We start from the raw sequence: 922,746 nt of genomic DNA on the forward strand, positions 1-922,746 counted from the left end.
GCAGTAGGTACAAACGAACCAAGGCAGAGCCGAAGCTCTGCCTTGGTCAGCAAGATGCTCGCCGCAACTACGGAACGGCGACCGGACCAATCATCGGCGTCTTCACCGGTACTGCAGGACCGATGAACTCCACCAGCTGGTTGTTGCCGAAGCTTGTGATCCAGACGTTGCCGGCTTGATCGATCGCCGTCGCAAAGGCCTCGAGCAGCGACGAATCGCTCGCGAGGCCGTTCGTGCCGGAGAGCGCTGTGCCCGGCGTGGCCGACGACGCGCCCGAGAAGAGCGAGATGGACGGCGAGCGATAGTTCGCGACCCATGCCGTGCCGCCGCCATCGATGGCGATGCCCTGCGGCTGCGTGAGGCCGCCACCGGTGTAGCCCGTTCCCGAAAGCACCGTGCCGGTGCTCGAAACCAGGCCGAGCGACTGGCTGTAGTAGTTCGCCGTCCAGATGTTGCTGTTGGCATCCACCGCAACGCCCGAGGGACCATAGCCCACCACGTAGCTCTGGAAGGTGCCATCCGACGTCACGCGCGTCACGGTATTCGACGACTGGTTCGCCACCCATCCGCGACGGCTGCTGTCCACCGCAACGGCTACGGGGAAGGCGAAGTCGGCCGTGGACGAGTAGCCCGAGCTGCCCGAAAGCGGGTTGCCGGAGTTGTCGAGGATCGTCAGGTGCGAGTTGCCATAGTCCACGACCCACACCTGGGCCTTGGAGTCATGGGCGATCGAGATCGGGAAGTTGAGGCCGCCGCTGGAGTACGGCGAGCCCGACACCACCGCGCCGGTCTTCGTGAAGACGCCGACCGTGCCGAGTCCCGTGGGGCCGCCTTCTTCATTGGCCACCCACATGTTGTCGCTCGCGTCGACTGCGCCGCCGTAGGAGTTATACAAGCCGTTGCCGGTGAGGCCGCTCGCGAAGACCGGCGTGCCGGTGTTGGTGAAGAGGCTCGTTACGGCGAAGTAGTTCACCACCCAGACGCGACCGGTAGAGTCGATCGAAAGCGTCGAAGGGCCGTTCATGCCGCCGCCGGTATAGGTGGCGTAGAGCATCCAGTCGGGCGGCTGCGTCGTCACCGTCGGCAGATAGGGCGGCGCGCTCAACGCGCTGGAGAGCGTGAACATCGCGGTCGTATCCAGCGTGGGGTTCTTCGCCAGGTTCAGAATCGCGTCCAGCGTGTTCGTGGGGGCGACGGTGTTCACCGCCGCCGCGGAGAAGAAGGACGAGCAAGCGGTGCTCGAGGCACTGGACGAAAGCAGGCAAGCGTTCATCACGTTCGCCAGCATGTTCACCTTCGCCGTGGGCGCCGTGCCCGTGGACGGGAAAGCCGCGCCGGGAGTGGTGCCCGCCGTCGTATTGGCGAAGTTCAGGAAGCCGTTCGCGGCCAGCGTGATGCCGCTGAGGTTCGTCGAGGTCGCGCCGAGCTGTGCGCCAGCCTTGAGGAACGCCTGGAAGGCGTACGCCGATACCACCGTCGTGACTTCGTCGATCACGAACGAAGAGGTCGTCTTGAGCGCCGCGCAGCTTCCGGGCGAAGACAGCAGCACGGAGCCGGAGTTTGCGTTGCTCGAAGCGCCAGCCTTGCCGCCTGTCGCCACCAGGTAGACGATCTCCGTGCCTGCGGTGGAGCAGCTATAGTTCGCCGTGGAGAGCGCGAAAGCACCCGTCGAGTCCGTCACCAGCGGCGTAGAAAGCAGCGCTGTCGGCGCCGAGCCGTTACCGCTCGTGCCCGCCTTGTAAAGCTGTACGCTGGCGCCGACGATCGGCGTCGAGCCTGCCTCCACACGCGTGTTCGGCGTGGAGTTGATCTTGAGCGTCACCGTTCCTGTACCGCTCTGCGCCGGTGAGCCGGAGTCCGTTACCTTGATGCCGAGCGAGACGTTCGCCACGGCCGTGGGCAGCCCCGAGATAACGCAGCCCGCGCCCATCGTGAGCCCTGCAGGCAGCGTGCCCGAAGTGACGGTGCACGTGAACGGCGAGGTGCCGTTGGCCACGCCAAGAGAAGCGCTGTATTGCACGCCGACCGCGCCGTCAGGAAGCGCTGTCGTCGTGAGCGAAGGCGGTGCGGGGTTGATCGTCACGGCGATCGTTGCAGAACCGGTGCGCGTTGTGGCGGAGGAGTCGCTCGCAGCCACGGTGACGCTGTAGCTGCCTGCAGCCGAAGGCGTGCCGGAGATGACGCAGCCGCTCGAAACCGCCGTGCCCGTGGGTGCGGAGCCGGAGGTGACCTTACAGGTGTAGGGCGAAGTGCCACCGCTCACCGCGATGCTCTGCGAGTACGCCGTGCCCACAACGCCGGTGGCGTAGGTGCCTCCCGTTACCGTCAACGATGGCGTCGGTGCAGTGGGTGTGGTGGATCCGCCGCAACCGGCGAGAAGAACCGAGGTCGCTAGGAGCGCAAAAAAAGATGGCAAGGACGGGCGACGCAGTGACATGGGACACCTGGAAAATACGCAGAAAATTGTGATCGCGGCCTGAGGCCGCTTTGTACTTATTGGCGATGAGGCTATCACGTCCGCCATAAGATCAGCGATACGGTGCCGTGAAATCGCTGAGGTTGGCAGCCGAGAGGAACTGGGCCAAATTGCTGGTCAACTCTGCGCGAGCGCGGTCGGCGGCCATCGCCGTATCGAGCGTCTCGGTGCGCAGCAGCACCGGCATCGTCCGGCCGTGTCCGTCCTGCATCATGGAATGCAGGTCCGGGCGACTATAGACGAGTCCAAACCGCTTGCCTTGGGTCGCGTGCTGGCCGCAGGTGGAGCCCTCGCAGACGGTTGTCGCTTCCAGATACTGTGTCGCTCCGTCGTTGAAGAACGATCCGGAGAAGGCGATCGAACCGCCAGCGGTCGGCAGATTCAGATCGCCGTGCCAGAGCCAGTCCTCGCCGCGTGCCGCGTGGCAGAGCAAGGTGTCGTGCGCGCCGAGCACCGGCGAGATGCCCACCGAGACGATCGGGCCGCCGTCCGCAGGCGCATAATCTGCCCAGTAGAAAATCAGCGGCCCAGCCGTAAGATACTCATTCCACTCACGGCGCAGCTTCCACTGGCCGAGCTGCTGCGGAAAGCGTCCGAGGGCTTTCTGATCGATCTGCGGCTGAGGATGGCGCGCCTCCGCGACCATCGTGTGCACGTAGCTGAAGCTGCCGACGAGGAACACGACGGCCATCGCCGCCAGACGAGCCGTAAACGACATGCCCGCGCGCTCAAAGCGCAGCCCCGGCTGGATCGGCATTCGCGGCGGACGCAGGTCATGCGTGGGGTTGAAGCGACGGATCAGCGAGAACAGCAGGAGCGTGGCCGTGAAGAACAGGCACGCACCGATGATGTAGTCGCCCATCTCCGCGCGCGACTGCAGCCAGGTAATGTGCAGCGCCACGATGTAGTACAGCACCAGCACACAGAGACGGACCAGATTGAAAATGTATCCGAGCAGGATCGCACCCAGCGTCATCATCGCGATCACGCGAGGACGGAAGCGATACACGTAGCCCGCCACCAGCGCGATGAAGCCCATGGTGATGGCACCGCGGATTCCATTGCAGCCCGGCGCGATGAACATGCCGAACTCCGGCGTGAACATCAGGCGCAACTGGTCGGAGGTCAACTTCTGCCCCATCGCGTGGGCGAAACCGCGCGCGATCATCGCCGACGCATGCTGCAGCGGCATGTCCACCACAAGGTTGAAGGTGTGCGGGACCGGGTTTACGAACCACATCAGGATGATCGGGAAGATGGCCTTGCGATAAAGCCGCGTGCCGCCGAAAAGCAGCACCAGTCCTGACGTGTACGCCAGTGCCACCAGCGAGTGCGGCGGCAGGAAGATCGCCTTGGACGGCGAAAGCACCAGTTCGAGGATCGCGTGGTCGCGCAGATGGACGAGAGCGATCGTCACCACGAGGATGACCAGGCCCCACCAGGTGCCGCGCATCTCCCAGCCCAGCGAACGCCAGACGCGGAGGATGAGCACGAAGCTGACCAGCGGCACGAACGCACCGATGGATTTCAGAGGATCGGTCGCCCACAGACCCAGCAGGTAGCCTGCGGTCGAGTAGACAGACATAACGCCGACGACCGCGAGGGCGGCCACCAGAGCAGCCGCAACAGGCAGGCGAAGCCCCGATCCGGACGCGGTGCTGTGATCGGAGGCGGGGCTCATGGTTCCTGCAGACATAAATGCGGTCTCTTCCTCTCTAAGGTGAGGAAGATAGGATATCGCGAAAGCTTAGCGACGGAGACGGCCGCGCAGGCCTGCCACAACAGCACCAGCCGAGCCGACCAGCGCCAGAATGGCCGTCGGGTTCTCAGGCGAGTTGACGCAGCCGGTCTGAGCGAACGCGGGCGCTGCCGCCGTGAGAAGGAATGCGGCCGAAAGGGTGAAAAACAGGGACTTCTTCATGTACAAGCGCCTCACTGCTGGCATCGCTACTTGGCGGCCAACGGAAAATTGGTTTCATCCGCGAGAGATCGTAAGTCGGTAGAACACTGCATGCGCTTCTGTAGTTATGAGCCGATCAGGCCTCATAGCCAGAAGACGCGCTTCTCCTGACCTGCTCTTTGTACCCCATTGAACCGCCGTTTGCAATCACCCAAACTCAGATGCGTTCCAATTCTGTACACACTGCACCAGCCGCTGTGCAACCGGTTTACAGATGCAGACTTGCAGCGCGCTCCGAACGCCCGCTGAGTTCCGATGCGCGCGCTTCGGCGTACGCTGCGGCGCCGAGCAGAGCGCAGGTGTCGTCCAGAATGATGCGCACCGGCATCGACTCGAGCAGGGGCGACATGCGGCCCTTGTCGAGGAACGCCTGCATGAACTCACCGTTCTGCATCGTCTTCAGGATCTTCGGCGCAATGCCGCCGCCGAGATAGATGCCGCCCGTGGCAAGCACCTTCAACGCCACGTTCCCCGCCTCCGCGCCGAAGCTGCGCACGAAGATCTTCAACGTTTCCGCGCAGATTTCACTCGAGCCGTCTTCGCCGCAGGTGCCGATCACCGCGTTGGGGTCTTCCTTCTCCATGCGCTCGCGGAGCCAGTCAGGCTCTTCCATGCCCTGGTCGTCGCGCAGGAAGGCATAGATGTTCTTCATGCCCAGGCCGCTGACGACGCGCTCGAAGCTCACGCGGCCCTTCAGCGTCGTGATCAGGTAGTTCAGCAGCGCAATCTCCTGCGCGTTGCGCGGCGCAAAGTCGCAGTGGCCACCTTCGGACGGGATCGGACGATGCGCATTGCGCGCCGAGTCCCAGATGAGCAGCGCTTCACCCAGGCCGGTGCCTGCGGACACGAGACCGCGATGGCCCACCACACTCGGGTCGCCCGCGTGCAGCGTGGCGATCTTCTCCGGCACGATCTCCGGGATGCCATAGCCGTTCGCTTCAAGGTCGTTGATGAGGAAGATGTGCTCGATGCCAAGCGCCTTCGCGAGCTCGCGCGAGTCCAGCGTCCACGGCAGGTTCGTCAGCTTCAGGCGACCATCGCGGACGGGACCGGGGCAGCCGAAACAGGCCGCGACGATCTCGGTCTTGTCTTCTTTCCCGCTCTCGAGAAACTTCTTCACCACGTCATCAAGCGAGGGGAACTCGCCGGCGGGAAACTTCTCATCGCGAATGGGCTGCAACTTGCCTCCCGCGAAGTTGTAAAGAGCCAGATGGACCTTCGTACCGCCTACGTCGCCTGCAAGAATCATGGTGTGTGTGCGGCTCCTTGGCCGCATAAACAAGGTAAATCAAAAGATCAACGACAAGAGGCATGGACGGCAGGCCACCTGCGCCGTCATCCATGCCTCGACCTGCCGCAAAGACTAAATCTCGATCGTGCCGACCTTGCGGCTGCCGTTCGGCGTGGTGAAGACTTCGGTGGTCGCTGGCAGCTTTGCTGCCGCAGCTTCGTCGAGCAGGAACAGCAGCTTCCCGTTCGTCGGGCGAATCAGCTGCGAGGGATACTCCTCGACGTTACGCTCGCCGGTGAGCACTTCGGCCAGCACGTCGGTCTTGTCCTTGCCCGCGATCGCGAAAGCCACTTCCGCCGCCTGGTTGATGACGATCCACGTCAGCGTGATGCGCCAGGTGTCCTTCTGCGGCACGTGGTTCGCGATGGCGATACGGCCCATCTCGTCGAGGCCCGCGGTGTGCGGGAAGAGCGAGGCGGTGTGACCGTCCGGGCCCATGCCGAGCAGCACGAGATCAAAGTGCGGCGACTCCGCGCCTTCGAGCTTCATCGAGTTCCGCAGTACAGCCTCATAGCGAGAGGCCGCTTCTTCAGGGTCGAGCTCGCCTTCCATGCGATGAACGTTCTCGGCAGGCAGCGGCACCTTATCGAGCAGCAGTTCCTTGCAGACGCCGTAGTTCGACTCAGGCTCGGTCGGCGCCACGCAGCGCTCGTCGACCCAGTAGAGCTGCAGCTTGTCCCACGGAATGGTGTTCAGGAACGGGCCATCCGGATCAGCGAGCAGCTTGAACATCGCCTGCGGGGTCGAGCCGCCCGAGATAGCGATGCGCGCCACGCCGCGAGCGGCAACAGCCTGCTCAATCTTCGAAGCAAACAAGCGCGCCGAGGCAGCAGCCATGTCAGCGGGCGTGGGGAAAACCTGATAGGTAGCGGTGACGGTGCGAGACATAGGCAAAGGGTCCAGGGTTCAGGGCCCAGGGTCCAGAAAGACCCCGGGCAGTTGTCGTCTGAGCCCTGGACCCTAAGCCCTGGGCCCTTGTCTTCTTACAGCTCGTGCCACTTGCGGCCATCGCGCGCCAGCAGATCGTCCGCGCACTTCGGGCCCCAGGTGCCGGCCTCGTAGTTCGGGAAGTCCGCAGGCTTGGTTGCCGCCCAGGCTTCGAGAATCGGGGTCATCAGAGCCCAGGTCGTTTCGACGCCTTCGCGCTCGGCAAAGAGCGTACCGTCGCCCAGCATTGCGTCCAGCAACAGACGCTCATAGCCATTGGCCGAGCTCTTGCCGAACGCATCCGCGTAGCTGAAGTGCATCTCTACCGGCTTGACGTTGGTCGTCGGGCCGGGGATCTTCGCACCGAACGTGAGCGTGATGCCCTCGTCCGGCTGAATGCGAAGCTGAAGCACGTTCGGCTGGATGCTGCCGTCCTTCGCGTTGTTCTTGAAGAGGTGCAGAGGCGGCTGCTTGAAGACGACCGTGACTTCCGTCACGCGCTTCGCAAGACGCTTGCCCGCACGGATGTAGAACGGCACGCCGGCCCAGCGCCAGTTCTCGATCTCGAGCTTCATGGCGGCATAGGTTTCGGTGGCCGACTCCGGGTTCACGCGGTCTTCCTGGCGGTAGCCGATCACCTTCTGGCCATCCACGGTGCCCTCGCCATACTGGCCGCGAGCCGTGTTCTCCACGGGGATCGGATCGATCGCCTTCCACACCTTCAGCTTCTCGGTACGGACCGCAGCTGCCTCGAACGAGTCGGGTGGCTCCATCGCAACGAACGAGAGCACTTCCATCACATGGTTCTGCAGCACGTCGCGCAGCGCGCCGGCGGTCTCGTAGAACGGGCCGCGGCCTTCAATGCCGATGGACTCAGCCGCCGTGATCTCCACGTGGTCGATGTAGTTGCGGTTCCAGATCGGCTCAAACAGCGCATTGCCGAAGCGGAAGACGAGGATGTTCTGCACCGTCTCCTTGCCGAGGTAATGGTCGATGCGGAAGATCTGGTTTTCCTTCAGCACGGAGTTGATCTCGGAGTTCAGCTTCTTCGCGCTCTCGAGGTCGGTGCCGAAGGGCTTTTCGATGATGACGTTGACGAAGCCGCCCTCAGGCGCGTCCGTCATGCCGTGCTTCTGCAGGCGCTGTGCGATGTCTGCGAAGTATTCCGGAGCCACAGCGAGATAGAACAGGCGGTTGCCCTTGGTGCCGAGTTGGCCGTCGAGGTCAGCGAGGAATGCCTTCAGCTTTTCGAAGCCTTCGTCGTTGTCGAACTCGGTGGCGAAGTACTTCACCTTGTCCATGAAGGGCTTCAGGGTCGAGTCGCCGGCGTCCACGCCGCCACCCTTGATAATGCCGTCCTGCATATCGGCGGCGAAGGTCGCGGACAGATCGCGGCGCGCTACGCCCACTACCGAGAAATCCTCGGGGAGCAGGTTCTGCTGCTTGAGATGAAAGAGTGCCGGCAGAAGCTTGCGCTTCGTGAGATCACCGGAGGCGCCGAAGATGACCACGATGCATGGGTCAGGAACGCGCTCGGAGTTTGCCGCGGGGGACTGGGTCGTTTCTGGCATTACGGAAATATCTCCTGGATAGGAAAGATGCGGGTGAGTGCGGTCAAGATGCGGAAAGGATCGAGATAAGAGAAGAGAGATCAGAGATTGGACCGTTGCCGCTCCCAAATCTCTGATCTCTTATCTCTGTTCTCTGCTGCTTAGTCCTTCTTGACTGCGTGTCCGCCGAAGGCCCCGCGCATGACGCTCAACATGCGGTCGGTCATGTTGTTCTCTTCGCGCGAACGAATGCGGCGAATGAGCGACTCGGTGATTACCGGTGCGGATACGTTGAGGTCGATCGCCTCGAACACGGTCCAACGGCCTTCGCCGGAGTCCGGAACGTAGGGAGCGATGCCGTCGAGTTCAGGATTCTTCTTGAGCGCGTCAGCGGTGAGGTCGAGCAGCCAGGAGCGGACTACCGAGCCGTACTGCCAGATCTCAGCAATCTGAGCGTTGTCGAGCTCGAACTCCTTCTTCGCCTCGAAGATCGCGAAACCCTCGGCGTACGCCTGCATCATGCCGTACTCGATGCCGTTGTGCACCATCTTGACGAAGTGGCCAGCGCCAGCCGGGCCCGTGCGGCCCCAGCCCTTGTCAGCTGCCGGTGCGAGAGTCTCGAAGATCGGCTTCAAGTACTCGACCGTCGGCTCATCGCCGCCGACCATCATCGAGTAGCCCTCGGTGATGCCCCAGATGCCGCCCGAGGTGCCGACGTCGACAAACTCGTAGCCCTGCTTCTGCAGCTCTGCATAGCGGCGCTGCGAATCCTTGTAGTTCGAGTTGCCGCCATCGATGAAGATGTCACCCTTGTTCGCGAACGGCTTCAGACCTTCGATGGTCTTGTCGACGGCTTCACCCGCCGGCACCATGATCCAGATCGCCTTGCGACCCGTGAAAGCCTTGCACAGCTCTTCGAGCGAGGAGACGCCCTTCGAGCCAGCGTCGGAAAGCTTCTTCACCGCATCTGCGTTGAAGTCAAAACCAATAACCGTGTGCCCGGCGCGGCGGAGGCGTTCTGCCATGTTGCCGCCCATTTTGCCGAGACCGATGATTCCAAGTTCCATGGGTTCTCTGTCCTTTGCGTGTGTGACGCCACTTATGAGACTACTCTTCTGTCGTGTCAATGCAAACCTGTCACGAAGTTTTGATAAACGAAACGTGACAGGTAGCCGCTTCTATTTGTATGGATTTGCCGACTCGACGCCGGGGAAGTCTGCGCCGAACGTGACTTCCTTCCACTGCGACATCTCGTCCTGAAAGGATGTGAGCTTCTGCTGGAAGCGGTTGTAGGCCAGCGCTCCGAGCACCAGGTGACGCGGTGACTTGGGCGCAGAGACCGCTGCGACCATCGCCTCTACAGCCTTCTGCGGATCGCCCGCCTGCTTGCCGTTCTGTGCTTCCATGTAGGCGCGCGTTTTGCCGGCGGTCTGCTCGTAGTCGGCAATCGTCTTCTGCGACTTCTTGCCCGAGGTGCCGAGGAACTCCGTGCGGAACGGTCCCGGCTCCACGATCGTCACGTCAATGCCCAACGGCTCGAGCTCCGCACCAAGCGCCTCGCCGAGACCCTCAATCGCAAACTTCGTCGAGTTGTAGAACGCCCATCCCGGCAGGCCGACGAGTCCGCCAATGCTCGAGAGGAAGAGAATGTTGCCCGTGCGGCGCTCGCGGAAGTGCGGCAGCAACGCCTGCGTCATCTGGATGAGGCCGAAGACGTTCGTCTCAAACATCGGGCGGTACTCGTCTTCGTGCGCCTCTTCAAAAGCAGCGGTCAAGCCGTAGCCCGCGTTGTTCACGAGCACGTCGATCTTGCCCCAGCGCGCGAGCGCGTCCTTCACAGCAGCGTCGATCTGCGCGGGCTTGGTCACATCCAGAGCCAGACGCTGCACCTGTGCGGGCGCGCTGGCTTCGAGTTCTTCCAGCACATCGGCGCGACGCGCCGTCGCTACCACGTTCGCACCCAGCGAGATGAGGTATTTGGCCAGCAGGAAGCCGAAGCCCGAGCTGGTGCCCGTAATGAACCACGTCTTGCCACGCTGCGAGGAGTTATTGCGAGTGAGTGTTTCAAAAGTGCTCATGCAAGCTAGGACGCGCGCCATGCGTGTCACGATGCAAAAGCAGCCGATAAACTGATTTCGTCTCGTGAACGAACTCTTCCCCATCATCGACGCAGCGCTGGAGTCCGCTGCAGAACGCTCGGGCACATGGCTGGCCTGCAAGCCCGGCTGCCACCAGTGCTGCGTCGGCGTCTTCCCTGTCTCGCCGCTCGATGTGGAGAGCCTGCGCGAAGGGCTCGCCAGCCTCGGCGAAGAGCTGCGTGGGACCGTGCTCGCCCGCGCCGCCACCAGCCGCGAACGCCTGCGCGCGCTCGGCTTTCCCGGCAACGACGAGACCGGCGAACTCTTCACCGAGGAGCAACACGAAGAAGCCTTTGAAGAGTTCGCGAACGACGAGGTCTGCCCCGCGCTCGACCCCGCCACCGGCACCTGCGACGTCTACGCGTGGCGCCCGGTGCAGTGCCGCACCTTCGGTCCGCCCATGCGCGACGAGGACGATCACCTCACCGTCTGCGAGCTCTGCTTCGTAAACGCGCCTGCCGAGGACGTCGCTCGCTGCGAAATGGACCAGAGCTGGCGCGACGAAGAGTATGCGCTCATTGAAAAGGCCGAAGAACGCGCTGCGTTCCCCGGCCCCACCGTTGTCGCCTTCGCGCTCCGCTAGCGCTATCTCTCACCACGAACGGGTGCCCCAGGTCTCGCTTCTGAGACCTGGGTTTCCAGAGAACTCCTCGGAGAGCAAGGAAGCAGCACCGCAAGCATCCTCGCTCTCCCACGTCTCCAAGAATCGAGACGTGGGGCACCCGACATCATGGTTGGAGCTAGAACGTTGCGACGCCGTGCTCGACCACCAGGTCATCCACGCTGAGGTTCAGCGCGTGACCCAGCTTGCGGAAGCCCTCACGCCACTCCACCGACCACTCGCTCGCGCTCTCGCGCCGCAGCATGTCGTTCCAGATGTTCTGCGCCTGCCAGAGGTTGATGTCCATGGGCAGCGAGCGCAGGCTCTCTGCCGTGGCGACCGTCTCGTTCAACACCGACAACGTGCCCGCAGGCTCGGCTTGTTCGAGCGCCATCATCGCACGCTTCATGCGACGGTCCGCCGCATACGCCAACCCCGGAGCATCGAGCGCGAGCTTGTCGATCATGGCACGACGCACGAGGCGCGAGACCTCCGCGGTGTCATAGCGATCTGCATCCAGCGCGCGGCGTAGCGACGCGTTCACCGCAAAGCCCGCCGTGAGCGCCAGCGCCGGAGGCACCGGCATGTTGCTCTCCGTCAGGAAGTGCAGCAGCGTGGCGTGCTCCTCGTAGATGCGCGTCAGCGAACCCTCGACCTCATCCATCGTCGTGTCGAGGATGCTCTTCATGATGTTGTGCTGCTCGTCCGCAAAGAGCGACGTGAGCGAGTACATCGAGCCGCCAAAGAAGCGGTCCGTCAGGCGGATCAGCTCCGGCAGGTTCGCGCGTGCGATAGCCTCGGAGGCCGCTTCGGCAAACGCGTCCCACAACCCATCGTCCTTGGCGGAGTCATAACGACGCACCGCAGCGGAGAGGTTCTGATCGCCGAGATGCAGCACGGCAAAGCAGACATCTTCGCTCTCTTCCGTGATGCGCGACTTGATGGTGGCGCGGCCAAACGCGAAGCGTCCGCGGCCCGACGCCAACACATCGAACGAGCGACGATACACGTCGAAGCAGAAGAGATCGCCCGCATCGGGATAGGCACGGAACATCGAGCTGATCGCATAGTGCGCGCCCACATGCTCGAGGTCGAGACGACCACCGACCACGTAGCGCTTGTACACTTCCTCGCCGTTGCCGATCTCCGCAACGTTCGACTCCGCCTTGCTGAGCACCGCGCAGAACTCCGCCTCGAGGCTCTTGCCCGCTGCGCCGAAGAGCTGCTCCGCAAGCTGGATGACGCGGCCTGCATAGGCGATGATCTGCACCGTCTCGATGCCCGAGATGTCGTCAAAGAACCAGCCGCAGCTTGTGTACATCAGCTGCGTGTGGCGTTCGAGCTCCATCAGTTCATACGCGGTCACGCGCTCTTCCGCACTCAACTCATGCGTGGCATGCTCGGAGAAGAAACGCTCGGTGGAAGCCTGCGAACGGTCGAGCACGACCTCGATGTAGGCATCGCGCGCAGCCCACACGTCCTTGAAGAGCGTCTTCGCCAGCTTCTCAGCGAGCGGCGCGGTCTGGTCGCGCAGCAGGTCGAGCGCCTCGCGCAACGGCGCGCGCCAACGCTGATGCCACGGCTTGCCGCCATTACAGCCGCAGTCCGAACGCCAACGCTCCACGCCATGCGCGCAGCTCCACGAGCTTTCGTCGACAACCTCGGCTTCCATGTGCGGCGGAAATTTCGCGAGGAACTCGCCGTAGTTCGTCGGGATCGCCAGCTTGTTTTCTTCGATCCAATGCAGCGCATAGCTCAACGCCATCTCGCCGTGGCGATGATGATGGCCGTAGCTTTCGCCGTCGGTGGCCACATGCGAAAGCTGCGGACGATCGGCAGGCTGGTTCGGATCAATCGCCGTGAGCAGACGCTTGGCGAAGATTTCGCCGGAGTTCAGCAAGCCTTCAAACGCGATCGCGCGCGAGTTGGGGCCGTGGTAGAAAAACACGTCAATCGAGCGGCCTTCATCAAGCTTCACGCGATACGGACGTGTCGTGTCGACCGACTGATCGTTCGTCTCCAGCCACTCAATTTCATTTTTCTTTGCAGCGGTCTTCGGCGCAGCTTCTGCGGTCGCATCCACAGCACCGGAGGCGCGGCGCTTGAACTGCTTCTCCGCCGCAGCCTGCGCGTTCGTGCGCGGCGCGGCGATCTCGCTGGGGTCCAACGCACGCACGCGTGCGCACTGGTGCGGCGCGAGTACGGTGAACTTGATGCCTTCCTGCGCCATCAGGTCAAGCACCCAACGGCTCACGGCCGTCTCGGCCAGCCACATGCCCTCAGGCTTGCGGCCGAAGCGATGCTCGAAGTCGGCGATGCCCCAGCGGATCTGTGTGCGCGCGTCGCGCTCGCTGGCGAGCGGCAGGATGATGTGGTTGTAGACCTGCGCCATCGCCGAGCCGTGGCCGCTGTAGCGCTCCGCGCTGGCGGCGTCGGCCTCGAGAATCATGCGATAGGTGCGCGGCGCGTACTCCTCGAGCCAGCTCAGCAGCGTCGCGCCGAAGTTGAAGCTCATGCGCGAGTAGTTGTTGACGATGCGCGTGATCTGGCCCTGCAGGTTCTGAATGCGCGAGGCACCGTTCGGCGCATAGCACTCGGCCGTGATGCGCTCGTTCCAATCGTGATACGGCGCGGCGGACTCCTGAATCTCAACGGTTTCGAGCCAGGGGTTCTCGCGGGGCGGCTGGTAGAAGTGGCCGTGGACGCAGACGTAGTGCTGCGGTGCAGCAGTCTGAAGCGAATTGTTTTCGTTACGCGGCATGAGGTTCAGGATAACGAAAGGCAGCTTCTAGCTGCCAGCTTCCGGCTTCTAGCTTTTCATTCGCTGGAAGTCGCCGTGCTCCCACCGATCCAGGTGCCCCCTCCGTACGCAGCTCTATGCTGACGGGTGAGCGGCCACAGCTTCCTCGCGCATCCTGCAAACCCATGTCTCAAAAATCGAGACATGGGGCACCCGTTCTCGCAGAGGGACGCTCTTCTGACACGTTGGGATCACTGACACTCTGGTTGGAAGATGCCTTTCGACAGTGGCACCAAGCCCGCATCAGGAGTTCTGATGAGCCTGCGCTCTGCGCTGACGATCCACCAGCGTCGCAATCGCAATCGCCAACCAATACGCGACAACGTTGCGCGGTGAGAAGATCGCTCCCAGCAACAACTTGCCCGCTAATGTATGGCGAAATGCATCGAGCGGCGACCACGCGATCAACCGACTCAGCTCCACGGCAAGCGCGAGCACTGCAGCGATCAGCGCAACGACGCGCACGGAAGCCCGCGGCAGCAAGACAACGCACAGGCAGTACACCGCCACCGCCCACAGCATGGAGCCGCCATACTTCCACGCAAACCGCGGCAGATGCAGGGGCGCGTAACGCCACGCGATGCCTGCTGCGATCACCACCAACATCGCCAATGCCGCATGCAAACGACGCGCGAGCATCGCGGCTACTCCGGCTGCACGATCTTGCCGGCGGCAACATCGCAGGCGCGCCACATGTACCAGCTTGCGACCGAGCGCCACTCGCCCCACTTCTTTGCGCGCTTCTCAATCTGCTCCGCGGTTGCGAGCAGGTCCGGCGTCACCTTCACGTCGGGCTTCAGGCCGAGGTACGTCAGCGCGAAGCCCTTGCGCACGCCGTAGTCGCCAACGGGCAGCACGTTCGGGCGACCCAGTCGGAACATCAGAAACATCTCCACGGTCCACTTGCCGATGCCGCGCACCTGCACCAGGTGCTCGATGATCTGCTCGTCGCTCATCTTTTTGATCTTCGCCATCGTCGGCACGGTGCCGTCGAGCGTCTTCGCGGCGAGGTCGCGCAGCGAAAGCGTTTTGTTGTGCGAAAGCCCCGCGTGGCGAAGTTGATCGGTCGGGCACTCCAGCAGATGCTCGGGCGAGGGGTGCACGCCGAAGCCGCAGATCGGCTCAAAGCTTTCGAGCATGCGTCCGTGGATCGCCGCAGCGGCTTTGCCATGCACCTGCTGGTAAATGATCGCCTCCACCAGCGCCTCAAATGGCGACTGGCGCGGCGAAATCCGCATGGTGAACGGCCCTGCCTTGTCCATCAGCTTGGCGAGCTTGGGATCCGCCGCGCGCAACGCGGCCACAGCCGCTTCCGTGTCATAAGGAGGCTTCTTCGTGCGGAGCGTATGGGGGCTAGGCATAAAGGCGAGGGTATAGGGTTCAGGGCCCAGGGTCCAGAAAGCAGAACCGCCGTGCCGCTTGTCTTCTGAGCCCTGGGCCCTAAGCCCTGGACCCTGAAGTTTGAGAAGACCGACCCGCTGGGCCGTGAAACGAGTTGCAGGTGAACCCGCCGGTAAGCGGTGGGGTCTAGCCGAGGTTCTTTAGGCTTTCGGGACTGGCCGACATAGCACACCGAACCTTCGCACGAGCCAAACCCCTGTTCAAAGAGTATTGGTTCAACCTGCAGTGGTCGCCCGCACCTGCTTTGCAGGCCGGTCTCCGTTGTTGGATGCTAGCCGAGGTTGAGTCGATTAGCAACTACCGCTCATTTTGAGCGACTTGGGGCTGCAGCTTTTGCGCTTCCTTCGCCTTCGCAATCAGCTTCTTGATCTTCGACTCGACGTTCGAATCCGAACCGACCATCTCCGCCGTCAGCACGCCGTCGGAGTCGATGGTGAAGTAGTGCGGGATCGACTGCACCTCGAAGCGATCGGAAAGCTTGTGGTCGGCGTCGCGGTACTGTGTCCAGGTCATCTCGTTGCGGCCGATGAACTCCTTCCACGCCTTTTCGTCCTTGTCCCAGCTCACGCTGATGATCGTCAGCGGCTCGTCCTTGAACTTCTTTGCGATCTGCTTCAGCTCCGGCAGCGCGGCGTTGCAGGGGCCGCACCACGTGGCCCAGAAATCGATCAGCACCACGCGGCCGCGCATCGTGTCCGGGTTGAAGCGTGTGCCGTCGAGCGCGGTGACCTCGAAGGCCGGCGCCATCTTGTGCAGCGAAAGCTCGGGGTTTTCGGCAAAATGCTGGGCGCGGACGCGCGACGGGTCCTTCGGACTGCAGTTTTTGGCGCAATCGGCGAAGGCCAGTTTGGCGTGCTCATTGTCGCCCATCATGGTCAGCACCTTGCCGTCCTGAAACTGCGCGGAGATGTTGTGCGGATAAGCCTCGATGGCCTGCTGGTAAAGCGCATGCGCCTGCTTCAGCGGCTCGGGCTTCGGCTTGTCGCCGGCCTGCCCGATGAGGATGTTCGCGTGCTCGGCGTAGGCCAGCGACCGCTCGATCGGGGTCGAGGCCAGCGCTTCCTCCTGCAGAATCGCCGCCAGCGCCGGCTTCCAATCGTGGAGTCCTTCGTCGATCATCACGATCTTCTGCAGGCAGGCCATGCACTTGCCACCGGCCACCTTGCTGGCCTTTTTGTACTGGTCCAGCGCGAAGGAGTACTGGTGCTGCTTTTCCTGCAGCCGCGCCTCCTGCAGCGCTTTCTGAAAGGCCGGGTCGCTGGCATAGGCGGTGTCGGTCTGCGCAGGCAGGGCGCACGGCGCAAGCAACAGAAGAACAGCGACAACGGGGCGCAGAAAGAGTTTCACAGCGAGGCCTCGGACAGAAAAGATGGAGTGAGTGCGATCATCTTCTCCCATGCCGCGGCCGAAGACAAGTCGAAACCACTGCGCAGAGCGCGCCGAAACGGTAAAATAAACAGGTCCGGGCCATTGCGTCCGTTGAGCAAGATTTTTCTTCCTGAAGGAATCCAATGAGCACTGTAGCGAACGCGCTGGGAGCGCATGTAGAAGCCGCCGCCAAGGCTGCCGGCCTCGTCCTTACGCCTGCTGAAGCAGGCACCGATTTCGCCGGCAATCCGACCGTGCGCGCCGTCGTCTCGCTCGCCTCTGATCCTGCAAAGAGCACCAGGCTCGAGCTGAGCGAAGGTTTTGACTCGTCGAACGCGAAGTTCACCGAGCAGCTGAACGTCTTCTTCACCGAAGCCGCAGAGCGCCTGAAAAACCCGCGCCCGGATGTGTACCTCACCATGCTCGGTATCCCGGTCAGCTTCAGCGACTACGCGTGGCCCTTCCACGGCTCGACCTCGGGCGCAGACACCTTCGTCGTCCACGGCCAGATGCACCTCGAGAACGGCGAAGCTCCGACGCTGCATGCGAAGGTTTCGGCGTCAATGACGCGCACCTTCGCCGAGGTTCTGCCCGCGCTGGAACAGCCGTTTGCCGAGAGCTTCGTTTACAACGCCGTGCGCAAGACGCTCGATCAGGGTCAGCTGGAAATGACCAAGACCGGCAACCGCCAGATCGTACCCGTGACCACGCGCTACTACTCGCCCAAGCAGAACCGCTTCATCTTCAACGACACCGATGCTGATCAGCGCAAGGAGTTCGTTGCAGGAAAGGTCTTCTGGCTCAGCCACGTGCTCGGTGACAACCAGCCTGTCTGGGTGGCTGATCCGCGCGACGCACAGTACATGAACACCACCACGGCAGAGCTGAACTCGGCGCTGGCTGCGCTCGCGAGCGAAGGCCTGGTAACGATCAACGCCGCGGGCTGGGCTTCGGCGACCGAAAAGCTTGCCGCCAAGCGCGACGAGTTCTTCACGCTGCTCGAGGAAGGCGTCGACTTCACCAAGCCGACCTTCAACGAAGACATGCGCGCCGGCAACACGAACATGTAATTCTGCTTCGCAGAAAGATGCGAGGGGCGAGATACGAGATGCGAAAGCGCATCGAGTGTCTCGCCCCTTTTGCATGCTCTCCGTCCGAGCTGTAATGAAGGCGCCTGCGAGCCAAGGATCGTTCACAAGCACCCCAAAAAGAAAACCGCGAGCACGAGGCTCGCGGCTGTAAGTAAAGTCCTACAGAGAAAAGTTAGCTGCGGCGACGGCGGTTGCCACCGGGGCGTCCGCCACCGTTGCCGCTGCGGCTGCTGCCGTTAGCCGAACCTGCGCCCGGACGGCCGCCACGCGAGTGGCCCGCGTGAGGACGGCCACCGCCGGAGTGCGGGCCCTTGGACGACTTCGGTCCGCGGTGCTGGGCATGCGGCGCTGGTGCCGATTCGCCGGACTCGCTCTTCCACGAGCGCGTCTCGAGCGAGAGCAGGTCAGCAGAAGCGAGGTCCAGAGGAGCGTTACGCTCTTCCTTCGCGAGGTTCTTGTCGGCTTCGCGCCACTGGAACTGGATCTTCAGTTCGCGCTCGAGCTTACGACCGTCGCCCTTTTCGAGCGGCGTGACGAACGTGGTCGCAACACCCTTCGCGCCCGCGCGGCCGGTACGGCCAATGCGGTGAACGAAGTCGTCCGAACCGTTCGGCAGGTCGTAGTTCACGACGTGCGCGATGTGCGAGATGTCGATGCCACGTGCAGCCACGTCGGTAGCGACGAGGATGCGGGCGCGGCCATCGGCGAAGCGCTTCAGGGCCTGCGAACGCTGCGCCTGCGAGCGGTCGCCGTGGATCACTTCAGCCGAGTGGCCGAGCTTTTCCAGCTTGCGAGCGACGCGGTCCGAGCCATGCTTGGTGCGCGCGAAGACGATGAACGTGCCCTCTTCTTCAGCGAGCATCTTGTCGAGCTGCGAAAGCTTCTGGTCCTGCATGACGATGTACGCACGCAGCTCCACGCGGTCGCTCGGCTTCGAGGTGTTGCCGATCTCCACGCGGACGGGCTTGGTGACGTACTCCTTCACGATCTCGCGAATGTTCGCATCGAGCGTAGCGGAGTAGCACATGGTCTGGCGGTCCTTGGGCAGCGCGCCGACGATGCGGCGGATGGCCGGCAGGAAGCCCATGTCCAACATGCGGTCCACTTCGTCGAGGACGAGCATGTCGACCTCATCGAGGCGGATGGCCTTGCGGCGGAGGAAGTCTTCGAGGCGTCCCGGGGTAGCGACGACCACACGCGGGCCGCGCTTCAGCTCGTCGAGCTGACCGTTTTCGCTGAGACCGCCTACGACGAGCACGGAGTCGTTCTTCGTCGTCGGGCAAAGCTTGTGGAAGTTCTCGAGCACCTGCATTGCGAGCTCACGCGTCGGCAGCAGGATGAGCGCGAGAATCGGCTCCTTGTGCGACTTCGTGGAGGGCTTCGAGATGTCTTCGAGGCGCTCGATCATCGGCACCAGGAAGCTGAGGGTCTTACCCGTTCCGGTCGATGCGGTGGCGAGAATGTCTTCGCCTTCGAGCGCGGGAGGAATCGCGCCAGCCTGCACCGGCGTGGGGGTCACGTAGTTTGCGTCTGCGAGGCGCTTCTTCAGCGAATCGGAGAGCTTGAAGTCGTTGAAAACGACTGCCGAAGCCTGGTCCTGCGTAATGGTGCGTGCCACTTCGAGCGGCTTGGGGTTGAGGATGGAATCAAGCGTAAGTGTAGACAAGTTGTAAAAATCCTATGCGTCGGTAAAAGGGTGAAACGCATGCAGAGACGCGAGGCGGCGCAAGGCGCGACGATCCTTCGGCGACATGGATTCCGGGTATCAGCTTTGCGTAGGGGAGATCAGAATGCAATCTGTATCGCTTGGCAAGCTGCTGCACGGCGAGGTCTGCTCACAAGCGAGCGACCATCTAGCCAGAGCATCCAGCAATCGTACGGCTGGTTGAAACACAGCGCTCGCGGTCTCTGGCTCGACCCGAATCCATCGGTGGTCGTCTCCCGCGGTGCTTGCAGCCGAAACTCGGCTACAGTCCGATTATAGCACCATTACCTGGCGTTGTATGCACCTGTTTTGCCGCGCAGCCCGTGGCCCACGCCACGGAAGAAGAATCGGATCTTCTTGCCGCGGTCCGGCTCGAAGAGCGCCATCTTCAAAAGGTCCTTCGCGCTGATGGCAAACTGCCCCAGCATGAACGGCAGAAACCGCTTCCAATAGCGCCGCGTGACCCAGATCTTGTTGCGTTCCTGGTAGTAGCGGCGGATTGGCGAGTAGTTGGCCGCCTGCACCTTACGACCGAGGAACGAGTGATACGTCGGCGTGCCGGGCGAGTGCATCAGCACGGCGTTCATGCACTCGGCGATGACCCAGCCGCGCTCCCGCACGCGCAGGCTGTACTCATAGTCCACGCCGTCGATGAAGAGCTCGTCTGCAAATAGCCCTGCCTGCTCGAAGACCCACATCGGCGTCAAGCTGCCGGAGGTCGTTGCTGCGTCGAGCGTACCGTCGCTCTCGCCCGGGGGCGTCAGCACATGGCCGTAACGGCTGTCGAAGTAGCGCGGCACGGTGATCGCGAGCTTCTGCGCAAAGGGTGTCTCCTGCGCGAAGCAGAGCATCTGCTCGACAAAGCCTTCGGTGACCGAGCTGTCCTGATCGAAGAGGAAGACCCACTGGGCCTTCTGCGCCTGCGCGTAGCGAACGCCCTGGTTCAACGCCGTGGCGATGCCGAGGTTCTGCGTGTTCTCGATGAGATGGAAGTTGCCTGGGGCGCGCTCGCGCAGCATCGCCACTTCCTCTGCTGTCGAGCCGTTATCGACAACGACGATGGTCTCTACCTGTTGCCGCAGCAACGCGAGGTTTTGCAGCACAGCATCATCGGGATGGTACGAAACAACGACTGCGCAGACGTCTTGAAGCGAAGATTGCATGTCACCTTGGTTAGATGCCACGAACGGCATCTGATTGCCTGCGGCTAGAATGAATCTCAGTCTATATGCGGCTTCTGGAACGCGTCACCCACTCCCTTACCGACGATCCGCGACTCAAGCGGATGCTGCACGGTGGTGCGTCCGGACTACTGGCGAAGCTTTTCGCCGTAGTGATGAGCGCGATTTCACTGCCGCTGACCGTGCGCTATCTCGGCAAGGTGGAGTATGGCCTTTGGGTCACGATCTCCACCACCGTCGGCATGTTGGTCGTGCTCGATCTCGGCATCGCCAACACGCTCACCACGCAGATTGCGATGACGACGGCGGAAGACGACAAGCAGCGCGCCAAGCAGTATTACTCCTCGGCGTTCTGGGCCACGACCGGCCTCTGCTTCGTGCTCGCCATCGTCTTCTACAGCGTGTGGCACATGGTGAACTGGGCGCATCTGCTCGGCATCACCGACCCTGCGCTGGCACAGCGTGCGCGACTCGCCGTGCTGGCTGCGGGCATGACGTTCTTCGTCACCATGCCGCTCGCTCTGGCCAACCGCGTGCTGAGTGGCTACCAGGAAACGCACCTCTCGAACTACTTCGCGATCCTCTCGAACTTCCTCGCGCTCGTCGCCGTCATCGGCGGCATTCTGTTGCACGCCAACCTGCTCTGGCTGCTGATCGCCTTCAGCGGAGCCGGGCTGATCGGCAACATCGTGCTGAACTTCTGGCTGCTACTGCGCCACCGGCCTTACATCCGGCCGCATCCGAAGCTCGTCAGCCGTAAGGTGACGCGCGACCTCTTCAAGCAGGGCACGCTCTTCTTCCTCATCCAGCTGACAGGGCTGATCGTCTTCAACTCCGATAACCTCGTCATCACGCACTACCTCGGACCCGCGCAGGTGACGCCGTACAGCATTGCGTGGCGACTGATCTCCTACGCGTCGATGCTGCAGGCGATCCTGATTCCCTCGTTCTGGCCCGCGTTCACCGAGGCGTACCACAAGGGTGACATGGCCTGGGTGCGCAAGACGCACTCGGAGCTCGTACGCAAGACGCTCTTCTTCGTTACGCTGGCAGCGCTGGCCATCGCACTCTTTGGCCGCACGCTGATCTACTACTGGGCGGGCCCCGCGGCTGTTCCCTCGCACGCTCTGCTGTGGACGATGGCGCTCTGGGCGGTGCTCGTTTCGACCACCAGCAATCAGGCGCTGCTGCTCACCGCCGTGAACCGTCTTGGCGTGGAGACCGCGTGCGCGATCGTCTCGGCCATCGCAAACCTCATCTTCTCCATCTACCTCGTGCAGCGCGTAGGCACCATCGGCGTGCTCATCGGTACGACGGTCTCGTTCCTGCTCTTCATGCTCGTGCCGCAGGAGATCGAAGTGCGCCGCGTGCTGCGTGGACGCTATCTTCCCGCCAAGGACGCAACTCCGACCAAGGAAGAGCTCGAGCGCCCGGCGGAAGTCGAGGTGCAGTGATCGCGCACGACACGACACCGCTGATCCAGGTGCTGCTTGCGACGTACAACGGCGAGCGCTTCCTGCGTGAGCAGATCGACTCTGTGCTGGCGCAGACCTACGCGCCGGTGGAGGTTCTCGTCCGCGACGACGGCTCCTCCGACGCCACGCAGACGATCGTCGGGGAGTATGTCCAGCGGTTCCCGGGCAAGGTGCGCCTTGTGCCGAACGACGGCACCGGCGGCAACGCGCAGACGAACTTCCTGCGCCTGCTCGAAGCCTCGGATGCGCCGTACGTTGCGTTCTGCGATCAGGACGACGTGTGGCTGCCCGAAAAACTCGCGCTCGAAATGGACGCCATGCGCAGCCTCGAAGCTCGCTTCGGCGAGGCCTCACCGCTGCTCGTGTACACCGACCTGCGCGTTGTCGATCAATCGCTGAAGACTGTCGCCGAAAGCTTCTGGCAGCACCAGCTACTTCCGCTCGACAGCATGACGAAGCTCGAAAAGATCCTCGTGCAGAATGTCGTAACCGGCTGCACCGAGCTGATGAACAGCGCGCTGCGCAGCATGGTGCTGCAGATGCCTGCGGCGGCTTCGATGCATGACTGGTGGTCGGCGCTGTGCGTCGGCGCGATGGGTCATGCGACCGCGCTGGCGACGCCGACGGTGCTCTATCGTCAGCACGACAGCAACGTGCTCGGCGCGATGCGCAACCGCCCCGTGACCGGCGTACCCGCGTGGAGAAACCACACGGCGCGCCTGCAGACGTGGCAGATGATTGTGCAACAGGCAGAGGCGTTCCTGCGTGTCTATAGCGAGCAAAAGAGCAGCGACCCAAAGAGCGGGGACCAGCTGCCCGCCGACGCGCAGCGCAAGCTACGCGGCCTGCTGCGCTGCAACGACAGCCGCAACCGCATCGTTCGCGTGGCATCGCTGTTTATGGGTGGATATCTGCAACAGGGGCTGCGACGCAATCTTGCCACCGCCTGGCTTCTGTGGGACCTCGACGAAGCCCGGCGGCAGCAACAGCGCTAACGTCCGAAGCCCTGACGCGCGGAGCGAGTCGGCTTCTTCGCCGCACCCTTCTTCGCTGCAGACTTGTACGGCTTCTTCTTTGGCGGCACGGGCTTCTTCAACTGCGCGGCTTCGGGCAGAACCTTCTTGCGCTCCACCTTCTTGCCAGCAGCCGCGCGTTCGAGCGCCTGCACTTCGCCCGGCGTCAGCTCGCGGAACCCGCCCGGAGGCACGTCCAGCGTCAACGCACCGTAGGCGATGCGGCGGATCTTTTCGACGTGGTGGCCGACCTCTTCAAACATCTTGCGAAGCTGGCGATTACGGCCTTCGGTCAGCGTCACCTCAAACCAGGGGTTCTCGCCGCCGCGTACCTGCTCGATCTTCGCAGGTTGCGTGAGGATGCGGTCGCGACGACCGCTGCGCACTTCGTTCAAGCGGCCGCGATCGATCATGATGCCGCGACGAAGCTGGTCGATCACCTGCTCGCTTGGCACGCCCGAGACCTTCACCAGGTACGTCTTCTGCACACCAGCCGCGGCCTTCGAGAGGTTGTTCGCCAGGTCGCCGTCGTTGGTCATCAGCAGCAGGCCTTCGCTCAGGTAATCGAGGCGGCCAACGGGGTAGAGGCGCGGCATGTCCTTGTGCTCACCGAAACGCTTTTTCTGCGCATCGTGGCCGAGCAGTTCGAGCACGGTCGGGCGGCCTTCAGGGTCGGAAAGCGTGGTTACGTAACCGCGCGGCTTGTTCAGCATGAAGTAGCGCTCGGCCTCACGGCCGTGCAACAGCTTGCCGTCCACGCGCACGTGGTCGCGATCGAGGTCTGCGCGGGTGCCGAGTTCGGTGACGGTCTGGCCGTTCACCTGCACGCGGCCTTCGAGGATGATCTGCTCGGCGGCGCGGCGCGAGGCAATGCCTGCTTGCGCGAGGATCTTCTGCAGGCGTTCGCCGCGTGGAGTTTCTTCGGTCTTGGGCTTGGTCGTCATGGTCAACCTTCATTATCGCGCGGGCGCTGCGCTCCAGCGACATTTCCTTGCAAATCGCCGCGCGTGGAGCGCGTATTTCTCGTGTCAGATGTGGGCAAGGGGTCGGAAGTCACCATCCCCATTGAGAAAGCTCGCCAGAAAGAAGGAACCGACTATGCGCCTCACCCGTACCCTCAGCGCCGCTCTTGCCTTCACGCTCGCCACCGCTGCCTTCGCACAGAGGAGCGGCACCACCCGCCGCGGCGGCACTGCGACGACCTCCACCACGACCAGCGGCAAGACCGCCACGAACACCACCACGGCGACCGGTTCGCGCGGCAACACAGCCAGCGAAACCAGCAGCGTCACCAAGACGAAGAGCGGCTACACCGAGAGCGGCACCGCCACCGGCGCCAAGGGCAACTCCGCCACGGTGAACGGCACGACCGTCAACAACGGCAATGGCACAACGACGCAGTCCACGACGGTCACCGGCTCCGGCGGCAAGACGCACACCGGCGTGCACACTGGCCCGACGAAGTGAGAGCGACACCCAGACGTATACGACGTTCCTCGGAGAGCACGGGCGGTAGGCACGGCTTCAGCCGTGCCGTCAGTGTCGATGGAGGAAAGGGATTTTAGCCCCTGAGATGGGCCAGGCACATATACCTCAGCGGCTAAAGCCGCTTGCCTGAGGTGGCGCTGGTGGCACGGCTGAAGCCGTGCCCTACCGTTCGTGCCTCACCGTGTTCTGTGGCTGCGGCGATAGACGGATCGCCTCGCCGTTCCCCTTGCAACCGCCACCGACAAGCAGGTCCTTCACTGCGTTCAGGACGGTCGTGGGATAAGGCTGTAGACACGGAGAGTCGTGAGAAGCGCAAAAGCAAAGAGGCCGGCGTTTTCGCCGGGCCTCTTATTTGCTAAACCTTACTCTTCTCTGCTGAACCTTACTCTTCGTTCTCCGGTTCGCCATCCGCCTGTGCTTCGTGCACCTCGGCGTTCGGCTCCACCTCTTCGGCGACCGCACGGGTCTCGTCGTCGGCGCCGTCTCCTTTGCCCTTGTCGGCCAGCGTGTCCTCGACGGACTCATGCTGCGCCGGCGCGGGAGCCGCGTTGATTTCGTCCACCGCCGGCGGTTGTGTCGCGGCGGTCTCTTCGTTCACGTTGCCGGATTCGGTCGCAGCGTCCATTTGCATCTCCTCCTGGACGGCCTCGGCAAGTTCGCCAGCCATCTTCTCAAACTCTTCGATGCTGGGAAGCTCGTTGATGTCCTTCAGGCCGAAGCGGACGAGGAACTCCTTCGACGTTTTGTAGAGCATGGGGCGGCCGATGACCTGCTTGCGGCCCGCGGTCTGCACCAGCTTGCGCGTGATCAGCGAGCCGATGACGCCGCCCGAATCCACACCACGAATCTCCGATACTTCGGGCGCCGTGATGGGCTGCTTGTAGGCGATCACCGCCAGCGTCTCCAGCGCCTGTAGCGAGAGCTTCAGCGGTGGTTTCAGCGACTTCACAAAGCCGCGCACCGCGTCGTGGTACTCCGGCTTGGTGGCGAAACGGAAGCCACCGGCGACCTCACGTACCTCGAAACCGCGGTCGTTGTTCGCGTACTCGGCGATGAGCTGGTCGAGCACTTCGCGGAAGTAGACGCGCAGCTTGCGCTCGCGCACCTTGGCTTCGGCGGCTACGGCCTTTTCGTTCTGCGCCTTGGTGGAGGCGTCCTCGGCCTGCGCGGCCGCGACGTTCTCAGGCGTTGCCTCGACAGGGGTGACGTCCGCTGCGGGAGCCTCTTCGGCGGCAGTTTCAGCCGTTTCCTCCGTCCCGGAGAGAGTTTCGGCGTTCATCGCCTCGGGGTCGATCTCGTTCGGCTCGTTGGCGTCTTCGCCGCCGAGGTCCAGCGACGGCTGCTGCGCCTCCAGCGCGTCGAGCTCCAGCTGCGCTTCTTCACCGAGCAGCCCGACAAGCTGCACCAGGGTTACGGGTTCTTCGGACGCGTAGATGACCGCTTCGATCTTGGCTTTGAGACTCACTGTTGGCTTCTGGCTCGCAGGTTTCTGACGTTAGCGAAAAGTGTACCGGAACCGGGGTCGGCTATGCTGAAAACGGCTCTACTTCATCACTCCGCACCACGAGGTCTTCTGTCCCGATGCGAGTTTTCCGCTCTGTTGCCGCCCTCTTCCTGCTGCTGCTCGTCCCCGCGCTGCGCGCCCAGACCTCCGGGCCGGTCCCGGAAAAACCGTGGGAGATCCGCGCCGTCGTCATCGCCACCTTCGAGTTCGGTGCTGACACCGGCGACAAACCCGGCGAATTCCAGCTCTGGGTAGAGCGCGAACACCTCGACGAGGTCGTGCCTTTCCCCGGCGGCGTTCACCCGCTGCGCACCAACAAGGCGCACACCGTGCTGGGCATGATCTGCGGCACGACGATCGGCCCGGCCGCCGTCAGCATGACCGCGCTGGGCCTCGACCCGCGTTTTGACCTTTCACACGCCTACTTCCTCATCAACGGCATCGCAGGCGTTGATCCAAAGGCCGGGTCGCTGGGCTCGGCGGCGTGGGCGCGCTTTGTGATCGGCGACGTCACCCGCATGATCGACCCGCGCGAAACCCCGAAGGACTGGCCGTACGGCCTCTTCCCCATCAGCGCGACCGAGCCGAACAAACCGCTCGGCAACCCGCCCGCCTGGTTCCGCTCCAATCTCTATCCGCTGAACCCCGGCCTCGAGGGCTGGGCCTTCGCCATGACCCGCGACCTCAAGCTGCCCGATGACGAGGACTCCGCCAAGCTCCGCGCGCTCTACACCGGCGACGCCTACAAGGAAGCCCGCCGTCCGCCGTTCGTCTTCGAGGGCGAAAGCTTCGCCAGCGACTACTTCTGGCACGGCAACATCATGAACCAGTTCGCCGAAGACTGGGTGCGCCAGTGGACGAACGGCAAGGGCAACTTTGCCATGACGGACATGGAAGACTCCGGCCTGCTGGAGGCGCTGCGCCGTCTGGACGGCATGAAGCGCGTCGACGCCAACCGTGTGCTGGTGCTGCGCACAGCCTCCAACTACTCTGCCCCGCCGCCGGGAGGCACCGCTCTCGACAGCCTGCTGAAGCCGCACTTCGGCAAGATCGCCTTCGAAACGGCCTACGATACCGGCGCGCCGGTGCTGCACTCGCTGGTCGACCACTGGGCGAACACGCGGGACCAAATTCCATCGGTGAAGTAGCTATTTCAGTAGTTTGCGATAGATTTCAGCGGTCGCCCGATCGAAACAAACGAACTCCACCCGCTCCATCGAACCACCTCCGGCCAGCACTTCGCGCACTGCGATGCTGGCCGCTTCTTCCTTCGGATAGCCATAGATGCCCGTAGAGATCGCCGGGAAGGCCAGCGACCTGGCGCCGAACTCTTGCGCCAGTTGCAGGCAGACGCGATAGCACCCGGCGAGCAGTTCCGGCTCGCCGCTCGCTCCGCCATGCCAGACCGGGCCGACTGCGTGAAAGATCCACTTCGCCGGCAGCCGGAAACCGGGAGTCGCTTTCGCCGAACCCGTGGGGCAGCCATGCAGCTTGCGACAGGCCTCCAGCAGCTCCGGCCCGGCCGCGCGGTGGATGGCTCCATCGACGCCTCCGCCGCCCAGCAGCGAGGAGTTTGCAGCGTTTACGATCGCATCCACCGGACGCTGCGTGATATCGCCTTCCACCACAAAGATTTCCGCCATAGCGCGCCTCTTTCCGCCAGCCCCATCCATGCACATTGGATGAGGCAAACAATCGTTGAAACGGCCATAATTTCAGGATTTTTACATTCTGTTCATCTTCCAAAATCAGGCTCCCCCTAGGCTAATGAAGTTGCGTTTCGAGGCGTCCGCTGGACGCCTCTTGCGCGTCAGACCTACAAGGTGACTCATGGCTAGCACAATTACGCCGCCGCTACCCGCCGCAGGGCGTGCGAAGCACTCCTCCCTCCTCGACAAGAAGCTGCAGGACTCCGCCGTAGGACGGTGGGGCGGTTTCCTCTTCGGAGCCATCGTCGTGGCCGGGCTCGGCTACGTCGGCGTGAAGCTTTCGACCGATCTGCAGGGCATTCACCAGTCGTCGATCTTCCCGTATCTGCTGCTCGGCCTGGCGCTGCTCATCGCGCTTGGCTTTGAGTTCGTGAACGGCTTCCACGACACCGCGAACGCTGTCGCCACCGTGATCTACACCCACTCGCTGGAGCCGCACATTGCGGTGGTCTGGTCGGGCGTGTGGAACTTCCTCGGCGTGCTCACCAGCTCGGGCATTGTGGCGTACACCATCGTTGCGCTGCTGCCGGTGGAGCTGATTCTGAAGGTCAGCAAGGGCTCAGGCTTCTCGATGGTCTTTGCGCTGCTGGTCGCGGCTATCCTCTGGAACCTCGGCACCTGGTGGATGGGTCTGCCTGCTTCCAGCTCGCACACGATGATCGGCTCGGTGATCGGCGTCGGCGTCGCGAACCAGCTCATGCACGGCCGCTCGGGCGTTTCGGGCCTCGACTGGGGCGAAGCGATCAAGGTCGGCAAGGCGCTCTTCTTCTCGCCGATCATCGGCTTCCTGGGCGCGGCGCTGCTGCTCTGGATCAGCAAGCGCGTTCTCTCTGATCCGAAGCTGTTTGAAGCTCCCGAAGGCGATCAGCCGCCCAGCTTCTGGACGCGCTGCCTTTTGATCCTCACCTGCACGGGCGTCAGCTTCGCGCACGGCTCCAACGACGGCCAGAAGGGCATGGGACTCATCATGCTCATCCTCGTCGGCACGGTGCCCACGGCGTACGCGCTGAACCATACGGTCGACCACGGCTCGGAGGTCACCTTCGCCGCCGTATCGCAGCAGGTGTCTGACGTGCTGCAGCGTTACGAAGGCCCCGGCGCTGTCGTGGTCGGCGGCGATGCCGGCACGACGCTCGAGCAGTTCATCGCCACCAAGCACTACACGCCCTCGGTCCTCGTGGCCTCGCAAGGCATGGTGCAGGCGATCCGCACCGAAGAGTCTGACTACGGCTCGCTGGGCAAGGTGCCCGCGAACATGCAGGCGAACGTCCGCAACCAGATGTACCTGCTGAGCGAGACCTTTCGCCTGCTGCCGAAGGAAGGCCCGAAGATGGCCGAAGCCGACCAGAAGGTGTTGAACAACTACAAGACCTTCCTCGACCACTCGACGAAGTACATCCCCGCCTGGGTGAAGGTCGCCGTGGCGCTGGCGCTGGGCCTGGGCACGATGATCGGCTGGAAGCGCATCGTGGTCACGGTGGGCGAGCGCATCGGCAAGGAGCACCTGACCTACGCGCAAGGTGCGTCGGCGGAGCTCGTCGCTATGGGGACGATCATGGGCGCGTCGTTCATCGGCGTTCCGGTGAGCACCACGCATGTGCTGAGTTCGGGCGTCGCGGGAACGATGGCCGCCAACGGCTCCGGCCTGCAGTGGTCGACCATCCGCAACATTGCGATGGCCTGGCTGCTGACGTTGCCCGCAGCAGCACTGCTCTCGGGCATGCTGTACTGGCTCTTCGCGCACATCGCCAAGTAGAGCTCAAGCCAACAAGCACGGCCCGCATGATTGCGGGCCGTTTCTCTTTGCAGGACAACGCGGCGGAACTACGCGTCCTTCGCGTCCTCGTACTCTTCGTGCCAGGCGGTCTGAATCGCCTCGAGGATGCCTTCGTTCGACTTGTTCGGGTCGCCGATGAAGCCGGGCAACTGCGTGACCCACTTGTGCAGGTCGGTGAAGCGGATGGTGTACGGGTCGGTGTCGGGGAACTGTTCTTGTAGCAGGATGCCGATCTCTTCAGTGTCGGTCCATTCGACTTCGCGGGGCATAGTTCTTGCTCCTTTCCTCTTCAGTGTAAAGGGCAAGCGGCGTACACTGGCTGCACTCACCCCAACGTTCTTTTCAGGAGCCGTAATGTCCGACTACGCCATGCCTACGCCCGTGCCCGCCGCTGCTCCGCTCAACGAAATCGAGCGCGTGGTCGACACTTTCGTCGCACCGACGAAGACCTTCACCGATATCCTGCGCTCGTCGAGCTGGTGGTTGCCGTTCATCATCGTGTGCGTGCTCGCGTTTACGTCGACCTTCACGGTCGGCAAGAAGGTCGGCTGGGAAGCGGTGACGCAGCAGCAGATGGCGAGCAGCAAATCCGCGCAGGCGCAGATGAACCAGCTCACGCCCGAGCAGCGCGCACAACGCATCCACATGGGCGCCAAAGTGAGCAGCTACATCGGTTACGCAGTGCCGGTGATGGTGCTGCTCTTCTCTGCGGTAATCGTGCTGGTGCTGTGGCTCAGCGTGAACTTCGGCCTGGGCGCGGAGACGACCTACGGGCAGATGTTCGCCGTCTTCATGTATGCGGGATTACCGAAGCTCGGCATCACGCTGCTAAACATCATCCTGCTGTGGGCTGGTGTCGGCCTCGATAACTACGACATCAAGAACCCGGTCGGCACGAACCTCGGCTACTACCTGAACGAAGCGCCGAAGTGGCTGCAGACGCTGGGCTCGTACTTCGACATCTTCAACCTGTGGGCTCTCTTTCTGCTGGTGCTCGGCGTGAGCATCGTCGCGAAGAAGACCAAGGGACAGGCCGCAGCGGTGGTCGTGGGCTGGTGGGCGCTGATCCTGCTCATTAACGTCGCATGGGTCGCCGTAATGGGTTAGCTCCGAAGACTACGGACACACAAAGGCCGCTCCTCGGAGCGGCCTTTTGTGTGTCGCCATATCGCCTACTTCAAGAACTCAAGCAGCGCTGTGTTCACTTCCGTCGCGTGCGTCCAGTTCAGGCCGTGCGGGCCGCCTTCAATCACCACGAGCTTGGCCTGAGGCACGAACTCGCTGACGCGCTTGCCGGTACTGTCGATCGGCAGAATCAGATCGTCGTCGCCGTGGATCACCAGCGTCGGCACCTTGATCTGCCGGAGGTCTTCGCGGAAGTCCTCGAGCCACGCATCCACGCATGCCAACATGCCGGGGTAGTACGAACCCGCAGCGACGCCGAAACTCGCGTGGATCGCCTCGTCGGAGATGTCCGTACCGCCGACCAGCTTCTTCGAGTAGAAGTTCTTGAGGAAGCCCGCCAGGAACTTGTAGCGGTCCTTCTCGATGTTCTGCTTGATCTCTTCAAAGACCGAGGGATCGACGCCGTCGGGGTTGCTGCCGTCCTTGCGCAGCGCGGGCGCGATGGACGACATGAAGACCGCCTTCGAAACGCGACCGGTGTCGTACTTGCCGAGGTAGCGCGCCACCTCGCCGCCGCCCATGGAGAAGCCGACGATCGTCAGGTCCTTCAGGTCGAGCGCTTCGATCAGCTTGGCGGTGTCCTGCGCCATCGTGTTGTAGTCGTAGCCTTCGCTGGGCTGCGAGGACTTGCCGAAGCCGCGGCGATCGTACGTGATGACGCGGTAACCGGCTGCGAGCAGCGCAGCGATCTGCTTCTCCCACGAGGCGCCGCTCAGCGGCCAGCCGTGGATGAGCAGCACAGGCTTACCGGTGCCGCGGTCTTCGTAATAAATCTGGATGTCTGCGTTGTTCTCTTTGCCGACGGTCAGGAATGCCATAGTGGTTCGTCTCCTCGAATCTGCTCGGGTTCGGTCCCGTCTCCATTCTGATGCAAAACGAAGAGGCCCGACATTGCTGTCAGGCCCCTGTTGCTTGCTGCGACATGAAAAGTTGTTGAACGCTTATTCCGCGCCCCAGCGCTTGAAGACCAGCGAGCCGTTCGTGCCGCCGAAACCGAAGCTGTTCGACAGCGCGTAGTCGATCTTCGCAGCCTGTGGCTTGTTCGGCACGTAGTTCAGGCGGCAGACCGGGTCCACGTTCTCGAGGTTCATCGTCGGGGGAGCGATCTGGTGCTGCATCGCCATGATCGTGATGCCTGCTTCGAGTCCGCCAGCGCCGCCGAGCAGATGGCCCGTCATCGACTTGGTCGACGACACCAGCAGCGTGTGGCTCTTGGCGCGCTCGCCGAAGACATTCTCGATCGCCTGCGACTCCATCGCGTCGCCGAGCGGCGTCGAGGTCGCGTGCGCGTTCACATAGTCAATCTTGTCCGGCGAGATGCCCGCCGACTTGATCGCATTGCTCATCGCACGGAAGCAGCCTTCGCCCTCGGGCGCCATGCCCGTCATGTGGAACGCGTCCGCGCTCATGCCGTAGCCGATGACTTCCGCCAGGATGTTCGCGCCACGTGCCTTGGCAAACTCAAGCTCTTCGAGGATCAGGATGCCTGCGCCTTCGCCCACGACAAAACCGTCGCGGTCCTTGTCCCAGGGGCGGCAGGCGTGCGTCGGGTCGTCGTTGCGCGTGGAGAGCGCCTTCATGGCCGCGAAGCCGCCGACACCCATCGGGGTGATCGCGCCTTCGGTGCCGCCTGCGATCATCGCGTCGGCGTCGCCGCGCTGGATGATGCGGAACGCATCGCCGATGGAGTGCGCCGACGAGGTGCAAGCCGTCGCCGTCGCTTCGTTCGGGCCCTTCGCGCCGTACTTGATCGAAACGTGGCCAGCGGCCAGGTTCACGATCGACGCGGGGATGAAGAACGGGGAAATCTTACGGGGGCCGCCGTTCATCAGCGCAGTGTGCTCGCGCTCAATGACGTCGAAGCCGCCGATGCCGGAGCCGATGTGCACGCCCACGCGCTCATCGTTCGACGAGTCGACTACGAGGCCCGACTGGCGCATCGCTTCTGCGGACGCAGCCATCGCGAAGTGGATGAAGCGGCCCATCTTGCGGGCTTCCTTCTTGTCCACAAACACGTGCGGATCGAAATCCTTCACTTCAGCAGCAAACGTGACCGGGTGACCGGTCAGGTCGAAGGCCTTGATCTCGGCCATGCCGCTCTTGCCGGCCATCAGGCCGTCCCAAACTTCGGGCGCAGTATTGCCGACCCCGCAAATCAATCCGAGGCCGGTGACGACGACGCGTCGTTGCATCTGGAATCCTTTTCCTTCGGCAGGCGCTGCGGACCAGGCCCGCAGCGCGCTACTGAGTTACTTCTTGTTCTTCTCGATGTAGTCGACTGCGTCCTTGACGGTCTTGATCTTCTCGGCGTCTTCGTCCGGGATCTGGATGTCAAAGGCTTCTTCGAACTGCATCACGAGCTCGACCACGTCGAGCGAATCGGCGCCGAGGTCTTCCTGGAAGCTCGCGCCAGGCGTGACTTCTGCTTCATCCACCTGAAGCTGTTCCACAATAATCTGTTTGACCTTCTCGTCAACGGCTGCCATGTAATCGAATCTCCTAGAGTCGTGCTGCGTCGGTAAGAGTACCCGAACCGCGTGAGGGGATGCCTCAGCGTTCAAGCATACCGACGCTCCCCCCTAGTGTAAAGAACCCGCCGGTCACCTGCGCAGTGACAAAAGTCTCAATACCGATGTTTTTCTTGCCACGGCAATCGATGAGAAACTAAGTTTGGGTCTTTGCGGAGGGCCCCTGGGTGGCAAAAATCACGAACCTGCGGTGTCGGCGTTGCGAGGTGAAAGGCGAGCTTCGCCGCGTGAATCGCAAAGGCTGGTTGGAGCGCGAGTTCCTGACGCGCCTTGGACTCTACCCGTGGGAGTGCGTGCTCTGCCGCGCCAAGTCTTACCGCTTCGCGCGGGGCGACAACTCCTAGCGCCGTCCTTATTCTTCCGGGGTTTCTTCGTCCTCGCTGGCAGAGAGCAGTTGCAACACATTCTGCCCCACGGTGTCGCCCACCAGCGGCGTACCCATGTCCAGCTTGTTGACGTTCTTGAACGCGCGGTTGACGGTCTTCGTCTTGCGGCTGATCTCGCCGAGCGTATTCTGCACCGTGCCCACCTGCTTTTCGACCTTCTCCATCAGCCCGCCAAACTTTTCGAACTCCGTCTGCGCCTTCTGGAAAACCGAGTGCACGTCGTGCAGGTTTTTCTGGAATTTCACGGTGCGGAAGACGAGTTGGAAACTCGTCAGGATCATCGTGAACGCCGACGGGCCGGCGATGACCACGTTGCACTGCTGCTGCACCTCGGCATGGAGTCCCGGGCGCCGCATGACCTCGGCGTAGAGCGCCTCCGTGGGCAGATACATGATCGCGAACGGCAGCGTGGCTGGCGGATCGATGTACTTTTCGCAGATACGCTTGCCTTCGTTGCGGATCGCGCGCTCGAAGGCCGTCGAAGCCTTCTTGCGGTCTTCGTCGTTGCCGTTCTCGTAAGCGTCTTCCAGGCGCTCCCAGTCTTCGACCGGGAACTTGGAGTCGAGAGCGAGCAGCACCGTGGAATCCGGGCCGTTCGGCACCTTGAGCGCAAATTCCACGGATTCCTGCGTGTTCGGCTTGATGCGCGCGTTCACCTCGTACTGGTCGGGCGAAAACATCTGCTCGAGCTGCTGACCGAGGAAGAACTCACCAACGATGCCGCGCGACTTCACGTTCGACAGCACGCGCTTCAGGTCGCCGACGCCGGTCGCCAGCGTGGTCATCTCACCCAACCCCTTGTGCACCGAGGCCAGTTGTTCGGTGACCGCGCCGAAGCTCTCCGTAAGCCGCGTATGCAACGTCGCCTGCAGCTTTTCATCCACCGTCGCGCGCATCTGCTCGAGCTTCGCGGCGTTGTCTTCGTTCAGCTTATCGAGGCGCTGCTGCATGGCGTCGCGCAGTTTGCTCTGCTCGGCCACCTGCGCGGCGGAAAGTTCGTTGAGGCGTGTATGCAGCGCTTCGCGGCTGTCGCTCAAGGTACGCGTCGTTTCCGACGTGAAGCCGACCAGCCGCTGCTGCAGCGAGGCCAGCTGGCCTTCGACGTTTTTGCGCAGCGTCTCGGCGTCGGTCTTGTTGTCCGCGCGGAAGCTCGTGAGGCCGTCGTTCAGCGTCGTGCCCAGCGTTTGGATGCTGCCCTGCACCTCGGTGCGTAGCTCGCGGTGAGCGGTCTCCGTCTGCGAACGCAGGCGGGCGGCGTCCTCGCTGGCCTCGCGGCGCAGGCCGCCGACTTCTGCACGCAGATGCTGCTCGGTGCTGGCAAACTTCGCGTCGAGTCGTGCCAGCTGACCCGGCAGGTCTGCGGTGATCAACGCCTCGAGGCGCGGGTCGGCCGTGGCGGCATTTGCGGGCCTGCGCAGCAGCAGTACGACTACTGCGATGAACGTGACGATTTCCAAAGCGGCAAGGGCAAAGAGCATTTCGCGTTTCCTTCGCCACTGAGCATACCGCATCCCTCCGCGAAAACCTGTGTTTGAATTGAAGTGAGAGCACACTTGCTCGCCGAAGGGTTTAGTCCGCGTCCAAATGCGTATGCTTCGTCACTCCGCCGCCGCCGTCGTCCTGTCGCTTGCTCTAGCCGGTACTGCCTATGCGCAGACGTCGGTGCCGCCGAACCAGGTATCCGCGTTCCATGACACCTCGATGCTGAAGCCGCCCGCAGGTGCGAAGGTCGCGATCCTCGAGTGGGAGGACCTGGAGTGCCCGGCCTGCGGACACGCGTTCCCGATCGTCCACTCCGCGGCCGCGCACTATCACATCCCCATCGTGGAGCGTGACTTCCCGCTGCAGATGCACATCTGGTCGAAGAAAGCTGCGCTCTACGCGCGCTACATGCACGACAAGATTTCGCCCGACTTTGCGCTGGAGTATCGCCGCGAGGTGTTCGCCTCACAGTTCCGCATCTCGTCGATGGACGACCTCGAATCCTTCACCCGCACCTACATGCAAAAGGGCGGCAAGCAGCTTCCCTTCGTCGTAGACCCGGATGGCAAGCTGCAGAAGGAGATCGACGCGGACTTCAATCTCGGCGTTCAGCTGAACATCACCGAGACGCCGACGATCATCGTCGCCACGGCCCACCACTGGATCCAGGTGAAGGACGTTTCGCAGCTCTACACGGCGATCGACCAGGCGAACGCGCTGGCCGCCAAGGAAGGCCCCGCAACGCCCGCCAAGGCACCGGTGGCCAGGAAGAAGTAAACTCGCCTCTATGGCTGCCTTCTGGGACAAACTTTTTTCGAATGACCAACCAGCCCCTCAGCTTCCGCCGGATGTTTCGGCAGACGCTCAGGGGTTGACTGTTGCTGAGATGGAAGGCGAAGAGGCCGTCTACGTGCGCGTGCCGTGGTCGTCGATCATGACGATTCTTGCGCACCGCGAAGATGTCTTCACCGTCGCGCAGCTGCGTCTGGAAGTCTTGACCAGCCTCTCCGAAGAGGCGCTGCTCATCACCGAAGACGACACCGGCTTCGACGCCTTCGCGCCGCAGCTGGCAGAGCACCTGCCGGGCGTCAGCCCGTCGTGGCGAACCGAGCTCGCGGAGATCCCGGTCGACGGCACCCCCTACGTGCTCTTCAAACGGGCTTAGGCTTTCGGGAGTTTCACCCTCGGTGCTAGGCTGTAGACGCACACCGAGGGTGCACCCCGTCCGCGGAAAGGGATGATCCCGCCTCATCGCAGTACCCAACGGCAGCACCACTCTCTTCTCGCCCGGTAAGCGGACCCAGGGCAGCGACACTGAAGGAGTGTGAACCATGCCTACCCGCGAACTTCCCGCACGTCCCCACCTCGAACATCTGAAGAAACAAGCGCGCGAGCTGCTCGACGCCGCGCAGTTGCATGACCCTGAAGCGACGGCTCGTCTCAGCGCTGTCGGCGTCGACGCGTCCGCACCCAGGCTCGCTGACGCGCAGCACGCCTTGGCGCTGGAGTACGGTTTTGCCACATGGGCCGCGCTCAAGCTGCACGTGGCCCTCATGTCCGGGGATGCGATCGAGGCTTTCGTCGCCGCGGTACGCGCGGGCGATGCCGATGCTGTCCTTTCACTGCTGGCAAAACATCCCGTGCTGCGAGCGCGTCTGGATGATGCATTGCCTGGCTTCGACTTCGACCAGACGGCACTGCTGACGGCGGTACATCAGCAACATCGCAAGCACATCGATGCCCTGCTCGACGCCGGTGCTGACCCGAATGCGCGTTCCCGCTGGTGGGCGGGCGGCTTCGGCGTGCTCGACTTCGCGACGCCCGAGCTTGCCGAACATCTGATCCTGCGCGGCGCGACGCTTGATGCGCACTCCGCGGCGCGACTTGGCAAACTGGATAGGCTGCGCACGATGCTGGCGGACGATCCTTCGCTGGTCCATGCTCGCGGCGGCGATGGGCAGACGCCACTGCACTTCGCCGCGAATGTAGACGTGGCCGCATTGCTCCTGCAACACGGCGCAGAAGTGGATGCGCGCGATATCGATCACGAGTCCACGGCAGCGCAGTACATGGCTGCCGATCGCGAACGGAAAGAGGTCGTGCGGCTGCTGCTCGACCAGGGCGCGACGCCCGACATCATGATGGCCGCGGCGCTGGGCGACCTCACGCTCGTCGAGCGGCTCCTTCGAGAAAACTCCGACGTCGTTCGCATGACGGTGAGCGACACCTGGTTCCCTCGCAAGAACCTGCGCGCGGGCGGCGTGATCTACATGTACACCTTCGGCAACACAAAGACGCCGCATCTGATCGCGCACGAGTACGGCCACGCCGCGGTCTTCGCGCTGCTGATGCGGCACAGCGCACCGTGGCTGCAACTCGTCGTTTCAGCTGAGGTCGGCGACGCTGCGACGATGGATAAGCTGCTTGACCAAATGCCGGATCGGAAGCCGCAGATGCATCCGGCCAATGCACGCAGGCTCGTCGGCGTGGCCGTGCGGAACCAGGCCGAGGCGCTGCGGCTACTCGTGGAACACAACTGGCCGATCGATGTTCCGCTGGATAACGGCCAGACTGCGCTGCATTACGCGGCGTGGCATGGAAATCTTGCCATGGTCGAAACGCTGCTCGCCCATGGCGCGCCGGTGAACGTTTTCGAAAACGAGCACGGTGGCAGTCCACTTGCATGGGCGCTGCACGGCTCGCTCAACGGCTGGCACCGCGATACGGGCGACTACGTCGGGGTCGTCAAGGCGCTGCTCAACGCGGGCGCGAATGTCCCGAAGCCCGAGCGTCCGCTGGAAGCGACCAAGCCTGTGCTGGCGGCATTGCTCTCTCACGCAAAGAAGCCATAGAAGCGAGGAAACAGACGCAAAGGAAAACGCCCTGAAGCAGGAGCCTCAGGGCATTTCGTTTCTCTCAGCGCTACTGGATCTGAACCAGTTCTGACTCGCCGTGGCCATGGCCGCCGGGCGTGATCGTCGTGTGCTGCGGCGCGCGCCAGTGGTCGATGTAGCTGACCTGATGCACGCAGGAGATGGTGCAGTTCGGCGCGCAGGATTTCTCCGTGAGGAACTCGCGCTTCACATCTTCGGTCGTGTACTCCGCAATCGGCACGCCGGGGAAGCCGCGCTGTTGCGAGCAATAATGCACCAGGCCGTTTTCGCAGACGTAGATGTAGCGCGAACCCGCGCGGCAACGCCAGTCGTTCGGCAGGCCGTTCGCGATCGCTTCCTGGAAGTGGTTGAAGCGCGAGTAGCTGCGACGCGTGAGCTGACGGACTTCGTCCCAAACCTTGCGCTCGCGCTCGCCCAGCGGCTTCAACTGGCCAGAGCCGTCGTGAATGATGCCGATGGTGGAGCTGAAGCCGAGCGCCAACGCGCGCTTGGAAATCTGCAGCGCGTCTTCGGGGTTCGCGATGCCGCCGCCGACCACCGAGTTGATGTTTACGTGGAAGTCGGCGTGCTCGGCGAGCATCTGCAGCTTCTTGTCCAGAACCTTCAGCGATTTCTTCGACACCTCATCGGGCATCACGTTGTCGATGGAGATCTGCATGTGGTCGAGCCCGGCCTTGTTCAACTGCTGAATGCGCTCGGGCATCAGCAGATAGCCGTTGGTGATCATGCCAGCGATGGCGTCGGTCTTGCGGATGCGCGCGATCACCTGATCGAGCTCAGGGTGCAGCAGCGGTTCGCCGCCGGAGATCGTGATCACCGAGGTGCCGAGGCGACCGAGGTGGTCGATGCGGCGCAGCATCTCGTCAATCGGCGTCGGCTTGGAGACGTCGTCGTACTCGTTGCAGTAGGTGCAGGCGAGGTTGCAACGACGCATCGGCACGATGTGCGCCATGTACGGGTGCGAGGTCGAGGCCAGCGCGCTGGCGATCGAGCCGAGTTCGCGGAAACGACGCGAGGCCGCGATGAGACGGCGACGTGCGGTCATCTTGCGCTGAAAAGGCGTTTCGCCAGGAGCCGCTTTCACGGCAGGCTGGGAGGCTTCGACGGGCTGCGTTTCGGTCGACATAAAGCAACTTCTATTCTACCGCTTCTGCGCGCTTGTGGCCTTTCCGAAGGCGGCGAGCATCCGCACGCCTAGCCCCATGCCGCGTCGCGCGTCCCTGGAGGTGGCGCGGCGGAAGATCTGCCAGAGGCTTGGCGGCTCCGGCTCCGCAGCAGCTTCGTCGCTCGCCTGCTGCATGTTTTCGGTGATCCGCTGCAGCAAGTCGGGGTCCAACATGCCGGCGATCTTGGCCAGCGCGATCGCATTGCGGATGGCCGCAATGGACTCGGGCTTCTTCACGCCCTTAGCCACTTCGGTTGCAATGGCGTCGCGACCACCGATGACGCCGTGCACCAGCCCGAGCGTGCCGTTGTCGTGCGCGACCTGCAGCACCTGCAGCAGCTCCAGGAGCGCCTCGGCGTGTTCGCGCGGCGCGGCCTCGAGCTGCTTCATCAACTCTTCGCGAGGATCGATCGGAGCGGGTTTGAACGCGATAGGGACAGCCATGGTTTCTCCTGCTACGCGGACTTCGTGGTTTCAATCTGAACGAGTTGGGCCTGCTGCGGACGCGAGCCAGGCATGTGATAATCCGCACGCTCCCGCTTGAGCTCCACTTCGACGCCGCTCGTAGGCGTGCGCTGGCCGAAGCGGAAGTTGCGGCGAGGCAGCGGCGACTCACCCTGCTGAGGAAGCGGCGTCATCTTCACCGAAAGCTCCTTATAGGCAGGCGTATGCGTCGTGCGGTCCACATGCGAACTCGTCAGGCGATTCACCGGATTCTCGATGGAGATCATCGGCAAGTACATCTGTCGGCCCTCGACGCGGTGCGTGACCAGCACCTTGGCGCGGATCTGTCCGTAGGGGCTTTCGAGCTTGACGAAGCGGCCCGTGGTGATGCCGCGCTCCTCGGCCAGCTCGGGCGAAATCTCCAGCCACATCTCGGGCGTGATCGCGTTGATGCCCGGCACCCTGTAGGTCATGTTGCCCTGCTCGAAGTGCTCGAGCGCGCGACCGTTGTTCAGATGCAGATCGTAGGTGTCGGTCAACTGCTCCGAAGGCGGAACGTACTCCAACGGCCAGAAGGTGGCCTTGCCGTCTTCGAGCGCGAAGGGCTTCTCGTCCGCGTAGAGGATCGGCGAGTCCGTGCCATCCTCGGCCACCGGCCACTGCAGCGTCTTGTAGCCCTCAAGCCGCTCGTAGCTGACGCCCGCGAAGTGCGGCGTGAGCTTGGCGGCTTCGTCCATCACCTCGGAGGGATGCGCGTAGCTCCATCCGCCTGCGCCGCCCATGCGCTCCGCGATGAGCTGAATAATCTCCCAGTCGGGCTTGGAGTCGGCGAGCGGCTCGAAGACTTGATACAAGCGCTGAATGCGGCGCTCGGTGTTGACGAAGGTGCCCTCCTTTTCGAGCGATGGCGAAGCAGGCAACACCAGGTCGGCGTACTTGCAGGTCTCCGAGAAGAAGATGTCCTGTACGACCAGGAAGTCGAGCTTGGACAACGCCTCTTCCACCTCGTTCGCGTTCGCGTCCGAGGTGATCGTGTCCTCACCCTTGATGTACATCGAGCGCAGCTTGCCTTCGAGGATCGCGTGGATCATCTGGCGATTGTCGAGGCCTGTCGTGACCGGCAGCGTGACGTTCCATGCAGCCTCGAACTTGCCGCGGATCTCTGCGCTCGAGACCTTCTGGTAGCCAGAAAAGACATCGGGCATCGAGCCGAAATCGCTTGCGCCCTGCACGTTGTTGTGGCCACGCAGCGGATAGGCGCCCGCACCGGGCTTCTTCACATTGCCGGTGGCGAGCAGCATGTTGCAGATCGAGGTCGAGGTGTCCGAGCCGCCGCAATGCTGCGTGACGCCCATCGCCCAGAGCACGCAAACGCCATTCTTCGCCGCGGCGATTTCATCGGCAATCTGCTTAAGCTGCGCGACGGGGATACCCGTCACCTGCTCGGCATACTCCAGCGTATAGGGCTCGAGCGACGCCTTGTATTCCGGCCACTTCTGCACCCACTTGTCGATGAACTCCTGGTTGTGGCGGCCGGTGTCGATGAGGTGTTTGGTCACCGCCTGAAGCCACACCTCATCGGTCGAGGGGTTGGGACGCACGAAGAGGTCTGCGCGTTCGGCCATCTCATGCTTGCGCAGATCAGCGACGATCAACCGCTGGCCGCGGTGCTTGTGCGAACGCTTCACGCGCGTCGCGAGCACGGGATGGCTTTCGGAGGTATTCGAGCCGATGATCAGGACGAGGTCTGCGCGTTCGATGTCGGCGATTGAGCCGGTGTCGCCGCCGATGCCCATCGTGCGCGAAAGCCCTTTGCTGGCGGGCGTCTGGCAGTAGCGCGAGCAGTTATCGATGTTGTTCGTGCCGACCACCGCACGAGCCAGCTTCATCATCAGGTAGCTCTCTTCGTTCGTGCACTTCGAGCTTGCGATGAAGCCCAGCGCATCGGGCCCATGCTCCTGTTTGATCTTCGTAAACTGCTCCGCGACGATGCCGATGGCCTCGTCCCACTCGATCTCCACGAAGGTATTGCCGACACGCTTCAGCGGCTTGCGCAGACGATCGGGCGAGTTGACGAAGTCCCAGCCAAACTTGCCCTTCACGCACGTCGAGATGCCGTTCGCCGCACCGTGCATCGGTTCGATTTTGAGGATCTCTCGATCGCGCGTCCAGATGTCGAAGGAGCATCCCACGCCGCAGTAGGTGCACACCGTCTTGGTGCGCTTCACACGCTGCGGACGAAGCTGCGATTCGACCTCGCTCAGCGCAAGAATCGCAGGATAGCCCGTCGAAGGCTCCACGCCCTTCACGGCGGCGATCATGTCATCGAGTGCGTCTTGCGGCAGGTTCGTCAGATAGCCTGCTTTGCCGAGCATTCCCTTTTCCATGAGCGCATTGCAGGGGCAGACCGTGACGCAGTGGCCGCAACTGACGCAGCTTGAGCCATCGATCGTTTCGCCGCCATCCCACATCACGCGCGGGCGCGAGCGGCTCCAATCGATAGTCAGCGTTTCGTTCACCTGCACGTTCTGGCAGGCCTCCACGCAACGACCGCAGGCAATGCACTGGTCCGGATCGTAGCGGTAGAAGGGGTTCGACATGTCCTTCTCGTAGGGCTTCGGTGTGAAGGGCACGGTCTGATGCACGACATGCAGATCGGCGGTCGTGTTGTGCATGGTGCAGTTCTGGTTGTTGTTGTCGCAGACCGTGCAGTAGAGGTCGTGGTTCACCAGCAGGCGATCGAAGGCTTCGCGTTGCGCAGCGTCGGCGCGCTGGCTTGCGGTGAGAATCGTGGCGTCCGCCGTCACGCGCCTTTCGCAGGAGCGCACGAGCTCGCCGTTCTGCTCGACCATGCAGGTATCGCAAGAACCGATGGCGCCCATCGGCTTGAGATAACAGACCTGCGGAATCGGCGTCGCGTGGCGCATCTCTGATGCGCGATTGATGGCATCGATAAGCGGCTCGCCTATCTCCGCTACAACGCTAATGCCGTCAATGGTGAGCGTGGTATTCGGCGCGAAGGGCCGAGGCGTGTTCATCAGCGGCTTGCTCATCAGCGACTTAGAGGATGCGTGCGACATATGACTCCTGAGATGCCTGAAACCACCTTGGCGGTGCGGTCCTATGCCTCGCCCAGAACCTGTTGTGCCGCGCGCAGACCGCTGCGCAGCGCGGCGTGGACCGTGCCCCAATGGCCAGTAACGTCAGTATGCTCTCCTGCGAAGTAGAGCGTCGAGGCCTCAGGTTGCGTCATGCGCTGCGGTGCGTCGATGGCGCCTGCAGGCACGTAGCTGTAAGCCCCGCGCGCGAAAGGATCGGCCGACCAGTCATGCAGGTGCACCGAAAGCAACTCTTCGCGCACTACCGCTTCGGGGATGCCGAACGTCTTCGCCAGCTGCGCAGAGGCGTCGTCGGTGATCGACGCTGCGCTGCGCCCCTGTAGCGCCTGTGCACGCGGGCCACCGACCCAGCCGGTGAGCGTGGGATGCGCTTCGACCTCCGGGTGCGCGGTCCACCACACGCTCGGCGTGGCACCTTCGGTGAAGAAGAAACTCATCTCCTCAAGCGCCGCCCGCTTGGCCAACTGAGAGTGCAGCCACCATGCTGAACGGAAGACCATTGTGAAGCGGAACGCATCGCCCATCGCCAGGCGCCGCGCCTGCGCGATCGCTGTCGGCTCCGGCGTAATCGTAATGCCATCTGCGCCATTCACCTGCTGCAGAACGCCGAGCGGCAGCGTCACGATGCAGCGAGGTGCGCGGAACGCGCCTGCTGAGGTCGCGACTTCGACGGCGCCTGCTTCCCAACGCAGACCCTGCACCACGGCCTCAAAGCGCACCTCCACCTTGAGTTCGCGGCACCGAGCGAGCAGATACTCCGCGAGCTGCGCATAACCACCGCGCACGTGCCAGGCGCGATAGCCTTCGCTCTCGTCCTCGGCCTTCTGCTGCGCACCGAGCGAGAGTACGCCGATGCGTTCGGAAATCGCAGCGTTGAATCCCTCGACGTAGCTCACGAGCGCCTCCGCCTGCTCTGCGGGGAGCTGTTGCGTGCGAAGCCATGCGGCAAAGGGCACGTCCTCGCCTTGCCAGTTCTCAAAGGCCTCGATGGGCGAGAAAATTGTGTCGGCGCGATCATCGTCATCGACGAGCTTGCCATCTTCTTCGCGCAACATGCGACCTTCGCGCTCCGTGGTCTGGACGCCGGCTTCAGCGATCAGCGCCCACAACTCCGGCGTGCGACCGTGCACAAACTCCGCGCCTAGCTCGACAACATCACCCTCTGCGGTTGGGTGCGAGAGTATGCGGCCGCCGACGCGTTGACGAGCTTCGAGCACCAGCACGCGCACGTTGCGCTCCGCCAGTGCGCGCGCGGCAGCGAGCCCCGCCATGCCTGCGCCGATGATGATGACCTCTGCGTCGAAACTCATGTACCGCTCCCCTGCTCCTTCGATGCTGCCCCCTGTGCGAGGAACCGCGCAAGCCACGCCTGCGCTTCTTCCTGCGAGGCAAACTGGCCCTCAAGCTGCGCGTCCTCGGCTGCTGTAAGGATCTGCTTGAACTCGGGCCCCGGCTTCAGGCCACTTGCGATCAACTCCGCGCCCGTGATGAACAACGCCGGTCGCAGCGCTTCTTCTTCGCTGTTTTCGTAGTGATGCTTCGCGTATGCGTACGCGCCGAGGATGCGATGCGCGCTCATCACGTCGGCATAGTGGAGCGCCAGATGCTCGTCAAACTGCGGCATGCGGAGAAAGCGCTTTAGCGTCGAGGGCTTCATCTTCTCCACCTCGCCAAACTGCATGTGGTGTTTCACCAGCGCGAGAATCTGCTCCTTCGCTTCGTTCGAGAAGCGCAAGCGGTTCAGGATCTCTCGCGCGATCTCAACGCCACGTTCTGCATGACCATTGAAGCGGATGCGATCGCCCAGCTTCGCTGGGTCCGGCGGCGTAAACGTCGCGGGCTTGCCGACGTCATGCAGCAACATGCCCCATGCCAACGTCGCACTCGCGCCCACAGGCAAGTGCTCGAGCAACATCAGCGTGTGCACCCACACATCGCCTTCGGGGTGGTACTGCGGCGGCTGTTCGACGCCATGCATTGCAGAGACCTCGGGCAGCACATGCTGCAGCAAACCGCTTGCGTCCAACAACTCCAGGCCGCGGCGCGCGTGGCCCTGCGTGAGGATCAACGTCAACTCATTCGCGATGCGCTCCTTCGAGACTTGCTCGATGTTCGCGGCTTCACGCTGCATCGCCGCGAAGGTCTGCGGCTCAATCACGAAGTTCAACCGCGCGGCGAATCGCACCGCACGCAGCAGACGCAACTTGTCTTCGTCGAAGCGCCGCGCGGGATCACCGATTGCGCGCACGACACCTGCACACAGATCCGCGATGCCACCGCAGTAATCCAGCACGCTCGCTTCGAGCGTCGCACCGGCTTCGAACCTCGCCACATCGAGCAGCAAGCCGTTGATGGTGAAGTCGCGCCGCGCGACATCCTCTGCGGCGCTGGTCGCATACTGTACCGCTTCCGGACGGCGACCGTCGCTGTACGCGCCGTCATGGCGGAAGGTCGCTACTTCGGTCGCGATGCGTTCGTCCTCGATCTTGCCAACGACTTGCACCACGCCGAAGTGCGCGCCGATGGCGTTGCTGTTCGGGAAAAGCGCTTGCACCTGCTCTGGACGCGCGCTTGTGGCCACGTCGTAATCCTTCGCCGCCACGCCCAGCAGCAGATCGCGCACGCAACCACCTGCGAAGACAGCCTCAAAGCCATGCGCGCGCAGGCGCTCCACGACGGCGAGCGCGGCACGGTAGCGGGGATCCGAAAGACGAGGATGTTCGAGGCGCGACATAGGAACTCAGATGCTCTCAAGAGCTACGATAGATGATGGTGCACAGCAAGCTCATTCTCGGTATCGAAAGCTCCTGCGATGAAACCTCCGCGTCGGTCGTGCGCGAGGGGCGCGAGGTGCTGTCGAACGTTGTCGCCTCGCAGCTGGTGCATGTGAACTACGGCGGCGTGGTGCCGGAGCTTGCCAGTCGCGAGCATCTGCGCGCCATCGTGCCGGTGGTGCGCGAAGCCTTGCAGCAAGCGGGCGTGAGCTATGCCGACCTCGACGCGATCGCCGTGACCGAGGGCCCAGGCCTTGCGGGTGCGTTGCTGGTCGGCATCACGTACGCAAAGGCCGCGGCCTTTGCGGCAGACCGTCCGTTGATTGCGGTGAACCACCTCGAAGGCCACATTCATGCAGTGCTGATGGAAGCGAACGAGCAGTTTGCCGCGGTCTCGCCACTGCTGGCGCTCGTGGTTTCGGGCGGACATACGCACCTCTATCTTGCAGAACGGCTCGAAGGCACATGGCGCTATCGCAACGTCGGTCGCACCGTAGATGACGCTGCGGGCGAGGCCTTCGATAAGGTCGCCAAGCTGCTCGGCCTGCCCTACCCCGGTGGCCCGTGGATGGACGCGCTTGCGAAGCTCGGCACGGCCGACCGCAGCCTCTTCCCGTTCACGCAGATCAAGCAGAAGGTCACCGGCAAGAGCGCGCCGAAGCTTGCGGGTGAAGACGATGACGCGCAGCGTTTTGACTTCAGCTTCTCCGGCCTGAAGACCGCCGTGCGCCGCTACACCGAGGTCCACCACATGGGTTCGCGCATCGCCGAGCGCGAGCAGAGCCTGCGCGAACGCGGCCTGCTGACGCAGAAGCCCTCGAACGCCGAGGCCTTCGCCGCTGTGCGCGCGGAGTTCGACCAGCCGACGCTCGACCTCATCGCCAGCTTCCAGAACGCGGTGGTGAAGAACCTCGTGCGCCACACCTTCGCCGCGGCCGAGGAGTTCGGCGCAAAGGCGATCGTGGTCTCCGGCGGTGTTTCCGCGAATAGCGAACTTCGCACAACGATGACGAACACCGCACAGGTCTCGAAGCTGCCAATCGCCTTTCCGCAGATCGCGCTTTCGACCGATAATGCAGCGATGATCGCCGCCGCGGCGTGGCCGAAACTCGTCGCCGGACACTTCGCTGAAGATACGCTCGAGCCGACGCCGCAGTTACGGCTTGGCTAAGCCCTGCGAACCGCTAAAATAAAAGATGTTGCGCATTTCTCCGCGCCCCAGCCCACGCGAAAGACCCTGACCTTGCCCGTTCAACTTTTCAATACTCTCTCCGGCAAAATCGAACCACTCTTCGCCGTCGACGGCCAGACCTTTCGCTTCTACTGCTGCGGCCCCACGGTCTACGATTACGGCCACATCGGCAACTTCCGCACCTTTCTGCATGTGGATGTACTGCGCCGCGTCGCGCGTCTGAATGGCCTTGCGCTGAAGCACGTGATGAACATCACGGACGTGGACGACAAGATCATTCGCAACGCGGGCATCGCAGGCAAGCCGATCAACGAGTACTCCGCGAAGTTTGAGAAAGCGTTCTTTGAAGACATGGATGCGCTTGGCGTCGAGCGCCCCGAGCAGGTGGCGCGCGCGACCGAGAGCATCGACGACATGGTCGCGCTCATCGAGAAGCTGGCCAGCGAAGACATTGCCTACAAAGGGCCGGACGGCTCGTGGTACTTCCGCATCGCGAAGTTCCCTGACTACGGCAAGCTGTCGAAGAAGGACTTTGAAGGTATCGAAGACGGCGCGCGCGTGGACGTGGACGAATACGACAAGGATGCCGCGCGTGACTTCGCGCTGTGGAAGGCTGTAAAGCCTGGCGAAACCTCATGGCAGACGCCGCTGGGCGAGGGCCGTCCCGGCTGGCACATCGAGTGCTCGGCGATGGCGATGAAGTACCTTGGGCCATCGTTCGATCTGCACGCTGGCGGCGAAGACCTGATGTTCCCGCACCACGAGAACGAGATCGCACAAAGCGAGTGCGCGTCGCACGAGCCGTTCGCACGCCACTGGTTCCACGTGCGTTTCCTGCTCGTTGAAGGCAAGAAGATGTCGAAGAGCGAAGGCAATTTCTACACGCTCCGCGACTTGCTGCTGAAGGGCTACCGAGCTTCGGCGATCCGCTTCCTGCTGCTCTCCGTGCCGTACCGCCATCAGATGAACTTCACCTTCGATGGCCTGACGGAATCGACGAATGCGATCGAGCGTCTGCGCACATTCCACCAGCGCATCGCGAAGGGCACGTGGCCCGATGCGCCTGCGGAGAACGCCTCCGTGGCAGAGACGATCGCCAAGGGCGGCGTGGACTATCTCGCCGCGCTGAACAGCGACCTGAACACCGCGGAAGCGCGTGCCGCGATCTTTGACGTGCTGCGCACCGTGAACGCTGCGGCCGATGCGAACAAGTTGACCAAGGCCGATGCCGATGCGACGCTCGCACTGCTGGAGCAGTTCGACGCTGTCTTCGCCGTGCTGGTCGACAACGATGCGGAACTCACGAAGGCCGCGCTGGCGTGGGCCGAGGCTGAAGGCCGCATCGACGAAGCTGCCGCTGAAGTGGTGGCGCAGTTCGGTGCGGGTTCGCTGACCGATGCCGACATCGACGCGCTGGTCGCCGAGCGAACGCAAGCCAAGCGTTCGCGGAACTTCGCGCGTGCGGATGCGATTCGCAACGAGTTGCTCGAGAAGGGCATCCTCCTCGAGGACTCGAAGGACGGCGTGCGCTGGAAGCGTAAGTAAACGCGACGAGAGCCGTCAGAATGATCTGCGGCCAGAGCACGAACGGTAGGTCAGGGCTTTAGCCCTGACGCCGCTTCGGCTTTTCGCGGCCGGCTTTAGCCGCTGCGGTAGGACACGAACGCAAGCATCACCGCAGGGTTCGAAGGCCCTTCTCCATTTTGCGGTGTTGAGTGTCAGGGCTGAAATACCGCCCGTGCCTCATCCGTTTCATTGCGAGTCGTTTTACGAAGTCTCACGGCACGGTGCGCGTTGCATCGCAGTCTCAAACCGTCTCCAATCACCTGAACATGCTGCAAACCCACATCGCCAAGAATCGAGAGTGGGGCCCCGTTGTTGCTTGACCTACGGCTGCCAGTTCGGGCCGATCAGCTCGCGCAGCAGCTCGGGCGTTGCCCACGTGCCTTTGCGCTCGTGGTGGCGAATCCACTCGGGGCCTGCGCCGATGTGAAGATGATCGCTGCGCCATTCGGGCGCCTGCGTGCTGACCATCAGCGCGAACTCTGCGCCGGGCAACAGCTTCGCCGCCTGCCAGCAACCGGCAGGCACAGGCACCACAGCATCTTCGACGGGCCCGTAGTCACGGCCCATGACATCGCGCTCCGTGCGTCCGCTGGGACAGATCACAAAGACCTCCACCGGGCCGCCTTCAACGAGGATGTGTGTCTCTTCCGACTCAAGCCGATGCAGATAGCGGATCGGCAGAGCGCTCGTCAGCATGTCGTAGTTGCGGCTCTGCACGGCCATCGCCTTGCCGTCGATCAATGTCTCCGGCATGGTGCGGCCGATCACTCCACGGAGACCGCCTTCGCGCGTCTGCGGGCGGAGATCGAGCGCCTGAATGATCTGCTCGGCGCGTGAGGCCGGCGAGACCGGACGCGTTGCCACAAACTGCTGCGCGCCGGCGACAATGCCGCCAAGCAGCAAAACTCCCGCCGCTCCGCGACGCATCATCTTCGGGTTGAGCCCTTTACGCACAGCCATGAGGGTAGCAGAGCGCGATGCGAGTATGCTCAGAACATTCCCATGATGCTTGCCCTCAGCGTGCTTCTTTTTGCGTTCGCTCAACAACCTGCAGCGGCGCCTGCTCCTCCGCCACAAACCGCCGTTTCGCACGCCAGCGCGAACGCTGCAGGCACTCCGTCGGCACCGGTCTTCGGGCCCAGCCACGTCGTGCTCGAAGACGGCGATCTGAGCTTCGATCTGCCGGACGGCGTGCGCTCACGCACCGACCTTGTAGAGCGCTGGAACAAAGAGAGCAAGGACAAGTCCAAGAGCGGTAACCCCTGCACGGAGGTGCGGCTGATCGCATACGACACGCTCTCCGTGCGGCGTGTGCAGGTGTATCGCTACAACGCCGAGTGCCTCAACCAGCATCCGGTTTCGCTGAGCAAGACGCGTTCCACGGCGCAGTCGCTGCTGCGAGCGATGCTACGCAATCTCGGCACCGAAGCGATGGCTTCGCCGATGGACTACACGCTCGACGACCGCACTGCGGCAACGACCGTCGGCAATGTGTACGCGTTGGCAAGCCACGGCATACTCTTCGGCGAGTCAACCTGCTTTCCGACGAAGGACGACCTGACCTGCATGGTTTTCATTTCCTACAACGCAGCGCGTGCACGTACGCTCGCGGCCATGCCCATTCGCTTCGGCAACCACAAACCTGTGGCTGCGATCCCCGATGACGTGAGCCGCTTTACCGCGTTACCCACGAACACGTTTCACGACGATCGGCGCGGAGTGGAGTTCACTTACCCGGGTAGTTGATCGAGGCGTTGGAGTGCCGCTCATCCCGCCAGATCTGTTGAAGAAGAAGTAGCGTGATACGCTCATCTGCATCATGATCGTTCCCTTCACGCTGTTTCTGCTGGCGCTCGCGCCCTGGCAGCAAGCCACGCCTAAGCCGGCTCCGATGACGCCTGCACCTTCGCCGAAGACCTTCCACGATGCGAAGCTCGGCCTCGACTATAGCTACCCTGCGTCGTTCCAGACACAAGATATGTCCAGCGCGATTGATGCCGAGAAGGCAAAGTCCGAGGGAGCGATGAAGGAGGCTCTCGGTTGCACGACGATGCCGATCATGGGCCTGAGTCTTGAGTCAGGGCTTCAGCTTCTCATCCTCGTGCAGCTTGACCCGAAGTGCATGGGCTTCGCGGCGACCGCCGACCAGCTCTCGACCTTCGCCAAAGGATCCTTGAATGAAGGACTCGTCAAGCTCGGCAAGCCCTCCTTCAGCGATGCGCGCACCTACAAAATGGGCGACGCCGACGCAGGCATGGTGTACGCCACGGTAGAAACACCGCAGATGCCCGAGCCGATGCACGCTGCTGCGACGTGCGCACTCGTGCAGGGTCAGGTGATCTGCTGGGAGTTTATCGTGAGCAACTGCAGTGATCTTGCGAAGCTCACGGCTTTGCCGGTCACCTTCAAGGACAAGCCTCCTACACCCGTCATCAGCAAAGACAACCTCCCTCCCTGCAGCGCGAAGTAAGCGAACGCACGAAGGCCCGCTCGATGAGCGGGCTTTCGTGTGTTTGTGGACGGGCGTTAGAAGCGAAGCGCGATCTCACCTGTAATCGTGCGCGGCGACACATAGTGCGTGCCCGAGAACGTCGACAGGAAGTTATAGAGCGCGTACTTGTTCGTCACGTTGATCGCCGTGACGCGGCCCGCAATCTTGTAGCGACCGGTAGCGCCAAAGTGAACGATGTTGTCGTCACCCAGGGCCATGTCGAACAAGTTGCGCGAGCGCACACGCGAAGGATTATGGTCAGCGTCTTCCGAGTTGATGCCCGGCAGGTTGAGCAGCGAGGACTTGAGACCCGCCACCGTGCACTGCTGGAAGCCGTTCGTCGGAGTTGCCGCAACGCCGTTGCACGAAAGGCCCGCCTGGAACTGCTGGTCCGCCGTGAGGCCGCTGAGGTCGATGCCCGGCTGTCCGTTGATCGTGATCGCCGTTGCAGGATCGCAGTCGGTGTTCACGCCGTTCGGGTTGTAGCAGGGCGCTGCGCCCGCGACGAGACCGGAGTCGAACTTCCAGTTCATCGAGTACCAGAGGCTCTTGCGGAACGGCATGTTGTACTGCACGTTCGTTGTCTCGTTGAACTTCTCATCGTGGTCGATGCGGAAGGGCGCGAAGCCGTTGGAGATGCCGACGCTGGTGCTTACCGGCGTGGCGCCCACGCCGCCGATCTGCGGATTAAAGAAGCGCGCAGCCACGCTTGATGCGTTGAAGCGAACGCTTACACCTTTGATGTCGGTCAGCGTTGCCGAAAGCGCGTAGCCCGGGATCTTCGAATTGTGCCACTCGATCGGGAAGGTAATCGGCGTCGTGCCGAGCACGCTGAAGTCATACGCGTTGTGCGTGTACTTCCAGATGTACTCTGCGTTCACGACGAAGTGCTTGCCGAGCGCCTGCTGCAGACCCGCGTGGAACTCATTGCGGTAACCGGGATTGAACGGCGTCACACCCTGCGAAGCGCAACCGGAGATCGACTGGAAGATGCCGTAGATCACCGGATCAGCGCAGCCTGTCGAAGAGAGCACGAGGTTCTCGTTGAACGGCGTTTCCTGCGTACGCGCATAGCTCGCACGCAGCACGGTGCCGGTCTTGTGCACGGTGTACGAAACGCCTGCACGCGGTTCCGGCATGCGCTGAATCGTGAGGCCGTTGTACACATCGCCGCGGATGCCAAGGTTCAACTGCCAGGCGCCGAGCGTCATCGAGTCCTGTGCGTACGCCGCGAACTGCTTCACGACGGTGTGGCCGTTCCAGCTATAGAAACCGCCGCCGCGCGTGAGGTCATACGGTGCGAGCGTGGGATCGTAGCTTGCGCTCGTCGGATCATTCAGCGTGGGGTCAACGATGCCGAGGTTGTCGTGCTCGTCGAGGAAGGTCTGGCCGTACGACACACCGAGCTTCGCGTTGTGGATGCCGTGCAAATACGAAACATCAGCATGAGTGCCCCAGTTCAGCAGCGAGCGTGACTGGTTTACGGCTTCCTGCTGCTGCGCTTCCACGTAGTCCGCCAGCGGATTGCTGCTGCCGTAGTAGTTATAGGCGTCGCGACGAACGTACATGCCCATGTTGAAGACGCTGTCGTTGTTGATCACGTGCGTCCACGAGGGCGAGAAGTTGATGGTGCCGATCTTCGACTTCTGATCGGTGTTGCCCACGTTGTTGCCGTTCATGTCGAGCACGTTGAGGTTCGCGAAAGTGTTCGGCGTCTGGAACCATGAGCGCGTGTACTGGAAGTTCAGGTGGACGGAGTCGTTGTTGTTGAACTGGTAGTCGTAACGGTTGAAGATGTTCGCTTCGTTGCCTTTGTCGTGCATCACGGCAAACTCGGGCGCATCGAGGAAGCGGCCGGTCTGCTGACCGTCCACTGCGAAGAACTCGCCCCACTTCTTGCCGCCATAGGCGACGTCGAACGCTGCGCTGCTGGAACCGAAGGAGCCGTAATGCAACGAGGCGCTGCCGGTCGGCGTGGTGACGCCCTGGCCCGAGCGCGTCGTGGCCTTCACCACAAGCGAGGTCTTGTCGCCGTACTCCGCCGGCGGTGCGCCATCGATCACTTCGAGCGACTGGATCGCCGATGCGGGAACCTGGTTGGAGAACACCTTGCTCTGTTGATCGGTGATGGGCTGGCCGTCGACGGAGAACGAGTTCTCCGCGTGGTCGCCGAGGCCGTGCATCAGTCCGTTGGAGTCCGCCGCCACGCCGGGCGACGACTGCGTAATGATCGCGCTGAGGCCGCTGGTCGAGCTCTCGATCGGCATACGGTCAATGACCGAGCGATCGATGTCGGTGTGGAAGTGCGGATCGTTCTCGACGAGATCGACCGGCGCATCCACGGTGACGGTCGTGGTGTCCGAGGCCACGTTCAGCGTCAGCTTCAAGGCGCGCGGCACGCCAGAGTTGATCGCCACCTCAGCACGCGCGGGCGAAAAGCCGCTCATCTTGCCGAAGACGATGTAGGAGTTGAAGGGCAGGTTGGGCAGCGAGAAGCTGCCATCTGACCCCGAAGTGGTCGAGCGCGAGTAGCCGCTGACGGGGCTCTGAATGGTGATGGTGGCGCCGGGAACGACGGCACCGCTGGGGTCGACGACGGAACCGTTGACGCTGCCCGAGCCGGACTGCGCAACGGAGATGACGGCACCACAAAGGAAGACAACGGTGGCGACAAGAGTGCGCCAGGCCAGGCGCGGGAATCGCGCTGAGAGCAACTGCATGGGGAAATCCTCAATTTTTCGTAACAGGAAGAAACGCATCTGCACGCATGTGAACACCACAAACGGCAGGGATGGCGAAGCGCCCTCAACGACTGACTTTGCAGACGAGGGGCCCTTCGCAGGGCGTTAGCTTACGAACGAGGATGCAGGTGGAGGTCTACTGAACCAGACTGAATGCCAGAGCGTCGCGCGGGCGATCTCGGCTTCTTCGATAGGTGTGACGTGCTCCACCATTTCGATCACTTCATACTGCACCGGCATGACGGGCAGCGTGGTGTGCATGGCGACGCACAGCGGGCAGCGCTCTTCGCCGCCAACATTCAGTGCGTCCGCCGGTGCCGCGTGGAGCTGCACCTTGTTGCTTGGCAACAGGTCACCGTGGATGTGCACGGCCTGCGCCGTTCCCATGATCGCCACCAGCGCCAGCGCGAACGCAGCCGCCCACCGCTGCCACAGGGGGCGGGTGGTGTCGAGCTCGCGAGCGTAGAGGTGGAAACGAAACATAGTCGAGATCAGGAATGACTTGTAGCAAAAGCCCGCCGGCTGGCGAGCTTTGCTCGAAACCAGGGGTGTTGAACAGCCGCTTAGTAGCTGAAGAACTCCGGCAGGCCGCGGCGCAGCGAAAGTCCGCGCAGGAAGCAGAAGACCGAAACCGCGGCTACCAGGAGGTCCCAGTAGAGCATCGGGTGCACCCAACCGGGGCCGTACTGCGCATCCTGTCCGCTCCAAAGCGTGACGAAGATCGCAACGAGCGCGGTCTGGAAGCCGATCACGATGAAGAGATGTCCACGACGAAGGCGGCGATCGAGAGCAGCAACTTCAGCCGGGGTCAGCGAACGCTCTGCAACGGGGATATTCGTGTTAGCCATGGTTGGGGCAAACTCCTGTAGATCGTTTGAGGTTTTTGGGGGCCTCGACGTTTCTATTACACCACACCAGTCGGGTGCCGAGGCAAGGGGGTTACCACCTGCTAACACCTCAAGTAGCGCTTTACCGGGGTGTTTACTCCTGTGGTTCATGGGTGGGTGGGCGGTTATCGATAAAGAGGAAGCCATAATCGGCTCCCTCTTTGTTTGCGAGACACACCGAGCTAGTTCTTCGGCACATCCATCAGGTTGTCCTCCGGGTTGCGGTCGATCAGGATGCTGAACGGATCGATACCGGCCCGCGTCGGCTTCTTGTCCACCACGAAGTCAATCGGCGTGTGCTCCTGCGTGAGCCACACCTTCTCCACGTGGATCGGCTCCTCGAGGTCCTTGGCTCCGGTGACCGCGCCCACTTCGATGAGGTCATGCAGCGGCTGGCGCGTCTCCTTGCCATCACCATCGGCATAGAACTTCCTGGACTGCACGACCATGTGGACCTGCCACTTGCCGTCAGCCGTCGGAGTCACCTTCACGCTCTCCACCTTGTTGTCGTAGAGCGTGATCTTCTCGAACATGTCCGTCACCAGATACTGCAGCTCCGGCGGCGTGGTCTTGCGCAGCGCCGCCACGAGGTCGCGCGTATCTGGATACGGCGGCCCCTTGAAGCGCCACTCCTTCAGCAGGCCGCTAAGCGCAGCGTTCAGCTTGTCCTCGCCGATGTAATCCGACAATGCGTAGAAGACCATCGAGCCCTTCTGATACCAGACATAGGGCTCGTTCTCTACCAGCGTGATCGGCGGCTCGTGCCGCACTTCTCCCGCTCGCCCACGCAGGTAGCCGTCGAGCTCATGACGAAGGAAGCGGCGCATGTTCTTCGTGCCGTACTTCTTCTCCATAACGCGCAGCGCGGAGTACTCGGCCAGGCTCTCGCTCATCATGTTCGAGCCCTTCACCTGTCCGCCGATGATCTGATGCGCCCACCACTGATGCGCCAGTTCATGCGCTACGACGAAGTAGGTGAAGTCGATATCACCCGGCTTCTCCACGCGACCGATGAAGCCGATGCCTTCCGAGAAAGGGATCGTATTCGGGAACGACTGCGCGAAGCTGCGATAGCTCGGGAACTCGATGATGCGGTATTGCTTGAACTGGAACGGTGCGAAGTTCGCCTGCAGATAATCCAGGCCCGCCTTCGATGCCGCGACCATGTCCTCTACGTCATACGGATGCGCCTTGTCGTAGTAGACCTCGATGTTGATGCCCTTGTACGGCTCGCGTCGCACCAGGTAACGGCCCGAGTTGTAGTCGTAGAAGTTGAGCGTCTCCGTGTCGCCCATCGAGTACTCGTAGAAGTTGCGATTGCCTTCCTTCCACTGGCGCTTCAGATAGCCCGGCGAGATCGCAATCTGATCGTCGCTCGTGCTGACGATCGTGTGGTACTTGATCCAATCCGAGTCCGGCGTGAAGAGGTTCACGTTCGAGTAATAAGGATCGCCACGCGGAGGAAGCTCCTGATACTTGCCGAGCTTCTCCTCGCGACGATAGACCGGGTTATCCAGTTCCCCGCCGCGGTTGTAGCCAATGCCCGGCATGTAGGAGCTGTCAAAGAACGTGCCGTTGTACGCAAGCTGCGCCGCCTCGCCGTTGTTGCGGAAGCCGTGCGACGCGTAGCCGACGTGGAAGTGCATCTGCATCGTCTCACCGGGTTGCAACGGCGTGGCGAGGTGGAAGATGCGATAGCCGATCAGCTTATCTTCCATCGTCATCGTGCTGGGACGATCGAAGCTCGCCGCGTAGAAGCTGCGGTTGCCATCGGTCAGATGAATGTCGCTGATCGCAACGTTCGTCTTGTTCTTCAGGTAGTAGGTGCCGAACGCATCGAAGCCGCGCTGATACGGGAAGATGTCCACCTTCGTATCGACGGCGACAATTTTCGGCTGCGGTAGCTGCTGATACTTCTTGTACTTCTTCTCGTACTCCGCCTGCAGGTGACGGTCATACTTCGCGGTGTGATACCAGTTCAGCACGTGCGTGTTGTAGAAGAACCACACTCCCGAAGCCAACGTCAGCGCACCGAATCCAACAGCCCAAGGCAGCAACGTGCGTTTGCGTTGTCCCGCATAACGCAGACGATTGCGCCACGTCACATCCGTGCCGCGCGGCGAAAGCATCATGCCCACGGCTACCAGCATCAACGTCCAGAAAAGCCAGTACGCCAGCGACCAGAACAACCCCGCCTTGAAGTGGCCATAGCCGTTCATGTCCGAGTACTGGTACGGCGTGTTGTTGTTGAAGAGGTAGAGGCGGTCGATGAACCCACTACCCGAAATGAAGTTTGGCACGATCGCGAACGCAACGCAGATTGCGTGGCCGAGATACTTGTTGCTCACCAGGCTCTGCACCAGCAGCGCAAAGAAGCAGAAGGTGACCACGCTTGTGAACGTGACGATGAAGAGCTCCTGAAAGTACTCCAGCAACTCGAAGTGGTAGTAGCCCGCAATGATCTGGCTGAGGATGCCGCAGAGCATCACGACGACCAGCAGCACCACCTGCACGACTGCCATCGAAGCGAAGCGGCTAAACCAGTCCTCCCACTCGCCCATGGGCAGCGCGTCGTGAATCTGCGCAAAGCGTACATCGCGTTCGCGCCACACCAGTTCGCCCGCATACATCGCAGCCACGATGTAGAGGAACAGCAGCGAGCTTCCCTCCACCGTCTGCACCATCAGCGAGGTCACCGGCCAAACATCCACCTCGCCGACCTTACCCGCGAAGTGGCTGTTCGACATCGTGTTGATGATCATCACCAACGTGATGCCCCAGAACGGAATCTCCTTCACGATGTTGCGAACGCGCAGGGATGTCAGGCTGGTGAACTGCGCAAAGCGCGTGCCTGCGCCGAAGTATTGATGCACCTTCGGCAGCTCAATATGAAAGCGCGGACGTGGCGGACCTTCCTTCTCCTCGTCCTCCTTCATTTTCTTCTTGCTCGCCTTCGCGCCAAGGCCTTCAGCACGCATGGGGAAGAAGAGATACGTCGCGAGCACGCAGAGCGCACCGATGCCGAGATAGAGCAAGCGGTTCCAAAGGAAGACGCCGCTCCACACCGGGATCAAGGTGTTCTGCTCCGCGACCGTCCAGTAGCGCGCAAACGAACGCACGGTGATGAAGCCGATGGGGTCGAAAGTGCCCGGAACCGTGAGATCAAGGCTGCGCGTGCTGATCACTGCCGTGAGCAGAATGAGATACACCGCAAACAACGCCACACCCTGCAGATAGACCACGACGATGTTGCGCGTGAGCGCGGCGATCAGGAAGAACAAGCTGCCGATGAAAAAGATCTGCACGACCGGATAGTCGAGGAAGAGCTTGAGCGTAAGCAGCAGCAGGTGCCCTGTGATCGGGAGGATGCGATCGTGGTCAGCCCATGGCGCAAAGCAGCCCAGTATCTGGCCGAAGATCATGCCCGCGAAGACCACGATCGTCGTCAGAATGGAACCCAGCCAACGCCCGCCGAGATACGCGAACTTCGAGATCGGCTTCGTGAAGAGCAGTTGATACGTGTTCTGCTGGAAGTCTCGCAGGATCGACGGACCGAAGATGCCCGCCAGCAGCAGGATGCCGAAGAACGACATGTTCATCATCATCTGCAGCGTGGCGTATGGCCCGTTGAGCATCACCTTGCCCGCGCCCACAAACGAGAACGAGTCAGAAGCCGCGACCGAGAGGAATCCGATCAGGCCGTAGACGAAGAAGTACACATACGTCGAAATGCTCTTCAAGCGAAGCTTCAGCTCGAAGGCAAGAAAGCTGAGAAAGAGGCTCATCGTTTCTCCTTGCGCTTAGGCTTTGGCTGTTTGGTGACGCTTGAGGTTGAGGAAGTACACGTCTTCGAGATCGCCCGGCTCCTGCACGAAACCCTCGCCCGGAGCGGTCTCCGCGTACACGCGCACCTGGTGCGCGCCGCCGGCCATGTGCGTGGAGATCATGTCGAAGTTCTGCTCCACCTCGGCCATCTCCTCCTGGCTGTTCACCTGCTTGCAGTAGATGCGGCCTTCGATCGCGCTCAACGCTTCGTTCGGCGCGCCTTCGAGCAGCACGCGTCCGCCGGCGATGATCGCCATGCGCGGGCAAAGTTCCTTCACATCGCCCACGATGTGCGTGGATAGAATGACAACGGTGTCGCGGCCGATGGAGCTCAACAGATTGAGGAAGCGATTGCGCTCTGCCGGATCGAGGCCTGCGGTCGGCTCGTCCACTATGATCAAGCGCGGCTTGCCGAGCAGTGCCTGCGCGATGCCGAAGCGCTGCTTCATGCCGCCGGAGTACCCGCTGAGCGCTTTCTTACGAACGTCCCAGAGGTTCGTCTGCCGCAGCAGTGCTTCCACCTGGTCTTTGCGCTCGCCCGCGTTGGTGATGCCCTTCATCACCGCGAGGTGATTCAGCATGTCCACGGCGGACATCTTCGGGTACACACCGAACTCCTGCGGCAGATAGCCGAGCGTGCGTCGCACGGCGTCCTTGTTCTGCAGCACGTTGATGTCGTCCAGCCAGATGGCGCCCTGGTCGGGCTCCTGCAGTGTCGCAATCGTACGCATCAGCGTCGACTTACCTGCGCCGTTCGGCCCCAGCAGGCCGAACATGTTGTTGCCGATATTCAGGCTGAGGTTTTGCAGAGCCTTTACGCCGTTAGCGTAGGTCTTCGAAATCCCTTCAATGCGAAGCGACACAGATACCTCCAGATTTTGCAGACAGAGTCGTTGACGACCACCTTACCCGCTTCCACGTTGTGCGCCAATACAAATCGATACGCACATCCGTGGGGATAAGTTCCCTCTGCTTTCTGGAGGCCCGAATTACGGCTTCGCCACCGCGCTTTCTATCGGCCCGAGGTATTCGCCCGGTCGATGCTCGCCGTAGATCACAAAGCGCTCCAACACTACGCCAGCATCCACGCGGCAAACATGCATCGTATGCGCGCCTGCGGCCAATTCGCCCAGCGGCACGGAAACGCGCCGTACGCCATCACTTACTGCCTTGCGCCACTCCTCGTCGGTAAGCTTTGGCCACATATCCGCAGTGATTGCGGCGGCATGATCAAGACCCACCGTGAAGCGCAGGCCATGGTCCGGCTGGAACGGCAGCGTCGGCGCGAGGATCGTCTCCAGCGTGCGCGTACCTGCGCTCGTCAGTGTGAACTCATAGCTCACGCACGCCTGCTCGTTCAGCTTCTCCGTGCTCGGCGCGAGCACAGGAAAGCTCTCGATACCTGAACGCGTTTCGCCGAAGTCAGGCAGCACCTCCCAACGCACGCCGCTCGCTGCATCGTTTTCCATGAATTGCGCTGCGTCGATCGTCACGGCACCGGCGTCTTCCACGAAGCCACGTGTATGAGCAAGGTTGTTCGCGTTGAGCATCACCTTGGTCGCGTTATGCGTGCTGTCAGTGATCGTTACGCTTCCCTCGCTGCGGCCCTTCGGGGCCTTCGACCAATCGATACTCACCGCGATCGCCTCATCGCTGACCACGTCGCCGCTCATCTTGCTCAGCACGATCCACGGCGCAGAGGTGGTGGCCGTGAAGCTCACAGGCTTCGTGCCCATCAGGCCAAGATCGATTGTGCGTGTCTGCCGGTTCACAGAGTCAAACTCGGGGAGCGGCTTGTGCATGTACTTGCCCGCACCACCTTCGGGATACACACCCAACTGCGTCGTCTGTGGCACATCCACCTGCGAGACCGCAGGCATGATGTTGCGCGGTGGATCGAACCACGCATAATAACCAAGGTGCGTCTGGTCCATCATGTGGTTCCAACGACCATCGAGCAGACCGTTGTACTCTGCGCTGAGCTTCGCATCCTCTGCGAACAACGAACGCGTCACATCAGCCCAGTGGTTCGCGCTCGCGCGTCCCTGCTTCGCATACAGATGATTGCGTCCTGCGGCGAACATCATGTCGTTCACCACGGCCGAAGCCTTCACCGGGTAGTACGCCAGCTCGAAGTATGCCGCTTGATACTCCTGCGGCAACTGTGTGCGCACCGCATCGGCCTTCTTCACCAGCGCTGCCCACTCTGCCTGTACGCGATCCGCTTCATGGCCTTCGGTGAACGAGTACGTCTCGGGCTCCAGCAACTCCGGCGTGCGGCGGCGATTCAGCTTCGAGTAGCCGGAGATCAACTCGCCGATCTCTGCACCGTGCTCCGCACCGAACTCACGCGCTGACCAGGCATCGGTGTACTGCTGCAGATGGTCCTTGTCCCACAGCTTCGGATCGCGCGCCATCGTGAGGAAGAACTCGATGGGAAACTCCATCGGCTTCAAGTCGCCGACGTTCACAATCCATACGCGGTCCGCGCCATACTGCAGCGCGAGATGCATCTGCTCCCACACCTTCGTGATCGGCGTAACGTTGAGCCACTTATACGAGCGCGGATCGCCCACATAATCGAAGTGATAGTAGATGCCCGCGCCACCGGGACGCTTGCGCTCGGCCGCCGTAGGCAAACGGCGATTGTTGCCCCAGTTGTCATCACACCACAGCAGCGTCACATCATCGGGCACGCGCATGCCCTTCTCGTAGTACTCCTGCACCTCTTTGTAGAGCGCCCAGATCTGTGGGTTCTTCACCTTCGGGTCAGCCTTCTCGGCGATGATCTTGCGCTGGTCGGCAACGATGCCTTCGAGCAGCTTCGTGTTCGCGCTCGCACTCATCGCCATATCACCATCGCCGCGCATACCGATCGTGATCGTGCTCTCGTACTCCTTGTTGCGCGCGATGCCTTCGGTCCAGAACTTCGTCAGCACATCCTTGTTCGTCGTGTAATCCCACTCGCCGGTGCCATGCTTGTGCCACTCTTTCTGCGCGCGAATCATCGGCTCATGATGGCTCGTACCCATCACGATGCCATACTCATCAGCGAGCTTCGGGTTCAGCGGATCGTCTTCGTTGAACGCGTTGTCCCACATCGCGGGCCACAGATAATTCGCGCGTAAACGCAGCAACAACTCAAACACATGCGTATAAAACTTGCTGTTCTTGCCGCCGAACTTCTCCTGCGCCCAGTTCGTCAGCGCAGGCGCTTCGTCGTTGAGAAAAATGCCGCGATACTTCACCGCAGGCGTCGCCATCACGTGGCGGCCCGCTTTCACATACAGCGCATCGTGCGTCTTCACCGGCACATCCGCCCACCAGTACCAGGGCGAAACACCTATCTGCTCCGACAACGTGTAGAGGCCGAAGATCGTGCCTCGCTTGTCCGCGCCAGCGATCACCAACGCACGCTTCACGCCGGGCATCGGATTTTCGACGACCTCGGTCACACCCGCTTCCCACTGCCCTGCAACACCGGCCGTTGACAGCTTCCCGCTGCGAACGAGGTCGTCGATCAACGATGAGTGGCCCATGGTGCCCACGAGCACTGCATCCACATCGCTCGCCTGCGCGCTACGCGTTGGCAGCGCGCCCGTAACGCGCTGCACATCCTGCGCGAACTCGTCCGCTGCATGTTGCACGCCTGGCCAGTCATCGCTGCTCACGATGATCGGCGCGGCCTTGCCCTTCGCTTCCAGCGTGAAGCTTTTCGCTGTTTGGGCTGTGCGAATCAAACGCTCTTCGCCCAATGCATGCGCTCGAGGAGCAACGGAAAACACTGCCGCCACCATGAGCGGAAACGCGAATCGTCTGGAGAGAGAAAACACGGAGGCGACCTTTCGCTCAACGAGCAGAAGAAGTGTGAACCGGCGCCGCATTCGGCTGCCAGATGCGGAAGCGACCGCTCACGTGCAGCATACTCATCATGTACAGCATGCCGTCGTAGTAGCGGTCCGTTCCCGAAGGAACGGGTGTGTCCCAAAGCAGTTGCACGAAGGCTTTGCGCTGCACGGCATTCGTTGCCGCAAGCCCCGCAACGGCCGTGGTCGCAACGAGCCCCGGTGCATGGCCGTGCGACAGAGGCTTGCCATCGACTTCGTAGTGATCGGGAAATGTCTTCATGCCCTGCGAAGCAAAGAAGCCCTGAATGCGATCGCTCAACACGGGCGCATCTGGATTCGCCGCAAACCAGGCTTGGTCGACGGACCAGTTACTCGCCGTGCGCCATGCGTCGAAGCTGAATGTCGCCGAGTTCGGATTCCATTTCGTCGACTGCGGCGTGCCATCAAAGCTCGCATAGTCTGAGGCCAAGCCGGTCTTTGCGTTAGTTGCTTGCGTGAAGAACTTACGGCTCGTCTCCGCCGCGCGCGCCCAGAAAGCACGATCTCCCTTCGGCCCCCACTTCGACCACAGCTCATAAAAATGCGACAAGTGATAACTCGGATCCGTGAACGATCGCTGTGCCTCCGGCACGAACAGGATCATCGCGCGCTGCTCATCCACCATCGGACCTGCGGTGATGACATCATGCCGCACGTTGCCGTTCTTGTCGCGGTGCTCGAACAGCGGATCGTTCGGATGAATGCGAAACGGCCGCGTACGCGTGACGACCGGATGATGACGCATCGTATGCAGCAGTTCATCAGCCTGCTGCTGATAGTTGTAGATGCCCTTTCCGTTGCCCCAGCGATGCGCCGCGAAGTAGAGGCTCATCACGAAGTACTCTTCGCCGTCCGGGGCCGCACCGGTCGAGTTCGCTGTGCCATCGGTGTTCATCGACCACGCAAAGTAGCCCATCGAAGGGTTCTGCGGATCGGTGATGCGCATATAGGTGTTCGCCCAATTCCACAGCGCGTCGAACTCTTCCTTGCGGTTCATTTGCACGGCAATCATCATGCCGTAGCTCATGCCCTCGGTGCGCGCGTCGTGATGCGCCACGTCGGTGATGTACGCGAGCTTGCCGTTCGCATTGCTGCCGGTCTCGTAGTAGACAGCCTGTGTCTGCTTGTCGCCGTGGAAGAGCTGCTGGAAGGTGCTCTCAACGCGCGCGTCGATCTGCTTCTCGCTGTAGCCGGCTTCTGCGAGAAGGTTGCGATACTGCCCGGTCGCGTATGCGCCTTGCGTGGGTGCCTGCGCAGAAACTCGCTGCGCCGCCGCCGTCAACATCAACGGAAGCAACGCAGCGAGGGTGAGTCGAGTGAAGTGCTGCTTCATCACAGCAACGCTCCTTAGAGCTTGTCGGTGTAGATCGAACGAGCGAGCAGGTTCTCGATGCGCTCCTGCTTGCCCGAACGCGGCTGCGGGTTGATGGCGTCGGCTTCGGCCTTCGCAGCGATCTGCTCGAGCGACAGCTTGCCCGTGAACATCGCCTGCGCCTCCGGCGTCTTCCATCCAGCGTAACGCTCGTCGAGGATCGCGTCGTACGTCTTGCTCTCGATCAGCTTGGCTGCCGTGAGGAACGCGCGCGTGCAGAGGTCCACACCACCTACGTGTGCGTGGATGAGATCTTCCTCCGTGAAGCTCTGACGACGCACCTTCGCATCGAAGTTGCAACCGCCCAGACCGAGACCACCCGCCTTGATGACGTGATACATGCTCATCGTCATCGTCCACAGGTCGTTCGGGAACTGGTCGGTGTCCCAACCGAGCAGCGCGTCGCCGCGGTTGATGTCCAGCGAGCCGAGAATGCCGAGCGAGCCAGCCGTTGCGATCTCATGCTCAAAGCTGTGGCCCGCGAGCGTCGCGTGGTTGGCTTCGAGGTTGAGCTTCACTTCGTTCTCCAGGCCGAAACGCTTGAGGAAGCCGTAGCAGGTCGCTGCGTCGAAGTCGTACTGGTGCGAGGTCGGCTCCTTCGGCTTCGGCTCGAGCAGGATCTGGCCCTTGAAACCGATCTTGTGCTTGTAGTCCACGACGAGCGTGAGGAAGCGGCCCATCTGCTCGAGCTCCTGCTTCATGTCGGTGTTCAGCAGCGTCTCGTAGCCTTCACGACCGCCCCAGAGCACGTAGTTCGCGCCGCCAAGCTGCACGGTTGCGTCCATGCAATGCTTCACGGTGGCAGCGCACCATGCGAAGACTTCAGGGTCGGGGTTCGTCGAAGCACCGGCCATGAAGCGCGGATGCGAGAAGAGGTTCGCCGTACCCCAGAGTAGCTTCGTGCTGTAGCTCTGCTGCTTTTCGCCGAGGTAGTCGACGATGGTGTGGAAGTTCTTGAGTGTCTCTGCAAGCGTTGCGCCGCCCGGCGCGATGTCCGCATCGTGGAAGCAGTAGAACGGCAGATCGAGCACGCGGAAGAGTTCAAACGCTGCATCGGCCTTCACCTTTGCGAGCGCGATGGGGTCGCCAGCGCCGCTCCACGGACGGTTGATCGTCGGGCCACCGAACGGGTCGCTGCCGTTCATCGCGAGCGAGTGCCAGTAGGCCACGGCGAAACGCAAGTGCTCCTTGAGCGGCTTGCCCAGCACGACGCGGTCGGCGTCGTAGTACTGATACGCAAGCGGGTTGGTGCTGTCGGGGCCTTCAAACTTTACGGTTTCAAATTTGCTGAATACGGTGTCTGCCATGGGTTGTCTCCAAAGGGTTGATGTCGCGGGGAGGCGACGAAAACTCGTGTGCGGCAGCGCGTCGGCGCGTCGCAGGAAGAAATCTGTTTAGTGTTCGAGCGCCATCGAGCCCTCGATTTCAAACGTTGCGCTCTGCGCCTTCGTCTTCGCGTTCGCATCGTCCGGCTGCGAGCCGCCGATGCTCAGCTTGTACTCGCCAGGCTGCACGGAGATGCGTCCCGCGGCATCTACCTGCGAAAGCTGACGCGGATCAAGCGTGAAGGTCAGCGTCTTCTTCGCACCCGGCGCCAGCGAAACGCGCTGGAAGCCTTCGAGCGCGAGCTTCGGAGAGAGTCCGCCGTTGCTGCCCGCAGGCGGCATCAGGTAAAGCTCAGCCACTTCATCACCCGCGCGCTTGCCGGTGTTTGTCACTGTCACTTCCGCGGTCAGGGTGTTGCCTGCGGCAAGCTTCTTCGTCGAAAGCTTTACGGGCGAATAGGCGAACGTCGTGTAGCTGAGCCCGTAGCCGAAGCGATAGAGCGTCTCGCCTGTGAAGTAACGATAGGTGCGGTTCTTCATCGCATAGTCGCTGAAGCTCGGAAGCTCATCGACGCCGCGATAGAAGGTGATCGGCAAGCGGCCTGCCGGGTTGTTGATGCCCTTCAGCGTGTCGACGATCGCCGCGCCGCCGAACTCGCCGGGGTACCACGCATCGAGGATCGCGTTCGCGTGATCGTTCGCCCAGTTCACCGCAAGCGCTGAACCATTGAGCAGCACAACGATCATCGGCTTGCCCGTTGCGGCGAGCGCCTGTAGCAGCTTCTCCTGGCTTGCAGGCAGCTTGATGTCCGTGCGATCGCCACCGTCGAAGCCTTCAAGCTTCACCTTCAGCTCTTCACCCTCAAGATCAGGCGACAGGCCCATCATCGCGACGATCAAGTCCGACTGCTTGGCCTTCGTCACCGCGTCATCCTGCATCAGCGCGGGCTTAGGAACCCACTCGAAGCGGAGACCCGCGCCGTAGAGCGGCGCATCGTGCGTGTACTCGATCACCACCGCATGCGGCATCGTATCGGCAAAGTGCACATCGAAGCGCGGCGTCGTGGTCTCGCGATATTCAGGGTCGCGCACGTCGTAGCTATCGACCTGCTTGCCGTCGATCTTCACGGTGAAGTGCTCGTTGTCGTGGCACGGATAGCAATGCGCGAGGCGCATGTTGAACTCGTAGTCGCCTGCGCTTGGCGGCGTGATCACGCCGCTCCAACGCACCGCAAACTTCTGCGGCTTGAGCCCAGCCACCGGAGCAGCATAATTCCAGTCGAAGTCCACGATAGGATCGACGCGTGTGGTCACCGGTGACTTCGCGAAGCTCTTCGCAACATCGGTCTCGTCACCCGCGAAGTACTCGGCCTTCAGGCCTTCCACCTGCGAATCGGCTGAAGGATGCAGCACCGTGCTCGGCACGGTGAGCGGAGCGCCGTCCGCATACGACGACCCCTGAGAGTAGAGAATCTTCGACGCGGGAAACGCCTTGCGGAAGCTATCGACCGGAAGCTGCGGATCCTTCGGCACAGCGTTGTAGTTGCCTTCGAGCCCAGCAAGCGACGCGGCGTTCGGACCGATCACCGCGATCGTCTTATAGCGGCCCGGAGCCAACGGCAGAATGCCATCGTTCTTCAGCAGCACCATCGCTTCTTCGCTGGCCTTGCGTGCCATCGCGAGATGTGCGGGCGAGCGGTCTTCGCTGTAAGGGATGCGACCGTACGCGTAGCTCGAAGGTGCGTCGAACAAGCCTAGGCGAATGCGCGCGACGAACAAGCGCTCGATAGAGCGATCAATGTCAGCCTCGCTCACCAGGCCCTGCTTCACGGCCTGCGGCAGCGTCTTGTACGTGGTACCGCAGTTGGTGTCTGTGCCGACGAGGATGCCAGCCGCCGACGCATGCGCCGCGTCCTTGGAGTAGCGGTGCGCGGTCTTCTCGAAGAAGTCATCGACAGCGCCGCAGTCCGAGGTCACAAAACCCGTGAACTTCCAGTCATCGCGCAGGATCTTGCCGAGCAGTAGATCGCTCGCGCACGCAGGCTTGCCGTAGAGTGCGTTGTACGCGCACATGATCGAGTCAGCCTTGCCCTCCACAATCGCGGTGCGGAACTGCGGCAGATACGTGTCCCACAGATCATGCTGCGAAGGCTCTACGTTGAAGCGGTGGCGATCGTTCTCCGGGCCGCTATGCACGGCGAAGTGCTTCGGCGTTGCCACCGAGCGCGGATGCAGCGGGTCCGGCCCCTGCAGGCCGCGGATGAAGTTCAACCCAAGCTGGCCGGTGAGGAACGGGTCTTCGCCGTAGGTCTCTTGACCACGGCCCCAGCGCGGGTCACGGAAGATGTTGATGTTCGGCGACCAGATCGTAAGACCGAGGTAGATGCTGTGCACATTGTGCGCGACCGCATCGTTAAACTTCGCGCGCGCCTCTGTCGAGACGACCTCGCCGATCTTGCTCACCAGCGGCGCGTTCCACGTCGCGGCCATACCGATCGCCTGCGGGAACAGAGTCGCATAGCCCGAGCGCGCCATGCCGTGCAGGCCTTCGCTCCAATAGTCGTATGCCGGCACGCCGAGGCGCGGAATCGCTGGCGCAGTGTTCAGGCTCTGCTCCGCCTTTTCTTCAAGCGTCATGCGCGAGACAAGATCATGCGCACGCGCTTCGGGCGTGAGCTTCGTGTTGAGGTAGGGAGCCGCCGCCGGGGCCTGCGCCGCTGCCGTTGCGACCGACAGCGCGAACAATGCGGAACATACGAGGAGACGCATGGTCAGAAATCCTTGGAACTACCGCGATCCCTCGTCATTGCGAGCCAATCGCTTTACATGCAACAGTCGAAATATATCACTGGAGCGAAGCCCCTGCAGGCTTCGTCCGAGGATGTAGCGTGAAAAGTTAAGCGCGATTCTTGTCGCCCGACTTCGGACGGAAACGCGCCGTGTAGAAACCGCCGAACGCCGTCAGCAGCAGCCCCCACCAGAAGGTGGGATGGAGGTTGTTCAGCACAGTGGGGGCCTCGTGATGTCCAAACCACGCCCACGCGCCGTAGGGCAGCAATACAACTCCGTAAGCCAACGTCATGATGCCTACGAAAAACCAGATGCTCAGCGATTCACCGCGTCCAGTACCTTCACCCATGGTGTCGCTCCTTTCCTAATCCGTTACGAAATAATTTCGTGCAATCTCTAGAAGAACAGCAGGTTCAAGCCGACGAATACGACCGCCACAACACTCGCCCAGAAGATCGGCTTCTGCCAAAGCGTCGTTGCGCCATCGTCGGGGATCGCTGTTGCACCATAGACCAGACCTTCGAGCTCCGCGTCCGTCTTCGGCGTCGTCATGTAGCTGACGACAACGGTAACGAAGACGCAGATCAGCCAGCTCCACAGAGCACGGAAGAGGTTCTCCGCCATGGGCTGTGCGTCGGGCGAGAGCGCAATCTTCGCGAGCGCTGCTTTGCCGCCCTGGTGCACATAGATGAACATGCCGATGGAGCTGACCGTGCCTGCGAGCAGACCGTAGAAGCCGCCAGCCTTCGTCGCGCGCTTCCACAACATGCCGAGGATGACTGTGCCGAAGAGCGGCGCGATGAAGAAGCTGAACAACGCCTGCACGTAGTCCATGATCGACGACGCATGCGCGAGGATGTAGGCGCTGGCGATCGAGATCAACATGCCGACGACCGTCGACCAACGGCCCATGGCGACGTAGTGCTTATCGCTGGCCTTCTTGTTGATGTACGCGCCGTAGAGGTCATAGGTCCACACAGTGGAGAACGCCGAAACGTTGCCCGCCATGCCGCTCATAAAGCCTGCGACCAGCGCGGTGATGCCGAGACCCAACAGGCCAGGACCGCAGTAGCGAATGAGCATCAGCGGAAGCACTTCGTCATACGCATGCTGATGCGTGGCCGCAGCGATGTCGCCCGGGACCAGGTGCATCATGCTGCCGTCGGGGTTCTTCAGCACGGAGAGCGCGAGGATGCCCGGGACGATCACGATGAACGGCACAGCCATCTTGAACGCAGCACCGATGACCGGAGCCATCTTTGCGGCGCGCAGATTGTTCGCGCTGAGCACGCGCTGAACCACAAGGAAGTCGGTCGTCCAGTAGCCGAACGAAACCACCGCGCCGAGACCGAAGACGAGGCCGAACCAGTTCACACCCATGGGGTTTGACGCGAAGGTGCCGGTGTTCGCCCAGAGATGCGTGTAGCTTGTGTTGCCGACGTTCTGCGCGATCTGTGCCTTCAGGTTGTGCCAGCCACCAGCCTCGATCAAGCCGAGGATCGGGATCAACGCCGCGCCGGCCCAGATGAGGATGAACTGCAGCACCTCGTTGATGATGGCCGAGCGCAGACCGCCGAGCATCACGTAGATCGCGACAGTGACCGCGCCTACCCAGATGCTGAAGGTGATGTTCCAGCCAAGGATCGTCTTCATCACGACGGCCATGGCGTACATGTTCACGCCGGACATCAGAATCGTCATCAGGCCGAAGCTCGTCGCCGACAGCGCGCGGGCGCCCTCGCCAAAGCGAAGCTGCAGGTAGCCCGGCACCGAGTGCGTCTTCGAGATGTAATAGAACGGCATCATCACAATGCCAAGGAAGAGCATCGCGGGGATCGCGCCGATCCAGTACCAGTGCGTCGCCAGAATGCCGTACTGATACGCCGAGCCCGCCCAGCCCATGAGTTCCAGCGAGCCGAGGTTCGCCGAGACGAAGCTCAAACCCGCAATCCACGCGGACATTTCGCGTCCCGCGAGGAAGAACTCTTCACTGGTGTTGGTGGAACCCTTCACATAAAAACCAATGAAGATGACCACTGCGAAGTAGAGCAGCAGAATAGTGATGTCGAGCGCGGAGAGCGACGTCAGTTGAGTCGTAAGCGCGAACATGCTGAGAGCGGCTGGGTTCATGAGGTTTCAGTTTCCTGCGAAAGATGTCGATGTAATCGTTGCCATTCTTGTTGTGTCAGTACACGAAGGTCAAGTGGCTGAGTAGATTTGGGCGAACTGTTTGCGGAACGCGGCCCGGGCGGCGTCATAGCCGGCGCGCTTTTCCGCGCGCGGGGTGCACGTGGAAGCCGGGTTCACCCGCACCATCGTGACGGCGATATCTGCAAAGCTCTGCGGCTGGCCTTGCGTCGCGCTGTACGCCACTATCGCCTGAATCGCCGCGCCGAGGCAGCCGGACTCTTCTTCCTCGGGCACCTGAATCGTGGCGCCGCTGGCGTCGGCGAGCAGCTGACGCCATGCCCTGGAGCGAGCACCGCCGCCGATCACCTGAATCGTCTCCGCCTGGCGGCCCTCGAGCACGAGATCCAGCCCGCTGAGGATGCCGAAGCTCACACCTTCCACCGCGGCGCGAATCATATGGTCCGGTGTGAAGTTGGTAGACGAGATGCCATGCAGCGAGCCGCGTGCATCAGGAAGATCAGGCGTGCGCTCGCCGTTGAGGTACGGCAGGAAGACGAGGCCATCCGCGCCCGGCTCGGTTTTGTCGAGCGATGCATCAATGTCCGTGACATGCTTGCCGAGCAACTGCACCGTACCGGTCACAACGTTCGTCGCGTTCATCGTGCAGACCAGCGGCAGCCAACCGCCCGAACTCGAGCAGAACGGAGCGACGTTGCCGGTCGGGTCGTTCGCCGGATGCGTGCTGAAGCTGTAGACCGTGGACGACGTTCCGAGGCTCAGCGTCACTACGCCTTCGCGCACATTGCCCGTGCCGATGGCGCCCATCATGTTGTCGCCGCCGCCCGAAGACACCACGCACTCCGGCGAGAGACCAAGCTCCGCCGCAACCTCAGGGCGCAGCTTGCCGACGATGCCGTCGGAGTTTACCAGCTCCGGTAGAGCCGCAAAGAGCTGGCCCGTGCCGCCGTCGATGGCGTCAAGCACCTCGCGCGTCCACTCACGCTTGCGCACGTCGAAGAACGCCGTGCCCGACGCATCGCCAAACTCCGCACGAAGCTCACCAGTCAGCCAGAAATTCAAGTACTCATGCGGCAGCAGAATATGGCGCACGCGCGCAAAGTTCTCCGGTTCCTTCTCGGCAAGCCACAGCAGCTTAGAGACGGTGTAACCCGTGAGCGGCACGATGCCGAAGCGCGCAAAGAACGCGTCCTTGCCGCCAAGGCGCTCGATGATCGCGGAGTTCTGCGGCGCGGTCTCAGTGTCGTTCCACAGCTTCGCCGGGCGAATCACCTGCTTGTTCTCATCCAGCACGACCAGGCCGTGCTGCTGCCCGCTCACGCCCAGTGCCAGCACCGGCTCGGTCGTCGAAGCCGACTGCAGCGCATCGCGCACCGCGATCTTCAGCGCCGCCACCCACCACTCGGGCTGCTGTTCGCGTGCACCGTTCGAGCGCTCCACCAGCTCGTGCTTCGCATAGCCGCGACCAAGGCTTTCGCCCTTCTCATTTACCAGCAGCGCCTTCGTGCCCTGCGTTCCGCAATCAATTCCGAGATACATTTCCGCTGTCCTACTTCTTCCTGTCTTCAAACAGGCGCAGGTCGATTGACTCGCCCATAGCCTTGTAACCTGCTGGTCCGGGATGCAGATGGTCACCGCCGTCATACGCCGGCAGCATGTGGTCAGGGTGCGCCGGATCGCGCACCACCGCATCGAAATCGATCACGCCATCGAACACGCCCGACGTGCGAATCCACGCATTCAACTTCGTGCGATCACCTTCCGTCGTGACGCTCGGGTGGTAGTAGTCCGAGCCCAGAAACGGCGTGATCGTTGCGCCAAAAACCTTGAGACCATGGGAGTGAGCGCGCCACACCATCTGCGTCATCGCAAGCTTCAACTGCGCTACGAGCGCATCGTGGTCCGCCTGCGGATGAACTTCCAAGCGGTCCAGCGAGCCGATGTCGTTGATGCCCTCAAAGAAGATCAGATACTTCGCGCCGTCGATCGAGAGGACATCGCGGTCAAAGCGCGCTAACGCGCTCGGCCCAATGAACTGGCGCAGAATGCCGTTGCCGCCGATGCCTTCATTCACCACGCCCAGGCCGCTCGTTGACTTCGACGACTGCAGCTTGCGCGCGAGGACATCCGTCCAGCGATCATTGCCGTCCGTCGTCGCACCGTGGCCATCGGTGATCGAGTCCCCCAGGGCCACAACCGTCGCGGCAGCCGGCTGGCCGCTCACCTCTACTGCCGACAGGAAATACCAGCGCGGCAGCGTCTTCGGCGCCTTCGGCTCTGGCGAATCAATCGTCGTCGTGGCGCGTGCGCCGCTGTGATACGTCGCCACCCCGGGCGCCTTGTCGATCTGCAGCGTCACGTCGAGGTCTGACAATGCAGCCACCTTCACATCCATGGCATCGGAGATCAGCTTCGCGCCCGCAGGCACCTCAATCGCGGCACTCCCCGCAAACATCGCGGTCTTCTCTACCCCGGTCTGCTTCAGCGAAAGCTTCACCGAGCGCAGCACCAGCGGCGTTGCGCCGAAGGTGTTGTCCACGGTGATGCGGAGATGATCGCCACCCACCGAGAGCCGCACGCGCTCATGCACCATGGCGCCATCAAAAGCCTTCGCCGTCAGGGGCTCCGTACCCCAGGGCGCCATCTGCGACGAACCCCACGACGCTACCCACGGCTGCGCATGTTGCGCCGCGATTGAGGTCGCCGCCAGCGCAAACATCACGCCTACGCAAGCGAATCGGGGCCAGAGAGCGGCTTTACGGGTTATGGAGCGCAGTTTCATTCTTTATTTCTTGCCAACAAAATAACCAAGGAATCGGGGCAACCCTGACGATGTGCGGAACAATACTCAACGGCGCGTTCCGTCGTCAATACATAATTTGCTTTGCCGATGAAACGCCCAAATCTGACATATTCCGACACCCCTGCCCACACCGCATCGACAATAACTTCTCCGCATCGAAAAAATTACGTCGCATGACGCTTCAAGAACACTTGAAAACGAAGTCCACCTTCAGCTACAAAGCAGGGGAAGCCTATGCCGTGAGGAACGGATTGCGGCTGGTACATCTGTCCCACGGCAGCTCTGTTCCGGATGTGTAAATTTGTGGGTCCGAAGCTGTACACTCGTGGAATCATTCGCAGGCGCCGATTCGTTCATCAATGAGTAAGTCCTCTACGAAAACCCGCAATCAGAGCCAGAGCCGCCCGGCGCTGCGTGTGGGGCGGCAACTCGCCTACGTCGAGGTCGCGTCCAGCGAACTTACGCGCGACATCAATCGCGACCTGATCCTCGAACACATTCGCGCGCACCAGCCGGTCTCTCGGGTAGAACTTGCGCGCATCTCCGGCCTGCAGCCCAGCACCGTTTCTTCCATCGTCGAGCAGCTCAAGGAAGAGCGCTGGGTGAAGGAAGGTGCGACGATCAAGACCGCGCGCGGGCGTCGTCCCACGCAACTCACGCTCAACGATGAACTGCTGATGCTCGTCGCCGATGTGCGTCCGCACCATGCGGTGCTTGCTGTCGTGGACCTCAACGGCCACTTCCTCTCGCGCCGTCTCGTGCCGCTGCCTTCTGATGTGAAGAAGGGCTGCGAGGTGATTGCTGACGGCATGGCGAAGCTGCGCGATGAGCATCCCGGCAAGATTTTCGAAGGCGTCGGCCTGAGTGTTCCCGGCCGCGTGGACCCCGGCACGAACCGCCTGGTGCTCGTGCCGAACCTGCAGTGGAAGGGCTATGACGTTTCCGGTGACATCGGCAAGCGACTCGGCCTGAAGGTCGAGCTCGAGAATGACGCAAACGCCTGCCTGCTCAGCGAACTCTGGTTTGGACACATCGACGGCCTGCGCAACGTGGTGCTCATCGCGATCTCCGAAGGCATCGGCGCGGCGATTCTCGCTGAGGGCAAACTCATCGGCGGCGGCAATGGCCTCGCCGGCGAGTTCGGGCACATCTGCATCGATGCACACGGGCCCAAGTGCGGCTGCGGCAAGAACGGTTGCTGGGAGATGTTCGCATCGTCGCAAGCGGCGGTGCGCTACTACACCGAGCTGCGCCCGAAAGAGCCGAAGCCGACGATGACCGAGCTGATCAGCAAAGCCATGAACAAGGACGAGGCCGCCGTCGCCGCGCTTACACGACAGAGCGAAGAGATCGGCAAAGGTCTGCGCATGGTCACCGCCTCGCTCGCGCCGGAAGCGGTGCTCTTCGCAGGCGACATCACGACCTTCTGGGACCTCTCCGGCCCCATCATCGAGCGCGAGTGCAAGCGCGGCTTGCTGACTGACGGCAGCGGACCACGTCTGCTCTCCATCGGTGACGGCGAACTGGCGTTGCTCCGCGGCGCCGCGGCTGTCGTGCTGCAGCGGCACTCGGGCTACTATCGCTCTGCGCACGCACGTCCCCGAACCGCATAAACACTGGCGAAATCACGCGTTGCGACATTCGTTGCGCGACGTAAGAAATTGTCGCTGACGACAAATTTCTACGGACGAACCACGGCAGTTCATGTCACGCTGTAGCTCGACATGACGCGCTTCCATACCGGCATCCTCGCGATGCTCCTCGCACTCACCACGGGCCACGCACTCGCACAAGCCAAGCCGACCTCTGGCTCGACGGATGGCGACCTCGATCTGCAAGCCGCATCCGACGCGAACAATCTCGGCCCTGAAGGCATCGTGCCCGAACAGAAGGGCATGAATTTCTCGCTGATCGGCACGGCGCAGCATGACTCCGCAACCGGCTGGGCCGGGCTGATGACGCCCGTGCTGGCGTACCGTTTCGGCGCGCACTTCAGCGCGGACGTCTCTGCGCCGATCGACGTCTACATCCTCGGTACAACGACCGGCGGCACGGTGCTGAAGCCCACGACCAACACCGCACCCGCGCACTGGGTGCCCGGCGACACTGCGCTTGCGCTGCACGCCAACCTCGACTGGAAGAAGCTCGGCTACGTCTTCACGCCCACGCTCACCGCGCCCACCGGCGACTACGACCTCGGGCTCGGCACCGGTCACTACCAGTACGACTTCGCGAATCATCTCGAGCTCGACGTGCCGCTCCAGCCCTTCGTCGACCTCGGCATCGGCAACAGCACCGCCATCGTCAACCGTCGTGTGCAGCGCAAGCAGAACGCGACCGGCATCAACTCACACTTTGAGGCGGGCGTAGGCATCGATCTGCCCTTCGGCATGAACCTTTCGCTGAGCGCGTATGAGTTCCTGCCCATCGGCAACCAGACCGTCTACTCGAAGAAGGTGCTGAAGAAGAAGAACACCACGCGCACGACGACCAGCAACGGCCTTGCCGAAGACAACGGCTTCAACACCTCGCTCGACATCCCCATCGAGCGGCATCTGACGATCTCCGGCTTCTACAGCCGCTCGCTGCGCCAGCACAACGACACCTGCGGCGGCAGCATCACGTTCCAGCTGCGTCCGCCCAGGAAGAAGACCGAAGCGAAGTAGCCTCGGTCTCTCTTGCTCACATCGATTTGTGGCGCGAAGGATCTTCGTTGAACGCGCTGCAGACTCAACGCGCGTTACTGCGCTTTGTAGACGCGCACCCAGTCCACCAGCATCTGCTGCGGAAACTGCGTCGTCTCATCCGGATTCCCCGGCCATCCGCCACCCACTGCAAAGTTCAGGAGGATGAAGAAAGGGTGATCGAACGCCCAGTGCTTCGCCTCTGGAATGCTATCGGTCGTTTCCGTTTCGTAGAGATGCCCATCGCAGTAAAAGCGAATCTCCTTCGGGTCCCACTCCACGGCGAAGACGTGAAAGTCGTCCGCGAAGATCTTGCCGTCAGGCAGCGTGTAAGCACCCGTCAGCGGACTGCCGCCAGAGTATCCCGGCCCATGCAGCGAGCCGTGAATCTTGCTCGGCTCGCGCCCGATATTCTCAACGATGTCGAGTTCACCGCTCTTCGGCCAGCCGACTTTTTCGATATCGTCGCCAAGCATCCAGAACGCAGGCCATACGCCCTTGCCGCGCGGAAACTTGATACGCGCTTCAAAGCGTCCATACTGCTGCGCGAACTTGCCCTTCGTCTCGATGCGGCCCGACGTGTAGTGGCGCAAGACGCCGTCCTTGCCGGTAAAGTCTTCCTTCAACGCGGTGATCACAAGGTTGCCGTGCTCGACGTGCGTATTCACCGCGCGGTCGGTGTAGTACTCCAACTCCTGATTGCCGAAGCCCTTACCGTCGACGACGAAGCTCCACTTCGCAGGGTCTGGCGCAGAACCATCCGGCCCGTTGAACTCATCGCTCCATGTCAGCTTCCAATGCGGTTTCGCTGCTTGCGTCCAGCCAGGTGCGCTGAGCGCGAACAACAAGGCAACTGCGAACCACTTATGCTTCATCACTCCTCTTCCCTTCTCCGTGACACATACGAGAAGGAAGCGCCGCCAGCACGGCGACGCTTCCCCTGAAGGCGATCAGGTTAGAACGAGATGCGCGCTCCCACCTGACCGGTACGCGGTCCGGGTCCACCTTCGCCGATCACCTTGCCGAAGGTAACGCTTGTCATGCTGGCATCAACGGCGCCCAGACCACGGCGGTTGAAGATGTTGAAGAAGTCGCCGCGGAGTTGCAGCTTCACTCGTCCATCTGCCGTGATGTTAATGCCCTTGATGATGCCGAGGTCTTCTGTGGCCAGGCCGATGTTGCGAGCGTTGTCATAGAAGTTGCTGCCGTTGCCAAGCTGGCCAACTGCTGCGTTCGGGTTCTGGAAGCAGGAGGTGTTGAGGTACTGCCCGCCAATTCCCTTGTTGCCACGCACCATGTTGCAGCCCGGCACGATGTTCGCATACACGTTGTTGAAGCCCGGATAGTAGTTGCTGGAGAACACCTGCATCGGTGTGCCGCTGGCGTAGTGGAAGTCGCCGTTGAACATCCAGTTGTTCACCAGGCTGTCCACAAAGCGGTTCGATCCGCCGAGGAACTGACGGCCGCGACCGAAGGGCAGAATGTAGCTGATGTAGCCCTTCACGATGTGCGTCTGATCGAACGAAGCCACCGTGTTGCGCTCGCGGTTGCGGTCGTAGATGTTCTGCACCGAACCCGTCCACCAGAGTTCCTGGAAGTTCGAGTCCGTATCGCCATGCGCCTTGGAAAGCACATAGCTGGCCATCATCGACAAGCCATTACCCGCGGTGCGCTTCACAAGAATCTGCATTGACTGGTAGTTCGCATTACCGACCGGCGAGCCCACGACGAACAGTGGACCATAGCTGGTGGCCACCAGCGGGTTCGGCGTGATCGCCATGTAGGCCGAGCCTGCAAAGCCCTGGTACGGATACGGCACGCCAGCCGCTGCCGCCGAAGCTGCATCGCTGACCCAGTTCCACTGTGTGCCGCGCGTGGCCAGCGCAGCATACGCCGAAGGCGAAGGCTGATTGCCCGAAAGCACGCTCGTCTGCAGGTGATAGCTGTGGTTGCCGATGTAGTCGATCGAGCCGACCCACTTGCCGCCAAGGTCACGTTGCACGCCCGCCATAAACTGCTGCGTGTTGCCCGGAGTCAACATGCGAGGATCAATCTGCACCATGCCCCACTGTGTGTACGCAGGGTTCTTCACAGCGTTCGTGAAGGTGGCGTAGTTGGAGTACGGCGTGTCCCAGTTCTGCCACTTCGAGAGACGCTGGCCCGACGGCTGAATCTGGCTCGACGGCACGTAACCCGGATCGAAGCTGTAGGGCACAGCACCCCACGAGTTCAGGTTGAGCGGTGTATAGAAGATCGAGAACGATCCACGCAACACCGTCTTCGGCGTGATCTGATACGCCGCGCCAACGTGCGGTGCGAAGTTCGTCCACACCTGGCGGTTTGTCCATGACTGATCGCCGTTCGAGAGGAACTGCAGCGCACCCGGAACACCGGTCACAGAGTTAGCAGCGGTCGGGTTGAAGCTCGACCAGTGACCGTTCTTCTCTTTGTAAGGAGCGTTCCAGTCCCAACGCAGATCGAAGTTCAACGTCAGCTTGGAGGTCAGCTTCAAGTCATCCGACACATACGCCGAGAAGCTCTTGCGACGGCCATACAGTTGGTTCGGCTGGCTGACACCGGCACTGTTGGTTGCACCCAGCAGGAAGCTCGCGAACGAGTGGCCCACCGAGGTGGCATACGATGCGTTCGGTGCGCCTGTTTGCGCTGCGTCGAAATCAACACTCAGCACGCCGGAATCAGCGTGGCTGTTGAACTGCTGCGCGCGGAACTCCACGCCCATCGTCAGCGTGTTGCGTCCGATCACCCAGCTCAGGTCGTCGTTGTAGATGAAGGTGTTCGCTGCATAGAAGTCGTTGAACTGGCTGCCCAGTGAGCTCATGTTGTACGTCGAGAGATAGCTCGAACCGCCGAAGGTGATCTTCGGGAAATTACCCGAACCGTAGGTGCCAAGACCGAGTTTGCTGTCCCAGTTCCCCGCACCGGAGATTGCCTTGCTCGGGTTGTAGAAGCGGTTAAAGGTAAAGCGAGCCGTGTTCAACAGATGATCGTTCACCGTGTGGAACCATGCGATACGCGCCGACGGAGCGTGCACGAAGTGATCGTACGAGTTCGCCATCGGTCCGCCGTTGGGCGTGCTGTAGCTCCAGATGCCGCCCTGATCCGCGAGAATGCGCGGGCTGCTGTTGTAGATGTAGCTGCCGCCGAAATGGTCCTTCTTGCTCAGGTAGTAGTCAATCTTGCCGCTGACCATGCTGATGTGTTCCCACGGCAGCGTCTGCGACGGCATCGCGTTGTTACCCGCGGCGCCCGGAGTCGGGTTTGCGATCGGCTGGTAGTACTGCTGATAGAGCTGAATGATGTTCTTCGACACGTTGCTGAAACGCGTCGTCGGAATCTGATTGTTGACGAAGACATTGCCCGTCGTCGGATCAAAGATTGCGCCCTGATAAATCGTGTTGCCAGCGCTATCCGTACCTAGCGTCACCGTCTTGTTCAACAGGGCACTGAGGTCGCCGTTCAGGAATGCTGCATTCGGAACGACGGAACCCAGGCCGCCACGCGAGAAGTTCGAGAACATGTAACGCTCGAAAGCGCCGTACCAGAAGAGCTTGTCCTTGATGAGGGGACCACCAACGCCGAGACCCCACTGCGACATGTTGTCGCTTGGACGCGGATAGCTTGAGCCGTAGGTGTACTTGTTGAACCAGTCATTCGCATCGAAGACCGAGTTCCGCAGAAAGCCAAACACAGCGCCGTGGATGTCGTTCGTGCCCGACTTCATCTCGTACTTGAAGACACCGCCGCCCGTGCGGCCATCGGTTGCGCGAATGCCCGCCGTGTCTACCTGGAACTGGTTGATCGCTTCCATCGGCGGCTGCGATTCACTGAGGTAGCCACCAAGCTGCGACACGGCAGAAGTGCCGTCGATCATGACTTCCTTCGTCATCGCCGGCGAGCCGTTCACGTGCGAGGCATAGTCGGAGCCTTCGACGCCCGGCATGTACGCGAACATAAACGTCGAGAGTGTGCGCCCACCCTGGATCGAGAGCGGCATGTCCGTCACGGTTTCGTTTTCGAGCGTGACTTCCATCTTCGCGTCTTCGGTCTGCAGCAGCGGGGCCTGCGTCGTTACCTGCACGACCTCAGTCTGCGCGCCGACCAGCATCTTCGCGTCAATCTCCGCCACCTGAGAGACCGAAAGCATGATGCCAGTGCGGTCATACGGGCGGAAGCCCTCGTGCGTGAAGTGGACGATGTAATGGCCGATGGGCAGGTTGAAGATGCGATAGAAACCACTCGAGTCCGTGTTGGTCGTCGTCTTCACGCCAGTGTCCGTGTTCTCGACGATGACCTGCACATTGGGCACCGTCGCGCCCGACGCGTCCTTTACGATGCCGGTGACCGATGCCTGGTCGCGCTGTGCGCGTGCCGCCAGGCTGGCGCTGAGAAGAACCGCGCAGCATAGCCAGCGACCCAGCGATTGATTGCGAAACGTCATGATGTTGCCTCCGAAATGAAACAGCCGGCGGAAGGTTCTCGACCTCGAGCGGCATTCGCAGAATCGGTTCTGTAAATGAACCGATTCTGTGAGCGGGGAACACAGTATTTCCGCGGCTTCAGAATTGTCAAGAAGCATCTTTTGCACGGTGTCGCACTCGTGATAGAAAAAGGAACACATGAAGAGCCGCAGTACTTCCGGCCGCATCACCCTTCGCGATCTGGCGACGCATCTCGGGCTTTCAAAAACCACCGTCTCCGTCGTGATGAGCGGCTCAAAGGCCGCGGAGGCGATCCCCGAAAAGACGCGCCGACGCATCGAACGCGCCGCTGAGAAACTCGGCTATCGCGCTCACTACATGGCGCGTTCGCTGCGGAAGAGCGAGTCGATGTCGGTCGGCATCATCGTGCCGGAGTTCTCGGACGGCTACTTCACGCTGCTCATGGCGGGCATTGAAGAGTTCCTCATCAGCGCTGGCTACTTCTACTTCACCGTGTCGCATTACTGGAAGCCGGACCTGCAACAGCAATACCCCGCGATGCTCGAAGAGCGTGGCGTGGACGGCCTGTTGATGGTGAATACCGATCCGCCGCAGAGCCATCTGCCGATGGTGTCGATCTCAGGCCACCACAAGCGCGGCGCGCCTACCACCGTGATGCTCGATCATGAGCACGCAGCGCATCTGCTCATCGAACACCTGCACGGGCTCGGCCATCGGCGCATCGCGTTCGTGCACGGTCAATCGTGGTCACAGGACACGCAACTGCGCCGCAAAGCCTTCGTCACAGCAATGCAGCAATTTGGTCTGAAGATCATTCCGGAGTTGCAGGTCACGCTCGATGCGACGACCTGGACGCCTGATCTGGGCTATGCACCCGCCACCGAGTTGCTGAAGAAGACGCGCGACTTCACGGCCCTCGTCTGCTTCAACGACACCGCGGCAATGGGTGCGATTCGCGCCGCACGCGACGCGGGTCTCCGCGTGCCCGAGGACATCTCGGTCACCGGCTTCGATAACATCGCACACGCCAGCTTCTTTTCACCGAGCCTCACCACCGTGCAGCAGCCGCTGCGCGAGATGGGAAAGTCTGCGGCGCAGGCGCTCATCGAGCACATCCGCCACCCACAGCAGACGCAGCCCGCGAAACTCGTGCATCAACCCTTGCTGGTTGCGCGGGAGTCCACAGGCCATGCGCCGCTCACCGCGACGACGGCAAAGAGATCTGCGAAGTAACTACGGTTTCGGAGCGAGCTCTCGCGAAGAGCACTCTCCGCCAAACACCGCAGCCAGGCCACACGGCGAGTTGAACATCTTGTCGCCGTCATGCTCCACGCCCGGCACGAACCAGAGCTGCTGCGAAGCGCCCTCCTGCTTCAACTCCGGATGACGGCCTTCGAGATACGTGAAGTATGCTTTGCCGCGGAAGAAACGATACGGCCCTTCCATCTCGCCCGAGCACGACTTGTCCAGCGCGGGATGGTCCGGGTCGGTGTCCTTCGTGCCGAGAAGATAGACCACGTCTCGCCGCACATAATGCGTCTCGATCGCGTCCCAGTCAGCCGCCGCATCGACGTAGGGAGGCGCCTTCTCTGTGCCGTACTTCCAGAGGTTGTAGTGGCCCATGCAGCTCTTCGAGGGCGCGCCGAAGGTGAACTCTTCCTTCGCGTTCAGCGCGGGGCGCTGTGGCGAAAAGTAGAGATACGACGACGGGTTGGCGATGACGTAGCGCACGTGGATCCCCGCGCGCATCAACAAGTCTCCCGCGGTGCTCACCACGGCATAGCGCTGCACCACCTGCGCTCCGCCGGAGTGTCCGCCGATGATGACCGTCTTCAGGTTCGGGAAGATCGTCTTGTTGCGCAGATAAGCAAGGATCGCGTCGACGCAATCGAACGAGCTGATCGCGCCGTTCATCGCATCTTCGCCGCCCATCCACGCCTCCGGCGCCCAGTGCAGCGTGTCCTGCGACAGGTGCCAGTGGTCCACGTCCTGCTGACCGAGAAACTGCGGCGTGATGAGCAACGTGGTCTTGCCCGCATCGCCCGCAGCCTTGATCGCCGCCAGGCCGCTCGCGTTGTAGACATCCGCGTTCCGCAGCTTGCCGTGGAAGAAGATCAGCACACGCGTCACTTCCGGCAGCGGTTTCGACCAGTCGCGCGAAACATACAACGGCAGCTTGCCTTTGCCTCCGCGAGGAGAGCTCACCTGCATCTGGTGATCGGCCACGGCCTTCACCGGCGCAGCAGAACTCGTCGTGTCGTCGGCCTTCGCCACAACGCCTGCACTCACCAGCAACAACACTAACGCTACGCGCACAAACTTCATCAAAGCCAGGCTCCTCAATGCGATCTTACGGAATCGTCAACGTAAAGTTGATCGTCTGCAGTGTCGTCGTACCCGAGTACACGTTCACGCTGAAGTTATAGGTACCAGAGCCCTGCTGCAGGGTCGTGGGGTCTTGCCCTGAGCAGCCTGTGAGCGCGCCCGCGCCCACGATGCCAAGCAACAGCATCGCCAGCATCGGCAGCGCTGCACGACGACGACGCAGACCGAAGATCAGCAGCGCCAACGCAGGCAGTGAAGCCAGCTCCAGCGCACGTCTCGACGAGGTCAGCGGCCTGCGATCGACGCTCGCATACTTCGCACCTGAGTTCGCCACAAGCATCTGCACCTGCACCGTGGAGCTGTCGCCAGCAAGCTTCACGCTTGCCGGGGAGAACGAGCATTGCAGCTTCGACGGCAGCCCGTTGCACGCGAAGGTGAGCGTGTCCATGCGACCACCCGTGACGATATTCAACTGCGTCTGCGCCTGCTGATAGTTGGCCGAGGGGAACGCCAACGCGGTGCTCGCAGGCGTGACGCTGAAGCCTGCAGCGACGGTCACGTTGCTGCACGTGCTCGTCACGCTGGCATAGTTGGTCGTCGCCGAAGTGAAGACCGCGGTGATGCAGTTGGTGCCGGAGGCCAGGCCCGTGAAGGTCGACGTGGCGATACCGGAAGAGTTCACCGCCACCGCCGGGCCGAGGCTCGTGGTGCCGGAGTAGAAGACGACCGATCCCGTCGGAGTGCCCACCGACGCGGTCAACGTGGCGACAGCCGTGTAGCTCGTCGTGGGGTAGCCCGTCGTCGGTGACACGGTGAGCGCGATCGTCGGCGTCACCTGCGTCACGACGGTGACGTTCGCACATGCACTCGTTACGCTTGCGAAGTTCGTGCTGCCCGCATACTTCGCGGTGATGCAGTTCGTGCCTGCGGGCAGGTTCGTGAATGTGCCCGTGGCCTTGCCGGTGCTGTCGAGCGTGCCGGTCGCAAGCTGCGTTGATCCCAACAGGAAGGTGACAGTGCCCGAGGGCGTTCCCGCCGTCGAGGACACGGTCACGGTCGCGGTGTAGGTGCTCGTAGCAAAGCCCGTCGTGGGCGTCACGCTCAGCGAGGTGGTCGGCGTGGCCTGCGTCACCGTGAAGGTCGCGGCAGTGGTCGTGACTACCGTCGCGGTCGTCGATCCACTCGGTGTGTAGTCCGCCGTGATGGAGTAGCTGCCCACCGCGGGCGTGTAGGTGTACGACGCCGAAGCGTTCGCGTCGGACGTAGCCGTCGTCAGCTTCACGCCTCCTGCGTAGAACGTCACCGTGCCGCCTGTGTTGTTCGGGCCGTACACAAGCGCCTTCAGCGTTACGCTGTTGCCGTACACGACCGAGGTCGGCGCGGCCGTCACAACGATGGCCGGGGTGGCCGTCGCGGCGGTCAGCGTGAAGTACGGCGAGCCGTTCGTCACCGTCGCCGTGAAGGAAACAGTGTCGGTCGGCACGCCCGTCGATACCTGCGAGAAGGCCGCACTCAACGCGCAGGAGTTGCCGCTCGCCAGCGCGCCGCTGCAACCGTTCGTAGTCGCAGGCGAAACCGTGAAGTCGCTCGTGTTTGTCACGGTGTAGCTTGTCGTGCTCACCGGCGCCGAGCCGATGCTCGTGAGCTCGAGCGTCGTCGTAGCGGGGCTGGTGTTGAATTTGTAGTAGCCCGACGTGCGCGCGGACTTCACGACACCCGTTGCGCCGCTGTCTGCAAGGTATACATTGCCCGTGCTGTCGAGCGCGATGCCGCGAACGGTGGTGCCTGTGTAGAGCGTGAAGCTCTGCGAAGCTGCAGTCGTCTCTGTCGCGGTGGTGTTCGCCGTCGAGTAGAGATTGTTCGCCGCGTCCACTGCAATCGCCGTAGCTGTCAAAGTGGCGCGCGTACTTTGCACGCCCGCCGTGGTGAGCTGCTGCACCGCACTGCCGCTCGTGGCGTAGATCGTACCGTCAGCACCCACCGCTACACCGGTCGGCGTGCTCAAGCCTGTGAAGCCGACGGTGCGCGCAACGTTTGAACCGGGAGCGAAGGAAGCGATGCGATTGTTGCCGGAGTCCGCAACGAGCAAAGTGCCATCAGCCGCAATCGCAAGCTGACGCGGGCTGCTCACCGTTGCGGACAGGGTGAACTTTGTGCCAACGGCCGGAATCTCGGTGATCGTGTTTGCGCCTGCGTCTGCAATGAAGACATTGCCCGCACCATCCGCCGCGATGCCCTGCGGATTATTGAAGCCCGTCGCAAGCGTCGTCACCGTAGAGCCCACAGCGCGCAGCGCAGACTTCGTCGTCGCATCGGTGAAGTACACCGCGCCGGCGGCATCCGTCGCCACCGCGTTCACGCTGTAGCCTGAGCCGATCGTCGTCTGCGTGCCGGGATCCACCGCGAGCGCCGCGCCGGTGCCCACTCCGCTGATGACCAGCGAACCGAGCGTACCGGCCGAAGCATTCACGCGTACCGCGCCCTGGCGTAGCGCTGCAGCTGTCGGCTTGAAGCTCACATTCTCCACGCACGTCGAGCCTGCAACTACCGCAAGCGTCGAAGAGCAGGTGCTACCCGTTGCCTCTGCAAAGTCGCTCACCGGAAACGACGAGGCCAGCAACGTGTTCACGCCGAGGAAGGTGAACGCATACGGCTGCGCAGCGCTTGTGCTGCCCACTCCGGTCGCCGGGAACGTAGTGTTGTAGGCGAACTTGCGCACGACGTAGCTGATCGCATCGCCGAAGTACAGGTTGCCGGAAGCGTCTGCTACTACGGGACCGCGAGGGCTGGACAGCTTCGCCTGCGTGGCAGGGCAACCGTCGTAGTAGGCGTCCGTCATCACAGGGCCGGTCGTGCCGCCGCTGCAAGTTGCGTTCGCAGCCGCGGTCGCAATCGCACCGTTGCCGCCGAGGATCGCGGCGATACCGGTCTCCGCGTACACCTCGTAGAGATAGCTGGTGCCGTAGTCGAAGAAGAAGACGTTGCCCGCAGTATCGCCGCCGATGCTCTGCGCAGAGCTCAACACCAGCGCGCTCGGAGCTACGCCATTCTGCGCACCGGCGAGACCCGTTCCCTGGCCTGCGAAGCTGTAGGTATAGCCCGCCTGCAGCGTGCCGCTCACGGCCGTGGGATTGGCTACGCCGCCATAGATCACCTTGATGCGCTGGTTCGTCGCGTCGGTGTAAAAGACGTTGCTGTTCGCGTCGAGATACACGCTCCACACCGGACCCGTACCGACTGCATTGCCGAGCGCTGCGGTATCGCTGCCTGCCGTCGTCAGGCAGGCATTCGCGCTCGACACCGAACCCGTCTTGTTTGTTGCCGCAGAAACGCATCCTGCACCAGCGATCGTGTACACATAGCCGACCACGGGTGAGGCCGTACCTTGCGCAACGAGAATCGCCTTTGCAGCGCTTCCACCGTTGTAGAGCACGCGCACGGCGTTGTTCAGGTTGTCGGCAATGAACACATCATCGCTCGAGGAGATCGCAACACCCGTTGGCGAACGCAGCAGCGCGATCGCCTGCGCAGCCGTTGTGCTCGAATTCGCTGCAGTGGTGTACCCCGGTTGCGCATCACGATAGCCATTCGCAAAACCTGCGATGGTGTACATCGCACCGTTCGCGGGCGCGGTCACAGTCGGGTTCTCCGTGGTGATGAGCTTCGCCGCTGACGTCGTCACCGCGCAGTTCACGCAGAAGACGCGGATGCGGCCGTTCGAGTAATCCGCGAGGAAGAGGTTGCCATCGGCATCGACCTTCACATCGCGCGCGGCCACAGGCGCTGACGCACCCGGGCAACCATCGCCGAGCGTATCCAACGCCGTGGGCTGGCCACTCGCAGCGTAGTTCGCACACGGCAAGCCGCTTACGTTCAGCACGGTAAACGTGGGATACGCAGTGGACGTCCCTACGCCCACACCTGCAAGCGTGTACACATTGCCCGCCACAGGCGTCGGCGAAGGCGCACTCGCGAGCGGCGTCACGTAGCCGCTGTTCGCGGCCTTGATCGCCGCCGCAAGCTGCGTGCCGCCGTTGTACACAACGCGCACCTGCTTGTTGCCGTAGTCCGCAAAGTAGATGTTGCCGTACTTATCGACCGCAGCACCTTGCGCAGCGTTCAGCTTCGCCTGCGTCGCAGGGCAGCCATCACCGAGCGCGGAGCCGTCGGTGCTGGCTATCGCGCCGGTACACACCGCCGTGGTGGTAGACGTGCCAAAACCCGCAGCCGCGCTCGTGAAAGGAACGGGCACGGCGCTGGGCTGCGTTTGCGCATGAGTCGCGAAGCCGCATGCAAGGAGTGCGATCGAGAGAAGCGATTTGGCCTGGCTGAAGTTCGCCATGAGAGTCATCCTTAAAAACAAAAACCGTGAAACGCTGTGGTCGAAATTGCCGACTTAGAACTGGACCTTCGCGACAAGCTGCAGCAGGCGCGGGTTGCCGACGGTGCTCAGGATCGCTCCGAAGTTCGATCCGCTCACGTTGCCTGCGGGGTTCGCGAAGTTCGGGTGATTGAAGACGTTGAACGCCTGCAGGCGGAGATCCAGCGCCGTGCCCGCGAAGAGCCGCGTCCGCTTGCCCAGCGAGAGATCGACGTTCGCGTTACTCGGTCCGCGCAGTACGTTGCGACTCACCGTGCCGTAGCTCGTGCCTGCGGTCGTGAAGGCCGCGGGAACGTTGGTCAGTGTGCCGTTGTTGAAGTACGCGGTCAGGCGATCTTGTGTGCGGCCATAGCGGCGAGCGGTGTTGGCGTTCGCACCAGCCACCCAGCTAGCGCGGCTCGTGTCCGTGCCGTACTGCGAAGCACCCGAGCTGTCGGTGATATCGATCGGCTTGCCGGTCTGATACACACCTGTTCCCGAAAGGTCATAGCCGCGGAAGATGCCGCGCGCCCAGCCATGAATCGGCAGCGTGGGAATGCTGTACGACCAGCGTGCCGAGATGCGGTCCGTGCGATCGAAGTCCGAAGGCCCGTATGCCTGGCGCGGGTTCGTCTGGTCGCCATCGAAGTTGTTGAAGACCGAACCATCGGCCGTACCCGAGCTCGTGTCCATCGACTTGCCGAAGGTGTTCGTCACCATGAAGTTGGTGCGGCCCTTCTTGTAGTTCAGTGTCGTCTGCAACGAGTTGTAGTTCGACGTCATGCGCGTCTGCAGATACAGGAAGCCCGGAATGCTGAAGCCCTGATACGGCGCGCGCTGCTGCGGATCGCCGGTATTCACCGTCGTGCCGTTGATGGGATTCGAAGCGCTCGCAAGCTGTGCCTGGTTTAGCTCCGTCTCCACCGGCAGATGACGGCCGAGCGTGCCGACATAGCCCACCTCGAGCATCATCGCCGGCGTGATCTGCGTCTGGATGTTCACACCGAACTGCTGGTAGTACGGCGTCTTGATCTGCGGATCAATGTTGTTGATCGACAGCGGCGCGGTCGCCGTGCCCGACGACGAGTACGCGGCTACCTGGGGCAGAATCGGGAACTGCGAACGCTGCGGCAGCGTGGGGAACGGATTGTCGAAGCTCGAGTTGATGTTGATGGGCGTCTGCGGCGTCTTGCCGCTCTGGCCCGACGAGTTCTTCCCGTCGGCGCGCACGTAGTTCGGCACCGACAACGACTCCAGCAAGCCAAGCTGGTTCGACAGACGGTCATAGAACAAGCCATAGCCCGCACGCAGCACCATCTGATCGTTCAAGCGATAGATGGCACCGATGCGCGGCCCGAGGTTCAACTTGCCCACCGTGTCGGTCAGCGTATTGGAGACCTTCGCAATGCCCGGCACCGCATTCACCGCATTGCCTTCCTGCACGAAGCCCATCGAGGTCACACCACCCGCGGGCGGAGCCACGTAGCGGCGTGGATCGAACGCACCGTTGCGACCGAAGATGTCCACCGGCAAACCGATGTACTCCCAGCGCAGGCCGATGTTGATGCTCAGACGCGAGGTCGGCTTGTACGCATCCTGCGCGAAGAGCGCGATGTCGCGGATGCGGTCATAACGCTGCACCACGCCCGACGCCACCGAGTAGGTGTAGTTGTCCGAGTAGCCCGTGCCGTTACCGCCCGCGGCCACCGACTGGCCATTGCGGCCGAGCATCAGGTTCTGCATCGAGATCACGTCGATGGAACCGTTCATACGATTATTCGAGAAGTAGTTGTCCTGATAGCGACGCATCTCGAAGCCGAAGTTCATCGCGTGCTTGCCCTTCAACCAGTTCACGTTGTCGAAGTACTGCCATGTGTTCTCGGTGTCCGCCTGGTCGGCGTTCACGCTGTAGCCGAACTCATACGAGTTCGAAAGCTCGATGAGCGGAATGTTCGGAAAGTCACCGGCATTGAAACGCGTCATGCCAATGGCGCTCAGCGGAATCTGATTTTCAAAGCCCGTGTGCCCCAGCAGGCGCGACATACCCATGCGGAACTCGTTCACGACGTTCGGCGAGAAGACATGCGTCTCGCTCACCGAGTAGAGGCGGCTCTTGAAGAGCTGATTCAAGCCGAAGCCCGGCACCGAACGCGTCGAAGGCAGCGACTGAAACTGCGGCTGCTCGGCGATCACCGTGTGAAACGCCGCCGTGTCCTTATCGCGCCAGCGATACGTCATGCTGCCGGAGTACTCGTCTTCATTGAAGATCGACGGCACCGACACGGCATAGTTCACATTCGTGTTCGTTGCCGATCCGTTCGGCGAAGGCACAACATAGTTGCCGTTCGCAAACTTCAACTGCAGCAGCTTCAACGCTGCAGGGTTGATGTTCGAGCCATCGGCAAGGATCGACGGCCCGCTATGCGAGGTCGCGCCCAGCGAGTTGCCGAAGAGGCCAAGCGAGGTGACCGAGCGGTTCGTCGGCAGGTTCGGAATCGCAATCGTCGTCGTGCCCGCATAGCCATTCACCTGTCGCGTGCCCTGATACGCGAAGAAGCCGAAAAGCTTGTCCTTGATAAACGGTCCGCCGATCGCGCCGCCGAACTGGTTCTGGTTCAGCTTCGGCTTGCGCTGGCCGAGGTTGTTGAAGAACCAGTTGTTCGCGTTGAACATCGTGTTGCGGAAGTACTCATACACCTGGCCGTGAATCGCGTTGCCGCCCGTGCGCGTGATGAGGAAGATGTTCGATCCGCCCGAGCGCCCCGTCGCCGCTTCAAACAGCGCAGTCTGCACCTTGAACTCCTGAATCGCGGCCGGAGGAGGAATGATCGTGCCATTCGACGCAAACGCGTTATTGCCCGCCGAGTTCACGTGTACGTTCACCGCGTCGATGCCGTCGATATAGATGGAGTTCGAGCTGGTGCGCGCGCCGTTGGCGTTGATGTTCTGCGTACCGCGGCCCAGCGCGGTCGCATCGTTCAACTCACCCACCACGCCCGGCGACAGACCCAGCAACTGCGTGAAGTTGTTGGTCGCCAGCGGCAGCTCTTCCACGGCCTGACCGTCGATCACGCGGCCCTGCGTTACCGACTCCGTCTGCAGCATCGGCTCGGCCGAGCTGACATCCACCGTCGTCGCCACGCTCGAAAGCTGCAGCTTCGCATCTACGGCGATGTGTTCGGTCACGTTCAGCGTCGTCACCTCGGTCGAGGTGGCGAAGCCTTCGAGCGCAAACTTCAGCTCATAGTCCGCAGGACGCAGCGCCGGAAAGCTGTACTCACCCGCAGCGTTCGTCGTGGCCGTGCGCGACTCACCCGTGGAGGTGTCGCGCGCCGTGACGAGCACCTTCGTCAGGCGTCCGCCGCCTGCATCCGTCACTACGCCCGAGATCGTGCCGGTGGTCTGCGCGGTCGCAATCGCCGCGCCGCCCAGCAGAAGGAGAAACACAATCCAAATTCCGTGAAACAGCTTCATCCGCATGATGCTTTCCTCTTACTTACCCAGCTCAACCGAGCGCCGTTCGCGCCCCACAAACACCATCAGAATGGCCAGCGCAAAGACCGCCGCCGCCGTCATCGCCATCGAGGTCGCGTAGCTGCGGCCCTTCGTGGCAAACGCCGCCTCAAACACCGTGACCGCGCCCGAAAGCGCCACACCGATCTGGTTGCCCAGCCCGGGCAACGTGCCGCGCACGCTGTCCGGGCTCAGCTCCGCCACATGCGCCGGCACCACTCCCCACGCGCCCTGCACACAGAACTGCATCAGCACCGCGCCCAGCACCAGCAGCGGCAGCGTGTGCGCATGCGACCACAGCGGCACCATCACGATGCCGCCGACCAGCGCGCCAATCATCGCGCGCTTGCGGCCCACGCGGTCCGAAATCCAACCGATCGACAGCCCGCCGAGAATCGCGCCCACCATCGAAATCGCCGAGAGCGCCGCCTTTTGCTTGCCCACGATGCCCCAGTCCTTCTCGAGGAAGGTCGGGTACATGTCCTGCGTGCCGTGCGAGCTCATGTGCATCGCCATCATGAAGAGCGTGAAGTAGACCAGCAGCTTCCAGTGCGAAGCCACCGCACGGCCCAGATCGCCGAAGCTCCCCGAGCGGTTCTGCTGCCACGTCTTCGACTCCTTCACCCGCAGCGCCACAAAGAGCGCCGAGGCCAGCGCCGGGAGGCTGCCCACAAAAAACAGTGGACGCCAGCCATGCGTCTGCGGCAGGAAGAAGTACGCCGCCGCCGCGAGCAGGAAGCCGATGGCATAGCCCTGCTGCAGCAGGCCGCTCAGCACGCCGCGATAGCGCGTCGGCACCTTCTCCATCGCCAGCGAGACGCCGATGCCCCACTGCCCGCCCATCACCACACCGAAGAGCGCGCGGATGACGATGAACTGCGTAAACGTATGCGCGAAGCCGGTCATCATCTCCACCACCGAGAAGAGGCAGAGGTTGATGACCAGCGGCAGCTTGCGGCCATAGCGGTCCGAGATGCCGCCGAAGAGGAACGCGCCAATCGGACGGAGCAGCAGCGTGGCCGACGAGGCCATGATCATGTGCTTCACGTCCTGGTGGAACTCGCGGCCGATCGCCGTGAGCGAAAGCACCACTAAAAAGAAGTCGAAGGCGTCGAGCGTCCAGCCAGAGAGGCCGGCTAGAAAGGCTCCGAACCACGGCTCCGGCTTCACAGCGGTCGTGGCATGAACGTCAGTCGGCAGCGTCGAGGGCGACACAAGAGTAGGTTCGGAAGAAGCGGTCACAGGCACAGGCGTCGATCCTTTTCGTTCTTGCCTGCGGCCGATAAACGGAGCAGCAAGGAAACTGGCGAATCCTAGGAGCGACGCGAAACAACTGTCTCAAAAGAGTTCCGAAGAAAAAATAAATGCTGATTCTAGGTGACTTATGACCATTCGGCCAGTCCTCTCACCCACTTCGCGGCTGTTTCGAGTCGCCGCGAACAGACGCCCAGCATCTCGCCTCACCACGAACAGGCGCCCAAATCTCGCCTCACCACGAACGGGTGCCAAAATCTCGCCACACCACGGACGGGTGCCCCACATCTCGATTTTTGAGATGTGGGTTTGCAGGATGCGTCGGACAGACAGGCATTCCCGCTCTCCCATATCTGCATGAAGCGCAGATGTGGGGCACCCGGCTATCTCGCCGCGCTCAGAATGACCAATGGAGAGAGGAAGAACTCGGAACTCACAACTCGTAGCTCACAACTCAAATCCCAAAACCGGGAGCTGAATCACTGAGAGCTGGCTGCTACCCGGAAACGAACCGCCTACTTCAGCCGACCCGCCAGCGCCGCGAACCCCGGCTCGCCGCGCAGAGCGTCGAGCGTCGGGTCTACCCGCAGGTACACCATCGAGGTCGAGTGGTCGTCGGCAGCTCGCGAAAGCTCCGCCATCGCCTCCGCCTTGCGACCGAGGCCGATCAGCACCAGCGCGCGGCTGATGGGTGGCACATACGAGCCCTCCCCGCGCGTGCGAAGGTCAGCTAACACCTTCTCCGCAGAGGACTTATCGCCCGAAGCCGCCAACGCGTCTCCCAGCAGGCCCTCGACGTAGGGGTCAGGATGAGCGTCCACCGCGAGTGCCTTGCGGAACTCCGCCACAGCCAGCGTTGGGCTGCCGCCGGTCAACTCCACCATGCCCAGCCGTGTGTGCGCGCGGACGAAGTTGGGGTCCATCTCCAGCACCTTGCCGAGCTCCTGCCGGGCAGCGGCGTTGTCGCGCGAAAGGTACTCGATCCAACCCACGTTCGTGCCGATGATCAACGAAAGCGGGTCGAGCTTCTGCGCCAGTCGCACCTCATAGAGCGCCTGCGGAAACCGCCCCATCGCCGCCAGGTCCAGCGCGTACCAGTGGTGCGCCGTCGCGTAGTTCGGGTTCAGCTCCATTGATTTGGCGAACTCGCGCTCTGCCCCGGTCAGGTTCCAGTCTGTGAAGAAGAGGATCATGCCGAGCGACGCGTGCGGCTCGGCAAGTTTGGGGTCAAGCTGGATCGCCGACAGCGCCGCCGACCGGGCGTCCGCGTTGGCCTGCGACCCCGGTTCCACCGAAAAACTCGCTAAAAGCGCGTAAGAGTCCGCCAAACCGCTGTAAGCCGGGGCAAAGTTCGGATCGGCGTCGATCGCCTGGCGAAAGAGTCCGGTCGCGCGGTGCAGGCCGTCGGGGGTGCGGAGGTTCCAGAAGTAGCGCCCCCGCTGATAGAGCTGCCACGCCGGGTTGTTCGCCTGCGCGCGCGCCGTGTCCGGCGTGGGCTCGGCCTTCGGAGGAGCCGTGGTCCCGAGATGATGCAGCTCATGCGCCACCGCCGCGCCAGCCAGCGACTCGGTCTCCGCCAGCGAAGCGCCGCGGAAGCTGTCCTGCCACAACGTCAACCCGTCGCGTGTGCGGATCAACCGCAGCCGCAACCTATATTGAGGGCCATCCGCCGAAACCGTTCCGGCAAGCACAGCATCCACCGACTGCTCGCGCCCGGCGGCGACCGCATCGGGCGCTCCCGGCACGGAGTACCGGAGCACCGCCGAGGTCGGTCGCACGATCAGCTGCCCTTCCAACCGCTGCACCAACGCGTCCGTCACGCCCAGGCGAGCGATCTCATCCGGCCCACGGCCGTCGCTCGACACCGGCAGCACCGCCAGCGATCGCAGCGGCGTACGCGGCGCCAGGAGCCACCAGGCCCCGCCCGCAAGCCCTGCTAAAAGAAACACATAGGTGATCAGCAGAGGCCAGCGCAGCTCTGAGCGCGCGGGAACGACCGCAGCGGGCGGAACCGTTGGCGCTGCCGTCTGTTCAGCCGCAAAGGGGTCATGGGCCACCACTTGCGCGACAACCGGCTCTTCTACGGGAGTCGGAGGGGTCTGCGGTCGGCGCGGCGCGCGCTCTTCCTCGCTCACCTCGGCGACGAAGCGATATCCCTGCCGCGCGACCGTCTGAATCAGCTTCCGCTCCTGCGGGGCCTCGCCGAGGGCGCGACGAAGCGTCGACACCGCCACCGTCAGGTTCGACTCTTCGACGAACGAGCCCTCCCACACCTGCGCCAGCAGCTCTTCCTTCGTCCAAAGCTCGCCGGGCCGGCTGACCAGGCAAACCAGCAGATCAAACGCGCGCCCCGGCAGCGTGACCTGCTGCCCTTCGCGGAGCAGCAGCCGATTCGCCGGGTCCAGCACGAAGCCTGCAAAGACGAAGACACGCCGAGCGCCTGCGTCCGGGGCCGGTTGTGGCCCCCGCGCGTCGCTTCGGTTCGTGTCAGAAATCTCGATCATCGGTGCACCAATCTACCATGCGCCACACAGCGCTGGCAGCAGGCTTGCGGGCGCGAACCACGCGGGTTTCGCGCACATCCGCCGCTGCGCTGCGAGAAACTTTCCGCGACCACAGGCCCTCCTCTCGCATCTATCGGCAAGAGCCTGCGATACTGTTCTCTGCACACGAAATGCCGCCCGTCACCGACACCTTCGAACGTACCCTTGCCAGCGCACGCACCACCGTCGCCTTCCGCGAGACGCTGCGACTTGCGTATGACAGCTTTCTCGCCAGCAAGGTCCGCTTCCTGCTGACGATGCTCGGCATGGTCATCGGCTCGGCCTCGGTCATTCTCGTGGCGACGCTCGGCCTTACCGGTCGGCAGTACGCGCTGAACATGATCGCCTCCATCGGCCCGAACATGGTGGAGATGCAGTACAACGGCGGCACCGTCGCCGGCCCGAACAACGTGGCCACGCCCGACCTGATGACCCGCGAAGATATGACTGCGGTGCTCGATCAGGTGCCGGGCATCACGGCCAGCTCGCCGATGCTTGAGATCCACGATCGCGTCTCGCTCGGCAACGGCCTCGCGCAAGACGCGATGCTGCTCGGCGTCAGCTCTCAGTACAAAGAGGTACGGAACCTCAAGACCATCTCCGGCCGCTTCTTCGACGATCAGGACGAGGCCACGCACGCCAAGGTCGCCGTCATCGTGAAGTCGCTCGCCGAGAAGATGTACGGTTCGTCGAGCGCGGCCATCGGCCACACCATCACCTTCTCGGGCATCCCCTTCACCATCATCGGGGTCTTCAAGGAAAGCATCGAAACCTTCGGCATGAGCGAAGTTTCGGACTCCACCATCCTGATTCCCTACGCCGTCGCGCGCTACTTCACCGGCACCGACACGCTGAAGCAGATCTTCTTCTCCGTGCCGAACGCGTCGGACGTCGAGCCGGCCGCGAACAAGATTCTGAGCGTCATCAAGAAGCGCCATCGCCCCACCTCGGTCTACGTCGCGTTTACGCTGACGCAGGTGCTCACCGTCATGGGCAGCATCGCCACCATGCTGACGATCGTGCTGACGCTCGCCTCGGCGATCACGCTGGTCGTCTCGGGCGTGGGCATCATGAACTCCATGCTGGCGAACGTGCAGTCGCGCATCCGCGAAATCGGCATCCGCAAGGCGCTCGGCGCGACCTCGAACGAAATCCGCCTGCAGTTCCTCACGGAAAGCATCTTCATGTCGCTGGCGGGCGGCGTGGTGGGCACGGTGATCGGCCTCGCGCTTCCGCTGAGCGTCGGCTTGCTCACGGACTACACGATTCCGCAGTCGCCCTGGCCTGCGGTCATCGCTCTCTGCACGAGCATTCTGGTCGGCGTTATCTTCGGCACCCTGCCCGCCGAGCGCGCTGCCCGTCTGGACCCGGTAACCACGCTCAAGTACGAGTAAGCGGCGACAGGGCACAGGAACGATAAGACACCTGTTGGAAGTAAGCGAACTTGATTCCCGGTCGAAAAGCTCCACTCCTGTAGACTGTTTGCAGGCAACGGCGCTCCCAAATCCGCCCAAGCCGCTGGACACTTTTTTCTCCCATGCGCAAATTTCTTCGCACCACCTCGGTCGTCCTCGTTACTTCGCTCGCTCTCTTTGCCGGATGCAAGAAGGGCCCCAGCGACGGTGTTGTCGCTACGGTGAATGGCAAGCCCATCCTGCAGACCGACATGGATAAGATCTACGACGCGCAGCTTGCGTCGAACCCGCAGCAGCAGAACCCCTCCGCCGATCAGGCTGAGTCGCTGAAGCTGAACATTCTGCACGAGCTCATCGTTGAAGAGATCGTCGAGCAGCGCGCGGCGAAGCTGAACCTCACCGCGACGGATGCTGAAGTCGACGCGAAGCTTGCGGAGATGAAGGCCCCTTACACCGAGGAGCAGTTCCAGGCGCGCCTCAAGGCCTCCAACCGTACGCTCGACGACGTGAAGCATGACCTGCGTCGCTCGCTCACCATCGACAAGCTGCTGAACAAGGAGATCAACTCCAAGATCACAGTGACCGACGGCGAGGTTTCGACCTACTATGCCGCGCACAAGGCCGAGTACAACCTGCTCGAGAACCAGTACCACCTCGCACAGATCCAGGTGACCGCACAGGGCGCAGCGCAGAGCGGCAACCTGCAGAACTCGAAGGCCTCGAGCGAAGACGAAGCACGTCGTAAGATTCAGGCGATCAAGACGCGCATCGATGCCGGTGAAGACTTCGGCTCGCTGGCGGTCAACTTCTCCGAGCGCCCCGACACCGCGCCCAACGGCGGCGACATGGGCTTCGTTCCCGAGTCGCAGATGAAGGGCGACCCCGCGACCTACAACGCGATCATGAAGCTGAAGGCCGGCGAGACCACCGAGATCCTCACGATGCTCGATGCGAAGTCGATGAAGCCCGCAGGCTACGCGATCTACAAGCTGATTGCGAAGGAGTCCGCAGGTCAGCGCGAACTCGGAGACCCGCGTGTGCAGCAGGCCATCCGCCAGCAGCTTCACGACTCGCGCTCGCAGCTGCTGAAGAGCGCTTACTTTGAAATGCTCCGCGACCAGTCGAAGGTGCAGAACTTCTACGCCGAGCAGGTCTTCAAGGACACAGCCAAGTAAGCAAGCACCACCCACATCAAGAAGCCCGGCGATCTCCGCCGGGCTTCTTCTATTGGCTGTGCCTGTTGTCTAGCATCCTTGCTACGTGTGGCTCTTCATCGAGAGTGTGCACCAAGCGTTATGCAGGCGCGCCAGCCACAGAGTCCGCCTCGACAGCAGCTTCGCTGCTGCCGTGACGAACGCCGATGTGCAGCAGGTTCAGAAGAGGCGTCGTGCACATCGTGGTGATCAGCGCCATCAGCACCAGCATGGTGAACAGCGTCGGCGAAAACGCGCCTGCGTTGTAGGCGATGTTGAGCACAACCAACTCCACCAGGCCGCGCGTGTTCAGCAGCGCGCCCAGACCCAGCGAGCTGCGCCAGTCCTCGCCGGACCAGCGTGCGGCCAGCACCGCGCCGCCGATCTTGCCGCCGATCGCCGCTGCAAGAATCAGCAACGCCCACGACCAGGTGTTCCACGAGTTCAGCAGATCGAGTCGCGTCTTCAGGCCCGTGATGGCGAAGAACAGCGGCAGCAGCAGCGCGGAAGTGAGCATCTCGATCTTCTCGCGCGTCGCCGTCTGCCACTCCTTCAGGCGCGGGAAGCAGACACCTGCGACGAAAGCACCGAAGAGCGGATGCACGCCGGCCCAGTCCGTCAGCGCAGAAGAGAGCAGCAGGCAGGCAATCGCCAGCACGAAGATTTCATACGTCAGCTCGCGCTTCTTCATGCGCTTCACGATCCAGCCACAGAGCGGCCGCACGATCGCAAACATGAAGACGAGATACGCGATGAGGCTCGCAAACCGCACCCACAGCGGGGTTCCCGTCTGCTTGGTGTTCATCAGTGTCAGCGTGACGGCGAGCAGCATCCACGCCACCACATCGTCGAACGCGGCGCAGAGAATCGCCGTCGTGCCCAGCGGCGTCGTCGTCAGCTTGCGTTCGTCGAGAATGCGCGCCAGCACCGGGAACGCGGTGATGCTCATGGCGATGCCGAGGAAAAGGATGAACGGCCAGCGATGCACCGTCGGCGGCGCAAAGCGCGTCTTCAGCGGATGCGCCAACAATACCGCCGCCAGGAACGGCATCAGGATGCTCGTGAGGCTCGTCGCAAAGGCTACGCCCTTCTGCTGACGAAGATGCTTCGTGTCCAGCTCAAGCCCGACCAGGAAGAGATAGAGCACCAGCCCGATGTTCGAGAGGATCTCCAACGCATGAAGCGAGACTGCGGGGAACAACGCCGCTGCCAGCCCGGGAAATAGATGTCCCAGCACCGACGGTCCCAGCACAATGCCGCCGATGATCTCTCCGATTACGCGTGACTGGCCAAAGCGGTTCGCTAGCTTGCCGAACAACATCGTAACGACCAGGATCACAGCCATTTGCAGAAGGGTGAGAAACAATCAAACCTCGCAATTTATGGTCCATGCCCTTAGGGGCCCAAAACTCCTTTCAAGGATATAGACGTTAGGGCCGCAGAAGTTTTGCGTCGTGTCACGCCATATCGCGCACGCCGCGCCTCACATTCCGCACACGTAATCCCCGATTCCTCCATCGGCGTCTATCGAAGTACTCAATGTCTAAGGGCCGGTTTTCGGACCGGCCCATTTTTCTGTCTGAGTTTCAGCCTTTTCGCGCTGCTACGCTGAATGCAGCATGATTTCTGCACGCATTTTCTCTGCCGCGCTTGGCGCGACGCTGCTCTTCGCTACCACCGGCTGCAAGAGCACCCCGCCGCCCAAGCCCATCGAGCAGCTTACGACCGAAGAAGCCCACGGCTACGCGGTCTTCCAGGCGCACTGCGCGCAATGCCACCGCGATCGCACCGACGGCAAGCTCGTCGGCCCGCCGCTGCTCGGCGTGACGAAGAAGCAGTACCTGCCTTCGGGCGCGCCCGCCAACGACGAACGCATGTCCGCGACGATCCTCCACGGCCGCGGCATGATGCCCGCACAGCCGCTCGACGATCAAGAGCTCGCCGACGTGCTCAAGTACCTGCACACGCTCTAAGCCGCGCTTCTACAATAGAAATCGATGAGTACAGAACAACCGAAACACCAGTTCCATGTCCGCAAAGCCATCCTGCCCGGCATGGCCGCCATCGCGATCTTCCTGCTCTTCTACGCGATGATGATGGGCTTTGCGATCATGCACCGCCACTTCGACTCCTCCGCTTCGAAGGTCGGCCTGCTGATCCTCTGCACGCTCCTGCTCGTCGGCGTACTAGGCCTGTTGCGCATGAAGCGCTGGGGCTGGGCGCTCGTCACCGGCGGCTGCCTCTGCATGTCGCTCAAGGACATCTACCTGACCACGCACACGCACGACCCGCGCTTCATGATCCCCGCGCTGCTGGAGCTCTGCTTCTTCCTCTACCTCATCCGCACCGACGTGCGCGAGCGCACCACGTAGCGAAAGCCGTACAATAAACAACGATGTCGCTGGTTACCTCCGAACTCGTGCAGATCGACCTCTCGCCGCGTAAGCCTACGCCAAAGCCTGAGTGGTTGAAGGCCCGCGCCCCCATGGGCGAGACCTTTCACTCGCTGAAGAAGCTGGCCCGCGAGCTGAATCTGCACACCGTTTGCGAGAGCGCCCACTGCCCCAACATCGGCGAGTGCTGGAACCACAAGACCGCGACCTTCATGATGCTCGGCAACCTCTGCACGCGCCGCTGCGGCTTCTGCGCGGTGCCCAAGGGCCGCCCCGAACCGATCGACCACAGCGAGCCGGAGCGCGTTGCCTACGCCGTCGCTGCTCTCGGCCTGAAGCACGCCGTCATCACCAGTGTGAACCGCGACGATGACAACATCGGCGCTGCGACGGCGTTCGTCAATGTCATCAACGAGATTCGCCGCCAGGCACCCGGTTGCCAGGTGGAAGTGCTCACGCCCGACTTCCAGGGCGTGGACGAAGCGCGCCGCCTCGTCGTCAACGCGCGCCCCGAGATCCTGAACCACAACATCGAGACCGTGCCGCGCCTCTATCGCGTCGCCAAATCCGGCGGCCGCTACGAGAAGTCGCTGAACTTCCTCGATATGGCGAAGAAGGAATCGAGCGAACACCCCGAAGGCCCGATCGTCACCAAGACCGGCATCATCGTCGGCATGGGCGAAGAGATGCACGAGCTGCTTGCGGTCTTCCGCGACCTCGCTGACCGCAAGGTCGACATCCTCACCGTCGGCCAGTATCTGCGCCCCTCGCGCGACCACCTGCCGATGGCGCGCTTCTACACGCCAGACGAGTTCGCATTCCTCAAGCATGAGGCGCTCGGTATGGGCTTCCGCCACGTCGAGTCCGGCCCGCTCGTGCGCTCCAGCTACCATGCACACGAGCAGGCACAGTCCACCGGACTGGCGTAGACTTCACTCCACCTGAGAAATCGTCACTCGGGCACACGCGCGAGGACGCGCTGTCGTTCGCTGCCGCGTGACCGTCGGCGGAAGGCCACCCATGCTTGACCTGATCTTCGTCTACGGCACACTGCACCCCGACCGCGCTCCCGCAGAGATGCGAGACATTGTCGAGCAACTCGTTCCAGCAGGCAGGGCCACGCTACGAGCAAGGATTTACCGCTTCCAACACTACCCCGCGCTCATTCTCGACGCGAAAGCTGAAGCGGTGGAAGGCGCGCTCTTCCGAGTTCCCAACGATGCGCTCTTCGCTGCGCTCGACGAGTACGAAGGCTTCATGCCTGACGCGCATGACAACAGCCTCTTCATTCGTAAGCAGGTCACCGTGCTGCTCACCAGCGGCCAACCCGAACAAGCCTGGGTCTACGAGTACGCGCAGGCGGTCTAGCCACGCCCCCGCAGGCGGCTCAACATGCGACGATCGCGCCCCGTCGGCTTCTCCACCGGAAGCTCCTCGAACTGCGCGAAGGCCTTCTTCTCTGCAGCGAGTTTCAGGCGCGCCTCCTTGCTTTCGTCAAACTCACGATAGAGTGTCTGGGCTACCGACGCCGGACCGCGCACTTCACTCAGCACGAGCACCTCGACCTCGAACAGTCCGCCTTCGGTCGTCACGTTCAACCGATCGCCGACACGCACCTCGCGCGCGGCCTTTGCCAGCGCGCCATTCGAGCGCACGCGGCTCAACTCACAAGCTTTGGCTGCGAGCGCACGCGTTTTGAAAAACCGCGCCGCCCACAGCCATTTGTCGATCCTTGCCATAAATCCAGCTTAGTCCTTCTAGCACTCTGGATATCCGAACTCTGGCTCTCTGTTTTGCCAGTCCAGCCATCGTCACTGACACACTGACATACCGTGACACTGACATCTGGAAGGATCCTCAACTCTCAACCGACTTCCAGCCCACCTGTCGCGCCGTAGACCTCACCGGTCACATAGCTCGACTCCTGCGAAGCGAGCAGCACGTACAGAGGAGACATCTCTACCGGCTGGCCTGCGCGGCCCATCGGCGTCTCCGCACCAAACTCCGGAATCTTCTTCTGTGGCTGCCCGCCGGTCACCTGCAGCGGCGTCCACACCGGGCCGGGAGCCACGCAGTTCACGCGAATCCCATCCGGCGCCACCTGCCGCGCCAGCGCACGCGTGAACGCGAGAATCGCAGCCTTCGTCGGCGCGTAATCCAGCAGTGACGGCGACGGATGCGTCGCCTGAATCGAAGCCGTGGTGATGATCGAACCACCCTTCGGCATCAGCTTCAGCGCTTCCTGCGTCGTCCAGATCAGCGCATAGACATTCGTTTCAAAGGTCTCTTCGATCTGCTTCGTCTTCAGGTCCGCGATCTTCTCCACGGCATGTTGATGGCCCGCGACCGCAGCGTAGATATCGAGTCCACCGAGCTTCTTCGCCGCCTTCTTCACGAGATCGCGCGCAAACTTCTCTTTGCGCAGATCGCCGGGCATCGCATACGCCTTGCGGCCCGCTGCCTTGATGAGCGCGATCACTTCCTTCGCATCCGCCTCTTCGCTGGGCAGATAGTTGATGACCACATCTGCGCCCTCGCGCGCGAACGCAATCGCCACTGCGCGACCGATGCCGCTGTCGCCGCCGGTCACGAGCGCCTTGCGGCCCTTCAGTCGACCGGAGCCGTGATAGCTTTCCTCGCCGTGGTCGGCAAGCGGCTTCAACTTCTTGTCGAGCCCTGGCACGCGCTGCGGCTGCTTCTGAAACTTCGGTGTGGGGTACTGCTTGGTGGGGTCCTGAAGTGTGTACAAATTGCTCGGCACTGCATCCTCCTGCGCGCGATCGCGTCGCGTCTCTCGCAGTGGGATGCGGTGAGGCCGCTGTCGCGCAGCCTCAGGCAGCTAGTCTCTTATGCGCGCGGTCAAAAGTTAGCGTTGCTCGAGCAAGCCGTTCCAGAGCGCGAACTCCGGCGCCAGCGGAGCATTCTCCACGCGACTCTCCGCGTTCAGCAACATCGTCGGACGCGTCTGCAGGTTATAACGCGGCCACGCAGGCAGGCCCGGTGCCGCAGGCTCGTGCCCCAGAATGAAGCTGGCCCACGCCGCATGCATCTGCACGGCCATCGCGCGCGCCGCCTCGTTGCCTTCCTTCGCGCCGCCCAGATGGTTCCACACATAGCCGAGGTCGCTGGCGTGGGGCGTCTCTCCGGCGAAGTGTCCGCTCGCCGGAAAGTCGAAGCGATACACAAACGCTGTTCCGCCAGCCTGCACATGCGCATCGGCAACACGCAGTGATGGAATCCAATACTCCTCCGCCGTCACGCTGCGAATGCGCCGCAGGTCCGCCGGCATGTCCGGGTAGAGCTCGGCATAGCGCTGCTCGATCGGCTTGAAGACGTCCAGCGGCACATTGCCGAGGTTCGCGGACGTGATGGGCTTTTCCGGGTGCGGCCCGAGGAACAGCGCGCTTTCGTCGCGGTTCGTGCCGAGCAACAAGCGCCGTTGCTTCTTAGGTCCCGCTGACGTTCCTGCACGCATCGCCTGCAACGGCCAGCGCTTGAAGAGCGGCGCGGCCAGCTCGGAGCGGAACGGAAAATGCCGCGGATAACTCTTCTCGATGCTGTCCTGCACGTCGATGAGTTGGCGCGCGTCGGCGGTCTTCATCGCGGTGACGGGTGTGCCTGTCTTGTCCGTCCACAGCTTGCCGTAGGCCTGCGCGAACGTCGCGGCATCGGCCGAGGTCCAGGTGCGGTCCGCGCCACCGCTCTCGCTGATCGCCTGAGAGAACAACGACGCAGGCGCATCGCTGCCGAGCAGAAGATCCGTGAGCTTCGCGCCCGCACTCTCTCCGCCCAGCGTAACCCGCGTGGGGTCGCCGCCAAACGCTGCGATGTTCTGCTGTACCCACTCAAGCGCCGCGACTACGTCGCCGAGGCCGTGGTTCGCGCTGCCTTCGTACTCCTTGCCCAGCAGCGAGGACACATCAAGAAAGCCCAGCGCGCCGAGGCGATACGCCACCGTGATGCACACGATGCCCGCCTGCGCGAACTGCTCGCCCTCCCAGATCGGCGCGAACGAGTTGCCGCCCGTAAAGCCGCCACCATGCACCCACACGAACACCGGCGCGGGCTGCTTCGTCTCCGGCGCCCACACGTTCAGGTAGAGGCAGTCTTCGCTCTGCGCGATGCCGCGGTCATACGGTTGCAGAGACGCAGCTCCGAAGCGCGTGGCATCGCGCACACCGCTCCAGGGCTTCATCGGCAACGCTGCACGAAAGCGCGCATCCCCTACCGGCGGCTGCGCAAAAGGCACTCCGCGAAACGCGCGAACGCCGCTCGCCATGCGCTCTCCGCGCAAGCGTCCCAGCGGCGTGGAGACCTCGACGGCGTCCGTCGCCGCAGCCCATCCGGTGCGCGTGAACAGGAGCGAAGCGGCTGCACCTTGCAGCAGAAACTGGCGGCGTGTCGACATCGTTCGAGTCATCCTCATGGTTTCTTGAAGGCATCTTGCGAAGGATCGCTGGCCTCATTTGTTTGTCATCCCCAAAGGGGATCTGCGTTTCCTGACGCCACCACTATACCCGCTGCACTTCCACCAGCGTGGAGTAGAAGGTCGCGCCGCCAGCGATGTCCGTCAACCGCTGACTCGTCAACGCATTCACATTAGCACCCTCGCGCGACAGCTTGTTCCAATCCAGCCGAGCCGCGCAAACACCGCTCTTCACCTGCTCGTCGATCTTCGCGATCAAGCGAATCACACCACGTTCGTTGAAGACGCGCACCTCGTCTCCCTCGCGAATGTTGCGTGCGGTCGCGTCAGTCATGTGCATCTCCAGCACGCCCGCGGTGCGGCGCTCCATCTGCTGATGCCCGCTGAGATTTGCGAAGGTCGTGTTCATGTAGTTGTCCGCTTTGCGCGGCAAAAACTGTAGCGGATACGCCTGCGCCGTCACATGAGACTCCGTGGGCGCAACCCACACCGGCACCGGCAACAACTCCGCTTTGCCGCTCGGCGTCTGCGTAAACCAGGCACGCGTGGACCACGGCAGCGTCTCAGGAAAATGCAGCGGCACCTGCTTCTCTGCTTCAAGCTGCGCGCGTGTGATGCCCTGCATCCACGGATGACGCGTTTCGAGCGCCTCATCGATCAGCGCATCTTCCGCCACCGCAAACCACTCCGGCTCAAAGCCCATGCGTAAGCCAAGCTGGCCGAAGAGCCAGACGTTCGTGCGCGCTTCACCGAGCGGGGCAATCGCCGCATCACTCAACTGCACCAAGCGATGTCCGTACGACCCCATCAGCTCCTTGTGCTCGAGGAACGTCGTCGCCGGCAGCACGATGTCCGCGAAGTCGGTGGAGTCCGTGAAGAACTGCTCATGCACCACGGTGAAAAGATCCTCACGGCCCATGCCGGCCAACACCTTCGTCGAGTCCGGAGCAACCGCTGCGGGGTTGCAGTTGTAAACGACCATCGCCTTCACCGGCGGATCGTTCAGCGTGGTCAACGCATCTCCGAGCTCATTCATGTTGATCATGCGCGCTTCGCGGCCAAGCACGCTGCATTGCATGAGGTCAGGCCGTTGCAGCGCAGCACCATTGAAGCCGAACGCTCCGCTCATCGAAAGCAGCAAGCCACCGCCACGCAGTTTCCACGAGCCTGTAATCACCGGCAGCATCGCTACTGCGCGAGCGGCATGACCACCATTCTCCGCGCGCTGAATGCCGTAGTTCATGCGGATCACTGCAGGCTTGCGGCCTTCGCGACCGGCCTTGCCGTAGGCCTGTGCGAGCGCTTCGATCTCGCTTGCATCGACGCCCACGATTGTCGCCGCGTTCTCTGGAGCGTGCTCGGCCCGCAGCGCGTGGTCGCGCAGTTCGCGCCAACCATGCGCGCACTCGTCGAGATACGCCTCGTCCTGCAGACCCTCGCGAAAGAGCACATGCATCACGCTCAACGCGAGCAGCAGATCGCTTCCTGGCTTCACTGCAAGATGCGTGTCCGCCAGCGCAGCCGTGCGTGTGCGATACGGATCGATGACCACGAGCTTCGCGCCTTCGCGCCGTGCCTGCTCGATGAACGGCCACAGATGAATGTTGTTGCCGTGAATGTTCGCGCCCCACGCAATGATGAGACCAGCGTTCGCAAACTCCTGTGGAGACGTGCCGACGCGCGTGCCGTACACGCGATTCAACGCCTCCGCACCGGCGCTCGCGCAGATCGTGCGATCGAGCTGCGACGCACCGAAGCGATGGAAGAACCGGCGATCCATCGACGCGTATCCGAGCTGGCCGATCGTGCCCGCGTAGCTATACGGCAGCACACTTTCAGGGCCATGCTCTGCTGCGATCGACGTCAGCTTCGCGGTGATCTCGTCGAGAGCTTCGTCCCACGAAATGCGCTCGAAGGCGTTCGCCTCTTCCCCCTTCGGCAGCGGCCCTTTCTTCACACCGCGCTTGCGGCGCATCGGATAGAGCAACCGCTCGGGCGAATACACGCGCTCCAGATAACGCGCCACCTTGCCACACAGAAAGCCTCGCGTCACAGGATGCGCGGGATCGCCCTGCACCTTCGTCGCCCGTCCGGTCAGCTCATCCACCGTCACCAGCACGCCGCACGAATCCGGGCAATCGTGTGTGCAGACAGCGTGAATCTGGCGCGTAGACATACTTCGATTGTAGTCTCGTGAAGTACGAGGAGAGTTCCCATGCATCGCATCCGCACTGCCTGCCTGACCGCATGTCTACTGCTTGCCGGACCCATGCTCGGCGGCTCTTTGCTGCACGCGCAGACCAGCGCCGACGAGCAGGCAATTCGCACGGCGATGCAGCGCTCCGCCGATGACTGGAACCGCGGCGACCTCGACAGCTTCGCCACGGTGTACAAGAACTCTCCCGACACAATCTTCATGGGGTCGACCGTGAGCCGCGGTTATGCCGGCATGTTGAAGACCTACAAAGCGCACTACGCCACCGCCGAAGCGCGCGGCGTGCTCACCTTCTCCAACGTCGAGGTGCATCTGCTCGATGCGAACGTCGCTACGATGATCGGCAACTGCCACATCGAACGCACAAGCGGCAAGAACGACGACTGCCTCTATTCGCTCATCTGGCAGAAGACCGCCGAGGGCTGGAAGATCGTTCTCGACCACTCCACCGCAGCGCCGGGGAAGAAGTCGTGAGCGAAGTGCTGCTGGAGGCGAAAGACCTCACCAAAGAGTACGGCGCGCATCGCGTGGTCGACAGCGTGTCGCTGACGCTGCATCGCGGTGAAACGCTTGGTCTCGTCGGCGAGTCCGGCTCGGGCAAAAGCACCGTTGCGCGCATGATGCTGCGACTGGTGGAGCCGACGAGCGGCAGCGTCACTCTGCATCGCGACGGCCATGCGCTTGATCTGCTGAAGCTCTCCGCGCGTGAGATGCGTGCGCAACGTCGCGACCTCGGCATGGTCTTCCAGGACCCGTACGCCGCGTTGAATCCGCGCATGACGGTGCGGCAGATCCTCTCCGAACCGTTTGCTATTCATGGCGTGAAGCCTGCGGAAAGTCTTGATGCCGCGCTGCAAACGTTGCTGCGCGAAGTGGGGCTCGATGGTTCCGCGCTTGCACGCTATCCGCATGAGTTTTCGGGGGGGCAGCGGCAACGCGTGAACATCGCTCGCGCACTGGCTCTGCGACCCGAAGTGTTGGTGCTCGACGAGCCTGTGAGTGCGCTGGATGTTTCGGTAGGCGCGCAGGTGATTAACCTGCTGTGCGAGTTGCAGCGCACACGCCAACTCACGTGCCTGTTCATCTCTCACTCGATGCCGCTGGTGCGTTACTTCTGCCATCGCGTAGCGGTGATGCAGCGCGGCAAGCTGGTCGAAGAAGGTTCGTGGCAGCAGGTGTGCGAAGCGCCGCAGGAGGCATATACGCAGCAGCTGCTCGCAGCAACGCCAGAGCTCTAGTCCAAGCATCCCCAACCTTTGGGCGCCGCACATCTGCGCCGCATTCGTGCCGATGTGGAGAGTGAGAATCCCGGCGCGCCTTCATCCTGCGAACATACGTCTCAAGATCGAAAACGTGGGGCACCCGGTTCTGTGCGGGCTTATGAAACGGGCTACTGCGGCTTGCGCTGTTCGTCGCAGACGTTGCGCAGATAATCCCACGAGTACAAGCCTGCTTCGTGGCCATCGTTCCAGGTAAAGCGTAGCGCATACTTGCCCACCGGCGTCACCTCGCGCGGACGCGCAGGCGCTTCAAACATCGGCAATACGGCCTTGGGCTTCGGCTTGGCCTCGCCCGGCTCGCGGCCTTCGGCTTCACGCTCTTCATTGCAGGTCGCGCAGGGACAGGCCAGGCGTAACCACGCAAAGCTCCATGAGCTCTTGTGGCCGTCGCGCCACTCAATCTCCATGCCCGTGCCGCCGGTCTTGTCGACGCGCACCTTCGCGGGCTGAATTGCAGCTCCGGTCAGCTTGACGATCGCGGCTTCGCGCGCGGCCTCAGCGGCGCTGACAAACTTAATCTCGTGGCTCATGCAGCGTATTGTCTCCAGAAGAAGTATGCGGCAATCAGGCTGCCGGTCGCCACTACGATGCCGCGCAGCACCTCGCCGTTCACACGTTTGGCGAACTTCGCTCCGCCCCAGCCACCAAACCCCGCAAACACCATCGAGATCAGGCAGTAGTGCCACAGCACAGCGCCGGTGAGGACGAAGGTGACGATCGCGACGAAGTTTGAAGTCGTCGCAGCGACAACCTTCATCGCATTCAGTTCATGCATGTCTTCCATGCCAAAGAGCGCGAGCACGGTCATCACCAGAAAGCCGCCGCCCGCGCCAAAATAGCCGATGTAAAAGCAGATCGGAAGCAGCGCCAACGACAACGGCAGCCAGGGAATCGGCTTGTCGGCATGGTGTTTCGACGCGCGCTTGCGCATCCAGCGCGAGAGCGGTCCGCTCACGCCGAAGACGACTGTGCCGATCAGGATGAGCCACGGAATCAGTCGCAGGAACGTATTCTGCGCCGTGTGCAGCAGCGTCTCCGCGCCGAGGACCGCGCCGACAAGGCAGGTGCCCAGCACCGTGGGCAGCAGGTCTCTGCGAACGTCATTGCGCAGCGTTGCCAGCGAGGTCAACTGCCCCGGCCACAGTGCGACGGTGTTCGTCGCATTCGCCTGCACCGGCAGAACGCCGACGCCGAGCATCGCCGGAAACGAAATGAACGATCCACCGCCGGCCATCGCGTTCATGACGCCCGCAATGGTCGATGCGGCAACCATCCAGATGTAGCGCAGATGCGGAATGTGATGGAAAAACGGCACTTCCACCATTCTATGGCGGCGAAGTACGTCGCTAATCGACGCCGCAGAGCGTCAGCGCTTCGTCAACCGTTGTCGCGACCAGCAAACGCTCGCGGTTCTTTGGCTTCAACACGCCCTCGCGCACGCAAACATCCAGGAACTCGAGCAGCTTGTCGTAGAAGCCTCCAAGATTGAGCAGCACCACCGGCTTCTCATGCAGTTTCAACTGCTGCCAGGTGATCACCTCGAAGAGTTCTTCCATGGTGCCGAAGCCGCCGGGCAGCACGAGAAACGCGTCGGCCCGCTCCATCATCAGCGCCTTGCGTGTGTGCATCGTGTCCACAACGTGCAGTTCGCTGACGCCGTTGTGTGCCACTTCGAGGTCCACCAGCACCTGAGGGATGACACCGATCGCTCGTCCGCCACCTCGCAGCACCGCATCGGCAACCGCTCCCATCAGTCCTACGGTGGCACCGCCGTACACCACACCCAGCTGACGCGCAGCCAACGCCGCACCCAGCTCCTCAGCGGCTTCGCGATACACAGGACGCGCGCCGGCAGCCGACGCACAATACACCGCAATATTTTTCACGCTCATGCAGCCAGCATACAAGCCCTATTGCCCGAGCAACATACGCACGAAGGTCTGCACCGGCTCGCTCCGCGGACTGAAGCGCTCACGCACCAGACGCTGTGCGCCGCGCTCCAACTGCTGGCGCTTCGTGGTCGACTCCATCGCTTCCACGACGGCAGCCGCAAACGACTCTGCGTCATCCGCAACGCTGATCGCGTCTGTGGTCCACGCCTCCAGCCCTTGCACACCGACGCTGGTCGACACGATGGCCTTGCCGTAGCTCAACGCCTCGAGCAGCTTGATCTTGATGCCGCTGCCTACGAGCAGCGGCACCACGCAAAGCGCCGCGCGATCGTAGAGTTCGTTCAGCGTATCCACACGGCCCAGCAACATGACGCCTGGCTGATGGAACTCCGCCAACTCCGCGCCGCAGACGCTGCCTGCGATCTCGATCGTTGCATCGGGCACACTCGCTCGCACGCGCGGCCACACCTCTGCGAGAAAGAACTGCAGTCCCGTGACATTGGGCAGGATGTTGCCGCCGACGAAGAAGCAGTGATGCGGCCGCACATCGCGCGCGGTGAACATCGGCTTCAACACGATCGGCTGCACCATCACTGTTGACTGCAGCTTCGTGCGCAGGAGTTCCGCCTCGGCTGCCTGCGCGGCAAGCACCACCTTCGGGGCGTTCAACCAGTCAATCTCTGTGGCTTCGTCAATCGCAGGGCAATCGAGCTCCGCGCCCGCAGACAACATGCGTTGCACGCGCGCCGAAAGCAGATCGTGCGCGATCACCATCGTCGGCAACTGCGACGGAAGCTGCGCGAACAGTGGCGCCCAGAACGCATAGTTCGCGATGACGCATGTAGCGCCGAAGCGTTGTGCCTCGCGCCCAGCCGCAGCCACCTCTGCATCCGTTGCGACGGTCAGGTCCCACGCGTTGGTGTAGAGCGCTTCGCCATATAACTTCTTCACCGCCCACGCGAGCGGCTTGAAGATCGACAACCGCTTGGCTGCGCGACACACATCGCGCGACCAAGCCTTCGCCCACATCGTCCGGACGTACAACGAACCCATGCGCAGATAGCCCGGCACACGAAAACGAACGCCCGCAGGAAACTCCGCCTGCCTGCGAAACACCATCTTCGGCGAGCGGCTACAGGCCAGCGTGCAGAAGACCTCTACCTCGCAACCCTCTGCGCGCAGCAGCTCCAACAGCCCCAGCACCAGGGTGGTGCTGCCGCTTCGCTGATGCAGCACGGGTTCACGCGTGACCAGCAGAACCCGCGGAGGATGTGAAGGCGCCATGCCACTTGTATATCAAGCCTTTGGCTCAACGGCGTTGGCATACGCAGCAGCACCGCAGAAAAATAGGGAGGGTCGTCGTGGCACGAACCCTCCCAAAGCTGATTGTCGATGTGGCTTACTGCGGCTTACTTCAGCGTGATGGTCGCGCCTTCGAATTCGCTGGTGACGCCGCCAAGCACGATGCTGCCATCGGCGCGCGTGATCTTGTCGCCCTGTGCGACCAGCACCTTCGTGCTGCCGCCTGCGGCTACCGTCACTGAAGCGCTGCCGGTCTGCACCGTGATGTCTGCATTGCTGGCGTTCTTGAGCGTGAGGCTCACAGCCTTGGTCTTGTGGAAGAAAGCGCTCACCGGAGCGTGCATCGAAACGGGCTGTGCGCTGGCGGCGATGGGGGCGAAGGCAACGACGGCGGCAGCCATCGCGAAGGTAGCGGAAACGAGACGACGGTTCATGATGATTCTCCTCAAACTCGGTTAGGTATGTGTGAGGAGGTTCACCTTGTCGTGACCTTCTCAACGCACTCTGCACTACGCGAGATAACGCTGAGTGGTTCCGTAGAAGATGAACTTTTTTGAAAGTTTTTTCTTCATCGTTTCGACACAAACTTTTGCATCCGCACACGCTCAGCCGCGCGTTTTCTATGCGCCGCATCGGTCGCAGAACATCCTCAGCTTGCGACAGTAAGATGAATACGTGGCCGATCTTCTCTCCAACATGAACCCGCAGCAACGCGATGGCATCGTCTCTGTCGATGGCCCGGTGCTGCTGCTCGCGGGCGCAGGCTCGGGCAAGACGCGTGTGATCACGCACCGCATCGCGTACCTCATTCAAGAGCGCGGCATCAGCCCGGACAACATCCTCGCCGTGACCTTCACCAACAAGGCCGCGAAAGAGATGCAGGAGCGCGTCGAGAAGATCATGGGGCATGACTCGCTCGCGAAGCCGACGATTGCGACCTTCCATAGCTTCTGCGTGCGCGCACTGCGTCGCGACATCGAAGCGCTGCGCGTCGGCGGCAAAGGCCTCACCAAGAGCTTTGCGATCTACGACGAGAACGATCAGCAGGCCGTCATCAAGTCCGCACTCAAGCGCATCGGCATCGATGACAAGTCGCTGAAGCCGCGCGTAGTGCTCGGCCGCATTTCGTGGGCCAAGAACCACATGATCGACCCGCAGGAGTACTTCCTGAACTCAGGAAACCCTGCTGAAGAAAAAATCGCGCACCTCTTCAAGATCTACAAAGACGAGCTCTTCAAAGCCAACGCGCTCGACTTCGACGATCTGCTGCTCGAAACCGTGCGTCTGCTCAAGAGCGACGCCAGCGTGCGCGAGCGCTACAACCGCAAGTACAAGTACCTGCTCATCGACGAGTATCAGGACACCAACCGTCCGCAGTACGAGCTGATGAAGCTGCTCGGCACGCACTCGAACGTCTGCGTCGTCGGCGATGAAGACCAGTCGATCTACTCCTGGCGTGGCGCGGACATTCGCAACATCCTCGAGTTTGAAAAAGACTTCCCCGAGGCGCGCACCATTCGCCTCGAACAGAACTACCGCTCGACAGCCGTGATCCTCGAAGGCGCGAGCGCGGTTGTTGCGAAGAACACGCAGCGCAAGGGCAAGAACCTCTTCACCACGCGTGAAGGCGGCTCGCTCATCGGCTACTACGAAGCGCCCGACGGCGAGAACGAAGCGCTCTTCATCGCCGACCGCGTCGCAAAGTATCTGCGCGAGGCCGCTGCCGGCACGGACAACCCCGCGCACAACCCGCGCTGCGCCGTGCTCTATCGCACGAACTCGCAGTCGCGGCTCGTGGAAGAAGCGCTGCGTCGCTACCAGGTGAAGTACCACATGGTCGGCGGCTTCAGCTTCTATGACCGCTCGGAAATCAAGGACATGCTCAGCTACCTGAAGCTGGTGCAGAATCCGCATGACTCCGTCGCGCTCGGTCGCGTCGTCAACTCGCCGCCGCGTGGCATCGGCAAGACCACGATGGAGACGCTCGAGAACATGGCGTTGAGCACGGGCACCAGCACGTGGGACGCTATCGCCGCCGCCATCAAGGACAAGCTGCTGCCCGCGCGCGCACTCACCGCGCTCGGCAACTTCCGCCGCTTGATCGACGACGCCCGCGCCATGATGGGCCCGGAGTTCCTGCAAGCGCTCGAAGCCTCCGCGCAACCTGTGACGCTGCCGCCAGCCGATGACGAGCGCCACGAAAACCTTGCCGCTGACGATTACTTCAACTCGGAACCCGAAACTCAAAACTCATCACTCGAAGCAAACGGTGACGACACCGCCTTTGACTTCGGTTTCGCCGAAGAAGAGCCCGCGCCGCCGACCGTTGCAGCCAACGACGCGAACTCTGACTTCGACACCAGCTTCAACTTTGGCTTCGACTTCGGCCCCAGCGAAGAGATCTCCACCATCGCGCCGGAGAACTCTGCGCCCGCACTGAACCTCTTCGCCTCGGAAGCTTCGACGGACACCAAGGCAGCGTTCGCGAATCCCTTTGCGCCCGTTACGCTGAAGTCCGCCAGCGACATCGTGCGCGAAAAGCAGACGCAGATCGTCGAAGCGCAGGGCGGCGCACACGAAGACGCCAATGTCCTCGACGAGCGCGCCTTCCGCAAGCCCGGCGATCCGGCCACGCTGCCCGAACTGATCAAGTTCCTCAACGAGCGCTCCGGCTACATCCGTGCGCTCGAAGACGAGGCGACGCCCGAGAGCTTCTCGCGCATTGAGAACTTGAAGGAACTCGCCAACGCGGCGCAGGACGCGACCTCGCGCGGCGAAACACTCTTCGAGTTCCTCGACCACGCCGCCCTCGTCTCCGACGCCGACCAGTACTCCGCCGACGCGCGCGTGACGCTGATGACGCTGCATGCCGCCAAAGGCCTCGAGTTCCCGCTCGTCTTCCTCTGCGGCATGGAGGAAGGCCTCTTCCCGCACTCGCGCTCCATCACAGACCCCACGCAGATGGAAGAAGAGCGCCGCCTCTGCTACGTCGGCATGACCCGCGCCGAGGACACGCTCATCATGAGCCGCGCGCGTTATCGCCGCCGCTACGGCAACGACATGCCGGAAAGCTCGTTACCCTCTCGATTCCTCGAGGAAGTCCCGCCGTCGCTGGTCGAAGACCTCGGCTCACCTGGCGGCGCGCTCAGCTACGGCCACAACGCCGCCTACGGCAACCGTCGCCGTGGCGGAGACGACGATTACTCCAACGACTCTGGCTACGACTACGCCGACGAATCTCAGGACCCCTCCGCCCGTCCGGCTAAGGGCTATGCCTCTCAACGCTTTGGCGGTGCCGGCAGCAGCTCCGGCGGAACGCGCTTCGGCTCCGGCCCGCTCGACAATACCGCCAAGTTCTTCGGCAAAACCGGCACAACTCCCGGCTTTGGTGGAGGCGCCAGCAAGTTCGGCGGCAAGCCGAAGATGGCCATCGCCAACCCCACCGGGAAGACCGGCAACGCCAAAGGACAGCGTGTTCGCCACCCGAAATACGGCGAAGGCGTCATCTTCGCGCGCGAAGGCGATGGGGACGACGCGAAAATCACGGTACAATTTACTAGCGTTGGCATGAAGAAGTTGGTCGAGAAGTTTGCCCAGCTTGAGAAGCTCTAGCAACTCCCAGCTCTCGCCTCGCAAAACTTTCTGAAAGAGACAAGACAATGGCAAACACCAAGAACCTCGAAAAGACCGAGCGCAAGGCAGCCAAGCGCAAGTCGCGCGCAGCCGCTCCTGCACTGGGCGAGCGCGATTACCCGCGTGGCAGCAAGAAGCAGAAGACCCGCAAGCTGAGCCGCGGCCAGTCCAAGCGCTAGTTTCTAGCAAGCATCAACGCAAACGGCAGAGCTTCGGCTCTGCCGTTTTGCGTTATGGTTCTTCTCATGCGAATCCTTGCATCCCTATTGCTGCTCTGCACCATGTCACCTTTTGCATCAGCAGAGTCGGCTCCATTTGCATGCTTCTGGGTTCGCGGGCGTCTGCACGCTTATAACGGTGCATACCCATTTCGCATCTGGATTGTAGGTACGCATCGCCTACTCGGAATCTCAGAAGACGAAGGACCGAATCTTCCCCCGAGTCTGCAGTCCATCGTGAACGGCTCAGGCGAAACGATCTTCGCTGACTTTGAGGTCTGTCCGACTCAGCCAGACAGCCCCGGATATATGCGTGAAGTCACAGTTCGGCACGTGAAGCATATTGTGCGCGTTGGTCCCGACTTATAGAGCCGTGTGATCTCGCAACCAAGCTGCCAGCGAGGCAAATACGAACTGATCGCCTTGATAGAGTCTGAGGACAAACTCTTCGGCCTCATTGGTTTTTGCCGTTAGCTCGATACCGTTGATGGTGAGGAACGGAAACATCGAGGCGAATGCTGTCGGCTTGTTGCCGTCCACAAACGGAGGGTTCTGCGACAAACTCTCCCACAGCGCAGCCACCTCTTCGATCAAGTCAGCGTAGTAGCCCGTCTGTGGTCGAAAGAGTGCCGCTTCCAGCAGACCGTAATCACGCACGCCGTTCGCGCCGCCGTATCGTGCAATCTGGTCCTCATGCATCGCAAGCACTTCTACCAGCGTGAGGTAGTCCGTCACTCAGCGAGCTTCCTGTAGAGCGGCGCAAATTCCTCGTGGCTGCGCTGGTAAGCCGCCATGACATGCGGCCTCGGGCGCCCTTGCTTGCGCTTTTCGAGGAGGTCGGTCAGAGCTTCATCCACAAGCGCCTGAAGCTGACGCCCTTCGCGCTGCGCAAGCTGTCGCACTTCGCTCAGCACAGCGGAATTCACCTGGGTAGAGAATTTTTCTCGAACTGGTGTTGCCATGCGCGGCCTCCGTGAGTTCACCTCATGATGCATCATGAACATCAAGACGCAATGAGACACTTCAAAGCTCGTTCGCCTCTACAATCACTACAAACCGGTAAATCCACGCGACGGAGCCCACGACACATCTTGCCCCGCCAAATCTTCCGCACCAAGTCCATCGACAAGCTGATCGCCGAGAGCGAGAACCCCGAACATTCGCTCAAAAAGACGCTCGGCCCCGTCTCGCTCACCGCGCTGGGCGTGGGAGCAGTCATCGGCTCGGGCATCTTCACCGTCGTCGGCACGGCCATCGGCGGCAATCCGGCCACGCTCGCCAACTGGAAAGAGTCGCCGGTCATCGACCTGATCCTGCACCACGGCCACGTGGCTGGCCGCCCCGGCGCAGGCCCCGCGCTCGCGCTGTCGATGGTCCTCGTCGCGATCGTTTGCTGCTTCACCGGCCTCTGTTATGCGGAACTCGCGAGCATGATCCCCATCGCCGGCTCGGCCTATACCTACACCTACGCCACGCTCGGCGAGCTCATCGCGTGGATCATCGGCTGGGACCTCATCCTCGAGTACGCCTTCTCCAACATGAGCGTCTCGGTCGGCTTCGCCGCGCACTTCGTCGATCTTCTCGACTGGTGCGGCCTGCACCTGAACCCGAAGTGGCTTTCACCGGCCTATCTGCCACAGGGCCTCACCGGCCTTCAGGGCAACACAATCTACTCGCCCGGCTGGCACGCGGGCTTCAATATCCCGGCGTTCCTCATCGTCATCCTGCTCACGATGATCCTCGTGCGCGGCATCCGCGAGTCCGCCCGCACCAACAACATCATGGTGCTGGTCAAGCTGGTCGCGATCATCGCGTTCATCTTCGTCGGGCTGCACTTCATCCACCCGACCAACTACCACCCCTTTGCGCCGAACGGCTGGACCGGCGTGCTCGCCGGTGGCTCAATCATCTTCTTCACCTACATCGGCTTTGACTCCGTCTCCACCGCCAGCGAGGAGTGCAAAGACCCGCAGCGCGACGTGCCGATCGGCATCATCGCGACGCTCATCATCTGCACGATCCTCTACATCGGCGTAGCGCTGGTGCTCACCGGCATCGTGCCGTGGCAGACGGTCATCGGCGACGCGGCCCCGGTGGTGAACGGCCTGAAGCGCCTGACGCTGCAGACCGGCTCCCCGGTGCTGCACTGGACGCGCCTCGTGGTGCTGCTCGGCGCGATCATCGGCATGATCTCGTCGATCCTCGTCTTCCAACTCGGCCAGGCCCGCGTGTGGTTTGCGATGAGCCGCGACCGCCTGCTGCCGGACGTCTTCTCTGCACTGCATCCGAAGTTCCGCACCCCGGCCTTTGCGACCTGGTTCGCGGGCGTGCTCGTGGCGATCCCCGCTGGCCTCTTCGACGTCGGCACGCTCGCCGACCTGTCGAACATCGGCACGCTCTTTGCGTTCGTGCTGGTGAGCATCGGTGTGCTGGTCCTGCGCAAGAAGCAGCCCGAACGCCGCCGCGGTTTCCGCGTCCCCGGCGGCCCGGTCTTCCCGGTGCTGAGCGTGATCTTCTGCGTCCTGCTGATGGCAGGCCTCCCCGTCCGCACCTGGGAGCGCTTCTTCATCTGGCTGGTGATCGGCCTCTGCGTGTACTACTTCTACTCGCGCAAGCGGAGTGAGTTTTACGGGGGATGATGAGAACGTTTCTCAAGACGATTGCAGTAATGGCGGCTCTGACCGCCTTTACTATTGGCGGTTTCTGGTGGCACCTGCAACACTCCTTTAGTGCTGCTATCTCCTGGCGTTCAAAGGAGACTTGCAGTAACCGAGTGCCATGCACCTTTACCCTTGGCCAGATTTTCCCAGGCGAATGGGACCATCTCATAGTCTTCGATATGACTGCCTCAGAAGACGAAATTCACGCAGTTGTAGGTACTTCCGTCGAGCGTCCAGAGCTTCAGCGCCTGATTGTTTTCATGCAAGGGGATAAGGTCGTGAACCTCGTCACTGAAGCTCAGGGAGTAGAACATCCCAATCGCGATGAAGTTCTCTTCGAGCAGGTTGCAGAAAACGGTAAACACCAAACTATCCGACGCGAATGGGGTTTTGTTGCAGGTAGAGAGTCCGACACATCGCCGCTCGTCCTTACGCGTATCTTGCCCGGGCAAGTTGTGATTTGATGAGCGTCCCTTTAATACCTCGAGCTTGCCGCGAACATCCTCGGATCAAACCGAAAGGGTCTGCTCTGCACAATCTTGAGCTGCTGCATCTTCTCATGTTGCGGGTTGATCAGAATATTCCATTCCACGTCGACCAGTACCGAAGGCACGCGTATCGCCAGCGATTGCTGAGACTTCGACCAGGCATCCCCCGAACGCTGTGTTAGTTCGGAACGGAATCCCCAGTCTTTCGGCGTTTTCTTCGCGGCTAAAAGATCGGTGTTCAAATCGACCGGTACCTCTGCCTGAATCGCAATCAAATCATCCGGTGCTTCATCAGTAGGGCCAATGTGTACAAACAGTTCAAGCGCTGCTAGCGCAAGGCTGTCCGAGGTGTACACCATCGACGTTCCCGCAGAGTTCCAACGACCTCCGAGCAGACGTGCGCCTTCACCAGAGAATGCCGATGCAGCATGTCGCTGCCGGCAAATCCGCCAAACCAGCATCAGCTATAAACTCCGTAGTCGATGCGAAGCAGTATGGTTTCTACGGTCTTGGCTCCCGCATCGGTGTCCAGCAGATCCAGCGGAACCTCCTCGCCTAAGGCGAGGTTCGGGCTCTGCAGCCAACGTGATGCCTTCGCCGAACTGCCCAGCGTATCCTCCGCCTTCGCGAAGACACGAGCCAAGCGCATCATGCGGTCGCTCTCCTCGGAAGAAAGCCGCGAATTGTTCGCGATACGTCGGCTCAGCGTTCGATCGCTGATGCCGACCACCTTCGCCAGCGTCTTCCGCTCCACGGAGAGCCCAGCCGCCAGAAACGGCAAGGTGCCTACCGGTAGACCCTCACGCGTGATCACGCGAAGATCCGTATCGGTCTCCACCTTGCGCTTGAGGATCTTGCGTCCGCCGAGTACCGTCGCGATTGCCGAAGCCGTCATACGCCAATTGTCCGCTTCCGTTCGCCAAATGGCAACATTCGGTTACGCCTGCCGACGCTTGCGTCCGCTCATCAGGTAGATCGCGGCGCGTAGCTCCAGCAGCGGGTCATCGCTCGGCTCGATGCCGTCCGTGCGCGGGATGGGGTCGAAGATGATCTGCTTCTGTTGGGCTTCCGTGTCGGCGACCGGCGCCGTAAGCGTCAGCGTGCCGAGCTCCACCACAGGGCGGTCGGCGGGCCAGTGGATCGTGGCGTCGTCCACCACATCACCCGGCGCCGCGAGTTGCAACTGCACGCTGAAGACCACCGGCGCGGCGCCTACGCGCTCAACGATCTCGTCCACGAGGAAGTCTGCAGGCTTCTCCTTCAGCGTCGCTTCGTCCGCGAACTGGTTGCCCGCGGCCGGAACGATGCGGTAACGGCCGAACTGCTCCTTGCCCTCGGCGTTGAGGAACTTCATCGCCGTCACGCCGAAGTAGGTGTCCGTGGCGAAGCTCGCGGGCGTGGGCTTGGGCGTCTGCACGAAGGCCAGCGCAGCAGGGTGCGCGCCGAGGAATGCCTCCAGCGGCGACCCGCTGAGATTCGCCGGATCGCTCGCAGCGAGAGCGCGCAGGAACTCGAGGAACTCCGCGCCGGTGCGCGTCGGGAAGCCGTCCGTGGAGTGCGAGACGATGTCCGTGTGTACATGCTGCGCGAGCATGAAGCGAATCGCAAAGCCGCGCGGGTTCGCGTTGGGGTCGGCGTCCGGGATCAGCGGCAGGCCGGTCGAGTTCGAGAAGCGCACGACAACCGGCGTCGACGGCTGGTTGAGATGCTGCGCGCGCGAAATGCTCGCCGCAGTGCCCGACGGCTTAAACTCGCCGGTGAGCATGATGCCCTTGGCGTGCGCAGGGCGAAAGCCCGGAAATTCTCCAAAGATCTTGTGGAACTGGGCCAGCAGATCCTGACTCAGGGCCAGCAGCTTCTCATCGTTCGGTAGCGGCATCGATCGTCTCCAGCAAAGCGGAAGTGGTTGTGCTCTACTTTCGCATACCTTGAGGACACCACTCTCCACAGCGGAGTAAAGGCTGTAATTTCAGTTGCATATAGCTGCAGGTCGGGTAAAGTGGACGTAGCTCCCCACAAGATCCTCAGGCCACGATTCATGTCCTCACCCGCGATGAACCCCATCGACGCCATCCCGTCTTTGCTTTCCACGCTTTATGAAGCGGCCGCTACGCCAGAGCGGTGGCAGCCGTTCCTGCTGGAGTTGAGCCAGCGGATGCAGGCGACGCACGCCTACCTGCTGGCCGATGCGCCCGCCGCGCCCGACAAGCGCAGCTACCTGTTGCATGGCTTTACGCCGAACGACATGCAGCGCTACGCCGACCACTACTTCGCACAGGACATCGCGCTCGAACGCGCTCTGCATCATGTCTCGCGCAACGGCCGCTTCACCGGCACGCTTGATTTCCTGGTGCCTACCAGCGAGTTGAAGAAGCTTGAAATCTACGCCGACTTCATGGTGCCCGTCGGCCTGATGCACCAGATCTCTACCGCGACCGGCCCGGTGGGCCCGTTCGCTTCGCACGGCGTCGCGGTCTGGCGGCCCGAGAATGCCAAGCCGTTCGATGCCGTCGATCTGCAGGTGCTGGATGTGCTGGCACCGCACCTGCAGCAGGCGCTGCTGCTCAATGCGCGACTCTGCGAGATGGCCGAACTGCAGCAGGTGTTGGAGTACGGACTTGACGCGAGCCGCACGGCGCTGGTGGCGCTCACCGCGCAAGGCCGCGTCACTGCGGTTTCGCCTCATGCGCGCCGCTTGCTGGAAGCGGGCAAGGGCCTGCGGCTCTTCGCCGACACATTGCTGGCGGACGCGCCCGAGCACGACCGCGAGTTGCAGCAGCTGGTACGTGGAGCCTGCGAGGCAACGTCGCCAGAGGGGTCGCTGTTGCCGCCGGGAGGCTCGCTGCGCGTTCATACGCCGGACGCAGGCGTCGGCATCATCGCGCATGTGCGCCCGTTCCTCTCGCGGCAATCGGGCGCCATGGCTTCCACCGCCGCGCTGGTGCTGCTGGCGGATCCGAGCGACAAGCCGCCGGCCCGAGCCGACATTCTGCGCGACCTTTTCGGCCTCACACCGGTCGAGATTCGCCTGTGCCAGTTGCTGCTGTGCACGGAGAGCGTGCGCGAGGCCGCCGAGCAGGCCCGGCTTTCGTATACCACCGGGCGTTTCCACCTGAAGCAGATCTTTCGCAAGTGCGGCATTAGCCGGCAAATCGAGCTGGTGCAGTTGCTGCTTTCGCTTCCCGGCAGCGACGACACCGCCGCCCCGCGACCTTGAGCCTCCGCAAGCGTCTAATCTTGTAGGAGAGGTCTTCTAGAACTGCCATGCGCACCATTGATATGACCAACGGAGCTCGCGTCGTTTCGACCCGCTCCACCGCAAGCCTGCTCAGCCAGGTACTTTGGATCACCGCTGCCGGTTTCGTCACCACCGCGGCCGGCGCATATGTCGCGCCGATGCTGCTGGGTGGTATTGGCTTCGGCGTGCTGTTTCTCGCAACCTTTGCACTCATCCTTGCCGTGAACATGACCGCCCGTAAATCGCCCGGGCTGGCGCTGGTGCTCTTCTACGCATTCACGTTTCTGATGGGCGTCGAAGTCGGCCCCGTCATCAAGGCGTATCTGCACATCCCCGGGGGACAGCTTGTCGTCTTTCAAGCTGCGGGAACGACCGCGCTCGGCATGGCCATCATGGCCGTCGTCGCGCAGATCGCGAACTTCGACTACCAGCGCGTCGGCCGCACGGCGTTCTGGTGCCTGATCGGATTGTGCCTCGTCGGCCTGCTCGGCTCGTTCGTGCACATCGTCTCGCCGGGCCTGTACGCGTGGGCTTCGCTGGCGATCTTCAGCGTGCTTCTGCTGGTGGACTTCATGCGTCTCCGCGACGGAGCCATGGGGCTCGCGCCGGTGCAGATGGCGCTGAGCATCTACCTCGACGCGTTGAACATCTTCATGGCGCTGCTGCAGATCTTCGGCGGCAGCAATAACTCGCGCTCACGTAACTAACGCATCGCCATTGCAGCAAGAGCGGGGACACACACTGTGTCCCCGCTTCTGCTTTAAGCCGCGTGGATCATCGCGGGGTAGTTGGCTTCCATCGCCGGCAGGATGTTGACGACCTCGAAGTAGTGGTCCCAGAAGAGCGTCTCGCGCAGGTGGTCGGCGATCCACGCCCACGCGTTGAGGTCGATGGTCTCCCACAGCAGCAGGTCCGAGGCCACCGCGCTGAAGGCTTCCGTCTCGAAGTACCGGAGCTTCACCTGCGGGCGTTTCCGCAGGATCGGGAAGACGGTCGTCTTAAAGAACGCCTCGCGCTCGTGGTTCGGCAGGTCAAGCCAATGGCGCGTGGTCTTCACCAGCATGAAGATGTGGAAGGTTCCGGCAAGTCCTTCGTGCTCGGAAAGTACAGCGTCAGGTGCAAAAGATTCAGTAGGCATCGTGTGTTTCACTCCTTGCTCTCTATAATGTGAGCAAATGCTCACAAAGAAAACTCGCGTTTCCGCGCCTCGCAAACGGGTCTCCCGGAAGGTCGCAAACCCGCGTAAACAGCCGTCGCAGGAGCGCTCCAAGGAAACGGTTTCGGTGATTCTCGAAGCCGCTGCTCGCGTTCTCGAACGCAAAGGGCTCGAGGGTTTCAACACCAACGCGGTCGCAGAGGCCGCTGGTGTGAGCATCGGCTCGCTCTACCAGTACTTTCCGAACAAGGATTCGCTCACCCTCGCGCTCATCCAGCTCTTCGAGCAAGAGCTTCACGCGGCGTATCTGCAGGCCGTTGAAGAGACGGAAGGAGCGTCGCTCGAAGAGACCTTCCGCGCTCTGGTGAAGCATCAGTACCGCGTGCATCATCGCCGCCCAGCGCTGCACCGTTTGCTCGAAGCGGAAGAAGACCGCCTGCGCCCGGAAGAGCCTGCCGACGAAGATGCCGTGGAAGAGACGCTGCTGCGTCGCCTCCACCTGCATCGCAAATCTCCGCGCGCACAGCGCGTTGAAGAAATCGCCGACATCTTCACCATCTCGCGGGCCATGATCGACGAAACCCTGCGCGAAGGGGCGACAGAAGCCGCCGTCGTGCGCCGCACGATGCGCGCGCTGCAGGGATATCTGTAGAGCTTCGCCAACAATCGTCGATTTCCATTGAAACGAGTCGGTCGCTTCTGCATCTTAGAAACTAACGATGTCCACGTTCCTCACAGCCGATTGGCGCAAGCTCATCATGGCGCAGTATGAAGTCGCGCCCGAGCGCCTTGCGCCGTACATGCCTGCGGGCGTGGAGCTCGACCTGTTCGAGGGCAAGTGCTACGTCTCGCTCGTCGGTTTTCTCTTCGACCACGTGCGCCTGAAGGGCCTGCCGATCCCCGGCCATACGTCATTTGAAGAGATCAACCTGCGCTTTTACGTGCGTCGCCCGAACGCGCCGGACGGTCAGTCGCGGCGCGGCGTGGTCTTCATCCGCGAGTTCGTGCCGCGCTCGGCGATCACGTGGATCGCGCGCGCCTTCTATGGCGAACCCTACTCGACCATGCCCACGCAGCATCACATCCGCGGCAATGAGCACACGCTCTTCGTCGAGTATGGCTGGAAGCACCACGGCATGTGGCAGAGCGTCGGCGTAGAGGCCGAACTGCGCGCGCGTGAGATCCCGCCCGGCACGATCGAGGAGTTCATCACCGAGCACTACTGGGGCTACACGCGGCGCAAGGACGGCACCACCTGGGAGTACGCCGTGCATCATCCGCGCTGGCAGGTGTACCCGATCAAGCGCTTCGATATCTCGGCAGATTTCGGTGAGCTTTACGGCTCCGTGATGGCGGGAATCGATCCCAAGCAGCCCGCGCATGTGTTGCTGGCCGAGGGCTCGCACATTACCGTCGACTCGCACGCGCCCGACCGCATCGTCACGCCTACGGCGTAACGCTCGCCGTTGCCGCCGCGCTTTCGTTGCCGTGGCGGTCCACTGCGGTCACGCGCCAGGTATAGGCCACGCCTTCCTTCGCCGTAGCGTCGTGGAAAGCGGGCGTCGCTATCGGCTTGTCGTTGAGGCGAAGGCGCGCGCCAGCGGAGTCCACCCGGTAGACGTTGTAGCCCGCAAGGTCCGCGTCCTCGACAGGGTCCCAGATGAGGTCAACCGCCCAGGTGCCGTTCTCCGCGCGGAAGCCAGCGGTGGTGAGTCCCTGCGGCGCGGGCGGAGGGTAGACGTCATGCAGCGTGTAACTGACGGCCGCGTCTTCCCCCAGCAACTTCAGCGAGCGGTTGCCGAGCGAAACGCTCTTCTCGCGGTGCGCGCTGTAGCGATACGGCACGTCCTCCTTCGCGGAGGTGTCGACCATGCGGCCGGGGTCGCCACCGCCTTCGGGCTTCAGCAACACAGGCTTGGTCGCGCCCGCCGCGGTGCGCTCGACCGTCACGTCGCCAGCGTCCGGCACAGGCTGCCACTGCAACACCACGCCCAGTCGCGAACCCTGCGCGCGCAGCGTCGCCATCACCGGCGGCGCATTGCCCCCGGCCACGAAAACCGGATCGCTCGCTCCCGCAGAGCGCCCGCGAGCGTTCAGCAATTCAATGCGATAGCCCAGCAGCTTGGGTGCGCCGGCGGAGAACTGCAAGGGGAGCGCGTCGGTGATCTCGTGCACGCTGCCCGGGGCGACCGGTAGCGTCAGCGCGATCAACGCCAGACAGGGGCCATGCTCCACTTCGCGGCAAAGCTGCGCCCGCAGAGCATCGCGGTCGCGCAGCAGCACGCCATCGGTCGTGCGCGTGCTCACGGTGAAACGTACGGTGACGCGGTCTCCCACGCGCTCGGCGGAGAGTTTGCGCGCAAAAGCCGGCAGGTGCAGGGAAGGCGGCTTGGGCACTCCCGGGCTGGCGCAACCGGCCAATGCCAGTAAAATCCCACCCAGCGCCGCTGCGCTTCCCCGCTGCCATAAACCGTTCCGCATCGACTCTGAGCCTAGCATTCTTTCCCGGCGTCCTGGGCTTCCGGTCGCCGGAGTCCGCCTCTCTGAAACCGGCGAAGCATCTTTTTGCCGACAATCGACGTCCTTCTGTGTTGAGAACACGGTTTTGCTCCTGCACAAAGCGGAACTCTGCTTTGTCTTCGCCCCTAGAGAATCCCCGCTGGAGACCGAGAGTCTGATGCCCCATAGAAAACGCATCCACGAAGTGACGTTATTGGCCCACCACAGCGCAACCGATGCGGCCAAGCCACATTTGCTGGCACGTCCTACCGACGCTCAGGCGGGTCCCGCAGAAGATCCCGAGGTTTTCAGCGCAGACGGATCCGTTCGCGCTGAAGCCGCTGAATCCTTCATCGAGAACAAGCGCATCGGCGATCGCATCAAGTTCCTGCGGCAGCGCAAGAGCATGGGGTTGGTCGAACTCGGACGCCACACCGGCCTCTCCGCCAGCTTCCTGTCACAGCTTGAGACTGGCCGCGTCGTGCCGACGCTGCGCAACCTCGCGCGCATCGCCATGGTCTTCTCAAAGGACCTCAGCTTCTTCTTCGAACCCGAACGCCCGGAGATGTTCCGCATCGTGCGCGCCGCCGACCGTCAGCGCCAGCCGCAGACCGGCGCCGACGAGCCAGCCTACTTCTTCGAGAGCCTCGGCCAGATTCCCGGCGAATACCCCATCGCACCCTACGTAGCTGAATTCCTTCCGCTCGAAGGCGATCGCGTGGGTCGCGAGCATCAGCATCCGGGAGCGGAGTTTCTCTTCATCCTCGATGGCTCTATGGAAGTGCGTCACGGCAACCAGACCGAGGTGGTCGAAGCAGGCGATGCCGTTTACTTCCACTCGACGGCCATCCACAGCTACCGCGCGCTGAACGAGAAACCCTGCGCCACGCTGATCGTCACCCTGCCGGAAGCCGCTCGCGCAGGCAGTCAGATCGGCACGCGCGTACCGGTCTTCGCTAACCCGCGCGTGGCTCGCGGATCTGCTGCCTAAGCTTGCCTGCAACCTAAAACAGCAAGGCCGGGGAGCGATCCCCGGCCTTTGCTTTGCTGATCTGTACGCTTTCTCTAATCCAGGAACATCTTCTCGACGTCCAGCCAGTTGTTCACGCGGCGGAAGCCCTCTACATTGAGGTTCGCCGGCGAGGTGAACAGGATGCCCTCACCCTGGAAGCGGCGAAGCTGGCGTGGGTTATCGTCGATCAGGTAATCGCCTTGCAGAATGCCCTTGTCGCCGCAGAAAACGATGTTCGACGGGGGAATAAACGGGAAGTGCTGCTTCAGCCACTCGAACTTCGCGTTGAAGCTCTTGGGCACCTCCATCGCTGCGGTGGCGATGAAGACGTCGTACTGGCTCTGCAGGCGCTCCAGCACACGCTGCGCGTCGGGCATCACCCCGAGCACCGCGAAGAAGTCGTCGCTCTGCATGTAGCGTTCAAGTGCCGCCGCGCGCTCCTCGGGGACGTACTGCCAGATCCACTGCCCCGCGAGGTCCTTCACCGTGACGTTCTCGTTGAACTCCTGGTTGTAGCGCAGCAGATGCTCGGCCAGAGCGTCTGCCATCACCTCATCCATATCGACACAAATGATCTTGCGGTCCCCGCGAATACTCATATCGTTCCCAGTGTAACCGCGCGGCGCAGGCGGTCGCCTTCAGGCCAGGCGGCGGGACGGTCGCGCCGCAGGTCGTAGAACAGGATGCGGCCGCAGCTCTCGCAGGTGAAAAGCTCGCTCTCGTGCTCGCGTCCGGTGATCTCCGCCCAGCGCTGCGGACGCACCTTCATCCGACACGCCGAGCACTGCCCGTCCACCGCTTCGGCCAGCCCTGTGCCGCGCGACTTCGACAGCCGATCGTAGCTCGACAGCGTATCCTCGCCGATGCCCGCCCGCACCTCGGTGCGCTCCTTGCCCAGAGCCGCCAACTCGCGTTCGCCGCGCGCAACGCCTTCAGCCGCCAACGCTTCGCGCTCCGCCAGAATCGACTTCGCCGCCTCCAACGCCTGCTGCAACCTCGGCTGCGCCGCCTCCAGCGCCTCGGTCCGCTCCATCGACGCCAGCTCCTCGTCCTCGAGCTTCGCGATCGCCTCGCGGGCAAAGCTTAGCTCATGCTCCAGCGCGTTCACCTGCGCGGTGCTGGTGGCTGCATCGAGCTGCTTGCTGAGCTTGGCGACCTTCGTCCGATGGTCCCCGGCGTCGGACTCCTGCCGTCGGCGCAAAGCCTCTTCCTTGGCGACATCCGCCGCGTTGGCGTCTACGGCAGACTGCGCTACGGACAATCTTTGCTTCGCTTCGGAGACCGACTTCGCAAAAATCGCCGGTTGAGCGCGAAAATGCACCACTTCCAGGTCAATCGCTTGCAATACAACGAGTTTTTCTACGTCTACGTTCATGGCTACGTCCCGAGGGAAGGCTAGCATGGACTTGACTCGGGCATCGGGCGACCGCTCACGTCGTATCCCGCCGCAAAAAGGCTGAATCGCGGCCCAACTCCACAGAATCGAACGAACAGACCCTAATTATGGCTTCTGCTGCTATCGCTCAACCCGTTGCTGTGCCCTGGCGTCCCAAGATCAACCCTTGGGTCGTCGCCATGACCGTTACGCTTGCGACCTTCATGGAAGTGCTCGACAGCTCTATCGCCAACGTCGCCCTGCCGCACATCGCGGGCGGCCTCGGCGCTACGCAGGATGAAGCCACCTGGGTGCTCACCGCGTACCTCGTCGCCAACGCCGTCATCCTTCCGGCCGGCGCGTATATGACCACCTTCATCGGGCGCAAGAAGTTCTACATGATCTGCGTCGCGCTCTTCGGCATCTCGTCCGCCATGTGCGGCTTCGCGCCGACGCTGCCGCTGCTGGTCTTCTTCCGCATCATTCAGGGCATCGGCGGCGGCGGCCTCGCGCCGTCCGAACAGGCGATCCTCGCCGACACCTTCCCGCCGGAGAAACGCGGGCAGGCCTTCGCGATGTACGGCCTCGCCGTGGTCGTAGCTCCGGCCATCGGCCCCACGCTCGGCGGCTGGATCACCGACAACTACGACTGGCGCTGGATCTTCTTCATCAACGTGCCCATCTGCCTGCTCTCGCTCTTCCTCACCTCGCGCATCGTGGAAGATCCACCGCACGTGGCCGAGCAGGTGGCCGAAGCGCAGAAGGGCGGCGTGCGTCTCGATCTCCTCGGCTTCGCGCTCGTCGGCATCACCTTCGGCTCGCTCGAGTTCATCCTCGACAAGGGCCAGGAGGACGACTGGTTCGCCTCGCACCTCATCACCTTCTTCGCCGTGGCGATGGTCGTGGCCTTTGTGGTGCTGATCTGGTGGGAACTCAAGCAGCTCAAGGACGGCAATCGTCCGTTGCTGAACCTCACGCTCTTCAAGCGACCGCAGTTTGCCATCTCGTTCATGCTGATGTTCGTGCTCGGCTTCTCGCTCTACGGCACGACCATCCTCATCCCGCAGTTTGTGCAGACGCTGCTCGGCTACACGGCAGAGCTCGCCGGTAAGGTCCTCTCTCCGGCAGGCTTCATGATGATGGCGATGATGCCCGTCGTCGGCATCCTCTCCGGCAAGGTCGACCCGCGTAAACTCATCGGCTATGGCTTCGGCATGTTGACGCTTTCGCTCGTCTACATGGCGAAGCTCAACCTGAACATCAGCTACGGCGAACTCGTGCTGATGCGCTGCTTCCAGGCATCGGGCCTCGCGTTCCTCTTCATTCCCATCAACACGATTGCGTACGTGGGCGTGAAGCAGACGGAGAACAACGATGTCTCCGGTCTCACGAACCTGGCGCGTAACATCGGCGGCTCCTGCGGTACGGCGTTCATGGCCACGATGCTCGTGCGCCGCGCCAACGCCCACCAGAGCTCGATGATCCGCAACATGACGACGCTGAGCCCTGGCTTCAAGATGCAGTACAGCTCGCTGATGGGCGCGTTCAGCAAGTCGGCTGGCTCGCCGGGTGCTGGCCACACGGCACAGGCGTTCATCTACAACCAACTGATCCGCCAGGCCACGACGCTCGCGTATGTGGACATCATCCGCTACCTGACGATCTTCTGCGCCTGCATGTTGCCGCTGCTGTTCTTCATCCCACGTCCGCCGAAGAACGCAGCCGCAAGCGCCGGCCACTAGAAGCGAATCAGCAAGACAAATCGGGCCTCGGAGAAATCCGAGGCCCGCTTTTCTGACATCCTCACAAACTCAAACACTGACACACTGGAAGGCCCATCTGAACTCTGGACCTCGCAACTCTGGCACTCTGTTGTGACTCACGAACGCTTGCCCAGCAAGCACCGCTGCAACTCCACCGCATTCGCCGCACCATGCCCCAGCGCTGTGTTGTCGAAGATCACCCACGTCTCACTCGCGCGCGTCGACTCCTTCAGCTCCTTTGCGAAGCCCTTCAGGAACGCGCTGCTGTACTCCGAGTAATACGTCTTCGGCGCGCCATGTAAGCGCCAGTAGCGCAGCCCGTTCCATCCACCCGGCTTGCCTGCAAGCGGTGAGCCCTTTGGCGGATCAGCGGCTACACGCGCAACCTCGAAGCCGCGCAACATGCGATCGATCTCCGGGGCAAACCAGCTCACATGCCGAGGCTCCAACACAACCGCCCCCGTGTGCAACTCACGCAGCGTCGTGAGGAACTCATGCGCCACGCCCTCGTCATACGCGAGCTTCGGCGGCAACTGCACGAGTAGCGGTCCAAGCTTTGCACCAAGCCCACTCACTTGCTCGAGAAACGCCACGAGCAACGCTCCCGTGTCGATGAGCTTCGCCGTGTGCGTGATCGTTTTCGGCACCTTCACGGCAAAGCGAAAATCCTCCGGCGTCTCACGCGCCCAACGCTCCCACGTCTTCAACATGTGCGGCCGATGAAAGCTCGAGTTGATCTCCACGCAACGCAGGCGGCTCGCGCTCTTCTGCAGGTGTGAGCCCTCGTCAGCGAACAACGCCGCATGCTGCTTGGGCACCGTCCATCCCGCCGTGCCAATGCGAACTTCGTTCATCGCTTCGCCTCCACCGGCGCGTGCGGATTCTCCGGCCACGCATGTCGCGGATAGCGCCGCATCAACTCCTTGCGCGTCGTCGGATAGAGCCGCTCCCAGAAGCCCGCCAGGTCGGTCGTTGTCTGCACCGCGCGCTGGTTCGGCGCGAGCAGATGCACCACCACCGGCGTGCGCGCGGGGCCAATGCGCGGCGTCTCCTTCATCCCGAAGAAGTCCTGCAGCCGCGAGCCGATCCACGGCGCGCGATCGTGCTCGTAGTGCACCTTCGTCTGTCGCCCGCTGCTCAATCGAATCGAAGTCGGCGCAAGCTCGCTCAACTTGCGCGCATCCACTTGCGCTTCGAGCACATGCAACAAGCTCGCCTTCGCCGCATCGCGCAGCTGCGCGAACGACTTCAACCCGTACGCAAGCTCACGCAACGCAGCCGCTTCATCCAACGCCTCAAAGCCCGCGAACGCGACGCGCTCTCGCAGATTCGCCAACGCCTCCGCATCCACGAACCGCTCGATGCCTTCCTGCAACGCCTTCTCCGCCAGCAAACGCGCCGCGTCCTCAGCGCTCGCAGGGCCGCGCGTCTCTTCGATGACAAGCTTGTCAAAGAGCAGCGTACTCACCTTCTCCGCGCGTTCTCCATTGCGGTTCCACTCCACCACCGACTGCTCGATGACACGCTCGGGAAAGACTTCCAGCAACATCTCCGGCTCGATGCGCGCATACGTTCGCACCAACGGCAACGCCTGCTCCGCGCGGTCTTCTGCATCGAGTGCAAGGAAGAACTCTCCCTGCGGATGCTCACCCGCAAGCTCCGCCGCAACACCGTTCGCAAGCCCGATCTGCTTGCCGATGCGACGCTTCCCCACACGATCCGGAAAACCCGTAAGCAGGCTCAACAATAGCGCTTCATCGTGATGCACATACGTGGCTGGAGCACGCTTCATCGCGCGGCACAGATGCTCGTACTGCTGACGCACACGCGCATCCATCTGCTTGCCCGCATGCGCGTCCATCGCTTGCAACAGATCATTCTGCTGCAGCGGAATCCCCGCACCTAACAACGCCGCCGCGCGACAACCAAGGTCCGCGATGCCGCGATCTTCCGCCGCCAGCACAACGCGCGCAAGCCGCGGCGAGAGCGGCAGACGAGCCATGCGCTCGGCCAACTTGCCATGCGCGCCCAACGCATCGAGCAGAGCTTCTGCAGCATTCACGGCATCCGCTGGCGGCTCATCGAGCCACTGCAACTCGCTCGGACGCTCCACGCCCATCGCACGCAGCGAGAGCAACAACTGCGATAAATCCGCGCGCAAAATCTCCGGCGTCTCGTGCTCGGCGCGCAACGCGAAATCTTCCTGCACGTACAAACGCAGCGCACGTCCTGCCTGCTGGCGGCCAGCGCGACCGGCACGCTGTATTGCAGAAGCCTTGCTCACACGCGCGATGCGTAGCTGCGGCAACCCCGTCCACGGCGAATACGACGCCACACGCGCAAGCCCGCTATCGATCACGGCATTCACGCCATCGACCGTCACCGAACTCTCTGCCACATTCGTCGCAAAGATCACCTTGCGTTCGCGCGACGGCGCCACCACGCGGTCCTGCTCTGCTGGCGTCAAGCTGCCATGCAACGCAAGCGACGTGAGCGCGTAACGCCGCGCCACATCCTCACACTCGCGCATGGCGCGGCGAATCTCCGCCTGCCCCGGCAGGAAGACAAGGATGTTGCCCTCGCGATCTTCCTTCGCCAGCCGTTCCACCGCATCGCGAAGCTGCGTCTCCAGCGGCTTCGAGGTGTACCCACCAAACTCAATCTCCAGCGGATACGCGCGGCCTTCAGAACGCAGCACAACGCAGTCATCGAGGAACGTAGCGACCGGAGCAGCATCGAGCGTTGCCGACATCACCACGATCCGCAGCGAAGGACGACGCTGCTGCAAGCGCTTCAACAGCGCCAGCGCAAGGTCCGTCTCCAGATGCCTCTCGTGAAACTCATCGAGAACCACGACGTCCACGCCGCGCAGTTCGGGATCGCTCAGCAGGCGGCGATTCAGGATGCCTTCGGTGACGAAGCGCAGCCGCGTCTTCGCACTCACTCGCTCTTCAAAGCGCACTTGATACCCGACGGTCTCCCCGACCTGCTCGCCCATCTCCTCGGCAACACGACGCGCTGCGAACCGCGCTGCAATGCGTCGCGGCTCCAGCACCAACACATCGCCACTCACCGCGTGGAGCAAAGCTGCGGGCACGCGTGTCGTTTTACCCGCGCCGGGCGCTGCTTCCAGCACGACGTTCGGTTGCTGCTCGAGCGCATGCAGCAGCTCAGGCAGGATGGCATCGACCGGAAGAGGAAAGCGTTTACTCACAACTCTTTTTATTCTCCCATCGTCGCGTGCTGTAAACGGAAGAGGCTGTTTCCTCATCCAATCAAAGTAAGCAAGCTCCTCCGCGACTCCTGACATAATGCAAAGAACGCTGCATCCCTGAAAACTATGCGCATACGAAACGCCCAAGACGAAGACTTTTACCGCTGCGTGGAGATCTCACGCGCGGCCTGGCCCGACTTCAAAGAGCGTGAGTCGATCTATCACCTCTTCTGCAAGTTCTTCTCGAACACAAGCTTCATCTGCGAGAACAACGACGGCGTCATCGTCGGTTTTCTACTCGGCTTCATCAGCCAGGTCGATCCAGCCGAGGCTTATATTCATCTCGTCGCTGTCGATGCGTCCGCACAGCGCAAGGGCATCGCTTCGATGCTCTACCAACAGTTCTTTCAGCGCGTGGACTGGCTCGGAGCAGAGCGCATCCGCCTCATCGTGAACCCGGAGAACGCAGCGTCGCGCACCTTTCACGAGCAGATGGGCTTCGTTGCGGACATTCATGGCCCGTCGATCATGATCGGCGATGTGCTCGCTGCCGAGAACTACAACGGCCCGGGCCTGCACATGGTCACGTACCTTCGCGAACTCTAAACGAGCCGCACACAATAAAGCGGAGGAGCCGTGGGCTCCTCCGCTTTATTGTTGCTCGATTACTGCTTCTGGCTTGCGAGTCGAGCCGCCTCGAACTCATTGCCATGCTTCCACTCAATCGAGTGCGGCGCGTGAATCACCTGCCAGCCGAGATCCATGCCGAAGCGCGTGAGGTTCGCATCACCCGCGAAGTTCCACGACGGATCGAAGTTGTCGGAGAAGTTGTGATAGCGGTTGTCGTTGAAGTCCTTCTCCTGCGCCTTGCCCCACTCATGGTCGTGGCCCTTGTAGAGTGTGCCCGCGTCCACGGAGAACGCCGGGATGCCGACGCGCGAGAGCGAGAAGTGGTCCGAACGATAGTAGCTGCCAGCGCTCGGACGCGGGTCCGGCACGATCGCCAGACCGAAGCGCTTCGCCGTCGCCTGCACCTGCGGGAAGAACGTGGTGCGCTGCGCGCCGTTCACGTTCACCTCCTGCTGCACGCCGATGGGCAGCAGCATGTCATAGTTGATGTCGAGCGCGATCTGCGCGGCAGGAATCGGCGGATGCTGGCCGAGGTACTCGCTGCCGAGCAGGCCCTGCTCTTCTGCAGTCACCGAGCCGAAGATCACCGAATGTGGCAGCGTGACGCCGGGTTTCTGCGCAAGCTCCGCCCACGCGTGCGCCATCTCGAGCAGCACGGCAACACCCGTACCGTTGTCCGCCGCACCGTTGTAGATGTTGTCGCCGGGTTGACCTGCACGCACGCCGAGGTGATCGTAGTGCGCGGTGTACATCACCGCCTGGTCCGGCTTATGCGCCGCTACGTTTGCACCGGGCAACATGCCAACTACATTCGGGCTCTGGAACGGACGCACCTCACTGGTGATCTTTGCCTGCAGCTTCACAGGCAGCTGGAACGCCTTGAAGCCCGGCTTGCTGGCCTCGGCCATCTCCTTGTCGAGGTCGAGGCCGCTCATCGCAAACAGGCTGCGCGCCACTTCAAGATGAATCCAGCTCGCGGCCTTCAGGCGCGGGTTCTCGTCATCGCGCAGGAAGGTCTTCTCCGTCGTGTTGGAGTTGCGCACCACGTCCCAGCCATAGCTCGCGTAGTCCGTGCGATGAATGATCAGTGCGCCAATCGCGCCTTTGCGCGCGGCCTGCTCGAACTTGTACGTCCAGCGACCGTAGTAGGTCAGCGCGTCGCCGCCGAAGAACTTCGGATCGGTCGACGGCGGATCGCCGACGATGCAGACGATCACCTTGCCCTTCACATCGACGCCCGCGTAGTCGTCCCAATGAAACTCTGGCGCTGTAACGCCGAAGCCCACAAAGACCAGCGGCACGTCGAAGCTGGCTTCCTTCGTCAGCGTCTGGTTGGCGACGGTGTAGTCCTTGGCGAAGGTCAGCGGGATCGCCGGGCCCGTCTTCGGCACCAGTTTGAAACTGGTCTCGCTCGGCACAGCCTTCATGCCGACGAAGTTCACCTGCTGCAGGAACGTGCCGTTATCGCCCGCAGGCTTCAGCCCGTAGAGTGCGAACTGCGACGCGATGTACTCAGCAGCCATCTGCCCGCCGCGCAGACCGGGGTAGCGGCCCTCGAAGTCGTCGCTCGAGATGAAGCGATCGTACACACGGATGTGTTCCGGCTTGATGGACTGCTCCGCCCGCGAAATGGGCGTCTGTGCAGAGGCGACCGAGCCTCCGGCGAGGGTGAGAATGGCGAGAGCGCAGAGAGCTTTCATCTTCTGGGCAGTATAGCGACAATGCCAGCGCCCACGCGATGCTACTCAATGCCTGTCTCGGGCGTGATGCCCTCTGAAGCCTCGTACGCCAGTTCTTCCTCGTCCGTGTGAATTGCATGGCCGACACGCGATCGCTGCAGATCGATCACAATCGTTTCGGCGATGCGATCATGCACGCACATGCGGTTCTGGTGGATGTAGTACTGCAGAAAGCCGAAGCCGCCTTCCAGCAACGACGCGCCATAACCCAGTGCTCGCTCGATCGATTGCCACCACGTGAGAGACTCGTGCATCAGCGAGACGACCTTGATCTTCATCAGCCACTTGCCAATCGTCTGCCCCTTGCCCAGCTTCAGCGCAACCGCGAAGTACAGCGTCGATTCGATGAGATGGCGGACAGTTTCCTCGCCTTCGATCAGAAACCATCCCATCGAGCCCTTCACCGCTTCATTCTCATGGTGACCGTTGAGATGAAAGACGGCACGGAAGATCGCGACCAGCAACAGGTCGATCACAATGGCCCAGGCGCGGCGCCAAAAGCTTGCGAGCGGCAGTCCGTTGAGTGCATCCATGCGAGCGGATTCGTGCGCGTGGAAAGCGCGTTCGCCGCGCCATCGCTTCATGAACATCACAGATCTCCCGGGAAGAGGTTCCCTCCACTCTAGCCGCGAGCGCGCATGCAGACAAGCCTTTGCGCTACGCTCAATGCTATGGACGATCTGCGATACGAATGCGCCACGATCGAATGGGAAGCGCTCGAGCGGTCAAAATACGTTGGGCGCATTGCGCCTTCGCCTACGGGCCTGCTGCATCTCGGCCACGCACGCACGTTCTGGGCCGCAAACTATCGCTGCGGCGCTACCAAAGGAACGATGTGGCTACGCAACGAAGACCTCGACCCGCAGCGCTCCAAGCAAGAGTACGTAGATGCCATGCGCGGAGATCTGCAGTGGCTCGGCATCACATGGGATCGTGAACTCACACAGAGCGAGCGCATGGAAGCGTATCGCGAGGCTATGCAGCAGCTACTCGCGAGCGGGCATGTGTTCGCCTGCAACTGTTCGCGCAAAGACTTGCTGCAAGCGATTCAAGCGCCGCATGAAGACACCGATGATGAGCCGATCTACAACGGCCGTTGCCGCTGCAACACTACGCGGACGCTCGAGGCCAACACGAACTATCGCTTCCGCGTGCCCGATGATGAACGCATTGCATTCGTCGATGGGCATTGCGGACCGCAGTCGTTTCTTGCTGGCACGACGAGCGAGGCTGACTTCGGTGACTTCCTCGTCTGGCGCAAGGATGGTTTGCCGAGTTATCAACTTGCGTGTGTTGTCGATGATGCGTTTCAAGGTGTCACCGAAGTCGTGCGTGGACGCGATCTGCTCAAGTCCACCGCACGACAGATCCTGCTGCAACGCGCGCTTGGGCTACACACACCCAGGTACTTCCACACCGACCTCATGCGCGATGCGAATGGCGTGCGACTCGCCAAGCGTCATGATGCGCTGAGTCTGCGCGCTCTGCGCGAGCAAGGTCATACACCCGAACAAGTCCTCGCGATGTTCTAACGAGCCACGAACGGGTGCCCCAGGTCTCACTTTTGAGACCTGGGTTTCCAGAGCTCTCGATGGAGACACGAACATTCGTCGCGCCAACATCCTCGCTCTCCCATGTCTCAAAAACCGAGACATGGGGCACCCACATTCTTGTTTAGCGGTCGGCGTAGTACGCGCGAATCACATCCTGATACGACTTCACCTTGTACTCCTTCGGCGGAGTCGCACCCATGAGGTTCTTCACGAAGTAGTCCCAACGACGACGCATGATGTACTGCGTCTGCTCGCCATAACCATGACGCGCATTCGGCACCATGATCATGTCGAAGTCCTTGTTGGCCTTCATCAACGCGTCCGCGACAAGCAGCGAGTTCGACGGCGGCACATTGTCATCCATCGTGCCGTGCACGAGCATCAACTTGCCGCGTAGCTGGTCGGCGTAGTTTTGGTTCGCGTGCTTGTCGTAGTTGCTATGGCCTTCAGCGTCCTTCACTTCGAGCCCAGCCCAACGCTCGTCCCAGTCATCTTCGTAGTCACGATTGTCGTGGTTGCCGCTCTCGGCCCACCCCACCTTGAAGAACTCCGGCGAGTGGAACATCGCCGACACCGTCGCGTTGCCGCCACCCGAGTGGCCCCAGATGCCGACGTTGTTTGCATCCACCCACGCAAACTGCTTCGCCAGGTCCTTGATGCCCGACACCTGGTCAGGAATCGTGTCGTCGCCCATCTCTTCCGGCGTCGAAGCATGCGCATCGTGGAAGCTCTTCGAGCGATGTGGATTGCCTTGGCCATCGATGCACACGACAACAAAGCCAAGCTCAGCGAGCGACTGGTGGTCGCCATGCGCAGCGTTGAAGTTATGTACACCGCCGCACCCGCCATCCTGCGGGCCGGGGTACACATAGTCCACGACCGGGTACTTCTTCGCCGCGTCGAAGTTCGTCGGGCGATAGAGGAAGCCGTAGAGCGATGTCTTCCCATCGCGTGCCTTCACGTCGATCAGCATCGGTGCCTTCCATCCGGAAGCCACCAGCGCCGAGACATCCACCTTGCCCAGCGCGACGATCTCTTTGCCTGCGTTGTCGCGCAGCGTGTACGTCTGTGGCATGGACACCGTCGATGCCGTGTCCACAAACGTCTTGCCATCGGGCGCCATGTCGATTGCGTGATCAACACCCACGCTCGTCAGCAGCGTCTGGCCCTTGCCATCGAAGTTCACGCGATAGAGGTTGCGCAGATACGGGTCTTGCGCTTTCTCCTTGCCGGTCGCAACGAAGTAGACAACGCGCGCTTTCTCATCAACGTAAGGAATGTCCTGCACCGGGCCGTCGCCATGCGTGACTACATTCTTCAGCTTGCCCGTCGTCAGGTCGTAGAGATAGATCTGCGCGTAGTCGCTGCGTTCACTCACCCACAGCAGTTCGTTCGACGAAGGCAGATACTTCCAGTCGATCTTCGACTGCCAGCCGTAGTACGTCGGCACATGCTCGTGGTACACCTCGCGCACGGCGCCGGTTGCGAGGTCAGCCACGCGAACCCACTCATCCTTGTGATCGCGCGAGGTCGCTACGAAGGCAAGATGCGCATCGTCCGCAGAGAATTCGACATCGTTCCAACGACCATCGCCATCGCAGCTAACGTCATCGCACTCCATCGAGCGATGCTCCAGCGGTTCGGTCTTGATGCGCGTCACCTTTGCGCTCGCCACGTCGATCACCACCGGCTCAATCTTCGTCACGTCCTCATCACCGACCAGCGGATAGCGCCACTGCTCCAGCGTCGGATGGCGGTTCGTCGTGCTGACGAGATACATCATGCCGGTCTTGCGCTGGTCCTGCTGGAAGGTCGCAATCATCTTGGAGTCCGCAGACCATGTGAGGATCGCCGCGTCAGTATGCTGCCAGCCGGCGTTGTCCGTCGCGTAGCCGTAGTCGGCGATGCCATCGAACGTAAGCTGCTTCTCCAAGCCCGTCGCGATGGTGCGCACCCATAGATTATGGTCGCGAATGAACGCGGCGAGCTTCTTGTCCGGCGAGATGTTCACCGGCGCATGTCCACGACGACCGCGCGGAGCCGTGCCGAGGTTAACCTTCGCAATCGCAGGCTTCGCTTTGCCCTGCGGCGTTGTGGTCGTCTGGCTCGCGGGGTTCTCTACCGGTTCCGGTGCGGGCGGATCAACATGGCACATCGTCAGCGCCGTATCGCAGTGCCACGTTTCGCCACGCATCTCAAACGCGAAGCCAGCCACTTCAGGTTTGTACGCGCTGAGGCTCAGGTGGTCGGCCGCGACCTTGTTTTTCATGTGCGTATTCAGCGCGGCGGCGAGCTTCACATGATCGAACGCGAGCTCCTTCGAGCTCTTCGCAGGATCGGCAATGTAGTACCGCGCGCCGGAGTCTTCCGCCACGCGGAAGAACACGCGGCCATCGGGCAGATAGGTGATGTCGCTGACGGTGCCGTGCACGAGCGAACGGACGTTATAGCCCATCCAGCGCTCAGCCTGCGCATAATCATGATCGGTGAGGGACTTCTGCGCGAACGCGGCAGAAGCAACGGAGGCCACGAGCAGTGCTGCCAAATGCAAACGCTTCATGCACAACAGAGTATCGTGCGACGCGCTACGGCGTCCTCGATAATTCGCGCTCCAACCGCAGAAGCTCCTGCATGTTGTGCTGCTTCTCCTGCATCAGCTGCATGGTCATCGCGTTGTCGCCGCGGCGTCCCGCTTCGCCGATCTGCATGCGAAGCTCGCGCTCCCGGCGCTCCAGCTGCTTGATGTGCAACGCCTGCAGCGCGCGCTCCACCAGCGCATGAAGGCTTAGGTTGCCATCCTCGGCTTCCATAATGCCCTGCTGCATCGCGGTCGCCAGCAGCACACGACTCGCCTGGTCCGGCGCCACTTCGAGCGCGTTATCAGGGGCCGGCCCGCTGACCAGCACCTCGATCAAGCCAGCCGTCGCCAGCTGAGCGTACCACTCCGGATGCGCCGCCAGCGAGGTGCTCGCAAGCTGCCGCGCCGAGTCGGCGTCGGGAAGAATGAGTGCAGACAACAGAACGCGTTCCAGTGAAGTCAGCTTCGCCTGCGGTGCGCGCACGCTTTCCAACCGCTGCTGCGCGGCCTGACGAATCTCCTGCTGCATCAGCGAATTTTCAATGCCCAGCTTCTGCGCCGCGTTGTTCGCGAAGTCCACACGCGTGATCGCGTTCGGAATCCGCTTGATATGCGGCAGCAGGAAATTCATGGCCTTGATCTTGCCTTCCGGCGTCTTCACCGGATAGAGCTGCTGCGCACGGGCCACAAGAAAGTCCGCATAACGAGCGGCTTCGCGCACCGCCTGGGCATATGCCTGCACGCCGCGCTCTCGCACGAAGCGGTCAGGGTCGAGCCCGCCATCGAGCGTTACAACCTTCGTCTCGAAGCCTTCTTCGACCATCATCGCCAGCGTTTTTTCGGCCGCGTTCATGCCGGCATTGTCAGGGTCGAAGTTCAGCCACACGCGTTTGGTGAAGCGACCCAACATGCGCACCTGTGCTTCGGTGAACGCCGTGCCACTGGTGGCGATCACGTTCTGCACACCTGCCATGAAGAGCGATATCGCATCCATCTGGCCTTCGACGAGCACCGCCGCGTCCTGCTCCTTGATCGCCGCCTTCGCCTTATCCAGGTTGAAGAGCACGTTGCCCTTCGTATAGAGCGGCGTCTCGGGCGAGTTCATGTACTTCGGTCCGCTCTTGTCGTCCGTGTCCAGTGCGCGCGCCGTGAATGCGATCACCTTGCCCTGCTCATTCGCGATGGGGAAGGTGATGCGCTTGCGGAAGCGTGCATACATCTGTCCCGCGGAGCCATCCTCCTGCTCCTTCCAACTGAACAAGCCGCTCGCGCGCAATACTTCATCCGTGAAGAACTTGCTGAGCCGCTCGCGCATGTCGTTGAAGTTGTCGGGCGCATAGCCGATGCGGAAGCGCTGCACGGTCTCCGGCGTGATGCCGCGCGAGGTCATGTACTCACGCGCACGCGCGGCCTCGGGCGACTGCAGGTTTTGCTGGAAGTACTGCGTCGCCGCCTCATGCGCGTCGATCAGCTGCTTGCGCAACCCAGCCTCGCGCTGCTCTTCGGGCGAGTTGAACTGCCGCTGCGGCAGCGGGATGCCCATCTTCTGCGCGACCGCGCGCACCGCTTCCGGGAAGCTGATGTTGTCCATCTTCATCACGAAGGTGAAGACGTCTCCATGCTCATGACAACCGAAACAGTAGTAGCTCGAGGTCTGCGGATAGAGGTAGAACGAGCCCGACTTCTCTTTATGAAACGGACAAAGCGCCGACCAGTTCGCACCGCTCTTGCGCAGCTTCAGATACTCACCCACGATGCGAGTGATGTCGACCTGCGCTTTCACGGTTTGGGCAAAGTTGTCGGCCATAGGCGCTTCTTCCAGTGTAGCTGCGCTTCACTACAATGGAAGACGATGCTTTCGAACGCTGCACGCGCGCGCTTTACGGTCGTCCTCGTCGGGGCGCGGAACCCCAGCAACATCGGCGCCGCCGCACGCGCCATGCAGGACTTCGGCTTCTCCGACCTGCGCGTCGTGAACGAGTTCGCCCCGCCGTTTGAGGGCGCCAGGCTCGAGGCGAAGTCAGCCGTCGGCGCTTCGCATGTCATGGACGCCGCACGGCTTTTCAGCGACCTGCGCGAGGCCATCGCCGACTGCACTTACATCGCCGGAACCACCGCGCTCGGCAATCGCGAGCTTCGACAGGAGGTCGTGTCGCTGCAAACCGCCGCACCGCACATGCGCGACGCCGCCGAGCATCCCGAAGCCAGAGTCGCGTTGCTTTTCGGCTCTGAGAAGACCGGCCTGACCAATGAGCAGCTCGCGCACTGCCAATCCCTCGTGAATATCCCGCTCTTCGAGCCGGAAGGCGCGCGGCATCTCTCGATGAACCTCGGTCAGTCGGTCGCGGTGTGCCTCTACGAGCTTTCGCGCGAGGGCTTTGAGCAGGCTCGCCCCCTGCCGACTCATGCTCCGGCGCCCGCCACCGAGCAGCTTCGCGAAGTCCTGGTGGAGCGCCTCACCTCGCTGATGCAAACCACCGAGTACGACAAGCGCTTCCCCGGCAATGCCCGCGAGATCGTCGTCCGTCAGCTCGTGCAGCAGCTCGGCGAGACTCGGGACGAAGCCGCAACCTGGCTCGGCCTACTGCGCCACATCGAGCGGCACGTCGCGCACACAGAAGAGTAGCTCTACTCCCTGGCGCTTCCCGAAGTCTGAGGAGCATCCACAGTCTTCACCAGCGGAATGCCGTTCTGCCCGGACGGGATGTAAATCGTGGTGTGGTTCGGCGAGTTCGCCATCTTCTCCTGCGCGCCGATTGCTTCGTGCTGCAGATAACGGTCCGTCAGCGTGGCGTTGATGATGCGCTGCGCCTCGGAAATGCCCTGCGCCTCCACAATACGGATCTCGGCCTTCTGCTTCTCCACCTGCACCAGCTGCGCTGTCTGCTGGATACGTAGCTCGTTGAGCGTGATGATGTTCGCCTCATCCTGCCGCGCCTGGTAACGGTGGTAGGCAGGCAGTCCCGCCATGGCGATCCCCAACAACGCGGCCAACACCACAACCACCGCTGCTAATCCCGACCACGATCGATTCTCTGCCACTGCCATCTTGTCCCTCACTTGCTCAGCGTGTAGTCAAACTCATACGTGTGGCCGCCTTTGGCGTCGATAACGATCTTGACCGTGCCGCTCAGGCCGACCAGCTGGTCAGTGCCACTGTTCGGTACAACCGAAATCTCCAGAACGCTCGATTTCGGGTCGCTCTTCAGCATCGACGCGCGGTGCATCAGCAGAAAAGTGCCGTGGTAGCCATTCAAAAACCCTTGTACCTTCTCCAGTGCCACATAGGCCATCGCGCCGGTCGAGGCCTCGGCGCCATGCAGCATTTCACCCTTGCTCGTGGCTTCGAGATCACCACGCCACACCTTGTCGATACTCATCGCACCGAAACCGGCGTCTTTAGCCAGGGCCGACGGCTCGGCGGGCCCCATCTTCACCTCGAACGATCCCTTGGCAACATGCATCGCAGCTCCTTGCGCTATGGGCGCGGTCTGCGCAGCGCACACGGCGGCACAACAGGACAGCACTAGGGCCAATACTCTTCGCAACATGCGACCACTTTACAGCGGTTGCGCCGCGGTGGCCAGCAAGCTCTTTCCCATGAAGGCAAGAAAACGCCCCGCTCGAAAGCGGGGCGTCGATTGAGTTGGCAGGCGGCTTACCAGCGGCCCCACGCACGGCTCATGTAGTCCGTCAGCGTCATCGTCACCAGGACGAGGAAGATGAAGAAGCCGGAGCCGATCGTCATCTTGATCAGGCGCGACTGGTACTTGGCATGCATGAAGAACAGCAGCACGATGACCATCTTGATGCTGGCAATCGCCAAAGCAATCACCGGGTTCAACGCGCCCATATCGATGAACGCGGCGCCCACCGTGATGCCCGTGAAGACAAGCAGCGTCAGGTAGACCATCACGTACTGCATCGGCGAAACGATGTGATGTTCCGCGTGCTCCGGGTTCGTCACATTTACCGGGTCGTGCTTGTCAGTATGGATGTTGCTTTGAATCGAATGCGCCATGATGTCCTCGAAACTGCGGTCAGTCGCTTACTTGAGCGGGTGCCGGTTGATCAGATAGAGCAGCGGGAATAAGAACAGCCACACGATATCGACGAAATGCCAGTACAAGCCAAAATTTTCGATCGGTGCGACGTATCCTTCCGTGAATTCGCCGCGGTTCGCGCGGTAGATCAGCCAGAGCAGCAGCACCAGACCGATGATCATATGCAGCGCGTGCATACCGGTCATAGCAAAGTACAGGAAGAAGAAGAGCTGCGTCTTCTGTGCCATGTCCGGAGCGAGCGGCTCTTCGGTAGGCTTACCCGTCTTAGCGTCAATGGGCGGGTTCACGAACTCGGAGATATCAAACGTGGCTCCGGGAATGTGGTGCTTCTCCCACTTTTCCTTGTACTCGAAGTACTTCACGTTCAAGAAGGCGTAGCCGAAGACGGTGGTCAGGACCAGCATCAACACGAGTACGTTCTTCTTGCGAACCTCTGCCGCCCACACACCCAGCGCCATGAAAAAGCCCGAGCTGATGAGGATTGCAGTGTTGATCGTACCCAGCGGCACGTTCAACTGGTTCGAAGCGGTCGCGAACGCCGGGTAGTACCAGTTGCGGTACAGCAGGTACGCCATGAAGAGGCCGCCGAAGAACATGATTTCGGTCAGCAGAAAGAGCCACATGCCGAAGCTGCCGGCCTCACGCTGCTGCTCTTCAGTCTCGAAGTGGTGGCGCAGCTGCGGGAGGTCGTGGTGCTCGTGCACATCATGTGCATCGTGCACCAGCGTCTCGTGGGTTGCGGTGGGGTTCGCGTTAGCCAACGTGCGTCACCTCGTGCTTCATTTTCTCTTCCAGCCACTCGTAGTCGTACGCTTCCTGCGTAACGATCGGCGTCTCGAGGAAGTTTTCCGTCAAGGGCGGCGACTGAATCTGCCATTCGAGGCCGGTCGCCTGCCAGGGGTTGTTGCCAGCGATCGCACCGTACTTCAGCGACCAACCGAGATAAATCAGCGGCAGCATGTAGCCCACGCCCAGCACCGTAGCACCCGCCGTCGACATCACGTTCAGCACCTGGAACTCAGCCGGATACGCTGCATAGCGGCGCGGCATACCGAGGTAGCCAAGAACGAACTGCGGCAGGAAGGTCAGGTTGAAGCCAACGAACGTGACCACGGCAGCAAGCTTCGAAAGCGACTCCGGATACATACGACCCGTAATCTTCGGCCACCAGAAGTGCACACCCGCGAGGAAGGCCATGAGCATACCGCCCACCATGACGAAGTGGAAGTGTGCCACAACGAAGTAGGTTTCGGTAAGGTGCACGTCCATGCCCAGCGAGCCAAGGAACACGCCCGTCAGTCCGCCGATGGTGAAGAGGCCGATAAAACCGAACGCGTAGAGCATCGGGGTCTCGAAGGTAATTGAACCCTTCTGCATCGTGAATGCCCAGTTGAAGATCTTGATCGCCGAAGGAACTGCGACCAGCATCGTCAGCAGGGAGAACACCAGTGCCGAGTAGTTCGACACGCCCATGATGAACATGTGGTGGGCCCAGACGAAGAAGCCGAAGAGCGCGATGGCGACCGAGGAGAACGCGACGGCCGTGTAGCCGAAGACGCGCTTGCGGCTGAAGGTCGACATCACCTCAGAGATCACTCCCATACCCGGCAGAATCATGATGTACACAGCCGGATGCGAGTAGAACCAGAACAAATGCTGGAAGAGCAGCGGATCGCCACCCTTGGCCGGGTCGAAGACGCCGATGTTCAGCGTGCGCTCCAGGGCCACCAGAACGATCGCGATCGCGAGTACCGGGGTGCCGAGCACCATCAGCAGCGAAGCCGCGTAGTTCGACCAGATGAAGAGCGGCATGCGGAACCAGGTCATACCCGGTGCACGCATACGGTGGATCGTCACGATGAAGTTCAGGCCGGTAAAGATCGACGAGAAGCCCGCGATGAAGATACCGATCGCCGTCGTCATGACGTGCGTGTTCAGGTAGTGCGTGGAGAGCGGAGTCGTAAACGTCCAGCCCGTATCCACACCACCGAGCACCAGCGTGGCCAGCGTGAAGAGGCCTGCGGTCATGTACAGATACCAGCTCAGCAGGTTGATCTTCGGGAACGCGAGATCCTTGGCGCCGATCATGATCGGCACGAGGAAGTTACCCAGCGCTGCCGGAACCGAAGGCACAAGGAACAAGAAGATCATCACGATGCCGTGCATCGTAAAGAACTTGTTGTACGTGTCCGAGGCAACGAGATCAGGCTGCGGGGTCAGCAGTTCCAGTCGGATGAGGCCCGCGAAGGCTCCGCCGATGAAGAAGAAGAACGTGATCGAGAGCAGGTAAAGAATGCCGATCCGCTTGTGGTCAGCGGTCAACAGCCAGCTCAACAAGCCGTGCTTGTTGTTCAGGTAGTTGGTCTTCGGCAAACGCGCCGTTGCTTGATCTGGCAAAGAGACGATGGTCGTCGCGCTCATGGTTTACCGCTCCTGCGTTGTGCCCGCTACGGGGGTTTTCGGGGCAGCCTGATCACCTTCGCTGGTCATCAGGGTCTGGTGCACTCGATCATTCGACTGCATATTCTTGATGTACTCCACCAGGTCGATCAGGCCGTCTTCGGAGATCTGGCCCTGGTAGGTCGGCATAATGGGCGCGTAACCCGCCGTAATGTGTTCGCTTGGGTTCAGAATCGCATCACGCAGATACGCTTCATTCACCAGAACCTGCGAGCCGTTCGCGAGCGTCAGCTTCGTGCCGTAAACGCCTGCGAGGTTCGGTCCGCGAGCCGCTGCGTTGCCGGTGTGGCAGGCGTTGCAACCCATGGAGGCAAAGAGTCGCTCGCCGTTCTGCGCCAGGCTCATGCCCGAAGTCGACTCCTGCAGCCACTTCTCGTAATCCTTCGGCTCGAGAACCGTGACTTCACCGATCATGCCGGCGTGGAGCGTGCCGCAATACTGCGTGCAGAAGATATGATACGTGCCCGGCGTCGTCGCCTGGAACCACACGGTCGAATAACGGCCCGGGATCACTTCACGCTTGACGCGGAAGTCGGGAATCGAGAACGAGTGGAACACGTCCTGCGAGATCATGGTGAGCTGCACCGGCTTGCCCGCCGGAATGTGCAGCGCGTTGATTTCGTGCTGACCGCCCGGGTGCTCGGCCTTCCACATCCACTGCTTGCCCACGACGTAGATGTTCATCGCGTTGGCCGGCGGGTTGAAGATGCGGAAGTACAACAGCGCGCCCCAGACGAAGGTCACGAGGAAGATCGCCAGAGGAATGATCGTCCACGTGGCCTCGAGCAGCGTCGAGCCTTCGACCTGCGTCGCCACGGGGTTCTTTTCCTTGCGGTACCGAATCGAGAAGAAGACCACCAACACACCCACCAGGAGTGTGCCCACGATCGTCATCCCAATGAGGAAGAAGTAGAGCGCGTCCGTGTATGGTGCGATCGTGGACGCCTCAGCCGGAAACAGGGCCGAGCTGTGCAACCACTTCACCAAAAAATGCCAAAGTACTGGACTAATTCCCATCGTTCGCCTTATCCATTCCGCCGTGTAAAGTCTTCGTCATTCGGCCGATCCTGATTCTGCTCACGACCCAGCTTCAGGTCTTTGCGGAACATCAGAAACATAAACCCGCCCAGCCCGGCGACGGTCATCATGCCGCCCAACTGAACCACTCGCGCCACGATCAGCGAGTGCTTATTAATCTGCGGATCATAGTGGTAGCAGTACGTCAGAATATTCGCTACCGGTGATCCGATCTTGTTGCCGCTCGCGTCTACCAGACCGAGCAGGATGTCCTTCGAGGAGTACTCGACCCCCAGGTAGTACTGCGCCAGCTTGCCCTGCGGCGTTGCAATCTCAATCGCACTTGCGTGCGCGAACTGCGTCAGGCGGCCATCCGGTCCGGGGACACGCGTGTAGCCGAAGCCCACTGCGTTCGTCACCGCATCAATGTCCGGCTGTTTGCCCGTCAGGAAGTGCCAGCCATCAGCCGTTTCCGGGTGACCGTACCGCTTGAGGTAAAACGCCTTCTTCGCCGCCGCCGTACCGACCGTTTCGCTCGGATCGATCGTCATCACAACGATCTGGAAGTCCTTGCCCGGGACGAGATGAACCATCTCGAGCGCCGAGGTCAGGCCGTCCATCTCCTCCGAGCAGAGCATCGGGCAGTTGTAGTACACCACTGCCAGAACCGCCGGGTGCTTGCCGTCGAAGTAATCACCGAGCTTCACGTTCGCGCCGTGATCATCGACGAACTGTGCGTTCAGCGGGAGTTGCGCGTTCAAGTGCTGCGCAACCTGTACCTTGCCGAGGACCGTCGGGAGCTGATCGCCATGATTGTCGCCCATGGACTTCTCGCCGTAGCCGGTGGTCTGCGCGGCAGCCATCATGCCGCCGAGCGCAAGCGCACCGAGACCTGCGGTGATCCACCGCTTGACTCCTGTCCGGATTGTGCTCAGCATCATCATGACTTTGTCCTTTTACAACTCGTGCTACTTCTCTGCGTGCTCAAACTCGAGCTTCTGCTCGCGTGCCTGGATCGTCGAAAGCTCATAACCGGTACGCGCGAAACCCGTGGTCAGCGGCGCGTGCACATCGTGCGACGTTTCGCCGACCATCAGCTTGTGCGGAGCAACCGCAGCCTTCGGCAAACCACGCTCGACGATGAGATCCATCGCTCGCTCCACCGGAATGCGAACGGTGCCCGCAGGCAAATCGCTCGAGGTGGAGTAGTTGTCGAGCAGCAGATCTTCCTTCGCGTGCAGGTCAGCCGTGTCCTGGTTGCCGTCATCTGTCTCCAGACGCGGTCCAGGGAAAGTCTGCGCCATCGTCGCGAGCTGCTTCTGCTCCATCTCGGCGTTCGAAGCAAGGTTCTGGCGCTTGTCCCCGTGCTGCGTCTCACCCATGTCGCGAATCTGCTGGTGCCACTGATCGCGCGGGCCATCCTGCTTCTGGAGCGCGTAGTTGATCGCCTTGCCCATGAAGAAGCAGAAGATGAAGAAGACAAAGATGAATCCAGCGAGGCCGGCGATGAAGGTGATAACGCCGCCAACGTTGATGTCCTGGATTTCGTACCCCGGGTGCTCGGAGTCCTTGACCTTCGGATCGTGCGGGTGGGCGACTACGCCCTCCGGCTGTCCAGCGTCGTGTCCTTCGTGTCCTTTAGTGGGCATGTTCCGGCTCCAACAGTTCTTCCGTATGCGGATCGTTCAAGTTCAATAGCGGGCGCTGCATCAGGTTCGTAAGGTAAACCACCGTCCAGATGGACAGCATGGCCACGGGAACCGTGATGAAGGCCAGGATGCCGAGGTTACCGCTCAGGCGGAGGTGCTCCTGCTGGTCCTTGAAGGACGGAGCCACGAGCCAGAAGATGTCCACCAGGCGCGCGGTCAGCATGATGCAGCAGACCCAAATCAGCTTCTTCTTCGAGCGCTTGATGTCGCGGCTCAACAGCAGGCAGAACGGGATCACCCAGTGCAGGATCACGTCAGCCGTGCAGATCGTCCACCAGCCACCGTGAATGCGCTTCAGGTAGTAGAAGAGCTCATCCGGAATGTTGCCCGACCAGATGATCAGGAACTCCGAGAAGGTGAGGTAGATGTTCAGCATCGTGAACGCAAACATCAGCTTCGCGATGTCGTGCTGCTCGGTGGTCCGGAAGAGCGTCTTGATCGGCTCCGCCTTCGACAGCAGGATCATCGTCAGCACCGAAACGGCCAGGACTGCGTAGCCCTGTGCGACGAGGAACTGAAGGCCGAAAACCGAAGACGCCCAGATGATATCCAGCGACTTCACCCAGACAATGACGAAGTCCGTCAGCAGGATCACGTAGAAGAGGATCGAGGGACCCGAGAGGTTCTCGAAACGCTTGCGCCACTTGGTGTAGCTGGCTGCCGTGCCGGCCTGCGGATCGTTGTCACGCTCGATCGACCACTTGTTCAGCAGAAAAACGACCAGACCGATGAAACCGAGAACGACAACACTCTGCACTATTGCCGGAACCGGCGCGAGCATAATGTGGCGGTAGTCGAGGTCGAGGTGCTCTTCCTGTGTGATGAAGCCCTTGTGCCAGGCATCCATCGTGGCCTGCGGCGTCGTGTACATCGCCCAGAGATAAAGCTTCTTCATGAAGAAGACGATGGGCAGGAACATCACGACCACGAGCAACCAGGTTCGGGTCATCGCTTCCAGCGGACGGCGCAGGATGTGTCCCCACTTACCTCCGGAGACGTACTGCACCATCAGGAAGGCCAACGCGCCGCCGAGGAGGTTGAAGCAGAGCATGAAGCCTGCCAGATACGCGCGCAACACCTGGTCGCGTCCACCGGGGACGAACAGGAGCGCCGCTGATGCAAGCAGGAAGACCGCCGCAACGATGACAGCGCGGGTGCGCCAGGCCGCGACCACCGGCGGCGCCGTCAGCGTCGCGGGCAACGCGCGCGGGCCGTGGTGATGCGCTTCGTGATGTCCGTGTTCATGAGCCATGCGTCTTAATCGCTTTCCGTTTCAACTTCTGCGTTCAATTCTTGAAAACTTACTTGGCCGCGGGTGCCGTCGCCGGAGCTGCAGGCTTTGCTGCGGCCGTCGGCTGACCGGGGATACCGTTGTCCTGTCCGTTCGGCGTGCCGTAAACCGCCGTCTTCGGCAGCTCCCAGCTCTTGGCGAAGTCATCCGGCATGCCCTTTTCCTTGGCAATCTCGTGGAGGTTCTTCACCTGTTCGCCCGACGGTACATCCGAAGGCTTGGCATTCTGGCTCAACTGCAGCGCGCGAATGTATGCGGCCACCGCCCAACGATCCTGCGGCGTGAGTTGCGCCTTGTAGTCAGGCATCGCGCCGTAACCGTTGGTCATGACTGCGAAGAAATGACCCAGCGGCAGGTTACGCATACGCTCGGTGTGGAAGTCGCCAGCAGGGCGGTAGCCGCGCTGCACGATCATGCCTTCACCGTTGCCCACACGCGAGTGGCACGGCGTGCAGTACACGTTGTAACGCTCCTGGCCGCGAGCGATGGTGTCCTTCGTTAGCGGGATCGGCAGACCGTCGCCTTCCTTGCCGTCCATCATGCCGGTCGAGAAGTAGGCGTCCTGCATCTGGTCACGCGACACGGTGTTGTCCACCTGCGGGCGCACCGAGCGGCCGTCGCCATAAAAGCTCGTACCGCGCTGCGGGAAGAACTTCGGCTGGTCGTGCATGTCCTGTCGGCAGCCGGCGAGCGCGAGCATCGCACCCATCGCCACCAGAGCCGTCATCGGGCGGGTGAACTGCATTGCTTTTCCCTGCTCCCTGTTTCCACGTGCCTGCATTAGAGCTCTACCTCCACCACTGAAATCGGCGAGAAGCTCTCGAGGAACGAACGCGTCTCGTTAGCCGAGAACTTCGGATCGTAGGCCTCAAGGCACAGGAAAAACTTGTCGTTCAGAGCGCCCGAACGGAAGTTCGGGGCATTGAACAACGGGTGATACAGCTGCGGCAGGCCGCACTGGGCGAGCATGCCAAACGCCGTCGACAAACCGGCGAAGAGAATCGTCCATTCGTAGCCCGGGATCACAAACGCCGGCCACGAGAAGAGCGGGCGGCCCGCAATGTTCAGCGGATAACCCCAGACGTTGATCCACACTTCCAGACCGTAGCCCGTGAGCAGACCCATGATGCCGCCCATCAGGCACATCAGCGGCACGCGGTTCTTGTGGAAGCGCAGAGCTTCTGCTGCTTCTTCTACCGGGTATGGGGTGTAGCACTCCATACGGCGATAGCCCTGCTGATAGGCCGCTTCCGTCGCCTGTACGAGCTCCGTCGGCGTGTTGAACTCGGCGATCAGTCCGTAGATACCTTCTTTGATCGGCATGTTAGATCGCCTCCTCAACTACGGTTTCTGCATCTGCGCCGCCATGGTGGACCTTGGTCTGCGGCAGAATCATCTTGATTTCCGACATCGGGATCATCGGAGCGATACGGGCAAAGAGCAGGAACAGCACCGTAAACATGCCCCACGTGCCGATGAAGAGGATGTAATCCCACTTCGTCGCGCGGTACGTGCCCCAGCTCGAAGGCAGGTAGTCACGATACAGCGTCGTCACGACGATCACGAAGCGCTCGAACCACATACCGATGTTCACGATGAAGCTGAGGATGAACAGGTACAGCACGTTGGTGCGGAGCTTACGCGACCAGAGCGAGGTCAGCGGAATTGCGATGTTCGTCAGGATGAGCATCCAGTATGCCCAGCCAATCGGCCCGAACATACGGTTCCACATCATGAAGAACTCCCAGTGCGAACCCGAGTACCAGCTCATGAAGACTTCCATGCCGTAGCCGTAAGCCACGATCGAACCGGTCGCCAGCATGACCTTCGCCATGTTGTCGAGGTGACGCTCGGTCACCATGTCTTCAAGGTGGTAGAACTTGCGGATCGGGATGGCCAGCGTGAGCACCATCGCGAAACCTGAGTACACAGCGCCCGCGACGAAGTACGGCGGGAAGATCGTCGTGTGCCAGCCAGCCATCGCCGCGACGGCGAAGTCGAAGGAAATGGTGGTGTGCACCGAGAGCACCAGCGGCGTGGAGAGGCCGGCGAGCAGCAGCGAAGCCGTCTCGTAACGGATCCAATGGCGGGTGGAACCGCGCCAGCCGAGCGACAGGATGCCGTAGAAATACTTGGCAATCGGATGCTGCGCGCGATCGCGGAGCGTACCGAAGTCCGGCACCATGCCGATGAACCAGAAGACCACCGAGATCGTCGCGTACGTCGACACGGCGAACACGTCCCACGCCAGCGGCGAGCGGAACTGCGGCCAGAGGTTCATGGTGTTCGGGTACGGCATCAGCCAGTAACCGAGCCACGGACGACCGATGTGCACCAGCGGATAGATACCCGCGCAGCATACAGCGAAGATCGTCATTGCTTCGGCGAAGCGGTTGATCGAGTTACGCCATGTCTGCTTGAACAGCAGCAAAATCGCAGAGATCAGCGTACCGGCGTGGCCGATACCGATCCACCAAACGAAGTTGATGATGGCGAAGCCCCAGGCCACGGGCATCGTGATGCCCCAGATGCCGACGCCCTTGAGGAACAGCCACGTCAGGCCGGCAACCACGCCGAGCGCAACGGTGGCGGCGAACATCAAGCCGCCGATCCAGGCGATCGGAGTGTTGGCCGTCAGAACAATGCCCGCGATCTTCTGCGTGATGCTCTTGAAGTTGTGGCCAGGTGCGACAACGGCGTATTCGCCGGTGCGCGGGTCGATCATGGGATCGACTGCTGGGTCGTGAAGCGGTCCGTGGGTCGCCATACTAAGCAAGCTCCGGGTTCGGGTTGATGACGCCGGCCGTGTAGGTCGTGCGAGGACGGAAGTTCAAGTCCGCCAGCACAGCGTAGTTGCGTTCGCTCTTCTTGAGCTTGGCAATTTTGCTGTTCGGGTCGTTCAGGTTGCCGAAGGTGATCGCTTCGGTCGGGCAGGCCTGCTGGCAGGCGGTGAGGATCTCACCATCGGCCACCATGCGGTTTTCCTTATCGGCTTCGATCTTCGCCGCTTCAACGCGCTGGATGCAGTAGGAGCACTTCTCCATCACGCCGCGCGAGCGAACCGAAACGTCCGGGTTGCGCATGAACTTGAGGCTTTCCGTATCGAAGTCCGAGTACAACATCCAGTTGTAACGACGAACCTTGTACGGGCAGTTGTTCGAGCAGTAACGGGTACCCACGCAACGGTTGTAAACCATCGTGTTGATGCCTTCCGGCGTGTGTACCGTGGCGCCGACCGGGCAAACCTGTTCGCAACCGGCGTTTTCGCAGTGCTGGCAGGTCATCGGCTGCATGAACGCCTTGGGCGCGTGTAGATCGCCTTCGAAGTACGTGTCGATGCGGAGCCACTGCATGTTACGGCCGACCTTCACCTGCGCGCGACCGACGACCGGGATGTTGTTCTCGGCGTAGCAGCTCACGATGCAGGCGTTACAGCCTACGCAGGAGTTCAGGTCAATCTGCATGCCCCACTTGTACTGGAGCTGGTAGCCGTCACCCGTCGGCTGCGGGCGATCATAGCGCCACGCATCCGGGAAGAAGCTGTCCGAGTGTTCCGGATCTTCGCCCATAGGGTTGTAGCCAACCTTGTCGACCGTCGTCAGGCCCGAAGCCAGCGAATGATGCGCGAACTGCGCGTCCTTCTCCGCTTCTTCATACGTCGCGTAGCGGATGATGCCGCGCTCGTTCGCTTCATGTCCAGCCAGCGAGAAGGTGCCCTCGGTGTCGTACTGCTTGTGCTCGAGGTCCTGCTGCGCGAACTTGCCGCGGTGCTCGATGTTGTGCACCTTGGTGACGCAGAGGTCATAGGTGTCCGGGGTCTTGGTCAGCTTCAGCGGAGCCGAAGCCGAACCAGCGACCGTGCGGAGGTAGTACGAAGCGAAGCCGACGCCTGCGCCGACGCGACCTGCGTCAGCATGGCGGCCGAAGCCGAGATGCACCGTCACAGCTTCCGGCGCGTGGCCGGGAACCATCAGGACGCCCGCGATCACCTTGCGGCCCGCTACTTCGAGCTCCACCGCATTGTTCTCTTCGAGCTTGTACTTCTCCATCGTCTCGAGCGACATCAGCGCGGCGTTGTCCCAGCTCAGGTTCGTCACCTGCTTGGGAAGCTCCTGCAGCCAGCCGTTGTTCGCATAACGTCCGTCGAAGAGCGACGGATCGGTAAGGAAGCGGATTTCGAGGTCGCTCGGCGCGGTCTTCGCAGCGGTCGCGATCTTCGCCGTTCCGGTCTGCGTGCCTGCCGTACCCTCTACCCAGCCATCGTGCAACGCCTTCTTCCACGAGGTGGCAAAGTCGCCCTTGATGTAGGTCTTCGCCGTCGCCACGACTGCGTCGTATGCGGAGATCGAAGGATCAAGAAGCGCCTGGAAGACGTCGTGCGACGAAACGCCACCGTAGAGCGGAGCGATCATCGGCTGGATGATCGTGATCGTGCCGTCGTAGGCGCGAGCGTCGGTCCAGCTCTCGAGGTAATGCGTGTTGTTCAGGTGCCAGGTCGCGAGATAGCCCGTTTCGTCGAGGTGCGAACCGAGGTGAACCACGGTCGGAACCTTCGAGAACGCTGCAGCAAACTCGAGGTCGGCCGGAGCGTTGTACATCGGGTTCACGTTCATCAGCACCAGCCACTGCACCTTGCCCGCGTTGATGTCGGCGACGACATCGGAGAGCGAGAGGGCGGTAGCGGGAACTTCCGAGGTCGATGCCCCGTAGGAAACGGTCTTGCCGACCGCACCGATCTGCTGATTGATCGCCTTGGCAGCAGCCTGAACCGCGGGGCTCGACTGCGGACCAGCGATCACGACACCCTTGGAGCCGGCCTTCTTCAGGTCGGCCAGAGCGGCGGTGACAAACTTCTGCGCTTCCGGCGAGGAGACCGAACCGGTGCCGGCCAGAGCCGCTGCCAGCGCGTCAATCTGCGACGGCTTCAGCGCGATGCGGTGGTCGGCCTTGAAGCCGGTGACCGAAGGCATCGTCTCGACCGCATACGTGCGGCTCATCTTCTTGCCTTCTTCGTAGCGGTGGCCCTCAGCCCACGCCGCCGAAAGAGGCAGGAAGCCGGGGAACGCGATGCCGCCGAGGAAGTCAGCGTCGAGCGAGAGGATTACCTCTGCGTCTTCGAGCTTGTACTGCGTATCGAGTGCGTAGGTCGCATCGCCGAGCGCAGCGTCATAAACAGCCAGCTTCGCGTTCGGATACTTCGCCGAAACCTGCTTCCACTGCGACGCGAGCGTCGGCGAGGTGAAGGTTTCCGTCACAAAGTAGATGCCCTTGCCGCCATCCGTCTGCTTCGCAGCGGTGGCGAATGCCTGCTGGAATGCGCCGAACGACGAACCTTCGCCGCGGAACTTCACTTCGCGCGAACGGTCGGGATCGTACATGTCGAGCAGCGAAGCCTGCGTGTACGCATCAGACTTGCCCTTCGACATCGGATGCTCAGGGTTGCCCTCGAGCTTGATGGGGCGGAAGGCATCCGACTTCACCAGCACGGGGACTGCGCCCGTCGGGAACGGATGCGCCGAAGCAAAGTACATCGGCTTGCCGAGGACGAGGTCCTCAGGCTGCTTCACGTACGGGAAAATCTGCTCATCCGGCTGCTTGGTGCAGCCAGCGAGACCAGCGAGCGCGAAGCTTGCGCCCATCACCTTCATGAAGCCGCGGCGGGAGACCGAATCCACCCACTCGCCAGCACCAGCCTGGCGCGGGAACTCTTCCTGCATCAGCTCCTGGAACTCCGGCGTGTCCGCCAGTTCGTCCAGGTTCTTCCAGAAGCGCTTGCCGCGCTGACCCTCAAGCTTCGTTCGCACTTCGGCGAGCGTCATCTTGTTGGCCGGCACAATACGCGTTACCACAGTTGCGTTCTTCATTCCGTCGCTCATCGGTGGCACACCTCGCAGCTCGAAAGCTCGTTCGCATTGCGGATGTGGTACTTGTCCATCAGGTAAAGGCCGAGGTCCTTCTGGTTGGTGAACGTCTGGTAGCCAGCGAGCTGGACGCCTTCCTTCACCGGCTTGCAATCCACCATGCTTGCGGTCGTGCCGGTCTTACCCGTCACAGCGCAGGCCACCGGGGTTACCTTCGACGGTCCGGTCCAGGCCATGTTGTAGATCTGGCTGGTCGGGCGGAGGTTGTTCACCGGGTTGCGATGGCAGTTCAAGCACCACTCCATCTGGAGCGTGTTCTCTTCGTATACCAGCGGCATCTGGTCGATGCGGCCGTGGCAGCTGGCGCAGCCGATACCCTTGTTCACGTGGATCTCGTGGTTGAAGTACACGTAATCCGGCAAATCGTGTACGCGGATCCACTTGATCGATTCACCCGTGGCCCAGCTCTCGCGGACCGGCTTCAACAGATCGGCGTTGGTCCAGATCTGCGAGTGACAGTTCATGCACGTCTTCGTCGGAGGGATTCCCGCATACGAGCTCTTTTCCACCGACGTGTGGCAGTACTGGCACTGAAGGCCAAGGCCTTCCACGTGGTGCTTGTGGCTGAACGGGACGGGCTGGTCCGGCCGCTGACCCTGCCGCGTCACCCAGGGCGAACGCTGCAACTGGTTCAGTGCCACACCGAGCGCGATGACGATCAAGCCCGTCAACACCAGGCTCGCGCGAGCCAGTGCATTCGAACTGCGGTCAAATACTTGCGCCATGAGTGCGTTCCTGCTTCCTCTGCAATACCAAAATCTTGTTGAGATGGGTCGCTGAAACACTACGAGCCCAGAAATACCTATCTCGAATGGTTCGAGTATAGCAAGCGAAAATCAGCCATCTGCGTGACAGCCATCACTTACGTGCGATACTCGCGCCACGATTTACTTGCTGTCGCGCGTCGCGACAGAACCCAGCTTCGCCGATGCTCCTACTTCCTTGATTTTTCGAGGGAACACGGCCTTCCTCCCCATTGTGCCGTGTCGTATCGCATGAGTAAATTGCGTCCACATTAGTCCGAGTTCGCGGTGGATATCCCGGGCCGAAAACCGCGCATCCCGCTGGCGAATTTTGCAGGGATTGGTGGCAGGTGAGCTTGAGCGGCTATCCTCATAAGCTGACGATGCTTGCGCCCCACCTCCAAACCGAACTTCCCGGAACGCTCCACCTCGGTGCTCTCCGTCTGCCGGTCTTCGCTCTTTTTGCGACCGCCGGGCTGGTGGTGGCGCTCCTGTTCTCGGAGCGCACGGCAGAACGCGTCGGCCTGAGCGCCCAGAAGTTGTGGGACGCCGGCGTCGCTGCGGTCGTCGCCGCGTTCGTGATTTCTCGCGTGCAGCTTGTCGCGGAGAACTTTACGACCTTCAAGATCTTCCCGGCCCTGGTGCTGGGGCTGCCCTCGATCACGCAACTCGGCGTGTTCCTCACCGCCATCTTCGCGTTGATCTGGCTGCGTTTCCGTCGCGTTCCGCTTCTTTCTGCGCTGGACGCCTGGGCGCCGTGCGTCGCGTTGCTGACCGCGTTCCTCGACCTCGGCCACTTCTTCGAGCGCACGGAGGCCGGTATGCCGACGAAGCTGCCGTGGGGTGTGACGTCTGCAGGCGACACCGTCCTCGGCCACACGCATCCGGTGCAGCTTTATGGATTTGCGCTGGCGACGCTGCTTGCAGCCGCGGCGTGGACGCAACTTGGCCGCTCCAAGGCCGGTGGCGTCGCCGCGTTCTCGCTTTTCACCGGAGGAGTCGGCAGTTTTCTGCTGAGTTTCCTCCGTCAACCGACTTTGCAGGTGAGCGGCCTGCCGCTGGACGCCGCACAGGCGCTGTCCGCGCTGATGGCGCTCGCCGGGGTGGCGCTCTTCGCCACCATTTCCCCCATCCAACCCGGTAGCCGCGTCGCACGCGACGTACCCGCCGAGAGGTTCGACCATGCCTAGTAAGAACATGCTGCCCAAGGGCAAGCGCCGCCAGTCCGTGAAGGCCGAGTACCGCAAGATCCGCACCGAGGTCGAGGACGAGCGCGCCCGCCGCCTGGCCGAGAACCCCTTCGCCGAAGAGGAGAACCAGCCCGAAGAAGACGTCCGCGCTGGCGACGACTTCTACGACGTGGACGAGATGATGGCCGACGCGAAGGCGCCGGTCGATCCGTCGAATCCGTACCTGATCATCACCAATCCGATCGGCACGCGGAACGAAATCCAGAGCGAAGACTACCGCCGCTACGAGGGCTTGAAGCGCGTGGAAGCCGAGCGCAGCGCGGCGATCCCGGTGCTCGACGACCTCGAGGCCGAGGACGGCGTTCGCACGCTGACCGCACCCGACATCGCCAGGGACATGCGCCTCGACGCGTATCTCGCCAAGGCGCTGCCAGATGTCTCGCGCGCCCGCGTGCAGATGCTGATCGAAAACGACCAGGTGCGCGTGGACGGCGTCGTCATCAAGGCGAAAACGAAGCTCAAGGGCGGCGAGCAGATCGAGATCGAAGGCGAACCGCAGCTGGAACCGCTGCGAGCCGAGCCGGAAAACATTCCGCTCACCGTCATTTATGAGGACAAGGACCTCGCTGTGATCGACAAGCCTGCGGGCATGACGGTCCACGCCGGTGCGGGCTCGGCGGAACACAACCGCGGCACGCTGGTGAACGCGCTGCTCTATCACTTCGGCGAAGGCTCGCTGGCGCAGACCGGCGACGCGGTTCGCCCTGGCATCGTGCATCGTCTGGACAAGGAAACCAGCGGTCTCATCGTCGTGGCCAAGAACGACGTGACGCATCGCAAGCTGAGCGAAATGTTCGCCACGCGCGACCTGCGCAAGGTGTACATCGCGCTGGCGCACGGCCATCTTGTAGAAGACGAAGGCACGATCGACCTGCCGATCTCGCGCGACCTGCACCGCCGCATCCGCATGACGACCAAGCGCCCCGGCGGCCGCCATGCGAAGACGAACTACCGCGTGCTGGAGCGCATCACCAGCGCCTACGGCAAGTTCACGCTCGTGGAGCTGCACATCGAGACCGGTCGTACCCATCAGATTCGCGTGCACTTGCAGGCGCTTGGGCACGCCGTCGTCGGCGACCCGATCTACGGCGCGCCACACGTGCTGAAGCCAAACAACCCCGCTCTGCCGATCCTCGAGCCGGAGCGCCACTTCCTGCACGCGGCCGAGTTGGACTTTGCCCATCCGCGCACGGACGAGGCCCTGGAACTCCGCGCACCGCTCCCTGCGGAACTCATTGAGCTGCAGGAGCAAATCGAACAGAAGTAAGACGCCGGGTGGCGAGGAGACAGTTCCTCCCACGCCACCTTCGCAACACGAGCATCTGCCACAGCGGCGCGTTGGTTGATACCATTGCAGCTATGAGCTCCACGAAGTACGCGCGCCTGGTTCTTGGCGCGGTTGTCCCCTTTTTCTCGCTGCTGTCTGTCGCCCACGCGCAGACGCCTGCGCTGCCTCCCGCCTCCACCAACGAGCAACAGAAGCAGCCCACGCCTCCGAGCGAAGGCCAGCAGCCCGTCGCGCAAAATAACGGCGACGATACCTACGTCATCAAGGGTGCAGGTGCTCGCGAGGTCGATCTCTTCTTCACGGTCACCAACCACAAGGGCCAGTTCGCCACCGGTCTGCAGCAGCAGAGCTTTGGCCTGCTCGACGACGGTCGTCCGCCCGAAGGCGTCATCAAGTTCCAGCAGCAGACCAACCTGCCGCTCCGTATCGGTCTCATGATCGATACGTCGAGCTCCATTCGCCAGCGCTTCGAGTTCGAGCAGCAGGCAGCCAACGACTTCCTGCTGCAGATTCTGCATCCGGAAGACCGCGCCTTCGTCATGGGCTTCGATGTGCAGACGAACATGACGCAGGACTACACGAACCGCGTTGACCTGCTCGGCACCGGCATCCGTAAGCTGCGCCCCGGCGGCGGTACCAGCCTCTTCGACGCGCTCTATAAGACCTGCCGCGACCAGATGGCGACGCTCGTGCAGAACAACACCTTCCGCAAGGCCATCGTCATGGTCTCCGACGGTGACGACGATTACTCGCGCGTCTATGAGAACGAAGCGATCCGCATGTGCCAGCGCGCACAGACGACGATCTACGCGATCTCCACCAACACCGGCCCCTCGCGCGACAAGGGCGACGAAGTGCTGCAGCGCATCGCCGACGCGACCGGCGGACAGGCCTTTTACCCCACAAAGGTGACCGACATCGCCACCGGCTTTCAGAACATCGAAGTCGAGCTGCGCAGCCAGTACTCGCTGATCTACCGCCCCGCAAACTTCAAGCAGGACGGCAGCTTCCGCACCATCTACCTGCAGATCGCCGACCCGCGCTACGCGGGCTACCAGGTGCGCGCGCCCAAGGGCTACTTCGCGCCGAAGGCTGAGCAGTAAAGGCAGTCGTAAGGGTGAGGTCGTAAGTAAAAAGTGGTGAGTCGTGAGTGGATGCGTCCTTTGGGGCGCATTTGCTTTTGCTGCCGTCACGAGCTTTTGCTGCCGTCACGAATGGATATCCCGTATCTCGTGGCTCCACGAACGGGTGCCCCAGGTCTCGTTTTTTGAGACCTGGGTTTGCAGGATGTTCGAGGACATTGAGCATCTTTAGTAGCCCACCCGCCCGCATAGAACCGCGTACGGATGGGGCAATCGGAGGTTGGAGGCCGGAAGCCAACGTCAAGTGCCTGCACGGAGTTCTTTGGCACAGTGAGATTCTGGACCACTGGCACTCTGGCGGAGACATCGCTCTCACCACCGCACATCCACCACTTTTCACTTACGACTTCACACTTACGACTGCCGCGCCGCAACTTCTCGCAAGCACCACCGGTCTAACTCCACATGAAGAAACTCGTGCTCGCCGCCGCGATCCTTGCCGCCACCACGCTCTCCGCCTTCGCGCAGAAGCAGCCGCCCGGCGTCAGCGAGGCCGTGGCTGGGCTCGTTTCGCAGCCCGGCAAACACACCGCCTTCACGCTTGATCACGATCTGCTCGACGCGTTCCTAGGCGATGGCGGCCTGCCGCCCGCGGCGCTTACTGGCATCACGTTTGAGCGCTACAGCTACAGTCAGCCTGCGTTCTACGTGCCGGAGAACATGCATGCCATCGCGGCGATGTATCAGGCCGCAGGATGGAAGCATCTGGTGGATGCGAACACCACGCCCGGGCAAAGCGCACAGCCCACCAAGCCCATCACCGACCTCTGGATGCACATGGACGGCGCCCGCTTCGACCACATCACCGTGCTCATTCGCGGGCCGTACCAGATGAATCTCATCGAAGTGAGCGGCATGTTGCGCCCACTCGATCTCGTGCACCTCGGCGGACACTTTGGCATTCCGAAGGTCGATCCGAACACCGTGATGGTGCCCGCGCCACAGGAAGTTCCACCGCCACCGCCGCAGTAAGAGAGGGTTTAGCAAGGGCTTAGGGCCCAGGGCCCAGAAGACGAAAGGCGAGGAGATGATCTCCTCGCCTTTGTTCTTGCCTTCTGGACCCTAAACCCTAGGCCCTGGACCCTCGCTCAAAACCCGTACTGCTCCACCTCGCCCAGCAACTGCAGCTTGCGCTCCGGCTTCAGGAAGCTTGCTTCGATCGAATTCGCGGCGAACTCTCGCATTTGCTCCGGGGTGAAATCGAACTCGCGTTGGACGAGGATGTACTCCTCCAACAGGTTCGCGCCGAAGAACGGTGGGTCATCTGAGTTCAGTGTGACCATCAAGCCTTCTTCAAAGTAACGACGCACCGGGTGCTCCAGCAGCGACGCGCAGGACTTCGTCTTCAGGTTCGAAGTGACGTTCAGCTCCAGCGGGATCTGCTTGCGCGCGAGCACGTCCATGAGATCTTCATCGCTCGCCGCCGTCAGCGCGTGGCCGATGCGCTCGGCGCCGATGTTGATCGCCGACCATACGCTCTCCGCACCGGTCGTTTCGCCCGCGTGGCAGGTCAGGTGAAGACCGTTCTCCTTCGCCTCGGCGTAGACCTCGCGGAACTCATGTGCCGGGCCGCGCGCTTCGTCACCACCAATGCCGATGCCGACCACCGACGGCATATGCTTGCGCAGCTCGGCCGCCTTCAGGAAGGTCTTGCGACATTCTTCGACGCCGAAGTGGCGCACCGCATCGATGATCCAGAGCAGCGACGTGCCGAATTCACTTTCCGCGCGCCGACGACCGCGCTCGGCGGCCTCCATCACCTCGTCCACATCCAGCCGCGCGAAGCGGTACAGAATGCCGATGGAGAGATACGCTTCTGCATGGCGAACGCCCTGCAGCGCGAGGTCGCGCACCATGTTGTAGGTGATGAGTTCGTAATCGACAGGCTTCACCAGCCGCTCGGTCACGGCCTTGAAGCTCATCAGGAAGCTCGGAAAATCGTGGTAATCGTAGACGTTCGCGGCCTGATCGTAGGTCAGAGGCACCGCGTCGTTACGCTGCGAGAGCTCCACCAGCGTCGCAGGCGTAATCGAGCCTTCGAGGTGCAGATGCAGTTCGGCCTTGGGCAGCCAATGCAGCCAGTCTGCGATTTCCTTGGGGTCTTTCTCTTTGGATCGTGCCATCGCTATCCAGTGTATGCGTAGGCCGCTCGCGCGCTCGAGGCAGCCACGAACGGGTGCCCCAGGCTGCTCGACCACTACACCATCGCGTTGTACTCGGCCACCAGCTTCACCTGCTCGCGGATCACTTCCTCGAGCTTGCGATGCAGCTCCACCTTCGGCAGACCCAGCGGATCAAAGTAGTGCTGCAGCGCGAGGCCATCGAGCGTGGCCGCGAAGATCGCGAACGCGCGCCGCTGCTGCTTCATGTCGCGCAGCAGAAACTCAGGGAAGACACGCAGTTTATGCGTCGCACCACGCACGCACATGCCTGCGTGAAGATCGGCAAGCCGCTTCGTCGCATGAGGGTGGCGCACGGCGTACATCTTGAACTCGATGAAGAGCAACATGCGGTTGCGATCGCGCAGGATGCGCTCAAACTGCACGATGATCTGTGCAATGCGATCTTCGAAGGAGGCTCCGATGTCGATGGTGCGGAAGTAGATGTCGCTGTCCTGCGCGATGTACTCCTCGAAGAGTGCGAAGAAAAGGTCTTCTTTGTCGGCGAAGTGCGTGTAGAGCGCACCGCGCGTCTTTCCGGCTTCTGCAGCAATGTCCTGCAAACGTGCGACTTCGAAGCCGTCGCGCGCAAAAATGCGACGCGCAGCGTCCATCAGGTCTTTGCGCGTCTGCACGGCGCGATCCTGCTGCGGGGCCTCGGGGGTTTTCTTCGCTGGAACCTTTTTTCGCACGGTCAAAATCTCGTCAGTCGCAAAACTTCTGAATCCCACCTATGGGATGCCACATCGCATGAAAAGATACATGCGTGTATGTTTTCTTTTCAACGTAAAAGATTCAGCGCGCAGCTTCGAACGATTCCAAGGAGTTTCCATGAGTAAGCAAGCCCTCTTCAGCGCGAAGCGCTCTTACAGCCGCGCGGTCCTCGGCACCACTTCCGCAGTGGCCCTGCTGGCTGGAGCGACCGTTCTGCTCGCCACCGGCTGCGAAAAGAAAGAAGCAGCGCCGCAGTTTGGCCCGCTGCCCGTCTCGGTCGTTACCGTAGCTTCCGGCGACACGCCCCTGAACAACCAGTGGGTCGGCACGCTGGACGGCATGGTGAACGCCACCATTCAGCCGCAGGTCACCGGCTACCTCGTCAAGCAGGACTACCGCGAAGGTTCGGCGGTCACTAAAGGCCAGGTGCTCTTCGAGATCGACCCGCGCACCTTCCAGGCCGCGGTAGACCAGGCCAAGGGCCAGGTGGCTCAGGCGCAGGCGGCGCTGGTGCAGCAGCAGGCTGCGTTGAAGCTCGCACAGATCAACGTGACGCGCGACACGCCGCTCGCGGAGCAGAAGGCGATTGCGCAGGCCACGCTGGACAACGAAGTGCAGACGCAGGCACAGGCCGAAGCCAATGTGAAGGCTGCGGAAGCGCAGATCGCCTCGGCAAAGGCGACGCTCGAGTCCGCGCAGATCAACCTCGGCTTCACCAAGGTCCGTTCGCTGATCTCCGGCGTTGCCGGTCAGGCTGTCACGCAGATGGGCAACCTGGTTTCGCCGCAGACGCAGCTCACCTCGGTCTCGCAGCTGGACCCGATCAAGGTCTACTTCTCGCTCAGCGATGGGGAGTACCTTGCGCTCGTCGGCCGCGCCGCGAAGGGTGACGCCGACCTGTTGAAGTCCGCCAGCAATGTGCCGCTCACGCTGACGCTCGCCAACGGCGACGCTTACCCCTACAAGGGCAAGATCGCTTTCGTCGACCGCCAGATGAACCAGCAGACGGGCGCCATCCGCATCGCGGCTGTCTTCCCGAACCCGAAGAGCGTGCTGCGTCCCGGCCAGTTTGGTCGCGTCTCCGCAACGACTGACCTGAAGCGTGGCGTGATCACCGTGCCGCAGGTTGCGGTTACGGATCTTCAGGGCATCAAGCAGGTCTACACCGTCGGCGCCGACAACAAGGTGCACATTCTCAACGTGCAGATCGGCGACGAATCTGGCAGCGACTTCATCGTGAACGGCGGATTGCAGCCGGGCACACGCGTCATCGTCGACAACCTTCAGAAGCTGAAGGAAGGCGCGCCGGTTTCGCCGCATGCAGCGGCACCGGCAGCCGCATCCACGGAAGCGAGGTAATTTCTCCGTGTCAAAATTCTTTATCCGTCGTCCCATCGTCGCAATCGTCATCGCGATCATCACGGTCATTGTGGGCCTGGTGTCGATGTTTACGTTGCCGACCTCGCAGTATCCGAACATCGTCCCGCCGGAAATTCTGGTGCAGGCCACCTACCCCGGCGCCGATGCACGCACCCTTACCCAGGCCGTCGCTACGCCGATCGAGCAGCAGATGAACGGCGTGGACAACATGCTGTACATGTACTCGGTGAACGCGAACAACGGTCAGACCGCGGTCTACGTCGACTTCGACGTGAAGACCAACGCGGACACCGACCAGATTCTGTCGCAGCTTCGTGTATCGCAGGCGCAGGCGCAGTTGCCCGCGCAGGTGACCACCGCGGGCCTCACCGTGCAGAAGGCGCTCACCTCGCCGCTCATGCTCGTCGGCATCAACTCCAGCAACAAGCAGTACACCGACAACTTCCTATCGAACTACGCGATCATCAACGTTGAGGACGAAATCGCGCGTCTGCCCGGCGTCAGCCGTGTGCAGGTGTTCGGTGGACAGTACGCTCTGCGCGTCTGGGTGAACCCCGACAAGATGGCGCAGCTCGGCGTCACCGCGACCGACGTCATCGCTGCCCTGCAGACACAGAACAACGTGAACCCTGCCGGTCAGATCGGCGCCGAGCCCGTACCGAACGGTCAGCAGTACACCTACACGGTGCGCACGCAGGGCCGTCTGGTACAGCCTGAGGAGTTCGGCAACATTGTTGTGCGTGCCAACGCTGACGGTTCTGTGCTGCACCTCAGCGACGTAGCGCGCATCGAGCTCGGCGAGCAGATGTACGGCATGAACGCCCGCTACAACGGCGCTCCCGCCGGCATGATGGCGATCTACCAGCTGCCCGGCTCCAACGCCGTGCAGGTGGCCGCCGCCGTCAACAAGCGCATGGCCGAGCTGCAGAAGAACTTCCCCCCGGGCATCCGCTACGACATCCCGCTCGACACGACCAAGGCCGTGAGCGCGGGTATTCATGAAATCGTGCTGACGCTCGGCATCGCTCTCGCGCTCGTGATCCTGGTGGTGTTCCTCTTCCTCCAGGGCTGGCGCGCGACGTTGATCCCGCTGCTGGCTGTACCGGTGTCGTTGATCGGCACCTTCCTGCTCTTCCCTTTGCTCGGCTTCAGCATCAACACGCTGTCGCTCTTCGGTCTCGTACTCGCGATCGGTCTCGTCGTCGACGACGCCATCATCGTGGTGGAAGCGGTCGAACATCACATCGAGCAGGGCATGAGCCCCACCGATGCCACCTACAAGGCCATGGAAGAAGTGGGCGGACCGGTCGTCGCCATCGCTCTCATCCTGGCTGCGGTGTTCATCCCGACAGCAGCGATCCCCGGCATCACGGGTCGCCTGTATCAGCAGTTCGCTGTGACCATCGCCATCTCGGTGTTGATCTCGGCCTTCAACGCGCTGACGCTTTCGCCCGCACTTTCGGCGCTGCTGCTCAAGCCTAAGGACCACAACAAGAAGCCGGGCCTGCTCGGTCGCTTCTTCGACTGGTTCAACCGCATCTTCGGTCGCACGACAGATGCATACGTCGGCACCTCGCGCGTGCTCATCCACAAGTCCGGCATCACCATGCTGGTGCTTGCGGGCATCGCGGTGGTGGCTGTGTTGATGGGCGCTCGCCTTCCTTCGGGCTTCATTCCGCAGGAAGATCAGGGCTACCTCTTCGCTGCCATGCAGTTGCCGGACGCAGCGAGCATGCAGCGCACGCAGCAGGCTTCTGCTGAGGTGACGAAGGCACTGCTCGCCACGCCGGGCATCAACGGCGTCGTCGCCGTCAACGGCTTCAGCCTGCTGACGCAGGTGCAGAGCACCAACGCGGCCTTCTTCTTCATCGCGTTGAAGCCGTGGGATGACCGCACCTCGAAGGAAGAGCAGATCGACGCGATCCAGAAGTCTGTGGCGATGAAGCTTGGCGGCAACCCCGCCGGCCTCGCCTTCAGCTTCCCGCCGCCGGCCATTCCGGGTATCGGTACGTCGGGCGGTGTGACGATGATCGTCGAAGACCGCTCGGGCAAGGACAACCCTGACTTCCTCACGCAGAACCTCTACGCCTTCCTCGGCGCGCTGAAGAACCGCAAGGAGATCGCAGCAGCCATCCCGTCGTATCTGCCCGCAGTACCGCAGCTCTACGCCGAAGTGGACCGCGAAAAGGCGATGCAGCAGCAGGTGGATCTCGGCAGCGTGTACAACACGATGTCGACCTTCATGGGCGGCTATCTCGTCAACTACTTCAACCGCTTCGGTCGCCAGTGGCAGACGTACGTGGAAGCCGAAGGCGAGTCGCGTACGAAGATCGACAACATCAACCAGTTCTACGTGCGCAGTGCGAACGGCAGTCAGGTTCCTCTGGCCTCGCTCGTACACGTGAAGAAGATCAACGGACCTGAGTTCGTGATGCGCTTCAACGAGTACAACGCGGCACAGTTGAACATCAGCGCTGCACCGGGTGTCAGCTCGGGCCAGGTACGTCAGGCGCTTGAAGAAACCTTCAAGCAGACGATGCCGGAAGGCATGGGCTTTGACTACAACGGCATGAGCTATCAGGAGCAGAAGGCCGCGGAAGGCGTGCCGACGTGGGCCGTGTTCGCACTCTCACTGACCTTCGTCTTCCTCATCCTCGCTGCGCTGTATGAAAGCTGGACGCTGCCCTTCAGCGTGTTGCTCTCCACGCCGGTCGCTATCCTCGGTGCGTACCTTGCGCTGACGATGCGTTCGATGGAGAACGACATCTTCGCCACCATCGGTCTGGTCATGCTCATCGGCCTCTCCGCCAAGAACGCCATCCTGATCGTCGAGTTCGCCGTGCAGAACTACAAGAGCGGCATGACGATCGCGGAGTCCGCACTCGAAGCTGCGAAGCTGCGCTTCCGCCCGATCATCATGACGGCGCTCGCGTTCATCTTCGGCTGCTTGCCGCTGTGGACGGCCTCGGGTTCCGGTGCGGTTTCGCGTCGCATCCTCGGCACGGTGGTGATCGGTGGCATGTTGCTCGCCTCGGTCGTCGGCATCCTCATGGTGCCGGTTACGTTCTCGGTGGTGGAGTTCCTCGCGCACCGCTTCCGTAAGGGCGGCAAGGGCACGAACATGGACTCCAACCCCGACTTCGATCCGAAGGAAGCGGGCAAGGCCGCTGGCCTGCATAACGATAATGCCTCGGAAGGAGGTCACGCTTAATGACTCCGTTCACACAGTCCTTCTCTTTACGTAAGGCCTCGGCAGCAACGCTGATGTTTGCAGCGTTGCTGACCACGGGCTGCCTCGGCCCGAAGTACAAGCGCCCGGATGTGCAGGCACCGCCTGCCTTCCGCGGCGCGGACAACGCCGAGATCTCGAGCGATCCCAAGGCCTCGCTCGGTGATCAGCAATGGAGCGCGGTCTTCCGCGAGCCGGAGCTGCAGCAACTCATCACACAGGCGCTCACCGCGAACTACGACATTCGCATCGCCGCTCAGCGTGTGCTCGAAGCGCAGTCGCAGGTGAAGATTACCCGCGCCGCGCAGTTCCCCACGCTCAACGCGGGCGGATCGGGCGCCGGTGCGTACCTGCCTAACTCGCTTTCGAACACGCTCGGCGAAAACCCGCTGGCGTTCGGCAGCTTCAATCTGTCGGCGGCATGGACTCCGGATTTCTGGGGCCAGTACCGCAAGCAGACCGAAGCCGCACGCGACCAGATGCTCGCTCAGCAATGGGCGCAGAAGGCCGTGCGCATGACGCTCGTGGGCCAGGTGGCGACGAGCTACTTCACGCTGCGTTCGCTCGACGAGCAACTCCTCATCGCGCGCAACACGCTGAAGGCTCGACAGGACTCCGTCGACCTGACGCGCAAGCTCAGCGACGGTGGCCGCGCGCCGATCTCCGACCTGCGCCAGGCAGAGCAGTTGCTCTACACCGCGCAGGCAACGATCCCGCAGCTCGAGCAGCAGCGTGATCAGCAGGAGAACGCGATGCGTCTGCTGCTGGGCCAGACGCCCGGCACGGTCGTGCACACGGACAAGGAAGCACTCGCACCCATTCCGGAGTCGCTGCCCGTCGGCATTCCGTCGCAGTTGCTGGAGCGTCGTCCTGACATCCAGCAGGCGGAAGCGCAGTTGATGGCGGCGAACGCGCAGGTCGGCGTGGCACGCGCACAGTTCTTCCCGTCGCTTTCGCTGAGCGCCTCCGCGGGTCTCGGCGGCAACGACTGGAACAACCTCTTCGATCCCTCGGGCCACACGGTCTATGGCATCGGCTCGCTGGCGCAACCGATCTTTGCCGGTGGCAAGATCAAGGGCAACTACGAGCTGTCGAAACAGCAGAAGGAAGAGATGGTCCTGACGTATCAGAAGACCATCCTCGGCGCCTTCCGCGATGTTTCGAACGCACTGATCGCGACCAACAAGCAGAAGCAGATGCGTGAAGCGCAGCAGAAGCTTGTGGATGCGGCGCAGGATGCTTCGCGGCTTGCACGTATGCGCTATCAGGCTGGCGCAACGACGTACCTCGAAGTGCTGACCAACGACACCAACCTCTTCTCTGCGCAGTTGAACCTCATCAACGCAGAACAGAGCGAGGCACTCTCGCTGGTGCAGCTCTATCAGGCACTCGGCGGCGGCTGGCAGTAAGTCTCAACGCAACGCAACAAACAACGGCCTGCGCACCACGCGCAGGCCGTTGTTCTTTCTTCTCCTCACCTTACCCGATAGTCTTGATATCCTTCGCGCTGCGACGAACCGGGTGCCCCAGGTCTCGGTTTGCTGAGACCTGGGTTGCAGGGTGCATGAGGAAACCACAAGCCTTGCAACAACAGGAGTCACTCACCTCTCTCTCCCACCTCTCAACGTCGAGAGGTGGGAACGCGACATTACTTCTCCGGCGCGCGATCCTTCTTCTCCTCCGCCTGATCCTTCGCAAGCTTTTCTTTCTCCTTCTCCGCCTGCGCCTTCATCTTGGCGTAGTTCTTCGCGTCTTTTTCTTTCTGCTTGCGCTCTTCCTCGGGTGTGGGCTTCTTCTTGTCGTACTTCATCTCGCCCATCGACTGCTTGATCTTCATACCCTTGCCGATCTCGGCAGCCGTGTCGTCACCATGCTTGAAGGCAAGACCGAAGTGCAGATCGTCCTTGATGCCAGAGATCTCGATCGGCAACTGCACGCCCGCACCGTTCTTCTTGAAGAGCGGATCGACCGGCTTCAGCAACCAACTCTTCCAGCCACTGATCATCTGCGAAGCCGTGGCGTCGGTGCGCACGATGCCCTTGAAGTCGAACGCCTCATCCGTCAGGCCGTACACGCCCTGCATCTTGATGTGCGCGCCCGGCATTTCGTACACGATGTTGTTGAACATCGCCTGCCCGTTCTTCAGCACGAACGCTGTTTTCACCTGGCCGGTCACATCGGGCGAGCCATTCGTTGCGGCAATCGCCATCGTGTCCGCTTTGCCCTGCGCGCGCTGGCTCAGGCCATCCATGCGGTCCTGAAGCTTCTGGTTCGTCAGCACCATGCCGTTGATCGTGATGTTGCCCGCCAACTCGATCTTCTGTGCAACGCGCTCCTTGCCCGGAGGAATGTGAATGTGCGTCTTCAGCGAAAGCACGCCGTGCATCACCGGCTTCGGGCCCTTCATCGCAAGAGCCAGCACGTCACGCATCTGTCCCTTGTCGATCGTCGCATCGAGGTTCACATCATGTCCCTTCCCCTTGATGTTCACAATCGAGCCGCTGCAGAGGATCGGCGTGCCGCCAAGCATCGCGTGTACAGGATCAAGCGTCGTGTCGCCGGTCGTGGCATCCACATAGGCGTGATACTGCGTGTGCAGCGGCACCGGACGATCGCTGATGTCGAGCGAGAAGTTGTCTACATCCGCTTCGCCATCCGTGGTCATCTTCTCCAGCACACCCACGAACTTGCCCTTCGCATTCATGATGCCGCCCAGACCTTTGATCGAATCCATGTCTGCGTTGTTGAAGGTGTAATCACCATCAACGTACGTCTGGCGAGGGTTCTCCGCATTCCACGGACCAACGTGTCCCTGCGCGTGAATCTCGCCCTTGGGAATCGGGTTCTGGATGACGGTCGTATACGTGGCCGGGTGGCTTGCGCCCAGATCATGCACATACAGATCGTCGAGGTCCCACTCCTTGGACTCCTTGTTCGGGTCCTTGTTCTCGATGATCAGGCGCACCCTGCGACCGCGGAGTTCGTCCACGATGAAGGCGATCTTCGGCTTGGTCCTGGGGTTCGTCGGGTCGGCGGCCGTGCCATTGTCCTTGGGTCCGAAGAGCTTCTTGCGCTCCTCGCCCGCAGGCAGGTCCACGGTAACGCCTTCCACGTTCACCACGCTGATGTGTGTCTTCGGACGCATCAACTCACCCCAGGTGGAACGGAAGGTGAAGCGGTCCACGCCAATCAGCACACGATGCGGGTCGGTCTTGCCCTGGATCCCACCCGGAGGCGGAGCGTTGTACGGCACGCGCAGTCCGCCGCCCGTGACCTCGATACCCTTCAGCAGCGAAATGTCCAGCGTGTCCAGCTCGACGTTCGTATTCAGCCGCTCCGAGAGTGTAGCGATGATGCGTTTGCGGAGAATGGGCGCTGCGTTATGCAACACATATTCGGCCACGGCAAAAAACGCCACGACCACCACCAGAACACTACCTGCGGTCCACTTGAACCAACCGCTCTGCCACCAGCTTCGACGCGTCCGCTCTGCTGTCGCCATCATTCGCTCACCGTTCGAGCTACATCCTTACGGGGATGTGTCGCCTTCGTTCCTGTTTGGATGCGCTCAACAAGATTCCCGCTGCCGGAAGCTACACGATAAGGTGCGAAAATAGAGGGGATGCTTCAACTCTCAGGCGCCGGCAAACGTTTCGGCCACAAGCTCCTCTTTCAAGACGCCAACTGGCTGATCACGCCCAACGAGCGCACCGGTCTCGTGGGCGGCAACGGCACAGGTAAGTCCACGCTGCTCAAGATCATCGCCGGTGTCGAGGGCCTCGACTACGGCCAGCGCACGCTGGTCAAAGGCATGACCATCGGCTACCTGCCGCAGGACGGCCTGGCGCTCGTGGGCAAGACCGTCTTCGAGGAGTGCCTCTCGGTCTTCGACGAACTCCGCAACATGGAGAAGGAGGCCGAAGAGATCACGCACGTGCTCTCCACCGCCGACCCGAAGAGCAAAGAGTACGAGGCCGCAGCCGATCGCTACTCAGAGATCGCCGACCACCTGCACGCGCACGACATCTACACGCTCGACGCGCAGGTGGGTGCAGTGCTGCAGGGCCTCGGCTTCAGCAAAGAAGACTGGGAGCGCAAGACCGAGGAGTTCTCCGGCGGCTGGCAGATGCGCATCGCGCTCGCCAAGCTGCTGCTGCAGAAGCCTTCGCTGCTGCTGCTCGACGAGCCGACGAACCATCTCGACCTCGAAAGCCGCAACTGGCTCGAAGAGTACCTGAACACCTACGAGAACGCGTTCATCCTCATCTCGCACGACCGCTACTTCCTCAACGCCGTCATCAAGAAGACGGTGGAGGTGTGGAACAAGCGGATGCACGTCTACCACGGCAACTATGACAAGTACCTCGTGCTGAAGGAAGAGCGCAAGACGCAGCTCATCGCCGCGTACAAAAACCAGAAGGACCGCATCGACGCGCTCGAGGCCTTCATCAATCGCTTCCGAGCGCAGGCTACCAAGGCCAAGCAGGTGCAGTCGCGCATCAAGGAACTCGAGAAGATCGAGCGCATCGAGATCCCCGAAGAGGAAGCGACGATCCACTTCAGCTTCCCGCAGCCTCCGGCGTCGGGTCGCACCGTGCTTGAGGTCAACGGCCTCGTCAAGGACTACCCCGCGCCCGATGGCGGCACCAAGCACGTGCTCGCGGGCCTCGACTTCACCGTCGAGCGCGGCGACCGCATCGCGCTTGTCGGCATGAACGGTGCCGGTAAGTCCACGCTCATGCGTTTGCTCGCAGGCTTCGACAAGCCGACCGCCGGCACGATCAAGCACGGCCACAACGTGCTCGCCGACTACTTCGCGCAGGACCAGTACAAGGTGCTCGACGGCAACGCCGAGATGCTTACCGACATCACCGGCTCGAACCCGCGCGTGGACACCGTGACGCTGCGTTCGCTGCTCGGATGCTTCATGTTCTCCGGCGACGATGTGTACAAGAAGCTGGGCGTGCTGAGCGGTGGCGAACGCAACCGCTACGCCATGGCGAAGATGCTCGTCAGCCCCGCAAACCTGCTGCTGCTCGACGAGCCGACGAACCATCTCGATCTGCGCGCGAAAGACGTTCTGCTCGAAGCGATTCGCGACTTCACCGGCACGGTGATCTTCGTCTCGCACGATCGCTACTTCATCGACGCACTCGCCACGCGCGTCTTCGAGGTCGAGGACAAGCGCCTGCACATCTACCCTGGCAACTACGAGGACTATCTCTTCCGCAAGGGCGGCGGCCTGGCCGCGAAGCCTGCAGAAGACCTGCCCGGTGGCAAGGTGGACTCTGCTACCGGCATGTTGAAGCCGGTGAAGCAGGTCGGCGTTGCCGAAGAGCCGAAGAAGAGCGAGCCGATTGTGATCGCCAGCGAGAACTTCGAGGAGGCCTTCCCTTCGACGCATGAGATCGCAGGTTCACTCCAGCCCGTAGCACCGGCCGCGCCGAAGCCGCAGGTAAAGCGTCTGAACCCGTTCAAGCTGAAGGAACTCGAGAACAAGGTGAACGCGCTCGAAGACGAGCTTGGCGACATCGATGCGCGCATCAAGGCCGCCGAGCAGCAGCAGGCGATGTTTACCAGCGCAGAGTCCGCACAGAAGCTCGCCGCAGAGATCGCATCACTCTACTCGCAGCAAGTCGCAAAGACCACCGAGTGGGAAGAGCTGGCACAACAGCTTGAGGAGCAACAAAGCTAATGAAGACGCGCACGCTGATCGCCGCCCTTTGCCTTGCCACCGCTCCGCTTGCGCTCCATGCGCAGGACGATTGGCAGAAGAAGCTCGCTGCACACCACGCTGAACTCGTGAAGGCGAATGGCAACGGCACGCAGCCCGATCTGCGCGATGAGTTGCTCGCCATGCGCAAGCGCGACCAGGATGCGCGCTTCAAAAACATCGCCGACACGCAGGCGAAGAAGCCCACCGACGCACACGAACTCGTGGTGCTCGATGGCGAACTCACCGACGAGCTGAAGCAGATCGTCAGCGAACACGGCTGGCCGACGATTCACATGGTCGGCTATGACGCGTCGAAGGCTGCAGGGCTGATCCTCATCCACTCTGCGGACCACGCGTGGCAGCGCAGCCTTTTGCCGCAGCTTGAATCGCTGGTGAAAGAGAACAAGATCGAGGGCGACGACATTGCGCTCGTCGTAGACAAGGAACTGATCGCTGCAGGCAAGCCACAGCGCTACGGCACGCAGTTCAAGTTCGTCGATGGACAGGCGATGATGTACGCGGTCGAAGACTCCGCGCATCTCGACGCACGCCGCGAGCAAGCGATGCTGCCGCCCATGGGCGCGTACAAGAAGATGCTCGGCGAGATGTATCACGTGCCGGTGTCGGACGTGATCATCAAGCCGGACGCGAAGTAATCGCACCTCTCGAACGGGTGCCCCACGTCGCGATTCCTGGAGACGTGGGTTTGCAGGATGCCCAGGGAAGTCGTGGCCGCCCGTCCCGCTTTCATCTTTCAACGTGATTCTGCTGAGGCTCTTTTATCGCTCCGCCGGAAGCTGCTCGCCGAAGCTCTCAAAGCGCGTCTCCGTGAGGTCAAGCTCGCGCTCGAGCTTGCGCCACACATCGTCGCCGATGGCGCCTTCTTCGCGAATCGCCAACAGCGTCTCGCGCTCCACACGCACCGACTCACGCATCAGATCGGCACGCCGCGAGTGGCGTTGATGCTCGCTCTCATGCACCGGCTTCTGCGAAAGCCCCATTGCACTCTGCTTCGCGCGCAGGGCCGACAAGCGGTGCTCGTAGAGATGCATCATGTCTTCGAGATCGTGCTCGTGGTCTTCGTCATTCGTTTCATTGCGCTGCTTCTTCAGCTGACCAATCGCCGCGCTGAGCACGCGGCAACGTGCGTTCAACTCTTCTTCCATCAGCTCGCTCGAGCCGTCGAGGCCCAGCTTGCGAATGAACACCGGTAGCGACAGCCCCTGCACCACCAGCGTGAAGAGGATCGCCGCAAAGGTGAGGAAGATCACGAGATTGCGTTGCTGAAACACTTCGCCATCGCCCAGCGTGTACGGCAGGCTATACGCTGCGGCGAGCGACACCACTCCGCGCATACCTGCCCAGCCCACCACAAAAGAACTCTTCGCGTCGGGCGGCGCAGCGTCTTCGCGATGCGTGATCGCCTTGCGAATCATGAAGGAAAGCTTCGCGCCCGGGAAGACCCACAACATGCGCAGCGCCAGCAGCAGCACGCTGAAGCCGATGCCGTACTTGAGCAGCGTCCACGGATCGTTGTGGCGAATGCCCGTAAGAATCTCGGGCAGCTGCAGGCCGATCAGGATGAAGACGATGCCGTTGAGCAGAAAGTCCAGCGCCTTCCATGCGGCCAGAATCTCCAGACGCGCAGGCGCTGAAAGATAGCGCGAGCTGCGGCGGCTGAGGAACAGCCCGCAAACCACCACGGCGATCACACCCGACGCACGCGCTTCTTCGCCGACAAGGTAGGCCACATACGGCACCACGAGGCTCGCGACCATCTCAAGTTCGCTGCTGTCGATCCAGCGCTCCACGAACGACATCACAACGCCCAGCCCCAGGCCCACGCCGATACCGCCGAAGACCAGCCACGCCAGGCGTCCGAGGCCTTCCATCACGGTCGGCGTCTGATGGCCCATCATCAGGCCGATGCCGAACTCCAGCGCCAGCAGCGCGGTCGCGTCGTTCAGCAGGCTCTCGCCAGAAAGCACCGCCGTGACACGTGGCGAAAGGCCGAGTTTCGTCGCAATGGAGTTCGCGGCCACCGCGTCCGTCGCGGCGACGACCGCGCCCAGCAGGAAGCCTGCGCGGAAGTCCAACTGCGGAATGAAGTGGTCTGCAAAATGGGCGACGCCGAAGACCGTGAAGCCCACCAACCCGATGGCGAGCATCGAGATCGGCCAGAGGTTGCGCTGGAAGTCGCGCCAGTTCGTTTGCCACGCAGCGGCGTAAAGCAGCGGCGGCAAAAAGATGGTGAAGACGATGTCCGGTCGCAGCGGAATGCGCGGCATATGCGGCACAAAAGAGATGCCAAGCCCTGCGACTACCAGCAGGATCGGATACGGCACGCGAATGCGCTCTGCCAGCCCCGCGAAGAGCGCAATGGCGAGCAGCAAAAACAGCAGCAGCGCCTGGAACGAATCGGTCGTGAAAGAAGTCGGCATCGGAGAGAGTCGCGTTGCTACGAGCTTATCCGGTAAGACGTCGCGACGGCGCATCCGTTGCTCCGCGTGTCACATTGCGAGCATTATCTTTTGGCGACATAACGGGCGGCTGACGCCAATGGAGGGACGCAAATCACCTTTGGGGGATGACCTCATACAACCTCGTTTTAGATACTGAAATCATGCAATCGCTGCCCATTACCTACTCGCCATGGCTTATCGTGGCGTCGATCGTCATCTCTATCGTCGCGGCTTACGCGGCCTTTGGCCTGGCGGACAGGATGCGCCACGCCGAAACTCCGCGCCTGCGCATGCTCTGGTGGCTGGGCGGCGCGACCGCAATGGGTACGGGCATCTGGTCCATGCACTACCTCGGCATGCTGGCCGTACGGCTGCCGATCCCGGTGCTGTATCACGTACCGACCGTGCTGCTCTCCTGGGCCCTGGCAGTGGCCGCTGCGGCGGTGGCGCTGCAGGTTGTCGGTGCGGCGAAGGTAAGCTGGGCTCGTTTGATCCTCGGCGGCGGCGCGATGGGCGCAGGCATTGGCAGTATGCACTACGTAGGTATGCGCGCCATGCGCATGAACTCCATGCACCACTATGACGACCGCATGGTCGCGTTGTCGGTAGTGCTCGCCGTGTCGTTCTCGGTGCTGGCACTTTGGCTCGCAACCGCGGTGCGCGACCGGCGGCAGCATGGCTCGTTCAACCGCGCGCTCGCAGGCGTCGTGATGGGCGCGGCAATCGCCTCCATGCACTACACCGCGATGGCGGGCGTTACGTACGACCGCTGCGGCATGAGCTTCAGCACAGCCAACACTGTGCGCATCTCTTCGCTGGGCGAAGTCGTCATCATTCTCATCGCCACTGCGATTCTCGCGCTGGCGGTGGCGAGCGCCGCGCTGCATCAGCGCAAGTTCGTTGAGATGCAGGACGTGCAGAAGAACCTGCTGAACACGCAGCAGCAACTGCTGCAGCAACAGCGCGAACTCATCGACAGCCAGAACAAGCTCGCCGAAGTGAACTCCCGGCTCGCGGAACTCAGCGTGCGCGACGCGCTCACCGGCCTTCACAACCGCCGTCACTTCGATAACATGTTCGACGCAGCGTGGCGTCGCGCGGTGAATAAGCAGGAACCCCTCGCGCTGATGGTCATCGACGTGGACTACTTCAAGGCGCTGAACGACACGCGAGGCCATCAGTCCGGCGACGAAAGCTTGCGCCGCATCGCTAACGTGCTCGCCAAGCGCCCGCACCGCACACACGACGTACTCGTACGCTACGGCGGCGAAGAGTTCGCGGTGCTGCTGCCGGGCCTGGACGAAGTCCCCGCAGCGCGCTTTGCCGAAGATCTTCGCAAGTCGATCGAACGCGAGGCCATCGAACATGGCGCATCGCCGGTCTCCGATGTCATCACCGTCAGCATCGGCGTATGCAGTCGCGCGCCCGACCCCAACGACAGCGCGGAGAAGATGCTGCAGGACGCAGACGCAGCGCTCTACGCGGCCAAGGAGAGCGGACGCAATCGTGTCGTGCTCGCTGCGGCCAAGCGCGAAGAGTACGTGATGGAAGGCACGGCAGGCGGAACCCTCATCGCGAAGACCTACGAGGCCAAGCCCACAGAGACCAAGGAACCGACGAAGATCTAATTGTGGGTTTGCAGGACCGCGAAGCATCCTGCAAACCATGTCTCAAAATCGAGACCTGGGTCACCCCGGCACAGATGCTCTTCTGACACACCGGCATTCTGGACGACTGACATTCTGTAAGGAACGAGTCTTCCTCGGAAGTCTCCAACGTATTCACGGAGTTCGCAAACCTCCAGACACGCAAAAAGGCCACGACAATCGTCGTGGCCTTTCTCGTTCCGTTGTGTCGCGAACTATGCCGAGAAGCTTGATCCGCAACCGCAGCTCTTGGTGGAGTTGGGATTGATGAAGTTGAAGCCCTGACGCATCAGCGTCTCTTCAAAGTCGAGCACCATGCCTGCGAGGTAGAGGAAGCTCTTAGGATCCACAAAGATCTTCACAGCTTTTCCGCCGCTCGGATCGCCGGGGGTCTCCAGGCCTTCGCCGAAAACGAAGGTGCGATCGCGCTCACGCGGCTGCGTGTCAAAGCGAATGTTGTAGCTCAGGCCCGAGCATCCGCCGCCGGTGATGCCGAGGCGCAGGCCGCCTGCATCGGGCGAGATGCCTTCCTTCGCCATCGCCACGCGAATGCGCTTCAGCGCGTTCTTCGTGATCTCCACCGCGGCCTTCGCGCGCGGCTGCTGGCCTTCTGCCGTCAGCAGCGTCATGCCCGCAAGCGGATCGCTAGGCGCAGAAGCTCCCGGCGCGGGAGCAGAAGTTCCGGGTTGGAGAAGGGTCGAAGCCATACTCTTTCGATGATACGCCGGTCACCGACGATTCACTACGCCAGTCGATAGAGCGACACGCGCTCCGGCTCGCTGCCGATCAAACTCACCGAGGCCTCGGCCTCGTCGTGCGCGATGCTTTCCTGCCAGAGCAGTTCTACGCCGGGCACAGCCGCCAGCAGCGCCTCGTGCCGAGGATTCATGTACATCACGTGCAGCGGCGCGGTGCGCGACGCCAAAGCGGGCTGCAGGGACTGTACCCAACGCGCGAAGAGCTCGGCCTCGAACGGGTTGTAAAGATACAGCAGCGTCGGGCCCTCAGGCAGCGGAAACTCGAGCACATCCGCTACTCGCGCTTCGATCTGCTCACACGCATGTGGCCGCAACCTCCACTGGCGCAGGTTTTCGTTGGCGTCCTTCACGAGCGCGGGGCTCAGCTCCACGCCCACGATACGTTGCAGCGGGAACTCTGAAGCCAGCATGAGCACGCGGCCTTTGCCGCAGCCGATATCCACGAAGGTAAACGTCTGAACCGGCTGCCCCGCGCCTGCAAGGCTCGCCATCCATCGGCGCATCGCTGTCCGAAACGCCGAGGGCTGACTGCCGTAATAGGCCATCGCCTGCGCTTCATTCGCATGTCCGGTGCGCAGCCGTGCCACGCCCACCAGGCCGCCGGTGTTCATGCCGAACTCCGCGTCAAAAGGGTGCACCGGCTCATGTACCGGGCGCAACTTGCGGTACGCCCGCACCGCCACGCTCACAGGAGCGGCGATCGCTCGATGGTGCCGCAGAAAGGATCGCGCCTGAGCCGCGAAAATCATCTTCACCTCACGCCCGCTCATCGTTGAGCGGAGTTCCGTCGTCGCTTACGTTCCGTATTCCATCGGATCAGCATCCACCCCACAAGGCCGCCCCAGAAACACGTGGTGACATCACTCTAAAGAGGCGAAAGCCTGTGCTGCAGCACGAGCAGCCTGACGAACACGCAGCCCACAAATCCAGGCAACAGGAGCAGCCAGATCCAACGCCGTGATCTCAACGAAACGCCTCGCAGATGCACAAAAGCTGGCGGAGCATCGCGCCGCCAGCCTTTGTCGAAGTTGCTTCAGCTCTTAGTGAGCTGCAACAGCACCGGCTTCTTCAGCCACGCCGTTCTTCTTCTTCCAGTCGCCGATCGCCGCACGGATCGCGTCTTCTGCGAGCACCGAGCAGTGGATCTTCACCGGAGGAAGCGCGAGCTCCTTCACGATGTCGGTGTTCGAGATCGCGAGCGCTTCCGCAACCGTCTTGCCCTTCACCCACTCCGTCGCGAGCGACGAGCTGGCAATGGCCGAACCGCAGCCGAAGGTCTTGAACTTCGCATCTTCAATCACCTGCGTCTCGGGGTTCACCTTGATCTGCAGGCGCATCACGTCGCCGCACTCCGGGGCGCCTACAAGACCGGTGCCAACTTCGTCCGAGTTCTTATCGAGTGTGCCCACGTTGCGGGGGTTCTCGTAGTGGTCAACGACCTTATCGCTATATGCCATGGGGATCCTCCGACCGGGCCAAACTCACCGGTGTCATGTTTAGATGATACCGCGAGCGGCAAGGGTGCAGAAAGCCCCAAACGGCGGTTCTGCAAAGAAAAGCGGCAACCCCGAAGGGTTGCCGCCTCATCTTGCGATCCGCCGAAGCTACTTCTTCGGTGCAGCGGTCGCGGGCTTGGCAGCAGCCGGAGCCGTACGACGCGGCGACGGAGCCGACGGTGCCGGAGCAGCGATGCCCGAGGTCGTGTTGTAGGCGTTCACCACAGCCTGCGTGATGTCGGTCGGCTCAGCAAACCACAGAACCGGATTCGGGGTCTGCTGGTTGCCGCCCACGTTCAGCAGCAGCGTGAAGCCGTTCTTCTTCGCGTAGTCGACAGCAGCGCCGCCAACCTTCTGCGAGATCTTGCCGAGCGCTTCCTGGATGTCGCCCTGGTAAGCATTCTGCGCATCTTCCGCATCGCGCTGCAGCGACTTTTCCTTGGTGTCGATGGCCTTGATGCGGCTGGCGCGCTCTTCGTCAGAGGTCGTCGCCGGCAGAGCCTGGAGCTGCTTCTTCAGCGAGTCCACTTCAGCACCCTGTGCTTCGATCGCGTTCTTCTTCGGCTCGTACTTCTTCTGGATGTCGGCGAAAGCCTTCTGGCCTTCGTTGGTTGCAACAACAGCCTGTTCGAAAGCAATGATGGCTACCTTCGCGGGCAGAGCTTCAGGAGCAACGGCAGGAGCTGCAGCCGGGGCCTGGGCAAAGGCAAAGGAGGAGGTAGCAAGGCCAGCGGCCAGGGCGAAAACAAGCTTGCGGTTCATGCGGATGTGAAGCTCCTTACGGTTCCACTTCTTGGGAGGGAGATATCTGCCGTGTGCGGCAAAATTTTGCTGCGCCGCTCTTGCGCCCGGTAGCTTCATCCTTATTACGGACAACTCCGCTTAGGATGGGCGCGAGACCACGATACGGCTATGCGGAATTATAGGATTGGCGCGGAAAGCGGTCAATTTTGTACCACCCCCATCGAAAGATAGTCAGCCATGCGATCGCCCGCGATATCCCAAAAATAGAAGAAGAGAAGCTTCCAATTTATAGAAATTCATGTACGCCAGAGGCCCCACTTGCCGAAAAGCTCGATTTTGCGGGGAGATAAAGGTGTTCATACTTTGGTACGCCGATTGCAATACAAGAAAGTGTTCGTAGTCAGGCGCTCGCGCTTTGGCAACAGCGAACGGGTTTCAACCGGGATCACGAGACGCCTCCATCGAGTGTGCGCCGCCCAGCCGAAGCTCTTGTTTTCCGCCCACACACGCGGAAGACTCCTTATGGAGGCCAGTGACTGGCCATACGCTGAGAGCCATCTTCCGGGGAGGGGAGATGGCTCTTACGCTTTCTCCCGCAGAACTTGCGATTACCTCTACTTCCCGACCACTTGTTCTTGTTGCGCCAAATGCCGGGCTGACGTATAGTCAGAGACGTTCGCGGTTTAACCCGCGCAGCGCCCCTCAATCTCTCTCGAATGGTGCCGGTGCCTTGCCAGGCCGACCCAGTATCGACAGAGGCAAACGAAAGGGACGCAACCGTGGCGGAGAGCTGAGGCCCGCACACGACGAATTGAAGGGTTTCCCGCAGGGTTCCTATCCGAAGAATACTTTTTCCGCTTGTTGAGCAATATGGTGACGACCGCAGTGTCTCTTGCGCCCGGTCCGCCGCACAGGGAAAAGGACGAAACAGGTGGGGGTAGGTGAAAGCGCGCAGAACGGCATAAGCCTGGTCTGTGATCGCTGGAAGCAAAGACCGTTCGGCGGCAATTGCGGCTGAACGGGCCGTGGAAGAAGGTTGAGGAAGCGCGCTCCGCTGGAGAGAAGCCTTCCGAAGCCTCGCCAAACGGCGAAACGATGGGCAAGCTGTTGTACCGAGAAAACGCTTGAAGCAAGAGCTGTACAAAGGTCGAGCACTACGGTTCACGGAGCGTTGGTCGCAAATCGCGATCAACACGCGCCGGTTCGCGAGCGCTTCACCCGCAGGCTTTGAGCGCGGTCAACGGCAAAAGGACAACACAGCATCATGTCAGAGCAGAACCTGGTAGACGCCGCACAGATGGTCTTTGCGGACGACTTTAGCGGAAACTTCGATTCCGCAGGCGATAACGACTTCGAGCCACAGACAGACGGCGATGGACAGGCCGCGCCCGGCCAGGGCCAGAGCAAGAGCTCACGCCGCCGGCGCCGCAAGCGTAAGAGCAAGGTGGGAACCGAAGGCTCCCCTGCGAACGCGGGTGGAGAGTCTGCGTCTGGCGAAGGCGAGACCAGCGCTCCGCAGACGATCGTGATGGAAGGCGAAAGCCTCGCTTTGGCCGCAGGTGCCGAAGGCGCAACCCAGCAGCAGCCCCGCCAGCAACAGCAGCGCCGCCAGCAAAACGGCGGACAGCAGCAGGGTGGCCAGCAGAACGGCCAGCAGGGACAGGGCGAAGGCAAGCGCTGGAAGAAGAAGTTCCGCGACCGCGAGCGCCGCACCCGCACCGACAACCCGGGCAACGAGTTCCGCAGCGCTGACAGCAATAACAACGGCGGTGGCGGTCAGCGCCAGCGGTCGGGCGGGCGCCCGGACAACTTCGGCAACCTCGCCGGTGGCTTCAAGGGCCGTCAGCAGAAGCAGGGCGGCAAGGAGCGCGGATTCGTCGGCCCGATGGACCACAGCTATCGCGCTGCTTCCTCGGAGTTCGGCGGCGGTCCCCCGTCGACGATCAACCTGAACGGCCAGGGCGGCCGTCGTCAGGGCGGACGCCACCATGGCGATTCGCAACCCATCGACCACAACATGCCGCGGGCGATCCCGATTCCCGAGAACGCGCAGACGCACATCTACTTCTTCATCGAAGAGCTGTTCTTCAACGCGAAGATCCAGGAAACGGCGAAGAAGCAGGGCGTGAAGATCGCTTTCCTCAAGAACGACAAGGAATCGATCGACCTGTTGACCTCTGGCTCCGACGAAAACAAGCCCGCGCTGATCGTCTTCGACCTGAACAACGCGAACGCCAAGCCGCTGACGACGATTCCGAAGCTGAAGGCCAAGCTGAAGCGCTCGGTTTCGATCATCGGCTTCCTCTCGCACCTCCAGGGCGAGTTGAAGGCGAAGGCGATGGAAGCGGGTTGCGACGTGGTGATGCCGCGCGCTGCGTTCTCGCAGAACCTGCCGAACCTCCTGCGCCGCTACGGCGCGGAAGAGGAAGACGAGATCAATTACAACTACTAGTCATGAGTGGTGAGTGAGCGCCGGGCTTTGCCCCGGCGCTTTCTTTTTGGTGCGAAACGGGTGAACCAGGGCAGTAAACACCCAGCTCAAGCGCTACTTGAGCGGTTAGAGATGAGTAACGGGCGCGGTGTGAACCAGGGTAGTAAACACCTGCCTCAAGGGCTACTTGAAGTGTCGCTCGTTGTCTCCGCTCGATTTTGATGGAAACGTTATTCTCTCGCGATAAGATAGTTTGCACATGAACAGCCGAGTCCTTTCCGTTCTGTGCGGCAGCGCATTGCTGTCCCTTCTTCTTGGTTGCCAGACCAACAATTGCGCTGCCTGCAAGAATGAGTCGCCGACGCCTCCGACTCAGCCCACGCAGCCTGCGCCGACGTATCCGGGAGCCGTGTCGCCTGCTCCTACGACGGTGACCCCCACCGCGGGAATCTATCTGGACCTGGATAGCAACAGCGGCTCGACGTATTGGCTATCGATGCCATTGACGTCAAACGGCGTCACAGATATGAAGGGCATTTTTTCTACGGCGAATCCGCTCCTCTTCAATATGTCTTCGCCGGGGAACGGCCGATTCTACGCGCAAGAGAGCGGAACTGACGGCACCACAGACTATGCCGATTACGTTGAGTTCGGCGTCACGGCCGCCGGGCAGTACGCCCCGATACGTCGTATCAGTGTCCCTAGTCTGCCTTTTACTAGCGAAGGCGTTTACTGCGCAGACTCGAATGGCGTGATCGCCGTAACGGGGATGACCGCAACCAACGCAGCCGTGGTCGACATCTACGCGGCGACCTTTAATGGCAATGGCGACCCAACTCGATCCATCACGGGCGCGGCGACCGGACTCATCGGCTACGCACAGGCCGTGACCTTCGATGCCAGCGGAAATCTTTACGTATTGCAGCACACCGTGGCTGGCGGCTCCATGATCGAGGTACTCGTCTTTGGCCCCAATGCGACGGGCAACACCGCGCCGCTACGGACACTCACCTTGAGCCTGACAAATGTGCCGAACTTCATCCGCGTAGACACTGCCGGGAATATCTATGTAGGCCAGAACACGACAGACGGAACAAGCTATGCCAGCAATCAGCCCACGGTGTCTGAGTTTGCTGCCGGGTCGAGCGGAAGCGCACCGGCGATAGCTACGCTCACGCTCCCGGCCGGAAACTATCTCTATAACTTCAACTTCGACACGACGGGAGCACTCTACGCGCTCATCGCCGATCCGAGCCAGAATGCGGATGTATTGAAGTACGCCCCCGGAGCCACCGGAAGTGCCGTCCCGGTTGCGGACATCGTCACTGGAAACGCTCCCGTGTCGGGCGACTTGGAGACTGGCCTGATCCTTGTCGGGCCTTGATCCTCTCCAGGATCGAGGAACCAGGGTAGTCAACACCTGGTTCATGGGCTACTTGAAGTGTTGCGGCTTGGCTGAGCATCCTGCGAACCCACATCTCAAGAATCGAGATGTGGGGCACCCGTTTTTTATGGGCTAGGCGATGCGGCGGGAGCCGTCTTTGCCCCAGATTTCGAGGAAACACTGGATGAGCGAGACCGCGGCGGGAGTGACTCCGGCCATGCGGCTGGCCTGGCCTAGCGTCGTAGGGCGGACGCGGGTGAGCTTTTCGACCATTTCCTTGGAGAGGCCGGAGACCTTCGCATAGTCGAACCACGCGGGGATGGCGCGGTCTTCGTCGCGGCGCAGGCGGTCCATGGAGCGCTGCTGCTGGGCGAGGTAGCCGGCGAACTTGATGCTCGTTTCCACGGTCTTCATCTCGTTGCGCACCCAGGCGGGGAGAGGCGAGACGAGCGAGGGTTCAGGGCCCAGGGCCCAGGGTCCAGAAAGCGCGGTGATGGCTGTGATCCACGGTTGAAGCGCGAGGACTGTTTCCATGCGGGCGAGGAGCAGCGGGACCAGCGTCTCGATCGTGACGGCGGGGCGCTTGAGGACTTGCGCGAAGCTGTCGCCCTGGGTGAAGGTTCCGGCGGTTGGTTTTGATTTCGAGTTTTGAGCGGCGAGTTCCGAGCTGCGAGTTTCTTCTGCGTTGAAGTGGGCGTCGAGCGTGATGGCGTCGGCTTCGCTCAGGCGCGCATTTTCGAGCAGCGTGGTGAAGGCTTGCGCGCGGGCTTGCTTGGCCTCGAAATCGGCCCAGGCTGCGTCGTCGATGAGGCCGAGCGCGCGACCGTGCGGCGTCAAGCGGACGTCGGCGTTGTCGATGCGCAGGTGCAGGCGGAACTCCGCGCGCGAGGTGAACATGCGGTACGGCTCGTCGGTGCCCTTGCTGATGAGGTCGTCGATGAGGATGCCGGTGTAGGCCTCGGTGCGGTCGAGGGTGAAGGACGAGGGGCCAGGTTCCAGGGCCCAGGGCCCAGAAGGCAAGTCGCTCGCTGGGCCCTGGGCCCTGAGCCCTGAGCCCGCGCTTTTTGCCCAGCGGGCAAAAAGCGCGGCGTTGATGCCGGCCATCAGGCCCTGGCAGGCTGCTTCTTCGTAGCCGCTGGTGCCGTTGATCTGGCCGCCGAGGTAGAGGCCTTCGTAGCTCTTCACCTTCAGCGTGCGGTCGAGCTCGGTGGGGTCGATCGCGTCGTACTCGATGGCGTAGCCGGGGCGCAGCATCTCGGCGTTTTCCAGGCCCTCGATGGAGCGCACCATCGCCATCTGCACGTCCATGGGCAGGCTGGTGCTCATGCCGTTGACGTAGACCTCGTGCGTGGTCAGGCCCTCGGGCTCGAGGAAGAACTGGTGCTGCGTCTTGTCCGGGAAGCGGACGATCTTGTCTTCGATCGACGGGCAGTAGCGCGGGCCGATGCCTTCGATCTGGCCGGTGTACATCGGCGAGCGGTGCACGTTTTCGCGGATGAGGCGCAGCGTCTCGGGCGTCGTCTTCGCGATGTGGCAGGCGATCTGCGCGAGCGGCGGCTGCCACGTCGCTTCGCCTTCAGCCGGGCGCGAGCGGAAGCTGAAGGGAGTGGGGTCGGCGTCGCCGGGCTGGGCTTCGAACTTCTCCCAGTCGATGGTGCGGCCGTCGAGGCGCGGGGGCGTGCCGGTCTTCAGGCGCGTTTCGCGTAGGCCAAGCTTCTTCAGGCTTTCGCCGAGCAGCACGCTGGCGGGTTCGCCGGAGCGGCCTGCAGTGTACTGCTGTTCGCCGCAGTGGATGAGGCCGTTGAGGAAGGTTCCGGTCGTGACGACGACGGCCTTTGCCTGCACGGTGCGGCCGTCGCGGAGGAGCACGCCGGTGATGCGAGGGAGCGAGGAGCCGGAGGGTCCAGGGGCCAGGGCCCAGGGCCCAGAGTGCGCAGCGTCGTCATGACGAGGCGATGCTGTAACGGAGAGAGAGGGATCGGTGGCTGCGGGAAGAGCGTGTTCGCCTTCTGGGCCCTGGGCCCTGAGCCCTGGACCCTCGCCTGCCTCCACGACAAGATCCACCACCTCGGCCTGCTTGATGAAGAGGTTCGGAATGCTCTCGAGCTTCTCACGCATTTTTACGCGGTAGAGAGCCTTATCGCACTGGGCGCGGGGGCTCCAGACGGCGGGGCCGCGCGAGGTGTTGAGCAGGCGAAACTGGATGCCGCAAGCGTCGGCGACCTCGCCCATGATGCCGCCGAGGGCGTCGACCTCGCGGACGAGATGGCCTTTGGCGACGCCGCCAATGGCGGGGTTGCAGGACATCTGCGCGATGAGGTCGAGGTTCAGCGTAAACATGGCCGTGCGCAAACCCATACGCGCGGCCGCGGCGGCGGCTTCACAACCGGCATGGCCTGCGCCGACGACCAGCACATCGAACTGTTCCTGATAGCTCATAGAGGAGAAAGGCGTGGCTGAAATTTCATTTCGCCAGCGGTTGCACGTAGCAACCTGAACGCGCTTCCACTATTCTAGTGGGCAAATGCCAACGTTGTGCACGCTGCGCCTGCAAACAGCCGTTCGCTCCTCCAGGAGCGAACGCTAACCGTCGTCAGGCCGCTCCGTCCACCCAACATAGAGCACAAATACTGATCTGAGTTTTCCGGAGACACCCATCCCTATGTCCTCAAAGAAATCCACGCTCGCCGCACTGGCCGCCGCCGCTGTGCTTGTATCGCCGACGCTCTTCGCGCAGGCGAAGAAGCCTGTTGCCAAGGCTGCGCACGCTTCGGCGACCGCGCTGCCCAGCATCAAGTACGAGACGTTCACGCTGCCCAACGGACTGAAGGTCATCACGCACGTTGACCATCGCCTGCCGCTGGTCGCGGTGGACCTCTGGTATCACGTTGGCCCGCTCAACGAGCGCCCCGGCCGCACCGGCTTCGCGCACCTCTTCGAGCACATGATGTTTGAAGGCTCCGAGCACGTGGGCGAGAAGCAGCACATCAAGATCGTGGACGAAGCCGGCGCCACCGACGTGAACGGCACCACTGCGTGGGACCGCACGAACTACTTTGAGACCATGCCGTCGAACCAGCTCGAGCTGGCACTGTGGCTGGAGTCGGACCGCATGGGCTTCCTGATGGAAGGCCTGAACCGCACGCTGCTGGCTAACCAGCGCGACGTGGTGCGCAACGAGCGTCGCCAGGGCGAAGGCCAGCCCTACGACCTCGGCGAAGAGCAGTTGATGCACATGCTCTTCCCCAAGGACCACCCTTACTACGGCAACGTCATCGGCTCGCACGCGGACGTGGAAGCAGCCCGCATTGCGGATGTGCGTGAGTTCCACCAGCAGTTCTACACGCCGAACAACGCAACGCTTGCCATCGCCGGCGACTTCGACATGGTGAAGCTGAAGGCGCTGCTGACCAAGTACTTCGGCCCGATCCCCAAGGGCCCGGCCGTGCCTCCGGTGAACGTGCAGACGCCGCCGATTACGGCGCAGAAGCGCGCGACCGTGACCGACACCGTGCAGCTTCCGATGATCAGCATCGGCTGGCTGACGCCTGCGGCCTTCACCAAGGACTCCTACTCGCTGGCCGTTGCCATCGACGCTCTCGGTGGAGCGAAGGTCAGCCGCCTGGACAAGGCGCTCGTCTATGACAAGCAGCTTGCGCAGCGCGTCACATGCGGCGACGATGCGGAGAAACTCGTGGGCTTCACGAACTGCTCTGTCGTGGCGCGTCCGGGCGTGAAGCTCGAAGACATCGAGCCGATCATTTGGGATGTCATCAAGAAGTTCGACGCCGAAGGCCCGACGGAAGCGGAAGTGACGGCGGCCAAGGCCAAGGCGCTTTCCAGCAAGATCTTTGGTCTGCAGCGCCTCGGTGGTTTCGGCGGCGTGGCGGACACGCTGAACCGTTACAACCAGTACACCGGCGACCCGAACTATCTGCCGAAGGACGTGGCTGCGATGAACGCGGTGACCGTGGCTTCGGCCAAGGCTGCGGCGGACCAGTACCTGACGCCGGACCACGCGGTTGTCGTTCTCACCGTGCCGGGCAAGAAGGTTGTGGATGATGTGCCGCGTTCGCCGGAGAACACCGATGCGGACGTGAAGCTCACCAATCCGTACACGCCGGAGTTTGAGACCGCACAGGAGTGGCGCAAGTCCAAGCCTGTCGCAACCGCGCCGGTGAAGTTCAACCTTCCCGTGCCCAAGGTGTTCACCCTGGCGAACGGCCTGACGGTGATGGTGGCGGAAGAGCACACCCTGCCTATCGTGTCGGTATCGTTGGCGGCTCGCGCCGGCACCGGCGCCACCACGGTGGACAAGGCCGGCCTCCCCCAGCTTGCGATGCAGACGCTGACCGAAGCCACCGCTTCTTTGAACGTTGAGCAGCTTTCGGCGGCAGAGGAACGCACCGGCTCGACCATCAACGCGGGCATCACGATGGATGGCTCGAATGTTTCGACGACCTTCCTGAAGAACCACACCAACGAGATGATGCCGCTCTTTGCGGATGTCGTGCTGCACCCGGCGTTCTCGCAGGCGGACTTCGATCGTCTGAAGAAGCGCGCGCTCGTCGGCATTCAGCAGTCGTCGGACAACGTGATGGTGATGGCGCAGCGCGTCGGCCCGCACCTTCTCTACGGCGACACGGCGTACGGTATGCCGTCGAACGGCACACCGACCAGCGTGACGAAGCTGACCGCTGACGAACTGCCGAAGTGGTACACCACGCACATCGGCCCTTCGAACGCAGCGCTGGTCATCACCGGCGATGTGACGCTGGAAGAAGCGAAGAAGCTGGCAGAGCAGTACCTCGGCGGCTGGAACAACAAGCCTTCGGCCGGTACCGTGCTGGCGACGCAGCCTAACGTGAAGCCGACGTATGTCGCGCTGATCGACAAGCCTGGCGCACCGCAGACCGGTCTGATGGCCTTTGGTCCTGGCCTGCCGGTGAGCTCGCCTGACATGCCGAAGGTCGAGGTGATGAACTTCATCCTCGGTGGTTCGTTCGGTTCGCGCATCAACATGAACCTTCGCGAGCAGCACGGCTACACCTATGGTGCGAGCTCGGGCTTCCGCGCCTATGCCGATGGCGGCACGTTCCTCGCGGGCGGCCTCATTCGTACGGACGCGACGGCTCCTGCCACGACGGAGATGATGGGCGAGATCAAGCGCTTTGCTGACTCGAATGTCACCGACGCCGAGTTGAAGGGCGCCAAGGATGCTCGCATCCAGTCACTGCCCGGTCAGTTTGAGACCACCGGTGCGACGGCAGCAGCGCTGCGCGGCATCTTCCTCTTCAAGCTCCCCGTGACCTACTACGCGGAGCTGCCGGAGAAGTATCGCGCTGTGACGGCCGATGATGTGAAGGCGGTGGCCGCCAAGGACCTGCACCCCGACCAGTTGGTGATCGTCACCGCAGGCGACCGCTCGAAGATTGAGCAGTCGCTGAAGGACGCGAAGCTGGGCGATGTCGTGGTCGTAGATATGATGGGCCAGCCGGTCGTCGAGAAGAAGAAGTAACCGCAACGAGGAAACGACAAAGGCCTCGCCGAGAGATCGGCGAGGCCTTTGTCGTTGCTGGATCCACTGTTCAACGAACCCCGAGCGTTCTGGCGGAGGAGCTACGCGAGGAGCGTGGCCAGCGTCTTCTCCAGGCTCGCCTTGTCTTCGACGTTCGTCGTGGCGAGCGCGCGGTCGATCTGACGGTTGAGGCCGCTCAGCACCTTGCCCGGGCCAACTTCGATGTAATGCGTCGCGCCGGACTCACGCAGCAAGCCGATGCACTCCACCCAACGCACCGCGCCGGTCACCTGACGGATCAGCGCATCGCGCGCCTCCGCGCCGCGACGCACCACGCGCGCGTCCACATTCGCGACGACAGGCAGCGCGGGATCGTTGAAGGCAAAGGACTCGAGTTGACCGGCGAGGCGGTCCTGCGCGGGCTGCATCAGCGCGCAGTGGAACGGTGCGCTGACGGGGAGCATCACGGTGCGCGAGGCGCCGGCTTCCTTCAGGCGCTCGACGGCAATCTCCACCGCGTGCTTCTCGCCGGAGATGACGGTCTGGTTCGGCGAGTTGAGGTTCGCCGGAGCGACCACCGTACTGACGCGCGCAGCTGCCTGCGCGGGCGATACATCGTCGCCATCTTTCACCTGGCCGAGCACGGCTTCTGCCTGCTCGCCGGGGTCAGCAGGATGCTCCGGCGGAGCCTGCGTCAGCTCATCGGAAACGCTCGCGCAGATGTCGTTGATGCGCTCGGCATCGAGCCCAAGCACGGCGGCCATCGCACCAAGCCCCGCAGGTACGGCGGACTGCATGAACTGTCCGCGAGCACGCACGGTGCGCACGGCATCGGCGAAGGAGAAGGTTCCCGCAGCGACGTGCGCGGAGTATTCGCCGAGCGAGTGACCGGCAGCGAAGCTCGGCGCGAAGCCACGCGACTTGAGCTCTGGCTCCAGCACACGCCAGGCGGCGATCGACATCGTAAGGATCGCGGGCTGCGTGTTCTCGGTGAGTTTGAGGTCGTCCTCGGGGCCTTCGAAGATCAGCTTTGAAAGCGGAAAGCCGAGCGCGTCATCGGCCTCTTCAAAGACCTCGCGCGCAGCCGGGTAGCTCTCGAAAAACTCGCGGCCCATGCCGACGGCTTGCGAGCCCTGTCCGGGAAAGAGGAGGGCGATTTGCTTGGGTGCGGTGGTGTTCGTTACGTCACTCATCGTTCTTAAGAGTACCCTGCGGCGAAGGCTTACTCCAGCGGCGCGGTGGTGAAACTCGGTTGTGCTTTTGCCGTCACCAAACGGTAGAGCACAAAATCGCGCGAAGTATTCGCGCGGCGCTCAAAGAGCAGGCTGGCGCGATGCGAGCCGTCGGCGTCGACGACGTCGATAAACCGCATCCACGGCGTGCGCGCTTTGTGCGCGGAGTCCGTCACAGAACTGAGCGCCACCTGCATGTTGCCTTCGGGCAGCCGCTGCGTCACCAGCGCCACGTGCGCCAGCAGCGCGGTGCCATCCTTTGCCATCGCAACGGGGACGTCGGCGGTGTAGACGAACGTTGGCAGGCCACCGTAGCTAAGCTGGAAACCTTCGACCTGCTCGTTGATGAAGCTCACCGCGACCGGCGCGGCTGACTTCGCCTTCGCGGTGCGCGCGGTGGATCTGTGTGCCGCAGCAGCGCTCGGTGCGGCCTTCGCTGCAAGCGGGGGGGCCGTCGCAGGATGCGTTGCGGTGTTCACGCCCTGCGGCGTGCGCTTCAACGTCGGCGGCGCGCCGTCATCCTCGCCGGCAGCGGCCGTGGTCTTATTCACCAGCGTGGGGTGCGAACCGTCGTTCGCTGGAGCGGATGTAGCAGGAGCCACAGCCTTCGCCGCAACGAGCTGATTCGCCGCAAGGTAGGGCTTCAACTGCGCGAGCGCAATGTCATGCAGCGCCGCGATCGTCTGCGCTTCGTCGCTGGACGAATCCCATGAGCGGCGGAAGAGATGCTGCAGACGTGCACCTGCGTCAGACACCGCGATGGACTGGTGCATGTCTGCGGGCAGGCCGGTGAGCGGCATCGTTGTCTCGTCCTGCTTCTTGCCGTGCGAGAGCGTCGGGCGGTCGGGGTCGTCGTTCAGATTGCCCACGCCAGCCACGTAACCTTGCGGCTTGCCGGGCTTCTTTTTCTTCTTGTCGTCGGCGAGGGCATCGTCGCGGCGCGCGAGAGTGGGCTTCTCTTCGTCCTGCGCGTCGTTGGAGGTCGGATGCGGTCGCCGCGGGTTCGCGTCAGACTTTGCCGTGTCCGTCTCTGGGCGCTTCGCGACAAAGTGCGGCTCACCATCGTCGCTGTCCCCACCGTCAATCGCCACTGGAGTACGGCTGGGCTTGCCCGGCTTCACCTTCGGCGGCTTCGGAATGACGAAGTCCCCATAGCCATACCAGCTCCCTGCCCCGGTCGCTTCATCTTCCGGGGCGGCGGTCGTCACCTTGCGCGCGTACTTCAGCTCAACGATGCCCTTCGCGTTACCGGCGTCCTCGACCGAGTACAGATTTCCCGAGAGCAACGCAAACGGCACGGGCCGCGAGAGGTACGTGCCACCATCTTCGAACTCGCCGTCGATGAACACGGTGACCGGCACAAGCCGCGAGGCGGTCGGTTTGTCGAGCGAGCCGGTCCACTCGTAAACACTGACCGCGCGTGTGACCTTGTCGGGGTCGTCCACATGATGCATCTGCGCGTGCGCCATCGTCGCGCACAACGGCGAGGCGAGCAGCAGCGCGAAGATGGAGGAGCGACGGAGCATCTGGTTCAAAGAATGAGGCAGCAATGACTTAGACGCATACTACGGCCGGACGGGTTCTAATCGCCAGCCGCAGGATGCCCGTGCGCAGGTATCTCGTGGTGAGGCTTCGGCGGGAAGCCCAGCAAAGTAAGCATTCTGCGGCGCCAAAGCGGCAGATGAAGCCGGATCCACTCGAAGACCAGGTAGATCACCGGCGTGGTGAAGAGCGTAAGGCACTGCGAAACAATCAGGCCACCAATGATGGTGACGCCCAGCGGCACACGCAGCTCCGAGCCCGTTCCCGTGCCGAACGCCAGCGGAATTGCACCGAGCAGTGCTGCCATCGTCGTCATCATGATGGGACGGAAGCGCAGCAGGCACGCTTCGTAGATCGCCTCTTCCGGCGTTTTGCCGTGCTCGCGCTCGGCCACCAGGGCGAAGTCGATCATCATGATCGCGTTCTTCTTCACGATGCCGATGAGCAGGATGATGCCGATCATCGCGATGACCGAAAGGTCGATCTTGAAGAGCAGCAACGCAAGCAGCGCGCCTACACCCGCTGAGGGCAGCGTGGAGAGAATCGTCAGCGGATGGATGAAGCTCTCATAGAGCACACCCAACACGATGTACACCGTGAAGAGCGCGAAGAGAATGAGCAACGGCTCTGACTTGAACGACGCTGCAGCGGCCTGCGCCGTGCCAGCGAAGCCGCCCTTCACCGTAGAAGGCACGCCGATACGCACACGCGCAGCGTTGATCGCATCCGTCGCCTGCCCCAGCGAATAGCCTGCCGAGAGATTGAACGAAAGCGTGGCTGCCGGCGACAAACCCTGGTGGTTCACGGCAAGCGGAATGCGCGAAGTGGTCAGCTTCGTAATCGCCGAAAGCGGAATCTCCGCGCCGGTCTTCGACTTCACATAGAGCGTGCGCAGCGCCTCCGGCGACTGCTGGAACGGCTGCGCGACCTCGAGCACCACATGGTACTGGTTCAGCGCGCCGTACACGGTCGATACCTGACGCTGGCCATACGCTGACGAAAGAATCGAGTCGATCGCGAGCGCCGAAACACCGAGGCGCGAAGCTGTGTCTCGGTCGATGGTGACATGCGCTTCAAGGCCCTGGTCCTGCTGGTCGGTCGCGATGTCCTTCAGCTCGGGCATCTTCTGCATCTCGGCCATCAGCAACGGCGACCACTTGTCGAGGTCCGTGGTGGTGTCTGCGGTGAGCGTGTACTGGTACATCGTCGCGGAGCTTCGACCGCCGATGCGCAACTCCTGCGCGCTCTGCAGATACATCTGCGTACCCGGCATGTGCGAGACCTGGGGACGAAGGCGCGTGATGATCTTGTCCGCCGTCTCGCCAGCCTTCGCACGAGCCTCCGCATCCTTCAGCACGATGAACATCGAGGCCGTGTTCGACGAGCCTCCACCAGGTCCACCAGAACCCACGAAGGCAAGGGTATTTTCAACCTGCGGGTCCTTCTCGATGACCGAAGCCATCTTCTTCACATCGGCCTGCAGTGTGTTGAAGCTGGTGTCCTGCTGCGTCTTCAACTGGCCCTGCAAGCGGCCGGTGTCCTGCTCCGGGAAGAAGCCCTTCGGCACGATGATGAAGAGGTAGATGTTGAGCGCGAAGGTGATGAGGAAGACGACCAGCGTGGCGATCTTATGACGCAGCACCCACTGCAGGCCACGCTCATACTCTCCGGTGAGCCACGCAAGATGCTTCTCGCCCGTGCGATAGAACCAGCCCTTGTTCTCTTCCTTATGTTCCTTCAGGAACTTGCCTGAGAGCATCGGCGTGGTCGTCAGCGAGACGACGAGCGACACGGCGATCGCCACCGAAAGCGTCACCGCAAACTCGCGGAAGAGACGACCGATGATGCCTGGCATCAACAGAATCGGAATGAACACCGCGATCAGCGAGATGGACATCGACAACACGGTGAAGCCGATTTCCTTGGAGCCGATCATCGCGGCTTCAAACGGCTTCTTGCCCATCTCGAGATGGCGCATGATGTTCTCGATCACGACGATGGCATCGTCAACGACGAAGCCCGTAGAGATGGTGAGCGCCATCAGCGAGAGATTGTCCAGCGTGTAGCCCAGCAGCCACATCACGCCGAAGGTGCCCAGCAGCGACAGCGGCACCGACACCGACGGGATCACCGTGGAGCGGCCTTCGCGCAGGAAGACGAAGACGACCAGCACCACCAGCAGGATGGAGATGATCATCGTGCGCTCAACGTCCTTCAACGAAGCGCGGATGGAAAGCGTGCGGTCCAGCACGACCTGCAGCTTGATGTCAGGACGAATCGAAGCCTGAAGCGCCGGCAACTGCTTCAACACGTTGTCGACCGTCTCGATGACGTTCGCACCCGGCGACTTGAAGACCACGACCAGAATCGCAGGCTTGCCGTTGAAGAGACCCATCGTGTGGATGTCTTCCATCTCGTCGACAACTGATGCCACATCCGAGAGTCGCACGATGCCGTGCTCATTGGCCGAACCAACGTCGGTGACCTTGGAGGTCGCAAAGTTCGCCACGGTCGTGCTGTTGCTCGTCGTCGTGGACGCCTTGCTGCTTGAAGACGACGCCGAGGTCGAAGTAGACGACACCGCGCTGCTGCTGCTCGCCGCAGAGCTCGGAGTTTTGGAGGAACTCGTACTGCTGTTCGTCGTGGTCGAGGTCGATGCAGACTCCGACGACGGCAGCCCGGTGGACGCGGTGGCGTTTGAAATGGGGCCACGGTTGGTCGCGATGATGAGCGGCCGATACGCTGCCGCGCCGGTGATCTGGTCGGTCGTCGCGATGCGTGTGCGCGTCGAGGCCGGGTCCGTACCGTTGATGTAGCCGGTCGGCTTCAGCACGTTCACGCTGGTCATCGCCGCGCGCACGTCATCCAGCGAAAGCCCGAAGCTGGTAAGCATGTACGGGTTGGCTTCGATGCGGACCGCAGGCTTGGCTGAGCCGCCCGTAAACACCTGGCCGACGCCGTCGACCTGCGCAATCTTCTGCGCCAGTACGGAGTCGGACGCGTCGTACATCTGCGCGCGGGTGGCGTTGTCCGACGTGAGCGCGAGAATCAGAATCGGCGAGTCCGCCGGGTTGATCTTGCGGTACGTCGGGTTCGACGGCAGGTTCGCGGGAAGCTGTGCGCGGGCAGCGTTGATGGCCGCCTGCACATCGCGGGCTGCGCCGTTGATGTCACGCGAAAGATCGAACTGCAGAATGACCGAGGTCGATCCCGTAGAAGAGGTCGAGGTCATTTCGTTCACGCCAGCGATGCGCGAGAACTGACGCTCCAACGGAGTCGCCACCGAGGAGGCCATCGTCGTAGGATCAGCGCCGGGCAACTGCGCGCCGACGGCGATCACCGGGAACTCGACCTGCGGAAGCGACGAAACAGGCAACAGCTTGTACGCCACGCAGCCCGCGATGATGATCGCGATGGAAAGCAGGAACGTAGCGACGGGCCGCTTGATGAACGGTGCAGAGAAATGCACGCCGCCGACCGGTTCGTCGCTTTCGTTCAGCTCCTGCGCGGTGACGTGCGGCGCCTCAGGCGCGTGTGCGCCTGCGCGATCGCTCGGTCCACCGTTGTCGTGCGCCTTGGCGTAGTCGCCAGGCTTCGGTGCGTCGTGCGGTGTGCTGTCGCCGGGTTGAGGATTCTCAAAGCTCATGCGTAACTATTCCGCCTAGTGCTGCTCCGCAGGATGCGGATGGTCCGGGCGATGCTGGCCGCCGTGCGTGTGTTCGTAAAGCTCCTCATCTGCCTTCGCCGTGCCCAGATACCTGCGGCCGATGCGATCGAAGAAGAGGTAGACCACAGGCGTGGTGAACAGCGTAAGAATCTGCGAGATGATGAGGCCGCCGATGATCGAGATGCCCAGCGGACGACGCAGCTCTGATCCCGTGCCGGAACCGAACGCCAGCGGCACCGCACCGAGCAATGCCGCCATCGTCGTCATCATGATCGGGCGGAAGCGCAACAGGCAAGCCTGATAGATCGCTTCCTCCGGCTCCATGCCCTGCTCGCGCTCTGCTTCCAGCGCGAAGTCAATCATCATGATGGCGTTCTTCTTCACGATGCCAATGAGCAGGATGATGCCGATCAGCGCGATGACCGAAAGGTCCTCATGGAAGAGCAGCAGCGCCAGGCACGCACCTACACCTGCTGAAGGCAAGGTGGAGAGAATCGTGACCGGATGAATGTAGCTCTCATAAAGCACGCCGAGCACGATGTACACCGTGATGAGTGCGGCGAGGATGAGCAGCGGCTCGTTCTGCAACGAAGCCTCGAACGCCGACGCCGTACCTTCAAACTGGGACTGCACGCTGAGCGGCAGCTTGAGCTGCTTCACCGCTTTGTTCACCGCATCCACGGCATCGCCGATGCTCTTGCCTTCAGCAAGGTTGAAGGAGATGGTGTTTGCGGGGAACTGTCCCTGACGGCCAATGGAAAGTGCTGCCGCCGTGGGCTGCACGGTGATCAGCGTAGAGAGCGGAACCTGCGTGCCGTTCGAGCTCGCGACGTAGAGGTTCTTCAGCGCATCCACCGTCTGCTGGAAGTTCGGCGCAACCTCGAGCACTACGTGGTATTGGTTGAGCTGCGTGAAGATCGTGGAGACCTGACGCTGACCAAACGCGTCGTCGAGTACGTCATCGATGTTCTGCGGCGTGATGCCGAGGCGCGATGCCGTGTCACGATCGATCACCAGTTGCGTGCCGAGGCCGTTGATCTGCATGTCGCTGGCCACGTCTCGCAACTCCGGCAGCTTCTCCAGCGCAGCGACGATCTTATCTGTCGCCATCGCAAGTTCAGCGGAGTTCGGGTCCGTAACCGAGTACTGATACTGCGTACGCGAGACGCGATCTTCTACCGTGAGGTCCTGCGAGGCCTGCAGATATGTCTGAATTCCTGTAACGGCGTCGGCCTTCTTTTGCAGGCGAGCGATCACGGTTGAGATGTCCGCAGAGCGCTCGTCGCGGTCCTTCAGGTCAATCTGAATACGGCCTGAGTTGAGCGTGGTGTTGGTGCCGTCGATACCGATGAAGCTCGAGAGGTTGACGACGTCCGGGTCCTCCAGCAGCGCCTTGGCGAGCTTCTGCTGACGCTCACCCATCGCGGCAAAGCTCGTGCCCTGGCTCGCTTCGGTGATCGCCATCACGACGCCCGTGTCCTGCACCGGGAAGAAGCCCTTGGGCACGATGATGTAGAGCCACACCGTGAAGACGAACGTGGCTACCGTAACGATGAGCGTGAGCGTCTGGTGCGAAAGCACCCACTTCACGCCGCGACCGTAGAGCGCGATCGTGTCCTGGAAGAACTTCTCGCTGATGTTGTAGAACTTGCCGCGTTCGCTTTCCGGCTTGTGCTTCAGCAGGCGCGCGGACATCATCGGCGTAAGCGTCAGCGACACCACAGCCGAAACGAGAATCGTCACCGAAAGCGTGACCGCGAACTCGCGGAAGAGACGGCCGACGATGTCGCCCATGAAGAGCAGCGGGATCAGCACGGCGATGAGCGAAACGGTCAGCGAGAGAATCGTGAAGCCAATCTGCTCGGAGCCCTTGAGCGCGGCCTCGAGAGGCGTGTCGCCCATCTCGAGGTAGCGGTCAATGTTCTCGATCATCACGATGGCGTCGTCGACAACGAAGCCGGTCGAGATGGTCAACGCCATCAGCGAGAGGTTGTCGAGCGAGTAGCCCAACAGGTACATCGCGCAGAACGTACCCACGATCGACAGCGGTACCGCGACGGCCGGGATCACCGTCGCCGCCAGCGAACGCAGGAAGAGGAAGATCACCATGATGACGAGCGCGATGGTGAGCCCGAGCTCGAACTTCACGTCCGAGACGGAAGCGCGGATGGTGTTCGTTCGGTCGGTGAGGACCTCGAGCTTGACGCCTGCCGGCAGCGAAGCCTGCAGCTTGGGCAACAGCCCCTGCACGAGATCGACGACACCGATGATGTTCGCACCCGGCTGGCGCTGAATGTTGATCAGCACCGCAGGATCGAGCGAGGCCTGCGTCGCAGGAACGGTGATCTTGTTGCCCGCTGCGTCCTTGCTCTCATGCTCTTCGACCGCAGCCTTGCCGGTCCACGCAGCCTGATAGAGGTTCTCGGCAGAGTCGACGGTGTTGGCGATATCGCTCAAGCGCACGGGCGAGCCGTTGCGGTACGCGATGATGACGTTGCGATAGTCATCTGCCGTGAGCAACTGGTCGTTGGCACCGATGGTGTACGCCTGGCGCGGGCCGTTCATCGAGCCCTTGGCCTGATCGACGTTCGCGTAGGAAATCGCCGTACGGATGTCCTCAAGGGACATGCCGTAGCTGGCCAATGCGGTCGGGTTCGCCTGGATACGCACGGCGGGCTTCTGGCCACCGGCGATCGACACAAGACCGACGCCGGAGAGCTGCGAGATCTTCTGCGCGAGCACGGTGTCGGCGAGGTCTTCCACCTTCGACAACGGCAAGGAAGCCGAGGTCAGCGACAGCGTCATGATCGGCGCGTCGGCCGGGTTCACCTTGGCGTAGACCGGCGGATTCGGCAGATCGGTGGGCAGGTAGCTGTTGGCCGCATTGATGGCGGCCTGCACGTCCTGCTGCGCGACGTCGATCGACTCCGAAAGCGTGAACTCAAGCGTAATGACCGAACCGCCTCCCGAGGAGACGGAGGTCATCTGCTGCAAGCCGGGAATCTGGCCGAACTGACGCTCCAGCGGAGACGTAACAGCGTTGACCATCACCTCGGGGCTGGCTCCGGGGTAGAAGGTCGTGACCTGGATGATGGGGTAATCGACTTCAGGAAGCGCAGAGATCGGCAGTTGCGAGTAGGCGACAAAGCCCGCTAGCAAAATGGCCACCATCAACAGCGTGGTGGCCACCGGCCTCAGGATGAATGGCCGTGAAGGACTCACTAGTTCTGGCCTCCGCTCACGGTGGAGCCCGGTCCGGACGCATTATGCGCATGGTGTCCGGAGGCCGGGGATACGGGCGTGCTCTGCTCGGAGCCGCTCATCGAGCTGCTGCCGGTCGCGGGCGCGGGCGGCGTCTTCGCCGCGGTCGGCGTCACGTTGTTGCCGTCCACCAGCTTCTCCTGGCCGTCGACGACGACCTGCTGGCCGCCATTTAGCTCGCCGTCCTTCAGCACAGACATCGTGCCGATGACGAAGTCCACATGCACCGGCACCTGATCGGCGTGGTACTTGGGCTTGTTGTCGTTGCTGTCAGCGGTGCTCGTGTCGTCCGACTTACCGGCCTTCTCTCCCTTGGAGGTGGCGGGCATGTTCTTCTTCTTGTTCTCGGGCGTCGGGCCGTCATTGACGACGAAGACATAGTCGCCCTGCGTGCCGCTCTGGATCGCCGCGGTCGGAATCAGCGTGGCGTTCTGACGCTCGCGCAGGATCAGGCGAACGTTCACGAACTGGTTGGCGAAGAGGTTGCCGTCGGTGTTCTCGAAGATGGCCTTCAGCTTGGCCGTGCCGGTCGTCGTGTCGATCTGGTTGTCGATCGTCAGCAGCGTACCCGCCGCAATCTTGTGCGAGTCCGAACGGTCATACGCTTCGGCGACCAACTTGGCGCCACCCTTGAGGGCGTTCTGCACCAGCGGAATCTGATCTTCCGGCAGCGTGAAGACCACCGCGATCGGATGGATCTGCGTGATCACCACAAGACCGGTGTTGCTGGCGGCGGTGACGAGATTGCCGGGATCGACCTGACGCAGACCGACGACACCGTCGATCGGCGAGTAAATGCGGGTGTAGCCGAGGTTAACGCGAGCCGACTCCACCGCAGCGCGGTCAGCCTTCACCGTTCCTTCCGCCTGCCCGGCGGTCGAAACCTGCGTCTGCTGCGATTCCTTACTGACGACGCCGGCCTGGTAGAGAGCCGAGTAACGCTGCGCTTCCGCCTGCGCATACTTCAGGTTCGCTTCGTCCTTCGCCAGGGTTCCGAGCGCCTGGTCGAGCGTCGCCTGGTAGGGGCGCGGGTCGATCTGCAGCAGCAGTTGGCCCTTCTTCACAGCCTGACCTTCGCGGAAGTTCACCTGCAACAACTGGCCGTCGACGCGCGAGCTCAGCGTCACAGTGTTGTATGCGGTCACCGTACCCAGCGCGCTCAGGAAGACCGGAACGGTCTTCTGCTGCACGTTATAGGTCTGCACCGGCACCGGACGATTTGCCGCAGCGGCATCCTTCTTCGCCTGCGCCGCGGTCGCCACGTTGTTCGAGTGGATGCGCCAGAAGATGATGGCCACCACGAGCAGCACAATGAAAACGACAATCCACAACCGCCGCTTGCTCGTGCCGGCAGTAGTCTCCGTTGCATGCTCCGGGAGCAGGTGCGACGGGTCGGTCACAGTGGGCTGTTGGCGAGGTTCATTGTGTGGGTCAGACATCTGCGGGGTGAGACTCCTGGTGGAAATAGGTGGTTCTGGGTGCGGGGCCGATGAGTTCGTGTTCATTGGATGCAAACACGAGCAACCATCAGCCACTATACTGGCTGGAAATAATTCCTTCGTCAGATGCGAATCGGCAAAGTTACGTCGCAGAAAGACTTTCTCACTGACGGTATAGTGACGGAGGAGTCATCCACAGAGTTTCGCGGTCGCCGGAATCCACCCCGACAACCTTATTGCGAAGGAGCGGTCTTGCCCGTGCCGGAGTTCGTCATGCCCCCAGAAGGCGTTTTGCCCCCCGATGTGCCTCTCTGTGTGGACCTTGACGGCACACTGACGAAATCCGACACCCTGCACGATTCCCTGCTCGCCCTGCTGCGGCGACACCCCGAGAAAATCCTGCAGGTTCCCGGCTGGATCGCCAAGGGTAAGGCGCGCTTCAAGCTCGAAGTCACCCGTGCGGTCGAACTCGACGTGGAGCACCTGCCCTACAACCGCCCCCTGCTTACATGGCTGCGTCAGGAGCATGGGCGCGGACGCGCCATTTATCTCGCCACCGCCGCCGACAAGACGCTCGCCGAACGCGTGGCCGCGCATATTGGCATTTTCGCGGGCGTTCTGGCCTCCGACGGCGAAACCAACCTCGCCGGCGGCAATAAACTCGCCGCCTTCGAGCAACGTTTCGGCAAGCGCGGTTTCTGCTACATCGGCAACGCCAAGCCGGACATCAAGCTGCTGACCGCCTGCGAAGCCCCGATGGTTGCGAACCCGCACAGCTCCCTGACCGCCGGCCTGAAGAAAGCCGGCTTCGTTCCGGCGGCAACCTTCGAGGACCGGAACTCCACCCTGAAGAGCTGGCTGAAAGCGGTTCGCCTGCACCAGTGGGCGAAGAACGTGCTGATCTTCGTGCCGCTGCTGCTGGCACACCGCGTCGATCTGGCCACCGCTGCCGGGGCCACCACGGCCTTCTTCAGCTTTGGCCTGTGCGCTTCAGCGACCTACATTATCAATGACTTGCTGGATATCGAGGCAGACCGGCGCCATCCCAGTAAGCGCCGTCGGCCTTTCGCGGCGGGTGATTTGTCGATGTTCGCCGGCTTCGTGAGCGTAGGGCTTCTGCTGGCCCTCTCGGTCGCACTGGCGATTGCGCTGCCCCACATCGTGGATGCCACTCCTGGCACCTATACGCTTGATCGGCCGTATGGGTTCCTGCTCTGGCTCGCCGTCTACACCGTCACGACGCTCACCTACTCCTTCTACCTGAAGAAGAAGCTTCTGCTGGACGTCTTCGTGCTCAGTGGCCTCTACACCGTGCGCATCATCGCCGGATCCAAAGCGACGGGCGTGCCGATTTCGCCCTGGCTGGCCGGCTTCAGCGTCTTCTTCTTCCTCTCGCTGGCGTTTGTGAAGCGCTTCTCCGAGCTGGAGGGGCTGCGCGAGCGCGGCGGCGCGATCACCAACGGCCGCGGCTACTTCATCGCTGACCTGGAGCAGCTGCGCTCGCTGGGAACCGGCGCGGCCTACGCCTCCGTCGTCGTCATGGCGATGTATGTGTCGAACCCGGAAACCGCCCTCCTTTACCGCCATCTGGGTCGCTTATGGCTGGTGATTCCGGTGCTGCTTTTGTGGCTGAGCCAGGTATGGATGCTAACCAGTCGCGGCGAAATGCACGACGATCCAGTCGTCTGGGCCTGCACCGACAAACGCAGCCTCTGGATCGGAGCATTGATGTTGCTGGTCGTGGGCTGGGCTATGTGGCCGTAAGATAGAAGCATCGTTTTCGCGCAGCCTTTGGCGCGCTTTGTAAGGACCGACTGTTGGACATTCAGCAACTCACCGACTTTTCGCCCGAGGCCATCGACAAGGCCTTTGCCGCCGTGCTCGCCGATGCGCAGAGCACCATTGCCTCGCCGGGTTTTGATGCCGAGGCATTCCGCCTCGAATGGCTGGGCCGCAAGCAGGGCCGGCTGAAGCAGCTCTCCGACGCCTGGCTGAAGACCGCGCCCGTCGAAGGCAAGAAGCTCATCGGCCAGCGCTTCAACGCGCTCAAGGAAGCCATCGAAGGCGCGCTCGAAAACGCTGGAACCGGCACCGCGAAGGTCACCGTCTCCTCGCTCGACATCACGCTGCCCGGCACGACGCAGCCTGTGGGTGCAGAGCACCCGCTCGTGAAGACCATGGCGGAGATCGTCGACGTCTTCCGCAAGATGGGCTACTCGACACGCCTCGGCCCCGAGGTTGAAAGCGACTTCTACAACTTCGAAAGCTTGAACTTCCCGCCGAACCACCCCGCGCGCGACACGCAGGACACGCTCGTGATCGCCGACCAGGAAGGCAAGCCACTGCGCGAACGCCTGCTGATGCGCACGCACACTTCGCCGGTACAGATCCGCTCGATGCTGATGGAAGAGCCTCCGCTGCGCCTCGTCATCCCCGGCAAGGTGCACCGCAACGACGAGTCCGACGCAACGCACTCGCCGGTCTTCCACCAGGTCGAAGGCCTCTGCGTGGACACGAACATCACCTTTAGCGACCTGAAGGGCACGCTCGACCACGCGATGAAGGCATTCTTCGGATCGAGCGTAAAGACGCGCTTCTTCCCGTCGTTCTTCCCGTTCACCGAGCCGAGCGCGGACGTGCAGATTTCCTGCATCTTCTGCGGCGGCAAGGGCTGCCGCAAGTGCAAGCACTCCGGCTGGATCGAGCTGCTGGGCTGCGGCATGGTCGACCCGAACGTCTTCGAAGCCGTGAACCAGCGCCGCATCGAACTCGGCAAGGACCCGGTCTACGACACCTCGAAGATCTCCGGCTTCGCCTTCGGCATGGGCGTGGACCGCATCACGATGATGAAGTACGGCATCAGCGATATCGGCCTGCTCTACTCCGGCGACAACCGCTTCCTCGAGCAGTTCGCGTAGAGATCCCGCGCACCCCTTTCGTGGTAACCCACTGCCCCGCTTGCGCGCTATCTTGCTGACTCGCTACCTATATACTGGCGACACAAACGCGGAGTTTCAGGCATCGTGCTCGGTTATTACGATTGGTGGACCATCTCTTTGTCGTACGCCATCGCCGCCCTTTCGGGGTTTGCGGCGTTTGAGTCTGTGCGCCATGCGCGTAGTAGCCAGCGCACCACGCTTTGGATCCTCGCCAGCGGACTCGTGCTCGGACTCGGCATCTGGTCGATGCACTTCGTCGGCATGTTGGCCTGGGTGCCGCCCTTCCCGCTCTACTACTCCGTCAGCCGCACATTGGTCTCGATGGTCGCGTCGATCATCGCTTCCATTGTTGCGATGAGTCTGGCGATCGGGCCGAAGCGCCCCTCGAAGATCCGCCTGGCGCTCGGTTCGATCTTCGTCGCCACGGGCATCTGCTGCATGCATTACATCGGCATGTCTGCGGTGCGCTTCAGCCTGCCGGAGATGTGGATGACCTCGTGGCTCATCGCCTCCTGCGTGATCGCACTCGCCGCCTCGCTCACCGCGCTGCTGCTGCTGCACTGGAGCAGCCGCGCAGACTTCGACATGCGCCACCAGGTAGCCGGCGCGCTCGTCATCGGACTCGCCATTTGCGGCATGCACTACAGCGGTATGCAGGCCATGATGCTCGAGCCCGGAACGGTATCGCTGTACTTCCCCGGCGATGCTTCCGGCGCGACGTTGGCGCGCATCGGCGTGGGCAACGCGCTCATCTTTACCTTCCTGCTGCTTGTGGTTTCTTATCAGGACCGCCTTCGCCTGCTGAACCTTGCGCACGATGCGCAGATCAACGCGCAGGAGGCCACGCGTGTGGCCGGACAGCTCAGCGCCGCAGGCCGCATCGCCGCCTCAGTCGCGCATGAGGTCAACAACCCGCTCGAGGCTGTGACGAATCTCATCTACCTCGCAGAGTTGAGCGAGATCAGCCCTGATGCGGCTTCTTATCTGCAGCAGGCGCAGGCGGAACTTCGCCGCGTCGCCGAGATCACGACGCACACGCTGAAGTTCTATCGCCAGCCCCAGGCCGCCGCGCCCGCGTCGCTGCCGGAGCTGGTCGAATCAGTGCTGGTGCTCTTTGGCAAGGAGTTGCAGCGCCGCCGCATCACCGTCGGCAAGCGCTGGTCGCCCGAGTTGCCAGATGTGGAGTGCCGCGCAGGCGAAATTCGCCAGGTCATCGCAAACCTCGTGGAGAACGCGATGGACGTGATGCCGCGTGGTGGCATGTTGGCCGTATCCATGGAAACCAAGGGTGAGTTCGTCGAGGTCATCGTCACGGACACCGGTGATGGCATTCCCGGTGAAGTGCGCGAGAAGCTCTTCGAGCCATTCTTCACCACGAAGGGTGTGGGCGGCACAGGGCTTGGCCTGTCGATCAGCGCAGAAATTCTCGAACGCCACGGCGGCATCCTGAAGTTCGACACGCGCACCGAAGCGCCCAACCAGGGCACGACCTTCCGCATCTTGTTGCCGATCCGCGCCGCCGAACGACTGAACCCCAACGCGATCGCTTAACGCTCGATCGCAGCCGTCAAGCGTTCCCAGTTGCCGTGCGCGAAGAGCTCTTTCTCCTCGGGTGAGAGCCCGCAGTTCTCGGCGAAGGTACGCCCCGAGCGACCCGGCCTGTACTGGTACGGAAAGTCCATCGAGAACAAGATGCGTTCGGGGCCGACGACCTTCAACGCGCGCTGCAGATACTCTTCGCTCCACATGCCGCTCGGCGTGACATAGAGGTTCTGCGCCATGTACTCGGCGACGGAGCGTTGCAGCTTCGCGACGCGCGAGAGGTTCGCCAGACGCTCGAGGTAGAAGAGCACCACCTCGCCCCAGTGGCCGAGGATGATCTGCAGGTTTGGCTGCTCGTCGAAGACGCCGCTGAGGATGAGCCGCAGGAACTGTATGCCCGCCTCATAATGCCAGCCGAGGCCGAAGGCCGCGAAGGCTGTGTCGATGGGCTCGCCGAAGCCGCCGTAGAGAGCCTCGCGTACGGCACGCTGCGGAATCTGCGGATGAATGAAGACCGGCGCGTTAAGCTTTGCGGCCATGGCCAGTACCGGGCGAAACTCTGCATGGTCGAGGTTCTTGTCGCGCGTGCGACCGCAGAGCATCGTGCCCTTGAAGCCGAGTTGCGTGATGCAGCGTTCCAACTCGCGCGCAGCTTCTTCCGGGGCAGCCATCGGCAACACCGCGAAGCCCTCAAAGCGTGCCGGATGTTTTGCAATCGCTGCAGCGACAAGGTCGTTCGTCTGGCGCGCAAGCTCAATGCTTTCCGCTGGCTCCAGATTGTGCAGCGCAGGTGTCGTCACGGAGAGCACCTGCACCTCCACGCCCGCTTCATCCATCAGCGCGAGGCGACCTTCGGCGAGGTTGTTCAACCGCTCTTCCAAATCGCCCGCGTCAAAGCCCGACGTGCCTTCGGTGCCGATGGCCGAGGCTTCCCATGCAGCGCGAATCTCTGGCGTGAGGAAGTGTTCTTCAATCGCAATCAGCTTCATGCGTCTTCAGATGCGCGAAAGCCGCCGAGGCTTCGGCGGCTTCATCTGCGCAGGCTTTACTGCGTGGCTGCTTCAAACAAGCGCAGGTAGTTGTCGCCGCCGATCTTCGCGATCTCCTCCGGCGTGAAGCCGACCTTCAGCATTGCGTCCGCGACCACGTAGTAGAAGCCCTGCGTCTCGCCTTCCCAGCCGAGGTTCGTGCGTTCGCCGGGGTGTGCATGCGTCTGCGTGCCGTTCTGCCCCGGAGGCGTGCCGTTCTGCTGCGGCGGCTTGGGGAAGTTCGCCGGTCGCGCGAATTTGCGCGGCGTCGCAGGCGTCAGCTTAGTGTCCGTGCCCACGCACACATGCTCGACGCCGATCACGTCCACCATCGCACGCAGGTTCTGCGCGTACTCGAGCGGCGTGTCGGTGAGGTGCAGCCATACGCCCACCGCGCCACCCGCATCGGCGACAAGCTTCGCGTGCTCCTTGCTGATCAGGCGCGGACGCATCATCTGTGCCATGCGCTCGTTGCTGCCCAGTCGCCAATCCGGCCCGGTATGCGAGATCAGGATCGGCGTCTTCGAAAATTTCACCGCATCGGCGGTCGTCTTCTTGCTGCCGTGTGCGAGGTCCACCAACATGCCCAGGCGATTGGCCTCGCGGATGACATCCGCACCGAACGGCGTGAGGCCATTGAGCTTCGGCGCGTTCGTATACACGTCGCCCAGCGGCACGCTGGCGTCGCTGTCGTGAAGAACGCCAAGATGCCGCAGGCCACGATCATAAGCACCCTTCAAGCGATCGAGCTGGCCTTCGAGAAAGTGTGCGCCTTCGACGGACTGGATGACGGTCTTGCGTCCGCCGCCGTGCGCCGAGCGAATGTCGACCAGGTTCAGCGCGCGCTTCATGTGGTTCAACTCGAGTTGCTTGTCCATCGCGGTCAACGCCGTTTCAAAGCGCTCATACGGCGCGCCCTGCTCATAGTCCGTCGCAAAGGTCGCACAGATGGCCGATAGGCCCGAGCGCGACATCTCGCCGACGAGGTCGATCTGCGGACCGGGCAAGTCTGCAGGCGTCATCGGCAGGTCGATGTGGTTGTGCGTGTCGATACCGATCGTCTTCGCGACGATGCTGTCCACGCGCGGATCGAGCTCTTCGGCCCACATCGCCTTCGGTGCGAACGTTGCTCCTGCGGCCAATGTTGCTGCACCAAGAAACCGTCGCCGTGACCACGCTGCTGCCAACATCCACACACTCCTTCGCACGCTGCTGCGCTTTCTCGTTTAGACGAGCAAAAGCGGAAGCAGACTCACAGGCTGCAAAAGCGAAGGGCCACCGTTGCCGGTGGCCCTTCGCGAAGTTCCTCGCAAGCGAGTTACTGCTTGTCGATTTCCATGTCGATGGTGATCTTCACTTCGTCGCCGAGCATCGGGGGAGCGTACTTGCCGCCGAAGCCGAAGTCAGCGCGCTTGATCACGGTCGATGCGGAGAAGCCGCTCACGAGTCCGCCCTTCATGCCCTTCTGCGGGGGAACGGGGCCGTCGACGTCGAGCTTCACAGGCTTGGTCACGCCAGCCAGGGTCAGGTCGCCCCACACCACCAGCTTGCCGCCTTCGCGCGTCACCTTCTTGGACTGGAAGTGGATCGTCGGGAACTTCTCGACGTTGAAGAAGTCCGGCGACTTGAGGTGCTTGTCGCGTGCGTCCATGTTGGTGTTCACGGTGGTCGCGTCGAGGTCGGCCACGACCGAATCCTTGGTCAGATCCTTCTCATCCCAAACGACCGAGCCCTTGATGTTCGAGATCGCGCCACGCACGTTCGACACGCCCATGTGGCGGATTTCAAAGCTGGCCGACGAGTGCGCCGAGTCGATGGTCCACGTGCTCGCCTGCGCGAAAGCACCCATAGCCGGGCTCAGAATGAGAGCGGCCGCTGCTGCAAGAATCGTCTTCTTCATAATCGAGAAATCTCCTGTGGGTGAAGCCTGCCAGCGGAGCCGGGGCTCGTCGCCGTCTGCTACGGTTTCACCACTCTACTCGAAGCAGATGAAGAGCGAAAGTGTATTGATGCAAATATTTTCTATATCTACTGAAGTGCCCGCTGAAAAAGCTGCCGGCCTCGCATCTCGAATTGAGACAGGGCTGTAGCGAAATATCGACTCGCCAGACATCCTGCTACCCCAGGTCTCAAAATCGAGACCCCGGTTACCCGGTCGGTGGCTGGTCGTCTGCGACAATAGATTTCGACTGCAATGAACCTGATTACGCCTTGGATTCGCTCGTTTCTGCCTGAACTTCCGGTCTCCGACCGCCAGCTTGCCGAGGACCTCACCCTCCGCGGCATCGCCGTCGAAGGCGAGTTCCCCTTTGCCGATGGCAAGGGCACGCGCTTTGAGATGGACATCACCACCAACCGCGTCGACGCGATGAACCACTACGGCGTCGCGCGCGAAGTGGCCGCTATCTACAACGTGCCGCTGAAGCCGCTGACCGACGCGCTCGCCGCTCCGGTGCAGCAGTCGCGCGAAGGCGCAGGCTACCCCGTTCGCATTGAGGCAGAAGACCTCTGCGGTCGCTTCACCACGCGCGTCATTCGCGGCGTCACCGTGAAGCCTGCGTCGGGTCTCATCGCCGAGTATTTTGCGGCGCTCGGCCAGAAGCCGATCTCTGGCCCGGTGGACGTGACGAATTTTGGCTGGCTCGCGATGGGCCAGCCCACGCATGTGTTTGACCTCGACAAGATCGAAGGCGCGATCGTTGTACGCCGCGCCAAAGCTGGTGAAAAGCTGCGGCTGCTTGACGGCACCGAGAAGGTGCTCGTCGCCGATGACCTCGTGGTGGCCGATGAGAAGAAGGCGCTTGGCCTTGCCGGCGTAATGGGCGGATGGGATTCGCGCGTCACCGAGGAGACGAAGAACATTCTCGTCGAGGCCGCGTGGTTCGAGCCTGCGACGATTCGCGCCAGTTCGCGTCGTCACGGTCTGCATACCGATGCTTCGCATCGCTTTGAGCGCGGCGCTGACTTCAACGCCGCGCCGGTGGCGAACGCGCTCATCACGCGCCTGGTGCTCGAGCAGGCTGGCGGCGAAGTCGAAGGCCCGCTCGTCGATGTGACCGTTCCCGCACTCGCCGCGAAGACCGCTGACCGCGCGCCGATTGCGCTGCGCGTGAAAGAAGTGCAGCGTCATCTTGGCACCACGCTCGATGGGAGCGAACTTTCGGCGGAACTCATCACGCGGTACATGGCGGCGCTGGGCTGCGTGCTCACGCCGACCGGCGCGGCAGGTGAATTCACCGCAAAGCTGCCTTCGTGGCGCCTCGATCTTGAGCGCGAAATCGACTTGATCGAAGAGGTCGCGCGCGTCTACGGCTACAACCGTTTCGCGGACACACTGCCGACGTTTGCGGGCGAGGTCGTGGACCTGCCGCACGCCGAGCAGGAAGCCGCGATCCGCACCACGCTGCGCGCGCTGGGCTTCAGCGAAGCGATCACGAGCACCTTCGTTTCAGCAGAGGCAGCTGCGTTGTTTGCGAGCGCGCCTGCGGTGCCGATGGGCAACCCGCTGAGCGAAGAAGCGGGCATGTTGCGCCCTGCGCTCACGGCGAACATGACCGCTGCGCTGGCGCTGAACTTGAACCGCGATGTGGAGGCGGTGCGCTTGTTCGAGCTCGGCACAATCTTCCTCGGCTCGACCGCAGAGGTGCGCGAGCAGCAATCGCTTTCGCTCGGCCTCACCGGCAACGCGCGCGCGACCGCGCTCTACACGGCTGCGGATGCACTCTTTTACGAGGCCAAGGGAGCGATCGAAGCGGTGCTTGCGAAGTTCGCTGGCACGGTGAGTTTCTCAGCGGAGAATCTGCCTTCGTGGATCGAAGCAGGACGCGGCGCAAACGCGCTGCTCGATGGCAAGATCGTCGCAAGCTTTGGCGAACTCAACGCTGCGGAAGCGCAGCGTCGCAAGCTGAAGCAGACCTGCGTGCTCGCTGAAGTAGCCGCGCAAACATTGCTTGAAACGCCGCTGCGCAAGCCGGTAATTCGCGACCTTTCGCGCTTCCAGTCGGTGGCACGCGACTTCTCGTTCGTCTTCCCGGACAGCGTGCAGTGGAGCGCAGTCTCAGGCGCGATCGAAGGCTTGCAGATCAACGAACTCACTTCGGTGACGCCGGGCGAAATCTTCCGCGATGCTAAGGGCAAGGCCGTGGCGGCGGGCAGCTATTCGCTGCTGGTGCGCGTGAGCCTGCAGTCCCCCGAGCGCACGCTGACGGAAGAGGAGATCAGCGGCGCGAGCGAGAAGATCGTCGCGACCTTGAAGAACCTCGGCGGCACGCAGCGCGCGTAAACGTACGGGTGCCCCACATCTCGATTCTTGAGATGTGGGTTTCCAGAGAAGTTCGCGGAGTCCAATCATTCACCACGAGCAGCATCGCTCTCCCACATCTGCATGGAGCGCAGATGTGGGGCACCCGACCTTCCTCCCGAAGAGGAACCGAATCGGGTACTACCTGCGAATCGCCTTTAGAAATCCTCATTCGCCATCGCTATACTCCAAGCTGATAAAGCCACGCGGAGGGCACTGCATAGCCGATGGGTTCCACCACGATCAGCGTCGATGAGTTCCAGGCACTCGAAGCCCGAGTGCTGCAGGCCGTTGAGCTGATTCGCAAGGAACGCGAGGCGCGTGCCACGGCGGAAGGCGAGCGCGACTGGGCGCGTGGCGAGGTCGAAGGCCTTCGCAAAGAGCTTGCCGACGCACATGAGGCTAAGGGACATCTGCAGCACGAGTCCGAAGCGCTCAAGGTTCAGGTAAGCGGGCTGGAGTCGCAGCTTGCCGACACGAAGTCGCAGTTAGCGACCGCGCAGGGCGAAGTGGCGGGGCTGCAGGAAAAGGTAAGCGCCGCGTCACAGGCTGAGGTGGAGCACCTGAATCGCGAGCGCGAAGCCGTGAAGTCGCGCGTCGAGAAGATGCTCGCGCAGATGGATGAATTGCTGTAACTGAGTAGTTGTCATTGGGACCGCAGGGAGAGAAGACGTTGAACGACATGCCACCGAAAACCGCCGCCGAGATCAGTCGCGCAGAGCTTGAGGCTCGCGAGAACGGCGCTGTTGTCGTCGACATCTACGACCAGGTCTACCAGCTTCGCGGCATGGACCCCGACCACATCGAAAAGCTTGCGTCCTACGTGGACACGAAGATGCGACAGGTCTCGGCGCACGGCGCGACGGTGGATTCGCTGCGTGTGGCGGTGTTGGCGTCGTTGAATCTTGCGGATGAGCTGATGCAGTTGCGCGCTCGTTACGAGGCGCTGGTATCGCAGATGGAGCAGTCGCAGACCACGGTCAAAAGCCGCACCGGCACGCTGAACAGCATGTTGGACACACTGTTTGAAGACCGCAAGGTCGGCTAAGACTTTCTTCTTATCGACAGCGCTCATTCCTCACCACCACTGTCATCCTGAGCGCAGCGACGGATCAGCCCGCCGCCTATAGTCAGGCGATGAATTTCGCGTTGCTGATGGATTTCGCGTTGCTGATGGATTTCGCGTTGCTGATGGATTTCGCGTTGCTATGGATGCTCGCGAGTCGTTGGCGCATGGACGGATGCTGGCAAGGCACGAACGGTAGGGCACGGCTTCAGCCGTGCCATTTCTGTTTGCGGAGTGACGGGGCTTTAGCCCCTGAGGTATCCGTGGTGCCGATGAAGGGCATGTTCCTTACAGAGTGTCCGTCGTCCAGAATGCCAGTGCGTCAGAAATATCGGTCAGCAAGAACGGGTGCCCCACGTCTCGATTTTGAGACGTGGGTTTGCAGGATGTTTGTGGCGCGAGCGGGCGTGCCGCTACTACCGACAACTTCGCAGCGCTCAGAATGACTGGGCCGCTAGCTCTCGCTCGACTCTGACGCGACTTCTGCGATCGAATCTTTCCCACCCAGCACCGCTTCCAGAGCAGCGATGCGGTCGGTGAGTGCGTGCACCAGCGCTTCAAGCGCTGCAACGCGGTCGTGGTCCGGAGCTGCGGCAACCGAAGCTACGGGCGTCGCCGCCCCCAGCTCCACTTCCCCGCCAAGCAGGTGCGTCCATCGTGCTTCGCGCGATCCCGGCTGGCGGTTCATCTGCGCCACGAGCGGCGTTTCGCGCGAGGCCAGCCGCGTGAGTGCGTCCACCACGGCGGTGTTGTCGTCAAAGCTGTACATGCGCTCGGCGCGCGTGCGCAGCTCAGCGGGCGTCTGCGGTCCGCGCAGCAGCAGCAGGCCGACCAGCGCGATCTCTGGACGGCGCAACTCGAGCTTGGAGTACAGCAGGTGCTCAAACTTGGTCGCGCGCGAGTCGTTCAGCACGCGCACGAAGCCCATGCCTTCGAGCTCGAAGAGCGCGGTGCGCACGTCGGCCTCGGTCAGCTCCATCACGGGGTCGCGGCTGGACTTCTGGTTGCAGGCGTTCACCAGCGCGTTCAGGCTCAGCGGATAGTACTCCGGCGTGGTGATTTCCTTTTCGCTCAGCGAGCCGAGCACGCGCACTTCGACAGGATTCAGGTTCAGCATCGCCCTCTATGCTACCGCTCGCGCAGTTTCCTGAAAAACGCGCCGAGTATCTCGCGAGTGCGATACAGTCATCCGCACGAAAGCTGCATCCGAGCAGAAGAACCCTATGCGACTGCGCTGGCTTATCCAATCCGCTGCCACCCTGCTGCTTTGTGCGGCCGCGGCGCCGCGCGCGTCCGAGGCCTATTCGCTACAGACGCACGAGCAGCTCATCGACCTGACATGGCAAAGCTCCATCGTGCCACTGTTGTTGAGCCGCTATCCCACGCTTACGCCGGACCAGATCGAGCATGCGCGCGCCTATGCCTACGGCGGCTGCGTCATTCAGGACATCGGCTACTACCCCTTTGGCGATGCGAACTTCTCGAACCTGACGCACTATGTACGCTCGGGCGACTTCATCGTGAACCTCTTCCGCAATGCGGGCAATGCCGATGAACTGGCGTTTGCTGTCGGCGCACTCTCGCACTACATCGGCGACAACATCGGGCATCCCACGGCCACGAATCTTGCCGTGCCGGTGGAGTTTCCAAAGCTCGAGAAGCGTTATGGCAAGAGCGTGAACTACTCGCAGGGCGCGCATGAGCATGTGCAGACGGAGTTCGGCTTCGACATCCACGAGATCGCGATGCATCGCTTTGCGCCGGTGCATTATCTGCGGCACGTAGGGCTGGCCGTGCCGACGCGACAGCTCGCGCTGGCGTTCTACCAGACCTATGGCTTGCAGGAGGACTTCACCGACCGCAAGCACTCGCGCATCAACGTGAGCACGTATCGCTTTGCCACGCGCAAGTTCATTCCGCGCATTGCGTACGCGGTAACGGTGCTGAAGCGTAGCCACGAGGTGCCGGACGCGGCCAACGACCCGTCGGTGACCGAGCTTGCCGCGCGCATGGCGCAGGTTTCGCAGCAGAACCACTGGGATGATTACCGCAAGTCCGCTGGCATCGGCACGTATTCGCTGGCGGGGCTCATCTGGATTCTGCCGAAGGTCGGGCCGATCAAGATGGCCGCGGTGAAAGGCCCTACCGAAGCGACGCAGCATGACTACGCGCACTCGGTGATGGCTTCGGCGACAGCGCTCGATCATGTGCTGGTGCGCTTCACGCCGCCACCGGCCACGCGACCCAGCGCGGAGATTGCCGCCGCGGAAGACAGCAAGAAGGACCCTCAGAGTTCGAACGCAGTGCCGGAGCTTCCCGGTGCGAGCCAGACGGTGATTCGCGGCTCGCACGACCCGCAGCACCCGCTTGCCAACCGCGACCTGGACACCGGTCGCGAGGTGAAACCCGCCGCATATCCGCTCACGGATATGACCTACGCGAAGCTGCTGCATCGGCTCGTCCTGCATCCCACGACGCCGATCCCGCCGGGCATCAAGCGCGACATTCTCGCGTACTACGCGAACCTCGAACTGCCGTACGAGACGAAGCGTCATCCGGGGCATTGGGATGTGGTGTTGATGGACCTCGTCGTGCTGCGCGGTATGCCGACCAGCGCCGATGCGGTGCCTTACCCCACCTATGGCAAGGGCGACAACGACGACTTCGCAGGCAACTGACAGCTACTTCGCGATGCTGCCATGGTCGTGAAGCGCGGCCATCGCGGCGTTGTAACCGGCCATGCCGTGCACGCCGCCGCCCGGAGGCGTAGAGGCGCTGCACAGATACAGCCGCGGATGACTCGTGCGGTACAGCTTCTTCGTCGGCCGGAAGAGCATCTGCTTCAAGTCCATCGCTCCGCCAGCGATGTCACCACACGCAAGGTTGGGGTTCCACGCGGAAAGCTCTGCCGCGCTGCTCGGTGTGCGCGCAAGGATCGTGTCGCGGAAGCCCGGGGCGAAGCGCTCCACCTGGCGCTCGATGATCTCTGTGCGGTCCGCGCGCGCGCCAGCAGGCACATGGCAGTATGCCCAGGCGGTGTGCTTGCCTTCGGGCGCACGCGAGGCATCGAACAAGCTCGGCTGCGCCAGCAGCACGAACGGCTTGTCGGTCTCGCCGCCGTTCCAGGCGAGATATTCGGAGTGCGTGATCTCTTCAAGCGAGCCACCGACGTGCACTGTCGCCGAGCGCTTGCAGCAGGACGAGCGCCACGGAATCGGCTCGGAGAGCGCCCAGTCGATCTTGAAGATGCCCATGCCGCGGCGGAAGCGATCGAGCGCGTCGCGATAGTTCAGCGTCAGCTCATCGCCTGCGATCTTGCCGAGCATCTCGGGCGTGGTGTCGAAGAACGTGGCGTCCGCAGGCGGCAGCTCCGCGAGCGAAGTGACCTTCGACTCCAGCACGATTTCGCCGCCGAGCGAACGTAGATAGCTCGCCAACGCCTTGGTCAACTCACCCGCGCCGCCGCGCACCAGCGGCCAGCCCACAGTGTGCGCCGCCGCGGCCAGCACAAGGCCCGCAGCAGAGCTTGCGAGGTTCGTCATGGGCAAGGTGGAGTGCGCCGCGCAGCCTGCGAAGAGCGCCTGCGTGTGCGCGTTGCGGAAGTGAGATTTCGCGAGGCTCTTCGCCGGGCGCAGTGCCGAAAGACCAAAGCGCAGCATCTCGAACGGATGCTCCGGAAAGCGCAGCAGCGGCTGCATGATGCCGTCGACGATCTCCGTCCAGTCGCGCATGATCGGCTCGATGAGATGACGCCACTGATGTACATCGCGGCCGGGCATGCGTGCCACCGTTGCGTCGATAGAGTACTCCAGCATCAGCGCGGAGCCATCGTCGAACGGATGCGCGAGCGGCGCGTCCGGCTCGATCCAGTCCAGCCCATGCTCATGCAGCGGCAACGAGGCGAGGAACGGCGAACACACGCCGAGCGGAAAGATCGATGCTCCGCGATCGTGCTTGAAACCGGGCAGCGTAAGCTCTGCGGTGGAGCAAGCGCCGCCCACCCAGGAGTTCTGCTCGTGGACCGTGACGGCCACGCCAGCCTGCGCGAGTGTGATCGCCGCAGCGAGACCGTTGGGGCCGGAACCGATGATGTTCGCCGTGCGTAGTGCCATTGCTACCTGTGAGTTCTGCTTCCAGTATGAACCTGTCGCATAAATTAGCAACCCTCTCTCGTGCCCCGTATCAGCGCGACTCTATGCGCAGATGTGGGAGCGCGAGAATCTGCCGCCGTCCCAACACATCCCGCGAACCCATGTCTCCAGGTCGAGACATGGGGCGCACGGCCTGTGGTGATGCTTAAGAACTAGAGGAGCTTGACGCGAACAGCCTTCTTGCCGAGCCGCAGTACAGGTGCCTCGCCCAGCGCTTCGCGCGTGATCGCACGCTCGGTGAACTTCTCGCCGTTCACCGACACTGCGTTCTCCGCAAGCTTGCGCGTGGCTTCGCCGGCAGATGCGGCGAGCTTCGCCAGCACGAGCAGCTTCGGCAAACGCACGCTGCTGTCTTCGGCGAGCAGGCCTTCGCTGGCGAGCGGCACCTCGAGTTCCGCAACGTCTTCGCTCACCTTCCGCTGCTGGAACATCTCTGCCCAGTGGCGAGCGGCGTCTGCTGCCGCTTCTTTGGTGTGGAAGTCCGCGGTGATCGTCTCGGCAAGGTTCTTCTTCGCCTGCATCGGATGCAGCGCGCCGCTGGCGACATCGGCCTTCATCTGCTCAATCTCGCTCGCAGGCAGATCGGTGAGGAAGGTCCAGTAACGCCACATGAGCTCGTCGTTGACGCTCATCAGCTTGCCGTACATGTCGTTCGCCGGTTCAGTGACGCCGATGAAATTACCGAGCGACTTCGACATCTTCTGCACGCCGTCGAGGCCCTCGAGAATCGGCGTCATCAGTACGATCTGCGGCTTCTGGCCGGCGTCGCGCTGCAGATCGCGACCACGCATCAGGTTGAACTTCTGATCGGTGCCACCAAGCTCAACGTCCGCTTCCAGCGCGACGGAGTCATAGCCTTGCACCATCGGGTAGAGCAGCTCATGCACGCTGATCGGCTGCTCGTCATCGAAGCGCTTGTGGAAGTCTTCGCGCTCGAGCATCTGCGACAGCGTGAACTTCGCTGCGAGCTTGATCATGCCCTCGAAGCCCAGCTGGCCGAGCCACTCGGAGTTGTAGCGCACCTCGGTCTTTTCGCGGTCGAGGATCTTGAAGACCTGCTCCTGGTACGTCGTCGCGTTGGCTTCAATCTCTTCGCGCGTGAGCGGCTTGCGCGTGACGTTCTTGCCCGTCGGGTCGCCGATGAGCGCGGTCGCGTCGCCGATGAGGAAGATGACGGTGTGGCCGAGCTGCTGGAAGTGGCGCAGCTTGCGCATCAGCACCGTGTGGCCGAGGTGGAGGTCCGGCGCGGTGGGGTCGAAGCCCGCCTTGATGCGCAGCGGCTTGCCGCTGAGGCGTGAGGCTTCGAGGCGCGCGGCGAGCGCGTCCTTCGCGTCCGACGAGGCTGCGGGAATCATCTCCGCCACGCCCTTCGTGATGAGGTCGAGCTGCTGGGCTACAGGAGCGAACTCGCTGGTGAGGTTGTGAATTGCATCTGACATAACTGGCTCTTCAAGTATAGAAGCCATGAGGTGAGTCTTGCCGGACCGCAAGCCAAAGCGCGAGGTAGACGAAGGCGCGCACGCGCCAAAGAGCTGCGCTGCGTGCGGTCGCACGATGGAGTGGCGCAAGAGCTGGGCGAAGAACTGGGACACCGTGAAGTTCTGCTCCGACAAATGCCGCTCAGGCAAACACGACGCGCACGCGAAGGATCTGGAGCAGACGATCCTGCGTCTGCTCGACGAACGCGGCTCGGGCAAGACGATCTGCCCCAGCGAAGCGGCGCGCGCCATAGCCGCCAGCGACGAACGCGAAGCCTGGGAGCCTCTGATGGAACCCGCACGAGCCGCCGCGCGAAGGCTTGTCGCGCAAGGCGTCATCGACGTCACGCAGCATGGCCACGTAATCGATGGCAGCACCGCAAAAGGCCCTATCCGTTTGAAGCGCCGTGGAAACTAGCTCGCTGCGCCAAGCCACGCGAGCACGAAAGCGCGCCTCCAACCTCACTATGGCAACGACAAAGCGCAGCACCCACAGCCGCCGCACCACGACGAAGCAGCACTCCGACAACCCCAGCTCCACGGGCCACGGCAAGGCGAAGAAGTCGCCAGCCAAGCAGACCTCGTACTGCTGGCCGGGCTACGAGCCGGTCGCAGGCAAGAAGGCAGGCACCAAGGGAAGCTGCAAGCCGAAGGCGCACCAGACGACGGCGGAGCGGAAGTCCGATGGCATGGCCGCAGCCGCAAGCCGACTGCGCAAAGCCGGCGGCAGCAAAAAGCGCGCCAACGCCGCAGCCTAGTCACCTGACAGGGGCAGGAGCTCACGCCGCCGGGCTCACTCCGGAAGCTCGGTGCTACCCTCGAAGCAATGCTTAGCGCGCTTCTCTTCGGTATCGTCTCCGGCTCACGCACCTTCACCGGCATCATGGTGCTGAGTTGGTTCGTGCTGACGCAGCGCATTCCGATGCAGCACTCGCGCCTGCAGGTGATCGGCGGAGTCGTGCTCGTCGCGTTCTTCACGCTCGCTGCGCTCAGCGAGTGGATCTACGACGTGATGCCCTTCGCGCGCAGCCGCAAGGAGCTTCAGCCACGCATCGCGCGGCTCTGCACCGGCGGTTTGTGTGGAGCGGTGTCGGCCGCAGCCATCATGGAGCCGATCGCGGGCGGGGTGATCCTCGGCTTGATCGGCGCGACCATCGGAACGCAGCTTTGCTTCGGCCTGCGTCAGTTGTTCTGCAAGTGGTTTGGCCGCGATTTGCCTGCGGGCCTGCTCGAATCCGCAATTTTTCTAGGTTTCGCGGTGCTCTCTGCAGTGCTGCTACGCCATGATGCGATTCACTCGCAAGCGATCGAAATGCGCATGATGCACTAGGGTTTCGTCGCCAGTACGTGACGCGGAATGCCCGCGAGATCGTTGATGAACCGCACGTCATGCCAGCCTTGCAGCAACTCCGCTAACGCCTCACTCTGTCCGTAGCCGAACTCCATTGCGAGCAGCCCACCGCGCCGCAGCACCTGATGCGCCTGCGGGATAAGACGCCGGTAAATCTCCAGGCCGTCATCGCCTGCGAAGAGCGCGGAGTGCGGCTCATGCTCGACGACCTCGCGCTGCATCGTCGGCGCGTCGATCGCCGGAACGTACGGCGGATTCGAGACCACGCAGTGGAAACTCTCCGCCGCAAAGCCAGCCAGCAGATCATTCTGCACAAAGCGCACACGATCGCCGCAGGTGTGCGCGAGCGCATTCGAGGTGGCTACCTCCAACGCAGCGACGGAGATATCAACGGCGGTGATCTTCACCGCCGCCACATGCGTCGCCAGCGCAATCGCGATCGCGCCTGAACCGGTGCCGACGTCGACGATCTGCAACTCGCGCGCATCGGCCGTCTCTGCAGCCCACAGCTCCACGGCTTCCACGAGCAACTCGGTCTCCGGGCGCGGGATCAGCACCGCAGGCGTGACCGCGAAGCGCAGACCGTAGAACTCCTGCTCGCCGACGATGTACTGCAGCGGCTCGCGGAGTGCGCGGCGCTGCGTCAACGTCTGCATCTGCTCGGCAAAGCCCTCGTCCAACGCATCGTCCCCATGCGCCAGCATCCAAGCACGATCGCGGCCCAGCACATGCTGCGCCAGCACCTGGGCGTCGCGCTGCGCCTCCGCAATGCCCGCCGCAGCGAGCACGGTGGCCGATTCTCGAACAGCTTCGCGGACAATCATGGCGGCTCCTCCCTAGAATGGTACTTGGATGCGCCCCCGCAGCCTCGGCCCGAAGGAGAACTACCGCTTGTCTATCGCTTCCTCCCCGCTCACGATTGAAGCCATCGAAGAACGCATTGCGCCGCTGCGCGAGCAGCTCGCCAGCCATCCGGTCTACGCAGCCATGCAGTCCATCGAGGACGTGCGGCTCTTCATGCAGTCGCACGTGTACGCCGTATGGGATTTCATGAGCTTGCTCAAGGCGCTTCAGCGCGGGCTGACCTCGGTCGATGTGCCCTGGGTGCCGTCGAAGTTTCCCGCGAGCCGCCGCTTCGTGAACGAGATCGTGCTCGGCGAAGAGAGCGATGAGTTTCGCGGCGAGCCGTTGAGCCACTTCGAGATCTACCTGCGCGCCATGGACGATGTCAGCGCGGACGCGAGCGTGATGCGTGGCGTGCTCAAGGCGCTGGCCAGCGGCAGCACGTGGAACCAGGCGATGCAGCCTGCACCGCAGACCGCGCGCATCTTCGTCGGCGAGACCTTCCGCGTCATCGAAGAAGGCTCACTCGCCGCGCAGGCCGCAGCGTTTACCTTCGGTCGCGAGGATGTCATTCCCGATCTCTTCCGCGGCTTCATCCGTGAGCTGAACCAGGAGCTCACCGGCACGCTGAACACCTTCATCTGGTATCTCGAGCGCCACATCGAAGTGGACGGCGAAGACCACGGTCCGCTCTCGCTGCGCATGGTCGCGGACCTCTGCGGCGACGATCCTGCGCTGTGGGAGGAAGCGGCCCGCGCAGCGGAAGCGGCGATGCGCGCACGTATCGCGCTGTGGGACGGCATCCTCGCCGAAGTGAAAGCGCGGCGGTAAGCCTCGCCCGCAAACGTGGGTGCCCCATCCGTACGCGGCATCATGCGGACGGGTGGGCTGGCGATGATGTGCGGTTCTGGAAGCTGAAGCACGAAGTTCTGTGGCCGCCCACCCGTCCGCCAAAGAACGGCGTACGGATGCGGCACCCAATATCTGTGGTTGGCTCGGGAAGCAACCTGCAAACCCACGTCTCAAAATCGAGACGTGGGGCACCCGTTCGTGGTGCGCGATGCATTCTGGGAACACCGCAGATGACGGAGATCTGGATGACTGGCATGCTGGACGACTGACATTCTGGAAGGAACACGCCTTCTCTCACCTCGCGAAGAGTCTCAGCACAAGCAAAAACGCCCGCTCTATGAGCGGGCTTTTCGCATTCAGCAGAAGACCTACTTCTTCTTCGCGGTCTTCTTCACGACCTTCTTGACAGCCTTGCGTACAGGCTTGGTCGCCACAGCCTTGCGCGTCTTCGCCGGAGCCGCTGCCTTCTTCGCAGGTGCAGCAGGCTTCTTCGCGACAACCTTCTTCGTCGCCAGCTTCTTGGAAGCGAGGCGCTTGGCTGCGGACTTCTTCGCCGCAGTCTTCACCGGAGCGGCAGCCGCCGAGGAGATCTTCGCCAGCTTTGCCGAGTGCTTCTCGAAGAGCTGCTCGATCTGACGCAGCAGGATCGCGGTCTGCATCGGCTTCACGAGCATCTTGTCCGCGCCCATGTCCTGCCAGTCTTCATCGGCGATCGGATACGCCGTGAGCAGCGCCACTGCGGGGTGATACGGCGCAACGCGTGCGGCCTGAATCACTTCCTTACCCGCGGCGTCGGACTCCATGCGCATGTCCGTGATGACCATCTGGTACTCGTTGTTGCGGATCTTCACCTTGCCATCGCGCGCCGTTGCGGCGGTGTCCACATCAAAGCCCGAAATCTCGAGCACAGCCTTCATGGTGAGCAGAACAGGAACCTCGTCATCGACGAGCAGGACTTTACGCTTAGCCACTTGATTCTCCTAACACTTCATTCTCCCGGTTTTACGGGCGAAAAGACAAGTGCGGGGAGATGTTCTCCCCGCACCTGGCCCTGCTGTTGCCCTGCTTACCAGACCTTGCAGGCCGGCTTGTGCACCATCGGTTGACCGGTCTTGCAGCCGAACGCCTTCGCAAACGCCGGCATGTTGCCGACCGTATTGTTCACGCGCAGCTCGGCCAGCGAGTGCGGGTTTGTCATCACGATCATGCGCGAAATCTCCGGACGGGCCGAGCCGCACCAGTCATTGGCGAACGCCACGAAGAAGCGCTGCAGGTTCGTCAGGCCGTTGGCGTCCTTGTCGTCCAGCGTGCGGCCCTGCGTGAGCAAGTCCGCCGTCAACGCGCTGAGCGAAAGGTTCAGGCCACCATTGTCGGCGGTGTTTTCGCCCTGCGTCAGCTTGCCGTTCTGCTGCACGCCTTCGACGCCCGGCGCGGGTCCGCTGTACTCGTTGGCGATGCACTCGCCGCGCTCTTCGTAGGCCTTGGCATCGGCAGGGGTCCACCAATCCTTCAGGTCGCCGTTCAGGTCGAACTTGCGGCCCTGGTCGTCGAAGTTGTGCGTCAGTTCGTGGCCGATCACCGCGCCCTCCGCGCCATAGTTCAGCACGTCATCCGCTGCCGGATCAAACATCGGCGGCTGCAAAATGCCGGCCGGGAAGTTGATCGTATTCGTCTGCGGATCTTCGTAGGCGTTCACCGTCGGCGGCGTCATGCCCCACTGCATACGGTCCAGCGGCTTGTTGATGAAGCCGAGCTGGCGCGCAAATTCGAACTTTGTGCCGCGCGAAACGTTCATCGCGTAGCTCTCACGCGTGACCTTGTAGGAGGTGTAGTCGATCCACTTGTCCGGGTAGCCGATCTTGTTGACCACGGCCGCCAGCTTCAAGTGCGCCTGCTGTTTCGTCTCCGGCTGCATCCAGCTCACAGAGTCGATGTCGCGGCCCATCGCCGCCTCAATCTCCTTCACCATCTTCAGCACGCGCTCCTTGCTGGAGGCCGAGAACGCCTTCGACACATACACCTCGCCCAGCGCTTCGCCGAGGTACTTGTCCGTGGCCACGCTGCATCGACGCCACGTAGGCGGCTGTTGCTTGGCGCCGCTGATCGTCTTCATCAGCTCGAAGTTCGCATCACGCCACTGGTTGCCCAGCACGGGATTTGCCGCGTGCAGCAACTGCGTGGTCAGGTAGATCTTCCACGTAGCGAGGCTCTCGCTCTCGATCATGCCGTTCACAGCGTGGAAGAACTCCGGGGAGCCGACCTCATACAGCGGCGCGCTCGGCGCACCCAGCGCGGCGAAATAGGCGTTCCAGTCGAAGTTCGGCATCAGCGTCTTGAGCTGCGCGGGCGTGAAGCGGTTGTTGGTCTTGTTCGGGTCGCGGCGTGTGACGTTGTCCATCTGCGCCTTCGCCAGCGCGGTCTCGAACGCCAGCGCGGAGGCCGCCCCAGACTTGGCGGCCTCGGGACTCATGCCGTCCATCGCCAGCATCTTCTCGAGGTAGTCCGTATACGCCTTGCGAATGCCAACGGTCTTGGCATCGTCCTTCAGATAAAAGTCGCGGCTGGGAAGACTGAGGCCGCCCTGGTCGAGCCCGGCGACGACCAGGCGCGCGTTGTTCGCATCCGGCGTGGGGCCAAAGCCGAAGAGAGCGATCGGGGTCTCGTTGTCGTTTGCGGCCCAGATCTGGCCATAGGCCATCTGCACGGCGGCGAGCACGGCGGGCAGGTCCTTCTTGCTCTTCATGCCGTGGATGCGCTCCATGAGCGGCGCCAGCACGGCGCGGTCGTCCTTGCCCGAGTCCGCCTGCTCAACACAGCTGGCGTAGAAGTCGCCGATCTTCTGCTGGTTGGCCGTACGCGAGGCGCCGGGTGCCTTGTTCGCCTCCAGAATGTCGTGCATCTGCTGCTGGTTCCACATCGCCAGCTTGTTGAACGTGCCCCACATCACCTGATCGGCAGGGATCGGGTTCGCTTTGATGATGTTGTTGCAGGCGTACTGGAAGAAGTTGTCGCAGGGGCTGACGCTCTTATCCACGTTGGTGACGTCAATGTGCTGCAACTGGATGGGAGCGGGCGCATTCTGCGCGAAAGTGGGGGCCGTACCGGCAAGCATGGGCGCAAACAGCGCCAGCGCGAGGCGTTTCATGTCAGAGGACTCCTTCCCGGCAATACGTCGGGTGCAGACAGTCTATACGCCAGCGTTTCCGCCAGACTGGTATACTCGCGAGTGCGACGTTGCGCCGTTTTGGGGCGCGCGCGCATCCAAAGATCTGGAACACAATCGCGCCCATGGGCGCGCTGGAGAAAGCTACTATTCCGCCTCTCGATAAACGCTCGCAGAAGTCCTTTATCCGCACGAACGAACGTATTCGCGCACGCGAAGTCCGCGTGATTGACGAAAACGGCGAACAGCTCGGCGTGATGCCGCCCTTTGAAGCCCTGAAGATCGCTCGCGAGCGCTCGCTCGATCTCGTGGAGATTTCGCCGAACGCCGTTCCGCCCGTCTGCAAAATCCAGGACTACGGCAAGTTCCTCTACGAGAAGGACAAGAGCGAACGCGCGGCCCGCAAGACCCAGAAGGTCATCGTCATCAAGGAAGTCAAGTTCTCGGTCACCGTGGACGAGCACGACTACCAGACGAAGAAAAACCAGGCCGTCCGCTTCCTCGGCGATGGCGACAAGGTTAAGGCGTCGCTCCGCTTCAAGGGCCGCCAGATGGCGCACCGCGACCTTGGCTACAAGATCATCAACCGCCTGATCCAGGACATCGGCGAAGCAGGCGTGGTTGAGTTCATGCCGCGCATGGAAGGCACCACGCTGCACGCCATCCTTGCACCGAGCAAGAAGATCGCTCCCCCGGCTCCCAAGCCCGTGGCACCGAAGCCGGAAGCCGCTGCTCCTGCAGCCGCCGAGCCGACCCCGGCGACCGAAGCCTAGGCTCGCTACAAACCCTTCAGCCGGATATGCAGCCCATGCATATCCGGCTTTTGCTTTTGCCCCCACAGATCCGGGTGCCCCACATCTCGACATCACCCCAAACCGGGTGCCCCAGGTCTCGACATCACCACGAACGGGTGCCCCAGGTCTCGCTTCTGAGACCTGGGTTTGCAGGATGTTAGCCTACCCGCATGACTCGCGGACTCGAACGTCGCTACGGAGGCGGTCATCACTTCATCACTTTCTCCTGCCACAGCCGCAAGCCGTACCTTGCCACACCGCAAACGCGTGACATCTTTCTCCACTGCCTCGAAAAGATACGTTCACGCTACGAGTTCCGCATCGACTCCTTCGTAGTCATGCCAGAGCACGTGCACATGCTCGTGACCGAACCGAAGGTCACCGACCTATCCGTCGTCATGAGAGCGCTAAAACTCTCCGTTACCCAACAAGTCGAACAGAGCCCGTTCTGGCTTCCGCGATTCCATGACTTCAATGTGCTTACAGACACCAAGGTGATGGAGAAGCGAAGATACATTCATCGCAATCCTGTTTCGCGCGGATTAGTCACACGACCTGAAGACTGGGCTTGGTCGAGCTATCGCCATTGGCTGTCTGGCGAAGTCGGCGTCGTCGAAGTTGAGTCGACCTGGACGTTTGCGAAGCGGATGGCCGATCAAACATTTGCGGGACGATAGATATCCTGCGAACCCAGGTCTCAAAAGCGAGACCTGGGGCACCCGGTTCGTGGTGAGCAGTGGTGAGCGAAACTCTCTGCCTCCCAATCGGCTCCGCCGTGCGTCATACAATGACAGGATGCAGGAGAACCGCCGCGGCTTGATGGGGAAGACAAAGTTTTTGACAGCACTGGCCGTAGCGCCTTTGTGCGCCGTGCTGACGGGATGCCCCGCCGACAATGCCGCGCAAGCCGGCGCGCCAAGCAGTATCCCGGCCTACGGCAAAGCTCCCACCACCGTCGCAGCGCCAGCGCAGCCGAGCCCCGCGCAGTCGCAATCTGAAGCGAACCAGCGTGCCGCCAAAGTTGGCAGCATCATCGCACGCGCGCAGGCCAGCTACACCTCCGGCGTGCAGAACTACAACAACAACCGCCTCGATGCCGCGCGCCAGGACTTCGACTACGCCGTCGACACCATGCTCTCCTCCGGCATCGACATCAAGAGCGATCCGACGCTGAACGAAGCCTTCGAACGCCTGCTCTCGGACATCAACTCGCTCGAGATGGTCGCGCTCGCGCAGGGCAACGGCTTCAGTCAGCCGATCGAAGACGCACCGCTCGCCGGCGCCACGGAGATGACCTTCGCTCCAAACCCGGAACTCGTCGCCAAATTGAAAGGCGAATTGAACACGACCTCGGATCTTCCGCTCGTCATCAACGACCAGGTCGCCGGTTACATCAACGTCTTCTCGCAGTCCAACAGCTTCCGCGCGCATATGTCGGCGTCGATGCAGCGACTCGGCAAGTACCGCACGCTCATCCAGAACGTGCTGCGTGAAGAAGGCGTGCCACAGGATTTGATCTACCTCGCCGTGGCCGAGAGCGGCTTCCAGCCGCAGGCCATGAACGCGAAGTCCGGCGCAGGCGGCATGTGGCAGTTCATGAGCTACACCGGCCCCGAGTACGGCCTCATCCGCAACGGCTACTTCGATTACCGCTTCGATCCCGAGAAGAGCACGCGCGCCTACGCCAAGCACATCAAGAAGTACTACTCGCTCTTCAACGACTGGTACCTGGCGATGATCTCGTACGACTGGGGCCCGGGCAACGTGCAGCGCATCGTCAGCCGCACCGGATACTCCGACTTCTGGGACCTCTATCGCCACGCGTCGATGCCCGCAGAAACGCGCGCTTACGTGCCGCAGATTCTCGCTGCGATCATCATGGCGAAGAACCCCGAGAAGTATGGCCTGAACAAGCTGCCACCGAGCCCGCCGGTCATCTACGACACCGTGCACACGGACTACGCGATCGACCTGCGCCTCGTGGCAGACCTCACCGGCTCAACAGTGGCGGACCTGGTCGCGCTGAACCCCGCCATGCTGCGCCTGACGACCGCGCCGGACATGGGCTTCGACCTGCACATTCCGCCGGGCACGACCGAGGTCTTCAACGATCGCCTCAAGGACATCCCCGAGGACAAGCGCACGAGCTGGCGCTTCCATGTGGTGCGTCCGGGTGAGACGCTCGATGGCATCGCAGAGACGATGCATGCGAAGGCCGATGAGATCGCCGAGCTCAATGACGTGACCGCAGCGAAGCCGCTGCAGACCGACGACGAGCTCATCATTCCCATGACGGTGGCGGCTTCCGCACCGCGCGGCGTGCAGCGTTACACCGCACGCCGTGGTGACACGCTCGTCTCTATCGCCGATCGCTTCGGTGTCACGGTCGATGATCTGCGCACGTGGAACCATCTCTCTTCGAGTAGCGTGAGCAGCGGCAAGACGTTGTATGTTGCCGAGCCTGTGCGCCTCGGTCCAAGCGGACGCAGCGCACGTGGTCGTCGTGCGTCACGATCGCATGGTCGCGCAAGCGCATCGTCCTCGCGTGGCTCTTCGCATTCATCGAAGAGCGCGAAGGCGCATGGCTCTTCGTCGAAAGCTTCCTCGGCGAAGGCGAGCACGAAGAGTGCTTCACACAGCGCAAAGAAGAAGCATCGCTAAAGCAACAACACAACACCGCGATCCATCTCACTGAATGGCGTGCGATAACTCGTGCAAGAAAATGCGCGCGTACATAAAAAGGTGCTTGCTATTTCAAAGCGCGCAGCGTAATCCTGTTGCTACAGTTCCGTGCAGTGTGCCATCGACACTCTGATGTTCACTATGCGAACGAACGACAAGCTTCATCGGCAGGACGCGCATCGCGCGATAGCAGCAGGGAGACGGATAAAGATGTTCGAAGACGAAACCATCAAGCTGTACGCCGCCGCTTACGACGAAGAGCCGGAAGATGACGACGACGATCTCGATGCAAAGATCGATGACGATGAAGAAGACGAAGAAGAAGAGTACAGCTCGGTAAGCGTCGACGAAGATGCACCGGCTGCTTCGAGCAACCATGCTGAAGAAGCTGAACTGCTCGCCGAACCTTCGAACCCGATTGATGGCTACACGCCCGCCGAAGCTCCTTCGCTCGAGCCGACGATCAGCGAGACGGAAACCGCACCTGCTGTGACCACGATCGAGTCGCCGGTAGCGGATGTTCCCGCAGTAAAGAAGGCTGCGAAGAAAGTCGCACCGAAGAAAGCAGCCAAGAAGACTGCACCCAAGAAGGCCGCTCCCAAGAAAGCTGCGAAGAAGACTGCCCCGAAGAAGGCCGCAAAGAAAACGGCTCCCAAGAAGGCCGCAAAGAAGACCGCGCCCAAGAAGGCTGCGAAGAAGACCGCTCCGAAGAAGGCTGCCAAGAAGGTCGCTTCGAAGGCCGTAACGAAGAAGGCGGTCGTCAAGAAGCTCGCGCCGAAGAAGGCTGTGAAGAAGATTACAAGTTCTGCCGCGAAGAACTCCGGTGCTCTGCGCGGCGGTAAGGCTGTCTTGAAAAAGACGGCAGGCAACAAGAGCACCAGCACTAAAAAATCATCTATGAGAGGTATCACCTTGGCAACGAAGAAGGCTGTGAAGAAGGCTGCTCCGAAGAAGGCTGTCGCGAAGAAGGCAGTTGCGAAGAAGGTTGTCGCAAAGAAGGCCGTCGCGAAGAAGGTAGCTCCGAAGAAGGCTGTCGCGAAGAAGGCAGTTGCGAAGAAGGTTGTCGCAAAGAAGGCCGTCGCGAAGAAGGCTGCTCCGAAGAAGGCCGTCAAGAAGGCTGCGGTCAAGAAGTAGTCTCTAACCCCAGGCAAGCAAAAGCGCCCGGCTTCGGCCGGGCGCTTTTGCGTCTGCGAGTGATGAGTAGTTAGTCAAAGCCTGGCGCTCGCACCGTAAGCGAAGCACTCACGACTGTCCGCTCCGCCCTACTTCTTCGCCGCTGCGATCGCCGCGAGTACATCGCTCGAGTGGTTCGCAATGTCATGCACTTCCCATACCTTCACGACCTTGCCTTCCGGCGAGATCAGGAACGTGTCGCGCATCGCAAAGCTGGCCGTGCCCATCGTCTTCACCGGCACGCCGTACGCATCGGTGACCTTGTGGTCGGGGTCGGCGAGCATCTTGAACGAGAAACCGTCCTTCGTGCACCAGGTCTTGTGGCTCTCCACCGTGTCCAACGACACGCCGAGCACGACCGCGTTCGCTGCTTCATACTTCGGCAGGTCGGACTGGAAGTTGTGCGCTTCCTTCGAGCAGCCCGAGGTCTGGTCCTTCGGGTAGAAGTACAGCACGACCCACTTGCCCTTGTAGTCGGTCAGCGAGACGGGCTTGTTCTCCTGGTTCGGCAGCGTGAAGTTCGGTGCCTTCGTGCCTTCGCTCAGCGTGGCGGCCGAGGCAACGAGCGACGCAACCGAAAGGACAGAGGCAACAGCAATCTTGCGGAGGTGCTTCATGATGGGAGGTTCTCCTTGGCTGAGATTTTACGCCCAGCCGCACATCGCCCGTCACGGCATCCTCGAACGGGCGCCCGTTGAAGAGATGAGTCTCGAACGGGTGCCCCAGGTCTCGCTTCTGAGACCTGTGTTTCCAGAGAGCTTCGCGGAGACCGAAGCGTCGGGCGCGGACAACGTTCTTGCTCTCCCACGTCTCAAAGCGTGACGTGGGGCATCCAGCATTCGTGCTTTTCGAAGACGTGGTCTATCGGAGCAACGCTAGGCTTCCGCGACGATGCTGATGCCATGCTCATCCGCCAGCGCGACCATCGCCTCGCGGTCGAAGAGCAACGTGCGCCCTGCCTCGACGCACAGGCACGTCGCGCCTGCAGCGATCATCGTACGGATCGTCGGCACGCCACACACCGGCACATCGAAGCGCAGGTCCTGCTTCGGCTTCGCGACTTTCACCACGGTCAGCTTGCGCTCGAGCGTCGACGCATCCTCATCCAGCGTGCGGAACAATTCGCCCGCGCGCAGGATCGTTGCATCGGTACCCTCCATCGCCTCCACGGCAACACACGCGCCCGCAGCGATCACCACCGTCTGCCCCAGATCAAAGCCCGCGATGCCACGCGCGACGTTCAAGCCATAAGAGATATCACCACGCTCAACTTCACTCGGCGCGCGCTTCGTCAGCACGCCCTGCGGCGCGAGCATCGGCTCCAGATACGCCGTCGACGACACCAGCATGATGCCTTCATCTTCGAGCACCTTCGCCACCGCGCCGAGCAGCATGTCCGTCGAACGCGTGCGCAGATTCAGCAGCAACTTCGCGAGCCGCCAATCCGGTCGGATCGACGAGAAGATCTGCTTGTGCTTCACCTGCCCGGCCATCACTGCACGCGCCACGCCCTCGCGCTGAAAGGTCTCAATCAGCTTCGACAACTCGCCCAGCGAAAGCCAGTGCACGCGCACAAACTCCGGCTCCGCCGCAGCGCGCTCGTTGATCTCGAGCTCCGTCTCTTCCTTGATCGCCGCAACGACGACGCGCAAACCATGCGCACGCGCCGCGTCGAGCAGCAGAAACGGAAAGCGTCCATTGCCCGCGATTAGGCCCAGCGTATTCGCGTCCGATGCAAACGACTTGCTCATGCGACCCAATCAAGCCCGTTCTTCGCAACGAGCGTCAGCAACTTCAACGAGGGCCCGCTTGGCTTCTTCTCGCCGCGCTCCCACTGCGAAACCAGACTCACCGTCACGCCCAGCATCGACGCGAACACAGCCTGGCTGGCCTTCTCGCGACGCCGAATCGAAACGATCTTCGCCGGAGACAACGGCTTCACCGGTGTGAGCGCGCGAACGTCCAACTCGCGCATCGTCCACTTATCGATCATGCCAACGCTGTCGAGGTCCTTCGCTAAACGATGCGCGACGCCCAGTCGCTTGCTCTTGTACTTTTCCGTCTTCGTCTTCACCGCTTCACCTCCATCAATAGCTTTCGCTCTATCGCCGCCTGCAGCTTCGCGTCGTCGTAAAGAAGACCTTTCGCGATCGCACGGAACGCTTCGAGTTCGGTGCGAGAAATATTCGCCCGCTCATTCTTCGCGAATCCATCGACGAACAGGATCAGTTCGCCCACACGCATCAAAAGGATCGTACGGAATCCGCCAGACTTGCCCTGCTTTGGTCTCGCCACGCGCTGTTTGTACACGCCACCGCCAAGGTCTGCATCGACCAGACCGCGTTCGATCTGCTCCACCGCATTGAGCAACATCGCGTCGTCGACGCCGGTGCGCTTGGCGAAGCGCGAGAAGTCGCGGCTCTTGAAGACTCTCAGCACAGGCCAGAAGTATAGCACTCAGTGCTATAGCATCAATTTTACTTAATGACGCCGCGCTCGCTCTTCTTCACGAATTCGAGCAGGTATTTCACGTGCTCGCCCGCGCCGCCGGTCTCCACCATGTCGTTGATCTGTTCGCAGGCCTGCGTCGTGTTGAACTTGCCGCTGGTGAGCGCGCGCATGGCTGTTTGTAGTTCGCGCAGTTGCTCCGGCGTGAAGCCGCGGCGCTGCAGGCCGACCTTGTTGAGGCCATACGCGTGGTTGTTGCGTTCGACCGACGTCAGCGAGTACGGCAGCACGTCCTGCGTGATCGTTGTGCCGCCGCCGATGTACGCGTAGCGGCCGATCGTGCAGAACTGATGCACCGGCGCGTTCGCGCTCAGCACCGCATAGTCCTCCACCGTGACGTGGCCCGCGAGCGTTGCACCGTTCGGCAGGATGCAGCCGTTGCCGATCACCGAGTCATGCCCGATGTGCACGTACGCCATGATCAGGCAGCCTGAGCCGAGGCGCGTGATGCCGCCGCCGCCCACCGTGCCACGCGAGATCGTGACGTATTCGCGGATGTCGTTGCCGTCGCCGATGATCAACTGCGTCGGCTCGTTCTTGTACTTCAAATCCTGCGGCGAGATGCCCACGCACGCGAAGGAGTAGATGCGATTCTTATTGCCGAGGGTCGTGTGGCCGTCGAGGACGACATGCGAGACGAGTTCGCACTCTTCGCCCAGCACGACGTTCGCGCCCACCGTGCAGAACGGGCCGATCTTCGTGCCCGCGCCAATGACCGCGCCTTCGGCAACGATCGCCGTGGGGTGAATGCTCGCGGTGGCGTGGATGCTCATCGTCCGTTCTTACCTCAGCGGCTAAAGCCGCGTTCGTGTTTCGTGGGCAATGTCACGGCTGAAGCCGTGACCTACCGTTCTTGCCTCACCGTTGCTCGTGGCTTGGTGAGATTCAAACATCGTTGCTGCAGGCTATATCAACAGCAGCAGCGTTGCATCGTTGCGATCGTACCGCCGCGGTGTCATGGTGATGGCGTGTGACCCGACCATGACAGAGCAGCGCAGGCTCATTCAGCCTGCACTATGCCTGCGGCTCTGCAGCCGCTTCCGTCTTGCGCGGGCGCGGCACGAGCTGGCAGGTGATCGTCGCTTCCGAAACCGGCTTGCCGTCGACCGTAATCACGCCGGCCATCTTCACCGCGCGCGAACGCCAGTTCAGCACCGTCACCTCAATGCGAAGCTGATCGCCCGGCGTCACAGGACGGCGGAACTTCGCCTCTTCGATACCGGTGAAAACCATCAGCTTGTCGGCGCGGTCGGGGATCTCGGTGAGCAGCAGCGCGCCGCCGGCCTGCGCCATCGCCTCCACCTGCAGCACGCCCGGCATGATCGGGTAATCCGGAAAGTGGCCGGTGAAGTGCGGCTCGTTCATCGTCACGTTCTTGATGGCCACAATACGCTGCTTGCGCTCCATCTCGACCACGCGGTCGATCAGCAGGAACGGATAGCGATGCGGAAGGATGGACATGATTTCGAGGATGTCCATGGTCTGCTTCTCAGCAGTAATTTCGGGAGTCGTAGATTCGCTCATCACCCGTGAGGATATCAAAGAGTGGTGAGTGGTTAGTAGTTCGCGGGCGCTTCAATCCAAGAACACTAACGGCTCGCCACTGCCCTACTTGACCTTCTTCATCAGCGGGCGATCAGGATCAAACGTGTCGTCCGGCAGCGGCTTTGTGTAGTCAATCTTCGTGAGAAAGCGCTGCGAGACCATGTCGCCGTTCTTCAGGCGCGTGATCGTCATCGGCGTCTGGATGCCGTTGAAGATGTGCCAGTCGTTGAGCTGCTCGGTCCACGTGTCGAAGTCGTGGTACGTTGCGTTGCGGCTCTGGAAGCTGATGCTCATGGGTAAATGCGTGCCTTCGTCGAGATAGATCGACGCGGCATCGTTGTTTGCAGTCAGCAGCGAAATCTTGTCGGCAAGCTTGCGGTCGACGATGTCCGTGCCGTCGTACGTGATGACCAGCCCGGGCTGCGGCAGCCAGTCGAGCACCAGCACATCGAGCGCGTGCGAGCGACGCAGACGATACTCATCGACGACCTCCTTCGGAAGCGCCTTCTTGCCCTTGTACGTGATCTCGAAGCCTTCAGTCGGCGTAAAGACCTCCGCCACATCGCGCTTGCTCGTGGGGATGAAGACGCCCTGCTTGGAGACGATGACTACACGCTGCCCGTAAGGGCGCAGGCGGAAGTATTGCTCGAACTCTGAGACGTAGGGGTTCGGCTGGCCTTTGTAAAAGCTGGCGGCCTTGCCGTACTCCGCCCACGTGTTGCGATGCAGCCATGCATCACCGCCGAGCGCAGCGATCATCTGGTCGAGCAGCTTGCGACCGCGGGCACCGGTCTGGTCGGGCGGGTTCGGCGTCGCCGACGGAATCGCCGAAGCCTGCGCACAGAGATGCGGCGTCATCAGCCACGAAGACGACGCGAAAGCCACAGCCAATACCAGACGACGAAGACGCATGAACACTCCGAAGAACAACTACCCGACAAGAACCGCGCCACCGTTCACGTTGAAGATCTCGCCCGAGATGAACCCCGCCCACTTCGTGCAAAGGAACAGGATCGGTCCGGCGATCTCCTCCGGCGTGGCCGCGCGGCCCAGCGGGATAAAGCTCAATGCTTTCTTGGACGCGATCGGGTCGGCAAGAGTTCCAGCTGACATCTCCGTCACCACCCAGCCCGGCGCGACGCAGTTGGCGAGGATGCCCTTCGGGGCCAACTCGCTGGAGAGGCTCTTGGTCAGCGAGATCAGCGCGCCCTTGCTGGTCGCGTAGTCGGCGTGGAAGGCCTCGCCGCGCTGCGCGGCCGTGGACGCGACCAGCACGATGTGGCCGAGCGGGCCGGTGCTGTGCGGCGTCTCGTAAGCGGGCCAGCGAATGTCATCCGAGTACACGCGCTCTTCAAGCAGCTCCGACGCATCGGCGTCGTCCTGCGCGAGCGTGGAGGGCTTTGCAAGGCCGGTGCCGAAGCGCTCTTCGCCGAGCTCGGTCGTGGGGTCGTGCTGCTCCTTGCCCGCGCGCGAGAGCATGTGCGCCGTAGCAGCCTGGACCAGGCCAAAGACGCTGTCGAGGTTGATCCCCATGGTGTCGCGCCACTGCTTCAGGCTCATCGACTCGATCGGCTGGTCATGCGGCGGCCAGATGCCGTGGTTCACGATGAGGTTATCGACGCGCCCGAAAGCCGTGATCGCCGCGTGCACGAGCGCGTGGCCGTCGGCGACGCTGCAAAGCTCCTGCTGCACGGCGAGGCAGTAGTCGCTACCGCCGCACTCCTTCACCAACTCTTCGGCCTCGGCCACGCGCAGGCGGTACGAGAACACCACACGCGCTCCTGCCTGACGAAACAACCGCACCGTCGCCGCGCCAATGCCGCGCGAGCCGCCGGAGATCAACGCGACCTTACCTTCAAGAGAAAACGAAACGCCCGAGAGCTTCGATCCATCCATGTCTATTGCAGTTTCCCTCTGCGAAATTCTGCTTGATGCAGACGATGCGCGTCCTTCACACTGGCTCGAAGTTCTCACGGCCAGACATCAAAGCGTTCCGGTTCTTTTATCTCACGCTCCACGATCCCACGCGCAATGCAGCGCGGAAAGCGAGCCCCACCATGAAGATCGTTACCCTGATTTGCCGCATCCTGCTCGGAGCGGCGTTTGTCTTCTTCGGAGCGAACATCCTGCATCCGTTCATGCCCATGCACGCGCCGCCGCCGGACTCGCTTCCCGGTCACTATCAGATCGCGATGAGCACCGGCTGGATGAAGGTCGTCGGCGCAGGTCAACTGATCGGCGGCGTGCTCGTGCTGATCGGCGGAACACTGCCGCTGGGGCTTTGCATTCTGTGCCCCATCACGGTGAACATCCTCTGCTTCCACCTCTTTCTCACCGGCGGCAAGATGATCGGCCCGGGCATCCTGTGCGCGGTGCTGGAGCTCGTGCTGATCTACGCGTATCGCGAAAGCTTCGCCGGCATTTTCAGCACCAGTGAACGCCCCACGGGATAGGGTTCTTCGCTTTCCCACATCTGCTGCGCAGATATGGGGCACCCGACATTTGCGCAGGTAAGAACCGGGTGCCCCAGGTCTCGGCCCACCACGAACCGGTGCCAGTAGCTCACCACGAACCGGGTGCTCGTAGTCCACCACGAACCGGGTGCCCCAGGTCTCGACTTTGAGACCTGGGTTTGCAGGATGCATCAGGAAGCCAATATCTACCCCTTCGCCGAGACCTTCGCTTCGCGTTCACGGATCAGCTTCTGCTGCTCCTTCGCCGGGAGCTCCAGCCAGCCCTTCACGCGCTTCGGCAGCTTCTCGTAGATGATCGCGTGCGCGGCCGTGAACTCTTCGCGCCACTCACTGTCGCGCAACGCGTTCCACTGTCTGCTTGCGACCCAGTGCGCCCGCGCGAGATAGCGGGCCGGGAAGACATCCTCGCGCTCCACCAGTTCATGAAAGCGCTCCGGCCCTGCGGCAAAGCACGCCACGCCGTGCGACATCTCACCGGCGAGATCGACCAGCGCGAACATCTTGCCACCCAGCCGCTTGTCTCCGACCCAGTAGACGAGGTTGTCGCCCCATTGCATCGTCTCCACCACATGCGGCAACGTCAGCAGAAACTCGCGTGCGCGCTCAGCGTTCATCGCATCCCCTCGTTACAGTGGCCGCGCCAGAATGTAATCGCTGCACTGCTGGGCACCGACCTGAAACGTGCGCGTACCCACAATCTCAAACCCGTTGCGACGATAGAAACGCACCGCGCGCTCATTGCCCGCGTGCGTGCCCAACAGCAGGCGCTTAGCGCCCATCGCCCGCGCATCCGCGACCGCCGCATCCATCAGCGCCTGCGACGCTTTCACGCCCTCGACGAGGTGCGAACGAAAGCGCGAGAAGAGATAGATCCGCTTCAGCTCGATGTCGTCCGCGGTCGTTTCGATGGAAGGTGTGTCAGGTGCCGTGAGCATCGCGTAACCCACCGGCGCGTCGATGCCCGAGACAGCGAGCGTGATCTGCGTGGTCGGCTTCGCGAGGTAGGCCGCATACTTTTCGCGTGTGTGTTGCTCAGCGCAGAAGGCGACGATGTCCGCGCCGGGCAGCATCCACGTGAAGGCTTCGAGGAAGGTCGCACCGCCCAGCAGTGCGAGCGCGGCGGCATCGTCGTGCGTGGCGCGGCGCAGCGTCACTACCTCAGCGTCGGTTGAAGCAAAGCCTGTCGGAGTCGCGGTAGAAACAGCTTCCATATCGAGCTTGAGTTTACTCGTTCCGCTTCAAAGGCGAACGGACCGCATGGGCTGACATGCGGTCCATCCGTGTTGCCACGCTGCTGACGAGTTACTTCGTCGGCAACGAGGTAAACGCTCCCGACTGCGTCACCGCGCTGTAAGGCGTGACGACCGGGCTGGCTACACCGATGACCTCGGTGAGCGTGTAGGAGCTCGCCGTGCAGCCGGTGGTCGTGCATCCAGCGTTGCTCATCCACACGTTGCCGCTGCCGTCGATCGCCAGCGCATAGGGTGCGCTCGCGGTACCGCCGTAGAGCGTGCCGTGCTTGTACGCGCTGGAGGTAATGGCCGTGTAGTTCGGCGTGTTGTTGCTGCTGAGCGAAAGCTGCAGGGTGCTCAGCGAACCGTCACCGCTGTTCGCAATCCAGAGCTGGCTGCTGCTGTCGATCGCGATCGACGTCGGTGCGTTCATGCCGATCGAGTAGGCCGTGCAGTTACCCGCGCGATAGGTGCAGAGCGTCGCCGAGTTGCTCATCGTCAGCAGGTAGTCCCACTGATTGTTGTTGATGTAATAGAGTGCCAGACCGCTGGCCATGCAGTTTGTGCCGGACTGCGTGTAGAGGTTCGCGCTGCCGCTGTAGCTGCTCGTCGAGGGGCTGCCGCCGAGGTTGTACTCGCCGTAGCAGGTGTTGCTGGCATATCCGCCTGCGCCGATAAAGCCGTAGTCCGCACCCGAACCCGCGAAGCCCATGTAAGCCATAGGGGTCGATGTCCACGCCTGGTTGGTCACGCGCTTTGTGCTGGTGCCGCCCTGCAGCAGCACGTAGTTGTACGACGAGCCGCTGCTAACGCCGGAGAAGGCCACATCGCCGCTGTAGTCCACGAACATCGCACCGGTCGCCGAGACCGTCGTGCCATCGCCCACGGCATACTTGGTTCCTGTGCTGGTAGGCGAAAGTACCGGTGTGCCGGCGATGATGCCCGCCGAGGTGTCGTTGCCGAACACATAGGAGTTGCTGTCATTGTCGATGACAACGGTCTCCGGGTGCGTCAGCGACGTGGCGTAGGGACCGTGGAAGGTCTGGTCATCGGGATCGAAGTACGCCAGGCCATGCGCGGTTGACTTGTTCGTCGGGAACCACACACTGCCCGAAGCATCGACAGCGATCGTCGTTGCCGTACCTGGGTTTACGCCAAGGCCGAACGAGGACGAGGTGTACGAGATCGCCACTGTCCAGTCGTTGGGTGCCACCGTGAGGCCCGTGAACGGCGCAGTCGTGGTCGCGAGATTGTAGAGGCTCGACACGTTCTTATACGGGTAGAGCGCCATCATCAGCGCAGCCTGCAGCGTGTTGTACGGGCGCGTCGTAGCGCCGGTCGCGTTCGTGTAGTTGAAGAGCTTGCCGCAGTTGGTGGTCGTCTCGGTGTTCGAGGTCTGCCCCGAGGTGTTGATGCAAGCAGCGAGCGTGTTGGCGATTGAGTTGATCTTCGCTGCTTCCGTCGTCACGGTCACGCCGTTGGTCGTATGCGTAGCCACGGTCTGGCCGGTCGCCTTGTAGATCATTGCGGGAATCGTGTTGTTCATCGCCGAAACGAGGCCGGCGTTGAACGTGCCGCTCGCGCAGCTCGTGCAGGTCGCGCCGATCTGTGGCGTGGCCGAGGAACCCAGCGACGGCGTGATGTACGGTGCCAGCGCGATCGCTGCAGCGGCCGTCGAAACTTCGTTCAGCACCAGATAGCTCGAACGTCCTGCCGTGCAAGGACCGATGACGGCCAGCAGCATGATATTCGCGTTCGTACCCGCGCCGGCGTTGCCGCTCTGGCCCGTCAGGTACATCGGCGCATTCGCGCTCGTGCAGGTGTAAGCGTTCGACGCAAAGCTGAAGTTGCCGCTGCTGTCCGTGGTCGTGCTCGCCATCTTGGTAGCGCCAGCGCCGTAGCCGCTGGTACCGACCTGCCACACCGTGATAGTGGAGTTTGCGATGGGTTGTTGGCCGCCCATGAAGACACCTTCAATGGCGGAATTACCGGTTGGCACAGCATCGTTCGAGAAGCCGCAGCCGGTAAGCAGGAGAGAGAAACCCAGGAGAAAAATCGAGAGAGCGGTACGGAACATGATCAGCCTTCAGTTCCCAAAACGTGCAGGGAGAAATCGTTCGCTCTGAGGCGAACTTCCTCTACGGTCGCGGAGTTTTGAGGGCTGATCTATGCAACGGACGCGCGGGCCGATCCACGTCAGTAATCAAGTGGCTAATAGCGTTCTGACACTGGGCCAAAGCACTTCGGAGTCGCTCTGCATTGTTTTCAAGCACTTAGCAAAAGTATCTTGCCACGAAAGTAATCACATCCAATCAGCGCGCTCTGGCAAGGTAACCACGCTTTCACGCCGCTGGACACCTTCCGATAATCGTCCAGCAGCATCAAAAAAGTGACGCCACATCGTATTTCTTGAAGGAATTTATCGATTCCACCGTAGCTCCCTCGGCTCTAGCGAGATCGGCAAAGGGTACGCGAGGGGCAGTTACGCCCTTTTGCGGACCCTTCCCCGACTGGTTACCGGGTGGGGGAGGTGCTGAAGGCCGCGGTCGCCGCCATCGTGCTGTATGGCGTGACCACCGGCGTCGCGACTCCCACCACCTCCGTGAGCGTGTACGCGCCCGCCGAGCAGCCGGTCGTCGTGCAGCCCGCGTTGCTCATCCAGACGTTGCCGCTGGCGTCGATCGCCACGGAATACGGGGTGGTTGCCGTCCCGCCGTAACTTTTTCCATGCTGGTAGGAGCTCGAGGTCACGGCGGAGTACGTCGTCTGGTTGCTGCTGCTCAGCGACATCTGCAACACGCTCAGCGAGGCGTCGCCGCTGTTCGCAATCCAGAGACGATTGCTGCCGTCCACGGCCACTCCCATCGGAGCATTCAGCCCGATGTTGTACGACGCGCAACCCCCGGTGCGATAGCTGCAGATCATGTTGGCGGAGCTCGACGACGAGAGATAGTCGTACGAACTGGCACTGTTGTAGAGCAGCGCAACACCACCTGAAGAGCAGCTGCCGAAGAGCACCGAATACGTCATCGCCAGGCTTGAGACGACACTCCCCAGGTTCAAGGGGCTGCCGCCGATGATGTATTGCAGGTAGCAGTTCCCGATCAGCCCCAGCAGACTCGTACCCGAGCCGGTGCCGACGACCCAGCCGTAATCTGCGATGCTGCCCGCGAAGCCGATCGTGGACGTGGGCGTGACGCTGAAGGCCGAAGTACTCGCGCGCTGCATCGACGATCCTCCCGCGAGCATGACGTAGTTGTACGCCGCGCTGCTATTCACGCCGGAGACCGACACGTTCCCGCCGTTGTCGACAAAGAGCGGGCCCGTCGCGGAGATCGAAGTGCTGTCGCCGACGCCATAGCTCGTGCCCGCACCCGGCGAGTCCACCGGTGTGCTGGCGATGCGTGCAGCGCTGCCGTCGTTCGCAAAGACGCTCGCCGTGCTCTTGTTGTCCACCGCCACATACTGCGGATGCGTGGCGGCCGTGGCGTACGGCCCGTGAAAGCTCTGGCTCGACGGATCGAAGTAGCCGACGCCATGGGCGGAGCTCTTGTTCGTCGGGAACCACACGCTGCCATAAGCATCGACGCTGATCGACGAGCTCGTGCCCGCATCAACGCCCAGCCCGAAGGCCGTCGAGGCGTAGCCGATCGCGACCGTCCAATCATTCGGTGTGGAGCTCAGACCCACGAACGGGGCCGTGGTGGTCGCGAGGTTATACAGGTTCGTCACGTTGTTGTACGGATAGCGCGCCATCATCAGCGCAGCCTGCCAGGTGTTGTAGGGCCGGGTCGAGGCGCTCGTCGCGTTCGTGTAGCTGAAGAGCTTGCCGCAGTTAGTCCTCGTCTCGGTCGTCGAAGTCTGCCCGCTCGAGTTCACACACGCGGCCAGCGTGTTGGCGATCGAGTTGATCTTCGCTGCCTCGGTCGTCACCGTGAGGCTGCCGACAGTGTGAGTAGCCACAGTCTGGCCCGTCGCCGGATAGATCAGCGCAGGGATCGTCTCGTTCATCGCAGCGACCAGGCCGGCGTTGAAGACACCGCTGGCGCAGCCCGAGCAGGTCGCGCCGATGAGAGGCGTGGCGCCGGAGCCCAGCGCGGTGCTCGCAAACGGAGCAAGCGCAACCGCCGCAGCCGCCGTAGAGACCTCATTCACCACGAAGTAGCTCGACCGCGCCGCTGTGCACGGACCGATCACCGCAAGGATCATCTCGTTCACGTTCGTGCCAGCGCCTGCGTCTCCGCCCTGGCTGGTGATGTACATCGGCGCGTTGTCACTGGTGCAGGTATACGCGTTGGCCGCGAAGCTGAAGCTGCCGGTGCTGTCGGTCGTTGTGGTCGCCATCTTAGTGGCGCCCGCTCCGTAGCCGCTGGTACCCACCTGCCAGACCGCAATGGTCGCGCCAGTGATCGGCTGCTGGCCGCCCATGACGCGCCCCTCAAAGGGCATATTGGCTGACGCTACCGGGTCGCTCGAAAACCCGCATCCGGACAAGACAGACACGGCGATCCCGAGCAGAAAAAGTGGAAGAGAACGCAACATGGTTCCCACCTTCCTGCGAGATATGAGATTGTTCGGGGGGCCCTGTGAGAACCACTCTCTCGCACACCGACACATCCGCGATATAGCTACTCCGCACCATGGCGGGAACTATCGGTAACCACCGCGCAGGCTTGGAAGCTATTGATTTGTCAGGTTTTGTAAGGAAGTGTCGTGCCCATAACGGGAACGCAAAGGGTCAATGCAACGAGGAATGACGCGCGCGGCAGGGTTATCTGCGGACGGGGCGCGAGTTAGTGGATTTTGCCACCAAAATGAAAAATCCGCCCGGAAGTGTGGGCGGATCAAACAGGAATCATGTCGTGATACAGCCAAGTAACTAGCTGACGCGCAAAATGAGTGACTTAAGATAAACCGACTCCGGATGAGAAAGTACTTCCGGATGATCTGGGGCCGCTCCACGCACCTCGAGTATCTGTACACGCCGACGAGCGTCCGCCGCAGCGGCCGTCACGGTCGCTACAAAGTCCTGCAGAGAGACGTGGTGCGAGCAGGAGTTCGTGATCAGCGTGCCGCCCGCGTTGAGCAGGCGCATGGCGCGCAGGTTCAGCTCCTTGTAGCCACGCATCGCACCTTCGGCAGCTCGCTTGCTCTTCGCAAACGCCGGAGGATCCAGCACGATCGCGTCAAAACCCGTATCGACATCCAGCGGAAGCTGCGGGTTCTTGGGATCCGGGCGGTTATGCGCGATGTCAAAGGCGCGCAGCAGCTCGAACGCATCGGCCTCGATCCAGTCCACGCGGCCGGTCAGCTCCGGGTTGATGGAGAGGTTCCAGTCCGCCGTTTCCAGCGCCGCAAGCGACTGATCGACACCGGTCACGCGCTCGCAGACCGTGGCCAGATGCAGCGCAAAGCCGCCGTGATACGTGCAGACATCAAGAGCGCGTGTCGTCTTGCCGCTGGCTTTTACGCGAGCAGCAGCAGCCGCGTAATTCAAGCGCTGGTCGAGAAAAGCGCCGGTCTTCTGTGAAGCTGCGATCGAGTAGTGGAAGTTCAGGCCGTTCAGCACGAACTTCGTCGCGTTCGGCTTGTCCTCGGCGTTGGTATAGAGCAGGCCTTCGTTCGGCGGGTCGCTCAACTGCTCGAGCTCGCGGATCTTCGGGTCAGGCCGCTCCCAGATGGTGAGCGTGGAGCCGTCGACCTCGAGATGGCGGCGCAGCGCGGCGACGACGACCGCGCGGACATCATCCTGCGCGGTGCCCTGCGTCAACAACTGCAGCAGAACGAGATCGTTATAGCGGTCGGCGATGATGCCGGGCGTGTCGTCGGCCTCAGAAAACAGCAGGCGCTGCGCGTTGGTCGCATCGCTCATCGGAGCGTCCTGCGCGCGGCGCGCAAAGGCCGCATCGATACGCTCGCTCAGCTCGTCGAGATATTGCTCCCGCGAGATCGGCTCTGCCGCGTGCGAGACGAGACGACCAATAATCTGCGAGGTGGAGGAGAAAAGGGCGGTGCCGAGCGGCGCCTGGCGCGCATCGACGACCTGTACCAGGGAGCCCGGACGGGGTGCCTCTTCAGGCAGCGTAGCGTCCGAGCGGTACATCCAAAGGTGCCCCGCGCGCAGTCGGTCTGCGGCGCGGCGCGTGATTTTCAGTTGCGGAAGGGAAACGGTTTCAATACTCACTGGCCATTCCAGTGTACCGGCCAGCGAGCACGCACTAGCGGTTCTTTTGCTGTGCGGCCACCTTGTTGCAACGCTCGGTCATGGCGCGCGCGACGGTGGTTGAAACGGTGACCGGGGGCATCTTCAGAAGGCCTGAAGCGATAAGTCGGGGGGATTGCGTAAAGAAAGCCATACAAAAACCTCAGCGAAAGGTGGAATGGGGGCCCGAACGCCTATGTTGGCGTTTTTGTTACGCAATGATAGAAAGCCCCACTCGTGCTCGTCCGGCTGACTTGCTTGCAGGCTAGAAACCGTACTTATCCAGCTGTATAGAAGACGCAGTGGATGCGCTGCTGGATGTCCTTTTTTGAGAAACTTTCGGTAACCGAAATAAGTGGGTACTCGCGTAATCCATGCCATCCACGAGCAAAACGAAAGGGACACCCGCTTCGGATGTCCCTTTTGCTGTTTCGTTTTCTGCGACCTTTATGCGGCGCTTTCGGCCTTCAAACGCTCGGCCGTATCGTGCGCAATGAGCGCGTCGACCGTCGGCTGCAGCAGGCCTTCCATCACCATGGCGAGCTGATGATTGGTCAGACCGATGCGGTGATCGGTGAGGCGGTTCTGCGGGAAGTTATAGGTGCGAATCTTCTCCGAGCGGTCGCCCGAGCCGACCTGCGACTTACGCGCCGCGGCCTGAATCTGGTGCAGACGCTCCTGCTCGACCTCATAGAGGCGGGCACGGAGTACGCGCATTGCCTTTTCGCGGTTCTTGATCTGCGACTTTTCATCCTGGCAGCTTACGACCGTGTTCGTCGGCAGATGCGTGATGCGGATCGCCGAGTAGGTCGTGTTTACCGACTGTCCGCCGGGGCCCGACGAGCAGAAGGTATCGACGCGCAGGTCCTTGTTTTCAATCTTGATGTCGACTTCTTCGGCTTCCGGCAGCACGGCAACGGTGATCGCCGAGGTGTGCACGCGGCCCTGCGTTTCTGTGGCCGGAACGCGCTGCACGCGGTGTACGCCCGACTCATACTTCATCTGCGAGTAGACCTTGTCGCCTTCGAAGATGGCCGTGACTTCCTTCAGGCCACCCACGTCGCTCGGCGATTCGGAGAGCACTTCCACCTTCCAGCGGTGCTGTTCGGCGAAGCGAAGGTACATGCGGAAGACCTCTGCGGCAAAGAGCGAAGCCTCATCGCCGCCGGTGCCGGCGCGGACTTCGATGACGATGTTCTTGTCGTCATTCGGGTCCTTGGGCAGCAGCAGCACCTTCAGCTCTTCTTCCACGATGGGCAGCTTCGGCTCGAGCTCGGCGAGTTCCATCTCGGCCATCTCGCGCATGTCGGCGTCTTCAAGCATCGCCTTCGCGTCTTCAATGGCCTGCTTCACGCGGCGGAACTCGCGGAACTTCTCGACGGTGGGTTCTAGATCGCGGTGCTGCTTGGCGGTCTGCTGAAACTTCTTCTGGTCAGAAAGCAGAGCGGGGTCGCCGAGCTGGCGGCCGAGGTCTTCGTAGCGTTCTTCGAGTTGATCAAGCTTGTCAAACATTTTGGAGGGTCCAGGTTCCAGGGCCCAAGGCCCAGGGATTTTTGTACTGCAGATTGGAAAGAAAGAGGGGTGCGCGCAGGGTTGAGCGCAGCTAGGCAAAATCGCGGCGCAGAGCCACGAGGGAGAGGATCACCGGATTTGCCGTGCGCAAACGCATCACTCCTTTGATGGTAACGCGTCTGCCGAGGATTCAGACGACGATCGGGTGCCCGCCGGTCTCGATTTTCGAGACGCGATGGTGCAGCATGCATCGTGTAACCGGAATGGCTCGCGCCTACCGCGTTTCCGCAGGACACCCCTGCACGGAGTTGCCGACGGAGCGTACAGAGAAGCTCGGGCTATCACCATTGGGCAAGCGGAGCACGTAGTTATCTGCCGCGTCGTAGTCCTTTTCGCGCTTGTCACGCTCCACTTGGAATGCCTTGTAGTCTCCGGGCTTCAGCAGGAGGAAGCCCGTGGAATACCCGGACCATTCCTCACACTGTCCGCCCACGAGCACCACCAGGCGCATTTCGATGCGCGTGTGATCGCTAACGAGAGTGGACCCCAACACGTGCACCGGGAGGTTATAGCTTGCGGGGTTCTTCTTGTCCGGGCCGGAGCCATACGCAAGCAGTGGAGCGGCGAACATCAGCGTAGGGAGAATGGAGCTCAGCATCTTCATGCAGACACAGACGCACGCGCGCTCGAAGAGTCGCGCGTGCGCGTGAAGATTTCAAACCAGACCATGACCCGGGTGCCCCAGGTCTCGCTCCTGAGACCTGGTTCGCGGGATGCTCAAGACGATTTGAGTCTACCGATGGATCTAGCGTTCGACCGGCGCCGGTACCGACTCACCGATGGCCGTGACGAAGAACATCTCGTTCGAGCCATCCGGCAGCAGGATGCGGTAACGCTGGCCTGCGTCGTAGGGCTTGCCCGACTTCGCGCGCTCCAGCGGAAACGCCTTGTACTCACCGAGCTTCAGCAGCTTGGAGCCGTTGCCGACCCACACCTGACGGTCGCCGTTGACGACCACGATCAGACGCTCGATGAAGTTGTTGCGGTAATCGACGGCCGAGCCGACGACGTTGATGGAAGTGGTGTAGCTGGCGGGGTCACGCTTGTCTGGGTCAGCAGCCCGGGCAATGCTCGAAACCGGCAGCAGGAGGAAGAAGCAAAGAACTGGAAAAACGCGAAAGGACTTCAAAGAAACACTCCTTCTAGGGAGCTTTTATTTTTTGTATGGAGCTCAACGAGGGTTGACTACAAAGGTACCCGCAGTTTCGCGCAGATTCAACAGTACTTTTGGCCTTATCGCGGCTTCAGCGGAGCCGGTGAATTTTCCTCGGGAACTTCTTCACCGGGCAGAAGCCGAATGCTCGTGGTGAAGAGCTTGCACTCGGTAAACTTCACGTCTTCGCGCAGCGTGTCCTTGCCTTCAACACGCTCGCTTTCGAGCCGCTGCGCGAGACGATAGCTCTTTTCGCCCAGCTGCACTGTACCCATATCGACCGCTGCAAACGGCACGGGCCAGTCCTCGGACTCCACCGGAGGAATCGCGCGCTCGACATGCATGACCTGACCGGCGTCATCGAAAACAATGAGGCCTTCCGTGCCGGGAAAGTTGCCGCAAGCCAGGTTGAACGGTCGCCGCGAATGAAACACGATGCGGTGTGCGTCCCTGGGGTCGAGTTCGTAGTGATAGCAGGGCTGATACTGCGCGGAGCCGTAGGTGAGTACGCGCGTGAACGCATCATGCACGTTGTACGGCAGCGACGAATGCTTGTTCGCGGGCTTGCCGTTCACCGTGACGAGGTTCTGCGTCTCTTCGATGCGGCCATCGGGCAAGCGGACGGCACGAATGGTCGCGGTGAAGGCGACCTCCTTGCGGACCTCGTCGTTTCGCAGCACCTGCGAGACGCCTTCTTCCTTGCAGGTGAAGCTGGGCAAGTCAGCACGGAGCGCATGAGCCTGGTCGGCAACCTGCTGTAAGCGCGTGGCAAGGGGCTGGTCGTACAGCTCCGGTTGAGGCAGGTGCGCGAGTTGCTCGGCGGTCGGGGTCGTCTCCTGCGCAGAGGCAGCGAGCGTGCAAGCGAAGAGAGCCAGAGGAAGAAGTGCGCGCATGTCTGAATCCTAGTCCCTGCCCTTTGGACGCATCCTCATGACGAAGAGTCTGGGCGCGAAACTCCCGACCCTGAACCCTGGCATTGAATCCCGCCCCGGCCTCTACGGCTGCAGTTGCTTGCTGGCTTCCTTCGAAGGCTTGCCGTGGCCGTACTTCGGGATGCCCGATGAGATGCGCGGCAGGATGAACTCGCGCACGAGGTTCACCGCGGCCGTGCCGCCGATGCCGATCACGGTGTTGCGCGCGGCCAGGCCCCAGGCGTTGGTGCTATCGGGGTGGTACGTGCGCGAGATGACGCCGGCCGAGAAGTTGCCGAGCAGATGCGAGTAGTTCACCTGCGTGTGACCGCTGTTGCCGCGGCAGAAGAGGCCGGAGGCGATCGCGTGCACGGCGCGGTCCTTGTTCGACGAGCCAGGCCCCATATAGAAGTAGCGCGGGTCCTGGCGGAAGATCGCCGGGAAGACCGCATAGCCGAGCATGCGGCCGATGAAGGCATCGCCGTAGGCCGCGCCGTAGCGCTTGCCGAAGCCTGCCGCATCGCCGCCGTACTCGGGGAAGGTGTTGTTGCCCTGCTCGATGCCCGCGACGATGCCCGCGGTCAGGAACGCCGCCGGGTCGGTCACGGCCTTCAGGCTGAGGTGGAACTTCTGGCGCGCATTCAGCGGCGCCGCGTTCCAGACATAGCTCGTGTTGAAGTTCGGGAAGATCGCCAGCACGCGCTGCTTCTCTTCGTCGTGCATCTCCTGCTCGGCGATCTGCTCGACGGTCATGCTCACGGTGACGTCTGCATGGGCCGAAGCGACGGCCAGCACGATCCCCTGCTCGATGACGCGATCGCCGGGCTTCATCACGACCTTGCCGTCCTCGAACGGTCGCAGGTCGGGCGCGAAAACGCGCAGCGTCCAGGTGCCGGGCGTGACGCCCTTGATCTCAAAGTGTCCTGCGGAGTCGGCCTTGGCCTCGATCTTCTCTGCCACCTTGCTGTTGTCGGTCAGCACGGCGATCGCGTTCGGGACAAGGTTGTTGTCCACGTCAATGACGTCGCCTTCGACGATGCCATGCGGCTGCGGTGCAGAGGGCAGCGCGGGCGTTTGCCCCGAGACGGCGGCAACGCTGGCAAGCAAGAGCACGAAGCAGGAGCCTGAAAGTCTTGAAAGGAACACAGTGAAATGTAGGATGCAGCTTTTCGTGCAGTTTGGCAAAACGTCTTTCGATCGCCTCTTTGACGCCGCTGGAACGGACCGTCCACCGAATGCGCCCGATGGGAAGCGTCCGCAGACGACGCACCACGCATCCCATAACTGCAGCCATGGGAAGCGCACGGTTTCACGAAGTCTCACAACTCGCGGAAGCGTTGTCGAAAGAGGCCAGCCGCCTGAAGAAGCGCGCAGCGATCGCCGAGGCGATGCTGCGCGTGCACAACGGAGGCGGCGATGAGAGCCTTGCGCTCTTCACGCGCTACCTTGCCGGAGAGCCCTTCGCTGAAGCCGACGCACGCAAGCTGAACGCCGGCGGCGCGATCCTTTCGCGCGTGGTGAAGAAGGTTTCCGGCGCGAACGATGCGATGCTCACCGCTGCCTATCGCAAGCACGGCGACCTTGGCGCAGCGGCGTTTGATCTGTTGCAGGGCGAAGCGCCGAGCGAGGCCGGGTTGACGCTGGCAGCGGTGGACGCGGCATTCGATGCGATGGCAACAGCGCGCTCGACAGCGATGCGGGAAGCGGCGCTGGAAGCTCTGCTCTCGCAGGCCACCGCGCTCGAGGCGAAGTATCTGCTGAAGCTGATGCTCGGCGACATGCGCATCGGCGTGAAGGCGAGCCTTGTCGAAGAAGCCGTGGCTGAGGCCGCTACGCAGGCAGATCGCGCGACCACGCCAGCCGAGGTACGCCATGCCGTGATGCTCGAAGCCGACCTCGGCTGCGCGGCGGTGATGGCCTTCCGTGGAACGCTGCATGAAGCGCGCATGAGGCTGTTTCATCCGCTCGGCTTCATGCTGGCCTCACCGGTCGAGACGCCGGAGGAAGCGGTCGAGCGCTTCACCGCGAAGCCCAAAGCCGCGCCGGAACCGAAGAAGCGCAAGGGTAGGAAGGCGGACGACCTGATCGCCGACGACAGCGCCGAGGAGGCGCTTGCCGAAGCCGTCGAGGCCGAGGCCGCAGAGACCGCACCGGACGCCGAGACCGATACGCCGGGCATTCACGCGCTGCTCGAAGACAAGTTCGACGGCATGCGTGCGCAGCTTCATTTCGGCGACCCCGCGCAACCCGGTCGTGTCGCGCTCTACTCGCGCAATCGCGAAGACATCACCGAGAGCTTCCCCGAACTGGTCGAGGCGTTCGCGCAGGCAGATTCGACCGGTGCCACGATTCTCGATGGAGAAATTCTTGGCTGGGATTTCGCCACGGGCAAAGCGCTCCCCTTTGCTACGCTCGGCCAGCGCATCGGCCGCAAGCGCATCACCAACGAAACGCGGACGCGCATTCCGGTGGTCTTCATGGCCTTCGACGTGATGTTCGCGCACGACGAACTCGTGCTGCCGAAGCCGCTGCGCGAGCGCCGCGAGCTGCTCGAGTCACTCGCCGCACAGCTGATCCCGCAAGCGACCTCTCCGCTGGAGCTCGACGCGGCCGTGGTGCCTGGCGGGCTCTTCGCGGCAACCGTGGGCGACGACGCGAGGGAGCGTCTGCTGCTTTCCCATGCGGTCGAGGTCGAATCCGCCGACGCGATCGACCGCGCCTACACCGATGCCCGCAACCGCGCTAATGAAGGCGTGATGATCAAGGCCGCGAACTCGGCGTACCTGCCCGGGCGTCGAGGACTGGCGTGGGTGAAACTGAAGCGCACGCTGCCGACGCTGGACGTAGTGATCACCGGAGCGGAGTTCGGACACGGTCGCCGCGCAGGCGTGCTGAGCGACTACACCTTCGCCGTGCGCAACGCCGAGGGGGAGCTGGAGAACGTCGGCAAGGCGTACTCCGGCGTCACCGACGCCGAGATCGCCGAGCTGACCGAGTGGCTGCAGGCGCACACGCTCACCGATCACGGGCACTTCCGCACGGTGGAACCGCTGCGCGTGTTGGAGGTCGCCTTCAATAACGTGATGCGCTCGGAGCGGCATTCCTCCGGGTTCGCGCTGCGCTTCCCTCGCATCATTCGCCTGCGCGACGACAAGCCGGTCTCCGAAATCGATACGGTCGAGCGCGTCGAGGAGATCTTCCAGATGCAGCCGGACAAAGTCGCCGACGAAGAATAGCCATCCGAGGATGCCGGGTTCTACAGACCGGGTGCCCCAGGTCTCGCTTCTGAGACATGGGTTTGCAGGATAGGTCAGCGCACCTCAGCATCTCGCTCTCCCACACCTACTGCGCAGATAAGGGGCAGCCGGCCTCGGTCGCCCGCCATCCGGCTTCGGCACGCCAAGCGCCTGCGTGCGGATGTTTGACAATGACAAAACGATGACGCTCAGCCCCAGGCAACCCGAAATCCGACAGGTAAAATAGAGAAAGCCAAATGAGAAATCGCAATCGCGATTCCGAGCGTGGCGAATGCAGCAGATTCTCGACCGACTGGAGCTCCACGGATTTTGAATTTTCCCTCCCGGCCCGCTTTCTCTCTGTTTGCCACGAAGTTTCTCGCAGCTTTCACGCTTTTCGGCTCGCTCACCCTTGCCAGCGGTTGTGGCATCGAGCGCCACACCGAAGCGATGACCGCCACCGCCGCCGTTGAGCCTTCGCCCGAAGGCCAGAAGTACGAACTCCGTCTGCACCATCTCCACACCGGCGAGAGCATCGACGTCGTTTACCGCATTGGCGATGCGTACGTGCCAGCGGCGATTGATGAGCTGAACCACTTCCTTCGCGATCACCGCACGGAAGCCGCCAGCCACTACGATCCCAAGGAGTTCGACACGCTGCACGCCGTGCTGGCGAAGCTGAACCGTCCGGACGCGACGATCGATATCGTCTGCGGCTACCGCACGCCCTGGTCGAATAACTTCCTGCGCACCCGCGGCGGGCATGTGAAGCCGAAGGTGACCGGCGTGGCTGAGCACTCGCAGCACATGCTGGCGAAGGCCATCGATATCCGCGTTCCCGGCGTGAACACGCGCACCCTGCGCGATGCCGCGCTGAGCCTGCACGCCGGCGGCGTAGGCTACTACCCGACCAGCCAGTTCGTGCACGTGGACGTCGGCCCGGTGCGCCAGTGGAGCTTTGGCGGACGCCACTCGCGCGAAGGTTAAACGGCCTCGTATTGAAACAAGAACGCCCTGCTGCGATGCAGGGCATTCTTGTCTTGCGCAGTAAGAACGGGTGCCCCAGGTCTCGCGTTTGAGACCTGGGGTTGCAGGATGCTCGCGGAGATTGGTGGTCTCCCACCCGTCCGCATGAAGCCGCGTACGGATGGGGCACCCGGCAGTATGGGTTGTGATGACCGACCCCTGAAGAAGCCGTGGACTCCCAGGTCTCAGAAGCGAGACCTGGGGCACCCGTTCGTGCAGAGCACGAAACTACTTGCCAGGCGTGATCTTCACGGCCTTGCCGTTCTTGAAGTCGATGTCGATGGGATGGCCCATGTTGTCGTAGGTCACGGTGCGGTCGCCGATCGTGTCGCCATGCGGATCGATCACCTGGCCGATGGACAACATGCACTCGTTCTCCGTCATGCCGACGGCGACCTCATGCTTTTCGATGTGCGCCCAGACCTCCGGGCCCCAGTGTTTGTAAAGCGTGTGCGGATCGTCGTAGAAGAAGATCTCGTCGCTCAGGAACTCATACGCTCCATCCACGTAGTGCCCGATGGACATGGCGTAAAGCTGCTTCGGGTCTGCGCTCTTCGGCATGGTGAACGCCATGAGCACGTGCTTGGAGCCGGCGGAGATGCGCGAGACGGCACGACCGCTCGCAGGCGCCACCTGCTCGAAGATGTCCTTCACTTCGAGCGGCTCCGCGCCGCGCAGCGTGCCGACGCGCTTGGTCCAGTCGACGTGCTTGCCGGTGTCCTTGTAGTAGTCCATCTGATCAGCGGCGGAGATCCACACGGTCTTGCCGATCAGTTCGCGTTCGTCCTTCAGCGAGTCGGGGTGCTGCTTCTTGAGGAAGACGTCATCGTCCGCGGTGAGCTTGCGGCTGGGGCCGGGCTGGTTGTAGGCCGCAGCGGTGGGGGCGTTTTCGTCCACGGCGCGCTTGTGCTTGATGTACGCAACCTCGATGCCGGTGGCCAACACGAGCGCGGCTACCGAAGCCAGCGCAAACTTCACTCCATTCGTCATGCTGTGTCGTTCTCCTCAAAGCGTGGGATGCAGAGTGCGCGGCGCACGGTCGCATCGGTGGTGACACAAGGCTATCGCATGAAGGAAGGACGATGCGGGGGAGGACTCTCGGATGGGCCCGACGGTGGCTCAGAGATCAGAAATAAGAGATAAGAGATAAGAGATAAGAGATTGTTCGTGCTGATCTCTTATTTCTTATCTCTCATCTCTCGCTAATTAATCGGCTCTGTCGTGGCGAACTGCTCTTCGGCGCGCTTCAGGTCGTCGGCCGTCAGGCGGTCGACGCTGCGCAGCGCCGGGAAGAACACGGCCCACAGGCCCACGATCGACAGGCTGGCAATGCCGCCGAAGATCACCGCGCGCACCGCGCCCCACCAGTGTGCTGTGAGACCGCTCTCATACTCGCCGAGTTCGTTCGACGCGCCCAGGAAGAGCATGTTCACCGCCGACACGCGGCCACGCATCTCCGCAGGTGTGGCGAGTTGCAGGATGCTGCCGCGCACCACCATGCTCACCATGTCAAACGCACCGAGCAGAAAGAGTGCACAGCAGCTCAGCGGGATCGAACGGCTGATGCCGAAGATGATCGTGGCCAGCGCGAAGATCGTGACGCTCCACAGCATCTTCTTGCCCGCCTGCCGTTGCAGCGGACGCATCGACAGATAAAGCGACATACCCAGCGCGCCGAGGCTCGGCATCGCACGCAGCAGGCCCAGCGTTGTGGCCTGGCCGTGCAGTACCTGCTCGGCGTAGATGGGCAGCAACGACGTTGCGCCGCCGAAGAGTACCGCGAAAAGATCGAGCGAGATGGAGCCGAGCAGCAGACGCGTGCTCAATACGTAGCGCAGGCCGTCGAGCGCGGAGTCCAGCGAGAAGCCGCGCTTCTCTGCGGCCTCGCGCGGATGCACGAACGAGATGCAGACCATGAAGAGCACGAACGCCGCTAAGGCCACGCAGTACACGATCGGCGCGCCCTGCAGGCGACCGATTGCGGGGATCCACCTCGCCAGCGGCAAGGTGAAGAGAATGCCGCCAACCATCGGGCCAAGCATGTTTGCGGTCTTGAAGATGCTCGCGTTCCAGGTGACCGCGTTGAGGAAGTGCTCCTTCGGCACCAGGAGCGGCAGCAACGACTGCTGCGCAGGGCCGGCAAACGAACGGCCCGTACCGATGAGAAAGAGGAAGCCGTACACCGGCCAGACACTGCTGACGCCGCGCAGCGTGAGCCAGAGCAGACCGGCGCTCGCGAGGATCTGCGCGAGGTAGCAGATCAGCAACACGCGGCGGCGGTCAAAGAGATCGGAAACATGGCCCGCGGGCAGCACAAACAACATACCCGGCAGGAAGAGCGCGAGGCCCGTGTAGCCGAGCGCCAGCGCGGAGTGCGTGAGCTGGTACACATGCCACGCGACGGCAACGGCCTGCGCCTCTGCGCCGGTGGTGCCGATAAAGCGTGCCAGCGCCAGCGAGCGGAACTCGCCATACTGCCAGGCGACCATCGAGTTGCGCGTAACCGTTTTGGATTCAGCCGTGGGGGGAGGACTACCAGCTTCTGCCATAGCCTCTATCGTCCCACACTTATCGCTTTGCGACGGTGCAGGACAACCGTACGTTGCCCGCTCCCGCAGCTTGCGCGAAGATGAATGCTGATGAGTAAGCCTCTGGAAGACCTCGCCTCACTGACCACCGAACAGCGCAACCCGCGCTCGCTGCATCTCGACGACATGCCGACGAGCGAGATGCTCAACGTCATCAACGATGAGGACGCGACCGTTGCCGGCATCGTGCGTGGACAGATCCCGCAGATCGCCCGCGCCATCGACGGGATGGCCGAGCGCATGAATCGCGGCGGCAGAATCTTCTACATCGGCGCAGGCACCAGCGGACGCCTCGGTGTGCTCGACGCCAGCGAGTGCCCGCCGACCTTCTCCGTTCCTGCCGATCTCGTGCAGGGCATCATCGCAGGCGGCGACAGCGCGCTGCGGCTTTCCAGCGAGCATTCAGAAGATTCGCGCGAGCAAGGCGCGCAGGAGTTGCAGAACGCAGGCTTCGCCATCGACGGCAAGCCGGACACCTTGCTCGGCATCGCCGCCAGCGGACGCACGCCCTACGTGCTCGGCGCAATGGAATATGCGCGCAGCAAAGGCGGTCTCGTACTCGGACTGAGCTGTGTGGCAAACTCGCCGGTCGCACAGGCTGCAGATATCGCGATCACGCCCGTCACCGGCCCCGAGGTCGTCACCGGGTCCACGCGCATGAAGGCGGGCACAGCGACGAAGCTCGTGTTGAACATGCTCTCCACCGGCGTGATGGTGCGCACCGGCGCAACCTACGGCAACCTGATGGTGAACGTGCGCGCGACGAACGCGAAACTTGTCGATCGCGCCGAACGCATCGTGGCCGAAGCGACGGGTGCCAGCAGCGAAGAGGCTGCAGAAGCCCTGCGCGCGGCGGGGATGATCGTAAAGACCGCGATCGTCATGCTGCAGCGCAAGCTCACGCGCGAAGACGCCGAAGCGGCCCTGGCAAAGGCGCACGGTGTATTGCGTGACGTGCTGGGCTAGGGGCTGATCAGAGCGAAAGGCCGCCGCGGAAGATGCGGTTCCAGGCCGAGGTCTCTCCCGCTGCGGGCAGCGGAGCGGTGGTGTCCGACGAAACGACCACGCAGTTGCGCCCCCGCGACTTCGCTCCGTAGAGCGCGGCGTCGGCGCGCTGCAACAGGTCGTGCCACACGACCTCGCCGGGCAGCAACAGGCTTACGCCGATCGAAGCCGTGATCGTGATGCGATTGGCGCCGCTGTAGAGCTCGAGGCTTTCAATCAACTCGCGTAGGCCGTCGGCCTTATCTTTCGCGCGCTCGAGGTCGCAGTTCTCCAGCAGGACCGCGAACTCCTCGCCACCGATGCGCGCGGCGAGCTTCTCGTTCGATAACGCGCCTCGCAGCGCTCCTCCGACGAGCTTCAACGACTGATCGCCACAGCTATGACCCCAGCGATCGTTCAGAGCCTTGAAGTCATCGAGGTCGATCATCAACAGCGCGAGCGACTGGTCTCGCGTTACCGCGTGGTCGACTGAAATCTGCGCCTGTTCTTCGAAAGCGCGGCGGTTATGCAGCCCGGTGAGCACATCGCGACGCGTCTCCTCGAGCAGGCGCGTGTTGTTGTCCATCACATAGAGCGAAACGAAGCTGAGCTGGAGTGCAAGCGAGCAAACCGTTGCCGCGGAGCGCAGGAAGTCCAGCAGCCACATCGTGTACGGCGTCAGCGCTCCCAGCTTGATCACCGGGAAAAGCATGAGCAGAATCGCCAGCATCACTACGATCACGGCGGAAATGCGGGTGGTCTTGCGCAGCGCACGTACGCGCGGACGCCAGAACATCCAACCGCACCACAGCAGAATGGCGCAGGTCACTCCACGCAGCAGCGCAAAGATAGGGAATGCCGCCTTCCCCGGCACCAGCAGCGCGAGGCCACACACACCCAACAACAGCAACACCTTCATGCGAGCGTGACGCACAGGGCGACGCTCACAGAACCAGTACACCCCGATCGACATCAGCGCATACGAGAGCAACACCCAGGCCGAGATGCGGACATCCCAGATCGGCGACTCATTGCGCGCATGCCACAGCCGAAACGTCGTCGACGTGAGCAGCATGAACGAGGATGCCGAGAACCACTTCATCCCGCGCGCACGCCGGTCTACGCAGGCAATGATGCCTACGGCGAGCGCAAAAACGAGATTGATGGTGGAAGCTGCGAGAAACAGATGCAGCGGGTCCAGTTGCCACGAGCGCATTCGACACCTGTGTATCCCGGAGTCGCGTGCAAGTGACCGGAGGGAAGAGTTCTCCAAGACGGAGACATAAGTGATGCAGTGCTACTCATCCTACGACAGCTAGGCCGGGATGCGACATGAAATGACACAGGAATTCAAAGATATCGAAAGTGGGTATCTCTTCCGGGAAAAGAGAAGAAGCCGGATATCTCTGTAGCTCGAAAGAACTAGTAGGCGCGGCGATACATGCGCGAGATGCGATCGTGCCAGCCGAGGCGGTCACCATCCATCAACACCCATGCAAAACCCAGCCCCAGCGGACAGGCCGCCAGCAGATTGGCGCCAATACGGCGACGAATCGCCTTGCGCGACGGATAGTCGTCGCCAAAGGTGCAGAGAGCGATACGTGCGTAGCGCATACCGGGCGTTGCGTCCGTAAAGGTCGAAAAAAGGAACTGATAGCCGAGGTAGAAAACCGCGAGAACAACCGCAGAAAATCCCGCCAGCAGAGTAGGCTTCAACTCCGTCAGACTAGGTCCAACAAAGTAGCTGACCATACCGGCGAAGAGTACAAAACTCGTCGCAATGTAGAGTGCGTCTACCGCAACGGCCATCGCGCGGCGCTCCAGCGAAGCCGGCTGCGGCTGAAAGGTCAACTGCGCCTGAGCTTCTTCGGGCGTGTGCTGCGGCATGGGCGCGGCGCTGTCCAGCACGACGCTCTGCCATTCGGCAGCACCATGCCAGTCGCGCACCGGCTCCGGCTCGTACGAAACCTGCTCGGCTTCTACCTCGAAGATGCGAAGCTGCGGCTCGGCCGGCGACTCGTCGACCAGCGGCCCTTCTGCCAGACGCGGGCGTGCCTTGCGCGGCGCAATCAACTGGCGCGGAAACTCGATGATGTTGGCCGGGATCGGCGTGGCGTCCAGTGTCATCGGAGCGAACTCCGGTGCCTGACGGAAGGCGATCTCGTCTTCGAGGTCAGCGAGTTCGTCGGTGTCTTGCTCGACGACATGCTGAATGCGCGCGCCTTCAAACTTCTGCTGCGCCAGGCCCTCGTGCATCTTCACCGATACGCCCGGAACCGGCTTGTGCGGCTGCGGCTCAGGAGCCAGCTCGACGATCGACAGCCCCGTCGGCTCGGCGATCAGTTCCCTCGCACCCAGCACGATGTCAGCCAGCTCATGCGCGAGTTCGCTGCGCACCTCCGCGCGCGTCGGCTCAGGAGCAGCTTCCATCACCCGTCGCGGCGACTCCACGAGCATCGGCTCAGGGCGATCGTCATAGGTGGCCAGCTCGTCCAGCAGCTTCTGCTGGGCTTCGGCGACGGCGCGCATGGTGCGGGCAGCCACTTCCGCTTCGGCCTGCGCCTGCTGCAGCGCACGCTCGGCTTCGGCGGCGAGAAATTCACGGTAGCTCTGGCTCTGCTGATAGCGGGCAGCGACGGCGTCGCGCACCTTGGAGGCGCCACGACGGCTTTCCTTGCGGGTCTGCTCGGCCTGCGCCATCGCGCGGGCTTCGCGAGCCTCAATGGAGGCCTGCTCGGCGGCGCGGCGATTGCGGTGAGCGGCCAGACGTTCGGCCACGGCGGATTTCAGCGGACTTGCCGCTCCACCTTCCGTGCCGGTACGCAAATATTGGCTTTCGTCGGCCATCTCTTCGCGCTGCGCTGCTCCGCCCATGCTCACCTGTGTGCTCCCTAGCCCGCTTGTCCCACCGCGTTGGTGCGCGATGGGCTAATCTCAATCAGTGGTCCGTTTGCTTCCAACTTTGCCTTCGAGTGCACGTCGCGTCAGCGGTCGTCGCCTCGTCTCAAACGGAGTGCTGTTCCTCATAAGTACCATCGCGGCGTCCGGGTTTCATCAACATCTCGATGCACAAGAGGTGACGAAATCGGCACCTCCTCCCGTAACCGATGCGATAACGCCGCAGCAGCCCTCCGCAGAACTGCCTGATCTCAACGAGATACCCCGCGCTGTGCCCTTCGTGCGGACGCTCACACCCGAGGACAAGGCCGTCTTCGAGAGCGATACGCAGTCGCGCCACGGCGACCTAGTCCTGCTTGCCGGCAATGTCGAGATCAAGTACCACGGCCGCACCCTGCGCGCCGACTCCGTGACCTACAACGTCGCCACCGGCCAGATGACCGCCGACGGACACGTGCACGTCACCAGCGATGAAAACGACGAGAGCCTGACCGCGACCCACGGCAGCTACAACCTGAAGACCGGCCTCGGCCGCTTCTACGAAGTCAGCGGCTCGGTCGGAATGCGCGGCGGAGCTTCGACCGCCGGCTCCACGCCCACGGCGTTCCTCTTCAAGGGCAAGATGGTGGTCAAGAGCGCTCCCACGCGCTACGACGTCTACGACGGCTGGGTGACGAGCTGCGAGCTGCCCAAGCCTGACTGGGAGCTCAGCTCGCACCACATCTGGATGGACGGCGAACGCGCCGCGGCCTCCAACACGACCTTCCGGCTGATCAACGTGCCGGTGCTCTTTCTGCCCTACGTAACGCACCCGACGGACATGACCGCGCGCCAGAGCGGGCTGCTCGTACCGGTGATCAGCCAGTCGTCCACGAAGGGCATCGTCATCGGCGAGGGGGCCTACATCGTGCTCGGCCGCTCGGCAGACCTCACCGCGGGCTTTGAGTACTTCTCCTCGCGCGGCTTCTCCGAGTTCGGCACCTTCCGCTACAAGGGTCGCGGCATGGACTTCGCCAGCGCGCACTTCTCTGCCCTGCAGGACCGCGGCTACTACGACAACTACAACCACTACATCAACCAGGGTGGCGAAGACGTCACCGCCGCCTTCCGCCGCGACTTCAACGCGAAGTGGCGCGGCGTGGGTGAAGCCGAGTACCTCAGCTCGTACATCTATCGCGAGGCGTTCAACAACAACTTCAACCAGGCCGTCAGCTCCGATATCACTTCGCTGATGTATCTCTCGCGCACCTCGAACGGCTACGTTGCCGACGCGCGCTTCGAACGCTATCAGGGCCTGAAGCGCGTGTCATACATCAACACCGCGGGCGTGACGATTCCCGGCGAAGAAGTACGCATCTTCCACGCGCCACAGTTCGAGTTCAACTCGATCGATCACCACATCGCCAACACGCCGCTGCTCTGGAAGGTGAACTCCTCCTTCGGCGGCCTGAAGCGCATTCAGCCCAACTTCACCGATCACGGCGTCGTGCAGCGCTTCGACCTCTCCGGTGAACTTGCAGCGCCGTTCCACGCTGAGGGCTGGAACGGTACGGCTTCGGTCATCGCCCGCGAAACGGTCTATAGCCACAGCCGCAAGTCTCCCTACGGCGCGGCGGCCACGCCGGTGGAGTTGAACGATCCCGTCAACCGCGCTTCGCTGGAGATGAAGGTCGACCTGCGTCCGCCAGCGATCGAACGAACCTTTGAAGTTCCCGAGAAGCTGCAGAAGTTCTTCGGCACCGAGATGCGCCACACCGTCGAGCCGGAGATCCAATATCGCAACGTGCGCGGCATCGACAACTTCCTCTCGATCCTCCGCTTCGATGATGTGGACCTCGCCGCGAACACCGACGAACTCGAGTACGGCCTGACGCAGCATCTCTACTTCCGCCCGCGTCCGAAGAAGGACGCCAAGCCCGTCTCGCCCGAGTGCGAAGCCGAGCAGGAGAAGCTGGACGCAGAGGGCACGCCCTCTGCCTTCGCCGATGCTGCAGGCGACTCCTTCCTGCCGACCAACGATGGCAACGGCATCGCCTCTGCGGATGACACCGCAGCCGCACCGCCACTGCGCTCGCACCACGGACACAACAACTGCGCCGTGCAGAAGCCGCAACAGCAGGAATGGTTCTCGTGGAAGCTTGCGCAGAAGCACTTCTTCGACCCCACCTTCGGTGGCGCGGTCATCAACAGCCGCCGCAACGTCTTCGACTCCACGCTCTCGCTCTCCGGCATCGCGTTCCTCACCGAAGCTCGCGACATTTCGCCGCTCATCTCGCGCATGAGGCTGCGCACCTCGTCACACACCGACATCGCGTGGGACTTCGATCTCGACCCCGGTGCGAAGCGCTTCACCAGCTCGAACGTGTACATCGATGCGCATGAAGGCCAGTGGTTCGGCGGCCTCTCCTTTGCAGACCTCAACGCACCCGGTCGCTTTTACTCCATCCAGATCAACTCGACGAACAACACCGGCACGCTCACCTCATCGGCGAACTCCACCTTTGCGCAGATGCGCGTGCTGGGCGGCTATGGCACGCCGACGAAGCCCGGCTTCTCCGCCGCGGCCAACGCAGGACTCGACCTGCGACTCGACAGCCTGCAGTACGGCTCGCTGCAGACGAACTACAACTGGAACTGCTGCGGCGTCTCCGTGGAATATCGCAAATACGAACTCGGCTCGACGCGTAACGAAGGCGTCTTCCGCTTCTCCTTCACGCTGATCAACATCGGCACGGCGGGCAATCTGCGGCGGCAGGAACGCATCTTCTAGCACCCGCACGAACGCATCTCGTACGCGCACGAACGGGTGCCCCAGGTCTCGCCTTTGAGACCTGGGTTTGCAGAGAACTCCCGGGAAGCCACCCCCACTTCCGCAAGCCGCAATGCTGTAATGAAGACAGTGAAGAGTTGGATTGAAATCTCCCGAGCGGCACTCGCGACGAACTTCGCAGCGATCCGCGAGGTCGTCGGCGCAGACGTTGAAGTGCTGCCCGTCGTGAAGGCCGACGCCTATGGCCACGGCGCCGCCGGCGTGGCTGCGGCGCTCGTCGAGGCAGGCTCGCAGTGGCTCGGTGTGACCGACACCGAAGAAGGCCTGCAGGTACGCGAGACCGTGGGAGCTGCTACGCAATTGCTCGCGATGGTGGGCATGGAAGCCGAGGACGCCGACACGATCGTCATGGCCAACCTCACACCGTGCATCTGGACCGCCGCGCATGTGCAATGGCTCGAAGAGGCCGCGACCGCACAACAAGGCGACGTGCGCGTTCATCTCGAAGTCGAAACCGGAATGGCACGGCAAGGCGCTGCCCCGGGCGAAGAGCTCCGCGAGGTACTGCAGGCGTTGCAGCAAGCGAAGCATGTGGTGCTCGACGGCGTGATGACGCATCTCTCCGAGAGTGAGGTGCGTGACTCTGCGATCACGCGTGCACAGCTTGAGCGCTTCGACGCCGCACTCACGCAGGTACACGAACACGCGCTGCAGCCGCGCTGGATCCATCTTGGCAACAGCTCGTCGATTGACGAAGCCTCAACGCTTGCATGGATTCAACAACGCGCCGCAAGCTTACGCGCCGCAAGCTTCCACGCGCGCGCCATGGTGCGCCCCGGCTACGCAACGTACGGCCACTGCCTGCCCCTCAGCGGCAACGGCGAGGCCCATCTCGCAGCGAAGCTCACACCCGCGCTCACGTGGAAGACACGCATCATTGGCCTGCGAACCATCGAGGCCGGTCGCACCGTCGGCTACGGCTCCACCTTCGTCGCGCAGGCGCCGATGCAACTTGCGCTGCTGCCCGTGGGCTACTCCGACGGCTTCCGCCGCGCCGCGTCCTCAGGCCTCGGCAACGGCTGGGTGATGATTCACGGCCAACGCGCGAACGTTGTGGGGCGCGTGTCGATGAACCTGCTCGTCGTCGATGTCACCGCCATCGCGAACGCAAGCATCGGCGATGAAGTCACGCTGCTCGGCGAAGGCGTCACCGCCGAAGACCACGCAATCTGGGCCAACACGATCGGCTACGAGATCCTCTGCGGCATCAAGGCCCGCGCGATCCTCAAGTAAGAACCGGGTGCCCCACGTCTCGCTTTTGAGACCTGGGTTCCCAGAGACACATCCGTTCCTCGGATAACGGAACCCCTGAAACATCCTCGCTCTCCCACGTCTCGGAAAATCGAGACGTGGGGCACCCGTTCGAGGTGGCTCGATTCTTGCGAACGCACGAAGTTGTTAGCGGCTTCGTTACACTAGAAGGATGCTGTCTGGGCTGTATGCAAAGTGGATGTACGCGTGGGAAACTGCGCTGACGACGCGTGATGAAAACCGCATCGAGCGACCGCTCGAGTGGGGCTTCGATCGCCTGCCCTCCGTAGGCGGAGACGAAATGGCCGCGCGCGTCGAGCGGGGCGAGATCTCCGGCCTCGACGCGATGATCGAGCTGAACGAGCGCATCGTCGCCAACCCCGAGGCGTACTTCAGCTACACCACGCCGACAGACTTCCGCATCGAGCAGCATCACCCGCAGCTCTTCCCCACCAACGTCCGCCCCGAGACGCTCGAGCAGGAGCGCGAGTGGCATCGCCGCGCCGAAGTGGGCGAGCTGCGCAAAGAACCGTTCCTGCGCTTCACCTCTGCGGTGCACACGAAGTATCCCGAGAACGACACCGTGAACGCGCGCTGGTACGAAGCCACGCCGCGCCCCGGCAAGCCGAAGCAGGCGATGATCGTGATGCCGCAGTGGAACGCTGACGCGTTCTCACACAACGCCTTCTGCGAGATGTTCAAGTGGTGGGGCATCAGCTCGCTGCGGCTCTCCAAGCCGTACCACGATGCGCGCCGCCCGGCTGAGCTGGAACGCTCCGACTACGCGGTGAGCGCGAACGTCGGTCGCACACTCGAAGCCAACCGCCAGGCTGTTGCCGACATTCGTTCCTGCATCGACTGGCTGCAGTCGCAGGGCTATGAGCAGATCGGCGTGCTCGGCACGAGCCTCGGAAGCTGCTATGCATTCCTCGCAGCAGCGATGGACGCGCGCATTCAGGTCTGCGCGTTCAACCATGCCTCCACGTGGTTTGGCGATGTGGTGTGGGAAGGCCAAAGCACGCGACACATTCGCTCGGCGTTTGAGCACAGCGGCCTCACCCAGGACCTCACACGCAAGATCCTCGCTGGCGCAAGCCCCATGAGCTACATGGACCGCTTCGCCGCCCACCCCAAGCGTGCGCTGGTCGTGCACGCGACCTACGATCTGACCTTCCCGCTGGAGTTTTCGCTGGATGTGCTGAAGAACTTCAAGGAGCACAACATCGACTTCGTTTCGCGCGTGCTGCCCTGCGGGCACTACACCACGGGCGAGTTCCCGTACAAGTACATGGACGGCTACTTCGTCGGGCACTTCATCTGGAGCAGCTTCAAGCGGCTGCACGAACGCAGCGCATAGAGCTACTTCGCTGCAGCTTCCTGTGCAATGTCATCCTTGCGCAACTGACGCTGCGAGACGATGCATGGCGCGAGCACCATCCCCACAAACGCCGCTGCCAATAGAAGATCGCCCATCGCTTCCAGCTCCTCAAGCGCAGAGTTTCATGCGAGCCGTGCTCGCGAACCCTGACGCTGCTTCTTTGTTCTCACGCGCAGCACCTGCCGGTCGAGCGATTTCAGACGCGGGTACTTCAGCTCGCCAGTAACGAAGCAGTCAATGAACAGGATGATGCGGGGTTACGAGAAGAGTCGGCGGAGACGCGTGGACCAGTTCGCGGGTTCAGGCCGTGTCAACGTGAGCGGCTTCATGCAAAAGACATTCGCACGTGCTGCACGACGCTGTGCCATGCGCTGCTCGGCTTCCTGCACGATGCGCTCGGCAGCGGCCTGCGTGTCGGCCACGAATTGCTGACCACCTACCACCGACAAACCACGATGACGACGCTGCATCGCGGGCGGCAGCATCGCTTCTTCAGCGACGGCCTGCACGATGTGGCCGACAGGCAGCACCATCAAGTTGCTGGAAGCGGCAGCGGCCATCGGCATCGACTCGAGCTTGCGTGCGTTGATCACATCTCTATGCTCGCGGCTCGCAGTACGACAAACCATTCCCTGCCCGGCGCAGTGCGGCTGCAACCTCTGTGACAGCCCCTCACCAATCCGGGTAAGCAGGGGGTTACCGGGCGATACACTAGAGTCATGCCGATCGACCTGAATGCCACGCTTGCCGCTGTAGACCCCGAAATTGCTGCGCAAATCGCGCACGAAGCCGAACGCCAGCACGAAGGCCTGGAGATGATTGCCAGCGAAAACTTCGTCTCGCGCGCCGTGCTGGAAGCCGCCGGCACCGTCTTCACCAACAAGTACGCCGAGGGCTATCCCGGCAAGCGTTACTACGGCGGTTGTGAGTTCGCCGACGTCGTCGAAAACATCGCACGCGACCGCGCCAAGCAGCTCTTCGGCGCCGAGCACGCCAACGTGCAGCCGCACTCCGGCTCGCAGGCCAACGCCGCAGCCTACATGACGATCATCGAACCGGGCGACACCGTGCTCGGGCTCGACCTCGCCAACGGCGGACACCTCACCCACGGCCACAAGCTGAACTTCTCCGGCAAGCTCTATCGCATCGTCGGCTACAAGGTCCGCCAGGACACCGAAGTCATCGACTACGACCAGCTTGAAGAGCTCGCCGTGGCGGAGAAGCCGAAGGTCATCGTCGGCGGTGGTTCGGCGTATCCGCGCCAGTTCGACTTCGCCCGCATGCGCGCGATCGCGGACAAGGTCGGTGCGAAGCTGATGATCGACATGGCGCACTTCGCGGGCCTCGTTGCCGGCGGCGCGCATCCTTCGCCGGTGCCGTATGCCGACATCGTAACGACCACGACGCACAAGACGCTGCGCGGACCGCGCGCGGGCCTCATCCTCTCCAGGCAGGAACTCGCCGCCGGCATCGACCGCTCAGTCTTCCCCGGCCAGCAGGGCGGCCCGCTGATGCATATCGTCGCGGCGAAGGCCGTGGCCTTCGGCGAAGCGCTGCAGCCTGAGTTCAAGACTTACGCCGCGCAGACCGTCGCCAACGCCAAGGTGCTCGCCGAGGCGATGCAGGGCGAAGGCTTCCGCGTCATCTCCGGCGGCACGGACACGCACCTCATGCTGATCGACGTCTTCGCCAAGGGCATGCTCGGCTCCGAGGCCGAGGTCGCGCTGGGCAAGGCGGGCATCACGGTGAACAAGAACGCGATCCCCTACGACACGAACCCGCCGATGAAGCCCTCGGGCATCCGCATCGGCACGCCTGCGCTGACCACGCGCGGCATGAAGGAAGCCGAGATGAAGACCATCGCCGGTTGGATCGCCGAAGCGCTCGAGAACCGCAACGACGACGCCAAGCTGAAGGACATCGCCGGCCGCGTCACCGAACTCGCCGAGCAGTTTCCGCTCTACGAGTTCCTCCGCGCGTAACCGCATCCTCAGGAACCGCAAGCAACAAAGAGGCCGCAATACGCGGCCTCTTCGCTTTGTCGAACTACAACCCTACGGCAGCGTGCCCGGCGTGAGCGCCTGCAGGTACGCAGGCGTCTTCACCGGACCGGCAGCGCCGATGACCTCACCCGTGGTCGCACCAGCGATCCACACGTTGCCCGAGGCGTCGATCGCCAGCCCCTGCGGGTTCGTGATGCCCGGCGTGAGACTGATCGCCTCATTGCCGGTCGTGCCCGGCTGCTGCACCAACTGCGCGGTGGCCCTGTTCAGCGTCCACGCCTGGTTGCGCCCATCGATCGCGATGCGAGTACCGCTCACCGGCTGCGTCGTGCAGGTGTAGGGTGTGTTGGTCACCACGCACACGCGGTCCGGCTCCCACAAGTTGCCGTTCGCGTCGAAGGCCACGTCACCATAGCCGGAGTTCGACGACCCCACCGTGTAGCTGGTGACGTTCGTGTAATAGTTCGCGGAGCTGTTGGAGAACATCGACGCGGGCAGCTTGGCGACCGTGCCGTCTTCGTTGCTCGTCCAGAGATTGTTGCTCGGGTCAAAGGCGATGCCCGTAGGCGTCCGCGGCCCGCGATAGGCGAACCACAACGAGCCGGTAGCGGTGCCCGACGTGCTCGAGAGCCTGCTCCAGCCGACGCCGGAGTTGGAGGCGCTCGAGGGATAGATGTACGTCTGAGCCACGTCACCCAGCGAGCTCGTAGCGAGACCCAGCATCGACGCGCCTACCTTCGAGGAGTTGTACGCCAGGCTTCCGCTCGCGCTGTACGCCTGACCGAGCGCATCGCTATTCACCCAAAGGTTGCCGTTGCGATCAAACGCCATGCCCTGCGTACTCACCGCCAGGCTGCCAAATCCTGTTCCGGATTGTAACGCCCCAGCCGGGCTGCGCTTGTCCAGCAGACCATAGAAGGCCTGAGAGCTGTTGATCGCCTGCATGCCGACCCACGCGTTGCCCGTCGCGTCGATCGCCACGTTCGCCCCCGTGCCGTAGCTGTTGCCGAGCGCGTAGGAGACCGTCAACGTGAAGTCAGCAGGTGCCACACTCAACGCCGGAGCAAACGCTGCCGTCGCCGGAGGAAGGTTGAACAGGGCCGTTACGTTCGCCGTTGGCGCGTGCGCCATGTTGATGGCCGCACTGGCCGTGTCCGTGGGCTGCGTGCCGTCGGCGGCCACCGCGTCGCTCTGCAGCGTGGTGCAGACAGAGGACGAGGCCGTGCCGTTCACACACGCGGCCAGAATGTTGGCGATCGTATTGATCGTGGCGGCAGGAACGACACCCGCGCCGATCGTCGCGGTCGGATTGTTCGAGTTCGGGTCCCGTACGCCGGGCATCGTGGACTTTGCTGTGCCGGTGCCGAGGTCCACCAGCGTCGACGCCGTGGCAAATGCGTTCGCCAGCCCGGTCGCCGCGTAGCTGGTGCCCGACGCCGCCACATGCGTGCTGTCCGTGGCAAAGCCCGCCAGCGCGTAGGCCGCCGCTACGGTCGTCACTTCGTTCATCCAGATGTTCGGCACCGTGTCCGCGAGCGTGCCGCTGCTGGGGCATTGGCCCAGCACGGCCATCATGCCGGCCATCTCGTTGTCCTGACCGGTGCCGGGGTCGCCGCCCTGCCCGAAGAGGTACACCTGCTGGCCTGCCGTGCAGGTGTAGGCGCCGCTCAGCGAAAAGAAGCCGGCCTGGTCGGTGGTGGTGTAGTACCAGCCGTTGGAGCTGTCCTGCTGCGTGCTGGAGCCAGCGTTGAGCAGAGAGACGGAGGAGCTTCCATACCCTGCCGTGGACGCCGCCAGCAGATAAAGCCGCATGCCGACAACCGGTTGTTGACCGCCATAGGCATGGCCCTGAAGATGTCCCAGCGGTTGAGAGGTGGGGGTTCCGTCGGGGGCAAAACTCGTCGAGCAGCCAGTGCCGAGCCAGGCAAGAGCCGAAAGCGCGGCGAGCGCAAAGGGGGCAGTACGCATCGGGAAATCTCCTGAGGGTGTTCTTTCGGGTCACGATACACCCAGCAAATCCCCCGGAAAAGCGCGATTTTATAACCGCTTTCGTTTCCCTCACTTGCCCACGCTAGGCTAGAGGCGTGAGACTTACCGCAAAACCACGCGCTGGCATGGGCGTTCGCGAAGGCGCACGCGCCGTCACCACCGAGCCGGGCTATAAGAACCCGAACCGGCAGATCGTCGTGAACAAAAACGGCGCGCCTTCGACCACACGCGACAACCAGATCGTCTACCGCCTGCGCTGTGAACTCTGCCAGCACGAGTACGGCTGCAATGGCATGGACATCAAGGCCCGCCTCTGCCCGAAGTGCCAGGGTGGAACCGCAGGCGAGCCGCTGCGCGACGATGCTTCGCAGGCTTCACTCTTCTAGCAGGAGAGTACTCTCGCGGAGTCAGCCGGATAGAGTTAGTCCGCGAGAATACAAAATATTCCGAAATATTTTCTCTATTTCTCTTGCTCTTTCTATAGAGCCATGAGACAGTTGTCCTTGCGTAGGAGACTTACCCCGATGATGACTTTCATCCAAAATTCGAAGCCAAAGGCGCCTGAAGCGATCAGCTTTCCGGGCGGCCGCCGGGGTTGGCTCCATTTCATTTCCCCGCGCTAATCGCGGCTCCTACGCATCCCAGAGAGCACATCGTTAGCAGGCCCTCGTCTATCCGTGGCGCATTCCATGGTTACTTCATCGGTGGAAGCTTCCCTTCGCGGGGAAGTGGGTTCGACTCCCAACTACCCATGGAAGCCTATTCCCGGATAGACAGCGCAAGCACGCAGACTACCTTGCAAAGTAGTCTGCGGTAGAGAAACCGTGTCCGTGGCGAAGAAGTGAGTTACTTCTCACCCACTAGCAGGATTGAAGCCCTGCACACAGAGGAAACTCTGTCTTTACTCACTTCACTACAATCCCGGACACGGATTGCGCTCCGTGTTGACGCGCCGGTGGCGCAGAAGACGGTTCCTTCGCTTGAAACGCGGGAGTCGCAGGTTCAAATCCTGCCGCAGGGAAACCTGCGTGGATTAGCGGCCCAGATCGCCTAAACCGTCTTCGACTTATCCCCCGGCGCTAACTTACTCGAGAAGCCTCGAGTTAGAAAGAGATTGTGTGTCCAGATGGGCAACATTTTCGTGAAAGATGGAACACCCAGCGGCTCAGGCAGTCTGTGTCGCACGTGCTCCAACGCTATTCTGATCCGCGGTTATCGCGAGAGTGAGCAGATCACGCTCTGCGAAAAGCCGTACCAGACCATGACCTTGCCGTTCCCCGTATACGAGTGCTCGGGCTACTACGACAAGAACCGTCCCGGCTGGGACCAGATGGAAAAGCTCGCAATCAACGTGGTTCCGGGGCCTTTGAAGCCGGTTGGCTTCAAGGTCGGCATCAACACCGAACCGCGTTTGAAGGTCGGCGTCACAGAAGAAGACGACGAATAACCTCAACCCCAGTCGCCGGTGGCGAAGGCAACGGATACTTCGGTAGAGCGCTGCGCTTGCGCAGAGGTCGCAGGTTCAAATCCTGCTGCGGAGAGTACCCCGCATAGCTCAGTCTCTTCTCCGTGCCAACTTATTCCCCGGCGAGGAAGTTACCAATTTCTACTTCGGCCCGAGTTGCGGAGTATCCGCAACTCCAGCCGAAGTGCGCCTAAAAACGTGCTGAATCCTTCAGCCTCAACCCACAAACCTGTCGTTACCAGCACTACGGAAAGGAGGTCACGACAACGAAATGAAACTGAATATCCTTAACCTGAAGTTCTCCAAGCCGCTCTTCACCTCACCGCGCACGCACGAAGGCGCGCCCGCGCCGGTGCTGACGCCGGAGCAGAGCCTGCGCCGCTCGGTGCTCGCCTGCATGTTGTGGGAGGACGAGTTCTACGAGGGCGGCGTGACCATCGCGAACCGCATCCGTGAGCTGGTGCCGCAGGTGGCGCCCGAGAGCGTCGCCGCGCTGGCCGTGGAGGCCCGCACCCGGATGAAGCTGCGTCACGCGCCGCTCTTGCTGCTGCGCGAAATGGCGCGTCACGCCTCGCACCGCGCGCTGGTGGCCGAAACGCTGGCTGCCGTCATTCAGCGCGCGGACGAGCTGGCGGAGTTCGTCGCGATCTACTGGGCCGAGGGCAAGGCACCGCTCTCGGCCCAGGTGAAGAAGGGCCTCGCGGCCGCCTTCACCAAGTTCGACGAGTACACGCTGGCGAAGTACGATCGCGCCGGTGCGGTGCGTCTGCGCGACGTGCTCTTCCTCTCGCACGCAAAGCCGGTTTCGGCCGAGCAGGCGGAGCTGTGGAAGCGCCTGATCGACGGCGCGCTGGCAACGCCGGATACCTGGGAGGTCGCGCTCTCGGCCTCGGGCACGTCGCCCGAGACGAACAAGCGCGAGGTGTGGGAGCGTCTGCTCGCCGAGCGCAAGCTGGGTGCGCTGGCGCTGCTGCGAAACCTGCGCAACATGCTGCAGGCGGGCGTCGGTGAGCAAGCGCTGAAGACCGCGCTCGCCGAGCTGAACACCGCTCGGGTGCTGCCGTTCCGCTATCTGGCGGCGGCCCGTCACGCTCCGCGTCTCGAAGAGGCGCTGGAGGCCGTGATGCTGCGCTCGGTGAACACCGCCGAGAAGCTGTCCGGGCGCACCGTACTGATGGTCGATGTGTCGGGCTCCATGATCGCGCCGCTCTCGCGTCGTTCCGAGGTGCTGCGTACCGACGCGGCGTATGGTCTGGCCGTGCTGCTGCGTGAGCTTTGCGAGCAGGTGAGCATTTACACCTTCTCCGAGCGCACGTTGCTGGCGCCCCCGCGTCGTGGCTTCGCGTTGCGTGATGCGCTGGCGAACAGCCAGCCGAACCACGGAACGTACCTCGGCCGTTCGCTGGATGACGTGGCGGCGATGGAGCCCGGCACGCCCGCGCGAACCATCGTGCTGACGGATGAGCAGTCGCACGACCGCGTCGGCGCGCCGCTGGCTGCGCGAGGCTACATGATCAATGTCGCCTCCGCGCGCAACGGCGTCGGGTACGGCAACGGCTGGTCGCACATCGACGGCTTCTCCGAGGCCGTGGTGGAGTACATTCGCGCGGCGGAAGCCTAGCTGGCTGCTGCCATCGCCCCTTGCGGGTGGTGGCAGCAGTGCATCGTATATGGGTTGCATCCGGGCTGCATCTTTTTCCACAATTTTCCGTCTAATTTGGTAGACTGGTTTTCGCTGGAGACGTGCGCCTTGAGTGCCGGAAAGCCTTCCCTGCGCGGATATTTGATCCGCCAAATGTGCTTCGGTCTGCGCCCGCGGCTTTGACCGCAACCCAATGTCCCGCGAACCCCGTCTGAACCCAGGGAGAGCTGTCTGCGCACGGATGACCTGCGCGATTGAATCCCAAAGAATTTTCCGCCCGCGCCGCTGACAGCTCACGCGCAAGGGGCGTTTGAGGAGTGCACAAGTGGCTGAAGAAATCGATAAGTACGAAGAAGACGTAGACCGGATCATCGAGACGGGCAAAGAGAAGGGCTTTCTCACGTTCGGCGACGTGAATGACATGATCTCGGGCGACGTGACGAACTCCGATCAGCTCGACGATCTGTTGATGACGATCAACACGCAGGGCATCGACGTGTTGAACTCCGAGTCGCGTCGTTCGCGCCAGGAGATCGAGCGCGACAACGAAGAGCCCGAGGAAGACGAAGACGTCGAACTCGACCTGACGCCCGGACAGCTGGAAAAGACCAACGACCCCGTCCGCATGTACCTGCGCGAGATGGGCACGGTGCCGCTGCTCACGCGCGAAGGCGAAGTCGAAATCGCCAAGCGTATCGAGCGCGGCCAGCTGCGCGTGATGAAGGCGCTGGCTCGCTCGGCCATCGTGATCCGCGAGATCGTCGGCCTGGGTGAAGACCTGAAGCGCGGCGTGCGCAACATCAAGGAAGTCGTCACCTTCGACGAAGAAGAGCTGACCGAAGACATTCTTGCAGCGCGCGTCAAGGCCACCGTGAAGGTGATCGACGAGCTCGTCAAGCACCAGAAGAAGGCTGCTGATTACGAAGCCAAGGCTGCCGACCCGCAGGGGAAGGACGCGAAGGCCAAGGACAAGGACAAGCGCAAGAACCGCTGGCTGATGGGCCGCGAGCTGGTGAAGGTTTCGCGCGTCGTGCGCGAGCTGAAGTACACCAATGCCGAGAAGAAGCGCCTGCTCGACCGCGTGAACAAGTCGGTCGACTCGATGCGTACGCTCGAGCGCCAGATCAAGGCGCTGGACGTGAAGTTTGAAGCGTCGAAGAGCGAAGAGCTGAAGAAGGAGTATCGCCGCCAGCAGAAGAACTGCCGCGCCGATCTCGATCGCCTCGAGCTCGACTCGGGCATCTCGACTGAAGCACTCAAGCGCACGCAGCGCGAGATGATTCAGGGCGACATGGACGCCGAGCGCGCCAAGCGTGAGCTCATCGAGGCGAACCTTCGTCTCGTGGTTTCGATCGCGAAGAAGTACACGAACCGTGGCCTGCAGTTCCTCGACCTCATCCAGGAAGGCAACATCGGCTTGATGAAGGCCGTGGACAAGTTCGAGTACCGCCGCGGCTACAAGTTTTCGACGTACGCGACGTGGTGGATTCGTCAGGCCATCACACGCGCGATCGCCGATCAGGCCCGCACCATTCGTATCCCGGTGCACATGATCGAAACGATCAACAAGCTCATCCGCACCTCGCGTCAGCTGGTGCAGGAGCTTGGCCGCGAGGCTTCGTCGGAAGAGATCGCCAAGCGCATGGATATCCCTGTCGCGAAGGTCCGCAAGGTCCTGAAGATCGCGCAGGAGCCCATCTCGCTCGAGACGCCGATCGGTGAAGAGGAAGATTCGCACCTTGGAGACTTCATCGAAGATCGCATGGCCGTCAGCCCGTCTGACGCCGTGATTTCGGTGAACCTGAAGGAGTACACCTCGCAGGTGTTGCGTACGCTGACCCCGCGCGAAGAGCGCGTGATCAAGATGCGCTTCGGCCTCGAAGACGGCTCCGAGCACACGTTGGAAGAGGTCGGCCAGAGCTTCCAGGTCACCCGCGAGCGCATCCGCCAGATTGAAGCCAAGGCCCTGCGCAAGCTGCGTCACCCGTCGCGTTCGCGCAAGCTGAAGGCGTTCGTCGACGGCGTGAAGGAAATGTAATTCCCTGTTCCTTGCGAGCAACAAGAAGAGCCCCTCGCGAGATGGGCTCTTCTTGTCGCTGCGTGGATCTTACGGACGCGTGGCGTGCCTCGTCGGCGAAACAGGCGTCGCCTGGGGAGTCGCGATACCCACCCACTGGATGAGGTGGTTCGTATCATCCACGGTCCACGCATTGCCAGAGGCGTCGAGCTGCACCGCACCTTCGGCGTTCGCATCGGAGTTCGGGTCCCGATAGCCGGTCGATGGCGAGACCGGCACGATCACCGGGCTGGAAAAGCGAAGCTGGCTCAGCGAAGGTGTGCCATTGTTCGACACCCACACCGAACCGTTGGCATCCACCTGAAGGCCAGAGGGGTAGCTCAAGCCACCGGTACTCGGGTCATACGCGGTGGTATTGCCTGCGGCCTGGTTGATGCGCGCAATCGCGCTCGAGTTGAAGTCGACGACCCAGGCAAACCCACTCGCATCGAAGTCCACCCAGGCGGTAGAAGTCATGTTCGCCACCGAAAGAGGTCCGCCAAAATTGGGCTGGCCTGACGGTAGGAATGCGGAGACCGTCGTATTGCTATTGGCCGTCCAGATGGTGGCGTTCGAAATGGAAACCCAGTTTCCACCATACAGGCCAGAGGCTGAAGCCGAGTCTGCGCTCGCGTCGTCCGTAAACGGCCCGAGAGTTCTCACCCCATTGGTCAACGCCATCAGATATCCCGAAGCATTGGATGAAGACGCAGACGTAATCCAAAGCCGCCCGCTCGTATCGAAAGCCAACCCGGCGCTGAGAGTACCTGCCACATAGCCTGACGGCGCATATCCGTTGGCCGACACCACACTGCCCATGCTCGTGAACTCGGAGATCACGTTGGCGCCGGCATTCTTCACCCAGATGTTTCCGAGGGAGTCGATGGCCATACCCGTCGGCTCATTCAGACCACCGCCCGTGAACCCACCAGGGGAGGCCACCACACCCTGCGGCGAAAACTTGCTCAGCGAATTGCCGAAGTAGTTGCTCACCCACACGTTTCCAGTCGCATCCACAACCGTCATAAAGCCGCCGTTCAGGCCGCCGCCGGTATACGAGACCGGCAGTGCGAAGTCATTCGGCGCAGCCGTCAGGTGCGGCAGAAAAGCCGTTCCCACACCTGTCTGCAGGCCATAGAGCGCGGAAGTGTTGCTGCCAGGGTTATGCGCGATGTTGATTGCGGCCGTAGCCGTATCCGTAGGGATGGTGCCGCTCGAACCCGCGCTCTGCGCATTGCTGAAGAGCGTCGAGCAAGCGGAGGAGTTCGAACTGGCAGTGTTCACGCAAGCCACCAGAATGTTCGCCAGCGTGTTGATCTTCTGGTACGGCACCGTGCCGATATTGCCGATCCCCGTCACGCTACCGGGCGTCGTCTGGTTCACCACACCGGTGCCGACATTGACGAGATTCTTGAAGTTCGCCGCTGCATTCTGGAGGCCGACCAGTCCCGCCGCCGAACCGCTGTATCCGATATGCGTCGCGTCCGTGGCAAAGCCCGAGAGAGCGTAAGCCGCAGCCACCGTCGTCACCTCGTTGACCCACACATACGGCGTCACCGCAGCGAGCGTTCCGCCGCTCGCAGGGCAGACGCCCAGCACCGACATCATGCCGATCGCCGGATTCACCGCCGCGCCCGAGTTGCCGCCAAGCGTGTAGAGATAGACCACCTGGTTCGCATCGCAGGTGTAATCGCCGGTGAGCGAGAAGCCACCGCCGGCATCCGTGGTGACGTAATAGCGGCCATTACTGTCCGCCGTTGTGTTGCTGGCCGCGGTCAGCAGCGACTTCGAGGCGTTCGCGGTCGAGGCCGTAATGCCCGGGCCGGCGTAGGCCGTCGCATTCGCTTCCAGCAAATACACAGCCGCACCGCTAACGGGGTTTTGACCGCCGTACATCGTGCCCTTCACCGCGCCAATGCTGCTGGTCGAGGTATCGGTGCCGAGATGGGCGGTGGACATTGCGCAGCCTGAGAGCGCAACACACGAGGCGAGCAGAGCGAGTTTCAGCGTTTGGGTGGCAGGGTTTGGCATGGCCGATCCGATTCTCATGGGGGTTGAATGAGAGAGGTGCACGCGCTCACATTTCCGGTGAGAGCGCATAGAAAGGATGGCACGATTTTATCGCCCGGCGACGGTACGAAGGACGAAGAGTAAGCCAGAAACCGCCCGAGGAACCCACGCTGGTCTGAATCGGGAGGCCTCGCACCCGACCAGCGCTGCCTGCCTCCGCGCAGCAGAAAGGGCCGCGATGAACTTCATCGCGACCCTCGCCTGTTTGCGTTGGTGCAGGACTAGCGGTGTCCGCCACCGCCGCCACCGTGGAAACCACCACCGCCGCCGCCTCCGTGGAAGCCGCCGCCTACGGCCGCTCCGCTGTGGAGACCGCCGCCGCCACTGAAGCCGCGGGTGCCGCCGAAGCCGCGTCCACCGTAGCCACGGCCACCATAGCCGCCACGATAATAACCGCCGCCGCGATAGTATCCGCCGCCCCAGCCGTAGCCTACGCCGTACCAGCCGTAACCGGGATATCCCCAGCCCCAACCCCAGCCGGGATAGCCCCAGCCGTAGCCGTAGTAATCGTAGGGATAGCCGGCATAAGCGCCGTAGCCATACGGGTAACCGTAGCCGCCGTAGTATGCGCCGTATCCGCCGCCCGGGCTGTAGCAACCATCGCAGCCGTTATCGACCATGGCTTCGCTTCCGCCGTAGTTGGCCTGCGCATCCATCGTGTCGGGGCCGCCGGTCCACGGCAGAATGTCCGCACGCATCTGCGAGTCATACAGGTCGTCCGGATGCGGGTGCTCACCGAGCACCACACCCTGGCCTTCTTTCACCGACTTGCCGTCGGCGTTCGGCGGAGCGCCCGGGGCGAAGGCCTTCGCCTCGCCATGCAGCACCGCCAACGTGTTGGTGTCTGCGTTCAGCGTGTAGAAGCCGTCCTTGATCAGGTCGGCCTGCCCGCCGGGCAGATCAACGAGAATCAGCGATCCCTGAGCCGGATTGTGGATCATCACGTTCGCCTTACCGTGATCGAGGCGCAGTTCAACGTGGTTTGTGTCCTTGGAGACGACCGCCAGCTTCGCATTCGTCAGCACGCGAACGCCCTGCATCGGATTCAGCACGGTCGACGCGCCTGCTCCTCCCCGATGCACGGGGCGGCGCGGCGGCGGCGCGGGAGCGCCCTGCTGGTCGTCGGAGTAGTAATTTTGATCGGGCGCAGCTTGCGGCGCGGGGGCAGACTGAGCGGCGTATCCACGCTCAATCGGCGCAGCGTCCTGCTGCGGAACTTGGGCAAATGCAGCAGTGCTCGCGAGCGCCCAACCCGCGAGAAGCAGCTTGTAGTTCGAGTTCATTGCTTCAATCCTCTATAGGTTTAGACGCTATTTTTCCGCAGGAGTCGCGGTCCTCATCCCTTCGGATTGTCGTTTTGTCGCAACCCGCCCGAAACAAGCCGGTTGTGAGTGGCTTCTGCCGAGGGGACAGGATATGCTTGCCCTACCACCACAACAGGAAGCAATTCCCCCGCGAGCCTTTTTCGGTTGCGGTACGGAAGACTCGAAACGCACCTCGACCGCCGGGTATTCATGAAACGTCTCTGCATCATCACCCCTGTTTTCAACGACTGGACATCGTTTCGCATCCTGCTCGGCAAGCTCAACGCCGTGGCCGCGGAGCAAGGCCTTTCGCTGGAAGTGAAAGCGGTAGACGACGGCAGCAGCGATCCGATCACGCCGCTGCTCGAGCAAATGCCGGAGTTGAGGGCCCTCGCAGGCGTGGAGGTCATCCACCTCGGCGTCAACATCGGTCATCAGCGAGCGATCGCCGTCGGCCTTTGCGCCGCAGCGGAGGAAGAGGGTATCGACGCCGTCGTAGTGATGGACGCCGATGGCGAAGATCCTCCCGAAGCCATTCCAACGCTGCTCGCAGCCGTGCAGGACCCCGAGCACTTCTGCGTCGTGGCACAGCGTCGCCGCAGAACCGAAACGTTCACCTTCCGCGCCTCCTATGTGATGTACCGCCTGCTCTTCTTCATCGTCACTGGCAAGAAGATCAGTTTCGGCAACTTCTCTGCGATGTCCATCGCGCAGGCGAGACGACTGACCCTCGTCTCGGAACTCTGGAACCATTTGCCCTCCGCCGTACTCCGCTCCCGCATTCCGATTACTCAGGTGCCGGTGGACCGTGGCTATCGGTATGACGGCCGCTCGAAGATGAACTTCGTATCGCTCATCGTGCACGGGCTCAGCGGCATTTCTGTATACGCGGACGCGATCTTTGTGCGCCTGCTGCTGTTTTCGGTGCTCTTCGCTGCGGCCACAGCCGTGGCGATTCTGATCGTGACCGCGCTTCGGTTCTTCGTGCCTCAGCACGCCACCCCCGGCTGGGCCACCGAAGTGAGCTTCAGTATGGTGATCATCCTTTCGCAGGTAGGACTCACCGCACTGTCCTCCATCCTGATGCTGCTCAACAGTCGGGTCCAGCGACAGGTTCTACCCAAATTCGAGTACAAGCCTTACATCTTGAGCCGCCGCCAGCTTTGGCCGCGCTGAGCTGAGGGCGAATTGATCTTCAGGAGAATCAAGCGTTGAAGCAGCGCATCCCCTCTCTCGTTCCGACGCTGCTTTGCGTCTTGTTTCTTCCTCTCTGCGCATTCTTCATCCACCCGTGGGTGGAGATCGGTGTGGTCGATGACGAATCGTACATCCGCTCTGCACAGCTTCTCGCGCAGACAGGACACATCGTCTACAACGGCTGGGCAACGGCCTGTCTCGGCTGGCAACTTTACGTCGGCGCCCTCTTCATCAAGCTCTTCGGTGCGTCCCTTACCGCGCCGCGCATCGGCACCCTGATCGTCTCGCTGGCAACAGCCGGCCTGATGCAGCGCCTGCTTGTGCGCATGGGTCTGCGCCGCTGGAGCGCGGCCGCAGTCACGCTCACGTTCCTGTCCTCCGCCACGTGGTTCGCTGTCACCTTCACCTTCATGTCGGACGTGTACGGCATGTTTGCGCTGCTCGGCTGTCTTTACTGCTGCGTTCGCGCGCTGCAAACAGCCAACGATCGACATGCGACCTGGTGGATCTGCATCGCGGCGCTCTCCAACGGCATCGGTGGTTCGGCAAGGCAGACCGCATGGCTCGGCGTACTTGTACTCGTGCCGTGCACACTGTGGTTGCTGCGCAAGAACCGCTCTGCGCTGCTGGCGGGTATTCCGTGCATGTTGCTCGGCATCGCAACGATGCTGTGGTTCCTGCATTGGTATAGCCACCAGCCTTACGTAATTGTCGAGCACCTTTTGCCTGCCGTGACTCCGGGCATGAAGCTGCTGGCGATACGACTCGTGGAGTTCGTCATCGCCACGAGCTTCGAAACGCTGTTGCTTGCGATGCCGTTGCTGATCGCGCTGGCACCAGCGGTCTTCCGCCAGCGCCGTGCGCAGATCGCAGCCGGTATCTGGCTGCTCTTTGCCGCTGCGCGACTTACCCAGCTTGCACATCATCACAAGCTCTTCGTCTGGGAGATCCCATACGCGTACAACAACTTCTTCGAGCACGGCTTCATCTACTTCAGCTCGTATCTTGGCACCGCGCCGCTGCTCATCACGCCTGTGATGAAGCATCTCTTCCTGCTCTTCATGCTGATCACGCAGGTCGCGTTGATCGCTACGTGCTTCAGCAAGCCTGCGAGCCGCGACAAGATCGAGAGCGCATCGAACGAACCGCCTGTAGGCCGTCGGCTGAGCGGATATGAGTTGGTCGTCTTGCTCGGCCCGTGCGTGCTGGCTTATTGCTTGCTGCTGATTCCACGCTATGTCGCCATCGCGATGAACCTCGATCGCTACATTCTCGTGCCCAACTTTGTGTTGCTCTTCGCCGTGGTTTGGATCTACGAGCAGCGCCTGGCGTACAGGTTGCCGCGCACCGCATGGGTAACGATTCTGCTCTTCGCGGTCTTCTACGTCGCCGGCGTACGCGACGCGTTCACGCTCTTCCGCGCACAGGCTCAGATCCTCCAACAGACGCAGAACGCGGGCGTTCCGCGAACGGCGATCGACGGCGGCATCCAGTACAACACCTGGACGCAGATCACCACCGTTGGCTATCTGAACGAGCAGCGAATGCAGAATCCGTCCAACTTGTACAAGCCCATGCCGGACGTTGGTGACAACGATCCCTGCCAGACGGAACACATGGAGCTGACCCCTGTAGTTCGAGCGCAGTACGTCGTCTCCTTCGACCCAAACGCCTGTAGAGGCCTCGCGCCCCAGTTTGCGCCGGTACATTTCGAGACGATCTTCGCCCCGCATCAGCGTACGCTCTACATAGTGAAGGGACCCGCAGCGCGGTAGCGGCTCTTCGGCTGGCGACCTCTGAGCTCGGCACCTCCGGGAAGCTTGAACGCAAGAAGGGCTCGGCGCTAGCCGAGCCTTTCTACGTTTGCGAGCCTACTTCTTGAGCGCGTGGCGGATCTTTTCGACGTGCGTGCCGTGGACGCGAACCAGCTCATGCAGCTTGTCTCCCGAAACGCCGAACTCGTGGGACCAATAGGCGATGTCGGAAGCCAGCTTCGGGTTGATCTCCTTAGGGTCGTGCGGGCCCTTGTGCTGCTCTTCGTGGACGGCCTGCGGCTGGTGCTCTTTCGACTTCTGCTCGTGCTCATGGGTCTCGTGCTTCGACATGCTCACCTCTTTCCTTCCTCTGTGTGGATGAGTGAAACGCGGGTCGGGATGTCTCGGCGGTCGGCGTGGCGCGAATCGGCATCCTACCGAGAACCGCGACTGCGGTGGAGGCGATGACGATGCGGAAGTTTGCTTTGGCAACGGCAGGGGTGGCGATGGGATTGGCAAGCGTGGCCTGGGCAGCGACTCCGGCGTCAGATGCGGACCGCGCTTTTGTGGCGAAGGTGTCGCAGGGCGGCGCGTACGAGGTCGAAGCGGGCAAAGTTGCCGCGATGCGCGGACAATCGCCCGTGGTGCAGAACTTCGGCATGCTGGAAACGCATGACCACGAGGGCGTCGGCGCGGGTCTGAAGCGCATTGCGGGCGAGACCGGCGTGCCGATCGCAGGAACGCTCAACGCGGAGTTCTCCGCACGGCTGGCGAAGCTGAAAGCCGTCCCCGCTGCGCAGTTCGACGCGTACTACATCGGGGACATGAAGCAGATTCACAACAAGGATGAAGGCTTGTTCCTGCAGGAGTCCACAGAAGGTTCCGCGCCCTACAAAGCCTGGGCCCACGAGACGGCCGTGTTGGTGAAGGCCCATCTCGGCTGGCTTAACACGCTGTAGGCTCGCATAATCGCGATTGCTGGCAAATGAGAACGGCTCGGCATTCTCCGAACCGTTCGTGCGTTTGCCCGCAAATCACGTAATCAGAGATAGCGGTGTGGTGACATTTGGCTTTTGTGATGTTTGATTTGGTTTGGCTTGCTAAACTTGCCGGTATCCAGGCGAATGAGAGGTTTCCCCGTCTTGCCCGATAAGGGACCATGTGCCCCAAAAGTTATCGCGTTTCACAAGAAAATAACCAGAGCATTAATACAGAAGCGGCCTTGAAATAGTCCGCTTCTGTATTGCTGATAAGTCTCAAATGCGTTCTTAGCTTCAGCTACTTTTCGTTCCTACCCCGATTTGATCGCCAGCCAACCACGCTTCTTCATAGCCAACAACTCCATCTTCATCGATATATTCGACATGGATTCGCTCTTCATCGATAGTAAGCAGTGCGAACGAACTAATCGCAACAACACCTTTGTCTTCGAAGGAGCGACGGTTCACCCACTTCCAAGGAGCGCAGGCTGCGCCACTCTCGTCCTTCGCAGGTTCGGCTTCCTCTTGCGGATGATGACCGATTGCACCGTTGCCTATAAGGCGAGCGCGGAAAAGAGCAGAAGTGACATCATCTCTATACACTGTGCAGCGGTGCTCGTGACCAAAGAACCAGCCATAAATAGCGCCCAAGCGTGTCTCTTGCAGGAGTTGGCGAGCTTCGTTCATCAATGCCTGGGCGGCAACTAGTTCCGAAAGGTGCGCCGAGACAGGTTGATTGTGACTGAGCAAAATATTTCGCTTCGCCGGGTTTTCGGTGATACTTTGCTTCAACCAGTCCCATTGCACTTTGAGGCGATCATCAACGCAGCCTCCGCTTATGCTAAAAGGAACATAAGCCGTATCCAGCCCTTGGAATTGCCAATGTTCGTTATAAAGCGTGAAATAACTCGCTTCTTGACCGAAAGCGGGAAGAACCATAGTGAAGTAAGGCTTTCCCAAGGAATACATCTCATGGTTCCCGTTCAGTGCAAAACTCTTCGCTTTGGCTGGCTTCCCATCCTCACCCTTGAGGGGCCAGTTTTTCAGAAACGTCTCGCATTCGCTTGAGGAGCCGGAGTAATAGATATCACCTAGATGAATTACATAATCGGGGTTGTACGTCATTGCCTGAGCAGCAACATTTTTAGCGTGGTCGTTATCAGCCCCCCAGTCACCTAGTAGTGCAATCTTGCACTTATTCGGTATCTCAATTCGACTTGCTTTTGTAGCCTTCTGAAATGGGAATTTCCCATTGAGATGTTCAAGGATTCCCTTTATTCCAGCGGGTATCCATACAATCGGATTTCCTTCTGAAAAGCCTTGTAGCTCGGGCATAACATTAGCTTCAAAACTGGACTGGATGATCCCTGCCGCGTCTTCGCGAGAATGGAAGGCATGCCCTTGGGGCTGCGATTCTTCCTCGACGTTTTTGATCGAGTCCATCAGTTTCTTGATTGCGGCTTGACGGCGTTCTTCTGTTGATAATTCACTGGGTACATCTGCCTGATTGAGCGCGGCAGTGGTCTTCGAATCCTTATCTTGAAGGGCCTTCAACATCTGGTGCATTCCCTTCAAGACATCATCTTTGCTGGCAGGGTTAAGTGTTTCATTATTTCCTTGAGCCACGTCAAAACCTCCTTGAAGGTCAGATACATCATTCTGGAAATTAATCTTGCTTATGCAGAGTCCAATCGTTGTTCCGCTATTGTGACCTTACTCCGATGGGCCTGTGGAATAGCGTCGCGGAAGGAATCATCACACAAAGGCCCGGCTAACGCCGGGCCTTTGTGTTGGTAATGAATGCAACTACTGAATTGGCAGTTCGCCTTCGGTGGTGCCGTTGGGGCCTTGGTCGGGGGGGATGACCATGGCGGCGGCTACCTTGTCGGCGTCGTCGAGGTCGAGGAGCTTGACGCCCATCGTCGCTCGGCCCGCCGCGCGCACCGTCTTCGTGTCGATGCGGATGATCTTGCCGAATTGGCTGATCACCATCATCTCCGTCGTGTCGTCCACCAGCTGGATCGTCGTGACCTTGCCGATCTTCGGGGTCGTCTTCATGTTGATGACGCCCTTGCCGCCGCGGGTCTGCAGACGGTATGCGTCCACGTCCGTGCGCTTGCCAAAGCCGTTCTCGCTGACCGTGAGGATGAGGCACGGGGTGAGGCCGAGCTTTTCGTCGAGCTGCGCGAGCTTCTCGCTGGCTTCTTCCGAAACCTGCGGGGCTGCCGGGGTGTCGTCGCCTTCGGCGAGGGTGAGCGGCTGCGATGCGGCCGAGGTGGTCGCTTCGTCGATCGCGGCTTCCGCCTGCTCCTTGAGACCCGCGGCCGCGGCCAGGGCGAGACGCTGCTTGTTGCGCGCCTCATTGCTGGGCGTGGCGACGGCGCCGATGACGTAATCGCCCTTCTTGAGCGTGATGCCCTTGTTGCCGTAGGCCGGGCGGCCCATGGCGCGGAGGTCCTGCTCGTTGAAGCGGATGGCCATGCCCTCGCGCGTGGCGAGGAAGATGACCTGCTCGCCGTCGGTCATGCGCGCGGTGACGAGTTCGTCGTCCTTATCGATGCCGATGGCGATGATGCCGCGCGCCATGACGTTCGAGAAGTCCTTGAGCGCGGTCTTCTTTACCGTGCCGTTCTGCGTGGCGAAGAGGACGTACTTGTTCTCCTCCTCGAGGTTGCGGACCGGCAGGATGGTGACGACCTTTTCGCCGGGCTGGAGGTCGATGAGCGAAGCCATCGCCTTGCCCTTGCCGGCTGCGCCGACGTCGGGGATCTCATACACCTTGAGCCAGTAAACGCGGCCCGAGTTGGTGAAGCAGAGCAGATACGCGTGCGTGGAGTCGATGATGAGCTGCGCGACGACGTCTTCCTCGCGCGTCTTCATGCCCAGGCGCCCGGTGCCGCCGCGCTTCTGCTGGCGGTAGGTGGAGATGGGCGTGCGCTTGAGGTAGCCGGTGTTGGAGACGGTGACGGCGACCTGCTCGTCGGCGATGAGATCTTCGAGCGTGAGCTCGGTGGACTCGTCGACGATGGTGGTGCGGCGCTCGTCGCCGTACTTGTCGCGGATGTCCTCGAGCTCCTTGATGATGACGCGGCGGAGCTTCTTTTCGCTGGCGAGGATGGACTCATACTCGGCGATGTTGTCGCGGACGATCTTCAGCTCATTGAGCAACTCGTCGATGGAGAGCTGGGTGAGGCGATAGAGCTGCAGTTCGAGGATGGCGTCGATCTGGCGGTAGCTCAGGATCAGCGTGCCACCGTTGGTGAGCGCCTGCTGCGCGTTGATCGAACCCGCGTTCATGTCGATGTTGTACTTGGCGGGGTCGAGCGAGACGCCGGCGATCTCCGTGCCGCGCAGGTTGATGCGGCGGTTCGAGAAGTAGGCGAAGAGGTTCTCACGAGCGTCCGCACGCGAGGACGACTGGCGAATGATCTTGATGACCGTGTCGAGATGGTCGAGCGCGATCTGGTAGCCGAGCAGGATGTGCTCGCGCTCGCGGGCCTTGCCGAGCAGGAAGGCGGTGCGGCGGCGGACAACGTCGATGCGGTGATCGAGGAAGGCCCAGAGAGCGGCGTCGAGCGAGAGCTCCTTAGGCTGGTTGTTGTGCACAGCCAGCAGAATCATCGAGAACGATTCCTGCATGGAGGTGTGCTTGTAGAGCTGGTTGAGCACGATTTCGTGCTGTGCACCGCGTTTGAGCTCGATGACGATACGCATACCGTCGCGATCGGACTCGTCACGTACGTCGCTGATGTCGTCGATGATCTTTTCGGTGACGAGTTCGGCGATGCGCTTGATGAGGTTCGACTTGTTGACCTGGTATGGGATCTCGGTGACGATGATCGCTTCACGGCCGCCGGTGATGTTTTCCTTGGCGCAGCGGGCGCGCATCATGAAGCGCCCACGGCCGGTGCGGTAGGTCTGGACGAGGTTGCCCTTGCCGTAGATGAAGCCGCCGGTCGGGAAGTCCGGACCCTTGACATGCTCGAGCGCGATCTCGAGGTCGGAGCGAACCTCACCCTTCTCCTTGTTGAGAAGAGCGATGGCGGCGTTCAGCGTTTCGGTGAGGTTGTGCGGCGGGATGTTCGTCGCCATACCGACGGCGATACCCGCGCCACCGTTCACGAGCAGGTTCGGGATCTTCGCTGGAAGCACCGAGGGCTCGGAGGTGGATTCGTCGTAATTCGGGGTGAAGTCGACGGTGTCAGAGTCGATGTCCGCAAGCATTTCGCCGGCGAGGCGGGTCATGCGGGACTCGGTATAACGCATCGCAGCCGGCGGATCGCCGTCAACCGAGCCGAAGTTGCCCTGGCCGTCCACGAGCGGGTAGCGCAGCGAGAAGGGCTGCGCGAGGCGCACCATGGTGTCGTAGATGGCCGAGTCGCCGTGCGGGTGGTAGTTACCCATCACGTGACCGACGACCTTCGCGGACTTCGTGTACTTCTTGTTGAACTGGAGACCCATCTCCTGCATGCCGTAGAGCACGCGGCGATGCACGGGCTTGAGGCCGTCACGCGCGTCGGGGAGGGCTCGGCCAATGATGACCGACATGGAGTAGTCGAGGTACGACCGCCGCATCTCCTCTTCGAGGTTGATCGAATTCATGAAGAGCGCGCCGGGGCCCGTGGGCGCGCCGGGGCCGTCTCCGCCAGCACCGCCGGGGGGCGGATTGTTGGAGTTTGCATCCTGCGCCGAAGGAGGATCGTTCGGGTTCGCGCCGAGAGGGAGAGAGTTCTGATCGTCAGCCATGGGTCAGCTTTGATTATACGAGTTTTGTTCGCCGGATTTCCGCTTTTACGCCGATAGCTCGAGTATGGAAAGCAGAAGGGCCAGCCTCTCGGCTGGCCTCCTCTGGTAGTGCATTTGATTGATTAGAACTGCAGACGAACTGCGAGCTGAACGTTACGACGTTCGTCGGTGGACGAAGGTGAAGCGTTCGGCGACCCCTTCGCCACGCCCACATTGGTGACCTGCGAGAAGTCAGCAACGCCGCCGTAGACGATCGGGTAGTAGTTCGAGTGGTTGAGGATGTTGTAGAACTCGCTACGAAGCTGAACCTTGTAGCGGTCGTCCGCTCCGAAGGCAAAGTTCTTGTACACGCCCATGTCAAAGCTTACGTTCTTGGGACCGTAGAACTGATTACGGTCCATGCCGATGTTCTGCACGCCGCCAAGGTTGTCGGCGAATTCAGAAAGCCCCTCAGCGTTCACGAAGGTGTTGGCCGCCGTTGCGGGCAGGTTGACATAGGTAAAGTGCGACGGAGTCGAGTCAAAGTTCTGACCGCTTGGCGCGCTCCCCTTATAGGCAAGTCCCGGACCAGCCTGGATGCGCGGGCAAGTCGTGAAACCGTTTGTGCAATCGTAGATGGTGAAAGCCGAGCCCGTACGAACCACGGCGATCGGAGCGAACTCCAAGCCGCCTGCAATTGTGTGCAGAAGGTGATTGTTACGGAATTCCAGGAACGCAGGCTGATAGATTCCGCCGATCGAGAACTGGTGGCGAATGTCGAAGTCAGCATTGCCGTAGTCCAAGTTCGGAGCATACGCGTTGGTGTAGCCAAGGTTATCGTTACCCGTGCCCTCCGAGAAGGTTGAGCTCAGGTTATCCATCGCGTGAGCAAGTGTGTAATTGGCAACGAATTGAACGCCGTACTTCTTGAGCGCGCTCATCTTCCAGTACACGTTCATCGCGTTGTAGTTGGAGTAGGCATTAGCTTCACGCATATTGATGCCTGCGTACTGGTTGTTCACACGGTTGTTGCAGTACGAACCGGAGAAGTAGCAACCAGAAACGCTGGTATCGAAGCCAGTGCTACGGCCAACGAAAGTACCCATGCCGTAATCATTCAGGTTCGCGATAGCGTACAGGTCCTTGCCGAGCGCACCACTGTAGGTGATACCGACAGTGTTACCAGCCGCCACTTCATGTTCGATGGTGAGCGAGTACTGATGCGTGTAGGCGGTCGGCATGTTCTGCTGCAGGGTACGCAGCGAAGCCGGATACAGCGGAGTGGTTCCCGTCGAACCTGCGAACGGACCAAAGTTGGAGTTCGTCAGAGCGACATTGTTGACAACCACACCGGCGTAGTTGGGTGGATTCTGGATGGTGTTGTAAGTGACATTGCCAAAGTTACGCTCGTAGCTGATGCCGTAGCCACCGCGGATCGCCGTCTTGCCGTTGCCGAAGACGTCGTACGCGAAGCCCACGCGGGGAGCGAAGTTGTTGAAGTCCTGCTTGATCAGACCGCCGTCCGGCGAGTTGGGCGTGGTCTTCACCTGACCGGACTGAACCTGCTGTGCGAGGTTCGAACCCGAACCGAGGTAGAAGTTTGACTCGAGGTTGCGGTTGTTGTTGTGCTGTACGCCGTAGTACTCCCAGCGCAGGCCTGCATTAACTGTGAGGCGCGGGGTCAGCTTCCATTGGTCTTCGAGGTAAACGCTACCGTCGTTGAATGTATTCTGGCGCTCGAAGCTGGGCGAACTCGCGGGGTTGCTGAGCGAGCAGGCGGCCGTCACTGTAAGAGTGCTGTTGGCGGCATACGAGCAAGGAAGCTTGCCCTGTGGATTGAGAGCTACTTCAAAAGAGCCGACGGTACCGTTCGTCAGGTTCGTGATTCCCGTAGCCGTCGAGGTTGATGCGGAGAATTCTTCGACAGCGGACTCGTAGGCACCAAAGACGCGGTTGTCACGGATCTGGATGAACTGACCACCGAACTTCACGGTGTGACGGCCCTTGGTCCATGTCGCATCTTCCACAAACTGATAGGTGTTCTGCGGTCCGCCGAACGGAATGGCGTTGCCCGGGCTGGTGGGGAGGTAACCCGGCAGGGCTACCGAGTTGCCGCCGATGACACCACCGGTCGAGGTGAGGTAGGCGCTGGGCGTGAGACCGGCGCTGCCGAGAGGCTCGCTGACGTTGACGCGGTTGAAGCTGATCTTGGTCGAGCTTACCAACGACGGCGTGATGATGTAGTTGATGCTGAACAGATATGCCTGGTTGAAGTCGCTCTCAGTGGTGTTGTAGCCCGTGTACGGGCTGAGCGAAACATAGCCAGGAAAGTACTGGTCCTTATACGTTGCCGCGCGGAAGTACATGTTGATCTTGTTGTTCAACGTGTAGTCAAAGCGCGTGACACCGAAGTAGGCGTTCACAGGGTCGCCGGCACCGGCGTTGATCGGTGCGCTGACCGTGGCCGTCTGGAAGTTCGTGTTCGCCGCAAGCGGGCTGCCCAGCTTGGTTGACGGATCGATCTTTCCATAGGTGTTGAAGAAGGACTGCGTTGCGGCCGAGGTCGTTGCCAGGAATGCAGCGGTCGGAACCGAAAATGTCTGCTGACCCGACGAGCGCACACGATTCCACTCGTAGTTGTTGAAGAAGAAGAGCTTGTCCTTGATGATCGGACCACCTACCGAGTAACCGAACTGGTTACGCGTGAAGTGATCGCGCGGGGTCTGCGCGGTGCCATCGATACGAGCCTGCGCGTTCGCCGCGTTCTCAGCGAATGTGTTCGACGCCAGCGCAGAGATACGGTTGAACTCATACAGGCTACCGTGGAAAGCGTTGCTGCCCGAACGCGTCGCAAGGTTCACAATGCCGCCAGAAGCGCGACCATACTGGGCGTCAAAGCCGTTCACAATGATGCTGTACTGGTCTACTGCGTCAAGCGGAACCGTAATACCAACAGTCGCGTCGTAGTTGTCAGCATTTTCTACGCCGTCCAGGAGTACCTCTGTACCAGCTGAACGCTGACCATTGAGAGCTACTCCAACACCGCGAGCCGTGGTGCCATTTGGATCAGAAGCGGTAACGCCTGAGAGGATGACGAAATCGTAAGGATTACGCGTCAGCGAAGGAAGATCAATCATTTCCTTCGGCGTGATCGTCGTGGAGACTTCTTGCGTCGTGGTGTTTACCGCGAAAGCTGCATCGTCTGCCGTCGCCACAACGATTTCCGTCGAGCTGGCGCCGAGCTTTGCGTCCACCGTGGATTGCGCGCCGACCGTTAGCGTGACGGTGCGCTTGTATTCGCCAAATCCAGCGGCCTGAACCGCCACAGTGTAGGTTCCGACAGGGAGAGCATTCAGGACATACGTCCCCTGACCGGTCGCCACAGCCGAACGGGTAAAGCCCGTTGCAGAGTTCTTCACAGTGATAGTGGCATTGGGCAAAACGGCACCGGTGGAATCGGTAACCGTACCAGACAGGCGAGCGGAGTCGACCTGCGCGTGCAGAGAAGAAACCATACCAGGGATGATGCCCGAAACAACCGGGGCCACGAGGGTTGCTGCAAGAGTCCAGCGAAGAGTACGAGAGGTCAGTCTCAAATGTTTCTCCAAAAATGATGTTGCGACGTGTTGCGATGACTGCAGAGAAGGTTGCTATGAATTCAACTGACCAGGGTTGTGCAATTCGCGTGCCAAAAGTCACATGGAAGTTGTACAGACGATGAAAGGCGTGTGAAATCAGCGTGACGCGACAGAATTCCCTGCAAAGGCGGTACAAGGCTTTCCCACAATTCATACCGCAAAACATAATTTCGTAGGCATTTCGCCCGAGGATATGCAATTCGGTAGAAAAAGGTTGGCACCCGGCCCACTCACGGCGTTGACACGGTTGAATTTGTTTCCCGCTCCATCAAAAGTGCGACAGCACAGCTATCTTCCGATAGCCGGGCGGCAAATGAGTTCTAGCTTCCCTTAGGGGGTGACTGTGAGGTTAAGGTGGGCGGACTTCGTCGCCTGGAGACCGTTTGGCTGGGTGCCGGTGGCTGTCAGGACGATGTCGTAGGTGCCGACAGGGGTGTGGTCTGGCCATTTGCCGGTGCAGCCGGTCAGCGTCGCCGAGGCCGTCAGCGCGAGCAGGAGCGTTGCGAGGACGGCGAGTTTCCGGCGCCGGCGGGCGAGCAGGCCGAGCCCGACGAGAGATGCCAGGGCCGTGATCGGGTGGCGCAGAGGCGAAAGCGGCGCGGGGCGGGCATCGGCGTAGAAGTTGCCGACGGCGTCGGTCTCCAGCGTGAGAGTAGAGGATGCCTTACCGCCAGCGGTCAGCGTGACGCCTGCAGATGAGAAGCGGCAGGTGAGGACGCGCGGCAGATTAGGACCACAGGAGAACGTCACCGGACCCGCGAAGACGCCAATGGACTGAGCAGTGACGGTGAGCGATTTGTGGTGCTCGGTCTGGATGCTGATGCTGGTGGGGTCCGTCGTGAGGTCGATGCTGGAGGGGTTGACCACGAGCGTGACCGGCGCGGAGCCGCTGCCCAGGAAGTTTCCGTCGCTCGGCACGTAGAAGGCGCTGATCGAGTGAGTGCCGACGGAGAGGTTCATCAGGACCGCGCTGAGTGCGGATGTCCCCGCGGGCTGTGCCGTCAGCGTGAGGAGAGCGGTGTTGCCGTCATAGATCGTGACGGAGCCATAGGCGGCTGCGGGGCCGGTAAGGTCGTTGAGAATAACGGTCGCGTTGGCGTCCTGGCCTTCGCTGATCGAGGCGCTCGCGAGGCTGAGGACGAGCGAGGTGTTGTTGGGCAGAACCACCTGAGCGACCGATGCCGTGTCCGCAGTGACGTCGTTGTCCCCGGAGCTGCGGGCGGTGAGCGTGTGGTTGCCGACCGAGAGCGACTGCTGGATCTGGTTCTGACCGGTGGCGTTGACCTGTCCGCTGGTCAACGGCGTACCGTCGAGCGCGAAGACGATGACATCGGGCACGAGCGTGCCGTTGAGACTGAGGCGTGCCGCGTAGGTGATGGGTGCGAGAGCGTATGCAGGGTTCGCCGACGACGTGAGCGTAAAGGTCGGGGTGGCTTGCGCGACGGCGAAGCTCGTCGGCGCGCAGGTGGAGGGGTTAAAGAGGCCGTCACCCGCGTAGCTGCAGGTAAGCGTATGCGAGCCGCCGTGGAGGATGCCGGACGGGATCGCCGCCGCTCCCGCGGTATTGATGTTGACCGAACCGAGCGAGACGCCGTCGAGCGCGAAGGTGACCGCGCCGGTGGGCGCGCTCGGTGCTCCGGTGGCGGCGGGAAGGACGCTCGCGGTGAAGGTCGTGCTGCTGCCGGCGAGGAGTCCCGACTGGATGGGGCCGGCGGTGACGCTGCTGGCGTAGCCGTTCACCACCTGCGGAATGCTCGTGGTGGAACCGGCAAAACTTCCTGTCGGGTTATAGATGGCGGTGATGGTGTGGGTTCCGCGCGTCAGTGTCGAGGTGCTGTAATGGGCGCTGCCGTAAACGTCGAGCGTCAGGGTGCCGAGCGGCGTCGAGTTATCGGAGAGCGAGATCGTACCGGTGGGAGCGATCGAGCCTGCAAGTACGGCGATGCTGAAGGTGACGTTCTGCCCGAGCTGCGAGGGGTTGGCCGAAGAGGTGATGGTGGCGTTGGTCGCGTAGCCCGATTGCACGACCTGGTTGAGGCTTGCGCTGCTGGACGCGTAGGGCGAGATGGCGTTGTACGTCGCGGTGATGCTGTGCGTGCCGGCAGCGAGCGTCGACGATGAGTACGTGGCGACGCCGTTCGCCAGAGTCGCCGTGCCGAGCGCGGTACTGCCGTCAGAGAACGTGACGGTGCCGGTGGGGCTTCCGTTGCTGCCGGAGACAGTGGCCGTGAAGGTGACGTTCTGGTTGATGACCGATGGGTTCAAAGAAGAAGTCAGCGTGGTGGTCGTGGCGTTACCGTCGACAACTTGCTGCACGACGCTGGCCGTCGCGGATTTGTGGGTATCGTCGCCATCGAAGCTGACCAGATACGTGACGCTTCCGGGCGTGTTGAAGGTGGTGGAGAAGGACGCACTGCCCGTCACATCGGAGGGCACGTTGGTTCCTCCGTTGTCATTCGCCTGGTGAAAGCGGAGTGGTGAAAGGATGGCTCCCTCTGGCGAGGTGATCTTTGCCTGAAAGAGCACGCTCTGTCCGACTGAGGACGGATTAGGCGTGGCCGTAAGCGTGATGCTCGGAATGTACTTCGCCACAGCCACAATCACCTGAGCTGACACCGAAGGGCTAAAGCCTGCGGAGCCTTCGAAAGTGGCGATGAAGACGCGCTTGCCGGGCACGAGCCGAGGTACGGAAACCACGAATTTTCCGCTGCTGTCGAGCGTGCCGTCAGTGAGAGGCTGCCCATCGAGGGTAATGTGGGCTACGCCGGTGGGCGTACCAAAGGCGCTGGACACCTGTACAGTGAGCTTGGCGGAGGCTCCGCCCGCGTAGTTCCACATGTCCGGCGAGAGCGTGGTTTGCGTGGAGTCTGTGTTGGCCGCGCCTGGCCGCTCGTAGGCACCGAGGTCGATGACCGCTGCGGCGCTGGTGGATGAAGCGATGCGTGGGTTCCCGTCGAGATCGGTAGACGCGGTGTAGAGAGCTGCGGTGTTGTTGCCCTGATCGACGAAGGGAGACGACGACAAGAGATGAAAGTCCGTCGCCGAAAGGAAGCCTGGTGCAGCAAAGCTGCTCGCTGCGAGAAATGGCTGCGAGTTGAGGCAGGCGTCTTCGATGGACGAGCTGGTCTGGCTGCCGTTGTAGAAGACATTATGGTCAGCGACGTCGAGCCCGGACACGCCAAAGAGCGGCAACATGATTCCCGAACCAACGCAGTGAAGCACGGTGGCACCGCTGGTGTCAGCAAAGATATTGTTCAACAGGTAGATCTGATTGGAATCCCAGTAGAGCGAGACCTCGGTGCCCGAGTTCACGTTGAGGCAGGAGCTATTGCTGACGGTATTGTTGACGACGGTGTTGTTGACGATGAAGAGCTTGATGGGATCAAGGAAGTCGGGCGAGAAGAAGCCGACGTAGATACCTCCAGCACCGCAGGCTGCTGAGTTCCCGGTGATGAGATTGCCTGAGACGATGGTTACCGGCGTGGTGGTGTCATAGCTCCCGTAGATGGGTTCGACGACGAGACCGCCGCCCGTTCCTACGGAAACGTTGTCGCGGATGATGTTGTTCCGAATCACGGCGGCCTGACCAAGGTCGCCGATGCCAGCAGCATAGGACTCCGAGGTGGTGGCAAGCGCGCGCATCGAGTTGTCGTGAACGAAGTTACGGACAACCATGGTTTGAAGGCCCGCTCCGGCAAGACCAGAATCTGTGACGCCAGTGAGAAGAATGGGAGCGTTGTTCTTGAACTCGCAGCTGGAGTTCGCATTCGTCGTGCCGGAGACGGTATTGCCCTCGATGTCTGCCGCGCCGTACGAGGAGACGATGCCGCTGCAGGAGTTCCCGAGTACGGTGTTATTGAGAATCGTGGGAGCGGAGTTTTCCGCAACGATTCCGCTAGCGGCACCTCGCACCGTGAAGCCGGAGAGGACACTCCCTCTGGTTTCGGCGCTGTGAAACCTGACCCCGATGTTTGCGCCGCTGGCGTCAATGACGGTGTCAGCAGGGTTCGACGTCGCAGCGCGCAGGGTGATTGCCTTGCCCAGAAAGTCGATCGACTCATGATAGATGCCAGCATCCACCAGCACGGTGTCGCCGTCGTTCGTTGCGTTGATGCCGGCCTGGATGGTGGGCTGATCGGCCGGAACGCGGATGGTCTTCTGCGCGAAAAGCGCAGGCGTGGCAAGAGCAAAAATAAGCGCAAGCGTACGGCGCAGATGCATTGGCGCAGGCCCCTGAGGAGTGGTCTGCTTATGCTATCTCACGTGGGAAGGTTTCCAGCGTGAAATCACAAGAAGTGATTCGAGCGGTTTGTGGTTCGCCGCAATCTAGAGACACGAACGACGAACCACCTGCCTCTACGGCGTCACCGTCAGCGCGAGGTGCGTGGTCTGCGTGATCTTCGCGCCGCTGGCCTGTGTCCCTGTGGCGGTGATCACGATGTCGTAGGTGCCTGGCGGCGTGTGGTCCGGGTAGTGGCCGGAGCATCCGCTGATGGTCGTGAACAAGGCGCAGGCCGCAAGCGCGAACATCAGGTTCCTGATATGGCGACGACGGCGCGCGAGGGCGACGGTCGCAAAAAGGCCAGTGATCGCGAAGACCGGCACGCGGTTCTGTGGCCACGGTGTGCGCTGTGTGCTGCTGGCGTAGAAGTTGGGAACCGCGTCGGTTTCGAGCTTCAGCGACGTGGACGCGGTGGAACTCTGCGCGACGTTCACGGTGGACTGGCCGAAGGTGCAGGTAAGCACCGGTGGCAGCGGTGTGGCGCAGGCAAGCTGCACATTGCCCGAGAAGCTGCCGACAGAGCTCACGATCACGTTCAGCGATTTGTGGTGCTCGGTCTGGATGCTGATGCTGGTGGGGTCCGTGGCGACGGTGAAGCTCGACGGCAACACCGTGATCGTTACCGGGCCGATGGTGGTCGCCGGGGCGTTCGAGTTGGTGTCCGGCAGATAGGTCACGGTAAGCGTGTGTGTGCCAACGCTGAGCGTGTTCAGCGGGATGTCGACGGTGGTGGTGTTGGAGGTGAGCACCGCTGCGGGCAGGTTTGCGCCAGCGATATTTGTCGAGCCCTCCATGAGCACGATGGAGCCGCTGGGCGAAGGCGTGCCGGTGAGGTCAGCGAGCGTGGCGACAACGTCCACCGTCTGCGTCTCGTAGGCCGTGGTGGGTGTAGCGATCAGTGTGCCGCTGGTATCGTTCTTCAGCACAGTGACGGAGGCACCGGCTTGCGCAGCGGTATAGCTGGTCGTCGCAGCAACGGAGGCGGTGATGGTGTACGGTCCGGCTGCGAGCGAGAAGGTGAGCGTGGCATCGCCGTTCGCGTTCGTGACCGCGGAGCCGCCGGTGCTCGTGGTGATGGTGGCGCCGGAGACGGGTTGGCCGTTCGCGGTGAGGTGCGCGGTACCCGTGAAAGCGGTCAGGGCACGCGGCGCTGCGTTGTTCAGCACGAAGGTGAGCGCGGAGGTAGCGGCCGTGGCGGTAATGGTCCATGTCGGGCACGTGCTGCCGCTGTAGACGCTGTCACCGGAGTAAACGCAGCTGAAATCGTTCGCTCCACCAACAAGAACCGGGCTCGTGATGTCGGCCTTGGCCATGGTTGTGCCAACGGCCGTAACCGCTGCGCTACCGATGGTTCTGCCGCTTCCGTCCAGGAAGGTCACGGTACCTGTAGGAGCGATGGTTGAGGTGCTCGACGTGCTGGTCACCAGCACTTCGAGCGGTGTCGTCTTCCCTGCAAAGATCGGCGTGATGAGCAGGTTGTTAGCTGACGTTGTCGGTATCAGCGCAGCGGGGTTGACCACCTGCGTGAGCGAGCCGGTTGACCCGCCAAAACTGCCCGACGCGACAAACGCTGCGGTGATGCTGTGCGTGCCTGCGGTGAAGTTGCTGACGGTAACCGAGGCCGAGCCAGTAGAGTCCACCGTGGCATTGCCGAGCGAGTTCGCGCCGTCGATGAAGTAGACCTTGCCCGTGGGCGTCGAGCTCCCGGTAAGCGCCGCGATTTTCGCGGTGAGCGTGACGCTGTCGCCAACGTTTGAGGGGTTGAGCGAAGAGGTCAGCGTGGTGCTGGTCGCGGTGGCGTTTGCTGCGGAGGCGAGGAGGTTGATATAGACAGCTTGCAGTGGTAATTTGAAGTTAGAGTCACCGGGCCAGGTGGCCGTGAAGTTGTGAGTACCTGCAGCCAGACTTGAAACGGTGAAGGTTGCAATAGCGGGTGCCGTCGAAGTCGCAGGGACAATCGTCCCCGTGCCGATGCTGGTGCCGTCCTCATAGAACGTAATGACGCCAGTGCCCGAGGTACTGATTTGGCCGAAGTATGCGTTCAGCGTGACGGAGGCGCCAACGGTGGGTGTCCACGTTGAAGGTTCAAGCACCAACTGCGGCCCCGTGAAGACATTCGTTGTAAGGAATGCGCCATATTCGTAGCCGCCCATGTCAATGACAGCGTATCCCTTTGAGGTGGCGTCGAAATAGCGCTCAGCTCCCCAGAAGTCTGAGCCTGAAATCGGAAGGCCGGAGTTGTTGCCCGTGTCGATCGCGGGTGAGCCTTGTTGAAGTTGGAAGCTCGCTTGTCCATTGGAAAGTGCGGTGCTCGAAACATCTGCGAAAAGCGGGTCCGCTGAGATGTTGCCGAAGGTACCCGTAGGGCTGGTGCAAGCTCCACCAATGGGCTTGTTACCGCTCGAAGGCACGGAGTAGAAGTCGTTGTGATCGAGAACAAGCGGGGTGATGGTCTGGCCCGCGTATGTTGAGCCGCAGTTCACAGCGTACTGCCCATTACCGTTGCCAACGATGATGTTGTTGACCATCTGGTATTGCGCGAGGTTGCCACCGATATAGACGTCGGAGCCAGCATTGGAACTCGTGGCAGTGTTGTACGCAATCGTGTTGTTGATGAGCACACCCTGCACATCGCCCACCGATGAGCCCGGGATGACGAGATCAAGACCACCCGAAAGTCCTGTGTTGCTGTAGATGATGTTGTTGGAGATATAGAGCGATGGAGTAGAGGCCGTGTAAATCGCGCCGCCATATCCCGCAGACTTGTTGTTGTCGATCACATTGCGGTCAATATCAACCCGCGTCTGGTTGGTGATATTGATGGCGGCGCCACCGCCTTTGTCTCCGCTGTACTGCAGCGAGTTCACATTCGCCGTGAGGATGTTTCCTAATATCGCCGCCGTCTTCGCTGCGTTTGGATCTGCGCCGGAAATCACGATCGCACTGCCAGTGCCTTCTTCGCTGGGGCAGCCTGACGAGAGTGTTCCGCTGATGAGCGTCCAGGCTACGGCGACGTTGGAGTTCGTCGCCAGCACGCCAGCACAATAGCCGCCGATGCGGTCGTATTGAATGCTCGGCGAAGCGTTGGTGATGGATATCACGCCATGCACACCACCGCTATTGGCAGGAAGTCCACCGCCTTGAATGTTCAGGTGCGAAATGACCGTGGCAGAAGCTGCTGCTCCGGAGATGCTGATGGCTGGGCCGGTGTTGGATGGCTTGAGAATGGCTCCAGGCAATGAGCCCGTAGACGCACTGCCACCATCGAGAGTGATGCTCTTGCCGATGATGGTGAGGTGCTCGGTAAAGGTACCGCTAGGATCCAACTGAACGGTATCGCCCGTCGAAGCGGAGTCAATGGCTGCTTGTGCGCTTTGCCCTGCTGCCACCGTGATGGTCTTCTGCGCGAACGCAGGCAGAGTCAAGACCGAAAGTGCTGCAGCAGACAGGGTGCGGAAAAAAATATTTTTCATGTGCCTTCGCGGACAAACAGAGGGATGCGTCAAGAATACGCGACCCGCGTTACATCTCGGACCGATTCGGTCGAAGCGCGTCTTTGTTGAGGATCGAAAATGGCGACAACTTCGGCCTTACTTTTGTGGGAATTTCCGACCGTTTCGGTCGCGGGATGTACGACTCATTTAGTCGCGCAACCCCAGTGTTTACGCGGGAATCTGATGTGGTTAGAGTGATCGCAGTGGGGACGGAATCCTCCTCGACGAGTTGTAAACGACATCAGATTTTCGATCCGAAAAGGAGAACTACCATGCAGGCAATTCACGACGGACAGTGCGGACTTTGTACTCACTTTGGCGAGCACGCGGCAAAGACCGATGCGCTCGTAAGCATTGTCACCAGCAAGAGCGCACCCGAAACGCTGCTGGATGAATGCGGCCACCCCAAGCACGCTTCCCTGCACCTCAAGGTCACGCCGATTTCCGGCTGCGATGGCTTCGTACCGGCCGCTGCTGCCTAAATCTTCTCGCGGCTTTCCGGCAGCCCTTCACAAGAGCCTACCGACAAACGAGGACTGTGCCTTTGGCGTGGTCCTCGTTGTTTTGCTTTGGTGAAAGTGAGAGTGCCGTAGCGAAACAGTTTTGCGCGCGGCTCGTCTTATCTTCCTGATCGGCATCCAACGAGGAACAGGAGATACAAGCGGCTGTGGGCTTAGTGCGCGTACTGATCGGCGTGATCACGGCAGTGCTGCGAGCACTTGCCGGCGCGTTTATTGCCCTGTTCTCCTCGGTCGCGCTCGGGATAGCGGCGGTGATCGGCGTCGTGGTGCTGGCTCTGGCGCTCTTTGGCTTGCTGGGCGCGGGCTTCGCGAAGCGCCGCGAGCGTTGATCGCATAGCGCGAATGCGGGGTTCAGCATACTCTGGTGGGAGCCCTGATGCCTCCAGCTCACATAACACCGGCGCCGCGCATTGGTTTCTTCGGCGGCACATTTGACCCTCCGCACCTCGGACATCTCGCGGTAGCGCGCGCCGCTGCTGATCGCTTCTCGTTGGACGAGGTTCTGCTGGCACCCGTGGCGCATCAGCCGCTGAAGACGGCCGCGTCGTCCGCGAGCTTCGCCGATCGGTTAGCGATGGCCTCGCTGATGGCCGAGGCAGACGCGCGATTCAGCGTGAGCGACGTGGATGCGGAACAGCAGGATGGTCGCCCGAACTACACCGTGGACACGCTGGCACGGCTCCGCGGGCGCGTGACGGAGCAGACGAGGTTGTTTGTGATCGTCGGCGCAGATTCCCTGCGCGATCTGCCGCGGTGGCATGATCCGCCTCGTCTATTGGCGCTCGCCGAGTTGATTGCAGTGAGCCGGCCCGGAGAAGATTTGTCGGCTGCACTGAGCAAACTGCGCGCCGCGTTTGGCGAAGAGCTGTTTGCCGAAATGGAGCCACGGATCCATTGCATCGAAGGGGTTGAGCAGCCCGTAAGTGCGACGACATTGCGACATGATTTAGCCAACAACGATGCTGCCGCCAGCGAGTGGCTCTTGCCGGGGGTTTTGCAGTACATCCAGGCGCATCATCTCTACGGAAACGAAGCCTAAAGCAGCAAACGAATGTTAGTGAGCGGCGCAACAGAGTAGTCTAGGATGGAGAAGATTTAGAGGAGAAGTATGGCCAGTTCAGAGACCAACGAGATGCTTGCCGTAGCAGCGGCCGCGTGCGAAGACAAGAAGGCGGAGGACATTCGCATCCTCGCATTGGACCCGTCGGAGAGCGGCCTGACGGATTACTTTCTGATCTGCAATGGCACGAATGAGCGCCAGAATGTGGCGATCGCCGATGAGATTGAGCTGCAGCTCAAGAAGAAGTTTGGCGCGTATGCCAACTCCGTAGAGGGCCGCCGACAGGCTGAGTGGATCCTGCTCGATTATGTCGACTTCATCGTCCACATCTTCTCGCCGGAGAAGCGTGCGTTCTATGGCCTCGAGCGCTTGCGCAAAACGGCAACGACGTTGAGCTTGGACGATCTGAACGCAGAGCTCAAGAAGCAGATCACCGCAACACGTAAGGCTGCGCCGGTGAAGTCTGCGGCGACCCCGATGAAGTCGGCAGCTGCTCCCGCGAAGAAGGCGGCGACGAAGACCGTCGCGAAGACGACAGTCGCCAAGAAGTCGACGAAGTCACCCGCAGAGAAGGCGGTCGTCAAGAAGCCTGTTGCCAAGAAAGCTGCAGTGAAGAGCGCCAGGAAGTCTTAGGACTCCACCGCGATGAAGCTCCTGCTTGCAGTGATTACACCGAAGGGTCTCCGTCAACCGGAGGCCCGTTCGCTTGTGCAGATGTATATGAAACGGGCGACGCCGTATCTGCGAACGGAGTTGCTGGAGCTACCCACCGAGGCCGCGTTTGTCGAACTGCTGAGCAAACGAAACGGGCGGACTGCGCCCTATGCGGTGTTAGGTGATAGCCGCGGCAAGGCTGTGACCTCCGAAGATCTCGCAGCCTCGATTGAGACCGCGGCGCTTGCGGGTGCCAGCGAGTGGCTCTTCGGCATCGGCCCCGCCAACGGCTGGAGCTCCGATACTCTGGCACAGGCAAAACTGACAGTAAGCTTCGGCCGCATCACGCTGGCACACGAACTGGCGACAGTGGTAGCCGCAGAACAAATGTACCGCGCCCTGACCATCCGCGCCGGACACCCTTACCACGTCGGGCATTGAACCCGCAAAGATGCGGCTTCAATCAAACCAGAAAAAGATCGGGGACACCATGCGAGCATGGTGTCCCCGAAGTTTCGTGCTTCAGTTAGAAGGTGAAACGACCACCCACGCGGAAGTAGCGCGAGCTACCCGAGTTGTAGCGAGTATCCCAGAAGCTGACGTCGTCGATTTCCGGATCAGGCGTTCCCATGTACTGACGATTTAGGATGTTGCGGCCCTCGATCGAAAGCTGGAAGTGGTACTGCTGCGTGATACGGAAGTTCTTATAGAGCGTTGCATCGAGGTTATTCCAGTTCGTTGCACGCAGGGTGTTGCGGCCCATATTCGAGAATGCTGTGCCACGAGCGTTCGCTTCAACACGGTTGTTATAGATGAAGTGATAGTTGTTGGGATTTACAGGCGTACCACCATAAACAGCAGACCCATTGTTGAAATAGTCCTGCATTTCATAGTAGTTGCCGTCCTGATCGTGGATAGCCACCGTGCCAATGGGAGCCTTCGGATTGCTGAGGAAGGGGCGGCAGGTGCTGTAACCACTGTTACGGCCATAGTTAAAGGTCATATCGCAGTAGTTTGCGAAGTTTTGACCGGTAGCGTTGGCATACAAGTAGCCGTACTCATAGTTATACGGAGTAACAGTGTTGCCGCTGTCGTAAGTGTAGAGGCCAGCGAGTTCGAATCCACCAAGGAGGCGGCCGACGATACCATCCTCACGCTTGAACATCGGAAAGTCATACACGAAGGAAGCCGAGAGAACCTGCGGTACATCAAGGCCGCTGCGTGCGTACTCACCGTAGTTGGTATTGAGGGGATTCTGCGAGTAAGCGATTGTGTTGCCGCCTTCGAAGGTGGAGAAGACATCGGACGCATTGTCCATGGTTTTGGAGAATGAGTAGGACAGCGTCGTGGTCAAACCATGCCAATCGCGGCTGGTGAATTTGGCCTGAACCGCATGATAGTTCGAACCAGCTGTATTTCCGCGGTTCACAACAGTCGTGCGGGTGCAGTCAGTGCGACCGAGTCCGACAGATCCGGCAGTCGTGCAGAATTGCGACGGTGCGACCTGGGACGGGAAAGCTGCTGCTGCCGCGGTGAGATTCGGGTTTGCATTCTGACCCTGGAATAGCTTGACTCCGTGGTTGCCCACATAACGGAGTTCGACAACGGTGCGGGCTGTGGGGCTGTATTCAGCAATAAGGTTCCAGCTCTCTGTATAGGGGTTCTGGAAGTTGCTGCTGACGGTGGTTTGAGCATACGCACCAGGATTAGGTTTGGTGGATCCGGTGATTGTGGGAAGGTTCTGCGCACGGAAACCAGCCGACGTTGTGCCTTGATTCAAGCAGACGCCGTTGCAAGGGTTTGCTGTGCTGAGAAGAACGACCGGCGATCCAGTAGCCGAGTTCAAGAACATATTGTAGAACTCAGGATCATAGTTGATCGCAAAGCCACCCTTGATGACTGCGCGACCGCCGAAGGCATCTGGGTGATAAGCGAAGCCCAGACGTGGTTGGAAATTCTTATAGTTCTGCGGAATGGCCGGGAAGGTGCGGGCGGCCAGCGAGTAAGCTGCGTTCCAGATTGCCGTTGACGCGTTGGATTCACGCGCAACAGTCTGGTCATGAAGCAGGTTGACGGCCTGGCCGAAGAACTCCCAGCGAAGCCCGAGGTTCAAGGTGAGGTTCGGGCTAACGCGCCAGTCATCCTGGAAGTAAGCTGCGGCGTCCGGCTCGGTGAAGTGAATGTTTACGTTACCGTTGGCCAGGCTATAGGTACCGTTCTGGGCGAGCAAATGGCTCAGTCCGATGGACGGGTTCGCAGTATTAGATGTGCCCGTGAAGCTTGCCGAGCCAATGTAGGTAGGCAGGAAGACGTTGGGTGAGTTCTGGTAATCGAACTCTCCACCGAAGGTGATGTTATGACGGCCCTTGTTCCAGGTTGCATTGTCCTGGATCTGGGTTACCTTCACAACACGCCCCTGCGGGAAGCTGCTGCTGTAGGTGCCAATTCCGCCCATGGATGCGGATGCACCGGTGCCATAGCTGCTGCCCGAGCCGAGCGAGAGGTATCCGCCGATGCTGACAGGAGTGGCGCAACCGAGCGGATTGCTGATCGTGCAGCCGGGCTGAGGGCCGCCCTGGAAGGCTACCTTAAGCTGCTGGAAGCTGTAACGAAGCTGATTCACCCAGTTCTGATTGAAAGTGTGAGTGATATCCGCGCCGATGGAGTGTGCCGTGTCCGGGACATCATACCAGCGGCCGAGTGCGGTCGTGGATCCAGTTCCGAGACCATTGAGGTACGGGTCGTCCTGATAGAAGTAGCGGAGGAAAATACGATCCTTCGGCGTCATCTGATAGTCGAGACGACCGAGGATTTCCTCGTCATTGGATTGCGACGGAACATTTCGCTGAATGCCCGAAACCTGCACTGTGTGCGTTACACCATCCGGACCAGTGAAGACCGCGTTCTGGGTATTCACCGCTAGAGGGGTTGGGTTTCCGGCCTTGATCGAATAGGGTCCGTTATTCACCAGCGCCTGAACGCCGGGGTTGCCGGGATAGAGCGCCTGCAACTGCTGAAGACCGGTTGGGGTCGGGAAGAGCACTGCGCCACTCGACGCGAGTGTTGTGTAGCTAGGCGCTGCTCCCTGGTGATAGCGATCAAACAGAACACCAGTCGAGAAGAACAGCTTGTCCTTCCAGAGCGGACCACTCAGTGCGCCGCCGAAGCGATTCTCTACGTAGCGGGGCAAGGTGGGAGCCGTGCAGCCGGCTGACTGCCCAGGTGCGCAGTAGCCAAGGAAGGGGCTCTTTGCGCCTTGATTGAAGGACTGGAGGAGGTTCGCTTCCCAATACTCGAAGAGAGCACCGTGAAACTTGTTTGTGCCTTGACGGGTGAGGTAGTTCACCACCGAACCGGTGTTACGGCCATACTGCGCAGAGAAGGTGTTCGTGATGATCTGGATACCTTCAAGCGCGTCCTGGTTACCGAAGAAAACCTGGGGTCCGGCAACCGAGTTGTCGTTGTTCGACTGACCGTCAAGCTCAAAGTTGTTCGAGCGGCCACGCTGCCCTTGGGAGGAAAAGCCAGCGCCGTTTGTGTTAGAGAAGTTGCCATCATGTGTCTGAACAACGCCAGGCTCAAGCAGAGCGAGCTTATCGAAGCCGCCAGCGAGCGGAAGGTTGGCAACTTGATTGATGGAGAAGGTCTCAGAAACTTGAGATTCGGTCGTGTTGAGCAGCGGTGTCGTTGCGCCGACCTCAACCTGCGTCGAGCTCGAACCGATCGAAAGGCTCACCTTGCCGAGATCCTGGCGGGCAATATTCACCGGAACAGGCGAAATGATCTTCGTGGCAAAGCCCGACTGCTCGATCGTGATCGAGTAACGGCCGGTAGGGATCGCGAGGAAATCAAACTCGCCGTCAGCCTTGCTCTGGTGCGTGGTCACAATCCCAGTGTCCAGGTTGGTCAGGGTCACTCGGGCGTTGGGTACGAGCAAGCCTGCAGAGTCCACCAGAATTCCTGAGAGGCTGCCGGACGTAATACCTTGTGCTGAAACAGAACGCCCAGCGGTAAGGCTACCCGCAAACAGAAGGGCCACGGCCAATTTCGTAGTCAATCGATTCAAGATTGCTCTCCAATAAAGAAAGTCGGATAACAAATAAATAACTGGTTCGGATCCATGAGGGTGCATGGACTCCTCTTCCATATGTTTGTGTGGTTCGCGTTCTATGCATGCAACTGGAGTGCCAAACTCAAAAGAACCCGCTGTCGCGTGGATTTCAGCTGAAGAGGACTTTAATTGACAATCCAACAAGGTCGCAGTGCGAAGAATTCTATGATTTTTTATAGGAGTTTCTGGATTACAGTTCAATAACTGGTACAGCGGAGGGATTTTTGCTCGCACATTCAGAGAACTCAAGGCGCGGACTTGTTCTGATCCACACTGGTCCGGGCAAGGGCAAGACGACGGCGGCGCTGGGGACGGCGTTTCGGGCGGCGGGCAATGGGATGCGGGTGCTCGTGCTGCAGTTCTTGAAGGGTTCGTGGCATTACGGTGAGCTTGATGCTGCCAGTGCTCTTAGCCAACAGCCCGGATTTCGCTATGAAATGAGGCAGTTAGGCCGGGGATTTGTGAAAGTCGGCGGAGCGGAGGCTGATCCCGACGACCTTCAGATGGTTGCTGATGCCTGGGCCGAGTGCGAACGCGAGATTCGCTCCGATGCCTGGGACATGATCGTTCTGGATGAGATCAATTACGCGATCGGCTATGGGATGCTCGACGCAGAGGCTGTGGCAAAGGTGCTGCGCGAGCGGCCGGAGATGCTGCATGTCATTCTTACGGGGCGGAATGCGCATCCAGCGTTGGTGGAGTTGGCCGATACCGTCACCGAGATGCGCGAGGTGAAGCACGCCTATCAGAAGGGTGTGCTGGCGCAGCGTGGGGTGGAGTTCTAGCCGCCGTGCGCGTGCCGGGATCCTCGATTTCGCGCAACAATATATAGAGTGAGTGGAAATGAAACGATCGTAGCGATTTCAACGCCTCCTGGAAGGGGTGGCATTGGGATCGTGCGCCTGTCCGGCCCGGACGCGCGGCCGCTGGCAGCGCGGGTTTTGGCGCTGAATGGGAGGGATTTGCCTCACGGGCGACCTCGACTGGCGAAGGTGGTTGCGGGCGAAGATGCCCGAGCGATCGACGAGGCGATGGTGACGGCGTTTCATGCGCCACGGTCCTATACCGGTGAGGATGTCGTCGAGATTGCTACGCACGGGTCGCCGGTGGTGTTGGACACGGTGGTGCGTGCGGTGCTCGAGGCAGGACGGCGCGGGGAGTTTGCGGTGCGGTTGGCTGATCCGGGGGAGTTTACGCAGAGGGCGTTCGCCTCAGGACGGCTTGACCTGACGCAGGCGGAAGCGGTGCATGACCTGATCGCCGCGCGGACGGTGGATCAGGTACGGCAGGCGGCGGGGCAGTTGGGCGGCGCGCTTTCCCGGCGACTGGCCGGGCCGAAGGACCGGTTGCTGCACCTGATCGCGCTGTTGGAAGCAGGGATGGACTTCGCATCGGGTGAGTTGGACGATGTCGATGTGGTGCCACCAGCATATATCGCTGAAGAGATTGCGCTTAGCCTCGGCGAGCTGGGTAAGTTGGCCGCAAGCTTTGCGCACGGAAGTCTGCTCCGGCAAGGGGCCTCACTGGCATTCGTGGGACGACCAAATGCGGGTAAGAGCTCTCTTTTCAATTGTTTACTGGAGCGGGAGCGCGCGATCGTGACGCCGATCGCGGGAACCACGCGCGATACCGTGGAGGAGAGCTGGGCGATCCACGGAGTTCCGCTGCGGCTGGTGGATACTGCGGGATTGCGGGATCTGAGCGAGGACGGAGCCCCTGCCGACGCGGTGGAGGCGTTGGGCATAGCGCGGTCGCGTGAGGCATTGGCGGACGCAGACCTGGTACTGCTGGTGCATGATGCCTCGCTGCCTTGGACGGCGAGCGAGTTGGCTCTGGCGAAGGAGTTGGAGCATCGTCCGCACCTGATCGTATCGAACAAGTCGGATGTAGCGATGCAGGATGCTGCCGGACCACGCGATGCGGTGGCGACTTCCGCCGTGACGGGCGCGGGCATCGTGGAGTTGCGTGAGCGGATTCTGCGAGAGTTGGGGGCGGGAACGGCTCCGGGGGATGCGGCGGTGCTGACGACGCAGCGACAGTTCGACGCGGTGCAACGCGCGCTGGATGCGCTTCGCCAGGCGGCTGAGGCGAACCACGCTGCGCTGCCGCATGAGGTGTTGCTGGTGGACCTGCATCATGCGCGAGCGGCGGTCGATTCGCTTACCGGGCAGACGACGCCAGACGATATTCTGGCGCGGATCTTCTCTGCGTTTTGTATCGGCAAGTAGCTGATTCTAATTAGCTTGTTCTTCCTGAAGTGTGCACGGCTGGTGTCCTTCGTTGCAGATGCGGGCGAGGAATTGACGGCGTTGTGAGTTGTCTGCAGTTTCGCGTACGGCGGCGCGCATCGCGTCGAGGGCTCCGGGGATATCTCCCCGTTGAAGAGCGGCGCGGGCGCGATCTGTAGCTTGTGCGGCACGGAATTCGCGAGCCGCGGGAGTCTGCTGGTTGGCGTAGGGGCTGACATGTTCAGCCTTGAGCAGGGCGTCCATCGCGGAATCCGGCTGCTGCGTAGCGAGGAAGACTTCGGCGAGAGTCTGGTAGCGAAGCCAGGGCTGCTGCGAGAGCGGAATGCTACGCTGCAGAGCCGTGACGGCTTCGGGGAAACGCTGTTGCGTGACGAGTAGTTGCGCGAGATTGAACCATCCCGTGTCGGTAGGTTGGACCGCGAGCGCCTGGCGCAGGAAGCCCTCGGCTACGGGGGCAGAATCGGCGGCGAGGGCGGACTGCGCCTGCAGCAGGAGCCGGGCTGGGTCGTCGACATTGGAGAGACGGACCGACGTGTCCAACAAGAACTGCGCCTCCGCGCGACGCTGCAGAGCGAGGTCGATTCCGGCGGCGTTCAAGGTGTGCTGGTAGGCATCGATGCGATCGTACTCAGGTTCGGCGAGCGTGGAAAAGGTGCCGCAGTTGAGCGCGGGCGCGGTGAGGTGAGCACGCCGCTCGAAGAGGATCGCCGAGTCGTCGAAATAGACAGGCACCCACTGGGAGCTGACGCAGTCCGCTGCGAGCGGCGCATCTCCCAGCGCGTCGATATGCGCGAGCGGGAGCAATACGGCGGTAATGTCGTAGCGTTGCGCGGCCTTTTGCCAGAGGGGCGCATCGAGCGGCGTAGCGGCGAGCTGCTGTTGCTCCTCGAGGAGCTCCTGACCGAAGGGCACGGCACGTCCGTCCGCAAAGACCGGTACGCCGCGCTGAATGAGGTAGCTGCCGAGGCTGAACGGCGCGAAAACGTGGCCGGTTGCGGGATGCTGCAGCAGGAAATCGACGGCCTTTACCGGTAGAAACCAGGAGGCTCCCACCCCGAAGCGGGTGAGTTGGCCCTCCCGCACGGAGTTACGGTTCATCACAACGTCGAAGATGCGGACAGCGGCGAGCAATGTCACCGATGCGGTCATTCCAACAAGCACTTGCTTGCGATATCGCCACGGCGAAGTCTCGAGGGCATCGAGAGCGGCACCAGCGATGAGGCAGATCACCACGATAGCGGGGCCTGCCATACGGCGATGTTGCGCCAGCGCTCCGCAACAGGCCAGGACAAGCATCGCCCCGCCGAACTGGCGCTTCCAGAGCAGGCCGAGAATGAGGATCCCCGCGCAAGCGAGCAGCCACGGGAGCGCGGATTGCGGTTCGCGCCAGCCTAGCTGCGTAGTGAGTTGGCTGAAGCGGAGCGGTTGCCACTCCTCAAGCAGGACCGACTGCCATGAAACAGCAGCTTGCTGGCGCGCAATAACGCGGAGCATGCCGAGGCCGAAGGGGTTCGCCATCCACGCCAGAAGGCTACAGAGCAGCCACGGAGCAGCGGCGCGGAGGCGGATGTGCGCCGCTTCGCGGCTGGAAGCGAAAGGGAATTCGCAGAGTTCGACGATCCCGTAGGCCACGATCAGGGCCAGCCCTGCCACGAAGCCCGGGTGCAGATTCGCCCAGAGCAGCATCAGCAGCGGCAGCCAGCATAGCTGTACTCGGCGTCCTTGAAAGTGCGCGATGAGAAGGCGGCCCATGACGGCGACGAGCAAGACAGTAAACAGGCTGGCACGCGGCATGATCTCGCTGGCGAGAACAGGGACGGCGAGAATGGCGAGCACCTTCGCGAGGATGCCTCGTCGCCATGAGAGGCAGAGTGCCGTTGCGACGGTCGCAGCGCAGCAAAGGAGAGAGATGGCGGTGTATCCGCCAAGGCGGAAGAGGCCGTAGAAGATGAGGCCGGAGAGCTGCGGGTAGACCCACGGAGCGCCGGGGATCGTGTAGGCGAAGATGTCGACGCGGGGGATGGCGTGGTGTTGCCACAGGTATCGCCCGGTGGCGATCTGCCAGCCGAGGTCGAAGTCGGTGACGGTCTTGAGCCCCGCGAGGGCCGCGTAGAGCAGCATGAGTAAGCTCAGCGTCCGAAGGCTCTTCCTCTGCCAGTCTCCGCGGGATTTCACCATCGTCTCAGTATAGATTTGAGGCCACGAGGATTGAATCAAGCGAATCAACCATATGCCGCGGGTCGTGCAAAAGGCGTAGGCTTAAGGGGTGATGAACGCCCCCCGGATCGCCCTTCCCGTCCCTACTGCCGCGAATTTTGAGTATAACCAGCGCTGTTTGCCGCTCTACGCTGAGGCCGTGCGTGCCGCTGGCGGTGAACCTGTCGAGATTTCCCTGCTCGCCGATGAGTCGGTTTGGCGCGAGATCGCTGCTCATTGCGATGGGGTCTTGCTACCTGGAAGCCCCGCGGATGTTGATCCGGCGCGCTTCGGTGAAGAGGCGATTGACGCCTGCTCCCCCGCCGATCCGGCACGTGAGGCACTGGATTATCTGCTGCTGAACGATGCGGAAAAGCTGGGCAAGCCGGTGCTGGGCATCTGTTTTGGCGTGCAGTCGATGAACACCTGGCGCGGCGGCAAACTGGTGCAGGACCTGGTGCCTTCTCCGGTGAACCATGGTGCCGGGCCGAGTGTGGCGATCGCACATACCGCGCTGGTGGCGGTCGATTCCCTGCTGGGCTCGCTGGTCGACCGTAGCGAAGCCGAAGAGGTGGATGGTTACTTTCGCCTTCCAGTGAATACGAGCCACCACCAGGCCGTCGCGGTTCCGGGGGATGACCTGCGCATCGTGGCACGCTGCCCGGAAGATGCAGTGATTGAGGCGGTTGAAGCCGATACCAGCGAAGGACGCTTCCTCCTGGGTGTGCAATGGCATCCTGAACGCTCCACCGCGATCTCCGGGACATCGCGGGCGATGTTTGCCCGCCTGGTCGAGGAAGCTCGCGGCTTTCAGCAGAAGAAGGCAGGCGTTTAGCCGTGGCGAACCTGACCGAAACTCGTATGCGCGAGCTGCTGGCTCCGTTCGTGGGCGACTTCTCCGTACCGGATGATCTCTATTCTCAGCTCGGAAAGTATCTCGACCTGCTGGTGCTTTGGAATGGCCGAACGAACCTGACTGCGGTGCGTGAACCCGAGGAAATGGTGACGCGGCACTTCGGCGAGAGCATCTTCGCGGCTCGTCAGGCGGCAAAGCTGCTGCAGGCCGGAGATCCCGTGCTGGATTTCGGCTCAGGCGGAGGCTTCCCGGGTGTTCCGCTGCAACTGGCCCTGCCCTCTGTGCGCGTGACGCTGGGTGAAAGCCAGAACAAGAAGGCGACGTTCCTGCGGGAAGTTGTGCGAACACTAGGTCTGAAGCAGACTGCAGTACACGCTGGCCGGGTCGAGGCTATGCCGGCAGCGCAGATGTTCCGAATGGTGACCATGCGCGCAGTGGATGATCCGCAGCTGGCCGCGGAAGCAGCGCGCACGCGGGTGGCAGCGGGGGGATGGCTGCTGTCGCTGCATGGGGGAGAGCCGAGCGAAGGATCGGCGGCTATTCCAGGGAGTGAACGGCGATACGTGAGCGTGGAGCAGGTTTAGCGTTCCACGTGGAACACGAGGGTTTGGCTTGCAGCGGATGTTCCACGTGGAACATCCGCTTTGTCGTTAAACCCGGCTCCACGTGGAATGAGTAGTCCTAGACACGACGGTCCTACTGCAGCCCTCCGCGGCTTGCCCCGCTTCAAGCGCTCATGTTCCACGTGGAACACTTCCACACTTATCCTCGACACTTCTTCTGGACTTTGTTCCACGTGGAACATGAGTTCACAACAGTCCACAGCACCCCTTGCTGCTAGTCTGACTGGGCACGCCATGTCAGAAACTACTGCTACCCCCGCAAAACCGAGTCTTCCGCGCGTTATTGCCGTCGTGAACCAGAAAGGCGGCGTGGGCAAAACGACCACGGCGATCAACCTTTCCACGGCGCTGGCGCAAGAAGGCTACAAGACGTTGCTCATCGACGTCGACCCTCAGGCGAACACAACCGGCGGCCTTGGCTTTGGGCGTGACGACGAGCGTCTGAGCGTCTACGACATCTTGCTTGGCAACTCTACCATCGCGGAAACAGCGCTCCCGTCGGAGATCGAGAACCTGTGGCTGGTGCCGGGCACAAAGAACATGATCGGCGCAAACATTGAACTGGTCGGCGCAGAAAAGCGCGAGTTCAAGCTGCGCGAGGCGTTGGAGCCCGTGCGAGCCGAGTATTCCTTCATTCTGCTCGACTGCCCGCCCGCCCTCGACCTGCTGACGCTGAACGCACTGGTCTCCGCCGATGGCCTGCTGGTGCCCATGCAAGCCGAGTATTTCGCACTTGAAGGCATTTCCGAGCTGGTCTCGACGCTGGATAAGGTGGCAGCGGCATTCAACCCCGGGCTTGGGCTCGAGGGCGTGCTGCTGACGATGTTTGACGACCGCACAATCCTCTCGCAGCAGGTACGCGACAATCTGCGTGGCTTCTTCGGGGACAAGCTTTTCGCGACGACGATTCCACGCAACATCCGTCTGGCGGAAGCGCCGTCCCACGGAAAGCCGGTGTCGCTTTATGACGCGAAGTCGCGCGGGGCGGAGACGTATCGGGAGTTGGCGATCGAGCTGCTGAAGCGCTACGGCCTGAAGCCGAAGGCGGCAACTACTCCCCCTCGGAAGCGGTTGATTTTGGATGACATTCCTCCCCCTAAGTTCCTCAGCGACGCCGAGAAGAAGCCAAAGAAGAAGGGCTTCTGGGGTTTTGGCGGAGCGAAGGAAGAAGAATAAGCTCCGATAGCTTTTGCAGCAATCGAAGGAGGAAGATTCCTTCGGAGATCACAAACAGGCAAGACCTTGCCGCATTGAAGTGCGGCATCCAGATGGTTACGGGAATCAACTATGTCAACAGCAGACAAGAAGCGCGGCCTGGGTCGCGGACTGGAATCACTTCTGCCAGGGCGTCCGACGCCTTCGGTCCCCTCTTCGGTAGTCACGACGGCGAAGGCCGAGCCAGAAGCCGCACCGAAAGCCGAGATCACCGGCAAACCGCTGGAGATCGCTGTCGAGCTGATCGACCGCAATCCGTTCCAGACGCGTACGCAGTTTGACGAAGAGAAGCTGGACGAGTTGGCGAAGTCGATCACGGCCTCGGGCGTGGTGCAGCCGATCGTCGTGCGCCTGAGCGACAAGCACAAGGAAGATGGCCGCTATGTACTGATCACCGGCGAACGTCGCTGGTTGGCCTCTAAGAAGGCCGGCAAGGCCACCGTGCCCGCGATGGTGCGCGAGGTTTCGAACGTGCAGGCGATGGAAATGACCATCGTCGAAAACCTGCAGCGCGCGGACCTGAACCCGATGGAGCAGGCCCATGCCTATGCGCGCCTTAGCCGCGAGTTCCACATGACGCAGGAGCAGATGGCCGAGCGCACGGGACAGAGCCGCGCGTCGGTCGCAAACTTCCTTCGCCTGCTGAAGCTGCCGCAGGCCGTACAGATGCTGGTGGAGGCAGGCTCGCTCACCTTCGGCCACGCACGTGCGTTGCTCGCGCTGGAGAATGCAGAGGCGATCGAGAAGGCCGCGAGCAAGGTCATGGCGCTGAACCTCAGCGTGCGCTCGACCGAGTCGATGGTTCAGGGGATCATCCATCCCGAACTGAAGCCGGAGAAGGAAGAAAAGCCTAAGCAGCCGGTGGACCCCAATGTTCGCGACGCGCAGGACCAGTTGCGCCGCTCGCTCGGCCTGCGCGTGCAGATAGAGGACAAGAACGGCAAGGGCCGCGTCATCATCGAGTACACAGGCGTGGACGACTTCGACGCCATCCTCTCTGCGCTGGGCAACAAGTAAGGAGACCTATGCGAGCCACGACGATTGAGTACCGCCTGCGTTTCGCGATTCACGCACTGATCTATGTGCTCTGCTTCTGGGCGCCGTGGGCGCAGCGCGATTCGCTGACAACGAAAACGGCGTGGGTGACGCTGTCGTCGCTGCTCTTCGAGCACCACTGGCTCAGCTTCATGCAGGCCACGGATGTTCTGCTGATCGTCGCGATCTTCTTCGCAGCAACGGGCGCATGGTTCCGGCTGTGGGGCTCGGCGTATGTCGGCTCGGATGTGGTGGCGTCACGTGCGATGCACGGGCAGGCACTACTGGCCGACGGGCCGTATCGCCGCACGCGCAATCCGCTCTATCTGGGTACGCTGCTGTTTACCGTGGGCATCAGCCTGCTGATGCACTGGACCGGTGCGGCGATCTGCATTGCCTTGATCTGGATCTTTCAGTTCCGCCTGGCGCTTGCGGAGGAGGTCTTCCTCGCTGCCAAGTTTGGCGCCCCCTATGTGGAGTACAAGCAGCTCGTGCCGCGCTTCCTGCCTGCGCCTTCGCCGCTCATCCCGTCCGCGGGACAGCAGCCGCGCTGGCTGCAGTCGCTGGCGGGAGAGTTCTACTTCGTCGCAGTAGCTGTGCTGCTGGCGACAGTAGGCTGGAGCTTCAACGCGACGATGCTGGTGCGCGGACTACTGTACTCGCTGGGCGCGTGGTTGATCGTGCGTGCCTTCCTGCCGAAGCCGAAGGACTAGGGCGCAAGGCTCTTGACGACCGTCGGGCGACTTCGCGCGGCGTGACCGCGGCTGATTTATAAGCTGAGCCTTCAGCAACAAGAAAACGCCGAAGAGCGCAGGGCTCTTCGGCGTTTTGATGTTCGCTTGCGCTCGTGAGGAGCGCGGTCCACTACTTCTTGACCGGAGCGATGGTGTCCTTCGCGACCTTGGCCACGCGGAACTTGACCACGGTCTTTGCCTTGATCTTGATCGCTTCGCCGGTCTGCGGGTTGCGGCCGATGCGCGCCTTGCGCTCTGCCTTGACGAGCTTGCCAACGCCAGGAATGGTGAACTCGCCGTTCTTCTTCGTTTCCTTCACAGCGGTCTCTGCGAGGAACTCGAGAGCTGCAGCAGCCTGCTTGTTGGTGAGTTCCAGCTTTTCTGCCATTGCGCGAACGAGCTGCGTCTTGGTCATACCCTTTGCCATTGTGTTGATCTCCTTACTTCGAATGTGTTGAGCATGGGCGCTAGCGGCCCATCTCCGCATTTGCGTGGCTGCTGCTTCCTGAGAAAGCATGATCGCCAATGTTTATGCGGGTGCGGAGTACCGCGCCGAGATTCACTCTCAAGCCACGGCGAAGCTTTGTCAACGGCAATCTTCGGGTTTTCGCGGTTTTCCTGTGGGTTTTTCCTGTTTTTCATCAAAACAGGTGGTTTTCAGGCCAAAATCCACCATTTTCGTTAGAAGAAGCGGTTCAACATGGCGCCTGACGACACTTTTCTCTCGCGATCCTGGGGCCTGAAAATGCTCTCATTCAGGGCTTCAACGACCGGCAAAAGCCGCTCGAACGAGTTTGCGATAAGGCTTGCAAATTTGGGTTCGAGCGCGGTCTCCGCGGGCAGCATCGCGATCACTCCCCAGTCTTTCGCGCGGAGCAACTCATCGGCAGGATCGTCCGCTGCAAAGCCTTTGGGCATGCGCGTGAGAATGGGACGATCGACTCGCGTCAGTTGCAGCTTGTCGTTCTTGCGCGGCTTGATGGCCTGCGCCTCCAGCTTGCGATAGCGCTCATGGTACTCACTCATCCAGGTACGAATTGCGAGCAATTGCTCACGTTGCGGCATGAACACGCCAGCAGCGATCTCCACCTGCTTCGCGGAAACGTGCATGTAGAAGCCGCCACCGGAGGTCTTATCCATCACCTGCGGCGACCACCATGCGGCGATGTGATCTTTGTAGGGGCGCTTGTCGTTGGAGAAACGCGTGTCGCGATAGAAGCGGAACATCGCCTTGGCTGCGGGCTTCACATACGCCGGTGCAAATGCGCTCATGGCGTGGTTGATCTGTTCGATGGTGGCGAGCATGGGTGCCTTCACTTCACTCTCAAAGGTGCTCTTGTTCGCGGCGAACCATTCGCGATCATTGTGGCGCGCGATGCCGCGAAGGAACTTGAGTGAAGCGGGGGTGAAGTGGTCAGCCATGATGCTTCGATGCTATGCGAAGGCGATGTGATCCGTAGATTCAACGAAGAAAGGCCGCCATCGCTGGCGGCCTTTCTCTTACGACGTAGAACTGACAACTTACAACTGCCTTACTTCGACTCTTCCACTGCGTTGGGGTAGATCCCCTTCAGCGGTGCGCCGAGCTTGGTGTCATCTTCAGGATGCGGAAACGGTTTGCGAGGCATCATCGCTTCGCGCTGGCTGGTGTTCCAGAGGAAGATCGCTTCGACGATCGCCATCTGCTCGAGGTCCGCCGCGTGCAAGCGATCGACCGTGTCCATGTCCGAATGATGCGTGCGCGTTTCGTAGTCCATCGGGTCCTGGATGAACTGGAAGCCGGGCAAGCCCACTGCGTCGAAGGAGAGGTGATCGGTGCCGCCGGTGTTGCGCGTCGTCACCGTGGTGACACCCATGTCCTTCAGCGGAGCGATCCACTGCGCAAAGATCGGCGCGATGGCGAAGTTGCCCTGCGTGTAGATGCCGCGCAACATGCCGGTGCCGTTGTCGACGTTGTAGTAGGCGTCGAGCTTCTCCCACTCCTTCGTTGTCTGCAGCGGGCCGAAGTTGCGACGCATGAAGCTCGGCGTGCCTGCAGCGTCGGGTGTAGCGGCCTTGGCGAACTCACCGAAGTGCTGCTTCACGTAGCCAGCCGAGCCGAAGATGCCTTGCTCCTCGCCGGTCCAAAGACCGATGCGGATCGTACGCTTCGGCGCAACGCCGAGAGACTTCAGGATGCGCATCGCTTCCATTGCGACGACGGAGCCTGCACCGTTGTCGGTCGCGCCCGTGCCGGATATCCAGCTATCGAGATGGCCACCGACCATTACGACCTGGTCCTTCAGCCTGGGGTCCGTGCCGGGGATCTCGGCGACGGTGTTGAAGCCATGCTCGTGATCGCCGGTGAAGCGCGTCTCGATGTTCACCGCTACGTGCACGGCAACGTGGTGCTCATACATGCGTGCGAGGCGATTGTAGTGCTCGATCATCATCACAGCGCAGGGGATGGTGACCTTGCCTTCCACCTTGTAGCCATCGCGCGAAAGCATGTTGCCGTTGTCGTCGAAGATGACGCCGGTGCCGCCGCCCTTGCCGCCATCGCGGCTGGGCGTGATGATCGCGAGCACACCTTCTTCGGCCATCATCTTCAGCGCATTCTTGCGAAGCTCTGCGGCCTTCATGCGCTCGGCCATGTACTGCTCAAAGGTCTGACCATTGATCAGGCGCGGACCGCTATCGCTAGCCTTGAACTCGGTCATCGCCTTCAACTCATCATCGGTGTAGCGGTGAAAGAGCGGCTCGGTAAGGTCGGGCGTCGTGCGCATCGCGCCGAGCAGAACGATCTTGCCCTTCAGCTTGCCTTTGAACTTGTCGAGGTTCGTGTCCGCGGTGAGCGGCAGGTAAAAGATGTCGCCATCGACGGTGCCGTTGGTGGAAGGCGACCACGGCAGTGCCTGCATCCACAGCGGCTCAGGATCAGGCGAGGTCATCTGCGCCCAGGTGTTGAGCTGCTGCCAGCCCATGCCGAACTCGCCCCAGTCCTCGAGATGCGCGTTGCTCAGGCCGATTCCGGTCATCGTGTCCCGCGTCCAGGCGTTAGCTTTCGCGAGGTTCGGCGAACCGGTGAGACGCGGGCCGATGCCGTCCATCAGCGCGTAGGCAAACTGCATCACCTTGCCGTGCTGCATGCCTTCTGCGCGGATGCGCGCATACATGTTGAGGTCGATGTTCTCGACCGCAGGCTGCGCGGCGTAGTAGCCACCGGGCTCGGTACCCTTCTCTGCCTTTTGCGCGACCGCGAGTACGGGAGCGCACATCGCGGCCAGCGCCAGTGCGGCCACCGCACGACGTCCACGGAACTTCGAATCCAAACAAACCATCAGCGTTGTCCTCATCCTTGAGCTTGGGGGAGTGTGTATCTGTTGCGCTCAAGGATAACGCTGGATGGGCTTACGCGGTGAGGACAATCTTGCCCACGCCGCCCTTCTCTGCCATGGCATGGGCTTCGGCCGCGTCCGTCATCGGCATCACGCGTTCGATCGGCAACGAGAGCTTGCCATCGCGGATGGCTTCGGCGAAGTGCACGTACGTCTCCGGCGCGGGATGCGCCATGATCGCGCAGGTGTTCACCGTGGGATGCAGCGACGCGTTCTTGGGCACGCCAACGATGCTGCCGTAGTTTCCGCCGGCCTTCACCTTGCCGATGAGCTTGGTGCCAGCGGCGCCACCCACGGTGTCCGCCACGGCGTCGACAAAGCCTAGCAGCGCTATGCTCTTGTCGTCCTCGAGGTCGATCGCATCCACCGCTCCGAGAGCGCGCGCTTCATCGAGGGACTTCTTGCGTACGCCGCCAATCACCTTCACCTCGAGTTCCTTCGCGGTGAATGCAGCGCAACGACCAACGCTGCCGGTCATGCCCGTAAGCACGATCGCATCGCCCTTCTGTGCCTTTGCGGCGTCGCGAATCAACTGATCACCTGTTGCAGCAACAAGAGGGATCGCAGCAGCGGTGGTAATGTCCACGCCTTCGGGGATCTTCGCGATCACATCGGCCTTCACCACACACAGCTCGGCGTAGGTCTCCCAGGCCATGCCGAAGACGCGATCACCGACAGCGAAGTTCTCGACGCCTTCGCCGAGCTCGCGAATCACGCCGGCGAAGTCGCGACCGAGGATGCCCGGAAACTGTACCGGAAACTTCTCCGCCGCAGCGCCGGAGCGACGCTTGAAGTCGACTGGGTTCACGCTCGCCGCTTGTACACGAACGAGAATCTCACCCTTACCTGGCTTGGGGTCTTCGGCGTCTTCCCACTTCAGCAAGCTCGGCTTGCCGTACTCATGCAACAGAACAGCTTTCATGCTGGATGAGATGCTTGCGGCTTAGCCAGCGATGTACTCGCGCCAGCCTTCACCTTCCGCAAGCTGCTTGAGCAACGCGAAACGCGTCCAGAGTAAGCGTCGAATGTAGGGCGCAAGCAGAAAGCGTTCAGCGAGCTTGCTGCCCATCCACCATGCGAGCGAGAAGTGCACGCGGTCTTCGAGCACCGTGCTGGCTTCGCGTTTGTGCTGCGTAAAGAAGTGATCGTGATGGAAGTGTGCGAAGCGGCCCTGCGCCTGTGAGTCTTGAAAGAACGCCTTCATCCAGTCGCCGCTGGGGTGCGGCGCTTTGTACCCGGTGATCAGCGTGTGATGCTCAGTGGGCATACCGAACTTCCATCCACGCCAATGCACGCGGCTGTTGGCGACGATGGACTCAGGCGCATCGACGGGCTTCATGCCCAGCGTGAGTTGCACGATGGCCACATTGGTCGAGAGCGCGAAGACGCGCTCGATCGGGGCTTGAATCATGATGGTGTCGCGAATCTCAAACATGACACTTCATTGGATGCACACGATGACACTGATGCACGATGCGACAAGCCTCTGCGGTGCATATCGCATCACAAAGCCCAAGGAGTTTTTATGCTGCGTGCCAGCCTGCTTTGCTGCTCTCTGCTTGCTCTGCCTTTAATGCCTCTTGCGCAAACTACAGCGTCGTCGCTGGAAGTTGTTGCTCGCATTGAGCATCCTGATTTTTCAGGCATCGCCATCACGCCGGACGGCCGGATGTTTCTTGGATTCCCGCGGCATGATGTGGACCACAACGAGGCCACGCTCGCCGAATATAAAGACGGCAAGCTAACGCCGTACCCCAACCGCGAGATTTCGTTGCCCGGCATCGCCGATCCAGCCAAGCGGCTCGTGAGCGTTCATGGCATGACGACGGATACGCGTGGCCGCCTATGGCTGATCGACGATGGCAAAGAAGCGGGCAAGCCGATCGTGAACGGGGCGGTGAAGGTCGTCGGCATTGATCCGGGGACAAACAAGGTGATCGCATGGTTGACGCTCCCTTCGGGAGTCTGGCTGCCGAAGAGTCACATGAATGACCTGCGCGTCGACCTGACGCATGGAGCGCAAGGCACGGTCTTCATCACGGACTCGAGCTTCGGAGATGAGCCTGCGTTGGTCGTGGTCGATGTCGCCACAGGCAAAGCGCGACGCCTCTTCGAGCACTCACGCTTTACGGCTGCTGATCCGCAACTGCTCGCGTACCTCGAAGGCAGGCCGCATCGCTACAACAAGGAGCACGCGGAGATGCCGCAAGGCGGAGCCGATGGTATTGAGTTAAGCGCAGACAGTGCGACGCTCTATTGGACGGCGATCAGCGGGCGCAAACTATGGGCCGCCCCCACAGCTCTGCTCGCGGATGCAAACGCGAGTGCGGCGCAACTCGATGCTGCGGTGAAGGACCTCGGCGAGCGTCCGCTGGCCGATGGCCTCGCTCGCGATCCGCAGGGGCGACTGCTCTTCGGCGCATACGATCAGCGCAGTCTTCTCCGTCGTGAAGCGGACGGTCGCTTCACGTTGATCGTGCATGATGATCGGCTGAGCTGGCCGGACGGATTGTTTGCGCAGGGCGGTTATCTCTACGTTACGCTCGGGCAGTACAACCGCTTGCCGAGCATGAACGGCGGGCACGATCTGCGACAGCCACCGTATGAGATTGTCCGCGTGAAGCTGCCGCAATAGCGGCTAGAGTGCAGGAGGAAGATACTGCTGCCACTCGTCGCCGGATTCGGCCACGCGCCGAATCACATCATTGCGCTCGATCAGGAAGGAACGCATGTGTTCGCGTAATTCTATCTTCTCGACAAGGGTTCCGAGCAGACCAAGCGGTGCGGCGAAGCTCAACTCATCCCGCATGAGCGTCGACCCATCTCTCTGCGGTTCGATGTAGTGATCATGTACGAAGCTCTTGAAGAGACCGTGCATCATGGAGTCTTGAAACCAGCGCGGACTCTCGTAGCCACTGATGATCGTCGTATGCGTGAGCCAGAGACCGAAGTGCTTGCCGCGCCACTTCACGGTTTCATTCGCACCGATGATGCCGTGCGTCACACCAGCGATGGCACGCTCGCCGGTTGCGCTCGCGCTCTGTTGATGCAGATCAATCGACAAGGACAAAAGAAAGCAGCGCTCGATGGGCGCTGCGATCTTCGTTGTGAGCGTAACGGTCTGCACTAAGCTCTGCTCCGCATATTCCAAGCTAGGCCATCCGCTAATACTGCATTTGCGAAATCGAAGTGCAGTATGCGACGATGCGCTGGTTGTGTCGATGCAGAGGAAGCATGAAGAAGTAGTGGACGCATTACGAGAGCTTCGCCAATAACAGCCTCACATGTAACCGTCTCTGGCTCCCTCACATAATCGGGGGCGAGGTCTTGATCAATACGTCCAAGCTTGTGCGTGCCAGGCATCACACGCAACGCTCCATTGCTTGATGGACATGGATCCAGATGAATGCGCACCGTAAGCATCTGCTCGAGCACCGTCGTTGGAGGCTGCACATGCACAACGCCTTGCTTGAGTGACCACGGGCCGTAACCTGCGGCGTCATGGCGTTCCTGCACTGCTATCGTCACATCCTGATGCCACGGCACCTTCCAGTTCGCAGCGTCCGTTTTATCGAAGAGGATCGAGCGCACAAGAAATGCATCTTCACCGAGCACTTGATTGACGACGGAACGGACGCTTGCGTGATCGGCTATTGCGCGTAACGCGGGCACGTTGTCGAGCACATCACGAACACCACCACGGCCGCGTTCAGACTGAGCTTGGACCTCGATGATCTTGATGAGGTCCGCAACTTCGTGCGCAGACAAAAGCGCGGGCACCATACAGTAGCCCGCGCTTTCGAGTTGTTGAAGATCAAGGTGCACTACAGCTCCATCGAGTGATCCGTGACGAGTTGCTTGGCGCGAGCAATGAACTCTTCGACCGTTGCCGAGCCTTGATCACCCTTGCCGCGCGTGCGGACGCTGACCGAATCGGTCTGCGCTTCTTTGTCGCCGACGACGAGGATGAACGGCACCTTCGCCACGCCGAAGTCGCGGATCTTGCCCTGCATCTTGCCGTTGCTGGCGTCGAGTTCGACGCGCAGGCCTGCGGCCTCGAGGCGCGTCTTCAGCTCCTCGGCGTAGGCGAGATGCTTCTCGTTGGAGATCGGCACCAGGCCCACCTGCACCGGCGCGAGCCACAGAGGGAAGGAGCCCGCGTAGTGCTCGATGAGCACACCGAAGAAGCGTTCGACCGAGCCAAACAGCGCGCGGTGCACCATCACCGGCTGGTGACGTTCGCCATCCTCGCCCACGTACTCGATCTCGAAGCGCTTGGGCAGGTTGAAGTCGAACTGCACCGTCGAAAGCTGCCAGAGTCGGCCAAGAACGTCGACGAGCTTCACGTCGATCTTCGGGCCGTAGAAGGCGGCTTCGCCGGGGAAGCTCTGGAAGTTGAGGCCGCGGCCCTTGAGCACATCGTTCAATGCGCCTTCAGCGCGTGCCCAGTCCTCGACCGTGCCAACGAACTCGCCGGGCTTCTTCGGATCGCGCGTCGAAAGCTCGACGCGATACTCCTTGAAGCCGAAGGTCTTCAGCACAGCTTCGGCAAAGTCGAGGCAAGCCTCAATTTCGCCGACGACCTGCTCGGGCGTGCAGAAGACGTGTGCGTCATCCTGCGTAAAGCCGCGCACGCGCAGCAGGCCATGCATCGTGCCCGAACGCTCGTAGCGGTACACGTTGCCAAGCTCAGCGTAGCGCTGCGGCAGGTCGCGGTAGCTCTTCGGCGTTGACTTGTAGATGAGGATGTGGCCCGGGCAGTTCATGGGCTTCAGGCGATACTCGGCATCGTCCAGCTCCATCGGCGGGTACATGTTCTCCGAGTAGAAGCCTTCGTGGCCGGAGATCTTCCAGAGCTCGCGACGCATGATGTGCGGCGTGTACACAAGCTGATAGCCACGGCGCACGCACTCGTCGCGCATCCAGTCTTCCATCGTCTTGCGGATGAGGCCGCCCTTCGGGTGCCAGAAGATGAGGCCCGCGCCGGCGACTTCCTGAATGCTGAAGAGGTCGAGCTGCTTGCCGAGCACGCGATGGTCGCGCGCCTTGATCTCTTCAAGGTGCTTGAAGTGCGCGTCCAGGTCCTTCTGCGAGAAGAACGCCGTGCCGTAGATGCGCTGCAACTGCTGGTTGTTCTCGTTGCCGAGCCAGTAGGCGCCAGCGATCGACATCACCTTGAACGCCTTCACGCGTGCGGTGCTGGGTACGTGCGGTCCGCGGCAGAAGTCGGTGAACTCGCCGTTCTTGTAGAGCGAGATGGTGTCGCCAGGCCTGGTGAAGCGCTCGATGAAGTGGAGCTTCATGAACTCGCCCTTGGCGGCGTACTCTTCGAGTCCCTGCTCGCGGGTTTCGTCCACGCGCACGAACGGTTCATCACGCGCGACGACCTCGGCCATGCGTGCTTCGATGGCAGCGAGGTCGGCTTCGGTGAACGGCACCTCGCGGTACACGTCGTAGAAGAAGCCGTTGTCGGTGGCGGGGCCGTGGCCGAGCTTCGTCTCGGGGAAGAGTTCGAGGATCGCCGTCGCCATGACGTGAGCGGCCGAGTGGCGCACGACGCGAAGCGCTGCAGGGTCAGTCTCCTTCAGCAGCTCGAGCGCGACGTCTTCGGTCAGCGGAGCCTTGAGGTCGACGATGCGCTCGCCGGTGGTTTCGCCACCGTACATGGCTTCTTCGCTCTGCTCGGCCTTGGCTTCGGTGTCAGCGTCTTCGGTCGTGGCGACGGTCGTGAGCGGGCGCACGCGCGCGACCACGACGGCGGAGGCAAGGCGAGGCGAAATGCTCGAGGCGATATCGAACGGCGTCGTTCCGCGCGCAACTTCGCGCACCGAGCCGTCAGGAAGCTGGACTTGGATCATGTCACTCATCAATTTCTAAGGATATCGGATTCGCTGGCATCAAGGCGGGGCGGAATCTGCCTGAGTGCAGCGAAATCGGCCTCTGGGCGGATTACAGGAGGCCTGAAGGAGAGCCTTGACGCAAAGGACGCGACGACCGCAAAGGACCGCGACGGCTTCTGTGGCGGCTTCCGCTACCGTGGCGCACCTTCGCGAACTCTGCGCTCTCTGCGTCAAGGCTCTTGCTTTTGACTGCCTACGATACCTCGGCAAGCCACGCTTCGATACAATGGACAACGGCCTCACCGGGCCGAAGAGGAGTGCTTCCAGCCGATGAGTTGGTTTAAACGCCAGGACCATGAGATCGTTCCCACGCCGGACCACGAAGTCCGCACGCAGGGGCTTTGGATCAAGTGCGACCAGTGCAACAAGACGCTCTGGAAGGCTGATCTCGAGGCCAACATGAACGTCTGCCCCAACTGCGGCAAGCACTTCCGCATCGACGCACGCCAGCGCATCGCGCTGCTGCTCGACGAAGGCTACCAGATGGTGGACGGCGACCTCGTCACGACGGATCCGCTGGAGTTCTGCGACCTCAAGCCCTATAAGGACCGCTTGAAGCAGGCGCAGAAGAAGACCGGCATGAACGACGCGATCCTCAACGCGGTGGGCACCATCAACGGTCAGCCTGTGGTGCTGAGCGTAATGGCGTTTGAGTTTATTGGCGGCTCGATGGGCGCGGTAGTGGGTGAGACGATCGCTCGCGCGGTGGACCGTGCGCTGGCGGAGAAGAAGCCGCTGATCATCGTCTCTGCTTCGGGCGGCGCGCGCATGATGGAAGGCATCGCCAGCCTCATGCAGCTTGCGAAGGTATCTGCCGGGCTCGCGAAGATGGACGACGAGAAAGTGCCGTACATCTCGCTGATGACCGACCCGACCACCGGTGGCGTGACCGCCAGCTTTGCGATGCTTGGCGACCTGAACATCGCTGAACCGGGCGCGCTGATTGGCTTTGCGGGACCGCGCGTAATCGAGCAGACGATTCGCCAGAAGCTGCCTGAGGGCTTCCAGCGCTCGGAGTTTCTGCTGGAGCACGGCTTCCTCGACGCGGTGGTTTCGCGCAAGGATTTGAAGGCTTATCTGGCGAACGCCTTCCAGTGGATGCTCGGCGCGAAGTCTGCGGCATAAACCGCGGAACAAATGCGAGGGACGGCGCGGCTTCGGTCGCGCCGTTCTTCTTTTGCCAGTCCTGCAGCGAGTCCCTGCTCCTCTCGAATAACCACCGATGCAGGATGTCCCCTCTCGAATAACCACCAACGCCGGGTGCCCCACGTCTCGACTTTTAGAGACGTGGGAGAACGAGAATGCTCGCTCCGCCCGTTCGTCGATCTCCGCAAACCTCTCTGGTAACCCACATCTCAAGCATCGAGCTGTCGCACCATCTGTCGTGACAGAGATACCCTGCGAACCCAGGTCTCAAGAGCGAGACCTGGGGCACCCGTTCGCGCCTTGGGACACCCGTTACTCTGGAAGAGATGATTCACGCACAGCCTTCAAAGACCGCGCTGCGTGTGGCGTTGCGCCGCGCCGCGCATCAGCTACACGACGACAAGCCGCTGGTGTTTGAGGATCCGCTCGCCGTGTGCATCTTGCCGCCTGCGCAGCGGCAGGAGCTGACGAAGATTCCCGACAAGAGCCGCAAGCCGCACTCCGGTGGCCTGCGCGCGTGGATGGTTGCGCGCTCCAAGCTTTCAGAAGACCTGCTCGCTGCAAGCGTGGCGAAGGGCGTGGCGCAGCAGTACCTCGTGCTCGGCGCCGGGCTCGACACCTTCGCGTATCGCAACCCGCACGAGAGCGTGCAGGTCTTTGAAGTCGATCATCCGGCAACGCAGCTTTGGAAGTTTGAGTGTCTTGCCAACGCGCACATTCAAACGCCCGCGAACGCGCATCATGTCGCCGTGGACTTCGAGCACGACTCGCTGGAAGAACGGTTGCGCGCGTCCGGCTTTCGCTTCGATCAGCCGACGGTGATTGCGTGGCTCGGTGTGGTGCCCTACCTCACCGACGCAGGTTTCCGCGCGACGATCAACACACTCGGCAAGCTGCCCGCAGGTAGTCAACTCGTCTTCGACTACGCGCTGCATCGCGAGCTGCTTTCGCCCGAGGAGCAGCTTCAACGCGACAGCATGAGTGCCCGTGTCGCGCAAGTCGGCGAGCCATTTCGGCTGTCCTTCTCGCAAGACGAACTCGCAGCAGAATTGAAGCGGGCGGGGTGGATTTTGCGGGGGAGCCTAAGCAGCGACGGTCTGAATCTGCGGTACTTCGACGGTCGCGGCGATGGTCTGCGACTGCTTGGCAGCAGCGGCCAGCTTGCCGTTGCCGAACACGCGCAGACGGAACTCTGACGCTGACTCGAGCGGCTCGGCTTCGATGTGGAAGGCAGCCCACGAAGCATATGGGCGAATGCAGAGGTTGCCGGGCACAGTCTTCGCGTTCGGCTCCAGCATGCGCGCCACCTGCGCCTCAAAGCGCATGTAGGCGGCCTCAGCCTTGTCCCAACGCATGCTCACCCAGGTCGCAGACGCGACGGGGCTGAAGAGGATTCCGAAGAAGCCAAAGAGCACTGCGAGTTGGTGGAGGTTGGCGGCCGACATGAAGACGTCTACTTTCAGAAGCGAGTTGCTGGATTCGCTCTGCCTGCTCAGAATAGCGAGCGCACGTTCCTTCCGCCGAGAAAACAGATAGAGTTTCCTTGACGGAGTACAAGGAAAGTAACGTTACGCAAACGGTATCACGATGACCTACGCTGAAGCACTCGAAAAATTGGCCAGTCTTGGCCCCGAAGTCCGCACGGGACGCGCCGCCGATGGCGGTGCTGGAATGCCGCCGCGAAAGTTTTCACTGGATCACATCCGCGTGCTGCTGGCCGAGCTCGGCTCGCCAGAAACGAGCTTTCCGAGCGTGCTGGTGGCTGGCACCAACGGCAAGGGCTCGACGACCGCCACGCTTGCGTCGATCGCCGCCCATGCAGGGCTGAAGACCGGCTGGTACACCTCGCCGCATCTGCTGCGCGTCAACGAGCGTATCCATGTCAGCGACGGCGCGAAGCTCGTCGAGATCCCGGATGAAGCGTTCGGCGACGCGTTTGGCCGCGCCTGGAGCGCCGCCGAGAATCTGGTGAGTGAAGGCAAGCTGCCGCACATGCCGAGCTTCTTTGAGTTCTTCACCGCCACGGCATTTGTCTACTTTGCCGAGCAGAAGATCGAGCTCGCGGTGCTGGAAGTCGGCCTTGGCGGCCGTCTCGATGCGACGAATGCTGTCGAGCCGATCATCTCGGTCATCACCGACATCGGCATCGACCACACGGAGTTCCTCGGCAACACGATCACCGAAATTGCGCGCGAGAAGGCCGGCATCTTGCGCAAGGATGGCGTGCTCGTCACGCTCTCGCAGCATCAGGAAGCGAATGCTGCGATCGGCGAGGTGGCGATGAGCCTCGGCGTGCGCGGCGTGGATGCGGCGCGTTGCCTGCCGCCGCGTTCGTTGATGGCGACGGGCGGCATCGCAGACGAGTATTCGCCGCTGCCGCGCAACAAATATGCCGTCGCGATTGATGGTGAGCCGATCCTCGTGAACTCGCCGCTGCGTGGCGTGCATCAGCAGCGCAATCTTGCGTTGGCCATCGCAACCGCGCTGGAGCTGCGCGCCAACCATGGCTTTACGCAGATCACAAACGCCGCGATCGAAGCGGGGATTCGTGAGACCGTGTGGCCCGGACGCCTGGAGTGGATTCCTGCGCGCGGCGGTCGTGCAGCCATGCTGCTTGATGTGGCGCACAACCCTGCAGGAGCGTGGACGCTGCGCGATGCGTTGTCGCATCTGCCGGAGTCGATGCCGCGCACGCTGCTCTTCTCTGCGCTGCATGACAAGCCGATTGCGGACCTTGCGCGCGTACTCTTTCCGCTCTTCGACTCCTCGTCGAGCGACCCCGAACGCAAGGGCGACCACGTCGTGCTCGCGCCGATTCAGAACGTACGTGCCGCAACCGTGGATGAACTGCTCGCCGCGGCGCATGAGCTCGACGTACCCGCGCACGGAGCGCCTCACGTGCCCGCTGCGTTGAAGCAGGCGGAAGACGTCACGCCGCGCGACGGTGTGATCGTGGTGACGGGCAGCATCTTCCTCGTGGCTGAGATCCGCGCGCTGCTGATGGAAGAGAAAGTACGATAGAGACAGTGCCCCAAGCGACCCAACCCATCGACGTGAAACCCACGCACCAGCCGAAGATGCCGCCTCCGTTCTGGAAGTGGACGACGTATCTGCTGCTGATGCCGTTGATCGCGCTGGCAACAACGTTCTTCGGCACGATCTCGCTGATCGCAGGTCTATGGGACAAGTCGGGGCGCCAGCAGCATTGGATCGCACGGCAGTGGGCGCGGCTGCTGCTGAAGATTGCACTCTCACCCGTGGAAGTCGTGAACGGCGAGCGATTGAAGGGACTCGGCTGCGCGGTCTACGCGTCCAACCACCTGAGCTACTACGACACGCCGGTACTTTTTGCGAAGCTGCCGTTCCAGTACCGCATCATGGCAAAGGCGCCGCTCTGGAAGATTCCTTTCATCGGCTGGTACTTGAACCGTTCCGGACAGGTGCCGATCGATCAAAGCTCGGCGCGTGCAGGCGTGGCCTCGCTGGCGCGTGGCGTCAAGACGCTCGATGCGGGCTTGCCGCTGGTGATCTTCCCTGAGGGCGGTCGCGCGGCCACGGGCGAATTGCAAAGCATGCTTGCAGGCGCTGCGTGGATGGCAATCAAGGCGCAGGTGCCGCTGGTCCCGCTCACGCTGGTGGGAACGTATGAGCTGCTGCCGATCCATGTCTACGCGCTGCATCCGCGTCCGTTGAAGCTGATTGTTGGCGAGCCGATTTCGACGGCCGGGCTCACGACGAAGGACGCCGAAACGCTCACCGCGCAGATGCGTCAGGTGATCTTCGATACATTTGTCGCCGAACACCGATAGACTTAGCTAACTTAGCTAGGCTAACCTGTGCGCATGGCAATGACGACCGTCAACATTCACGAAGCCAAGACAAACCTCTCAAAGCTGATCCAGATGGTGGAAGCTGGCGAAGAGGTGATCATCGCGCGCGCAGGCAAGCCTGCCGTGCGCTTGAGTGCGTTTGTCGCTCCTGAAAAACCGAAGCGCAAAGCGGGGTTCTTGAAGGACTACGGCTTCAAGATGCCGAAGGATATCAAGAAGCCTTTTGAGAAGGACATTGAAGAGATGTTCTACGGCAACCCGAAGAAGTTCTCCAAATGAAGCTTCTTCCGGATACTCACATCCTTCTCTGGTTTGCGACGGACGCGAAGGAACTGCCACGAGAGGCACGACGTCTGCTCGAAAGCGATGACCACGAACTCTTCTTCAGCGTCGCAAGCATCTGGGAAGTCGCGACCAAGTTTGCTTTGCAGCGCAAAGACTTCACGATCGATCCCGAACCTCTTCGGCTCGGCCTCTTGCAGCACGGCTTTCAGGAGCTTGATGTGCAGAGCAAGCATGCGATGGCGCTACGCACGATGCCGCATGTTCACCGCGATCCGTTTGATCGCATGCTGGTCGCGCAGTGCCTTGTCGAAGGGCTGACGCTGCTTACAGCCGACCGCACGTTGAGCAAGTACGCTGCACCTGTGCGCCTGGTGTAGCGCGTCTCTTACAATCAACGCATGATTGCTCATCTTCGCGGAACGCTTCTCTTCAAGTCCCCTAACGCTGTTGTGCTGGAGTGCGCGGGTGTGGGGTATGAGCTTGCTGTGTCCGTGGCGACATTCACCGATCTCGGCGCAGAAGGCAGCGAAGCGAAGCTGCATGTGCACACGCATGTGCGCGAGGACGCCTTCTCGCTCTTCGGCTTCTCGGAGCTGCAGGAGAAGCGGCTCTTCGAGAAGCTGCTGACGATCTCCGGCATTGGGCCGAAGCTTGCGATCACGGTGCTGAGCGGCATCTCTGCGGAGCGGCTCGTAGGCGCGATTCGCGGCGGCGATCATGCGACGCTCACGAAGATTCCCGGCATCGGCAAGAAGACCGCTGAACGTGTCGTGCTCGAGTTGAAGGACAAGCTCGACGACATGCAGGGCTATACCCCTGCGGGCGAAGTCGTGCCTTCTCTGGGCGCTGTGGCGGACGACGTGTTGTCGGCGCTGGTGAACCTCGGCTATCTGCGTCCCACGGCGCAGAAGGCCGTCGAGACAGCCGCAAAGGACGCGAGCATTGCGGGTGAGTTCGAGAAGCTCTTCCGCGCGGCGATGAGCGCCGTTCGCTAGCTACGCGCGACGACGATAGCGCACGGAGAATTCATAGCCTGCGTTCGGCGGGAAGAGTTCCGCGCAGAGGCGCAGACGCTCGGCGAGAGCGCCGGGAGCGAGCAGCGGATACTCTCGTTCGCGAAGTTCCGAGTAGTCGAAGTCCAGCGCGAGCGAAAGCAGGAACACCGCGACCGCGTCGGAGAAAGCCGTCTCGAGGAAGATCTTCTTCTCCTTCTCATCGATGCTGGCGGGCTCTGCGTTCGCATTCAGATCAACGACTGCGGGCTTCGCCGTGGAGAAGGCGCGCACACGCTTCGAGGCAAGCGCGCGTGACGCACGCAGCGGCTCCGGCTCAAAGACTACTGAACGACCAAAGGTGAGTTGGCGCGCTTCCCAGGCATCGAAACTCGTCTCGCCTTTGACGTTCGCGAGCGCCTGTTGCCAGGCGAGTTCGCTGAAGCGTTCGGGGATACCGGCAACGTCGACGTATGCATGCGCGACGTTGATGAAGAACTCGAAGCTCAGCGCGAAACGGTCCTGCATGAGACGTGTGGAGATGAAGACGCCACGGCGACCGCTGCCGAGTTCGACGTTGCGATGGCAGATGGCACCGGTGCTCAGATCATCGGTGTACGCGGGCGCGACGAGTGCAGATTCGTCGGTCTTCTGTGTGCGCGGCGAGTCAATGATCGTGTCCGCTTCGCGCATCGCGAGCGGCACGAAGAAGTAGGTGTTGGCCTCGAGCGACGCACTGATGCTGGTGGGTACGGCCTGCAGCATCGAGTCGAGATCCACTGCGGGCACGCCGGTTTCGCCAAAAGTGGCAAAGCTCACGCCATTGGGCGACTGCCGTACTTCGGCATCGCGGGCCACTTCCTGCGCACGTACAAGGTTCGTCATTGGGCCCACTTCCGCCATTCGCGTTATTCTAGCTGAGTATGGCTAGCGCAAACCATGTCGAGCGTGCACGCGCCGAAGGCACTATCTTCGGCATTCCGATGGGCGACCTCGGTTGGTTCCAGTCCCTGTTGATGGGTTTGGCGACTGGCTTTGCCGCCTTCTTCCTCACGACCTTTGTGGCCATCGTCGCGATGCTGCTGGAGCAGATGTTCACGCATCGCGTTCCGCCGTATGACCATGCGTACAAGCTCATCGGCTTCCCTGTAGGCGTTGTCGTAGGCGTGGCGGCGCTGGGCTATCTCGCGGTGCTCTATACGCGTCAGATCGCGACGAAGCGTCGTACAGCGCGCTCGTAAGCCGCTGATTTTTCGTTTTCCCCATTTCTCATCGTGGTTCCCTGCGTGGACGCTGCGCGGATTTTGCGCGTCCAATCATGCAGTATCAAGAAGAACGATGGGAGGGCTGCGCGCCATGAAGATGAAACTTTGGATGTTTGTGATGGCGATGCTGGTGTTGGGTTCGGCTTCGCAGGCACGCGCGCAGTGGGCTCCGTATGCGATGTTCTCGCTGGGCCACTACTCCGGTGTAGGCGTTGGCGCGAACACAGCCGGCAACCAGGTTGGCGGCATGAACGCGCTGGGCGGCACCTTTGGCTTGAGCGATGAGCCGTATCACTCAGGGCCGATCGGCTTTGGCTTCGATGCACGCGGCATCATTGAGAACTCGGCAAACTCGACGCCCTACGGCAACAAGATGGCTGGCGCACTGATCGGTCCGCGGTTGGAGATCAACACGCTGGCGTTGCCGTTCCGTCCGTATGCGCAGGTGGAGCTGGGCATTGTAGGTACGAACAATGGCAAGCAGACCAACAAGGACACGCATGGCGCGTATCAGTTCCAGTTCGGCGGCGACATCACGATCTTCCCGCATGTAGCGACGCGTCTGGAGTACGGCGTTGGTCAGCTCTGGACCGGCAACGGCACCAAGCACACGTTGCAGACGTTTGGTGCGGGTGTCGTGATCCGGCTGTGAGCTAATGGCGGGTGGCTGGCGTCATCGTCATTCCTCCACACCATGAAAGCCGAAAGCCTCGCTATAGCGAGGCTTTCGTCGTTAGCTCGTTGTTGTAGAACGGCCCTTCGATCTCTGGTCGTGGACTGACCATCTGTCTCCACGCCATTTGTATCCCGAGGAAGGTGATGAAGAGGTTGATGAGACCGCTGCCTACTGACGCCGTAAACGTCAGGAACGGTGAGATAAGTCCGATACCTAACAACAGTGCGCAAGCCTTGAGGAAGCCTCCTATACCTGTCGGTACATCCGCCTGCGCGTGCTGTGGAGTGCCGTTACGCGCGTCCGCTTCAGCGGTCTTACCTGCCCTCGCCTCCGCTCGCTGGGTCGCATCTTGTGCCCTGTGCTCGTTTACCTGATGGAGAGCGATCGGCACGAAGGCCACGGCGATCGCCGCATACGTGAGCAAAGCCGCAGCGATCTGGTAGCGCTTGCCACCAAGTCCGCGTGAGCCTTTTTTCATCGAGAACCCTACGACGAAACCAACACCGATCGCCGCCCAGCCCAACGATATGCCGGTAACGATCCCGAAGAGCGCATAGGCGATACAGCCGAGCACGGCAGCGATGGCGCCGAAGAGCAACGCACGTGTAAAGGCCTTATGAGAGTCGGGCGGAACGAGCGACTCGGCCCGTTGCGCGCAGGGCGAACAGGCCAGATGACCGGAAATGCGGAAGTATTCGTTCGGCGTGGCACGGCCACAGTAAGCGCAGGCGTCCGGCGGCGCGGGATCGCCTTCATAGACAGCTTTGTCAAAGCTCAGCGAAGGTGTCGTAGCCATGATGGGTTGGGAGAACTCTATCAGAGAGAAGCGAATCTCCCAACCGCATGCTTAAAGAGCCTTGCGAACCGCGCGACGTACAAGCTCCGTCGTCGCTCCGTAGACGAGGTGCGCCGCATAGGGCGTGGCGAGTGTGTGCATGGGGTACTCGTCGGGCCACGCACCGAGACCCAGCGCAGGCACGCCGAGGACGTCAGCACCCACGAAGAGTGCGGAGCCGAAGCCTGTCCCGTAACCTGCGCTTGCAGTGCTGCAGAGTTCGGCGAGACCACCGTACAGGCCGCCCATGATGGCTCCGAAGGCGTAGTGCACGATGGGGCCGCCGCGCTCCTGCTGCTCCCAGGTGAGGTGGCGTCCGCCGGTGGCGAGCTCGGTGAGGGTGTCGGCCGTCTTCATGGTGGCGTCCTGATAGGGCTCGCCCTCATGCAGCGCGGCATCTGCGTTCTCTTGCGGCGTGTTCACGGCGCGGGTAAGTGCCTTGCCCGGGCCTGCCTGGAACTCATTCATCATCCACGCCGCAACGAGGCCGCCAGCGATGCCTGCAAGGACTCCACGCACTACATGCTTCTCTGTCTTCACTGCCATAAAGCAAAACTCCCTCGCGCGCTGGTTGCGCCTCGAGGGAGTTGGATGCCGTGCGCATAGACCGCGGCTAATGAAGGCTGCTTTTCTGTGCCCGCTGCGACGACGGAGTGGGGATTTTCATGCCGCAGCGTCACAGTGCGGGTATGATGGGCGCATCTGTCCAACATAGTTTTCCAAACATAGCCGGTGGAGTGTTCCTATGAGTTTCCTCAGCCGTTCCTTGCTGATTCTTGTGGCGTTGTATGGCTTCGTTTTCGTCCTGGGCGACGTGTTTCTGTTGCACCAACATGCGCCTGTGTGGTCGGGCCTGGTATTCGTGCTGGTGCTGGCTGGAGTGCAGTACGCGATCTCGCCGTGGCTCATCGAGCGCTTCTACAACATCGGCTGGTATGAAGGCGATATCCCGCAGGAGTACGTGGAGTTCGTGCGCGAGGTGTGCGCCGCGCAAAACATGCCGATGCCCAATCTGGGCATCATTGAAAGCGAGACGCCGAACGCATTCGCCTTTGGCCGTCTACAGAAGGATGCACGTGTTGTCGTCACGCGCGGGCTGCTGAACATCCTCTCACCGGAAGAGGTGAAGGCCGTGCTCGCGCATGAGTTGGGCCACATTGCACACTATGATTTCGCCGCGATGACGCTGGCGGCGGTTGCACCGATGTTGCTCTATCAGATCTACCTATGGACGGATCGCATGAACAACCAGGGGCGCATCGTGAGCTACTGCGCGTACGTCGCTTATTGGATCGGACAGTTTATGGTGCTGCTGCTGAACCGGACGCGTGAGTATGGAGCCGACGCTTTCTCGGCGGAGATTACCGGAGACGCGCCAGCTCTTTCATCGGCCCTGGTGAAGATTGCTTACGGCATGGTGAAGTATCGCGGAGAACTTCGTCGTCTGGAGAAGGAAGGCGACTCGTCGGAGAAGAAGCAGAGCAAGCGTTTGCTGCAAGCAGGTCAGGCGCTAGGGATTATGGGCATCGCCTCGGTCTCGGACCAGTCAGCGCTGGCGCTTGGGTACGAAGACCCCGCCGCGACGGCGCGCGTGATGAAGTGGGATCTTGTGAACCCTTGGGCTCGCTTCTATGAGCTCGGTTCGACACATCCGCTGACGGCGCTGCGACTGCGCGCTCTGAATCGTATCGCGGAGAAGAACAACCAGCCGGTTCAGTATCCGCTGCCTGCCACAAACGGGATGCGTTGGATCGGCTTCCCCATAGAGTTTGCGATCTGGTCGGCACCGTTGGTGCTGGGCTTCCTGCTCGTCTCCTACTTCTGGGTGGCGCGATCGCTTGAAAAGATGGGGCTCAATCTTCCGGTCCATCTGGTGGGCTGGATGTTGATCTCGATGGGCATCACCTGGGCGATCAAGATCATGTATCGCTATCGCGGCAACTTTACGCCGGCGAAGGTGGAAACGCTGCTGGAAGACCTTGATGTCTCGCAGATGCGCTCACGTGCGGTCGTGCTGGAGGGTGAAGTGATCGGCCACGGAAACCCCGGAGCGTTCTGGAGCCCGGACCTGGTGCTGCGCGATGACACAGGCATGATGTTCCTGCTCTATCGCTCTTCCATTCCCTTCGGACGTTTCGTCTTCGCACTCTCCAAGGCCGATAGCTTCATCGGCGAACGCGTGCGTGTAGAAGGCTGGTATCGTCGCGGCCTGATGCCCTACTTTGAGATGTCTAAGATTCAAGGCGATGTCATCGAGTCGCTGCACGGACGCGGCCCTGTAACGCTCTTCGGTACCGACGGCGTACAGGCGCCGGTGAAGCGTACGCCGCTCATGGCGAGGTCGTATGCACGTTGGATCCAGTTAGGCGCTGCGGCCGTTGCGACGGTTGTCGGTATCACCTTCCTGCAGTTCTAATTTCCAGCAGTTCTAATCGCGACTCAAGCGTAGAAAAGCCCGCTCACTTCGAGCGGGCTTTCTTGTTGCGTGTGAGCTGCGATCAGATGCGCATCGGCATGAGGATGTAGCGGTACTTCACTTCCTCGTTGCCGTCTTCGGGGCGCATCTGGCCGGCGGACTGGGCGTCCTTGAACTCGAGGCGAACTTCGCCGGTGTTGCCGGTGGCCTTCAAGAAGTCCACGAGATAGCTGGAGTTGAAGCCCACCACGAGCGGATCGTAGTTATACGGCGTTTCGATGATGTCTTCGGACTCGCCCGCGTCCGTGGACTGCGCGGAGAGCTTCAGCTCGTTCTGCTCCAGACGAATCTTGATCGCGCCCGAACGCTCGTCTGCAAACTGCGCCACGCGCTGGATCGAACCCATCAGGTCTTCCGAGCGAACGATGACGAACTTCGTATTGTCGCGCGGCAGCACAGCTTCGTAGTTCGGGAACTGGCCGGTGAGCTTGCGGCTGGTGAGCACGCGGCCACCGATGCGGAAGAAGAGCGTCTGGTCGTCGTCGGCAAACTCAAGCGTTTCAGCGTCGGAGTTGTTCAGCAGCGACATCAACTCCGCCAGCGCCTTGCGCGGGATCAGCGTCTTCTTTTCGCCGGAGACTTCCATGTTCTCGCCGGTCTTTTCGATGTGCGCGAGGCGATGACCATCGGTCGCCACCATCGCCATCGACTCGGCCTTGAGCACCAGCAGCGCGCCGTTCAGCGTGTAGCGCGACTCTTCGTTCGAGATCGCGAAGATGGTCTTCGAGATCATGTTGCGCAGGTTCGCAGCGTTGATCTTGAAGACGCCAACGCCGGGGAACTCAGGCACCGCCGGGAAGTTTGCGCGCGCCATGCCGACCATCTTGGTGTTCGAGCGGCCAGCGCGGATCTGCACCCAGTGGTTGTCCTGCAGCTTGATGGAGATGTCACCCTCGGGCAGCAGCTTGATGTAGTCGTAGAGCTTGCGTGCGGGCACGGTGCAGGCGCCGGACTTCTTGACGCGAGCCGGGCACGAGGTCTTCAGCGACTGGTCGAGATCGGTGGCGGTGATGGTGAGCACGCCTTCGTCCGAAACCTCGAAGAGAAAGTTCGAGAGGATCGGGATGGTGGTCTTGCGCTCGACGACGGACTGCGCTGCGGTGAGTTCCCGCAGAAGCTCGGCTCGGCTGACCGTGATGTCGAGGTTGCCGGTGGGGGCTTGAAGGTCGGGCGTAAGTGCGGCTGTAGACACGATGCGATTCTCCCTGCTTTACAGAGCGTTGATGGCTTGATTCTAGGCTGTGCGAGCGATTTCCGCGAGTCTTTCAGGCTTGTGGATTATGACGGCGTTCTGTGGGTTGGATGAGCAAGGCGCGAACCCTGCTGCCTGGCGAGAGAGGCTTCTAAAAACAAGCTCAAAAGGAAGTACTAAGAAGGTCGTAGCAGTCGTTCGGTGTGGAAAAGCGGAGAACATGCCCCCATGCCCTATCCATGCGGGGTTCGCGAGCGCCAAAGTTTCCAAAACCCGGTCGAGAAAAATCGGAAGGTTTGGAAGGTAAGGACCACCGCTCCGGTTGGGTGCTCGGTTTTACACACTTCGCACAAGCGGCTTCCGCAGAGACGCGAGAAGACCTGTCGGCTTAAGGGAGAACTCGCGCAAAACCGCGTCATTGCTGGCGATCATGCGTCCCCGGATTTCCGCTGGTTCGGGCGAGTGCCAAGGAAATGTGGAGATAGTGGGTGCGGTGTGGAGATCGCGTCCTGGTCAAGGAAGGAGAAAAAATGTTGTAAGAAATGGTAAATGCGTACCGGTAGGTATATATCTATGAGTACGTCATTGGAGGCGTCTCCCCATGCTCTTCAAAATTGCGTACCGCGTTGTCGGTGTGTCCCTGTTGTTTCCTCTCCCGCCTTTCTCTGTGAAGGCGGGCGCACAAGATTTGAAGTCTCCGGCCAGCGCTCCCGCGTCGTTGTCGGCTGTTGCTGCCGAGTGGAAGAGTGAAACGGCCCAACATGCTTTCGGATTGCCGGAAGTAAAGCCGAAGGCGAAGGGAACGCTCGCGTTGATGAGCGATTCCCTCACCTTTACGACGAAGGCGTCGCGGTACTCGATTCCGCGTTCAGCGATTACAGCAGTAAGCGCGGGCAACGACCGCGTGGAGCTTTGGGGTACAGGTGGACGCCTGATGCGCATGGTGATCCCCGATGGTGGCGGCATGGCTGCGGCGGCGATGATGCATCACCGGGTGGATATGTTGACGGTCGACTTCCGCGACCCGCGCGGCGGCTACCACGCGGCGGTGTTCTATCTGCCAGCGTCTTCGGCGGAGCTCGCGCTGAAGCGCTTTGCCCAGGGCGCTCCCTACGTCGCCGCTCCTGCGACGGACAGTTGCGGCAAGAAGCCGATCAACCCGGACAGTGTCTTCGTGGCGTTCCCGGACTGGAACCGCGTGGACGTGCCGGCAGCGTATCGCGGCCTGGTCTACGAACACATCATCGATCGCCTGGAGGCCAGGAACAGCCGCAGCGTGTACCGCTACGGTGTCCTCGCAGGCGGCACTTACTGCCCGCGCTACACGGTGGAGGTTGCCATCGAGGGCTACAAGAAGGGCAACCAGGTGATGCGCGCGGCCATGGGGCCGATCGGCATGTTCACCAGCGCGACGCAGATGAAGTTTTCGGTTTCGTTCATCGACGATGCGACGGGCGTGAAGACAACGGACGCGATCAAAGCGACGGTGCGCACGGAGTCCGAGAGCACCGAGGTCGCGGACGCGGTGGCCAAGCAGTTGGCTAAGCACTACGCCAGGATGCTGAAGCGCGATGGCGGCAAGGACGCGTTAGGTGGTTCGGACCAGCCGTCGAACCAGATGGTCGCCGCGCAGATGACGGAGCCCCGTTCATGAATGTGATGGAGCCGTCGCAGGCCGCGTTGCTGCCTGTGAGTGTGAGCGAAGGCGTGCTTTCTACTAGGATGGAAAGCACGCCTATGGCTCCCGCAAAACAAAACAAGCACGAGATGAAGACGAAAGAGACGCGCGAGTTGTTGCTGCGTGCGGCTCGAGAGATCTTCGTGCGCGATGGTTACGAGAAGGCCGATCTAGCCGAGATTGCGAAGCTCGCTGGACGCACCAAGGGCGCGATCTATGCGCAGTTCAAAAACAAGGAAGAGATCTTCATTGCGCTGGTAGAGGCCGCTGCGCTGGAGCGTCGTGCGCGCATGCGCGCGCAGTTGGCCAAGTCCGACTCTGTTGCAGGCAATGTCGCGGCCATGCGCGAGCACTACATCCACATGGTGGATGACGATACGTTTGGGCTGCTTCTGCTGGAGTTCCGGCTCTATACGATTCGGCATCCAGATGTGCGCGCGCGGCTGGCACAACTCTACAAGTCCATCATCCCGGACAACGAAGAGACGGTGTACACCGCGATGCTCGGCTCTCCGGGTAAAGGCAAGCACGCACTGCCGCGCACCGTGTCGATCCATACCGTGTTTGCGCTCATGTACGCGCTGCAGGTGGAGATGAAGTTCGATCCGCATCTATTCGATCCGAAGATATCGAAGATCATCGCGGCGCGCATCTTCGATGCGGTCTTCGATCCGCCGATCGGCCAGTAAACACAACGCGAAAAAATCGCGGCTGCCTCACGGCAGCCCGATCTATTGCTCGCTTTGAAGCCGCCGCTGTAGCTAGAGCTGCATGAGCCACTCGGAGAAGAGCCTTTGCGCGGCGTTGCGGAGCGGCGCGACGCATGCTGCGGCATCGTTACGAATTGTGCGCGGATCAATCTTCGCTTCGCCGAGCTCCGCGGCATGACCGATGAGCCACTGCTCCATCCCTGCGACGTTGTCGATCTCCGGATGGAACTGCAGAGCCAGCACATACTCGTCGATCGCGAAAGCCTGGTTGGCGCAAAGCGATGTGCTCGCGAGGCGCGAGGCGCCTGCAGGGATGGCGAAGCCATCACCATGCCAATGCAACACCTTCACGCCATCCAGATGACGCAGCGGCGAGTGGCGACCCTCATCGGTGAGGTCAATGGTGGCGAACCCGATCTCTTTGTGGCTGGTGGGCGCGACGTCAGCGCCGAGCGTGTAGGCGATCTGCTGCGCGCCCAGGCAAATGCCGAGCGTGGGCAGCTTCGCGTCGAGGCGCTTTGCGAGCAGATTGCGTTCCACGGCGAGGAATGGATAGTGCTCGTCCTCATAAACGCCGACGGGCGCGCCGAGCACGATGAGCAAGTCGGGCCGCAACGGATCGATCCGCGTGAGGTCGCTGACGCCGATGTCGAAGTAGCTGATGTGGAAGCCTTGCGCGCTGAGGACGGACTCGAGCGACCCGAGGCCCTCGAAGTGGACGTGACGGATGGCAACTGCGGATTTCATGGTGGCTTCCTTCTTGTTCTGCGCGATGGCTAAGCGGTGCGTGCGATGTACTCGCCGATGATTTCGGCACACTCTTCGAGGAAGACGCTGTCGGCAGCGGAGAAGGCCGCTGGATCGTGACTGTCGATGTCAATTTCCCCGATGGCTTTGCCGTTCACGCGAATGGGAACGACGATCTCCGACTTCGTTTCGAGAGAGCAGGCGAGGTAGCGCGGGTCGGAGTTCACGTCGTCGACGATGACGGTAGCATCCTGCGCGACGGCCGCGCCGCAGATGCCCTGCGTGACCGGGATGCGTGTGTGCTCCGTGGCTGCACCGTGGAAGGCGCCGAGTACGAGCATCGTTTCGTCGTCCGGATCGAGCATGTAGAAGCCGGTCCAGTTGTAGTAGCTGAGGCGCGTGGGGATGAGTTCGACGACGAACTCCTGCAGCGCGGTGAGGCTGGGAGCGGTCTGAGCGAAGGCGCGCACTTCGGAGATGATCTGCGAGAAGAGTTCCTGCGACATGCTTCCATTCTCGCTCCGGTTCGGGCATCGTGCGCTTTCACCGATGCACGAACACGGAACTTCCTGCGTTCATAGCGCAGAGTCTCCGCGTCCAATCAAGCAAGAGCGTAGGCAGCAAAGGAGAACCGAGGTGACGATGAAAATCGCGAAGGTTGCAGCAGCAGTGAGCTTGAGCGCGATGAGCGCCGGTGCGGTGAGCGCGCAGACGAATGCGCCGAACCAGGGAGCGACGGGCAAGCGCGACATCCTGCTGCAGTCGCAGCAGTCATGGAACGGTAAACCCTACACGACATACCCGAAGGGCCAGCCGGAGTTGACGATGATCAAGCTGACGATTGCGCCGCACTCGGTGCTGCCATGGCACTCACACCCTGTACCGAATGCAGGCTACGTGCTTTCGGGTACGCTGACCTTGCATGATCGTGCAAGCGGCAAGACGCATGTGGTGCATCAGGGAGAGACGTTTGCGGAGTCGGTCGACGACGTGCATCGCGGGGAGTCGGGTGACGTTCCCACGGTCTTGCTGATCACTTATGCTGGCGTGCATGGCGTGCCTACCTCAGTGCCCGCAAAGGGCGAGAAGCCGGAGTACTAAATATGGAAAACAACAAGGCAGCATTTGTCGTCATTGCAGAGTTTGAGGTGTCGGCGGAAAATCGACGTGAGTTTCTGGAGCTGTGCCGCTACGATGCGGAGCACTCGGTCTCCGACGAGCCAGGATGCCGCCAGTTCGATTGCTCGACGGCTGAAGAGTCGCTGGAGAGCGTCGTGCTGTATGAGGTGTATGACGATCGCGTAGCTTTCGATGCACACCTGCAAACGCCGCACTACGCTCTGTTTGCGGAAGGTGTGGAGCGTCTTGGCGTGCAGAAGGTGCGGGTGCGCTTCTTTGCTCGCCAACATTCGTAGAGTCGTTTCCCGGAAGGAGGATCGATGAGTTCAGCCTTACGCAAAATGCTGCGAGCTACCGTGTTTGTCGTGGCGTTGCCGGCAAGTGTGATCCATGCGCAGACAGCAGCACCGGCGCGGGTCTACAAGTTCGTCACGTATACGACCTCGCCGGAGAAATTTCAGGCGTTCCTCGCGCAGTGTGAGATCAACGCGAACGCTACACGCAAGGAGACTGGCACGGTGGAGTTCGAGGTGCTGGAGCCGCAGAACACCCCGAACACGGTGATGTTCCTTGAGGAGTATCGTAATCAGGCGGCGAGCGATGCGCATATGCGTACGGCACACTTCCTTGCGTTCAAGCAGGCGGTGGCCCATGCTGAAGCGAAGCGCTCTGCGGTGCAGGCTGCGCGATTCCGATAGCACCCCTACGATATGGAACTTCGTCATCTTCGTTACTTTGTTGCGGTCGCCGATCGTGGCTCGTTTGTAGAAGCCAGTAAGCGGTTGTATGTTTCGCAGTCGGCGATCAGCGAACAGATCGCCGACCTCGAGAACGAGCTGGGTGGTCCTCTGTTTGTGCGTCGCAGCAGACCGCTTGCCTTGACTGAGCAGGGCAAGATCTTTCTCACAGAGGCGCGCAAGGTGCTGAACGCGGGAGCGCAGGCAACGAAGGCGTTCAAGCGTTCGCTTGCGGGCGAAGTGGGAACGTTGTCGATCGGCTTCTTCGCGTGGGGCATCGGCTCGTACTTCACCGAAAGCATTCGCGAGTTCAAGCTGGCGAATCCGGGCGTGAACCTTGAGCTGCACGAGATGTTGTCGCACGAGCAGATGGAAGCGCTGGGCAACGGCACGCTGGATGTGGCGTTTAGCCGCCCGCTGCGTGCGCCGTTCGACCATATCTATCACTCGGAACCGCTGTATACAGAACGCATGATGGTGATGATGCCGAAGGGCCATCGCCTGGCGGGTGCTCCTGTCGCGGTGGAGGAGTTGGCGAGCGAGCCGATCGTGCTGCGCGATGGCAACGGCGCGAGCTATCGCTCGGAAGACATCCTGAAGATCCTCGCGGAGGCGGGTATCGATCCTGATGTGGTGAGCCGCGCGAAAACGTGGCCGGGCGTGGTCTCGCTGGTGGAAGCGGGCATTGGTGTGGCGTTGGCGCCGAGCGGCATTCGACGCATCGTGACAGCAGGCCTTGCCCTGGAGCCGTTGCTACCGGAACACACGGATGTCGGCATTGCGATGACCTGGAGTGCGCAGAACAAGAGCCCTCTGCTGGCTTCGTTCCTGTCGATGGTGCGCAAGAGTTGCGCGAAGGACACGGAGTCGCTGTAGTGAGAAAGGCCTCCCTTTGCAAGGAGGCCTTTGGTTGAATGGTTCAACTACTTTCCGTTCTAGTAGCCGTCGGCCTTGCCGTAGTTGCGGCGCATGTCGTGACCGCCCATCAGCTTGCCGGTCTTCGGGTCGCGGGCGATGAGTTCGCTGTCTCCCCACTGCCCTGCGGACTTCTCGTCGAACTCCGCTGCGCGCTTGGTGGTGTAGCCGCGCAGCTTCATCGCTTCGACCACGGGCACGGGAAACTTCTTCTCAAACTGCAGCACGTCGGGAAGGTACTGGTGGTGGAAGCGCGGAGCGTCTGCGGCGGACTGGATATCGAGGCTGTTGTCGACGACCGAGATGAGGTCGTTCGCGACGGTGGTGATGATCGTTGAGCCGCCGGGCGAGCCTAGCACGAGGCGCAGCTTGCCGGGGTGGCAGACCTGCTGCTTGCTCCGCAGCTTCACGGTCATGCAACTTTCCGACTCGCTCACGATCGTCGGCGTCATGGAGCTGAGCGGGCGCTTGCCCGGAGCGATTGCGTTCGCCGGGCCCTGGATGAGGCCGAAGCCGTTAGGCACGCCCATCTTGCTGGCGAAGTCGTCCATCTCGTCGTTGAGCAGGAAGCCGAGCCCTGCGACGGTAATGCCGGAGCCGTACGGGAAGTTCAGCGTGTAGGTGGAGCTGACCGCGTTGCCGTCGGCATCGACCACGGAGAAGTGCGTGGTTTGTGGCGACTCATGCACGGGCTTGTCGTCCTGCTTGGGCGGCTCGGGCATGAAGCCTGTGGGGCGCACGAGGTCCTTCGACGGCGTTGCCATCTTCGGGTCGATCGTCTTGCGCCATGCTGCGGCGTAGGCAGGATCGTTCATCTGCTTCAGCGGCATGGTGGTGAAGTCGGGATCGCCGAGGTAGTCGCCGCGGTCCATGTACGCGCGGCGGAAGGCCTCGGTGATGAGGTGGATCTGCTCGGGCGAGCGGTCCGCGCCGATCTTCTTCAGGTCGTAGCCTTCAAGGATATTGAGCGACTCCAGCAGCACGATACCGCCGGACGACGGTGGCGGCGAGGTGAGCACCTCCAGGCCGCGATAATGCCCGATGAGCGGCGTGCGCTCCTTGCACTCATAGGCGGCGAGGTCGGCGGCGGTGATGATGCCGCCGTTAGCGCGCTCGAAGCGGTCAATCTGCTCTGCGAGCTGGCCCTTGTAGAAGTCGCTGGGGTTGTCGGCCACGCGCTGCAGCGTGGCGGCGAGTTCGGGCTGCTTGAAGAGCTCGCCCGACTTGTAGAAATTGCCGTTGCGCTGGAAGATGCGATAGCTCTCGGGCTGGTTCTTCAGGATGGAGCCGTGGAAGTTGTTAGCTTCCTGCTCGCTGAGCACGAAGCCTTCGCGCGCGAGGTGGATCGCGGGCTGCATCACGCGCTTCAGGCCGAGCTTACCGTAGTGCTCCTCGGCGAAGGTGAGGCCCGCGACCGTGCCGGGAACGCCGGAAGCCTTGGAGCCGACGGTGGACATCTTCGGGATGATGTTGCCGTCCTTGTCGAGGTACATATCGCGCGAAGCGGCTGCTGGTGCCTTCTCGCGGTAGTCGAGGAAGTGCGGCTTGCCGCCAGCGAACTTGTCGGTGCCGGGACGGATGAGCATGAAGCCGCCGCCGCCGATGTTGCCTGCCTGCGGATACGTCACGGCGAGCGCGAAGCCCACGGCCACGGCCGCGTCCACGGCATTGCCGCCGGCCTTCAGGATTTCGACGCCCGCATCGGTGGCGTCATGCTGAATGCTGACGACCATGGCGTGGTCTTTGATGACGGGCTTGTTGACGTCGGGCGGAACGACAGCGCTCTGCGCGCTGGCCACGGCAGCGACGGAGAGTGCAAGAGCGGCGGAGAAAGCCTTTTTCACGCAGGTCCTCGAAGGGGTTTTGGATTTCCTCAGCAGGATAAACCCGCGGTGGAAAGCGTGCGCCGATGATCGGACGCGCGCCCGGTAAGATGCTCGGATGTGGCCATTGCTGAAGTTGCTGTTCTCTCGCAACTATTGGAAGGTTGTGCTCAACGGGCAGACCTGGAGAGATACGCGTCGCGCTGCGGCGCGACTGCATAAAGACAAGCGTGCGTGGAAGCCGTTCTGGCGCGCGCTGTATCTGTTGCTGCTGCCCTTCAGCATCGTGGTCACGATCGTCGGCATCTGCCTTGCGCTGGCAGGTGGAGCGGGCTTCGTTCTCATCTGGGTCTACATCGGTGTGATGTTTGTGTTGGGCAAGCTGGCCTGGGGTGGGCAACCGGTCAAGCGGGCCCCAAGTTCGCCAGGCATCCTTCCCTTCACGACGGCGATTTACGGAACGGCTGAACCCTCCGCCGAGGTGTTACGCGAACTGCGTGAAATGTGTCTCGTGCACGCTGTCTTCGCCGAGCGCGCCTCGAGCGAGCGCTTCGTGCAGACCAAAGAACTGCCCGAAGGTATGGAGGTCATCACGCGCCGGATGCACATCGACATTCTGCGCGAGCATGGCATCTATGACCGCCTGCGCGACAACGAGCGCACGCTGCTGCTGATGCCGCAAGGCCACTGGCCTGCGCACGTCATCAACGGCTGCTCGATGGCGCTGGAACCCTTGCGGCTCTTTCGCTGGGTGCTGCGCATGGATACGTATCTCGAGACCATCGGCGAGCACCTTGAGGCGGATTACAAGCTGAGCCGCAGCATCATTGATGATCCAGCGTCAGTGTTTGTAGAGCGCGGTTTTGTCTCGGCCGATGGCTTGCAGACGGCCATCAAGGCCGCGTCGCACTACGGCTACCGCTGCTGGTCGGAGTGCGTCTATCGCGGGCTGGAGACGGCGGACAACGAAGAGCAGACCACGCAGGCGCGCGATTATGCGCTGGCTTTGCACGGCAAAGAGGGCGAAGACTTCCTGCTGAACAACGTGATCGCGAGCCGAGCACCTGACGCTGATGTGCAGCTTGCAACCACGCTGGCGTATCGCCGTAAGTGGGTGCTGGAGTGGATTGAGAAACGCTGGAAGGGCGTGGAAGGCCCGATGGAGTTTGCGCAGCTGATGTATGCGCCGTATGCGGGCCGCGAAGACGCGAATGAGTAGCACGGCCCGCATCATCAGCTAGGCCGTCGGCATGTTACGCAGCAGGCGCGTGGCGTTGCCGTGCGCGATGGCCTGACGCTCGGCCTCCGTAACCTTCGCGGTGCGCAGGAAGTTCATCGCAACGTCGGTCTTCTCAAACGGATAGTCCACAGAGAACATCACGTTGTCCAGACCCATGCTGTCGATGGCGCAACGCAGCGCGATGCTGTCGCAGACGCCCGAGGTGGTGAGCGCGATGTTGCGCTTGATGTAGTACGACGGCGGATGCGGCAGCGTCTTGTTGCCGCGATGCGAGATGGGCCAGCGGCTGTCGAAGCGCCACAGCTCGATCGGCAGCGTCTCGCCCATGTGGCCGAGGATGAGCCGTGCCTTCGGGTAGCGCTCGAAGACGCCGGCGAAGACCATGCGCAGCGCGTGCGCGGCGGTCTCGAAGTTCCACGAGCAGACCGGGCCCCACAGTTCGTCGTGGCCTGCATAGACCGCAGGATGGTCGATGGGGTTGCCGGGGTGCAGGTAAATCGGCGCTTCGAGCGCGGCGGCGCGCTCCCAGAAGACGCTGAACTTGTCGAGGTCGAGATACGCGCCGTTGGTCTGGCCGTTGATCATCGCACCCTGCATCTTCAGCTGCGTGATGGAGCGCTCCAGTTCGTCGGCTGCAGCTTTCGGGTCCTGCATCGCGAGGTGCGCGAGCCCGCCGTAACGCGTGGGGCGCTTCTGCATCTCGTGTGCGAGCAGGTCGTTGACCTCGCGCGCTTTGCGCACGGCAGTGGCTGTGTCTTTTTCAATCTGCACGCCGGGGCCAGAGAGTGAAAGCACGGCATAATCGAGACCGTTGGCGTCCATCACCTCGAGGCGTCCGTCACCGAAGTCGGAGAGAGCCTTGAGGCCGCGCTGCGCGAGCGCAGGGCTGATGTTCTGGTACGTATCGGCGAAGTAGTCCACGAATCCCGGCGCCATGAAGTGCTCTTCGAGCGCGACGGTGCGGAGCTTGCTCGATGTTGGCGCGGGGGCTTCCGCTGCCGCGAAGCGTGTCGTGGCGGCGAGTGCAGTTCCGGCAGCAGCGGTGAGAAATCTGCGACGATGCATGGTGTTTAGCTCCTGTGGATGTAGGTGTGGTGACGCGGGTTCGCGATGCGCTCGCGTAGCAGAAGCCACACGATGCCGCAGGCGAGAGACAACAAACCGGTGAGGCGTAACGTTGTGAAGCTGTCTGCGCTGGCGAGTCCTGCGAAGGAGGAAAGGAATTGCCCGAGGAAAATGGCCACGGAGAGCAGACCGAGGTTCCGGCCTCGCTGTGCGGGCGAGCTGCGCTCGATCATCTCGTGGTTGACCACAGGGATAGCGAAGGCAAAGCCGATGCCGAGAAGAGCGAGTCCCACGATGACCGTCGATGTTCTGTGACTGCTCGCGAGCGTAAGGTGTCCCACGCCAAACAGCAGCAGCGCGAACGGAATGAGTCTGCCCAACGCGACGCTCTGGTTGATCCTTGGCAGCATCGCAGCCACGAGCACGGCGACGATGGAGATCAACGCCATCAGGTAGCCGATGCGCGATTCGCTATCACCAAATCGTGATGCCAGCGCGAGCGGAAGCGCGGTATAGGCCACGAAGAAGATTGCCATGCAGAGCGTGGCTTCGACGAGCGTGTGCATGGTGCGCAGGTTTGGCGACGCGCTGTTGTCGACTGACGCGTCGGGATGGCGTGCGCTCGCGGGCAGGCAGAGAAGCACGAGTGCGGCGCAAGGCCACGCGAGCACGTACAGCGTGAAGGGTGCGCTCCAGTGAAGGCGGCCTAACGCTCCTCCAGCGGCGAGGAAGAGGACGCCTCCAAACTCAATCGCCATGCCCTGTCGCGCGATCATGCGCAGGCGCTCTGCGCCTTGGAAATGTTCGGCGATGAGCGTTGTGCCTGCGGCCATGGCGAGTGCGGTGGATCCGCCGAGCAGGAGGCGGTCGGCGAGCAGCAGCCACGGCGATGCGGTGAACATAGCGCCCATCATGCCGAGCGTTCCGTAGAGCGCGAGACCGATGAAGAGGACGGAGCGTCCGCCGTGACGGTCGATGAGCTTGCCCGCGAGCGGTCCAAAGATCACCACGCCGAGCGACGGAATCGTCACCAGCCATCCGGGCGACCACGGCCACTGCAAATGCATGGCGATCGACGGCAGTGCGGGCGCGATGACGCTGCCTACCATCACGGTGAAGCAGGCAACGAAGAGTAGCGTCAGGGTGCCTGCGAGGGCGATGCCGCGACGGCCTTCGGGGGGAGCGGGAGCAAGGGTGTGCGGCTCTGGGGCATACATCACTCTCTAGGTTCGCGCGGCAGTAGTGCGCCAGTGATCATAAATCTCGTGTGGATTGAGACAGAATCGTTATCATGCTTCGCATGGAGCTTCGTCAGTTTCGATACTTTGTGGCCGTCGCCGAGGAACTGCACTTTCGCCGTGCGGGCGAGCGTCTGCATGTGGCGCAGCCGGCCTTGAGTCTTCAGATAAAACAGCTGGAAGAGGAACTCGGTGTGCGGCTGCTCGAGCGCAACCAGCGCAAGGTGGAGCTCACCGTTGCAGGTGCGGCGTTTCTCGAGCGCGCGCGGACGTTGCTGCGTGACGCAGAGTTCGCCGCCGCCGAGGCCCGGCGCACCGCAGCAGGAGAAGGCGGATCGTTTGCGCTGGGCTTTGTTTCGACCGCGAGCTTTGCGCTGCTGCCTACGCTGCTGCGACGACTACGGCAGGCGATGCCGAAGCTGGAGGTGCATCTGCACGAGTGGCAACCGACGGTGCAGCTTGAGGCGCTGGCGGCGGGCACGCTGGACCTGGGACTGCTCCAGGCGGCCGAGGTTCCTCCTGCGCTGGCCTCGCACCTACTGGGGCGCGAGCGGTTGGTGGTGGCTCTGCCGCGTCGCCATCGCCTGGCCGCCCGGGCGGCGCTGAGGCCGAAGGACCTGGCGGACGAAACGCTCTTTCTGCCCACACGCGAGTTGGCCCCGACGCTGCATGATGCGATCCTGCGGACCTTTGCCACCGAGCACACGACGCCTCGGCGGCTCCAGCCTGTGGAGCAGGTGCAGACGGCGCTTTCGCTCGCGGCGGAGGGGTTGGGTGTCTCGCTGGTGCCCGCTGCGGCCGAGCACGGGATCAGGCCCGGGTTGGCGCTGCGACCGTTGCAGGCCGCCGAACTTGAGGTGGCCGTGAGAGCGGTTTGGCGGCTTGAGAAGCCGGTTTCGGCGACTTTGCGGCGGGTTCTGGCGGTGGTAAAGACGCTGAAGGCATAGCTAAGCCATTCATTTTGAGCGGATAGCCCACCTGTAAGGACATTGAACCCCGTATATGAGTGTGATCGACTCACATAATGTAACTTTTTCATTGCACCATGCATCCAACAGGCATAGAGTTTCGTGTGTGAGGTGTCGTTTATGGCGATCAAGTGGGACAAATTGACGGTGAAGTCGCAGGAAGCGCTGCAGGGCGCGCAGGGTTTGGCCGGGGAGTATGGCAATCCTGAGGTGCTGCCCGTGCATCTGCTCGCGGCGTTGCTGGAGGACAAGGAAGGCGTCGTGCTGCCGGTGCTGGAGAAGATCGGCGTGGGCGCGCAGAAGCTGCTGGCCGAGGTCAATGCGGCGATCAACAAGCTGCCCAAGGTGCAGGGCGCGAGCGCGCAGCCCGGGATGGGGCAGGCGTTGACGAAGGTGCTCGACCAGGCGTTCAAGGAAGCGGACAACTTCAAGGATGAGTATGTCTCGACCGAGCATCTGCTGCTGGCGCTGAGCAGCGCCAAGGGCGAGCCTGTGCAGACGGCGCTGGCCGCGCAGGGCGCGACGCATGATGCGATTTTGAAGGCGCTGCAGGCGGTGCGCGGCTCGCAGCGCGTGACCGACCAGAACCCTGAGGGTAAGTTTCAGGCGTTGGCGAAGTATGCCAAGGACCTGACGGAACTCGCACGTCGCGGCAAGCTCGATCCGGTGATCGGGCGCGATGAGGAGATTCGTCGCGCGATCCAGGTGCTCTCGCGCCGCAGCAAAAACAATCCTGTGCTGATTGGTGAGCCCGGCGTGGGTAAGACGGCGATCGTTGAAGGCCTCGCGCGCCGCATCGTGCAGGGCGATGTGCCGGAGATTCTGCGCGACAAGCGCGTGATCTCACTGGACCTCGGCTCGATGCTCGCGGGTGCGAAGTTTCGCGGTGAGTTCGAAGACCGCCTGAAGGCCGTGCTGAAGGAGATTGAGGAGTCGAACGGCGAGATCATTCTCTTCATCGACGAGCTGCATACGCTGGTGGGCGCTGGCGCGGCGGAAGGTGCGATCGACGCGAGCAACATGCTGAAGCCCGCGTTGGCTCGTGGCGAGTTGCGAGCGATCGGCGCAACGACGCTGAATGAGTACCGCAAGTACATCGAGAAGGATGCTGCGCTGGAGCGCCGCTTCCAGATCGTCTACGTCGGCGAGCCGAACGTGGAGGACACGATTGCGATTCTGCGCGGTCTGCGCGAGCGCTACGAGACGCACCACAAGGTGCGGATCAAGGACTCGGCGATTGTCGCGGCGGCGGAGCTTTCGCATCGCTACATCAGCGACCGCTTCCTGCCGGATAAGGCGATCGATCTTGTGGACGAAGCTGCGGCTGCGTTGGCGATTCAAATCGGCTCGGTACCGGTAGAGATCGATGATCTTGACCGTCGAGCGGTGTCGCTGGAGATCGAGAAGAATGCGCTGAAGCGCGAGGACGATCCCAACTCGCGTGAGCGTTTGGTCGAGGTCGAACGCGAGCTTGCCGAGGTGAAAGAAGAGGCTGCGGGTCTCCGTGCTCGTTGGCAGAAAGAGCGCGGTGCGATCGGTGAGATCGCTGCTCTGAAGGAGAAGCTCGAGCAGTTGCGCTTCGAGGCCGAGCAGGCCACGCGTAAGGGCGATCTGCAGCGTGCAGCGGAGTTGCAGTACGGCGAGATTCCGCAGGCGGAGCGTGAGCTCGCAGAGTTGACGGCGGAGCAGGATGGCTTTGTCGCCGCAACCACCCAGGTCTCAGAAGCGAGAGCCGGGGCACCCGGTTCGTCGCCGAGTCGTTTGTTGAAGGAAGAGGTTGATGAGGAGGACATCGCGAAGATCGTCTCCAAGTGGACCGGCATTCCGGTGAACAAGATGCTCGAAGGCGAAGTGGAGAAGCTCACGAAGATGGAGCAGCGCCTGCGCGAGCGCGTCGTCGGGCAGGATGAAGCGTTGACCGTTGTGGCGAATGCGATTCGCCGCTCGCGTGCAGGCTTGAGCGACCCGAAGAAGCCGATGGGCTCGTTCATCTTCCTCGGCCCGACGGGCGTGGGTAAGACGGAGACCGCGCGTGCGCTGGCCGAGTTCATGTTCGATGACGAGAACGCGATGGTGCGCATCGACATGAGCGAGTACATGGAGAAGCATGCGGTGGCACGCTTGATTGGCGCGCCTCCGGGATATGTGGGCTTCGATGAAGGCGGGCAGTTAACCGAAGCGGTGCGCCGTCGGCCGTATGCGGTGGTGCTGTTCGACGAGATCGAGAAGGCGCATCCGGATGTGTTCAACGTGCTGCTGCAGGTGCTCGATGACGGTCGTCTGACGGACTCGAAGGGACGCACGGTGGACTTCAAGAACACGGTGCTCATCATGACGTCGAACATCGGCGCGCAGAATCTGACGAGCGCGTGGAGCGATGGTGAGGAGGGCTTTGAAGATGCGAAGGCGCGCGTGATCGATTCGTTGAAGCAGCACTTCCGGCCGGAGTTTCTGAACCGCGTGGACGATATTGTGGTCTTCCATCCGCTGGGTGAGTCGCAGTTGACGCACATCGTGGACCTTCGTCTGAACGATCTGCGCAAGCTGCTCGAAGCGCGCCGCATCACGCTCGACCTGACGGACGCAGCGCGTGAAGCGATCTTCAAGGCGGGCTACGACCGCGCGTATGGAGCTCGACCGCTGAAGCGGGCGATCCAGCGCCTGGTGCAGGACCCGCTGGCGATGAAGATCCTCGACGGCAGTGTGCTGCATGGTGATCGCGTGCAACTCGACGCGGACGCGACCGGCAAGTTGAGCTTCGAGGCGACTCGCGCCTAAGCGCAAGCATCTCGAGCCGTTGGAGGCAGGGCGAAGAGCTCTGCCTCTTTCTTTTTGCCGGGGGTTGGGTATCAAGGCCGCTATCGAGCGCGCTTCGAGGAAACGATACAATCTCGGCATCCTTGGATAGATCCAATAGAGCGCGCGAACATGCTCGCTGGGGGCCTTTTACGCCAATGCACTCCGCTCCAACTGAAACGCTCTGGCTGCGCCGTTTGCCGACACTTTATCTGTTGGTCGCACTCTTCGTGGGCGCAATGCTCTGCTGGATTACGCCCCCTCTGTACACGCCCGACGAGACCGCGCATGTAGAACGCGCTCTAGGGCTGTTGCAGGGCCATTGGATGTTGCAGCCCGCTGGCGCGGACACTGGCTCCAACGTGAACGACGGTGTGAATGAGGTGGGACGCGTTACGTCACAGGTGAATGGCGCGCTCGGTCTTCGATATGCCAAGGCGAGCCAGTTCCCTGACGGTCGCTTTCCTTTGTCGCGTCTCGCGGAGCAGAAGCGAGCCGCATGGAGCGCTACCGCGACCTATCAGCCGTATCAGAACACTGCGATCTATCCGCCCACGCTGTATCTGCCGCAGTTGGCGGGCTGGTTCCTTGGGCAACATCTCCATCTCTCCGTCGTCACTACTTTGCGGTTAGCGCGGCTGTGCAATGTGCTGCTCGCGGTCGGTCTGGGTTGGCTTGCGTTGACGTTGGCGAAGTGTTGGCGCCCGGTGCTTTTCTGTGTGCTTCTGCTGCCGACGGTGCTGAGTCTGAACGCGTCGTGCTCGCAGGACGCCTTGCTGCTTGTGTTGGCAACGTTGGCGATGAGTATCCTTTCGCGCGCTCTCGTCGCGCGGCGTCAACAGACCTTTGCAGAGCTGGCTGTGACGGTGATGCTGCTGTGCGCCTGCGCGGCAGCGCGCGTTCCTTACGTCATGCTGCTGCTGGCGCTGTGGCTGCCGGTGATGGAAGCCGAGACCGCATCACTTCGTGACTATCTGCGTCCTGTGTGGACGGCCGCGCCGTTCCTGCTGGCGATCGCTGTCTGGCAACATGCCACCCATCCCATCGGCCTCTTCCTCTGCACGCAAGGATGTGACGTCGCTGCACAGACAGCGCATCTGAAGTCGAACCCGGTGATGGGGCTTTTCTGGCTGGTGGTGGCGACGTTGAAGGACGCGCCGGGTCTCTTCGTGAAGGGCTTCGGTTTGATGGGCATCAACGACGTCTTCCTGCCCTCAGCGTTCTATCTGGTACTGATGGCGGGATGCGTGGTGATGCTGCTGGCTACGCCGTCGCCGGGGCTGCGCCGCAGAGCTTCGCGTCTGCTGGTTCTGTTCGCGGTGCTGGTGGCGGTCTTCGGCATCAGCCTGGCGCAGTATCTTGCGACTACGCCCGTGGGTTCGCACCTTTTGATCGGGGTTCAGTCGCGATACTATCTCCCGTTCCTGCCGTTCCTTTTCCTGTTGTGGAGAGGCCGAGGTCGCATTCTGGAATCTCCTATCGGTCGCGGTGTGGTGTGGGTATTCGGAGTAGGATTTTTAGTAGTCGTCCTGTCGACACCGTGGATCGCCGCGCACCGCTTCTACGCCACCGGTATTCTGGCAGCATTGAGATAGAGATCTCGCGAGCAGGTTCCGCGCACACGCGCTGCTTCTCGCATGGGAGTCGTTGTGAAGGTCGTAATCATTGGAGCGGGCCCTGCGGGTCTGACAGCGGCGTTGGAGTTTCAGCGCAAGCTCGGTGCGGAGGTCGTGATCCTCGAAGCATCGCAGGAAATCGGCGGCATCTCGCGCACCATCCGCTACAAAGGCAACCGCATGGACATCGGTGGTCACCGCTTCTTCTCGAAGTCGGACCGCGTGATGCAGTGGTGGATGGACCTGATGCCACCCGACGTGGACGCGACCGATGCTCCGACCGGCCTTTCGCAGGCAGTGGAGATTAGTTACCAGGGCAAGCAACGCAAGATCGAGGTGCCGGCGGCTTCGCCAGAGCATCCTCCGCTGCGCGGCATGGGTCCGCTGGTTGTGCCTGTCGACACCGACGAGAGCGACGTGCCGCTGGAGGCCACTGAGAGCCTCGTCATCGAGACACATGAGCCGGAATCGAGCGATCTGGTGATGCTCGTGCGTCCGCGCAAGAGCCGCATCTACTATCTGCGCAAGTTCTTCGATTACCCGATCAAGCTGACGGGCAACACGATCAAGAACCTTGGCCCGGCGCGCATGTCGAAGATCGGCATGAGCTACATCGCGTCGCGCGTGTCGCCGATCAAGAACGAGAAGAGCCTCGAAGACTTCCTCATCAATCGCTTCGGTCGCGAGCTGTACCTGACCTTCTTCAAGAGCTACACGGAGAAGGTATGGGGTGTACCGTGCGATCAGATCTCTGCGGAGTGGGGCGCGCAACGCATCAAGGGCCTCTCGCTGACGACCGCGCTGAAGCACTTCGTGAAGAAGGCGTTCACCGTCGAGAAGAGCGATAAGAACGATGTCGCGCAGAAGAAGACAGACACCTCGTTGATCGAGCGCTTCCTCTACCCGAAGTTCGGCCCGGGCCAGCTTTGGGAGCACGTCGCCGAGAAGATCGTCGCGAACGGTGGCACGATCGAAATGGGTTGGAAGGTGGTTCGTGTCATCGCCGAAGGTGGCCGCGTCACCGGCGTCGAAGCCACAAACGAAGCCGGTGAAACCCGCATCATTACAGGCGATCACTTCCTCTCCACGATGCCGATGCGCGAGTTGACGCACGCGCTTGAAGCTGGTGGCGCGAGCGTTCCTGCGAACGTGCGCGAGGTGAGCGATGGCCTGGAGTATCGCGACTTCGTCACGGTGGGCCTGCTGGTGAACAAGCTATCGGTGAAGGAGCCTGACGGCGGCCTTGGCGGGTCTTCCTTAATCAAAGACACGTGGATCTACATTCAAGAGCCGGACGTGACGATCGGTCGCCTGCAGGTCTTCAACAACTGGAGCCCGTACATGGTGAGCGATCCGTCGAAGGTCTGGTTGGGGCTGGAGTACTTCTGCTATGAGACCGATCCGCTATGGGCGATGCCGGATGAAGAGCTGAAGAAGTTCGCCGCGTCGGAGCTCGAGAAGATCGGCATCCTGAAGACGGCGGATGTGCTCGACGGGCATGTAGTGCGTGTGCCGAAGACGTATCCTGCGTACTTCGGTACGTACTCGCGTTTCGACGAGCTGCGCTCGTGGGTGGATGGTTTCGAGAACCTCTATCTTGTGGGCCGTAACGGCATGCACAAGTACAACAACCAGGACCACTCGATGCTGACGGCGATGGCCGTCGTCGATGGCATCGCCGCAAACGGTGTGGTGGACAAGCGCGCGGTGTGGGGCATCAACACCGAGCAGGAGTACCACGAAGAAAAAGACAAGCAGTAAGAGGAGCGCAGGATGAAGTGGATTTTCGGTTTGGTGGTTCTGTTGCTGGTGGTCTTCATCGTGGTGAAGCGTGATCAGATCTACGTGCGCGATCCGCTGTCGAAGGTAACGCATAACGGCATCGAGGAGAACGGCGCGCAGGTCTTCATCAACTTCAACAATGAAGTGCTGGTGGAGAATGACAATCCGCCGATGCACCTGATGCTGATTCAGCAGAACAACCACGTGGGCGTGCCGAAGCAGATCAACTGCATCCACTGGGTGGCGTGCATGGTCGATGCGCCGGTGGCGACGTTCTCGATGCCGCTGGATGTGAAGGTGCAGACGATGACGGAGAAGCAGGTGCTGTACACCGATGCCGATCGCACGGAGAGTGTGATCACGCTTCGATAACTCAGCGCTTCTGCGAAGTCTTTCCTTTGCGCCCTCTGCGTTCTGTTCTCTGTCGGCATCCTTACCGTGCTGGAGAAGACCAGAACGCAGAGGGCGCAGAGTTTTACGCAGAGAGCGCGGAGAGAAGCTCGGCAATCGTTATTTGCAACGTTGGATGCAGCAGAGTCGGCGCGATCTCGGCGAGCGGCTCCAGCACGAAGCGACGCTCGTGCATCGCAGGATGCGGGAGCGTGAGTTCTTCAGTGTTCATCACTTCCTCGCCGTAGAGCAGCAGGTCGAGATCGAGCGTGCGGGGGCCTTTGCTGATCGCGTTGGCGGAACGATCACGACCAAACTCACGTTCTATCGCGAGCAGACCACGCAGTAGCTCGAGGGGCGCGAGTTGCGTTTCCAGCAGTGCCGCAGCGTTCACGAAGTTCGGCTGATCGAGATAGCCGACAGGTGTCGTGACGTAGAGCGATGACGTCGCCTTCACCTCGCCCAGTGCGCTCAAACGCAGGAAGGCCGCGCGGATATTTTCTTCCGGCGAGCCGAAGGTGCCTTCGAGGTTGGAGCCAAGCGCGATCGCGGCGAGCATGGCTCTAGTGTATGTCGCGCTTCAATGCCTTGGCGTACCTTCGCGCTCTACGCGCCCTTTGCATCGAAGTCTTTTGCGTCGAAGTCTTTTGCATCTGTGCCTCGACTGAGGAAAGCCCTTGACGCAAAGAGCGCGAAGGTCGCCAGGGGACGCCACGGTATCGAGGCTACTTCTTCGGCGCGGGTGGAACCTTCTTGCCTTCCTTGCGCGCTTCATTCAACGCGATCGCAATGGCCTGCTTCGGGTTCGTGACCTTCTGGCCAGAACCGCTCTTCAGCTTGCCCTGCTTCATCTCGCGCATTTCGGTCTCGACCTTCTTGCCGGCCGCAGGACTGTATTTCCGCGTGGCCTTCTTCGGCGTAGCTTTTTTTGCTGTCGTCTTCTTCACCGCAGACTTCTTGCTGGTGGTCCTCTTCGATGCGGCCTTCTTGACGCTCTTCTTTGCAGCCTTTTTCGTTGCCATGGGTGAAGCCTCCAGCATTGTTGGAGTGCATGAGGCTGTAGCGACGTTGCATGGCCAGACGCACCTCAGCGGCTGAAGCCGCTCGCGATCACGTGTACTGACGGCACGACCGAAGTCGTGCCCTACCCGTTCGTGCTCGAGCGCTGACGATGGTGTCACCCCATCGCAACGGACGGGTGCCCCAGGTCTCGATTTTTGAGACCTGGGTTTTCAGAGAAATTGATCAAGGCCAGGCAGTATCGCTCTCCCACATCTCAAAAATCGAGATGTGGGGCACCCGGCTTATTGGCTGCGCCTGCGATACGCGAGCGCTAACGCCGCGCCGGCGAGCACAGCCGCGCCGGCGTAGATGGCCGCATAGTAGAGCCATCCATGTGTGCGGCGGAGTGTGCCTGCTTGCCACGCGTCATGCGTTGCGCGCAGGTCATCGGCGAGACCAGGGATCGTGATCTTCGCGAAGTCGTCCGTGGGCAGCGATCCGAAGATGCGCTCAGGCTCGGGCAGCGCGCCCGCGCGGTCCTTGGGGATCGCGGCCATCATCGCGTTTACCTCGGCATCGCGCGGATCGTCGAAGAGCGACGCGTCAGCGGTGTTCGGAAAGAGTGTGACCTTGCCGGTCATCTTGCGCTCGATGGCGGAGACGCCGTCCTGGCAGACACCGAGCGCGTAGTAGCCGCCGAAGGGCAGCGTGGGGCGCTTGGCGTGCTGGCGCATGAAGGCCACGGTGATGAGTCCAGCGAGGCGCGTGACCTCGACGGCTTGCTCGCCGGTGTAGGTGTGTGCGGCGCGCTTCAACACCCACGGTTGATCGAGCGTGTCCATGGTGCGCCATTCGCTTTTGCCGTCGATGCCGAAGTAGTAGCTGATGTCGGCGTTGATCTTCGGCCCGCGAATCTGCCATTCGTACTCCGCGTGCGAAACGGGGATGAGCAGCGGGCGATCGCGATGCAGGAGGCTGCCTGTATGCGGCACGGCGATCTGCGTGTTGATCCAGAATGGCATCATCACGTCCTGCCCGCGGAAATGAAAGTGGCCGAAGTTCGCGAAGTAGCGCGCGTCGATGACCGTAACGGTGTGCCCGCTCTGCTGCAGCGCGGTGATGAGTTGCTGCGGCGTCGTAGCGGAGTGTTCCTCAACGCTTGCGGAGAACGATCGCGCGTTGTCGTAGTCGTTCAACGCGAGGCGGTTCATTACATCGGCGAGTCGTTGCGACTCCGCATGTTCGGGCGCGAGGTCGTTCGCGCCATCGCCACGTGTGACGCCTGCGCCGAGTTCGCTCACGAGACCTTGCGTGCTGAAGGGCGGCAAGGTCGAAGGCTCATCGAGCGAGACATGATGGCCGCGCTCGAGCATGTAAGGCCCGAGGTCGATGAAGTTGCGTGTCTGCTCATCGCTCAGCGCTGGAGTGGGTGAACCGGGATGCGCGGCGCTCAGGCCTTCGAGCTTGTCGCTCTTGCCGGCGAAGTGCGAGACCACGCGCACGGTCGGGTTCACCTCGCTCATCGTCCAACCGGGAAAGCGATCGAGTCCGCCCCAGTCGCGGCCCAGGATGCGTTTGCGGAGTTCGTCGGCGAGCTTCGGCGTGAGGTACGCCGGGCCCTTCTTGCCGGTGTCGTTGATCTGCGCAACGAGTTGCTCCACGAGTTGCGGATGCTCGGCCGTGAGCTCGCGCATCATCTGCGAGAGCAGGATCGTGTTCGGCGGCATGGGCTTTTCGGGCGGTGTGTAAGGCATGGTGTGGCAACCGACGAGCAACAGCGTCGTGGCGAGCAGAACTTTGCGCATAGAGTAGTGCGATGCTATCAGGCTGCCTGCCGTTGTAGCCGCGCGCTACTGCGCGGGCATGTCAAAGAGATGAGCGACGTAGTCGGTGCTCTTCTGCGACCACTGCGTGCGCGCCACGATGCCGGCGAGGAAGACGAGCACGCCGCCTGTGAGCATCGCCCACCAGATGGAATGCGTGCTGCTGGCGAAGTCCTTGTGCTGCTGGTGTGCGATGGCGATGGTGGTGCCTGCGATGGCGACACCGAGCGCTGCGCCAACCTGTCTACCGGTAGAAGCGATGGCCGCGGCCACCCCCGCCTGAGAGAGTGGCATCCCCGCGACGGCGGTGTTGGAGATGGCGGGGTTCACCATGCCGAGCCCGGTGCCGAAGAGCGCGTAGGCAAGCAGCAGCAGCGGTAGCGGAAGCGCGTCCGAAAGCTGTGTGAGGATTGCCGTCGACGCGACGAATGCGGTGCCGGAGATCAGCATGGAGTACAGCGGGCCGCGTGCGGCAACAAGCTTGCCGGAGAGCGGCGCGGTGATCATCATCGCCACGGCGAGTGGCAGCGTGCAGAGGCCTGTATGCAGAGCGGAGTAGCCGCGTGCTTCCTGCAAATAGATCACATTGAGGAAGAGGAAGCCCGCGAAGGACGCGAAGGCGATGAGCGCGAGGAAGGTGGCGGTAGAGAACGGTACGCTGCGGAAGAAGCGCAGGTCGAGCAGCGGCTCTCGACGACGCGACTCATGCACCAGGAAGAAGACGAAGAGCGCGGCGGCGGCGGCGAGCATCGCGAGTGTGGAGGGCGCGCTCCAACCGGCGCGGGGGCTGTCGATGACGCCGTAGGTGAGCAGCGTGAGGAATGCGAGCACGAGCACCTGGCCGAGCGGATCGGGGCGACGGGCACGCGGTGCGCGCGACTCCGGCACGTACTTGATGGTGAGCAGAATCGCCGCAAGCGCGATGGGCAGGTTGACCCAGAAGATGGCGCGCCAACCGAAGCTCTGCGTCAGGAAGCCTCCGAGCAGCGGGCCTGCGGCGAGCGAGACACCGGCGACCGCGCCCCAGACGCCAACGGCGCGAGCGCGGTCTTTCGGCTGCGTGAAGACGTTCGCGATGATCGACAACGCGACCGGATTCATCATGCTGGCGCCGATGCCCTGCACCGCGCGGAAGGCGATGAGCGTGTGGATGTTCGGCGCGAGGCTGCAGAGCAGCGAACCGACGGCAAAGGTGGTCATGCCGATCTGGAAGACGCGTCGACGACCGAATCGGTCAGACATCGAACCGCAGAGCATCAGCAGGCTGGCGACGACGAGTGTGTAGGCGTCGATGATCCACTGCAGCTGCGCGACGGTGGCGTGTAGCTCGCGCTGCATGACGGGCAGCGCCACGTTGACGATCGTGACGTCCATGCCGGTGAGCAGCAGGCTCATGCAACAGATGGAGAGAATGATGCTCGGATGGATTTCGCGCGAAGCAGAGGCAGAAGGCAAGAGGAAGAGGTCTCCGGAATAGTGGTTCTCCTCTGTAGACGCATGCTCGCAGGTGGAAGATTCTTCGTGAGTTCCGATAGGTGCCGCATCGGGAACGATGATGTCAGTGCAAGCTCCAGAAAAAATTTTTCACGAAGCGAAAGACGGCGATGCTGAAGCCTGCATCTTACTGAGGACGTGTGTGGGGTCGCTTCCAACTTATGGCCGATGCCCACGCGAAAGTAATTGGGATCCCAGAACGACAGGAGATCAACGACATGAAGTTCAATAAGGTTTTGACTGCGAGTGCGCTGCTGTTCACGATGGCGCTGAGCGCCGCGCCGATGGCAACCGCGCAACGTTATGACGACCACCACGATGATCATCGTGGCCCCGGTGGCCCCCCTCCGGGACGCCCGGGCGGTCCGCCTCCGGGTTACGTGCGCCACGATAACTGGCGCCGCGGCTATCGTCTTCCGCCGAACGACTGGCGCCGTGGTCAACGCGTGGATTATCGCGCCTACCACCTCGCCCCTCCGCCCCGCGGTTATGAGTGGCGCCAGGTGGACGGCAACTACGTGATGGCAGCTGTCGCAACGGGCATCATCGCGAGCACGATCATCGCAGCTTCGCGCTAAACACGTAAGCAGCAACAGAAAGCGGCAGAGCTAAGGCTCTGCCGCTTTTCGTTTGTGTCCTGTTGTGCGCTACGCGTCGAGCTTCTTGATGACGAGTTCGTTCAGCAGAGCCGGGTTTGCCTGGCCCTTCGAGGCCCGCATCACCTGGCCGACGAAGAAGGCGCTCACTGTGCGTTTGCCGCCCTTGAACTGCGCGACCTGCGCGGGGTTTGCGGCGATCACTTCGTCGATCATCGCTTCGATCGCCGAGGTGTCGGAGATCTGCTGCGGCTTGTCGCGCTCGTAGATCGCGCTGAAGTCCTTGCCCTCGGTGAAGCAGGTGTCGAGCAACTGCTTGAGCTGCTTGGAGCTAATCTCGCCGGCTTCGGTCAGGTCGGCGGCGAGCACGAGGCCGTTGAGCGAAACCGGCGATTGGCCGAGTTCAATCTCCGCCGCGCGCAGACGCATCGTGATCTCGCTGAGCAGGATCGACGCGACGCGCTTCGGGCTCTTTGCGAGCTTGGCAGCCTGTTGGAAGAAGTCGCCGAGTTCGCGATCGGTGGTGAGCGTCGCCGCGTCCTGCGCGTTCAGGCCGTACTCGCTGGTGAGGCGAGCGCGACGCGCTTCCGGCAGCTCGGGCAGGTTCGAGAGGATGTTCTTCAGCCACTCTTCGCCGACGATGAGCGCAGGCAGATCGGGCTCAGGGAAGTAGCGGTAGTCGTGCGCTTCTTCCTTCGAACGCATCGAGTACGTGCGGCCTTCGGCGGAGTTCCAGAGGCGCGACTCCTGCACCACGCGGCCACCTTCTTCGATCACTGAAATCTGGCGCTCGATTTCGTACTCGACAGCCGAGCGGATGTAACGGAAGGAGTTCACGTTCTTCACTTCGGCCTTGGTGCCGTAGGCGGCGGTGCCGCGCGCTTCCCAGTCGGACTTCAGCATCACGGAGACGTTCGCGTCGCAACGCAGCGAACCCTCTTCCATGTTGCAGTCGGAAACGCCGGTGTAGAGCAGGATTTCCTTCAGCTTGGTCAGGTACTCGAAGACCTCATCGGCCGAGCGCAGGTCCGGCTCGGAGACGATCTCGATGAGCGGGGTGCCCGCGCGGTTGAGGTCGATGTAGGTGCGGCGCACGGAGTCGGCAAAGCCGTCGTGGATGCTCTTGCCCGCATCATCTTCCATGTGGATACGCGTGATGCCGATCTTCTTCGGCTGGCCGTCGGGCCCGGTCACCATCAGGTGGCCGTGCTCGGAGAGCGGCTTGTCGAACTGCGAGATCTGGTAGCCCTTGGGCGAGTCCGGGTAGAAGTAGTTCTTGCGCGCGAAGACGCTGCGCTCGTTGATCGTGCAGTTCACCGCCTTGGAGGCGAGCACGGCGAACTCCACGGCCTGGCGGTTCAGCACCGGCAGCGCGCCCGGCAGGCCGAGGCAGGTGGGGCAGGTGTGCGTGTTCGGTTCGCCGCCGTACTCGTTCTTGCAGCCGCAGAAGGCCTTGGTCTTCGTGAGGAGCTGGCAGTGGACTTCGAGGCCGATGACGGCCTGGTACTTGGCGAGAACTTCGGGCGAAAGACCGGTAGCGGTGGACATCACGCTCATTTTAGCAATGGCCTCCGCTGCTTGCCTCAAGACATATGCTGCTTCAGGTCGCGGCTGTCATGCAGCACGCGCAGCACGATGACCGCCTCGTCCGTCACTTGGAAGAGCAGAAGGTCCCGGGGACGCTTCACCCGTTCTCCAGAGACGTGGTCGCGGCTGAAACGAAGGTGATAGCTGTGAACGCCATCGAGGATTTCAGGGCGCGCTGTCGAGCCCGGGCGAAAGGCGTCCATGCTCAGATCGAAAAGTGCCTGTGCGAGGAGGTGCTCGTATATTTCCGCCGCGGATTCACCAAACTCGGCCTCACTCCAGGCCATGACTTCGAGAAGATCGACGTCGGCCCTCGCGGTCAACTCAAGCTTGCGAGCGGAGTTCTTAGCCACGTGCCTTCAGCTGTCGCAGATGGTCTCTGATCTCATCCTCACCGGCGAGCGTGACGAACTCACCGCGCGCATGCGAGTCCAGACCCTCCTGCACCGCGCCGCGCAGCCATGCGATCTTCGCCTGGTCCTCGCGGTCTCGCTGCTCCAGTAAGCGCAGGCCCTCACGAATGACCTCACTCGCGTTGCTGTAGCGCCCGGTCTGGATGCCGTCGGCAACGAACTCGTCGAAATGCTCGGTCAGAAACACATTACGGGTCGGCATGAGCACTCCTTCGTCAGTAGAGTAATCCGCTATGGCAGCTAATGCCATAAAAACCGTTAACGAGAACGAGGACTAATTTGGTGCGAATTTCGCCCGCAAGCCTTGCGAGGGAAGTTCGGGGTTGCTACTCTCGATATAGGACTCATTTAGTCCATGATTGCCTCGGTCGTTGCGCGCCGCTGGCGGGCTGGTAAGGGAGCGCTCTTCCTGCTGGACCCTAACTCCACCTGTGTCGCGAGTTATCGCTCGCCCAACCCCGCGCTGGAGCGCGAGAGACCTTCGCCCTCAGGAGGCAGAAGGCCCCGCTTCGAGCGTTGTTGAAGAGACCTACTTCCATGTTCAATCGCTTTCAAGCCTCCCAGGTCGGCGCGCTCGCTGCGGCCCTCCTGCTTGCTTCGCCGGTCTTCGCTGCCACACCTGCCGCGCCTGCGGCCGAGCTTCCCTGCCAGGTGCAGGAGGCCGGTTCCGCCACGACCTCGACCGTTCTCATCACCGACAACACCGGCGCTGCGATCCCGCGCGCCTCGGTGACGGTGCGCTGCGGCGCGTACACCGTCTCGGTGGTCGCGGATGCCTCCGGCGCGGCCACGCTGCGCACCAAGCCCGGGCAATATAACGTCAGCATCTCGGCGGCGGGCTTCACGACACTGAACCAGCCGTTGAATCTCCCCGCGACGAACGCGAAGCTCGCGTTGAACGTCGGCTCCTCGACGGACATGGTGAATGTGACGGCGGACGCGACCTTTGTGCCCTACTCCACCAACACCGGCTCGAAGACGGACACGCCGATCGCCGAGATGCCGGTGACGATCAACATGGTTTCGCAGCATGAGCTTGAGGTGCGCAACCCCTCCACGCTGAACGAGGCGCTGCACTACACGCCCGGCATGCAGACCGACGAGTACGGCACGGAGCCGCGCTTTGACTGGATGAAGATTCGCGGCTTCACGGCGGACGCCGTCGGCGTCTTCCGCGACAACATGCGCTGGAACTCGCTGGCCGGCAAGATGGACCCGTATGAGATCGAGACGATCGAAGTGGTGAAGGGACCATCGAGCGTGCTCTACGGTCAGGCGCCTCCGGGCGGTCTGGTGAACTTCACGACCAAGCGTCCGGCGACGGAAACGCGTCGTGAGATTCAGGCGCAGTTCGGCGCGTATGACCGCCGCCAGATTGCGATCGACCTCACCGGCCCGTTTGCGAAGGCAAACCCGCATCTCTTCTATCGCCTCGAAGGCTTGATCCGCAACAGCGGCACGCAGACGAACTACACGCCGGACAATCGCCGCTTGATTGCGCCGTCGCTGACGTGGCGCCCGAGCGATCGCACGAACGTGACGCTCTTCGGCGACTACCAGCATGACCGCACGGCGTGGTCGCAGTTTCTGCCTGCGGTGGGCACGCTGTATCCGAACGCGAACGGCGGCTTTCTGCCGGTGAGCACCTTCCTCGGCGAGCCCGGTTGGGAGTACGTGAAGCGCGATCAGGCTTCGGCCGGATACTTCGCCGATCATCTCTTCGAGAATGGCATCGACCTGCACCAGAACTATCGCTTCCAGCACATGAACGTGGCGGCGCGCACGGTATATGGCATTGGCTTCGACGGCACGAGCACCACGAACGTCGCCCGTTATGCCTACACCTATCCGCAGTCGAACGACATCCACACGATGGACACGCGCGCCATCAAGCGCATCACCACGAAGAACTGGCAGCACACCTTCCTCGCGGGCTATGACTATGGTTGGCTGGGTACGAAGGTCAACTCCAGCTACGGACAGGCGAGCGACATTAACGCGTATAACCCGGTGTACGGCGCTCCGGGAGCGATCCCGTCAAACCTTGCGGTGCTCTCGAACTACTGGCTGCTCGGCCAGCAGCATGGCGGGTATCTGCAGGACCAGGTGAAGTTCCGCGAGCGTTTGATCATCACGCTCGGCGGTCGCGAAGACTGGGCGCTGACGGACTACACCTCGTACCCGACGGCGTACACGACGACCAAGAGCTACGAGCATCAGAACGACTCGAAGTTCACTGGCCGCGCAGGCGTGATGTACCTCACCAGCTTTGGCCTGAGCCCGTACTACAGCTACTCCACCTCCTTCCAGCCGACCACGCAGAGCGGCACCGACGTCAACGGCAAGCTCTTCAAGCCGCAGACCGGCAACCAGCATGAGGCTGGTGTGAAATTCCAGCCGAAGAGCTGGTCGAGCTATGCGACCTTCAGCTTCTTCAACATTCTGCAGAACAATGTGCTCGCTACAGACCCGACCAATCCGCTCTACAACACGCAGATTGGACAGGCGCGTTCACGTGGCATTGAGCTCGAAGCGGTTGGCGCGGTGGGTCATGGCCTGAACGTTCACGCGGGCTACTCTGTGGTGGCAACGAACGTGACGCAGACCTCTTCGCTCACGCCGACGTACCTGAACAAGTGGCTGCCTCAGGTGCCGAAGAACAGCGTCTCAGCGCTGGCGGATTACGCGCGCCCGAACGGTCGCTTCAAGGGCCTCGGCGGCAACTTCGGCGTGCGCTTTACTGGCGCATCGTACGGTGATGCGGCGAACACGATTCGCATCCCGAACTTCACACTGATGGATGCTTCGCTGCGGTATCGTTGGCGTTGGATGGACCTGCAGGTGAACGCGACGAACATTGCGAATACGCGCTATGTCGCGACCTGCTCGGGCCTCGCGTACTGCGCCTACGGCTCGGCACGTAATGTCATCGGTCAGGCGAAGTACCACTTCTAACGATGCTCGCAACGGCCATTCATCATCCACGAAAGCTGTGGCTGCGCAGGGCGCTCTTCCAGGTTCATCTCTGGCTGGGCGTCCTGCTGTCGTTGTACGTCGCGGCGATCGGCTTGAGCGGATCGCTGCTGGTGTTTCAGGATGAGATTCGCCGCGCTTCGCTGCCTGCGGTCGTCGAGCAGGCGGGGGTGCCGTTCGCCACCGCCGATCAGGTGATGGCCGCGACGCATGCAAAGTTTCCCGGCCAGACGGTCAGTTTCCTCACGCTGCCCTCGCCCGCGGATCCGCACTGGTTCGTGTACGTCACCGATGCCGTGGGCAAGACGCAGATGCTGCCTGCCGATCCGTACACCGGCGCGCCGCAACCGCTGCCGCACAGGCTCTTCATCGACTGGGTGCAGGATTTTCACGTCTATCTGCTGATGGGTCAGACGGGCTTCACGATCAACTGCTGCGCGGGCATTGGCCTGCTGCTGCTCGCGATCACCGGGCTGTTTCTCTGGTGGCCCGGCGTGCGCGTGTGGATGCGTGGCCTGCGCATCTCGCTGCGCCACGGCTGGAAGCGCATCAACTACGACGCGCACAACGCCATCGGCATTTGGACGCTACTGATCGTGTCGTGGTGGGGCATCACGGCGGTGTACTTCCTCGCTCCGCAGGGCGTGATGAAGGTGGTGAACGCGGTGTCGCCGCTGCACGGCATGCAGCCGCCGGTAGCCGCGAAGGCACCGCCGACGAGCGCCACAGCGCTGGCTCCATTGAACGGCATCGTCGCGCAGGCGCAGCGGCTTTCCCCGGGCCACGTTGCCGGCATCTCGCCTGCGGCCAAGCCTGGCGCGGCGGTGACGATTTATGTGGACACCCGCCAGCACGGCGACTTCTCCCATCGCGACATCGACACCTTCGACGGCGTAAGCGGCACGCTGCTCTCGCAGTGGCACTACGGCCAGAACAAGACGCTCGGCGACTGGTTCCTGTGGCTGATGTATCCGCTGCACTTCGGCACGCTGTGGGGACTGGGCGTGAGGGTACTGTGGGCGGCGCTTGGGTTGAGCCTGCCGGTGCTGAGCATCACCGGCGTCCTGATGTACTGGAACCGCTGGCTGGGCAAGCGCTGGCGTGCGCTGCGCGCGTAGGCATCGTTCTTTCTCTCGGAGAGTCACAAACGCCGGGTGCCCCACTTCTCGATTTTTGAGATGTGGGAGAGCGAGAATCTCGACTCGGCATTTTCCGATCTCCGCCTACTTCACTGGAAACCCATGTCTCCAAAAGTGGAGACATAGGGCACCCGTTCGTACAGGCTGATATCCTAGAAATTCGCGGGCTCCAGCGCCGCGGCCTTCCTCATGGACCCAAAGTTTATTCGCAATTTCGCCATCATCGCGCACATCGATCATGGCAAGTCGACCCTCTCTGACCGCCTGCTGGAAATTACCGGCTCGCTGACGCAGCGCGAGATGCAGGCGCAGGTGCTCGACGCCATGGACCTCGAGCGCGAGCGTGGCATCACCATCAAGGCGCACACCGTGCGCATGATGTACAAGGCCTCCGACGGCCATAACTATCAGCTGAACCTCATCGATACCCCCGGCCATGTGGACTTCAGCTACGAAGTCTCGCGCTCGCTCGCTTCGTGCGAAGGCGCGCTGCTGGTGGTGGACGCCTCGCAGGGTGTGGAAGCGCAGACGCTTGCAAACGCGTACCTCGCCATCTCGAACGGGCTTGAGATCATTCCGGTCATCAACAAGATCGACCTGCCCAGCGCGGACATTCCGCGCACCAAGGAGATGATCGAGAAGTCCGTGGGCCTGCCTGCGGATGATGCCGTCGCCGTCTCCGCGAAGACGGGCCTCAACGTTGCAGACATTCTCGAAGCGGTCGTGCATCTTGTGCCGCAGCCGAAGGGCGACCCCTCTGCCCCGCTGCAGGCGCTCATCTTCGACTCTTGGTTTGACCCGTATAAGGGCGTCATCATTCTCGCGCGCATCATCAACGGCACGCTGAAGAAGGGCGACAAGATCAAGCTGCTCTCGAACGGTCGCGAGTTCCTGATCGACAGCATGGGCGTGATGACGCCGAAGCCGCTCGAGCTCAAGGAGCTCTCGGCGGGCGAAGTCGGCTTCCTCGTCGCGACGATCAAGAATGTTGCCGACACCAAGGTCGGCGATACGATCACGCATGTAGATCGCCCCTGCAACGATGCTCTGCCGGGCTTTGAAGACATCAAGTCGATGGTCTTCGCGGGTCTCTACACGGTGGACTCGCACGAGCATGGCATGTTGCGCGATGCACTCGAGAAGCTGCGCCTCAATGACTCGTCGTTCAACTTCGAACCGGAGTCCTCGGTGGCTCTGGGCTTTGGCTTCCGCTGCGGCTTTCTTGGCCTGCTGCATCTTGAAATCATTCAGGAGCGCCTGGAGCGCGAGTACAACCTCGACCTCATCACGACCGCACCGGGTGTGCAGTACCAGGTGAAGCTCACCGACGGCCGCGAGATCATCGTGGAGAACCCGTCGCGCTGGCCGGACCCGAGCGAGATTGAAGAGATTCAAGAGCCGATCATCGAGGCGAAGATCCTCACGAACGAAGAGTATGTCGGCAACATTCTGAAGCTCGTCGAAAACAAGCGCGGCGTGCAGAAGAACATCGAGTACGTCAGCGAGACGCGCGTGATGCTCACCTATGAGCTGCCGTTGAACGAGATCGTGCTCGACTTCTACGATCGCCTGAAGTCGGTGTCACGCGGCTACGCGTCGCTCGACTATCACCTCGCTGGCACGTGGATTTCGCCGATGGTGAAGATGGATATCCTCATCGGCGGCGACCCGGTCGATGCGTTGTCGCTGATCGTTCACCGCGATGCAGCGTACGACCGCGGCAAGGTGCTCGTCGAGAAGATGCGCGAGCTGATCCCACGCCAGATGTTTGAAGTGGCAATCCAGGCGGCGATCGGCTCAAAGATCATCGCGCGTTCGACGGTGTCGGCGATCCGCAAGAACGTGATCGCCAAGTGTTACGGTGGCGACATCTCGCGTAAGCGCAAGCTGCTCGACAAGCAGAAGGAAGGCAAGAAGCGCATGAAGCGCATCGGCAAGGTCGACATCCCGCAGGAAGCCTTCCTTGCGGTACTGAAGGTCGGCGAAGAGTAAGTTTCAGGTGGCCCGTTCGTGACGAATCTCTTGTCAGGAGCGGGCCTCGCCGCAGGTGGCTACTCGAGCGCTTCGTTCACATCGCGTACGAGGTTGCGCGCGTAGGAGCGGCGATTCAGCAGCGCCACCATGGCATCGCGCGCGGTGGTCTTGCCGGCGTCATCGTGTGCGTCGGCGCAATTGTCCCACTCGGTCCAGAGCGCGCGTAGCTTCTCTTCAAGATCCTTCAACATCTTCGTGAAGCGCTCGCGGGCGCCTTCGAGATCGGCACGCACCTGCGGATCGTCCTCGCCCATCTTCTTGTTCATGCGCATCTCTTCGAGCTGCATGTTCAGCTCGAACGCCTCTTCCAGCAAGTCTGGTGGAGCTACCTGCTTCTTCGCGGTGCCTGAGGCCTTTGCGGCGTCGGTCGCCGCGCGCGACTGCTCTTCCATCTGCACACCTTCGAGCGAAAGCAGATACTCCGTGCGAGCGACGGGGTCCTTCAGCGTGCGGTACGCATCGTTCAGGCGCGAGCTCGCGACGAGCGCGGCCTCTTGCTCTTCCGCAGGCTTTGCGGCGAAGCGGTCCGGATGCAGGCGGCGCGACTGCGCGTAGAAGGTCTTCTCCAACGCCTGCAGATCGATGTTCAAGTGGCGCGGCAGATCAAAGAGCGAAAAATAGTCAGGCGAATTCGTCACTTCAAAAGACTCCTAGAACTCCTAGACTACTCGGGACCGCCGGAAGATGCGTATCGTAAAGAGTGAAGGAGTACGTGCATTTCGATGAGGATTCTGGTTGTAGGCGCCGGAGCGACCGGTGGATACTATGGCGGCCGGCTCGCGCTGGCTGGGCGCGATGTCACCTTTCTCGTACGCGGCAAGCGCGCCGATCTGCTGCGCGACAAGGGCCTCGTGATTCGCACACCGGGCGGCGATGAAACGCTCGCAGCACCGCAACTGATCGCGGCCGATACGCTTGCCAGCGCCAAGCCCTTTGACCTGATTCTGCTCTCCGTGAAGGCTTATGGCTTTGAGAGCGCGGTGAACGACCTCGCGCCCGCCGTCGGCGACAACACGCTCATCCTCCCACTGCTGAACGGCATGCAGCACCTCGACAAACTCTCTGCGCGCTTCGGTGCTGAGAAGGTGCTCGGCGGCTTCTGTCGCATCGTCGGCGACATCGCGCCGGATGGCGCTGTGTGGCAGATGACGCCGCTGAACGAGCTCGCTTACGGCACGCTCAGCGAAGCGCAGCAGGCGCGCATCGCCGCGGTAGACGCCACGCTGAAGAATGCGGGCTTCGTCGCCACACTCTCGCCGGAGATTCTGCGCGATATGTGGGGCAAGTGGATTCTGCTCGCTTCGCTGAATGCCATCAACATCCTCACGCGCGGGGCCATTGGCACCGTGCAAGCGCTCGACGAGTTCGACGGCGTGGGTACGCGGCTGGAAAACCGTGTCATGGATGAGGTCTTCGCGACTTGTGCCGCGTACGACATGATGCCCGAGGAGAAGACAATCGCGATGATTCGCGAGCGCCTTACCGAGAAGGATTCGACGCTTGAAAGCTCGATGTATCGCGACTTTACGCGCGGTTACTCGGTGGAATGCGATCAGATTCTCGGCGATCTTGTGCGTCGTGCGCGTTTGCGTGCGATCGATGTTCCACTTGTCGAGGCCGCATTCGTGCAGTTGCGACTTTATGAACGGGCGCGCGCGTAAACGAGCGCACCGCTCCTCTAACCGTGGGAAAATCTAGCCATGCCTTCGTTGTGGACACCGGCCAGCTGGGCCGATCGGCTTCGTGAATTCGAAGCCCGCGATTTTGACGCCAAGCAAGCGCCCCTGCGGCGCGATGTACGTTCGCTCGCCACGCTGCTCGGCCAGGTACTGCGCGAGCAGGGTGGCGACAAGCTCTTTGACGCGGTCGAGAGCCTGCGTCGCACCACCATCGCTCGCCGCGATGCTGAGGCCAGTGGCGACCATGCTGCCGCTGCGCGCTTTCTCGACGAAGCGCGCGAGCTGACGCGCGGGATCGCTGCGGACCCGCGCCATGCGTACGACGTAGCGCGTGCCTTTGCGTTCTACTTCGAGCTGATCAACCTTGCAGAGACGAACCACCGCAAGCGCCGCCGTCGCGCGGCGCTGTTGAACAGTACCGCCAGTGCACAGCGCGGCAGCTTCCGCGGCACGCTGCGCCGCCTGCGCGAAGCTGGCCACGTGCGTGCGTCTGTGTGGGAAGTGCTCTCCGAAATTCGCATCACGCCTGTCTTCACCGCTCATCCCACCGAGGTTGCGCGCCGCAGCGTCATGTTCAAGCGCCGCTCGATCTCCGATCTGCTCGAGCGCTTCGACGATATCGCGCTGCCTGCCATCGAGCTCGACGCCATTCAAGAAAGCGTGCTCGCTGAGATCACGGCGTTGTGGCAGACCGACGACGTGCGCGATGCGCGTCCTACGGTGCGCGATGAAATCCGCATGGGCCTTGATTATTACGAGGCTTCGATCTTTGCGACGATTCCTGCGCTTTATCGCGAACTTGCTGCGGCCTTCGACGCCGAGTTCCCACCGGAAGATCCGACCGCGCACACGAGCCTGCTCGATCTGCCAGTGGTCGTGCGCTTCGGTTCGTGGATCGGTGGCGACCGCGACGGCAATCCGTTCGTCACGGCAGAGACCACCGAAGAAGCGCTCGCGATGTCGCGCTCGCTGCTCTTCGCCTACTACGTGCGCGAGCTGAACCACATCTTCGAAGAGCTCGCTTCATCGCAACATCAGGCGCCGATCTCGAGCGAGCTTTGCGCGAGGCTCGAAGAGACGCTCACCGAACTGCGCAACGCGGGCCACAGCATCGCGGCGAATACGATTCCGAACGAGGCTGTGCGCTTTCACCTTGCGGCGATGACGCTACGTCTCGGCGGTACGCCTGCGTCCACGATGTTCCGCAACCTTGCGCTCTCGTCGAATGCTGCGCTGCCGCTCTACGCCAGCTGGACGGAGTATCTCGCCGACCTCACGCTGCTGTGGAACTCGCTCTCGTCGAACAACGGTTCGCGCCTCGCCGAAAAGTACATCGCGCCGCTGATTCTTTCGGTGCGCACCTTCGGGTTTCACCTGCAGACGCTCGACATTCGCCAGCACGCGCTGGTGCATGAGGCCGCAGTGAAGGAGCTGACCGCGTGGCACGAAGATGGTTCGCTGCCCGAGACCATCAGCGATCAGACCGCCGAGGTCATCAACACGATTCGCGCGGTTGCCGCGCTGAAGCAGGCGACGCCGCAGAGCATCACGCAGTACGTTGTCTCCGGTGCATCGACCGCCGAGGATGCGCTGCGCGTGGTGTGGCTTTCGCGCCTTGGTGGCGTGAAGGTGGAAAACACCAAGGCGGGCCCGGGCCTGCAGCCGGTGCTGCTGTTTGAGAGCATTCCCGATCTCGAAGCCGCGCCTGAAATCTGCCGCAAGCTTTGGACCAGCACTGCGTACAAGCCGCTGCTCGATGCGTGGGACAACACGCAGGAGATGATGCTCGGCTATTCGGACTCCAACAAGGATGGCGGCATGATCGCCTCCACGTGGCAGATCTGGAAGGCACATCGCGCGCTGCATGAGGTGGCCCGCGAGTGTGGCGTGAAGCTGCGCCTCTTCCACGGTCGCGGAGGCACGGTGGGCCGCGGTGGTGGACCGACGCATCGCAGCATCTATGCGCAGCCGCTTGAAAGCTTTACCGGCGAGCTGCGCCTCACCGAGCAGGGTGAAGTGCTGCACTGGAAGTACTCCGATGTCGTTCTCGCCGAGCGCAACCTGGAGTTGATGATCGCTGCATCGCTGGACGCGCTTGCGCGTCCCGACCGCACGGTGGAGAACACGACGCATCTCACCGGAGCGATCGAGCCCTCGTGGGAAGCCGCGCTCGATGAGCTTTCCGACGACAGCTTCGCGTACTACCGCGAGCACATCGCCGACAACCCCGACGTCTTTCCGTACTTCGAGCAGGCATCGCCGGTGGCAGAGCTCGAGCACGCGCGCATCGGCTCGCGTCCTGCGAAGCGCATCGACGCAAGCGCCACGAAGAAGCGCTCGATGGCGGACCTTCGCGCGATTCCGTGGGTCTTCGGCTGGATGCAGTCGCGCCACGTGGTGCCGGCCTACTTCGGCGTTGGTCATGCGCTCGAAAGCTTTGTCAATCGTCACGGCGGCGGTCTGAAGCTTCTGCAGCAGATGGCTGCAAGCTTCCCGCTCTTCCTCGACATGATCCGCAACGTGGAGATGGCGCTGGCGAAGGCCGACTTTGCGATCGCGAAGCTCTACGCGTCGATGGTGGAGAACGAAGAGCTGCGCACGCGTGTCTACACGATGCTGCAGGAGGAGTTCGAACGCACGCGCCGCATGGTGCTCGCGATCACCGAGCAGAAGGAGTTGCTCGAGCGCAACGATGTGCTCGCGAACTCGATCCGCCTGCGCAATCCGTACGTGGATCCGATGAGCCTGCTGCAGCTTGAGCTGCTGCGTGTGAAGCGTGAAGGCCAGACGAGCGAAGATCTCGATCGTGCCATCACAGCGACGATCAACGGCATCAGCGCGGGTCTCCGCAACACCGGTTGATCCACGAATCAACACCAGAAGAAAGCGTCCCACTGCGGGACGCTTTCCTTTTTACGCTTCACGAACTCTTTCACCGTCCACAAACTCTTCTTACCCTCTACGAACGGGTGCCCCACGTCTCGATTCTTGAGACGTGGGAGAGCGATGATTCCTCAGGGTTCCTTCATCACAGCCCGCACTATCGGGTGCTCCATCCGTACGCGGTTTTGTGCAGACTGTGGGAACCACAGATCTCCGCCAGCATCCTGCAAACCCAGGTCTCAAAAATCGAGACCTGGGGCACCCGGATTTGTGGTGAGTCGAGACCTGGCGAACTCGTTCGTCTTGGATCGAGACTGGTGAACCCCCCTTCGTGCTAAGGAGAGAGTTTTCCAAACCCTAAACCCTAAACCCTGGGCCCTAAACCCTCCCCACCCACAGGCGTACACTCGCGATATGAATCGCACGCTGCTCGCCGCTGCACTCGCCCTCGTTTCGCCGCTCGCCTTCGCGCAGAGCGCTGCCCCCACCAAGGCCGTGTTGCCGCCTCCGCCGTCGCTGCTGGGGCGCTCGGCTGAGGTTCATGCGGATCGCACAGTCACCTTCCGCGTCGCCGCGCCCACCGCGCAGGACGTGAAGCTCTCGATGGACACGCTCTCGCAGCCGCTCGCGATGACCCGCGACGAGAACGGTGTCTGGAGCGTTACCACCGCGGCGCTCGCACCGGAGATCTACGATTACGTCTTCATCGTCGACGGCGTACGCCAGCCCGACCCCGCGCAGTGGCGCGTGCACAACAGCTTCGTCGGCCTTGAGAGCCTGGTGCAGGTGCCGGGCACGCCCGCCATGCCGTGGGAGCTCACCGACGTGCCGCACGGCGAGGTGACGGTGCACCACTTCACGACGCACGCCACGGTGAACCAGTTTGCCAACCAAAGCGAGTACCTCGTCTACACGCCCGCAGGCTATGACGCGAAGAAGAAGGGTGGCTATCCTGTGCTTTATCTGCTGCACGGATACCTCGACGATGCCACCGCGTGGACGCAGGTGGCGCGTGCGCACTTCGTGCTCGACAGTATGATCGCCAGCGGCAAGGCCGTACCCATGATCGTCGTGATGCCGCAGGGCTATGGCGACTACAAGTTCCTCACCGGCGGCTTTGGCCAGTGGTCGCAGCCCGCGCTGGTGAACAACAACGTCGACCACTTCATCGCTTCGATGGAGACCGAGGTGATCCCCGCCGTGGAGCGTGAGTACAACGTCGCGAAGGACCGCAATCACCGCGCAGTTAGCGGACTCTCGATGGGTGGACTCGAGACGATCGAACTCGGTCTTTCGCACCCGGAACAGTTTGCCTACGTCGCTGCGATGAGTGCCGCTGTGCACAACGAAGGCTTCGATGCACGCTTCCCGAAGGCCGACGGCAAGGCTGCGAACTTCAAGCTGCTGTGGACCTCGGTAGGTACCGACGACCATCTGCTGCAGCCGAATCGCGATTTCGTAAAGTGGGCACAGGGCAAGGGCTACACGGTGGAGGCGCACGAAACCAAAGGCGCGCATCAGTGGCCGGTGTGGCGTGAGAACCTTGTGACGATTCTGCCTCTGCTTTTCAAGTAGAGGCAGACGTGGGCGCGCAGGCATCCTGCGAACCCAGGTCGCAGCATTGAGACCTGGGCATCGAGACCTGGGGCACCCAGTTCATCGAACGCAAAGAGTGAAGGCCGCCTCTGTACGAGGTGGCCTTTTGCATTCCCTGCGTGCTACTTCCTTGCCTCGACGGGAGTGGGCTCACTGTGACGCGATACCTTCGGCGCCACGAACACCTGCGGGTTGAGGGGGTCGGCGATCGCGATGCAGTTGCGGCCGTCGGCTTTGGCCTTGTACATCATCGTGTCGGAGGCGCGGATGATGCTGTAGAGATCGGCGCCGTCTTCGGGGAAGGTCGCGAGGCCAAAGCTCGCCTTGATGCGCAGCGTGACCTCGCCGCCGGTATTCAGGTCGGTGTTGATCAGCGTCTCGCGCAGGTGCTGGATGATCGCCGTGGCCTCGGCCTTGCCTGCACCGCGGAGCAGCACCACGAACTCATCGCCGCCATAGCGGAAGGCCGAGTGGTCGGGTCCTAACGTACGCTTCACGAGGTTGCCGACCTCGGCCAGCAGGCGTGAGCCCACGATGTGGCCGTGCGTATCGTTCACGCTCTTGAAGTGATCGAGATCGAAGAAGACCAGCGAGAACTCGCGCTTGATCGACACGATCTGCGGGTCCTGCAGGACGGCGATCTCCTGCTCCAGCGTCTCGTACATATAGCGGGAGTTGAAGAGGCCGGTGCAGTCGTCGGTGATGGAAAGCTTATGGACGAGCTTTACCTGACGCGCGTTTTCGAGCGCGATCGCGGTGTAGTCGCAGAGCACGCGCAGGAAGTTCAGCGCGTCGTCGGGCAGCAGCTCCAGCTCAGAGTTGTGCAGCATGAGCACACCCAGCGAGCGGCCGCCGTGCTGAATCGGCAGCGCAGCGATCGACTTCAAGTTCAGCTCAGGGTTCTGGCTGGCAAACGCTGCCCACTCGGGGTCCTTCTTCACGTTGGGCACGATCAGCGGGTTGCCGGTACGCGCTACCCAGCCTGCGATACCTTCGCCGGGCGCGATGCGCAGGTCGCGGAGCTCATCGAGGTCCGGGCGCGAGGTGAGCGCGTAGTACATCTCGCCGCCCTTTTCCTCGTCGCAGATCAGTAGCGACCACTGCTCGGGGCCAAAGTAGCGCTCCATCAGGCCGAGGATTTCGCGCAGCAGCGGCTCGAGCGCGAGGTTCGAGGTCAGCGCTCGGGCTACTTCGTGAAAGAGCTGAACGTCGTCGAACTTGGGGAAGACCACGATGGGGCGCGATGGGCCAAAGCCCACCCCAAGGCGCTGCATTCCGCGTTTCAACCGTGACGTCATCTGCCTCAAATCACCTGGCGGCTCAACAGTGTTTCAGGCCCGGTCGCATTTCAAGCATAGACAAAAAATCTCTACAGAATTGCGATGATCCAAAAAACAGTAGATGTTGTGACGAACATTGGCGCCGTAACGTTTACGGCATTTCTTTAGAGCTAACCGCCGATATGCACCATCGCCCGACCGGGTTTCAGGAAGCCAGCTTCCCCGATGTGATGACGTGCTTCTTTCTTCTCAACGACTTCGCGAATCCACACACGCGCCGCCTCATCTTCCATACCTCGCATGAGTTTTCCCGCCAGATCGTGATCGATCTGCGAGAACAGGCAGGTACGGAGCTTGCCATCCGAGGTCAAGCGGATCCTCGAACAGTGCCCACAGAAGGGACGGCTCACCGGCGCGATGATTCCAATCTCACTTCTGTTATCGGCAAAAATATACCGCCGTGCGGTTTCAGACAAATGATTTGGCGCAAGCGGTTGCACAGAATATAACTTTTCGAGCCGCGCGAGGATCTCGTCATGGGTCACGACGGTGTCGGGGCTCCACTTCCGGGAGGATTCCGGGTTGTCGTCGGCCTCCTCCAGCGGCATGAACTCGATGAAGCGGACGATCACGTCTTCGGTGCGGGCGAACTCGGCAAAGCCTTCGATCTGGTCGTCGTTGAAGCCGCGCATCAGCACGCAGTTCACCTTGATGCGTTCGAAGCCTGCGTCCTGGGCTGCGCGAATGCCATCGCGCACCTTCTGGAAGCCGTCCTGCACACGCGTGATGCGTGCGAAGACATCCGGCTCGACCGCGTCCATCGAAACGGTCAGGCGGTTGAGTCCGGCGGCGCGAAGGTCCTTTGCCATAGGCGCAAGCATGTGGCCGTTGGTCGTCAGTGCCAGGTCGAGGCGCTCTTCGGGGTCGCGCGCCATGCGCAGCTTGGAGACCTCCGCGATCAGGTCGGTGAGTCCGCGACGCATCAGGGGTTCGCCGCCGGTGAAGCGGATCTTCTCCACGCCCATGGAGACGAAGAGCCGCACCATGCGCAGGTACAGCTCCATCGAGAGCTCGCTGTACAGGGCGCCGCTTTCGCCGGTGCGGCAGTAGACGCAGCGGTAGTTGCAGCGGTCGGTCACCGAAAGGCGCAGGTCCGTGATGGCGCGACCGAGGCCGTCGCGCAGTGGCGTGAGCGGGGTGTCGGGGGTGACCACGGCGGGTTCCTGCGGGCGATCTGTCTGAGAAAAAAGCATTTCGTTAAGGACTCAGATGTAAAAATGGCTGGACGACGGCATCATCCTGCCTAATACTGTCGATACATCACTTTCAGAGTACTCTTCATCCGTCTACGGACCTGTTGGGCCTGAAATCGATTCGGGGATCTTGCCATCCCTGTCACAGGGCTAAGCTTCAACGCACGCGGGCCTACCTGCATCAAAACTTTCTGATCGACTTGAGGAATTGACTCCCATGTTCACCCCAGTGAACCTCAGCCTTTGGCTTGAGCAACAAGCCCTGCCGCTGGCCATCATCGCCGCGGTCATCCTCGGCACCTATGGGCTGCTGAAGTTTTCCGCGTATCGCCGCACGCGTCGCCTCACCGAACAGCGTGAAGGCGTCACCGACCAGACGTTTGCCGACTACCTCGAGCAGTTTGGCATCGACCCGGTCATTTCCAGCGCGAGCTACCGCTATCTGCAGGACGTGCAGCGCGTGGCGTTCCCCATCCTGCCTACCGATGCGCTCGATGAAGACCTCGGCCTGGGCTATGACGACGTGGAGCAGACGGTGCGTGAGTTGACGCTGGCGCTTGGTCGCGACTGGAACCCCGGTCTTATGCAGGACCAGATCGTCTCGGTGGACGACCTCGTCCGCCTGCTGCAATCGTCGCCGGTGGTGGCGCGTCAATCGCGCGCCGCATAGCTGTCGCAAAGCGCACCAGAACGAGCGGGCGGACGCAGTTGCTAGCCGCCCTTTGCCGTCTGTGGGCAACTTGAGAGCTGTTGACGACATCGGCATTATTGAGAGAGCTTCCCCATCCACAGATGCCTGTGGACAGCGGTTGATACAGGCATGATTCTCTTGAGCTATGATGCAGGGCAGAAGGTGAGCACGATGAAGGTACGTAAGAAGTTCCGCAAGATCAGCAATCAGGTGGAGGAGGCACTCATGCCTCAGCGCGAAAGCCATGTGCTGCGCAATATCGGTTACGCCACGGCCGGCGTTTCGGTTGTTGCTCTCGGCCTCATCGTGGGCCGCGAGCTGCGCGAGCGCTACAAGTTCAACCGCCGCACGCCTTATGACTTCTACGCGCACTCCGGCGACCAGATGCAGGACGTCGAATTCGGCGTGGGCATTTAGGACAAGCATTCAGGGCCCGAACTGCGGGCCCGGAAAACGAAAGGACCAGAGCCTCGCTCTGGTCTTTTTTGCGTAGTGTTGAAGATGGCTTTAGGGCTTCGTCGGCGCTGACGCCGGGGCCGACGGCGCGCTCGGGCTGCTCGTCGATGACGTGTCGCTGGTAGAGCTCGGCGTGCTGCTCGTCGAGCCACCGCTTGCCGAGCCCGCGGACGGCTTCACCGAGGAGTAGAGGTCCTTGTACCAGCCGCCGCCTGCAAACTGCACGGCAGCCGCGGTGATGGTGCGCTCCAGATGGCCGCCGCAGTGGGGGCAGTCGGTCAGCGGTGCATCGGAAAACTTCTGAATCTTCTCCACCCGTTGGTGGCAGCTCTCGCATTCGTATTCGTACAGCGGCATAGGGCTCATCCTCGCCTGAAATGGCGTCTTGTCTAGGATAATCGACCGGCGCTAAGACAAAGGCGGCCAGGCGCAACGATCGCGTGAAATCCGACGAGACGAGGAGATAACGAATCGGAGGGGCGGCATTTTGGCTCGACGGCGCGCTATCGCTTCTTCGTGCGCGGCGTATGCCCGGAAGCTTCGCTTTCCACCACGCCGGGCGTGAAACGCGTTTCCCGCTTCCAGAGCAGGCGAAAGAGCGCGTCGGCTTCCCTGGACTCGGGCGTGCCGTCTTCGTAGACACGATGCCCTTGGCCGAGCGTCTCGGCGACGTGTCGCAACAGCTCCAGCCGCGGTGGGATCACCATCGCTCCCGCGCCAAAGTAGCGGAAGTCATGGCTGATCAGTGTGCGGGCGTTGCGGTAATAGGGGTAAGAGCCGATGTCGCGCGCCAGGTAGGCCTCGTCGCTGTGGAGTGGTGTGCGGCCTGAGTGCACGAGCCTGCCGAGCTCCTGATGGAAGGCGTAGATGCAGTCCGGGCGCGAGCCGAAGGGCGAGTCCAGTGCATAGTATTCGCGGGGCTCCGCGGCGCGGTCCACCACAGCTGCATAGATCACGGCGGCGAGCGGATAGCCTTCACTGGCGTGCAGCGACTGGCTGGTGAGGCCGATCAGTCGGTCGCCGGGCTGAGCCGTGCGGCGAATCGCCGGCTTGCAGATGGAAAGCGTGAGCAGCGGGTCCTCGCCCGCAGACGGCGCCGGAGCGCAGGGAGCGCCCCCGCGATCCGAGGTCAATTTGTAAAGAAATGTCCGCATCCCGCCTCCACAGTGTAGCGACTACCGTAACTACACCGCCTGCAGAACTCGTCAGATGAGTAGGCTATGATGCATATAACCGCTCGACGATGCATCTCACGCTCTGCCAGCGACTTGCTCCCATATGGGAGTAACGTTCGCAAGGAACGTGGGCAGCGGTGCCGATTCGAGAGACCGGCCGTGCATCAGACGTTCCAAAGCACGACGAAGAGGACACAGGGTACATGGCACAGAAGCGCATTCTCGTAGGTGGAGCTGGCGGCTTCATCGGTGGTCACCTCGCAAAGCACCTGAAGGCCCAGGGCCATTGGGTTCGCGGCGCAGACATCAAGCAGCACGAGTTTACTGATCTCGGTCTTGACGACTTTGTGCTCGGCGACCTGAGCCGCGAAGAGATCGTCAAGCAGGCGCTCGACGGCATCGACGAGGTCTACCAGCTCGCGGCCGACATGGGTGGCGCGGGTTACATCTTCACCGGCGAGCATGATGCCGCCGTGATGCACAACTCGGCCTCGGTGAACCTTGCCGTGCTGGAAAATGGCGTGAAGATGGGCGTGAAGCGCTTCTTCTACTCATCGTCGGCGTGCATCTACCCGGAGCGCAACCAGCTCGACCCGGACAACCCCATGTGCTCGGAAGACTCGGCCTACCCTGCCGCGCCGGACAGCGAATACGGCTGGGAGAAGCTCTTCTCCGAACGCCTCTACGCAGCCTACAGCCGTAACTTCGGCGTTCCCGTACGCGTGGCGCGCTTCCACAACATCTTCGGACCGCAGGGCACCTGGACCGGTGGCCGCGAGAAGGCTCCGGCCGCAGTCTGCCGTAAGGTAGCCGAGGCGCAGGATGGCGGCGAGATCGAAATCTGGGGCGACGGCAAGCAGACGCGCTCCTTCCTCTACGTTGACGAGTGCGTCGAAGGCATCTGCAAGGTAATGGAGTCGCCCGACTTCGCTGGCCCGGTCAATGTGGGCTCCGAAGAAATGGTGACGATCAATCAGCTCGCGGAGAAGGTCATCGCCATCTCCGGCAAGAAGCTGACGATCAAGCACATTCCCGGCCCGCTGGGCGTGCGCGGACGCAACTCCGACAACCGCCTGATTCTCGAAAAGCTCGGCTGGCAGCCGACACAGCCGCTGCAGACGGGCCTGGAGAAGACCTTCGCCTGGGTCTCCGAGCAGGTAGAAAAAGCTAAGACCGCATCCAAGTAAGCAACAGTCGGTAAACGACGGAACCGCCTCGGGCATATCGCCTCGAGGCGGTTTAATTTTGGGTTACAAGGAAAGATTCCACGAAAGTAACATTCCATTGCGTTACTCAGAGTGCGATTCTGGAGGTGACCACACTTCCAAACGTCGAGGAATTTTCCGTCTTGTCGAACAAACTTGCCTTTCTAGCCCTTGTTCCTTCTCTTGTTTTGACCGGTTGCGCTCTCAGCCCCACCGACACCACCCAGACGGCCATTCAAGGCACCGCTCTGCAAGGCAAGATTTATGGTGGACAGCAGCCCGTTGTCGGCGCGCATGTCTATCTCTACGCGGCAAACACGACCGGTTACGGTGGAAACGGTATTCCAGCCTCTACGGCGAACGCCTCGCTCTCGCTGCTGAACGCCTCCGTGCTGACGAACGAGCCGAACAACTCCGGTGTGGATACGAACGGCGCCTACTATGTGACGACCGATGCGGCGGGTTCGTTCTCGATCGGCGGTGACTACACCTGCACTGCGGGCCAGCAGGTGTATCTGTACACCATCGGTGGCAACCCCGGCGCGGGTACGAACTCTTCGGCGAGCTTTATGGCCGTGCTGGGCAGCTGCCCGGCGGCAGGCAACTTCGCCGCGACCACGCCGACGATCTGGGTAAACGAAGTAAGCACCGTGGCGGCGGCGTATGCGATGTCCGGCTTCGCGAGTGACGCGAAGCACGTCTCCAGCTCGGCCACGACTCTCGCCAAGACCGGCATTGCCAATGCTTTCGCTGGCGCGGCGAACCTTGCCACGCTGAGCACCGGTGTCGCCTTGGCCAAGCCTGCCTCGAACTCCGCGGGCACGGCTCCGCAGACGCTTGTGAACTCCGTGGCAAACATCCTCACCGCGTGCGTGAACTCGACGGATCAGGACCAGACGATCTGCAACACGCTCTTCTCCAACGCCACGGCGAACTCGGTCACGCCCACGGATACGGCTTCGGCAGCGATCAATATCGTGCATAACCCGGTGAGCAATATCGCGACGCTGTTTGCCTTGCAGTCATCGACACCTGCATTTGCCCCTGCGCTTAGCGCGGCGCCTACCACCTTCACGGCTGTCCTGAAGTTTCCGACGAATGTGTCGTATGGCTTTGGAACGGCGATCGACGCTACCGGAAATATCTGGATCGCTGGGGCTGGTTCCGTTCCCGAGTTTTCTCCCTTGGGCGCCTCTCTTGGAAATTTTGCACCCACAGCAGCGGCCTTCAACGACGTCGATGGCATTGCAGTGTCGACAACCGGAGCAATCTGGCTCGCGGACTTTGGAACGTTCTCCATTACGGCTTTGAATGCCGATGGAAGCCTCCAGAACGTCTTTACCAACACGACAAACACCGAATTTTATCGCCCCACGTCGATCATCGCTGCGTCAAACGGTGATGTAACGGAAGGCAACTACGGTGGTTCGTATGCGTTCTCACGTATCAACTCTTCCGGCGTCATGCAGAAGGATTATCCGTTCACCAGTCTTACCCGCGGCTATGGTTCCGCCTATGACACCGCAGGAAACCTCTGGGCCGGTGGCCAATCCAGCACCATCTGCAAGGTGACCTACGCTGCCGTGGCCACCTGCTATGCCCCCACTGGAGCGAACTACAACAACATCTATGGCATCGCACTCGATACGAGTGGCCGTGTGTGGGCTGCAAACCTAAGTGGCGGAACGGTTACGGGCATTACGTCGGCTGGCGCTCTGATCGCGAATACGACTGTGGGTGCGTCGCCGCGCAGCATCATTACGGATGCAGGCAACAACGTTTGGGCCTCGAGCCAAACAGCGAAGGCGGTCTATCAGATCAACTCCAGCACCGGCGCCATCGTGCAGACGATTCCCTCGTCCGCATCTGGGTACCTTGCTGTGGATGGTGCCGGCAATCTTTGGGGCGGCGGTTTGTCCGACAGCTATCTCTACGAGTTCATGGGTGCAAGCGTGCCGACAGTAACTCCGGTAGCGGCCAACCTCACGACACCTTACGGAGCCTACACGGCGAACCGCCCCTAACGCTTCACCCCTCCATGTTTTAGCTTTGCCGCTGCCACTCCGCGAGGGCAGCGGCTTTTTTCTGTGTGCGACACAGCATTTGTATTCGGCGCATCTTCGCCGTATCCTCGCCTAAGACATGGCCTCCGGATTCAACCCGAACTCGCCCTTCGCGGGCAAGAAGAAGTCGCTCGATTTGAACGGCAACGGCTCGAGCGGAATTTCCTCGCAGGGCGCGGAACGGCTCGTCTCCGCGGGTCGGCTCGATGGCGATGAAGATGCCGTTGAGCTGAAGCTGCGCCCCAAGCGCCTCGCTGAGTTCATCGGGCAGTCGAAGGCCAAGGAGCAGCTTGCGATCGCGCTGGCAGCGGCCAAGGCGCGCGGCGAAGCGCTCGACCACGTGCTGCTCTTTGGCCCCCCGGGCCTGGGCAAGACGACGCTCGCGACCATTATTGCGAATGAGTTGGATGTCGCCTATCAGCAGACCTCCGGCCCGGCGCTGCAGATTCAAGGCGACCTCACGGCGATCCTGACCAACCTGCGCGAGAAGCAGGTGCTCTTCCTCGACGAAATCCATCGTCTGCAGCCGGTGCTTGAAGAGAAGCTCTACACCGCGCTCGAGGACTACCAGATGGATATCATCATCGGGCAGGGGCCGAGCGCGCGCACGCATACGCTGGAGATTCGACCGTTCACCTTCGTGGCCGCGACGACGCGCCCGGGGCTGCTCAGCTCGCCGCTGCGCTCGCGCTTCGGCATCCTGCTGCGTCTGGAGTTCTACACCGACGACGAACTGCGCTTCATCGTGGAGCGCTCGGCGGAGGTGCTGGGCGTGCCGATCGACTCCGACGGTGCGGCCGAGATCGCGGTGCGTTCGCGCGGCACACCGCGTATCGCCAACCGCCTGCTGCGCCGCGTGCGCGACTACGCGGAGATCCGTTCCGACGGCAAGATCGACCGCGCGACCGCGATGGCTGCGCTCGACATGCTCGAGGTGGACTCGCACGGCTTCGACGAGCTTGACCGCCGCCTGCTGCGCACGATTATCGAGAAGTACGATGGCGGTCCTGTGGGCCTGAACACGCTTGCCGCCGCGCTTGCCGAGGAGCAGGACGCGCTCGAAGAGGTCTACGAGCCGTTCCTCATTCAGATCGGGTTCCTCGACCGCACGCCGCGCGGCCGCGTGGCTACGCGCCTTGCGTATGAGCACCTCGGGCTTGAGATGCCGCGCAAGAACACGTTATTCGGCTAGACCACGATCGTCGGCTATTCGGCGTGCGTCGCGCTCTCGCGGGCTGCGCGTTTGCCGAGGGTCTTCAGGGTCTCGGCCAGTCGCTTGCGTTCCTTCGCGGGCACTTCGGCGAGTAGCGTGTCCATCTGCTCGCGATGCGCGCGGAAGACGCGCACAATCAGCTTCTTGCCTTCAGGTGTGAGTGCAACGAGCTTCATGCGGCGGTCTTCGACAGACTCGGTGCGTGAAACGAAGCCTTGATGCAGCAGGCGGTCCACCGCGACGCTCACGGACCCTGGCGAAAGAAAGACGCGCTCGCTCAGGCCGTGGATCGACTGCGCACCCTTATGCAGCAAGGCTTCGAGCAGCCGAAACTCGGAGTCGCTCAGACCGCTTTCGCGCAACGTGCGCGCGGTGTACGCCAGCAACGAGTGGTAGGCCTTCGTCATCACAAGCCATACATCGCTGCCGCGTACGTCTTCGCCGGGTTGTCGAGGCTTTTGCATCGAAATCCAATCTATCATCATCAATATAATTGGAAACGACGAGAGCGCGTCGCAAAATGCACGCGCGGAGAGCAGGAATGCCATGCAGATTGGAATCGACAGCTTCGTAGAAGTCAGCCGCTTTGGCGAAACCGATGCGCAGCGCGCGCAGAACCTGATTGAAGAGGTAGTGCTGGCCGACCAGGTTGGCCTCGATGCCTTTGGCATCGGCGAGCACCATCGCAAAGAGTACCTTGCGTCGTCGCCTGCGATCTTCCTCGCTGCCGCGGCTTCACGCACCAGGAACATTCGCCTCTCGAGCGCGGTCACGGTGCTCAGCTCCGACGATCCTGTCCGCATCTATCAGGACTTCGCGACGGTCGACCTCCTCTCGAACGGTCGCGCGGAAATCGTCGTCGGTCGCGGCTCGTTCATCGAGTCGTATCCGCTCTTCGGCTACGACCTGCAGAACTACGATGAGCTCTTCACCGAGAAGCTCGACCTGCTGCTGACGTTGCGCGAGTCCGTGAGCGTGCATTGGCAGGGCAAGCATCGCGCCTCGCTGAACGGGCAGGCGGTGTATCCTCAACCGGTGCAGCAGCCGTTGCCGGTGCGCCTTGGCGTGGGCGGAACTCCCAACAGCTTCGCTCGTGCGGGCTTGCTCGGCCTGCCGCTCACCGTTGCCATCATTGGCGGCGAGCCGCACCGCTTCCGTCCGCTCGTGGACCATTACCGCGACGCGTGGAAGCGCGGCGGCCACGCTGGTGAGCCGGACGTTGCTGTGCACGCGCTGGGCTTCGTCGCCGACACGACCGAGCAGGCCATCGATCAATACTGGCCGATGTATCAGGAGGTCTTTACGCGCATCGGTCGCGAACGCGGCTGGGGGCCGATCTCGAAAGAGAGCTTCGTCGCGCAGTGCTCGCCGAATGCGGCGTTTCTCGTGGGCGATCCTGAGACCGTCGCGACGAAGATGAAGCACTACAACGACTCGCTCGGCGGCGTCTCGCGTGTAGGCGTCCACATGAGCGGCGGCGGCGTCACGCATGCACAGCAAATGCGCGCCATCGAACTGCTCGGCACCAAGGTAAAGCCGCTCATCGGCTAAAGCCGGAGCGATAAAAAGCGGAGTGCGCGATGGAGCGCACTCCGCTTCCTTTTGAGGAGAACTACTTTGTGGCTGCTGGCGCCTTCGTAGCTGCTGGCGCCGCTGCTGCGGGCGCCGCTGACTGGAAGAGCTTCACGGCGTTGAGCGCAGACTTGTAGATGCCCCAACTGAGCGGGAGCCCTACGAGCAGCCAGGCCAGCGCGATCAACAGCGGGGAGGATGTCTTCGTTTCACGCATAGCGTTCTCCTTAGTGGCCTGCCGGCGCGGGTGTGTTGGGCGCGTCCTTCATCCAGTACTTCTCCGCTACAGGACGCACGAGCAGGTTCGCCACGAAGCCAATGAGCAGCAGCGCGACCATGATGTGCAGCTCCAGACGATAGCCATCGAGGCGGTTCTGCCCCGTGGCCTTGTAGTGGTCCAGAATGCCGTTCACGATAAGGGGGCCGATGATGCCCGCCGTCGACCATGCCGTCAGCAGACGACCGTGAATCGCCGAGACGTTATAGCCGCCGAAGAGGTCCTTCAGGTAAGCGGGGATCGTCGCAAAGCCGCCACCATACATCGACAGCGCCACGCAGGCCAGCGTTGCAAAGACCACGACTGAGTTCATGTGGTTAGAGCCGGTGAACGGCAGGAAGAAGAACATGAGTGGTCCAAGGATGAAGAAGCAGAAGTACGTTGCCTTGCGACCGATGAAGTCCGAAACGCTGGCCCACAGAAAGCGGCCAGCCATGTTGAAGAGGCTCAGCAGGCCCACGAATCCTGTCGCGGCGACAGGAGAGATCTGGCCTTTGAAGAAGTCCTGGATCATCGGCGCAGCCTGCTCCAGAATGCCGATGCCTGCGGTGACGTTCATGCAGAGCACGATCCAGAGCAGCCAGAATTGCGGCGTCTTCCATGCCTGCTCCACCGCTACGTTGTGCGTGGAGATGAGCGCGTTGGTGGACTGCTTCGGCACATAGCCCTCGGGCTTCCACCCCGGTGCGGGCACGCGAATGGTGAACGCGGCGTACATCATCAGCACGAAGTAGATTGCGCCCATCGCGATCCACGTGTGCGGAATCGGGTTGGCATCGCCGTGTGCCTTGAAGTACGCCATCAGGTTGTTGCCTAGCGGCGCGCCGATGAGTGCGCCACCGCCGAAGCCCATGATCGCAAGCCCGGTTGAAAGACCCGGCCTATCTGGAAACCACTTGATCAGCGTGGAGACCGGCGAGATGTAGCCCAACCCTAGTCCAACACCGCCCACGACGCCGTAGCCGAAGTAGATCAGCGCGAGCGAATGTTGTGCTGCGCCGAAGCTGGCGATCTGAAAGCCGAGACCGAAGCAGATCGCCGCATAGAACATCGCTTTGCGCGGACCGGCTTTTTCCAGCCACGCGCCAAAGAGAGCGGCCGAAACGCCAAGCACCGCAATGGCGAGTGAGAAGATGTAGCCGATCTGCTTCAGGTTCCAGGCCGCGCCATCGGCTGCGTGCAACGCAAGCAAAGGGTTCTTGAATACGGAAAAGGCGTACACCTGCCCGATTGAAAGATGGATCGCCAAAGCAGCGGGCGGCACAAACCACCGACTGAATCCGGGGTGGGCAACGGAACGTTCGCGGTCGAGAAAGTTGGCCATAGTTTGCAGCACTCTACGCTCCACTAGATGCAATCGGAAAGGCGCGAGTGCGGCGAGGGCCGAAAAATTAACATTGGCGTGCTGCGGCGAGGAGCGCGGTCGTGCAATGGCCTACAGTAGACAGAGAAAGAACATTTACCCGCTCGGAGAGCCCGTATGACCTTCCTCTTGCGTCGTCCATCAGCCTTGGCGTTGCCGCTCGCTGCGGCTTTCACTATGGCGCCCGCCCTGCTCGCGCAGCAGCACCATGCTCCCGCGCCTGCTGGCGAAAAACAGACCACCACCGTCACCACGGAGCCGGCAAAGCCCGCTGCACCTTCGGCCGTGGTGCCTGATGCTGTGAGCGAAGGCTCCGTGACCGTTGGCGGCAAGAAGATCGACTACCGCGCTGTTGCGGGCCTCATTACTGTGGGTGCGAACGACACGCAGGACGCGACGATCGGCCTCGATGGCCGCGTGCTGCCTGAAGCCGGCGTGGACCTGCCCGCGAAGGTCGAAGACCAGCCCGCGACCGCGCGCATCTTCTACACCGCGTACTTCGCCAAGGGTGCGGACCCTGCGACGCGCCCGGTCGTCTTTATCTATAACGGCGGTCCTGGCTCCGCCACGATGTATCTGCGCATGTCGAGCATTGGCCCCGTGCGCGTGGAGCTGCCCGACCTGCAGCATCCCTTCGGCGGTCCCTACAAGCTCGTGAACAACGACGACTCGCTGCTCGATGTCGCCGACCTCGTCTTCATCGACGCACCAGGCACAGGCTACAGCCGCGTGCAGGGCCGCGATGCGATGAAGGCGTTCTACGGCATCGACGAAGACGCATCGGCGTTCGATCGCTTCATCCGCCGCTGGCTTTCGAAGAACGATCGCTGGATGTCGCCGAAGTTCCTCTTCGGCGAGAGCTACGGAACGACGCGCGACGCTGCGCTCTCGCGCAAGCTGCAGCAGTCGGGCGTGGACCTCAACGGCGTCGTCTTCCTCAGCCAGATCCTATCGTTTCAGAACTCGGCCGATGGTTCGGACCGCAACCCTGGCAACGAGAACGGCTTCTTCCTCGCACTGCCGAGCTTTGCGGCAACCGCCTGGTTCCATCACAAGGTGCCCGGCCAGCCCGCAACGCTTGAGCCGTGGATCCACGAGGTCGAGCAGTATGCCGTGGGCGAGTACGCTGCAGCGTTGCTGCAGGGTGCGGACCTCGACCCTGCGAAGAAGGCTGCCGTCGCGGCGAAGCTGGAGAGCTACACCGGCATTCCGGCATCACTGTGGGTTAAGGCGAACCTTCGCTTGAGCGGCGGCGAGTTCTCGAAGTATCTGCAGGAGTCCGCAGGCATCACGACCGGTCGTCTCGACTCACGCTTTGAAGGCCCGGCGATGGACCCGCTCAGCAAGGAATCGGATTACGATCCCTTCACCGAGTCGATCGAGTCGGCGATCTACGCGGCGCAGAACCACTACGCGCACGCGACGCTGCACTTCGGCGACAACATGACCTACAAGCCGAGCGCTCGTGAACCGGGTTTCAACTGGAACATGCGCAACGGCCGCGGCCAGGCCAACGTGATGGGCGACCTCGCTTACACGTTGAAGGTGAACCCGAAGATGCACATCCTGCTCATGGGCGGCTACTTCGATCTCGGCACGCTGTACTTCGCGTCGGAGTTCGAGATGAAGCATCTGCAGATTCCGGCGGAGTTGCAGAAGAACATCGACTACAAGTTCTTCCCCACCGGCCACATGGTCTATATCAACCCCGACGCACGCAAGGCGCTGCACGACAAGACCGCTGCGTTCATCAAGGGCAACGAAGACGCTACGAAGTAAGCTGTCGTCTCGCAAAGCAAAGGGCCCACTCCATCGAGTGGGCCCTTTCTCTTGCCACTCATCTCGATGCAAGAGATGGGGTTTCCAGAGAGCTTCGCGGAGACCGAAGAGTCTGGCTCTGCCAACATCATCACTCTCCCACGTCTCTGAAAATCGAGACGTGGGGCACCCGACGTTCGTGGCCATTCAAGCACTTCCTAGCACCACGAACGGGTGCCCCAGGTCTCGCTTCTGAGACCTGGGTTTGCAGGATGCCTCAGGAAGTCAACTACTCCAACGGCTCCGCACCGGGCACTGTCGAGCGCTTGCTCTGGCGCAGCGCATAATACGTCGGCGACATCACCTCTACACCCGCTTCATCAAACGTCACATGGATGTTGCGATGCAGCTCCGAGAGCAACACGGCCATGCGCTGCGGCTGGTTCGTGTACGCGTTCAACTCATACGCCACATACGAATCATCAAGGGCCGTCTGCAGAATGAACGGCTTGGGCTCGGCGATAATACCGTCGGTCTTCATCGCAGCTTCGATCAGCAACTTGTGCGCAGTGTCCCACGGCACGTCGTAGCCGAGCGTCGTCGTCGTGTGCAGAATGAGACCTTCGCTGTTGCGCGCCGCGGCCGAGTAGTTCACGATATGCGCGGCCAACACCTGTGAGTTCGCAATCGTGATCTCCACATTCTTGATCGTGCGCACGCGCGTCACCAGCAGCGAACACTCGATGACGTCGCCGGTAGTGTCGGCGATCTGCACGCGATCACCGATGCGGAACGCGCGCATGTAGGTGAGGATCACACCCGCAACAATGTTCGCTACCGCAGAGGACGACCCGAACGAAATCAACACACCTAGGAAGATCGTGATGCCCTGAAACGCCGGCGTCTTCGCGCCCGGCAGATACGGGAAGATGACGATGAGCGTGAGTACGAGCAGCAGCACACGCACGATCTTGTACGTTGGCTGAGCCCATTCCTCATGAAAGCCCGAGATGGTGAGGTTGCCCTTGCCGATCTCGCTGAAGATGAGCCGCGTGAACTTGATGATGTACGTTGCGACGAAGACGATGATCGCAATCGTGAAGAGCTTCGGCAGGTAGTCGAGCACACGATGCCCACCCGCGGCGAGCGGCGTTGTGATGTACGCCACGAGCGTCTCCGAGTACGCGTGCGTCCAAGGGAAAAAGCGCAGGCAAAGCGACGCCCATGCGTAGAGCAGCGCGATTGTCAGCGCAACGCGTACGAAGCGCGCAAGCGCGACGGCAATTTCCGCGGCGCGGTCGCTGGAGATGACCTGGAAGTCCTGAATGCGCAGTGCAGGGATGAGCAGATGGCACCAGTGTTCCAGCGCGCGATAGAGCCGCGGAAAGATCCGCGCCATGCTCCACAGCAGGAAGAAGAGTAGTGCGGTTGTAATGAATGCGAGCGCGCTGCCGTGAATGAGCGCTTTGCGCGAATACGTGCCGCGCGCCTCCGAGATAGCGCTGCGAATCTTGGCGGCTTCGCTCTCCGCAAGCGCCTGCCGATTTGTGCCCACGAAGGACGCATCGAGGTTGGTGATGCTGGTCAGCACCAATCGTCCGGCGGCAATGTCCGTAGTGCTCGCGTAGTTGTTCACCTTGATGTTTGCGGGGTCAAACGTGAGGTCTCGCGCCACTTGCTCGAGGTGTTGCCCGATCGCTTCCGCACGAGCGTCTGCAGGGAACGACAGGATGCCGTGCACGCGAGAGAGCTCTTTGCCGCGCAACATCACAGGCGCGTCCTCGTTGAGCGAATGCGTCATCATGCTGGGATGCACGATGTCCGCACTTGCTTGTGCGCGCAAAGGCCGCACGCAGAGCGCGAGGAGAAACAGCAGCGGAACGAAGCGACGAAAATCAGGTCTGGGCATACACGCTCTCAGTTTGTACCGATGCGCGTTTATACCAGACGCTTTGTATGGCGCTTGAAGAAAGCTGTAACCGGGTGCTCCAGGTCTCGATTCTTGAAGCCTGGATTTCCAGAGAGCCTCGCGTAGACCGGAGAGTCTGGCTCCACCAACATCATCGCTCTCCCACGTCTCAGAAAGCCGAGACGTGGGGCACCCGACGTTCGTGGCCGCTCAAGCATTTCGTAGCCGAACGAATGGGTGCCCCAGGTCTCGCATCTGAGACCTGGGTTTCCAGAGAGACTTCAGGAAAAAAGCAGGTGTCCGAAACTACGAGCGCGAGACGACTTCGCCTTCGCGGATGTCGATGTACTCGCTTGTGACAGGCCGCTTGAGGAACGTGGTGGAGAGATAGTTCACCGTGTACTTCGCAGCCATCGTCGCCACACCTTCTTTGCGCAGGCGGCGACCCGAGCTGAACATTCTGTGCGTTAGCGTGAAGCGCACCGGGCCCACTTCGCTCAGGCGGCGCGCGATGTCGGTGTCTTCACCATAGAAGGCGATGCTCGTGTCGAAGCCACCAATCTCAAGCAGCGCGCGACGTGCCACAGCGAAGTTGCCGCCCTGCACCATGGAGCCCACGCGCAGCACCCAGCGGTTCATCGCATACGTGCACCAAGCGAAGCGGTAGAAGAGCGAGACCATGCCGCGCTGCGTTGCGCTGAGGTCGTAGTACACGAGCGGGCCCGAGAGACAGACGAGCTTCTCGTCCTGCGCGAAGGCCTCAAGTACGCGTGCCACCCAACCGGGCGTAAGGCGCGAATCTGCATCGACGTTCGCGACGATGTCGCCATCCACCGCGGCGAGTCCTGCTTGTCGTGCGTAGGTGAGTCCCTTGCGCGGTTCGTCCACGAGTGTCACCTGCGGATAGCGCAGCGCGACTTCGCGCGTGCCATCGCTCGAGGCGTTATTCACGACGACGATTTGTGCTGGTTCGGTGAGTTGCGCAGTCTGCGCGAGGATCGACTCAATGCACTCGGCGAGCGTGGCTTCTTCGTTGTACGCGGGTACGACAAAGCTAAGGCGCATGGCTTGCACGTTAGCCGCGCATTGTTGCAGGCACGCGAAGCGCAGGTTGCAGTCATGTGATTTCCCTGCATATACACTGCGTGGAACCTAACTGGCTTCCAGCTTTGTAATTTACGAAGCGTTTGCAAACTACTTACACCGCTGTCGCAAATCTCGTGCAACTTGAACGTGTACGTCAGGCCTACTCCACGTGGAGGACCACCGATGCAGACGCGCACTCAAGTAACGACGAACTGGAAAGACTCCAACGCGATCGCCAAGTACGCCACCGGCGTTTCATTGCATAGCCACACGTCGGTTTCGGAAGAGACGCTCGACTTCGTGCACTCCGCGTGTGCGTGGATTCCGGGGTTGAAGCCGGTACTCGACAAGTACAGCAAGCTGAGCCGCGAGCGTTATGGCATTGAGCTGAACTTCGAGCGCGCCAACTGGCGTCCGCCGCTGCAGCCGCGCATGGCCTATGAGCTGGAAGCGCAGCAGATCGCTGCGCTCTGGCTACAGCCGCTGGTTTCGCTCACCGATCATGACTCGATGGAGGCGCCGCAGCTGCTGCGCACGCTGCCTTCTTCGCGCCACATTCCGATGTCCACGGAGTGGTCTGCGCCGTTTGGCGAGTCGGTCTTTCATCTCGGCGTGCACAACCTGCCGACGCGTCATGCGGCCGCATGGATGCAGCGTTTCGCCGCTTACACGGCGGCCGCGCATGAAGCACGCAGGCAGCAGCAAAACGTCACCGCGCTCGATGCGCAGTTGGTCACGATGCTGCGCGAGCTGCATGAGATCGACCAGGTGCTGCTCGTGTTGAACCATCCTTCGTGGGACCTGCATAAGGTTGGCGCGGCGCTGCACTTGCGCGAGGTGCGCCGCTTCCTTTCACTCGCCGGCGGCTGCGTCCACGCGCTGGAGTTGAACGGCCTGCGTCATGCGCAAGAGAACCACGAGGTCGCGCGCCTCGCACGTGAGCTGGGCTACCTGCTCATCTCGGGTGGAGATCGTCATGGGCTTGAGGCCAACGCAAACATCAACCTGACGAGTGCGGCGACGTTCTCGGAGTTCGTCGAAGAGATACGCGTCGATCGCGTGAGCCACGTGCACTTCATGAACCAGTATCGCGATCCGTGGGAGCAGCGCATCGTCGCTTCGACGCTCGATGCGGTGACGGACTTCCCGCAGTTCATGGCGGGCTGGCAGCGATGGGATGAGCGCGTGTTCCATCCTGATGCGAACGGCATCATGCGCCCCGCAAGCGAGCTGTGGCCCGATGGCCGTGTACCGCTCGGCCTGCGCGCGGCGATCGCGTTCGTGAAGCTCGGCCGCACCCGTGCGATGAGCCGCCCGATCTCGCTGGCCTTCCCTGGCGTGAATGCGATTGAGGTGGAAGGCTTCTAAGCAATCGTTGAGCAGCTCCACCACTCGGAGAGCCTCACCGTCTTGGTGAGGCTTATCTTTTGCGCAAACGACGAACGCCCCACTCGTTGCAGTGAGGCGTTCTTTTGCTTTGCTGTCGAAGTCTTACGGATAGATGCGGTTCAACGTACGCGCAAACGGAATCGTCTCGCGCACATGCTCAAGCCCACAGATCCACGCCACGCAACGCTCAATACCCATGCCGAAGCCCGAGTGCGGCACCGAGCCGTACTTGCGCAGGTCGAGATACCACTGGAACGCGTCCATCGGCAGCTCGTGCGCTTCGATGCGCGACTTCAGCAGATCGTAGTCGTCCACGCGCTGCGAGCCGCCGATGATCTCGCCGTAGCCTTCGGGCGCGAGCACGTCCACGCACAGGGCCTTCGTCGGGTCCTTCGGATCGGGCTGCATGTAGAACGCCTTCACCGCCGCAGGATAGCGATGCACCATCACTGGCTTGTCGAACTGGTTGCTGATGTACGTCTCGTCCGGCGAACCGAAATCGTCGCCATACTCATGCGGGTTTTCGATCAGGCCCTTCGCATGCGCGTCCACGAGCATCTGGTGCGCTTCGTCGTAGCTCAGCTTCGGGAACTCGCCCGGAGCCGCGACAGCTTCCAGCTTCGCGATGTCCTTGCCGATCACCGCGAGGTCGTTGCGATGCGTCTCCAGCACGCGCTTCACGATGTGCGTGAGGAAGCCTTCAGCAAGCCCCATCAAGCCATCGAGGTCGAGGTACGCAACCTCCGGCTCAATCATCCAGAACTCGGTGAGGTGGCGGCGCGTCTTCGACTTCTCCGCGCGGAAGGTGGGGCCGAAGCTGTACACCTTGCCGAGCGCGAGCGCGGTGGCCTCGATGTAGAGCTGTCCGCTCTGCGTCAGGTACGCCTTCTCGTCGTCGAAGTAGTCCATCTCAAACAGCTCGCTGGTGCCTTCGCAGGCGTTCGGCGTGAGGATAGGCGGATCGGTACGCGTGAAGCCGTTGGTGTCGAAGTACTCGGCGGCCGCGCGCATGATCGTCGCGCGCACACGCAGGATCGCGCTCTGGCGCGGCGTGCGGATCCAGAGATGGCGATGCTCCATGAGGAAGTCGACGCCGTGCTCCTTGCGCGTGATGGGGTAGGGGGTCTCCTCGGGGATCGCCTGCGTCACCTTCACGTCGGTGACGTCGAGCTCAAAGCCGCCGGGCGCACGTTCATCTGCGCGCGGCGTGCCGGTGATGACCACCGAGCTTTCGAGCGTCAGGCCCTTGAGCGTGGCGAAGACCTCTTCGCTCACCTGCGCCTTCGGCACGATGCCCTGGATGGTGCCGGTGCCGTCGCGGAAGATGGGGAAGAGCAGCTTGCCGGAGGCGCGCAGGTTGTAGAGCCAGCCGCGAAGCGTGATGGCTTCGCCAACGTGCTTGCCGACCTCGGCGATGGTAGTGAGCGGTGCGGTAACGGGTTCCATATCACCTTTCATTCTAGGCTCTCCGCCGGCAGCTTTTTGATTTGTCATCAAGGATCTGCTTGGCGGCGGCTGTTGCGAAAAAGCATGCGCGGCAAGAACGGTAGGGCACGACTTTAGTCGTGCCGATACAGCCTCTCTGGTGCAAGCGGCTTTAGCCGCTGAGGTATGCCTGGCCAAGCCCACCTCAGGGGCTGAAGCCCCTGGCATGGGACCACATCATTGGCACGACTAAAGTCGTGCCCTACCCTTCGTAGCCCCACCAGATTCCTTCCGCCGCTCTCGACAAGCAGATCCTTCACTGCGTTCAGGATGACAAAGTATGCGGGCGAGGTAAGGTCAGGACGTCCTGATAGATCCTGCAAACCCATGTCTCAAAAATCGAGACATGGGGCACCCGTTCGTAGACTCCCTCTCATTCTCCGCACGCGTACCATGGAGAGTATGGCAACCGTACAACCCGCTACCGTAGACGTCACGCTCGAGATGGTGCGCGCCGCGCGCGAACGCATCGCAGGATCGATTTACCTTTCCCCCTGCAACCACTCGCAGATGATTTCGAAGATGACCGGGCTGGACGTCTACCTGAAGCTCGACAACCTGCAGATGACCGGCTCCTTCAAGGAGCGTGGCGCGCTGAGCCGTATCTCCATGCTGACGGAAGATGAGGCCAGGCGCGGTGTCGTGGCCGCCTCTGCAGGCAATCACGCGCAGGGTGTGGCCTACCACGCGACGCAGCGCGGCATTCGCTCGGTGATCTTCATGCCCGAGACCACGCCGCTCGTGAAGGTGCAGAACACCCGCGGCTTCGGCGCCGAGGTCGTGCTGCATGGAGCGAACTACGACGCTGCGTACGCCGAAGGCCGCAAGATGTGCGAGGCCGAAGGCATGACCTTCATCCACCCTTTTGACGACCCGCTCGTAATGGCAGGCCAGGGCACGATCGGGCTTGAGCTGCTCGAGCAGATCGAAGGCCTTGAAGCGGTCGTGGTGCCGATCGGCGGCGGCGGTTTGATCGGCGGCATCGCCTGCGCGGTGAAGGAGTCGAACCCCAACGTGCGCGTCATCGGCGTGCAGACCTCGCGCCTGCCTTCGATGGCGGAAGCGCTGAAGGCCGGGCATCCTGTGACGCTTGAAGCAAGCACGACGATCGCCGACGGCATCGCAGTGCGTCGCGCGGGCGAGGTCACCTTCTCGACGGTGGCGAAGTATGTCGACGAGATCGTCACCGTGAGCGAGGACGAAATTGCGAGCGCGATTCTGACGCTGCTCGAGCGCGAGAAGACGCTGGCGGAAGGCGCGGGCGCAGTAGGCCTCGCGGCGGTGCTGCAAGGCTATGCGAAGCTGCCTGCCGGCACGAAGACCGCCGTGATCGTTGGCGGCGGCAACATCGACGTCACACTGCTCTCGCGCATCATCGAGCGCGGTCTGGTGCAGGATGGCCGATCGCTGCGGCTGCAGATTCATCTGCTCGATCGCCCCGGCGCGCTGGTGGAGCTCACAAAGCTCATCGCCGCGCACAAGGCGAACATCGTGGACACGCTCTACAACCGCGCGTACTACGGCGTGAACCTCGGCGACACCGCCATCGATCTCACCATGGAGATGCGCGGTCGTGAGCATATCCGCGAGCTGATGGACGCGCTCACCGAGGCGGGCTACAAGCACACGCGCATTCAGTAAGGGCCGTCGTGAGTGAAAAGCGGTTAGTCGTTAGTGGTTAGTCGTTCTTTACGTCGAACAGCCAACAACGTCGTGCCCCACATCGAACAACCACCAACGTCGGGTGCCCCACGTCTCGATTTTTGGAGACGTGGGAGAGCGAGAATGCTCGCTGCGCCAAATCTTCGATCTCCACCAACTTTTCTGGAAACCCAGGTCTCAGAAGCGAGACCTGGGGCACCCGTTCGTGTGGTGACGAAACACTACGGCAGCGCAGGGTACTGCGGCTGCGGACGCGTCGCGTATCCGAGCGAGGTAAACGTGCCGAGCGGCAAGCCCGCGTCGTTGTAGACGAAGCTCGTAGCCCAGGCGCGCCAGGCGTAGCGCACCGCGCGCGGCAGCTTCACGTCCTTCGACTCCACTACGACGGTGTCCTCTTTGCCGCTGCGCTCGATGCGTGCTGTGGCCGCGTGAAACCTGCCGTCCTCGCCTTGCAACTCCCAGTTCCCGAGCCCATTCGTGCTCGACTTCAGGTGCTCGGCATGGTCGAAGTACACGCGCATTGCGGAGCCTTCGACCGCCGTGCGACGCAGCGCGGGCGAGTGTCCATCGAGCTTCTCGCCATACGCTTGCTCGCGCGCCAGCAGCGCGAGACGATGCGCGACAGTCTGCTTGTCGGCCGGGTGAATGTTGTGCTCCATGCCGACGTCGAGCGCGACGGCCATGCCCGTGGCGCGGCGCTCGGCCTCGGTGCGGCGCTGCGCGTCGCGGACCACCGGCCACCCTTCGCCGCCGGTGAAGCCGGCAAGCTGCACGAAGAGGAACGGCAGCGTCGGTTCGCCGAAATGGCTGCGCCAGTCCTCGATCAGCGCCGGGAAGCTATAGCGGTACTCGGGCGCCATCAGGGCATTCGTGTCCGTCTCGCCCTGGTACCAGAGCACGCCGCGCACCGCGAGCCGCGCGTAGGGCGCGATCATGCCGTTGTACAGCGAGCCGATCGCCCAGTCATCGCGGTTCACGCCCTGCAAATCATGCGGGAGGTCTGTCGTCGCGGGCGCGTGCCCGGCCTTGTCGGCGGCGCTGAGCCGCGCCTTGCGCTCTGCGGTCGCCGCAGCCTGCGCGTGCAGCCGCGCGCCGTCGAGGCGGTCAAACATCTCGTAGCGATAGCCCAGCTCCGCGGCCATGTCGAGCGAGGTCCACGCCTCGACCGGCGTGCCGCCGCCGGTAGCGTCAATCACGCCGATCGGCACATGCTGGTCCGCCTCGATCTCGCGCGCGAAGAAGTAGCCGATCGCTGAAAACGTGCGCACCGTGTCGGGCGTGCACTCCGTCCAGGTGTTGTCGGTTTCCTCCAGCGGATAGGTCGAGCCGCGGCGCGTCTGCACCAGCAGGCGAATGCGCGGATGCGTCGCGCTGGCGATCTCCTTCTCCGCGTCCTTCACCACGGCGTTGCCGCTTGGGAAGCCACGCAGCGGCATCTCCATGTTCGATTGCCCGCTGGCGAGCCACACATCGCCGATGAGGATGTCCTGGCGCGTCACGGGCGTGTCACCCGCCTCATCGCCGCTTGCGGTAAGCGTGTACGGCCCACCCGCAGCCTCCGGCGCAAGCGTCGTCTCCCAGTAGCCGTACACGTCGGCGGTTGCCTTCACGTTCTGCTGATGAAACGCGATGCTCACCTGCTCGCCCGGCAACGCCCAGCCGTAGACGCGAATCGGCCGCTCGCGCTGCACGACCGCGTGGTCGGAGAAGGTGTTCGGCAAACGCAGTTGCGCGCAGGCGAGCGCAGACGAGGCAAGCAACAACGCGGCGAGCGCCGACTTCAGCTTCATCGAGGAAATCTCCCGTGAAAAACGTTTCCAGCAGCGGAACCATCTTAGCGTGAAGCCGCCGCGCCTCACTTTCTTCGGCCAAATCCGATCAGCAATCCTGCCGAAAGATTCAGCGACTGCTGATGCCCGGAGTTGAAGCTCCGCTCGTAGGACGGCTCGAGATACCAGCCGAACTTGTGCCGCTTCACCGGCCAGAACATGAAGTCCCCCGCGACCTCGCCGCTGATCGTGTTGTTGCCAACGCCCGCCTGTCGTGTGTACGACCAACTTGGCCCCAGGCCGAGCATGAACTCCGCGCCGTGCGAAATTGTCCACGGCTTCTTCACGATGAAGTCTGAGTCGTACTCGCTGGAGTTGCGCGTATAGAAGGTCGAAAGCCCGGCCTCGACCTCGAGCCAATTCTCGACGAGCGTAGTTTCGGCGGCGATGCTTGGCGCGAAAGTAGCAGCACCACCGGTGGTATTCCAACTCGTCGCCGCGCCGAGTTCCAGCGTGACGAGCGGATCGTCGTCCTCTGCGAAGGGTTGAGTAGAAGGCTTCTGCGCTAGCAGTGGAAGCGAAGACAACAGAAAGGCGCACGCCAGCACAGGCGCGCGAAATGCAAGACGCATAGGTTCTCCAAACGAGTTGTGGGCACCGCGCAAGGGCGGCTCGAAATACTCGGGCTAGGCGGAGAACGAGAGGCGTGGAGGGCGGAAGAGTGTGATCGCCCGCGTGCGTGGAGCATCCACTCGCAGCGAGGCGCGCAACGTAGCGGTTTGCGTGCGAGGCGTGGGAAGGGCGAAGCAAACCCCACGGATGACGGCGACCAGAGCACAGCAGGCGCATACGCCGCTGCAGTTGTCCTGCGCCAGCGGCGCGTGATGATGCAGGGTCGCGTGTGTGCCATCGGCCACAAAAGGCAGCGCATCGCAAAGATCGCAGTGCGGCGGGTTCGCGGCGAGGCACGCCATCACGGCGCACATCACCCACACAACCAGCAGCATCGACTTGGAGCGCGTACGCGTCATCGCGTTCAGCATACACGGCGCGGGTTGCAAACAAGTCCGCGTGCCCCATACGGCACAGGCACGGTCAAAGCGTAGGTGAAGAGATGGATTCGATTCCTGAGGCATTCTGCAAACCCAGGTCTCAGAAGCGAGACCTGGGGCACCCGTCTGTTGTGAGGTTCGAGAGGTGCTTCGGCTCAAGAAGTAAGGCCGCCATCGCTGGCGGCCTTACTTGTTTTCTGGGCCGTGGGCCTAAACCCTTTGCCCCACCTATCCGAGCGTTTCCATCAGCTTGTTGACGGTGCGGTTCAGGTCCTTGTCAGTACGGCGCTGCTCGTCGATCTTCGCGATCGAGTGCATCACCGTCGTGTGGTGTTTGCCGCCGAACTGACGACCGATTTCAGGCAGCGACGCTTCCGTCATCTGCTTGGCAAGGTACATCGCAATCTGGCGCGGCACCACGATCTGGCGCGAGTTGTTCTTCTGCTTGAGTTCGGCGACGCGCATGCCGAACTGCTCGGCCACCGCACGCTGAATCGCTTCAATCGTGATCTTGCGCACCTGTGTGTCGATGAACTGCTTCAGGCACTGCTGTGCCGTGGGCAGCGTGATCTCTACGCCATGCAGCGAGCACCACGCCACCAGGCGCACCAGCGCGCCTTCGAGTTCACGCACGTTCGTACGCACGTTGCCAGCGATGAAGAGAGCTACGTCCGACGGCAGCACCGTCTGTTCGAGCTCGGCCTTGCGCTGCAGAATCGCCACCTTCGTTTCGAGATCGGGTGGTTGAATGTCTGCCACCAGACCCCACTCGAAGCGCGAGCGCAGACGATCTTCGAAGTCGCCGAGTTCCTTGGGAGGGCGGTCCGAGGCGATCACAATCTGCTTGTTCGTCTCATGCAGCGCGTTGAAGGTATGGAAGAACTCCTCCTGCGTGCGCTCCTTGCCGGCGAGGAACTGGATGTCGTCGATCAGCAGCACGTCGACGTTGCGATAGCGATCGCGGAAGCCCGTCATCTTGTCGTAGCGCACCGAGTTGATCATCTCGTTGGTGAACTTCTCGCCCGAGACGTACATGATCGCCGAGTGCGGCGTGCGCAGCTTCACGTGGTGGCCGATGGCCTGCATCAGATGGGTCTTGCCCATGCCCACGCCGCCGTAGAGGAAGAGCGGGTTGTAGGCCTTGGAGGGGCGCTCGGCCACGGCCTGCGAGGCCGCATGTGCGAACTGATTGCCCGGTCCGATGACGAAGGTGTCGAACTGATAGCGCGGGTTGAGCTGCGCGGCTGAGTTCCAGTCAAAACGCGACTGCTCGGGGCCGACGCCCATACCGCCGGTGCGGCCGGAGCGCGGTGCGTTGGCGGAGTGCGAGGACTGCGGGGCAAAGCCGCCATCTTCGCGAACGATGCGCGCGGGCTCCTGCGGCGGCACCTGAAAAACTACGTTGTCGAGCTCGAGACCGAGGTTGTCCACGGCCTCCATGATCAGATCGGTGTAGCGGTCGAGGACGGCCTGAAACTGCTCGGACGGGATACGCACGTAGAGCACGCGGTCGGTGACATGGGAGAAGCGAGTGGGCTTTAGCCAGGTCTCGAAACTCTGCCGGTTGATCTTCTTCTCAAGCGCGCCGAGAATGCGAACCCACTGGTTCAGCACGGCGGCGGGAACCGGAACAAATGACATGTGCGATCTTCCTTACTCTCTGTAATGTTTCACTGCGGGGTGCAGCAAGTGATGGTGCTCAGGCTGCGGTATTACCCAGGAAGAGGGGTGCAATGGAGCAAAAGAACAAACAGAATCTCTAGCTGTCCGTGAGGAAAACTCTGCGGAGCGCCTGTGGAGTTCGTGTTGTTGGAAGTCTTTGCTGCGTTAACAGCGCGGAGAAAAATGCAAAACTGAAGTCCCGGTTGTGTTGCGCGTCGTGCGCGGTTTCATTGTCAGAACGGGTTTGATAGTAGCAGTAATTCACAGGCTGTCGAGCAGAGAAATGACGCTCGACGGGAAGAAATTTTCGGGTTGCACCGTCCGTGGTGAAACTTTGCACAGAGCGTTCTTTTATCGCCGGGGCCTGCAGTTTGAGGGCGAATTTAGTTGCTCTTTTCCACGGTCATAGCTATACTCAGAACTTGCTGCCGGACGTGTGGTTTCCTCCGTCCGATGCCGGTCTGAAGTGAAGGCTGAGCTAGCGGCCATGAAGCGCGCGCATCTGCGCTGGCGCTCAAAACACTCAAGATTTCGAAGCAGTTTTCGAAGCAAGGACAAAGAACATGCCTAAGCGCACTTTTCAGCCGAACCGCCGCCGTCGTAGCAAGGTCCACGGATTTCTTACCCGCATGAAGACCGCAGCTGGTGCAAAGGTTCTCTCGCGCCGTCGCGCGAAGGGCCGTCACAAGATCGCTGTTTCGGCCGGCTACCGCGACTAGTTCGCGAGCCTGCAGAAAACAGCTTTTCGCTTCATCCCAAGCGCGCTCATCTTCCACAGGTGAGCGCCTTTGTGTGTCTCAAAACAGGGTGCAGGGTCCGGGGTCCAGGGCCCAGCGAGCTTTCTCTGAACCCTGGGCCCCCTGAGTCCCGAGCCTTGCTTCAGCACCGCCTTCGCAAACACGCCGACTACCAGCGCGCCTATGCCGCTGCCGGACGCAAGCAGTTCGGCAAACTGCTGGCGTACTTCGCTGCGCCTCGCGCGGCGGAGACGCGTTCCGAGACGCCGGGGCCGCGCGTTGGCATCACGGTGCCCAAGGCGCTTGGCGGTGCGGTCGATCGCAACCGCATCAAGCGGCGTCTGCGCGAGTGCGTGCGGTTGCACATCGACAAGCTCGAAGGCCTGCCGGTGGATGTGATTCTGCATCCGAAGCGCACCGTCAAGGACTGCGACTACGCTGCACTGGACCGCGAGGTGGCGATCACCTTCCGCGCCGCAGCAGCGAAGCTCGGCGGCAGCAAGCCCGGTACCTCCGCGACCTTCAACGGCTGACTTTGGATCTATAGCTGACCCTGGGCGTTTCTTTGGGTGTTTAATGGATGCATGGATGCCGACGGGATCAATCCGGCCGCTGTCCCCCCGCCCTTAGGCGCGCCCACGCGCCGCGAGCGCTTCGCGGGTGCGCTCTTCACCACGTACAAGCGAACGCTGTCGCCCACGCTGGCGGCCTTTGGCAGCTCCGGTTGCCGATATCTGCCGACATGCTCGGAGTACGCGTACGCCGCCGTGGTGAAGCATGGCTGGACCAAGGGTTCATGGCTGGCTGCGCGAAGACTGGCACGCTGCCACCCGTTCTGCGAAGGCGGACACGACCCCGTGCCCTAGGGCGTTGATCAACGTGTAGATGCCGTAGGGTAGACTCGCTCCAACCTTCTACTCATCCGGAGCTGCACCGTGAAGCGATTCCTGCCTCTTGCCCTTCTTGTCTCTGCCGCCGTTGTCCAGGCCCAGCAGCCCGAGCCTGCTCAGGCTCCACCTTCAGCAACGCAAGCTGCTCTCGGCCCGTCTGGTTCAGTCGAGATGTCAGACGGGCCGGTGCGGATCGCGGGTGGCGTTTCCGCTGGCCTTCTGATTGAGAAGAAGAATCCTGTCTATCCGATTGAAGCGAAGCTCGCGCATGTGAGCGGTACCGTCATCTTGCGCGCCATCATCAACAAAGAGGGCTCGATCGCCGACCTGAAAGTGATCAGCGGCCCGGATCTACTTGTCAAAGGCGCGGTGGACGCCGTGAGCGCGTGGAAGTACCGCCCGTACATGCTGAATGGCCAGCCCGTTGATGTACAGACCACCATCATGGTGAACTTCAACCTCGATGACAAACCCCAGCACGGTTCAGACGGCGGTCCTGCCCGCATACCGTCAGGCGTCATGGCGAGTCAACTCATCAGTAAGACGCCACCGGTGTATCCCGCTGAAGCGCGAGCGACGCATACCAACGGTTCGGTCGTGCTGCGCGCGCTCATCGGTATCGATGGGAAGGTCAAAGATCTGAAGATCGTGAGCGGACCGCAGGTGCTGCAACAATCGGTCTTGGATGCGGTAAAGACGTGGCGATATCGCCCCTACGTTCTGAACGGCGTGCCTACGGAAGTGGACACAGTGATCGTGGTGAACATCCGGTCGAACGGCGGGATATAGTTCGCGGTGAGCGTGCGGGGTCTCGCTGTCATCTTGCGCCCCGCGAAAGATTTGTTTGCGGGGTCTGCGTTAGAGCTTATTGTCACGTCCGTATGAACGCCGGGCTTCAGCCGCTGAGGTGAGTTTTATGGGTACGACTGAAGTCGCGGACTTCCTGTTCGTGGTCTCCTCAAACTTCTCTGGAAACCCATGTCTCCAAAAGTCGAGACATGGGGCACCCGTTTGTGGTGACGCGATCATTCACCTAGACCCTAGACCCTAGACCCTAGACCCTAGACCACTGCTTGCTCGTACCCCATCCGGTAACCGCTCAGAAACCCTAATTTTCCTGCGCTCCTCTACAATGTGGAGTAGCGGTTTTGCGTCTCCAGAGCAGTCGTTGAGAGACCCCGCGAAGAACAGGATTCCCCTTGCCCGAGTATCGCAATCCCAACCAGACCGGCGGCGGTTCGCAGGACAACCGCGGGTTCATGGTGATGATGATCGTCATGATCGGCCTTATTGCCGGTCTGCAGTTCTGGCGCGCCAAGCACAACCCGCAGACGGCCTCGCCTGCGGACACCGCAGCGACCGCCCCCGCTTCCTCCAGCACGCCCAGCCCCGTTGCCAGCGCCATCGCGCCGGGCGCTCCCGTTACCGCGGAGACCGTGCAGGCCGCTGCCGAAACGACCACCGTCGTGCAGAACGAGCTCTACAAGATCACCTTCTCGAACCGCGGCGGCGAAGTCCGCTCGTGGATTCTGAAGCGCTACCAGGACACCGACGGCCAGCCGCTCGACCTCGTGCATGACGGCGCGGCGAAGCTTTACGGCTATCCGCTCTCGCTCTACACCTACGATCCCGCGATCACGAAGGCGCTGGCTTCGGGCCTCTACGTAGCCTCGGCAACCGGCAACGTTGCGGCCCCCGCCTCGGTGACCTTCAAGTACGCTGCCGGCGATCTGCAGGTGACGAAGACCTTCAGCTTCGGCGCCGACTACGTCGTGCACGCCGACACGCAGGTGCTGCGCAACGGTTCGCCGATCGCGGCTCCGCTGGCCTGGCCTGCCGGTTTTGGCGATCAGGCGGATGCGCTCGGTTACGCGAACGCGACCATCGACACCTCGTCGAAGGGCAAGGACGAGCACATCGCCTTCAAGAAGGTTTCCGGCGGCGCTACGCTCAACGGCCCGTGGGATTACCTCGGCGTGGCTGACCAGTACTTCAGCGCGGTCTTCCTGCCGGACAACGTCGACGACGCTTCGCTCGTGACGTTCTCGCGCAACATCGACATCAACAAGGTCGTGCGCCACAACGGCGTGCCGACCGTCTCGGCGAAGAAGCCGATCGAAGTGCCGGTGATCGGCGCGGCGATGGGTGCGAAGTCCGGCCGCGTGCAGACGCGCATCTTCGTAGGCCCGAAGGACTGGGCTGTGCTGACGGCCGTGCAGTCGACGAGCGGCGAAAAGCTTACCTCGCTGATCGACTTCGGCATGTGGGGACCGATCTCGAAGGCGCTCTTCCTCGGTATGCGCGCCGTGCACTCGGCGATTGCGCCGGCGAATCCGCAGCCGGGTAATTGGAGCTGGGGCTGGGCAATCGTGGTCTTCACGATCCTGATCAACCTGCTCATGCTGCCGCTCCGCATCAAGGGCATGAAGAGCATGCTGAAGATGCAGCGCCTGCAGCCGGAGATCAACGCGATCAAGGCGCGCCACGGAAACCCCGGCCCGACCGATCCGAAGGCCGCGAAGATGAACGCCGAAGTGATGGCGCTGCAGAAGGAAAACGGCGTCTCGATGTTCGGCGGCTGCATTCCCACGCTGCTCACCTTGCCGCTGCTCTTCGCGATGTTGACGATGATGCAGCGCGTGGTGGAGCTTCGCCACGCGCACTTCTTCTGGCTGCATGATCTGTCGGCGGGCGACCCGTATCACATCCTGCCGATCATCCTGGCGCTCAGCTCGTTCCTCGTGCAGTTTTACACGCCGAGCCCCGGTGTGGACCCGGCGCAGGCCCGCATGATGGCCTTCACGATGCCGCTGTTCTCGCTCTACATGACTTGGAACTACGCTTCGGGTCTGGCGCTGTACTGGAACATCGGCAACCTGATCATGATCCTGCAGCAGCAGGTGACGAACCGAACGTCTCTCGGCAAGGAGATGCGTGCCGTGGCCGAGAAAAATGCAAAGTCGAAGGCGACCGGGAAAACAATTCAAGCGAAGCCGCAAACCCGGCGTTAGACGACACTTAGACGTCGTTCGACGACGATAACCGAAGTAGATAACAAAGGACGGCTACCCCGTCCTTTGTTTTGTGCGTCATAATCAAACGGCAGAACAACACTCGAACGGGGCTTCGATCTGAACGGAGACCAACGGGAGACTATGGACGACCTGCAGCAAGCCGCAACCACGATCGCCTCGCTTATGCGTACCTTGACCGGGCCAGGCGGGTTTCGACTCAAGTACCGTATTACCGCTGGCGCTGGCGCAGCCGACCCGGATGGGTTCGAACGCCGCGATATTTACGTCGAGTGTAAGGGCCCCGATGCAGAACTGATGCTGGAGCGCGACGGCGAACTGCTGCGCGCTCTTGAGCACGTGGCCGCAAAGGCCCTGCGTCTCGAAGCCGAGGACCATGACCGCATCAGCTTCGATGCCGACGGCTTTAAAGCCGAGCGCGCTTCCTCGCTGCGCCGCATGGCCGAGGACGGCATCGCTCGCGTGAAGGAGACGGAGAAGCCTTACCACTTCCCGCCCATGAACTCGCGTGAACGCCGTATGTTGCACATGTTCCTGAAGGAATCTGACCTGCAGACGGCGAGCTCGGGCGAAGGCGCACGCCGCTTCGTGGTGCTCTACCCGGCAGGCGCCGCTGTTCCGCGCGAGGATGATCGCCGCGGTGGTGGCGGTTTCCGGGATCGTCGCGCGGGAGGCGGTGGTCGCGGTGGCGATCGCGGCCGTGGTGGTGATCGCGGACGCGGTGGTGATCGTCGCGGCGGCGGTGGACGCGGACGGCGCTAGGATTTTGCGACAGGCATACATAATGGAGGAGGCACTCGATCGAGTGCCTCTTTCTACGTTTTGGGGGGATTTTCGAGTCTGTGTCCTGGTGGGTGAAGGCCTCCCGGGTGGGGTTGCTGATCGAGGGTGTTCTCTTGGGGGAGATCCTGCGAACCCAGGTCTCAAAATCGAGACCTGGGGCACCCGTCCGTTCTCGCGCCAACCCCGCTGTGCCTTCCCGACGCTATGCTTTGTCCCGATCCCCCTTGAGCCCTGAGCCCTGAGCCCTGAGCCCTAAGCCCTGGACCCTGGGCCCTGCCCTCGTCCTCTCGCTTTTCGCCGTTTCCACCGGGGGATGCGCTAGCCTAGCTCTGCCATGTCCTTCGGTCTTTCTTCGCATCTGGTCCTGCCGCAGCGACTTACGCCTGCGCTGATGAACACGCTGGCCTCGTCGGGCGCGCGCCAGATCGAGATCTTCGCCGCGCGTCATCACTTCGACTACACGGACCGCCACGCGGTGCGCGAGATGGCGAACTGGTTCGGCTCCAACGACATGGCCGCGTCGCTGCACATGCCGCTCTTTTCGCCGGAGGACGGCGGCGACTGGAGTCGTCACACCGCGCCGACGCTGAACCTCATCAGCACGAACAAGGGCGACCGCATTCTTGCGATGGACGAGACGAAGCGCGCGCTTGAAGCCGCGGAGCAGGTGCCGTTCACCGCTGCGGTGATCCACCTCGGCCTGGGCGATGAGCAGTGGAGCACGCGCGCCATCGACGACTCCCTCACGGCGATCGAACACCTGAAGGCGTTTGCCGGCCCTCTCGGCGTGCAGTTGCTGCTGGAGAATTTGAACAACGCGGTCGCCACGCCGGAACACCTGGTCGAGATCGTGAAGATCGGCCACTTCGACTCTGTCGGCTTCTGCCTGGATCTGGGCCACGCGCACCTGCAGGGCATGGACCACGAGAGCGGCAAGAGCGCGATTGCCAAGGCGTTTGCGACCTTCGGCGACCGCCTGCGCGAGCTGCATGTACACGACAACAAGGGCATGCGCGACGAACATCTGTGGCCGGGCGAGGGTTCCATCGATTGGGCGGAAGTGTCGATGCTGACGAAGGCCGCCACGCCGCCGCTGGTGAGCGTGCTGGAGCTGTCGCACGAGTTCGGCTTCGACGCCGACGCGGCGGTGAAGCAGGTCCGCGCTGCGATCGATCGCCTCAGCGAGTAGGCCCGTTCTCCTCTGCTACCATCGCGGTAGAAACCCCTTGCTACTTTTGACCCTCTCGAGGGTTTGAGCTTCCTATAGGAGAACTGCACGCCGATGTCTCGTTCGCTGTTCGCTGCTCTTGCTGTAGCTGCTGTTACCGGAACCGCGATGTACGCGAGCTTCCACGCGACTCCCGTTGCCGCACAGGCCAACCCGGCGACGCCGGAGTTCTACACGCAACAGGTGAAGCCGATATTCGTAGCCAACTGCTACAAGTGCCACGCCGGGATGAACCACCGTGGCGGGCTTTCGATGGATACGAAGGCCGGCCTGATGAAGGGTGGCCATGATGGCTCCGTGCTGACGCCCGGCGATCCAAACTCGCTGCTGGTGAAGCTGATCCGCCACGAAGGCCCGGCGAATGACCCCATGCCGATGCCGCCCAAGAGCAAGCTGACCGATGCCGAAATCGCCACCGTCACCGCCTGGGTGAAGGCAGGGGCGATCATGCCGAACGACTAGGGACAGGGGATAGGGTGTAGGGTTTAGGCGCGAGGCGAGGCACATATCGCCGCGAACCTGGAGACCTGTGTCTGCGCAGTAGCGGCGAGAATGTTTACGCTCTCTGAGCGCTTGATGCATCCTGAGGCGTCCTGCGAACCCACATCTGCAAAAGCGCAGATGTGGGGCACCCGGTTTGCAGCGTTGCATGTGGGGCACCCGGGTTGTCGCGTTGGATGGGGACGCGGGTTGTAGCGTGCTGGCGTCGTGTTTTGTTTGCCCTCCTTAAAACCTTCTCACCCTGTGGTGCCGATCACGGCACGAATCTTGCTCGCCACTACCGCAGGCGCTGCAGGAGCAGTAGCCTGAAAGGGCTCTGGCGGTGCTCTGCGGCCGCTTCCAAAACTTATGCATCTCTCAAAGCGAGCCGTCTTCGGCGCTTCGCGCGTAGGCCAACCGGTCAACGCCGTCGCCCTTCTTGCGCTTCTGCTGGTGGGTATGCTCGGGCCCCAGGCCGCTATGGCCATGACGCGCGCGAGTCGTGCACACACTCGCGCCGTCGCGCAGGACCAGGAGCCGACCCCGTCGCGCGCCCACGGCGGCAAGAAGTCCAGCGCCAAGAGCAAGTCCTCTTCCTCTGACAAGAAAAACGCGAAGGCTGTGGACACGAAGAAGTCCACGAAGTCCAAGCGCAACCGCCACGACGATGATGTCGAACCGGTGGAGATGAAGCGCGCGCGCGGCAGCAAGTCTGCGGCGAAGAACGCTCGCGAGCTCGCCAAGGCGGAACCGAAGGACTCCCTGCGTGGCAGCAGGAGCAAGCGCGGCAACGCGATGGAGCTCGCCGCGAAGGAAGGCCATACGCCGCTTGGTGAAGAGCGCGTCGTAACCCACCGGCAAGTGCGCAAGGCCGCTCCCGCGCCTGTAGAAGTCGCCGACAATGACCCTGTACCCGCGCCGAAGACCGTCTGGAACAACGCGCCGAAGAAGCTGACCACGGACGACTTCGTTCGAGCCACGGGCCGCGCCACCACCGAGAACACCGCCTTCGCTTCGGGCGAGTCGCATCCGGATGAGATGGACGACACGCAGCCGACGAACACGCAGCAGAGCATCGTCATCAAGCAGCCCGCACCGAAGACAGTGAAGGCAGCCGTGACGGCCCCGACGCCCGCCAGCGCGCCGACGCTCGCAGCGGCGAACCGCGTCGATGGTTTTGGCGCAGAAGGCGCTCCGGTGCCGACGCACCGCACGCTGGCGCGCACCATGGCCGCGCACAAGAACGATCCGCTGTTGAAGGCCACGCCGCCCCCCGCGCCAACGCCTGCTCCCACGGTGGAAGAGACGGCGGAGATCACCGACGAGGTGGTGAAGCCGCAGGTGATGCCCGCGCTGTACTCGCGCGGCGGCCGCTTGATCATGCCGGCGGCGCTCAAAGGCTCGCGTGAGATTCTCGTGCACCAGAACCAGATGGCTGACGCCGCTGGGCTGGATCGTCTGCGCAACGAAGATGATCTGCAGGACTCCATCGAGGCTCACCGCCTGGTGCGTCTGCCGGAGACCGAGTATCTGCACGTCAACGGTGATCTGCCGGTGAACCGCCGCTACGCTCGTCCGTGGACGGTGCGCTTTGCGAGCGATATGGCCAAGGCCTATGAGTCGCGCTTCGGCGTGGCCTTGCAGGTGAACTCGGCCGTGCGCACGATCAGCTACCAGCTTCGCCTGCAGCGCACGAATGGTAATGCCGCTGCGGTGGAAGGCGATACCGCTTCGCCGCACCTTACCGGTCAGGCCATCGACTTCGGCAAGCGCGGCATGAGCAACGCTCAGCTGGCGTGGATGCGCGCCTACCTGCTGCCGTTGATGCAGGCGGGCAAGATCGACGTCGAGGAAGAGTTCCAGCAGGCTTGCTTCCACATCAGCGTGTACCGCTCGTATGGTGGCGGCTCGCCGAAGAAGAAGGCCACGTCGCCGCGCATCGAAACCGCTGCAGTTCGTCGTGCCGCGCGGGATCAGGCTGACAACGCGGCCGATGATGCCCAGTAGACCGGAAGCGCTGTAAAAGTTGCGTGGAGCAAAACAAGGGACTCGGCCTCGGCCGGGTCTTTTGCTTGGGCGCGAGGGGTGGCGCTGCCATCGCCGCTTCCTTCGCGGCGGAGCATCGCACACAAGCTGCGCCGCATGTTCCAATAGAAGAGTCGAAGTTTTAGAAAGCCAGGAAAGACTTACCTACCCATGCCTTTGAATTGCGGAATTGTCGGACTGCCCAACGTGGGCAAGAGCACCATCTTCAACGCGCTGACCTCGGCCGAAGCGCAGGCGGCGAACTATCCGTTCTGCACGATCGACCCGAACGTCGGCATCGTGCCCGTGCCGGACACGCGCATGGACCGCATTGTCAGCATGGTGAAGCCGAACTCGATCGTGCCTACGACGATGGAGTTCGTCGATATTGCGGGCATCGTTGAAGGCGCGTCGAAGGGTGAAGGTCTCGGCAACCAGTTCCTCTCGCACATCCGCCAGACGGACGCGATTCTGCACGTCGTGCGCTGCTTCGCGGATGACGAGATCATTCACGTTGCCGGTGGTGTGAACCCGCTGCACGACATCGACGTCATCAACACCGAGCTGCTGCTGGCCGATCTGGAGAGCGTTGAGAAGCGCCTGGTGAAGGCCGAGAAGGCTGCCAAGCCTGCGAACGCTCCCACCTCTGCCAAGCTCGAGTTCGAGACTGTGAAGAAGCTGCAGGCCGTACTCGCCGAAGGCAAGCCCGCTCGCACCGCCGACCTCACCGATGACGAAAAACTGATCGCACGCGACCTCTTCCTCATCACCATGAAGCCGATGCTCTATGTTGCGAACGTGGACGAAGGCAGCATCGCAGACGGCAACGAGTTCACCAAGCTTGTAGACCAGCGCGCGCAGGAAGATGGTTCGCAGGTGGTGCGCATCTGCGGTGCGATGGAGTCGGAGATTTCGCTGCTCGATCCTGCGGACCGCAAGGAGTTCCTCGACGCCGCTGGCCTTGAAGAGCCGGGCCTGAATCGGCTGATCCACGCGGCCTACAAGCTGCTGGGGCTGATCACCTACTTCACCGCTGGCGTGCAGGAAGTGCGTGCGTGGACGATTCGTAAGGGTACGAAGGCGCCCGGCGCAGCAGGCGTCATCCACTCGGACTTCGAGCGCGGCTTCATCAAGGCCGACACCTACAACTGCGAAGATCTTTTCCGCCTGGGCAGCGAAGGTGCTGTGAAAGATGCTGGCCTGCTGAAGAGCGAAGGCAAGGAATACGTGGTGAAGGACGGCGACGTGATGTTCTTCAAGTTCAACGTGTAAGACTTTTGCGCTCAGGAAACGAGGCGTCCTTTGGGGCGCCTCGTTTGTTTTGATCACGCTGAAGGCAGCGGCGTTCTCTGGAAATAATTCTTCGCAAGGCGAGAGACTTCGCTGTGCAAACCGGGTTTGCCTGTGTACAGTTTCATTGCAAGCAAGCCTCAGGAGCACTTTGCCCATGCGAATCGCCTCGGTCCTCTCGTCCCGTGTTACAGCGGCTGTTGCCGCGTCTTGTGTCCTGCTGCTCGCAGGCTGCTCGAACGATAGTCCGCCCGTGGGCGGCAACGGAACCACCGTCACAGGAACGCCGCTCGTCAGTGGTGGCGCGGCCACGGCCTATACGCTGAACTATCCGAGCAACGTCAATGTGACCCAGCAGGTGAACGTGCCGATCGGTTCTGCGGCGGCGACCGCGCTGTCATTGCCTACGGGTTTTGTGGCCGATGCGATCGCCTTCGATCCGAACACCGGTGTCGAGTACGTGGCCGGCGCGCTTTATACGACGAGTTCTACGACAGGCGCCACGGTAGTCACGCCAGAGGTGCTGGTCTTCCCCGCGAACTCGACGAGCTTTGCGACGCCGACCACGACGATTCTGGGTGTGGTGGGTTCTACGACGTACTTCGATGAGCCTTATGCCGCAGCGGTCGACAAGAACGGCCAGCTCTATGTGCTGAGCGATTACGGCGTGAACGTCTACGCCACGCCTTCGACCGCCACCAGCGCCACCGTGCCTGCGGCGACGATCTACGGCACGAACACTGGCATCACCAGCCCGGTCGCGCTCACCGTGGACTCTGCGGGAAGCATCTATGTGGCGAACGGCGACACCAGCACAACGGGTTCGGTGCGCATCTTCGCGGCTGCGTCGAACGGCAACGTAACGCCGCTGCGGACGATCACCTACTCCAGCGGTTCGATCATGGGCGTGGCGGTGGATTCCAGCTTGAACCTGTGGGCGGCGGAGGAAGCGTTGACGAGCAGTGGAGCCTCCAACGTGCAGCTTGCGTTGTACCCGGCCGGCGCAACCGGCGCGGCAACACCGACGAAGACGATCACGGGGGCGGCGACCGGGCTCACCTACGCGGGCATGATTGCTACCGACAAGGTCAATAACGTCTACGCGCTGAATTACAACTTCACGCGCGGCACCTTCCAGGTGCTGGGCTTTGCCCCGAGCGTCAGCGGCAATGTCGCACCGGGCTTCACGACGACAGTCGGTGCGCTGACGAATCCGTCTACGTTCATCACGGTGCGCTAGCCCCGCAGCAGTACGTTGGATGACGCCACGGTGAGAATCTTCGCCGTGGCGTTTTTCGTGGGCGAAACGTAGCTCCGTTGGTTCGCTGTTACACGGTATGCGTGTCGGCAGCGTAGGCTTAAGCGTGATGGCAACGAAGAAGAAACTCCGCGTAGGCATTTTGTTTGGCGGCCGCAGCGGCGAGCATGAAGTCTCGCTGCGTTCGGCGCGCTCGATCCTCTCCGCAATCGATCGCAAGAAGTACGATGTGGTCGAACTCGGCATCACCAAAGAGGGCCGCTGGCTGCAGGGCGGACAGGCGCAGCGCCTGCTCGGCACGCCTGTCACGGTGAAGGGCGCGGGAGCGGGTTCGTCGCTGGTGAGCGCAGCTTCCAAGCCCGGCGTGGAGACGGGCCTCGACGTGGTCTTCCCGGTACTGCATGGCACGTTTGGCGAGGACGGAACGATCCAGGGACTCTTCGAGCTCGCTGGCACAGCCTACGTGGGCTCCGGCGTGCTCGGCTCGTCGGTTGGCATGGATAAGGACGCGATGAAGCGCATGTTCGTGGCCGCAGGCTTGCCGGTAACGCCGTGGGTCACGCTGCTGCGTTCGGAGTGGAAGGCCAGCCCGAAGAAATGCATCAAGCTCATCGAGGAGTCGCTGGAGTACCCGCTCTTCGTGAAGCCCGCGAACCTCGGTTCGTCGGTAGGCATCAGCAAGGTGAAGTCGCGCGCCGACCTCACCGCGGCGATGGACGAGGCCGCAAGCTTTGACCGCAAGATCGTCATCGAGCAGGGCGTGGGTGGCGCTGGCGTGAAGCCACGCGAGTTGGAAGTGGCGGTGCTCGGCAATGATGCGCCGGAAGCTTCGGTGGTCGGCGAGATCGTGCCTGCCAAGGAGTTCTACGACTACGAAGCGAAGTACGAACTCAGCGGACCGGACGAGAGCGTGAGCCACATCCCGGCGAAGCTCTCGAAGGCCGAGGCCAAGCGCATCCGCCAGATGTCGATCGATGCTTTCCGCGCCTGCGACCTCGCGGGCCTCGCACGCGTGGACTTCCTGATGGCTCCGCGCCAGGACGGCGAAGGCAACGAGATCGTGCTGAACGAAGTGAATACGCTGCCCGGCTTCACGTCGATCAGCATGTACCCGAAGTTGTGGGAGGCGAGCGGCCTTCCGTACAGGCAGCTCATCGATCGCCTGATTGAGCTCGCGCTCGAGCGTGCCGAAGAACGCAGGCAGACACGCTTCGAGAAGTAGGTTGTCGCAAATGAAGCAACGGGCGCCCGTGTTCACGAGCGCCCTTTGCTATTCATAGATCCCGCGATGTTACTTCGTAACTCTTCGAGTTGAGGGCTTGCCATCTGTCGTGTCTGCCTGCAACGGATCGGTGACAACGACCATGAATCCGAGAGTGCCGACCGGAACCTTAAGATTGTGCTGCAAAGACTGGCGCCCGTGCTTTAACTTCACATGAAGAAGCTCCTGCTCCGAAAAGCCGGGCATAGAAACATGCAGGTCATATTCGCCGATATCCGCGTATGCCTGAAACGTTCCGTCGGGCCCTGTTCTTGCTTCGAACTTTCTGCCGTCCTTGGAGAGCAACACAACGAGCGCATCGCCAAGGACGGCGCCGGTCGGGTCTACGACCTTGCCACGGAGCGTGGCGGCTGGAAGCATCGGAGCGCCGAGGACAGCGTCCGTATGTATCTTCTGATCCTGCGCAAGCACCGTCGTCGTTATGCTGACGAGCGCCGTTGCGGCAAACGCAGCGAGCCGCCCCCCAAGGCGATTTTTGCGATCCCTCGGCCACCAGGAGTGAACCGTCCTCATGCCTTGCGATTCGTAGGCAAGGTAAGGGTCCTTTCAGCATGGATTCGATCTGTGCCGGAGTCATGGCTGCAACGTTGTAGACATCCTTCTGGCAGACATCACAATGACGCATACGATGATCCCCGGGCATCGCTTCCCAGCTTTCGTTGCAGGGTTTGACTACTTTCAATTCAGCACTGGGACGATAGCGCGCCATGCGGGTTAGCATACTCATGTCGTGGCGGATTCGCACAGAAAATCCTCATAGCGTTGCGCGATGCCGGGGTGCTACACCGGAGAGCATGTTGCGTCGACTTGTTCTCTGCCTGTTGCTCCTTCCGGCGTTGCCCTGCGCCTTTGCCGCCACCAAGCCGGAGTGGACGCATCAGCTTGCGCCGTTTCAGATCGCCGACAACCTTTACTACGTTGGCAGCGAAGACCTCGCGGCATTTCTTGTCGTCACGCCGAAGGGCAACATCCTCATCAACGCGAACCTCGTGTCGTCGCCGCCGCAGATTCGCGCGAGCGTGGAGAAGCTTGGCTTTCGCTGGGCGGACACGAAGATTCTGCTGAACGGGCAGGCGCACTTCGATCACATGGCCGGGGCCGCGCAGGTGTTGCGCGAGACCCACGCGAAGAACATGGTGATGGACGCGGACGTGCCGGTCATCGAAGGTGGCGGCAAGGGCGATTTTCTGGAGCCGACTGGCTCGGTGGAGTACTTCCCGCCCGCGCCTGTGGACCGCGTGTTGCATGACGGCGACACAGTGACGCTCGGCGGAGTGACGCTGACTGCGCACAAAACGCCCGGCCACACGCGCGGATGCACGACATGGACCTTCCGCGTACATCTCAAAGGCGAACCCGCGGGCAAGCTGCGCAACGTTGTGATCGTGGGCGGCACGAGCTTCTGGTCGGACTTTCACTTCACCGCGAAGCCGGGTGTCGCGGAGTCCTACCCTGGCATCGCGAAAGACTTTCAGCACACCTTCGACGTGCTGCACGCGCTGCCCTGCGATGTGTTTCTCGGCGAGCATGGCCGGTACTTTGACCTCACCGCAAAGTTCGCGAAGTTGAAGCGCGAACCGCAGCTTGGTGAGCAGGTGTGGATTGACCCTGCGGGATATAAGGCGTTTGTGGACGAGAGCGAAGTGACCTTCCACAAAGCGTTGGCGAAGGGCCAGTAGCGCGCGGCGAACGGGTGCCCCACATCTCGATTCCTGAGAGGTTCTGGAGAATCGTGCGGAGATCGGGACGGGTGCCCCAGGTCTCGCTTCTGAGACCTGGGTTTCCAGAGGCGTTCGCGTGGACCGAAGCGTCTGGCGTCGCCAGCATCATCGCTTTCCCACATCTCAAAAATCGAGACGTGGGGCACCCGGATTCACGGTAGTGTCGAGACGTGGGGCACCCGCCATTGTGGTGGTTCGAGCGGCCGCGTCACACGGCGGCGCATCATTCGCCTGCATCGGGCATCTACACAAGTGAGAAATGCGCGACCTGCGCGCGGGGCAACCATACAATAGAAGGTGGTGCGCGCTGGCTTCGGCCACGTGCTTTTGGAGATTTCATTTTGGCAGAAAACACACATCGCGTCGTCGGCATAGACCTGGGCACCACGAACTCGCTCGTTGCGATCATGCAAGGCGGCGCGCCGGTGGTTATCCCCGGCGAAGATGGCTCGGCGATTGTGCCGAGCGTCGTGGCGTTCGATCAGGAGACGCACACGGGCTTTGCTGTGGGCAACGCGGCGCGCGATATGCTGCTCACCCAGCCCGCAAACGCCGTGTACTCGGCCAAGCGTTTGATGGGCCGCGATCTCGCGGATGTGGAGCCGGAGTTGAAGCTCTTCCCCTTCAAGCTTGCGGAAGGTCTGCAGGCGGGCGAGGTGTTGAAGCTCAACGTCGGCGGACTCACGCTGACGCCGCCGGAGATTTCGGCCTACGTGCTGCTGCAGTTGAAGAAGAACGCCGAGCGTTTTCTTGGCGGTGAAGTGACGAAGGCGGTCATCACCGTGCCGGCGTACTTCAACGATGCGCAGCGTCAGGCGACGAAGGACGCGGGCCGCATCGCGGGGCTTGAGGTGCTTCGTCTTGTGAACGAGCCGACGGCTGCGGCGCTCGCGTATGGCCTCGACAAGAACGCCGATGGCACTTCGCGCGAAGGCACGATCGCCGTGTATGACTTCGGCGGCGGCACGTTTGATATTTCGATCCTCAAGCTGCGCGATGGCATCTTCGAGGTGATCACGACCGGTGGCGACACGCACCTGGGCGGCGACGACATCGACAACCTGCTGCTCGCGGTGGCGATTGATGACATTCGCGGTGACCTTGGCGTAGAGATCACAAAGGACCCTGCGGCGATGCAGTCGCTGCGCAAGGCCGTGATCGACGCGAAGATTGCGCTGAGCGCGAACGACTCGGCGCGCCTCGCGGTTGAGGTGGAAGGCAAGCTTTATGCGCGTGAGATTTCGCGGGCGCAGTTCGAGCAGCTGATCGCCTCGGTGATCGAGCGCACGGCTGGTCCGGTGAAGCAGGCGTTGAAGGACGCCGCGCTCACGCCGGAGGACATCGACGAAGTGGTGATGGTCGGCGGCTCGACGCGCATCCCTGCGGTGCGTGCGCTGGTCAGCGGCATCTTCAACCTTGAAGCGCGTGGCCGCAAGCTGCATACCGAGTTGAATCCGGATGAAGTCGTGGCGCTGGGCGCGGCGGTGCAGGCGCAGATTCTTTCCGGCACGGACCACGTGGCGACGAACGAGTTGTTGCTGCTTGACGTGACCCCGCTTTCGCTGGGTATCGAAGCCCTGGGTGGTGTTGTCGCCAAGATCATTCAGCGCAACTCGACGATTCCGGCGAGTGCGACCGAGCACTTCACCACGGGCGTCGATGGACAGACAAACGTGGCGATCCATGTGCTGCAGGGCGAGCGCGAACTGGCGAAGGATTGCCGCTCGCTGGCACGCTTCGATCTGAAGGGCATTCCGCCGATGGTGGCAGGCCTGCCTCGCATCGAGGTGAAGTTCCTGATCGACGCGAACGGCATCTTGCATGTGAGCGCGAAGGAACAGCGCAGCGGCACGCAGGCGCAGGTCGAGGTGAAGCCGACCTACGGCCTCACCGACGAGCAGGTGGAGACGATGATTCTCGACTCGTTCGACAACGCCGAGGCGGACATCACGGCGCGCCAGGTGATTGAGGCGCGTAACGAGGCGCAGACGATTCTGGAAGCGACGAAGAAGGCCAGGCAGCAGCCGGTTTGGCAGCAGCTTACCTCGGTGGAACATGAGGCGATTGCGTCAGCGATCTCCGAGGTGGAAGCTTCGCTGAAGGATGAAGACCACAAGGTGATTCGCAATGCGATCGCGCAGCTGGACAAGCACACGCGCAGGCTCGCCGAGTTGATGATGGACTCTGCCGTGACCGGCGCGCTGGGTGGCAAGAACATGGCGACGGCGGACGAAGGTTTGGGTGGCGACATCGGTGCTCCGACGACCGCGCCGCACGCGTTTGCGCCTGCGCAGATTGACGATAAGAAGTAAGTACGAAGGTGGAAGCCGATGCCGGTGCGCCGGCGCTTCCACCGCAGACGAAGAGCCGAACTTCAGAAAAACTACACTGGAATTTCTGAACAACTACACTAGGAACTGACCATGTCCAACGAAGCCAAGTCCCTCTCCGAAGTCGATCTCACGCAGCCGCCCGCAGCCGATATGGTGCGCGTCGTTTTTCAGCCCGAAGGCAAGGTGGTTGAGTTCAAGTTCGGCACGCTGCCCTACGATGGCCACGGCCAGCCGATGAGCCTGCTCGATGTGGCAGAGAACTACGAGATCTTCCTCGACCATGCGTGCGGCGGTGTGTCGGCCTGCACGACGTGCCACCTGCATGTGCGCAAGGGCATGGAAGGCATGAGCGAGGCCGAAGACATTGAGCTCGATCGCCTCGACATGGCGCCGGGCCTTGAGCTGAACTCGCGCCTCGGCTGCCAGTGCGTCATCGAGAAGCCGGGCGACTATGTTGTCGAGATTCCGAGCTGGAACAAGAACTATGTGCAGGAAGGCAAGCCTGCTGCTGGAGTGAAGTAGCTCGCATGGCTCATGCAGTACACATCGAACGCCTCGTCGCCATGAGTGACGAGGCGTTCGCGCTTTTGAATGAGTATTACGAGGCGATCCAGGTCGTGGTGCGCGATACACGCACGTCATTGGACGCGCTGCTCGCCGATGAACGCAGCGCGGTGTGGCTTGCGCGCGTCGATGGCGCGGCGGTGGGTTGCGTGGTATTGCGTCCGCTGCCTGCGTTGGGGAATGCGTGCGAGTGCAAGCGGCTCTATGTGCGCGGTGCCGCTCGCGGTATGCGCGTGGCGACGTTGCTCATGGACGCGTTGGAGACGTTTGCTCGCGCTGCTGGATATAGCGCGGTGTATCTCGACAGCAAGGATGATCTGAAGCCTGCGATTGCGCTCTACGAGTCGCGTGGCTATGAGCCCTGTGAGCGTTACAACGACAATCCGCAGGCCACGGTCTTTCTGCGCAAGTCGCTGGCGTGAGCGCGTTTGAAGAGTCACAAATGACGGGTGCCCCACGTCTCGATTTTTAGAGACGTGGGAGAGCGGTGATGTTGGCACAGCCAAGCTCTTCGGTCTCCGCACATCTCTCTGGAAACCCAGGTCTCAGATGCGAGACCTGGGGCACCCGGGTGCCGGAAGATCTTCTGGAAACCCACGTCTCAAGAATCGAGATGTGGGGCACCCGTTTTAGCAGCGGATGATCTTGTTGCTTGCGATGCCGCGTGTGGCGTTGCGGGTGTCGATGAAGAGCTTGCTCGCTGCGACGAGTGCGGCGTAGTCGTACGCGGAGTGGTCGGTGGTCACAATCACCGCGTCGAATTCGCCGACAGAGTCGAGCGGTGTCGAGGTGCGTTCGAGCGCGTACTTGCGGCCGGTGCCGACCTTCGCGAAGTACGGATCGTTGTACGCAACCTGCGCGCCTGCTTCTTCGAGCAGTTGAATCACGGTGAGCGCGGGTGATTCGCGCAGGTCATCCAGATCGCGCTTGTAGGCGACGCCGAGCACGAGCACCTTTGCCGCGCCGAGTTCGACGCCGTTGCGTTCGAGCGCGCGGCGTGTGGTCTCGACGACGAACGCGGGCATCGCTTCATTCACTTCGCCGGCGAGTTCGATGAAGCGTGTCGGCTGTTTGAACTGCTTGGCGCGCCACGAAAGATAGAACGGATCGACGGGGATGCAGTGGCCGCCGATGCCGGGGCCGGGGTAGAAAGCCTGGAAGCCGAAGGGCTTGGTGGCGGCAGCGTCGATGATCTCCCACACGTCGAGGTTCATTGCGAGGCAGAGCTGCTTGAGCTCATTCACGAGCGCAATATTCACGCCGCGATAGATGTTTTCGAGCAGCTTCGTCATCTCGGCTGCAGCGGGAGAGCTCAGCGGCACGACGCGCTGAAAGACCGCGCTGTACAGCGCCGCCGCGCACTCGCTTGCTCGCGTGTCGAAGCCGCCGAGCACCTTGGGAATCTCACGGCGCGGCGTGGAGGTATTGCCGGGGTCTTCGCGTTCGGGGGAGAACGCAACCATCACCCCGTTGTCGCTCGCGTCTCCGTTGCGAAGCACTCGGACGCTGCGTTCGAGCATGGGAACGACGAGCTCTTCGGTGGTGCCGGGCCAGGTGGTGCTTTCGAGCACGATGAGTTGGCCGGCGCGCGCGTGTGGCGCGAGAGCTTCGACGGTGTGCTCGATGAAGCTCATGTCGGGCTCGTGGTTTTCGCGCAGCGGCGTGGGGACGCAGAGCAGCACGGCGTCGCAGGCGCTCATGTCGCCGACATCTGCCGTGGCGCGAAAGCCTTTGCCCTGCGCGGCTGCGATCGTCGCAGGCTCGATGCGTTGGATGTACGAGCGGCCTTCGTTGAGTGCGGTGACTTTACTCGCGTCTACATCGAAGCCGATGACGCGGAGACCACTCTCGATGAACTCCAGCGCCAGCGGAAGGCCGACGTAGCCGAGGCCGATGATGCCGATGACGGCCGTGCGCTGGTCGATCTTCTCGCGGAAGCTTGCGGTGAGGCTCATGCTGTCAGGTTAGACGAGGCGAACTGATGGCGGTACCACGCCACCGTGCGCTCGAGACCTTCGCGGAAGCTGAAGATGGGTGCATACCCGAAGGCCTGACGCGCCGCGCTGACATCAGCAAGCGAGTTGCGAATGTCGCCGAGGCGGCTTTCCGTGTGCTGTGCCGCACCGGTGTAGCCGGTGAGCTCCGCGAGCGACGCGTAGAGTTCATTGACGGTATGGCGTTCGCCGCTGGCGACGTTGAAGACGCGGCCCGCAACGTTCTCCGCAGGCGCATGGAGCGCGAGCAGGTTCGCATGAACAGCGTTGGCCACGTAGGTGAAGTCGCGGCCTTGCTCGCCATCGCCTTGAATGACGGGTGCTTCAGCGTCTTTGCGAAGCATTTGCATCGCGAACTTGGCGATGACGCCGGAGTACGGCGAGTCGGGCGTTTGGCGTGGGCCAAAGATGTTGAAGTAGCGTAGGCAGACCGTCTCCATGCCGTAGACGCGCGCATAGCTCTGCATGTAGATCTCACCGGCGAGCTTCTGCGCCGGATAGGGAGCGACGGGCGCGGGGTACATCGTCTCTACGCGCGGGAAGCCGGGCTGATTGCCATACGCGGAGCTCGATGCGGCGTAGAGTACGCGCTTCACACCGGCCATGCGTGCGCCTTCGAGCAGGTTGAAGGTGCCGTCGACGTTGGAGACATGCGAGGGGCGTGGGTTCTTCACGCTGCGTGGCACGCTGGGCAACGCGCCCTGGTGCAGAATGCCGTCAACGTTCTCGCACACGCGCGCGATCTTGTCGGCATCGGCGAGATCGCCGACGATGAAGTCGACGCCGTTGGGAACATTGTCGCGGCGGCCGGTGGAGAGGTTATCGAAACCGAGTACGCGATCGCCGCGCTCGAGCAATGCCTCGGCAAGATGCGAACCGACGAAGCCCGCGACACCTGTGATGAGAAACGTTCGCACGAAGACTAGTTTATCGCGCGCTGTGTGAACGCAGGGTTGCGCTAGTTCGACGAGGATGCCGGGCGCGACGGCGGCGGCCCGAAGCCCATGCTGACGGGCGCGGGCGTGGCCGTGGGATCCACGCTGGCGATGGCCTCGGCGTAAAGTCCCGCGGCGTGATGGCTAGCGTCCACCCAGCGAATGGAGGCAAGCATGAGGTCGCCGTGCTGGCCGCGATAGACGCCGTCTTCGGCGTTGATGGTGCGGTGAATCTTGTGCGAGCGGTAGGGTTCCATCTCCATCAGCTCGCTGTTGAGCGCTTCGCTGAAGAAGACCTGGCCAACGTGCGCGGTGTGTCCCGCAGCATAGGTGCGTCCGACATTCTCGCGTTTGGTGTCGTGGCCGCCGAGCCGCACCTTGAAGTGGATGTGGTTGGTGCGACCCATGTAGAAGCCGGGGAAGATGGTTTGAAAGCTGACCGCGCCGGCTCTGTCGGTGATCTGCACGCCGCGCAGGAAGGTGTACTTGTCGGTGGGATTCGGCGCGGGCGGCTGGCCGTTGGCGCCGAAGGGCGGCGGTCCGTGATGCTCGCCGTCCTTGTCGAAGTCAGGCGGAGGCAGCGGGTTGCCGTCTTTGTCCGTCGGCGGATGGAAGTTGCCGTCCATCGGCGGTGGACCGCCGGGGCCGCCGCCCATTGGATTGTTCGCGGTGTATCCGCTGTAGATGCCGAGCGCGTCGCAGTGCCAGAGGTCGATAGCGGCGTGTGGCAGCGGCTTGCAGCTGCGCGCATCGAGCACGGCGAGCTTCAGCGTGAGCGGGATGCCGGGCTTGCCTTCGCGAATGTCTGCGCGCAGCATCTCGTCAGCAACGTAGTAGGGGCCGACCTCTTGCTCGGGCGTGAGCTTGCAGACGTCGGGGGCAGTGCTGAAGCCGAGCGCATGGGCAGCGCGTTGCAGTTGCAGTGTGGTGGCGAGTGTTGCAGCAGAGGCGATAAAGCGGCGACGCGTGAAGCTCATACTGCGTGAGACGAGGCGTGCGAAAGATCGTTGTACGCGCGCAGTGCGAACGGTATGCTGCGAAGCATGAAGACGCAGGTGAGCTGGAAGCGTGTAGGGATTGGGTTCGTGGTGGCGAGTATCATTCTCTGGGTTGTGGCTGGTATTGCTGCCCTTGTAATGAACTATCGACTCCAGCACATGGCTACGGAGACAGAGGGAACCAATCTGTTCCTAACCCCACTTCCGGACAGCGGGGTGCTGCACAGTGAGCACACCATTCCGATTGAGGCATTCGGCTGGAAGGTCACTCTACTCGGAAAGACGGTTCAAGAGCAAAAAACGGGCAAGCAGTTTCGCGAGATAAGCATGACCGATGGAAGTAGCGTGCTGCTCATGCCAAGTGACGTTACTCACAATATGCTTGATGATCCAGATCGCAAGAGTCTCTTTCAGGCCGAAGAGCGGACATCGCAATGTGTTTTCCTGAGGCACGCAATGGCGGAGAGTCCCGCTTCTATGCATTTCTTGCGGTTGCCTTCACGTAATGAGCGCTCGCGTCTACTCTTGCTGGCAAAGTGGGATTTGACCTCGCGCGCTTTCGCTGTTCACGAGATTCGTAGTGATCTCGTCTGCGGTTTTGAATCGGAGTTATCCAAACCCGCGCGCGCACTAACATTGCATGTGTTCAGCAATCGCTTCCCAAGTAGCACGGGGCTATGGGTGATTTACCATCCGGCCGGCGATACGGGACAGCAAAATGTGAACGCCATCATTGCGTCTTTGACTCCACCGCAGTAAGCGTTGCCGCACTCCCCATTCATGCGCGATGACGCAGCGCATGAACGGGGCACCCCCCGTTGTTTAGTGGCCGAGAATCGGGTGCGGTTCGTAGGGTTCTTCGAGGCGCTTCATCTCTTCGTCGCTGAGTTTGATCTGCAGTGCGCCGAGTGCGTCTTCGAGCTGATACATCTTGCTCGCGCCGATGATCGGCGCGCTCACGCCGGGCTTTGCGAGCACCCATGCGAGGGCGATCTGTGCGGGCTTTACGCCGCGTGCTTCAGCGACCTCAACCACGCGATCGACGACGGTGTAGTCGGAGTCGCGGTAGTAGAGGCCGTGGGCGAAGTCGTCAGTGCGGGCGCGTGTGGTTTCGGTCTTGCCGTCGCCGCGTTTGCGCGTGCCGGTGAGGAAGCCGCGTGCAAGCGGACTCCACGGCAGCAGGCCGATCTTCTGATCGGCGCAGAGCGGATTCATCTCGCGCTCTTCTTCGCGGTAGACGAGGTTGTAGTGGTTCTGCATCGTGATGAAGCGCGCCAGGCCGTTCGTCTGCTGGAAGTGCAGCATCTTCTGGAACTGCCAGGCGTACATGCTCGATGCACCGAGGTAGAGCGCCTTGCCTGCGCGGACGACATCGTTCAATGCTTCGCAGGTCTCTTCGATCGGCGTGTTCGGATCGAAGCGGTGGATCTGGTAGAGGTCCACGTAGTCGACGCCGAGCCGCTTCAGGCTCGCATCGATGGAGTGCATGATGTGCTTGCGCGAAAGGCCGCGATCGTTGGGCTTGTCGCTCATCGGGTTGAAGACTTTGGTGGCGAGCACGTATTCGTCGCGATTCGGCTGAAACTCGCGCAGCAGCTTGCCGGTGACGACTTCGCTCTCGCCCACGGAGTACATGTCGGCGGTGTCGAAGAAGTTGATGCTGGCTTCCAGGGCGCGCTTTACGAAGGGGCGTGCGTCGTCTTCGTTGAGCACCCACTCGCGCCACTTGCTGGTGCCATAGGTCATCATGCCGAGCGCAAGAGTGGAGACCTTGACGCCGGTGTGGCCGAGGTTGCGGAGAGGCATGGAGGGCTGCGGAGTCGGTGTTGTACTCATGCGTGATTGGACGCAAAGGATGCTTGTGTGGAGCAAAAATATTCCGGCAATACTGCGGGCTTCCTCGATGCGGTGAAAGTGCATCACACGCAACTGGAGTAAGTCGTGCGCTTCGACTGATCTGCGCAAGCGCGCAGATCGCGGGCCCCCTTTAGAAGCGCACGACTTCCCTCCTTCGAGGAGATTCGGGCAATGATGATCGCAACGAAATTCCGCGCGGCCCTGTTGGCCGGAGCGATGGCGTTGCCGCTGATCGGAAGTGCTGTCCCTGCGGTCGCGCAGCATCGGGGCAACTTCTCTCGCGGCGCATACAACGGCGGACGAGGCGGTGGCTATGGTCGCGGCCACGATCGCGGGTACTACGACAACCACCACGGCGGTGGCATTGGGCCGGGCAAGGGTGCGCTGATTGGCGCAGCCGGCGGTGCCGTGTTGGGAACGGTTTTTGGTGGCGGCTTGAAGGGCGCCGTCGTGGGCGGAGCAGCCGGTGCAGGCATCGGCGCGATCGCAGGACAGGCCCATCAGAACAGCCGCCGTCGTCGCGATGGCTATTACCGCTAGATAAGAGTTCGAGGAGACGTGTGATGAAGATGCGAATGATGTTGGCGGGTGTAGTGATGGCGGCAGCAACGGTTGCCGTACCGATGCACGCGCAGATCGCGCCGGCTTCGGCGGCGAACCAGACGGCTGCGAAGCAGACGTGGACGACCGAGCAGTTGATCGAATCCACCGTGCATCAGGCATGGCTGCTGAGCGGCAAGAACGAAGCAACGTTCTTCGAGATGGTGACGCAGCTTGCCGAGATCTCCGCGCAGAACCGCGGCCTGAAGCTGCCGGAGTCTGAGGCGGCTGGCCGTCGCGTCGGCGAGATGATCAAGGTTGCGGCGAAGCGCGATACCGATCAGTTGCTCTATGCGGTGGTGGACCAGGCTGTGAAGACGGTGGGTAAGCCGGACCCTGCGGCGAAGTAACGCCTAAGCGCTCTTGCTGATGGGGCCAGCCCAGATGCCGCTCCACTCCTCGGTGACGATGATGCTGTTGCCGGGATAGCGGGTGTCGTAACGGACCTGCACGGGCTGGTCCAATCGGCAATGTTGCACTTTGTCGTGCAGCATGGAGACGTCCTGCGCGCAGTTGTACGTGACCCCTGAAAGTTGATAGCTGTACACGAGCACCTCGGGTGCTTGCACCGTGGCCGGATCGCCGTTCAGCATGAGCGAGTCGACGATGACACCATCGGTGATCCGTCCGGTGCGTCCCAACTGCTCGCGGCGACGACGTTCGACCTCTGCTGCAGAGGGGCGGCGCAGATATTGCACCAGCCAGATGCCTCCGATGACCGCCGCGAGCGAACCGACGCCGATAGCGGTGCCCACCTGCACGTTGTGGCGGTGGAGGATCGGCGCGAGGTTATGAAGCGAAGGTCGCATGAGGTCGTATCGCAGCCAGTAGAAACGCTGCGGTCTCTTCAGGATAGCCGATGGCGGCGGGCGACTATACTTCCTGTTGTGATGACGAGCGATGGGATCAAAAAAACCGCCGAGATGAAAAACCGCGTAGAGATGAAAAACTCCACACGCCGTGGTGCTCAGGCGCACCCATTGGATCTTGGCCCGGATGAGCATGGCGTGCGCCGCCGCGTGCGTTCGACGACGGTGCTGTGCGTGCGTCGCGGAGACAGCGTAGTGATGGCCGCAGACGGCCAGGTAACGCTGGGCGCGACGGTGATGAAGAGCAACGCGCGCAAGTTGCGCCGCCTGTACAACGACAAAATTCTTGCGGGCTTTGCAGGCTCGACTGCGGATGCGTTCTCTCTTTTCACGCGCTTCGAGGCGAAGCTCGAGCAATACAACGGACAGCTGGACCGCGCGGCGGTGGAGCTGGCGAAGGATTGGCGCACGGACAAGATGCTGCGCCAGTTGCAGGCGCTGCTAGTGGTCGCGGATACGAAGCGGATGTTCGTGCTCTCCGGCGACGGCGATGTGATTGAGCCGGACCCTGTGGCCGATGGCGTGATCGCGACGATCGGCTCCGGCGGCAGCTTTGCGTTGGCTGCGGCAACGGCGCTGGTGGAGAACACGCAGCTCAGCGCGCGCGAGATCGTAGAGCGCAGCATGAAGATTGCTGCGGAGATTTGTATCTACTCGAACTTGAACATGGTGATTGAAGAGTTGCAGGCGTAGACTTTAGCTTATGAGCGATGCCGTCCTTACAAACTCCCGGCAGGTCGTACGGCGCTTCTCTTCGCATGAAGAGCAGGAAGATCATGACTTTCTTTACTGGTCGAAGCAGCCTCTTGCAGCGAAAGTAAATGTAGTCGCTGAGCTGGCAAAGTACTACGCTGAGATGAACCACATTGACCTCGATGCTCAAGGACCAAAGAGACTTATTACGCGCGCTCAACGCTCATCACGCTGAATATCTCGTGGTGGGTGGTCATGCGTCTATCGCCTACGGCGTTGCGCGCCTCACCGGCGATATGGATGTTTGGATTCGCATGAGCGAAGAAAACAGCCTACGAGTCTTCAAGGCGTTAGCTGATTTCGGCGCACCGCTTCAAGGGCTTTCTTCAGCCGACTTCAATACAACTGAGACAGACTATTTTCAATTCGGCATCATCCCCGCACGTATTGATGTGCTGCAAGGGATAGACGGCGTGTCATTTGAATCAGCCTGGCAGCGGCGCATCTATCGAACGATTGAAGACGGGCTTGACGCTCCTTACCTCTCGCTTGAGGACCTTCTCTCGAATAAGAGTGCGGTAGGTCGTCCGAAAGATCTTGCAGACATTGCAGAATTGCGTAAAGCAAAGAAGTTGAATTCCTAAATGGCTATCTACCTTCCCGGCACTGCCGAAGACCAACCTGTTCCGCTGGACCAGATGACGCCGCGTGAGATCGTGGCGGAGCTTGATAAGTATGTGGTGGGCCAGGCGGCGGCGAAGCGCGCTGTGGCGATCGCGCTGCGCAATCGCCAGCGGCGGCAGAAGCTGCCGCCTGATATGGCCGAAGAGGTGATGCCGAAGAACATCCTTATGATCGGCTCCACCGGCGTGGGCAAGACGGAGATTGCGCGCAGGCTCGCGAAGCTGACGGGCTCGCCGTTTCTGAAGGTCGAAGCGTCGAAGTTCACTGAGGTCGGCTACGTCGGTCGCGATGTGGAATCGATGATTCGCGACCTGGTCGAAAACGCGATCGACATGGTGCGTGCGGAGCGGCTGGACGAGGTGGAAGACCGCGCGGAGCTTGCGGCGGAAGACCGGCTCCTCGATCTGCTGATCGAGCAGCGCCAGCGAGAGTTGCAGGCTTTGGTCACGGAAGAGGTAGGCGAGATCCCTGCGCCTGCGCAACCCTCGACCTTTGAGCTACGCAAGGAGCGCGACCTGCTGCGGCAGCAGTTGCGCGATGGCAAGCTCGACGATCGCATGGTTGAGATGGAGACGCGCGAACGCAGCACGCCACAGGTGGAGGTCTTCTCGGCGCAGCAGGCAGAGGAGTCTGAGTCCGCCGGGCTGAAGGACATGCTGCAGCAGATGTTCGCCAATCGCACACGCAAGCGGCCGATGAAGGTCGTTGATGCGATGGATTATCTGCAGGGCGAGGAGGAGCAGCGCCTGCTGGATATGGACCAGGTCGTGCGCGTCGCGATCGAGCGCGTGGAGGATTCAGGCATCGTCTTCCTGGACGAGATCGACAAGATCGCCGGACGCGAAGGCGGGCATGGGCCGGACATCTCGCGCGAAGGCGTGCAGCGCGACATTCTGCCGATTGTTGAAGGCACGAGTGTGACGACAAAGTATGGTCCGGTGGCGACCGACCACATTCTCTTCGTTGCCGCAGGTGCGTTTCATGTGTCGAAGCCAAGTGACCTGATCCCCGAACTGCAGGGGCGTTTTCCAATTCGCGTCGAGTTGCAATCGCTGGCGGTAGAGGATTTTCTGCGCATTCTCACGGAGCCTCGTGCTTCTCTGGTGCGGCAGTCTATGGCGTTGCTGGAGACCGAGGGTATGGTGCTCGAGTTCGCGCCGGAGGCGCTGGAAGAGATGGCACGCTTTGCGTTCTCGGTGAACGAGACGACGGAGAACATTGGTGCGCGTCGACTGCACACCATCATGGAGCGCGTGCTGGATGAGATCAGCTTCGAGGCGCCGGACCTGATCAAAGCGGCGAAGAGCGGAGACGCAGCTGCAACGCCACTAGTCACTCTCACGCGTCGCGAGTCTTCCACTGGCGAGCAACTCGTCTTCGCCGTCACGCGCGAGTACGTGGAGCAACGTCTGGCGGGGATCGTCAAGAACCAGGACCTCAGCCGCTACATCCTGTAGCCATCACACAATCCGTTGGTGGGCTGCAAGATATACTTCGCCACATGGACACGGAGATGAAAGCCACCGCGCGTGGCGGTATGCGGATGGTGTGGGGTTATGCAGCGCTGTTGATCTTGCTGGCGTGTGGCTATGCGTGGGTGGACGCCTACGTGATGGATGGCGACGGTACAGCCTTCATGGATATCGCCGCTGGGCTGGTCAGCGGCCATTCGCATCTGGCGATCAACGGCTACTGGAACCCTGGTTATCCTGCGTTGCTTGCGATCGGTCGAAAGCTGGCCCATGCTACGTTCTCCAGCGAGTACATGGTGGCGCGCTGGACGAACGTCTTCATCTTCAGCGCGACGTTGTTCATCAGCATCTTCTTCGTCAGCATGTTGGCGCGGCTGCGTCAGCGCTTTGCGCCAGTGGACTCTGTTCCTGCGCTGAGCGAGCGTACTTTGCAACTGCTTGCGCTCTCGCTGCTGGGCATGAGCGCAGGCCGCGAACTGCCGATCACCGCAGTGCGCGCGGACACGTTGCTGCTGGCGTTGCTGCTGCTGGCCGCCGCGCTGGTGATGCGCCTGCTCACCGAGGCTGAACTCTGGATCTATCCCGCGCTGGGTTTGGTGCTGGGTCTGGCTTTCCTCACGAAGTCCTTCGCGTTTTTGCCGAGCGTGTTGCTGCTCGTAGCGTTGTTCATCGCGGCGGTGGTGCGGCGCAAGTCTTCTGCGACGCAGCGGGTCTTGCCGGTGGGCGTGATCGCCGCAGGGGCACTTTTCGCGCTCACGGCTGGACCGTACATCGCAGCCATTTCACATCAGCTCGGCCACTTCAGCACCGGCGATTCGGCGCGCATGAACTACAGCTTCTTCGTGGACCAGACGCCGCGCTGGCACGAGTGGTTCCATCATGATCTCGGCCACGCTGGCGGCACGTTCGTTCATCCTGAAGAGGCTGTGATGTCGACGCCGCCGGTCTTCAGCTACGCTGCGCACCCCGTGGGGACCTATCCGCTTTGGTTTGCCCCTGCGTATTGGACGCTTGGGCTGAAGCCGAATGTCTGGCCGCATGGTCATGTGGTTCGCCTGGTGCGTTGCAGCGAATTGCTCGTACGCTTCCTGCTCGCAAGACCGGAACCGTTCGTGCTCTTGTTCGCGTTGCTGCTGGCGGGTGGTGCGCGTTGGCCTGCCTCGCGCCAGGGATGGAGCTGGGCAGCGATGCCGGGACTCTGGGGTCTGTTGATGCTGGGCATTTACTACCCCGTGGACCTGCAGGACCGCTATCTGACCGCGCCGTTCCTGCTTGTCGTGCTCACGCTCTTCGCCGTGCTGCGCCAGTCGAAGCCTGACGAAGCTCGCCCCTTCAGCGCGAGCTTTGCGCTCGTCGTTCTCTTTGCAGGACTGATTGCCGCGCAGGCTGTGACGTATCAACTGGAGACCCGTCGCGAAAATTCTGTGCGCGGCATTTCGCATGGTCGGGACACGGAAGTGATTCCTGCCGGAGATGCGCTCGTGGCGATGGGAATTCAGCCTGGCGACAACGTTGCCTGCTTTGGCGGCAAGGCCTGCTACCTCGATCATTACTGGGCTCGCGTTGCAGGCGCTCAGATTCTGGAAGAAGTAGAGTCTCCGGACGATCAACCTGCACTGCCGTACTGGAAGACGCTGAACAATACCGCTGCTGTTCAGGCAAAGCTGCATGAACTGGGCGCGCGTGTGCTGGTGGCTCGTTTTCCGGAGGTAGCGGCGAAGCCTGCAGGATGGGTGCAGCTCGGTCACACCGAGTTCTTCGCCCTTCCGCTGGATCCGTCGCTGAAGGTGTCCTTAGCCGAAGATCGATAGATCGAGTTCCTGCCCAGGCTTCGTGTGGGCGATTTCGAGGTAGCGCAGTCGCTTGGTTTCCTTGCGGCCGCGCGCCACGGAGTCCAGAATCAGCCCGCAGACCAGCAGCATGAACGACAGCAGCACGATGCCGGTGGAGAGCAATGCCGTGGGGAGCCGCGGCACAAGGTGCGTGCGGTGATACTCCAGAAGGATTGGAATGCTGATTCCCACGCCGGTGACAAAGAGTACCAGCGAGAGAAGGCTGAAGAACTGCAGCGGACGCTCTTCCTTCACCAGCTTGATGATCGTCAACAGAATGCGAAGGCCGTCGTTGTAGGTGTTCAGCTTCGAGGTACTGCCCTCGCCGCGATCGTAGTACGGCGTGTCGATTTCGCCGAGCGGCATGGCCAGCTCAAGCGCGTGGATCGTCAACTCGGTCTCTGTCTCGAAGCCTGAGCTCAGGGCAGGAAAGCTCTTGACGAAGCGGCGGCTCATCACGCGATAGCCGGAGAGCATGTCGGTCATGCGGTTTCCGAAGATGCGGGCCACGATGCCCGTCAGCAGAAGGTTGCCGGCGCGATGGCCGCGGCGATAGGCGGCCTTGATCTCGGTCACACGCGTGCCCGTCACCATGTCGAGTCGCTGCTCGGCGAGCATACGAATCATCTCGGGCGCGCTCTTGGCTTCGTAGGTGGCGTCTCCATCGACCAGCACGTAGATGTCAGCTTCGACGTCGGAGAACATGCGGCGCATCACGTTGCCCTTGCCCTGCAGCGTCTCTGAAGCTACGAACGCACCAGCCTCGCGTGCGAGTTCGACGGTGTTGTCGCTGGAGTTGTTGTCGTAGACGTAAATCTCCGCGCCTGGCAGTGCTGCCCGAAAATCCCGCACAACGCGGCCGATGGAAGCTGCTTCGTTGTAGCAAGGTACGACTACAGCGACGCGCATCGGGAGCCTGGCAGGGGAGACGAAATCGGGATAACTCATACCACGAGGATACCTTCAACAACGCTGCGTGCCCTACAGCCCGGGCAGGAATATCTCGGCAAGGGCGTGCGACAAGCAGCAGAAAGGCCGCCATCGCTGGCGGCCTTTCGTGTTTCGCGATGCAGAGAAAGCTTACTTGCCCTTCAGCTCGGCAACGCGCTTGGCGAGAAGCTGCTCGAGTTCTTCGAGCGCCTTCGAGAAGCCGTCGATGCCTTCCTTCAGCTTGTCGTGGGCCATCTTGTTCTCGGCGTGCATCTTCTCGAAGGTCGCCTTGTCCAGCGAGATCTTCTCGATCGTCGAGTCCTTGGACTTGGCCGGATCGAGCTTGCGCTCGAGCGTGCCTTCGGTCGTCTGCAGCTCTTCGAGCAGCTTCGGAGCGATGGTCAGCAGGTCCGAACCGGCGAGTTCCTTGATCTCACCCGTGTTGCGGAAGCTGGCGCCCATCACCTGCACCGGATAGCCGTACTTCTTGTAGTAGTTGTAGATCTCGGTCACCGACTTTACGCCGGGATCGTTCGCGCCTTCGTAGTCTGCGTTCGGCTCGTTCTTCTTGTACCAGTCGAGAATGCGGCCGACGAACGGCGAGATCAGCGTCACGCCAGCTTCGGCGCAGGCGATCGCCTGATGCAGACCGAAGAGAAGCGTCAGGTTGCAGTGAATGCCTTCCTTCTCAAGCTGGCCGGCGGCCTGAATGCCTTCCCAGGTCGAAGCGATCTTGATCAGCACGCGGTCGCGACCGATGCCGGCCTTGTCATACTGAGCGATGATGTCGTGCGCCTGCTCGATGGTCTTCTCTCCGTCGAAGCTGAGGCGAGCGTCCACTTCGGTCGACACGCGGCCGGGGACGATCTCGAGGATCTTCTTGCCGAAGGCTACGGCCAGCGACTTGAACGCGTGGGCAGCGATGGCCTTGTCGTCAGCGCTCTCGCCGAGTTCCTTCTTGGCTTCGTTCAGGGTGTCGTCGACGATTTGCTGGTACTCCGGCATCTGCGCGGCGGCGGCGATGAGCGACGGGTTGGTCGTCGCGTCGGTCGGCTTGTACTTCTTGATCGAGTTGATGTCGCCGGTGTCCGCTACAACGGTCGTGTACGACTTGAGCTGGTCCAAAAGGTTCGCCATGATGTCCTTACTTTGCTCCTTGGAAAGATGCCGGGGGCTTCTGGAAGCGGTCAGACAGGATGCCATAAGCGCCTGCACAGAAGCGTGCACCTGCATTATAGGATGCGCGCACCACGGTTGTCGGCGCGGGGATGTGATTGTGTGGTGAAACAGGCGAAACCGGAACGGCAACTGTGTCAAAAATGCAACATATTACCCGTCGGTAAACGCGCTACTCTGACGATGGATTTTCGGGCGCGGGAAGCAGCGCCCAGAAGCAGGACGTCACGCTGGCAGGCGAAACTCAATTCGAGCAGACGATCGTAGAACCGCTGGAGTTTGCGGGCGTCGGCCTGCACTCGGGCGCAGAGGTCTCGATGCGTTTGATCCCTGCACCGGCGGGCTCGGGCATCGTCTTCCGCCGCTCCGACCTCGACAACTACGAGATTCCCGCCAATGGCCGTAACGTTGCGAAGGTGAGCTACGCTACCTCGCTGATGCGGCAGGGCGTGCTGATCTCAACCACGGAGCACCTGCTGAGCGCGTTGATCGGGCTTGGCGTGGACAACGTGATCGTGGAGATCGACAACCTCGAGGTGCCGATCCTTGACGGCTCGGCGCGACCCTATGTCGAGGCGATTTTGGCTTCGGGCATGAAGCGCCAACGCCGCAAGCGTGAGTACATTCGCATCCTGAAGCCTGTGGAAGTGCGCGAGGGTGAAGGTGCGAACGCGAAGTTCATCGGCGTTTACCCCGGCGAGGGCTACGAGATCGACTACATGATCGACTTCCCGACGCCGATTGGGCATGAGACCTTCCGCGGCGATCTCGAGGCTGGTGACTACGCCAACCTCATCGCTCCGGCGCGCACCTTCGGCTTCGTCGAGGACGAACCGATGCTGCGCAACATGGGCTTGATTCGCGGGGTGAGCGACTCGTCTGCGATCATCCTGACGAAGGCTGCGACCGATCGCAAGACCGGCGTGACCAACGGCCCGCTGCGCTTCGACGACGAGTTCGTGCGCCACAAGGTGCTGGACCTGATCGGCGACCTTGCTCTGGCGGGCAAGCGCATCTGGGGACGCGTCGTTGCCGAGCGTGCCGGCCATGCCATGCATACGGCACTGGTGCAGCGCCTGCTGCGCGACCGCTCCGCCTGGGAGCTGGCCACGCGTACCGAGTCTGCTTCGGAGTCCAGCGTGATGGCGGCGATCAAGGACGCCACGCTCGGTCAGATCCCTCACCCGTCCGTGGCATAAGGTTTTCGCATCTTCATCGATTCCCCTCCAAGCTTCTCAAAGCAAGCGGCTTACAGGTTGCGACCAAAGTACCAGCTGGAATCGTTACCAAAGTCCTTCGACCGCTGATAGTCTGAACACGACCCAAGTTGAGAAAATTCCCGTGGTCGACTACTCAGGATGGTCATGCTGTTGATGGGAACCTCATCACCCTACAAAGTCTTGGGCGGCGCCAAAGCCATCATGCGGCTTGCGCCGGTGCTGGAAGATTTCGCGGCCCGATGTGGTCAACCGGCCGGTATGCACTGGTTGGGGCACTTCCTTTTCGGGCAGGACACGCGTCGCAAGCGCTTCACGATGATTCTGGGGATCCAGCCCGAGGCTGAACAGTTCCCGGCGGAGCAGCTTCAGGCGCAAAACCTGAGCTTTGCGGTGCTCTTTGCGGAGTACGCCGTGCTGGGCGTCGGTACGGGAATCTATGTTTCTCCAGACGCTTCCGGCTTGCGCAGCGTGATCGCACCAGCGGACGACCGCGCCTACGCGGCGATGGTGGCGTTGCGCGTGCTGATGTCGCGCCGTGTCGCGGTGGCGACGACCTCGTTTGTAGGCGCCACGCGCAGCCTGCCTGCGCGCAGGCCTGAAGCCGAAACGCACTACAAGCTGGCCCAACGCATTTTGCCTACGACGACGCATCTGCCGCTGCGCGAAACCTACGAAGAGACGCTGGCGGGCATGAGCAAATCGCTGCGCTTCAATCTTGGCTACTATCGTCGCCGCCTGCAGCGCGATCTTCCCTACGAGTTTGTGGCAGACGCCCGCGAGGCGGTGAATGAGAGCGAGTTGGCCGGCTTGAACTCCGGGTCCTTGAATCCCATTTCGCAGGACGAGTTCCGCCGCCGCTGGGTGAGCTCCTGCAAACTGCGCGGCGGCTTTCTCATGGGGATTCGAACGCTGGACGGCAAGTGGCTCAGCCTGCTGGGTGGCTGGCGCGGCGGAAGCACCACCGTGATGCACTGGCAGATGAACACTGCGGGATTCGAGAAGAGTTCACTCGTCACGGTGATGCGGTCGCACTTCATCGAGCATGAGATTGAGTTGGCTGCGGAGCGCATCGTCTTCTACGGTGGCACGCCGCATAACCTGAACCATGCCTTCGTCGAAGAGGATGTCAGCGAAGTGATCGTGCGTCGCCGCAGCTTGCGAGCGTGGCTGATGCAGTTGAGCCCCGCAAGCGCGAAGTGGCGCAAGTACATGGGCGGAACGAATACGCTGGGCGAGCTTCTGCGCAATGACGAGCTGCTTTGGCGCTAGTGAGTAATCCCTGCGGCGCTCATCGCGCATCCAAGCGGTTGATAGACTGAACCCTGCATGATTCTGCCGTTTGTCCGCGAGATGTTTGCGGAGCTTGAAACCGCTGAGCCGTTTGAGCGTGTGCGCCGACATCTGGGCGGCGCTGGGCGCCGACGTGTGTCTGGACTCACGGCCACGGCGCGCTCGTTGTACGTGCCCTACTTCGTCCGCGCGGCGCAGCGCCCTGTGCTGTTGATCGTTGCTGACAACAAGGCCGCAGAATCCCTTCATGCCAACATCAACGCCGCGTGCGAGCTCACCGGCGCGCTGAAGCGCGAAGAGATTCTGCGCATCCCTGCGCACGATGTGCTGCCGTTTGAGAACCTCTCGCCGCATGGTGAGATTCAGGAGCAGCGCGCGGCTTCGTTGTGGAAGCTGACCAAGGGACAGGCGAAGCTCGTCATCGCGCCGCTGGAGTCGGCGTGCATGCGGCTCTTTGGCCGCGAGCATTATGCGGCGCTTGCGCTGGAGCTTCGCGTTGGCGAGGAGCACATGCCCGAGATGCTTGTGGAGCATCTGGTGCAGGTGGGCTACACGCGCGTGGATGTGGTGGAGATGCCCGGCCAGGTGACGCAGCGCGGCGGCATCATCGACGTCTACGGCCCTGAGCAGGACAGCCCCGTGCGCATCGACTTCTTCGGCGATGAGATTGAGTCGATCCGCCGCTTCGATCCCGAGTCGCAACGCTCGTCGAACAAGCTGAAGGATGTCACGCTGCTTCCGCTCACCGAGATTCCTGCGACGGACGAGGTGCTGCGCGCGATCAACGCGCGGCTGACGAAGAAAGGCTCTGCTCCGAGCGAAGAGCTGCCCGACGAACTGCAAAGCGTACGCGACGATGTGCGCGATGCGACGATTTTTCCCGGTTGGGAGTTTTATGCGCCGGTAGCGGGGGCGAAGTCGTCGCTGCTGGAGTTGATGGGCGCGAAGACGGCGGTGTTTGTCGAAGAGCCCGCGATGGTGGAGAACCAGGGCGAGCGTTGGTGGAACAAGCTGGAGCAGCGCCATGAGCGCGCGGGCATCGGCACGCTGGTGCGCTCGGAGGACCTGTATCTTTCGCCATGGGAGCTGCAGGACAACATCCGGAAGCACGGCGGGCTGGAGCTCGATCAACTCGGTGCAGTCGACGTGCTGGATGCGGACCGTAGCGATGCTGGCGAGATTGAGTTTGCGACGCGTCCGACGATGCGTTTTCACGGCTCGATCCCTGCGTTCGTCGACGAACTGAAGAAGTTGCAAGAGAACGAAGCGCGCGTTGCGATCGCGGCGCCAAACCAGCATGAAGTGGAGCGCGTTGCGGGCCTGCTGCACGAGTATGGTGTGGCGTATCGCATCGGCTGGCGTGCGCAGGGCCAGGGCGGCGACGCGACGGTGTACTCGGAGTCGAGCTATCTCGCGGGTGATCTGCGTACGCCGGTGATCGTGAGCGCGGCGGTGGCGAACGGCGTGCAGGTGCTCGACCTCGAGCGCTCCACGGCGCGACAGTTCATCGTGATCGGCGCGAATGATCTGAGCGATGACGTGGACGTGCATGCGCGGCCGGCGAAGCGCTCCAAGACGGCGGCGTTTGTTTCGGATTTTCGTGATCTTGCGGTGGGCGATTACGTCGTCCACGTCGAGCATGGCATCGCGCAGTACGAAGGTCTGCGCACGATCGACAACCCTGATGGCTCGCAGCTCGAGCTGATGATTTTGAACTTCGCCGATGATGCGAAGCTCTATGTTCCGCTCACGCGCCTTGATCTGATTCAGAAGTATCGCTCGACGGAGAGCGGCCCTGCGCCGACGCTGAACAGGCTCGGCAACCCGGCGTGGTCAAAGACGAAGGCGCGCGTGAAGAAGGCCATGGAAGACATGGCCGATGAGTTATTGAAGCTCTACGCGCAACGCCACGCGGCGGTGGGCTATCAGTTCGCGCCAGACAACAACATGGTGCGCGAGTTTGAAGACGCGTTCCCGTACAACGAGACCGAAGACCAGCTCAACGCGGTGGCGGACATCAAGCGCGACATGGAATCCACGCAGCCGATGGACCGCTTGCTCTGCGGCGATGTGGGCTACGGCAAGACAGAAGTTGCGATGCGCGCGGCGTTCAAAGCCGTGCAGGATGGCAAGCAGGTGGCGGTGCTGACGCCGACCACGGTGCTCTGCTTCCAGCACTTTGAGAGCTTCAAGAAGCGCATGGGCAATTTCCCCATCAACGTCGAGATGGTCTCGCGCTTCCGCACGGCGAAGGAGAAGAAAGAAATTCTCGAACGCACGAGCGAAGGCAAGGTCGACATCCTCATCGGCACGCACGCGCTCCTCGCGCAGGGCGTGCAGTTTCAAGACCTCGGCCTGCTCGTGGTGGATGAAGAGCAGCGCTTCGGCGTGCGGCACAAGGAGCGTTTGAAGCAGATGTCGGCGTCGATCGATGTGCTCGCGATGTCAGCGACGCCGATCCCGCGCACGCTGCATATGTCGATGATCGGGCTGCGCGATATGAGCGTCATCGAGACGCCGCCGAAGGACCGCATGGCGATCCAGACGATCGTGGCGAAGTTCGATGAGAAGCTTGTGCGCACTGCGATTGAAGTGGAACTTGAACGCGGCGGCCAGGCGTACTTCGTATCGAACCGCGTGGAGACGATCTACGAGATGGCCTCGCTCATCCGCGAGATGGTGCCGCAAGCACGCGTCGTTGTTGGTCACGGACAGATGCCCGAAGCCGAGCTCGAGCGTGTGATGCTCGCGTTTATGAACGGCGAGTATGACGTGCTCTGCGCAACGAGCATCATCGAGAACGGCCTCGATATTTCAAAGGCGAACACGATCATCATCAACCGCGCGGACCGTCATGGCTTGAGCGAGCTGTATCAACTCCGCGGTCGCGTCGGGCGCTCGAATCGCCGTGCGTATGCGTACTTGCTCATTCCGCCAGAGCAACAACTCACAGAAGTGGCGCGTCGCCGTCTTGCGGCGTTGAAGGAGTTTTCTGACCTAGGTGCGGGCTTCAAGATTGCGGCGCTGGACCTTGAACTGCGTGGTGCGGGCAACATGCTCGGCGGCGAGCAGAGCGGGCACATCGAGGCCATCGGCTTTGAGATGTACACGACGATGCTCGAAGAGGCCGTGTCGAAGCTGAAGGGCGAGGGCCGCGACGAGCGTCCGCAGGTAACCGTGAACCTTGCCGTGTCGGTGAAGATCGACGCGAGCTATATCGAAGAAGAGAACCAACGCCTGCGCATGTACAAGCGCATCGCGGGCGCGGAGAACGACTCTGCGTTGACCGATGTGCGCGCAGAGTTGGAAGACCGCTACGGCGCGCCGCCGGAGAGTGTGTTGAACCTGCTTGCTGGCGCGGAGATTCGCCTCATGTGCGAGCGTTTGCACATCGCGACGATCGAGCGGAAGCGCGTGGCCCTGGAAGAGCCCAAGAAGCCTGCGCCTGCGAAGCCGGCTGTGCCGCAGCGTCCTGCGTTTGGATCGTCGTGGCGTACGCCGCCTGCACCTGCACGTCCGCTCGCGGGACGCCATGGCCAGGCGCCGCAGACGGCATCGTTGAGCTTCTCTTCACGCGCGGCGTTGCAGCGCACAGAGTCGAATGCCTCGCAGGCAGCGCGCGATGCGACAGCGGCACGCGCGAAGAACTCGCCGCTCGGGGTGGTGGCGACGAAGCCGATGCGTGACATGCTCTTCATCAGCTTCAGCGAGAAGATGCACAATGCTCCTGCGGACGCGAGCAAGGGCGTGAATGTCGGCCATTTGATGAAGCTCGTGGCGAAGAATGCGAAGCAAGGCGCGCAGCTTACACCGCAAGGTGTGTTGCGTTGGCCGCTTACTTCTGCGAAGGCCGAGGACGTTTTGCGTGAGACGCGTGAGTTGCTGCAGATGATGGGCGAACAGTAATCGCGCGTATCGGAAAAAGCGTCAGGGCGATCGAAAATGAAGTTGCACTTCGAGGCCTATCGCCGTTGGCATGACCAACGCATGGGCGTAGACTCCACGCATGATGTTGCAAACCTTCCAGCGTTTCGGAGTCGTCCTGTTGCTTGCGTCAGCAGGTGTGGCGTGCGCGCAGCAGCAACGGACTTCGCCGACGCTTGATAGCAGCGGCTCGTGCTCGCGGGACAAGTTCGGCAAGCAATCCGGCGATGTCACGGTGGGCATGACCATCGATGCGACGGGACAGCCCACGGATGTGCAGGCCCTGAGCTCGGACCATGATGACTTGATTCCGTGCGCGCTGGACATTGCGCGTGGATCGCACTTTCGTCCGGCCACGAAGAACGGCAAGCCTGTGCAGGCGCACATCAGTATGCAGATTCACGTGTCGGTGAATTAGCTCGCGACTCTCGCACACCGTCCCTATAATCAGCGCCATGCGAGTTCCCTCTTTTCTGTGTGTTGGCGCGCTCCTGTGTGCAGGCTGTGTGGCTGCGTTCGCGCAGCAAACGACCGAGCCTGTGGTGCCAACAAACACGCCGGGAGCCAAGGCCGCGATTCGCGCGGGCGTGAAGGCTCCAAAGCTTCTGAAGTCCGTTGAGCCGGTATTTCCTCTCGATGCGCCGCAGCAATTCAAACGGACGGTGATGGTTGCGTTCATCGTGGATGTGACAGGCACGCCGCAAAAGGTGCATGCGGTAAATCCGAAAGGCGATACGTTTGAAGGCGCTGCGGAAGAGGCTGTGCAGAAGTACCGCTTTGCTCCGGCGACTCGCGAGGGCGTTCCGGTCGCAGTAAAGATGATGGTCGTAGTGAGTTTCGAGCGGAGCCAGCGTCGATGATGCGTTGGCTCTTCAGCGCGTTGATGGCATTCGGTGTGGCAGCAGCGCGTGCACAGGATCTAAATCATCCGCTGAAAATCGGTGGCGATGTGAAGAAGCCAGTGTTGATCTATTCCATCGAGCCGGATACAAGTCACTTGCCTAAGAGCGAAAAGCATTCGCCTGCGAATGCCACGGTGACGTTCGTGGTGGATGTTGATGGTCTACCGAAGCAGATTGAGTTGAGCCGCAGCACGAGCCCCGCCATGGGGGCTGCTTATCTCAAGGCCGTTCAACAGTACCGATTCCGTCCGGCAACACTCGATGGAAAGCCCGTTGCCGTGAAGCTAGCGCTGGAGTTGATCCTCGATTATTTTTAAGCCTCGCGGTAGACTGCGGCTTATGAAGAGACTCGTCCTCGCCGCTACATTTGCTGCTCTTGCGTTACCCTTCGCTGCTGGCGCGCAGCGCATCTCCGCCGATGGCGCGCAGCAGGCGTTACAGGCGCGGTCGAACGAGTTCTTCGACACCTTCTACTTTCCGCATGTGCCCACGACGGGCACGCAAATGGGTCTGCATCAATACGACGCCAAGCTGGAGGACTTCTCGGCTGCGGGCGTGAAGGCGGAGATTGCGGGCTTCCATGCGTGGGAGAAGAAGATCGCCGAGATTCCTGCGGATGGACTCGATGCGGAGCCTCGCGCGGACCGGGAGATTCTGCTCGGGCTGATTCGCTCGAACATCGTGCGGTTGGAAGAGATCCGCGACTGGGAGAAGAATCCCGATACGTATTCGAGCGGTGCGACGGGCTCGATCTTCACACTGATGGAGCGGCCGTATGCTCCGGTGAATGATCGTCTGCGTGCAGCGATTGCGCGCGAAAAGCTTGTGCTGCCTGCGCTCGACGATGCGCGCAAGAACCTGAAGAACCCGCCGCACATCTATACCGAAATTGCGCTTGAACAGATCGATGGCAACATCAGCTTCTTCGAGCATGATGTGCCGGAGGCATTCAAGGACGCGAGTGACAAGACGCTGCTCGACGAGTTCGCGAAGAGTAACGCCGCTGTTGTTGCCGCACTGAAGAGCTATGGCGCGTGGATGAAGAGCGATCTGCTCGCGCGTTCCAACGGCGATTACAAGTGGGGCGCGGCGACGTATGCGAAGGTGCTTGCGAACCAGGAGATGGTCGACACGCCGCTCGATAAGCTGCTCGCGATCGGGCTCGCGGATCTGCATAAGAACCAGGCTGAGTTTGCACGCGTGGCCAAGGAGATCGATCCGTCAAAGACGCCCGAGCAGGAGCTCGCCGAACTCGCGACGATTCATCCCGCGCCGAGCGATTTGATTGCGAGCTTTGGCAAGACCTTCGGATCGCTGCAGGCGTACATCCGCATGCACCACATCATCACATTGCCGGCGAACCGCCAGCCTACGCTCGAGGAGACGCCGCCGTTCATGCGCGCGACGACGCAGGCTTCGATGGACCCTCCGGGCCCGTTTGAAACCGGCACGACGAAGGCATACTTCAACGTGACGCTGCCAGACCCGAAGTGGCCGAAGGCCAAGCAGGATGAGTACATGGCGGCGTTTAACGAAGGCACCATCGTTTCGACGAGCGTGCATGAGGCGTTCCCCGGCCACTATGTGCAGTTCCTGTGGCAGGACCAGTTCCCGTCGCGCATCCGCAAGATCATCTGGGCGAACACGAACGTCGAGGGCTGGGCGCACTACTGCGAGCAGATGATGCTCGACGAAGGCTATGGCGACACGGTGGCGAAGACGCCGCGTGATGCGAAGCTGATTCGTCTGGGCCAGTTGCAGGATGCTCTGTTGCGCGATGCTCGCTTCGTGGTGGCGATTCGCCTGCACACCGGTGTGGGCGGAGCGATGTCCATCGAGCAGGCGCAGGAGTTCTTCGTGAAGGAAGGCTACCAGGCGCGGCCCATCGCGGAAGTGGAAACCAAGCGCGGCACCTCGGATGCGCTCTACCTCTACTACACGCTGGGCAAGCTGGAGATCATGAAGCTGCGTGAAGACCTGCGTAAGAAGCAGGGAGATGCCTTCTCGCTGCAGCAGTTTCATGATCAGTTGATGCTGCAGGGGCCGGTGCCGATCAAGGTGGCGCGCAAGTCAATGCTGCATGACGATTCGCCCGTGCTGTAGCCGGTGGGCATCCTACTTCTGTCGTCCCACGTCTGACACAAAGTTGTTATCGGACGGTCACGTTACCTTGCGATAGCATGGCCTTACGATTTCGATTGGAGTTTCCTACCCCCGATGACCATGAAGGTCCGCAAAGCAGTATTCCCCGCCGCTGGTATGGGCACCCGCTTCCTCCCCGCCACGAAGGCTACGCCGAAGGAGATGCTCGCGCTTGTCGATAAGCCGCTGATCCAGTACGGCGTCGAAGAAGCCGTCGCCGCTGGCTGCACGGAGATCATCATCGTCACCGGTCGGGGCAAGACCACGATGGAAGATCACTTCGACAAGAGCTATGAGCTGGAAGCTTCGCTCGAAGCACGCGGCAAGACTGAGCTGCTCGAGGTGGCGCGTTCGGTATCGAAGCTTGCGAAGATCAGCTACGTGCGCCAGTCGGAAGCACTCGGTCTGGGCCATGCGGTGCTGCAGGCCAAGGAGCTTGTGGGCAATGAGCCGTTCGCGGTGATCCTGCCGGACGATATCGTCGACTCCAATGTGAGCTGCATCAAGCAGATGGTCGAAGCTTACGAGAAGACGCAGTCGTCGATCCTCGGCTCAGAGCATGTGGAAGGCGACGCGATCTGCGCGTACGGCTGCCTGGACTGCACCGAAGACGAGGACGATCCGCGACTGCTGGCGATCAAGGACATGGTGGAGAAACCGAAGCCCGGCACGCAGCCTTCGCAGAACGCGATCATCGGCCGCTACATTCTCACGCCGCGCATCTTCGAGATGATCGAAAACATCAAGCCTGGCGCGGGTGGCGAACTCCAGTTGACCGACGCGATCAAGGCGCTGCTGCAGCACGAGAAGGTCTACGGCTTCCACTACGAAGGCAAGCGCCACGATGCGGGCGATAAGCTCGGGTTCCTGAAGGCAACGGTTGAGTTTGCGCTGAAGCGTGACGACCTCGGCCCGAAGTTCCGCGCGTGGTTGAAGGAACAGAGCTTCTAGCTTTCTGCGTGGAAACACGAAATCGTAAGGCAAGATCGCGAGGCACTTCGGTGTCTCGCGATTTTGTTTTTGCGCGATCGCTGCCGTCTCTCTTGGCGTCTAATAAAGCGATGAAGAAGCGCGCGATCTCGATGTTGATGTGCGGTCTGTTGTGGCTGGCGCCGTTGGGAGCGCAGCAGCGCCGGACGCGTCTGATCCTGCGCGATGGCACGTTTCAAACAGTGTTGGACTACCGCATTGAGGGCGACATGGTCGTGATTCACAGTGCGGACCGCGCAGGCGAAGAGGAAGAGATTCCGCTGAAGCTTGTGGACCTTGCGGCTACGAAGCGTTGGCAGCAGGAGCACCAGAATGCTGCGGACACGCGCCCGGTACTTAGCGGAGAGCTGGCACAGGCAGAGGCCGAGCGTGCAGCGAAAACGGCTGAGGTTGCGCCTTCGCTGCATCTGCCGGAGGACATCAGCCTCGTCGCGCTCGATAGCTTCAACGGCTCGCCGGAACTCGTGCCGTTAGGCCAGCGTGGTGGCGACCTGAACCCCGAGACGAGTCACGATGAGTTGAAGACCGAGGTGAACCCCGCGTCGAGTCCGCATCGTTTGACCGAGGTGCGCGGGGAGAAGTCGGATGTGCGTCTGCACGGGTCGCAGCCGGTGTTTTACGTGCGGCTGGAGAAGGGTACGAACGACGTCGGGACGGGTTCCGGCATGGTCGTGGATACGCAAGGGCAGAACGGTCGCGCGGTACCTTCGGGGGGCGAGGCAGCGAGTCGCTACGTGATCGAGCGGCTCGATGTGCGCATCGGGCAACGGCGCGTCAACACGTTTCGCATCGGCGATCTTGGCAGCGGCCAGCCACAGCGTGACGTGCTTGAGGTGAGGCAGGAGACGCTACCGGGCGGCTACTGGCTGAAGCTGACGCCGGCGCAGGCGATGCTGCCGGGAGAGTATGTGCTGATTGAGGTGCTCGACGGCCACACGCTGAACGCCGATGTATGGGACTTCGCGATCGACCCCGACGCGAAGGAGAGCATGGAAGCGATTCTGCCGCTTGAGAAGAAGCCCGCGGGGCTGCAGTCGCGCTGAGCGAGACACGCCGATCGAGGACGCCATGAAGCCGCCGATACTGTTGATCCCAGGCCTGCTCTGTACCGCGGAGCTTTATGCCGCGCAGATCCCTGTGCTCTCAGCATGCGCGCCTGTGACGGTCGCGAACACGCTCGAAGGCGCAACGATGGAGTCGATGGCTGCGGCTATTTTGCGGGAGGCGCCGCCGCGGTTCGCGTTGGCGGGCATCTCGATGGGCGGCTATCTCTCGATGGAGATTTGGCGGCAGGCACCGGAGCGCGTCGAACGGATGGCGCTGATCGACACCACCGCGCGCGCGGACACGCCCGAGCAGACGATGAACCGTCGCAAGATGATGGAGCGCGCACAGAGCGAAGGGTTGGAGCCCGTGATCGAGCAGATGATCGCGGCGACGTTGCACCCGCTGCATCAGAGCGATGAGCGCCTGCGCGCGAGTATTCGTCGCATGGCGGAGGCCGTTGGCGTTGAGGCGTACTTGCGCCAGCAGGAGGCGATCATGACTCGTGTAGACTCGCGTCCTCTGCTGCCGACGATCGCGGTGCCAACGTTGGTGCTGGTGGGCGATCGCGATTTGCTGACGCCCGTGGAGCGTGCTCGTGAGATGGCGGATGCGATGCCACAAGCGAAGCTCGTCGTGGTGCCGGAGGCCGCGCACGGCTCGGTGATGGAGCAACCGGAGTTCGTGAACCGTGCGCTTCTGGAATGGCTTTCGGCCTAGCCATTTGTTGTCAGCTATTTATTATCAGCTACTTCTTCGTGAGCGTTTCGTAGAGCTTCACCGTTTGCTCGGCGATCGCGGTCCACGAGAAGTGGTCTTCGACGCGCTTGCGGCCAGCCTGGCCCATGCGCTTGGCGAGCGCAGGATCATCGAGCAGCGCGGTGATCTTCGTCGCGAGGTCGCGGGAGAACTGGTCAGGCTCGGTGGGGAAGCTCGTCGTCGGGTCTTGCACAAAGGGCACGAGATAGCCCGTGGCTTCATCGCTGTTGGCGCCTGTGCCGTCGATCACGACCTCGAGGATGCCACCCGTAGCAGAGGCCACGACCGGCGCGCCGCAAGCCATCGCTTCGAGATTGATGATGCCGAACGGCTCATACACCGAGGGGCAGCAGAAGACCGCGCAGTGCGAGTAAAGCTGGATCGCGTCTTCCTTCGTCACCATGTTTTCAATCCACACAATGTTCGCGCCGTCCGCGCGCGCAGCTTCCACCTTCTGGCGAATCTCTGCGGCGATCTCGGGTGTGTCCGGCGCGCCTGCGCAGAGCACGACCTGCGTTCCTGCGGGCAGGTACTTCACGGCATCGACGAGGTGCGTCACGCCCTTCTGTCGCGTGATGCGGCCGACGAAGAGAACGTAGGGCTTCGCCGTGTCCACGCCGAATTGTTGGAGGCGATCGGTGCTGGCGTCGTACTGATACTGCTGCAGGTCGATGCCGTTGTAGATGACGTGAATCTTCGACGCATCGACGTCCGGGTACGCGCGCTGAATGTCGGCCTTGGTGCCGTTCGAGACGGCGATGATCGCGTCGGCATCGAGGATCGCGGTGCGTTCCATCCACGAGCTGAGCGCATAGCCGGAGCCGAGTTGCTCGGCCTTCCACGCACGCAGCGGTTCGAGCGAGTGCGTGGTGAGCACGAACGGGATGCCGTAGAGCTTCTTGGCGAGGAAGCCCGCCATCGACACATACCAGGTGTGCGTGTGCACGACGTCGAGCTGGTCGAGCTTGAGGTTCTGCAGCAGGTTCAGTGAAAGCGCTTCGAGCGCGCCCTTGAACTTGGCATCGGTGCCGTTGGAGATGGCGTCCCACGGCTGCTCGAAGTGGACGTCGAGATTGGGTGTGACGGGCTGGTCAACAGGCGCCGCGCCCCAGGCGTGGACCTCGACCTCGATGAGCCTGGCGAGCTCGCGGGAAAGGTACTCAACGTGAACGCCGGCTCCTCCGTAAACATAGGGTGGGTACTCTCGGGTCATCAGGCCAACGCGCATGTGATTCTGTCTCCTCGTCTTCGAGATGAGGATACCGCCTCTCGGGGTTTGCTTGCTGCAAGCAAAAGCCGGGTGTCCCACGTCTCGATTTTTGAGACGTGGGAGAGCGAGGATGGTGGCGCAATCAGATCTTGGGTCTCCGAGAGCTTCACTGCAAACCCAGGTCTCAAGAATCGAGACGTGGGGCACCCGTTCGTGCGACTGGGGAAAATTTTGCGAACACTTTTGCAGTTCGGCCGGTCATACACACAGCAGCATGATGCGATCGCAACCCACACACGCTGAGAGCCACGACCAGCTTCTTGACAGGCTGGCCGCCGAGCACGCGCGTTACCTCTATCGCGTGGCGTACGCCGTCGCGCGCCATGCGGAGGACGCCGAGGACGCTGTGCAGGAGGCGTTCCTGAAGCTACAGCGCGCTGGCTCGCTGCCGGCGATGGAGAACGAGCGAGCGTTCCTTGCAAAGACGGTCTACCGCACGGCGCTGGATCGGGTGGCGGCGCGCAAGGGAGTGGGCTCGGACGATGAAGAGGCGTTGCTGCGCGTGGCCGATCTGCGGCCCTCGCCGGAGTCGCTCGCGGCTGAGGGGCAGGAGCAGGCGCTGCTTGCGGCGTGGATCGAAGAGCTGCCGCAGGAGCTGCGCGAAGCGTTGCTGGTGACGGCGATTGAAGGCATGAACAGCCGGGAGGCTGGCGAGGTGCTGGGCGTGCCGGAGGCGACGGTGCGCACGCGGCTGCATCGTGCGCGCGGGCTGTTGCGTGAGCGTTGGCAGCAGATGCAGAGCCAGCAGCAAAACCTGATTCGCCGTGGCCGCGCCGAGGTCGCGGCCACAGAAGACGGGAGGGCGCGATGACGGACTTTGAGAGGTTGTTGGACGACGTAGTGACGCGGAGCGCGAATGTGGAAGCGCCGCGTGGTTTGGAGCAGCGGCTGCTTGCGCGGCTGGAGCAGAGTGCGCGGCCTGCGCTAGCGAATGTGGTGAGCTTTGATTCAGCCGCGAAGATGCAGCCGAAGCGCAGTGCGGCGTCGGCGTGGACAGCGATAAGCTTTCACGCAGCGGCGATTCTGCTGATTGCGTTCGTGGTGCTGCATTCGGTGAAGACGCAGGTATTGCCGTCGCCGCAGGTGGCGGTGATGCATTTGCTCGAAGCGCCTGCGCCACCTCCACCACCGGCTCTGCGTAGACGCACACAGATGGGCGGTGGAGGCGGGCAGAAGGGCCCGACGCCGGCGACGCAGGGGCAGCTGCCGAAGTTTTCAGCGGAGCAGTTGATGCCTCCGAAAGCACCGCCGATGTTTGAAGCAAAGCTCGCTGTTGAACCCACTGTGGTTGGGCAGAACTACATGGTGGATGGTGCTGCGCCTGTGTTGGGTCAGCCGACGTCAACGTTCAGAGGCTACTCGCTGGGTAATGGTGCGGGAACGGGCATCGGCTCAGGCAACGGCGCGGGTGTAGGGCCGGGCTCGGGCGGCAACATGGGCGGTGGGGTGTACAAGGTGGGCGGTGCGGTGCATGCGCCGCTGATCCTTCATTCCGTTGAGCCGGAGTTCTCCGAGGAGGCACGCAAGGCGAAGTTCTCGGGCAACGTGATCGTCGAGTTCATCGTGGACGAGCAGGGACTGCCGCAGAACGTACACGCCGCGCGCGACGTGGGCTTTGGCCTCGGGCAGAAGGCCGTGGAAGCTGTGAAGCAGTACAAGTTCAAACCCGCGATGAAGGACGGCAAGCCGGTGAAGGTGCAGATGGCCGTTGAGGTGAACTTCCAGATTTTCTAGATACAGCCGGGTGCCCACGTCTCTACTTTTGGAGACGTGGGAGAGCGAGAATTCCCCGGGGTGCTACATCACAACCCGCAATGCCGGGTGCCCCATCCGTACGCGGTCTTTTGCGGACGGGCGGGAGCCACAGCTCTCCGCGAAGATCCTGCGAACCCAGGTCTCAAAATCGAGACCTGGGGCACCCGTTCTTGCTTGAGAAAAATTCATCGTCTTGCAAATTTCTGCATCCCGTCGCTTTCGCCTCGGCGTATAGGCAAGTGTAGGCGGTTGCGCCGACGGAGATGATGGCCCTAGAAACGGCAGAGTTTCAGCGTTTGATTGCCGAACACCAGCGCATGGTGTTCTCGATCGCCCTGCGCGTTGCGGGCGAGTATGGGGCTGCCGAAGAGGTGGCGCAGGATGTGTTTCTTGAGCTCTTCCGCTCGGCGGAGAAGCTTGAAGATGAGCACCACATCCGCTTCTGGCTGCGGCGCGTGACCGTGCATCGGGCCACCGATGTGCTGCGCAAGCAGCGGCGTCAGCCAGAGGTGGACGCCGACGAGTGGATGGACGAGGTGCATGCGCTGCCCACGTCTGCGGAAGACGAAGCCGTGAACGCGAGCGTCGCGGCGCGGCTGGAGGAGTTGCTGCGAACGCTGCCGGAACAGATGCGCGTCGTCGTGGTGTTGCGGTACCAGGAAGATATGTCGCCGGAGGAGATTGCGCGGTTGCTGAGTCAGCCGTTGGCGACGGTGAAGAGCAATCTCCAGCGCGGTTTGCGACTGATGCGTCGCAAGGCCGAGGTCACGATGAAGGAGTATGTGCGCGATGGACGAGCATAAGGGCCAGGTTGGTGGTAACGAAGGAATCTCTGCACGGGACGCGGCTTTTGAGCGCGCGGTGCAGGCAGCGATGGTGCGCCTTGAGGCACCGGGATCGTTGATGGCTTCGCTGATGGCGAAGGCTGAAGCAGAGAACTCTGCTGCCGGGAAGAAGTCGCAAACGGTGCTGGCGTTCCGACCGAAGGCAGGCGTCGCTTCGCGCTGGAAGGTGTGGACCGGCGGTGCGATCGCCGCGGCGCTGGCTGTCGGGATGTTGGGCATTCAGGGCGTTCATGCGCACCGCGAACGCGAGCAGGAACGTGTGATGGCGCAGCAGCAGTTTGCCGAGTCTGAAGCGATCACGCAGCATGCGTTGGAGCATGTGCGTGAGCAGATGGCGAAGGCCGGAGTTTCGCTGGATCAGTAGAGCCAGCTCAGTAAGACCAGCTCAGCAAGGCCAGCTCAGTAAGGACCAGATCTGTAGGCAGAGAGCGTTCAAGGGAGAGATGACGATGAAGAAGACAGCGGTAGTGATGGCAGCGTTGATGATGGGTGCGACGGTTGCATCCGCACAGGGCACGTACACGATGGGCCGCAACATGATGCCCGCAGCAGCGATGGCGCAGGGCGGCGAAGAGCCGGGCCAGAGCGGTCGCCCGAAGGACGATCTCTTTGCAGGCACCGAGGTGTTCGAGAAGAACGCCACCGAGGTGAGCGACATCAACATGGGACCGGACATGCTGGGCATGGTCAGCGGCCATCAGGCGCCGAAAGCCCACAGCATGTTGCTGAACACCGTGCGCACCTATGAGTATGACCAGCCCGGCCTGTACAACATGGCGGAGGTGGAGAAGTTTCGCCAGAAGCTGAACAGCGGTGACTGGCACTGCTCGGTGCACACGAAGAACCTGAAGACGGGCGAGTCCACCGACGTCTGCCAGAAGGACCGCACGGACGGCTATCGTGAGTCGGCGATCATCACCGTGGAGAAGAAGGAGCTGACCTTCATCCATCGCATTGAGCGCGTTGGCGAAGGTGGTCACTCGGATGCGAGCTTCATCGTGATGCCCGGCGGTTCTGAAAAGAGCATGACGATGGCGATGGTCGGCAACGCGAAGATGCAGGGCAAGATGGCGGAGATGCAGGCGCATCTCGCAACGATGAACGGCTCCATGATGGTGCTGCCGGAGAGTGGAACCTCGCTCTTCATCGCACCGAGCGGCACGCACACCATGACGCTGAAGAGCCTGCATCGCTTCCCGGCTGGCCCGAGCGGCAAGACGACGATGAACAGCGAAGACTCGAAGGCCCCTGTGGCCGCAGTGGGTGCAGCCCCTACCGCCGCTCCTTCGCCTGTAGCACCGCCGCTTCCGGCTGCGGCTCCTGCGCCGATCACACCGCAGCAGTAAGGGCAAACCCTCTAGAATGGAGGGGATGTCGTTATCGTTCAACGTAACCGAAACTACCGATGCAGGCGGACGCCGTGCGGAGCTTGAGCTTCCGCACGGCGTTGTGCAGACGCCTGTATTTATGCCCGTAGGCACAGCCGCCACGGTGAAGACCGTCGATCAGGCGACGCTCGAAACACTCGGGCCTGTCGTCGAGAGCTCGCAGTATGCGCCGCGCGATGGCGCGAGCGGCACCGGCCCGGAGATCATCCTGGCCAACACGTATCACCTGTATCTGCGCCCGGGGCATGAGCTGATCCGCCGCATGGGTGGCGTGCATCGCTTCATGAGCTGGCAGAGACCGATGCTCACGGACTCCGGCGGCTTCCAGGTCTTCTCGCTCGCAGCGCTGCGCAAGATTTCTGACGACGGCGTAGAGTTCCGCTCGCACCTCGATGGCTCCAAGCACTTCTTCTCGCCCGAGCACTCGATGGAAGTGCAGATCGCACTCGGCGCGGACATCATGATGGCCTTTGACGAGTGCGTGGAAACACCAGCCACATGGGAGCGTACGAAGCAGTCGATGGGGCTGACGCATGCGTGGGCCAGGCGCTCGCATGACTACTGGACCGCGCATCGCCATGAAGTGCCGTGGGCGGATGAGGTTCCAGGGCTCAGGGCCCAGGGCCCAGAAAGCATCTCTGCCGAACGCTGGGGATTGGACCCCGCACCCTTTGCGGGCAAGCATCAGGCGCTGTTTGGCATCGTGCAGGGCGGCATGTACAAGGATCTTCGCAAGGAGTCTGCCGAGACGCTGGTGGAGATGGATTTTCCGGGCTATGCGATCGGTGGTCTTGCTGTGGGCGAGCCGCGCGAAGTGACGCGCGAGATGATCGCGCACACGCTCGAGTTTCTGCCGAAGAACAAGCCGCGCTATGTGATGGGCGTCGGTTATCCCGATGAGATTGAAGAGTACGCGCGCATGGGCGTGGACATGATGGACTGCGTGCTGCCGACGCGCGCGGGGCGTCATGGGTTGGTGTTCGTGCGCGAAGACCCGCAGGACCGCTCCAGTGCTGTGCTGCGGAACAACGTGAAGAAGCAGATGTATGCCGACGATCAGCGGCCGCTCGACGAAGGTTGCAGCTGCATGGTTTGCCGGCGCTACACGCGTGCGTATCTGCGGCACTTGTTCCACAGCGGCGAGCCGCTGGGAGCGATGCTGAACTCGATTCACAACCTGCACTTCTATTTGGAGACGATGGAGCGCGTGAGAGGCGATCTGCGCGCGGGCCGCTAAGTCATCGCTGTTACCGATCACACCGTTCTTTGCAAAATGCGACACGTTGCAAGGCCGCGCGATACTCCGCGCGGCCTTTGCTGCATCTGAGCCAGTAAGGAGATTTCCATGGCAACGGTGGCTGAGGTACTGGTTGAGACTCTTGTGGCATCTGGCGTGAAGCGCATCTATGGCTTGCCCGGTGATTCGTTGAACGCGGTGACCGAGACGATCCGCACTCGCAACGATGTGCAGTGGGTGCACGTGCGGCATGAAGAGGCCGCCGCATTCGCTGCAGGAGCTGAGGCCCATCTCACCGGTGAGTTGACCGTGTGTGCCGGAAGCTGCGGGCCGGGCAATCTCCACTTCATCAACGGGCTGTATGACGCGCATCGCAGTCGCGTTCCGGTGCTTGCGCTGGCCGCGCAGATTCCCACGACCGAGATCGGCACGGGCTATTTTCAAGAGACCTCGCCGATGCACATCTTCAAGGAGTGCAGCCACTACTGCGGCGAGGTGAACGAGCCCGAGCAACTTACGCGCGTGCTGGGTATCGCGATGCAGACGGCGATTGCACAGCGAGGTGTGGCCGTCGTGATTCTGCCGGGCAACATCGCGTTGAAGGAAGCCACCGCAGCCGCGCAGGCGCTGGCGTTTACGCGCAACGAAGCGCGTGTCGTGCCGAGTGTTTCAAGCCTCGAGCAGGCAGCGGAGATTCTGCGTGAATCCAAGCGCGTGACGATTCTTGCCGGTGCCGGATGCGAGGGCGCACATGCGGAATTGCTTGCGCTCGCCGAGCAGTTGCAGGCACCGATCGTTCATGCGCTCCGCGGCAAAGAGTTCGTCGAATATGACAATCCTTACGACGTTGGCATGACGGGCCTGCTGGGCTTCTCCTCGGGTTATCGCGCGATGAAGCGCTGCGATGCACTGCTCGCACTGGGCACGGACTTTCCGTACACGCAGTTCTATCCCGAAGGCGCAAAGAAGATTCAGGTGGATGTGCGCGGCGAGCAGATCGGCCGTCGCACGGCGGTCGATGTGGGCTTGATCGGCACGGTGAAGGAGACGATTGGCGCGCTGCTACCGCTGCTCGGAAAGAAGAAGAGCAGCTCGCACCTGAAGAGCTGCGTGGAGCACTACAAGGACGCGCGCAAGGAACTCGATGATCTGGCCGTGGGCAAGGAAGGCTCGACGCCGCTGCATCCGGAGTTTGTGGCGAAGACGTTGAACGACATGGCGAACGATGATGCGGTTTTCACCGTCGATGTCGGTTCGCCGAGCATCTGGGCGGCCCGCTATTTGAAGTTCAACGGCAAGCGACGCATGGTGGGCTCGTGGGTGCATGGCACGATGGCGTGTGCGCTGCCGCAGGCTCTCGGCGTGCAGGCGGCGTTCGCCGGTCGACAGGTGATTTCGATGTCCGGCGACGGCGGTCTGGCGATGCTTATGGGTGAGCTGCTCACCGCAGTGCAGAACAAGCTGCCAGTGAAGATCGTGGTCTTCAACAACAGCTCGCTGGCGTTTGTGGAAACCGAGATGATGGCGGCGGGCATCATGCCCTTCGGCACGGAGCTTCATAACCCGAACTTCGCGGACGTGGCTACGGCGTGTGGTCTGCTTGGCGTGCGCGTGGAAACCCCGGAACAGTTGCGGCCCGCGCTGGACAAAGCGTTTGCGCACGATGGTCCGGCGTTGATCGATGTGCTGACCGCCCGGCGCGAACTCTCCATGCCGCCGACAATCACGGCGCAGCAGGCGATGGGCTTTGGCCTGTATCTATCGAAGTGCGTGCTGAGTGGTCGCGGCGATGAGGTGCTCGATCTCGCGAAGACAAACCTGCTCGATCGCATCTTCGGGGACTAGCGGGGGTCATCGAGGATGTGCGCGACGGTTTTCCATCGCGCACATCGCGTCAGAACTTTGTGCTTCGCGTTAGAGCTTTCGCCACGGCAGCAGAAAACTCCAACGCGAAGTATGCAAGCTTTCAGACGCAAAGCACGCGGAAGCGCTTAGCCCACGCCGACCATGAACTGGCTCAGATATTTGTCGGCATCCTGCCAGCAGGCACCCACACCCGCGAAGGCGACATAGCCATCCGGACGCACGAGGTGTACGCCGTCTTCATCGAAGGCCGGGCGGATCTCCGGATCGACGAGACCGGGGAAGCAGCTTACGAGAATCCTGCTGTTCACATCTTCCTTGGCGAAGAGCGTAAAGGTCGGCTTGCTGCCGGTGCTCACAGGCTTGTCGCCTGCGTGGAAGGGCGCTCGCGTGCCGACGCGCGGGGCGGACTTCACCTTGTCGTCGCGCCCGTTCAGCGGAGAGTCCGGGTAGTAGATCGCCAGCTGCGAGGCCTTCTCGGCGAAGCTCTGCTGGGCGACATCGAAGCCGAAGGCCAGACGCAGTGCCGCATTGCGCGCCTTACCCAGCAGCGGGTTCTCAACCGAGGCCATGCGCGTGAGCAGGCCGGCGTCGTGCAGCACGTCGTGAGCCACGGGGCCGCGCTCGGCGGTGTAGCTCTGCAGCAGCACCTCTTCCGTAGCCTTCTCCGGTATTCCACCGGATATCAACGCAAGTTTCCACGCAAGATTCACAGCGTCCTGCATGCCGGTGTTCATGCCCTGCCCGCCAGCGGGCGAGTGCACATGCGCGGCGTCGCCAGCAAGGAAGACGCTGCCACGGCGGAAGTTTTGCACCTTGCGCTCGTTGATCTTGAATGTGGAAAGCCACTCAGGGTCGGAGGCGACGATGCCCGGCGTGGCGCGTTGCTCGAGCAGGCGCTGCACTTCTTCAAGCGTTGGCGCAGCTTCTGCTCCGCCGGAGTATCCACCGATGACGCGGAAACGATCGCCGGGTATCGGGAAGATGGCGAGGATGCCCTCCTCATGCAGATGCAGGTGGATCGCCTCGCGCGGAACATCGCCTGCAAGCTTCACGTCGGCCAGCATCCAGTTCGAATGCAACTCGTCACCGTCGAAGCTGACGCCGAGGCCGTGTCGCACGGCGGAGTGCGCGCCGTCGCAGCCGACGAGCCAGCGCGTGGTCAGCTCTTCGGTCGTGCCGTCCTCGTGCGCCAGCACGGAGGTTACGGAGTTGCCGTTCTCGCGGAAGCTGGTGAGCGTGGAGCCGCGCTCGATCTTGCCGCCCAGCTGCTGCAGTCGCTCGGCGAGCAGGCGTTCGGTGTCGTTCTGCGGCAGCAGCAGCGCGTAGGCATAGGGCGAATCGATGGTGTCGAGCTTTACCTGCGTCAGCGGCTCGGCGCCGTGGAAGAAACGCGCTTCTGTGGCGTGGATGCCGAGCGTGGTGAACTTCTGGTCCAGCCCCGGGTGCCGCGCCAGATGCTCGAGCGTGCGCGACCAGACGGCCAGCGCGCGGCTCTGCGTCTCGGCCGCGTCCTCCTTATCGATCAGGCGAACGCTCAGCCCGTAGCGGGCGAGTTCAATGGCGAGCGTGAGACCCACGGGCCCGGCTCCGGCGATCAGTACGTCAGCGGACATGGCAAATGCCTCCAAATGACTGCAACAGTGTAGATGCAGAATTCTTCCCGGGATGTGACGACCGTCATCGGGGGTGAAATTTCGGGGCGGCAGGTGTGACGAAAGGCGCGTCCTGACGCGATTTTCTTGACACCGGGGCCTTCGGCAGCGATGCTTAATGCTCAGGTGTGATTTTCAGGCCGTGGCCGACGTGTGTCTTGCGTTCGGGCGAGGTTCTGGGCGCGAGGTTCGCGCAGGCTGTGCCTTCGGCAGCCAGATTCAGCCGCTATTTCTACGAAGAGGACGTCCGCGTTCGTTTGCAGCCTATGGCTGCCGCGTTTCGCAGGGCGATCAGGTCCCGACTCCGTGTTGTTCGCATCAGCTCATGCACTCGCCGTTCTGCTGGCCGCTCCTGCCGGTGGATTCCTTGGCGCGTTGGGTGGTTTCCCCATCCTCATCCTCATGTTCGTCGCCATGTACTTCCTCATGGTGGTTCCGAACCAGCGCAAGCAGAAGCAGTGGGCTGCGATGCTGGCGGCCATCAAGGTCGGCGACAAGGTCACCTCGACCGGCGGTCTGCGCGGTTCGGTGATCGCGATCAAGGACGACGCGTATGTCGTGAAGACGCAGCCGGATGGCATCAAGCTCGAGTTCGTGAAGAGCTCTATCGCCGCAGTGACGACCGAAGAGTCCGAAGCTTCGAAGAGCTAGTTCCTCAAGCTCTCCACAGGATTTCAACCCTTTAGACACAAGTTCTCCAGCACCAACAAGTTCTTCAGCAGGAAGCAAGCAAACGACGATGGGCAAGAACCTTGCAATCAAGACCTGGGCGATCATTGGCATTCTGATCGTCTTCCTCTACGGAATCTTTGGGATTCCGCACGGCAGCCTGAAGCAGTCGATCACCGACCGCATTCACCTCGGCCTCGATCTTCGCGGCGGCACGCATCTCGTGCTGCAGGTGCAGGTGGCGGAGGCGATCAGCTCGGCCACCGACCGCGATCTCGCGGCGCTGACCACGGCCCTCTCGGCCGATGGCGCGACGGTGTCGAAGGCCGATCCGACCGCTCATCCCGACACCCTCACCGTGAACGTGCTCGATCCGTCGAAGTTGTCGGATGTGCGCAGCGTCATCACCGGAACGTCCTACTCCTCCACCTACGCGGTGGAGTCCACGACGAACGGCTTCACGATGAAGATGACGCAGGCCGCGCAGCGCGATCTCTCCGACCGCACGCTCGAGACCTCCATCGAAACGATCCGCCAGCGTATCGACTCGCTGGGCGTTTCGGAGCCGGTGATTGAGAAGTACGGCGTGGGCGAGAACGAAATCCTCGTCGAACTGCCGGGCGTCAGCGATCTGTCGCGCGTCGAGGGCATCATCCAGTCGACCGCGAAGTTGGAGATCCACGAAGTCGTGACCGGCTCGCCGTATCCTGATGCGGCTCAGGCGCTCACCGCTGTGGGCGGCGTGCTGCCTCCGGATGAATCGATCATCATGGGCTCGGCCACCGGCAACGGACCCGACCAGGCCTGGGTGCTGAAGCGCGCTTCGATCGTAGAAGGCACGGACTTCCGCGGCGCAACGACGCAGCAGGACGCCAACGGTCGCCCGGACATCGGCTTCACGCTGACGACCGAAGCTGGCGAGCGCTTCTACAAGTACACCGACGCGAACAAGGGCACCGGCCAGATGGCCATCGTGCTGGAGAACAAGGTGCGCGAAGTGGCGACGATTCAGTCGGCCATCCGCGACCAGGGCCAGATCACCGGCGGCTTCTCGCAGCAGCAGGCCGATGACCTCAGCCTGATGCTCCGCACGGGCTCACTGCCCGCGTCGATCAAGTTCCTCGAGTCGCACACGGTCGGACCCAGCCTCGGCGTCACCAGCATCCACCAGGGTGTAACGGCGGCGGTCGCTGGACTCGTCGTGGTCATGCTCTTCATGCTTCTGTACTACAAGGGCGCGGGCATCAACGCCGACCTCGCACTTCTGCTGAACCTTGTGATCCTGTTGGGCTTCATGGGCTTCACCGGCGCGACGCTCACCCTGCCGGGTATCGCCGGCGTCATCCTAACCATCGGTATGGGCGTCGACTCGAACGTGCTGATCTTCGAGCGCGTACGTGAAGAACTGCGCCTCGGCAAGAGCGCCGCTTCGGCGATTGAAGACGGCTTCGGCCACGCCTGGACGACGATCTTCGACACGCACGTGACGACGATCGTTTCGGCCGGCATTCTCTTCATGTTCGGTACCGGCCCAGTGAAGGGCTTTGCCGTCACGCTGGTCTTCGGTCTCATCGCCAACCTGTTCACCGCTGTTTTCGTCTCGCGCGTCATCTTCGACTACCTGCTCGAAAAGCGCGGCCGCGAAGCAACGATTTCGATCTAAAGGAAACACGAGGTGCGAGATTCGAGACTCGAATTTCGTACCTCGGTTCCTCAATAAGTTTCGTGGGGTTCGGGCTGCGGTCTCTCGCATCTCGTCTCTCGCATCTCGTACCTGAGGTCTCACGTGGAATTCTTTCGTTCAACCAATATCGACTGGCTCGGCAAGAAGTGGTATTTTCTTGGCTTCTCGCTGATCTTCTCCGTCGCCGGTGTGCTCAGCATGTGCTTCTGGCATGGCATCCCGAAGGGCGTCGACTTCAAGGGCGGCTCGCAGGTGAAGGTCTCCTTCACGCAGCAGCCGAATGAAGACACGATCCGCACTTCGATGGACAGGTCCGGCATCAAGGACGCGACCATCCAGCGCCTGAACGGCGACGTGCCCAACGAAGTGCTGATCACGCTGCCGCAGCAGAACGAAGCGTCGCTCGACGCTTCGCGCCAGGCCGTCATCAACGCGCTCGGTACGAACTTTTCGACCGGCAGCTTCAAAATCGAGGACTCGTACACCGTAGGCCCCAAGGCGGGCCAGCAACTGCAGCAGCAGGCGCTGCTTGCCACCGTGTACTCGCTGCTCGGCATGTTGATCTACCTGTGGTTCCGCTTTGAGCTGATCTACGGCGTCGCCGCCGTGGTCGCGGTCTTCCACGACACCCTGATCACCATCGGTGCCTTCTCGCTCACGAACAAGGAGATCTCTCTGACGGTCATCGCCGCGCTGCTGACGCTCATCGGTTACTCGATGAACGACACCATCGTGGTCTTCGACCGCATCCGCGAAGACCTGCTGGAGAACCGCCGCGAGACCCTCGCCGAAACGGTAAACCGCGCCATCAACCAGACGTTGAGCCGAACCGTTCTGACCTCGGGTCTGACGTTCCTCACGGTGCTTTGCCTCTTCCTCTTCGGCGGCGAGGTGCTGCACCCGTTCTCCTTCGCGCTGGTGGTGGGCATCCTGATCGGCACGTACTCTTCGATCGCGGTAGCCGCGCCGATGCTGGTGGCCTACCAGGAGTGGCGCAGCCGCACCAAGGGCACCGCCGCAACCCTGCCGACAGGCAAAGCCGCCAAGCCGGTGGTTCGCTAAGCCTGCGGAAACCCTGTGAAAAAGAGCCTGCCGATCCTTCGGCAGGCTCTTTACTTTTGAGTAACAAATAAGCTGTTTTGCACTGTATTTGCAACAACTTTGCAGGAATATCCTTCGTGGACTTGCCAAGCTTAGTTTTCTCGGGAACAATCACTCTCATTACGGTGTCTAAGCGCAGTAGCTTTCCCCTTTGGGGAACCGAGGTTGCTCATGTTTGAAGATTCAATGTTGGAATCGAGCGGCAAGATCAAGTCGAAGTCCAAGTACTGGATGATCGCGACCTTCTCGCTGAACGGCGCGATCCTTGCGACGATGATCCTGATTCCGCTGCTGTATCCGGAAGCTCTGCCGAAGAGCTCGCTGTCAGCCTCGTTGACGGCACCGCCGCCTCCTCCGCCGCCTCCCCCTCCGCCGCCTCCCCCGGCTGCTGCGGCGCCGAAGGTGATGCCGCACATGTCGGAGATCGATCAGGGCCTCCACGCCCCGACGAAGATCCCCAAGGACATCAAGATGATTAAGGAGGACGCTGCTCCTCCCCCGTCGAGCTCGACCGCTGGCGTAGCTGGCATGAGCGGTATGGCGGGTGGCGTCCCGGGTGGCGTCATGGGTGGTATCGCTGGCGGTACGGGCGCAGGCCCGGCGATCGTCGTAGCGAAGCCCAAGCCCACCGGTCCGGCACGTATCTCGTCGGGTGTAATGGCAGGCCAGCTCGTCAACAAGACGCAGCCGGTGTATCCGCCGATCGCTCGCGCAGCTCACCAGTCGGGTTCGGTCGTGCTGCACGCGATCATCTCGAAGACTGGTTCGATCGAAGACCTCAAGGTAGTTTCGGGTCCGGCGATGCTGCAGGGTGCAGCGCTCGACGCGGTTCGCAGCTGGCGCTACAAGCCGTATATCTTGAACGGCGAGCCGACCGAGGTCGAAACGACCGTCGTCGTGAACTTCAACCTCAACGGTGGTTGATCGGGTCTCGGGTAAGGGTGGCGTGAATCGGTTCCGCCCCCTTCTCCGTCCTACGATTCGCCTCTCGAAAGAATTCTCACTTTTGACTCAGGGCGCGGCTTAAGCCGTTCTCGCGTCCTCAACCAGGTTCACGCTGCAAAATATCGCAGCTCAAGCCTCAGAACGAATGCTCTGAGCCATTACGATTACCGCAAGACACCCCAGGAGGGATTTCCGTGATTCTCGCTCACATCGCAAACTTCGCCACCACCTCGGCCCATTCGATGGCCATGTTCTTCGAGGGCGATGCCCAGGTTGGCTTCTCCCCGACCGAACTCTGGGCCCACATGGGTGGCCTGGCGAAGGCTGTCGTTATCATCCTCTTCATCATGTCGATCTGGTCGCTGGCTGTGATCATCGATCGCGCGCTCTACTTCTCGGCAGCTCGCAAGCAGTCGCGTGAGTTCGCTCCGAAGGTTGCCGGCGCTCTGAAGGAAGGCCGTCTGGACGAAGCGATCAAGGTTGCTGACCGTTCGAAGAAGTCGCACCTTGCTGAAGTTGTGACCTCGGGCCTCACCGAGTTCCGTTCGTTCGGTTCGGGCGGCGCGATCACCGACGACCAGATCGAGTCGGCCAAGCGCGCTCTTGAGCGTTCGGAAGCCATCGTTCACGCGAAGCTGAAGAAGGGCCTCGGCTCGCTTGCAACCATCGGCTCGGTAGCACCGTTCATCGGCCTGTTCGGAACCGTCGTCGGCATTCTGAACGCCTTCCAGACGATCGCTGCGATGAAGACCTCTTCGCTGGCTGCCATCGCTGGTGGTATCTCGGAAGCCCTCGTAACGACCGCTTTCGGTCTGCTCGTAGCTATCCCGGCCGTTATGTGCTTCAACTACTTCACCAACAAGCTGGAAGCGTTCGACGTTGAAATGGACAACAGCTCGTCGGAGCTGGTGGACTACTTCATCAAGCAGGCGCACCGCTAAACTGCCCTCTCTGCGAGAGTCCCCGGGTGCCCGGAGATTGGTTGCGAAGCCGATCTCCGGGCAAACCGGACAAAGCAGAAGAGCAATGCAGGTTTGCAGTACTGAAGTCTCGAGATTTGCGTAGTACTCGAGCAAAGATCCTGAGCAACTCTACGGAGCGCATCGCGCCCGTGGCAGGGAGTGAACTCATATGGCAATGGCAAAGCGGGATGAAGGGAAGAAGGTCAATTCAGACATCAACGTGACTCCGATGGTGGACATCATGTTGGTGCTGCTGATTATCTTCATGGTCATCACTCCCATGGTGAACAACAAGGTGTCCGTCGATCTGCCGAAGGTTCCGGAAGCGATCGTTCTGGAGAACGCCAACAAGGAAGACGCCATCAACGTGGCTGTCACCCGCGATGGCAAGACCTTTGTGGGCGGCGATCAGGTCAACCTCGATCAGGTGGGCGACCGCGTGAGCGCGATCCTGGCGAAGAAGACCGACGCTTCGGCTGACAAGACGATCTATATGCGTGCAGACATGCGCGCAAACTACGGCAAGGTGATGGACGCGATCGACGCTCTGCGCGCCGCGGGCGTTAGCCAGCTGGATCTGATGACCGACAACTCGGCCCAGTAAGGCTGAGTGCAATGTTTCGCCGGTGTGGGCTTCGGCCCCGCCGGAATCGATAAGGAGATATTCCCATGGGAATGAGTGCTGGATCGTCCGGCGGAGCGGTGGCGAGCATCAACGTCACGCCGATGATCGACGTTTTGCTGGTACTGCTGATCATCTTCATGGTGATCCAGCCGACCACACCGAAGGGCCTGGAAGCGCTGGTTCCCCAGCCGCCGAAGAACCCGCAGAACCATCCGCCTGACAACGATCGCACGATCGTGGTTCAGGTTCTCGGTAGCGGCTCTGGAGCACCGACCTACAAGATCAACGAGCAGACCGTGCCTCGCGAAGACCTCACGTCGGAACTGACGAAGATCTTTGCAACGCGTCAGGAAAAGGTCATGTTCGTCAAGGGCGACAAGGATCTGGACTTCGCACCTGTGGCAGAAGCGATCAGCTTCGGCAAGCAGGCTGACGTGACCAACATCGGTCTGATGACGCCGCAGTCGGAAGCCGGACACTAAACCGCGCTTCTGCCTCGCGCAGAAAGATGGACGCCGGTTGTTTGTGGGTAAGAACCCATGAGCAGCCGGCGTTTCTGTTTGCACGTGAGGTCCTCTCGCACGCCTGGAACCGGGGCCTTCTCCGTGGTGTCTAAGCAGGCATACAGCGCCCGCTCGCGATTTCCTACGGGCCTGTCCGTCTCGCTCCCCTCACCTGAACGCCTGTGAGGTGGAAGATGTCCTTCGCTACTGGAAGTGGAAGCACTCGTTCTGAGATCAACGTCACGCCGATGATCGACGTACTGCTGGTCTTGCTGATCATCTTCATGGTGATCCAACCGACGACCCCGAAGGGGCTCGACACACTCGTCCCGCCGCCTGCGAAGCCGCAGGCGAGCACCCCACCGCCGGACAACACAATTGTCCTGCAGGTGCAGGGCGAAACCGCCGCGCCGACGTACCGCATCAACGAGCGCTCCGTCTCGAGGAGCGATCTCGCAGCAGAGCTGGCGAAGATCTACGCGACCCGCCAGGAGAAGGTGCTGTTCGTGAAAGGCGATAAGGCCCTGGAGTTCGGGCCGGTCGCGGAGGCCATTAGCCTGGGCCACGGCGCGTCGGTGAACAGCATTGGACTCATCACCCCACGATCGGCGGCCGACCGCTAGTTCGGCTCGCCAGGCATTCTCGGCGGGGCCGCAGAGCCGGCGAGCAGGCCTCCATCAAGGTTGATCTCGCTGCCGGTCATGTAGGCGGCCTCGTCGGACGCCAGCATCACGGCCACCGCTGCGACCTCCGCCGTAGTGCCAAAGCGCTGCATTGGAACATCGCGCACGATCGCCCTCATGCGCGCGTCCCGGCCTTCGCCGTTGCCGAGCATCGGTTCCCACATCGGTGTGAGGATGGCCGCCGGGTGAATCGAGTTGCAGCGGATGTTCCAGCCCTGCTCTGCGCAGTAGAGCGCCACGGACTTCGTGTGGTTGCGCACAGCCGCCTTGCTCGCCGCATAAGCGGCCGCGGTGGAGACGCCCACAAGGCCAGAGCGTGACGAGATGTTGATGATCGATCCACGCCTGCGCAGCTTCATCACGCGGATTGCATGCTTGCAGCCGAGGAAGGTGCCGTCGACGTTCGTGGCGAAGACGCGATGCCAGTCCTCCAGCGAGGCGTGCTCGGGATCATGCGCCGTCGCGCCTGCTTCAAAACCTGTGATGCCGGCGTTGTTCACCAGCACGTCGAGCTTGCCGTAGCGCGCGTAAACCTCGTCTGTCACGCGGGTCCAGTCAGCTTCCACGCGAACATCGAGCCGTCGATAGAGCGCTTGTTCGCCGATGGATGCTGCTTGCTGTTCGCCTGCGCGATCGTTGATATCGCACAGGATGACATGCGCGCCTTCGTGAGCGAATGCGAGTGCGATGGCCGCGCCGATGCCGGATGCGGCGCCGGTGATCAAGGCGACAGAGCCTTGGAGTCGATGCATAAAAAGTCCTCTCAGAGTGAAGGCAAACCTGCACACGCCGCACGGAGCTGGGCGCTGCGATGCAGAGTGACAAGCTGCCGTAAACGATGACATCGCACGAGAAGCTCAAGCCGAAAAGGCGAGTACCTCGTGCGCTCGAATCTGTTTGCGGGCTAACGCTTGTTCATGGGAGTGGTGCCGTCCTTGGTGTGATGAACAACACCGGAGAGTGTTTTCAGTGTATCGCAGGCGTGGAATTGCGCGCATTTCGGCCCGGTTTTATCGAGTTTTTATGTTTGCTGCGCGGACGCACCCGCGTCAATATCTACAGCTAAACTGTACAGATTTCCTGATGGAGGAGTAGCATCAAGCTATGGCGGGCGATCAGGAAAACGACGTTCAATTTGCATCGGCGTTGGCAGCTGATTTGCGCGCGACGATTGGGCGACTGAAGCGGCGGCTGCAGGAGCAGAGTGGCGCTTCCGACCTCACTTCCTCGCAAATTACGGTGCTCGTGCGGTTGGATAAGGAAGGCCCTGCAACGGCCTCTGCGCTTGCGCGTGCGGAGAAGATGAGGCCGCAGTCGATGAGCGCGATTCTCGCTTCGTTGGAGGAGGCGGGGATGGTCGTTGGCTCGGCTGATCCGCATGACGGTCGCAAGACGCTGATCTCCCTCACGAAGCTGTGCAAGCGCTGGATTGATGTAGGGCGCGCAGCGCGGCAGGACTGGTTGACGCGCGCAGTGCGGGAGCATCTCTCGCCTGCGGAGCAGAAGCGTGTTGCCGCGGCTCTGCCGCTGATCAAGCGGCTGGCCGAGAAGTAGCGCGCCGTCGTCTCCACGCGGCTGCCTGGGTGGCCCTCAACGCGAAAGGAGTTCAGATGCCTTTGACTCAGTTGGATCCGCAGACAGCGTTGCTTGTCGTGGACTTGCAGGAAGGCTTGCGGCAGATGCCGTTCGTTCATCCGCTGGCAGATGTCCTGACGTGCAATGGCGCGCTGCTCGCGGCGTTTCGCGAGCGTGGATTGCCGGTGGTGCTCATCAACGTTGTCGGCTCCGCGCCGGGACGAACGGAAGAGCCGCCGCGCATCCGTGAGATTCCGCCGAACTTCGCGACGCTGATGTCCGAGCTGGATGTGCGGCCGAGTGACATCCTCATCACGAAGCGTACGTGGGGAGCGTTCACGCATACGGAGCTGGAGTCGGCGCTGCGCGAGCGTGGCGTGACGCAGGTGGTCGTGACGGGTGTGGCGACAGGCACAGGTGTCGACGCGACGGCGCGGCAGGCGTATGAGGCGGGCTTCAACGTGACGCTTGCGCTCGACGCGATAACGGACCGTCGTGAGTTTGCGCACGAGTACAGCGTGCAACATGTGTTTCCGCGGCTGGGTGAGACGGGCACGACGGCCGAAGTGCTGGCGTTGCTCGCGAAAGGTGAGGTGAAGGCATGAACGTACTGCATGGCGTGTCGTACTTCTTCGGCGGCATGTTCCTGGTGAACATGGTGCCGCACTTCGTGGCCGGGATGATGGGCGAGCCGTTCCAGACGCCGTTTGCAAAGCCGCCGGGCGAGGGCTTGTCGTCGTCGACGGTGAATGTGGTGTGGGGCTTTGCGAACGGCGTGATCGCCTACCTGCTGCTGGTGTGCGTGGGCCGGTTCGAGGTGCGCTCGCTCGCGTGTGTGCTGCCTGCGGCTGCAGGTGCGCTGCTGTTGGCGGTTCAGATGTCGCGGCACTTTGGGCGCTTCCACGGCGGTAACGATCCGGAGCAAGCTTGAAGAACCCATTCGCGGCTACGTTCCGCGCGCTGAAGAGCTATAACTTCCGCTTGTGGCTGATGGGTTCGCTGGTGTCGAACATCGGCACATGGATGCAGCGCGTGGCGCAGGACTGGCTGGTGCTCGTGCAGCTGACGCACCACGATGCGCGCGCCGTGGGCATCGTGATGGCGATGCAGTTTGCACCGCAGTTGCTGCTGCTGCCGTGGAGCGGCATGGCTGCTGATCGCTTCAACCAGCGCAAGCTGCTGATGCTGACGCAGGCGACGATGGGCTTCTTCGCGCTTGTGCTTGGAACGCTGACGCTAACCGGGCATGTGCGTCTGTGGGAGGTCTATCTGCTGGCGTTGCTGTCGGGCTCTGCAGCGGCGCTGGATGCGCCCGCGCGTCAGGCGTTTGTCGGCGAGCTCGTGGGCGATGAGCACCTGAGCAATGCGGTGGCGTTGAACTCCACGGCGTTCAACGCAGCGATGATGATCGGCCCGGCGGTGGCGGGGCTGCTGATCGCGAAGGTGGGGACGGGATGGGCGTTCCTGCTGAACGGATTTTCGTTCATCGCGGTGCTGATCTCGCTGGCGTTGCTGCGTGTGCGCGAGATGCGCAACCACGAGCGCGCCAAGCGTGAGCCGGGCCGTCTGCTCGAGGGATTTCGCTACGTGTGGCAGCGGCCGGACCAGCGCGCGATGGTGATCATGCTCGCGCTCATCGGTACGTTCGGGCTGAACTTTCCGATCTACATTTCGACGATGGCGGTGAATGTCTTCCACGTCGAAGCGCGCGGGTTCGGCATGTTGTCGTCTGCGCTGGCGGTGGGCACGTTGACGGGAGCGCTGCTGGCGGCGTCGCGTAGTGCGCCGAAGTTCGGTGCGCTGTTCATCGGCGCGCTGTTCTTTGGGGTGGGCTGCACGGCGGGCGCGTTTGCGCCGGGCTACTGGACGTTTGCGCTCGCGCTGGCGGTCACCGGTGCGGCTGCGCTGACGTTTACGAACTCCACGAACAGCCTGATGCAGCTCAGCACGCCGCCCGCGATGCGCGGGCGTGTGCTGGCGATTCGCGTCGGTGTGGCGCTCGGTGGCACCCCGATCGGTGCGCCGATTGCGGGCTGGGTGGCGCACCATGCGGGGCCGCGTTGGTCGTTAGGAATCGGTGCGTTGTCGGCGTACATCGCGGCAGTGGTTGCGCTGGTGGCGATCAAGCGTGGGCACGGAGAGGCAGCAACGTAGCGAGGTGTGCGGCTTTCTGCGCGGCTGCATGGATGTGTCGTCCTTCGCGGCGCTCAGGATGACGCTGCTGCGGGGATGTGAGAGCTGAAGACGACGCAAGCTATGAAGGCGGTTGAGTCTGGCGATGAAGAAGTCTGCAGCAAGCATCGAGCAACGAGAAGAGCCTCCCCGAAGGGAGGCTCTTCTGTTCTTGCTCCGCGAAGACTTACGCCGTCGCGAGGAGGACTACATGGTGACGCCGCCCTTGAGCTTGGCTTCCTTCGCGGCTTCGTTGGCGCGGCGAGCGCCGGTAGCCTTCTGGACCCACTCATCCGCCGTGCTGAGGTCAGCCTTGCGTGCCGCGTCATCGCCGCACTCGAGGTCAGCCTTGCGGCGGTAGGTGAGGTTCAGGTACTGCATCGCGTCGTCGTAGTTCGGGTTGATCTCAACAGCCTTGTGCAGGTTGTCGAGCGCCTCGGTGACGAGCGTGGAGTTGGCCGTAACGAGCTGCTGGCAGACGTCCTTGGACTTCTTCACGTTGCCCATGCCGTCATCGGTCAGGCCAGCCTTGCCGAGAATCTGCACGGCGTTCTTGTAGGCGAGGTTCCAGTCGATCCAGGCGATGGTGTAGTAGGCTTCCGAGTCCTTGGCGTCGATCGAGATGATCTTCTGCTCGATGGCCTTGGCCTTGTCGTACTGCTTGATGTTGCGGTAGATCGAAGCTTCCTGCTTGAGCGCGCCGAGGTCGTTCGGATTGGCCGAGAGCACATCGTCAAAACCCGAGAGAGCCTTCTTCGCTACAGCGATGTTCTCCGGCGAATCGAGACCCGGAACCACGCGGTAGCTGTAGGCGGTCGCGAGGTACAGATGCGCGGCCTGATAGCTGGGGTCGAGCTGGATTGATTCCTGGAACAGGTTGGTAGCAACTTCATACTGGCCGGATTTGAAGGCCTGTACGCCCTTCACAAGGCGATCACGGGCCTTGAGTTTGGCGCAGCCAGTCGTGCCAGCAAGAAGCATAAGCGCTGCCGCGCCTGCTACAAATCGAGAAATCAGTTTCATCGGAACCTTTCCTGTTCAGACAATTGCCCCAGTGCTCGCCCGGTGGCGCCAAAGTGCTCAAAGGCAGCCTTGCGAGCAAATTGTACCGGCTCACGTACAGCTTTACCAAGATTAGAGGGTCATTGACAAGTTGAGGGTTTGCTCAAGCGGCCAAACGTTATCGACAAGGACTCGATTGCCGCATGAATTCGGACGCAATAACGCCAGTGTAGGCTTACACGGAACAGAAGCTTCGTGCATCAAAAAAAAGTGAAAGCAGGAAAAGACGAATGAAGTGGACAGCGGCGAACATTCCTTCGCAGACAGGTAAGACGGCCGTGGTGACCGGCGCGAACAGCGGGATCGGCTATCAGGCCGCGTTGGAACTGGCGCGCGCAGGCGCTCACGTGCTGCTGGGAGCGCGCGATGTGGGCAAAGGCGACGTGGCTGCAGCGAAAATCCGTGCGGCGGTGCCGAACGCCAACGTAGAGGTCGTCGCGCTCGATATGGCCTCGCTGTCGTCGATCCACTCGTTTGCGGAGAGCTTTGCCGCGCGCGGGGTGGCACTGGAGATTCTGATCAACAACGCCGGCGTGATGGCGATCAAAGACCGCGAGCTGACGGTCGATGGCTTCGAAAAGCAGATGGGCACGAATCATCTTGGCCATTTCGCGCTGACGGGCCTTTTGCTGCCGCAGTTGCTGTACTCCAGGGATGAATCTTCGCCGCGTGTGGTCACCGTAGCGTCGCTGGCGCACCGCGGCGGCAAGATTGAGCTCGACAACCTGAATGCCGAGACCGGCTACACGCCGTGGGGCGCGTACAACAACTCGAAGCTGGCGAACATTCTCTTCGCGCGTGAGCTGCATCGCCGTCTGCAGGGGCGTGCGCTGTCGCTGAAGAGCCTGGCGGTGCACCCTGGGGTGTCGAAGACGAACATCTTCCAGAACGGCCTGAAGGGCAAGGACCTGAAGAGTCTCATCATGTCGTCAGTAGGCGGATTCATGATGCAGGACGACGCGATGGGCGCGCTGCCGACGCTGTTTGCGGCGACGGCTCCTGAGGCGCGTGGCGGGCAGTACATCGGGCCGGACGGCTTTATGGCGTTCAAGGGCTACCCGACGGTGGAGCAGCCGAAGCCGCAGGCGCTGGACGATGACATGGCGCGGAAGCTTTGGGAGAAGAGCGAAGAGCTTACCGGCGTGAAGTATCACGGGCTCTAGAGCGCTCGAGGAAGTTGGAGAGGCGAGAAGTAGGTTCTTGCTCGCCACAGACGTCGGGTGCCCCAGGTCTCGATTTTTGAGACCTGGGAGAGCGAGAGTCATCGCGCGGCCTGTCCTCGTGGTCTCCGTGGAGTTCGCTGGAAACCCACGTCTCCAAGAATCGAGACGTGGGACCCCGGTGGAGGTCTCCGGTGGATGCTCTGGAAACCCAGGTCTCAGAATCGAGACCTGGGGCACCCGTTCGTGGTGGAACGAAGCCACGTACACTGACCTACGTTATGTCCACGCGCGTTCGTTCGTTTTCGAAGATCAATCTTGGCCTGCGGGTCGGGCCTCCGCAGGTGGGCACGGGCTTTCATGCACTACGCACCTGCTACCAGACGCTGGCCGCGTGCGACTTCATCACGGTGAGTGCGAAGGCGGCGAGCACGACGAAGATCACGCTCGCGGCAAACCACCCAGGCGTGCCCCGCACCGAGACCGGTGATGCGGAGAAGAACACGGCGTACCGCCTGGTGGCGCTGGCGTTGGAGTCGCTGGGTGTGACGGCGGAAGTTCACATCGAGCTCGACAAGCGGATGCCGGTGCAGGGCGGGCTCGGCGCGGGGTCTGCGAACGCGGCCGCGGCGCTGATCGCGCTGGAGCGTGAGTTGGGGCAGAGCCTGAGCTGGGACGATCGGCTGCGGCTGGCGGCGGATGTCGGGTCGGATGTGCCGATGTTCCTGGTCGGCGGCACGATGCTGGGCGTGAATCGCGGCGAAGAAGTGTATCCGCTGCCGGATCTGCCGGAGACGCCGTGTGTGCTGGCGATTCCGGATGTGGGCGTGTCGACGAAGCTGGCATTCGAGGCCATAGACGAGGAGTACGCGAGGGCAGCAGGGGCGAGGGGCCAGGGCTCAGGGCGCAGGGCCCAGAAGGCGGGTTCCGCTGCGGCGCAAGATCTGGAGATTCCTCGGGAGACTGCAAGTGCTGGAAGCGCCGAGGCATCCCCTGAACCCTGGGCCCTGGAACCTGGACCCTTGACTCCCAGCCCGCCTGTGGATAAACTAGAAAGGTTGAGCCACGCTCTGGCAGGGGCATTTGCGTACCCCGGCCGTTTAGAGCCTGGACTCTCCGGTATCGTCGGCGAAGCCGATGATCTGGCGGAGAACCCTCTTCTCACGCTTGTCCGCACCGGGATCGAGAACGACTTCGAAGAAGTAGCGTTTTCAATGCATCCCTCCTTGCGTACAGTGAAGCGTGAATTGGCGGGCAGCGGCCCGGAGGCAGCGATATTCGCTGGTCTTTCGGGATCCGGCTCGGCTTTGTTTGGCTTGTATGCCAGCGAAGACGATGCGCTCAGGGCTCAACAACGTGTGCAGGCATCCGGCACGAAGGCAGTCGTCACGAAGACGCTGTCTCGCCACGGATATTGGCATACGATGTTCGCAGAGTAGCTTTTCGGCACGCGCAACAGTTTTGCCGAAGACACACTGGGCGATCGACTAACGGTAGGTCAAGTGCCTTTGACGCACTCAGTCCAGGTTCGAATCCTGGTCGCCCAACCACTCAAGGTCGAACGCCTGCGTCACCTCCCCGACGCTTCTGCGAATGCAAGGTACTTGGAGCTTTTGCAGTTTCTCCGCCGACGGAACAACATTTGTCGGCAGCAGGATCACCAGTAAAGAAGTTCGGGCCAAAGCGGCGAAGTAACGAAGTCTGCCGCTCGACGCCCTGAAGAAGCCGAGTTTTGAAACAGTTAGAAGAGGCGACAAACAGCGCCCGACCCGACGTTTAGCAAGACAGCAGCATTTGAACCAATCAAGCAGGTCAACCAGCCTGGAGGATGTTCACGAATGAGTACGCAGAACTCGACTGCGGTTTCTTCCCCAAGTTCCATCCCCGGCGATCTGGATACGGCTCAGGCCGAACAGCTCGCCACGAAGCAGGCGGGAGCTGATAATGCAGCTCCCGCAGCTTCGGTAGTCAAGACCGCACCGGCGAAAAAGCCGTCGCGGTTGAGCGAGGACAAGCGCTTCAAGGTCTTCTCCGGTTCCGCCAATGTGGCGCTTGCCGAAGAGGTTTGCGAGTTTCTTGGTGTTCCTCTCGGACAGACGCGTTTGCAGCAGTTCTCGGACGGCGAAACGCACTTCCAGCTCCTTGAAAACGTGCGCGGCGTGGATGTGTTTCTCATCCAGCCCACCTGCTACCCGGTCGACAAGCATCTTGTCGACTTGCTGATCATGATCGACGCGCTGCGTCGTGCATCGGCGGGACGCATTACTGTGGTGGTTCCCTACTACGGCTATGCCCGTCAGGACCGCAAAGATCGCCCGCGTGTGGCGATCACCTCGAAGCTTGTTGCCGATCTTTTGGTGACCGCTGGCGCGAACCGCGCCCTCTTCGTGGACTTACACGCAGCCCAGATTCAGGGCTACTTCAACATTCCAGTGGACCACCTGTTCGCTTCGCCGGTTCTCGTCGGATACTTCCGCGATCTCAACCTGCCGAACCTGACGGTTGTCAGCCCGGACGCCGGCGGCGTCGAGCGTGCACGCTTCTTTGCAAAGAAGCTGGAAGTGCCGCTCGCGATCGTCGACAAGCGTCGTACCGACATCAACGTCACGGAAGTGATGAACGTGATTGGCGATGTGAAAGGCAGGACGTGCTTGATCCTCGACGACATCGTCGATACGGCAGGCACGCTGGTCAAGACAGCGGAAGCGCTGCTGGACCAGGGAGCGACAGAAGTCTACGCCTGCGCTTCGCACGCGGTGCTCTCGGGCCCGGCGGTGGACCGCATCAAGGCTTCGCGACTGAAGGAGCTGGTGGTGTCGAACTCCATCCCGCTCACGGAAGCCGCGCGCGCAGTACCCAAGATTAAGGTGCTCTCGATTGCCGGCCTGCTCGGCCGCGCGATTGAAAGTATCCACATGGAGACGTCGGTTTCGACGCTCTTCAACTAGGATTCAGGGTCCAGGGCTTAGGGCCCAGGGCTCAGAAAACAAAACGCCGGAGAGATTCGGCGTCAACTATGCGGTGAACTCCGCGAACGGATTGGAAGTAAGGAAGAGCTGGACACAGGCGTCTTCTGGACCCTGGGCCCTAAGCCCTGAACCCTCGCTTCTAAGCCCGAAAGGAAAATACGATGTCCAGCAACAGCACTGTTCCCACCTCCGTCGTCGCAACGCCGCGTACCGGCACCTTCAACAAGAACCACGCTCGCCGCGTGCGCGTTGCAGGCCTGATCCCGGCAGTCGTTTACGGCGCCAACCAGCCTTCGGTCGCCGTGACGGTCGACCCGCGCGTCATCACGCGCATCCTGCACTCGGAAGCTGGCCACAACTCGATCTTCGATCTCCAGATCGAAGGCGGCGAGAGCGGCAAGGCGATGATCGTGGACTGGCAGAACGAGCCCATCAAGGGCACGCTGCTGCACATCGACTTCAAGCGCATCGCGCTGGGCGCGAAGATGAAGGTTTCGGTTCCCGTGCACCTCGTGGGCACCTCGACCGGTGTGAAGAACCAGGGCGGCGTTCTCAGCCAGATCCTGCACGAAGTGGAGCTCGAGTGCCTGCCGACCGACATCCCGTCGCACATCGACGTGGACATCACGAGCCTCGAGATCAACGGCGCGATCCACATCTCGGACCTGCCCCACACCGCGAAGTACAAGTTCCTGACGGCAGACGAGAACCAGCTCGTTGCTCACGTGACGGCTCCGAAGGCTGAAGCGGAAGCTGAGCCGGCTGCTGGTTCGGCTGAGCCGGAAGTTGCCAAGAAGGGCAAGAAGGAAGAAGCGAAGTAACGAATTAGCTCCTGGCTTCTAGCTCCTGGCTTCTAGCTAGAGGCCAGAAGCCAGGAGCTAGAAGCTGCCTCATGAAGCTGATCGTCGGACTTGGAAATCCCGGACTGGAATACCTTCTGACGCCGCACAACGCGGGTTTCATGGCTGTGGATCGCATCGCAGAAGGTTGCGGTGTGCAGTTGTTGAACCGTCGTGGCAAAGCCATGACGGCGAAGGCGAAGCTGGCAGGCGAAGACGTGCTGCTGGCCAAGCCGGACACCTTTATGAACCTCAGCGGCATGTCCGCTGCAGCGCTTCTGAAGGAGTTGAACCTCGAAGTGAGCGAGATGATCGTGCTCTACGACGAGTTGGCGTTTCCGCTGGGCACGCTGCGTTTGGCGCAGCGCGGTTCGGCAAACGGGCACAACGGTGTGAAGTCGATCACCAGCGTGCTCGGCACGGAAGAGTGGATGCGCGTGCGCATCGGGGTAGGCAAGACGACTCCCGATGGACAGCCGATCAAAGCTGGCGGGAGCAACTACCTGCTGGCCCCGATGAAGAACGCGGCGCTCGACGTGCTGGACAAGGTTCTCGATGAGGCTGTGAAGGCTGTCGAGACGTGGCTGACCAGAGGACCGGCGGCTGCGATGAATGAGTACAACCGGAAGAGCGAAAGCGCGTTGTAAGTTGTACGTTCTAAGTTGTAACGGCGACCTGAAAACACTTAGAACCTACAATGTAGAACGTACGACTCTCTTCCCTAACCAGAGCCAGACTCACCTCAGAAATACCTGAGGGGGTGCGAGTAGAACTCGCAGAAGGAAACACATGAACCGCTCTTACGAAATCATGTTCATTGTCCGCCCGGATCTCGACGAGACCGAAGTGGACAAGATCGTCGAGACGTTTTCGGGCTATGTCACCACCGGTGGTGGTGCTGTAAAGTCCGCCGAGAAGATGGGCCGTCGCCGCCTGGCGTATACGGTGCAGAAGTTCAATGACGGCATCTACCTGTTGCTCATCGTTGAGTCGCCGGCATCGCTGATTGCTGAGCTCGAGCGCCGCCTCCGCGTGTCGGAGCAGGTGATCAAGTTCATCACCGTGCGCATGGACGAAGAAGAGAAGCGCGTCGCGAAGATCCAGAAGCTGCGTGCTTCGAAGGTCAAGCGTTCGGCTCTGCCGACCGAAGCTCCGGCTGAGGCTGCAGCTCCCGCGGCTGAACCGGCTGCTGTCTAAGCGAACCTCTCGCATCGAACGATCGACATTATCCGGCGCTTAGAGCGCCGAGAAGGAAATGAACATGGCTGACGAAACAACGACTCCGCAAGCTTCCACTCCGGCTACCGAGCAGACCTCGGCTCCGGCACAAGCACCGCGCGCTCCGCGCCCTGCTGGTGCACGTCCTCCGCGTCCCGCGGGCCCTGGCGGCCCTGGCGGTCGCAAGTTCTTCCGTCGCAAGAAGGTTTGCAAGTTCACGGTAGAGAAGATCGATTCGATCTCGTACCGCGACGTGCGCCTGCTGCAGCAGTTTGTGTCGGATCGCGGCAAGATCATTCCGCGCCGCCTCACGGGTACCTCGGCTCCGTTCCAGCGCAAGCTGACGAAGGCCATCAAGCAGGCCCGCGCAATCGCTCTGCTGCCCTACGCGGCTAAGTACTAAGCACGCGCCGCCTGAGCGCGGCCTAGAACGAGATCTGGAGATCACAATGGAAGTCATTCTCAAGGAAGATGTACAGAAGCTGGGTCACCGCGGCGACGTGGTGAAGGTTGCTGACGGTTATGCCCGCAACTACCTGCTGCCCACCAAGCTCGCGATCGCTGCGACCGCGAACAACAAGGCCGTCATCGAGCAGATGAAGGTATCGGCACTGCGCAAGTCGGCGTCGGAAAAGTCGGGCGCAGATGAGCTCGGCGCCAAGCTGAACGAAGCCGTGGTTCTGTTCGAGCGCAAGACCGGCTCGGCTGGCCAGCTCTTCGGTTCGGTCACGTCGTCGGACATCGCGAAGGCTCTGGAAGAGCAGGGCTTCTCGATCGACCGTCGCAAGATCCACCTCGACGAGCCGCTGAAGACCGTGGGCGAGTACCACATCCCGGTGAAGATTCACCGCGAAGTGACCGCACACGTGCAGGTCACGATCAAGTCTGACGCACCGGAAGTCGACCCGACCGCCGAGCAGCCGGAAGACGAGACCGCGTTCAAGTCGCTCTATGAGGGCGAAGTGGACTTCCAGCGCGAGTAGTTTCTCCGCTGCGGTTACCGCATAAGAAAGCGCCACCTTCGGGTGGCGCTTTTGCTTTGCAGCGCAGACTTCACTACCAGGGGTAGTTGCCGTCCTTGTGGATGAAGGTCGCGGTCGGCGCGTCGTCGCTGGTGGCGAGGCGCACGATGGCAATGGCCCCTTCCTCGATCGTCTGGTGACCGCTGTGGCCGTTGAGATCGGTGGCGGTGTAGCCGGGGCAGACCGAGTTCACCGTGACGTCGGTGTCGCGGAAGTCATAGGCGAGGTCGGCGGTGAACATGTTCAGCGCGGCCTTGGAGGTGTTGTAGGCGAGCACCTTCGTGTCGTAGTAAGGCGTGTTCGGATCGGTGTTGATGCCGATCGAGCCGAGGCCGCTCGAGACATTGATGACCTTCGCCTTGCCTGCAGCGCGCAGCAGCGGAACGAACGGCTGCGTGAAGGCGACGGTGCCAAAGAAGTTCACCTCAAAGGTGCTGCGAAGAATGTCAAGGCTCACGTCGCTGGCGTGGCCGTCCCCGGCCTGGAAGACTCCGGCGTTGTTGACGAGCACATCGAGGTGACCGAACTCTTCCGTGATGGACTTCGCGAGTGCAGCGCTGCTTGCGGCGGCGTTGTTGAGGTCCGCTGCGACATAGCGAACGTCGCCACCTTCGGCGCGCAGTTTGCTTGCGGCTTCTTCGCCACGCGCAGCATCGCGAGCGCCGAGCAGCACGGTGAAGCCAGCCTTGCTGAGCTGACGAGCTACTTCAAAGCCGATGCCTTTGTTGGCGCCTGTAATCAGAACGACCTTTGCCATGATTCTCCTCAAGGACATGCTGGCTCGCGGGTTCTTCCGCTCGTTGCCGATGTCCGCAAGGTTAGATGTCCCGCTCCGGCAGGGGGCTTATGAATTTTCAACGCTGCTGCGTGCAGCGGACGCGTCCGTATTCCGGCGCTCGAGCCACCGGCTGATGGAACTCGCGCACTCCTGCGGAGCCTCCTCCGCAAGCAGATGCCCCATGCCTGCCAGGGTCACGCGTTCGTTATCGGCGAGGTGCTCTTCCAGCTTGTCAGCGCTCGCGATGGGGACGACGGGATCTTCGTCTCCCCAGATCAGCAGCGTCGGGATGGCGATCCTCTTGAGCGTGAGCGCGCGGCGCAACTGGTCCATATCTTCGTCCCAGGTCCTCAGCATTTCGAGGATGCGGCGTAGCGTGTTGCGATTGCGCAGCACGTTCAGTTGCTTGCGCAGGTGCCGCATGTGGATGCGGCTCTTCGAGCCTGCGGCTTCGTTGTATGCGCGAAGAATCATCCAGTTCGGCGCGAGCGGAATGCTCAGGGCGAGCATGCGGCCAGGCTGGCGAAGATAGAAGTTCACCACGCGGCTTCTGTATCCGCCGAAGGGATGCGCGGGGCACATCAATACCAGCCCGTTCAATGCCAACGAAGTCGTCGCGGCCAGTCGTAACGCGAGAACGCCGCCGTGCGAATGGCCGATGATCACCGCCTCCGACAGACCGACGCTCTGCATGAAATCGTGAATGAGGCGCGTCAGGTTTCCCTGTCGAACATCCAGCTTCCTGGTCTTATCGAGGGGCTGCGCGGAGAGCAGATCGATCGCCACGATGCGCCGGTTCTTCGGCAACTCGGAGATCAGTTCCTTCAGCGTATCGGCTGTTGCCAGCAGTGCGTGGAGCAACAAGATCGGCGGTAGCTCCGGCGATGTATCTTCGCGAGCAGCTTCGCGCTCGATATAGCCAAAGCGAATTTCGTTGACCACGGCTTCGCGGAGTATCACGTCGTCGTACCGGTGAGGCGTCAAAGTCCGAGAGCTCTTGCAAGATTCCGCATGTTTGCAGGATAACGAACAACGAGCTGCCTACGTGGTCTTATCCTAGATAACTTCAACTTCACTTGCGGCTGCTCAAGCAAGGATCGAATCGTTATCGGCACCGGCGCCTGGAAAGGCGGCAACGTGGAGAGAGCTTGTGCAGTCCAAAGAAGATATGGCGCGTCAGTCTCTCTTCGCTTCGTTACTGCTTTCGCTCAGCTTCGCTGCTCATGCAGCGGACCGTCCTGCATTGAAAACGGTGGATCACGTAGATCTTTCTCGCTATCTTGGCCGCTGGTACGAGATGGCGCGCTTGCCCAATCGTTTCGAAAAGAAGTGCGACCGTGATGTGACCGCGCAGTACAGCCAGGATGGCGAGGGTGTGCGCGTGGTGAATACCTGCACCGAAGCCGATGGGAAGATCACGCAGTCCAAGGGGAAAGCGAAGATCGTAGATGCACCCGCGAACGCGAAGCTGAAGGTGACGTTCTTCTGGCCGTTCTATGGCGACTACTGGATCATTGGCTTGGACCCCAGTTACAGGTGGGCCGTTGTGGGGGAGCCGAGTCGCAAGTATCTCTGGGTGCTGGCGCGGGAGTCGAAGTTATCGGCGGGTGAGAAGAGCGAAGTCGATCGCGTGATTCGCGAGGCTGGCTATGATCCGTCCGCAGTCGTGATGACGAAGCAGACGCGCTAGAGAATGCAAAACGAAACGCCTCGCCCGATTCGTAGGGCGAGGCGTTGTTCGGTGATGCGTCTGAGTTTAGAGCGCGCCGAACTGCACGACACGGACGCTTTCGATGGACTCGGAGGCGCGCAGCGTGGCGACGGCGGTCTCGACTGCATCCTGCGAAGCGGCGGTGGTATCGACCTGAACGAGAGCAAGCGCCTTGCCTTCGGGGATGCGGCTCGAGCGAGCGGTCTTGCTCGTCGCGCGGCCCAGAGCGAAGCTCGCGATGTTGAGACCAGCCTCACCGATCACCGAGCCGACGCGGCCGATCACGCCGGGGACGTCGTGGTTGCGGATGACGATGACCGTGCCGGAGAGTTCGCTTTCGATGTCGATGCCGTCGTAGCTGAGCAGGCGCGGCGAGCTGCCGTGCAGCACGGTGCCGAGGCCGGTCCAGTCGCCTTCTGCTGCCGGGCCGCTGGAGTCCTTACGGGTCCAGTGCAGCGAGAGGCGCAGCGTGGCGCCTGTGCCACCGGCGACGTGCTCGCGCTTGTCTTCGGTGATGCGGATGCCGCGCTCCACCGCAACGGATGCGGCGTTGATGCGGTTGACGCCGTCGGCGCCGCGCAGCACGCCAGCGATCGCAGCGTTCTTGATCGTCTCAGTCTTCTGCGTGGCGAGGCGGCCGTTGTACGTGAGCGAGATGCTCTCGACGGAGCCGAGGAGCGAGTCGTTGTTCACGCCGGCGTCGTGGCCGAGAAGCTGGCCGAGGCGGTACGCCATCTCCATGTACGGCGCGAGCTCGGCGTACTCATCTTCGTTCAGCGAGGGCACGTTCACGGCGTTCTGCACGACGCCGAGCTTGAGGTAGTCGCGCACCTGGTTCGCGAGCTGGATGCCGATGGCCTCCTGCGCTTCGTCGGTGGAGCCGCCGAGGTGCGGGCTGAGGAAGACGTTGTCGATGCCGTGGTAGACCGACTCCTTGAGCGGCTCGGTGCGGAAGACGTCGAGCGCTGCACCGGCGACCTTGCCGTCCTTCAGCGCGTCGGCGAGGGCTTCGTCCACGATGAGCTCGCCGCGGGCGCAGTTCACGATGCGGATGCCGGGCTTCATGATCGCGATGGAGTGCTTGTTGATCAGGCCTTCGGTCTGCGGCGTCAGGCCGACGTGCAGCGAGAGGAAGTCGGAGTCGGAGAAGATCTCGTCGATGGGCACGAGCGTGATGCCGTGCTCGCGCGCGATCGCCGGAGCGATGAAGGGGTCGTAGCCGATGAGGTTCATGCCGAAGGCGCGGGCGCGGCGCGCGACCTCGAGGCCGATGCGGCCGCAGCCGACGATGCCGAGCGTCTTGCCGCGCAGCTCGGTGCCCTGCAGCGACTTCTTGTCCCACTTGCCGGCGTGCATGGTGGCGTTGGCGCGGGGAATCTGGCGGACCATAGCGATCATGAGGCCGAGCGTGAACTCGGCGACGGCCACGGCGTTGGCGCCGGGGGTGTTCATGACGACGATGCCGCGGCGGGTGGCTTCAGCAGCGTCGATGTTGTCCACACCCACGCCAGCGCGGCCGATGATGCGGAGTTTGGGAGCGTGCGAGAGCAGCTCGGCGTCAGCCTGAACGGCCGAACGCACGATGAGCGCGTCCGCGTCAGCGAGCTCAGCCGGAAGGCCACCTGCCGGAATCTGATCGGCGGTGACAACATTCCAGCCAGCTTCTTCTTTGAAGATGGCGAGAGTGGCGGGTGAGACTTTTTCTGCGAGGACGATCTTCACAAACATGCTCCAGGGCGTAGAAGCGCCGGAACCAGTTTAGCGGCTGCAGAGGCCGTATCTGTCAGACAGGTAGCCTTACTGACCGATAAACGATTTCCCGATCCGAAGATCGGCCATATTTTGAGCCGGTGGCTAAGGCTTTCCGTGAGGGATGGTCGGTTATCGGCACTAAGGGCATCCGCGCTGCCCATCTACACTATCCGCATGGCTTCAGCGAACGACCTTAACGCCCTATACAGCATCCCCGGAGTCCTCGAGTTCACCACTGGCCCGAATGAACTCGTCCGTGCCGAGATCACCTCGCCCTCCTGCAGCGCCGAGCTTTATCTGCATGGCGCGCACCTCACGCAGTGGAAGCCGACGGATACCGCCGAGCCTGTGCTCTTTCTTTCGCCGCTCTCCGGCTTTGCGCCCGGCAAGGCGATTCGAGGCGGTATCCCCGTCATCTTCCCGTGGTTCGGGGCGCGCAGCGAAGAGGTCACCGGTCACTCCAAGGATGGCGGCCAGCACGGCTTCGCGCGCACCACGGAGTGGGAGGTTGCTTTCGCGGCATCGGTCGGTGACGCGGTGCATCTCGTGCTGACGTTTGGCCCCAGCAATGCCACACGCGCGCTGGGCTTTGACGGCTTTCGCGCCGCGCTGGAGTTTCGCCTCGGCGAGGAGCTGCATGTGCGTATGACCGTCGCCAACGAAGGCAGCGAGCCGTTGGTCTTCGAAGAGGCGTTGCATACCTACCTGCAGGTAGGCGACCCCAGGCAGGTCAAGCTCCACGGCCTCGGCCAGACCGAGTTCCTCGACAAGTTCGACGACTTCAAGCGTAAGACGCAGGACAACGAAGTGCTCACGTTGACCGGCGCCACCGACCGCCCGTACCTCAACACCACCGCGAGCATCACCATCGAAGATCCTGCGTTCGCGCGCAAGCTCGTCGTCGGCAAGGGCGGTTCGCGCACGACCGTGGTGTGGAATCCGTGGAGCGAGCTTTCGGGCACCATGGCTGATCTCGGCCCCGACGCATGGCAGCACTTCGTCTGCGTCGAAGCCGCGAACGCCTTCGAGGACCGCATTACGCTCTCGCCTAAGGCCGCGCACATCATGGAGACGACGATCAGCGTGGAGCCGCTCGCGTGAAGCTGATTCTGGCTTCGCAATCACCGCGCCGTCGCGAACTTCTCACGCTCGCGGGCTTCACCTTCACGGTGTTGCCCGCGAACATCGATGAAACGCGGCGCGCGGGCGAGGCTCCCGATGCGTACGTGCAGCGCCTCGCGCTGGAGAAGGCGCGGGCGATTGCGAAGCTGCATCCTGAGGCCACGGTGCTCGGCGCCGACACCACAGTCGTGCTCGACGGCGAGGCGCTCGAAAAGCCACTCGATCTCAACGACGCGCGCCGCATGTTGCTTGCGCTGAGCAATCGCGCGCACGAAGTGCACACCGGCATCGCGGTCGTATCCCCCACCGAGACACACACGCACATCGAGACCACACGCGTCGTCTTCTCCGCTATCCATCAAGCAGAGTTAGAGACCTACGTCGCCAGCGGTGACCCGCTCGACAAGGCCGGTGCCTACGGCATTCAGGGCTACGCTTCGCGCTGGATTCCACGCATTGAAGGCGACTACTTCAACGTCGTGGGTTTGCCTGTGGCCGCGACCGTGAAACTGCTCACGCGAACCTCACTGCTCGAGTTCGAATAGAGATCTCTACTCCACCGCAGCAATCATCGCGGCGAGCAGCACCGTGCGCTCGATCACATGCGCAGCCACCACATGCTCATGCGCTGCGTGTGCGCCGCCGCCCACGGCGCCCATGCCGTCGAGCGTAGGCACGCCAAGCGCGGCGGTGAAGTTGCCGTCGGAGCCACCGCCCGTTGCGGCTTCATCCAACGCAAAACCCATCTGCTTCGCGATCGCCTGTGCTTTGCGGAACAAAGCGACCGTGCCCTTGCCGCGCTCCATCGGCGGGCGGTTGAAGCCGCCCGATACCGTCAGCTTGCAACGCTTGTCCGTCGGCTTCAGCCTGGCAAAGAGCTTCTCCACCGCCGCCGCATCGCGCATCGTCACCGAACGCACATCGACTTCAGCGACACACTCTGCCGCGATCACGTTAGAGCGCGTGCCGCCATGCACTACGCCCACGTTCACCGTGCGCCCTTTGCTCAGGTCTGTAAATGCCGAGACCTTCTCGATCAACCGCGCCATCTCCAGCACCGCTGACGCGCCGCGCTCGAAGTCCACGCCCGCGTGCGAGGCCACGCCTTCCACGCGCAATTCAAAGTGAGCTACGCCTTTGCGCGCCGTCTTGTACGCGAGTCCCTGCGCGGGTTCCATCACAAAGACCGCGCTCGACTCCAGTGCAATCTTCTCGGTGATCGGCCGCGAGACGGGGCTGCCAATCTCCTCTTCGCTCACCAGGAGCAGTGTGATCGGCCGCGTCACGCCGAGCTTCTGCACGGCGGCGACGGCCTCCAGCGCCATCATCACGCCGATCTTCATGTCCACGACGCCGGGGCCTTTCCACTTGCCCTCTTCTTCGCGCCACGGCATCTTCGCCAGGGTGCCGTGCGACCACACGGTGTCGAGATGACCGAGCAGAAGTACGGGCTTCACACCCTTCTTCGCGCGGCCGAATCGCAGCTCCAGCACGTCGCCGTAGCCGCGCTGCTTGTGGCGCTTCACCTTCGCACCCAGCTCCGCAGCCCACTCCAGAAACAGCGTGCCTGCGCGGTCTACTGCGGGCTTGTCTTCGCTGGGAGACTCGACCTCCACCAACGCGCGTGTCCGCGCCTTCAACCGTGCTGCCTGTGCTTCAATCTCTGCCTGAACCGCTGCTACTGCAATCGCCATCGCTTCGTCTAAACCTCGTCACGACCAGAGTAAACGCACCCCGCATCCCACACCTGAGATAATCAAACCGTGCTGAACACCTTGCGCCTCCCCGTCCTTTTGCTGGCCCTTTCGGCTCTCCGCTTCGGCTGCCATGCGCAGACACCCGCACCGGCAGCTCCCGCGCAGCCTGCGGTGATGTCCACCGGCAAGCCGCTCTCGCCCGACACCGCGTGGCGCGTCGAAAACCTCATTCGCCGCAAGGCTAACGAGCTGCCGCCTATGGCGACCGTCACGCTCAGCGGCTTGCAGCCCTCGAACGTCAGCGGCTTCAGCAAGCTCTACGCGACGCTCTCCAGCGAAGGCAACGTGTCGCGGCCCATCGAGTTCCTGCTCTCTGACGACGGCAACACGCTCGAGCAGGTGACGACCTTCGACATCTCCGCCAGCCCGCGCACCGGTATTCCGTACACGCATCGCCCGTCGCGTGGTGGAGCCGAGAACGCCCCGGTCATCATCGTCGGGTTTGACGATCTCGAGTGCCCCTACTGCGCGCGCCTGCACGCGAGCATCTTCCCGGCAATCACCAACCGCTACGGCAACAAGATCCACGTCGTGTATCACGACTACCCGCTGGAGATTCATCCCTGGGCGATGCGTGCCGCGGTGGATGTGAACTGCCTTGCGCCGCAGTCAGACACGGCTTATTGGAGTGCAGTCGATCGCGTACACGCCGAGGCCTCCACCATCGGCATGGACCCGAAGGACGCGAAGGCTGAACGCACCATGGCTCGCGCCAGTGACCAGCTCGACGCGATCACGCGCGAAGAAGGCCATAAGGCCAAGCTCGACGCGAACAAGATCGACGACTGCATTCACAAGCAGGACCAGACGAACATCAATGACGAAGTGCACCTCGCGCAATCGCTGAGCCTCGGCTCTACGCCGGTGCTTTTCATCAATGGCAACAAGGTGGAAGGCGCGCTGCCGATTGAGTACATCTTCAGCGTGATCGATAAGGCGCTCGTCGCGCAGGGCGTTACTCCACCCGCGCCGTATGTTCCGCCAACGCCTCCAGCCGCAGCGCCGAAGAGCTAGTGCCCTTCGCAGAAAGGCCGGGAGCGATGATGCTCCCGGCCTTTTTCTGTGCGCCATCATTGAGGCTGAGCTTGTATCGCTTCAGGGCTCCAGCTTCAACTCGTTGGTGTTGCGCTGGCCTGTAGGGCATATCTTGAGCAACGGGCAGGGCTCGCACTTGGGGCTGTCGAAGGTGCAGAGAGTCTGCGCGTGAAGCTTCACGAGGGAGTGGTCTTCGTCGAGCATCTCGGCGTCCCAGGTCTCGGGAACGAAGCGCATGAGGCGCTCCTCGGTGGTCGCGGCGTCGGCGCGCGGAACGACACAGAGGCGCTGGATGACGCGAAGATGGTTCGCGTCGATGACCAGCGCGCGTCGGCGTAGTGTGGAGAAATTCACGACCGCCGCAGAGACCTGCGGCCCGATGCCTTCAAACTGTTCGAGCCATGCGCGGATCTTGTCCGTGCGGTAGCGCGCGAGGAAGTCGAGCGAGAGTGCGCCTGTGCGTGCAGTGATCTGCAGCAGCAGGTCTTTCAGGCGCGGTGCTTTCTGGTCGGGAAAGGTGACGATTGCGATGGCGCGTTCGATGTCGCTGACGCTGGCATCGCGCACCGGCTCCCAGTGGCCGGGGCCTGCTCCGGGAAAGCTGCGTTCGAGCTCGCGCATCACCTGATTGGAGGTCGGTGTTTTGGTGCGAGCGGCCAGCAAAGAGTAGATCAGTTGCGAGAGCGGATCGCGCAGTTCACGAGGCTTGGGTTCGCCGTAGTAGCCGAGCAGCAGCCGGTGAATGTGCGGCAGCTTGTCGGCCTGCTCAGGCGTGAGCGGGCGGCGAAAGGTGGCAACATCTTCGGGACTGGTGAAAAGCTCGGTGGTTGTGCTCATGCAGGGCGACTAGACGGCGCGCAGCTCTCGGACGAGAGACTTGACCGGATGCGTGGTGGCGTCTTTCGCTATCGTACCGAGCTTTTCGCCGCGTTTGAACATGAGAGCAGCGGCGACACCGCCCGAAATCACAAAACTCCAGAAAAAGATGCGACGCATAGCTGTTCTCCTCGATTCGTTTCAAGAAGTTGGATGCGCCGCGCGGGCTCTATCGTTGCTAAGCGTGCTGGGTGCCCCACGTCTCGATTCTTGAGACGTGGGAGAGCGAGGATGCTGGCTGTCTGAATGTTTCGGCCTCCAGAGATCTCTCTGGAAACCCAGGTCTCAGAGGCGAGACCTGGGGCACCCGGGTTCGTGGCGGCGCAGGAGGTTACTCGTTGCAGGTGACGCCGAGTTCGAGGCCCTTCGCCGTCGCGACGCCCCAGGCCATGCGCGGCGTGTTGTGCGCGAGGCCGATGCGGCCATCGGGGCCGAGCAGGATCATGCCGCCGTGGCCGCCGAGGCGGTCGTAGAGGTACGCGATGGCGTCCTTCGCCGCTTGCTCGGGCGAAGCGCCAGCGGCGACGCGATCGGTGGCCCACTTGCCCAGCACGAGCTTCATGATCGGCTCGCCCCAGCCCGTGAGTGAGACGGCGGCGGAGTCGTTGTCCGCGTAGCAGCCGCAGCCGATCAGCGAGGAGTCGCCGACGCGGCCGGGAGACTTCGAGAGCGTGCCCCCGGTGGAGGTGCCGGCCGCAAGGTTGCCGAACTGGTCGAGCGCGACGGCGCCGACGGTGTCGTGCGAGTGCGCGGTGGGGTCCTGCGGGCCGGAGAAGGTCGTGTCCGGATGGCCTGCGGCTTCGGCGATCTGGAAGTCCATCAGGCGCTTCTGCTCGCGCGGCACGACGAGCTCCATGTTGTCGACGAGCCTCATGCCGTTCTGCGTGGCGAAGCGCTCGGCGCCGAGGCCGACGAAGTAGACGTGCGGCGACTTCTCCAGCACGAGACGCGCGGCCTGGATGGGATTCTTCAGCTTCTCCACGCAGGCGACGCCGCCAGCGCGGAGATCGCTGCCGTTCATCATCAGCGCGTCGCACTGCACGCGGCCATCGCGGGTGAGGAAGCTGCCGGTGCCAGCGTCAAAGGTGTCATCGTCTTCCATCACGGTGATGGCGGCCTCGACGGCGTCGGTGGCGGTGCCGCCACGCTCAAGCGCAGCCCAACCCGCTGCAAGCGCGTTGCGGATGCCGTTTTCATGGACGCCGATGGCGTCGTCGGGCATGGCCCACGCGCCGCCGTGAATGACGAGGATCGGTTGGTGTGTCGGTACAGACATGTCTGTATGAGTGTAGAACGATCACCTGCAGTTCTACATCCCATCGGTGCAGGAAGTCGTCATGGGTGGAAAGTCAAGGCGTGAGCCGCCTTGAAACACTTGTGACTTACGACTCCACACTTAAACTGCATCTCTACGCGATGCCCGCGAGCTTGCGCCGCTCCGTCTCCAGATACGTATAGCGCATGCGGTGGATCACGGTGATCGTCGAGAGCACCGCAAGCACCCACAGCGCGGCGGGCATCATGTCCCAGCGCTCGAAGAGGCCGCCGAGGATGATCAGCACGATGCGCTCGGGGCGCTCCATGAAGCCGACCTTGCAGGAGCCGATGAGCGCTTCAGCGCGGGCGCGCGTGTAGCTCACCATCAGCGACGTGGTCATGACGAAGGCCACGAGGAAGACGTAGAAGTAGCGGTTGCCGCGCGCGTAGAAGACAAGCAGGCCGAAGAACAGCGCGACATCGGAGTAGCGGTCGAGCACGGAGTCAAAGAAGGCGCCGAAGACCGACACCTGATTGGTCTGGCGCGCGACGCGACCATCGACCATGTCGAAGAGGCCCGCGCCGATGATGACCAGCGACGCGTAGAGAAACATGCGGACGTAGTTTTCCTGCCGCGCGTAGCCGAAGAAGAACGCGGCCACGATGTTGATGAGCAGGCCGATGAAGGTCAGGGTGTTCGGCGAGATCTTCGAGATCGCGAGGCCGTTCACGATCTTCTGCAGCAGCCAGCCGCTGCCCTTCCCAAATTGGCTTGTCCAGGTCATGTTCGTCTTTCAGTTTACCGCTAACGGCGCAGCTTCGGCGCGCGTCGTAGACTATTCGCAATCTCGGCAATACAGGAGCGATCGTGAAGATCAGCAATCTCGCGCGGGTTTTGGCGTTGGTGGCAGCGGTTTCGGCGGTGGGCGCTCGGGCGCAGCAGGCGCCGGAAGACAAGTATCTCTGGCTCGAAGACCCCACCGGGCCCAAGGCGATGCAGTGGGTGAACGCGGAGAACGCAAAGACCACCGCGAAGTTTGAGGCAGACCCGCGGTTTGCGAAGGACTATGCCGATGCACTGGCGATTCTGAACGATCCGCAGAAGCTCGCCATGCCGGGGCTGAAGCAGGATGTCGTGTACAACTCCTGGAACGATGCGCAGCACCTGCGCGGCCTGTTGCGCCGCACGTCGCTCGCGGATTACCTCACCGATGCGCCGCACTGGCAGCCGGTTCTGGATGTGGACGCGTTGAACAAGGAAGAGCATGCCAAGTGGGTTTCGCGCGGCATGAACTGCCTCTACCCCGGCAACGATATGTGCCTGGCGATGCTCTCGAACGGCGGCGAAGATGCCACCTCGGGCCGCGAGTTCGACTTGAAGGCGGCGAAGTTTGTGCCGGGCGGCTTCACGCTGCCGCGCAGCAAGAATCAGGTCGCCTGGCAGGACAAGGACACGTTGCTTATCGCGCGCGACTGGGGCGCCGGTACGGTGACGAACTCGGGCTATCCGTTTGTGGTGAAGCGCTGGAAGCGTGGCACGCCGCTCGAGTCGGCTGTCGAAGTCTTCCGTGGCGCTGAGACCGATCAGCTCTACTCGGCGGGCTACGTGCTGCATGACGCCTCGGGGAACTCTGCGGTGCTCTTCCATCGCGGCGATACGTTCTTCACTTCGAAGACCTTCATCGAAACGCCGAAGGGGCTGAAGCAGCTTGGCATTCCGGCGAAGGCATCGGTCGAGACGATGGTCGATGGCCGCGTGCTGATCCATACGCACGAAGACTGGAAGACGGATGCGGGCAAGCTGATCCCGGCGGGCTCGCTGGTGGAAGTGCCGCTGGTTGAGGTCAAGCGTGATCCTGAGCATCTGAAGCCGCACGTAGTCTTTGCGCCGACGGCCAAGGAGTTCCTGCAGACGGTGCGCGACACCCCGCATGGCTTGATCGTCACGACACTCGACAACGTGCAGGGCCGCGCGTATCTGTACACGCCGACGACAAAGGGCTGGGCCTCGAAGCGTCTCGCACTGCCGGAGAACTCCGCGATTGCGATCGTCTCGACCGACGATCAGAGTGACCACTATGTGCTCAGCGTGACGAGCTTCCTCACTCCGACGACGCTGTACCTTGGCGATGCGAAGACGGGTGAGCTGAAGGTGATCAAGACCGCGCCAGCGCGCTTCGATGCGAGCAAGGATGAGGTCGAGCAGTTCTTCGCGACGTCGAAGGATGGCACGAAGGTGCCGTACTTTGTGGTGCATCCGAAGGGCATGAAGCTCGACGGCATGAACCCGACGTTGCTCACGGCATATGGTGGCTTCGAGGTTTCGCGCACCCCCGCTTACAACGCGGTGGACGGCAAGCTGTGGTTGGAGAAGGGCGGGGTCTACGTGCTCGCGAACATTCGCGGCGGTGGCGAATTTGGCCCGGCGTGGCATGAGGCTGGACTGGACGTGAAGCGTCAGGTGGTCTATGACGACTTCGCGGCGGTGGGCGAAGACCTCATCCGCCGCAAGATCACGTCTGTGCCGCACCTCGGCATCATGGGCGGCTCCAACGGCGGCCTGCTGATGGGCGTGGAGATGACGGAGCGTTCTGATCTTTGGAACGCTGTGATCATCGAAGTGCCGCTGCTCGACATGATCCGCATCTCGAAGATCGCGGCGGGTGCAAGCTGGGTCGGCGAGTACGGCTCGGTGGATGACCCCAAGGTGATGCAGTTCTGGCTCGACCACTCGCCGTACCACCAGTTGAAGCCGGGCGTGAAGTACCCCGAGCCCTTCATCTGGACGACGACGAAGGACGACCGCGTCGGCCCGCAGCATGCGCGCAAGTTTGCGGCGAAGATGGCCGAGCTTGGCTATCCGTATTACTTCTATGAAGTGATCGAAGGCGGCCACGGCTCCGGCGCAGACGCCAAACAGACCGCGCACACCGATGCGATGAACTACGTCTATCTGAAGCAAAAGCTGATGAACTAGCGCGGCTTCACCAAGCAAGAAAACGCGGTACAGCAAGCGCTGTACCGCGTTTTATTGCGCCCACGCTTATGCCCATTGCGGAGGACGTCGAATTATCTTGCCTCGATTTCCCACCTCGAGGACTTCCGGAAACTGCGCGGCTCTGAGCCGTTCCGGCGTTACTGTTCGCACGAAGGAAGCATACTTTTTAAGAGACCCAGGTTCGCGTCCATCAAGGCTGACAATACCAATTGTTTTCGCCAACTCTTCTCTGACGATTCGCAAAGGCTCCAAGAGATCGGAATCTTGACTCAGCAGAAGAGCTACATCGAAATCATCTTTCCACGCGTCGTTGAGTAGGTGAGTGGCGAGGTTTACGTCGGAACCTTTCTCCTCCATATCTTCGATCTCAACGTGGGTGGGGCCACCAGGCAATGGATCAGCTAGAGGACGCATCTTCCTGCGAGCTAGAAACGATCCATAGTGGATCTCAACCTGCGGAAGAGACTCCAAGGCTCTCAGATACAGCGCTTGCCGCACTGGATTTCCCGGGTCCTGCTTACCACTCACGCGTGCGGTGAAGTAGCGAATCTTGTGAATTTGATTCTCCGCCGAGAGGAGATTCACGGCGAGTTCATGGATATTCAACCAGCGAAAAGGCGTGCGGCGCAGCGCACGGTAATAGAGGTTGAATCCATCAACATAGATCGACGTTCTGAGCATTTGTTCCTCTACTCTGCTTGCTCCAATTGACATGCAAAAGCAGAAGCCACTCCGAAGAGTGGCTTCTGAACTGCCCTGACTTTTGAGTACAGAGCAGCGGGTGAGATTAGTGTAACAACGCGCGCGCACGATGTACGCAAAATTTACAGCACGAGATCTATAGCGCGAGGTCTTCCGGCACGGTCTCGTGGATCGTGTAGAGCTTTTTGATTTCCATGATGCGCTTGCCGGTGGGAATGACGATGGTGACTTCGTCGCCGACTTCCTTGCCCAGCAGCGCGCGGCCGATCGGCGAGGTCGTCGAGATGAGGCCCTTGGCCACGTCCGCCTCTTCGCTCATCACGAGCTTGTAGGTGATCTCCTGGTCCTTGGCTTCCTCGTAGACCACGACGGTCGAGCCGAAGCCGACCTTGTCGGTGGGCAGGTTGTCGAGGTTCACCAGCGCGAGCTCGCCCATGCGCTTCTTCAGCTGGCCGAGGCGCGCGTTCACGAACTCCTGGCGCTGCTTGGCCATGTGGTACTCGGCGTTTTCGCTCAGATCGCCGAGCGCTACGGCCTTCTTGATCTCGGCGGGCAGCTCGGTAGTGAGCTCGTATTCGAGCACTCGAATCTGCTCGGTCAGGGACTTCAGAATGTCTTGCATATGGCGTCTCGTTTCGAGCAGGCAAAAGCGCGCAACATGCAGCGACCCGAGCCTGCTTGGACTGGATATTTCATTATAAAGCGAGCCGTTTGCGGACCGGCACCTTAGCGCGGCGGTGAAGGCGATGGCGGGATTTCTATGGAGCTGCGGCTGGCGAGCTATCAGGTAAGAGCGAGCTAAGCCTGGTCCGGATCGGGCAGCAGCGTTATGCCGTTCTGCTGGCTCATGAAGGCCTCGAGCAGCAGCACGGCGGCGACCTGGTCGATGAGGTCTTTGCGGTCGAGCCGCGCGGCATGGCCGGCGAAGCGGCTGGCGTGCCCGGTCTGCGTCAGCAATTCGTGGGCTTCGCGCGTGGTAAGGCGCTCGTCGAGCAGGTGATGCGTCAGCTCAGGATGCGCCGCGCGTACTTCTTCGGCGAAGGCGCGGGCCTTGGCGGCCTGCGGGCTTTCGGTGCCGTCGGCGTTGAGCGGCAGCCCTGCGACCACGACCGTCACTCCCCGCTGGCGAATAAAGCGCGCTACCGACTTCAGGTCAGCTTTCAGCGTCGTGCGATGCAGCGTGAAGAGCGGCTGCGCGGTCAGGCCGAGTTCGTCGGTGATGGCGAGGCCGATGCGGCGATCGCCGACGTCGAGTGCAAGGATGCGTTCCACGGGTTTGAGTGTAGCTCTTCGCGCTAGACTCAGGGACATGCGAATGGCATGGGTTCTGGCGACGGCGTTGAGTGTGATGACGATGAGTGCGAAGGCACAGCAGCCTGCGGCGCAGGAGCCGCTGCCGGACGCCGACTCGGTGCTGAAGGTGCAGTCCAGCATCGTCTTCATCCCCACCACTGTGCAGACGAAGAAGGGCGAGGTTATCTACGGCCTGCGTGCGGGGCAGTTCGTCGTGGAAGCCGACGGCGTGCCGCAGACTGTGATGCTCGACAACAGCGAAGATGTGCGCCCTGTCGCGCTTGCTGTGGTGGTGCAGTGCTCGCGGTCGTATGCGGACGAGTATCCGAAGATGCAGGGCGTGAACACGATGATCGAAGCGATGCTCGGCGGCGGACCCTCGCAGGTCGCGGTGCTCGACTTCGGTTCCGAGCCGGAGGTCATCACGAACTTCACCACGAACACCACGCGCCGCGAGCGCGCGCTGGGGAGCATCACGCCCTGCGACGACGATCCGAAAGCCGCGATCTTCGACGCTGTGGCTGCGGCGAACAAGCTCTTTGAACGCATGGACCCGAAGGGCCGTCACGTCATTCTGCTGCTCAGCGAAACGCGCGATCACGGCTCGAAGATCAAGGCGGAAGAGGTCATCCGCGCGCTCGGCAAGACCGATACGATCGTGGAGTCGCTGGCATACTCGCCGGGACGCGACGCTGTCGTCGAAGACCTGAAGCACAGCGATGGCGCGGCCGGCGGACCTATCGGGCTGATCCTGATGGCGGTGCAGGCGCTGCGGAAGAATGTGTCGAAGGAACTGGCGCGCGAGAGCGGCGGCGAGTACATCAACTTCGGCTCGCAGCAGAAGTTCGATATGGGCCTGAACGGTCTGGCGAACCGCGTGGACAACTACTATTTGCTCAGCTTTCAGCCACACTTTGCGCCCGGGCAAGGCGAGGCCGGCAACTTCCATCGCCTGACCGTAAAGCTGCCTGAGTATCCGAACGCAAACATCCATCATCGCGAATCGTATTGGTCGGATGCTGCGGGGAACGCAGAGAAACCTGCGGCGAAGTAGCGCTTACGAGAGAACGGTTTCTTCGGGAAGTTCGACGGTCATCGTCGTGCCGACGCCAGGCGTGGACTCCACGTGGATCGTGCCGCCGTGGCGCTCCGCAATCTCCTTGGAGATGTACAGGCCGAGGCCGTTGCCGAGGTCGCCCTTCGTCGAGATGAAGGGCTGGAAGAGGCGGCCCTGCAGTTCTGCGGGGATGCCTGCACCGTTGTCCGTCACCGAGAAGCCGCGGAGCCCGTCACCCTCAAAGAGGCGGATCGTCAGCTGTCCACCCACGGGTGCAGCGTCGATACCGTTCGAGACGAGGTTCGCGAGGATCTGACGAAGCTGTCCGAGGATGCCGTGGAAGCTCACTTCGCGGTCGCCGATGGTTTCTACGTGGATGTGGCGGTTGCGAATCTTGCCCGCGAAGAGGCGCAGCACATCTTCCACCATCGCGATGCCGGAGAACTGCTCGGCGAGATCGCTGTTTTCGCGGTTCCAGCGCAGCGTCTGCTTGGTGATGCCGCTAATGCGCTCCAGCTCGCTTTCCACCATTCCGATGTATGTGCACGCCGAGCCTTCGGTCTGTTGGACTTCGTTGCGCAGCAGGTACATCAGGTTCGTAATCGCCTCGAGCGGATTGTTGATCTCGTGCGCGATGACGCTCGTCATGCGTCCCGTAAGTGCGAGCTTCTCGTTCACGCGCATCGCGGCTTCGCGTTCTTTGCTCTCGGTCAGATCGACAAACGTTCCGACCCAGCCCGCACGCGAAGCGCCTGCGCGTTGGAACGGCACAGCGCGCACAATGTTCCAGCGATCGCGATCACCGCGTCCGTCGTGCGTCAGTACCTCCGCTTCAAACGGGCGATTATGCTGCGTGGACTCCATCCAGCGCTCGCGGCAGAGTTCGCGGTCTTCGTCCGAGAGGATCGACGTCTCGAACCAGCGTCCCGTCAGCGGCAAACCTGCGTGGAGCCATTGATCATTCGTGTAGGTCAGACGGCCTTCATCGTCGGCGAGGAAGATCTTCACCGGCAGCGATTCTGTCAGCCGTTGGAAGCGTGCTTCGCCCAGCTCCACGGCTTCCTCCGCCTTTCGCAGACCGATCGTCGTGAGCGCCGCACGGAAATCATTCGCGGACTCCACTTCGGTCTTGCTCCACGGCTCAGCCTGTCCGCGTACCGTCTCTTTCCACTCGGCGAAGGACCCACGCGGATGCAGACGACGGTCCTGGCCGACGATCTTCTCAGGCTCACCGGCCCAGCGCACCGTGCGCACAATCTCCGGTCGAAACCACATCACGTAGCGGTCGAGCACCGACGAAATACTCATGCTCAGCACACCGCTTGCGGTCGCCAGGACCTCCTCGCGGTCGGCCCACTCCGGTTCGCGTCCCATCGCCGAGCTGGCGAAGACTTCGCCTTCCTTCGATCGACCGCTGACCCACGTGGCGATCTCGGCGATCGAAGCCGCACTCGGCACTTCGCCGTGCATGAAGACATTGCCGTCGACGACGAGCGCCACACCGCCGGCGTTGGCAATCTGTTGCACCTTGCCGAGCTGCTGTAGCAGGCCGTTCATATGGTCCGGCTCTGCGGCAAGCTGTGTCAGCACTTCGCGCTGCGTGGCGTGGAGATGCACCATCTCCTCAAGCCGTGCGGTGGTCTGGAAATTATTGATCTGCGTACTGGCAAGACGTGCCAGCATGTCACACGCCGAGCGGATCAGATACGGCACCGAATGCGGCTCCGCGTGATGTCCGCTGACCAGGCCCCACAGCTTGCCGTTCACGAGGATCGATACGCTGAAAGACGACTTCGTCCCCATGTTGCGCATGTACTCCACATGCACCGGCGACACCGAGCGCAACGTGCTGTAGGAGAGATCGATTTCGTGGGTCGAAAGCGTATTCGGCGCGGCCACCAGTGGCGACGGCGTGTAGTACACGTCCGGGATGATGCGCACCGTGTTGATCGTGTAGAGCCTGCGCGCCTGCGCGGGAATGTCGGTGCCCGGAAAGCGAAGATGCAGGTAGGACGGCAGTTTGCCGTTGTTTACCTCGGCCAGTACCGTGCCCACGCCGGCGTCGTCGAAGCTGTAGACCATGATGCGGTCAAAGCTGGTAATGGCGGCGATTTGCAGGGCAAGTGCATGGCAGAGTTCGCGCTCCGAGCGAAGGCTGCCGATGGTCGAAACGAAGTTCGTGATGACGCCGTTCATCATCTCCGCGGGCACCAGGCGGTTCTGCACTTCGAACTCCAGCACGCGCTGCAGGCCAACGCAGTGCGAAACGATGGAGAAGGCCTCGCCGTGAATGGAGAAGATGCCGAGGAAGGTGACCGGCGTGTTCAGCTCCACGCTGGGCGTCGTCTCGCAGACGTCCGGATGCACGCGCTTGAGCGAGAAGATAACTTCCCTCTCGAAGAGGTCGGCGAGGCGGGAGTTCAGGATGAGCTTGAGAGGAATGCCGAGAAAGCGCTCGGCGTTTTCGCTGGCTGCGATCACGCGCTCAAACGGCGGATCGAGCATGAGGTAGAAGCCGTGCTGCTGAACACTGCCTGCGAGATGGATTGGCTCATCCGCGCAGGGGATGACGTTGTCCATAGGCGACGACGCGGTGTTCGACAAAACTTCCTCCTGGGCCCAACGAACGCGTGGCGGTTCTGCCAAACGAGAAACAGCTATACGTCTTCCTTCAGATGCAGAGTATGCGTTCGCGTGCAGCTCAGGACAGAAAAACGCGAAGCTAGTTTGCAGGGGACGCGAGCGGTGCTAGTGGAAGTATAGCCTCACGAAAGAGCCCAAACATGCGTCGTGCAGCGAAGATGACCTCTTCGGCTTTGTCGTCGGGCAGCGCCAGCAATGCCGCCTGAAACTCCTTCCAGCGCGCTCCGGTCTCTTCGCGGTAGCCGCGAAAATATGCCGTGCCATGCTCCGCATCGATTCCGAGCAGCGGCTCTACATGCTTGGCAATGTACTGCCCGCCGAGCGTAGAGCCTTCGACCACATACATTGCCCCGAGGAAGCCGGCAGGCGTACTGAAGCTCGCATCGGCGACGAAATGCGGCGCAGGCATGGCCTCGCCGAACGCCGCGAGATCGCGCTCCAGCAGCGGCGCACGCTTGCGAGCCGCGATCAACTCCGCGTACTCCGCGGGAACGTGCGTGGCGGCCCATGCTTCCCATCCCGCGATGATCGGTGCAAAGCAGCGCAGCACCTGCGCATACTCCACGCGCGTCAGGTCAGTCTTCATCACGGGCATCAGAGCTTCGGTCGCTTGGTGTTCGGGCATCGTCGCCGTGCGCAACAGTTGGAGGTCCATGCCTCCATTCTTCCATGCGCTCTCCTGCTTTGCAGGCCGTGCCTGCGCGGCTGTTAGCCCCGTAGTAAACATGGACTCAGCCTCAGCCAACGTGAAAAACTCGAAGCAGCATCAGACTCAGCAACAGGAAAACGAACAGCCGAAGAGGCTGCGTGGAGGCGAGCGTCGCAATGCGCGTGATCAGCGGAATGGTTTTGGCGGGAGTGTTAATGGCAGGTGTGGCAACGACCAGCGCGGAGCCGCTGCCGTCCAGGCTGCAGGGCACATGGCGTATCACGCGCGTGCTGCCTACGAGCAATCGCTCCTGCTGGAACCGCAATCAGGCAATGCCTCTGGTGGGTTCCACGCTGACGTACACGCCGAGCGCCATGCGTTGGCAGGGCGGAGAAGTCACGCTGACCGACATCGCCACACGCACCGTCACGGCGAATGATTTCTCCGAGGAGAACCCCGGCGAAGCGGGCAAGTCCGCCAGCTTCACGCAGCTTGGCATCCACGCCCCGCAGGTTGTCGAAGTCGACATGCAGCACGAAGACATGGACATCACCGGAGCGACCACCGAAGTCCCCGGCGACTCTGTCCTGATCGCTGGCCCCGGTCGCATCGTCGTCAGCGCCTGCGGTGTCTACTTCGAGGCGACCCGTACCGGCGGCGTAGAACGCGCCTCCATCCGCCGCTAGGTACTCTCCGCGCCGAAAACCGGGTGCCCATAGCCAAGACCGGGTGCCCCATATCTGCGCAGCAGATGTGGGCTTGTAGAATTCATCCGCTCCAGAATCCGCTCCAAAACCCGCGACGATTAGTTCCGCAGTTCCACCACAGTCGCTCCCTGCCCGCCTTCGTTATAAGGAGGCTCGGTGATCGACGCCACATGCGGATGGTTCTTGAGGAAGTCCCGCAGCGTGCGCCGCAAAATCCCCATACCCACGCCGTGCACCACGCGCACCCGCGGCAATCCCGCTAAGAACGCCTGCTCCACAAACCGATCGACCTCGCCTTCAGCCTCATCCGCCGTGCGGCCGATCACGTTGATCTCCGTCGTCATGTAGTCCGAGTCACTCGACGAGCTCTGCACATGCACGCCGCCGCCACGACGACGCACCGCATCGATCGGACGCTCGCGCACCGGCGTCACCTCAAGCACATCGCTCATCGGCACACGCATCTTCATCGCGCCCACGTTCACTTCGAGCGTCTTCGCATCAATCACACGCGCCACTCGGCCTTCGCTGTTCAACGACTTCAACCGCACCAGATCGCCAGCCTTCGGTTCGCGCTTGTTGTCCTGCTTCTTCGCACTCGCAGGGGTAGGGTCCTTCGCCGCCACGGTCGACTGAAAACGCTCACCAAACTCGCGCTTCAGCCCCGCAATGCGCACCGCCGCATCGCGCGCAATCTTCTTCGCGACGGTCTTGTCGTCAATCGCCTTCACGGTGTCGCGAAGCTGACCTTCAAACTCCTCGATCAGCTTCTCGAGATCGCGGCGCATCTCGCGCGCATACGCCTGCATCTGCGCGCGCCCTTCCACCGCAAGGTGCGAGCGCTCGTTGTCGAGCTTGCGCTGCGTCTCCGCAAGCGTCTCGCGTTCCTGCGCGGCAAGGCCGAGCTGATTGTGCAACTCGTCAAGAAAGCGCGCAATGTCGGCCTGCTGCGTCGTACGCTGCGCTCGCGCCACCTCGACAATCGCGGGGTCCATGCCCAAACGCGCGGCGATGTTCAAACCCGCCGAAGCACCCGGCACGCCAAGCCGCAGCTCGTACGTTGGCGAGAGCGTCGCTTCATCAAATCCCACCGCTGCGTTGAACACGCCAGCCTCACCCGCGGCATACACTTTCAACGCCGTAAGGTGCGTGGTGATGAACGTCCACGTGTTGCGCGCGAGGAAGTGCTTCGCCACCGCAACTGCAAGCGCCGCGCCCTCTTCCGGATCAGTCGCCGAGCCAAGCTCATCCAGCAGCACGAGCGAACGATCATCCGCCACGCGCGAGATGCGGTCCACATTCACCACATGCGCGGAGAAGGTGGAGAGGTTCTGCTCAATCGACTGCGCATCGCCGATGTCCGCGTAAACAGCGGTGAAAAGCGGCAGCGTCGCGCGCATCGCCGGCACCGGCATACCTGCCTGCGCCATCAGCACGAGCAGTCCACTCGTCTTCAGTGCCACCGTTTTACCGCCTGTATTCGGGCCGGAGATGATCATCTCGCGCGGCCCCGCAGGCAGCATGATGTCGAGCGGCGTGATGCGTCCATCGCTCTCGCGCAGACGCATCTCCAGCAAAGGATGCCGCGCCTGCTCCAACGCAAACTCGCCTTCAAAGCTCGGCCGCACGCACGCGAAATCTTCGGCAAAACGCGCCACCGCTTGATGCGCGTCCACCTGCGCCAACACCTCGGCGCCAAGCTGCAACGATGCAGCGTTCGTCGCCACGGCGCGCGTCATCATCACGAGAATGCGATGAATCTCCGCCTGCTCTTCATCGAGCAAACGCACGAGTTCGTTGTTGGCCTCAATCGTCTCCAGCGGCTCCACAAACACCGTCTGCCCCGTGGAGCTCGAGCCATGCACGACGCCCTGCACTTTGCGCCGCGCTTCCACCTTCACAGGAATCACAAAGCGCTCACCGCGCACGGTGATCAGCGCATCCTGCACGCTGCCGTCTTCGCTCAAGCGCCCCAGCGCGCGGCGCAACGTGTCCTCAATCGCACGATGCTGCCGCGCCATCTCGCGACGAATGCGTGCGAGGTCCGGCGACGCATCATCAGCCAGCGAACCATCCGGCTCAATCTTGCCCTGCAACGTGCGCAGCAATCCGCCAAGATCAAACTCCAGCAGCGGAGCCGACAACGCTTCAATCGCAGGCCACTTGCAGCGCACCGCATCCGGCGGCGACATCACCAGCTGCGTCCACTCAGCCACGCGCTCGGCGTGCGCCAACACATCGAGCAACTCCGCAGCTTCCAACGCCGCGCCCTGAATGCGCGCCTTGTCCAGCAGGTTCTTCGGATCGATCAGTCCGCGAAAATTGAAGAGCGCGCCTGCAGTCACCAACGGACGCATCTCCGCTGTGCGCGTCTGCTGCGCGGCAATCCACTCACGCTCCGCCGATGGCTCCAACGCCAGCACGCGCGCCTTGCCCAGCGGCGAACGCGCACCGCTGCTCACGCGCTCGCGCAGCAACTCCCACTGCAGCGCCGCGCCGCCGCGTTCAGACAAGCTCATCGGTACTTCGGACCCTACGTTCATCTCTCCATCTTAAGCCGCGCGCAGATTTTTCTCCGTACGCACCGCTTTCGCCGTAGCATCGGAGCCAGTTCTCAGGACGACAATCTACGCATCTCCAAAAGAGAGATACCCATGCCCACACCCCTTGCTCCACCGGTGATGAAGCGTGCCGACGACGTCTTCTTCACCACTCTTTCCGTGATCATGCTCGCCTTCGTCGTCGTTGGATTCGCCCCCAGCTACTTTCTCCGCGGAGCCGTCTTCGCCACGCTCCCCAGCCTTCTCGTCCACCTCCATGGCGCAGCGTTTTCGTCGTGGATCATCCTCTTCGTCGTGCAGTCGAGCCTGGTCGCAACCGGCAACATCCGTCTGCATCGCAAACTTGGCTACGCGGGCGCTGTGCTCGCGGCGCTGATGGTCATCTTCGGCATCACCGCCACCATCGGTGCACTACGTCGTGGCGCGGAGCTGCCTTCGTTCTTCACGCCCCCCTCGTTTCTCGTCACGAACACGCTCGGTATCCTCATCTTCGGCGCGTACGTTGGCGTGGCTGTTTGGAAGCGAAACAATCGCAAGGTGCACAAGCGCCTGATGCTCATCGCGAACACGATGATCCTTCCGCCCGCGCTCTCGCGCATCGAGTTCGTGCAGACGCACTTCTACATGATCCCGGTGATCTGCCTTGGCACGGTCGTGCTGCTCTTCGTCTACGACCTCTTCACCTGGCGCAAGCCGCTGCTCGTTACAGTGCTCGGCGGCTTACTCTACGTCGCGGCCAACCCGCTGATGGACGCCGTGCAGCACACCGCCTTCGCCCAACGCGCGGTGGCGTGGGCTCAGCATCATCCATGAGGCTGAGGATGAGGCCGCGCGCGTAAACTAAGAGCATGAGCTTTCCCGCCACACGCCTTCGTCGTCTGCGTTCTTCTGCCGCTATGCGCTCGCTCGTGCGCGAGACGCGGCTCGAACGCTCCGCGCTGATCTACCCGCTCTTCATCTGCGAGGGCGAAGGCGTGCGTCGCGAAGTCAGCTCCATGCCCGGCGTCTTCAACCTCTCCATCGACGAGGCCGTGAAGGAAGCCGAGCAGTGCGCTGAGCTCGGACTCGGCGGCCTGCTGCTCTTCGGCATCCCGAGCGAGAAGGACGAGCAAGCCTCCGGCGCCTACGCAAACGACGGCATCGTGCAGCGTGCGATTCGCGCCATCAAGGCCAACCGCTCCACGCGCGAACTGCTGTTGATCGCCGACGTTTGCCTCTGCGAGTACACCGCCAACGGCCACTGCGGCCTGATCGAGCAACACCACGACCACTACGAAATCGCCAACGACGCCTCGCTGCCGTTGATCGCAAAGACCGCCGCCTCACTCGCTCTCGCGGGCGCAGATATCGTCGCACCGAGCGACATGATGGACGGCCGCGTCGCCGCCATCCGCCGCGCGCTCGACGAAGCCGGCAAGCCGAACACGCCCATCATGAGCTACGCCAGCAAGTTCGCCTCTGCCTTCTACGGGCCCTTCCGCGAAGCCGCTGACTCCGCACCGCAGTTCGGTGATCGCCGCTCGTATCAGATGGATGGCGCCAACCGCCGCGAAGCCCTGCGCGAGATCGCCGAGGACATCGAAGAGGGCGCGGACATGCTGCTCATGAAGCCCGCCATGCCGTACCTCGACATCGTCCGCGAAGCCCGCGACCGATTCGATCTGCCGATGGGCGCCTACCAGGTCTCGGGTGAGTACGCGATGCTGCAAGCCGCCTTCGCCAAAGGCTGGCTTGAGCGCGAACGCACCATCGTCGAGTCGCTACTCGCCATGCGCCGCGCCGGCGCGGACTTCATCGTGACCTACTTCGCCAAGGAAGCGGCACCTCTGCTCTAGCTTGTCCGTTTAGCTTTCGTCGTATTCGCGGAACAGCTCTTCCAGGCTCACCGCGATTGCAGTGTTCGCCACACGCAGCACTCCATCGGCAGGCTGCTCGAAGCCTCGTGCTGATGCGTGATAGCCAATCCGCTTCCACGGATCGACCACCCAGACGTCGCGAACGCCGATGGACGCGTAGTCTTCAACGCGATTCTGCACTTCGCGCAGACGATCATCCGCCGACAGCACTTCAATGCAAAGCAGCGGCGCGAAGGTGATGATGTCATCCTTGGGATCATCCGCGCGAAGAACACAAATATCCGGGATGCGATAACGGCTCGAAGTGATCTGCACGCGCTGCTCAGGCAGAGGGCGAACATGCCACTTCTTGCGCTGATCGCGAAACATTCCATACAGAATGCCTTGAATCAAAGCGTGCGGCTGCTCGCCTACGTTTCTCTCCTTCAACTCGCCGTCAATGTAGTCAACGTCGGGCCGGTAGGTGGTCCTCAGATATTCCTGTACCGAGACGAGAACGGCAGATGCCATAGCGCAAACCCTCGTGGAGCCATGCTACTCCGAAATCCTTCAAAACGCCGCTAAATCAAGCTCTCACGCAACAACCGCTTCCACCCCGGCACATCCAGCTCCCACACCACTTTCACCGGTCTCGCCAACTCCCGCGCCTCGCCCCACACCTTCGCGTTGCGCGCGTCACCGCTTACGCCCAGCACATCCACCACGCTCATGCCACGCGTGAGTTCGCTCGACGCTTCGATCTGCACATAGTGCTCGCTCGCCCGCAACGCCAACTCAGGCTCGAGCAACAACGCCATCGCCGTCGGGTCCGGCAGCGAGATCCCATGCTCGCCCGTCTGCGTAAAGTACGCCGCCTTGCCCGTGCTGTTGCACTCAATCGCAAACCGCGCGAGCGGCGTATCCAGCGCCTCCACCTCAGCGATATCCGCCTCGTTCAGCACCGCCTCATGCCGCGAAAGCTGCCAACCCACCAGCTCCAACTTCAGCTTCGAAAGAAACACACGCCGCGCGGCTTCCGGGTCCACCCACAGGTTGAACTCCGCCGCCGGAGTCACGTTGCCCTCGCACGCCGGCGCGCCGCCCATCACCAGGCAGCGGCTCACCCACGCCGGCAAACGCGGCTCGCGCTCCAACGCCATCGCCAAGTTCGTCAGCGGCCCCAGCGTGATGATCTCCAACCCAGGATGTTCGCGTGCTGCCGCGATGATGGCGTCCACAGCAGGCATCGCCTCCGGCTTCTTCGCCACCGGAGCCATGCCGTGATCGCCCAGCCCATCCATGCCGTGAAACCACGTCGCCGGCTCCAGCGGCCGCTGCAGCGGAGCCTCCGCGCCCACGTACACCGGCACGTCCTTGCCGCAGCTCCACGGTGTAGCACGCGTTGCTCGCGCCCTGCGTCACCGGCACATTGCCCGCGACCACGGTGATCGCCACCACCTCCACCAGCGGCGACTGCAACGCCATCATCAACGCCACCGCGTCGTCCGAGGCCGTGTCGGTGTCGATCAAAACTTTGCGAGGATCAGTCTTCATCAACCTTCTCACCCCTCAAAGATCGGCACGATGCGATCAATCACTTCCTGCAGAATCGCCTCCGGCAATGACTCGACTCGTTTGCCAGCACGCGCCTTCATGTCGAGCACGCGAAGCTGGTGACACAGCACGACACCCTGCGTCTTCAAACCAAGCCCACTCAGCGAAACCGTAAACCCAGCCTCACGCGCGAAGCTTCCGCCTTGCGTGATCGGCGCTACCACAGGATGCCCCGTCAGATCATTGAACGGCTTCTGCGATACCACCAGCACATGTCGCTTGCCTGCCTGCTCGCGTCCCTTCGTCGGGTCCAGGTCCACGACGTAGATATCGCCCTGTTTCACAGCAGCTCCTTGCCAACGGCCGGCGCATCCACCCATTCGCGGCTGCCGCGCTTCGCTTTGCGATCGCCCTGCTTCACCAACTCCGCCAACGAGTACCGGCGAGGCGTCTTGCGAATCACAATCGCGTCGCCCTTCACCGTGAGCGTCACGTCCATGTTGGCCTTCAATTCGGCCAATTCCATCAGCGCAGGCGGAATTGCCACCATCACCGATCCACCCACTTTTCTCAGGTTCGCCGTCAGCATCGCAAACTCCTCCATGCAGATTATACAAACGTATAACTACGGCATCCCACGAAACATCGCCGCCTCGGCCTTGCGCCGCGCCACCAGCCCTGGCAACACCTTGCCACCCGCACGCACCCACGCTCCGAACCCCAGCGCCGCGCTGCGTACATCGCCTCGGTTCAACGCCAGCAGCAGCGACGACCGCTCGAAGCTCCCACGCCCTACGTTGTAGCAAAAACTCACCAGCGCATCGAACTGACACTGCACGATTGCCACCGTCACCACCTTGTTCACGAAGCGCACCGTCGCGGCGACATCCGCCCGCAGCAGCGCCTCGGCCTCGAACTCGCTTACGTGCCGCCCGGCCCTCACGTCCGCGCCCGTATGCCCGTACCCAATCGTCCAAACGCCCGCGGCATCCTGATACGCGACCTCGCGTAACCCCTCGCAACTGCGAATGAGCTCCAGACCCGCGGCGCTCAACCCAAACTCTTGCAACATCTTTCCCTCCCACGCAAAAAAGCCCGGGAGCAGCACATGGCTGCCCCCGGGCGAATGAATCGAAAACCGTATCCGGACATCGAATACCGTTCAGAAGTGTTGTGCGAAAGGCGTAAACTTACGGCGTCCCTTCGCTGGCGACTCTTACTTTTTACGGAGCGAACTCCCTTGGCTGAAACCACGACTTACGACATCACTGTCATCGGCGGCGGACCCGCCGGATACACCTGCGCCATCCGCGCCGCGCAACTCGGCCTCAAGGTCGCCCTCGTTGAAAAGACGCCCATGCTCGGCGGCACCTGCCTCCACGTCGGCTGCATCCCTACCAAGGCCATGCTCTTCTCGGCCGAGGTCTGGGACCACCTGAAGCACGCCGAGAGCTACGGCATCGACAACGTCACCGCCCCCAAGCTCAACTGGCAGAACGTGCTCACCCGTAAGAACGGCGTCATCAGCACCCACACCAAGGGCCTCGACTACCTGATGAAGAAGAACAAGATCACCGTCGTCCGCGGACACGGTCGTCTTGCTGGCCCGGCCAAGGCTGGCATCCTCACCGTCGACGTGACCGCAGCGGACAACAAGGTCTCGCAGGTGCTCTCGAAGAAGGTCGTCATCGCCACCGGTTCGGACGCGCGCATGCTCCCCGGCTACCAGGCCGACGACACCATCCTCACCAACATCGAGATCCTCTCGCTCGCCAGCTTCCCGAAGTCGCTCGTCGTCATCGGTTCCGGCGCGGTCGGCGTCGAGTTCGCTTCCATCTTCAACAGCTTCGGCGCGGAGGTCTCCATCATCGAAGCCCTGCCGCGCATCGTACCCGTCGAAGATGAAGACGTCTCCAAGGAACTCACCCGCCAGTTCAAGAAGCGCAAGATCGAAGTGAACACCGGCTGCAAGGTCGAAAAGATCGAAAAGGTGAAGGGCGGCGCCAAGGTCACCTTCACTGACGCTTCCGGCAAGTCCGTCGTCAAGGAAGCCGAGAAGGTCCTCGTCGCCGTCGGCCGCGCACCGCGCACCGCCGATGTCGGCCTCGACAAGACCAACATCCAGCTCGACCGCGGCTTCATCCCCACCAACGAGTGGATGGAGACCTCTGAGCCGGGCGTCTTTGCCGTCGGCGACATCGTCGCTGGCCTGCCGCAGCTCGCCCACGTCGGCGCCATGGAAGGCATCGTCGTCGCCTCCAAGGCTGCCGGCAAGTACGCTCGTGCCGTCCGCAAGGACCGCGTCCCGGGCTGCACCTACTGCGACCCGCAGATCGGCTCCGTCGGCCTCACCGAAGCTCAGGCTAAGGAAAAGGGCTACCAGGTCAAGGTCGGCAAGTTCCCGTTCGTCGGCAACTCGAAGGCCACGATCCTCGACGCGCACGACGGTTTCGTCAAGGTAGTATCCGACGCGAAGTACGGCGAGATCCTCGGCGTCCACATCATCGGTCCGCAGGCCACCGAGCTCATCAGCGAGTGCGTCACCGCCATCGAGCTCGAAGCCACCGTCGAAGAGATGATGTTCACCATCCACGCCCACCCCACGCTCTACGAGGCGCTGCTCGACGGCTTCTCCGCAGTCGAAGGCATGGCGATCAACGTCTAAACCTAGTACTTAAGTCACAACAATCGGCATCTCCCGACCCTCCGGGAGCTGCCGATTTCCATTTGAGTTTCACCAGAGACGTGTCAAAACGGGAATTCTGTTACCACTGCTGCACATCTCGACATTTCTTTACATTCAACCGCTTGTGGCGCCAATTTCATCCCACTAAAGTAACTACAAACACCACAGCAGCGCCTGTTCCGACGACCATCCTGCGTTTTACGTCTTTTGCGGGCTGTGGTGTTTGCTCTTTCTTCTCCCCGCGCGCCTCAAGTACGCTTGAAGCCACATGAGAGTCTTCTTCACCCGCCACGCGCAGAGCGCGGCCAATGTCGGCCTCAGCTCCGACGACTTCGCGCTCATCCCCCTTACTGAGTACGGCCACGCCCAGGCCGCCGCGCTCGCAGCGCATTGGGACGTCGTCCCCGACCTCATCATCGTGTCGCCTTTCTTCCGCACACGCCAGACAGCGCAGCCCACACTCGACCGCTTCGCCCATGTCCCGGTTGAGTACTGGCCGGTACACGAGTTCACGAACCTTGAGCCGTCACGCTGGAACGGCAGCCAGCCGAGCGAGCGCCTACCCTTCGTGCAGCAATATTGGCAGCAATGCGACCCCGCCTACTGCGACGGTCCGGGCGCCGAAAGTTTTTCGCAGCTCCTCGGCCGCGCCCAGGCAGCTCTTGATCGCCTCAGTCAGCTTCCGCCGGACACCGAGGTCCTCCTCTTTACGCATGGCTTCTTCCTCAACGCGATCCGCTCGCTCCTGCGTGCTCCTGCGGCCTCACACGCCGAACACATGCTCGGCTTCGTCCCCGCCTTCCGCCAGCAGACCATCGCCAACGCCGACCGCCTCGAGATGACCTTCACCGCAAATGCAGGCTGGCGGATCGTCGAACACCACGCCGGCTTTATCCTGTAAAGAGCGATGGTGATTCAGCTTCTCCAACTTGGCCGCATCTCTTACACCGAGGGCCTCCGCATCATGCGCGAGGTCGTCGACGCCCGCAAGGCCGGACGCATCGCCGATACCCTACTACTACTGGAGCATCCGCCGGTCCTGACGCTCGGCCGCAACTCCTCGCGCGCCAACATCCTCGCCACCGACGCAGCTCTCGCACAGCGAGGCGTCGAAATCCACGAGATCAACCGCGGCGGGGACGTCACCTATCACGGCCCCGGCCAGCTCGTCGGCTACCCCATCTTCGACCTCCGCGGCGACCTGCCCGGCAAAAAAGGCCCGCACCTCGGCCCCGTTGACTTCGTCCGCCTCATGGAAGAGGCCCTCATCTTCACCTGCAAGGACTTCGGCATCCCCGCGCAGCGCGTGCCCAAGCGCACCGGCGTCTGGACCGTCCCCGGCGGGAGCATCCGCGAAAAGAAGCTCGCCGCCATCGGCGTGCACGTCTCGCAGGCGGTCACCTCGCACGGCTTCGCGCTGAACGTCACCACCGACCTCCGCGACTTCAACTGGATCGTCCCTTGCGGCATCGCGGACGCAGGCGTCACCTCCGTCGAGCTCGAAGCTCCCGAGGACACCCCGGTCTCGCTCGCGCTCGCGTCCAACAGCATCGCCCGCAACTTCGGCCGCGTCTTCGACCGCCAGATTCTGGCCTACGAAACGCTCGATGAACTGCTCAACGCCAACGCTACGCCTGCAGCCTCGTAAACCGCACACGCGTTCGCTAACCGCGCACCTGTCGCTGACGCACGCAACCTCATCGCCGTATAATCCACAGTTGCGCGGACACTACCGCACCTATTCGCAACACCCCACGGAGAAGCTAGATGCCGACCGACGTAGTCATGCCCCAGATGGGCGAATCCATCACCGAAGGAACCATCACCAAGTGGCTCAAGAAGCCGGGCGACACTGTCCAGCGCGACGAGCCGCTCTTCGAGATTTCGACCGACAAGGTTGACGCAGAGATCCCGTCGCCGATCGCCGGTACGCTCGGCGAGATCAAGGTCCAGGAAGGCACCACCGTCGGTATCAACACCGTCGTCTGCACCGTGGAAGAAGGCGGCTCGGCCGCTGCTGCCGCCGCTCCCAAGGAAGACACCGTCACCCCCGCCGCTGACGCCACTGCCGCGCGCGATGAAGCCGTGAACGCTCCCGCAGGCGCAGGCACTGACGTGCTCATGCCGCAGATGGGCGAGTCGATCACCGAAGGCACCATCACCAAGTGGCTCAAGAAGGTCGGCGACACCGTCCAGCGCGACGAGCCCATCTTCGAAATCTCCACCGACAAGGTCGACGCAGAAATCCCGTCGCCCGTCGCCGGTACCCTCACCGAGATCAAGGTGCAGGAAGGCGCGACCGTCACCGTGAACAGCATCGTGGCCGTCATCGGCGGCGCTGCTGGTGCCGCTGCTCCCAAGGCCGCCACGCCGCAGGGCGCGCAGTCGGCCTCGCCGCACACCAAGGAAACCGCTGCACCGGCCGCTGCCGCACCGGCCGCTTCGGCTTCCGCTGGCGAAACCCCGCGCTCCTCGCCGCTCGTCCGCAAGATCGCCTCGGACAACAACGTGGACCTCACACAGGTTCCGGGCACCGGCGCTTCCGGCCGCATCACCAAGAACGACATCACCTCGCACCTCGAAGGCGGCGCCAAGCCCGCAGCAGCTCCGGCTGCAGCAGCCGCACCGGCTGCTCCCAAGCCTGCCGCACCGGCAGCGACGCCGCTCTCGGCCCCCACGCCGGGCGAGCTCGTGCCCATGACGAAGATGCGCAGCATCATCGCCAAGCGCATGGTCGAGTCCAAGCAGACCAACGCTCACGTCCACACCGTCTTCAAGGTCGACATGACGCGCATCGTAAAGCTCCGCGAGAAGGAGAAGAACAAGTACGAGCAGCGCAACGGCGCCAAGCTCACGTACATGCCCTTCATCACCCGCGCAGCCATCCAGGCGCTCAAGAAGCATCCGATCGTCAACGCCAGCACCCAGGGCGACGCGATCCTCTACAACAAGAACATCAACATCGGCATCGCCGTCGCGCTCGAGTGGGGCCTCATCGTTCCGGTCATCAAGCAGACCGAAGAGCGTAACTTCCTCGGCATCACGCGCGCCATCGTCGACCTCGCCGACCGCGCTCGCAACAAGAAGCTCGCTCCGGACGAAGTCGCTGGCGGCACCTTCACACTGACCAACGCCGGCATCTTCGGCGAGCAGTTCGGCACGCCGATCATTCCGATGCCTCAGTCCGCCATCCTCGGCATCGGCGGCCTCTTCAAGGAGCCCGCCGTTATCACCGACAAGGAAGGCAACGAGTCCATCGCGATCCGCTCCATCCAGCGCTTCACGCTCGGCTTCGATCACCGCATCATCGACGGCTCCGACGCAGGCAAGTTCATGGGCGACTTCAAGGCCTACCTCGAGAACTGGTCCGAAGACATCGGCTAATCGGCCTCAACACAAAAACGGCGGAGCCCACAAGGCTCCGCCGTTCTGCTTTTCCTCACTGACAAACTGCAAGAACCATCTACAGCGAAATCCCCAGCGCCTTCAAATCAGCAACCAGCACCGCATCACCCGCCTTCGCATCCGCGATCAGCTTCTGAATATCCGCGAGCACCGCTTCATCCAGCGTCAGCGAAATCCCCTTCGCCTCAAACGCCGCGCCCGCATCCTTCACCAGCTTGATCGCATCCGCGCCAATCGTCAGCAACACATTGCGCGTCTCCGCACTCGTCACCAGCAGCCACGCCTGCTTGGCCCAGCGTAGGTCCGCCGCCAGCTTCGCATAGAAGCTCTTCACATCATTCCCAATCGTCTGCAACACCGTCTCCACGGCTTGTTTCGTTACGTTCACGCTCATTCTTCTTTATCTCCTCTCCACAAACCACGCCACAGCCAAATGCGCGAGCGTCAACACGCCGCCCCACGCACTCACAACACCCTTCCATCGCTGCACATCGCGCTCATGCTCCTCCACGCGACCTTCCAGCGCCTGCAGCCTTCCCGGCTGCCCTATGCCCAGCAACTGCTGCATCTGCGCCTTCAGCACACTCAACTCACTCAACACCTGCTGCTCAAACTCACCCATCCCACAACCCCACTCACAACCCGCAACCCACAACTCAAAACTCGAATCAAACCCAGCCACGACTCCTCGTGAAAGCTGCCACTGAAAGCTGATCCCTAATTCACCGGCGCATCCACCGCCACCACCGCACTCCATCGCGAATACTTCACCGGCACACTCGCGTCATACATCCGCACAAAGAAACGCTCCCTCTGCGCCACGCGAGGAATCGCAAACCCGCGCACCGGACTTTGCAATACCAGGTCAGTGCCGCCGCTTCCAAACGCACCATCATGCCGACGCACTTCAAACCCGCCACCACTCGGCGCCACCACACCCGCATCAATCTGTATCGCCGTCTCCGACAAGCTCGTCACCGCAAGCTGCTGCAGATTCGCAAGCACCTGCGGCAACGCACTCCTGTCTTCGGCGATCAGCGGCAGCGCAGCATCGCTCGCGAGGTTTGTTTCCACCCGCATCCCCATGCCACCCTCCACCGCCGCGGCCAGCGTATTCGCAAACGCCACCGCATACCGCATCGTCTCCGGCACACTCGCACCATCGACCACATCCACACTGCGCACCAGAGCCTGCACCGCATCGCCGGCACTCACCAGCGAAACGAAATCCCCCGGCATCACATCACTCGCCGGATTCACACACGCCAACTCACCCACCACACCCGCACTGCGACTCGCCGCACTCGCCAACCAGGCCTTCGCCGCTGTCTCGCAATCTTCGCTCGTACGCGCCGCAGGCTCCGTCACACGCCCCTGCCACATACCAAAGCCATCCGCGCCGCTTGCGACCTCCGCAGCCACGCGCGCCTCATCCGCCACACGAGCCACCGCACGCTGCACGCGACGATAGCTCACCATCACGCGCTCACCCGCCTCCGGCACACGCCCCGCAAAGAACGTCACCGACGCATTCGTACTCGACGACCCATAGCTCGCCTCGCAATCCACGCCATCGTTCGCCGAGCCAATCATCCGCGTCGCGCTCACACCCGCAGGCGTCACACTCGCCACCAGCATCGGTCCGCTCTGCGTCACACTCACACCGCGCACCGCATCAAACATCGAAGTCGCATTCACTGCAGCGAACGTCGCCATCGCAGGCGTATCCACCACCGGAACACCTGCTGCCACCGAGTCATACAACACCGTCACCGGCATCGATGAAGACACACCTTCATCGCGCATCTCAAACACCACCTGCATCGCCGCATCCATCGCACTCGCATCGCCAAACGTCTCCACAGCACCATCGACCACCATCGAGTACCGCTGCTTCACGCGCAACATCTCGTTGCACGCTAGCCGCACGCGCAGCGTATACAGATGCCCCGCCACCGGCGTGAACACCGTACCTACCTCCGCTCCATTCAACAGCGGCACCACCACCGTCTGCGCCGCCTGCGGCCTCACACGCCAACCCGCAAAGCAGTTCGCCAACACCGCCGTCCCCGCATAAAACCCCGCCAACATTCCATCCGAGCCCGCACCAAACGACACGCCACTCAGCTCCGCGACAATGCTCCCACCAAGCTCCATCGCACTCTTCGCCGCCAGCGTCGTAACACCATCCACCCCCGTGCCACCCTTCAGCGTCAGCCCATCGCCGCTCAAGCTCAAGTGCGCGCCAGGATCACTCACCACCCAACGCGTCGCATCCAGCACCGCGCCTTCAAACGCATCGCTTAGCCACGCACACTTCGTCGCCTGAAACGCCTGTCCGGTCAACGCAAACGCCGTCGTTGTGCCATCGCCCACAAAGCACTCCGTCACATACGCCGCAGGCTCATGCTGGCCGCTCAACGCCACATCACTCGCCAACTCACGCAACCCATCCGCGCTCACTTCTTTCAGCGACACCACTGCATCGCCATCACCAAACGCATGCGTCACGCCACGCGAAGCCTGCACCTCACCCATCGCCGTGAGACGCACCCGATACACCGGCCCTTCGCTCGCCGCCCCCGCATACACTTTCACCGGCTCCGCAACAAGCAACCCCGAGAACAACTCCACACCCGCATCCGTCGTCGCGACCACACGCGCCGCTCGTGCAGGCATCGCCCCCAGCAGCAACTCTGCAGTCATCCGTGCCCGTTCGCCCAACACACGCTGCACTGTAATCACGCCCGTCACCGACTCCGTGCGATCCACTCCACCCACCATCAAACGCATCTTCACTCCCTGACACACTGAACCCTGACTCGCTGACATACTGGATGGACCATCCGCACTCACGCTAACGGCTCACCACACTCCGCCAACAAACAGCCGTCTCACCATCCAACGGATCCACCACCGGCAACGCACGAAACGCCCCACGCAAACGCATCGCCTCATAGCCACCCGCATCATCAGCAACGCTCTCCGCAATACCACTCGTCGCCTGCAGCCGCGGATAGTACCAACTCACACGCTCACCCTGCGGCCCATCGGCAACAAACAACGCCGACCACTCCTGGAGGAACGTCGATCCCTCTCGATCGCAGAACCCCACCACCGCACTCGCCTTCATCGCATCGGTTGGCGCACCCGCAATCAGCGGCGTCTCCAACGTCACCGCTCCATCTTTCACCGCAGCAACCCGCGCGACATTCAGCGACACACGCCGCACATACTCCGCATCGGTCAACGCCGTCTTCACATACGCCGCATCCACACCCGCACCCACATAGCCGGTGGCATCCGCATAGTCCACATCCACGACAATAAGATCACCCACCGCAAACGTCGCCGCATCCACCGCGCTCATCTGCAACACCGTCGCCGTGGATCCACTCAACAACGCCACCGCTTCGCCACGCAGCAAGTTCAACTGCTGCGTCCCCGCGCTCAACGCAAGCTGCAACTTGCCCCAGCTCTCAAACGCCATCGACACACCTGCATCCACCTCACTGCGCACTTGTATCGCGGTCGTCAACGGCGCACCACTCTTCACCGCAACCACCCTCGTCTCACAGCTGCGAGCAAACCCACGCACCCAACCCAGATCAACCCACGGTGCCGCCGGCGCATCCACATCGAAGCCCACCATCTGCGCCGCATCCCACAACGCCGTCGCACCCCCACTCCGATTCCTCGGCGCGAAGAACGCACGCACCCGCTGATAGCGAGGAGCCATCACATCCACCACACTCATCGCTCACCCGCTTCCTCAAACGCCATCACATCTACCGTGGCCACACGCGACACAACATCATCAGCAACCTTCACTTCACCGAACGTCACCGCACTCCACCAGATCTTCGTGCCCAACGTCGTCGCACCTGCAGCCGCATAGCTCTGCTTCACCGCATCGCGCGGCTCCGCATTCACCATCTGCAGCAACTCCGCATCCATCGCGGCCAACACACGCCCACGATCCATCCCCTGCCGCTCGCTCGTGCCCGCCGTCGCATACGCAATCTCACAACGCATCGCCACACGCGGCAACGCACCTCGCGCATCGACGCTCACACCCACCCAACGCAAGCGAAAGCAATCCAGCGGCAACGCCACTTCGCTCAACTCGTTTTCCTCCACCACAACCGCAGGCCTCACCGACCCACGCACCACCGCAGTGCGCAACGGATTCACACTCGCCAGCCGCGCCCGCAGCACCTCATAGAACGTGTCCTTCGCGTTCTGCATATCGCTCCTTCAACCGTTCGTCTTCGTTGTCATCGCAAGGAGAATCGGCGCACACCAGCATCGTTGGGTGCCCCATCCGTACGCGGCTTCACGCGGACGGGTGGGCGGCCACGAATCTCCGCAAGCTCTTCTCGCGCTACGATCTCGTCTCGCGCAAACCCAGCACATAGCAGTACGCCGAGCCCATCGCTTGCCCCGCCTTACAGCTCGTCACCGCATACAGCACATCGCCAACAACCACACCCAACGCTGTCGCAAACATCGCCGTCGCAGACTCCGCACCAGCCTCACCCGCGGCCCGCGCCACCGCATTCGCCGACACCATCAACGCAGTGGTCTCCGCGCTTTTTCGAAACACCGCAGGCTCCAACGCCACATCCTGAAACGCCGGCGTCGCGTAACCGAGCTCCTCGTCTGCATCACCCGCCACCGCCGTCATCGGCACACGCAACGACACTCGCTGCCCACCATTCACACGCAGCAACGCATCCGCCGCTCGCGCATTTGCCTCAGCATTCATCCGCCCAGCCTCTCCGCCACATACGGCCGCAGCAACGCCTGCACCTGGCTGTCGATCAACGAGTCGCTAAAGTACTCCGTCTGCAGCGTGTCCATCTTCGTCGACTTCACATTCAGCCCCGGCGTCGCCTGCGCATTCTTCACCACCTGCGCACAAGCCACCTTCACCGCATCCGGCACCACCGCAAGCCCCGCCGTATACGTGATCTCCACATCGCTATACCGCAGCCCCAACGCATGACCAAACGCAACCTCACCTGTCGCCGCATCGACATCGAGCGTCGTCACATCCACATCGATCCACTGACCCGTCAATCCGAACGCACCTGCGACGAACTCCTGAAACGGCACAAAGCCCTCAAGCCTTTCCGTCAACGTCGCATACTTCGCACGCGCCGCCGTCACTGCACTCACCGGCCCATAGCTCAGCACCACACGCTGCCGCTCGCCCACACGCATGCGCTCCGTGTAGTTCGTCACCAGCAACGACGCCCGCTTGCAATGCGCATCGATCATCGCGCTCGCCGCGACCACCCACGCATCCGCCGTCTCTTCACTCAACCCAAACTCCGCATACTCCGCGGGTAACAAATACGCCATCCAAGCCTCCCCTCAAAGCAAAGCGCCGCAGCAATCGCTGCGGCGCTTCACTCATGACTTCACACTTACGACTCGCCCTTAGCGCGTCACCAGCACCTGATAATGCGCATAGCTCGCACCCTTCACCACCGGCGCACCAAACTTCACGACCACATGCTGCGAAGCCAGCGAGCCAGGCGTGCCCAGCTGGAACACACGCGGATTCGCATCACCCAACCAGTGATACTCAATCAGGTCTTCGGTCACGATGTACGCAGGAAGCACCGCCGATCCCGAACCCGGTGTACCCGTGTACGGCAGCGTCCACTCCGGAATCAGCGGCAGATCGCCCGCCTGTGTCGAAAGCGTCTTCACCGTCATGCCGCCTTCCACTTCCTTCGTGTTCATCACCACGTTGAACTCCGACTTCATCTCGCGATCCAGCAGATCCAGCAGCACCGGATTCGCATAGATCGCCGTCGGTCGAACACCATAGCTCGTGTTCGAAAGCATCTGCGCCACCGTCGACTTCAGTCCGTCGACAATCGACTCGCCCGCGCCGATCGCAAGGCTGTTGCCACCCGCCGCAATCTGCGACGCCACGCCATAGTACTGCGCCGTCGTCGGCGAGCTCAGACTCGTGTCTGTGCCATTCCACAGCGCAATGTCATGTGTGCGCAGAACACCATCGACAGTGTCGGCAAGGTCCTTCGCCTGCAGATACGCAAACTGCGACTGCTGCTTGCCCAGCTCCAGATCAAACAGGTTGTAGTTGATCTGCGAGACCAGCGCCTTCAGCGGCACACTGCGCTCCACACGCGTCGGTTGAACCACCGGCGCAACGATGTTGCGCGGGTCCACAAAGCCCGCCGAAGCTGCAGGCGAGGGAATCGCCGTCTCTTCAAAGTAGCGCGACGGATGGCCTGTCGCCGGCACCTGCTTGATGCGCTGACCAAACACACCACGACGGCGCACCAGGTCCGTGATCTCCGTCTGATACAGCGGAACCTCCACCGCACCCGGTCCAATGTAATCCGCTGCTGCGCTGATCTCCGTAAACTTCGCGTTCATTCTTTCTCCTCTTCTCTCTGCAAAAACAAAAGGCGCAGCCTCAGCCGCACCCACTCAAAACCCATCACTCGTAACTCAAGACTCGAACCAAACTTCAGCCACAACATCCACTGAAAGCTGTCGAACTGAGAGCTGGCAGCTGACTCATCAACCGCTAGCCAACAATCCCCGCACGAAGCAACTCCGCCTTCACCGCGAACCTCTGCTCCACGCTCAGGTTCGCCAGCGCGGCATCGAGCGATGCACCCGCCTCAACACCCTTCGCGACCATCGCACCCACGGTCTTACGACCAGCAGGCTCGGCAACCGCAGCCGCAGACAGCTCCGCAATCTTCGCCTCCGCCTCTTCCAGGCGACGCGGCAACTCCGCCTCACGCTCATTCGGCTCCACCGTCGCGGTGATCTTCTCCACACGCTCCGTCATCGAGCCCTCAAGTCGCTCAACCGAATCAATCAGTCGCTCCATCGCATCCACCAACTCCACCGTCATCTCGTCCTTCATCTCCACACCTCTCTCCGCGCACTCCGCGTTCTGCTTCCTCTATCCGCGACACTGACGCCGCAACCGAAACGAAGTCTTCCGATACGCCGCCTTGTCCTTCAACAAAATCGCCGCACCCGTAAATGTCGCTCGTGTCAGCGTCCACACGCTCGCCTTCATATCGGCCACATGCGCATCGGCCAGCTCAAAGCTCATGCCCATCTCGCTCTGCGTCGCACGAGCCCCGCCCATGCGCTCTTCCATCTCCGGAAAATCCCGCGCAAACAAGAAGCCACTCACCATCAGCCTTCGCCCATGCATCCGCGCGCTCGTGATGATGCCGCACTTCTGCCGCGCATCATGCCCATCCCAACCGGCTTTGTAGTCCACCGCCATTCCCAGCAGACTCGGCATGGCCGCCTCCGCAGCCTCACGCGTCAACACCACACGATGCCCACGCGCTCCACTCGGGGCCTTATCGCTCGGCTCATCCACCAGCGTCAAACACCCCTCAAACGGCAGCCGGTTCGGATGCTTCTCCACCTCAGGAAACGCCACCTGCATCGCCACCTCACGATGCGTCTTCTCCACATCCACCTCCTCAGCAATCCAAAACTCATACCTCACGACTCGTAGCTCGCAACTCGTATCAAAACTGGCTGCTGGTAGCTGCAAAACGGAAAGCTGGACCAAACCCTACGCCGCGTCTGCCGTGACTAACTTCGGCAACCCAAGCCGCTCACGCACTTCATCACGCGTCAGCACCCCGCTTTTGAACAGCGACAAATGCTCCGCGCGTTCGGCCTGCTGCTTCTGCGCCGCAATCTCCTCAGGCGTAGGCGGATGAGGTTCAGGAAGAGCAGGCAGTCCACGCATCGCGCGTACATCCGCAACCGTGAGTACCTTCGCAGCCAGCATCTTCAACTGCGCATCGATCTCCTGCATCTCATCGCGACTCTCCAGCTCGCTCCATACAAACCGCAGATCATCCCAGCCCAACCGCTTGCCGATCACATCGCGCGTCACATGCTCCGCGATCAACCGCGCCAGCGGCACCACCGCATTCTGAAACGCCTCATCCGCCATCTCCGCAGCCGTCGAGCGATTCACATCGTTCAACACCCCCAGCATCATCGGCGGCAGATCGAACGCATTCGCAATCATCGCCAGCAAAAACTGCTGCCATTGCAAATGCAGGTCCGCATCCGTGCCACCCGCAAAGCGAAGCACCTCCGGCTTCTCGTCGCAGCTCAGCACCGGCACGCGCCCCGTGCCCTCCACCTCGTCCTGCCACCAGCGAATCAACCGCTCCTGCTGCTCCGGCGTGCGGTCCTTCATCCACAACGCATACTGCGCCACGCCATTCGCCGCCAGCTTGCCCGCATACCGATGCGCCTGAAAGAACTGCGTGATCGCCTCAAACGCCACCTCCAGCTTGCCCAGTCCCAGCACCGTATGCGTTCGCGGATTCAGCCGCACATACATCAGCTCGTCATCGAGCAATGGCACCGCCGCACTCGCCACCCCATGGCGCATCTGCGCATAATGCGGCGTCGTCGCATCGCCATTCCACTCCGCATTCACCTGTACCGTCGCCCCATCCACCGGATACAGATTCACCGGCCTGCGCGCATCGCCGCTCAACTCCATCTCCACCGAGCCAAAGCCACCGACAAGAATGTCTTCGATCACCTGCTCCAGCAGCGTCTGAAAACTATCGCTCGCATTCGGCGCCTGCAGCGATCGCACCACCGCCGCCACGCGCTGGCGCTGCTCCACACCTTCATCGCCGACTGCGATCACACGCGGCTCCACGCGCCACTCCATCGAAGCGATGCGGTTCTTGATGTAGTTCAACGCCCTCCGCGCCACCGGCGTCTCCGCAAATCGCCGCAGGTTCTCCACCGTCGGTTTCGGCGCCGCATACGCTACACGCGTCGGCGAAAGCGCCAACCCTCGCGGCACACTCACCGTCTTGCGCTCGCCCTCGGCCTCCATCTTCGCCACCCTCGACCACACATCTTTCCAACCCATCACCCCTCCGCAAAAAGCAAAAGGCGCAATCCCGAAGGATCACGCCTGACATCTGTCTCTCAACTCACAACTCAAAACCCACGACTCAAAACTCGAATCAACCCCAGCCACACATCCGGCTGCCCCATCCGTACACCGCTCCTGGCGGACGGGTGGGCTGCCACAGATCTCCGCATCAAACCTTCAACTCATACCGAGCCGTCTCCGCCGCCCGCGCCAGGTCCGCCACCGTCAACACCCGAATCGCCTCGCGCTCCATCACGCTCAAGCCAAACGCATACTGCTCCTCATCACCTACCGTCGCGCGACGCTCCACCACGGCCGTCAACTCAAGCTCCACACCTTCCACACGCGCCACACCTCCACGCAACCGCGAAGCCGAATATGCCAACCCCTTCGCGCCCTCAACGTCGCTCTCCAGCGACACCGCCTGAAACATCCGCACCTTGCCATTGCGATACCCGCAATCCAGCTTCAGCGGATCACCCGCCTGCGTGTACTGCGACGCCGCAATCTTCTTACGCATCAGCTTCCACACACCCGCGCGCTCAAACGCATCCCGCATCTCACCCGCAATCAACGCGCGCCCACTCTGCTTCTGCCGTACACGAGCCACCTTCAGCGGCTCTACATACATCCGCATCAGCTGCTCCATCTCGGCCACTACGCTCTCTGCCAGCGTGGCGCGCATCTCCGTCAACTGCACGCTGTTCGACAGCGAATCCTCCAGCGTCTGCACAATCGGCTTCGCATTCACCGTCTCCACCACGCCCGCTTCCAGCCGCGCCGCAATCTCCGCCTCCAACGCCTCCAGCAACTCCGTGTCCGCATCCGGATCCATGCAGCGCACACGACTCCAGTCGCGCGTGAACTTCACCTGCGCCGCACCATCCGGCGCACGCAGCACCACGCCGATGTTCGCAAACTCGCCTTTCACTACATCCGGCACATACCGAATCAGCGAGAATTCGCACTGCAGCCTGTCCGCCATCACGCCCACTCCGTGTTGTGCGCAAAGCTCGTCGGCCACATCGACATATATTGCACCACCCTCGGCCGTTCCGCACGGTTCGCGCTGCTTGCATGCGGCAACGACTGATGCCACAGCACCAGATCACCGCGCTTCGCCGCAACCGGCATCAGCTCCGACGTCAAACTCCGCTTCGCATACTCCCGCACATCGTCTCCTGCAGGCACACGCTTCAACCAATCTCCCAGCGACCGATGAAACCCCGGCACACAACAAAACGCGCCTTGATCCTCGGCGACGTCCACGAGATACAAAACCCCTTGCACGCCAAAGTGGTGCGGCTCCGCCAATGTCGTGTCCCAATGCAGATGCGGCCCCGGAAACGGCCACCCCTCGCGCTCCGGCGGATTGAACCCCGCCTGGTCCACCGTCGCCCACAGATCCTCGCGCCCCCACAACTGCGCAAACGCCTTCGCCACCTTTGCCGACCTACGGTTCTTCACCAACGCCGCATGACGCAACAACGGTACCCAGATCGTGTGCCCCAATTCCGCGCCATACCAACTCTCCGCGTCGTTCGGATCCATCTTCAGCTGCTCATACACCGCAGCCTCCGAGTCTCTCGCATCCTCTTCGCTGATCGCCCCGCGCAGCACCACATACCCATGCTCATCGCAGTGCGCGAGGTCTTCCTCACTCAATCCTTCAACACCCTCCAGCGACAACGGCGCCCCAACCACCTCGCCCCGCATCGCCGCACGCACCCGCTCCACCGCCGTGTCATCGAACCACTCGCCGCTCCGCTCCATCACCCAGGCATGAAACGCCTCGAGACTCGGCTGCTCCTGCATCAGATAGAGGTTCGCCTCGCGCACATTCAGGCCCAGCCCGGCGAGCAGCGTCATATCGCGCACCCATGTCGCCGCGTCGCTCGCACTTACATGCCGCGTCTTCCGCTCCCAATACTCCGCCAGGTCCTTCGTCTCGAAACCCACCGCATCCTCACATCAAAAACTTCGCAGCATCCGCCGGCACCTCTACCAACCCATCGATCGCCACCGGCACATTCACACTCACTGACCGTCCCCAATTCGGGAACGGTTCCCGCGATGATTCCCGAAACGCCACAATCAACTCCCGCACCTTCGCGCGTCGCACCAGCATCGCTTCCATCAACTTCTCAATCTCGCGCACATCCCCGCCGTACCACTCCGGAGGAACGCACTCCGCGATGCTCCACAACTTGTCCGCCGCAAACGCCTCAATCCGCGACAACCACGGCTCGAAACTCTCCCATCCGGTCACGCTACGGTACACCGAGTTGCGCGCAAACACACCCCGCAGTGGAATGTCCGGAAACGTCCACTCGCCCGCGTTGAAGCAATACCCCTGGTCCACAAACACCGCACGATACTTCCGCTCGCGTGGCTTGCGTTCATACACCGCTTGTCTTCCATTGCAATTGCCAGACCATTTGTCGACAGCCAGCATGCCCGCGAACTCGCGCAGGTTCCGCAGCTCACTCATCTGCCCCTCGGGCAGGTAGTCCACTACCTGCCCCGGCATCAGTCCGCCCACAAACTGTGACCCAAACTGCAGCCCCGGCACGCAGCGTTCATGCCGCCCTTGCCCCAGCGCAAACGACATCGTCGGAGACTTCTCGGCGAGCCATTCACTCACCTCGATCACATCCGTCTTCGGTACGCTCAGGCCCACAGCCTCAGCCAGCTTCGTCGCGATCAGCTCATTGGCCAGCACGCGCAGATGTTGTGGGTTGTTCTTGAACTTCACCACCCACAGCTTTCCATCCGAGCCCAGCATCAACTGGCTCTGCGCTCCGCCGCGCATCTTTTGAATGGCTTGTACCGCCGTGACCGCCAACTCAACGTCACCTCACCAGCCACCATACCAAACTCGCCGCGCAACTCATCACTCACGACTCAAATCGAAACCTGACGGCCGACAAACTGAAAGCTCGAAGCTGACTTCGAAGCCTCAACCCACCATCTCCGCCCGCACACAAAGCCCCAACGCCATCGCCATCACCAGGTCATCATGCCTGCCCGCCGCAGCGCCCATGCGACCACCCTCGCTCACCACAAAGCTCCTGCATTCGCGCAACAACCGCTCACTCATCACCGCCTCAGCACGCTCACCGAGCCAGGCATCCAGTCGCGCTATCATCTCCGGCTTCGAGGCCGAGGTCGTCAACCACCCGGCCTCGCCACGCAGTCTGTACAGCCGCCCATACCGCTCCTGCGTTTCGAGATACGCAATCACCGCCGCGCCATGATTGTTCCGCTCGACCGCCACCAGGGCCTCGCCATACTCGCGCGCCAGCGCCGCCACCACCCGTGCCAACTCCGCCGGCCGCAACCGCTCCTGCAACTCCGCACACTGCATCCCCGTTGCGATATCCAATACCTGTACCGCAGCAAAGTCGCCTTCACCCACGCCACCAGCGGTATCCACCGCCACCAGATACTGCCGCCCCGCACGCGCTGGCAACCACACACGCAACGCTCCACCACGTCGCACAGCAGCGGCCCCGGGCGTATCACGCAACCTGGCCTCAATCGCCTCCACCGCAAAGCAACAAGCCCCGGTCGCACGGAAGCAGCTCTCCGCATCTTCGGCAAACTCTTGCGCCCGCAGCGCACGAAAGTTCTTCTCCAGCCCACGCCGAAACCCGATCTGCTCCGCGCTCAACCCATGCGCCCGCACCAGCGCCAACTCCTCCGCACTCATCGCCTGCACATCAACCGCCGCGCCCACATAAGCTCGCTCCATCCACCACGGCATAAAGTGCCGCACCGCATCACCACTCATCCACTCTTCGTAGAACGCCCCATACGCACCCTGCGGCGTACTCTCCAACACGCTCTGCCCCTCCGGCGCCAACGCCGCGCGCAGACCCGCAAGCGTCTCCGTCGCATCGCCAGGCCATCGCCCTACCTCGCTGCAATGCAGCATCTGCAAACTCAGCCCGCGCCCCGCATTCGCCTCGGCCGCACTCGCAATGCGCAGCTCACTCCCAAGCTCCGCAAACACCATCTGCGCGCTATTGCTCCGCTCCAGCCGCAACGCACCCTCGCGCATCTCCAGCGGGAGAACTCCCCACATCCTGCGCGTCATCGCGAACAAACTCTCCGCCGCATCGCGCGTATGCGCCACCTCGAGCACCATCACGCCCGGGTGCGTTATCGCAAAGAGCAGACACTGCGCTGCCGCCCACGTCGTCATCCCCATCTGCCGGGCCTTCAGCACGATATTGTGTTGTCCACGTCGCTGCTCATACGCACGCTGCGCCGTGTTCGCCTCCAGCGCAATCATTCTCCCGCGACGATCGCGCACGCGCACCCAGCGCTGCGCCACTTTCATCGCATAGCCGCGTTCCTGCTCCATGCGACGGCCCATCTCCAGCAGATACTCCACATCCGTCCGCCGCTTCTTCGGCACTTCACTCCTCACCTGCAAAAATGCGGCGCCCGAACATCTCCTCCGAGCGCCGCATGGTCTCTTCCCTAGTTCGCGCTCAGCAGGGCAATCGTCATCTCTGCCGCCTGAATGCTGAACGCCGTGCCATCGACATACCCATACATCTGCAGATGGTCGCCAGCATTCAAGTGCACCGTGCGCACGTTCTGCGCGCCGTTGCGCGTCGCGGCCGGCGTCGTGAACCAAAGGAACGAAGGCACATCCGCCACTGCCACCGCAGCGCCCACGCCATAGTTCACGCCACTCGTACTGCTGTCCGCAAAACGCAGCGTCGTCACTACCTGGTACGTTCCCGTCACCGGCACGACATAAACGTTGTTCGTCGCGTCCCACGCGCCGCTCGTGTCCGTCGTCACGCTCGGCAACAGAATCTTGAAGAAACTGCTGTTCGTCGTCGCCTGTGCACCGTAGTTCGTCGAGTACGTCATGTCCGCAAACACCACGTTCGACGCGCTTCCGCCGATCGGTACTGACCACGTTCCATCCTCGCGCAGATAGCGCGTCGCACCCGCGCTGGCTCCAGGATCCGGCACCGCACCCACCGCATGAGTCGCACCGCTCGGTCCAAACACCGGCAGACGCGCCGCTGCAATCGTGCCCGTCGTAATCGCACTCGCGCTCACACCGCCGTTGATGCTCGTGGCATTCAGCGTTGTTACGTTCATCGTCTGCGCATTCACCGTCGTCGTCGTGAAGCCATTCACTCCCAGCGACGCCGCACCACCCGCAATGTTGAACTCCAGCTCGCGCGTCTGCGGTGCAAAGGTGATCGCGTCCGTCGTCGCGCCACTCGCGCTATCCATCAGCATCAGCGCATACGTCGAGTTCCACTTGCTGCACCCATGCAGATTGCAGCCCACATGCAGCGCCGCGCTTTCGCCCGCTTCCACATCCATCGCATACTTCCACGGGCCATTCACGCCCACACCGGCCGATGGCAGCAGATGCGTTCCGCCTTCGCCGCGATACTCCGTCGCCGCATTGGCATTCGTGGCGTTGAAGCCCTCCGTGCCCGGACCGACATTGCCGCTGTAGGTCAACCCGCGCGACGAGTTACCGCTACGCTGCGGCAGATAACGCGTCACCACCTCATAGCTCGGCTTCACGTCTGCCTGAAAGTAATGCGGCTCTTCCACCGTATCGCCCGCAGCCCAGTTCACCGTATTCGCAGCCAGCGTAAACGCACCGTCGATCGCACGCGTGCCGGCGTTCATCACGCTCAGCACCTCGGCCATCGGATAGAGCGCGTAGCTCCCGGTCAGCACACTTACCGTGCCTCCGCTCGTCGTCGTGTCCGCACCTGTACTGGTGAACTGCAACTTGTTCGAAGCGGTCGAGGTCATCGTGAACGTTCCGTTGAAGCTCGGATCGCTCGCTCCACTCAGTGTCACAGCCATGCCGCTCAAGTCGCGGGCATCACCGCTCACCGTCGCCGTCGCCACATTGCTCGAACGCACAATCGACGTCACCGCGAACGACTCATTCAGATACCCGCCCGTCGTTTGCATGCGACCGATGACTGAAGTCTGTCCGCCTGCATACAGAAGCTCCGTTGCACTCGTTGAGCCCAGCACCGGAAACACCTGTTTCAACACACCCACCGTGTCCACCTTGGACTCGATGCCGTATCCGCACAGGCCACCTACCGCAATCGTCGCGCCGCTCTGATGCGGCTTGTTCAGCGTCAACTGCACATGCGTTCCATCGACTACGTGGAACGCTGCAGTCTCGAACTGCTCATCCAGCCCTTGAACAACATCGTCCGCCACACAAGCCACACCGTTCGTGCTCGGCAACGCCGCCGTATTCGTCGCAAAGTAACTCGCTACACCGCTCGTCGCAATCGGCAGCGTCACCGTGCCTGGAGCCACATTCGTCGCTTGTGGATTCGCAGCCGCAGCCGTTGCCAGAAACACGCTCACCGGAAAGCTCGACCCGCTGAAATCCGCGAGCCCATGCGTCGTCACCGTACCCGAGATCAGCTGCCCCACCGAGATCACCTTTGCCGGGTTCGTGTCGATCAGGTAGCGGCCTTCGCCCTGCGTGCCACCATCCGCCACCACAGTCGTCGTAAGGCTCGTCGAGCCCGGCGTACATCCACTCGCACAAGTCGCGCGGAAGAGATGTGTATCTTCATACGTCAGCCAGTCGAACATATGCGAGCCTTCATCGCTCGCATCTCGAGCGCCACCAGACGCATTCAGCGAGAACGACTCCACAATGCAATCACCCACCGCATAGCAGTTCGCCGCCGAGCTCGTGTTCAAATGCTGACCCAGCGTGTAGTAGTTCCCGGTCAGCGACTGTGCCGTATACGTCGATTTGAAGTAAGGCACGCTGCCGCCATTCGCCAGCGCCGTATTGCTGCCGCCCGACAACGCATCGATCTCCGCGCTCTCTGCCGCCACATAGAGATTGCCGCCATACGTCGCCGCGGGCTGCGTCGATTGCACACGCTGCGTGCTCGCAATCGCATCATCGCTCGACGGTGAATGCGGATCGAGATACAGGTGATACTCCGCAGCCCCACGTTCGTCCTTCAAGTGCTCATGCGTACTGGTGCTCGCGACCGCCGTCACACCCGTGCCGCTATAGTTGGCATCGATCACCACGCTGCACTTTCCCGCCACACACTCCGGGCTCGCCTGCGCCGCTGCCACTCCATCCGTCGAAGGCGAAGCCACAAACCCCGACGCATACAGCTCGCCGTTCAAGCGATTCACTTGCAGCTCTGTATTGTCCGGCTGCGACACCACCTGCGTTGCACTCGGCAGCAGCGCCACCTTGCCGTTGATACCCGCAGCCACCGCCGTCACATTCGTGTCCACATAGTTCTTGTCCGCCGCCTGCGTCGCTGTCACCGGATCACCCGGCAACACCAGCGGCCCACTCATCGTGTCGCCCGCCTTCAACACATACGGCGAGCTGTCCAGGGGAATCGCACCAATCTGCGCCTGCGCGATCTGCGTGTCCACATACTGCTTGCTCACCGTCTGCATCGCCACGCTCGCGGGCAAGACCTGATTGCGTACCCCCGCAATCTTCGCCGCGCCGCCACCCGGCACAGTCACCGGAATCACCCAATACTCCTTGCTCACTGTGCCGTCGGTCAGGTGATACACCACCGTGTAATAGTTCCCCATCGGCGTCGCACCTGCGTTCGGCGCCAGTGCCACACGCAGGCCACCCTGCGCATCCAGCGTCACCGTCTTCACGCCCGCTGGCACGCTCACGCCGTTCGCCATCGTGAACGCATTCCACGAGATCAACACCGTACCCTGCGCCGCCGTTCCATCCGCGCGATACACCGTATCGCTCACCGCCGTCGTCGTTACCTGTGCCGTCGCCAGACTCGCCCACATCAGCGCAAACGCCAGCAGCGCAGACCACCGCTTCCATCCACTCTTCATCGCCCCTCCATTTCGCATATCTCTCCCTTGCGCGCCCACCCACGCGCAGCTTTGCTACCATCGACCTCATGGAACACAACAACGCCTATCGCAGCAGCCAGGACATCGCACTCGACCTGCTCAAGTTCGTCGCAGCACACGCCAACGTGGGCCGCACCGCTTCCGCCTCGACCCCCGGCTTCGCCCCCGGCTCCGCCGCCAAGAACGAGGACCAGGTCGACTCCCTCCTCGCTCTCTACGCGCGCTGCCGCGAAGCCGTCGAAAAGTAAGCCCTCCACAAACCAAGTGCCCCAGGTCTCGCGTCTGAGACCTGGGTTCGCAGGATGCACGCGCGTAGAGCCACCCATACGCCGCGCGACCTGCACCCGCGCCTCCACGTCGTTTCGTCGTTCATCGCCGCAGGGCAGATGCGTCTCCACCGCCTCTACGGCGTACGGGGAGACCCACGTAAACTGAATCCGTGGAAACGAATCACCGCACACGCATCGCCGTCATCGGGGCAGGGGCCTTCGGCCGCAACCATCTCCGCGTCTACCGCGAACTCGAAGCCTCCACCGACGTCCAGCTCACCGCCGTCGTCGACGCTTCGCCCGAGATCCGCACCGCCGCCGCTGCGCAATACAGCATCCCGGCCTTCGCCACCGTCGAAGAACTTCTCGCCGCGCGGCTGGACCTGGACGCCGCCAGCGTCTGCGTGCCCACCATCCATCACGCCGCCGTCGCGCAGCAGCTCCTCGCCGCCGGCCTCGATGTCCTCATCGAAAAACCCTTCGCCGCCACTCTCGAAGAAGCCGAGCAAACCCTCGCCATCGCCCGCGCACACGATCGCATCGTGCAGATCGGCCATCTCGAGCGCTTCAACCCTGCGGTCACCGCAACCCTCGAAAATCTCACGCAGCCCATGTTCTTCGAGGCCCACCGCCTCAGCCTCTTCACCCCGCGCTCGCTCGACGTCGATGTCGTTCTCGACCTCATGATCCACGACCTCGACATCGTCCTCGCCCTCGCGCGCTCAGAAGTCGCCAGCGTCCACGCCACCGGCATCCCCATCCTGTCGCGCAAAACCGACATCGCCAACGTCCGCGTCGAGTTCCACTCCGGCGCCGTCGCCAACTTCACGGCCTCCCGCGTCTCCACCGAGCAGGTCCGCAAGCTGCGCCTCTTCCAGCCGCATCAATATCTCTCGCTCGACTTCGCCCGCCAGGAACTCCTCACCATCTCCGTGGACCCCGCGCTCGCCGAACAAATCTCCAACGGCTACCGCCCCCCAGCAACCGTTCCGGCGAACCACCCCACCACCGGCTTCGACCTGCAGAAGCTCGACCTCCCCCGCGCCGAACCTCTGCGCCTCGAGCTCGAAGACTTCCTCGCCAGCATCCGCACGCGCCAGCAACCTCGCGTCCCCGGCGAAGCCGGCTTAGCCGCCCTCGCGCTCGCCCTCCGCATCAACGCTGAAATTGCCGCCCACCATCAGCGCGCCGGCCTCTAACCTGGGTTCGGAATCACCCCACCCGAAAACAAAAAGGCGGTCGGGATATCCCAACCGCCTTACTCAAACTCAAGACTCGAAACTCACAACTCAAACCAAACCTACTTCAACTCCTGCACCGTCACCGTCGGCGGAGGCTTCAGTTCAAACTGATCATCCTCCAGCTCGCCATTGATGGTCATCTTCGTGATCTCCACCTTCAGCGAATACTGGTCCAACGGCCGCTGCATCGTGATCACCGACGGAAACTGCACGTTATTGAACGTCTTGTACTTCTCATACGTCGCCGACGTCACCACGCGCCCTTGCTCGTCATAGATGTCCTGCTGAAACGGCAGCATATCCACGCGGCTGATGTGCAGCACACGCACCGTGCGCAGCACGTTGCCTGACTTCACCTTCGAAATCGTCAGGTCATAGTCAGGCTCTTCCATCGACACCCGCTTCTTGTCCGGCAACGGCACAATGCGCGTGGACTCGTTCAAGCTCACAAACTCATCTGCAGCCACGCCCGGCACCAGCAACGAATCGAAGAACACTCCCGGCCGCAAGTTCTCCAGCCCATTCTTCGACGGCGTCGTCACCGTGTTCGACCCATGCATCCACGCATCGCCATGTCCGGCCGTCGCATGCACCAGCGTGAACATCTTTCCGTCCGACACCATATCCAGCGCACGCGACCCCAGCACCGGCAACTGCAGAATCACCCGCAGATCGTTCGGCTTGCGCACAAAGATGTACCCGCGGAACGAGGTGTACGTCACCACCTTGCCCGTCTTGCCACCGCCTTGGCTGGCCGTAATCAGCACACTCGCGTTCAGCGTCTTGATCGACGCATCCCGCGCAGACGTATCCTTCTCGATCTGGTCTACAGAGGTCGAGTGATATATGTCCGGAGCCATCGTCTTCTGCACCAGCTTCGTTGTCTGGTAGCAGCTCTTCGGTATGCCCAGAATGGCGAAAGCCGCCACCAACGATACTGTGCGAAATCCCATCATCGATTCAAGGAACAAGTATATCGACGCCCGAGCACCCTTTGCCGATTCATCTCTTTTTCAACCGCCCCGCTCTAACTCTTCAAACAGCCGCTGCGCCGCACCCTTGCCTCGCCGCTTGCCCTGTGCCTCGTTCTCCTGCAACAACTCCGTCGCCAGCTTCACATGCTGACAGCTCCCGCTCTTCGCCGCGTTCAGAAATCCCTCCAGCACCGACGGAAAGTGCTCCGCCAGTGTTTTCCGCATGAACTTCCCACATTGCGAAGGTCGCAGCGGTCGCTCCGGGGCCTTCACCTCGACCCTCTTCTCCGCCGCCTTCGGTTGCCCTACCGCCTTCTTAGCCCCCATTCCCACCACCCAAAACAAAAGCGGCAGTCCCTGTCGGGCCGCCGCTTCCTCACTTACCTATCCAGAATACCAACCTCACCAGAAAAACTACGCAAACAAAATATCCCTGCCTATCTCCCGCAAATCCAGCACGTTACGGCTTTGCCCCCCAGCCGTCACCCCTTGACAGCGAAACTCACCACTCACCACTCGTCACTCAAAACTCAATCCCAAACCGAAAGCTACCTGCACCCTAAAAAAACGGCGAGGCCGAAGCCCCGCCGCAAGAACCACCGCGCGTCTACGCCCGCCCATGCATCGGCTCGAGCATCTTCGCCGCCAGCAGCATCCCGGTCAGCCGGTCGATCGCCTTGCCATACTTCGACACCACCGTCCGCAGACTCACACCCAGCATCCCCGCCGCTTCGCCGTGCGTATACTCCTGCAGCGCGATCCGCTTGATCAGTTCCTGCTCCTCGCCTGTCAGCTTCGCCAGGCAGCGCTCCATGTCAAAGCAGAAGATGATGACGTCCTCGAAGCTCTTCACCCGATAGCTCGTCACCTTGCTCCGAAACAGCTCCCGACCCAGCAGACTCGGCACGCGGCCCGACTCCATTGCCATTCGCAGATAGCGGCGCAACATCGCCTCCGTGTACTTGCGATAGAACGCCAGTTCCGGCTTCGGAGCCTCAGCGGGCTTGGCCGTCTCAACGGGCGCTGCCGCAAGCTCGCCCACAGCCCACATCCGCGGCACCACCACCACGCGCCCCGTTGATCCCTCGCGCAACACCTGCTCACCCATCACACGCTGCTGCGCCGGAAACATCACCACATTCGACTTCTTCGCCATCATCACCGTCTGCTCCTTCTCATCGTTCATCTTCGTCATCGCCGTCGCCGTCAGAGTCATCGCCCTCATCGAGTCACCCCTTCCGCCGCGGCCGCATCCGGCCCCGCTCCACATCCCGGTCGGCCTCCGCCCGCGCGAGCGCTCGTCCTGCCCACGCGCCACGTCCCCGACCCCTTCTTCCTTCCGCGCGTGCTCCTCGCCACCGGAGCTGGAAACTCCTTCAGCCACGTCACGCACGGTCTGCAATATCGCCGCGCCCCTTCGCCCGCAACAGGACGAAGCCACAGCGATCCGCAGCTCTCACAGACCTTCAACTCCACGGTCTGCGCCGGTTTCTTCAAAACGCAAAAGTCCTTCATCTCACTTCTCCAGGGTTTGCTGCTATGTCCCCGGCGAGCCTCAGCTATCAGCGGTCGAATAGGGCTCGCTCGGCTGCTTGGGCGAACCCCTCGGGTTCGCACTCCCAAATAAAGTCCAGAGAGCTGGGTGACCAAGCCCCATGCTACTGGCAGCCAGTGTGCACCCCATCATTCGCTTGGCTCACGCAGAAAATCCCCCGTTTTCGGCTGTCCCAAAATGGCGCAACCGCTAGGGGAGTTTCGTGGTTATAGGAATCGCGAACCCCACATGTCAACAGACCTTGGTGGAAACTCCTAAGTAATTGCAAAGAAAGAAATTAGAATCGCTTCGCCGTACAATGCGGCGAGCCTCGTCCACAACATTCGCCACGCCTTCGCTATGCACTAAATCATGGCTAATGCGTCACTTAGCAGCCGTTCCTATTCCGGAAAAAGCCACGTGAAACCCTGCAGTTGCCTAGCCAAAATATTTCGCCTTATTTTCGCTTTGCAGCAAGCTTCTTCATCACGATTTCGCCGAAACCCTTACAGCCAAAAGAGATTCCCGCTGACCCATATCTCTCGGGTCTTCGTCGAGGGAGGGCTGTCGAATATCGTCCTGTGTGCGCGATAAAAGGCCGACCCGGCAAGTGTTGCGTCCCACCCCTTTGGCAAGCCCTACTGCTTGCACAAATGCACCAAAGTCCCTTGTGAAAATCGCTAAAATAGCCACTTCCGGCACCCAGATCGGCCCTGACCGCAAACCATCGGTCTACCTTCCGGCACCGACACCAACCGCGGCCTCGAACATCCTGCATGTCATCCCCACAGGAAGATATGCGTCCGTCCGACCCTATTTGCCACTAGCAAAACCGCTCGGGTGCCCCAGGTCTCGCCTTTGAGCCCTGGGTTTCCACCGAAATCCAAAGCAAAACGGCCGGGCCAAAGCCCGACCGTCTGCGTTTCCCGCGAAAAATCTTATTTCCCGCCGGCCGCCCGATACGCCGCCACGTTCTGCGTATGCTCCGCCAGCGTCCGCGCGAAGGTCGTGTTCCCGCGCGCGTCGGCGACAAAGTACAAATAGTCGCTCTTGAGCGGATGCATCGCCGCCTGCAGCGCCGCCACACCGGGGTTGCAGATCGGTCCCGGTGGCAGCCCCGCATGGGTGTAGGTGTTATACGTCGAGTCCGAGTGCAGCTCGCTCTGATGAATCACGCCCGTCCACGTCCCGCGCAACTCGCTGGCATACGCCACCGCCGGGTCGGTCTGCAGCGGCATCCCCAACGCCAGTCGGTTCTCAAACACCCCAGCCACAGCCGCCCGCTCGCTTGGAATATGCACCTCGCGCTCGACCAGCGAAGCCATCGTCACCACACGCGGAGCGTCCCGCGGCTCCACGCCCAACTTCGCGGCCATCTGCCCAAACCGCTTCACCATCGCTGCAATCATATCCACGGCGGTCGCTTTCCGGCTGAACTTGTAAGTGTCAGGAAACAAATAGCCTTCGACAGAGGCGGCCATCGGATTCCAGCGCTTCACCAGTTCGGGATGCTGTAGTTCCGCGGCCAGGAACTCCTTTTCCGAAAGCAGCCCGGCATCGCCCACGGCCTTCGCCACCTGGAAGATGTCATAGCCCTCGGGAATCACCACGGTCTTCGTATAGACGTCGCCCTTGCGCAGCCGCGCATAGACCTCCGTCATCGGCGCCGGGTGGTCGAAGCGGTACTCGCCCGCCTTCAGCGTGCCGCCCCTGTACTTCTTCAACGCGGCAAACAGCACGCCGCTGCGGATCACGCCAGCTTTCCGTAGCGCGTCGCCGATACCTTCAGTGTTGGTGCCCGGTGCAATCTCCACAAAGGTCTCGCTGGAGGGGCCATACGGGGTTACAGCCAGCCAGCCAGCACCGGCCACCGCTACCAGAACGAAAACGACAATCCACCCAAGCCAACGCACATCCTGATCGTAAATCGCCCAGATGGTGCATCGTGAACCATCTACGGCACATCCCATCACCGTTCAATGCAGAATCTTGCCGTTCGCTGCATGACCGAAGACAGCCCTCGTCCACAGTTTTACTTTTGAACGTGGAGCTATCCCGGTCGACGCGGACCCGGGGCAGCAAGACCCCGTACCGCGCGATGTACTTCTCGGGCCACGATGCAATCGTTTAGTCTGAGAACCTAACATTTAGGAGAATCCAGAACGATGTCTAAGGTAACCAAGCTCGTAGAAAAGGGCGTAGTGCTCACGGCCAAGGCCGGCTGGGCCGTGTTCGACAAGATCAACTCGATCAGCCCGAACAAGAGCTTCACCCCCAAGTGGTCCGACAAGCCCCTCCTCAAGAGCTACCAGAAGGAGAAGCCGCCCCTCGGTTGGCCGCGTACTACGGACTCGCTCTGCCCGCGCTGCGTGCCGGAGATCCGCCAGCAGATCCTCGACGGCAAGCTGCCGCACGAAGTTCTTCTCAACGAGAAGGTCGGCGAAATCAAGGCTCAGATCATCGAGCGCGATGGCCAGATCCTCATGGTCAAGGATTGCCCGATTCACGGTCACTTCGAGGACGTTATGTCCATCGATCCGCCGATGATGAAGCATCTCGAAGACGTTTTCCCGGGCCGCGACATCCGCGCCCACAACGATGAGAAGCTCCACAACCACGGCACGTCGACCGTCACCCACGGCCGCGGCTCGGTGCTCACCATCGATCTCACCAACCGTTGCAACATGATGTGCGATCCCTGCTTCATGGACGCCAACCAGGTTGGCTTCGTCCACGAACTCACGTGGGACGAGATCAAGACCATGCTCGACAACGCGATCACCATCAAGCCGCGTCGTCAGATGTCCGTGCAGTTCTCGGGCGGTGAGCCCACCCTGTCGCCGTACTTCCTCGACGCCGTCGCTTACGCGCGTAAGGTTGGCTACAACTCGGTGCAGGCTGCAACCAACGGCATCGAATTCGCAAAGTCGGCGGAGTTCGCTCGCGCTGCGGCTGAAGCCGGTCTGCGCTACGCTTACCTCCAGTTCGACGGCATCGGCAACGCTGCCAACTCGCACCGTAAGGTGGGCAACTCGTTCGACGTGAAGCTGCAGGCGATCCACAACCTGCACGCTGCCGGTGTGGACATCGTTCCCGTCACCTGCATCATCAACGGCATCAACAACGAGCAGGTTGGCCGCATCATCGAGTTCGCGCTCGACAACCCGAAGAAGATCAACTTCCTCTCGTTCCAGCCGGTATCGTTCACCGGTCGTGACGAAGCCGTCTCCGACGAGCGTCGCCACGCACAGCGCTACACCCTCTCGCATCTCGCGCACGACGTCCGCACCCAGACGGGTCTCGGCGAATCGACCCGCGACTGGTTCCCGATCTCGTTCATGTCGACCTTCTCTGACTGGGCCGATCTGGTTCACGGACCGGAGCACGAGTGGGGCCAGCTCTCCTGCGGTTGCCACCCGAACTGCGGTATCGGCATGGCGCTCATGATTGATAAGGAAACGAAGGAAGCTGTGCCCGTCACCGCGTTCCTGGACGCCGTGCAGCTCGCGAAGGACATTGCAAAGGTGAACGACGCGGCTCGTGGCAAGTTTGGCACGATCCTCGGCGCTTCGCTCGCGCTCATCCGCAACTACAAGCCTTCGATGGCTCCCAAGAACTTCAGCATCTTCGCCCTCCTCGAGAAGTTCGACAAGTGCTTCGGCGCGACCGGCCGCAACTACGGCAAGGTCACCGCGGATCGTACGATGGCGGACATCGAGAAGCGCCGCGGCGACCGTTGGAACTTCCTCTTCATCGCCGGCATGTGGTTCCAGGACCTCTTCAACTACGACTTCCGCCGCACCGAGCAGTGCATCATCCCGTACGCGACGCAGGAAGGCGAAATCTCCTTCTGCGCATACAACACGGGTATCGGCTGGCGCAACATCATCGAGAAGATGCACATGACGTCGACCCTCACCAAGTGGTACGAGGAGCACGGCCGTCACGAGATCTTCGCCGGTGGTAAGAAGGTTTCGCTCGACAAGCAGGACAAGTACGACCTGAAGTTGAACGATGCTCACGTGAACTCGGCTGCGAACGACACGTTCGACAAGCTCGGCATTGCGAAGAATGCGCGCGAAGAAAAGATCCGCGCACGCGACGCGAAGCTCAAGCAGGATGCCGAGAACGCCCGCATGGCGAAGCTCTACCGCAAGGAAATTCTGAAGGAGCAGGAGCAGCCTGGCTTCATCGCCCTCGGCGAAATCAAGGCCGCCCCGGCACCCGCCGCCAAGCAGGAAGAGAACGACCTCGTCTCCGGCGACTAACTCCTCAGCAAAGTAGAAATATAAAGGCCACCCACATGGGTGGCCTTTATATTTTGGTAATGCTCACCAACCCCAAGATCTTGGAGCTGATCGGTCGATACGGCGGCCCTACAGCCGTCGTGTTGTGGGTCGTTGCTCTTTTCAACTATCTGCTTGTGAAGCTGCCTGGCGATCCACAAGCAAAAGAAAAGCGTATCGCCCGCAGCGCAATTGGTCTCTTTGTATTGGGTGGAATAGCTCTACTGACCCAGATGAAGCTCCCGAAGACTGTGAAAACTACAGTTCAAATCACGCCCAGCAACAATATGAGCTGTGGCGCATTAAGTCCCAATGCTCCGAATAATAGCGGCAATATTTCGATCTCAGGAACGGTAGGTAACGAGAAGTGATTCGAGTATTACTACTAGCATTGCTGCTGTTGCCCGCAAGTGCTTTCGGGCAACAGATGAGTAAAAACAACTCGACGGGTGGTATTTGCAGTCCGTCATTACCGGACAATCATGGTTCGGTCACGATCAACTGTAGTGGTTTTTCTGACAAGCAACTGAAGCTCATCGACAAGTTTCTCAATCAGCTTTCCGCAAAGCAGGCAGAGGAGCAAGATATCCTCTTGCAAAAGATGAATACGATCCTCGAAGTCGTTCGTAGCACCGAAAGCGTCGTTAAGCCTCGCCGCTTGAGCAGGAGCGACATCATGAGACTACAACGTTCTGGTTTAAACGCATGTGCTCCAGTTGCGATAAGATTCGTCGTTCCGCCTGACGATCAAGAAGCTTCCGATCTCGCTGAAGAGTTTTCCAGTGTTCTCTCGCATCGGAATCTTGATTCGATGGTGATCTATCGTCAACTGCCACCGCGACAATCTGATTCTGACGTTTCAGTGAGCAACGGTCAACAGGGAGTTTGTCTTCGACAACTGATAACAGGCAATACGTTGAGCCTGACATTCGCGTATTACAACTCATCTATGACGGCGCCCAAGCAGGACGATCAACAACAGCCCATCGTGTTTTTCATTTATCCCAAAATAGTGAAGCCGGCCGCGGAAAAATGAGCTGGTGTTATACCCATCCGCTTCCGAAACGCCCTTACAAAGTTCGTATCCGAACTGAACCCAACCTCAGCGGCGATCTCCTTCACCGACATCCCACCCATTTTCAGCAGCCGCTTCGCGCGTTCGAGTCGCTGCTCCAGCACGTACTGATACGGCGTCTGCCCGGTGCTCGCGCGGAACTCGTGCGCGAAGTGCGACTCACTCATTTGTAGTTCTGCGGCAACTTCCGCCAGCCGAAGATCGCGATGCAGGTTGTCAGTCATGAACTCCAGCGCTCGGCGTAGCTTCTGTTGCGAGAGCCGCCCCTGAAACGCCTTCAGTCCGCCATCGAACGAGCCGTAACTCCGCACCATAGCCTGCGTAAGCCCTGCCTCAAGCTGATCGACATAGAGCGCGCCCAGCGGAAAGCCATCCGTGGCCTCGCGGTGCATCTCTTGCACTACGCGCGCGAGCCCCGCATCACGCAGCGCCCAGCGGTTCGCAAAATCCACCTGCCGCACGCCAAGCTCCTCACTCACGCGCGCCAGCAACTCCGGCTTCACCGAAACCACCAGTCGCGACGACGCCTCCGTCCACCGCAGCCGATCGCGTGTTCCCGGAGCGAGCAGAATCATCGACCCTGGCGCGGTCCGCTCCACGCGATTGCGGCCGTCGTTCCACCACTCCATCTCCGGTGCGCCGGAAAGCTGGAGGTGCAGGCAAAGCTCATTGTGCTGGTGTTCAGGAATCTCGATCGCGCCAACGTCGTGGCGCTCGAGCAGCATGCCTCGCCACAGGGAAGCCGCTGCGGCCTTAAGCGCATGGGTATCCGGCAGCAGCGGGACCAGGCGGTCACGCTGCCAAACCTGAATCCGATCCTGCGCTCGGCTGCTCACTCGCCTTCATCCTCTCACTTCATTGGATGATTCCGCTTTGTCGCAGGAATTGCATATCCTCGCCGTCCGCTCGCGTGAACCTAAGAACAGCAGAGGAGGGAACACATCATGCGCAAGGTCTCTGAGGTTGTCAGCGAAGGTTTCATTTGGGGCGTCGGCATTACCCGTCCGCGCGAAGGCGAGCAACGCCGCGCCGCACGTTACATCAGCTTCATTCTCGCGGGCTCCATCGCGCTCGCCGTCGGTGCGTTCTTCTTTCTCTCGCAGCGCATTTTCTAGCGCTAGGAGAGCGCGCGAAACATCATCTCTTTGAACTTCTTCTCGTCCGCAGCCGCGCACACGGTCACATTCGGCGGCTGCTTCATCGTTCCCAGTTCATCGATGAGCATGGCGCCACGCGTCAACTCGCCTTGCGTCTCCACGTCGCAATAACGCGGCAGCAGCTCCATCGCAATCGTCGGATCGATCACGATCGCTGTCGTGATCGCGTCGGGATGATTGGAGCCGTTCATCTTCTGATGTTCTTTGCAGTACACGCGCCGCACCTTGTTGATCTCCGTGAAGAACTTCGCCAACGGCGTACCCAGCTTCGCCACGCGCTCGTAGTCGGCATCCGTAAAGATCGAGCTATGCACGCTCACGTCGAAGCCCACCGTCGTGATCGGCACACCGGAGTGGAAGACGATCTTTGCCGCTTCAGGATCAACCCAGATGTTGTACGTCGCGACCGGCGTCACGTTGCCATAGAACTTATACGTGCCGCCCATGAACGTAATGCCTTGAATCAGCGGTGCAATCGAAGGCTTCCGCAGCAACAACAGCGCCACATTCGTCAGCGCTCCAATCGCGACGATGGTGATCTCATGCGGATGCGCCTCGATCAAGCGAATCATCGCATCGACAGCCCATTCCTCTTCCGGCTTCTGCTCGGGGTCAGGGAAGAAGCTGTTGCTCATGCCATCTTTGCCGTGCACGTAGGTCGCGTCGCCATGTATCGGCCGCAGCAGCGGTCGCGAGCTGCCGAGGAACACCGGCACCTTATGCGCATTGCCCGAAACCTGCAGCGTATACAGCGCGTTCTTCGCTTCCTGATCGAACTCGACGTTGCCCACCACGATCGTGATGGCCTCGACCTTGATGGTCGGAGCCTTCATCGCCAGCAGGATCGCAGCAGCATCGTCCGTCGCCGTATCCGTGTCGAGAATGATGCGTCTGCGCCCCGCAGCCGGCTCTTCGCTGCGCATCTTCGCCAGCGCCGACACGGGTGCCAGGGCACTCGCCGAAGCCGTGCCCGCCATTGCCTGCAAGAACTGCCGTCGTGTCGCTTCCATCAGAGCTCCCTCGATGTTTTCTTCAGCATAGACTGCCACAGGCCCTGCGCGTATATCGACCGCTACTGACGCACAAGCCAACACCATTGCGTCGTCGCCGCATCCTCTGTGCGCACGCTTGCATCCAAGCAACCAAGCGCCTTACCGACGGGCCCCCTAAAAATCTCTGCTGAAGGACTTCTGTGGCGGACGCAAATCAGAATTGGAAGCCCAAGGTAAATCCCTGGCTCATCGCAGCCACGGTCGCCCTGGCGGCATTCATGGAGGTGCTGGACACCTCCATCGCGAACGTTGCGCTGCCACACATCGCAGGCGACCTCGGCGCATCGACCGATCAGGGCACGTGGGTGCTCACCAGCTATCTCGTGGCCAACGCCGTCGTGTTGCCCGCGGGCGCGTGGGCTTCGTCGGTCATCGGCCGCAAGAACTTCTTCCTTTCCTGCATCACGCTCTTCACGGTGGCGAGCTTCCTCTGCGGCATTGCTCCGTCGTTGCCGATTCTCCTTGTTTCACGCGTCATCCAGGGTGCAGGCGGTGGCGGTCTTCAGCCGATGGCGCAGGCCATCATGGCTGACAGCTTCGACGAGAAGCGCCGCGGTCAGGCCTTCGCGCTCTACGGCCTCGTCGCCGTGCTCGCGCCCTCCATCGGCCCCACGCTCGGTGGCTGGATCACCGACAACTACTCCTGGCGTTGGATCTTCTACATCAATATCCCCGTCGGCCTGCTGGCATTCTTCCTCGTCACGCGCCTGGTCGAAGATCCGCCGTGGATCAAGGCAGACCGACAGAACCTTTTCCGCCTCGACTTCATCGGCCTCGGCTTCCTCACGCTCGCCATGGGTGGCCTGCAAATCTTCCTCGACAAGGGCGAAGAGAAGGACTGGTTTGGCTCGCACTTCATCGTCTTCTTCTTCGTCATGTTCGTGATCGGTATGACCGGGCTCATCTGGCAGGAACTCCGCGCGAAGAACCCGATCATGAACCTGCGCCTCTTCAAGTTCAAAAACTTCGCCATCTGCACCATGCTCATGGCGTTGGTCGGCGGTGTGCTGAACGCAGCCACCGTATTGCAGCCGCAGTTCATGCAGGAGATTCTCGGTTACACCGCAACACGCGCCGGCGAAGCGCTCACCGGTGGCGGTATCGCGCTCATCATTGTGATGCCGCTCGCAGGCGTGGCCGTCGGCAAGTTCCCTGCGCGCAATCTCGTGATGCTCGGCTTCGCGTTCTTTGCGTTCAGCTTCTGGTTCTCGTCACTTCACATCTCGCTCGGCATGAGCTTCGGCTACAACGCCTTCATCCGCATCATTCAGGTGTTGCCGATCCCGTTCGCGTTCATCTCCATCACCAATGCGGCGTACGTCGGCTTGCCGCGCGAGGCATCGAACCAGGTCTCGGGCATCATCAACTTCGCGCGCAACGTCGGTGGCTCCATCCTCATCTCGCTCACCGGCGCTGCGGTGACGGAGCGCTCGCTCTACCATCAGGCGCGCATGCAGAACTACATGTCGCCGGAGAACTACGGCTACCAGCAGGCCATCAAGGCCTTTACGAGTATGTTCGGTGGAAGCGCCGGCTCGGCCAACGCGCAGATCTACGCGAAGGGCGCCATCTACCAGCAGCTCAACGAGCAGGCCTCCGTGCTGGGCTACATGGACGTCTACCGCGTGCTCGCATGGATGTCCGTCTTCCTCATCGCATTGGCGCTACTGCTCAACAAGAACCGTCCCGGCCAGGGCGCACCCGCAGGAGAGGCCGTCCACTAAACGACGGCGCGCTTCAATCAGGTGCCTCAGGTCTCGCATCTCAGACCTGGGTTTGCAGGACGAGCGTGTTCTTCAGCTCTCCATCGCCTGCAGCAAGCTCTCCGTGCCCTCTGCGTTCGCCTTTGCCCGCGAGCCACAAATCACCACCCAGGCGTATACTTTCTCCATTCGGGCGTTATCTGCGCGTCTCGCGGAACCGCACTGGAGAACACAATATGAGCTTTCACACCCCCGCTTCATCCGGGACGCAGTCACTCGTACGCGTCACCGCGCCAGCGTTGCTTCAGAAGAAGCGTTCCGCTGAACCCATCACCGCCCTCACTGCTACCGACTACCCCACCGCGCGTCTCGCTGACGAAGCGGGAGTGGATCTCATCCTCGTAGGCGACTCGCTGGCGATGACCGTGCTCGGCTACGACAGCACGCTGCCGCTCACCATGGACGAGATGATGCACCACGCTCGCGCCGTGCGTCGCGGCGTGCAGCGCGCGTTGCTCGTTGTGGACATGCCCTACGGCAGCTATCAGATCGACGACACCTCCGCCGTGAAGAACGCTCTGCGCTTCATGCAGGAGGCCGGCGCTGAAGCTGTCAAGATCGAAGGCGGTCGGCGTCGCGCCGCGCTCGTCGAACGCCTCACGCAAGCAGAGATTCCCGTCGTCGGCCATATCGGCCTCACGCCGCAGTCCGTGCACATCATGGGCGGCTTCCGCGTGCAGGCCAGGCAGGAGCAGGCCATCGAAACGCTGCTCGAAGACGCGGCGCTGCTCGAAGCTGCAGGCGCGATCGCGATCGTTGTCGAAGGTGTGCCGCGCGAAGTCGCCGCGCGCGTCGCGCAGGCGTTGACGATCCCGGTCATCGGCATTGGGGCGGGCCCCGAGTGCGACGGACAGATCCTTGTCTTCCACGATGCCGTGCAACTGACCTTCTCGCAGCCCGCAAAGTTTGTGCGACGCTTCGCCCAAGCTGGTGATGAAATGCTCGCCGGTCTTCGCGAATACTGCGATGCCGTGAAGCAGCGCACCTTTCCTGCAGACTCCGAAAGCTACCATCTCAGCGCGGAGGTTCGCGCCCGCATCGAGCCGCAAGCCACTAAGACGCTGCTTGAGAAAGCGAGCTGACGCGATGCAGATCTGTCACACCATCCGCGAGTTTCGCGAAGCACGCGCCGTGCTCACACGCTCTGGCAAAACGCTCGGCCTCGTACCCACGATGGGCGCGCTGCACGAAGGCCACCTCTCGCTCGTGCGCTCCGCAGCGAGCGAGTGCGATGCAGTCGCCATCACCATCTTCGTGAACCCCACACAGTTCGCGCCCGGCGAAGACTTCGACCGCTATCCACGCACCTTTGAAGCCGATCTCGCATTGCTTCAAAGTGAAAATGTCGCCCTCGTCTTCGCACCCTCGCCCGCGGAGATGTACCCGCCGAGCGCGCCGCAAGTCATCGTCGACATACCCGAGATCGGCGCGCGTCTCGACGGTGCATCACGCCCCGGACACTTCCGCGGCGTAGCCACGGTCGTGTCGAAGCTCTTCAACATCACCACCCCTGATCGCGCATACTTCGGTCAGAAGGACGCAGCGCAAGTCGCAGTGCTACGCGCGATGGTGCGCGCGCTCGACACGCCTGTCGACGTCCGAGTCTGCCCCACGGTACGCGATGTTGATGGCCTCGCTTTGAGCTCGCGTAACCGCTATCTCTCCGCTCTCGAACGCACGCAAGCGCTCGCGCTGCCGCGCATCCTCGAGAGCGTCGCCGAACGCATCACTCCAGGCAGCGACCTCGCAATGCTCCGCGCCAGCCTCGCCGCCAAGCTCAACGCAGCCGACGGATTCACGCTCGACTACGCTGCGATCGTGCATCCCGACACCTTGCTGCCCATCAGCTCGCTCGACGAAGGCGCACTCATCGCCGCGGCGGTTCACGTAGGCAAAACGCGCTTGATCGACAACATCGTCCTCACGCCCGTTGCTCGTGAACACGAGGAACTCACGCTCACCGCAGGAGCCGCGCGATGAGAGTACTTCTCGCTGTGACCGGCGGCATTGCCGCGTATAAATCGGCAGAGCTCGCACGCACACTGCAGAAGCAGGGCATCGACGTTGAAGTTGCGATGACCGCTTCAGCGGAGCGTTTCATCACCCCGCTTACTTTCTCGTCGCTCACCGGCAATCGCGTGCACACCTCGCTGTGGGACTCGTCCGAGGAAGACACGCAAGCGATCGAACACATCGCCGTCATGCAACGTTGCAACGCTATGCTCGTAGTCCCCGCTACCGCGAACACACTCGCGAAGTTCGCACACGGCATCGCGGACGACTTCATCACCGCAACGTATCTTGCGAACACCAAGCCCGTCCTCGTCGCGCCTGCGATGAACGTGAACATGTGGAACCACGCAGCGACGCAGGCGAATCTGCAGACGCTAGCGCAACGCGGCGTACAGATCATCGCGCCAGACGCGGGTTATCTCGCCTGCGGCATGGTCGGCGAAGGCCGCCTCGCATCGCTTGAAACCATCGTCGAAGCCACGCTACACACGCTCGTCCCGCGTCACGATCTCGCCGGTGAATCGATCCTCATTACCGCAGGTGGCACACGCGAACCCCTCGACGCAGTGCGCTTCCTCGGCAATCGCAGCAGCGGCCGCATGGGGCACGCTGTTGCGGAGGCTGCTGCACAGCGCGGCGCGCATGTCATCCTCATCACCGCATCTTCGCTGGCGATTGCAGCAAACATCGAAACCGTCCGCGTGAACACTGCGGCAGAAATGCATCAAGCGGTTCTTGCATCGCTTCCGCGAGCGTCGATGGTCGTGAAGTCCGCTGCGGTTGCAGACTTTCGGCCCATGCGCACAACGCAAGGCAAGCTGAAGCGCAACGGGCCACTCATGCTCGAACTCGAACCGACCGAGGACATCGCCGCTGAAATCGTTCGCCTGCGCGCGCCACATACGCTCGTGCTCGCCTTCGCTGCCGAAGCCGATAACCTCGAAGCCAACGCACTCGGCAAGCTTCACCGCAAAGGCGTCGATGCTATCTTCGCCAACAACGTCACGGAAGCAGGCATCGGCTTCGACGCAGAACAAAACGCTGGCCTGCTGATCACGCGAGACGAAACAACGAACCTCGCACGCATGAGTAAGCGCGCCCTGGCGGATCGTCTGCTGGACGCCTTGCTCGAGCTACGCATCCGTAAAACTGCGAGCCAGCTTGTGAACGAGTCAGCGGTCTAGCGAGCCATCAAAACAAGAAGAGAGCCGATATCCTCGGCTCTCTTCGTTTGCTATTCCCGCAGAGAAGTTGCGGTTGCACCGGCGATGATCTACCCCAGCGGCCAGAGCTTGCGATCCAGTTGGAAGATCTCACGGGTGCGCACATAGCCACCTGCGCCGTGCATGCGGCCAATCAATCGCAGCTTGGCCGGATCGACATAGAGGCGCTCCACATCTTCGAACGCCTCGGTCCACACATGCGCTTCCACCATCGTGCCGAGCAGCAGCGTGCTCTTGCCGCCGAAGTTCATCGTCTGCAGCAGCGTGCATTCAATGGACACCGGCGATTCCGCAATGCGAGGCACCTTCACCTTGGTCGAAGGCGCGGTGGTCAGCTCGGCAAGCGCGACTTCATCGACGCCGCGTGGCGCATTCACGGCGGTAAGATTCATTGCCTCGCCAAGCTCTTCGGGAACAAGGTTCACCACAAACTCGCCCGTCGTCTGAATGTTCGCGAGCGTGTCCTTGCCTTCGCGATCCGGCGCAGCCGAAAAGCTTACCGCGACGAGCGGAGGATCTGAAGAAACGATGTTGAAGAAAGAAAATGGCGCGGCGTTCACGGCGCCATGTTGGTCTTGCGTGGTGATCCACGCAATGGGACGCGGCAAAATAGTCGAGGCGAGCAGCTTGTAGCTGTCGCCTCGGGTCATGGTCTCAAGATCGAAGTGCGAGAAACGGTCGCTCATGCATCCACACTACGGCACAAACGCCTTCGCCATCCACCAGATGATGAGCGTGCCCACGCCAGCCAGGATCAGCCCGCTCACGCGACGCTTGTAGACGAACCAGATCAGCACCAGGCCCGTAAGGGAAACCAGCACCAGCAGAATCGCCGAAGCGTCGATCACGCCCGCCCACACCTTGCCCGCATCGCGGCCCTTGTGCAGGTCGTTCATCACGGCGACGAAGCCGCTTTTTACGACGGTAAGATCGTATTTCCCTGTGGCGCGATCGATGAACGCATCGGCGGTGTAACCCGGTGCCTTGAACGACACCGACACCTGCGAATCGTCGACGCGGAAGTCCGATACTGCGCCTTGTACGTGATCCGCTGCACGCAGCTTCTCGACAACGCCGAGCTTGTCCGCGCCACTTGCATCCTTGGAGTTCAGCAGGTCAGAACTCATCGCGCCGTGTGACTCGATGGTGCGCGACTGCTTCGCAAACCAGTCAGGGTGGTTCAGCGTGAGCCCCGTCGCGGCGAAGAACAGCACCACGCCGAAGCTCACCATGCTGAGATACACATGCAGCCAACGCGCCGAAACTGCCGTGGCCTTGCGCACTTTCGCACGCATCGGCACCGGCTGCTTCGTGTGGGGCTTCGGGTTGTTAGCGCTTGTGATAGTCAAGCGTGACGGCTCCCAGTTCCTTGCTTCCGCTCACAGCGGCCTTGCTGGGCGCGCCGTTGAAGTCGATCTCGCGGCGCTCGATCTCATAGCCGCCATGCTCGCGCGAGGCCTCAATGCAGATCGTGTACTTGCCCGACTTCACCAGCTTACCTTCGTTGTCCTTGCCGTCCCACTTCAGCGTGTACTTGCCTGCAGGGCGCGTGGCCGACGACACCGTCTTCGAGATGTCCGTGCCTTCCGCCAGGTTACGAATCTGGTCGTCGTGATACCACTGCTTCAGTTCCGGCAACCAGCGCGGGTTCTCGGTCCACAGCGCGATCGTGCGAACAGGGAAGTGGTCCGCATCTTCCACCCACACAGCCACGTACGGGCGGCGATAGCGCGCGTCCTCAATGCGCGGAAGCTCCAACGCAATCGACAGCTCAAACGCCGGGTTCCATGCGCCGGCAGCGACCTTCGCCGGAGCGTGCGGCGCGGTGTACATCACCGGCTTCACGCTGGCGTTCTCATACGCGCTCCAACCTGCACTGCGCACTTCGCTGCCGTCGGCGAGCACGAGCATGTACTCCGCGCCGTTGGTGTTTGCTGCGAGCGCCGCGCTCTCTGCGGGAGTCAGCACGCTCATCGCGGTCGCAAGCGCGCCGGCCGTCTCCGCATCGTGAGCGATGACGGTGGACGACAACACATGGCCTGTCGGCATTGCCGTGCGCGGGTCAAGAATATGCGACATCGCCGCAGCGACCTCGCGACGATACGATCCGCTCGTAGCCACCGCGCGATCGCGCACGTTCAGCTCTGCGAGCGCCGCATCGTTCTCGGCATCCTGCTGCGGATTCGCTACAGCCACCAACTCGGTGAGCGCACCGCGCACGACGACATCGCCGCCCACGTTCAGCATCACGCCGCTTGCGCCCGCTACCATCGCGGCTTCTGCAGCCTTGCTCGTGATCGCCGACTTCGCAAACGTAGCGAATGCGAGCGGCACATCGCTCAGACGCGTCGCCGTCTGCGTCGCCGCATCAAGCTTCCAGTGCGGCTGCTGCATTGCTTCCACGGTTGCGGCGATCTCCTGCTGCGACGGCTTGCGGCCTTCCGCTGCAGCGCGCTTCCAAAGCTGTGCGGCGGCCTCGCTTGAAGCATCGAGCGCGCCGTTCGACTTCTCGCGCCATGCATCGAAGCTTGCGAGCATCGCGAACAACTCCGGCGAAACCTTCACCGGCGTGAAGCGCGTGCGCTCCCACTGCGAAAGCTCGCTGTCCTTGCGCCACGAGCTCAGGCGCGCTTCTTCACGGTCGAACACCTGCAACGCTGCGGCTTCTGCGCGCTGCGCTTCGGTGAAGCTCGCTGCACGCACGCGCACATCGAGCGAGGTGCCGAGCACGTTCTCATGCGCAAAACGCCATGCACCATCGTGCATACCGTTTGCGTTGGCCGCTGCCTGCGCGAACGCAGGCGAGTGCACGGCCACCAACGCCATCGGCAACATCGTCGCCGCCAACTTATGCTTTGTCGTCCAGGCCATTAGTGCTTCTCCTCTGCGGGCTTCTGCTCGCCGCCCTGCTGAGGACGTCCACCCATCTGCGGGTTGTTCTTGTAGAACTCCAACAGCTCCGCCTTGTCGGCAAAGCCGTCGCCGTTCGTGTCAATCTTCTCGAACATCGCCTGCATGCGATCGGGCATCTCGGCCTTGCTCAGCTTGCCGTCCTTGTTCGTGTCCCACTCGTCGATCATGTGGTTGACGCGCTCTTCGGGCGACATCTGCTTCACGCGGATCTCATCCGGCGTCAGTTGACCATCGGCATTCTTGTCCAGCGTCAGCAGGCTCTTCGGCGCAGCGGCAATCTCATCGGCTTCGAGGATTCCATCGTGGTTCAGGTCCAGCGCCGCGAGAATCGGGTCCATGCGGAACATGCCGCCAGCGCGACCGGGCTCGGTGCGGCCAGCGGGCATACCCTGCTTGCGCGCCATCGCACGAATCTCGTCCGGCGTAATCTTGCCGTCCTTGTTCGCGTCCGCGCGTTCCATCAGGTTCTGCATGCGCGCAGGCAGTTCGTCGGCAGTCAAAACGCCGTCGCCGTTCTTGTCCAGCAGCATCAACTGCTTCACGAGGTCTTCGGCCGACGCGCCAGCGTTCTCAGGGCGCTTGCTCAGCTCATCGTTGGTGATCTGGCCGTCGCCGTTGGTGTCGAGCGTCAGCAGGCTCTTGGAGGCCGCAGCGATCTCCGCCGCCGAAAGCGTGCCGTCGCCATCGGTGTCCAGCGCCTTCAGCACCATGCGCGGACCACCGCCGGGGCCCTGCGCCCACACCGCCTGCGGCGCACAAACTGCGGCCATCGCCGCCAGCAAACCAATCGCTCCTGCTCGCTTCACTTGTTGTTCCTGCCTGAAAATCGAATTAGGACTACTTTTGTCCTAGTTATATCTGCTCAAGCCCGTCGCAGGCAAACCCTTTGTTCGTTTAGCATCATGCGCATGCCGCGCATTCCGCAGGTCGACGCCTACATTGAGAAGGCTCAACCCTTCGCCCAGCCCATCCTCATGCACATTCGCGAGACAGTGCACGCGGCCGTGCCGCAGGTCGAAGAAGCCATCAAGTGGCGTATGCCGTTCTTCGTCCACAAGGGCATCATTCTGGCGAACATGGCGGGCTTCAAGAACCATGTGAACTTCGGCTTCTGGAACGGCAATGCGCCGACCGACCCGCAGCACACCGGCTCCATGCGCAACTTCGACCATGTCACCGATCTCAAGGAGCTGCCGCCAGCGAAGGAACTGAAGCGCATGATGGTGGAGGCCGTGCGGCAGATCGACTCCGGCGAGCGCACCAGGAGTATCGTGCGCAAGGAAGATCCAGCCAAGGCGCGGCCCGAGGCCGAGGTGCCCACGGCCTTCGCAGCGGCGCTCAAGAAGAACAAAGCGGCTGCCGCAAACTTCAAGGCCTTCAGCCCGTCATGCCGTCGCGAGTACTGCACGTGGATCGACGAGGCCAAGCGCGATGAGACCCGCGACAAGCGCATCGCCGAAGCGATCGAGTGGATCGCCGAAGGCAAGCAGCGCCACTGGAAGTACCAGATGAAGATGAAGCAAAAGCAGTAAGCTTTCAGTAGATGCCTCGACGTAAAGCCGCACCCCCAGCCGAAGACCAATCCGCAGAGAGTGCACCGCATCTCGCGTTTGATCCTGCAGAGTTTTCCGCGCGGTTGGCGCATTGGTTCAAGCACAACGCACGCGATCTGCCATGGCGCAACATCCGCGACCCGTATGCGACGTGGCTCTCCGAGATCATGCTGCAGCAGACGCGCGTGGCCACGGTCATCGAGCGTTACGTTGAGTTCCTCGAACGCTTTCCCACGGTCACGGCGTTAGCAGAAGCCGAAGAAGCCGACGTGCTCGCGCTCTGGAGTGGCCTCGGCTACTATCGCCGCGCGCGCATGTTGCATCGCGGAGCGCAGTTCGTGCTGCGCGAGTTCGACGGCAAGCTTCCGCGCACATCGCATGAGCTGCGCACGTTGCCCGGCGTGGGCGACTACACCGCCGCCGCCATCGCGAGTATCGCTTTCCGCGAGCGCATTGCGGCCATCGACGGCAACGTGGAGCGCGTGATCAACCGCGTGCTCGGCTGGCCCGAAGATCGCTCCACCAAAGCCCGCGCGGCGCTGCAGCAAGTGGCGCAATCGCTGGTGCCGCCGCTTCTCTCGCCACGGTCGAAAGCCAATCCGCCGGGTGATCACAATCAGGCGATGATGGAGCTCGGTGCGACGGTTTGCACACCACGTTCGCCCCTCTGCCTGCAATGCCCTGTGGTTGAGTTCTGCCAGACGCGTGGTGAACACATCACCGCGCCGCGCGCGAAGCAGAAGAGCCGCACCGTTGCCTACCTGCTCGCGATCCGCAAGCGCGGCACGAGCACGGAGGTGCTGCTGCATAAGCGCGACGCGCAGCAGAGTCTGATGGCCAATATGCTGGAGCTTCCGCCGCTGCCGATGGAGGCCGTCGCCGAGCGCGAACCTACGCTGCGGCTGCGCCATAGCATCACGGACACCAGCTACTACGTGCAGATTTTTACGGAGTCGGCGCCAGGAGTTCCGCCGCATCATGATCCCGACGTCATCGACGAGTATCACGACGAACTGGTCGTGGCTACGCCGGATGACCACGTCGATAGCTCGGAGTTGTTGCCGCAGATCGCGGCTTCTGCAGAGGCGTTGCAGTGGCACAACACGAAGCTGCTGGCGTTGCTTCCGCTTACCGGCCTTGCGCGAAAAGCCCTGCAGCGCAGCGGCGTGATGCTTGTGCCGCGACCAACGCTTGCAGGGCTTCCACCGCTGGAGTAGCTACTTCTTCTTCAGGTTCGTATCGAGGAACGCAAGTACCGCCTGCAGGTTTTCCTGCGCGTAGCGAGAGTGCTTCCAGTAGTTGTGTCCGCCTCCGCGCGCTACGTAGTAGGTCACGTTGTTGCCGTCCGCCTGCATCGCGGCCATGAACTTCTTCGCCTGCACGTCGGGGATCATGTGATCGTGATCGCCGTGGCCCACAAAGATCGGCACAGCGTTCGGGGTGATGTGGCTTTGCGGGGAAGCGTCATCGCAGACCTCTTGCACCGCTGCGCAGTGGCCGCCGAGGTAGCGGCGCAGCAGGAAGTGCTCGGTGTGCGCGTCGTACAGGCCGTTCAGTACAACAGCTGCTTGTACCGGCACGGCGTCGCGCTCCATCTGCCCTTCCGGCAGGATCGCGGGGCCATTCGGTTCCAGTGCAGCGAGCGCCGCCAGCTCTCCGCCGGCTGAGCTTCCGAGCACCGCGATGCGGTTCGGGTCGAGGTGATAAAACATCGCGCGCAGACGCAGGAAGCGCACAGCCGCGCGAAGCTCCATCCACGACCACGGGAACGACAGCTTCTTCTTGTCGTAATCGATCGTCAGCGCGGCGTAGCCATGCTGCGTGAGCTCCAGCGCGAGCTTCTTCATCTCCGTGCGCGAGCCGGAGCGCCACGCGCCGCCATGCACGAGCACCACTACGGGGTAGCCGCCCGCAGGCGCATCTTCATGCGGCCGATAGAGGTCGGCCTCGTAGATGCCGGTGCGGTCTACGGTGTAGGCGATGGCGTGCGAAGGATGGAAGATTCCGGCGTGAGCGCCGGCAACCGTGCTCAACAGAGCAGCACAAACGGTGGCAGTAGCAACGAAATTACGGCAGCAGCGAACGAACATGTATCTCTTGGGATGCCGCGCGGGTTGCGAAGGTTCCGCAACACCCTGAGAAACACGGTCCTCTCCTAGTATCGCTCACATATATTCTGCGCCGTACTCGACCGGAATTTGAGTAAACGCGATGCGCGTCGGCGCAGCCTCGCGCGCGGGCAACATTCCTGCAAAATGCAGCGTAGTGTGGCCGTATTTCAGATTCAACTTGTCCATGGCGGCCGACAACTCAGACCGATTGCCGGGCTCGTCGAAGAGCTTCACCTGCATTTCGTCGTCGGAGACCAGGTTCCGCAGCGTCACGCCGACAAAGAACGGCTTCTGGTGCTCTTCCCCCTGCGGGCGCTTGGCCCACATGCCGCGCAGGGCTTCCAGCAGCGTCAGCGTGTCGTTGCAGTGCGCGAATCGAGCTTCCATCGCCCAACCCGTCTGCGTAATGCCGCTGTTGTGCTTCTTCACGCGGCCTTGCGTTTGCTGGCTCTGCTCGCGCGTCAGCGAATACTTGATCGTCACCGCAAGCGTCGCTGCATGGAACTTCTCCATGCGCAGCCGCATTGATGCCTTATGCAGCAATTTGTGCGCAACGGCCCACGCACCCTCCTGCGAGCGATGCTCCGGCGCGAGCACATGCGAATGCCCCAGCGACTTCTGCGCCTCGTTTGGCACCGGCGCACCATCGTCGCCGGTCACGTGCCCGCGCAGCCAGTGGTAGAGCCGATCACCCCACACGGAATCCCACAACGCGTGCATGCCCGCGCGATCGAGCGCTAGCAGTTGCGGCATCGTGGTGATGCCCTTGGCGTTCAGCCGCACCTCGGTCTTGGCGCCGACACCCGGCAGATCGCGCAGCTCAAGATGGGCGATCGCGCGCGGCAACTGTGAGGGCAGCAGACCAATCAGCCCATCGGGCTTCTGCATATCGCTGGCGATCTTCGCGAGGTAACGATTCGGCGCCATGCCGATCGAGCAACGCAGCGTAGAGCCCACGTTTTCTCGAATCGCCCGCTTGATGTCGAGCGCAATGCGGCGCGCATTGGCAGGCTGGCGTTCCTTGCCCATCAGCTCGCACACCATCTCGTCGATCGACGGAGTATGTGCCACCGGGCAAACGTTGTTCACCGCTTCAGCGATCGCGTGCGAGGTCTTTGCATACTCCGTATGCGATCCGTTGACCAGGATGATGTCGGGGATGATCTTCTTGGCTTCGCCGACCTTCGTGCCAGTCTTGACGCCCTTGTCCTTGCACTCGTAGCTCGCCGCAATGATGGTGCCGGTGTCCGACATTGTGCCCACCACCGCCGTCGGCTTGCCGCGATACTCCGGATGGTTCTCCTGCTCTACGGAGGCGAAGAAGCTGTTCAGGTCGACGTGCAGAAAGCCGAAGAAATCCTCTGATTCATCGGTTTTCAAATCGAGCGTCGACACAGGCATCTCCTGCCTCTATTTTATTCGCCCCTTCTTCGCCCGCAACCGCAATCTTCAGCCTTCCGCGACCGGCTCCGGGCCTCGCGTCGGCTTACTGGGCACGGCCACCTTGACGGCTTTACCGGTGCGCGCTGATTCGTAGATCGCTTCGAGCAGCTTCTGGTCCTGTAAGCCCTCTTCACCGGGGGTGTGCGGAGGCAGATTCTTCAGTACGCAGGTCGCCATGTGGTCCATCTCCAGCGCGAACTGGTCCTGCTCCTGGATGCGCGGCTGCATCTGGGTTTCGGTGCCATCGACGAGCTTCGACATCATCAGCTTGTTACCGTGATAGCCAAAGGCCGGCTCCAGCGCACCCCACGCTTCAACTCCTTCCACGCGGTAAAACTGCGAACTGTGTCCGGCGTAGCCTGTGTTGCAAGACGCGATAAGCCCCGACGGAAACCGCAACGTGAATGAGCAGGTCGCCTCGACTTCGGTAAAGCGCGGATCATCCTTCGGCTGCCATGTTGTGCCGCTCACCTCGTAGGGCTCCTCATTGCTGAGGAAGCGCGCCGCGTTCAGGCAGTAAATGCCGACGTCGGGCAGGCATCCACCGCCCGCCATTGCCTTCTTCAAACGCCATTGGTCTTCGCGTCCCTGGTTCTGCGTGTTGGACGCGATGAACGAGCGCAGCGTGCCCAGCTTGCCTTCGCGGATCATCTTCGCCAGCGCGCGATTATTCGGCTCATACTGCTGGCGATACGCGACCATCAGCTTCACGCCGGCCTTATCGCACGCGGCGATCATGCGCTCGCACGCCGCGACCGTCGTCGCCATCGGCTTTTCGCACAGGATGTCTTTGCCCAGCTTCGCGCCGCGCAGCACGTACTCCTCGTGCATATTGTTGGGCAGCACGATGTAGATCACCTTGACCTCCGGCATCTGCGCCAGCTTCTCGTACTCGCTGTAGTGCAGCACGGCTTCAGGGCGCACGTTGTACTGCCGCGCGAGCTTCATGCCCTTGTCGAGATTGCCGTCATGCCCGGTAACGAACGCGACCGGCTTGCAGTACTTCGTCTTCGCCATCGCGGGCAGAATCGCCTCCAGCGAGAGCGCGCCCAGACCCACCACCGCAAAGCCGACGCGCTGGTCGTCGTTGCGGAACGGCCCGGGAGTTTTCGTCTTCGGATCGGTGGCCGCATGCTCGCCCGGCGGTGGTTCCACCTTGTTGGGCGCGGCACTCGAACTCTGCTGCGCGGCGGCAACGCTTAAGCCTGCAGCGGCTGCGGCTCCGCCGGCGGTCCTCAGAAAGTTGCGACGATTCAGCGGAAACGGAAGCACATTCATCTCGCTCATGCCTTGCAAGATGCGTTTCTTGCGAACGCAAGATGCCCTCGCCGAAGCGAGGGCATCGTCCTGCGTTGGTCACATCAAACTATTCGGAAAGCTTCAGCGTGTAGCTAAGATTCGGCTTGCTGTTGAACATGCTCACGCTCTTCGTCTTCGACTTGGCCCCGTTCAACTCGGCCCAAACATCGTAGTCGCTGGAAAGCGAAAGCTGGCCGAAGTGAAAGTATCCCTTCGCATCGGTCAGGTAGCTCTTGATGGAGAGCGTCTTGGTGTCCTTGATGTAGACGACCGCATTCTCGATGGGCTTACCGTCCTTGCCGTTCACCGTGCCTTCCACGGTGCGGACAGCCGGTTGCCCTGTCGGCGACTGAGCGCGCGTCACAGGGGAGCTCGAAACTACGGCGACGCCGCAGACAAGCAGCGCGGCCGAAAGAGCAAGCGCACCTGCGAGTCGCTTACTCATCGTCGTCATCGTCGTCGTAGTCATCGTCATCATCATCGTCGTCGTAGTCGTCGTCTTCCTCGTCTTCGTCTTCCTCATCTCCAACGGGAGCCAACTCCAGCGGATCGCTCGATACTACTTCCAACTCGGTTCCGCACTCGTCGCAGGTAAGGGTCTGCCCCTCAACTGCCTCTTCGGCGTCCACATCCAACGGGTTGTCACATTCCGGGCATGCTACTGACATAAACCCTGTCCTCCAGCGAAAATTTTGCGCGCATCCTTGTAGCATTGAACTGCAAGGAGTTTGCCGCTCCCTCCGTTTTAGCGAGGTAGCCGTGACTCGTCAACATGGGACGCATGAAGATCCTCCACGGTTTCTTCATCGAGCAGTTTTCTTCATCAAATTTCATACTGCTTCAAGTGGGTGGAAACCCTCGCGGCAGTTTGCCTTTCTCCGAGGAACCCGGTCGACCATGGCATCGAACACCATCCCCTTCGCGCTGCCGCCCTTCCGTGGGCTGGTGAAGCGCATCGTGCTCGCCGCGCTTGCGGTCTGGGCCGTCACCTTTGCTCTTTCCCTGATCTCGTCGGAGATGGCCGGCCTCGTCTACGCCAAGTTCGGCCTCGTACCGCAGGATTTTTGCTCAGGACTGCTCTGGCAGCCGCTCACCTATCCGCTCGTCAGCGTGAAGCAAGATATCTTCGGCCTGCTTCTCAGCCTGCTGTCGTTCTGGTTTTTCGGCTCCGCGCTGGAAAGCGAACGCGGCATTCGCTGGTTTGGCGAATTCATTGTTTTCTCGAGTGTTACCGGCTCCGTCGTCGCCGCAGTGTTGAGCCGCCTCGCCTTTGAAAACTCCCCCAGCCTGAGGCCATCGATGGTGGTCCTGGGCCTGGGACCATTGAACATTCTGCTACTGCTCGCGTTTGCGCGAATGCACCCCGAAGACGAACTCGTCTTCAACTTCATCCTGCGCATGAGGGCCAAATACCTCGCGGCGATCTTCATCCTCATTTACGTTGCCAGCGCCATGACCACCGGTCACCGCCTGGACCTCCTCGTCGCTGTCTGTGTCTCGCTCGCGGGCCTCGCGTTCCTCCGCTTTGCGCCCTACTTCGGCTTCCGCCTGCACATTTCCGAGCGGTACTACCGCATCCGCAACGCGCAGCAGATTCGCAAGCGCCGCCGCGCGGCCAAGAAGTTCAAGGTGTATATGAACCAGCAGGGCAAGGACGTCAGCATCGACTCCAGCGGACGTTACATCAAGCCCGAAGAAGAGCGTCGCGACCCCAACGATCGCAGCTGGATGAACTAACGAGAACCGCATCCGTCGCACATCGCAACAACGCACACGAGCCGACGGAAAAAACGAAGCATCGCTCTACGAGCACAGGAGTCTAACCACGCAAGGAGAAGACTCATGCAAAAGCGTTCGCTCGGAAAGAGCCACCTCGAGATCGTGCCTCTGGTGCTCGGTGGCAATGTGTTTGGTTGGACCGCCGATGATGCCACCTCGTTCCGCATCCTCGACGCCTTCGTCGATGCCGGCTTTGACGCCGTGGACACCGCGAACATGTACTCGGCCTGGGTGCCGGGCCACAAGGGCGGCGAGTCGGAGACCGTGATCGGCAAGTGGTTCGCGCAGGGTGGCAAACGCGAAAAGGTGAAGCTCTTCACCAAGGTCGGCAACCCCATGGGCGACGGCTCCAAGGGGCTCAAGAAGGAATACATCCTCCAGCAGGTCGAAGACTCGCTTAAGCGCCTGCAGACCGACCACATCGATCTCTACCAGTCGCACATGGACGACGACACCACGCCGCTCGACGAAACGCTGGAGGCCTATCAGATCCTCATCGGCCAAGGGAAGGTCGGAGCCATCGGTGCATCGAACTACGGCGGCGCGCGCCTCGCAGAAGCACTCGAAGTTTCCAACGCGAAGAACCTGCCGGCGTACATCTCGCTGCAGCCCGAGTACAACCTCTACGACCGCGCGAAGTATGAGAGCGATCTCGCTCCTGTGCTTTCGAAGTACGGTATCGGCTCCATCGTGTACTGGCCGCTGGCGTCGGGCTTCCTCACGGGCAAGTACAAGACAAAGGCCGATGCTGCGGGCGCAAAGCGCGAAGGCATGGTCGGCAAGTACTTCGACGATCGCGGCCTGAAAATTCTGAAGGCGCTCGCCGAAGTCAGCGAAGAGACCGGCGCCGCGCAGGCCACCGTAACGCTTGCATGGACGCTCGCACAGCCAACGGTCACCGCGCCCATCGCCAGCGTCAGCAAGCCGGAACAGCTCGATGCTCTGCTGGCTTCGGTGTCGCTCAAGCTGAGCGAGGAACAAGTCAAAAAGCTCACCGACGCCAGCGCCTACTAGGGGTTGTTCTACGTTCTACGTTCTAAGTTGTAAGTGAAATAAAAAGCGAATGCGCTCCTTTGGGAGCGCTTTCGCTTTTGTCCTCTACTTACAACGTAGAACCTACAACACAGAACGGACTACACCGGCAGCGGATCGCGCTGTTGCTTCGGTGCCTTCCATCCGAAGAACGCCGTTACGGCAGCGAGGACAATCATCGAAGCGATGAGCGCAACGCATCCCGGCCAGCCGTAGTGCTTCCACGCCACGCCGGGCAACATGCCGCCAACGGTGCCGCCCAGGTAGTAGATGCAGATGTACATGCCCGTCGCCGACACGCGCGCGCCCGTCGGCGCAGCATCGCGCATGAAGCTGTTCGCTGAGGTCTGCGCTATGAACACGCACGAGCTCGCCAACGACAATCCCACCGCGACCAGCACGAGCGAGTGTGAGAGCGTCGTTGTAATCCCAATCACGCCCAACGCCGTTGCCAGCATCATGCCATTGCGCAACCCTATACGCGCAAGGAAGCGGCCCACGATCAACGTGGCCAGAAGACCGAAGAGGTACACCGCGAAGAGATCGCTGAGCTTCTCCGTCGACAATCCAAACGGCGCTGCCGAGAGATAGAACGTCACAAAATTGAACGTCGAAACCAACGTGAACAACATGCAGAAGCCGATGAGGAAAGTCGCCAGCAAACGCACGCTGCGCAGGTTCTTCAAGATCGGTGTCCACACAGAATGCACGCGCTGTGAGTGGCGATGGCGCGCCTGTGGCAACAGCGTGGATGTAACCGCGGCGCCGAGAAGACCCAGCAACGCCAACGCAACGAAGACCATGTGCCAGCCATAGCGCTGCGCGATCATGCCACCGAGAAAGCGTCCGACGAACCCGCCGAACACCGTGCCTGCGACGTAGCTGCTCATCACCTTCGGAATCTCCATCGGCGGAAACTCATCGGTGATGTACGCGATGGTGAGGATGAAGATGCCCGGTGTGGAGAGCCCCTGGAAGAAACGTCCGATGGCCAGCATCGTGAGGCTCTGCGCGGTGCTCGCAAGCAATGTCACCAGCGAGAGCACTACCATCGAGCTCACGATGAAACGCTTGCGAGGCAGTCGCTCTCCGTAGAGAGCCAGCAGAAACGAAGTGATCGCCACGCCGATCGTCGCCGCGCTCACCGTTATGCCCACCTGCGCTTCCGTCACGCCAAAAACGTGCGACAACATCGGCAGCATGGGCTGCGTGCAATAGAGATTGAGAAACGCGACCGTACCGCAGAGAAATACCGCAACCAGACGAAGCCCCGACCCGCGCAACGGCACGTGCTGAGGTTCGTTCAAAATCGGCGATGACGCCAAAGTGCCCATATTCATTGGATGATACGCGCCTTGCCTGGACTCATCGCTTGTGCGGATCAACGCAAACGGCTCCGCCAATGCATGGCGGAGCCGTTGTGCGACATCTTTTGCGATTACGCCGACGGTGTCGGCGCAGCCTTCTCGCTGTCGAGCACCACGCCAATCGCGTGGATCACTGACGTCACGCGCACAGCCGCGTTGATCAGTTCTTCGGACACACCCTTGCCGCGCAGCACAGCTTCGTGCGATCCAACGCACTTGCCGCAAGCGTTCACCGCCGACACTGCAAGGCACCACAGCTCGAAGTCGTTGTGGTCCACGTTGTGTCCACGCAGCGCATTCATGCGCAGGCGCGCGGGCAGCGTCGCGTACTTCTCGTTGTCGGTCAGGTGGTGGAAGCGATAGTAGACATTGTTCATGCCCATGATCGCGGCCGCAGCCTTCACGGCGTCAATCACGTTTGCGTCGAGCAGCGTGCTCGCCTGCGCGATCGTCGCCGCGGTCAGATCAGGCTGACGCGTCGCAATCGCCGTGGCGACAACGGTGCCCCAGAGCTGTTGCGGCGTCAGTTCGGTATTCTGCTTCACCAGCGAAGAAAAGTTCAGCTTCAGGTCCTTGGCATAGCCAGGAAGACCTGCAATCAAATCATCAAGAGCCATTGCAAAATCCTTTCGTGCAGCACCGGGTTCTCAGTGCAAGAGGTGCAAGAAAAGGTGGCCACGCCTTTGCGTTGTGGCCACCTCGTAATGAGTCGTGAAGCTTAGACCGAGAGGGTCTCCTGACCCTTCTGCCAGTTGCAGGGGCAGAGCTCGTCGGTCTGCAGCGCGTCGAGAACGCGCAGCACTTCCTGCGGGTTGCGGCCAACGCTGCCGGCCGTCACGTACACGAACTGGATCTCGTTGTTCGGGTCGACGAGGAAGGTCGCACGCTGTGCCACGCCTTCCGCGCTCAGGATGCCGAGTTCGCCGCAGAGCTCACGCTTGATGTCAGCGAGCATGGGGAAGGGAAGGTCCTTCAGGTCGTCGTGGTTGTTGCGCCATGCGAGGTGCACGAACTCCGAATCGATCGAACCGCCGAGGATCTGGCAGTCGCGGTCGAGGAAGTCCTGGTTCAGCTTGCCGAAGCCAGCGATCTCGGTCGGGCACACAAAGGTGAAGTCCTTCGGCCAGAAGAAGTAAAGCTTCCACTTGCCCTCGTACGACTTGTTCGTGATGGTCTCGAAAGCCTTGTTGTTGTCGCGGCTTACGGTTGCAGTCAAAGAGAATTCGGGGAATTGTTCGCCAATTTGCAGCATTGGAGGAGCTCCTTCGTTTGAGTAAAGTTCACCGCATGATCCGAGGCATGCGCCGCGGACCGGAGAGTTGCAATATGAAGTTGTCGCGCTCTGCTTCCGCGCTCTTAGTGCACCAGACCCTTTGCCTGGCACTTCGGGCAAAGTCCGATGACGTCCACGGAGTACCGTTCCACCAGGAATCCTCCGGGAAGCTTTTTGCGAGCAGGCATAAGGCCCAGCGCCTGCTCATCGATGTCGGAGATCGTCTTGCACTCCGAGCAAACCATGTGGTGATGTGGCCGCGCGTTCAACTCAATACGCTGCGTGCCGTGGTGCAGACTCACCTCGCGAAAGATGCCGCAATCCACGAAGAGATGAATGTTTTTGTAGACGGTCGCGAGCGAGATGCTCGGCACCTTCTTGCGCACAATCTCGTAGACCTCTTCGGGCGATGGATGCCCATGCATCTTCTGCATCACCTCAAACAGCACCTGACGCTGATGCGTCACAGGGATGCCGTGCTCCTGGCAAAGCTCGCGAAATGTGTCTTGAGAGATCACTTGCTAAGAAGTATTAGATGATAAGAATTATCATCCGTCAAATGAGTGCATCCGTTTGATGCCGATTTGACGTCCTTGTACTAGGAGAGCCGCGCTAATGAAGACGTTGTGGGCAGGGTTGGCAAGTTTCGTTCTAGGCGCAAGTACGGCGTTGGCACAGGCGCCTGCTCATCAAGATCAGCCTGCAACGACGTATCTTGTGGCAGATCGCGTCACGCTGCCACTGGTGCTCGTTAAGGGCTACCCCTTCGTTGAGGGTTCCATTCACGGCACGAAGGGCAAGCTGCTCCTCGATCTCGGCCAGAAACCGGCGTTCGCTGTGGACGATCACACCGTACATTTCCCAGACGCAAAGGTCGTCGGCCACGGCTTCTTCGGATCGGGGCAGAAGTTCGAGGTTTCACAGCTTCCCGTGGTGGACTCGATCATGCTCCCTTCAGGATTGCACTTTGAGAACCTGCAGAACGTGCGCGGCACACCGGGGCTTCCGCTGGAGCAGGACATCACGCCGGAGTTCATCGGCTGGATTGGGGTGGAGTTCTGGAAGGGCTACGTCGTTCGCCTCGACTACCGTCATCCCAGCGTGACTTTTTTCCGTAACAACGCGAGTGATGCCGGCGAGCATGCCGCAGAGGCCGACGAGGCAATCGTGCAGACCATCGCGCTCGATCACGGCAACCGACATGACTTGCTCAGTATGCAGGCAAAGCTAGGCGATCGTCCGCTCACGATCTCGCTGGACACTGGTAGCCACAACACGGCGTGGCTCACGCAAGAGCAGATCACGATGCTACAAAAAGAAGGTCACATGACCGCACTTGACGCCGAGGACAGGGCGACTTTGTCCGGTCTTAGCCTTGACGATCAAGCCGTGCCCCCGATGGTCTTCGAGGTTCAAAAAGGTGAAGCCCCGACGAAGCAATTCTTCCCGCATGCGAATGGGCTGCTCCTGAACTTCGGCTACGAATTCTTTATCCGCTACAAAACAATATTGAATTACGAGCAGCTTCGCATGACGCTGCTAAAGCCTTAGCCGCGCTGCTCGACGAATGTGGCAAAAAGCAAGGGCGACGTACGAAGACGTCGCCCTTTTCATCGATTCCTTACAACGTAGAACGTACAACTCTACGCCTACGACTTATGCACGATGCGCAGGTTCAACTCGCGCAACTGCACTTCGTTCGCGGGACTCGGTGCATCGACCATCAAGTCGATCGCCTTCGCAGTCTTCGGGAACGCGATGACCTCACGCAGCGAGCTTGCGCCAGCGAGGATCATCACGATGCGGTCGAGACCCAGCGCGATGCCGCCGTGCGGAGGCGTGCCATACTCCAGCGCGTCGAGGAAGAAGCCGAAGCGCTCCTTGGCTTCTTCGTCGCTCATGCCGAGCGAGCGGAAGATCTCCGCCTGCACATCCTGGCGATGGATACGGATCGAACCCGAGCCAAGCTCCGTGCCGTTCAGCACGATGTCATAGGCCAGCGCGCGCACTGCGCCCTTGTCGTTGTAGAGCGCGCCCGACTTGATGTCTTCCTCATGCGGCGAGGTGAACGGATGGTGCGCCGCATCCCAGCGCTTGTGCTCTTCGTTCCACTCGTACATCGGGAAGTCGGTCACCCAGAGGAACTTGAAGTCTGCTGCGGTGCCGGTCTGCGCAAACAGACCGTGCTTGTCTGCGTACTTCTTCGCGAGGTCCAGACGAAGCTGGCCGACGCGCTTCGGAATCCAGAGCGTGTCGTAGTTCCAGGCGTGCGGGGTCTCGGGCTTCGGCGTCACAACGATGATGAGGTCGTCGGTCGTCAGGCTCTCGCCGTTGAAGACCACCTGCTCCGCGTTCAGCTTCGCGCCAATCTCTTCGGCGAGCGGAGCAAACTGCTCTGCCGTGCGCAGGCGAGCGACGTCGAGCAGATCCAGTCCGCTTTCGCCAAAGCTTGTACGAACCTCAGCGAGCAGCGCCTTGCGTGCCGAGCCGGAAAGTTCGCCGACGCGCGGAATTGTGAAGCCATAGACCGGCAGCGTGGGATCGATCTTCAGCGTCACGCGCAGCTCCGGCGTGAGCACATCGCTCAGGTTCACCATCGCGGGCAGGCGCATGTCCGGCTTGTCGATGCCGTATTTCTGGATCGCCTCGTCGTAGCTCATCTTGAGGAACGAGCCTTCGGGCAGCGTGATGCCTGCGACCTTGAACGCCGCACGCAGGAAGCCTTCGGCCACGCCGAAGATCGTCTCCTGCTGCGGGAAGGTCATCTCCAGGTCGATCTGCGTGAAGTCCGGCTGACGGTCGGCGCGGAGGTCTTCATCGCGGAAGCAGCGTGCGATCTGGAAGTAGCGGTCGAAGCCGCCGATCATCAGAATCTGCTTGAAGATCTGCGGCGACTGCGGCAGCGCGTAGAACTCGCCTGCATGGACGCGCGAGGGCACGAGGTAATCGCGTGCGCCTTCGGGCGTGGAGCGCGTCAGCAGCGGCGTTTCCACTTCGAGGAAGTCGTTGTCGGAGAGATACTCGCGAATCGCGCGCGCAACCTTGTGGCGCAGCACGAAGTTCTTCTGCAGCTCGGGACGGCGCAGGTCGAGGTAGCGATACTTCAGGCGCACCTCTTCGTTGGTGATCGGCGCGTCGTCCGCGATGGGGAAGGGCGGCGTCTTCGCTTCGTTCAGCAGCCAGCACTCTTCGGCGACGACTTCGATGTCGCCGGTATCCATCTTCGGATTCTTGAGGCCTTCGCCGCGCTCGCGTACCTTGCCGCGAACAGCGACGACGAACTCGGGGCGCGAAGTTTCGGCCTTCAGATGAGCTTCAATGGAGTCGCTCTTGTCGAAGACGACCTGGGTGATGCCGGTGCGGTCGCGCAGGTCGAGGAAGATCAGGTCGCCATGGTCACGGCGACGATTCACCCATCCCATGAGGATGACGGTAGAGCCAGCGTCCGATGCGCGCAGTTCGCCCAGCTTGTGCGAGCGCTGCAGATTGCCTAGAAAATCGAGTGTCACAATCCTTCCATTGTACGAAAAATTACTGCTTCGCCCCGTTTCCTGGCCGTTGCACAATGAAAGACATGCCCTCGCCCACACCGTTGTTCACTCCTCGCGAAGCCGCTCACATGCTTGGCATCAGCTACCCGACCATCAAACAGTGGATCCTCTCCGGCAAGCTGAAAACCGTGCAAACACCGGGCGGACACCACCGCATCTCGGCCACGGCCATGAAGCCTTTCCTCGCCAAGGACGCGGCTAAGCCTGAAACTGAAAGCCGCGAGCGTTTTCGGCGCGTCTCCGGGCGCAACCAGCTCATCGGCCGCGTGGTGAGCGTGCGGGTAGAGGGCCTGATGGCGCAGGTTGTCGTCGCGGTAGGCGAGCAGGAGGTGTCGAGCATCATTACCGCCGACGCCGTGCGGGAGCTAGGGCTGAAGAAGGGCGATCAGGTCGCGGCTCTGGTGAAGTCGACCGATGTGATGATCGAGCGCTTCGAGTAGCTAGAGCCCTTGCCGCTCGCGCTGCCGCAGCGGCCGCACCAGCAGATACCAGAGGAAGTCGATCGCCAACGCCAGCGCGCCGCCAATGACGGTGTTCAGCAGGCGGATATGCGCCGCAGCCGTCTCGGAGAATCCGCCGAAGCGGAACAGGAAGACGATGTACAGCGTGGTGACTACCGAAAACAGCGCGTAGTTCACCGCTTGCAGCGCAAAGCAACAGAGCGCGAACACCACGACCATGACGCCGACAAACCAATGCGGCAGCGAGGTCAGATGGGCGAGGCCGAACGCGATGGCTGCACCGCCGATCGTGCCTACGATGCGCGCCAGCGATCGGCTCACCGTGCCGGTCCACTGTTGCTTCAACACCAGCAGCGCGGTCATCGGAATCCAGTAGCCATTGCGCAGGTGCAGGTGTCGATAGAGAGCGGTCGCGACGATCATCGTCACGATGAGCCTCCCGGCAAAGCTCACGGACTCGCTGTTCCAGCTCGCTTGCCTGTGCAGTTCTCGGCCGTCGTAACGCACACGCGCCGCGACGATCTTCCAGAGCGGCGCGCCGTGATGCACGTTCCAGCGCACGCGGAAGAGCAGATGAATCGTAATCTGCAAAGCGCCACCGAGCAGTACCATCGCCGCGCGGCCCACTGCGTAATGCGTGCCGTTGGCGAAGTATGTGGAAACGATGAGGAAGACGGCCGACTGTTGCGCGAGCCAACCGGCGCTCGGGCCAAGGCTCGAGATCACGCCGTAGTTCATCGCCGCGAAGGCGACGACGATCAGCACCGCGGGCGTCCACGGCGCAGCAAGGCTGCCTGCGAGCGTTGCGCTTGCCATGCCCAGCGTCGCGCAGATCATGCTCAACACCGGCGACGACAGCGTCGGATGAAATACCGCGAAGCCGATGGAGAACGCTCCACCAGCAGCGATCGCACCCGCAGCGCGATGTCCTGTCACCTGGCCAAGCACAAGGCAGAGCGCGATGGCGATCATCGCAATAAAGCCTTCGCGAAACGTCTGCTTCGACCATGGAGTGGGAAAGGTGTCGGCGGAGATGTCGCGAAGGCTAAGCATGTACTCGCTTGTGTGATGCGTTATCGCAGCTTCGTGCTCAGCTCGGCGCGAGCGATCTTCACCTGCTCGCCTTGGGCGAAGTTTTTCACGGTGAAGACGTCGTTCGCCACCTCGTCTTCGCCCACCAGCACAATCGCACGCGCGACCTTGTCGGCATTGTCGAAGCTCTTGCGCAGCTTGAAGCTGCCATCGCCGACTTCGACCGTCAGCCCGGCCGCACGCAGATCATGTGCGAGCTTCAGGGCTGCGGGGTTCTGCGCCGTGCCAAGCGGAGCCACGTATGCATCGAGCTTCGGAGCTTCGAGCGTCTTGCCCTCTGCCGCAGCATCGGCTTCCGCCTGCGCCTGCAGCGTCAGAATCAAACGATCTTCGCCAATCGCAAAGCCGATACCCGGCGCGCGTGGGCCACCGAGCATCTCGCTCAGGCCGTCGTAGCGTCCGCCGCCGAGCAGCGCGTTCTGCGTACCCAGGCCGGTCGTCACGGTGAACTCAAACGTCGTGCGCGTGTAGTAGTCGAGCCCGCGCACCAGTCGCGGATTGATCGTGTACGGTACGCCGCACGCATCCAGTGCCGCACGCACCTGCTCGAAGTGCACGCGCGACTCCTCGCCGAGGTAGTCCGCAATCTTCGGCAGATTGTTGATGATTTCCTGGTCGTTCTCGTCCTTGCTGTCGAGCACGCGCAGCGGATTCAGGTCCGCACGACGCTGATTGTCCTCGCACATCAGGTGCTTCACCGGTTGCAGCGCCTCGCGCAGCGCCGCGTTGTAGCACGTGCGATCGTCCGCGTTGCCCACAGAGTTCAGCTCCAGCTTCCAGCCGCGAATGCCGAGCTCGTCGAGCATCGTCGCGAGCATTTCGAGGATCTCCGCATCGCGCAGCGCGGACTCCGCGCCCGAAGATTGCGGCCCGATGACCTCTGCGCCGATCTGCCAGAACTGGCGATAGCGTCCACGCTGCGGACGCTCGCGACGGAACTGCGGGCCGATGTAGAAGAGCTTCTGCAGCGCGCCGGTCTCGCCCAGCTTGTGCTCGATGTACGCACGCACGACGCCGGCGGTGTTCTCCGGGCGCAGCGTCAGGTTCTGTGCCTTTTCAGAAGCCGCGCGGGCGCGGTCTTCCCACGTAAACATCTCTTTGGAGACGATGTCAGTCTCTTCGCCCACGCCACGCGCGAAGAGCTCCGTGCTTTCAAAGACGGGGGTGCGGATTTCGCCGAAGCCATAGCGCGCAAAGACCGCGCGGGCGGTCGCCTCGACGCGGTTCCACAGCGGAGTTTGATCAGGAAGAAGGTCGCGCGTACCGCGGACTGCTTTGAGTGTTGAGCTTGCCATCACTCTCAAGTTTAGCAATGCATGTTGCCAAAGAAGCGGCCTGCCTCAGTGTGCGCCTGGAGGCGAACGTCACGGAGGCAGGCCATCATGCGGCGGGCACCGACTCGCTGCTTACTCGAGAGTCGTCGTCGGCTTCTCCAGCCCGCTCAGTGCGAAGTCCTCGTCCTGCTTGCGCACGTCCCACCAGATGCCGAGGCCGATTGCCAGCGGAATCAGCGCCGCAGCCGCACCGCAGAGCACCGGGCGCACCTGCAGAATCGCCGCCAGCACCACGAAGAAGAGAGCGATGCCCGCGGAACCGGCGAGCAGGATGTTTGCGGCCAGACGGAGATTCGCGCGGCGGCGCACCAGCGACTGCGTCGGTTTGCCGTGGATGATCGCGAGCTCTTCTTCCGTGGGCGGCAGCGTGACGCCGTGAGCGATCGCAGTCAGGCGTTCCTGGCTGCGAATCTGGCGCTTGCGCACCTCCGACCAACTGCTGGCCACGGCCATGCCGAGGATCATCGCGCAACCCGCGACGGGGACGATAAAGGGGCTGTCGGCTACATTGCTGTTCATTAGTTCGAGCACGGTGGATCTCCTCGGGCCGGTATCATGTGCCGGTCGTTTTCGTTTACGCTGCGCTTGGACTGCGGAGGTTTCCGAAAGTTTCAGCCGGGCACATGAAACTTTCAGCAGGCAGCTCAGTCTGAGCGCGTACAGTGGTCGCAAAGCTCAGGAGCGCATGACGGGAAACGCTACATCGGTGGAAGGCTTCACGGCGCTGGTGCGCGAGCACCAGACCGCGGTCTTTCGCACGTTGACGCGACTCACCGGTGCAGGTCCACATGTGGAAGACCTCGCGCAGGAGGCGTTTCTGCGCCTCTATCGCGCGCTGCCGGAGTTTCGCGGTGATGCGGCGATCAGCACCTATCTTTACCGCATCGTCGTGAACCTCGCGCAGGACGAGTGGAAGCGCCGCCGCCGCGAGCGTGGCGTACTGGCATCGGTGCCCGTCGACGACCAAGACCTCGACGACAACGGTGCGGCGTGGCTTGAAAATCAGGCAGGCAGCGACCTGCTCGATCACGGCCGCACGCCGGAGCAGAAGCTTTCGGACGCGCATCTGCAGAGGATCGTCGAAGAGGAGCTGGCGCTGCTGCCGCCACAGGAGCGCGCTGTAATCGTGCTCTATCACCAGGAAGAGCAGACGTACGAGGCCATCAGCGCGGCGCTCGCGCTGCCTATCAACACGGTGCGCACGCATCTGCACCGCGGCCGCAAACGCCTGAGTGACCGCATTCGCCTGCGCACCGGCGAGGTGCCGGAAGCCGCGAGTGCCAAGGCCTCGCCCGCGCATCTGCTGGCCGAAAGGAGAGTCTGATGTTTTACGCTAAGGATGTGGAGCCACTTCGCCAGGACGATTTTGAAGCACGCCTCGTCGCTGCGCTCGAGCAGCAGCCGACGGTAGAGGTCTCGCCCGCGTTCGCCGCAAAGGTGGCCGTCGCGCTCCCTGCCGCGCCGCCACGTCGTCGCGTCGTCCATGCCGGTCGTGTCGCCGCGATGGCGTCTGTCGCCGTGCTTTTGATGGTGGTGCTCTGGCTGGCACCGCACAGCGTGCCGGACCTGCGCAACATCGCCTTCTGCGTGGAGATGGCAGCGATCGCCGCGATGGCCATGATTGCGCTCTGGCTTTCGCGCTCGTGGAGTCGTGCTTAAACCTCGATCGCTGTAGACGAAGAAAGGCCGCTCACGAAGAGCGGCCTAGTTTGTTGCATGCTGCAGTTTCGCGAGCGGTACAACAAAAATCTGCGCTGGCGAATCTGTAGATTTCCTAGCGACATACCTTCAGATGCACGGAGATTCGAGTTGAGTTGCCTCGGGACAATGTCGCCATGCGAGGCAGCGCGGCGTTGACGACACCGCATCCCATGTTCAATACAGGCGACGCATTCGCCTCTCAGGAGACCAACCCATGAATAAGGCCGTTTACGTCGCCGCCGTGATTTTTGCCTATGCCGGCATCGCTCCCGCACAGGTTCAGCCCAGCGCTCCCGCTCCGGGAACGCCGGCGGCGACCGCACCTGCTTCCATGCCCGCGACCCCCGGCAAAGCCCAGGATGCTACCGCGCCCACGACCAACGCGCCGCAGGACATGAAAGAGCAGCAGAAGCAGGCAAAGAAGAACGAAGACGCCGCCAAGGCGCAGGAAAAGTCCGCTAAGCAGCAGTCCAAGGTGCTGAAGGAGCAGGAAAAGGCAACGAAGAAGGAAGAGAAGGCTCAGAAGAAGGCCAAGGACGCGCAGCCTCAGCAGTAGACGCGCAGCCCCAGCAGTACAGTAGACGCTAGTCCTCGAAGCCGTCGTCTTCCATGTACTCGCGCGAGTACTCCACGTACTTCTCAGCGTATTTCCGAATTCCCGCAAGGTCCTCTTCGCCGAGGGCCTTGCGTATTTTTGCGGGCACTCCGGCGACCAATGACGCCGGCGGAACTTCGACGCCCTCCAGCACGAGCGCGCCGGCGGCCACGATCGAACCCGCGCCGATCTTCGCGCCGTTCAGGATCACCGCGCCCATGCCGACGAGCACGTCATCCTCCAGCGTGCAGCCGTGGACGGTGGCATTATGGCCGATGGTGCAGCGTTTGCCGACGACGGTGGGGTGCAGGTCCTTCATGCCGTGCAGCACGGCGCCGTCCTGAATGTTCGACTCCTCGCCGACCTCGATGAAGTGCACGTCGCCGCGCAAAACGGCGTTCGGCCACACGCTGGAGCGAGCGCCGAGGCGCACCTCGCCGATGACCGTGGCGGCGCGGTCAACATAGGCGTCGGGGGCGATCTGCGGACGGCGTCCGCGATGAGTGCGAATCATGATTTCTACTCTACGCCGAGGCGGGGTTTTCGATCTGGCAGGACAAATGCCGACAAAACCTTACAATCCCCGGGAACCGATTTCGCGATTTCACACCAAACCCTCGTTTTTGGCTCGATTTCGCGGTATCCTACTAGTTAGCCAACGGGCGAAGTTTGGGGGTGTATTTCACTTGGCAGAAGTACGAGTTCAAGAAGGTGAACCTTTGGAGAATGCCCTGCGCCGTTTTAAGCGCAAGGTGCAGACCGAGGACATCATCAAGGAAGTGAAGCGTCACTCCTTTTATCTGAAGCCGGGCGAAAAGAAGCGCGTCAAAGAAGCGCTCGCTCGCAAGCGCAACCGTAAGAAGGTGCGTAAGGAACAGGACTAATGACGGGCGGGTCGGTGCGGACGAGAGTCTGCCGCCGGCCTGCACTTCAGCACCACCTCTGCATCACTTTGTTCTCCTCCCAGGAATCATTCTCCGCTGGACGAATGCAGCGGCCTGGTCTTCTCAGATGTTCGGGCCCGCAACGTAACGCAGTGAGGTTGGAAAGCCTTCCGCGCCCTTGTACGCGGCCACGCCTTCCACCGGATCCCGAACGATGGGAAAGGCGCTATGGAATTCGTCGACAGAATCCTGAGATGCTCTGATTGCGGCCAAGACTTTGTCTTCACGGCCGGCGAGCAGATCTTCTTTTTCGACAAGCAGTTTAAGAACGACCCGAAGCGCTGCAAGCCTTGCAAGGCCAAGCGCGCTGGCATCGGTCGCAGTGGCGCGAATGGCGCGACAACCCTCCCGCTTTCCCGCACGGAAACCCGCGCAGAGTGCTCCTCCTGCGGCGTGGAGACCACGGTGCCCTTCAAGCCCACGCAAGGACGTCCGGTGCTGTGTCGCTCGTGCTTCCAGCTGAAGCGCGTGCCGAGCGCCGTGGCTGCTGTCGCCGCTCTGGATTCGCCGGAAGCGCAGGTAGAGGCGCTCACCGAGCAGATGGCTGCGGCGAACGCCGCGCTGCCGGTCGAACCCGCGATGGAAGCGGTGATGGAAGCGCCTGCTGCGGTGATCGCAGCGGAGGCTTCTGAGGCAGACGTCGCTGCTCTGGCGGCGGAAGCCCCGCAAGCCTAAGCCGCCAGGTTTCGGCCAAAGAAAACGGGCCTCTCGGCCCGTTTTGTCTTGCGGTGAAGCCGCAGCGGCTAGGCCGTGGCTCCGCGCTTGCCCTGCATCCACATGCCGAGCGGCATCATCACCAGCAGCATGACGCCGCAGAGCGCGAAGACCGTGCGGATGCTGATGTGTTCGCTCAGCACGCCGCTCAGGATCAGGCCGAGGATCTGTGCGGTGAAGATTGCCGACATCACCGTCGAGCCAACGCGGCCCATCATCGGCGGCGGCGTCTCAAGGGCGATCAGCGTTTGTGCGGGCACGATGACCGCCGCCGCCGAGAGTCCGATGATGAAAAGGCCGGGGATCATCGCCCCAAGATGGGGCAGCGCCGCCAGCAGGAAGACACCGATGGCGATGCCCGAGAGCCCGCTGTAGACCAGCGTTGTGGCCTTCTTACCCTTGAACTTCGTTGTGATGAGGTTGATGCCGATGAGCATGCCGAGGCCGATCATCGGGCTGGTGTAGCCGAAGGTCTTTTCGGACTTGTGCAGGATGTCGCGCACATACACCGCGATGAGCGGAGCAAAGCAGCCGAGCACAAACATCGCTGAAGCCAACGCGAGGATGACGAAGCTGAGCGCCGCGTGATGAATGATGAAGCTCGCGCCCTGCTTCATGTCGGAGACGACGCGCGCAAGGCCGGTCGGCTCCGCGGCGGCGGGTGCGGTGACGCCGTCGGGGTTCGTCGTCGGATCGGGCACGACTGGCACGCTTGTCGGCGTGGTGAGCGTGAGCGAAAGGATCAGCGTGCCGGAGGCGATGAAGCTCACCGCATCGAGCCAGTACGCAGGGTGGGGCCCGAGCTTCGAGACGAACCACGCGGCGATGGGGCCGCCGATGATGCGCATGATCATCATCACCTGCTGCAGCAAGCTCTGCGCCGACTGCATACCGTGGCGCGGCACAGCGGTGCGTATCGCTACGCCCTGCGCGGGACCGAAGAAGCTGGAAACCACGCTGATCAGCGCGAGCGCGATGTAGAAACCCCAGACGTTATGCACCAACAGGAGGCTCAGGCAGAGCAGCGCGCGCAGATAGTCCGAGGTGACGAGCGTGATCTTCGTCGGCCAGCGGTCCACGAAGACGCCCGAGAGTACGCCGAGGATGGCGATCGGCCCCATGTAGGCAATCTGCACGCCGGTGATCTGCTGCGGCGTGGCGCGGAGCTGGTAGGTCATCACGATCATGACCGCGAAGAGCGCAAGGAAGTCGCCGAAGGTGGAGACGATCTGCGCGTACCAGAGCCGCCGCATGACGGGGATGCGCAGCACCTCGGCCATGCTCATCGGGGCGACCGTTGGCGGAGTCGTAGCAGTTTGCGGGGGGAGAGTCGCTTCGTTCTGGCTCATAGTGTCATCGCTCTGGATGCTCTTATCTGGCATCAGTTGCTGGAATGTCGGGGGTGTGGCGATTCTTACACAGATGCGCTGCAGGAACCGACGTTGCGGCGGCAAAGAGAGACGCCCTCGAGGTCATCGCGACTCGAGGGCGTTTGTTCCTTCTGTGGAAGCGGCCTAGTCAGCCAGTTCCATCAGTAGCACCTGTTCGTCGTTGTCAATCTCGCGGAGCTTCACTTCGATGATCTCGCGGCGGCTGGTGGGAACGATGCGGCCGATGAACTTGGCCTCGATCGGCAGTTCGCGGTGGCCGCGGTCGATCAGCACGAGCAGCTGTACGCTCTTGGGGCGGCCGTGGTCGAAGAGTGCGTCAAGAGCTGCGCGGATGGTGCGGCCCGTGTAGAGCACGTCGTCCATCAGGATGATGTCGCGACCGGTGACGTCGAAGCCAAGCTCGCCCTTTTCGACAACGGGACGCACGTCACGCGTGGTGAGGTCGTCGCGGTAGAAGCTGATGTCGAGCGTGCCGACATCGACGGGCTGCTTTTCAATGTTGGTGATGAGCTTGCCCAGACGCTCGGCCAGCGGCACGCCGCGGCGCTTGATGCCGACGAGACCCACGTTCGCGGCGCCGTTGTTGCGCTCGACGATTTCATGCGCCAGGCGGACGAGCGTGCGCTCGATCTCGGAGGCCGACATCAGGCGGCCTTTCTCGCGGAGCTTGGAGGTCTTGGTCGAGGGTGCGGGCGTAGTCGTTTCGCTCATGGTGTCGTCAGGATATCAAGGCCTACGCCTTGCGTGCTCGCAGGGCGCCAGCAAAGGCTCCGCCGAGCGCGGAGAAGGCGAGGTACATCAGGGTGAAGATGGCGAGCGAAGCGAGCAGAATACCGGCGCGGATCTCGGGGTTGTCGAAGCTCGCGGCTAACGGCGCGACGGAAGCGGCGTCTTTGCCTGCGCCCTGCAGCATGGCGAACTTCGCCTGCGCGAACATCGCGTTGAACTGGCCGTCCACGCGAGCGGAATCGTGGCGCACGTAGCGCTCCAGCAGCAGTTGCACGGTGTTTACCGAGGACATGCCGAGCATCACGAAGAGGCCGGTGAGTGCACCGAGCTTGGAGCCGAAGTCCATGGTGATGCGCGTGCCCGTGGCGCGGGAAGCGTAGATGCCAAGCGCGACGATGGGCGCGCTGACGGCCCAGAGCAGACCGAGCAGTCCTGCAGGCGCGGCGACCGCTCCGACGAGGGCGAAGACCAAGGCGATGCCACCGGCAAGCGCGGCACACTGCACGGCGATGCGCCAGTCGGGGCGCGTCGGGTCAGGCGGCGGGGCCGCTGGAGTCGAGCTCGCAGAGGGGGTGGGGAATTCGGCTGAGGCAAGCTGTGCCGGGCCGGCGATAGCACCTGCCCGCTCTTGCGCTGCGCGTTCGGCGAGCTCTTCGGAGAGCTTCACTTGCGGCATTCCGCAGTGGCGGCAATAGGTCAGCGCGCCGTCTTCATCATCTTCCACCGCGAAGCGGCAGCGTGGGCAAAGGTGTTGCATCACTTCTAAGGGTACAGGGAAGGCGGGGAAGAAGGATTTAGGAAGAGCAGATGAGGAGAGATTCTCAGAACCCAGGTCTCAGAAGCGAGACCTGGGGCGCCCGTTCGTGGTGGGGCGCGAGACCACTTCCTACTTCCTAGCCTCTCCTGGTTTCTCGCCTCTACTGCGCGGTCTTGTGGTCGCTGCTGTCGAAGGTCACCGAACCGGGCAGATCGAGTTTGACGAGGCCGATCTTGGTGGCGCCGTCCTTCGTTTCAATGCCGACGATGCGCTGGTGCTTCGGCGAGCCGGTGCGGAGCTCGAAGCTGGGAGCCGCGCCTCCGCGTACGCGGACGGTGTCGTTCTTGCCGTCATTGCAGGTCAGGCCCTGCTCGGTGCGGGTGGGCTCGCCGACGGGGGCCTTGTCAACGCACTTGAGCACAGAGCCGTACTTGGCGAGGTCCTTGCGGTAGAAGGCCTCGACCTGCGAAGGCTGATCGTGCGTCTGGTAGCTGGCCGCAGTAACGCCGAGGTGGAAGCCGCCGAAGTTCAGGTTTACGTCGGCCTGGTCGTTGTCTTTGTCGTTCTTGTCCTTCACGGGCACGGCGCCGGGGTAGAGCGCGAGGCCGAGGTTTCCGGCGACGCGCGCGTCGTCGGTCTTCACGTTCACGGAGCCGAAGGGCGTGGCGACATCCACGTTTTCCTTGTTGCCGCTGCCGGTCTTGGTGATGCGGCAGCCAGTGGTGCTGCTCAGCGCCAGCAGCGCCACGAGAGGAAGAGCAAGAGAGGCAGTTCGAAGCTTCATGGACGTACGCTCCTGTAGTTCGAGCAAGAATACGACGGCTTGCCCGCAGAGGTTCCCGGGATTCGCACTGCGATGCATCTTTTTTCTGCAGCGCGGGTTTAGGATGAGGCGCCGGGGCTTGTTTGCCCGATGATCTTGTTCCTCAGGAAAGGGGATGGACTCGAATGAAAACCTTCAGCCGTCACCGTGTTTTGTGGTTCGCGCCCGCTGTAGCGGCTGCGGGCCTGATGTTTGGCGGAGCGTATCTGCTCAGCGCGCAGGACCCCTCGGGCGCCTACGCTCAGATGACGCCCGACCAGCAGCAACAGGCTGATTTTCAAGCCGGAACGGGCGATCCCTCCGCCGATCCGCCACAGCGTGTGGCGCGCGTGGCCGTGTTGAACGGGCAGGCATCGTTCCAGCCCGCAGCGGGCAATGGATTCGTCTCTGCAGAGCTGAACTATCCGCTGACCGGCGGTGACCGTCTCTACACCGCCGACAACTCGCAGGCGGAGGTTCAGACCGGGCAGATCGCCGTGCGCCTCGGCGCGAACACGGACTTCACCGTGCAGGCGATGACCGACACGCTGGCGCAGTTCGGCCTCGCGGGCGGCTCGGTGCACCTGCGCACCTTCGGCTACGACGTCGGTTCGCAAACCGAGGTGGACACGCCGAACGTCGCGGTGAGCGTGCAGGCGGCGGGCGACATCCGCATCGACGTCGATCCGAGCCAGGACATTACCTGGGTGAATGTCCTCAGCGGACAGGCGCGCATTGAGGGCAATAACTTCACGCAGGTGGTGAACTCCGGCACGGCGCTGCAGCTTGCAGGCACGGACAACCTCGAGGTGCAGCAGGTGCACGCGCAGCAGGCCGACGTCCTCGACCAGTTCTCGATCAGCCGCGATCAGCAGTTCCAGCAGGCCGAGCAGGAAGTCGGCGGTTACGTCGATGAGGGCACGATCGGCAGCGAGGACCTTGCCGCCAACGGCAGCTGGCAGCAGGACAGCGAGTACGGTCCGGTCTGGTATCCGGCGGGCGTTGCTGTGGACTGGGAGCCGTATCGCGTCGGCCACTGGGCGTTCGTTCCGCCGTGGGGCTGGACGTGGGTCGGCGGTGAGCGTTGGGGCTTTGCGCCGTACCACTACGGTCGCTGGGCGCGCTTTGGCCCGCGCTGGGGCTGGATTCCCGGCCCGCGCGGCGTGCGTCCGGTCTATGCTCCGGCGTTGGTCGTTTTCGTCGGTGGATCGAACTTCACGGGCTGGTTCCCGCTAGGCCCGCGCGAGGTCTTTACGCCTTGGTATCGCACCAGCGGCATCTACATCAACCGCGTCAACGTGACGAACATCTGGAGCCGCGACCCGGCGATGGTGCGTCGCGTGTATGACATGCGGACGCCATACTCGGGCTTCGCGGGCGGCAACGCCGGGCGCAATTTTGCTTACCGTGGCCGCGCCGTGGCGATGGCTCCCGGGGCCTTCGCGGCGGGGCGTCCGGTGGCGGGTAACCGCATGCAGCTCGGGCAGCAGCAACTTGCAGGCGCCGCTGTGGTCGGTCGTCCGCAGGTGCAACCGGGGCCGCGAATGTATGGTGGCGGCGCTCCGAATGGTGGCGCACGCCAGCCGCAACAGCAGCAGGGCGGCGGGTTCTTCCGCGGGCCTTCGCAGTCCAACAGGCCGGGCAGCGCGGGCTATAACCGCGGCGGCAACGGTGGACAGATGCAGCGCGGTGGCCCGCAACAGGGTGGCCAACCGCCGCAGCAGGGCGGCTATGTCGGTCGTCCGGGGGGCAATCAGCCGGGGCAGAACAACGGCGGTAACTGGAACCGCGGCGGCGGTCAGCCTTCGGGCGGTCAGCCGCAGCAGCCGGCAACCTCGAACGGTGGTGGCAATAGCCGTCCGCAGGGCTACATGCCGACGCCGCAGCCGGGCCGCCGCATAGATTCTGCTCCCGGCAACGGTGGCAACGTCACACAGCCTTCGGGCGATGTTCGCAGCGGCGCGCATATGTCTCCGGGGGACTCGCAGAACGCGCCCACGATGCGTTCTGCACCGCCGAACCAGCAGCAGCCGACCGGGCGGACGCAGGACCCGAATCCGCGCCGGAACTTCGGTCCGGTGGAAGGGGGCGAGCCGCAGCAGCGCCAGCAGCCGCAACAGCACCAACCGGATCGCCAGCAGATGCAGCGGATGTACCAGCCGCAACCGCAGGCCCAACAACCCCAGCGGCAGGCGCAGCCTCAGGCCCCGCCGCAGCGGCAACAGCCCGTCCAGCCGCAGCGCCAGGCACCGCCTGCGCCGCGTAAGGACGATAAGAAGTAGTCGGCACGAAAAGCCGAAGGGGCGGGGGCGAATGCCTCCGCCCCTTTTGCATATCGGTTTTGCATATCGGTGAAAATCCGTCCTTTCCAGCCCCTTCGAACAGCGCGCAACGACACGCCTGCGCAAAACTTTGTACACTGGAAGCCAGCAGCGGCCTCCGCAAGTGGCGGACCGCAGGCGAGCGATCGTCTCCCGCTGCCCACGTTTCTTGTTCTTTTATCCAAACCCCCAAAGAACCGACGAAGGACTTCATTACCCATGAGCGAACTTTCGCAGCAGGAACTCGATCAGCTTTCGATCAACACCCTCCGCCTCCTGGCCGTAGACCAGGTAGAAAAGGCCAACAGTGGCCACCCGGGCGCGCCTTTGGGCTGCGCGCCCATCGCATACCTGCTCTTTCACAAGTTCATGAAGTACAACCCGAAGGAGTCGCTCTGGAGCGACCGCGACCGCTTCGTTCTCTCGAACGGCCACGCTTCGGCACTGCTCTACGGCACGCTGCACCTGGCTGGCTTCAAGGTTTCGATGGACGACCTGAAGAGCTTCCGCCAGTGGGAATCCCGCACGCCGGGTCACCCCGAGTCGCATGAAACCGACGGCGTCGAAGTGACGACCGGCCCCCTCGGCCAGGGTTTTGCGGAGGCCGTCGGCCTCGCGATCGCTGAGAAGCACCAGGCTGCGGTATACAACAACGACAAGTTCAAGATCGTCGACCACTACACCTACGTCATCTGCGGCGATGGCTGCCTGATGGAAGGCATCTCGCACGAAGCGGCGTCGCTGGCCGGCACGCTGAAGCTGAACAAGCTGATCGTGCTCTATGACGACAACCTCATCTCGCTCGACGGCCCGACCGACCTCTCGTACACCGAAGACGTTACCAAGCGCTTCGAGGCATACGGCTGGCACGTGGAGTTCGTCTCCGACGGCAACGATCTTGACGAGATCTCGAAGGCTATCGAAGCGGGCAAGTCGCAGAAGGAAAAGCCCACGCTGATCCGCGTGCGCACGGTCATCGGCTTCGGCGCACCGAAGGCAGGCACCAAGTCCGTGCACGGTGAGCCGCTGGGCAAGGAAGGCACGATTGCTGCCAAGAAGTTCTTCGGCTTCGACCCCGAAAAGAGCTTCTTCATCCCCGAGGAAGCGCTGACCAACTGGCGCAAGGCCGAGGAGAAGGGCGCGAAGGCTGTTGCCGCATGGCACGAGCGCTTCGACGCTTACGCGAAGGAGTTCCCGGAGCTCGCCGCGCAGTACACGCGTACCTCGGAAGAGAAGCTCCCCGCAGACTGGCAGAAGGAACTGCCGGTGTTCCCGTCGGACAAGCCTGTGGCGACGCGTAACGCTGGCCAGGTCGTGCTGAACAAGCTCGGCGCAGTGCTGCCGGAGCTCTTCGGTGGTGCAGCCGATCTCACCTCGTCCACGAAAACCATCTTCAAGGACTCGGCCAACTTCCACGAAGACCCGAAGGGCCGCAACGTCTTCTTCGGCGTGCGCGAGTTCGGCATGATGGCTGCGGTGAACGGTATCTCGGCGCACGGCGGTCTGCTGCCGTTCGGCTCGACCTTCTTCACCTTCAGCGATTACTGCCGCTCGGCGCTCCGCATGGGCGCTCTGCAGCACTCGCGCTCGCTGTACATCTTCACGCATGACTCGGTGGGCCTGGGCGAAGACGGCCCGACGCACCAGCCGGTGGAGCACCTCGGCGCGCTGCGCATCATCCCTGAGCTCACGGACTTCCGTCCGGCGGATGCGAACGAGACCTCGGCAGCATGGGGCCTCGCAGTGGAGCGCGGCGGACCGGCATGGATGGCGCTCTCGCGTCAGGACCTGCCCACGCTGGACGCGGACAAGTACAAGGTGTTCGACGGCGTTCGCAAGGGTGCTTACAAGCTGGAGTCCTACGGTTCGGATGTCGTGCTCGTCTCGACCGGTTCCGAAGTGCAGCTCATCCTGAAGGCTGGCGAAGAGCTGAAGGCTGCAGGCATCAACGCGACGGTTGTGTCGATGCCCAGCTTCAAGATCTTCGAAGAGCAGACGGCTGAGTACAAGGACTCGATCTTCCCGAAGAACGTGCCGGTGGTTTCGATCGAAGCCGCAGCCACGCAGCCCTGGTACAAGTACGTGGGCCGCGACGGCTACGCGATCGGCATCGATCGCTTCGGCGCCTCGGCTCCCGGCCCGCTGGTGCTGGAAAAGCTCGGCATCACCGCTGCTCATGTGGTGGAAGCTGCGAAGAAGGTCGTTAAGAAGTAAGCAAATAACAAGTAATATGTGCAGCAACGCACCAGGCTGAGACTACCGTCTCAGCCTGGTGCCGTTAGAGGAGCCGCTTGCTGTAGGCTTTTGATGTGAAGACTTGCAAAGAATGCGCTCAATTTTCTGAAGAGTCTTGGGACCTCTACGCCCTCAAGAAGGGCGTTGAAGACGAGCTCAAATTACTCAAGAAGAACGATCCTCTCTACTCGGTTCGTCAGGGTGAGCTGAAACACTTGAGCGGCTTGCAGAAGACACTTCGTGAGCATAGTTACGCCCATTCGCAAACGCACCAAGGACAAGAAGATACGTTATGACACAAGATGACGCAAAAGCACTGGTAGGCAAGCGGGCAGCGGCGATGGTTGAAGATGGCATGCGTGTGGGGCTCGGTACGGGCTCGACCTCGGTGCAGTTCATCAAGGCGCTGGGTGCGCGCGTGCAGCAGGGCTTGAAAATTCGCGCGGTCGCTTCGAGTGACTCGAGCGCGGAGCTTGGCCGCTCGCTGGGCATCGAGGTTGTCTCGCTCGAAGAGATGCCGGAGATTGATCTCTACATCGACGGCGCGGATGAAGTCGCGCCGGGGCTTGCGCTCATCAAGGGCGGCGGCGCGGCATTGCTGCGCGAGAAGATCGTTGCCAGCTCGTCGAAGCGCTTCGTCTGTGTGGTGGACGAGTCGAAGCTTGTGCCGCACCTGGGAAAATTTCCGCTGCCGATCGAGATCATCAAGATGGCGCGTCCGCTGGTCGAAGACAAGCTCTTCAAGCTCGGCCTGAACCCCATGCTGCGTATGCAGAAGGACGGCGCATCGCCGCTGCTCACCGATGAGCAGAACTACATCCTCGACTGCCATTGCGGCGTCATCGAAGACCCCGAGAAGACCGCTGCGGAGATTCGCGCGATCGTCGGCGTCGTGGAGCATGGCTTGTTCTTGCGCATGGCTGAGGTCGCGCTGGTCGCAGGCGGCAACGGCGTGACCGAGTACAACGGATAGATTTCGCAAAGAGAGAAGACGCCGCGGCTGAGAAACGTCTAGAGTGGTGAAATGTTGATCGGCCGTCAGTTACGCCTAGTGGCGTCGTTGTGTCTCGTTGCTTGCGGTGCCGGGATCTCCGGCGCGCGCGCTGCGGCGCAAACGCAGCCGGTGTTGATGCTCTCGGACGTACACTTCGATCCGTTCCGTGACCCCGCGAAGTTCGACGCGCTGCAGAAGGCGCCCGCGAGCGAGTGGGCATCGGTCCTGAGCAAGCCTGCAGCGTCTGCGCAGATTGAAGAGTTCCAGAAGCTCGCGAAGGCTTGTCCATCGCGTGGAATCGACAGCGATTGGCCGCTCTTCAAGGCGTCGCTTGAGCAGTCGCGCAAACGCATCGCGTCGCCTGCGTTCATCACCGTTACCGGCGACATGATGGCCCATGAGTTCGAATGCCGGTACGCGGCGCTCGGTGGTAAGCCTGCAGAGTATCCTGCGTTCGCGGCGAAGACGGTCGCGTTTGTGGCGTTGCAAATCCGCGCGGCGTATCCGAAGACGCCGACGTATATCGCGCTCGGCAATAACGACTCCGGCTGCGGCGACTACCGCGAAGATCCTGACAGCGCCTTTCTACGCGCTGATGCTTTGGCGCTCTCACCCCTGGCGCAGAGCGACACCGATAAGATCGCGCACGAGGCCTCACGCCGCGGCGATTGGAGCGTGGATCTTCCTGCGCCGTTCAAGGACGCGCGCTTACTGGTGTTGCAGGACATCTTCGAGAGTACGCATTTCAAGTCTTGCGGCGGCAAGCCCGACCGCGACGGCGCGGCCGAACAGGTGGCGTGGTTGAAAGCGCAGTTGCAGCAGGCGCGCGAGCAGCATAAGCAGGTCTGGGTGATCGGCCACATCGCACCGAGCATTGATGCGTACAACACCATCATTGGCGGCCATCAGGTGTGCAAGGGCGAGTCCGCGTCGATGTTGCTGGGCGACGATCATCTCGGCAGCACGCTCATCGCGTATGCCGATGTGGTGCGCCTGGCGCTCTTCGCGCATACGCATATGGACGAGATGCTCGCGTTGCACGACGGCGATCGCAGCGTGGCCGTGAAGATCGTGCCATCGATCTCGCCGATCAACGGCAATCATCCTGCGTTCACCATGGCGGATGTAGAGACGTCATCGTTCATCTTGAAGGACTATGCAGTCTATGTGGCGCCGAACATCGCTGGTGCAGGCGAGTGGAGCGAGGAATATCGCTACTCGTCGACGTATCATCTGCCCGCGTATGACGCCGCCGCGGCGAACACGTTGACCGCTGGCTTCCTGCACGATCAGGCGAGCCAGACGGCTTCGTCGCAGGCATATGAGAAGTACTTTTTTCCGGGCGATGGCGGCAAGCGCGCGATGGTGATGAAGCTGTTGTGGCCGGCGTATGCGTGCGCCACGGCGACGTATACGTCTGAGGGATATCGTAAGTGTGCGTGCGATGCGGCAGCCGCTAAGTAGCTGAACGCAAAGCGTCGAGATTGGGGCACCACATTTCCTCGCGCGGGTTCTTTAGCATCGTGGGAGTATGCCTGATGTAACCCCGCTCGAACCTCGCTTCGTTTCGCACATCGCCCAAACCCTCAGCCTGCCCGATGCTGGCGTTCGCGCCGTCATGGCGTTGATTGATGAAGGCTCTACCGTGCCGTTCATTGCGCGCTATCGCAAGGAAGCCACTGGCAACCTCGATGAAGTGCAGATCCGCGATGTCGCGGAGAAGATTGAGTACTTCCGCGAGCTCGTGCAGCGCCGCGAGACGGTGCTCTCGTCGATTGCCGAGCAGGGCAAGCTGACCGATGAGTTGAAGGCGCGCATCGTCGCGACGATGGACCGCAGCGAGCTCGAAGATCTCTACCTGCCGTACAAGCCGAAGCGCCGCACGAAGGCAACGATTGCGCGCGAGAAGGGCCTGGATCCGCTGGCGACGTACATGTGGGCGCAGACTCCGGCGGAGCTGGATCTTGTGGCGCTTGCGCAGTCGCTGGTCGATCCGGCGAAGGAAGTGAACACGATCGAGGAAGCGCTCGAGGGCGCGCGCCACATCGTCGCCGAGCAGATCAGCGAAGACGCTGAAGTGCGCAAGGCCGTGCGCCATGTGATGTTCGAGGAAGGCACGATCTCCGCGCGCAAGATGACCGACGCGAAAGACGAGCAGGAAAAGTTCAAGATGTACTACGAGTATCGCGAGCCGGTGAAGAACATCCCGTCGCACCGTATGCTCGCGGTGCGTCGTGGTGAAGCCGAGAACGTGTTGTACTGGCTGATCGAAACCGATGAGCCGCGCATGTTCGCGTTGCTGCGCTCGCGCATTCTGCACACGGATGGCGATTGGACCGCGCACCTCAACCTTGCGATTGAAGACTGCTGGAAGCGTCTGCTGAACTCGTCGATTCAGGGCGAGATTCGTCTGGAGTTGAAGCGTCGTTCGGACGCTGCGGCGATTGAAGTCTTCCGCGACAACCTCGAGCATCTGTTGCTCGCCGCGCCTGCGGGGCCCATCGGTGTGCTGGGCGTTGATCCTGGTTTGCGTACGGGCTGCAAGCTTGCAGTGGTCGATGAGACGGGCAAGTTCCTGGCGGAAGACGTGATCTATCCGCACACGGGCCGCACGAAGGAAGCCAACGACAAGCTTGCGGTGTTGATGGCGAAGCACAACATTCGCGCCATCGCGATTGGCAACGGCACGGCGTCGCGCGAGACAGATGCGTTCGTCAGCGACTTTCTCAAGGAGAAGAACCTGAGCGAGGTGTTCCGCGTGACGGTGTCGGAGGCGGGCGCCAGCGTGTACTCGGCGAGCGATGTGGCACGACAGGAGTTTCCGAACCTCGACCTTACGGTGCGTGGCGCGATCTCGATTGCGCGCCGCTTGCAGGACCCGCTGTCGGAGTTGGTGAAGGTCGATCCAAAGTCGATTGGCGTGGGGCAGTATCAGCACGACGTCGATCAGCGTCAGTTGCAGCAGCAGCTTGGAGCGACGATTGAAAGCTGCGTGAACCGTGTGGGTGTGGACCTCAACACCGCATCGTGGACGCTGCTGCGTTACGTCGCGGGCATCAGCGAGCGCATTGCGCTGAACATCGTGAGCTATCGCGATGCGAACGGCCGCTTCAACTCGCGTGCGCAGCTGCGCGAGGTGTCGGGCGTTGGGCCGAAGACCTTCGAGCAGGCTGCGGGCTTCTTGCGGATTCGCGATGGCGAGCAGCCGCTCGACAACACGGCGGTGCATCCGGAGTCGTATGGGTTGGTGGAAGAGATTGCGCGCTCGCTTTCGACGCCGGTGTCCGACCTGATTCGCAATCCGGCGCAGCTGGCGGGCGTGAAGAAGGATAGCTTCGCTGTGGGTTCGTTCACGCTGAACGACATCCTCGAAGAACTGAAGAAGCCGGGGCGTGATCCGCGCGATAAGTTCGTCGCGCCGAGCTTCAACGAGAGCGTACGCGAAATTTCGGATGTGAATCCCGGCATGGTGCTCGAAGGAGTGGTGACGAACGTGACGAAGTTCGGTGCGTTCGTCGACATCGGCGTGCATCAGGATGGTCTGGTGCATATCTCCGAGGTCTCGAACAAGTTCATCAAGGACCCGAGCGAGGTGCTGAAGGCGGGGCAGATCGTCAAGGTGAAGGTGCTGTCAGCAGACGCGAAGACGAAGCGCATTTCGCTTTCGATCAAGCAGCTGCTGGCGCCGTCGGCCCCGCAGGGCGGCGGAAAGAAGAAGGGCGATTTCAAGCCGAAGGCGGCCCCTCCGGCGTTGTCCATGGAAGACAAGCTCGCGAGCCTCGGCTCGAAGTGGAAGACGCGCTAGATCTGAAGCGCAAATAGAACGGCCGCCTCGCGTAGAGGCGGCCGTTCTGTTTGTAGGCGTCGCGCTTTAGGGGACGGCAGGGAACGCCGTCATCGGCGTCCTGGTGGGCGCCGCCAGGCCGAAGAACATGACGATCTTGTTCGCTCCTCGGTCGGTCATCCAGACATTGCCGCTTGCATCGACCGCTGTGGCGAAGGGCTGGATCAGCGAGAGGTCTCGCCCATAGCCGGGTGCGGGCGAGATGGCGGATGCGGGAGTCTTCGCGCCAAGGCTGCCTGCGATCACGGAAAGCGATGCCCCGTGGTAATTGGGAACGAAGAGGTTGCCGTTGGCGTCAATCACGAGTGCCGACGGACTGGCGAGACCTCCACCGCTGGCTTGATTGATCAGCACCGTATTGGCGGGCGAGATTTCGCTCACGGAGCTGCTGCCGTAATTGGAAACCCAGAGGTTGCCCGCGGGGTCAGAGGCGATGGCGTTGCCGTTGTCGCAGCAGCTGATCTGCGTCGGAGTGACGGAACTGTTCAGCGGCGCGTGCGTGGTCATGGTGCTGGAGTTCAGGGCGAACCACACCCCGTGATTGGCGTCGGGAACAACCCCCTGAACAAGCGGCGCGTAGCCCAGCCCGACGTTCGTGTAGAGCACGTTCATGCTCAGGTCGAGGATGGTGGCGTTGCCGCCCGCGCTGCCACCGTAGTAATTGCCGACGATCATGGTTCCATTCGTGTCCCAGGCAATGGACTCGGGGAAGCTGAAGGTGGTGTCACCGATGGTGTTGACGAGGGATCCCGGGGAGGATGATGAGGCCGCAGCCCACTCGAAGACAGAGCCTTTGCTGATGGAGCTGCGTACGGGAGTTTCTTCCGACGTGGCCCAGACGTTGTCGTTACCGTCGATCGCGACACCGAAGGTCTCCGCGAAACTCTGGTGGGAGTAGGGCGAGCCGGCGAGCGATGCGCCCTGCGCGGTAAAGCCGGCGATGCTGGCGTTGGCGCTGCCAGCCCAGACATTGCCCAGGCTATCGACAGCGACCGCCGTGGGTAATGTGAAGTTGGCGTTCGAGGTGCTGAAGGTCATCGTCCAATCGCTGGGGGCGCTGGTCAACGTCGGCATAAAGGGCACCTGCGCTGGCAGCGTGTTGTAGACCTCGGTGACGTTGTGTCCGGGGTTGCGCACGATGTCCAGCGCCGCGCTCCAGACGTCCGTCGGCGCGGAGCCGCCCGCTGGGGTGGCGGCGGTGAAGAGCGGTTGGCAGCCCGAGCCGCCGTCGGAGTTCACACAGCTCGCCAACGCGTCGGCGAAGGTGTAGAGCTTGGTTGTTTCTGTGCTCTGCGTGCTGGGCAGTACAGGCGCAATGCCGGTAGAAGTCGAGGCGATCAACTGCGCGTCGAGCATGGCGTTGCGGATGCCCGTAAGGTTCGTCGCGGAGGAGCCGATGTGAGCGTAGTCGCCCGAGAACGCCTGCAGGGCATAGGCCGCTGCGGCTGTCGTCACCTCCGTAACATTCAGGATCGTGCTGCTGCCCAGTGTGCTGCAATCGCCGATCACGACCATCTCGACCAGCGCGGGGTTGGTGCCGCTGGGCAGGCCGGGGTTGCCACCGACGGCGGCGAGGTACATCTGGTCCGTGGCGGAGCCGCAGGTGTACAGACCGGTGAGGTTGAACATGCCGAACTGGTCGGTGGTCACCGTCTGGGTGAGCAGGTCAGTGGCGGCGGAGGCGTAGCCCGTTTTGCCGGCGGCGTAGAGGTGGATCGTCGCGCCTGCGACAGGCTGGTTGCCGCCCATGATAGTGCCGTGGACCTGCAGCGCTTGTGCGCTGCTGGAAGAGTTGATGGCGCCAACGCCGCAGCCGGTCAACGGAGCGACAGCAGCGAGCGCGCACACGAAGAGGGAGAGCCGGCCAAGGCGGGAAAGAGAGAGAGCGTCCATAGTAGCCCCAGCATACGCCAATGATTTTGTTGTCGAAACCACAAAAGCCGCACAAAATCAGGTCTTTGGATACCACGAAAGATACCGGGCATGTACCACTGCGGGGCGGACTTATGGACTGGGATGAAGTGTGCAGGTGGCCCGTAAGCCGAATTTTGTTCTAGGCGATCATTCCTCTAGGCCAGCCATTACTGACTGGCTCCAGCAACCTACCCGCAGGTTCCGGCGTGTCCGAAGACACCTCTTCGCCTGGACGTGACGGGCCGCCACGCGATCGCGCCTTGAAGAGCGGCGTTCGATCTCCCTGCCTATTTGGTCTTGCTCCGTGTGGGGTTTACCGTGCCGTACGCATTGCTGCGGACGCGGTGGGCTCTTACCCCACCCTTTCACCCTTACCTCCGTTGCCGAAGGCGGTTTGCTTTCTGTTGCACTGGCCGTATCGCGAGCCTTGACGCTCGGACCCCGGACGTTATCCGGCACACTGCCCTGCGGAGTTCGGACTTTCCTCCCCTCCCCGACGCCGAAACGCGGGGAGCAGCGATCACCCGACCACCTGCACAGCCTCTATTGTACCGGCGCAGGGAACCAACTGCGCGGGAATCGCGTATGGCATCGGGACGACACCTGCAGAACGGTTAGACTGGTCAGGCCCCTTCAACCCATGGATACTCGCGACGCATTCCGCATGGCGCTGGACGCGCTCTGGACGAACAAACTTCGCACCGTGCTCACACTGCTGGGCGTGGTGATCGGTGTTGCCTCGGTGATTGCCGTGGTCACGCTGGTCAACGGTGCGAACGTTTACGTTGCATCGAAGTTCAACCGCTACGGAGCGGACACGTACACCATCTCCAAGCAGCCGAGCTTCATGACGAGCTATCAGGAGTACCTGCGCTATCAGAAGCGCAAGAACGTGACGCTGGACGAGTATCGCTATGTGCAGGAAAACTGCGGACACTGCCAGAAGGTCGGCGCGATGCAGGGCGCGACGGGCAAAGTGGTTTACAAGACGCAGAGCACGACGGATTCGACGATCCGCGGCTACACATCGCTGATGGCGTCCATGCAGAACCTCGACATCGTCGAGGGCCGCGACCTGACGCAGAGTGATGAAGACCATGCGTCGCGCGTCGCCATCATCGGGCAGGACATTGAAGACAACGTGCTGCGCGGCGAAGATCCGCTGGGCAAAGAGATCCGCGTCGATGGCGTGCCGTACACGGTGGTTGGCCTTGCGGAGAAGCAGGGCTCGACGCTCGGGCAGTCGCAGGACAACTTTGTCGCCGTGCCGTTGACCGCGTACCAGAAGACCTACGGCACGGCGAAGACGCTCACGATCTACGTGAAGGCCGGCAACGCGCCCGGTGCGATGGAGACTGTGGGCGATGAGTTGCGCGTGCTGATGCGCGGCATTCGGCACGATCGCCCGGATGAGCTGGACAGCTTCAACCTCGACACTTCGGACACGCTTGCAGGGTTCTTCTCGCAGATCACCAACTCCTTCGGCGCGGTGGCCGTGGCGATTGCGGCGATCTCGCTGGTGGTCGGCGGCATCGTCATCATGAACATCATGCTGGTCTCGGTAACTGAGCGGACGCGCGAAATCGGCGTGCGCAAGGCGCTGGGCGCCCGGCGCGGCGACATCCTCAAGCAGTTTCTGATGGAGAGCGCGACGATGGCCTTTGTCGGCGGCTTGATCGGCGTGGCCACGGGCATCGCGGGTGCGAAAGGCATTACGTACCTCATTGATTTCCCCTCGACGATCGCCCTGTGGAGCGTCTTCGTAGGGCTTGGTGTGGCGATCAGCATTGGCATTTTCTTTGGGGTGTATCCCGCGCGCAAGGCGGCGGACCTGGACCCGATTGTGGCGTTGAGGAGTGAGTTTTGACGTCAGTCGTCAGTGAAGAGTGGAAAGTCATAAGTGATGATGAGAGCTTCGACATTACGAGATTCCGTTGCGTGGCAGAAGTCGATGGCTTTGGCAAAGGCCGTGTATGTTGCCACGCGGGATTTCCGGTGGATGAGCGATTCGGTTTGACGAACCAACTGCGCCGCGCGGCCGTCTCTGTGCCGAGCAATATTGCGGAAGGCCGCGGTAGGCTCTCCGCAGGAGAGTTTGTTCATTTCCTGGGCATCGCCAGAGGCTCGGTATTAGAGGTCGAGACGCAACTTGAACTCGCACTCTCGTTCGGCTTTGGCGACCCTGAGACGCTACTCGATACCCAGGCACTGGCAACGGAACTTGGAGTGATTCTGAATGCATCGATTGCAACTCTTCGCGAACAGAAACATATCAAGCGAACCGCGAACTCATAAACTTTTCACTTACGACTTTTCACTTACGACTTCCCTATGAAAGCCACCGATCAACGCGAATCCGTACGCATGGCGCTCGACACGCTGCGCGCCAACAAGCTGCGCTCGAGCCTCACCATCCTCGGCATCGTTATCGGTGTGATGACGGTGATCGCGATTTCGTCGGTGATCAACGGGCTGAACTCGTCGGTGAGCAGCATGGTGGAGTCGCTGGGCAGCAACGTGCTGTGGGTCTTCCGCTTTCAGTTCGGCATGGGCCGGCCGACCGCCGAAGAACTCGCACGCAAACAGTTCACCTACGACGACATGACGGCGCTGAGCGAGCTTCCGCATGTGACGGCGGCCTCGGCCTCCCTGCGGTATCAGAACTTCCAGTTCAACGCGGGCTCGACGATCGGCAAATACAAGGGCCACAAGGTGGAGAACCTGTCGCTGGAGGGGGACACCGTCAGCGTGCAGCAGGTGTACGACTGGAACCTGAAGGACGGGCGCTACTTCACGCAGAATGAGCAGGAGCGCGCAGCAGATGTCGTCGTGCTGGGTCACGACGCGGCTGAAGATCTCTTCCAGGGCGAAGAGCCGATCGGCAAAGAGGTCGATATCGCTGGTCGTTACTTCACGGTGATCGGCGTCGTGGACAAGCAGAAGCAGGCCTTTGGCGGCGGCAAGAACCCTGACGACAGCTTCGCGTACTTTCCGATTACGACCTTTCACAAGCTGCATCCCGAGGTGCTGGACTACTGGATTTCGGTGAAGTTCGATGACCAGAAAAACCGCCCGCTGGTGGAGGACGAGATGCGCGAGCTGCTGCGTCGTCGCCGCAAGGTGCGCAACGAGCAGAACGACAATTTCGCGATCTTCGGCGCGGACTCCATCACGCGCTTGTGGAACCAGGTGACCGCATCGCTCTTTCTGCTGATGTTCGGCTTGAGCTCGATGGGCTTGATGGTGGGCGGAGTCGGCGTGATGAACATCATGCTCGTGTCCGTGACCGAACGCACGCGTGAGATCGGCGTGCGAAAGGCCATCGGTGCGACGAAGAAGATCATCCTGCTGCAGTTCACGCTGGAGGCGATTGTGCTCTGCGCGATCGGCGGTGTCATCGGCATTACGATGGGTGCGCTGATCGCGTTGGTGCTGAAGATCTTCCTGCCGAGCGAGATCTCGCTGCTTTGGGTGACCTTTGCGTTCTTCGCTTCGTGCCTGATCGGCTTGGTCTTTGGCGTCTATCCCGCGTGGAAAGCCGCGAATCTGGATCCAATCGAAGCCCTGCGGTACGAGTGAGCGGGCGAGTCGTTCGTGGAAGGCATGAGAAGCACTTGCGCTTGCGGCGAACCCGCTAACCACTTACGACTAACTACTTCGCCTCTTCTGCCACCCGCTCCAACTTGCCTTGATGCAGGCGAAACTTCTCACCACGCCACACGATGACATCGCTGCTGTAGCTCCACCCCCAGATGAAGAGGCCGGAGAAGTCGCGCAGGGGCAGCAGCCACAGGTCGCGGATCACCTGCACATCCTTCAGCAGGCCTACGCCGATCGTGAGCGCGACGGTGACGCGCACGAAGAGTGCAAAGCTGAGCAGTGCGATGCTCCACAGTGCCGCGCCGCTGGCCACGACCGCGAGCACCGCCCACGGCAGCACGTAAGTGATGCCCAGGCCGATGTACCCGGCGCGCCGTGAGTCGCGCGTGGAGCGTGCCCAGCGCAGTTGATGGTCGAGGTATCCGCGCAGCGTATACGCAGGCACATCGGTCTCGACAACCTCGGGTGCGAGCTCCACACGATAGCCCTGGGCTGCGAGGCGAGCGCCAAGTTCGTAGTCGTCGGCAAGCTGGTCAACGAGGGACTCGAAGCCGCCAATGGTGGCGAGCGCAGTCTTCGTCGTCGCAAGTGTAGACCCGAGACCGAAGCGGATGCTGCCTTCGAGTTTGCGCGCGGTGAGCACGCCGGGCATAAAGTCCGTAGAGATGCCGAGCGCTTCGAGCTTGCTCCACGTGGTGCGTGTGGAGAGGCCGATGTACGGCGCGGTGACGAGGCCGACCTTCGCGTCTGCGAACGGGCGCATGATTTCGGTGAGGTACTGCGGACCGACGAGGATGTCGCCATCGTTGACGACGATGTGCTCGAACTGCGCGGCAGGCAGCATCTGGATGAGGTTCGAGACCTTGCCGCTGGTGCCCATTCGCTGCGCGCACTCGATGAGCTGAATCGCGACGTTGGGGAACTCTTCGCGCAGGCGAACGATCTCAGCGACCGCCGGATCGTCGAGCGAGCTGACGCCAAAGACGATTTCGAACTCGCCGCCATACTGCTGCTGGCAATGGCTGACAAAGCCCGCATACATGCGCGGGTCAATGCCTTTGACGGGCTTCAGGATGCTGACAGAAGGCAGGAATGGCGCGGCTTTGCGCGCCGTGCGGGTGTCGCGCACGAAGGCACGTGCACCCAACAGCGCAAGCGCGTTGTAGGCGATGCCGGAGATCGTGATGAGCCCGGCGAAGAGCTCGGCTCCCGTCGAGAAAGTTGCGGCGACATCCATCGGCTCTAGTGTATCGAGGTTCGTTTAGCGCTGCGGTTTGGCGTCTGTGCGCGTGCGCTCTTCGAGGTCGCTCATCTGCTCGCTCAGGAAGTTGAGACGGCGGCCAAGCTCCTGCACTTCGCGTTCTGCGCGGCGATTCACTTCGAAGTCGAGCTCCGAGCGCACGCGGTCCTTCGTGTCCTGGCGGTTCTGGCTCATCATGATCACCGGCGCTTGAATCGCGGCGAGCATGGAGAGGAAGAGGTTGAGCAGGATGAATGGGTACGGGTCCCACGCGCGTCCGCGAAGGATGATGTTGACGAGCGTGTAGACCGTGAGCGTGACGATGAAGATGATGATGAAGGTCCACGAACCGCCGAAGCGGGCAACGCGATCGGCAATGCGCGCGCCTACGGTCTCTTCCTCGTCGATAAGTTCGTTGGGGCTCTTCGCGGAGCGCGAACGAACGATGGCCTGCGTCTGGTGGATCTCACGCGCCAGCACGGTGAGCATGTCGATGCCCGACTGCGGCTTGGCCGCGAGAAGCGCAGAGAGATCATTGCGATCGACCTCGATGCAGCGGCTGCTGTCGACCGCGTAGGCCGTCGTCTTGTGCTCGGTGTGGTCGAGCATGGAAGCGAAGCCGAAGATGTCGCCGTGGTGTGGCTCGGAGAAGGTGACCTCTTGGCCATCTTCGTCGAGCAGGGTAACGCGGACGGCGCCTTCGAGCATGACGTAGGCGCGCTCGCTGAGCTCGCCGGTCTTATAGATGCGTTGCTTGGGCGCAAATTCGCGCATCTCCACCTGTGCGGCGAGTACGGCCAGCTCTTCGTCGTCGAGTAGCGAGAAGAGGGGAACGTGCTTCAGTTCTTCTTTGTTGCAGGCCATGCGTGGAGTTCTCCTATGCAGCTTGGATGCGCGAAGAACAGTCTACCGTCGCGATAGGAATCAACGTTGATTGCTGACGATCTCTTTGCCACCGCTGATGGCGAGTACATAGACGTGGCCGGGGAGCGCGGGAAGCTGGTTCGGCGGATCGGTGAGGCTCTGCCAAAGGAAGATGCGCTGCGAGCCGGGCCATTTTTCCGCGAGTGTTGAGGGTGACTCAAAGATGCGCGGCGCGTCGGGGAAGAAGCTGCCGTACCAGAGGTTCGAGCTGCGGCCCTCAAGGATGTGGAGGTCGTTGCGCTGCAGGTAGAAGCCGAGCGTGGAGCCGGCTTCGTACTCGCCGTGCAAGACGATGAGGTCGTTCGGCTGCACGAGCGGCGCGATGCGTTCGGCGAGTTGCGCTGAGGTGAGCACCGGCGCGAAGGTCTGCAGGCCAAGGTGTGCGGCGATGAGGAAAAGCAGTGCGCCGCTCGCGAGTGCGAGGTTGGAGGCGTGCGTTTGAGCGCGGCGACGAAGGAGAAGCGCGGCCATCGGCGCTGCGAAGAGCGCGAGGATCGCGAGCATCAGCGGCGTGCGGAACATGCCCATCGCGCGTGTGTCGAGGTCGAGCACGTGGCCCATGCTCAGGGCGTAGTCGCCGGGATTCTGGCTGAGGAGCGTAGCGAGGTCCGTGCCTGCGGGTGGGGCTTTTGCGACGAAGAGCAGCGCAATGGCCGCGATGGCGAAGAGGCTTCCTAGAGCCACAACGACGACGAGGCAACGCGTCGTGGCGCGGCGTTCGCGGCTGGCGGGAGCGGAGGCTTCTTCGCGCACAAGCCAGCCAGCGATGAGGATGCCGATGGCCGGCAGCGCGGGCAGGATGTAGTACTCCTGCCGCGTGGAGAGCGTGAAGAAGAGCAGCACGAAGCCTGCCCAGGTGACGACGAGCAGCGTGCCGCGCTCCTGCAGGCTGAGCGTGTGCGTGCGGAAGCGTGCACGCCACGCGGCGTTGCGGAAGGGCAGCGCGTTTGTGATGGATTTGAAGAAGAACGCCGACCACGGCATCAGCCACACAAAGCACAATCCCCAAAAGAGATACAGCGGCGAGGTGTCGTAGTCATGCGGCACGCGCAGATTGAGGTAGCGCAGCAGGTGCTCGTTCATGAAGTAGAACCAGAACCAGCCGCGCACGTTGCCGTCAGTGGGCAGCGGCACATGCCAGTGGCCGTTCATGAAGAGGAAGGGTGCGGGGTGGCCTGCGCCGGGGTTGGCAAGGCCGATGAGCACATGCCACGGCGTCGCGATGGCGAAGAACGCGAGCAACGCAACGGCCCACGGTAGCTTGTTCGCGCGCGTGAAGGCTCCGCGGATGCCGTAGGCGAGCAGCAGATAGAGCACCACGATCGCCAACGGAAAGACGAGACCGATGAGGCCCTTCGACAGCACGCCGAGCGCGCAGGCGAGGCCGAAGAGCAGGCCGTTGCAAGGCGTTTCGTTGCCGTCTTCTTCGCAGCGCAGCAGAGCGTACATCGCCAGCGCAAGCCACAGGCAGACGAAGCCGTCGGGCAGCGTGATGCGCGTGAAGAGGAAGATGCCCGCGCTCGAAAGCGTGATGAGCGCGGCGTACACGCCAGCGCGTGCGTTGCTGTAGAGGCGGCGTGCGAAGGCTTCGACGGCAAAGGTCAATCCGAGCACGCCGAGCGCGATGGGGATGCGCGCGGCGATGGCGAAGGCTCGTGCCGATACGAAGCCGAAGAGGCTCGCGAGCTTCATCGATGCGGCCATCGACCAGTACATGAGCGGCGCTTTTTCGAGGTAGCGGATGCCGTTGGCGTAGAGCGTCACCCAGTCGTGGCGCACGAGCATTTCGCGCGCGACCTCGGCGTGTACGGAGTCGGCGTCGTCCAGCAGCGCGGGACGCACGAGCGCGAAGCTGGCATAGACGGCGAGCCACACGAGCAGAAGCGCGAGCGTGGTGGAGCGGGTGCGTTGTGGAGCGGCGGGCATTGGCTCCCAGTGTAGATGCGGAGTCGTGTGCGCGCGGTCACTTCCCGGGTTCGCCGATTCGTCGTACGCTTCTTCTAGTGGATTCCATGCGCCCCATTCGACCGGCCGACCACACCAGCCCATTGGTGGAGATCACCGCTGCCGCCAAGCCCGGCCCGCCTGCGGAGATGATCTTCGGGGAGTGGTATCCGGCGCTGCGCTCGAGCGGCATTAAGCGCGGTGGCACGGCGCTGACCACGCTGCTCGGCATCCCCATGCTGCTTGGCCGCAAGAACGATGGCACGATCTTTGCGATGCGCGATATGTGTCCGCATCGCGGCATTCCGCTTTCGGCCGGTTGGTATGACGGCGAGACGGTGCAGTGCAAATATCATGGCTGGCGCTTTGAGCCCTGCAGCGGTCGCTGCGAGGAGATTCCATCGCTGACGAGCCATGACTCGCTGGAGCCGACGAAGATTTTTGCGAACAGCTTTCCGGTGGTCGAGCGCGATGGCTATGCGTGGGTGTATGTGCCGGAGGCGGGTGCGGGGCGCTTGAGCGCGCAGGACGCGTTGCCGCCGGTGCCGGAGCTGCCGAAGTTTTCTACGCGCTATCGCTCGGCGCATCTTGTGGCCGACCTTCCTTGCAACGTCGATCACGGCATCATTGGCCTGATGGATCCTGCGCATGGGCCATTCGTGCATCGCGCCTGGTGGTGGCGCAGTGCGGCGAGCATTCACGAGAAGACGAAGAAGTTTGAACCGATCCCTGATGGTTTCAGGATGAGTCCGCACACGCCGAGCTCGAACTCCGCGCCGTACAAGCTGCTCGGTAAGCCGACGACGACCATCGATTTTGTGTTGCCGAATCGCCGTTACGAGACGATAGTGGCGGAGAAGAACGGCAAGCTGCGTTGGTTCTCTTCGCTGACGACCGTGACTCCGGTGACCGCGAGCACCTGCCGCATCGACGTGCTGGCCGCGTGGGACATCGCATATCACGTGCCGTTCATCACGCCGATTGCGAAGCTCTTCGGCGCGCGCTTCGTCGACCAGGACCGGCAGACGATGGTGGAGCAGGCGCAGGGCTTGCGCTCGAACCCCGCGCTCATGCTGATCGACGACGCCGACAAGCCTGCGAAGTGGTACTTCGCGCTGAAGCAGCGACGGTTGAAGGGCGTTGGCGAACATCCGCTGCAGGGGCCGGTGGAGCTCCACTGGCGCAGCTGAAGGCTACTTGCCGGGGCGCGTTTCCGCCGCAGCGATCGCTGCGAGCAACGCTTTGTTGCCGCCTTCGACGATGCGGCCGTGGCCTGCGGCGATGCGGGCGATCGGAAATTCGTTCAGCTTGCGGACGCTGGCCAGCGCAGTCGGCGTGTGCCATGTCGCGCGCACCGGAAACCACCACGGAGCCCAGCCGCTGACGGTCGTCGTGCCGCGCAACGTGCCGACGGCATCTCCCGCGTAGAGCGTGCCGTCGCGCTCATCGAGAAACGCGAAGTGCCCGGGCGTGTGGCCGGGCGTGGCGATGCAGCGCAGCGAGCCGAAGAGCTCGCCGTCGCCGACGAAGTGCGTGGGCGGAGTGTTGCAGCCGGGCGTGCCGCCGCGGATAGGCGTTTGCGGCTCTCCGGGGTCGAGCGAAAGGTCCTGCGCGGGCGGCTTGGGCAGCCAGCGGGCATCGCGTGCGCTGATCACGACGGACACCTCGCCGAGAGCGGCCTTGAGTTCATCGACTGAGCCAATGTGGTCGACGTGCGCGTGCGTCAGCAGGATGCGGCGAATCGGCGCACCCGCTTCCTGCGCGGCTTTCAGGATCGTTGGCCCTTCACCGGCTACGCCGGTGTCGATCAACGTGAAGCCGTCCTGCTCGCGCAGGAGATAGCAGTTCACCAGCCCAAACTTCGTGATTTGCGTGCCGTACGTGCCGATCTGCGTGATCTTCATGGACACCCTCCGCCGCTTCATTCGATGCGCTATGGCGTGCCCGAGGCGTAAACTGATCGTATGGCTTCTTCGCCGCAAGCCGCGCCTTCTGCCGTGCAGCGCATCCTGAAGTTTTCGCTCGCGCTCACGCTCCTCTACATTCTCGCCACGCTGTACTACGGCCTGCGTTCGTACTCGCTCGCGCTGATTTCTGAGGCCGGGCACAACGTTTCGGACTTCCTCGCGCTGGCGCTGAGTTTCGTGGCCGTGTGGCTGCAGACACGTCCGCCGAGCGATGCGCGCACCTTTGGCTATCAGCGCGCGGGTGTGCTCGCGGGCTTTGTGAATGCGCTCACGCTGCTGCTGCTCTCGCTTTGGATCGCGGTGGAAGCGGTGATCCGCTTCTGGTCGCCGGTGTCGGTGCAGGCGAACGTGATGATGGTCGTCGCGGCGGCGGGTGTGCTGATGAACGGCGCGATTGCCGGGCTGCTCTGGAAGTTTTCAGGGGACATCAACATTCGATCGGTCTTCCTGCACATGCTGGGCGACACGATTTCGACCGCGGCGGTGATCGTCGGCGGTTCCGTGATTCGCTTCACGGGTTGGCAGTGGATTGATCCGGTGCTGTCGCTGGTGATCGCAGGTATGATCGCGTTGAGCTCGTGGGGCATCGTGCGCGAGTCGCTGCATATTCTGCTGGAAGGCACGCCGCGTTCGGTGGACCTCGACGCGGTACGCACGGCGATGAAGAAGGTGCCGGGCGTGGTGAGCGTGCACGATTTGCATGTGTGGAGCCTCACGTCGAAGAGCCACGCACTCGCGGCGCATGTGCAGGTGATCGAGATGCCGCTGGCAGACACGAAGACGATTGTCGAGCGCCTGAATCATGAGCTGCGCGATCATCAAGGCATTCATCACACGACGATTCAGCTTGAAGTGACCAACTGCACGGCAGAGCACTTTGAGAACTGCTGCCAGCCGCCGGAGCTCGAAGTCGTCGACGGCCACTCGCACCATCATCACGGGCCGGGCGGGCATCATCACGATCATGACCATGCGCACGCGCATTGAGTGCGTGTCTGGCGAGCCTGCATCTAACGAAGTATGAGTACAAAGCCGATCAGCGTTATCGTGACAGGCACCACCGGCATGGTGGGAGAGGGCGTGTTGCTCGAATGCCTCGCCAGCCCCAGCGTCAGCCGCGTGTTGAGCGTCGCGCGCAAGCCGTGCGGATACACGCATCCCAAGCTTGATGAAGTGATCGTGCCGAGCTTTCTTTCGCTGGCGGATGTGGAAGAGCAGTTCGTGGGTTACGACGCTTGCTTCTTCTGCGCGGGTGTGTCGTCACTCGGCAAGGACGAGGCCGAGTACACGCGCATTACGTATGACACGACGCTGCACTTTGCGGAGACGCTCGCGCGGTTGAATCCGCTGATGGTATTTGAGTACATCTCTGGCGCGGGCACGGACTCCACCGAGCAGGGCAAGAGCATGTGGGCGCGCGTGAAGGGCCGCACGGAGAATGCGTTGGCGCGGTTGCCGTTTCGCGCTGTCTACAACCTGCGCCCCGGCATGATGCGACCGAGTGAGCATCAGCGTCATGTGCCGGGAATGATGAAGGCGATAGGCGCGTTGTATCCGGTGATGCGCGTGGTCTTGCCCAAGCACGTGAGCACACTTTCGCAGATCGGTCGCGCGATGATTCGCATAGCTATCGACGGAAGCTCGAAGCGCGTGCTTGAAGTGTCGGATCTCAATGCGCTGGCGTCTAGCCGTGACGAGTAGCTCGAACGGTCGTCTCAGGTCTCGCCTCTGAGATCCGGATTTTCAGAGAGATTCGCAAGGGCCGAAGAGTTGAGCACGGCGCAGATTCTCGCTCTCCCACGTCTCAAGAATCGAGACGTGGGGCACCCGGCGTACAAGGGCACGCGCAACAAAGGCCGCTCGCGGTGAGCGGCCTTCGTTCTAAATTCTAAATTATGTGGGGTTAGACGAGCGTTGCGTCGAGCGTGATTTCAGCGGCCTTCAGCAGGCGCGAGATCGGGCAGCCTTCCTTGGCCTTCTTCGCCAGCTCGTCAAACTTTTCCTTGTCGATGCCGGGCACCTTGGCCTTGGTGACGAGGTGAATCTTCGTCACGGTCGGTCCTTCTTCGGTGGTTTCCATGGTCACGGTCGCTTCGGTGGCGAGATCTTCGGGCGTGTGCTCAGCCGAGGTGAGCTGCGCGCTGAGCGCCATGGTGAAGCAGCCCGCGTGCGCAGCAGCGATCAGCTCTTCGGGGTTGGTGCCAACGCCGTTTTCAAAGCGCGTCTTGAAGCTGTATTGCGTGTCCTTGAGCGTGCCGCTCTGGGTGCTGATCTTGCCTTCGCCCTCTTTCAGGCTGCCGTGCCAAACTGCGGATGCTGTGCGGTCCATCGTGAGTCTCCTTGCAGAAGTCTGCTGTGAATGAGATGCCAGTATGCCAGCTTAGGTGTGCATCCACACGAAACGTGCGATGAATAATGCGGCGAGCAGGTAGAGCATCCAGTGTTGGCGGCGTGCGCGGCCGGTGGCGATCTCCAGCGCAGCAAAGCTGATGATGCCGAAGCTCAGGCCGGTGGCGATGGAGTACGTCAGCGGCACCATGATGAGCGTGAGGAAGGCCGGGATTGCGACGCGCGGCTCGTTCCACTCGATGCGCGCAGCTCCGGCGACCATGAGCGCGCCGACGAGGATCAGCGCGGGTGCGGTGGCGAACTCCGGCAGCGCGCCGACGATCGGTGCGACGAAGAGTGCGATGAAGAAGAGGATGCCGGTGACGATGGCCGTCACGCCGGTGCGTCCGCCAGCGGCCACGCCCGAGGAGCTTTCGATGTAGCTGGTGACGGTCGAGGTACCGGCGAGTGAGCCGACGACGGTGGCCGAGGCGTCAGCGAAGAAGATCTTATCGAGGCGCGGGATGGTGTGGTCTTCGGAGATAAGCCCGGCGCGTTCGGTCACGGCGACGAGTGTGCCGATGTTGTCGAAGAGATCGACGAAGAGGAAGACGAAGATGATCTCGAGCGCGTGCATGTGCAGCGCGCCGCGAACATCCAGGTGAAAGGCCGTGTCGCGGATCGCGAGCGGATTCAGCGTGCTGGGGTGCCAGTGCATCTGTCCGCAACAGATGCCGACGAGCATGGTGCCGAGCACGCCGATGAGCATCGACGCCTTCACGTGATACGCCTGCAGCACCGCCGTGAGCGCGATGCCGAAGAGTGCCAGCAGCACCGTGGGCGAGTGCATGTTGCCGAGCGTAACGGTGGTCGCGGCGCTGGGCACGATGATGCCGGATTCGCGCAGACCGATGAAGGCGATGAAGAGGCCGATGCCTCCGGCGACCGCAGAGTGAAGCTGATAGGGAATCGCCGCGACCAGCTTCTGACGAATGCCGCCGAAGGTCAGCAGCAGGAAGATCACGCCGGAGAGAAACACCGCGCCGAGCGCCGTTTGCCACGGCACGCCCATGCCCTTCACCACGGTGTAGGTGAAGTACGCGTTGAGCCCCATGCCCGGCGCGAGCGCCAGCGGGTAGTTCGCCAGCGCGCCCATCAGAATGGAGCCGAAGGCCGCGCAGAGACACGTTGCCGTAGTGACCGCTGCGAGCGGCATCCCGGTCTCCGACAGGATGGTCGGGTTGACGAAGATGATGTACGCCATGGTGACGAAGGTCGTCACACCGGCGAGAATCTCCGTGCGCCAGGTGGTTTCGTGCTCGGCAAAGCGGAAGTAGCGTTCAAGACGGCTGCGCATCAGCGGACGGAGACTCCTTCACGTTGGTGGTGCGGGTCGAAACGGATATTGGCTTCAGCATACGTGAACGCAGGGTGACTGCGGAGTTCTTCCGCGCGAGAAGTGACAGGAGCACCGCAGCGCGCGTCTAAGCTTAGGGTATGCAGCGAGCGGTTCTTCTCATGGCGGCGATGGGGTTAGGTGCATGCGCGTACGCGCAGACGAAGCATCCACGGCCGTTTGTGATCCGTACGCACCGCATGGATGTGGACGTGGACGGCTCGCCCCGCGCGTATGGGCCGGACGGTTTCAAGACGCTCGATGTGCCGCAGGATGCGCACTCGCAGCGCCGACCAAACGCGCCGATCGTGGGCTATATGACCGACCACGGAAAGCCCGTGGTGCAGGGGCCCAGCGATCCTGCCCCGGGATACTATGTGTCGCAGACGACCTTCGAGGATGACTCGCTGCCGGAACGCGATCCGCGGCGGTATGTGGATGCGACGAAGATCAACTACGTTGTGCTGGGCGATGAAGCGCGTCGTCGCGGTGCGCGCATTGGGGATTTCGTCGCGGTGTACTCCAAGCTGCATCGCGCATGCGTGTTCGGCATCGTGGCGGATGCGGGCAATCCTTCAGGCGATGAAGGCTCGCTGCATCTGTTGCAATCGCTGGGTTACGGGTTCCATGATGGCCGCAATGAGTCTGTCGAAGAATCCGACATCTTTGTGCGTTTTTATCCGCGATCGAACCCGGATGATGTATTTTTTCGGCAGCAGTCGAAGCTCGATGCGTTTGCGAGAAAGCAAGGCATAAGCTGCGACTTCTCTGACGTAGCGGCATCGAAGAAGACATTGAAGCGATAGCGCGCTGTGTGTGCCGCGTGCGGAATGCGCTTCCTCTAACAAGCAACGTGCTGCGCATGGGCCCTTGATGTTTGCTGCGTGGCCGAAACCTGCAAGGAGATATACGCATGGAATACCGTCAGCTTGGACGCTCAGGCCTCTTCGTTCCCGAACTCTGCTTTGGTACCGGAACCTTCGGTGGATCGAATGAGTTCTTCAAGGCCTGGGGCAGCACGCAGGACAAAGAAGCCGCTGGATTGATCGACGTCTGCATGGAAGCCGGCTGCAACTTCTTCGATACGGCTGATGGCTATTCCAACGGCCACAGTGAAGAGGTGTTGGGAAAGGCGATCGCGCACCTGAAGCGTGAAGACGTGCTGCTTTCGACGAAGGCGACCTTCCGCCAGGGCCCGGAAGTGAACAACGTGGGTAGCTCGCGTTATCACCTCGTGCAGTCGCTGGAGAAATCGTTGAAGCGCCTGAACACGGACTATGTGGACGTGTATCACATGCATGCATTCGACGCGCTCACGCCGCCGGATGAGATGCTCTCGACGCTGAACAACTTCGTACAGTCGGGCAAGGTGCGCTACATCGCGTGCTCGAACTACTCGGGCTGGCACCTCATGAAGTCGCTCTCGGTAAGCGAGCGCTATGGCTGGGCGAAGTTCATCGGCCATCAGGTGTACTACTCGATGGTCGGCCGCGACTACGAGTGGGAGCTGATGCCGCTCGCCGCGAGCGAAGGCGTGGGCGCGCTGGTGTGGTCGCCGCTGGGCTGGGGGCGTTTGACCGGCAAGATTCGCCGCGGCCAGCCGCTGCCGGAAGGCAGCCGCTTGAACACGAAGGTCGTGCACGATGCAGGCCCAACGCCTGATTGGGAACTGGTCTACAAGGTTGTCGATGCGATTGACGAGGTCGCCAAGGAAACCGGTAAGACCGTGCCGCAGATCGCGCTGAACTGGCTGCTGCGCAAGCCGACGATCTCCACGCTGATCATCGGCGCACGCAACGAAGAGCAGTTGAAGGCAAACCTTGCGTCGACCGGCTGGAAGCTGACCGATGAGCAGATAACCAAGCTGGACGAGGCCTCACGCGTGCCGCTGGCGTATCCGTACTGGCATCAAGTGCAGTTGAAGGAGCGCAACCCGTTCCCGGTAGAGCAGGTGCTGGTGTAGCAGGTCAACCGCACACGCTGGGTGCCCCACCTCTGCGCGGCTTCCTGTGCAGATGGGGGAGGACGAGCATGTTGGTGGCCTCGAGGCCTGCAAATCCAGGCCGCAGTCTCGAGACCTGGGGTACTGGTTCTTGGCTGCAATGGAAAGGCCCGGCATGGCGCCGGGCCTTTGTCCTTGGTGATCCACTACATCGCTTCGTGAAAATCGCGACTGTGGTTCTCGGGGCCGAAAATCATCAGCAGAAACAGCACCGAGATCGTGACGAGCTCGAAAGATGCCAGCGCCCACGAATAGCCGAAGTGTTCCCGCAGGAAATTCTGCAGCGGGGAAACCGGTGATGTCAGCAGCACGCCGAGTTGATAGGTGAAACCCGCGAAGAGGCCGCGAATCGCGGAAGGCGAAAGCTCGTTGAGATGTGCGGGGATCACGCCGAACGCGCCCTGCGTGCCGGCCTGCATCAGCATCGCACCGAGCGTGATCGCCATGACGCTCGCGCCGAAGGCCCACCAGTGCATCGAGATCAGGCAGAGGCACAGCGCGGCCATCACACCATAGCGGCGGCCGATGCGCTGTGAAAGCTGGCCAAAGATGAGTGCGCCTACGATCGCCGCGAGGTTATAGAGCACCGCGATGCCGAGCGAGGCCTTCATCCCCAGCACCGTGACGCCCTGCATGAACGGCAGCGTGCGCAGGAAGTCAGGGTAGAGGTCCTGCGTGCCGTGCGAGAGCGAAGTCATTCCCGCCATCAGGATCAGAAGGTAGAGGAAGCGTGTGCGGTAGCTGACGAGCGCGCGGAAGATATGGCCCATCGACGGCATCTTCGTCTGCTCCCACGCGTCGGACTCCGGCGCGAAGAGCGTGAGCGCGATGATCACCGCGGCCAACACGGTGCCGCAGTAGAACATGGCATGCCAGCCGAAGCGCGGCGTAATGAACTGCATCGCCAGCGCCGCCAGCAGGTAGCCGAGCGGATAGCCAGCCTGCATCAGGCCGCTCAACATGCCTCGTTTCGCGCGCGGGGCAGACTCCATTGCATACGACGCGCCGATGCCCCAGTAGCCACCCATGCCGATGCCGTAGAGGCAGCGGCAGAGCATAAAGAGGCCATACGTCGGCGCGAGGCCGGAGCAAACGGTCACCGTAGAGAAGTAAGCCACGCAGACGATCAGCGGCCATTTGCGGCCGAGTTTGTCGGCGACGGCGCCGAAGATGAGCGCTCCGACAGGCCGCATGGCGAGCGTCATCGTCATCGTCCAAAGAATGGCGCCCTTGCTGACGCCATAGCGCGCCATGAGCTCGGGGAAGAGGAAGACGAGGATGAAAAAGTCGAATGCGTCTAGAATCCAGCCTAAAATTCCGGAGGCCACCGCAAAGGGCCAGCCCGGCGTATCGGCTTGGGGAGCGCGCGAATCATCGGCGAGGTGCATGTGCGGAAGAGTATCGCATTCATCACGCGCCTGGCTTTACAAACGGAGGCGGCGCATCTGCATCCTAGTACTCATCGAGTTGTCGGCGATGACGTTTAGGATGTTTGCAACACGATAATCCTGTTGGTTTGGCTCTGTAGCTCGGTTGCTGCGGCAGCACACGAAATTTCTGCAAAGCACCGTTCCTCGCAAGGCGCGCGCGGGCGGTCTCACTCACGACAAAGACGCCGAGGCTTGCGATGGAATTCCACATTCGCCGCGATCTGCGCGACAAACTTGAGCTCGACGATCTGCTCTTCAGCTACACCGGCAACGTGGTTTTTGCGAACGTTGCTGCCAGCCGCAAGCTCGCGCAACAGCTCAACAAGGTACGCGACGCGGAGAACGATCCGTCGAAGATCGTGAACGCCGGCGCTCTGTTTGCCATGGGGTTGATCGACGAGCTGAACCACGCGCTCATCGCCAAATATCGCCAGGAGCGCGACCCGCGCCTGCTTACGGAAGGTCTTGCGTGGTTCGCGCAGCAGGTGGAGACGCAGCAGCCCGGCGCGCTGAAGCATCTGCTGCTGAAGTTCACCGACATCTTCCCGAACATGGACGTCTATCGCGGCAAGGAGTCTGCCGCGCAGTGGCTCGACAAGGCGACCGAAGGGATGCCAAACCGCGAGGCGGCGCTCGAAGAGCTGCTGTTGCTGTGGCTCGCCAACCAGAACCCCGCGTTGAAGAGTTTTCAGGAGATGTTCGCGGACAAGGAGCTGCGCGAGGGAACCGCTTATCCGAAGGTCGCGGAAGGCTTCCCGGAGTACTTCAAAACGCGTCCGCCGGTGGCGCCGGAGCTAGGCTCGCTGCTGGATGTGCTGCGCGCGCCGATGCTGGCTTCTCCGGATTCGCTTGCAGGTCAGCTCGAGTACATTCGTGTGCACTGGGAGCCGATCATCGGCGGTGAGATGAAGCGTGTGCTGCTCGCCGTGGACACGCTGCGTGAAGAAGACATCGCGATCTGGATGCGCTTCAATCCTCCTGCGCCTGACTGGTATCGGCACGGAGCGCCGACGCGCGGCGATGAGGGTTTCGAAGGCGACGAGTACATGGGCTTTGAGGACGAGTGGGTGACCGACGCCCACGGTCGTCGTGTGCGCAAGTACTCGTACGACTACCAGGCGCCGCTCGACGAGTATGAGGCGTTCTCGGCGGACCAGGCATGGATGCCCAACGTCGTGATGATGGCGAAGAGCACCTATGTGTGGCTCGAGCAGCTCTCGAAGAAGTATGGTCGCCACATTCACCGGCTCGACCAGGTTCCGGATGAAGAGATTGCGCTGCTGGCCGACCGCGGCATCACCGCATTGTGGCTCATCGGTCTGTGGGAGCGTTCGACGGCCTCGCGCACCATCAAGCATCTGCGCGGACATGGCGATGCCGTGGCTTCGGCATATTCGCTGAAGGATTACTCGATCGCCGCGGACCTTGGCGGCTATGAAGCGTATGAGCATCTGAAGCGTGCGGCAGCGCGGCACGGTCTGCGTCTCGCGAGCGACATGGTGCCGAACCACATGGGCATCGACTCGTCGTGGGTGATCGAGAACCCTGAGGCGTTCCTCTATCGCTGGGAGTCGCCGTACCCGAGCTACTCGTTCAACGGCCCGGACCTCTCGACGGACTCGCGCGTGGAGATCAAGCTCGAAGACCACTACTACGATCAGAGCGATGCGGCCGTGGTCTTCCGGCTGCGTCATTACGCGGACAACACGACGCGCTACATGTACCACGGCAACGATGGAACGACCTTCGCGTGGAACGACACTGCGCAGCTCGACTACACGAAAGCGTGGGTGCGCGAGCAGGTGATGCAGACGATTCTGCACGTAGCGCGCATGTTCCCCATCATCCGCTTCGACGCGGCGATGGTGCTGGCCAAGCGCCATGTGCAGCGACTGTGGTTCCCGCTGCCGGGGGCCGGCGGATCGATTCCTTCGCGTGCGGAGAGTGCGATCAGTCAGGAAGAGTTCGATGCGCTGATGCCGCATGAGTTCTGGCGCGAAGTCGTGGACCGCGTCGCCGTGGAAGTGCCCGGCACGCTGTTGCTCGCTGAGGCCTTTTGGATGCTTGAAGGGTACTTCGTGCGCACGCTCGGTATGCACCGCGTGTACAACTCCGCGTTCATGAACATGCTGCGCGATGAAGAGAACGCCAAGTACCGCAGCTATCTGAAGAAGACGATCGAGTTCGATCCCGACATCCTGAAGCGCTATGTGAACTTCATGTCGAACCCCGATGAGCGCACGGCGATCGACCAGTTTGGCTCGGGCGATAAGGCGTTTGGCGTAGCGGTGTTGATGTCCACGCTGCCTGGCTTGCCCATGTTTGGCCACGGTCAGATCGAAGGCTACACAGAACGCTACGGCATGGAGTTCAAGCAGGCGAAGATGGACGAGCGTCCGAATGACTACCTCGTTCAACGCCATCAGACCGAGATCGCGCCGCTGCTGAAGAAGCGCTACATCTTCGCGGAGAGCGCAGACTTTGTGCTCTACGACTTCTGGACGCAGCACGGTACGGTGGACGAAAACGTCTTTGCGTACTCGAACAACTTCCAGGGCGAGCGCTCGCTCATCTTCTACAACAACAGCTACAACTCGACCTACGGCACGATCCATCATTCGGCTGCTTCAATGGACAAGGGCAGCGGACAGTTGCGCCAGCGCTCGCTTGCCGATGGGCTTTCGTTGCCCTGGGATGATGGCTTGTTCTTCGCCTATCGCGATCGCACCACGAACCTCGAGTTCATCCGTCGTGCGAACGACTTCCATCACAACGGCCTCACGCTGCCGCTGCGTGGCTATCAATACGCGGTGCTGCTCGACTGGCGTGAGCTGCGTGCAAGCGCAGAGCATCCGTGGAACGAGCTGTGTGATTCGTTGAATGGCGCTGGCGTTTACTCGTTGGAGGAGGCGCTGCGCAAGTTACGTCTGCGTCCGCTGCACGATGCATTGCGCGGCTTGTTGCAGCAGGGCCCGATTGCTGAGCTGGTGGCGAAGTCTGCGCAGCTTTGCGCTGCAGAAGGCACTGCCACCGCGAAGGTCGAAGCGCAGGATGAAGTGCTGAAGAACTACGCCGCACGCGTCGCCGAGCTCGTGGTGTTGGCGAAGAGCTTCCTGCCTGCGAGCACGTCGAAGACGCTTCCGACTGCGAAGGCGATTGAGCAGCAACTTGAAGCGCTCTTGCAGCTTCCGAAGTGGGAGCGCGGCTTCTCAACACTCTGGCCAAGCGCGGTACGCCAGGTGCTTCCGACCGACGATAGCGGTCCGCTGCAATGGCTGCCCGCACTGGCGTGGCTCATCGTGAAGCAGCTTGCGACCGTTGGCGTGGCTGTGGAGGCGTTTGACGCACTCGCATTGCGTGAAGTGATCGCTGAGACTGCGGCGGCTGTGGGGCTTGAAGGCGAACGCGCGTGGCAGGCTGCAGCAATCGTCCGCGCGCAACTCGTGTGGACGTTGGAGTCTGTCACGAAGCCTGCGTTCTGGCAGGATGGCGATGTGCGCTGGCTTATCGGCGTCAACGAGCACGAAGGCAAGCAGTACGGCAACAAGGAGCGCTTCGAGCAGCTGCTCTGCGCGCTGACGTTGCCGGAGTTGTCTGCGGCGACGGCAAAGCCGGAGGCTCTGGAGAAGCTGGTAGTGAAGCTCTGCCGCGCGATGGAGAGCGCGGGCTACGAGATCGGTGCGTTCCTGCAACCCGTCACGCCGAAGCGCGAACTTGCCGAGGTAGACAATGCCAGCACCGAAGTGGCCGTTGTCCCCGAAGCTGCTACGGCCGAGCCGAAAGTGAAGGCGAAGGTCGCGACGAAGCCTCCGGCGAAGAAGCCCAAGAAGTAGTTACAAGGCAGAAGGCCGGAGAGCAGTCTCTCCGGCCCTTTTGCGTGTGCGGCTAGTTGATTTCAAAAACTGCGGTGACCATCGCGGTCGTTTCGATCTGCCTTGCATTGATCGCGAGTGGGACTGGAGCGTTGGCCATCTTTGCCATAAGCCGCATCGCCTGTGGCTCGGGCCTCACGGGCTGCGACTCTACAGAGTTGTTCGCATAAAGCAACACGCCGAGCTTCACGTTCAGGCCGGAGGCCATCGCATCTGCCTGCGCGCGCGCCTGCTGCATGGCCTTCGTCGCGGCCGCGGCCTGCGCGGCGTTCGAATCATGCAGCGACCAGTCGATCTCGCCGCTCTGGTTGGCTCCTGCCTTCGTCGCTACGTCGAGCACCTTCGCGCCATCGGCGGCATTCGCGCGCACCGTCCACGACTGCGTCACCTGCCATGCGTGCTGCTGCTTGTCAGTCGGCGAGAGCTTCTCGAGTTGATACTCCGGCGTAGCGACGACCTGTTGGTTCACGCTCTCGATCGCGTCTGCGGGCACGCCAGTCTTCTTCAGCGTATCGATGATGGCGTTCGACACGCGCGAGCCGTTCGCATAAGCGGCATCTTTGTCCGGCCCATAGGCGATGAAGCCGATGTGCACGCTCGCGACGTCCGCCAGGTTCGTCACCTTCGCCGTGGAGGTGATGCTGATGGAGCGCGTCGTTCGGTCGAGCTTGAACTCCGGCTGCTGCGCGAGCGCGGGCAGGGCAAAGGTTGCGACCGTGGCGATGAGGGTGAGGTGTTTGTGCATGGGCTTAGTCCTCTCGGCTCGCCTTATCGAGAATCGTGGCGAGCGTCTCTTTGTGCTTCTTTCGCTTAGACGCCTTCTCGTGCGAATGGGGAATCACGCGCTCGCTGGGAGGCATGCCGATGCGTTCGCGAGCCAGTGCCTTGACGGCTTTGGTCGCGGTAAAAGTGGCAGGTCGTTTGCGCTTTGCCATGGCGTTCAAGCGTAGCGCGATTTGCAGGCGAAGGATAGGCGTATTCTGGTTCTGCACGGAGGTCGCATGGACGAGCGGGGATTTTTTGACGAGAAACTAATGCCGAAGAACCACGTGCTCATGTGTCCGCACTGCCAGCAGCAGGAGGAGTACCAACTCACGTGGATGGTGCGGCGCAAACGCCAGCAACCGCCGCCGGGCTGTGACTCGGAGACGCTGGCAAAGTTCAGGAAGGCACAGAGCTACATGGTGCGTCGCGATGACATGATCGCGTGCAAGAATGTGCGCTGCCGCAAGCGCTTCGAGGTGGAAGGCGTGCAGTCCGTGGCGTACATGCAGGAGGCCGCGAGCGGATCTGTCGAAGATCGCGCGGCGCGCCTGAAGGCCGCTTTTGGTCGTCGCTCAGCCGGTTAGCTGAGTCGCCAAACCGTTACCAGGCATCACTACAATGAAAGAGTCGAAGCGCACGGAGCCGCTTCGCGGTGGAGTGCGTATGAAGCAACAGTTTGCGAGCGACAACTATGCGGGTATTTGTCCTGAAGCCTGGGCAGGCATGACGCAGGCCAACGTGGGCCACGCACCCGCATATGGCAACGACCAGTGGACGCACGATGCGGCTGACGCGTTTCGCAAGCTCTTCGATACCAACTGCGAAGTCTTCTTCGCGTTCAACGGAACGGCCGCGAACTCGCTGGCACTCTCGTCGCTTTGCCAGAGCTATCACAGCGTCATCTGCTCGAGCACAGCGCACATCGAGACCGACGAGTGCGGCGCGCCGGAGTTCTTCTCGAACGGCTCGAAGCTGCTCGTGGCGCAGGGCGAAGACGGCAAGATTACGCCGGAGGCGATTCGCCACTTCGCGACCTTCCGTAAGGACATCCACTTCCCGAAGCCGCGCGTCGTGACGATCACGCAGCCAACGGAAACGGGCTTGCTCTACTCGATCGATGAGATCAAGGAGATCTCCGCCGAGTGCCGCGAGCATGGTTTGGCGCTGCACATGGATGGTGCGCGTTTCTCAAACGCTTGCGCTGCACTGGGCTGCACACCTGCGGAGATGACGTGGAAGGCTGGCGTCGATGTGCTCTGCTTCGGTGGTACGAAGAACGGCATGGCGGTGAGCGAGGCCGTGATCTTCTTCCGTCGTGAACTCGCGCTGGACTTCGACTATCGCTGCAAGCAGTCCGGCCAGCTGGCTTCGAAGATGCGCTTCATGTCCGCGCCGTGGATCAACATGCTGGAGAGCGGCGCGTGGCTGCGCAATGCGAAGCACGCGAATGATTGCGCGAAGATCTTCAGCGAAGCTGCGGCGGAGATTCCTGGCGTGGAGTTGATGTTCCCGGTGCAGGGCAATGCAGTATTTCTACGCTTGAGCGAGGAGTTCGCGGCGGCGCTGCGCGAGCGTGACTGGACCTTCTACACGTTCATCGGTGGCGGAGCACGCTTCATGTTCGCGTGGGACTCTGATCCCGCGCGCATCGCAGAACTGCTCGAAGACATGCGCGCATGTGCAGCCGTCGCGGCGTAATAGTCTGCTTCGCCGTTAACGATCCATTTGGGCTAGGCAACAAGTGAGGCACGAACGGTAGGGCAGGGCTTAGCCCTGCCGTTTGCGTTTTAGAGAACAGGGTCTTTAGGCCCTCAGGTTGTGGCGGTTGATCGGACCATCGCCTCAGCGGCTGAAGCCGCGAAGAAGCTGGGCGACACCATGTCGGGGCTGAAGCCCCGACCTACCGTTTTTTGTGCCTTACCGAGTCATGAATCCTGCAGAGCTCTGCATGGAGTTGCGCCTTGATCGGTCAAGCGGCGACACAAGCTAGCGAAGGAATGATGCAACGGCGGCAAGAAATTCCTTCGGCTTTTCGAGCGACGGAGCGTGGCCGCACTCGGGAACGATCACAAGCTTCGCGCCGGGGATCTTCGCGGCATAGTCTTTGCCGTCCTCGAGCGGCACGACGGCGTCGTTGCCACCCCAGACGATGAGCGTCGGGATGTTGATCGCCTGCACGCGGTCGCCGACGGTTTCCTCGTCCAGCTTCATGTTCGTGCGCAGCGAGCGCTGCGTATTGCCATCGTTTGCGGTCAGCTTGATCATGAAGTTCTGGCGCACGAGGTCCGGCGTTACGAGCGATTTGTCGTAGAAAATGAAGCCGATGCCTGCGGCCTCTGCAAGCGTGCCGGGCACTTGCGGCGCGCCTTTGGAGCGAATCGCTCGATGCCCCGCAGCATCTTCGAGGATGAGTTGCGAAGGCTTCGGGAAGCCTTGCTGATAGACGTCCTTCGGTTGCAGCGCTTCGATCGTGTAGAGGCTGACGATCCAGCCGCCGAGCGACTCGCCGGCGAGCGCGAAGTGGTCAATGTGCTTCACGCGCAGGAACTCGCCGAGGAAGTCGGCGAAGGTTTGAATGCTGTAGTCGATGGCAGGCTTGTCGGAACCGCCCCAACCGATCTCGTCGATCGCAACGACATGATGATGCAGCGCGAGCGGCTTGATGACACGGCCCCAGTCAAACAACGCCTGACTACCGAAACCATGCACGAGCACCAGCGTGGAGCCGGTGCCCGCTTCGTAGTAACGAATGTTCTCGCCGAAAACCTTCGCGAACCTGGCGGGCGGAAGGTCTGTTGGCTTTGGCAGGATCGACTGCGCGGACGCAGCCGTGCAGAGAGTGGCAAACAAGAGTGAGGCAAGCAAGGTACGCAACGATTTGCGACAAAGCAACACAGCGAACTCCTACGTGATGATGTCGTGCACGACGTTGCCGGAAACATCGGTGAGTCGATAGTCGCGGCCTGCATGGCGGAAGGTGAGCTTCTTGTGGTCGAGACCCATCTGATTGAGCAGCGTGGCGTGGAAGTCGTGAATATCCACGGGCTTGTCGACGACCTCGTAGCCGTAGTCGTCCGTGGTGCCGTAGGTCATGCCGCCCTTGAAGCCGCCGCCAGCGACCCACGAGGAGTAGCTCTTCGACCAGTGTGTCCGGCCCTGTTCGTCCGGCGAAGCATCGCCGGGCTTTCGGCCGAACTCGGTCGTCCACACGACGAGCGTGTCGTCCAACATGCCGCGCGACTTGAGGTCCTGCAGCATGCCGGCGATGGCCTTATCGACTTTGCGTGCCTGCGTCGCATGCATCTTGATGTCGAGGTGCGAGTCCCAGTTGTTGTACTTGTCGCTGCCGGTGTCGATGAGTTCGACGAAGCGCACACCGCGCTCGGCGAGTCGGCGAGCGACGAGGCACTGCCAGCCGAAGCCCTTCTTCGTGTCGCGCGTGATGCCGTACATCTTCAGCGTCGCGTCGCTTTCCTTGGTGATGTCGAAGGCGTCGGGGGCTTCCTGCTGCATGCCTGCGGCGGTCTCGAAGGTCTTGATGCGCGAGGCGAGGGTCTTATCGCCATCATGCTCGGCGAGGTTGCGCTGATTGAAGAAGTTGATGAGGCCGAGGTCCATCTCCTGAATGTCGAGACGGTTGGCGCGGCTGATGTTCGGGATCGCCTCCTGGCCGGGGACGACGCGAATGCCCTGGTGACACGCGGGCAGGAAGCCAGAGTCCCAACACTGCGCACCGCCGTAGGGGATCTCCGGCGCGAGCACCATGTAGCTCGGTAGCTCCTGGTTCTCGGTGCCGAGTGCATAGCTCGCCCACGAGCCGATGCTCGGACGCGGCTCGACGGTGGAGCCGCCGTGGATCTGCAGCACCGCCTGCGAGTGGTTGGGGATGTCGTTCTTCATCGAGCGAATGACGCAGATGTCGTCCATCATCGCGCCGACGTGCGGGAAGAGCTCGCTGACCTCGGTGTCGCACTTGGCATAGCGCTTGAACGCCCACGGCGAGGCGTGGAGGAAGTCGCCGTTGTGCAGCTTGCCGGTGTCGCGCGTCAGCAACGGCTTGGGGTCGAAGGTGTCGACGTGCGAAACGCCGCCGCTCATGTAGAGGAAGATGACGCGCTTGGCCTTGGCCGGGAACATCGGCGCGTGCGGTGCGAGCGGGTTCGCGAGCGTGGGGTTCGATGCAGGCTTGATCGTCTCGGCCATCATCTCGTGCAACATGCCGGGCAGGAGGAAGGACGTACTGGCGAGCGACTGCAGGAAGACGCGGCGGTTGAGCGGTTTGCGAAGCGACATCGTGTGGCTCCTTCGTTAGGGAACAAACATGAATTCGTTGCTGGAGAACATGGCCTGCAGCAGGTGTGCGAACGCCTTCTGTTGCGCGGCCTCCGGTGTGCTGCCTGTAGCGATGAGCTTGCTGCTCATCGTGCTGAGAAACTCTTCGCTGTGCTTGCGCTCTTCAGCGGCAGGGGCGCGGTTGTAGATGATCTCGAAGGCGGCGTCGAGACGCGCTTCGGGCTTTTTGTGCTCGTCATCGAGTGACTTGGCGAGCGCGTCCGAGCATTGCTTCGGGAACTTCGAGTTCATGAAGTAGAGCGCCTGCAGCGGCGTGAGGCTCTGCGAACGCATCTCCGTGCTGACGGCCGGGTCGGCGCCGTCGAAGAGCGTCATGTAGGGATGCTTCACCGTGCGCTGAATCATCATGTACACGGTGCGCTTGTTGTTCTCGTACTTCGGCAGGTCAGGCACGAAGGGGTTCTGCTCTTCCCAGTTCCACTCGCTCTGCGGTGGGAAAGGGAACGTGCTGCCAGGGGTGCGATCAAGCTGACCGGAGTCCGCGAGCAGCGTGTCGCGAATCTCTTCCGCATCGAGGCGCACCATCGTGTGCTTCCAGATGTATGCGTTGTCGGGATCGACCTCGTTGTTCGCGGAGTTCGCTTCGCCGGACAAGCGATAGGCGTGTGACAGCACCATCATGCGCTGCATCCGCTTTACCTGCCAGCCATTGCTCGTAAGCTGCGTTGCGAGGTAATCAAGCAGCGCCTGATTGCTGGGGGCAACACCGCGCGTGCCGAAGTTATTGGGTGTCGCGACGATGCCGCGGCCGAAGTGGCCTTGCCACAGACGGTTCACGAATACGCGCGCCGTCGTGGGGTTCTGGGCGCTCGCCACCCAGGCGGCGAGTTCGAGACGACCGCTGTCCTTGGTGGTTGCGGGCAGCGCGCCACCACCGAGTACCTGCAACTCGCCGCGCGGCACTTCATCGCCAAGCTGCAGCGGATCGCCATGCAGCATGATCTGCGCCTTCGCCGGTGCGGGCATATCGCTCACGGCGTAGGCCATCTCCGGGAACTGCGGCGCGCGCGCATAAAGGTTCATGCGACGACGCTGCAGTTGCGGCATCAGGTCGTCGTAGGTGCCGGGGAGGCGATTCACAGCAGCGATCGCGTCGGCGATGGGCTTGAGTTGCGCCTGGAACGCGACCTGCTCAGGCGCAGCTGCGTCCTGCGGATGGCGCAGCACCAGCTCCGACTGATAGCGCTTGCCATCGTTGCCCGCCTTGGGGAAGTGCGTGCTCTTGAAGATGCCAGCGAGCGCGTAGTAGTCCGAGGTGGGGATGGGGTCGAACTTGTGGTTGTGGCAGCGGGCGCAGCTCACGGTCATGCCGAGCATCGCGGAGCCAAGGTTGTCGACCGCATCGTAGATCTGCGCGTTGTCTGCAATGTTCGCGCCAGCGAGATAGCCGGTGGCGATCGTCTGCTTCCAGTGCTCATCGTCGTTGGCGGCGGGCATCAGGTCGCCAGCGAGCTGCTCCTTCAGGAAGCGATCGTAGGGCATGTCTTCGTTGAACGAAGCGATGACCCAGTCGCGATACTTCACCGCCTGCGGGATGGGGAAGTCCCCAAGCGCGCCGGTGGTGTCAGCGTAGCGCACCACGTCGAGCCAGATGCGGCCCCAGCGCTCGCCATAGGCCGGCGACGCAAGCAGGCGATCGACTACATGCTCGTAGGCTTGCGGCGACTTGTCGGCGAGGAACGCCTTCATCTCTGCGGTCGTTGGCGGCAGGCCGGTAAGGTCGTAGGTGACGCGGCGCAGCAGCGTGCGCTTGTCGGCATCGCCGTTCGGCTTCAGGTGCTTTTCTTCGAGCTTCGCCAGTACGAAGCGGTCGATGTCGTTGTACGCCCACTTTGACGTCACATCGGGAACGGCAGGAGCCACGACTGGCATGAACGACCAGAACTTGCGGTCCTCCGCGCTCACTGTCGTAACGGCGGGCTTGTCCGCGCTCGCGGGCCAGGGCAGGCCGTCTTTGATCCACTGATCGAGTGCGGCAACTTCCTCGGGCTTAAGCGGCGCGCGTGGCGGCATCTGCAAGCGCGGATCGGCGTAATGTACCGCGCTTGAAAGCGTGCTCAGCTCGGGGTGTCCCGGCACAACGACCGCACCATCTTTGCCGCCTTGCAGCAGCGCCTTACGCGAATCGAGGCGAAGGCCGCCTTTCTCCGCGCTGGCATGGCACATGTAGCACTTGTTCACCAGCACCGGGCGAACTTTGGCTTCAAAAAAAGCTTCCTGCTCAGCAGAAAGCGATGGGGAAGCGGATGGCGAGACAGGCTGTACGGGCGTGGCGGAAGCGATCTGCGCCGGTGTCGGCTTGCTGGCCGTTGCGCTTGCGGTCGTTGGAGCATCCGCAGGGGCGATCGGAGCGGCGCTCTCCTTGATCCAGCGATCGACGGCTGCAATGTCCTCGTCGCTCAGCTTGCCCTTCGGCGGCATCTGCAGGGTGTCGTCGGAGTAGTGGATCGCCTTGGAGAGAATGCTCTTCTCGGGGCTGCCAAAAACCACGGGCGATCCGCTATCGCCACCGGCAAGAATCTGCGGCACAGTGTCCATGCGGAATCCGCCAGCGTGCCCACCGTTCATATGACAACCGGAACAAGCGCGATCGAAGACAGGCTTCGCGGTCTGCTTGTAGAGGTCATCGGTCTGGGCAGCAGCGCTGTCGGCCGCAAGGCCGCAGGCAACAAGCAGTAAAGCCGCGCTCACATAGCGCGGAAGGATAACTCTGGATACACGTCGGCTGCTCGCTGCCAAGGTAAGGCTCTCCTTCATCGGGGAAGCGGAACTTGCTTGCGTCTGTGCCGGAGCCGACCGCGCTGGTTAGCGCGAGGCTCATAGCTGAGTTGTAGGCTGAAATGTCTCTGGATGACCCATCTTTAGAATGACCGAACTTTCATGTCCAGTCCAATCATTTGTCATAAAGGCGTGATTGCGAGAAGTGATGCGACGTGCGGCGCGGCGGACGTTATGATCGCTGTAAGAACCACGGTTTGCCCCTCGCTCTTCATCGCTGCTGTGCCGAGAAGCTGACAGCGGTCGTACGCCAACCCACTCACCGCCGAAGGGCAGTAGGGACGTACCTCGTTGAATCGACGTGCTTTTCTGAAGTTGTCGGCTGCGTCCGCGCTCTGCGCCGGGCCGCTGGCTGGTTGCCGTCGTCAACAGGTGAACCACATCGTCTGGGCGTTGGGGTGGATCCCCGACGTGGAATACGGCAACCTCTGGACCGCGCTCGATCGTGGGTTCTTTACGCAATCCGGCGCGCGTGTTGATTATTTTCCCGGTGGCCCGAACGCCCCGCAGCCGGTTGTGATGGTAGCGGCCGGGGAAGCCACACTCGGCGATGCTGAGTGGTTGCCGCTTACCGATGCCGTGCTGCAGGGCAATGACTTCGTCGTCATCGCCGCGCAGTTTCCCATTCTGCCGACGGGTCTGATCACGCTGCCGAAGCGCCCGATCCGCAAACCGAAGGACATGGTCGGCGCGACGTTTCTCGTGCAGGGCCCGAGCGAACGCGCTGAACTTGCTGCGACCTTCAGCCTGAACAAACTGCCGATGAATTACAAGATGGTGCCCGTCGGCTTCTCGCCCGAGGCGCTGCTCGAAGGCCAGGGTGACGCGTATTTCTGCTACATCACCAACCAGCCGCGCACGCTGGAGAAGATGGGGCTGGTGAAGGACAAGGACTTTTTCGTCACGCCCATCTATGACCTCGGCTACCGCGTGCCGTCCTCGCTTCTCTTTGTGGAGCGGCGCATGATCCGCGATCATCGCGAGCAGCTCGTCGGCTTCCTCGAAGGCTTGTTGCTCGCACGCCAGGCGAACTTCGCCGACGTCACACTCGCGCCACGCCTTGCTGCAGAGCACTATGGCGGCGACCTCGGGCTCGACTACGAGCAGCAGCTTTCGTTGAACAAGGGCCAGTTGTTGCTCGAGCGCGAAGCCGGTCGTGAAGTGCCGTTCAGCTTCGGCGACGATGCGATCAAGACGCTTTATGCGGCGGCAGCTGCAACCGGGCGTACGCATTTGCCGACACCCAACAAGCTCTTCGACCTCTCCATGCTCGAAGACGCGTACACCCGACTCAAGCAAAAGGGAGCTTTGCATGTCGCAAGTAGCTAGTCAGGTCAGGCAGAGCATCAGCCTGCTGATCCTCAACGCCGATGTTGTCTGTTTTGACGATGCAGACCGAGTCGAGCGTCGCGGCGCGATCGCTGTGGATGGCAACACGATCATCTGGATCGGCAGTGCAGAAGAGGCGGCGACTCTCTACACGGCGGAGCAGACGATCGATGCCAGCAGCATGATTGCGATGCCCGGCTTCATCGATTGCCACGTGCACACGGCGCAGCAATTTCTGCATGGCAAGCTGCCAAGCGTTCGCCGCAAAGGTGAACTGCGCGCGCCAATGTGGCAGCGCTATCTCATTCCGTTCGAGAGCGGGCTCGAGCCGGAAGACGTCTACGCGAGCGGGCTTGCAGCGTACTCGGCGATGATCTCCAGCGGGACCACGTGCTTCCTCGAAGCCGGCGGCCCGTTCCCCGATGAGATGGGCCGCGCGGCGAATGACATTGGCATCCGCGGGCGCATCGCGATGGCGACCGTCGATGTTGAGGATGACATTCCACCGCAGTCGCGCATGACTACCGCAGAAGCTCTGCGTCGCAGTGAAGAACTCGTGCTGCGCTGGAAGGAGCACCCGCGCGTGAACGCGTGGCTCTCCTTGCGGCAGTTGATGGTGAATACCGAAGAGCTTCGCTTCGGCATTCGCGATCTCTCGCACGCGCTCGATACGCCGATCCACACGCATCTTGCGGAGGGCACGTATGAGGTGGACTTCAGCATTCGCAAGTGGAACATGCGCTCGACCGAGTATCTCGAGAGCATCGGCTGCCTCGACCACTACGTCCACGCTGCGCACTCGGTGTTGCTCAGCTTGAATGAGATGGACCTCTATGCGAAGCGCAATGTCTCTGCGTGTCACTGTTCGCTGAACAACTACACCATGGGTCGCCCACGTGTGCTGGAGATGATGCGTCGCGGCATCGCGATGGGCCTCGGCACTGATGGAGCAGCCACGCGCACGAGCCTTGATATGTTTCAAGTAGTGCACGGCGCAGTGCTCGGCCAGCAAGCGGTGAACGGCACGCCGTACCACGTTGATCCGCCGGTGACGTGCGAGCAGATGCTGAAGCAGGCCTTCCGCGGCGGTGCACGCGCGGCGCGTTTGGAGCGTGAGATCGGTACGCTCGAGGTTGGCAAGAAGGCGGACATCGTACTCGTTTCGACGAGCGACTACGACCAGTTCCCGGCGCTCGATCCGGTGATCACTTTGGCGGAAAGCAGCGTAGGCCGCGACGTGCATACGGTCGTTGTCGACGGCCGCATCGTGATGCAGAACCGCAAGCTGCTCACGATGGATCTCGAGCCGATGCGAGAGCGTGTCGCCGTGCAATACAAGACCATCATGGAGCGCTTCGATCGGGCGATCGCCTAAGCGCACGTAAGGGAGAACTGTGGCCGCTATTGAACTGCAACACGTCAGCAAGACCTTCAGCCTTTCGCGCGGCAAAAACGTGCGTGCGCTCGAAGCGCTTGATCTGCAGATCGCCGACGGCGAGTTCATCGCGCTGCTCGGTCCTTCGGGCTGCGGCAAGAGTACGCTGCTGCACATGATCGCGGGCCTCGATGCTGCGAGCGAAGGCCAGGTGCTGGTTGGTGGTGAATCCCCCGCCGCACTGCAGCGCAAGCACGAGCTTGGCATCGCGTTTCAAGAGCACGCGCTGCTGCCGTGGCGCAGCGTGCAGAGCAATCTTGAGCTTCCATTTCAGATCGCAGGGCAAAAACCTGACAGCGCGCGCATCGCATCGCTCATCCAGCTCGTCGGCCTCAGCGGCTTTGAATCGGCTCGGCCTTCGCAGCTTTCCGGTGGCATGAAGCAGCGTGTCTCCATCGCCCGCGCGTTGTGCCTGCAGCCACGCGTGCTGCTGCTCGATGAGCCCTTCGGCGCGCTCGACCCCGTCACGCGACGCAGCATGAACCTCGAGCTACAACGCATCTGGAGCGAGCAGCGCATCACCACCGTGCTCGTGACGCACACGGTGGAGGAGGCGCTCTTCCTTGCTGACCGCGTGCTTGTGATGAGCGGCCGTCCGGGCCGTGTGCTGCGCGATGTGCGCGTACCCTTCGCGCGGCCTCGCTCTGCAGAGACGATGCGCGATCCCGCATTCCACGCGCTTGCCGACGAACTCACACACCTGCTGGAGCCTGTGCAATGAAGACCTCGTCGTCTGCAAGCATCGACGTCGGCCGCCTGTGGCCACGCGAGAGCATGAACATGCTTGCGGCGCAGATCGTTGGCGTAGTGGTGCTGCTCCTGGCTTGGCAGTTCGCCGGCACACACGCCCTCGCGGGCAAGACGCTGCCGCCGCTCACGGATGTGCTGCATATCTTCACGATCAGTTGGCGACGCGCGCTGTTGCTGCGCTCGGCTGCGTCGACGTTAGGCTCTGCGTTGATCGGTCTTGCGGCAGGATCGCTGCTCGGCATTGCGACAGCCATGTTGACGCGCCTGCTGCCGATGCTCGAACCCGGGCTTGATCGCCTCTCTGTCGTCGTCAACGCGATGCCCGTCATCGCCCTTGGTCCGGTGCTCATCATCACCGCAGGTCGCGAGGCCACACCACCGCTCCTCGCCGCGGTGCCGGTGTTCTTCCAGATGTATGTCGCGACGACTGCAGGCATCGCCGGTGCAGAAAAGACGACGCTGCAGTATCTCCGCGCGACCGGCGCATCGCATTGGACAACGTTGCTGCGCCTTGAGCTTCCTTCAGCATTGCCGACGCTCATCAGCGGCCTGAAGGTCTGCGTGACCACCGCGATGCTCGGCGCGATCGTGGGCGAATGGTTCGGTGCTGCACGCGGCCTCGGCATCGTCATCCTCAACACGATGCAGAACTTCCAGATCCCGCTGCTGTGGGCGGCGGTGCTGATCACGGCGTCAATCGCGCTGCTCGGCTATGTGCTGATGTCGATGGCCGAACGCTTCGTTTCGCGGAGGATGGCATGAGGAAGCTCCGCCAACTCCTGAAGCAAAGCTGGGCGGTCGTGCTGTTGCTCGCGTTGTGGCAGCTTTGGGTTTCACTGTCGAACTACAACAGCATCGTCGTGGTTGCGCCGTTGCAGGTCGTGCACGATATCGTCACACATCCTCGCCTTTATCTCTTGCCCACGTTATGGACGCTAGGATTCTCGCTGGGTGGCCTGGCCATCGGCATGACCGCAGGAGTGATGCTCGCCGTGTTCAGCTGGCGCTCGCGCTTGCTTGGCGGTGCATTGCAGGCTGGTTCGTTAGTGCTGCTTGCGACACCGGTGGTCTGCCTCATCCCGATCCTCGCGCGCATGTTCGGCTACACCAGCCGCACGGAGCTACTCACTGTCGCGCTGATGACCTTCTTCCCCGGCTTCGTTTACGGCGCGGCAGGCTTGCGTCGTTTGCCGCGCCGCACGGGTGAGTTCTTCCAAACACTCGCAGCGTCGTCGAACAAGCGGCTCCTGTTGCTCGCATTGCCATCGGCGATGCCCGACCTTGCAGTCGCGCTACGCGTCGGCACGGCGAGTTCTGTGCTCGTCACCGTCACTGCAGAGTACCTTATGCAAACCGGGGGCCTCGGCAATCTCTTCGCGGTGACCATGCAGGAGTTCAACCTGCGCCGCGCGCTCGGCGCGAGTATCGTTGCCATGGTGCTGTCGACAATCCTGTACGAACTCGCCAGCCACGCGGAGAAGCACATTCGCCTTCGCTTCCGATAGCCTCGCGCAAACAACAACGCCCGCCATCAGCCTGGCGGGCGTTGTTCTGTTCTACCTCATGCGATGACTACTCTCCATGCAGTTTCGCGCCGGCAAGCTTGCGCATGTAGTCACCCCACTTCGGGTCATAGCCTGCGATGCGGTTCTCGAGCTTCGCGCCGTTATCCCACCAGTGGTCGGGCGTGCGGCCCATCTCCACACCACGACGCGTGTGAATGTCGACCATGAAGTCCTTCACATCGACAGCACGCTCGCCGCGCTCTACGACTTCGCGCGTCCAGTTGGAAAGCTCCATCGACATGTTGTCCTTCGGCGCGGTCGCGAGCAGGCGCACCGCATGCGCGCAGTAGATCCAACGATCGCCGGGGTCCGCCATGCGACCTGCCTGCTGGTAGAGCGCATTGATCACCGCAGGAGCCGTGGGCATGCCGAGGCCAACATCTTCCGTTGCGATGATTTCCAGGCGGCGCCACAACACTTCCTCCGCATCCGGGCCGGAAGAGAAGAACTCAAACGCTGCGATCGCGGCGTCTTCCACCCAACCGCGACGAATGCTCTTCTGCAGCACGCTGCGCAGCTCGTCGATGGGAAATCCGCGAAGGCTGGTCGTGCGGCTCCATGTGTCTTCGCTCTGATAGTTGCGGGGCTTGGGTTGCTGGTCCATGTTTGACTTCTGCCTTTCTACTTTCGTGGTTCGTGATGTGCTGCCATCGGCATGGTCATCAGGTTGAGAAACATTTGCGTGAAGCGGGCGGTGTCGAAGTCCCACGCCACGTCTGCGACGCGAGCCTCCGGCGGCGGAATGGGCTTCTGCCGCTTGGGCTCAGGCTTGTCCGGCCATGCAATGCCGGCGTAGCCCTTGGGCACTTCATCCCAATACCAACTCGCGCCGTAGCTCATGCCCGGCATCGTGTCGATATCGACATAGAAGCGCTTCCAACTGGTGATGATCGACGGATCGATCAAGTAGGCCGCGAGCAACTCATCGGGCATGCGAAACCACTGCTGTGGTTTGCCTTCGCGATGCGGTTTCATCACGAGTTGCTCGTAGAGTTCGGCCTCGGCCTTGTTCTGGCCTTTAGAAATTGTCTCAGCCATCTCGGGTGTCTTATGTAATTTCTCGGCGACATCGACGGTGATGAGCGTGAGCTTCGGCCACGGCGCATGCAGCACAAGCTGGGCGCTCTCGGGGTCGTAGACGACGTTGACTGTCTTCGGCTGCATGCCCGGGCTTGTGCCCATGAAGACGATCTCTTTCGTCAACGCAACGATGCTCGGATCAAGGCTGATGGCGAGCGCGACGTTGGTCAGCGCGCCGCCGCAGTAGAGCGTTACCTCATGCGGATACTTGTGTACCTGCTCGATGATGAACTCTGCTGCATGGCCTGCGTGAGGCTGTAGCTTCGGCATGCCACCATACGGTGGTGTGACCACATCGGGCCCGGGACTGTACTCGCCGTAGGCTCCGAGAAACGGATCGGTGCGCGTGCCTCCGTAGAGATGCGTCAGCCGCACCGGCGTGTAGCGCGACTGCACCAGCGGAAACTCTGCACCCATGTACACCGGCACGTCAGGGCGATGCAGATCTTCCAACAGCTTCAGCACATCGGCTGTCTCCTGCTTCAACCATCCATTGCCGGTCACCACCGTTACGCCGAGCACATCAATGTTCGGCGCGTTGAGCAGCATCACCAGCGGGTCTTCGTTGTCGCCAATGATGCCGTCAGTGTCCTGGTCGAAGATCACCTTGCGCGCAGGGCCTTGCGCGTGCGCGGTAGAAGAAAGAAGCATCGTGAGCGCAAGCGTGCCTGCGCTCACGATGTGGAGACAACGTTGTGCGACGCGCATCACTTGGTCAACGCCTCGATGTAGGGTTTCGGTGCAGGCTTTGAAAGCAGATCAATGAGGAAGTTCTGCAGGCGCGGCAGATCGACATCCATCTGCGCGTGCACCTTGTTCAGGAAATACGCAGGCTTGGCCTCTTCGCTGTACGTCAGCGTGTCGCCGTAGTTGGGGCCAGCCATCGTGTCGACGTCCATGTACGTCACCTGCTCGCGCGTTACGACCGCAGGATCGAGCATCCACACCGCAGGCAGTTCGTCCCACAGATAGTTGATCGTCACAGGACGGCGGAAGTACTTCGTGATGTATTCGGCTGCGGGGCTGTGCGCTTTGGCGAGCCCATCGAGCACCTCGGGGTCAGGACGCGTCTTCAGAGAAATATCAATGGTCGTATCGGTGATCTTCTTCCACGGCGCGCGCAGCACCATGCTGGCTGCCTCGGCGTCGAACCAGAAGTTGAACTCGTGGCGCGGCGCGTTCGCCCACTCGGGCTTATCGGTGATCGGCGCAAGACTGCCGCCCATGATGACGAGTTCCTGCGCAAGCTCCGCAAAGTGCGGATCGAGACGGCAAGCGATGGCGATGTTCGTCAGCGGACCTGCGCCGTAGATCGTCACCTGGTGCGGATACTTGTGCACCATGCGAATCATGAAGTGCGCGGCATCTTCCTCCGCAGGCTTCGCGGTGGGGGCGCCTTCGCGCAGCGCCGGAACGAAGTCCCACGGCTTCTCCGTGTTGTGCTCAGAGAACGCGCCTTCAAAATGTGCCTTGCCGTAGAGCTTCGCCTGCAGGCGCGTGCTTTCTACGGTGCGTAGCAGCGGGAACGCGGCGCCGGGATAGACCTTCACATCCGTGCGCCCGGTCACTTCAGTGAGTCTCAGCGCGTGCTGCACTTCCTGGTCGCGCCAATTGTCGCCCGTGACGACGGTGATGCCGAGCAGATGCACCTGCGGCGACTGCAGAAACACGAGCAGGCTCATCATGTCGGAGCCTCCCGGCCCTGACGCATCCTGATCGGCAATGACGTAGCGCTGCGCGTGAGCGGCAACACTCACGCACAACGCTGCGCAGGCAAACAACTTCTGGAACATCTTCATGTGCGACCTCTTAGCCACCCTGCGTTACCGCGATGGCCTTCTCGTAGTTCGAGATGATGCGGGGATAGCGTTCCTTCACGCTCGCGCGCATCTTCGCTACATCCAGCGTAAGGAATTCGCGGTTCTTCATCACGATCTTTCCGTCCACGATCGTGTGGCGCACGTGGTGGCCGACGCAGTTCTGGCCGAGCGTGATCTGCGGATCCATGCTAGTGAACTGATCGTAGTCGTCATGGCCGACGAGCACGATGTCGGCGAGCTTGCCAAGCTCGAGCGAACCGGTCTTCGTGCCGAGATGCGAGGCTGCTGCGCCACCACGGCACGCCTGCTTCAGCATCGCCGCATAGCTGATCGGGCTGCTGGCGTGGAAGGGCATGCCGTAGCCGATCGTCTGGCCCATCACTGCGTAGTGTGAGACCTGGAAGAGGTCGAGCGTGCCACGCGAACCGGGGCCGTCGGAGCCAAGGCCGACGCGGATGCCCTGACGCATCATGTCCAACATGCGATGCGGCGCGAGGTAGTAGTTGTGGAACGCGCAGTGCGCCACCGACGCGTCATGCTTGGCGTAGAGGTCGACGTCGCTCGGCGTGAGCAGCACCGAGTGCGCGCAGTGCATGCGCTTGTTGAAGATGCCGATCTTCGCGAAATATTCGGGCGGGCGGCAGTTATAGTTTTCGACGGTGTAGTCGACCTCGTACGTGCCTTCGGAGAGATGCGTATGAATCGTCACATCAAGCTCTTCAGCGAGGTGCGACATGTTGATGCGCAACTCCTCGGTGTTCACCACGATCTGTCGCAGCGAGAGCCAGGCGCTGACGCGATCGTTGTTCTTCCAACGCTTGACCAGCGCTTCGTTTTCCTTCAGCGCCTGCGAGGTCGTCATGATGTGCGACTTCGGCAACGCGCCGCCTTCGCCGTCCATGTCGCAGGTGTTCAGCGAAATGCGTCCGCGGATGCCGACCTCCATCGCGGCCCGCCCCATCTCATCAGGATGCGGTCCACCAGCTTCAAGGAAGCAGGTCGTACCGCTGGAGATCATCGACGTGTAGCCGACAAGCCCGCTGTTGTAAACGTCTTCGGCCTGCAGCCCGCTCTCGAACGGGATGAGAGTCTTCTTCCAGCCCGGCCCTTTGCGTCGTGTCGTGCGGTGCACGCCGCGCAGGAACTGCTGCGCCGTGTGATAGTGCGTGTCTGTCATGCCGGGCATCGCAATCAGACCGTCAGCCTTCAGCGTCTCCTTCGCGGAGTACATCGTGGCCGCGTCGCTTGCTTTGCCGAGCCAAACGATCTGGTTGCCCTTCACCGCAATCGCGCCGTCTGCAATCACGGTGTCCTTGTCATCGAAGGTCACGATGTCGCAACCCATGATGAGCAGATCGCAGTTGGTCGGAGGAGCGAGCGCACCGAGAACTTCAGCACGGCTAACAGCAGGGGCGACGGCCACCGCAGCGAGTGCGCTGGCGGTGAGAAAGTCGCGACGAGTAAGGCCCGAGTTCTTTGGTGCGGTCATGCGTTTCCTCCATCAAGAGCAAAGTATGAAAGCGAAAGTGTTGGAGCGGAAATAAGCCGATGATTACTGGAGCGTGAGGGCGCAGAGAGTTAGTGCGGCGTATGGTTCTTGTCGAGCGCGACGTCGTAGCGCTGCATGATCGAGGTGTACTGCTCCTGCACATGGCGGCGCATTGGAGCGAGGTCGAAGCTGATGAACTCACGGTTCTTCATCACCACGCGGCCGTCGATGACGACCGTGCGCACATCGCGTCCATTGCAGTTTTGCGAGAGCGTGATGACGGGATCGACCACAGGGAACTGGTCGAAGTCCGTCTTCGCGACGAGCACGACGTCGGCAAGTTTGTTCACTTCGAGCGAGCCGATCTTGTCGGCCATGCGCGCAGCGCGAGCGCCGTTGCGGCAGGCGAGCTTCAACATCTTGTCGTAGCCGATCGGCGCGCCGGAGTGGAAGAGCGTGCCGTACTCGATCGTCTGGCCGAGCACCGCAAAGTGCGCGACCTCAAACATATCGAGCGTGCATCGGCCACCAGGGCCGTCTGTGCCGAGGCCGCACGCGATGTCGCGGCGGATCATCTCGTAGAAGCGCTGCGGGCCAACGCCGTAGTTGCCGAAGGAACAATGACACGCAGAGACCTTGCGCGCGGCATAGAGATCGAGTTCTTCATTCGTCAGCAACACCGAGTGCGCAGCGTGAATGTGCTCATGCAGCGAGCCGATCGAGTCCATGTACGCCGGTGGTCGCTTGCCGTACTCGTTCACGGTGAAGTCGACTTCGTACGTGCCTTCGGAGAGATGTGTGTGAATCGGCACGTTCAGCTCTTTCGCAAGGTGCGTCATGCCGATGCGAAGCTCTTCGGTGTTCACGATGATCTGCCGCAGCGAAAGCCATGCGCCCACGCGATCGTTGTCCTTCCAACGCTTCACCAGCGCTTCGTTTTCCTTGAGCGCCTGCGCGGTGGTCATGCGGTAGTTGGACGGCAAGGTGTCGTCCATGTCCATCGTGTTCAGCGAGACGAAGCCGCGGATGCCCACGTCCATCGCCGCGCGGCCCATCTCATCGGGATGAGGTCCGCCGGCTTCAAGGAAGCACGTTGTGCCGACCGAGATCATCGACGTGTAGCCCGCAATCGCGCTGCAATACACGTCTTCCGGCGTCAGCCCGCTCTCGAAGGGAACGTAGTAGTTTTTCCAGTGCGGGGCCTTCGATGCATGTTTGCGATGGATCGAGGCGAGCTTGCCGCGTAGCAGCTGCTGGCCTGTGTGATAGTGGGCGTCGATCAGACCGGGCATCGCGATCATGCCGCTGCCGTTGATCGTTTCCTTCGCGTTGTAGAGAGCGGCGGCCTCGCTTGCTTTTCCGATCCACGCGATCTTCTTGCCCTGCACGGCGATGGCGCCATCGAGCAGTACGGTGTCGTGATCGTCGAAGGTAACGACATCACAGCCGGTGATCAGAAGGTCTATGGGCGTAGGGGCAAACGCATGCATCGCGAAAAGATCCTCACAGTGAAAGTGGTGGATGTCTCATCGGCGGCGATGCTTGCCTATTGCTCGGCGGGAAGCTGTCCGCAACGTTGTGTTGTTTGGGCTGATTGAAACACAACTGCGCACAAACAACCAATCGAAGTTTGAAAATGGCTGATCGAAGAACCTGATACAGAGAGGCGGAGCTTAGAACGAATACTGATTGCAGACTTCGCGTGCGATGGCGACGGCGGCGCGGATGATCGGGGAATCATCCTCTGTGCGTGTGGCGATGCCGATCTCCGAACAGATATCGTCTTCCAGCAGCTCGCGTACGGCAACGCCTTCGACGGCGGAGTTAACGACCATGCTGGGAAGAATCGCGATGCCTTCGCCGGCCGCGACCAGCGCGGGGCCAAGGTACATCTCATCGATCGTGTTCGACACCATCGGCTGAAAACCCGCCTTGATACATCGCTCGATGATGCGGTCGTGAAAGCCGGGCGCCCACTTGCGGCCGTAGAGAATGAAGCGTTCCTCCTGCAGATCGGAGAAGCGGATCTTCTCCTGCGCGGCGAGTGGATGCGACTCGGGCAGACAGATGACCAGCGGCTCATGATGCGCGGGGATGATGCGCAGGCCCTTGGCTTCCACCGGCAAACGCACGAAGCCGATATCGAGCGCAGAGAGTTGCAACTCTTCCACGGTGACGCTTGTGTGCAACGAGAAGAGATCGAGCTTCACATGCGGGCATGTGCGGTGGAAGCGCGTCGTGATGTTTGGCACGATCTCGCGCGAGGCCGAAGGTGGAAAGCCAAAGCGCAGGCGCACGGTTTGTTCGTTGGCCGCGCGTTTCGCGGCGAGCGCGGCTTCCTGCGCCGTGGCGAGCGTGTTCTTTGCGCCATCGAGGAAGGCTTCTCCTGCGCGCGTCAGCGCCACGGTGCGGCGGCTGCGATCAAAAAGCAAAACGCCTAGCTCTTGCTCCAGGCGTTGAATCTGTGCGGTGATGGCTGGCTGAGACAAATGCAGCGTACTCGCCGCCTGGACGAAGCTTCGCTTCTCCGCGACGGTGACAAACGCGTTGAGCGTTCTCAGTTCCAAACTAACCTCCCGGGGCTAGGGGCAGTCCATTGGCGCAAATATCTATCAACTGTGGCAAGAAGTCAATGGACAGTCGTACCACCACATCGCGCGACGACCGGATAACGCCCATGTATTTCAGATTTGTAAAAAATGATTGGACGCGATCCGGGGTGCATGTTTGAATCGAAATCAACTTGCAATAGTTACCCCTTTCATCAGGTCGCCTTCGAGCCGGTTTCTTGAGCCACTCAACCGGGACGCGGGATTGGTGTAGGCAAAACCAAGTCCACGAACTCGGTTCAACCTGACGGTGTTTTCGCTGTATCGCAGCATTTTTTCTGTTGTCTCTTGCTTTTGTCTGCCTGACTTATGAGTGGATCGCGAGACTCATAGGCTGGTGCGTCCTCCACCGTTATTCGCCGGACTATTTCTGCTATCGCCGGCTCGCTAAGTTTGATGGAGAACTGCTTATGTCTTCGCCCGTACGCGATCTCACGGCTGCGTTTTGTCGCCGTATTCCTTACCTTGCCGGTGGTCTTGCACTTTCCGTTGCGATGACCGCATCGGGCCAGTCACTGGCCGGCCTTGGTGCTTTGAATGGTGTTGTGCGTGATCCTTCCGGCGCTGTGGTTCCCGGCGCTGACGTGGAACTCGTCAACAAGAACCTGGGCGTCGATCGTCACCTGAAGTCGACCTCCGACGGTCTTTATCTCTTCCCTTCGCTGAACCCTGCCAACGGCTACGTCATCATCGTGACCGCCCCGGGCTTCGGCACCGCCAAGACCCTGCCGCTCTCTGTGCACGTGGGTGAACAGCTTGCCGTGCCGATGACGCTCTCCGTCAGCAGCAGCGAGAGCGTGACCGTGTCGGACGCCACCGCGCCGGTCGTCGACACCGCTAAGACCGAAAACTCCGCGCTGATCAACCAGGAGCAGATCACGAACCTGCCGATCAACGGCCGCCGCGTGGACCAGTTCGCGCTGCTTTCGCCGGGTGTCGTGCAGGACGGTACCTCGGGTGAAATCTCCTTCCACGGCATTCCGTCGGGTAACGCCTTCCTCCAGGACGGTGTAGACGTCACCAACCAGTGGTTCGTGCAGAACGCCGGCGGCAGCGCTGTGCTGTCCAACATCTCGCAGGACGCCGTGCAGGAGTTCCGTACGGAAATCTCCGGTTACTCGGCTGAGTTCGGTCGCGGCGCCGGCGGCGTGGTCAACACGATCACCAAGAGCGGAACGAACATGTTCCATGGTGGCGCGTTCTGGTTCTTCCGCAATCGCACGCTGAACGCCACCGACCTCTTCTCCAAGCGCACGGTGAACGGTGTTTCCACGGCCTTCAATCCGCCGGAGTATCGTCACCAGTACGGCGGCACGGTAGGTGGTCCGATCATCAAGGACAAGCTCTTCTTCTTTGCCAGCTACGAAGGCACGAAGCGTAACTTCCCCATCCAGTCGACGATTCTCAGCTCGACCGTGCTGGACGCCAACGGCCAGTTGATCACCGGCGCGGCGCAGGGTTGCGATACGACCGTTGCCACTGCGGCACAGTGCGCTGCGGTGCAGACTTACCTCAACCGCTTCCACAACGCCACCGTACCGCGCAGCCTGCAGCAGAACGGCGGCTTCGGTCGTTTCGACTGGCGCCAGAGCGAGAAGAGCACATGGACCTTCACGGGCAACGTGCTGAATTATTCGGGTAACCACGTCGGCGTCTCGTCGGCCGCGGTCACCGACGGCAGCGGCACCTCAGCCGCCGATTACAACGTCAGCACGCACATCCGTAACGGCCACATCTCGAACACCTACCTGGTGAACACCCGCATGGTGAACGAGTTCCGCCTCGGCATCAATAAGGACCGCCGCTTCCAGGGCCTGCCGAACGATCTGCTGCCCCCGGGCACGCTGCGCTCCGCGCTCTCGGTCGGTCCGGTCAGCAACCTGGGCGTGTCGGTGAATGCTCTGCCGAACGTACAGCCGAGCGAAACCCGTTACACCTTCGACGACAACTTCTCGATCACCAAGGGCAAGCACCTCATCAAGGTCGGCACCAGCCTTGCTTACCTGCGCAGCTACGAGAACGGTATCTACAAGGGACCGGGCCAGTACACCTATAACAACTTCACCACCTGGGCACAGGATCTGACGCCGCTCGCGACCGATCCCCTGGCCGGCCGTCACTACGCTGGCTTCACGCAGTCCATCGGCCATCCCATCACCCGAATCACCATCCGCGATTACGACTTCTTCGCGCAGGACCAGTGGCAGATTACGCAGAAGCTGCTGCTGAACCTCGGCGTACGTTACGACTACGCGACCTACACGCAGCCGCCGACCCCGGCATTTGCCGCCACGGACAGCCGCGTCGGTCCTATCAACCAGCCGAAGCTGAACTTCTCGCCGCGTATCGGTTTCTCGTGGTCGGAGTTCGGTGGCAAGACGGTGGTCCGCGGCAACTACGGCATCTTCTTCAACCGCCTGCCCGGTGCGTCGATCACGCGTCTGCAGCAGCTCGGTGGAACGGTGCGTAAGTCGCTTCCGACGATCACGCCGTCCGTCAGCTACGCACCCACCTACCCGGCCGTACTCACCGATGCCGCTCTCTCGACGATTCCTTCCTCGAGCGTGAACACGGGCTTCACCAAGCCCGGCCTCTCCACTCCGTATGTGCAGGAAGCTCAGCTCGGCATCGAGCAGGAGCTCACCCGGAACACCAGCTTCAGCGTGGGCTATCTCTGGGCCCGCGGTCTGAAGTTCCTGCAGCGTTCGGACCTCAACATCGGAGCACCGACCGGCAGCGAGACCTACACGGTCACCGAGCTGAACGGTTCCACGCACCAGCTCGTTCTGCCGACCTACCTTGCCACCGGCAAGCGGTACTCGCAGTACGCGCAGGTGCTGCAGATCGATAACTCGGGCCGCATCTGGTACGACGGCCTGCTCATGGAACTGAAGCACCGCGCCAGCCGCTTCCTGGAAGGTTCGATCAACTACACGTGGTCGAAGGCACAGGATCTGACGCAGGGCGCTGCCAGCAGCAACTACTACTTCAGCGATACGACCGATACGCTCTTCAATGGCGCGTTCCCGGTCAACGGCCGCAGCGGCTACTCGTATGAAAAGGGTATTTCTGCGGAAGACGTTCGCCACCGCGTGGTGATCGCCGGCATCGCTCAGCTTCCGACGGATATGTTCCACGGAGACCTGAAGAAGCAGGCCTTCGGTGGATGGCAGTTGTCTCCGATCTTCGTCTGGGCGACTCCGCAGCACGTGAACTCGGTGCTGACGATCTCGTCTTCCAACAGCGCCTGGTATCAGTCGGGCAGCATCACCGGCCTCGGTGGTGAATCGCCTGCTTACAACCGCGTTCCGTTCCTGCCGGTCAGCAACCTTCCGCTCGGCACCACGGCGCAGCTCGATGCCCGCCTCACCAAGAAGTTCCCGATCAAGGCAGCACAGACGGTCGAGCTGAGCTTCGAGGCGATCAACGCGCTCAACCACATCCGCTACACCTCCGTGAACCAGACGGGTTACACCGCCAACGGTGCCGCGGGTACGATCACCGCTGCTTCCAACGCATGGCCCTCGGGTTATACGCGCGGCACGGCGTCGGGCGGCTTCCCGGACGGCACGAACGCTCGCCGTGCGCAGGCCTCGGTGCGCTACACCTTCTAACTCCTGGCAGGAAACTGCCTTTACCCGACGCCCCGGCTGCTCCTCGCAGCCGGGGCGTCGTCTTGTGCGGCTATCGAAAGATAAGCGCGCCGTCCGCGGCGGGCGTTACGACGCCGAGGCGCGGAAACCACTATGATGAACACAACGTTTCTCACCGAAGGAGGCGTCCGCGCTGCAATCTTCCTCAGCCGCGACGCAACGCTGATATGACCCCGATTTCGACCCTACGCCGCCTGGTTTTGCCGACTCTCTTCATCGCCGCATCCTGCACCGCCATGGCGCAGGCCGGGGTTCCAGGCACAGGCGGAGCGGGGCAGGGCCGCAGCATGGGCCGGCTTTCGCTGGGCGGCTCCTCGGGCGACCCGCACACGCCACATCGCACCATCGTCGGCCAGGTGATCGGCGCGGATGGCAAGCCGGTGCTTGACGCACAGGTTTACCTGAAGAACCTGCGCGACAACTCTGTCCGCATCCTCGCCGTCGACGACGAAGGCAAGTACAACTTCAGCCCGCTGCCCCTTACGCTCGACTTTGAGCTTTGGGCGCAGGAAGGCAACAAGCGCACGATCATCAAGCCGGTCAGTTCGTTCTCCCCGACCGAGTTTCTGAGCATCTCGCTGCGCTTCCCCGAGAAGCCGATCTATGTCGATCCGGTGGTGAAGAAGCCCGCCGCGACCACGGCCAAGCAGTAACCTGCGAAGACCTCAGCCGATAGTGCGGCTGAGGTCTTCCAGCAGATCGTCTACATCTTCTACGCCAATCGACAAACGCACCAGGTCCAGCGGCAGGCCACGCTGCTCGCGCAGCGCAGCAGGTACGCTCGCGTGCGACATGGAGTGCGGCACGCTGATGGTGGAGTGCGTGCTACCGAAGCTCACGGCAATCGCGAACAACTGCGCGTCCTTCGCAATGCGGTTTGCCTCTTCAGGTGAGCTTGCACGGAAGCTGATCACACTGCCGCCACCGCGCGCCTGTTGCGCATGGAGCTCGTGGCGCGCATGAGTTGCAAGCCCCGGAAAGAACACCTGCTGCACCTTCGCGTTTTGCGTCAGTGCCTCGGCGATCTTCATCGCGTTGGTCTGCTGCGCATCCATGCGGAGCTTCAGCGTCTTCAGCCCGCGCAGCAGCAGGAAGCAGTCCAACGGCCCGAGCGCCGTACCTTCGGAGTTCTGCACGAAGCGCAGTTCCTTCGCGATCGCCTCATCGTTGGCGACAAGAATGCCGCCGGTCGTGTCGCTATGTCCGCCGAGAAACTTTGTCGCCGAGTGCATCACCACGTGCGCGCCCAGCTCCAGCGGGTTCTGCAGATACGGCGACATCGTGCTGTTGTCCACGGCGAAGAGCAGCCCCGCTTCTTTCGCGATCGTGCCCAGCCCGCGCAGGTCGAGAATGCGCAGCAGCGGGTTCGTCGGCGACTCCGCAAAGATCAGCTTCGTGGCAGGGTTGATCGCATCGCGCACCTGCTGCAGATCGGTTGCATCGAGATAGCGCACACGAATGTTCGCGCGCTCCAGAATGCTGCCGAAGAGTCGGCTTGTGCCGCCGTACACATCCCAGTCGGCGAGAATCTCATCGCCGGGACGCAGCAGCCGCGTGATCGCCGTCGTCGCGGCCATGCCGCTGGCGAAAGCGAAGCCGTAGGCACCGCCTTCCAGCGCAGCGACCTGGTCCTCCAGCACTTTGCGCGTCGGGTTACCGCTGCGAGAGTAATCGAAAGCGCCATGCATATCGGCGCTTTCCTGCTCAAAGGTGGCGGTCTGGTAAATCGGCGTGGCCATCGCGCCGTACTGGTCGACCACCTCGCTCGCTAGCTGTTGCAGACGCGTGGCGAACTTCATGCCTTCGCTCCGAAGATCGCTGCAAACGCCTGCTCGAAGTCCGCGATGAGGTCCTTCGGATCTTCGAGGCCCACAGAAAGGCGAATGAGCCCGGAGCTAATGCCCAGACGGTCGCGCGTCTCGTCCGAGAGGTCGCAGTGCGAAGCCGTCGCAGGATTCGTGATCAGGGTTTCCACGCTGCCGAGGCTCTCGGCACAGGTGCAGAGCTTCAGCGCGTTCATGAACGCGAGCGCCTGCTCCGTGGTGGCCTTGAGCTCGAAGCTCATCATGCCGCCGAAGGCCTTCTGCTGCTTTTTCGCCAGCTCATGCTGCGAGAACGACTTGAGGCCGGGGTAGTTTACCTTCGCGACTAAAGGATGCGCTTCGAGCCACTCGGCGATGACGCCGGCGTTGCGGCAGTGCACCTCGAGGCGCGCAGGCAGCGTCTTGATGCCCTGCAGCGCGAGCCACGAATCGAATGGAGGCTGAATCGTGCCGATGGTCTTGCGCACCAGGCGCAGACGCTCAGTGATCGCTTCATCGTGCGTTGCCAGCGAGCCGCCGATCGTCGCATTGTGGCCGTCGATGTACTTGGTCGTCGAAAGCATCGAGATGTCCGCGCCGAGGTCGAGGCAGTTCTGCAGCACGGGCGTCATGAAGGTGTTGTCCACCGCGAGCAGCACGCCGGGCTGCTTGTGCGCTACTTCTGCAATGGCTGCAATATCCGTGAGGCGCATCGTCGGGTTCGCGGGCGTCTCCACGAAGATCAGCTTGGTGTTCGGCTTCATTGCCGTGGCCACCGCTTCGGGCTTCGCGGTGTCCACGTAGTCGAACTCGATGCCGAAGTTGCGGATGACCTGGTGGAAGAGGCGGATGGTGCCGCCGTAGATCACTTCCGAGAGGATGACGTGGTCGCCTGCCTTTAGCAGCGCGAAGCAAAGCGTGGAGATCGCCGCCATGCCTGAGCGGAAACAGAGCGCGTGCGCCGTGCCTTCAATCGCAGAGATCGCCTGCTCGAGTGCATTCACCGTGGGGTTCGCGCCGCGCGAGTAGCCGTAGCCCTTGGTGACGCCCACGCTCTCGTGGATGTACGTCGCCGTCTGGTGGATCGGGAAGAGGATCGAGTTCGACTGCTTCTCGTAAGAGCGGTTCGAGTGGATGACCTTAGTGGAAGGCTGAAACGAAGGCTGATCGGACAAGAGAAACTCCCCGGCGCACCGCGCCCTGCGGGTGAAGATGAGCGAAACGCGGCTCGGCGTCGCCGAGCGTGTCTCCATCGATCATCGTAATTACTTCAGAGCGGAGAGGCTAATTCGTTGCAGTCAATGGTGATCTTCGCGCATTCGATGGCGAAAAAGAGTGTTTGACTTTCCGGTGTGGGGCTGCGATGCTTCGGCTGTCACTCATTTCCATACTCGCGTACGTGCGCATTTGCGCAGCCGCACTCAGGAATCGCTATGTCAACGCCTTATATCGGCTCCGTTATGGTTTTTGCGGGAAATTTTGCCCCGCGCGGCTGGGCTCTTTGCCAGGGCCAACTCATGAGCATCAGCCAATACACCGCTCTCTTCTCGCTTCTGGGTACTACATACGGGGGCAACGGTCAGACAACCTTCGGGTTGCCGAACCTGATGGGGCGTTCGATCGTAGGCGTTGGAGCCGGTCTTGGACTGAGCAATATGGTTTGGGGGCAGCTGGGAGGAGTGGAGAATGTGACTCTGCAGCCCGCGCAGATGCCGGCCCATAATCACGTGGTTTCCTTCGGCGCTTCTTCGGCGCTGGCGGACACCACTTCCCCAGTCGGTGCCTATCCAGCTCAGGTAAACTCTGTGGCCTCCGCGGGCCGCAGCGGGACCACGACAAGCGTAATGAACGCTTATACGGCAAGCCCGAATGGAAGTATGGGCGCGGCGACGGTGAGTATCAGTGGCGGCAGCCAACCTTTCGCTGTGCGCAATCCGTATCTCGCCATGAACTACTGCATCGCCCTCGTAGGCCTCTTCCCCTCGCGTAATTAGTCGGATTTGCCGTCAACGATGCTTCGCTGGACCCGCTTGCCCTTTGATTTCGACGTTGCACCTCTGCAGGCAGAGGTGGGATCCATCGTTGAGGAGCAGTGGGTCCCGCACTTCAACACCCACGACTACGATGGTCAGTGGAGCAGCGTCTCGTTGCGCTCGGCTTCAGGTCGTGCGGAGGAGATCGTTCCGCAGAGCTCCAGCGGGGAGTATCTCGACACGCCGCTGATGGCCGCCATGCCTGCACTGGCAGCGGTTGTACGGCAGTTTCAGATGCCGCTGAAAGCGGTGCGCCTGCTGCGTCTTCATGCGGGCTCTCGCGTCAAAGAGCATCGTGACTACGACCTCGGCATGGACGCCGGCGAGCTGCGCTTCCATGTGCCCATCATCACCAGCGACGCCGTGGAGTTCATCGTGGCTGACCGTCAGTTGCCGTTGCGTGCTGGCGAGTCCTGGTATGTCGACTTCTCGCAGCCGCACCGCATCTTCAACGGCGGCACAGAGCATCGGGTGCATCTGGTGATCGACGGCCAGCTCAACGCATGGGCCGACGAGTTGCTGCAGACCGCTGTTCGCGAGATCGCCACCCCTACAAGCGTTCCGCGCGGCATCGAGGCCTTCCAGGCTTTCAGCGAGATGCTCCAGCAGGACAAGCCGCTACGCGCGGCCCTGATGCAACATCGCTCTCCGCCGGAGCTGGTCGCCGCCGTTGCTGCTGCCGCCGTAGAGCGCGGCTTTGCGCTGGACGAGGACGACGTCAACTCTGTGTTGCGTGCCCATCGCGCAGACTGGATCAGTCGGGTGGCCATCCTTTGAACTTCGAAGGCTTCCTTCCTGTACGCGTTCGCTGGACCGAAGAAGGGCCGCGCGTCCAGTGGACGGAGTTCGGAAATCAGCGACTCCTCGCCCCGTTCTTCGAGGACGATATCGGCACGCAGATGCGTGAGCCGTTCCATCAGCTTTTCCGCCGCGAAACCAGCATGGACGAGTTGCTGGCATGGGTGGAGAGCCGCCCTTCGCTACCGCTCGCGGGGAGCGTGCTGCACGTCTCGCGCTGCGGCTCCACGCTGATCTCGCAGATGCTCGCCGCCGTCCCGCACCACGTGGTGGCTTCGGAGCCTGCGCCGTTAGACCAGATTCTGCGCGCTCGGTTTTACCTGCCAGACCTGCCGCGAGAGACGCATCTGCGCTGGATTCGCGGCATGATGGCGGCTTTGGCCCAGCCTCGCGTCGGTGGTGAAGATCGTTTCTTCCTGAAACCAGATTGCTGGCATCTGAACGAGCTCGATCTGCTGCGTGACGCTTTCCCGGACATGCCGCTGCTGATGCTCTATCGCGAACCGCTGGAGGTGATGGTCTCGCACGATCGCGCTGCGGCCGCGTGGGCTGTGCCCGGGATGCTGCATCCGTCAGCGCTGCGGCTGGAGCAGGGCGCGTGGAAGCCCGACGCGCGTGAGGTGTACAGCGCTCGCGCGCTGGCAGGCTTCTACGAAGGCGGCCTGATTGCCGCACAGCAACACGGTGCGATGCTGGTGAACTTCAACGAACTTCCCGCAGCCATGTTCAGCCGCATCAGCCGACACTTCGATCTCCGTCTGGAAGACATGCCGGTGATGCTGGAGCAGTCGCTGCGCAATGCCAAGACGCCGGGAATGCCGTTTGTCGCTGACAGCGAAGAGAAGCGCAATAGCGCGCGTGATGCCGTGCGGGAAGCCACAGAGACGTACCTGCGCGACGTCTATCTGCGGCTGGAAGAGGCGCGGAACGCGCAGCTTGTTCGCGGCTTCTAGCGGGCTGCGTTCTCGATCGCCTTCAGAATGCGTGCCGCGCTCGCATCGACCCTCTCCTCTGCCGTGAAGCAGTGCACGTCGGGTGCGGTCGGCGGCTCGTACGGATCGCTGACCCCGGTAAATCGTGCGAGTTCGCCGCTCCGTGCGCGCTGATAGAGACCCTTGGGGTCCCGCTCTTCGCAGGTAGCCAGCGGCGCATCGACGAAAATCTCCAGAAAGCTCGCTTGGCTCTCGCGCCGTAGCTGCTCGCGCAGTTCGCGAAACGGGCTGATGATGGCGACGAGTACGATTTCGTCCTGGGCTGCGTGCTCTTGAGCGAGGGCCGCGAGCCGCCGCATGTTCGTTTCGCGATCTGCACGGGAAAAGCCGAGATCGCGTGACAGCGTCTGCCGCATCGCGTCGCCGTCCAGCACCGTTGCCGCCTCGCCACGGGCACGGAGGGCCTTCGCCACCGCCTGGCTAAGGGTCGTTTTGCCGGACGCGCTGAGGCCCGTAAACCATAGGACCATGCCCCTGCGCGGTTTTCCGGGTTCAGATTGTGATTGCAAGTCGGCTACTCTCCGGGAGTAAGATTAGTCCATTCTCATCTCAGGACCCCCGATGCCCACCCGTCGTCATTTCCTCTCGCTCTCCGCAGCGGCCGCTACCGGCCTTGCCCTGCCGCGCTCCATACACGCTCTGGTGCCGCAGGAGCAGGTGTTTTCCAACGCGAACCTTGGCGCCTATACGCAGGGCACCATGACCGCTTCGCTCTTTCAGGGGATGATCAACGCAGAGTTTACGGTGGCGCTCGGCAACTATGAGTACTCCAAGATTCGCCTGCGCAAGGTGACGATGGTGAACCCGCCCACTTCAGAACAGGTCGCTGCGGCAAACCAGGGCAAGCGCATCTATCCTGTTGGCGCAGACCTGACGCAAAACCGCGCGCCGTTGCAGCCTTCGAGCTTCACGCTGAGCTTTGATGTCGAAGGGCAGGCCTTTCCAGACGGTACGTACGTCGTGGATAACGGCACGCTCGGCAGCGTAGCGATCACGCTCGCCAGCGGCGGCCCCGGCAAGTGCCTCGCCAGCTTCTCCAGCTTCGTCACGCAGAAGGTCTCGCCGGTCCGTCGCACGCTCGCCACGTTCTAAACAGCACCCATGCGGTTGAAGCTGATGTGATACTCGATGCCTTCTTCAACCTCGGCAATGGGTGAGAGGAAGAGCGCGAAGACATCGCCTTCCTCGCTGACAAACTCATGCGTGTCATTGGACAGAATGGGCTCGTGCGGCCCGTAAAGCTGCACGGTGAAGCTATCGCCCAGGGGGATGCCTGCGTTGCGGTAAGCGGAGCCTGATGCGAGTGGATCGACCGCAACGATGCGCAGCGGTACAGGCGCTGCGCCGGGCACCTGCGTTTGCAGCACCTGGCCGAGACGTCGGCGGAAGTAGCTGGAGCTGCTTCCGGTAACCTCTGGCTGCTCTTCCTGCGCCACCGTTTCAGCCGCTTTGCTAGAGCCTGCTCCTGCTCTGTCGGCGCTGTATTGCATCGGCAGATTGAGGCCGTCTCCCGGGCCGGTCTGCACGAAGCCGAACCGCTCGTACAGCCGTCGCGCCGGGTTGTCGAAGCGCACCGTCAGCTGTACGGGCAATTTCACGCGCTCGGCTGTGGCGATCAGGTTTCGCAGTACGCGTGACCCGATGCCGCAACCGCGAAACTCCTCCCGCAGCGCGATGTCCACCAGCAGCATCCGCTCCGGCGTGCGATGCACATACGTGCGACCGATGCGCTCTTCGCCTGCCCACAAGATGGAGTGGATGGATTGAGGAAACTGCGTGGTGTAGCCGACAACCTGCGCCTTGTGCTGCATGGCGAGCAGCTGTTCCAACGCTTCAGCAGGCAGTGCAAGCGCGGCGTACTGCGGTGCATTCACCTCGCGGAAGAGAGCTGCGAGAAACTCCTCATCCTCGTCGGTGGCTGTCCGCAATTCAAAAGCGATCTCTGGAGCGTTCGACGTCATCGTGTTCCTTTGTTCTTCTCGGACTCTGCCCAGGCGAGGTTGTTTTTCGCGATCTGGAGCGCGGGGTTGATGGCCAGCGCGTGCTGCGCAGCGTTGATCGCGGCGTCCCAGTGCTTCATGCTGGCTTCTCCTGCGGCGATGTTGTTCCACGCCTCGGCCGAATGCGCGTCGAGGGCGAGGGCCCGCTTCGCTGCTGCGATGGAGCCTGCGAAGTCATTCGCTCGATAGAGTGCGAGTGATTTCTCGATCCAGGCTGCGGCCGTAGTCGGTGTGGTCGACGCGATCTTTTGCTGCTGCGTGTACCAGGCGAGATTGTTCTTCGCGATCTGCAGTTTGGGGTCTGCGGCGAGAGCCTGCTGCTCATAGCGAATGGCCTCACTCCACTGCTGCATCGCTCCGTAAGCCGCGCCGATGTTGTTCATCGCTTCGGCCGAGTGGGGGTTCAGCGCGAGCGCTTTCTGCGCGGAGTTCAGCGAGTCCGCATAGCGACCCGCGCGTGATTCGCCAAGCGAGCGGTTGATCCAGAAGGCCGCATCCAGCTGCACGGGATGCGCGAGTTCGTTCGCGGCTACGACGTCGCCGGGAACCGCCGTGAGCGTATCGACAGCGAGCGCGTGTGCTTTCGCTTCATCGCCCTGCGCGGCGTAGGCGCGGATGAGCAAGTCACGCGTGAAGCCGCGCGCGGCGTTCAACTGCATGGCATGTTGCAGCGCCGCGACCGCTTCACTCAGGCGGTTCTGCTCCAGGAGATAACGCCCGTAGAACGCGTAGGTAGTGTCGTCGTTGGGTGCGAGCGAGATGGCACGCTGAAAGTGTCGCTCGGCTTCGCCTGCGCGCGAGCTGTCTCCTGCCGCAGCCATCGCTCCGTTCACCACGCCCAGGTTGATCTCCAGCGTTGGATAGTTCGGCGTGTACAGCAGCGCGCGGTTGAAGTAATCCAGCGCTTCCGGATATCTCCCCGCGGCCATCAATGTCAGGCCGTAGGTCATCAGGCCGCGACCGTTGTGCGGACTCTTCAGCACATCATCGCGCCACAGCGTTTCTTCGTTCAGCCACACCTGGTTGCGCAGGTGCGCGCCATAGGCGTAGCCGCTCAACGCGAGCAGCACCGCGGCGATCGTGGCCGTGCGCATGGCAGAGCTGCTGCGCAGTCCTTCCCATGCGCGCCACCCGCACCACACCACCGCGAGCATCAGCCCGGGGAAGGAGAAGAACATGCGGTGATCATTTTCCAGCTCGCTGAGTGCATAGAGCGATGTCGGCAACTGCGTCAGCACGAACCAGAGGAGACCAAAGGCGACCGGTCTCCATGCGCGCTTTGTCCACGTCTTCACGAGGAGGAAGATCAGCACGGCGAGGAAGAGCAAGCCCGCGCATGCGGCGCCATCGAGGCCCTTCACCGCGCTCAGATCTGTATCGGCGTTCAGGTGCAGCGGTAGAAACAGCGAACTCGTATAGCGCAGCCACACATAGGGCTGCGTAAGCCGATACATCGATGCCGGGATGTCGGAGGGGTGAAAGGTCTTCGGCGTCATCGCGCTCTGAAGCATCAGCAGCGCGACGGTGACGACAACGCTCGGCACGATGGCGAGGAGGCCGCGCTTCCAGCGCGCGGCTTCGAACTCGTCTTCTGCAGGGCGCTCGAAGAAGTACGTCCAGAAGAGCAGCAGCAGCGGGAAGATGGCAGCGGGCGCCTTCGAGAGCATGGCGAATGCATACGGCAAAAGGTAGAGCCCGAATCGTCGCCACTGCGGCAGGCGCGACCAGATCACGATCGCGGCGACGCAGCCCAGCGCGCAGTACACGTCGCCGCGCTGGATCACGTAATCCACGGTCTCCGCCATCGCCGGATGCAGCCCGAACCAGGCCGCTGCGATCAGTGCAGGGAAGAAGTGGTTCGCTACGGGTTCCGTGCTGTCCATGGCGGCTTCGTGAAAGCGCACGAGCACGTAGACCATCAACAGGAAGAAGAGCAGCGTGCTGATGTGGAACCACACCGGGTTCAGCCCATGCCCGAGCGCATAGTCGATGGCAAGCGTGGTCGAAACGAGGGGACGATACGTGCGGTTGAGCGGAAGCACGCTGAAGGTCGTAGTGTCGGTGAAGAAGCGCGGAATGTTACTCAGCGAGCGGATCGCACCGTTGTCGACCACCGTGTGAGAGTCGTCGAAGTGGAAGCCGTCGTGCAGCGAATTTGCATACACGGCGACGACGGCGATCAGCAGGCATACCAACCAAAGCCAACGATGACGCGTGGAAACTGCCCGCACCGTGGCTACGGGACTCTGCATGGATGCCATCTGAATCTTCTTCTCCGAAAACTTAGGAATTATTTTGACAGACCTGAGGGGGTGGTTTACTGTTGGCACGAACCTAAAGGTGCAAGTGTCTCAGGATCAGCGTTTATGCGCTGATGCACGCGCGCCGTAGTGTCGCTTGGCGATGCTGCTGCGTCCATGTCTCGTTCCTGCGGGCAGACGCACCACGACGGTCCTTTGCTGAGCCCGACCCGTCACTTTGCGCCATTTTTTGAGACCGGCGTACGCTCGCAAAGCTGCAGGAGCTTTGTGTTCAACATCCGTGTTCATTCGTTGAAGACCCTTTGCCGTTCCGTGTTTGGGCTGTCCCTCGTCGCTGCTGGATTCGCGGCCACCGCCCATGCGACCTCGCTGCCTGTTTCGCAGGACGCACACGTCAACGCATCGCGTACGACGACGAACTTCGGCTATCTGTCGAACCTCTACGTTGGCAACGGCAACACGGCTTATCTGCAGTTCGATCTTTCCGGTCTACCCACCGGCATCACGGCTGCGCAGGTTTCGCGCGCCTCGGTGACGCTCTTCGTCAACCGCATCCTGACGCCCGGCGCGGTGACGGTGACGCCGGTGACCGGCACCTGGACCGAAGGCGCGGTGACCTATGCGACCGCTCCGGCCATGGGCACGGCGGCGACAACCTTTACGCCCGGCATCTCGGGCACGTACATCACGATCGATGTGACTTCGCTGTTGCAGGGCTGGCTGACGACGCCGGCTTCCAACCACGGCATCGCGCTCACCTCGGCGCTCGGCAGCTTCCTCTTCGACTCCAAGGAAAATGACCAGACCGGTCACGGCGCAGGTCTGGACGTGACCGTGGTCAGCATGGGTGCGACCGGCGCTACGGGCGCGACCGGTGCACAGGGCATTCAGGGTATTCAGGGACCGCAAGGTGCGACGGGCGCACAAGGTCTTCAGGGCGCCACGGGCGCGCAGGGTCTCCAGGGCGCGACGGGTGCGCAGGGCATTCAGGGTGTCACCGGCGCTGTAGGCGCTACGGGTGCGCAGGGCATTCAAGGTATTCAGGGCGTGACGGGCGCGACCGGAGCGACCGGCCTTGCAGGTGCAACGGGTGCGACCGGCCTCACCGGAGCTACAGGAGCCACAGGCATCGCAGGTGCCACGGGCGCTACGGGTGCGGCAGGCGCGACCGGCCTTACGGGTGCAACGGGAGCTACCGGTGTGACGGGTGCTACGGGCGTCACGGGCGTGACGGGTCTTACGGGTACAACAGGTGCCACCGGCGTGACGGGTGCCACGGGCGTGACGGGTGCTACCGGCCTTACGGGTGCCACTGGTGCCACTGGCGTGACGGGTGCCACGGGCGTGACGGGTGCTACCGGCCTTACGGGTGCCACTGGTGTCACCGGCGCTACGGGCCTTACGGGTGCCACTGGTGCCACCGGCATCACGGGTGCTACCGGTGCCACGGGTGCAACGGGCGCTACCGGCGTGACGGGTGCCACTGGCGTGACAGGCATCGCAGGGGCAACCGGCGCTACTGGTTTTACAGGCTCAACTGGCGTTACCGGAGCAACAGGCGCGACGGGTGTCACCGGCGCGACGGGGCCTTTCGCGGGAGGTACCTACAACCCCCTCAGCACGTATCCAGCCGGTTCAGTGGTCGCTTATAGCGGCAGCACTTATCTGGCCGTTGCGCCTTCGTCGCCTTCGACCATCGTGGTGGCTCCAGGCACGAACTCCACGTACTGGGTAGCGACATCGGGTGTGGCTGGCGCCACAGGTGCGACCGGCGCCACGGGAGTTACCGGTGCTGTCGGTCTCCCGGGTCCCACCGGCTCCACGGGCGCGCCCGGTGTTACCGGTGCCACGGGCGTCACGGGTTCCACGGGCGCTACTGGTCTGACGGGCGCCACCGGCGCAACGGGTGTGACCGGTCCTACGGGTTCTACAGGTGCCACCGGTGCTACAGGTTCCACCGGCTTGACCGGCGCTACCGGAGCTACCGGCACGACTGGATCCACCGGCTCAACGGGCGTCACGGGTTCGACGGGTTCCACCGGCGTTACAGGTCCGACCGGCCCAACAGGTCCAACCGGATTGCAGGGTGCGACAGGCAATGTGGGGACGGTGAGCTTTACCAATGGCAATGCCACCGGCTCGGCGAGCGTCAGCGGAACTTCACTCATCATCAACTTCCCGGCTTCCTCGTCTGCTTCGACGGCTGCCTTCACGCTGCACGCCTCGTTCGACAATCCGGCAACGGCAGGTGTGTATTACATCTCGCCTGTTGCGGTGACTGGCCTCGGAACGGGGAACACTGCGCTCAACAGCTTCCCGACGCTCAACACCGGAAATGGTGTGTTGAATGAAACTCCCGCGCCCAGCCCTTGCACGGTTGCCGCTCTGCGGGTGGGCACGAACAACTACTACACCGCTGGTACGGACGCCATCACGATCACGGTCTACAAGAATGGCGTCTCGACGGGCATGAGCTGCACCGCCGCAAATGTCCCCAACGGTAACGGCACCTGCGTCGATTCCACCCACCCCTTCGCCGTGGCCGCGGGAGACATGCTCGGGCTCCAGTTCGTCGACAGTAACAACGTCCCCTACGTCCACGTCACCACGTCTCTGGTCTGCCAGTAGCGAAGGGTTCACTTAGTTCCGGCAAGAAGAGGGAGTGGGATCGATGGCGAAACGCGTATATGGAGTGGCGATTGCGATGTTGCTGGCGGCAGCGGGAGCGCTGACCGCTCAGGAACCTCAGGCCGCCCGGTCGCCGCGGCCAGGTAAGGTTGTTGAGTTGACTGCGGGAAGCTGCGTGTCTGTAGAAGCTGGCGATCTGATTTCTTTCACCTGGAATCCGGTCTTCACTCCGGCGAACAACGTTGTCGGGATCGGCGGCTTCGAGCTTGGTTTTGATCTTGTTGGAGCGGAAGGTTCCGCAGGGCGAGGTCGTAGCCAGCTCACGCTCGAGGCGATTCCGCCGCGGAGCTCAGGGCATCTCGGTGCGGAGAATGCGGTCGCGGATGCAGGCAACGGTTACTACAAATTGCACTTCCTGGTGCCGCAACTGAATCTCCCGTCGGGGGAGTACCACCTTCGCCGTGCCGCTGCGCTGCCGAAGCTTGCAAACCCGCAGACCGACACAGTACCGGCCATGTCGAATACCCCGACGGCCTCCATGTTTTGCCTGACCCTCAGTAACACCAGCACCGGCCGACGCCGGTAGAACGTTTCATCATCGAGGAAGCACTCGTGTCCCAACGGAGCAACAAAACGCAGGCTCAATTCCAAGCATCCGCATCAACGCCGTGCTGTGCCGAGCTGTCTCTCTCGATGTCTTCACGCGTTCGCCGCTGGGTTGGAGTTGCCAGTCTTGTGCTCATGGGCTTCTGCGGCGCTACTGCGGGCCTCGCACAGGGCCAGCTCACGGTCACGCCGGCACGCTCGGCATCGACGCTTGCGGGTACAGGCAGCGTGGGATTCAGCGGTGATGGTGGCGCGGCCACCTCGGGCACGGTAGCGGCACCGCGAGCCGTAGCGTATGACGCTGCGGGCAATCTCTACATCGCGGACACGCTGAACCATGTGATTCGCGAAGTAGTGAAGTCCACCGGCGCGATCACGACCATCGCGGGTACTGGCGTAGAAGGTTTCGCAGGCGACGGTGGCGCAGCCACAGCAGCGCTGCTCGATACGCCGGAAGGCATCGCCGTGGATGCGAACGGCAACATCTACATCGCCGATACCCGCAACCAGCGCATTCGCAAGATCACAAACGGTACGATCACGACGATCGCAGGCACGGGCGTCGCGGGGTTTAGCGGTGACGGCGCAGCCGCCACCGGCGCCACCCTCAACCAGCCGAGTTCCGTGGCGGTCGACGCGGGCGGCAACATCTACATCGCCGACACCAACAATCAGCGCGTTCGCAAGATCAGTTCCACCGGCACGATCACGACGATCGCGGGCACGGGTGACCAGGGCTATACCGGCGATGGCGCAGCCGCGACCGGCGCTCAGCTCGACACGCCGACCAGCGTCGCCGTCGATACGACGGGCAATGTTTACATCGCGGACTCGCACAATCAGCGTGTGCGCGTGATCAACGCTTCCGGCAGTATCTCCACAATCGCTGGCGCGGGCACACCGACCTTCGCGGGCGACTTCAGCGGTGATGGCGCGACGGCTACTGCAGCTCTGCTCTCCAAGCCTACGGGCGTGAGCGTCGATGCGAGCGGCAACGTCTTCATCGCAGACACCAATAACCAGCGCGTACGCCAGCTTGGCGGAGGCGTCATTCAGACAGTGGAAGGCACGGGCGGTCAGGGCTATGCGGCTGACGGCGGCGTCGCAACCTCTGCGGTACTGAACTCGCCGCGTGGCGTGGGATTGAATGCGAACGGCGATCTCGCCGTGGCAGATACGCTGGACCAGCGCGTGCGCGGTGGCTTGTTGCCGACGATCACCTTTGGCTCGCAGGCTGTGGGCATCGCGAGCACGGCTCAGGCGGTCACACTGGCGAACACCGGCACCGCCGCGATCACGGTCAGCGCGATCACCTTTACGGGGCCCTTCATCGGCGCAACGGGCGGTACCTGCGCAGCCACGCCTTCACTCGCGGCCGGCGCAAGCTGCACGCAGAACGTAGCTTTCCTGCCGACCGCTACCGGCGCGGCCAGCGGTTCGGTCGTCTTTGGCGGTACGGGCGTTATCAATCAGAAGATCCTGCTCGCAGGCACGGGCGCTCCCGCATCGACGACGACCACGGTCACGGCTTCGCAGGCTACAGTGCTCGCGCAACAGTCTGTGACCTTCACGGCCCAGGTGGTTCCGGCGGGCCTCGGCACGCCGACGGGCACGGTGCAGTTCTACGCGAATGGTGCAGCCATCGGCGGCCCGGTTACGTTGCTGAACTCGGGTATCGCGGCGCTTTCGACGAGCTTCGGCACAGCCGGTACGTACACGATCACAGCGGTTTACTCGGGCGATGCGAACTTCGCCACGAGCAGCTCCTCCGCGATCAGCGAGACGATTGCTGACTACACGCTGACCACGGTGGGTTCGACGACGCAGACCGCGCCGCCGCTCGGCACCGTGGCCTACACGCTGCAGGTCGCACCGGTCACCGGTGCGTTCAACTACCCGATCACCTTCGCGGCAACGGGCGCACCTTCGGGTTCGGTCATTACCTTCTCGCCGACCACCGTTACGCCGGGCTCTGGTCCCGCTACAGTGACGATGAGCGTCAAGGCGCCTGCCTTGAAGGCTGCGCTCGAGCATCATCGCGGATGGTTTGGCGGCGGCGCTGCAACCTTCGCGCTTCTGCTGCTGCCGCTGGGCATCGGTGCTCGCCGCAAGGGACAACGCTTCCGTCCGCTGCTGCTTGTGCTTTGCGGCCTGGGTAGCCTCGGCGTGCTCGGCATGACAGGTTGCTCGTCGGGCTTCTTCTCGCAGGCACCGCAGAGCTACACCATCACGGTGACCTCCACCGCAACGGGCACCAACGGCGCTACGCTACAGCACACCACGCAGGTCACGCTGACCGTGGAATAAGTGCCTTCGGGTACCAGAGGAGAAGAGTTTGAAGAAGTCCGCAACGAAGGCGATACTCACCTTGGCGATGGCGCTGCTGACCGCGCCGCTGATGGCGCAGACCGCGACGACGGCCCCAGCGCCGAAGAAAGCTGACCTCGACTTCGCGGTCAGCTTCGTCGCCCAGCGCGCCTTCAGTGCGGGCACGGATACGCCCTTCTGGCTCACGGGTGGCAAGGCTGAGTTCGGTGCGTCCATGTGGCACGGGCTCGGCGCGGCGATCGCGGTGTCGGGGACCCATGCCGCGTCGATCGGCGGTAGCGGTATCCCGGTGTCGTACGTCGTGTGGACGGCTGGCCCGCGCTATCGCTGGCACACCGGCCACCGCGTCTCGGTCTACGGTGAAGCGATGGCAGGCGAGGCCAACGGCTTCCGCAGCATCTTCCCGGCGCCCACGGCAGCCCAGCCAGACGCCAACGGCCTTGCTGTCCGTGCAGGCTTCGGCATTGATCTTGCGGTGAAGAAGCACTTTGCAATTCGCGCGCTCGACGCAAGCTACCTCTACTCGCAGTTGCCGAACGCTGACACCAACAAGCAGCACGTCATGCAGTTGGGCGCGGGCGTCGTCTTCCGCTTCCACTAGAATTCACTGCCTCCGCAACGGAAAAGCGCCGCACAAATGTGCGGCGCTTTTCTTTAGTTCAGTGTGATGAGCCCCGTCTGCAGCGCGATGAAGATCGCCTCTGTACGGTCGCTCACTTCAAGCTTTTCGGCGATGTGGTTCATGTGATTGCGCACAGTGAACTGGCTGATGTTCAGCGTCGCTGCCACCTCTTTGTTCGTCAGGCCCTTGGCGACGAGTTCCAGCACCTCTCGCTCACGACCGCTCAGGCCAGCGGTCATGCGCTTGCCATCCAGCCGTTCGGCGATGCGCCGCGGAAAGGCTTGCTTGCCCGCGTATACCTGCCGAATGGCCTTCATGATGTCTTCCGGCGGCGCTTCCTTATGCAGGAATCCCATGGCACCCGCCTTCACCGCAGAGTAGATCTCTTCGTCGAACTCGAAGCTCGAAAGCACGATCGGCTTCACCTGCGGGTGGTACTCACGCAGCCGCTCGAGCGTGTCGATGCCAGAGAGTCCCTGCATCCGCAGATCGACAAGGATCACATCGACCACGGTGCGCGCGAGCACCTGCAGCGCGTCCTGCCCGCTGCCCGACGAACCAACGATGGTGAAGTCCTCCTGCATCTGCAACAACGCCGACAGCCCAAAGCGGACGATCGGGTGGTCATCGACGAGATAGATGCGGATGTTGGCTGGCGCTGCGCTCACAGGGCTTCCTTCAAGGTTCTAGATGGGACCGAGGCCACGCTGTTCTTTCGAGGTGGCGGCCCTGAGCATATCACCCAGCGTACGCCACAAACCACCCGCCAGTGGCTTCGGTGCGCGCACGCAGATCGTAGTGCCTTTGCTCGGCATGGAGCGCACCACGAGCTTGCCGCGTACCTTGCTCGCACGACTGGCCATGCCGATCAGGCCTAACCCCTGCTGCGTGCCATCGGCGGCGAAGCCCATGCCATCATCCTCGATGGCAAGCTCGACCTCGCGCTTATGGAAGGTGAGGACCAGGCGTAGTGACTTGCAGTGTCCATGATGGATCGCGTTGCTGATCGCCTCCTGCCCAATGCGGAAGAAGGCGTCCGTAAGCGCGACGCCGAGGATGATGACGCGACCGACGATCTCTGTTTCGACCACGAGGTCGCCGCCGTCGGCGATGCGGCGCGCGGTCTGTTCGAGCGCCTCCAGCAGCGCGGGCGCGTTGCGCAAACGCGGTCTTAGCGCGGCGATGGTGTTACTGGCATCGCGATGGCTATGCTGCACCATCTCCAGCGCATGCTCAATGTGCGACTGCACGACCTCCGGTCCGCGCCGCTCCATCTTCGCTGCGGTGAGTTGATAAGCGATGCCCGTGAAGCTCTGCGCGAGCGTGTCGTGCATTTCGAACGCAAGCTGCTCGCGCTGCTGCAAAGCGCTCTCAAGTTGCCACTGTTGCAGCCGATGCAGCATGTACTGCGCGGCCAGCAGCAACAACAGGAACAACGCCGAGACGAGCAGGATGTGCCGCAGTGACCACCACGGTGGTGCGCTCACGACTTCTGCGCGGTCCGCGACCAGGGCAAACGGATAGACGCCCTGCGTAAACTGCGGCAACGAAGTCGCGAGCCCATACACGCGCAGTCTGCTGCCCGCCTCGAGCTTTGCATCGCCGCTGCTGAACGAGGGAGCTTCCACGCTGCGAAATACGAGGTCGCCATCGCGAAGAAGAAGTTCGTGGCCGTCGGGCGTGTCGTTGCTCGCGATGAGCGTGCCTTCCAGATCAATGTAACGCCCACGATAGGTGCCGCTTGTGAGCTGCGCCGCAGTCACAGAGAACGGTGGTCGCGGAACATCGGACCACAGCACATGAATGTCTGCGTTCTCCAGACTGCTGCGGAAGCGCTCCGACACGAGCGTTCCGCGCGCGATGACGATATCCCCACGCTTGAGCGGTGAGTGGGGATCAACGTGCGGCACGATGAGCGCGTTCGTGTCGTCCTGAATCGCCAGCAGCGGTGGAACAGAGATGACCGAGCCTTGCAGCGTCACGTTCGGATGCTCGCCCGGCAACATCAGGAAGCTGACGATCGGCTGAACACCTGCCTGCGGAACACGCAGCTCCGCCTCGCCGCGCAGCGCCGCTTCATAGCGCGCGGTGCGGTCGGGCGCATAGGGAAGAGCCTGCGGCACGTCGACGCTGTGCAGCGCTTCCGTGCGAAGTTGCTCGAATGCATCACGCACAGGCGCCTGCACCTGCAGCGGTGTCCACGAAGCGCGAGTGCGCGAGCTTCGCAAGCCGAGATGACCACTTGCGATGCAGCTATCGTCATGCGCAACCAGTGAAGTGACTCGTCCATCTGCAAGTCGTAACTGCACGCCAAAGTTACAGCCGATAGCTATGACCCTCAGATGAGCTGCATGGGTGAGGTCTGAGTCTTGCGGCAGCAGCACGCGTGCCATCGGCTGCCAGCCGAAGTCCGCTCGGCCAAACTCCAGCGTCGCATCAGCAGCGCGCACACCGGCGTAATAACCGTGAAAAGCGTCGACGCCGACCTCTTCGCCTGACGAACGGAAGATAACACCAGCATCGCCATCGCTCTCGGAAACGATGAGATCTGTATCGAGCACGAAGTCGCTCACCTGCGAATTCGTATGCACAAACTTCGCGTCGCGCTCTTCTGTGAAGTTCACTGTCAGCGCGTTGTCCTGCTTCCATGTGCCGCTATATGCGGTCCATGCGCTGCGTGGATCTGTGTGGTCACGAAAGTGCTGGAAGGCGATAAGCGCCACAGCCAGCGCGATCAACGCCCCGAGATCGTAGGCCACAAATCGCAAGCGCCGATAGCGGTTCATTGGCCGCTCCAGCGATAGACGGGGATGGAAAAGAAGCCGTGATCCACGGCCCACGCGAGGTTGCTGTGCGTCACCAGCACCGGCGGTATCAGCGTCAGCCCCGGCGCCTGCTCGTCATGCATCTGCAGCGAGAGATTATGCATAGCTGCCTTGCCGATAGCAGCTGTATCCTGCGCCACTACAGCGTCAACGTATCCGGTCTCGAGCGGCAACAGCATGTCCTGATCGAAGCCGATGATCTTTACGTTTGCAGAGGCTTTGTTCGCCAGACGCGCATAGTAAGCGCCGCGCGTTGCCATGGCAGAGACCGCGATGATCGCGTCGACCGGCTCCTTGCGCTGCAGGATCTCCTGCGCGATCTGCTGCTGATGCGTCAGCGCTGTATCACCGAAGTGGCGATCAACAATACGGACAGCAGGAGCGACCTCCGCCAGCGCAGTCTCAAAGTCCTGCTCACGCGTCAGGTTGGTTTCCGAGTGAGACATGATGCCGATGATCGCGATCGTGCCATGTCCATGCAGTAGGCTTGCGAGGTATTGCGCGGCCAGCATGGTGCCGCGTGCTTCGTCGTTGGCTACGTACGAGAGCAACGTCGAGGGCGGGGGGCCGAGGTCATCATCCACGACGACCACGGGTACGCCGCGCGCCATCGTGTCGAGCACTGCCGTACGTGCAGAGAGAGTTTCATCTGGCGACAAAATAAAGCCGCCATAGCTCTTCGACTGCAGGCCCGCATAAAGCTTCATCTGCTCGTTGTAAGCACCCCCATCGGCGGGCGCATTCCAATAGATTTTCAGCTTTTGCGATGCAGCTTCTTCGGCGATTCCCTGGTGAAGGTTCTCCCAGAGGGGCGTGCCTGTCGTGCGCGGCAACACAGCGACAGCCGTCGTATGGCGATGACAACCTATCGCGGCCAGATACGACGCGAAGAGCAATCCCCCGAAAATGCGCGAAAGTATGGGCATAGACGTTAGCGAGGCCCCAGCATACGCGAGCCAAAAGAGCCTCGACTACCCCCGTTTTCGGGGCTGGTCAGGGCACTGGTACATCTGTACCATGCGAGTCGTTATAGCGGTTCCCTATTGTTCGGTTCGACTCGAGAAAGATTTCTTACACACGGCGAAAGAAACCGTCTGTCAAAAGAATTTGCCTCGTAGCCATTGGCCCCTTCAACAAGGGCATGGAGACCAAACGCATGACGGACCGGCAAGCTACAAAGTCTTTCGTCGCACATTCGGAAGCAGGACAGAACACTATGAAGAATCTCAGCAACACGATGCGTCGCGCTCTGCGCGCCACGCTTTTCGTCTTCGGTGCTGTGATCGCCAGCGCGCTCATGATCGCGCAGGTGCTCTATGGCAACATCACCGGCATCGTCACCGATCCCTCAGGCGCGGCCATTCCCGGCGCTTCGGTGAAAATCGAGGACGTCAACAAGGGCCTGGTCTATACCACGACCTCAGGCGCTGACGGCAGCTACAGCTTCAAGGACCTGACCCCCGGCACCTTCAAGGTGACCGTAATGGCAACGGGCTTCACTACCACGGAGCAGAAGGACATCCCGGTACTAGCCAATGCTTCAGCGCGTATCAACGCTCAGCTCAAGGTTGGTGGTGCAACGCAGGAAGTCAGCGTGAGCACGGCCCCTCCGGTGCTGCAGACAGAATCCGCCGAGTCGAACTACAACATCTCGACCGAGCAGATGACGGAACTTCCGACGACCTCGAGCACAGGCCGAAACTTCCAGAGCCTTTACAAGTTCATCCCCGGTTCGACGCCTCCGGCAGAGCAGAACTCGGCTGGTGGTAATCCGCAGCGTTCGCAGTCGGTCAACGTCAACGGTATCTCGAACTCGACGAACACGACCCGCATCGACGGTGCGATCGACGCATATCCGTGGCTTGCGTATCTCGTGGCTTACGTTCCTCCGCCAGATGCTATCGAAACGGTGAACGCTGTAACGGGTAGCTTCAACGCAGAGCAGGGCGCTGCTGGTGGCTCGGCCATCAACATCATCATGCGCAGCGGTACGAACAAGTTCCACGGCAGCGTTTGGGAGTACAACTCCATCTCGCAGTTCAACGCGCGCGCTTGGAGCTTCCGTACCGGTGCTCTGCCGAAGAACATCTACAACGAAGTCGGCGGTTCGATCGGCGGTCCGATCCTCAAGGACAAGCTCTTCTTCTTCGTGGACTACAACCGCGTCTCGGTCAATAAGGCCATCAGCGGCGTCACAACCGTTCCGACGCAGGACATGCGCAACGGTAACTTCAATGGAACCGGCACCACCGTATATGATCCTGCGACAGGTAACGCTAATGGCGTAGGCAAGACGGCTTTCGCCGGCAACCAGATCAACTCGGCACGTTTTGCTCCGGCCGCGGTCACCATGCTGGCGAACTTGCCACTTCCGAACTACGGAACAGTGGGCGCGGTTTCCAACAACTATTTCGGTTCGGCCGTAAACAAATTTCTGCGTGAGAACTACGACGGCAAGTTGACGTATGTTCCCACCCAGAAGACCAGTTTCTTCGGGCACTACAGCAACTCGCCCAATACCATCACCGATCCGCAGATCTTCGGCGCGAACCCTGGTGGCGGTACGTGGGATGGCGGCCAGCCTGGTAAGGCGACGGGTCGCATCCAGAACGTTGGTTTGGGCTTCACGCATGCCTTTACCAGTAACTTCTCGACTGACTGGAACGCAGGCTACACGCGTCAGAACCTTGCTGCGCAGGCAGACGATCTTTCGCTCGGCGATTACGGCGTGAACACGCTGAAGATCCCCGGCACGAACTACAACGGCTCGCCGCTCTACGGCGGTATCCCGGGCTTCTACTTCTCCACCTTCGCCAGCCTTGGCAACGCGAACACGGGTAGTCCGTTCACGTTCAAGGACAATCAGTACACCGCGAATGCGAATGCTTCGTGGGCACATGGCCATCACGCAATTCGCTTTGGTGGTGAGTACCTTCACGCTGCAATCAACCACAACCAGCCTGGATCGGGATCCTACTCGACTCCTCGTGGCTCGTTCATCTTCAGCGGCGGATCAACGGCTGCCTACGGTGGCAGTGCATCCTCTGTGAACTCCTTCGCCAGCTTCCTGCTGGGTCAGGCGGAGAACTATCAGAAGAGCGTTCAGACCTTCAATCCTGAGCCGATCCGCTGGTCGACCTTCTCGTTCTACGCACAGGACACCTGGCAGGCAACCTCTAAGCTGACCATCAACTATGGTGTCCGCTATGAGTACTACCCGCTCGCAGTCGGCGATCACTTTGGAACGGTTCGTTATGATCCGACCCTGCGCTCGACGGTCACTGATTCCAACGGTACGCACACGGTAGGCACGGTTCTCGTGGGTGGCAAGGGCGGAATCGGTCAACATGCTGGTACTAGCAATGGTTGGGGCATGATTGTTCCGCGTATCGGTATCTCTTACCGTGCGAACGAGAAGACGGTCGTTCGTGCAGGCTTCGGCATCACGACCGACCCCGACACACAGCGTCAGCTTCTCCAGGCTTACCCCGCGCAGGTAGGTACGAACATCGTGGGTGCAAGCGGCTACGTTCCGGCGACCAGCCTCAACACTGGTCTCCTGAGCCCCGTGACGCAGGTCGGTATCCCCACTCTGGCTATCCCTGACATCACGGCAGGTTATTTGCCGCTGATCTCCACCCTCTCCACCACGACGATTCCTCAGAACTTCCGCCGTGGCTACATTGAGAGCTACAACCTTGCTGTTCAGCGTGACCTCGGCCGCTCCTTCACAGGCAACATCGCCTACGTCGGAACGCACGCGGTTCGTCAGATCACCAGTGTCAACATCAACGCCGCTCCGGTGAACGGCGGAAATACGGGCCGTTTGCTGAACACGCTATACGGTGCAAACACCAACAATACAGACATCAATTCGATCCTGCCGTTCCGTGGTTCGGTTTATCACGGTCTGCAGACGCAGTTGACCCGCATGAGCCCGAAGCATGCTTCGACCGGCGTGATCTATACCTTCTCGAAGGCGATGGACATCTCGGACAACTCGACGTACAGCGGACTCACCTTCGCTTATCCGACGGACTACAACCGCAACTGGGGTCTTGCTGGCTACGATCGCAAGCACAACTTCCAGTGGTGGACGGTGTATAACCTGCCCTTCGGTAAGGGCCAGGCCTACCTGCAGCACGGCGCGGCCGGTTACATCCTGGGCAACTGGCGTGTGAGCACCGCGCTCAGCTATGTCAGCGGTGTACCTCTCACGGTAACGGCGACGAGCTCTTACCTGAATGCCCCTGGCAGCACGCAGGTGGCTGATCGGATCGCAGGTGTACCGACCGTGCTCAAGGGCCGCAAGTACCAGAACGGCGGCTACCAGTACATCAATCCGGCAGCCTTTGCTGACGTCACTGCGGCAACCTCGACCGCTCCTCGCTTCGGTAACTCGAGCCGTGGCAGTGTTCGTGGCCCTGGTTACTTCAACCTCGATGCCAGCCTCAAGCGCTCGTTCCCGATTTACAAGGACATATCGCTCGACTTCATGGCTGAGAGCTTCAACGTGACCAACACGCCGAACTTCTCCGCCCCGGCTACCGCAGTGAACACGCCGAGCAGCTTCGGTGTCATCACCGCTGCTGCAACGAACCGTACGCTGCGTCTCAGCGGACACATCACCTTCTAACCTCAACCGCACTACTTGCCTCAACGGAGGACCGGGCTTAGCCCGCTCCTCCGTTTCTTTTTGCCGAACATCAAAGCGTGTGCGCGCAAGGAAGAAGGCCGCTCAGAGTCATCTCTGGCGGCCCTCTTCTTTGTGAATTGCGTGAAGCTACTCGCTGACGGGTTCGAACTCGATGTAGTCGACGGGGGCGTGCTCGTCGCCATCCGAGGTCGCGCGCAGCGTCAGTTTGTCGTTGATAGCGAGCTTTACCGGAGCTGTCACGAAGCGAGTGCTCGTATTCGCGTCGAGGTTCGGATCGATCTTCGCAGGGGGAAGGCGATCGTCGGCCTTCCATGTGGCGAAGGGTTTGCCGTTCAGCAGCAGCTCATAGGTCGATGCGCCGGACCACAGGTCGAAGTATTGCACCGCGATGCGATACGTGCCATCGCGATGCGGCTGTGACTCCAGGGTGCATGTGGTCTTCTCGCACACGGCAGCCTTTCCGTTCGATGCCGCTTCGACTTGCTTCACGTCTACGGTTTTGTAGCCGTTGCTCTTCATCGTTTCGGCTTCGATGCGGTTCGGATAATGGCCCACGCGGCCCTGTGTGTCGGCGATGCCGGAGATGTTCGCGAAGTACTTCGTGATGTCGTCGCGCCACACGATCGCCGCACCTGCCTGATACTCGAACAGCCGCAGCGTCTTGTCGTAGCGATCGTTGTCGACCTTGCCGGCGAGCGTCTTCCATTGTGCGGCATATTCTCCGGCCGCGGCCGCGCCGTCATAGTGCGCGTTGTAGAGATACTGAATCACTGTCTGGCCGCTGTGCAGCTTGTAGGTATATGGCAGGTGGTGCATGAAGAGGAGCAGATCATCCGGGCACGTCTTCAGCGACTCGTACTGCGCCGCAAGCTCTGGCGGATACTGCCCGATGTAGCCTGTGCCGGTCGCCGTGGTGCGGTCCATGCCAAGGCCATCGTGCTCAGCGCGAATCCACTGCCCCCAGCCGTTGTGATCGGCGGTCGCAGGGTTCGGGCCGTAGTGCCAGCCGGTGATGTCAGTCAGCGTCTGCAGGCCAAGCGGCCCGGTGTACTGCTCGTAGATCGGCCACGAGTTCAGCTGCAGCGTGTCGATGGTCTTCACCACCTGCGGATCGTTGCCGAAGGTAAGACGCGTCCATGAGTCGACGATCGACTCTGCGCTCGCGTCAGGATTCCACGCGAGCTTGCCGTAGCCGTAGAGGTTCGCAAGCGCCATCGGATGATGCAGCCAGTTGGTGTCGAGGCCGACGTTGACGACTGAGACAAAGCCTCCGAGGTCATGGTGGAAGGTCTTGCCTTCAACGATCTCTTTCACCGGCGACGGCTTGCCATCGACGCGCATGTCCGTGTCGAGAGCTCCCTTCCACATCGGCACGAGGTAGACCATCTGCCGCTGCTGGCCGGTGTACTCCTGCGAGGTTTCAACCTCCACCACCTGCGGCGTCTTGCGCATTGCAGCGAGCAGCGGCGATACCGGCTCGCGCACCTGGAAGTCGATGGGGCCGTGCTTCACCTGCAGCACCACGTTCGGCTCAAACTTGCCGTCGAGTGCGCGGAAGTTGTCGTAGCCTGCGCGAGCGCGGTCGGCCTTCAGGTTGTTGTAGTCAAGATGATGGTCGTAGACGAAGCCGCGATAGAGCACGAGTCCACCATGCTTCGCGAGCGGGCGCGCAAGTACGTTCGCCGCCTCTGCCGGTGTGCGGTGATACTGCGATGGGCCTGCGCGGCCTTCGCTGTCAGCCTTCACAACGAAGCCTGCGAAGTCAGGAATCGCGCGATAGATCTCATCTACCTTTGCCTTCCACCAAGCGGCCACATCAGGATCAAGCGGATCGAATGTCTTCATGCCGCTGATGACTTGTGGACTCGATAGATCCACAGAGAGCGAGATGCGAATGCCCCACGGACGCATCGCGTCGGCGACGCGGGCGAACTCCCGAATCATCTCCGGCTGCAATGTGGTGAGGTCGGAGTTCACGTTGTTGATGGTGACGCCGTTGATGCCGATCGATGCCAGCAGGCGCGCGTAGTCGCTGACGCGTGTGAGGTCCTGACGTACGTGGCCGTTGTCGAAGAAGATGCTGCGGCCTGCGTAGCCGCGCTCGATGGAACCATCAAGGTTGTCCCATTGATTTACCCAGCGGATAGGCGCTGCGGGTGAGGAGCTGAAGCCTGCGGTGGGAAGCTGCTCTTCGGCGGCGAGCATCTCGAGGAAGTGAAACGCGCCATAAAGTTCGCCGTTCTCGTCGGCACCTTCGATCATGAAGCCGCGCGGTGTGCGGATGATGCGGAACGAACCGGGCTTCTGCGCACGTGCGCTGCTCTTCTCTGCAACGGAGAGAATGATCGCTGTGCCGCTCGGCTTGGTGACCGCTTCATGCGCGGGCTTGCCGAGCATCGAGCTGAGGCCCTTCACGAGTTCCTGCGCGGCGTTCTCTTCGATCGGCGTGTGGTGCACCGTCCACACCTCGGTGGGCACCGTGGCGTAACGACTCGCGACGTTCTGCGAGAGGGGGGCATAGCGAAGCCAGGCTTCATGACCATCTTCTGCGTGGACAGGATGAGCTAGAACGGCGAACAGGAGGAATGAAAGACGGGACTGCATCCCTAGCATCATCGTGGACGCGCATAACCATGCTCATGGTGCATATGTCCTATGTCACACGTTTGCCTACAAAAGAAAAGCGTCCCTGCGATGGTTCGCAGGGACGCCTGGAGGAAGGTTGCGGTTTAGAAGAAGATGCCTGCCTGGATCAGCAGCGTCACCGAGCTCTTGGACTTCGGCGCGATTTGCGGACCGTTCGTGTAGCTGACACCGGGAGAGAGATACAGGCCGCGTGCCATGCGAGCGGTGTAGCTGCCCGTCAGGCTGGTCGCGCTGTTCCAGTACTTCTGTCCTGCGGCGATGGCGTTGTACTTCGCGTAGGGGCTGTAGGTGGTGTGCGAAGACACGATGCTCGCCATGTCCTGCGGGCGGCGGGCGAACGGGCTCAGCATGTAGGCGCGCAACTCGTAGTACTGCGAGTAGGAGTTCTGCGTTGCGGGAGCGTCCATGGCGGTGAAGCCCGCATAGAGGCCGCGATAGGGCACAGCCTTGTCGGCCTTCCAGAGCTGACGATCGGCAAGCACATAGCCCAGGTAGTTGTTCGTGCTCGTGCCGCCGGTCTTCAGGTTGGTGAAGTGCGTGGTGTTGTACATGTAGCCGCCGCGCAGCCAGGTCTTGTAGTGGGTCTGGTCGGACTCATGCTGGTAGCCGCCTTCGTAGATGGTGAGCAGGCCATCGCCCTTCGGCTTGAAGCGCAGGCCGATGGTGTCGCGGCGTGCTTCTTCGACGCCACCCTTGGGGTCCATCGAGCGCTGGAAGCTGAACTTGGTGTAGAAGTTCTTGTTCCAGTGGTAGTTCACGTTGAAGGCTGGCGTCGTCATCGGCAGGTAGGACATACCGACCTCAAACGGCAGCGAGGCGAAGACGCCGAGCGAGCCGGAGGAAGCCTGCCCACCGATGGCGGTACCGACGAACTCGAAGTCGTTGTCGATGTAGCCGCCCTTCAACTCCAGCTTGTCGTGGAAGAGGCTCTGGTAGTAGCTGATATTGCCGAACTCAATTGCGTTCGGCCCGCCGGCGTTCCAGCTGATCTTCTGCACGGTACCCATGATGAGGAGCTGGCCGCCGCGGATGCCGAGCTGACGCAAATCCCATGTGAAAGCCGGGTAGTGTGAGCTCTTCCACGTGGGGCGCTGGCCGTTGTAGGTCTGCTGCGCGAGCGGCACGGGAGGCGCGGTCACGTTGTACGAGAAGCTGTTGTCGTCGATGTCGAAGAGGCCGATGCCTTGCTTGGCGAGCGCCTGGCGCACGGGGTTCTTTTCGCCGAAGAGCATCTCGGAGAACGGCGGCAGCTTGAGATACGTGCCGCGCAGGTTCAGATCTTCGATGTTGCGTCCGCCGGGGTGGCTGTAGTCAGGCGCAGCCGGCTTGGTCTGCGCTTCGGCTTGCGCCTGCTGGCCGATGTTCTGCGTCTCGTTGTTGGACTGCTGGGCAGCAGCGCCGGTCGCGGAGAGCGCGAGCAGCAGCGCGACGCCTGCGCCCGCCTTGCGGCCTGCGGTGAGGATGCGTTGTTGTGCTTCGTGGAGGGACATGGTTCTTCTTCTTTCTTCAGAAAACTTAGGAGGAGGCGAGCGCCGCGCGTGGGCTGCGCTCGCCTCGGGGTTACTTCAGCGACACAGCGTGCGTCAGCGGCAGTTCGCGCGAGCTGGCTCCAACGAGTACGCGATACTCCCCAGGCAGACGCTGCCAGGTGTCGTTCGCTTCGTTGAAGACGGAGAGCATCTTGCGCTCTACGTGCACGGTGGCTTCCTTGCTTTCGCCCGGTGCCAGCGTGAGCTTGTTCCAGCCCACGAGGCGGTGCGGCGGTTCGCCTGCTGCCGAGGGCAGCTCGACGTACACCTGAGCGATTTCCTCGCCAGCGCGCTTGCCCGTGTTGGTCACGGTGAAGTGCACGGTGAGGCCGTCAGCCGTGGGCTGCACGTTCAGCTTCGAGTAGGCGTACGTGGTGTACGAGAGACCGAAGCCGAAGGGGAAGAGAACGTTCTTCTTCTCCGCGTCGTACCACTTGTAGCCAACCTTCAGCTTCTCGTCGTAGTGCACGTCGAAGGTGGGCAGGCCGTTGCCGAGCACGTGCATGAGCTCGGTGAGCGACTCACCCTTCTCGAGCGTCGGTTCGGAAGCCTTGGGCGTCGGAACGAGTTCCGGGCGCGGCAGATCGGCTTCGTCCACCGGGAAGGTGACGGGCAACTTGGCCGTCGGGTTCACGGCTCCGGAGAGCACGCGAGCGAGCGCTTCCGCACCACGGATGCCGGGGAACCAGGCTTCCACGATGCCTGCGACCTTCGGTGCCCAGGGCATCACGATCGGGCCGCCGGACTCAACAACGGCGATGGTCTTCGTGTTCGCTGCGGCGACGGCGCTGATCAGCGTTTCCTGATCGGCGCTGAGGTGCAGAGTCTTCTGGTCGAAGCCTTCTGCCGACCACTGGTAGCCGAAGACGATGGCCACATCAGCGCTCTTGGCGAGCTTCGCGGCCGCAGCAACGTCGTCACCGCTGGCGAAGTTCACCTGCGCGTTGGGGAACTCGGCGCGGATGGCTGCGAGCGGAGCATCGCGGAACCAGGCCGGGCGGATGAAGCTATCGAAAACGCCGTTGCCCGGGGGCGGAGGAGGAACTGGCGATCCGCCTGCAGGATCGACCTGCGCGGAGCCGCCGCCACCGATCACGCCGATGTCCGAGTGGCCACCGATCACGGCGATCTTCAGCGGATGCGTGGCAGTCAGCGGCAGCAGGTTTCCCTCGTTCTTCAGCAGAACGATGGACTTCTCTTCAATCGCCTGCGCGACCTTATAGCCGTTGTCGACATCCACCACGCCCTTCTCGGCGGGGAAGTCAATCGTGCCGCTCGAGAACTGCGCGCGCAGGATGCGGACGACATGGTCGTCGAGTTCGGCCATCGTGACTTCGTGGTCTTCAACAGCCTTCTTCAGCGGAGCGCCATAGAAGAAATCGTTCGGCTGCTCCATGTCGAGGCCGGCGTGCGAAGCCTTCGCCGCGCTGTGCGTGCCGCTCCAGTCGGAGAGAACGAAGCCGTCGAAGTGGAAGTCGCCCTTCAGCACCTTGTTCAGCAGGTAGTCGTTCTCGCAGGCGTGGTCGCCGTTCACGAGGTTGTAGCTGCACATCACGGCCGAGGGCTTGGCGATGCCGAGCGCAATCTCAAACGCCAGCAGGTCGCTCTCGCGCATGCTGCGCTTGTCGATGATCGCGTTGACGGCGAAGCGGCCGTTCTCCTGATCGTTGATGGCGTAGTGCTTGACGTCGCTGATGACGTGCTGCTCACGCTCGCCGAGCATGAGGTTGCCGTCCATCGTTCCGGCGAGCAACGGGTCTTCGCCGGCGTACTCGAAGGTGCGGCCGTCGCGCGGCTCGCGGGTCAGGTTCACGCCGCCGCCGAGCGTCATGTTGTAGCCCTGCAGGCGGAGTTCGGTGGCGATCAGCTTGCCGTACTCGTAGGCCGACTTCGGCTCCCAGGAGGCGGTCGCGCCGAGCACAGAGGGCAGCGAGGTGGAGTAGCGGCCGTTCGGGGCGCTGCGCGTCACGCCGTAGGCGGCGTCCGCCATCTGGATGGGCGGGATGCCGAGGCGCGGCACGCCGAGCGTCAGGCCTGCGCCGCCGTTCGAGCTTTCCGGCAGTTCAGTCTCGCCCGGCATACCGTAGCCGTGCACGAGGCCGATCTTTTCGTCGAGCGTCATCTCCTTCAGCACGAGGTGTGCGCGCTGATCGGCCGACAGGCTCTTGTTGTCCCAGGTATGGGTGGGGGCCTGAGCGGCGGCGATCGTGGTCGCGGCCAGCGCCAGCGGCAGACCCCATCCGAGTACTTGCTTCCTGTTCATCGAAATTCCCTTTCCGTATCGAGGGCGCAGTGTGACTCAGAGCCGCCCTAAGAAAACTCCCCATGCTGAATTCTTTTGAGGGTCAGTTGAAAAGGGCTTATACGGTAGAGAAGGGGTAGCGTTCGGCAAGCGTATTTATTTCAAGGACTTCGGTGGACGTATCAAGCCGCTTGATACACTTATCTGTGGGTTCAGGAAGCCCTCTCGCCATGCCCGAGCCGATGCAAAGCGACGCAATGCGCTCCCCGATCGACGGGCCGGCGGTGCTGCATCAGCTCGAGTTGCTGCTGGCGAGCCCGCTCTTTAATCAGAGCAAGCGGTACCCCGCGTTCCTTCGCTACGTGGTCGAGAAGACGCTGAGCGATGACGAAGAGGACCTCAAGGAACGGACGATCGGCGTCGAAGTCTTCGGGCGACAGCCGACCTATGACACCAGCCTTGACCCCACCGTTCGCCTCACTGCGGCGGAAGTGCGGAAGCGCCTCGCGCAGTATTACCAACAGGCTGAGCACGCCGGGCAGCTGCAAATCGAGATTCGCGCGGGTTCCTACGTGCCGCTTTTCAGTTGGCCACAGGGTGAGACGCAGACGGTTTCCACGCCGGCGGTTGTCGCCGTGTCCGAGCCTTCGCCGAGCGAGGCCGAGATCGCAGGCCTGCAACCCGTCGCCGAACTCCCTTCCTCCGGCGGAGTGAAGTGGGCGGGCATCACCTTGCTTGTGCTGGTCATCCTGGGCGGCGTCGGAGCGTGGTTGGTGCTGCGCCAACGCAACTCGGAGCCGGCAGACAAGCTTTTCTGGAGCGCGGTCCTGAGCGATCCGAACCCGGCGCTGATCGTGATCCCCGACCTTTCCAAGTCGGACCTCGCGCCCAAAGCTCCGGAGTCGGCGGAGACCACGATCCTTGCCCACATCACGAACAGTCATCTCGTTGATTTCAATGACAGTGTGGCGCTCTCGAATATCGCAGCGAAGCTGGGCAAATTGGAGAAGCACTTCAGCGTTCGCCTCTCTTCGGAGACAACCTATACCGACCTGCAGAACGGACCGAGCATTCTGGTCGGCGCGGCGGACAATCCGTGGTGCCTGCGCCTGATGGAGCCGCTGCCGTTCCGCATCGCGCGCCGCAACGACACGCTGTTTTTTGACATCCTGCAGCGCGATAAACCCGGTGTTCATGCGTGGTTTGTGGACCTTACGCAGCCTTACACGAGCCTGCAGCAGGATTACGGCATCGTTGCGCGCCTCAGTGACACCATGACTGGCAGACCGGTCCTGATCGTTGCGGGCATTGGTCAGAACGGCACTACAGCAGGCATTCGCCTCCTCACGGACCCCGAACTCCAGCGTGTCGTCGCTGCAGCTGCTCCCAGAAACTGGGCAGGCCGGAACTTCGAGATCGTCTTCAAGACGCAGATCATTCAGGACCGCTTTGGACCGCCTGAGATCGTTGAAAAGGCGTTCTGGTAGAGGCTGTCCGCCTTCCCCGGGGCGAAATGGCGCTTGGAGCTGATCGTTTTGCCACTAGCGAAAACCCACGAAAGAGCGAGCTGTTCGACTTTTAGAGCGGTCCGGTGGGTGGGGCGATGTGGCATACTGGATGCAATGAAGAGCCTTCACCAGCTTTGTTGTTGTTGCACTCCGTCTCTGTAGACGATGAGTGGCGGTTCGCGCTGTGCGTGGCCGTAAGACAGCAAACAAATTGAGCCTGGATGCGAGGAAGACCTCGCTGGACTCAGTGCTCAGGGCAAATTCATGGACTCCCATCTCTTTCTGCAACCGACTGGCAAGCTCGTTGACACGCGATGTCGCGTTTTTGTCACCTGTTGTCGCTTGGCTCCGTTGAGCGTGTAATCACTGCATAATCAGTCATTTAGTGATTTGAGCCCGGGTTCAATTCTTACAAAATGAAAAATCTCCGATAAACAGTGCTTTACAGGCGCCATGATTGGCGCCAAAATCGGAGCAACGCAGCCACAAGTAGCTTTCATACATAAAAAGTAAGGCGAGGAATCTTTGCTTATGCGCTTCTTTCAATTTCGGGCCTTGGGCGTACTCTTGTTTCTTCTTCTCGCTGCTGGTTCGCTGCCGGGTGCAGCGCAAACAGCGGCTGTGCTTTCCGGGTTGGTGACAGACCCGTCGGGATCGGTGATTCCGGGAGCGACGCTGGACCTGACGAACCTCGACACCGGTGCGGTGCGCACGCTGCACGCGAGTGCGGATGGTCGCTACACCTTTGCGCAGCTGGCGCCGGGCAACTATCGCCTGGTGATTTCGCAGAACGGCTTTCAGCGCGGCGAGTATGACCACATCACGCTGACGGTTTCGCAGTCTGCGGACCTGAACGTGAAGCTTGCGGCGGGCTCGGTCGAGCAGACCGTGACGGTGAGCGCGGAGTCGGAGCGCCTGCTCGATTCGGCGACCGATACGGGTACGCTGCTGCCGGAGAAGGCGATTGAAGCGCTGCCGATCAATGGTCGCGACTACGCGCGTTTTGCCATGTTGACCCCAGGTGCGGTGGCGACGACGAACATCATCGCGAACATCAGCTTCAACGGGCAGCAGATTACGGCGAACCGTTTCACGATCGATGGCATTGACGCGACGCGTGTCGATTATCCGTACATTGCGAATGGCTTCGAGCGCGGTGCCCGCTTGCTCACGGGTTCGCTTGAGACGATCTCGCAGTTCCGCTCCATGGTGGATGTGTATCCGGCCGAGTATGGCCGCTCTGCGGGCGCGTATGTGAACATCGCGACGAAGAGTGGAAGCAACCGCTTCCACGGTTCGGTCTACGACTTCCTTCGCAATGACTTCTTCGATGCTCGCAACTACTTCAACGCGAAGCCGGCGCATCAGGCCGAGACGCGCTTCAATGATTTCGGTGGAAGCATCAGCGGGCCGATCTTCCGCGACAAGACGTTCCTGTTCCTGAACTACGAAGGTACTCGCCAGATCATCGGCATCACGCAGAGCAACACCACGATGAGCGATGCCTATCGCGCACAGGTTTTGGCGAAGTCGCCGGCACTGGCGCCGATCGTGGCAAATTTCCCGACGGGCGGTGTGTTCAAGGATGCCAACACGAACACGTTGACGACCACGGGCAACGTGAGTGTGCGTGAGGACACGGGCAGCGCTCGTATCGATCAGCAGTTCGGGCAGAACAATACTTTCTATGCTCGCTTCAACGTGAATGATTCCTACGTGAGCGGTGTGAACTTCGGTGTCTTCTCGACGGCGCAGGGTGTGAACGATCATCAGAACGTGCCGATCCGCACGACGAACGTTGCGATCCACGATCAGCAGTTGATCGGTGCTCACTTCATCAATGAGTTTCTCGCGGGCGTTCAGCGCTTCGACAGCTTGATTGAGTCGCAGGAGACGACGCCGCTGACGACGATCACCGGGTTCTCAATCGTTCCTGGTTCGCGTGGTCGTCAGGCGAATGTGAACACGAGTTGGCAGATTGGCGACAACATGACGTATGTGATCGGCAACCACACGTTGAAGTGGGGCCTCGGCGCGTACCGTCTGGACATTGACAACCGCACGGCCGCTACGCAGACCATCACGTATACGTCGATCGCGGACTTCATCAACAACAGCGCGAACAGCGCGGGCCAGACGGGCGCGAACCCTGGTTCGTCGACGCGTTCGTATGAGACTGACACCTTCGTGCAGGACACCTGGAAGGCAAGCCCGAAGCTGACGGTCGACTATGGTGTGCGTTGGGATTTCCAGACCACGCCGTGGGACATCTACAACAAGGTGCAGACGTTCCTTCCGACGACGAACGCGCTCTCGGTGCCTGGCTATGCGTGGTACGACCAGACGTATCGGGACTTCTCGCCGCGCTTCGGCATCAACTATCGCGTGTTGCCGCGCCTCTCGATTCGTACGGGCTTCGGCATCTTCTATCAACAGTTCCCGCTGTACTCCACCAACCAGTTGGCGACGAACAACGCTGCAGGAACCACGTCGCTGCTGCGTGCTTCTACGCCGACGCTCAGCTATCCGCTGGACGCGTATCTCGCGCTTCCGTCGGTGGCAAAGCCTGCGGTTGCTGGATTCCAGTCGAGCAAGCCGGACCAGTACACCGAGCAGTGGCACCTTACCACCGAGACGTCGCTTTCGAAGGACGCGAACTTGCTGGTCGCTTACGTTGGCAACCGCAGCTTGCATCTTCGTCAGCAGCAGAACGTAAACCTCTATAGCCCGACACTCGCAGCTCGTCCGCTGACGAACTACGCGAACGTGCTGGTGGAGCAGGAGCAGGGCATCAGCAACTACAACGCTCTGCATGTTCAGTTCACGCAGCGCATGCATCACGGTCTGTTTGCGACGGCGAGCTACTCGTACGCTCACGGTCTCGACAACGTTGCGGACAACGGCATCTCGAGCAGCAATCCTCTGCAGCCGCAGACGTTCAATGACTGGCGCTCGGAGTACGGCAATGCGACCAGCGATATTCGTCACAGCTTGAACTACAGCCTGACGTACGATCTTCCGTTTGGTAAGGACCGTGCGTTCCTGGCGAACTCCGGTTCGGTCGTGGACCGTTTGGCTGGCGGATGGCAGATTGCGAGCATCGGGTTCTTCCGTACCGGCGCGCCGGAGACGATCCTGATTGGCGTGAACACGTCCGGTAACCAGAACACGACAAACCAGCGTCCGAACCGCGTGAAGGGAGTGAGCCAGTACGCAGCGCATAAGTCTGTGTCGCAATGGTTCAACCCCGCTGCGTTCTCCACCCCGGCTGCGGGAACCGTTGGCAACCTCGGCCGCAACACGGTCTATGGACAGAGCTTCAATCAGCTGGACATGTCGTTGTTGAAGAACACGAAGATCACAGAGAAGGCGCACCTGCAGCTCCGCTGGGAAGTGTTCAATGTGCCGAACCATCCTCTGTTCGCGCTCCCGAGCAACACCTTCAACACGTCGTCGTTCGGTCAGATTCTGAACACCTACGGCCGTACGACGGGTTCGGGTACGTCACGACAGATGCAACTCGGTGCCAAGGTCATCTTCTAGTCTGAAGGTAAGAGGCCGTCGCACCGCTCGCAGAAAGGAGGGATCTCGTTGAAAGCTATTCGTCGCATATTCGACGCGATCCTGACTGTGTGGGCGGTGTTGACGGCTGTGTTTTTTCTGACGCATCTGTTGGGGGATCCGGCGACGTTGTTGTTGCCGGTGGGCGCTTCGGCTGTGGAGTTGAAAGCGCTGCGGCATGAGCTGGGTCTTGATCTCTCGTTGCCGCAGCAGTATGGACACTTTCTCTCGCAACTGTGCCGTGGGCACATGGGCGAGAGCTTTTTGTTTGCGCGGCCTGCGCTTGGTGTCGTGGTGGAGCGCCTGCCCGCGACGTTGCAGCTGGCCGCAGCTGCGCTGGTGATGGCGCTGATTTTTGGCTGCGTGGCTGGAAGCTTGATGGCGCTTCGCCGCGGCTGGTGGGTCAGTTTGATTCGCGCGCTGGTGGTGAGCGCGCAAGCGACGCCGGTGTTTCTGGTGGGGCTCGCGTCGATTCTGCTTTTTGCGATTCATCTGCGGTGGTTGCCTGCTGGCGGACGAGGCGGCGCGCTGCATCTGCTGCTGCCGGCGTTGTGCATGGCGTTGTTCCTGGGGACGCAGATCGCGCGCGTGGTGGAGTACAGCGTGCAGGGGATCGCGCAGGAGCCCTATGTGTTGGCTGCGCGCATGAAGGGCCTGCGCGCACACACGATTTTTGCGTGGTACATCTTTCGCAATGCCTTGTTTCCGCTGCTGACGTTGTTGGGTTTGCTGGTGGGCGAAATGCTCGGCGGAGCCGTAGTGGTGGAGACGGTGTTCGCGTGGCCGGGCGTGGGGCGGCTTACATTTCAGGCGCTGCAGAACGGTGATATCCCGCTGGTGATGGCCGCGGTGTTGCTGAGTTGCGTAGGCGTTGTCGCTGCGAATCTTATAGTGGATCTGCTTTATATCGCGCTTGATCCGCGACTGCGGAGGGCTGCATGAGCAAGCGTGCTTTCGTGCTGCCCGTACGCGGGCTTGGCGATGTGGAGCTAACGGCTGCGGGTGTCGCTGGTGCCGTGATCTTTGCGTTGATCGTGCTGTCGGCGTTGCTGGCACCGGTGCTGCCGCTGCAGAGTCCGCTGCATCTTGATCTGCATCATCGCTTCGCTGCACCTTTCGTAGACGAGCATCTGCTGGGCACCGACCAGCTTGGTCGCGACCTGCTGAGCCGCGTGGTTTACGGTGGTCGCTCGACGTTGGTGATCGCCTCGAGTGCAACGGTGTTTGGGGTGGTGGTCGGCACTGTACTGGGGTTGATCGCCGGGTTCTATCGCGGGTTCGCGGAGACGATCATCATGCGGCTGGTCGACATTGAGTTGTCGATTCCGATGATGCTGCTGGCGCTGCTGGTGATTGCGGTGCTTGGTCCGAGCCTGTTGAACCTCATCGTAGTGCTGGGTCTTACGGCGTGGGTGCGTGCGGCGCGCATGGTGCGTGCAGAGGCGATGGTGCTGCGCAGCAAGGACTTCGTCGCGGCGGCGTATGTGATGGGAGTAAGCCCTGCGCGGGTGTTGGTGCGGCACCTGCTGCCGAACGTGCTGTCGACGGTGCTGACTGTCGCGACGCTCGAGCTCTCGCGCATCGTGCTGCTGGAAGTGAGCCTGAGTTTTCTTGGCCTGGGTGCGCAGCCGCCGAACCCTTCGTGGGGACGCATGTTGGCCGAGAGCCGTAGTTATCTTTCCGCGAGTCCGTGGCTGATTGTGGTGCCCGGCGCTGCGGTGCTTCTCACCGTTCTCAGTATCAACCTCATCAGCGATGCGGTGCGCCGCTCGCTGCAACCTCAGCTCTAGAAGAAGGAAAAGGAACAACGTGAGCAACAGCCTCGAGACAATGCGTACACAGATGAAGGCACAGGGCGTCGACGTGATGGTCTGTTTCAAGCCGGAGACGACCTTCCACCTCAGCGGGTTCAACCCGATCATCTACAGCCATCCGGTGATCGCGATTGTGCCTGCCGATGGTGCGCCTGTGTTGCTGATTCATGCGCTGCGCGATGATCATGCACGCCGCGAGTCGCGCATCAGCGACATTCGCCTGTACGGTGCGTGGTCGACGAAGGTGACGATGGGGCCGAGCTGGTTGAAGGCGCTGGAGCAGATTCTTTCAGAGGCTGGTGTGCTCGAAGGAACGATCGGCTTCGAAGGCGACTACCTGCCGGTGGCTTACCTGAAGAAGCTTGAGAGCATTGCGCCGAAGGCCACGTTTGCGGATGTATCGAAGGTGTTGTTCCAGGCGCGTTTGATCAAGAGCCCGGCAGAGATTGCGAACGCTCGCATCGCTGCCCGCTTTGCCGACGCGGGTGTGGAGCGCGGTATCGAGGTGCTTGCGGCCGGCGGCTCGGAACGCGAGATCACGATCGAAGCGATGCATGCGATGAACAAGCTGTGGCTGAATGAGTATCCGGATGTGGAGACGGGTGCGTTCGGCAGCCTTGAAGGCGGCGTGCAGAGCGCGCTGTGGGCATGGTGCCTTACGGGCGAGCGCATTCTCATCAACTGCGATAGCCCGAGCCTGACGAAGCCGAAGGCGGGCGACATCACGCTGATCTACATCTGGGCCCCGGCGAACGGGATCTATGTGGAGAACGAGCGTTCGATTGCGAAGGGGGAGCTTTCGGCCGAGAAGCAGAAGGCGTTTGAGTGCGTGTTGACGGCACGCGAAGAGGCCGCGAAGTTGATCGCTCCGGGCAAGCCGATTGCTGACGTCTTCCACCAGGTGAAGGAGACGTACACGCGTCTTGGCTTTGGCAAGTACATCCCGGGCCGCATCGGCCACGGTATGGGGCTGGGTGCGCACGAAGAGCCTTCGCTCGACGGCAAGACGACGTTGCTGTTTGAGCCAGGCATGATGTTCACGTTTGAGCCGAACCTCCGCGTGCCGGAGTGGGGCGGCCTGCAGCACTCGGACACGTTGCTCATCACGGAGAACGGATACGAGTCGCTGACGAAGACACCGAACGGCTTGCTGCAGGTGGGTGCGTAGAGACGATGGCGTTGCTCGAGGTCAATGAGTTGGTCGTGCATATCCCGGTCCGCGAAGGTACTGTCTTCGCGGTCAACGGGATCTCCTACGCGTTGCATGCGCAGGAGGCACTGGCCACCATTGGCGAGAGCGGAAGCGGGAAGAGCGTGCATGTGTTGGGAATGCTCGGACTGCTGCGGGGCAAGGCGATTGTCGAAGGCGATGTGAAGTTTGAGGGGCGCTCGCTGCTGACGATGAGCGAGCGTGAGTTGAGCGAGATTCGCGGGCGCGAGATTGGCTATGTACCGCAGGACCCGATGTCTTCGTTGAATCCCGTGCTGACGATTCAGCAACAGTTGGAAGACACGCTGCAGCGGCACTCATCGTTGGGGCGTGGGGAGCGGCGCACGCGCTGCGAAGAGTTGCTCGACATGGTCGGCATCGTTGAGCCGAAGCGTGCGCTGGAGCAGTATCCGCATCAGCTTTCGGGTGGTATGCGACAGCGCGTGATGATTGCGATGGCTGTGGCTTGCGGGCCGAAGCTGTTGATTGCGGATGAGCCGACGACGGCGCTCGATGTGACGGTGCAGGCGCGCATTGTGGAGATGGTGCAGCGACTGCGCAAGCAGCTTGGGCTGGCGGTGTTGTGGATCACGCATGATCTTGCGGTGACCGCGATGCTGGCGGAGACGGTGCAGGTGATGTACGCGGGCCGCATGTTGGAGCGTGGGCCGGTGCGCTCGATCTATCGCGATCCGCGAAATGCGTACACGTATGGTTTGCTGCGTTCGACGCCCGATCCCCGGCGTCAGGAGCAGCGGTTGCCGCAGATGGATGGGCAGTTGCCGCGCGCGACAGAACGCGTCGTGGGCGACCCGTTTGCTCCGCGTAATCCTTTTGCGACGGCACGATGCTTTGAAGAGATGCCACCGATGTTGCCGGTGGTTGATGGCGAGCCTGGGCATGAAGTGGCGGCGTGGTATGACCTGAAGGCTGAGTTGGCGCGGCGAGGAGGCGATGCATGGAAGTGATGCAGGCGCCTTTGCTGGAAGCGCTGAAGCTTTCGCACGCGTACCCGTTGCCGGGGTCTTGGCTGCAGAAGCGTGGCGTGCATGAGGTCTTGCGCGATGTTTCGCTGCGCGTGCAGAAGGGCCGCACGCTCGGCATTGTGGGCGAGTCTGGCTCGGGCAAATCGACATTGTGCCGCATGTTGTTGAAGCTGGAGCAGCCGACCTCAGGCGTCGTTCGTTTCGCGGGCGATGATATGCGTACGTTTACGGCGCAGCAGCGTAAGGCTTTTCATCGGGATGTGCAGGCGGTCTTTCAGGACCCGCTCTCGTCGCTGAATCCGCGTATGCGCGCGGCGTCGATTCTCGCGGAGCCGTTCGATGCGTCAGGCATCAGGCTTGCAGGTGATGCTGGTCGCGAGCGGTTGGCGGAGTTGATGAAGCTGGTGGGGTTGGATACTGCGTTGTTGTCGCGTTATCCGCGGCAGCTTTCGGGTGGTCAGCGTCAGCGGCTTGCGATCGCGCGAGCCTTGGCGACAGAGCCGCAGTTGATCGTTGCCGATGAGCCTGTGACGGCGCTGGATGTTTCGGTGCAGGCGCAGATTATGAACTTGCTGCGCGATCTGCAGGACGCGCGCGGCGTGTCGTATGTCTTCGTCTCGCACAATCTGTCGATGGTGCGGTTCCTTTGCCACGATATCGTCGTGCTGCAGTCGGGGCGCGTGGTGGAGCGAGGCGCGGTGGAGCAGGTATTTGAAGATCCGCAGCATGAGTACACGCAGTTGTTGCTGCGCGCAACGCCGGTACCTGATCCCGATGCGGTGTGGGGGCACGTGGAGCGACCAAGGCCGCTACCTGTTGTGTGCGAAGAGGTCGAGGTAGCGCCGGGGCACTTCGTGCTGCGTGAAGGGAGTCGCGCATGAAGATGCTTCGTTCCCTGCTGGTCGCCGTGAGTGTCATCACGAGTGCGTTGTGCTCTGCGCAGTCGTTGACGATTGGCCTGCAGGCTACCGTGAATACGCTTGATCCGCACATGTCCGGCTCAGTGAGTACAGACCTGAGCGTGGCGAGCCACATCTATGATTCGCTGGTGACGCGCGATGCGGACCTGAAGTTGCAACCGCAGATCGCCCTGTCGTGGCGCAATCTGGATGACGACACGTGGGAGTTCAAGCTGCGGCCGGGCGTGCGCTTTGCCGATGGTGAAGCGCTGGATAGCAGTGCGGTGCGATGGAATTTTCTGCGGGTGTTGGATGCGAAGACGAACTCGCGCATCAAGCCGTGGTTTCGAGCGATCGATCACGTGGACGTGATCTCGCCTACGGTGCTGCAGGTGCACACGAAGGTGCCGTTTCCGAGTCTGCTGGCGCAGTTGACGATGTTGTATCTGCTGCCGCCGAAGTGGGCTGCGGCGCATCATCCGGCAACAAAAGCGTTGGGCAGTGGGCCGTATGAGCTGAAGCAGTATGTGCCCGGAGATCGCATTGTGTTGAGTGCGCGCAAGGGATATTGGGGTGCGCAGCCGAAGTTCCAGACGGTGACCTTTCGCATTCTTACGGAGCCGGCGACGCGCACGTTTGCGCTGCTGGGGCATGAGGTCGATTTTGTGCGCTCGATACCGTTGGAGGATTTGAAGCGCGTGGATGCGGACCGCTCTTTGGCAACGGGCAAGCTGAGTGCGAGTCGCGCGACGATCATCAAGTTCAATACGCTGAAGCCGCCGTTCTACAACAACGTGAAGCTACGGCAGGCATTGAATTATGCGGTGGACAAGCAGACGATTCACGATACGTTGTTGGGCGGTACGGGCGACGTGCTCAACTGCCAGGTGTTGACGCCTTCTTACTTCGGATATAACCCGGCGCTGAAGCCGACTCCATATGATCCTGCGCGTGCGCGGCAGTTGTTGAAGGAGTCAGGCTTTCCGAAGAACGGTGTGATCGATCTCGATGTTCCGGCGGGCTCGTACTTCGAGGACGATGAGATCGCGCAGGCGATCGCCGGGCAGATCGAAGAGGTGCTGGGCATCGGCGTGCGAATGCACGAGATGGATTTCAGCCTGTACATGACGAAATATCTGAAGGCCAACGATATGGCCTCGATGGCTTACATTGCGCAGGCGTGGCCATCGCTGGATGCTGCGGGCATTCTCACGTTGTTTGCGCCGAACAGCCCTTATGCGTACTGGAAGGACGCGCCCTTCGCGGCTGCGCTGGAAGAGGGCAATCGCACGCTGGATCCTGAGAAGCGCAAGGCCGCTTACGCGCGCGCGACGCAGCGGATGTGCGATCAGGCGCCTGCATTGTTTCTCTTTGCTGAACCGCTGACGTACGGCATCAACCGTCGTGTGCGTTGGCATGCGCGGCCCGATGACTGGACGCGTGCCTCAGATTTCACTCTTTCGGAGGCGCGTTGATGACGTCCGTTGAAAATGGTTTGCTCTTGCTGGAAGAACGCTTGCGCAGTGATCTGCGAGCGTTGAATTATCCGCCGGAGAATTGGACGCCGGAGCGAGAGACTGCGCATGGTGCGGCGATCAGTGATGTCGTCATCATTGGCGGAGGCATGTGTGGTTTAGCGGCAGCGTTCGCGCTGAAGCGTAAAGGTATCCATCGGCTGCGGATCTTCGATAGCTCGCCCGCCGGCAAGGAAGGGCCCTGGGTAACGTTTGCGCGGATGCGTACATTGCGTTCGCCGAAGAACCTGACTGGCCCCGCGGGCGATCTGCCAGCGCTGACGTTCCGTGCTTGGTACGAAGCGAAGTTCGGCGATGCGGCGTGGGAGGCGTTAGATAAGATTCCGCGCGAGACGTGGATGGAGTATCTCTGCTGGTATCGCGAGGTGCTGCAGCTGCCCGTGGAGAACGAGTGCACGGTCGAGCGTGTCGAGCCCAGTGAAGATGGTGTGCTGCGCGTCCGTGTGCGGCGTGGCGAGGCGACGTTCGATGTGTTTGCGCGCAAGGTCGTGATGGCCACAGGACGCTCCGGGCAAGGGGCACCTGTGATTCCTGCATGGGGTGAAAGCCTGCCGCGCGCCGTGTGGACGCACTCGAGCGACATGGTGGACTTCGACGGTTTGAAGGGCAAGCGCGTGGTCGTGATCGGCGCGGGTGCTTCGGCGATGGACAATGCGGCCGAGGCATTGGAGCACGGTGCGGCGGAGGTGCGCCTGCTGGTGCGGCGCAGCGCGCTGCCTGCGATCAACAAGCTGATGGGCATTGGCAGCTTTGGCTTTACGCACGGATTTCCGGCGCTGCCAGATGAGTGGCGCTGGCGCATCATGCACTACAGCCAGCGCACGCAGACGCCTCCGCCGCGCGCTTCGGTGATGCGTGTGAGTCAGCATGGGAATGCTTCGCTGCACCTCGGCACGTCGGTGATGGGCGTGCGATTGATTGAGGATGGCGCGATCGGCTTGCTGACGAACAAGGGCGACGAGATTGTGACGGACCATGTGATCTTCGGCACAGGCTTCAGCGTTCGTATGCGCGAAGACGATGGCGTGTTGGCTGGTGCGGAGAACGTGCTGCTGTGGCGCGATCGTTATACGCCGCCTGCGGGATTGGAGGATGAAGAGTTGAGCATTTCGCCCTACATCAACTCTTCGTTTCAGTTCGCCGAGCGCGAGGCGGGAGCGACGCCGTGGGTGAAACAGGTGCACTGCTTCAATCATGCAGCGACGTTGAGTCTTGGCAAGGTGAGCGGCGATATTCCGCGTGTGAGCGAAGGCGCTGCGTGGTTGGCGGCGGGAGTCGCGGAAGGTTTTTATGTCGAAGACATTGAGCAGCACTGGAAGGCGTTGCAGGAGTACAGCACGCCAGAGTTGCTGGGAGACGAGTGGAGGAGTGAATGACAGAGGTTGAGGCGAGAGTTCATCCTGCGTTGCGCGGGCTTGACGAGGGTGTGGATGCAGAGGCACTGATCGCGCTGCGGCCGAAGACGTACGCGGCCTTCGATGCGGTGGATGATGCGTACCTTCGTCCTGAGGTGGGTGATGGGTTGTCGCTTGCTGCGCGTGCGTTCGTTGCGTGGACCGCTGCTTCGCTCGTGCCGCATAAGCGGTTGGCTGAGGAGTGCAAGCAGGAGCTTGATGCGGTGTACAGCGGCGAGGAACCTGCGCTGTGGGGCGTGATGGCGAAGCACGTTGCGTTGATGGTGAAGAGTCCGGCCACGGCACAGAAGGCGGATGTCGATGCGCTGTTGGCGGCGGGGCTCACGCTGAAGCAGCTTGTAGAACTGGCGCAGATTGTGGCGTATGTGACGTATCAGGCACGTGTGCTGCACGGGATGCGGATGTGGCAGAAGGAGGCGCGCTAATGGCGAATATCCCTTTCACGCTTGAGGTCTTGAAGTGGCGTCCGTGGGCGCCTGCGGTGAAGTTGGAAGAAGCAAACGAAGCGCAGATGAGAGCGTTGACCGCTGCGGGTGCGGTGACGCGCGACTCGCCGTACTTCCGCACCTTGGCGCATGCGCCGGAAGCGTTGTCCGCACGCATGGCGTTGTACAACGACATCGTCTACAGTCGCGACGGTCTGTCGCGGGCTGAGCGTGAGTTCTCCATGTTTGCGGTGTCGCGCGTGAACGGATGCGTTTACTGCGCGTCGATTCATGGCCGTCGCTTCATCGAACTGGGTGGCGCGGAGGACGTGATCCACGCCCTGCTGGCTTCGGATGACACGAGCGCACTCGATGCCCGGTTGGCTGCGATCTTTGAGTACGCGCGCAAGATCACGGTGCAACCGGAGAGCGTGGGGCCAAGTGACCACGAGGTTTTGCAGCGTGCCGGGTTGAGCGAGGCCGAGTGTCTCGATCTGCTGCACGCGACGTCGATGTTTTCGTGGGCCAACACGTTGATGATGACCCTGGGTGATTACGCAGTAGCTACAGTCTAAGGAGCGAGACGATGAAGATGAATCGTAGAGAGGCCGTGCTTGGAATGTTGGCCGCAGGAGCTGCTGTGAGCGGTGTGGCGCAAACTGCACCGACTCCGAATTCGAAGCCTGTGCATAAGGAAGGTGGGGACTTGAAGGTAGAGATCAATGGTGCGACGATCAACTACTCGATGGCGGGTGAGCACAACGAGCATCCGATGATTGTGCTGCATGGTGGCCGCGGATTCGGCACGTATCCGGGCGTGTATCACACCTATCTTCCGCTGGCGGAGAAGTATCGCCTGATCGGCTTTGATATGCGTGGGCATGGTTACTCGAGCCTCACGCCGCCGTATACCTTCGACCAGATCTGCGATGACATCGAGCAGATTCGCATCAAGCTGGGTGGCGGTAAGAAGATGGTGCTGCTTGGCGGATCGTTCGGCGGCATGATCGCGTTGAGCTATGCGATCAAGTATCCGGATTCGCTTTCGCATCTGTGCCTGCGCGGCACGACGCCCAGCTGGCGGAACGAGATCGGAGCGTACGAGAGCTTCCGCAAGAAGGCCGCAGAGAAGGCCCCGATGGCGACCGAAGAGATGTTGCGCAAGATATTTACGCCGACGATCATCGATGACAACGAGTTCCGCTTGATTATGTACTCGCTGTATCCGATGTATGCGCCAGACGATAAGCCGATCGATCACAATGCCATTCTGGAGACGGCGCGCAGGGGCATCTATCACGCGAAGGTACACAACGATCTGTATGCGGACCATAGCTATGATGTGATCGGCAAGATGGGCGCGATCAAGGTGCCGACGCTGGTGATGTGTGGTGAGGCAGATTGGATTTGCACGCCTGACCAGTCGCAGATGATTGCGGCGGAGATCAAGGGGTCGAAGCTGGTGATCGTGCCAAAATCGAACCACGGTGTGCCGGATGACATCGCGCTGAAAGAAGTTTCGACGTTCCTGAACGAAACAGCATAAAAATAACTACAGGTGGGGCGCTGTGACGGTCGAGTCACAGCGCTGTAGTGGAGAAGGTTCATGGGTGAGATGGTGGTGCCTTCGACATTGCGCGTGCCGGAGCTCGTGCGATGCCTGGAAGATGAAATTAGCTTTGGACAGCTGCCGGTGGGCACGTGGTTGAAGCAGGCTGATTTGGAGCGGCGCTTCGGCTGCAGCCGCATTCTCTTGCGTGAGGCTTTGAGCCGACTGGAGGAGAAGGGCCTTGTGACGCTCGAGGCCAATCGCGGGTATCGTGTGCGCGAGTTGGATGAGCAGCGCCTGCACCAGATTCTGCAGGTGCGCGGAGTGCTTGAAGGCGAAGCCGTGCTGCAACTCTGTGGTCACGTCGAAGATCTCGACTTTGCGAACTTGCGTTCGCTTGCGGAGAAGTTCGAATACGCCGTGAAGAACGGAACGGTGATCGAGCAGGAGCAGACGAACCGAAACTTTCATGCAGCTTTGCTGGCGCCGTGCCCGAATGGTGAGCTGGTTGCGATGATCTTCGAGCTGCGCAACCGCGCGCCTGTGTCACAGAACCGGCGGAAAAACACGTATGCTCGCCTGGTGCGCGCCGCCGAAGAGCACTACAAGCTGCTCACGTTGATCGAAGAGCAGAAGGCGCAGGAAGCGCAAACGTTGGTGATCGAGCATGTGGTCGGAGTCTAGGTATGCAGCCTGGATTCGATGCACAGGATTCAGTCAATCAAAGAAAGTGACCGGTATCTGACCGCTGCATTGCTATGTAGTGCTCCGATGCCTCATGCTAGTCGTAATGGATTTTGCAGCAATTGTTCTTGAACTCGACAGAGAAATCAGCAAGCTTCAGGCGATCCGTGAGGTTGTCAGCGGACTTGCCAGCAGAAAGAAATTTGCTGTTGCGACACGGCCGGAGCGCAAGCGCGCCCCTGAGGCGAAGCGCGTTGAGCCGACGTTGCTCGACTCTTCGGAGCCGAAGACCGTAGTGGTGCCGGCGAAGATGAAGCGTGTGTATCAACCGAGACCCAAGAAGCTCGCCGAGCCGAATGCGCTGGCGGCACCTCGATCGGCGATGCCCGTCTTCGTGCCGAAAGCTCAGCTTTCGGTGGAGAAGACTGCGGTGGAACTCCCGGCGATGAATGCGGAAGCGTTTGAGCACGCGCTTCGTCGTCATCTGCTGGGTGCTGCTGTCTAGCAGAGCGCTGCACCATGCCTCGTCGCAGGCGTATCGATCACCATCCCCCACCGTTTCCAAAGACCCTCGTTCTCCCCTCAAGGGTGGAACGAGGGTTTTGATGTATTGGGTCTACGTGGTTGTCGGAACTTACCGGCTTGTTTAAGTCGGACGATCTTTCGCGGTTCAGTTTCTTATTTAACGTGTGTGTCCAAGCTGCGATTTTGGGTCGCATATCGATGTAAGAAGGCCGTGAATACAGCTATTTTCAAGACTTGAGGAATTTCTCTCCAGAAGCACACTGGTTTGAATTACAACTGAGGCACACGTAAGTAAAAACCCTGCTGTCCTGGTCTTCCAGCGATCAATTCCTGATCCATGGAAGTTCTGCGAGGAGTCCCATGCCCATCCCCTCAGGTATCAAACGTTTTGCACTTCAATCCAGCTTCGCTCTTCTGGTGCCCTCCGCGTTCAGCGTGACGGCATCTGCCCAGGTCGCGGCTCATCAGGTAGCGCGCATCACGCAAACGATCGATGCGAAGAGCACCGTTCGTCTGCCGTATACGCATCCGGCGGTGGCGGACCATGCCACGGTGGGAGCTCGTGTGAGTGCGAGTCTGCCCGCGAAACACATGTTGCTGGTGCTCGCGGCGTCCGACGAGCAGGAGCTCGCGTTGCAGACTCTGCTGAGTCAGCAGCAGGATAAGAACTCAGCGAATTATCACAAATGGCTGACGCCGGAGACTTACGCGCAGTCGTTCGGCGTAGCGTCGTCGGACGTGGCCAAGATCACGGCATGGCTGCAGGACCAGGGGTTCAGCGTGGACAGCGTGGCGAAGAGCAGCCGCGTGATCACGTTCTCCGGTACTGCAGGGCAGGTGGAAGCGGCGTTTGCTACGGAGATTCACCAGGTGACGGTGGACGGCGAAGCGCACATTACGAACACGACGGACATTGCGATTCCGCAGGCGTTCGCGTCGGTAGTGCGCGGCATTGCTTCGCTGAATGATTTCCAGCCGAAGTCGAACGCTGTGGGCGCGCGCAATGTGCAGTTCTCTACGCCCTATGCGACGGCTTATGCGAACAACGGAATCTCCAGCCCGCTGTACACGAGCACCTCGAGCGGTGCGCACTATGTGACGCCGGGGGACGCGGCGATCATCTTCAACAGCACGCCGCTGCTCACTACGGGCATTGATGGCACGGGGCAGAAGATTGCGGTGCTTGGACGCACGGACATCAACCTTTCGGACGTGCAGCAGTTCCGCTCCATGTTCGGACTGAAAGCTAACGATCCGACGTTCACGCTGATCGGGCAGGATCCAGGCACGACGTCGGATGATGGCGAAGCCGATCTCGACGTGGAATGGGCCGGTGGTATGGCGCCTGGTGCGAACGTCAATTACGTTTACGCCGGCTCGAACTACTTCACGCAGTCGGGGATTGGGGATGCTGGCCTCTACGTGGTGGACAACAATCTCGCGGACATCATCTCGTTGAGCTACGGCGGATGCGAGACGAACAATGGACAGTCGAACACGGCGTTCTGGAACACGCTTTGGCAGCAGGCGGCTGCGCAGGGGCAGACCGTGTTTGTGTCCACCGGTGATTCAGCTGCGACGGGCTGCTCTTCCTCGACGCGCACGACGACAAGCTACGGCACGGCCTACGGTGTGAATGCGCTGGGGTCTTCGGCGTACAACGTCGCGGTAGGCGGCACGATGTTTGTGGACTACGGCCCGAACCAATACTGGGGAACGGGTTCTGCTGCACCGGTGCCTGCGGGCTACACGTTCACGACGGCGACGAGCTACATTCCTGAAGCAGCGTGGAACGAAGGAACGCTGACGACGGACGAGCTGAACACGCTTTCGACGGCGACCGTGACGGGCGGGGGCATTGTCGGCGGCGGTGGCGGCATCAGCATCTTCACGGCGCGACCGGCGTGGCAGGTGGGTTCGGGCATCTCGACCACGGCGGACCCGACGAACTGCGCGCTCAAGGTGAATGGCACGTGCATGGCCGCAGCGGCGTCAGGTTCGCTTACCACGGGCTTGCATCGCCTCGTTCCTGATATCTCGGGCATCGCTGCCTCGTCGCATGAGGCCGCCGTGTTCTGCTCGGAGAACTCCTGCTACAGCACGAGCAACGGTTATGGCATTGGCGCGGTGGGTGGAACGTCGGTGGCGACCCCGTTCCAGGCAGGTATTCAGGCGCTGATCAACCAGAAGAACGGTGGCCGCCAGGGTAACGCGAACTTCTACTACTACAAGCTGGCCAATCAGGATTATGTGGCAGGCAACTGCAAGGCCGTGAACGGGACAGCGGCTTCACCCGCGGTGACGCTGCCCGCAAGCACCTGCAACTTCCATGACGTGGTCGCGGGAGATAACCGTACGAAGTCGAGCTCGTCGGACACGACGGGCTTGGGCTTCTACTCGGCTGCTGGCTTTGATGAGGCGACCGGTCTCGGATCGATGAACGTTGCCAACGTGGCGACGAACTGGAGCAGCGTGGCGTTCAGTGCGACGAGCACCTCGTTTACGCTGACTCCGACGACCGGAGCGCACGGCGTCTCGCAGGCGTACAGCATCGCTGTGTCTTCCTCTGCAGGCACGCCGACGGGGGATGTGTCGATCATTGCGTCTACGACGATGCCGGGCACAAAGCTGCGTTATACGTTGAGTGGCGGTGCTGCGAGCGGTACGCTGAACAGCCTGCCTGGTGGCACCTACAACGTTTACGCCCACTATGAAGGCGATGGCACCTATGCGGCGAGCGACTCTGCACCGGTGCAGGTGACGATTGCGAAGGAAGCCAGCACGGTTCCGCTGACCCTGGCCGATTTCTATAACGGCTATGTACAGACGAATGTGACTTCGATCCCCTACGGATATCTGGTGGACCTGTATTCGACGGTTGCCAGCACCTCCGGATACGGCATTCCCTCAGGCACGCTCACCTTTGCGGTAAGCCGGAACGGAGCTCCGCTTGCACCGTTGACGGTGACGCTGGATGGCACGGGTACTGGCTCGCTGATTGCATCCGCTGGCTACAGCTCATTGCTGATAGCCCCGAACTACTCGGCTCTGTCGGCGGGTAGTTATACGGTGACGGCGACGTACTCGGGTGATTCGACATTCAACTCGAGCACGGGCACGATCTCGTTCGTGATCGCACAGCAGACGCCGACGATCACGCTGGCGCTTTCGCCAGCGGCCATCACCAGCGGCGGTAACGTGATGCTGAATGCTACGGTGTCAAACCCTGCAGGGCTTACGCCGACGGTCTCTTCGAATCCTTCGGGAACGGTGACGTTCACGGATACCACCACCGGCACTACGCTGGGTACGGCCACGATGAACAGCGCGGGAGTCGCTTCACTCACCACGACGTCGATTACGGCGAGTGGCGCGAACTCGATTACGGCAACCTATAGCGGCGACGCAAACTATGCCGCTGTTACATCGTTGGCCAAAACGGTGACCGTGGGTACACTGACGTCGACGACCACGACGGCGGGGTCCACGGCGAACGCTTACTACGTGCTGTCGACGGTGCCGCTGACGGCGACGGTGACACCGAGCGCGGCAACGGGCACGGTGTCCTTCTACTCCGACGGCGCTCAGGTAGGCTCGGCCAGCTTGAGTGGAGGCGTGGCGACGCTCAACACCACAGCACTCACCGCTGGTATCCACACGATCACCACCGCGTATGCCGGAAACACGACCTACGCGGGCAGCACGGGAACGATGTCGTTGGCGATCGCTCAGAACATCACGAGCACGACGCTGAACGCGCCGGTGAGCGCGGTGCTGGGCAATGCGGTCGCGCTCAGCGCTCGTATCACCCGCAGCCCCTCGCAGACCTCGGCTGGCACAGTGCTGCTGGGCGGCACGGTGTCGTTCTATGACGGCAGCACGCTGCTGGGTTCGTCCACGCCGGTGTATCTGCCGGGCGGCTACTACTACTACGTGGCGACGATCTCAACCACATCGCTGACGCGCGGGGTGCATACGCTGTCGGCGGTCTACTCGGGCGATGCCAACTTTGCAGGGTCTACCTCCACCGGAACGGTGAAGACGACGATCCTGCCTGGCAACATCTGGGTCGTCAACGGCAGCAGCTCGTTGTCGGGCATCAACTCGACGGGCGGCGCGCTTGCTACGACGAGCGGAGGTGGCACGGGTATCGCGATCGATGGCAGCGGCAGCATCTGGTCGTTGAACACGAGCGCGAGTAGCGTGGCGAAGTTCTCCAACACGGGCACGGTGGTCAGCAGCGGATACAACGGTGCTGGTTTGAATCTGCCTGCGGCGTTGGCGATCGACGGTGGCGGCAATGTGTGGGTTGCCAACAGCAACAGCACGGTGTCGGAACTGAGTGGGGCGGGAGTTGCGGTAAGCGGAAGCAGTGGCTTCCCCGCAGCAAGCTCGACGCCGAGCTCACTGAACATCGATGCTTCTGGCAACGTGTGGATCACGAGCTCCGGAGATAACTCGGTCACGGAAGTGATCGGAGCCGCAGCACCGGTGATCACGCCCACGGTGAAGGCCGTGGCCAACAACGCTCTGGCAGCCAAGCCCTAAACCGGATACCAGCTGCGCCCGCCGTGGAGACCCGGCGGGCGGCAGCGAAAGGAGAATCAACATGCAGATCAAGAATGTTTCTCAGAAGCAACGCTGGATGCGCGCAGGCGGTTTCGTCGTAGCAACGATGGCCGCTTTCGCGATGGTGGGATGCGGTATCGGCACGAACGGCAACGGAGCCAGTTCGGGTTCGACGGTGCTCACGGTAAAGGCGCAGGGCAAGGTGTTCGGCGGACAGCAGCCGATCTCCGGCAGCACGATTCAGCTCTATGCCGCCAGCCAGGTTGGCTATAACTATCCTGCAACGGCCCTGCTGACGAGCACGGTGCAGACCGACGGCAACGGCAACTTCTCCATCACGGGAACGTACACGTGCCCCTACGCTTCGTCGATGGTGTACTTGCTGGCCACGGGCGGCAACGCGGGCGCGGGGACGAATGCGAACATCGCGGAGATGGCTCCGCTGGGTGCTTGCGGCAACCTGTCGTCGAGTACGTTTGTGCTGGTGAACGAAGTGACTACGGTAGCGGGCGCGTATGCGTTGGCGCAGTTCATGAGTTCGCCGACGCAGCTGAGCACCTCACCGACGAACGTGACGGGGCTGACGAATGCGTTCGCTACGGTGAACAAACTCGTCACGATCTCGACGGGCAATACGCCTGGCACGGTGCCCGCTGGCACGACGGTTCCGTCGGCTCTGCTGAACACATTGGCGAACAGTCTTGCAGCTTGCGTGAACACGAACGGTGTTGGTGGCTCGAGCAACTACTGCGCGAACTTGTTCTCCTACACCACCCCTTCGGGTGGCAGCGCGCCGACCGATACGCTCACTGCTGCGCTGAACATCGCGAAGAACCCTGGGCTGAATGTCAGTGGGATCTACAGTCTGGCGTCTGCGTCCGCTCCGTTTCAGCCCACGTTGACCACCGCGCCCGCGGCCTACATTGTGGCGATCAAGTATGCACCGACAGGTGTTTCGGTGCCTTCGGCTGCGGCGGTGGATTCATACGGAAACGTATGGATCACGAACGCGGGGAATAACACTTTGACGGTGCTGGATGCGACGCTAGGCGCGCCGACGAGCTACGGCTCAGGTCTGTTGAGTGCGCCTTCTGCCATCGCGTTTGACGCCAACGGTAACGTGTGGGTTCCGAACAAGGGCAATAACTCGCTGAGCGTATTCCAGCCTTCGGGTGCAGGGTCTGTAGCTCTGAGCAGCTCGCTGAGTGCTCCGAGCAGCGTGGCTGTGGACGCGTCCGGGACGGTATGGGTGACCAACAATGGCAACAACTCGGTCACAGCGGTGACGGTTTCCGGCACGTCGGTCAGCGGGGCCTCGTCCTACTCTACGGGTGCTTCTCCTGTCGCTGTCGCTGTCAATCCGAACTAGAGAATAACTGGACCCGCAAACAAAGCCCGCGTTCCTCCTGATCTGAATTTTGATTCAGGGTGGAACGCGGGTTTGAGCTTTTCGCTCTATTTGATCTAAGTGGTTGGATCAAATGGTAGGCACGATTGGATTCGAACCAACGACCTCTACCGTGTCAAACGGCCCTCCACACAACAAAGTGTGGAGAGAAACGCCCGAGGAGGGACGCGGATGACGCGCCACGCTCTGTGTAGGCGTGAAGTCTAAGGGTGTCATCGTGGGTTGATGGCGTACTTTGACCTAGTCGAGCTCCCCACCGTGTCAACGGCTTTCCGCGTCCATGAGCGTCGCAGAATTGTCGCGCCTAGGCAGGGCAGTAACTGCCCCGCTTGAATAGCTGTTCTTGCCTCCAAATGATTAATAAGTTGAATAATCAAATTGTTATAGGTAAGGCATTGCTCTTATCGCGAAAGCCAATTACAGAAAATATCGACTACCCTTATCTCGTACCGAGAGTCAAGAATGACAAGCTCCGCTGATTTTGTAGGTGGAACATCAATTACTCAGTTTTTGTTGCATCGGAAACGCAAATAGCTCGTCGGTCCGATTTCGCATTAGCACCGGAATAAAAACTAGCATCATCTTTTCTTTCATAGCCGTTGATGAAATCAAAGAAAAATGCAAAATCGTCAACCTTGGTCCCGCTCCAAATGTTCCCAGTTAAAAACAAATTCCCTCTCACGTGAAACATCATAGGTTTTTGCGGATGCCACCGAGACTTAGGAATGCGTCCTATGGAAATCGCATTATAGTCGTAAAGCGTTCGCAGTTCCCCTATTGTAGGTAGACGCCAGCCTGAATGATTTGACTCACGAGAATTTCGGCAAAACCTTTCGGCTTCTCGCCAGTTCACGTCCTTACCGTTGTCGCGTCTCATCCAGGTCAGCCTCGTAGCCGAGTCATACCATACGACATCATTCTGAGCCGCAAGGGACGATACGTGAGGAAGAACAAGTGCAATTACCACTGCTAGTTGAAGCCTAGAACGCATGTGCAGTCTTTTGAAAAGCGTTAACGAAGCCGAAAAATAGGGCCATTTTCGCTCCTTGAAGCCCGCCCGCATTATGAATCAGATTATTGTTGCTCTCGATTAGAGCTTCAAACTTATCTCTCGGTAGAGCGGGGTTCAGATAATCTCCTATCGGTATGTTGCTCTGGATTCTAATGTGACTCTTTCTGGAATTTACAAATGATTGATCGCCCCTCGCGATAGAGCGATGCGTGCGTTGCTACAGTAAGACATCGCATTCAACCAGCCGCCGCTCTTTCATCCGAGTGCCGCCAAACATCGATGAAAGGGCGTGCGCCGTAATTTGCTCGGTGGCGCGGCCGAAGCGGAGGCACTCCACCCGTCATCACGGGTGCAGAATCAGGGTGCATCGTCGCCTACGGAATCACCAGTGGTTGGCTATAGCGGCGGAACCCCGAATAGCCATCGAAGGAACGAGCTTTCCCGAGACGGGAGCCGATACGCTGTTTTGATGAGTATGGCTCACCGCGAAGATGGCACGCGTTAGAACGCCGAAGCACATGCAAGCACGCAAAACAAAACCCGCGTTCCCCTGATCAAGGTGGAACGCGGGTTTGAGCTTTTCGCTCTATTTGATCTGAATGATTGGATCAAATGGTAGGCACGATTGGATTCGAACCAACGACCTCTACCGTGTCAAGGTAGCGCTCTAACCAACTGAGCTACGCGCCTTCATGCGTTCCTCTAGTTTAGCGCAGGTTGCGGAATTCGGCAATTTGCGGCGAGTGCCGTGTAGCGTTAGTCGTTGCGCTCGGTGCGGACCCAGCCGGCGTTGCCTTCCGCGGCCGCCTTCGTCTGCTTGCGCAGCAGCAGCTTGAAGACAAGGTACTTCGGCACGCTGAGCAGCGCGCGGAGCATCGCCAGAGGCTGGCCAGAAAGCACGGCGGAGACGGCGACGTAGAGCACCAGTGCGAGGAGGCCAGTGGCTGCGTAGGTGCGTGTCCACGCGATGGGAGGCAGCAAGCCGAGCAGGAGCAAGGGGACGCCGGAGCCAACGGGGAGAGCGATGAGGTCGAGCAGTGGCTCAAGCAGACGGATACGACCGCGAAGCACTTCCTGCAGTAACGGCCCCGCGAACTGCTTGCGCATGGCCGCGCGGCCGCCTTCCCAGCGAGCGCGTTGTGTGCCGGCGGCGGCGGAGTTGTCGGGGACTTCGCCGAAGACGTTGGCTGCGTCGAGGAAGGTGACTTTGCGTCCGCGGCGCACAAGTTCTAGGTGGTATTCGAGGTCTTCGACGAGCGAGTGCGAGGTGTAGGGGATCGCCTCCAGCGTGGCGCGCGAAAGCGCGAAGCCGTTGCCGAAGATGCCGCTGGAGAGGCCGAGCGTTGCGCGTCCGCGCGGACGCAGCACGTTGAAGCCGTAGAGCGCGAGTGCCATGAGACGTTGGCGTTCGGTGTTCTGCGCGCCGGCGGCGATATAGCGCGCCTGCACGGCGTCTGCCCCGGCAGAGAACGCGGCGCGGGCTTCGGCGATGAGCGCAAGCGTGGCTTCGGAGTCTGCGTCGATGACCATGACGGCGTCTGCGCCGTGGCTGAGGGCGATGTCGAAACCGTAGAAGAGCGCTGCGCCTTTGCCGCGTGCGCCGTCGTCGTTCAGCGGCAGTGAAACGGCTCCTGCTTCGGCGGCGCGTTGCACGGTGGTGTCTTTGCAGTTGTGCGCGATGACGAAGATCCTATCGGCGGGCACACCCGCGGCGAGGATGCTGCGCACGCAGGCGCCGACGAGCTTCTCTTCGTTGTGCGCGGGCACGATGACGGCGAGGTCGATGTTGGCTGTGCCGCGCGGCGAGGCGGGCTTGATGATCGCCGCGAGTGAGAGCACGAGCAGCTCGAGCACGAGCGGCAGTGTGGGGGCGAGCAACAGGACCGCGATGATGGTGAAGACGAGATGCAGGGCGGGCTCCTCAAAAGTACCGCGAAACTTGCTGACGAGATTCTAGACTGAGAAGCGTGAACGACTGGATACCACTTCGGCTGCTGGAGTCAGCAAGCGCAACACCGCGACTGTTTTGTCTGCCGCACGCAGGTTCGGGCGCGGCGGGGTTCTTCCGCTGGCGGCGCATGGTCTCCGCGTGGAATGTGTGCCCGGTGCAGTTGCCGGGGCGCGATGCGCGCATGATGGAGCCTGCGATCACGGACGCGACGGCGTTGGTGGACGCGATGCATGCGGCGTTGAAGCCGCATCTGACGCAGCCGTATGCGCTCTTCGGGCACAGTATGGGCGCGTTGCTGGCGGCGTTGTGGGCGCAGAGGATCGAGCGGGAAGGTTTGCTGCAGCCGATGGCGCTGGTGCTATCGGGGCGTGGTGCGCCGAGCGAGCGGCCGGTGTTTCCGCTGCTTGAAACGATGAGCGACGAAGAGCTGTTGCACGCGCTCGATGCGCGCTTCGGCGGCGATAGCGCGACGACGCTGATGGCTGACCCGGAGCTGCGCGCGCATTATCTGCCTCTGCTGCGGGCGGACCTTGCGGTAGTCGACAGTGCGGATGTGACGCGGTTTGTCGAGCCTCTGCGGGTGTCGACGTATGTGCTGCGCGGAGCGGACGATCCTGCGGTGCCGTTGGCGAGCGCGGAGCGTTGGCGGCGGCACGGGGCGGGGGCGTTCCGGCTGCAGAGTTTTCCGGGAAATCACTTCTTTCACTTCAACGACAGCGAAGCTGCGGTGTTGAAGCTGCTGGAAGAGATTGCTACCGCTCCGTCCAGGTAAGGACCGTCATGGAGAACGGCGGCAGCGAGCGTGTGGCGGCGTTCTTCTCGTTCGCGGTGCGGAGTTTCACTTGTTCGCCGTGCTCGTTGTTGTCCGTGATGCGCGCGGAGGTGAGCGTGGTGACGGTGACGCCCGCGGCGGTGGGGTTCATGGCGGCGATGTTCAGCGGCAGCGCTTGGGTGCGGCTCAGGTTGAAGAGGATGAGCGAACGCTTCGCGCCATCGGCGAAGGCGAAGCTTTGTAGCTGATGGATGTTGCCAGCGGCGATCTTGTCGTTGGTGCTTGCAGCTTGCGACCACGTCGGGTTCAGGCCGCTTGTCTGGACTGCGACCATGTTTGCCAGCAGCGCGTGGTTGACGGCTTCGAGTGCGAGGAAGGCAGGGCGGCGCGCGTTGGTGTTGCCGCCCATGTCGACGACGCCACCCCATAGCGGCGTGTTGCGCTTGGAGCCGCCGCTGCTGGTGAAGCCGTTGGAGAACTCGGGCAGCGCGAAGAAGCATTGGTCACTGATGCCGAGTTCGCGCAGCATGAGCAGCATGTGGTCGGCCACGGCGAGTCCGCCGCCGAGCGAAGGCACGGTGGTGTCGATCGCGTCCTGCGTGATGTTGGCGCTACCGGTCGCTGTGCCGAGATTTACCTCGTAGACGCTGAGTTTCTTGCCTGCGGCGAACTTGTTCAGCGTGTCGCGCTGCTGGGCCATGAAGCCGTTGCTGTTCAACTCTTCGGGCTGCGCGAACATACTGCCGAAGATGGCTTCGCTGCTCGATGCATCGTTGAACTCGCTGAAGAGGTAGGGTGCAACGGCGAGCGAATCGGCCGCGCCGTTCAAGGCTTTCGCTTCCTGCTCGCTCCACCACGGCACGGCGAACCATGAGCCTGCGACGAGGTCGTAGTGTGCATCGTTGAAGCTCGGCGAGTGGCGCGCGGCATTGAAGACAGCGGCGGCGCGCTGGCCGTAGGCGGTGGGGTCGTGGATCGCCGCGCCGGCGAAGCTCATCACGTTCCACTGCTCGTTGCCGAGCTCGAGATGGATGGTGGGGAAGACATCGCTCCACGGTCTGGCGTGGCCTGCGGCCGCGCGCATGGCGCCGTAATGCGTGGTTGTGGGGCCTGAGAGGTAGTCGATGAGGCCTTGCATCTCCCACGGCGAGAAGCCTGCGGGGAGCGAGATCCACGGCTCTGCGCCGACGGCTGCGGAGAGCTCCAGGACTTCGGGCACGCCGAGCGCGATGTCTTCGCTGCGCTGCGACTGCGTGCTGTAGCCGGTGCGACGGCGGGCGAACTGCGGGGCGAGGAGATCGTCGAGCGAGGCGCCGAAGTTTGCGCCGTTATCCATAAAGCGCAGGATGCCGGGCTTGTACTCGCGGAGCGCGGCGACGACTTCATCGCGGAAGGCTGTGGTGTTTCCAGCGCTGCGCGCGGGCGTGAGGCTCACGTCGTCCATCAGGATCGACGCGCTTTCGAGCAGGAACTGCAAGCGCACGGAGCCGATGGCGCCGGGCTTGTCGTTGGCGGCGATGCTGAGGCTGTACTCGTGCCACTGCGGGCTGAGCGTGACCTGCTTGTCGAGGAAGTTCTCCGCGCCGTGCTGCGTGTCGAGCCGCTGCAGGATGATGTGCAGCGGCTTGGCGCCGCTCAGGGACTTCGCTTTGAAGGTGAGCGTGTAGTTGCCGTGCAGGTGCACGAAGCTGTGGCCCTCAAGCGTGTCGAAGTAGGTGGTGAGTTCGGCGCTGCCGCAACCGCTGAGCGCGTTGAGGCGCAGTGTTTGATGGCCGATGGCGTTTGGTGGAAGGTCGGTGCGCTCGGCCTGGGCGTTGGCGCCGCACTGGAAGTTGGTCCACCAGCCTGCGGTGGGATCGCCGGGCTTGTCGGCGCGGACGAGCAGGAAGTCGTTGTCCCTGGGCTGGCGGTCGAGGGTGTTGAAGTTCAGCGTGTAGCCGAGCGGCGAGATGCCGGCGTGGCTTTCGGTGACGCGTGAGATCGCGCCTGCGGCGGGTCCGCTCAGCACCTGCGCCCACGCGCCGTCGAGGAAGCCATCGGGCCAGACGGTGTATTCGTTCTCGTCCGAGCAACTGGAGCGGCCGAAGTGCTTGCAACGCAGGACGGTTTGCCAGGTCTCGCCCTCGAAGCCGGGATTGCGCTGGATGAGGTTGCGCGCCATCTGGCCGGAGTCGTAGAAGGTCTGCCCGCTGAGGTTGATGCCGAAGCGTTTGACGCCGCGGTGCAGCACGCGCGGAGTGACGGTGACGGTCGTCTGCGCGGGAAGCGCTGCGACGGAGGCAAGAATCGCCGCGCAGGCGACGGCGTTACGCCATGACATTGTGGAACTCCAGCTTGGGCTGCTCAGGCTGCACGCGGTTCAGCACCTGCGACCATCCTGCGATGAGGAAGAAGAGCTCATAGGGCTGGTTGCCGAGAAACACTGTTCCCACGGTGAGCAATAACCCGGCATAGGTGCCGAAGAGTGAGAACGCGAAGAAGCGGTCCATGCGGTCTTTGGTGACGGCGGCTGCAGCGAAGAGGCGGATGAGCGCTTCCACGCCGAGCAGACACATGGAGGCGAGCCCAACCCATCCCTGCGTGAGCCAGATGAAGAGGTACTCGTTGTCGATGGACTCCTGCCCAGGCACGCGGCGGAAGGCCTGTCCCCAACCGAAGGGGCCGCCGGCGATCGCGGTGGGCTTGTAGTTGTCGAAGAGCAGGGCGCGATATTGCGCGGTCTGCGCTTCGGCGCTCGAGGGGTCTGCATTGACGAGATGTTGCTTGACCTGCACGTAGGTGAAACCAAGGATCGGCAGCGTGATGCCAAAGAACAGAACGCAGTTGCGCCAGATGTGTTTGCTTTTGCCGATGAAGGCGATGGGCAGCGCGAAGAGGCAGCCGAGCCACGGGCCGCGCGCCTGCGTGGTGAAGAGGAAGATCGCCAGCAGGATGAAGATGATCGTCTTCACGTTGAGCGGGTGGTTCGGGAACCAGGGAAACTTTTCGGGCCAGGGCTTTGCGTAGGAAACCCACACGGCCAGCATGATGCCGAAGAGGATGACCATGCCGGCAAGCTCGGACTGACCGTAAGGGCCGGAGACGCGGCCGAATCCCCAACGCAGCTGCGTCTTCCAGGCAAAGGATTCGTTCTGGAAGAAGCGTCCCCACACGAGCGTGAAGGGGTTGATGCTCATGCGGTACTCGTAGAGCGAGATGATGCCGCAGATGGTCATGAGCGTGACGATGCGTCGCGCGGTGGCGGCGCGGATGCCTGATTGCTCGATCAGCACCTTGCCGATCATGTAAGGGATGAGGCCTTCGCAGACGCCGTAGTAGAGGTTGAAGATGGCGGCGGTCGTGCGCTCGGCTTTGTATTCCGTAACGCAGGTGCTGAGAAGGAAAAGGCCGATCCAGATGTCGGAGGTGGTAAAGCGCCAGCGGCGCATGAGCGTGAGCACGATGGCGGCGCCGATAGGCAGCAGTGCCGACTGGCCGACCGTGATCGGCGGCAGCGCCGAAATCTTCCAGTAGTAATACGACGGGAAGAGCACGAAGAACGGCAGGAAGTAGCGCAGGAAGACGTGCGGAACGGAGTATCGGAAGAGAGCGAACGCGCAAATCAAGCACGGGATGAGGACGATGATTTGCATGGACGCGGCTCGCTTGCCTTCATGCTATCGTGCGAAGACGTTCCGGCAGACAAGGGTATCTTGCACGGCAACGTTACCTTGTGGTGATTGTGCGGGCGAAGAGGAGCGGATGTGGCAGCCGAAGCGGCAGATCAGATCATCGTGGGCCTGATGCGAACGGCGCAGGCGACGCCCGCAGAATACGCCGCCGCGCTGGTCCTGCTGTCCTCTGAGGAACGCGATCGAGCTGCGAGGTTCCTGAGGGAGGAGCCGCGGCAGGAGTTTGTGTTTGCCCGGGCGCTGTTCCGGCGCATGGCATCGCAACGGCTGGGCATCGCTCCGCAGGCCGTAACGTTACGTTTCGGCGAGCGGGGCAAGCCGATGACCGAGGAGCTGGAGTTCAATCTGAGCCACACGCGAGGGCTGGTGGCCTGTGCGCTGGGGGGCAGGATTGCCGTGGGAATCGATATTGAGGCCGATTCTTCCCAGATAGAGGCGCTGGAACTGGCAGAGACGGCGTTCTCACCCTCGGACGTCGCCGAGTTGCGCAACCTGGCAGATCCGGTCGCCCAGCGATATTGGTTTTTGCAGCGTTGGACGGAGCGGGAGGCGGTAGCGAAGTGTCTGGGACAGGGAATCGCTGATCCTAGGGCCTTGCACGGGGATTGGAGCCAGGGGGTAACTCTTGAGAGTCTGTCAGTTGGCGATGGATACTTCGGCTCTCTTGCTTATTCGGCGCAGGCATGTTGTTCTGTGGTGGAGCAATGGTGGTTGCTCGGCGCACTTTGATCAGAGCAATAGTAATTCCCTCTGGTTCCGACACGTTTACAGCAAACTGCTAGAACGAAAGTATCGCTCCTGTTTTTCTGATTGAGTATCGCCATTTGATGGGTCAGTGCTGGTTACCAAAGTGTGACTTCCGCTGGGCTCAAAGTGGAATGGGATGTGATGAGGATCAATGAAACGATTTAGCTGTCAATAGCAGCCAAATTGCTTCGGATCGTAGAGCTTTCCCCATGACACGCAAAAATTCACGAGTCGTCTCGCTGTTCGGGCTCCCCATCTCCAACGTTTCGATGGAGCGCGCGGTGGCGAGCATTGAATCGCGCATTCGTTCTGGCGGCAGTTACCAGATCGCCACGGCGAACCTCGACTTCGTACGCAACGCCCGTCGCAACCCGGAGTTGCACCGCGTAATCTGCGAGTGCGCCATGGTGCTGCCTGACGGATTCCCGCTGGTCTGGGCCTCGCGCCTGATGAAGCGCCCGTTGCATGAGCGCGTCGCCGGGTCGGACCTTACGGTCGAGCTGGCAAAGCTTTCTGCAGAGAAGGGCTACGGCATCTTCCTGCTCGGTTCCACGGATGAGAACGCGCAGGACTCCATGCGCGTTTTGAGCGAGCGTTTCCCCGGCGTGAACTTCGTCGGCCACTACGCTCCGCCGCCGCGTCCGCTGGACCAGATGGACAACACCGAGATCCTGCACCGCATTCATGCGGCGAACCCGCATATTCTGCTGGTTGCGTTCGGTAACCCGAAGCAGGAGTTCTGGATTCACCGCAATATGGACAAGCTCCGCGTACCGGTAGCGATCGGTATCGGTGGCACGCTGGAGATGGTGGCAGGCGCGAAGAAGCGTGCGCCGCGCTGGATCCAGGCCGTGAACCTCGAGTGGGCGTACCGCATGATGCAGGAGCCGATGCGCCTGATTCCGCGCTACTGGCACGATATCGTGGCGCTGGTGCGTTACCTGCCGCGTGAAGTGCTGGCCCAGCGTTTGCAGTGGAAGCGCGCAGAAGACGGTGCGATCCGCCTGGACACGCAGCGCGGACAGGTGACCGCCCATGTGCGTGGCGCGTTGACCGGCAGCCTTTGCCGTGAAGTGCGTGATCTGGTGACGGACGCGATTCGTCGCGGCGAAAACGTGACGGTGGACCTGGCGGAAGCGACGCAGTTGAACGCGGACGGCCTGGGCTGCTTGCTGGACGCACGTCGTACGCTGCAGAACCGCGGCCTTGATTTCTACATCGTCAGCCCGAACGGTGCGGTGCGTCGCATTCTGGACGCTTCGGCGCTGCAGTCGATGCTGCACGATCAGACACACCCTCAGCGTTCGCCTGCTGTATCGGCGAAGGAGTTCCGCGAAGAGACCCTTCCGCAGGTCGATCGACTCTCCGCCTAGCAGAGGGCGGGCCATTCGATGGCGCCGCTGCTTACTACTCTGATTCGCGCTCAACTTGATTCAAGCCACGGAAGTGTAAGAGCTTCTGTAGCCCAGCGCACCTACCATAGGCTTTGATGAACCACCGGGCTGTCATCTTGGGTTGCAGGTTCCTTGCTTTGAGCATGGGAACCGTTGTGCTGGGCGGCGCGCTCTATGCGCAGCAGCCACAGCCGAGTGATCCTGCGCCTGCGACGCCCGCACCTGCGAGCCTCAGCGACATTCTGCAGTACGAAGCCCCTGCGAACCAGCCGTATCGGCTGGGCCGTGGAGACGTCTTGAATGTCTTGGTGGAAGGTCGCCCTGAGCTGACGGGCCATCAGACGGTCGGCCCTGACGGCAGCATCAGTATGCCGCTCATCGGTTCGGTGCAGGTGGTTGATATGACGCGTGACGACGCCGCTCATGCGATTCACGATGCGCTGCTGAAGTACTACACCTTCCCGATCGTTACGGTGACGGTGGACGGCTATAACTCCAATCGGGTGCTGCTGCTTGGTTCGATCTCGAGCCCCGGTATGCAGACCTTCGATCACACACCCACGTTGCTCGAAGTGCTGGCGCACGGCGGCGGCGTCACGCATAGCGGCTTGAACAGCCGAAGCGGCGGTGGTGGTAATGGCGGTGGTGGAGGCTACGGCGGAGGAAGCGGCGGTGGTGACTCTGATCCCATGCCCGATCGTGCGGTGATCTATCGCCACAACCAGACGGCGATCACGCTGGAAGTGCGTAAGCTGGTCGCTTCCGGCAGCCCGCTCGCGAACATCCGCCTGCAGCGCGACGACATTGTTTTTGTGCCGGCGCCGAATGATCGCTACGTCTCGGTACTTGGACAGGTGCAGCGTCCGGGGTCGCAGATGCTCGACCCGCACACGACGCTGGCGCGTCTGCTTTCTGACGCTGGCGGCTTGATGCCGACCGCGGGCAAGAACCCGAGCATTCGGATCATCTCTGCGGCAAGCGGTAAGCAGCGCGAGATTCCGTTCAACAACCTGCTGAACCCGCGCACCTCGGAAGTGAAGCTCGAGGCGGGTGATGTGATCTTCGTGCCGGAGAGCGGCTTCAATTCGGTCGCTTACGTGCTCGAAAAACTTTCTCCGCTGATCAGCATCTTCTCCACCGCAGCACTGTTGAACCAACGATGAGCGATACACGCAAAGGATCGATCGTGCGCGGCACGGACCAGGACTTCGCCCGAGGCGATGCGATCCCTCGCGCCAGCTCGCGGGCAGGACACAGCGCAGCTTTCCGCCTCGATCTGCAGCGGGCTTTTGCGATGCATGGCAAGGTGGCGATGCTGGCGGGCTTCCTGGTGTTCGCGCTGGTCTTCCTCGTTGGCTTGACGCGTAAGAAGCACTACAGCGCGGAGACGATTTTCTATGTGGCTCCTGTGCAGCGCGAAGTGCTGAACGCCAATGGCCCCACGGGCTATGACGACATGCGCTACAGCGCCACGCTGCAGCAGTTGATGCAGACGATGCAGCGCATGGACGTGGCCGAGAAGGCCGTACGCAGCCTGCCGGAGGGTGTGTGGCGCGCTCCGAATGAACCTGTCCGCGTGGCCGCAGCCAACCTGATCGGCAACCTGAGCGTGCAGCGCTCGGGGAGCAGCTTCCAGATGGTGGCGGACCTTACGGGCGATGACCCTGACGCGACGGCCGCTGCATTGAACGCGCTGGCTGCGACCTTTATCGCGCAGGTGAAGAACGATACGGATGGCCCGACCGAGCAGCAGATGAAGCTGCTCGAAGCCGAGCAGCAGACGGTGGCCGACGCGCTCGTGAAGGACCAGGACAAGCAGGCGCGCCTTTCTGCCGCTTTGGGCGTCGCGCGTCTGAGCACGGACAAGAGCAATCCGCTGGATGACAGTGTGGCGCAGCTTCGGCAGCAGCTTTTCTCCGTGGAGCAGGCACGTCAGCAAACGTTGACGCAGGCCAGCGGCAACAGCGGCGAAAGCAATGATGCGCTGGCGACGCCGGCCGCTACGTTGCTTTCTTCGCTGAACTCTCGCAAGGCCACGCTGCAGTCGCAGATGGCAGGGATGACGCCGGCGAACCCGATTTACCAGCAAGACCAGGTGGAGCTTGCGGCAACGGACCGAGAGCTTACCGACGCGACGGCGAAGTTCGAGAAAGACCGCCGCGATCGCGAGCAGACCCGTCGCCATGAGCTCGAAGCGCGCTCGGCTGGGCTTGAGCGTGAGCTGAAGGACAGGCTGCTGCACCAGACTGAATTGGCTGCGCGTTCTGCGCCGCAGCTGCAGGAGTATGCTTCGCTGACCGCGGAGACGGACCGCCTGCAGACACGCGCCAATGCTATCGACGATGCGATGCGCGGCATTGAAGTGCAGCGTCGCTCGCCGTCCTTCGTGCGGGTAGCAATTCCCGCAACCCCGCCGCTGCTTCCGGAGCCGGGCAAGCGCAAGCTGCTGCTGCTGGGTTCGGTGCCGCTCGGTATCTTTGTGGCGATCGCTGTAGCTGTGCTGCTGAACTCGCGTGAGCGCCGCATCTTTGTCGGCCGCGATGTGGAGCGCATCCTCGGCTTCCGCCCGATGGCTGTGCTGCCGGCCGCAGAAGAGGTTTCCGAGCCGGTGCGCGATTCGTACCTGCTGCGTCTAGCAGGAGCGATCGAAAACTCCTACCGCAATGGAGCGCGCACGTTTGCGTTCACCGCTCCCAGCCCGGAGACGGATGTCGAGGAGCTGGTCTTCCATCTGCAGAACAAGCTGAAGGAGATGGGCTACGCGGTGCTTTGGGTGGGTAGCGATACGCTGCTGCGCGCGGAGCGTGACTTCGAAGAAGCCTATGGTCGTGGGCCGGACTTGAGCGAAGAGGCCCGTCACGGCGAACATGGCACCGATGGTTTGGCGGCTGCGCGTCTTGCATGGCTGCAGGGTGACTACGATTTTGTCCTGGTCGATACGCCTTCGCTGACGATCTCCGGTGAGGCTGAGTACGCCGTGCGTCGCTGCGATGCGACCGTGCTGGTGAACGAAAGCGCAGTGACTACGCGCGAAGATCTGTACATCGCTGGCGAAATCCTGGAGCGCATCGGCCTTGGCGGCGTGGGCGCGGTGGTGAAGAACCTGAAGCTGGAGAACGCGGATGTGCTCTTCCAGCACACCGTGCAGAAGGCGGAAGAAGACCACGCTCGTCGTGCGCCGCGCGAGCCGCGAGACAACGAAGGTACGTGGCAGGTGCTCGAAGCAGGAACGACGCGCGAACTCGTACTGCCGGGCGATCCGGTGGCGCGCAATCGTCGTCGCCGCCGTCCCGCGAACGCGGCATCGCCCAAGTTCACGTCCGTAAGCTAATCTCTAGCCATCATGTTTGAGAACATCCGCGAAGACTGGCACGCTCATAACAAAGACTGGACGCGCCAGGGGTTCTGGGTCATGGTCGTCTACCGCTTCGGGCGCTGGCGCTATGGCATCAAGCCGCGTGTGCTGCGTGTGCCGTTCTCGTTCCTCTACAAGTTTATGAAGTTCTGGGCTGACTGCGTGCTCGGCGCGGAGATTCCGTGCGAGGTGCAGATCGGTCGTCGGCTTTCGATCGAACACACGGGCACGATCGTCGTGAGCGGCGATGCGAAGCTTGGCGATGATTGCGTGCTGCGCCACGGTGTGACGCTGGGACTGCGGAACCGCGGCCGTCGTGGCTCACCGCAGTTGGGCGATCGCGTGGACATTGGCGCAGGCGCGAAGCTGCTTGGCCCCATCACCGTTGGCGATGATGTTGCGATCGGCGCCAACGCGGTGGTGTTGCAGGACATCCCTTCGAACCATATCGCTGTGGGCAATCCGGCGGTGATCAAGCCTCGCAAGACACTTCCTCCGCTCGCGGAGAACGCATGAGCCAGATCGGCAAACTCAGCGTTGTGATCATCGGGCGCAATGAAGGCCCGCGCCTCGCGCGCTGCCTGGTGAGTGTGTGCGCGATGCACAATGCCGGTTGGGAGAGCGAATACATCTACGTCGACTCAGGCTCGACGGACGACTCACTCGAGATCGCTGCGGAGCATGGCTTTCGCGTATTGGAACTGACCGGTGGCAAGCCTACTGCGGCGCGCGGACGCAACGCCGGTTGGCGTGCCGCGACGGGCGATGTTGTGCTCTTTCTCGATGGCGACACCGTGCTCGATCGCGAGTTTGTGGCGACGGCTGCGCAGGCGTTGGTGGAGCCCACGACGGCGGTGGTGTGGGGCCATCGGCGAGAGCTGTATCCGGAGCAATCGATCTACAACCGCGTGATGGACCTCGATTGGATCTACGCACCGGGGTGGACGCCGTTCTGTGGTGGCGACGCGCTGTTTCGCCGCGACGTGTTGGCGGCGGTTGACGGCTTTGATGAAACGCTGATCGCGGGTGAAGAGCCGGAGCTTTGTCGGCGCATCCTCGCGCACGGCGGGCGCATTCTGCACATCGATGTACCGATGACGAAGCATGATCTTGCGTTGCGCAACTTCAAGCCGTACTGGGCACGCGCCGAGCGTGCAGGCCATGCGTATGCTGAGGTCGCGGCGCGTTTCGCGGCATCGGGCGAGCCGTTCTGGCAGGATGAAGTTGCGCGCAATCGCAAGCGCGCGATGGTGTTGCTTGCGGCGCCTGTTGCTGGCTTGCTGCTCAGCGTAGCGCTGCGTTCGTGGTGGCCGATCGTGCTGGTGCTGCTGGCGTATGTGGCGCTGGTACTGCGCACAGCGTGGAAAGCGCGGTGGAAGTCGAAGGACGCCGTCACGCTGCTGCTCTACGGTGTGCACTCGCACTTGCAGCAGATCCCGATCTTCTTCGGGCAGCTTCGCTTCGCGCGCAACCGTCGCAAGGGCGTTCGCTCGGAACTCATCGAATACAAATAGGCGGCGAGCGCGGCACTACTTGAAGAGCTCGCGGATCCACGAAGAGCGCAGCGCGTTCCAGAGCGCGCGGGTGTTGTCGAGCGCGCGCTGACGTGCGCCCTGCGACAACGCAGCGGTGAACTGGCGATCGTGGCTCAGCTTGACGAGCGTCGCGGCCAGCGCTTCCACATCGGCATTCGCGACGAGCAACCCATCTTCACCGTGGCGCACGGTGTCCTCGCTTGCGGGCGAGCGATAGGCGACCACAGGCAGGCCCGCAGCCATGGCATCAAAGAAGGCGCGGCCGAAGTCCGTGGTGAGGTGCGGCATCGCGAAGACGTGTTCCTGCTCGATCGCGCCGCGGAGTTCCGCACCCTGCTGCAGTGCGCCCCCGAAGTGAACGGCTTCGCTGATCTGCAGACGTCTGCTGAGCGCTTCGAGCTCCGCCTGCTGTGATCCACCGCCGTAGAGCGTCACGCGGACATCTTCGCCACGCGAGCGTGCGATGGCGACAGCACGCAGCAGGAAGTCCAGGCCCTTGAGCGGCTGCATGCGCGACGCGGTGACGATGCGCAGAGGACCCCCGGCCAGCAGCGCGTTCGAGCGCGCCTCCAGCGCGGCGGAGCTGATGACCTCCTCCGCTTCGTGCACAGGCTGACGAATCGCGAAGGCGTTCTGCGCGTGCATACGGTAGCGCACCACCGCTGCGGGGGTATGCAGGAAGGTGAGCGAGGCGGTGTTCACGCGCTGCTGCACATGCTTCTCAAGTTGCGCGAGCGTGCGAGCGCGGCGCTTCTGCTGCAAGCCCGCAGGTGCCGTGCGAACCCATTCCCAGCCGAGCATGTCGGGGAAGTCTTCGGCGACGACGAAGAGCGTCTTCTTCCCGAGCTTCGTTGCGAGATCATGGCCGTAGTACAGCGCGACGTCGTTGCCGAAGAGGTTCGAGGTATGGACGAGATCAGCGTTCTGCACTGCGGCGCCGAGTGCCTTGCGCAGCTTCATACCGTAGAAGAAGTCGAGGCGGCCCCTGCGTGCTGGCAGCGAGACGAAGCTCACTTCGCCTTGCGTAGGACGCTCGGCGAAGCCTGTCCCCCAGCTGCTCAGCGTGGAGAGCGGAAGCTCGGGTGCGGCGACGGTGATCGCGCCCATGCTCGCGGCGAGGCCGTCGAGGTCCGCGCTCCACAGCTTGTCGAGCAGGACGTTACCCGCTTCGTTGCGCGCAAATGGAATATGAGTGACCAGCAGATAACGCATGGTTAAGCCTTTTCTTCGCGAGAGATGATGGGCTTCGCAGGGACGCCGGCGACGACCGCGCCCGCGGGGACATCGCGTGTAACAACGGCGTTCGCGCCGACGGTCGCGTGATCGCCAATGGTGATGCCGCCAAGGATCGTGACGCCGCGACCGATCCACACTTCGCGACCGATGGTGATCGGCTTGGCGGTGTGACCCGCATCGCGCATGGCGACGCCTTCTTCGCGAGCGTGGTTCGCGTCGCGCAGGCTCGAGTATTCGCCGATCATCGTACCGTCGCCGATGGTGATGCCGGCCATCGCGACGAGATGGACGCCGCGCGAAAGTACGCAGCCGTTGCCGAGTGTGAGCGCGGCGTGTTCCTGCGTCTCGAAGTGGCAACCGGGGTAGAGCAGCGTGTGTTCGCCGAAGCGAATGTTGCGCGTGCCGTAGACCCATTGGCGGCCGAGCACCACGGTGCTTGCGGGAAGCTGGTCGCGCAGTTGTGCGGCGAGCGAAGAGAAGCTGACGATGCGGCGCAACGATTCACGCGCGCCATCGAAGGCGCGAAGGAATGCGGTGAGCGGAGCGGCGATGAGTTGCTTGGGTGAAGGCATAAGCGACGCGCGGCTACCAGGGCGCTGGCGGCGAAACGCGTCCTCCCTTCGTGTCGTCCCACGCCTGGTCGATGAGGCGCCGGAGGTTGGCGAAGCGCTCGGCCTTGGCTTTGCGCTCGGGCGTGCTGCTGAGCTTGTTGCGCCACATGCTGGCGGTGTAGAGCGATTTCTCCATCCACTTGGCGAGCCATGCCTGTGCGCCGTGATGCTTGCGGTAGTAGAGGAAGGTACTGCGCATGCGCCACTTCACGACCTGTGCGGCTTGCGACGAGAATTCGAGTGACTTGAGTGAGCGCGAGCTTTCGCCACCGATGTGCGTGATGACGATGTCGGGCCAGTACCAGATCTCCCAGCCCGCTTGCTTCAAGCGATAGCAGAGGTCGACCTCTTCGTAGTAGAGGAAGAACGCCGGGTCGAAGAAGCCTGTCTGCGCGAGTGCTTCGGGGCGGATGATGGCGAAGGCACCGGGCACCCAATCCACGGAGGCGGGCTGGCTTTGATCGCTCCACGTGCGGTCGAGCGCGCTGAAGAGTTTCGACTTGGGGAAGCGATAGGACAAGCCTGTGAGCACGGTGAAGTCGATCCAGACGGTGTGGAACATGCGCGCCGACGGTTGCCATCCGCCGTCGCGGCCGATGAGCTTGCCGCCGCCCATGCCGCAGCGCGGCGTCGCGTCCATGTGTGCGATGGCCTTGCGCAGGCCGCCGGGCGCGATGAAGGCATCGGTGTTGAGCAGCACGATGTAGCGGCCCTGTGCGACGGGCAGCGCGACGTTGTTCGCGTTGCCGAAGCCGAGGTTCACGTCGCTGCGGAAGAGCTTCACCTGCGGGAAGTCGCGCTCGATCATCGCAGCGGAGTCGTCGCGCGAGGCGTTCTCGACAACGAGGACTTCGTGCGTGAAGCCTTCGAGCTCTTCGTAGAGTGCGGTGAGGCACTCGTGCGTGAGCTTCGAGGTGTTGAAGGAGACGAGGATGACGGAGACGTCGTAGGTGCTCACTGCTTCACCGCCGGTTGCAAAGAGTGGCGAAAGATCTCAGCGAGCCGTGCGTGATTGTCGCGAAGACGATAGTGTTCGAGGACGCGTTCGCGCGAGGAGTGTCCCATGCGCGCGCGCAGCGAGGCGTCGGACGCGAGCAGACGCAATGACTCGGTGAGTGCGTCGACGTCAGAAGGTGCGACGAGCACGCCGTCCTGTCCGCTGCGAATGAGTTCGCTGATGCCGGCGACGGTCGTGCTGAGGCAGGGGATCTCCAGTGCCATCGCTTCCATCAGCGCGACGGGGATGCCTTCGGCGAAGCTCGGCAGCGCGAAGATGTCGGCGGTGCGAAGCAGCGCAAGCGTTTCCGGATGCGATTGCGGTCCGCTGAGGCGGACGCTTTCGCTGAGGCCCTGCTGCCGCACGAACTTTTCAAGCGACGCGCGCTCGGGGCCTCCGCCGACGAGCGTTGCGGTGACGTAGACACCTTCTGCGCGTAGGCGCGCGATGGCCTGCAGCAAGAGTCGCTGGCCCTTCTCTGGCACAAGGCGGCCGACACAAACGACATGCGGCAGCGCGGTGGACTGCGCCTTCACCGGCGGCAGCGCAAGCATCTCTTCTGGCACGCCGAGGCGTACGACGTGCAGCTTGGACCAATGGTCTGTCGGCAGGCGTTGCATGAGCTGGCTCTTTGCAAAGCTGCTGATGCAGAGCACGAACGCAGCTTGCAGCAGCTTCTCCTGCATCTGGTTGGCGCTGAAGTCCTGCAGCTCTTCCGGGCCGTGGATGGTGAGGCTGAAAGGCACGCCCCATGCGCGCGAGGTGAGGAAGCCGACCGATGCGACGGGGCCGCCGAAGTGCACATGCAGATGCGGCAGATCGCGTTGGCGCATCCAGTCGCCGAGCAGCAGGGCTTCGGCGAGATAGGCGAACCACATGGCGCGCTTCTTCGCGGTGAGTCCCTTCACGCTGAAGATGGCGCGGAGGCCGCGCATGAACGCAGTGGGATGCTTCACGCTGATGCCGAGTAGCTTGAGCAGCGAGCCGACCTTGCCGCCGGACTTCACATAGAAGGTCTTCGAGGCTTCTTCCGCTTCGACAGGAGGCAGCGCGTTCATCGCGCGATCGGGTGCGTTGATCGACGCAGTCTCTATCTGCATGCCGAGCGCGCGCAGGCCCAGCACTTCATGCAGGAAGAAGGTGTGAGAGATCGCGGGATAGCGGCTGAGGAGGTATGCGAGGCGCGTGGCGCGAGGAGGAGTTCCTGTGGCGTCGGCCGGTGCATCATGAGCAGGCATGGCGTCGCGCACGGGGTTCATGGCATGAGTATAGCCGTGGCGAAAGCGCGTTGGCGTAACGAATTCTGCGACTTGTGTGTCACGACTTGATACTTGCCGCGAGGCTTCGACGACACGGACAATAACTCTCGTGACCTCCTCTGCCAAGCCGTCGTTGAACAGCCCGTGGGACTCGCGCCATAACAACTTCGACGCGCTGCGTATTCTGCTCGCGCTGCTGGTGCTGGCCTCGCACTGCATGCCGCTAGCGACAGGAACGGAGGAGCGCGAGTGGGTAGCGCGCTGGACGCACCATCAGCTCACAGGCGGAGCGATCTCGGTCGATCTCTTCTTCGTGATGAGCGGCTTCATGATCACGGCCAGCATGGAGCGCTCGAAGAGTGCGTGGCAGTTCGCGCAACGACGCATCGCGCGCATCTATCCGGGCTTCCTGGTGTGTGCGCTGCTAGGGTTCTTCGTCTTCGCGCAGATCGGGCACGCTGAGTTGCTGCCACGTCTATCGGCTCGTATCGGCGATTTCCTGTTGGAGACATTGCGGCTTCGTGAGTTCACGTACAGCCATGCGTTCGCGCACAACATCTATGACGGACGCGCGATCAACGGCTCGGTGTGGTCGATCCAGTACGAGTGCTGGTGCTATGTCGGCGTGATGCTGCTGGGCGTTGTTGGTCTGTTGAAGCAGCGCGTGTGGCCGCTGCTGTTCTTTGTGGGCTCGCTTGCGTTGAGCGTGATGTTCCTCGTACGCGGATGGGTGTTCGGCGGCAAGTTCCTTGGGGTGCTGCTGGGTTCGCCGCAGCTCTGGGCGCGGTTGCTGCCGTACTATCTGGCGGGCGTGGTGTTCTATCTCTATCGTCGCCAGATTCCGCATAGCGCAGCGCTCGCATTGCTGGCGGTGATTGCCTGTGTGGTGGCTGCGCGTGTGCCGTTTGGCGTAGCGGCGTTGTTTCCGATGGCAGGGAGCTATCTGGTGTTCTATCTCGCGTACGCGAAGTGGTTGCCGCTCACGCAGGCCGGGCGCTTCGGCGACTTCTCGTACGGGCTCTACCTCTATGCGTTTCCGATTCAGCAGACGATCGTGATGCTGCATGGCGGCGCGATGTCGCCGGCGATTTTGTTTGTCGAGGCGACGCCGCTGGTGCTGCTGCTTTCGGTGGCAAGCTGGTACGGCGTGGAACGTCGCTTTCTGCGGCCGGGACGTCGGCATGAAACGATCGCGCAGGGTATGAAGGAAGCGGTCAGCTAGCGTCGTTGCTCGGCGAGCACCTGCTCGTAGAGTGCGTAGACGCGATCGACCTTCTTCTCCCAGTCGAAGTGGTCCACGATGCGCTGACGTGCAGCGCGGCCCAGTGTGGCGCATAGCTCAGGCGAACGTGCGAGCTCTTCCAGCGCGTCAGCAAAGCCTTCAATCATCGCGGTGCGACTCGTTGGCTCGACGAGGATGCCGCAGCTTGTGTCGAGATAATCAGCCGGGCCACCCCATGCTGTGGCGATGACCGGACGGCCAACGCTCATGGCTTCGAGCACAACGGCGCCACCGCATTCATAGATGCTGGGCAGTACGAGCGCGGTAGAGTGTTGCAGCATCTGCGCGCACTCAGCCTGCGACTTCCAGCCGTGGAAGTGAACGCGGTCGCCGATGTTCAGTTCACGCGCGAGTTGCTCCCAGGCGGCGCGCATGTTGCCATCGCCGACGACATCGAGCTCAGCTTGCGGCACGCGCACCATCGCGAGCAGCACGAGGTCGAGGGCCTTCCAGTCCACAAGGCGGCCCATGAAGAGGAAGCGCGGCGTAGCGGGTGCTTCGTAGGCGCTGGCTTCGGGCCACTTCGCGAGATCGACGCCGTTCTCTACGATCTCCACGACGCGACCGCGGTGTTCTACCGGGAGCGCGGCCGCTGTGCGTGGGTTGGCAACGAGCAGTCGTGCGGCTTTTTGCTTGCCGGGCAGCAGGCGATTGAAGATGCCGCTGAAGCTTCGGCCCAGCGCGATGGCCGCATTCACGCTGGCGAATTCGGCGCGACGGAAAGCGGGCGGGTACTCCATGCCGCCGTTCATCGGCCCGATGATGACCGGCGCGCCGACGTTGGCGATAAGCGAAGGGAACTTCGGCGATACGGGGATGGGCTGATGTACGACCGTGCCCGGCGCTGCGAGTTCGCGTACCATCTTGCGCTGTGCGTGCTGCGTAAGCAGTTGGTTGGCGAGGCCGAAGGTAGCCTCTGCGATGCGGCGCGGAAGGAACGAGGACAAGCGGAAGAAGAGCTTCTGCGCAGCCATGTCGGGCACGAAGAGCAGGCGCTCGCGATCGTGGGGGAAGAGTTCTTCGAGCTCCGTGCGTGTACGTTCGTGCGTGATCAGCAGGGCATCGACTCCGCGAGCACGGAGCACGCGGAAGTAGTGATAGGGCAGCGATGCCTCGCCGCCGAAGCGCACGGAGGCGTGCTCGGCCACGATGATGACGCGCGAAACCACGCTCAACCGCCTCCGAAGATCTTGTAGTAGCCGAGCTTGCCGATGAGGCCCTTCAGCGATTGCTCGCGCTCGTAGTATGCGGGTGTGAGCTCAACGAAGGGCGCGGGTGCGGCAGAGGGTGTATCCGCAAGATCAACGCTGGCGCGGCCCTGCGCTACGATCTGCGGAAGCCACCACTTGGCTTCGCCGCCGGCGTGGAAGCACTTCAGCGAGTTCCACGGCTCAGACGCGAGGATCGCATCGCCCTTCGCGCCGAGCTTGATGCGCACGCGCTTGGACTGCGTGCGATGCCAGCAGACCCAGCGCGCGGGGTCGAGATAACCGCCTCCGCCGTGCTCTGCGATGGCTGCCCACACGATGGCTTCAATGTGCATTTTGCGCGGGAGCGGCTTGCCGTCTGCGAGCGTTTCGATGAAGGAGTCCACCCACGCGAGTTCGTTCATCTCGGGCGAGAGTCGCCAGTGCGCGACGCCGATGTCTACGTGACGCGCGAGCGGGATGCCCGCGTGCATGGCCGCGCGGACGTTCTCCGGCGGCAGCAGGCAGTTCGGCGCCTGCCACATCAGCAGCAGGCCGTTCGGTGTGGGGTCGAAGCGGAAGCGGTTGGGGAAGTAGAGGTCCGGGTCGAGCAGGATCATCTCTGCGCCGGGTTCGGTGAGCAGCAGCGGGTCGGTGATCTTGCGCCAGCAGGGGTGACCGTGGCGCAGCGCGCGCAGATGCGGATAGCGGCCGAGGCGTTCTTCTTCTGCGGCATCAAGATCATGCTCGCTGAAGACGCTGACGCGATGTTGTTGCGGAGGAGCGATCTCGGTGACGACACGCTGCAACTCATCACGATCGTCATCGGAGTCGGTGATGAGATGCAGGTGCAGTGCGTCGGCGCTCTGCGCGAGCAGCGTGGCGATGGCAAGCCGCGCGTAGTCGAGCGAGCGAGGCGAAAGCACCATGTAGACCGGCCGCAACGTCTGGTTCATCGGTTTATCTGCTCCAGGCTGTCGACGATGGCCTTCGCCATATCGCCCACCGCCGGTTCGAGGAAGATGCGTTCGTGGTCGCCGCGAATCTCGTAGATCTTCACGCCGCCGGGGAAGTACCTGCTCCAGCCTAGATCACGTGGTCCTGAGGCATAGTCCTGGTCCGTGGCGCGGAAGAGGACGAGTCTGCCGGGGTACGTGTGCAGATTGTATCGCTGCAGTGCGACGAGGTTCACGTCCCACGGAACCTTCATCCATGAGGGCATTCGCCTTGCGCCGAGCTTGCCGAAGAGGCGTGCGCTGATGCGCGCCGAGCGTGTGCCGAGTTTGTTGGCGATGTACTTCACGCGGTCCGTCATCGACAGGTGCTGCGTGTTGCCCATGATCTGCTTCATGCGGCGATCGACCTTCGTCTGCACGGCCATGCTCGAGTGGAACTCTGCTTCGAAGTCCTTCGTCTTGGCGTCGAGCATAGAGAGGTAGGCAACCTCTTCTCCGGCGTTGATCAACTGCGTGGCCATCTCCGCCGCGACGGTGCCGCCGAAGGAGTAGCCGAGCAAGTGGTAGGGGCCGTGCGGTTGCACGGTGCGCATCTCGCGGATGTAGAACGCGGCCATGTCTTCAAGCCGCAGCAGAGCGGCCTTGCCGCTGAGCAGTGACTGCGCCTGCACGCCGTAGACCGGCTGGTCTTCGCCGAGGCGGCGCGCGAGGCCCATGAAGTTCAGGATGTTGCCGCCGACGCCATGCAGGATGAATAGCGGTGGCTTTGAGCCTTCGGTGCGAATGGGCACCAGCGTGCTCGTGGTGCCTGCATCATGCTGCGAGTGGATGAGGCGGGCGATGTCCTGAATCGTCGGGTGGCTGACGAGCGTGGCGAGGCCGAAGTCTACGGCGAAGATGCGGTTCATCTTCATCACCAGACGCATGGCGGCGAGCGAGCCGACGGCGAGTGAGAAGAAGTTGGCTCGCGTGCTGATGCGTGCGATGCCGAGCGTGGTTTGCCAGATGTCGGTGAGCTGACGTTCGACGAAGTCCTGCGGTGCGGCGAAGTCGCTGGCTTCACCGCCGGTGATGCTGACGCCGCCGTCGCCGGCTTCGGTGAAGACGTCGGGCAGTGCCTTGCGGTCAACCTTGCCGTTCATCAGGCGCGGCAGTTCGGGCAGCGCCACGATGACGTTGGGCATCATGTATTCGGGCAGCGCACGCGCGACGACGTCTTCGAGTTCGCGGACAAGTGTCTGCGCCTTCTCTTCATCGTTCGCGTGTTGTGGCGCATCGACGTAGGCGATCATGCGTGTGACGCCCGCGGTTTCCGCGGTGTCTGAAAGCACATGATGCGCTACGACAGCCTCGCGGACAGCGGGATGCTGCTCGAGGACGTTTTCAATCTCGCCCAGCTCGATACGGTAGCCGCGGACCTTCACCTGGAAGTCGAGGCGACCGAGCAGACGCAGTGTGCCGTCGGGCTCGACGCGCGCCGCATCGCCGGTGCGGTAGATGCGGCCTTCGCCGAAGGGGTTCGGTTTGAAACGATCTGCGGTGCGCTCTTCGCGGTTCCAGTAGCCAACGGCCACGCCCGCGCCGCCGATGCAAAGCTCGCCCTGTCGCCCCATCGGCGTCAGCTCAAGCTGCTCGTCGAGCACGTAGAACTGCTGGTTCGGCAATACATCGCCGACGGCAGGCGCTTGCTTGCCGGGCTTGATCTGCGTGGCCGAAGACCAGATGGTGGTCTCGGTGGGGCCGTACATGTTCCACACCGAGTTGCTGCGCTCGATCAGGCTATTGCCGAGGTCGCGTGAAACGGCCTCGCCGCCGATGAGTACACGCAGCTTCAGTGTGTTGTCCCAGCCTTCGTCGATGAGCGCGCGCCATGCGCCCGGCGTTGCCTGCAGCACGTTCACATTGCACTTCTTGAGCAGCGTAAGCAGCAGCGAAGGCGTGCGGGCTTCATTGTCGGTGGCGAGGACAAGGCGAGCGCCGACCATCAGCGGAAGGAAGATTTCCAGCGCGGCGATGTCGAAGGAGATCGTCGTGATCGCGCACCAGGTATCTGTCGGAAGAAGGCCGGGCGTATGCTGCACGCCGAGCAGCAGATTGCGCAGCGCACCGTGCGGAACGGCAACGCCCTTGGGCTTGCCGGTGGAGCCGGAGGTGTAGATCACATATGCGATGTCGTTCGGCGCGTTCGCATAGGGAATGAACGGCGTGGACTGCGTTGTGACGGTAGCAAGCTGCAGCACACGGTACTGCGGATCGACATCGAGCTCGCGGTCCGTGACGAGCAGGCGCGCTTCTGAGTCCTCCATCGCGGTGTCGATGCGCTGGCGAGGATAGCGCGCGTCGAGTGGAACGTATGCGGCGCCGGTCATCAGCACGCCGAGCAGCGTCGCGACGGTGTCGACGGAGCGACCCATGCAAACGGCAACGCGATCGCCCGGAACGACACCTTCGGCGACGAGCTTATGCGCGATGGAGAAGGAACGCTTGGCGAGCTGCGCGTAGGTGAAGTTCGCGTTCGCGTTGTTGATCGCGATGCGGCCGGGCTCTGCGGACGCCTTTGCGAGGATGCTCTGATGCACGGCTTCGTAGGGGCCGAAGTCGATGCTGGGACCTGCGAAGCGTTCGAGCAGTTGGCGGCGTTCGCTGCCCGTAACGGTGGGAAGCTGCAGCACAGGTGTATCCGGTGCGGTGCTGGCGGCGTCGAGAATGCTCACCATCGTGGTGAGATAGGAGCGCACCATCGACTGCCGCATATGCTGCGGGTTGTACTCCAGTTGCAGGCGTGGGCCTTCTTCCATGCGCTCGACGACGGCGAGCATCATGTCGAAGATCGCGCCGGGGCTCTCCGAGCGCAGCGGAATCATCTGCAGCGAAGAGTTCGGTGTTTCGACGCGCATCACCTGCATGAACGAAGGCTGGTAAAGGAAGAAGACAGGCGAGGCCACGGCGTTCTGGCTGTCCGAGAAATCGGGATGCTGCGCGAGCGTTTCGAACGGCAGCGCCTGGTGCTCGGAGCCTTCGATCGTCCAGCGTTCGACGAAGTGCAGCAACTCGCGGAAGGTTGTCTCCGGCGTGATCTTCACGCGCATCGGCTGGATGTTGATGAAGAGGCCGATGAGGTCCTGCGTTTCATCGGTGCGGTTCGCGACCGGGTAGCCGATCATCAGGTCGTGCTGACCGGTGCTGCGCGCCAGCCATGCAAGGAAGCCTGCGAAGAAGAAGACGTTTTGCGTGACACCTTCGGCCTGGCAGAACGCACGTTCGCGCGCGGTGATATCGCCGGGGAGAAGTTGTGTGTCGATGGCGCCCGATGCGCCTTGCAGATGCTCTGCAAGTTCGCTCGCGGCTTCCGGGTCAGACTCAAAGCGAACGGGCTTGAAGTCGATGCCGATGCGCTCGCGCCAGAAGTCCACGGACTTCTGTGCCTCTTCGCTGCGCATCCACTCTTCATGCCACACTGCGAAGTCCGCATATTGAATCGGCAGTTCAGGCAGCGTCGCTTCTTTACCCAACAGTTCTGCTTCGTAGAGCGCCATCAGGTCGCGCTGCAGAATCCAATTGGAGATGCCATCGCAAATGATGTGGTGCATCGTCACGAGCAGCATGTGCTCGGTGGGGCCCATGCGCAGCAGCTTCAGCGCGATCAGCGGGCCCTGTGCGAGATCGAAGCGAAACGCTGCGTGCTCACGCGTCAGCTTGTCCGCGGCCATTTGGCGCTCATCGCTGGGCAGCGTGGACAGATCCACCAGCGGAATCTCGACGAGCATCTGTGCGTGCACGATCTGGCGCAGCTTCCCGTCCACGATAGAGAACGTGGTACGGAGCGATTCGTGCCGATCGACGCAAAGCTGGTAAGCCTTGCGTAGCGCGGGGATATCCAGGTCTCCGTTGCACTGCCACATCAGCGGCATGTTCAACGTGGGATTACCTGGCTGCAACCTGTCCAGTGACCAGAAGCGCTCCTGAGCGGGCGTTACTGTCATAGCGTATACATCGTTGGACTGGCTGTTCCCGGTTTCGCGCTCGCAGTCTTGTTGCTGCTTGAGCGTTGTGTCTTCGTTGCCGTTGACCACGGGGTTATGAGTCCTTCCTGAGGATGAAGTTCTGTCTCGACACTGCCTTGATGCCCTTCTTCGCGGGGGCGGCGGATGAGGCTCCGGTAGTGTCCGTATGGGTGAGGGTTGCTGCCAACGCCTGAATGGTACGCAGGGCAAGAATCTGCGCAGCCTTAATCGGTAGGCCTTCGCGCTGGCAGCGTGCTGCCATGCGGAAGATCGTGAGTGAGTCAGCGCCGAGCTCGAAGATCGAGTCGGTGGTGCTCACTTCTTTCTTTTCAAGCAGCTCTGACCATATGGTGACGAGCTTGGCTTCCTGTTCGTTGGCCGGCGGCGTAATCGTACGCGGAGCCGCGCTGGCGCGGTGCGAGGCCAACAGTGCTTTCCTGTCGATTTTACCGTTCGACGTCTGCGGCATCGAATCGACCAGTACGATATCGCGCGGCTGCATGTACTCAGGCAGTACACGTTGGGTCGCCATACGCAGATCATTCGCCGTGACGTTGCTGCCCGCTTCCATCTGCGCGAACGCGATGACGTAGGCTGCAGCGGTCTCTGTCGCAGGTTGCAAAGCCACTACGGCCTGCACGACCTCGGGCTGCTTGCGGAACGCAGCTTCGATTTCGCCAAGCTCGATGCGATAGCCGCGAATCTTCACCTGCGAGTCGCCACGGCCGCCAAGGGCGATCGTGCCGTCGGCGATCCAGCGACCGAGGTCGCCTGTCTTGTACAGGCGGCCTTCGCCGAAGGGGTTCGCGATAAACGCTGCGTCGGTGAGGTCGGGGCGGTTCCAATAGCCGCGTGCGAGGCCTTCGCCGCCGATGTAAAGATCGCCGGGGACTCCGATGGGCAACGGCTGCAGTTCGCCATCGAGCACGTAGAACGTGGTGTTCGCAATCGGGCCACCGATGCGCGGCGTCTCACTGGCGTTCTCGATGCGCAGCGTGGACGACCAGATCGTCGTCTCCGTCGGGCCGTACATGTTCCACACGTCGTTGGTCTCTGCGAGCAGCTGCTTCGCCAGTTCGCGCGGCAGAGCTTCGCCGCCGACGAGGGCCTTCAGCTTGATCTCGCTGTTCCATCCAGCATCAAGCAGCACGCGCCACAGGCCAGGCGTAGCCTGCATCACGTTGGCACCGGTGCGGCGCAGCAGGCCGAGCAGCAATGCGCCGTCGCGAGCTTCTTCGTCCGTAGCGATGATCACGCGACCGCCTGCAAGCAAGGGCATCAGCAGCTCAAGCTCGGCGATGTCGAAGGACACCGTCGTCACCGCAAGCAACGCGTCGCTGGCGGTGAAGCCCGGCTCACGCATCATGCTGTGCAGCAGGTTCATCAGCGCGCCATGCTCGACGGCGACGCCCTTAGGTTTGCCGGTCGAACCCGAGGTGTAGAGCAGATACGCAAGGTCGCCCGAGTTCACGGTGGGCAGCTGTGCGCCGTCGTGCTTTGGCTGCGGGCCGGTCACGTTGATGCGCGGAGCCGTGGAGATGATCTTCGGATCACGGCTGGTGAGCAGCGCCGCGATCTTCGCATCGCCCATGATGAGGTCAAGGCGCTCCTGCGGGTTGTGGCTATCGAGCGGCACGTAAGCCGCGCCCGCTGCCATCGCCGCCAGCATGGCGCCGAGCATTTCGATGGAGCGATCGAGCGAGATGCCTACGACATCGCCCGGCTGCACGCCTTCTGCGAGCAAGCGATGCGCGACGGCATCGACGTACTCATGCAGTTCACGATAGCTCCACTTGTGTCCGTTGCATTCGACTGCAATCGCATCAGGACGAGCCGCGGCATGGCGCGCCAACGCCTGCGGCATTGACTCCCATGCCCCGAAGTCAGCCTTCGTGCTGTTCCAGGCCTCGAGCACTTGTGCACGCTGCGAAGCAGGGAGGAGCGGAAGCTTCGTGACGGGCTGCTCGGGCATCGTCGCAACGCTCGAGAGGATCTGCTTCCAGATCTCCATCCAGCGCTCAATCGTTGCACCGTCGAAGAGTTCCGTGTTGTAGTCGCACGTAAACTCCACGCCTGCGGGCGTCTCCATCACGTTCAGGAAGAGGTCCGTGTTTACGAAGCGCTTGGCGTTCGAGATTACCGACGCGTTCAGGCCATCGAACTTCACGCCTTCGCCGAGCTTCTCCAGGTTGAACTGCACCTCGATCAGCGGCATGCGCGAGGAGTCGCGCGGCAGATCGAGCTCACGCAGCAGGCTGCCGAAGGTGTACTCCTGGTGGCTCTGCGCGTCGAGCATGGCCGAGCGCGTGGCCTTCCAGTGTTCAGCAACGGTCTCGCCTTCACGCAGCTCGCTAAGCATCGGCAGGAAGTTCACGCAGTGGCCGACGAGCGTTTCGCCTTCGAGTAGCGCCTGACCTGCGGTGGAGATGCCCACCACGACTTCGCTCTGCTGCGTCAGGCGATGCATCAGCATCTGGAACGAGGAGAGGAACGCCACGTAGGGGCTGGCGCCGCTCTTGCGCGCGGCCGTGCGTGCGGCTTCGAAGATCTCCGCCGGCACGGTACCGCGATACGTTGCCCCCGCGAATCCGCGAACGGCAGGGCGCGTGCGATCGCTCGGCAGATTCAGGCGCGGCTCGCGGCCTGCGAAGCGCTTTACCCAGTACTGTTCGTTCTCGCGGAACTCACCGGCTACGGTGCGCTCCTGCTCGCGCACGGCGTAAGCAGCAAAGCTTGCGGGCTCCGGCAACGACTCCATAGCACCGCCGTTGGAGTAAAGCGAAGCGATCTCTTCGAGCAGCACGTTCGCCGACCAGCCATCGAGCACGATGTGATGCGCTGTGAGCACGACGGTGTAATGCTCTGCGCTTTGGCGGAAGCACACAACGCGCAACAGCGGCCCGCGATGCAGGTCGAACGGTGTGGCAGCTTCGGCATCGACGCGCGAAGCTACGGCCTGCGCGCGGGCATCCGCTTCAAAGGTGCTGACGTCGGCAAACTCGATCTGTCCGGAGAAGACCGGCGACACATGCAGCATCTCGCCAGACTCATCCACGGTGCTGCGTAGCGCATCGTGGCGCGCAACGGCGGCATCCAGCGCGAAGCGTAGCGCGTCTTCACGCACAGCACCGCGCAACTCCAGCGTGACGGACTCGTTGAACGCACAGTTCGCTGCATCATCAAGGCTCGCGGCCAGGAAGATCTCGCGTTGCGGTTCGGTCAAGGGCACAGTCGAAGGTGCATCGCGGCGCAGCTTCATCGGCGCGACCGCGGACTCGACCGTTGCGGTCAACGTGGCGCCGCTGCGTGAAGCTTCGACGGCTGCATCGCCTTCGGCGACGGCTGCGAGCTCTTCATCACTTCCGCTCGGCAGAATGCCGAGGCCGTGAAGCTCTGCAATCGTTGCACGGAATGCGGCGAGCACGGTTTCGATGTCCGCATCGCTGTGCGCCGTGGTGAGGAAGCAGGGGTAGCCTTCCTGAATATGGACGCCACGCGCGCGCATCGCGTAGTAGAAGAGCGGCGCAAGCTTCCACTCGCTCGGCAGCGAAACGTAGAACCACGAAGCGAAGCCGAAGACGCGGAAGGGAATGCGCTTCTCGGCGAACATCGCGTTCACATCCTGCTCCATACGACGCGTCTTCGCGTTGAGCGTCTTCTGCAGCTCGGGGCCCTGCTCGTTGAGGAACGTCAGCACAGCGCGCGCGATGCTCAGCGCCTGCGGATGACGCACAAAGGTGCCTGCGAAGAAGGTCATACCGACTTCAGGCGTGGAGGCGTCGCCGAAGTTCCACGCTCCCCCATCGAGCGCGTCCATCCACTTGGCTTTGCCCGAGAGCACGCCGATGGGGTAGCCACCGCCGACGACCTTGCCGTAGGTGCAGAGGTCGGCGCGAATGCCGAGGTACTCCTGCATGCCGCCCGGTGCCACGCGGAAGCCGGTGACGACTTCGTCGAGAATCATCGTTGTGCCGGACTCTTCGGTCAGGCGGCGGACTTCGCGAATGAACTCGAAGGGCTGCACTTCAGGATGGCGCGTCTGCACAGGCTCGATGAGCACTGCAGCGAGATCGTTTGCGTTCTCGCGCAGCCACTGCATCGATGCTTCGGTGCCGTACTCGAGCACCGTGACGTTGCCGACGTTCTCTTGCGGAATGCCCGGTGCGATGGGCATAGAGCCAGCGGGCGTGGAGCGCACGAGCACCTCGTCGAAGGTGCCGTGATAGTCGCCTGCGAAGTAGACCACGCGTTCGCGTCCGCTGATCGTGCGCGCGAGACGAATCGCGGCCATCACCGCTTCCGAGCCCGTATTGCAAAAGGTCACGCGATCGTTGCCGGTCATCGCCGCGAACATCTGAGCGACTTCGCCCGCGAGCACGGACTGCGGGCCGATGGCGACGCCGGTGTGCATCTGCGCGATCGCGGCTTCCACCACAAACTCCGGCGAGTGGCCGAACATGATGCAGCCGTAGCCGTTCACGATGTCGATGTACTCGTTGCCGTCGACGTCGATGATGCGCGAACCGTTCGCGCGATCGGTGACGAGCGGGTAGACCATCTCCTTCCACTGCGGGCGGAAGCCTGCAACGGCGCGCGGGTCAGCAAGGTTCTTGCGCGACTCCGCCGTGATGCGCTTGGAGCTTGGCGTCTTCTCGACGTAGGCCGCAATCAGCCGCTCCATGTACGCGGTCTGCTCGGACGTAACAGCATGTGTCGCCTTCTGAATTGTGCGGAAGGAGCCATGCTTCACCTCGCCGAGTGCGGCGGCGTTGAGCGTGGGCTTCTTCGCAGCGGGGTTCAGCTTCGCACTGCCTGCGCTGAGTGGTTCGAGGCCAGCGAGCTTGCGGAGTTCGTCGATCTGTCCGGCGAAGAGTCCGCTCAACTGCTCGATCTGCTGCTGCAGAGCCGCGCCAACGACGCCGGACTCGCTTGCTGCAGGGGCGGCGACTTCTGCAGGCAGGGTAGCATCGAGGAACGCTGCGAGCTTGGCGACGGAGTCGTCCTGCTCCATCAACTGACGGAACGAGATCGGCGTGCCGAAAGCCTTCGACATCATCTGCGCGGCTTGTGTCATGCAGAGCGAATCGAGGCCGAGCTCGAGGAAGGAAACGTCGTCTTCTTCAGAGTTGATCGTGACGCCAGACACCTTGTGCAGTTCATCGGCGACACGGCGACGCAGAGCGGGAACGCGATCTTGCGCGGCGGCCGCGGGAGCCGTTCCCGCGGATGCGCTTGCGGCTTGGGTCGAGGGCGCAGAAGGTGCCGCTTCCATCCAGAAGCGCTTGCGCTCAAACGGATAGGTCGGCAGTGCGATGCGCTGTGCGGGCTCGGCGAAAAAGTCCTCAAGTGCAGCATCGTTGCTGGCGTTCAGCCATTCTTGCAGCGCTTCATTGGAGGGCTGGGATGCTGCGGACTTCAGCGCAGAGATCGCTTCTTCACGCGTGGACGCCATGAACGCGGCGCGATGCGCATACGCCGCGCGACCGGTTGCGAGCGTGTAGGCCACATCATCCAGTTGCAATTCAGGGTGCTGTGCAAGGTGTACGGCAAGCTCTGTGCGCATGGCTGCGAGAGCTTCGGGTGTACGTGCGGAAAGCACGATCGGCAGCGGCTTCGCGGCAAACGCAGCCGCTGTGGTCGCGGGCGATTCTTCGAGGATAACGTGTGCGTTCACGCCGCCAACGCCGAAAGCGGAGACGCCAGCACGAAGCGGAGCCTCTCCGCTCCACGGCCTGGCTTCCGCGATGAAGCGGAAGGGCGAGTTCGCCATCGTGAGGTGCGTGTTCGGCGTGCGGAAGTGAGCGAGCGCGGGCAGCGTGCGCTCACGCATTTGCAGGATCGTTTTGATGACACCGGTGACGCCAGCGGCTGCGTCGAGATGGCCGACGTTTGCCTTGGCGGAGCCGATGGTGCACCAGCGCTTGTCGCTTGCGCCAAAGACTTGATTGAGCGCGGTGAACTCCACGGGGTCGCCGAGCGGCGTGCCTGTGCCGTGCGCTTCGATGTAGCTGATGTCGCGCGGCTCAAGGCCTGCCATCGCCTGCGCGTTGCGCAGTGCGCGTGTCTGGCCGTTGACGCCCGGCGCCATGTAGCCGACCTTTTCGCCACCATCGTTGGTGACGCCAAAGCCGCGCAGCACCGCATAAATCGTGTCGCCGTCAGCGACCGCGTCTTCGAGGCGCTTGAGCAACACCATGCCTGCGCCATGGCCGAAGACCGTGCCGCTGGCCGCTGCGTCGAAGGGACGGCAGGTGCCGTCGGCGGACATCAGCGAGCCTTCCTGGGCGATGTAGCCGCGCTCCTGCGGGAAGGTGATGGACACACCGCCAGCGAGCGCCATGGAGCACTGATAGTTCAGCAGCGACTGCGCTGCTTGCGAGATCGCGACGAGTGAAGTGGCGCAGGCGCTCTGCACCGTCATTGCGGGGCCGCGGAGGTTCAGCTTATACGCGATGCGCGTGGTGAGGAAGTCTTTGTCGTTGCCCAGTGCTACGGCGAACTCGCCTGTCTGATAATTCGCCGCGAGCTCTGCATTGGCCGCGCGGTCCCCCAGAAGGTTGTTCAGCAGGTAGGTGTTCAGACTGCAGCCGGCGAAGAGGCCGATGTCGTCGGTGTATCGCGACGAAGCGTAGCCTGCGTGCTGCAGCGTTTGCTCGGCGACCTCAAGCAGCACGCGATGCTGCGGGTCCATGCGCTCTGCGTCGTAGGGCGTGATGCCGAAGTACTCATTGTCGAAGAGGTCGGCATCGGCGAGCACGCCGCGCGCGGCCACGTAGCCAGGCGTCGCATTGTCGGCAGCGAAGTGAGAAACGCTGTCTTTGCCTGCGAGGATGTTCTGCCAGAACTCCTCGATGTTGCGGGCCCCGGGGAAGCGGCCTGCCATACCTACGATTGCCACGGACTGCTCTGGAAGGGGATAAGTGGCGGTCTTCTTCATGATTGCGTGACCTTTCCTGGGAGTCGTATCGGTCGGAAGCCGGTGCGACTTGGGGTGCTAGGCGCTTGGGTTTGAGGCTTGGCCTCGAGCGCGGTCGCCAGCGAGCGGATGCTCGGAAATTGGAAGAGCGTAAGGATACTGATCGGCTGGGCAAGCGTGTGCTCCAGCTCTGTTCTCAGTTTGTGCAACAGCAGGGATGTTCCGCCCGCTTCGAAAAAGTTCTGCTCAGGATGAGGCGTGGCATCAAGGGCAAGTACATTGCGCCACGCGAAGGCGATCTTCGTCTCTGCGGAAGAGAGCGAAGTGTGGTGAGTTGCGGCCGCGGGCTTCTGCTCACCGAGCAGAGCCAGGGCCTTGCGATCGATCTTGCCGTTGATGGTCAACGGCACCGCGTCGATCGCGATGAAACGGTTGGGACGCATGTGTTCGGGCAGATGCTGCGTCGCGAAGCTGGCGAGTGTTGCGGGCTCTGCCTCGCCGACGAAGTACGCGCAGAGCAGGCTGCTGCCAGCGGCCACGTCAGCAACGACCTGCTTCACCTGCGGATGCTTCAGCAGCACGGCTTCAATCTCGCCAAGCTCAATGCGATAGCCGCGAAGCTTCACCTGACGATCACCGCGGCCGAGGTATGCGAGTTCGCCGTCTTCGCGACGACGTGCAAGATCGCCCGAGCGATAGAGCTTGCCTTCGCCGAAAGGGTTGGCGATGAATCGTTGTGCGGTCAGCTCCGGCAGATTCAGATAGCCGTGTGCCACGCCTGCGCCGCCGACGAAGAGCTCGCCTTCGGTGGTGGGCTGCAGGTTTTCGTCGAGCAGATGCAGTTCGAGGTCCGGGATCGCAACGCCGATGAGGCTGTCGTTCTCGTTCGCTGCATCGCCTGCATATACTCGGCGATACATGACGTGCACGGTCGTCTCGGTGATGCCGTACATGTTGATGAGCTGCGGCTGTGCGTCGCCGTGGCGCGCAAACCACGGTGCAAGCGATCGCAGATTGAGCGCTTCGCCGCCGAAGATGACGTAGCGTAGCGAGCGCACCATTTCTGGCTTGCGTGCCTCGGCCTGCATCAGCAGGTTGAAGGCTGCGGGCGACTGGTTGAAGACCGTGACGCCTTCGCGTTCGATGAGAGCGCAGACCGCTTCGGGGTCGCGGCAGGTCTCGAATGGCACGAGCACGAGGCGGCCGCCGTAAAGCAGCGCGCCCCAGATCTCCCACACGGAAAAGTCGAAGGAGGGCGAGTGGAACATCGTCCATACATCGCTTGCGTGGAAGCTGTACCAAGGCTCGGTCGCGGTGAAGAGGCGCAGCACGTTGCCCTCGCTCACCATCACGCCCTTGGGCTTACCGGTGGAGCCGGAGGTGTAGATCACATACGCGAGGTCTTCGCGCGAGCGCTCTGGCCAGGCGCGCGTTTCACCGTGGAAGGCAACAGCTTCGCTCAACAACAGAGCATCGGCGGCAACGTTTCCATCATCGGCAAAAACGATGCGCGGCCTGGCGTCTTCAAGCGTCTGCGTGATGCGTGCCTGCGGGTAGCGCGGGTCGATGGGAAGGTATGCTGCGCCGACACGCGTAACTCCGAGCATCGCGGCGATGAGTTCGATCGTGCGATCGCAGACCAGCGCGACGAGGTCGCCGCGTTGCACACCACGTGCCTGCAGCGCGCAAGCGACGTTGGTCGCCATGCGGTCGAGATCGCCGTAGCTCGCGCTGCGGTCGCCCAGCGTGACAGCGAGCGCCTGTGGCTGCTCGGCTGCGCGCGCGGCGAAGGCGTCGGCGAGGTTGTTGAACGTGCGGAGATCCATCAGTAGTAGGCTCCCAGCACGAGTTTGTGAATCCAGAAGTTCAACGCGAGGCAGGCGAGGAAGACGAGCGTGAGCAGGAAGTCCTGGCGCAGCGGCTTTATGCCGTGCTTCACCGCGCCAAACTGCGTGACGACGTAGAGCGGGAAGTCGCCGGCTGCGATGGCAACGATGGCGCCGGGCAAGCCGTACATCGTGTAGCCAATGGGGATGCCCACGAGCATGGCAGCGGCGTAAGCAGCGTTGCCGCTGGCGTTGTAGGCGCTGATGCCGCGCGCCATCAGCGCCGGGGCGCTGGTGTTGTAGAGCAGCGTGTGCCACAGGCCGATCGCGAGAATCGGGATCATCCAAACGGCATCGTGATAACGCGTCGGATACACGCGCGAAACGACGTAGCCGCCCCACGCGCTCATGATGCTGAGCATGGCCGCTCCTGCAAGCAGCACATAGAGGCGATAGCGCAGGTAGCGACGGCGAAACTCTTCCGGCGCGAGGTCCTTGAGGCGTGCGGCAAAGGGGAAGCCGACGCGTGAGGAGAAGGCGTTGATCACCGAGCGCGGCACATCCGAGATTTGAAACGCAACGGAATAGACGCCGAGCACGGTCATTGTGGTCAAGCGGCCTAAGAGAAGGCGGTCAGCCTGCGAGGCAAAGAAGAAGAATGCTGTTCCGAGGAAGATCCACTTGCCGAAGGCAAAGATCTCGCGCAAGCTCTCGCGGTCGAGCGAGAAGCGGTTGCGATGCCCCGGCACGAACATGGGCAGATGACTCAACACTAAGCGGAAAGCGTTCGAGAAGATTGCGCCTGCGACGAGTGCCCACACAGTGTGGCTTGCATAAGCCCATCCGATCGTGAAGACCAGGGTCACAACCTGTGTGGAAGTGTCAACGAAGAAGAGTCGACGCACGCCCATGTGTCGCGAGAGCGTGAGAAGACCGGTGCTGTTGAAGCCCGTGATAATGGTCGTGAGCGCGAGCACCGGCAGAATCTTTGCCAGCGGTGGGTCGTGGTAGAAGTGCGCTGCAGGAATGGCAAGAATGCACGCGCCAATCCACATGATCAGGCCACGCAGTACCTGTATTGTCCAAGCCGTGTCGAGAAAAACTGGATCGTCGCCACGGCTGTTCTGGATGATGCTCGGCTGCAGGCCGACATCAGACAGCAGCGTGACGCCGACGATCAGAGTCGTCACCAAGGTCATCTCGCCGATCGCCGAGGGCAGCAGCAGATGCGTGAGCACGAGGCTGTTGACGACGCGCAGGCTCTGGCTCAGTCCATAGTCCAGCACGGTCCATACGGTTGCGCTGACGGCACGCTTCTCCAGCGCGGCTACAGAGCCGGCGCGCTGACCCGCTTCGTCGATCGCGGGTGTCGAGACGAGCTGTGCCGCCTCGAGAGTTTCCTCCGGTGTCTGTGTCTGTTCCATGAGCCTCAGTTTGCGAAAGCGGTTGAGCGGTGTTTGCCAACAGGGTAACGTTACTGCGGCGAGGTGAAGGCTTTTTCTGCGCCGCCACTCACCAGAAATGACAACAGCGGTTTAGCTGGCGCCGCGACCGAAGAGAACAGCAGGAATCGTCATCAGCAGGATGCGCATGTCGAGCTTCAGGCTCCACTCGTCGATGTACTTCAGGTCGAGGGTGATCCACTGATCGAAGCCCAGGCTGGAGCGACCGCTCACCTGCCACAGGCCGGTCATGCCGGGCAGCACGGAGAAGCGGCGCATCAGGTGCAGTTCGCTGAAGCGCTGCACGTCGCGCTGGTTCAGCGGACGCGGGCCTACGAGCGACATCTGGCCCTTCAGCACGTTGAGCAACTGCGGCAGTTCGTCGAGCGAGGTCTTGCGCAGGAACGCTCCGAGGCGCGTCACACGCGGGTCACGCGTGATCTTGAAGACCGGTCCACCGGCTTCGTTCATGTGCTCGATGTCCGCCTGGCGCGCTTCGGCGTCGACGACCATGGAGCGGAACTTCAACATGCCGAAGCGACGCTTGTTCAAGCCGTAGCGCGTCTGCTGGAAGAAGATCGGGCCCTTGCTCGTGAGCTTCACCCCGATCGCGATGATAAGCATGATCGGGCTGGCGATGAGCAGCACGAGCGATGAGACAGTGATGTCCATCATGCGCTTGAGCAGCATGCGGCTGTCGTTGTGCGTCATGCGCAGCACCACGCGGCCATCCTGCGTGCGTGTGGACTTCGTAACGTCGGAAGAGAAGAGCTCGGCAGGGTAGTGCGGCTCGATGCCGGCGAGCGCGCACATGTTCACCACATGCTGAATCTCGTTGTAGTGCGACTTCACCGGAAGCGCGATGTGCATCTCGTCAACGGCGTGCTCCATGAGGAACGGCTCAAGCTCGTCGAGCGTGCAGAGGTGCTGGCCGATCTCGCGGTCAGCAGAGTCGTTCGGCACGGCGTCGATGTAGCCGATGACGTTGTAATCCTGGTTCGCGTGGTGGCGCAGCTTCCATGCCATGATGTGTGCCTGGCGGCCGCTGCCCACGACGACCACGTTCAGCTTGGTGCGGCTTTCAGCCAGCCCCAGCTGCGCCCACGCCATCACGGCAAGGCGCGGCAGCAGCAGCACCGCTGTGCCTGCAAAGAAGAAGAGCATCGCGTTCCACGCGAGCGGGATGCCGGGATGAACCACATGTCCCACGCCCCAAACGGTGGTCGCGCAGATCAGCATGGAGAGCAGCACGCGGCTTACGATCGCACGCAGGCTGTACTGGCGATAGAGACCCACGGCCCACATCATCGGCGCCCAAACCAGAAGGCAGGCGACGACCAGCATCACATCGCTCACGGCGACGGAGCCAGCGACCCACTGCGAAAACGTCATGCCTCGATGGCGCAGCGTGGCAGCAAGGCCCATCTGCAACAGGGTGGCGGTTAGCAGTACGAGGTCAAGCAACATCCAGCGCATATCGCGCAACATGCGAAAGGTACGGTTCTGCACAATCATTGCTGCCTCGGTTTGTGCCGGTGTGGCGGTTGCGTCGAAACCAAGCCGTTCTTCGGTGATCGTGTTTACCTGAGGGGTCATCGGCGGGGTGCTTCCTTTGCGGAAAAACGACGTGGGCGGTGTACAGCCACTTTTTGGATTGTCCTCATCCTAGGAACATTCCCACCGCTCCGCCATTCAACTTCGGCGGCACACCTAACACCTGTAGGTAACATTACTGCCCGCTGAAAACCTCGATCTGAGCGTGTTTTCGTCGCGAGCCTCAGGTTACCTTCGGTTATCGGCAGGCCAAGTGTCCACTTCAGCACCGAACCAGCGTGATACACGCCCGTTTTTCCGGAAAAGAAGAACCCGCGCCTCAAGGAGACGCGGGTTTAGTGGGTTGTCGTGAATTTAGTAGACGATTTCCTTCGTCAGGCGGCGGAGGTACTCGCCGTAGGTGCTCTTGCCGTAGTTGTCGGCGAAGGCCTGCAACTGCTCGGCGCTGATCCAGCCGAGGCGATAGCTGATTTCCTCGGGGCAGGCGACCTTCAGGCCCTGACGCTTTTCGATCGTCTGGATGAACATCGAGGCTTCGAGCAGCGAATCGTGCGTGCCGGTGTCGAGCCACGCCATGCCGCGACCGAGAACGCTGACGTTCAGGCGCTCGCGTTCGAGATACCAGGAGTTCACGTCCGTGATCTCAAGCTCGCCACGCGGTGAAGGCTTGATGCCTGCGGCCACCTCGACAACGTCCGGCGGATAGAAGTAGATGCCCGTGACGGCGTAGCGCGAGCGCGGCTGCTTCGGCTTCTCTTCAAGCGAAATCGCCTTGCGGTCCTTGTCGAACTCGACCACGCCGTAACGCTCGGGGTCGGTAACCGGGTAGGCGAAGACCTGGGCCGTGTTGGAGTCCTTTGTGGTCTTCGCAGCTTCGCGCAGGTCGTGTGCGAACTCGTGGCCGTAGAAGATGTTGTCGCCCAGCACCAGGCAGCTGGCGTCGCCGGCGAGGAACTCCTTGCCGATGATGAAGGCCTGCGCGAGGCCGTCCGGCGAAGGCTGCACGGCGTACTGCAGCGAAACTCCCCACTGCGAGCCGTCGCCCAGCAACTGCTGGAAGCGCGGCGTGTCCGCCGGGGTGGAGATGATGAGGATCTCGCGAATGCCCGCAAGCATGAGCGCCGAAAGCGGGTAGTAGATCATCGGCTTGTCGTACACCGGCATCAACTGCTTGGAGGTCGCCAGCGTTACCGGATGAAGACGCGTGCCGGAGCCTCCGGCAAGGATGATTCCCTTCATGCCGTCACCTCGCGCGCGCTGTAGTTGCTCTCCACCCAGTTGCGGTAGGCGCCCGAGGTCACGCCCTCGACCCAAGCCTGGTTCGCGAGGTACCACTCCACGGTCTTGCGGAGGCCGGTCTCGAAGCTTTCCTGCGCCTTCCAGTTGAGCTCGCCTTCGATCTTGCGTGCGTCGATGGCGTAGCGGCGGTCGTGGCCCGGGCGATCGGTGACGTGCGTGATCTGCTTGCTGTAGCTTTGCGCCGCGGGCTTCAGCTCGTCGAGCAGCTTGCAAAGCGTCGTTACGACGACCATGTTCGTCTGCTGGTTCGATCCGCCCACGTTGTAGGTTTCGCCGATGCGGCCGGTTGCGAGTACCGCTTCGATGGCGCGGCAGTGGTCGGCCACATAGAGCCAGTCGCGCACCTGCTGGCCGTCGCCGTAGATCGGCAGCGGCTTGCCCGCGAGAGCGTTGTGCAGGATCAGCGGAATCAGCTTCTCGGGGAACTGCAGCGGACCATAGTTGTTCGAGCAGTTGGTGATCAGCGTGGGCAGGCCATAGGTGTGCTGCCAGGCGCGCACCAGGTGGTCCGAGCTCGCCTTGGAGGCCGCATACGGGCTGTTCGGCGCAAAGGGTGTGTCTTCGTGGAAGGCCGGATCTTCGGGCTTCAGCGTGCCGTAAACCTCGTCTGTCGAGACGTGCAGAAAGCGGAAGTGCGGCTTCTCGTCTTCGCTCAGGCCGTTGTAGTACTCACGCGCGGCTTCGAGCAGGCTGAAGGTGCCATCGATGTTCGTCTTGAGGAAGGCCGAGGGGCCGAGGATCGAACGGTCGACATGGCTTTCAGCGGCGAAGTGCACGATTGCGCGCGGCTTGTGTGTGGCCAGCAGCTCGCGGATCAGCTTGCCGTCCAGAATGTCGCCGTGGACAAAGGTGTGGCGCGCATCGCCCTTGAGCGGGTCGAGGTTCGCGGGGTTCGCCGCGTAGGTCAGCACGTCGAGGTTCACCACCGGACACGCGGAGGCGTCGGACAGGTGTTCCAGCACGAAGTTTGAACCAATAAAGCCGGCACCGCCGGTTACGAGAATGGCGGAGGCCGCCGATACGGGAATGGGCATGGTCTGCAAAATCCTTCGACTGAACAGGCGGCGCGCCAGCGTTCGACGGACACCTCTCTCCGAGGATGTCACCTGCCTAGTGCTTGCAGAATACTGCAAACCTCGCAGACGCACGAACTGCATCCTTTGGTAACAGCAACTTAGCGGGGAGGCTTACTGCAGGAGACGGCGGCTGGAGCTCAAACGCATCCCAAACTCCATGCGGCGCACGGGCGTGGTGGATGGGAAGAAGAAGGAGCGGATCAGCTCAAGCGCCACCCAGGCGAAGCTCGTCAGCATGATCAAACCGCACTTGTGCTTCAGGCAGCTCAGGTACGTGGTCGGGTCGCTGAGCGTGATCTCCACATGCCCCTCTGCCACCACCATGGCGATGCAGAAAAGAGCGATGAGGGAAGCAGGGATCAGGTTGCCGGAAGCACGGAAGGAGCGCATAGATACATAGGTAATCGGTTACGCGCGGCAAATCGATCCCACATGGCCTACCTTCGGACGGACGTAACGGTTACTGGAACTACCGCATACGTGTTAGGTCGAGTAACGTGACCTGCACTCAAGGTGGAAGTTACGACCTGGATACCTGTAATGAATTTGCCACTGGCAGAAATGCCATATCACGCTGAAAAAGCGGTGTTTTTGCGTTCCGAAGCGTAGCCCGTTGCGGGCTAAACTTCTGCGGCGACCGCCGGGGAGTTGCTGCCACCGCCTCCACCGCTTTGGACGCGGCGCAGCGTGATCCAGGCGTACTGCGCGGCGGAAAGCGGTGCCAGCCAGGCGACACCGAGCAGCAAACCGCGCTGCAGCATCGCGAGCGGCCAGCACGGCCACACCTGAGCGGTCATCACCACGAGCAGCGTGAGAATCTGCACGGCGGTGCTGGTTTTGCCCAGCCAGCTCGGGCGGAAGTCCCGCAGAATGTTGGTGATGTAGAGCAGCGTCGAGATCAGCAGGATGCCGAGATCGCGGCTGAAAACCAGCACCGTAACGTAGCGCGGGATGATCCCCTCATGCGTGAGCACGAGGAAGAGCGTGGACATCAGCAGCTTGTCCGCGATGGGGTCGAGGTATTGGCCGAGCGTGGTGTGCTGCTTCAGCCAGCGTGCGAAAAGGCCATCGAAGAAGTCCGAAAGGCCGGCGATCCAGAGCAGCACGAAGGCGGTGCGCCAGTTGCCGTCGAGGATCTGGATGACCAGAAACGGCAGCACAAACAGACGAAGCATCGTCAGCATGTTGGGCACGGCGGCGAATTGGCTCAGCGTGGGCAAGGAAAGCAGTAGCGCGAAAAGCAGAAGCTAAACGATGTTAGCCCAAACTGCTGCTTTCCGCGCTGCGAAGCCTATTCCTTGACGGGAACTTGCTTGAAGTTGCCGATGAACTCATGCAGCGCCGTCCATGCGGGGGCGAAGAGCTCTTCCTTGCGGTGGGCGAGGACGACTTCGCTGAAGAGCTTCAAGCCGAGCGCCAGCGATGCGGCTTCATCCTCGGTCCACTGGTTCTTGGAGCGCGTGCGCGCAATGATGGAGAAGAGGTCGTCGTGGTTGACGGTCTCAAACTGCAGCTTGTCATCGGGCGCGCCCGAGGGCAGCGGCTTGGCATCATCGACGACACGTTCGAGCGTGATCTTGTAGCGATACATGCCGGTTGGATGAACCGAAAGATGGCGTGGATTCTGCGGGATCGCGTATTGCCGCAGATTGCGACGCACCGTACACTGGAGGAGTAACAATATAGGTTCCCGACGATGCTGCGACTGACAAAAAAAGCGGACTACGGACTGATGGCGCTCAAGTACCTTGCCGAGCAGCAGCAGTTCAGCGCCTCCGGTGTAGCTGCGGCTTCGGCCAAGGCGATTGCCGAGGCCTACCACATCCCGCCGCAGTTGCTGGCAAAGATCCTGCAGACGCTGGCGAAGGCCGGCCTGTTGGTTTCTCATGCGGGAACGAATGGCGGCTACGCGCTGGCCCGCCCTTCGGCGGAGATCAATGCGTTTGAGGTCATCCGTGCCATCGATGGTCCGCTCTTTATTACAAGTTGCATCACGATTCACGGAACTTGCGACCTTGCAGGCCATTGCACCATCAAAGAACCGTTGCGCAAAGTGAACGACTCCATCAAGGACCTGCTAAGCGGCATTCATATTGCCGACCTCGTCGAGTCGGACGCTGCGCCCGCAAACGCGCTGGCGGGTGGACTCGTTTCCATCGCGCTGTAAGCACGACACAAGATTTTGCTCGATCGGGTCCGCCCCCGGAACCCGCGAACCATAACGACTTTAGGAGCCCGAAACACCATGCCCGAATCCCTTGGAATGAATGTCGTCCAGTCGAACAAGCCGTTGCCCGAAGGCGTGACGCTGCCCATCTACATGGACAACCACGCGACCACGCCGCTTGATCCGCGCGTGCTCGAGCAGATGATGCCGTACCTGACGGGCATCTTCGGCAACGCGGCCAGCCGCAACCACTCGTTTGGCTGGGAAGCGGAGCAGGCAGTCGATAAGGCTCGCGAGCAGATCGCCAAGCTGATCGGCTGCACCTCGAAGGAGATCATCTTCACCTCCGGCGCGACCGAGTCGAACAACCTCGCCATCAAGGGCGTGGCTGAGATGTACCGCGAGAAGGGCAACCACATCATCACGCAGATGACCGAGCACAAGGCTGTGCTCGATACCTGCAAGAAGCTCGAGAAGCAGGGCTTCATCGTGACCTATCTGCCCGTGCAGGCTGACGGTCTCGTGGACATCGAAGACATCAAGGCCGCGATCACCGACAAGACGATCCTCGTTTCGATCATGTACGCGTCGAACGAAATCGGCGTGATCCAGCCGATCAAGGAAATCGGCGCTCTGTGCCACGAGAAGGGCATCATCTTCCACACAGACGCTGTGCAGGCCGTTGGCAAGATCCCCGTCAACGTGCTCTCGGACAACATCGACCTGCTCTCGCTGAGCGGCCACAAGATCTACGGCCCGAAGGGTGTGGGCGCGCTGTATGTTCGCCGCCGCAACCCGCGCGTCCAGCTCACGGAGCAGATCAACGGTGGCGGCCACGAGCGCGGCATGCGTTCGGGCACACTGAACGTCCCGGGCATCGTCGGCCTCGGCGCTGCTTGTGAGATCTGCATGAACGAGATGGAAGCGGAAGGCAAGCGCGAGCTCGAACTGCGCGAGTACCTGCAGAAGAAGCTCGAAACGGCGCTCGACTACACGCAGGTGAACGGCAACATGGACCACCACCTGCCGGGCAACCTGAACATGTCGTTCGTGTACGTGGAAGGCGAGAGCCTGCTGATGGGCATCAACGACATCGCGGTGTCGTCGGGTTCGGCCTGCACCTCGGCCACGCTGGAGCCGTCGTACGTGCTGAAGGCCCTCGGCCTCGGCGACGACGTAGCGCACAGCTCGATCCGCTTCGGTCTCGGCCGCTTCAACACCAAGGCTGAGGTGGACTACGTTGCCGACAAGCTGATCGACGTCGTCGTGAAGCTGCGCGAGCTTTCGCCGCTCTACGAGATGGTGAAGGAAGGCATCGACCTGACGAAGATCGAGTGGGCTGCCCACTAAGCCGCAAGCGCTTCAAAAAGAAAGGCCGCCCGCAGTGGGCGGCCTTTCTGCGCTTGGGGGGCGCCTAGTCCGGGTAGGTTCCGCAGAGATCGCTGGGATGGTCCGAGGCGACGAAATTGTAGGTGCCGCCGGTCTTACCCTGGAAGGCGTAGTCGCTCTGGATGAGATGAACGAGAGCGTCGGTGTCAGGCAAGCCGGGGCGCACCCAGACATAGTGGAAGTCGCAGGTCTGGACGGCGAAGATACCAGCGAGCTTATAGTGATTGGCTTCGGCGTACTGCCGCAGCGTGTAGTCGACGGTGTAGAGGCGGGAGTCGAAGTCTTTGACCGCGCGCGCCTGAAAAGCCGCACTTGGTGCAGGCGTCGGCCCTAGGTAATAGCTGTGATAGATGATGAGCGCGGGCTTGTACTGGTCGATGTACTGCGCGGTGATGACGCCTTGATGGTGCGCGAGATATTCGTCGTTGAGCCCGAGCGCATCCATGGCGGTCCAGTCCGAGTAAAGCGGCATGATGCCAGCCTCAGTGCTGATCATGGAGTAACCCTTTGGACCGTAGGGGGAGAGCTTCAGCGCGAAGGCCTTCACCGAACCTTCGTCCTGATAGGCTTCATCGCCATACTTCGCCAGCAGCAGACTGGAGACCACCATGACGCATCCGATGCCAAGCGCTACCTGGCGCACTGCAGGCCACGCCACGGCGGGCGTGCGGTCTCGCAGCGCGGCCCAGGCGACGATGCCGACCTGTCCGGCGGTGAAGATACCGATGGGGTAAAGCACCCACTCAAAGCGCGAGTAATGGTTGTTGATGAGCGACGTGTGCGCCCAGCAGGCGATCCAGCCGAGCAGAAGCAGAGCGAAGGGCAGCAGTTTCTTCCGCGCGGGACGAAAGAAAACTCCGGCTCCGAAGAGCGGAAGAATGCCGAGAAAGAAGTAAAAGTAGGCGAGCACCATCGAGCGCAGGTTCTGGCTGAGGACGCCGGAGCTACCCTTGACGTAGAACGGATTGGGGAACGGGTGGCCGAAGTAGTGGATGCGCCAGGCGAAGTAGGCTCCGCCGAGGATGGCGAAGATAGCCGCGAATGTGAGAAAGAGCTTGAACTTGCCCGGTCCGCGGGTGAAACCGAGGAAGATCAGCAGCATAAGCGCGCCGAGCAGTACGCCGTCTGGCCGGATGAGTCCGACGAGGAGGCAGAGCAGGCTGAAAGACAAGGCCTTGCCCGTCGTGATGCCGGAGTCCATCATGCGCCAGCCAACGAGCCACGCGAGCAGCGCAGGCAGAGCGTAGAGCGGCGCGCCGAAGAGACTGTCGGAGAAATGGTATGCCGGGCCGATAGCGAAATAAACCGTGAGCGCGAGTGCGAAGGCCAGCGGGACGCGCGCGTTGCGGCGCAGGGAAAGGAAGATCACGGCGGCCGTGATCGCCTGCGAGAGCCAAAGGAAGATCCGCGCGGTGACCTCGACGCTGAGGTGCGAGAGGCGGCTGCCCCAGCCGAGCGCGGCCATATAGAGGAAGTCCGTGGCGCCTTCGACAGGATGTTGGCCAACGTTCCACGTGATGCCGTGGCCTTCGGCAAAGTGGCGCGAATATCGCAGCAACATGGCAGCGTCTTCGGCAGGGACTGCGTGGGGGTGTGTGCGTATCTTCCACACAAGTAAAGAGAAGAGTGCGAGCGCAAAAGCAATAGCGTAGTCTGCGCCCCCCGCTCGTTGAGGGGTGGTGACGTTAGCTTCCTGAGGCATGGAGCGATAATCGCAGAGCGGTTCGGAGAGACGCAACAACTATCTTGCTGATTCGCTATGATGTTTCAGACATGCCTCCGATTCCACGCTCGACTCCGGAAATCGTCGAGACCTCGCTCACCGGCCTCGGTCTTCTCAATACCCCGATCTTCAACAAGGGCACCGCGTTCACTGAAGAGGAGCGCGATGAATTCTCGCTGCACGGCTTGCTGCCGCCGCAGATCGGCACGCTCGACCAGCAGGTTGCGCGCCGTCTGAAGGCCTTCCGCTCGCAGCCGGACGCCTTCTCGAAGTACACCTTCATGCGCGACCTGCAGGACGTGAATGAGACGCTTTTCTACGCGCTTATCACGCGCAACGTCGAAGAGATGTTGCCGGTCGTGTACACGCCGGCCGTAGGCGAAGGCTGCCAGCGCTTCTCGGAGATCTGGCGCAAGCCACGCGGCGTGTTCTTGTCTTACCCGAACCAGGACCGCATCGAGCGCATCCTCAACCATCCGCGCTATGACGGCGTGCGCTGCATCGTTGTCTCGGACGGCGAACGCATCCTCGGCCTGGGTGATCAGGGTGCGGGAGGCATGGGCATCCCCATCGGCAAGCTCGCGCTGTACACGGCGCTTGCGGGCATTCACCCGCTGAGCTGCCTGCCGGTCTTCCTCGACGTCGGCACCGACAACGAAGAGCGCCGCAACGATCCGCTCTACCTCGGCTGGAAGCACGAGCGTGTGCGTGGGCCAGAGTATGACAACTTCGTCGACCGCTTCGTGCGTGCGGTGAAGAAGCGTTGGCCGCATGTCTTGCTGCAGTGGGAAGACTTCGCCGGCGCCAACGCAGGCAAGCTCCTTGAGAAGTATCGCAACCAATTGCCGAGCTTCAACGACGACATTCAAGGCACTGCGGCGGTCGCGCTTTCGACGGTTCTTGCTGCGGCCAACGCAACCGGTATGCCGCTACGTGAGCACCGCTTCCTTTTCGTCGGCTTCGGCGCAGCGGGTTGCGGCATCGCGAGCTTCCTCGAGCTCGCGCTGAAGCATGCGGGGCTTTCGGATGAAGAGGCGCGCAGTCGCTTCTATGCGATTGATCGTCCCGGTTTGCTGATGGACTCGACGCCCGGCATGCATCCTTCGCAGCAGCCGTTTGCGCGCAAGGCCAGCGAGACCGAGAGCTGGCAGCACATGCCCGATGGCGGAGTATCGCTGCTCGAAACCGTGGAACGTGTGCGCCCGACCGTGATGATCGGCGTCAGCGGACAGCCCGGCGCGTTCAGCGAAGAGGTGGTGCGTGCGATGGCGAAGCATGTCGAGCGCCCGGTGATCCTGCCGCTTTCCAACCCGACTTCGCGCGCCGAAGCGACGCCGCATGACCTCATCCACTGGACCGACGGCAAGGCGATCATCGGCACCGGAAGCCCATACGCTCCGGTGGAGTACAACGGCCAGACGTACCGCACGGTGCAGACGAACAACTCCTACATCTTCCCCGGTCTTGCGCTTGGCATCGTGGCTGCGCGCGCGCGTCGTGTGTCGGACGGCATGATCATGGCCGCGGCGGAAGCGCTCGCGGCGATGTCGCCGACGGTGAAGAATGCAAGCGCTCCGCTGCTTCCGCCGCTCGATACGCTGCGCGAGGTTTCGTGGAACGTCGCGGTGGCCGTAGCTCGCGAAGCCGAAAAGGAAGGCCTCACCGCGTTGCGCGGCGCGGACCTCGAAGCGTCATTGCACGCAACGATCTGGGAGCCTGTCTACCTGCCGTTCAAGCGGCGTCGCGGTTAGTTGATGACGCACTGGGACGCCATCGTCATTGGCGCAGGCGCGGCGGGCATGATGTGCGCGTTCGAAGCGGGTCGCCGCGGCAAGCGCGTACTGCTGCTCGACCATGGCGAGAAGCCCGGCCGCAAGATCCTCATCTCCGGCGGCGGTCGCGCGAACTTCACGAACACGGGCACGACCGCAGCGAATTACCTCAGTGAGAACCCGCATTTTGCGAAGTCAGCGCTGGCACGCTTCACGCCGCGCGATATGATCGCGCTCGTGGAGAAGCACGGCCTGCGTTATCACGAGAAGACGCTCGGCCAGCAGTTCTTCGACAACTCTGCACGCGAGTTGGTGACGCTGCTCGAACGTGAGTGCGGTGACGCGGGTGTCATCACGCGTTGCGGCGTAAGCATCCTGAGTGTCAGCAAAGACGGTGACGACTTCGTCGTCGAGAGTTCGCAGGGCACCGAGCGTGCGCGTGCTCTAGTGATCGCCACGGGCGGACTGTCGATTCCCAAGCTCGGCGCAACGGGCTTTGGCTATAACCTCGCGCGGCAGTTCGGTCACTCGATCATCGACACGCGCGCGGCGCTGGTGCCGTTAGTTTTCCTGCCAGAAGATCGCGACGCATGGTGCGATCTCACGGGCACCTCGGCAGAGGTCGTTGTGAAGGTGGATGCGCCGAGCAACAAGCGCAACGTAAAGGTTCCAGCATTCCGCGAGAAGGCGTTGATCACGCATCGTGGTTTGAGCGGGCCGGCGATCTTGCAGATCTCTTCATATTGGAGACCCGGGCAGAACATCTCGCTCGACCTCGCCCCGGGGCAAGAAGTCTTCACGCCGATCACCCAGCACAATACGCCGCGCGACCTTTCGATGCTGCGCGCAGCACTGCGCACAGCGCTTTCGCAGCGCTTGGCGGACCGCTGGTTGCGGCTCAACGAAGAGCGCATTCGATTCACCAATCAAGCGTTGATTGAGATGGAGAAAGAGCTTCATGCGTGGGCCGTTCGCCCCGCTGGCGACGAAGGCTATGAGAAGGCCGAGGTCACCGCAGGCGGCGTGGATACAAACGAGCTCAATGCAAGCACGATGGAGTCGAAGCGCGCGCCTGGCCTGTACTTCATCGGCGAGGTCGTCGATGTGACCGGCTGGCTCGGTGGCTATAACTTCCAGTGGGCGTGGGCGAGCGCTGTAGCTGCTGGTCGCTCGCTTTAGTTCACGGTCAGCGTGAGCGGCAGCGAGTGCGTAACGCCAGCCGCAGTGCCGCTCACCGTGAGTGTGTAGCTGCCGTTAGGCGTTGGCAGTTGCGTGCTGCCGGTGCCATTGCCCGGAGTCGTCCTTCCCGCGCCGCAGCCACTCAAGCTCATCAGCATCAGTAATGGCAGTACTCGAAGCAGTTTGCGGCGGTGTATGCAGAGCCAGAGCAGCGGCGTTGCAAGCGCATAGAGTGTGAGGTCGCGCATCCACGGCAGCGTGTGGCGCTCGTTGTGAAGAGTGGCAACTCCGGTCGCCACGATGACGGAGACGTTGAGCGTAGAGCCGAGCGTTGCGGATGATGGCGACACCACGCAAGTAGCGTGTGCGGGAGCACCAGCACAGCTCAGGCTGACGCTGCTGGTCAGGCCGCTTACGGATGTCAGCCTCAACGGATACGTGGCACTGCCATTGGAGCCGCCGAGGCTCGCGGTCGTTGCGCCATTGGAGGTCAACGAGAAGTCGGCGCCTACACCGCTGAGCGCAGCGGACTTCGTCCCTGCGCTTGTGGTCGCAATGAGTGACCCCGTGCGTGCGCCCGCTGTCGTGGGCGAAAAGATAAGAGTGGCGCTGCAGGCCGCGCTTGCTGCGAGGGTGTTCGTGCAGTTGCTTGCGGCAAGGATGAAGTCGCCGGTCGGCGCGAGCGAGGTGATGCTGAGTGTGGCTCCGCCGTTGTTGGTGAGCGTGACGACCTGCGCTGTCGAACTAAGGCCCACACCGATTTCGCCGAAGGCCATCGAAGATGGCGTGAGGCTTACGCCTGCCGGTGCGAGTCCGTTACCTGTGAGGGCGACCGTCTGCGAGCGAAACTGATCGCTCACAGTGAGTGTCGCGGTACGCGAGCCGACGGCAGCGGGTGCGAAGGCGACGCTGATGGCGCACGTGCTGTGCGCGGCCAGCGTCGCACCGCATCCGTTCGTTGCACTGAACTCCGCAGAGCCTGTCGCTGCGGTGATGAGGGTGAGCGCGTTGTCGCCGCTGTTGGTGACGGTTACGTTTTGCGCAGCGCTGAGAGTGTTCAGTACCTGATCGCCAAAGCTCAACGCCGTGGGTGTGAGTGTGTCTGTCGCTGGCGCGTTGCCGGTGCCTGTCAGCAGAGCGGTCTGTGTGCCAGCGGAGTCCACAACGGTGAGTGTGCCGCTGCGTGTGCCGCTTGCCGAAGGCGCGAATGTCACGCTGATCGAGCAGGAGTTCTGCGACGTGATCGTCGTCGCGCAGGTGTTGCCTGCGATGGCGAAGTCACCGCTCACTATGGTGCTGTTGATCGTTGCGGTGTTGCCGCCAGTGTTGGCGATGTTGATGATCTGCGCCGCGCTCGTCTGGTTCACTGTGGTGGCGGGAAAGGTGAGCGATGCGGGCGTGAGCACTACCGTGGCAGGCGTTGTGCCAGTGCCGCTCAGCGCGATGGTGGCCTGGCCGCCGCTCACATTGGCGTAGAGAGTGAGTGTGCCGCTGCGCGTGCCGATCGTGGTGGGAACAAACGCGACTTGAATCGTGCACGTACTGCCAACGGCGAGAGTCTGCGCGGCGCAGTTGTCCGTTTCAGTGAAGTCGCCGCTCACGATGAGTGATGTGATCGACAAAGCAGACGAGCCGTTGCTCGTGACGGTGATGCTTTGCGTCGCGCTGATGCTGGCAACTTGTTGCGCGGAGAAGGTGAGCGCTGTTGGCGATACGCTCATGCCGGGTTGAGCGCTGGTCGTTGCTGCGAGCAGCGGCGTTTGCCATAGGCCGCGACCGTAGGTTCCCGCACGCAACATGCCGAGGCGGCCATCCCCTGTTGCGAGATTTGCTGCCGTGGCGAGCGAGGTTACGGGAGCGTTCGGCAGCCCGGTGCCGAGCAGGTTCCAACATGAAGTCGTGCCGCAGGTGGTGATGCTTTGCGTCGCATACACGCCTGAGTCCGTGGCTACATAGACGGTGTTCGCATCGTTCGGATCAACGGCGAGCGCGTTCGCGGGCGCGGCGGGAAGATTGCTTGTGATGTTGCTCCAGTGCGCACCGAAGTCCGTTGAGCGATAGACGTGAGGCGAGGTCGTGGTGGTCGTGCCGAAGCCCATCACGGTGGCGTATACGGTCGCACCGGTCGTGTCATGCGCATCGGCGACGACGGAGGAGATATCGAAGCCATCGGGGTTGAAGACGCCAGCGTTGCTTGCATCGTTCGTGACGGTGTTCTTCGCGAGGCCGGTCCATGGCGTCGCGTTCGTTGCCGTGTTTGCGGATTTCGTCATGAAGAGATGTCCGCCGAGCGCCGTAGTACCGCCGTCGAGCGTTCCGGCAAGACCCGCATAGAGCACGGGTGAGCCTGCGCTCTGTGCGTTCGACGAAATGACTGCAGCACCGCCTGCGGCGAGCGATCGCACGAGAGGGCCGTTGCTCGTGCAAGGCACTGCACCTCCGCTGAAACTTGTAGAGAGCGCGTTCGAGGTGCTCCACGTCGCGCCCGAGGAGGCCGGGCCTCGCCATGCGCGACAGGTTGCGGTGATGAGGTTGGTCGTCAGCGCAGGGTCGAGCAGCGCGGGTGCATCGACGAGTGCGTTGTCGTTTGAAACCTCTGCGGCGCCGATCGTCGCCGCGCCGGTGAAGCTCGCGGCGTTGCAGCTTGCGCCGAGCGTGCAGGCCTTCAAGTTCACGCCTGCGCCGATCGTTGCGTACCAGTTGGAGGTGTTGTTGGCATCGATCAGCGGATAGCCGCCTTCGCCCGCGCAGAGTTGCGTCCACGCCGTGAGAGAGGAGGCCGCCGCTGTTGCGGCTGTGCCGTTCGCGCCGAGGCCGGCGAGGAGTGTGCCGCTGTCGTTGGGCGCTTGCGCAAAGCCTACGACCTCAGCGAGTGACCCGCCTGCGCCGAGTTGCGCGTTGAGGTTGTCGAAGTGGGTGGCATCGCTGCTTGCGCAGGCTGAGCCGGTTTGCGCGACGCCGTCGGTCGAGCGCCACAGGCCGCCGTCGTTGCCGAGGAAAAGGAGAGGCGTTCCGCTATTCAGCGCGAGGGCCGCGATCGCGTGTTGGGCGGGCGCGACTCTGGCGGGAGCCGCGCAGCCGTTCGACGCGTTCGTGGTGTTGCGCCAGGTGCAGCTAGTCGCGTTGTCCGCAAGCGCACAGCGGTATAGGTCGATAGTGCCTGCGAAGAGCAGAGTGCCGGTGGCGGTAGGCGCCGCGGTGAGCGTGAGGTTGTAGTCGCCCTGCGTGATGACGGGGCTCGTAGTGCTGACGTCGAGACTGCCGGCGTCGAGCTTCGTTGTGAACGTTGGGGTGCTGCTCGCGCAGGTTCCGCTGGAGTTCATGCTGCAGAGGTCTTGCCACAGGCCCTGGTCGCTGTTGCTGCTATCGACGGTCAGCGCGTAGAGGTCGCCCGTCGCTGGTTGCACGGCCAGCGCTCCACGAAAGATCGGACAGTTCGCGGAGCCGAGGCCGTTCGCGCCCACCGGGCAGTTTGTCGTGGTCAAAGCTGTTCCGGGTTGATGCGTGAGTCGCGTCCACGTCACGCCGTCGGTGCTGGAGTAGTAGCCATGTGCGCGCACGGCGGCGAAGAAGCTCGCGCGTTGTGCGTCCCAGACCACGGAGGTCGCAGCATTGCCGGTGACGCTCGTCGTGGAAGGCTGTGGTGTCTGTACGGTGTTGGCTCCGTCGTAGAGCGTTGCCATCTTCCAGGTCACGCCTGCGTCGGTGGAGTAGTAGAGCCCCGCGACTGAGGATGTTTGCGTCGCGCCGACGTCCGCGGCCTGCGGCGAAGTGGTGAACGCGGCGACAACGAGCGTCGGTGTCTTGCTGCTCCACGCGAGCCCCGCAGTGCTCAAGCCGACGAAAGAATGCTTGCCGTTCGCGCCGTCGTTAGAGCTTTGCAGAAGCGTCCACGTTGCGCCGCCGTCAGCGGAGCGAAGCAGGCCTTCACCGTAGAGTGAGTCGGTCGCATCGTTCGGGTCGCCTGTGCCCGCGAGTACGATGCCGTTGCTCACCGGTTGCACTGCCACTGCGCCGATGGAGAGTGATGGAGTGATGCTCGCGCCTGCGCTTTGGCTGAAGACGGAAAGCGTGTCGGTCAGCGGCGCGAATGTGACTGCGCCGGCGGCACCCCCGGCGTTGGTGGACTTCCACACACCGCCGCCGGTCGTGCCGAGGAAGAGGGTGTTGCCGGTGGTATCGCTGGCGTCGAAGGCGATCGAGGTGACGCGACCGGTGACGTTGCCGTAGCTCACGCTCAAGACCGAGGATGGCCCAAGCGGCGTCCACGCTGCGGTAAGGTTTGCGTTGCGGGGCTTCAGCAGCAGCGCCGCGTGTTGCGCCTGGGCGCGAAGCTCCGCAGCCGCATCGGCTTGTCCGCGCACGTTGGTGCGGCCGGCGAGATGCTTGCGCGCCTGCAATGCGTGCGCGTCGGGCGGAGGTTGCTGCGCGTGCAGCGACGGCATCGCGAGCATGACGAACATGCTGCGCGACAGGAATTTTCTGCGCTGCGAAGCGCGTAGGAAGCTCGCGAAACGGCTCAACGGCGGGCTCACAAAATCAGGATGGACGCGACGAAGACACATGGCCGCGATGCTCTCTGCGCGTCGGCTTCCAGGATTCGCGTTCTGAATGAAACGCATACTTAGGAAAGCGTGTCGAAGATTAACTGCGGCTTAGATGGCGGTGTCGCGTGATTGAGGCGAGTGTATCAAGGCGCTGTGCTTGCACCAAGTGCGCCGCTTACCAGAGCGCGGTGTGGTCTGGATCGAGCTGGCTTTCCTGCACGGTGGCAGGCTCGGAGCCGAGTGGCTCATCGCGCAACGCACTGCGGTGCTTATCGTTCGGGACGAGCACAATCGTCTGCTCATGCTTGTCGCGCAGCACCACGAGCGAAAGCACGCTGCCACGCATCGCGCGCAGGTGCCGTGTCCAGTCGGAGGTCGTGCGCATGGCGACGTTGTCGACGCGCAGCACGATGTCGCCGGCGTGGATGCCCGCGGCAGCGGCGGGGCTGTTCGGCACCACCGTGTGGACCAGAAGACCCATGCCTGCGGGCGCGCCAAAAAACGTTGCAAGCTGCGGCTCCATCGTGTCCATGCCCAGCCCGGTGAACGGGCCAGTGTGCAGCATGTTGAGTAGCTGCTGCGTGCGTGAGCTTGCAGGCGGCGGCGCGGTTTCCACCGCATAGCCGTCGGACATGAAGCCATGCGCGACACCGGCCGCAGGTGGCGGAGGTGCTGCAGCGGCGAGGTGTTGCATGGCGGAGCGCTCTACGTCGTCACGGCTGGTGAGCCTGGTGTTCACCGTCATCGCCTGGCCGTTGCGCACGACCTCCAGCGCGATGCTCGCGCCTGCACCCGCATCGTGGATCAGCTTGCGCAGCGTGACGGAGTTGTCGACGGCCTGTCCGTTCAACGCGACGATGATGTCATGCGGCCGCAAACCAGCGCGGCCTGCGGGGCCATCGTGGTCGACCATCGCCACTTCCGCGCCGTGGATGCCGCGCAGACGCAGCGATGCGGCCTGTTCATCGGTGACGTCGTGAAACTCGATGCCGAGGTAGCCTTGCTGCGACTTCTGCGCGCCAGTGTGTCCGGAGGCTGCGTGCGAGTTTGCGTGTGCGGTAGAGGCACGCAAGGCGCCCGGTGCAAACGCCAACAGCAGCAGCGCGAGGGCTGCTGCTTGCTGTCGGCTCCTGTTGCGGGTTGCTGTCATTCAGATGGCCTTACTGTACGTCGCCGACGCCTTGCAGCACCTGGAACGATGCGGTGCGGATCGCCGGGTTCGCGTCCTGCGAGCTGACCGTGCGTAGCGCCTGGCGAACGCTGGTGTCTGCGCCCACGGGCGAAAGCAGCGAGACGGCCTGCGTGCGCACCTGTGCCGAGCCGTCGTGCATCATCGCGCTCACCACGGCGTCGCGCACCTGCTCGTCCTCGGTCACATAGGGCTGCAATCCTTCGAGCGCCTTCAGGCGAACGGTCGGGCTCTTGTCATAGTGCAGGGAGGCGAGCAGTGCGCCGCGCACGCTGTCACCCTTGCCGGTCGCTGCATCGCAGCCGCGACCCATACGGCACTGCGCCGAGAGCATGGCTACAGACTGTGCGTGCACTTCGTTGTCGGTGGCGAGCTTGGTGCCGAGCATCAGCAACTGGCGAATCTGCGGATCATCGAGCGAGCCCTGTACGGACTCCGGCACGAGGCGGTTGTACTTCACCTGCACCAGACCGCTGTCCGGCGTTTCCACGATTCCTGAAACATTCGCGATCGGTCCTTGATTGCCGCTCGCCACGACGACCGGCTGCGGCAGCTTGGGCTCGTTGGCGATCTGGTAGCGAGCGACGGCGGTGCCGCCGATGAAGCCTGCGCCGATCAGCAGCGTGGCCAGCGCTGGAGCGCCGCGCATCACACCCTGCCAGCGGAAGAAGTTGGCGACGAAGCGCTGCTTCCACGAGCGCGGTGGCATGGCGTCGAGCGCGTCCTCGAGCCTCATGCGTGAAGCGGCCAGCAAGTTCGGGCTTGGCTCCACGACCGTGTCGAGGTCGAGCTCGCGGTGGAGAATCTCCAGCGCGTTCCACTCGCGACGACAGTCCTCGCATCCGCCGATGTGCCGCTCTACCGCCAGCACCAGATCGTCGGGGAGTTCGCCGTACTGCGCGAGCACCATGTTTTCCTGCACCCGATCACACGTCATCGTTGCGTCCTCTTCACTAGCTCTCTCAAATGGCCCTGTACTGCTTTTGCCGACGAGGTACGTTGCCCCGTGCGGCTGGTGTTGCCTTACTTACCGCACGTCGGCGAGTCTCGCCCGCAGCTTGCGCGTGGCGCGGAAGAGTGTGTTCTTCGCCGTCTCTTCCGTGGTTGAGAGCATCTCGCCAATCGTCCTCAACTTCAAACCCTGGTAATGCTTCAGCTCGAAGACCATCCGCTCGCGCGGGGTCAGGTCATCGAGCGCTTCCTTGATGGCCGTGGCCATCGTCTTGCGATCGAGTTCGCGCGCCGGATTGTGGCTGGCGCGGTCGTCGGCCATATGCGCAAGCAGGTCGATCTCGTCGCCATCGCTGTCGAGCACGGTGGAGGCGTCTTCCTTGCGGCTCTTGCGGCGGCGAAGCTGGTCCAGGCACAGGTTCGTCACGATGCGGTAGAGCCACGTGTAGAACGAGCACTCGAAGCGGAAGTTCGACAGGTGCCGGTAGGCCTTGATGAAGGCGTCCTGATGCACGTCCTGCGCGTCTTCCTCGTTGCCCAGCATGTGCAGCGCGAGTCGCAGCACGCTGCGGTCATAGCGACGCACGAGCGTGTCAAAAGCCGAGCGCTCGCCCTTCTGCGCGGCGCGGATCAGCTCGTCATCTTCGGCGCGCTGCTGTTGGCGCAGTTCTACCTGTTCGGCGCTCAGCCGACCACGGGCGCCCATTTGTGCGACAGCCTTCATAGCTGGCGCTGATTCTACGCCACTTGCCGCTGCGGCGCGTGTCTCGTCCAGGCCCACGGAAAACGGGCTCGGTCGGCGGCCGGGGCCGCCAGGCAGTGCGAATGCTTCGGTTGCGCTCATCGTTCTGTCTGACTCCGGAGTCAGGTACGTCGTACATCGGTTTGGACGGGGAGCGGCAGCGAAGGTGAGCAGGCAATTTCAGCCTTTCCAGAGGCGCTTCCACTAGACTCGGAGGCGATGTCTGGCAATCTTTTTGGCAACGATCCCGTCCCTTCCGAGCCCGCTGCGGCTTCTGACAGCGAATGGCTCACCGCGCACTGCGATGGTGGCTCGCGCGGCAACCCCGGCCCGGCCGGTTTCGGAGCGGTGGTTGTGTCGCCGAAGGGCGAAAATCTGGCCGAGCTTAGCGAATTCCTCGGTATTTTCACGAACAACGTCGCAGAGTACCGTGGGCTGCTCTCGGTGTTGGAGTGGGTCGTGAAAAACGGCTACAAGCGCGTGCGCGTTGTGTCGGATTCGCTGCTGATGGTCAATCAGATCAACGGCAAATACAAGGTGAACTCGCCTGATCTGCGTGAGCTTTGGATGCAGGCGCGCGGCATGATCAAACAGCTCGATGGCTTCGAGATCACGCACGCGCTGCGCCATAAGAACAAGGACGCCGACCGCCTTGCCAACGAGGCGATGGACCGCGGCACGGGCAAGCCTGCTGCCGGTCGTCCCGCTGCGGCGATCCCGTATCCGAAGGCGCCTGGCGCGCCGCAGCCGCCGAGTGCGGGTGGAAGCGCGCCTCGTCCTGCCGCTGCCCCCGTGGCGAGTGGTTCGGGCAAGATGTTCCGCGGTTTTGTACGCGACGGACAGGTGCATCTGCTGGGCGACGCGCGTCTGCCGGATGGCGTATTCGTCAAAGTCGTCGTCGAGTAGGTTTGCTCGTTGTGAGCTGTGTCTTCAGGTCGCGCTAACCCTCTATTTGCGGGTCTTGGCGATGTCCGGGCCGAAGGTTTCCTGCTCGTTGGGCTGAGGCTCGGTGGGCACGGAGCCTTGTTCGCTGCTGTCGGGCATCAGGTGGTTCTCGATCAGACCCTGCTGCACAATGGCGAACGCCTCTTCGGGCGTGTCCGCGAACTTGAAGATGTTCACGTCATTCGGAGAGATCGCGCCCTTGGCCACCAGCGTGTCGAGGTTGATGACGTCGTTCCAGTACTGCTTGCCGTAGATCACGACCGTGATCTTCTTGGCGAGCTTGTGCGTCTGGTCGAGCGTCAGCAGTTCGAACATTTCATCCAGCGTTCCGAAGCCGCCGGGGAAGACCACGAGTGCCTTCGCCAGGTACGCGAACCAGTACTTGCGCATGAAGAAGTAGTGGAAGTTGAAGTTCAGCTCCGGCGTGATGTACGGGTTCGGATACTGCTCGAAGGGCAGCTTGATGTTGAGGCCGATCGTTTTGCCGCCGGCCTCGTAGGCACCGCGGTTGGCGGCTTCCATGATGCCGGGGCCGCCGCCAGAGGTGATGACAAAGCGGTGGCGCTGGCCGGGCAGCGTTGTCGACCATGAGGTGAGCATGTGCGCGAGCTTGCGTGCGTCCTCGTAATAGCGGGCCATCTCGACGGCGGCCTCGGCGCGCTGGCGTTGCAGCTCGGTCGCGGTGCCCTGCGTTAGCGAGTCTGCGCAGGCTGGCTGCTCATCGGCGGGGGCGGGAGTGTTGGAACCGGTGTTGTCCAGCAGCTCAAGCTGCTTGTTCGCCTCGTCCATACCGCGGAAGCGGGCGGAGCCGAAGAAGACGACGGTGTCCTGGATGCGTTCGCGGCGAAAGCGCGCCATGGGCTCGGCGTACTCGGCCATAATGCGCAGCGGACGGCCTTCCGGCGAGTCGAGGAAGAGATCGTTTTCGTAGGCGAGGGGAGCAGCTTCGAGGATCGGGAGCGTGGTGTCGTCGGCCATGCGCTCAAGGGTACTACCGGGGCGCAGCTGTCGTCGCTCTACGCGCGGTAATCGCGGTAGCTCAGCAGCTCGCTGATGCCGATCCAGAGGTCGAGCAGACCGATTCCGCTGAAGAGGCCACGGACCCAGCCGCGCTGCAACACGTTGTCGATCATCGGGTGCGCGTGCATCCAGCTATTCATGTCCCAGTAGCGCGGCGACCACGGCAGTACCGTCATCAGCGCGCCCACATAGAAGCAGAAGAGTACCAGCACAATCAGGCTCGCGCGCTGCAACCAGATCGGTGCAGGCGGATCACTGGGCTTTGGCGCGGCAGAACCCGTCTTCGGGGTGCTCTCCGGGACCTGTGGGGGAAACAGGTCTTGTTGTTGAGACGGCGTCGTCACTCCCTACCACGGTAACAGGCTACGGCTTCGGACGCGACATTGCCTCTGCGACGGCCTTCTCGGCAAGCGGTCCCATCACGGCATAGCCGGCCTCGCTGGGGTGCACGCCTTCCTTGCTCATGCCCGGCTTCATGCCGCCGTCGGCATCTGCCAGCGCTCTGTAGTAGTCGAGGTACACAAGGCCATGGCTGGCCGCGTAGCTGCGAATCCACGCATTCAACGTGCGGATCTTCGGCGCGGGGTTGAGGCCGCGACGCCAGGGAAAATCGAGTGCGGGCGTTACCGAGGCCATCACCACGCGGATGTGGTTTGCGGCAGCGAGCTCCACCATCGAGGTCAGGTTGTCCTCGGTCATCTCCGGCGTCATGGGGCCGGTATTGGCGGCAACGTCGTTGGTGCCTGCGAGAATGACGACGAGCTCCGGGTGCAGCCGCACGACGTCCTGCTGAAAGCGGAGGAGCATCTGCGAGGTCGTCTGGCCGCTGATGCCGCGGTTCACGTAAGGCTTGCCGGGGAAGAACGTGCCGACCTCGCGTCCCCACACCGCCGTGATCGAGTCTCCGAAGAAAACAACGCGACCCGCTTGCGGGGCCAGCATCGCGTCCTCTGCGCCGTAGCACTTCAAGCAGCCGAAGTCTTCATACCGCGACTTCAGCGTGGCAAGTTCTTTCTCCGGATCAGCCGCTGGCTGCGCGGTGGGAGCGGTTTGCGACAGGAGCGGAGCTGCGAACAACGCAAGAGCAAAGGGAAGAAGCAAGGCACGCATGAAATCTCCAGGTGACGCCAGCCGTCTGAAGAACGGCTGCGCACCATGCTACTGCAACGGAATGTCGAGGACCTCGATCGTGTTGCCGGCGAGAGTGTGCTTCCACTCGGCACCGACATTCACGCGGGAGTCCACGGGCACGAGGTGCTTCGGCGCGTCGATGCTGTTGGTGTCCCAGCGGCTCTTTGCAGAAAGCGTGGTCACAGCCGCTTTGCCGGGCTTCACGTGCGGCAGCGAGAGCTCGACGTTGGCTGGCTTGTCGCCACCGTTCACGAGCTTGAGGAAGAGCGTCTTGCCGTCTGCTGAAACCGTGGCGGACGCAAACACGCGGGCCGATTCGCCATCGTTGGTGCTCCTGGCGACAAACGCGCCGAGGTGGTTTGCAAACATCACCTGCGCGTAGTAGCTCGGTGAGCCGTAGGCGTGCGCCGCGTCATAGCCGATGAGGTCGGAGCTCCACTGCATTCCGCCGGGATTCACGTTCACGAACAGCGGCGCGTATGACGCCATGACGATCAGGTCGCTGTTGCGCTCCATGCTCGTCATGAAGGCCGCGTCGCCGAGAGCCGCGGCCATGTTCGGCGTAGGCGTTCCAACGCGCGTCGCCCACTCGCCGATGAAGATCTTCGACCCGCTACGGTCCATCGTGTCGTAGTGGTGCAGCATCGCGTAGAACTCCTCCGGCGACTTGTAATAGTGATCGTCGATGACGTCTGGCACGGTGTTCTTGACCGGCGTCGTGGCGATCAACTTCAGCTCCGGATACTTCGCGCGAATCGCCTTCGCAAACGCGGCAAAGCGGTCTTCGTAGCTTCCGCTCTTATCGAACCAGTCTTCGTTGCCGATCTCGACGTAGTGCAGCGGAAAGGGTTGTGGATGGCCGTCGCGGGCACGCTCGGCGCCCCACTTCGTGTTGGTGTCACCGGTGACGTACTCAATCTCGTCGAGCGCGTCCTGCACGAAGGGCTTCAGCGCTTCGTGATCAACGTGCTTGCCATCGAGCGTGTAGCCCGCGAAGACTGCGAGCAGCGGGTCCATGTGCAGGTCTTCACACCACTCGAGAAACTCCAGCAGGCCGAGCCCATCGCTGGAGCGATAGTGCCACGTGCCCTGGTGCCCGGGGCGATCAATGAGCGGACCGATCGTCTGCTTCCAGTTGTAGTGGTCCTCGATCGTGTTGCCTTCCACGTAGTTGCCGCCGGGCATGCGCAGGAAGTGCGGATGCAGCGCAGCCATCATTTCCATCAGGTCTTCGCGGTTGCCGTTGGCGCGGTTCTTATACGTCGGCGTCATGACGCTGACGAGTTGAAACTGCACCGTGCCGGGATGCGCGAAGGTGATGACGAGGTGATTGTTCTTGCTCGCCACGAGGGTGCTCTTCGTGGGCAACGCGAACTGATACTGCTTCCATGCGCCGTCCTGCAAGGGAACGGTGGCCTCAGCCAACGTTGCATTGTCGACATCAGAAACCAGACGTACACGCGCATCGCCTACGCCGCTCGACTTTGCATAGAACGAGCCCTTGTACTCCGTTGACGGCTTCAGTCCCATGCCCCAGTAGCCATCGTTCATCACGCCTGCCTGGTTCGCCGCGGAGGCGTCCATGATCGTCAGCTTCATGCTGCGCGGCAACGCCTTCGAGGGGCCGTCTGTAGAGGGTTCCATGCTCGCATGGCTGTTGCCTCCGCTCTCGACGAACCAGTGCTCGAAGCCGCTCCAATGCGGTGCGAAGTTGCGATTGTTCACCAGCTCTGCGTAGAGTCCGCCATCGTAGGAGTAGTTGATTTCTTCGGTCATCAAACCGTAGAGCGCAGGGCTGACGGCAGCCACGTGCTGCGTCGGATCGATCGCAATCTTTACGGTAGTTTGCGCAGATGCGGCGGTAGTCACGGCGGCGAGCGCGAGGCTGGCGAAGTTCAGAGGCTTCAAGCAGGACTCCTTTATTTCGGCAGCCATACTATAGGTCGGCTGTCGGCTTCGGCTAGAGAAACCTGCGACGCCGGCCTTCGCGCGACTGTCGGGAGAACGGAAAAGCGGAAGCCCTTGTGAGGCTTCCGCTCTGTCGGTCTGTAGCGCGGTTTTACTGCTTGGGATAACGCTGCTGATGCCACTCCCATGCAGATTTCAGGATGTCTTCAATCTTCGGTGTCTGCGGCTTCCAGCCGAGCACTTCCTTCGCCCGTTCGCTGGAGGCGACGAGGCGAGCAGGATCGCCATCGCGACGCGGCTTCATCTCCACAGGAATCTTGTGGCCGGTCACGCGGCGTGCCGCTTCGACCACTTCTTTCACGCTGAAGCCCTGGCCGTTGCCGAGGTTGCAGATGATCTTGTCTTCCTTGTTCAAGGCATCGAGAGCGAGAATGTGTGCTGCCGCGAGATCTTCGACGTGAATGTAATCGCGAATGCAGGTACCGTCCGGCGTGTCATAGTCCTCGCCGAAGATGAAGATCTTCTCGCGGCGGCCGAGAGCGACATCGAGGATCAGCGGGATGATGTGCGTCTCCGGCTCATGCGCTTCGCCACGTCCGGGCAGCGCGCCAGCGACGTTGAAGTATCGCAGTGAAGCGTAGCGCAGACCGTGAATGCGGTTGAACCACTGCAGCATGTATTCAACGAGCAGCTTGGACTCTCCGTAGGCGTTGGTCGGTGCAAGCTTCGCGGTCTCGGCGATGGGCAGGACTTCAGGTTCGCCATAAACGGCCGCGGTGGAGCTGAATACCAGCTTTTTCACGCCGGTCGTATGCATTGCCTCCAGCAGCGCCAGCGTGGAGGCCGTGTTGTTGCGGAAGTAGACCTCGGGAATCCGCATCGAGTCGCCTGCTTCAATGAGCGCGGCGAAGTGCAGCACGCCATCGGGTTGCAGGGCACGCAGCACGCTTTCCACGGCAACGCGGTCGGCTATATCGGCTTCCACGAAGTTCACGCCCACGGGCACTTCATCGCGCTTGGAGTGACAGAGGTTGTCGAGCACCGTTACGTCATGACCGGCGCTCTTGAGGATCGTAGCGACCGTGCCGCCAATGTATCCGGCACCGCCGGTGATCAGGACCTTCATCGTGTCTCCTTGCCAATCGCTGTTCGCAGTGTCGCGGCTGCAGACTCCGGCGTAATGTCTCGTTGCGGTGAACCTAACAGTTCAAAGCCCACCATGAATTTACGCACCGTAGCCGAACGTAGCAATGGCGGGTAGAAATGCGCGTGCAAAACCCACTCTTCATGCGCCTCGCCGTCGGCGGGCGCAGGGTGGAAGCCCATGGAGTAAGGGAATGGTGTGTCGAAGACGCGGTTGTAGCCTGCGGTGACGGCTTTCAGGATATCGGCAAGGCCATCGCGCTGTGGCGCGCTCAACGAATGCATGTGGGCCACGGCTTCGCGCGGCAGCAACAATACTTCAAAAGGCCACACCGCCCAGAAAGGCACCAACGCGACCCAGGTGTCGTTGCTGGCGACGATGCGCTCGTTCTGCGCAAGCTCCAGGCGCAGATACTCCGCGAGCAGCGGCTTGCCGTTCTCGGCGAAGAACTTCTGCTGCGCGGCGAGTTCAACCGTCGCCTCATTCGGCACGTGCTCGGTGGCCCATATCTGTCCGTGCGGATGCGGATTGCTCGCGCCCATCATGGCGCCGCGGTTCTCGAAGATCTGTACGTAGCTCACATCTTCGCGCGCGCCGAGTTCGGCTTCCTGCGCGGCCCACACATCGACCACGTTGCGAATGCTCGCGACCGGCATCGTGGCCAGCGTAAGGTCGTGGCGCGGATCGAAGCAGAGCACGCGACAGATGCCACGCTCGGTGGTCGCGCGCAACAGGCCAGCGTTGTTCATGTCGAACTCGGCATGAGGCACGTCACTCTTCAGCGCGGCGTAGTCGTTTTCGAAGACATAGGTCTCGGTATATTGCGGCGTGATCGCGCCGCCTGCGCGCTCGTTCCCGGGGCAGAGGTAGCACTTGGGGTCATACTGCGGCGCGGTGGGGACGGTCGTGTCTTCTGTCTGTCCCTGCCACGGACGCTGCGTGCGGTGCGGTGAAACGATGACCCACTCTCCGCGCAGAGCGTTCCAGCGGCGGTGCGGTTGCTGCGTGAAGATCTCGTTCATCGGGGGGCCTCCTCGGTCGCGATCTCCGGGTGCTCGGCGACGGCGCCATCGCTGGCCTCGCAGAGGTATACCTCGGCGTCGATCTGCCAGTGTTGCTTGTACGCTGCCTTGACGGCTGCGACGAAGTCCTCGACAGCATCCTTGGCGACGAGGTTCACGACGCATCCGCCGAAGCCGCCGCCGGTGAGCCGTGCGCCAAAGCAGCCGGGCTGCTGGCCGGCGACCTCGACGAGGAAGTCAACCTCTTCGCAGCTTGCTTCAAAGAGATCGCGATAGCTGACGTGGCCCTCCTGCAGGACCTGGCCGAGCGCGGCGGCGTCGCCGGCAAGCATCGCTGCGGCAGCACGTTTCACGCGGGCGTTCTCGGTAATGATGTGGCTGCAGCGCTTGTAGCTTTCGGGCGAAAGCTCCGCGCGCACAGAGTCAAGTTGCTCCATCTCCGCGTCGCCAAGATCTCGCACACCGAAACGCTCGCGCAACAAAGTCTGGCCTTCTTCCACTTCTTTGCGACGCTCGGCGTAAGCGCTGCCCGCGGTCACGGTATGCTTCACGCCGCTGTTCACGACGACGATGCTGCACGCGGCAAGCGCGCCGGTGTTCATCGGCAGCAGCTTGTACTCGAGGTCGCGCGTATTCAGCAGCAGCGCATGACCCGCACGCGCTGCGGTGATGACGAACTGGTCCATGATGCCGCACGGGGAGCCGACGTAGCGGTTTTCCGCGCGCTGAGCGAGCAGAGCAATTTCGCCGACAGGCAGCTTTGCGCCCGCATGATGCAGCAGCGCGGCGGCGGTTGCGACCTCCACCGAGGCTGACGAACTCAGGCCTGCGCCGAGCGGTACGTTGCCTTCGATGTGCAGATGAAACGGCGGCACCTCGATACCCAGCACCTGCAGCTCACGCAGCACGCCAACGGAGTAGTCGCTCCAGTCGCCGACTCGGGTTGAGCGATCGTCGCGCGCGATCGTGCGCTTCGTCGGGAACATGCCGCAGGTGAAGTGGTAGTGATCGTCGGCGGGTTCTGACAACGAGGCCGTCGTATGAAACGGGATAGCCATGGGCAGGACGAGGCCGCCGCTGTAGTCGGTGTGCTCGCCGATAAGGTTCACCCGGCCGGGCGCAGTGAAATCGATTACACGAGGGGATGACAAAGGGGCAATTTTCCTTCGCGGGAGGGTCAAAGCAGGGGAAGATCAAGCTTTGCCGGTGCACGAGTATGCTTGCACACTCGCTTCCCCGCAGGCAACAGCGATTCGGTCAGTTTCTACGGCAGCAAAGAGCGCAGGCACTGTGGCCTGCGCTCTCGTGCGTGGACGGACGCTTAGAGCTCGATGACGATACGGCCGTCGATCTTGCCTGCCTTCATGCGGTCGAAGACGTCGTTGATGTCTTCGAGCTTCGCGGTGGAGTAATTCACCTTCACCTTGCCTTCGGCGGCGAAGCCGAGGCACTCCGCCATGTCGAGACGCGTGCCGACGATGGAGCCGCGCAGCGTCTTGCGGTTCAGTACGAGGTCGAAGATCGACACCGGGAAGTCGCCCGGCGGCAGACCGCAGAGCGCCATCGTGCCGTGGCGACGGATGAGGTCCCTCGCGAGTGCGAATGCCTTGGACGAGACCGCCGTGACGAGTACGCCGTGCGCGCCACCGCCGGTGATCTGCTCCACCTGCGCGACCGCGTCGGCGTCGAGGCCATTGACGACTGCGTCTGCGCCCATGCGCTTGGCGAGGTCCAGCTTCTCGGCGGAGATGTCGAGGCCGATGACGTTCATGCCCATCGCCTTGGCGTACTGCACGGCCACGTGGCCGAGACCGCCGACGCCGGAGACCACGACCCACTGGCCCGGCTTCGTCTCGGTCTCCTTCAGGCCCTTGTAGACCGTGACGCCCGCGCAGAGGATCGGCGCCACCGGTGTGTACTCCACGTTCGCCGGCAGATGGCCGACGTAGTTCGGATCGACGAGGCAGTACTCGGCGAAGCTGCCGTTCACGCTGTAGCCAGCGTTCTTCTGCGCCTTGCAGAGCGTCTCCCAGCCGCTCAGGCAGAACTCGCAGTGGCCGCACGCGGAGTAAAGCCACGGTACGCCGACGCGATCGCCTTCCTTCACGCTGGTGACGCCTGCGCCGACGGCAGTGATGTAGCCCACGCCTTCGTGGCCGGGAATGAACGGCGGTGTCGGCTTCACCGGCCAGTCGCCTTCGGCGGCGTGCAGGTCGGTATGACACACACCGGTCGCAACGACCTTCATCAACGCCTGGCCGGGACCCACCTCGGGGATCGCGACCTCTTCGATCACGAGCGGCTTGCCAAACTCGCGAACCACTGCAGCTTTCATTGTTGCCATTTCTCTACAGACCTTTCAGATACGCCCGGCTGCGCGCAGGGCGTGGATTTCGTCGTCGTTGAACACATGCGAGCGGGTGATGAACTGCAACCCGCCCGGACCTTCGAGAGAGAACGCCGCGCCGAAGCCCGGAGTCACGTCGATCACAATCTGCGTGTGCTTCCAGTACTCGAACTGCTGCGGCGAGATGTAGAACTCCGCTCCGCCAATTTCACCGACCTTCACATCGCGACTGCCAATGCGAAATTCGCCGACAGGAAAACACATCGGCGCGGAGCCTTCGCAGCATCCGCCGGATTGGTAGAACAGGATGGGCCCGTGCTGCTCTTGCAGCGTTGCAATGAGCTGCAGCGCCGCAGGTGTCGCGATCACCTGCGACGGCACAGCCTGGTTGGTTTCAGTCGTCGTGCTCATGAACACTCCGGGATGGGTGAAGGGTTGTGCAGGCCACAGAAGCCGTGGCGGTCCCTTGGCGTTCTCCGCGCTCTTGGCGTCGAGGCTCTCGCTCGGACTGGCAGAGTCGCCGGTGTGAGCGGAAAGCTTCGACGCAAAGGACGCCAAGATCGCGAAGGTAACGCGACGGGAGTCGTGCAGAGAGGGAAAGCATTAGAACAAGCCGAGCTTCTTCGGGCTGTAGCTGATGAGCTGGTTCTTCGTCTGCTGGTAGTGGTCGAGCATCATCAGGTGGTTTTCGCGGCCGATGCCGCTCTGCTTATAGCCGCCGAACGCTGCGTGCGCGGGATACAGGTGGTAGCAGTTCGTCCACACGCGGCCTGCTTCAATCTCGCGACCGAAGCGATAGGCGCGGTTCACATCGCGCGTCCACACACCAGCGCCAAGGCCGTAGAGTGTGTCGTTCGCGATGGCGAGCGCTTCCGCATCGTCCTTGAAGGTCGTGACCGAAAGCACCGGTCCGAAGATCTCCTCCTGAAAGATGCGCATCTTGTTGTTGCCGCGGAACATCGTTGGCTGAATGTAGAAGCCGCCAGCGATGTCGTCACTTACCTGCGCGGCCTTGCCACCGGTCAGTAGCTCCGCGCCTTCCTTCACGCCGAGATCGAGATAACTCATGATCTTCTCGAACTGCTGCTTGGAGGCCTGCGCGCCGATCTGCGTCGACGGATCAAACGGGTTCGCCTGCTTGATCGCTTTCACGCGCGGCAGTACGCGTTCCATGAACTTGTCGTAGATGCTCTCGTGGATGAGCGCACGCGACGGACAGGTGCAGACTTCGCCTTGATTGAACGCGAAGAGCGCGAGGCCTTCGATTGCTTTATCGATGTACTCTTCGTCCTGATCGAGAATGTCTTCGAAGAAGATGTTCGGGCTCTTGCCGCCGAGCTCGAGCGTCATCGGGATGATGTTCTCAGACGCATATTGCATGATCATGCGACCGGTGACGGTGGAGCCGGTGAACGCGATCTTGTTGATGCGCGGGTTCGTCGCGAGCTCCTTGCCCACCTCGCGGCCAAAGCCGTTGACGACGTTCAACACGCCCGCAGGTAGCAGGTCGCCGATCAGCTCCATCAGCACGAGAATCGACGCGGGCGTCTGCTCGGCAGGCTTCAGCACCACGCAGTTGCCCGCGGCGAGTGCGGGAGCGAGCTTCCACGCAGCCATCAGCAGAGGGAAGTTCCACGGAATGATCTGCCCGACGATGCCCAGCGGCTCATGGAAGTGATATGCGACGGTGTCGTGGTCGATCTCGCTGATGCCGCCCTGCTGCGCGCGAATCGCGCCGGCAAAGTAGCGGAAGTGATCGGCGCTCAGCGGGACGTCGGCGGCGGTCGTCTCGCGGATCGGCTTGCCGTTGTCCCAGGTCTCGGCGCGCGCGAGCAGGTCGTTGTTGTCCTCGATGCGCTGCGCGATCTTGAGCAGAATGTTCGAGCGCTCGGTGACCGAGGTGCGGCCCCATGCGGTCTTGGCCTTCTCAGCGGCATCGAGCGCTTTCTCGATATCAGCCGCGCCCGAGCGGGGGATCTCGCAGAGTACCTTGCCGGTGACGGGAGTGATGTTGTCGAAGTACTGTCCCTCGACAGGCTCGACCCACTGCCCGCCGATGAAGTTGCCGTAGCGCTTGCGGAAGGGAGTGTCCTGCTGGAGAGTGGTGGTCGCTTCGTGGACGGGAGAGGTCGTTGCCATTGCGTTTCCTTTCGTCCCGGCGGGGAGGCCGGTGGTCGATTCCGAGAGCATCCTGCTCCCGCGCGGCAACCGTTGCCAAGCACGAAGTGTTGCGGCCGTCGCACGATGCAACACTCGACGGAAATCCCGTGCGACACCGCTCTACAAAGGTTTTCTGCGCGTCGTAGAATGTGCGGCGGACATCCAATGAGATGTGAGCCTTACGCAGGAGAAGCCCGTGGACCGCAACACTGCACCAGCATCGCGACACATGTTGCCTGAGCTGATCCAGGCTTCCTGGCAACGCTGTCGCCACTACGGCATGTCGCCGCAGTGGCAGATTACGCAAGCTCCGCTGAGCGACAGTGAGTTGCATCTGCAGCAGGAGCAGAACCGCCAGCTTCGTAAACTCGCACTGCGCGAGATGAATCTGCTCGAGCCGGGACTTTCCACCGCCGGCCGCATTCTGCTGCTCGCCGACGCGCAGGGTGTCGTGCTGGACTCACAGGGCGACAGCACTTTTCTGGGCCGCGCGCGCAAGGTGTCGCTGATGCCCGGCGCCTCATGGCGCGAACAGATCACCGGCACGAACGCGATCGGTACGGCCATCGTCGAGCGCCGCTTCGTACAGGTGATCGGCGAACAACATTTCTTCGACGAGAACCGCTTCCTCGCCTGCAACGCGATGCCGATCTTTTCACCGACCGGTCAACTCGCGGGCGTGCTTGATATCTCCGGAAGCGCGTTCGTCAATGCGCCTTCTGCCTCCAAGCTCGTGCGCCACGCGGTGCAACACATCGAGCATGACTGGACCGCCGAAAGCGCTACTGATCTTGTGGTGCGGCTGCACCAGCATCCCTCGTGGCTCAGCACACCGGAAGAAGGTCTGCTCTGTTTCAACGACGGCGTGCTGAGCGCGGCGAGCAGTCGCGGCCTCGCATTCCTTGGCCTTGGGGCTGCGGTCATCGGTCGCGTGCACTGGCGCGACATCTTTCAAGGCGCGCCGACGTATGGCCGCCAGGAGCTTCGCCTGCAGCAGGCTGCCGGACTCTATTACGCCGACGTCTCGCGCTCCAGCGTGCTCTCTGCGTCGATCGCCGCCTCTGAGGTTCCGCACGCTGGGCCGGAGAGCTTCGAAGACCTCAAGGATGAAGCGCTGCGCCGCGCTGTTGCTGCGGAGAATGGCAACGTCTCTGCCGCCGCGCGCAAGCTCGGCATCCATCGCAGCACCTTCTATCGCCGCTTAAAGCAGGAGCCGAACTAGCGCGCGATACCAGAAACATAGGTGTGTGGCATTCCTGGTCGTGACCGCGCCTCATCGCTTCAAGATGATCGCTGCGCACCTATGGTTCCTGTAGACCTGCTATGGAGCGCAGAACGGTAGGGCAGGGCTTCAGCCCTGCCGTTTCTCATGCAAGCGATCTTCGCGGCTTTAGCCGCTGCCGTATGGTGCTTGCGCGTTCCCTCAGCGGCTAGAGCCGCCTCCTCTGACAGCATCAGTGACGCGGCGAAAGCCGTGTCCTGCCGTTCGTGCCTCTCCTGTGTTCGTCGAAGGTTGATTCAAGCCAGACAAAGAGGCCGCGAGCATTCACTCGCGGCCCTTCTTGTCACAGCGACAGCTGCTATTCGGTGTCTGCCGAAACCGTCGCACGATGCGACTGACGACGACGCTCTTCGCGCTTTTCGAAGAAACGCACAAACTCCGGAATCAGGAAGATTACGGTGAGTACCGTCGTCACCACACCACCCACCACCACGCGCGCGAGCGGCTGCTGCGCCTGCGCGCCGATGCCGTTCATCACCGCTGCAGGGAGCAAGCCGAGCCCCGCAGCGAAGCCTGCCATCAGCACTGGCAGCAGTTCGTGCTGCGCACCTTCGCGCAGCGCGTTCTCGCCCGGATGAGCGTGTTGATGATGTCGCAGTCCCGCGAGGAAGACCACCGACGTAAGCGTCGCCACACCGGTAAGTGAGGTGAAGCCGACGGCGGCAGAAATGCTGAACGCCGTGTGCGTAACGAGCAACGCGAAGATGCCGCCAACCGCACAGAAGGGCAACGCCAGCAGCACGATCACCGCATCTGTCCAACGCTGGAACGCAAGGTACAGCAGCAGGAAGATCACGACGAGACTGATCGGAATCACCAGCCCAAGACGAGCCTGCTCCTTGCGCAGCGAGTCGAACTCGCCCGCCCAGGTGTAGTTGTAGCCGTTCGGCATCTTCACCTTGTCGGCTATCTGCTTCTGCAGATCCGTGATGGTGTCCGCGAGGTCGCGTCCACGCACACTGAACTTGATGGGGATGTAGCGTCGGCCGCCTTCGCGATAGATCGTGAAGCTGCCTTCATGCACGCCCACATCTGCCACCTGCGAAAGCGCGACATGTCCGCCGTCGGGCGTGGGCAGTTGGATTTGCGATACCGTCTCCGGCGTTCCGCGATACGCGTCAGGGTAGCGCACGGTGATGTCGAAGCGGCGATCGCCTTCGATCATCTGCGTGATCGGCGCACCACCTACAGCGGCTTGCACCGCTGCGTTGATGTCCGCCGGCGCCACACCATAGCGGGCCGCGTTGGCGCGGTTCACGCTGATGATGAGGTTCGGTTGTCCGCTCACCTTGAAGACGCCGGCATCGGTTACGCCCTGCACGGTGCCCATCACTCCGACCATTTCATCGGAGAGTTTGGAGAGTTGCGCGAGATCGTCGCCGAAGAGCTTGATGGAGTTCTCACCCTTCACGCCGCTCATCGCTTCTTCCACGTTGTCCTGGATGTTCTGCGAGAAGCCGAAGACGGTGCCGGGATACTTCGCAAACGCCTTCTGCATCTGCTCGATCAGCTCGTCCTTGTCGCCGTGAACGTCGGCGGGCCATTGATCGGAGGGCTTCAGAGAAACGCCAAACTCTACATTGTTGAAGGTCGTCACATCGGTGCCGTCGTCTGGTCGACCGATCTGCGAAACGACCTGCGTGACCTCGGGGAACTTGCGGATCTCCTCGCGAATCTCGTCCGCGAACATCGCCCCCTTATCGAAGGAAATGTCCTGCGGCAGCGTGGCGCGAATCCAGAGATTGCCTTCTTCGAGCGGTGGCATAAACTCACCACCCACGGCGAAGACGAACACCAGCACACCCGCGAGCATGGCGCCGCCTGCCAGCGTCCACACCATCTTCGGATGGGCCAGCGAACGATTCAACCAGCGCTCGTAATGACGCGAGAAGAAGCGATTGACGGCGGTGCCCGAAGCCTTCTTCGCCTCCTGCTGCGCGTTCACCTTCGGTGCGAAGATGGCCGCGAGCACCGGTGCAAAGATGATCGCGAACATCAGCGCGCCGAAGAGTGCAAAGCCGTACGTGACCGACATCGGCGAGAAGATCTTGCCCGGAACGCCTTCCATCGTGAACAGCGGAATGAACGCCACGAGAATGATCAGCGTGGAGAACAACACAGGTCGCGCCGCTACGGCCACGCCATGCTGCACCGCCTCTTCCGGGCCCTCGCCCGGCTTGCGTTGCTGCATGTAACGGAAGATGTTTTCGAGCACGATGATCGACGAATCGACGAGAATGCCGAAGTCGATCGCGCCGATCGAGATGAGGTTGGCCGGATGACCGGTCAACACCATCATGGAGAACGCGAACAACACGGCAAAGGGGATGGTGAGCGCAGTGATGATCGTCGTGCGCAGATCTCCGAGCATGATGAGCAGAATCAGCGTCACGAGCACGAGGCCCGTGATGATGACGTGCTTCACCGTGTGCGTCGTCTGGTCGATCAGCTTGGTGCGGTCGTAGATCGTGTTGATGTGCATGCCCGGAGGCAGCATCGAGCCATTGTTCAGGTCATCGATTTTCTTCTTCAGCCCGTCGAGCGCAGGCATACTCTCGCCGCCCTTTTGCAGCAGCACGATGCCTTCGACGATGTCGCTCTGTCCGTTGCGCCCGATCTTGCCGAGACGCGGCTGATAACCTTCTTTCACTTCGGCGACGTCACGCACGAGTACCGGGGTACCGTTTTTGGAGGCAACGACGATGTTGCGCATGTCGTCGAGGCTCTTGATGAGGCCGAGCGAGCGAACGTTGATGTTCTGTTCGCCGAGCGTCATGTAGTTGCCGCCCGCGTTGGCGTTGCTGTTCTGCACCGCCGTGATCAGTTGCGGCAGGGTGACGCCGTACGCCAGCAGCTTGTTCGGATCAGGCTCGATCTGATACTGCTTCGTCGTTCCGCCGAAGGTGGTGATGTCGATGATGCCCGGCACCTGCTTCAACTCGCGGCGAACGAGCCAGTCCTGCGTAGACTTCAGGTCGTTCAGCGAATACGGTCCGGTGAGTTGATAGCGATAAATTTCGCCGATGGGCGACCATGGCGAAAGCTGCGGTTGCAGACCGCCAGGAAGTTGCAGCGTTTGCAGGCGTGCGAGGACCTCCTGGCGATCGTGGAACAGATCGCTGGAGAACTTGAAGTACAGCTTCACATCACTGAGGCCGAAGATCGAGATCGAGCGCACCTGCTCAAGCTCAGGCGTGCCGTTCAGTGTGAGTTCGATGGGCGCGGTGACCTGCTGCTCCATCTCTTCCGCGCTCCACGCAGGGTTCTGCGTGATGATTTCGACGAGCGGTGGCGAGGGATCGGGGTACGCTTCGATATCGAGTTTCAACGCGCCAAAGATGCCCGCGAAGAATGCTGCGATCAGCAGGATGAAGACAACGGTGCGATAGCGCAAGAGCGCCTGGATAAAGCCCTTCATCGTTAGTCTCCTACCGGCTGGCGCAGGAACGCCGCGCCCTGCATCACGACGCGATCGCCGTCATTGAGTCCGCTGGTGATCTCGATGCGGTCACCTGCCTGCGCGCCCGTCGTCACCTTCTTTGTCGTGTACTTGCCGTCGCCTGCGGGTACGTAGACGATGGTTGATTCGCCGTCATGCAGTACCGCTCCAGCGGGCAGCAGGATGCGCGGTTGTGCAGGCTGCGAGAGCAGCAGCGTCGCAAACATCTGCGGCTTCAGACGATGACCGGGGTTCGGCATCACCACGCGCACCTTCACGGCATGCGTCGAAGGATCGAACGAATCGCCAATGTTGGCAACGGTTCCGCTGAACTTCTCGCCGGGGTATGCGGTGAAGCTCACCGTTACCTGCGCGTGAGGATGCACGGCGTGCAGGTCCTGCTCGTAGACATCGCCGGTCACCCAGACGGTATCGAGATTCGCTACCGTTGCGATGCCGGTCGTGGTCTCGAGCGAGCGCTGCATCTCGCCGGTTGCGGTGCCAATGTCGAGCACCGTACCCGTGATCGGCGCGGTTACGGTGGTGATATCGCTGGTGCTGTTCTCGCTGAAGCCGAGCTCGTGCACATGCTGACGTGTGCGCTCGAGCTCCGAGTGCGCGGCGCTGTCAGTGGCTTGCAGTTCCTGCAGATCAGCCTGTGACATGACCTCGTGCGAGGCGAGCAGCTTGCCGCGGTCGAGCGCGTGATCAGCGCGGATCGTCTCGATCTTGGCTTTCTCGAAATCCGCACGGGCCTGAGCGACATCGCTGCTCTGCAGCGTGGCGACCGCTTGTCCCTTACGCACTTCCTGGCCCGGTACGAGCGTCATGTTGAGCAGGCGGCCGCTGAGCGGCGCGTAGATGTGCACGAGCTTGTCGGGGTCGGCTTCGACGCGGCCGGGCAGGCGCAGCGTGGCGTCGATGGTCTCGCTGTGCACCGTGCCCACTTGAATGTTTGCTGTGGGCTGCGTCGGCGCAGCGGTCTCGGTGGTGTGCTTCTTGCATCCGCCGACGAAGACGAGCGCGGCGACGCTGGCAGCAAGAGGAGTGAAGTAGAAACGACGTGCAGTCATTAGGGATTGATCTCCATGTGGGCTGCGGTCGTCAGTTGTTCGACCGCCAGCAAAAGCTGCAAATTAGCGTTGAGCGAAGCGAGGTTCACCTGGCGATAGTCCGAGAGCGCGCTCAGATAATCGAGCAGCGTCGTATTGCCGTGGCGATAGCTGAACTCCATGTTGTCGCGCACATGCGCGGCTTCGGCGAGGTATTTTGCGCGATAGCGGCCGTCCTGCGACGTTGCCGTCTGGTAAGCCGCCCACGCCGTGTCGACGTCAGAGATCACCTGATTCCGCGCAGCGACAAGCGCCAGTCGGCTTGACTCAAGCTCATGCTGTGCGCGAGCTTTCTCGCCCTGGTTGCGGTCAAAGAAACGCAGCGGAATCTGGATGTTCGCACCCATCGTATTTGCGTGTCCGCTGCGCTCATACTCGGCCTCAAGCGTTGGGTCGGCCTTGCCGTTGGCCACGGCGAGCTTCACCGATGCCGCGTTCGCGTCCACCTGCGCCTGCGCAGCCTGCAGGTCCGGGCGGTTCTTCAGCGCCGCGGTGTGCAACTCTTCGAGCGTATAGGCGAGCGGCGAAGGCTCGAGCGATCCGGTCACCGCGAAGTCATCACTCGGCGTGTTCACGCCAAGCATCGACTGCAGCGCAATGCTCGACTGGCGTAGTGCGAGATTGGCGTTGTCGAAGTCGTTCTCAAAGCCGACAAGCTGCAACTCCACGCGATCGAAATCCGTGCGGTCCATATCGCCAGCATCGAGCCGCACCTTCATCAGGTCGACCGTATGGCGATAGCCTTCGAGGTTCTCACGCGAGATCTCGAGCGCAGCTTCGGCGAAGAGCATCTTCGCAAACGCCTGCCGCACCGCGAGGTCCATCTGGCGCTGCGTGTCGGCGAGTTGATCGCTGGTCAGCGTCGTGGTGGCCTTCGCTCCATCGAGCCGCAACTGGCGCTTGCCGCCGCGTTCGAAAAGCCGCTGCACGCCGACGTTGTAGAACGGCGGACCGTTCGGATCATCCGGCGCGAGCGTGAACATCTGTCCACCGCCGGTGAGTACGGGGTTCTGCCGCAGGCCTGCGGTGACCTCGCCAGCGCGCACGGCGTTCAGGTGCTCCGCGCCGGAAAGCAGCGTCGGGTTTGCGCGATGGGACTGGTCGAGCACCTGCTGCAGTGTGAGCGGTGTGGCGCTGCCGCGGTGCACCGCCGCGATGATGGTTGCAGGCAAAGCCGCGTTCTGCTGGGGAGCAGGCGCGGGTGCCTGTGCCCACGCGAAAAGCGTGAAAGCAAAGGATGGCGTGAGCAAGAGAGCTCTGCGCACGAAGCACACCTCCAGAGGGAGCGAAGCGGATGCACTGCTGCAAACGCGTCGTCCTTGAGCTACAAAAAGATTCAGGAAAGAGGAACGGAGAACTTAGCTGGCAAACGCCGGGGGAGCTCTGAGGCTCCGCGTGCGTAGCGTGCGGCCGCGATAAGTCTGCGCGTGCTCGGATGCCTTGGGCAGCGGCTCGCGCTGCATCGGCGGAAACTGCAGGAACGCGAGCGTCGCCAGCGCGGTCGGGATCAGGTCAAGCCCCGTCGACGCGCCTGCGTGAGCAAGGTTGTAGGTCTGTGCAGCCGCGGGCAACGTCGCCTGCTTGGCCATCAGCAGGTCATCGCTGACGGAGATGACGGGCAAAAGCAGCAGGCACGCCATCGCGACCTGCGTCATCGCGGCACGACGGCCTACGCGCAGGGCATTGCGCTGCGCTGCACGCCATACGAAGGCGAGCAAGGCCATCGATACGGCGGTCCAAACGAGATTGGAGGCGAACTCCACGCTTTCATTCTAGCGGGGCGGCTGGCTGGCTTCCGTAAAAAGATGGCCCTCGCCTGGTGCGCGTCGTGTGACGACGTCAAAAGTGCGACGCTGCCTCCGCGTAGAACTCCGCAGCCGCAGCTTCAATGCGATGCAGCAGCTTGCGCGTCTCCAGCAGTTCGCGCTTCTGGTGCCGACCGACGTCGAAGTGCACGGCCACCTCAAGCTGCTGCGCGTTCGCCAGCTCGGTGGAGACCATCGAGCGCAATGATTCGAAGCGCCCCGCATTCTCCTCCGTGCGAAGCTGCTCGGTGGCGAGTCCGATGCGTTGCAGCGTGCGACGCAGCGCATCCGTGGTGCGCACCGGCCAGAGCTGATCGAACACCAGCCATAGCGCAAGGATGCCCAGCGCGACACCGATGAGGCGGTCGCGTGCAGGCGTCACCTGCGTGGACGGACCGAAGCCGCCGATGGTCGTCAGGAAGAACGCAAACGCGATCTGCACGCCGATGTAACCCATGTTCGGCGAGCGCATCACCCAGCCTGCGAAGAAGCAGATCGGCGCGAACAGCACGATCAGCGAGGTGATCGAATCCATGTTCGGGAAGAAGACCGAGACGACGAAGATGCCGATGAGTCCACCGATCGCCGCGCCGGAGAAGCGGTAGAGCTGTTTCTGCTTCATCGCGCCCGTAGTGCTCAGGCCCGTGAAGAGGACGGTGACGACGCAGGTGAGAATGCCCGGCCACGCGATCGCGTTGTAGAGCACATAGCAGATCATCGCGGCGAGCGTCAGCTTCAGCGCATAGACAGCCGCATCGGGCGTGGTGAACGCATCGGGCACAAAGAACGCACTGCGCGCTTTCATTCGCGACGCCTGCGGCTCAGCGGCGATTTCCCCGGACGCGTGTTGCACGGCGAGATATTCGCCGAGCTCTGCGTGAAGTTCCTGCAATGTCCTGGAGTCACTCTCGAAGTGTGCAGAGGTCGTCGGCGCCTTGTCCTCTGCAGCCGCGCGGCAAAGCTCGGCCAGCGCTGCATACGCACGCAGGCGCTCGACGCCGCTCTCTTCCTGCTGCGTAGAAAATCCCAGCGCCACGCTGCGCTGCAGCGCGCGCGTGGCGATGCCGATGCGATATTGCAGGCCGACCGGCACGTCCTGCGCAGCGCTCGAATCGCGGAAGCGATCGTAAAGCTCGCGCAGTCGCATGTCGCCCGCGTGGGCCAGTTGCAGCACCTTGCGATGCGTCTGGCGAAAGCTGTGAGGATCGTTGCGCGGCTCATCGTTCGCAAGCGAGCTGAAGAGCTCGGCCAGGGCGCTCATGCGTCGGCGCAACTCGCGCGCCAGCTCCTCCGCCGGATGCCGCGTGCCGAAGCCGTACTCCACGGCCACGAGGCAGGCTACGCCGAGCGCCATCGAAGCCAGGTAATTCAGCCCGAAGCGCACGTTGTAGTCGGCCGAATGATGGCCGTCCCAGTTGGAGAGAAACACGAATCCGTAGAAGCCGAAGATCGTCGACGGCAGCGCCATCGTGGACGCCACCATGCAGAACGCCGAGCAGAAAATGAGCACCATCACGCCGTAGAAGCGTGCGCCTTCGGTGCCATCGGTGAGCTGTACCCACGTGCAGCTCACAGCGAGCGCAAGCGCGGTGGAGACGATGATCTCGAGCGCCACACGCATCGTCAGGCCCGGGCGTTCGCGCTGCATGAGCAGCAGCAGCGCTGCGGCCAACTGCATGCCCGGCGTGCGAAAGGTCATCGCCAGCGCGACCGAGAGCAGCAGCACCAGCGTGTCGCGCAGCGCACCCGCAGCGCGGCCGGGATACGGCGTCATCTCGTCCTGCAACAACCGTCCGAATTTGCGTGTCTTGCTCATGGATCGCTCTTAGCGAACTACGGTGATGGCCGTTGCACCCACGCGGAAGAATGCAGGGTCAGGGTTTGTGACGCGGATACGAACAGGGAAGCGCGCCGAAAGGTGCACCCAGTTCAGCGTGCGATCGACGTTCGGCAAACCCGCAGCGGTGCCGCCATCTTCCGGGAAAACGCCGCGACCTACGCTATCCACCACGCCGTCATACTTCTGCGATGGGTGCTCCATCAGGTAAACCTCAACGTGGTCGCCTTCATGGATATGCTTGAGCTTCGACTCGCGATAGTTCGCGAGCACCCACCAGTGGCTCGTGTCCACCAGCGTGAACATCGGCGTGCCTGGCTTGGCATACTCACCCTGCGAGATATTCATGTTCACCACGTAGCCATCAAACGGCGCGCGCACCTTGCACCACTCGAGGTTGAGCTGCGCCTGCTCCACCTTTGCCTGCTTGATGGGGCGCTGCGCTTCCAGCGTTACGAGGTCATCGACCGTATGCACGGCCTCACCGTATTTCCCCGTGGAAGCTTGCAAGCCCGCTTCGGCAGATTGCTTCGCCGCCATCGCCATAGACGCCTGCGCCTGCGACTGCAGCAACTGCGAAGCCGCTTGTTGCGACGCATCCTGTGCGACGCGCAGTGCGGTCTGCGCCTGGTCCACCTGCTGCACCGTCACGTAGTGCTTCTTCAGCAGCGGCGCTATGCGGTCATAGTCGTTCTGCGCATACTTCAACTGCGCGTCGGCGGACGACTGCGCCGCTTTCGCGCGCTCCACCGCAGCTTGCGATGCCTGGTAGTTTGCCTGCGCTGCGCTGATGCCGCTCTTCGAGCTGAGAACGTTGGCCTGCGCCGTCTGCACGGCTGAGCGCTCGGTCGCGATGTGGCGCTGCGCATCGAGGATCTGCCCTTCGAGCGTGGCCTGTTCGGCTTTCGCCTGCTCCAACGCGTACTCGAACGGACGCGCATCGATCTCGAAGAGCACATCACCCTTGTGGACGAGCTGGTTGTCCTGCACATTCAACTTCTCGAGGCGGCCTTCCACCTCAGGCGCGAACGCGATCGTGTTGGCGCGCACTGTGGCGTCATCCGTGCGCGGATGACGATCAACCTGTAGAGAGGCGATCGCGAGCACGATCGCTGCGAGCACCAGCACGACGATGCCGAGGGTACGTCCGAACTTCTTCTGTTGCGAAAGGTTTTCAGTGGACATGAGCGTGAGTTCCTTCAGAGTCTTACGCAGCGTTATGCGAAAAAGATGAGCCAAAGCAGGCAGGTAAACAGCAACGTCATCGCGGGGTACATCAACGCAGGATGACCGATCGAATGCAGCAGTCCGCGGCGGCGCAAGAGCATGTGCGCCAGTGCCGTCAGCACCACGCCAGCCACTAGCGAGACCATCCAGCCGGGAAAGTACGAGCCGACGATTTCGACGTTCGGATTGCGGCTGCAGCCTGCGAGCAACGGCAGCATGAGGAGCGAAAGTTGAGGACGAAAGATCTTCATGGACGAACTCCATTCGAGGTAGCGGTCGCGGGCATCGCGCCCAGCGCATAACTCAGTGCCGCGCGGCTCTGCAGCGTACGGGCTTCAGCCTTCACCGACGCCAATCGCGCCTGCGCGAGCAGCTTCTCTGCCTGCACAACATCGACGAGCGAGCGCACACCGTAGCGGAACGCATCGAGAGATGAGTCATACGAGGTCTGCGAGGAGGTGAGGAAGGTCTGCGCGGCACGCTGCTGCTCGAGCGCCGTTTGCAGATCGACATAAGCCTCCCACACCTGGCGAGTCACGGAATCTTCGGCAGCGCGCTTCTCTTCGGCGGCGGCCTTCTGCTCCGCCTTCGCAGCTTGCAATTCGTGGCCGCGCGCACCGTTGAAGATCTCCCAGCGAAGCTGTCCTTGTGCTGACCAGGTCGTGACACTGGCGGGGCCAAGGTAGCCGTAGTCGGCGGTGGGGTCCATGTTCGTCTGGCCCACCACCGCGGCCATGCTGACCGTAGGAAGATAGCGTGAGCGAGCGTTCTTCACGCTGTCCTTCGCGCGCTTGAACTCGTCTTCGCGAGCCAGCAGGTCAGGCCGCGACTTCCATGCCTGTTGCAGCATCTCGTCAACATTCGCGCGGAACTCTTCAGGCCTGGTCTTCTCAGCGGCAACGACTTCAATCTCCGTCGTCGGCTCAACACCAATTGCTTCGGTCAGTGCGAGTTTCGCCTTCTTCACTTCGCCTTCGGCATTGGCCAGATCGAACTGCGCTTCGGCCGCACCAGCGTCTGCGTTCTGCACATCAGGCAACGTGGCGCGACCGTTGTCAAACTGCATCTGCGCGTTCGCTTGCAGCGTTTGGGCCGTGTTCAAAATCTGCTTCGCCGCCGCAAGCTGGCCTTCGGTCTCCTGCACGCGATAGAAACCACGCGCCGTATTGAACGCAACCTGCTGCTGCGTGCGCGTCATGCGCAGCGAAGAAGCCTGCGCGGCGAGTTTCGCTGCATCCACGCGGGCCGGACGGCCAAAGTCAAGCAGCTTGTACTCAAGCTCGGCTTGCACGACGATCTCCGGGATCTCTGCGATGACGTAGCCGCGTGGCGCAATCGGCTTGGGGAAGGGAACGATGGAGCGCGAGTCGCCGCCATGCGCGACAAACGCCATCACCGGCAGATACTCAGCGCGGGCAATGCCTGCCTGCTCGAGCGAGCGCTTCGCCGTGGCCCATGCAATGCAGGTCTCCGGGCTCAGGCTCTCGGCCATGTCGATCAGCGTTGGCAGATCGTACTGCTGCTTGCTGTCGAGCTCAGGAACAGGCGTCGCGTCGCAGGCGGATCCGCTGCAGCCGCTCACGTGGCGAGCTGCGGACGCACAAGCTGGCGCTTTGGCCGCCTGCGCGGGAAGCATGACCTGCGCGAAACCAGCGCTGCTCAGGCAAGCCGCCAAACCCAGCGTTGTCGCAATACGGGAAGAAAGAACGGGTAAACCAGATGAATGTTTCATCGTGCCATGCGCCTCTGCGCAATTGGAGTATACGGCGTAAACATGATTTGTGTACAGCGTAAACTTTCTTGCTAAACTAGGGAAGAGGTAAAAGGAGGTGCGCGCGTTGGCAAAGAAGGTTCCTGTGAAGAAGGCTGAGCCTGCGGCCAATCTGCGGCAGCGCATCATCCGCGCGGCCAGCGAGATCTTCGTCAGCGAAGGCTACGACCATCTCTCCATGCGTCGCGTCGCGGAGCTTGCCGGATGCTCGCAGATGGCGGCGTATCGTCATTTCGCAAACAAGGAAGCGCTCACCCAGCATCTCTGCGCGCAGCTCTACACCGACTTCACACAGCAGATGTTCGCGCGCATGGACGCTGCGGAGGACCCGATGAAGAAGCTCCGCATCTTCATCGCCTCGCTGCTGGAGTTCGCGCAGACGTATCCGGACCACTACTCCATCGTTTTTCTCGTCCGGCACTCGGACCCTGAGGTCGTGGAAGAGCGTGAGGCCTTGGGGCAGCGATTCCTCGGGGCGATCCATTCGCTCATCCGAGAGATCCTGCCGAAGGGTACGTCCGCGGCGATTTCTGCCACGCGGATGCGCCAGGTTGTGACAGCGGTACACGGCACGGCGGCATTGCTCATCGCGCATCCTCGCGCTTATGGGCTCACGCCGCAGCGTGTGGTGAAAGATACCGAAGAAGCCGTTGAAAGAATTCTGGGCTAGAGGATCGATTCAGTAATAGGGTTTTTCAATTTGCACTTCGGTGCGGAAGCAGCGTATTCCTCTATACGACGGAAGTCTGGCGCGAAGCGTCGTTGAAGGAGCAACTACCTGTGTTCGCAATGAAGAAAGCATTCGTGTGCCTTGGCCTGTGTGTACTGGCGGCCAGCGCGCAGAAGACCCAGCCCAAAGATGACGCAACAGCGTTCGCCAATCGCCTGCTGGCGAGCATGACGCTCGACGAAAAGATCGAGCAGATGGAGCAGGCCGCGGGACAGAACTATACGCCGCAGCAGGCCGATGAGCTGGCGCGCAAGGGCGTAGGCTCGTTCCTCTTCCTCACCGATCCGGTGCGTATCAACGAGCTGCAGAAGATTGCCGTCACGCAGACGCCGCACAAGATTCCGCTGATCTTCGGCTACGACGTCATCCACGGCTTCCGCACCATCAACCCCGTGCCGATCGCAATGGCCGCGTCCTGGGACGCGTCGCTGGCCGAGCACGCGCAGTCGATGGCGGCGCGTGAAGCTCGCGCCGCTGGTGTAGAGTGGGCGTTCTCGCCGATGGTTGACATCGCTCGCGATCCTCGCTGGGGACGCATCATGGAAGGCGCTGGCGAAGACCCGTATCTCGGCGAGCAGATGGCCGCAGCGCAGGTGCGCGGCTTTCAAGGTCCGGTCGTTGGAGCGCCCGATCACATCCTCGCTAGCGTGAAGCATTTCGCCGCATACGGCGCGCCGTACGGCGGACGTGATTACGACTCGGTTGACCTTTCCGAAGACGCGCTGCGCAATGTGTATCTGCGCCCCTACGCGGCTGCTGCGAAGGCTGGCGCGGCGACGTTCATGTCCGCGTACACCGACGTCGATTCAGTGCCTGCGACGGGCAACCGCTGGCTGCAACATGACATTTTGCGCGGCGAGTGGGGCTTCAAGGGCTTCACCGTCAGCGATTGGGATGCGGTGAAAAATCTGCAGACGCACGGCTACGCGGCGAACCCGGCAGAGGCTGCGCAACGCGCCGTGGAAGCCGATGTGAACATGGAGATGACCAGCGATGTCTATCGCAAGGAGCTCCCGGCGCTGGTGAAGTCGGGCAAGGTTACCGTGGCGCAGATCGATGCGTTGGTGCGACCGATCCTCGAGATGAAGTATCGCCTCGGCCTCTTCACGAACCCCTACGTGGATCTCGACAAGTTCAAGCGCGAGACGCTCTCCGCCGAACAGCGCGAGAGCGCACGCAAGGCCGCAGAACAGGTTGCCGTGCTGTTGAAGAATGACGGCCATCTGCTGCCGCTTGCGAAGTCGGCAAAGACCATTGCGCTCATCGGCCCGCTGGCAGACTCGAAGGTCGACACGCTCGGGTCGTGGTCGCTTCATGCGCAGTATGCGGATACGGTAACGATCGCCGAAGGCATGCGCCAGAAGTTCCCGCAGGCGAAGCTGCTCGTGGACAAGGGCGTGGAGATCGTTCGCCCCACGTCGTCGATCTTCGACGGACAGGCCGCTGAGCCGAAGCCGACGTTGCTGACCGACGCTGACAAGAAAGCAGCCTTTGAGAAGGCCATTGACGACGTGAAGCAGGCAGACATCGCCGTGCTCGTGCTGGGCGAAGCGATGAACATGAGCGGCGAGCAGGCAAGCCGCGCCACGTTGACGCTCCCCGGCAAGCAGCAGGAGTTGCTGGAGGCTGCTGTCGCCACCGGCAAGCCGGTCGTGCTGGTCATCATGGCCGCACGTCCGCTGGAGATCGGTTGGGCTGTCGATCACGTGCCCGCGATCCTCGACATCTGGTACCCCGGTACGGAGGGCGGCCATGCGGTCGCCAACCTGCTTGCGGGTGACGCCAACCCGGGCGGCAAGCTGCCGGTCACTTGGCCGCGTGCCGTGGGGCAGGTGCCGATTTTCTACGCGCACTACCTCACGCAGGACCCCTCGCAGATCGGCAACCGCTATTGGGACATGCCTTCCACGCCGCAGTACCCCTTCGGCTACGGTCTCAGCTATACGAATTTCACGGTCGATGGCCTGAAGCTCGGCTCCGAGACGCTGGCGCACAACGGCACGCTGAAGGTCTCGGTGCAGGTGCACAACACCGGTTCGGTCGCCGGAGCGGAGGTCGTGCAGGTCTACACGCACCAGCGTGCGGGCAGCGCCTCGCGTCCGGTGCGCGAACTGCGTGCCTTCAGCAAGGTCACGCTGGCCGCAGGGGAGTCCCGCGAGGTCACGCTGGACGTCCCGGCCGCAGAGCTGACGTTCTGGAGCCCGTCGCTGCGCCGCTGGGTGCTCGAGCCGGGAACCTTCGATCTCTGGGCGGGAGATAGCAGCGACGCGTCCCTCCACACGACCTTCACCCTCCAATAGTCGAACCAGCCTCAACAGCCGAATTCATCGCCCCAAGATAGCCATTTGGTAATGGTTACCCTTGGGGCGATTTTCGTGCGTGTTGTGAAGTTTTCATGGCATCGTAATTCGGCCTTTTCTCCCCCGAGTTCGCCATGGATGACCCGTATCGGGACAGTGCGTATCTCTTTCTTTTCATTGCCGAAAACCATGGGGATGCAACGCTCGCCGCGCATCGCTTTGAACATATGCCTGACACTTGATCACCTTGGTGCTCCCCTCGATGGGGCATGGTAGTAACCCTCAATTTTGGTTACCAAGGTGTAGGCGTATTCCGGCAAAAGGGAGTTAAGCATCACCATGGGGCCACTGGCGCGATTCGCGTTTCCGACCACGATCAAGAAGTCACTGCAGGTTGTTCTGGCAATGAGCACCATGCTGGGCGTGGGGGCGGCCTCTGCCGTTTCCCAGATCCCGACGGTCGTCCCAGGCTCCGTTGCGGTCGGCGTCACTTCGTCGCCGGTCTCGGTGACGGTTACACCCACGGCTTCGGGCGCGGGTAGCGCCGTTGCCTCCACCCAGGGCGCGACGACCTCGGAGTACACGGTCGTCAGCGGTGGCACCTGCGATAGCGGTGCCTACACCTCGGGCGTCTCCTGCACGGTGAACGTCACCCTCAAGCCGCTTTACCCCGGCATGCGACTCGGCGTGGTCCGATTGATCTCCGGCTCGGGCACTGTGCTGGGCCAAACGCTGCTGGCGGGTACGGCGACGGGTAGCCTCGCGGTCATCAAGCCCGGCCTCATCAACACCGTTGTCGGCTCCGGCGACTGGACCTTCCGCGTAGATGGCGTCCTCGCGACCAGTGCACAGATCTTCCTCCCAACCGCCGTCACCTCGGACGCGGCGGGCAATCTCTACGTGTCCGACAGCAACAACAATCGCATCCGCAAGGTCACCGCAAGCACCGGCCTGATCAGCACGATCGCAGGCAGCGGCACGCCGGGGCTCTCCGGCGACGGCAGCTATGCGGTCAACGCCAGCATCAGCAGCCCGTCGGGCATCGTGGTCGATGGCGCGAACAACGTCTACTTCGTCGACACCAACAACAACTGCGTCCGTCGCGTCGATGCTGCGACGACGTTCATCTCGGCTGTTGCGGGCACCTGTGGCGTACAGGGTTATACCGGCGACGGCGCCGCGGCGACCAGCGCCAAGCTCTCGCTGCCGGAAGGCCTCGCGCTGGCGGTGGATGGCTCGCTTTACATCGCGGACACGGGCAACAACGTCGTGCGCAAGGTTGACGGAAAGACCGGCCTGATCAGCACGATCGCAGGAACCGGCGCGCAGGGCTACAACGGCGACGGCATCGCCGCGACTTCGGCTACGCTCACGGAGCCGTGGCAGCTCGCGCTCGGCATCGACGGTTCGCTCTACATCGCCGACCTCGGCAATAATCGCGTCCGCGCCATCAATCCTTCGGGAACGATTCGCACGGTGGCCGGCAACGGCGACCGTGGATATCACGGCGATGCAGGCCTGGCGACCGTTGCCAACCTGAACGCACCCGCAGCTGTTGCTGTCGATCCCGCAGGCAACGTCTACATTGGCGACTCGGGCAACAACGTCGTGCGCGAAGTGCTGGTCTCTACCGGCATCATCTCTACCGTCGCAGGCACCGCCAACACCACTTCGTTCGGTGGTGACACCGGACTCGCCACCAACGCCGGACTCTACGGCCCCTATGCGCTTTCGGTAGACCAGACTGGCAACCTGCTCATCGCCGACATGTTCCACAACCGCGTCCGCAGCGTTGCGGCCACGAACATTCCGCTCAGCTACGACACCATCCGCGTCAGCAAAACCTCCGCACCGCAGGCCCTCACGCTGGAAAACGATGGCAACGCGGCGATGAACATCACCGGCTTCACCTTCGACCAGTCCGCACTGGACGCGGCGACGACTACCTGCGCTGCGGGTGCGATGGCGATCTCCACGACCTGCACGCTCGGCGTTGAGTTTGCCCCGACCACTGTTGGCAACAGCGTCACCGGCACGCTCACGGTGAACTCGGACGCTGCCAACGTTCCCACCGTCGTCACGCTCACCGGCCAGGTGCTGACGGTGAACCCCACGACGACCGCACTGGTCTCCAGCGCGAACCCCAGCATCCAGGGCAACAGCGTCACCTTCACCGCGACGGTCTCTTCGGGCGGCACCAGCGTCACCGGCACGGTCGATTTCCTCGACGGCTCCACGAAGATCTGCAGCGCGGTCACGCTCTCCGGCACCTCGGCTACCTGCGCCACCGCTGGGCTCACGCTCGGCTCGCATACCATCACGGCTGTCTACTCCGGAGACTCCGAGAACGCCGCATCCACTTCGCCCGCAGTCACGCAGGTGGTCAAGCAGTCTTCCACGCTGACGCTCGGTAGCTCGGCGAACCCGATAACGGTTACGCAGTCGCTCACCCTCACCGCAAGCATCGCTGTGGCGTCGGGCACGCCGACCGGCACGGTCAGCTTCCTCTCCGACGGCGTCACGCTCGGCACGGTGGCGCTCACCTCGGCTGGAACCGCGACGTACACCACCAGCTCGCTCGCTGTCGGCACGCACGCCATCACGGCGACCTACTCCGGCGATACCAGCAACGCTCCCGCGACCTCGACGGCGATCAGCCAGGTCGTGAGCCTCGCCAACACCACGACGACGATCGCGCTCAGCCAGAGCACGCTGACCGTTGGCGACAACCTCAGCGTCTCCGCCACGGTGACCAGCAGCAACGGCCCGCAGGCCACCGGCTCTGTCGAGTTCCTCGACGGCACGGTGGTCCTCGGCTCCTCGACGCTCGCTGCTGGCGCTGGCAGCTTCACCACCGCTGGCCTCGCGCCGGGCACGCACTCTATCACCGTGAAGTACCTCGGCGACACCGACAACGCGACCAGCACCTCGTCGCCGATGGTTGCCACGGTGAACCAGGCTGACACGACCACCACGCTCACCTCGGACAAGAACCCGGCGAGCGCCGGCGCGGTCGTGACGTTGACCGCCGTCGTTGCCCCGAGCCTGAGCACCACCACGGCCGGCACGATCGGCGGCACCGTCACCTTCTATGACGGCTCCACCACGCTCGGCACCGGCACGCTCGACGCCACCGGCAAGGCGACGCTTGCGGTCAGCACGCTGAGCGTCGGCACGCACACGCTGCTGGCAAAGTACAACGCCAGCACCAACTACGCGAGCAGCACATCGACCTCGATCAGTGAGGTGATCAACAAGACCGCGACCACCACCACGCTTGCGGCCAGCGGCACCGGCCTCGCAGGCAAGGCCCTTACCCTGACGGCGACGGTCATCAGCAGCACCGGCACGCCGACCGGCACGGTCAACTTCTTCGACGGTGCCACGAACCTCGGCACCGCCACGCTGAGCGCCTCGGGCGTGGCGACGCTCTCGCTGACGACGCTTGCCACCGGCAATCACTCGATCACCGCCACCTATGTGGGCGACAGCAACTACACGACCAGCACCTCCACGGCGGTCTCGCAGACCATCTCGCTCGCTACGGTGACGCTGACGCTCGCCGGACCTTCGGGCGCGGTGAACGCAGGCACCGCGGCGACCTTCACGGCGGCATCCGCTTCCACGGGCGTCACGCCCACGGGCAGCATCACGCTGCTGGATGGCTCAACGACCATCGCCACGCAGGCGATCGCCGCGACGAACACGTTCTCCATCAGCACGCTTGCGGTAGGCTCGCACTCGCTGCACGTTGCCTACGCGGGTGACACCGACAACTCGCCGGCAAGCTCGAACGTCGCCACGGTCGTCGTGCAGCAGGGAACCACCACCACCGCCATCACCACCAGCAAGACTCCGCAGACGCTCGGTTCGGCCGTCACCTTTACGGCGACCGTGACCAGCGCCAGCCCCAGCCTCACCGGCACGGTGAGCTTCTATGACGGCTCGACGCTGCTCGGCGGCGTGGCCTTGAGCAACGGTGTAGCCACGCTCACCACCTCGACGCTTACCTTCGGCACGCACAGCATCACGGCCGCCTACGTCGGCGACACGAACCACGGTGCCTCCACCTCGCCTGCGCTCAGCCAGTCGATCGTGCAGGCTGCCACGGCCGCGCTGACCTCCAGCGCGAACCCCGCGGTCGCGGGCGCTTCGGTCACCTTCACCGCAAAGCTCAGCGGCAACGGCACCGTCGTCCCCTCGGGCCCGGTCGTCTTCTCTGACGGCGCAGCATCGCTGGCGAGCGTCAACCTGGACGCCTCCGGCACGGCGGTCTTTACCACCACCTCGCTGGCCGTCGGCGCGCACTCCATCACGGTCAGCTACGCGGGCGACACGAACTACTCCTCGGTCACCTCGGCTGCGATCATCGAAACGATCACCAACGCGGACACGCAGGTGGCGATCAGCTCCAGCGCCAACCCGGCGACCTATGGATCGCCGCTGGTATTCACAGCGAAGGTCACCTCGAACGGCGGCACCGCCACCGGTAAGTTGAACTTCCTGGACGGCACGACGGTTCTCGGCACTTCGGTGCTCGACGCCACCGGCACGGCCACGCTTTCTACCTCCACGCTCGCCCCTGGCACCCACACCATCGTGGCCAGCTACGCCGGCGACGGCAAGGCCTCGGCGTCGGTCTCGCCTTCGCTCTCGCAGACAGTGCTGCAGACCAGCAGCGTCGCCGTCAGCTCCAGCGCGAACCCGTCGCTGACCCTCGCCAGCATCACCTTCACGGCAACCGTGACCAACGCGGGCCAGGACATTCCTGCTGGCGCGATCACCTTCACGGACGGCAGCACCTCGCTCGGTACGGCAACGCTGGATGCTTCCGGCCACGCCACGCTGACGGTGGCTTCCATGGCGGCGGGCACGCACAGCATCGTCGCAGCCTACGCGGGTAACGGTACGAACCTTTCGGCAACCTCGCCCGCACTCTCACAGGTGGTCGACCTGCGCGACACCACCACCACGCTGAGCGCGGCCACGAGCTCCAACAACGCGCAGCAGGTCACGTTGATTGCGGTCGTCCGCTACACCGGCCCCACCGCTCCGACGGGCGTCGTCACCTTCACCGAAGGCTCAACCACGCTTGGCACCGGCACCGTGGATAGCACCGGCGTCGCCACCATGACGCTCGCCGTCGGCAGCGGCTCGCAGACAGTCACCGCCAGCTATAGCGGCGATGCCAGCTACGCCGCTTCCACCTCCGGCCCCACGGTCGTTTCGGGAACCACGACGGCGCCGTTCACGGTCGCGCTGAACCCTTCGACCTACGCCATGACCAGCGGTCAGCATGAAGCCGGCTCGGTCTCCGTCACCTCGGTCGCGCCTTTCGCGGACACGCTCGAGTTCGGCTGCCTCGGCTTGCCTTCGTACGCTACCTGCACCTTCTCGAAGACCACCACCGACATCACCTCCGGCGGTACGGTCAGCGTACAGTTGACCGTAGACACCGGGGATCCGCTGGGCGCAGGTGCCTCGGCGAACGCCAGCAAGAGCACCGCCTTCGCGTGGATGCCCTGCGGCACTCTGGCTCTCGCGATCCTCTTCGGCCTCCGTCGTCGCAAGCGCCTCGCGAGTCTGCTGTTGCTCGTCTTCACCCTGGCGACCATGGGCGTGATGACCGGCTGCGGTGGCATCAGCCAGAAGACGACCCCGGCCGGGAACTACACCTTCCAGGTCGTCGTGCGCGGCAAGAACACCGGCAACGCCGTCACGCAGACCGTAACGCTCAACGTAAAGTAAGCGAGGACGCCTTGAGATTCTTCACCGCACTTCGCTTCGCCCCTGGCTTTGCACTTCGCGTGTTGCTGGGCCTCGCCGTCGGCATCGCCGCTCTCCATGCCGGGGCGCAGGCGCTGCCCACGGCGAGCGGCCCCGGCTTGTACTTTTCCGCAGGCGTCGAGGCTTCGGCCTTCCAGGTCGACTACGGCAAACGCATTGACGGCGGCTACACGATCCTCGGCGCGATGCATCTGAAGGGGCGCTACAACCTCGAAGGCGAAGCCCGCTTCATCCAGTTCCACACCGACGAGCAGGTTACGCAGCGGAACCTGCTCATCGGCCCGTCCGTGAACATCCTGCGCGTCGGACACATCCAGCCCTACGCGAAGTTCCTCGTAGGCAGCGGTCACATGGTCTTTCCGTTCCAGTACGCGACCGGAAACTACCTCGTGCTCGCCCCCGGCGGGGGCGTGGACATCCCACTCAACAGCGTCGTGACCATCCGCGCCGTGGACTTCGAGTACCAGTCCTGGCAGCACTTCACGTACGGCAACCTCCACCCCTACGGCGTCAGTGCGGGAATTACTTTCCGCCTCACGCGCCCGAACATCTTCAAGAAAGACCCTTACGTCTACTAGGCGTCAGGCATTTGCGACAATGGTGTAGATCGCGGTTGGACATTCGGCCATCCCGTGGTACACTGAAACCCTTGACACGGTTGCGGCCGCTGGCGCCTTGTGCGTATTGAGCCCACCGGATTCCCGGCTGAACATCCAGAGATGTCCACAGCAACAGACATAGCGTCCGGGGAATTCTGCGGTCAAACACTTTAGGTTTCTTCTGAGAGGAAGTTCATCATGGCACAGGTTTGCGAGCTTTGCGGCAAGGGTCCCCAGTTCGGTAACAACGTTTCTCACGCGCACAACGTCACGCGTCGTCGCTGGAACCCGAATTTGCAGACGGTAAAATCCAAGACCAACGGCAACACCAAGCGCGTTAAGGTCTGCACGTCCTGCATCAAGACCGGCAAGATCGTTAAGGGCTAAGCCCTCACGCATCTCCATGCTTTTCGAGACTCCCGGCGGCTTGCCGTCGGGAGTTTTCGTGCGTGGGCAAGAAGTCGTAAGTGAAACGTGGTACGTCATAAGTGAAAGGCGCCTTCACCGAAGGCGCCTTGATCGTTTCCACTTACGACTTACGACTTCTCACTTCTCACTCGCCACTCGGGGTAAAGCCCAGCGAAACCGAGTTGATGCAGTAACGCTGTCCGGTCGTCTGGCGTGGTCCGTCGGGAAAAACATGCCCCAGGTGGCTGCCACAGGTGGCGCACGTCACCTCGACGCGACGCATACCGTAGGTGGTGTCTTCGTGATAATGCACGGCATCCGGCGTAATCGGGTCCCAGAAGCTGGGCCAGCCACAACCAGCGTCGTACTTGGTGTCGCTTTTGAAGAGCGGGGCATTGCACGCGGCGCAGTGATACACGCCTTCGTCGGTCACCTTGTAGAGCGCGCCTGTGAACGCACGCTCGGTGCCCTTTTCGCGCAGCACATGGTATTGCTCGGGCGTGAGCTGCGCGCGCCACTCGGCGTCGGTCTTCTCCACCCTGGCGCGGGGCGCCGCGTCGGCCAATGGGCCACCAGCAGGAATTTCAGTCATCGGGAGTTACTCCTCTCAGGCTTGATTGGATGCGGATGGCCCGCAAAGCGGTGCGGTTAGCCCTCGATCGCGACGATCTCGATCTCGACGAGCGAATCCTTCGGCAGGCGGGCGACCTGCACGGTCGAGCGCGCGGGAGGCTGAACACCTTCGGCTGCGAAGACGGTCGAGTACACCGCATTCATCGCGGCAAAGTCGTTCATATCGGCGAGAAACACCGTGCTCTTCACCACGTTGTTTACCGCAAGGCCCGCCGCTGCGAGCACAGCCTGGACGTTCTTGAGCACCTGCTCGGTCTGCTCGGTGATGCCGCCAGCGACGAGGTCGCCGGTTGCCGGATCGATAGGAATCTGCCCGGAAGCGAAGAGCATGTTGCCCAGGCGAACTGCCTGCGAGTACGGGCCAATGGCCGCCGGTGCGTCGGGGGTGCTGATGATCTGCTTTGCCATGCGTCGATTCTCGCAACCGCAGACCGGGAAGTCCAGCGGCGGTAATCGGCGGCGCGTTGCGTCTATCGCTCGCCAGCGGCATCTATCCAGACTCAGGAGAGTGCGCGTGGCGAAGAGAACAGCATTGGTGGTGGGAGCGTCCGGCATCGTCGGGCAGGCAATTGCAAACCTGCTGGTGGAGCGCGGCGATTGGGACGTCTACGGCCTCGCCCGCAAACCGCTGGCGCTTCCGGGCATCACGCCCGTGGCCGCCGATCTGCAGGATCCCGCGTCCCTCGAGCAGGCGCTCCAGGGGATCAAGCCGACGCACATCTTCCTCGCCACCTGGCTGCGCCAGCCGACCGAAGCCGAGAACATCCGCGTGAACTCCGCGATGGTGCGCAATCTGCTCGCCGCGACCTCGCCTGCCGGAAGCGTGGAGCACGTCGCTCTCGTGACCGGGCTGAAGCACTACCTCGGGCCGTTCGAGGCCTACGGCAAGGGCAAGCTGCCGCCGACGCCTTTCCGCGAGTCGCAAGGGCGTCTCGACGTCGAAAACTTCTACTACGCGCAGGAGGACGAGGTCTTCGCTGCCGCCGAGCGTGACGGCTTCGGCTGGAGCGTCCACCGCCCGCACACGATCATCGGCTACGCCGTCGGCAACGCGATGAACATGGGCACAACGCTTGCGGCGTACGCCGCGCTCTGCCGCGAAACCGGCGCGCCCTTCCGTTTCCCGGGCTCCGCCGCGCAGTGGAATGGCCTTACCGACATGACGGACGCCCATCTGCTGGCCCGGCAACTGCTGTGGGCTTCGACTACCCCGGCGGCACGCAACGAGGCGTTCAACGTGGTGAATGGCGACGTCTTCCGCTGGAGCTGGATGTGGGAGCGCCTCGCCGAATACTTCGGCCTGCAGCCCGCGCCGTTTGACGGCATCGTAGAGCCTCTGGAGCCCAAACTCGCCGCAGCGGGCGACGCGTGGCGCGCCCTCGCCGACAAGCACGGCCTTCGCGAGCCCGACCTCTTCAAGCTGACGAACGCTTGGCACACGGACGCCGACCTTGGCCGCCCGATCGAGGTGCTGACGGACATCTCCAAGAGCCGCCGGCTGGGTTTCCTCGACTACGTGGCGACGGACGACAGCTTCTTCCAGCTCTTCGACCGCCTGCGCGCCGAACGCCTCATCCCGTAGGCGCGGCGCGGGGGTATCCTAGTCAGCGATGCCTCTGAACGTTGCACTCATCATTTTCGAGCTGGTCCTGATGGTTTTGGCCATCTGCATCCACGACTGCGCGCAGGCGTGGGCGGCCAATAAGCTTGGCGACCCCACGGCCCGCATGCTGGGCCGCATGACCATGAACCCCGCCGCGCACTTCGACCTCTTTGGCATGGTGATCTGGCCGCTGCTCTACATCTGGCGTTCGCCGATGGTGCTTGGCTGGGGCAAGCCTGTACCGATGACCTGGCGGAACTTCAGCAAGAAGAACGGCGAAATGCTCGCTACACTCGCCGGCCCTGCCGCGCAGCTCGGGACGGCGATCGTCTGCCTGATCGTCCTCGTGATTTTGAAGCACACCGTTGCCGGAGCCGCGGACTCGCTTGTGGATGCGCTGGTACTGACCATGCGTGCGCCGGTCGACACCACGGCGCTGCCAGGCGTGTTTCCCGTGCTGTTGCTGCTGGACATCGCGATCTTCGTGAACCTGCTGCTGGCGATCTTCAACCTCGTGCCCATTCCGTTCCTCGACGGTGGCAAGATCCTGGTGCACTTCCTGCCGTATGACGCGGCGAAGGCCTTCGAGCAGTACGGCCTCTACATCATGATCGCGTTCTTCTTCTTCGGCTTCACGATCATCATGGCGGTCTTTAGCCCCGTATTTACGATCTTCCAAAGGCTGCTGCTTTCGCTCTAAACCCCGCCACGTGCCTGTATTCTGAAGAGAGCCTTAAATCTGCAATGAGTTCTGTGAATCCTGTATCTTCCTGCGATCCCAAGCCCGCACCGCTTCGCGGCGCGCCGCGTCCTCGCGTGCTTTCGGGCATGCGCCCCACCGGCAAGCTGCACCTCGGCAACTACATGGGTGCTCTCTACAACTGGGTGCGTTTGCAGTCCGAGTATGAGTGCTACTTCTTCATCGCCGACCTGCACGCGCTGACCACCGATTACGCTGACCCCTCGCGCATCGGGCAGAACAACATCGAGATCGCCCTCGACTTTCTCTCCGCGGGCCTTGATCCCGGCCGCTGCGTCATCTTCCGCCAGTCGGACGTGATGCAGCACGCGCAGCTGCATGCGCTCTTCAGCATGTTCACGCCGCTTGGCTGGCTGGAGCGCGTGCCGACGTACAAAGATCAGCAGGAGCAGCTCCGCGAGAAGGACCTGAACACCTACGGCTTCCTCGGCTATCCGCTGCTGCAGGCCGCGGACATCCTGCTCTACAAGCCGGACTTCGTGCCCGTGGGCGCGGACCAGATCGCGCACGTTGAGCTGACGCGCGAGGTCGCTCGCCGTTTCAACGGCCTCTACCCCGGCGAGTTCTTCATGTCGCCCGAGGCCAAGCCATGGGAGCTGCCGTCGATTCTCGAAAAGGCACGCAAGCTTGCTGGTGAGCCCAAGGATTCCACGCGCACCGACTTCTCCGCCGCGCAGATGTACGAAGCCGCGCAGCAGACGAAGAAGCTTTCGCCGTTCGGTCGTCGCGAGATTCTGCCCGAGCCGCAGGTGCTGCTGACGCCCTCGCCGAAGCTGCCCGGCCTTGACGGTCGCAAGATGTCGAAGAGCTACAACAATCACCTGATGCTCTCCGCGCCGCCGGAAGAGATTCGCGCGAAGATCAAGACGATGGTCACAGACCCTGCGCGCGTTCGTCGTGACGATCCCGGCGACCCGGACAAGTGCCCGGTCGGCGATCTGCACAAGGTCTTCTCCAGCGAGGAGACGATGCTGAAGGTGTACGACGGCTGCCGCTCGGCGAGCATCGGTTGCATTGAGTGCAAGGGCTGGTGCGCGGACGCGATCGTCACCGCGATTGCGCCGATTCAGGAGCACCGCCGCGACCTCGAGAAGCGTCCCGATGTGATTCGCGACGTACTGTCGAACGGTGCGCAGCGCGCCATCAAGCGCGCGCAGCCGACGCTCGACGAAGTGCAGCATGTGATGGGTCTGCGGTAAAAAGGTAGCGATGGCCGACGAGCAGAACGAACAAGCCGAGCAGAACAAACAACTCGACGCGCCGCAGGAGCCGGTGGAAACCGAGCAGCCTGTAGCAGCGGAAGAAGCGCAGCCTGCTGCGTCTGCGGAGCCCGCTGCGTCTGCGGAACCTGCTACGTCTGCGGAACCTGCTACGTCTGCGGAACCTGCTGCGTCTGCGGACGGCAAGGTCGTTGAGCCGTTCGAACTGCAGCACCCTGTTGTGCCGCCGAAGCCCGAGCCTCCGCGTCAGAAGACCGACAAGGAGAAGGAGCGCGAGGAGGCCTCGCAGTCGCCGTACATGATCACGGTGGGCAAGGTGTACGACGGCCCATTCGACCTTCTGCTCGACCTCATCCGCAAGCAGAACATCGACATCTACGACATTCCGATCGCGAAGATCACCGCGCAGTTCCTGGAGTACACGCATCACCTGAAGCAGACGGACGTCGACGCTGCGGGTGAGTTCGTCTACACGGCCGCACTGCTCATTCACATCAAGAGCAAGACGCTGCTGCCGCGCGATCCGCTCGAAGTGCTGGCCGGAAACGACGAAGATCCTCGCCGAGAGCTGGTCGAACGCCTGCTCGAGCACGAGCGCTTCAAGTCCGCCGCGCAGATGCTGCTGCAGAAGCAGCAGATCGAAGACGCGACCTGGACGCACTCGGGGATGCGGGGCTTCCTGCGCGATGAAGGCATCTCGAGCGTGGACGCCGAACGCGAGATCGATGCCGACACCTCGTCCTTGCTGCTCGTCTTCCGTGATGTGCTGCAGAAGCTGCGCGAGCGCCCGATCCACAAGATCGACGAAGAGACCGTCACCGTGGCGCAGATGATCCAGTACGTGAAGCAGCGGTTGCTGATGGAAGATCGCCCGGTCTCGCTGCGCAAGCTGCTCGGCAACTCGCGCTCGGAGCGCGCGCTGATCTGCACCTTCCTCGCGATGCTGGAGCTGATTCGCCTGCAGGCGATCCTCTTCCGCCAGCCGGAAGCGCTCGGCGACATCCTCATCAAGAAGGCCGAAAACTTCGAGCAGGTGATGAGCGAGAACGCTGTGGTGCGCGACGACTGGAGCTAAGTTCCGCACATAGTTTGGGTGCCCCATCCGTACGCGCGGTTCGCGGACGGGTGGGCTGCCACCGAACCTGCGAAAATAGAAGCTCGCATGCCCGAGACTCCGCAACAGCCATCGTTATTCTCCGAGCCGGAACCGCGTCCTCTGCCCGAGCCGCAGTTGGCGACGCAGCCAGACCTGCTGGACCCCGCTCTCGCGCCGCAGGACAAACCTGCGCCCGAGGCTGTCTTAGAGGCGACGCCACCTGCGAAGACGCCGACGGTCGCCTCTGCCGCTCTCTTGCTTATGGTGACGGGCATGCTCGCGAGCGTGCTTGGTCTGCTGCGCACAAAGTACATCAATCACATCTTCGGTGCCGGTGCTGCGACGGACGCGTACAACGCAGCGTTCCAGTTGCCGGACATGGTGAACTACTTCCTCGTGGGGGGGGCGGCCTCGGCCACGCTCGTGACCATGCTCACGCGTTTTCGCGAGAAGAATGACGAGCAGGCAGAGCAGGAGACCGTCTCTGCTGTTCTGAATGCAATGCTGGTAGTGCTTGCAGGCGCAATCCTCATCGCAGAACTTCTCACACCGCTCTACGTTCACCATGCTTTTCCCCGCTTCGATAAAGAACGCGCCGATCTCTGCATCTCTCTGACGCGTTTGCTGCTTCCAGCGCAGTTGTTTTTTTTCACCGGCGGTATCTTCAACGCACGTCTGCTCTCGCGCAAAATCTTCTTTTGCCAAGCACTGTCGCCGCTCATTTACACGCTGGGAATTCTCGCAGGCGCGTATCTTTTTTCCTCGCGTATCGGTGTGTACTCACTGCCCGTGGGCGTGCTCATGGGCGTGTTGGCCGGCCCCGGTTTGCTGAACATGTACATGGCCTTCCGCACAGGGCTGCGCTATAAGTTCGGCTGGACGGTGAACCATCCTGCGTTCCGCGAATGGCTGCGCCTGAACCTGCCATTGATGCTTGGCTTCACGATCGGACAGTCCGATAAGTGGATCCTTGGTTACTTCGCTTCGGCGGATTTGGGCGGTATCTCGCGACTGACTGTGGCTAAGAGCCTCTTCAATGCGCCGCTGAACATTGTGGGAGCCGCTGCGGGAGCAGCCTCCCTACCGTTCTTCGCAAGTCTTCATGCGAAGGGTAAGGCTTGGGATTTTTCGACATCGGTCTCGCGTTCCGTTTCTCGTTTGCTCGCGTTCGGCGCCCTGCTTGGCGCGTGGATGATTGCGCTTGCACCGTGGTTGCTGGATCTTTTCCGTGGTGGCAGCTTCCACCGTACCGATGCGGCCGAAACAACGCAGTACTTTACGATTTTTTCGCTAACCGTAGGCATCTGGGCCGCACAAGGCATCTACGCTCGCGCCTTCTATGCTGCGGGTAATGCGAGAACACCGCTCGTTGCAGGTTCCCTCATCACCGTGCTGAGCTTGCCGATCTACAAGCTGCTCTTCGTCTCGCAAGGCACCATTGGTCTGCCGATTGCCAGCGATATTGGTATGACGGCGTACACCGTTGCACTGGCGGTGTTGCTTCACAAGCGACGGTTGGTATCGATCGCACATCTAGAGTGGGGCGAGCTGTTGCGCTCGGTTGCCGCAGGCGGGGGCGCGCTCGCCGCAGCGTACTTTGCCGCCCACGCCTTGCCTGTTACGCGTACCCACTCAGGCGACATCGTGGTGGTCGCCGTGGGTTCGGTCGCTTGGTTCGTCGCGGGCTTCGGCATGCTGATCCTGACGGGCAGCAAGTTGCCGAGACAGCTCCTCCGCCGCGGCAAGGCATAGTCTTCTACGCAGCTGCACAAACGGCCTGCCGAGGATGTCGGCAGGCCGTTTTGTATTGTTCGTGGCGGAAGTTTATTCGTAGCTGAGCGCGTCGATGGGGTCTTTGCGCGCGGCCTTCAGCGAAGGATACAGCGCGCCGAGCAGCGCGCCGAAGAGCGCGATGCAGACCGCGGTCAACACCCACAGCGGCGTTACGGAGAAGCTCATCGTCGGGAACTTCGCACGTAATACCGCGCGGAGTATGTACGTCCCTAACACCCCCAGCGCCGTACCGACGACGGCCAGCAGGCCCGTCTCGCGCAGCACCACGGAGACGATGTCCATCTTGCCCGCACCGAGCGACTTCAGAATGCCGATCTCTCGCGTGCGCTCCATCACGGCCGTGTACATCGACTGGAAAATCACGAGGAAGCCGATGATGATCGCGATTCCGATCACGACGCGTAGTGCGATGTTGAAGCCCGGCATCTTCTCCGGCGTCAGCGAAGCGAGCAGCTCTTCGACAGTCTGCACGCTCCAGCCCTGCAGGCCGTCGGTGGCGAGGATCTCCTTGCGTACAAGCTCCTGGTTCCTGGGCGAGTCGTCCGTCTTGATGTAGAACGCCGAAGCCTTGCCTGCGTTGCCGTCGAGCGCATCCATCGTCGTCAACTGGATGAACTTGCGCGCGCCCTTGCCGTGCTCCACGATGCCGACGACGCGGAAGTCGTGGTTGAGCGCCTTGATGGTGTCACCGATTTTCGTGCCCTTGCCGCGCGCGGCCTGCAGGTCGTCGATGATCATGTCGTACGGCTGCTCGAACGGTCCACCCGCTTTGAAGACGAAGGGACGCAGTGCGTTGAAGCTGGCGAAGTCGATCCCGTAGATGTTTTCGAGCGACGCACCGGTCGTCAGCTTGATGTTCACCGGCGCGACGACCTGCACATGGGGCAGATCCTTCAGTACGTTGGCGATGCGCACATCGGCCGAGGCGGACGAGGTGTTCATCAGCGCCGTAGAAGCGCCGGGGTGCGTGATCATGTCCGCACCAATGCCGAGTGTGCCATTGCGCGAGTTGTCCAACATGCCGAACATGATGGCCGCGATGGAGAGAATCATGATGACTTCAATGGCCACAGCAAAGGCGCTGATGATCGAGCGCAGAGGACGATGTACGAGATTGCCAACAATCAGTTTGTTCATAGAGAGATTTCAGAAGCCTTAGTGTACGAAGGTCGCGCCAGACAACGGCGTTGCAGTTCTGCGACCGTGATCGCGATAAACCAGTTGCCCCAGCAGAGGAGCCACGAAGGTGCCGGCAAACATGCCGATGATCACGCCGAAGTTGTTGTAAGCGATGAAGCCTACGAGGCCGCTCACAGCGCTTTCTGCTGCCATGTGCGAGAAGACCATGAAGTAGAACAGTCCCCACGGTGCTCTGCGGATGTCACCCGCGATGAGGTCGATGACGATGAAGTGCAGCGCCCACAAGAGTGGGAGCATGACGATCAGCGCGCGCCAACCATCAAAGTGAAAAGCCTCGGCGGCTGGGCCAAACGAGATGCCGGTGGAGGTGTCATCTTCCACGATCATGCCGATTTGGCGGGCATAGTAGTTACCACCAGCGTCCTGCGGCATCAACGCTTCCTTATTCGGCAGCAGGACGTGTGGGAACCACGAATAGAAGAGGTACCAGAGATAGCCGTAACCGATGTAGTTCCCGTGAGAGCTGAAGGAGATCAGCGTATCGTCGGCAGGCCAGATGATGAGTCGCTCCGCGAATGCACCAACGCTGGTCCGGAAATAAGAACGCTCGAGCATCAGCCCTTGCGCCTCATTCTCATTCTGAATACTCCGATACTCATCGATATTGGCGAGGATCATCCCCGTAAGCGCGACGCGCTGCATGAAGGAATCCGTCGGGATGCCGCGACCGATTTGCGCGACCGGGATGAGATAGTGGCTGATACCAAACGCGATCAGCGCGACGGCTACGAAATGCTGAATCTTCAGACGGAAGCGCGTGTAGGCGAGTGCCACGAGCCAGCAGGCGAAAGGCGTGATGATGCCTTCCTTGGAGAAGTTGAAGACGCCCTGCACAAAGACGTAAGTGCCGGCCACCAGCGAGATCCAGCAGTAGGTCTTCTTTCCTCCGCTGGACTGAACCGCATAAACCGTGCCGAAGAGGACGGCGAGCACGGCGAACACGTCCAGACGGCGCAGAATGAGCGCAAAGGAACCATTGCTCTGCGGCAGCACGCTGGTGAGCGCGAAGACGATGGCGCTGAGCATCAGGCAGCCGAGCGCGCTCATGTGGAAGTCAAAGGGGCGGGAGGCCTGAAGCCGGTCTGCCAGCGAGCGCGTGCCCGCAGTGACGCGGCGGCTCATCACGCTGGCGAGCAGGATCGCCGCCATACTCACGGTATAAACGGCGATCGTGAGCGTAGGCACCCAGCCACCGGTGTCCGGCGCTTCGCCTACTGCGGCCTTGAGCGTGACCGGGATCAGCACGGTCAGCGTGCCGTACCAGAAGATGTAGCTGCCCGAAGGGCGCGTCAGTCCACCAGCCACATTCATGGCAAGCACCCACATCATCGTGCAACCGAAGTTCAGGATGATGAAGGTCAATCCGGTGTGCAGAAAAATTTGAACAGCAGCGGTCACGATGGCCCATGTAAGCGCCCAGGAAACCGGAATGCGTTCAAAGAAGGAGAGTCGCACAGTTCCTTCAGTCTACGCGTTCCACCATGTCAGCGTTCCTCCGCGCCGTATTCAAACCTCAGCCGTCGGAGGCAGGAGCGGGGCTGCCAACCCCTCTCTATAGAGTCGCAAGTCGCCCTCGTACCAAGATGGGAATTGCTCCCCTGGGTTCGGAGCCGCCGATTTGCCCTCAAAATAGTGCACAATCGGCTACAGAAGAGTTCAGTCAGAAGACCGGAATCCCTGAACGGAGAATTGGGTGCAGGAGTTTGGAGCCAGCCTGCGTGCCGAGCGTGAGCGCTTAGGCGTGCCGATCGATGCCGTGTGCGAAGGCACAAAGGTGTCGCTGCGCTATCTGCAGGCCCTCGAGCAGGGTGCGTTCCCGGAGCTTCCCGGCGGGGTCTTCAACCGGGGCATCGTGCAAAGCTACTGCCGCTATCTCGGCCTGGACGAGGACGTCTGGATGGAGCGCTACGTAGCCGCGCAGCCCTCAGTGGATGAGACGGATTTCACGCAGTTTGCCGAAGCCGTAAAGCGCAACCGTCTGCCCTCGGAGCCTCTCGTGCGCAACCGCTGGTGGGGTGTGCTGGCGATGTTGCTGGCGTTTCTCGCCATTGCTTTCGCCATCTGGCACTATGTCATTCATCCGCGACCTGGGCACGGCACCGCTGCTCCCGATGCCAATGCCGCGCTGGCCGGTGCCGTTTCTATACTGAAGGCATGAGTCTTCCCTCGGCACGGTACACGTTGGTCTGGCGTTCGGAGAACGTCGAACATAAGCGCATGTTGAGCACGCTGCTCGCTCCGTTCGTGGCCGAGACCATCGTCGATCCTGACCGCCAGTTCAACGGCGACCATGCCATCTTCGTCGAGTATTTCGCGAATACGTTGAATCCGCAGCTCTTCGAGGGTTTTCGCGGCAAGGACGTCTTCCTCGTCGACATGAGCGACGAGAACTACGAGTTCGTGCCCGCGCTCTACACCTGCTTTCGCGGCGTCATTCGCGCGCACTGGTCGGAGATCTTCCGGCCAGAGACTGTCTTCTGCATTCCGGTCGGGCCGTCGGACTCAAGCGTGGCTCCGCCGCCCGCATTGCCTGCGTCCTCGCGTGAGTTTGCGTGGTCCTTCATCGGGCAGATGAACAAATCCACGCGGCCGGATGCCGCGCGCGCCTTTGCCAGCATCGAGCCACACTTGCTTTTCACCACGGACAATGTTCCGGGCATCAGCATGTGGAATCGAACGCTGGCGCAGGCGCCCCGCCGTTACAGCCCGGATCGTAATAGCGAGGTCCTGGCGCAGACGATCTTCTCGCTCTGCCCGATGGGCAACACGAACCTTGAGAGCTCGCGGCCCTATGAGTCGCTGGAATATGGCTGCATCCCCATCGTGGAGCGGCGCCCGGGCTTCGATTACTTCACCGGTCTGCTTGGCGAAAACCCGCTGCCAAAGTTCAACTCCTGGCCTGAGGCGGCAGCGTTTGCGAGCGGTCTTCTCGCGAAGCCCGAAGAGCTCGACGCGCTGCAGCAGCGCTGCATTTCGTGGTGGGCGGCTTATAAGGCGGAGCGCGAACAGCGACTCGCTAAGTTCCTCACCACGCGTTCAAACGACGTAAGGCCGACCACGGAGGACTCCTTCGTTACCCCGGCGTATCGCAAGCGCTACTTTGTGGAGCGCGAACTGCTGCGTCATCACAACCTGCGCGCGCTGTACCGCCGCGTGGCGTTGATGGTGAAGCGCAAGCTGTCTGGGCGGGGAATGAGGGTGCACTCCGGCTCGCAGTGGAAGTAGCGCGCGAACCCATTCGCCGGCATCCTCGGAGGTCTCGGTGTCACCTCGTCGTCGCCAGGCGGAGAAGGCGAGTCTGCCTGCTGCTTCCACTCCGCGGACCGTCGCGCAGGAGCCATCACCGCAGTAGGCAGTGTGAGATGCGGTCGAGATTGCTCCGTGTATTCTGGGGCACATGCGTTCAAAGAGTGATTTCAAAGAGAACCACTGGCTCGGTCGTTCGCCGGTGGAGCGGTGGACGCTGTTTGCGCTCGCACTCGTTGTCTATGGTGTGGCCTATCGCGGGTATGCGGTCTATTCGTTCACCGAAAGATTCTTCGGGATCAGCGAGTCGCTCGCGATCGGGCAGGGAACGGCCCCGGCGCCCTTTGTTTATCGCGTCGGTGTGGGCCGTCTGGCGTATTTTCTGTATCGGCACGGGATCCAATTTCGCTGGAGCCATGGACTTTTCGACGGCATCAGTTGCGCCGTCGCGGTCTTTATCGGCTATCACCTGCTGACGCGGCAGCGTTTCTTTCGCAGCTCGGGAACGCTGGTGCAGGCGCTTCTCAGCGTGCTGTATACCGGCTGCATCGCCGAACTGCTGAGCTGGCAGGACCTGTTCAAGAAGACGGACACGGACCCCTCGATCATGATGGTCACGCTGATGCTGTGGCTTTTGTCGAGTCGGGTTTCGCAGGAGCCTTCTCGCCCGGAGCGCGCGTCGTGGCTTACGGTCATTCTGTTGCTTGTAGTCGGGTTTGCGCAGGGCCTGATTCGGGCCGAGATTACTGCCTTCGTTGGCTGCGGAGTGCTGGCCGCGGCGGTGCTCGTGCCGCAGGCCCGGTTCTCGCTCTCGCGTCGGGGCACGATGGCCGCGGCAAGCTTGCTGGTGGCGCTCGCGGTTGCAACGCAGTTCGTACTGAGCCACATCATTTTCAGGAACTCACACTACGCCGCGGGCGAGTTCCTGATGCTGCACGCGAATCTGGTCGAGACGCATAGCGATCTGGCGTTTCTGGATTTCATGCTGCCGATCGCTGTGCTGTATTGGCTTGCGTGGCGGCGTCGGGCCTCGCTGGCGGAGGACGCCCCGAGTGTAGCCCTGATGCTCGGAGCTCTCCCGTTCGTCGGCTTGTGGGCCGTGATCGGAAGGTTCGAAGAGGTCCGTATCTTTCTCCCGATGGCCGTTCCTTTGGTGCCGCTCTTCTGTCGCCTGTTCACGCAGGAGGTGGTGGCGCTGAGTGGGGAAGGCGTTCGGCCCGCAGCCTGAGCGTGAGGCCGCAGGCGCGGAGGGACCAGAAGGCGCCCATCCAGTGTCCGCTATGGCCCGTCTGGTGCAGATTTCGCCGCAACGAAGAGGCGGCGGTGACCTTCCGGTTCTGTTGCGGGTAAAATAGAAGGGTTCCGCCTTGCAGCCATCGTGCTCGGGTGGAGCGACCGGAGCGCAGGTGTTCTTTGAGCGGGTTTGTGCCCGCTTTCTCCGCCGCATGGAGCCGGTCGTCGGGCGTCTGGGGGCTTGTTCGCAGGCTGATGGGCGGGTCCGGCTATCTCATAGAGGAGTACCAAAAGCTTTGTCTACCACCGATCGTTTCCTGTTTACCAGCGAATCCGTGACCGAAGGTCACCCCGACAAGATTGCCGACCAGATCTCTGACGCGATCCTCGACGCCTGCCTTGCAGAAGATCCCTACTCGCGCGTGGCGTGCGAGACGCTGACCTGCACCGGCCTCGTTGTGGTTGCTGGCGAAATCACCACCAAGGCGTACGTTGACTTCCAGACGGTCGTTCGCGAAACGGTTCGCGAGATCGGTTATGACGATGCTCTCAAGGGCTTCGATTGCGACACCTGCGGCGTGATCTCGACGATCAACCGCCAGTCGCCTGACATCGCGCAGGGCGTGGACACCGGCGGCGCCGGCGACCAGGGCATGATGTTCGGCTTCGCGACCAACGAGACCCCGGAGCTGATGCCGACCCCCGTTTCGCTCGCGCACAAGCTTTCGCGCAAGCTCTCGGAAGTTCGCAAGAACGGCAAGCTCGGCTACCTCCGTCCTGACGGCAAGAGCCAGGTGACCGTGGAGTACGACGCGAACTACAAGCCTGTGCGCGTGGACGCGATCGTCATCTCGACGCAGCATGCAGAGTTCGCTGACCGCGATCCGAAGAGCACGCTCACCAACGAGCAGCTGCACGCGGACATCATGGAGCACGTGATCCAGGCGGTCATCCCGGCTGAGCTGCTCGACGCCGACACCAAGTACCACATCAACCCGACGGGCCGCTTCGTTATCGGCGGACCGATGGGCGACTCCGGCCTGACCGGCCGCAAGATCATCGTGGATACCTACGGTGGCATGGGCCGTCACGGCGGCGGAGCTTTCTCGGGCAAGGACGCGACCAAGGTTGATCGTTCGGCGGCGTACATGGCGCGCTACATCGCGAAGAACATCGTGGCCGCTGGCCTCGCTGACCGCGCTGAAGTGCAGCTTGCGTACGCGATCGGCGTGGTTGAGCCGGTTTCGATCCGCATCGACACCTTCGGTACGGGCAAGGCGAGCGAGAAACGCCTGATCGAGCTCGTGCGCGAGAACTTCCAGCTGACGCCGAAGGGCATTATCGAGAGCCTGAACCTGCGCCGCCCGGTCTTCAAGCAGACCGCAGCGTACGGCCACTTCGGCCGCTCGGGTGAAGGCTTCACCTGGGAAGCCACCGACAAGGCTGAGGCCCTCAAGGCCGGCGCCGCTGCAGAGCTCGCTGCCAAGTAAGCTCGCAGGCAGAAATGCGAACGGCAGCCCCAATGGGGCTGCCGTTTTGTTTTCCGCGCAGGCGGTGATCCAAAGCCACAAACCGGGTGCCCCATGTCTCGATTCTGAGACATGGGTTTGCAGGCTTCGTCAGGAAGCGCACGTCGACATCGTCGGTCTCCCACATCTGCTGCGCAGATAGGGGGCACCCGGCAGAGGCGGCCGGGCGAAATTTTAAGTGGAGTGTGTCGGAGCGAAGGCCCTAGGTCGCGAACCAGACGAGGCAGAGCAGCACGCAGACGCCGATGCTGGCTGCAAATATCCGGTTGGCCTTGAGCAGTACCTCGGTCATGCTCTTTGTGACGCGAAAACCCGCGCTGGGGTTGACCCGAGGCTACTTCTCCACGGAAATTTCCGTGCGCAGCGTTGGCGGGTGCGTCAGCGTGTTGTGCAGAATGCACTTGCCGACGGCGGCTTCCACGCCCTCGCGGTGTTCCCTGGAAAGCTCCGTCGGGGTGAAGACGCGGGTCAGGATCTCGCCGAGCCGTGCCGGGTTCTTCAGCTTTTCCGCCTCGACCGAGACGCGGACTCCCTCGAACGGCAGCTTGTTGCGCTTCAGATAGTCCACCGCATAGTACGCCGCGCAGGCGCCCAGCCCGCCGAGGAAGATCTCCGGTGGGGTCATCGCTTCGTCGTAGCCACGGTTGTCCTCGGGCTGATCGCTGTAGATCGTGTGGCCGCGCGTGGAGATGGAGAACTGCACGTCGCCCATGTGCTGAATTTCAAGCTTCATCGTTCCTCCTTAGGGCACGATGGTGATCGAGCGGACTGTGATCGGCTTCAGCGGCTTGTGGTGAGCGTCGCGCGGCACGCTGCTGATCGCGTCGACCACCTTGAGCGCGTCGGCATCGCACTGGCCAAAGATCGTGTAGTTGCCGTCCAGCCGGTGCTCGGGCGTGGAGGTGATGAAGAACTGGCTGTTGTTCGTCGTCGGGCCGTCATTCGCGTAGGCCAGGCGGCCAGGGCGGTCGAAGCTGATGCCAGGAATGATTTCGTTGGCGAAGGTGAAGCCGATGTCGCCATCCGCAGCGCCGCCGGGCACATCGCTTTGCTGCACCATGAAGTCGGGGATGACGCGCGCGAAATGCACGCCGTTGTAGAACGGCTTGTCGTGCATCGTCTGGTGCGTGATCGGGTGCTTCCAGTCCTTCTTGCCCTCGGCGAGGCCGATGAAGTTCTCCGTTGCAACGGTCGTTTGCGTGAAGAGCTTGCAGCGCATCGCGCCCATCGTCGTATCGATCACTGCGGTGGGGCCGGTCGGCTCCGGTGGAGCGACGGCGGGTGCAGGCTGTGGCGGAAACTGCGGGACGATGCTCGCTGCCGCAGCGTGCGGGGCCACCGCTGGCAGCGGTCGACCCGGCGGGACGATGCTCACATGGTCGATCGCGACCGGTTCGGCCGGGCGGTTGTCCGCCATCAGCAACGCGTGTTGTAGCTTGCGGATCACCTCGATGCTCGCCGCATCGCAGAGGCCGAAGGGCAACATGCGGTGCTCCATCTCGAGGTTTGCGTGCGTCTGGAAGATGAGGCCCGAGGCGGTTTGCTGCGTGCCGTCGCTGATGAGGCGGATGCCGAGCAGGCCGTCATGCAGCAGCGAGACGCCTGCCTTCTCGGTCGGTGTCGGGTCGTCCGCGTAGCCTTTGCCGGAGCCGACGCGGTCGCCTCCGGAGACGCCGCCTGTGATGCCGAGAATCGAGGTCGCGTCGAAGTACGGCGTGCCGCTCATGGTCTTGCCGGTGAACGGGTCCATCCACGGCTTCCTGCCTTCGGCAAGCGCGATGAAGTTCGCCGTAGTCGCGGGCATTTCTTTCGCGTAGAGCTTGCAGGTGATGCGGCCCATCGTCGTATCGAATACGGCGGTGGGGCCGGTCGGCTGCGGCTCCGCGGGCTTATGCGCTGTGTGCGAAGCGACGTGCTGGGCAACGGCGGCGGAGGCGAGCGTCAACGAAAGAAGGCAAGCGGAAGCGAAGCGTTTCACCGCTTCAGTGTAGAGGCTTCGGCCTCGCGCGTGGGCTAGGCCAGCGCGCGGCTGCCTTCGGTCACGTCGAAGAGGGGGAAGACGCAGTTGCGGCCCCGCTGCTTGGCGCGGTACAGGTGTTCGTCGGCGCGCTGCATCAGCGACTCGACGGTGTCGCCGGCCTGGTACGACGCCAGCCCGATGCTCACCGTCAGCTGCAGCGAACGCGGGCTGTTGATCTGCAGTGCCAGCGGCACGAGCAGCTTCTCCACGTTGGAGCGGACGCGCTCCGCGGCGATGCGCGCGGAGGACATATCGGCCTGCGGCAGCAGCGCGCTGAACTCCTCGCCGCCCCAGCGTGCCAGCGTGTCCGAGCCGCGGACGGCGGCCTGCATCGCTTCCACCACGGCCACCAGCGCGGAGTCGCCCACGGCATGGCCGAACTCATCGTTGATCTTCTTGAAGTGGTCGAGGTCGATCATCAGCACGGAGAACGGACGATGGCGCTGGATCGCGGTGCTGAGTTCCTTGTCGCAGACGTTGAGGAAGGTGCGGCGGTTGTACAGCCGCGTCAGCGGATCGGTGCCGGCCATCAATTGCAGCTGCATGGAGAGCTGCACGTTCGACATCCAGAAGAAGGACGAAGCAATGGTGAGCGAAGCCACCAGCAGCGCCACCTGGTGCGCGACGAGCAGACCATCGCTCTGCGGCCGGTGGTGGAGACCCGCAGAGACCAGCATGCCGAAGCGCACCAGCTGGAAGAGGCCGAAGGCGATGAAGACCGCAGAACTGAACCAGGCCGGCAGCGTTTCCTCGTCGTGCGCGGCGCGCAGCAGCAGATAGGTGGTGCGCACACACTTGATCACCAGCGTCAGCGGCATCAGGCTGCGCGCCGCATTCGGCAGCAGATGCAGCGCCACGCCGCCGTCGATGACGCAGACCGCGATCAGCAGCAGGATGCCGACGCTCGGCACCGGCTTGCGCTTGGTCATCATCTCCATCACGGCCACGTGCATCAGCACAAAGCCGAGCAGCGTGAAGAAGTCGCCCGCAAACTGGCGTGCCCACAGCGGCAGCGGCTGCGCAGCAGAGGTTCCCCAACCCAACAGGCCCGCGAAAAAGGTCGCAGCCAGCCAGCCTACGCCACGCAAGCGCTGGTTCGAGAGGTGGATGAGGAGAAAACTGACGCTACTCAAGGCAAAGAGTATGATCGCCAGCCAAACGACTGTTTGCGGATCCATAAGGGTTCGTACTTTGACTGAATTTGTGGTCTCACCACACCGTCATTACGAGCTGAATGCAAGCAGACTCGACTGACGCACCCGAGGACTTTCACGCTTCCTGTTTGGCGGCTCGCCGTAGCGGGGCCGTCCTGAAATCACGAGCGCTTCATAAGGGCCGAACGAATGTTACTAACCATAGTGATCCAAAATGGATTTTCTATCAATAACTTCCGCGAGGGATCGGGCGTAAATCCCGGATTTTCTTCTAGCTTGTGGACTTGATCGAAGAATTCCGCATCTGACTACAAAAGTTCGATCTCTACTCCGGAAAACTCCTGTGCTGATCAAGTCTGAATTTGACATCCAGTTTCATCTCCCCGCTGAAACGCCGGTGATCGCGTTGCTGCACGCGCACCCTTCGCTGGACGAGCAGCTGCGCTCCTCGGACGTGCTCAAGGTGGAGCACATCCTGCCCGCTGCCGAGCGCGAAAATCCGCTGCAGCTGGCAGTGGAGGAGTACATCGACAGCTTCGGCAATCGTTGCTCGCGCTTCGTCGCTCCCGCCGGGGCTATCCGGCTTTCAGGCGTGCACATCATCAGCGCTCCGGAAACGCCGGACCCGCAGGGCGTTGGGATAGGCGCCACCCCGATTCAGGACGTGCCGGCGGAGGCCCTGCAGTATCTGCTGGCCTCGCGTTACTGCCAGGTCGACCAGTTCGGCGGCATCGCGCAGGACCTCTTCGGCTTCTACGCGCCGGGCTGGGAAACCGCTGCGGCGATTCGCGACTGGGTCCACGAGAAGGTGGCATTCAATTACATGGCCGCCCGCTCGACAAAGACCGCGATGGACGTCTTTACGGAACGCATCGGCGTCTGCCGCGACTTCCAGCATCTGGCGGTCACGCTCACGCGCTGCATGAACATCCCCGCGCGCTATGTGACTGGCTACCTTGGAGATATCCGCGTCCCCGCAGGTGGCGCAGGCGACTTCTCGGCCTGGTATCAGGTGTATCTGGACGGCCGTTGGTGGGACATGGACGCGCGCCACAATGAGCCGCGTTATGGCCGCATTCTGATGGCCGTAGGCCGCGATGCCGCAGATGTCGCGATCACCACGAGCTTCGGCGTGGCCAACCTGACGCACTTCTTCGTGGAGTCGAAGGAGATCGACGCCGACGGAAACCCGGTGCCGCTGCCCGCCAAGGTGCCGCTGGCCGCGTTCCCGGAGGCTGAGGGCGAAGTGCAGGAGCGGTAACTGGCGGTGGCCAACCGCGTCTGCCATACTGAACCCTCGACAACCTATGCCCCCGCACCACGAGCCGCCTCTCGAAAACCCGAAGAAGTTCCCCGTGTGGGCGATGGGCCTGGCGAATGCGCCGACAGGGTTCGTCTACGGCTTCATCTCGACGGCGATGGGCATCATGCTCGCCTCGCGCGGCGTTTCGGTGGCGAAGATCGGTGCGATCTCTGCGCTGGCTTTCTCGCCGACATTCTGGGCGTGGCTCTTCGCTCCTATTCTAGATGTCCGCTTCACCAAGCGCTTCTACGCGTTGATTCTGGCGGTGCTGGCGGCTGTGCTGCTTGCCGGCGCGGTGGTGTCGATGGGCGATCTCTCCCGCTTCGCCATCTTGCTGACGGCTTCAAGCGTGGCGGCGACGCTCTACTCGAACGCTGTCGCGGGCTGGGCGCCGGATGTGCTCGCCGACGAAGAGTTCGACACGATGAGCGGCTGGTTCAACGTCGCGAACCTCGGTGCGGCGGGTGTTTTCAGCATCATCGCCGTGACGCTGATGCATCGCCTGCCAGCGACGACGGCGGCGGCGTTCCTCGCGCTGCTGGTGCTCGCTCCGGCGCTGCTGCTCCTCTGGTTTCCTGCGCCGCGACAGCCGGAAGGCACGCTGGCGGCAAACTTCTCCGCGATGCGCCGCGACCTGTTTCGCGTGCTGCGTGGCAGCCGCATCTGGCTGGGGTTGGCGATCTTCCTCTCGCCCATCGCGTTCGCACTGACGAACATTTTTTCTTCGCTGGGTGACGAGTTCCACGTGCCCGAGCGCTGGGTGACGAACCTCAACGGCCTCGGCGTGGCAGGAGTCTGCTCGATCGGCTGCCTGCTGGCGATCCCGGCGTGCCGTCGCTGGCCGCGGCGAAATGTGTTTGTGCTGGCCGCGGTGGGCGCGGCGATCTTCGCGGCGTTTCTCGCGCTGACGCCGCATACGCTGGGCTGCTACGCCGTCGGCGTGCTGGGTTACAACTTCTTTCAGGGGTTCAACTACACGGCGTTCGTCGCGCTGGCGCTGGAGATCACCGGCCCCGGCAATGCGCTCTCGGGAACGATGATGGCGATGCTGACTGCGTCGATGAACGTGCCGATTGCGGCGCTCATCTGGCTGGATAGCCGCGTGCATGACAGGTGGGGACTGCAGTCGATGCTGTGGTTCGACTGCTTGAGCGCGGTGGTGACGGCGGTGGTGTTGCTCGGCTTCGTCATCCCGCGCATGGAGCGTTGGGTCGCTCGCAGGGAAGGGCATACGGCTTAGCGTTTCGCCGCGCAGACTCGTCGTGGCCTGCGAAACGCTGTAAAGAATGTGTGAGTTACTCGGCGTCGGCGCCAGAACGGCTGGCCACGAGGCAGGGAGCGAGAACCATCATCAGGAAAGCGCCGGCGATCAGAAAGCTGTGCATGTGGAAGAGACTCCTTTGTGCCGCTGTGAGCGAGTACCCTGATCCTCTCGTGGGAGATATCGCCGGTGATATCACGCATCCGCAGCAGCGCCCAAACGTCGGCGTTATCCGGCATCCCACTTTGGTCGTAGTGGTTCCCGTTTCGGCAACTTTCGGGCTGCGGCCATCTTTCTTGCTTTGACCGCAACCAGCGGAGTGCAGCGCGCAGAGCGTGCGATGGACGATACTGGAATGGACACCTTGATGACGACCTCGCGTTCCAAATCGACCCCCGCACCGGCCTTCGCCGGACTCGCCTGGCAACAGGTGCTCGCGCGCGACACTCAGGCGGACGGCCAGTTCGTCTACGCCGTGAAGTCCACCGGCATCTACTGCAAGCCAAGCTGCCCCAGCCGCAAGCCGGAGCGCCGCAATGTCAGCTTCTTCTCCACGCCCGCGCTGGCGGAGGAGGCCGGTTTCCGCGCCTGCCTGCGCTGCCAGCCGCAGCTTGCCACGCCTCGCACGGACCCGCAGGCCGCGCTGGTGGAGCAGGCCTGCGCGCTGCTCTCCAAGCCCGGCAGCCCGGACCTCGAGCGCATTGCGGCCGAGGTAGGGTTGAGCAAGTTCACGATGTCGCGCGCGTTTCAGCGCATCCTCGGCGTAACGCCCGGCGACTATGCGCGCAACGCCCGTCGCACGCGGCTGCGCGAGCGTGTTCGCGAGCCACGGACGACGATCACGGAAGCGATTTACGACGCGGGCTTTGGCTCGTCGAGTCGCGTCTATGAGAGCCTTGACGCGATTCTGGGCATGACGCCCTCCGCGTGGAAGGACGGCGGCAAGGGCGAAACGATTCGCTGGGCGGTGGGGCAATCATTCGCGCTGGGCGAGGTGCTTGCTGCGGCGACGGACCGTGGCCTCTGCGCGGTGTTCTTCGCGGACTCCGAAGGCGAAGCGGCTGCGGAACTCCGCGAGCGCTTCCCGCAAGCGGTGCTGCGGCACGACAACGAAGGCATGGGCGAGATGCTGCGCTCGGTGCTGGCGTATCTCGAGGAGTCCGACGGCGCGCTGAACCTGCCGGTGGACCTTCGCGCCACCGCCTTCCAGCAGCGGGTGTGGAAGGCGCTGTTGGCGATTCCTCGCGGTGAAACGCGCACGTATGCGGAGATCGCCGAGAGCATCGGAGCGCCGAAGTCTGCGCGCGCTGTGGGTACGGCCTGCGGAGCGAACCCTCTGGGCGTGATCATCCCGTGCCACCGCGTTGTTGGTGCGACGGGCGCGCTTACCGGCTATCGCTGGGGCAAAGAGCGCAAGCGCACGTTGCTGGAGCAGGAAAGCCGCTAAGGTTCTCTTTTCCTGATTCACGACAGACGGGTGCCCCACATCTCGATTTTGAGATGTGGGAGAGCACGGGTGCTCGTCGCGCCGATCTATCGGCCTCCACAAACCTCTCTGGAAACCCAGGTCTCCAAAAATCGAGACCTGGGGCACCCGTTCGTGCGGGCTTCGGTCTCCGCAAACCTCTGGAAACCCAGGTCTCCAAGAATCGAGACCTGGGGCACCCGTCGTCCGGGGCTTCGGTCTCCGCAAACCTCTCTGGAAACCCAGGTCTCCAAAAATCGAGACCTGGGGCACCCGTCGTGCGGGCTTCGGTCTCCGCAAACCTCTCTGGAAACCCAGGTCTCCAAAATCGAGACCTGGGGCACCCGTTCGTGGAGCCAGCGGAACCATCCCCGCGGCAAACTCGTAGAATCTAAGGCAACGAGTGCGCTGCTGCGCCGATGGGTTTTCTTCGCTCTATGAAGCTTCGTCCTGTTCTTGTCGTTCTGGTAATTCTGGCTGGGTTTTATCTGCTCACCATGCGGCTGGTGCCGGTGGGGGCGTTGGGCAATCTACTGCACGGCTCTGGCGATGGCACGGCGACGAGCTTCATTAGCGGGCCACTCGGCAGCTTCGGGCTGACCGAGGCCAAGGCCGCGCCTGCGTTCGACGAGGAAGAGCAACAGAACATCGCCGTCTACAAGAAGGCGCTGCCCAGCGTGGTCAACATCACCTCGACCGAGGTGGCCTACGACTTCTTCTATCGCCCGGTGCCGCAGCAGGGCCAGGGCTCGGGCTTCATCCTCAACAAGGATGGCAACATTCTCACGAACAACCACGTCATCGACAACGCGCAGTTGGTCGAGGTGACGCTTTGGAACAAGAAGAAGTACAAGGCGCGCGTGGTGACGGTGGACCGCAATCACGATCTTGCGCTGCTGAAGATTGATGGCGCGCCGGACCTGCAGCCTGCGACGCTGGCGTCAGTGAACAACCTCGTCGTGGGTCAGCGCGTGTACGCGATCGGCAACCCGTTCGGCTTCAGCGGAACGATGACGCGCGGCATCATCTCGGCGATTCGTTCGGTGCAGATGCCGAGCGGCAACAAGATTGAAGACGCGATCCAGACGGACGCGAGCGTGAACCCGGGTAACTCCGGCGGCCCTCTCCTGAACTCTAAGGGCGAGGTCATCGGCATCACGACGATGATCGCGACGAACCCCAACGGTGCGGCGGAGCAGTCGGCGGGCATCGGCTTTGCGATTCCGATTACGACGGCTAAGGCTGTGCTTGATGACTTTGCGCGCTTCGGCCGTGTGCGTCGACCGTCGCTGGATGTGGTGACGTTGCCCATCGGTCCGGATCTCGCCGAACAGATCGGTCTACCTGCGGACTACGGCATTTTGATCGAGCGTGCGTTGCCCGGCGGTGCTGCAGAGCAGGCTGGTTTGCGCGGAGGTACGCAGCGCGCGCTGCTCGGCAATACGCCGATCATGCTGGGTGGCGATCTGATCGTCGGCTTCGACGGCCAACCGATTTCGAATGCGCAGGACCTGTCGAACGCGCTCAACGGCCATCACGCTGGCGATGCGGTGACGCTCACAGTCTTCCGCGGACGCAACCGCATGGCGGTGCATGTGACTCTGTCTGAGGCCAAGCAGATCGTCAACGACAACAACCAGCGCATCTAGATTTGAGCCGACAATCACTTCGATCCAACGAGAAAAAGCCCCGGCGCGATGGCCGGGGCTTTTTGCTTGCGAAGTTGTCGCATTCAAGAGATGCGGTTGCGAAGTGTTAGCGATGAGCAACCGAGGTGTGAACAATATGCGGTCGGGGTGCACGATCGTGTACCGAGATCGATGTGGGATGAGCGGCGATGACCTTTTGGGCAGATGCAACTGCCGGCGCCAGGATCAAGGCCGCAGCGAGCACGCGAAGTGCTGTCTTCATGCGGTCCTCCAATCCAGAAAAGCGTTGTTCCTCGCGAGTCGAACGTTTCCTGTTACGTCTTATACGACGCACGAAGGTTGTACGTGGATTCAGGAAAATAAACGGCCACGTGCGAACATCGAATGGTTCGCGCGTGGCCGTTTATTTCGAAGAACTTGCGTTTAGTAGCGTCCGCTACGCTCACGCTTCTTGACGTCGTGGTCCTTGCGGGCCTTGTTGGCGAGCAGTCCACCACCCGCGCCGACGCCTGCACCGATCAGGGCGCCCTTCGGCCCACCGGCCACCGCACCGATCACTGCTCCGCCAGCGGCTGAGCCACCGACGACCTTCGCCTTCGTGTGGTGCCGCGCATCGGAGCGCTCCTGCGCATGCTTGGCTTCCTCATGCTCGCGATACGTCTGTGCCCCGGCCGCAAGCGGCAACGAGACGACTGAAATCAAAGCGACCTTTGCTGCGATCTTCATCATGTTCATGGCTCAACTCCTCTGGATGCGCTAGGCGCTAGTAGTGGTTCGGGGATGCGTACTTCTGACGCTGCTTGATGGAGTGGTGCTTACGCGCCTTGTTGCCGATCACACCCGCGCCTGCACCGATACCCGCACCTACAACCGCGCCGACAGGACCACCGACCACGGCGCCGGTCGCTGCACCGCCGGCAGCGCCACCGCCCACGAGCTTGGCCTTGTTGTGGTGCTTGGCATCATGCGCCTCTACCTGCGCCTTGGCGTCTGCATGAGACTCCTGCGCGGCGAGCGTGAGTGGGGCGACCGAGAAACTTCCGAGAAGAACAACTGCTGCAAGTCTGGTGACGTTCATGTGCAATCCTCCGACGTCGTACAGGAAAGATGGATGGCTCGGTTTCGCCGTAAGTGGCCTAAAAAGCAGTAAAAAGATACATTTTTCGCGGGCAACCCTTGCGTTTCGGCTTAGTCGGGAGTACGTTAGCTAGGAATGCGTAACTCGTTCAGCCCGTTTTTTGCGTTTCCGTTCCGCTACTGGCCCCCGGTAGCGGCGATGGCGGACTGAGCCTGCACGAAGCTCCAAAGCAACACTGAGACTTCGAAGCAACGCACAAGAACCTCCGAGCCGCGACCCTACCCAGGGCGCGGCTTTTGCTTTAGCACCAACAAACGATCGACAGGAGAAGCAATGAGCGCAGTGGAGACGATGACGAAACCAGCAGCCGAGATCGCAGGACGCTTCGGCGCCTACGGTGGCCGCTACGTGCCGGAGACGCTGATGGCCGCGCTGCTCGAACTCGACCAGTGCTACGCCGACGCGCAGGCTGACCCGGCGTTTCATGCGGAACTCGACCACCTGCTGCACACCTACTGCGGCCGTCCTACGCCGTTGTACTTCGCCAAGCGCCTGAGCGAGCAGCTTGGCGGCGCGAAGATCTACCTGAAGCGCGAAGACCTGCTGCACACCGGCGCGCACAAGATCAACAACGCGCTGGGGCAGGCGTTGCTCGCCAAGCGCATGGGCAAGACGCGCATCATCGCCGAGACAGGCGCGGGCCAGCATGGCGTGGCGACCGCCACGGTCTGCGCGTTGTTTGGGCTGGAGTGCGTGGTCTACATGGGCGAAGAAGATATGCGCCGCCAGGAGCCGAACGTCTACCGTATGCGCTTGCTTGGCGCAGAGGTGCGCGGTGTGGGCGCGGGTTCGGCCACGCTGAAGGACGCGATCAATGAAGCGATGCGCGACTGGGTCACGAACGTGCGCGACACGTTCTACATCCTCGGCTCGGCGCTCGGCTCGCATCCTTACCCGACGATCGTGCGCGACTTCCAGCGCGTCATCTCGCGTGAGTCGCGCGAGCAGATTCTCGCCGCAGAAGGCAAGCTACCGGACACCGTTGTGGCTTGTGTCGGAGGTGGCTCGAACGCGATTGGCGCGTTCTATGAGTACCTGAACGATGCGAGCGTGGCGCTGGTCGGCGTAGAGGCTGGTGGACGCGGCACCGCGCTTGGCGAACACGCTGCACGCTTCCACGGCGGCATCCCCGGCGTGCTGCAGGGCACGTACAGCTATGTGTTGCAGAATGACGCCGGTCAGGTGGCTTCGACGCACTCGGTGAGCGCGGGCCTCGACTACGCGAGCGTCGGCCCCGAGCACGCGATGCTGCATGACTCGGGCCGCGCGACGTACACCTACGCGATGGACCACGAAGCGCTCGACGCGGTGAAGGTGTTGAGCCGCACGGAAGGCATCATCCCGGCGCTGGAGTCGGCACACGCGATTGCTGAGGCGATGAAGCTCGCGCCGAAGATGAGCAAGGATCAGGTGCTGATGGTGAACGTCAGCGGTCGTGGCGATAAGGACCTTGGGATTTTGCGGAACGAGATGAGCTTGGAAGGTGCGGGAGAGAAGTAGTGGTCACCCTGCCAATAAAGAGGAAGCTTTATACCATTCCAGTTGCTTCTACGAGTTTTGTTGAAGAGGCCGTTTGGGATGGTCGTAAGCAAGCAATTATCTTCTCGTACGAATTGGAGTCGAATCCGAAGGAGTTTCGTACAGTTGGTATCCGATTCCAGCGCCCTCAGCTACTCGTGAAACGTTCTGAAGCGATGTGCCGAGCGGAGCAGATCGAAGCTTGCTACGACATCCTCGTAGAGATAGAAAACTCACCTTTGTTGCATGAATACAAAGAAGAGATTGAGCGGGGACGCATAAACCAGGCTCATCACTACATGATTTATCTCGATAGCGTAGGCAGCTTCGAGTTGATTGCAGAAGGTTGGACAGTTGAAGACGTCTTGCAAGAATCGAAAGAAGGTAAGCAGTGATTTCGTTTGCGAATAAGCCCGGCCTCGTTATCTACCTCACCGCGGGCGACCCCGATCTTGCCACTACGCGCGACATGGCGATCGCCGCGATTGACGCAGGTGCGGATGTTATCGAACTCGGTGTGCCGTTCAGCGATCCGTTGGCCGATGGCCCGGTGATTCAGCGTGCGAGTGAGCGTGCGGTGGCGAGGGGAACTCGGCTCGAAGACGTGCTGAAGACCTGCCGTGAGATTCGTGATGCGCGGGCGAGCGCGGGCATCATTCTCTTCAGCTATCTCAACCCTGTGGTGCGCTTTGGCATGAGTGCTTTCGCGAAGGCCGCGAAGGCCGCGGGTGCGGATGGTGTGTTGCTCACCGACATGATCGTGGAAGAGGCGGGCGAGTATCTCGAAGCGATGCGCGCGAATGATCTTGCGCCGGTGTTTCTCGCTGCGCCGACCTCGCCGGATGAACGCCTCAAGGCCATCGCAGAGAACTCGCGCGGATTCGTCTACGCGATCTCGCGCGTGGGCATCACGGGTACGCAGACGGAACTTGCTGCCGATGCAGAGACGCTGGTGAAGCGCCTCAAGCAGTTCGCCCAGGTCCCTGTCGCGCTGGGCTTCGGCATCTCGACGCCGGAGCATGTGAAGACCGTTGCAGGCTTTGCGGACGCGGCTGTGGTGGGTTCGGCGATCGTTGCGCTGGTGGAGAAGACTCCCGCAGCGGATGCGCCTAAGGCCGTTGGCGAGTTTGTTCGCTCGCTCAAGCAAGGAGGCCAGCCTTCAAGCTAAACGCATATCATCAACTGGCACCGACATTCAGATTCTGGCACGGAGAAGCACGATGGAAATAGCGGACTGGCGTAACAAGATTGACGAGATCGACGAGCAGATCACCGTTCTGCTGAACAAGCGCGCAGAGTGCGCCGTCGAGATTGGCAAGCTGAAACTGGCGAATGCTGCTGCAGTGTACGAACCGCAGCGCGAACAGCGTGTCTTTGAGCACGTGAGCGCCGTAAGCACCGGTCCGCTGACCACCGCCGAACTGACTGACATTTATCAGCGCGTCATGGACGTGATGCGCAACAAACAGAGGCCCGCCAAGTAAGCGCGAACAGCCTCGTCGAACTCGACGAAAAGAGGATTGAAGTGATGATCGTTGCCATGCAGGACAACGCAAGTACAGAGCAAATTGTGAACGTGATCGAGCGCATGGAGTCGCTCGGTTTCAACGTGCATCGCACCACCGGCGAAACGCAGACCATCCTCGCGGGTGTCGGCACGCCTTCGCACTTTGAGGTGACCGAGTTTCAGGTGTTGCCGGGTGTGCAGCAGGCGTACCGGATCTCGTCGCCGTACAAGCTGGCGGGTCGCGGCTTCCGCCCGGAAGGCACGCGCATCACCTTCCCCAACGGCGTGGTCGTTGGCGGTGAAGAGATTGTCGTGATGGCGGGTCCGTGCTCGGTGGAGTCGCGCGAGCAGATCATGCTGAGCGCGAAGCAGGTGGCTGCTGCTGGCGGACAGTTCCTGCGTGGTGGTGCGTACAAGCCGCGCTCGTCGCCGTACTCCTTCCAGGGCATGGGCGTCGAAGGCCTGAAGCTGATGCGCGAAGCCGCGGATGAACACGGCCTGCTTGTGATCACCGAGGTGATGGAGATCTCGCAGATCGAAACGATGCTGCCGTACATCGACTGCTTCCAGGTGGGCGCGCGCAACATGCAGAACTTCAACCTGCTGCGTGAGCTGGGCAAGGTGCGCAAGCCGGTGCTGATGAAGCGTGGCATCGCAGCGACGATTGAAGAGACGTTGCTCTCGGCCGAGTATGTGCTTTCGGGTGGCAACTACGACCTGATGCTTTGCGAGCGCGGCATTCGCACGTACGAAACTGCAACGCGCAACACGATGGACATCTCCGCGATTCCAGTGCTGAAGAAGCTGACGCATCTGCCGGTCTTTGGCGATCCGTCGCACGGCGTGGGCATTCGCGCATTCGTTCCGCCGATGGCGCTGGCTGCTGTGGCTGCGGGCGCGGACGGCTTGCTGATGGAGATGCATCCGAACCCGGACAAGGCAATGAGCGATGGCGCTCAGTCGTTGACGCCCGAGCAGTTGAATGAGCTCGTCGCGAAGCTGCGCCAGCTTGCGCCGGTGGTCGATCGCTCGGTGGCTCCGGCTGTTCAGCCTGTGCACGTGTAAGGGCCTTGCTGCGAACACGCAAACGCCCACCGTGCACGATGCCTCGGTGGGCGTTTGTTTGCGCAGTGGTTAGAGCTTCAGCCCGGCTTTCTTCAGCATCGCCACGAACTGTCGCGGTGTGCGGCCATCGATAGCAACGGCAGCGAGCTTGCCTTCGCGATCGAAGACAAAGGTCTTCGGCAGGCTGTTCACCTTGAACTTCGTCGCGGCCTTGTGGTCGCTGTCGAAGAGCACGGTGAGGTGCGGGATGCGCGAGAGGATGGGCTGCACCTTCAGCGAATCTTCATCGGTGAGTGCGAGCACGACGACGTCGTTGGGCAGCTTGTCGGCGATGTTGTCGAGCGCGGGCAGCTCCATGCGGCAGGGTGGGCACCACGTCGCCCAGAAGTTGACGATGACGATCTTGCCGCGCAGTTGGCTCAGCGTCCACTTCTTGCCCTTGATGTCCTTAGCGGTGAAGTCCTGCTTGCTGACCTCTTCGTCGTCCTTCGCGAGCTTGTCGAGCGCGGCGATGTACTGCGGGTTCTGCGCGATGGGGCCGGAGACCTTCATCTCTTCGTAGCGCGCGAGGGTGGCGAGCTCGTTGTACGGCTCGGCGGGCTTGCCGTTGGCTTCAGGCACGGGGAAGCCGTTGGTCGCGGCGGCGAGCGTGTCGGTCACAGCTTGCAGGTTGTCGCGACCGGGGTCGCCTTCGGTGGAGAGATGCGCCAGCCCCAGCGCAAGGCCGAGCTTGGGTTTGCCGTCGGGCAGTGTGGCGATCTCTTTGGCGATGGAGCCGGTGCGCGTGCCGCGCTCGGCTTCGGGCAGCGAGCGCAGCGTGCCGATCTCCTTGCGAATGCTGTCGGGAGTGGCCTGGGCATGCAACGCGGTAGCGGTGAAGAGGAGTGCAGCAGCGGTGAGAGCGAGTACGGGTTTCATGTCGGCGGTGAATAGCTCCTGAGTAGAAGGTGTGCAGGGAGTGTACGACAGGCGCGGGTTTGGCTTGTTATCCTCGAAGTGTCAAAGCAGAAAGCGAGAAGTGGATGCGTCGCATCGTAGTCAAGCTTGGAACGAACGTGATCATGCGCACGGATGGCAAGGTAGCGTTGGGTTTGTTGTGCGGCCTGGTGGAACAGGTGGCGGCGCTGCGTGAGCAGGGCTATGAGGTGTTGGTTGTATCTTCGGGCGCTGTGGGGCTCGGTGTGGAGCGACTGGGGCTGAGCACGCGACCGACGGTACTGGCGCAGGTGCAGGCGTGTGCGGCGATTGGCCAGTCGCGACTGATGGCGCTGTATGGTGACGCATTCGACCGCTTCAACTGCCCGATCGCGCAGGTGCTGCTGACCGAAGATGATTTCCGCGATCCGACACGCCATGCCAATCTGCGCGCGACGCTCGATGCGTTGCTGACGCTGGGCGTGATTCCGATCGTGAACGAGAACGATACGGTTTCGACGATGGAGCTGGAGCGCCCGGCGGAAGGCGCGCCGCAGCGTCTGTTCGGCGACAATGACAAGCTTTCGGCGCTGCTGGTGAAGCACATCAACGCCGACTTGCTGGTGCTGCTTTCGGATGTGGATGGACTTTACGATCGCAATCCAACGGAGCCGGGCGCGCAGGTGTTGCAGCGCGTTGAGGTGATCGACGAGAGCGTGTTGGCGCTGGCGCAGGGCGGCAATGGCCGCGGTCGCGGTGGCATGAGCTCGAAGCTCGAGAGCGCGAACATCGCGCTGCGCGCGGGAAAGCAGGTGGTGATCGCGAACGGTCGCACGCCGCAGGTGCTCGAGCGTTTGCTCGCGGGTGAAGTGCTCGGAACGCGCTTTGCTGCGCCGGTGGCTGCTGGGAGTTGGCGATGAGCGAGCGCACGGTTCGCGAGATCGCTGTCGCTGCCAAAGCGGCTTCGCGTGTGCTCGCGCCACTGGATGAAGCGAAGCGCAACGCTGCGTTGGAAGCGATGGCGGATGCCATTGCAGCAGCGGGGCCGGAGTTGTCTGCAGCGAACGCGGAAGACTTGAAGGCTGCGGAGTCGTTGAGCGGCGAGGATGCACTATCGCCTTCGACGCTCTCGCGCTTGAAGCTGAACAAAGCGAAGTTGCAGGAGATGGTGGAACAGATTCGCTCGGTGGCGGCATTGCCTGATCCTCTTGGTCGGGTGCTGGATGCGACGGAGTTGGACAACGCGAATCCGTTGCCCGGTGGCAGCGTGGATGGCCTGCATCTGCAGAAGATTTCTGTGCCGCTCGGTGTGTTGGCGGTGATCTTTGAAGCACGTCCGGACGCGGTGACGCAGATTGCGGCGCTGGCGCTGAAGAGCGGCAATGCGGTGATGTTGAAGCCGGGCAAAGAAGTGGAACGCACGGCGATTGCGTTGGTGGATGTGTTGCGCAAAGCTGTCGCGGCTGCTGGTTTGCCGAGCGATCTGATTTCGCTGGTGCTGGGGCGGGAGCGCGCAGCAGAGATGCTGGCGATGCACGATGCGATCGATATGATGATCCCGCGCGGCGCGAAGAAGCTGGTGGAGTACGTGCAGGCGAATACGCGCATTCCAGTGTTGGGTCATGCCGAGGGCATCTGCCATATCTATGTCGATCTCGCTGCGGATGAGCAGCTAGCGTTGCGCGTGATTGACGATGCGAAGCTCGATTATCCGGCGGCGTGCAATGCGGTGGAGACGGTGCTGGTGCATCGCGATATCGCCGATGAGTTTGTGCCGAAGCTTGCCGAGCATCTCTCGCGTCGCGGCGTGAAGTTGCATGGTGACAGCGAAGTGTTGAAGCTCACGAAGGATGCAACGCCGGTTGCGGACTGGTCGCATGAGTACGGCGAGCCGGAGATCGCTGTGGGTGTTGTGGACTCGCTCGATGCGGCGATCGCGCACATTCACACGCATGGCTCATCGCACACGGAGAGCATTCTTACGGAGGATGCTGTGGCCGCAGAGCGCTTCCTGCGCGAGGTGGATGCGGCGGGCGTGTATCACAACGCGAGCACGCGTTTTGCTGATGGCTTTCGTTACGGCTTTGGTGCCGAGGTGGGCATCAGCACGAGCAGGTTTCACGCGCGCGGACCCGTGGGGCTAGATGGCTTGACGACGTACAAGTATGTGTTGCGCGGGCGCGGTCATGTGGCTGGCGACTATCGCGGTGTGGCGGGCCGCAGCTTCACGCACAGGAAAGAAAGCTAGACCAGGACACAACCAATGGCCACGCGCGTTCTCATTCTCGGCACGGGACTCATCGGCGCAAGCATCGGGCTTGCGCTGAAGTCGCTCGGCGCTGCGTTTGAGGGCGAGGTGTTGGGCTGGGACCCGAATGCGGCCGAGTCTGCGGAGGCGCTGCGCATCGGTGCGCTCGATCGCGTGCTGGCTTCGCAGGAGGATGTGCTCGCCCTGAACGCTGCAGATGTGTACGTGCTCGCTGCGCCGGTGTTGCCGATCCTCGATTGGATGGAGCGGCTGGCGCCGGTGCTGAGCGAAGGACAACTGGTGACGGACGTTGGCAGCACGAAAGTTGTGATCTGCGAAAAGGCGAACGCGCTGTTCAATCAGCCGGGGCGCGCAACGTTTTTGCCGGGACATCCGATGGCGGGCAAAGAGTCTGGCGGCGCTGCGATCGCGGAGGCCTCGCTCTTCCGCGGGGCCACCTGGTTGTTTACTTCGCTGGCAGAGCCAACGCCTCTGACGCTGCAGTGGCAGGCGTGGATCGCCGCGTTCGGCGCGGTGCCGCGTGAGATTGAAGCGCTGCGCCATGACAAGGTTTGCGCCTGGGTTTCGCATCTGCCGCAGATGTTGTCGACGGCGTTTGCGGCTTTGCTCGAAGATTCGTTCGGCGAGGACGCGGCGGCGATGGAAGACATCCGCGCGATCGGCGGGCGTGCACTGCGCGAGACGACGCGCCTCGGTGCCAGCCCGTATTCGATGTGGCGCGACATCGCGATGACGAACACGCAGCCGCTTGCGGCGACGCTCTTCGCGCTGGAGCAGCACCTGGCGCATATTCGCGAGAACCTGCGCACGCCGGAGTTGCGCGAAGAGTTCCGCGCCGCGAATCGGTTTCGCTCCACGCGTTAGCGCGCTGTGCCATCATCGAAGCAGCGTCACTTCTCTTTGCGAGGTTGCTCTTGAAGACTCTGTTCCGCTCTGTCTCTGTGCTGGCTGCTGCGTTGGCTCTTAGCTCCGCTGCTCATGCGGGCGATCCGCCGCGGGTGTATCCGACGGGCACGACGGTCTACAACCCGGCGAAGGCGTACAACAGCTATGTCGCGTTCAGCGGGCCTGATGGGCTGATGCACCTGATCGACATGAACGGCCACGAGGTGAAGCGCTGGTCGCATGGCGGCAACCCCGGCGAGGTGCTTGATCCGAAGCTCGTGGGCGGAGCGCGCGGCCACGTGATGCTGCAGCTTGCGGAAAATGGCGACAAACGCGGCGGCATCTTCACGAACAAGACCTTCGGCGAAGCGGACTGGAATGACAAGACCGTGTGGTCGTGGAGCGGCGAGGGCAAGGATGGCTCGGCGTTGCAGAATCACGACTGGGCGCGGCTGCCGAACGGGCATACGCTGATGCTTCGCACGGTGGTGCACGCGGTGCCGATGGTTGGGCCGACGGTGATCGGCGATCAGGGCATCGTCGAGGTCGATCAGCAGGGCAAGGTGGTGTGGACGTGGGACGCGGGCGATCATCTCGCGGAGTTCGGCTTCTCGCCGGAGGGCATCAGGTATCTGCAGGCGCGTGTGGCCAAGAACGGTGCGGAGCCGTATGGCTATCTCGAGATCAACGACATGCAGGTGCTCGGGCCGAACCAGTGGTTCGACGCAGGCGACAAGCGCTTTGACCCCGAGAACATCATGATCGACGCCCGCAAGGGCAACGTGGTGCTGATCATTTCAAAGCGCACAGGCAAGGTGGTCTGGAGCCTTGGGCCGAACTTTCCGGGCGATGAGCTGTCGCCGGACCAGCGCATCGGCAACAAGACGCTGCCGCGTCCGGTGGACCAGATCTCGGGCCAGCACAACGCGCATTTGATCGCGAAGGGCCTGCCGGGTGCAGGGCATCTGCTGCTCTTTGACGACGAAGGCGGCGCAGGCTTTCCGCCTGCAGCGTTGGGAATTTATGCGGGCTCGCGCATTCTGGAGATCGACCCGGTGAAGAAGCAGATCGTGTGGCAGTACACGGGCGAAGACTCCGGCCGGCCAACGTGGACGTTCTTTTCGTCGTTCGTGTCGAGCGCGCATCGTCTGCCGAACGGCAACACGTTGATCTGCGAGGGCATGTATGGACGCCTCTTCCAGATCACGCCGACGGGCGAGATCGTGTGGGAGTACGTAGTGCCGTACCTCGGCCACGGCAAGCGTGGCGACAAGCCGTTCGAGTCGATGCTGACGTATCGCGCGCAGGCGGTGCCGTATGACTGGGTTCCCGAAGGCACGCCGCACACGGAGACGCCGGTGCAGGAACTCGACATCACGAGCTATCGCGTGGGGCAACCGTAGACGCTTACCGGTCGGCGAAGTTTGCGCGGCGGCGGTGCTGCGCTATCATCAAAGGCGACAGTATTACGGCATAAGGAGTGATCGAGATGGAAGAGCACGTACACGCGCAGCATGATGTGATTGACGAGTGGTGGCCGCTTGGCTTGATTGTGTTTGGCGTGAGCTGCGTTTCGTTCCTCATCTTCTTCACCGCCAGCTGGTAAACCGCAAAGATTCGGCAAAAGAAAACGACCGCAAGCCTTAGGGCTGCGGTCGTTTTTTGTTGCTGTGCCGAGGGCCTAGTGCGTGCGGCTGCCGCGCGCGTTGGGGGCAGGCGGCGGATAGATCGCCTTGCGCTTCGGCGCCTTCTCGATCTTCGGCTCCGGCTTGGTCGGGTGCGTGAGATCTTCGGTGCGATGCGTGGCGACGGCTTCGGCCATGGCAAACTTCAGCTTCTCGATGCCTTCGCCGGTCACGGCGGAGATCTCAAAGTACGGCAGCTTGCGGCGCTTGGCGTAGGCCTTCAGGTTCTTCAGCTTCTCGGGGTTGGCGGAGTCGATCTTCGTGGCGACGACGATGGTCGGCTTGGCCGCGAGCGCGGGGTCGAAGCTCTTGAGCTCGGCGGTGATGACCTTGAAGTTTTCGACCGGGTCTGCGGTTTCGCCTTCGGCGAGCGCGGCGTCGGTCGTCACCGCGCTGTCGGAAACATCGACGAGGTGCACGAGAACGCTGGTGCGCTCAATGTGGCGCAGAAACTGTACGCCGAGGCCTGCGCCGAGATGCGCGCCTTCGATGAGGCCGGGGACGTCGGCCACGGTAAACGACTGCTCGTAGGGGAAGTCGCCGATCTGCACAACGCCGAGGTTGGGCTCGAGCGTGGTGAAGGCGTAGTTTGCGATCTTCGGCTTTGCGGCGGAAATGCGCGAGATGAGTGTCGACTTGCCGACGTTCGGGAAGCCTACGAGGCCGGCATCGGCGAGCAGACGGAGTTCAAGGCGCAGTGTGCGCGCTTCGCCGGGGCGACCGAGTTCGTGCTCGCGGGGGGCCTGGTGCGTGCTGGTGGCGAAGTGCTGGTTGCCTCGTCCGCCGCGTCCGCCGCGGGCGATGACGAAGTCTTCGTCCACGTGCTGGAAGTCGTGAATCTGCGCACCGGTCTCTTCGTCGTAGACGACGGTGCCGACGGGGACCTTGAGCACGAGCGGCTCGCCGGAGCGGCCGCTCATGTTGGAGCCGAGGCCATGTTCGCCGCGTTCGCTCTTATGCTCCGGGTTGAAGCGGAAGTGCACGAGCGTGTTGTGCATGCGCGAGCTGCGCAGCACGATGTCGCCACCGTGGCCGCCGTCGCCGCCGGAAGGGCCGCCGCGCGGCACAAATTTCTCGCGCCGGAACGCCATACAACCGTTGCCGCCGTCGCCGGCCTTGATGCGGATTCGCGCTTCGTCAATAAACATCGTGCAGCCCCTGAACTTTCTCCAATCTCCAGTGTAGATGCTTTGCGGCGATCCTCCTATGCCCCGATGCGATTTGCTCTTTGCATCCGCACCGCGACTCACGATACCGTGAAAGAAATTTCTCCTCTTGCGTAGTGAGTGCCTCGGCTCGTTTGCCTCCGAGGCGGAGTGTACGTTTGCGTCTTTGGTGGCGAGTGGCCTGGGCTGGATGCACTGTGTCGGCAGCGTTATGGCTGGCCGGATGCGGGGTGTCGCGCGTGCCTGCGCAGCCGGAAATCGCGCTGGAACCGCCGGAGTGGGAGCAGGTAGAGCTGCAGCGGGTGGACCTCCGCGATGCAACGCTCGCCGACCGCAGCGAAGACGCCGACGCAGACGATGAAAGCACCACTCACCGCGGACAATCTGTCGATCCCGCCAGCGGAGCCAGCTCTGCGGGCCTTGCCACGACCACGAACGACAACACCGTTGATGGACTTTCGGCGTGGCAGTCCTTCCGCGCCAGCACCCGGGGAGCGGCGGCAGGCGCGGCGCGCAGCCGTGCCTCGTTTGCGGGCAGCGCCATCCGCTCGATGGAGGCGGGAAGCGCGAATTTCACCGCAGAGGCCGGCGGTGCAGGAGCGGTCGTTGCGGTGGGCTCGCGGCGCGGGGGCGAGCATCTGCACGGGCGGCTGTTTGCAATCGCGCTGGACGCAGCCTTTGCGGCGACGAACCCTTACTCGGTCGCCACGCGCTACAACAACGGCTCGCCGATCACCTCGCTCGTCAAGCCGCGCGCGGCAACGGTCGAGGTAGGCGGCAGCGTGGGCGGCCCCCTCGCGTTTCGCGGCGCGCCGCACTGGTGGCGCACCCATGCGGCGGGCATTGCCTCGCTGGAGTATGAGTTGCGTGACACGCGCGTGGTGGCGTCGTCGCAATCGCCGAGCTTTTTCACGCTCTCCGCCACGCAGCAGGCGTTGCTGGCCAACCGCGGCGTGACGGCGGTCCAACGCGCGCAGGCGTTGCGCTTCCTCGATAGCCTGATGGGCGAGACGACGCGCGACTCCACGCGGCTGCTCAGCTTCGCGCGGCTCGATCTGAAGCCGACGATGAGTGATTCGCTCGCGCTTGCATTCCTTGGCAACCGCTTCGCTTCGCCGGTGGGTGCATCGTTTGCGGGCCGCTCTGATGCGGTGATGACGCGCGGCGTCGGCAGTCTTGGCGACGCGCGCACGGAGGTCACGGCCTTCACCGCGAGCTGGACGCGCACGCTGCCGCACGGCTGGACGAATGATCTTCGCGCGCAGTGGTCGCACGATCTCGAGTTTGAGCAGCCGCGGGCTCCGCTGGCGCAGGAGCCCGCCGTCGCCAGCGGGGGCCTTTCGCCGCAGGTCACCATCGCGCCGGAAGGCTTCGTCTACGGCACGCCCGCATCGCTGGGGCGAACGGCCTACCCTGACGAACATCGCGTCCAGCTTGTCGAAACGGCATCGTGGCTGCATCGCGGCGTGTTCCTGCGCCTGGGCGCGAACTGGAGTCGCGTGCAGGATCGTATCGACTCAGCGACGAATACGAACGGCACCTTTCGCTACTCCAGCGGTGATACGAACGGCCGCGCGGGCGGGCTTGTCGACTGGATGACCGACTACATTTACGGCGTGAACGCATACCCCAATGCCGCGTGCCCGAGTATCACCGCGAGCGTGCACCGCTTCTGCTTCCTGAGCTACACGCAGACCTTCGGCGCGCAGCAGACGGAGTTCGCCACGCACGAGATCGCAGGCTTTGCGCAGGCGGAGTGGAGCGCGTGGCAGCGCTTGCACTTCACGCTCGGGTTGCGCGGCGAGTACACCCTGCTTCCGTTGCCGCAGCGCTCGAACCCTGCGCTGAACCTCGCGTTGCGCTCGCTCAACGACCCGCGCGCAGGCTCGACGGCGGTCTTTCCCGAGGACCGCAACAACTTCGGCCCGCGTGTCAGCGTGGCGTGGCGCGCGCCTCTGGGCATTACGGCGACGGCTGGTTACGGTCTCTTCTTCGGCAGGCTTGCGGGCGAGACCACGCGTGCGGCGCTCACGGAAAATGCGCTCGCCACGGGCATCGAACGCGTGCGCATCACGCCACGCACCGAGGTGCTTTGCCCGCAGACGCCGACGGTGAGCTTCGGCTATCCGTGTTCGTTCACCGGCGCGGCTCCGTCAGCCGTGGCGGAGACCGCACGAGCGCTCGTCTTCGCCCCGCACTTTCGGTTGCCTGCCGTGCAGCGCTTCTCGCTGACGCTGCAGCGCGAAATCGCGCGCGGCTGGCAGGCGCACGTGGCCTACGCAGGAGCGCTTGCCACGCAGCTTCCTGGAACAGTGGATCTGAACGTGCAACCGTCGACGACGCTCACCACGTTTCAGCTGCAGGGCGGCGTAAATCGCCTTGGCGCGCGTGCGGGGACGACGTTTTCCGTGCCGCTTTACAGCGCGCGCAAGCTCAACGGTTACGGTCCGCTGACGGCGTTGCTCTCGGACGATAACGCGACCTTCCATGCGTTGGACGCGTCTCTGCGCGGACGCTGGCGCACGTTGCAACTGCAACGGCCTACGCATGGTCGCGCGCCATCGACTACGCTCCGCTGCAGGGCGCCGCTCCGCATACGGACACGCAGTTCGACCCGTTTGCGAACGGTTACGACAAAGGCCGCTCGTCGCTCGACTACACGCACCACTTCTTCGGCACCGTGCAGTGGCGGCCGACGTTTGCAGGGGGCGCGTTGTGGCAACGCTCTGCCTTCCGCGATTGGACCGTCGGCGCGACGGGGATTGCGGGCAGCGGCGCACCGTTCAGCATGATGATCGACGGCGGCACCGAGCTGTCCGGGGGCAGTGAGACGATCAACGGTTCGGGCGGTGCGAAGTATTTGCCCACGGTGGGCCGCAATACGCTGCGCTTGCCTGTGCGCAGCAACGTGGACCTTCGCCTGGAGCGGACGGTCACGTTACCGGGTCGTTGGCGCGCGAGCTTCGCGGCAGAGACCTTCAATCTGCTCAACACGCCCAGCACCAGCGTGGAAACGCGTGCTTTCGCGCCCGGCACTGTCACCGGCGGGGTCACGCCACTCGTCTTTCAGGACACCACCGCCCTTGCCGCCGAGGGCGACACCACGACCACGCCCTTCGGCCAGCCGCTCTCTTCTACCACCGGCATCCTGCACGAACGGCGGCTGCAACTCAGCGCGCGCTTTGTGTTTTAGGCGGGAAACAGCGGATTTTCACGTGCGGGAATCTACTTCGTAACGCCTACCGTAAACTCTGCATCCTAGTAGCCAGAACCTTCCTCGTTTCCGGAGCCGCAGTCGCCATGCATCTGCTCGACGCCATCATGCACCACGGTTATGTGGCGACGGCTGTGATCCTGTTTGTCGCGGCCTGCGGCGTGCCGCTGCCGCTCAGCTTAGTGCTGCTGACTGCAGGGGCAGCCGCCCATGCGGGCACGCTTTCGTTTCCGACGCTTGTAGCCTGCGCGGTCATCGCGGGCGTTTGTGGCGACACGCTGATGTACTTCGGCGGACGCTTCACTGGCTGGTGGCTGCTCGCGGGGTTGTGCCGCCTGAGCGTGAACCCGGAAACCTGCATCTTCGGCTCGGCGCGCTCGTTCTACAAGCGCGGCCCGCGAACGCTGCTCTTCGCGAAGTTCGTGCCAGGGCTCGCGACCGTAGCCGCCCCGCTTGCGGGCAGTCTGTACATGCGCCCGTCGCGGTTCTTGCGGCTGGACCTTCTCGGTGTCACTTTCTATGTGCTCACGTGGACGACGCTTGGCTACTTCTTCTCGCACGCGCTGCGCACGCTCACCGCGTGGGTGATCGGCTTCGGCCATGTCACGGCGGCGATGTTCACGACGCTGTTCGTGCTGTACCTGCTGTATCTCATCATCGCGACGCTGCGCGACACGCGCTTCACCACGGTAGAACGCGTCGCTGCGGTGGAGCTGCGCCAGCGCCTCTCGCTGCATAAGGCGCATGAGCGCGTGGTGGTGATCGCCGATGTGCGCTCGCACGGGTATTACGATCCGAAGGCGACGCGCATCAAGAACTCGATTCGCATTGAGCCGAACCGTCTGCGCGAAGAGCTTTCTGCGCTGCGTGAGTTCATGGCACCGGAGTGCGATATCTATCTCTACTGCTCGTGCGCGCACGACGCCACGAGCGTCCGCGTCGCGAAGGTGCTGGAGCAGGAGAACTGCCATACGAAGGTGATTCGTGGCGGCCTGCGGGCGTGGGTGAAGGCGGGTGGCGAGGTCGAGCCTGTGCCGCACAGCGAGATGGAACATCTACCGCGTTTCGAGTAGTGGTTGCCATATCGGTGGCGCAGATGCCGAGGGTCCTTGGCTCGCTTGCATCCTGCAAAACCCATGTCTCAAAGTCGAGACATGGGGCACCCGGTCTGTGGCGCAGATGCCGCAAAACCCCTGTCTCAAAGTCTAGACAGGGGGGGCGCCCGGTCTGTGGCGCGATGGATTAGCTAAGGTGGTTAGCTAGCTGGCCCATCGTGCGAGGGTGGCGAGCAGTTTTGTCTTGCCGACACCGTCGGCGTAGGTCTTCAGCACGAGGTTACGCAGCAGCGGCCAGCGCATCACCTTGAAGCCGCGCGCGGGCTCGCGATAGAACGAACGCGATGCGCGATCGGAGAACGCGAGCACCTCTTGCAGCGGACGCAGATGATGCGCGTAGCCTTCTGCCATGGCATAGGGTGCGCCGAGGATCGCTGCTGCTGCCGCCTGTCCGCTCACGAGCGCAGAGTGGATGCCTTCGCCGGTCAGGGGATCGACGAGCCCCGCAGCATCGCCGACGAGCAGTACGCGGCCACGCGGCGCGTAGCGATGACCGCCCATGCCGAGGTACTGTCCGGTCACCTCGGCAGGAAGCTCCACGCCAAGCTTGGTGCGGGTGTACTCGGCGAGCAGCGCGCGCGTTACCGTCTTCAGCTTCGCGTTGATCGGATCGTTGTCGGGGGCGAATGCGCCGACGCCGATGTTGATGTGATCGCCCTTGGGGAACAGCCAGCCGTAGCCATCGGCGAGCGGAGCGAAGTCGAAGACCAGGTCCTGCGGACCGTCTCCTTCGGGCAGCGGTACGGGGAGGCTCGTGTACGGCACCATCGCCTCGAGCGCGAAGCCGCGCATGTACCACTGCGGCTCTTCGCCGGTAAGGAGTTTGCTCTGCGTGGAGAGGCGACGCGTCTGGCCGTTGGAGCCGTCGGCGCCGATGAGCACAGGCGCGGTGAAGGTCTGCGGGCCATCGTTGGTGGCCACGGTCAGGGCGACGTGGTCGGGCTGTTCGTCCAGCGTGAGGATGTTATCGATCTTCATCCACTCGGCGCTGCCGCCTTTGGCGCCGGCCTTCAGCGTCTGCTCAAGGCAATAGGCATCGAACTTCTCGCGCACGGCCATCGCGGCGATGGGCGTCTTTGCCTTCACGCGAATCTCCTGCGACTTGTCGGCGACGGTGCCGCTCGTTGCGCGTTGCAGCACGATCTCGTCGCACACGCGCTCAACCACGGGATCGACGGAGTAGCGCAGCGCCGCGAGTGTCTTGCGTGTGAGCCCGCAGGCGCAGGCTTTGGGGCGAGGGAAGAGCCGCTTGTCGAGCAGCAGAACGCGCTTGCCGTTGCGGGCAAGATCAAAGGCCGCGGCGCAGCCAGCCGGTCCGGAGCCGACGATCAGAGCATCGTAGGAGAAAGCCATCGCTACTGAGTGTAACGAGTGCGGGCTAAAGCTCGAAGGCCTCGGCCAGCAGCGAGTAGCTGCGCTTGCGCGCTTCGTGGGAATGCGTGATGGTGTTCACGATCAGCTCGCGCAGTTCAAGCTCGCGGGCGATGCGGAGCAACTCGTCGCGCACCTTGGCGGGCGTACCGACGACGTAGCGCGGGTACTCGGTCTCCGGCTGGTCGATCGCGCCGGCGAGCACAGGCCAGGGCTGCCGTGGGACCGCAGGCGGCACGTTGAGTTCGCGCAGCGCCTCTTCGGGCGTGGCTACCGGGCGGCGGTCATCCTGGCGGATGCGTCGCTGCAGCAGGCGGACGGAGGCGTGCAGATGGTCGGCTTCTTCCTGCGTGGGGGCGACGATCGCGCCGATGGCGATCATCGCTTCAGGCTTCTGCAGCTCGGCGCTGGGCACGAAGCTGCGCTGGTAATGCGTAATCGCCTCACGTGTGCCCTGACCGGAGAAGAAGTGCGCAAAGGCGTACGGCAGGCCCTCCTGCGCGGCGGTCACAGACGACCACATGGAGGAGCCAAGCAGCCAGACGCGCGGCGTCGTCTCCGCGCTGGGCATCACGCGAATCTTCGAGAACGGATGTGGACCGCGGGCGTCGCGATAGTTGTCCCAGCGCGAGTTGTCGAGGAACGCGCGCAGTTCGGCGAGCTGTTGCGGAAAGTCATCGCGCGAGGGGGCTTCGCGGTCGCGCTTGAGCGCGTAGGCCTCGAGCTGCCCGCCGCCGGGTGCGCGACCGATGCCGAGATCGATACGGCCGGGGAACATCGCTTCCAGCGTGCGGAAGACTTCAGCCACCTTCAGCGAAGCGTAGTGCGGCAGCATCACGCCGCCGGAGCCGACGCGGATCTGCTTGGTAAAGGTGGCGGCGCGGGTGATGAGGATCTCCGGCGCGGTGCAGGCCAGCAGGTCCATCGCATGGTGCTCGCTGTACCAGAGGCGTGTATATCCGAGCGCGTCCACATGCTGCGCGAGGTCGAGCGAATTGGCCAGCGTCTGTGCAGGCGTGGAGCCTGTGACGACGGGCGACTGATCGAGCACGGAGAGGCGAATCGGCGATGCCATACGAAGTATTGGAGTACGAAAGCGGCCCGAAAGGTTCAATCGGTGTCGAAAGATAACGTTCGGCGCGCGGCGAAGTCCAAGTACGCTAAAGAGCAGCCGTGCTGCATGGGAAGAGGGGAGTCTGCTTGCGACGCTGGGAATGGGTTGCCGCGATGATGTTGAGTGCAGCGTCCATGACGCTGTCCGCGCAGTCGACGCACTACTCCCATGCTGCAGATGACCCTTCGCTGACCGCGCTGCGGACAGGCACCCTGAACGTCTGGGTGGTACGCAAAGCCGCACCGGGATGGAAGCCCGCCGGCAGCGATACGGCTCTGATGGGCAACTTGCCCACGACGATGGCGGAGCAGACCGCTGGCAGCTTCGGCACGGCCTCCAGCAACTACGGGCAGACGGCAAGCACTTACGGCCACAACGCTTCAAGCGTTGGCAGCAATGCCAGCGACGTGGGCCAGACCGCCGGAAGCGTCGGGCAGACGGCGGGAAACTTCGGTACGGCTTCGAGCAATTACGGCACGGCCTCCAGCAACTACGGCCAGACTGCGGGCAGCTACGGGCAAACGGCCGGGAGCTTCTCCGGCACGGGAACGGCCGCGCCCGGCGCGACGACAGGGCCACGTCTGGTGCGGGGAAGTGACCCGGTGTGGAGCGCCACCTTTGCGCGTTTGCGCACGGACTTTCCTGAGCTGCACACGCATGTGTCCACCGTGCGCGAAGAGGACCTTGTCGATGCTCTGCAGGCAACGCAGGGCACGACGATCGCGCCGGACCTGCTGCTGATCTCGCCGAACGGATGGAGCTGGGCCGAGACCGGGCAAGGTGCTGCATGGTCCTCCGTGATGGTGCCGTTGGGGGCACTGCGCTTTCCGTCGCAGATGGAAGGCCTCACCGGCGCCACGATCACGGCGGCGCTGCCGACCGTGCTGCGCGGAGCGGGGCATCCGCTGTCTGCGCGGGCCTTTGCTGTCTGGCTGCAGAGCTTCCGCCGCTGTGATGCGTGCACACCGATCATTCCCGCGAGCTACAGCGATCAGGAGCGGCTGGCGGCCGCGGCGGCGCGCAGCGTTCTGGTGTCCGACACTGCCGACGGCAGCGCGGACTCGGCGTATGCGACCTCCGACGCTTCGCTGGTGCGCGCGGAGATTTTGCAGGGGCCGCACACGGTCGCGCTCGACAGTCTGCAGTTACGCAGCGATGTGATCGATTCCGTCTCGGGCGATGTCTTTGCGTTGGTGAGCGTGCGGGTGACGGCGGAGGTCAACAGCGGCTTCGGCGTGGTGCAGGCGATGGTCGTCGAGCGCAGAGACAACGACGGCAACTGGCACGTGCTGCATGTCACGCCCGACATGTCTGCGTCGATGGAGATGCGCGCGAAGAAGTATCTTTCTGCGTACGCCATCACGGCGGAGAAGGTGGTTCCGGCGGAGGTCGTTACGCTGGATTCGCCGAAGGACGGAGCGTTCACCACACTGCGTCCGGAGCTCGGCTGGGAGCACAAAGGCGCGCCAACGCTCGAGGTGATCGAGTGGCAGCGCGGCGGGCCTGAGCACTGGGGCGCGGCATCGATGTTCCTGGTGCCGGACGACGGACAGCACTTACGCACGCGTGCCACGGCAGACTTCGTGGCGCGCCCGGGCCAGTATCGCTGGCGCGTCTGGGCGTTGAGCCCGAGCGGTGACCTTGCCGTTTCGGAGTGGTCGAGCTTCGCGGCGGACCACTGAGGTCCGCGTGTCGGCTATCCTCGAAGAGTTGATGTCTGCTGCTGAAACTACTCCGTTGCTCGAGGTGCGTGACCTGCGCGTGCGTTTTGGTGCGTTTGAGGCCGTGCATGGCGCGAGCTTCTCGCTGGCACCGGGGGAAACCCTGGGCCTCGTCGGCGAGTCCGGCTCGGGCAAGTCGGCGACGAGCCTTGCGCTGATGGGGCTGTTGCCCGCGACGGCGAGCACGGAGGGCGCGGTGCGGCTCGGCGGGGCGAACCTGCTGGCGCTGGATGAGGCTGCGATGCGTCGCCAGCGCGGCAGCGAGATCGCGATGATCTTCCAGGAGCCGATGACGGCGCTGAATCCCGTGATGCCGATTGGCCGGCAGATCGCCGAGGCCGTCGAAGCGCACCATCCGAAGCTGAAGCGGAGCGAGGTGAAGGAGCGTGTGCTGCGCGTGTTGCACGACGTTGCGCTGCCCGACCCGGAGCGCCGTTACAACGACTATCCGCACCAGTTTTCCGGCGGACAGCGCCAGCGCATCGTCATCGCGATGGCTCTGGTGAACCGCCCAAAGCTCGTCATTGCCGATGAGCCGACCACCGCGCTCGACGTCACCGTGCAGGCGCAGGTGCTTACGCTGCTGCGCCGCCTGCGCGCGGAGTACGGCCTGGCGATGATCTTCATCTCGCATGACCTTGCGGTGGTGGGACAGGTGGCGGATCGCATCGCCGTGATGCAGCGCGGGCACATCGTGGAGATGGGCGAGGCCGCGCAGGTGCTGCGCGCGCCGCAACATGCGTATACGCAGCAGTTGCTCGCCGCATTGCCGACGATGACCACCGATCGCACGCGTCCGCTGGCCTCGGTCGCACCGCCTGCCGTATCGTGATCTCCATGGACTGCCTTTTCTGCAAGATCGTATCGGGCGACATCCCCGCGACACGCGTTTACGAGGACGAGCAGGTGCTGGCCTTCCCGGACATCCATCCGCAGGCCCCGACGCACCTCCTCATCATTCCGAAGAAGCACATCCGCTCGCACGCCGAAGCCGCCGCAGGCGACAAGGAGATGCTCGGTCACCTGATGTTTGCCGCAGGCGAACTCGCACGCGAGAAGAAGCTCGATGGCGGCTATCGCCTCGTCATCAACACCGGCCCGGACGGCGGCCAGACGGTCGACCACATGCATGTGCACCTGCTCGGAGGCCGCCCCATGCACTGGCCTCCGGGCTAGTCGTGAAAGAGCGTCGAGTGCCCTTATCTGCACGGCTTCTTGCATAGAGGTGGGAGCGAGAATCGGGACTCTGCGACATCCTGCAAACGCACCTCTCCAAAGGCGAGATGTGGGGCACCCGAACCTTAAGGGAGCTGAAAGCATCCAATCGATATGAGCATTTTCAGCAAGCCTAAGCGCACCGAACCGATCCCCGCACCGCTGCACGACATCGTCGCGCCGGAAGCTGGCTACGACGCTGGCCAGACGGAAACCGCTGTCTTTGCGGGCGGATGTTTCTGGGGAGTGCAGTCTGTTTTCCAGCGAGTTCGCGGAGTGATCGACACGGAGGTCGGTTACACCGGCGGCGCCGCAGAAACGGCGAATTACCGCACTGTCTGCGAAGACTGGACCGGCCACGCCGAAGCGATCCGGATCACCTTCGATCCGAACGTCGTCACCTACGGCACATTGCTGCGCATTCTGTTTTCGGTGGTGAGCGATCCTACGCAGGCCAACGGGCAGGGCAATGATCTCGGGACGAGCTACCGCTCGTCGATCTTCACCAGCGATGAGCAGCAGGCGCGGGTGGCCAGCGAGTACATCGCGCAGCTCGACGCGGCGCACGTCTTCCATGCACCGATCGTCACGAAGATAGAGCCACTGATCGCGTTCTACCGCGGCGAGGAATACCACCAGGACTTCGGCATGAAGAACCCCGCACATCCGTACGTGCAGGTCTGCGATGTCCCCAAGGTGGCCGCGCTCGAAACGCAATTTCCTGAGCTGCTGCAGGAGTATCGCCAGCGGTAGGGCAAGGGTTTGGCGTAGGGATAGGGTGTAGGGTTTCGAAGAGCCGGGCCGCTCCGTGGGAGCGGCCTTTCTTTTGCCATAGTTTGCTGTCCCTTATCCCCTTGCTTTTCTCAGCCATCCACAGCGCGTTTCATTGCGTCAAAGCCATTACCTAGTTGTAAAAGTTCTGCCCGAGGATGTACCCGCTCGTGAATCGACGATCTGTTTCTCTCGCCGCTGCTCTTCTGTTGACCACGGTTCCCGCATCCAGCGCGTTCGCGCAGGCCGCCTCGGCGGCGCAGCCTGTCATAGACGGGCAGCAGGTGCTACAGTCGGGCAAGGGCAACGGCCGCTCGGCAGCGAACACCGCCGCGGGCGTCGGCTCGAAGGACGCTCCTTCGCAGACGGACAAGCAGGCCGCTCCGGCGGGGCAGGACAAGAGCTCGGCATCGAAACCCGCGACCGGCGGTTCTTCCGAAGTCTCGGCCTCGGTCACGAAGCTGAAGCTGGGTCCGCTCGACCCCTCCACGCCCCCGACGAATGTACCGCATAACCGACCGGTGATCGGCGTTGCGATGGGCGGCGGCGCAGCGCTCGGCATGAGCGAAATCGGCACGTTGCAGTGGATGGAAGAGCATCACATCCCGGTCGATGTGATCGCGGGTACGAGCATGGGCTCGATCCTCGCCGCGCTGTACTCCACCGGCAAGACGCCCGAGCAGATGAAGCACATCCTCACGGACCAGAGCGTGAACCGCGTCTTCCGCATCGGTGCAGATTATGAAGGCCTCAATTACCGCCGCCGCGAGGAGTCGCGTGAGATTCCCGCTGGTCTCGGCGTTGGCCTGAAGCATGGCGTCAGCCTGCGCAACTCGCTGCTCACCGATACCGGCTTGAACGAGCTGCTCGATCGCGAGTTCATGGCCTACAACGACCAGACCGACTTCAACAATTTGCCGATCCCGTTCCGTTGCCAGGCCACGGACCTCAACGATGCGAAGACCGTCACCTTCGCGCGCGGCTCGCTGCAGAACGCGGTGCGTGCGTCCGCGTCGATCCCCGGGGTTTTCCGTCCGTTTGAGATGAACGGCCACGAGTTCGTCGACGGTGCGATCCTGCAGAACCTGCCGACGCAGGACCTGAAGTCGATGAAGGCCGATGTCATCATCGCGATCAGTCTGCCGCTCAGCCCGGTGGGTAAGGGCGATCTCGACTCCATCCTCGGTGTGCTGCAGCGTGCGTTCTCCGTGGGTATCGAGGCGAACGAAGCGAATAGCCGCAAGCTCGCAAACGTCGTCGTCATGCCGGATACGAGCGGCTTTACGGCGAACAGCTATCTCGAAACCGATAAGCTCGCCAAGCGCGGTTACGAGGCTGCGGAGAAGCACAAGGACGAGCTGATGAAGTACGCGCTCTCCGACGCGGACTGGGACGCCTACATCGCGCACAAGCGGTCGCTCATGCGCCCGGCGCCGGGCAACGTGATTCGCGTAACGGTGCATGCGCCCAACTCGCAGGTGAAGAGCGTCGTGGAGACGATCTTCGCGCCTGTCGCGGGTAAGCCGATCAACCTCGACGACGTTGAGAAGCGTCTTTCGGACGTGCGCTCCGATGGCCGCTACGATGCGGATTACACCATCGGCTATGCGGACGCAGACTCGAACGAGCCGATCATCCTCGTCGATGTGCGTGACAAGAAGACCGGCCCGCCGTTCCTCGATCTTGGCTTCGATCTGCAGGCGCAGACCGGCGGCGTGACGCGCGCCACGGTCGCCACGATCTTCAAGTGGCAGGATCTCGGCGGCTACGGTTCGAGTTTGCGAGCGAACATTGACCTCGGATTCCGCACCCGCGCTGAACTCGAGTACTACTGGAAGCCGCAGCCGCTTGGACACTTCTTCCTTGCGCCGCGCGCGGGCATCACGCGCCGACCGTACTACATCTATCAGGGCGACTATCGCGTCTCCGAGCGCCAGTCACAGTACACCGGCGTCGCAGGTGATGCAGGTTGGAGCGACAACAAGTATCAGGAAGCGCGCGTCGGCATCGACTTCGAAAACGTGCAGTGGACCGCCACGACGGGCTTCGACAACTACCCCGATTACGGTGGCAACGCGACGCTCTTCCACGGTCACTATGTCTACGACAATCAGGACCGCGCGTTGGTGCCGAGCCGCGGTATGCGCGCCGTCTTCGATGCGGGCTACTGGCGCAACACCACGCTCTCCGCGCTGACGAACACCGTTAGCGCAGGCGCACCGAAGTTCACCGGCCAGATCGAAGCCGCACACACACTGAGCAAGAAGAATACCTTCCTCTTCAACATCGAGGGCGGCACGCTCGGCAACCATAACGTGGCGCAGCCGTATCGCTTTACGCTCGGCGGCCCGCTGCGCCTGGCGGCTTCGGCTATCGATCAATACCGAGGCACCGACTACTGGCTGGCGACGCCCGGATACCTGCATCGCATCGCTAAGCTGCCAGCACCGCTTGGTCAGTCGATCTATGTGGGCGGAGCGTATGAGATCGGCCAGATGCGCGCGCCGGATGCGGCGACCATCACACGTCAGGATGTGTACTTCGGCCTCTTCGCCGAGACACCGCTCGGCGTCGTGACGCTCGCACCGTCCTTCGGCGATCACGGCGAACGCAAGTTCACCTTCACACTCGGCAAGTTCTTCTAAGCCACAAACAGCAAAGGAGGCGCGATGATGATCGCGCCTCCTTTGCTGTTTCTATGCTTTATCGACCCGTCTCAAGTCGTGCGGCCAAACGCTCGGGCAAGCCCGCACCGCGAATCGCCTTTTGCGCACCGGCCACGTCGTAGGGGATGCGATGAAACGTAAGCTGTCCGGCGGTATCGTCGTAGATCGCAAACGCTGCGCGCCAGTCGTTGTCACGTGGCTGGCCCACGGATCCGGGGTTGAGCAGATGCCGGGATCCTTCGGGCAGCTCGATCGTCCAGGTCTCCGCATCGTTCTGCGTGGCATAGCGGGGACGGAATTCTTCCCAATCCTGAAAGTGTTGTGAGAAGCCGCCCTGCACATGCGTGTGCCCGAAGAAGGTGATCGGCGTCTCCATCTTCTGTAGCGGTCCCCAGGCGTCGCGCATCGTCACGATGTACTGGTCTTCGTGGATGGGTGAACCGTGCGCGCAAGAAGCCTTGATCGTCGCTTGAATCGGCCCTTGCGGCCATGCGCGAATCCACTCGAGGTTGGCGACGGTCAGCTTCTGCTTCGTCCACGAAGCCGCTTCTGCAGCGACGGGATTGAAGCCATGCGTGCTCGTCAGGCCGGAGCAGGCGCGGTCATGATTGCCGCGCACATGCAGCGTTGCGTGCTCGCGCAGAAGGTTCAGCACTTCGTTCGGGTTCGCACCATAACCGACCGCATCGCCGAGGTTCCAGAGCTCGTCCCAACCCTGCGCCGCCTGTAGCACGGCCTCGAGTGCGTGAACGTTGCCGTGAATGTCGGAGAGAATAAGTGCGCGCATGACGAGTTTCAGTGACGTTTCAGTGTAGCGCAGCACAAGCGGTTGCATCGTGCTTCGAAGCGCACCTCGCGTGGTACTTCCGTGCGATCAAACTCAGCGTGGAAAGTACTTCGGCCTCATGCCCGCGGCCCACGGATCGTAGGCGTGGGCAAACGCCGCGCGGCGGCCCAGCGCAGGATGATTGCCCAGCAACGTCTCCTCCCACAACGGCTCGTTCGGCACAGCAAAGCTGTTCTCGCCGAGCCGGACCATTGCGCCCTGCATCGCTGCCTGCGGATCAGCCACCAGACCATGCACAGCCTCCTGCCCATAGACATCGGCATCATGCTCCACATGGCGGCTCATCGTGTTGGCGAGCGGTTCAATGAAGAGTCCGAAGAGGCTGAAGACGAAGAACAGCACCGCGAAGGTGCCCCAGTCCTGAAGCCGTGGGATGCGCCACGCTGCCCCGAAGCGCGCAAGCATCCAACGCACGATAAACGCTGCGAGCCACATACCGACGAAAAGCCCGGCGAGACCCATAGCGACGCCGTTGCGCACATGGTTCAGCACGTAGTGGCCGCTCTCGTGGCCGAAGACCGTGACGACTTCCTCGGGCTTCATGCGATCGATCGTGGTGTCCCACACGACGACGCGCTTGGATGCGCCAAAGCCCTCGACGTCTGCGTTCATCGTCGTCACCTTAGCGCTGGCCTTCATGACGAACATGCGGTCCAGCGGGATGTCCATATGGCCGCGCTGCGCAACCTGTTCGAGCTGTTGTGCGAGCGCGGCGTGATGCAGCGTCATCGGCTCGTACTGGTTGAAGGCGAAGTTGATGTACGGATCGGCGAAGACGAGGAAGAGCGTCACAGGGACCGCGCAGATGGCGAAAGCCAGCCACCAGCGGCGAGGGAAGCGCGTGAGCGCCCACATGGTTCCGCGGGCGAGCAGCGTATAAAGCGCCCACGACAGCGCGAGCGACTTCAGCTTATCGACAAACCAGCTTCCCCAGCCCTGCACCGAAAGCCCGTACTGCAAGCCGAGATGATGTCCGTACAGGCGCAGCGGAAGATCGAGCACAAACAACGCGAGCCCCAGCCAGAAGCAGAAGACGGCGGCCTGCGCCCAGCGGTTCTCCGCAGCGTGCTCAGCGCGGTCGCGCATCCAGCCGATGATGCCGAGCCACAGCAGCAGCGCGATCTGCACGACGCTCCACACGGTATCGACGGCGACGATTCTCATGCTGATCGCGTGAAGATGCTGTGCCCTGGCGAGCTTGTCTGCGGGCAGCGAATAGTCGGGCAGATTGCCGAGCGCAGGATGCGATGCGAGCTCCTGCGCAGCGTACACATTCGCCACATGCTCGGCGGGCGTCTCCGCAGCGTGCATCGCTCGCGGAGAAAACAGGGCCACAGCCAACATCATCACCAGCAGCCAGCGCATACGCATCGAGAGGTCCTCGCACTCAGGGAAGTTGCGCTCCAGTGTCGCACAGCGTTCGCGCCATGCGTATGCGCTGATAGCATCTTCACAACGCCGCTCACGACGGCGACAGGAGACCAGATTTCATGCGTACTTGGATGACAACAGCGCTGCTCGCAGCAGCGGTCTGCGGTGTGGCTTCGGCTCAGACCGGCGCGGTGGCCAGCGGCCCGGCCGCACCCCGGCAAGTTCCGCTGACGGCGATGCCGTACTCGCCTTCGCTCGACACCACCAGCATGGACCGCTCGGTGAACCCCTGCGAAGACTTCTACAAGTACACCTGCGGCGGCTGGCAGCAGCGCAACCCCATCCCCGCCGACCAGTCGCATTGGGACGTCTACGCGAAGCTTGCGAATGACAATATGCAGTTCCTCTGGGGTGTGCTCGCGGAAGATGCGAAGGCCACCAGGCGTGATGCCGTGCAACAGAAGGTCGGCGACTACTTCGGCTCCTGCATGAATACCAGCGCCATCGACGCGCTCGGCGACAAGCCACTGCGTCCTGCACTGGCAAAGCTCGCGAACATCAAGAGCCGCGAGGCGTTCATCGCTGCACTCGCTGCGATACAGCGTGACAACTTCGGCAGCCCGTTCTTCGAGTCCGGCACAGACCAGGACGCGGTGAACTCTTCGGTGATCATCGTGGAGCTCGGCGCGGGCGGTCTCGGCCTGCCTGACCGCGATTACTACCTGAAGACGGACGACCGCAGCGTGAAGCTGCGTGAACAGTATGTCGCGTTCCTCGAAAAGCTCCTGACGCTCTACGGCGAAACACCCGCGCAGGCCAAGGCCGACGCTGCTGCTACGCTGAAGATCGAAACGTCGCTCGCGAAGGCTTCGCTCTCGCGGGTTGATCGCCGCGATCCGCACAAGGTGTACCACATCATGACGGTCGGCGAACTCAGCCAGATCGCGCCGTCGATCCACTGGGCGGAGTACTTCAGCGAAGCGGGTGGTGTGCATCCTGAGAAGCTGAACGTCTCGCAGCCTGAGTTTTTCAAGGCCCTCAACACGGTGCTCACGACCGAGTCGCTGGAAGAGCTGAAGGCGTACACCCGCGTTCACCTGATGACAGGCGCCGCACCGTATCTGGCGACGCCGTTTGTCGAGGCGAACTTCGACTTCTACTCGCGCACGCTGCGCGGCACGCCACAGATGCCGCCGCGCTGGAAAACGTGTGTGCGTGGTGTCGATCGCAACCTCGGCGAAGCGCTGGGGCAGGAGTTCGTGCGCCGCACCTTCTCCGCGGAGATGAAGGCCAAGACCGTGCTGATGACGCAGCAGATCGAAGACGCCATGAAGGTCGAGATCGAAGGCCTTACCTGGATGTCGCCCGAGACGAAGACCGAGGCGCTGCGCAAGCTGCACGCGATCCGCAACAAGGTCGGCTATCCCGACCAGTGGCGCGACTACTCGGCGCTTACGGTGAAGCCCTCGGACTACTTCGGCAACGCGCGTCGCGCTGGCGAGTTTGAAGACAAGCGCCAGTGGAACAAGCTCGGCAAGCCGGTTGACCTGAACGAGTGGGGCATGACGCCGCCGACCGTGAACGCCTACTTCAACCCGCAGATGAACGACATCAACTTCCCTGCGGGTGTGCTGCAGCCACCGCTGTATGACCCCAAGATGGACGACGCGCCGAACTATGGCAACACCGGTTCGACCATCGGCCACGAACTTACTCACGCCTTCGACGATGAAGGCCGCCAGTTCGACTGGCAGGGCAATCTGCGCGACTGGTGGACGCCCGCCGACGCGAAGGGCTTCGAAGACCGCATCAACTGCGTACGCGACCAGTATGCGGGCTACGTCGTGGTGGACGATCAGCACATCAACTCGAAGCTGACGAGCGGCGAAGATGTGGCCGATCTCGGTGGCACGCTGCTCGCCTACATGGCGTGGAAGAAGCAGACCGCAGGCCTCGACCTGAAGACCGTCGATGGGCTGACGCCGGACCAGCGTTACTTCGTCGGCATGGCGCAGTGGGCGTGCGAAAACTCGCGCCCCGAGCAGCTTCGCCTGCAGGTGGCCACGGACCCGCACTCGCCGGGCTTCGCGCGCATCAACGGCGTGGTGAGCAATCTGCCGGAGTTCCAGAAGGCGTTCGGCTGCAAGGCCGGTCAGCCCATGGTGCACACGCCCACCTGCAAGGTCTGGTAAGCGGCCTTCAGAGCGCGCAAAGGCCACCACGGATCGTGGTGGCCTTTGCTGTCTTCAAGCGGTTGCGGGGGCCTTTGGGTCGCGACCCGATCTGTATACTCGGGCACATGCGAACTTCAGGCAGAGCAGTCCTCGCAGCGTTTCTGTGCGCGTCCGTGGCAGGTTGCGCGACGTCAAACTCCGTCACCAGTGACCCGGGCAATCCCGGCCAGGCTACGTCGCTGACGCTGACGCCGAGCGCAACGGATTTCGCGTTTGGTGATACTGCTTCGTTGAAGGCAACGCTCAATACCTCGGTGACGCAGGGCAGTGTCGAGTTCACGGACAAGACGACGAACCAGACGGTGCTGACCAGTTTTACTGGAAGCACGACGAGCGTTCCTCTTCTGGGTTCGGCATCAACCGTTGATCTGCAGAACCTGAGCGCTCCGATCGGGGCGCACCTCTACTCGGCGAAATTTGATCAGGTCGGCAACTACAAAGCGAGCACTTCGGGGACGGTGCGCGTCACGATCCATGCACCCAACGCGAATTGTGGACTCGGTGGAGCGACGGTCTACGCCGGCGGCACGGTGCCTGCAGCGGGTGCGACGATCACCGCAGCATCCACAGACAGCAGTGCTGTCTGTGCGAGCTCGTCACGCTCGCTCACGCTGACCTCCCCCGTCATTACAGGTACAGGAGCGACGCTGTTCTACAACGACGGCGGCACCGGCGCCGCAGTACTCGCATTCAGCAACAATGACCAAGTGCTCGACGGTGGCGTTGTCACGATCAACGGCGGAAGCATCGTCAACAACCAGCCCACAGGCGGTGCCGTGATGGCGACCGGCCTGCCGTCGATGGTGGTGCTGAAGAACGTGAACACGTCCACGACGATGGGCACGGTGGTGGTCGCGGGTGGCCAGTCCGTCCTCGCGGGCTACGCTATCGGTGCCGCACGTCATGGCATCGTCTCTCTGCTGGGCGGTTCGGTAACGAGCCAACCGTTCGCGAGTGCTTTCTCGGTTCCGCTTTTCTGGGTCGCGAGCGGAGGTCAGGTGCAGGCTTCGGGCACTACTCTGGTTGCGAATGGAGCCGTTGCGGAACTGGAGGGGGCGGCTTCCCTGAACCTCACTGGTGTCAATCTCGACATGAGCCATAGCACGGGATTCGGGGTGGGGCCGACGGATGAGAACGGGAACACAGGCACAGCGCAGATGAGCCTGTCGAACAGCACGTTTGTATTGCCCGCGACACTGAACTTTGGGCTCTTCAGCGTCAACGGGAGCGCTCAGATCACGCTTTCGCACAATGCTCCGCTCTCGGCACAGTACCTTCTCGAAGAAAACATCCTGAGCACTTCGGGCAACTATCAGCTTTCGCTCGATGGCCAGACTGTCACGGGTGGGGTGGAACTCGAGGGCGGGAATCTCTCGATGTCGCTCGCCAACAACTCGCAGTGGACTGGCTTCGTGAATCCCGACAGAGGCACAGCAGCGTTGACGCTCGATGCGGGCAGCATCTGGACGCTGACTTACGATTGTGCTCTGACGACTTTGACCGACCCCGCGATCACCGCGACGGATGTGCCAAACATCGTGGGCAACGGCCACACGTTGACCTATGTGGCGAGCAAGAACCCTGCGCTTGGCGGTAAGACGTACACGCTGGCCGGCGGCGGAACACTCAAGTCTGCGAGCTAGGACGGCAAAGCGGAAAACGCGCGTCCGTGGCTTCCACAACAGGTGGAAGCCTTCGCCTTTTCTGCGATTTGCAGCGGCCGATTTCCGTACTCCCTGCGTGGTACACTGGAAGAGCTAAATAACGCCTCAATCGCCAATATTTTCAAGGGTTTTTGAGGCGTTTGCGCCGGCCTTACCGCCCGCTGAATGGAGAACACGAACCTCGTGCCAGAAGAGCAGAACCTTCCCGCGTCGCAGCCTGAAACCAAGACCCCTCCTCCTGCCGCCAACAGCGATTACTCCGGCGAAAGCATTACCGTGCTCGAGGGCCTTGCGGCCGTCCGCCTGCGTCCGGCCATGTACATCGGCTCGACGGGCGAGCAGGGCCTGCACCACCTCGTTTACGAGGTCGTCGACAACTCCGTCGACGAGGCGTTGGCTGGCCACGCCAGCAAGATCGACGTCACCATCCATGTCGACAACTCGATTACCGTCGTCGACGACGGCCGCGGTATTCCTGTCGACAACAAGATCATGCCGAACGGCGAGAGCCTGCCTGCGGTGCAGGTGGTGCTCACCGTGCTGCACGCCGGCGGCAAGTTCGATGCGTCGAACTACAAGGTCTCGGGCGGTCTGCACGGCGTCGGCGTAAGCTGCGTGAACGCACTCAGCGAGCAGTTCGATGTGGAGATCTGGCGCGATGGCTTTGCCTGGGAGATGGACTTTTCCAAGGGCGATCCGATTTCGCCGCTGCGCAAGATGGGCCCCAGCACCCGCAAGGGTACCAAGGTCCACTTCCTTCCCGACAAGAGCATCTTCACGGTGCACGAGTACTCGTTCGACATCCTCTCGAACCGTCTGCGCCAGCTCGCGTTCCTGAACAAGGGCATCGAGATCAATCTCACCGATGAGCGCGTCGTCGATGCGAAGGGTGAGGTGAAGTCGCAGTCGTACAAGTACAACGACGGCATCGCCGGCTTCATCAAGCACCTGAACAAGGGTAAGCAGGTGCTGCACGAGAAGCCGATCTACATGGAGACCGAGCTGCCGAACCTCGTCATGGAGATCTCGTTGCAGTACAACGACTCCTACTCCGAAACGGTGTTCTCGTTCGCGAACAACATCAACACGGTGGACGGCGGCACGCATCTTTCGGGCTTCCGCACGGCGCTCACGCGCACGGTGAACGCGATCGGCCAGTCTCTCGGTCTCTTCAAGGACCAGAAAGAAAACCTGTCGGGCGATGACGTTCGTGAAGGCCTTGTTGCTGTCGTCTCGGTGAAGCTGCCGCAGCCGCAGTTCGAAGGCCAGACGAAGGGCAAGCTGAACTCCGACGTCGCTGGCCAGGTGCAGGCGTTCGTCAACGAGCGCCTCGGTGCGTTCCTCGAGCAGAACCCGCAGGTTGCCAAGAAGATCATCGGCAAGGCCATCGACGCTTCGCGCGCACGTGAAGCCGCTCGTAAGGCCCGCGACCTCACGCGCCGCAAGGGCGCGCTCGACGGCGGCGGCTTGCCCGGCAAGCTCGCTGATTGCTCGGAGCGCAAGCCGGAGCTCTGCGAACTCTACCTCGTCGAGGGTGAATCGGCAGGCGGAACGGCCAAGCAGGGCCGCGACCGTAAGTTCCAGGCGATCCTTCCGCTGAAGGGTAAGATCCTCAACGTGGAGAAGGCCCGCTACGACAAGATGCTGGGCCACGAAGAAATCCGCGCCATGATCACCGCGCTCGGCTGCGGCATTGGCAAGGACGACTTCGACATCGCAAAGCTTCGCTACGGCAAGCTGATCCTGATGACCGATGCTGACGTCGACGGATCGCACATCCGCACGCTGCTGCTGACGTTCTTCTTCCGCCACATGGGCGAGCTGATCAAGCGTGGCAACGTCTTCATCGCGCAGCCGCCGCTGTACCGCATCAAGAAGGGCAAGTTCGAGCAGTACATCAAGGACGATCGCCAGTATGTGCAGGTGATGGTGAAGCGCGCCTCGGACGGCATGATCATCACGCACGGCGAAGCGGGCGCGAAGCTCGATGGACCGGAGCTGACGAAGTTCATGTCGGGCTTGAATGACTACCTCGGCTTCTTCGACAAGGTGAACAAGCGTCTGCGTGATGAAGAGGTCACGCGTGCGTTCGCCGAAATCTTTGCCAGCCGCGAAGCGGACACGAAGCGCCGCGATGCGTTCGCCTCGGCTGACAAGCTGAAGCAGATGCAGGCGCGCCTCAAGGAGATCGAGCGCACGCACCAGTTCAAGGCCGTCTCTGAGGTGGAGTTCGACGAAGAGCACCAGCTTTACTCGGTGAGCTTCACCGACGCGCAGGGTGCCACGCGCAAGATCGACTGGACGCTCGCTGCGTCGCCGGAGAGCCGTCAGCTTCTCGGCAAGCAGGACGAGATGGCAGGCACGCTGACGGGTCCGTTCCTCATCGAGTACGCCGACAAGAAGGCTCTCGCTGCAGCGAAGACCGCCGAGGAAGCCGCCGAGCAGGAGCTCGAGGACACCGAGGAAGTCGAGCTGGAAGGCGCAACCAACGTGGGCGATGTGCCCCCGGTGGAAGCGGCGAAGCCGGCCAAGCGTAACAGCAAGGCTGCGCAGGATCCGGTCGAGCGCAAGACACCGCGTGAGGTCTTCGAGTACGTCATCGAGCAGGGCCGCAAGGAGTACTCGGTGCAGCGTTACAAGGGTCTTGGCGAAATGACCGCGCCGCAGCTCTGGGACACGACGATGGACCCGGCTCGCCGCACGCTGCTGCAGGTAAAGCTCGAGGACATTGCGGCGACGGAGGAGATCTTCACCACGCTGATGGGCGAAGATGTCGAATCGCGTCGCAAGTTCATCGAAGAGAATGCGCTGGATGTAAAGAACCTCGATATCTAACGCACCACGAACGTCACTGACAACGGCCGCATATCGTGCGGCCGTTGTCCTGTTTGCGACCAGAAAAGACAGCTTATGGGGCGAGGCTGTCGTCTAATGAACTATGGTCTTTTTGCGAGCCAAAGGCTCCTCTGCATCGCTGGTCGTCTCTGCCTCTCTTGCGCTTGCGCTCACCTGCGCGCCGCTGCTCCGCGCGCAGCAAACAACGGCCGCCGCGCCTCCTGCCAGCGGCAGCACCGCTGCCACAGGGACCACAGCGGCCGCACCGAGCACTGGATCTACGGCCGCTACCGGGAGTACAGCCGCTGCGAGCGCTCCTCACGCGGACGCGCCTGCGACCACGTCGCACACCACTTCGTCGAGCCAGCAACAGATCGCAAAGCTGCCGCCGCTGACGAACACCGGAATCGACGTAAAGACGCAGAGCGATCGCATCCGCGACCATCTCGGCGTCGTGTTGCGCTTCTATCGCAACAGCACCACGAGCGTGCAGAAGACCGGTGAGTCCAGCGACATTCTCTACCAGGACCAGGCGCGCGCCGAGGCCACGAACATTGCGCAGCTCGCTTTCCAGGCTGCGCGTAACGCGGCTGCGCTGCTCTCGCACATTAGCGGCAGCGATGCGCCTGCGGACGCCGCGCCCACGAATCCGAACGACACGCTCGCACGCCTGAACGCCGCGAAGACGAGCAATCAGCAGCGGCTCACGACGCTGCAGCAGCAGAAGCAGAGCATCGTCGCTCAGCTTGCTACGGCAAACGCGAAGACGCGTCCGCAACTGCTGCAGCAGCAGGAGCAGATCGACGGGGGCCTCGAACTCGCGCAGGCGACCAACGACGCGCTCAACCGCATCACGCGCTTCTCCAGCAACCAGAACGCGCACACCGGCCTTCTCGGCGACATCGATCATCTTGAGGCATCCGCGCCTGAGCTGGCAACGGCTTCCTCGACCAAGGCAAACGCCGAAGCCCCGCTGGGCAGCCTTGCCGACGCGCAGCAAGCGGGCCTCGTCACACAGGCAGGGGCGCTGTTCGATCTACTTTCTACGCGCCGCAGCATCGATCAGCAGATCGCCATCATCGATCAGCTTCGTCAGCAGGTAGACGCTCTGCGCAGCCCGTTCATCAAGGTGCTGCGCACCACCATGAGCCAGGGTGAAACACTCACGCAGCAGACGATCAATCTCTCCGCGACTCCGACCAGCGATGTGCAGGACCGCACGAACACGCGTAAGCAGTTCGATCAGCTCACCACCACCTTCCGCGTGATGTCCGACGCGACCTTCCCGCTTTCGCAGGAGTCGCTGGTGCTGGACAGCGCACGCGGCACGTTGAGCGGTTGGCGCGTTGCCGTGGACACGGAGTATCGCAGCATCCTGCGCTCGTTGCTCATCCGTGTCGGCAGCATCGCGCTGGCGCTCGGCCTGCTCGCGCTCGTCGGCCATTTCTGGAGCCGCGCAACGATCCGCTACGTTAGCGATCTGCGCCGTCGTCGGCAACTACTCGTCGTGCGTCGCATGGTCATCGGCTTCGCCAGCGGCATTGTGTTGCTCTTCGGCTTCGTCACGCAGTTCAACTCGCTGGCGACCTTCGCGGGCTTCATCTCGGCGGGCATCGCGGTCGGTCTGCAGACGATTCTGCTGTCGGTGGCGGCGTACTTCTTCATCATCGGTCGCTACGGTGTGCGCGTGGGCGATCGCATCACCGTCGCTGGCGTTACGGGCACGGTCATCGAGGTGGGCATCGCGCGCTTCTACATGATGGAGCTCGTCGGCACCGGTACCGAGCTGCATTCGACCGGTCGCGTTGCGGTCTTTGCGAACTCGGTGCTCTTCCAGACCGGCACGCCGCTCTACAAGCAGCTCCCCGGCACCGAGTACGCCTGGCATGAGCTGACGGCGAAGCTGAAGCCCGAGGCCGACACCGATGCGGTGCTCAAGCAGCTATGCAGTATCGTGGAGCGCATCTACTCGAGCTATCAGCCGATCATTGACCGCCAGCAGAAGCAGATCGAAGCCTGGGCGGGCACGGCGATCGACCCGCCGCGCATCGACTCGCACCTGCGCCTGATGGACGATGGCCTGCAGGTGGCGGTGCTTTTCCCGGTACAGATCGCCGACGCTGCTGAAGCGGACGCGGCGATCGCCAAGGCCGTGATGCAGGAGTGGAAGCAGGAAGGCGTGTTGCGCGATGGGCTTGCGGCGACGCCGGTCATCAAGGCCGCAGTCAAGAGCTAATCGCGAAGAGCTAATCGCAGTCTTCACGCCCAAAAAGCAAGGCCCGCCGGAGGCAGCGGGCAAAGGAAAGCGAGCAGAAAAAAGCGGGGAGGAGCGCCCATACTGTCCTCAGGAGACGCACCCTCGCTCACTCCCCACCCCATAAGACGGGAGGGTTCAGACCGGGTTTACACGAGGTGTAATGTTTTTTCAGGGGCTGCGTTTTTCTGGATGAGAGCGGGCTTTCGCGCCGCTCCGCGAAAGGAAACTGCCATGAAGAATACTTGCACTTGCGAAGATTGCACCTGCGTCGTCTGCCACTGCACTGCGTGTTCCTGCCCGTCCTGCTAACCCCGAACGAGGTCGCTGCCGATGTCTGAAACCGCGCTCAACACGTTGCTCCGAAGCCGCGAGAGGTTCCTCGCCTTCGTCAGCCGCCGTGTGCGCAGCCGCGACCTCGCCGAGGACATTCTGCAAGCCGCTTATATGCGCGCGCTGGAGAAAGCTCCGCAAGATGCCGACGAGGACGGGCTGCATGCGTGGTTCTTCAGCGTCCTGCGCCACGCGGTCATCGATAGCTTCCGCCGCAGTACCAGCGAGGCGGCGGCGATGGACCGCTGGGCCTTTGAGCTGGGCCCCGAGGAGCCTGCTGCAGTTGATCCGTTCGCGCCGAAGTTCCTCTGCGGCTGCATTCAGCGGGTGCTGCCGACGATGCGCCCGGCCTATGCGGAGATTTTGCGGGAAGTGGACCTGAACGAGCGCCCGTTGAACGAGTACGCGAACGCCCACAACCTCACGCCGAACAACGCTGCCGTTCGCGCACACCGAGCGCGCACCGCGCTGCGCAAAGAACTCGAACGCGTCTGCGGCTCGTGCTCCACGCAGGCTTGCCTGGAGTGCTTCTGCAAGCTGGAAGACGAGTCCGCGCTGGCGTAACAGATTGAAAGATTGCTGATGATTTTGAAGAAGAAGATCGCCGCGATGCTTGCGCTTCCTGCGCTCGTGGCTGCTGCCCAAACGCCGAACGCGCCTCAGGTGATGACCGCCACGACGCTCCGTGAGGCCATTCTGCAACACGGCTCCTCCGGCACTTCGATCGAGCCTGCATCCACGCCCGTGCCCATGTGGATGGGCATGAAGTCCGGCTGGACGCTGATGCTGCACGCCAACGCGTTTGCCGCGAACGAGCAGCAGCAGGCCGCGAGCGAACGTGGCCGCGATGCGTGGTTCTCCACCAACTGGATCATGCCGATGGCGCAGCGACAGCTTGGCCCGGGCGAACTCACGCTGCGCGCGATGTTCTCCGCCGAACCCGGCACGATGCAGCAGCGCAACTATCCACTACTCTTCCAGCAGGGCGAAACGGCTTACGGCGCGCCGATCGTGGACGGCCAGCACCCGCATGACTTCTTCATGGAGGTCGCCGCGCTTTACGACGTGAAGCTCGGCAAGAACGCGCTGCTCAGCTTCTACGCCGCGCCGATCGGCGACCCGGCGATTGGCCCGACGGCGTATCCGCATCGCCAGTCGGCGAGCGAAGACCCCGTCGCTGCGCTGGGGCATCATCAGGAAGACTCGACGCACATCGCCTTCAACGTCTTCACCGGCGGCCTGACGTACAAGTGGGCGCGCGCTGAGGTCTCGGGCTTCCACGGTGGAGAGCCGAGCGAAGCCCATTGGCACTTCCAGCCCTCGCCCAACGGTCACGCGGTGGATTCGTGGGCGACGCGCCTCACCGTTTCGCCGAACGCGGACTGGAGCGGCCAATACTCTTACGCGCACGTTGCCTCGCCGGAGGCGCTCTACCCGCACGAAGACCAGCAGCGCCAGACAGCCAGCGTGATGTATCACCACACCTTCAAATCCGAAGCCGCGCCCGCGAAGCACGACGACGCGATGGCGGGCATGGACATGAGCGGCGACATGGCGGGTATGGATATGTCTGGCATGGACCATTCGCAGATGAACCATGCTGCGGCCACTTCCGCCGCGCCGCCGATGAAGATGCCGTCGATGTCGATGCACATGGCGGCGCAGCCGGTGAACGATCTCTCCATCACCGCGCTCTGGGGCCGCACGAAGTCGCTCGACGCGGACGCGAGCAAGCAGAACAGTTATCTGCTCGAAGCGCTGTATCGCTTCAAGGGCAAGAACTACGTGTGGACGCGCATGGAGAACGCGGGCCGTTCGAGCGAACTGCTGCTCACTCCCGGCACGTCGCTGCCTACTGGCTTCCACGAAGATCCTGTCGGCCATGTCGCGGCGTTTACTTTTGGCTATGACCGCGACTTTGCGGTGGGCCGTCATCTGCTTGCCGCACCCGGCGCTCAGGTCACGCTCTATCGCTCGCCCGCACTGCTCGCGAAGGCTTACGGCGACACCCCGACAGGGGAGGTTTTCTTCGTGCGGTTTCGTCTGCGATAAACAAAAAAATGCGGGAGCCTTTTGGGCCCCCGCTCCTGAAAATCGAAGCGCGTTATTCGCTGCTCAAGACCATGCCGCCGCCTTTGTCGAGCGTAGCGATGAGGTTTGGCGCCTGGCAGTTCTGAACGTAGTTGAACGCGTACTGGTGCTGCATCGGCACCTTGTAGGGCGGGTCGGCCACATGCAGCAGAAGGAGATGCTCACCGGGCTTCAGCATCAGCGTGGCGATGCCGTCGGTAATCTTGAAGCTTTCTTCCGAGCCGTCGATAAGCAGGTCATAGCTCTTGGACACGCGGTCCGTGCGCGGAAACTTCACGCGGAAGGTGCCATTGCACGCAGGCTGCGCCACCGGTTGCGCGGCGGCCATCGATGAGCGTGCCGCCGTCATGAGCGAGTTGCCTGTCGCGGCATCAAGCACCTGCGCGGCGAGCTTCTGTGCAGCTTTGCCGATAGGCTGCTTCACGAACGCGCGGCTGCCGGTCGCTCCGCCCCAGTGCGAGTGGTACGTTTCGACGACGAGTTCCTCCGGCTTGATCTTTTCGCGGAAGGTGCCGAGCGGCGTGGCCGATCCCGTTGCAGATTGCACGAGCGAAGCGGTCACCACGAGGAAGCCGTCCTTGAACTTGCCCTTCGGAAACTCCACCTGGTTGAGCTGCGTGACGAGCACGAGCGCAGTGTTGCTGCCTTGTCCGTAGCCCTGGATCAAGTCGTTGTCGCTCGGCAGATAGACGCCGCCGGGGTTGAGCAGCGTTGTCGCCACGCCGCGCGACTCGAGCTGCTGCAGCAGGATCAACGTGGTGCCCTCGGTGAACTCCTGTCCGATGCTTTCAAGCGAGTTGTCGTAGACCGGCATCACGCCGACGGTCTGCGCGGGAAGCGCAGCCGCCAGCATGAGCAGGCCGAGGAAGGATGCCAGCAGCCGCACCCGCATCCTAGTGCTTCGCCGCCGAGGTGCGCTTCACCGCAGGCTTCGTCGCCGGAGCATCGGCCACCGCCGGCACCATGCGGACCGACGATCCCGTCGCGTCCATCGTCATCTTCACCAGCGTCGGCGCGTCGGGAATCGCTGTGCCCGTTGCTGAAGTCTGGATCGCCACGGCGCCCGTTGCGCGCGTGGAGATGGAGGACGACGGCGGCAGGAAGAAGCTCGTATCGCCGCTCTGCGTCAGGTAGTCGTAAATCACGAGTACGTCCGCCGGCAGCGCGCCTGCGTGGTCGCGCTGATAGAGCGCCACGTAGCTCTTCAGGTTGTCGGCGATCTTCGCGTCGCTGTCGCCGGTCTTGTCCGAAGACATCATGAGCACAGCCGCATCGAGGAAAGGCTCCGGATAGGCGCCGCGCTTCTCGTCGTACTTGATGGCGAGCAGCGTGTGGCTCATGGCCTCGCGACGGTCCTCGGGAGTCTGTGCGGTGAGCGCAAGCAGCCGGCCGAGCGCACCTTGCGCGCGCGAGTCATCCGAGCGCAGCGCGACCGCGTCCATCAGGTTGTCCTTGGCCATCGCGAAGAGATCGTAGTCCAGGCTGGCGATGCCGTTGTCGCGCTTCAGATCGGCCATCAGCAGTGCGAATTGCGGTGTCGAACCCTTCAAGCCGCCGGAACGCAGACGCTCTTCGATGACACCCTTGTACTCCCCGCCGATCGCGCCCTGCATGTAGCTGATGCGCTCCTTCACGCGCTTCGAGTTCCCCATGAAGCCGAGGCCGATGCGTGCGTCCGTAGTTGTCTGATGGTCGAGGCGAGCGAGCAGCTTCGGCACTTCGCGCGCGTCGTACTGCTGGTCGAGCATGTACTTGAGGCCGAGCTGATCGGCCTCGTTCTCCTCCACCGTGTTCCACTCGGTGGGTTCGAACTTGTTGCGGAAGATGAAGTTCGATGCGATGAGGCCGCCCGTTGCGCCGAGCGCTGCACCGGCCAACGCGCCACCCGCGCCGTTCAGGCTCGCGCCCATCGCTGCACCGGCGACGGCGGTCACCGCGGTGAAGAGCGCCTTCTTCTTATTGACGTCCGCTTCCTTCTCTTCGCCGAGCTTCTGCTCGAGCACCGAGTTGCGGACGCGTTCGTATTCGTGCCCCTTCTCGATGTGGGCGATCTCGTGCGCGAGTACGTAGCTCAACTGAGCTTCGTTATCGAGCAATGAGACGAGGCCGCTCGAAACGTAGATCGTGCCCGTAGAAATCGACTCCGCGCGCGGAACCGGATCGAGCAGAATGCGGAAGGCGTAGAGGTTGTTCGAACCCTTCGGCACGAGGCGCTGGCCGATGACCGTGACGTACTGCGAGAGCGCCGGGTTGTCGTAGAGTTCGCCGTACTTGCTGCGATAGTCGGCGAAGACCGACGGTGCAAGGCGTGCCATCTCAATCGACTTGTTGACGTTGTAGGCGTACTGCATGTCGTTGCGCTGAATCTCGGACCAGCGCTTCGCGATCGTCGCCTGCACTTCGGGGCGCTGGGCGATTTCGCCAAGCTTCTTTTTGTCTTTCTCGCTGTAGTTGTTCTGCGCTACGGAGGTCAGGGCCATGCTGCTGAGCAGGCTGAACGTGATCGCACGACGAAGGATTGCCATGGGGTGACTCCACGAAGGAAATGATGGCTCGCGCCAAATCGCTGAAACTAAGGGTGTCCCAAGGAGAGCGCGACAGGTTTTGTGAGTCAACAGCAAAGCGGCGCTCGCAGCGCGCCTGCGGAAGATTGCTCCCAAATGGGAGCGGCCGCAACGGGGCTGCGAGCCATTACAGTCGTTGTATGTTTCCAGCGTTTCGACTTCGCACGGCGGCGGTGGCCGCTGCTATCGCGTGCTCTTCGTTCAGCTACGCGTCCCCGGCCTCGAGCTTTGATGTGGCTCTTTCGGCAGCGGGGCAGACGGCCCGGCCGGGCGGAACGATCACGTTGCCGCAACGCGAGCTGTATGACTTTATGCTGGACGTCGCGCCGAAGGTCGGCCATGTACGCTACGGCAGCCTGCGTGTGAAGCTGCTTCCCGCAGGCGCGGAGAGCGAAGAATCACTGGCCACGTTTACGACACTGACGGGCGTTGGTGAAGGCTTCCACTGCGCTGTGCACCTGAAGCCGCAGGCCTATGTGGCGCTGAAGCCGGGTGTGAATCGTATCGCGCTGGAGTGGTCGGACACCTGGAATAATGACCACCGCGAAGAGTTCACGGTGGTCTTGAAAGGATGAAACGCAGGAGCGCGCGAACGGCCTAGGCCTTCGCCAGCTCCTGCTTCACGAGTTCGCTGACGAGCTTGCCGTCGGCGCGAACGCCGTCGGCGAGCAGGCGCTGCTGCACGACCTTCATCACCGCACCCATATCGCGGGGCGTGGCCTTCGTGCCGCCGTTGTCGGCTTCGATCTTCGCAATGGCACCCTGCACCACGGGCAGCAGCTCGTCGGCGCCCGCGGCCTTGGGCATGTAGCTTTCGATCAACGCGATCTCGACGGTTTCCTTCGCGGCCAGCTCGGGGCGATCGCCCTTGGTAAACTGCTCCACCGACTCGCGGCGCTGCTTGAGCATCGTGGTCAGCATGGACTGCTCTTCGGCGTCGGTCAGGGGCTCGCGCTTGTCGATCTCCTTGGACTTCAACGCGGCCTTTACCATGCGCAGCGTGGTCAGTTTCTCGGCTTCCTTTGCCTTCATCGCGACAATAATGTCCGCGTCAATCTTCGTTCCAATCGTGGCCATCTTCGTTCACTTCCTTCAGAGGAAGTGTAGCAGCGAGAGCCCAAGAAAAAGCCCCGAGCCGTGGCTCGGGGCTTTGCTTGCCGTGTGGGGTTAGACGAGCGGAACTGCCGAAATCGATCCGGTGGGAGCGGCTACGCCCAGGATCTGCAGCACCGGGTAGGTCGGAGCCGCGGTGTTCACGAGCCATACCGAACCCGAAGGATCGACCGCGACGCCAGGAAGCGGCGAGGTGCCCGTCGTGACGATGGTGGTGGTTGCCGATGCCAGAACGCTGGCACCGGTAGCGTCTACGGGCTCCAGACCATCGCCGTAGGTCTTAGCCGAGGTCGAGTAGCCATCGATCAGGCCACCGTTGGTCAGGTACTTGCCCGAAGCGGTGTTGAACAGGAAGAGGTTCGCTCCGCCCGAGAGCTGCGAGGCGGGCGCGAAGATCATGTTGTTGGAGTCGATGGCGATCGTCGAACCGAAGTAGTTCGTGGTGTACGCCAATGCCGTGGAACCGTAAGGCTGCGGGAAGAAGTACTTCGAGCTGCAGCCCGCAGTGTTCGTGGTGCTGACGCAGACGCCGCCGTAACCGGCAGAGTACGAGGACGACGTGCTGCCGATGATTGCGGTCCACGCTGCGCCGGATGCGGTGAACGCGCTGCCACCCGAGTGGTAGTTCGTCGTGGTCGTACCCTGCGCCACTGCGCCGGTATACGGCGAGAGGAAGTTGTAGAAGCCCGAACCCGTTCCATTGCCCAGAATGTCTCCGGTCGTGGGGCTGACGGCGACGTAACGCGATCCGACGGACGTGGAAGGGAAGGTCGGGGTGCCGGCATAGCTGGTATCGGGTGTGATGGAGCTTGCCGGGATGCGACCGAAGTAGCCGAGGCTGCTGCTCTTGTAGGTGCCGAACCAGACGTTGTTGCTCGCATCCACCGAGATGCCGTAGGGGTTGCCGGCGACTGCGGTCGTGCTGGAGGTGCTGCCCGCGATGTAGATCGCCGTGGGAACCGTGATCTGCGTGGTAGTCGCGGTGCTGGGGGTGTACTTCCAGACATAGCCGCTGCTATCGGCGAGCCACAGGTTCAGCGGCGATGCGGCGTCGATCGCCAGCTGCTTGCCGGTCGTCACGGCCTGCAGGGCGGAGCTGCCCCAGCCGCCGCTCGGCGAGAGCAGAGCGCCGTTGGCCGAGAGCTCTACGAGCGGAGCGCTGGCCATGCCGGCCACCCAGATGTTGCCGCTGCCGTCCACGCGCACATCGCTGGGGCCGGTTGCGGCGGTGGTGCCGTTAGACTGCGTGCCGCCCGCGTACTGGATGGCCACCGAAAGATCATGCGGTGCCGCAGCCAGCGCAGGGGTATAGAAGTTGGTCGCCGAGGTCGCGTTTGCAAAGACGGTTGCCGCGTTCGACATCGGATACTTGGCCCACTGCAGCGCAATCTGCCAGGTGTTTGCGGGCGTCACGCCGCCGAAGTCGGCCGTGACAATGGTGGTGCAGCCCGCAGAGCTCAGGCCGGCCGAGTTCACGCACGCGGCCAGGGAGTTACCCAGCGACGCGAGCAGCGTGTAGGGCACCTTGCCGCCGTTTGCGGTGGTCTGCTGCAGCGCACCGGTCAGCGAGATCAGGGAGGTCGCCGTGCCGAACGCGTTCTTCAGGCCAAGCGTGTTGGCAGCGACCGAGCCGATCGCCGTCGAGCTGCCGTCCTGCGTGGAGAAGCCTGCAAGCGCTTCCGCCGCAATCACGGTCGTCAGCTCATTGATCACAACATTGGTGGAGGAGCTGATGCTGGAGCAGCTGCCAAGAGCTTCAACCAATACGTTCGACGTGTTCGTGCTACCCACACCGGGATCACCACCGGCGGCTACCAGATAAAGCTGGTCCGGATCGGAGCAAGTCGTGCTGTTGTGCGAGATGCTGAACGCGCCGGTCGAGTCCGTGGTGCCGGTGCCGAGCACCGTCGGTGCACTGCCGTTGCCGGTTTTACCAGCCCTGTACAGCGTCACGGTGGCACCTGAGATCGGCTGTCGCCCACCCATCGCGTGTCCTGTGACCGCAGAGGCAAGCTGCGAGCTCGAAGTAGCAGTAGTTTGCAGAGCGCAGCCGGACAGAGCCAGTGCGCTAAGAGACGAGAGAGCCACCGCAATGCGAAGTGCTTGTGTCATTTCGTTTCCCTTTGTGGGTGGGGCCTGTATCGACCCGTTTTATGAAGATTTGAGAAAAGAATATCTCGGATAGCGAGACGGGCATGGGCGATTGCGCACCCAAGGTCGATTACCGGACGTTTGTGCAGTGTGCCAGCTCGCTGCGGATCACTCTTCCATCATGCGGCGGATGTCGTCCGCTGTCGGAATGCCGGGCAGCGACAGCAGATCGGAGGGCTGGTCCAGGATGGCGCGGATTTCGGCAAACCGCTTTTCGGCCTGCTCGAGCTGCTTGCCCAGGATGCGGACCTGTTTGTAGCTGCGCATCAGCATGTCAAGCAGCTGATCGCGCGACATGCCCGCGACGCGGGCGCGCATCTGCTGCTCATCGAACTCGGGAACGTACTTGTCGAGATTGTCGGACGGCGCCATGTCGCTCCTTCTGTAAATCGCTTGCTAATGAGGAAAAGGCCGCTATGTGCACCATTCTCCGTGCATGATTCGCGCTTGTGGCCAGGGCGGTTACGAACGAAAATAACACTATGGCGAGCTTCTCCTCTATCGATGCACTGAGCGAAATGCCGGCGGCGCTGCACGCCGAGGTGGCGATCCTCGGAGCGATGATGCTGGACCCGGTCGCTGTGGTGGACGCGTCGGCAAAACTCCGCTCAGAAGACTTTTCGCTCGACTCTCATCAGCGCATCTACTCCGCCATGCTGGAGCTGGTAGCTGTAAGCCACGCGGTGGACTACATCACGGTCATCGACCAGCTCAGCAAGCGTGGCGAACTGGACGCGATCGGCGGTCCCGCCTACCTTGCATCGCTGAGTGAGAACGTCATTCGCAATATGAACGTGGAGAGCTACGTTCGCATCGTGAAGGACAAGAGCCTGTTGCGTCAGCTCATGGGCATCTTCACGGAGGGGCTCGCTTCGGCGGCTGACCACATTGAAGACGCGACCAAGGTGCTGAACGATGTCGAAGTCCGCTTGGCGGAAGTGGCTGATTCGGCCATTCAGCGCGGCTTTTCGAACATCCCGGATATCGTGAAGGAGAGCTTCGGCTCGATCGACGCGCTCTACGAGCAGGGCCGCGAAGTCACGGGGCTTGCGACGCATTACCTCGAGTTCGACAAGATGACCTCCGGCCTGCAGCCGAGCGAAATGATCATTCTGGCTGCGCGTCCGTCGATGGGGAAGACCGCCTGGGCGATCAACATCGGGCAGAATTGCGCGGTGCGCGATAACAAGGTGGTGGCGATCTTCTCGCTGGAAATGTCGAAGGAATCGCTGCTGCGACGTATGTTGGCGTCGGAGGCGATGGTCGGCTCACGTAAGCTGCAGACCGGCTTCATTCCGCGCGAAGACAAGGGCAAGCTCGTCGCGGCGCTTGATCGCCTGATGAACTCGCGCATGTACGTCGACGACACGCCGGGCATCACGCTTGCTGAAATGCGTGCCAAGTGCCGTCGCCTGCTGCAACAGGAAGGCCAGCTTGACCTCATCATCATCGACTACCTGCAGCTGATGACCGGTACGGCCGGTCCGGGTAAGAAGGGCATCGAAAGCCGTACGCAGGAAGTTGCGAGTATCTCGCGCGGCATCAAGGCGTTGGCCAAGGAACTCAAGCTGCCGATCATCGCGCTCTCGCAGCTTTCGCGTAACTCGGAACAGCGCACCGGCGACAAGAAACCGTTGCTTTCCGATCTTCGTGAATCGGGCTCGATCGAGCAGGACGCCGACGTCGTCGCGTTCATCCATCGCGAGGAGTACTACGACCGCGAGAACGAGGACGTCAAGGGCAAGGCGGAGATCATCATCGCCAAGCAGCGTAACGGCCCGACGGGTTCGGTGCAGATGGCGTACATGTCCGACTACACGCGCTTTGAAAATCTCTCTACGGGCGATGACTTCGGTCAGGCGAATGGTGGCGACGCGTACTAAGGATTCTCGAACTGCTGACACGCTCCTGACAGTATGCTGTCAGGAGCGTTTTTCTATCTTGGGCTTCGTAGTCAAAGAGTCATCCCCAAGGAGAAACGTCATGAGCCGTTTTGAGAGCAACGCTGTCACCTGGTTTGAAATCCCCACGTCGGACTTCGAGCGCGCCACGAAATTCTATGAGCATGTGCTGGACATCAAATTCATCCCCTTCGGCGATGGCGACCCGATCAACATATTTCCGTCCGTTGGCGCCGGCGCTACAGGCTGCATCACGAAGCGCCCGCATGGAAAGCCTTCGGTGGATGGCACGCGTGTCTTCCTCAACGCGGATGGCAAGCTCGATGCTTCGATCAAGCGCGCGGAGAAGCTGGGCGCCACCATCGTCACGCCGCGCACGCAGATACCCAACGGCAGCTACTATGCCTGCCTCATCGACTCCGAAGGCAACCACGTCGGCCTGCACAGCTCGCAGTTCTAGAAACTGTCAGGAGGAGCAGCGATGAGACGTGCTGATCGCCTCTTCCGCATTGTACAACTGCTGCGCGCCGGGCGCCTGAAGACCGCTCAAGCTCTTGCTGAGCGGCTTCAAGTGTCGGAGCGCACGATCTATCGCGACATCCGCGATCTGCAACTCGCCGGCCAGCCGATTGAAGGCGAAGCGGGCGTCGGCTACACGATGCGCCGTGAGTTTGATCTGCCGCCGTTGATGTTTACGGTGGAAGAGCTCACAGCGCTCGTCGTCGGTGCGCGACTTGTGCAGGCGTGGGGTGGAGAAGAGTCCTTCGCTGCAGCGAAGAGCGCTCTTGCTCGCATCGAAGCGGTGATCCCCGCAGAGTTGAGTACGCATCTCGACAGCATCGCGCTCTATGCGCCGCCGTTTGTGATGAGCAAAGGGCACCGTCGTCTGCTCGATCAACTGCACCGTGCGTGCCGCGAACTCACCGTAGTGGAGTTCTGGTACACGCGGATCGGTGAAGATATGGCGCAGGCGGAGTATCGTGCGGTGCGACCGCTGGCTCTCGCCTTCTGGTCCGGCTTTTGGACGCTCGCCGCATGGTGCGAGCTGCGCAACGACTTTCGCACCTTCCGCATGGACCGCCTGCACGGCGTCGTTGTCACCGAGCGCAGCTTTGTACGTAAGCGCGGTCAGCGGCTCGAAGACTTTCTACGTAGCGTCGGCAAGCGGAAGCCCGACGCTATGTAGCTAAAGCGTTTCGCCCGGCTGCTGCTTCGGGTTCACCTTGTGCTCGTTCGTGCGATCGGTGGGGTGCTTGGCGATCGCGGCAGCGAGGTCCTTGTCGTAGCCGTAGATGTCTTTGTAGAAGTGCACGGAACCGTCCTCGTCCGCCATCGCGGTGAGGTAAGTGATGCTCACCGGCAGCGTTGTCTTCAGGTTCACGGTCTTGTTGTTCTGGTCGCCGTACATCGCATCGTGGATCTTATCGGCGGTCCAAATAGGCTGCTCCTGCAGCACCCAGTTGGCCATCTTCTCCGCGTCGTTCAGGCGAATGCAACCGTGCGACTTATCGCGGCGCGTGAGGTTGAAGAACTGCATCTCCGGCGTGGAGTGCATGTAGATGTCGTACTCGTTGGGGAACATGAACTTCACGAGTCCGAGCGAGTTCTTCGGTCCAGGCTTCTGGCGCACGACGTAGCGGCCATGCTCGAGGTCGCTCGCCGAGTAACCCGACGCAGGCTGTCCGTTTGCGGTGACGACCTCATAGTCGTGGCTCGCGAGATAGCCGAGGCCGCTGGCGTTGATGTGCTTCATCAACTCTTTCTTGATGATCGAGTTCGGCAGGTTCCAATAGGGGCGGAAGTTCACGTAGCGCATGGAGCGCACGAACATCGGCGTGTCATGATTGCCTTCGGCCTGACCGACGACGACCTTCATCTTGAAGGCAAGCGAGTTGTCTTCGTTGTAGGTGCGCACGATGAACTCGGGCAGGTTCACGAGCACGCGCGGATTCACGAAGTTGTCCGGCAGCCAGCGCCAGCGCTCCAGCGCGAGGTTGAGCTGCTCGACGCGTTCTGTGAGCGGAACGTTGAGTGCGTCCACCGTGAGCTGCGTCAGCTTGCCGTCGGGCGTGAGGCCGTGGCGCGTCTGGAAGTGCTTCACCGCATCGCTGATTTCCTGGCTGTACGCCTGCGTCTGCGGAATCTCCCCTTCGGCGTCGCCAAGCTCCTGCAAGCGGAGGCGTAGCGGCTCGAGGCCCGCGTAGCTTCCGCCAACGCTGATCGGATGCGTCACTGCGGGCAGCGGATCGCTTTGCGCCTGCTGCTTGGCGGCGGCGAGGTACTGCACCAGCGCCTTCTCGGTCGCCGCGTAGATTGCGTTGTGCGGTTCGACAGAACTCACGACGGTCGGCGCGTCACTCGCGTCCACGAGCTGGTCGTTCATGAACTGCGAAAGCTGAAACTGTTCCCGCTTCTGCGGCACATCGATGTCGAAGTTCAGCGTCTGGGGGTTCACGCGACCGGTGTGCAGGTCGCTGATGAAGCGCATCGTGGAAATCGTCATCGCCGCGTCGAACTGCGCGATGACTGTCTCGGCATCGTCGCTTGTGTCCTTACGCTTGCGAATGTCGTCGATGCGTGCGACGCGTTGTGCCCAGCGGCTGGCGTCGTAATCTTCGGGGATCAGCCCCTTCTCATCCGCGTGCGTGAACAGGTTGATTAGCGCGGTGGTCGTCTCGGTCGGCTTGCCGTCGCGCGTCCATGCCAGCTCGAAGTTGCGGTCGTTATAGAACTGCTGCACGAGCGGCTGATAGGCCGAGTAGTTCGACCACTTCATGATCGCAAGCTGTGGCGACTGCACCACCTTCTCGACGTTATCGGCAAACTCGGCGGAGTTGGCCTTCGAGGTCGACTTGCGTTTGTGGAACCACGAGTACACGGTGCGGCGACCGGACTTGCAGCCTTCGGTCGGCAGCAGAATCGTCGTAACCAGAACCGCGCTCAACAGCACGGGAACAACAGTGGACAAGCGTGGTGACTTCACAGGTAGCGACCCTTCGGCAGTGGACGATCTTCCTCTAGGATGCAGAATCGGCGCGCGATGGAGAAGCGCAAAGATCGTTGCCGGCCACGAAGTTGTGGAAGAGTGCCGCTGCTGGTTCGCCCGCTACCGCAGCCAGCCGCCCAGCGTCATCACGCAGAGCCCGGCCTGCGCCACGATGACGCCGCCGGCGAGCAGCAGATACGTCTTGCGGTAGCGCGTCTCCAGCACATCGGCAAACACGCCGCCGATGAACGTCAGCAGGAACGGCACCGCCCACAGCCACGGCGCCGTGATGATCTGCGTGGTGTAGAGCGGCATCAGCGCCAGCACGCAGAGCAGGGGAACGGTGTTGCCGAAGTAGCGCGAGCGCTTTGTCGTGGCATAAAGCAGTAGCGAAACCAGCGCCGCAATCGAGATGCCCGCGTTGGCCGGTTGCAGGAAGAAATGCTTCGCGGCTTCCAGGCCCATCCAGCAGCGCGCGCTGCCGCCGGTGAAGAGATACAGGAAGACTGACGGGCGGAATCCGAAGACGACGAAGAGTACGAGCAGAGCACCGAGCGCGGCGTAAGCCATGATCGGCAGCACCAGCGAGCGGCGACGCTCGGCGACGTAGAAGAAGAACACCGCGCCCAACAGCCAGCCGACGATGCCGGCCAGCGTATGCGCGGAGGCCGTCAGCCCCAGTGCGACGGTGAGCAGCACGATGCGCGGACGCCATTTCTTGCGCGGCCCCTGCAAAGCGTGGCCTACGCCGATCGCCGTGTACACCAGCCCGTACAGCCCCCATAGCGCGAGGATGTCGTTGCTCGGGTGCGTGGCGTGGCGAATGATGGCTGGGCAGAAAACGTAGAGCGCCAGCGCGAGCGCGCCGCCTTCGTTGCCAAAGAGCCTGCGCGAAACCCACCACACGCCGCCGCCCGCCCACAGGGCGAAGAACACAAACGGTAGACGCAGCAGCCACTTCACGCCGACCATTTCGTGGCGTGCTTCCCATAGCGAGCCGTTCAGACTGCCCTCGGTGTAGAGGCGGTTCTCCGGTTTGCGGAAGTGGTCGGTCGCCAGCAGCACGCCGCGTTCCAGGCTCAGGGGCAGAGCGGCCGTGCGGTAGCCGAAGAAGCCATCGCCGTTCAGGTTGCCGCAACTGGTGAAATAGCCCGCGATCGCCTCGGGGCGCTCCCACATTTCGCGCCCACAGCGCGCCACGCGGTAGTCATCGGCGCTCAGCGGCTCGCGCGAGATGTTCCAGGCGCACAGGCCCAGCATAATCAGCAACAACAGGCCCGCAATCTGTTGCGGGCGGGCAATCGTAAAGCCACGGAGTTTCATCGTCACTTACGAGTCTACAGAGCCGGGAGCGCATGTAACCTTAAGCTTGTATGCAATCCTTCACCTTCAAGCCCGGTCTCGCCCTGTTCCTTTCACAATCGCTCAACGGCCGCTGGGCCGTGGTCTTTGAGGACGAAGGCCCAGCCGGATACTGCTACGCCTGCGATCGCCAGCTCGGCGAGGACGAAGAAGGCGTCGTCGACGCCATGCTGATCTACAACGGTGCTTCGCTCGAGGACCGCGAACGCGAGCGCATCGCCAGCGTGCAGTGGTCGCCAGACGGTGACCGCGCGGTGCTCTACCTCGACGGCACGCCGCAGGCGTACATGGATTTCGTCACGCGCGAAAGCTCCTGCCGCATGGATTTCCCGAACTTCCTGGAAGCCAACGACAACCGCCAGTGGCGCCGCTCCACCCACGCCTGGAACGAGGAGCTGGTGAAGCGCTTCGAGGCGGCCCTCTACGTCAACTAGGGCCGCGAGGTTTCGCGGACAAAAAAGAGGACGGCCGAAGCCGTCCTTTGCGTTTTTCCGGGGATGCTTTCCTCGAAAGAAAAAGTCTTTTAGATCTCTTCGTCGGGCGTCGCCTGAACGCGCATTGCCACGAGGCAGGGTGCGAGCAGAATCAGGATGAACGAGCCGGCAACAAGTGCGGAGTGCATAGGTGATGCTCCTGGAAGAGATGGGCCGAAGCCGCTTACAAACCTAGAGTGACATCACTTTTCATCTGCTGAAATACATCCAAGCGATCAGCGGACGAACGCCCGTATTACGCCCATCTTCCCGGAAAGTTGTAGATCGTCTGGGAAGCTATTGATCCTTCGTTTGCTGGATCTGGTTCGCTGCCACAAAAGCGCGTTTCACCACCTGCAGAAGACGTTCCCCGGCGGGGTCTGCCACCGGGTGGATCGGCAGATAGACCAAGGTTTCCTCGCGGCGGCAAAGCACATTGTTCGCAACGATCAGCCGCATGAGTTTCACCGCATCGGGGATGCTGCCGCAGTCCATACCGAGCCACCCGCGGGACTCTACGCCGTTACACGGAAGCCCGGTAAGGGCAGTGAGAGACGCGGCCACCTTTCCGCGCAGTGTGTCAACCTCCGGATGCTCCTGTTCCTGCAGCGTGAACGGGGCCTGCAGTAACGGAGCTTCTGCTTCCATCGCATTCAGCAGATTGCCAACGGCGCGCTGCTGCGCTGGAGCGGTGTGCTGTTGCCAGTAGTGCACCGTCTTCGCGATCGAAGTGATGACGTTTTTGACTTCCTTCTCGACGCGAAAATGCGGGCCCGCGGGAAGGTGCAGCACCATGCCCTGGCAGTGGGCCGAGACGTTCTCCAGTGTGATCGCGCGCGCCAGCCAACCGGCCATCGTCACGCCGACGCAATCGACGTGAATCCAGCCTGGAACATCGGCGGGCTCCGCGATGAGACGAGTCACCAACGCCACGCCGCGACAAAGTTCCTTCGTCACTTCGCGATAGCGCGGAGCATCGGCAGCCACTTCATCGCGTGTGGCGGGCAGCAACATGCGGCCTCGATGGGGCGGGCCTCCTGCCATCGCAAGATCGCAGAACGAGCCCCAGATCTCATTCCAGGCGACGCGTCCATCCTCGGCGTACTTCAGCCCGGCCGAACCCATGGAGACAGGCTGCACTTCGTCGTAGCGCTCGCGGTACTCCGCGGGCAGCATCGTCTTCAGCCGCGTTTCAAAGAGGGTGAGGTCGTCCTGGGGCATCACAGTTCCTTCGCCCTCGAGCATATCGCGCTCGAGGGCGACAGTGTTTAGCGGAGGAACTCGAGCAACCCATTGCGCTCGAAGAACTCCTGCATCACGACGGCCTTGCCCGTGCGCGAGCTTTCGATGCCTGCGAAGCAGAGCGCCAGTGTCCGCAGGTGGTCGCGCCCATCGCACGGCGCGGGCAGATTGTGGTCGAGCGCGTGCAGGAAGTCCTCAAGCAGCGCAGCGGTATCGTCGTAGAAGGCTTCTGCGTCTTCAATGGCCACTGGCGTCAACTCTGCGTCGGTCGTCTTCGCGTACGCAAGATCACTGAAGAGCTCGCGCTGCACGAACACGCCGCCTTCGCAATCCGTGCGCCACTCAAAGCCCGGCACGTTCCAACCACCGGACCACGTGCCGAAGTAGTTGATCGCGATGCCGCCTTCGAGCGTGAGCAATGCATGGACGTTGGCGTCGTCGGCATACATGCTCCACGCGGGGTTCCACGTGCGGCACATGATGCTTTCGACTTCGCGGCCGTAGCAGTAGCGAATCAGATCGAGGTGATGGATGCTCTGCTCGAGCATCATCGGCTGTTCCATCGTCAGCGGGTATTTGTTGATGCCCGGTCGGCGGCCATCGCGATGGCGGCGATAGATGAACTCGCCGAAGCCGACAGTGCCGAGGAACTCGCTGGTCAGCAGCTCCTTGTACTTCTGGTGCACCGGCAGATAGCGGAAGTTGAGCCCGACAGAGAGCAGCAGGTTGTGCTGCTCAGCCATCTGGATGATGCGGACAGATTCAGCGAGGTCCAGCGTGAGCGGCTTCTCTGCGAGGATGGGAAGTCCTGCGTGGAAGAGGTCGCTGCACTGTTGCAGGTGGCCGTCCGGCGGAGTGACAAGTGCGGCTGCGGTGAAGGTGATGCCTGCTGCGAGTGCTTCCTGATGCGTTGCGAAGACGGGCACACCGGGATGCGCTGCAGCGAACTCTTCACGCGTTGGCGCGTGAGGGTCGACGGCTGCAGCGATGCGTGCGTTGGGGGAGGCATCGATCACGCGCGTCCACATGCGTCCGCGCGTGCCGAGCCCGATGAGCAGCAACTGATGTGCCGCGTTACTTTGCGTGGACAAAGAGCCGCTCCTTCGCTGCGATGATGCGGTCCATCGCTTCCTGCATGCGCTCAATGGGCTGCAGCAGGCTCATGCGTACGTAGCGTGTGTCTTCGTCGCCGAAGAGCGTGCCGGGGAAGAGCAGCACGCGGCATTCGCGCAGCAGCAGTTCGCAGAACTCCGGTGCAGCGAGGCCCGACTTCTCGACGTTCGCGTAGATGTAGAACGCGCCGCCGGGGTGGCCGTAGGTGAAGCCGACTTCGTCGAGCGCTTTCATCATGTAGTCGCGGCGATCGCGGTATGCCTCGAACATCGCGATGGAGTCATCCTGCGGTCCGGTGAGTGCGGCGAGCGCAGCCCACTGCGACGGCGTGGTGGCGTTGATGCTGAGCGTGTGACGCGGCTCGATGAGCATCTGCACGAAATCTGCAGGAGCAGCGAGGTAGCCGACGCGGAAGCCCGTCATCGCGTAGCTCTTCGAGAAGCCGTTGAGCGTGATCGTGCGTTCTTTCATGCCGGGTAGCGAGCCGATGGAGAGATGCTCGCTGCCGTCGAAGATGATCTTCGCGTAGATCTCGTCGGAGATGACGATGAGGTTGTGCTTCTTCGCGATCTCGGCGAGTTCGCGCACCTGCTCGGGCTCGGTGACTGCGCCGGTCGGGTTGTTCGGCGTGACGAGTACGAGCACCTTGGTACGCGGCGTGATGCGTGCTTCAACGTCTGCGGGCATCAGTGCGAAGTTCGTCTCTTCGCGCGTGGGCACGGGGACGATCTTGCCGCCGCACATGTGCACAGCGGTATCGTACGACGTGAAACGCGGCGAGGGGATCAGCACTTCATCGCCTTCGTTGATGAGCGCCAACATGCAGAGCATCATCGCTTCCTGCACGCCTGCGGTGACGATGATCTCTTCGGTGGTGTAGTCGAGCTTGTACTCGGCCTTGAGCATCGAGGACACCGCCTCGCGCAACTCAGGAATGCCTGCGGGATGCGTGTAGTGCGTCCGGTCGTCGGTGATGGCCTGGCGCGCGGCTTCGGCGATGTGCTCGGGTGTGCGGAAGTCTGGGTCTCCGCGACCCATCGCGATCACGTCCTGCAGCTTCGCGGCGATCTCCACCATCTTCGTGCGGTAGGAGGTGTCTTCTTCATTGATGCGCGCGGCGAGCGCCTTCATCAAAGGGTTCTGTGCGGGGTTCGTGCTCATACCAGGCGCTTTCCTTCCACGAAGGTCATCGTGACGTTATCGAGTGCTTTCAAATCTTCGAGCGGGTTGCCGTCGACGACGACCACGTCCGCGAGCTTGCCGGCTTCGAGCGTGCCGAGCTTGCTGTCGAGCTTGTTCATCTTGGCCGCTACGCTGGTCGCGCTGCGGATGGCCGCGTAGTTGTCCTTCACCACGCCGACCTTCACCATGAACTGCATCTCGGGCGAGACGACTTCGTGACCCACGGCAGGGCTGCCGGCATCGGTGCCGAAGACGATAGGCACGCCAGCTTCGGCGGCCTTCTTCAAGCCTTCGTAGCGGGACTTATCCGCCACGGCCTTCTGGCGTTCTGCGAGCTTCCAGTCGGGCACGTTGAACTTGCGCGCGATTTCAGGAACGCTCTGCTGCACGATCGGCGCGAAGGTCGTCACGATGGGCACCTTGCGCTCAAGCAGCAGCGCGATCGTCTCGTCGGAGAGTGAGCCGCCGTGCTCGACGACGTCGATGCCAAACTTCACGACGCGGTGGATGATGGAGTCAAAGGTCGCATGTGCGGTGATGGGCAGGCCGTTGCGATGCGTCTCGTCGATGACGGCTTCGAGCTCTTCATCGGTGAACTCATGCAGGTCGTGCGAGGCCATGATTTTGATGAGGTCGGCGCCACCGCGAACCTGCTCGCGCACAGCACGGCGCATCTCGTCTGCGCCTGAGGCTTCGCGGCAGCACCAGTAGGTGTGGCCGCCGGTCTGCACGATCGCTTCGCCGCAGATGAGCAAGCGCGGACCGGGGAAGATGCCCTGCGCGACGGCTTGCTTCGCTGCGAAGTTCGACTGGTTCATGCCGAGATCGCGCACGGTGGTGATGCCTGCGCGAAGGCTCTTCAGCATGTTCGTTGCTGACTTGTACGCGCTGATCTCAGGAGAGTCATCGAGCGCCTGGCGCGCGAGGTCATGCACTCCGTCCCACGCGAGATGTGCGTGGCTGTTGAACATGCCGGGGAGGATCGTGCCGTTGGTCTTCACGACGTATGTGGCATCGAGGTCCGTGCGATCGGATGCCTTGCCCACTGCGACGATGGCACCGTCCTTGATTTCGACGAAGCCGTTTTCAATGACCTCATCGCCGACCGCTGTGAGCACGCGGCCAACGAGAACCTTGTGCTCTACGGGGATATCCATGATCGGCGCGGTGATCTTTTGAAAGCGCCATGCTGCTGCTTCGGGCATCGTAATTCTCCTTTAGTTCTTGGGCTTGTAGCCGAGTTCTTCCAGCGCGCGTGCGCCGCCATCGAGGTTGCTGAGGTTCATGCCTGCGTAGTTCGGCGAGTAGACGAGGCCCTTGCCGCCAGCGCGGAAGGTTGCGTGAACGCTGCGGTAGACGGTGTCCGGCGTGCATACGGCTTGCTCGGTGAGAATGCGCGGAGCATCGACGCCGATGCCCATGTAGACCGGCACCTTGCCTTGCACGCCACGCACGGCGTCCGCGCATTGGCCGAAGACGTAGGTGTCGGGGTCCATGCCCGCGGCGATGACTTCGTTCGCAGGCGCCTCGTTCATGCCGAGCAGAGCGTACATCGCAGGCACAAACTCTTCGCGTGTGAAGTCGCGCAGCAGCGTGCCGCCGAAGTAGTTCATCTCGCGAATGAAGACCTCGCCTGCCTGATGCTGGTACGTGATCGGCTTCACCCAGTCGCAGTACGTGGTCTGTTCAAGCCACGGCCACTGCGCCTTGCGGATGGGGTTGAAGTGATTGCGGTTCCACACGTTCAGGCCGAAGGTGAGCGCGGGGTTGCACCACTTCACGATGCCGTAGAGTTCGCGGTCGAGGTCCTTGCTGCGCTCCAGCCAGAACTTCTCCCAGACGAGCACCTCGGGGTTCGCAAGCAGCACGCGGAGAAACTCAATGAACGCGCCATCGACGAAGGTCTCGCCTGCGCGGACCTTCTGGAAGAACTCATAGACCGGCGCGAATGCGAGCTTGGTGCGTTCGACGTCGATGTTGCGTTCGGCGGCTTCCTTGCGGCACTGCGGGCAGAAGCAGCCCGGTGCCTGACCCTGCATCATGCGGTCAAGCGGCGAGTTGCGCTCGTTGCACCACATGATGCCGTCGATGTCGTAGTTGCGGCAGTGCTCCTCGATGATGCCGTGCCACCAGCGGCGATAGTCGGGGTTCGACGTGCAGGGTTCGCCGGCGATGCGGCCGAAGAGGTCAATCTCCATGCACTGCGGCATGTTCGGGATGAGCACCGCCGCCGCCGATCCGTGGCCCGCGTACTTGAAGAGCGGCTCCATAAACTCGGGGATCACCTTTATGCCGCGCTTCTTCGCCTCGGGGATGACGAGATCGAGGATGTCCTGCCCCGCAAGTTCAGGGTCCGTGGAGGCGAACTGCTTGATGTGCGTATTCGTGTAGTACTCCGGGCGCTCCTTGATGTAGGAGCCGCCCTGCATCGTGTACGGCGCGGGGACGCCGTGGTCCGGCCAGCCTTCGAGTTCGGCCGAGATGCGGCGACCGACCTTCAGGCCCAGCCAGGAGATCGTGCCGATCATCAGCGCGTTGACGCCGACCCGGTTCTGCAGCGTGTTCAGGCACGCCTCCACGCCCTCATCGATGAAGCTGATGGGGGAAATCTGCATGCCGATCATCGGATCGGCCACGGTCGGGGGAGTAGACATCAGCGTTCGGACTCTTTTCATGGGTTGGCTTGAGAAAGGTATAACTGTATAACAAACTAATAATGACGACACTCGCTTGTCAATGCGATTCGCCGCATCGACGCCTACAGGTAGGGGTTGAATCCAGCGGGGAAGCGGCCGCTTGGCGCTATGAACTCGTAGGCGTCCCGCGCGAGGAATCGGCCGGCGCCTGGTTCGCTGAGCACGCGGTCGTCGGCGAAGGCGAGTTGGCCGCGCAGGTAGGTGCGCACAGGGACGCCCACCGTTTCGAGGCCCTCGTAGGGTGTGTGGTCGGGGCCGTGGTGCATGGTGGCGTTGGTCAGGGTGCGTGCGGCGTTGGCGTCCCACAGCACGAGGTCGGCGTCGCTGCCGAGAGCGATGGCGCCCTTCTGCGGGTAGAGTCCGAAGAGTTTCGCGGGGTTGGTGCTGACCAGGTCAACGAACTTGCGCAGGTCGATGCGGCCCTCGTGAACGCCGAGCGTGTAGACGATCGGCAGCCGCGCGGCGAGCCCCGGAATGCCGTTGGGGATCTTCGAGAACGGAGCGCCTTCGCCTGCGAAGAGCTTGCCATGGGCGTCGAAGTTCAGCGGCGAGTGGTCCGAGGAAACAACGGTGATCGTGCCGTCCTGAATGCGCTGCCAGAGATCCTCCTGATCGGCCAGCGTGCGTGGCGCGGGGGCAAACATATACTTCGCGCCCTCCATGCCGGGCCGGTCGAGGTCCTTGGCGGTCAGCAAGAAGTACTGCGTGCAGGTCTCGGCCCACACCTTTACGCCGCGCGCCTGCGCGCGGGCCACTTCCTCGGCGGAGCTATGTCCGGAAACGTGAAAGATCTGCAGCGGCGCGTCCAGCGCTTCGGCCAGCGCGATCACGCGGTGCGTCGCTTCCCGCTCCACGATCATCGGTTTGGCGAGCGCGAGCGCCCTAGGTTCGGTGATGCCCTGTGCGAGCAGTCGAGCGGTGAGCCACTCGATCAGCTCATGGTGTTCGGCGTGCACGCAGACGAGCGCGCCGTGCTGTCGCGCGGCTGCGAGCACCGGCAACATTTGCGCGTCTGTGAGTCGCGTACTGGCGTTCGCCATGAAGATCTTGATGGAGCGATGGCCCTGCGCGATCAGCTCGGGGAGTTCCTGCTCGAGCACCTCGGGCGTGGGGTCGGTGATGGTGAGGTGGAAGCTGTGGTCGCAGCGCGAGCGCTCGGAAAGCTTATGCTGATGCGCGGCGGCGTGCTTGAGCGAACCTCCGCGCGGTTGCATGACGAAGCTGATGATCGTCGTCGTGCCACCTGCGAGCGCCGAAGCCGTTCCACTCGCGAAGTCATCCGCGATCTGCGCGCCGGAGGAGAAGGTCTGGTCAACGTGCACGTGCGAATCCACGCCGCCGGGCAGCACGAGCAGGCCGGTGGCGTCCACGTCCTCGCGGCCTGCGGGCAGAATAGGCTCAATCGCGACGATCTTGCCGTCGCGGACGCCGAGGTCGCAGACGGAAATCGAGTCCGGGAGCACCACGGTGCCACGGCGAATCGTAAGGTCAAACATAGTTAGCTCCTGGAAGTCGGGTCGGTAGAAAGGAAGTCGTAATGGAAGAGTTGTGGGTTCGGCTGGGCGAGACGCGTTACCGCGTGGAACGCCCGTTTGGCGAGGTGCCGGGGGCGTCGCAGGGCGGCGTTTCGGATGTCACGGTGAACGCGCAGGGACACATCTTTGTGCTGCTGAGGCGTGACCCTTTGCTCACGGCGCCCACTCCCGCTGTGATCGAGCTCGCGCCCGACGGCCGCCGCTTGCGCGCCTGGGGCGAAGAGATTGCGGACGCGCACATGCTGGCCTGCCACCCCGTCACGCAGGAGGTCTTCGTGGTCGACCGCGACGCGCATGAGGTGCGCCGCTACAGCGCGGGAGGTACTTTCCTCGGCGCGCTGGGCCTGCGTCATCGTCCGGGAGAGCCCTTCAGCCACCCAACGGATGTGGCCTTCATGCCCGGCGGCGAGATCATCGTGACCGACGGATACGGCAATGCGCAGGTGCACATCTTCAGCGCGGACGGCGAGCGGCTGCGCTCCCTCGGCAAGCTCGGCACGCTGCCCGGTGAGTTTCTGACGCCGCACTCCGTCTGTGCGATCGATGCAGAACGATTCGTCGTTGTGGACCGCGAAAATCATCGCCTGCAGGTCTTCACGCTCGGCGGCGACCTCGTCGATCTGTGGACCGGCTTCTTCCGGCCGCAATCTGTGTGGAGCGATGGGCAGCATGTCTACGTGACCGATGCTGTGCCGTCGTTGAGTCTGCTCAGCCACGCAGGAGCGCGCATTTCGCGCTGCCGCCCGGTGCTGAACGGCGCGCACGGCCTTCACGGCGACCCAAAGACCGGCTGCCTTTTCCTGGCAGAGGGCAGCCCTAGCCGCGTTACGCGGTTGACTCCCGAGGCTGATTAGACTCCGCATATTGTATAATCATTATACAAAGCATTTCAGTTGTCTATTCCCGCTCGGACGCTCGCGCAGGGAGTAGGAAGGACAGAAAAGATGGCATTTGTCGTGGATTTTTCAGCGTGTGTGCAGGAGTTGAGCGCGCTGCAGCCTGTGCCCCTGGAAGGCGCGGAGGCGGCCGGCTCCTGGGGGCCGATGGCGGCTGCCGCATCGGAGGCGCTTTCGCGCGGCGAAACGCATTACACCGACCGCCCGGGCATTTTGCCGTTGCGCCAGAAGGTCAGCGGTCTGCTGGCGAAGCAGTTTGCGCTGGAGGTGGATGCGAAGTCCGCTGCGGTGATCACTTGCGGCGTGGTTGAAGCGCGCTTTGTGGCGTTGCAGCAGGTGCTCGCTGCGGGGGATGCGGTGTGGACGCCGGAGTCGCTGGCCGCGCGCATCGCCGGAGCCGCAGGTCTGCGTCGCGCGCTGCTGACGAAGGCTCCTGAGTCGGCCAAGCTCGTCTACCTGGCGAGCAGCCTTGGCGAAGAAGCGCTGCGTGGCACGCTGGCGAAGGTTTCTGCGGACGCGCTAGTGCTCTTTGAGGCTGACGACGCCCAGGCGAGCTTCCATCCGGCGGCTGTTGAGGGTTTCGCGGAGCGCGTCATCACGATCGGTCAACTCGGCGAGCCCGCGTGGCAGATGGGCTATCTCGTCGCCCCGGCGAAGCTCTCGGCGGGGCTGCGCGACTTCAAGCAGGCGCTCACGATCTGCTCCACCAACCTTTCGCAGTGGGCGATGCTTGCTGCTCTGGAGAACTAATGAACGAACTCGCAGAAATCCAGTCGCTGGATGGCACCAAGCTGCGCTATGCGCTGATGGAGCTGTCGAAATCCATCCCTGACGCCATCGCGCTGGGTCGTGGAGACCCAGACATGGACACGCCGTCGTTCATCGTCGAGGCTGCGCGCAAGGCGCTGGGCGAAGGCCCGCTGCCGGTGGCGCCGATCCTCGGCCTGCCAGAGTTGCGTGAGGCGATCGCCCGCAATGCGGCGCGTGATCACGCCTGCACGATCGGCCCGGAGAATGTGCTCGTCACTACCGGCGGACAGGAAGCGCTCTTCCTCGTGATGACGCTGCTGCTGAACCCCGGCGACGAGATCCTGGTGCCGGATCCGCGCTACACCTCTTACGACCAAGCCATCGAGCACACGGGCGCGACCACGATCAGCGTTCCGACCTTCGCGAAGGACGGCTTCGATCTCGACCCGGCCGAGGTGGAGAAGCGCATCACGCCGCGCACGAAGGCGCTGCTGCTCGTCACGCCGAGCAATCCGACCGGCGGCATCCTGACGCCGGAGAGCGCTCGCGGTCTTGCGGAGCTGGCGCGCAAACACAACTTCGTCATCGTCTCCGATGAGATCTACGGCAAGTTTGTGTGGGAGCCGTTCCAGCACACGAGCATCGCCGGAGAGCCGGGCATGGCTGATCGCGTGATCACGATCTCGGGCTTCTCGAAGGCGTATGCGATGACCGGCTGGCGCGTCGGCTACATCCTCGCGGCGCAGGAAGCGATCGAAGCGATGGGGCGCATCAAGGCGCACACCACCGGCCCGGTGGCTGCGTTGAGTCAGCGTGCTGCGCTTGCGGCAGCTCTCTCGGACGACCAGTGCGTTCGCGACTTCCGCAAGATCTACATCGAGCGTCGTGACTTGCTCGGTGCAGGGTTGAAGCAGATGGGACTCACCTACGGCGAACCCCGCGGCGGCTTCTTCTTCTGGGCAGATAGCTCATCGACAGGTATGCGCGCGCTGGAGCTTTGCTACCTGATGCTGAAGCACGCACGCGTACTGATCTTCCCCGGCACGGCCTTCGGTCAGACGTGGAACGATTACCTCCGCATCACCACGCTGCAACCGACCTCGGTGTTGGCTGAAGCCGTGGAGCGCATGAACCCCGTGATGGAGCGCGTGCGCGAACAGAGCGGAGTTGCGAAGTAGCTCTCTGCTGGGCAACAAGGAAGGCGTGCTCCCTGGAGCACGCCTACCTTGTTGTAGCTCGGCTTACGTCTTGGCGCGCTCGGCAATCTCTGCCGCGCTCAGGCGCTTGCCCGAAAGCGATGCGTCCGGCTGGCCCGCGAGATAGACAAACGCTGGCGCAAGTTCACTCGGTTCCACCCAGCGCTGCTTCAGCGACTCCGGATAGTTCTGCTCGGACATCGGCGTGCGCATCGGCTTACCCGGAGTGACCGTGTGCGTGTAGACACCCTTCTCCGTGCCCTCGAGCCCCAGCGCGGAGGAGAACCCTTCCAGCGCATGCTTGGTCGCCGCATAGGGCGCCTCGCCCCAGTCGGCGCGGATGCCTGAGTTCGACGACACATAGATGCCGCATCCCGACCCGGCGGCGAGCCAGCGGTTCCAGTAGGCGCGCGTGAAGAGATATGCCGCCTGCATGCCGACGTTGAAGGTGAGGTTCCAGCGCTCCTCGGTCATCTCCGCAAACGCCTGCGGTACGAGGAAGCCCGCGTTGTGCACGAGCGTATCCACCTGCGGATGCTCGGCGTCGATCGCCGCAATCGCTGCGCGCGTGGCACTCACGTCCGAAAGGTCGACCGCGTAGATCGTGCTCCCCGGCAACTCCCGCCGCAACTCGGCGAGCGCTGCTGCGTCGTAGTCCACCAGCGCCACCTGGGCGCCGGCGGCGTGAAATGCCTCGGCGATCGCCTTGCCGAGGCCCTTCGCGGCCCCCGTAATCACTACATGCTGCTCGCTAACGGCGCGTGGCATAACGATGAACCTCGTGGGAAAGTTTCGGAGGACGCTTGTGCATCCATCGGTTAGTTGTTAGATTGTATTACAAACATCTGTCATCCGCCGTTCCGCTCCACCAACGCGGGAAAGGACGAAAGTGCTTCGAACGAATGCCGAACAGCTAGTCATGATGGCCGTTGCCGGGACGGTGAGCCAGCCGACCGTGCGCCATCCGGGCTACATTCCCGACAACGAGGGCAAGAGCGTGCTGCTGCCCGGCATGTCGGGCATCACGTACAACGTTCGCACAGGCGACAAGGCTTTCGGCTGGGCGGGCGACCATGTGGAGCCGGGCGTTTCGATCGCCGCTGGCAACGAGGGCAACGATTTCGCGCTGCATTACCTGACCTGCATGGGCAACGAAGCAGTGGTGACCTCGGGTATGGCTGCCGGCGCACGCGGCATCGTCACTGGCGAGCACGCGCGCATGTTGGTGGATTTCGACAGCGAGGTCTATGACGGTCTTGCTGTGGGCGACAGCGTGCAGATCGCCGCTTATGGTCGCGGCCTGAAGCTGCTGGATTATCCGCACATCGAGTTGAAGAAGATGAGCCCTGCGCTGCTCGAGGCGATGGGGATCGAGGCTCTTGATGCACGTCGTATCCGTGTGCGCGTGGCGATGGAGTTGCCGATCCGCATCATGGGCTCGGGCGCGGAGCTGAACAGCGAGTTCGTCGATCAGGACCTGATGTCCGGAGATCGTTGCCTGATGAAGCAGCTTCGCATCGACCAGCTGCGCCTGGGCGATGTGGTGGTGATCAACCATGCGGACCATCGCTTCGGCCGCAGCTTCCGCACCGGCGCGGTGAGCATCGCGCTTTGCATTCATGGCGACTCGGTGATGACGGGCCACGGCCCGGGCATCATGACGATCATGACCTGCCCTGAGCCCTGCATCGAGTGGGTCATCGACCCGAACGCAAATCTTGGAACGTACTTTGGCCTTGGGAAAGGAGCGGCATGAGCGTCGCATTCAATGAAGACAAGCTGGTGATGGTCTCGGTCATGGGACAGATCGTGCATCCGTCCTTTCCGGGCCTGCCCGCCGAGCCTTACCGCTTCGCTGCGGATGGCTCCGCGTTCCTGCTGCCGACCTACGGCGGCATCGTCTACAACGTCTCCGTGGGCGATGACGCATTCGGTTGGATGGCGGACTGCATTCACCCCGGCGTCAGCATCTCGCTGCCTGCTGACACCAGCAACCGCGGCCTGAACACCTTCGCCTGCGTGGGCAATGACGCCATCGTGATGACCGGCGAAGGCAAAGGCACGCGCGGCATAGTGACGGGCAAGAGCGGTCGCTTTTCCGAGCAGGTGATCGTGCACTTCCCGAAGGACGCGCGCACGAAGTTCGCGGTGAACGACAAGATCGTGATCCGCTCCTGTGGCGTCGGCATGGCGCTGGAGAATCACCCGGAGATCTACTGCAAGAGCATGGGGCCGCAGCTGCTCGAAGCGCTCGATGTGGTGGAGCTGGAAGATCGCATTCAGGTGCCGGTCGTTGCGACGATCCCCGCGCATCTCGTCGGGGCAGGTGCAGGCCTCACCAGCGAAGGTGGCAGCATTCATCTACAGACGACGGACCGCGCCGAGATCGCCGCGCTGGGCCTGGACAAGCTGCGCCTTGGAGACATTGTTGCGCTGGAGGACTATGACAGTCGCTACCAGCATGGATACCTGCGCGAGGCCGTCGGCATCGCCGTGGTTGGTCAAACCGACGGCCCGCGTGCAGGTTACGGCCCAGGCATGACGTTGCTGATGACGGCCACCAAGGGCCGCATCGAGCCGCTCATCACGCCGGGCACGAACCTCGTAGAACTGCTCGAGATCGAGGCCTAACGCATGTCTGCTTCTGTTGCCGAAGTGCCGATGGTGAAGGTGGATCTCGAAGATATGCGCAGCTTCGCGCGCGAAGCGCTGCTTGCGATGGGCTGCAATGCTGAGGAAGCCGCGGCGACCAGCGAAGCGCTGATCTACAGCGAGCTGCGCTTTCATCCGGGGCAAGGCCAAGGTGTGCGTCGCCTGGTGAACTACCGTAAGCGCGTCGCTGAAGGATTCATCAGCATCGGTGCGCAGTTTGAAGTGCTGAAAGAAAGCCCGGCGCTTGCGCTCGTCGATGCGCACAACGGTATGGGCAGCCTCGTTGGCCAGCGTGCGATGCGTCTTGCGATTGCCAAGGCGAAGGTCTGCGGTATCGGCGTCGTCGTTGTTCGCGGAGGCACGCATTATGGCTCGTCGGCGGTTCACGCCGCTGAAGCTGAGCGCGAAGGCTGTGTCGGCGTCGCCTTCACCAACGCCGGACCGGAGATGGCCGCGTGGGGCGGCGCAACGCCGGTGGTCGGCACCAACCCGTGGGCGATCGCAGCGCCGGGTGGCGACGGCTTCCCTGTGGTCCTCGACATCGCATTGACCACCGCAGGCAAGGGCATGATGCGTTGGCACGAGCGCGAAGGCAAGCCCATGCCGATCGACTGGGCACTGACGCCTGAAGGCGAAGAGACGACTGACCCCACGGCGGCGATGGCGGGCGCGTTGCTCGGCATCGGGCAGTACAAAGGCTACGGCCTCTCGCTGATGACCGACGTGATGACGGGCGTGCTCTCCGGCGGAGGCTTTGGCATAGAGCCGTACAGCAACCCCGCGCGCACGGACGTGTCGCATACCTTTATCGCCTTCGACATCGCATGGTTTATGCCGGTGGATGAATTCCGCGCGCGCATGAAGCGCTTTGGCGAGATGATTCGCGCGAGCCGCTTGCGCCCTGGCTTCAGTGAAGTGCTGCTGCCCGGCGAGCAGGAGCATCGCCGCGAAACGCAGAAGCGCGCTGCAGGCGTGCCGCTGGCCGACCACGTATTCGCAGAGCTGCAGGCGCTTGCCGCCGAGCTTGGCATCAAGCCTCTTCAGCAGCAGTAAAAATCGAAAGGGAAGTCATGAGTTACGCGCAGTTTCTGGAACAGATGGGCACGGTGAATGATCTGCTTTGCTCGGCATCGATGTTGAGCTGGGATGCACGCACGATGATGCCTGCGGGCGCCGTTGAAGTGCGCGGGCAACAGATCGCCACGCTGATGACACTCGCGCGCACGACGCTGCTTTCGGATGAAACATTGCGTCGTCTCGAAGCCGCTGAACGCAGCACGCGCGATCTTGCGGAAGACTCCGCGGAACGCCGAGCCATCTCGCAGACGCAATACGCGATCGCGCTGCACAAGCGGATTCCTGATGAGTTGCAGGAGGAGCGTGTAGCTCTGCGCGAGGTCTCGCGCGCTGCGTGGGTGAAGGCCCGCGCCGAAGATCGCTTTGAAGACTTCGCGCCCTACCTCGAGAAGGTGGTCGCGCTCGCGCGTCGCGTCGCCGAGTCCATCGGCTATGAGCAGCATCCCTACGACGCGTTGCTCTCGCTCTTCGAGCCGGGGGAAACCGTTGTCTCACTCGATAAGCTCTTTGGTCGTCTGCGTGAATCGCTCATCCCCTTGCTGCGCGCGGTGCAGGCGAAGCCGCAGGTGCGCTGGGACTTCCTCGAGCGTGACTTCCCCGAAGACGCGCAGCGCGACTTCGGCCTGAAGATGGCTGAGGCTTTCGGCTACGATCTGCGCCACGGTCGGCTCGACAATACGGTGCACCCGTTTGAGATCTCGTTCACGCGCGAAGACGTTCGCATCACCACGCGCTACAAGCGTAACTACCTGCCTGCATCGCTTTTTGGCACGCTGCATGAGACCGGTCACGCGCTCTACGAGCAAGGCGTGGACCCCGCGTACACGCGGACTCCGCTTGCGACCGATATGCCGGGGATGTACGCCGTTGGAGGGGTCAGCTTCGGGGCGCATGAGAGCCAGTCGCGACTCTACGAAAACCATATCGCGCGCAGCAAGGCCTTCTGGGACCTGCACTATCCTTCGCTCGTGGCGGCCTTCCCGAGCCAGCTCGCTGACGTGGATGCTGCGGCCTTCCATCGTGCTGTCAACCGCGTCCAGCCTGGCCTCATCCGTGTCGAAGCCGACGAGATGACCTACGACTTCCACATCATGCTGCGTACGGAGATTGAGCGTGACCTGATCGCAGGCACGCTCGAAGTGAAGGACCTGCCCGAGCGTTGGAACGCCGCGATGAAGAGCGACCTGGGCCTCGACGTGCCGAACAATCGCCTTGGCGTATTGCAGGACACGCACTGGTCCACCGGGCAGATCGGCACCTTCTGCAACTACACTATCGGCAACGTGATGGCTGCACAGCTCTTCAAAACCGCGGTCGAGACCGATGCAAGCATTCAGCCTGGACTCGACGAAGGCAACTATGCGCCACTGCGTCATTACCTGCGCGAAACGGTACACCAGCACGGCCGCCGCTTCTCGCGTGACGAGCTTTTGCTGAAAGCTACCGGCCGCACCCTCGATCCTGAGCCCTACATCGAGTACCTCACAAAGAAGTACACAGAGCTGTACGAACTGGGTTAGTTTTCCGACGAGCGCACATGCTTCGTCGAGAGGGAAAGGAGTTCCGCATGAGGTCCAACGTGGTTGCACTCTCGGAGCAAACGTCTGCAGCCGCGCCGCTGCTGGACGTGCGGAACCTTCGCGTGCGTTTCGGCACAGACGCTGGCATGGTCACAGCGGTTGATGATGTGAGCTTCAGTGTGAAGCGCGGCGAAACCCTGGCCGTTGTGGGCGAATCGGGCTCCGGCAAATCGGTGAGCTCGCTCGCGATCATGGGGTTGCTGCCCAAGTCGAAACGTCGCGAGATCAGCGGCGAGATTCTCTTCGAAGGCCGCGATCTGCTGAAGACCACCGAAGCGCAGATGCTCCGCATGCGTGGCACAGAGGTCGGCATGATCTTCCAGGAGCCGATGACGAGCCTCAACCCGGTGCTGCGCATCGGCGAGCAGATCGCCGAGCGGCTCGAAGTGCATGAGAAGCTTTCACCGCGCGCGGCGTGGGAACGCACGGTCGACATTCTTTCGATGGTGCGCATCCCCGATCCTGCGAAGCGCGCGATGGTCTATCCGCACCAGATGTCCGGCGGCATGAGGCAGCGCGTGATGATTGCGATGGCGCTCGCCTGCAAGCCGAAGCTGCTGATCGCCGACGAGCCCACGACCGCGCTCGACGTCACGATTCAGGCGCAGATTCTCGAGCTGATGCGCACACTGCAGAAGGAGATGAACATGGCGATTCTCTTCATCACGCATGACCTCGGCGTCGTGGCGGAGATGGCGGATCGTGTCGTCGTCATGTATGCAGGGCGTGCTGTGGAAGCTGCGCCGGTGCGTGAAATCTTCGCCCGTCCGCGTATGCCCTACACGCGCGGCTTACTGCGTTCTGTGCCGCGTGTCGATCGCGCTGCGCAGCATCAACAGCAGCTCGAAGCGATCCGCGGCAGTGTGCCAAGCCCCTTGCATCTGCCCGCAGGGTGCACCTTTCATCCGCGGTGTGACTATCTCATCGACGCCTGCAAGTCAGGTGTGCCGATGCTTGAACCTGTCGCCGAAAATCATCTCGTGCGCTGCGTTCGCTCGCAGGAGCTTGTGCAGCTCGAGGCCGCATCATGACCGAGTCGCAAGCGGTTCAGCCGCTGCTTGAAGTCACTTCGCTACGCAAATATTTCCCGACGAGCAAAGGTCTCTTCTCGCGCAGTGCGCCAGTCGTCAAGGCCGTGGATGACGTCAGCTTTCAGGTGAACGCTGGTGAGATTGTCGGCCTCGTCGGAGAGTCCGGCTCTGGCAAAACTACGATCGGCCGCAGTGTGCTTCGCCTGCTTGAGCCCACATCCGGCTCCGTGCGCTTCGACGGCAAGGAACTCACTTCGCTCAACGAAGCCGAGATGCGCGCGATGCGCAAGGACATGCAGATCGTGTTTCAGGATCCGTTTGCGAGCCTGAATCCGCGCATGACTGCTGAACAAATTCTCACGCAGGCGTTGAAGATCCACGGTCTCGCCGAGGGCAATGCGCGCGACACGGTGGTCTCGTTGTTGGAGCGCGTTGGCCTTTCGGCAACGCATCTCACGCGCTTCCCGCATGAGTTCTCCGGCGGCCAACGTCAGCGCATCGGCATTGCGCGCGCCATCTCGTTGCGCCCTCGCTTTCTCGTCGCGGATGAGCCGGTCTCTGCACTCGATGTGTCGGTGCAGGCGCAGGTCGTCAATCTGTTGCAAGGCCTGCAGCGAGAGATGAATCTTGCAATGCTCTTCGTCGCGCATGACCTCAGCGTGGTGGAGTACATCAGCGACCGTGTCATCGTGCTTTACCTCGGGCGCATCATGGAGGTTGGCCGTGGTCGCGATCTTTACACGAACCCACATCATCCTTATACGGAAGCTCTGCTCTCCGCCGTGCCTGTGCCTGACCCCACCGTGCAGCGCAAGCGCGTCTTCCTTGAAGGCGATATTCCGAGCCCGCTGAATCCACCCTCGGGCTGCGTGTTTCGTACACGTTGCCCCATCGCCACAGAGGTTTGCGCGCGCGAAGTGCCTCCGCTGGTCGAGATCGCGCCCGCACACTTCAAAGCTTGTCATCACCGCTAAACGCGCCGTTGCGCGACAGAGAGAGTTTCCACGACGTGTCCTATATCGAACAAAGAAGGAAGAGACGCATTCTCGTCGTCATCACGATGTTGATCGTGGTGGCCCTTCTGGCGTGGGTGAATGCAGAGCATCATCGCCACGCTTCGAAGCAGGGAAAACGCAGCGCCCATGCAGGCGATCCAGGCACCATCGTGATCGCGCAGGCGAACGACGCTGACACGCTCGATCCTTCTGACGTTGGCTCGGCAGACACGCTGAACGTGGCACGCATGTTGTTCGGCACGCTCTATGACGTGTCGCCGGAAGGTAATCTGCAGCCATTCCTCGCGGAGTCTTATACCTACAGCGAGGATGGTCGCGCGATTCACTTCAAGCTGCGCTCAGGCCTTGCTTGCGAAGATGGATCGCCACTCACCGCAAGCGATGTGGCTTACTCCTTTCAGCGCGCTGCGAATCCGAGCAACCACTTCACGGGTAACGCGTCGGGGTTCCTGATCCCTTCCATCGAGTACACAGGCGTCACGGTCGAAGGCCCGCTTGATGTGACGGTGCACACGTCGAAGTACAACCCCATCGCGATCGGATTGATCAGCGAGCTTTCGATCATGTGCCGTGTGCCGTATGAGCATATGTCGCTGCGTGAAGCCTCCACGCACCCCAGTGCGACCGGCCCCTACAAGCTCGCCGAGTGGGTGCATGATGATCGCATCGTGCTTGAGCGCAATCCTGAGTTCAAGCTGCGTACGCCGCGCTACGATCGCGTGATCTGGCGCGTGATTCCTGAGGGTTCTACGCGCACAGCAGAACTGCTTGCCGGAGACATCGACCTCACTACGGGCGTGCCGCCCGACCAGATCGACGCGGTACGCAACAGCGAGACCGCGAAGATCGAAACGGTCACGAGCACGCGTCGTATTTACGTCGGCTTCAATATGCGCAAGAAATTTCAGGACACCGACGGTGGCCGTGCGATCCAGGATGTGCGTGTGAGGCAGGCGTTGCAATACGCCATCGATGTGCCGACGGTGTGTGAGGCGCTGCTGCGCACGCCTTGCCAGCGCGCGGCCACGCTCGTCGTTCCGCGCAATGATACGTCGGGCGTTCCTGCGTTTCCGTTTGATCCCGATAAGGCAGAGAAGCTGCTGGACGCCGCAGGCTATCCGCGCGGCAAAGACGGTGTGCGTTTCCATTTGCGCCTGCAGGCCCCGCGTACGCTCTATGGCGATGGCAACGTAGCGCAGGCCATCGGGCAATATCTCAGTGACATTGGCGTGGATACGCAGGTCGACCTGCTTGATCTCTCGGTGTATGTTCTGCTCACGCGCCAGCATGAGGCCGGCCCGCTGTTTCTGCTCGGCACCGGCGGCTCGACCTGGAGCGCTCTCTACGACATGAGCGATCTTTCGGCGCCGAACGCCGGTACGAACTACACCGGCTGGCATGACCCCGCGTTCTTCGCAGGATGGAAGCAGCTGGAGCAGACCAAGGATGCCGCCGAGCAGCAACGCATCATGAACGAGATGCTGCAGGAGTTTCACGCAGGAGCGCCGTGGCTGATGCTCTACTTCCAGCCCGACGTCTACGGCGTCAGCAACAGAATCCACTGGACGCCGAGGGCGGATGAAAACATCACGGTCTACTAACGCAGCGCACAAGGCGGAAAGGCGGCACAAACGATGATCGGTTTTGTTGCGCGACGACTGTGGCAAAGTCTGCTCGTGATCTTTGGCGTCACGCTGGTCACGTTCCTCTCCATGCACATGGGCGGCGACCCTACCTATCTCTACGTGAACGAACACGCCAGCGACGCGGAGATTGCCGCGACGCGTGCTGCGTTGGGCTTCGATAAGCCGCTACCGGTGCAGTATCTGCGCTATGCGAACGGCTTGCTGCATGGCGATATGGGGACCTCGCTCACCTACCGCACGCCTGCTGTGGACGTGGTGCTGCACCACTTTCCTGCAACGCTGGAGCTCGCTCTCTTTGCACTGATCGTGGCGCTTATCTTCGCAGTACCGCTTGGTATTCTCGCGGCCATGAAGCGCGGCACTCCGCTCGATGGCGGCATCATGCTCGTCGCCATGTTCGGCCAGTCCATTCCGAGTTTCTGGCTCGGCATCATGATGATTCTTGCGGTGGGTCTCGGCCTGCGATGGTTGCCAATCTCCGGTCGCGTGCCGGTGCTTGATGAGATTTTTGCGGGCAACATCGCCGAAGGCCTTGCCAACATTCCGCACGCGATTCCGTACCTCATCATGCCCGGCATGACGATCGCATTCTTCACGCTGGCACGCACTACGCGACTCGTCCGCGCGTCGATGCTCGAGGTGCTTTCGCTGGACTACGTGCGCACCGCGCGCTCCAAAGGCCTGAGCGAACTACGCGTCGTCGGCTATCACGCGATGCGCAACGCCATGCTGCCCGTGGTCACGATGCTTGGCCTGGAGATGGGCTTTCTGCTCAGCGGCGTCGTCGTGGTGGAAACGATCTTCTCGTGGCCTGGCGTCGGACGCCTCGTTTACAACGCCATCAACCATCGCGACATTCCGCTCGTGCAGACGGCGGTGATCCTCTTCGCCGTCACGTTTCTTGTGCTCAACCTCGCAGTGGACCTGCTCTACGCGCAGCTCGATCCGCGCATTCGCCTGAACGGATAACGCCGATGACGATTCCGCACTCGACCGCTCCCGCTACTCCCGATCGTCGCAACGCCGCGCGCCGTATCTGGCGCAGTCTTTGCCGCGCCAAGTGGCCGCTCGTTGCGCTGGTCATTCTCGCGCTCATCGTCTTCGCCGCTGTCTTCGGACCGATGCTTGCCACGCACGATCCCAATCGGCAGGACATCATTGCCCGCCTCAAACCACCGATGTCTTCAGCGCATCGCGGCAAGCTCTTCTTCCTGCTGGGTACCGATGGCCTCGGCCGCGACGTGCTCGCACGTCTGCTCTTCGGCGCTCGCGTCTCGCTCATCGTGGCGAGCATCTCGGTGCTCGTCGGCGGCGTGATAGGAACAATTCTCGGCACGATCTCCGGCTATTTCGGCGGTTGGCTCGACGACGTCCTCATGCGCATCGCCGACATCCAGCTCGCCTTTCCGTTCATCCTGCTCGCCATCATCTTCATGCTGGTCCTCGGGCCAGGCATGGCGAACCTCATTCTTGTGCTCGGCATCGGGCAGTGGGTTACGTACGCCCGCATCGCTCGCGGGCAGACCATGATGCAGCGGGAGCGGGAGTATATTGAGGCCGCCAAGGCGATCGGTCAGAAGACGCCCGGCATCCTCTTCACCGGCATCTTGCCGAACATTCTCTCGCCGCTGATCATCATCGGCTCATTCAACATCGCGAGCGTCATTCTCGCCGAAGCGGCGCTCTCGTTCCTCGGTCTGGGCGTCCCGACCACGACGCCGACCTGGGGCGGAATGCTGGCAGAAAGCCGCGATCAGCTCCTTGCAGGACGCTGGTGGCTGGCCCTCTTTCCGGGCATCGCCATCATGCTCACAGTGCTTTCGTTCAATCTTTTGGGCGATTGGCTGCGAGATTTCCTCGATCCCCGCCTCGCAAACGAGGGCTAAGTGTTGCGAAATGAGTCAGAAGCACGAAAGTGCTCTGACTGGGTGAACTTTGCTTTAATTTAGATTGCAAGTTTATTAGATTGTTATACAATCTAACCAAAAGCAGCACAGTATCTCTGTCAGCGGGCGAACCGGCCCCAAGACTTTGTCCTACGTTCGGCGCATCCTCCGCCGAACGGTCTGAACGATATCTCTGAAGCTTCACTTCCAGGAGTTCCTTGTATGCGTCTTGGCTCAAGGCAGTTCGTCCGGCCTCTGCTTTCCTCTCTCTTGTTTGCAACGGCTTTGAGCGCGAGCGCTCAGACCTTTCGTGGCGGCATCAATGGCACAGTGACCGACCCCACGGGTGCGGTAGTGCCGGGAGCCGTCGTTATTGCCACCGATGAAAGCACCGGCCTCGTCCACACGATGAAGGCAACCGGTTCGGGCGACTTCACGTTCTCGGATCTGCCGCTGGACTCGTACACGATCACTGTGACGGCCAATGGTTTCGCCGTGCAGAAGATTCAGCATGTACAGGTATCGCAGGGCAGCATTTACACCGCGCAGGTGAAGCTGTCTCTGGCGAGCTCGGGACAGGAGATTTCGGTCTCGGCAAATCAGCTTGCGCTGGACACGACCTCGACGACGCAGACGACGGTGATCACCGGTAAATCGGTGGATGCGATGCCGCTGAACGGTCGCGACTTCACGCAGATGGTGGCGATCACGCCGGGCTTCGCGGGCTACGCGATCGGCGGCGGCGGCACGGGCATGGGCGCGCTGAACGGCACGCGCTTCGACCAGATGAACTGGCAGATCGACGGCGTGGACAACAATGACTTCTACGCGAACGTGCCGGCTGTGAACCAGGGCGGCATCCTCGGTATCCCCGGTGTGGTGATGCCGATCGACGCGGTGGATCAGTTCTCGGTGCAGACGCAGGGTAACGCGGAAGCGGGTCGTAACCCGGGTGGTGTGGTCAACCTCGGCATCAAGTCGGGCGGCAACCAGTTCCACGGAACGGCGTACTACTACAACCGTAATGAGCTGTACTCGGCGCCCTCTCCGTTCCTCGCGGCGGGCGAAACGAAGAAGCGCAACCGCAATTACAACGCGGGCTTCTCGTTCGGCGGACCGATCATCAAGGACAAGCTCTTCTTCTTCAGCTCGCTCGAAACGCAGACCTTCTCCATCGGCCAGAATGGCTTGGCGACGGAGCCGTCGTACGCGTATCAGGCGCAGGCGAAGGCGCTGCTCGCCAAGTACGGTGTCGCGGTGAACCCCGTGGGTCAGAACATCCTGAACACCTTCTACCCGGCCTATGCGCTCGGCGGTGCGGCTGCGGCGAACAACTATTCGAGCAACATTCCGCAGTCAGGACATAGCTGGAACGGCGTCCTAAAGCTCGACTATGCCATCAACGAGAAGAATACGCTGTCCGTGCGTGGCTTCGGTGGTGAAGGCAATCAGACCGCTCCGAACGGCTCGGAACTGGCTCCTTACTATGAGGTCGGCCCGATCCACGTATGGAACTACGCCGTGGTGCTGAACACCATGGCGACCTCGAAGATCAGCAATCAGTTGTTGCTTGGCGTGAACTACTTCAACCAGCTCTTCAACAACGCGGACCAGAACTTCAACGTCGCTGGCACGGGTCTCGTCACGGGGAGTCAGTATCCGTCGGAAGCTCCGAAGATCCGCATCTCCGGCTTCGATAAGGCTGGCATCATCGCTCCTTCGGGCCGTAACGACATCACGGGTCACTTGAACGATACGGTGTCGTACACGGTAGGCTCGCATGCCTTCCGCTTCGGTGGCGAGTTCCGCCGCGGCTATGTGAACGTCTTCAACTCGGGTAACTCGACGGGGCAGTTCAACTTTACGGGCCAAGGGAGCAAGGTATCTGCGACCAATCCTGGCTGGTCTGCTGACACCACCTACGGATCGAGCGTAAACGCTCTGGCCGACTTGCTCGCAGGCTACTATTCCACCGCGACGATCGCTATTGGTAGCCCTCAGCGCTGGGTCTATGCCAATGCATTTGACTTCTTCGCGCAGGACTCCTGGCGTCTCGGTCAGCGTCTGACGCTGAACTACGGCATTCGCTACGACTACGAAGGTCCGCTGTATGACAACGATAAGGATCTTAGCGTCTTCATCCCCGGCAAGGGCGTGCAGGTTCTGGGCAACGGTATCGACTCGCTGTACCCGTCAGACAAGAATAACTTCGCCCCGCGTCTTGGCTTCTCGTACCAGCCCTTTGGTGCAAGCAGCACGATGGTCATCCGTGGCGGCGTCGGCATGTACTACGACCAACCGATCATGGCAGCCTTCCTGAACAACTCGACGAGCAACAGCTCGCCGCTCGGTGTTCAGGCCAATCCGGACACGAGCTTCCAGTACTACTCGATCACGGCGACGGGCGGCCCGACGCATGCTCTAACGACCGGTGTGAACCCGTTCGGTGGCGTCACACGTAGCTGCTCGCCGAGCACTCCTTGCGGTGCCTTTTCGATAGATCAGAACATGCGTACGCCGTATGTCTGGAACTACAACCTGAACGTTGAGCAGCAGCTTGGCTCGAAGATTCTGGCTCAGCTCGGCTATGTAGGTAACGAGTCACGTAAGTTGCTGGGCATCCGCGACATCAATCAGGCCAAGCTGCAGGCGAACGGTTCTCCCTCGACCGCAGCTGACCAGCTCACGCAGCAGATGAGCCGCCCGTACTCCAACCTTTATCCGAATTACGGCAACATCAACCAGGTTGGCACCTTCCAGACCGGCAACTACAACTCGCTGCAGGCTACTGTGAAGATGCAGGCGGTTCACGGCTTCACCGCACAGGCTGCGTATACCTGGGCCCATGCCTTCGACGAAGGCTCGGTCTCGCGCTCGCAGCTTCCGCAGAACAGCAACAACATCAAGGGTGAGTACGGCAACGCAGCCACGGACACGCGTCACACCTTCGTCGGCCTCGTGACCTACACGCCTCCGACTGTCAGCGGATCCTTTGAGCGTCTGCGTAACGGTTGGCAGTTCAACTCGATGGTGAACTTCCACACTGGCGCACCGTTCACGGTCTACGCCAGTGCCGATACCAGCGGTACGGACGAAGGCGCACAGCGTGCCAACCTTGTCGGCAACCCGTACTCCGGCATCAGCCGCGCCTTCGACGCAACCAACAAGAGCGAGACCTGGATCAACGCAGCAGCCTTCGCTGATCCGGCAAACGGCACCTACGGCACCACGGCCCGCAACGCCTTCTACGGCCCTGGCTTCGGCGATGTCGACATCTCGGTCTACAAGGCAACGAAGATCACGCAGGGTGTCGCCGTGCAGATTCGTGCGGAGATGTTCAACGTCTTCAACCGCAAGAACTTTGCTCCGCCGAACAACACCATCGGCGACAGCCTCGGTACCGTCTCCAGCACCATCGGCGAGTACTCGGGCGCACCGAGCATCGGCCCCGGCGAACCGTTCAGCATGCAGCTCGGCGCGAAGATCATCTTCTAACCCACTGCAACCTATCTACCTCCGAATTTGGCTGCAATCCTGACCGGGATTGCAGCCTCTTTTTTTGCTTCGGAAGCGAGTTGCAGACGCAAAAAGACGACGGCCGAGGCCGTCGTCTTCTTCATGCTGCGAGGTGCCTACTTGGCGAAGACCTGGCTCATGTCGGCGAACGCCTTGAACTCCAACGCATTGCCCGAAGGATCGAGGAAGAACATCGTCGCCTGCTCGCCGACCTTGCCCTGAAAACGGATCTGCGGCTCGAGCTCGAACTTGATGCCCGCGGCCTTCAGACGCTCCGCGAAGGTGTGGAAGACCTCCATCGTCAGCACGACGCCGAAGTGCGGCACCGGTACGTTGTGGCCGTCCACGTGGCTGTGGTTCGCGCCGGCGACAACGCTGTCCGCCGGTCGCAGATGCGCCACGACCTGGTGGCCGAAGAGGTTGAAGTCGATCCAGTTGGCCGAGCTGCGGCCCTCCTCACAACCCAGCACCGTGCCGTAAAAGTGGCGCGAAGCCTCGAGGTCGGTGACAGGAAACGCAATATGAAACGGGGTCAAAGACATTGCCGCTGTTCTCCTCAAAAGAAGCAGCATTCGGCGAGAATCCTGCGAAAAGTGCGTGCAGAAACGCGTCAAAATGCTTGAACTAAGTGTATAACAATCTTACAAAGATCAGATTTCAAAGGTCAGGCAAATTATCCGTCTTCTCATCACAGGATCGACCGGCTTCCTCGGCAGCGCTTTGCTGCGGGTGCTGTCCGGTCGTGACGAGGTGCAGGCGGTGTTGGCGTGTGACTGCGTTCCCTCTGGCGAAGAGTTCGGTGAACAACGTCTGCTCGATGTGCGTGACCGCGAGGCTTGCGAGGCGGTCGTTCGTGAGTGGCGGCCGACCCACATTCTTCATGCGGCGGCTGTGACCGCCGGCGATGACGAGACCTGCTTTGCCGTGAATGCGATGGGTACGAGCAACATGGTGCGAGCGGCTGTCGAAGCAGGCACCGTGGAACGCATGGTGGTGTTGAGCAGCAGCGGTGTCTATGGTGCTTCGCAAACTTCGCTACCGTGCGACGAAGAGCATCCGCTCGACCTCAGTAGTGCTTACGCGGAAAGCAAGCGCTCGGCGGAGTTGTGCGCGCTGCTTGCAGAGGCGCGCTCGGGCATCGCGCTGGTGGCTGCACGCGTGGGGCCTTGCTATGGTTCGGAAGAGACGCCGTCACTCTTTCGTCCGCGGCAAAGTCTTATCGCAGAGCTGCGCGCTGCATTGCTGAGTGCGAAGCCTGTGCGCGTCTACGGTCCTGGCTACGCTCGCGACTGGACGCATACGAACGATCTTTGCGCGGCGATGGCTGGCCTTCTGTTGGCGCCGCGTCTGCAGCATCGGATCTACAACGTCAGCTCCGGCATTGCCGTTAGTAGCGATGAGTTGCTGGAGACCTTTGAGGACTTCGGCCTGCAGGTGCAGCGCGTCAGCGATGCCGCGCAGGCCGATCTTTTGTTGTTGCCCGAGCACGAGCGCAAGGCGATGGTGATCGATCGCCTGCACGCCGATACGGGTTTTACTCCTTCCATCGGACTGCATGAGGGCATCGCCCTTCTTTTGCAGCACGACACCCCTGACGCGCCTCGGTTTCGCGGGCGTATCCAACTGCAACACAATGAACGTGGAGAGAATGATGGCAAGCAGCACGCGCTTTGATCGCTACTACACCTACGACGAAATGACCGAGCAGTTGCAGGCGCTCGTCGCCGCGCATCCTGATCTGGCAACGCTCCGCTCGCTGGGCCAGAGCTTCGCCGGCCGCGAGGTGTGGCTGGTTGAGATTACGAACCATGCCACGGGACCGGCGCTGGAGAAGCCCGGCTTCTACATCGATGCGCAGATCCACGCGGAAGAGCACGCCACCAGCGCGACCGCTCTCTACGCGATCTGGCATCTGCTCGAAAACTACGGTAAGGATGAGGAAGCGACCCGCCTTGTCGACACGCAGGTCTTCTACGTGCTGCCGCGCATCAACCCCGACGGGGCAGAGATGTCGCTGGTTCCGCCGTTCCAGAACTGGTGCGGCAACGGTCGTTACACGCCGGAGACTGCGCGCCATGAAGGTCTCATCGCCGAAGACGTGAATGGCGACGGCTACCTCGCCTGGATGCGCGTACCGGATGCAAAGGGCGAATGGAAGAAGAGCGCGACGAATCCCGATGTGATGATTCAGCGAGCGCCGGGTGAAGAAGGCGGCGAGTACTTCCGCTTGTATCCCGAAGGCTCCATCCGCAACTTCGACGGCGTCGACGTGAAGGTGGAGAAGCCCTTCGACGGCAACATGAATCGCAACTTCCCGGCGAACTGGTCGCGCGAAGAGTACGGTGCGGGTGAGTATCCGCTCTCGGAACCGGAAGCTGCGGCGATGGCGCGCTTCATCCTCGATCATCCGAACATCTGCGGCATGTGCGCGTATCACACGCACGGCGGCGTCATCCTGCGCCCCAGCATGACGCGTCCTGACGCTGCGATGCCTGCGCGCGACCTTGCGCTCTACGATGCGATCGGCAAGGTGGGCACGGAGATCACCGGCTACCCGACGATCAGCATCTACGAAGGCTTCACGCCGGACAAGTCGAAGCCACGTCGCGGCGGCTTGATGGACTGGACCTATGAGGAAATGGGCATCATCAGCATCGGCACTGAGCTGTGGGACCTCGAGGCTGCGGCGGGCGTCAACAAGACGAGCCACTACAACCTGCATCCCGCTGACGGCGAAGCGCAGATGAAGATCTACGAGTTCGTGCGCAAGCATCTCGGGGATCGCGGCTGGCGTCCGTGGACGACCTTCGAGCATCCGCAGCTTGGAACGATCGAGATCGGCGGCATGGTGAACATCTGGGCTTATCGCAATCCGCCTGAGCCCATGCTGGAGAAGGTCTGCCGTGACAACGCGCTCTTCAACCTGCGCCACGCAGCGGCCTCGCCGCGTGTGCTGGTCGATGCGGTCACCGTCGAGTCACTCGGTGCGGATCTCTACAAGGTGCGCGCGGTCGTGAGCAACCACGGTTATCTGCCCACGAACCTTTCGGATGTTGCGATCGAAAAGGGCATCGCGAAGCCGGTGGAAGTTTCGATCAGCATCGATGGTGGTGAGGTTGTGATGAACCCTGCGAAGGTCGAGCTGGGCCACCTGGCAGGACGCAATGAACGCTTCGCTCCGTGGTCACCGTGGGGCCAGCAGTGGACCGCTGTGAGCAAGCCTGTGGAGTGGCTCGTGCGTGCGCCGCAGGGCAGCGCTATCGAGGTTACGGCAAAGTCAGAGAAGGGTGGAACGCATCGCGTCAAGCAGCAGGCCAGCTAGGTCTACTGCTTTGACTCGGCGAGGAGTTCCAGCGGCTCGGTCAGCGTGAGGAACTCATCGTCGTCGCGGTCGTTGCGCCACATGCAGACGGCGAAGTGCGCCTTCGCATCGAGCGCGGTGGCACCCATGTGCCAGGTCATCGCGCGATACACCACGCCGACGTTGCCCGGCGCGACGAAGCATCGCGCGCGAGCAAGATCGGGCGAGCCATCGGGCAGACTCGGCGTCACGACGATGAGGTAGCGTGAAGCCTCCAGCGGCAGAAAGATCTGCGCTGCATGAGGATGACGCTCCAGCACCGTTGCGGTGATGGGCAACATGCTTTGCGGCACAAAGTTCACATGCAAGCGCGGAGTGGCGTCCTGCGCGGTAGCGCCCAGCCACTGCGTATAAAAAGCACGCTCCCCCGGAGCCTCTGGTGGCAACACAAGGGTCCCGAAGGGAGCGAATGCTTCAGCCGTTACGGGTTCGGCGCGTAGCTGCATCGTCTAGGCGACCTCAGCAGGGAAGCGCGCGATCCAGTGGCGAGCGATGTCTTCGCGACGGCAGACGTAGACGTCGTCGAGCGTCTTCACGTAATCGAGGAAGCGCGCCAGGCCGGCCGCGCGTCCAGGATGTCCGAGAATGCGAAGGTGCATGCCGACGTTCATCATGCGCGGCTGCGTTTTGCCTTCTTCGCGCAACAGGTCGAGCGAGTCTCGCAGGAACGCAAAGTACGCATCGCCGGTCGTCATGCCACCCCGCAGCAGGCGCGCATCATTGATGGTCAGTGAGTAAGGCACCACAAGATGCGGACGCACACCGGAACGGTCCCAGTACGGCAGATCGTCATTGTAGGCGTCGCTGTCGTAGAGGAAGCCGCCTTCTTCGATCAGCAAGCGGCGCGTGAAGACGGCAGGCGCATAGCGGCAGTACCAGCCCACAGGGCGCTTGCCCAGCGTGCGCTCAAACGATGCGACAGCTTCGGCGATTTCGCGGCGCTGCTCTTCTTCGGTGAGCGTGAACTGCTCGCTCCAGCGCAGACCATGCGAGCAGATGTCCCAGTCGAGGCGACGGATCGCCGCAGCGGCTTCGGGGTTGCGCTCGATCGCCTGCGCGCACGCGAAGACGGTGACCGGCAGCGCGCGCGATTCGAAGATGCGCAGCAGACGCCAGAAGCCCACGCGCGTGCCGTACTCATACATCGACTCTGCAGCGAGATCGCGATCCCCTTGCGCTACGCGCGAGTTCGCGACTTCCAGCAGAGCGCGTTCGGAGTACTCGTCTCCGTCAGGAATCGAATACTCCGAGCCTTCCTCGAAGTTCATCACGAAGTTCAGCGCGACGGACGCCTTTCCGGGCCACTGCGGGTCCGGCGGGTTCTGTCCGTAGCCGCAAAAATCGCGCGGGTGGGAGTCGGGAAGTGCAAGAGGGCCTGTCATTAGTCGCGGAACCCATCCGTTTTGCCGTAGAAGCAGCACCACTCGCCCGTCATCACATTGGGCAGCGCGCGAAGACCGAAGATCATGCCATCGGCAGGAGCCACCAGCGTGCCGACGACATCCCCCCACACATCGACGATCGTAGCGACAGCATCGCCCTTCTTCATCGGCTTCTGGCAAGCCACACCTTCCGCCGGAACGAAGACGCCGCTCGCCGGTGCGAGCAGAGCTTCCTGCACGCCCTTCCAACGCTTCTCGGGGTAATGCGCAACGCCGGCGATCATGCCGTAGTGGCGCATCACGTTGCGCATCGCTTCGCTCAAAATCTCAACGACCTTGCGCATGCCTTCGGGTGAAGTTGCAGGACGTCCGCCGAGTTCGACGGTGATGCCGCTCTTGCCCGCTTCGAGCATCGTTGCCATCGGGTTGCCCTTCGGGCTGATCGCCGAAAGCACGAGCTCCCATCCACGGCCCATCGCCTTCGCAAGCTCCACCGACATCGGATCTTCGTTCACGAAGATCGTCTCGGAGAGATACGAGTGCGCGCCGCCGGAGTGAATGGAGATCTCGTAGTCGGCTACGGTCTTCATGAACTCCGCATGGGCCCAGGCGATGCGCTCGGTCAGGTAGCCGTTTGCGCGACCCGGATAGATGCGGTTCATGTCATACGAGAAGGTGTCGAGCGGATTGCCGCGCTGGCCTGCTTCAAACGCCGGTGCGTTCATCGCGGGCACGAGCACGAGCGTGCCCGCAAGCTCCGCTGGATTGATCTCAGCCGCCAGCGTGTGGCAGGTCAACGTACCCTCCGGTTCATCGCCGTGGATGCATGCGTCGATCCAGAGGCAGGGGCCGGGCTTCGCGCCGTTGATGACGATGACCGCGATCGAAATCTCGCCGCCCGTTCCGGTCTTCGTGACTGGAATGTGGCCGCGCACAACGGTGCCGGGGAGAGCGACTGCGGTTCCTACGGTGATGGTCTTTGCTTCCTGCGCCATGTCGCTTAGATCCCCTTTACAGCGTTGTATTTTTCAAGCTCTTCCGCGTTGTACACCTGCATGAATTCGATCTCGATGCCGCCGGCGTCGTTGTCGAGAAACGCAACGTAGCCTTCCGGATGGACGTGGCTGCCGGTGATCTTGCAAGCCTTGCACTCGCGCAGCGTAGCGCCTTTTTGCTGCGCTTCGGCGAGGGCCTTTTCGATGTCGGCGACCTCATAGCAGATGTGGTGAAGACCTTCGGCGCCGCGCGCGGCGATCCACGAAGCGAAGCGGCCGTCAGCGTCCATCGACTGCGAGAGCTGATACTCGATGCCGCCGAGCATGAACAGTGCCACGCGGTTGCGCGACTTCGGATACTCGGTCACCGGCGTGTCGGCAGGTACGCCGAGGAAGCGCACATAGGTGTCCAGCGCCGCTTCCGCATTACGGACGGCAAATGCCATGTGCTTGATGGATTTCACGTTGTCGCTCAAGTTCAACAGTCCTTTCGTCGAGGGGGAGGGAAAGAGTCAATGACGACGAGCGCGCTAGGTAGCGACGCGTCCGCCGTCGATCAGAAGTCCAATGCCGGTGGTGAAGGAAGACTGGTCCGATGCGAGATACAGCACGGTTTCGGCGATCTCTTCGCCCGTCCCCATGCGGCCCATCGGTGTCGCTGACATCCATTTCTCGGCCAGCGCATCGGGGTCTGCAGCCAGGTCGAGATTGCGGCGGTTCATGCCGGTGTCGATCACGCCGGGGCAGATCGCGTTCACACGAATGTTGCGGCGCGCATACTCGATCGCAAGCACGCGCGTGAGCGACATGATCGCGCCCTTCGATGCGGCGTAAGACAGGTTGCCGCCAACGTTCGCATAAGCGCTCACGGAGCTGTTGTTCACGATGACGCCGCCGCCCGTGCGCAGAAACGACTGGATCGCGTACTTGCAACCGAGAAACGTGCCCTTCAGGTTCACGTCGATCACGCGCTCGAAGAGCGCCGTGTCCAGGACATCAGAGGCCGTCAACGGCTGCTCGATGCCCGCGTTGTTGAAGAGAATGTCGAGTTTGCCGAATTGCGTTTCGGCGGTCTGCACGAGCGCGGAAACCTCGGACTCCACCTGCATGTCGCAGGGCTGGAAGAGGATCCGTCCGCCTGCGGCGCGAATCTCCGCCGCGGCTGCTTCGCCAGCCGTCTTGTCCACGTCGCCGAGGACGATCGAAGCACCTTCGCGGGCAAAGAGCGCGGCCGTGGCACGCCCCATTCCGCTGGCGCCGCCTGTGATGATCGCTACTTTATTGCTAAGCCGCATGGGTCCCGCTTTTTCGCCGCTGCCAGAAGGCCGCGAGCGATGGGCTGATGGTGCTGTCGATAAATGCGCCGATGTACTTATGTATGATTGTATAACAAGTGATATATAGGGTTGTCCAGCTATTTCGGCAATCGCTTGCACACCACCCCGTAAACTCGCTCAGACAGGCGGTTTCGGGCATCCGAAAAAGGGTTTAGGAGTCCACAGTATGCGCGTCGGCATTATCGGAGCCAGTTTTGCAAAAGCAGCGTTTCTGCCGGCGTTTCGGCACGTCCCCGGCGCGGAGGTCGTCGCGCTGGCCAGCTCGCGGCTGGAAAGTGCGGAAGCTGCGGCCAAGCCGTATGGCATTCAGCATGTGTACACCGACTGGCAGAAGATGCTCGCCGAGCATCAGTTCGACCTCGTGTGCATCGCGACGCCCACAGTGACGCATGCGCCGATGGTGCTGGCCGCGCTGGAAGCGGGCGCGCATGTGCTCAGCGAAAAGCCCACCGCGATGGATGCGACGGAAGCCGCCGCTATGCTCGCGAAGGCGGAAGAGCTTGGCCGCGTGCATATGATCGACCACGAGCTGCGCTTCAACGCCAAGCGTCGTAAGCTGCACGAGCTGGTGCACTCGGGCACGATCGGCGAGGTACGCCACGCGGTCGTGCACAACGTCGGGGGAAGCTGGGCCGATCCGGCATCGCGGCCTGCGGGCGACTGGTGGTCGCTGGCCTCGCAGGGCGGTGGACGCCTCGGCGCGAACGGATCGCATCAGGTGGACCTGCTGCGTTGGTGGCTGGGGGAGATTACCGCGGTCTCCGGCACGGTGAAGACGATGGTGCCGAACCGCATCGACAAGAAGACCGGCGAGGCGTGGACCGCGACCGCTGACGACTTTGTGCAGTTCTCTGCGGAGTTTGCCTCGGGCGCGCTCGCGACGGTGCTGATAAGCACCATCGCTCGCCACGGCGCGGCCAACGAAGTAACAATCTACGGCAGCGAAGGCACGGTAACGCTCTCCAACGACACGGAAAAGCTGATGTTCGGCAAGGTCGGCGAGCCGCTCGCCGAGGTCGAAGTGGCGAACCCCTTTGACGGCCTCGAAGGCGTCAACAGCGGCATCTGGAACCAGTCGGTCGTCGGTGCGTTGCAGGAGCTCTGCGCGGCGATTCAGGAGAAGCGTCCGCTGCGCGACGGCGCGACCTTCGTGGACGGCCTGCGGAATCAACGAGTGCTCGACGCCATCAAGCTCTCGGAAAAGACGCGCCAGTGGATCGCTATTCCGCAGTAAAGAGCCGCAAACGAGAGAGGCGGAGCCATTGCGGCTCCGCCTCTTTTTCTTGCGCTGCTCCTAGGCAAACTTGCGGCGCTGGCGATCAATCAGCAGGATGTGGCTTTCCATCGCTTCGCCGATCACTTCATCCGGGCCGGGGTTCTTGATCTGCTCGAAGATGAAGTCGCGGAACTGCTCATGCTGCTTGGGAATCGCCATCAGGTTCTTGTCGCGATAGCGCTCGAAGTTGAAGACGATCGTGACGTGGCGCGCGATGGTGTCCCACAGCGTACCCGCGATGGGATTATGCGCAGCGTTGCGGATGATGCGGTGGAACTCGAGGTCCGCCAGCAGGGAGCCGGGGATGTCCTCAGACTTTGCGGCGCGCTCCATCTCCGCGATCGCTGCGTTGAGCTCGTTGGGGTCTTCCAGGCCGCTACGCCAGTTCGCCAGCGCATCACGCAGCAGGAAGGTTTCCAGCATGAGTCGCACTTCGAGGATCTGCTGCGTCGTCTCGGCGTCGAAGGTCGCGACATGATATCCGCGGTGGCCGCCGCCGGTCAGAATTCCCTGCGCATGCAGCACCTTCAGCGCCTCGCGGATGGGTACGCGGCTGACTCCAAGCTTCTCCGCCAGCGTCGTTTCGACGATGCGCTCGCCCGGCATCAGGCGGCGGGTAGCGATCGAATTTGCTACCAGGTTGGCGATGTTGTCGGCCAGCGAGGTCCAGAGAGGCTTTCTCAAAAAGTCGGAACTGCCGTTACTCTGCGGTGCGTCAATCGACACGGGAACCCCTTCCAAAGTGGCTGATTGTATAATTTTATACAATCAGCGGGACTAACAGTAATGTTCTGCCTAGAATACGTCGCTCTACCGTGTTCTTCGGCATTTTCTTCAATTTCCCTGTTGGAAACGCCGCAGAATGGCTGAACTCTCTATGGGGCAGGCTCCGGGTGTCGATCGGTCGATGATGGCGTGGCTGCAACTGCTGCAGCTCTCTGACAGCGCGCTGCCTATTGGGGCGCTCTCGCACAGCTTTGGGGTGGAGTCTCTGGTCGCCGAGGGCGGACTTGATACCGCCGATCTTCCTCGCTTCTACGCCGAGTGGCTCGCCGGCGCGGGCCACGCCGACGCGGTACTCTGCGCGATGGCTCACGCGGTGGATTCGCCTGGAGCCTGGCAGCAGCTTAACGCGATGGCTTCGGCGATGCGTCCTGCACGCGAAAGCCGCGACGCAAGCACGCGGCTGGGCCGACGATTCCTGGGGCTTGCCGCGCAGTTAGAAAACGATGAGCGCTTGCGGTATCCCGGCGACGGGCATCTCGCGGCGGCTTTTGGTCTCGTAGCTGCCGTTCTCGGCATCGGAGCCGCCGAAGCCGCCGGAGCTTATCTGCACCAGACGCTCTTTGGCTCTGTTTCCGCCTGCCAGCGTCTGCTGCCGCTGGGGCAGACCGTGGCGATGCAGCTGTTGTGGAGCATGAAGCCGCGCATGATGGCGGTGATCGAGCAGGCCTGCGCGGCGCCGCAGTGGGAAACGCTCTGGAACCTGCAGCCCGCGCTCGAAGTAGCGTCGATGCGTCATCCGCAGCTGCACACGAGGTTATTCATCAGTTGACCACCAACGCAGCCGAGCTTCGATTGCTGGTGGAGGGCCGCCGCGGCGCCACGCAGTTCCGTACGCAGCGGCTGGACCCGCCGTGGAAGGTCGTGCGTGGCTTTCAGCGCGAGGGCGCGGAGTGCCTGTATCACCTGAACAATGTCTCTGGTGGCATCTTCGGCGGAGATTCGCTGACGCTTGAAGTTGATGTGCTGCCCGGTGCGGAAGCGCAGATTACGACTACCGGTTCAACGCGGCTTTATCGTCCGCGCGTCGATGCCAGCGAAGCTGAGTTGCGCTCCACGTTTCACATCGGCGAGGACGCGTTGCTCGAGTACCTGCCTGACTCGCTGATTCCGTTTGAGAACTCGCGCGCACTGCAGCAGACGAGCTTTCACCTCGAGCGTGGTGCCACGCTTTTTGCGTGGGACGTGCTCGCGCCGGGACGCAAAGCGTCGGGCGAGACATTCCGCTACGAGCGGCTGAAGCTCATCACCGAAGTCTTCGTCGACGGCACACCGATTCTGCACGACCGTCTGTTGCTCGAGCCGCGCAGGTGGAGTGTTCACTCACCCGGAAGACTGGGGCGCGGCACGGAGTATCTCGTGACGTTTCTCGCGGTACAGGCGGGCGCGAACGCACTCGCGCTGCGCACGCTGGAGTCAGAGTTGGCAGACGTTCTCGCATCGCATTCGCGCGTGGGTGGCAGCCTATGGGGTGCTACCACCTTGCCCGCGCACGGCTTGATGGTTCGTGGCATCGTCGCGTCCCCGTTGGAGATTCCCGCCGTGCTGCAAGCGGTGTGGTCGCAGTGCAAGCAGTCGCTGATGGGCCGGGAAGCTGTGCCGCCCCGAAAGATTTATTAGGAACGGAAAGGAACCTATGCACCTTACTCCCCGAGAGCAGGAACGGCTGATGCTTCATACCGCTGCCGATGTGGCGACGCGTCGCAAGGCACGCGGACTGAAGCTGAACTACCCGGAGGCCGTCGCGTATCTTTCGTCCGCAGTGATGGAGTCCGCGCGCGATGGCATGAGTGTGGCGGAGTTGATGGTGCACGGCACGACGTTGCTCACCAGCGCTGACGTGATGGACGGCGTGGCCTCAATGCTGCATGAACTGCAGATGGAAGCGACGTTCCCCGATGGCACGAAGCTCGTGACATTGCACGATCCTATCCGCGTGCTGCCCGATGCGCCCGCGGGCATCATCCCCGGCGAGTATCTGCTGAATGACGACGACATCACCATCAACAACGGTCGTCGCACTACAACCATTACGGTGGGCAACACGGGCGATCGTCCGATACAGGTGGGCAGCCACTACCACTTCTATGAGGTGAACGCAGCGCTGAGCTTCGATCGCGAGGCTGCCTACGGCATGAGGCTCGATACGCCTTCGGGGCTTGCGGTGCGCTTCGAACCCGGCGATGTGAAGCAGGTGCATCTTGTGGAACTCGCGGGTACGCGCATGATGCATGGCCATCGCGGCATGGTCGATGGGCCGTTGGCCGCACGCAACGAAAAGGAGACCGCATGAGCCAGAAGATTTCACGGCAGATGTATGCAGACCTCTACGGTCCTACGACGGGCGATCGTGTTCGACTTGCGGACACGGAGCTGATCGTCGAAGTCGAGAAGGACTTCACCGTCTATGGCGATGAGGTCGTCTTCGGCGGCGGCAAGACGATCCGCGATGGCATGGGGCAAAGCGCTGGTGCGGAGCGTCGCGCATCGCAGGGCGTGCTTGATCTCGTCATCACGAACGCGCTCATCATCGACCACTGGGGCATCGTGAAGGCCGACGTCGGCATACGCGATGGCAAGATCGTGAAAGTCGGTAAGGCAGGGAATCCCGACACGATGCAGGGCGTTGATCCTGAGCTGATCATCGGCGCGTCGACCGAGGTCATCGCAGGAGAGAACCACATTCTCACTGCGGGGGCGATCGATAGTCACATCCACTTCATCGCTCCGCAGCAGATCTACGAAGCGCTCTCCAACGGCATCACCACGATGCTTGGAGGTGGCACAGGCCCCGCCACAGGAACTTGTGCAACGACCTGCACCCCGGGGGAGTGGAACCTTGCGCGCATGTTTGAAGCGGCCGAAGCGTGGCCGATGAACCTGGGCTTCCTCGGCAAGGGCAACGCTGGCAAGCCGGGGCCGCTGGAAGAGCAGATCATCGCTGGCGCGTGCGGCCTGAAGCTGCATGAAGACTGGGGATCGACGCCTGCTGCGATCGATGCCTGCCTGCGCGTGGCCGACGCGATGGACGTACAGGTGGCGATCCACACGGACACCATTAACGAAGCGGGCTTCGTTGAGGACACGATCGCCGCGATCAACGGGCGTACGATTCACACTTACCACACCGAAGGTGCGGGCGGAGGCCATGCGCCGGACATCATCCGCATCGCTGCGTTGAGCAACGTGCTGCCTTCGTCCACAAACCCCACGCGGCCGTTCACGAAGAACACGATCGCCGAACATCTCGACATGCTGATGGTCTGCCATCACCTGAATCCGATGGTGCCGGAAGATGTCGCTTTCGCCGAAAGCCGCATTCGTCCTGAGACGATCGCCGCTGAAGACATCCTGCATGACCTGGGCGTCTTCTCGATGATCTCGAGCGATTCGCAGGCTATGGGCCGTGTCGGCGAAGTGGTGCTGCGTACCTGGCAGACCGCGCACAAGATGAAGGTGCAGCGCGGTGCGCTCGTCGGCGACAGTTCACGCAACGACAACACGCGCATCAAGCGCTACGTCGCGAAGTACACGATCAACCCTGCGCTCGCGCACGGCATCGCGCACGCGGTCGGCTCTATCGAGCCGGGCAAGCTTGCGGACCTCGTGCTGTGGAAGCCTGCGTTCTTCGGTGTGAAGCCGGAGATCATTCTCAAGGGCGGAACGATCGCCTGGAGCACGATGGGCGATGCGAACGCGTCGATTCCCACGCCGCAACCGGTGATCTATCGCCCCATGTTCGGCTCATTCGGCAAGGTGCCTGCATCGTCGAGTGTGCTCTTCACTTCGCAAGCTGCGATGGAGGCGGGCACGCTTGAGAAGCTGCATCTGCAGAAGCGCCCGATGGCCGTGAGGGGCTGTCGTTCGGTGACGAAGGCGGACCTCATTCACAACTCCGCAACGCCGCATCTTGAAGTGAACCCGGAGACGTACGAGGTGCGCGCCGACGGCGAACTGCTCACCTGCGAACCACTCAGTGAGCTGCCGATGGCGCAGCGTTACTTCCTCTTCTAACCGATCCGCAACAGGAGAAAAGCGCATGAGCACTTCGCAGCAAAGAGCATTTCGCATCGGCGTCGCCGGGCCTGTGGGCTCCGGCAAGACCGCGCTGGTTGACGCGCTGAGCCGCCGTCTGCGCGACGAAATCAATCTCGCCGTCGTCACCAACGATATCTACACGATGGAGGATGCGCAGTTCCTCATGCGCCAGGGCACGCTGGATGTCTCGCGCATTCGCGGCGTAGAGACGGGTGGTTGCCCGCACGCAGCGATCCGCGAAGATGCCTCGATGAACCTCGAAGCGATTGAGGATCTCGAGCGCGAGCATGCTGGGCTTGAACTGATCCTTGTCGAGAGCGGTGGCGACAACCTCTCGGCTGCGTTCAGCCCTGAGCTCGTCGATGAGTGGATCTATGTGATCGATGTAGCAGGTGGCGACAAGGTGCCGCGCAAAGGTGGGCCTGGTGTCACGCGCTCGTCGCTGCTGGTGATCAACAAGATCGACCTCGCCGAGATGGTCGGCTCGTCGCTTGAAGTGATGGACCGCGACTCGCGCAAGATGCGCGGCGAGCGTCCGTTTTTGTTTACGGACCTCAAGAGCGGTAAGGGCTTGAGCAACGTCGTTGCGTGGATCAAAGAGCAGCTCGCAAGTCCTGAGCGTCGTGAACTCGGCACTGTCGAGATGCCCGGAGGGCTTACGCTCGGCGGCCATAGCCACTCGCACGGCTCGCTCACCGAGTGGGACAGCCTGCACACGCACTTCGATGGCACGACGCATGAACACACGCTGCGCTATGGCAGTGTGGCGAAGCCTGAAGGTGAAAAGTAACTTAGCGCCTGGGCTGTATCGACATCACGTCGAGCAACTCATCGCGTCGCGCATGAAAGACAACGCGCGGGCCATACGCATAGAAGTCCGGTTGGAAATACAGAAAGATCCAGGGGGCCTCGTCACGGAACACCTGCTGCATGTGGTTGATGATCGCGGTTTCCTGCGCGGGGTCGCGCACGCCTTCGAGCGCGTGCAGGTCCTCACGCCAGGCCTTGCTGTCCCACTCGCCGGTGTTGGTGTTCGCAAGCTTGGTGGGGAAGAGCGAGAGGTCAAAGAGCGGACTCCACAACGCGCCGCCGTTGCCGGAAAGGAAGAGTTCTCCGACCTCGTGCTGTCGTGCACGCGGAGCGAAGACGCTATTGAAGTCCATCGCCTCAACGGTGGTCGCGACACCGACGTCGCCGAGATATTGCGCGACGGCCTGCGCTACGTTCACGTCCTCGAGATAGCGCGAACGCGGCCCTTGCAGCGTGAGATGAAAGCGCACACCATCCGTCTTGCGCGGATACCCCGCAGCGTCGAGCAGATGCTCGGCCTTGTCGGGATCGTAGGGGTACGCTGCAACGCTCGTGTGCTCCTTCTGCACGGGGCTTGCCATTCGCTCACACGGATGCTGCAGCAATTGTGCGCAGAGTGTCGGCACATCGACGGCGTACTCCAGAGCCTGTCGCACAGCCTTCTTCTGGATAGCCGCACCACCTTCCGTCTGCGAGAACTTCGGCGACAGGTTGAACCCGACGAAGATGCGTCGCGTGCCGTTTACGGCTTGCACCTTCGCGCTGCCCGACGTGTTGATAGCTGCCACCTGGTCCGGCGGAACATTGGAGATCACATCGAGATTGCCTGCAAGCAATTCAGCAACACGCGTGCTTGCTTCGGGAATGATGCGGAACACCACGCGCGCAAACGGCGCCTTCACCAGCGTGTACTGCGGGTTGCGCTCCAGCACGATGCGGTCGTCGCGTGCCCACTCCACCATGCGATAGGGGCCTGTCGCGTATGCGTGCGAGGCCGCAGCCGCAGGAGCAAGATGTTCGTAGTCTTTGCGGCAGAGCATGTACGCCTGCGACAACATGCCCGGCACTTGCGAAGAGTAGGCTCGTACGCGGACCGTTGCATCGCTGTCGTTGTTCGCCCATGCCTTCTCAAAACCGATTGCGGAGTACACGAACGCAGGCAGATTGCCGTAGAAGCCATTGCTGTGGTCGGCCGCGCGGTTCAGCGTGTAGACCACGTCCTGCGCGGTGAATCGCGAGCCGTCGCCGCAGTGAAGATCGTTGCGAAGATGAAAAGTAATCTCATTGCCCGCATCGTTCCACGTGTAGCTCGAAGCCATCGAAGGAACGACCTGACCCTCTGCGGTGATCGTCAGCAGCCTGCCCCACAGCAAGTTCGCGATGTTCACCGACGAGGCGGAGTTCAGGTTGTCGGGCTCCATCGACTCCATGTCCGACGACTGCGCAACGACCAGCGTATCGGCCTTGGCCGTAGCAGCATGGTGTGCATGACGTGTGCGAACGATGACCCAAAGTACAAGCAGAAAGAGAAGCGTCAGAGCCACAGCGGCCTTCCGCAAAATGCGTCGATACATGGCAGCAGTCCTGATTCTATGCGGGGATCCGCTGAGTCGAGCATAGCAATGCTTTCGCTCGAGTGCGGAGTCAGTGAACCAACCTACAAGGAAATTTTGCGATGAAGATTTTCTCTTTGCGCGCATCATGGCGAAGCTTGCGTTCGCGCGGCCTCGTGCTTTGTATCGGGCTACTCCTCTTCAACATCGTCGCGTGGCTCTGGGCGCTCGCGGTGTTTCATGGGCATCCTGTATTGCTCGGCACGGCGTTTCTCGCGTACAGCTTTGGCCTGCGCCATGCCGTTGACGCGGACCACATTGCAGCCATCGACAACGTGACGCGCAAGCTGATGCAGCAAGGCCAGCAACCCGTTACGGTAGGGCTGCTCTTCTCGCTCGGCCACTCGACCATCGTGGTCATCGGTTCGGTGCTTATGGCTTCGGGCACACTGTTGCTGCAGCATCGGCTCGCAGCCTTTCGCGATGTCGGGAGCATCATTGGTACGTGTGTGTCAGTGGCTTTTCTCTTCGGAATCGCGGTGCTCAACCTCGGCGTTTTCCGTTCGGTGTACGCGTCGTTTACGCGCGTACGCAAGGGAGCACCGTATATCGAAGTAGATGCCGATGCGCTGCTGGCAAACGGTGGTTTGCTTTCCCGCTTGCTGCGTCCGGTCTTCGGCATGGTGCAACAAAGCTGGCACATGTATCCACTCGGCGTGCTCTTTGGCCTGGGCTTTGATACAGCCACGGAGATTGGCCTGCTCAGCATCTCGGCCACAGAGGCATCGCGCGGTGTGTCACTGCATGCGACGCTGGTGTTTCCTGTGTTGTTCGCCGCAGGTATGTCTCTCGTGGACACCGCTGATAACCTGCTGATGATTGGCGCCTATGGATGGGCGTTCGTGAAGCCTGTGCGCAAGCTCTACTACAACATGACGCTGACGCTGGTCTCCGTCGTGGTGGCGTTTGCGATTGGTGGCGTTGAAGCTGCAGGGCTGCTTGCGGATCAGTTCCATCTGCGTGGCTCCCTGTGGGACCTCACTCGCTCGCTCAACGACAACCTTGGCAGATTGGGCTACGGCATCATTGCGTTCTTCGTGCTGAGCTGGCTGCTCTCTGCGTTGATCTATCGCTGGAACGGATTCGACGATCTCAATCCCGCAGACGCTTCGCCGGAGTAGACGCGCAAAGCAAACGCCTCTGCATCGGAAGATGCAGAGGCGTTCGTTGGTGAGCGCTGTAAGAACTAGTGTGCGTCCAGAGTGATTTTTCCCACGATCTTCGGTGGCCGCTTTAGCAGCAAGACTAGCGGTAGCAGCGCGATGAGGAGGTAGGCAAACAGCCTGAACTGGTCCATGTACGCCAGCAAAGCCGCCTGCGTCTGCACCTGGTGATACAGCATTGCGAGCCCGGCGTAGTGCTGATCGGATGGACTTCCCAGCGTGGCCGAACCAGTCGCGCGAACGGTGGCCGCAGCAAGTCCGTTCGACGCTGTAATCTGCGCACCCAGATAAGTCTGGTGCACCTGCGTCATGCGTTGCAGGAAGGTACTGGAGAGCGCAATGCCAATCGAACCGCCTTCGTTACGCACCAGCGCATAGATGCCAGCGGCGTTGCTCGTCTGATCTGCAGGAAGGAAGCGGAACATGATCGTCGATAGCGGCACCGTGGTCATGCCGAGGCCCATCACCTGGATGATGCGCGGGAAGATCAGGCTTGCTTCGCCTACGCCGAGGTTCATCATGGACGCCCAGTAAGTGCCGACGGTCATCGTGACGATGCCCACGGCGATCATGCGGCGTGCGTCGTTTCCGCGGCTCAGCAGCCAGCCGACGAGCGGCACCTCGAGCATCGTGACGAGGCCTGCAGGCGACACCGCAATGCCGGCCGTCGTCGCGTCATAGCCCATCAGTTCCTGCATGTACTGCGGCAGCAGGAAGGTGGTTGCGTACAGCGACGTGTACATGCCCAACACGATGATGCAGCAGAAGAGGAAGTTGCGTTCACCCAGCAGGCGCAGGTTCACCACCGGGTTCTTGACGCGAAGCTCCCAGATGATGGCACCGACGATCGCGAAGACGGCGATGATCGCTGTCCACGTGATGAACGTGCTGCCGAGCCAGTCGAGTTCCTGTCCGCGGTCGAGCACGATTTCTGTTGCTGCAAGGCCGAGCGAAACGAGGCCAAGGCCGATCGCGTCGATCTTCAGAGGATGCTTTTTCAGCAGCGCGCGCGCTTTGACGAGATGCGGCGGGTCCTGCAGCACCATGCGCGTGAAGAATGCGCAGAGCACGCCGACCGGGATGTTGATGTAAAAGATCCAACGCCACGAGTAGTTATCAGTGATCCAGCCACCAAGCGTGGGGCCAAGCACTGGAGCGCAGAGGATCGCGACCGTGTAGACGGCCATCGCCATGCCGCGCTTTTCGCCGGGGAAGGCGTCGGCAAGAATGGCCTGCACGGAAGGCTGCAAGCCGCCGCCGCTCAGTCCCTGCAGCACGCGGAAGATGACCAGCGCGCCGAGTGTCGGAGCCAGACCGCAGGCGGCCGAAAACACAGTGAAGAGCACCACGGAGATCAGATAAAAGTTCTTGCGACCGACCACGCTGGAGATCCAGCCGCTGATCGGAAGAATGATCGCATTGGCGACGAGGTAGCTCGTCAGCACCCAGGTGCTTTCGTCCTGCGACGCCGAAAGGCTGCCTGCGATGTGCGGCAGCGCGACGTTTGCGATGGAGGTATCGAGCACCTCCATGAAGGTACCCATCGTGACCACCAGTGCGATGATCCACGGATTGAATACACGCGGCCCCGGCGCGGCTGCGGTTTCGAGCGGCACTCCGGGCTCGAACTCTGGCGCGCTCGGCGCGAGAGAATCCTCTGCGCGTTCTGCGGCCTCTTCTAAAGTGGCGTGACTCACCCACCGACTCCCAAAAATAGAAATAGCGTTCCGTCGTCAAAATGACCGAGGAGTCATAAAATGACTATACAGTCATTCGATGCGGTGAAATCCCGTAGGACTCAAGCGTTTCAACAGCGGATTCACCCAAATCGCTGTGGTATTTTGGGTTCGTGCCCGCTGTCACGAAAACTTCACGCACATCGTCTCGCCTGCGTTTGCGGCGTCGTCGTGAGCGCGCTGACCTCCGGCGATCCGAGATCATCACCGCAGCGCTGACGGTTTTCGCAAAACATGGATTCGCGAACACTCGCGCCGAAGATGTGGCAGAGCAGGCTGGCATCGCCAAAGGCACACTCTACCTTTACTTCGACTCTAAGGAAGCCATCTATGAGGCCGCCCTGGAGTACGCGATGACGCAACTGCGCGAGCTTGTCTCCGAGCGTTTGCAGAGCGCGACGACGGCTGCAGAGCGCATGCGAGTCTTTGTCGGAACGCGTATGGAGTTCTGGAGCGCGCAGGGCGAGCTGTACCAGATGATCATGACGGTCGGCCGCGAGAAGCACCAGAAGAAGCGTACGGCGAAGATCATCCGCGAGAGCGTCGACCAGATCAACCTGCTGTTGCGTGAAGGCATTGAGCGCGGGGAGCTGCGCGAGCGTCCTGTGGAGATGGTCGGCTGGGCCGTGATGGACCTCATCCGAGGCATGAATGAACGCCGCGTCGATGGCGCTCAACCCACGACGATCGCGCAGGACGCAGAGTTCATCACGGGTATCGCTCTTAGTTACTTCCGCTGATTTTCGAAGCGTGTGTTCTCGAAGAGCGCGCGCCACTCTGGATCTAGTGTGCGCGGCGTTGCACGAGCGTGATGTGACGTCCCACGTTGCTCTCGCGCGTCAGCAGAACAGTCTTCCCATCATGCGAAACCGTGAGTCCTTGAAAGGGAGGCGGCGTCAACGAAAGCACGGCGAAGGTATGAGACTTCGCTTCTTGCGGATCATAGATACGAATCTCTGAGGGCGTGGTCGAGGTGTCCAGATAGAAGATGCCGTGCGGCGTCACCTGCCAGTAGCCCCAGTATCCTGCCGCAGGCTGCGGCTGGACCATCGACTCTCCGCTGCCGTCCAACGCAACGCGCCAAAGGCCCGCGGCCTCGGCGTGCGTGTAGTAGAGATACTTGCCGTCGGCAGACTCCTGCGCGGCCATGCCATCCGTCGATGTCACCGGTTGGGGCGTGCCGCCGTTGCTTGAGACCTTCCACACCTGCCACCGGCCGCCGCGATTTGAGCGGAAGTAAACGGTCTGGTCGTCGTTGGACCAGCGCGGAATGATGTCGTTCACCGCACCGAAGGTCAGTTGCTTCGGTGCTCCTCCGCTCGCGGGAATCGAGAAGATATGCGAATGGCCATCGGGGCGTGAGTCGTAGAGGATCCTGTCCCCGCGATGCGACCAGGATGGGCTGCCGGTAACGGGCCCTTGCGACATTGTGAGCTGGCGTAGCTGCACGCCATCGGCGGAGGAAACCCAGATCTCCTGGTTGCCAGAGCGTCGCGACTGGAAGGCGAAGGCGTGGTCGTCCGGTGCCATCGTTGGCGCGGAGTCCTCCTGCGTGGAGGAGAGAATGCTGTTCTCGGGGCTGTGGCCGTCCTCGCCCATGTGGACACGGTCGGTATTCCAGATGGCGGCACCCTGCGAATACGCAAGCTGGCCGGGCAGAGGGCCTACCGCTGGCTGGGTCGCATCTTCTGAGCCGACCGGCATCCGTACCGGCTGCTCACCGTTCAGCTTGATGCGCCAGAGCGAAGATTTGCCCGCGCGGTTGGAGGCGAAGACGATGTGCGAGCTGTCGCGCTCCCAGGCAAAGCCTTCGATGTTCATCCGGTCGTGCGTCAGCGGATGGAGCACACCGTCCACAAGGGTGATCCAGTAGAGATCGCGGACAGCCGTTTCGGTGGCGCGGGTAAAGGCGACCTTCTTGCCGTCGGGAGAGTACTGCGGGCTTAGGTCGCCTTCAGCGCCATCCGGTGGATTAGTAATGACCTGTGCGCGGAGCGTCGCGAGATCGAGCTGATAGATGGACGCACTCGCTTCGTTACCTACATGGTCGGAGAAGAGCAGAAACTTGCCGTCGGGCGACCATGAGAGCCCACCCTGCTCCCAGGAGCTGGTCTCCTGAGGAATGTAGACCTTCCTCGGGGCGGCATTCGGCTGATTGGTCGCAGCTATATAAATGCCGAGGCCCGCGTCCGATCGCCCGAAGTAGGCGATCTCTTTCCCGTCAGGGGACCAGACGGGGCTGAACTGCTGGATGCCATCGTTGTTCAGGCTGCGCTTGGACTCTTGTCCTATGTTTTTCAGATAGATCCGCCGGCTGGCGATGTTCGTGTTTACCTGAACATAGGCGATCGTCTTGCCGCTCGGCGAGAAGGCCGGCTGAAGCTGCTCTCCTGCGTCGCCGGTGAGCGCCGTGGTTTCGAGCGATGCAGCATCGAGGGTACGGGTCTTCATGTACCAGATGGTGCCGCCGATAGCGCAAAGCACGAGAGCCAAGGTTGTAGCTGCTGCTGCCAGCAGGAAGGTCGAACGGGTACGACGCTCTTCGAGGACCGCAAGCGGAAGCGTCTCTACAAGAGGAGGCGCTTCGAGGATTTGGATCTGAGGTGCCGTCGGCTCGATCGCGGGCGGGAGATACTCGACGGCCTCTCCGAGCGCAGGGACCTCTTCGGCTTCTTCGAGGGCGAAGCTGACGGGAGCCACCAGACGGTAGCCGACCTTGGGGATGGTCTGAATATAGTGCGGGTCCTGCGGTGCATCTTCCACCACTCGACGGAGGATGGAGATGCACCGAGTCAACGCATCGTCGCTGACGAAGGTGTTCGGCCAGACGGTGGCGACCAGCTCTTCTTTCGTGAAGACCTTGCCTTGCCGCTGGGCCAAAGTGACGAGCACTTTCATCACCTTCGGCTCGATGTGATGTTCCTGATGATCGCGAATCAGGGTGTTCGCGGTAGGGTCGACCGTCCAGTCTCCGACCTGGAACGGCGTATTCCCTTCGTTCGGCTTCACGTGTAACCCCTTCACAGAAAAGAACTTCTCGGGCGACCTAACGCCATCAGAAAACCATCAGAACAAGATCGGTCGAGCCATCGGGACTATCATGCAACGCCGTTCCTATAGTTTACGACGCTTCAGGAACACCCTTTTGGAGGTCATCTTGTTTACGAACAAGGCAGGACAGAAACACGCAGTGAAGAGGCCGCTGGCATGGGGACGTACCCGTGACATCGCCTCGGACATCTTCTCTTTACGCGCCGCCGCACCGATCGTGTTCGCCATGGCGGCCGCGTCCGCGGGCGCACAGGTCACCTCAGGCTCCATCTTCGGTACGGTTCAGGACTCCACAGGAGCTGTGATCCCCGGCGCCAAGATTGTAGCGTCTGCGCCGAGCATCGGCGCGAGCCGCACAGTGACGTCGTCGGGTAACGGCACGTTTTCGATTCCGAACCTGCCGCCGGGGTCGTACACGCTGACGATCACGGCGAAGGGCTTCAGCTCGCTGGTGAAGGATGGCGTGATTCTGAACCCGGCCGATCACCTGAGCGCAGGTACGCTGGCGCTGCAGGTCGGATCCGAATCGGCCTCGGTCACCGTCAGTGCTGACACTGGCCAGTTGCAGATCCAGGCGAACTCGGGCGAGCGCTCCGACCTGATTACGGGCAAGCAGTTGAATGACATCGCGCTGAATGGACGCAATGTGCTGGACATCCTTCGCGTGATCCCGGGCGTTTCCGGCACCGGCACCTTCGGTGCGTCGAGCACCGGCGGCCTGGACACGTATAGCGTGAACGGCACGCGCACGAACCAGCACCAGTTCACCATGGACGGCGCCTCAAACGTGGACACCGGCAACAACGGCGGCACGCAGGTGACGTTGAACACCGACGCCATCGCGGAGGTGAAGGTGCTGACCTCGAACTTCCAGGCGGAGTTCGGCAAGGCCGGCGGTGGATCCATTGCGGTCACTTCGCGCGGCGGCACCAACGACTTCCATGGCAACGCTCACTTCTTCCATCGCAATGAAGGCCTGAACGCCAACGATTGGGTGAGCGACCATAACGGCACCTCAAAGCCGCTGTATCGCTACAACACCTTCGGCTACCAGGTGGGCGGACCGATCAAGAAGGACAAGCTGTATTTCTTCTTCTCGAACGAGTTCTACCGCCAGTTGATTCCTGCGGGTCTGGTGCAGTACCGCACGCCGACGGCGCTTGAGCGCACGGGCGACTTTTCGCGGAGCGTGGACAGCGGCGGAAACGCGCTGCAGATTGTGAACCCGGCAACGGGTACGGCGTTTGTGAATAACACGATCACCGCCGCGCAGATGACCGCGGCGGAGACGGCGGCGTTTGCGCAGACGCAGCGGATCCTGGCGCTCTTCCCGCTGCCGAACGTGGCGAACAACAATTCCTACAACCGTCAGGACCCGCAGTCCGATCAGCATCCGCGAACGGAGTACGTGGGCCGTGTGGACTACCAGATCACGCCGAACGAACGCCTGTTCGCGCGCTACATCAACAACCAGGACACGCAGACCGGGCCTGTCGGAACCTTTGGCCTGATCTGCAATGGCACGCTGATCATCCCGGGCGGATGCACCGACAAGCAGCCGGGCTGGAACCTTTCCGTGGACCTCACCAGCACGCTTTCGCCGCGAGTGCTGAACGAAGTAAGCATCGGGCCGAGCGTCTACAAGTCGCAGATCACGGGCAACAACGGCAACCTCTCGCGTCAGTCCAACAATATCGATCTGCCGCTGCTGTATCCGGTCGCGGCCGATAGCTCGATTCCGGACATCTCCTTTACGGGCAACGGCGCGAGCTATCCGGGATCGTACTTCGGTGCCACGCCGTGGCACCAGGCTTCGACGACGATCGACGCCAACGATAACCTGACCTGGAGCCTGCACAGCCACACGCTGAAGTTTGGCGTGTTCTACCAGCGCGCGCGCAAGGACCAGATTGCGTGGGGCAATGCGAACGGCCAGTACAGCTTCAGCAACTGCTCGACGTCGGCGCCGGGTTGCGTAGCGGGTGCGAGCTCGGCGCAGGGTTCGCCGATCGCCAGCGCGCTTCTCGGTTATTTCACTAGCTTCGATCAGTCGAGCGCACGTCCTACGGGATACTTCCGCTACAACCAGGTGGAGTTCTACGCGCAGGACACGTGGCAGGTAACGCCGCGCTTCACGCTCGACTACGGTGTGCGCTTCGTCTACATTCCGCCGCAGTATGACGCGCACAACCAGATTGCGTTGTTCACGCCGTCGGCATACCGCGCGGCGGATGCGGTGACGATCGATACGAGCGGCAACATCGTTCCAGGCACGGGCAATCCGCTGAACGGCATGACCTACTCCAATAACGGCACGCTGCCGAAGGGCGGATGGAACGGCCAGGGCATTATGCCGGAGCCTCGCGTGGGCTTTGCGTGGGACTTCTACGGCGACCACAAGGGCGTGATCCGTGGCGGCTTCGGCACGTCGCATGATCGCTCGCAGGGCAATCTGGTATTCAACACCGTCTTCGGGAACCCGGCGGTGGTGACGACGCCGAGCATCTCCAACAACACCTTCGCGGGCATCAGCTCGTCGGCGGTAAACGCGAGCACCGGTGTGCTGAGCGGCATCTACGGTGCCGATCGCAGCGGACAGGTGCCGGTGACGTACAGCTACTCGCTGGGCGTACAGCGTGAGGTGGGCGGTGGCGTCAGCCTGGATGTCGCGTATGTGGGCAACGTCGGTCGCCACCAGGTGACGGCGCGCGACCTGAACACGATTCCCTACGGCACTACGTTCACACGTGCCGCACAGAACCCTGCCAACTTCGCCGGCGGCGTAGTGCCGACGGTCGAACCGAACCTTCCGCCGGAGTATGCGGCCGCAGGTTACAGCTTCAGCGGTCAGTATGCCTATCAGCAGAACTACCTGTCGCCGTACAAGGGCTATGGGCAGATGGAGTACTACAAGTTCGACGGTACTTCGAGCTACAACTCGCTGCAGGCTTCGGTGCTGAAGCGCTACAGCCGTTCGCTTACCTTCGGCGGCTTCTATACGTGGTCGAAGACGCTGACGACTTCGAGCTCGGATGAGAGCTTCGTCGATCCGTTCAACCCGCGCAAGTACAGCTATGGCGTGGCATCCTATGACCGCCGCAGCGTGGCTGCGATCAACTACGTGTACAGCCTGCCGAACTTCTCGCAGCTCTTTCATGCTGCGCGCTGGATGGGCGTGATCACCGACGGCTTCCAGCTTTCGGGACTCGCGAGCATGCAGAGCGGTGCGCCGGTGATCAATGCGCTGTGGTATCCGGCCAACCAGTTGACCGGCGGCTCGCAGTGGAGCAAGATTCCGCCGGCGTTCGTCGGCGTGGACTCGCTCGGTAACCTCATCAAGCCGACGATCGGCTACCCGACACTGGCGGCCCGTGGCAGCCTGCGTCAGGGTGGGCTTGTGACGTGGGACCAGTCCATCTTCAAGAACTTCAACTTCGGCAAGGAGTCGAAGGGCCGCTATCTGCAGATTCGTGGCGAGTTCTTCAACATCCTGAACCACCCCAACATCGCGGCTCGCGACTACAACGCGAACGTGACGCTGCCTTCGTACAACGGAACGTACACGCCGTTGTCGGTGAGCAAGGACTCGAACTGGGGCCAGCCCACCAGCGCGTTCAGCAACCTGGGACCTGGCGGACCACGCGTCATCCAGCTTGCTGGGAAGCTGTACTTCTAAGTTGCCTCCAGGCAAATCGCTGGGCATCCGGAGCCTCGGGTGTCCAGCGTCTTTTTCTCTTCATCTTTTGAGCAACGAGGTCCCCTTGATACGTCGCGTTGTCGCATTCTCTACTCTTGCCGTGCTCACCTGCTGTGCAGCGTCGCCAGCGCAGGAAGTCCGCTCTTACAAGACCTCCTCAGATCTCAGCATGAAGCTGCAACCGCAGCCGCTCCAACATTTCTCCAGCGCGTCGCGTGCTGATGCGGCCGCCAGCAAAGAACTCACAATCACCGTTGATCCGAAGCAGCGCTTTCAGACGATCGACGGCTTCGGCGGTTCGATCACCGATGGCACTTCGTGGTTGGTCGAAGCGAAGATTCCTGCCGAGTTACGCGAGCAAGTGATGCAGGCGCTCTTCAGTCGCGAGCATGGCATCGCGCTCAGCTTTCTGCGTCAGCCGCTAGGTGCATCCGATCTCTCTCGCGCGGCTTCTACCTTCGACGACATGCCCGCCGGGCAGCAGGACCCTGATCTGAAGCACTTCTCCATCGCGCTCGATCAGCAATACACCATCCCGATGCTGAAGGAGGCGTTGAAGATCAATCCTGCGATCACCCTGATGGCCACGCCGTGGAGCCCGCCTGCATGGATGAAGGCGAACGGCTCGCTGAGCGGTGGAACGCTGCGCGACGACTCCTACGCCGTCTTCGCAAAGTACGTCACGAAGTCGCTGCTCGACTATAAAGCGGCGGGCATCGACTTCAAGTACATGACGATTCAGAACGAGCCGCTCTACAGCACGAAGGATTATCCGGGCATGTTCGTGCCGGATAAGACCGCTGTGACGTTGGTGGGGAAGTTCGTCGGGCCTGAAATGCGCAATGCAGGCTTGTCGACGGAGGTCCTGGCCTACGACCACAACTGGGACCATCCCGAGTATCCGCTGCATCTGTTAGAAGATCCTGATGCTGCTAAGTATGTCGCGGGTTCAGCGATGCATTGCTATGGTGGCGATGTTGCCGCACAAGACGGCATCCATGATGCTTTCCCTGCGAAGGGCATCTGGTTGACCGAATGCTCCGGTGGCACATGGGACAAGCAGCCCGCGCTGATGAAGACCTCGCATCTGCTGATTGAATCCACGCGCCATTGGGCGAAGGCTGTGTCGTTGTGGGGGATGGTGCTTGATTCCGATCGCGGGCCACACTCTGGCGGCTGCGGCACATGTCGTGGTCTGGTCACGTTGGACCTGCATGGCAACACACCGCAGGCAAGCTACACCGGCGACTACTATGCTCTTGGCCACGCCAGTAAATTCCTGATGCCAGGAGCCGTGCGCATCGCCTCGGACTCCTTCGGCGAGTCCAGCCTGCAGACGGTAGCGTTCCAGAATACAGATCAAAGCATCGTGCTTCTCGTGCTGAACAACAGCAGTGATGCGAAGAGTTTTCGTGTTCGCGCCAACGGCAAAGAACTCAAGCTCAAGCTCGAACCGACGACACTCGCAACGTACATGTGGAAGCCCTGACGTTTGGCGACGTAGGCCGACGCGTCTACGTCGCCGACCTGCGAAACTGGTGCATTAAGGGATTTCGGCTACCATCGTCCCGAAGGGTTGCAGGGTGATCTCGGTGGCGTCTTGCTTTGCGCCCAACGAGCTTCCTTCCACGAGAAGTGGAGTCGCTTTGCGCGGCATGATTCTCGCAGCGGATAGATCAAGATGCACAGTCTGGGGCACAGCGCTCATGTTGAGTGAGACAACGATGGCGCGTTTGCCGAGTACGCGCATATAGCTCAGCACGCTCTCGTTCGTTACATCGAGCAGCAACATTGAGCCGTGCCGCATGACCGGATCTGACGAGCGCAGCTTGAGCAGTGTGCGATTCCAGGTGAGCAACGAGTGCGGATCGGCGAGTTCGCTTTGCACGTTGATGCTCTTGTATGTGGGTTCGACGGGGAGCCACGTGTTGGGATTCGTGCTGAAGCCTGCTTGTGGTCCTGGCGTCCACTGCATCGGCGTGCGTTCGCCGTCGCGACCTTTCTCTTTCGGCCAGCCGGTGATGCCGATAGGGTCGCGCACATCCCCTTTTCGTGTGGGTGTTTGCGTGGTCATGCCGAGCTCTGCGCCGTAGTAGGTCATGGCTGTTGCAGGGGTGGTGTAGAGGACGGTGGAGAGAATACGAGCGATCTGTGGATCGTGCTTGCCGTCGCCGAAGCGGTTCCACGAGCGCGGGTTATCGTGGTTATCGAAGACGAGCAGCGATTGGGCGTTACGCAGCACAGTCTGCTCCTCGGTCAGCACTGTGCGGAAGTGCGTAGCGTCGAGGTGGTTCGCGTTCTTGCTGTTGAAGCCGAGGCGCATATCCATCGGCAACTGGAGTTCATTGAGCTTATCGCCGCCGTACCAAGCGAGCATGGCCTGGGCATTGGGCAGGTAAGTTTCGCCAATGAGGACGCGGTCTCCGGGGTAGGAGTCGACGATGGCTCGCATCTTGCGCATGACATCGTGCACCTCAGGCAGATTGTTGGTGTAGATGTCGCGAAGGTTCGGGTCGCCCTGCGCGTTGATGCCGCCGCGCTCCGGTTCGTTACGCAGCTGGGTGTCCTCGAAAAGTGTAGGCACGGCGTCGAGACGGAAGCCCGCTACGCCGCGATCGAGCCAGAAGCGGATAACGTCGTACATCGCTTTTTCGACAGCTGGATTGCGCCAGTTGAGGTCCGGTTGTTGCTTGTAGAACTTGTGATAGTAGAACTGCTGTCGCGCGGGCACCCACTCCCACGCAGAGCCGCCGAAGCCGGACTTCCAGTTGTTGGGCGGCACGACGGGGCCGTGGTTGCTTTGCTGCACCCAGCGCTTCTGATAAGCACCGACGTTGGGGCCATCCGCTGGCACGCCATCGTTCCACACATACCAATCTGCCTTGGGGTTCGTGCGCGAGCTGGCCGATTCGAGGAACCACTTGTGTTTATCAGAGGTGTGGTTGAGTACGAAGTCGAGCACCACGCGGATGTGGTGCTGCCTGGCCGATGCCATCATCTCGTCGAAGTCGGCCATGGTGCCGTACTCCGGTGCAACGGCCACGTAGTCGGAGATGTCATAGCCGAAGTCAACCTGCGGTGAGGGGTACATGGGGGCAATCCAGATGGTGTCGACGCCGAGCTGGTTCAGGTAGCCCATGTGTGCGGTGATGCCGTTGAGGTCGCCGAGGCCGTCGCCGTTCGTGTCGCCGAAGCTGCGCGGGTAAATCTCGTAGATGGCGGCGTGCTTCCACCATGGATCTTTGGCGGGCGTCGTTTGCGCGTGCATCGCGAGCGCGGCGCAGAGCGTGGAAGCGAGGAGAGCGATGCCGGTGGCGGTACGTTTCATGAAATACCTTCTAGCTTGCGTGGATCTCTGGAGAAATTAACGAGGGCCGTCGTGAAAGATCGAGGTGGACGTGGGCGCGATGGTCGCCGCCCCAGTGCGCGTGTCAATGCTCCAAGGCTGTGGCGCGGGCAGCTTCATCTTGCCATCGCGGAGTTGCAGCGGCATCCAGAGGTAGCGCGAGTCGGGGAGGTCCTTCTCGTTCCATCGATCTCCGGCGTAAACGATCGTCTCGCTCTTGCCGGTGCCCACGGTGATGAGGCCTGCGGATTGCGAGCCATAGGTGTTGGTCTCTGGCGGGGCGATGTTCTGGAAGCTGCTCCACGGGCCTGCGAGGCTGGATGCCGTCGCGTACACGTTCGGATTAGGCGACCAGTCGGAGAGGTGCGAGCCGACGAAGTAGTAGAGCCCATCATGTCGAACGATGGAGCCAGCTTCGAGCGGCGTAGGAATGAAGGCGACTTCGCGCTCGACGTTCAGGTAGTCGTCAGAGAGTTTCGCGATGTAGAAGCCGCCGGTCGGACGTGATTCGAAGATGAGGTAGGCTGTGCCATCGTTGTCGACGAACTGCCCGATGTCGCGGCTCTCTTTACCGAGCGGGCGAAAACTGCGCACATAGCTGTACTCTCCATCCACGGCGTCGCTGGTAACTACAGCAACGCGCGCGTAGTTGTAGTGACCACCTTCGCCTCCAGGCGCGTCAAGGTGCAGGTACATTACAAAGCGCTTCGTTTTCGCGTTATAGAAGACCTTCGGGCGCTCGACGACGAAGTGCGGGCCGAGATGTTCGGGGTCAGCAAGCGCAAGCACCTGGCGGCGGAAGCTCCAGTGCACGAGATCTGTTGAGGAGTAGCAGGCTACGTAGCGTCTGGCCCGATCATTCTCTGGCGAGCGGTCTTCGCCGAACCAGTAGAAGGTGTCGCCGAGATGGAGGAAGCTGCCTCCGTGGGCCTGTATCGGCTTGCCGCGATCGTCGAGCCATACCTCTCCGGGGCGGATGACATTGGTCTGCGCATGGGCGCAAGCAAGCAGTGTGCTGAACGCAAGAACGAGGGAGGCGGCGATGTGGCGAGTCTGCAAGAGTGTTACTCCGAGAAGGCGTAAAGGATCTGAGCGGCCCGAATGCGGGTGAGGGGCTGGTTTCCAAAAGTGAATGCTGGTTTGCTGGTGATAAGGTGGGCTCTCTTGGCGGCTTCGAGAAACTGTTCGGCGGTGGTGATCGCCCCTGACTGTAATGTGAGGTGGGGGAAAGCCTGGGTGAGCATCTGATGAGCTTGCTCCGGCGTTACGATTTCGTCCGGCAGGAAATTGCCTCGGTTCGCTTCCATCCAATGATGGACGAGCGCAAACTGCGCGGCCTGCCATGCAGGGGAACCATGTGGCATGTCCTTGAGATCGTCATAAGCGAGCGTTGAGCCGTTCGCCAGCAGGCTGCGCTGCACCTCTTCCACGCGTACATAGCGAGGCTGCATATTCTCTTTGCTTGCGATTGCGGCAAGCGTGCCCACAGCTTGCCCCGTCAGCATGACGATGGGCTGCAGGCGTGTAGAACCGTTCACAAAGCGGCTTTGCGAGATGTTTTTCTCTGCCGCGAGCAGGCCATCGACCTTGAGTGGAATCAGGCTTTCGATAGGAATCTGAAACGGGCCCGCCGGATGATCGATCTCCGGGCGGTCAGCCTCGTGTTCGAGATCATGCTCGAGCGTGGGTTCCTGGAAGCAGCCGTGAAGATCCGGGCGATAGTCGTTGGTGGCGATGGAGCTGGTGAAAGATACTGCGGCGCGCGGGTTTGCGGTCGTGCGGAGGATCTCTCCTCCGGTCAACGTGTGTTCGCCGATGAGGCGTCGGCTCTCGCGAACATACGGCTCCTGTGGCATGTTGCGCTCGATCGCGCGGAATTCTTCGGGAATGTTGGCGCAGTGATGTTGCTGGTTGTAGGCAGTGTCGTAACCCTCGTCGTTGGCCACGGACCAGAGCGATTCGCCGAGGTCATGCTGTATGTAGTAGAGGTTCTGCAGTGTCTTCAGCTTTGCTTCGCAGACCGTCTTCTCGCGTTGCTTAGCGGTGAAGTCTTTGGCACGCATCGGCAGGTCGTTGAACCAGTTGATCTCCGTCTTGGTGATCTGTTCCGGCATGGTGGCGTCGTAGTTCTGCGGGTTGGAAGAGTCGGGCAGGCCGCGATACGCGTTGTGGCGGACGAAGTCCACCGGGGCTTGATACTCCTTGCCAACGGGCGCGCCAGCGTAGAGGCTCTTGGAGAAGATGTCCTTGTTGTAGCCGGGCGGAGGGTTCTTCATCTGCAGTCCGGGAGGAACGCCGTTGGGATATTTCTTAATGATCGCCACCCAGGTGAGCCCTTGCACGCAGGCCGCAGGATCGAGCTTGTCGCTCTTCGCATTCGCCAGACGGTACGCGGCGGGCGTGAGCGGAAGTACATCGCCAAACTCCGTAGCGTCGACCAGAATATGCGATTGCAGCGTGAGGCCTGTATCGGTGATGGCTCCCGTAACGGTGTTGCCGTTGCTCAAGACTTTCGTGACGTGCGCATGGAGGTAGACATCGAGCGTCTGTCCGCCTTTGTGAGCGTCGCCGATCATCTCGTAGAGCACTGCTTGCACTGCGGAAGGCTCGCCGCAATGATGCGACTTGCGGTAGTAGCAGGTGCCGATAGATTTGCCGAGCTTGTCGTAATGCGCCTTCAGGCGACCGAGGAACTCCGCGTAGATGCCGGAGTCCACTTCGAGCGGCCCGCCTTCGTCCATGGATGAAACACCGGCTGCGCCCATCTGCCCGCCGAGGTAGTCGGTCTCTTCGATCAGAGCCACCTTTGCGCCGAGGCGTGCAGCCTGCACGGCTGCAGCGGTTCCTCCCGCGCCGCCACCGACGATGACGACGTCATAGCGCTTGGTTTCCGCCGCGTGTAGCGCAAGGGCCGGACACACGATCGCGGCGAAGAGAAGTCGACGGAAGAGCATAGTTCTCCTGCAACTGAATCGGGCGTCTACTGCGCGTGGAGCAGGGAGGCAGCGATGTAGTCGCCCTGTAGGATCTGCATGGCTTTGTCGTAGTGCGCGTGGTCAACACGATGCGCATCGGCGTCGTGGCTCACGGTGAAGCTGTAGAGATCGATGATGGAAACGCCTTTGTCGCCGAGTACCGTCTGCGCGATCTTGTTGTACTGCTGCACGTCGGCGTTGTAGCGGAAGAAGCCCATGCCCGGCTTATTGTGCCTGGCGTCGTTGATGGGCGTGGTGTTGATCCAGATGAGCTTTGCGTGATGCTCGCGCGCCAACGAGTCGATGTCGGCAAGGTTCTGCGCGTACTTCTCCGGCGTGATGACGATCTCGTTGGTCTTCGGGTTGCGCTTGATGTCGTGCAGGCCCGCGTTCACCAGCAGGATGTCAGGGTGAAAGTTCGGATCGGCGTACTTCTGCTTCAAGTAGCCGAGCACCATGCGTGAGTCGCCGCCGTTCGAGCCTCCGGGAATATCGAGGCTGGGTGTCTCTGGACCGTTCTTCCGTTCGAACTTGTAGTGCCCCTGCAGATCTTTGCTCAACTCGTAGGTGTACTGCATGGAGATGCTGTCGCCGATCAGATAAAGGGATGGCAGCTGCTTGCCACGCTTGGGTTCCTGCGCGCGCAGTGTGGAGACAAAGAAGCAACATGCCAGAGCGATCATCAAGAGGCGTCGTGTCATTACGGGGTATTGCCTTTCGTGCCGAGGGTTGAGGTTGTTGTCGAGAGCTTCAGCCACGTGTCATGCAGCAGGCCGACCATGCGATCGCCGTCTTTGCTCAACCACGGGCCCTGCTGCTGCACCATGAAGACGGTGATGAGGTCATGTTGCGTATCGAGGCGCATCTCCGTCTTGTATGCGCCGGGATGGCCGACGCCGTCGGAGCGAATGTAGAGTCCGAGGCCGTAGCGCGCAGGATTGCCGGAACCATCGGTTGCCGTAGGCGCTGCCTGATTCGCGAACATCGTCGCCACGGCAGAGTCGCTCAGCAATCGACGTCCCTGGTACACGCCATGGCCGAGCAACATCTGGCAGAAGTGCGCCACGTCTGTAGCCGTGGAGAAGAGCCCGCCGGCTGGCATCGGGTACCGCTTGCTGTGGTCGCTGAAGGGTGGCGTGAGCTGATCGTTCGTTGCGGGGTCATTGGTGCGGCTCGCTTGGTCGGCGCGGTAGGTCGTAGCGAGGCGCGCAAGCTGCTTCCCGCTGGGCCAGAAGGTAGTGTCGGTCATTCCGAGAGGATCGAAGATTCGCTGCTGCAGGAAGAGTTCGTAGGGCTTCCCGGTGATCACCTCGAGTACTCGCGCCGCGGTGCTGAAACCTTCATTGGAGTAGAGGAAGCTGGTGCCCGGTTGGCAGCGAAGCGGCTCGAAGGCGAACTCGGCTACGGCCACCTTGAGCGGGCGCTGGTCGAGCTTGCCGTGCGCCCGCTCCCAGGAGGAAGAGAACGGAAGACATGAGGTGCTGCTCAGCACCTCGCGCAGCAGAATGGGGTGGATCGCCGGGACGAGCTTGCCGCCCACTAAAACCTGTTGGCCGCGAAACTCTGGCAGATACTTCTCGACGGGATCATTCAGGCTCAGCTTGCCATCGTCGACAAGCATCGTGACGGCGGCCGCAGTGAAGGCCTTCGTCATGGAGGCGATCCAAAACTCATCGGAGGTCGTCATCGCCTGGTGCTGCGCCACGTCTCGGCTGCCAAAAGCTTCGAGGTCGAGAATGCGTTCTTGGTCGGCGGTAAGGATGACCGCCCCGGTAAGGATGCCCTTATCGAGAAACGGCTGGAGGACCGCGGTCATCGGCGTTTGGGGTACGACAGAGGATTGAACTTGAGCGATCAAGCCGGGCCTCGAAAGGAAGCCCGTGGTGGTGAAGACAACCGCCGTTATCGCTGTGTGAAGCTGCTTCCTGATCACTCGACTCCCTGCGCATTGCCGCTCGGCGTATTCCTTTGCCTGCGGCGACTGTCGGTAATACTCTGCCGCGCAGAGTTGCCGCTGGCAACCGCTTAGCGGATAAGTCCACGATAAGACCGGGCTGTATCGCGTCGGCAAGTGATAGAAACGCTTTGAGGAGACCTTCGTTGCGCCCTTCCATGACCGTTACTCGCGCCGTTCGCTCTATGGCTCTCTCTGCTTCCTTCGCTCTGCCCTCAGTGCTCTGGGCGGGCGCGCCCAAGCCGCAAGCAGCTCCAGCGCATTGGGTGGCGAGCTGGACAGCATCGGCGATGACGGTAGAGAACAAGCACACACTCGAGGCTGACAGCACCGTCCGCAACGTAGTGCATTTGTCGGTGGGCGGTGCTGCATTCCGGGTGATCCTGACCAACGAGTATGGCGTGGAGCCGCTGGTGATCGGCGGAGCGAGCGCAGCGCTTTCAGCCGGAGCGGATGCGATCCTGCCGGCGAACTCGCACCCGCTCTTGTTTCACGGAAAGCCTTCTCTCGTGATCCCCGCAGGAGCGGTCATGGTAAGCGATCCCATAGAGATGTCGGTGAAGCCGTTCGCCGATGTGGCCATCAGCCTCTTCGTGCCGGGACAAAAGCTGCATACGCTCACCGGGCACAGCATCAGCCTTACAGCCAACTTCGAAGCACCCGGCAACCAGATCGACGCGCCGAGTCTGAGCCAGGCGACGAAGGTGCGTCCGTGGCGGTTTGTCCGCGCGGTGGACGTGCTGGCCGCAGCTGACGCAGCTACGATCGTGGCCTTCGGCGACTCCATCAGCGAAGGCTTTTCGAGCGCAGAAGGCATGAACCACCGCTGGCCGAATCGACTGGCCGAGCGGCTCGCCGCGCGGCCTGAGACCGCGCGTTTTGCCGTTGCGGATGAAGCCATTAGCGGCAATCGCGTGCTGCACGACGATACCGGCCCGGCGGCGCTGCGCCGTTTCGACGCGGACGTGCTGGCCGTCAGCGGGTTGAAGTACTTGATCATCCTCGAGAGCATCAACGACATCGGACACATGACGTCGCACCCGGAGAGCACGGAGCGGCCGGTGACGGCGGAAGACTTGATCAACGGGCTGAACCAGATGATCGAGCGCGCTCACGCGCACGGCATCAGGGTCTACGGCGCAACTCTCACGCCGTTTGAGGGCGTTCACTCCTACAGCGCGTCGGGCGAGGCCATCCGCCAGCAGATCAACGAGTTCATTCGTCACGGCGGACGCTTTGATGATGTGATCGATTTCGACAAACTCGTCGCCGATCCGTCACACCCCACCCGCATCCTTCCGGAATGGGACAAGGACCACATCCACCCCAACGACGCGGGCTACATGAAGATGGGCGATGCGGTTGAGTTGAAGCTGTTCCGCTGAAGTGCACCAAAGGTTAACGATAAGAGCCCAGATAAGAGCTGTAACCGCATTTGAAAAGAGTGGTTTGCTGGAGCTGCCGAAAGTGCGGAATCTCGGAAATACGCCCGGCAAAAGCCGGTATGGACGGTTCTGCCCCTCTGCTCATATGATGGTGCACCTCCGAGAGGTCGCCATATTATGCAAGCGCAGATAGAAGTGGGCGGTTGGGTGCCCACCACGAAGAGCGATAAGGATGCGGTGCGGGAAGAGCTCGAGCGTCTGCTCGCTCACCCCTATTTCAGCCAAAGCAAGCGCTACCCTCAATTTCTGCGGCATGTGGTGGGGCACACGCTGGCGGGCGACGACTCGGTCGTGAAAGAGAGGGTTCTCGGCATCGAGATTTTCGGGCGCACTCCGGATTACGACACCGGCACGGATCCAGTAGTGCGCGTCACCGCGACGGAGATCCGCAAGCGCCTCATCCTTTATTACCAACAGCCCGAGCATCAGCAAGGTATTCGGATCATTCTTCCTGCGGGTTCTTATTCTCCGCGGTTTCAGCTTCCAGATGAAGTGCATGACGCGAAGCCCGATAATGCTGTACCCATCGAAGAGCCCGCCGAAGCGATGCACGAGGAGGCGCCGCTTCTACTGACCGTCGCAGCCGAAGAGCCTGTAGCGGAACAGCCAGCAGGGGCAGTTGCGGAGCCAGCAGCATCTGCAACCGCCCGTCGCTTTCCGCACTGGTGGATGATCGCAGCCTGCGCTCTGGTGCTCCTGGTCGGTGCGGCTTATGCTGTTCGGCGAGGAATGCAACCGCCGCCGCAGCAAGGTTTCTGGGCGCCGATGATGGGTTCAACCGACCCGGTCTTGATTTGTATTCCGGACCAGATGAACGATTCGCAGTTAGTGCTTTGGGATGCGTCGAACCCGAAGAAGCCGACTACTGTGCCGGTACGCCGGTCAGAGGTGGCGATGACGGATCTGCCGCCGCTGTTGAACATCGTAGCGGCGCTCGATCAGCATAAGCGGCCGTTTCACATCAAAGGCTCGGCGGTCACGGGATTGGACGACCTTCGCCAATCTGACGCCATTCTGATCGGTTCCTTCAATAACCCGTGGACACTGCGCTTCACGCAGACCCTTCGTTTCCACTTTGCCAACGACGCGGATGTGAAGCGGCTGAGGATCGAGGATCGCGAGCACCCTGAGAGTGCGGCCTGGACGCGCGATACCTCGAGGCTCTATCAGGACACGTATTACGAGGATTACTCCATTCTTGCGCGCTTCCTCAACCCGGACACGGGTCGCTATGTGGTGATGGTGGCGGGACTCGGTCACGGCGCGACGCTCGCGACCGGTGCATTTCTCGCGTCCGATGAAGACACGGCAGCGCTGATGCGCCTTGCGCCTGCAGGTTGGAAGGGACAAGGGATGGAGGCCGTGCTGAAGACCTCAGTCGCAGGTGATGAAGCAGGCGCACCGCATGTTGTCGCTACCTATTTCTGGTAGTTCAGCGAGCCCAGGAATTCCCAGAGAACGACCGCAGCTGAGAGTGCGTGTTTATCAGGCTCTTATCATGCGTTGTAAAAATGCCGAAAAGTCGCGCTATTGAGGCATTCGCGCAGCTTTAGCGTCACGAATCCAGAGCTTATCTGTAAACGGCTTGCTACATATTCCTGCAGCCTCCTATAAACGTGCGGTTCAAGTAGCCGCAGGTTGACGCGAGCTGTACGCCATCCCGAGAGAAGTGAAGGGTGGACGTTTCGAGGAGTAGGGTCGGGATGGTTATGGTGGAAGCATGGAGAACGCTGCGGGACTGGTCGCAAGTTCTGCACAAGCGGTTGTGGGTTCGGCTGGGAGTGTTTCTCGGAGCGTTGCTGACGCTGGGCCTTCTGGCTCCGGCAACGGTCTTTGCTCAAGGACAGAACACGGGCACCATCAGCGGCAACGTAAAGGACCCTCAGGGCGCCGCCGTGGCCAACGCGGAGGCAACACTCTTCTCCGTCGATGAGCAGTCAAGCATCAAGGTGAAGGTGAATGGCCGCGGAGAGTACCTCTTTCCGACCGTGAAGCCGGGGCGGTACACGGTCACGGTGAGCGCGCCTGCGTTTCAGAATTACACGGGTGACGGCATCGTGATCAACGCGGGCGAGAACATCCGCTTCGATGCCGCGCTGCAGATCGGCGCGCCGACAGAGACGATTACGGTAGACACGGACTCAGCAACCGTGGACACGCGCTCGGCCACAGTTGCGGCCGTCATCGATCCGGTACTGGTGCAGAACCTTCCTGTGGATGGCAACAATGTCGTGTCGCTGGCGGCTCTGTTGCCTGGAGTCACGGACGTTTCGGCGCCGACGACCTTCACGTCCGACGCTGGTGGCCCCAGCTATATTTCCTCCGGCTCGCGTGCCAACCAGAACCTGTTTCAGCTCGACGGCATGATGTGGAACAACGTGTACTACAACAGCGGCCTGAACTTCCCGCCGCCGTTCATGCTGCAGGAAGTCTCTGTACAGCTTGTGAATTTCAAGGCCCAGTACGGGCGCAATGTCGGTAGCGTCTTCAATGCGATTACGTCGTCGGGCACCACGCGCTTTCACGGCACGGTGTGGGAGTACATCCAGAATCAGGCGTTGAATGCTTCGGATTATCTCTCGCACACGAATCCACATCTGGTGCAGAACCAGTTCGGCATGACCTTGGGCGGTCCGGCGTGGAAAGACAAAGCGTACTTCTTCGTCGGCGTACAGGACCTGCGGAGTTCGGCGGAGGTAATCTCGAACACGCAGCTGCCCACGGCGGCAGAGCGCGGACTGAATCCTGATGGAACACCGCGGCCGTGTGTGAGCTCCATCTGGGCGGGCAAGACTTGTGCGAGCTTCGCTGGCGACTATCCGGCGACGACGGACTTCACCAAGGCAGGCGTCGCGAATCCGTTCTTCAAGACAAGCTCTTCGAGCGCAGGCACGCAGGCGTTGGTGGCGATTGCGCAATCGCAGATCGCCTCTACGGCTGCAACCGCTGCAGGGCAGGCACAGGGCGCGCAAAATTGCTACGACGATTTGAACAATCTGGTGGCGTCCAGCTCGGTTCGCTTCATGCCGAATGCTGAAATCCCGTCCGAGTGCTTCAACCCGGTGACGCAGAACCTCTACAAAAAGTACATTCCGATCCCGACGCAGAATGGCGTGCCCGTCACCGTGCCGACCACGCTTCCCACGATGGCGCGCCAACCCCGCAACGACTGGGACGGCCTGGCACGCGCGGACGTGCATTTTGGCCAGCACGCACTGGAAGCGAAATACTACGTCACGAGCGTGAATGACGTGACGGCTAACAGCGTTTCGCCGAACGGAACAGCTGATGCGAACTATAACCTGGATGCAAACTCCGGCGGCATCATCTCCGGCAATGTGGGCGACACCTGGGCCATTCGCCCGAACCTGTTGAACATCTTCCGCGCCGGGTACAAGCGGTACAACTACAACATCGTTCCGATCGACACGACGACGCTGCTGGATCTGGGGGGAAACTTCACCGATCCAGGCTATCCTACGCTGCCGCGTTTTTCGGCGAACGCACGTTTCACCATCGGCTCTGGAAACTCGGCATGGAACTACACGGCAAACGCGAGCACGGAGTTCAGCAACAATACCTCGCTGACGCATGGAAACCATAATCTCCAGTTCGGTGCGCAGTACCTCTTCCTGCAATACGTCACGCGGAATGACTACGCGCCGGGCCTGACTGCGTCCTCCGTCTTCACGACGCTGGGCATGGCTGACTTCGCGATGGGCATGATTGGAAGCCTGGCAGTTGGCAACTCTCGCGACTTCGGCGCAAACAGCAACTCGTTCTACGTCTACGTGCAGGACGACTGGCGCGCAACTCCGCGATTGACCGTGAACCTCGGCCTTCGCTATGAGCTGCCGCGGCCCTGGTATCAGCCCAACGGTCGCGGCGTTACCTTTATTCGCGGCTACCAGTCGAACCGCTTCCTGAACTCGCCAGAAGGCTTTGCGTTCCAGGGCGATCCCGGTATTCCGAACGCGATCATCAAGAACACGTACAACGACTTCGGTCCGCGCATCGGCTTTGCGTACGACCTCTTCGGCAACGGCAGGACTGCGATTCGCGGTGGCTTTGGCATCTTCTTCGATGCGCTGAACGCGAACACCTCCGGTAGCGGTGCGCCGTATACCTATCGTGCGCAATACACGAACCCAAACGGCAGCTTCTCGCAGCCGTTGTTGGGAAACCCCTCGGTGCCAGCCAACTACACCACGCCCGATAAGGCGAAGTTCGGCCAGCCTCTTTCAATCAGCTTTGCCGATCCGGATGTGACGCCAGCGTATACCGAGGCGATCAACCTGAGCCTTCAGCAGAAGATCAAGTCGGCGACGGTCGAGATGCTGTACGTGGGAAAGCTCTCGCGTCACCTGCTCGCAGCCTATGATCTCAACCCCTCGATCTACGATTGCTCTGGTCTCTACTTCCAGGCAGATCCGGTGAAGTATTGCACGGGCGCATCCACGTCTTCGGACTCATACTCGGCCCGTTCTCGCTATCCCGGTTTCAACTACGGCGGACAGGGGCTGGTGAACCTGAATTCGATTGCTTCTTCCAGCTACAACGGCTTTGAAGTGATCTACATTCAGCGCGCCAGAAACTTCCTGAATACGACGATGTCGTACACCTACTCGAAGTCACTGGATACGGGTAGCAACAATACGTCGAACTACGCTTCGACGCCGAACCCAGACAACATCAACCTCGACTACGGACCTTCGGACTTCAACTCTACGCACATCCTCAATATGGGCTGGACGCTGCAGTCGCCCAAGATGAAGCGGGGCAATGCGTTCACAAAGATGTTGCTCAACGACTGGCAGTTTGGCGGCATCTTCAACGCGCGCACCGGGCATCCTTTCAGCCCGACGTTGACCATCGATGCATCGCTGACTGGCGAGCCGAACCAGAGACCGCCATTGGCTCCGGGCTATACGCACTATGTTCCCTTGCCCAGCAATCGCCACCGCGTGGACAAGGTAAACGAATGGTTCAACGTGTGTTCCTTTGCGTCCAACGCGAGCAGCACGGCGAATACCTGCGGCGTCGCTTCGCCCATTCCGGCTGGTTACAAGAATGGTGTGTCGCGCAACTCGCTGGTGGGTCCAGCTTTCATTGAGAGCGATTTCAGTCTGCGCCGCGCACTTCGCGTCAACCACGAAAAGTGGCAGCTGCAGCTCAGGGCGGACGCGTTCAATATCTGGAATACGCCGAACCTAGCGAATCCGCTCACAGCCATTTCGCCATCGGCCTCGACTGCAAACAGTCTGCCCGCTGGCAAGATTCTCGCCACAGTGGGCAAGGGTGGCAGCGTGGGCACGAATGGCAGGCGTGTGCAATTGGCGTTCATCATTCGCTACTAAGAGTTTGTTGGAACCGGCAATACGAGAGACGTAAGGAACACGGAGCAACACATGAAGAAGTTGTTTCAGCTCGCACAGATTCTAGCCGTGACCGCACCGGCCTTTATCGGGCTGCAGGCCGCAGGTCAGACCAACACGCTGATCCCCGAGCCCTTCGCAACACTCTCGATGGGCATCGCGGCGGGTAGTGGTAATACGCTTTGCACCACCAGCATCAAGAACGCTGGCGGGCAAAGCCTTGGTGATGGATGCCTCCCGAACCAAGTCGCAATGACGACGCTGTATGACTCGCAGGTTGATTCCCTGGGCAACGTTTATGTTTCCGAACAGGGAACGGGCACAGCCGGTGGCTTCGACATCCGTGTGCTCTACAAAGGTGGAAGCGCACTGACGGCAGCTTTGCTTGCGGCCAACGGGAACACGACCAACTTCACGCTAACGCCCGGCCGAGTGTATACCATCGCTGGCGGGCAGACGGTCAATCTGACGAAAAATCTCGGAGTCTACTACTGCAACAACGCCGGCACCGGCGCAGTGGCGATGGACCTCTCCGGCAACGGCTGTCCGGCTGCGCAGGCACGCATCGGTGCGAAGGGCATTGCGATCGACAAGTACGGCAACATCTTCTTCGCGAACACCGTGAATCAGGCGAGCATTCGTGTGGTCTACGTGGGCGGCGATGATGTTGCGAAGCTCATCACGTTGGAGAATCCCACGATCAGCGCGCCGCAGGTCGGCTATGTGTATCAGCTCGCCGGCGCGGGCGCGACCGGAGCCGAAGGCGATGGGGGCCTGGCGAGCGCCGCGGGATTCATCAACCCGCGTTACATCGCCGTGGGGCCGGATGGCAACATCTACCTGTCGGATGGCGGTGCGGGGTCCGCAACCGTGATCGCCGCAGGTAACAACGTGCGCATGATCGACGGCAAGACGGGCTTGATCAGCACGGTGGCAGGAGAAAACACTTGCGGGAACACCGCGTATAACTCTGCGGTGGGTTGCCCGTTCGGCTACTCAGGCGATGGTGGTCCGGCCGCGGGCGCGCTGATGAACTCGCCGTACGTCCTGTTTCTCGATGCCAGCAATAACCTCTTCATCTCGGACTACACGAACGCACGCTTCCGCGTCGTATATCGCGGCGGCACGGTGGGTGGGCTCACGAACCCTGTGGTGGGTTACATCTACACCTATGCGGGCGCAGGAACCGCTACAGCGAACGGTACTGTAGCGCAGAACGTAAAGCTCGCAGCAAGCACTGATCTCAGCGGCGGCGTGGATCCGGCTGGCAACATCTACATCTTCGACGCACTCAATGTGAGGCTCTGGAAGTTCGACGCACTCACGGGCGTTGGGAACGTCATCGGCGGATTGAACGCGGCGATGACTCCGGGCATCTACTGCTCTGGAAACTCGGGGCCAATGTCGCAGGACAACTACGGTGACGGCTGTCCTGCATTGCAGGCGCGCGGCAAGATCATCGGCAAGATCACCTTCGATAAGACCGGCGACTTTTACACCGCAGGCGACGGCACCAACACGGTGCAGCGCTGGACCTTCAACAGCGACTTCGGCTCCAGTCCGGACGGTACGACAGTCAAGCAATATGTGGCTTTCACGGCCACGCCCGCTGCGGCAACGGGGCTTACGGGCCGCACCTTCACGCTGAACGGTGGCAATACGGCGGAATTCGCCGATGCTGGCGGAACAGTGTGCACAGCAGCAGCCAGCATTTCCAATCGCGGCACCTGTGTGATCAACGTGGCGTTTACGCCAGCGCATCCTGGTCGACGCTCTGGCTCCATCCGCCTCACCTCCGCTGCAGGCGTGGTGGGGACTGCGTATCTCACCGGCTCCGGCATGGCTTCTGACCTCGCCGTGGATTCCAGCACGACCTCCAGCATCGGCAGCGGAGTGACGGCCGGCGGCATCACCACGGACTTGAACGGAAACGTGTACGTGACCGATAGCGCGAGCGGCAGCTTGCTGAAGGGCAGCACGACGGGCACCGCACTGACGACGCTTGTGAGCGGATTAAAGTCGCCCTCACAGGTTGCGATCGACAACGCGGGCAATCTCTACATCGCCGATACAGGGAACAATCGCGTCCTGGTGACGGATCCCACGGGCAATACGCTCGCCACGCTGGGCACCAGCCTGTCTTCGCCGCAGGGTGTTGCGGTGGATGCGTACGGCAACATCTTCGTCGCGGATACCGGTAACAATCAGGTGCTCAAGTTTTCGCTGAATAACATCAGCAGCGTAGCCTCACCGCTGGGCTTGACGACCGCTCTTTCGAAGCCGACGCAACTGTCAATCGACTCGACGAACGACCTCTATATTCTCGACTCGGGCAACGCGCGCATCACGCGTACGGGGTTCGCGAGCGGAGTGACCGACATTCTGCAGCTCGATTCAGGCGTGGTGCCTACGGGCCTTGCCGTTGATGTCGCTGGCGATGTCTACATCACCGATAGCGGCTCTTCGAGTGTGATCGCGTATCCGCTCGGCACGGCTCCGGGCAACGTTCTCGCCAGCGGTCTAACGAGACCCGTAGGCATCGCCACTGACGCGGACGCAAGTCTCTACATTGCTGACGCTGGCGTGACGAGCGTGAAGGCCTTTCATCGCAGCGCGGGCAGCATCGTCTTCCCGACTACCAACCTCAACTCCACCTCAATGGCCAGCATCTCGTTGAGCAACGTTGGTAACGCGGATCTCACCTTCCCCAGCGCGCCTGCTACAACGCTTACCGGCAGCTCGTTGTTTTCGGTCGCGCCCTCTACGTCCAGAGGATGCGCCGTGGGTACGAACTACGCGGCGGGGAATGGTTGCAACTTCACGGGTAGTTTCTCGCCGACGATATCGGCCACGGCGACAGCTACGGAAACCTTCAACACGAACGCTGCGAACAACGGAAGCGTGAGCGCGCTACTCTCCGCCGTGGGCAAGGTGCTTGTGCCAACAACGACGAGCGCCACGGTCGCTCCTACAGGCGCTGTCTACTACAGCCAGACCACCACGCTTACGATTACGGTAAAGCCAAACACTACAACCGTTGCGCCAACGGGTAGCTTCACTCTGACGCGCGATGGATCCACTTTGCCGATGGTGTCGATCGGCAACGGAACATACGTCGTCACGATGAACCTCGCAGTAGGCACACATGCCATTACGGCAACCTACAGCGGCGATACGAACTACGCCAGTAGTTCCACCTCGATCTCGATTGTTGTTCAACCGGCACCGACGACGACGGCGTTGAGCATTACGCCGGTGCTGGTGAACAACACGGCCGCCCTGAAGTTTACGGCGACCGTGAATGCAACCACGGCCGCCGGGCCTACTGGAACGGTGGTCTTCTACGCAGGCGGTGTTGCAATCAACCCCACGCCGATCGCTATTGACGTGAACGGTCAGGCGACCTACATGACCACCGTGCTGAACTACGCCAGCAGCCAGTACACGGCGCAGTACAGCGGGAGCACTAACGGAAACTTCGCACCTTCAACTTCTGCCGTCTTTGCCACAGGTGGCGGAGATTTCGAGGTCGCACCGACCGTTACCGCGCTCACGATTCCGCAGGGGGGCATTGCGAACTTCAGCGTGCTGGTCTCGGGCATCCTCGGTGCAAACGCGACGCTTACAGCGTCCTGCAAGGGACTGCCTGCGAACTCGGTGTGCCGCTTCTTACCGAGCACGATCGCGGTCAGCAGCACGCCGGTGCCGGTTTCGATCCAGGTCGTTACCAATGTGTCGAGCACACTGGCGAGCAACGAGCATGATCGCGGTCAGCGCGGGCTCTACCTGGCGTTCCTCGCTCCACTGACAATCGGCCTCTTCGCGTCGCGCAAACGTCGACGTCTGACGAGCGGTGCGCTCACGCTGTCGGTGCTGCTCGGGACGAGTTACCTTCTGTCCGGTTGCGGCAACGGCAGCATGCTGCGATCCAACACCGGGCTGGTGACGCCGACCGGAACTTCCACCATCACGGTCACCATCACCGGTACGAACGGAGTTTCTACCACGCATTCCATCAACCTCACACTCACGGTGATCGGCTCGAACTAACAGAGTTATCCAGCAGAAGAAATTCACGTTACCACCATCGGCGAAGCGGATATGCGCTTCGGAGATGCGGAGCAGTGTTGCCCCAAAAATGCGGTGATTTTCCCAGTTTTCGGATCACTAAAGGAGTTTCAATGAAACATTTGTCTTCAAAAGTCGTGGCGAGTTTCGCGGTGTTCGGCCTCGGTTTGATGGTGGGTTGTTCTGCCGGTTCGGTGCAAGGCGCAACGTCGGGCACGAGCGACAACATTGTGTCCGCGTTCCACGGCACCATTCATGGCGGGCCGAATCCCGTTGTTGGCGCGCGTGTCGTTATCTACTCCACGAGTTCGAGCGGCTATGGCGTGGGCAACATGCTGCAGGAAGCCAATCAGACGGGTTCTTCGCCGCATCAGGATACGGACGGTAACGGCTCCTTCAGCTTTGCCGGTGGGTTTACGTGCCCGCAAGGGCAATATGCCTACGTCGTGGCCTACGGCGGTAATACTGGCGCGAATGCGAGCAATCCGAACTCGATTCTCGTCACGCCCGTTGGCTCCTGCGACACGATGTACAGCGGCACAACGTACACGGGTGGAAACCTCTGGATCAATGAGCTGACAACGGTAGCGATGGGCTACGCGCTCAGCAATTTCATCAATGTCACCGGCAACGCCGTGAACGGCTACACCGTGGGTATCGGCGGGCCAGCAACGAACAGCGCCACCGCCGGTTGCATCGCGAACAGCTTCTACACCACAAGCAATGGCTTCTCGACGAACTGCACTACCACTACCGCAGCTGGGCTCAAGCACGCGTTCCAGAACGCGATGCTGCTGGTGGACAATCACAGCGGGAATCCCGTCGCGACCACTTCCAATGGCGCCATCGTTCCTGTGCAGGAGATCAAGACACTCGGCAACATTCTGCAGGCCTGCGTGAACAGCCGTGGTGGTGGCACTGATGCTGCATCCGGCGCACCCACCACAACGACGACCGCAAGCGGCACTTCGCACGATGGCACTCCATGCGGCAAACTCTTCGCCTACTCGAGCTATACGGTGGATGGAACGACTACCGGTACGTTGACGGCGGCGGGTAACACGCTCGATGCGATCAAGAACCTCGCCAAGCGTCCTGCCGGCAGCGCGACTCTGTTTGATACCGCGTGCTCTTCCAATGGCACTGGCTCTACCTCAGCCGCGACCTGCATTTATAACCTGGCCGCGGCAACGGGCTTCTACCAGAGCGCGTTGACCAGTGCACCTCCGGACTGGATGCTCGGCATCTCCTACCGCAAGGCCTCGCTCTCTACAGGAGCAAGCACTACGGGTTCGGCGTGTAGTGGAGCGCCAACGACACGCGGTCTTACCTATCCCATGGTCGTGAGCGTCGACATCGACGACAACGTCACCATCATGAACTACGATGCGTCGGCAGCGAAGTGCTTCAACCTGATTCGCATTCGACCGGACGGCACGCCGTTTGCCTCTACTGACTTCGACACCAATACGCTCGCACCGATACAGACGGTGACGGACGGCTACGGCCACATCATCCAGCCGATCTCCGGTTCTACTGCGGCGTTGAACGGTGTGCAGATCTACGCATCATCGCCGAATAGCAGCGCGATCACGCTCTTGAAAACGCTGGTGAACACGGACTTCGGTTTGGCGAGTACGGTGCTGATAAACCCGAAGTACGTCGTGGTCGATCCTTCGGACACGATCTATTTCGATGCCAACTATGCGAACAACTCTACGGGTAAGGCTGTCGTCTCGGGCGCGGAGTCGTTCAATGCTCCTGCCTACACAGGCTCTATGACGGGAGGAACCTCTGCAACAATGGGGCAGATCTCGCTGGATCCTGCGGGCAACTCGATGTCCTTCGCGGTGAATACCGCAGGCGCCGCGCGAGTATACGGCCTGGCTGCAGGCGGATCAGCGGTGGCCTTGACGAACCACCTTGGTGGTACCAGTGCGAACTTCTACAACGCACTGGCCGCAGACTCGAGCTCGACCGCAGGCTACGGCATCTACATCAATGCGAATAGCAATCCGACCGCGACGCTGGTCAGCAAATTCACCTATAGCGCGATCGGTGGAAGCTTCAGCTTCAACACGCAGCCTGACGCGACAGCGCCGACGTACACGTTCTCCACGCTGACCTCCGGGCCGATCTCTGCCGTCACGGATAGCAACAATGTCATCTGGTTTGGTGAGCGTGCGAACGTATCGCCGACGCCTGGTCATGTGCGTGGCTACGACACTGTTCATAACTATGGAACGCCCGCGTATGTCGGCTGTCAGATGCAAACAGCAACGACTACGGTGTGTGGAACTACGAGCCTGAACAACTCGATTCCATATCTCGCTTTCTCTGTGCGATCGCTCGCGATCGACGCCGCGGGAGATATCTGGGTGGCCAATGGCGGGCAAGGCGGAATTAGTGAGATCTTCGGTCTCGCCGCACCGACTTTCCCGAGCTACGTCAAGTTCACTACAACGATGGCATCGGCAAATCCCGCGCCAGCAGGCCCTGTGACCACCGTCGACTCCACCACGCAGCTGGCGGACTTTGAGGGAGCTGCTGGCGAGCCTGCCGTCACCACGACAGCTGCTACCGCGAGCATGAGCACCGACTATGCAACGGTAGGAGCGCATTCCCTGCGCGTGGACATGCAAGCGAACCAACCGTATCCGGGCTTCCGGTTCAACTTCTCGCCGAATAAGAACTGGGGTGCGTACCCGGGCATTGCCTTCGACGTGTACAACCCGCAGAGCACCGCAGTGAAACTGCGCATCCGCATGGACGATCCAACGACAGCGCCTACAGAGGGGGATGGGACGACCATCCTCCCTCCAAAGGCGTGGACGACAGCGGTATTCATGTTCGAGGCTCCGTATCCGCAGGACGTCGACATGAAGACCCTGCCGCTGCTGCCCGGTTATGGCTTGATGACAGGTGGAGGTGAGCCTATCGCTGGCACCAGCGTGGCTGACCTCATCCTGTACGTCCCCGCCACGGCCGCACCGACAACGCTCTACTACGACAACATGCGGCTGATCAATCCGTATGACAACCAGACCGCGCGCCAGAGTGCGAAGACTCTGCTCTTCCAGCAGATCGTCGATCGCTATGGACAGTTCACCAAGGCCTCGTGGGCTGAGAAAGTGCTGGCCGATTCAGATCTGGCGAGCAACACTCCATTGCCTTCGCCGCCAGCATATCGCGATCGTTACGGTGGTTCCACAAACCTGTCCGGCTATGGCGCTTCAGGGTTCTTCAAAACCACGAAGCTGACAAACGGTACGTGGTGGTTTGTCGATCCAGATGGCAATCTCTTCTTCTCCGCAGGTGTGGACTCAGTGGGCACCGAGCAAATCGGTGGTGCGCCGTATCGTGCCAGCAGCCTGACGTATGTGGGATCGGACCCCGTTGCAGTGGACCAGACTCCACGCTTCACATGGTTTTCGGCGCTTCCTTCTTCCGCCGATCCGTTGGCGATCTACTACGCGCACGGCACGGGCGAGGGCCACTACTGCGACACCAACACCTCGAGCGCAGGCTGCGCCTACGACTTCTTCAGCGCCAATCTGCAGCGCAAGTATGGCACATCAAACTTCATCGCGACGTGGGACCGCGAAGTACTTGATCGGCTCGAAGCGTGGGGCTTCAACACGATCGGAGACTTTAGCGATCCTGTGCTCGCGCAGGGGACAGCCACCGATGGCAGCCGTATCCCGTACACGATCAAGGCTGCGGTGACGCCGAGTCGTTCGCTGTACAAGAACATCACGGTAACGCTCGTGAAGGGGTCCTACCAGATCGCCGATCCGTTTGATACAGCGTTCGAGCCGGCCATGGAGACCACCATGACCAACACGCTGAACAACGATACGAATAGCAATCCGGGTCAGATGACCAGCGACCCGTATTTGATCGGCTACTTCGTGGACAACGAGATTCCGTGGTCGAACAATGCATCGACCACGCCGGCATCTGCTACGGGAGCGGACGATGCCACCTACTTTCCTGTGCCGTACGCTGTGCTGGCGTCGCCGTCGAGCGAACCCGCCAAGCTCTATTGGGAGCAAAGCGTGTTGATGCCGGAGTACAGCAACAATATTGCCAACCTGAATACGGCGTGGGGTACGGCGTATGCGTCCTGGCCTGACTTCATGAACAGCACCGCGCAGCCAACGATCGCAAGCTCGGCGATGCGCGCAGACTTCAGCACCTTCCTGGGGTTTTACGCGCAGCAGTACTACCGCCTGGTGGCGCAGGCGGTTCACGCCAAGGATCCGAACCACCTCTACCTTGGCTCGAAGTACTCGGGCTTCACGCCGGAGGTGGTCGCGGCCTGCGGAATGTACTGCGACGTCATCAGCTTTGATCTCTATGCCACGTCGATTGATCCAGTCACGTACTCTGCCATGCTGTTGCCTACGAACAAACCAGCGCTCTCGGGCGAGTTCCACTTCGGCGCGTTAGACCGCGGCATGTTCAGCGGTGGTCTGGTTCCGGTGGCGGATCAAAGCGCGAGAGCCACGGCGTACGACTCTTACTTGCGCTCGTTGTGTGCGAACCCACTCTTCATTGGCGCTCATTGGTATCAGTATGCCGACGAGCCGTTGACGGGACGCCAGAGCGATGGCGAAGACTACGAGATTGGCCTCGTCACGGTAACGGACAAGCCTTATCCCGAACTGACCACTGGGGTGCGTGCCACCAACAGCATCATCTATGACCCCTCCAGCGGAGGGCGTTTTCACTGATGCTTCGCAGGGGCGGGCGCCTGCGGTTTCCATAACCACTTCAAAAACTCAGGAGACGTATGCTTTCGAGAAGAAAGTTTCTTGGTGTTGCTTCCGCAGCCGTGGCCTCTGCTACCGCTGCGCGGTCACTCGGTTTGCATGCAGCGCCGTTGAATGCAGAGGACCTTTGCCAGTATGCAGATCCGCGTGTCGGCACAGGCGGGTTGGGACATTGCTTCCCCGCCGCGACGGTGCCGTTCGGCGCGGTGCAGCTCGGGCCGGACACACTCAACTCCACGTGGGATCGCTGCGCGGGCTACCACTGGAATGACACGTCCATCATGGGTTTTAGCCACACGCACTTGAGCGGTACAGGCATCGGCGATCTGCTGGACTTCCTCGTGATGGCTGGAACCGGCCAGGCCAAGTTAGTGCCGGGCACACTCAAAAATCCGGAGCAGGGCTATCGTTCGCGCTTTCGTCATGAGGACGAAGATGCGTCGCCTGGTTACTACTCGGTGTTGCTGCAGGACTACAAGGTGCGCGCCGAGCTGACGGCGACCGAGCGCGCTGGCTTCCATCGCTACACGTTCCCGCAGAGCGACGAGTCATACCTCATCGTCGATCTCGCGCATTCGTATCAGCATCACGGAGAGTCGACGGTCTCGCAGGCGAGCTTACAGCAAGTGAATGATTCAACACTGATGGGGGGACATGTCACGAACGCATGGGCGAAAGGGAGACATGCGTTTCTCTACCTGCAGCTTTCCAAAAAGCCAACGAAGGTCGCTTTCTATAACGGCGAGCAGGAATCTTCGGCGGCGGAAGGCAAGGCGCTGAAGTGCGTGCTGCACTTCAAGACTGCAGCTCACGAGCAGATCTTGGTGAAGGTCGGCCTCTCGGCGTGCAGTGCGGAGGGCGCGCGCAGAAACCTCGAACAGGAGATTCCGCACTGGGACTTCGACCGCACACGCACAGAAGCACGTGCGCGTTGGCAAACGCAGCTGGCGAAGATTCGCGTAAAAGGTGCGGACGATGAAGCTCGCCGCACGTTCTACTCCTCGATGTATCACTTGTGCCTCGGCCCCACCTTGTTCGATGATGTCGACGGCCGATACCGCGGCATGGACAACGAAGTTCATACTCTTCCCGTAGGGCAGCACAACTACACGACTTACTCACTGTGGGACACCTATCGGGCAGCGCATCCTGCCTTCACACTCATCGAACCGCAGCGCACACCAGACTTCGTCAGCACGCTTATTCGCATGGCCGAAGAGAGCCCGGAAGGTATGCCGGTGTGGCCACTGCAGGGATACGAGACCGACTGCATGACGGGGTACCATTCCGCAGCTGTTATCGCAGAAGCCTGCAATAAAGGCATCGCGAGGGTGGACTACGAGCGTGCCTATCCGCTGATGCGCAAGCGCGCTATGGTGGACGATTACAGGGGACTCGATCTCTATCGGAAGTACGGCTACATTCCGGCGGACCGCGAGAAGGAGTCCGTCAGCAAGACGATCGAGTATTGCTACGATGACTGGGCGATCGCTCACGTGGCGAAGGCGCTTGGCAAGAGCGACGACGCTGCGTTGCTGTCGAAGCGTTCGCTGAACTACCGCAACTACTTCGATCCAAAGACGAGGTTCATGCGCGCGAGGCTGGAGAACGGAGCGTGGGCCGAGCCGTTCGACCCGAAGTCTACAGGTCATTCGGACAAGTGGCGCGACTATACGGAATCCGACGCCTGGCAGGCAAGCTTTGCCATTCAGCATGATCCGCAGGGGTTGATCGATGCCTTCGGCGGACGCGAGGCGTTCACGACGAAGCTAGATCGCTTCTTCGTGGAGAGCTCGGAGGTGCATGGTGACGTACCGCCGGACATCACTGGCATGATCGGGCAGTATGCGCATGGCAATGAGCCGTCGCATCACATCGCGTACCTCTACGTATATGCGGGGCAGCCGCACAAGACGCAAGCGTTGGTGAAGAAATTACTAGCCACCATGTATGCTTCCAGACCTGATGGTTTGCAGGGCAACGACGACGTTGGACAGATGTCAGCGTGGTACATCCTGAGCGCGCTGGGCTTCTATCCGGTGGATCCGGTCAGCGGCAACTACATTCTCGGCGCGCCGCTTTTTGACCGCGCGACAGTAGATCTCGGCGGTGGCAAGTTCCTTTGCGTGGAGGCCAAGCGAGTAACGAGCAGCGACGCATACGTGCAGGGTGTATCGCTCAACGGAAAGCCGCAGCGTCGGGCATGGTTTCATCATCGCGAGATCGCACAGGGCGGCACGCTGGTGTTCACCATGGGCGCGGAGCCCTCGGCAACGTTCGCTACCGCGCCTGAAGATGCTCCGCCTTCCTTCGTGCTGGAGAAGGCTTAATTGGATTTCAACAACAGGAAGCGAACCGCTACCTCAGGAGATGAAGCAATGAATCGTAGAAAGTTTCTCGGTGTTGTTCCCGGCGCTCTGGCCCTCCACACGTTGCCGGCGCCCTTGCTGTGGGCAGAGACGAAGACCGCGCGTGTCATGAGCGTGCGCGCAAATGGCGCGAAGGGAACCGGCACGGATTTAGATACCGACGCGTTGCAAAAGGCGATCGATGAGTGCGCTGCGATGGGCGGTGGAATCGTGAGAGTCGAGGCCGGCACCTACTTGACCGGCCCTCTGCGGTTGCGCAGTCATGTCACATTGCAACTCGATAAAGGCGCGACGATTCTCGGGCTACCAAGCGCTGGCAAGGACGCCAACGCACCCGGCAGCATGTCGCCGCTGATCTCGGCATATCGGGCGAACAACATTTCGATCGTCGGGCAAGGCACCATCAACGGCAATGGCAAAACATATTGGGTTCGCAGAACAGACCGCCATCCGGTAACGCCTGATCGCGAGTGGAGAGATGTCACGCAGTTCAACTACAACGCGCTCCCGCATCCGGGGCAGATGGTGAACCTCACCGATTGCAGGAACGTGCTCGTCTCTGGCGTGACGTTGACGCAGTCGACGGCGTGGACGCTGCGACTCTTCCAGTGCGACGGCGTTAAGGTGCAGGGCATTACCATCGACAATCCGCGTTATGGCCTGAACACGGATGGGATAGATATTCATTGCACCAGCAACGTGCTTGTGGAAGACTGCCACATCACGACGGGCGACGATGGTGTCTGCCTGAAGAGCGAAGGGCATCCGGAGGAGATTCGTCCGGTGCGCAACATCATTGTCCGTCGCTGCGTGATCGATACACCTTGCAACGCTTTAAAGATCGGCACCGGAACGCAGGGGTTGTTTGAAAATATCAGCTTCAGCGACTGCAACGTGTTCTCGCACTACCCCTACATTGGTGACCGCATGCTCGCGGCGGTGGCGTTGGAGATTGTCGATGGCGGCGCGATTCGCGGAGTTTCCGTCAAGAACATCACGGCCGACAAAGTGCGTTCGCCCATCTTCATTCGTCTTGGCAATCGCGGGACGGGGCAAACGAAGAAAGTGCCGGGGTCGGTGAAGGACGTGGTCATCGCGAATTTTAAGGCGACGAACGCCTCTGTGACGAGTTCGATCACTGGACTCGTCGGAACAAAGGTTGAAAATGTTCGGCTGGAAAACATCGATATCTCGACAGATGAAGCGGGCACGGCGGAGTGGGCGAGCCGTACGATTCCTGAGGCGGACCACGAGTATCCGGAGTCCACGGTCTTCGGCAGACTGCCTGCATCGGGCTTCTATTGCCGACACGTGAAGGGCCTCGTGTTTGACAACGTCAGGGTAACGAGCCTCGTTCCGGACTTCCGTCCGACGCTGGTGTGTGATGACGTGAGCGAGTTGACGGTAAGCAAGCTCGACGTCTCCAAGCCGCAAGCAGAGGTGCCTGCCGTGGTGTTGACGGAGGTGCGCAGTGCAACGCTGAAGGACTGCATCGCACCGAAGGATTCGGACGTTTATCTACGCGTGACCGGAAGCGGTAGCTCCGGGATTGCGTTGCAGCACAGCGATATGCGCGGAGCGAAGAAGCCCGTTGACGCGGCCGCTGGAGTCGTTACTGTGCAAGCGCAGGCGTAGTCCCTGTGAATGGAGACACTGAGGAGCTGAAATATGAATTGGAAATGGATGCTGTGTGCATGGATGCTCGGAGCGTTGACGTGTGCGGCGGAGGTTCGACTGCCGCATGTGTTCTCCGACCATGCGGTGTTGCAACGGGAGATGCCGTTGCGCGTATGGGGATGGTCGCTGCCCGGCGAAGAGGTCAGCGTCAGCTTTCATGACCAGACCGTGAAGGCAACGGCTGATGATTCGGGCGAATGGGAACTCTTCCTGAAGCCCGAGAAGGCCGGCGGCCCGTACGCCATGAAGGTCTCAGGGACATCGACCAGCAAGCCTGTGGTGGTGAACGATCTGCTTGTGGGCGACGTGTGGGTGGCTTCGGGGCAATCGAATATGGAATTCCCCTTGAGGGGCTGGCCCGGTGCTCCCATGAAGGATTCCGCCAAGGAAATCGCGAGCGCAAGCCGGCCTCAGATTCGCTTGATGCATCTGAAGCGGGCCGCGACTGCGAGCGAACTCGCGGACACAGCGGCAATGTGGCAGGAGTGCACACCAGAAACGGCACAGTCGTTTTCCGCCGTCGCCTACCTCTTCGGACGCGAACTCAACGATCAGGAGCATGTGCCGATTGGTTTGATTGACACGACATGGGGAGGCACTCCGGTATCCTCATGGATCAGCACAGATGGCATCGCTGCGGGAAACCTTACCAGCACGTTGGCTGACGAAGCGACGGTAGTGCAGGCGCAGTCGCACGCAGATGCCGCTATCGCGAATCTCAATGCGCAGAACGCTCTGCTGAAGGCTGCGGGCAAACCGCAGTTGAAGATGCCGCGTGTGGGCGGCGATCATCAGGGCGCGTGGTTAGTCTCTTCGCTGTACAACGGTATGATTGCGCCGCTGACGCGCTATGGTATCAAGGGCGTGATCTGGTATCAGGGCGAGTCCGATGAGATTGCTCCGCGTGCGCGCAACTACTTCCGCGCGTTTCCGGCGTTGATTACTGACTGGCGTCACCAATGGGGTGAGGGTGATTTCCCGTTCCTCTACGTGCAGATCTCGAGCTATATGCGCCATCAAGAGATGTGGGGTGCCGTGCGTGATGCGCAGCGTCGAACACTTTCGTTGCGCGGGACGGGGCAGGCGGTTTCGCTCGATGTAGGTGAGTTCAACCAGATTCATCCGGCGGACAAGCAGTCCGTAGGGCACCGACTTGCTTTGCTGGCTCGAAGCGATGTCTACGGCGAAAATGTTGAGTCGCACTCGCCGGAGTTTCTGCGCGCGACGCCAGAGGGTTCGGCCATGCGCGTATGGCTTGCTCATGGCGAGGCGCTGAGCCACCGCACTGTTGGAGATCAGAAGGATGTCGAGGTCGCGGCTGCGGATGGGAACTTCGCGGCTGCGGATGTGAAGATCGAGATGATCAATGGTCAGGCGACGTTGCTTGTCTCCTCACCGAAGGTGACGCATCCGGTCTTTGTTCGCTACGCCTGGGGCGGCGCTGTCGGAGAGTACTTCTACAACAAGGCGGGACTTCCGCTCGGCACGTTTACGACCGCACCGCTGCAGTAATGTAAATGGGCGAAGCGGCCGCGAGCGCTTCGCCCAACTCTTCGAGGAACGATCTTTATGAAGTTTTGGTTTGCTCTCGTAGCTGCTGTATTGACGGGCACTTTGGCACATTCGCAAAACATGCCAGCGCAAAGACCGCCGATGGGTTGGAATAGCTGGAACCACTTCGGTGGCAAGGTCACGGACGCAGACATTCGTTCCGCTGCGGACGCGCTTGTAAGCACGGGAATGCGCGACGCTGGCTATGTGTATGTCAACGTCGATGACACGTGGCAAGGACAACGCGATGCGAACGGAGTGATCCACCCCAACGAGCGCTTTCCTGACATGAAGGCGTTGGGAGACTACATTCACTCGAAGGGTCTCAAGTTCGGCATCTACTCTTCGCCTGGCCCGAAAACCTGTGCACGCTTTGAAGGCAGCATGGCGCATGAAGAGCAGGATGCGAAAACTTACGCTGCATGGGGCGTCGACTTTCTGAAGTACGACCTCTGCACCTTTCAAGACGTGATGAAAGCCGAGCCTGATCCTCTTTTGCGCAAGAAGCTGATGGTCGATGCCTATACCAAGATGGGCGCGGCGCTGCGTGCGACAGGTCGTCCGATTCTCTATAGCCTTTGCCAATACGGCTTTGACGATGTGTGGGACTGGGGGCCGCAGGTGGGTGCGTCCATGTGGCGCACGACGGACGACATCAAGGACCGCTACGAGCGCATGTTCATCATCGGCAACAGCGAAGCGGAGCTTGCACGCTACGCTGCACCCGGGCATTGGAACGACCCTGACATGCTTGAGATCGGCAACGGCAAGATGACGGAAGAAGAGTACCGCACACACATGAGCTTGTGGGCGCTGCTGGCTGCGCCGCTACTTGCTGGCAATGACCTGACGAAGATGTCTCCGGCCGACCGCGAGATCCTGATGAACAAAGACGTCATCGCCATTGATCAGGATGCGCTGGGCAAGCAGGCTGTGCGCGTGTATCAGCGGGGTGAGTTCTCTGTGTGGACAAAGCAGTTGAGTGGCGGTCGTACTGCCGTCGGCCTCTTCAACAGCTCGTGGACCAACTTCGCGCCGGCGGTCGATCTGGGGAAGATCGCTGTGGAGCATGGCGGCCATATCCACGATGTATGGATGCATGAGGACCTGGGCGTCTCTCACGGAGAGCTTTCGCTCCCTGTGAAGAGCCACGGCGTACGGCTTCTCATCATCGATCCGCAGTAGCTCTGTCCAAAGGAGCAGGACGGACAGCTCGTCTGTTGCGTCTGTCTCTTATCCCCTCACAAAAGCCAAGTGTTCGTAGTAGTTGAGCGTGTTATCTGTATCGGGCTGACTCTTATCTGCAAATCTATTGCCGCATCTCTCTCAAGGTGCCTATAAGGGGCGCGCTCAAGACGGTTGCGAAGCCTAGATCGCGAATCGGCAGTCTGCGTTTTCTACCGTGTGACTGTGAGAGCCTCTTTGAGGAGAGCCATGAGAAAGTTCTTCAAACCGGTTTCGACGCTTCATCTTATCGGCATAAGTCTTGCCGTGCTGGCAGGCTGCCCAAGCCTTCTGGCCAACACGTTGCCTCAAGCAGTCAAGAGTGGCACCGTGCCCTTGGTCCATACGCGCGTTGCGTCTGTGAACACCATGATCGGTGCGGCCCCGTCCACGACGCCGATCACCACGGCGGAGCCTTCCACGCTCTTCGACTCATTCGAAGCAACAGCTACGGACCCTTCGTACGCCACACTCACGGCGACAGCTACATCGAGTACGCAGTATGCAACACAAGGTACGCACTCGCTGCAGGTCGTGATGGCGGCGAATCAGCCTTATCCAACGCTGAAATGGACCTTCAGCACACCGAAGGACTGGTCGATGTATCCGGGGCTGGTGGTGGATATCTACAATCCGCAGACAGTGCCGGTAACTTTTTACGGTCGCATCGACGACTCTTCGTCCTATACGCAGACGGACACGGTGACGTTGCTTCCGCAGGCGCTCACTTCGGTGTTGCTTCCGTTTTCCGAGCCGCTGCCCGCGAAGCTCAACCTGAAGACCGGCGCGCGGCTGCCGGGGTATGCTGTGATGGCTCTGGGTGGCGCCCCTGTGAACACCACCAGCGTTTCGGGCTTCCGCTTCTTCGTGAACACCACAAACGGTTCGGCGATCACGCTTTACTTCGACAACCTCCGCCTCGTGGACGGCTACGCCTCGATGAGCGGTGCGGCCAGCGCGGTCGCGTTGCTCTATCAAGGCATCGTGGACAAGTACGGACAGTTCACCAAGGAGACCTGGACGGGCAAGGTGTTGCAGGACTCGGACCTCAACGCGCCCGAGACGTTGCCGATGCCACCAAGCGATCGCGACATCTACGGCGGCGCGAACAACTACACCGGCTCCACAGCAACGGGCTACTTCCACACGACGAAGTTATCAAACGGCAACTGGTGGTTCGTCGATCCGCTTGGCAAGCTGTTCTTCTCCATCGGCATGGACACGATGGGCTCGCAGGCCTGGGGTGGCAGTACGCAGACTGCGCGTGTGCCTACCTACATCGGGCCGGAGTCTGGAACAGCCGGAGGCGTCGCAGGTCTGGATCGCACAGCGTGGTTCACGAGTCTGCCTACCTCCACCGATCCGTTGGCGATCTTCTATGGTCGCCAGTCCGGCGAAGGCTATTTCTGCGATGTCACGTCGCAACAGGATTGCGCCTTCGACTTCTTCAGCGCCAATCTGCAGCGCAAGTATGGAAGCTCTTTCATCAGCCAATGGAATCTCTCCTCCGTGAATCGCCTCTACGCGTGGGGTTTCAATACGATGGGCGACTTCAGCGATCCTGTGATGGAGCGAACCATCGGATCGAGCGGCCAAAAGATTCCGTACACGATCAAAGTACTCATCAACCACGCTGCGGACTACAACAACATCACAGTGCCGGTAACGGGTTTTGGCAGAGGAGGAGCGATGCCTGATCCGTGGGACTCCAACTTTGAGGCGGCAGTGGAGGCTGAGATGAACCTTACGCTTAATACGGACACGAATGACTCGCCGTCGCTGATCACGAATGATCCTTACATGCTCGGCTACTTTGTAGACAACGAGATGCCGTGGACGAATGCGCCGTATGCTTCGACTGCGGCTTCCGATGGATCGGATGATCTCAACTACTTTCCCCTCGTCTACGGCGTGATCGAGACAGCCAATGCGAACCAGCCAGCGAAGGTGGCGTTTGCAAACATCATGGGCGGGCAGTACACCACGATCGCCAACATGAACGCGGCGTGGGGTACCAGCTACACATCGTTCACCGATTTTCGCAACCACACCAACGTTCCTCCCATGACGCCGGCGATGCGTGCGGACTTCAGCAACTTTCTCCGTCGCTATGCCGAGAAGTACTACATCCTCGTCGCGCAGGCTGTTCATGCGGTGGACACGAACCATCTCTATCTCGGCTCGAAGTATAGTGTCTTCACGCCTGAAGTGGTGAAGGCCTGCAGCGAGTTCGCCGACGTCATCAGCTTTGACACGTATGCCTCGACGCTGACCGCGGCCAATTATCCAACCACGCTTTCGACAATGAACAAGCCGTCGATCGTCGCCGAGTATCACTTCGGCGCGCCCGATCGCGGTGGGTTCAACGGCGGGCTTGCGCCGGTGGCCACGCAGACGCAACGCGGCGTGGCCTATGACCAATATCTGCGCTCGGTGTACGCGAACCCGCTGTTCATCGGAGCGCAGTGGTATCAGTATCAGGACGAGATGATCACGGGCCGACAATCGGATGGTGAAAACTATCCCATCGGTTTCGTGACAATCACCGATAAGGTCTATTCGGAGTTGAGCAATGCAGCGCGCACGACGAATGGGTATGTTTACGACACGACAAACGGAGGCCGAGCACATTAACGGACGCGCCGGCTCGTTCGCGCGCTCCACGGATCATCTGTTGGAGCGCGCGGTCGTAATTCTTCTACTCTCAACGAAAGTGATGTTGCTATGAACCTTGTTTGCCTGCGGGGTTTTGCCCTTGGATTGCTTGCCGCCGGCGTGTCGGCTGCGGTTGGTCAATCTGCCGCTGCGCGTATCAGTTACAACCCAGAGAGCCATGTCTTCCGTCTCTCCGGTGGAGACGCGGAGTATGCCTTCGGGGTCAACAGCAAAGGCGCGCTGCAGACCGTGTACTGGGGTGGTCGTCTCGCTGAGGCGGACTCCCTTCCGCAACCAAACCCAGTAGATCGTGCGTTTGAAATCGACGACACACCGCAGGAGTTTGCCGGCTGGGGTGGCGGATTGCTGGCAGAGTCCGCGTTAAAGATCACCTTCGCGGACGGCGACCGTGATCTTGTGCTGCGCTATCAATCTCACACGCTGCGCAAAGACGGTGTGGATGTGCTGCTACGGGATCTCTCGCGCGAAGTGTACGTTACGCTGCACTACACGATCGATGCGGACACAGGCATCTTGGCGCGGAGCGCCACCGTAGAAAATCGCACGAAGGCTACGTTTACTGTCGAACAGGCGTCCGCGGCGCAGTGGAACCTGCCCGCCTCTGCGGAGTATCAGCTTCGCTATCTCGCCGGCCGATGGGCTGGTGAAGATCAGTTGGAGAGCCGCAGCGTGACGCCCGGCTCCACCGTGTTGGAAAGCCGTCGCGGCACCACCGGGCACGAGTTTGCACCGTGGTTCGCACTCGCGCGCAACAGCGCCGTGACAGAGCGCGACGGCGAAGTGTGGTTCGGTAGCCTCGCGTGGAGCGGCTCGTGGCGCATCACGGTGGAGCAGGACCCGATGCAGCAGGTGCGTATCACCGGCGGCTATAACCCGTTTGATTTTGCATATCCACTCAAGCCGGGCGAACGCCTGGAGACTCCTATCTTTTATGGCGGCGTGACGCAGCATGGATATGGCGACATGTCGCGGTTGGAGAGTCTCTACCAGCGCCGACATATCCTGCCGCACGGCCCGAACCCGAAGCCACGGCCCGTGTTGTATAACTCCTGGGAGGCGACGGAGTTTCGTGTTTCCGAAGCGAACCAGATGGCGCTGGCGGAGAAGGCTGCTGCGGTCGGTGTCGAGCGCTTCGTGATGGATGATGGCTGGTTCAGCACGCGCAAGAATGATCGCGCTGGACTCGGCGACTGGTGGGTCGACAAGCAGAAATTTCCGCAGGGACTCAAGCCGCTGATCGAAAAGGTACATGATCTTGGCATGGACTTCGGGCTTTGGGTCGAGCCGGAGATGGTCAACGAGAACAGTGAGATCTATCGCCAGCATCCTGACTGGATCATTCACTTTGAAGGCCGTCCGAGCTCGCAAGCGAGACATCAGTTTGTGCTCAATCTCGCGTTGCCTGCCGTGCAGGAGCATCTGTTTCAGGTGCTCGATACTCTCGTGACGGACAACGACATCGCGTTCCTTAAGTGGGACGCCAATCGCAACTGGTCGGAGCCCGGTTGGCCGCAAGCTCCTGTCGCCGAACAAAAGAAGCTTTACGTGGAGTATGTGCGCGGCTACTACGCGTTGCTGCGCAAACTGCGCGAGAAGCATCCGAAGCTGGAGATCGAGTCCTGCTCCGGCGGCGGCGGGCGCGTGGACCTTGGAGTGATGGCGTTGACCGATGAGGTGTGGCCTTCCGACAACACCGACCCCTTCGACCGTCTACTGATCCAGGACGGCTTCAGCTACGCCTACACCACACAGGCGATGATGGCCTGGGTGACGGACTCGCCGAACTGGGTCAACCACCGCAGCACCTCGCTGGAGTACCGATTCCTGTCGTCGATGCAAGGCTCGCTGGGGCTGGGAGCAGACCTCACCAAGTGGAGCGCCGAGGATGTTGCGACCGCGCGACACATGATCACGGAGTACAAAAATATCCGCTCCACCGTGCAGCAGGGACGCCTCTATCGCCTGGTCTCGCCACGAAGCGGAAGCGATTTCTCGTCCACGGAGTATGTGAGCGGCGACGGCAAGCAGGCGGTCGTCTTCGCCTTTCTGCACTCGCAGCAGATGGGCTATCCGGCGCCGCAGAGCTTGCCTGAGGGACTTGATCCAGCGGCGTTCTATACGATTCGTATGATCTCCGGCAAGCTGACAAAGGGGACACCAGCGCGCGCTTCCGGAGCTTTCTGGATGCAGGCAGGGCTGCACTTTGAGCTCAACGGAGATTACTCCGCTGCGGCGGCCGAACTATCGCGCGAGCCGTGACTTCAAAGCCGAAGGCGAAAGCACTCCAACGAGATGTTCTTTCAAGGTGCTTCTAAGTTGGTGTCGAAGAAGGACCATATTTTGCGTGTGTAAATCTCGCCGCCGGTATCGACCTCTCGTCGAGGGGCCATCTGCGTTGATCCGCTACCTGTAGCTCTTTAGCTGCCTCGCCGGTGGGAAATCAGAAGGGGCGTCCCGCCACAGTTGCGCAGCGGCATCGAACGCCTCTTTGGCTTCCTTCGTTTGGCCATCTTGCTGCAGTGCTTCACCCAACCGCATTTGAGCGAGACCGATGTAGAGAGAGTGAGGAACAATCGCACGATGTTGCAGGATCGTGTTGAACTGCTCCTCGGCATCTTTCCACTGCTTTAGCTGCATGTAGGCCAGGCCGCGGTAGTAGATGGGGATGAACTTCGTCTGCGAGTAAAACTGCAGGGGCGTTGTCCGCTGTAGCAGATCCAGGGCTTCTCTGGGCTTCTGTTGTTTCACGGCGACGACGGCTTGGATGGTGGGGACTTCGAGGTTGTTCAGGATGCTGTTCAGCGGGGCTAGCTGTACCGCTTGATTGGCTCGCTCGATGGCCGCCTGGCTGGAGCCAGCAATGGCTAGAGTCAGAGCCTCGCCCGCCAGAGCATCTGTGTCATGCGTCTTGTCGTAGCCCTGCGGGGAAGCGTGGTCGGCTTGATGAACCATGGCCAGCGCGGTTTGCGAGAAGCCTAGCTCGGCCTCGGCGTTGGACTGGTCGATGTCTACGATGGCCATGAGCTCGGGGAGGTGGTTTTGGTCGGCGCTCTTGCGTGCATGAGCGAACAAGTCGCGCGCGACCATCACGCGGCCATGGGCGAGAGCTGCCAGGGCTGCGGACTGTAGCAGAACACTCTCTTGCGGATTTCCTTGTGCCCAGCGAAGCTCTCGCTGCATGTCTGTTTCGTCGTTACGGCCTACTGCTCCGAGGAAACAGATGTTGTGCAGAACGACCATCGGGCTCGTGCGGGTGGAGTCTTGATGGCAGATCGCTGTCAGCGGTGCATATTGGCCGCTCGTCAGATACGCCTGCGCCAGCGTGGCGGTGGCCAGAGGTGATGCGGGATTGATTGCGACAGCCTGCTGCGCATAGCGCAGCGCCTCCTCGGGGTGGCCGAGCATGTCGTAGAGGTTGGCGAGGTTGTTGGCGGCGCCGAAGTCGTTGGGATACAGGTTACGCCAGAGCTGATAGGTGTCGATCGCCTGCGTATACTCGCCGGTGACATCGGTGTAGTAGTGGGCGGCGATGTAGAGCCGTTCGCGGTCGGTTGTGTGGTCGCGGAGCTGAAACGCCTTCTGGTAGTAGCCCACGCCGATGCTCTGCTCCTGCGCATTCAGGTAGATCGTTCCTAGCCGGGCGTATGCGAGGGCGAACTGCGGATCGAGATCTGCTGCGAGCTTGTAGCTGGCTACGGCTTCCAGCGCATGTCCCTGTTTCAGCTTCTCTTCGCCCTGAGTGAAGGCTTCGAGCGCGGCCAGAGAGTTTGTCGTGGCCTGCGTCAGCGGCATGTTGAAGCGTTGGCGGACGCCGCCAGGTTCGCCGAGCCGCTGACGCATCTTGTCCGTGACGACATCGATCGCGCTCAGGATGGACGCATCGGAGTCGGCATCGGCGGATTCGGTGGCGAGTAGTTTGCCGTCGCTGCAGCGCGATGTCATGAGGGCAATCTCGTAGCCCTGACCGCGTGGCTTTAGTTCGCCGTCGATCAGTAGTTGTCCGCCGAGTTGGGAGCAGGCCTGTAGCTGGTTCTCGTGGCTGCTTTCACTTGATTCGCCGACGAATGGCTGTCCGCGCTGTGGCTGCACCAGCTCAAAGGTGGGAGACTCCTGAAACTTCAACTGCACCGCGAATCCCAGGGTCTGAGTCAGCTCGGACTTCGTGGTTTCGTTGCGAAAGCTGCTGATGAGGATGCGGTCATGCGGTTTGTAGATCGGGGTATGCTCGCTTCGGTAGTGAAGGAATGCAAGCACCACCGCGAGAACGCAGAGCGCACCGCCGAAGGAAAGGGCAGGGGCGTGCCAGCGCGAACGAGGTGGTGAGTTTTCCGAGACCACGGCCCCTTCCGCTGCTTCGGTCGAGCCCGGCTCCGGTTGCGGAGTGGCCGTCGCGACTGTCGGTGCTTCTTCCACCGACGGGGCTGGGAGCTTGCGCGTAACGATTGTCCCAATGAACCGATAACCTCGGCCCGGGACGGTCTGGATGAATCGCGGCTGGCGGGCGGTGTCTTCCAGCAACTCGCGCAGCTTGGAGACGATGACGTAGAGGTTCTGGTCGACTTCGACGAAGGTGTCGTTGCCCCACAGGCGATCGCGCAGCTCCTCCTTGCTCACCATCTGGCCGGCGCGTTCCAGCAGCGCAAGCAGAAGTTGCAGGGGCAGGTATTGGATCCGAACGACCTCTCCTTCTTTATAGAGAGCGTTCGTCAAAGACGACACT

748 protein-coding genes, 2 tRNA genes, 2 other RNA genes and 2 pseudogenes (2 of these 754 running past the window's edge) are annotated in these 922,746 nt (G+C 61.9%); 374 read left to right on the forward strand and 380 right to left on the reverse strand.

Features of this window, described 5'->3' with window-relative positions; translation table 11 throughout:
• Positions 1-7 carry the end of a ComEC/Rec2 family competence protein gene (locus OHL11_RS00210; protein ID WP_263369455.1) on the forward strand. Its footprint begins 2,723 nt before the window's first position, so 7 of the gene's 2,730 nt are visible here — the last part of the coding sequence; the start codon falls outside the window, past its left edge; it ends in the stop codon at positions 5-7.
• 60 nt (positions 8-67) lie between these two features.
• Here OHL11_RS00210 and OHL11_RS00215 read toward each other — a convergent pair whose 3' ends face one another.
• The 8 genes from OHL11_RS00215 to OHL11_RS00250 form a co-directional block, all read right to left on the reverse strand.
• Complete coding sequence (locus OHL11_RS00215; protein ID WP_263369456.1) at positions 68-2,437, reverse strand: NHL repeat-containing protein; 2,370 nt, start codon at positions 2,435-2,437, stop codon at positions 68-70.
• A 91-nt stretch (positions 2,438-2,528) separates the two neighbouring features.
• The gene (xrtJ, locus tag OHL11_RS00220) at positions 2,529-4,157 is read right to left on the reverse strand and encodes an exosortase J (protein WP_263369457.1); all 1,629 of its coding nucleotides are present in this window, start codon (positions 4,155-4,157) and stop codon (positions 2,529-2,531) included.
• A 66-nt stretch (positions 4,158-4,223) separates the two neighbouring features.
• Positions 4,224-4,397, reverse strand: a complete 174-nt coding sequence (locus tag OHL11_RS00225) for a PExPT-CTERM protein (protein ID WP_263369458.1) — start codon at positions 4,395-4,397, stop codon at positions 4,224-4,226.
• 247 nt (positions 4,398-4,644) lie between these two features.
• Positions 4,645-5,685, reverse strand: a complete 1,041-nt coding sequence (gene glk / locus OHL11_RS00230) for a glucokinase (RefSeq protein ID WP_263369459.1) — start codon at positions 5,683-5,685, stop codon at positions 4,645-4,647.
• Positions 5,686-5,799: 114 nt separating this feature from the next.
• Positions 5,800-6,615 (reverse strand): 6-phosphogluconolactonase, encoded by an 816-nt coding sequence (gene pgl / locus OHL11_RS00235; protein ID WP_263369460.1) that lies wholly within the window; start codon positions 6,613-6,615, stop codon positions 5,800-5,802.
• A gap of 95 nt (positions 6,616-6,710) precedes the next feature.
• Positions 6,711-8,225, reverse strand: a complete 1,515-nt coding sequence (gene zwf / locus OHL11_RS00240; RefSeq protein WP_263369461.1) for a glucose-6-phosphate dehydrogenase — start codon at positions 8,223-8,225, stop codon at positions 6,711-6,713.
• Between the two features lie 140 nt (positions 8,226-8,365).
• The gene (gene gnd / locus OHL11_RS00245; protein ID WP_390236452.1) at positions 8,366-9,307 is read right to left on the reverse strand and encodes a phosphogluconate dehydrogenase (NAD(+)-dependent, decarboxylating); all 942 of its coding nucleotides are present in this window, start codon (positions 9,305-9,307) and stop codon (positions 8,366-8,368) included.
• A gap of 75 nt (positions 9,308-9,382) precedes the next feature.
• Complete coding sequence (locus OHL11_RS00250; RefSeq protein ID WP_263369463.1) at positions 9,383-10,282, reverse strand: oxidoreductase; 900 nt, start codon at positions 10,280-10,282, stop codon at positions 9,383-9,385.
• Between the two features lie 64 nt (positions 10,283-10,346).
• On the opposite strand from OHL11_RS00250, the gene OHL11_RS00255 reads away from it, so the two are divergent.
• Positions 10,347-10,925, forward strand: coding sequence for a YkgJ family cysteine cluster protein (locus tag OHL11_RS00255; protein ID WP_263369464.1), 579 nt, complete (start codon positions 10,347-10,349; stop codon positions 10,923-10,925).
• A 157-nt stretch (positions 10,926-11,082) separates the two neighbouring features.
• Here OHL11_RS00255 and OHL11_RS00260 read toward each other — a convergent pair whose 3' ends face one another.
• From OHL11_RS00260 to OHL11_RS00280, 5 genes are all read right to left on the reverse strand, one after another.
• Complete coding sequence (locus tag OHL11_RS00260; RefSeq protein ID WP_263369465.1) at positions 11,083-13,704, reverse strand: DUF3536 domain-containing protein; 2,622 nt, start codon at positions 13,702-13,704, stop codon at positions 11,083-11,085.
• 282 nt (positions 13,705-13,986) lie between these two features.
• Positions 13,987-14,382 (reverse strand): ribosomal maturation YjgA family protein, encoded by a 396-nt coding sequence (locus OHL11_RS00265; RefSeq protein WP_263369466.1) that lies wholly within the window; start codon positions 14,380-14,382, stop codon positions 13,987-13,989.
• A 5-nt stretch (positions 14,383-14,387) separates the two neighbouring features.
• Positions 14,388-15,104, reverse strand: coding sequence for a DNA-3-methyladenine glycosylase family protein (locus OHL11_RS00270; RefSeq protein ID WP_263369467.1), 717 nt, complete (start codon positions 15,102-15,104; stop codon positions 14,388-14,390).
• 107 nt (positions 15,105-15,211) lie between these two features.
• Positions 15,212-15,400, reverse strand: a non-coding RNA gene (gene ssrS, locus OHL11_RS00275) — 6S RNA.
• A 41-nt stretch (positions 15,401-15,441) separates the two neighbouring features.
• On the reverse strand, positions 15,442-16,491 hold the full coding sequence (locus tag OHL11_RS00280) for a TlpA disulfide reductase family protein (RefSeq protein WP_263369468.1): 1,050 nt from the start codon (positions 16,489-16,491) through the stop codon (positions 15,442-15,444).
• 164 nt (positions 16,492-16,655) lie between these two features.
• Between OHL11_RS00280 and OHL11_RS00285 the strand changes: the two genes are divergently transcribed.
• Positions 16,656-17,582 carry a hypothetical protein gene (locus OHL11_RS00285; RefSeq protein ID WP_263369469.1) on the forward strand — a complete coding sequence of 309 codons (927 nt, stop codon included), beginning with the start codon at positions 16,656-16,658 and terminating at the stop codon, positions 17,580-17,582.
• A gap of 193 nt (positions 17,583-17,775) precedes the next feature.
• On the opposite strand, the gene OHL11_RS00290 is transcribed toward OHL11_RS00285, so the two are convergent.
• Together OHL11_RS00290 and OHL11_RS00295 are read right to left on the reverse strand one after the other, a co-directional pair.
• Entirely contained in the window at positions 17,776-19,269 is a 1,494-nt protein-coding gene (locus OHL11_RS00290; RefSeq protein WP_263369470.1) for a DEAD/DEAH box helicase, read from the reverse strand.
• A gap of 323 nt (positions 19,270-19,592) precedes the next feature.
• Positions 19,593-20,471, reverse strand: a complete 879-nt coding sequence (locus OHL11_RS00295) for a glycosyltransferase family 2 protein (RefSeq protein WP_263369471.1) — start codon at positions 20,469-20,471, stop codon at positions 19,593-19,595.
• A gap of 65 nt (positions 20,472-20,536) precedes the next feature.
• Between OHL11_RS00295 and OHL11_RS00300 the strand changes: the two genes are divergently transcribed.
• Positions 20,537-21,943: a lipopolysaccharide biosynthesis protein gene (locus OHL11_RS00300; RefSeq protein ID WP_263369472.1), complete on the forward strand. Its 1,407-nt coding sequence runs from the start codon at positions 20,537-20,539 to the stop codon at positions 21,941-21,943.
• The gene (locus tag OHL11_RS00305; RefSeq protein ID WP_263369473.1) at positions 21,940-22,959 is read left to right on the forward strand and encodes a glycosyltransferase family 2 protein; all 1,020 of its coding nucleotides are present in this window, start codon (positions 21,940-21,942) and stop codon (positions 22,957-22,959) included. The genes OHL11_RS00300 and OHL11_RS00305 overlap by 4 nt, the downstream gene beginning before the upstream one ends.
• Here OHL11_RS00305 and OHL11_RS00310 read toward each other — a convergent pair.
• Positions 22,956-23,921 carry a pseudouridine synthase gene (locus OHL11_RS00310; RefSeq protein WP_263369474.1) on the reverse strand — a complete coding sequence of 322 codons (966 nt, stop codon included), beginning with the start codon at positions 23,919-23,921 and terminating at the stop codon, positions 22,956-22,958. The genes OHL11_RS00305 and OHL11_RS00310 overlap by 4 nt on opposite strands.
• 154 nt (positions 23,922-24,075) lie before the next feature.
• Between OHL11_RS00310 and OHL11_RS00315 the strand changes: the two genes are divergently transcribed.
• Positions 24,076-24,444 carry a hypothetical protein gene (locus OHL11_RS00315; protein WP_263369475.1) on the forward strand — a complete coding sequence of 123 codons (369 nt, stop codon included), beginning with the start codon at positions 24,076-24,078 and terminating at the stop codon, positions 24,442-24,444.
• A gap of 403 nt (positions 24,445-24,847) precedes the next feature.
• Here OHL11_RS00315 and scpB read toward each other — a convergent pair whose 3' ends face one another.
• Positions 24,848-25,930: an SMC-Scp complex subunit ScpB gene (scpB, locus tag OHL11_RS00320; RefSeq protein WP_263369476.1), complete on the reverse strand. Its 1,083-nt coding sequence runs from the start codon at positions 25,928-25,930 to the stop codon at positions 24,848-24,850.
• A gap of 116 nt (positions 25,931-26,046) precedes the next feature.
• Here scpB and OHL11_RS00325 point away from each other — a divergent pair, with 116 nt between their 5' ends.
• Complete coding sequence (locus OHL11_RS00325; protein ID WP_263369477.1) at positions 26,047-27,117, forward strand: purine-nucleoside phosphorylase; 1,071 nt, start codon at positions 26,047-26,049, stop codon at positions 27,115-27,117.
• Here the strand turns inward: OHL11_RS00325 and OHL11_RS00330 are convergent, their stop codons facing one another.
• Positions 27,118-27,612, reverse strand: coding sequence for an O-acetyl-ADP-ribose deacetylase (locus OHL11_RS00330; RefSeq protein WP_263369478.1), 495 nt, complete (start codon positions 27,610-27,612; stop codon positions 27,118-27,120).
• A gap of 187 nt (positions 27,613-27,799) precedes the next feature.
• On the opposite strand from OHL11_RS00330, the gene OHL11_RS00335 reads away from it, so the two are divergent.
• Positions 27,800-29,434, forward strand: a complete 1,635-nt coding sequence (locus OHL11_RS00335; protein ID WP_263369479.1) for an inorganic phosphate transporter — start codon at positions 27,800-27,802, stop codon at positions 29,432-29,434.
• Between the two features lie 68 nt (positions 29,435-29,502).
• Here OHL11_RS00335 and iscX read toward each other — a convergent pair whose 3' ends face one another.
• Entirely contained in the window at positions 29,503-29,724 is a 222-nt protein-coding gene (gene iscX, locus OHL11_RS00340; protein ID WP_263369480.1) for a Fe-S cluster assembly protein IscX, read from the reverse strand.
• A gap of 85 nt (positions 29,725-29,809) precedes the next feature.
• Here iscX and OHL11_RS00345 point away from each other — a divergent pair, with 85 nt between their 5' ends.
• Positions 29,810-30,562, forward strand: coding sequence for a YIP1 family protein (locus OHL11_RS00345; protein WP_263369481.1), 753 nt, complete (start codon positions 29,810-29,812; stop codon positions 30,560-30,562).
• Between the two features lie 65 nt (positions 30,563-30,627).
• Here OHL11_RS00345 and OHL11_RS00350 read toward each other — a convergent pair whose 3' ends face one another.
• The 3 genes from OHL11_RS00350 to OHL11_RS00360 form a co-directional block, all read right to left on the reverse strand.
• A complete protein-coding gene (locus tag OHL11_RS00350) occupies positions 30,628-31,458 on the reverse strand; it encodes an alpha/beta fold hydrolase (RefSeq protein WP_263369482.1) in 831 nt (276 codons plus the stop codon).
• A gap of 123 nt (positions 31,459-31,581) precedes the next feature.
• Positions 31,582-32,832: a beta-ketoacyl-ACP synthase II gene (fabF, locus tag OHL11_RS00355; protein ID WP_263369483.1), complete on the reverse strand. Its 1,251-nt coding sequence runs from the start codon at positions 32,830-32,832 to the stop codon at positions 31,582-31,584.
• Between the two features lie 57 nt (positions 32,833-32,889).
• Positions 32,890-33,126, reverse strand: coding sequence for an acyl carrier protein (locus OHL11_RS00360; RefSeq protein ID WP_263369484.1), 237 nt, complete (start codon positions 33,124-33,126; stop codon positions 32,890-32,892).
• 209 nt (positions 33,127-33,335) lie between these two features.
• Between OHL11_RS00360 and OHL11_RS00365 the strand changes: the two genes are divergently transcribed.
• Positions 33,336-33,512: a hypothetical protein gene (locus OHL11_RS00365; protein WP_263369485.1), complete on the forward strand. Its 177-nt coding sequence runs from the start codon at positions 33,336-33,338 to the stop codon at positions 33,510-33,512.
• 8 nt (positions 33,513-33,520) lie between these two features.
• Here OHL11_RS00365 and rmuC read toward each other — a convergent pair whose 3' ends face one another.
• On the reverse strand, positions 33,521-35,032 hold the full coding sequence (gene rmuC / locus OHL11_RS00370) for a DNA recombination protein RmuC (RefSeq protein WP_263369486.1): 1,512 nt from the start codon (positions 35,030-35,032) through the stop codon (positions 33,521-33,523).
• A gap of 112 nt (positions 35,033-35,144) precedes the next feature.
• Between rmuC and OHL11_RS00375 the strand changes: the two genes are divergently transcribed.
• From OHL11_RS00375 to OHL11_RS00385, 3 genes are all read left to right on the forward strand, one after another.
• Positions 35,145-35,813 carry a DsbA family protein gene (locus OHL11_RS00375; RefSeq protein ID WP_263369487.1) on the forward strand — a complete coding sequence of 223 codons (669 nt, stop codon included), beginning with the start codon at positions 35,145-35,147 and terminating at the stop codon, positions 35,811-35,813.
• A 10-nt stretch (positions 35,814-35,823) separates the two neighbouring features.
• Positions 35,824-36,201: a hypothetical protein gene (locus OHL11_RS00380; protein ID WP_263369488.1), complete on the forward strand. Its 378-nt coding sequence runs from the start codon at positions 35,824-35,826 to the stop codon at positions 36,199-36,201.
• Positions 36,202-36,367: 166 nt separating this feature from the next.
• On the forward strand, positions 36,368-37,888 hold the full coding sequence (locus OHL11_RS00385) for an ankyrin repeat domain-containing protein (RefSeq protein WP_263369489.1): 1,521 nt from the start codon (positions 36,368-36,370) through the stop codon (positions 37,886-37,888).
• A 70-nt stretch (positions 37,889-37,958) separates the two neighbouring features.
• On the opposite strand, the gene OHL11_RS00390 is transcribed toward OHL11_RS00385, so the two are convergent.
• From OHL11_RS00390 to OHL11_RS00410, 5 genes are read right to left on the reverse strand one after another with little or no spacing between them, the layout of a single operon-like run.
• Positions 37,959-39,056: a radical SAM protein gene (locus tag OHL11_RS00390; RefSeq protein WP_390234847.1), complete on the reverse strand. Its 1,098-nt coding sequence runs from the start codon at positions 39,054-39,056 to the stop codon at positions 37,959-37,961.
• A gap of 15 nt (positions 39,057-39,071) precedes the next feature.
• Positions 39,072-39,539 carry a DUF1641 domain-containing protein gene (locus tag OHL11_RS00395; RefSeq protein ID WP_263369490.1) on the reverse strand — a complete coding sequence of 156 codons (468 nt, stop codon included), beginning with the start codon at positions 39,537-39,539 and terminating at the stop codon, positions 39,072-39,074.
• An 11-nt stretch (positions 39,540-39,550) separates the two neighbouring features.
• Entirely contained in the window at positions 39,551-42,619 is a 3,069-nt protein-coding gene (fdhF, locus tag OHL11_RS00400; RefSeq protein WP_263369491.1) for a formate dehydrogenase subunit alpha, read from the reverse strand.
• A 41-nt stretch (positions 42,620-42,660) separates the two neighbouring features.
• The gene (locus OHL11_RS00405; protein WP_263369492.1) at positions 42,661-43,968 is read right to left on the reverse strand and encodes a flavin monoamine oxidase family protein; all 1,308 of its coding nucleotides are present in this window, start codon (positions 43,966-43,968) and stop codon (positions 42,661-42,663) included.
• Entirely contained in the window at positions 43,965-45,392 is a 1,428-nt protein-coding gene (locus OHL11_RS00410; protein ID WP_263369493.1) for a CCA tRNA nucleotidyltransferase, read from the reverse strand. Before OHL11_RS00410 ends, OHL11_RS00405 begins: the two co-directional genes overlap by 4 nt.
• Positions 45,393-45,424: 32 nt before the next feature.
• Between OHL11_RS00410 and tsaD the strand changes: the two genes are divergently transcribed.
• Positions 45,425-46,603 carry a tRNA (adenosine(37)-N6)-threonylcarbamoyltransferase complex transferase subunit TsaD gene (gene tsaD / locus OHL11_RS00415; protein WP_263369494.1) on the forward strand — a complete coding sequence of 393 codons (1,179 nt, stop codon included), beginning with the start codon at positions 45,425-45,427 and terminating at the stop codon, positions 46,601-46,603.
• Between the two features lie 72 nt (positions 46,604-46,675).
• The gene (gene cysS, locus OHL11_RS00420; protein WP_263369495.1) at positions 46,676-48,169 is read left to right on the forward strand and encodes a cysteine--tRNA ligase; all 1,494 of its coding nucleotides are present in this window, start codon (positions 46,676-46,678) and stop codon (positions 48,167-48,169) included.
• A 342-nt stretch (positions 48,170-48,511) separates the two neighbouring features.
• Here the strand turns inward: cysS and OHL11_RS00425 are convergent, their stop codons facing one another.
• Positions 48,512-49,150 carry a cupin domain-containing protein gene (locus OHL11_RS00425; protein WP_263369496.1) on the reverse strand — a complete coding sequence of 213 codons (639 nt, stop codon included), beginning with the start codon at positions 49,148-49,150 and terminating at the stop codon, positions 48,512-48,514.
• 42 nt (positions 49,151-49,192) lie between these two features.
• Here OHL11_RS00425 and OHL11_RS00430 point away from each other — a divergent pair, with 42 nt between their 5' ends.
• Together OHL11_RS00430 and OHL11_RS00435 are read left to right on the forward strand one after the other, a co-directional pair.
• On the forward strand, positions 49,193-49,936 hold the full coding sequence (locus OHL11_RS00430) for a hypothetical protein (RefSeq protein WP_263369497.1): 744 nt from the start codon (positions 49,193-49,195) through the stop codon (positions 49,934-49,936).
• Positions 49,937-50,009: 73 nt separating this feature from the next.
• Entirely contained in the window at positions 50,010-50,660 is a 651-nt protein-coding gene (locus OHL11_RS00435; RefSeq protein ID WP_263369498.1) for a hypothetical protein, read from the forward strand.
• 56 nt (positions 50,661-50,716) lie between these two features.
• Here OHL11_RS00435 and OHL11_RS00440 read toward each other — a convergent pair whose 3' ends face one another.
• From OHL11_RS00440 to OHL11_RS00500, 13 genes are all read right to left on the reverse strand, one after another.
• Positions 50,717-53,401, reverse strand: a complete 2,685-nt coding sequence (locus OHL11_RS00440) for a TonB-dependent receptor (protein WP_263369499.1) — start codon at positions 53,399-53,401, stop codon at positions 50,717-50,719.
• 126 nt (positions 53,402-53,527) lie between these two features.
• Positions 53,528-53,905 carry a hypothetical protein gene (locus OHL11_RS00445; protein WP_263369500.1) on the reverse strand — a complete coding sequence of 126 codons (378 nt, stop codon included), beginning with the start codon at positions 53,903-53,905 and terminating at the stop codon, positions 53,528-53,530.
• A gap of 80 nt (positions 53,906-53,985) precedes the next feature.
• The gene (locus OHL11_RS00450; RefSeq protein ID WP_263369501.1) at positions 53,986-54,270 is read right to left on the reverse strand and encodes a hypothetical protein; all 285 of its coding nucleotides are present in this window, start codon (positions 54,268-54,270) and stop codon (positions 53,986-53,988) included.
• A 221-nt stretch (positions 54,271-54,491) separates the two neighbouring features.
• Positions 54,492-58,094, reverse strand: coding sequence for a M1 family aminopeptidase (locus OHL11_RS00455; protein ID WP_263369502.1), 3,603 nt, complete (start codon positions 58,092-58,094; stop codon positions 54,492-54,494).
• 15 nt (positions 58,095-58,109) lie between these two features.
• Positions 58,110-58,997 carry an ABC transporter ATP-binding protein gene (locus OHL11_RS00460; RefSeq protein ID WP_263369503.1) on the reverse strand — a complete coding sequence of 296 codons (888 nt, stop codon included), beginning with the start codon at positions 58,995-58,997 and terminating at the stop codon, positions 58,110-58,112.
• A 126-nt stretch (positions 58,998-59,123) separates the two neighbouring features.
• Positions 59,124-61,874 carry a glycosyl hydrolase 115 family protein gene (locus OHL11_RS00465; protein ID WP_263369504.1) on the reverse strand — a complete coding sequence of 917 codons (2,751 nt, stop codon included), beginning with the start codon at positions 61,872-61,874 and terminating at the stop codon, positions 59,124-59,126.
• 109 nt (positions 61,875-61,983) lie between these two features.
• On the reverse strand, positions 61,984-63,354 hold the full coding sequence (locus OHL11_RS00470) for a glycosyl hydrolase family 8 (protein WP_263369505.1): 1,371 nt from the start codon (positions 63,352-63,354) through the stop codon (positions 61,984-61,986).
• A 14-nt stretch (positions 63,355-63,368) separates the two neighbouring features.
• On the reverse strand, positions 63,369-64,700 hold the full coding sequence (gene xylA, locus OHL11_RS00475) for a xylose isomerase (protein WP_263369506.1): 1,332 nt from the start codon (positions 64,698-64,700) through the stop codon (positions 63,369-63,371).
• 87 nt (positions 64,701-64,787) lie between these two features.
• Positions 64,788-67,487 carry a glycoside hydrolase family 3 C-terminal domain-containing protein gene (locus tag OHL11_RS00480; protein ID WP_263369507.1) on the reverse strand — a complete coding sequence of 900 codons (2,700 nt, stop codon included), beginning with the start codon at positions 67,485-67,487 and terminating at the stop codon, positions 64,788-64,790.
• Positions 67,488-67,614: 127 nt separating this feature from the next.
• Positions 67,615-67,857, reverse strand: a complete 243-nt coding sequence (locus OHL11_RS00485; protein ID WP_263369508.1) for a hypothetical protein — start codon at positions 67,855-67,857, stop codon at positions 67,615-67,617.
• Between the two features lie 47 nt (positions 67,858-67,904).
• The gene (locus tag OHL11_RS00490) at positions 67,905-69,638 is read right to left on the reverse strand and encodes a sodium:solute symporter family protein (protein ID WP_263369509.1); all 1,734 of its coding nucleotides are present in this window, start codon (positions 69,636-69,638) and stop codon (positions 67,905-67,907) included.
• Between the two features lie 69 nt (positions 69,639-69,707).
• Positions 69,708-71,195: a xylulokinase gene (gene xylB / locus OHL11_RS00495; RefSeq protein ID WP_263369510.1), complete on the reverse strand. Its 1,488-nt coding sequence runs from the start codon at positions 71,193-71,195 to the stop codon at positions 69,708-69,710.
• 10 nt (positions 71,196-71,205) lie between these two features.
• Positions 71,206-72,438, reverse strand: a complete 1,233-nt coding sequence (locus OHL11_RS00500; protein ID WP_263369511.1) for an SGNH/GDSL hydrolase family protein — start codon at positions 72,436-72,438, stop codon at positions 71,206-71,208.
• A 380-nt stretch (positions 72,439-72,818) separates the two neighbouring features.
• Between OHL11_RS00500 and OHL11_RS00505 the strand changes: the two genes are divergently transcribed.
• Together OHL11_RS00505 and OHL11_RS00510 are read left to right on the forward strand one after the other, a co-directional pair.
• Positions 72,819-74,072 (forward strand): ROK family transcriptional regulator, encoded by a 1,254-nt coding sequence (locus OHL11_RS00505; protein WP_263369512.1) that lies wholly within the window; start codon positions 72,819-72,821, stop codon positions 74,070-74,072.
• 111 nt (positions 74,073-74,183) lie between these two features.
• A complete protein-coding gene (locus OHL11_RS00510; RefSeq protein WP_263369513.1) occupies positions 74,184-75,125 on the forward strand; it encodes a hypothetical protein in 942 nt (313 codons plus the stop codon).
• A gap of 74 nt (positions 75,126-75,199) precedes the next feature.
• On the opposite strand, the gene OHL11_RS00515 is transcribed toward OHL11_RS00510, so the two are convergent.
• Together OHL11_RS00515 and OHL11_RS00520 are read right to left on the reverse strand one after the other, a co-directional pair.
• Complete coding sequence (locus OHL11_RS00515) at positions 75,200-76,018, reverse strand: glycoside hydrolase family 16 protein (protein WP_263369514.1); 819 nt, start codon at positions 76,016-76,018, stop codon at positions 75,200-75,202.
• A gap of 80 nt (positions 76,019-76,098) precedes the next feature.
• Positions 76,099-79,602 (reverse strand): TonB-dependent receptor, encoded by a 3,504-nt coding sequence (locus tag OHL11_RS00520; RefSeq protein ID WP_263369515.1) that lies wholly within the window; start codon positions 79,600-79,602, stop codon positions 76,099-76,101.
• 178 nt (positions 79,603-79,780) lie between these two features.
• Between OHL11_RS00520 and OHL11_RS00525 the strand changes: the two genes are divergently transcribed.
• Positions 79,781-80,836, forward strand: a complete 1,056-nt coding sequence (locus tag OHL11_RS00525; protein ID WP_263369516.1) for a LacI family DNA-binding transcriptional regulator — start codon at positions 79,781-79,783, stop codon at positions 80,834-80,836.
• Here the strand turns inward: OHL11_RS00525 and OHL11_RS00530 are convergent, their stop codons facing one another.
• The 5 genes from OHL11_RS00530 to OHL11_RS00550 all read right to left on the reverse strand — a co-directional run bounded on the left by OHL11_RS00530 (position 80,837) and on the right by OHL11_RS00550 (position 93,559).
• Positions 80,837-81,928, reverse strand: a complete 1,092-nt coding sequence (locus tag OHL11_RS00530) for a hypothetical protein (protein WP_263369517.1) — start codon at positions 81,926-81,928, stop codon at positions 80,837-80,839.
• A 25-nt stretch (positions 81,929-81,953) separates the two neighbouring features.
• A complete protein-coding gene (locus tag OHL11_RS00535; RefSeq protein WP_263369518.1) occupies positions 81,954-86,270 on the reverse strand; it encodes an Ig-like domain repeat protein in 4,317 nt (1,438 codons plus the stop codon).
• Between the two features lie 54 nt (positions 86,271-86,324).
• On the reverse strand, positions 86,325-89,735 hold the full coding sequence (locus OHL11_RS00540) for a TonB-dependent receptor (protein ID WP_263369519.1): 3,411 nt from the start codon (positions 89,733-89,735) through the stop codon (positions 86,325-86,327).
• A gap of 45 nt (positions 89,736-89,780) precedes the next feature.
• Positions 89,781-91,049, reverse strand: a complete 1,269-nt coding sequence (locus OHL11_RS00545; RefSeq protein ID WP_263369520.1) for an MFS transporter — start codon at positions 91,047-91,049, stop codon at positions 89,781-89,783.
• Positions 91,050-91,570: 521 nt separating this feature from the next.
• Positions 91,571-93,559, reverse strand: coding sequence for a winged helix-turn-helix domain-containing protein (locus tag OHL11_RS00550; RefSeq protein ID WP_263369521.1), 1,989 nt, complete (start codon positions 93,557-93,559; stop codon positions 91,571-91,573).
• Positions 93,560-93,729: 170 nt separating this feature from the next.
• On the opposite strand from OHL11_RS00550, the gene OHL11_RS00555 reads away from it, so the two are divergent.
• Both OHL11_RS00555 and OHL11_RS00560 read left to right on the forward strand, forming a co-directional pair.
• A complete protein-coding gene (locus OHL11_RS00555) occupies positions 93,730-94,992 on the forward strand; it encodes an ABC transporter permease (RefSeq protein ID WP_263369522.1) in 1,263 nt (420 codons plus the stop codon).
• A gap of 143 nt (positions 94,993-95,135) precedes the next feature.
• Positions 95,136-96,188 carry a SurA N-terminal domain-containing protein gene (locus OHL11_RS00560; RefSeq protein WP_263369523.1) on the forward strand — a complete coding sequence of 351 codons (1,053 nt, stop codon included), beginning with the start codon at positions 95,136-95,138 and terminating at the stop codon, positions 96,186-96,188.
• 118 nt (positions 96,189-96,306) lie between these two features.
• On the opposite strand, the gene OHL11_RS00565 is transcribed toward OHL11_RS00560, so the two are convergent.
• Positions 96,307-97,551, reverse strand: coding sequence for a cation:proton antiporter domain-containing protein (locus tag OHL11_RS00565; protein WP_263369524.1), 1,245 nt, complete (start codon positions 97,549-97,551; stop codon positions 96,307-96,309).
• Positions 97,552-97,825: 274 nt separating this feature from the next.
• Between OHL11_RS00565 and OHL11_RS00570 the strand changes: the two genes are divergently transcribed.
• The 4 genes from OHL11_RS00570 (at position 97,826) to OHL11_RS00585 (ending at position 99,967) form a co-directional block, all read left to right on the forward strand.
• Positions 97,826-98,179 carry a c-type cytochrome gene (locus tag OHL11_RS00570; protein WP_263369525.1) on the forward strand — a complete coding sequence of 118 codons (354 nt, stop codon included), beginning with the start codon at positions 97,826-97,828 and terminating at the stop codon, positions 98,177-98,179.
• 24 nt (positions 98,180-98,203) lie between these two features.
• Positions 98,204-98,578 carry a hypothetical protein gene (locus OHL11_RS00575; RefSeq protein WP_263369526.1) on the forward strand — a complete coding sequence of 125 codons (375 nt, stop codon included), beginning with the start codon at positions 98,204-98,206 and terminating at the stop codon, positions 98,576-98,578.
• Positions 98,579-98,601: 23 nt separating this feature from the next.
• Entirely contained in the window at positions 98,602-99,528 is a 927-nt protein-coding gene (gene lipA / locus OHL11_RS00580; protein WP_263369527.1) for a lipoyl synthase, read from the forward strand.
• Positions 99,529-99,619: 91 nt separating this feature from the next.
• On the forward strand, positions 99,620-99,967 hold the full coding sequence (locus OHL11_RS00585; protein ID WP_263369528.1) for a gamma-glutamylcyclotransferase family protein: 348 nt from the start codon (positions 99,620-99,622) through the stop codon (positions 99,965-99,967).
• Here the strand turns inward: OHL11_RS00585 and OHL11_RS00590 are convergent.
• From OHL11_RS00590 to OHL11_RS00605, 4 genes are all read right to left on the reverse strand, one after another.
• A complete protein-coding gene (locus OHL11_RS00590; RefSeq protein WP_263369529.1) occupies positions 99,964-100,338 on the reverse strand; it encodes an RNA-binding S4 domain-containing protein in 375 nt (124 codons plus the stop codon). The genes OHL11_RS00585 and OHL11_RS00590 overlap by 4 nt on opposite strands.
• Before the next feature lie 125 nt (positions 100,339-100,463).
• Positions 100,464-101,360, reverse strand: coding sequence for an SDR family oxidoreductase (locus tag OHL11_RS00595; protein ID WP_317890605.1), 897 nt, complete (start codon positions 101,358-101,360; stop codon positions 100,464-100,466).
• A gap of 105 nt (positions 101,361-101,465) precedes the next feature.
• Positions 101,466-103,007, reverse strand: coding sequence for a carboxylesterase/lipase family protein (locus OHL11_RS00600; RefSeq protein WP_263369530.1), 1,542 nt, complete (start codon positions 103,005-103,007; stop codon positions 101,466-101,468).
• 103 nt (positions 103,008-103,110) lie between these two features.
• A complete protein-coding gene (locus OHL11_RS00605) occupies positions 103,111-105,201 on the reverse strand; it encodes a molybdopterin-containing oxidoreductase family protein (protein WP_263369531.1) in 2,091 nt (696 codons plus the stop codon).
• 39 nt (positions 105,202-105,240) lie between these two features.
• Between OHL11_RS00605 and OHL11_RS00610 the strand changes: the two genes are divergently transcribed.
• Positions 105,241-105,714, forward strand: coding sequence for a YybH family protein (locus tag OHL11_RS00610; protein ID WP_263369532.1), 474 nt, complete (start codon positions 105,241-105,243; stop codon positions 105,712-105,714).
• Entirely contained in the window at positions 105,711-106,478 is a 768-nt protein-coding gene (locus OHL11_RS00615; protein WP_263369533.1) for an ATP-binding cassette domain-containing protein, read from the forward strand. The genes OHL11_RS00610 and OHL11_RS00615 overlap by 4 nt, the downstream gene beginning before the upstream one ends.
• A 152-nt stretch (positions 106,479-106,630) precedes the next feature.
• Here OHL11_RS00615 and OHL11_RS00620 read toward each other — a convergent pair whose 3' ends face one another.
• The 5 genes from OHL11_RS00620 to OHL11_RS00640 form a co-directional block, all read right to left on the reverse strand.
• Complete coding sequence (locus OHL11_RS00620; RefSeq protein ID WP_263369534.1) at positions 106,631-107,050, reverse strand: DUF971 domain-containing protein; 420 nt, start codon at positions 107,048-107,050, stop codon at positions 106,631-106,633.
• Positions 107,047-107,844: a sulfite exporter TauE/SafE family protein gene (locus tag OHL11_RS00625; RefSeq protein WP_390234880.1), complete on the reverse strand. Its 798-nt coding sequence runs from the start codon at positions 107,842-107,844 to the stop codon at positions 107,047-107,049. Before OHL11_RS00625 ends, OHL11_RS00620 begins: the two co-directional genes overlap by 4 nt.
• Positions 107,845-107,866: 22 nt before the next feature.
• Positions 107,867-108,412 carry an LOG family protein gene (locus OHL11_RS00630; RefSeq protein WP_263369536.1) on the reverse strand — a complete coding sequence of 182 codons (546 nt, stop codon included), beginning with the start codon at positions 108,410-108,412 and terminating at the stop codon, positions 107,867-107,869.
• A gap of 18 nt (positions 108,413-108,430) precedes the next feature.
• A complete protein-coding gene (locus tag OHL11_RS00635) occupies positions 108,431-109,696 on the reverse strand; it encodes a glycosyltransferase family 4 protein (protein WP_263369537.1) in 1,266 nt (421 codons plus the stop codon).
• Positions 109,697-109,821: 125 nt separating this feature from the next.
• Positions 109,822-110,148 carry a hypothetical protein gene (locus OHL11_RS00640; protein ID WP_263369538.1) on the reverse strand — a complete coding sequence of 109 codons (327 nt, stop codon included), beginning with the start codon at positions 110,146-110,148 and terminating at the stop codon, positions 109,822-109,824.
• A 241-nt stretch (positions 110,149-110,389) separates the two neighbouring features.
• On the opposite strand from OHL11_RS00640, the gene OHL11_RS00645 reads away from it, so the two are divergent.
• Both OHL11_RS00645 and OHL11_RS00650 read left to right on the forward strand, forming a co-directional pair.
• Positions 110,390-113,326: an ATP-dependent helicase gene (locus OHL11_RS00645; RefSeq protein WP_396269069.1), complete on the forward strand. Its 2,937-nt coding sequence runs from the start codon at positions 110,390-110,392 to the stop codon at positions 113,324-113,326.
• A 47-nt stretch (positions 113,327-113,373) separates the two neighbouring features.
• A complete protein-coding gene (locus OHL11_RS00650) occupies positions 113,374-113,526 on the forward strand; it encodes a hypothetical protein (RefSeq protein ID WP_263369539.1) in 153 nt (50 codons plus the stop codon).
• Positions 113,527-113,928: 402 nt separating this feature from the next.
• On the opposite strand, the gene OHL11_RS00655 is transcribed toward OHL11_RS00650, so the two are convergent.
• Entirely contained in the window at positions 113,929-114,300 is a 372-nt protein-coding gene (locus tag OHL11_RS00655; RefSeq protein ID WP_263369540.1) for a type II toxin-antitoxin system death-on-curing family toxin, read from the reverse strand.
• The gene (locus tag OHL11_RS00660) at positions 114,297-114,527 is read right to left on the reverse strand and encodes a ribbon-helix-helix domain-containing protein (protein WP_263369541.1); all 231 of its coding nucleotides are present in this window, start codon (positions 114,525-114,527) and stop codon (positions 114,297-114,299) included. Before OHL11_RS00660 ends, OHL11_RS00655 begins: the two co-directional genes overlap by 4 nt.
• Before the next feature lie 129 nt (positions 114,528-114,656).
• On the opposite strand from OHL11_RS00660, the gene OHL11_RS00665 reads away from it, so the two are divergent.
• Both OHL11_RS00665 and OHL11_RS00670 read left to right on the forward strand, forming a co-directional pair.
• Positions 114,657-116,204, forward strand: a complete 1,548-nt coding sequence (locus OHL11_RS00665) for an amino acid permease (protein WP_263369542.1) — start codon at positions 114,657-114,659, stop codon at positions 116,202-116,204.
• Complete coding sequence (locus OHL11_RS00670; RefSeq protein WP_263369543.1) at positions 116,201-116,689, forward strand: hypothetical protein; 489 nt, start codon at positions 116,201-116,203, stop codon at positions 116,687-116,689. The genes OHL11_RS00665 and OHL11_RS00670 overlap by 4 nt, the downstream gene beginning before the upstream one ends.
• 11 nt (positions 116,690-116,700) lie before the next feature.
• Here OHL11_RS00670 and OHL11_RS00675 read toward each other — a convergent pair whose 3' ends face one another.
• The 3 genes from OHL11_RS00675 to OHL11_RS00685 are packed head-to-tail and all read right to left on the reverse strand — an operon-like array spanning position 116,701 to position 118,592.
• Positions 116,701-117,174, reverse strand: coding sequence for an RES family NAD+ phosphorylase (locus OHL11_RS00675; RefSeq protein ID WP_263369544.1), 474 nt, complete (start codon positions 117,172-117,174; stop codon positions 116,701-116,703).
• Entirely contained in the window at positions 117,174-117,608 is a 435-nt protein-coding gene (gene parS, locus OHL11_RS00680; RefSeq protein WP_263369545.1) for a type II RES/Xre toxin-antitoxin system antitoxin, read from the reverse strand. The genes OHL11_RS00675 and parS overlap by 1 nt, the downstream gene beginning before the upstream one ends.
• A gap of 42 nt (positions 117,609-117,650) precedes the next feature.
• Positions 117,651-118,592 carry a catalase family peroxidase gene (locus OHL11_RS00685; protein WP_263369546.1) on the reverse strand — a complete coding sequence of 314 codons (942 nt, stop codon included), beginning with the start codon at positions 118,590-118,592 and terminating at the stop codon, positions 117,651-117,653.
• Positions 118,593-118,751: 159 nt separating this feature from the next.
• Here OHL11_RS00685 and OHL11_RS00690 point away from each other — a divergent pair, with 159 nt between their 5' ends.
• The gene (locus OHL11_RS00690) at positions 118,752-119,930 is read left to right on the forward strand and encodes a helix-turn-helix transcriptional regulator (protein ID WP_263369547.1); all 1,179 of its coding nucleotides are present in this window, start codon (positions 118,752-118,754) and stop codon (positions 119,928-119,930) included.
• A gap of 47 nt (positions 119,931-119,977) precedes the next feature.
• Positions 119,978-120,658: a Bax inhibitor-1/YccA family protein gene (locus OHL11_RS00695; RefSeq protein WP_263369548.1), complete on the forward strand. Its 681-nt coding sequence runs from the start codon at positions 119,978-119,980 to the stop codon at positions 120,656-120,658.
• Positions 120,659-120,711: 53 nt separating this feature from the next.
• On the opposite strand, the gene OHL11_RS00700 is transcribed toward OHL11_RS00695, so the two are convergent.
• Complete coding sequence (locus tag OHL11_RS00700) at positions 120,712-121,089, reverse strand: darcynin family protein (protein WP_263369549.1); 378 nt, start codon at positions 121,087-121,089, stop codon at positions 120,712-120,714.
• A gap of 145 nt (positions 121,090-121,234) precedes the next feature.
• Between OHL11_RS00700 and OHL11_RS00705 the strand changes: the two genes are divergently transcribed.
• On the forward strand, positions 121,235-121,759 hold the full coding sequence (locus OHL11_RS00705) for a TetR/AcrR family transcriptional regulator (RefSeq protein ID WP_263369550.1): 525 nt from the start codon (positions 121,235-121,237) through the stop codon (positions 121,757-121,759).
• Positions 121,760-121,826: 67 nt separating this feature from the next.
• Positions 121,827-122,564, forward strand: coding sequence for a YqjF family protein (locus OHL11_RS00710; protein ID WP_263369551.1), 738 nt, complete (start codon positions 121,827-121,829; stop codon positions 122,562-122,564).
• Here OHL11_RS00710 and OHL11_RS00715 read toward each other — a convergent pair.
• On the reverse strand, positions 122,554-123,504 hold the full coding sequence (locus tag OHL11_RS00715) for a fibronectin type III domain-containing protein (RefSeq protein ID WP_263369552.1): 951 nt from the start codon (positions 123,502-123,504) through the stop codon (positions 122,554-122,556). The two genes, OHL11_RS00710 and OHL11_RS00715, sit on opposite strands and share 11 nt — an antisense overlap.
• Before the next feature lie 280 nt (positions 123,505-123,784).
• On the opposite strand from OHL11_RS00715, the gene OHL11_RS00720 reads away from it, so the two are divergent.
• The gene (locus tag OHL11_RS00720) at positions 123,785-124,597 is read left to right on the forward strand and encodes a helix-turn-helix domain-containing protein (protein WP_263369553.1); all 813 of its coding nucleotides are present in this window, start codon (positions 123,785-123,787) and stop codon (positions 124,595-124,597) included.
• Between the two features lie 74 nt (positions 124,598-124,671).
• Here the strand turns inward: OHL11_RS00720 and OHL11_RS00725 are convergent, their stop codons facing one another.
• Entirely contained in the window at positions 124,672-125,217 is a 546-nt protein-coding gene (locus tag OHL11_RS00725) for a 5' nucleotidase, NT5C type (RefSeq protein WP_263369554.1), read from the reverse strand.
• Entirely contained in the window at positions 125,214-125,993 is a 780-nt protein-coding gene (locus tag OHL11_RS00730; protein ID WP_263369555.1) for a zinc ribbon domain-containing protein, read from the reverse strand. The genes OHL11_RS00725 and OHL11_RS00730 overlap by 4 nt, the downstream gene beginning before the upstream one ends.
• 128 nt (positions 125,994-126,121) lie before the next feature.
• Between OHL11_RS00730 and OHL11_RS00735 the strand changes: the two genes are divergently transcribed.
• Positions 126,122-127,735, forward strand: a complete 1,614-nt coding sequence (locus OHL11_RS00735) for a DHA2 family efflux MFS transporter permease subunit (protein WP_263369556.1) — start codon at positions 126,122-126,124, stop codon at positions 127,733-127,735.
• A 137-nt stretch (positions 127,736-127,872) separates the two neighbouring features.
• Here OHL11_RS00735 and OHL11_RS00740 read toward each other — a convergent pair whose 3' ends face one another.
• Together OHL11_RS00740 and hrpB are read right to left on the reverse strand one after the other, a co-directional pair.
• Positions 127,873-128,610: a DUF72 domain-containing protein gene (locus tag OHL11_RS00740; protein ID WP_263369557.1), complete on the reverse strand. Its 738-nt coding sequence runs from the start codon at positions 128,608-128,610 to the stop codon at positions 127,873-127,875.
• Positions 128,607-130,970 (reverse strand): ATP-dependent helicase HrpB, encoded by a 2,364-nt coding sequence (gene hrpB / locus OHL11_RS00745; RefSeq protein WP_317890606.1) that lies wholly within the window; start codon positions 130,968-130,970, stop codon positions 128,607-128,609. The genes OHL11_RS00740 and hrpB overlap by 4 nt, the downstream gene beginning before the upstream one ends.
• Before the next feature lie 168 nt (positions 130,971-131,138).
• On the opposite strand from hrpB, the gene OHL11_RS00750 reads away from it, so the two are divergent.
• Entirely contained in the window at positions 131,139-131,576 is a 438-nt protein-coding gene (locus OHL11_RS00750; protein WP_263369559.1) for a GNAT family N-acetyltransferase, read from the forward strand.
• Positions 131,577-131,635: 59 nt separating this feature from the next.
• Here OHL11_RS00750 and OHL11_RS00755 read toward each other — a convergent pair whose 3' ends face one another.
• Both OHL11_RS00755 and OHL11_RS00760 read right to left on the reverse strand, forming a co-directional pair.
• Positions 131,636-133,300 carry a M28 family peptidase gene (locus OHL11_RS00755; RefSeq protein WP_263369560.1) on the reverse strand — a complete coding sequence of 555 codons (1,665 nt, stop codon included), beginning with the start codon at positions 133,298-133,300 and terminating at the stop codon, positions 131,636-131,638.
• 41 nt (positions 133,301-133,341) lie between these two features.
• Entirely contained in the window at positions 133,342-133,923 is a 582-nt protein-coding gene (locus tag OHL11_RS00760; protein ID WP_263369561.1) for an RDD family protein, read from the reverse strand.
• Between the two features lie 54 nt (positions 133,924-133,977).
• On the opposite strand from OHL11_RS00760, the gene gluQRS reads away from it, so the two are divergent.
• The gene (gene gluQRS, locus OHL11_RS00765) at positions 133,978-134,871 is read left to right on the forward strand and encodes a tRNA glutamyl-Q(34) synthetase GluQRS (protein WP_263369562.1); all 894 of its coding nucleotides are present in this window, start codon (positions 133,978-133,980) and stop codon (positions 134,869-134,871) included.
• Positions 134,872-135,013: 142 nt separating this feature from the next.
• Here the strand turns inward: gluQRS and OHL11_RS00770 are convergent, their stop codons facing one another.
• Both OHL11_RS00770 and dnaG read right to left on the reverse strand, forming a co-directional pair.
• Positions 135,014-137,452 carry a S9 family peptidase gene (locus OHL11_RS00770; protein ID WP_263369563.1) on the reverse strand — a complete coding sequence of 813 codons (2,439 nt, stop codon included), beginning with the start codon at positions 137,450-137,452 and terminating at the stop codon, positions 135,014-135,016.
• A 25-nt stretch (positions 137,453-137,477) separates the two neighbouring features.
• Complete coding sequence (dnaG, locus tag OHL11_RS00775; protein WP_263369564.1) at positions 137,478-139,277, reverse strand: DNA primase; 1,800 nt, start codon at positions 139,275-139,277, stop codon at positions 137,478-137,480.
• 45 nt (positions 139,278-139,322) lie between these two features.
• Between dnaG and OHL11_RS00780 the strand changes: the two genes are divergently transcribed.
• Positions 139,323-140,096: an RNA methyltransferase gene (locus OHL11_RS00780; RefSeq protein ID WP_263369565.1), complete on the forward strand. Its 774-nt coding sequence runs from the start codon at positions 139,323-139,325 to the stop codon at positions 140,094-140,096.
• A gap of 2 nt (positions 140,097-140,098) precedes the next feature.
• Here the strand turns inward: OHL11_RS00780 and OHL11_RS00785 are convergent, their stop codons facing one another.
• The 14 genes from OHL11_RS00785 to OHL11_RS00850 form a co-directional block, all read right to left on the reverse strand.
• Entirely contained in the window at positions 140,099-140,518 is a 420-nt protein-coding gene (locus tag OHL11_RS00785) for a hypothetical protein (protein ID WP_263369566.1), read from the reverse strand.
• 8 nt (positions 140,519-140,526) lie between these two features.
• Positions 140,527-140,934, reverse strand: coding sequence for a DUF3224 domain-containing protein (locus OHL11_RS00790; RefSeq protein WP_263369567.1), 408 nt, complete (start codon positions 140,932-140,934; stop codon positions 140,527-140,529).
• Between the two features lie 194 nt (positions 140,935-141,128).
• The gene (locus OHL11_RS00795; RefSeq protein WP_263369568.1) at positions 141,129-141,491 is read right to left on the reverse strand and encodes a cytochrome C oxidase subunit IV family protein; all 363 of its coding nucleotides are present in this window, start codon (positions 141,489-141,491) and stop codon (positions 141,129-141,131) included.
• A 27-nt stretch (positions 141,492-141,518) separates the two neighbouring features.
• Positions 141,519-142,295, reverse strand: a complete 777-nt coding sequence (locus OHL11_RS00800) for a cytochrome c oxidase subunit 3 family protein (protein WP_263369569.1) — start codon at positions 142,293-142,295, stop codon at positions 141,519-141,521.
• Positions 142,288-143,955 carry a cytochrome c oxidase subunit I gene (gene ctaD / locus OHL11_RS00805; protein WP_263369570.1) on the reverse strand — a complete coding sequence of 556 codons (1,668 nt, stop codon included), beginning with the start codon at positions 143,953-143,955 and terminating at the stop codon, positions 142,288-142,290. The genes OHL11_RS00800 and ctaD overlap by 8 nt, the downstream gene beginning before the upstream one ends.
• A gap of 3 nt (positions 143,956-143,958) precedes the next feature.
• On the reverse strand, positions 143,959-145,011 hold the full coding sequence (gene coxB, locus OHL11_RS00810; RefSeq protein WP_263369571.1) for a cytochrome c oxidase subunit II: 1,053 nt from the start codon (positions 145,009-145,011) through the stop codon (positions 143,959-143,961).
• A gap of 8 nt (positions 145,012-145,019) precedes the next feature.
• Positions 145,020-145,949, reverse strand: coding sequence for an SCO family protein (locus OHL11_RS00815; protein WP_317890607.1), 930 nt, complete (start codon positions 145,947-145,949; stop codon positions 145,020-145,022).
• Positions 145,950-145,979: 30 nt separating this feature from the next.
• Complete coding sequence (locus OHL11_RS00820) at positions 145,980-146,660, reverse strand: hypothetical protein (RefSeq protein ID WP_263369572.1); 681 nt, start codon at positions 146,658-146,660, stop codon at positions 145,980-145,982.
• Positions 146,650-147,972, reverse strand: coding sequence for a hypothetical protein (locus OHL11_RS00825; protein WP_263369573.1), 1,323 nt, complete (start codon positions 147,970-147,972; stop codon positions 146,650-146,652). The genes OHL11_RS00820 and OHL11_RS00825 overlap by 11 nt, the downstream gene beginning before the upstream one ends.
• 49 nt (positions 147,973-148,021) lie before the next feature.
• A complete protein-coding gene (locus OHL11_RS00830; protein ID WP_263369574.1) occupies positions 148,022-148,756 on the reverse strand; it encodes a c-type cytochrome in 735 nt (244 codons plus the stop codon).
• A 35-nt stretch (positions 148,757-148,791) separates the two neighbouring features.
• On the reverse strand, positions 148,792-149,334 hold the full coding sequence (locus OHL11_RS00835; RefSeq protein WP_263369575.1) for a DUF3341 domain-containing protein: 543 nt from the start codon (positions 149,332-149,334) through the stop codon (positions 148,792-148,794).
• Position 149,335: 1 nt separating this feature from the next.
• Positions 149,336-150,778: an NrfD/PsrC family molybdoenzyme membrane anchor subunit gene (gene nrfD, locus OHL11_RS00840; RefSeq protein ID WP_263369576.1), complete on the reverse strand. Its 1,443-nt coding sequence runs from the start codon at positions 150,776-150,778 to the stop codon at positions 149,336-149,338.
• A 1-nt stretch (position 150,779) separates the two neighbouring features.
• A complete protein-coding gene (locus OHL11_RS00845) occupies positions 150,780-153,875 on the reverse strand; it encodes a TAT-variant-translocated molybdopterin oxidoreductase (RefSeq protein ID WP_263369577.1) in 3,096 nt (1,031 codons plus the stop codon).
• A gap of 8 nt (positions 153,876-153,883) precedes the next feature.
• Positions 153,884-154,657: a cytochrome c3 family protein gene (locus tag OHL11_RS00850; protein ID WP_263369578.1), complete on the reverse strand. Its 774-nt coding sequence runs from the start codon at positions 154,655-154,657 to the stop codon at positions 153,884-153,886.
• 374 nt (positions 154,658-155,031) lie between these two features.
• Here OHL11_RS00850 and OHL11_RS00855 point away from each other — a divergent pair, with 374 nt between their 5' ends.
• The 4 genes from OHL11_RS00855 to OHL11_RS00870 all read left to right on the forward strand — a co-directional run bounded on the left by OHL11_RS00855 (position 155,032) and on the right by OHL11_RS00870 (position 159,327).
• Complete coding sequence (locus OHL11_RS00855; protein ID WP_263369579.1) at positions 155,032-155,865, forward strand: prolipoprotein diacylglyceryl transferase family protein; 834 nt, start codon at positions 155,032-155,034, stop codon at positions 155,863-155,865.
• A complete protein-coding gene (locus OHL11_RS00860; RefSeq protein ID WP_263369580.1) occupies positions 155,858-157,192 on the forward strand; it encodes an RluA family pseudouridine synthase in 1,335 nt (444 codons plus the stop codon). Before OHL11_RS00855 ends, OHL11_RS00860 begins: the two co-directional genes overlap by 8 nt.
• Before the next feature lie 92 nt (positions 157,193-157,284).
• Positions 157,285-158,316: a VWA domain-containing protein gene (locus OHL11_RS00865; protein WP_263369581.1), complete on the forward strand. Its 1,032-nt coding sequence runs from the start codon at positions 157,285-157,287 to the stop codon at positions 158,314-158,316.
• 444 nt (positions 158,317-158,760) lie between these two features.
• Positions 158,761-159,327: a hypothetical protein gene (locus OHL11_RS00870; protein ID WP_263369582.1), complete on the forward strand. Its 567-nt coding sequence runs from the start codon at positions 158,761-158,763 to the stop codon at positions 159,325-159,327.
• A gap of 116 nt (positions 159,328-159,443) precedes the next feature.
• On the opposite strand, the gene add is transcribed toward OHL11_RS00870, so the two are convergent.
• Together add and OHL11_RS00880 are read right to left on the reverse strand one after the other, a co-directional pair.
• Complete coding sequence (gene add / locus OHL11_RS00875; RefSeq protein ID WP_263369583.1) at positions 159,444-160,478, reverse strand: adenosine deaminase; 1,035 nt, start codon at positions 160,476-160,478, stop codon at positions 159,444-159,446.
• A gap of 74 nt (positions 160,479-160,552) precedes the next feature.
• Entirely contained in the window at positions 160,553-161,206 is a 654-nt protein-coding gene (locus OHL11_RS00880) for a TetR/AcrR family transcriptional regulator (RefSeq protein WP_263369584.1), read from the reverse strand.
• A gap of 139 nt (positions 161,207-161,345) precedes the next feature.
• Between OHL11_RS00880 and OHL11_RS00885 the strand changes: the two genes are divergently transcribed.
• The 3 genes from OHL11_RS00885 to OHL11_RS00895 are packed head-to-tail and all read left to right on the forward strand — an operon-like array spanning position 161,346 to position 167,246.
• Positions 161,346-162,587, forward strand: a complete 1,242-nt coding sequence (locus tag OHL11_RS00885; RefSeq protein WP_263369585.1) for an efflux RND transporter periplasmic adaptor subunit — start codon at positions 161,346-161,348, stop codon at positions 162,585-162,587.
• A 7-nt stretch (positions 162,588-162,594) separates the two neighbouring features.
• Entirely contained in the window at positions 162,595-165,819 is a 3,225-nt protein-coding gene (locus OHL11_RS00890; protein WP_263369586.1) for an efflux RND transporter permease subunit, read from the forward strand.
• Complete coding sequence (locus OHL11_RS00895; protein ID WP_263369587.1) at positions 165,819-167,246, forward strand: efflux transporter outer membrane subunit; 1,428 nt, start codon at positions 165,819-165,821, stop codon at positions 167,244-167,246. The genes OHL11_RS00890 and OHL11_RS00895 overlap by 1 nt, the downstream gene beginning before the upstream one ends.
• A 239-nt stretch (positions 167,247-167,485) precedes the next feature.
• Here the strand turns inward: OHL11_RS00895 and OHL11_RS00900 are convergent, their stop codons facing one another.
• Positions 167,486-169,342: a translocation/assembly module TamB domain-containing protein gene (locus tag OHL11_RS00900; protein ID WP_263369588.1), complete on the reverse strand. Its 1,857-nt coding sequence runs from the start codon at positions 169,340-169,342 to the stop codon at positions 167,486-167,488.
• A 117-nt stretch (positions 169,343-169,459) separates the two neighbouring features.
• On the opposite strand from OHL11_RS00900, the gene OHL11_RS00905 reads away from it, so the two are divergent.
• On the forward strand, positions 169,460-171,532 hold the full coding sequence (locus OHL11_RS00905) for an ABC-F family ATP-binding cassette domain-containing protein (protein WP_263369589.1): 2,073 nt from the start codon (positions 169,460-169,462) through the stop codon (positions 171,530-171,532).
• Positions 171,532-172,209 carry a DUF6624 domain-containing protein gene (locus tag OHL11_RS00910; protein ID WP_263369590.1) on the forward strand — a complete coding sequence of 226 codons (678 nt, stop codon included), beginning with the start codon at positions 171,532-171,534 and terminating at the stop codon, positions 172,207-172,209. Before OHL11_RS00905 ends, OHL11_RS00910 begins: the two co-directional genes overlap by 1 nt.
• A 123-nt stretch (positions 172,210-172,332) precedes the next feature.
• On the opposite strand, the gene OHL11_RS00915 is transcribed toward OHL11_RS00910, so the two are convergent.
• A complete protein-coding gene (locus OHL11_RS00915; protein ID WP_263369591.1) occupies positions 172,333-173,994 on the reverse strand; it encodes a Na+/H+ antiporter in 1,662 nt (553 codons plus the stop codon).
• Positions 173,995-174,140: 146 nt separating this feature from the next.
• Between OHL11_RS00915 and OHL11_RS00920 the strand changes: the two genes are divergently transcribed.
• Complete coding sequence (locus tag OHL11_RS00920; RefSeq protein WP_263369592.1) at positions 174,141-175,643, forward strand: diguanylate cyclase; 1,503 nt, start codon at positions 174,141-174,143, stop codon at positions 175,641-175,643.
• Positions 175,644-175,876: 233 nt separating this feature from the next.
• Here OHL11_RS00920 and OHL11_RS00925 read toward each other — a convergent pair whose 3' ends face one another.
• The 4 genes from OHL11_RS00925 to OHL11_RS00940 all read right to left on the reverse strand — a co-directional run bounded on the left by OHL11_RS00925 (position 175,877) and on the right by OHL11_RS00940 (position 178,677).
• Entirely contained in the window at positions 175,877-176,368 is a 492-nt protein-coding gene (locus tag OHL11_RS00925) for a HesB/IscA family protein (RefSeq protein WP_263369593.1), read from the reverse strand.
• Between the two features lie 35 nt (positions 176,369-176,403).
• Positions 176,404-177,168, reverse strand: coding sequence for a class I SAM-dependent methyltransferase (locus OHL11_RS00930; RefSeq protein WP_263370460.1), 765 nt, complete (start codon positions 177,166-177,168; stop codon positions 176,404-176,406).
• A gap of 291 nt (positions 177,169-177,459) precedes the next feature.
• On the reverse strand, positions 177,460-177,876 hold the full coding sequence (gene iscU / locus OHL11_RS00935) for a Fe-S cluster assembly scaffold IscU (protein ID WP_263369594.1): 417 nt from the start codon (positions 177,874-177,876) through the stop codon (positions 177,460-177,462).
• A 147-nt stretch (positions 177,877-178,023) separates the two neighbouring features.
• The gene (locus OHL11_RS00940) at positions 178,024-178,677 is read right to left on the reverse strand and encodes an OmpH family outer membrane protein (RefSeq protein ID WP_263369595.1); all 654 of its coding nucleotides are present in this window, start codon (positions 178,675-178,677) and stop codon (positions 178,024-178,026) included.
• A gap of 1,246 nt (positions 178,678-179,923) precedes the next feature.
• Here OHL11_RS00940 and OHL11_RS00945 point away from each other — a divergent pair.
• Together OHL11_RS00945 and OHL11_RS00950 are read left to right on the forward strand one after the other, a co-directional pair.
• Positions 179,924-181,111 (forward strand): response regulator, encoded by a 1,188-nt coding sequence (locus OHL11_RS00945; RefSeq protein ID WP_263369596.1) that lies wholly within the window; start codon positions 179,924-179,926, stop codon positions 181,109-181,111.
• 238 nt (positions 181,112-181,349) lie between these two features.
• A complete protein-coding gene (locus OHL11_RS00950) occupies positions 181,350-182,474 on the forward strand; it encodes an NHL repeat-containing protein (RefSeq protein WP_263369597.1) in 1,125 nt (374 codons plus the stop codon).
• Positions 182,475-182,606: 132 nt separating this feature from the next.
• Here OHL11_RS00950 and OHL11_RS00955 read toward each other — a convergent pair whose 3' ends face one another.
• Positions 182,607-184,913 carry a tRNA uridine-5-carboxymethylaminomethyl modification enzyme MnmG/GidA gene (locus tag OHL11_RS00955; protein WP_263369598.1) on the reverse strand — a complete coding sequence of 769 codons (2,307 nt, stop codon included), beginning with the start codon at positions 184,911-184,913 and terminating at the stop codon, positions 182,607-182,609.
• Positions 184,914-185,136: 223 nt separating this feature from the next.
• Between OHL11_RS00955 and OHL11_RS00960 the strand changes: the two genes are divergently transcribed.
• Complete coding sequence (locus OHL11_RS00960) at positions 185,137-187,992, forward strand: M16 family metallopeptidase (RefSeq protein WP_263369599.1); 2,856 nt, start codon at positions 185,137-185,139, stop codon at positions 187,990-187,992.
• 101 nt (positions 187,993-188,093) lie between these two features.
• Here the strand turns inward: OHL11_RS00960 and OHL11_RS00965 are convergent, their stop codons facing one another.
• The 5 genes from OHL11_RS00965 to OHL11_RS00985 are packed head-to-tail and all read right to left on the reverse strand — an operon-like array spanning position 188,094 to position 199,133.
• A complete protein-coding gene (locus OHL11_RS00965; protein ID WP_263369600.1) occupies positions 188,094-189,185 on the reverse strand; it encodes an ACP S-malonyltransferase in 1,092 nt (363 codons plus the stop codon).
• A 29-nt stretch (positions 189,186-189,214) separates the two neighbouring features.
• Positions 189,215-190,750, reverse strand: coding sequence for a hypothetical protein (locus OHL11_RS00970; RefSeq protein ID WP_263369601.1), 1,536 nt, complete (start codon positions 190,748-190,750; stop codon positions 189,215-189,217).
• 56 nt (positions 190,751-190,806) lie between these two features.
• The gene (locus tag OHL11_RS00975; protein ID WP_263369602.1) at positions 190,807-194,412 is read right to left on the reverse strand and encodes an efflux RND transporter permease subunit; all 3,606 of its coding nucleotides are present in this window, start codon (positions 194,410-194,412) and stop codon (positions 190,807-190,809) included.
• Positions 194,413-194,427: 15 nt separating this feature from the next.
• On the reverse strand, positions 194,428-197,655 hold the full coding sequence (locus OHL11_RS00980; protein ID WP_263369603.1) for an efflux RND transporter permease subunit: 3,228 nt from the start codon (positions 197,653-197,655) through the stop codon (positions 194,428-194,430).
• Positions 197,655-199,133: an efflux RND transporter periplasmic adaptor subunit gene (locus tag OHL11_RS00985; protein ID WP_263369604.1), complete on the reverse strand. Its 1,479-nt coding sequence runs from the start codon at positions 199,131-199,133 to the stop codon at positions 197,655-197,657. Before OHL11_RS00985 ends, OHL11_RS00980 begins: the two co-directional genes overlap by 1 nt.
• 258 nt (positions 199,134-199,391) lie before the next feature.
• Here OHL11_RS00985 and OHL11_RS00990 point away from each other — a divergent pair, with 258 nt between their 5' ends.
• The 3 genes from OHL11_RS00990 to OHL11_RS01000 all read left to right on the forward strand — a co-directional run bounded on the left by OHL11_RS00990 (position 199,392) and on the right by OHL11_RS01000 (position 203,623).
• Entirely contained in the window at positions 199,392-200,897 is a 1,506-nt protein-coding gene (locus OHL11_RS00990) for a UbiA family prenyltransferase (RefSeq protein WP_317890608.1), read from the forward strand.
• Between the two features lie 53 nt (positions 200,898-200,950).
• Positions 200,951-202,051, forward strand: a complete 1,101-nt coding sequence (gene pheS / locus OHL11_RS00995; protein WP_263369605.1) for a phenylalanine--tRNA ligase subunit alpha — start codon at positions 200,951-200,953, stop codon at positions 202,049-202,051.
• Between the two features lie 105 nt (positions 202,052-202,156).
• Positions 202,157-203,623 (forward strand): MHYT domain-containing protein, encoded by a 1,467-nt coding sequence (locus OHL11_RS01000; RefSeq protein WP_263369606.1) that lies wholly within the window; start codon positions 202,157-202,159, stop codon positions 203,621-203,623.
• Here OHL11_RS01000 and OHL11_RS01005 read toward each other — a convergent pair.
• The 3 genes from OHL11_RS01005 to OHL11_RS01015 all read right to left on the reverse strand — a co-directional run bounded on the left by OHL11_RS01005 (position 203,620) and on the right by OHL11_RS01015 (position 206,542).
• Positions 203,620-204,603, reverse strand: coding sequence for an amidohydrolase family protein (locus OHL11_RS01005; protein WP_263369607.1), 984 nt, complete (start codon positions 204,601-204,603; stop codon positions 203,620-203,622). The two genes, OHL11_RS01000 and OHL11_RS01005, sit on opposite strands and share 4 nt — an antisense overlap.
• A 56-nt stretch (positions 204,604-204,659) precedes the next feature.
• The gene (locus tag OHL11_RS01010) at positions 204,660-205,832 is read right to left on the reverse strand and encodes a dipeptidase (protein WP_263369608.1); all 1,173 of its coding nucleotides are present in this window, start codon (positions 205,830-205,832) and stop codon (positions 204,660-204,662) included.
• 128 nt (positions 205,833-205,960) lie between these two features.
• A complete protein-coding gene (locus OHL11_RS01015; protein WP_263369609.1) occupies positions 205,961-206,542 on the reverse strand; it encodes a YceI family protein in 582 nt (193 codons plus the stop codon).
• Positions 206,543-206,836: 294 nt separating this feature from the next.
• Here OHL11_RS01015 and pheT point away from each other — a divergent pair, with 294 nt between their 5' ends.
• The 3 genes from pheT to OHL11_RS01030 all read left to right on the forward strand — a co-directional run bounded on the left by pheT (position 206,837) and on the right by OHL11_RS01030 (position 209,990).
• The gene (gene pheT, locus OHL11_RS01020) at positions 206,837-208,924 is read left to right on the forward strand and encodes a phenylalanine--tRNA ligase subunit beta (RefSeq protein WP_263369610.1); all 2,088 of its coding nucleotides are present in this window, start codon (positions 206,837-206,839) and stop codon (positions 208,922-208,924) included.
• 245 nt (positions 208,925-209,169) lie between these two features.
• A complete protein-coding gene (locus OHL11_RS01025) occupies positions 209,170-209,577 on the forward strand; it encodes a hypothetical protein (protein WP_263369611.1) in 408 nt (135 codons plus the stop codon).
• A gap of 47 nt (positions 209,578-209,624) precedes the next feature.
• Positions 209,625-209,990 (forward strand): cell division protein ZapA, encoded by a 366-nt coding sequence (locus OHL11_RS01030; RefSeq protein WP_263369612.1) that lies wholly within the window; start codon positions 209,625-209,627, stop codon positions 209,988-209,990.
• A gap of 472 nt (positions 209,991-210,462) precedes the next feature.
• Here OHL11_RS01030 and OHL11_RS01035 read toward each other — a convergent pair whose 3' ends face one another.
• On the reverse strand, positions 210,463-211,125 hold the full coding sequence (locus OHL11_RS01035; RefSeq protein ID WP_263369613.1) for a YceH family protein: 663 nt from the start codon (positions 211,123-211,125) through the stop codon (positions 210,463-210,465).
• 106 nt (positions 211,126-211,231) lie between these two features.
• On the opposite strand from OHL11_RS01035, the gene OHL11_RS01040 reads away from it, so the two are divergent.
• On the forward strand, positions 211,232-212,686 hold the full coding sequence (locus tag OHL11_RS01040) for a zinc dependent phospholipase C family protein (RefSeq protein ID WP_263369614.1): 1,455 nt from the start codon (positions 211,232-211,234) through the stop codon (positions 212,684-212,686).
• 3 nt (positions 212,687-212,689) lie between these two features.
• On the opposite strand, the gene OHL11_RS01045 is transcribed toward OHL11_RS01040, so the two are convergent.
• Together OHL11_RS01045 and tyrS are read right to left on the reverse strand one after the other, a co-directional pair.
• The gene (locus OHL11_RS01045) at positions 212,690-214,120 is read right to left on the reverse strand and encodes a phytoene desaturase family protein (protein ID WP_263369615.1); all 1,431 of its coding nucleotides are present in this window, start codon (positions 214,118-214,120) and stop codon (positions 212,690-212,692) included.
• Positions 214,121-214,311: 191 nt separating this feature from the next.
• On the reverse strand, positions 214,312-215,598 hold the full coding sequence (tyrS, locus tag OHL11_RS01050) for a tyrosine--tRNA ligase (RefSeq protein WP_263369616.1): 1,287 nt from the start codon (positions 215,596-215,598) through the stop codon (positions 214,312-214,314).
• Between the two features lie 37 nt (positions 215,599-215,635).
• On the opposite strand from tyrS, the gene OHL11_RS01055 reads away from it, so the two are divergent.
• From OHL11_RS01055 to OHL11_RS01065, 3 genes are all read left to right on the forward strand, one after another.
• Positions 215,636-216,055, forward strand: a complete 420-nt coding sequence (locus OHL11_RS01055) for a DUF2256 and DUF3253 domain-containing protein (protein WP_263369617.1) — start codon at positions 215,636-215,638, stop codon at positions 216,053-216,055.
• Between the two features lie 49 nt (positions 216,056-216,104).
• Positions 216,105-216,395: a hypothetical protein gene (locus OHL11_RS01060; RefSeq protein ID WP_263369618.1), complete on the forward strand. Its 291-nt coding sequence runs from the start codon at positions 216,105-216,107 to the stop codon at positions 216,393-216,395.
• A gap of 68 nt (positions 216,396-216,463) precedes the next feature.
• Positions 216,464-216,967: a hypothetical protein gene (locus tag OHL11_RS01065; RefSeq protein ID WP_263369619.1), complete on the forward strand. Its 504-nt coding sequence runs from the start codon at positions 216,464-216,466 to the stop codon at positions 216,965-216,967.
• On the opposite strand, the gene prmC is transcribed toward OHL11_RS01065, so the two are convergent.
• Positions 216,964-217,812: a peptide chain release factor N(5)-glutamine methyltransferase gene (gene prmC / locus OHL11_RS01070; protein ID WP_263369620.1), complete on the reverse strand. Its 849-nt coding sequence runs from the start codon at positions 217,810-217,812 to the stop codon at positions 216,964-216,966. The two genes, OHL11_RS01065 and prmC, sit on opposite strands and share 4 nt — an antisense overlap.
• A gap of 28 nt (positions 217,813-217,840) precedes the next feature.
• Between prmC and OHL11_RS01075 the strand changes: the two genes are divergently transcribed.
• Entirely contained in the window at positions 217,841-218,662 is an 822-nt protein-coding gene (locus OHL11_RS01075; RefSeq protein WP_263369621.1) for a DUF3050 domain-containing protein, read from the forward strand.
• Positions 218,663-219,051: 389 nt separating this feature from the next.
• On the opposite strand, the gene OHL11_RS01080 is transcribed toward OHL11_RS01075, so the two are convergent.
• Both OHL11_RS01080 and OHL11_RS01085 read right to left on the reverse strand, forming a co-directional pair.
• Positions 219,052-219,654: a response regulator gene (locus OHL11_RS01080; protein WP_263369622.1), complete on the reverse strand. Its 603-nt coding sequence runs from the start codon at positions 219,652-219,654 to the stop codon at positions 219,052-219,054.
• A gap of 95 nt (positions 219,655-219,749) precedes the next feature.
• Complete coding sequence (locus OHL11_RS01085; RefSeq protein ID WP_263369623.1) at positions 219,750-221,828, reverse strand: M13 family metallopeptidase; 2,079 nt, start codon at positions 221,826-221,828, stop codon at positions 219,750-219,752.
• Between the two features lie 89 nt (positions 221,829-221,917).
• Here OHL11_RS01085 and infC point away from each other — a divergent pair, with 89 nt between their 5' ends.
• The 4 genes from infC (at position 221,918) to OHL11_RS01105 (ending at position 226,456) form a co-directional block, all read left to right on the forward strand.
• Positions 221,918-222,619: a translation initiation factor IF-3 gene (gene infC / locus OHL11_RS01090; RefSeq protein WP_263369624.1), complete on the forward strand. Its 702-nt coding sequence runs from the start codon at positions 221,918-221,920 to the stop codon at positions 222,617-222,619.
• Positions 222,620-222,810: 191 nt separating this feature from the next.
• Positions 222,811-223,317 carry an REP-associated tyrosine transposase gene (locus OHL11_RS01095; protein ID WP_263369625.1) on the forward strand — a complete coding sequence of 169 codons (507 nt, stop codon included), beginning with the start codon at positions 222,811-222,813 and terminating at the stop codon, positions 223,315-223,317.
• A gap of 160 nt (positions 223,318-223,477) precedes the next feature.
• Complete coding sequence (locus OHL11_RS01100) at positions 223,478-225,301, forward strand: lytic transglycosylase domain-containing protein (RefSeq protein ID WP_263369626.1); 1,824 nt, start codon at positions 223,478-223,480, stop codon at positions 225,299-225,301.
• Between the two features lie 231 nt (positions 225,302-225,532).
• Entirely contained in the window at positions 225,533-226,456 is a 924-nt protein-coding gene (locus tag OHL11_RS01105) for a hypothetical protein (protein WP_263369627.1), read from the forward strand.
• 128 nt (positions 226,457-226,584) lie between these two features.
• Here the strand turns inward: OHL11_RS01105 and OHL11_RS01110 are convergent, their stop codons facing one another.
• The 8 genes from OHL11_RS01110 to OHL11_RS01145 form a co-directional block, all read right to left on the reverse strand.
• Complete coding sequence (locus OHL11_RS01110) at positions 226,585-227,112, reverse strand: peroxiredoxin (RefSeq protein ID WP_263369628.1); 528 nt, start codon at positions 227,110-227,112, stop codon at positions 226,585-226,587.
• A gap of 258 nt (positions 227,113-227,370) precedes the next feature.
• Positions 227,371-228,246, reverse strand: a complete 876-nt coding sequence (locus OHL11_RS01115; protein WP_263369629.1) for an LpxI family protein — start codon at positions 228,244-228,246, stop codon at positions 227,371-227,373.
• Entirely contained in the window at positions 228,243-228,569 is a 327-nt protein-coding gene (locus OHL11_RS01120; protein ID WP_263369630.1) for a helix-turn-helix domain-containing protein, read from the reverse strand. The genes OHL11_RS01115 and OHL11_RS01120 overlap by 4 nt, the downstream gene beginning before the upstream one ends.
• Entirely contained in the window at positions 228,566-228,934 is a 369-nt protein-coding gene (locus OHL11_RS01125; protein ID WP_263369631.1) for a type II toxin-antitoxin system RelE/ParE family toxin, read from the reverse strand. Before OHL11_RS01125 ends, OHL11_RS01120 begins: the two co-directional genes overlap by 4 nt.
• Positions 228,935-228,972: 38 nt before the next feature.
• Positions 228,973-229,776 carry an acyl-ACP--UDP-N-acetylglucosamine O-acyltransferase gene (gene lpxA, locus OHL11_RS01130; protein WP_263369632.1) on the reverse strand — a complete coding sequence of 268 codons (804 nt, stop codon included), beginning with the start codon at positions 229,774-229,776 and terminating at the stop codon, positions 228,973-228,975.
• A 241-nt stretch (positions 229,777-230,017) separates the two neighbouring features.
• The gene (gene fabZ / locus OHL11_RS01135) at positions 230,018-230,527 is read right to left on the reverse strand and encodes a 3-hydroxyacyl-ACP dehydratase FabZ (protein WP_263369633.1); all 510 of its coding nucleotides are present in this window, start codon (positions 230,525-230,527) and stop codon (positions 230,018-230,020) included.
• Positions 230,528-230,611: 84 nt separating this feature from the next.
• Entirely contained in the window at positions 230,612-231,460 is an 849-nt protein-coding gene (locus OHL11_RS01140; RefSeq protein ID WP_263369634.1) for a hypothetical protein, read from the reverse strand.
• A gap of 18 nt (positions 231,461-231,478) precedes the next feature.
• Complete coding sequence (locus OHL11_RS01145; protein WP_263369635.1) at positions 231,479-232,444, reverse strand: SDR family NAD(P)-dependent oxidoreductase; 966 nt, start codon at positions 232,442-232,444, stop codon at positions 231,479-231,481.
• 161 nt (positions 232,445-232,605) lie between these two features.
• Here OHL11_RS01145 and OHL11_RS01150 point away from each other — a divergent pair, with 161 nt between their 5' ends.
• Complete coding sequence (locus OHL11_RS01150) at positions 232,606-233,001, forward strand: DoxX family protein (RefSeq protein WP_263369636.1); 396 nt, start codon at positions 232,606-232,608, stop codon at positions 232,999-233,001.
• Between the two features lie 206 nt (positions 233,002-233,207).
• Here the strand turns inward: OHL11_RS01150 and OHL11_RS01155 are convergent, their stop codons facing one another.
• The 10 genes from OHL11_RS01155 to OHL11_RS01200 all read right to left on the reverse strand — a co-directional run bounded on the left by OHL11_RS01155 (position 233,208) and on the right by OHL11_RS01200 (position 245,205).
• Complete coding sequence (locus tag OHL11_RS01155) at positions 233,208-233,636, reverse strand: MmcQ/YjbR family DNA-binding protein (RefSeq protein WP_263369637.1); 429 nt, start codon at positions 233,634-233,636, stop codon at positions 233,208-233,210.
• A 12-nt stretch (positions 233,637-233,648) separates the two neighbouring features.
• On the reverse strand, positions 233,649-234,233 hold the full coding sequence (locus tag OHL11_RS01160) for a GNAT family N-acetyltransferase (RefSeq protein WP_263369638.1): 585 nt from the start codon (positions 234,231-234,233) through the stop codon (positions 233,649-233,651).
• A gap of 91 nt (positions 234,234-234,324) precedes the next feature.
• Positions 234,325-236,331 (reverse strand): transthyretin-like family protein, encoded by a 2,007-nt coding sequence (locus tag OHL11_RS01165; RefSeq protein ID WP_263369639.1) that lies wholly within the window; start codon positions 236,329-236,331, stop codon positions 234,325-234,327.
• Between the two features lie 437 nt (positions 236,332-236,768).
• Positions 236,769-238,703, reverse strand: a complete 1,935-nt coding sequence (locus OHL11_RS01170) for a hypothetical protein (protein WP_263369640.1) — start codon at positions 238,701-238,703, stop codon at positions 236,769-236,771.
• A gap of 430 nt (positions 238,704-239,133) precedes the next feature.
• Positions 239,134-240,438 (reverse strand): class I SAM-dependent rRNA methyltransferase, encoded by a 1,305-nt coding sequence (locus OHL11_RS01175; protein ID WP_263369641.1) that lies wholly within the window; start codon positions 240,436-240,438, stop codon positions 239,134-239,136.
• A gap of 465 nt (positions 240,439-240,903) precedes the next feature.
• Positions 240,904-241,968 (reverse strand): peptide chain release factor 1, encoded by a 1,065-nt coding sequence (gene prfA / locus OHL11_RS01180; protein WP_263369642.1) that lies wholly within the window; start codon positions 241,966-241,968, stop codon positions 240,904-240,906.
• A 274-nt stretch (positions 241,969-242,242) separates the two neighbouring features.
• A complete protein-coding gene (locus tag OHL11_RS01185; RefSeq protein ID WP_263369643.1) occupies positions 242,243-242,626 on the reverse strand; it encodes a hypothetical protein in 384 nt (127 codons plus the stop codon).
• A 147-nt stretch (positions 242,627-242,773) separates the two neighbouring features.
• On the reverse strand, positions 242,774-243,157 hold the full coding sequence (locus tag OHL11_RS01190) for a hypothetical protein (RefSeq protein WP_263369644.1): 384 nt from the start codon (positions 243,155-243,157) through the stop codon (positions 242,774-242,776).
• Positions 243,158-243,261: 104 nt separating this feature from the next.
• Positions 243,262-244,074 carry a hypothetical protein gene (locus OHL11_RS01195; protein ID WP_263369645.1) on the reverse strand — a complete coding sequence of 271 codons (813 nt, stop codon included), beginning with the start codon at positions 244,072-244,074 and terminating at the stop codon, positions 243,262-243,264.
• A gap of 102 nt (positions 244,075-244,176) precedes the next feature.
• Positions 244,177-245,205, reverse strand: a complete 1,029-nt coding sequence (locus tag OHL11_RS01200; RefSeq protein WP_263369646.1) for a carboxypeptidase-like regulatory domain-containing protein — start codon at positions 245,203-245,205, stop codon at positions 244,177-244,179.
• 179 nt (positions 245,206-245,384) lie between these two features.
• Between OHL11_RS01200 and OHL11_RS01205 the strand changes: the two genes are divergently transcribed.
• Entirely contained in the window at positions 245,385-247,328 is a 1,944-nt protein-coding gene (locus OHL11_RS01205) for an ATP-dependent DNA ligase (protein ID WP_263369647.1), read from the forward strand.
• Positions 247,329-247,658: 330 nt separating this feature from the next.
• Positions 247,659-248,315: a DUF882 domain-containing protein gene (locus OHL11_RS01210; protein WP_263369648.1), complete on the forward strand. Its 657-nt coding sequence runs from the start codon at positions 247,659-247,661 to the stop codon at positions 248,313-248,315.
• Positions 248,316-248,582: 267 nt separating this feature from the next.
• Here OHL11_RS01210 and OHL11_RS01215 read toward each other — a convergent pair whose 3' ends face one another.
• Both OHL11_RS01215 and OHL11_RS01220 read right to left on the reverse strand, forming a co-directional pair.
• A complete protein-coding gene (locus OHL11_RS01215; protein WP_263369649.1) occupies positions 248,583-249,344 on the reverse strand; it encodes a hypothetical protein in 762 nt (253 codons plus the stop codon).
• 212 nt (positions 249,345-249,556) lie between these two features.
• Complete coding sequence (locus tag OHL11_RS01220) at positions 249,557-250,903, reverse strand: MFS transporter (RefSeq protein ID WP_263369650.1); 1,347 nt, start codon at positions 250,901-250,903, stop codon at positions 249,557-249,559.
• A gap of 90 nt (positions 250,904-250,993) precedes the next feature.
• Here OHL11_RS01220 and murQ point away from each other — a divergent pair, with 90 nt between their 5' ends.
• A complete protein-coding gene (gene murQ, locus OHL11_RS01225; protein WP_263369651.1) occupies positions 250,994-251,908 on the forward strand; it encodes an N-acetylmuramic acid 6-phosphate etherase in 915 nt (304 codons plus the stop codon).
• A 7-nt stretch (positions 251,909-251,915) separates the two neighbouring features.
• Here the strand turns inward: murQ and OHL11_RS01230 are convergent, their stop codons facing one another.
• A complete protein-coding gene (locus tag OHL11_RS01230) occupies positions 251,916-253,142 on the reverse strand; it encodes a GGDEF domain-containing protein (RefSeq protein ID WP_263369652.1) in 1,227 nt (408 codons plus the stop codon).
• A gap of 206 nt (positions 253,143-253,348) precedes the next feature.
• The gene (locus tag OHL11_RS01235) at positions 253,349-254,800 is read right to left on the reverse strand and encodes an RDD family protein (RefSeq protein ID WP_263370462.1); all 1,452 of its coding nucleotides are present in this window, start codon (positions 254,798-254,800) and stop codon (positions 253,349-253,351) included.
• Positions 254,801-255,002: 202 nt separating this feature from the next.
• Between OHL11_RS01235 and OHL11_RS01240 the strand changes: the two genes are divergently transcribed.
• The 3 genes from OHL11_RS01240 (at position 255,003) to OHL11_RS01250 (ending at position 260,262) form a co-directional block, all read left to right on the forward strand.
• Positions 255,003-257,594 carry an LPS-assembly protein LptD gene (locus OHL11_RS01240; RefSeq protein WP_263369653.1) on the forward strand — a complete coding sequence of 864 codons (2,592 nt, stop codon included), beginning with the start codon at positions 255,003-255,005 and terminating at the stop codon, positions 257,592-257,594.
• Positions 257,595-257,714: 120 nt separating this feature from the next.
• Positions 257,715-258,887: an alanine racemase gene (alr, locus tag OHL11_RS01245; RefSeq protein ID WP_263369654.1), complete on the forward strand. Its 1,173-nt coding sequence runs from the start codon at positions 257,715-257,717 to the stop codon at positions 258,885-258,887.
• 190 nt (positions 258,888-259,077) lie between these two features.
• Positions 259,078-260,262, forward strand: coding sequence for an alpha/beta hydrolase family protein (locus tag OHL11_RS01250; RefSeq protein ID WP_263369655.1), 1,185 nt, complete (start codon positions 259,078-259,080; stop codon positions 260,260-260,262).
• A gap of 278 nt (positions 260,263-260,540) precedes the next feature.
• On the opposite strand, the gene OHL11_RS01255 is transcribed toward OHL11_RS01250, so the two are convergent.
• Positions 260,541-260,876: a hypothetical protein gene (locus OHL11_RS01255; protein WP_263369656.1), complete on the reverse strand. Its 336-nt coding sequence runs from the start codon at positions 260,874-260,876 to the stop codon at positions 260,541-260,543.
• Between the two features lie 126 nt (positions 260,877-261,002).
• On the opposite strand from OHL11_RS01255, the gene glyA reads away from it, so the two are divergent.
• Positions 261,003-262,265: a serine hydroxymethyltransferase gene (gene glyA / locus OHL11_RS01260; protein ID WP_263369657.1), complete on the forward strand. Its 1,263-nt coding sequence runs from the start codon at positions 261,003-261,005 to the stop codon at positions 262,263-262,265.
• A gap of 72 nt (positions 262,266-262,337) precedes the next feature.
• Here the strand turns inward: glyA and OHL11_RS01265 are convergent, their stop codons facing one another.
• Entirely contained in the window at positions 262,338-264,254 is a 1,917-nt protein-coding gene (locus OHL11_RS01265) for an NHL repeat-containing protein (RefSeq protein ID WP_263369658.1), read from the reverse strand.
• Between the two features lie 116 nt (positions 264,255-264,370).
• Between OHL11_RS01265 and OHL11_RS01270 the strand changes: the two genes are divergently transcribed.
• The 4 genes from OHL11_RS01270 (at position 264,371) to rpoD (ending at position 269,420) form a co-directional block, all read left to right on the forward strand.
• Positions 264,371-264,661 (forward strand): hypothetical protein, encoded by a 291-nt coding sequence (locus OHL11_RS01270; protein ID WP_263369659.1) that lies wholly within the window; start codon positions 264,371-264,373, stop codon positions 264,659-264,661.
• 740 nt (positions 264,662-265,401) lie between these two features.
• Positions 265,402-265,722: a hypothetical protein gene (locus OHL11_RS01275; RefSeq protein ID WP_263369660.1), complete on the forward strand. Its 321-nt coding sequence runs from the start codon at positions 265,402-265,404 to the stop codon at positions 265,720-265,722.
• A gap of 289 nt (positions 265,723-266,011) precedes the next feature.
• Positions 266,012-267,361 (forward strand): TROVE domain-containing protein, encoded by a 1,350-nt coding sequence (locus tag OHL11_RS01280; protein ID WP_263369661.1) that lies wholly within the window; start codon positions 266,012-266,014, stop codon positions 267,359-267,361.
• 346 nt (positions 267,362-267,707) lie between these two features.
• On the forward strand, positions 267,708-269,420 hold the full coding sequence (gene rpoD / locus OHL11_RS01285) for an RNA polymerase sigma factor RpoD (RefSeq protein WP_263369662.1): 1,713 nt from the start codon (positions 267,708-267,710) through the stop codon (positions 269,418-269,420).
• 69 nt (positions 269,421-269,489) lie between these two features.
• On the opposite strand, the gene OHL11_RS01290 is transcribed toward rpoD, so the two are convergent.
• Complete coding sequence (locus OHL11_RS01290; RefSeq protein WP_263369663.1) at positions 269,490-271,397, reverse strand: NHL repeat-containing protein; 1,908 nt, start codon at positions 271,395-271,397, stop codon at positions 269,490-269,492.
• Between the two features lie 332 nt (positions 271,398-271,729).
• Positions 271,730-272,791 (reverse strand): hypothetical protein, encoded by a 1,062-nt coding sequence (locus OHL11_RS01295; protein ID WP_263369664.1) that lies wholly within the window; start codon positions 272,789-272,791, stop codon positions 271,730-271,732.
• A gap of 231 nt (positions 272,792-273,022) precedes the next feature.
• Here OHL11_RS01295 and OHL11_RS01300 point away from each other — a divergent pair, with 231 nt between their 5' ends.
• Positions 273,023-273,988: a glycosyltransferase gene (locus tag OHL11_RS01300; RefSeq protein WP_263369665.1), complete on the forward strand. Its 966-nt coding sequence runs from the start codon at positions 273,023-273,025 to the stop codon at positions 273,986-273,988.
• A 35-nt stretch (positions 273,989-274,023) separates the two neighbouring features.
• Positions 274,024-275,784: an ArnT family glycosyltransferase gene (locus tag OHL11_RS01305; protein ID WP_263369666.1), complete on the forward strand. Its 1,761-nt coding sequence runs from the start codon at positions 274,024-274,026 to the stop codon at positions 275,782-275,784.
• Between the two features lie 96 nt (positions 275,785-275,880).
• Here the strand turns inward: OHL11_RS01305 and OHL11_RS01310 are convergent, their stop codons facing one another.
• Positions 275,881-276,114 (reverse strand): DUF3606 domain-containing protein, encoded by a 234-nt coding sequence (locus tag OHL11_RS01310; RefSeq protein ID WP_263369667.1) that lies wholly within the window; start codon positions 276,112-276,114, stop codon positions 275,881-275,883.
• Between the two features lie 119 nt (positions 276,115-276,233).
• Between OHL11_RS01310 and OHL11_RS01315 the strand changes: the two genes are divergently transcribed.
• Positions 276,234-276,722: a DUF4142 domain-containing protein gene (locus OHL11_RS01315; protein ID WP_263369668.1), complete on the forward strand. Its 489-nt coding sequence runs from the start codon at positions 276,234-276,236 to the stop codon at positions 276,720-276,722.
• Between the two features lie 315 nt (positions 276,723-277,037).
• On the opposite strand, the gene OHL11_RS01320 is transcribed toward OHL11_RS01315, so the two are convergent.
• The 5 genes from OHL11_RS01320 to OHL11_RS01340 form a co-directional block, all read right to left on the reverse strand.
• Positions 277,038-278,369, reverse strand: coding sequence for a metallophosphoesterase family protein (locus OHL11_RS01320; RefSeq protein ID WP_263369669.1), 1,332 nt, complete (start codon positions 278,367-278,369; stop codon positions 277,038-277,040).
• A gap of 180 nt (positions 278,370-278,549) precedes the next feature.
• Complete coding sequence (gene gyrA / locus OHL11_RS01325) at positions 278,550-281,489, reverse strand: DNA gyrase subunit A (protein ID WP_263369670.1); 2,940 nt, start codon at positions 281,487-281,489, stop codon at positions 278,550-278,552.
• Positions 281,490-281,611: 122 nt separating this feature from the next.
• Positions 281,612-285,016, reverse strand: a complete 3,405-nt coding sequence (locus OHL11_RS01330) for a TonB-dependent receptor (protein WP_263369671.1) — start codon at positions 285,014-285,016, stop codon at positions 281,612-281,614.
• Between the two features lie 420 nt (positions 285,017-285,436).
• On the reverse strand, positions 285,437-289,327 hold the full coding sequence (locus OHL11_RS01335) for an Ig-like domain-containing protein (protein WP_263369672.1): 3,891 nt from the start codon (positions 289,325-289,327) through the stop codon (positions 285,437-285,439).
• A gap of 135 nt (positions 289,328-289,462) precedes the next feature.
• A complete protein-coding gene (locus OHL11_RS01340) occupies positions 289,463-292,861 on the reverse strand; it encodes an Ig-like domain repeat protein (protein WP_263369673.1) in 3,399 nt (1,132 codons plus the stop codon).
• A gap of 293 nt (positions 292,862-293,154) precedes the next feature.
• Here OHL11_RS01340 and OHL11_RS01345 point away from each other — a divergent pair, with 293 nt between their 5' ends.
• The 5 genes from OHL11_RS01345 to OHL11_RS01365 all read left to right on the forward strand — a co-directional run bounded on the left by OHL11_RS01345 (position 293,155) and on the right by OHL11_RS01365 (position 295,558).
• Positions 293,155-293,364, forward strand: a complete 210-nt coding sequence (locus tag OHL11_RS01345; RefSeq protein ID WP_263369674.1) for a hypothetical protein — start codon at positions 293,155-293,157, stop codon at positions 293,362-293,364.
• A gap of 194 nt (positions 293,365-293,558) precedes the next feature.
• On the forward strand, positions 293,559-293,732 hold the full coding sequence (locus tag OHL11_RS01350) for a hypothetical protein (protein WP_263369675.1): 174 nt from the start codon (positions 293,559-293,561) through the stop codon (positions 293,730-293,732).
• A 47-nt stretch (positions 293,733-293,779) separates the two neighbouring features.
• Positions 293,780-294,442 (forward strand): nicotinate (nicotinamide) nucleotide adenylyltransferase, encoded by a 663-nt coding sequence (nadD, locus tag OHL11_RS01355; protein ID WP_263369676.1) that lies wholly within the window; start codon positions 293,780-293,782, stop codon positions 294,440-294,442.
• 69 nt (positions 294,443-294,511) lie between these two features.
• Positions 294,512-295,096, forward strand: a complete 585-nt coding sequence (gene rsfS, locus OHL11_RS01360) for a ribosome silencing factor (protein ID WP_263369677.1) — start codon at positions 294,512-294,514, stop codon at positions 295,094-295,096.
• Between the two features lie 12 nt (positions 295,097-295,108).
• Positions 295,109-295,558 (forward strand): 23S rRNA (pseudouridine(1915)-N(3))-methyltransferase RlmH, encoded by a 450-nt coding sequence (locus OHL11_RS01365; protein ID WP_263369678.1) that lies wholly within the window; start codon positions 295,109-295,111, stop codon positions 295,556-295,558.
• Positions 295,559-295,643: 85 nt separating this feature from the next.
• Here OHL11_RS01365 and OHL11_RS01370 read toward each other — a convergent pair whose 3' ends face one another.
• Positions 295,644-299,183, reverse strand: a complete 3,540-nt coding sequence (locus OHL11_RS01370; RefSeq protein WP_263369679.1) for a TonB-dependent receptor — start codon at positions 299,181-299,183, stop codon at positions 295,644-295,646.
• A gap of 269 nt (positions 299,184-299,452) precedes the next feature.
• Between OHL11_RS01370 and cobO the strand changes: the two genes are divergently transcribed.
• The gene (gene cobO, locus OHL11_RS01375; RefSeq protein ID WP_263369680.1) at positions 299,453-300,013 is read left to right on the forward strand and encodes a cob(I)yrinic acid a,c-diamide adenosyltransferase; all 561 of its coding nucleotides are present in this window, start codon (positions 299,453-299,455) and stop codon (positions 300,011-300,013) included.
• 48 nt (positions 300,014-300,061) lie between these two features.
• Positions 300,062-301,456 (forward strand): tRNA uridine-5-carboxymethylaminomethyl(34) synthesis GTPase MnmE, encoded by a 1,395-nt coding sequence (mnmE, locus tag OHL11_RS01380; RefSeq protein WP_263369681.1) that lies wholly within the window; start codon positions 300,062-300,064, stop codon positions 301,454-301,456.
• 6 nt (positions 301,457-301,462) lie between these two features.
• On the opposite strand, the gene OHL11_RS01385 is transcribed toward mnmE, so the two are convergent.
• Positions 301,463-303,598: a hypothetical protein gene (locus OHL11_RS01385; protein ID WP_263369682.1), complete on the reverse strand. Its 2,136-nt coding sequence runs from the start codon at positions 303,596-303,598 to the stop codon at positions 301,463-301,465.
• 148 nt (positions 303,599-303,746) lie between these two features.
• On the opposite strand from OHL11_RS01385, the gene OHL11_RS01390 reads away from it, so the two are divergent.
• The 5 genes from OHL11_RS01390 (at position 303,747) to OHL11_RS01410 (ending at position 308,115) form a co-directional block, all read left to right on the forward strand.
• Positions 303,747-304,508: a gamma-glutamyl-gamma-aminobutyrate hydrolase family protein gene (locus OHL11_RS01390; RefSeq protein ID WP_263370463.1), complete on the forward strand. Its 762-nt coding sequence runs from the start codon at positions 303,747-303,749 to the stop codon at positions 304,506-304,508.
• A gap of 2 nt (positions 304,509-304,510) precedes the next feature.
• Positions 304,511-305,113, forward strand: coding sequence for a 16S rRNA (guanine(527)-N(7))-methyltransferase RsmG (rsmG, locus tag OHL11_RS01395; RefSeq protein WP_263369683.1), 603 nt, complete (start codon positions 304,511-304,513; stop codon positions 305,111-305,113).
• 273 nt (positions 305,114-305,386) lie between these two features.
• A complete protein-coding gene (locus OHL11_RS01400; RefSeq protein WP_263369684.1) occupies positions 305,387-306,328 on the forward strand; it encodes a ParA family protein in 942 nt (313 codons plus the stop codon).
• A gap of 111 nt (positions 306,329-306,439) precedes the next feature.
• Complete coding sequence (locus OHL11_RS01405) at positions 306,440-307,384, forward strand: ParB/RepB/Spo0J family partition protein (RefSeq protein WP_263369685.1); 945 nt, start codon at positions 306,440-306,442, stop codon at positions 307,382-307,384.
• A gap of 8 nt (positions 307,385-307,392) precedes the next feature.
• Positions 307,393-308,115, forward strand: coding sequence for a methyltransferase family protein (locus OHL11_RS01410; protein ID WP_263369686.1), 723 nt, complete (start codon positions 307,393-307,395; stop codon positions 308,113-308,115).
• Positions 308,116-308,266: 151 nt separating this feature from the next.
• Here OHL11_RS01410 and OHL11_RS01415 read toward each other — a convergent pair whose 3' ends face one another.
• The 5 genes from OHL11_RS01415 to OHL11_RS01435 all read right to left on the reverse strand — a co-directional run bounded on the left by OHL11_RS01415 (position 308,267) and on the right by OHL11_RS01435 (position 312,948).
• Positions 308,267-308,563: an HU family DNA-binding protein gene (locus OHL11_RS01415; RefSeq protein WP_263369687.1), complete on the reverse strand. Its 297-nt coding sequence runs from the start codon at positions 308,561-308,563 to the stop codon at positions 308,267-308,269.
• Between the two features lie 254 nt (positions 308,564-308,817).
• Complete coding sequence (locus tag OHL11_RS01420; RefSeq protein WP_263369688.1) at positions 308,818-309,558, reverse strand: DUF2461 domain-containing protein; 741 nt, start codon at positions 309,556-309,558, stop codon at positions 308,818-308,820.
• Between the two features lie 110 nt (positions 309,559-309,668).
• Positions 309,669-311,456 carry a M20/M25/M40 family metallo-hydrolase gene (locus OHL11_RS01425; protein ID WP_263369689.1) on the reverse strand — a complete coding sequence of 596 codons (1,788 nt, stop codon included), beginning with the start codon at positions 311,454-311,456 and terminating at the stop codon, positions 309,669-309,671.
• A gap of 70 nt (positions 311,457-311,526) precedes the next feature.
• Positions 311,527-312,435, reverse strand: coding sequence for an NADP-dependent oxidoreductase (locus OHL11_RS01430; protein ID WP_263369690.1), 909 nt, complete (start codon positions 312,433-312,435; stop codon positions 311,527-311,529).
• Positions 312,436-312,456: 21 nt separating this feature from the next.
• Complete coding sequence (locus OHL11_RS01435) at positions 312,457-312,948, reverse strand: SRPBCC family protein (protein ID WP_263369691.1); 492 nt, start codon at positions 312,946-312,948, stop codon at positions 312,457-312,459.
• A gap of 90 nt (positions 312,949-313,038) precedes the next feature.
• On the opposite strand from OHL11_RS01435, the gene OHL11_RS01440 reads away from it, so the two are divergent.
• Positions 313,039-314,148, forward strand: a complete 1,110-nt coding sequence (locus OHL11_RS01440) for a major royal jelly family protein (RefSeq protein WP_263369692.1) — start codon at positions 313,039-313,041, stop codon at positions 314,146-314,148.
• A 3-nt stretch (positions 314,149-314,151) separates the two neighbouring features.
• On the opposite strand, the gene OHL11_RS01445 is transcribed toward OHL11_RS01440, so the two are convergent.
• The 3 genes from OHL11_RS01445 to thrS are packed head-to-tail and all read right to left on the reverse strand — an operon-like array spanning position 314,152 to position 317,380.
• Positions 314,152-314,640: an SRPBCC family protein gene (locus OHL11_RS01445; RefSeq protein ID WP_263369693.1), complete on the reverse strand. Its 489-nt coding sequence runs from the start codon at positions 314,638-314,640 to the stop codon at positions 314,152-314,154.
• Positions 314,640-315,338, reverse strand: coding sequence for a phytanoyl-CoA dioxygenase family protein (locus tag OHL11_RS01450; RefSeq protein WP_263369694.1), 699 nt, complete (start codon positions 315,336-315,338; stop codon positions 314,640-314,642). Before OHL11_RS01450 ends, OHL11_RS01445 begins: the two co-directional genes overlap by 1 nt.
• The gene (gene thrS, locus OHL11_RS01455) at positions 315,338-317,380 is read right to left on the reverse strand and encodes a threonine--tRNA ligase (protein WP_263369695.1); all 2,043 of its coding nucleotides are present in this window, start codon (positions 317,378-317,380) and stop codon (positions 315,338-315,340) included. Before thrS ends, OHL11_RS01450 begins: the two co-directional genes overlap by 1 nt.
• 303 nt (positions 317,381-317,683) lie before the next feature.
• On the opposite strand from thrS, the gene accD reads away from it, so the two are divergent.
• On the forward strand, positions 317,684-318,538 hold the full coding sequence (accD, locus tag OHL11_RS01460; protein WP_263369696.1) for an acetyl-CoA carboxylase, carboxyltransferase subunit beta: 855 nt from the start codon (positions 317,684-317,686) through the stop codon (positions 318,536-318,538).
• Positions 318,539-318,885: 347 nt separating this feature from the next.
• The gene (locus OHL11_RS01465) at positions 318,886-319,755 is read left to right on the forward strand and encodes a class I SAM-dependent methyltransferase (protein WP_263369697.1); all 870 of its coding nucleotides are present in this window, start codon (positions 318,886-318,888) and stop codon (positions 319,753-319,755) included.
• Here OHL11_RS01465 and OHL11_RS01470 read toward each other — a convergent pair.
• Positions 319,642-320,004: a hypothetical protein gene (locus OHL11_RS01470; RefSeq protein ID WP_263369698.1), complete on the reverse strand. Its 363-nt coding sequence runs from the start codon at positions 320,002-320,004 to the stop codon at positions 319,642-319,644. The genes OHL11_RS01465 and OHL11_RS01470 overlap by 114 nt on opposite strands.
• Before the next feature lie 142 nt (positions 320,005-320,146).
• On the opposite strand from OHL11_RS01470, the gene OHL11_RS01475 reads away from it, so the two are divergent.
• The 5 genes from OHL11_RS01475 to ruvA are packed head-to-tail and all read left to right on the forward strand — an operon-like array spanning position 320,147 to position 323,669.
• Positions 320,147-321,580 carry a bifunctional folylpolyglutamate synthase/dihydrofolate synthase gene (locus OHL11_RS01475; protein WP_263369699.1) on the forward strand — a complete coding sequence of 478 codons (1,434 nt, stop codon included), beginning with the start codon at positions 320,147-320,149 and terminating at the stop codon, positions 321,578-321,580.
• 5 nt (positions 321,581-321,585) lie between these two features.
• Positions 321,586-322,368 (forward strand): lysophospholipid acyltransferase family protein, encoded by a 783-nt coding sequence (locus OHL11_RS01480; RefSeq protein ID WP_263369700.1) that lies wholly within the window; start codon positions 321,586-321,588, stop codon positions 322,366-322,368.
• A 33-nt stretch (positions 322,369-322,401) separates the two neighbouring features.
• Entirely contained in the window at positions 322,402-322,668 is a 267-nt protein-coding gene (locus tag OHL11_RS01485; RefSeq protein ID WP_263369701.1) for a type II toxin-antitoxin system Phd/YefM family antitoxin, read from the forward strand.
• Entirely contained in the window at positions 322,665-323,051 is a 387-nt protein-coding gene (locus OHL11_RS01490; protein ID WP_263369702.1) for a type II toxin-antitoxin system VapC family toxin, read from the forward strand. The genes OHL11_RS01485 and OHL11_RS01490 overlap by 4 nt, the downstream gene beginning before the upstream one ends.
• Before the next feature lie 21 nt (positions 323,052-323,072).
• Positions 323,073-323,669: a Holliday junction branch migration protein RuvA gene (ruvA, locus tag OHL11_RS01495; protein ID WP_263369703.1), complete on the forward strand. Its 597-nt coding sequence runs from the start codon at positions 323,073-323,075 to the stop codon at positions 323,667-323,669.
• On the opposite strand, the gene OHL11_RS01500 is transcribed toward ruvA, so the two are convergent.
• Positions 323,670-324,551: a hypothetical protein gene (locus tag OHL11_RS01500; RefSeq protein WP_263369704.1), complete on the reverse strand. Its 882-nt coding sequence runs from the start codon at positions 324,549-324,551 to the stop codon at positions 323,670-323,672. It lies immediately after the preceding gene.
• 38 nt (positions 324,552-324,589) lie between these two features.
• Between OHL11_RS01500 and OHL11_RS01505 the strand changes: the two genes are divergently transcribed.
• Both OHL11_RS01505 and OHL11_RS01510 read left to right on the forward strand, forming a co-directional pair.
• A complete protein-coding gene (locus OHL11_RS01505) occupies positions 324,590-324,907 on the forward strand; it encodes a hypothetical protein (protein ID WP_263369705.1) in 318 nt (105 codons plus the stop codon).
• Between the two features lie 115 nt (positions 324,908-325,022).
• Positions 325,023-325,583, forward strand: a complete 561-nt coding sequence (locus OHL11_RS01510) for a hypothetical protein (protein ID WP_263369706.1) — start codon at positions 325,023-325,025, stop codon at positions 325,581-325,583.
• A gap of 61 nt (positions 325,584-325,644) precedes the next feature.
• On the opposite strand, the gene OHL11_RS01515 is transcribed toward OHL11_RS01510, so the two are convergent.
• Complete coding sequence (locus OHL11_RS01515; RefSeq protein WP_263369707.1) at positions 325,645-326,403, reverse strand: hypothetical protein; 759 nt, start codon at positions 326,401-326,403, stop codon at positions 325,645-325,647.
• Positions 326,404-326,454: 51 nt separating this feature from the next.
• Positions 326,455-326,988 carry a DUF1440 domain-containing protein gene (locus OHL11_RS01520; protein WP_263369708.1) on the reverse strand — a complete coding sequence of 178 codons (534 nt, stop codon included), beginning with the start codon at positions 326,986-326,988 and terminating at the stop codon, positions 326,455-326,457.
• A 199-nt stretch (positions 326,989-327,187) separates the two neighbouring features.
• On the opposite strand from OHL11_RS01520, the gene OHL11_RS01525 reads away from it, so the two are divergent.
• On the forward strand, positions 327,188-328,858 hold the full coding sequence (locus tag OHL11_RS01525; protein WP_263369709.1) for a zinc metalloprotease HtpX: 1,671 nt from the start codon (positions 327,188-327,190) through the stop codon (positions 328,856-328,858).
• 82 nt (positions 328,859-328,940) lie between these two features.
• Here the strand turns inward: OHL11_RS01525 and dnaN are convergent, their stop codons facing one another.
• Positions 328,941-330,110: a DNA polymerase III subunit beta gene (dnaN, locus tag OHL11_RS01530; RefSeq protein WP_263369710.1), complete on the reverse strand. Its 1,170-nt coding sequence runs from the start codon at positions 330,108-330,110 to the stop codon at positions 328,941-328,943.
• A 601-nt stretch (positions 330,111-330,711) separates the two neighbouring features.
• Between dnaN and OHL11_RS01535 the strand changes: the two genes are divergently transcribed.
• Together OHL11_RS01535 and OHL11_RS01540 are read left to right on the forward strand one after the other, a co-directional pair.
• A complete protein-coding gene (locus tag OHL11_RS01535) occupies positions 330,712-331,764 on the forward strand; it encodes a hypothetical protein (protein ID WP_263369711.1) in 1,053 nt (350 codons plus the stop codon).
• On the forward strand, positions 331,761-332,477 hold the full coding sequence (locus OHL11_RS01540) for a TetR/AcrR family transcriptional regulator (RefSeq protein WP_263369712.1): 717 nt from the start codon (positions 331,761-331,763) through the stop codon (positions 332,475-332,477). The genes OHL11_RS01535 and OHL11_RS01540 overlap by 4 nt, the downstream gene beginning before the upstream one ends.
• Positions 332,478-332,549: 72 nt before the next feature.
• On the opposite strand, the gene OHL11_RS01545 is transcribed toward OHL11_RS01540, so the two are convergent.
• Together OHL11_RS01545 and OHL11_RS01550 are read right to left on the reverse strand one after the other, a co-directional pair.
• A complete protein-coding gene (locus tag OHL11_RS01545) occupies positions 332,550-333,245 on the reverse strand; it encodes a glutamine amidotransferase (RefSeq protein WP_263369713.1) in 696 nt (231 codons plus the stop codon).
• Between the two features lie 29 nt (positions 333,246-333,274).
• Positions 333,275-333,751: a GAF domain-containing protein gene (locus tag OHL11_RS01550; protein WP_263369714.1), complete on the reverse strand. Its 477-nt coding sequence runs from the start codon at positions 333,749-333,751 to the stop codon at positions 333,275-333,277.
• Between the two features lie 136 nt (positions 333,752-333,887).
• Between OHL11_RS01550 and OHL11_RS01555 the strand changes: the two genes are divergently transcribed.
• From OHL11_RS01555 to OHL11_RS01570, 4 genes are read left to right on the forward strand one after another with little or no spacing between them, the layout of a single operon-like run.
• Positions 333,888-334,346, forward strand: coding sequence for a cupin domain-containing protein (locus OHL11_RS01555; RefSeq protein WP_263370464.1), 459 nt, complete (start codon positions 333,888-333,890; stop codon positions 334,344-334,346).
• 2 nt (positions 334,347-334,348) lie between these two features.
• Positions 334,349-334,660 (forward strand): putative quinol monooxygenase, encoded by a 312-nt coding sequence (locus OHL11_RS01560; protein ID WP_263369715.1) that lies wholly within the window; start codon positions 334,349-334,351, stop codon positions 334,658-334,660.
• A 24-nt stretch (positions 334,661-334,684) separates the two neighbouring features.
• The gene (locus OHL11_RS01565; protein ID WP_263369716.1) at positions 334,685-335,062 is read left to right on the forward strand and encodes a putative quinol monooxygenase; all 378 of its coding nucleotides are present in this window, start codon (positions 334,685-334,687) and stop codon (positions 335,060-335,062) included.
• A gap of 12 nt (positions 335,063-335,074) precedes the next feature.
• Positions 335,075-335,977 carry a LysR substrate-binding domain-containing protein gene (locus OHL11_RS01570; RefSeq protein WP_263369717.1) on the forward strand — a complete coding sequence of 301 codons (903 nt, stop codon included), beginning with the start codon at positions 335,075-335,077 and terminating at the stop codon, positions 335,975-335,977.
• Positions 335,978-336,036: 59 nt separating this feature from the next.
• On the opposite strand, the gene ggt is transcribed toward OHL11_RS01570, so the two are convergent.
• Entirely contained in the window at positions 336,037-337,860 is a 1,824-nt protein-coding gene (gene ggt, locus OHL11_RS01575) for a gamma-glutamyltransferase (RefSeq protein ID WP_263369718.1), read from the reverse strand.
• A 106-nt stretch (positions 337,861-337,966) separates the two neighbouring features.
• Here ggt and OHL11_RS01580 point away from each other — a divergent pair, with 106 nt between their 5' ends.
• Positions 337,967-339,058 carry a hypothetical protein gene (locus OHL11_RS01580; protein WP_263369719.1) on the forward strand — a complete coding sequence of 364 codons (1,092 nt, stop codon included), beginning with the start codon at positions 337,967-337,969 and terminating at the stop codon, positions 339,056-339,058.
• An 18-nt stretch (positions 339,059-339,076) separates the two neighbouring features.
• Here OHL11_RS01580 and OHL11_RS01585 read toward each other — a convergent pair whose 3' ends face one another.
• Entirely contained in the window at positions 339,077-340,144 is a 1,068-nt protein-coding gene (locus OHL11_RS01585) for an amidohydrolase family protein (protein WP_263369720.1), read from the reverse strand.
• Positions 340,145-340,149: 5 nt separating this feature from the next.
• A complete protein-coding gene (locus tag OHL11_RS01590; protein ID WP_263370465.1) occupies positions 340,150-341,361 on the reverse strand; it encodes an MFS transporter in 1,212 nt (403 codons plus the stop codon).
• A gap of 74 nt (positions 341,362-341,435) precedes the next feature.
• Between OHL11_RS01590 and OHL11_RS01595 the strand changes: the two genes are divergently transcribed.
• From OHL11_RS01595 to OHL11_RS01615, 5 genes are all read left to right on the forward strand, one after another.
• Entirely contained in the window at positions 341,436-342,329 is an 894-nt protein-coding gene (locus tag OHL11_RS01595) for a LysR family transcriptional regulator (protein ID WP_263369721.1), read from the forward strand.
• Positions 342,330-342,470: 141 nt separating this feature from the next.
• Positions 342,471-345,128, forward strand: coding sequence for an ATP-dependent chaperone ClpB (gene clpB, locus OHL11_RS01600; RefSeq protein WP_263369722.1), 2,658 nt, complete (start codon positions 342,471-342,473; stop codon positions 345,126-345,128).
• Between the two features lie 215 nt (positions 345,129-345,343).
• Positions 345,344-346,741, forward strand: coding sequence for a DUF2142 domain-containing protein (locus OHL11_RS01605; RefSeq protein WP_263369723.1), 1,398 nt, complete (start codon positions 345,344-345,346; stop codon positions 346,739-346,741).
• A gap of 42 nt (positions 346,742-346,783) precedes the next feature.
• On the forward strand, positions 346,784-348,523 hold the full coding sequence (locus tag OHL11_RS01610; protein WP_263369724.1) for an NAD(P)/FAD-dependent oxidoreductase: 1,740 nt from the start codon (positions 346,784-346,786) through the stop codon (positions 348,521-348,523).
• A 12-nt stretch (positions 348,524-348,535) separates the two neighbouring features.
• Positions 348,536-348,916 carry a hypothetical protein gene (locus tag OHL11_RS01615; RefSeq protein WP_263369725.1) on the forward strand — a complete coding sequence of 127 codons (381 nt, stop codon included), beginning with the start codon at positions 348,536-348,538 and terminating at the stop codon, positions 348,914-348,916.
• Positions 348,917-349,019: 103 nt separating this feature from the next.
• On the opposite strand, the gene folK is transcribed toward OHL11_RS01615, so the two are convergent.
• From folK to OHL11_RS01635, 4 genes are all read right to left on the reverse strand, one after another.
• Positions 349,020-349,493: a 2-amino-4-hydroxy-6-hydroxymethyldihydropteridine diphosphokinase gene (gene folK / locus OHL11_RS01620; RefSeq protein ID WP_263369726.1), complete on the reverse strand. Its 474-nt coding sequence runs from the start codon at positions 349,491-349,493 to the stop codon at positions 349,020-349,022.
• Positions 349,494-349,659: 166 nt separating this feature from the next.
• Positions 349,660-349,956 (reverse strand): DUF6496 domain-containing protein, encoded by a 297-nt coding sequence (locus OHL11_RS01625; protein WP_263369727.1) that lies wholly within the window; start codon positions 349,954-349,956, stop codon positions 349,660-349,662.
• A 282-nt stretch (positions 349,957-350,238) separates the two neighbouring features.
• A complete protein-coding gene (locus OHL11_RS01630) occupies positions 350,239-351,741 on the reverse strand; it encodes a hypothetical protein (protein WP_263369728.1) in 1,503 nt (500 codons plus the stop codon).
• Positions 351,742-351,786: 45 nt separating this feature from the next.
• Complete coding sequence (locus OHL11_RS01635; RefSeq protein ID WP_263369729.1) at positions 351,787-353,214, reverse strand: MFS transporter; 1,428 nt, start codon at positions 353,212-353,214, stop codon at positions 351,787-351,789.
• 257 nt (positions 353,215-353,471) lie between these two features.
• On the opposite strand from OHL11_RS01635, the gene OHL11_RS01640 reads away from it, so the two are divergent.
• Positions 353,472-353,831 (forward strand): RcnB family protein, encoded by a 360-nt coding sequence (locus tag OHL11_RS01640; protein WP_263369730.1) that lies wholly within the window; start codon positions 353,472-353,474, stop codon positions 353,829-353,831.
• A 69-nt stretch (positions 353,832-353,900) separates the two neighbouring features.
• On the opposite strand, the gene gatB is transcribed toward OHL11_RS01640, so the two are convergent.
• The 3 genes from gatB to OHL11_RS01655 are packed head-to-tail and all read right to left on the reverse strand — an operon-like array spanning position 353,901 to position 356,051.
• Positions 353,901-355,397, reverse strand: coding sequence for an Asp-tRNA(Asn)/Glu-tRNA(Gln) amidotransferase subunit GatB (gene gatB, locus OHL11_RS01645; protein WP_263369731.1), 1,497 nt, complete (start codon positions 355,395-355,397; stop codon positions 353,901-353,903).
• Between the two features lie 35 nt (positions 355,398-355,432).
• Positions 355,433-355,789 carry a type II toxin-antitoxin system RelE/ParE family toxin gene (locus OHL11_RS01650; protein ID WP_263369732.1) on the reverse strand — a complete coding sequence of 119 codons (357 nt, stop codon included), beginning with the start codon at positions 355,787-355,789 and terminating at the stop codon, positions 355,433-355,435.
• Positions 355,782-356,051 carry a type II toxin-antitoxin system ParD family antitoxin gene (locus OHL11_RS01655; RefSeq protein WP_263369733.1) on the reverse strand — a complete coding sequence of 90 codons (270 nt, stop codon included), beginning with the start codon at positions 356,049-356,051 and terminating at the stop codon, positions 355,782-355,784. Before OHL11_RS01655 ends, OHL11_RS01650 begins: the two co-directional genes overlap by 8 nt.
• 335 nt (positions 356,052-356,386) lie before the next feature.
• On the opposite strand from OHL11_RS01655, the gene OHL11_RS01660 reads away from it, so the two are divergent.
• From OHL11_RS01660 to lepA, 3 genes are all read left to right on the forward strand, one after another.
• The gene (locus OHL11_RS01660; protein WP_263369734.1) at positions 356,387-358,804 is read left to right on the forward strand and encodes a TonB-dependent siderophore receptor; all 2,418 of its coding nucleotides are present in this window, start codon (positions 356,387-356,389) and stop codon (positions 358,802-358,804) included.
• Between the two features lie 2 nt (positions 358,805-358,806).
• On the forward strand, positions 358,807-359,940 hold the full coding sequence (locus tag OHL11_RS01665) for a PepSY-associated TM helix domain-containing protein (protein WP_263369735.1): 1,134 nt from the start codon (positions 358,807-358,809) through the stop codon (positions 359,938-359,940).
• Between the two features lie 210 nt (positions 359,941-360,150).
• Positions 360,151-361,953: a translation elongation factor 4 gene (gene lepA, locus OHL11_RS01670; RefSeq protein ID WP_263369736.1), complete on the forward strand. Its 1,803-nt coding sequence runs from the start codon at positions 360,151-360,153 to the stop codon at positions 361,951-361,953.
• Positions 361,954-362,012: 59 nt separating this feature from the next.
• On the opposite strand, the gene hscB is transcribed toward lepA, so the two are convergent.
• On the reverse strand, positions 362,013-362,633 hold the full coding sequence (hscB, locus tag OHL11_RS01675) for a Fe-S protein assembly co-chaperone HscB (protein ID WP_263369737.1): 621 nt from the start codon (positions 362,631-362,633) through the stop codon (positions 362,013-362,015).
• An 84-nt stretch (positions 362,634-362,717) separates the two neighbouring features.
• On the opposite strand from hscB, the gene OHL11_RS01680 reads away from it, so the two are divergent.
• The 3 genes from OHL11_RS01680 to OHL11_RS01690 all read left to right on the forward strand — a co-directional run bounded on the left by OHL11_RS01680 (position 362,718) and on the right by OHL11_RS01690 (position 368,132).
• The gene (locus OHL11_RS01680) at positions 362,718-363,656 is read left to right on the forward strand and encodes a ketopantoate reductase family protein (protein ID WP_263369738.1); all 939 of its coding nucleotides are present in this window, start codon (positions 362,718-362,720) and stop codon (positions 363,654-363,656) included.
• A 39-nt stretch (positions 363,657-363,695) separates the two neighbouring features.
• Positions 363,696-366,536 carry a phosphoenolpyruvate carboxylase gene (locus OHL11_RS01685; protein ID WP_263369739.1) on the forward strand — a complete coding sequence of 947 codons (2,841 nt, stop codon included), beginning with the start codon at positions 363,696-363,698 and terminating at the stop codon, positions 366,534-366,536.
• A 435-nt stretch (positions 366,537-366,971) separates the two neighbouring features.
• Positions 366,972-368,132, forward strand: a complete 1,161-nt coding sequence (locus tag OHL11_RS01690) for an alpha/beta hydrolase (protein ID WP_263369740.1) — start codon at positions 366,972-366,974, stop codon at positions 368,130-368,132.
• A gap of 143 nt (positions 368,133-368,275) precedes the next feature.
• Here OHL11_RS01690 and OHL11_RS01695 read toward each other — a convergent pair whose 3' ends face one another.
• Both OHL11_RS01695 and moaA read right to left on the reverse strand, forming a co-directional pair.
• Entirely contained in the window at positions 368,276-369,427 is a 1,152-nt protein-coding gene (locus OHL11_RS01695; RefSeq protein WP_263369741.1) for a sensor domain-containing diguanylate cyclase, read from the reverse strand.
• 176 nt (positions 369,428-369,603) lie between these two features.
• Positions 369,604-370,686, reverse strand: coding sequence for a GTP 3',8-cyclase MoaA (gene moaA, locus OHL11_RS01700; RefSeq protein WP_263369742.1), 1,083 nt, complete (start codon positions 370,684-370,686; stop codon positions 369,604-369,606).
• A 217-nt stretch (positions 370,687-370,903) separates the two neighbouring features.
• On the opposite strand from moaA, the gene OHL11_RS01705 reads away from it, so the two are divergent.
• Together OHL11_RS01705 and OHL11_RS01710 are read left to right on the forward strand one after the other, a co-directional pair.
• Complete coding sequence (locus tag OHL11_RS01705) at positions 370,904-371,356, forward strand: hypothetical protein (protein ID WP_263369743.1); 453 nt, start codon at positions 370,904-370,906, stop codon at positions 371,354-371,356.
• A 192-nt stretch (positions 371,357-371,548) separates the two neighbouring features.
• Positions 371,549-371,794, forward strand: coding sequence for a hypothetical protein (locus tag OHL11_RS01710; protein WP_263369744.1), 246 nt, complete (start codon positions 371,549-371,551; stop codon positions 371,792-371,794).
• A 90-nt stretch (positions 371,795-371,884) separates the two neighbouring features.
• On the opposite strand, the gene OHL11_RS01715 is transcribed toward OHL11_RS01710, so the two are convergent.
• Together OHL11_RS01715 and OHL11_RS01720 are read right to left on the reverse strand one after the other, a co-directional pair.
• Positions 371,885-372,190: an FmdB family zinc ribbon protein gene (locus tag OHL11_RS01715; RefSeq protein WP_263369745.1), complete on the reverse strand. Its 306-nt coding sequence runs from the start codon at positions 372,188-372,190 to the stop codon at positions 371,885-371,887.
• Positions 372,191-372,336: 146 nt separating this feature from the next.
• Positions 372,337-372,987 (reverse strand): Nmad2 family putative nucleotide modification protein, encoded by a 651-nt coding sequence (locus tag OHL11_RS01720; RefSeq protein ID WP_263369746.1) that lies wholly within the window; start codon positions 372,985-372,987, stop codon positions 372,337-372,339.
• Between the two features lie 224 nt (positions 372,988-373,211).
• Between OHL11_RS01720 and OHL11_RS01725 the strand changes: the two genes are divergently transcribed.
• The 3 genes from OHL11_RS01725 (at position 373,212) to ruvB (ending at position 377,468) form a co-directional block, all read left to right on the forward strand.
• A complete protein-coding gene (locus tag OHL11_RS01725; protein ID WP_263369747.1) occupies positions 373,212-374,195 on the forward strand; it encodes an NAD-dependent epimerase/dehydratase family protein in 984 nt (327 codons plus the stop codon).
• A 161-nt stretch (positions 374,196-374,356) separates the two neighbouring features.
• Complete coding sequence (locus OHL11_RS01730) at positions 374,357-376,237, forward strand: NHL repeat-containing protein (RefSeq protein WP_263369748.1); 1,881 nt, start codon at positions 374,357-374,359, stop codon at positions 376,235-376,237.
• 118 nt (positions 376,238-376,355) lie between these two features.
• Entirely contained in the window at positions 376,356-377,468 is a 1,113-nt protein-coding gene (gene ruvB / locus OHL11_RS01735) for a Holliday junction branch migration DNA helicase RuvB (protein ID WP_263369749.1), read from the forward strand.
• 14 nt (positions 377,469-377,482) lie between these two features.
• Here the strand turns inward: ruvB and OHL11_RS01740 are convergent, their stop codons facing one another.
• Positions 377,483-377,953: a MarR family winged helix-turn-helix transcriptional regulator gene (locus OHL11_RS01740; protein WP_263369750.1), complete on the reverse strand. Its 471-nt coding sequence runs from the start codon at positions 377,951-377,953 to the stop codon at positions 377,483-377,485.
• An 82-nt stretch (positions 377,954-378,035) separates the two neighbouring features.
• Here OHL11_RS01740 and OHL11_RS01745 point away from each other — a divergent pair, with 82 nt between their 5' ends.
• Entirely contained in the window at positions 378,036-379,040 is a 1,005-nt protein-coding gene (locus tag OHL11_RS01745; protein WP_263369751.1) for an LLM class flavin-dependent oxidoreductase, read from the forward strand.
• A gap of 61 nt (positions 379,041-379,101) precedes the next feature.
• Here the strand turns inward: OHL11_RS01745 and OHL11_RS01750 are convergent, their stop codons facing one another.
• The gene (locus tag OHL11_RS01750; RefSeq protein WP_263369752.1) at positions 379,102-379,278 is read right to left on the reverse strand and encodes an MFS transporter small subunit; all 177 of its coding nucleotides are present in this window, start codon (positions 379,276-379,278) and stop codon (positions 379,102-379,104) included.
• A gap of 10 nt (positions 379,279-379,288) precedes the next feature.
• On the reverse strand, positions 379,289-380,662 hold the full coding sequence (locus OHL11_RS01755) for an L-lactate MFS transporter (RefSeq protein ID WP_263369753.1): 1,374 nt from the start codon (positions 380,660-380,662) through the stop codon (positions 379,289-379,291).
• A gap of 156 nt (positions 380,663-380,818) precedes the next feature.
• On the opposite strand from OHL11_RS01755, the gene OHL11_RS01760 reads away from it, so the two are divergent.
• Entirely contained in the window at positions 380,819-382,480 is a 1,662-nt protein-coding gene (locus tag OHL11_RS01760) for a S10 family peptidase (RefSeq protein WP_263369754.1), read from the forward strand.
• Positions 382,481-382,748: 268 nt separating this feature from the next.
• Here the strand turns inward: OHL11_RS01760 and OHL11_RS01765 are convergent, their stop codons facing one another.
• Both OHL11_RS01765 and OHL11_RS01770 read right to left on the reverse strand, forming a co-directional pair.
• A complete protein-coding gene (locus tag OHL11_RS01765; protein ID WP_263369755.1) occupies positions 382,749-384,368 on the reverse strand; it encodes a mechanosensitive ion channel family protein in 1,620 nt (539 codons plus the stop codon).
• Positions 384,369-384,674: 306 nt separating this feature from the next.
• Positions 384,675-385,433 carry a glycosyltransferase family 2 protein gene (locus OHL11_RS01770; RefSeq protein ID WP_263369756.1) on the reverse strand — a complete coding sequence of 253 codons (759 nt, stop codon included), beginning with the start codon at positions 385,431-385,433 and terminating at the stop codon, positions 384,675-384,677.
• 204 nt (positions 385,434-385,637) lie between these two features.
• Between OHL11_RS01770 and OHL11_RS01775 the strand changes: the two genes are divergently transcribed.
• Positions 385,638-386,822, forward strand: coding sequence for a hypothetical protein (locus OHL11_RS01775; RefSeq protein WP_263369757.1), 1,185 nt, complete (start codon positions 385,638-385,640; stop codon positions 386,820-386,822).
• A 123-nt stretch (positions 386,823-386,945) separates the two neighbouring features.
• On the opposite strand, the gene asnS is transcribed toward OHL11_RS01775, so the two are convergent.
• On the reverse strand, positions 386,946-388,289 hold the full coding sequence (gene asnS, locus OHL11_RS01780) for an asparagine--tRNA ligase (RefSeq protein WP_263369758.1): 1,344 nt from the start codon (positions 388,287-388,289) through the stop codon (positions 386,946-386,948).
• Positions 388,290-388,730: 441 nt separating this feature from the next.
• On the opposite strand from asnS, the gene ilvA reads away from it, so the two are divergent.
• Complete coding sequence (gene ilvA / locus OHL11_RS01785) at positions 388,731-389,969, forward strand: threonine ammonia-lyase (protein ID WP_263369759.1); 1,239 nt, start codon at positions 388,731-388,733, stop codon at positions 389,967-389,969.
• Between the two features lie 242 nt (positions 389,970-390,211).
• On the opposite strand, the gene OHL11_RS01790 is transcribed toward ilvA, so the two are convergent.
• The 4 genes from OHL11_RS01790 to dnaA all read right to left on the reverse strand — a co-directional run bounded on the left by OHL11_RS01790 (position 390,212) and on the right by dnaA (position 394,452).
• Positions 390,212-391,780: a sialate O-acetylesterase gene (locus OHL11_RS01790; protein ID WP_263369760.1), complete on the reverse strand. Its 1,569-nt coding sequence runs from the start codon at positions 391,778-391,780 to the stop codon at positions 390,212-390,214.
• A 65-nt stretch (positions 391,781-391,845) separates the two neighbouring features.
• On the reverse strand, positions 391,846-392,391 hold the full coding sequence (locus OHL11_RS01795) for a hypothetical protein (RefSeq protein ID WP_263369761.1): 546 nt from the start codon (positions 392,389-392,391) through the stop codon (positions 391,846-391,848).
• Positions 392,392-392,445: 54 nt separating this feature from the next.
• Positions 392,446-392,802, reverse strand: a complete 357-nt coding sequence (locus tag OHL11_RS01800) for a hypothetical protein (RefSeq protein ID WP_263369762.1) — start codon at positions 392,800-392,802, stop codon at positions 392,446-392,448.
• Positions 392,803-393,039: 237 nt separating this feature from the next.
• On the reverse strand, positions 393,040-394,452 hold the full coding sequence (gene dnaA, locus OHL11_RS01805; RefSeq protein WP_263369763.1) for a chromosomal replication initiator protein DnaA: 1,413 nt from the start codon (positions 394,450-394,452) through the stop codon (positions 393,040-393,042).
• 584 nt (positions 394,453-395,036) lie between these two features.
• Here dnaA and rpmH point away from each other — a divergent pair.
• From rpmH to OHL11_RS01865, 12 genes are all read left to right on the forward strand, one after another.
• Positions 395,037-395,192: a 50S ribosomal protein L34 gene (gene rpmH / locus OHL11_RS01810; protein WP_263369764.1), complete on the forward strand. Its 156-nt coding sequence runs from the start codon at positions 395,037-395,039 to the stop codon at positions 395,190-395,192.
• 155 nt (positions 395,193-395,347) lie between these two features.
• A complete protein-coding gene (gene rnpA, locus OHL11_RS01815) occupies positions 395,348-395,743 on the forward strand; it encodes a ribonuclease P protein component (protein ID WP_317890609.1) in 396 nt (131 codons plus the stop codon).
• A 51-nt stretch (positions 395,744-395,794) separates the two neighbouring features.
• A complete protein-coding gene (gene yidD / locus OHL11_RS01820; RefSeq protein ID WP_263369766.1) occupies positions 395,795-396,076 on the forward strand; it encodes a membrane protein insertion efficiency factor YidD in 282 nt (93 codons plus the stop codon).
• Between the two features lie 69 nt (positions 396,077-396,145).
• Positions 396,146-396,889: an energy transducer TonB gene (locus OHL11_RS01825; RefSeq protein WP_263369767.1), complete on the forward strand. Its 744-nt coding sequence runs from the start codon at positions 396,146-396,148 to the stop codon at positions 396,887-396,889.
• Positions 396,890-397,299: 410 nt separating this feature from the next.
• Positions 397,300-399,111, forward strand: a complete 1,812-nt coding sequence (gene yidC, locus OHL11_RS01830) for a membrane protein insertase YidC (protein WP_263369768.1) — start codon at positions 397,300-397,302, stop codon at positions 399,109-399,111.
• A 144-nt stretch (positions 399,112-399,255) separates the two neighbouring features.
• On the forward strand, positions 399,256-399,894 hold the full coding sequence (locus OHL11_RS01835) for a Jag family protein (protein WP_263369769.1): 639 nt from the start codon (positions 399,256-399,258) through the stop codon (positions 399,892-399,894).
• 355 nt (positions 399,895-400,249) lie between these two features.
• Complete coding sequence (locus OHL11_RS01840; protein ID WP_263369770.1) at positions 400,250-401,104, forward strand: sugar phosphate isomerase/epimerase family protein; 855 nt, start codon at positions 400,250-400,252, stop codon at positions 401,102-401,104.
• A 93-nt stretch (positions 401,105-401,197) separates the two neighbouring features.
• A complete protein-coding gene (locus OHL11_RS01845) occupies positions 401,198-401,605 on the forward strand; it encodes a c-type cytochrome domain-containing protein (protein WP_263369771.1) in 408 nt (135 codons plus the stop codon).
• Positions 401,606-401,992: 387 nt separating this feature from the next.
• The gene (locus OHL11_RS01850; RefSeq protein WP_263369772.1) at positions 401,993-403,630 is read left to right on the forward strand and encodes a DUF5715 family protein; all 1,638 of its coding nucleotides are present in this window, start codon (positions 401,993-401,995) and stop codon (positions 403,628-403,630) included.
• 189 nt (positions 403,631-403,819) lie between these two features.
• Positions 403,820-404,920, forward strand: a complete 1,101-nt coding sequence (gene ychF, locus OHL11_RS01855) for a redox-regulated ATPase YchF (protein WP_263369773.1) — start codon at positions 403,820-403,822, stop codon at positions 404,918-404,920.
• A 175-nt stretch (positions 404,921-405,095) separates the two neighbouring features.
• Positions 405,096-406,178, forward strand: a complete 1,083-nt coding sequence (locus OHL11_RS01860) for an NHL repeat-containing protein (RefSeq protein WP_263369774.1) — start codon at positions 405,096-405,098, stop codon at positions 406,176-406,178.
• A gap of 127 nt (positions 406,179-406,305) precedes the next feature.
• The gene (locus OHL11_RS01865) at positions 406,306-407,418 is read left to right on the forward strand and encodes a D-alanine--D-alanine ligase family protein (RefSeq protein WP_263369775.1); all 1,113 of its coding nucleotides are present in this window, start codon (positions 406,306-406,308) and stop codon (positions 407,416-407,418) included.
• A 69-nt stretch (positions 407,419-407,487) separates the two neighbouring features.
• On the opposite strand, the gene OHL11_RS01870 is transcribed toward OHL11_RS01865, so the two are convergent.
• Positions 407,488-407,838 (reverse strand): carboxypeptidase-like regulatory domain-containing protein, encoded by a 351-nt coding sequence (locus tag OHL11_RS01870; protein WP_263369776.1) that lies wholly within the window; start codon positions 407,836-407,838, stop codon positions 407,488-407,490.
• Between the two features lie 434 nt (positions 407,839-408,272).
• On the opposite strand from OHL11_RS01870, the gene bla reads away from it, so the two are divergent.
• The 4 genes from bla to OHL11_RS01890 all read left to right on the forward strand — a co-directional run bounded on the left by bla (position 408,273) and on the right by OHL11_RS01890 (position 412,518).
• Positions 408,273-409,157: a subclass B3 metallo-beta-lactamase gene (bla, locus tag OHL11_RS01875; protein ID WP_263369777.1), complete on the forward strand. Its 885-nt coding sequence runs from the start codon at positions 408,273-408,275 to the stop codon at positions 409,155-409,157.
• 383 nt (positions 409,158-409,540) lie between these two features.
• The gene (gene hscA, locus OHL11_RS01880) at positions 409,541-411,511 is read left to right on the forward strand and encodes a Fe-S protein assembly chaperone HscA (protein WP_263369778.1); all 1,971 of its coding nucleotides are present in this window, start codon (positions 409,541-409,543) and stop codon (positions 411,509-411,511) included.
• Positions 411,512-411,622: 111 nt separating this feature from the next.
• Positions 411,623-412,054, forward strand: a complete 432-nt coding sequence (locus OHL11_RS01885; protein WP_263369779.1) for a 2Fe-2S iron-sulfur cluster-binding protein — start codon at positions 411,623-411,625, stop codon at positions 412,052-412,054.
• Between the two features lie 5 nt (positions 412,055-412,059).
• Positions 412,060-412,518, forward strand: a complete 459-nt coding sequence (locus OHL11_RS01890; protein ID WP_263369780.1) for a GNAT family N-acetyltransferase — start codon at positions 412,060-412,062, stop codon at positions 412,516-412,518.
• A 207-nt stretch (positions 412,519-412,725) separates the two neighbouring features.
• Here OHL11_RS01890 and OHL11_RS01895 read toward each other — a convergent pair whose 3' ends face one another.
• Genes OHL11_RS01895 through OHL11_RS01905 form a run of 3 tightly spaced genes read right to left on the reverse strand, consistent with a single transcriptional unit; the run spans position 412,726 to position 416,002 of the window.
• The gene (locus OHL11_RS01895) at positions 412,726-414,051 is read right to left on the reverse strand and encodes a nucleotide sugar dehydrogenase (protein ID WP_263369781.1); all 1,326 of its coding nucleotides are present in this window, start codon (positions 414,049-414,051) and stop codon (positions 412,726-412,728) included.
• The gene (locus OHL11_RS01900; protein ID WP_263369782.1) at positions 414,048-415,007 is read right to left on the reverse strand and encodes an NAD-dependent epimerase/dehydratase family protein; all 960 of its coding nucleotides are present in this window, start codon (positions 415,005-415,007) and stop codon (positions 414,048-414,050) included. The genes OHL11_RS01895 and OHL11_RS01900 overlap by 4 nt, the downstream gene beginning before the upstream one ends.
• A 41-nt stretch (positions 415,008-415,048) precedes the next feature.
• Positions 415,049-416,002 carry an intradiol ring-cleavage dioxygenase gene (locus OHL11_RS01905; RefSeq protein WP_263369783.1) on the reverse strand — a complete coding sequence of 318 codons (954 nt, stop codon included), beginning with the start codon at positions 416,000-416,002 and terminating at the stop codon, positions 415,049-415,051.
• 66 nt (positions 416,003-416,068) lie between these two features.
• Here OHL11_RS01905 and OHL11_RS01910 point away from each other — a divergent pair, with 66 nt between their 5' ends.
• A complete protein-coding gene (locus tag OHL11_RS01910; protein WP_263369784.1) occupies positions 416,069-416,782 on the forward strand; it encodes a hypothetical protein in 714 nt (237 codons plus the stop codon).
• 63 nt (positions 416,783-416,845) lie between these two features.
• On the opposite strand, the gene OHL11_RS01915 is transcribed toward OHL11_RS01910, so the two are convergent.
• On the reverse strand, positions 416,846-417,829 hold the full coding sequence (locus OHL11_RS01915) for an aldo/keto reductase (RefSeq protein WP_263369785.1): 984 nt from the start codon (positions 417,827-417,829) through the stop codon (positions 416,846-416,848).
• 222 nt (positions 417,830-418,051) lie between these two features.
• Here OHL11_RS01915 and OHL11_RS01920 point away from each other — a divergent pair, with 222 nt between their 5' ends.
• A complete protein-coding gene (locus tag OHL11_RS01920; RefSeq protein ID WP_263369786.1) occupies positions 418,052-418,420 on the forward strand; it encodes a hypothetical protein in 369 nt (122 codons plus the stop codon).
• A gap of 23 nt (positions 418,421-418,443) precedes the next feature.
• Entirely contained in the window at positions 418,444-418,830 is a 387-nt protein-coding gene (locus OHL11_RS01925) for a hypothetical protein (RefSeq protein WP_263369787.1), read from the forward strand.
• 3 nt (positions 418,831-418,833) lie between these two features.
• Here the strand turns inward: OHL11_RS01925 and OHL11_RS01930 are convergent, their stop codons facing one another.
• A complete protein-coding gene (locus tag OHL11_RS01930; RefSeq protein WP_263369788.1) occupies positions 418,834-419,289 on the reverse strand; it encodes a DUF3592 domain-containing protein in 456 nt (151 codons plus the stop codon).
• Positions 419,290-419,421: 132 nt separating this feature from the next.
• Here OHL11_RS01930 and hslV point away from each other — a divergent pair, with 132 nt between their 5' ends.
• The 4 genes from hslV to OHL11_RS01950 all read left to right on the forward strand — a co-directional run bounded on the left by hslV (position 419,422) and on the right by OHL11_RS01950 (position 424,009).
• A complete protein-coding gene (hslV, locus tag OHL11_RS01935; protein ID WP_263369789.1) occupies positions 419,422-420,042 on the forward strand; it encodes an ATP-dependent protease subunit HslV in 621 nt (206 codons plus the stop codon).
• Positions 420,043-420,224: 182 nt separating this feature from the next.
• A complete protein-coding gene (locus tag OHL11_RS01940) occupies positions 420,225-420,686 on the forward strand; it encodes a DUF6036 family nucleotidyltransferase (RefSeq protein ID WP_263369790.1) in 462 nt (153 codons plus the stop codon).
• Entirely contained in the window at positions 420,687-422,183 is a 1,497-nt protein-coding gene (gene hslU, locus OHL11_RS01945; protein ID WP_263369791.1) for an ATP-dependent protease ATPase subunit HslU, read from the forward strand.
• A 56-nt stretch (positions 422,184-422,239) separates the two neighbouring features.
• A complete protein-coding gene (locus OHL11_RS01950) occupies positions 422,240-424,009 on the forward strand; it encodes a hypothetical protein (RefSeq protein WP_263369792.1) in 1,770 nt (589 codons plus the stop codon).
• Here the strand turns inward: OHL11_RS01950 and OHL11_RS01955 are convergent.
• Positions 423,992-424,978: a glycosyltransferase family 2 protein gene (locus OHL11_RS01955; protein ID WP_263369793.1), complete on the reverse strand. Its 987-nt coding sequence runs from the start codon at positions 424,976-424,978 to the stop codon at positions 423,992-423,994. The genes OHL11_RS01950 and OHL11_RS01955 overlap by 18 nt on opposite strands.
• A 132-nt stretch (positions 424,979-425,110) precedes the next feature.
• Positions 425,111-426,097 carry a transaldolase gene (locus OHL11_RS01960; protein ID WP_263369794.1) on the reverse strand — a complete coding sequence of 329 codons (987 nt, stop codon included), beginning with the start codon at positions 426,095-426,097 and terminating at the stop codon, positions 425,111-425,113.
• A gap of 269 nt (positions 426,098-426,366) precedes the next feature.
• On the opposite strand from OHL11_RS01960, the gene lpxC reads away from it, so the two are divergent.
• The 10 genes from lpxC to OHL11_RS02010 all read left to right on the forward strand — a co-directional run bounded on the left by lpxC (position 426,367) and on the right by OHL11_RS02010 (position 438,368).
• Positions 426,367-427,335: a UDP-3-O-acyl-N-acetylglucosamine deacetylase gene (gene lpxC, locus OHL11_RS01965; protein ID WP_263370466.1), complete on the forward strand. Its 969-nt coding sequence runs from the start codon at positions 426,367-426,369 to the stop codon at positions 427,333-427,335.
• Between the two features lie 165 nt (positions 427,336-427,500).
• On the forward strand, positions 427,501-428,625 hold the full coding sequence (locus tag OHL11_RS01970; RefSeq protein WP_263369795.1) for a GNAT family N-acetyltransferase: 1,125 nt from the start codon (positions 427,501-427,503) through the stop codon (positions 428,623-428,625).
• Positions 428,626-428,682: 57 nt separating this feature from the next.
• Positions 428,683-432,552: a transcription-repair coupling factor gene (gene mfd, locus OHL11_RS01975; RefSeq protein ID WP_263369796.1), complete on the forward strand. Its 3,870-nt coding sequence runs from the start codon at positions 428,683-428,685 to the stop codon at positions 432,550-432,552.
• Between the two features lie 100 nt (positions 432,553-432,652).
• Entirely contained in the window at positions 432,653-432,988 is a 336-nt protein-coding gene (locus OHL11_RS01980; protein ID WP_263369797.1) for an energy transducer TonB, read from the forward strand.
• Positions 432,989-433,076: 88 nt separating this feature from the next.
• Entirely contained in the window at positions 433,077-433,430 is a 354-nt protein-coding gene (locus OHL11_RS01985; RefSeq protein WP_263369798.1) for a TonB family protein, read from the forward strand.
• On the forward strand, positions 433,427-433,789 hold the full coding sequence (locus tag OHL11_RS01990) for an energy transducer TonB (protein WP_263369799.1): 363 nt from the start codon (positions 433,427-433,429) through the stop codon (positions 433,787-433,789). The genes OHL11_RS01985 and OHL11_RS01990 overlap by 4 nt, the downstream gene beginning before the upstream one ends.
• Positions 433,790-433,811: 22 nt before the next feature.
• Positions 433,812-435,575 carry a DUF885 domain-containing protein gene (locus tag OHL11_RS01995; RefSeq protein ID WP_263369800.1) on the forward strand — a complete coding sequence of 588 codons (1,764 nt, stop codon included), beginning with the start codon at positions 433,812-433,814 and terminating at the stop codon, positions 435,573-435,575.
• Positions 435,576-435,689: 114 nt separating this feature from the next.
• A complete protein-coding gene (galU, locus tag OHL11_RS02000; protein ID WP_263369801.1) occupies positions 435,690-436,565 on the forward strand; it encodes a UTP--glucose-1-phosphate uridylyltransferase GalU in 876 nt (291 codons plus the stop codon).
• A gap of 110 nt (positions 436,566-436,675) precedes the next feature.
• Positions 436,676-437,647, forward strand: a complete 972-nt coding sequence (locus OHL11_RS02005; protein WP_263369802.1) for a hypothetical protein — start codon at positions 436,676-436,678, stop codon at positions 437,645-437,647.
• Positions 437,648-437,672: 25 nt separating this feature from the next.
• Positions 437,673-438,368: an alpha/beta fold hydrolase gene (locus OHL11_RS02010; RefSeq protein WP_263369803.1), complete on the forward strand. Its 696-nt coding sequence runs from the start codon at positions 437,673-437,675 to the stop codon at positions 438,366-438,368.
• 28 nt (positions 438,369-438,396) lie between these two features.
• On the opposite strand, the gene OHL11_RS02015 is transcribed toward OHL11_RS02010, so the two are convergent.
• On the reverse strand, positions 438,397-439,635 hold the full coding sequence (locus OHL11_RS02015; protein WP_263369804.1) for a glycosyltransferase family 4 protein: 1,239 nt from the start codon (positions 439,633-439,635) through the stop codon (positions 438,397-438,399).
• Positions 439,636-439,891: 256 nt separating this feature from the next.
• On the opposite strand from OHL11_RS02015, the gene OHL11_RS02020 reads away from it, so the two are divergent.
• The 7 genes from OHL11_RS02020 to poxB all read left to right on the forward strand — a co-directional run bounded on the left by OHL11_RS02020 (position 439,892) and on the right by poxB (position 446,747).
• A complete protein-coding gene (locus OHL11_RS02020; RefSeq protein WP_263369805.1) occupies positions 439,892-440,488 on the forward strand; it encodes an RNA polymerase sigma factor in 597 nt (198 codons plus the stop codon).
• Positions 440,485-441,411 (forward strand): energy transducer TonB, encoded by a 927-nt coding sequence (locus OHL11_RS02025; protein WP_263369806.1) that lies wholly within the window; start codon positions 440,485-440,487, stop codon positions 441,409-441,411. Before OHL11_RS02020 ends, OHL11_RS02025 begins: the two co-directional genes overlap by 4 nt.
• A gap of 287 nt (positions 441,412-441,698) precedes the next feature.
• Positions 441,699-442,235 (forward strand): RNA polymerase sigma factor, encoded by a 537-nt coding sequence (locus tag OHL11_RS02030; protein ID WP_263369807.1) that lies wholly within the window; start codon positions 441,699-441,701, stop codon positions 442,233-442,235.
• The gene (locus tag OHL11_RS02035) at positions 442,222-442,641 is read left to right on the forward strand and encodes a hypothetical protein (RefSeq protein ID WP_263369808.1); all 420 of its coding nucleotides are present in this window, start codon (positions 442,222-442,224) and stop codon (positions 442,639-442,641) included. The genes OHL11_RS02030 and OHL11_RS02035 overlap by 14 nt, the downstream gene beginning before the upstream one ends.
• An 85-nt stretch (positions 442,642-442,726) precedes the next feature.
• Positions 442,727-443,623, forward strand: a complete 897-nt coding sequence (locus OHL11_RS02040) for a hypothetical protein (protein ID WP_263369809.1) — start codon at positions 442,727-442,729, stop codon at positions 443,621-443,623.
• A 25-nt stretch (positions 443,624-443,648) separates the two neighbouring features.
• A complete protein-coding gene (locus tag OHL11_RS02045; protein WP_263369810.1) occupies positions 443,649-444,902 on the forward strand; it encodes a tRNA guanosine(34) transglycosylase Tgt in 1,254 nt (417 codons plus the stop codon).
• Positions 444,903-445,010: 108 nt separating this feature from the next.
• On the forward strand, positions 445,011-446,747 hold the full coding sequence (gene poxB, locus OHL11_RS02050) for a ubiquinone-dependent pyruvate dehydrogenase (RefSeq protein WP_263369811.1): 1,737 nt from the start codon (positions 445,011-445,013) through the stop codon (positions 446,745-446,747).
• A gap of 146 nt (positions 446,748-446,893) precedes the next feature.
• Here the strand turns inward: poxB and OHL11_RS02055 are convergent, their stop codons facing one another.
• Positions 446,894-448,381 (reverse strand): FAD-dependent oxidoreductase, encoded by a 1,488-nt coding sequence (locus tag OHL11_RS02055; RefSeq protein ID WP_263369812.1) that lies wholly within the window; start codon positions 448,379-448,381, stop codon positions 446,894-446,896.
• A 345-nt stretch (positions 448,382-448,726) separates the two neighbouring features.
• Here OHL11_RS02055 and yajC point away from each other — a divergent pair, with 345 nt between their 5' ends.
• From yajC to OHL11_RS02095, 8 genes are all read left to right on the forward strand, one after another.
• Complete coding sequence (gene yajC / locus OHL11_RS02060; protein ID WP_263369813.1) at positions 448,727-449,071, forward strand: preprotein translocase subunit YajC; 345 nt, start codon at positions 448,727-448,729, stop codon at positions 449,069-449,071.
• 88 nt (positions 449,072-449,159) lie between these two features.
• On the forward strand, positions 449,160-450,752 hold the full coding sequence (gene secD, locus OHL11_RS02065; RefSeq protein WP_263369814.1) for a protein translocase subunit SecD: 1,593 nt from the start codon (positions 449,160-449,162) through the stop codon (positions 450,750-450,752).
• 123 nt (positions 450,753-450,875) lie between these two features.
• On the forward strand, positions 450,876-451,835 hold the full coding sequence (secF, locus tag OHL11_RS02070) for a protein translocase subunit SecF (protein WP_263369815.1): 960 nt from the start codon (positions 450,876-450,878) through the stop codon (positions 451,833-451,835).
• 210 nt (positions 451,836-452,045) lie between these two features.
• Positions 452,046-452,798: an energy transducer TonB gene (locus OHL11_RS02075; protein WP_263369816.1), complete on the forward strand. Its 753-nt coding sequence runs from the start codon at positions 452,046-452,048 to the stop codon at positions 452,796-452,798.
• A gap of 215 nt (positions 452,799-453,013) precedes the next feature.
• Entirely contained in the window at positions 453,014-453,760 is a 747-nt protein-coding gene (locus OHL11_RS02080; RefSeq protein WP_263369817.1) for a MotA/TolQ/ExbB proton channel family protein, read from the forward strand.
• Positions 453,761-453,950: 190 nt separating this feature from the next.
• Positions 453,951-454,385 carry an ExbD/TolR family protein gene (locus OHL11_RS02085; RefSeq protein WP_263369818.1) on the forward strand — a complete coding sequence of 145 codons (435 nt, stop codon included), beginning with the start codon at positions 453,951-453,953 and terminating at the stop codon, positions 454,383-454,385.
• Positions 454,386-454,456: 71 nt separating this feature from the next.
• Positions 454,457-454,888 (forward strand): ExbD/TolR family protein, encoded by a 432-nt coding sequence (locus OHL11_RS02090; RefSeq protein ID WP_317890610.1) that lies wholly within the window; start codon positions 454,457-454,459, stop codon positions 454,886-454,888.
• Positions 454,889-455,103: 215 nt separating this feature from the next.
• Positions 455,104-455,532: an ExbD/TolR family protein gene (locus tag OHL11_RS02095; RefSeq protein WP_263369820.1), complete on the forward strand. Its 429-nt coding sequence runs from the start codon at positions 455,104-455,106 to the stop codon at positions 455,530-455,532.
• Here the strand turns inward: OHL11_RS02095 and OHL11_RS02100 are convergent.
• Entirely contained in the window at positions 455,529-456,344 is an 816-nt protein-coding gene (locus tag OHL11_RS02100) for a glucose 1-dehydrogenase (protein WP_263369821.1), read from the reverse strand. The genes OHL11_RS02095 and OHL11_RS02100 overlap by 4 nt on opposite strands.
• Before the next feature lie 352 nt (positions 456,345-456,696).
• Here OHL11_RS02100 and OHL11_RS02105 point away from each other — a divergent pair, with 352 nt between their 5' ends.
• From OHL11_RS02105 to OHL11_RS02120, 4 genes are read left to right on the forward strand one after another with little or no spacing between them, the layout of a single operon-like run.
• Positions 456,697-457,146: a MarR family winged helix-turn-helix transcriptional regulator gene (locus OHL11_RS02105; RefSeq protein WP_263369822.1), complete on the forward strand. Its 450-nt coding sequence runs from the start codon at positions 456,697-456,699 to the stop codon at positions 457,144-457,146.
• Between the two features lie 56 nt (positions 457,147-457,202).
• Positions 457,203-457,772 carry an isochorismatase family protein gene (locus tag OHL11_RS02110; RefSeq protein ID WP_263369823.1) on the forward strand — a complete coding sequence of 190 codons (570 nt, stop codon included), beginning with the start codon at positions 457,203-457,205 and terminating at the stop codon, positions 457,770-457,772.
• Complete coding sequence (locus OHL11_RS02115; RefSeq protein ID WP_263369824.1) at positions 457,769-458,098, forward strand: hypothetical protein; 330 nt, start codon at positions 457,769-457,771, stop codon at positions 458,096-458,098. The genes OHL11_RS02110 and OHL11_RS02115 overlap by 4 nt, the downstream gene beginning before the upstream one ends.
• Positions 458,095-459,321: an MFS transporter gene (locus tag OHL11_RS02120; RefSeq protein ID WP_263369825.1), complete on the forward strand. Its 1,227-nt coding sequence runs from the start codon at positions 458,095-458,097 to the stop codon at positions 459,319-459,321. Before OHL11_RS02115 ends, OHL11_RS02120 begins: the two co-directional genes overlap by 4 nt.
• Positions 459,322-459,546: 225 nt before the next feature.
• Here the strand turns inward: OHL11_RS02120 and OHL11_RS02125 are convergent, their stop codons facing one another.
• Positions 459,547-460,362 (reverse strand): tetratricopeptide repeat protein, encoded by an 816-nt coding sequence (locus tag OHL11_RS02125; protein ID WP_263369826.1) that lies wholly within the window; start codon positions 460,360-460,362, stop codon positions 459,547-459,549.
• Between the two features lie 269 nt (positions 460,363-460,631).
• On the opposite strand from OHL11_RS02125, the gene OHL11_RS02130 reads away from it, so the two are divergent.
• The 9 genes from OHL11_RS02130 to rplI all read left to right on the forward strand — a co-directional run bounded on the left by OHL11_RS02130 (position 460,632) and on the right by rplI (position 467,570).
• Positions 460,632-461,564: an oxidoreductase gene (locus OHL11_RS02130; RefSeq protein ID WP_263369827.1), complete on the forward strand. Its 933-nt coding sequence runs from the start codon at positions 460,632-460,634 to the stop codon at positions 461,562-461,564.
• 278 nt (positions 461,565-461,842) lie between these two features.
• Positions 461,843-463,000 (forward strand): 4-(cytidine 5'-diphospho)-2-C-methyl-D-erythritol kinase, encoded by a 1,158-nt coding sequence (locus OHL11_RS02135; RefSeq protein WP_263369828.1) that lies wholly within the window; start codon positions 461,843-461,845, stop codon positions 462,998-463,000.
• Between the two features lie 37 nt (positions 463,001-463,037).
• A tRNA-Gln gene (locus OHL11_RS02140) sits at positions 463,038-463,111 on the forward strand.
• Positions 463,112-463,399: 288 nt separating this feature from the next.
• On the forward strand, positions 463,400-464,509 hold the full coding sequence (locus OHL11_RS02145) for a ribose-phosphate diphosphokinase (protein ID WP_263369829.1): 1,110 nt from the start codon (positions 463,400-463,402) through the stop codon (positions 464,507-464,509).
• Positions 464,510-464,691: 182 nt separating this feature from the next.
• Positions 464,692-465,351, forward strand: a complete 660-nt coding sequence (locus OHL11_RS02150; protein ID WP_263369830.1) for a 50S ribosomal protein L25 — start codon at positions 464,692-464,694, stop codon at positions 465,349-465,351.
• 71 nt (positions 465,352-465,422) lie between these two features.
• Entirely contained in the window at positions 465,423-466,016 is a 594-nt protein-coding gene (gene pth / locus OHL11_RS02155) for an aminoacyl-tRNA hydrolase (protein ID WP_263369831.1), read from the forward strand.
• A gap of 142 nt (positions 466,017-466,158) precedes the next feature.
• On the forward strand, positions 466,159-466,566 hold the full coding sequence (gene rpsF / locus OHL11_RS02160) for a 30S ribosomal protein S6 (protein WP_263369832.1): 408 nt from the start codon (positions 466,159-466,161) through the stop codon (positions 466,564-466,566).
• Positions 466,567-466,630: 64 nt separating this feature from the next.
• Positions 466,631-466,990, forward strand: coding sequence for a 30S ribosomal protein S18 (rpsR, locus tag OHL11_RS17215; protein ID WP_317890611.1), 360 nt, complete (start codon positions 466,631-466,633; stop codon positions 466,988-466,990).
• Positions 466,991-467,036: 46 nt separating this feature from the next.
• Positions 467,037-467,570 carry a 50S ribosomal protein L9 gene (rplI, locus tag OHL11_RS02170; protein ID WP_263369833.1) on the forward strand — a complete coding sequence of 178 codons (534 nt, stop codon included), beginning with the start codon at positions 467,037-467,039 and terminating at the stop codon, positions 467,568-467,570.
• 73 nt (positions 467,571-467,643) lie between these two features.
• Here rplI and OHL11_RS02175 read toward each other — a convergent pair whose 3' ends face one another.
• Positions 467,644-468,366 carry an SDR family oxidoreductase gene (locus tag OHL11_RS02175; RefSeq protein WP_263369834.1) on the reverse strand — a complete coding sequence of 241 codons (723 nt, stop codon included), beginning with the start codon at positions 468,364-468,366 and terminating at the stop codon, positions 467,644-467,646.
• A gap of 87 nt (positions 468,367-468,453) precedes the next feature.
• On the reverse strand, positions 468,454-469,371 hold the full coding sequence (locus OHL11_RS02180; RefSeq protein WP_263369835.1) for an alpha/beta fold hydrolase: 918 nt from the start codon (positions 469,369-469,371) through the stop codon (positions 468,454-468,456).
• 184 nt (positions 469,372-469,555) lie between these two features.
• Here OHL11_RS02180 and OHL11_RS02185 point away from each other — a divergent pair, with 184 nt between their 5' ends.
• Positions 469,556-470,077, forward strand: coding sequence for a lipocalin family protein (locus OHL11_RS02185; protein ID WP_263369836.1), 522 nt, complete (start codon positions 469,556-469,558; stop codon positions 470,075-470,077).
• A 66-nt stretch (positions 470,078-470,143) separates the two neighbouring features.
• Here the strand turns inward: OHL11_RS02185 and serA are convergent, their stop codons facing one another.
• Entirely contained in the window at positions 470,144-471,820 is a 1,677-nt protein-coding gene (serA, locus tag OHL11_RS02190; protein ID WP_263369837.1) for a phosphoglycerate dehydrogenase, read from the reverse strand.
• Between the two features lie 204 nt (positions 471,821-472,024).
• On the opposite strand from serA, the gene OHL11_RS02195 reads away from it, so the two are divergent.
• On the forward strand, positions 472,025-472,951 hold the full coding sequence (locus tag OHL11_RS02195; RefSeq protein ID WP_263369838.1) for a D-hexose-6-phosphate mutarotase: 927 nt from the start codon (positions 472,025-472,027) through the stop codon (positions 472,949-472,951).
• The gene (locus tag OHL11_RS02200) at positions 472,948-473,517 is read left to right on the forward strand and encodes a Maf family protein (protein ID WP_263369839.1); all 570 of its coding nucleotides are present in this window, start codon (positions 472,948-472,950) and stop codon (positions 473,515-473,517) included. The genes OHL11_RS02195 and OHL11_RS02200 overlap by 4 nt, the downstream gene beginning before the upstream one ends.
• Positions 473,518-473,523: 6 nt before the next feature.
• Here OHL11_RS02200 and OHL11_RS02205 read toward each other — a convergent pair whose 3' ends face one another.
• Complete coding sequence (locus OHL11_RS02205) at positions 473,524-474,666, reverse strand: M20 family metallopeptidase (RefSeq protein ID WP_263369840.1); 1,143 nt, start codon at positions 474,664-474,666, stop codon at positions 473,524-473,526.
• 69 nt (positions 474,667-474,735) lie between these two features.
• Between OHL11_RS02205 and OHL11_RS02210 the strand changes: the two genes are divergently transcribed.
• On the forward strand, positions 474,736-475,743 hold the full coding sequence (locus tag OHL11_RS02210) for a DsbA family protein (protein ID WP_263369841.1): 1,008 nt from the start codon (positions 474,736-474,738) through the stop codon (positions 475,741-475,743).
• Between the two features lie 81 nt (positions 475,744-475,824).
• Here OHL11_RS02210 and OHL11_RS02215 read toward each other — a convergent pair whose 3' ends face one another.
• From OHL11_RS02215 to OHL11_RS02230, 4 genes are all read right to left on the reverse strand, one after another.
• Positions 475,825-476,601 (reverse strand): endonuclease III domain-containing protein, encoded by a 777-nt coding sequence (locus tag OHL11_RS02215; RefSeq protein ID WP_263369842.1) that lies wholly within the window; start codon positions 476,599-476,601, stop codon positions 475,825-475,827.
• Between the two features lie 9 nt (positions 476,602-476,610).
• Positions 476,611-476,760 (reverse strand): hypothetical protein, encoded by a 150-nt coding sequence (locus OHL11_RS02220; RefSeq protein WP_263369843.1) that lies wholly within the window; start codon positions 476,758-476,760, stop codon positions 476,611-476,613.
• 211 nt (positions 476,761-476,971) lie between these two features.
• A complete protein-coding gene (locus tag OHL11_RS02225; RefSeq protein ID WP_263369844.1) occupies positions 476,972-477,916 on the reverse strand; it encodes an isoaspartyl peptidase/L-asparaginase in 945 nt (314 codons plus the stop codon).
• Positions 477,917-478,049: 133 nt separating this feature from the next.
• Positions 478,050-478,682, reverse strand: coding sequence for a CDP-alcohol phosphatidyltransferase family protein (locus OHL11_RS02230; protein WP_263369845.1), 633 nt, complete (start codon positions 478,680-478,682; stop codon positions 478,050-478,052).
• 83 nt (positions 478,683-478,765) lie between these two features.
• On the opposite strand from OHL11_RS02230, the gene OHL11_RS02235 reads away from it, so the two are divergent.
• Positions 478,766-480,874, forward strand: a complete 2,109-nt coding sequence (locus OHL11_RS02235) for a prolyl oligopeptidase family serine peptidase (RefSeq protein WP_263369846.1) — start codon at positions 478,766-478,768, stop codon at positions 480,872-480,874.
• 66 nt (positions 480,875-480,940) lie between these two features.
• On the opposite strand, the gene OHL11_RS02240 is transcribed toward OHL11_RS02235, so the two are convergent.
• The 3 genes from OHL11_RS02240 to ruvX form a co-directional block, all read right to left on the reverse strand.
• Positions 480,941-481,576 (reverse strand): NYN domain-containing protein, encoded by a 636-nt coding sequence (locus OHL11_RS02240; RefSeq protein ID WP_263369847.1) that lies wholly within the window; start codon positions 481,574-481,576, stop codon positions 480,941-480,943.
• Between the two features lie 157 nt (positions 481,577-481,733).
• Positions 481,734-482,219 (reverse strand): GreA/GreB family elongation factor, encoded by a 486-nt coding sequence (locus tag OHL11_RS02245; protein WP_263369848.1) that lies wholly within the window; start codon positions 482,217-482,219, stop codon positions 481,734-481,736.
• Between the two features lie 176 nt (positions 482,220-482,395).
• Positions 482,396-482,869, reverse strand: coding sequence for a Holliday junction resolvase RuvX (gene ruvX, locus OHL11_RS02250; RefSeq protein WP_263369849.1), 474 nt, complete (start codon positions 482,867-482,869; stop codon positions 482,396-482,398).
• Between the two features lie 43 nt (positions 482,870-482,912).
• Between ruvX and OHL11_RS02255 the strand changes: the two genes are divergently transcribed.
• Complete coding sequence (locus tag OHL11_RS02255) at positions 482,913-483,944, forward strand: VWA domain-containing protein (RefSeq protein ID WP_263369850.1); 1,032 nt, start codon at positions 482,913-482,915, stop codon at positions 483,942-483,944.
• Positions 483,945-483,947: 3 nt separating this feature from the next.
• On the opposite strand, the gene OHL11_RS02260 is transcribed toward OHL11_RS02255, so the two are convergent.
• Positions 483,948-486,551 (reverse strand): ATP-binding protein, encoded by a 2,604-nt coding sequence (locus OHL11_RS02260; protein ID WP_263369851.1) that lies wholly within the window; start codon positions 486,549-486,551, stop codon positions 483,948-483,950.
• Between the two features lie 118 nt (positions 486,552-486,669).
• Positions 486,670-487,245 (reverse strand): biliverdin-producing heme oxygenase, encoded by a 576-nt coding sequence (locus tag OHL11_RS02265; protein ID WP_263369852.1) that lies wholly within the window; start codon positions 487,243-487,245, stop codon positions 486,670-486,672.
• A 209-nt stretch (positions 487,246-487,454) separates the two neighbouring features.
• Between OHL11_RS02265 and OHL11_RS02270 the strand changes: the two genes are divergently transcribed.
• Positions 487,455-487,925: a hypothetical protein gene (locus OHL11_RS02270; protein WP_263369853.1), complete on the forward strand. Its 471-nt coding sequence runs from the start codon at positions 487,455-487,457 to the stop codon at positions 487,923-487,925.
• Between the two features lie 119 nt (positions 487,926-488,044).
• On the opposite strand, the gene OHL11_RS02275 is transcribed toward OHL11_RS02270, so the two are convergent.
• On the reverse strand, positions 488,045-490,465 hold the full coding sequence (locus OHL11_RS02275; protein ID WP_263369854.1) for an endonuclease MutS2: 2,421 nt from the start codon (positions 490,463-490,465) through the stop codon (positions 488,045-488,047).
• 135 nt (positions 490,466-490,600) lie between these two features.
• Between OHL11_RS02275 and OHL11_RS02280 the strand changes: the two genes are divergently transcribed.
• Together OHL11_RS02280 and hemB are read left to right on the forward strand one after the other, a co-directional pair.
• Positions 490,601-491,320, forward strand: a complete 720-nt coding sequence (locus OHL11_RS02280) for a hypothetical protein (protein WP_263369855.1) — start codon at positions 490,601-490,603, stop codon at positions 491,318-491,320.
• 35 nt (positions 491,321-491,355) lie between these two features.
• Entirely contained in the window at positions 491,356-492,342 is a 987-nt protein-coding gene (hemB, locus tag OHL11_RS02285; RefSeq protein WP_263369856.1) for a porphobilinogen synthase, read from the forward strand.
• Positions 492,343-492,351: 9 nt separating this feature from the next.
• On the opposite strand, the gene OHL11_RS02290 is transcribed toward hemB, so the two are convergent.
• The 5 genes and pseudogenes from OHL11_RS02290 to OHL11_RS02310 form a co-directional block, all read right to left on the reverse strand.
• Positions 492,352-492,873, reverse strand: a complete 522-nt coding sequence (locus OHL11_RS02290; RefSeq protein WP_263369857.1) for a Uma2 family endonuclease — start codon at positions 492,871-492,873, stop codon at positions 492,352-492,354.
• Positions 492,874-492,923: 50 nt separating this feature from the next.
• Positions 492,924-493,896, reverse strand: a pseudogene (locus OHL11_RS02295) (nucleoside hydrolase).
• 8 nt (positions 493,897-493,904) lie between these two features.
• The gene (locus tag OHL11_RS02300) at positions 493,905-494,240 is read right to left on the reverse strand and encodes a type II toxin-antitoxin system PemK/MazF family toxin (RefSeq protein ID WP_263369859.1); all 336 of its coding nucleotides are present in this window, start codon (positions 494,238-494,240) and stop codon (positions 493,905-493,907) included.
• Positions 494,237-494,485, reverse strand: coding sequence for an AbrB/MazE/SpoVT family DNA-binding domain-containing protein (locus OHL11_RS02305; protein ID WP_263369860.1), 249 nt, complete (start codon positions 494,483-494,485; stop codon positions 494,237-494,239). The genes OHL11_RS02300 and OHL11_RS02305 overlap by 4 nt, the downstream gene beginning before the upstream one ends.
• Positions 494,486-494,521: 36 nt before the next feature.
• Positions 494,522-494,968 (reverse strand): lysozyme, encoded by a 447-nt coding sequence (locus OHL11_RS02310; RefSeq protein WP_263369861.1) that lies wholly within the window; start codon positions 494,966-494,968, stop codon positions 494,522-494,524.
• A 168-nt stretch (positions 494,969-495,136) separates the two neighbouring features.
• Between OHL11_RS02310 and lpdA the strand changes: the two genes are divergently transcribed.
• The 4 genes from lpdA (at position 495,137) to sucB (ending at position 499,966) form a co-directional block, all read left to right on the forward strand.
• Positions 495,137-496,561 (forward strand): dihydrolipoyl dehydrogenase, encoded by a 1,425-nt coding sequence (lpdA, locus tag OHL11_RS02315; protein ID WP_263369862.1) that lies wholly within the window; start codon positions 495,137-495,139, stop codon positions 496,559-496,561.
• A gap of 289 nt (positions 496,562-496,850) precedes the next feature.
• Positions 496,851-497,483: a histidine phosphatase family protein gene (locus OHL11_RS02320; protein WP_263369863.1), complete on the forward strand. Its 633-nt coding sequence runs from the start codon at positions 496,851-496,853 to the stop codon at positions 497,481-497,483.
• Positions 497,484-497,489: 6 nt separating this feature from the next.
• Complete coding sequence (gene lipB, locus OHL11_RS02325) at positions 497,490-498,230, forward strand: lipoyl(octanoyl) transferase LipB (protein ID WP_263369864.1); 741 nt, start codon at positions 497,490-497,492, stop codon at positions 498,228-498,230.
• Between the two features lie 119 nt (positions 498,231-498,349).
• Positions 498,350-499,966, forward strand: a complete 1,617-nt coding sequence (sucB, locus tag OHL11_RS02330) for a 2-oxoglutarate dehydrogenase, E2 component, dihydrolipoamide succinyltransferase (protein ID WP_263369865.1) — start codon at positions 498,350-498,352, stop codon at positions 499,964-499,966.
• Between the two features lie 79 nt (positions 499,967-500,045).
• Here the strand turns inward: sucB and OHL11_RS02335 are convergent, their stop codons facing one another.
• The 16 genes from OHL11_RS02335 to OHL11_RS02410 all read right to left on the reverse strand — a co-directional run bounded on the left by OHL11_RS02335 (position 500,046) and on the right by OHL11_RS02410 (position 516,797).
• The gene (locus OHL11_RS02335) at positions 500,046-500,381 is read right to left on the reverse strand and encodes a hypothetical protein (RefSeq protein ID WP_263369866.1); all 336 of its coding nucleotides are present in this window, start codon (positions 500,379-500,381) and stop codon (positions 500,046-500,048) included.
• A gap of 6 nt (positions 500,382-500,387) precedes the next feature.
• Complete coding sequence (locus OHL11_RS02340) at positions 500,388-500,669, reverse strand: hypothetical protein (RefSeq protein ID WP_263369867.1); 282 nt, start codon at positions 500,667-500,669, stop codon at positions 500,388-500,390.
• 35 nt (positions 500,670-500,704) lie between these two features.
• Positions 500,705-502,780, reverse strand: coding sequence for a hypothetical protein (locus tag OHL11_RS02345; RefSeq protein ID WP_263369868.1), 2,076 nt, complete (start codon positions 502,778-502,780; stop codon positions 500,705-500,707).
• A gap of 64 nt (positions 502,781-502,844) precedes the next feature.
• Positions 502,845-503,744 carry a hypothetical protein gene (locus OHL11_RS02350; RefSeq protein WP_263369869.1) on the reverse strand — a complete coding sequence of 300 codons (900 nt, stop codon included), beginning with the start codon at positions 503,742-503,744 and terminating at the stop codon, positions 502,845-502,847.
• Positions 503,741-504,235, reverse strand: a complete 495-nt coding sequence (locus OHL11_RS02355) for a hypothetical protein (RefSeq protein WP_263369870.1) — start codon at positions 504,233-504,235, stop codon at positions 503,741-503,743. Before OHL11_RS02355 ends, OHL11_RS02350 begins: the two co-directional genes overlap by 4 nt.
• Positions 504,236-504,371: 136 nt before the next feature.
• A complete protein-coding gene (locus OHL11_RS02360) occupies positions 504,372-504,755 on the reverse strand; it encodes a hypothetical protein (protein ID WP_263369871.1) in 384 nt (127 codons plus the stop codon).
• Positions 504,752-505,354 carry a hypothetical protein gene (locus OHL11_RS02365; protein ID WP_263369872.1) on the reverse strand — a complete coding sequence of 201 codons (603 nt, stop codon included), beginning with the start codon at positions 505,352-505,354 and terminating at the stop codon, positions 504,752-504,754. The genes OHL11_RS02360 and OHL11_RS02365 overlap by 4 nt, the downstream gene beginning before the upstream one ends.
• A gap of 78 nt (positions 505,355-505,432) precedes the next feature.
• Positions 505,433-506,404, reverse strand: a complete 972-nt coding sequence (locus OHL11_RS02370; RefSeq protein ID WP_263369873.1) for a hypothetical protein — start codon at positions 506,402-506,404, stop codon at positions 505,433-505,435.
• 154 nt (positions 506,405-506,558) lie between these two features.
• Positions 506,559-506,906: a hypothetical protein gene (locus OHL11_RS02375; RefSeq protein ID WP_263369874.1), complete on the reverse strand. Its 348-nt coding sequence runs from the start codon at positions 506,904-506,906 to the stop codon at positions 506,559-506,561.
• 39 nt (positions 506,907-506,945) lie between these two features.
• Positions 506,946-507,476: a hypothetical protein gene (locus OHL11_RS02380; RefSeq protein ID WP_263369875.1), complete on the reverse strand. Its 531-nt coding sequence runs from the start codon at positions 507,474-507,476 to the stop codon at positions 506,946-506,948.
• Positions 507,477-507,581: 105 nt separating this feature from the next.
• Entirely contained in the window at positions 507,582-508,919 is a 1,338-nt protein-coding gene (locus tag OHL11_RS02385) for a phage portal protein (RefSeq protein ID WP_263369876.1), read from the reverse strand.
• Positions 508,920-509,094: 175 nt separating this feature from the next.
• Positions 509,095-509,910, reverse strand: a complete 816-nt coding sequence (locus OHL11_RS02390; RefSeq protein ID WP_263369877.1) for a DUF3037 domain-containing protein — start codon at positions 509,908-509,910, stop codon at positions 509,095-509,097.
• Positions 509,910-510,884, reverse strand: coding sequence for a phytanoyl-CoA dioxygenase family protein (locus tag OHL11_RS02395; RefSeq protein ID WP_263369878.1), 975 nt, complete (start codon positions 510,882-510,884; stop codon positions 509,910-509,912). Before OHL11_RS02395 ends, OHL11_RS02390 begins: the two co-directional genes overlap by 1 nt.
• A 7-nt stretch (positions 510,885-510,891) precedes the next feature.
• Positions 510,892-511,770, reverse strand: a complete 879-nt coding sequence (locus OHL11_RS02400; protein ID WP_263369879.1) for a HipA family kinase — start codon at positions 511,768-511,770, stop codon at positions 510,892-510,894.
• Positions 511,771-511,884: 114 nt separating this feature from the next.
• On the reverse strand, positions 511,885-513,348 hold the full coding sequence (locus tag OHL11_RS02405) for a terminase (protein ID WP_263369880.1): 1,464 nt from the start codon (positions 513,346-513,348) through the stop codon (positions 511,885-511,887).
• Positions 513,349-513,413: 65 nt separating this feature from the next.
• Positions 513,414-516,797, reverse strand: coding sequence for a hypothetical protein (locus OHL11_RS02410; RefSeq protein ID WP_263369881.1), 3,384 nt, complete (start codon positions 516,795-516,797; stop codon positions 513,414-513,416).
• Between the two features lie 68 nt (positions 516,798-516,865).
• On the opposite strand from OHL11_RS02410, the gene OHL11_RS02415 reads away from it, so the two are divergent.
• Positions 516,866-517,066 carry a hypothetical protein gene (locus OHL11_RS02415; RefSeq protein ID WP_263369882.1) on the forward strand — a complete coding sequence of 67 codons (201 nt, stop codon included), beginning with the start codon at positions 516,866-516,868 and terminating at the stop codon, positions 517,064-517,066.
• A gap of 191 nt (positions 517,067-517,257) precedes the next feature.
• Positions 517,258-518,286, forward strand: a complete 1,029-nt coding sequence (locus OHL11_RS02420) for a Gfo/Idh/MocA family protein (RefSeq protein ID WP_263369883.1) — start codon at positions 517,258-517,260, stop codon at positions 518,284-518,286.
• A gap of 101 nt (positions 518,287-518,387) precedes the next feature.
• Here the strand turns inward: OHL11_RS02420 and OHL11_RS02425 are convergent, their stop codons facing one another.
• The 4 genes from OHL11_RS02425 to mltG form a co-directional block, all read right to left on the reverse strand.
• On the reverse strand, positions 518,388-519,281 hold the full coding sequence (locus OHL11_RS02425; protein ID WP_263369884.1) for a LolA-like protein: 894 nt from the start codon (positions 519,279-519,281) through the stop codon (positions 518,388-518,390).
• 60 nt (positions 519,282-519,341) lie between these two features.
• Positions 519,342-519,527 carry a hypothetical protein gene (locus OHL11_RS02430; RefSeq protein ID WP_263369885.1) on the reverse strand — a complete coding sequence of 62 codons (186 nt, stop codon included), beginning with the start codon at positions 519,525-519,527 and terminating at the stop codon, positions 519,342-519,344.
• Between the two features lie 382 nt (positions 519,528-519,909).
• Positions 519,910-520,527: a sigma factor-like helix-turn-helix DNA-binding protein gene (locus OHL11_RS02435; protein WP_263369886.1), complete on the reverse strand. Its 618-nt coding sequence runs from the start codon at positions 520,525-520,527 to the stop codon at positions 519,910-519,912.
• A gap of 1,247 nt (positions 520,528-521,774) precedes the next feature.
• Positions 521,775-522,806, reverse strand: a complete 1,032-nt coding sequence (gene mltG, locus OHL11_RS02440) for an endolytic transglycosylase MltG (RefSeq protein ID WP_263369887.1) — start codon at positions 522,804-522,806, stop codon at positions 521,775-521,777.
• 195 nt (positions 522,807-523,001) lie between these two features.
• On the opposite strand from mltG, the gene OHL11_RS02445 reads away from it, so the two are divergent.
• Genes OHL11_RS02445 through OHL11_RS02455 form a run of 3 tightly spaced genes read left to right on the forward strand, consistent with a single transcriptional unit; the run spans position 523,002 to position 526,158 of the window.
• On the forward strand, positions 523,002-525,104 hold the full coding sequence (locus OHL11_RS02445; protein ID WP_263369888.1) for a radical SAM protein: 2,103 nt from the start codon (positions 523,002-523,004) through the stop codon (positions 525,102-525,104).
• Positions 525,105-525,139: 35 nt separating this feature from the next.
• Positions 525,140-525,493, forward strand: a complete 354-nt coding sequence (locus OHL11_RS02450) for a hypothetical protein (RefSeq protein WP_263369889.1) — start codon at positions 525,140-525,142, stop codon at positions 525,491-525,493.
• Complete coding sequence (locus OHL11_RS02455; protein WP_263369890.1) at positions 525,490-526,158, forward strand: hypothetical protein; 669 nt, start codon at positions 525,490-525,492, stop codon at positions 526,156-526,158. Before OHL11_RS02450 ends, OHL11_RS02455 begins: the two co-directional genes overlap by 4 nt.
• Here OHL11_RS02455 and OHL11_RS02460 read toward each other — a convergent pair.
• Positions 526,122-527,033, reverse strand: a complete 912-nt coding sequence (locus tag OHL11_RS02460) for an AraC family transcriptional regulator (RefSeq protein ID WP_263369891.1) — start codon at positions 527,031-527,033, stop codon at positions 526,122-526,124. The two genes, OHL11_RS02455 and OHL11_RS02460, sit on opposite strands and share 37 nt — an antisense overlap.
• A 108-nt stretch (positions 527,034-527,141) precedes the next feature.
• Between OHL11_RS02460 and OHL11_RS02465 the strand changes: the two genes are divergently transcribed.
• Positions 527,142-527,312, forward strand: coding sequence for a hypothetical protein (locus OHL11_RS02465; protein WP_263369892.1), 171 nt, complete (start codon positions 527,142-527,144; stop codon positions 527,310-527,312).
• Between the two features lie 2 nt (positions 527,313-527,314).
• Here OHL11_RS02465 and OHL11_RS02470 read toward each other — a convergent pair whose 3' ends face one another.
• On the reverse strand, positions 527,315-528,364 hold the full coding sequence (locus OHL11_RS02470) for a nucleoside hydrolase (RefSeq protein WP_263369893.1): 1,050 nt from the start codon (positions 528,362-528,364) through the stop codon (positions 527,315-527,317).
• Between the two features lie 182 nt (positions 528,365-528,546).
• Here OHL11_RS02470 and OHL11_RS02475 point away from each other — a divergent pair, with 182 nt between their 5' ends.
• The 4 genes from OHL11_RS02475 to coaBC all read left to right on the forward strand — a co-directional run bounded on the left by OHL11_RS02475 (position 528,547) and on the right by coaBC (position 533,366).
• Positions 528,547-530,130, forward strand: a complete 1,584-nt coding sequence (locus OHL11_RS02475; protein ID WP_263369894.1) for a DHA2 family efflux MFS transporter permease subunit — start codon at positions 528,547-528,549, stop codon at positions 530,128-530,130.
• Between the two features lie 215 nt (positions 530,131-530,345).
• Positions 530,346-531,251, forward strand: a complete 906-nt coding sequence (gene panB / locus OHL11_RS02480) for a 3-methyl-2-oxobutanoate hydroxymethyltransferase (protein ID WP_263369895.1) — start codon at positions 530,346-530,348, stop codon at positions 531,249-531,251.
• A complete protein-coding gene (gene panC / locus OHL11_RS02485) occupies positions 531,235-532,149 on the forward strand; it encodes a pantoate--beta-alanine ligase (protein ID WP_317890612.1) in 915 nt (304 codons plus the stop codon). The genes panB and panC overlap by 17 nt, the downstream gene beginning before the upstream one ends.
• Positions 532,146-533,366 carry a bifunctional phosphopantothenoylcysteine decarboxylase/phosphopantothenate--cysteine ligase CoaBC gene (gene coaBC, locus OHL11_RS02490; protein WP_263369896.1) on the forward strand — a complete coding sequence of 407 codons (1,221 nt, stop codon included), beginning with the start codon at positions 532,146-532,148 and terminating at the stop codon, positions 533,364-533,366. Before panC ends, coaBC begins: the two co-directional genes overlap by 4 nt.
• An 89-nt stretch (positions 533,367-533,455) precedes the next feature.
• Here coaBC and OHL11_RS02495 read toward each other — a convergent pair whose 3' ends face one another.
• From OHL11_RS02495 to OHL11_RS02510, 4 genes are read right to left on the reverse strand one after another with little or no spacing between them, the layout of a single operon-like run.
• Positions 533,456-534,091 (reverse strand): flavin reductase family protein, encoded by a 636-nt coding sequence (locus OHL11_RS02495; protein WP_263369897.1) that lies wholly within the window; start codon positions 534,089-534,091, stop codon positions 533,456-533,458.
• A gap of 9 nt (positions 534,092-534,100) precedes the next feature.
• Positions 534,101-534,754 carry a PepSY-associated TM helix domain-containing protein gene (locus tag OHL11_RS02500; protein ID WP_263369898.1) on the reverse strand — a complete coding sequence of 218 codons (654 nt, stop codon included), beginning with the start codon at positions 534,752-534,754 and terminating at the stop codon, positions 534,101-534,103.
• On the reverse strand, positions 534,735-536,276 hold the full coding sequence (locus OHL11_RS02505; protein ID WP_263369899.1) for a DUF2271 domain-containing protein: 1,542 nt from the start codon (positions 536,274-536,276) through the stop codon (positions 534,735-534,737). Before OHL11_RS02505 ends, OHL11_RS02500 begins: the two co-directional genes overlap by 20 nt.
• Complete coding sequence (locus OHL11_RS02510; RefSeq protein WP_263369900.1) at positions 536,276-537,124, reverse strand: EF-hand domain-containing protein; 849 nt, start codon at positions 537,122-537,124, stop codon at positions 536,276-536,278. Before OHL11_RS02510 ends, OHL11_RS02505 begins: the two co-directional genes overlap by 1 nt.
• A 102-nt stretch (positions 537,125-537,226) precedes the next feature.
• On the opposite strand from OHL11_RS02510, the gene OHL11_RS02515 reads away from it, so the two are divergent.
• Together OHL11_RS02515 and OHL11_RS02520 are read left to right on the forward strand one after the other, a co-directional pair.
• A complete protein-coding gene (locus tag OHL11_RS02515; RefSeq protein ID WP_263369901.1) occupies positions 537,227-537,850 on the forward strand; it encodes a YdeI/OmpD-associated family protein in 624 nt (207 codons plus the stop codon).
• A gap of 11 nt (positions 537,851-537,861) precedes the next feature.
• Positions 537,862-539,088 (forward strand): A/G-specific adenine glycosylase, encoded by a 1,227-nt coding sequence (locus tag OHL11_RS02520; protein ID WP_263369902.1) that lies wholly within the window; start codon positions 537,862-537,864, stop codon positions 539,086-539,088.
• On the opposite strand, the gene OHL11_RS02525 is transcribed toward OHL11_RS02520, so the two are convergent.
• From OHL11_RS02525 to OHL11_RS02545, 5 genes are all read right to left on the reverse strand, one after another.
• Positions 539,089-539,961: an alpha/beta hydrolase gene (locus OHL11_RS02525; protein WP_263369903.1), complete on the reverse strand. Its 873-nt coding sequence runs from the start codon at positions 539,959-539,961 to the stop codon at positions 539,089-539,091.
• A 75-nt stretch (positions 539,962-540,036) separates the two neighbouring features.
• Entirely contained in the window at positions 540,037-541,377 is a 1,341-nt protein-coding gene (locus tag OHL11_RS02530) for a Y-family DNA polymerase (protein WP_263369904.1), read from the reverse strand.
• Between the two features lie 54 nt (positions 541,378-541,431).
• Complete coding sequence (locus OHL11_RS02535) at positions 541,432-542,712, reverse strand: Gfo/Idh/MocA family protein (RefSeq protein WP_263369905.1); 1,281 nt, start codon at positions 542,710-542,712, stop codon at positions 541,432-541,434.
• 79 nt (positions 542,713-542,791) lie between these two features.
• Positions 542,792-543,193 (reverse strand): carboxypeptidase-like regulatory domain-containing protein, encoded by a 402-nt coding sequence (locus OHL11_RS02540; RefSeq protein ID WP_263369906.1) that lies wholly within the window; start codon positions 543,191-543,193, stop codon positions 542,792-542,794.
• A complete protein-coding gene (locus tag OHL11_RS02545) occupies positions 543,162-543,392 on the reverse strand; it encodes a hypothetical protein (RefSeq protein ID WP_263369907.1) in 231 nt (76 codons plus the stop codon). Before OHL11_RS02545 ends, OHL11_RS02540 begins: the two co-directional genes overlap by 32 nt.
• Before the next feature lie 229 nt (positions 543,393-543,621).
• On the opposite strand from OHL11_RS02545, the gene OHL11_RS02550 reads away from it, so the two are divergent.
• Together OHL11_RS02550 and OHL11_RS02555 are read left to right on the forward strand one after the other, a co-directional pair.
• Entirely contained in the window at positions 543,622-544,461 is an 840-nt protein-coding gene (locus OHL11_RS02550; protein ID WP_263369908.1) for a hypothetical protein, read from the forward strand.
• A 105-nt stretch (positions 544,462-544,566) separates the two neighbouring features.
• On the forward strand, positions 544,567-545,517 hold the full coding sequence (locus OHL11_RS02555) for an aldo/keto reductase (RefSeq protein WP_263369909.1): 951 nt from the start codon (positions 544,567-544,569) through the stop codon (positions 545,515-545,517).
• Positions 545,518-545,636: 119 nt separating this feature from the next.
• Here the strand turns inward: OHL11_RS02555 and OHL11_RS02560 are convergent, their stop codons facing one another.
• The 4 genes from OHL11_RS02560 to OHL11_RS02575 all read right to left on the reverse strand — a co-directional run bounded on the left by OHL11_RS02560 (position 545,637) and on the right by OHL11_RS02575 (position 548,642).
• Positions 545,637-546,824, reverse strand: coding sequence for an MFS transporter (locus OHL11_RS02560; RefSeq protein WP_263369910.1), 1,188 nt, complete (start codon positions 546,822-546,824; stop codon positions 545,637-545,639).
• 149 nt (positions 546,825-546,973) lie between these two features.
• Positions 546,974-547,519 carry a carboxymuconolactone decarboxylase family protein gene (locus OHL11_RS02565; RefSeq protein WP_263369911.1) on the reverse strand — a complete coding sequence of 182 codons (546 nt, stop codon included), beginning with the start codon at positions 547,517-547,519 and terminating at the stop codon, positions 546,974-546,976.
• 101 nt (positions 547,520-547,620) lie between these two features.
• Entirely contained in the window at positions 547,621-548,154 is a 534-nt protein-coding gene (locus OHL11_RS02570; RefSeq protein ID WP_263369912.1) for a peroxiredoxin, read from the reverse strand.
• A 104-nt stretch (positions 548,155-548,258) separates the two neighbouring features.
• Positions 548,259-548,642, reverse strand: a complete 384-nt coding sequence (locus OHL11_RS02575) for a Fur family transcriptional regulator (RefSeq protein WP_263369913.1) — start codon at positions 548,640-548,642, stop codon at positions 548,259-548,261.
• Between the two features lie 148 nt (positions 548,643-548,790).
• On the opposite strand from OHL11_RS02575, the gene OHL11_RS02580 reads away from it, so the two are divergent.
• A complete protein-coding gene (locus OHL11_RS02580; RefSeq protein WP_263369914.1) occupies positions 548,791-549,726 on the forward strand; it encodes a hypothetical protein in 936 nt (311 codons plus the stop codon).
• A 98-nt stretch (positions 549,727-549,824) separates the two neighbouring features.
• Here OHL11_RS02580 and aspS read toward each other — a convergent pair whose 3' ends face one another.
• Positions 549,825-551,684: an aspartate--tRNA ligase gene (gene aspS, locus OHL11_RS02585; RefSeq protein ID WP_317890613.1), complete on the reverse strand. Its 1,860-nt coding sequence runs from the start codon at positions 551,682-551,684 to the stop codon at positions 549,825-549,827.
• A gap of 65 nt (positions 551,685-551,749) precedes the next feature.
• Here aspS and OHL11_RS02590 point away from each other — a divergent pair, with 65 nt between their 5' ends.
• Positions 551,750-552,166, forward strand: a complete 417-nt coding sequence (locus tag OHL11_RS02590) for a helix-turn-helix transcriptional regulator (protein WP_263369915.1) — start codon at positions 551,750-551,752, stop codon at positions 552,164-552,166.
• On the opposite strand, the gene OHL11_RS02595 is transcribed toward OHL11_RS02590, so the two are convergent.
• The 3 genes from OHL11_RS02595 to OHL11_RS02605 form a co-directional block, all read right to left on the reverse strand.
• Positions 552,167-553,240: an FUSC family protein gene (locus OHL11_RS02595; RefSeq protein WP_263369916.1), complete on the reverse strand. Its 1,074-nt coding sequence runs from the start codon at positions 553,238-553,240 to the stop codon at positions 552,167-552,169.
• Between the two features lie 20 nt (positions 553,241-553,260).
• A complete protein-coding gene (gene hisS / locus OHL11_RS02600; RefSeq protein WP_263369917.1) occupies positions 553,261-554,574 on the reverse strand; it encodes a histidine--tRNA ligase in 1,314 nt (437 codons plus the stop codon).
• A 111-nt stretch (positions 554,575-554,685) separates the two neighbouring features.
• Positions 554,686-555,144 (reverse strand): hypothetical protein, encoded by a 459-nt coding sequence (locus tag OHL11_RS02605; RefSeq protein WP_263369918.1) that lies wholly within the window; start codon positions 555,142-555,144, stop codon positions 554,686-554,688.
• A gap of 154 nt (positions 555,145-555,298) precedes the next feature.
• Between OHL11_RS02605 and OHL11_RS02610 the strand changes: the two genes are divergently transcribed.
• From OHL11_RS02610 to OHL11_RS02620, 3 genes are all read left to right on the forward strand, one after another.
• Positions 555,299-555,937: an RNA polymerase sigma factor gene (locus tag OHL11_RS02610; protein WP_263369919.1), complete on the forward strand. Its 639-nt coding sequence runs from the start codon at positions 555,299-555,301 to the stop codon at positions 555,935-555,937.
• Positions 555,937-556,272 carry a hypothetical protein gene (locus OHL11_RS02615; RefSeq protein ID WP_263369920.1) on the forward strand — a complete coding sequence of 112 codons (336 nt, stop codon included), beginning with the start codon at positions 555,937-555,939 and terminating at the stop codon, positions 556,270-556,272. Before OHL11_RS02610 ends, OHL11_RS02615 begins: the two co-directional genes overlap by 1 nt.
• 256 nt (positions 556,273-556,528) lie before the next feature.
• Entirely contained in the window at positions 556,529-556,870 is a 342-nt protein-coding gene (locus tag OHL11_RS02620) for a hypothetical protein (protein ID WP_263369921.1), read from the forward strand.
• A 28-nt stretch (positions 556,871-556,898) separates the two neighbouring features.
• Here OHL11_RS02620 and OHL11_RS02625 read toward each other — a convergent pair whose 3' ends face one another.
• Entirely contained in the window at positions 556,899-557,423 is a 525-nt protein-coding gene (locus tag OHL11_RS02625; protein ID WP_263369922.1) for a gamma carbonic anhydrase family protein, read from the reverse strand.
• A gap of 172 nt (positions 557,424-557,595) precedes the next feature.
• Between OHL11_RS02625 and rpsU the strand changes: the two genes are divergently transcribed.
• Together rpsU and OHL11_RS02635 are read left to right on the forward strand one after the other, a co-directional pair.
• On the forward strand, positions 557,596-557,793 hold the full coding sequence (rpsU, locus tag OHL11_RS02630; RefSeq protein ID WP_014267628.1) for a 30S ribosomal protein S21: 198 nt from the start codon (positions 557,596-557,598) through the stop codon (positions 557,791-557,793).
• Positions 557,794-558,021: 228 nt separating this feature from the next.
• Positions 558,022-558,528: a zinc-ribbon domain containing protein gene (locus tag OHL11_RS02635; protein ID WP_263369923.1), complete on the forward strand. Its 507-nt coding sequence runs from the start codon at positions 558,022-558,024 to the stop codon at positions 558,526-558,528.
• A gap of 68 nt (positions 558,529-558,596) precedes the next feature.
• On the opposite strand, the gene OHL11_RS02640 is transcribed toward OHL11_RS02635, so the two are convergent.
• From OHL11_RS02640 to OHL11_RS02655, 4 genes are all read right to left on the reverse strand, one after another.
• Positions 558,597-559,916 (reverse strand): MFS transporter, encoded by a 1,320-nt coding sequence (locus OHL11_RS02640; RefSeq protein WP_263369924.1) that lies wholly within the window; start codon positions 559,914-559,916, stop codon positions 558,597-558,599.
• Positions 559,917-560,081: 165 nt separating this feature from the next.
• A complete protein-coding gene (gene pyrR, locus OHL11_RS02645) occupies positions 560,082-560,669 on the reverse strand; it encodes a bifunctional pyr operon transcriptional regulator/uracil phosphoribosyltransferase PyrR (protein WP_263369925.1) in 588 nt (195 codons plus the stop codon).
• A gap of 22 nt (positions 560,670-560,691) precedes the next feature.
• Entirely contained in the window at positions 560,692-561,444 is a 753-nt protein-coding gene (locus tag OHL11_RS02650) for a hypothetical protein (RefSeq protein ID WP_263369926.1), read from the reverse strand.
• 160 nt (positions 561,445-561,604) lie between these two features.
• Positions 561,605-562,228 (reverse strand): hypothetical protein, encoded by a 624-nt coding sequence (locus tag OHL11_RS02655; protein WP_263369927.1) that lies wholly within the window; start codon positions 562,226-562,228, stop codon positions 561,605-561,607.
• 164 nt (positions 562,229-562,392) lie between these two features.
• Here OHL11_RS02655 and OHL11_RS02660 point away from each other — a divergent pair, with 164 nt between their 5' ends.
• The 5 genes from OHL11_RS02660 (at position 562,393) to OHL11_RS02680 (ending at position 571,601) form a co-directional block, all read left to right on the forward strand.
• On the forward strand, positions 562,393-564,528 hold the full coding sequence (locus OHL11_RS02660; RefSeq protein WP_263369928.1) for a DUF6600 domain-containing protein: 2,136 nt from the start codon (positions 562,393-562,395) through the stop codon (positions 564,526-564,528).
• A gap of 258 nt (positions 564,529-564,786) precedes the next feature.
• On the forward strand, positions 564,787-566,781 hold the full coding sequence (tkt, locus tag OHL11_RS02665) for a transketolase (protein WP_263369929.1): 1,995 nt from the start codon (positions 564,787-564,789) through the stop codon (positions 566,779-566,781).
• A 313-nt stretch (positions 566,782-567,094) separates the two neighbouring features.
• The gene (gene rpiA / locus OHL11_RS02670) at positions 567,095-567,775 is read left to right on the forward strand and encodes a ribose-5-phosphate isomerase RpiA (protein WP_263369930.1); all 681 of its coding nucleotides are present in this window, start codon (positions 567,095-567,097) and stop codon (positions 567,773-567,775) included.
• Positions 567,776-567,826: 51 nt separating this feature from the next.
• Positions 567,827-569,260 carry a metallophosphoesterase gene (locus OHL11_RS02675; RefSeq protein WP_263369931.1) on the forward strand — a complete coding sequence of 478 codons (1,434 nt, stop codon included), beginning with the start codon at positions 567,827-567,829 and terminating at the stop codon, positions 569,258-569,260.
• Between the two features lie 67 nt (positions 569,261-569,327).
• The gene (locus OHL11_RS02680; RefSeq protein ID WP_263369932.1) at positions 569,328-571,601 is read left to right on the forward strand and encodes a Tex family protein; all 2,274 of its coding nucleotides are present in this window, start codon (positions 569,328-569,330) and stop codon (positions 571,599-571,601) included.
• A gap of 66 nt (positions 571,602-571,667) precedes the next feature.
• Here the strand turns inward: OHL11_RS02680 and OHL11_RS02685 are convergent, their stop codons facing one another.
• Positions 571,668-573,533 (reverse strand): NHL repeat-containing protein, encoded by a 1,866-nt coding sequence (locus OHL11_RS02685; RefSeq protein WP_263369933.1) that lies wholly within the window; start codon positions 573,531-573,533, stop codon positions 571,668-571,670.
• 128 nt (positions 573,534-573,661) lie between these two features.
• Positions 573,662-574,090, reverse strand: an RNA gene (rnpB, locus tag OHL11_RS02690) — RNase P RNA component class A.
• Between the two features lie 104 nt (positions 574,091-574,194).
• Between rnpB and OHL11_RS02695 the strand changes: the two genes are divergently transcribed.
• The 3 genes from OHL11_RS02695 to OHL11_RS02705 are packed head-to-tail and all read left to right on the forward strand — an operon-like array spanning position 574,195 to position 577,133.
• Complete coding sequence (locus OHL11_RS02695; protein ID WP_263369934.1) at positions 574,195-575,421, forward strand: ABC transporter permease; 1,227 nt, start codon at positions 574,195-574,197, stop codon at positions 575,419-575,421.
• Positions 575,418-575,849: a four helix bundle protein gene (locus OHL11_RS02700; RefSeq protein WP_263369935.1), complete on the forward strand. Its 432-nt coding sequence runs from the start codon at positions 575,418-575,420 to the stop codon at positions 575,847-575,849. Before OHL11_RS02695 ends, OHL11_RS02700 begins: the two co-directional genes overlap by 4 nt.
• 36 nt (positions 575,850-575,885) lie before the next feature.
• Positions 575,886-577,133: an ABC transporter permease gene (locus OHL11_RS02705; RefSeq protein WP_263369936.1), complete on the forward strand. Its 1,248-nt coding sequence runs from the start codon at positions 575,886-575,888 to the stop codon at positions 577,131-577,133.
• 73 nt (positions 577,134-577,206) lie between these two features.
• Here the strand turns inward: OHL11_RS02705 and hpnI are convergent, their stop codons facing one another.
• From hpnI to OHL11_RS02720, 3 genes are read right to left on the reverse strand one after another with little or no spacing between them, the layout of a single operon-like run.
• On the reverse strand, positions 577,207-578,391 hold the full coding sequence (gene hpnI, locus OHL11_RS02710; RefSeq protein WP_263369937.1) for a bacteriohopanetetrol glucosamine biosynthesis glycosyltransferase HpnI: 1,185 nt from the start codon (positions 578,389-578,391) through the stop codon (positions 577,207-577,209).
• 24 nt (positions 578,392-578,415) lie between these two features.
• Positions 578,416-579,258, reverse strand: a complete 843-nt coding sequence (locus tag OHL11_RS02715) for a DUF1003 domain-containing protein (RefSeq protein WP_263369938.1) — start codon at positions 579,256-579,258, stop codon at positions 578,416-578,418.
• Between the two features lie 60 nt (positions 579,259-579,318).
• On the reverse strand, positions 579,319-581,244 hold the full coding sequence (locus OHL11_RS02720) for a glycosyltransferase family 39 protein (protein WP_263369939.1): 1,926 nt from the start codon (positions 581,242-581,244) through the stop codon (positions 579,319-579,321).
• A gap of 86 nt (positions 581,245-581,330) precedes the next feature.
• Between OHL11_RS02720 and OHL11_RS02725 the strand changes: the two genes are divergently transcribed.
• A complete protein-coding gene (locus tag OHL11_RS02725; RefSeq protein WP_263369940.1) occupies positions 581,331-582,452 on the forward strand; it encodes a Rieske 2Fe-2S domain-containing protein in 1,122 nt (373 codons plus the stop codon).
• A gap of 3 nt (positions 582,453-582,455) precedes the next feature.
• On the opposite strand, the gene OHL11_RS02730 is transcribed toward OHL11_RS02725, so the two are convergent.
• Positions 582,456-583,166 carry an MBL fold metallo-hydrolase gene (locus OHL11_RS02730; RefSeq protein WP_263369941.1) on the reverse strand — a complete coding sequence of 237 codons (711 nt, stop codon included), beginning with the start codon at positions 583,164-583,166 and terminating at the stop codon, positions 582,456-582,458.
• Between the two features lie 60 nt (positions 583,167-583,226).
• Here OHL11_RS02730 and OHL11_RS02735 point away from each other — a divergent pair, with 60 nt between their 5' ends.
• Complete coding sequence (locus tag OHL11_RS02735) at positions 583,227-584,216, forward strand: cation diffusion facilitator family transporter (RefSeq protein WP_263369942.1); 990 nt, start codon at positions 583,227-583,229, stop codon at positions 584,214-584,216.
• A gap of 33 nt (positions 584,217-584,249) precedes the next feature.
• Positions 584,250-584,930 carry a Rossmann-fold NAD(P)-binding domain-containing protein gene (locus OHL11_RS02740; RefSeq protein ID WP_263369943.1) on the forward strand — a complete coding sequence of 227 codons (681 nt, stop codon included), beginning with the start codon at positions 584,250-584,252 and terminating at the stop codon, positions 584,928-584,930.
• 202 nt (positions 584,931-585,132) lie between these two features.
• Here OHL11_RS02740 and OHL11_RS02745 read toward each other — a convergent pair whose 3' ends face one another.
• Positions 585,133-585,558, reverse strand: coding sequence for an OsmC family protein (locus OHL11_RS02745; protein WP_263369944.1), 426 nt, complete (start codon positions 585,556-585,558; stop codon positions 585,133-585,135).
• A gap of 51 nt (positions 585,559-585,609) precedes the next feature.
• Positions 585,610-586,914, reverse strand: coding sequence for an NCS2 family permease (locus tag OHL11_RS02750; RefSeq protein WP_263369945.1), 1,305 nt, complete (start codon positions 586,912-586,914; stop codon positions 585,610-585,612).
• 221 nt (positions 586,915-587,135) lie between these two features.
• Here OHL11_RS02750 and OHL11_RS02755 point away from each other — a divergent pair, with 221 nt between their 5' ends.
• On the forward strand, positions 587,136-587,759 hold the full coding sequence (locus tag OHL11_RS02755; RefSeq protein WP_263369946.1) for a hypothetical protein: 624 nt from the start codon (positions 587,136-587,138) through the stop codon (positions 587,757-587,759).
• Between the two features lie 107 nt (positions 587,760-587,866).
• A complete protein-coding gene (locus OHL11_RS02760) occupies positions 587,867-588,916 on the forward strand; it encodes an aldo/keto reductase (RefSeq protein WP_263369947.1) in 1,050 nt (349 codons plus the stop codon).
• Positions 588,917-589,101: 185 nt separating this feature from the next.
• Here the strand turns inward: OHL11_RS02760 and OHL11_RS02765 are convergent, their stop codons facing one another.
• Entirely contained in the window at positions 589,102-590,343 is a 1,242-nt protein-coding gene (locus OHL11_RS02765) for an MFS transporter (RefSeq protein WP_263369948.1), read from the reverse strand.
• A gap of 239 nt (positions 590,344-590,582) precedes the next feature.
• On the opposite strand from OHL11_RS02765, the gene OHL11_RS02770 reads away from it, so the two are divergent.
• Positions 590,583-594,218, forward strand: a complete 3,636-nt coding sequence (locus OHL11_RS02770; RefSeq protein WP_263369949.1) for an alpha-amylase family glycosyl hydrolase — start codon at positions 590,583-590,585, stop codon at positions 594,216-594,218.
• 52 nt (positions 594,219-594,270) lie between these two features.
• Here the strand turns inward: OHL11_RS02770 and OHL11_RS02775 are convergent, their stop codons facing one another.
• Positions 594,271-595,002, reverse strand: coding sequence for an SIMPL domain-containing protein (locus OHL11_RS02775; RefSeq protein ID WP_263369950.1), 732 nt, complete (start codon positions 595,000-595,002; stop codon positions 594,271-594,273).
• Between the two features lie 4 nt (positions 595,003-595,006).
• On the reverse strand, positions 595,007-595,192 hold the full coding sequence (locus OHL11_RS02780; RefSeq protein ID WP_263369951.1) for a hypothetical protein: 186 nt from the start codon (positions 595,190-595,192) through the stop codon (positions 595,007-595,009).
• Positions 595,193-595,291: 99 nt separating this feature from the next.
• Here OHL11_RS02780 and OHL11_RS02785 point away from each other — a divergent pair, with 99 nt between their 5' ends.
• Together OHL11_RS02785 and OHL11_RS02790 are read left to right on the forward strand one after the other, a co-directional pair.
• Positions 595,292-595,606: a hypothetical protein gene (locus OHL11_RS02785; protein WP_263369952.1), complete on the forward strand. Its 315-nt coding sequence runs from the start codon at positions 595,292-595,294 to the stop codon at positions 595,604-595,606.
• A gap of 79 nt (positions 595,607-595,685) precedes the next feature.
• Positions 595,686-596,720, forward strand: a complete 1,035-nt coding sequence (locus tag OHL11_RS02790; protein ID WP_263369953.1) for a threonine aldolase family protein — start codon at positions 595,686-595,688, stop codon at positions 596,718-596,720.
• Positions 596,721-597,008: 288 nt separating this feature from the next.
• On the opposite strand, the gene OHL11_RS02795 is transcribed toward OHL11_RS02790, so the two are convergent.
• The 3 genes from OHL11_RS02795 to OHL11_RS02805 are packed head-to-tail and all read right to left on the reverse strand — an operon-like array spanning position 597,009 to position 601,943.
• Positions 597,009-597,914: an alpha/beta fold hydrolase gene (locus OHL11_RS02795; protein WP_263369954.1), complete on the reverse strand. Its 906-nt coding sequence runs from the start codon at positions 597,912-597,914 to the stop codon at positions 597,009-597,011.
• Between the two features lie 12 nt (positions 597,915-597,926).
• On the reverse strand, positions 597,927-599,315 hold the full coding sequence (locus OHL11_RS02800) for a DUF1501 domain-containing protein (RefSeq protein WP_263369955.1): 1,389 nt from the start codon (positions 599,313-599,315) through the stop codon (positions 597,927-597,929).
• A gap of 15 nt (positions 599,316-599,330) precedes the next feature.
• The gene (locus OHL11_RS02805; RefSeq protein ID WP_396269331.1) at positions 599,331-601,943 is read right to left on the reverse strand and encodes a PSD1 and planctomycete cytochrome C domain-containing protein; all 2,613 of its coding nucleotides are present in this window, start codon (positions 601,941-601,943) and stop codon (positions 599,331-599,333) included.
• Here OHL11_RS02805 and OHL11_RS02810 point away from each other — a divergent pair.
• The 6 genes from OHL11_RS02810 to OHL11_RS02835 all read left to right on the forward strand — a co-directional run bounded on the left by OHL11_RS02810 (position 601,929) and on the right by OHL11_RS02835 (position 607,172).
• Positions 601,929-602,054 carry a hypothetical protein gene (locus tag OHL11_RS02810; RefSeq protein WP_263369957.1) on the forward strand — a complete coding sequence of 42 codons (126 nt, stop codon included), beginning with the start codon at positions 601,929-601,931 and terminating at the stop codon, positions 602,052-602,054. The genes OHL11_RS02805 and OHL11_RS02810 overlap by 15 nt on opposite strands.
• Before the next feature lie 390 nt (positions 602,055-602,444).
• Positions 602,445-603,482: an ABC transporter substrate-binding protein gene (locus tag OHL11_RS02815; RefSeq protein WP_263369958.1), complete on the forward strand. Its 1,038-nt coding sequence runs from the start codon at positions 602,445-602,447 to the stop codon at positions 603,480-603,482.
• Complete coding sequence (locus OHL11_RS02820) at positions 603,466-604,857, forward strand: amidohydrolase family protein (RefSeq protein ID WP_263369959.1); 1,392 nt, start codon at positions 603,466-603,468, stop codon at positions 604,855-604,857. Before OHL11_RS02815 ends, OHL11_RS02820 begins: the two co-directional genes overlap by 17 nt.
• A 19-nt stretch (positions 604,858-604,876) precedes the next feature.
• Positions 604,877-605,638 carry an ABC transporter ATP-binding protein gene (locus tag OHL11_RS02825; protein ID WP_263369960.1) on the forward strand — a complete coding sequence of 254 codons (762 nt, stop codon included), beginning with the start codon at positions 604,877-604,879 and terminating at the stop codon, positions 605,636-605,638.
• On the forward strand, positions 605,635-606,429 hold the full coding sequence (locus tag OHL11_RS02830; RefSeq protein WP_263369961.1) for an ABC transporter permease: 795 nt from the start codon (positions 605,635-605,637) through the stop codon (positions 606,427-606,429). The genes OHL11_RS02825 and OHL11_RS02830 overlap by 4 nt, the downstream gene beginning before the upstream one ends.
• Positions 606,426-607,172 carry an ABC transporter permease gene (locus tag OHL11_RS02835; protein ID WP_263369962.1) on the forward strand — a complete coding sequence of 249 codons (747 nt, stop codon included), beginning with the start codon at positions 606,426-606,428 and terminating at the stop codon, positions 607,170-607,172. The genes OHL11_RS02830 and OHL11_RS02835 overlap by 4 nt, the downstream gene beginning before the upstream one ends.
• A 67-nt stretch (positions 607,173-607,239) precedes the next feature.
• Here OHL11_RS02835 and OHL11_RS02840 read toward each other — a convergent pair whose 3' ends face one another.
• The 6 genes from OHL11_RS02840 to OHL11_RS02865 all read right to left on the reverse strand — a co-directional run bounded on the left by OHL11_RS02840 (position 607,240) and on the right by OHL11_RS02865 (position 614,188).
• The gene (locus tag OHL11_RS02840; RefSeq protein ID WP_263369963.1) at positions 607,240-607,836 is read right to left on the reverse strand and encodes an AAA family ATPase; all 597 of its coding nucleotides are present in this window, start codon (positions 607,834-607,836) and stop codon (positions 607,240-607,242) included.
• A 17-nt stretch (positions 607,837-607,853) separates the two neighbouring features.
• A complete protein-coding gene (locus OHL11_RS02845) occupies positions 607,854-609,020 on the reverse strand; it encodes a nucleoside hydrolase (RefSeq protein ID WP_263369964.1) in 1,167 nt (388 codons plus the stop codon).
• A complete protein-coding gene (locus OHL11_RS02850) occupies positions 609,020-610,111 on the reverse strand; it encodes a nucleoside hydrolase (RefSeq protein ID WP_263369965.1) in 1,092 nt (363 codons plus the stop codon). The genes OHL11_RS02845 and OHL11_RS02850 overlap by 1 nt, the downstream gene beginning before the upstream one ends.
• Before the next feature lie 10 nt (positions 610,112-610,121).
• Positions 610,122-611,621, reverse strand: coding sequence for an amidohydrolase family protein (locus OHL11_RS02855; protein ID WP_263369966.1), 1,500 nt, complete (start codon positions 611,619-611,621; stop codon positions 610,122-610,124).
• Positions 611,622-611,710: 89 nt separating this feature from the next.
• Complete coding sequence (locus OHL11_RS02860; RefSeq protein ID WP_263369967.1) at positions 611,711-613,111, reverse strand: amidohydrolase family protein; 1,401 nt, start codon at positions 613,109-613,111, stop codon at positions 611,711-611,713.
• A 183-nt stretch (positions 613,112-613,294) separates the two neighbouring features.
• Positions 613,295-614,188 (reverse strand): LysR family transcriptional regulator, encoded by an 894-nt coding sequence (locus OHL11_RS02865; protein WP_263369968.1) that lies wholly within the window; start codon positions 614,186-614,188, stop codon positions 613,295-613,297.
• A 452-nt stretch (positions 614,189-614,640) separates the two neighbouring features.
• Here OHL11_RS02865 and OHL11_RS02870 point away from each other — a divergent pair, with 452 nt between their 5' ends.
• Both OHL11_RS02870 and OHL11_RS02875 read left to right on the forward strand, forming a co-directional pair.
• Positions 614,641-617,844, forward strand: a complete 3,204-nt coding sequence (locus tag OHL11_RS02870; protein WP_263369969.1) for a TonB-dependent receptor — start codon at positions 614,641-614,643, stop codon at positions 617,842-617,844.
• A 206-nt stretch (positions 617,845-618,050) separates the two neighbouring features.
• A complete protein-coding gene (locus OHL11_RS02875) occupies positions 618,051-618,536 on the forward strand; it encodes a carboxypeptidase-like regulatory domain-containing protein (protein WP_263369970.1) in 486 nt (161 codons plus the stop codon).
• A gap of 12 nt (positions 618,537-618,548) precedes the next feature.
• On the opposite strand, the gene OHL11_RS02880 is transcribed toward OHL11_RS02875, so the two are convergent.
• The gene (locus tag OHL11_RS02880) at positions 618,549-619,682 is read right to left on the reverse strand and encodes a trans-sulfuration enzyme family protein (RefSeq protein WP_263369971.1); all 1,134 of its coding nucleotides are present in this window, start codon (positions 619,680-619,682) and stop codon (positions 618,549-618,551) included.
• Positions 619,679-620,860 carry a trans-sulfuration enzyme family protein gene (locus OHL11_RS02885; RefSeq protein ID WP_263369972.1) on the reverse strand — a complete coding sequence of 394 codons (1,182 nt, stop codon included), beginning with the start codon at positions 620,858-620,860 and terminating at the stop codon, positions 619,679-619,681. Before OHL11_RS02885 ends, OHL11_RS02880 begins: the two co-directional genes overlap by 4 nt.
• A 258-nt stretch (positions 620,861-621,118) precedes the next feature.
• Here OHL11_RS02885 and OHL11_RS02890 point away from each other — a divergent pair, with 258 nt between their 5' ends.
• Genes OHL11_RS02890 through OHL11_RS02900 form a run of 3 tightly spaced genes read left to right on the forward strand, consistent with a single transcriptional unit; the run spans position 621,119 to position 623,469 of the window.
• Positions 621,119-621,679: a phage tail protein gene (locus OHL11_RS02890; RefSeq protein WP_263369973.1), complete on the forward strand. Its 561-nt coding sequence runs from the start codon at positions 621,119-621,121 to the stop codon at positions 621,677-621,679.
• Positions 621,680-621,697: 18 nt separating this feature from the next.
• Positions 621,698-622,495 carry an aspartyl/asparaginyl beta-hydroxylase domain-containing protein gene (locus OHL11_RS02895; RefSeq protein WP_263369974.1) on the forward strand — a complete coding sequence of 266 codons (798 nt, stop codon included), beginning with the start codon at positions 621,698-621,700 and terminating at the stop codon, positions 622,493-622,495.
• Positions 622,492-623,469, forward strand: a complete 978-nt coding sequence (locus tag OHL11_RS02900; protein ID WP_263369975.1) for a sulfotransferase — start codon at positions 622,492-622,494, stop codon at positions 623,467-623,469. Before OHL11_RS02895 ends, OHL11_RS02900 begins: the two co-directional genes overlap by 4 nt.
• Here the strand turns inward: OHL11_RS02900 and cysC are convergent.
• Positions 623,466-624,017 carry an adenylyl-sulfate kinase gene (gene cysC, locus OHL11_RS02905; protein WP_263369976.1) on the reverse strand — a complete coding sequence of 184 codons (552 nt, stop codon included), beginning with the start codon at positions 624,015-624,017 and terminating at the stop codon, positions 623,466-623,468. The genes OHL11_RS02900 and cysC overlap by 4 nt on opposite strands.
• Before the next feature lie 52 nt (positions 624,018-624,069).
• Here cysC and OHL11_RS02910 point away from each other — a divergent pair, with 52 nt between their 5' ends.
• Entirely contained in the window at positions 624,070-624,600 is a 531-nt protein-coding gene (locus tag OHL11_RS02910) for a hypothetical protein (RefSeq protein WP_263369977.1), read from the forward strand.
• On the opposite strand, the gene OHL11_RS02915 is transcribed toward OHL11_RS02910, so the two are convergent.
• Complete coding sequence (locus OHL11_RS02915; protein ID WP_263369978.1) at positions 624,597-625,469, reverse strand: GNAT family N-acetyltransferase; 873 nt, start codon at positions 625,467-625,469, stop codon at positions 624,597-624,599. The two genes, OHL11_RS02910 and OHL11_RS02915, sit on opposite strands and share 4 nt — an antisense overlap.
• The gene (locus OHL11_RS02920; protein WP_263369979.1) at positions 625,466-627,769 is read right to left on the reverse strand and encodes a tetratricopeptide repeat protein; all 2,304 of its coding nucleotides are present in this window, start codon (positions 627,767-627,769) and stop codon (positions 625,466-625,468) included. The genes OHL11_RS02915 and OHL11_RS02920 overlap by 4 nt, the downstream gene beginning before the upstream one ends.
• Before the next feature lie 267 nt (positions 627,770-628,036).
• On the opposite strand from OHL11_RS02920, the gene OHL11_RS17220 reads away from it, so the two are divergent.
• From OHL11_RS17220 to OHL11_RS02950, 4 genes are all read left to right on the forward strand, one after another.
• Positions 628,037-630,397 carry a DNRLRE domain-containing protein gene (locus OHL11_RS17220; RefSeq protein WP_317890614.1) on the forward strand — a complete coding sequence of 787 codons (2,361 nt, stop codon included), beginning with the start codon at positions 628,037-628,039 and terminating at the stop codon, positions 630,395-630,397.
• 43 nt (positions 630,398-630,440) lie between these two features.
• Positions 630,441-630,983 (forward strand): hypothetical protein, encoded by a 543-nt coding sequence (locus tag OHL11_RS02940; protein ID WP_263369980.1) that lies wholly within the window; start codon positions 630,441-630,443, stop codon positions 630,981-630,983.
• Between the two features lie 107 nt (positions 630,984-631,090).
• Complete coding sequence (locus tag OHL11_RS02945) at positions 631,091-633,310, forward strand: NHL domain-containing protein (protein WP_263369981.1); 2,220 nt, start codon at positions 631,091-631,093, stop codon at positions 633,308-633,310.
• A 28-nt stretch (positions 633,311-633,338) separates the two neighbouring features.
• Positions 633,339-633,932, forward strand: a complete 594-nt coding sequence (locus tag OHL11_RS02950) for an outer membrane beta-barrel protein (RefSeq protein ID WP_263369982.1) — start codon at positions 633,339-633,341, stop codon at positions 633,930-633,932.
• 53 nt (positions 633,933-633,985) lie between these two features.
• On the opposite strand, the gene OHL11_RS02955 is transcribed toward OHL11_RS02950, so the two are convergent.
• Genes OHL11_RS02955 through OHL11_RS02965 form a run of 3 tightly spaced genes read right to left on the reverse strand, consistent with a single transcriptional unit; the run spans position 633,986 to position 637,704 of the window.
• Positions 633,986-634,621: a response regulator gene (locus OHL11_RS02955; protein ID WP_263369983.1), complete on the reverse strand. Its 636-nt coding sequence runs from the start codon at positions 634,619-634,621 to the stop codon at positions 633,986-633,988.
• 18 nt (positions 634,622-634,639) lie between these two features.
• The gene (locus tag OHL11_RS02960; RefSeq protein WP_263369984.1) at positions 634,640-636,739 is read right to left on the reverse strand and encodes a sensor histidine kinase; all 2,100 of its coding nucleotides are present in this window, start codon (positions 636,737-636,739) and stop codon (positions 634,640-634,642) included.
• Positions 636,736-637,704, reverse strand: coding sequence for a sugar ABC transporter substrate-binding protein (locus OHL11_RS02965; RefSeq protein WP_263369985.1), 969 nt, complete (start codon positions 637,702-637,704; stop codon positions 636,736-636,738). The genes OHL11_RS02960 and OHL11_RS02965 overlap by 4 nt, the downstream gene beginning before the upstream one ends.
• 290 nt (positions 637,705-637,994) lie before the next feature.
• Between OHL11_RS02965 and OHL11_RS02970 the strand changes: the two genes are divergently transcribed.
• Entirely contained in the window at positions 637,995-641,414 is a 3,420-nt protein-coding gene (locus OHL11_RS02970) for a TonB-dependent receptor (RefSeq protein WP_263369986.1), read from the forward strand.
• A 147-nt stretch (positions 641,415-641,561) separates the two neighbouring features.
• Here the strand turns inward: OHL11_RS02970 and OHL11_RS02975 are convergent, their stop codons facing one another.
• The 3 genes from OHL11_RS02975 to OHL11_RS02985 all read right to left on the reverse strand — a co-directional run bounded on the left by OHL11_RS02975 (position 641,562) and on the right by OHL11_RS02985 (position 647,873).
• Complete coding sequence (locus tag OHL11_RS02975; RefSeq protein WP_263369987.1) at positions 641,562-644,039, reverse strand: alpha-glucuronidase family glycosyl hydrolase; 2,478 nt, start codon at positions 644,037-644,039, stop codon at positions 641,562-641,564.
• Between the two features lie 125 nt (positions 644,040-644,164).
• Entirely contained in the window at positions 644,165-645,571 is a 1,407-nt protein-coding gene (locus OHL11_RS02980; protein WP_263369988.1) for a carbohydrate porin, read from the reverse strand.
• A 70-nt stretch (positions 645,572-645,641) separates the two neighbouring features.
• The gene (locus tag OHL11_RS02985; RefSeq protein WP_263369989.1) at positions 645,642-647,873 is read right to left on the reverse strand and encodes a beta-glucosidase; all 2,232 of its coding nucleotides are present in this window, start codon (positions 647,871-647,873) and stop codon (positions 645,642-645,644) included.
• 209 nt (positions 647,874-648,082) lie between these two features.
• On the opposite strand from OHL11_RS02985, the gene OHL11_RS02990 reads away from it, so the two are divergent.
• From OHL11_RS02990 to OHL11_RS03065, 16 genes are all read left to right on the forward strand, one after another.
• Entirely contained in the window at positions 648,083-649,339 is a 1,257-nt protein-coding gene (locus OHL11_RS02990) for a hypothetical protein (RefSeq protein ID WP_263369990.1), read from the forward strand.
• Positions 649,340-649,927: 588 nt separating this feature from the next.
• Positions 649,928-652,903 (forward strand): TonB-dependent receptor, encoded by a 2,976-nt coding sequence (locus OHL11_RS02995; protein ID WP_263369991.1) that lies wholly within the window; start codon positions 649,928-649,930, stop codon positions 652,901-652,903.
• A 48-nt stretch (positions 652,904-652,951) separates the two neighbouring features.
• Positions 652,952-653,863: an ABC transporter permease gene (locus OHL11_RS03000; RefSeq protein WP_263369992.1), complete on the forward strand. Its 912-nt coding sequence runs from the start codon at positions 652,952-652,954 to the stop codon at positions 653,861-653,863.
• Complete coding sequence (locus tag OHL11_RS03005; RefSeq protein WP_263369993.1) at positions 653,860-654,711, forward strand: ABC transporter permease; 852 nt, start codon at positions 653,860-653,862, stop codon at positions 654,709-654,711. Before OHL11_RS03000 ends, OHL11_RS03005 begins: the two co-directional genes overlap by 4 nt.
• Before the next feature lie 19 nt (positions 654,712-654,730).
• Positions 654,731-655,903: a M24 family metallopeptidase gene (locus OHL11_RS03010; RefSeq protein WP_263369994.1), complete on the forward strand. Its 1,173-nt coding sequence runs from the start codon at positions 654,731-654,733 to the stop codon at positions 655,901-655,903.
• 5 nt (positions 655,904-655,908) lie between these two features.
• Complete coding sequence (locus tag OHL11_RS03015; protein ID WP_263369995.1) at positions 655,909-656,913, forward strand: ABC transporter ATP-binding protein; 1,005 nt, start codon at positions 655,909-655,911, stop codon at positions 656,911-656,913.
• A complete protein-coding gene (locus tag OHL11_RS03020) occupies positions 656,904-657,812 on the forward strand; it encodes an ATP-binding cassette domain-containing protein (protein WP_263369996.1) in 909 nt (302 codons plus the stop codon). The genes OHL11_RS03015 and OHL11_RS03020 overlap by 10 nt, the downstream gene beginning before the upstream one ends.
• A complete protein-coding gene (locus OHL11_RS03025) occupies positions 657,809-659,305 on the forward strand; it encodes an ABC transporter substrate-binding protein (RefSeq protein ID WP_263369997.1) in 1,497 nt (498 codons plus the stop codon). The genes OHL11_RS03020 and OHL11_RS03025 overlap by 4 nt, the downstream gene beginning before the upstream one ends.
• Positions 659,305-660,741, forward strand: coding sequence for an NAD(P)-binding domain-containing protein (locus OHL11_RS03030; RefSeq protein WP_263369998.1), 1,437 nt, complete (start codon positions 659,305-659,307; stop codon positions 660,739-660,741). The genes OHL11_RS03025 and OHL11_RS03030 overlap by 1 nt, the downstream gene beginning before the upstream one ends.
• The gene (locus OHL11_RS03035; RefSeq protein WP_263369999.1) at positions 660,738-661,205 is read left to right on the forward strand and encodes a hypothetical protein; all 468 of its coding nucleotides are present in this window, start codon (positions 660,738-660,740) and stop codon (positions 661,203-661,205) included. Before OHL11_RS03030 ends, OHL11_RS03035 begins: the two co-directional genes overlap by 4 nt.
• Positions 661,205-661,780, forward strand: a complete 576-nt coding sequence (locus OHL11_RS03040; RefSeq protein WP_263370000.1) for a peroxidase-related enzyme — start codon at positions 661,205-661,207, stop codon at positions 661,778-661,780. The genes OHL11_RS03035 and OHL11_RS03040 overlap by 1 nt, the downstream gene beginning before the upstream one ends.
• A gap of 11 nt (positions 661,781-661,791) precedes the next feature.
• Positions 661,792-662,751: an alpha/beta fold hydrolase gene (locus tag OHL11_RS03045; protein WP_263370001.1), complete on the forward strand. Its 960-nt coding sequence runs from the start codon at positions 661,792-661,794 to the stop codon at positions 662,749-662,751.
• Between the two features lie 60 nt (positions 662,752-662,811).
• A complete protein-coding gene (locus OHL11_RS03050; protein WP_263370002.1) occupies positions 662,812-663,438 on the forward strand; it encodes a GntR family transcriptional regulator in 627 nt (208 codons plus the stop codon).
• 106 nt (positions 663,439-663,544) lie between these two features.
• Positions 663,545-663,943 carry a hypothetical protein gene (locus OHL11_RS03055; protein ID WP_263370003.1) on the forward strand — a complete coding sequence of 133 codons (399 nt, stop codon included), beginning with the start codon at positions 663,545-663,547 and terminating at the stop codon, positions 663,941-663,943.
• 380 nt (positions 663,944-664,323) lie between these two features.
• Positions 664,324-668,511: an Ig-like domain repeat protein gene (locus tag OHL11_RS03060; RefSeq protein ID WP_263370004.1), complete on the forward strand. Its 4,188-nt coding sequence runs from the start codon at positions 664,324-664,326 to the stop codon at positions 668,509-668,511.
• A gap of 61 nt (positions 668,512-668,572) precedes the next feature.
• On the forward strand, positions 668,573-669,901 hold the full coding sequence (locus OHL11_RS03065) for an NHL repeat-containing protein (RefSeq protein ID WP_263370005.1): 1,329 nt from the start codon (positions 668,573-668,575) through the stop codon (positions 669,899-669,901).
• Between the two features lie 538 nt (positions 669,902-670,439).
• Here OHL11_RS03065 and OHL11_RS17255 read toward each other — a convergent pair.
• The 3 genes from OHL11_RS17255 to OHL11_RS03075 all read right to left on the reverse strand — a co-directional run bounded on the left by OHL11_RS17255 (position 670,440) and on the right by OHL11_RS03075 (position 672,830).
• The gene (locus OHL11_RS17255; RefSeq protein ID WP_390235327.1) at positions 670,440-671,003 is read right to left on the reverse strand and encodes an Lcl domain-containing protein; all 564 of its coding nucleotides are present in this window, start codon (positions 671,001-671,003) and stop codon (positions 670,440-670,442) included.
• Between the two features lie 562 nt (positions 671,004-671,565).
• Positions 671,566-671,642, reverse strand: a tRNA-Val gene (locus OHL11_RS03070).
• A 66-nt stretch (positions 671,643-671,708) separates the two neighbouring features.
• Positions 671,709-672,830: a glycosyltransferase family 2 protein gene (locus OHL11_RS03075; RefSeq protein ID WP_263370006.1), complete on the reverse strand. Its 1,122-nt coding sequence runs from the start codon at positions 672,828-672,830 to the stop codon at positions 671,709-671,711.
• Positions 672,831-672,919: 89 nt separating this feature from the next.
• Here OHL11_RS03075 and OHL11_RS03080 point away from each other — a divergent pair, with 89 nt between their 5' ends.
• On the forward strand, positions 672,920-673,675 hold the full coding sequence (locus OHL11_RS03080; protein ID WP_263370007.1) for a thioesterase II family protein: 756 nt from the start codon (positions 672,920-672,922) through the stop codon (positions 673,673-673,675).
• Here the strand turns inward: OHL11_RS03080 and OHL11_RS03085 are convergent.
• Both OHL11_RS03085 and OHL11_RS03090 read right to left on the reverse strand, forming a co-directional pair.
• Positions 673,656-675,995 carry a hypothetical protein gene (locus tag OHL11_RS03085; protein ID WP_263370008.1) on the reverse strand — a complete coding sequence of 780 codons (2,340 nt, stop codon included), beginning with the start codon at positions 675,993-675,995 and terminating at the stop codon, positions 673,656-673,658. The two genes, OHL11_RS03080 and OHL11_RS03085, sit on opposite strands and share 20 nt — an antisense overlap.
• On the reverse strand, positions 675,982-677,307 hold the full coding sequence (locus tag OHL11_RS03090) for an O-antigen ligase family protein (RefSeq protein WP_263370009.1): 1,326 nt from the start codon (positions 677,305-677,307) through the stop codon (positions 675,982-675,984). The genes OHL11_RS03085 and OHL11_RS03090 overlap by 14 nt, the downstream gene beginning before the upstream one ends.
• 111 nt (positions 677,308-677,418) lie before the next feature.
• Between OHL11_RS03090 and OHL11_RS03095 the strand changes: the two genes are divergently transcribed.
• The 6 genes from OHL11_RS03095 to OHL11_RS03120 all read left to right on the forward strand — a co-directional run bounded on the left by OHL11_RS03095 (position 677,419) and on the right by OHL11_RS03120 (position 684,356).
• Positions 677,419-678,075 (forward strand): 4'-phosphopantetheinyl transferase family protein, encoded by a 657-nt coding sequence (locus OHL11_RS03095; RefSeq protein WP_263370010.1) that lies wholly within the window; start codon positions 677,419-677,421, stop codon positions 678,073-678,075.
• 227 nt (positions 678,076-678,302) lie between these two features.
• A complete protein-coding gene (locus tag OHL11_RS03100; protein WP_263370011.1) occupies positions 678,303-679,466 on the forward strand; it encodes a WecB/TagA/CpsF family glycosyltransferase in 1,164 nt (387 codons plus the stop codon).
• A 164-nt stretch (positions 679,467-679,630) separates the two neighbouring features.
• On the forward strand, positions 679,631-680,650 hold the full coding sequence (locus OHL11_RS03105) for a polysaccharide biosynthesis/export family protein (RefSeq protein ID WP_263370469.1): 1,020 nt from the start codon (positions 679,631-679,633) through the stop codon (positions 680,648-680,650).
• Positions 680,647-682,818 carry an exopolysaccharide transport family protein gene (locus OHL11_RS03110; protein ID WP_263370012.1) on the forward strand — a complete coding sequence of 724 codons (2,172 nt, stop codon included), beginning with the start codon at positions 680,647-680,649 and terminating at the stop codon, positions 682,816-682,818. Before OHL11_RS03105 ends, OHL11_RS03110 begins: the two co-directional genes overlap by 4 nt.
• 12 nt (positions 682,819-682,830) lie before the next feature.
• Entirely contained in the window at positions 682,831-683,358 is a 528-nt protein-coding gene (locus OHL11_RS03115; protein ID WP_263370013.1) for a serine O-acetyltransferase, read from the forward strand.
• Positions 683,355-684,356 carry a glycosyltransferase family 2 protein gene (locus tag OHL11_RS03120; protein WP_263370014.1) on the forward strand — a complete coding sequence of 334 codons (1,002 nt, stop codon included), beginning with the start codon at positions 683,355-683,357 and terminating at the stop codon, positions 684,354-684,356. The genes OHL11_RS03115 and OHL11_RS03120 overlap by 4 nt, the downstream gene beginning before the upstream one ends.
• 15 nt (positions 684,357-684,371) lie before the next feature.
• On the opposite strand, the gene OHL11_RS03125 is transcribed toward OHL11_RS03120, so the two are convergent.
• The 4 genes from OHL11_RS03125 to OHL11_RS03140 are packed head-to-tail and all read right to left on the reverse strand — an operon-like array spanning position 684,372 to position 688,480.
• On the reverse strand, positions 684,372-685,589 hold the full coding sequence (locus OHL11_RS03125; RefSeq protein WP_263370015.1) for a glycosyltransferase family 4 protein: 1,218 nt from the start codon (positions 685,587-685,589) through the stop codon (positions 684,372-684,374).
• 2 nt (positions 685,590-685,591) lie between these two features.
• A complete protein-coding gene (locus tag OHL11_RS03130; protein ID WP_263370016.1) occupies positions 685,592-686,185 on the reverse strand; it encodes an acyltransferase in 594 nt (197 codons plus the stop codon).
• Positions 686,186-686,198: 13 nt separating this feature from the next.
• Positions 686,199-687,182: a glycosyltransferase family 2 protein gene (locus tag OHL11_RS03135; RefSeq protein ID WP_263370017.1), complete on the reverse strand. Its 984-nt coding sequence runs from the start codon at positions 687,180-687,182 to the stop codon at positions 686,199-686,201.
• The gene (locus tag OHL11_RS03140) at positions 687,179-688,480 is read right to left on the reverse strand and encodes a glycosyltransferase family 4 protein (RefSeq protein ID WP_263370018.1); all 1,302 of its coding nucleotides are present in this window, start codon (positions 688,478-688,480) and stop codon (positions 687,179-687,181) included. The genes OHL11_RS03135 and OHL11_RS03140 overlap by 4 nt, the downstream gene beginning before the upstream one ends.
• Before the next feature lie 109 nt (positions 688,481-688,589).
• On the opposite strand from OHL11_RS03140, the gene OHL11_RS03145 reads away from it, so the two are divergent.
• The gene (locus OHL11_RS03145; RefSeq protein WP_263370019.1) at positions 688,590-689,702 is read left to right on the forward strand and encodes an acyltransferase family protein; all 1,113 of its coding nucleotides are present in this window, start codon (positions 688,590-688,592) and stop codon (positions 689,700-689,702) included.
• On the opposite strand, the gene OHL11_RS03150 is transcribed toward OHL11_RS03145, so the two are convergent.
• The 12 genes from OHL11_RS03150 to OHL11_RS03205 form a co-directional block, all read right to left on the reverse strand.
• A complete protein-coding gene (locus OHL11_RS03150) occupies positions 689,699-690,931 on the reverse strand; it encodes a glycosyltransferase family 4 protein (RefSeq protein WP_263370470.1) in 1,233 nt (410 codons plus the stop codon). The genes OHL11_RS03145 and OHL11_RS03150 overlap by 4 nt on opposite strands.
• 2 nt (positions 690,932-690,933) lie before the next feature.
• Positions 690,934-691,905: a hypothetical protein gene (locus OHL11_RS03155; protein WP_263370020.1), complete on the reverse strand. Its 972-nt coding sequence runs from the start codon at positions 691,903-691,905 to the stop codon at positions 690,934-690,936.
• On the reverse strand, positions 691,902-695,978 hold the full coding sequence (locus OHL11_RS03160; RefSeq protein ID WP_263370021.1) for a non-ribosomal peptide synthetase: 4,077 nt from the start codon (positions 695,976-695,978) through the stop codon (positions 691,902-691,904). Before OHL11_RS03160 ends, OHL11_RS03155 begins: the two co-directional genes overlap by 4 nt.
• A 4-nt stretch (positions 695,979-695,982) precedes the next feature.
• Positions 695,983-702,846: a non-ribosomal peptide synthetase gene (locus OHL11_RS03165; protein WP_263370022.1), complete on the reverse strand. Its 6,864-nt coding sequence runs from the start codon at positions 702,844-702,846 to the stop codon at positions 695,983-695,985.
• A complete protein-coding gene (locus OHL11_RS03170) occupies positions 702,843-704,651 on the reverse strand; it encodes an amino acid adenylation domain-containing protein (protein WP_263370023.1) in 1,809 nt (602 codons plus the stop codon). Before OHL11_RS03170 ends, OHL11_RS03165 begins: the two co-directional genes overlap by 4 nt.
• Entirely contained in the window at positions 704,651-706,075 is a 1,425-nt protein-coding gene (locus OHL11_RS03175) for an oligosaccharide flippase family protein (protein WP_263370024.1), read from the reverse strand. The genes OHL11_RS03170 and OHL11_RS03175 overlap by 1 nt, the downstream gene beginning before the upstream one ends.
• Before the next feature lie 111 nt (positions 706,076-706,186).
• Complete coding sequence (locus tag OHL11_RS03180) at positions 706,187-707,689, reverse strand: sugar transferase (RefSeq protein WP_263370025.1); 1,503 nt, start codon at positions 707,687-707,689, stop codon at positions 706,187-706,189.
• A gap of 312 nt (positions 707,690-708,001) precedes the next feature.
• The gene (rfbA, locus tag OHL11_RS03185) at positions 708,002-708,886 is read right to left on the reverse strand and encodes a glucose-1-phosphate thymidylyltransferase RfbA (RefSeq protein WP_263370026.1); all 885 of its coding nucleotides are present in this window, start codon (positions 708,884-708,886) and stop codon (positions 708,002-708,004) included.
• Positions 708,883-709,980 carry a dTDP-glucose 4,6-dehydratase gene (gene rfbB, locus OHL11_RS03190; protein ID WP_263370027.1) on the reverse strand — a complete coding sequence of 366 codons (1,098 nt, stop codon included), beginning with the start codon at positions 709,978-709,980 and terminating at the stop codon, positions 708,883-708,885. Before rfbB ends, rfbA begins: the two co-directional genes overlap by 4 nt.
• Positions 709,981-710,133: 153 nt before the next feature.
• Positions 710,134-710,412, reverse strand: coding sequence for a hypothetical protein (locus tag OHL11_RS03195; RefSeq protein WP_263370028.1), 279 nt, complete (start codon positions 710,410-710,412; stop codon positions 710,134-710,136).
• A gap of 230 nt (positions 710,413-710,642) precedes the next feature.
• Positions 710,643-711,197, reverse strand: coding sequence for a CDP-alcohol phosphatidyltransferase family protein (locus tag OHL11_RS03200; protein WP_390235355.1), 555 nt, complete (start codon positions 711,195-711,197; stop codon positions 710,643-710,645).
• 116 nt (positions 711,198-711,313) lie between these two features.
• Positions 711,314-711,682, reverse strand: a complete 369-nt coding sequence (locus tag OHL11_RS03205) for a DUF3861 domain-containing protein (RefSeq protein WP_263370029.1) — start codon at positions 711,680-711,682, stop codon at positions 711,314-711,316.
• A 36-nt stretch (positions 711,683-711,718) separates the two neighbouring features.
• On the opposite strand from OHL11_RS03205, the gene OHL11_RS03210 reads away from it, so the two are divergent.
• The gene (locus OHL11_RS03210) at positions 711,719-712,189 is read left to right on the forward strand and encodes an RrF2 family transcriptional regulator (protein ID WP_263370030.1); all 471 of its coding nucleotides are present in this window, start codon (positions 711,719-711,721) and stop codon (positions 712,187-712,189) included.
• 78 nt (positions 712,190-712,267) lie between these two features.
• Positions 712,268-713,539, forward strand: a complete 1,272-nt coding sequence (locus tag OHL11_RS03215) for an IscS subfamily cysteine desulfurase (protein ID WP_317890615.1) — start codon at positions 712,268-712,270, stop codon at positions 713,537-713,539.
• Between the two features lie 64 nt (positions 713,540-713,603).
• Here OHL11_RS03215 and OHL11_RS03220 read toward each other — a convergent pair whose 3' ends face one another.
• Positions 713,604-715,139 carry a hypothetical protein gene (locus OHL11_RS03220; RefSeq protein ID WP_263370031.1) on the reverse strand — a complete coding sequence of 512 codons (1,536 nt, stop codon included), beginning with the start codon at positions 715,137-715,139 and terminating at the stop codon, positions 713,604-713,606.
• Between the two features lie 212 nt (positions 715,140-715,351).
• On the opposite strand from OHL11_RS03220, the gene OHL11_RS03225 reads away from it, so the two are divergent.
• Together OHL11_RS03225 and OHL11_RS03230 are read left to right on the forward strand one after the other, a co-directional pair.
• Positions 715,352-717,052 carry an NAD-dependent malic enzyme gene (locus OHL11_RS03225; protein ID WP_263370032.1) on the forward strand — a complete coding sequence of 567 codons (1,701 nt, stop codon included), beginning with the start codon at positions 715,352-715,354 and terminating at the stop codon, positions 717,050-717,052.
• Between the two features lie 3 nt (positions 717,053-717,055).
• Complete coding sequence (locus OHL11_RS03230; protein WP_263370033.1) at positions 717,056-718,252, forward strand: BaiN/RdsA family NAD(P)/FAD-dependent oxidoreductase; 1,197 nt, start codon at positions 717,056-717,058, stop codon at positions 718,250-718,252.
• On the opposite strand, the gene OHL11_RS03235 is transcribed toward OHL11_RS03230, so the two are convergent.
• The 4 genes from OHL11_RS03235 to OHL11_RS03250 form a co-directional block, all read right to left on the reverse strand.
• Positions 718,249-722,775: a beta strand repeat-containing protein gene (locus tag OHL11_RS03235; RefSeq protein WP_263370034.1), complete on the reverse strand. Its 4,527-nt coding sequence runs from the start codon at positions 722,773-722,775 to the stop codon at positions 718,249-718,251. The two genes, OHL11_RS03230 and OHL11_RS03235, sit on opposite strands and share 4 nt — an antisense overlap.
• Positions 722,776-722,974: 199 nt before the next feature.
• Complete coding sequence (locus tag OHL11_RS03240) at positions 722,975-723,949, reverse strand: PDZ domain-containing protein (protein WP_263370035.1); 975 nt, start codon at positions 723,947-723,949, stop codon at positions 722,975-722,977.
• 10 nt (positions 723,950-723,959) lie between these two features.
• The gene (locus OHL11_RS03245; RefSeq protein ID WP_263370036.1) at positions 723,960-724,925 is read right to left on the reverse strand and encodes an anti-sigma factor family protein; all 966 of its coding nucleotides are present in this window, start codon (positions 724,923-724,925) and stop codon (positions 723,960-723,962) included.
• A gap of 90 nt (positions 724,926-725,015) precedes the next feature.
• Positions 725,016-725,783 (reverse strand): RNA polymerase sigma factor, encoded by a 768-nt coding sequence (locus OHL11_RS03250; protein ID WP_263370037.1) that lies wholly within the window; start codon positions 725,781-725,783, stop codon positions 725,016-725,018.
• A gap of 117 nt (positions 725,784-725,900) precedes the next feature.
• Between OHL11_RS03250 and OHL11_RS03255 the strand changes: the two genes are divergently transcribed.
• Positions 725,901-726,587 carry a ribonuclease HI family protein gene (locus tag OHL11_RS03255; RefSeq protein ID WP_263370038.1) on the forward strand — a complete coding sequence of 229 codons (687 nt, stop codon included), beginning with the start codon at positions 725,901-725,903 and terminating at the stop codon, positions 726,585-726,587.
• A gap of 42 nt (positions 726,588-726,629) precedes the next feature.
• Here OHL11_RS03255 and OHL11_RS03260 read toward each other — a convergent pair whose 3' ends face one another.
• From OHL11_RS03260 to exaC, 10 genes are all read right to left on the reverse strand, one after another.
• Positions 726,630-727,604 (reverse strand): LOG family protein, encoded by a 975-nt coding sequence (locus OHL11_RS03260; RefSeq protein ID WP_263370039.1) that lies wholly within the window; start codon positions 727,602-727,604, stop codon positions 726,630-726,632.
• A gap of 38 nt (positions 727,605-727,642) precedes the next feature.
• A complete protein-coding gene (locus OHL11_RS03265; RefSeq protein WP_263370040.1) occupies positions 727,643-727,990 on the reverse strand; it encodes a hypothetical protein in 348 nt (115 codons plus the stop codon).
• Between the two features lie 19 nt (positions 727,991-728,009).
• Entirely contained in the window at positions 728,010-728,756 is a 747-nt protein-coding gene (locus OHL11_RS03270) for an SGNH/GDSL hydrolase family protein (protein WP_263370041.1), read from the reverse strand.
• A gap of 48 nt (positions 728,757-728,804) precedes the next feature.
• Positions 728,805-730,685: an alpha-L-arabinofuranosidase C-terminal domain-containing protein gene (locus OHL11_RS03275; protein ID WP_263370042.1), complete on the reverse strand. Its 1,881-nt coding sequence runs from the start codon at positions 730,683-730,685 to the stop codon at positions 728,805-728,807.
• Between the two features lie 151 nt (positions 730,686-730,836).
• Entirely contained in the window at positions 730,837-731,811 is a 975-nt protein-coding gene (gene galE, locus OHL11_RS03280; protein WP_263370043.1) for a UDP-glucose 4-epimerase GalE, read from the reverse strand.
• On the reverse strand, positions 731,808-732,851 hold the full coding sequence (locus tag OHL11_RS03285) for a UDP-glucose--hexose-1-phosphate uridylyltransferase (protein ID WP_263370044.1): 1,044 nt from the start codon (positions 732,849-732,851) through the stop codon (positions 731,808-731,810). Before OHL11_RS03285 ends, galE begins: the two co-directional genes overlap by 4 nt.
• Positions 732,848-734,002 (reverse strand): galactokinase, encoded by a 1,155-nt coding sequence (gene galK, locus OHL11_RS03290; protein ID WP_263370045.1) that lies wholly within the window; start codon positions 734,000-734,002, stop codon positions 732,848-732,850. Before galK ends, OHL11_RS03285 begins: the two co-directional genes overlap by 4 nt.
• Before the next feature lie 170 nt (positions 734,003-734,172).
• Positions 734,173-735,195: an alcohol dehydrogenase AdhP gene (gene adhP, locus OHL11_RS03295; protein ID WP_263370046.1), complete on the reverse strand. Its 1,023-nt coding sequence runs from the start codon at positions 735,193-735,195 to the stop codon at positions 734,173-734,175.
• A 15-nt stretch (positions 735,196-735,210) separates the two neighbouring features.
• Entirely contained in the window at positions 735,211-735,609 is a 399-nt protein-coding gene (locus OHL11_RS03300) for a DUF779 domain-containing protein (protein WP_263370047.1), read from the reverse strand.
• Positions 735,610-735,801: 192 nt separating this feature from the next.
• The gene (exaC, locus tag OHL11_RS03305; protein WP_263370048.1) at positions 735,802-737,337 is read right to left on the reverse strand and encodes an acetaldehyde dehydrogenase ExaC; all 1,536 of its coding nucleotides are present in this window, start codon (positions 737,335-737,337) and stop codon (positions 735,802-735,804) included.
• Between the two features lie 193 nt (positions 737,338-737,530).
• Here exaC and OHL11_RS03310 point away from each other — a divergent pair, with 193 nt between their 5' ends.
• Positions 737,531-738,580 carry a sigma-54-dependent Fis family transcriptional regulator gene (locus OHL11_RS03310; protein WP_263370049.1) on the forward strand — a complete coding sequence of 350 codons (1,050 nt, stop codon included), beginning with the start codon at positions 737,531-737,533 and terminating at the stop codon, positions 738,578-738,580.
• Between the two features lie 358 nt (positions 738,581-738,938).
• Here OHL11_RS03310 and OHL11_RS03315 read toward each other — a convergent pair whose 3' ends face one another.
• The 8 genes from OHL11_RS03315 to OHL11_RS03350 form a co-directional block, all read right to left on the reverse strand.
• Positions 738,939-742,058: an efflux RND transporter permease subunit gene (locus OHL11_RS03315; RefSeq protein WP_263370050.1), complete on the reverse strand. Its 3,120-nt coding sequence runs from the start codon at positions 742,056-742,058 to the stop codon at positions 738,939-738,941.
• A gap of 2 nt (positions 742,059-742,060) precedes the next feature.
• Positions 742,061-743,152, reverse strand: coding sequence for an efflux RND transporter periplasmic adaptor subunit (locus OHL11_RS03320; protein ID WP_263370051.1), 1,092 nt, complete (start codon positions 743,150-743,152; stop codon positions 742,061-742,063).
• Entirely contained in the window at positions 743,152-744,456 is a 1,305-nt protein-coding gene (locus OHL11_RS03325) for a TolC family protein (RefSeq protein WP_263370052.1), read from the reverse strand. The genes OHL11_RS03320 and OHL11_RS03325 overlap by 1 nt, the downstream gene beginning before the upstream one ends.
• Positions 744,457-744,549: 93 nt before the next feature.
• Positions 744,550-744,954 carry a hypothetical protein gene (locus tag OHL11_RS03330; RefSeq protein WP_263370053.1) on the reverse strand — a complete coding sequence of 135 codons (405 nt, stop codon included), beginning with the start codon at positions 744,952-744,954 and terminating at the stop codon, positions 744,550-744,552.
• Positions 744,955-745,030: 76 nt separating this feature from the next.
• The gene (locus tag OHL11_RS03335; protein WP_263370054.1) at positions 745,031-746,812 is read right to left on the reverse strand and encodes an FUSC family protein; all 1,782 of its coding nucleotides are present in this window, start codon (positions 746,810-746,812) and stop codon (positions 745,031-745,033) included.
• A 9-nt stretch (positions 746,813-746,821) separates the two neighbouring features.
• The gene (locus OHL11_RS03340; RefSeq protein WP_263370055.1) at positions 746,822-748,018 is read right to left on the reverse strand and encodes an efflux RND transporter periplasmic adaptor subunit; all 1,197 of its coding nucleotides are present in this window, start codon (positions 748,016-748,018) and stop codon (positions 746,822-746,824) included.
• Between the two features lie 32 nt (positions 748,019-748,050).
• A complete protein-coding gene (locus tag OHL11_RS03345; RefSeq protein ID WP_263370056.1) occupies positions 748,051-748,311 on the reverse strand; it encodes a YtcA family lipoprotein in 261 nt (86 codons plus the stop codon).
• Positions 748,308-749,792, reverse strand: coding sequence for a TolC family protein (locus OHL11_RS03350; RefSeq protein ID WP_263370057.1), 1,485 nt, complete (start codon positions 749,790-749,792; stop codon positions 748,308-748,310). The genes OHL11_RS03345 and OHL11_RS03350 overlap by 4 nt, the downstream gene beginning before the upstream one ends.
• A gap of 106 nt (positions 749,793-749,898) precedes the next feature.
• Between OHL11_RS03350 and OHL11_RS03355 the strand changes: the two genes are divergently transcribed.
• From OHL11_RS03355 to rpmB, 5 genes are all read left to right on the forward strand, one after another.
• Positions 749,899-750,501, forward strand: a complete 603-nt coding sequence (locus tag OHL11_RS03355; RefSeq protein ID WP_263370058.1) for a TetR/AcrR family transcriptional regulator — start codon at positions 749,899-749,901, stop codon at positions 750,499-750,501.
• 119 nt (positions 750,502-750,620) lie between these two features.
• Positions 750,621-752,861 (forward strand): beta-glucosidase BglX, encoded by a 2,241-nt coding sequence (gene bglX / locus OHL11_RS03360; RefSeq protein ID WP_263370473.1) that lies wholly within the window; start codon positions 750,621-750,623, stop codon positions 752,859-752,861.
• Positions 752,862-753,200: 339 nt separating this feature from the next.
• Complete coding sequence (locus tag OHL11_RS03365; protein WP_263370059.1) at positions 753,201-758,609, forward strand: Ig-like domain repeat protein; 5,409 nt, start codon at positions 753,201-753,203, stop codon at positions 758,607-758,609.
• An 11-nt stretch (positions 758,610-758,620) separates the two neighbouring features.
• Entirely contained in the window at positions 758,621-759,226 is a 606-nt protein-coding gene (locus OHL11_RS03370) for a hypothetical protein (RefSeq protein ID WP_263370060.1), read from the forward strand.
• Positions 759,227-759,445: 219 nt separating this feature from the next.
• Positions 759,446-759,634 (forward strand): 50S ribosomal protein L28, encoded by a 189-nt coding sequence (rpmB, locus tag OHL11_RS03375; protein WP_263370061.1) that lies wholly within the window; start codon positions 759,446-759,448, stop codon positions 759,632-759,634.
• Between the two features lie 166 nt (positions 759,635-759,800).
• On the opposite strand, the gene msrB is transcribed toward rpmB, so the two are convergent.
• Both msrB and OHL11_RS03385 read right to left on the reverse strand, forming a co-directional pair.
• Complete coding sequence (gene msrB / locus OHL11_RS03380; RefSeq protein ID WP_263370062.1) at positions 759,801-760,247, reverse strand: peptide-methionine (R)-S-oxide reductase MsrB; 447 nt, start codon at positions 760,245-760,247, stop codon at positions 759,801-759,803.
• A gap of 56 nt (positions 760,248-760,303) precedes the next feature.
• The gene (locus OHL11_RS03385; protein ID WP_263370063.1) at positions 760,304-760,696 is read right to left on the reverse strand and encodes a RidA family protein; all 393 of its coding nucleotides are present in this window, start codon (positions 760,694-760,696) and stop codon (positions 760,304-760,306) included.
• 106 nt (positions 760,697-760,802) lie between these two features.
• On the opposite strand from OHL11_RS03385, the gene OHL11_RS03390 reads away from it, so the two are divergent.
• From OHL11_RS03390 to OHL11_RS03410, 5 genes are all read left to right on the forward strand, one after another.
• Positions 760,803-761,870, forward strand: a complete 1,068-nt coding sequence (locus tag OHL11_RS03390; protein WP_263370064.1) for an SDR family oxidoreductase — start codon at positions 760,803-760,805, stop codon at positions 761,868-761,870.
• A 28-nt stretch (positions 761,871-761,898) separates the two neighbouring features.
• Positions 761,899-762,591, forward strand: coding sequence for a site-2 protease family protein (locus OHL11_RS03395; RefSeq protein WP_263370065.1), 693 nt, complete (start codon positions 761,899-761,901; stop codon positions 762,589-762,591).
• Between the two features lie 53 nt (positions 762,592-762,644).
• Positions 762,645-763,850, forward strand: a complete 1,206-nt coding sequence (gene trpS, locus OHL11_RS03400; RefSeq protein WP_263370066.1) for a tryptophan--tRNA ligase — start codon at positions 762,645-762,647, stop codon at positions 763,848-763,850.
• Between the two features lie 10 nt (positions 763,851-763,860).
• Entirely contained in the window at positions 763,861-764,946 is a 1,086-nt protein-coding gene (locus tag OHL11_RS03405) for a segregation and condensation protein A (protein WP_263370067.1), read from the forward strand.
• Between the two features lie 87 nt (positions 764,947-765,033).
• Positions 765,034-766,719 (forward strand): lipid II flippase MurJ, encoded by a 1,686-nt coding sequence (locus OHL11_RS03410; RefSeq protein ID WP_263370068.1) that lies wholly within the window; start codon positions 765,034-765,036, stop codon positions 766,717-766,719.
• A gap of 72 nt (positions 766,720-766,791) precedes the next feature.
• Here the strand turns inward: OHL11_RS03410 and OHL11_RS03415 are convergent, their stop codons facing one another.
• Together OHL11_RS03415 and OHL11_RS03420 are read right to left on the reverse strand one after the other, a co-directional pair.
• Positions 766,792-767,898 (reverse strand): ABC transporter permease, encoded by a 1,107-nt coding sequence (locus OHL11_RS03415; protein WP_263370069.1) that lies wholly within the window; start codon positions 767,896-767,898, stop codon positions 766,792-766,794.
• Positions 767,899-767,916: 18 nt separating this feature from the next.
• On the reverse strand, positions 767,917-769,416 hold the full coding sequence (locus tag OHL11_RS03420; RefSeq protein ID WP_263370070.1) for a hypothetical protein: 1,500 nt from the start codon (positions 769,414-769,416) through the stop codon (positions 767,917-767,919).
• Positions 769,417-769,654: 238 nt separating this feature from the next.
• On the opposite strand from OHL11_RS03420, the gene OHL11_RS03425 reads away from it, so the two are divergent.
• The 4 genes from OHL11_RS03425 (at position 769,655) to metK (ending at position 773,930) form a co-directional block, all read left to right on the forward strand.
• Positions 769,655-770,119: a helix-turn-helix domain-containing protein gene (locus OHL11_RS03425; RefSeq protein ID WP_263370071.1), complete on the forward strand. Its 465-nt coding sequence runs from the start codon at positions 769,655-769,657 to the stop codon at positions 770,117-770,119.
• Positions 770,116-771,186 carry a glycosyltransferase family 47 protein gene (locus OHL11_RS03430; RefSeq protein ID WP_263370072.1) on the forward strand — a complete coding sequence of 357 codons (1,071 nt, stop codon included), beginning with the start codon at positions 770,116-770,118 and terminating at the stop codon, positions 771,184-771,186. Before OHL11_RS03425 ends, OHL11_RS03430 begins: the two co-directional genes overlap by 4 nt.
• A gap of 223 nt (positions 771,187-771,409) precedes the next feature.
• Positions 771,410-772,435: a hypothetical protein gene (locus OHL11_RS03435; RefSeq protein ID WP_263370073.1), complete on the forward strand. Its 1,026-nt coding sequence runs from the start codon at positions 771,410-771,412 to the stop codon at positions 772,433-772,435.
• Between the two features lie 301 nt (positions 772,436-772,736).
• The gene (gene metK, locus OHL11_RS03440) at positions 772,737-773,930 is read left to right on the forward strand and encodes a methionine adenosyltransferase (protein WP_263370074.1); all 1,194 of its coding nucleotides are present in this window, start codon (positions 772,737-772,739) and stop codon (positions 773,928-773,930) included.
• Between the two features lie 373 nt (positions 773,931-774,303).
• Here metK and OHL11_RS03445 read toward each other — a convergent pair whose 3' ends face one another.
• Genes OHL11_RS03445 through OHL11_RS03455 form a run of 3 tightly spaced genes read right to left on the reverse strand, consistent with a single transcriptional unit; the run spans position 774,304 to position 777,167 of the window.
• On the reverse strand, positions 774,304-774,702 hold the full coding sequence (locus OHL11_RS03445) for an OsmC family protein (RefSeq protein WP_263370075.1): 399 nt from the start codon (positions 774,700-774,702) through the stop codon (positions 774,304-774,306).
• 9 nt (positions 774,703-774,711) lie between these two features.
• The gene (locus OHL11_RS03450) at positions 774,712-775,947 is read right to left on the reverse strand and encodes a peptidylprolyl isomerase (protein ID WP_263370076.1); all 1,236 of its coding nucleotides are present in this window, start codon (positions 775,945-775,947) and stop codon (positions 774,712-774,714) included.
• Positions 775,948-775,982: 35 nt separating this feature from the next.
• Positions 775,983-777,167, reverse strand: coding sequence for a GGDEF domain-containing protein (locus tag OHL11_RS03455; RefSeq protein WP_263370077.1), 1,185 nt, complete (start codon positions 777,165-777,167; stop codon positions 775,983-775,985).
• A 319-nt stretch (positions 777,168-777,486) separates the two neighbouring features.
• On the opposite strand from OHL11_RS03455, the gene OHL11_RS03460 reads away from it, so the two are divergent.
• From OHL11_RS03460 to OHL11_RS03475, 4 genes are all read left to right on the forward strand, one after another.
• Positions 777,487-778,404: a transglutaminase-like domain-containing protein gene (locus tag OHL11_RS03460; protein WP_263370078.1), complete on the forward strand. Its 918-nt coding sequence runs from the start codon at positions 777,487-777,489 to the stop codon at positions 778,402-778,404.
• Between the two features lie 46 nt (positions 778,405-778,450).
• Positions 778,451-779,686: an MFS transporter gene (locus OHL11_RS03465; RefSeq protein ID WP_263370079.1), complete on the forward strand. Its 1,236-nt coding sequence runs from the start codon at positions 778,451-778,453 to the stop codon at positions 779,684-779,686.
• Between the two features lie 361 nt (positions 779,687-780,047).
• Positions 780,048-781,154, forward strand: a complete 1,107-nt coding sequence (gene ada, locus OHL11_RS03470; protein ID WP_317890616.1) for a bifunctional DNA-binding transcriptional regulator/O6-methylguanine-DNA methyltransferase Ada — start codon at positions 780,048-780,050, stop codon at positions 781,152-781,154.
• Between the two features lie 455 nt (positions 781,155-781,609).
• The gene (locus OHL11_RS03475; protein ID WP_263370080.1) at positions 781,610-782,821 is read left to right on the forward strand and encodes a S1C family serine protease; all 1,212 of its coding nucleotides are present in this window, start codon (positions 781,610-781,612) and stop codon (positions 782,819-782,821) included.
• A 423-nt stretch (positions 782,822-783,244) separates the two neighbouring features.
• Here OHL11_RS03475 and OHL11_RS03480 read toward each other — a convergent pair whose 3' ends face one another.
• Positions 783,245-783,556 (reverse strand): hypothetical protein, encoded by a 312-nt coding sequence (locus OHL11_RS03480; protein ID WP_263370081.1) that lies wholly within the window; start codon positions 783,554-783,556, stop codon positions 783,245-783,247.
• Between the two features lie 28 nt (positions 783,557-783,584).
• Complete coding sequence (locus tag OHL11_RS03485) at positions 783,585-783,899, reverse strand: hypothetical protein (protein ID WP_263370082.1); 315 nt, start codon at positions 783,897-783,899, stop codon at positions 783,585-783,587.
• A 333-nt stretch (positions 783,900-784,232) separates the two neighbouring features.
• Between OHL11_RS03485 and trpB the strand changes: the two genes are divergently transcribed.
• From trpB to aroF, 5 genes are read left to right on the forward strand one after another with little or no spacing between them, the layout of a single operon-like run.
• Positions 784,233-785,459, forward strand: a complete 1,227-nt coding sequence (gene trpB, locus OHL11_RS03490; protein ID WP_263370083.1) for a tryptophan synthase subunit beta — start codon at positions 784,233-784,235, stop codon at positions 785,457-785,459.
• Positions 785,459-785,872, forward strand: a complete 414-nt coding sequence (locus OHL11_RS03495) for a hypothetical protein (protein ID WP_263370084.1) — start codon at positions 785,459-785,461, stop codon at positions 785,870-785,872. Before trpB ends, OHL11_RS03495 begins: the two co-directional genes overlap by 1 nt.
• Positions 785,869-786,645 (forward strand): tryptophan synthase subunit alpha, encoded by a 777-nt coding sequence (gene trpA, locus OHL11_RS03500; RefSeq protein ID WP_263370085.1) that lies wholly within the window; start codon positions 785,869-785,871, stop codon positions 786,643-786,645. The genes OHL11_RS03495 and trpA overlap by 4 nt, the downstream gene beginning before the upstream one ends.
• A gap of 52 nt (positions 786,646-786,697) precedes the next feature.
• Positions 786,698-786,961, forward strand: coding sequence for a chorismate mutase (pheA, locus tag OHL11_RS03505; protein WP_263370086.1), 264 nt, complete (start codon positions 786,698-786,700; stop codon positions 786,959-786,961).
• 44 nt (positions 786,962-787,005) lie between these two features.
• Positions 787,006-788,049, forward strand: a complete 1,044-nt coding sequence (gene aroF, locus OHL11_RS03510) for a 3-deoxy-7-phosphoheptulonate synthase (RefSeq protein WP_263370087.1) — start codon at positions 787,006-787,008, stop codon at positions 788,047-788,049.
• A gap of 69 nt (positions 788,050-788,118) precedes the next feature.
• Here the strand turns inward: aroF and OHL11_RS03515 are convergent, their stop codons facing one another.
• Positions 788,119-788,967, reverse strand: a complete 849-nt coding sequence (locus OHL11_RS03515) for a TlpA family protein disulfide reductase (RefSeq protein ID WP_263370088.1) — start codon at positions 788,965-788,967, stop codon at positions 788,119-788,121.
• Between the two features lie 104 nt (positions 788,968-789,071).
• On the opposite strand from OHL11_RS03515, the gene proB reads away from it, so the two are divergent.
• The 4 genes from proB to OHL11_RS03535 are packed head-to-tail and all read left to right on the forward strand — an operon-like array spanning position 789,072 to position 793,521.
• Positions 789,072-789,884: a glutamate 5-kinase gene (proB, locus tag OHL11_RS03520; protein ID WP_263370089.1), complete on the forward strand. Its 813-nt coding sequence runs from the start codon at positions 789,072-789,074 to the stop codon at positions 789,882-789,884.
• Complete coding sequence (locus tag OHL11_RS03525; RefSeq protein WP_263370090.1) at positions 789,881-791,212, forward strand: glutamate-5-semialdehyde dehydrogenase; 1,332 nt, start codon at positions 789,881-789,883, stop codon at positions 791,210-791,212. The genes proB and OHL11_RS03525 overlap by 4 nt, the downstream gene beginning before the upstream one ends.
• Positions 791,213-791,227: 15 nt before the next feature.
• Positions 791,228-792,097: a prephenate dehydrogenase gene (locus OHL11_RS03530; protein ID WP_263370091.1), complete on the forward strand. Its 870-nt coding sequence runs from the start codon at positions 791,228-791,230 to the stop codon at positions 792,095-792,097.
• Positions 792,098-792,147: 50 nt separating this feature from the next.
• On the forward strand, positions 792,148-793,521 hold the full coding sequence (locus tag OHL11_RS03535) for an aryl-sulfate sulfotransferase (RefSeq protein ID WP_263370092.1): 1,374 nt from the start codon (positions 792,148-792,150) through the stop codon (positions 793,519-793,521).
• A 278-nt stretch (positions 793,522-793,799) separates the two neighbouring features.
• On the opposite strand, the gene obgE is transcribed toward OHL11_RS03535, so the two are convergent.
• Positions 793,800-794,951 (reverse strand): GTPase ObgE, encoded by a 1,152-nt coding sequence (gene obgE / locus OHL11_RS03540; protein ID WP_263370093.1) that lies wholly within the window; start codon positions 794,949-794,951, stop codon positions 793,800-793,802.
• A 1,085-nt stretch (positions 794,952-796,036) separates the two neighbouring features.
• Between obgE and OHL11_RS17420 the strand changes: the two are divergent.
• Both OHL11_RS17420 and OHL11_RS03555 read left to right on the forward strand, forming a co-directional pair.
• Positions 796,037-798,162: pseudogene (locus OHL11_RS17420) on the forward strand (hypothetical protein).
• A 107-nt stretch (positions 798,163-798,269) separates the two neighbouring features.
• Positions 798,270-799,256 carry a rhodanese-like domain-containing protein gene (locus OHL11_RS03555; protein ID WP_263370096.1) on the forward strand — a complete coding sequence of 329 codons (987 nt, stop codon included), beginning with the start codon at positions 798,270-798,272 and terminating at the stop codon, positions 799,254-799,256.
• A 186-nt stretch (positions 799,257-799,442) separates the two neighbouring features.
• On the opposite strand, the gene OHL11_RS03560 is transcribed toward OHL11_RS03555, so the two are convergent.
• Entirely contained in the window at positions 799,443-800,651 is a 1,209-nt protein-coding gene (locus tag OHL11_RS03560) for a geranylgeranyl reductase family protein (RefSeq protein WP_263370097.1), read from the reverse strand.
• 25 nt (positions 800,652-800,676) lie between these two features.
• Positions 800,677-801,744, reverse strand: coding sequence for an LLM class flavin-dependent oxidoreductase (locus OHL11_RS03565; RefSeq protein ID WP_263370098.1), 1,068 nt, complete (start codon positions 801,742-801,744; stop codon positions 800,677-800,679).
• A 125-nt stretch (positions 801,745-801,869) separates the two neighbouring features.
• Between OHL11_RS03565 and OHL11_RS03570 the strand changes: the two genes are divergently transcribed.
• The 5 genes from OHL11_RS03570 (at position 801,870) to OHL11_RS03590 (ending at position 808,135) form a co-directional block, all read left to right on the forward strand.
• On the forward strand, positions 801,870-803,465 hold the full coding sequence (locus tag OHL11_RS03570) for a hypothetical protein (protein WP_263370099.1): 1,596 nt from the start codon (positions 801,870-801,872) through the stop codon (positions 803,463-803,465).
• A 31-nt stretch (positions 803,466-803,496) separates the two neighbouring features.
• The gene (locus tag OHL11_RS03575; RefSeq protein ID WP_263370100.1) at positions 803,497-804,336 is read left to right on the forward strand and encodes an ABC transporter ATP-binding protein; all 840 of its coding nucleotides are present in this window, start codon (positions 803,497-803,499) and stop codon (positions 804,334-804,336) included.
• A 5-nt stretch (positions 804,337-804,341) separates the two neighbouring features.
• Positions 804,342-804,680, forward strand: a complete 339-nt coding sequence (locus OHL11_RS03580) for a histidine triad nucleotide-binding protein (RefSeq protein ID WP_263370101.1) — start codon at positions 804,342-804,344, stop codon at positions 804,678-804,680.
• A gap of 153 nt (positions 804,681-804,833) precedes the next feature.
• On the forward strand, positions 804,834-805,472 hold the full coding sequence (msrA, locus tag OHL11_RS03585) for a peptide-methionine (S)-S-oxide reductase MsrA (RefSeq protein ID WP_263370102.1): 639 nt from the start codon (positions 804,834-804,836) through the stop codon (positions 805,470-805,472).
• A 188-nt stretch (positions 805,473-805,660) separates the two neighbouring features.
• The gene (locus tag OHL11_RS03590; protein ID WP_263370103.1) at positions 805,661-808,135 is read left to right on the forward strand and encodes a patatin-like phospholipase family protein; all 2,475 of its coding nucleotides are present in this window, start codon (positions 805,661-805,663) and stop codon (positions 808,133-808,135) included.
• 58 nt (positions 808,136-808,193) lie between these two features.
• On the opposite strand, the gene OHL11_RS03595 is transcribed toward OHL11_RS03590, so the two are convergent.
• Together OHL11_RS03595 and OHL11_RS03600 are read right to left on the reverse strand one after the other, a co-directional pair.
• Positions 808,194-808,943 carry a metallophosphoesterase family protein gene (locus OHL11_RS03595; RefSeq protein ID WP_263370104.1) on the reverse strand — a complete coding sequence of 250 codons (750 nt, stop codon included), beginning with the start codon at positions 808,941-808,943 and terminating at the stop codon, positions 808,194-808,196.
• 93 nt (positions 808,944-809,036) lie between these two features.
• A complete protein-coding gene (locus OHL11_RS03600) occupies positions 809,037-810,374 on the reverse strand; it encodes a M48 family metallopeptidase (RefSeq protein ID WP_263370105.1) in 1,338 nt (445 codons plus the stop codon).
• Positions 810,375-810,493: 119 nt separating this feature from the next.
• Here OHL11_RS03600 and OHL11_RS03605 point away from each other — a divergent pair, with 119 nt between their 5' ends.
• From OHL11_RS03605 to OHL11_RS03630, 6 genes are all read left to right on the forward strand, one after another.
• Positions 810,494-812,566, forward strand: a complete 2,073-nt coding sequence (locus OHL11_RS03605) for a M13 family metallopeptidase (RefSeq protein WP_263370106.1) — start codon at positions 810,494-810,496, stop codon at positions 812,564-812,566.
• A gap of 155 nt (positions 812,567-812,721) precedes the next feature.
• Positions 812,722-814,251: a hypothetical protein gene (locus OHL11_RS03610; protein ID WP_263370107.1), complete on the forward strand. Its 1,530-nt coding sequence runs from the start codon at positions 812,722-812,724 to the stop codon at positions 814,249-814,251.
• Between the two features lie 186 nt (positions 814,252-814,437).
• Complete coding sequence (gene gyrB / locus OHL11_RS03615) at positions 814,438-817,107, forward strand: DNA topoisomerase (ATP-hydrolyzing) subunit B (RefSeq protein WP_263370108.1); 2,670 nt, start codon at positions 814,438-814,440, stop codon at positions 817,105-817,107.
• 103 nt (positions 817,108-817,210) lie between these two features.
• A complete protein-coding gene (locus tag OHL11_RS03620; RefSeq protein ID WP_263370109.1) occupies positions 817,211-819,343 on the forward strand; it encodes a mechanosensitive ion channel family protein in 2,133 nt (710 codons plus the stop codon).
• Between the two features lie 351 nt (positions 819,344-819,694).
• Positions 819,695-820,258: an RNA polymerase sigma factor gene (locus OHL11_RS03625; RefSeq protein WP_263370110.1), complete on the forward strand. Its 564-nt coding sequence runs from the start codon at positions 819,695-819,697 to the stop codon at positions 820,256-820,258.
• An 18-nt stretch (positions 820,259-820,276) separates the two neighbouring features.
• Complete coding sequence (locus OHL11_RS03630) at positions 820,277-821,746, forward strand: hypothetical protein (protein WP_263370111.1); 1,470 nt, start codon at positions 820,277-820,279, stop codon at positions 821,744-821,746.
• 52 nt (positions 821,747-821,798) lie between these two features.
• On the opposite strand, the gene OHL11_RS03635 is transcribed toward OHL11_RS03630, so the two are convergent.
• On the reverse strand, positions 821,799-822,671 hold the full coding sequence (locus OHL11_RS03635; RefSeq protein ID WP_263370112.1) for an adenine nucleotide alpha hydrolase family protein: 873 nt from the start codon (positions 822,669-822,671) through the stop codon (positions 821,799-821,801).
• Positions 822,672-822,678: 7 nt separating this feature from the next.
• The gene (locus tag OHL11_RS03640; protein ID WP_263370113.1) at positions 822,679-824,310 is read right to left on the reverse strand and encodes a M48 family metalloprotease; all 1,632 of its coding nucleotides are present in this window, start codon (positions 824,308-824,310) and stop codon (positions 822,679-822,681) included.
• Positions 824,311-824,489: 179 nt separating this feature from the next.
• On the opposite strand from OHL11_RS03640, the gene OHL11_RS03645 reads away from it, so the two are divergent.
• Positions 824,490-824,924 carry a hypothetical protein gene (locus OHL11_RS03645; RefSeq protein WP_263370114.1) on the forward strand — a complete coding sequence of 145 codons (435 nt, stop codon included), beginning with the start codon at positions 824,490-824,492 and terminating at the stop codon, positions 824,922-824,924.
• 22 nt (positions 824,925-824,946) lie between these two features.
• Here OHL11_RS03645 and OHL11_RS03650 read toward each other — a convergent pair whose 3' ends face one another.
• From OHL11_RS03650 to OHL11_RS03660, 3 genes are all read right to left on the reverse strand, one after another.
• The gene (locus OHL11_RS03650; protein WP_263370115.1) at positions 824,947-825,426 is read right to left on the reverse strand and encodes a GatB/YqeY domain-containing protein; all 480 of its coding nucleotides are present in this window, start codon (positions 825,424-825,426) and stop codon (positions 824,947-824,949) included.
• Between the two features lie 90 nt (positions 825,427-825,516).
• A complete protein-coding gene (locus OHL11_RS03655) occupies positions 825,517-827,574 on the reverse strand; it encodes an NHL repeat-containing protein (RefSeq protein ID WP_263370116.1) in 2,058 nt (685 codons plus the stop codon).
• Between the two features lie 147 nt (positions 827,575-827,721).
• Positions 827,722-827,985, reverse strand: coding sequence for a hypothetical protein (locus tag OHL11_RS03660; protein WP_263370117.1), 264 nt, complete (start codon positions 827,983-827,985; stop codon positions 827,722-827,724).
• A gap of 110 nt (positions 827,986-828,095) precedes the next feature.
• Here OHL11_RS03660 and dnaB point away from each other — a divergent pair, with 110 nt between their 5' ends.
• The 3 genes from dnaB to OHL11_RS03675 all read left to right on the forward strand — a co-directional run bounded on the left by dnaB (position 828,096) and on the right by OHL11_RS03675 (position 830,700).
• Positions 828,096-829,496 carry a replicative DNA helicase gene (gene dnaB, locus OHL11_RS03665; RefSeq protein ID WP_263370118.1) on the forward strand — a complete coding sequence of 467 codons (1,401 nt, stop codon included), beginning with the start codon at positions 828,096-828,098 and terminating at the stop codon, positions 829,494-829,496.
• A 100-nt stretch (positions 829,497-829,596) separates the two neighbouring features.
• Positions 829,597-829,974, forward strand: a complete 378-nt coding sequence (locus tag OHL11_RS03670; RefSeq protein ID WP_263370119.1) for a VOC family protein — start codon at positions 829,597-829,599, stop codon at positions 829,972-829,974.
• A 21-nt stretch (positions 829,975-829,995) separates the two neighbouring features.
• Positions 829,996-830,700 carry a helix-turn-helix transcriptional regulator gene (locus tag OHL11_RS03675; RefSeq protein ID WP_263370120.1) on the forward strand — a complete coding sequence of 235 codons (705 nt, stop codon included), beginning with the start codon at positions 829,996-829,998 and terminating at the stop codon, positions 830,698-830,700.
• Here the strand turns inward: OHL11_RS03675 and OHL11_RS03680 are convergent, their stop codons facing one another.
• Positions 830,701-832,482 (reverse strand): L,D-transpeptidase family protein, encoded by a 1,782-nt coding sequence (locus OHL11_RS03680; RefSeq protein WP_263370121.1) that lies wholly within the window; start codon positions 832,480-832,482, stop codon positions 830,701-830,703. It abuts the gene before it with no gap.
• A 138-nt stretch (positions 832,483-832,620) separates the two neighbouring features.
• Entirely contained in the window at positions 832,621-833,823 is a 1,203-nt protein-coding gene (locus tag OHL11_RS03685) for a hypothetical protein (RefSeq protein WP_263370475.1), read from the reverse strand.
• A gap of 50 nt (positions 833,824-833,873) precedes the next feature.
• Here OHL11_RS03685 and OHL11_RS03690 point away from each other — a divergent pair, with 50 nt between their 5' ends.
• Positions 833,874-834,296, forward strand: a complete 423-nt coding sequence (locus tag OHL11_RS03690; RefSeq protein WP_263370122.1) for a DUF2251 domain-containing protein — start codon at positions 833,874-833,876, stop codon at positions 834,294-834,296.
• Between the two features lie 336 nt (positions 834,297-834,632).
• Here OHL11_RS03690 and OHL11_RS03695 read toward each other — a convergent pair whose 3' ends face one another.
• From OHL11_RS03695 to hydA, 6 genes are all read right to left on the reverse strand, one after another.
• The gene (locus OHL11_RS03695; protein WP_263370123.1) at positions 834,633-835,556 is read right to left on the reverse strand and encodes a hypothetical protein; all 924 of its coding nucleotides are present in this window, start codon (positions 835,554-835,556) and stop codon (positions 834,633-834,635) included.
• A gap of 47 nt (positions 835,557-835,603) precedes the next feature.
• Positions 835,604-836,668, reverse strand: a complete 1,065-nt coding sequence (locus OHL11_RS03700) for a Gfo/Idh/MocA family protein (RefSeq protein WP_263370124.1) — start codon at positions 836,666-836,668, stop codon at positions 835,604-835,606.
• Complete coding sequence (locus OHL11_RS03705) at positions 836,652-837,851, reverse strand: pyridoxal phosphate-dependent aminotransferase (protein WP_263370125.1); 1,200 nt, start codon at positions 837,849-837,851, stop codon at positions 836,652-836,654. The genes OHL11_RS03700 and OHL11_RS03705 overlap by 17 nt, the downstream gene beginning before the upstream one ends.
• A complete protein-coding gene (locus OHL11_RS03710) occupies positions 837,848-839,077 on the reverse strand; it encodes an amidohydrolase family protein (RefSeq protein ID WP_263370126.1) in 1,230 nt (409 codons plus the stop codon). The genes OHL11_RS03705 and OHL11_RS03710 overlap by 4 nt, the downstream gene beginning before the upstream one ends.
• Positions 839,078-839,089: 12 nt before the next feature.
• The gene (locus OHL11_RS03715; protein ID WP_263370127.1) at positions 839,090-840,526 is read right to left on the reverse strand and encodes a hypothetical protein; all 1,437 of its coding nucleotides are present in this window, start codon (positions 840,524-840,526) and stop codon (positions 839,090-839,092) included.
• 104 nt (positions 840,527-840,630) lie between these two features.
• Entirely contained in the window at positions 840,631-842,064 is a 1,434-nt protein-coding gene (hydA, locus tag OHL11_RS03720) for a dihydropyrimidinase (protein WP_263370128.1), read from the reverse strand.
• 41 nt (positions 842,065-842,105) lie between these two features.
• On the opposite strand from hydA, the gene OHL11_RS03725 reads away from it, so the two are divergent.
• The 3 genes from OHL11_RS03725 (at position 842,106) to OHL11_RS03735 (ending at position 844,927) form a co-directional block, all read left to right on the forward strand.
• A complete protein-coding gene (locus tag OHL11_RS03725) occupies positions 842,106-842,957 on the forward strand; it encodes an NHL repeat-containing protein (RefSeq protein ID WP_263370129.1) in 852 nt (283 codons plus the stop codon).
• A 90-nt stretch (positions 842,958-843,047) separates the two neighbouring features.
• Positions 843,048-843,749 carry a hypothetical protein gene (locus OHL11_RS03730; RefSeq protein WP_263370130.1) on the forward strand — a complete coding sequence of 234 codons (702 nt, stop codon included), beginning with the start codon at positions 843,048-843,050 and terminating at the stop codon, positions 843,747-843,749.
• Positions 843,749-844,927, forward strand: coding sequence for a pyridoxal phosphate-dependent aminotransferase (locus tag OHL11_RS03735; protein ID WP_263370131.1), 1,179 nt, complete (start codon positions 843,749-843,751; stop codon positions 844,925-844,927). Before OHL11_RS03730 ends, OHL11_RS03735 begins: the two co-directional genes overlap by 1 nt.
• Positions 844,928-844,990: 63 nt before the next feature.
• Here the strand turns inward: OHL11_RS03735 and OHL11_RS03740 are convergent, their stop codons facing one another.
• A complete protein-coding gene (locus tag OHL11_RS03740) occupies positions 844,991-845,713 on the reverse strand; it encodes an SDR family NAD(P)-dependent oxidoreductase (RefSeq protein ID WP_263370132.1) in 723 nt (240 codons plus the stop codon).
• A 121-nt stretch (positions 845,714-845,834) separates the two neighbouring features.
• Here OHL11_RS03740 and OHL11_RS03745 point away from each other — a divergent pair, with 121 nt between their 5' ends.
• From OHL11_RS03745 to OHL11_RS03790, 10 genes are all read left to right on the forward strand, one after another.
• The gene (locus OHL11_RS03745) at positions 845,835-846,701 is read left to right on the forward strand and encodes a DUF4438 domain-containing protein (RefSeq protein WP_263370133.1); all 867 of its coding nucleotides are present in this window, start codon (positions 845,835-845,837) and stop codon (positions 846,699-846,701) included.
• Positions 846,698-847,576 carry a DUF4438 domain-containing protein gene (locus tag OHL11_RS03750; protein ID WP_263370134.1) on the forward strand — a complete coding sequence of 293 codons (879 nt, stop codon included), beginning with the start codon at positions 846,698-846,700 and terminating at the stop codon, positions 847,574-847,576. Before OHL11_RS03745 ends, OHL11_RS03750 begins: the two co-directional genes overlap by 4 nt.
• 3 nt (positions 847,577-847,579) lie before the next feature.
• The gene (locus tag OHL11_RS03755) at positions 847,580-848,650 is read left to right on the forward strand and encodes an Ldh family oxidoreductase (protein ID WP_263370135.1); all 1,071 of its coding nucleotides are present in this window, start codon (positions 847,580-847,582) and stop codon (positions 848,648-848,650) included.
• A 17-nt stretch (positions 848,651-848,667) separates the two neighbouring features.
• Positions 848,668-850,194, forward strand: a complete 1,527-nt coding sequence (locus OHL11_RS03760) for a carboxypeptidase M32 (protein WP_263370136.1) — start codon at positions 848,668-848,670, stop codon at positions 850,192-850,194.
• Positions 850,195-850,241: 47 nt separating this feature from the next.
• The gene (locus OHL11_RS03765) at positions 850,242-851,285 is read left to right on the forward strand and encodes an ABC transporter ATP-binding protein (protein ID WP_263370137.1); all 1,044 of its coding nucleotides are present in this window, start codon (positions 850,242-850,244) and stop codon (positions 851,283-851,285) included.
• Positions 851,282-852,259 carry an ABC transporter ATP-binding protein gene (locus OHL11_RS03770; protein WP_263370138.1) on the forward strand — a complete coding sequence of 326 codons (978 nt, stop codon included), beginning with the start codon at positions 851,282-851,284 and terminating at the stop codon, positions 852,257-852,259. Before OHL11_RS03765 ends, OHL11_RS03770 begins: the two co-directional genes overlap by 4 nt.
• Before the next feature lie 35 nt (positions 852,260-852,294).
• Positions 852,295-853,902: an ABC transporter substrate-binding protein gene (locus OHL11_RS03775; protein WP_263370139.1), complete on the forward strand. Its 1,608-nt coding sequence runs from the start codon at positions 852,295-852,297 to the stop codon at positions 853,900-853,902.
• Between the two features lie 33 nt (positions 853,903-853,935).
• The gene (locus tag OHL11_RS03780) at positions 853,936-854,916 is read left to right on the forward strand and encodes an ABC transporter permease (RefSeq protein ID WP_263370140.1); all 981 of its coding nucleotides are present in this window, start codon (positions 853,936-853,938) and stop codon (positions 854,914-854,916) included.
• Positions 854,917-854,921: 5 nt separating this feature from the next.
• A complete protein-coding gene (locus tag OHL11_RS03785; protein WP_263370141.1) occupies positions 854,922-855,833 on the forward strand; it encodes an ABC transporter permease in 912 nt (303 codons plus the stop codon).
• A 285-nt stretch (positions 855,834-856,118) separates the two neighbouring features.
• Positions 856,119-859,328 (forward strand): TonB-dependent receptor, encoded by a 3,210-nt coding sequence (locus tag OHL11_RS03790; protein WP_263370142.1) that lies wholly within the window; start codon positions 856,119-856,121, stop codon positions 859,326-859,328.
• Between the two features lie 137 nt (positions 859,329-859,465).
• On the opposite strand, the gene OHL11_RS03795 is transcribed toward OHL11_RS03790, so the two are convergent.
• Entirely contained in the window at positions 859,466-859,891 is a 426-nt protein-coding gene (locus OHL11_RS03795; protein WP_263370143.1) for a VOC family protein, read from the reverse strand.
• 145 nt (positions 859,892-860,036) lie between these two features.
• Here OHL11_RS03795 and OHL11_RS03800 point away from each other — a divergent pair, with 145 nt between their 5' ends.
• Positions 860,037-861,023 (forward strand): NAD-dependent epimerase/dehydratase family protein, encoded by a 987-nt coding sequence (locus tag OHL11_RS03800; RefSeq protein WP_263370476.1) that lies wholly within the window; start codon positions 860,037-860,039, stop codon positions 861,021-861,023.
• Entirely contained in the window at positions 861,001-862,671 is a 1,671-nt protein-coding gene (locus tag OHL11_RS03805; protein WP_263370144.1) for a M14 family metallopeptidase, read from the forward strand. Before OHL11_RS03800 ends, OHL11_RS03805 begins: the two co-directional genes overlap by 23 nt.
• Before the next feature lie 2 nt (positions 862,672-862,673).
• On the opposite strand, the gene OHL11_RS03810 is transcribed toward OHL11_RS03805, so the two are convergent.
• From OHL11_RS03810 to OHL11_RS03830, 5 genes are read right to left on the reverse strand one after another with little or no spacing between them, the layout of a single operon-like run.
• A complete protein-coding gene (locus OHL11_RS03810; RefSeq protein WP_263370145.1) occupies positions 862,674-863,156 on the reverse strand; it encodes an ureidoglycolate lyase in 483 nt (160 codons plus the stop codon).
• A gap of 3 nt (positions 863,157-863,159) precedes the next feature.
• Positions 863,160-864,092, reverse strand: coding sequence for an allantoinase PuuE (locus tag OHL11_RS03815; RefSeq protein WP_263370146.1), 933 nt, complete (start codon positions 864,090-864,092; stop codon positions 863,160-863,162).
• Positions 864,092-865,087, reverse strand: a complete 996-nt coding sequence (locus tag OHL11_RS03820) for a succinylglutamate desuccinylase/aspartoacylase family protein (protein ID WP_263370147.1) — start codon at positions 865,085-865,087, stop codon at positions 864,092-864,094. The genes OHL11_RS03815 and OHL11_RS03820 overlap by 1 nt, the downstream gene beginning before the upstream one ends.
• 5 nt (positions 865,088-865,092) lie before the next feature.
• A complete protein-coding gene (locus tag OHL11_RS03825; protein WP_263370148.1) occupies positions 865,093-865,563 on the reverse strand; it encodes a VOC family protein in 471 nt (156 codons plus the stop codon).
• Between the two features lie 54 nt (positions 865,564-865,617).
• On the reverse strand, positions 865,618-866,382 hold the full coding sequence (locus OHL11_RS03830) for an SDR family NAD(P)-dependent oxidoreductase (RefSeq protein WP_263370149.1): 765 nt from the start codon (positions 866,380-866,382) through the stop codon (positions 865,618-865,620).
• 208 nt (positions 866,383-866,590) lie between these two features.
• Between OHL11_RS03830 and OHL11_RS03835 the strand changes: the two genes are divergently transcribed.
• Positions 866,591-867,658 carry a Gfo/Idh/MocA family protein gene (locus tag OHL11_RS03835; protein ID WP_263370150.1) on the forward strand — a complete coding sequence of 356 codons (1,068 nt, stop codon included), beginning with the start codon at positions 866,591-866,593 and terminating at the stop codon, positions 867,656-867,658.
• Between the two features lie 60 nt (positions 867,659-867,718).
• Here the strand turns inward: OHL11_RS03835 and OHL11_RS03840 are convergent, their stop codons facing one another.
• Positions 867,719-868,426, reverse strand: a complete 708-nt coding sequence (locus OHL11_RS03840) for a GntR family transcriptional regulator (protein WP_263370151.1) — start codon at positions 868,424-868,426, stop codon at positions 867,719-867,721.
• Positions 868,427-868,562: 136 nt separating this feature from the next.
• Between OHL11_RS03840 and OHL11_RS03845 the strand changes: the two genes are divergently transcribed.
• The 5 genes from OHL11_RS03845 to ureG are packed head-to-tail and all read left to right on the forward strand — an operon-like array spanning position 868,563 to position 873,311.
• A complete protein-coding gene (locus OHL11_RS03845) occupies positions 868,563-869,255 on the forward strand; it encodes an urease accessory protein UreF (RefSeq protein WP_263370152.1) in 693 nt (230 codons plus the stop codon).
• Positions 869,252-870,103: an urease accessory protein UreD gene (locus OHL11_RS03850; RefSeq protein ID WP_263370153.1), complete on the forward strand. Its 852-nt coding sequence runs from the start codon at positions 869,252-869,254 to the stop codon at positions 870,101-870,103. The genes OHL11_RS03845 and OHL11_RS03850 overlap by 4 nt, the downstream gene beginning before the upstream one ends.
• A gap of 16 nt (positions 870,104-870,119) precedes the next feature.
• Entirely contained in the window at positions 870,120-870,776 is a 657-nt protein-coding gene (gene ureA, locus OHL11_RS03855) for an urease subunit gamma (protein ID WP_263370154.1), read from the forward strand.
• Positions 870,773-872,497 (forward strand): urease subunit alpha, encoded by a 1,725-nt coding sequence (gene ureC / locus OHL11_RS03860; RefSeq protein WP_263370155.1) that lies wholly within the window; start codon positions 870,773-870,775, stop codon positions 872,495-872,497. Before ureA ends, ureC begins: the two co-directional genes overlap by 4 nt.
• Positions 872,498-872,522: 25 nt before the next feature.
• On the forward strand, positions 872,523-873,311 hold the full coding sequence (ureG, locus tag OHL11_RS03865) for an urease accessory protein UreG (protein ID WP_317890617.1): 789 nt from the start codon (positions 872,523-872,525) through the stop codon (positions 873,309-873,311).
• 1 nt (position 873,312) lies between these two features.
• Here the strand turns inward: ureG and OHL11_RS03870 are convergent, their stop codons facing one another.
• The gene (locus OHL11_RS03870; protein ID WP_263370156.1) at positions 873,313-874,905 is read right to left on the reverse strand and encodes an ABC transporter substrate-binding protein; all 1,593 of its coding nucleotides are present in this window, start codon (positions 874,903-874,905) and stop codon (positions 873,313-873,315) included.
• Between the two features lie 101 nt (positions 874,906-875,006).
• Between OHL11_RS03870 and OHL11_RS03875 the strand changes: the two genes are divergently transcribed.
• Positions 875,007-876,065, forward strand: coding sequence for a HoxN/HupN/NixA family nickel/cobalt transporter (locus tag OHL11_RS03875; RefSeq protein ID WP_263370157.1), 1,059 nt, complete (start codon positions 875,007-875,009; stop codon positions 876,063-876,065).
• Positions 876,066-876,130: 65 nt separating this feature from the next.
• On the opposite strand, the gene OHL11_RS03880 is transcribed toward OHL11_RS03875, so the two are convergent.
• Positions 876,131-877,804 (reverse strand): DHA2 family efflux MFS transporter permease subunit, encoded by a 1,674-nt coding sequence (locus OHL11_RS03880; protein ID WP_263370158.1) that lies wholly within the window; start codon positions 877,802-877,804, stop codon positions 876,131-876,133.
• Positions 877,805-877,956: 152 nt separating this feature from the next.
• On the opposite strand from OHL11_RS03880, the gene OHL11_RS03885 reads away from it, so the two are divergent.
• Positions 877,957-878,583: a TetR/AcrR family transcriptional regulator gene (locus tag OHL11_RS03885; protein ID WP_263370159.1), complete on the forward strand. Its 627-nt coding sequence runs from the start codon at positions 877,957-877,959 to the stop codon at positions 878,581-878,583.
• Between the two features lie 43 nt (positions 878,584-878,626).
• On the opposite strand, the gene OHL11_RS03890 is transcribed toward OHL11_RS03885, so the two are convergent.
• Positions 878,627-880,852, reverse strand: a complete 2,226-nt coding sequence (locus OHL11_RS03890; RefSeq protein WP_263370160.1) for a DPP IV N-terminal domain-containing protein — start codon at positions 880,850-880,852, stop codon at positions 878,627-878,629.
• A 148-nt stretch (positions 880,853-881,000) separates the two neighbouring features.
• Here OHL11_RS03890 and OHL11_RS03895 point away from each other — a divergent pair, with 148 nt between their 5' ends.
• Entirely contained in the window at positions 881,001-884,570 is a 3,570-nt protein-coding gene (locus tag OHL11_RS03895) for a TonB-dependent receptor (RefSeq protein WP_263370161.1), read from the forward strand.
• An 85-nt stretch (positions 884,571-884,655) separates the two neighbouring features.
• Positions 884,656-886,080 carry a glycoside hydrolase family 30 protein gene (locus OHL11_RS03900; RefSeq protein ID WP_263370162.1) on the forward strand — a complete coding sequence of 475 codons (1,425 nt, stop codon included), beginning with the start codon at positions 884,656-884,658 and terminating at the stop codon, positions 886,078-886,080.
• 54 nt (positions 886,081-886,134) lie between these two features.
• Here the strand turns inward: OHL11_RS03900 and OHL11_RS03905 are convergent, their stop codons facing one another.
• From OHL11_RS03905 to OHL11_RS03925, 5 genes are read right to left on the reverse strand one after another with little or no spacing between them, the layout of a single operon-like run.
• Positions 886,135-887,919: a glycoside hydrolase family 13 protein gene (locus OHL11_RS03905; RefSeq protein ID WP_263370163.1), complete on the reverse strand. Its 1,785-nt coding sequence runs from the start codon at positions 887,917-887,919 to the stop codon at positions 886,135-886,137.
• Positions 887,920-887,955: 36 nt separating this feature from the next.
• Complete coding sequence (locus tag OHL11_RS03910) at positions 887,956-888,996, reverse strand: family 43 glycosylhydrolase (protein WP_263370164.1); 1,041 nt, start codon at positions 888,994-888,996, stop codon at positions 887,956-887,958.
• 5 nt (positions 888,997-889,001) lie between these two features.
• The gene (locus tag OHL11_RS03915; RefSeq protein ID WP_263370165.1) at positions 889,002-890,891 is read right to left on the reverse strand and encodes an FAD-dependent oxidoreductase; all 1,890 of its coding nucleotides are present in this window, start codon (positions 890,889-890,891) and stop codon (positions 889,002-889,004) included.
• Between the two features lie 26 nt (positions 890,892-890,917).
• A complete protein-coding gene (locus OHL11_RS03920; RefSeq protein WP_263370166.1) occupies positions 890,918-891,613 on the reverse strand; it encodes an SGNH/GDSL hydrolase family protein in 696 nt (231 codons plus the stop codon).
• Positions 891,613-892,728 (reverse strand): serine hydrolase domain-containing protein, encoded by a 1,116-nt coding sequence (locus OHL11_RS03925; protein ID WP_263370167.1) that lies wholly within the window; start codon positions 892,726-892,728, stop codon positions 891,613-891,615. The genes OHL11_RS03920 and OHL11_RS03925 overlap by 1 nt, the downstream gene beginning before the upstream one ends.
• A 284-nt stretch (positions 892,729-893,012) precedes the next feature.
• Here OHL11_RS03925 and OHL11_RS03930 point away from each other — a divergent pair, with 284 nt between their 5' ends.
• From OHL11_RS03930 to OHL11_RS03980, 11 genes are all read left to right on the forward strand, one after another.
• A complete protein-coding gene (locus OHL11_RS03930; protein ID WP_263370168.1) occupies positions 893,013-894,251 on the forward strand; it encodes an SGNH/GDSL hydrolase family protein in 1,239 nt (412 codons plus the stop codon).
• 177 nt (positions 894,252-894,428) lie between these two features.
• On the forward strand, positions 894,429-895,742 hold the full coding sequence (locus tag OHL11_RS03935; RefSeq protein WP_263370169.1) for a hypothetical protein: 1,314 nt from the start codon (positions 894,429-894,431) through the stop codon (positions 895,740-895,742).
• A gap of 272 nt (positions 895,743-896,014) precedes the next feature.
• Positions 896,015-899,668 (forward strand): TonB-dependent receptor, encoded by a 3,654-nt coding sequence (locus OHL11_RS03940; protein ID WP_263370170.1) that lies wholly within the window; start codon positions 896,015-896,017, stop codon positions 899,666-899,668.
• Positions 899,669-899,719: 51 nt separating this feature from the next.
• Entirely contained in the window at positions 899,720-903,736 is a 4,017-nt protein-coding gene (locus OHL11_RS03945; protein ID WP_263370171.1) for an Ig-like domain repeat protein, read from the forward strand.
• Between the two features lie 131 nt (positions 903,737-903,867).
• On the forward strand, positions 903,868-908,490 hold the full coding sequence (locus OHL11_RS03950; protein WP_263370172.1) for a hypothetical protein: 4,623 nt from the start codon (positions 903,868-903,870) through the stop codon (positions 908,488-908,490).
• 59 nt (positions 908,491-908,549) lie between these two features.
• The gene (locus OHL11_RS03955; protein ID WP_263370173.1) at positions 908,550-910,859 is read left to right on the forward strand and encodes a GH92 family glycosyl hydrolase; all 2,310 of its coding nucleotides are present in this window, start codon (positions 908,550-908,552) and stop codon (positions 910,857-910,859) included.
• 48 nt (positions 910,860-910,907) lie between these two features.
• Entirely contained in the window at positions 910,908-912,533 is a 1,626-nt protein-coding gene (locus OHL11_RS03960) for a glycoside hydrolase family 28 protein (protein ID WP_263370174.1), read from the forward strand.
• A 33-nt stretch (positions 912,534-912,566) separates the two neighbouring features.
• Entirely contained in the window at positions 912,567-914,087 is a 1,521-nt protein-coding gene (locus OHL11_RS03965; protein WP_263370175.1) for a sialate O-acetylesterase, read from the forward strand.
• Positions 914,088-914,144: 57 nt separating this feature from the next.
• Positions 914,145-915,311, forward strand: a complete 1,167-nt coding sequence (locus OHL11_RS03970; RefSeq protein WP_263370176.1) for a glycoside hydrolase family 27 protein — start codon at positions 914,145-914,147, stop codon at positions 915,309-915,311.
• Positions 915,312-915,680: 369 nt separating this feature from the next.
• Positions 915,681-917,984: a hypothetical protein gene (locus OHL11_RS03975; RefSeq protein WP_263370177.1), complete on the forward strand. Its 2,304-nt coding sequence runs from the start codon at positions 915,681-915,683 to the stop codon at positions 917,982-917,984.
• 90 nt (positions 917,985-918,074) lie between these two features.
• Positions 918,075-920,285 carry an alpha-galactosidase gene (locus OHL11_RS03980; RefSeq protein WP_263370178.1) on the forward strand — a complete coding sequence of 737 codons (2,211 nt, stop codon included), beginning with the start codon at positions 918,075-918,077 and terminating at the stop codon, positions 920,283-920,285.
• A gap of 144 nt (positions 920,286-920,429) precedes the next feature.
• Here the strand turns inward: OHL11_RS03980 and OHL11_RS03985 are convergent, their stop codons facing one another.
• Positions 920,430-922,746, reverse strand: partial view of a tetratricopeptide repeat protein gene (locus OHL11_RS03985; RefSeq protein WP_263370179.1) — the 3' portion only. 56 nt of this gene lie beyond the right edge of the window; the window shows 2,317 of its 2,373 coding nt (coding positions 57-2,373); the start codon falls outside the window, past its right edge; its stop codon occupies positions 920,430-920,432.

Source organism: Granulicella cerasi, from assembly GCF_025685575.1.
GTDB lineage: Bacteria > Acidobacteriota > Terriglobia > Terriglobales > Acidobacteriaceae > Granulicella > Granulicella cerasi.

Bases quoted from the DNA above. Each gene is read 5' to 3' on its own strand.
- OHL11_RS01040 (WP_263369614.1), top strand. From the start codon at position 211,232: ATGCGACTGCGCTGGCTTATCCAATCCGCTGCCACCCTGCTGCTTTGT.
- OHL11_RS02100 (WP_263369821.1), bottom strand. From the start codon at position 456,344: ATGCATCGACTCCAAGGCTCTGTCGCCTTGATCACCGGCGCCGCATCC.
- OHL11_RS00625 (WP_390234880.1), bottom strand. From the start codon at position 107,844: ATGGTGGAAGTGCCGTTTTTCCATCACATTCCGCATCTGCGCTACATC.
- OHL11_RS03685 (WP_263370475.1), bottom strand. From the start codon at position 833,823: ATGAAACTCCGTGGCTTTACGATTGCCCGCCCGCAACAGATTGCGGGC.
- coxB (WP_263369571.1), bottom strand. From the start codon at position 145,011: ATGGGAATTAGTCCAGTACTTTGGCATTTTTTGGTGAAGTGGTTGCAC.
- OHL11_RS00605 (WP_263369531.1), bottom strand. From the start codon at position 105,201: ATGTCTACGCGCCAGATTCACGCTGTCTGCACACACGATTGCCCGGAT.
- OHL11_RS01790 (WP_263369760.1), bottom strand. From the start codon at position 391,780: ATGAAGCTGAAGTCGGCGCTCGCCGCGTTGTTGCTTGCCTCGTCTGCG.
- OHL11_RS01970 (WP_263369795.1), top strand. From the start codon at position 427,501: ATGCTGTTGATGGGAACCTCATCACCCTACAAAGTCTTGGGCGGCGCC.
- OHL11_RS02660 (WP_263369928.1), top strand. From the start codon at position 562,393: ATGAAAACCTTCAGCCGTCACCGTGTTTTGTGGTTCGCGCCCGCTGTA.
- OHL11_RS03255 (WP_263370038.1), top strand. From the start codon at position 725,901: ATGTCTGGCAATCTTTTTGGCAACGATCCCGTCCCTTCCGAGCCCGCT.
- OHL11_RS00900 (WP_263369588.1), bottom strand. From the start codon at position 169,342: ATGATGGCGACAGCAGAGCGGACGCGTCGAAGCTGGTGGCAGAGCGGT.
- OHL11_RS02240 (WP_263369847.1), bottom strand. From the start codon at position 481,576: ATGCTCAGAACGTCGATCTATGTTGATGGATTCAACCTCTATTACCGT.
- bglX (WP_263370473.1), top strand. From the start codon at position 750,621: ATGAAGAAAGCATTCGTGTGCCTTGGCCTGTGTGTACTGGCGGCCAGC.
- ada (WP_317890616.1), top strand. From the start codon at position 780,048: ATGGACGATACTGGAATGGACACCTTGATGACGACCTCGCGTTCCAAA.
- OHL11_RS02390 (WP_263369877.1), bottom strand. From the start codon at position 509,910: ATGGCGGACAGGCTGCAGTGCGAATTCTCGCTGATTCGGTATGTGCCG.
- OHL11_RS00690 (WP_263369547.1), top strand. From the start codon at position 118,752: ATGTCCTCACCCGCGATGAACCCCATCGACGCCATCCCGTCTTTGCTT.
- rpmB (WP_263370061.1), top strand. From the start codon at position 759,446: ATGGCACAGGTTTGCGAGCTTTGCGGCAAGGGTCCCCAGTTCGGTAAC.
- OHL11_RS03445 (WP_263370075.1), bottom strand. From the start codon at position 774,702: ATGAAGCTTGAAATTCAGCACATGGGCGACGTGCAGTTCTCCATCTCC.
- OHL11_RS01095 (WP_263369625.1), top strand. From the start codon at position 222,811: ATGACTCGCGGACTCGAACGTCGCTACGGAGGCGGTCATCACTTCATC.
- OHL11_RS03200 (WP_390235355.1), bottom strand. From the start codon at position 711,197: ATGCTTCGTCTGTTTGTGCTGCCGTTTCTGGTCATCCAGATCCTCGAC.
- OHL11_RS02470 (WP_263369893.1), bottom strand. From the start codon at position 528,364: ATGGAAGCGACACGACGGCAGTTCTTGCAGGCAATGGCGGGCACGGCT.
- OHL11_RS02090 (WP_317890610.1), top strand. From the start codon at position 454,457: ATGAGTGCTGGATCGTCCGGCGGAGCGGTGGCGAGCATCAACGTCACG.
- OHL11_RS03725 (WP_263370129.1), top strand. From the start codon at position 842,106: ATGGAAGAGTTGTGGGTTCGGCTGGGCGAGACGCGTTACCGCGTGGAA.
- OHL11_RS02890 (WP_263369973.1), top strand. From the start codon at position 621,119: ATGTCAACGCCTTATATCGGCTCCGTTATGGTTTTTGCGGGAAATTTT.
- OHL11_RS03735 (WP_263370131.1), top strand. From the start codon at position 843,749: ATGAACGAACTCGCAGAAATCCAGTCGCTGGATGGCACCAAGCTGCGC.
- parS (WP_263369545.1), bottom strand. From the start codon at position 117,608: ATGACGGCTTCGGCAATCGCGACGGTACTCGGCGGACGCAAGATCCTC.
- OHL11_RS00445 (WP_263369500.1), bottom strand. From the start codon at position 53,905: ATGTTTCGTTTCCACCTCTACGCTCGCGAGCTCGACACCACCCGCCCC.
- OHL11_RS02895 (WP_263369974.1), top strand. From the start codon at position 621,698: ATGCTTCGCTGGACCCGCTTGCCCTTTGATTTCGACGTTGCACCTCTG.
- OHL11_RS03365 (WP_263370059.1), top strand. From the start codon at position 753,201: ATGGGGCCACTGGCGCGATTCGCGTTTCCGACCACGATCAAGAAGTCA.
- OHL11_RS02335 (WP_263369866.1), bottom strand. From the start codon at position 500,381: ATGAGCGTGAACGTAACGAAACAAGCCGTGGAGACGGTGTTGCAGACG.
- OHL11_RS03155 (WP_263370020.1), bottom strand. From the start codon at position 691,905: ATGAACCAGACGTTGCGGCCGGTCTACATGGTGCTTTCGCCTCGCTCG.
- OHL11_RS03920 (WP_263370166.1), bottom strand. From the start codon at position 891,613: ATGACACGACGCCTCTTGATGATCGCTCTGGCATGTTGCTTCTTTGTC.
- zwf (WP_263369461.1), bottom strand. From the start codon at position 8,225: ATGCCAGAAACGACCCAGTCCCCCGCGGCAAACTCCGAGCGCGTTCCT.
- OHL11_RS03955 (WP_263370173.1), top strand. From the start codon at position 908,550: ATGCTTTCGAGAAGAAAGTTTCTTGGTGTTGCTTCCGCAGCCGTGGCC.
- OHL11_RS00700 (WP_263369549.1), bottom strand. From the start codon at position 121,089: ATGCCTACTGAATCTTTTGCACCTGACGCTGTACTTTCCGAGCACGAA.
- OHL11_RS01310 (WP_263369667.1), bottom strand. From the start codon at position 276,114: ATGTCGAAGCACGAGACCCATGAGCACGAGCAGAAGTCGAAAGAGCAC.
- OHL11_RS01680 (WP_263369738.1), top strand. From the start codon at position 362,718: ATGAGGATTCTGGTTGTAGGCGCCGGAGCGACCGGTGGATACTATGGC.
- pgl (WP_263369460.1), bottom strand. From the start codon at position 6,615: ATGTCTCGCACCGTCACCGCTACCTATCAGGTTTTCCCCACGCCCGCT.
- OHL11_RS01485 (WP_263369701.1), top strand. From the start codon at position 322,402: ATGGCAATGACGACCGTCAACATTCACGAAGCCAAGACAAACCTCTCA.
- OHL11_RS02790 (WP_263369953.1), top strand. From the start codon at position 595,686: ATGAAGCAACAGTTTGCGAGCGACAACTATGCGGGTATTTGTCCTGAA.
- OHL11_RS01775 (WP_263369757.1), top strand. From the start codon at position 385,638: ATGCAGACGCGCACTCAAGTAACGACGAACTGGAAAGACTCCAACGCG.
- OHL11_RS03820 (WP_263370147.1), bottom strand. From the start codon at position 865,087: ATGGCGCAGGAAGCAAAGACCATCACCGTAGGAACCGCAGTCGCTCTC.
- OHL11_RS01845 (WP_263369771.1), top strand. From the start codon at position 401,198: ATGTCTCGTTCGCTGTTCGCTGCTCTTGCTGTAGCTGCTGTTACCGGA.
- OHL11_RS00785 (WP_263369566.1), bottom strand. From the start codon at position 140,518: ATGGCAGTGGCAGAGAATCGATCGTGGTCGGGATTAGCAGCGGTGGTT.
- panB (WP_263369895.1), top strand. From the start codon at position 530,346: ATGAGCTTTCACACCCCCGCTTCATCCGGGACGCAGTCACTCGTACGC.
- OHL11_RS02615 (WP_263369920.1), top strand. From the start codon at position 555,937: ATGTTTTACGCTAAGGATGTGGAGCCACTTCGCCAGGACGATTTTGAA.
- OHL11_RS00405 (WP_263369492.1), bottom strand. From the start codon at position 43,968: ATGAGTTTCGACGCAGAGGTCATCATCATCGGCGCAGGCATGGCGGGG.
- OHL11_RS03565 (WP_263370098.1), bottom strand. From the start codon at position 801,744: ATGGCATCGCCGATTCGCCTCTCCGTGCTCGATCAGTCGCCCGTCGTC.
- OHL11_RS01145 (WP_263369635.1), bottom strand. From the start codon at position 232,444: ATGGATGGATCGAAGCTCTCGGGCGTTTCGTTTTCTCTTGAAGGTAAG.
- OHL11_RS00575 (WP_263369526.1), top strand. From the start codon at position 98,204: ATGAGTACAGAACAACCGAAACACCAGTTCCATGTCCGCAAAGCCATC.
- OHL11_RS03340 (WP_263370055.1), bottom strand. From the start codon at position 748,018: ATGTCCACTGAAAACCTTTCGCAACAGAAGAAGTTCGGACGTACCCTC.
- OHL11_RS02310 (WP_263369861.1), bottom strand. From the start codon at position 494,968: ATGTTGCAAGAGTTTGGGTTGAGCGCCGCGGGTCTGGAGCTCATTCGC.
- hslV (WP_263369789.1), top strand. From the start codon at position 419,422: ATGAAAAACTCCACACGCCGTGGTGCTCAGGCGCACCCATTGGATCTT.
- pyrR (WP_263369925.1), bottom strand. From the start codon at position 560,669: ATGAGCGAAACGACTACGCCCGCACCCTCGACCAAGACCTCCAAGCTC.
- OHL11_RS00390 (WP_390234847.1), bottom strand. From the start codon at position 39,056: ATGTCGACCGAAACGCAGCCCGTCGAAGCCTCCCAGCCTGCCGTGAAA.
- OHL11_RS02685 (WP_263369933.1), bottom strand. From the start codon at position 573,533: ATGGACGCTCTCTCTCTTTCCCGCCTTGGCCGGCTCTCCCTCTTCGTG.
- OHL11_RS01140 (WP_263369634.1), bottom strand. From the start codon at position 231,460: ATGCGTCTTCGTCGTCTGGTATTGGCTGTGGCTTTCGCGTCGTCTTCG.
- OHL11_RS03030 (WP_263369998.1), top strand. From the start codon at position 659,305: ATGACGTCCGTTGAAAATGGTTTGCTCTTGCTGGAAGAACGCTTGCGC.
- OHL11_RS03870 (WP_263370156.1), bottom strand. From the start codon at position 874,905: ATGTATCGACGCATTTTGCGGAAGGCCGCTGTGGCTCTGACGCTTCTC.
- OHL11_RS02265 (WP_263369852.1), bottom strand. From the start codon at position 487,245: ATGGACCTCCAACTGTTGCGCACGGCGACGATGCCCGAACACCAAGCG.
- OHL11_RS00350 (WP_263369482.1), bottom strand. From the start codon at position 31,458: ATGGCATTCCTGACCGTCGGCAAAGAGAACAACGCAGACATCCAGATT.
- rfbA (WP_263370026.1), bottom strand. From the start codon at position 708,886: ATGAAGGGAATCATCCTTGCCGGAGGCTCCGGCACGCGTCTTCATCCG.
- OHL11_RS03300 (WP_263370047.1), bottom strand. From the start codon at position 735,609: ATGAGCACGACGACTGAAACCAACCAGGCTGTGCCGTCGCAGGTGATC.
- mltG (WP_263369887.1), bottom strand. From the start codon at position 522,806: ATGGGATGTGCCGTAGATGGTTCACGATGCACCATCTGGGCGATTTAC.
- OHL11_RS03175 (WP_263370024.1), bottom strand. From the start codon at position 706,075: ATGGAACAGACACAGACACCGGAGGAAACTCTCGAGGCGGCACAGCTC.
- OHL11_RS01720 (WP_263369746.1), bottom strand. From the start codon at position 372,987: ATGCGGACATTTCTTTACAAATTGACCTCGGATCGCGGGGGCGCTCCC.
- OHL11_RS03115 (WP_263370013.1), top strand. From the start codon at position 682,831: ATGTTTGAGAACATCCGCGAAGACTGGCACGCTCATAACAAAGACTGG.
- OHL11_RS03415 (WP_263370069.1), bottom strand. From the start codon at position 767,898: ATGAACAAACTGATTGTTGGCAATCTCGTACATCGTCCTCTGCGCTCG.
- OHL11_RS02430 (WP_263369885.1), bottom strand. From the start codon at position 519,527: ATGCGGAAAACACTGGCGGAGCACTTTCCGTCGGTGCTGGAGGGATTT.
- pheA (WP_263370086.1), top strand. From the start codon at position 786,698: ATGGAAATAGCGGACTGGCGTAACAAGATTGACGAGATCGACGAGCAG.
- OHL11_RS02680 (WP_263369932.1), top strand. From the start codon at position 569,328: ATGCCTGATGTAACCCCGCTCGAACCTCGCTTCGTTTCGCACATCGCC.
- OHL11_RS03350 (WP_263370057.1), bottom strand. From the start codon at position 749,792: ATGAAACATTCATCTGGTTTACCCGTTCTTTCTTCCCGTATTGCGACA.
- pth (WP_263369831.1), top strand. From the start codon at position 465,423: ATGAAGCTGATCGTCGGACTTGGAAATCCCGGACTGGAATACCTTCTG.
- iscU (WP_263369594.1), bottom strand. From the start codon at position 177,876: ATGGCATATAGCGATAAGGTCGTTGACCACTACGAGAACCCCCGCAAC.
- OHL11_RS02580 (WP_263369914.1), top strand. From the start codon at position 548,791: ATGAAGACGTTGTGGGCAGGGTTGGCAAGTTTCGTTCTAGGCGCAAGT.
- OHL11_RS01930 (WP_263369788.1), bottom strand. From the start codon at position 419,289: ATGCGACCTTCGCTTCATAACCTCGCGCCGATCCTCCACCGCCACAAC.
- OHL11_RS03015 (WP_263369995.1), top strand. From the start codon at position 655,909: ATGGCGTTGCTCGAGGTCAATGAGTTGGTCGTGCATATCCCGGTCCGC.
- fabZ (WP_263369633.1), bottom strand. From the start codon at position 230,527: ATGAGCGAATCTACGACTCCCGAAATTACTGCTGAGAAGCAGACCATG.
- OHL11_RS03345 (WP_263370056.1), bottom strand. From the start codon at position 748,311: ATGAAGATCTTTCGTCCTCAACTTTCGCTCCTCATGCTGCCGTTGCTC.
- OHL11_RS00410 (WP_263369493.1), bottom strand. From the start codon at position 45,392: ATGTCGCGCCTCGAACATCCTCGTCTTTCGGATCCCCGCTACCGTGCC.
- asnS (WP_263369758.1), bottom strand. From the start codon at position 388,289: ATGGAACCCGTTACCGCACCGCTCACTACCATCGCCGAGGTCGGCAAG.
- OHL11_RS01030 (WP_263369612.1), top strand. From the start codon at position 209,625: ATGCCACCGAAAACCGCCGCCGAGATCAGTCGCGCAGAGCTTGAGGCT.
- OHL11_RS00490 (WP_263369509.1), bottom strand. From the start codon at position 69,638: ATGAACCCAGCCGCTCTCAGCATGTTCGCGCTTACGACTCAACTGACG.
- OHL11_RS02425 (WP_263369884.1), bottom strand. From the start codon at position 519,281: ATGGGATTTCGCACAGTATCGTTGGTGGCGGCTTTCGCCATTCTGGGC.
- ctaD (WP_263369570.1), bottom strand. From the start codon at position 143,955: ATGAGCGCGACGACCATCGTCTCTTTGCCAGATCAAGCAACGGCGCGT.
- OHL11_RS00920 (WP_263369592.1), top strand. From the start codon at position 174,141: ATGACCTCATACAACCTCGTTTTAGATACTGAAATCATGCAATCGCTG.
- OHL11_RS03260 (WP_263370039.1), bottom strand. From the start codon at position 727,604: ATGGCCGACGACACCACGCTCCCGATCCTCGAAGCTGCTCCCCTCGCC.
- OHL11_RS00825 (WP_263369573.1), bottom strand. From the start codon at position 147,972: ATGGCTCATGAACACGGACATCACGAAGCGCATCACCACGGCCCGCGC.
- OHL11_RS00650 (WP_263369539.1), top strand. From the start codon at position 113,374: ATGGCAAACACCAAGAACCTCGAAAAGACCGAGCGCAAGGCAGCCAAG.
- OHL11_RS00600 (WP_263369530.1), bottom strand. From the start codon at position 103,007: ATGTCGACACGCCGCCAGTTTCTGCTGCAAGGTGCAGCCGCTTCGCTC.
- OHL11_RS03045 (WP_263370001.1), top strand. From the start codon at position 661,792: ATGAAGATGAATCGTAGAGAGGCCGTGCTTGGAATGTTGGCCGCAGGA.
- coaBC (WP_263369896.1), top strand. From the start codon at position 532,146: ATGAGAGTACTTCTCGCTGTGACCGGCGGCATTGCCGCGTATAAATCG.
- OHL11_RS01470 (WP_263369698.1), bottom strand. From the start codon at position 320,004: ATGTCGGCCGCCAACCTCCACCAACTCGCAGTGCTCTTTGGCTTCTTC.
- OHL11_RS01365 (WP_263369678.1), top strand. From the start codon at position 295,109: ATGAAGCTCCTGCTTGCAGTGATTACACCGAAGGGTCTCCGTCAACCG.
- OHL11_RS03595 (WP_263370104.1), bottom strand. From the start codon at position 808,943: ATGCGCGCACTTATTCTCTCCGACATTCACGGCAACGTTCACGCACTC.
- OHL11_RS02915 (WP_263369978.1), bottom strand. From the start codon at position 625,469: ATGACGTCGAACGCTCCAGAGATCGCTTTTGAATTGCGGACAGCCACC.
- OHL11_RS03055 (WP_263370003.1), top strand. From the start codon at position 663,545: ATGGATTTTGCAGCAATTGTTCTTGAACTCGACAGAGAAATCAGCAAG.
- OHL11_RS00720 (WP_263369553.1), top strand. From the start codon at position 123,785: ATGCCCCATAGAAAACGCATCCACGAAGTGACGTTATTGGCCCACCAC.
- OHL11_RS01570 (WP_263369717.1), top strand. From the start codon at position 335,075: ATGGAACTTCGTCATCTTCGTTACTTTGTTGCGGTCGCCGATCGTGGC.
- OHL11_RS00300 (WP_263369472.1), top strand. From the start codon at position 20,537: ATGCGGCTTCTGGAACGCGTCACCCACTCCCTTACCGACGATCCGCGA.
- OHL11_RS01765 (WP_263369755.1), bottom strand. From the start codon at position 384,368: ATGCCCAGACCTGATTTTCGTCGCTTCGTTCCGCTGCTGTTTCTCCTC.
- obgE (WP_263370093.1), bottom strand. From the start codon at position 794,951: ATGTTTATTGACGAAGCGCGAATCCGCATCAAGGCCGGCGACGGCGGC.
- OHL11_RS01015 (WP_263369609.1), bottom strand. From the start codon at position 206,542: ATGAAGAAGACGATTCTTGCAGCAGCGGCCGCTCTCATTCTGAGCCCG.
- OHL11_RS00730 (WP_263369555.1), bottom strand. From the start codon at position 125,993: ATGAACGTAGACGTAGAAAAACTCGTTGTATTGCAAGCGATTGACCTG.
- OHL11_RS01560 (WP_263369715.1), top strand. From the start codon at position 334,349: ATGGAAAACAACAAGGCAGCATTTGTCGTCATTGCAGAGTTTGAGGTG.
- OHL11_RS00590 (WP_263369529.1), bottom strand. From the start codon at position 100,338: ATGGCAAGGATCGACAAATGGCTGTGGGCGGCGCGGTTTTTCAAAACG.
- OHL11_RS01950 (WP_263369792.1), top strand. From the start codon at position 422,240: ATGAAAGCCACCGCGCGTGGCGGTATGCGGATGGTGTGGGGTTATGCA.
- OHL11_RS00520 (WP_263369515.1), bottom strand. From the start codon at position 79,602: ATGACGTTTCGCAATCAATCGCTGGGTCGCTGGCTATGCTGCGCGGTT.
- OHL11_RS00425 (WP_263369496.1), bottom strand. From the start codon at position 49,150: ATGGCTGTGCGTAAAGGGCTCAACCCGAAGATGATGCGTCGCGGAGCG.
- exaC (WP_263370048.1), bottom strand. From the start codon at position 737,337: ATGGCAACGACCTCTCCCGTCCACGAAGCGACCACCACTCTCCAGCAG.
- OHL11_RS02215 (WP_263369842.1), bottom strand. From the start codon at position 476,601: ATGAGCACAACCACCGAGCTTTTCACCAGTCCCGAAGATGTTGCCACC.
- OHL11_RS03125 (WP_263370015.1), bottom strand. From the start codon at position 685,589: ATGCGTTATCTGCTGGTCACTCATATTCCATTTGCGCGCAACGAAGCG.
- OHL11_RS02760 (WP_263369947.1), top strand. From the start codon at position 587,867: ATGGAATACCGTCAGCTTGGACGCTCAGGCCTCTTCGTTCCCGAACTC.
- OHL11_RS02845 (WP_263369964.1), bottom strand. From the start codon at position 609,020: ATGCGCGTCGCACAACGTTGTCTCCACATCGTGAGCGCAGGCACGCTT.
- OHL11_RS00885 (WP_263369585.1), top strand. From the start codon at position 161,346: ATGAGTAAGCAAGCCCTCTTCAGCGCGAAGCGCTCTTACAGCCGCGCG.
- OHL11_RS02025 (WP_263369806.1), top strand. From the start codon at position 440,485: ATGACGGACTTTGAGAGGTTGTTGGACGACGTAGTGACGCGGAGCGCG.
- OHL11_RS02465 (WP_263369892.1), top strand. From the start codon at position 527,142: ATGCGCAAGGTCTCTGAGGTTGTCAGCGAAGGTTTCATTTGGGGCGTC.
- OHL11_RS03065 (WP_263370005.1), top strand. From the start codon at position 668,573: ATGCAGATCAAGAATGTTTCTCAGAAGCAACGCTGGATGCGCGCAGGC.
- OHL11_RS00530 (WP_263369517.1), bottom strand. From the start codon at position 81,928: ATGAAGTTTGTGCGCGTAGCGTTAGTGTTGTTGCTGGTGAGTGCAGGC.
- OHL11_RS01705 (WP_263369743.1), top strand. From the start codon at position 370,904: ATGTTCACCCCAGTGAACCTCAGCCTTTGGCTTGAGCAACAAGCCCTG.
- OHL11_RS01345 (WP_263369674.1), top strand. From the start codon at position 293,155: ATGCAGGCAATTCACGACGGACAGTGCGGACTTTGTACTCACTTTGGC.
- OHL11_RS01925 (WP_263369787.1), top strand. From the start codon at position 418,444: ATGAAGATGCGAATGATGTTGGCGGGTGTAGTGATGGCGGCAGCAACG.
- OHL11_RS02840 (WP_263369963.1), bottom strand. From the start codon at position 607,836: ATGGACCAGCAACCCAAGCCCCGCAACTATCAGAGCGAAGACACATGG.
- OHL11_RS02360 (WP_263369871.1), bottom strand. From the start codon at position 504,755: ATGAATGCTGAGGCAAATGCGCGAGCGGCGGATGCGTTGCTGCGTGTG.
- OHL11_RS02270 (WP_263369853.1), top strand. From the start codon at position 487,455: ATGGCAGGTGTGGCAACGACCAGCGCGGAGCCGCTGCCGTCCAGGCTG.
- OHL11_RS02640 (WP_263369924.1), bottom strand. From the start codon at position 559,916: ATGAGCCAGAACGAAGCGACTCTCCCCCCGCAAACTGCTACGACTCCG.
- OHL11_RS00500 (WP_263369511.1), bottom strand. From the start codon at position 72,438: ATGAAACTGCGCTCCATAACCCGTAAAGCCGCTCTCTGGCCCCGATTC.
- OHL11_RS01500 (WP_263369704.1), bottom strand. From the start codon at position 324,551: ATGACGAACCTTGTACGTGCGCAGGAAGTGGCCCGCGATGCCGAAGTA.
- OHL11_RS03270 (WP_263370041.1), bottom strand. From the start codon at position 728,756: ATGCGTGCCTTGCTTCTTCCCTTTGCTCTTGCGTTGTTCGCAGCTCCG.
- OHL11_RS01205 (WP_263369647.1), top strand. From the start codon at position 245,385: ATGGGAAGCGCACGGTTTCACGAAGTCTCACAACTCGCGGAAGCGTTG.
- OHL11_RS00830 (WP_263369574.1), bottom strand. From the start codon at position 148,756: ATGCAGTTCACCCGCCCGATGACGGCTCTGGTGGCGATGGGTGCGATG.
- OHL11_RS00265 (WP_263369466.1), bottom strand. From the start codon at position 14,382: ATGCTCGCGCGTCGTTTGCATGCGGCATTGGCGATGTTGGTGGTGATC.
- OHL11_RS02280 (WP_263369855.1), top strand. From the start codon at position 490,601: ATGCCCACACCCCTTGCTCCACCGGTGATGAAGCGTGCCGACGACGTC.
- OHL11_RS03225 (WP_263370032.1), top strand. From the start codon at position 715,352: ATGCCTCCGATTCCACGCTCGACTCCGGAAATCGTCGAGACCTCGCTC.
- OHL11_RS03760 (WP_263370136.1), top strand. From the start codon at position 848,668: ATGAGTTACGCGCAGTTTCTGGAACAGATGGGCACGGTGAATGATCTG.
- OHL11_RS02910 (WP_263369977.1), top strand. From the start codon at position 624,070: ATGCCCACCCGTCGTCATTTCCTCTCGCTCTCCGCAGCGGCCGCTACC.
- OHL11_RS03320 (WP_263370051.1), bottom strand. From the start codon at position 743,152: ATGACTGCACGTCGTTTCTACTTCACTCCTCTTGCTGCCAGCGTCGCC.
- OHL11_RS00870 (WP_263369582.1), top strand. From the start codon at position 158,761: ATGAAGAAACTCGTGCTCGCCGCCGCGATCCTTGCCGCCACCACGCTC.
- OHL11_RS03245 (WP_263370036.1), bottom strand. From the start codon at position 724,925: ATGACGTGTGATCGGGTGCAGGAAAACATGGTGCTCGCGCAGTACGGC.
- OHL11_RS01535 (WP_263369711.1), top strand. From the start codon at position 330,712: ATGCTCTTCAAAATTGCGTACCGCGTTGTCGGTGTGTCCCTGTTGTTT.
- yidD (WP_263369766.1), top strand. From the start codon at position 395,795: ATGGATGCCGACGGGATCAATCCGGCCGCTGTCCCCCCGCCCTTAGGC.
- glk (WP_263369459.1), bottom strand. From the start codon at position 5,685: ATGATTCTTGCAGGCGACGTAGGCGGTACGAAGGTCCATCTGGCTCTT.
- OHL11_RS03005 (WP_263369993.1), top strand. From the start codon at position 653,860: ATGAGCAAGCGTGCTTTCGTGCTGCCCGTACGCGGGCTTGGCGATGTG.
- OHL11_RS01250 (WP_263369655.1), top strand. From the start codon at position 259,078: ATGCTGTCTGGGCTGTATGCAAAGTGGATGTACGCGTGGGAAACTGCG.
- OHL11_RS02040 (WP_263369809.1), top strand. From the start codon at position 442,727: ATGAAGAAGACAGCGGTAGTGATGGCAGCGTTGATGATGGGTGCGACG.
- OHL11_RS01155 (WP_263369637.1), bottom strand. From the start codon at position 233,636: ATGAACGCTGAGCGCGCACGCGAGTTTCTGCTGACGTTGCCGCATGTG.
- OHL11_RS00435 (WP_263369498.1), top strand. From the start codon at position 50,010: ATGATCGTTCCCTTCACGCTGTTTCTGCTGGCGCTCGCGCCCTGGCAG.
- OHL11_RS02375 (WP_263369874.1), bottom strand. From the start codon at position 506,906: ATGAAGGACGAGATGACGGTGGAGTTGGTGGATGCGATGGAGCGACTG.
- gyrA (WP_263369670.1), bottom strand. From the start codon at position 281,489: ATGGCTGACGATCAGAACTCTCTCCCTCTCGGCGCGAACCCGAACGAT.
- OHL11_RS01920 (WP_263369786.1), top strand. From the start codon at position 418,052: ATGATGATCGCAACGAAATTCCGCGCGGCCCTGTTGGCCGGAGCGATG.
- OHL11_RS01390 (WP_263370463.1), top strand. From the start codon at position 303,747: ATGAACGCCCCCCGGATCGCCCTTCCCGTCCCTACTGCCGCGAATTTT.
- prfA (WP_263369642.1), bottom strand. From the start codon at position 241,968: ATGTTTGACAAGCTTGATCAACTCGAAGAACGCTACGAAGACCTCGGC.
- OHL11_RS00940 (WP_263369595.1), bottom strand. From the start codon at position 178,677: ATGAACCGCAAGCTTGTTTTCGCCCTGGCCGCTGGCCTTGCTACCTCC.
- OHL11_RS02345 (WP_263369868.1), bottom strand. From the start codon at position 502,780: ATGCGTTTGATGGTGGGTGGAGTGGATCGCACGGAGTCGGTGACGGGC.
- OHL11_RS03240 (WP_263370035.1), bottom strand. From the start codon at position 723,949: ATGACAGCAACCCGCAACAGGAGCCGACAGCAAGCAGCAGCCCTCGCG.
- OHL11_RS00315 (WP_263369475.1), top strand. From the start codon at position 24,076: ATGCGCCTCACCCGTACCCTCAGCGCCGCTCTTGCCTTCACGCTCGCC.
- OHL11_RS02540 (WP_263369906.1), bottom strand. From the start codon at position 543,193: ATGACTACGACGACGATGACGACGATGAGTAAGCGACTCGCAGGTGCG.
- OHL11_RS01715 (WP_263369745.1), bottom strand. From the start codon at position 372,190: ATGCCGCTGTACGAATACGAATGCGAGAGCTGCCACCAACGGGTGGAG.
- OHL11_RS02350 (WP_263369869.1), bottom strand. From the start codon at position 503,744: ATGAGTGTGGTGGATGTGATGGCTCCTCGCTATCAGCGGGTGCGTGCG.
- OHL11_RS02595 (WP_263369916.1), bottom strand. From the start codon at position 553,240: ATGCTTAGCCTTCGCGACATCTCCGCCGACACCTTTCCCACTCCATGG.
- OHL11_RS03525 (WP_263370090.1), top strand. From the start codon at position 789,881: ATGAGCGAGCGCACGGTTCGCGAGATCGCTGTCGCTGCCAAAGCGGCT.
- hisS (WP_263369917.1), bottom strand. From the start codon at position 554,574: ATGGCAAGCTCAACACTCAAAGCAGTCCGCGGTACGCGCGACCTTCTT.
- OHL11_RS00535 (WP_263369518.1), bottom strand. From the start codon at position 86,270: ATGGCGAACTTCAGCCAGGCCAAATCGCTTCTCTCGATCGCACTCCTT.
- OHL11_RS02020 (WP_263369805.1), top strand. From the start codon at position 439,892: ATGATGCGATCGCAACCCACACACGCTGAGAGCCACGACCAGCTTCTT.
- OHL11_RS01160 (WP_263369638.1), bottom strand. From the start codon at position 234,233: ATGGAAGCTGTTTCTACCGCGACTCCGACAGGCTTTGCTTCAACCGAC.
- OHL11_RS03025 (WP_263369997.1), top strand. From the start codon at position 657,809: ATGAAGATGCTTCGTTCCCTGCTGGTCGCCGTGAGTGTCATCACGAGT.
- OHL11_RS03215 (WP_317890615.1), top strand. From the start codon at position 712,268: ATGCCCGAATCCCTTGGAATGAATGTCGTCCAGTCGAACAAGCCGTTG.
- OHL11_RS02055 (WP_263369812.1), bottom strand. From the start codon at position 448,381: ATGTCCGCTGACGTACTGATCGCCGGAGCCGGGCCCGTGGGTCTCACG.
- xrtJ (WP_263369457.1), bottom strand. From the start codon at position 4,157: ATGAGCCCCGCCTCCGATCACAGCACCGCGTCCGGATCGGGGCTTCGC.
- OHL11_RS00515 (WP_263369514.1), bottom strand. From the start codon at position 76,018: ATGAAGCATAAGTGGTTCGCAGTTGCCTTGTTGTTCGCGCTCAGCGCA.
- OHL11_RS01170 (WP_263369640.1), bottom strand. From the start codon at position 238,703: ATGCCCTTTGAGGGGCGCGTCATGGGCGGCCAGCAGCCGATCACTGGC.
- OHL11_RS03515 (WP_263370088.1), bottom strand. From the start codon at position 788,967: ATGAAACCCGTACTCGCTCTCACCGCTGCTGCACTCCTCTTCACCGCT.
- OHL11_RS03475 (WP_263370080.1), top strand. From the start codon at position 781,610: ATGAAGCTTCGTCCTGTTCTTGTCGTTCTGGTAATTCTGGCTGGGTTT.
- OHL11_RS01220 (WP_263369650.1), bottom strand. From the start codon at position 250,903: ATGGCAGAAGCTGGTAGTCCTCCCCCCACGGCTGAATCCAAAACGGTT.
- OHL11_RS02290 (WP_263369857.1), bottom strand. From the start codon at position 492,873: ATGGCATCTGCCGTTCTCGTCTCGGTACAGGAATATCTGAGGACCACC.
- OHL11_RS02750 (WP_263369945.1), bottom strand. From the start codon at position 586,914: ATGCGCAGCCGTCTTGAACGCTACTTCCGCTTTGCCGAGCACGAAACC.
- OHL11_RS02610 (WP_263369919.1), top strand. From the start codon at position 555,299: ATGACGGGAAACGCTACATCGGTGGAAGGCTTCACGGCGCTGGTGCGC.
- nadD (WP_263369676.1), top strand. From the start codon at position 293,780: ATGCCTCCAGCTCACATAACACCGGCGCCGCGCATTGGTTTCTTCGGC.
- OHL11_RS01010 (WP_263369608.1), bottom strand. From the start codon at position 205,832: ATGTTGGCAGCAGCGTGGTCACGGCGACGGTTTCTTGGTGCAGCAACA.
- OHL11_RS02820 (WP_263369959.1), top strand. From the start codon at position 603,466: ATGTCGCAAGTAGCTAGTCAGGTCAGGCAGAGCATCAGCCTGCTGATC.
- dnaG (WP_263369564.1), bottom strand. From the start codon at position 139,277: ATGGCCGACAACTTTGCCCAAACCGTGAAAGCGCAGGTCGACATCACT.
- OHL11_RS03830 (WP_263370149.1), bottom strand. From the start codon at position 866,382: ATGCGGCTTAGCAATAAAGTAGCGATCATCACAGGCGGCGCCAGCGGA.
- OHL11_RS03455 (WP_263370077.1), bottom strand. From the start codon at position 777,167: ATGGATCCGCAAACAGTCGTTTGGCTGGCGATCATACTCTTTGCCTTG.
- OHL11_RS01520 (WP_263369708.1), bottom strand. From the start codon at position 326,988: ATGGCAGTGAAGACAGAGAAGCATGTAGTGCGTGGAGTCCTTGCAGGC.
- OHL11_RS02415 (WP_263369882.1), top strand. From the start codon at position 516,866: ATGGAACACAACAACGCCTATCGCAGCAGCCAGGACATCGCACTCGAC.
- OHL11_RS03650 (WP_263370115.1), bottom strand. From the start codon at position 825,426: ATGGCCACGATTGGAACGAAGATTGACGCGGACATTATTGTCGCGATG.
- OHL11_RS02505 (WP_263369899.1), bottom strand. From the start codon at position 536,276: ATGGCCTGGACGACAAAGCATAAGTTGGCGGCGACGATGTTGCCGATG.
- bla (WP_263369777.1), top strand. From the start codon at position 408,273: ATGTTGCGTCGACTTGTTCTCTGCCTGTTGCTCCTTCCGGCGTTGCCC.
- dnaA (WP_263369763.1), bottom strand. From the start codon at position 394,452: ATGTCATTTGTTCCGGTTCCCGCCGCCGTGCTGAACCAGTGGGTTCGC.
- OHL11_RS02015 (WP_263369804.1), bottom strand. From the start codon at position 439,635: ATGCGCGTTGGCCTGATGACCCGAGAGTACCCACCCTATGTTTACGGA.
- OHL11_RS03710 (WP_263370126.1), bottom strand. From the start codon at position 839,077: ATGCCCGAAGCAGCAGCATGGCGCTTTCAAAAGATCACCGCGCCGATC.
- nrfD (WP_263369576.1), bottom strand. From the start codon at position 150,778: ATGGCGACCCACGGACCGCTTCACGACCCAGCAGTCGATCCCATGATC.
- tyrS (WP_263369616.1), bottom strand. From the start codon at position 215,598: ATGTCAGATGCAATTCACAACCTCACCAGCGAGTTCGCTCCTGTAGCC.
- folK (WP_263369726.1), bottom strand. From the start codon at position 349,493: ATGCTCGCCGCGATCGCGCTTGGCTCCAACCTCGAAGGCACCTTCGGC.
- OHL11_RS03210 (WP_263370030.1), top strand. From the start codon at position 711,719: ATGCTGCGACTGACAAAAAAAGCGGACTACGGACTGATGGCGCTCAAG.
- OHL11_RS01115 (WP_263369629.1), bottom strand. From the start codon at position 228,246: ATGAGCAAGTCGTTTGCATCGGACGCGAATACGCTGGGCCTAATCGCG.
- OHL11_RS02720 (WP_263369939.1), bottom strand. From the start codon at position 581,244: ATGCCCGCCGCTCCACAACGCACCCGCTCCACCACGCTCGCGCTTCTG.
- OHL11_RS03875 (WP_263370157.1), top strand. From the start codon at position 875,007: ATGAAGATTTTCTCTTTGCGCGCATCATGGCGAAGCTTGCGTTCGCGC.
- OHL11_RS00915 (WP_263369591.1), bottom strand. From the start codon at position 173,994: ATGCCGACTTCTTTCACGACCGATTCGTTCCAGGCGCTGCTGCTGTTT.
- OHL11_RS03130 (WP_263370016.1), bottom strand. From the start codon at position 686,185: ATGCCTTCACCCAAGCAACTCATCGCCGCTCCGCTCACCGCATTCCTT.
- OHL11_RS03740 (WP_263370132.1), bottom strand. From the start codon at position 845,713: ATGCCACGCGCCGTTAGCGAGCAGCATGTAGTGATTACGGGGGCCGCG.
- OHL11_RS02835 (WP_263369962.1), top strand. From the start codon at position 606,426: ATGAGGAAGCTCCGCCAACTCCTGAAGCAAAGCTGGGCGGTCGTGCTG.
- OHL11_RS17255 (WP_390235327.1), bottom strand. From the start codon at position 671,003: ATGCGGGCGGGCTTCAAGGAGCGAAAATGGCCCTATTTTTCGGCTTCG.
- OHL11_RS02520 (WP_263369902.1), top strand. From the start codon at position 537,862: ATGCCTCGACGTAAAGCCGCACCCCCAGCCGAAGACCAATCCGCAGAG.
- OHL11_RS00865 (WP_263369581.1), top strand. From the start codon at position 157,285: ATGAGCTCCACGAAGTACGCGCGCCTGGTTCTTGGCGCGGTTGTCCCC.
- adhP (WP_263370046.1), bottom strand. From the start codon at position 735,195: ATGGCAACAATGAAAGCTGCAGTGGTTCGCGAGTTTGGCAAGCCGCTC.
- OHL11_RS00695 (WP_263369548.1), top strand. From the start codon at position 119,978: ATGCGCACCATTGATATGACCAACGGAGCTCGCGTCGTTTCGACCCGC.
- OHL11_RS03220 (WP_263370031.1), bottom strand. From the start codon at position 715,139: ATGTTGCTGCGATATTCGCGCCACTTTGCCGAAGGCCACGGCATCACG.
- OHL11_RS01400 (WP_263369684.1), top strand. From the start codon at position 305,387: ATGTCAGAAACTACTGCTACCCCCGCAAAACCGAGTCTTCCGCGCGTT.
- OHL11_RS03285 (WP_263370044.1), bottom strand. From the start codon at position 732,851: ATGAACGAGATCTTCACGCAGCAACCGCACCGCCGCTGGAACGCTCTG.
- OHL11_RS03580 (WP_263370101.1), top strand. From the start codon at position 804,342: ATGGACTGCCTTTTCTGCAAGATCGTATCGGGCGACATCCCCGCGACA.
- OHL11_RS03530 (WP_263370091.1), top strand. From the start codon at position 791,228: ATGGCCACGCGCGTTCTCATTCTCGGCACGGGACTCATCGGCGCAAGC.
- OHL11_RS00725 (WP_263369554.1), bottom strand. From the start codon at position 125,217: ATGAGTATTCGCGGGGACCGCAAGATCATTTGTGTCGATATGGATGAG.
- accD (WP_263369696.1), top strand. From the start codon at position 317,684: ATGAGTTGGTTTAAACGCCAGGACCATGAGATCGTTCCCACGCCGGAC.
- OHL11_RS00295 (WP_263369471.1), bottom strand. From the start codon at position 20,471: ATGCAATCTTCGCTTCAAGACGTCTGCGCAGTCGTTGTTTCGTACCAT.
- ruvB (WP_263369749.1), top strand. From the start codon at position 376,356: ATGGCCTCCGGATTCAACCCGAACTCGCCCTTCGCGGGCAAGAAGAAG.
- OHL11_RS00455 (WP_263369502.1), bottom strand. From the start codon at position 58,094: ATGAGCCTCTTTCTCAGCTTTCTTGCCTTCGAGCTGAAGCTTCGCTTG.
- OHL11_RS01290 (WP_263369663.1), bottom strand. From the start codon at position 271,397: ATGTCCACCGCCCATCTCGGCACCGATACCTCGACCAGCAGCATTGGC.
- OHL11_RS02975 (WP_263369987.1), bottom strand. From the start codon at position 644,039: ATGCAGTCCCGTCTTTCATTCCTCCTGTTCGCCGTTCTAGCTCATCCT.
- OHL11_RS00345 (WP_263369481.1), top strand. From the start codon at position 29,810: ATGTCCGACTACGCCATGCCTACGCCCGTGCCCGCCGCTGCTCCGCTC.
- OHL11_RS02185 (WP_263369836.1), top strand. From the start codon at position 469,556: ATGGCGCGTCAGTCTCTCTTCGCTTCGTTACTGCTTTCGCTCAGCTTC.
- OHL11_RS02365 (WP_263369872.1), bottom strand. From the start codon at position 505,354: ATGGCGTATTTGTTACCCGCGGAGTATGCGGAGTTTGGGTTGAGTGAA.
- OHL11_RS03950 (WP_263370172.1), top strand. From the start codon at position 903,868: ATGAAACATTTGTCTTCAAAAGTCGTGGCGAGTTTCGCGGTGTTCGGC.
- OHL11_RS02590 (WP_263369915.1), top strand. From the start codon at position 551,750: ATGCCCTCGCCCACACCGTTGTTCACTCCTCGCGAAGCCGCTCACATG.
- OHL11_RS03705 (WP_263370125.1), bottom strand. From the start codon at position 837,851: ATGAGCACGAACCCCGCACAGAACCCTTTGATGAAGGCGCTCGCCGCG.
- OHL11_RS00820 (WP_263369572.1), bottom strand. From the start codon at position 146,660: ATGCCCACTAAAGGACACGAAGGACACGACGCTGGACAGCCGGAGGGC.
- OHL11_RS00505 (WP_263369512.1), top strand. From the start codon at position 72,819: ATGAGTAAGTCCTCTACGAAAACCCGCAATCAGAGCCAGAGCCGCCCG.
- rplI (WP_263369833.1), top strand. From the start codon at position 467,037: ATGGAAGTCATTCTCAAGGAAGATGTACAGAAGCTGGGTCACCGCGGC.
- OHL11_RS03085 (WP_263370008.1), bottom strand. From the start codon at position 675,995: ATGTCATGGCGTAACGCCGTCGCCTGCGCGGCGATTCTTGCCTCCGTC.
- OHL11_RS03060 (WP_263370004.1), top strand. From the start codon at position 664,324: ATGCCCATCCCCTCAGGTATCAAACGTTTTGCACTTCAATCCAGCTTC.
- OHL11_RS00620 (WP_263369534.1), bottom strand. From the start codon at position 107,050: ATGAGCCACGAGATTAAGTTTGTCAGCGCCGCTGAGGCCGCGCGCGAA.
- OHL11_RS00975 (WP_263369602.1), bottom strand. From the start codon at position 194,412: ATGAGCTTTGAGAATCCTCAACCCGGCGACAGCACACCGCACGACGCA.
- OHL11_RS01685 (WP_263369739.1), top strand. From the start codon at position 363,696: ATGCCTTCGTTGTGGACACCGGCCAGCTGGGCCGATCGGCTTCGTGAA.
- OHL11_RS02320 (WP_263369863.1), top strand. From the start codon at position 496,851: ATGAGAGTCTTCTTCACCCGCCACGCGCAGAGCGCGGCCAATGTCGGC.
- fdhF (WP_263369491.1), bottom strand. From the start codon at position 42,619: ATGTCGCACGCATCCTCTAAGTCGCTGATGAGCAAGCCGCTGATGAAC.
- iscX (WP_263369480.1), bottom strand. From the start codon at position 29,724: ATGCCCCGCGAAGTCGAATGGACCGACACTGAAGAGATCGGCATCCTG.
- OHL11_RS01760 (WP_263369754.1), top strand. From the start codon at position 380,819: ATGACCTTCCTCTTGCGTCGTCCATCAGCCTTGGCGTTGCCGCTCGCT.
- OHL11_RS01960 (WP_263369794.1), bottom strand. From the start codon at position 426,097: ATGGCGAACCTTTTGGACCAGCTCAAGTCGTACACGACCGTTGTAGCG.
- lpxA (WP_263369632.1), bottom strand. From the start codon at position 229,776: ATGAGCATCCACGCCACCGCGAGCATTCACCCCACGGCGATCGTTGCC.
- OHL11_RS01625 (WP_263369727.1), bottom strand. From the start codon at position 349,956: ATGGCAACGAAAAAGGCTGCAAAGAAGAGCGTCAAGAAGGCCGCATCG.
- OHL11_RS03925 (WP_263370167.1), bottom strand. From the start codon at position 892,728: ATGACCGCGGTCCTCCAGCCGTTTCTCGATAAGGGCATCCTTACCGGG.
- OHL11_RS00525 (WP_263369516.1), top strand. From the start codon at position 79,781: ATGAAGAGCCGCAGTACTTCCGGCCGCATCACCCTTCGCGATCTGGCG.
- OHL11_RS00470 (WP_263369505.1), bottom strand. From the start codon at position 63,354: ATGAAGCAGCACTTCACTCGACTCACCCTCGCTGCGTTGCTTCCGTTG.
- OHL11_RS02940 (WP_263369980.1), top strand. From the start codon at position 630,441: ATGGCGAAACGCGTATATGGAGTGGCGATTGCGATGTTGCTGGCGGCA.
- OHL11_RS00660 (WP_263369541.1), bottom strand. From the start codon at position 114,527: ATGGCAACACCAGTTCGAGAAAAATTCTCTACCCAGGTGAATTCCGCT.
- OHL11_RS02635 (WP_263369923.1), top strand. From the start codon at position 558,022: ATGGAATTCGTCGACAGAATCCTGAGATGCTCTGATTGCGGCCAAGAC.
- OHL11_RS03640 (WP_263370113.1), bottom strand. From the start codon at position 824,310: ATGGCAATCCTTCGTCGTGCGATCACGTTCAGCCTGCTCAGCAGCATG.
- OHL11_RS02970 (WP_263369986.1), top strand. From the start codon at position 637,995: ATGAAGAATCTCAGCAACACGATGCGTCGCGCTCTGCGCGCCACGCTT.
- OHL11_RS02965 (WP_263369985.1), bottom strand. From the start codon at position 637,704: ATGCCCATACTTTCGCGCATTTTCGGGGGATTGCTCTTCGCGTCGTAT.
- sucB (WP_263369865.1), top strand. From the start codon at position 498,350: ATGCCGACCGACGTAGTCATGCCCCAGATGGGCGAATCCATCACCGAA.
- OHL11_RS02740 (WP_263369943.1), top strand. From the start codon at position 584,250: ATGAGTACAAAGCCGATCAGCGTTATCGTGACAGGCACCACCGGCATG.
- OHL11_RS03090 (WP_263370009.1), bottom strand. From the start codon at position 677,307: ATGCAAATCATCGTCCTCATCCCGTGCTTGATTTGCGCGTTCGCTCTC.
- OHL11_RS01890 (WP_263369780.1), top strand. From the start codon at position 412,060: ATGGCTCATGCAGTACACATCGAACGCCTCGTCGCCATGAGTGACGAG.
- hydA (WP_263370128.1), bottom strand. From the start codon at position 842,064: ATGTTTGACCTTACGATTCGCCGTGGCACCGTGGTGCTCCCGGACTCG.
- OHL11_RS01045 (WP_263369615.1), bottom strand. From the start codon at position 214,120: ATGGCACTACGCACGGCGAACATCATCGGTTCCGGCCCCAACGGTCTC.
- OHL11_RS01060 (WP_263369618.1), top strand. From the start codon at position 216,105: ATGGCAACGACAAAGCGCAGCACCCACAGCCGCCGCACCACGACGAAG.
- OHL11_RS00360 (WP_263369484.1), bottom strand. From the start codon at position 33,126: ATGGCAGCCGTTGACGAGAAGGTCAAACAGATTATTGTGGAACAGCTT.
- OHL11_RS02125 (WP_263369826.1), bottom strand. From the start codon at position 460,362: ATGAAACTGATTTCTCGATTTGTAGCAGGCGCGGCAGCGCTTATGCTT.
- OHL11_RS03560 (WP_263370097.1), bottom strand. From the start codon at position 800,651: ATGGCTTTCTCCTACGATGCTCTGATCGTCGGCTCCGGACCGGCTGGC.
- OHL11_RS03335 (WP_263370054.1), bottom strand. From the start codon at position 746,812: ATGAGCAAGACACGCAAATTCGGACGGTTGTTGCAGGACGAGATGACG.
- gatB (WP_263369731.1), bottom strand. From the start codon at position 355,397: ATGTCCACCGCTACCGGTCTTTCGCCCGAAGTTCTCGCCAAGTACCAG.
- OHL11_RS00815 (WP_317890607.1), bottom strand. From the start codon at position 145,949: ATGCTGAGCACAATCCGGACAGGAGTCAAGCGGTGGATCACCGCAGGT.
- OHL11_RS00550 (WP_263369521.1), bottom strand. From the start codon at position 93,559: ATGATCGAGATTTCTGACACGAACCGAAGCGACGCGCGGGGGCCACAA.
- OHL11_RS00685 (WP_263369546.1), bottom strand. From the start codon at position 118,592: ATGCCGCTACCGAACGATGAGAAGCTGCTGGCCCTGAGTCAGGATCTG.
- OHL11_RS02175 (WP_263369834.1), bottom strand. From the start codon at position 468,366: ATGGCAAAGGTCGTTCTGATTACAGGCGCCAACAAAGGCATCGGCTTT.
- OHL11_RS02525 (WP_263369903.1), bottom strand. From the start codon at position 539,961: ATGTTCGTTCGCTGCTGCCGTAATTTCGTTGCTACTGCCACCGTTTGT.
- OHL11_RS01215 (WP_263369649.1), bottom strand. From the start codon at position 249,344: ATGACGAATGGAGTGAAGTTTGCGCTGGCTTCGGTAGCCGCGCTCGTG.
- OHL11_RS02495 (WP_263369897.1), bottom strand. From the start codon at position 534,091: ATGAGCGACCGTTTCTCGCACTTCGATCTTGAGACCATGACCCGAGGC.
- OHL11_RS00960 (WP_263369599.1), top strand. From the start codon at position 185,137: ATGTCCTCAAAGAAATCCACGCTCGCCGCACTGGCCGCCGCCGCTGTG.
- OHL11_RS00740 (WP_263369557.1), bottom strand. From the start codon at position 128,610: ATGAACGAAGTTCGCATTGGCACGGCGGGATGGACGGTGCCCAAGCAG.
- OHL11_RS01035 (WP_263369613.1), bottom strand. From the start codon at position 211,125: ATGCTGAACCTGAATCCTGTCGAAGTGCGCGTGCTCGGCTCGCTGAGC.
- OHL11_RS02410 (WP_263369881.1), bottom strand. From the start codon at position 516,797: ATGAAGAGTGGATGGAAGCGGTGGTCTGCGCTGCTGGCGTTTGCGCTG.
- OHL11_RS03020 (WP_263369996.1), top strand. From the start codon at position 656,904: ATGGAAGTGATGCAGGCGCCTTTGCTGGAAGCGCTGAAGCTTTCGCAC.
- rpsR (WP_317890611.1), top strand. From the start codon at position 466,631: ATGGCTGACGAAACAACGACTCCGCAAGCTTCCACTCCGGCTACCGAG.
- OHL11_RS01340 (WP_263369673.1), bottom strand. From the start codon at position 292,861: ATGAAAAATATTTTTTTCCGCACCCTGTCTGCTGCAGCACTTTCGGTC.
- OHL11_RS01750 (WP_263369752.1), bottom strand. From the start codon at position 379,278: ATGCGTGAAACGAAGACATCCTCCCCGCTGTTGATCGCGCTGGCCTGG.
- murQ (WP_263369651.1), top strand. From the start codon at position 250,994: ATGAGTAAGCCTCTGGAAGACCTCGCCTCACTGACCACCGAACAGCGC.
- ureC (WP_263370155.1), top strand. From the start codon at position 870,773: ATGAGCCAGAAGATTTCACGGCAGATGTATGCAGACCTCTACGGTCCT.
- OHL11_RS01315 (WP_263369668.1), top strand. From the start codon at position 276,234: ATGCGGAAGTTTGCTTTGGCAACGGCAGGGGTGGCGATGGGATTGGCA.
- OHL11_RS00770 (WP_263369563.1), bottom strand. From the start codon at position 137,452: ATGAAGCGTTTGCATTTGGCAGCACTGCTCGTGGCCTCCGTTGCTTCT.
- OHL11_RS03905 (WP_263370163.1), bottom strand. From the start codon at position 887,919: ATGAAACGTACCGCCACCGGCATCGCTCTCCTCGCTTCCACGCTCTGC.
- add (WP_263369583.1), bottom strand. From the start codon at position 160,478: ATGGCACGATCCAAAGAGAAAGACCCCAAGGAAATCGCAGACTGGCTG.
- OHL11_RS00710 (WP_263369551.1), top strand. From the start codon at position 121,827: ATGTCCACGTTCCTCACAGCCGATTGGCGCAAGCTCATCATGGCGCAG.
- OHL11_RS01610 (WP_263369724.1), top strand. From the start codon at position 346,784: ATGGGAGTCGTTGTGAAGGTCGTAATCATTGGAGCGGGCCCTGCGGGT.
- OHL11_RS03805 (WP_263370144.1), top strand. From the start codon at position 861,001: ATGGCAAGCAGCACGCGCTTTGATCGCTACTACACCTACGACGAAATG.
- OHL11_RS03620 (WP_263370109.1), top strand. From the start codon at position 817,211: ATGGTCTTTTTGCGAGCCAAAGGCTCCTCTGCATCGCTGGTCGTCTCT.
- OHL11_RS00570 (WP_263369525.1), top strand. From the start codon at position 97,826: ATGATTTCTGCACGCATTTTCTCTGCCGCGCTTGGCGCGACGCTGCTC.
- OHL11_RS00905 (WP_263369589.1), top strand. From the start codon at position 169,460: ATGCTTCAACTCTCAGGCGCCGGCAAACGTTTCGGCCACAAGCTCCTC.
- OHL11_RS02370 (WP_263369873.1), bottom strand. From the start codon at position 506,404: ATGAACGCGAAGTTTACGGAGATCAGCGCAGCAGCGGATTACATTGGA.
- OHL11_RS00260 (WP_263369465.1), bottom strand. From the start codon at position 13,704: ATGCCGCGTAACGAAAACAATTCGCTTCAGACTGCTGCACCGCAGCAC.
- galE (WP_263370043.1), bottom strand. From the start codon at position 731,811: ATGAAGGTCCTGATCACCGGCGGTGCCGGATACATTGGCGGCACGGTC.
- OHL11_RS01385 (WP_263369682.1), bottom strand. From the start codon at position 303,598: ATGCTGCTCTACGCGGCCCTCGCGGGGCTCAAGACCGTCACCGACTTC.
- xylA (WP_263369506.1), bottom strand. From the start codon at position 64,700: ATGGCAGACACCGTATTCAGCAAATTTGAAACCGTAAAGTTTGAAGGC.
- OHL11_RS03105 (WP_263370469.1), top strand. From the start codon at position 679,631: ATGGGAACCGTTGTGCTGGGCGGCGCGCTCTATGCGCAGCAGCCACAG.
- OHL11_RS03730 (WP_263370130.1), top strand. From the start codon at position 843,048: ATGGCATTTGTCGTGGATTTTTCAGCGTGTGTGCAGGAGTTGAGCGCG.
- OHL11_RS01940 (WP_263369790.1), top strand. From the start codon at position 420,225: ATGCTCAAGGACCAAAGAGACTTATTACGCGCGCTCAACGCTCATCAC.
- OHL11_RS00325 (WP_263369477.1), top strand. From the start codon at position 26,047: ATGCGAGTTTTCCGCTCTGTTGCCGCCCTCTTCCTGCTGCTGCTCGTC.
- OHL11_RS01025 (WP_263369611.1), top strand. From the start codon at position 209,170: ATGGGTTCCACCACGATCAGCGTCGATGAGTTCCAGGCACTCGAAGCC.
- hpnI (WP_263369937.1), bottom strand. From the start codon at position 578,391: ATGGATGTCGCCGCAACTTTCTCGACGGGAGCCGAGCTCTTCGCCGGG.
- OHL11_RS02115 (WP_263369824.1), top strand. From the start codon at position 457,769: ATGAACGTACTGCATGGCGTGTCGTACTTCTTCGGCGGCATGTTCCTG.
- tsaD (WP_263369494.1), top strand. From the start codon at position 45,425: ATGATGGTGCACAGCAAGCTCATTCTCGGTATCGAAAGCTCCTGCGAT.
- OHL11_RS00670 (WP_263369543.1), top strand. From the start codon at position 116,201: ATGATGAGAACGTTTCTCAAGACGATTGCAGTAATGGCGGCTCTGACC.
- OHL11_RS00955 (WP_263369598.1), bottom strand. From the start codon at position 184,913: ATGAGCTATCAGGAACAGTTCGATGTGCTGGTCGTCGGCGCAGGCCAT.
- OHL11_RS00450 (WP_263369501.1), bottom strand. From the start codon at position 54,270: ATGGCTAACACGAATATCCCCGTTGCAGAGCGTTCGCTGACCCCGGCT.
- OHL11_RS00735 (WP_263369556.1), top strand. From the start codon at position 126,122: ATGGCTTCTGCTGCTATCGCTCAACCCGTTGCTGTGCCCTGGCGTCCC.
- OHL11_RS01195 (WP_263369645.1), bottom strand. From the start codon at position 244,074: ATGCGCGCACTTCTTCCTCTGGCTCTCTTCGCTTGCACGCTCGCTGCC.
- OHL11_RS02195 (WP_263369838.1), top strand. From the start codon at position 472,025: ATGGCTTCAGCGAACGACCTTAACGCCCTATACAGCATCCCCGGAGTC.
- OHL11_RS01105 (WP_263369627.1), top strand. From the start codon at position 225,533: ATGTTCGAAGACGAAACCATCAAGCTGTACGCCGCCGCTTACGACGAA.
- OHL11_RS02920 (WP_263369979.1), bottom strand. From the start codon at position 627,769: ATGGCATCCATGCAGAGTCCCGTAGCCACGGTGCGGGCAGTTTCCACG.
- OHL11_RS00585 (WP_263369528.1), top strand. From the start codon at position 99,620: ATGCTTGACCTGATCTTCGTCTACGGCACACTGCACCCCGACCGCGCT.
- OHL11_RS00555 (WP_263369522.1), top strand. From the start codon at position 93,730: ATGCCGCCCGTCACCGACACCTTCGAACGTACCCTTGCCAGCGCACGC.
- OHL11_RS01230 (WP_263369652.1), bottom strand. From the start codon at position 253,142: ATGCGCTCGTGGCAACTGGACCCGCTGCATCTGTTTCTCGCAGCTTCC.
- OHL11_RS02875 (WP_263369970.1), top strand. From the start codon at position 618,051: ATGACCCCGATTTCGACCCTACGCCGCCTGGTTTTGCCGACTCTCTTC.
- OHL11_RS02385 (WP_263369876.1), bottom strand. From the start codon at position 508,919: ATGGGTTGGAAAGATGTGTGGTCGAGGGTGGCGAAGATGGAGGCCGAG.
- galU (WP_263369801.1), top strand. From the start codon at position 435,690: ATGACCATGAAGGTCCGCAAAGCAGTATTCCCCGCCGCTGGTATGGGC.
- OHL11_RS00385 (WP_263369489.1), top strand. From the start codon at position 36,368: ATGCCTACCCGCGAACTTCCCGCACGTCCCCACCTCGAACATCTGAAG.
- OHL11_RS01440 (WP_263369692.1), top strand. From the start codon at position 313,039: ATGCTGCGTGCCAGCCTGCTTTGCTGCTCTCTGCTTGCTCTGCCTTTA.
- OHL11_RS03120 (WP_263370014.1), top strand. From the start codon at position 683,355: ATGAGCCAGATCGGCAAACTCAGCGTTGTGATCATCGGGCGCAATGAA.
- OHL11_RS03140 (WP_263370018.1), bottom strand. From the start codon at position 688,480: ATGAACCCCGTGCGCGACGCCATGCCTGCTCATGATGCACCGGCCGAC.
- secD (WP_263369814.1), top strand. From the start codon at position 449,160: ATGGGCAAGAACCTTGCAATCAAGACCTGGGCGATCATTGGCATTCTG.
- OHL11_RS03555 (WP_263370096.1), top strand. From the start codon at position 798,270: ATGCATCTGCTCGACGCCATCATGCACCACGGTTATGTGGCGACGGCT.
- OHL11_RS03690 (WP_263370122.1), top strand. From the start codon at position 833,874: ATGCAATCCTTCACCTTCAAGCCCGGTCTCGCCCTGTTCCTTTCACAA.
- rpmH (WP_263369764.1), top strand. From the start codon at position 395,037: ATGCCTAAGCGCACTTTTCAGCCGAACCGCCGCCGTCGTAGCAAGGTC.
- OHL11_RS00790 (WP_263369567.1), bottom strand. From the start codon at position 140,934: ATGCATGTTGCCAAGGGATCGTTCGAGGTGAAGATGGGGCCCGCCGAG.
- OHL11_RS02735 (WP_263369942.1), top strand. From the start codon at position 583,227: ATGGCTTCTTCGCCGCAAGCCGCGCCTTCTGCCGTGCAGCGCATCCTG.
- hslU (WP_263369791.1), top strand. From the start codon at position 420,687: ATGGCTATCTACCTTCCCGGCACTGCCGAAGACCAACCTGTTCCGCTG.
- OHL11_RS01465 (WP_263369697.1), top strand. From the start codon at position 318,886: ATGATTCACGCACAGCCTTCAAAGACCGCGCTGCGTGTGGCGTTGCGC.
- OHL11_RS01740 (WP_263369750.1), bottom strand. From the start codon at position 377,953: ATGCAAAAGCCTCGACAACCCGGCGAAGACGTACGCGGCAGCGATGTA.
- OHL11_RS02230 (WP_263369845.1), bottom strand. From the start codon at position 478,682: ATGACCTGGACAAGCCAATTTGGGAAGGGCAGCGGCTGGCTGCTGCAG.
- OHL11_RS00610 (WP_263369532.1), top strand. From the start codon at position 105,241: ATGCATCGCATCCGCACTGCCTGCCTGACCGCATGTCTACTGCTTGCC.
- glyA (WP_263369657.1), top strand. From the start codon at position 261,003: ATGCCGATCGACCTGAATGCCACGCTTGCCGCTGTAGACCCCGAAATT.
- aroF (WP_263370087.1), top strand. From the start codon at position 787,006: ATGATCGTTGCCATGCAGGACAACGCAAGTACAGAGCAAATTGTGAAC.
- OHL11_RS02435 (WP_263369886.1), bottom strand. From the start codon at position 520,527: ATGAGGGCGATGACTCTGACGGCGACGGCGATGACGAAGATGAACGAT.
- OHL11_RS03675 (WP_263370120.1), top strand. From the start codon at position 829,996: ATGAGACGTGCTGATCGCCTCTTCCGCATTGTACAACTGCTGCGCGCC.
- OHL11_RS01695 (WP_263369741.1), bottom strand. From the start codon at position 369,427: ATGCAGCGCCTTGGGGTGGGCTTTGGCCCATCGCGCCCCATCGTGGTC.
- OHL11_RS01425 (WP_263369689.1), bottom strand. From the start codon at position 311,456: ATGGTTTGTTTGGATTCGAAGTTCCGTGGACGTCGTGCGGTGGCCGCA.
- OHL11_RS00635 (WP_263369537.1), bottom strand. From the start codon at position 109,696: ATGGCGCCTTCACATCCTCCGCGGGTTCTGCTGGTCACGCGTGAACCC.
- OHL11_RS03695 (WP_263370123.1), bottom strand. From the start codon at position 835,556: ATGCCCCAGGACGACCTCACCCTCTTTGAAACGCGGCTGAAGACGATG.
- OHL11_RS01540 (WP_263369712.1), top strand. From the start codon at position 331,761: ATGAATGTGATGGAGCCGTCGCAGGCCGCGTTGCTGCCTGTGAGTGTG.
- OHL11_RS03170 (WP_263370023.1), bottom strand. From the start codon at position 704,651: ATGGATCTCCGCACGTTCAACAACCTCGCCGACGCCTTCGCCGCGCGC.
- ureG (WP_317890617.1), top strand. From the start codon at position 872,523: ATGAGCACTTCGCAGCAAAGAGCATTTCGCATCGGCGTCGCCGGGCCT.
- OHL11_RS01655 (WP_263369733.1), bottom strand. From the start codon at position 356,051: ATGCCGACCCGTAATGTGTTTCTGACCGAGCATTTCGACGAGTTCGTT.
- OHL11_RS00895 (WP_263369587.1), top strand. From the start codon at position 165,819: ATGACTCCGTTCACACAGTCCTTCTCTTTACGTAAGGCCTCGGCAGCA.
- OHL11_RS03485 (WP_263370082.1), bottom strand. From the start codon at position 783,899: ATGAACGTCACCAGACTTGCAGCAGTTGTTCTTCTCGGAAGTTTCTCG.
- OHL11_RS03480 (WP_263370081.1), bottom strand. From the start codon at position 783,556: ATGAACATGATGAAGATCGCAGCAAAGGTCGCTTTGATTTCAGTCGTC.
- OHL11_RS01905 (WP_263369783.1), bottom strand. From the start codon at position 416,002: ATGAGCTTCACGCGTCGCCGCTTTATCGCCTCTGCTGCAACACTCGCC.
- mfd (WP_263369796.1), top strand. From the start codon at position 428,683: ATGATTCTGCCGTTTGTCCGCGAGATGTTTGCGGAGCTTGAAACCGCT.
- OHL11_RS02715 (WP_263369938.1), bottom strand. From the start codon at position 579,258: ATGGCCTGCAACAAAGAAGAACTGAAGCACGTTCCCCTCTTCTCGCTA.
- OHL11_RS03395 (WP_263370065.1), top strand. From the start codon at position 761,899: ATGCCTCTGAACGTTGCACTCATCATTTTCGAGCTGGTCCTGATGGTT.
- prmC (WP_263369620.1), bottom strand. From the start codon at position 217,812: ATGATTGTCCGCGAAGCTGTTCGAGAATCGGCCACCGTGCTCGCTGCG.
- OHL11_RS02010 (WP_263369803.1), top strand. From the start codon at position 437,673: ATGAAGCCGCCGATACTGTTGATCCCAGGCCTGCTCTGTACCGCGGAG.
- OHL11_RS01725 (WP_263369747.1), top strand. From the start codon at position 373,212: ATGGCACAGAAGCGCATTCTCGTAGGTGGAGCTGGCGGCTTCATCGGT.
- OHL11_RS01710 (WP_263369744.1), top strand. From the start codon at position 371,549: ATGAAGGTACGTAAGAAGTTCCGCAAGATCAGCAATCAGGTGGAGGAG.
- OHL11_RS02445 (WP_263369888.1), top strand. From the start codon at position 523,002: ATGTCTAAGGTAACCAAGCTCGTAGAAAAGGGCGTAGTGCTCACGGCC.
- OHL11_RS03430 (WP_263370072.1), top strand. From the start codon at position 770,116: ATGAGTCTTCCCTCGGCACGGTACACGTTGGTCTGGCGTTCGGAGAAC.
- OHL11_RS02075 (WP_263369816.1), top strand. From the start codon at position 452,046: ATGTTTGAAGATTCAATGTTGGAATCGAGCGGCAAGATCAAGTCGAAG.
- OHL11_RS02570 (WP_263369912.1), bottom strand. From the start codon at position 548,154: ATGCTGCAAATTGGCGAACAATTCCCCGAATTCTCTTTGACTGCAACC.
- OHL11_RS02145 (WP_263369829.1), top strand. From the start codon at position 463,400: ATGAGTACGCAGAACTCGACTGCGGTTTCTTCCCCAAGTTCCATCCCC.
- OHL11_RS01085 (WP_263369623.1), bottom strand. From the start codon at position 221,828: ATGAAACGCCTCGCGCTGGCGCTGTTTGCGCCCATGCTTGCCGGTACG.
- OHL11_RS01410 (WP_263369686.1), top strand. From the start codon at position 307,393: ATGCGAGCCACGACGATTGAGTACCGCCTGCGTTTCGCGATTCACGCA.
- OHL11_RS01555 (WP_263370464.1), top strand. From the start codon at position 333,888: ATGAAAATCGCGAAGGTTGCAGCAGCAGTGAGCTTGAGCGCGATGAGC.
- OHL11_RS01525 (WP_263369709.1), top strand. From the start codon at position 327,188: ATGAGTTTCCTCAGCCGTTCCTTGCTGATTCTTGTGGCGTTGTATGGC.
- ychF (WP_263369773.1), top strand. From the start codon at position 403,820: ATGCCTTTGAATTGCGGAATTGTCGGACTGCCCAACGTGGGCAAGAGC.
- OHL11_RS02620 (WP_263369921.1), top strand. From the start codon at position 556,529: ATGAATAAGGCCGTTTACGTCGCCGCCGTGATTTTTGCCTATGCCGGC.
- OHL11_RS00950 (WP_263369597.1), top strand. From the start codon at position 181,350: ATGAACAGCCGAGTCCTTTCCGTTCTGTGCGGCAGCGCATTGCTGTCC.
- OHL11_RS03750 (WP_263370134.1), top strand. From the start codon at position 846,698: ATGAGCGTCGCATTCAATGAAGACAAGCTGGTGATGGTCTCGGTCATG.
- OHL11_RS00330 (WP_263369478.1), bottom strand. From the start codon at position 27,612: ATGGCGGAAATCTTTGTGGTGGAAGGCGATATCACGCAGCGTCCGGTG.
- OHL11_RS00925 (WP_263369593.1), bottom strand. From the start codon at position 176,368: ATGGCTTCGACCCTTCTCCAACCCGGAACTTCTGCTCCCGCGCCGGGA.
- OHL11_RS01690 (WP_263369740.1), top strand. From the start codon at position 366,972: ATGAATCGCACGCTGCTCGCCGCTGCACTCGCCCTCGTTTCGCCGCTC.
- OHL11_RS00630 (WP_263369536.1), bottom strand. From the start codon at position 108,412: ATGAGCGTGAAAAATATTGCGGTGTATTGTGCGTCGGCTGCCGGCGCG.
- OHL11_RS02550 (WP_263369908.1), top strand. From the start codon at position 543,622: ATGGCATCGAACACCATCCCCTTCGCGCTGCCGCCCTTCCGTGGGCTG.
- OHL11_RS02515 (WP_263369901.1), top strand. From the start codon at position 537,227: ATGCCGCGCATTCCGCAGGTCGACGCCTACATTGAGAAGGCTCAACCC.
- OHL11_RS02860 (WP_263369967.1), bottom strand. From the start codon at position 613,111: ATGCATGCGTTTGCCCCTACGCCCATAGACCTTCTGATCACCGGCTGT.
- OHL11_RS02005 (WP_263369802.1), top strand. From the start codon at position 436,676: ATGAAGAAGCGCGCGATCTCGATGTTGATGTGCGGTCTGTTGTGGCTG.
- OHL11_RS03230 (WP_263370033.1), top strand. From the start codon at position 717,056: ATGACGCACTGGGACGCCATCGTCATTGGCGCAGGCGCGGCGGGCATG.
- trpB (WP_263370083.1), top strand. From the start codon at position 784,233: ATGAGCGCAGTGGAGACGATGACGAAACCAGCAGCCGAGATCGCAGGA.
- rfbB (WP_263370027.1), bottom strand. From the start codon at position 709,980: ATGCCCATTCCCGTATCGGCGGCCTCCGCCATTCTCGTAACCGGCGGT.
- OHL11_RS02095 (WP_263369820.1), top strand. From the start codon at position 455,104: ATGTCCTTCGCTACTGGAAGTGGAAGCACTCGTTCTGAGATCAACGTC.
- OHL11_RS02805 (WP_396269331.1), bottom strand. From the start codon at position 601,943: ATGAACGGTGGGCACGCTGGCGGATTCCGCATGGACACTGTGCCGCAG.
- OHL11_RS02780 (WP_263369951.1), bottom strand. From the start codon at position 595,192: ATGGCAAAGCGCAAACGACCTGCCACTTTTACCGCGACCAAAGCCGTC.
- rpiA (WP_263369930.1), top strand. From the start codon at position 567,095: ATGACACAAGATGACGCAAAAGCACTGGTAGGCAAGCGGGCAGCGGCG.
- OHL11_RS02775 (WP_263369950.1), bottom strand. From the start codon at position 595,002: ATGCACAAACACCTCACCCTCATCGCCACGGTCGCAACCTTTGCCCTG.
- OHL11_RS01565 (WP_263369716.1), top strand. From the start codon at position 334,685: ATGAGTTCAGCCTTACGCAAAATGCTGCGAGCTACCGTGTTTGTCGTG.
- OHL11_RS01435 (WP_263369691.1), bottom strand. From the start codon at position 312,948: ATGTTTGAGATTCGCGACACCATCATGATTCAAGCCCCGATCGAGCGC.
- ruvA (WP_263369703.1), top strand. From the start codon at position 323,073: ATGATTGCTCATCTTCGCGGAACGCTTCTCTTCAAGTCCCCTAACGCT.
- OHL11_RS03795 (WP_263370143.1), bottom strand. From the start codon at position 859,891: ATGTCTTTGACCCCGTTTCATATTGCGTTTCCTGTCACCGACCTCGAG.
- OHL11_RS03575 (WP_263370100.1), top strand. From the start codon at position 803,497: ATGTCTGCTGCTGAAACTACTCCGTTGCTCGAGGTGCGTGACCTGCGC.
- OHL11_RS03655 (WP_263370116.1), bottom strand. From the start codon at position 827,574: ATGACACAAGCACTTCGCATTGCGGTGGCTCTCTCGTCTCTTAGCGCA.
- OHL11_RS01110 (WP_263369628.1), bottom strand. From the start codon at position 227,112: ATGAAGCACCTCCGCAAGATTGCTGTTGCCTCTGTCCTTTCGGTTGCG.
- OHL11_RS01595 (WP_263369721.1), top strand. From the start codon at position 341,436: ATGCTTCGCATGGAGCTTCGTCAGTTTCGATACTTTGTGGCCGTCGCC.
- OHL11_RS02355 (WP_263369870.1), bottom strand. From the start codon at position 504,235: ATGCAGAACGCGAAGGACACGTTCTATGAGGTGCTGCGGGCGCGGCTG.
- OHL11_RS03945 (WP_263370171.1), top strand. From the start codon at position 899,720: ATGAAGAAGTTGTTTCAGCTCGCACAGATTCTAGCCGTGACCGCACCG.
- OHL11_RS01275 (WP_263369660.1), top strand. From the start codon at position 265,402: ATGGGCAACATTTTCGTGAAAGATGGAACACCCAGCGGCTCAGGCAGT.
- OHL11_RS02830 (WP_263369961.1), top strand. From the start codon at position 605,635: ATGAAGACCTCGTCGTCTGCAAGCATCGACGTCGGCCGCCTGTGGCCA.
- OHL11_RS01515 (WP_263369707.1), bottom strand. From the start codon at position 326,403: ATGGCTACGACACCTTCGCTGAGCTTTGACAAAGCTGTCTATGAAGGC.
- gluQRS (WP_263369562.1), top strand. From the start codon at position 133,978: ATGCAGACAAGCCTTTGCGCTACGCTCAATGCTATGGACGATCTGCGA.
- OHL11_RS01415 (WP_263369687.1), bottom strand. From the start codon at position 308,563: ATGGCAAAGGGTATGACCAAGACGCAGCTCGTTCGCGCAATGGCAGAA.
- OHL11_RS01505 (WP_263369705.1), top strand. From the start codon at position 324,590: ATGGCTAGCGCAAACCATGTCGAGCGTGCACGCGCCGAAGGCACTATC.
- OHL11_RS00970 (WP_263369601.1), bottom strand. From the start codon at position 190,750: ATGCTCCGTCGCTCCTCCATCTTCGCGCTGCTGCTCGCCTCGCCGTTG.
- OHL11_RS01640 (WP_263369730.1), top strand. From the start codon at position 353,472: ATGAAGTTCAATAAGGTTTTGACTGCGAGTGCGCTGCTGTTCACGATG.
- OHL11_RS02985 (WP_263369989.1), bottom strand. From the start codon at position 647,873: ATGAACAGGAAGCAAGTACTCGGATGGGGTCTGCCGCTGGCGCTGGCC.
- OHL11_RS02870 (WP_263369969.1), top strand. From the start codon at position 614,641: ATGTCTTCGCCCGTACGCGATCTCACGGCTGCGTTTTGTCGCCGTATT.
- OHL11_RS02675 (WP_263369931.1), top strand. From the start codon at position 567,827: ATGTTGATCGGCCGTCAGTTACGCCTAGTGGCGTCGTTGTGTCTCGTT.
- OHL11_RS03050 (WP_263370002.1), top strand. From the start codon at position 662,812: ATGGGTGAGATGGTGGTGCCTTCGACATTGCGCGTGCCGGAGCTCGTG.
- OHL11_RS03180 (WP_263370025.1), bottom strand. From the start codon at position 707,689: ATGACCCCTCAGGTAAACACGATCACCGAAGAACGGCTTGGTTTCGAC.
- moaA (WP_263369742.1), bottom strand. From the start codon at position 370,686: ATGCTTTTTTCTCAGACAGATCGCCCGCAGGAACCCGCCGTGGTCACC.
- OHL11_RS00485 (WP_263369508.1), bottom strand. From the start codon at position 67,857: ATGGGTGAAGGTACTGGACGCGGTGAATCGCTGAGCATCTGGTTTTTC.
- OHL11_RS03315 (WP_263370050.1), bottom strand. From the start codon at position 742,058: ATGAAGGGCTTTATCCAGGCGCTCTTGCGCTATCGCACCGTTGTCTTC.
- OHL11_RS02730 (WP_263369941.1), bottom strand. From the start codon at position 583,166: ATGAAGATCACGCAGATCGGCACGTACGGCACGCAAATCACGAAGTTT.
- OHL11_RS02130 (WP_263369827.1), top strand. From the start codon at position 460,632: ATGAAGTGGACAGCGGCGAACATTCCTTCGCAGACAGGTAAGACGGCC.
- OHL11_RS03765 (WP_263370137.1), top strand. From the start codon at position 850,242: ATGAGGTCCAACGTGGTTGCACTCTCGGAGCAAACGTCTGCAGCCGCG.
- thrS (WP_263369695.1), bottom strand. From the start codon at position 317,380: ATGAGTGACATGATCCAAGTCCAGCTTCCTGACGGCTCGGTGCGCGAA.
- OHL11_RS03630 (WP_263370111.1), top strand. From the start codon at position 820,277: ATGATTTTGAAGAAGAAGATCGCCGCGATGCTTGCGCTTCCTGCGCTC.
- OHL11_RS01615 (WP_263369725.1), top strand. From the start codon at position 348,536: ATGAAGTGGATTTTCGGTTTGGTGGTTCTGTTGCTGGTGGTCTTCATC.
- OHL11_RS03465 (WP_263370079.1), top strand. From the start codon at position 778,451: ATGCCCCCGCACCACGAGCCGCCTCTCGAAAACCCGAAGAAGTTCCCC.
- OHL11_RS01420 (WP_263369688.1), bottom strand. From the start codon at position 309,558: ATGGCTGACCACTTCACCCCCGCTTCACTCAAGTTCCTTCGCGGCATC.
- OHL11_RS00285 (WP_263369469.1), top strand. From the start codon at position 16,656: ATGAGCACTGTAGCGAACGCGCTGGGAGCGCATGTAGAAGCCGCCGCC.
- OHL11_RS00945 (WP_263369596.1), top strand. From the start codon at position 179,924: ATGTCAGAGCAGAACCTGGTAGACGCCGCACAGATGGTCTTTGCGGAC.
- OHL11_RS00310 (WP_263369474.1), bottom strand. From the start codon at position 23,921: ATGACGACCAAGCCCAAGACCGAAGAAACTCCACGCGGCGAACGCCTG.
- OHL11_RS02030 (WP_263369807.1), top strand. From the start codon at position 441,699: ATGGCCCTAGAAACGGCAGAGTTTCAGCGTTTGATTGCCGAACACCAG.
- OHL11_RS02695 (WP_263369934.1), top strand. From the start codon at position 574,195: ATGGATACTCGCGACGCATTCCGCATGGCGCTGGACGCGCTCTGGACG.
- OHL11_RS02705 (WP_263369936.1), top strand. From the start codon at position 575,886: ATGAAAGCCACCGATCAACGCGAATCCGTACGCATGGCGCTCGACACG.
- OHL11_RS01490 (WP_263369702.1), top strand. From the start codon at position 322,665: ATGAAGCTTCTTCCGGATACTCACATCCTTCTCTGGTTTGCGACGGAC.
- OHL11_RS03770 (WP_263370138.1), top strand. From the start codon at position 851,282: ATGACCGAGTCGCAAGCGGTTCAGCCGCTGCTTGAAGTCACTTCGCTA.
- OHL11_RS01795 (WP_263369761.1), bottom strand. From the start codon at position 392,391: ATGCGTCTTGCATTTCGCGCGCCTGTGCTGGCGTGCGCCTTTCTGTTG.
- OHL11_RS03040 (WP_263370000.1), top strand. From the start codon at position 661,205: ATGGCGAATATCCCTTTCACGCTTGAGGTCTTGAAGTGGCGTCCGTGG.
- OHL11_RS01630 (WP_263369728.1), bottom strand. From the start codon at position 351,741: ATGCGCAAAGTTCTGCTCGCCACGACGCTGTTGCTCGTCGGTTGCCAC.
- OHL11_RS00755 (WP_263369560.1), bottom strand. From the start codon at position 133,300: ATGAAAGCTCTCTGCGCTCTCGCCATTCTCACCCTCGCCGGAGGCTCG.
- OHL11_RS02945 (WP_263369981.1), top strand. From the start codon at position 631,091: ATGTCTTCACGCGTTCGCCGCTGGGTTGGAGTTGCCAGTCTTGTGCTC.
- OHL11_RS01300 (WP_263369665.1), top strand. From the start codon at position 273,023: ATGAAACGTCTCTGCATCATCACCCCTGTTTTCAACGACTGGACATCG.
- lipB (WP_263369864.1), top strand. From the start codon at position 497,490: ATGGTGATTCAGCTTCTCCAACTTGGCCGCATCTCTTACACCGAGGGC.
- OHL11_RS00225 (WP_263369458.1), bottom strand. From the start codon at position 4,397: ATGAAGAAGTCCCTGTTTTTCACCCTTTCGGCCGCATTCCTTCTCACG.
- OHL11_RS01550 (WP_263369714.1), bottom strand. From the start codon at position 333,751: ATGTCGCAGGAACTCTTCTCGCAGATCATCTCCGAAGTGCGCGCCTTC.
- OHL11_RS02035 (WP_263369808.1), top strand. From the start codon at position 442,222: ATGGACGAGCATAAGGGCCAGGTTGGTGGTAACGAAGGAATCTCTGCA.
- OHL11_RS02960 (WP_263369984.1), bottom strand. From the start codon at position 636,739: ATGAACCGCTATCGGCGCTTGCGATTTGTGGCCTACGATCTCGGGGCG.
- OHL11_RS00965 (WP_263369600.1), bottom strand. From the start codon at position 189,185: ATGAGTGACGTAACGAACACCACCGCACCCAAGCAAATCGCCCTCCTC.
- OHL11_RS00375 (WP_263369487.1), top strand. From the start codon at position 35,145: ATGCTTCGTCACTCCGCCGCCGCCGTCGTCCTGTCGCTTGCTCTAGCC.
- ilvA (WP_263369759.1), top strand. From the start codon at position 388,731: ATGGCAACCGTACAACCCGCTACCGTAGACGTCACGCTCGAGATGGTG.
- OHL11_RS01800 (WP_263369762.1), bottom strand. From the start codon at position 392,802: ATGCTGAACGCGATGACGCGTACGCGCTCCAAGTCGATGCTGCTGGTT.
- OHL11_RS00560 (WP_263369523.1), top strand. From the start codon at position 95,136: ATGCGCAAATTTCTTCGCACCACCTCGGTCGTCCTCGTTACTTCGCTC.
- OHL11_RS00845 (WP_263369577.1), bottom strand. From the start codon at position 153,875: ATGAAGAACGCAACTGTGGTAACGCGTATTGTGCCGGCCAACAAGATG.
- OHL11_RS00215 (WP_263369456.1), bottom strand. From the start codon at position 2,437: ATGTCACTGCGTCGCCCGTCCTTGCCATCTTTTTTTGCGCTCCTAGCG.
- OHL11_RS02725 (WP_263369940.1), top strand. From the start codon at position 581,331: ATGCGCCCCATTCGACCGGCCGACCACACCAGCCCATTGGTGGAGATC.
- OHL11_RS02555 (WP_263369909.1), top strand. From the start codon at position 544,567: ATGCAAAAGCGTTCGCTCGGAAAGAGCCACCTCGAGATCGTGCCTCTG.
- OHL11_RS02225 (WP_263369844.1), bottom strand. From the start codon at position 477,916: ATGTCTGTACCGACACACCAACCGATCCTCGTCATTCACGGCGGCGCG.
- OHL11_RS03625 (WP_263370110.1), top strand. From the start codon at position 819,695: ATGTCTGAAACCGCGCTCAACACGTTGCTCCGAAGCCGCGAGAGGTTC.
- OHL11_RS00910 (WP_263369590.1), top strand. From the start codon at position 171,532: ATGAAGACGCGCACGCTGATCGCCGCCCTTTGCCTTGCCACCGCTCCG.
- OHL11_RS01865 (WP_263369775.1), top strand. From the start codon at position 406,306: ATGGCAACGAAGAAGAAACTCCGCGTAGGCATTTTGTTTGGCGGCCGC.
- OHL11_RS03810 (WP_263370145.1), bottom strand. From the start codon at position 863,156: ATGCAGCTACGCGCCGAACCCGTAACGGCTGAAGCATTCGCTCCCTTC.
- OHL11_RS03100 (WP_263370011.1), top strand. From the start codon at position 678,303: ATGACACGCAAAAATTCACGAGTCGTCTCGCTGTTCGGGCTCCCCATC.
- OHL11_RS03605 (WP_263370106.1), top strand. From the start codon at position 810,494: ATGCGTACTTGGATGACAACAGCGCTGCTCGCAGCAGCGGTCTGCGGT.
- ureA (WP_263370154.1), top strand. From the start codon at position 870,120: ATGCACCTTACTCCCCGAGAGCAGGAACGGCTGATGCTTCATACCGCT.
- OHL11_RS03660 (WP_263370117.1), bottom strand. From the start codon at position 827,985: ATGGCGCCGTCCGACAATCTCGACAAGTACGTTCCCGAGTTCGATGAG.
- OHL11_RS02205 (WP_263369840.1), bottom strand. From the start codon at position 474,666: ATGGCGATTGCAGTAGCAGCGGTTCAGGCAGAGATTGAAGCACAGGCA.
- msrA (WP_263370102.1), top strand. From the start codon at position 804,834: ATGAGCATTTTCAGCAAGCCTAAGCGCACCGAACCGATCCCCGCACCG.
- OHL11_RS01660 (WP_263369734.1), top strand. From the start codon at position 356,387: ATGTTCAATCGCTTTCAAGCCTCCCAGGTCGGCGCGCTCGCTGCGGCC.
- OHL11_RS01005 (WP_263369607.1), bottom strand. From the start codon at position 204,603: ATGAAGCTGATTGCGATTGAAGAACACTTCCTCACGCCAGAGATTCGC.
- OHL11_RS03195 (WP_263370028.1), bottom strand. From the start codon at position 710,412: ATGCGCTCCTTCCGTGCTTCCGGCAACCTGATCCCTGCTTCCCTCATC.
- OHL11_RS01510 (WP_263369706.1), top strand. From the start codon at position 325,023: ATGAAGATGAAACTTTGGATGTTTGTGATGGCGATGCTGGTGTTGGGT.
- OHL11_RS02045 (WP_263369810.1), top strand. From the start codon at position 443,649: ATGTCGTTATCGTTCAACGTAACCGAAACTACCGATGCAGGCGGACGC.
- OHL11_RS02770 (WP_263369949.1), top strand. From the start codon at position 590,583: ATGGAATTCCACATTCGCCGCGATCTGCGCGACAAACTTGAGCTCGAC.
- OHL11_RS02855 (WP_263369966.1), bottom strand. From the start codon at position 611,621: ATGACCGCACCAAAGAACTCGGGCCTTACTCGTCGCGACTTTCTCACC.
- OHL11_RS00640 (WP_263369538.1), bottom strand. From the start codon at position 110,148: ATGAACCGTCGTCTCGTTTCCGCTACCTTCGCGATGGCTGCCGCCGTC.
- OHL11_RS01990 (WP_263369799.1), top strand. From the start codon at position 433,427: ATGATGCGTTGGCTCTTCAGCGCGTTGATGGCATTCGGTGTGGCAGCA.
- OHL11_RS01895 (WP_263369781.1), bottom strand. From the start codon at position 414,051: ATGAGCCTCACCGCAAGCTTCCGCGAGAAGATCGACCAGCGCACGGCC.
- rpsF (WP_263369832.1), top strand. From the start codon at position 466,159: ATGAACCGCTCTTACGAAATCATGTTCATTGTCCGCCCGGATCTCGAC.
- OHL11_RS03785 (WP_263370141.1), top strand. From the start codon at position 854,922: ATGACGATTCCGCACTCGACCGCTCCCGCTACTCCCGATCGTCGCAAC.
- OHL11_RS01770 (WP_263369756.1), bottom strand. From the start codon at position 385,433: ATGCGCCTTAGCTTTGTCGTACCCGCGTACAACGAAGAAGCCACGCTC.
- OHL11_RS01980 (WP_263369797.1), top strand. From the start codon at position 432,653: ATGATGTTGCAAACCTTCCAGCGTTTCGGAGTCGTCCTGTTGCTTGCG.
- OHL11_RS01405 (WP_263369685.1), top strand. From the start codon at position 306,440: ATGTCAACAGCAGACAAGAAGCGCGGCCTGGGTCGCGGACTGGAATCA.
- OHL11_RS02850 (WP_263369965.1), bottom strand. From the start codon at position 610,111: ATGAAGATGTTCCAGAAGTTGTTTGCCTGCGCAGCGTTGTGCGTGAGT.
- OHL11_RS00780 (WP_263369565.1), top strand. From the start codon at position 139,323: ATGCTTTCGAACGCTGCACGCGCGCGCTTTACGGTCGTCCTCGTCGGG.
- OHL11_RS01835 (WP_263369769.1), top strand. From the start codon at position 399,256: ATGGACGACCTGCAGCAAGCCGCAACCACGATCGCCTCGCTTATGCGT.
- OHL11_RS02275 (WP_263369854.1), bottom strand. From the start codon at position 490,465: ATGAGCTTGTCTGAACGCGGCGGCGCGGCGCTGCAGTGGGAGTTGCTG.
- tkt (WP_263369929.1), top strand. From the start codon at position 564,787: ATGAGCGAACTTTCGCAGCAGGAACTCGATCAGCTTTCGATCAACACC.
- OHL11_RS01840 (WP_263369770.1), top strand. From the start codon at position 400,250: ATGTCCTTCGGTCTTTCTTCGCATCTGGTCCTGCCGCAGCGACTTACG.
- OHL11_RS01755 (WP_263369753.1), bottom strand. From the start codon at position 380,662: ATGGCCAACTTTCTCGACCGCGAACGTTCCGTTGCCCACCCCGGATTC.
- OHL11_RS00380 (WP_263369488.1), top strand. From the start codon at position 35,824: ATGGCTGCCTTCTGGGACAAACTTTTTTCGAATGACCAACCAGCCCCT.
- gyrB (WP_263370108.1), top strand. From the start codon at position 814,438: ATGGAGAACACGAACCTCGTGCCAGAAGAGCAGAACCTTCCCGCGTCG.
- OHL11_RS01075 (WP_263369621.1), top strand. From the start codon at position 217,841: ATGCGCCCCCGCAGCCTCGGCCCGAAGGAGAACTACCGCTTGTCTATC.
- dnaB (WP_263370118.1), top strand. From the start codon at position 828,096: ATGGCGAGCTTCTCCTCTATCGATGCACTGAGCGAAATGCCGGCGGCG.
- OHL11_RS02305 (WP_263369860.1), bottom strand. From the start codon at position 494,485: ATGCTGACGGCGAACCTGAGAAAAGTGGGTGGATCGGTGATGGTGGCA.
- pheT (WP_263369610.1), top strand. From the start codon at position 206,837: ATGAACCTGATTACGCCTTGGATTCGCTCGTTTCTGCCTGAACTTCCG.
- OHL11_RS01430 (WP_263369690.1), bottom strand. From the start codon at position 312,435: ATGAAAGCTGTTCTGTTGCATGAGTACGGCAAGCCGAGCTTGCTGAAG.
- OHL11_RS02990 (WP_263369990.1), top strand. From the start codon at position 648,083: ATGCCCGAGCCGATGCAAAGCGACGCAATGCGCTCCCCGATCGACGGG.
- OHL11_RS01150 (WP_263369636.1), top strand. From the start codon at position 232,606: ATGAAGATCGTTACCCTGATTTGCCGCATCCTGCTCGGAGCGGCGTTT.
- OHL11_RS00440 (WP_263369499.1), bottom strand. From the start codon at position 53,401: ATGCAGTTGCTCTCAGCGCGATTCCCGCGCCTGGCCTGGCGCACTCTT.
- clpB (WP_263369722.1), top strand. From the start codon at position 342,471: ATGGCGATCAAGTGGGACAAATTGACGGTGAAGTCGCAGGAAGCGCTG.
- OHL11_RS01475 (WP_263369699.1), top strand. From the start codon at position 320,147: ATGACCTACGCTGAAGCACTCGAAAAATTGGCCAGTCTTGGCCCCGAA.
- OHL11_RS00675 (WP_263369544.1), bottom strand. From the start codon at position 117,174: ATGCTGGTTTGGCGGATTTGCCGGCAGCGACATGCTGCATCGGCATTC.
- alr (WP_263369654.1), top strand. From the start codon at position 257,715: ATGAAGACAGTGAAGAGTTGGATTGAAATCTCCCGAGCGGCACTCGCG.
- OHL11_RS01910 (WP_263369784.1), top strand. From the start codon at position 416,069: ATGAAGACGCAGGTGAGCTGGAAGCGTGTAGGGATTGGGTTCGTGGTG.
- OHL11_RS03980 (WP_263370178.1), top strand. From the start codon at position 918,075: ATGAACCTTGTTTGCCTGCGGGGTTTTGCCCTTGGATTGCTTGCCGCC.
- OHL11_RS03035 (WP_263369999.1), top strand. From the start codon at position 660,738: ATGACAGAGGTTGAGGCGAGAGTTCATCCTGCGTTGCGCGGGCTTGAC.
- OHL11_RS01590 (WP_263370465.1), bottom strand. From the start codon at position 341,361: ATGTATGCCCCAGAGCCGCACACCCTTGCTCCCGCTCCCCCCGAAGGC.
- OHL11_RS03940 (WP_263370170.1), top strand. From the start codon at position 896,015: ATGGTTATGGTGGAAGCATGGAGAACGCTGCGGGACTGGTCGCAAGTT.
- OHL11_RS02255 (WP_263369850.1), top strand. From the start codon at position 482,913: ATGGCATGGGTTCTGGCGACGGCGTTGAGTGTGATGACGATGAGTGCG.
- OHL11_RS02980 (WP_263369988.1), bottom strand. From the start codon at position 645,571: ATGTCCCTCCACGAAGCACAACAACGCATCCTCACCGCAGGCCGCAAG.
- OHL11_RS01165 (WP_263369639.1), bottom strand. From the start codon at position 236,331: ATGTTCCGTACCGCTCTCTCGATTTTTCTCCTGGGTTTCTCTCTCCTG.
- OHL11_RS02245 (WP_263369848.1), bottom strand. From the start codon at position 482,219: ATGCAAGACATTCTGAAGTCCCTGACCGAGCAGATTCGAGTGCTCGAA.
- OHL11_RS01995 (WP_263369800.1), top strand. From the start codon at position 433,812: ATGAAGAGACTCGTCCTCGCCGCTACATTTGCTGCTCTTGCGTTACCC.
- OHL11_RS01185 (WP_263369643.1), bottom strand. From the start codon at position 242,626: ATGCTGAGCTCCATTCTCCCTACGCTGATGTTCGCCGCTCCACTGCTT.
- msrB (WP_263370062.1), bottom strand. From the start codon at position 760,247: ATGACTGAAATTCCTGCTGGTGGCCCATTGGCCGACGCGGCGCCCCGC.
- OHL11_RS02535 (WP_263369905.1), bottom strand. From the start codon at position 542,712: ATGAGCGAGATGAATGTGCTTCCGTTTCCGCTGAATCGTCGCAACTTT.
- OHL11_RS03250 (WP_263370037.1), bottom strand. From the start codon at position 725,783: ATGAGCGCAACCGAAGCATTCGCACTGCCTGGCGGCCCCGGCCGCCGA.
- OHL11_RS03935 (WP_263370169.1), top strand. From the start codon at position 894,429: ATGCAAGCGCAGATAGAAGTGGGCGGTTGGGTGCCCACCACGAAGAGC.
- OHL11_RS00835 (WP_263369575.1), bottom strand. From the start codon at position 149,334: ATGCCGATCAAAGAAGGTATCTACGGACTGATCGCCGAGTTCAACACG.
- OHL11_RS00510 (WP_263369513.1), top strand. From the start codon at position 74,184: ATGACGCGCTTCCATACCGGCATCCTCGCGATGCTCCTCGCACTCACC.
- OHL11_RS03670 (WP_263370119.1), top strand. From the start codon at position 829,597: ATGAGCCGTTTTGAGAGCAACGCTGTCACCTGGTTTGAAATCCCCACG.
- poxB (WP_263369811.1), top strand. From the start codon at position 445,011: ATGGCAACGGTGGCTGAGGTACTGGTTGAGACTCTTGTGGCATCTGGC.
- proB (WP_263370089.1), top strand. From the start codon at position 789,072: ATGCGTCGCATCGTAGTCAAGCTTGGAACGAACGTGATCATGCGCACG.
- OHL11_RS00860 (WP_263369580.1), top strand. From the start codon at position 155,858: ATGCCTAGTAAGAACATGCTGCCCAAGGGCAAGCGCCGCCAGTCCGTG.
- OHL11_RS02085 (WP_263369818.1), top strand. From the start codon at position 453,951: ATGGCAATGGCAAAGCGGGATGAAGGGAAGAAGGTCAATTCAGACATC.
- OHL11_RS00430 (WP_263369497.1), top strand. From the start codon at position 49,193: ATGATGCTTGCCCTCAGCGTGCTTCTTTTTGCGTTCGCTCAACAACCT.
- OHL11_RS02450 (WP_263369889.1), top strand. From the start codon at position 525,140: ATGGGTGGCCTTTATATTTTGGTAATGCTCACCAACCCCAAGATCTTG.
- OHL11_RS01335 (WP_263369672.1), bottom strand. From the start codon at position 289,327: ATGCATCTGCGCCGTACGCTTGCGCTTATTTTTGCTCTTGCCACGCCT.
- OHL11_RS03845 (WP_263370152.1), top strand. From the start codon at position 868,563: ATGGCTGAACTCTCTATGGGGCAGGCTCCGGGTGTCGATCGGTCGATG.
- OHL11_RS02745 (WP_263369944.1), bottom strand. From the start codon at position 585,558: ATGGACCGCACAGCATCCGCAGTTTGGCACGGCAGCCTGAAAGAGGGC.
- OHL11_RS02565 (WP_263369911.1), bottom strand. From the start codon at position 547,519: ATGGCTCTTGATGATTTGATTGCAGGTCTTCCTGGCTATGCCAAGGAC.
- OHL11_RS00480 (WP_263369507.1), bottom strand. From the start codon at position 67,487: ATGCGTCTCCTCGTATGTTCCGCATTGTTCGCGCTGTCGGTCGCAACG.
- OHL11_RS00795 (WP_263369568.1), bottom strand. From the start codon at position 141,491: ATGGCGCATTCGATTCAAAGCAACATCCATACTGACAAGCACGACCCG.
- OHL11_RS03645 (WP_263370114.1), top strand. From the start codon at position 824,490: ATGTTTCCAGCGTTTCGACTTCGCACGGCGGCGGTGGCCGCTGCTATC.
- OHL11_RS03970 (WP_263370176.1), top strand. From the start codon at position 914,145: ATGAAGTTTTGGTTTGCTCTCGTAGCTGCTGTATTGACGGGCACTTTG.
- OHL11_RS02655 (WP_263369927.1), bottom strand. From the start codon at position 562,228: ATGAAGCTTCGAACTGCCTCTCTTGCTCTTCCTCTCGTGGCGCTGCTG.
- OHL11_RS01585 (WP_263369720.1), bottom strand. From the start codon at position 340,144: ATGCATCGTCGCAGATTTCTCACCGCTGCTGCCGGAACTGCACTCGCC.
- OHL11_RS00565 (WP_263369524.1), bottom strand. From the start codon at position 97,551: ATGGCTGTGATCCTGGTCGTTACGATGTTGTTCGGCAAGCTAGCGAAC.
- OHL11_RS01870 (WP_263369776.1), bottom strand. From the start codon at position 407,838: ATGCTTCCAGCCGCCACGCTCCGTGGCAAGGTCGTAGACCCGACCGGC.
- lepA (WP_263369736.1), top strand. From the start codon at position 360,151: ATGGACCCAAAGTTTATTCGCAATTTCGCCATCATCGCGCACATCGAT.
- OHL11_RS00930 (WP_263370460.1), bottom strand. From the start codon at position 177,168: ATGATTTTCGCGGCTCAGGCGCGATCCTTTCTGCGGCACCATCGAGCG.
- rsfS (WP_263369677.1), top strand. From the start codon at position 294,512: ATGGCCAGTTCAGAGACCAACGAGATGCTTGCCGTAGCAGCGGCCGCG.
- OHL11_RS02650 (WP_263369926.1), bottom strand. From the start codon at position 561,444: ATGCAACACCTTTGCCCACGCTGCCGCTTCGCGGTGGAAGATGATGAA.
- OHL11_RS01850 (WP_263369772.1), top strand. From the start codon at position 401,993: ATGCATCTCTCAAAGCGAGCCGTCTTCGGCGCTTCGCGCGTAGGCCAA.
- OHL11_RS01265 (WP_263369658.1), bottom strand. From the start codon at position 264,254: ATGCGTACTGCCCCCTTTGCGCTCGCCGCGCTTTCGGCTCTTGCCTGG.
- OHL11_RS01955 (WP_263369793.1), bottom strand. From the start codon at position 424,978: ATGAGTTATCCCGATTTCGTCTCCCCTGCCAGGCTCCCGATGCGCGTC.
- OHL11_RS02765 (WP_263369948.1), bottom strand. From the start codon at position 590,343: ATGCACCTCGCCGATGATTCGCGCGCTCCCCAAGCCGATACGCCGGGC.
- OHL11_RS03780 (WP_263370140.1), top strand. From the start codon at position 853,936: ATGATCGGTTTTGTTGCGCGACGACTGTGGCAAAGTCTGCTCGTGATC.
- OHL11_RS03410 (WP_263370068.1), top strand. From the start codon at position 765,034: ATGCCCGAGACTCCGCAACAGCCATCGTTATTCTCCGAGCCGGAACCG.
- OHL11_RS03835 (WP_263370150.1), top strand. From the start codon at position 866,591: ATGCGCGTCGGCATTATCGGAGCCAGTTTTGCAAAAGCAGCGTTTCTG.
- OHL11_RS01915 (WP_263369785.1), bottom strand. From the start codon at position 417,829: ATGCCTCTCCGCAACCTCGGCCACACCGGCGTCAAGGTCTCCACTCTT.
- OHL11_RS02150 (WP_263369830.1), top strand. From the start codon at position 464,692: ATGTCCAGCAACAGCACTGTTCCCACCTCCGTCGTCGCAACGCCGCGT.
- OHL11_RS03755 (WP_263370135.1), top strand. From the start codon at position 847,580: ATGTCTGCTTCTGTTGCCGAAGTGCCGATGGTGAAGGTGGATCTCGAA.
- OHL11_RS02110 (WP_263369823.1), top strand. From the start codon at position 457,203: ATGCCTTTGACTCAGTTGGATCCGCAGACAGCGTTGCTTGTCGTGGAC.
- OHL11_RS03110 (WP_263370012.1), top strand. From the start codon at position 680,647: ATGAGCGATACACGCAAAGGATCGATCGTGCGCGGCACGGACCAGGAC.
- OHL11_RS03715 (WP_263370127.1), bottom strand. From the start codon at position 840,526: ATGTCTACTCCCCCGACCGTGGCCGATCCGATGATCGGCATGCAGATT.
- OHL11_RS00760 (WP_263369561.1), bottom strand. From the start codon at position 133,923: ATGAAGCGATGGCGCGGCGAACGCGCTTTCCACGCGCACGAATCCGCT.
- OHL11_RS00850 (WP_263369578.1), bottom strand. From the start codon at position 154,657: ATGGCGCAAGTATTTGACCGCAGTTCGAATGCACTGGCTCGCGCGAGC.
- OHL11_RS01235 (WP_263370462.1), bottom strand. From the start codon at position 254,800: ATGGGCGGAGCAGCGCAGCGCGAAGAGATGGCCGACGAAAGCCAATAT.
- OHL11_RS03165 (WP_263370022.1), bottom strand. From the start codon at position 702,846: ATGAAGAAGACCGCCACTTATCCCCTTCCAGAGCAGTCCGTGGCAATC.
- lipA (WP_263369527.1), top strand. From the start codon at position 98,602: ATGTCGCTGGTTACCTCCGAACTCGTGCAGATCGACCTCTCGCCGCGT.
- OHL11_RS01545 (WP_263369713.1), bottom strand. From the start codon at position 333,245: ATGAAATCCGCAGTTGCCATCCGTCACGTCCACTTCGAGGGCCTCGGG.
- OHL11_RS01745 (WP_263369751.1), top strand. From the start codon at position 378,036: ATGCAGATTGGAATCGACAGCTTCGTAGAAGTCAGCCGCTTTGGCGAA.
- OHL11_RS03915 (WP_263370165.1), bottom strand. From the start codon at position 890,891: ATGCTCTTCCGTCGACTTCTCTTCGCCGCGATCGTGTGTCCGGCCCTT.
- OHL11_RS00985 (WP_263369604.1), bottom strand. From the start codon at position 199,133: ATGTCTGACCCACACAATGAACCTCGCCAACAGCCCACTGTGACCGAC.
- OHL11_RS02105 (WP_263369822.1), top strand. From the start codon at position 456,697: ATGGCGGGCGATCAGGAAAACGACGTTCAATTTGCATCGGCGTTGGCA.
- OHL11_RS03385 (WP_263370063.1), bottom strand. From the start codon at position 760,696: ATGGCAAAGCAGATCATCAGCACCCCCGACGCACCGGCGGCCATTGGC.
- OHL11_RS03815 (WP_263370146.1), bottom strand. From the start codon at position 864,092: ATGACAGGCCCTCTTGCACTTCCCGACTCCCACCCGCGCGATTTTTGC.
- OHL11_RS02785 (WP_263369952.1), top strand. From the start codon at position 595,292: ATGCCGAAGAACCACGTGCTCATGTGTCCGCACTGCCAGCAGCAGGAG.
- OHL11_RS02545 (WP_263369907.1), bottom strand. From the start codon at position 543,392: ATGTCAGTAGCATGCCCGGAATGTGACAACCCGTTGGATGTGGACGCC.
- OHL11_RS00395 (WP_263369490.1), bottom strand. From the start codon at position 39,539: ATGGCTGTCCCTATCGCGTTCAAACCCGCTCCGATCGATCCTCGCGAA.
- OHL11_RS02800 (WP_263369955.1), bottom strand. From the start codon at position 599,315: ATGTCGCTTCGCAAACCGCTCAACCGCCGCGTCTTCCTGCAGTCGCTC.
- OHL11_RS01280 (WP_263369661.1), top strand. From the start codon at position 266,012: ATGAAACTGAATATCCTTAACCTGAAGTTCTCCAAGCCGCTCTTCACC.
- OHL11_RS01665 (WP_263369735.1), top strand. From the start codon at position 358,807: ATGCTCGCAACGGCCATTCATCATCCACGAAAGCTGTGGCTGCGCAGG.
- OHL11_RS01885 (WP_263369779.1), top strand. From the start codon at position 411,623: ATGTCCAACGAAGCCAAGTCCCTCTCCGAAGTCGATCTCACGCAGCCG.
- OHL11_RS00335 (WP_263369479.1), top strand. From the start codon at position 27,800: ATGGCTAGCACAATTACGCCGCCGCTACCCGCCGCAGGGCGTGCGAAG.
- xylB (WP_263369510.1), bottom strand. From the start codon at position 71,195: ATGTATCTCGGAATTGATTGCGGAACGCAGGGCACGAAGGCGCTGCTG.
- OHL11_RS03965 (WP_263370175.1), top strand. From the start codon at position 912,567: ATGAATTGGAAATGGATGCTGTGTGCATGGATGCTCGGAGCGTTGACG.
- OHL11_RS03600 (WP_263370105.1), bottom strand. From the start codon at position 810,374: ATGCGTATGCGCTGGCTGCTGGTGATGATGTTGGCTGTGGCCCTGTTT.
- OHL11_RS00250 (WP_263369463.1), bottom strand. From the start codon at position 10,282: ATGAGCACTTTTGAAACACTCACTCGCAATAACTCCTCGCAGCGTGGC.
- OHL11_RS01065 (WP_263369619.1), top strand. From the start codon at position 216,464: ATGCTTAGCGCGCTTCTCTTCGGTATCGTCTCCGGCTCACGCACCTTC.
- OHL11_RS00270 (WP_263369467.1), bottom strand. From the start codon at position 15,104: ATGCCTAGCCCCCATACGCTCCGCACGAAGAAGCCTCCTTATGACACG.
- OHL11_RS02220 (WP_263369843.1), bottom strand. From the start codon at position 476,760: ATGCGTCGCATCTTTTTCTGGAGTTTTGTGATTTCGGGCGGTGTCGCC.
- rmuC (WP_263369486.1), bottom strand. From the start codon at position 35,032: ATGCTCTTTGCCCTTGCCGCTTTGGAAATCGTCACGTTCATCGCAGTA.
- OHL11_RS03960 (WP_263370174.1), top strand. From the start codon at position 910,908: ATGAATCGTAGAAAGTTTCTCGGTGTTGTTCCCGGCGCTCTGGCCCTC.
- OHL11_RS03405 (WP_263370067.1), top strand. From the start codon at position 763,861: ATGGCCGACGAGCAGAACGAACAAGCCGAGCAGAACAAACAACTCGAC.
- OHL11_RS02135 (WP_263369828.1), top strand. From the start codon at position 461,843: ATGTCCACGCGCGTTCGTTCGTTTTCGAAGATCAATCTTGGCCTGCGG.
- OHL11_RS01295 (WP_263369664.1), bottom strand. From the start codon at position 272,791: ATGAACTCGAACTACAAGCTGCTTCTCGCGGGTTGGGCGCTCGCGAGC.
- OHL11_RS01860 (WP_263369774.1), top strand. From the start codon at position 405,096: ATGCGAATCGCCTCGGTCCTCTCGTCCCGTGTTACAGCGGCTGTTGCC.
- hemB (WP_263369856.1), top strand. From the start codon at position 491,356: ATGAGCTTTCCCGCCACACGCCTTCGTCGTCTGCGTTCTTCTGCCGCT.
- fabF (WP_263369483.1), bottom strand. From the start codon at position 32,832: ATGCAACGACGCGTCGTCGTCACCGGCCTCGGATTGATTTGCGGGGTC.
- OHL11_RS02880 (WP_263369971.1), bottom strand. From the start codon at position 619,682: ATGAAGTTCGCCACGCGTCTGCAACAGCTAGCGAGCGAGGTGGTCGAC.
- OHL11_RS02625 (WP_263369922.1), bottom strand. From the start codon at position 557,423: ATGATTCGCACTCATCGCGGACGCCGTCCGCAGATCGCCCCCGACGCC.